This is a genomic window from Citrobacter sp. RHB25-C09 (assembly GCF_013836145.1).
GTDB lineage: Bacteria > Pseudomonadota > Gammaproteobacteria > Enterobacterales > Enterobacteriaceae > Citrobacter_A.
Genome location: NZ_CP057483.1, coordinates 2,762,315 through 3,685,060, shown reverse-complemented (window position 1 = coordinate 3,685,060; position 922,746 = coordinate 2,762,315). Strand labels below are relative to the sequence as shown.

Annotated in this window: 861 protein-coding genes, 18 tRNA genes, 3 rRNA genes, 3 other RNA genes, 15 pseudogenes, 1 CRISPR repeat array, 1 riboswitch and 1 other annotated feature (2 of these 903 only partly in view); of the genes and pseudogenes, 573 read left to right on the top strand and 327 right to left on the bottom strand. The window is 52.6% G+C overall.

Features of this window, described 5'->3' with window-relative positions; genetic code table 11:
• Positions 1-294: the 5' end (the start) of a 16S rRNA (guanine(1207)-N(2))-methyltransferase RsmC gene (rsmC, locus tag HVY19_RS17390; protein ID WP_181681724.1), read on the bottom strand. It extends 735 nt beyond the left edge of the window; only the first 294 of its 1,029 coding nucleotides appear in the window; it begins with the start codon at positions 292-294; its stop codon lies beyond the left edge, outside the window.
• A gap of 103 nt (positions 295-397) precedes the next feature.
• Here rsmC and HVY19_RS17385 point away from each other — a divergent pair, with 103 nt between their 5' ends.
• The 8 genes from HVY19_RS17385 to HVY19_RS17350 all read left to right on the top strand — a co-directional run bounded on the left by HVY19_RS17385 (position 398) and on the right by HVY19_RS17350 (position 6,750).
• Positions 398-811: a DNA polymerase III subunit psi gene (locus HVY19_RS17385; protein WP_181681723.1), complete on the top strand. Its 414-nt coding sequence runs from the start codon at positions 398-400 to the stop codon at positions 809-811.
• A complete protein-coding gene (gene rimI, locus HVY19_RS17380) occupies positions 780-1,226 on the top strand; it encodes a ribosomal protein S18-alanine N-acetyltransferase (protein ID WP_181681722.1) in 447 nt (148 codons plus the stop codon). The genes HVY19_RS17385 and rimI overlap by 32 nt, the downstream gene beginning before the upstream one ends.
• A 14-nt stretch (positions 1,227-1,240) precedes the next feature.
• A complete protein-coding gene (yjjG, locus tag HVY19_RS17375) occupies positions 1,241-1,918 on the top strand; it encodes a pyrimidine 5'-nucleotidase (RefSeq protein ID WP_181684317.1) in 678 nt (225 codons plus the stop codon).
• Between the two features lie 91 nt (positions 1,919-2,009).
• Positions 2,010-3,599: a peptide chain release factor 3 gene (gene prfC / locus HVY19_RS17370; RefSeq protein ID WP_181681721.1), complete on the top strand. Its 1,590-nt coding sequence runs from the start codon at positions 2,010-2,012 to the stop codon at positions 3,597-3,599.
• A gap of 294 nt (positions 3,600-3,893) precedes the next feature.
• Positions 3,894-4,511, top strand: coding sequence for a molecular chaperone OsmY (gene osmY / locus HVY19_RS17365; RefSeq protein WP_181681720.1), 618 nt, complete (start codon positions 3,894-3,896; stop codon positions 4,509-4,511).
• A gap of 128 nt (positions 4,512-4,639) precedes the next feature.
• Positions 4,640-4,801, top strand: coding sequence for a DUF1328 domain-containing protein (locus HVY19_RS17360; RefSeq protein ID WP_181681719.1), 162 nt, complete (start codon positions 4,640-4,642; stop codon positions 4,799-4,801).
• A gap of 120 nt (positions 4,802-4,921) precedes the next feature.
• Positions 4,922-5,977: a patatin family protein gene (locus tag HVY19_RS17355; RefSeq protein WP_181681718.1), complete on the top strand. Its 1,056-nt coding sequence runs from the start codon at positions 4,922-4,924 to the stop codon at positions 5,975-5,977.
• On the top strand, positions 5,974-6,750 hold the full coding sequence (locus HVY19_RS17350) for a metal-dependent hydrolase (protein ID WP_181681717.1): 777 nt from the start codon (positions 5,974-5,976) through the stop codon (positions 6,748-6,750). The genes HVY19_RS17355 and HVY19_RS17350 overlap by 4 nt, the downstream gene beginning before the upstream one ends.
• Before the next feature lie 65 nt (positions 6,751-6,815).
• On the opposite strand, the gene HVY19_RS17345 is transcribed toward HVY19_RS17350, so the two are convergent.
• Together HVY19_RS17345 and HVY19_RS17340 are read right to left on the bottom strand one after the other, a co-directional pair.
• The gene (locus HVY19_RS17345) at positions 6,816-7,679 is read right to left on the bottom strand and encodes a YjjW family glycine radical enzyme activase (RefSeq protein ID WP_181681716.1); all 864 of its coding nucleotides are present in this window, start codon (positions 7,677-7,679) and stop codon (positions 6,816-6,818) included.
• Positions 7,651-9,201, bottom strand: coding sequence for a YjjI family glycine radical enzyme (locus HVY19_RS17340; RefSeq protein ID WP_181681715.1), 1,551 nt, complete (start codon positions 9,199-9,201; stop codon positions 7,651-7,653). The genes HVY19_RS17345 and HVY19_RS17340 overlap by 29 nt, the downstream gene beginning before the upstream one ends.
• A 263-nt stretch (positions 9,202-9,464) precedes the next feature.
• Between HVY19_RS17340 and deoC the strand changes: the two genes are divergently transcribed.
• The 4 genes from deoC (at position 9,465) to deoD (ending at position 13,840) form a co-directional block, all read left to right on the top strand.
• Complete coding sequence (deoC, locus tag HVY19_RS17335; RefSeq protein ID WP_220132932.1) at positions 9,465-10,244, top strand: deoxyribose-phosphate aldolase; 780 nt, start codon at positions 9,465-9,467, stop codon at positions 10,242-10,244.
• A 180-nt stretch (positions 10,245-10,424) separates the two neighbouring features.
• Positions 10,425-11,747: a thymidine phosphorylase gene (gene deoA, locus HVY19_RS17330; RefSeq protein ID WP_181681713.1), complete on the top strand. Its 1,323-nt coding sequence runs from the start codon at positions 10,425-10,427 to the stop codon at positions 11,745-11,747.
• Between the two features lie 50 nt (positions 11,748-11,797).
• Positions 11,798-13,021, top strand: coding sequence for a phosphopentomutase (gene deoB / locus HVY19_RS17325; protein ID WP_181681712.1), 1,224 nt, complete (start codon positions 11,798-11,800; stop codon positions 13,019-13,021).
• 99 nt (positions 13,022-13,120) lie between these two features.
• Positions 13,121-13,840 carry a purine-nucleoside phosphorylase gene (gene deoD, locus HVY19_RS17320; RefSeq protein ID WP_181681711.1) on the top strand — a complete coding sequence of 240 codons (720 nt, stop codon included), beginning with the start codon at positions 13,121-13,123 and terminating at the stop codon, positions 13,838-13,840.
• Positions 13,841-13,925: 85 nt separating this feature from the next.
• On the opposite strand, the gene lplA is transcribed toward deoD, so the two are convergent.
• Both lplA and HVY19_RS17310 read right to left on the bottom strand, forming a co-directional pair.
• Positions 13,926-14,942 carry a lipoate--protein ligase LplA gene (gene lplA / locus HVY19_RS17315; protein WP_181681710.1) on the bottom strand — a complete coding sequence of 339 codons (1,017 nt, stop codon included), beginning with the start codon at positions 14,940-14,942 and terminating at the stop codon, positions 13,926-13,928.
• Between the two features lie 25 nt (positions 14,943-14,967).
• Positions 14,968-15,612 (bottom strand): YtjB family periplasmic protein, encoded by a 645-nt coding sequence (locus HVY19_RS17310; RefSeq protein ID WP_181681709.1) that lies wholly within the window; start codon positions 15,610-15,612, stop codon positions 14,968-14,970.
• A gap of 117 nt (positions 15,613-15,729) precedes the next feature.
• On the opposite strand from HVY19_RS17310, the gene serB reads away from it, so the two are divergent.
• From serB to nadR, 3 genes are all read left to right on the top strand, one after another.
• Positions 15,730-16,698, top strand: a complete 969-nt coding sequence (serB, locus tag HVY19_RS17305; protein WP_181681708.1) for a phosphoserine phosphatase — start codon at positions 15,730-15,732, stop codon at positions 16,696-16,698.
• 11 nt (positions 16,699-16,709) lie between these two features.
• The gene (gene radA / locus HVY19_RS17300) at positions 16,710-18,092 is read left to right on the top strand and encodes a DNA repair protein RadA (protein WP_181681707.1); all 1,383 of its coding nucleotides are present in this window, start codon (positions 16,710-16,712) and stop codon (positions 18,090-18,092) included.
• 219 nt (positions 18,093-18,311) lie between these two features.
• Positions 18,312-19,544: a multifunctional transcriptional regulator/nicotinamide-nucleotide adenylyltransferase/ribosylnicotinamide kinase NadR gene (gene nadR, locus HVY19_RS17295; protein ID WP_181681706.1), complete on the top strand. Its 1,233-nt coding sequence runs from the start codon at positions 18,312-18,314 to the stop codon at positions 19,542-19,544.
• Here nadR and argP read toward each other — a convergent pair.
• Complete coding sequence (gene argP / locus HVY19_RS17290; RefSeq protein WP_012908763.1) at positions 19,535-20,428, bottom strand: DNA-binding transcriptional regulator ArgP; 894 nt, start codon at positions 20,426-20,428, stop codon at positions 19,535-19,537. The genes nadR and argP overlap by 10 nt on opposite strands.
• A gap of 157 nt (positions 20,429-20,585) precedes the next feature.
• On the opposite strand from argP, the gene rpiA reads away from it, so the two are divergent.
• Both rpiA and serA read left to right on the top strand, forming a co-directional pair.
• Entirely contained in the window at positions 20,586-21,245 is a 660-nt protein-coding gene (gene rpiA, locus HVY19_RS17285) for a ribose-5-phosphate isomerase RpiA (RefSeq protein WP_181681705.1), read from the top strand.
• 263 nt (positions 21,246-21,508) lie between these two features.
• Complete coding sequence (gene serA / locus HVY19_RS17280) at positions 21,509-22,741, top strand: phosphoglycerate dehydrogenase (protein ID WP_181681704.1); 1,233 nt, start codon at positions 21,509-21,511, stop codon at positions 22,739-22,741.
• Between the two features lie 93 nt (positions 22,742-22,834).
• Here the strand turns inward: serA and HVY19_RS17275 are convergent, their stop codons facing one another.
• From HVY19_RS17275 to zapA, 3 genes are all read right to left on the bottom strand, one after another.
• Positions 22,835-23,431, bottom strand: coding sequence for a 5-formyltetrahydrofolate cyclo-ligase (locus HVY19_RS17275; protein WP_181681703.1), 597 nt, complete (start codon positions 23,429-23,431; stop codon positions 22,835-22,837).
• 20 nt (positions 23,432-23,451) lie between these two features.
• Positions 23,452-23,635: non-coding RNA, 6S RNA (gene ssrS / locus HVY19_RS17270), on the bottom strand.
• A 42-nt stretch (positions 23,636-23,677) separates the two neighbouring features.
• Positions 23,678-24,007 (bottom strand): cell division protein ZapA, encoded by a 330-nt coding sequence (gene zapA, locus HVY19_RS17265; protein WP_181681702.1) that lies wholly within the window; start codon positions 24,005-24,007, stop codon positions 23,678-23,680.
• 166 nt (positions 24,008-24,173) lie between these two features.
• Here zapA and ygfB point away from each other — a divergent pair, with 166 nt between their 5' ends.
• The 7 genes from ygfB (at position 24,174) to gcvP (ending at position 33,621) form a co-directional block, all read left to right on the top strand.
• Positions 24,174-24,752 carry a UPF0149 family protein YgfB gene (ygfB, locus tag HVY19_RS17260; protein WP_181681701.1) on the top strand — a complete coding sequence of 193 codons (579 nt, stop codon included), beginning with the start codon at positions 24,174-24,176 and terminating at the stop codon, positions 24,750-24,752.
• A 27-nt stretch (positions 24,753-24,779) separates the two neighbouring features.
• Positions 24,780-26,096 (top strand): Xaa-Pro aminopeptidase, encoded by a 1,317-nt coding sequence (gene pepP, locus HVY19_RS17255; protein ID WP_181681700.1) that lies wholly within the window; start codon positions 24,780-24,782, stop codon positions 26,094-26,096.
• Positions 26,093-27,271, top strand: a complete 1,179-nt coding sequence (gene ubiH, locus HVY19_RS17250; RefSeq protein ID WP_181681699.1) for a 2-octaprenyl-6-methoxyphenyl hydroxylase — start codon at positions 26,093-26,095, stop codon at positions 27,269-27,271. Before pepP ends, ubiH begins: the two co-directional genes overlap by 4 nt.
• Positions 27,272-27,457: 186 nt before the next feature.
• Positions 27,458-28,660 carry an FAD-dependent 2-octaprenylphenol hydroxylase gene (gene ubiI, locus HVY19_RS17245; protein WP_181681698.1) on the top strand — a complete coding sequence of 401 codons (1,203 nt, stop codon included), beginning with the start codon at positions 27,458-27,460 and terminating at the stop codon, positions 28,658-28,660.
• Between the two features lie 447 nt (positions 28,661-29,107).
• Entirely contained in the window at positions 29,108-30,202 is a 1,095-nt protein-coding gene (gene gcvT, locus HVY19_RS17240) for a glycine cleavage system aminomethyltransferase GcvT (protein ID WP_181681697.1), read from the top strand.
• Positions 30,203-30,226: 24 nt separating this feature from the next.
• Positions 30,227-30,616: a glycine cleavage system protein GcvH gene (gene gcvH, locus HVY19_RS17235; RefSeq protein WP_181681696.1), complete on the top strand. Its 390-nt coding sequence runs from the start codon at positions 30,227-30,229 to the stop codon at positions 30,614-30,616.
• A gap of 131 nt (positions 30,617-30,747) precedes the next feature.
• Positions 30,748-33,621 carry an aminomethyl-transferring glycine dehydrogenase gene (gcvP, locus tag HVY19_RS17230; RefSeq protein WP_181681695.1) on the top strand — a complete coding sequence of 958 codons (2,874 nt, stop codon included), beginning with the start codon at positions 30,748-30,750 and terminating at the stop codon, positions 33,619-33,621.
• 111 nt (positions 33,622-33,732) lie between these two features.
• Here the strand turns inward: gcvP and bglA are convergent, their stop codons facing one another.
• Positions 33,733-35,166, bottom strand: a complete 1,434-nt coding sequence (gene bglA, locus HVY19_RS17225; RefSeq protein ID WP_181681694.1) for a 6-phospho-beta-glucosidase BglA — start codon at positions 35,164-35,166, stop codon at positions 33,733-33,735.
• A gap of 97 nt (positions 35,167-35,263) precedes the next feature.
• On the opposite strand from bglA, the gene yqfB reads away from it, so the two are divergent.
• Both yqfB and HVY19_RS17215 read left to right on the top strand, forming a co-directional pair.
• Positions 35,264-35,575, top strand: a complete 312-nt coding sequence (gene yqfB, locus HVY19_RS17220; protein WP_181681693.1) for a N(4)-acetylcytidine aminohydrolase — start codon at positions 35,264-35,266, stop codon at positions 35,573-35,575.
• 159 nt (positions 35,576-35,734) lie between these two features.
• Entirely contained in the window at positions 35,735-36,394 is a 660-nt protein-coding gene (locus tag HVY19_RS17215; RefSeq protein WP_181681692.1) for a hemolysin III family protein, read from the top strand.
• A 152-nt stretch (positions 36,395-36,546) separates the two neighbouring features.
• Here the strand turns inward: HVY19_RS17215 and ygfZ are convergent, their stop codons facing one another.
• A complete protein-coding gene (ygfZ, locus tag HVY19_RS17210) occupies positions 36,547-37,527 on the bottom strand; it encodes a tRNA-modifying protein YgfZ (RefSeq protein WP_181681691.1) in 981 nt (326 codons plus the stop codon).
• 256 nt (positions 37,528-37,783) lie between these two features.
• Here ygfZ and sdhE point away from each other — a divergent pair, with 256 nt between their 5' ends.
• Both sdhE and HVY19_RS17200 read left to right on the top strand, forming a co-directional pair.
• Positions 37,784-38,050 (top strand): FAD assembly factor SdhE, encoded by a 267-nt coding sequence (sdhE, locus tag HVY19_RS17205; protein WP_181681690.1) that lies wholly within the window; start codon positions 37,784-37,786, stop codon positions 38,048-38,050.
• Positions 38,031-38,438, top strand: coding sequence for a protein YgfX (locus HVY19_RS17200; RefSeq protein WP_181681689.1), 408 nt, complete (start codon positions 38,031-38,033; stop codon positions 38,436-38,438). The genes sdhE and HVY19_RS17200 overlap by 20 nt, the downstream gene beginning before the upstream one ends.
• A 49-nt stretch (positions 38,439-38,487) precedes the next feature.
• Here the strand turns inward: HVY19_RS17200 and fldB are convergent, their stop codons facing one another.
• Complete coding sequence (gene fldB / locus HVY19_RS17195; RefSeq protein WP_181681688.1) at positions 38,488-39,009, bottom strand: flavodoxin FldB; 522 nt, start codon at positions 39,007-39,009, stop codon at positions 38,488-38,490.
• A 100-nt stretch (positions 39,010-39,109) separates the two neighbouring features.
• On the opposite strand from fldB, the gene xerD reads away from it, so the two are divergent.
• The 5 genes from xerD (at position 39,110) to lysS (ending at position 45,198) form a co-directional block, all read left to right on the top strand.
• On the top strand, positions 39,110-40,006 hold the full coding sequence (gene xerD / locus HVY19_RS17190; RefSeq protein ID WP_181681687.1) for a site-specific tyrosine recombinase XerD: 897 nt from the start codon (positions 39,110-39,112) through the stop codon (positions 40,004-40,006).
• A gap of 23 nt (positions 40,007-40,029) precedes the next feature.
• Complete coding sequence (gene dsbC / locus HVY19_RS17185; protein WP_181681686.1) at positions 40,030-40,743, top strand: bifunctional protein-disulfide isomerase/oxidoreductase DsbC; 714 nt, start codon at positions 40,030-40,032, stop codon at positions 40,741-40,743.
• A 5-nt stretch (positions 40,744-40,748) separates the two neighbouring features.
• Positions 40,749-42,482 (top strand): single-stranded-DNA-specific exonuclease RecJ, encoded by a 1,734-nt coding sequence (gene recJ / locus HVY19_RS17180; RefSeq protein ID WP_181681685.1) that lies wholly within the window; start codon positions 40,749-40,751, stop codon positions 42,480-42,482.
• Positions 42,483-42,572: 90 nt separating this feature from the next.
• Positions 42,573-43,671 (top strand): peptide chain release factor 2 gene (gene prfB / locus HVY19_RS17175; RefSeq protein ID WP_181681684.1). Its coding sequence is split into 2 segments (ribosomal slippage): positions 42,573-42,647 and positions 42,649-43,671, totalling 1,098 coding nucleotides; the frame shifts between segments, so codons are not numbered across the junction.
• Positions 43,672-43,680: 9 nt separating this feature from the next.
• Positions 43,681-45,198, top strand: coding sequence for a lysine--tRNA ligase (gene lysS, locus HVY19_RS17170; protein WP_181681683.1), 1,518 nt, complete (start codon positions 43,681-43,683; stop codon positions 45,196-45,198).
• Positions 45,199-45,265: 67 nt separating this feature from the next.
• Here the strand turns inward: lysS and idi are convergent, their stop codons facing one another.
• Entirely contained in the window at positions 45,266-45,817 is a 552-nt protein-coding gene (gene idi / locus HVY19_RS17165; protein ID WP_181681682.1) for an isopentenyl-diphosphate Delta-isomerase, read from the bottom strand.
• 214 nt (positions 45,818-46,031) lie between these two features.
• Between idi and actS the strand changes: the two genes are divergently transcribed.
• Both actS and HVY19_RS17155 read left to right on the top strand, forming a co-directional pair.
• Positions 46,032-46,781 carry an amidase activator ActS gene (gene actS, locus HVY19_RS17160; RefSeq protein WP_181681681.1) on the top strand — a complete coding sequence of 250 codons (750 nt, stop codon included), beginning with the start codon at positions 46,032-46,034 and terminating at the stop codon, positions 46,779-46,781.
• A 79-nt stretch (positions 46,782-46,860) separates the two neighbouring features.
• Positions 46,861-46,934, top strand: a tRNA-Gly gene (locus HVY19_RS17155).
• A gap of 46 nt (positions 46,935-46,980) precedes the next feature.
• Here HVY19_RS17155 and HVY19_RS17150 read toward each other — a convergent pair.
• Positions 46,981-47,790 carry a class I SAM-dependent methyltransferase gene (locus tag HVY19_RS17150; RefSeq protein ID WP_181681680.1) on the bottom strand — a complete coding sequence of 270 codons (810 nt, stop codon included), beginning with the start codon at positions 47,788-47,790 and terminating at the stop codon, positions 46,981-46,983.
• Between the two features lie 837 nt (positions 47,791-48,627).
• Here HVY19_RS17150 and HVY19_RS17145 point away from each other — a divergent pair.
• Positions 48,628-56,562: an autotransporter outer membrane beta-barrel domain-containing protein gene (locus HVY19_RS17145; protein ID WP_181681679.1), complete on the top strand. Its 7,935-nt coding sequence runs from the start codon at positions 48,628-48,630 to the stop codon at positions 56,560-56,562.
• A 210-nt stretch (positions 56,563-56,772) separates the two neighbouring features.
• Positions 56,773-57,252 (top strand): Rrf2 family transcriptional regulator, encoded by a 480-nt coding sequence (locus HVY19_RS17140; RefSeq protein WP_181681678.1) that lies wholly within the window; start codon positions 56,773-56,775, stop codon positions 57,250-57,252.
• Between the two features lie 66 nt (positions 57,253-57,318).
• Here the strand turns inward: HVY19_RS17140 and oqxB are convergent, their stop codons facing one another.
• Together oqxB and HVY19_RS17130 are read right to left on the bottom strand one after the other, a co-directional pair.
• The gene (oqxB, locus tag HVY19_RS17135; RefSeq protein WP_181681677.1) at positions 57,319-60,471 is read right to left on the bottom strand and encodes a multidrug efflux RND transporter permease subunit OqxB; all 3,153 of its coding nucleotides are present in this window, start codon (positions 60,469-60,471) and stop codon (positions 57,319-57,321) included.
• Positions 60,472-60,494: 23 nt separating this feature from the next.
• The gene (locus HVY19_RS17130) at positions 60,495-61,670 is read right to left on the bottom strand and encodes an efflux RND transporter periplasmic adaptor subunit (RefSeq protein WP_181681676.1); all 1,176 of its coding nucleotides are present in this window, start codon (positions 61,668-61,670) and stop codon (positions 60,495-60,497) included.
• Positions 61,671-62,004: 334 nt separating this feature from the next.
• Between HVY19_RS17130 and HVY19_RS17125 the strand changes: the two genes are divergently transcribed.
• Positions 62,005-62,358, top strand: a complete 354-nt coding sequence (locus tag HVY19_RS17125) for a helix-turn-helix domain-containing protein (RefSeq protein WP_181681675.1) — start codon at positions 62,005-62,007, stop codon at positions 62,356-62,358.
• A 122-nt stretch (positions 62,359-62,480) separates the two neighbouring features.
• Here HVY19_RS17125 and HVY19_RS17120 read toward each other — a convergent pair whose 3' ends face one another.
• A complete protein-coding gene (locus tag HVY19_RS17120; protein ID WP_181681674.1) occupies positions 62,481-62,744 on the bottom strand; it encodes a hypothetical protein in 264 nt (87 codons plus the stop codon).
• Positions 62,745-63,295: 551 nt separating this feature from the next.
• Between HVY19_RS17120 and HVY19_RS17115 the strand changes: the two genes are divergently transcribed.
• Positions 63,296-64,648 (top strand): GGDEF domain-containing protein, encoded by a 1,353-nt coding sequence (locus HVY19_RS17115; RefSeq protein WP_181681673.1) that lies wholly within the window; start codon positions 63,296-63,298, stop codon positions 64,646-64,648.
• Between the two features lie 57 nt (positions 64,649-64,705).
• On the opposite strand, the gene pgaD is transcribed toward HVY19_RS17115, so the two are convergent.
• The 10 genes from pgaD to HVY19_RS17065 form a co-directional block, all read right to left on the bottom strand.
• Complete coding sequence (pgaD, locus tag HVY19_RS17110) at positions 64,706-65,107, bottom strand: poly-beta-1,6-N-acetyl-D-glucosamine biosynthesis protein PgaD (RefSeq protein ID WP_181681672.1); 402 nt, start codon at positions 65,105-65,107, stop codon at positions 64,706-64,708.
• Position 65,108: 1 nt separating this feature from the next.
• Positions 65,109-66,437, bottom strand: coding sequence for a poly-beta-1,6-N-acetyl-D-glucosamine synthase (gene pgaC / locus HVY19_RS17105; RefSeq protein ID WP_181681671.1), 1,329 nt, complete (start codon positions 66,435-66,437; stop codon positions 65,109-65,111).
• Positions 66,430-68,451, bottom strand: a complete 2,022-nt coding sequence (pgaB, locus tag HVY19_RS17100) for a poly-beta-1,6-N-acetyl-D-glucosamine N-deacetylase PgaB (RefSeq protein ID WP_181681670.1) — start codon at positions 68,449-68,451, stop codon at positions 66,430-66,432. The genes pgaC and pgaB overlap by 8 nt, the downstream gene beginning before the upstream one ends.
• Before the next feature lie 8 nt (positions 68,452-68,459).
• Positions 68,460-70,868 carry a poly-beta-1,6 N-acetyl-D-glucosamine export porin PgaA gene (gene pgaA / locus HVY19_RS17095; RefSeq protein ID WP_181681669.1) on the bottom strand — a complete coding sequence of 803 codons (2,409 nt, stop codon included), beginning with the start codon at positions 70,866-70,868 and terminating at the stop codon, positions 68,460-68,462.
• 722 nt (positions 70,869-71,590) lie between these two features.
• A complete protein-coding gene (locus tag HVY19_RS17090; RefSeq protein WP_181681668.1) occupies positions 71,591-72,256 on the bottom strand; it encodes a DUF799 domain-containing protein in 666 nt (221 codons plus the stop codon).
• 10 nt (positions 72,257-72,266) lie between these two features.
• The gene (locus HVY19_RS17085) at positions 72,267-72,611 is read right to left on the bottom strand and encodes a DUF4810 domain-containing protein (RefSeq protein ID WP_181681667.1); all 345 of its coding nucleotides are present in this window, start codon (positions 72,609-72,611) and stop codon (positions 72,267-72,269) included.
• A gap of 12 nt (positions 72,612-72,623) precedes the next feature.
• Positions 72,624-73,301: a CsgG/HfaB family protein gene (locus HVY19_RS17080; RefSeq protein ID WP_181681666.1), complete on the bottom strand. Its 678-nt coding sequence runs from the start codon at positions 73,299-73,301 to the stop codon at positions 72,624-72,626.
• A 640-nt stretch (positions 73,302-73,941) separates the two neighbouring features.
• Entirely contained in the window at positions 73,942-74,655 is a 714-nt protein-coding gene (locus tag HVY19_RS17075) for a methyltransferase domain-containing protein (RefSeq protein ID WP_181681665.1), read from the bottom strand.
• Between the two features lie 15 nt (positions 74,656-74,670).
• Positions 74,671-74,928 carry a YjhX family toxin gene (locus tag HVY19_RS17070; protein WP_181681664.1) on the bottom strand — a complete coding sequence of 86 codons (258 nt, stop codon included), beginning with the start codon at positions 74,926-74,928 and terminating at the stop codon, positions 74,671-74,673.
• Positions 74,929-75,177: 249 nt separating this feature from the next.
• Positions 75,178-75,801 carry a DNA-binding protein gene (locus HVY19_RS17065; protein ID WP_181681663.1) on the bottom strand — a complete coding sequence of 208 codons (624 nt, stop codon included), beginning with the start codon at positions 75,799-75,801 and terminating at the stop codon, positions 75,178-75,180.
• A gap of 359 nt (positions 75,802-76,160) precedes the next feature.
• Between HVY19_RS17065 and HVY19_RS17060 the strand changes: the two genes are divergently transcribed.
• Positions 76,161-76,712, top strand: a complete 552-nt coding sequence (locus HVY19_RS17060) for a hypothetical protein (RefSeq protein ID WP_181681662.1) — start codon at positions 76,161-76,163, stop codon at positions 76,710-76,712.
• Between the two features lie 41 nt (positions 76,713-76,753).
• Here HVY19_RS17060 and HVY19_RS17055 read toward each other — a convergent pair whose 3' ends face one another.
• Both HVY19_RS17055 and HVY19_RS17050 read right to left on the bottom strand, forming a co-directional pair.
• Entirely contained in the window at positions 76,754-77,236 is a 483-nt protein-coding gene (locus HVY19_RS17055) for a hypothetical protein (RefSeq protein WP_181681661.1), read from the bottom strand.
• On the bottom strand, positions 77,229-78,071 hold the full coding sequence (locus HVY19_RS17050) for a transcriptional regulator (protein WP_181681660.1): 843 nt from the start codon (positions 78,069-78,071) through the stop codon (positions 77,229-77,231). The genes HVY19_RS17055 and HVY19_RS17050 overlap by 8 nt, the downstream gene beginning before the upstream one ends.
• An 856-nt stretch (positions 78,072-78,927) precedes the next feature.
• On the opposite strand from HVY19_RS17050, the gene yjdI reads away from it, so the two are divergent.
• Positions 78,928-79,158 carry a 4Fe-4S mono-cluster protein YjdI gene (gene yjdI, locus HVY19_RS17045; RefSeq protein ID WP_181681659.1) on the top strand — a complete coding sequence of 77 codons (231 nt, stop codon included), beginning with the start codon at positions 78,928-78,930 and terminating at the stop codon, positions 79,156-79,158.
• A gap of 11 nt (positions 79,159-79,169) precedes the next feature.
• Positions 79,170-79,442 carry a GNAT family N-acetyltransferase gene (locus tag HVY19_RS17040; RefSeq protein WP_181681658.1) on the top strand — a complete coding sequence of 91 codons (273 nt, stop codon included), beginning with the start codon at positions 79,170-79,172 and terminating at the stop codon, positions 79,440-79,442.
• A 147-nt stretch (positions 79,443-79,589) separates the two neighbouring features.
• Here the strand turns inward: HVY19_RS17040 and HVY19_RS17035 are convergent, their stop codons facing one another.
• Positions 79,590-80,459, bottom strand: coding sequence for a nickel/cobalt efflux protein RcnA (locus HVY19_RS17035; RefSeq protein ID WP_181684316.1), 870 nt, complete (start codon positions 80,457-80,459; stop codon positions 79,590-79,592).
• 120 nt (positions 80,460-80,579) lie between these two features.
• On the opposite strand from HVY19_RS17035, the gene rcnR reads away from it, so the two are divergent.
• A complete protein-coding gene (rcnR, locus tag HVY19_RS17030; RefSeq protein WP_181681657.1) occupies positions 80,580-80,852 on the top strand; it encodes a Ni(II)/Co(II)-binding transcriptional repressor RcnR in 273 nt (90 codons plus the stop codon).
• 270 nt (positions 80,853-81,122) lie between these two features.
• Here rcnR and HVY19_RS17025 read toward each other — a convergent pair whose 3' ends face one another.
• Together HVY19_RS17025 and HVY19_RS17020 are read right to left on the bottom strand one after the other, a co-directional pair.
• Positions 81,123-81,416, bottom strand: a complete 294-nt coding sequence (locus HVY19_RS17025; RefSeq protein ID WP_181681656.1) for a hypothetical protein — start codon at positions 81,414-81,416, stop codon at positions 81,123-81,125.
• 36 nt (positions 81,417-81,452) lie between these two features.
• Positions 81,453-82,154, bottom strand: coding sequence for a LuxR C-terminal-related transcriptional regulator (locus tag HVY19_RS17020; RefSeq protein ID WP_181681655.1), 702 nt, complete (start codon positions 82,152-82,154; stop codon positions 81,453-81,455).
• A 692-nt stretch (positions 82,155-82,846) separates the two neighbouring features.
• Between HVY19_RS17020 and HVY19_RS17015 the strand changes: the two genes are divergently transcribed.
• Together HVY19_RS17015 and HVY19_RS17010 are read left to right on the top strand one after the other, a co-directional pair.
• Entirely contained in the window at positions 82,847-83,551 is a 705-nt protein-coding gene (locus tag HVY19_RS17015; protein ID WP_181681654.1) for a winged helix-turn-helix domain-containing protein, read from the top strand.
• Positions 83,541-84,008: a hypothetical protein gene (locus HVY19_RS17010; RefSeq protein WP_181681653.1), complete on the top strand. Its 468-nt coding sequence runs from the start codon at positions 83,541-83,543 to the stop codon at positions 84,006-84,008. The genes HVY19_RS17015 and HVY19_RS17010 overlap by 11 nt, the downstream gene beginning before the upstream one ends.
• Before the next feature lie 28 nt (positions 84,009-84,036).
• Here HVY19_RS17010 and HVY19_RS17005 read toward each other — a convergent pair whose 3' ends face one another.
• Both HVY19_RS17005 and HVY19_RS17000 read right to left on the bottom strand, forming a co-directional pair.
• On the bottom strand, positions 84,037-85,266 hold the full coding sequence (locus tag HVY19_RS17005) for an amino acid permease (protein ID WP_181681652.1): 1,230 nt from the start codon (positions 85,264-85,266) through the stop codon (positions 84,037-84,039).
• 141 nt (positions 85,267-85,407) lie between these two features.
• A complete protein-coding gene (locus tag HVY19_RS17000) occupies positions 85,408-85,863 on the bottom strand; it encodes a multidrug/biocide efflux PACE transporter (RefSeq protein ID WP_181681651.1) in 456 nt (151 codons plus the stop codon).
• A gap of 102 nt (positions 85,864-85,965) precedes the next feature.
• On the opposite strand from HVY19_RS17000, the gene HVY19_RS16995 reads away from it, so the two are divergent.
• From HVY19_RS16995 to kduD, 4 genes are all read left to right on the top strand, one after another.
• The gene (locus HVY19_RS16995) at positions 85,966-86,841 is read left to right on the top strand and encodes a LysR family transcriptional regulator (protein WP_181681650.1); all 876 of its coding nucleotides are present in this window, start codon (positions 85,966-85,968) and stop codon (positions 86,839-86,841) included.
• Between the two features lie 112 nt (positions 86,842-86,953).
• On the top strand, positions 86,954-88,132 hold the full coding sequence (locus tag HVY19_RS16990; RefSeq protein ID WP_181681649.1) for an acetyl-CoA C-acetyltransferase: 1,179 nt from the start codon (positions 86,954-86,956) through the stop codon (positions 88,130-88,132).
• A 303-nt stretch (positions 88,133-88,435) separates the two neighbouring features.
• Positions 88,436-89,272 carry a 5-dehydro-4-deoxy-D-glucuronate isomerase gene (gene kduI / locus HVY19_RS16985; protein ID WP_181681648.1) on the top strand — a complete coding sequence of 279 codons (837 nt, stop codon included), beginning with the start codon at positions 88,436-88,438 and terminating at the stop codon, positions 89,270-89,272.
• Positions 89,273-89,328: 56 nt separating this feature from the next.
• A complete protein-coding gene (gene kduD / locus HVY19_RS16980) occupies positions 89,329-90,090 on the top strand; it encodes a 2-dehydro-3-deoxy-D-gluconate 5-dehydrogenase KduD (RefSeq protein ID WP_181681647.1) in 762 nt (253 codons plus the stop codon).
• Between the two features lie 83 nt (positions 90,091-90,173).
• Here the strand turns inward: kduD and HVY19_RS16975 are convergent, their stop codons facing one another.
• On the bottom strand, positions 90,174-90,500 hold the full coding sequence (locus tag HVY19_RS16975; RefSeq protein ID WP_181681646.1) for a cupin domain-containing protein: 327 nt from the start codon (positions 90,498-90,500) through the stop codon (positions 90,174-90,176).
• Between the two features lie 142 nt (positions 90,501-90,642).
• Between HVY19_RS16975 and HVY19_RS16970 the strand changes: the two genes are divergently transcribed.
• Positions 90,643-91,335: an aspartate/glutamate racemase gene (locus HVY19_RS16970; protein ID WP_181681645.1), complete on the top strand. Its 693-nt coding sequence runs from the start codon at positions 90,643-90,645 to the stop codon at positions 91,333-91,335.
• Here the strand turns inward: HVY19_RS16970 and HVY19_RS16965 are convergent.
• Positions 91,322-92,257 carry a LysR family transcriptional regulator gene (locus HVY19_RS16965; protein WP_181681644.1) on the bottom strand — a complete coding sequence of 312 codons (936 nt, stop codon included), beginning with the start codon at positions 92,255-92,257 and terminating at the stop codon, positions 91,322-91,324. The two genes, HVY19_RS16970 and HVY19_RS16965, sit on opposite strands and share 14 nt — an antisense overlap.
• A 116-nt stretch (positions 92,258-92,373) precedes the next feature.
• Here HVY19_RS16965 and lysA point away from each other — a divergent pair, with 116 nt between their 5' ends.
• Positions 92,374-93,636, top strand: coding sequence for a diaminopimelate decarboxylase (gene lysA / locus HVY19_RS16960; protein ID WP_181681643.1), 1,263 nt, complete (start codon positions 92,374-92,376; stop codon positions 93,634-93,636).
• Between the two features lie 103 nt (positions 93,637-93,739).
• On the opposite strand, the gene HVY19_RS16955 is transcribed toward lysA, so the two are convergent.
• Complete coding sequence (locus tag HVY19_RS16955) at positions 93,740-94,744, bottom strand: LacI family DNA-binding transcriptional regulator (RefSeq protein ID WP_181684315.1); 1,005 nt, start codon at positions 94,742-94,744, stop codon at positions 93,740-93,742.
• Between the two features lie 22 nt (positions 94,745-94,766).
• A complete protein-coding gene (galR, locus tag HVY19_RS16950) occupies positions 94,767-95,795 on the bottom strand; it encodes an HTH-type transcriptional regulator GalR (RefSeq protein ID WP_181681642.1) in 1,029 nt (342 codons plus the stop codon).
• A 390-nt stretch (positions 95,796-96,185) separates the two neighbouring features.
• Here galR and aas point away from each other — a divergent pair, with 390 nt between their 5' ends.
• Positions 96,186-98,345 (top strand): bifunctional acyl-ACP--phospholipid O-acyltransferase/long-chain-fatty-acid--ACP ligase, encoded by a 2,160-nt coding sequence (gene aas / locus HVY19_RS16945; RefSeq protein WP_181681641.1) that lies wholly within the window; start codon positions 96,186-96,188, stop codon positions 98,343-98,345.
• Complete coding sequence (lplT, locus tag HVY19_RS16940) at positions 98,338-99,534, top strand: lysophospholipid transporter LplT (RefSeq protein ID WP_181681640.1); 1,197 nt, start codon at positions 98,338-98,340, stop codon at positions 99,532-99,534. Before aas ends, lplT begins: the two co-directional genes overlap by 8 nt.
• A gap of 99 nt (positions 99,535-99,633) precedes the next feature.
• Here the strand turns inward: lplT and HVY19_RS16935 are convergent, their stop codons facing one another.
• The 4 genes from HVY19_RS16935 to mutH form a co-directional block, all read right to left on the bottom strand.
• Positions 99,634-100,674 carry an NADP(H)-dependent aldo-keto reductase gene (locus HVY19_RS16935; protein WP_181681639.1) on the bottom strand — a complete coding sequence of 347 codons (1,041 nt, stop codon included), beginning with the start codon at positions 100,672-100,674 and terminating at the stop codon, positions 99,634-99,636.
• A gap of 106 nt (positions 100,675-100,780) precedes the next feature.
• Positions 100,781-100,999, bottom strand: a complete 219-nt coding sequence (ygdR, locus tag HVY19_RS16930; RefSeq protein WP_042288923.1) for a lipoprotein YgdR — start codon at positions 100,997-100,999, stop codon at positions 100,781-100,783.
• A 136-nt stretch (positions 101,000-101,135) separates the two neighbouring features.
• A complete protein-coding gene (locus HVY19_RS16925; RefSeq protein ID WP_181681638.1) occupies positions 101,136-101,849 on the bottom strand; it encodes a TerC family protein in 714 nt (237 codons plus the stop codon).
• A gap of 85 nt (positions 101,850-101,934) precedes the next feature.
• Entirely contained in the window at positions 101,935-102,630 is a 696-nt protein-coding gene (gene mutH, locus HVY19_RS16920) for a DNA mismatch repair endonuclease MutH (protein WP_181681637.1), read from the bottom strand.
• A gap of 684 nt (positions 102,631-103,314) precedes the next feature.
• On the opposite strand from mutH, the gene rppH reads away from it, so the two are divergent.
• The 12 genes from rppH (at position 103,315) to recD (ending at position 121,694) form a co-directional block, all read left to right on the top strand.
• The gene (gene rppH / locus HVY19_RS16915) at positions 103,315-103,845 is read left to right on the top strand and encodes an RNA pyrophosphohydrolase (RefSeq protein ID WP_181681636.1); all 531 of its coding nucleotides are present in this window, start codon (positions 103,315-103,317) and stop codon (positions 103,843-103,845) included.
• A 12-nt stretch (positions 103,846-103,857) separates the two neighbouring features.
• Positions 103,858-106,104, top strand: coding sequence for a phosphoenolpyruvate--protein phosphotransferase (gene ptsP, locus HVY19_RS16910; RefSeq protein WP_181681635.1), 2,247 nt, complete (start codon positions 103,858-103,860; stop codon positions 106,102-106,104).
• Between the two features lie 243 nt (positions 106,105-106,347).
• Positions 106,348-107,223 (top strand): prolipoprotein diacylglyceryl transferase, encoded by an 876-nt coding sequence (gene lgt, locus HVY19_RS16905; RefSeq protein ID WP_181681634.1) that lies wholly within the window; start codon positions 106,348-106,350, stop codon positions 107,221-107,223.
• Between the two features lie 6 nt (positions 107,224-107,229).
• Positions 107,230-108,024, top strand: coding sequence for a thymidylate synthase (thyA, locus tag HVY19_RS16900; RefSeq protein WP_181681633.1), 795 nt, complete (start codon positions 107,230-107,232; stop codon positions 108,022-108,024).
• A gap of 184 nt (positions 108,025-108,208) precedes the next feature.
• The gene (locus tag HVY19_RS16895) at positions 108,209-108,679 is read left to right on the top strand and encodes a prepilin peptidase-dependent protein (protein ID WP_181681632.1); all 471 of its coding nucleotides are present in this window, start codon (positions 108,209-108,211) and stop codon (positions 108,677-108,679) included.
• Positions 108,670-109,233, top strand: a complete 564-nt coding sequence (locus tag HVY19_RS16890) for a prepilin peptidase-dependent protein (protein WP_249419120.1) — start codon at positions 108,670-108,672, stop codon at positions 109,231-109,233. The genes HVY19_RS16895 and HVY19_RS16890 overlap by 10 nt, the downstream gene beginning before the upstream one ends.
• A complete protein-coding gene (locus tag HVY19_RS16885; protein WP_181681630.1) occupies positions 109,230-109,637 on the top strand; it encodes a DUF2509 family protein in 408 nt (135 codons plus the stop codon). The genes HVY19_RS16890 and HVY19_RS16885 overlap by 4 nt, the downstream gene beginning before the upstream one ends.
• The gene (locus HVY19_RS16880) at positions 109,622-109,942 is read left to right on the top strand and encodes a prepilin-type N-terminal cleavage/methylation domain-containing protein (protein ID WP_181681629.1); all 321 of its coding nucleotides are present in this window, start codon (positions 109,622-109,624) and stop codon (positions 109,940-109,942) included. The genes HVY19_RS16885 and HVY19_RS16880 overlap by 16 nt, the downstream gene beginning before the upstream one ends.
• Positions 109,943-109,957: 15 nt before the next feature.
• Positions 109,958-113,329, top strand: a complete 3,372-nt coding sequence (gene recC, locus HVY19_RS16875) for an exodeoxyribonuclease V subunit gamma (RefSeq protein ID WP_181681628.1) — start codon at positions 109,958-109,960, stop codon at positions 113,327-113,329.
• Between the two features lie 115 nt (positions 113,330-113,444).
• The gene (ptrA, locus tag HVY19_RS16870) at positions 113,445-116,333 is read left to right on the top strand and encodes a pitrilysin (protein ID WP_181681627.1); all 2,889 of its coding nucleotides are present in this window, start codon (positions 113,445-113,447) and stop codon (positions 116,331-116,333) included.
• Entirely contained in the window at positions 116,326-119,871 is a 3,546-nt protein-coding gene (recB, locus tag HVY19_RS16865) for an exodeoxyribonuclease V subunit beta (RefSeq protein ID WP_181681626.1), read from the top strand. Before ptrA ends, recB begins: the two co-directional genes overlap by 8 nt.
• Positions 119,868-121,694 carry an exodeoxyribonuclease V subunit alpha gene (gene recD, locus HVY19_RS16860; protein ID WP_181681625.1) on the top strand — a complete coding sequence of 609 codons (1,827 nt, stop codon included), beginning with the start codon at positions 119,868-119,870 and terminating at the stop codon, positions 121,692-121,694. The genes recB and recD overlap by 4 nt, the downstream gene beginning before the upstream one ends.
• Positions 121,695-121,783: 89 nt before the next feature.
• Here recD and argA read toward each other — a convergent pair whose 3' ends face one another.
• Positions 121,784-123,115, bottom strand: a complete 1,332-nt coding sequence (gene argA / locus HVY19_RS16855) for an amino-acid N-acetyltransferase (protein WP_181681624.1) — start codon at positions 123,113-123,115, stop codon at positions 121,784-121,786.
• A 235-nt stretch (positions 123,116-123,350) separates the two neighbouring features.
• Here argA and amiC point away from each other — a divergent pair, with 235 nt between their 5' ends.
• Entirely contained in the window at positions 123,351-124,604 is a 1,254-nt protein-coding gene (gene amiC, locus HVY19_RS16850) for an N-acetylmuramoyl-L-alanine amidase AmiC (RefSeq protein ID WP_181681623.1), read from the top strand.
• A 176-nt stretch (positions 124,605-124,780) separates the two neighbouring features.
• The gene (locus tag HVY19_RS16845) at positions 124,781-125,557 is read left to right on the top strand and encodes a hypothetical protein (protein WP_181681622.1); all 777 of its coding nucleotides are present in this window, start codon (positions 124,781-124,783) and stop codon (positions 125,555-125,557) included.
• An 81-nt stretch (positions 125,558-125,638) separates the two neighbouring features.
• Here HVY19_RS16845 and HVY19_RS16840 read toward each other — a convergent pair whose 3' ends face one another.
• From HVY19_RS16840 to HVY19_RS16805, 8 genes and pseudogenes are all read right to left on the bottom strand, one after another.
• Positions 125,639-125,965, bottom strand: coding sequence for a hypothetical protein (locus tag HVY19_RS16840; RefSeq protein ID WP_181681621.1), 327 nt, complete (start codon positions 125,963-125,965; stop codon positions 125,639-125,641).
• Position 125,966: 1 nt separating this feature from the next.
• Positions 125,967-126,728: a DUF4225 domain-containing protein gene (locus tag HVY19_RS16835; RefSeq protein WP_181681620.1), complete on the bottom strand. Its 762-nt coding sequence runs from the start codon at positions 126,726-126,728 to the stop codon at positions 125,967-125,969.
• Positions 126,729-126,785: 57 nt separating this feature from the next.
• On the bottom strand, positions 126,786-127,265 hold the full coding sequence (locus HVY19_RS16830; protein WP_181681619.1) for an Hcp family type VI secretion system effector: 480 nt from the start codon (positions 127,263-127,265) through the stop codon (positions 126,786-126,788).
• A gap of 33 nt (positions 127,266-127,298) precedes the next feature.
• A complete protein-coding gene (locus HVY19_RS16825) occupies positions 127,299-128,636 on the bottom strand; it encodes a type VI secretion system ImpA and VasL domain-containing protein (RefSeq protein ID WP_181684314.1) in 1,338 nt (445 codons plus the stop codon).
• A gap of 49 nt (positions 128,637-128,685) precedes the next feature.
• Complete coding sequence (gene tssM, locus HVY19_RS16820; protein ID WP_249419119.1) at positions 128,686-132,222, bottom strand: type VI secretion system membrane subunit TssM; 3,537 nt, start codon at positions 132,220-132,222, stop codon at positions 128,686-128,688.
• Positions 132,223-132,247: 25 nt separating this feature from the next.
• Positions 132,248-133,663: pseudogene (gene tssA / locus HVY19_RS16815) on the bottom strand (type VI secretion system protein TssA).
• Between the two features lie 19 nt (positions 133,664-133,682).
• Positions 133,683-134,378, bottom strand: coding sequence for a type VI secretion system-associated protein VasI (vasI, locus tag HVY19_RS16810; protein ID WP_249419118.1), 696 nt, complete (start codon positions 134,376-134,378; stop codon positions 133,683-133,685).
• Positions 134,372-135,835 (bottom strand): annotated as a pseudogene (locus tag HVY19_RS16805) (AAA family ATPase); the annotation flags it as partial. The gene vasI and the pseudogene HVY19_RS16805, both read right to left, overlap by 7 nt.
• 151 nt (positions 135,836-135,986) lie before the next feature.
• On the opposite strand from HVY19_RS16805, the gene HVY19_RS16800 reads away from it, so the two are divergent.
• Together HVY19_RS16800 and HVY19_RS16795 are read left to right on the top strand one after the other, a co-directional pair.
• Positions 135,987-138,245 carry an RHS repeat-associated core domain-containing protein gene (locus HVY19_RS16800; protein WP_181681618.1) on the top strand — a complete coding sequence of 753 codons (2,259 nt, stop codon included), beginning with the start codon at positions 135,987-135,989 and terminating at the stop codon, positions 138,243-138,245.
• Positions 138,238-138,540 carry a hypothetical protein gene (locus tag HVY19_RS16795; protein ID WP_181681617.1) on the top strand — a complete coding sequence of 101 codons (303 nt, stop codon included), beginning with the start codon at positions 138,238-138,240 and terminating at the stop codon, positions 138,538-138,540. Before HVY19_RS16800 ends, HVY19_RS16795 begins: the two co-directional genes overlap by 8 nt.
• Positions 138,541-138,591: 51 nt before the next feature.
• Here the strand turns inward: HVY19_RS16795 and HVY19_RS16790 are convergent, their stop codons facing one another.
• The 4 genes from HVY19_RS16790 to HVY19_RS16775 form a co-directional block, all read right to left on the bottom strand.
• Positions 138,592-138,864, bottom strand: coding sequence for a SymE family type I addiction module toxin (locus HVY19_RS16790; protein WP_249419117.1), 273 nt, complete (start codon positions 138,862-138,864; stop codon positions 138,592-138,594).
• Positions 138,865-139,090: 226 nt separating this feature from the next.
• Positions 139,091-139,167, bottom strand: a tRNA-Met gene (locus HVY19_RS16785).
• 34 nt (positions 139,168-139,201) lie between these two features.
• A tRNA-Met gene (locus HVY19_RS16780) sits at positions 139,202-139,278 on the bottom strand.
• A gap of 34 nt (positions 139,279-139,312) precedes the next feature.
• A tRNA-Met gene (locus tag HVY19_RS16775) sits at positions 139,313-139,389 on the bottom strand.
• 206 nt (positions 139,390-139,595) lie between these two features.
• On the opposite strand from HVY19_RS16775, the gene mltA reads away from it, so the two are divergent.
• Positions 139,596-140,693, top strand: coding sequence for a murein transglycosylase A (gene mltA, locus HVY19_RS16770; protein WP_181681616.1), 1,098 nt, complete (start codon positions 139,596-139,598; stop codon positions 140,691-140,693).
• Positions 140,694-140,710: 17 nt separating this feature from the next.
• On the top strand, positions 140,711-141,517 hold the full coding sequence (gene tcdA, locus HVY19_RS16765; RefSeq protein ID WP_181681615.1) for a tRNA cyclic N6-threonylcarbamoyladenosine(37) synthase TcdA: 807 nt from the start codon (positions 140,711-140,713) through the stop codon (positions 141,515-141,517).
• Positions 141,518-141,576: 59 nt separating this feature from the next.
• Here tcdA and csdE read toward each other — a convergent pair whose 3' ends face one another.
• Both csdE and csdA read right to left on the bottom strand, forming a co-directional pair.
• On the bottom strand, positions 141,577-142,020 hold the full coding sequence (gene csdE / locus HVY19_RS16760) for a cysteine desulfurase sulfur acceptor subunit CsdE (protein ID WP_181681614.1): 444 nt from the start codon (positions 142,018-142,020) through the stop codon (positions 141,577-141,579).
• Positions 142,020-143,225, bottom strand: a complete 1,206-nt coding sequence (csdA, locus tag HVY19_RS16755) for a cysteine desulfurase CsdA (RefSeq protein ID WP_181681613.1) — start codon at positions 143,223-143,225, stop codon at positions 142,020-142,022. The genes csdE and csdA overlap by 1 nt, the downstream gene beginning before the upstream one ends.
• 191 nt (positions 143,226-143,416) lie before the next feature.
• On the opposite strand from csdA, the gene HVY19_RS16750 reads away from it, so the two are divergent.
• From HVY19_RS16750 to rlmM, 4 genes are all read left to right on the top strand, one after another.
• The gene (locus tag HVY19_RS16750; RefSeq protein ID WP_181681612.1) at positions 143,417-143,644 is read left to right on the top strand and encodes a YgdI/YgdR family lipoprotein; all 228 of its coding nucleotides are present in this window, start codon (positions 143,417-143,419) and stop codon (positions 143,642-143,644) included.
• A 351-nt stretch (positions 143,645-143,995) separates the two neighbouring features.
• Complete coding sequence (gcvA, locus tag HVY19_RS16745; RefSeq protein ID WP_181681611.1) at positions 143,996-144,913, top strand: glycine cleavage system transcriptional regulator GcvA; 918 nt, start codon at positions 143,996-143,998, stop codon at positions 144,911-144,913.
• Between the two features lie 18 nt (positions 144,914-144,931).
• On the top strand, positions 144,932-145,327 hold the full coding sequence (locus HVY19_RS16740; RefSeq protein WP_181681610.1) for a DUF423 domain-containing protein: 396 nt from the start codon (positions 144,932-144,934) through the stop codon (positions 145,325-145,327).
• The gene (gene rlmM, locus HVY19_RS16735) at positions 145,320-146,420 is read left to right on the top strand and encodes a 23S rRNA (cytidine(2498)-2'-O)-methyltransferase RlmM (protein WP_181681609.1); all 1,101 of its coding nucleotides are present in this window, start codon (positions 145,320-145,322) and stop codon (positions 146,418-146,420) included. Before HVY19_RS16740 ends, rlmM begins: the two co-directional genes overlap by 8 nt.
• A 15-nt stretch (positions 146,421-146,435) precedes the next feature.
• Here the strand turns inward: rlmM and fucR are convergent, their stop codons facing one another.
• From fucR to fucI, 4 genes and pseudogenes are all read right to left on the bottom strand, one after another.
• Positions 146,436-147,146 (bottom strand): L-fucose operon activator, encoded by a 711-nt coding sequence (gene fucR / locus HVY19_RS16730; RefSeq protein WP_181681608.1) that lies wholly within the window; start codon positions 147,144-147,146, stop codon positions 146,436-146,438.
• A 41-nt stretch (positions 147,147-147,187) separates the two neighbouring features.
• Positions 147,188-147,609 (bottom strand): annotated as a pseudogene (fucU, locus tag HVY19_RS16725) (L-fucose mutarotase).
• Between the two features lie 11 nt (positions 147,610-147,620).
• Positions 147,621-149,018: an L-fuculokinase gene (gene fucK / locus HVY19_RS16720; RefSeq protein WP_181681607.1), complete on the bottom strand. Its 1,398-nt coding sequence runs from the start codon at positions 149,016-149,018 to the stop codon at positions 147,621-147,623.
• A 76-nt stretch (positions 149,019-149,094) separates the two neighbouring features.
• Positions 149,095-150,870 carry an L-fucose isomerase gene (gene fucI, locus HVY19_RS16715; protein WP_181681606.1) on the bottom strand — a complete coding sequence of 592 codons (1,776 nt, stop codon included), beginning with the start codon at positions 150,868-150,870 and terminating at the stop codon, positions 149,095-149,097.
• A gap of 466 nt (positions 150,871-151,336) precedes the next feature.
• Between fucI and HVY19_RS16710 the strand changes: the two genes are divergently transcribed.
• The 5 genes from HVY19_RS16710 (at position 151,337) to fucA (ending at position 156,689) form a co-directional block, all read left to right on the top strand.
• The gene (locus tag HVY19_RS16710; RefSeq protein ID WP_181681605.1) at positions 151,337-152,836 is read left to right on the top strand and encodes a sugar ABC transporter ATP-binding protein; all 1,500 of its coding nucleotides are present in this window, start codon (positions 151,337-151,339) and stop codon (positions 152,834-152,836) included.
• Between the two features lie 3 nt (positions 152,837-152,839).
• Positions 152,840-153,823, top strand: coding sequence for an ABC transporter permease (locus HVY19_RS16705; protein ID WP_181681604.1), 984 nt, complete (start codon positions 152,840-152,842; stop codon positions 153,821-153,823).
• Positions 153,824-153,896: 73 nt separating this feature from the next.
• The gene (locus HVY19_RS16700) at positions 153,897-154,847 is read left to right on the top strand and encodes an ABC transporter substrate-binding protein (RefSeq protein ID WP_181681603.1); all 951 of its coding nucleotides are present in this window, start codon (positions 153,897-153,899) and stop codon (positions 154,845-154,847) included.
• A gap of 139 nt (positions 154,848-154,986) precedes the next feature.
• Positions 154,987-155,985, top strand: coding sequence for a LacI family DNA-binding transcriptional regulator (locus tag HVY19_RS16695; protein ID WP_181681602.1), 999 nt, complete (start codon positions 154,987-154,989; stop codon positions 155,983-155,985).
• A gap of 56 nt (positions 155,986-156,041) precedes the next feature.
• Positions 156,042-156,689 (top strand): L-fuculose-phosphate aldolase, encoded by a 648-nt coding sequence (gene fucA, locus HVY19_RS16690; protein ID WP_181681601.1) that lies wholly within the window; start codon positions 156,042-156,044, stop codon positions 156,687-156,689.
• 48 nt (positions 156,690-156,737) lie between these two features.
• On the opposite strand, the gene xni is transcribed toward fucA, so the two are convergent.
• From xni to queF, 5 genes are all read right to left on the bottom strand, one after another.
• Positions 156,738-157,493, bottom strand: a complete 756-nt coding sequence (gene xni, locus HVY19_RS16685; RefSeq protein WP_181681600.1) for a flap endonuclease Xni — start codon at positions 157,491-157,493, stop codon at positions 156,738-156,740.
• A gap of 150 nt (positions 157,494-157,643) precedes the next feature.
• Positions 157,644-159,011 (bottom strand): L-serine ammonia-lyase, encoded by a 1,368-nt coding sequence (locus HVY19_RS16680; RefSeq protein WP_181681599.1) that lies wholly within the window; start codon positions 159,009-159,011, stop codon positions 157,644-157,646.
• A gap of 51 nt (positions 159,012-159,062) precedes the next feature.
• Positions 159,063-160,352, bottom strand: coding sequence for an HAAAP family serine/threonine permease SdaC (gene sdaC, locus HVY19_RS16675; protein WP_181681598.1), 1,290 nt, complete (start codon positions 160,350-160,352; stop codon positions 159,063-159,065).
• Positions 160,353-160,857: 505 nt separating this feature from the next.
• Positions 160,858-162,222: a nucleotide 5'-monophosphate nucleosidase PpnN gene (ppnN, locus tag HVY19_RS16670; RefSeq protein WP_181681597.1), complete on the bottom strand. Its 1,365-nt coding sequence runs from the start codon at positions 162,220-162,222 to the stop codon at positions 160,858-160,860.
• Positions 162,223-162,334: 112 nt separating this feature from the next.
• The gene (queF, locus tag HVY19_RS16665; protein ID WP_181681596.1) at positions 162,335-163,183 is read right to left on the bottom strand and encodes an NADPH-dependent 7-cyano-7-deazaguanine reductase QueF; all 849 of its coding nucleotides are present in this window, start codon (positions 163,181-163,183) and stop codon (positions 162,335-162,337) included.
• 68 nt (positions 163,184-163,251) lie between these two features.
• On the opposite strand from queF, the gene syd reads away from it, so the two are divergent.
• The 8 genes from syd (at position 163,252) to HVY19_RS16625 (ending at position 171,665) form a co-directional block, all read left to right on the top strand.
• The gene (gene syd, locus HVY19_RS16660; RefSeq protein WP_181681595.1) at positions 163,252-163,797 is read left to right on the top strand and encodes a SecY-interacting protein; all 546 of its coding nucleotides are present in this window, start codon (positions 163,252-163,254) and stop codon (positions 163,795-163,797) included.
• A gap of 686 nt (positions 163,798-164,483) precedes the next feature.
• A complete protein-coding gene (locus HVY19_RS16655; protein WP_181681594.1) occupies positions 164,484-164,813 on the top strand; it encodes a YqcC family protein in 330 nt (109 codons plus the stop codon).
• Positions 164,813-165,586, top strand: a complete 774-nt coding sequence (truC, locus tag HVY19_RS16650; protein WP_181681593.1) for a tRNA pseudouridine(65) synthase TruC — start codon at positions 164,813-164,815, stop codon at positions 165,584-165,586. Before HVY19_RS16655 ends, truC begins: the two co-directional genes overlap by 1 nt.
• Before the next feature lie 24 nt (positions 165,587-165,610).
• On the top strand, positions 165,611-166,060 hold the full coding sequence (locus HVY19_RS16645; RefSeq protein WP_181681592.1) for a flavodoxin: 450 nt from the start codon (positions 165,611-165,613) through the stop codon (positions 166,058-166,060).
• 328 nt (positions 166,061-166,388) lie between these two features.
• Entirely contained in the window at positions 166,389-167,747 is a 1,359-nt protein-coding gene (gene gudP / locus HVY19_RS16640) for a galactarate/glucarate/glycerate transporter GudP (RefSeq protein WP_181681591.1), read from the top strand.
• Positions 167,744-169,084, top strand: a complete 1,341-nt coding sequence (locus HVY19_RS16635) for an enolase C-terminal domain-like protein (protein WP_181681590.1) — start codon at positions 167,744-167,746, stop codon at positions 169,082-169,084. Before gudP ends, HVY19_RS16635 begins: the two co-directional genes overlap by 4 nt.
• A 21-nt stretch (positions 169,085-169,105) precedes the next feature.
• The gene (gene gudD / locus HVY19_RS16630; protein WP_181681589.1) at positions 169,106-170,446 is read left to right on the top strand and encodes a glucarate dehydratase; all 1,341 of its coding nucleotides are present in this window, start codon (positions 169,106-169,108) and stop codon (positions 170,444-170,446) included.
• 76 nt (positions 170,447-170,522) lie between these two features.
• Positions 170,523-171,665: a glycerate kinase gene (locus HVY19_RS16625; protein ID WP_181681588.1), complete on the top strand. Its 1,143-nt coding sequence runs from the start codon at positions 170,523-170,525 to the stop codon at positions 171,663-171,665.
• Positions 171,666-171,712: 47 nt separating this feature from the next.
• Here HVY19_RS16625 and barA read toward each other — a convergent pair whose 3' ends face one another.
• Positions 171,713-174,469, bottom strand: coding sequence for a two-component sensor histidine kinase BarA (barA, locus tag HVY19_RS16620; protein WP_181681587.1), 2,757 nt, complete (start codon positions 174,467-174,469; stop codon positions 171,713-171,715).
• A 57-nt stretch (positions 174,470-174,526) separates the two neighbouring features.
• On the opposite strand from barA, the gene rlmD reads away from it, so the two are divergent.
• The 6 genes from rlmD (at position 174,527) to queE (ending at position 183,190) form a co-directional block, all read left to right on the top strand.
• Positions 174,527-175,825: a 23S rRNA (uracil(1939)-C(5))-methyltransferase RlmD gene (gene rlmD, locus HVY19_RS16615; protein WP_181681586.1), complete on the top strand. Its 1,299-nt coding sequence runs from the start codon at positions 174,527-174,529 to the stop codon at positions 175,823-175,825.
• A 52-nt stretch (positions 175,826-175,877) separates the two neighbouring features.
• Positions 175,878-178,112 (top strand): GTP diphosphokinase, encoded by a 2,235-nt coding sequence (gene relA, locus HVY19_RS16610; RefSeq protein WP_181681585.1) that lies wholly within the window; start codon positions 175,878-175,880, stop codon positions 178,110-178,112.
• Positions 178,113-178,222: 110 nt separating this feature from the next.
• Entirely contained in the window at positions 178,223-179,014 is a 792-nt protein-coding gene (gene mazG, locus HVY19_RS16605; protein WP_181681584.1) for a nucleoside triphosphate pyrophosphohydrolase, read from the top strand.
• A gap of 350 nt (positions 179,015-179,364) precedes the next feature.
• On the top strand, positions 179,365-181,002 hold the full coding sequence (pyrG, locus tag HVY19_RS16600) for a CTP synthase (glutamine hydrolyzing) (protein WP_181681583.1): 1,638 nt from the start codon (positions 179,365-179,367) through the stop codon (positions 181,000-181,002).
• A gap of 82 nt (positions 181,003-181,084) precedes the next feature.
• Entirely contained in the window at positions 181,085-182,383 is a 1,299-nt protein-coding gene (gene eno, locus HVY19_RS16595; RefSeq protein ID WP_181681582.1) for a phosphopyruvate hydratase, read from the top strand.
• 135 nt (positions 182,384-182,518) lie between these two features.
• Positions 182,519-183,190: a 7-carboxy-7-deazaguanine synthase QueE gene (gene queE, locus HVY19_RS16590; RefSeq protein ID WP_181681581.1), complete on the top strand. Its 672-nt coding sequence runs from the start codon at positions 182,519-182,521 to the stop codon at positions 183,188-183,190.
• Between the two features lie 96 nt (positions 183,191-183,286).
• On the opposite strand, the gene queD is transcribed toward queE, so the two are convergent.
• Positions 183,287-183,652, bottom strand: a complete 366-nt coding sequence (gene queD, locus HVY19_RS16585) for a 6-carboxytetrahydropterin synthase QueD (protein ID WP_181684309.1) — start codon at positions 183,650-183,652, stop codon at positions 183,287-183,289.
• A gap of 301 nt (positions 183,653-183,953) precedes the next feature.
• On the opposite strand from queD, the gene cysJ reads away from it, so the two are divergent.
• From cysJ to HVY19_RS16525, 12 genes are all read left to right on the top strand, one after another.
• The gene (gene cysJ / locus HVY19_RS16580; RefSeq protein ID WP_181681580.1) at positions 183,954-185,753 is read left to right on the top strand and encodes an NADPH-dependent assimilatory sulfite reductase flavoprotein subunit; all 1,800 of its coding nucleotides are present in this window, start codon (positions 183,954-183,956) and stop codon (positions 185,751-185,753) included.
• A complete protein-coding gene (gene cysI / locus HVY19_RS16575) occupies positions 185,753-187,465 on the top strand; it encodes an assimilatory sulfite reductase (NADPH) hemoprotein subunit (protein WP_181681579.1) in 1,713 nt (570 codons plus the stop codon). The genes cysJ and cysI overlap by 1 nt, the downstream gene beginning before the upstream one ends.
• A gap of 77 nt (positions 187,466-187,542) precedes the next feature.
• On the top strand, positions 187,543-188,277 hold the full coding sequence (cysH, locus tag HVY19_RS16570; protein WP_181681578.1) for a phosphoadenosine phosphosulfate reductase: 735 nt from the start codon (positions 187,543-187,545) through the stop codon (positions 188,275-188,277).
• A 282-nt stretch (positions 188,278-188,559) separates the two neighbouring features.
• Positions 188,560-191,223, top strand: coding sequence for a CRISPR-associated helicase Cas3' (gene cas3 / locus HVY19_RS16565; protein WP_181681577.1), 2,664 nt, complete (start codon positions 188,560-188,562; stop codon positions 191,221-191,223).
• Between the two features lie 9 nt (positions 191,224-191,232).
• Complete coding sequence (gene casA / locus HVY19_RS16560; RefSeq protein WP_181681576.1) at positions 191,233-192,789, top strand: type I-E CRISPR-associated protein Cse1/CasA; 1,557 nt, start codon at positions 191,233-191,235, stop codon at positions 192,787-192,789.
• Positions 192,786-193,346, top strand: a complete 561-nt coding sequence (gene casB / locus HVY19_RS16555) for a type I-E CRISPR-associated protein Cse2/CasB (protein ID WP_181681575.1) — start codon at positions 192,786-192,788, stop codon at positions 193,344-193,346. Before casA ends, casB begins: the two co-directional genes overlap by 4 nt.
• Before the next feature lie 4 nt (positions 193,347-193,350).
• On the top strand, positions 193,351-194,409 hold the full coding sequence (cas7e, locus tag HVY19_RS16550; protein ID WP_181681574.1) for a type I-E CRISPR-associated protein Cas7/Cse4/CasC: 1,059 nt from the start codon (positions 193,351-193,353) through the stop codon (positions 194,407-194,409).
• Between the two features lie 9 nt (positions 194,410-194,418).
• Positions 194,419-195,165: a type I-E CRISPR-associated protein Cas5/CasD gene (gene cas5e / locus HVY19_RS16545; RefSeq protein ID WP_181681573.1), complete on the top strand. Its 747-nt coding sequence runs from the start codon at positions 194,419-194,421 to the stop codon at positions 195,163-195,165.
• Positions 195,147-195,797 (top strand): type I-E CRISPR-associated protein Cas6/Cse3/CasE, encoded by a 651-nt coding sequence (cas6e, locus tag HVY19_RS16540; protein WP_181681572.1) that lies wholly within the window; start codon positions 195,147-195,149, stop codon positions 195,795-195,797. Before cas5e ends, cas6e begins: the two co-directional genes overlap by 19 nt.
• Positions 195,794-196,717, top strand: coding sequence for a type I-E CRISPR-associated endonuclease Cas1e (gene cas1e / locus HVY19_RS16535; protein ID WP_181681571.1), 924 nt, complete (start codon positions 195,794-195,796; stop codon positions 196,715-196,717). Before cas6e ends, cas1e begins: the two co-directional genes overlap by 4 nt.
• Positions 196,714-197,007, top strand: coding sequence for a type I-E CRISPR-associated endoribonuclease Cas2e (cas2e, locus tag HVY19_RS16530; RefSeq protein WP_181681570.1), 294 nt, complete (start codon positions 196,714-196,716; stop codon positions 197,005-197,007). Before cas1e ends, cas2e begins: the two co-directional genes overlap by 4 nt.
• Positions 197,008-197,103: 96 nt before the next feature.
• A CRISPR array of direct repeats spans positions 197,104-198,963; the repeat unit is 29 nt; unit sequence GTGTTCCCCGCGCCAGCGGGGATAAACCG.
• Positions 198,964-199,195: 232 nt separating this feature from the next.
• Positions 199,196-199,477, top strand: a complete 282-nt coding sequence (locus tag HVY19_RS16525) for a DUF5339 domain-containing protein (protein WP_181681569.1) — start codon at positions 199,196-199,198, stop codon at positions 199,475-199,477.
• A gap of 152 nt (positions 199,478-199,629) precedes the next feature.
• On the opposite strand, the gene HVY19_RS16520 is transcribed toward HVY19_RS16525, so the two are convergent.
• Positions 199,630-200,667: an aminopeptidase gene (locus tag HVY19_RS16520; protein WP_181681568.1), complete on the bottom strand. Its 1,038-nt coding sequence runs from the start codon at positions 200,665-200,667 to the stop codon at positions 199,630-199,632.
• Between the two features lie 276 nt (positions 200,668-200,943).
• On the opposite strand from HVY19_RS16520, the gene cysD reads away from it, so the two are divergent.
• The 12 genes from cysD (at position 200,944) to rpoS (ending at position 210,686) form a co-directional block, all read left to right on the top strand.
• Positions 200,944-201,852 carry a sulfate adenylyltransferase subunit CysD gene (cysD, locus tag HVY19_RS16515; RefSeq protein WP_181681567.1) on the top strand — a complete coding sequence of 303 codons (909 nt, stop codon included), beginning with the start codon at positions 200,944-200,946 and terminating at the stop codon, positions 201,850-201,852.
• A gap of 9 nt (positions 201,853-201,861) precedes the next feature.
• A complete protein-coding gene (cysN, locus tag HVY19_RS16510; protein WP_181681566.1) occupies positions 201,862-203,289 on the top strand; it encodes a sulfate adenylyltransferase subunit CysN in 1,428 nt (475 codons plus the stop codon).
• On the top strand, positions 203,289-203,894 hold the full coding sequence (gene cysC, locus HVY19_RS16505; protein WP_181681565.1) for an adenylyl-sulfate kinase: 606 nt from the start codon (positions 203,289-203,291) through the stop codon (positions 203,892-203,894). The genes cysN and cysC overlap by 1 nt, the downstream gene beginning before the upstream one ends.
• 49 nt (positions 203,895-203,943) lie before the next feature.
• Positions 203,944-204,264 carry a DUF3561 family protein gene (locus HVY19_RS16500; RefSeq protein ID WP_181681564.1) on the top strand — a complete coding sequence of 107 codons (321 nt, stop codon included), beginning with the start codon at positions 203,944-203,946 and terminating at the stop codon, positions 204,262-204,264.
• Between the two features lie 183 nt (positions 204,265-204,447).
• Entirely contained in the window at positions 204,448-204,759 is a 312-nt protein-coding gene (ftsB, locus tag HVY19_RS16495) for a cell division protein FtsB (protein ID WP_181681563.1), read from the top strand.
• 18 nt (positions 204,760-204,777) lie between these two features.
• Positions 204,778-205,476 carry a 2-C-methyl-D-erythritol 4-phosphate cytidylyltransferase gene (ispD, locus tag HVY19_RS16490; protein ID WP_181681562.1) on the top strand — a complete coding sequence of 233 codons (699 nt, stop codon included), beginning with the start codon at positions 204,778-204,780 and terminating at the stop codon, positions 205,474-205,476.
• An 11-nt stretch (positions 205,477-205,487) separates the two neighbouring features.
• The gene (gene ispF / locus HVY19_RS16485) at positions 205,488-205,967 is read left to right on the top strand and encodes a 2-C-methyl-D-erythritol 2,4-cyclodiphosphate synthase (protein ID WP_181681561.1); all 480 of its coding nucleotides are present in this window, start codon (positions 205,488-205,490) and stop codon (positions 205,965-205,967) included.
• Positions 205,964-207,013 carry a tRNA pseudouridine(13) synthase TruD gene (truD, locus tag HVY19_RS16480; RefSeq protein WP_181681560.1) on the top strand — a complete coding sequence of 350 codons (1,050 nt, stop codon included), beginning with the start codon at positions 205,964-205,966 and terminating at the stop codon, positions 207,011-207,013. Before ispF ends, truD begins: the two co-directional genes overlap by 4 nt.
• Positions 206,994-207,755, top strand: a complete 762-nt coding sequence (gene surE / locus HVY19_RS16475) for a 5'/3'-nucleotidase SurE (RefSeq protein WP_181681559.1) — start codon at positions 206,994-206,996, stop codon at positions 207,753-207,755. The genes truD and surE overlap by 20 nt, the downstream gene beginning before the upstream one ends.
• Positions 207,749-208,375 carry a protein-L-isoaspartate(D-aspartate) O-methyltransferase gene (locus HVY19_RS16470; protein WP_181681558.1) on the top strand — a complete coding sequence of 209 codons (627 nt, stop codon included), beginning with the start codon at positions 207,749-207,751 and terminating at the stop codon, positions 208,373-208,375. Before surE ends, HVY19_RS16470 begins: the two co-directional genes overlap by 7 nt.
• A 173-nt stretch (positions 208,376-208,548) precedes the next feature.
• A complete protein-coding gene (nlpD, locus tag HVY19_RS16465; RefSeq protein WP_249419116.1) occupies positions 208,549-209,631 on the top strand; it encodes a murein hydrolase activator NlpD in 1,083 nt (360 codons plus the stop codon).
• 62 nt (positions 209,632-209,693) lie between these two features.
• A complete protein-coding gene (gene rpoS, locus HVY19_RS16460) occupies positions 209,694-210,686 on the top strand; it encodes an RNA polymerase sigma factor RpoS (protein WP_181681556.1) in 993 nt (330 codons plus the stop codon).
• 105 nt (positions 210,687-210,791) lie between these two features.
• Here rpoS and HVY19_RS16455 read toward each other — a convergent pair whose 3' ends face one another.
• On the bottom strand, positions 210,792-211,196 hold the full coding sequence (locus HVY19_RS16455) for a MarR family transcriptional regulator (RefSeq protein ID WP_181681555.1): 405 nt from the start codon (positions 211,194-211,196) through the stop codon (positions 210,792-210,794).
• Between the two features lie 167 nt (positions 211,197-211,363).
• On the opposite strand from HVY19_RS16455, the gene HVY19_RS16450 reads away from it, so the two are divergent.
• The 3 genes from HVY19_RS16450 to HVY19_RS16440 are packed head-to-tail and all read left to right on the top strand — an operon-like array spanning position 211,364 to position 213,631.
• Positions 211,364-211,957, top strand: coding sequence for a non-oxidative hydroxyarylic acid decarboxylases subunit B (locus HVY19_RS16450; protein ID WP_181681554.1), 594 nt, complete (start codon positions 211,364-211,366; stop codon positions 211,955-211,957).
• The gene (locus HVY19_RS16445) at positions 211,957-213,384 is read left to right on the top strand and encodes a non-oxidative hydroxyarylic acid decarboxylases subunit C (RefSeq protein ID WP_181681553.1); all 1,428 of its coding nucleotides are present in this window, start codon (positions 211,957-211,959) and stop codon (positions 213,382-213,384) included. Before HVY19_RS16450 ends, HVY19_RS16445 begins: the two co-directional genes overlap by 1 nt.
• 10 nt (positions 213,385-213,394) lie before the next feature.
• Positions 213,395-213,631 (top strand): non-oxidative hydroxyarylic acid decarboxylases subunit D, encoded by a 237-nt coding sequence (locus HVY19_RS16440; protein WP_181681552.1) that lies wholly within the window; start codon positions 213,395-213,397, stop codon positions 213,629-213,631.
• A gap of 96 nt (positions 213,632-213,727) precedes the next feature.
• Here the strand turns inward: HVY19_RS16440 and mutS are convergent, their stop codons facing one another.
• Positions 213,728-216,289 carry a DNA mismatch repair protein MutS gene (gene mutS, locus HVY19_RS16435; RefSeq protein WP_181681551.1) on the bottom strand — a complete coding sequence of 854 codons (2,562 nt, stop codon included), beginning with the start codon at positions 216,287-216,289 and terminating at the stop codon, positions 213,728-213,730.
• Positions 216,290-216,506: 217 nt separating this feature from the next.
• Here mutS and HVY19_RS16430 point away from each other — a divergent pair, with 217 nt between their 5' ends.
• From HVY19_RS16430 to HVY19_RS16420, 3 genes are all read left to right on the top strand, one after another.
• Positions 216,507-217,784, top strand: coding sequence for a site-specific integrase (locus tag HVY19_RS16430; protein WP_181681550.1), 1,278 nt, complete (start codon positions 216,507-216,509; stop codon positions 217,782-217,784).
• Between the two features lie 76 nt (positions 217,785-217,860).
• Entirely contained in the window at positions 217,861-219,063 is a 1,203-nt protein-coding gene (locus HVY19_RS16425) for a DUF262 domain-containing protein (protein ID WP_181681549.1), read from the top strand.
• A 12-nt stretch (positions 219,064-219,075) separates the two neighbouring features.
• Positions 219,076-220,020: a HEPN domain-containing protein gene (locus HVY19_RS16420; RefSeq protein ID WP_181681548.1), complete on the top strand. Its 945-nt coding sequence runs from the start codon at positions 219,076-219,078 to the stop codon at positions 220,018-220,020.
• A gap of 144 nt (positions 220,021-220,164) precedes the next feature.
• Here the strand turns inward: HVY19_RS16420 and HVY19_RS20835 are convergent.
• The 5 genes and pseudogenes from HVY19_RS20835 to HVY19_RS16400 form a co-directional block, all read right to left on the bottom strand.
• Positions 220,165-220,405, bottom strand: a pseudogene (locus HVY19_RS20835) (IS481 family transposase); the annotation flags it as partial.
• 323 nt (positions 220,406-220,728) lie between these two features.
• Positions 220,729-221,064: a hypothetical protein gene (locus HVY19_RS16415; RefSeq protein ID WP_181681547.1), complete on the bottom strand. Its 336-nt coding sequence runs from the start codon at positions 221,062-221,064 to the stop codon at positions 220,729-220,731.
• 30 nt (positions 221,065-221,094) lie between these two features.
• Positions 221,095-221,454, bottom strand: coding sequence for an acyl-CoA dehydrogenase (locus HVY19_RS16410; RefSeq protein WP_181681546.1), 360 nt, complete (start codon positions 221,452-221,454; stop codon positions 221,095-221,097).
• Positions 221,455-221,468: 14 nt separating this feature from the next.
• Positions 221,469-221,996 (bottom strand): hypothetical protein, encoded by a 528-nt coding sequence (locus HVY19_RS16405; protein ID WP_181681545.1) that lies wholly within the window; start codon positions 221,994-221,996, stop codon positions 221,469-221,471.
• Between the two features lie 11 nt (positions 221,997-222,007).
• Complete coding sequence (locus HVY19_RS16400) at positions 222,008-222,205, bottom strand: helix-turn-helix domain-containing protein (RefSeq protein WP_236936170.1); 198 nt, start codon at positions 222,203-222,205, stop codon at positions 222,008-222,010.
• Here HVY19_RS16400 and HVY19_RS20830 point away from each other — a divergent pair.
• From HVY19_RS20830 to HVY19_RS16375, 6 genes are all read left to right on the top strand, one after another.
• Positions 222,133-222,285, top strand: coding sequence for a hypothetical protein (locus HVY19_RS20830; RefSeq protein ID WP_249419088.1), 153 nt, complete (start codon positions 222,133-222,135; stop codon positions 222,283-222,285). The two genes, HVY19_RS16400 and HVY19_RS20830, sit on opposite strands and share 73 nt — an antisense overlap.
• A 113-nt stretch (positions 222,286-222,398) precedes the next feature.
• The gene (locus HVY19_RS16395; RefSeq protein WP_181681544.1) at positions 222,399-222,887 is read left to right on the top strand and encodes a hypothetical protein; all 489 of its coding nucleotides are present in this window, start codon (positions 222,399-222,401) and stop codon (positions 222,885-222,887) included.
• 354 nt (positions 222,888-223,241) lie between these two features.
• Positions 223,242-223,634, top strand: coding sequence for a DUF2787 family protein (locus HVY19_RS16390; protein WP_001357433.1), 393 nt, complete (start codon positions 223,242-223,244; stop codon positions 223,632-223,634).
• A gap of 119 nt (positions 223,635-223,753) precedes the next feature.
• On the top strand, positions 223,754-224,215 hold the full coding sequence (locus tag HVY19_RS16385) for a hypothetical protein (protein WP_181684308.1): 462 nt from the start codon (positions 223,754-223,756) through the stop codon (positions 224,213-224,215).
• A 1-nt stretch (position 224,216) separates the two neighbouring features.
• A complete protein-coding gene (radC, locus tag HVY19_RS16380) occupies positions 224,217-224,669 on the top strand; it encodes a DNA repair protein RadC (protein WP_134935136.1) in 453 nt (150 codons plus the stop codon).
• 46 nt (positions 224,670-224,715) lie between these two features.
• The gene (locus HVY19_RS16375; RefSeq protein WP_181681543.1) at positions 224,716-225,645 is read left to right on the top strand and encodes a site-specific integrase; all 930 of its coding nucleotides are present in this window, start codon (positions 224,716-224,718) and stop codon (positions 225,643-225,645) included.
• A gap of 40 nt (positions 225,646-225,685) precedes the next feature.
• Here the strand turns inward: HVY19_RS16375 and HVY19_RS16370 are convergent, their stop codons facing one another.
• The gene (locus HVY19_RS16370) at positions 225,686-226,213 is read right to left on the bottom strand and encodes a hypothetical protein (protein WP_181681542.1); all 528 of its coding nucleotides are present in this window, start codon (positions 226,211-226,213) and stop codon (positions 225,686-225,688) included.
• Between the two features lie 296 nt (positions 226,214-226,509).
• On the opposite strand from HVY19_RS16370, the gene HVY19_RS16365 reads away from it, so the two are divergent.
• The 3 genes from HVY19_RS16365 to HVY19_RS16355 all read left to right on the top strand — a co-directional run bounded on the left by HVY19_RS16365 (position 226,510) and on the right by HVY19_RS16355 (position 229,445).
• Complete coding sequence (locus HVY19_RS16365) at positions 226,510-226,716, top strand: AlpA family phage regulatory protein (protein ID WP_097419933.1); 207 nt, start codon at positions 226,510-226,512, stop codon at positions 226,714-226,716.
• Positions 226,713-227,591, top strand: coding sequence for a hypothetical protein (locus HVY19_RS16360; protein ID WP_181681541.1), 879 nt, complete (start codon positions 226,713-226,715; stop codon positions 227,589-227,591). The genes HVY19_RS16365 and HVY19_RS16360 overlap by 4 nt, the downstream gene beginning before the upstream one ends.
• 165 nt (positions 227,592-227,756) lie before the next feature.
• Positions 227,757-229,445, top strand: coding sequence for a DUF927 domain-containing protein (locus tag HVY19_RS16355; RefSeq protein ID WP_181681540.1), 1,689 nt, complete (start codon positions 227,757-227,759; stop codon positions 229,443-229,445).
• Between the two features lie 54 nt (positions 229,446-229,499).
• Here the strand turns inward: HVY19_RS16355 and HVY19_RS16350 are convergent, their stop codons facing one another.
• Positions 229,500-230,222 carry a hypothetical protein gene (locus HVY19_RS16350; RefSeq protein ID WP_226052492.1) on the bottom strand — a complete coding sequence of 241 codons (723 nt, stop codon included), beginning with the start codon at positions 230,220-230,222 and terminating at the stop codon, positions 229,500-229,502.
• A gap of 45 nt (positions 230,223-230,267) precedes the next feature.
• A complete protein-coding gene (locus HVY19_RS16345; protein ID WP_001543683.1) occupies positions 230,268-230,720 on the bottom strand; it encodes a hypothetical protein in 453 nt (150 codons plus the stop codon).
• A 1,050-nt stretch (positions 230,721-231,770) separates the two neighbouring features.
• Here HVY19_RS16345 and HVY19_RS16340 point away from each other — a divergent pair.
• The 6 genes from HVY19_RS16340 to HVY19_RS16315 all read left to right on the top strand — a co-directional run bounded on the left by HVY19_RS16340 (position 231,771) and on the right by HVY19_RS16315 (position 240,914).
• On the top strand, positions 231,771-233,243 hold the full coding sequence (locus HVY19_RS16340; RefSeq protein WP_181681539.1) for a hypothetical protein: 1,473 nt from the start codon (positions 231,771-231,773) through the stop codon (positions 233,241-233,243).
• A gap of 145 nt (positions 233,244-233,388) precedes the next feature.
• Positions 233,389-235,311, top strand: a complete 1,923-nt coding sequence (locus HVY19_RS16335) for a class I SAM-dependent DNA methyltransferase (RefSeq protein ID WP_181681538.1) — start codon at positions 233,389-233,391, stop codon at positions 235,309-235,311.
• A complete protein-coding gene (locus HVY19_RS16330; protein ID WP_181681537.1) occupies positions 235,308-236,624 on the top strand; it encodes a restriction endonuclease subunit S in 1,317 nt (438 codons plus the stop codon). Before HVY19_RS16335 ends, HVY19_RS16330 begins: the two co-directional genes overlap by 4 nt.
• Positions 236,621-237,538, top strand: a complete 918-nt coding sequence (locus HVY19_RS16325; protein ID WP_181681536.1) for a DUF5655 domain-containing protein — start codon at positions 236,621-236,623, stop codon at positions 237,536-237,538. The genes HVY19_RS16330 and HVY19_RS16325 overlap by 4 nt, the downstream gene beginning before the upstream one ends.
• Position 237,539: 1 nt before the next feature.
• Positions 237,540-240,644: a DEAD/DEAH box helicase family protein gene (locus tag HVY19_RS16320; RefSeq protein WP_181681535.1), complete on the top strand. Its 3,105-nt coding sequence runs from the start codon at positions 237,540-237,542 to the stop codon at positions 240,642-240,644.
• A gap of 99 nt (positions 240,645-240,743) precedes the next feature.
• Positions 240,744-240,914, top strand: coding sequence for a hypothetical protein (locus tag HVY19_RS16315; protein ID WP_181681534.1), 171 nt, complete (start codon positions 240,744-240,746; stop codon positions 240,912-240,914).
• Here HVY19_RS16315 and HVY19_RS16310 read toward each other — a convergent pair.
• The gene (locus HVY19_RS16310; RefSeq protein WP_181681533.1) at positions 240,911-241,528 is read right to left on the bottom strand and encodes a Fic family protein; all 618 of its coding nucleotides are present in this window, start codon (positions 241,526-241,528) and stop codon (positions 240,911-240,913) included. The two genes, HVY19_RS16315 and HVY19_RS16310, sit on opposite strands and share 4 nt — an antisense overlap.
• 447 nt (positions 241,529-241,975) lie before the next feature.
• Between HVY19_RS16310 and HVY19_RS16305 the strand changes: the two genes are divergently transcribed.
• The gene (locus HVY19_RS16305; RefSeq protein ID WP_181681532.1) at positions 241,976-242,320 is read left to right on the top strand and encodes a nitrous oxide-stimulated promoter family protein; all 345 of its coding nucleotides are present in this window, start codon (positions 241,976-241,978) and stop codon (positions 242,318-242,320) included.
• A gap of 108 nt (positions 242,321-242,428) precedes the next feature.
• Here the strand turns inward: HVY19_RS16305 and flhA are convergent, their stop codons facing one another.
• The 6 genes from flhA to hypA all read right to left on the bottom strand — a co-directional run bounded on the left by flhA (position 242,429) and on the right by hypA (position 248,331).
• Entirely contained in the window at positions 242,429-244,507 is a 2,079-nt protein-coding gene (gene flhA / locus HVY19_RS16300) for a formate hydrogenlyase transcriptional activator FlhA (protein ID WP_181681531.1), read from the bottom strand.
• Between the two features lie 157 nt (positions 244,508-244,664).
• Positions 244,665-245,675 (bottom strand): hydrogenase maturation carbamoyl dehydratase HypE, encoded by a 1,011-nt coding sequence (gene hypE, locus HVY19_RS16295; RefSeq protein ID WP_181681530.1) that lies wholly within the window; start codon positions 245,673-245,675, stop codon positions 244,665-244,667.
• The gene (gene hypD, locus HVY19_RS16290) at positions 245,672-246,793 is read right to left on the bottom strand and encodes a hydrogenase formation protein HypD (protein ID WP_181681529.1); all 1,122 of its coding nucleotides are present in this window, start codon (positions 246,791-246,793) and stop codon (positions 245,672-245,674) included. The genes hypE and hypD overlap by 4 nt, the downstream gene beginning before the upstream one ends.
• Complete coding sequence (locus tag HVY19_RS16285) at positions 246,793-247,065, bottom strand: HypC/HybG/HupF family hydrogenase formation chaperone (protein ID WP_181684307.1); 273 nt, start codon at positions 247,063-247,065, stop codon at positions 246,793-246,795. The genes hypD and HVY19_RS16285 overlap by 1 nt, the downstream gene beginning before the upstream one ends.
• Positions 247,056-247,928 carry a hydrogenase nickel incorporation protein HypB gene (hypB, locus tag HVY19_RS16280; RefSeq protein ID WP_181681528.1) on the bottom strand — a complete coding sequence of 291 codons (873 nt, stop codon included), beginning with the start codon at positions 247,926-247,928 and terminating at the stop codon, positions 247,056-247,058. Before hypB ends, HVY19_RS16285 begins: the two co-directional genes overlap by 10 nt.
• Positions 247,929-247,986: 58 nt before the next feature.
• A complete protein-coding gene (gene hypA, locus HVY19_RS16275; RefSeq protein WP_181681527.1) occupies positions 247,987-248,331 on the bottom strand; it encodes a hydrogenase maturation nickel metallochaperone HypA in 345 nt (114 codons plus the stop codon).
• 211 nt (positions 248,332-248,542) lie between these two features.
• Here hypA and hycA point away from each other — a divergent pair, with 211 nt between their 5' ends.
• The 10 genes from hycA to HVY19_RS16225 all read left to right on the top strand — a co-directional run bounded on the left by hycA (position 248,543) and on the right by HVY19_RS16225 (position 256,786).
• Complete coding sequence (gene hycA, locus HVY19_RS16270) at positions 248,543-248,992, top strand: formate hydrogenlyase regulator HycA (RefSeq protein ID WP_181681526.1); 450 nt, start codon at positions 248,543-248,545, stop codon at positions 248,990-248,992.
• 107 nt (positions 248,993-249,099) lie between these two features.
• Positions 249,100-249,711: a formate hydrogenlyase subunit HycB gene (hycB, locus tag HVY19_RS16265; protein WP_181681525.1), complete on the top strand. Its 612-nt coding sequence runs from the start codon at positions 249,100-249,102 to the stop codon at positions 249,709-249,711.
• On the top strand, positions 249,708-251,534 hold the full coding sequence (gene hycC / locus HVY19_RS16260) for a formate hydrogenlyase subunit 3 (RefSeq protein WP_181681524.1): 1,827 nt from the start codon (positions 249,708-249,710) through the stop codon (positions 251,532-251,534). Before hycB ends, hycC begins: the two co-directional genes overlap by 4 nt.
• Positions 251,535-251,536: 2 nt before the next feature.
• On the top strand, positions 251,537-252,460 hold the full coding sequence (locus HVY19_RS16255; RefSeq protein ID WP_181681523.1) for a respiratory chain complex I subunit 1 family protein: 924 nt from the start codon (positions 251,537-251,539) through the stop codon (positions 252,458-252,460).
• 17 nt (positions 252,461-252,477) lie between these two features.
• Positions 252,478-254,187: a formate hydrogenlyase subunit HycE gene (hycE, locus tag HVY19_RS16250; protein WP_181681522.1), complete on the top strand. Its 1,710-nt coding sequence runs from the start codon at positions 252,478-252,480 to the stop codon at positions 254,185-254,187.
• Between the two features lie 9 nt (positions 254,188-254,196).
• The gene (hycF, locus tag HVY19_RS16245; protein WP_181681521.1) at positions 254,197-254,739 is read left to right on the top strand and encodes a formate hydrogenlyase subunit HycF; all 543 of its coding nucleotides are present in this window, start codon (positions 254,197-254,199) and stop codon (positions 254,737-254,739) included.
• On the top strand, positions 254,739-255,506 hold the full coding sequence (gene hycG, locus HVY19_RS16240) for a formate hydrogenlyase subunit HycG (protein ID WP_181681520.1): 768 nt from the start codon (positions 254,739-254,741) through the stop codon (positions 255,504-255,506). The genes hycF and hycG overlap by 1 nt, the downstream gene beginning before the upstream one ends.
• Positions 255,503-255,913 carry a formate hydrogenlyase maturation HycH family protein gene (locus HVY19_RS16235; RefSeq protein ID WP_181681519.1) on the top strand — a complete coding sequence of 137 codons (411 nt, stop codon included), beginning with the start codon at positions 255,503-255,505 and terminating at the stop codon, positions 255,911-255,913. Before hycG ends, HVY19_RS16235 begins: the two co-directional genes overlap by 4 nt.
• On the top strand, positions 255,906-256,376 hold the full coding sequence (gene hycI, locus HVY19_RS16230) for a hydrogenase maturation peptidase HycI (RefSeq protein ID WP_181681518.1): 471 nt from the start codon (positions 255,906-255,908) through the stop codon (positions 256,374-256,376). The genes HVY19_RS16235 and hycI overlap by 8 nt, the downstream gene beginning before the upstream one ends.
• A gap of 176 nt (positions 256,377-256,552) precedes the next feature.
• A complete protein-coding gene (locus HVY19_RS16225) occupies positions 256,553-256,786 on the top strand; it encodes a SymE family type I addiction module toxin (RefSeq protein WP_181681517.1) in 234 nt (77 codons plus the stop codon).
• A gap of 43 nt (positions 256,787-256,829) precedes the next feature.
• Here HVY19_RS16225 and HVY19_RS16220 read toward each other — a convergent pair whose 3' ends face one another.
• Both HVY19_RS16220 and ascF read right to left on the bottom strand, forming a co-directional pair.
• Positions 256,830-258,254 carry a 6-phospho-beta-glucosidase gene (locus HVY19_RS16220; RefSeq protein ID WP_181681516.1) on the bottom strand — a complete coding sequence of 475 codons (1,425 nt, stop codon included), beginning with the start codon at positions 258,252-258,254 and terminating at the stop codon, positions 256,830-256,832.
• Between the two features lie 22 nt (positions 258,255-258,276).
• Positions 258,277-259,731, bottom strand: a complete 1,455-nt coding sequence (ascF, locus tag HVY19_RS16215) for a PTS cellobiose/arbutin/salicin transporter subunit IIBC (RefSeq protein ID WP_181681515.1) — start codon at positions 259,729-259,731, stop codon at positions 258,277-258,279.
• A gap of 265 nt (positions 259,732-259,996) precedes the next feature.
• On the opposite strand from ascF, the gene HVY19_RS16210 reads away from it, so the two are divergent.
• From HVY19_RS16210 to hypF, 3 genes are all read left to right on the top strand, one after another.
• On the top strand, positions 259,997-261,010 hold the full coding sequence (locus HVY19_RS16210; protein ID WP_181681514.1) for a LacI family DNA-binding transcriptional regulator: 1,014 nt from the start codon (positions 259,997-259,999) through the stop codon (positions 261,008-261,010).
• Positions 261,011-261,155: 145 nt separating this feature from the next.
• Positions 261,156-261,701: an electron transport protein HydN gene (hydN, locus tag HVY19_RS16205; protein WP_181681513.1), complete on the top strand. Its 546-nt coding sequence runs from the start codon at positions 261,156-261,158 to the stop codon at positions 261,699-261,701.
• A 144-nt stretch (positions 261,702-261,845) separates the two neighbouring features.
• The gene (hypF, locus tag HVY19_RS16200; protein ID WP_181681512.1) at positions 261,846-264,074 is read left to right on the top strand and encodes a carbamoyltransferase HypF; all 2,229 of its coding nucleotides are present in this window, start codon (positions 261,846-261,848) and stop codon (positions 264,072-264,074) included.
• Positions 264,075-264,144: 70 nt separating this feature from the next.
• Here hypF and norW read toward each other — a convergent pair whose 3' ends face one another.
• Together norW and norV are read right to left on the bottom strand one after the other, a co-directional pair.
• Entirely contained in the window at positions 264,145-265,278 is a 1,134-nt protein-coding gene (gene norW, locus HVY19_RS16195; protein ID WP_181681511.1) for an NADH:flavorubredoxin reductase NorW, read from the bottom strand.
• Entirely contained in the window at positions 265,275-266,723 is a 1,449-nt protein-coding gene (gene norV / locus HVY19_RS16190) for an anaerobic nitric oxide reductase flavorubredoxin (RefSeq protein ID WP_181681510.1), read from the bottom strand. The genes norW and norV overlap by 4 nt, the downstream gene beginning before the upstream one ends.
• 186 nt (positions 266,724-266,909) lie before the next feature.
• Between norV and norR the strand changes: the two genes are divergently transcribed.
• A complete protein-coding gene (norR, locus tag HVY19_RS16185) occupies positions 266,910-268,427 on the top strand; it encodes a nitric oxide reductase transcriptional regulator NorR (RefSeq protein WP_181681509.1) in 1,518 nt (505 codons plus the stop codon).
• On the opposite strand, the gene gutQ is transcribed toward norR, so the two are convergent.
• From gutQ to srlA, 7 genes are all read right to left on the bottom strand, one after another.
• Entirely contained in the window at positions 268,424-269,389 is a 966-nt protein-coding gene (gene gutQ / locus HVY19_RS16180) for an arabinose-5-phosphate isomerase GutQ (protein WP_181681508.1), read from the bottom strand. The two genes, norR and gutQ, sit on opposite strands and share 4 nt — an antisense overlap.
• The gene (srlR, locus tag HVY19_RS16175; protein WP_181681507.1) at positions 269,382-270,155 is read right to left on the bottom strand and encodes a glucitol operon DNA-binding transcriptional repressor SrlR; all 774 of its coding nucleotides are present in this window, start codon (positions 270,153-270,155) and stop codon (positions 269,382-269,384) included. Before srlR ends, gutQ begins: the two co-directional genes overlap by 8 nt.
• A gap of 68 nt (positions 270,156-270,223) precedes the next feature.
• Positions 270,224-270,583, bottom strand: a complete 360-nt coding sequence (gene gutM, locus HVY19_RS16170) for a transcriptional regulator GutM (protein ID WP_181681506.1) — start codon at positions 270,581-270,583, stop codon at positions 270,224-270,226.
• Positions 270,584-270,675: 92 nt separating this feature from the next.
• Positions 270,676-271,455 (bottom strand): sorbitol-6-phosphate dehydrogenase, encoded by a 780-nt coding sequence (gene srlD, locus HVY19_RS16165; RefSeq protein WP_181681505.1) that lies wholly within the window; start codon positions 271,453-271,455, stop codon positions 270,676-270,678.
• Positions 271,456-271,465: 10 nt separating this feature from the next.
• On the bottom strand, positions 271,466-271,828 hold the full coding sequence (srlB, locus tag HVY19_RS16160; RefSeq protein ID WP_181681504.1) for a PTS glucitol/sorbitol transporter subunit IIA: 363 nt from the start codon (positions 271,826-271,828) through the stop codon (positions 271,466-271,468).
• An 11-nt stretch (positions 271,829-271,839) separates the two neighbouring features.
• Positions 271,840-272,817, bottom strand: a complete 978-nt coding sequence (locus tag HVY19_RS16155) for a PTS glucitol/sorbitol transporter subunit IIB (RefSeq protein ID WP_181681503.1) — start codon at positions 272,815-272,817, stop codon at positions 271,840-271,842.
• Positions 272,814-273,377 (bottom strand): PTS glucitol/sorbitol transporter subunit IIC, encoded by a 564-nt coding sequence (gene srlA / locus HVY19_RS16150; RefSeq protein ID WP_181681502.1) that lies wholly within the window; start codon positions 273,375-273,377, stop codon positions 272,814-272,816. The genes HVY19_RS16155 and srlA overlap by 4 nt, the downstream gene beginning before the upstream one ends.
• A gap of 268 nt (positions 273,378-273,645) precedes the next feature.
• Here srlA and mltB point away from each other — a divergent pair, with 268 nt between their 5' ends.
• From mltB to luxS, 14 genes are all read left to right on the top strand, one after another.
• The gene (gene mltB, locus HVY19_RS16145) at positions 273,646-274,725 is read left to right on the top strand and encodes a lytic murein transglycosylase B (protein WP_181681501.1); all 1,080 of its coding nucleotides are present in this window, start codon (positions 273,646-273,648) and stop codon (positions 274,723-274,725) included.
• A gap of 185 nt (positions 274,726-274,910) precedes the next feature.
• On the top strand, positions 274,911-275,408 hold the full coding sequence (pncC, locus tag HVY19_RS16140; protein WP_181681500.1) for a nicotinamide-nucleotide amidase: 498 nt from the start codon (positions 274,911-274,913) through the stop codon (positions 275,406-275,408).
• Positions 275,409-275,499: 91 nt separating this feature from the next.
• The gene (gene recA / locus HVY19_RS16135) at positions 275,500-276,561 is read left to right on the top strand and encodes a recombinase RecA (protein ID WP_181681499.1); all 1,062 of its coding nucleotides are present in this window, start codon (positions 275,500-275,502) and stop codon (positions 276,559-276,561) included.
• A 114-nt stretch (positions 276,562-276,675) separates the two neighbouring features.
• A complete protein-coding gene (gene recX / locus HVY19_RS16130) occupies positions 276,676-277,176 on the top strand; it encodes a recombination regulator RecX (protein WP_181681498.1) in 501 nt (166 codons plus the stop codon).
• A 130-nt stretch (positions 277,177-277,306) separates the two neighbouring features.
• The gene (gene alaS, locus HVY19_RS16125; RefSeq protein ID WP_181681497.1) at positions 277,307-279,934 is read left to right on the top strand and encodes an alanine--tRNA ligase; all 2,628 of its coding nucleotides are present in this window, start codon (positions 277,307-277,309) and stop codon (positions 279,932-279,934) included.
• A gap of 233 nt (positions 279,935-280,167) precedes the next feature.
• Positions 280,168-280,353, top strand: coding sequence for a carbon storage regulator CsrA (gene csrA, locus HVY19_RS16120; RefSeq protein WP_000906486.1), 186 nt, complete (start codon positions 280,168-280,170; stop codon positions 280,351-280,353).
• A gap of 333 nt (positions 280,354-280,686) precedes the next feature.
• Positions 280,687-280,779, top strand: a tRNA-Ser gene (locus HVY19_RS16115).
• A 3-nt stretch (positions 280,780-280,782) separates the two neighbouring features.
• Positions 280,783-280,859 (top strand) — tRNA-Arg (locus HVY19_RS16110).
• Positions 280,860-280,920: 61 nt separating this feature from the next.
• Positions 280,921-280,997, top strand: a tRNA-Arg gene (locus HVY19_RS16105).
• Positions 280,998-281,189: 192 nt separating this feature from the next.
• A tRNA-Arg gene (locus tag HVY19_RS16100) sits at positions 281,190-281,266 on the top strand.
• Between the two features lie 249 nt (positions 281,267-281,515).
• Complete coding sequence (yqaB, locus tag HVY19_RS16095; RefSeq protein ID WP_181681496.1) at positions 281,516-282,082, top strand: fructose-1-phosphate/6-phosphogluconate phosphatase; 567 nt, start codon at positions 281,516-281,518, stop codon at positions 282,080-282,082.
• Positions 282,079-282,507, top strand: coding sequence for a YqaA family protein (locus tag HVY19_RS16090; RefSeq protein ID WP_181681495.1), 429 nt, complete (start codon positions 282,079-282,081; stop codon positions 282,505-282,507). The genes yqaB and HVY19_RS16090 overlap by 4 nt, the downstream gene beginning before the upstream one ends.
• Positions 282,508-282,584: 77 nt before the next feature.
• Complete coding sequence (gene gshA, locus HVY19_RS16085; protein ID WP_181681494.1) at positions 282,585-284,141, top strand: glutamate--cysteine ligase; 1,557 nt, start codon at positions 282,585-282,587, stop codon at positions 284,139-284,141.
• 149 nt (positions 284,142-284,290) lie between these two features.
• Positions 284,291-284,806, top strand: coding sequence for an S-ribosylhomocysteine lyase (luxS, locus tag HVY19_RS16080; protein ID WP_181681493.1), 516 nt, complete (start codon positions 284,291-284,293; stop codon positions 284,804-284,806).
• Between the two features lie 96 nt (positions 284,807-284,902).
• On the opposite strand, the gene emrB is transcribed toward luxS, so the two are convergent.
• From emrB to HVY19_RS16055, 5 genes and pseudogenes are all read right to left on the bottom strand, one after another.
• Complete coding sequence (gene emrB, locus HVY19_RS16075) at positions 284,903-286,441, bottom strand: multidrug efflux MFS transporter permease subunit EmrB (RefSeq protein ID WP_181681492.1); 1,539 nt, start codon at positions 286,439-286,441, stop codon at positions 284,903-284,905.
• A 16-nt stretch (positions 286,442-286,457) separates the two neighbouring features.
• The gene (gene emrA / locus HVY19_RS16070) at positions 286,458-287,630 is read right to left on the bottom strand and encodes a multidrug efflux MFS transporter periplasmic adaptor subunit EmrA (protein WP_181681491.1); all 1,173 of its coding nucleotides are present in this window, start codon (positions 287,628-287,630) and stop codon (positions 286,458-286,460) included.
• 123 nt (positions 287,631-287,753) lie between these two features.
• Positions 287,754-288,284: a transcriptional repressor MprA gene (gene mprA / locus HVY19_RS16065; protein WP_181681490.1), complete on the bottom strand. Its 531-nt coding sequence runs from the start codon at positions 288,282-288,284 to the stop codon at positions 287,754-287,756.
• A gap of 168 nt (positions 288,285-288,452) precedes the next feature.
• Positions 288,453-288,621, bottom strand: a pseudogene (locus HVY19_RS16060) (branched-chain amino acid ABC transporter permease); the annotation flags it as partial.
• A 135-nt stretch (positions 288,622-288,756) separates the two neighbouring features.
• Positions 288,757-289,941 carry an MFS transporter gene (locus HVY19_RS16055; RefSeq protein ID WP_181681489.1) on the bottom strand — a complete coding sequence of 395 codons (1,185 nt, stop codon included), beginning with the start codon at positions 289,939-289,941 and terminating at the stop codon, positions 288,757-288,759.
• 211 nt (positions 289,942-290,152) lie between these two features.
• On the opposite strand from HVY19_RS16055, the gene HVY19_RS16050 reads away from it, so the two are divergent.
• Positions 290,153-291,553, top strand: a complete 1,401-nt coding sequence (locus HVY19_RS16050; protein WP_181684306.1) for a DUF1996 domain-containing protein — start codon at positions 290,153-290,155, stop codon at positions 291,551-291,553.
• A 71-nt stretch (positions 291,554-291,624) separates the two neighbouring features.
• On the opposite strand, the gene proX is transcribed toward HVY19_RS16050, so the two are convergent.
• The 8 genes from proX to HVY19_RS16010 form a co-directional block, all read right to left on the bottom strand.
• A complete protein-coding gene (proX, locus tag HVY19_RS16045; RefSeq protein ID WP_181681488.1) occupies positions 291,625-292,620 on the bottom strand; it encodes a glycine betaine/L-proline ABC transporter substrate-binding protein ProX in 996 nt (331 codons plus the stop codon).
• Positions 292,621-292,629: 9 nt separating this feature from the next.
• A complete protein-coding gene (proW, locus tag HVY19_RS16040) occupies positions 292,630-293,700 on the bottom strand; it encodes a glycine betaine/L-proline ABC transporter permease ProW (protein WP_181681487.1) in 1,071 nt (356 codons plus the stop codon).
• Complete coding sequence (proV, locus tag HVY19_RS16035) at positions 293,693-294,895, bottom strand: glycine betaine/L-proline ABC transporter ATP-binding protein ProV (protein WP_181681486.1); 1,203 nt, start codon at positions 294,893-294,895, stop codon at positions 293,693-293,695. The genes proW and proV overlap by 8 nt, the downstream gene beginning before the upstream one ends.
• 355 nt (positions 294,896-295,250) lie before the next feature.
• Entirely contained in the window at positions 295,251-296,210 is a 960-nt protein-coding gene (gene nrdF / locus HVY19_RS16030; protein ID WP_181681485.1) for a class 1b ribonucleoside-diphosphate reductase subunit beta, read from the bottom strand.
• Positions 296,211-296,220: 10 nt separating this feature from the next.
• Positions 296,221-298,365, bottom strand: a complete 2,145-nt coding sequence (nrdE, locus tag HVY19_RS16025; protein ID WP_181681484.1) for a class 1b ribonucleoside-diphosphate reductase subunit alpha — start codon at positions 298,363-298,365, stop codon at positions 296,221-296,223.
• Entirely contained in the window at positions 298,338-298,748 is a 411-nt protein-coding gene (gene nrdI, locus HVY19_RS16020) for a class Ib ribonucleoside-diphosphate reductase assembly flavoprotein NrdI (protein WP_181681483.1), read from the bottom strand. The genes nrdE and nrdI overlap by 28 nt, the downstream gene beginning before the upstream one ends.
• A complete protein-coding gene (gene nrdH / locus HVY19_RS16015; protein WP_181681482.1) occupies positions 298,745-298,990 on the bottom strand; it encodes a glutaredoxin-like protein NrdH in 246 nt (81 codons plus the stop codon). Before nrdH ends, nrdI begins: the two co-directional genes overlap by 4 nt.
• 232 nt (positions 298,991-299,222) lie before the next feature.
• The gene (locus tag HVY19_RS16010) at positions 299,223-299,654 is read right to left on the bottom strand and encodes a carboxymuconolactone decarboxylase family protein (RefSeq protein WP_181681481.1); all 432 of its coding nucleotides are present in this window, start codon (positions 299,652-299,654) and stop codon (positions 299,223-299,225) included.
• A gap of 92 nt (positions 299,655-299,746) precedes the next feature.
• Here HVY19_RS16010 and HVY19_RS16005 point away from each other — a divergent pair, with 92 nt between their 5' ends.
• The gene (locus tag HVY19_RS16005) at positions 299,747-301,090 is read left to right on the top strand and encodes a PLP-dependent aminotransferase family protein (RefSeq protein WP_181684305.1); all 1,344 of its coding nucleotides are present in this window, start codon (positions 299,747-299,749) and stop codon (positions 301,088-301,090) included.
• A 34-nt stretch (positions 301,091-301,124) separates the two neighbouring features.
• Here HVY19_RS16005 and HVY19_RS16000 read toward each other — a convergent pair whose 3' ends face one another.
• Positions 301,125-301,451, bottom strand: coding sequence for a DUF883 domain-containing protein (locus tag HVY19_RS16000; protein WP_181681480.1), 327 nt, complete (start codon positions 301,449-301,451; stop codon positions 301,125-301,127).
• 162 nt (positions 301,452-301,613) lie between these two features.
• Between HVY19_RS16000 and HVY19_RS15995 the strand changes: the two genes are divergently transcribed.
• Positions 301,614-301,958 carry a DUF2002 family protein gene (locus HVY19_RS15995; protein WP_181681479.1) on the top strand — a complete coding sequence of 115 codons (345 nt, stop codon included), beginning with the start codon at positions 301,614-301,616 and terminating at the stop codon, positions 301,956-301,958.
• 34 nt (positions 301,959-301,992) lie between these two features.
• Here the strand turns inward: HVY19_RS15995 and alaE are convergent, their stop codons facing one another.
• From alaE to HVY19_RS15980, 3 genes are all read right to left on the bottom strand, one after another.
• Complete coding sequence (alaE, locus tag HVY19_RS15990) at positions 301,993-302,442, bottom strand: L-alanine exporter AlaE (protein WP_181681478.1); 450 nt, start codon at positions 302,440-302,442, stop codon at positions 301,993-301,995.
• Between the two features lie 320 nt (positions 302,443-302,762).
• Positions 302,763-303,287 (bottom strand): rhodanese family protein, encoded by a 525-nt coding sequence (locus tag HVY19_RS15985; RefSeq protein WP_181681477.1) that lies wholly within the window; start codon positions 303,285-303,287, stop codon positions 302,763-302,765.
• Positions 303,288-303,296: 9 nt separating this feature from the next.
• Positions 303,297-303,596 carry a metalloregulator ArsR/SmtB family transcription factor gene (locus tag HVY19_RS15980; RefSeq protein ID WP_181681476.1) on the bottom strand — a complete coding sequence of 100 codons (300 nt, stop codon included), beginning with the start codon at positions 303,594-303,596 and terminating at the stop codon, positions 303,297-303,299.
• A gap of 209 nt (positions 303,597-303,805) precedes the next feature.
• Between HVY19_RS15980 and lysM the strand changes: the two genes are divergently transcribed.
• Positions 303,806-304,255, top strand: a complete 450-nt coding sequence (lysM, locus tag HVY19_RS15975; RefSeq protein WP_181681475.1) for a peptidoglycan-binding protein LysM — start codon at positions 303,806-303,808, stop codon at positions 304,253-304,255.
• A gap of 6 nt (positions 304,256-304,261) precedes the next feature.
• Here the strand turns inward: lysM and csiR are convergent, their stop codons facing one another.
• From csiR to glaH, 6 genes are all read right to left on the bottom strand, one after another.
• Complete coding sequence (gene csiR, locus HVY19_RS15970; protein WP_181681474.1) at positions 304,262-304,954, bottom strand: DNA-binding transcriptional regulator CsiR; 693 nt, start codon at positions 304,952-304,954, stop codon at positions 304,262-304,264.
• Positions 304,955-304,999: 45 nt separating this feature from the next.
• Entirely contained in the window at positions 305,000-306,400 is a 1,401-nt protein-coding gene (gene gabP / locus HVY19_RS15965) for a GABA permease (protein WP_181681473.1), read from the bottom strand.
• 126 nt (positions 306,401-306,526) lie between these two features.
• The gene (gene gabT, locus HVY19_RS15960) at positions 306,527-307,810 is read right to left on the bottom strand and encodes a 4-aminobutyrate--2-oxoglutarate transaminase (protein ID WP_181681472.1); all 1,284 of its coding nucleotides are present in this window, start codon (positions 307,808-307,810) and stop codon (positions 306,527-306,529) included.
• A gap of 26 nt (positions 307,811-307,836) precedes the next feature.
• Positions 307,837-309,285, bottom strand: coding sequence for an NADP-dependent succinate-semialdehyde dehydrogenase (gabD, locus tag HVY19_RS15955; RefSeq protein ID WP_181681471.1), 1,449 nt, complete (start codon positions 309,283-309,285; stop codon positions 307,837-307,839).
• Between the two features lie 14 nt (positions 309,286-309,299).
• Complete coding sequence (gene lhgO / locus HVY19_RS15950) at positions 309,300-310,574, bottom strand: L-2-hydroxyglutarate oxidase (protein ID WP_181681470.1); 1,275 nt, start codon at positions 310,572-310,574, stop codon at positions 309,300-309,302.
• Between the two features lie 17 nt (positions 310,575-310,591).
• Positions 310,592-311,569 (bottom strand): glutarate dioxygenase GlaH, encoded by a 978-nt coding sequence (gene glaH, locus HVY19_RS15945; RefSeq protein ID WP_181681469.1) that lies wholly within the window; start codon positions 311,567-311,569, stop codon positions 310,592-310,594.
• 1,176 nt (positions 311,570-312,745) lie between these two features.
• Here glaH and HVY19_RS15940 point away from each other — a divergent pair.
• Both HVY19_RS15940 and HVY19_RS15935 read left to right on the top strand, forming a co-directional pair.
• The gene (locus HVY19_RS15940; protein ID WP_249419087.1) at positions 312,746-316,891 is read left to right on the top strand and encodes an autotransporter outer membrane beta-barrel domain-containing protein; all 4,146 of its coding nucleotides are present in this window, start codon (positions 312,746-312,748) and stop codon (positions 316,889-316,891) included.
• A 76-nt stretch (positions 316,892-316,967) separates the two neighbouring features.
• Positions 316,968-317,904: pseudogene (locus HVY19_RS15935) on the top strand (IS3 family transposase).
• Between the two features lie 360 nt (positions 317,905-318,264).
• Here HVY19_RS15935 and HVY19_RS15930 read toward each other — a convergent pair.
• From HVY19_RS15930 to HVY19_RS15910, 5 genes are read right to left on the bottom strand one after another with little or no spacing between them, the layout of a single operon-like run.
• Positions 318,265-318,585, bottom strand: a complete 321-nt coding sequence (locus HVY19_RS15930) for a TA system toxin CbtA family protein (protein WP_181681467.1) — start codon at positions 318,583-318,585, stop codon at positions 318,265-318,267.
• A 31-nt stretch (positions 318,586-318,616) separates the two neighbouring features.
• The gene (locus HVY19_RS15925) at positions 318,617-318,940 is read right to left on the bottom strand and encodes a type IV toxin-antitoxin system YeeU family antitoxin (RefSeq protein WP_181681466.1); all 324 of its coding nucleotides are present in this window, start codon (positions 318,938-318,940) and stop codon (positions 318,617-318,619) included.
• A gap of 20 nt (positions 318,941-318,960) precedes the next feature.
• Entirely contained in the window at positions 318,961-319,182 is a 222-nt protein-coding gene (locus HVY19_RS15920) for a DUF987 domain-containing protein (RefSeq protein WP_181681465.1), read from the bottom strand.
• An 8-nt stretch (positions 319,183-319,190) separates the two neighbouring features.
• Entirely contained in the window at positions 319,191-319,664 is a 474-nt protein-coding gene (radC, locus tag HVY19_RS15915) for a DNA repair protein RadC (protein ID WP_181681464.1), read from the bottom strand.
• A 32-nt stretch (positions 319,665-319,696) separates the two neighbouring features.
• Positions 319,697-320,515: a DUF932 domain-containing protein gene (locus tag HVY19_RS15910; protein WP_181681463.1), complete on the bottom strand. Its 819-nt coding sequence runs from the start codon at positions 320,513-320,515 to the stop codon at positions 319,697-319,699.
• A 430-nt stretch (positions 320,516-320,945) separates the two neighbouring features.
• On the opposite strand from HVY19_RS15910, the gene HVY19_RS15905 reads away from it, so the two are divergent.
• Both HVY19_RS15905 and HVY19_RS15900 read left to right on the top strand, forming a co-directional pair.
• Positions 320,946-321,710 (top strand): hypothetical protein, encoded by a 765-nt coding sequence (locus tag HVY19_RS15905; RefSeq protein WP_181681462.1) that lies wholly within the window; start codon positions 320,946-320,948, stop codon positions 321,708-321,710.
• Entirely contained in the window at positions 321,707-324,517 is a 2,811-nt protein-coding gene (locus HVY19_RS15900) for a DEAD/DEAH box helicase (protein WP_181681461.1), read from the top strand. Before HVY19_RS15905 ends, HVY19_RS15900 begins: the two co-directional genes overlap by 4 nt.
• Before the next feature lie 329 nt (positions 324,518-324,846).
• Here HVY19_RS15900 and HVY19_RS15895 read toward each other — a convergent pair whose 3' ends face one another.
• From HVY19_RS15895 to HVY19_RS15865, 7 genes are all read right to left on the bottom strand, one after another.
• Entirely contained in the window at positions 324,847-325,209 is a 363-nt protein-coding gene (locus tag HVY19_RS15895; RefSeq protein ID WP_181681460.1) for a hypothetical protein, read from the bottom strand.
• 35 nt (positions 325,210-325,244) lie between these two features.
• Positions 325,245-325,685, bottom strand: coding sequence for a hypothetical protein (locus HVY19_RS15890; RefSeq protein ID WP_063410040.1), 441 nt, complete (start codon positions 325,683-325,685; stop codon positions 325,245-325,247).
• Between the two features lie 8 nt (positions 325,686-325,693).
• Positions 325,694-326,380, bottom strand: coding sequence for a WYL domain-containing protein (locus HVY19_RS15885; RefSeq protein WP_181681459.1), 687 nt, complete (start codon positions 326,378-326,380; stop codon positions 325,694-325,696).
• Positions 326,381-326,399: 19 nt separating this feature from the next.
• Positions 326,400-327,137 (bottom strand): DUF3944 domain-containing protein, encoded by a 738-nt coding sequence (locus tag HVY19_RS15880; protein WP_181681458.1) that lies wholly within the window; start codon positions 327,135-327,137, stop codon positions 326,400-326,402.
• A gap of 140 nt (positions 327,138-327,277) precedes the next feature.
• Positions 327,278-327,856 carry a hypothetical protein gene (locus tag HVY19_RS15875; protein ID WP_181681457.1) on the bottom strand — a complete coding sequence of 193 codons (579 nt, stop codon included), beginning with the start codon at positions 327,854-327,856 and terminating at the stop codon, positions 327,278-327,280.
• 621 nt (positions 327,857-328,477) lie between these two features.
• The gene (locus tag HVY19_RS15870) at positions 328,478-329,662 is read right to left on the bottom strand and encodes a hypothetical protein (RefSeq protein ID WP_181681456.1); all 1,185 of its coding nucleotides are present in this window, start codon (positions 329,660-329,662) and stop codon (positions 328,478-328,480) included.
• 302 nt (positions 329,663-329,964) lie between these two features.
• Complete coding sequence (locus tag HVY19_RS15865) at positions 329,965-330,180, bottom strand: AlpA family transcriptional regulator (RefSeq protein ID WP_039024835.1); 216 nt, start codon at positions 330,178-330,180, stop codon at positions 329,965-329,967.
• A gap of 191 nt (positions 330,181-330,371) precedes the next feature.
• On the opposite strand from HVY19_RS15865, the gene HVY19_RS15860 reads away from it, so the two are divergent.
• On the top strand, positions 330,372-331,172 hold the full coding sequence (locus HVY19_RS15860) for a hypothetical protein (protein ID WP_181681455.1): 801 nt from the start codon (positions 330,372-330,374) through the stop codon (positions 331,170-331,172).
• Positions 331,173-331,299: 127 nt separating this feature from the next.
• Here HVY19_RS15860 and HVY19_RS15855 read toward each other — a convergent pair whose 3' ends face one another.
• The gene (locus HVY19_RS15855; protein WP_181681454.1) at positions 331,300-334,503 is read right to left on the bottom strand and encodes an N-6 DNA methylase; all 3,204 of its coding nucleotides are present in this window, start codon (positions 334,501-334,503) and stop codon (positions 331,300-331,302) included.
• A 367-nt stretch (positions 334,504-334,870) separates the two neighbouring features.
• Here HVY19_RS15855 and HVY19_RS15850 point away from each other — a divergent pair, with 367 nt between their 5' ends.
• The 3 genes from HVY19_RS15850 to HVY19_RS15840 are packed head-to-tail and all read left to right on the top strand — an operon-like array spanning position 334,871 to position 339,210.
• Positions 334,871-336,187, top strand: a complete 1,317-nt coding sequence (locus tag HVY19_RS15850; RefSeq protein WP_181681453.1) for an ABC-three component system protein — start codon at positions 334,871-334,873, stop codon at positions 336,185-336,187.
• Entirely contained in the window at positions 336,180-336,875 is a 696-nt protein-coding gene (locus HVY19_RS15845) for an ABC-three component system middle component 1 (protein WP_220132931.1), read from the top strand. The genes HVY19_RS15850 and HVY19_RS15845 overlap by 8 nt, the downstream gene beginning before the upstream one ends.
• The gene (locus tag HVY19_RS15840; protein WP_181681451.1) at positions 336,859-339,210 is read left to right on the top strand and encodes an AAA family ATPase; all 2,352 of its coding nucleotides are present in this window, start codon (positions 336,859-336,861) and stop codon (positions 339,208-339,210) included. The genes HVY19_RS15845 and HVY19_RS15840 overlap by 17 nt, the downstream gene beginning before the upstream one ends.
• A 242-nt stretch (positions 339,211-339,452) precedes the next feature.
• On the opposite strand, the gene HVY19_RS15835 is transcribed toward HVY19_RS15840, so the two are convergent.
• The 3 genes from HVY19_RS15835 to smpB form a co-directional block, all read right to left on the bottom strand.
• Complete coding sequence (locus tag HVY19_RS15835; RefSeq protein WP_181681450.1) at positions 339,453-340,694, bottom strand: integrase; 1,242 nt, start codon at positions 340,692-340,694, stop codon at positions 339,453-339,455.
• A 203-nt stretch (positions 340,695-340,897) separates the two neighbouring features.
• Positions 340,898-341,260: a transfer-messenger RNA gene (gene ssrA / locus HVY19_RS15830) on the bottom strand.
• Positions 341,261-341,375: 115 nt separating this feature from the next.
• Positions 341,376-341,858 carry an SsrA-binding protein SmpB gene (gene smpB / locus HVY19_RS15825; RefSeq protein ID WP_181684304.1) on the bottom strand — a complete coding sequence of 161 codons (483 nt, stop codon included), beginning with the start codon at positions 341,856-341,858 and terminating at the stop codon, positions 341,376-341,378.
• A gap of 173 nt (positions 341,859-342,031) precedes the next feature.
• Between smpB and ratA the strand changes: the two genes are divergently transcribed.
• Positions 342,032-342,469, top strand: coding sequence for a type II toxin-antitoxin system toxin RatA (gene ratA, locus HVY19_RS15820; RefSeq protein WP_220132930.1), 438 nt, complete (start codon positions 342,032-342,034; stop codon positions 342,467-342,469).
• Positions 342,459-342,752, top strand: a complete 294-nt coding sequence (locus HVY19_RS15815; protein ID WP_181681449.1) for an RnfH family protein — start codon at positions 342,459-342,461, stop codon at positions 342,750-342,752. The genes ratA and HVY19_RS15815 overlap by 11 nt, the downstream gene beginning before the upstream one ends.
• Before the next feature lie 100 nt (positions 342,753-342,852).
• Here the strand turns inward: HVY19_RS15815 and bamE are convergent, their stop codons facing one another.
• The 3 genes from bamE to nadK form a co-directional block, all read right to left on the bottom strand.
• The gene (gene bamE, locus HVY19_RS15810) at positions 342,853-343,197 is read right to left on the bottom strand and encodes an outer membrane protein assembly factor BamE (protein WP_181681448.1); all 345 of its coding nucleotides are present in this window, start codon (positions 343,195-343,197) and stop codon (positions 342,853-342,855) included.
• A 148-nt stretch (positions 343,198-343,345) separates the two neighbouring features.
• The gene (gene recN / locus HVY19_RS15805) at positions 343,346-345,007 is read right to left on the bottom strand and encodes a DNA repair protein RecN (protein ID WP_181681447.1); all 1,662 of its coding nucleotides are present in this window, start codon (positions 345,005-345,007) and stop codon (positions 343,346-343,348) included.
• Between the two features lie 85 nt (positions 345,008-345,092).
• Positions 345,093-345,971, bottom strand: coding sequence for an NAD(+) kinase (nadK, locus tag HVY19_RS15800; protein ID WP_181681446.1), 879 nt, complete (start codon positions 345,969-345,971; stop codon positions 345,093-345,095).
• 122 nt (positions 345,972-346,093) lie between these two features.
• On the opposite strand from nadK, the gene grpE reads away from it, so the two are divergent.
• Positions 346,094-346,687, top strand: coding sequence for a nucleotide exchange factor GrpE (grpE, locus tag HVY19_RS15795; protein ID WP_181681445.1), 594 nt, complete (start codon positions 346,094-346,096; stop codon positions 346,685-346,687).
• A gap of 50 nt (positions 346,688-346,737) precedes the next feature.
• Here the strand turns inward: grpE and HVY19_RS15790 are convergent, their stop codons facing one another.
• Both HVY19_RS15790 and HVY19_RS15785 read right to left on the bottom strand, forming a co-directional pair.
• On the bottom strand, positions 346,738-348,024 hold the full coding sequence (locus tag HVY19_RS15790; protein WP_181681444.1) for an HlyC/CorC family transporter: 1,287 nt from the start codon (positions 348,022-348,024) through the stop codon (positions 346,738-346,740).
• A gap of 18 nt (positions 348,025-348,042) precedes the next feature.
• Positions 348,043-348,834: an inner membrane protein YpjD gene (locus HVY19_RS15785; protein WP_181681443.1), complete on the bottom strand. Its 792-nt coding sequence runs from the start codon at positions 348,832-348,834 to the stop codon at positions 348,043-348,045.
• Between the two features lie 138 nt (positions 348,835-348,972).
• On the opposite strand from HVY19_RS15785, the gene ffh reads away from it, so the two are divergent.
• The 5 genes from ffh to rplS all read left to right on the top strand — a co-directional run bounded on the left by ffh (position 348,973) and on the right by rplS (position 352,606).
• Entirely contained in the window at positions 348,973-350,334 is a 1,362-nt protein-coding gene (gene ffh, locus HVY19_RS15780; protein ID WP_181681442.1) for a signal recognition particle protein, read from the top strand.
• A gap of 253 nt (positions 350,335-350,587) precedes the next feature.
• The gene (gene rpsP / locus HVY19_RS15775) at positions 350,588-350,836 is read left to right on the top strand and encodes a 30S ribosomal protein S16 (protein ID WP_181681441.1); all 249 of its coding nucleotides are present in this window, start codon (positions 350,588-350,590) and stop codon (positions 350,834-350,836) included.
• An 18-nt stretch (positions 350,837-350,854) separates the two neighbouring features.
• Complete coding sequence (gene rimM, locus HVY19_RS15770; protein WP_181684302.1) at positions 350,855-351,403, top strand: ribosome maturation factor RimM; 549 nt, start codon at positions 350,855-350,857, stop codon at positions 351,401-351,403.
• A gap of 44 nt (positions 351,404-351,447) precedes the next feature.
• Positions 351,448-352,215, top strand: a complete 768-nt coding sequence (trmD, locus tag HVY19_RS15765; protein WP_181681440.1) for a tRNA (guanosine(37)-N1)-methyltransferase TrmD — start codon at positions 351,448-351,450, stop codon at positions 352,213-352,215.
• A 43-nt stretch (positions 352,216-352,258) separates the two neighbouring features.
• A complete protein-coding gene (gene rplS, locus HVY19_RS15760) occupies positions 352,259-352,606 on the top strand; it encodes a 50S ribosomal protein L19 (RefSeq protein WP_012134695.1) in 348 nt (115 codons plus the stop codon).
• A 78-nt stretch (positions 352,607-352,684) separates the two neighbouring features.
• On the opposite strand, the gene HVY19_RS15755 is transcribed toward rplS, so the two are convergent.
• The 4 genes and pseudogenes from HVY19_RS15755 to HVY19_RS15745 form a co-directional block, all read right to left on the bottom strand.
• Positions 352,685-353,167, bottom strand: a complete 483-nt coding sequence (locus HVY19_RS15755; protein ID WP_181681439.1) for an OmpA family protein — start codon at positions 353,165-353,167, stop codon at positions 352,685-352,687.
• A 16-nt stretch (positions 353,168-353,183) separates the two neighbouring features.
• Positions 353,184-354,086 (bottom strand): annotated as a pseudogene (gene dgcN / locus HVY19_RS15750) (diguanylate cyclase DgcN); the annotation flags it as partial.
• A gap of 48 nt (positions 354,087-354,134) precedes the next feature.
• A pseudogene (locus HVY19_RS20825) lies at positions 354,135-354,425 on the bottom strand (YfiR family protein); the annotation flags it as partial.
• A gap of 230 nt (positions 354,426-354,655) precedes the next feature.
• The gene (locus HVY19_RS15745) at positions 354,656-355,030 is read right to left on the bottom strand and encodes a DUF2799 domain-containing protein (protein ID WP_181681438.1); all 375 of its coding nucleotides are present in this window, start codon (positions 355,028-355,030) and stop codon (positions 354,656-354,658) included.
• Between the two features lie 213 nt (positions 355,031-355,243).
• Here HVY19_RS15745 and aroF point away from each other — a divergent pair, with 213 nt between their 5' ends.
• Together aroF and tyrA are read left to right on the top strand one after the other, a co-directional pair.
• On the top strand, positions 355,244-356,314 hold the full coding sequence (aroF, locus tag HVY19_RS15740; RefSeq protein WP_181681437.1) for a 3-deoxy-7-phosphoheptulonate synthase AroF: 1,071 nt from the start codon (positions 355,244-355,246) through the stop codon (positions 356,312-356,314).
• 10 nt (positions 356,315-356,324) lie between these two features.
• The gene (tyrA, locus tag HVY19_RS15735) at positions 356,325-357,446 is read left to right on the top strand and encodes a bifunctional chorismate mutase/prephenate dehydrogenase (protein WP_181681436.1); all 1,122 of its coding nucleotides are present in this window, start codon (positions 356,325-356,327) and stop codon (positions 357,444-357,446) included.
• A 253-nt stretch (positions 357,447-357,699) separates the two neighbouring features.
• Here tyrA and pheA read toward each other — a convergent pair whose 3' ends face one another.
• The 4 genes from pheA to bamD all read right to left on the bottom strand — a co-directional run bounded on the left by pheA (position 357,700) and on the right by bamD (position 360,457).
• Positions 357,700-358,860, bottom strand: a complete 1,161-nt coding sequence (pheA, locus tag HVY19_RS15730) for a bifunctional chorismate mutase/prephenate dehydratase (RefSeq protein WP_181681435.1) — start codon at positions 358,858-358,860, stop codon at positions 357,700-357,702.
• 22 nt (positions 358,861-358,882) lie between these two features.
• Positions 358,883-359,007 (bottom strand) — a sequence feature (Phe leader region).
• Positions 358,959-359,006, bottom strand: a complete 48-nt coding sequence (gene pheL / locus HVY19_RS15725) for a pheA operon leader peptide PheL (RefSeq protein WP_100249759.1) — start codon at positions 359,004-359,006, stop codon at positions 358,959-358,961. It overlaps the preceding feature by 48 nt.
• Positions 359,008-359,110: 103 nt before the next feature.
• On the bottom strand, positions 359,111-359,449 hold the full coding sequence (gene raiA, locus HVY19_RS15720; RefSeq protein ID WP_003031244.1) for a ribosome-associated translation inhibitor RaiA: 339 nt from the start codon (positions 359,447-359,449) through the stop codon (positions 359,111-359,113).
• A 270-nt stretch (positions 359,450-359,719) separates the two neighbouring features.
• Positions 359,720-360,457 carry an outer membrane protein assembly factor BamD gene (bamD, locus tag HVY19_RS15715; protein WP_181681434.1) on the bottom strand — a complete coding sequence of 246 codons (738 nt, stop codon included), beginning with the start codon at positions 360,455-360,457 and terminating at the stop codon, positions 359,720-359,722.
• 130 nt (positions 360,458-360,587) lie between these two features.
• On the opposite strand from bamD, the gene rluD reads away from it, so the two are divergent.
• The 8 genes from rluD to HVY19_RS15675 all read left to right on the top strand — a co-directional run bounded on the left by rluD (position 360,588) and on the right by HVY19_RS15675 (position 372,284).
• Complete coding sequence (rluD, locus tag HVY19_RS15710) at positions 360,588-361,568, top strand: 23S rRNA pseudouridine(1911/1915/1917) synthase RluD (protein WP_181681433.1); 981 nt, start codon at positions 360,588-360,590, stop codon at positions 361,566-361,568.
• Complete coding sequence (yfiH, locus tag HVY19_RS15705; protein WP_181681432.1) at positions 361,565-362,296, top strand: purine nucleoside phosphorylase YfiH; 732 nt, start codon at positions 361,565-361,567, stop codon at positions 362,294-362,296. The genes rluD and yfiH overlap by 4 nt, the downstream gene beginning before the upstream one ends.
• 129 nt (positions 362,297-362,425) lie before the next feature.
• The gene (gene clpB, locus HVY19_RS15700; RefSeq protein WP_181681431.1) at positions 362,426-364,999 is read left to right on the top strand and encodes an ATP-dependent chaperone ClpB; all 2,574 of its coding nucleotides are present in this window, start codon (positions 362,426-362,428) and stop codon (positions 364,997-364,999) included.
• Positions 365,000-365,453: 454 nt separating this feature from the next.
• Positions 365,454-366,995, top strand: a 16S ribosomal RNA gene (locus HVY19_RS15695).
• Between the two features lie 84 nt (positions 366,996-367,079).
• A tRNA-Glu gene (locus HVY19_RS15690) sits at positions 367,080-367,155 on the top strand.
• 318 nt (positions 367,156-367,473) lie between these two features.
• Positions 367,474-370,380 (top strand): 23S ribosomal RNA (locus tag HVY19_RS15685).
• Positions 370,381-370,578: 198 nt separating this feature from the next.
• Positions 370,579-370,694: ribosomal RNA gene (gene rrf / locus HVY19_RS15680) — 5S ribosomal RNA — on the top strand.
• Together the 16S, 23S and 5S rRNA genes with 1 tRNA gene alongside form the textbook arrangement of a ribosomal RNA operon.
• Positions 370,695-370,985: 291 nt before the next feature.
• Positions 370,986-372,284: an MFS transporter gene (locus HVY19_RS15675; protein WP_181681430.1), complete on the top strand. Its 1,299-nt coding sequence runs from the start codon at positions 370,986-370,988 to the stop codon at positions 372,282-372,284.
• Here HVY19_RS15675 and HVY19_RS15670 read toward each other — a convergent pair.
• From HVY19_RS15670 to trxC, 5 genes are all read right to left on the bottom strand, one after another.
• Positions 372,281-372,604 (bottom strand): YfiM family lipoprotein, encoded by a 324-nt coding sequence (locus tag HVY19_RS15670; protein WP_181681429.1) that lies wholly within the window; start codon positions 372,602-372,604, stop codon positions 372,281-372,283. The genes HVY19_RS15675 and HVY19_RS15670 overlap by 4 nt on opposite strands.
• Before the next feature lie 43 nt (positions 372,605-372,647).
• Complete coding sequence (pssA, locus tag HVY19_RS15665) at positions 372,648-374,003, bottom strand: CDP-diacylglycerol--serine O-phosphatidyltransferase (RefSeq protein WP_181684300.1); 1,356 nt, start codon at positions 374,001-374,003, stop codon at positions 372,648-372,650.
• Between the two features lie 113 nt (positions 374,004-374,116).
• Entirely contained in the window at positions 374,117-376,777 is a 2,661-nt protein-coding gene (gene pat / locus HVY19_RS15660; RefSeq protein ID WP_181681428.1) for a protein lysine acetyltransferase, read from the bottom strand.
• A 35-nt stretch (positions 376,778-376,812) separates the two neighbouring features.
• Positions 376,813-377,511, bottom strand: a complete 699-nt coding sequence (gene tapT / locus HVY19_RS15655) for a tRNA-uridine aminocarboxypropyltransferase (protein WP_181681427.1) — start codon at positions 377,509-377,511, stop codon at positions 376,813-376,815.
• Between the two features lie 68 nt (positions 377,512-377,579).
• Positions 377,580-377,999: a thioredoxin TrxC gene (gene trxC, locus HVY19_RS15650; RefSeq protein ID WP_181681426.1), complete on the bottom strand. Its 420-nt coding sequence runs from the start codon at positions 377,997-377,999 to the stop codon at positions 377,580-377,582.
• 206 nt (positions 378,000-378,205) lie between these two features.
• Here trxC and HVY19_RS15645 point away from each other — a divergent pair, with 206 nt between their 5' ends.
• On the top strand, positions 378,206-379,243 hold the full coding sequence (locus HVY19_RS15645) for a tRNA/rRNA methyltransferase (RefSeq protein ID WP_181681425.1): 1,038 nt from the start codon (positions 378,206-378,208) through the stop codon (positions 379,241-379,243).
• Positions 379,244-379,350: 107 nt separating this feature from the next.
• Here the strand turns inward: HVY19_RS15645 and ung are convergent, their stop codons facing one another.
• The gene (gene ung / locus HVY19_RS15640; protein WP_181681424.1) at positions 379,351-380,040 is read right to left on the bottom strand and encodes a uracil-DNA glycosylase; all 690 of its coding nucleotides are present in this window, start codon (positions 380,038-380,040) and stop codon (positions 379,351-379,353) included.
• Positions 380,041-380,357: 317 nt separating this feature from the next.
• Here ung and grcA point away from each other — a divergent pair, with 317 nt between their 5' ends.
• On the top strand, positions 380,358-380,741 hold the full coding sequence (gene grcA / locus HVY19_RS15635) for an autonomous glycyl radical cofactor GrcA (protein WP_181681423.1): 384 nt from the start codon (positions 380,358-380,360) through the stop codon (positions 380,739-380,741).
• Between the two features lie 45 nt (positions 380,742-380,786).
• On the opposite strand, the gene srmB is transcribed toward grcA, so the two are convergent.
• On the bottom strand, positions 380,787-382,121 hold the full coding sequence (srmB, locus tag HVY19_RS15630) for an ATP-dependent RNA helicase SrmB (protein WP_181681422.1): 1,335 nt from the start codon (positions 382,119-382,121) through the stop codon (positions 380,787-380,789).
• A 129-nt stretch (positions 382,122-382,250) separates the two neighbouring features.
• Here srmB and trmN point away from each other — a divergent pair, with 129 nt between their 5' ends.
• A complete protein-coding gene (gene trmN / locus HVY19_RS15625; protein ID WP_181681421.1) occupies positions 382,251-382,988 on the top strand; it encodes a tRNA(1)(Val) (adenine(37)-N(6))-methyltransferase TrmN in 738 nt (245 codons plus the stop codon).
• Here the strand turns inward: trmN and nadB are convergent.
• On the bottom strand, positions 382,973-384,595 hold the full coding sequence (gene nadB, locus HVY19_RS15620) for an L-aspartate oxidase (protein WP_181681420.1): 1,623 nt from the start codon (positions 384,593-384,595) through the stop codon (positions 382,973-382,975). The two genes, trmN and nadB, sit on opposite strands and share 16 nt — an antisense overlap.
• Positions 384,596-384,868: 273 nt before the next feature.
• Here nadB and rseD point away from each other — a divergent pair, with 273 nt between their 5' ends.
• From rseD to HVY19_RS15590, 6 genes are all read left to right on the top strand, one after another.
• Positions 384,869-385,024, top strand: coding sequence for a rpoE leader peptide RseD (gene rseD / locus HVY19_RS15615; protein WP_181681419.1), 156 nt, complete (start codon positions 384,869-384,871; stop codon positions 385,022-385,024).
• Positions 385,021-385,596 (top strand): RNA polymerase sigma factor RpoE, encoded by a 576-nt coding sequence (rpoE, locus tag HVY19_RS15610; protein ID WP_181681418.1) that lies wholly within the window; start codon positions 385,021-385,023, stop codon positions 385,594-385,596. Before rseD ends, rpoE begins: the two co-directional genes overlap by 4 nt.
• A 31-nt stretch (positions 385,597-385,627) precedes the next feature.
• The gene (gene rseA, locus HVY19_RS15605; RefSeq protein WP_181681417.1) at positions 385,628-386,278 is read left to right on the top strand and encodes an anti-sigma-E factor RseA; all 651 of its coding nucleotides are present in this window, start codon (positions 385,628-385,630) and stop codon (positions 386,276-386,278) included.
• Positions 386,278-387,234, top strand: a complete 957-nt coding sequence (gene rseB, locus HVY19_RS15600) for a sigma-E factor regulatory protein RseB (RefSeq protein ID WP_181681416.1) — start codon at positions 386,278-386,280, stop codon at positions 387,232-387,234. The genes rseA and rseB overlap by 1 nt, the downstream gene beginning before the upstream one ends.
• On the top strand, positions 387,231-387,710 hold the full coding sequence (rseC, locus tag HVY19_RS15595) for a SoxR-reducing system protein RseC (protein WP_181681415.1): 480 nt from the start codon (positions 387,231-387,233) through the stop codon (positions 387,708-387,710). Before rseB ends, rseC begins: the two co-directional genes overlap by 4 nt.
• Before the next feature lie 511 nt (positions 387,711-388,221).
• Complete coding sequence (locus tag HVY19_RS15590) at positions 388,222-389,451, top strand: site-specific integrase (RefSeq protein WP_181681414.1); 1,230 nt, start codon at positions 388,222-388,224, stop codon at positions 389,449-389,451.
• On the opposite strand, the gene xis is transcribed toward HVY19_RS15590, so the two are convergent.
• From xis to HVY19_RS15545, 9 genes and pseudogenes are all read right to left on the bottom strand, one after another.
• A complete protein-coding gene (gene xis / locus HVY19_RS15585; RefSeq protein WP_181681413.1) occupies positions 389,429-389,713 on the bottom strand; it encodes an excisionase Xis in 285 nt (94 codons plus the stop codon). The genes HVY19_RS15590 and xis overlap by 23 nt on opposite strands.
• A gap of 46 nt (positions 389,714-389,759) precedes the next feature.
• Positions 389,760-389,999, bottom strand: a complete 240-nt coding sequence (locus HVY19_RS15580; RefSeq protein ID WP_042997814.1) for a DUF4060 family protein — start codon at positions 389,997-389,999, stop codon at positions 389,760-389,762.
• A gap of 43 nt (positions 390,000-390,042) precedes the next feature.
• The gene (locus tag HVY19_RS15575) at positions 390,043-391,125 is read right to left on the bottom strand and encodes a RecT family recombinase (RefSeq protein WP_181681412.1); all 1,083 of its coding nucleotides are present in this window, start codon (positions 391,123-391,125) and stop codon (positions 390,043-390,045) included.
• Between the two features lie 10 nt (positions 391,126-391,135).
• Positions 391,136-394,093 carry a RecE family exodeoxyribonuclease gene (locus tag HVY19_RS15570; RefSeq protein WP_181684299.1) on the bottom strand — a complete coding sequence of 986 codons (2,958 nt, stop codon included), beginning with the start codon at positions 394,091-394,093 and terminating at the stop codon, positions 391,136-391,138.
• Positions 394,094-394,220: 127 nt separating this feature from the next.
• Positions 394,221-394,572, bottom strand: a pseudogene (locus HVY19_RS15565) (DNA breaking-rejoining protein).
• A 21-nt stretch (positions 394,573-394,593) separates the two neighbouring features.
• The gene (locus HVY19_RS15560; RefSeq protein WP_152405040.1) at positions 394,594-394,752 is read right to left on the bottom strand and encodes a YdaE family protein; all 159 of its coding nucleotides are present in this window, start codon (positions 394,750-394,752) and stop codon (positions 394,594-394,596) included.
• Positions 394,752-394,946, bottom strand: a complete 195-nt coding sequence (locus tag HVY19_RS15555; protein ID WP_130098287.1) for a DUF1482 family protein — start codon at positions 394,944-394,946, stop codon at positions 394,752-394,754. Before HVY19_RS15555 ends, HVY19_RS15560 begins: the two co-directional genes overlap by 1 nt.
• Positions 394,946-395,146 (bottom strand): hypothetical protein, encoded by a 201-nt coding sequence (locus HVY19_RS15550; protein WP_181684345.1) that lies wholly within the window; start codon positions 395,144-395,146, stop codon positions 394,946-394,948. Before HVY19_RS15550 ends, HVY19_RS15555 begins: the two co-directional genes overlap by 1 nt.
• Entirely contained in the window at positions 395,143-395,301 is a 159-nt protein-coding gene (locus HVY19_RS15545) for a hypothetical protein (RefSeq protein ID WP_181681410.1), read from the bottom strand. The genes HVY19_RS15550 and HVY19_RS15545 overlap by 4 nt, the downstream gene beginning before the upstream one ends.
• A 325-nt stretch (positions 395,302-395,626) precedes the next feature.
• Between HVY19_RS15545 and HVY19_RS15540 the strand changes: the two genes are divergently transcribed.
• The gene (locus tag HVY19_RS15540) at positions 395,627-395,821 is read left to right on the top strand and encodes a hypothetical protein (protein WP_032238386.1); all 195 of its coding nucleotides are present in this window, start codon (positions 395,627-395,629) and stop codon (positions 395,819-395,821) included.
• Positions 395,822-395,855: 34 nt separating this feature from the next.
• Here the strand turns inward: HVY19_RS15540 and HVY19_RS15535 are convergent, their stop codons facing one another.
• The 3 genes from HVY19_RS15535 to HVY19_RS15525 form a co-directional block, all read right to left on the bottom strand.
• Entirely contained in the window at positions 395,856-396,269 is a 414-nt protein-coding gene (locus HVY19_RS15535) for a hypothetical protein (RefSeq protein ID WP_016066195.1), read from the bottom strand.
• Positions 396,254-396,700 carry a helix-turn-helix transcriptional regulator gene (locus HVY19_RS15530; RefSeq protein ID WP_016066196.1) on the bottom strand — a complete coding sequence of 149 codons (447 nt, stop codon included), beginning with the start codon at positions 396,698-396,700 and terminating at the stop codon, positions 396,254-396,256. The genes HVY19_RS15535 and HVY19_RS15530 overlap by 16 nt, the downstream gene beginning before the upstream one ends.
• A gap of 900 nt (positions 396,701-397,600) precedes the next feature.
• The gene (locus HVY19_RS15525) at positions 397,601-397,996 is read right to left on the bottom strand and encodes a helix-turn-helix domain-containing protein (protein WP_001230958.1); all 396 of its coding nucleotides are present in this window, start codon (positions 397,994-397,996) and stop codon (positions 397,601-397,603) included.
• A 103-nt stretch (positions 397,997-398,099) separates the two neighbouring features.
• Here HVY19_RS15525 and HVY19_RS15520 point away from each other — a divergent pair, with 103 nt between their 5' ends.
• From HVY19_RS15520 to HVY19_RS15420, 21 genes and pseudogenes are all read left to right on the top strand, one after another.
• Positions 398,100-398,333, top strand: coding sequence for a YdaS family helix-turn-helix protein (locus HVY19_RS15520; RefSeq protein WP_071692470.1), 234 nt, complete (start codon positions 398,100-398,102; stop codon positions 398,331-398,333).
• 2 nt (positions 398,334-398,335) lie between these two features.
• Positions 398,336-398,875 (top strand): toxin YdaT domain-containing protein, encoded by a 540-nt coding sequence (locus HVY19_RS15515; RefSeq protein WP_181681409.1) that lies wholly within the window; start codon positions 398,336-398,338, stop codon positions 398,873-398,875.
• A gap of 337 nt (positions 398,876-399,212) precedes the next feature.
• On the top strand, positions 399,213-400,199 hold the full coding sequence (locus HVY19_RS15510) for a replication protein (RefSeq protein ID WP_181684298.1): 987 nt from the start codon (positions 399,213-399,215) through the stop codon (positions 400,197-400,199).
• A 2-nt stretch (positions 400,200-400,201) separates the two neighbouring features.
• On the top strand, positions 400,202-400,951 hold the full coding sequence (locus HVY19_RS15505; protein WP_181681408.1) for an ATP-binding protein: 750 nt from the start codon (positions 400,202-400,204) through the stop codon (positions 400,949-400,951).
• Between the two features lie 15 nt (positions 400,952-400,966).
• The gene (locus HVY19_RS15500) at positions 400,967-401,737 is read left to right on the top strand and encodes a hypothetical protein (RefSeq protein ID WP_181681407.1); all 771 of its coding nucleotides are present in this window, start codon (positions 400,967-400,969) and stop codon (positions 401,735-401,737) included.
• Positions 401,734-402,279: a hypothetical protein gene (locus HVY19_RS15495; RefSeq protein ID WP_181681406.1), complete on the top strand. Its 546-nt coding sequence runs from the start codon at positions 401,734-401,736 to the stop codon at positions 402,277-402,279. The genes HVY19_RS15500 and HVY19_RS15495 overlap by 4 nt, the downstream gene beginning before the upstream one ends.
• Before the next feature lie 71 nt (positions 402,280-402,350).
• Positions 402,351-402,500: pseudogene (locus HVY19_RS15490) on the top strand (dATP/dGTP pyrophosphohydrolase domain-containing protein); the annotation flags it as partial.
• A gap of 26 nt (positions 402,501-402,526) precedes the next feature.
• Positions 402,527-402,784, top strand: coding sequence for a hypothetical protein (locus tag HVY19_RS15485; RefSeq protein WP_181681405.1), 258 nt, complete (start codon positions 402,527-402,529; stop codon positions 402,782-402,784).
• A gap of 74 nt (positions 402,785-402,858) precedes the next feature.
• Positions 402,859-403,074: pseudogene (locus tag HVY19_RS15480) on the top strand (DNA cytosine methyltransferase); the annotation flags it as partial.
• A 145-nt stretch (positions 403,075-403,219) separates the two neighbouring features.
• Positions 403,220-403,453 carry a DinI family protein gene (locus HVY19_RS15475; RefSeq protein ID WP_016236996.1) on the top strand — a complete coding sequence of 78 codons (234 nt, stop codon included), beginning with the start codon at positions 403,220-403,222 and terminating at the stop codon, positions 403,451-403,453.
• Between the two features lie 117 nt (positions 403,454-403,570).
• Positions 403,571-403,819 carry a hypothetical protein gene (locus HVY19_RS15470; protein WP_001568777.1) on the top strand — a complete coding sequence of 83 codons (249 nt, stop codon included), beginning with the start codon at positions 403,571-403,573 and terminating at the stop codon, positions 403,817-403,819.
• A 34-nt stretch (positions 403,820-403,853) separates the two neighbouring features.
• Positions 403,854-404,456: a DUF1367 family protein gene (locus tag HVY19_RS15465; RefSeq protein WP_181681404.1), complete on the top strand. Its 603-nt coding sequence runs from the start codon at positions 403,854-403,856 to the stop codon at positions 404,454-404,456.
• A 5-nt stretch (positions 404,457-404,461) separates the two neighbouring features.
• On the top strand, positions 404,462-404,662 hold the full coding sequence (locus tag HVY19_RS15460; RefSeq protein ID WP_181681403.1) for a hypothetical protein: 201 nt from the start codon (positions 404,462-404,464) through the stop codon (positions 404,660-404,662).
• A gap of 2 nt (positions 404,663-404,664) precedes the next feature.
• On the top strand, positions 404,665-404,946 hold the full coding sequence (locus HVY19_RS15455; RefSeq protein ID WP_172751106.1) for a DUF1364 domain-containing protein: 282 nt from the start codon (positions 404,665-404,667) through the stop codon (positions 404,944-404,946).
• The gene (locus HVY19_RS15450) at positions 404,943-405,299 is read left to right on the top strand and encodes a RusA family crossover junction endodeoxyribonuclease (RefSeq protein WP_181681402.1); all 357 of its coding nucleotides are present in this window, start codon (positions 404,943-404,945) and stop codon (positions 405,297-405,299) included. Before HVY19_RS15455 ends, HVY19_RS15450 begins: the two co-directional genes overlap by 4 nt.
• The gene (locus tag HVY19_RS15445; protein WP_086512847.1) at positions 405,296-405,433 is read left to right on the top strand and encodes a YlcG family protein; all 138 of its coding nucleotides are present in this window, start codon (positions 405,296-405,298) and stop codon (positions 405,431-405,433) included. Before HVY19_RS15450 ends, HVY19_RS15445 begins: the two co-directional genes overlap by 4 nt.
• Positions 405,433-406,242 (top strand): antitermination protein, encoded by an 810-nt coding sequence (locus HVY19_RS15440; RefSeq protein ID WP_086512848.1) that lies wholly within the window; start codon positions 405,433-405,435, stop codon positions 406,240-406,242. The genes HVY19_RS15445 and HVY19_RS15440 overlap by 1 nt, the downstream gene beginning before the upstream one ends.
• Positions 406,243-406,510: 268 nt before the next feature.
• Positions 406,511-406,837 carry a hypothetical protein gene (locus tag HVY19_RS15435; RefSeq protein WP_179192522.1) on the top strand — a complete coding sequence of 109 codons (327 nt, stop codon included), beginning with the start codon at positions 406,511-406,513 and terminating at the stop codon, positions 406,835-406,837.
• A 265-nt stretch (positions 406,838-407,102) separates the two neighbouring features.
• Positions 407,103-407,381: a phage holin gene (locus HVY19_RS15430; RefSeq protein ID WP_001568784.1), complete on the top strand. Its 279-nt coding sequence runs from the start codon at positions 407,103-407,105 to the stop codon at positions 407,379-407,381.
• Positions 407,353-407,925 carry a lysozyme gene (locus HVY19_RS15425; protein WP_275376357.1) on the top strand — a complete coding sequence of 191 codons (573 nt, stop codon included), beginning with the start codon at positions 407,353-407,355 and terminating at the stop codon, positions 407,923-407,925. The genes HVY19_RS15430 and HVY19_RS15425 overlap by 29 nt, the downstream gene beginning before the upstream one ends.
• Positions 407,925-408,458: a DUF2514 domain-containing protein gene (locus HVY19_RS15420; protein ID WP_181681401.1), complete on the top strand. Its 534-nt coding sequence runs from the start codon at positions 407,925-407,927 to the stop codon at positions 408,456-408,458. The genes HVY19_RS15425 and HVY19_RS15420 overlap by 1 nt, the downstream gene beginning before the upstream one ends.
• Positions 408,459-408,461: 3 nt before the next feature.
• Here HVY19_RS15420 and HVY19_RS15415 read toward each other — a convergent pair whose 3' ends face one another.
• Together HVY19_RS15415 and HVY19_RS15410 are read right to left on the bottom strand one after the other, a co-directional pair.
• Positions 408,462-408,677 carry a KTSC domain-containing protein gene (locus tag HVY19_RS15415; RefSeq protein ID WP_071891841.1) on the bottom strand — a complete coding sequence of 72 codons (216 nt, stop codon included), beginning with the start codon at positions 408,675-408,677 and terminating at the stop codon, positions 408,462-408,464.
• A gap of 205 nt (positions 408,678-408,882) precedes the next feature.
• Positions 408,883-409,056 (bottom strand): DUF2158 domain-containing protein, encoded by a 174-nt coding sequence (locus tag HVY19_RS15410; RefSeq protein ID WP_181681400.1) that lies wholly within the window; start codon positions 409,054-409,056, stop codon positions 408,883-408,885.
• 126 nt (positions 409,057-409,182) lie between these two features.
• Here HVY19_RS15410 and HVY19_RS15405 point away from each other — a divergent pair, with 126 nt between their 5' ends.
• From HVY19_RS15405 to HVY19_RS20820, 25 genes are all read left to right on the top strand, one after another.
• Positions 409,183-409,833, top strand: a complete 651-nt coding sequence (locus tag HVY19_RS15405; protein ID WP_181681399.1) for a putative metallopeptidase — start codon at positions 409,183-409,185, stop codon at positions 409,831-409,833.
• A 30-nt stretch (positions 409,834-409,863) separates the two neighbouring features.
• The gene (locus HVY19_RS15400; protein WP_069721560.1) at positions 409,864-410,343 is read left to right on the top strand and encodes a DUF2280 domain-containing protein; all 480 of its coding nucleotides are present in this window, start codon (positions 409,864-409,866) and stop codon (positions 410,341-410,343) included.
• Positions 410,309-411,727, top strand: coding sequence for a phage terminase large subunit (gene terL, locus HVY19_RS15395; protein ID WP_181681398.1), 1,419 nt, complete (start codon positions 410,309-410,311; stop codon positions 411,725-411,727). The genes HVY19_RS15400 and terL overlap by 35 nt, the downstream gene beginning before the upstream one ends.
• Positions 411,727-413,019 (top strand): DUF1073 domain-containing protein, encoded by a 1,293-nt coding sequence (locus HVY19_RS15390; protein WP_116360017.1) that lies wholly within the window; start codon positions 411,727-411,729, stop codon positions 413,017-413,019. The genes terL and HVY19_RS15390 overlap by 1 nt, the downstream gene beginning before the upstream one ends.
• Before the next feature lie 7 nt (positions 413,020-413,026).
• Entirely contained in the window at positions 413,027-413,878 is an 852-nt protein-coding gene (locus tag HVY19_RS15385) for a phage minor head protein (protein ID WP_181681397.1), read from the top strand.
• A 3-nt stretch (positions 413,879-413,881) separates the two neighbouring features.
• A complete protein-coding gene (locus HVY19_RS15380) occupies positions 413,882-415,027 on the top strand; it encodes a DUF2213 domain-containing protein (RefSeq protein ID WP_181681396.1) in 1,146 nt (381 codons plus the stop codon).
• 2 nt (positions 415,028-415,029) lie between these two features.
• Complete coding sequence (locus tag HVY19_RS15375) at positions 415,030-415,521, top strand: hypothetical protein (protein WP_000142642.1); 492 nt, start codon at positions 415,030-415,032, stop codon at positions 415,519-415,521.
• Between the two features lie 3 nt (positions 415,522-415,524).
• A complete protein-coding gene (locus HVY19_RS15370) occupies positions 415,525-416,493 on the top strand; it encodes a major capsid family protein (protein ID WP_001131969.1) in 969 nt (322 codons plus the stop codon).
• A gap of 14 nt (positions 416,494-416,507) precedes the next feature.
• Entirely contained in the window at positions 416,508-416,870 is a 363-nt protein-coding gene (locus tag HVY19_RS15365) for a DUF4054 domain-containing protein (RefSeq protein WP_019076905.1), read from the top strand.
• A 20-nt stretch (positions 416,871-416,890) separates the two neighbouring features.
• Positions 416,891-417,463 carry a hypothetical protein gene (locus tag HVY19_RS15360; protein WP_181681395.1) on the top strand — a complete coding sequence of 191 codons (573 nt, stop codon included), beginning with the start codon at positions 416,891-416,893 and terminating at the stop codon, positions 417,461-417,463.
• Entirely contained in the window at positions 417,460-417,816 is a 357-nt protein-coding gene (locus HVY19_RS15355; protein WP_181681394.1) for a hypothetical protein, read from the top strand. The genes HVY19_RS15360 and HVY19_RS15355 overlap by 4 nt, the downstream gene beginning before the upstream one ends.
• Positions 417,813-418,301, top strand: a complete 489-nt coding sequence (locus tag HVY19_RS15350; protein WP_016156263.1) for a hypothetical protein — start codon at positions 417,813-417,815, stop codon at positions 418,299-418,301. The genes HVY19_RS15355 and HVY19_RS15350 overlap by 4 nt, the downstream gene beginning before the upstream one ends.
• Positions 418,302-419,804 (top strand): DUF3383 family protein, encoded by a 1,503-nt coding sequence (locus tag HVY19_RS15345; protein WP_181681393.1) that lies wholly within the window; start codon positions 418,302-418,304, stop codon positions 419,802-419,804. It abuts the gene before it with no gap.
• Positions 419,805-419,814: 10 nt separating this feature from the next.
• A complete protein-coding gene (locus HVY19_RS15340; RefSeq protein ID WP_016156265.1) occupies positions 419,815-420,246 on the top strand; it encodes a hypothetical protein in 432 nt (143 codons plus the stop codon).
• A gap of 8 nt (positions 420,247-420,254) precedes the next feature.
• Positions 420,255-420,668: a hypothetical protein gene (locus tag HVY19_RS15335; protein WP_181681392.1), complete on the top strand. Its 414-nt coding sequence runs from the start codon at positions 420,255-420,257 to the stop codon at positions 420,666-420,668.
• A 153-nt stretch (positions 420,669-420,821) separates the two neighbouring features.
• Complete coding sequence (locus HVY19_RS15330; protein WP_181681391.1) at positions 420,822-422,408, top strand: hypothetical protein; 1,587 nt, start codon at positions 420,822-420,824, stop codon at positions 422,406-422,408.
• Positions 422,408-423,214: a phage baseplate protein gene (locus HVY19_RS15325; protein WP_181549072.1), complete on the top strand. Its 807-nt coding sequence runs from the start codon at positions 422,408-422,410 to the stop codon at positions 423,212-423,214. Before HVY19_RS15330 ends, HVY19_RS15325 begins: the two co-directional genes overlap by 1 nt.
• Before the next feature lie 12 nt (positions 423,215-423,226).
• Complete coding sequence (locus HVY19_RS15320) at positions 423,227-423,562, top strand: hypothetical protein (protein ID WP_181681390.1); 336 nt, start codon at positions 423,227-423,229, stop codon at positions 423,560-423,562.
• Entirely contained in the window at positions 423,562-424,512 is a 951-nt protein-coding gene (locus tag HVY19_RS15315; RefSeq protein ID WP_181681389.1) for a hypothetical protein, read from the top strand. The genes HVY19_RS15320 and HVY19_RS15315 overlap by 1 nt, the downstream gene beginning before the upstream one ends.
• Before the next feature lie 83 nt (positions 424,513-424,595).
• Positions 424,596-425,015: a PH domain-containing protein gene (locus HVY19_RS15310; protein ID WP_145527454.1), complete on the top strand. Its 420-nt coding sequence runs from the start codon at positions 424,596-424,598 to the stop codon at positions 425,013-425,015.
• A gap of 57 nt (positions 425,016-425,072) precedes the next feature.
• Positions 425,073-425,690 carry a Gp138 family membrane-puncturing spike protein gene (locus tag HVY19_RS15305; RefSeq protein WP_181681388.1) on the top strand — a complete coding sequence of 206 codons (618 nt, stop codon included), beginning with the start codon at positions 425,073-425,075 and terminating at the stop codon, positions 425,688-425,690.
• Positions 425,687-426,067: a hypothetical protein gene (locus tag HVY19_RS15300; RefSeq protein WP_181681387.1), complete on the top strand. Its 381-nt coding sequence runs from the start codon at positions 425,687-425,689 to the stop codon at positions 426,065-426,067. Before HVY19_RS15305 ends, HVY19_RS15300 begins: the two co-directional genes overlap by 4 nt.
• Positions 426,051-427,232, top strand: a complete 1,182-nt coding sequence (locus HVY19_RS15295) for a baseplate J/gp47 family protein (RefSeq protein WP_181681386.1) — start codon at positions 426,051-426,053, stop codon at positions 427,230-427,232. The genes HVY19_RS15300 and HVY19_RS15295 overlap by 17 nt, the downstream gene beginning before the upstream one ends.
• Complete coding sequence (locus HVY19_RS15290) at positions 427,229-427,951, top strand: DUF2612 domain-containing protein (protein WP_181681385.1); 723 nt, start codon at positions 427,229-427,231, stop codon at positions 427,949-427,951. Before HVY19_RS15295 ends, HVY19_RS15290 begins: the two co-directional genes overlap by 4 nt.
• On the top strand, positions 427,944-428,951 hold the full coding sequence (locus tag HVY19_RS20820; protein WP_249419086.1) for a glycine-rich domain-containing protein: 1,008 nt from the start codon (positions 427,944-427,946) through the stop codon (positions 428,949-428,951). Before HVY19_RS15290 ends, HVY19_RS20820 begins: the two co-directional genes overlap by 8 nt.
• A 138-nt stretch (positions 428,952-429,089) precedes the next feature.
• On the opposite strand, the gene HVY19_RS15280 is transcribed toward HVY19_RS20820, so the two are convergent.
• Complete coding sequence (locus HVY19_RS15280) at positions 429,090-429,524, bottom strand: tail fiber assembly protein (protein WP_181681073.1); 435 nt, start codon at positions 429,522-429,524, stop codon at positions 429,090-429,092.
• Positions 429,525-430,135: 611 nt separating this feature from the next.
• Here HVY19_RS15280 and HVY19_RS15275 point away from each other — a divergent pair.
• A complete protein-coding gene (locus HVY19_RS15275; protein ID WP_090049538.1) occupies positions 430,136-430,522 on the top strand; it encodes a hypothetical protein in 387 nt (128 codons plus the stop codon).
• 407 nt (positions 430,523-430,929) lie between these two features.
• On the opposite strand, the gene HVY19_RS15270 is transcribed toward HVY19_RS15275, so the two are convergent.
• Entirely contained in the window at positions 430,930-431,169 is a 240-nt protein-coding gene (locus tag HVY19_RS15270) for a DinI family protein (protein ID WP_104446768.1), read from the bottom strand.
• 82 nt (positions 431,170-431,251) lie between these two features.
• Here HVY19_RS15270 and HVY19_RS20705 point away from each other — a divergent pair, with 82 nt between their 5' ends.
• The 8 genes from HVY19_RS20705 to acpS all read left to right on the top strand — a co-directional run bounded on the left by HVY19_RS20705 (position 431,252) and on the right by acpS (position 438,320).
• A complete protein-coding gene (locus HVY19_RS20705; protein WP_220132929.1) occupies positions 431,252-431,641 on the top strand; it encodes a S24 family peptidase in 390 nt (129 codons plus the stop codon).
• A gap of 165 nt (positions 431,642-431,806) precedes the next feature.
• Positions 431,807-433,606 carry a translation elongation factor 4 gene (gene lepA / locus HVY19_RS15265; RefSeq protein WP_181681384.1) on the top strand — a complete coding sequence of 600 codons (1,800 nt, stop codon included), beginning with the start codon at positions 431,807-431,809 and terminating at the stop codon, positions 433,604-433,606.
• A 15-nt stretch (positions 433,607-433,621) separates the two neighbouring features.
• Positions 433,622-434,596, top strand: coding sequence for a signal peptidase I (lepB, locus tag HVY19_RS15260; RefSeq protein WP_181681383.1), 975 nt, complete (start codon positions 433,622-433,624; stop codon positions 434,594-434,596).
• A 275-nt stretch (positions 434,597-434,871) separates the two neighbouring features.
• Positions 434,872-435,552 (top strand): ribonuclease III, encoded by a 681-nt coding sequence (gene rnc / locus HVY19_RS15255; RefSeq protein WP_162379144.1) that lies wholly within the window; start codon positions 434,872-434,874, stop codon positions 435,550-435,552.
• The gene (era, locus tag HVY19_RS15250) at positions 435,549-436,454 is read left to right on the top strand and encodes a GTPase Era (protein WP_181681382.1); all 906 of its coding nucleotides are present in this window, start codon (positions 435,549-435,551) and stop codon (positions 436,452-436,454) included. Before rnc ends, era begins: the two co-directional genes overlap by 4 nt.
• Positions 436,455-436,478: 24 nt before the next feature.
• Positions 436,479-437,192, top strand: a complete 714-nt coding sequence (gene recO / locus HVY19_RS15245; RefSeq protein WP_181681381.1) for a DNA repair protein RecO — start codon at positions 436,479-436,481, stop codon at positions 437,190-437,192.
• Between the two features lie 16 nt (positions 437,193-437,208).
• Positions 437,209-437,940, top strand: a complete 732-nt coding sequence (gene pdxJ / locus HVY19_RS15240; RefSeq protein ID WP_181681380.1) for a pyridoxine 5'-phosphate synthase — start codon at positions 437,209-437,211, stop codon at positions 437,938-437,940.
• Entirely contained in the window at positions 437,940-438,320 is a 381-nt protein-coding gene (gene acpS / locus HVY19_RS15235) for a holo-ACP synthase (RefSeq protein WP_181681379.1), read from the top strand. Before pdxJ ends, acpS begins: the two co-directional genes overlap by 1 nt.
• Positions 438,321-438,386: 66 nt before the next feature.
• Here acpS and HVY19_RS15230 read toward each other — a convergent pair whose 3' ends face one another.
• Entirely contained in the window at positions 438,387-438,647 is a 261-nt protein-coding gene (locus HVY19_RS15230; RefSeq protein ID WP_181681378.1) for a YfhL family 4Fe-4S dicluster ferredoxin, read from the bottom strand.
• Between the two features lie 181 nt (positions 438,648-438,828).
• Entirely contained in the window at positions 438,829-439,677 is an 849-nt protein-coding gene (locus HVY19_RS15225) for a MurR/RpiR family transcriptional regulator (protein WP_181681377.1), read from the bottom strand.
• Positions 439,678-439,793: 116 nt separating this feature from the next.
• Here HVY19_RS15225 and murQ point away from each other — a divergent pair, with 116 nt between their 5' ends.
• From murQ to tadA, 4 genes are read left to right on the top strand one after another with little or no spacing between them, the layout of a single operon-like run.
• A complete protein-coding gene (gene murQ, locus HVY19_RS15220) occupies positions 439,794-440,687 on the top strand; it encodes an N-acetylmuramic acid 6-phosphate etherase (RefSeq protein ID WP_181681376.1) in 894 nt (297 codons plus the stop codon).
• An 11-nt stretch (positions 440,688-440,698) separates the two neighbouring features.
• On the top strand, positions 440,699-442,063 hold the full coding sequence (locus HVY19_RS15215; RefSeq protein WP_181681375.1) for a PTS transporter subunit EIIC: 1,365 nt from the start codon (positions 440,699-440,701) through the stop codon (positions 442,061-442,063).
• A gap of 3 nt (positions 442,064-442,066) precedes the next feature.
• Entirely contained in the window at positions 442,067-442,702 is a 636-nt protein-coding gene (yfhb, locus tag HVY19_RS15210) for a phosphatidylglycerophosphatase C (protein WP_181681374.1), read from the top strand.
• 56 nt (positions 442,703-442,758) lie between these two features.
• Positions 442,759-443,271, top strand: coding sequence for a tRNA adenosine(34) deaminase TadA (gene tadA / locus HVY19_RS15205; protein ID WP_220132946.1), 513 nt, complete (start codon positions 442,759-442,761; stop codon positions 443,269-443,271).
• Here tadA and mltF read toward each other — a convergent pair.
• Positions 443,268-444,839: a membrane-bound lytic murein transglycosylase MltF gene (mltF, locus tag HVY19_RS15200; protein WP_181681372.1), complete on the bottom strand. Its 1,572-nt coding sequence runs from the start codon at positions 444,837-444,839 to the stop codon at positions 443,268-443,270. The two genes, tadA and mltF, sit on opposite strands and share 4 nt — an antisense overlap.
• Positions 444,840-445,095: 256 nt before the next feature.
• Between mltF and purL the strand changes: the two genes are divergently transcribed.
• The 8 genes from purL (at position 445,096) to glnB (ending at position 460,173) form a co-directional block, all read left to right on the top strand.
• On the top strand, positions 445,096-448,983 hold the full coding sequence (gene purL, locus HVY19_RS15195) for a phosphoribosylformylglycinamidine synthase (protein ID WP_181681371.1): 3,888 nt from the start codon (positions 445,096-445,098) through the stop codon (positions 448,981-448,983).
• Positions 448,984-449,112: 129 nt separating this feature from the next.
• Positions 449,113-452,127 (top strand): WGR domain-containing protein, encoded by a 3,015-nt coding sequence (locus HVY19_RS15190; RefSeq protein WP_181681370.1) that lies wholly within the window; start codon positions 449,113-449,115, stop codon positions 452,125-452,127.
• A complete protein-coding gene (locus tag HVY19_RS15185) occupies positions 452,117-453,739 on the top strand; it encodes an SWIM zinc finger family protein (RefSeq protein WP_181681369.1) in 1,623 nt (540 codons plus the stop codon). Before HVY19_RS15190 ends, HVY19_RS15185 begins: the two co-directional genes overlap by 11 nt.
• A gap of 318 nt (positions 453,740-454,057) precedes the next feature.
• Positions 454,058-455,767: a reverse transcriptase family protein gene (locus HVY19_RS15180; RefSeq protein ID WP_181681368.1), complete on the top strand. Its 1,710-nt coding sequence runs from the start codon at positions 454,058-454,060 to the stop codon at positions 455,765-455,767.
• A 489-nt stretch (positions 455,768-456,256) separates the two neighbouring features.
• Positions 456,257-457,687: a two component system sensor histidine kinase QseE/GlrK gene (qseE, locus tag HVY19_RS15175; protein ID WP_181681367.1), complete on the top strand. Its 1,431-nt coding sequence runs from the start codon at positions 456,257-456,259 to the stop codon at positions 457,685-457,687.
• 21 nt (positions 457,688-457,708) lie between these two features.
• Positions 457,709-458,440, top strand: a complete 732-nt coding sequence (gene qseG, locus HVY19_RS15170; protein WP_181681366.1) for a two-component system QseEF-associated lipoprotein QseG — start codon at positions 457,709-457,711, stop codon at positions 458,438-458,440.
• Positions 458,440-459,774: a two-component system response regulator GlrR gene (glrR, locus tag HVY19_RS15165; protein ID WP_181681365.1), complete on the top strand. Its 1,335-nt coding sequence runs from the start codon at positions 458,440-458,442 to the stop codon at positions 459,772-459,774. The genes qseG and glrR overlap by 1 nt, the downstream gene beginning before the upstream one ends.
• 60 nt (positions 459,775-459,834) lie before the next feature.
• Entirely contained in the window at positions 459,835-460,173 is a 339-nt protein-coding gene (gene glnB / locus HVY19_RS15160) for a nitrogen regulatory protein P-II (protein WP_064526174.1), read from the top strand.
• Between the two features lie 100 nt (positions 460,174-460,273).
• On the opposite strand, the gene hmpA is transcribed toward glnB, so the two are convergent.
• Positions 460,274-461,464 (bottom strand): NO-inducible flavohemoprotein, encoded by a 1,191-nt coding sequence (hmpA, locus tag HVY19_RS15155; RefSeq protein WP_181681364.1) that lies wholly within the window; start codon positions 461,462-461,464, stop codon positions 460,274-460,276.
• A gap of 326 nt (positions 461,465-461,790) precedes the next feature.
• Between hmpA and glyA the strand changes: the two genes are divergently transcribed.
• Both glyA and HVY19_RS15145 read left to right on the top strand, forming a co-directional pair.
• The gene (gene glyA / locus HVY19_RS15150) at positions 461,791-463,044 is read left to right on the top strand and encodes a serine hydroxymethyltransferase (protein ID WP_181681363.1); all 1,254 of its coding nucleotides are present in this window, start codon (positions 461,791-461,793) and stop codon (positions 463,042-463,044) included.
• 168 nt (positions 463,045-463,212) lie between these two features.
• The gene (locus HVY19_RS15145; protein WP_181681362.1) at positions 463,213-464,352 is read left to right on the top strand and encodes a 3-phenylpropionate MFS transporter; all 1,140 of its coding nucleotides are present in this window, start codon (positions 463,213-463,215) and stop codon (positions 464,350-464,352) included.
• Here HVY19_RS15145 and csiE read toward each other — a convergent pair.
• The 7 genes from csiE to HVY19_RS15110 all read right to left on the bottom strand — a co-directional run bounded on the left by csiE (position 464,344) and on the right by HVY19_RS15110 (position 472,646).
• Positions 464,344-465,624 carry a stationary phase inducible protein CsiE gene (csiE, locus tag HVY19_RS15140; protein WP_181681361.1) on the bottom strand — a complete coding sequence of 427 codons (1,281 nt, stop codon included), beginning with the start codon at positions 465,622-465,624 and terminating at the stop codon, positions 464,344-464,346. The genes HVY19_RS15145 and csiE overlap by 9 nt on opposite strands.
• 233 nt (positions 465,625-465,857) lie before the next feature.
• Positions 465,858-466,463 (bottom strand): SIS domain-containing protein, encoded by a 606-nt coding sequence (locus tag HVY19_RS15135; RefSeq protein ID WP_181681360.1) that lies wholly within the window; start codon positions 466,461-466,463, stop codon positions 465,858-465,860.
• A complete protein-coding gene (locus HVY19_RS15130; RefSeq protein ID WP_181681359.1) occupies positions 466,460-468,097 on the bottom strand; it encodes an FGGY-family carbohydrate kinase in 1,638 nt (545 codons plus the stop codon). The genes HVY19_RS15135 and HVY19_RS15130 overlap by 4 nt, the downstream gene beginning before the upstream one ends.
• 16 nt (positions 468,098-468,113) lie before the next feature.
• Positions 468,114-469,067 carry an ABC transporter permease gene (locus HVY19_RS15125; protein ID WP_181681358.1) on the bottom strand — a complete coding sequence of 318 codons (954 nt, stop codon included), beginning with the start codon at positions 469,065-469,067 and terminating at the stop codon, positions 468,114-468,116.
• A 1-nt stretch (position 469,068) separates the two neighbouring features.
• Complete coding sequence (locus HVY19_RS15120; protein WP_181681357.1) at positions 469,069-470,058, bottom strand: ABC transporter permease; 990 nt, start codon at positions 470,056-470,058, stop codon at positions 469,069-469,071.
• A complete protein-coding gene (locus tag HVY19_RS15115; protein ID WP_181681356.1) occupies positions 470,051-471,559 on the bottom strand; it encodes a sugar ABC transporter ATP-binding protein in 1,509 nt (502 codons plus the stop codon). The genes HVY19_RS15120 and HVY19_RS15115 overlap by 8 nt, the downstream gene beginning before the upstream one ends.
• Before the next feature lie 103 nt (positions 471,560-471,662).
• The gene (locus HVY19_RS15110; RefSeq protein ID WP_181681355.1) at positions 471,663-472,646 is read right to left on the bottom strand and encodes an autoinducer 2 ABC transporter substrate-binding protein; all 984 of its coding nucleotides are present in this window, start codon (positions 472,644-472,646) and stop codon (positions 471,663-471,665) included.
• Between the two features lie 412 nt (positions 472,647-473,058).
• Here HVY19_RS15110 and HVY19_RS15105 point away from each other — a divergent pair, with 412 nt between their 5' ends.
• The gene (locus HVY19_RS15105) at positions 473,059-473,697 is read left to right on the top strand and encodes a DUF1007 family protein (RefSeq protein ID WP_181681354.1); all 639 of its coding nucleotides are present in this window, start codon (positions 473,059-473,061) and stop codon (positions 473,695-473,697) included.
• Entirely contained in the window at positions 473,688-474,668 is a 981-nt protein-coding gene (locus tag HVY19_RS15100) for a nickel/cobalt transporter (RefSeq protein ID WP_181681353.1), read from the top strand. Before HVY19_RS15105 ends, HVY19_RS15100 begins: the two co-directional genes overlap by 10 nt.
• 82 nt (positions 474,669-474,750) lie before the next feature.
• On the opposite strand, the gene suhB is transcribed toward HVY19_RS15100, so the two are convergent.
• On the bottom strand, positions 474,751-475,554 hold the full coding sequence (gene suhB / locus HVY19_RS15095; protein ID WP_042291430.1) for an inositol-1-monophosphatase: 804 nt from the start codon (positions 475,552-475,554) through the stop codon (positions 474,751-474,753).
• A 124-nt stretch (positions 475,555-475,678) separates the two neighbouring features.
• Here suhB and trmJ point away from each other — a divergent pair, with 124 nt between their 5' ends.
• The 11 genes from trmJ to sseB all read left to right on the top strand — a co-directional run bounded on the left by trmJ (position 475,679) and on the right by sseB (position 484,411).
• The gene (gene trmJ, locus HVY19_RS15090; RefSeq protein WP_181681352.1) at positions 475,679-476,407 is read left to right on the top strand and encodes a tRNA (cytosine(32)/uridine(32)-2'-O)-methyltransferase TrmJ; all 729 of its coding nucleotides are present in this window, start codon (positions 475,679-475,681) and stop codon (positions 476,405-476,407) included.
• Between the two features lie 215 nt (positions 476,408-476,622).
• Entirely contained in the window at positions 476,623-477,114 is a 492-nt protein-coding gene (gene iscR, locus HVY19_RS15085; RefSeq protein WP_181681351.1) for a Fe-S cluster assembly transcriptional regulator IscR, read from the top strand.
• A 119-nt stretch (positions 477,115-477,233) separates the two neighbouring features.
• On the top strand, positions 477,234-478,448 hold the full coding sequence (iscS, locus tag HVY19_RS15080) for a cysteine desulfurase (protein ID WP_181681350.1): 1,215 nt from the start codon (positions 477,234-477,236) through the stop codon (positions 478,446-478,448).
• A gap of 25 nt (positions 478,449-478,473) precedes the next feature.
• The gene (gene iscU / locus HVY19_RS15075) at positions 478,474-478,860 is read left to right on the top strand and encodes a Fe-S cluster assembly scaffold IscU (RefSeq protein ID WP_002913991.1); all 387 of its coding nucleotides are present in this window, start codon (positions 478,474-478,476) and stop codon (positions 478,858-478,860) included.
• A 19-nt stretch (positions 478,861-478,879) separates the two neighbouring features.
• The gene (gene iscA, locus HVY19_RS15070) at positions 478,880-479,203 is read left to right on the top strand and encodes an iron-sulfur cluster assembly protein IscA (protein WP_003037681.1); all 324 of its coding nucleotides are present in this window, start codon (positions 478,880-478,882) and stop codon (positions 479,201-479,203) included.
• Positions 479,204-479,276: 73 nt separating this feature from the next.
• Positions 479,277-479,792: a co-chaperone HscB gene (gene hscB / locus HVY19_RS15065; RefSeq protein ID WP_181681349.1), complete on the top strand. Its 516-nt coding sequence runs from the start codon at positions 479,277-479,279 to the stop codon at positions 479,790-479,792.
• Positions 479,793-479,807: 15 nt separating this feature from the next.
• Positions 479,808-481,658, top strand: coding sequence for a Fe-S protein assembly chaperone HscA (gene hscA, locus HVY19_RS15060; RefSeq protein ID WP_181681348.1), 1,851 nt, complete (start codon positions 479,808-479,810; stop codon positions 481,656-481,658).
• A 1-nt stretch (position 481,659) separates the two neighbouring features.
• Positions 481,660-481,995 carry an ISC system 2Fe-2S type ferredoxin gene (gene fdx, locus HVY19_RS15055; RefSeq protein WP_181681347.1) on the top strand — a complete coding sequence of 112 codons (336 nt, stop codon included), beginning with the start codon at positions 481,660-481,662 and terminating at the stop codon, positions 481,993-481,995.
• 1 nt (position 481,996) lies between these two features.
• Entirely contained in the window at positions 481,997-482,197 is a 201-nt protein-coding gene (gene iscX / locus HVY19_RS15050) for a Fe-S cluster assembly protein IscX (RefSeq protein ID WP_181681346.1), read from the top strand.
• Between the two features lie 52 nt (positions 482,198-482,249).
• Positions 482,250-483,533 carry an aminopeptidase PepB gene (pepB, locus tag HVY19_RS15045; protein ID WP_181681345.1) on the top strand — a complete coding sequence of 428 codons (1,284 nt, stop codon included), beginning with the start codon at positions 482,250-482,252 and terminating at the stop codon, positions 483,531-483,533.
• Between the two features lie 101 nt (positions 483,534-483,634).
• Entirely contained in the window at positions 483,635-484,411 is a 777-nt protein-coding gene (gene sseB / locus HVY19_RS15040) for an enhanced serine sensitivity protein SseB (RefSeq protein WP_181681344.1), read from the top strand.
• A gap of 145 nt (positions 484,412-484,556) precedes the next feature.
• Here the strand turns inward: sseB and sseA are convergent, their stop codons facing one another.
• On the bottom strand, positions 484,557-485,414 hold the full coding sequence (sseA, locus tag HVY19_RS15035; protein WP_181681343.1) for a 3-mercaptopyruvate sulfurtransferase: 858 nt from the start codon (positions 485,412-485,414) through the stop codon (positions 484,557-484,559).
• Positions 485,415-485,621: 207 nt separating this feature from the next.
• On the opposite strand from sseA, the gene HVY19_RS15030 reads away from it, so the two are divergent.
• The 11 genes from HVY19_RS15030 (at position 485,622) to HVY19_RS14980 (ending at position 502,264) form a co-directional block, all read left to right on the top strand.
• Positions 485,622-490,556: an alpha-2-macroglobulin gene (locus HVY19_RS15030; RefSeq protein ID WP_181681342.1), complete on the top strand. Its 4,935-nt coding sequence runs from the start codon at positions 485,622-485,624 to the stop codon at positions 490,554-490,556.
• Entirely contained in the window at positions 490,557-492,869 is a 2,313-nt protein-coding gene (gene pbpC / locus HVY19_RS15025; RefSeq protein WP_181681341.1) for a peptidoglycan glycosyltransferase PbpC, read from the top strand.
• A gap of 135 nt (positions 492,870-493,004) precedes the next feature.
• Positions 493,005-493,436, top strand: a complete 432-nt coding sequence (gene ndk / locus HVY19_RS15020) for a nucleoside-diphosphate kinase (RefSeq protein ID WP_181681340.1) — start codon at positions 493,005-493,007, stop codon at positions 493,434-493,436.
• 158 nt (positions 493,437-493,594) lie between these two features.
• Entirely contained in the window at positions 493,595-494,761 is a 1,167-nt protein-coding gene (locus HVY19_RS15015; protein WP_181681339.1) for a bifunctional tRNA (adenosine(37)-C2)-methyltransferase TrmG/ribosomal RNA large subunit methyltransferase RlmN, read from the top strand.
• A gap of 288 nt (positions 494,762-495,049) precedes the next feature.
• The gene (gene rodZ / locus HVY19_RS15010; protein ID WP_181681338.1) at positions 495,050-496,045 is read left to right on the top strand and encodes a cytoskeleton protein RodZ; all 996 of its coding nucleotides are present in this window, start codon (positions 495,050-495,052) and stop codon (positions 496,043-496,045) included.
• A gap of 26 nt (positions 496,046-496,071) precedes the next feature.
• Complete coding sequence (gene ispG / locus HVY19_RS15005) at positions 496,072-497,190, top strand: flavodoxin-dependent (E)-4-hydroxy-3-methylbut-2-enyl-diphosphate synthase (protein WP_181681337.1); 1,119 nt, start codon at positions 496,072-496,074, stop codon at positions 497,188-497,190.
• Between the two features lie 110 nt (positions 497,191-497,300).
• A complete protein-coding gene (gene hisS, locus HVY19_RS15000; protein WP_181681336.1) occupies positions 497,301-498,575 on the top strand; it encodes a histidine--tRNA ligase in 1,275 nt (424 codons plus the stop codon).
• 13 nt (positions 498,576-498,588) lie between these two features.
• A complete protein-coding gene (locus HVY19_RS14995) occupies positions 498,589-499,209 on the top strand; it encodes a YfgM family protein (protein WP_181681335.1) in 621 nt (206 codons plus the stop codon).
• Positions 499,210-499,219: 10 nt separating this feature from the next.
• Positions 499,220-500,398 (top strand): outer membrane protein assembly factor BamB, encoded by a 1,179-nt coding sequence (gene bamB, locus HVY19_RS14990; RefSeq protein ID WP_181681334.1) that lies wholly within the window; start codon positions 499,220-499,222, stop codon positions 500,396-500,398.
• A gap of 119 nt (positions 500,399-500,517) precedes the next feature.
• A complete protein-coding gene (der, locus tag HVY19_RS14985; protein WP_181681333.1) occupies positions 500,518-501,990 on the top strand; it encodes a ribosome biogenesis GTPase Der in 1,473 nt (490 codons plus the stop codon).
• Between the two features lie 52 nt (positions 501,991-502,042).
• Positions 502,043-502,264, top strand: a complete 222-nt coding sequence (locus HVY19_RS14980; protein ID WP_181681332.1) for a zinc ribbon domain-containing protein — start codon at positions 502,043-502,045, stop codon at positions 502,262-502,264.
• On the opposite strand, the gene HVY19_RS14975 is transcribed toward HVY19_RS14980, so the two are convergent.
• A complete protein-coding gene (locus tag HVY19_RS14975; protein WP_181681331.1) occupies positions 502,261-502,611 on the bottom strand; it encodes a protealysin inhibitor emfourin in 351 nt (116 codons plus the stop codon). The genes HVY19_RS14980 and HVY19_RS14975 overlap by 4 nt on opposite strands.
• Positions 502,611-503,630 carry a M4 family metallopeptidase gene (locus HVY19_RS14970; protein ID WP_181681330.1) on the bottom strand — a complete coding sequence of 340 codons (1,020 nt, stop codon included), beginning with the start codon at positions 503,628-503,630 and terminating at the stop codon, positions 502,611-502,613. Before HVY19_RS14970 ends, HVY19_RS14975 begins: the two co-directional genes overlap by 1 nt.
• 162 nt (positions 503,631-503,792) lie before the next feature.
• Here HVY19_RS14970 and HVY19_RS14965 point away from each other — a divergent pair, with 162 nt between their 5' ends.
• A complete protein-coding gene (locus tag HVY19_RS14965; RefSeq protein ID WP_181681329.1) occupies positions 503,793-504,917 on the top strand; it encodes an MFS transporter in 1,125 nt (374 codons plus the stop codon).
• Between the two features lie 16 nt (positions 504,918-504,933).
• On the opposite strand, the gene xseA is transcribed toward HVY19_RS14965, so the two are convergent.
• Positions 504,934-506,307, bottom strand: a complete 1,374-nt coding sequence (gene xseA, locus HVY19_RS14960; protein ID WP_181681328.1) for an exodeoxyribonuclease VII large subunit — start codon at positions 506,305-506,307, stop codon at positions 504,934-504,936.
• Positions 506,308-506,468: 161 nt separating this feature from the next.
• Here xseA and guaB point away from each other — a divergent pair, with 161 nt between their 5' ends.
• Both guaB and guaA read left to right on the top strand, forming a co-directional pair.
• A complete protein-coding gene (gene guaB, locus HVY19_RS14955; protein WP_181681327.1) occupies positions 506,469-507,935 on the top strand; it encodes an IMP dehydrogenase in 1,467 nt (488 codons plus the stop codon).
• A 69-nt stretch (positions 507,936-508,004) separates the two neighbouring features.
• Entirely contained in the window at positions 508,005-509,582 is a 1,578-nt protein-coding gene (gene guaA / locus HVY19_RS14950) for a glutamine-hydrolyzing GMP synthase (protein WP_181681326.1), read from the top strand.
• A 105-nt stretch (positions 509,583-509,687) separates the two neighbouring features.
• On the opposite strand, the gene HVY19_RS14945 is transcribed toward guaA, so the two are convergent.
• Positions 509,688-509,879, bottom strand: coding sequence for a YfgG family protein (locus HVY19_RS14945; RefSeq protein ID WP_181681325.1), 192 nt, complete (start codon positions 509,877-509,879; stop codon positions 509,688-509,690).
• Positions 509,880-510,226: 347 nt separating this feature from the next.
• Between HVY19_RS14945 and HVY19_RS14940 the strand changes: the two genes are divergently transcribed.
• The gene (locus HVY19_RS14940) at positions 510,227-512,467 is read left to right on the top strand and encodes a sensor domain-containing phosphodiesterase (protein WP_181681324.1); all 2,241 of its coding nucleotides are present in this window, start codon (positions 510,227-510,229) and stop codon (positions 512,465-512,467) included.
• 7 nt (positions 512,468-512,474) lie between these two features.
• Here HVY19_RS14940 and ppx read toward each other — a convergent pair whose 3' ends face one another.
• From ppx to purM, 4 genes are all read right to left on the bottom strand, one after another.
• Entirely contained in the window at positions 512,475-514,016 is a 1,542-nt protein-coding gene (ppx, locus tag HVY19_RS14935) for an exopolyphosphatase (RefSeq protein ID WP_181681323.1), read from the bottom strand.
• Between the two features lie 4 nt (positions 514,017-514,020).
• A complete protein-coding gene (gene ppk1, locus HVY19_RS14930; protein WP_181681322.1) occupies positions 514,021-516,087 on the bottom strand; it encodes a polyphosphate kinase 1 in 2,067 nt (688 codons plus the stop codon).
• A 230-nt stretch (positions 516,088-516,317) separates the two neighbouring features.
• Entirely contained in the window at positions 516,318-516,956 is a 639-nt protein-coding gene (gene purN, locus HVY19_RS14925) for a phosphoribosylglycinamide formyltransferase (protein ID WP_181684296.1), read from the bottom strand.
• A complete protein-coding gene (purM, locus tag HVY19_RS14920) occupies positions 516,956-517,993 on the bottom strand; it encodes a phosphoribosylformylglycinamidine cyclo-ligase (protein WP_181681321.1) in 1,038 nt (345 codons plus the stop codon). The genes purN and purM overlap by 1 nt, the downstream gene beginning before the upstream one ends.
• A gap of 260 nt (positions 517,994-518,253) precedes the next feature.
• On the opposite strand from purM, the gene HVY19_RS14915 reads away from it, so the two are divergent.
• From HVY19_RS14915 to HVY19_RS14900, 4 genes are all read left to right on the top strand, one after another.
• Positions 518,254-519,684 (top strand): 6-phospho-beta-glucosidase, encoded by a 1,431-nt coding sequence (locus HVY19_RS14915; RefSeq protein ID WP_181681320.1) that lies wholly within the window; start codon positions 518,254-518,256, stop codon positions 519,682-519,684.
• Between the two features lie 182 nt (positions 519,685-519,866).
• Positions 519,867-520,493: a uracil phosphoribosyltransferase gene (upp, locus tag HVY19_RS14910; protein WP_003037929.1), complete on the top strand. Its 627-nt coding sequence runs from the start codon at positions 519,867-519,869 to the stop codon at positions 520,491-520,493.
• Positions 520,494-520,587: 94 nt separating this feature from the next.
• Positions 520,588-521,877 carry a uracil permease gene (gene uraA, locus HVY19_RS14905; protein WP_181681319.1) on the top strand — a complete coding sequence of 430 codons (1,290 nt, stop codon included), beginning with the start codon at positions 520,588-520,590 and terminating at the stop codon, positions 521,875-521,877.
• A gap of 94 nt (positions 521,878-521,971) precedes the next feature.
• Complete coding sequence (locus HVY19_RS14900) at positions 521,972-522,673, top strand: DnaA inactivator Hda (RefSeq protein WP_181684295.1); 702 nt, start codon at positions 521,972-521,974, stop codon at positions 522,671-522,673.
• On the opposite strand, the gene HVY19_RS14895 is transcribed toward HVY19_RS14900, so the two are convergent.
• The 3 genes from HVY19_RS14895 to bepA form a co-directional block, all read right to left on the bottom strand.
• Positions 522,662-523,594: an Rpn family recombination-promoting nuclease/putative transposase gene (locus HVY19_RS14895; protein ID WP_181681318.1), complete on the bottom strand. Its 933-nt coding sequence runs from the start codon at positions 523,592-523,594 to the stop codon at positions 522,662-522,664. The two genes, HVY19_RS14900 and HVY19_RS14895, sit on opposite strands and share 12 nt — an antisense overlap.
• 150 nt (positions 523,595-523,744) lie before the next feature.
• Positions 523,745-524,104, bottom strand: coding sequence for an arsenate reductase (glutaredoxin) (arsC, locus tag HVY19_RS14890; RefSeq protein WP_181681317.1), 360 nt, complete (start codon positions 524,102-524,104; stop codon positions 523,745-523,747).
• A gap of 12 nt (positions 524,105-524,116) precedes the next feature.
• The gene (gene bepA, locus HVY19_RS14885) at positions 524,117-525,580 is read right to left on the bottom strand and encodes a beta-barrel assembly-enhancing protease (protein WP_181681316.1); all 1,464 of its coding nucleotides are present in this window, start codon (positions 525,578-525,580) and stop codon (positions 524,117-524,119) included.
• Positions 525,581-525,802: 222 nt separating this feature from the next.
• Between bepA and HVY19_RS14880 the strand changes: the two genes are divergently transcribed.
• The 4 genes from HVY19_RS14880 (at position 525,803) to iadA (ending at position 529,331) form a co-directional block, all read left to right on the top strand.
• Complete coding sequence (locus HVY19_RS14880; protein ID WP_181681315.1) at positions 525,803-526,867, top strand: AI-2E family transporter; 1,065 nt, start codon at positions 525,803-525,805, stop codon at positions 526,865-526,867.
• Between the two features lie 166 nt (positions 526,868-527,033).
• Entirely contained in the window at positions 527,034-527,693 is a 660-nt protein-coding gene (locus tag HVY19_RS14875; protein ID WP_181681314.1) for a nucleoside recognition domain-containing protein, read from the top strand.
• Position 527,694: 1 nt separating this feature from the next.
• Positions 527,695-528,156, top strand: a complete 462-nt coding sequence (locus tag HVY19_RS14870; protein ID WP_181681313.1) for a YjiG family protein — start codon at positions 527,695-527,697, stop codon at positions 528,154-528,156.
• A gap of 11 nt (positions 528,157-528,167) precedes the next feature.
• Positions 528,168-529,331 carry a beta-aspartyl-peptidase gene (gene iadA, locus HVY19_RS14865; protein WP_181681312.1) on the top strand — a complete coding sequence of 388 codons (1,164 nt, stop codon included), beginning with the start codon at positions 528,168-528,170 and terminating at the stop codon, positions 529,329-529,331.
• Positions 529,332-529,420: 89 nt separating this feature from the next.
• Here iadA and bcp read toward each other — a convergent pair whose 3' ends face one another.
• Together bcp and HVY19_RS14855 are read right to left on the bottom strand one after the other, a co-directional pair.
• Positions 529,421-529,891, bottom strand: coding sequence for a thioredoxin-dependent thiol peroxidase (gene bcp / locus HVY19_RS14860; RefSeq protein ID WP_181681311.1), 471 nt, complete (start codon positions 529,889-529,891; stop codon positions 529,421-529,423).
• Positions 529,891-530,463, bottom strand: a complete 573-nt coding sequence (locus HVY19_RS14855; RefSeq protein ID WP_181681310.1) for a glycine cleavage system transcriptional repressor — start codon at positions 530,461-530,463, stop codon at positions 529,891-529,893. Before HVY19_RS14855 ends, bcp begins: the two co-directional genes overlap by 1 nt.
• Before the next feature lie 145 nt (positions 530,464-530,608).
• Between HVY19_RS14855 and dapA the strand changes: the two genes are divergently transcribed.
• The 6 genes from dapA (at position 530,609) to ypfH (ending at position 537,139) form a co-directional block, all read left to right on the top strand.
• On the top strand, positions 530,609-531,487 hold the full coding sequence (dapA, locus tag HVY19_RS14850; protein ID WP_181681309.1) for a 4-hydroxy-tetrahydrodipicolinate synthase: 879 nt from the start codon (positions 530,609-530,611) through the stop codon (positions 531,485-531,487).
• A gap of 16 nt (positions 531,488-531,503) precedes the next feature.
• On the top strand, positions 531,504-532,538 hold the full coding sequence (bamC, locus tag HVY19_RS14845) for an outer membrane protein assembly factor BamC (protein ID WP_181681308.1): 1,035 nt from the start codon (positions 531,504-531,506) through the stop codon (positions 532,536-532,538).
• Between the two features lie 111 nt (positions 532,539-532,649).
• A complete protein-coding gene (gene purC, locus HVY19_RS14840) occupies positions 532,650-533,363 on the top strand; it encodes a phosphoribosylaminoimidazolesuccinocarboxamide synthase (protein ID WP_181681307.1) in 714 nt (237 codons plus the stop codon).
• A gap of 125 nt (positions 533,364-533,488) precedes the next feature.
• On the top strand, positions 533,489-534,355 hold the full coding sequence (locus HVY19_RS14835; RefSeq protein WP_181681306.1) for a neutral zinc metallopeptidase: 867 nt from the start codon (positions 533,489-533,491) through the stop codon (positions 534,353-534,355).
• Positions 534,356-534,369: 14 nt separating this feature from the next.
• Positions 534,370-536,358 carry a GNAT family N-acetyltransferase gene (locus tag HVY19_RS14830; RefSeq protein ID WP_181681305.1) on the top strand — a complete coding sequence of 663 codons (1,989 nt, stop codon included), beginning with the start codon at positions 534,370-534,372 and terminating at the stop codon, positions 536,356-536,358.
• An 85-nt stretch (positions 536,359-536,443) separates the two neighbouring features.
• A complete protein-coding gene (gene ypfH, locus HVY19_RS14825) occupies positions 536,444-537,139 on the top strand; it encodes an esterase (protein WP_181681304.1) in 696 nt (231 codons plus the stop codon).
• A gap of 48 nt (positions 537,140-537,187) precedes the next feature.
• Here ypfH and HVY19_RS14820 read toward each other — a convergent pair whose 3' ends face one another.
• The 3 genes from HVY19_RS14820 to HVY19_RS14810 are packed head-to-tail and all read right to left on the bottom strand — an operon-like array spanning position 537,188 to position 538,903.
• On the bottom strand, positions 537,188-537,388 hold the full coding sequence (locus HVY19_RS14820) for a YpfN family protein (protein ID WP_181681303.1): 201 nt from the start codon (positions 537,386-537,388) through the stop codon (positions 537,188-537,190).
• 27 nt (positions 537,389-537,415) lie between these two features.
• Positions 537,416-538,543, bottom strand: a complete 1,128-nt coding sequence (gene dapE / locus HVY19_RS14815; protein ID WP_181681302.1) for a succinyl-diaminopimelate desuccinylase — start codon at positions 538,541-538,543, stop codon at positions 537,416-537,418.
• A gap of 3 nt (positions 538,544-538,546) precedes the next feature.
• On the bottom strand, positions 538,547-538,903 hold the full coding sequence (locus HVY19_RS14810) for an ArsC family reductase (RefSeq protein WP_181681301.1): 357 nt from the start codon (positions 538,901-538,903) through the stop codon (positions 538,547-538,549).
• 390 nt (positions 538,904-539,293) lie between these two features.
• Here HVY19_RS14810 and ypfM point away from each other — a divergent pair, with 390 nt between their 5' ends.
• Positions 539,294-539,353, top strand: coding sequence for a protein YpfM (ypfM, locus tag HVY19_RS14805; protein WP_001386977.1), 60 nt, complete (start codon positions 539,294-539,296; stop codon positions 539,351-539,353).
• A gap of 91 nt (positions 539,354-539,444) precedes the next feature.
• Here ypfM and acrD read toward each other — a convergent pair whose 3' ends face one another.
• Entirely contained in the window at positions 539,445-542,558 is a 3,114-nt protein-coding gene (acrD, locus tag HVY19_RS14800; RefSeq protein ID WP_181681300.1) for a multidrug efflux RND transporter permease AcrD, read from the bottom strand.
• A gap of 171 nt (positions 542,559-542,729) precedes the next feature.
• Positions 542,730-544,430 (bottom strand): nitrate/nitrite two-component system sensor histidine kinase NarQ, encoded by a 1,701-nt coding sequence (gene narQ, locus HVY19_RS14795; protein WP_181681299.1) that lies wholly within the window; start codon positions 544,428-544,430, stop codon positions 542,730-542,732.
• 211 nt (positions 544,431-544,641) lie between these two features.
• On the opposite strand from narQ, the gene aegA reads away from it, so the two are divergent.
• The 3 genes from aegA (at position 544,642) to HVY19_RS14780 (ending at position 548,489) form a co-directional block, all read left to right on the top strand.
• A complete protein-coding gene (gene aegA / locus HVY19_RS14790) occupies positions 544,642-546,603 on the top strand; it encodes a formate-dependent uric acid utilization protein AegA (protein ID WP_181681298.1) in 1,962 nt (653 codons plus the stop codon).
• 145 nt (positions 546,604-546,748) lie between these two features.
• Positions 546,749-547,324, top strand: coding sequence for a GDP-mannose pyrophosphatase NudK (gene nudK, locus HVY19_RS14785; protein ID WP_181681297.1), 576 nt, complete (start codon positions 546,749-546,751; stop codon positions 547,322-547,324).
• A 124-nt stretch (positions 547,325-547,448) separates the two neighbouring features.
• A complete protein-coding gene (locus HVY19_RS14780; RefSeq protein ID WP_181684294.1) occupies positions 547,449-548,489 on the top strand; it encodes a DUF1176 domain-containing protein in 1,041 nt (346 codons plus the stop codon).
• A gap of 56 nt (positions 548,490-548,545) precedes the next feature.
• On the opposite strand, the gene tkt is transcribed toward HVY19_RS14780, so the two are convergent.
• Positions 548,546-550,540: a transketolase gene (tkt, locus tag HVY19_RS14775; protein ID WP_181681296.1), complete on the bottom strand. Its 1,995-nt coding sequence runs from the start codon at positions 550,538-550,540 to the stop codon at positions 548,546-548,548.
• 20 nt (positions 550,541-550,560) lie between these two features.
• The gene (gene tal, locus HVY19_RS14770; RefSeq protein ID WP_181681295.1) at positions 550,561-551,511 is read right to left on the bottom strand and encodes a transaldolase; all 951 of its coding nucleotides are present in this window, start codon (positions 551,509-551,511) and stop codon (positions 550,561-550,563) included.
• A gap of 275 nt (positions 551,512-551,786) precedes the next feature.
• Here tal and maeB point away from each other — a divergent pair, with 275 nt between their 5' ends.
• From maeB to eutR, 18 genes are all read left to right on the top strand, one after another.
• Positions 551,787-554,066, top strand: a complete 2,280-nt coding sequence (gene maeB, locus HVY19_RS14765) for an NADP-dependent oxaloacetate-decarboxylating malate dehydrogenase (protein WP_181681294.1) — start codon at positions 551,787-551,789, stop codon at positions 554,064-554,066.
• 159 nt (positions 554,067-554,225) lie between these two features.
• Positions 554,226-554,561 (top strand): ethanolamine utilization microcompartment protein EutS, encoded by a 336-nt coding sequence (eutS, locus tag HVY19_RS14760; protein WP_012131326.1) that lies wholly within the window; start codon positions 554,226-554,228, stop codon positions 554,559-554,561.
• Positions 554,562-554,573: 12 nt separating this feature from the next.
• Positions 554,574-555,056, top strand: coding sequence for an ethanolamine utilization acetate kinase EutP (gene eutP / locus HVY19_RS14755; protein ID WP_181681293.1), 483 nt, complete (start codon positions 554,574-554,576; stop codon positions 555,054-555,056).
• Positions 555,031-555,720 (top strand): ethanolamine utilization acetate kinase EutQ, encoded by a 690-nt coding sequence (eutQ, locus tag HVY19_RS14750; protein WP_181681292.1) that lies wholly within the window; start codon positions 555,031-555,033, stop codon positions 555,718-555,720. Before eutP ends, eutQ begins: the two co-directional genes overlap by 26 nt.
• Positions 555,717-556,520: an ethanolamine utilization cob(I)yrinic acid a,c-diamide adenosyltransferase EutT gene (gene eutT / locus HVY19_RS14745; protein WP_181681291.1), complete on the top strand. Its 804-nt coding sequence runs from the start codon at positions 555,717-555,719 to the stop codon at positions 556,518-556,520. The genes eutQ and eutT overlap by 4 nt, the downstream gene beginning before the upstream one ends.
• Complete coding sequence (pta, locus tag HVY19_RS14740) at positions 556,517-557,533, top strand: phosphate acetyltransferase (protein ID WP_181681290.1); 1,017 nt, start codon at positions 556,517-556,519, stop codon at positions 557,531-557,533. The genes eutT and pta (HVY19_RS14740) overlap by 4 nt, the downstream gene beginning before the upstream one ends.
• A 36-nt stretch (positions 557,534-557,569) precedes the next feature.
• Positions 557,570-557,860 (top strand): ethanolamine utilization microcompartment protein EutM, encoded by a 291-nt coding sequence (gene eutM / locus HVY19_RS14735; RefSeq protein ID WP_000387720.1) that lies wholly within the window; start codon positions 557,570-557,572, stop codon positions 557,858-557,860.
• Between the two features lie 107 nt (positions 557,861-557,967).
• Complete coding sequence (gene eutN / locus HVY19_RS14730; protein ID WP_181681289.1) at positions 557,968-558,255, top strand: ethanolamine utilization microcompartment protein EutN; 288 nt, start codon at positions 557,968-557,970, stop codon at positions 558,253-558,255.
• A gap of 11 nt (positions 558,256-558,266) precedes the next feature.
• Positions 558,267-559,670 carry an aldehyde dehydrogenase family protein gene (locus HVY19_RS14725; RefSeq protein WP_181681288.1) on the top strand — a complete coding sequence of 468 codons (1,404 nt, stop codon included), beginning with the start codon at positions 558,267-558,269 and terminating at the stop codon, positions 559,668-559,670.
• Between the two features lie 9 nt (positions 559,671-559,679).
• Positions 559,680-560,519, top strand: coding sequence for an ethanolamine utilization protein EutJ (gene eutJ, locus HVY19_RS14720; RefSeq protein ID WP_181681287.1), 840 nt, complete (start codon positions 559,680-559,682; stop codon positions 560,517-560,519).
• Positions 560,509-561,693, top strand: a complete 1,185-nt coding sequence (gene eutG, locus HVY19_RS14715) for an ethanolamine utilization ethanol dehydrogenase EutG (RefSeq protein ID WP_181681286.1) — start codon at positions 560,509-560,511, stop codon at positions 561,691-561,693. Before eutJ ends, eutG begins: the two co-directional genes overlap by 11 nt.
• Positions 561,694-561,827: 134 nt before the next feature.
• On the top strand, positions 561,828-563,054 hold the full coding sequence (gene eutH / locus HVY19_RS14710) for an ethanolamine utilization protein EutH (protein WP_181684293.1): 1,227 nt from the start codon (positions 561,828-561,830) through the stop codon (positions 563,052-563,054).
• Positions 563,051-564,454, top strand: coding sequence for an ethanolamine ammonia-lyase reactivating factor EutA (gene eutA / locus HVY19_RS14705; RefSeq protein ID WP_181681285.1), 1,404 nt, complete (start codon positions 563,051-563,053; stop codon positions 564,452-564,454). Before eutH ends, eutA begins: the two co-directional genes overlap by 4 nt.
• A gap of 11 nt (positions 564,455-564,465) precedes the next feature.
• Positions 564,466-565,827: an ethanolamine ammonia-lyase subunit alpha gene (gene eutB / locus HVY19_RS14700; RefSeq protein ID WP_181681284.1), complete on the top strand. Its 1,362-nt coding sequence runs from the start codon at positions 564,466-564,468 to the stop codon at positions 565,825-565,827.
• Between the two features lie 20 nt (positions 565,828-565,847).
• Entirely contained in the window at positions 565,848-566,744 is an 897-nt protein-coding gene (gene eutC / locus HVY19_RS14695) for an ethanolamine ammonia-lyase subunit EutC (protein WP_181681283.1), read from the top strand.
• A 9-nt stretch (positions 566,745-566,753) separates the two neighbouring features.
• Positions 566,754-567,413, top strand: coding sequence for an ethanolamine utilization microcompartment protein EutL (gene eutL / locus HVY19_RS14690; RefSeq protein WP_181681282.1), 660 nt, complete (start codon positions 566,754-566,756; stop codon positions 567,411-567,413).
• Between the two features lie 12 nt (positions 567,414-567,425).
• The gene (gene eutK / locus HVY19_RS14685; protein WP_181681281.1) at positions 567,426-567,920 is read left to right on the top strand and encodes an ethanolamine utilization microcompartment protein EutK; all 495 of its coding nucleotides are present in this window, start codon (positions 567,426-567,428) and stop codon (positions 567,918-567,920) included.
• Positions 567,921-567,967: 47 nt separating this feature from the next.
• Positions 567,968-569,020, top strand: a complete 1,053-nt coding sequence (gene eutR / locus HVY19_RS14680) for an HTH-type transcriptional regulator EutR (protein WP_181681280.1) — start codon at positions 567,968-567,970, stop codon at positions 569,018-569,020.
• A 108-nt stretch (positions 569,021-569,128) separates the two neighbouring features.
• Here the strand turns inward: eutR and hemF are convergent, their stop codons facing one another.
• Entirely contained in the window at positions 569,129-570,028 is a 900-nt protein-coding gene (hemF, locus tag HVY19_RS14675; RefSeq protein ID WP_181681279.1) for an oxygen-dependent coproporphyrinogen oxidase, read from the bottom strand.
• A gap of 2 nt (positions 570,029-570,030) precedes the next feature.
• The gene (gene amiA / locus HVY19_RS14670; RefSeq protein ID WP_181681278.1) at positions 570,031-570,900 is read right to left on the bottom strand and encodes an N-acetylmuramoyl-L-alanine amidase AmiA; all 870 of its coding nucleotides are present in this window, start codon (positions 570,898-570,900) and stop codon (positions 570,031-570,033) included.
• 212 nt (positions 570,901-571,112) lie between these two features.
• Here amiA and HVY19_RS14665 point away from each other — a divergent pair, with 212 nt between their 5' ends.
• From HVY19_RS14665 to pdxK, 11 genes are all read left to right on the top strand, one after another.
• Positions 571,113-571,538: a GNAT family acetyltransferase gene (locus tag HVY19_RS14665; protein ID WP_181681277.1), complete on the top strand. Its 426-nt coding sequence runs from the start codon at positions 571,113-571,115 to the stop codon at positions 571,536-571,538.
• Entirely contained in the window at positions 571,525-571,974 is a 450-nt protein-coding gene (locus tag HVY19_RS14660) for a DUF2919 domain-containing protein (RefSeq protein ID WP_181681276.1), read from the top strand. Before HVY19_RS14665 ends, HVY19_RS14660 begins: the two co-directional genes overlap by 14 nt.
• 60 nt (positions 571,975-572,034) lie before the next feature.
• Positions 572,035-572,610, top strand: coding sequence for an RpoE-regulated lipoprotein (locus HVY19_RS14655; protein ID WP_181681275.1), 576 nt, complete (start codon positions 572,035-572,037; stop codon positions 572,608-572,610).
• 95 nt (positions 572,611-572,705) lie between these two features.
• Entirely contained in the window at positions 572,706-573,605 is a 900-nt protein-coding gene (yfeX, locus tag HVY19_RS14650; protein ID WP_181681274.1) for a porphyrinogen peroxidase, read from the top strand.
• Between the two features lie 236 nt (positions 573,606-573,841).
• Positions 573,842-574,633, top strand: a complete 792-nt coding sequence (gene ucpA / locus HVY19_RS14645) for an SDR family oxidoreductase UcpA (protein WP_181681273.1) — start codon at positions 573,842-573,844, stop codon at positions 574,631-574,633.
• 152 nt (positions 574,634-574,785) lie between these two features.
• Positions 574,786-575,802, top strand: coding sequence for a thiosulfate/sulfate ABC transporter substrate-binding protein CysP (gene cysP, locus HVY19_RS14640; RefSeq protein ID WP_181681272.1), 1,017 nt, complete (start codon positions 574,786-574,788; stop codon positions 575,800-575,802).
• On the top strand, positions 575,802-576,635 hold the full coding sequence (cysT, locus tag HVY19_RS14635; RefSeq protein ID WP_181681271.1) for a sulfate/thiosulfate ABC transporter permease CysT: 834 nt from the start codon (positions 575,802-575,804) through the stop codon (positions 576,633-576,635). The genes cysP and cysT overlap by 1 nt, the downstream gene beginning before the upstream one ends.
• On the top strand, positions 576,635-577,510 hold the full coding sequence (gene cysW / locus HVY19_RS14630; protein WP_181681270.1) for a sulfate/thiosulfate ABC transporter permease CysW: 876 nt from the start codon (positions 576,635-576,637) through the stop codon (positions 577,508-577,510). The genes cysT and cysW overlap by 1 nt, the downstream gene beginning before the upstream one ends.
• Entirely contained in the window at positions 577,500-578,594 is a 1,095-nt protein-coding gene (gene cysA / locus HVY19_RS14625; RefSeq protein ID WP_181681269.1) for a sulfate/thiosulfate ABC transporter ATP-binding protein CysA, read from the top strand. Before cysW ends, cysA begins: the two co-directional genes overlap by 11 nt.
• Before the next feature lie 59 nt (positions 578,595-578,653).
• Positions 578,654-579,565 carry a cysteine synthase CysM gene (cysM, locus tag HVY19_RS14620; protein ID WP_181681268.1) on the top strand — a complete coding sequence of 304 codons (912 nt, stop codon included), beginning with the start codon at positions 578,654-578,656 and terminating at the stop codon, positions 579,563-579,565.
• A gap of 265 nt (positions 579,566-579,830) precedes the next feature.
• The gene (pdxK, locus tag HVY19_RS14615; protein ID WP_181681267.1) at positions 579,831-580,679 is read left to right on the top strand and encodes a pyridoxine/pyridoxal/pyridoxamine kinase; all 849 of its coding nucleotides are present in this window, start codon (positions 579,831-579,833) and stop codon (positions 580,677-580,679) included.
• Positions 580,680-580,816: 137 nt separating this feature from the next.
• Here the strand turns inward: pdxK and crr are convergent, their stop codons facing one another.
• From crr to cysZ, 5 genes are all read right to left on the bottom strand, one after another.
• On the bottom strand, positions 580,817-581,326 hold the full coding sequence (gene crr / locus HVY19_RS14610; protein ID WP_000522253.1) for a PTS glucose transporter subunit IIA: 510 nt from the start codon (positions 581,324-581,326) through the stop codon (positions 580,817-580,819).
• Between the two features lie 40 nt (positions 581,327-581,366).
• On the bottom strand, positions 581,367-583,094 hold the full coding sequence (gene ptsI, locus HVY19_RS14605) for a phosphoenolpyruvate-protein phosphotransferase PtsI (protein ID WP_181681266.1): 1,728 nt from the start codon (positions 583,092-583,094) through the stop codon (positions 581,367-581,369).
• A 45-nt stretch (positions 583,095-583,139) separates the two neighbouring features.
• Positions 583,140-583,397, bottom strand: a complete 258-nt coding sequence (gene ptsH / locus HVY19_RS14600; protein WP_002913505.1) for a phosphocarrier protein Hpr — start codon at positions 583,395-583,397, stop codon at positions 583,140-583,142.
• A gap of 381 nt (positions 583,398-583,778) precedes the next feature.
• Positions 583,779-584,750, bottom strand: coding sequence for a cysteine synthase A (cysK, locus tag HVY19_RS14595; protein WP_181681265.1), 972 nt, complete (start codon positions 584,748-584,750; stop codon positions 583,779-583,781).
• A gap of 163 nt (positions 584,751-584,913) precedes the next feature.
• The gene (gene cysZ, locus HVY19_RS14590; RefSeq protein ID WP_181681264.1) at positions 584,914-585,675 is read right to left on the bottom strand and encodes a sulfate transporter CysZ; all 762 of its coding nucleotides are present in this window, start codon (positions 585,673-585,675) and stop codon (positions 584,914-584,916) included.
• A gap of 231 nt (positions 585,676-585,906) precedes the next feature.
• Between cysZ and zipA the strand changes: the two genes are divergently transcribed.
• From zipA to HVY19_RS14575, 3 genes are all read left to right on the top strand, one after another.
• The gene (gene zipA, locus HVY19_RS14585) at positions 585,907-586,932 is read left to right on the top strand and encodes a cell division protein ZipA (protein ID WP_220132928.1); all 1,026 of its coding nucleotides are present in this window, start codon (positions 585,907-585,909) and stop codon (positions 586,930-586,932) included.
• Positions 586,933-587,004: 72 nt separating this feature from the next.
• Positions 587,005-589,020, top strand: a complete 2,016-nt coding sequence (ligA, locus tag HVY19_RS14580; protein ID WP_181681262.1) for an NAD-dependent DNA ligase LigA — start codon at positions 587,005-587,007, stop codon at positions 589,018-589,020.
• Between the two features lies 1 nt (position 589,021).
• The gene (locus HVY19_RS14575) at positions 589,022-589,240 is read left to right on the top strand and encodes a DUF3820 family protein (RefSeq protein ID WP_181681261.1); all 219 of its coding nucleotides are present in this window, start codon (positions 589,022-589,024) and stop codon (positions 589,238-589,240) included.
• On the opposite strand, the gene HVY19_RS14570 is transcribed toward HVY19_RS14575, so the two are convergent.
• The 3 genes and pseudogenes from HVY19_RS14570 to HVY19_RS20815 form a co-directional block, all read right to left on the bottom strand.
• Positions 589,237-590,235: a bile acid:sodium symporter family protein gene (locus tag HVY19_RS14570; RefSeq protein ID WP_181681260.1), complete on the bottom strand. Its 999-nt coding sequence runs from the start codon at positions 590,233-590,235 to the stop codon at positions 589,237-589,239. The two genes, HVY19_RS14575 and HVY19_RS14570, sit on opposite strands and share 4 nt — an antisense overlap.
• Positions 590,236-590,426: 191 nt before the next feature.
• A complete protein-coding gene (locus HVY19_RS14565; protein WP_181681259.1) occupies positions 590,427-590,768 on the bottom strand; it encodes a FlxA-like family protein in 342 nt (113 codons plus the stop codon).
• A gap of 90 nt (positions 590,769-590,858) precedes the next feature.
• Positions 590,859-590,981, bottom strand: a pseudogene (locus tag HVY19_RS20815) (hypothetical protein); the annotation flags it as partial.
• 147 nt (positions 590,982-591,128) lie between these two features.
• On the opposite strand from HVY19_RS20815, the gene xapA reads away from it, so the two are divergent.
• The 3 genes from xapA to HVY19_RS14550 all read left to right on the top strand — a co-directional run bounded on the left by xapA (position 591,129) and on the right by HVY19_RS14550 (position 594,260).
• Positions 591,129-591,962, top strand: a complete 834-nt coding sequence (xapA, locus tag HVY19_RS14560; RefSeq protein WP_181681258.1) for a xanthosine phosphorylase — start codon at positions 591,129-591,131, stop codon at positions 591,960-591,962.
• 59 nt (positions 591,963-592,021) lie between these two features.
• Positions 592,022-593,278 carry a nucleoside permease gene (locus HVY19_RS14555; RefSeq protein ID WP_181681257.1) on the top strand — a complete coding sequence of 419 codons (1,257 nt, stop codon included), beginning with the start codon at positions 592,022-592,024 and terminating at the stop codon, positions 593,276-593,278.
• 97 nt (positions 593,279-593,375) lie between these two features.
• Positions 593,376-594,260 (top strand): LysR family transcriptional regulator, encoded by an 885-nt coding sequence (locus HVY19_RS14550; protein WP_181681256.1) that lies wholly within the window; start codon positions 593,376-593,378, stop codon positions 594,258-594,260.
• A 135-nt stretch (positions 594,261-594,395) separates the two neighbouring features.
• On the opposite strand, the gene HVY19_RS14545 is transcribed toward HVY19_RS14550, so the two are convergent.
• From HVY19_RS14545 to HVY19_RS14525, 5 genes are all read right to left on the bottom strand, one after another.
• A non-coding RNA gene (locus HVY19_RS14545) (RtT sRNA) lies at positions 594,396-594,529 on the bottom strand.
• 22 nt (positions 594,530-594,551) lie between these two features.
• Positions 594,552-594,627: transfer RNA gene (locus tag HVY19_RS14540), tRNA-Lys, on the bottom strand.
• A 4-nt stretch (positions 594,628-594,631) separates the two neighbouring features.
• A tRNA-Val gene (locus HVY19_RS14535) sits at positions 594,632-594,707 on the bottom strand.
• Between the two features lie 41 nt (positions 594,708-594,748).
• A tRNA-Val gene (locus HVY19_RS14530) sits at positions 594,749-594,824 on the bottom strand.
• Between the two features lie 44 nt (positions 594,825-594,868).
• Positions 594,869-594,944, bottom strand: a tRNA-Val gene (locus HVY19_RS14525).
• Between the two features lie 258 nt (positions 594,945-595,202).
• Here HVY19_RS14525 and gltX point away from each other — a divergent pair.
• Entirely contained in the window at positions 595,203-596,618 is a 1,416-nt protein-coding gene (gene gltX, locus HVY19_RS14520; protein ID WP_181681255.1) for a glutamate--tRNA ligase, read from the top strand.
• A 78-nt stretch (positions 596,619-596,696) separates the two neighbouring features.
• Here gltX and HVY19_RS14515 read toward each other — a convergent pair whose 3' ends face one another.
• Both HVY19_RS14515 and HVY19_RS14510 read right to left on the bottom strand, forming a co-directional pair.
• Positions 596,697-597,086 carry a YfeC-like transcriptional regulator gene (locus HVY19_RS14515; RefSeq protein ID WP_181681254.1) on the bottom strand — a complete coding sequence of 130 codons (390 nt, stop codon included), beginning with the start codon at positions 597,084-597,086 and terminating at the stop codon, positions 596,697-596,699.
• Between the two features lies 1 nt (position 597,087).
• Entirely contained in the window at positions 597,088-597,450 is a 363-nt protein-coding gene (locus HVY19_RS14510) for a YfeC-like transcriptional regulator (protein ID WP_181681253.1), read from the bottom strand.
• Between the two features lie 221 nt (positions 597,451-597,671).
• On the opposite strand from HVY19_RS14510, the gene HVY19_RS14505 reads away from it, so the two are divergent.
• The 3 genes from HVY19_RS14505 (at position 597,672) to HVY19_RS14495 (ending at position 600,232) form a co-directional block, all read left to right on the top strand.
• Positions 597,672-597,747: transfer RNA gene (locus tag HVY19_RS14505), tRNA-Ala, on the top strand.
• A 39-nt stretch (positions 597,748-597,786) separates the two neighbouring features.
• Positions 597,787-597,862, top strand: a tRNA-Ala gene (locus HVY19_RS14500).
• Between the two features lie 183 nt (positions 597,863-598,045).
• A complete protein-coding gene (locus HVY19_RS14495) occupies positions 598,046-600,232 on the top strand; it encodes a sensor domain-containing phosphodiesterase (RefSeq protein ID WP_181681252.1) in 2,187 nt (728 codons plus the stop codon).
• Positions 600,233-600,286: 54 nt separating this feature from the next.
• Here the strand turns inward: HVY19_RS14495 and nupC are convergent, their stop codons facing one another.
• Positions 600,287-601,489, bottom strand: a complete 1,203-nt coding sequence (gene nupC, locus HVY19_RS14490; protein WP_181681251.1) for a nucleoside permease NupC — start codon at positions 601,487-601,489, stop codon at positions 600,287-600,289.
• Positions 601,490-601,832: 343 nt separating this feature from the next.
• On the opposite strand from nupC, the gene HVY19_RS14485 reads away from it, so the two are divergent.
• On the top strand, positions 601,833-603,071 hold the full coding sequence (locus HVY19_RS14485) for an Nramp family divalent metal transporter (protein WP_181681250.1): 1,239 nt from the start codon (positions 601,833-601,835) through the stop codon (positions 603,069-603,071).
• Positions 603,072-603,123: 52 nt separating this feature from the next.
• Here the strand turns inward: HVY19_RS14485 and ypeC are convergent, their stop codons facing one another.
• Both ypeC and mgrA read right to left on the bottom strand, forming a co-directional pair.
• Positions 603,124-603,450 carry a DUF2502 domain-containing protein YpeC gene (gene ypeC, locus HVY19_RS14480; RefSeq protein ID WP_181681249.1) on the bottom strand — a complete coding sequence of 109 codons (327 nt, stop codon included), beginning with the start codon at positions 603,448-603,450 and terminating at the stop codon, positions 603,124-603,126.
• Positions 603,451-603,582: 132 nt separating this feature from the next.
• Positions 603,583-604,575, bottom strand: a complete 993-nt coding sequence (gene mgrA, locus HVY19_RS14475) for an L-glyceraldehyde 3-phosphate reductase (protein WP_181681248.1) — start codon at positions 604,573-604,575, stop codon at positions 603,583-603,585.
• Between the two features lie 177 nt (positions 604,576-604,752).
• Here mgrA and HVY19_RS14470 point away from each other — a divergent pair, with 177 nt between their 5' ends.
• Complete coding sequence (locus HVY19_RS14470; RefSeq protein WP_181681247.1) at positions 604,753-606,408, top strand: thiamine pyrophosphate-binding protein; 1,656 nt, start codon at positions 604,753-604,755, stop codon at positions 606,406-606,408.
• On the opposite strand, the gene HVY19_RS14465 is transcribed toward HVY19_RS14470, so the two are convergent.
• Positions 606,409-607,644: an ion channel protein gene (locus HVY19_RS14465; protein WP_181681246.1), complete on the bottom strand. Its 1,236-nt coding sequence runs from the start codon at positions 607,642-607,644 to the stop codon at positions 606,409-606,411. It lies immediately after the preceding gene.
• Between the two features lie 205 nt (positions 607,645-607,849).
• On the opposite strand from HVY19_RS14465, the gene glk reads away from it, so the two are divergent.
• The 6 genes and pseudogenes from glk to ptsP (HVY19_RS14435) all read left to right on the top strand — a co-directional run bounded on the left by glk (position 607,850) and on the right by ptsP (HVY19_RS14435) (position 615,284).
• A complete protein-coding gene (glk, locus tag HVY19_RS14460) occupies positions 607,850-608,815 on the top strand; it encodes a glucokinase (RefSeq protein WP_181681245.1) in 966 nt (321 codons plus the stop codon).
• 217 nt (positions 608,816-609,032) lie between these two features.
• Entirely contained in the window at positions 609,033-609,359 is a 327-nt protein-coding gene (locus HVY19_RS14455) for a PTS fructose transporter subunit IIB (protein ID WP_181681244.1), read from the top strand.
• A gap of 20 nt (positions 609,360-609,379) precedes the next feature.
• Positions 609,380-610,627, top strand: a complete 1,248-nt coding sequence (locus HVY19_RS14450; protein WP_181681243.1) for a PTS fructose transporter subunit IIC — start codon at positions 609,380-609,382, stop codon at positions 610,625-610,627.
• Between the two features lie 16 nt (positions 610,628-610,643).
• A pseudogene (gene ypdF, locus HVY19_RS14445) lies at positions 610,644-611,735 on the top strand (aminopeptidase).
• Positions 611,726-612,766, top strand: a complete 1,041-nt coding sequence (gene ypdE / locus HVY19_RS14440; RefSeq protein WP_181681242.1) for an aminopeptidase — start codon at positions 611,726-611,728, stop codon at positions 612,764-612,766. The pseudogene ypdF and the gene ypdE overlap by 10 nt, the downstream one beginning before the upstream one ends.
• 23 nt (positions 612,767-612,789) lie before the next feature.
• Positions 612,790-615,284 (top strand): annotated as a pseudogene (gene ptsP, locus HVY19_RS14435) (phosphoenolpyruvate--protein phosphotransferase).
• Between the two features lie 90 nt (positions 615,285-615,374).
• Here ptsP (HVY19_RS14435) and HVY19_RS14430 read toward each other — a convergent pair.
• The 4 genes from HVY19_RS14430 to HVY19_RS14415 all read right to left on the bottom strand — a co-directional run bounded on the left by HVY19_RS14430 (position 615,375) and on the right by HVY19_RS14415 (position 619,313).
• Positions 615,375-615,845: an NUDIX domain-containing protein gene (locus HVY19_RS14430; protein WP_181681241.1), complete on the bottom strand. Its 471-nt coding sequence runs from the start codon at positions 615,843-615,845 to the stop codon at positions 615,375-615,377.
• 88 nt (positions 615,846-615,933) lie between these two features.
• Positions 615,934-616,692: a hypothetical protein gene (locus tag HVY19_RS14425; protein ID WP_181681240.1), complete on the bottom strand. Its 759-nt coding sequence runs from the start codon at positions 616,690-616,692 to the stop codon at positions 615,934-615,936.
• Between the two features lie 332 nt (positions 616,693-617,024).
• On the bottom strand, positions 617,025-618,695 hold the full coding sequence (locus HVY19_RS14420; RefSeq protein ID WP_249419085.1) for a hypothetical protein: 1,671 nt from the start codon (positions 618,693-618,695) through the stop codon (positions 617,025-617,027).
• 9 nt (positions 618,696-618,704) lie between these two features.
• Positions 618,705-619,313, bottom strand: coding sequence for a hypothetical protein (locus HVY19_RS14415; RefSeq protein ID WP_181681239.1), 609 nt, complete (start codon positions 619,311-619,313; stop codon positions 618,705-618,707).
• 377 nt (positions 619,314-619,690) lie between these two features.
• Here HVY19_RS14415 and HVY19_RS14410 point away from each other — a divergent pair, with 377 nt between their 5' ends.
• On the top strand, positions 619,691-620,230 hold the full coding sequence (locus HVY19_RS14410) for a DUF2058 domain-containing protein (protein ID WP_181681238.1): 540 nt from the start codon (positions 619,691-619,693) through the stop codon (positions 620,228-620,230).
• 7 nt (positions 620,231-620,237) lie between these two features.
• On the opposite strand, the gene HVY19_RS14405 is transcribed toward HVY19_RS14410, so the two are convergent.
• A complete protein-coding gene (locus HVY19_RS14405) occupies positions 620,238-620,936 on the bottom strand; it encodes an RluA family pseudouridine synthase (RefSeq protein ID WP_181681237.1) in 699 nt (232 codons plus the stop codon).
• A 134-nt stretch (positions 620,937-621,070) separates the two neighbouring features.
• Between HVY19_RS14405 and HVY19_RS14400 the strand changes: the two genes are divergently transcribed.
• The gene (locus HVY19_RS14400) at positions 621,071-621,547 is read left to right on the top strand and encodes a cold shock domain-containing protein (RefSeq protein WP_181681236.1); all 477 of its coding nucleotides are present in this window, start codon (positions 621,071-621,073) and stop codon (positions 621,545-621,547) included.
• A gap of 14 nt (positions 621,548-621,561) precedes the next feature.
• Here HVY19_RS14400 and HVY19_RS14395 read toward each other — a convergent pair whose 3' ends face one another.
• Genes HVY19_RS14395 through HVY19_RS14385 form a run of 3 tightly spaced genes read right to left on the bottom strand, consistent with a single transcriptional unit; the run spans position 621,562 to position 624,868 of the window.
• A complete protein-coding gene (locus tag HVY19_RS14395; protein ID WP_181681235.1) occupies positions 621,562-622,416 on the bottom strand; it encodes an AraC family transcriptional regulator in 855 nt (284 codons plus the stop codon).
• An 11-nt stretch (positions 622,417-622,427) separates the two neighbouring features.
• On the bottom strand, positions 622,428-623,159 hold the full coding sequence (ypdB, locus tag HVY19_RS14390; RefSeq protein ID WP_181681234.1) for a two-component system response regulator YpdB: 732 nt from the start codon (positions 623,157-623,159) through the stop codon (positions 622,428-622,430).
• A 14-nt stretch (positions 623,160-623,173) separates the two neighbouring features.
• The gene (locus HVY19_RS14385; RefSeq protein WP_181681233.1) at positions 623,174-624,868 is read right to left on the bottom strand and encodes a sensor histidine kinase; all 1,695 of its coding nucleotides are present in this window, start codon (positions 624,866-624,868) and stop codon (positions 623,174-623,176) included.
• Positions 624,869-625,254: 386 nt separating this feature from the next.
• On the opposite strand from HVY19_RS14385, the gene alaC reads away from it, so the two are divergent.
• Positions 625,255-626,493 (top strand): alanine transaminase, encoded by a 1,239-nt coding sequence (gene alaC / locus HVY19_RS14380; protein ID WP_181681232.1) that lies wholly within the window; start codon positions 625,255-625,257, stop codon positions 626,491-626,493.
• 65 nt (positions 626,494-626,558) lie between these two features.
• On the opposite strand, the gene ypdK is transcribed toward alaC, so the two are convergent.
• Both ypdK and lpxP read right to left on the bottom strand, forming a co-directional pair.
• On the bottom strand, positions 626,559-626,630 hold the full coding sequence (gene ypdK, locus HVY19_RS14375; RefSeq protein ID WP_010723117.1) for a membrane protein YpdK: 72 nt from the start codon (positions 626,628-626,630) through the stop codon (positions 626,559-626,561).
• Between the two features lie 422 nt (positions 626,631-627,052).
• Positions 627,053-627,973, bottom strand: coding sequence for a kdo(2)-lipid IV(A) palmitoleoyltransferase (gene lpxP / locus HVY19_RS14370; RefSeq protein WP_181681231.1), 921 nt, complete (start codon positions 627,971-627,973; stop codon positions 627,053-627,055).
• 810 nt (positions 627,974-628,783) lie between these two features.
• Here lpxP and HVY19_RS14365 point away from each other — a divergent pair.
• From HVY19_RS14365 to HVY19_RS14355, 3 genes are all read left to right on the top strand, one after another.
• A complete protein-coding gene (locus HVY19_RS14365) occupies positions 628,784-629,551 on the top strand; it encodes a basic amino acid ABC transporter substrate-binding protein (protein WP_181681230.1) in 768 nt (255 codons plus the stop codon).
• 64 nt (positions 629,552-629,615) lie between these two features.
• A complete protein-coding gene (locus HVY19_RS14360; protein WP_181681229.1) occupies positions 629,616-630,380 on the top strand; it encodes an amino acid ABC transporter permease in 765 nt (254 codons plus the stop codon).
• Positions 630,367-631,089 (top strand): amino acid ABC transporter ATP-binding protein, encoded by a 723-nt coding sequence (locus tag HVY19_RS14355; protein WP_181681228.1) that lies wholly within the window; start codon positions 630,367-630,369, stop codon positions 631,087-631,089. Before HVY19_RS14360 ends, HVY19_RS14355 begins: the two co-directional genes overlap by 14 nt.
• 48 nt (positions 631,090-631,137) lie before the next feature.
• Here the strand turns inward: HVY19_RS14355 and HVY19_RS14350 are convergent, their stop codons facing one another.
• Positions 631,138-631,473 (bottom strand): YegP family protein, encoded by a 336-nt coding sequence (locus tag HVY19_RS14350; RefSeq protein WP_181681227.1) that lies wholly within the window; start codon positions 631,471-631,473, stop codon positions 631,138-631,140.
• 277 nt (positions 631,474-631,750) lie between these two features.
• On the opposite strand from HVY19_RS14350, the gene HVY19_RS14345 reads away from it, so the two are divergent.
• The 7 genes from HVY19_RS14345 to HVY19_RS14315 all read left to right on the top strand — a co-directional run bounded on the left by HVY19_RS14345 (position 631,751) and on the right by HVY19_RS14315 (position 639,090).
• Positions 631,751-632,227, top strand: a complete 477-nt coding sequence (locus HVY19_RS14345; RefSeq protein WP_249419084.1) for an isoprenylcysteine carboxylmethyltransferase family protein — start codon at positions 631,751-631,753, stop codon at positions 632,225-632,227.
• A 732-nt stretch (positions 632,228-632,959) separates the two neighbouring features.
• Positions 632,960-633,979, top strand: a complete 1,020-nt coding sequence (locus tag HVY19_RS14340) for a TRAP transporter substrate-binding protein (protein WP_119174346.1) — start codon at positions 632,960-632,962, stop codon at positions 633,977-633,979.
• Between the two features lie 66 nt (positions 633,980-634,045).
• On the top strand, positions 634,046-634,516 hold the full coding sequence (locus HVY19_RS14335) for a TRAP transporter small permease (protein ID WP_119174345.1): 471 nt from the start codon (positions 634,046-634,048) through the stop codon (positions 634,514-634,516).
• Between the two features lie 18 nt (positions 634,517-634,534).
• Entirely contained in the window at positions 634,535-635,812 is a 1,278-nt protein-coding gene (locus HVY19_RS14330) for a TRAP transporter large permease subunit (protein WP_149385184.1), read from the top strand.
• A gap of 195 nt (positions 635,813-636,007) precedes the next feature.
• Positions 636,008-636,928 carry a sugar kinase gene (locus HVY19_RS14325; RefSeq protein WP_240437931.1) on the top strand — a complete coding sequence of 307 codons (921 nt, stop codon included), beginning with the start codon at positions 636,008-636,010 and terminating at the stop codon, positions 636,926-636,928.
• Entirely contained in the window at positions 636,925-637,905 is a 981-nt protein-coding gene (locus tag HVY19_RS14320) for an NAD(P)-dependent oxidoreductase (RefSeq protein WP_119174343.1), read from the top strand. Before HVY19_RS14325 ends, HVY19_RS14320 begins: the two co-directional genes overlap by 4 nt.
• Positions 637,906-638,073: 168 nt before the next feature.
• Positions 638,074-639,090, top strand: coding sequence for a LacI family DNA-binding transcriptional regulator (locus HVY19_RS14315; protein WP_149385183.1), 1,017 nt, complete (start codon positions 638,074-638,076; stop codon positions 639,088-639,090).
• A gap of 252 nt (positions 639,091-639,342) precedes the next feature.
• On the opposite strand, the gene HVY19_RS14310 is transcribed toward HVY19_RS14315, so the two are convergent.
• Positions 639,343-639,594: a zinc ribbon domain-containing protein gene (locus HVY19_RS14310; RefSeq protein ID WP_181681226.1), complete on the bottom strand. Its 252-nt coding sequence runs from the start codon at positions 639,592-639,594 to the stop codon at positions 639,343-639,345.
• 292 nt (positions 639,595-639,886) lie between these two features.
• On the opposite strand from HVY19_RS14310, the gene HVY19_RS14305 reads away from it, so the two are divergent.
• Positions 639,887-640,489 (top strand): DUF1062 domain-containing protein, encoded by a 603-nt coding sequence (locus tag HVY19_RS14305; protein ID WP_181681225.1) that lies wholly within the window; start codon positions 639,887-639,889, stop codon positions 640,487-640,489.
• Between the two features lie 136 nt (positions 640,490-640,625).
• On the opposite strand, the gene HVY19_RS14300 is transcribed toward HVY19_RS14305, so the two are convergent.
• Both HVY19_RS14300 and HVY19_RS14295 read right to left on the bottom strand, forming a co-directional pair.
• Positions 640,626-640,697, bottom strand: a tRNA-Arg gene (locus tag HVY19_RS14300).
• Between the two features lie 76 nt (positions 640,698-640,773).
• The gene (locus HVY19_RS14295) at positions 640,774-641,715 is read right to left on the bottom strand and encodes a formate/nitrite transporter family protein (protein ID WP_181681224.1); all 942 of its coding nucleotides are present in this window, start codon (positions 641,713-641,715) and stop codon (positions 640,774-640,776) included.
• A gap of 289 nt (positions 641,716-642,004) precedes the next feature.
• Between HVY19_RS14295 and mlaA the strand changes: the two genes are divergently transcribed.
• A complete protein-coding gene (gene mlaA / locus HVY19_RS14290) occupies positions 642,005-642,760 on the top strand; it encodes a phospholipid-binding lipoprotein MlaA (protein ID WP_181681223.1) in 756 nt (251 codons plus the stop codon).
• Between the two features lie 105 nt (positions 642,761-642,865).
• Here the strand turns inward: mlaA and fadL are convergent, their stop codons facing one another.
• Entirely contained in the window at positions 642,866-644,206 is a 1,341-nt protein-coding gene (fadL, locus tag HVY19_RS14285) for a long-chain fatty acid transporter FadL (RefSeq protein WP_181681222.1), read from the bottom strand.
• Between the two features lie 372 nt (positions 644,207-644,578).
• Here fadL and HVY19_RS14280 point away from each other — a divergent pair, with 372 nt between their 5' ends.
• From HVY19_RS14280 to sixA, 4 genes are all read left to right on the top strand, one after another.
• Positions 644,579-644,863: a YfcZ/YiiS family protein gene (locus tag HVY19_RS14280; RefSeq protein ID WP_181681221.1), complete on the top strand. Its 285-nt coding sequence runs from the start codon at positions 644,579-644,581 to the stop codon at positions 644,861-644,863.
• A 175-nt stretch (positions 644,864-645,038) separates the two neighbouring features.
• Positions 645,039-646,349: an acetyl-CoA C-acyltransferase FadI gene (fadI, locus tag HVY19_RS14275; protein ID WP_181681220.1), complete on the top strand. Its 1,311-nt coding sequence runs from the start codon at positions 645,039-645,041 to the stop codon at positions 646,347-646,349.
• Entirely contained in the window at positions 646,349-648,490 is a 2,142-nt protein-coding gene (gene fadJ / locus HVY19_RS14270; protein ID WP_181681219.1) for a fatty acid oxidation complex subunit alpha FadJ, read from the top strand. The genes fadI and fadJ overlap by 1 nt, the downstream gene beginning before the upstream one ends.
• A 212-nt stretch (positions 648,491-648,702) precedes the next feature.
• Positions 648,703-649,188, top strand: a complete 486-nt coding sequence (gene sixA / locus HVY19_RS14265; protein ID WP_181681218.1) for a phosphohistidine phosphatase SixA — start codon at positions 648,703-648,705, stop codon at positions 649,186-649,188.
• Positions 649,189-649,297: 109 nt separating this feature from the next.
• On the opposite strand, the gene smrB is transcribed toward sixA, so the two are convergent.
• A complete protein-coding gene (smrB, locus tag HVY19_RS14260; RefSeq protein ID WP_181681217.1) occupies positions 649,298-649,849 on the bottom strand; it encodes an endonuclease SmrB in 552 nt (183 codons plus the stop codon).
• A gap of 166 nt (positions 649,850-650,015) precedes the next feature.
• Here smrB and prmB point away from each other — a divergent pair, with 166 nt between their 5' ends.
• Genes prmB through HVY19_RS14230 form a run of 6 tightly spaced genes read left to right on the top strand, consistent with a single transcriptional unit; the run spans position 650,016 to position 654,553 of the window.
• A complete protein-coding gene (gene prmB / locus HVY19_RS14255; RefSeq protein ID WP_181681216.1) occupies positions 650,016-650,948 on the top strand; it encodes a 50S ribosomal protein L3 N(5)-glutamine methyltransferase in 933 nt (310 codons plus the stop codon).
• A gap of 26 nt (positions 650,949-650,974) precedes the next feature.
• Entirely contained in the window at positions 650,975-652,060 is a 1,086-nt protein-coding gene (gene aroC, locus HVY19_RS14250) for a chorismate synthase (protein WP_181681215.1), read from the top strand.
• 3 nt (positions 652,061-652,063) lie between these two features.
• Positions 652,064-652,888, top strand: coding sequence for a penicillin-insensitive murein endopeptidase (mepA, locus tag HVY19_RS14245; protein WP_181681214.1), 825 nt, complete (start codon positions 652,064-652,066; stop codon positions 652,886-652,888).
• Positions 652,888-653,697 carry a sulfite exporter TauE/SafE family protein gene (locus HVY19_RS14240; RefSeq protein WP_181681213.1) on the top strand — a complete coding sequence of 270 codons (810 nt, stop codon included), beginning with the start codon at positions 652,888-652,890 and terminating at the stop codon, positions 653,695-653,697. Before mepA ends, HVY19_RS14240 begins: the two co-directional genes overlap by 1 nt.
• A complete protein-coding gene (locus HVY19_RS14235; protein WP_181681212.1) occupies positions 653,697-654,245 on the top strand; it encodes an elongation factor P hydroxylase in 549 nt (182 codons plus the stop codon). Before HVY19_RS14240 ends, HVY19_RS14235 begins: the two co-directional genes overlap by 1 nt.
• Before the next feature lie 32 nt (positions 654,246-654,277).
• Positions 654,278-654,553 (top strand): YfcL family protein, encoded by a 276-nt coding sequence (locus HVY19_RS14230; protein ID WP_181681211.1) that lies wholly within the window; start codon positions 654,278-654,280, stop codon positions 654,551-654,553.
• A gap of 45 nt (positions 654,554-654,598) precedes the next feature.
• Here the strand turns inward: HVY19_RS14230 and mnmC are convergent, their stop codons facing one another.
• Positions 654,599-656,599: a bifunctional tRNA (5-methylaminomethyl-2-thiouridine)(34)-methyltransferase MnmD/FAD-dependent 5-carboxymethylaminomethyl-2-thiouridine(34) oxidoreductase MnmC gene (gene mnmC, locus HVY19_RS14225; protein ID WP_181681210.1), complete on the bottom strand. Its 2,001-nt coding sequence runs from the start codon at positions 656,597-656,599 to the stop codon at positions 654,599-654,601.
• Between the two features lie 158 nt (positions 656,600-656,757).
• On the opposite strand from mnmC, the gene fabB reads away from it, so the two are divergent.
• Positions 656,758-657,975, top strand: a complete 1,218-nt coding sequence (fabB, locus tag HVY19_RS14220; RefSeq protein ID WP_181681209.1) for a beta-ketoacyl-ACP synthase I — start codon at positions 656,758-656,760, stop codon at positions 657,973-657,975.
• A 74-nt stretch (positions 657,976-658,049) separates the two neighbouring features.
• Here fabB and HVY19_RS14215 read toward each other — a convergent pair.
• Positions 658,050-658,358, bottom strand: a pseudogene (locus tag HVY19_RS14215) (DUF3828 domain-containing protein); the annotation flags it as partial.
• Between the two features lie 275 nt (positions 658,359-658,633).
• Here HVY19_RS14215 and HVY19_RS14210 point away from each other — a divergent pair.
• On the top strand, positions 658,634-659,812 hold the full coding sequence (locus tag HVY19_RS14210; RefSeq protein ID WP_181681207.1) for an MFS transporter: 1,179 nt from the start codon (positions 658,634-658,636) through the stop codon (positions 659,810-659,812).
• Here the strand turns inward: HVY19_RS14210 and flk are convergent.
• Positions 659,809-660,813 carry a flagella biosynthesis regulator Flk gene (flk, locus tag HVY19_RS14205; RefSeq protein ID WP_181681206.1) on the bottom strand — a complete coding sequence of 335 codons (1,005 nt, stop codon included), beginning with the start codon at positions 660,811-660,813 and terminating at the stop codon, positions 659,809-659,811. The genes HVY19_RS14210 and flk overlap by 4 nt on opposite strands.
• Positions 660,814-660,913: 100 nt before the next feature.
• On the opposite strand from flk, the gene pdxB reads away from it, so the two are divergent.
• From pdxB to hisP, 15 genes are all read left to right on the top strand, one after another.
• Positions 660,914-662,050: a 4-phosphoerythronate dehydrogenase PdxB gene (gene pdxB, locus HVY19_RS14200; RefSeq protein ID WP_181681205.1), complete on the top strand. Its 1,137-nt coding sequence runs from the start codon at positions 660,914-660,916 to the stop codon at positions 662,048-662,050.
• Between the two features lie 61 nt (positions 662,051-662,111).
• Positions 662,112-663,125, top strand: a complete 1,014-nt coding sequence (locus HVY19_RS14195) for an aspartate-semialdehyde dehydrogenase (RefSeq protein ID WP_181681204.1) — start codon at positions 662,112-662,114, stop codon at positions 663,123-663,125.
• A complete protein-coding gene (gene truA, locus HVY19_RS14190; RefSeq protein ID WP_181681203.1) occupies positions 663,125-663,937 on the top strand; it encodes a tRNA pseudouridine(38-40) synthase TruA in 813 nt (270 codons plus the stop codon). The genes HVY19_RS14195 and truA overlap by 1 nt, the downstream gene beginning before the upstream one ends.
• A gap of 27 nt (positions 663,938-663,964) precedes the next feature.
• Positions 663,965-664,624 (top strand): DedA family protein, encoded by a 660-nt coding sequence (locus HVY19_RS14185; protein WP_181681202.1) that lies wholly within the window; start codon positions 663,965-663,967, stop codon positions 664,622-664,624.
• 149 nt (positions 664,625-664,773) lie between these two features.
• Positions 664,774-665,688, top strand: a complete 915-nt coding sequence (accD, locus tag HVY19_RS14180) for an acetyl-CoA carboxylase, carboxyltransferase subunit beta (RefSeq protein ID WP_181681201.1) — start codon at positions 664,774-664,776, stop codon at positions 665,686-665,688.
• Positions 665,689-665,756: 68 nt separating this feature from the next.
• Positions 665,757-667,025 carry a bifunctional tetrahydrofolate synthase/dihydrofolate synthase gene (folC, locus tag HVY19_RS14175; RefSeq protein WP_181681200.1) on the top strand — a complete coding sequence of 423 codons (1,269 nt, stop codon included), beginning with the start codon at positions 665,757-665,759 and terminating at the stop codon, positions 667,023-667,025.
• Entirely contained in the window at positions 667,015-667,692 is a 678-nt protein-coding gene (gene dedD, locus HVY19_RS14170) for a cell division protein DedD (RefSeq protein WP_181681199.1), read from the top strand. The genes folC and dedD overlap by 11 nt, the downstream gene beginning before the upstream one ends.
• A 239-nt stretch (positions 667,693-667,931) precedes the next feature.
• Positions 667,932-668,420 (top strand): colicin V production protein, encoded by a 489-nt coding sequence (cvpA, locus tag HVY19_RS14165; protein ID WP_181681198.1) that lies wholly within the window; start codon positions 667,932-667,934, stop codon positions 668,418-668,420.
• 35 nt (positions 668,421-668,455) lie between these two features.
• Positions 668,456-669,973 carry an amidophosphoribosyltransferase gene (purF, locus tag HVY19_RS14160; protein ID WP_181681197.1) on the top strand — a complete coding sequence of 506 codons (1,518 nt, stop codon included), beginning with the start codon at positions 668,456-668,458 and terminating at the stop codon, positions 669,971-669,973.
• Between the two features lie 96 nt (positions 669,974-670,069).
• Complete coding sequence (locus HVY19_RS14155) at positions 670,070-670,639, top strand: UbiX family flavin prenyltransferase (RefSeq protein WP_181681196.1); 570 nt, start codon at positions 670,070-670,072, stop codon at positions 670,637-670,639.
• 298 nt (positions 670,640-670,937) lie between these two features.
• Positions 670,938-671,720 (top strand): lysine/arginine/ornithine ABC transporter substrate-binding protein ArgT, encoded by a 783-nt coding sequence (argT, locus tag HVY19_RS14150; RefSeq protein WP_181681195.1) that lies wholly within the window; start codon positions 670,938-670,940, stop codon positions 671,718-671,720.
• A gap of 247 nt (positions 671,721-671,967) precedes the next feature.
• The gene (gene hisJ, locus HVY19_RS14145) at positions 671,968-672,750 is read left to right on the top strand and encodes a histidine ABC transporter substrate-binding protein HisJ (protein WP_181681194.1); all 783 of its coding nucleotides are present in this window, start codon (positions 671,968-671,970) and stop codon (positions 672,748-672,750) included.
• A gap of 188 nt (positions 672,751-672,938) precedes the next feature.
• Positions 672,939-673,625, top strand: a complete 687-nt coding sequence (locus HVY19_RS14140; protein ID WP_181681193.1) for a histidine ABC transporter permease HisQ — start codon at positions 672,939-672,941, stop codon at positions 673,623-673,625.
• Positions 673,622-674,329: a histidine ABC transporter permease HisM gene (gene hisM, locus HVY19_RS14135; protein ID WP_181681192.1), complete on the top strand. Its 708-nt coding sequence runs from the start codon at positions 673,622-673,624 to the stop codon at positions 674,327-674,329. Before HVY19_RS14140 ends, hisM begins: the two co-directional genes overlap by 4 nt.
• A gap of 13 nt (positions 674,330-674,342) precedes the next feature.
• Positions 674,343-675,116 carry a histidine ABC transporter ATP-binding protein HisP gene (gene hisP / locus HVY19_RS14130; RefSeq protein WP_181681191.1) on the top strand — a complete coding sequence of 258 codons (774 nt, stop codon included), beginning with the start codon at positions 674,343-674,345 and terminating at the stop codon, positions 675,114-675,116.
• 57 nt (positions 675,117-675,173) lie between these two features.
• On the opposite strand, the gene HVY19_RS14125 is transcribed toward hisP, so the two are convergent.
• From HVY19_RS14125 to yfcG, 4 genes are all read right to left on the bottom strand, one after another.
• Positions 675,174-675,680: a GNAT family N-acetyltransferase gene (locus HVY19_RS14125; protein ID WP_181681190.1), complete on the bottom strand. Its 507-nt coding sequence runs from the start codon at positions 675,678-675,680 to the stop codon at positions 675,174-675,176.
• Positions 675,681-675,750: 70 nt separating this feature from the next.
• A complete protein-coding gene (locus HVY19_RS14120; RefSeq protein ID WP_181681189.1) occupies positions 675,751-676,644 on the bottom strand; it encodes a TIGR01777 family oxidoreductase in 894 nt (297 codons plus the stop codon).
• A gap of 20 nt (positions 676,645-676,664) precedes the next feature.
• A complete protein-coding gene (folX, locus tag HVY19_RS14115) occupies positions 676,665-677,027 on the bottom strand; it encodes a dihydroneopterin triphosphate 2'-epimerase (RefSeq protein ID WP_181681188.1) in 363 nt (120 codons plus the stop codon).
• Positions 677,028-677,081: 54 nt separating this feature from the next.
• Complete coding sequence (gene yfcG, locus HVY19_RS14110; RefSeq protein WP_181681187.1) at positions 677,082-677,729, bottom strand: GSH-dependent disulfide bond oxidoreductase; 648 nt, start codon at positions 677,727-677,729, stop codon at positions 677,082-677,084.
• Between the two features lie 140 nt (positions 677,730-677,869).
• Between yfcG and yfcF the strand changes: the two genes are divergently transcribed.
• Genes yfcF through yfcD form a run of 3 tightly spaced genes read left to right on the top strand, consistent with a single transcriptional unit; the run spans position 677,870 to position 679,743 of the window.
• Positions 677,870-678,514, top strand: a complete 645-nt coding sequence (gene yfcF, locus HVY19_RS14105; protein ID WP_181681186.1) for a glutathione transferase — start codon at positions 677,870-677,872, stop codon at positions 678,512-678,514.
• 54 nt (positions 678,515-678,568) lie between these two features.
• Complete coding sequence (yfcE, locus tag HVY19_RS14100) at positions 678,569-679,120, top strand: phosphodiesterase (RefSeq protein ID WP_181681185.1); 552 nt, start codon at positions 678,569-678,571, stop codon at positions 679,118-679,120.
• A gap of 56 nt (positions 679,121-679,176) precedes the next feature.
• The gene (yfcD, locus tag HVY19_RS14095; RefSeq protein ID WP_181681184.1) at positions 679,177-679,743 is read left to right on the top strand and encodes an NUDIX hydrolase YfcD; all 567 of its coding nucleotides are present in this window, start codon (positions 679,177-679,179) and stop codon (positions 679,741-679,743) included.
• Positions 679,744-679,807: 64 nt separating this feature from the next.
• Here yfcD and yfcC read toward each other — a convergent pair whose 3' ends face one another.
• From yfcC to ackA, 3 genes are all read right to left on the bottom strand, one after another.
• Positions 679,808-681,334 (bottom strand): putative basic amino acid antiporter YfcC, encoded by a 1,527-nt coding sequence (yfcC, locus tag HVY19_RS14090; RefSeq protein ID WP_181681183.1) that lies wholly within the window; start codon positions 681,332-681,334, stop codon positions 679,808-679,810.
• A gap of 202 nt (positions 681,335-681,536) precedes the next feature.
• Positions 681,537-683,678, bottom strand: coding sequence for a phosphate acetyltransferase (gene pta, locus HVY19_RS14085; RefSeq protein ID WP_181681182.1), 2,142 nt, complete (start codon positions 683,676-683,678; stop codon positions 681,537-681,539).
• A 106-nt stretch (positions 683,679-683,784) separates the two neighbouring features.
• Entirely contained in the window at positions 683,785-684,987 is a 1,203-nt protein-coding gene (ackA, locus tag HVY19_RS14080; RefSeq protein ID WP_181681181.1) for an acetate kinase, read from the bottom strand.
• 338 nt (positions 684,988-685,325) lie between these two features.
• On the opposite strand from ackA, the gene yfbV reads away from it, so the two are divergent.
• The 4 genes from yfbV (at position 685,326) to HVY19_RS14060 (ending at position 688,938) form a co-directional block, all read left to right on the top strand.
• On the top strand, positions 685,326-685,781 hold the full coding sequence (yfbV, locus tag HVY19_RS14075; protein ID WP_181681180.1) for a terminus macrodomain insulation protein YfbV: 456 nt from the start codon (positions 685,326-685,328) through the stop codon (positions 685,779-685,781).
• Between the two features lie 83 nt (positions 685,782-685,864).
• Positions 685,865-686,359 carry a YfbU family protein gene (locus HVY19_RS14070; protein ID WP_181681179.1) on the top strand — a complete coding sequence of 165 codons (495 nt, stop codon included), beginning with the start codon at positions 685,865-685,867 and terminating at the stop codon, positions 686,357-686,359.
• Positions 686,352-687,029 (top strand): sugar phosphatase, encoded by a 678-nt coding sequence (locus HVY19_RS14065; protein WP_181684290.1) that lies wholly within the window; start codon positions 686,352-686,354, stop codon positions 687,027-687,029. Before HVY19_RS14070 ends, HVY19_RS14065 begins: the two co-directional genes overlap by 8 nt.
• 76 nt (positions 687,030-687,105) lie before the next feature.
• A complete protein-coding gene (locus HVY19_RS14060) occupies positions 687,106-688,938 on the top strand; it encodes an SLC13 family permease (protein ID WP_181681178.1) in 1,833 nt (610 codons plus the stop codon).
• Positions 688,939-689,061: 123 nt separating this feature from the next.
• Here the strand turns inward: HVY19_RS14060 and yfbR are convergent, their stop codons facing one another.
• Positions 689,062-689,661 (bottom strand): 5'-deoxynucleotidase, encoded by a 600-nt coding sequence (gene yfbR, locus HVY19_RS14055; protein ID WP_181681177.1) that lies wholly within the window; start codon positions 689,659-689,661, stop codon positions 689,062-689,064.
• A gap of 103 nt (positions 689,662-689,764) precedes the next feature.
• A complete protein-coding gene (gene alaA, locus HVY19_RS14050) occupies positions 689,765-690,982 on the bottom strand; it encodes an alanine transaminase AlaA (protein ID WP_181681176.1) in 1,218 nt (405 codons plus the stop codon).
• Between the two features lie 927 nt (positions 690,983-691,909).
• On the opposite strand from alaA, the gene lrhA reads away from it, so the two are divergent.
• The 14 genes from lrhA (at position 691,910) to nuoN (ending at position 708,474) form a co-directional block, all read left to right on the top strand.
• On the top strand, positions 691,910-692,848 hold the full coding sequence (lrhA, locus tag HVY19_RS14045) for a transcriptional regulator LrhA (RefSeq protein ID WP_181681175.1): 939 nt from the start codon (positions 691,910-691,912) through the stop codon (positions 692,846-692,848).
• Between the two features lie 628 nt (positions 692,849-693,476).
• A complete protein-coding gene (gene nuoA / locus HVY19_RS14040; protein WP_181681174.1) occupies positions 693,477-693,917 on the top strand; it encodes an NADH-quinone oxidoreductase subunit NuoA in 441 nt (146 codons plus the stop codon).
• 15 nt (positions 693,918-693,932) lie between these two features.
• Positions 693,933-694,595 (top strand): NADH-quinone oxidoreductase subunit NuoB, encoded by a 663-nt coding sequence (gene nuoB / locus HVY19_RS14035; protein WP_003028075.1) that lies wholly within the window; start codon positions 693,933-693,935, stop codon positions 694,593-694,595.
• 89 nt (positions 694,596-694,684) lie between these two features.
• Positions 694,685-696,487: an NADH-quinone oxidoreductase subunit C/D gene (nuoC, locus tag HVY19_RS14030; RefSeq protein ID WP_181681173.1), complete on the top strand. Its 1,803-nt coding sequence runs from the start codon at positions 694,685-694,687 to the stop codon at positions 696,485-696,487.
• 2 nt (positions 696,488-696,489) lie between these two features.
• Complete coding sequence (gene nuoE, locus HVY19_RS14025; RefSeq protein ID WP_181681172.1) at positions 696,490-696,990, top strand: NADH-quinone oxidoreductase subunit NuoE; 501 nt, start codon at positions 696,490-696,492, stop codon at positions 696,988-696,990.
• Positions 696,987-698,324, top strand: coding sequence for an NADH-quinone oxidoreductase subunit NuoF (gene nuoF, locus HVY19_RS14020; protein ID WP_181681171.1), 1,338 nt, complete (start codon positions 696,987-696,989; stop codon positions 698,322-698,324). The genes nuoE and nuoF overlap by 4 nt, the downstream gene beginning before the upstream one ends.
• Positions 698,325-698,352: 28 nt before the next feature.
• Complete coding sequence (nuoG, locus tag HVY19_RS14015; RefSeq protein WP_181681170.1) at positions 698,353-701,079, top strand: NADH-quinone oxidoreductase subunit NuoG; 2,727 nt, start codon at positions 698,353-698,355, stop codon at positions 701,077-701,079.
• Positions 701,076-702,053, top strand: a complete 978-nt coding sequence (gene nuoH / locus HVY19_RS14010; protein ID WP_181681169.1) for an NADH-quinone oxidoreductase subunit NuoH — start codon at positions 701,076-701,078, stop codon at positions 702,051-702,053. Before nuoG ends, nuoH begins: the two co-directional genes overlap by 4 nt.
• Positions 702,054-702,067: 14 nt before the next feature.
• Positions 702,068-702,610: an NADH-quinone oxidoreductase subunit NuoI gene (gene nuoI, locus HVY19_RS14005; RefSeq protein WP_005129470.1), complete on the top strand. Its 543-nt coding sequence runs from the start codon at positions 702,068-702,070 to the stop codon at positions 702,608-702,610.
• A gap of 11 nt (positions 702,611-702,621) precedes the next feature.
• Positions 702,622-703,176, top strand: a complete 555-nt coding sequence (gene nuoJ, locus HVY19_RS14000; protein WP_181681168.1) for an NADH-quinone oxidoreductase subunit J — start codon at positions 702,622-702,624, stop codon at positions 703,174-703,176.
• Positions 703,173-703,475 (top strand): NADH-quinone oxidoreductase subunit NuoK, encoded by a 303-nt coding sequence (nuoK, locus tag HVY19_RS13995; protein WP_006683663.1) that lies wholly within the window; start codon positions 703,173-703,175, stop codon positions 703,473-703,475. The genes nuoJ and nuoK overlap by 4 nt, the downstream gene beginning before the upstream one ends.
• Entirely contained in the window at positions 703,472-705,313 is a 1,842-nt protein-coding gene (gene nuoL, locus HVY19_RS13990; protein WP_181681167.1) for an NADH-quinone oxidoreductase subunit L, read from the top strand. The genes nuoK and nuoL overlap by 4 nt, the downstream gene beginning before the upstream one ends.
• A 167-nt stretch (positions 705,314-705,480) precedes the next feature.
• Positions 705,481-707,010, top strand: coding sequence for an NADH-quinone oxidoreductase subunit M (nuoM, locus tag HVY19_RS13985; RefSeq protein WP_181681166.1), 1,530 nt, complete (start codon positions 705,481-705,483; stop codon positions 707,008-707,010).
• A gap of 6 nt (positions 707,011-707,016) precedes the next feature.
• A complete protein-coding gene (gene nuoN, locus HVY19_RS13980; RefSeq protein ID WP_181681165.1) occupies positions 707,017-708,474 on the top strand; it encodes an NADH-quinone oxidoreductase subunit NuoN in 1,458 nt (485 codons plus the stop codon).
• 112 nt (positions 708,475-708,586) lie between these two features.
• Here nuoN and HVY19_RS13975 read toward each other — a convergent pair whose 3' ends face one another.
• A complete protein-coding gene (locus HVY19_RS13975) occupies positions 708,587-709,591 on the bottom strand; it encodes a chemotaxis protein (RefSeq protein ID WP_181681164.1) in 1,005 nt (334 codons plus the stop codon).
• A gap of 34 nt (positions 709,592-709,625) precedes the next feature.
• Positions 709,626-710,573 carry a ribonuclease BN gene (rbn, locus tag HVY19_RS13970; protein WP_181684289.1) on the bottom strand — a complete coding sequence of 316 codons (948 nt, stop codon included), beginning with the start codon at positions 710,571-710,573 and terminating at the stop codon, positions 709,626-709,628.
• A gap of 65 nt (positions 710,574-710,638) precedes the next feature.
• Here rbn and HVY19_RS13965 point away from each other — a divergent pair, with 65 nt between their 5' ends.
• The 8 genes from HVY19_RS13965 to menE all read left to right on the top strand — a co-directional run bounded on the left by HVY19_RS13965 (position 710,639) and on the right by menE (position 718,710).
• A complete protein-coding gene (locus HVY19_RS13965; protein ID WP_181681163.1) occupies positions 710,639-711,100 on the top strand; it encodes a GNAT family N-acetyltransferase in 462 nt (153 codons plus the stop codon).
• Between the two features lie 54 nt (positions 711,101-711,154).
• Complete coding sequence (gene elaB / locus HVY19_RS13960; RefSeq protein WP_181681162.1) at positions 711,155-711,460, top strand: stress response protein ElaB; 306 nt, start codon at positions 711,155-711,157, stop codon at positions 711,458-711,460.
• Between the two features lie 97 nt (positions 711,461-711,557).
• Complete coding sequence (gene menF, locus HVY19_RS13955; RefSeq protein ID WP_181681161.1) at positions 711,558-712,859, top strand: isochorismate synthase MenF; 1,302 nt, start codon at positions 711,558-711,560, stop codon at positions 712,857-712,859.
• Positions 712,860-713,088: 229 nt separating this feature from the next.
• Positions 713,089-714,759, top strand: a complete 1,671-nt coding sequence (menD, locus tag HVY19_RS13950) for a 2-succinyl-5-enolpyruvyl-6-hydroxy-3-cyclohexene-1-carboxylic-acid synthase (protein WP_181681160.1) — start codon at positions 713,089-713,091, stop codon at positions 714,757-714,759.
• Positions 714,756-715,514 carry a 2-succinyl-6-hydroxy-2,4-cyclohexadiene-1-carboxylate synthase gene (menH, locus tag HVY19_RS13945; protein ID WP_181681159.1) on the top strand — a complete coding sequence of 253 codons (759 nt, stop codon included), beginning with the start codon at positions 714,756-714,758 and terminating at the stop codon, positions 715,512-715,514. The genes menD and menH overlap by 4 nt, the downstream gene beginning before the upstream one ends.
• A gap of 15 nt (positions 715,515-715,529) precedes the next feature.
• Positions 715,530-716,387, top strand: coding sequence for a 1,4-dihydroxy-2-naphthoyl-CoA synthase (gene menB, locus HVY19_RS13940; RefSeq protein ID WP_181681158.1), 858 nt, complete (start codon positions 715,530-715,532; stop codon positions 716,385-716,387).
• The gene (gene menC / locus HVY19_RS13935; RefSeq protein WP_181681157.1) at positions 716,387-717,349 is read left to right on the top strand and encodes an o-succinylbenzoate synthase; all 963 of its coding nucleotides are present in this window, start codon (positions 716,387-716,389) and stop codon (positions 717,347-717,349) included. Before menB ends, menC begins: the two co-directional genes overlap by 1 nt.
• The gene (gene menE, locus HVY19_RS13930; RefSeq protein ID WP_181681156.1) at positions 717,346-718,710 is read left to right on the top strand and encodes an o-succinylbenzoate--CoA ligase; all 1,365 of its coding nucleotides are present in this window, start codon (positions 717,346-717,348) and stop codon (positions 718,708-718,710) included. Before menC ends, menE begins: the two co-directional genes overlap by 4 nt.
• On the opposite strand, the gene HVY19_RS13925 is transcribed toward menE, so the two are convergent.
• Positions 718,707-720,155, bottom strand: coding sequence for a phospholipid carrier-dependent glycosyltransferase (locus tag HVY19_RS13925; RefSeq protein WP_181684288.1), 1,449 nt, complete (start codon positions 720,153-720,155; stop codon positions 718,707-718,709). The genes menE and HVY19_RS13925 overlap by 4 nt on opposite strands.
• Positions 720,156-720,387: 232 nt before the next feature.
• Here HVY19_RS13925 and HVY19_RS13920 point away from each other — a divergent pair, with 232 nt between their 5' ends.
• Positions 720,388-720,993: a histidine phosphatase family protein gene (locus HVY19_RS13920; RefSeq protein ID WP_181681155.1), complete on the top strand. Its 606-nt coding sequence runs from the start codon at positions 720,388-720,390 to the stop codon at positions 720,991-720,993.
• A gap of 53 nt (positions 720,994-721,046) precedes the next feature.
• On the opposite strand, the gene nudI is transcribed toward HVY19_RS13920, so the two are convergent.
• Positions 721,047-721,472, bottom strand: a complete 426-nt coding sequence (gene nudI, locus HVY19_RS13915) for a nucleoside triphosphatase NudI (protein ID WP_181681154.1) — start codon at positions 721,470-721,472, stop codon at positions 721,047-721,049.
• Between the two features lie 302 nt (positions 721,473-721,774).
• Here nudI and HVY19_RS13910 point away from each other — a divergent pair, with 302 nt between their 5' ends.
• The 6 genes from HVY19_RS13910 to yfaU all read left to right on the top strand — a co-directional run bounded on the left by HVY19_RS13910 (position 721,775) and on the right by yfaU (position 728,031).
• Positions 721,775-722,317, top strand: coding sequence for a YfaZ family outer membrane protein (locus HVY19_RS13910; RefSeq protein WP_181681153.1), 543 nt, complete (start codon positions 721,775-721,777; stop codon positions 722,315-722,317).
• Positions 722,318-722,430: 113 nt separating this feature from the next.
• Complete coding sequence (locus HVY19_RS13905; RefSeq protein WP_181684287.1) at positions 722,431-723,627, top strand: nicotinamide mononucleotide deamidase-related protein YfaY; 1,197 nt, start codon at positions 722,431-722,433, stop codon at positions 723,625-723,627.
• Between the two features lie 226 nt (positions 723,628-723,853).
• Positions 723,854-724,636, top strand: coding sequence for an IclR family transcriptional regulator (locus HVY19_RS13900; protein ID WP_181681152.1), 783 nt, complete (start codon positions 723,854-723,856; stop codon positions 724,634-724,636).
• A gap of 14 nt (positions 724,637-724,650) precedes the next feature.
• Positions 724,651-725,856 carry an L-rhamnonate dehydratase gene (rhmD, locus tag HVY19_RS13895; protein ID WP_181681151.1) on the top strand — a complete coding sequence of 402 codons (1,206 nt, stop codon included), beginning with the start codon at positions 724,651-724,653 and terminating at the stop codon, positions 725,854-725,856.
• 56 nt (positions 725,857-725,912) lie between these two features.
• Positions 725,913-727,202 (top strand): MFS transporter, encoded by a 1,290-nt coding sequence (locus tag HVY19_RS13890; RefSeq protein ID WP_181681150.1) that lies wholly within the window; start codon positions 725,913-725,915, stop codon positions 727,200-727,202.
• Positions 727,203-727,227: 25 nt separating this feature from the next.
• Positions 727,228-728,031 carry a 2-keto-3-deoxy-L-rhamnonate aldolase gene (gene yfaU / locus HVY19_RS13885; protein ID WP_181681149.1) on the top strand — a complete coding sequence of 268 codons (804 nt, stop codon included), beginning with the start codon at positions 727,228-727,230 and terminating at the stop codon, positions 728,029-728,031.
• Between the two features lie 43 nt (positions 728,032-728,074).
• On the opposite strand, the gene HVY19_RS13880 is transcribed toward yfaU, so the two are convergent.
• From HVY19_RS13880 to glpA, 4 genes are all read right to left on the bottom strand, one after another.
• Positions 728,075-728,779, bottom strand: a complete 705-nt coding sequence (locus tag HVY19_RS13880) for an Rpn family recombination-promoting nuclease/putative transposase (protein ID WP_181681148.1) — start codon at positions 728,777-728,779, stop codon at positions 728,075-728,077.
• A 234-nt stretch (positions 728,780-729,013) separates the two neighbouring features.
• Positions 729,014-730,204, bottom strand: a complete 1,191-nt coding sequence (gene glpC, locus HVY19_RS13875; protein WP_181681147.1) for an anaerobic glycerol-3-phosphate dehydrogenase subunit GlpC — start codon at positions 730,202-730,204, stop codon at positions 729,014-729,016.
• Positions 730,201-731,460, bottom strand: coding sequence for a glycerol-3-phosphate dehydrogenase subunit GlpB (gene glpB, locus HVY19_RS13870; RefSeq protein WP_181684286.1), 1,260 nt, complete (start codon positions 731,458-731,460; stop codon positions 730,201-730,203). Before glpB ends, glpC begins: the two co-directional genes overlap by 4 nt.
• Positions 731,450-733,078 (bottom strand): anaerobic glycerol-3-phosphate dehydrogenase subunit A, encoded by a 1,629-nt coding sequence (gene glpA / locus HVY19_RS13865; protein ID WP_181681146.1) that lies wholly within the window; start codon positions 733,076-733,078, stop codon positions 731,450-731,452. The genes glpB and glpA overlap by 11 nt, the downstream gene beginning before the upstream one ends.
• A 270-nt stretch (positions 733,079-733,348) precedes the next feature.
• Here glpA and glpT point away from each other — a divergent pair, with 270 nt between their 5' ends.
• The 3 genes from glpT (at position 733,349) to inaA (ending at position 736,648) form a co-directional block, all read left to right on the top strand.
• Positions 733,349-734,707 (top strand): glycerol-3-phosphate transporter, encoded by a 1,359-nt coding sequence (gene glpT / locus HVY19_RS13860; RefSeq protein ID WP_181681145.1) that lies wholly within the window; start codon positions 733,349-733,351, stop codon positions 734,705-734,707.
• Between the two features lie 4 nt (positions 734,708-734,711).
• Positions 734,712-735,788 carry a glycerophosphodiester phosphodiesterase gene (gene glpQ / locus HVY19_RS13855; protein ID WP_181681144.1) on the top strand — a complete coding sequence of 359 codons (1,077 nt, stop codon included), beginning with the start codon at positions 734,712-734,714 and terminating at the stop codon, positions 735,786-735,788.
• 209 nt (positions 735,789-735,997) lie between these two features.
• On the top strand, positions 735,998-736,648 hold the full coding sequence (gene inaA, locus HVY19_RS13850) for a lipopolysaccharide kinase InaA (protein ID WP_181681143.1): 651 nt from the start codon (positions 735,998-736,000) through the stop codon (positions 736,646-736,648).
• Positions 736,649-736,654: 6 nt separating this feature from the next.
• On the opposite strand, the gene yfaE is transcribed toward inaA, so the two are convergent.
• From yfaE to ubiG, 4 genes are all read right to left on the bottom strand, one after another.
• Complete coding sequence (gene yfaE, locus HVY19_RS13845; protein ID WP_181681142.1) at positions 736,655-736,909, bottom strand: class I ribonucleotide reductase maintenance protein YfaE; 255 nt, start codon at positions 736,907-736,909, stop codon at positions 736,655-736,657.
• A complete protein-coding gene (gene nrdB / locus HVY19_RS13840; protein ID WP_181681141.1) occupies positions 736,909-738,039 on the bottom strand; it encodes a class Ia ribonucleoside-diphosphate reductase subunit beta in 1,131 nt (376 codons plus the stop codon). The genes yfaE and nrdB overlap by 1 nt, the downstream gene beginning before the upstream one ends.
• A 118-nt stretch (positions 738,040-738,157) precedes the next feature.
• Positions 738,158-740,443 (bottom strand): class 1a ribonucleoside-diphosphate reductase subunit alpha, encoded by a 2,286-nt coding sequence (nrdA, locus tag HVY19_RS13835; protein WP_181681140.1) that lies wholly within the window; start codon positions 740,441-740,443, stop codon positions 738,158-738,160.
• Between the two features lie 391 nt (positions 740,444-740,834).
• Positions 740,835-741,563: a bifunctional 2-polyprenyl-6-hydroxyphenol methylase/3-demethylubiquinol 3-O-methyltransferase UbiG gene (gene ubiG, locus HVY19_RS13830; RefSeq protein ID WP_181681139.1), complete on the bottom strand. Its 729-nt coding sequence runs from the start codon at positions 741,561-741,563 to the stop codon at positions 740,835-740,837.
• 146 nt (positions 741,564-741,709) lie between these two features.
• On the opposite strand from ubiG, the gene gyrA reads away from it, so the two are divergent.
• Positions 741,710-744,346 (top strand): DNA topoisomerase (ATP-hydrolyzing) subunit A, encoded by a 2,637-nt coding sequence (gyrA, locus tag HVY19_RS13825; protein WP_181681138.1) that lies wholly within the window; start codon positions 741,710-741,712, stop codon positions 744,344-744,346.
• Positions 744,347-744,470: 124 nt separating this feature from the next.
• The gene (rcsC, locus tag HVY19_RS13820) at positions 744,471-747,317 is read left to right on the top strand and encodes a two-component system sensor histidine kinase RcsC (RefSeq protein WP_181681137.1); all 2,847 of its coding nucleotides are present in this window, start codon (positions 744,471-744,473) and stop codon (positions 747,315-747,317) included.
• Positions 747,318-747,416: 99 nt separating this feature from the next.
• Here rcsC and rcsB read toward each other — a convergent pair whose 3' ends face one another.
• Both rcsB and rcsD read right to left on the bottom strand, forming a co-directional pair.
• A complete protein-coding gene (gene rcsB / locus HVY19_RS13815) occupies positions 747,417-748,067 on the bottom strand; it encodes a response regulator transcription factor RcsB (RefSeq protein ID WP_001061919.1) in 651 nt (216 codons plus the stop codon).
• Between the two features lie 16 nt (positions 748,068-748,083).
• A complete protein-coding gene (gene rcsD / locus HVY19_RS13810; protein WP_181681136.1) occupies positions 748,084-750,753 on the bottom strand; it encodes a phosphotransferase RcsD in 2,670 nt (889 codons plus the stop codon).
• Positions 750,754-751,492: 739 nt separating this feature from the next.
• On the opposite strand from rcsD, the gene HVY19_RS13805 reads away from it, so the two are divergent.
• The 5 genes from HVY19_RS13805 to HVY19_RS13785 all read left to right on the top strand — a co-directional run bounded on the left by HVY19_RS13805 (position 751,493) and on the right by HVY19_RS13785 (position 757,264).
• Complete coding sequence (locus HVY19_RS13805; RefSeq protein WP_181681135.1) at positions 751,493-752,584, top strand: porin OmpC; 1,092 nt, start codon at positions 751,493-751,495, stop codon at positions 752,582-752,584.
• A gap of 113 nt (positions 752,585-752,697) precedes the next feature.
• A complete protein-coding gene (gene apbE / locus HVY19_RS13800) occupies positions 752,698-753,747 on the top strand; it encodes an FAD:protein FMN transferase ApbE (RefSeq protein WP_181681134.1) in 1,050 nt (349 codons plus the stop codon).
• A gap of 83 nt (positions 753,748-753,830) precedes the next feature.
• A complete protein-coding gene (ada, locus tag HVY19_RS13795) occupies positions 753,831-754,895 on the top strand; it encodes a bifunctional DNA-binding transcriptional regulator/O6-methylguanine-DNA methyltransferase Ada (RefSeq protein WP_181681133.1) in 1,065 nt (354 codons plus the stop codon).
• Positions 754,895-755,545, top strand: coding sequence for a DNA oxidative demethylase AlkB (gene alkB / locus HVY19_RS13790; RefSeq protein ID WP_181681132.1), 651 nt, complete (start codon positions 754,895-754,897; stop codon positions 755,543-755,545). The genes ada and alkB overlap by 1 nt, the downstream gene beginning before the upstream one ends.
• A 75-nt stretch (positions 755,546-755,620) precedes the next feature.
• Positions 755,621-757,264 carry a multidrug ABC transporter permease/ATP-binding protein gene (locus HVY19_RS13785; RefSeq protein ID WP_181681131.1) on the top strand — a complete coding sequence of 548 codons (1,644 nt, stop codon included), beginning with the start codon at positions 755,621-755,623 and terminating at the stop codon, positions 757,262-757,264.
• A 117-nt stretch (positions 757,265-757,381) separates the two neighbouring features.
• Here the strand turns inward: HVY19_RS13785 and HVY19_RS13780 are convergent, their stop codons facing one another.
• Positions 757,382-758,584 (bottom strand): SulP family inorganic anion transporter, encoded by a 1,203-nt coding sequence (locus HVY19_RS13780; RefSeq protein ID WP_181681130.1) that lies wholly within the window; start codon positions 758,582-758,584, stop codon positions 757,382-757,384.
• A gap of 191 nt (positions 758,585-758,775) precedes the next feature.
• On the opposite strand from HVY19_RS13780, the gene mqo reads away from it, so the two are divergent.
• Positions 758,776-760,431: a malate dehydrogenase (quinone) gene (mqo, locus tag HVY19_RS13775; protein ID WP_181681129.1), complete on the top strand. Its 1,656-nt coding sequence runs from the start codon at positions 758,776-758,778 to the stop codon at positions 760,429-760,431.
• Positions 760,432-760,524: 93 nt separating this feature from the next.
• On the opposite strand, the gene eco is transcribed toward mqo, so the two are convergent.
• Positions 760,525-761,022 carry a serine protease inhibitor ecotin gene (gene eco / locus HVY19_RS13770; protein ID WP_181684285.1) on the bottom strand — a complete coding sequence of 166 codons (498 nt, stop codon included), beginning with the start codon at positions 761,020-761,022 and terminating at the stop codon, positions 760,525-760,527.
• Between the two features lie 412 nt (positions 761,023-761,434).
• Between eco and napF the strand changes: the two genes are divergently transcribed.
• The 15 genes from napF to HVY19_RS13695 all read left to right on the top strand — a co-directional run bounded on the left by napF (position 761,435) and on the right by HVY19_RS13695 (position 773,631).
• Positions 761,435-761,926 (top strand): ferredoxin-type protein NapF, encoded by a 492-nt coding sequence (napF, locus tag HVY19_RS13765; protein ID WP_181681128.1) that lies wholly within the window; start codon positions 761,435-761,437, stop codon positions 761,924-761,926.
• Positions 761,916-762,179, top strand: a complete 264-nt coding sequence (gene napD, locus HVY19_RS13760) for a chaperone NapD (RefSeq protein WP_181681127.1) — start codon at positions 761,916-761,918, stop codon at positions 762,177-762,179. Before napF ends, napD begins: the two co-directional genes overlap by 11 nt.
• Complete coding sequence (gene napA, locus HVY19_RS13755) at positions 762,176-764,662, top strand: nitrate reductase catalytic subunit NapA (RefSeq protein ID WP_181681126.1); 2,487 nt, start codon at positions 762,176-762,178, stop codon at positions 764,660-764,662. The genes napD and napA overlap by 4 nt, the downstream gene beginning before the upstream one ends.
• Before the next feature lie 6 nt (positions 764,663-764,668).
• Positions 764,669-765,364, top strand: a complete 696-nt coding sequence (napG, locus tag HVY19_RS13750; protein ID WP_181681125.1) for a ferredoxin-type protein NapG — start codon at positions 764,669-764,671, stop codon at positions 765,362-765,364.
• Positions 765,351-766,214, top strand: a complete 864-nt coding sequence (napH, locus tag HVY19_RS13745) for a quinol dehydrogenase ferredoxin subunit NapH (protein WP_181681124.1) — start codon at positions 765,351-765,353, stop codon at positions 766,212-766,214. Before napG ends, napH begins: the two co-directional genes overlap by 14 nt.
• On the top strand, positions 766,211-766,660 hold the full coding sequence (gene napB / locus HVY19_RS13740) for a nitrate reductase cytochrome c-type subunit (RefSeq protein ID WP_181681123.1): 450 nt from the start codon (positions 766,211-766,213) through the stop codon (positions 766,658-766,660). Before napH ends, napB begins: the two co-directional genes overlap by 4 nt.
• Before the next feature lie 9 nt (positions 766,661-766,669).
• On the top strand, positions 766,670-767,272 hold the full coding sequence (gene napC, locus HVY19_RS13735) for a cytochrome c-type protein NapC (protein WP_181681122.1): 603 nt from the start codon (positions 766,670-766,672) through the stop codon (positions 767,270-767,272).
• 23 nt (positions 767,273-767,295) lie between these two features.
• Positions 767,296-767,916, top strand: a complete 621-nt coding sequence (gene ccmA, locus HVY19_RS13730) for a cytochrome c biogenesis heme-transporting ATPase CcmA (RefSeq protein WP_181681121.1) — start codon at positions 767,296-767,298, stop codon at positions 767,914-767,916.
• The gene (gene ccmB / locus HVY19_RS13725) at positions 767,913-768,572 is read left to right on the top strand and encodes a heme exporter protein CcmB (protein WP_181681120.1); all 660 of its coding nucleotides are present in this window, start codon (positions 767,913-767,915) and stop codon (positions 768,570-768,572) included. Before ccmA ends, ccmB begins: the two co-directional genes overlap by 4 nt.
• 93 nt (positions 768,573-768,665) lie before the next feature.
• The gene (locus HVY19_RS13720; RefSeq protein ID WP_181681119.1) at positions 768,666-769,403 is read left to right on the top strand and encodes a heme ABC transporter permease; all 738 of its coding nucleotides are present in this window, start codon (positions 768,666-768,668) and stop codon (positions 769,401-769,403) included.
• Complete coding sequence (ccmD, locus tag HVY19_RS13715) at positions 769,400-769,612, top strand: heme exporter protein CcmD (RefSeq protein ID WP_181681118.1); 213 nt, start codon at positions 769,400-769,402, stop codon at positions 769,610-769,612. The genes HVY19_RS13720 and ccmD overlap by 4 nt, the downstream gene beginning before the upstream one ends.
• Positions 769,609-770,088: a cytochrome c maturation protein CcmE gene (gene ccmE, locus HVY19_RS13710; RefSeq protein ID WP_181681117.1), complete on the top strand. Its 480-nt coding sequence runs from the start codon at positions 769,609-769,611 to the stop codon at positions 770,086-770,088. Before ccmD ends, ccmE begins: the two co-directional genes overlap by 4 nt.
• Positions 770,085-772,028, top strand: a complete 1,944-nt coding sequence (locus HVY19_RS13705) for a heme lyase CcmF/NrfE family subunit (protein ID WP_181681116.1) — start codon at positions 770,085-770,087, stop codon at positions 772,026-772,028. Before ccmE ends, HVY19_RS13705 begins: the two co-directional genes overlap by 4 nt.
• Positions 772,025-772,582 carry a thiol:disulfide interchange protein DsbE gene (gene dsbE, locus HVY19_RS13700; protein ID WP_181681115.1) on the top strand — a complete coding sequence of 186 codons (558 nt, stop codon included), beginning with the start codon at positions 772,025-772,027 and terminating at the stop codon, positions 772,580-772,582. The genes HVY19_RS13705 and dsbE overlap by 4 nt, the downstream gene beginning before the upstream one ends.
• Entirely contained in the window at positions 772,579-773,631 is a 1,053-nt protein-coding gene (locus tag HVY19_RS13695; RefSeq protein ID WP_181681114.1) for a cytochrome c-type biogenesis protein CcmH, read from the top strand. The genes dsbE and HVY19_RS13695 overlap by 4 nt, the downstream gene beginning before the upstream one ends.
• Positions 773,632-773,721: 90 nt before the next feature.
• Here HVY19_RS13695 and narP read toward each other — a convergent pair whose 3' ends face one another.
• The 3 genes from narP to HVY19_RS13680 all read right to left on the bottom strand — a co-directional run bounded on the left by narP (position 773,722) and on the right by HVY19_RS13680 (position 775,285).
• Positions 773,722-774,369, bottom strand: a complete 648-nt coding sequence (gene narP, locus HVY19_RS13690; RefSeq protein WP_181681113.1) for a nitrate/nitrite response regulator protein NarP — start codon at positions 774,367-774,369, stop codon at positions 773,722-773,724.
• Between the two features lie 261 nt (positions 774,370-774,630).
• Positions 774,631-774,843, bottom strand: coding sequence for a cold shock-like protein CspF (gene cspF, locus HVY19_RS13685; RefSeq protein WP_181681112.1), 213 nt, complete (start codon positions 774,841-774,843; stop codon positions 774,631-774,633).
• Between the two features lie 271 nt (positions 774,844-775,114).
• Positions 775,115-775,285 carry a YnfU family zinc-binding protein gene (locus HVY19_RS13680; protein ID WP_181681111.1) on the bottom strand — a complete coding sequence of 57 codons (171 nt, stop codon included), beginning with the start codon at positions 775,283-775,285 and terminating at the stop codon, positions 775,115-775,117.
• A gap of 388 nt (positions 775,286-775,673) precedes the next feature.
• Here HVY19_RS13680 and HVY19_RS13675 point away from each other — a divergent pair, with 388 nt between their 5' ends.
• The 4 genes from HVY19_RS13675 (at position 775,674) to HVY19_RS13670 (ending at position 776,760) form a co-directional block, all read left to right on the top strand.
• On the top strand, positions 775,674-775,886 hold the full coding sequence (locus HVY19_RS13675; RefSeq protein ID WP_181681110.1) for a cold-shock protein: 213 nt from the start codon (positions 775,674-775,676) through the stop codon (positions 775,884-775,886).
• Positions 775,870-776,085 carry a cold-shock protein gene (locus HVY19_RS20810; protein WP_249419083.1) on the top strand — a complete coding sequence of 72 codons (216 nt, stop codon included), beginning with the start codon at positions 775,870-775,872 and terminating at the stop codon, positions 776,083-776,085. Before HVY19_RS13675 ends, HVY19_RS20810 begins: the two co-directional genes overlap by 17 nt.
• Before the next feature lie 66 nt (positions 776,086-776,151).
• A complete protein-coding gene (locus HVY19_RS20805; RefSeq protein ID WP_249419082.1) occupies positions 776,152-776,382 on the top strand; it encodes a hypothetical protein in 231 nt (76 codons plus the stop codon).
• A 204-nt stretch (positions 776,383-776,586) separates the two neighbouring features.
• Positions 776,587-776,760 (top strand): addiction module toxin, GnsA/GnsB family, encoded by a 174-nt coding sequence (locus tag HVY19_RS13670; protein WP_181681109.1) that lies wholly within the window; start codon positions 776,587-776,589, stop codon positions 776,758-776,760.
• A gap of 108 nt (positions 776,761-776,868) precedes the next feature.
• On the opposite strand, the gene HVY19_RS13665 is transcribed toward HVY19_RS13670, so the two are convergent.
• Positions 776,869-776,951, bottom strand: a tRNA-OTHER gene (locus HVY19_RS13665).
• A 202-nt stretch (positions 776,952-777,153) separates the two neighbouring features.
• On the opposite strand from HVY19_RS13665, the gene HVY19_RS13660 reads away from it, so the two are divergent.
• On the top strand, positions 777,154-777,354 hold the full coding sequence (locus HVY19_RS13660; protein WP_181681108.1) for a hypothetical protein: 201 nt from the start codon (positions 777,154-777,156) through the stop codon (positions 777,352-777,354).
• Between the two features lie 4 nt (positions 777,355-777,358).
• Positions 777,359-778,270 carry a hypothetical protein gene (locus tag HVY19_RS13655; RefSeq protein ID WP_181681107.1) on the top strand — a complete coding sequence of 304 codons (912 nt, stop codon included), beginning with the start codon at positions 777,359-777,361 and terminating at the stop codon, positions 778,268-778,270.
• Here the strand turns inward: HVY19_RS13655 and HVY19_RS13650 are convergent.
• The 6 genes from HVY19_RS13650 to HVY19_RS13625 all read right to left on the bottom strand — a co-directional run bounded on the left by HVY19_RS13650 (position 778,235) and on the right by HVY19_RS13625 (position 783,096).
• The gene (locus HVY19_RS13650) at positions 778,235-779,437 is read right to left on the bottom strand and encodes a phage integrase Arm DNA-binding domain-containing protein (protein WP_181681106.1); all 1,203 of its coding nucleotides are present in this window, start codon (positions 779,435-779,437) and stop codon (positions 778,235-778,237) included. The two genes, HVY19_RS13655 and HVY19_RS13650, sit on opposite strands and share 36 nt — an antisense overlap.
• Positions 779,438-779,439: 2 nt before the next feature.
• Positions 779,440-779,649, bottom strand: a complete 210-nt coding sequence (locus HVY19_RS13645) for a hypothetical protein (RefSeq protein WP_181681105.1) — start codon at positions 779,647-779,649, stop codon at positions 779,440-779,442.
• A 42-nt stretch (positions 779,650-779,691) separates the two neighbouring features.
• The gene (locus tag HVY19_RS13640) at positions 779,692-780,264 is read right to left on the bottom strand and encodes a 3'-5' exonuclease (protein WP_181684284.1); all 573 of its coding nucleotides are present in this window, start codon (positions 780,262-780,264) and stop codon (positions 779,692-779,694) included.
• 320 nt (positions 780,265-780,584) lie between these two features.
• Positions 780,585-781,412, bottom strand: coding sequence for a DUF2303 family protein (locus HVY19_RS13635; RefSeq protein WP_181681104.1), 828 nt, complete (start codon positions 781,410-781,412; stop codon positions 780,585-780,587).
• Positions 781,413-781,468: 56 nt separating this feature from the next.
• Positions 781,469-781,840, bottom strand: a complete 372-nt coding sequence (locus HVY19_RS13630; RefSeq protein ID WP_001515608.1) for a hypothetical protein — start codon at positions 781,838-781,840, stop codon at positions 781,469-781,471.
• A gap of 593 nt (positions 781,841-782,433) precedes the next feature.
• On the bottom strand, positions 782,434-783,096 hold the full coding sequence (locus HVY19_RS13625) for a S24 family peptidase (protein WP_181681103.1): 663 nt from the start codon (positions 783,094-783,096) through the stop codon (positions 782,434-782,436).
• Between the two features lie 92 nt (positions 783,097-783,188).
• Here HVY19_RS13625 and HVY19_RS13620 point away from each other — a divergent pair, with 92 nt between their 5' ends.
• The 17 genes from HVY19_RS13620 to HVY19_RS20865 all read left to right on the top strand — a co-directional run bounded on the left by HVY19_RS13620 (position 783,189) and on the right by HVY19_RS20865 (position 793,485).
• Positions 783,189-783,386, top strand: coding sequence for a Cro/CI family transcriptional regulator (locus tag HVY19_RS13620; protein WP_072040068.1), 198 nt, complete (start codon positions 783,189-783,191; stop codon positions 783,384-783,386).
• A gap of 28 nt (positions 783,387-783,414) precedes the next feature.
• Positions 783,415-783,969, top strand: coding sequence for a YmfL family putative regulatory protein (locus tag HVY19_RS13615; RefSeq protein ID WP_125339915.1), 555 nt, complete (start codon positions 783,415-783,417; stop codon positions 783,967-783,969).
• Between the two features lie 163 nt (positions 783,970-784,132).
• The gene (locus tag HVY19_RS13610) at positions 784,133-784,312 is read left to right on the top strand and encodes a DUF4222 domain-containing protein (RefSeq protein ID WP_181681102.1); all 180 of its coding nucleotides are present in this window, start codon (positions 784,133-784,135) and stop codon (positions 784,310-784,312) included.
• Complete coding sequence (locus tag HVY19_RS13605) at positions 784,302-785,156, top strand: conserved phage C-terminal domain-containing protein (RefSeq protein ID WP_181681101.1); 855 nt, start codon at positions 784,302-784,304, stop codon at positions 785,154-785,156. The genes HVY19_RS13610 and HVY19_RS13605 overlap by 11 nt, the downstream gene beginning before the upstream one ends.
• Complete coding sequence (locus tag HVY19_RS13600) at positions 785,156-786,031, top strand: phage N-6-adenine-methyltransferase (protein WP_181681100.1); 876 nt, start codon at positions 785,156-785,158, stop codon at positions 786,029-786,031. The genes HVY19_RS13605 and HVY19_RS13600 overlap by 1 nt, the downstream gene beginning before the upstream one ends.
• Complete coding sequence (locus HVY19_RS13595) at positions 786,028-786,351, top strand: LexA family transcriptional regulator (protein WP_181681099.1); 324 nt, start codon at positions 786,028-786,030, stop codon at positions 786,349-786,351. Before HVY19_RS13600 ends, HVY19_RS13595 begins: the two co-directional genes overlap by 4 nt.
• A complete protein-coding gene (locus tag HVY19_RS13590) occupies positions 786,348-786,737 on the top strand; it encodes a RusA family crossover junction endodeoxyribonuclease (RefSeq protein WP_181681098.1) in 390 nt (129 codons plus the stop codon). Before HVY19_RS13595 ends, HVY19_RS13590 begins: the two co-directional genes overlap by 4 nt.
• Before the next feature lie 16 nt (positions 786,738-786,753).
• Positions 786,754-787,437 carry a DNA-binding protein gene (locus tag HVY19_RS13585; RefSeq protein ID WP_090049447.1) on the top strand — a complete coding sequence of 228 codons (684 nt, stop codon included), beginning with the start codon at positions 786,754-786,756 and terminating at the stop codon, positions 787,435-787,437.
• Positions 787,434-788,423 (top strand): DUF968 domain-containing protein, encoded by a 990-nt coding sequence (locus HVY19_RS13580; RefSeq protein ID WP_181681097.1) that lies wholly within the window; start codon positions 787,434-787,436, stop codon positions 788,421-788,423. Before HVY19_RS13585 ends, HVY19_RS13580 begins: the two co-directional genes overlap by 4 nt.
• A 13-nt stretch (positions 788,424-788,436) precedes the next feature.
• Positions 788,437-789,195, top strand: coding sequence for an antitermination protein (locus HVY19_RS13575; RefSeq protein WP_181681096.1), 759 nt, complete (start codon positions 788,437-788,439; stop codon positions 789,193-789,195).
• Between the two features lie 201 nt (positions 789,196-789,396).
• Positions 789,397-789,972: a hypothetical protein gene (locus tag HVY19_RS13570; protein ID WP_181681095.1), complete on the top strand. Its 576-nt coding sequence runs from the start codon at positions 789,397-789,399 to the stop codon at positions 789,970-789,972.
• Between the two features lie 376 nt (positions 789,973-790,348).
• On the top strand, positions 790,349-791,401 hold the full coding sequence (locus tag HVY19_RS13565; protein ID WP_181681094.1) for a site-specific DNA-methyltransferase: 1,053 nt from the start codon (positions 790,349-790,351) through the stop codon (positions 791,399-791,401).
• 145 nt (positions 791,402-791,546) lie between these two features.
• Entirely contained in the window at positions 791,547-791,894 is a 348-nt protein-coding gene (locus tag HVY19_RS13560; protein WP_044266859.1) for a phage holin, lambda family, read from the top strand.
• Between the two features lie 13 nt (positions 791,895-791,907).
• Positions 791,908-792,390 (top strand): TIGR02594 family protein, encoded by a 483-nt coding sequence (locus HVY19_RS13555; RefSeq protein WP_181681093.1) that lies wholly within the window; start codon positions 791,908-791,910, stop codon positions 792,388-792,390.
• Complete coding sequence (locus HVY19_RS13550) at positions 792,387-792,950, top strand: hypothetical protein (RefSeq protein WP_181681092.1); 564 nt, start codon at positions 792,387-792,389, stop codon at positions 792,948-792,950. Before HVY19_RS13555 ends, HVY19_RS13550 begins: the two co-directional genes overlap by 4 nt.
• Before the next feature lie 101 nt (positions 792,951-793,051).
• Positions 793,052-793,279 (top strand): hypothetical protein, encoded by a 228-nt coding sequence (locus tag HVY19_RS13545; RefSeq protein ID WP_181681091.1) that lies wholly within the window; start codon positions 793,052-793,054, stop codon positions 793,277-793,279.
• Positions 793,280-793,350: 71 nt separating this feature from the next.
• Positions 793,351-793,485, top strand: coding sequence for a hypothetical protein (locus tag HVY19_RS20865; protein WP_256435867.1), 135 nt, complete (start codon positions 793,351-793,353; stop codon positions 793,483-793,485).
• Between the two features lie 4 nt (positions 793,486-793,489).
• On the opposite strand, the gene HVY19_RS13540 is transcribed toward HVY19_RS20865, so the two are convergent.
• Positions 793,490-793,819, bottom strand: a complete 330-nt coding sequence (locus tag HVY19_RS13540; protein ID WP_181681090.1) for a hypothetical protein — start codon at positions 793,817-793,819, stop codon at positions 793,490-793,492.
• Positions 793,820-793,912: 93 nt separating this feature from the next.
• Here HVY19_RS13540 and HVY19_RS13535 point away from each other — a divergent pair, with 93 nt between their 5' ends.
• The 24 genes from HVY19_RS13535 (at position 793,913) to HVY19_RS13420 (ending at position 812,459) form a co-directional block, all read left to right on the top strand.
• Positions 793,913-794,263, top strand: coding sequence for an HNH endonuclease (locus HVY19_RS13535; RefSeq protein ID WP_181681089.1), 351 nt, complete (start codon positions 793,913-793,915; stop codon positions 794,261-794,263).
• Positions 794,264-794,389: 126 nt separating this feature from the next.
• Positions 794,390-794,887: a phage terminase small subunit P27 family gene (locus HVY19_RS13530; RefSeq protein WP_181681088.1), complete on the top strand. Its 498-nt coding sequence runs from the start codon at positions 794,390-794,392 to the stop codon at positions 794,885-794,887.
• Entirely contained in the window at positions 794,884-796,617 is a 1,734-nt protein-coding gene (locus HVY19_RS13525) for a terminase large subunit (protein ID WP_181681087.1), read from the top strand. The genes HVY19_RS13530 and HVY19_RS13525 overlap by 4 nt, the downstream gene beginning before the upstream one ends.
• Complete coding sequence (locus HVY19_RS13520; RefSeq protein ID WP_172740607.1) at positions 796,614-796,775, top strand: hypothetical protein; 162 nt, start codon at positions 796,614-796,616, stop codon at positions 796,773-796,775. Before HVY19_RS13525 ends, HVY19_RS13520 begins: the two co-directional genes overlap by 4 nt.
• Complete coding sequence (locus HVY19_RS13515; RefSeq protein ID WP_181681086.1) at positions 796,765-797,991, top strand: phage portal protein; 1,227 nt, start codon at positions 796,765-796,767, stop codon at positions 797,989-797,991. The genes HVY19_RS13520 and HVY19_RS13515 overlap by 11 nt, the downstream gene beginning before the upstream one ends.
• Positions 797,984-798,583 carry an HK97 family phage prohead protease gene (locus tag HVY19_RS13510; protein WP_086512935.1) on the top strand — a complete coding sequence of 200 codons (600 nt, stop codon included), beginning with the start codon at positions 797,984-797,986 and terminating at the stop codon, positions 798,581-798,583. Before HVY19_RS13515 ends, HVY19_RS13510 begins: the two co-directional genes overlap by 8 nt.
• A 9-nt stretch (positions 798,584-798,592) precedes the next feature.
• Positions 798,593-799,816: a phage major capsid protein gene (locus HVY19_RS13505; RefSeq protein ID WP_086512936.1), complete on the top strand. Its 1,224-nt coding sequence runs from the start codon at positions 798,593-798,595 to the stop codon at positions 799,814-799,816.
• Positions 799,817-799,890: 74 nt separating this feature from the next.
• Positions 799,891-800,214 carry a head-tail connector protein gene (locus tag HVY19_RS13500; RefSeq protein WP_104446778.1) on the top strand — a complete coding sequence of 108 codons (324 nt, stop codon included), beginning with the start codon at positions 799,891-799,893 and terminating at the stop codon, positions 800,212-800,214.
• Positions 800,211-800,624: a phage head closure protein gene (locus HVY19_RS13495; RefSeq protein ID WP_181681085.1), complete on the top strand. Its 414-nt coding sequence runs from the start codon at positions 800,211-800,213 to the stop codon at positions 800,622-800,624. Before HVY19_RS13500 ends, HVY19_RS13495 begins: the two co-directional genes overlap by 4 nt.
• Positions 800,599-801,102: a hypothetical protein gene (locus tag HVY19_RS13490; RefSeq protein ID WP_181681084.1), complete on the top strand. Its 504-nt coding sequence runs from the start codon at positions 800,599-800,601 to the stop codon at positions 801,100-801,102. The genes HVY19_RS13495 and HVY19_RS13490 overlap by 26 nt, the downstream gene beginning before the upstream one ends.
• Complete coding sequence (locus tag HVY19_RS13485; RefSeq protein ID WP_125339043.1) at positions 801,102-801,662, top strand: hypothetical protein; 561 nt, start codon at positions 801,102-801,104, stop codon at positions 801,660-801,662. The genes HVY19_RS13490 and HVY19_RS13485 overlap by 1 nt, the downstream gene beginning before the upstream one ends.
• Positions 801,663-801,670: 8 nt before the next feature.
• Positions 801,671-801,835 (top strand): DUF2635 domain-containing protein, encoded by a 165-nt coding sequence (locus tag HVY19_RS13480; protein ID WP_072157998.1) that lies wholly within the window; start codon positions 801,671-801,673, stop codon positions 801,833-801,835.
• Complete coding sequence (locus HVY19_RS13475) at positions 801,825-803,321, top strand: phage tail sheath subtilisin-like domain-containing protein (protein ID WP_181681083.1); 1,497 nt, start codon at positions 801,825-801,827, stop codon at positions 803,319-803,321. The genes HVY19_RS13480 and HVY19_RS13475 overlap by 11 nt, the downstream gene beginning before the upstream one ends.
• A complete protein-coding gene (locus HVY19_RS13470; RefSeq protein WP_046401748.1) occupies positions 803,321-803,677 on the top strand; it encodes a phage tail tube protein in 357 nt (118 codons plus the stop codon). Before HVY19_RS13475 ends, HVY19_RS13470 begins: the two co-directional genes overlap by 1 nt.
• Entirely contained in the window at positions 803,677-803,946 is a 270-nt protein-coding gene (locus HVY19_RS13465; RefSeq protein WP_181681082.1) for a phage tail assembly protein, read from the top strand. Before HVY19_RS13470 ends, HVY19_RS13465 begins: the two co-directional genes overlap by 1 nt.
• 138 nt (positions 803,947-804,084) lie before the next feature.
• Positions 804,085-805,941 (top strand): phage tail tape measure protein, encoded by a 1,857-nt coding sequence (locus HVY19_RS13460; protein ID WP_181681081.1) that lies wholly within the window; start codon positions 804,085-804,087, stop codon positions 805,939-805,941.
• A gap of 72 nt (positions 805,942-806,013) precedes the next feature.
• The gene (locus HVY19_RS13455) at positions 806,014-806,505 is read left to right on the top strand and encodes a hypothetical protein (RefSeq protein WP_181681080.1); all 492 of its coding nucleotides are present in this window, start codon (positions 806,014-806,016) and stop codon (positions 806,503-806,505) included.
• A gap of 71 nt (positions 806,506-806,576) precedes the next feature.
• The gene (locus tag HVY19_RS13450) at positions 806,577-807,878 is read left to right on the top strand and encodes a DNA circularization N-terminal domain-containing protein (RefSeq protein ID WP_181681079.1); all 1,302 of its coding nucleotides are present in this window, start codon (positions 806,577-806,579) and stop codon (positions 807,876-807,878) included.
• Positions 807,875-808,954, top strand: coding sequence for a phage baseplate assembly protein (locus HVY19_RS13445; RefSeq protein ID WP_181681078.1), 1,080 nt, complete (start codon positions 807,875-807,877; stop codon positions 808,952-808,954). Before HVY19_RS13450 ends, HVY19_RS13445 begins: the two co-directional genes overlap by 4 nt.
• Positions 808,954-809,502, top strand: a complete 549-nt coding sequence (locus tag HVY19_RS13440) for a phage baseplate assembly protein V (RefSeq protein WP_181681077.1) — start codon at positions 808,954-808,956, stop codon at positions 809,500-809,502. Before HVY19_RS13445 ends, HVY19_RS13440 begins: the two co-directional genes overlap by 1 nt.
• On the top strand, positions 809,502-809,927 hold the full coding sequence (locus tag HVY19_RS13435; RefSeq protein WP_181684283.1) for a phage GP46 family protein: 426 nt from the start codon (positions 809,502-809,504) through the stop codon (positions 809,925-809,927). Before HVY19_RS13440 ends, HVY19_RS13435 begins: the two co-directional genes overlap by 1 nt.
• Positions 809,914-810,972 carry a baseplate J/gp47 family protein gene (locus tag HVY19_RS13430; protein ID WP_181681076.1) on the top strand — a complete coding sequence of 353 codons (1,059 nt, stop codon included), beginning with the start codon at positions 809,914-809,916 and terminating at the stop codon, positions 810,970-810,972. The genes HVY19_RS13435 and HVY19_RS13430 overlap by 14 nt, the downstream gene beginning before the upstream one ends.
• Positions 810,963-811,547: a YmfQ family protein gene (locus HVY19_RS13425; RefSeq protein WP_181681075.1), complete on the top strand. Its 585-nt coding sequence runs from the start codon at positions 810,963-810,965 to the stop codon at positions 811,545-811,547. Before HVY19_RS13430 ends, HVY19_RS13425 begins: the two co-directional genes overlap by 10 nt.
• 3 nt (positions 811,548-811,550) lie before the next feature.
• Complete coding sequence (locus HVY19_RS13420; protein ID WP_181681074.1) at positions 811,551-812,459, top strand: glycine-rich domain-containing protein; 909 nt, start codon at positions 811,551-811,553, stop codon at positions 812,457-812,459.
• Between the two features lie 138 nt (positions 812,460-812,597).
• Here the strand turns inward: HVY19_RS13420 and HVY19_RS13415 are convergent, their stop codons facing one another.
• Positions 812,598-813,032 carry a tail fiber assembly protein gene (locus HVY19_RS13415; RefSeq protein ID WP_181681073.1) on the bottom strand — a complete coding sequence of 145 codons (435 nt, stop codon included), beginning with the start codon at positions 813,030-813,032 and terminating at the stop codon, positions 812,598-812,600.
• 611 nt (positions 813,033-813,643) lie between these two features.
• On the opposite strand from HVY19_RS13415, the gene HVY19_RS13410 reads away from it, so the two are divergent.
• Entirely contained in the window at positions 813,644-814,030 is a 387-nt protein-coding gene (locus HVY19_RS13410) for a hypothetical protein (protein WP_090049538.1), read from the top strand.
• A 407-nt stretch (positions 814,031-814,437) separates the two neighbouring features.
• On the opposite strand, the gene HVY19_RS13405 is transcribed toward HVY19_RS13410, so the two are convergent.
• Positions 814,438-814,677 carry a DinI family protein gene (locus HVY19_RS13405; RefSeq protein WP_104446768.1) on the bottom strand — a complete coding sequence of 80 codons (240 nt, stop codon included), beginning with the start codon at positions 814,675-814,677 and terminating at the stop codon, positions 814,438-814,440.
• Positions 814,678-814,759: 82 nt separating this feature from the next.
• On the opposite strand from HVY19_RS13405, the gene HVY19_RS20700 reads away from it, so the two are divergent.
• A complete protein-coding gene (locus tag HVY19_RS20700; RefSeq protein WP_220132927.1) occupies positions 814,760-815,149 on the top strand; it encodes a S24 family peptidase in 390 nt (129 codons plus the stop codon).
• Positions 815,150-815,249: 100 nt separating this feature from the next.
• On the opposite strand, the gene HVY19_RS13400 is transcribed toward HVY19_RS20700, so the two are convergent.
• The 3 genes from HVY19_RS13400 to HVY19_RS13390 all read right to left on the bottom strand — a co-directional run bounded on the left by HVY19_RS13400 (position 815,250) and on the right by HVY19_RS13390 (position 817,419).
• Positions 815,250-815,326: transfer RNA gene (locus tag HVY19_RS13400), tRNA-Pro, on the bottom strand.
• A gap of 73 nt (positions 815,327-815,399) precedes the next feature.
• Entirely contained in the window at positions 815,400-817,160 is a 1,761-nt protein-coding gene (yejM, locus tag HVY19_RS13395; RefSeq protein WP_181681072.1) for an LPS biosynthesis-modulating metalloenzyme YejM, read from the bottom strand.
• Between the two features lie 31 nt (positions 817,161-817,191).
• Positions 817,192-817,419, bottom strand: coding sequence for a YejL family protein (locus HVY19_RS13390; protein WP_181681071.1), 228 nt, complete (start codon positions 817,417-817,419; stop codon positions 817,192-817,194).
• Between the two features lie 180 nt (positions 817,420-817,599).
• On the opposite strand from HVY19_RS13390, the gene yejK reads away from it, so the two are divergent.
• Positions 817,600-818,607 (top strand): nucleoid-associated protein YejK, encoded by a 1,008-nt coding sequence (gene yejK / locus HVY19_RS13385; RefSeq protein ID WP_181681070.1) that lies wholly within the window; start codon positions 817,600-817,602, stop codon positions 818,605-818,607.
• Between the two features lie 94 nt (positions 818,608-818,701).
• On the opposite strand, the gene rplY is transcribed toward yejK, so the two are convergent.
• Complete coding sequence (gene rplY / locus HVY19_RS13380; RefSeq protein WP_181681069.1) at positions 818,702-818,986, bottom strand: 50S ribosomal protein L25; 285 nt, start codon at positions 818,984-818,986, stop codon at positions 818,702-818,704.
• Positions 818,987-819,110: 124 nt separating this feature from the next.
• Positions 819,111-820,871 (bottom strand): DEAD/DEAH box helicase, encoded by a 1,761-nt coding sequence (locus HVY19_RS13375; protein WP_181681068.1) that lies wholly within the window; start codon positions 820,869-820,871, stop codon positions 819,111-819,113.
• Between the two features lie 151 nt (positions 820,872-821,022).
• Between HVY19_RS13375 and rsuA the strand changes: the two genes are divergently transcribed.
• The 3 genes from rsuA to HVY19_RS13360 all read left to right on the top strand — a co-directional run bounded on the left by rsuA (position 821,023) and on the right by HVY19_RS13360 (position 823,614).
• Positions 821,023-821,718 carry a 16S rRNA pseudouridine(516) synthase RsuA gene (gene rsuA / locus HVY19_RS13370; RefSeq protein WP_181681067.1) on the top strand — a complete coding sequence of 232 codons (696 nt, stop codon included), beginning with the start codon at positions 821,023-821,025 and terminating at the stop codon, positions 821,716-821,718.
• A 30-nt stretch (positions 821,719-821,748) separates the two neighbouring features.
• Positions 821,749-822,939: a Bcr/CflA family multidrug efflux MFS transporter gene (locus HVY19_RS13365; RefSeq protein ID WP_181681066.1), complete on the top strand. Its 1,191-nt coding sequence runs from the start codon at positions 821,749-821,751 to the stop codon at positions 822,937-822,939.
• 330 nt (positions 822,940-823,269) lie between these two features.
• Positions 823,270-823,614 carry a YejG family protein gene (locus HVY19_RS13360; protein WP_181681065.1) on the top strand — a complete coding sequence of 115 codons (345 nt, stop codon included), beginning with the start codon at positions 823,270-823,272 and terminating at the stop codon, positions 823,612-823,614.
• Between the two features lie 3 nt (positions 823,615-823,617).
• Here HVY19_RS13360 and yejF read toward each other — a convergent pair whose 3' ends face one another.
• The 9 genes from yejF to HVY19_RS13315 form a co-directional block, all read right to left on the bottom strand.
• Positions 823,618-825,207 carry a microcin C ABC transporter ATP-binding protein YejF gene (gene yejF, locus HVY19_RS13355; protein WP_181681064.1) on the bottom strand — a complete coding sequence of 530 codons (1,590 nt, stop codon included), beginning with the start codon at positions 825,205-825,207 and terminating at the stop codon, positions 823,618-823,620.
• Between the two features lies 1 nt (position 825,208).
• Positions 825,209-826,234, bottom strand: coding sequence for an ABC transporter permease (locus HVY19_RS13350; RefSeq protein ID WP_181681063.1), 1,026 nt, complete (start codon positions 826,232-826,234; stop codon positions 825,209-825,211).
• A complete protein-coding gene (locus HVY19_RS13345) occupies positions 826,234-827,328 on the bottom strand; it encodes a microcin C ABC transporter permease YejB (protein WP_181681062.1) in 1,095 nt (364 codons plus the stop codon). The genes HVY19_RS13350 and HVY19_RS13345 overlap by 1 nt, the downstream gene beginning before the upstream one ends.
• Positions 827,329-829,143 (bottom strand): extracellular solute-binding protein, encoded by a 1,815-nt coding sequence (locus tag HVY19_RS13340; RefSeq protein ID WP_181681061.1) that lies wholly within the window; start codon positions 829,141-829,143, stop codon positions 827,329-827,331.
• A 100-nt stretch (positions 829,144-829,243) separates the two neighbouring features.
• Positions 829,244-830,800: a cyclic di-GMP phosphodiesterase gene (locus HVY19_RS13335; protein ID WP_181681060.1), complete on the bottom strand. Its 1,557-nt coding sequence runs from the start codon at positions 830,798-830,800 to the stop codon at positions 829,244-829,246.
• 189 nt (positions 830,801-830,989) lie between these two features.
• Positions 830,990-831,559, bottom strand: coding sequence for a bifunctional murein DD-endopeptidase/murein LD-carboxypeptidase (gene mepS / locus HVY19_RS13330; RefSeq protein ID WP_181681059.1), 570 nt, complete (start codon positions 831,557-831,559; stop codon positions 830,990-830,992).
• 423 nt (positions 831,560-831,982) lie between these two features.
• Entirely contained in the window at positions 831,983-832,687 is a 705-nt protein-coding gene (locus HVY19_RS13325; protein WP_181681058.1) for a phosphatase PAP2 family protein, read from the bottom strand.
• Positions 832,688-832,725: 38 nt separating this feature from the next.
• A complete protein-coding gene (locus HVY19_RS13320) occupies positions 832,726-833,712 on the bottom strand; it encodes a GTP-binding protein (protein ID WP_181681057.1) in 987 nt (328 codons plus the stop codon).
• A 115-nt stretch (positions 833,713-833,827) separates the two neighbouring features.
• Positions 833,828-835,294 (bottom strand): mannitol dehydrogenase family protein, encoded by a 1,467-nt coding sequence (locus HVY19_RS13315; protein WP_181681056.1) that lies wholly within the window; start codon positions 835,292-835,294, stop codon positions 833,828-833,830.
• 204 nt (positions 835,295-835,498) lie between these two features.
• Here HVY19_RS13315 and uxuA point away from each other — a divergent pair, with 204 nt between their 5' ends.
• Positions 835,499-836,689 (top strand): mannonate dehydratase, encoded by a 1,191-nt coding sequence (gene uxuA, locus HVY19_RS13310; RefSeq protein ID WP_181681055.1) that lies wholly within the window; start codon positions 835,499-835,501, stop codon positions 836,687-836,689.
• Positions 836,690-836,803: 114 nt separating this feature from the next.
• On the opposite strand, the gene yeiP is transcribed toward uxuA, so the two are convergent.
• Positions 836,804-837,376, bottom strand: coding sequence for an elongation factor P-like protein YeiP (gene yeiP / locus HVY19_RS13305; RefSeq protein ID WP_181681054.1), 573 nt, complete (start codon positions 837,374-837,376; stop codon positions 836,804-836,806).
• Positions 837,377-837,527: 151 nt separating this feature from the next.
• Here yeiP and HVY19_RS13300 point away from each other — a divergent pair, with 151 nt between their 5' ends.
• Positions 837,528-837,800, top strand: a complete 273-nt coding sequence (locus HVY19_RS13300; RefSeq protein WP_181681053.1) for a YkgJ family cysteine cluster protein — start codon at positions 837,528-837,530, stop codon at positions 837,798-837,800.
• Here the strand turns inward: HVY19_RS13300 and HVY19_RS13295 are convergent.
• From HVY19_RS13295 to HVY19_RS13255, 9 genes are all read right to left on the bottom strand, one after another.
• On the bottom strand, positions 837,786-839,120 hold the full coding sequence (locus tag HVY19_RS13295) for an HlyD family type I secretion periplasmic adaptor subunit (protein ID WP_249419114.1): 1,335 nt from the start codon (positions 839,118-839,120) through the stop codon (positions 837,786-837,788). The two genes, HVY19_RS13300 and HVY19_RS13295, sit on opposite strands and share 15 nt — an antisense overlap.
• A 16-nt stretch (positions 839,121-839,136) precedes the next feature.
• Positions 839,137-841,320 carry a type I secretion system permease/ATPase gene (locus tag HVY19_RS13290; RefSeq protein WP_181681051.1) on the bottom strand — a complete coding sequence of 728 codons (2,184 nt, stop codon included), beginning with the start codon at positions 841,318-841,320 and terminating at the stop codon, positions 839,137-839,139.
• A 96-nt stretch (positions 841,321-841,416) separates the two neighbouring features.
• Positions 841,417-842,769, bottom strand: a complete 1,353-nt coding sequence (locus tag HVY19_RS13285) for a TolC family outer membrane protein (protein ID WP_181681050.1) — start codon at positions 842,767-842,769, stop codon at positions 841,417-841,419.
• Between the two features lie 56 nt (positions 842,770-842,825).
• Positions 842,826-845,651, bottom strand: coding sequence for a hypothetical protein (locus HVY19_RS13280; protein WP_181681049.1), 2,826 nt, complete (start codon positions 845,649-845,651; stop codon positions 842,826-842,828).
• An 8-nt stretch (positions 845,652-845,659) separates the two neighbouring features.
• Positions 845,660-847,651: a retention module-containing protein gene (locus tag HVY19_RS13275; RefSeq protein ID WP_181681048.1), complete on the bottom strand. Its 1,992-nt coding sequence runs from the start codon at positions 847,649-847,651 to the stop codon at positions 845,660-845,662.
• Between the two features lie 173 nt (positions 847,652-847,824).
• Positions 847,825-848,166 (bottom strand): tryptophan synthase subunit beta, encoded by a 342-nt coding sequence (locus tag HVY19_RS13270; RefSeq protein WP_181681047.1) that lies wholly within the window; start codon positions 848,164-848,166, stop codon positions 847,825-847,827.
• A gap of 145 nt (positions 848,167-848,311) precedes the next feature.
• Positions 848,312-850,249 carry a LapD/MoxY N-terminal periplasmic domain-containing protein gene (locus HVY19_RS13265; protein WP_181681046.1) on the bottom strand — a complete coding sequence of 646 codons (1,938 nt, stop codon included), beginning with the start codon at positions 850,247-850,249 and terminating at the stop codon, positions 848,312-848,314.
• Between the two features lie 9 nt (positions 850,250-850,258).
• Positions 850,259-850,963, bottom strand: coding sequence for a cysteine protease LapG (gene lapG / locus HVY19_RS13260; RefSeq protein ID WP_181681045.1), 705 nt, complete (start codon positions 850,961-850,963; stop codon positions 850,259-850,261).
• A 27-nt stretch (positions 850,964-850,990) separates the two neighbouring features.
• Positions 850,991-852,652, bottom strand: coding sequence for a Mur ligase (locus tag HVY19_RS13255; protein WP_181681044.1), 1,662 nt, complete (start codon positions 852,650-852,652; stop codon positions 850,991-850,993).
• Positions 852,653-852,915: 263 nt separating this feature from the next.
• On the opposite strand from HVY19_RS13255, the gene HVY19_RS13250 reads away from it, so the two are divergent.
• On the top strand, positions 852,916-853,659 hold the full coding sequence (locus HVY19_RS13250; RefSeq protein ID WP_249419081.1) for a prolyl oligopeptidase family serine peptidase: 744 nt from the start codon (positions 852,916-852,918) through the stop codon (positions 853,657-853,659).
• The gene (locus HVY19_RS13245) at positions 853,613-856,870 is read left to right on the top strand and encodes a CapA family protein (protein WP_181681043.1); all 3,258 of its coding nucleotides are present in this window, start codon (positions 853,613-853,615) and stop codon (positions 856,868-856,870) included. Before HVY19_RS13250 ends, HVY19_RS13245 begins: the two co-directional genes overlap by 47 nt.
• Here HVY19_RS13245 and setB read toward each other — a convergent pair.
• Complete coding sequence (setB, locus tag HVY19_RS13240) at positions 856,867-858,048, bottom strand: sugar efflux transporter SetB (protein ID WP_181681042.1); 1,182 nt, start codon at positions 858,046-858,048, stop codon at positions 856,867-856,869. The two genes, HVY19_RS13245 and setB, sit on opposite strands and share 4 nt — an antisense overlap.
• A gap of 367 nt (positions 858,049-858,415) precedes the next feature.
• Here setB and fruB point away from each other — a divergent pair, with 367 nt between their 5' ends.
• From fruB to HVY19_RS13210, 6 genes are all read left to right on the top strand, one after another.
• Complete coding sequence (gene fruB, locus HVY19_RS13235) at positions 858,416-859,546, top strand: fused PTS fructose transporter subunit IIA/HPr protein (RefSeq protein WP_181681041.1); 1,131 nt, start codon at positions 858,416-858,418, stop codon at positions 859,544-859,546.
• A complete protein-coding gene (gene fruK / locus HVY19_RS13230) occupies positions 859,546-860,484 on the top strand; it encodes a 1-phosphofructokinase (protein WP_181681040.1) in 939 nt (312 codons plus the stop codon). Before fruB ends, fruK begins: the two co-directional genes overlap by 1 nt.
• A 16-nt stretch (positions 860,485-860,500) precedes the next feature.
• Complete coding sequence (fruA, locus tag HVY19_RS13225; protein WP_181681039.1) at positions 860,501-862,192, top strand: PTS fructose transporter subunit IIBC; 1,692 nt, start codon at positions 860,501-860,503, stop codon at positions 862,190-862,192.
• Between the two features lie 279 nt (positions 862,193-862,471).
• Positions 862,472-863,413: a pseudouridine kinase gene (locus HVY19_RS13220; protein ID WP_181681038.1), complete on the top strand. Its 942-nt coding sequence runs from the start codon at positions 862,472-862,474 to the stop codon at positions 863,411-863,413.
• Positions 863,401-864,336: a pseudouridine-5'-phosphate glycosidase gene (locus HVY19_RS13215; RefSeq protein ID WP_181681037.1), complete on the top strand. Its 936-nt coding sequence runs from the start codon at positions 863,401-863,403 to the stop codon at positions 864,334-864,336. The genes HVY19_RS13220 and HVY19_RS13215 overlap by 13 nt, the downstream gene beginning before the upstream one ends.
• An 85-nt stretch (positions 864,337-864,421) precedes the next feature.
• Positions 864,422-865,672: a NupC/NupG family nucleoside CNT transporter gene (locus tag HVY19_RS13210; protein WP_181681036.1), complete on the top strand. Its 1,251-nt coding sequence runs from the start codon at positions 864,422-864,424 to the stop codon at positions 865,670-865,672.
• 81 nt (positions 865,673-865,753) lie between these two features.
• Here HVY19_RS13210 and HVY19_RS13205 read toward each other — a convergent pair whose 3' ends face one another.
• From HVY19_RS13205 to HVY19_RS13195, 3 genes are all read right to left on the bottom strand, one after another.
• Complete coding sequence (locus tag HVY19_RS13205) at positions 865,754-866,845, bottom strand: sugar kinase (RefSeq protein WP_181681035.1); 1,092 nt, start codon at positions 866,843-866,845, stop codon at positions 865,754-865,756.
• A 2-nt stretch (positions 866,846-866,847) separates the two neighbouring features.
• Positions 866,848-867,705: a deoxyribonuclease IV gene (gene nfo, locus HVY19_RS13200; protein ID WP_181681034.1), complete on the bottom strand. Its 858-nt coding sequence runs from the start codon at positions 867,703-867,705 to the stop codon at positions 866,848-866,850.
• 149 nt (positions 867,706-867,854) lie between these two features.
• Positions 867,855-868,904 carry a YeiH family protein gene (locus HVY19_RS13195; RefSeq protein ID WP_181681033.1) on the bottom strand — a complete coding sequence of 350 codons (1,050 nt, stop codon included), beginning with the start codon at positions 868,902-868,904 and terminating at the stop codon, positions 867,855-867,857.
• 98 nt (positions 868,905-869,002) lie between these two features.
• Between HVY19_RS13195 and yieE the strand changes: the two genes are divergently transcribed.
• Together yieE and lysP are read left to right on the top strand one after the other, a co-directional pair.
• Positions 869,003-869,866 carry a DNA-binding transcriptional regulator YeiE gene (gene yieE, locus HVY19_RS13190; RefSeq protein WP_181681032.1) on the top strand — a complete coding sequence of 288 codons (864 nt, stop codon included), beginning with the start codon at positions 869,003-869,005 and terminating at the stop codon, positions 869,864-869,866.
• Positions 869,867-870,056: 190 nt separating this feature from the next.
• On the top strand, positions 870,057-871,526 hold the full coding sequence (gene lysP / locus HVY19_RS13185; protein WP_181681031.1) for a lysine-specific permease: 1,470 nt from the start codon (positions 870,057-870,059) through the stop codon (positions 871,524-871,526).
• Positions 871,527-871,625: 99 nt separating this feature from the next.
• Here the strand turns inward: lysP and HVY19_RS13180 are convergent, their stop codons facing one another.
• Both HVY19_RS13180 and fghA read right to left on the bottom strand, forming a co-directional pair.
• Positions 871,626-873,611 carry a ligand-gated channel protein gene (locus HVY19_RS13180; RefSeq protein ID WP_181681030.1) on the bottom strand — a complete coding sequence of 662 codons (1,986 nt, stop codon included), beginning with the start codon at positions 873,609-873,611 and terminating at the stop codon, positions 871,626-871,628.
• 336 nt (positions 873,612-873,947) lie between these two features.
• On the bottom strand, positions 873,948-874,784 hold the full coding sequence (gene fghA / locus HVY19_RS13175; protein WP_181681029.1) for an S-formylglutathione hydrolase: 837 nt from the start codon (positions 874,782-874,784) through the stop codon (positions 873,948-873,950).
• A 308-nt stretch (positions 874,785-875,092) separates the two neighbouring features.
• Here fghA and folE point away from each other — a divergent pair, with 308 nt between their 5' ends.
• From folE to mglC, 6 genes are all read left to right on the top strand, one after another.
• Entirely contained in the window at positions 875,093-875,761 is a 669-nt protein-coding gene (folE, locus tag HVY19_RS13170; RefSeq protein WP_181681028.1) for a GTP cyclohydrolase I FolE, read from the top strand.
• Positions 875,762-875,775: 14 nt separating this feature from the next.
• The gene (yeiB, locus tag HVY19_RS13165) at positions 875,776-876,933 is read left to right on the top strand and encodes a DUF418 domain-containing protein YeiB (protein ID WP_181681027.1); all 1,158 of its coding nucleotides are present in this window, start codon (positions 875,776-875,778) and stop codon (positions 876,931-876,933) included.
• Positions 876,934-877,075: 142 nt separating this feature from the next.
• Entirely contained in the window at positions 877,076-878,098 is a 1,023-nt protein-coding gene (gene galS, locus HVY19_RS13160; RefSeq protein ID WP_181681026.1) for an HTH-type transcriptional regulator GalS, read from the top strand.
• Between the two features lie 297 nt (positions 878,099-878,395).
• Positions 878,396-879,394, top strand: a complete 999-nt coding sequence (gene mglB, locus HVY19_RS13155; RefSeq protein ID WP_181681025.1) for a galactose/glucose ABC transporter substrate-binding protein MglB — start codon at positions 878,396-878,398, stop codon at positions 879,392-879,394.
• A 67-nt stretch (positions 879,395-879,461) separates the two neighbouring features.
• Positions 879,462-880,982: a galactose/methyl galactoside ABC transporter ATP-binding protein MglA gene (gene mglA, locus HVY19_RS13150; protein ID WP_181681024.1), complete on the top strand. Its 1,521-nt coding sequence runs from the start codon at positions 879,462-879,464 to the stop codon at positions 880,980-880,982.
• Between the two features lie 15 nt (positions 880,983-880,997).
• Positions 880,998-882,008, top strand: a complete 1,011-nt coding sequence (gene mglC, locus HVY19_RS13145) for a galactose/methyl galactoside ABC transporter permease MglC (protein WP_181681023.1) — start codon at positions 880,998-881,000, stop codon at positions 882,006-882,008.
• Between the two features lie 47 nt (positions 882,009-882,055).
• On the opposite strand, the gene HVY19_RS13140 is transcribed toward mglC, so the two are convergent.
• From HVY19_RS13140 to HVY19_RS13115, 6 genes are all read right to left on the bottom strand, one after another.
• Positions 882,056-882,295, bottom strand: coding sequence for a DUF2542 family protein (locus tag HVY19_RS13140; RefSeq protein ID WP_181681022.1), 240 nt, complete (start codon positions 882,293-882,295; stop codon positions 882,056-882,058).
• Positions 882,296-882,307: 12 nt separating this feature from the next.
• Positions 882,308-883,018 carry an outer membrane permeability protein SanA gene (sanA, locus tag HVY19_RS13135; protein ID WP_181681021.1) on the bottom strand — a complete coding sequence of 237 codons (711 nt, stop codon included), beginning with the start codon at positions 883,016-883,018 and terminating at the stop codon, positions 882,308-882,310.
• A gap of 239 nt (positions 883,019-883,257) precedes the next feature.
• Complete coding sequence (gene cdd / locus HVY19_RS13130) at positions 883,258-884,142, bottom strand: cytidine deaminase (RefSeq protein ID WP_181681020.1); 885 nt, start codon at positions 884,140-884,142, stop codon at positions 883,258-883,260.
• A gap of 129 nt (positions 884,143-884,271) precedes the next feature.
• Complete coding sequence (locus HVY19_RS13125) at positions 884,272-884,967, bottom strand: CidB/LrgB family autolysis modulator (RefSeq protein WP_181681019.1); 696 nt, start codon at positions 884,965-884,967, stop codon at positions 884,272-884,274.
• The gene (locus HVY19_RS13120) at positions 884,964-885,362 is read right to left on the bottom strand and encodes a CidA/LrgA family protein (protein WP_181681018.1); all 399 of its coding nucleotides are present in this window, start codon (positions 885,360-885,362) and stop codon (positions 884,964-884,966) included. The genes HVY19_RS13125 and HVY19_RS13120 overlap by 4 nt, the downstream gene beginning before the upstream one ends.
• 152 nt (positions 885,363-885,514) lie before the next feature.
• Positions 885,515-886,423 (bottom strand): LysR substrate-binding domain-containing protein, encoded by a 909-nt coding sequence (locus HVY19_RS13115; protein WP_181681017.1) that lies wholly within the window; start codon positions 886,421-886,423, stop codon positions 885,515-885,517.
• A 126-nt stretch (positions 886,424-886,549) separates the two neighbouring features.
• On the opposite strand from HVY19_RS13115, the gene HVY19_RS13110 reads away from it, so the two are divergent.
• From HVY19_RS13110 to HVY19_RS13075, 8 genes are all read left to right on the top strand, one after another.
• The gene (locus HVY19_RS13110; protein WP_181681016.1) at positions 886,550-887,908 is read left to right on the top strand and encodes an aromatic acid/H+ symport family MFS transporter; all 1,359 of its coding nucleotides are present in this window, start codon (positions 886,550-886,552) and stop codon (positions 887,906-887,908) included.
• Positions 887,909-887,919: 11 nt separating this feature from the next.
• On the top strand, positions 887,920-888,957 hold the full coding sequence (gene gtdA / locus HVY19_RS13105; RefSeq protein WP_181681015.1) for a gentisate 1,2-dioxygenase: 1,038 nt from the start codon (positions 887,920-887,922) through the stop codon (positions 888,955-888,957).
• Positions 888,958-888,972: 15 nt separating this feature from the next.
• On the top strand, positions 888,973-889,674 hold the full coding sequence (locus HVY19_RS13100; protein WP_181681014.1) for a fumarylacetoacetate hydrolase family protein: 702 nt from the start codon (positions 888,973-888,975) through the stop codon (positions 889,672-889,674).
• A gap of 8 nt (positions 889,675-889,682) precedes the next feature.
• Positions 889,683-890,327, top strand: coding sequence for a maleylacetoacetate isomerase (gene maiA / locus HVY19_RS13095; RefSeq protein WP_181681013.1), 645 nt, complete (start codon positions 889,683-889,685; stop codon positions 890,325-890,327).
• A 14-nt stretch (positions 890,328-890,341) separates the two neighbouring features.
• Positions 890,342-891,535, top strand: coding sequence for a 3-hydroxybenzoate 6-monooxygenase (locus tag HVY19_RS13090; RefSeq protein WP_181681012.1), 1,194 nt, complete (start codon positions 890,342-890,344; stop codon positions 891,533-891,535).
• Between the two features lie 129 nt (positions 891,536-891,664).
• Positions 891,665-892,603, top strand: coding sequence for a tRNA dihydrouridine(16) synthase DusC (gene dusC / locus HVY19_RS13085; protein WP_181681011.1), 939 nt, complete (start codon positions 891,665-891,667; stop codon positions 892,601-892,603).
• A 145-nt stretch (positions 892,604-892,748) separates the two neighbouring features.
• A complete protein-coding gene (gene mdtQ, locus HVY19_RS13080) occupies positions 892,749-894,188 on the top strand; it encodes a multidrug resistance outer membrane protein MdtQ (protein WP_181681010.1) in 1,440 nt (479 codons plus the stop codon).
• A gap of 68 nt (positions 894,189-894,256) precedes the next feature.
• A complete protein-coding gene (locus HVY19_RS13075) occupies positions 894,257-895,018 on the top strand; it encodes an SDR family oxidoreductase (protein WP_181681009.1) in 762 nt (253 codons plus the stop codon).
• Between the two features lie 14 nt (positions 895,019-895,032).
• Here HVY19_RS13075 and HVY19_RS13070 read toward each other — a convergent pair whose 3' ends face one another.
• Positions 895,033-895,608, bottom strand: a complete 576-nt coding sequence (locus tag HVY19_RS13070) for a DedA family protein (protein WP_181681008.1) — start codon at positions 895,606-895,608, stop codon at positions 895,033-895,035.
• Positions 895,609-895,768: 160 nt separating this feature from the next.
• Between HVY19_RS13070 and HVY19_RS13065 the strand changes: the two genes are divergently transcribed.
• Together HVY19_RS13065 and pbpG are read left to right on the top strand one after the other, a co-directional pair.
• Complete coding sequence (locus HVY19_RS13065) at positions 895,769-896,356, top strand: Yip1 family protein (protein ID WP_181681007.1); 588 nt, start codon at positions 895,769-895,771, stop codon at positions 896,354-896,356.
• A 168-nt stretch (positions 896,357-896,524) separates the two neighbouring features.
• Positions 896,525-897,439, top strand: a complete 915-nt coding sequence (gene pbpG / locus HVY19_RS13060; protein WP_181681006.1) for a D-alanyl-D-alanine endopeptidase — start codon at positions 896,525-896,527, stop codon at positions 897,437-897,439.
• A 107-nt stretch (positions 897,440-897,546) separates the two neighbouring features.
• Here the strand turns inward: pbpG and HVY19_RS13055 are convergent, their stop codons facing one another.
• Both HVY19_RS13055 and dld read right to left on the bottom strand, forming a co-directional pair.
• Positions 897,547-898,101, bottom strand: a complete 555-nt coding sequence (locus HVY19_RS13055) for a GNAT family N-acetyltransferase (RefSeq protein ID WP_181681005.1) — start codon at positions 898,099-898,101, stop codon at positions 897,547-897,549.
• An 86-nt stretch (positions 898,102-898,187) separates the two neighbouring features.
• On the bottom strand, positions 898,188-899,933 hold the full coding sequence (gene dld, locus HVY19_RS13050; protein ID WP_181681004.1) for a D-lactate dehydrogenase: 1,746 nt from the start codon (positions 899,931-899,933) through the stop codon (positions 898,188-898,190).
• Positions 899,934-900,122: 189 nt separating this feature from the next.
• Here dld and bglX point away from each other — a divergent pair, with 189 nt between their 5' ends.
• From bglX to HVY19_RS13020, 6 genes are all read left to right on the top strand, one after another.
• A complete protein-coding gene (gene bglX / locus HVY19_RS13045; protein WP_181681003.1) occupies positions 900,123-902,420 on the top strand; it encodes a beta-glucosidase BglX in 2,298 nt (765 codons plus the stop codon).
• A gap of 81 nt (positions 902,421-902,501) precedes the next feature.
• Positions 902,502-902,663, top strand: a complete 162-nt coding sequence (locus HVY19_RS13040; protein ID WP_249419080.1) for a hypothetical protein — start codon at positions 902,502-902,504, stop codon at positions 902,661-902,663.
• Between the two features lie 82 nt (positions 902,664-902,745).
• A complete protein-coding gene (locus tag HVY19_RS13035; RefSeq protein WP_181681002.1) occupies positions 902,746-903,663 on the top strand; it encodes an ABC transporter substrate-binding protein in 918 nt (305 codons plus the stop codon).
• Positions 903,664-903,687: 24 nt separating this feature from the next.
• Positions 903,688-904,845, top strand: coding sequence for an ABC transporter permease (locus HVY19_RS13030; protein ID WP_181681001.1), 1,158 nt, complete (start codon positions 903,688-903,690; stop codon positions 904,843-904,845).
• Positions 904,838-905,785: an ABC transporter ATP-binding protein gene (locus tag HVY19_RS13025; protein WP_181681000.1), complete on the top strand. Its 948-nt coding sequence runs from the start codon at positions 904,838-904,840 to the stop codon at positions 905,783-905,785. The genes HVY19_RS13030 and HVY19_RS13025 overlap by 8 nt, the downstream gene beginning before the upstream one ends.
• Positions 905,769-906,500, top strand: coding sequence for an ABC transporter permease (locus HVY19_RS13020; RefSeq protein WP_181680999.1), 732 nt, complete (start codon positions 905,769-905,771; stop codon positions 906,498-906,500). The genes HVY19_RS13025 and HVY19_RS13020 overlap by 17 nt, the downstream gene beginning before the upstream one ends.
• Here HVY19_RS13020 and HVY19_RS13015 read toward each other — a convergent pair.
• Together HVY19_RS13015 and mlrA are read right to left on the bottom strand one after the other, a co-directional pair.
• Positions 906,481-906,588, bottom strand: a complete 108-nt coding sequence (locus tag HVY19_RS13015; protein WP_181680998.1) for a protein YohO — start codon at positions 906,586-906,588, stop codon at positions 906,481-906,483. The genes HVY19_RS13020 and HVY19_RS13015 overlap by 20 nt on opposite strands.
• A gap of 59 nt (positions 906,589-906,647) precedes the next feature.
• Positions 906,648-907,379: an HTH-type transcriptional regulator MlrA gene (gene mlrA, locus HVY19_RS13010; RefSeq protein ID WP_181680997.1), complete on the bottom strand. Its 732-nt coding sequence runs from the start codon at positions 907,377-907,379 to the stop codon at positions 906,648-906,650.
• 222 nt (positions 907,380-907,601) lie between these two features.
• Here mlrA and HVY19_RS13005 point away from each other — a divergent pair, with 222 nt between their 5' ends.
• From HVY19_RS13005 to HVY19_RS12995, 3 genes are read left to right on the top strand one after another with little or no spacing between them, the layout of a single operon-like run.
• Positions 907,602-909,287, top strand: a complete 1,686-nt coding sequence (locus tag HVY19_RS13005; RefSeq protein WP_181680996.1) for a sensor histidine kinase — start codon at positions 907,602-907,604, stop codon at positions 909,285-909,287.
• Positions 909,284-910,003 carry a two-component system response regulator BtsR gene (btsR, locus tag HVY19_RS13000; protein ID WP_181680995.1) on the top strand — a complete coding sequence of 240 codons (720 nt, stop codon included), beginning with the start codon at positions 909,284-909,286 and terminating at the stop codon, positions 910,001-910,003. Before HVY19_RS13005 ends, btsR begins: the two co-directional genes overlap by 4 nt.
• Before the next feature lie 46 nt (positions 910,004-910,049).
• The gene (locus HVY19_RS12995) at positions 910,050-910,520 is read left to right on the top strand and encodes a DUF1456 family protein (RefSeq protein WP_181680994.1); all 471 of its coding nucleotides are present in this window, start codon (positions 910,050-910,052) and stop codon (positions 910,518-910,520) included.
• A gap of 30 nt (positions 910,521-910,550) precedes the next feature.
• Here the strand turns inward: HVY19_RS12995 and metG are convergent, their stop codons facing one another.
• Positions 910,551-912,584: a methionine--tRNA ligase gene (metG, locus tag HVY19_RS12990; RefSeq protein WP_181680993.1), complete on the bottom strand. Its 2,034-nt coding sequence runs from the start codon at positions 912,582-912,584 to the stop codon at positions 910,551-910,553.
• A gap of 164 nt (positions 912,585-912,748) precedes the next feature.
• Here metG and apbC point away from each other — a divergent pair, with 164 nt between their 5' ends.
• The 6 genes from apbC to HVY19_RS12960 all read left to right on the top strand — a co-directional run bounded on the left by apbC (position 912,749) and on the right by HVY19_RS12960 (position 919,392).
• A complete protein-coding gene (apbC, locus tag HVY19_RS12985; protein ID WP_181680992.1) occupies positions 912,749-913,858 on the top strand; it encodes an iron-sulfur cluster carrier protein ApbC in 1,110 nt (369 codons plus the stop codon).
• 158 nt (positions 913,859-914,016) lie between these two features.
• Complete coding sequence (locus tag HVY19_RS12980; RefSeq protein WP_181680991.1) at positions 914,017-914,301, top strand: DUF2574 family protein; 285 nt, start codon at positions 914,017-914,019, stop codon at positions 914,299-914,301.
• A gap of 272 nt (positions 914,302-914,573) precedes the next feature.
• Complete coding sequence (locus HVY19_RS12975) at positions 914,574-915,161, top strand: fimbrial protein (RefSeq protein ID WP_181680990.1); 588 nt, start codon at positions 914,574-914,576, stop codon at positions 915,159-915,161.
• 64 nt (positions 915,162-915,225) lie between these two features.
• Complete coding sequence (locus HVY19_RS12970) at positions 915,226-915,909, top strand: fimbria/pilus periplasmic chaperone (RefSeq protein ID WP_181680989.1); 684 nt, start codon at positions 915,226-915,228, stop codon at positions 915,907-915,909.
• Between the two features lie 14 nt (positions 915,910-915,923).
• The gene (locus HVY19_RS12965) at positions 915,924-918,410 is read left to right on the top strand and encodes a fimbrial biogenesis outer membrane usher protein (protein WP_181680988.1); all 2,487 of its coding nucleotides are present in this window, start codon (positions 915,924-915,926) and stop codon (positions 918,408-918,410) included.
• 13 nt (positions 918,411-918,423) lie between these two features.
• Complete coding sequence (locus HVY19_RS12960; protein ID WP_181680987.1) at positions 918,424-919,392, top strand: fimbrial protein; 969 nt, start codon at positions 918,424-918,426, stop codon at positions 919,390-919,392.
• Between the two features lie 49 nt (positions 919,393-919,441).
• Here the strand turns inward: HVY19_RS12960 and HVY19_RS12955 are convergent, their stop codons facing one another.
• Positions 919,442-919,768 carry an RcnB family protein gene (locus HVY19_RS12955; protein WP_181680986.1) on the bottom strand — a complete coding sequence of 109 codons (327 nt, stop codon included), beginning with the start codon at positions 919,766-919,768 and terminating at the stop codon, positions 919,442-919,444.
• A 245-nt stretch (positions 919,769-920,013) separates the two neighbouring features.
• Positions 920,014-920,110, top strand: a riboswitch (TPP riboswitch).
• 31 nt (positions 920,111-920,141) lie between these two features.
• On the opposite strand from HVY19_RS12955, the gene thiM reads away from it, so the two are divergent.
• The 3 genes from thiM to HVY19_RS12940 form a co-directional block, all read left to right on the top strand.
• Positions 920,142-920,930, top strand: coding sequence for a hydroxyethylthiazole kinase (thiM, locus tag HVY19_RS12950; RefSeq protein WP_181680985.1), 789 nt, complete (start codon positions 920,142-920,144; stop codon positions 920,928-920,930).
• Positions 920,927-921,727 (top strand): bifunctional hydroxymethylpyrimidine kinase/phosphomethylpyrimidine kinase, encoded by an 801-nt coding sequence (gene thiD / locus HVY19_RS12945; protein ID WP_181680984.1) that lies wholly within the window; start codon positions 920,927-920,929, stop codon positions 921,725-921,727. Before thiM ends, thiD begins: the two co-directional genes overlap by 4 nt.
• Before the next feature lie 398 nt (positions 921,728-922,125).
• A protein-coding gene (locus HVY19_RS12940; RefSeq protein ID WP_181680983.1) for a polysaccharide export protein crosses the window boundary here: on the top strand, positions 922,126-922,746 show its 5' portion. Its footprint extends 519 nt past the window's final position; 621 of the gene's 1,140 nt are visible here — the first part of the coding sequence; the start codon lies at positions 922,126-922,128; its stop codon lies off the right edge, out of view.

Sequence of the window (922,746 nt, the reverse complement as noted above, 5' to 3'; positions counted from 1 at the left end):
GATATTCATTAACTGGAACTGCGCTTCCGGTTTGTTTTTCGGCCAGTAGTAGATAAACGTGTCGCTGTCGGCGACGTCTTCTGACTGCGCAACCAAGCTAAAACGCGCGTTGTCGCCCATCTGGCGGCTCAGTACCTGCCAGTGGTGCAGCTGTTGGGTATGCACTCGACTGGCGGCACTTTCAAAGCGCGCGGGCAGGTCATCCTGCAAATCTCCGGCAAACAGAATACGGCTTTGTTCGAAATCATCACTGTGGCGCAGCAAGACTTCACTTGCCGGGGTAAAAGCAGACATGAAACACTCCTTAAATCATACAGCGGGCGATTATAGTCGGTTGTTGGTACAGATTCGACAAATTTGCTATATTTGCGCCCCTGAGAGACAGGAGCGAATCGCGATGACAACCCGACGAGACTGGCAGTTACAACAACTGGGTATTACCCAGTGGTCGCTGCGTCGCCCCAGCGCGTTGCAGGGAGAAATCGCCATTTCTATTCCTGCTCACGTCCGCCTGGTGATGGTCGGCGATGCGTTACCTCAGCTTAGCGAGCCGCTGGTCCGCGACGTTTTGCGCGCATTGACCTTAAGCCCTGAACAGGTTCTACAGGTCACGCCGGAACGAGCGGCTATGCTGCCGCAGGGTAACCGCTGTAATAGCTGGCGGCTGGGTACCGAAACGCCGCTATTACTGGAAGGTGTGCAGGTTTCGACCTCTGCGTTTAATGAACTACGGGACAACCCCACGGCACGCGCCGCACTATGGCAACAAATCTGCACTTATGAACACGATTTCTTCCCTCAGTCCGAATGATTTACCCGCCGCGTTTCAAATTGAAAAGCGCGCCCATGCATTTCCCTGGAGTGAACAGACTTTTGCCAGCAACCAGGGCGAACGCTATCTCAACTATCAACTCACGGCTGACGGGAAAATGGCGGCGTTTGCCATTACGCAGGTGGTACTGGATGAAGCTACGCTGTTTAACATTGCGGTCGATCCCGCTTTTCAGCGCCGGGGATTAGGAAGAACGCTCCTTGAGCATCTTATTGATGAATTAGAAAAACGCGGCGTCCTGACGCTGTGGCTGGAGGTTCGCGCCTCCAACGTTGCCGCCATCGCACTGTATGAAAGCTTAGGCTTCAACGAGGCAACGATTCGCCGCAATTACTATCCGACCGCTGACGGTCGCGAGGACGCCATCATAATGGCACTGCCAATCAGTATGTAAAAGAAGGTGTAATGATGAAGTGGGACTGGATTTTCTTTGATGCCGACGAAACGCTGTTTACGTTTGACTCGTTTACCGGCTTACAGCGGATGTTTCTTGACTATAGCGTCACCTTTACCGCTGAGGATTTTCAGGACTATCAGGCCGTGAATAAACCGCTGTGGGTGGATTATCAGAACGGCGCGATCACGTCATTACAGCTGCAGCATGCGCGCTTCCAGAGTTGGGCTGAACGGTTGAAAGTGGAACCCGGTTTGCTGAACGACGCGTTTATGAATGCCATGGCGGAAATTTGTGCGCCGTTGCCAGGCGCTGTTTCGTTGCTCGATGCCATTCGTGGCAAAGCCAAAATTGGGATAATTACCAACGGCTTTACCTCATTACAGCAGATTCGCCTCGAACGTACCGGGCTGCGTGACTACTTTGATTTATTAGTCATTTCGGAAGAGGTGGGCGTGGCGAAACCGGATCCGAAAATTTTCGACTATGCGCTGGCGCAAGCGGGCAATCCTGACCGTTCTCGCGTATTGATGGTGGGGGACACGGTCATGTCCGATATCCTTGGCGGTATCAACGCCGGGCTTTCAACCTGCTGGCTAAATGCTCACCATCACGAGCAGCCAGAAGGGATTGTCCCCACCTGGACCGTCTCGTCATTAGCCGAACTGGAGCAACTCCTGTGTAAACACTGATTGCCTCCCCCCCGCTGATGGGTAAAATAGCCGCAATTTTTCGTATTCCACATGCGCGGCGCGACGCCGCGTTTACTAAGAAGAAACCATTATGACGTTGTCTCCTTATTTGCAGGAGGTGGCCAAGCGCCGCACTTTTGCCATTATTTCTCACCCGGATGCCGGTAAAACGACCATCACCGAGAAGGTGCTGCTGTTCGGACAGGCGATCCAGACTGCCGGGACGGTTAAAGGCCGTGGCTCCAGCCAGCACGCGAAATCTGACTGGATGGAGATGGAAAAGCAGCGTGGTATTTCTATTACCACCTCCGTGATGCAGTTTCCGTATCATGATTGCCTGGTGAACCTGCTCGACACCCCGGGGCACGAAGACTTCTCCGAAGATACCTATCGTACCCTGACGGCGGTGGACTGCTGCCTGATGGTCATCGACGCCGCAAAAGGCGTTGAGGATCGTACCCGTAAGCTGATGGAAGTTACCCGTCTGCGCGACACGCCGATCCTGACCTTTATGAACAAACTCGACCGCGACATCCGTGACCCAATGGAGTTGCTGGACGAAGTGGAGAACGAGCTGAAGATTGGCTGCGCGCCAATCACCTGGCCGATTGGCTGCGGCAAGCTGTTCAAAGGGGTCTACCACCTCTATAAAGACGAAACCTACCTCTACCAGACCGGGAAAGGCCATACCATCCAGGAAGTGCGCATCGTTAAAGGTCTGAGCAACCCGGATCTCGACGCGGCGGTGGGTGAAGATCTGGCGCAGCAGCTTCGCGACGAGCTGGAACTGGTGCAGGGCGCATCAAACGAATTTGATAAAGAGCTGTTCCTCGCGGGCGAAATCACGCCGGTGTTCTTTGGTACCGCGCTGGGCAACTTTGGTGTAGACCACATGCTGGACGGTCTCGTGGAGTGGGCGCCTGCGCCGATGCCGCGTAAAACCGATACCCGTGTGGTGGAAGCTAAAGAAGAGAAATTCACGGGCTTCGTCTTCAAGATCCAGGCCAACATGGACCCGAAACACCGTGACCGTGTGGCCTTTATGCGCGTCGTTTCCGGCAAATACGAGAAGGGCATGAAAATGCGCCAGGTCCGTATCGGCAAAGACGTGGTGATCTCGGACGCTCTGACCTTTATGGCGGGCGACCGTTCTCACGTGGAAGAAGCGTACCCGGGCGATATTCTCGGTCTGCACAACCATGGCACCATCCAGATTGGCGATACCTTCACCCAGGGCGAGATGATGAAGTTCACCGGTATTCCGAACTTCGCACCGGAACTGTTCCGTCGTATCCGCCTGAAAGATCCGCTGAAGCAGAAGCAGTTGTTGAAAGGTCTGGTACAGCTTTCAGAAGAAGGGGCTGTGCAGGTCTTCCGTCCTATCAGCAACAACGATCTGATTGTGGGGGCGGTCGGTGTCCTGCAGTTCGACGTGGTTGTGGCGCGTCTGAAGAGTGAATACAACGTTGAGGCCATCTATGAGTCTGTCAACGTTGCTACCGCGCGCTGGGTCGAGTGCGCCGACGCCAAGAAATTCGAAGAGTTCAAGCGTAAGAACGAAGTGCAACTGGCGCTGGATGGCGGCGATAACCTCACCTATATCGCCCCGACCATGGTCAACCTCAACCTGACGCAAGAACGTTACCCGGACGTTCAGTTCCGTAAAACTCGCGAGCATTAATCCTTCTTCAGAGCGCGGCATCCGCTGCGCTCTGTCACTTTCCCTGCCTTATTAGCCGCTTGCGGATTGTTCTTAAATCCCGCTGTTTTGCTTATGTTTGGCTGTTTTTTAAACGGTTGGCCGAGCGGTTTCAAAATTGTGATCTATATTTAACAAAGCGATGACATAAATATCGGCTTTAAATACCGTTCAATGCATAGGATTAAGTGCTTAAAGCTGATCTCTATCAGAGTCGCGATATTAATAACTGATTTGCAGGTTTTACATTCACACACTCAATGCAGGACTACATCGATGACTATGACAAGACTGAAGATTTCTAAAACTCTGCTGGCCGTGATGCTAACTTCCGCTGTGGCAACGGGTTCTGCGTATGCAGAAAACGCGACCACGGATAAAGCGCAATCCGGTACTGAAAGCGCAGGGCAAAAAGTCGATAGCTCTATGAATAAAGTCGGTAATTTCATGGATGACAGCGCCATTACCGCCAAAGTTAAAGCGGCACTGGTGGATCATGAAAACATCAAAAGTACCGATATTTCGGTGAAAACCGAGCAGAAAGTCGTGACGTTAAGTGGTTTTGTCGAAAGCCAGACACAGGCGGAAGAAGCGGTGAAAGTGGCGAAAGGCGTTGAAGGGGTGACCTCCGTCAGTGACAAACTGCACGTTCGCGACAGCAAAGAGAGTTCTGTGAAAGGGTACGCTGGCGACACGGCGACCACCAGCGAAGTCAAAGCCAAGCTGCTCGCGGATGACATCGTGCCTTCCCGGAAAGTGAAAGTTGAAACGACCGACGGCGTGGTGCAACTTTCCGGCACCGTGGATTCTCAGGCACAAATTGAGCGTGCCGAGAGCATTGCCAAAGCCGTTGATGGCGTGAAAAGCGTCAAAAACGATCTGAAAACAAAATAAATACTTTTAATTCCACCTCCTGACATGTGTTGGGAGGTGAGATATGTACCAGACCAACAATATCGCAAATGAGTAGCCTGAGCGCTCATGATAAGCGGTCGACATTAACTATGGTAAAGGAGACGTCTATGTTTCGTTGGGGCATCATATTTCTGGTTATCGCGTTAATTGCCGCCGCTCTGGGTTTCGGGGGGTTAGCCGGTACTGCTGCGAGCGCGGCGAAAATTGTCTTCGTCGTCGGGATCATTCTGTTCCTGGTCAGCCTGTTTACCGGGCGTAAACGGCCGTAGCCACTTTCCGTAAAGTAAAGTTGCAAGATAGCCAGTCCTTTGGACTGGCTTTTGCGGTTTATGACGCCGTAGATTTGCGTTACTTTGTCGCCCTAAAAAAGAGAAGAAAGGAGGGCAAAGGTGGGACAGCGTATACCCGTCACGCTCGGCAATATTGCGCCGTTATCGTTGAGAAAATTTTCACCGGGCCGCCAGGCACTGGTGTGTGAGGGCGGGGGACAGCGGGGAATTTTTACAGCAGGTGTGCTGGACGAATTCATGCGTGCGCAGTTCAATCCTTTTGATCTTTACTACGGGACTTCGGCGGGAGCGCAAAATCTCTCCGCGTATCTGTGCAACCAACCTGGCTATGGGCGCAAAGTCATCATGCGCTACACCACGAAACGCGAGTTTTTTGATCCGGTTCGTTTTGTGCGCGGCGGTAATCTCATTGATCTGGACTGGCTGGTGGAATCCACTGCCGGGCAGATGCCGCTGAAAATGGATACCGCGTCTCGTCTGTTTGATGCGGGTAAAAAATTCTATATGTGCGCCTGTCGGGGCGATGACTATTCAGCAAGTTATTTCTCGCCGACGCCACAGAACTGGCTGGATATACTGCGTGCTTCGAGTGCAATCCCTGGGTTTTATCGCAGCGGCGTGGCGCTGGATGGCATCAATTATCTCGACGGCGGCGTCAGCGACGCCATTCCGGTTCGCGAGGCGGCGCGGCAGGGGGCGAAAACGATAGTGGTGATCCGTACCGTCCCTTCGCAAATGTATTACACCCCACAATGGTTTAAGCATATGGAGCGCTGGTTGGGGGAGAGCAGCCTGCAACCGTTGGTCAACCTGGTGCAGCATCATGAAGCCAGCTATACAGATATCCAGCGATTCATCGAAAAACCGCCGGGAAAATTGCGCATCTTTGAAATATATCCGCCGAAACCGCTACAGAGTATGGCTTTGGGGAGTCGCATCCCGGCGCTGCGCGAAGACTACAAACTTGGACGACTGTGTGGGCGCTATTTTTTGGCGACGGTGGGGAAACTGTTAGCGGAAAAACCGCCTCTGTTGCGTCATCTGCCGGTGGTGGTCCCGCCTGCGCCTGTCGCCAATGATACGCTGGTTGCGACCGCCGTTACCGCTGCCCCACAGGCCAATGACACTACCTTCACGAATGAGGATCTGGCGTGAATTTTCGCTTCATTGATACCCACTGCCATTTTGATTTTCCTCCCTTTACGGGCGATGAACCTGCCAGTCTTCAGCGGGCGGCTGACGCCAGCGTCGAGAAAATCATTGTTCCGGCAACCGAAGCGAGCAATTTTCCCCGCGTCCTGGCGCTGGCGGAGCGCTATCCGACTCTGTATGGGGCGCTGGGCCTGCATCCCATTGTGATAGAGCGGCACACCCAGAACTGCCTGGAACGCCTGCAGGAAGCTCTGGAGGCGCGGCCGGAAAAGGTAGTGGCTGTGGGTGAGATCGGGCTGGATTTGTACCGTGAAGATCCGCAGTTTGCAAAGCAGGAGGAATTTTTAGACGCGCAATTAAAACTGGCGAAGCGTTACGATCTGCCGGTGCTCCTCCATTCCCGACGCACTCACGATAAGCTGGCGATGCATCTTAAACGTCAGGATCTACCGCGAACCGGGGTGGTTCATGGTTTTTCGGGAAGCCTGCAACAGGCAGAGCGTTTCGTGCAATTGGGATACAAAATTGGCGTCGGTGGCACGATCACCTATCCGCGAGCCAGTAAAACCCGCGAGGTGATGGCACAGCTACCGCTTTCGGCGCTGTTACTGGAAACGGATGCGCCGGATATGCCGCTGAATGGCTTTCAGGGGCAACCGAACCGCCCGGAGCAGGCGGCCCGTGTGTTTGACGTGTTATGCGAATTGCGCGCGGAACCTTCAGATGTGATAGCAGATGCGTTGTACCGCAATACGGTGTCGTTATTTGACTTCTGACTGCCGCATAGCGACGCTCCGCGTCTTATCCGGCCTACGAATGACGAACCGTGCCATCCGGCATTTCACAAATACAGCGCCGGAAATATCAGCTTTTCCACCCCGCGTTCCTGCAATGCACCCGCCAGAATTTCCACATCTTCTGGCGTTGCGCTTCGCCAGTCACGAGCCTCGCCATACACCCCGTGCGCGTGAAAAGCATTCAGACGTACTGGCACATCGCCCAGTTCCCTGATGAAAGCGGCAAGTGAATCACTATGCTGCAGATAATCTGCCTGACCCGGAATCACCAGCAATCGGAGTTCCGCCAGTTTCCTGTGCTCAGCCAAATAAGAGATGCTGTGCTTAATCTGCACGTTATCCCGTCCGGTGAGCCGCCTGTGGCACGTGCTGTCCCACGTTTTGAGATCAAGCATCACGCCGTCACAAACTGGCAGCAGTTTTTCCCAGCCGGTTTCACTCAGCAACCCATTACTGTCGACCAGACAACTGAGCGACTGTAACTGCGGATCTGCTTTGATGGCCGAAAACAGGGCGATCACAAAAGGCAACTGCGTCGTGGCCTCACCGCCGCTGACGGTGATCCCTTCAATAAACGGCACAACCTGACGGATCTGACGCAGAACATCCTCAACGCTCATGGTCTGCGCCATCGGCGTGGCCTGCTGCGGGCACATCTGTAAACAGGTATCACACTGCTGGCAAATATCAGCCTGCCAGACGACCTTATCTGCGTTGAGAGTCAGCGCCTGATGTGGACACTGCGGAACACATTCGGCGCAGTGGTTACATCGCCCCATCGTCCACGGGTTATGGCAATTTTTACAGCGCAGATTACACCCTTGCAGGAACAGCGCCAGGCGACTGCCTGGCCCATCGACGCAGGAAAAGGGGATGATCTTACTGACTAAAGCGCATCTGCTGTTCATGGCTCATCACGCGTGGTTGCCGTTCCAGAATACGCGTATTGCGCGCCGCTTCTTCGCCCAGCCAGGTGGTATTGGTCCGCGAACCTTCGGCGCGGTATTTTTCCAGATCCGACAGACGCACCATGTAACCGGTAACGCGCACCAGATCGTTACCGCTGACGTTGGCGGTAAATTCGCGCATTCCGGCCCGGAAGGCGCCGAGACAAAGCTGTACCAGTGCCTGCGGGTTGCGTTTAATTGTTTCATCAAGCGTCAGAATATCGCTGATGCCGGAATGATAGTACGCATGATGCGGTGCGACGGTTTGCAGGTGGGTGATCGGGTCCGGTTCATCGCCATAAGGCAGACGCGCACCGGGCGTGGTACCAACATCCGAGCTGATCCCCGACTGGGCATGCAGCAGCGCGCGTTGTTTCCAGCCATATTTCACCGGCGTGTTCTCGACGAAATCTGCGAGCTGAGCGCTAATGCGATATCCCAGTTCATTGGCAGCCTCATCTTTCCCGTAGCGTGCCTTCATGCCCGCTTGTTCGCACAGCACATTGACCGCTTCCGCCAGGCCGTACATGCCAAACATCGGCACAAAGCGATCGGGATCGATCAACCCTTCCTGCACCAGGAAGCTATTCTCAAAGAAGTGTGATTTTTCATAGAGGAATTCACATCGCGCATTGATGATGGCGATTTGCTGCTGGCAGTAGTGCGGTAGCGTGCGGGTAAAGAAGTCATCAACAGATCTACTGCGCTCCGCGATGGCCTTCAGGTTGAGACGAACCAGCGTGCTGCCGCCTCCGGCAAGCGGCAACGAGTTGTAACAACTTACGATACCGTATTGGCATTTTGTGAAAATTTTATCATTTATCGGGCCGTTAGAAATATGCGGTTTACTGCACTCGCAGATGTTTTTTGCCACCTCCAGCAGCAAATCCTCTGGGGTAATGTCAGGATCGTAGATAAACGTCAGGTTAGGCGCTACCTGCTTTAGTTCAGCATCAGCGCGTAAGATTGCACGAGTGATGGGCGTATCTGCGGGACCGATATTGGCATGCATAAACGCGTCCGGCAGGGTTCGGTCGAGATACCGCCAGAAACGTTTTATTCGGCTATCGATCTCTTCTTGTGTTAGAATTCTAACATAAGGTTGCAGTAGCGCATCGAGATGGCCGAGGTAAACCGGCATTGATGTCACTGAAGGAACATGGTGGTACAGGATGGTGAGCAGGGATAACGCATCGTCGAGATCTTTCGCACCTTCCAGCTCCAGCCATGCCGAGCCGTTGGCGAGAAAACGGGCGTAATCGGGGAGCACATAGCGCGGTTTATACGGCGCGTGGCCTTCGAACATATCGCAGATAACCCCGTCGTCCAGCGCCTGTCGGGCCTCTGCCGGGAGCGCAGGGTAGGGCAGATTATTTTCTGCTTCCAGCGCCAGAAAATGACGCTTCTGCTGCGGGTTGAGCACGGAACTGGTGACAATTTGCTGGCAACGCTGTTGCAGTGCGATTTCGCTTGAGGTAGGCATCCGGGTTCCTTTTATCTGCCAGAGATCGTGGCAGCATTTTAGAAAGATGTGCCTCTGCTACCTTTGATCCTGATGCGCCTGTGAGAAGAAGAACAAGGCAGTAAAGGGGAAAAGTTTGACTTCGATCTCATTACAGTAATGCAAATTTGCACGTAGTTTTCATTAACTGTGATGTATATCGAAGTGTAACCGCGGGTGGATGTTAGAATACTAACAGACCCGCAAGGTGAGAATTTACTACGGCGATGCCGTTGGAGAATGTTATGACCGATTTAACCGCAAGCAGCCTGCGCGCACTGAAACTGATGGATCTGACCACCCTGAATGATGACGACACTAATGAAAAAGTGATCGCGCTGTGTCATCAGGCGAAAACTCCGGTGGGCAACACCGCAGCCATCTGCATCTACCCGCGCTTTATCCCGATTGCTCGTAAAACATTGAAAGAGCAGGGTACGCCGGAGATCCGCATTGCGACCGTTACTAACTTCCCGCACGGTAACGACGACATTGAAATCGCCCTGGCAGAAACCCGTGCGGCGATTGCTTACGGCGCGGATGAAGTTGATGTGGTATTCCCGTACCGCGCGCTGATTGCCGGCAACGAGCAGGTCGGTTTTGACCTGGTGAAAGCTTGTAAAGACGCTTGTGCCGCGGCAAACGTGCTGCTCAAAGTGATCATCGAAACCGGTGAACTGAAAGAAGAAGCACTGATTCGCAAAGCGTCTGAAATCTCCATCAAAGCGGGTGCGGACTTTATCAAAACCTCTACCGGTAAAGTGCCGGTGAACGCGACGCCGGAAAGCGCACGCATCATGATGGAAGTCATTCGCGATATGGGCGTAGAGAAAACCGTGGGCTTCAAACCGGCGGGTGGTGTGCGTACCGCTGAAGACGCGCAGCAGTTCCTGGCGATTGCTGATGAACTGTTCGGTGCGGACTGGGCGGATTCCCGTCACTACCGTTTCGGCGCGTCCAGCCTGCTGGCCAGCCTGCTGAAAGCGCTGGGTCATGGCGATGGTAAGAGCGCAAGCAGCTACTAATTACTCGTCATACTTCAAGCCGCAGGTGCGTTAGCTGCACTCCCTCACCCCAGTCACTTACTGTAGTAAGCTCCTGGGGATGAGCTCCTTTGCCGCCTTCCTGCGACTCGAATTATTTAGAGTAATCAATCATCGCAGTGGGTGTTCCGCTGCATTTAACCTGATTTTTCGGGGGTTACCGTGTTTCTCGCACAAGAAATTATTCGTAAAAAACGTGATGGTCAGGCATTAAGCGATGAAGAGATCCGCTTCTTTATCAACGGCATTCGCGACAATACTGTTTCTGAAGGGCAGATTGCCGCCCTGGCGATGACCATCTTCTTCCACGATATGACAATGCCAGAACGCGTTTCGCTGACCATGGCGATGCGGGATTCCGGAACCGTACTGGACTGGAAGAGCCTGAATCTGAACGGCCCGATTGTGGACAAACACTCCACCGGTGGGGTCGGTGATGTCACGTCACTGATGCTTGGCCCAATGGTTGCGGCCTGCGGCGGCTATATTCCGATGATCTCCGGGCGCGGCCTGGGTCATACCGGCGGCACCCTCGACAAACTGGAAGCCATTCCGGGCTTCGATATCTTCCCGGACGACAACCGCTTCCGCGAAATTATTAAAGACGTGGGTGTGGCGATTATCGGCCAGACCAGCTCACTCGCTCCGGCAGATAAGCGTTTTTACGCCACTCGCGATATCACCGCGACCGTTGATTCTATTCCGCTGATCACCGCCTCTATCCTGGCGAAGAAACTGGCAGAAGGTCTGGATGCGCTGGTCATGGATGTGAAAGTGGGTAGCGGCGCGTTTATGCCGACCTACGAACTCTCTGAAGCGCTTGCTGAAGCGATCGTTGGCGTCTCCAACGGCGCGGGCGTGAAGACCACGGCGCTGCTCACCGACATGAACCAGGTGCTGGCTTCCAGCGCGGGTAATGCGGTAGAAGTGCGTGAAGCGGTGCAGTTCCTGACCGGTGAATACCGTAACCCGCGTCTGTTCGACGTCACCATGGCGCTGTGCGTGGAGATGCTGATCTCCGGCAAGCTCGCTAAAGACGACGCAGAAGCGCGTGCGAAACTGCAGGCCGTGCTGGACAACGGCAAAGCGGCTGAAATTTTTGGTCGCATGGTTGCCGCCCAGAAAGGACCGACCGATTTCGTCGAAAACTACGCGAAATACCTGCCGACGGCGATGCTCAGCAAAGCGGTTTATGCCGATACCGAAGGCTTTGTCAGCGCCATGGACACCCGCGCGCTCGGGATGGCTGTCGTGTCTATGGGCGGCGGTCGTCGTCAGGCATCGGACACCATTGATTACAGCGTCGGCTTTACGGATATGGCGCGTCTGGGCGACAGCGTTGACGGTCAACGTCCGCTGGCGGTGATCCACGCGAAAGACGAAACCAGCTGGCAGGAAGCAGCGAAAGCCGTCAAAGCGGCAATTATCCTTGACGATAAAGCACCGGAAAGCACACCAACGGTCTATCGTCGCATTACCGAATAGTTATATACTGATCTGATCGCTTTTTTGCAGCGCAGAATAGGGAGAACAAGATGAAACGTGCATTTATTATGGTGCTGGACTCCTTTGGTATTGGTGCGACGGAAGACGCGGATCGCTTCGGCGACGTGGGCTCCGACACCATGGGGCACATCGCTGAAGCCTGTGCCAAAGGCGAAGCCGACAACGGGCGCAAAGGTCCACTGAATTTGCCAAACCTGACCCGCCTGGGTCTGGTAAAAGCGCATGAAGGTTCTACCGGAAAAATCGCTGCCGGTATGGACGGTAACGCGGAAGTCGTAGGAGCCTACGCCTGGGCGCATGAACTCTCTTCCGGGAAAGACACCCCGTCCGGCCACTGGGAAATCGCCGGTGTTCCGGTTCTGTTCGACTGGGGTTACTTCCCTGAACATCAGAACAGCTTCCCGCAGGAACTGCTGGACAAACTGGTCGAACGCGCCAACCTGCCGGGCTACCTGGGCAACTGCCACTCTTCCGGTACTGTGATTCTGGATGAACTCGGCGAAGAGCATATGAAAACCGGCAAGCCGATTTTCTATACCTCCGCTGACTCCGTATTCCAGATTGCCTGTCATGAAGAAACTTACGGCCTGGATAAACTTTACGAACTGTGCGAAATCGCCCGTGAAGAGTTAACGGAAGGTGGCTACAACATCGGCCGCGTTATCGCGCGTCCGTTTATTGGCGACAAAGCGGGTAACTTCCAGCGTACCGGTAACCGTCACGATCTGGCCGTTGAACCGCCAGCGCCGACCGTGCTACAGAAACTGGTTGATGAGAAGGACGGGCAGGTCGTTTCCGTGGGTAAAATTGCCGACATCTACGCCAACTGCGGCATCACCAAAAAAGTGAAAGCCACCGGTCTGGACGCGCTGTTCGACGCCACGATCAAAGAGATGAAAGAAGCGGGTGACAAGACCATTGTCTTCACCAACTTCGTCGACTTTGACTCCTCATGGGGCCACCGTCGTGATATCGCCGGTTATGCCGCAGGTCTGGAACTGTTTGACCGTCGTCTGCCGGAGTTGATGGAACTGGTGGGTGAAGACGACATTCTGATCCTCACCGCTGACCACGGCTGTGACCCGAGCTGGACCGGGACCGATCACACGCGTGAGCACATTCCGGTACTGATCTATGGCCCGAAAGTTAAGCCGGGTTCACTGGGTCACCGTGAAACCTTCGCGGATATCGGCCAGACGCTGGCGACCTGGTTCGGTACGTCACCAATGGACTACGGTAAAAACATGCTGTAATGCAATTGCCCGGCGGCGCAAGCTTACCGGGCCTACGGTTTTGTAGGCCTGATAAGGCGTAGCCGCCATCAGGCAATAACAACGAGATAAGGATAAAAGATGGCAACTCCTCACATTAATGCAGAAATGGGTGATTTCGCTGACGTCGTATTGATGCCGGGCGACCCGCTGCGCGCGAAGCACATTGCAGAAACTTTCCTCGAAGATGTGCGTGAAGTGAACAACGTTCGCGGCATGCTGGGCTTCACTGGTACCTATAAGGGCCGCAAAATCTCCGTAATGGGGCACGGCATGGGCATCCCATCCTGCTCTATCTACACCAAAGAGCTGATCACCGATTTCGGCGTGAAGAAAATCATCCGTGTAGGATCCTGCGGCGCAGTGCGCATGGACGTTAAGCTGCGCGACATCGTGATCGGTATGGGCGCCTGCACTGACTCTAAAGTGAACCGTATTCGCTTTAAAGATCATGACTTTGCAGCGATTGCCGACTTCGACATGGTGCGTGACGCGGTAGACGCGGCGAAAGCGCTGGGCGTTGATGCTCGCGTGGGCAACCTGTTCTCTGCGGACCTGTTCTACTCTCCGGACGGCGAAATGTTCGACGTGATGGAAAAGTACGGCATTCTGGGCGTAGAAATGGAAGCGGCGGGCATCTACGGCGTGGCGGCTGAGTTTGGTGCGAAAGCGCTGACCATCTGCACCGTTTCTGACCACATCCGCACGCACGAGCAGACTACGGCTGCTGAGCGTCAGACCACCTTCAATGACATGATTAAAATCGCGCTGGAATCTGTTCTGCTGGGCGATAAAGCGTAAGAGTGGTTGTGCCGGGTGGCGGCTTCGCCTGACCCGGCCTACGGTTTGGTAGGCCCGCTAAGCGCAGCGCCAGCGGGCTTTTTTATTAGCGCACGGCCTGCGCAATCCACGCCGACAGTTCCCGCATTTCTTTTTCCTGATCCGGAAAATCACCGATCAATGCGTCGCACTCCTGCTGCAGCATATCCGCCCGATACAAACAGCCCTGCAACCGTCCTGCTAATGCTTCTAAGGGCGCTGGATTCAGGCTATCTGTGAAGACCTGCGTGCGGGTGATATGCCCTTTCTCAACGTCGAAGTGCAGTTCCACGCCACCCCAGGTGAAGCGCTCATCCAGCAGGTGCGAGAAAGCTGGCGCCTGGCCAAAGTTCCACTCCCAACTGCTCTGGCGAGCAAACGTCTCGGCGAAGTTGGGGAGGTCCGGCGTTTTGTCCGGAGAAATGATCTCCGCCGCAACGCGTTCTCCATAGTGAGCAAAAAAGGCGTCTGTTATCGCCGTACAAACCTGTTCATGTGTAACGCCCGGCAACAGCTCGGTGAGGTTAGTCACGCGGGAACGAACGGAAGTAATCCCTTTCGCCGCGAGCTTCTTTTTATCGGGATTGAGATAATTTGCCAGACGGCTGAGGTCGGCATTCAGCAGCAACGTACCGTGGTGGAAACCACGATCTTTGGTTTCGCGATAGGCCGAGCCGGAAACTTTGCGATCGCCATCCGGCGTCTTTACCACCAGATCGTTACGCCCGGAAGCCTCGGCGGCCACGCCCAGGGCGTTCAGGGCATCCAGAACAATCGAGGTCGAGATGGTTTTATCGTATTCCGGCTTCCCGGCCATAAAGGTAAAGCAGGTATTGCCGAGGTCATGGAATACCGCACCACCGCCGCTGCTGCGGCGCGCCAGACGCACGTTGTCTTCTTCCATCCGGCGAGTGTTGCACTCTTTCCACGGGTTTTGCGCGCGGCCAATCACCACCGTATCGGCATTCCGCCACAGAAACAGTACGCGCTGAGTGGCAGGCATCTGGCGAAAAATACACTCCTCAACCGCCAGGTTAAACCAGGGGTCATAAGAGTCAGAAATAAGCAGGCGAAGTGACGACATAACGGTTTCCTTATCCTGTAATCAATTATTCTTTTTTCTCACTCTCTTCCTCTTCCGGTACCGACTTGCTGGCGGTTAACAGGAAGGGGGACTGCTGCCAGCGGGTACGCTTACCCTGGAGCAGCGTTCGTGTAAGCACTACGCCAATTGCGAGCGAGAGTAACAGCATCAGGCGTAAAATATTGGTGGTGTTATCCACCTGCCGGGCCTCGGTGGCTAAGGTGTGGGTATCCAGCGTCAGGCGGAGGTAGCCCAGGGGGCCATTCTTCCCCTGAATAGGTTCGACAATCTGCTGGTTGAAATAGCCACCCGCTTTTTTGCCGTCCAGCGCCAGGCGGTCGCGTACATTTACGCTTTCGCCTGCGCGAGTGATAAGATCGCCCTGTTCATCATACACCCCGGCGTCCAGAATTCGGCTTTCATGCGTCAGTTGCTGTAGAACGCTTTTGATCCGTTTTTCGTCGGGCGTTTCGGTGCGCATCAGCGGTGCGATGTTCAACGTCACCTGATGTGCCAGCGTACGTGCCAACTCTTCAAGCTGCGGATTTCGCTGCCGCTGGTGGCTCTGACTGAACCAGGACGCCCCCTGCATCAGTGCTACAAGCAGTGCGAGACAGAACAAAACAATCACTGCACGATGAAGTCGGAATTTCAGTTTTGCGCGAGCCATATTCCACCTGCTGAAAATTTGAGGCTTAATGTTGCCAGAAGCGATGGTTACAAGGTAGCCTCATGCGTTATTTTCCCCTGGATTCTTCCCGGTCCGAACGTTTTTACAGGAGCTTTAATGCCTAACATTACCTGGTGCGATTTGCCTGAAGATGTCTCTTTATGGCCAGGTTTGCCCCTTTCTTTAAGTGGTGACGAGGTAATGCCTCTGGATTACCACGCAGGTCGTAGCGGCTGGCTGCTGTACGGACGCGGGCTGGATAAACAGCGGTTGACCCAGTATCAGAGCAAGCTGGGCGCGGCAATGGTGATTGTCGCGGCGTGGTGCGTTGAGGACTATCAGGTCATTCGTCTGGCAGGCTCGCTGACGCCGCGCGCTACCAAGCTGGCGCACGATGCGCAACTGGACGTGGCACCGCTGGGGAAAATTCCGCATTTGCGCACACCGGGTCTGCTGGTGATGGACATGGATTCCACCGCCATCCAGATTGAATGTATTGATGAGATCGCCAAACTGGCCGGAACCGGCGAGATGGTGGCGGAAGTGACCGAGCGCGCCATGCGCGGCGAGCTGGATTTCACCGCCAGCCTGCGCAGCCGCGTGGCTACCCTGAAAGGCGCGGATGCCAATATCCTGCTTCAGGTGCGTGAAAATCTGCCCCTGATGCCAGGCCTGACACAACTGGTGCTGAAGCTGGAAACGCTGGGCTGGAAGGTGGCAATTGCCTCCGGCGGCTTCACCTTCTTCGCCGAGTATCTGCGTGACAAACTGCGCCTGACTACGGTGGTCGCCAACGAACTGGAGATCATGGACGGGAAATTCACCGGTAACGTGATTGGCGATATCGTTGATGCTCAGTATAAAGCGAATACCCTGACGCGTCTGGCGCAGGAGTATGAGATCCCTCTGGCGCAGACGGTAGCGATTGGCGATGGCGCCAACGATCTGCCGATGATCAAAGCGGCGGGGTTGGGAATTGCTTACCACGCCAAACCGAAAGTGAATGAAAAGACGGAAATCACCATCCGTCACGCTGACCTGATGGGTGTGTTCTGCATTCTCTCTGGCAGCATGAATCAGAAATAACGAGGTAAACCGTGGCAAAAGCTCCAAAACGCGCCTTTGTATGTAATGAATGCGGGGCGGATTATCCACGCTGGCAGGGGCAGTGCAGCGCCTGTCACGCCTGGAACACCATTACTGAGGTGCGCCTTGCTGCGTCGCCGACGGTGGCGCGTAATGAGCGACTCAGCGGCTATGCGGGGAACGCGGGTGGGGCGAAGGTCCAGAAGCTCTCCGACATCAGCCTTGAAGAACTGCCGCGTTTTTCCACCGGCTTTAAAGAGTTCGATCGCGTGCTGGGCGGCGGTGTGGTTCCCGGCAGTGCCATTCTGATCGGCGGTAACCCCGGCGCGGGGAAATCGACCCTGCTGCTGCAAACGCTGTGCAGGCTCGCCGAGCAGATGAAAACGTTGTACGTCACCGGCGAAGAGTCGTTACAGCAGGTGGCGATGCGCGCGCATCGTCTCGGTCTGCCGACCAACAACCTCAATATGCTCTCTGAAACCAGCATTGAGCAGATCTGTCTGATTGCCGAAGAAGAGCAGCCGAAGCTGATGGTGATCGACTCCATCCAGGTGATGCATATGGCGGATATCCAGTCTTCGCCTGGCAGCGTGGCGCAGGTGCGCGAAACGGCGGCCTACCTGACGCGTTTCGCAAAAACACGCGGCGTAGCGATCGTTATGGTCGGTCACGTCACCAAAGACGGCTCACTGGCGGGGCCAAAGGTGCTGGAACACTGTATTGACTGCTCGGTACTGCTCGACGGCGACGCCGACTCACGTTTTCGTACCCTGCGCAGCCACAAAAACCGTTTTGGTGCGGTCAATGAGTTGGGCGTATTCGCGATGACCGAACAGGGGCTACGCGAAGTGAGCAACCCTTCCGCAATCTTCCTGAGCCGGGGGGATGAAGTCACCTCGGGAAGTTCAGTGATGGTGGTCTGGGAAGGCACTCGTCCGCTGCTGGTGGAGATTCAGGCGCTGGTCGATCACTCCATGATGGCGAACCCCAGACGCGTGGCGGTTGGCCTTGAGCAAAACCGACTGGCGATTCTGCTGGCGGTGCTGCACCGCCACGGCGGCTTACAAATGGCGGACCAGGACGTCTTTGTTAACGTGGTGGGTGGCGTAAAGGTAACGGAAACCAGTGCCGACCTCGCGCTGCTGCTGGCGATGGTATCCAGCCTGCGCGACAGGCCACTGCCGCAGGACTTAGTGGTCTTCGGTGAAGTGGGCCTGGCGGGTGAGATCCGTCCTGTGCCTAGCGGCCAGGAACGTATCTCCGAAGCAGCGAAGCACGGCTTTCGCCGGGCAATTGTCCCCGCCGCGAACGTCCCGAAAAAACCGCCGGAAGGGATGCAGGTGTTTGGCGTGAAAAAACTTTCCGACGCGTTAAGCGTGTTTGACGACTTATAATCCCCTGTATGTACTGATGTTGTATAATTTGCCGGATGGCGACGCGATGCGTCTTATCCGGCCTACAGGATGCTGTGGTAGGCCTGATAAGCGAAGCGCCATCAGGCAGTGTGACTGCCAGCAGAAATCCATAGGGTAATTATTTGTTTCACTCTGTAGGCCTGATAAGCGAAGCGCCATCAGGCAGTGTTACGCGATTTTTTCCAGCAGGAGGCTCTTGTGTCATCGTTTGACTATCTCAAAACCGCCATTAAGCAAAAAGGTTGCACGCTGCAACAGGTGGCGGACGCCAGCGGCATGACCAAGGGCTATCTCAGCCAGCTTCTCAACGCCAAAATTAAAAGCCCCAGCGCACAAAAACTGGAGGCGCTGCACCGTTTTCTCGGGCTTGAGTTCCCCCGTCAGCAGAAAAACATTGGCGTGGTGTTCGGTAAGTTCTATCCGCTACACACCGGGCATATCTATCTGATCCAGCGCGCCTGTAGCCAGGTAGACGAGCTGCATATCATTATGGGATATGACGATACCCGTGACCGCGCCCTGTTTGAAGACAGTGCGATGTCACAACAGCCGACGGTGCCGGACCGATTGCGCTGGCTGCTCCAGACGTTTAAGTACCAGAAAAATATCCGCATCCATGCCTTCAATGAAGAGGGAATGGAGCCGTATCCGCACGGCTGGGACGTCTGGAGTAATGGGATCAAAACCTTTATGGAGGAGAAGGGGATTCAGCCGAACTGGATCTACACCTCTGAAGAGGCGGATGCGCCGCAGTATCTTGAGCATTTGGGTATTGAGACAGTGCTCGTCGATCCTAAACGTACCTTTATGAACATCAGCGGTGCGCAGATCCGCGAAAATCCGTTCCGCTACTGGGAATATATCCCGACTGAAGTGAAACCGTTCTTCGTTCGTACCGTGGCGGTGTTAGGCGGCGAATCCAGCGGTAAGTCGACGCTGGTGAATAAGCTGGCAAATATCTTTAACACCACCAGTGCCTGGGAATACGGCCGCGATTATGTCTTTTCTCACCTGGGCGGTGACGAGATGGCGCTTCAGTATTCTGACTACGATAAAATCGCTCTTGGTCATGCGCAATACATTGATTTTGCAGTGAAGTACGCTAATAAAGTTGCCTTTATCGACACCGATTTTGTGACTACCCAGGCCTTCTGTAAAAAGTATGAAGGGCGTGAACACCCGTTCGTGCAGGCGCTGATTGACGAATACCGCTTTGACCTGGTGATCCTGCTGGAGAACAATACCCCGTGGGTGGCGGACGGCATGAGAAGCCTGGGCAGCTCCGTCGATCGCAAAGAGTTTCAGACGCTACTGGTGGAGATGCTGCACGAAAACAACATTGACTTCGTGCATGTCGAAGAGTCCGATTACGACGCTCGCTTTCTGCGCTGCGTCGAACTGGTAAAAGCGATGATGGGCGATCAGTCCTGACGCAGGACCTTGTGCCCGTAGGCCAGCAGTGCGTCGGTGACGTTGCGCATCATCCGGCTTTCCGGCGCAAACCGGTGCCAGTAGAGCATCCGGCGCTGGAAAAGACCTGGCGTTAAGTCGATGAGTTCGCCGCTCGCCAGCTCTTTTTCGATTTGCAGATGCGGGATCATACAGCAGGTGGTGCCTTGTCTCGCCAACTGCACAAAGGCTTCCGACGAGTTAACGATATGGCACGGCACGCTGCCCGGCGGCAGATCGAAGTTCTGCTGCAGAAAGGCCTGGTGCATATCATCCAGATGGTCAAACGCCACCGCCGGCGCTTTCAGCAGCGCGGAACGGGTTACGCCGTTCGGGAAGTAGCGTTCGGCAAAGGGCTTCGAACCGACAAACAGATAATCGAGTGCGCCGAGCTTATCCACCAGGCAGCTTGGCAACGCCTGATGTTGAATACTCACCGCGCCCACCACTTCACCGCGACGCAGGCGTTCCTGGGTGCGCGTTTCATCTTCAACCTGTAAATTAAGACGAATCGGGGAATCGGCCAGCACCGGCGCGAGCGCGGGCAGCAGCCAGGTTGCCAGACTGTCGGCGTTGACCGCCAGCGACAGCAGCAGCGGCGTGGAGCCGGTTTGCTCATCGCCCAGCCACTCCTCTTCCAGCAGTTCTACCTGACGGAGCAGCGCCAGCAGCTTTTGTCCCTGCTCGGTAGGGCGTGGTGGAACGGTTCGCACCAGCAACGGTTGTCCGAACATATTTTCAAGCTGTTTAATGCGTTGTGAAACCGCAGATTGGGTAATGCACAGCTTTTGTGCTGCGCGCTCAAACCCACGTTCACGTATGACCGCATCCAGTGCCTGTAGTGTTCTGTAGTCCGGACGTTTCATTGCTATAACGCACTCCTGAAATTTGCTTGTTCTGCACTATGACATAAATTTGGGTTCGGTAAAGATGAAATCCGCAGCATGCGAGCGGGGCGGGGAGATTTTTCCGTGCAATGGTCTATAATGCGCGTGAATTTTTTTCTCTACAGGCGATACGATCATGACGCAGGATGAACTGAAAAAAGCAGTAGGATGGGCGGCACTTCAGTACGTACAACCCGGCACCATTGTCGGTGTGGGTACAGGTTCAACCGCCGCACACTTTATTGATGCGCTGGGCACCATGAAAGGCCAGATTGAAGGAGCCGTTTCCAGCTCAGATGCTTCCACCGAAAAACTTAAAAGCCTCGGCATTCCTGTGTTTGATCTTAACGACGTTGATAGCCTGGGCGTTTACGTGGACGGAGCCGATGAAATCAACGGCCACATGCAAATGATTAAAGGCGGCGGCGCGGCGTTGACCCGTGAAAAAATTATCGCCTCGGTGGCGAAGAAATTTATCTGTATCGCTGATGCCTCTAAGGAAGTGGCTATTCTCGGCAACTTCCCGCTACCGGTAGAAGTGATCCCAATGGCGCGGAGCGCGGTCGCTCGCCAGTTAGTGAAACTGGGCGGTCGTCCGGAATATCGTCAGGGCGTCGTGACCGACAACGGTAACGTGATCCTCGATGTTCACGGCATGGAAATCCTTGACCCTATCGCTATGGAAAATGCCATTAATGCCATTCCGGGCGTGGTCACTGTCGGTCTGTTTGCTAACCGCGGCGCAGATGTTGCGTTAATCGGCACCGCTGACGGCGTGAAAACGATCGTAAAATGATTGGGCAGGGGCGTTTGTCCCCTGTTAAAAATTTTTCGCAGGGCAAATTTGGTGACATGTGTCACGTTTAGAAACTTGCCCTGCAGATCTGGCCGTTGAATTCCTTATCTCCAGCATTTTCCTCTACAAACTCCCATTGAATGATAATTCCTCAATATGGCGACGCAAACGTTCATATTGCCGCAATAATTTTTTTTGATATGTTGAATGGCGGATGCAGATCCACACACACAACATTGAATGCAAAAAAACAGGGTTGGGAAATGGCAAAGGTATCGCTGGAGAAAGACAAGATTAAATTTCTGCTGGTTGAAGGCGTGCATCAAAAGGCGCTGGATAGCCTTCGTGCAGCAGGTTATACCAACATCGAATTTCACAAAGGGGCACTGGACGCTGAACAGTTGAAAGAGTCTATCCGTGATGCCCACTTCATTGGCCTGCGATCCCGTACTCATCTGACTGAAGAGATCATCAACGCGGCAGAAAAACTGGTCGCGGTGGGTTGTTTCTGTATCGGCACCAATCAGGTCGATCTGACGGCGGCGGCAAAACGCGGTATTCCTGTCTTTAACGCCCCGTTCTCCAATACGCGCTCTGTAGCGGAACTGGTGATTGGCGAACTGCTGCTGTTGCTGCGCGGCATCCCTGAAGCGAACGCCAAAGCGCACCGTGGCGTGTGGAATAAACTGGCGGCGGGCTCGTATGAAGCGCGTGGCAAAAAACTGGGGATTATCGGTTACGGTCATATCGGTACTCAGCTGGGTATTCTGGCGGAATCCCTGGGGATGCACGTATATTTTTACGATATCGAAAACAAATTGCCGCTGGGGAACGCCACTCAGGTTCAGCATCTTTCTGACCTGCTCAACATGAGCGACGTGGTCAGCCTGCACGTTCCTGAAAATGCCTCGACGAAAAACATGATGGGCGCGAAAGAGATTTCCCTGATGAAACCGGGAGCGCTGCTGATCAACGCCGCTCGCGGCACGGTGGTTGATATTCCCGCGCTGTGTGATGCACTGGCGAGTAAACATTTAGCCGGTGCGGCGATTGACGTATTCCCGACCGAACCAGCCACCAACAGCGATCCGTTCACTTCGCCGCTGTGTGAGTTTGATAACGTGATCCTGACGCCGCATATCGGAGGGTCTACCCAAGAAGCGCAGGAAAACATCGGACTGGAAGTGGCAGGCAAACTGGTGAAGTATTCCGACAACGGTTCAACGCTGTCTGCGGTTAACTTCCCGGAAGTTTCACTGCCGCTGCACGGTGGTCGTCGTTTGATGCATATCCACGAAAACCGTCCGGGCGTTCTGACCGCGTTGAACCAGATTTTCGCTGAGCAGAGCGTCAACATTGCCGCACAGTACCTGCAAACGTCGGCACAGATGGGCTATGTGGTTATCGATATTGAAGCGGACGAAGATGTAGCAGAAAAAGCGCTACAGGCGATGAAGGCCATTCCGGGCACCATTCGCGCGCGTCTGCTGTACTAATCTGCATGATTGCCCGGTGGCGCTACGCTTACCGGGCCTACAAATCCTGCGAACCGTAGGCCGGGTAAGGCGTAGTCGCCACCCGGCTTTGTTTCACCACTCCCACACCTTTGACGGCGTGACCACTGCGGGCAGCGGAATATCCCATTCCTCTACCGGCAGCTTCTCAACGCGCTGACAGTCATGGGCATATCCCACCGGTGTCAGGCCGTGCTGCTGCCAGTTCTGCAATGTACGATCGTAAAATCCACCGCCCATGCCTAAACGCTGACCGTATTCATCGAACGCTACCAGCGGAGTGATTAGCACATCCAGTTCTGAAAGCGGCAACACATCGCGCACATCCAGCCTCGGTTCCTGAATTTTCAGGCGGTTGAGTACCAGTTCGCTTCGAGGGTGATAATGCAGAAATAGTAAATTGCCGGGGCTGAAGGGATGCAAAACCGGGAGATACACGCGCTTACCTGCGCGCCAGAGTTGCTCGATCAGCGGTTGCGTATCCAGCTCGCCATCAAACGACAGAAACGCGGCGACCGTATGCGCCATTACCACGGGAGGATAAGCGAGCATGCGTGTTGCGGCATGTTGACCAAATTCGATTTGCTGAGAAGGCATGAGCGCACGACGACGTTGCCGGATCATCTGGCGAATGTCTTGTCGGGATAAAGGGAGTTCAGAAAGTTGAGTCATGGCTGTCGCCAGGTAGAAGGAGAATCTCCGAGATGCCGCCGCAGGCTGTAACCCTTGAACCCTTGGTTCAAGGTGAATGCGTCGTCACAGTTTTAAGGCTTCTCGGACGGACCGAGCATGCTCACCAACCATGGATCGCCACATTCTTGTGGTATGAAATATCGGCTCAGGGGACTGGCCCGCTTGCAAACATCTCAGAGAATTTTTTGTCTTCACGGTCACTCTACCATAGTAAACCGAAAAGTGTTATTCAAAATTTTGGTGCGGTTTTTCGGTTATACGACCCTGATCAAGCAACGCCTGTTCAATGGTCTGTTGGAGCATCCGAATACGTTGTTCCATGCTCGCCGCATACTCGCGGGTCTTCGCTTTTTCCTGAGTTAATTCATAGCTGATGTTCAATGCGGCAATGAATACCAACTGCTCAGTATTTGTGACTCTAGTGCGAACTTTCAGATCTTGCAACCGCTGATTCAGATCGTCCGCAGCCTGATTCAGGGCATCCTTCTGTTCAGGCGGGCAATTCACGCGAAGTGAACGGCCAAAAATTTGGATATCGACGGGTTGTGCAGACATGCCACCTTCCTGCTGATTGACTGCGCTACCTTCGCTACCAGACTCATGGTCCGCGAAGGGGCGACACTATAGCTACCCTGGTATCAAGATACAAGCCCTTTTCTGGTCCACCAGGGTCCAAAGTGGTAGCATATCATGAATATCCTCCCATTGATGACGAATGCGTATGTCTATACAGAACGAAATGCCTGGTTACAACGAAATGAACCAGTATTTGAACCAACAAGGTACCGGGTTGACCCCGGCGGAAATGCACGGTTTGATCAGCGGGATGATTTGCGGTGGCAACAATGACAGCTCCTGGCAGCCGCTGCTTCATGACCTGACGAATGAAGGGCTGGCATTCGGCCACGAGCTGGCACAGGCGCTGCGTAAAATGCATTCTGCCACCAGCGACGCGCTGGAGGATGACGGTTTCCTTTTTCAGCTTTATCTGCCAGAAGGCGATGATGTCAGCGTCTTTGACCGCGCGGACGCGCTGGCGGGTTGGGTTAACCATTTCCTGCTGGGACTTGGCGTCTCCCAACCTAAGCTCGATAAAGTCACCGGTGAAACCGGCGAAGCTATCGACGATCTGCGTAACATCGCACAGCTTGGCTACGACGAAGATGAAGATCAGGAAGAGCTGGAGATGTCGCTCGAAGAAATCATCGAATATGTTCGCGTTGCTGCGCTATTGTGTCACGACACGTTTACTCATCAGCAGCCGACAGCGCCTGAAGTGCGTAAACCAACCCTACACTAAAAATAAAACGCTAATGGAGGCCGCGTCATGACACCGCAGGAATATCAACGTCGTCGCCAGGCACTGCTTACGCAAATGCAGCCTGGCAGCGCCGCGCTTATTTTCGCCGCGCCTGAAGTTACCCGCAGCGCGGATAGCGAATATCCCTATCGCCAGAACAGTGATTTCTGGTACTTCACCGGTTTTAACGAACCGGAAGCCGTGCTGGTGTTGATTAAAAGTAACGACACCCACAACCACAGTGTCTTATTCAACCGTGTTCGCGATTTGACTGCTGAGATCTGGTTTGGCCGTCGTCTTGGACAAGACGCCGCACCGGAAAAACTGGGCGTCGATCGTGCGCTGGCCTTCAGCGAAATCAATCAGCAGCTGTTCCAGTTACTTAACGGGCTTGATGTGGTGTACCACGCGCAAGGCGAATATGCCTATGCGGATGAAATTGTCTTTACCGCGCTGGAAAAACTGCGCAAAGGCTCACGTCAGAATCTGAAATCTCCTTCAACCATGACCGACTGGCGACCGATGGTCCATGAAATGCGTCTGATTAAGTCACCGGAGGAAATTGCGGTGATGCGACGCGCCGGAGAGATCACCGCGCTGGCGCATACCCGAGCCATGGAAAAATGCCGCCCTGGCATGTTTGAATACCAACTTGAAGGTGAAATTCATCACGAATTTAATCGTCACGGCGCGCGTTACCCGTCGTACAACACCATTGTGGGTAGCGGGGAAAACGGCTGCATTCTCCATTACACCGAAAATGAATGTGAGATGCGCGATGGCGATTTGGTACTCATCGATGCAGGTTGTGAATACAAAGGCTACGCGGGTGACATCACGCGTACATTCCCGGTGAATGGCAAATTCTCTCCGGCGCAGCGCGAAATTTATGACATCGTACTGGAATCGCTTGACGCCTGCTTGCGTCTGTATCGTCCTGGAACTTCCATCCAGGAAGTTACCGGTGAAGTGGTGCGAATTATGATCACCGGTCTGGTAAGACTGGGTATTTTGCAGGGTGAAGTTGATCAACTGATTGCGGATAACGCGCATCGTCCGTTCTTTATGCACGGCTTAAGCCATTGGCTGGGTCTGGATGTGCATGATGTCGGGGAATATCAACAGGATCGTTCGCGTATTCTTGAGCCGGGAATGGTTATTACGGCTGAGCCTGGCCTGTACATTGCGCCAGACGCCGACGTGCCGGAAGCGTATCGAGGGATCGGGATCCGTATCGAAGACGACCTCCTGATTACCGAAGACGGTAATGAGAACCTGACCGCTGGCGTCGTCAAAACGGCGAATGAAATTGAAGCATTAATGGCAGCGGCGCGACGGTCATGAGCGTAATCATTGTTGGCGGCGGAATGGTGGGCGCGACGCTGGCGCTGGCCATTTCCCGACTGAGTCAGGGAACGCTGCCCGTTCACCTGATTGAAGCGGCGAACCCCGAGGCAGACAGTCATCCCGGTTTTGATGCCAGGGCGATTGCGCTGGCGGCGGGCACCTGCCAACAACTGGCGCGCATCGGCCTGTGGCAGACGATTGCCGATTGTGCCACCGCCATTAAGACGGTACACGTGAGCGATCGCGGCCACGCGGGCTTTGTGACGCTCGATGCTGATGATTATCGTCTCCCCGCTCTGGGGCAGGTCGTCGAACTGCATGACGTGGGTTTGCGCCTGTTTGCGCTGTTGCGCAAAGCGCCGGGCGTCACGCTGCACTGCCCGGATCGCGTTGCTAACGTGGCGCGCACCGAGGAGCAGGTAAGTGTAACGCTGGAAAGCGGCCTGACTATCAATGGGCGCGTGATGGTGGCGGCAGACGGAACGCGTTCAGCGCTGGCAACGGCCTGCGGCGTTGACTGGCAACAAGAACCGTATGATCAGCTGGCGGTGATTGCCAACGTTACCACGTCGGTTCCCCATGGTGGCCGTGCCTTTGAGCGCTTTACGCAGCACGGGCCACTGGCAATGCTGCCGATGACTGAGGGCCGCTGTTCGTTGGTGTGGTGTCATCCGTTGGAGCAACGAGACGAAATCCTGGCCTGGTCTGATGAACGGTTCTGCCATGAACTCCAGTCGGCGTTTGGCTGGCGGTTGGGACGGATTACCCAGGCGGGCAAGCGTAGCGTTTACCCGCTTTCCCTGACCACAGCGGCAAAGGCATTTAGCCATCGAACCGTGTTGGTGGGCAATGCGGCCCAGACGCTGCACCCCATCGCGGGGCAGGGCTTTAACCTTGGTCTGCGTGACGTGATGAGCCTTGCCGAAACAGTGGTACAGGCGCATCAATCGGGTGAAGATCCGGGTGATTACAAAATTCTTTCAGCGTATCAGACGCGCCGCCAGCCTGACCGCGAGGCAACGGTGGGCATAACGGATAGTCTGGTGCACCTGTTTGCGAACCGCTGGGCGCCGCTGGTTGTTGGCCGGAATGTGGGGTTGATGGCGATGGAGTTAACCCCACCTGCGCGCGATGCGCTGGCTAAGCGAACGCTTGGCTGGGTCGCACGGTAATCATGACCTGTCGCATTCGGAATACGTGGGAAATTGCCTGATGGCGCTTCGCTTATCAGGCCTACGGGTAAGGAGCTGGCTGTAGGCCGGATAAGGCGCAGCCGCCATCCGGCACGAATGGCAGATAGCCTGATGACGCTTCGCTTATCAGGCCTACGAAAGTTGTTTTTTGACCAGGAGTAAACAGTGCAAAGTGTTGATGTAGCAATTGTTGGCGGCGGGATGGTGGGCCTTGCCGTTGCCTGCGGACTCCAGGGCAGCGGTTTACGGGTTGCTGTGCTTGAACAGCGAGAGCCGCAGCCGCTTGCAGCGGATGCCGCACCTGCGCTTCGCGTGTCGGCGATTAACGCTGCCAGCGAAAAACTGCTCAGCCGTCTTGGCGTATGGTCAGACATTGTTTCCCGCCGTGCCAGTTGCTATCACGGCATGGAAGTGTGGGATCAAGACAGCTTTGGCCGCATTGAATTTGACGACAAAAGCATGGGCTATAGCCACCTCGGACATATCGTCGAAAATACGGTGATCCATTATACACTCTGGCAAAAAGCACAGCAGTCTGCCGATATTACACTCATGGCGCCTGCGGAATTGCAGCAGGTGGCCTGGGGCGAAAATGAAACCTTCCTGACGCTAAAAGACGGTTCAATGCTGACGGCGCGCCTGGTGATTGGCGCAGACGGCGCGAATTCGTGGCTGCGTAATAAAGCAGATATTCCGCTGACGTACTGGGATTACGGTCACCATGCGCTGGTCGCGACTATTCGTACCCAAGAGGCACACGGCGCAGTGGCTCGCCAGGCGTTTCACGGTGAAGGCATTCTGGCATTTTTACCCTTAAGCGATCCGCACCTGTGTTCTATTGTCTGGTCGCTTTCGCCCGAAGAGGCTGCGCGCATGCAGCAGGCAGATGAGGAAGAATTTAACCAGGCGCTTACTATCGCGTTTGATAACCGCCTGGGGCTGTGCCGCGTGGAAAGCGAACGGCAGGTGTTCCCGCTGACCGGGCGATACGCGCGTCAGTTTGCTGCACATCGTCTGGCGCTGGTGGGTGATGCTGCGCATACCATCCATCCGCTGGCGGGGCAGGGGGTTAATCTCGGCTTTATGGATGCCGCTGAACTGATTGACGAGCTGAAGCGACTGCACCGTCAGGGTAAAGATATTGGGCAGTATCTCTATTTACGCCGCTATGAACGTAGCCGCAAACACAGTGCGGCGATGATGCTCGCAGGTATGCAGGGGTTCCGTGAACTCTTTGTGGGCACGAACCCAGCGAAAAAACTGCTACGTGATATCGGCCTGAAACTGGCAGATACCCTTCCCGGCGTTAAGCCACAACTGATCCGTCAGGCAATGGGCTTGAACGATCTTCCGGAATGGCTCCGCTGAGAATCGTCCTGATTCTCAGACTTTGAAACGCGTCACATTTCTCTCTCCCGGCCGACCCGCCGGGGGACCTTCCTCGTTTGAAATAAACTAATTTCACTTCAATTTTCGCATTACATTTTCTAATTTGAGGATTTTCTCGTTACGCAATTTTTGATGGTTTAATGGATTGAAATGTTGGATTTTGGAAATAAATAACACTGTGTCAGATATTAGTTCTGATTAATGCTCATATTAAGCTTTTAATTCTTTGTCTGTTTCGGCTGTTTTTGACCATAAGCTAATGTGATGGTTAATTTTGTCTTATGGTTTAGTGTCTGTTTCGGTGGTAAGTTCAGGGGAAAAGAGAACGTTTGCGTCGGGGCCTGAAAATGGCTGCGATGCCCGGTTTCGCGGTGACAAATGTGGCTGCGAAATCGTTGTCAGCCCCGCTTATTCAATGAGGACAAGATGGCTCAACAGACTCCTTTGTACGAACAACACACGCTATGCGGTGCTCGCATGGTCGATTTTCACGGCTGGATGATGCCACTGCATTACGGTTCTCAGCTTGATGAGCACCATGCGGTCCGGACCGATGCCGGGATGTTCGATGTGTCGCACATGACCATCGTCGATTTACGCGGCAGCCGCACTCGGGAGTTCTTGCGTTATCTGCTGGCGAACGACGTGGCAAAACTCACCAAAACCGGCAAAGCGCTCTATTCCGGCATGCTCAATGCCTCGGGCGGCGTGATAGATGACCTGATTGTCTATTACTTTACCGAAGACTTCTTCCGCCTCGTTGTAAACTCCGCCACCCGCGAAAAAGACCTCTCCTGGATTACCCAACACGCCGAACCCTATGCCATCGACATTACCGTGCGTGACGATCTGTCGCTCATTGCCGTGCAGGGGCCACATGCGCAGGAGAAAGCAGCAACGCTGTTTAGCGACGAACAGCGCAAAGCCGTTGAAGGGATGAAACCTTTCTTTGGCGTGCAGACGGGCGATCTGTTTATTGCGACAACCGGTTATACCGGCGAAGCGGGCTATGAAATTGCGATGCCAAATGAAAAGGCCGAGGATTTCTGGCGTGCACTGGTGGAAGCGGGTGTTCAGCCATGTGGTCTTGGTGCTCGCGATACGCTGCGCCTGGAAGCGGGCATGAATCTCTATGGTCAGGAGATGGATGAAAGCATCTCTCCGCTGGCGGCTAACATGGGCTGGACCATCGCCTGGGAACCGGCTGACCGTGACTTTATTGGTCGGGAAGCGCTGGAAGCACAGCGCGAAAAAGGCCACGAACAGTTGGTTGGCCTGGTGATGACCGAAAAAGGCGTTCTGCGTAATGAACTGCCGGTGCGCTTTACCGATGCTCAAGGCAATCAGCATGAAGGCGTCATCACCAGCGGAACCTTTTCCCCGACGCTTGGCTACAGCATTGCCCTGGCGCGTGTTCCTGAAGGCATTGGCGAAACGGCCATTGTGCAGATTCGTAATCGTGAAATGCCGGTGAAAGTGACTAAACCTGTTTTTGTGCGTAACGGCAAAGCCGTCGCGTGATTCATCCTATTTGGAGATTGATTGATGAGCAACGTACCAGCAGAACTGAAATACAGTAAAGAACACGAATGGCTGCGCAAAGAAGCGGACGGCTCTTACACCGTTGGCATTACCGAACACGCTCAGGAGTTGTTGGGCGACATGGTTTTCGTTGACCTGCCGGAAGTTGGCGCGACCGTAAGTGCGGGTGACGACTGTGCCGTTGCCGAATCAGTAAAAGCGGCGTCTGACATTTACGCGCCGATTAGCGGAGAGATCGTGGCGGTTAACGACGCGCTGAGCGACTCCCCGGAACTGGTCAACAGCGAGCCGTACACCGCGGGTTGGATCTTCAAAATCAAAGCCAGCGATGAGAGCGAGTTAAACACGCTGCTGGATGCGACTGCATACGAAGCATTACTCGAAGACGAGTAAATACGCTGATGCCGGATGGCGCTGCGCTTATCCGGCCTACAAGGCATACGTAGGCCCGGTAAGCGTTAGCGCCACCGGGTACACCGACAGAGACAATCACGATTCACTGCACGTTTCAGGAACCATCGCCCATGACACAGACGTTAAGCCAGCTCGAAAACAGCGGCGCCTTCATTGAACGCCATATCGGACCGGACGCCGCGCAGCAGCAAGAGATGCTCAATGCGGTTGGCGCAGAGTCGTTAAACGCGCTGATCGGCCAGATCGTGCCGAAAGACATTCAGCTGGCGACTCCGCCACAGGTAGGCGAGTCGGCGACCGAATTCGCTGCGCTGGCAGAATTAAAGGCCATCGCCGGGCGTAACAAGCGCTTCACGTCCTTCATTGGCATGGGCTACACTGCCGTGCAGCTACCACCGGTTATCCTGCGTAACATGCTGGAAAATCCGGGCTGGTATACCGCCTATACTCCTTATCAGCCGGAAGTGTCTCAGGGCCGTCTGGAAGCGCTGCTGAATTTCCAGCAGGTGACGCTGGATTTGACCGGCCTGGATATGGCTTCCGCTTCACTGCTCGATGAAGCTACCGCCGCCGCTGAAGCGATGGCAATGGCGAAGCGCGTCAGCAAACTGAAGAACGCCAACCGTTTCTTCGTTGCCGCCGATGTCCATCCGCAAACGCTGGACGTGGTCCGCACCCGTGCGGAAACTTTCGGCTTTGACGTCATTGTTGATGATGCCGAAAAAGTCCTCGACCATCAGGATGTGTTTGGGGTTCTGTTGCAGCAGGTCGGCACAACCGGTGAAGTTCACGACTATAGCGCGCTGATTAACGAGTTGAAATCCCGCAAAGTAGTTGTCAGCGTTGCCGCCGATTTTATGGCGCTGGTGTTGCTGACCGCGCCGGGTAAACAGGGTGCGGATATCGTGTTTGGCTCCGCTCAACGCTTCGGCGTGCCGATGGGCTACGGTGGCCCGCATGCGGCATTCTTTGCCGCCAAAGACGAATTCAAACGCTCCATGCCGGGCCGAATTATTGGCGTCTCGAAAGACGCCGCGGGCAACACCGCGCTGCGCATGGCGATGCAGACTCGTGAGCAGCATATCCGCCGTGAGAAAGCGAACTCCAATATTTGTACTTCACAGGTTCTGCTGGCGAACATCGCCAGTTTGTACGCTGTTTATCACGGACCGGTTGGCCTGAAGCGTATTGCCAATCGTATTCATCGTCTGACCGATATTCTGGCGGCAGGGTTGCAGCGCAAAGGCCAGAAGCTGCGCCACGCGCATTACTTTGACACCCTGTGCGTGGAAGTCGCCGACAAAGCGTCGGTGCTGGCGCGTGCCGAAGCGGCGGAAATCAACCTGCGAAGCGACATTCATAACGCGGTGGGCATCACGCTGGATGAAACCACCACCCGTGAACATGTAGAACAGCTGTTTGCGGTACTGCTGGGTGATAACCACGGTCTGAACATCGATGCGCTGGATAAAGACGTTGCCCACGACAGCCGCTCTATTCAACAGACCATGCTGCGTGATGACGCCATCCTGAGCCATCCGGTATTTAATCGCTACCACAGCGAAACCGAGATGATGCGGTATATGCATTCGCTGGAGCGCAAAGATCTGGCGCTGAACCAGGCGATGATCCCGCTGGGTTCCTGCACCATGAAACTGAACGCGGCGGCGGAGATGATTCCGATCACCTGGCCGGAATTTGCTGAGCTGCATCCGTTCTGCCCGCCAGAACAAGCGGAAGGCTATCATCAGATGATCGGCCAGCTCTCTGACTGGCTGGTGAAACTGACCGGGTACGATGCCGTTTGTATGCAACCAAACTCCGGTGCGCAGGGCGAATACGCAGGCCTGCTGGCAATCCGTCACTATCATGAAAGCCGTAATGAAGGGCACCGTGACATCTGCCTGATCCCGGCTTCTGCGCACGGTACTAACCCGGCGTCTGCCCAAATGGCGGGTATGCAGGTTGTCGTGGTGGCGTGCGATAAGAACGGTAATATCGACCTCGGCGATCTGCGCGAAAAAGCAGCCCAGGCGGGTGACAATCTCTCCTGCATTATGGTGACCTATCCGTCCACCCACGGTGTGTATGAAGAGACGATTCGTGAAGTGTGCAAAATCGTGCATCAGTTCGGCGGCCAGGTGTACCTCGACGGCGCGAACATGAACGCGCAGGTTGGTATTACTTCTCCTGGCTTTATCGGTGCCGACGTTTCGCATCTCAACCTGCACAAAACGTTCTGCATCCCGCACGGCGGCGGCGGCCCTGGAATGGGGCCGATTGGTGTGAAATCGCATCTGGCACCGTTTGTACCAGGCCACAGCGTGGTACAGATTGAAGGGATGCTGACCCGCCAGGGCGCTGTCTCTGCAGCACCGTTCGGCAGCGCTTCTATCCTGCCGATCAGTTGGATGTACATTCGCATGATGGGGGCAGAGGGCTTAAAGCAGGCAAGCCAGGTCGCTATTCTGAATGCTAACTACATCGCCAGTCGTCTGAAAGACGCTTTCCCGGTGCTGTATACCGGTCGTGACGGTCGCGTGGCACACGAATGTATTCTCGACATTCGTCCGTTGAAAGAAGAAACCGGCATCAGCGAACTGGATATCGCTAAACGCCTGATCGACTATGGTTTCCATGCGCCGACCATGTCCTTCCCGGTCGCGGGAACGCTGATGGTTGAACCGACGGAATCTGAAAGCAAAATGGAACTGGATCGCTTTATCAACGCGATGCTGGCGATCCGCGCGGAGATCGATCGCGTGAAAGCCGGTGAGTGGCCGCTGGAAGATAACCCGCTGGTAAACGCGCCGCATACCCAGAACGAGCTGGTGGAGGAGTGGAATCACGGTTACAGCCGCGAAGTTGCGGTATTCCCTGCAGGCGTTGCGAACAAATACTGGCCGACCGTGAAGCGTCTTGATGACGTTTACGGGGACCGTAATCTGTTCTGTTCGTGTGTGCCGATGAGCGAATACCAGTAATTTGCCACTGAGTAGCGCCATCTGTAGGTCGGATGGCGCCGCGCTTATCCGGCCTACGGGAGCTAAACCTGTAAGCCGGATAAAGCGTTTACGCCGTCATCCGGCAAAAAATCACAGATTCTCGCCGTTGCTGGCGATCACCGCTTTGTACCAGTTAAAGCTTTTCTTGCGTGAACGCGACAGATCGCCCGTGCCATCATCATGCTTATTCACGTAGATAAAACCGTAACGCTTGCTGTACTGCCCGGTGGTGAAAGAGACGCAGTCGATGCAGCCCCACGGGGTATAACCCATTAGATCCACACCGTCGTAGGTAACTGCTTTCATCATTTCTTCAACGTGAGCGCGCAAATAGTCGATGCGATAGTCATCGTTAATGCTGCCGTCCTCTTCGACCTTATCGTATGCGCCAAAGCCGTTCTCGACGATAAACAGCGGCTTCTGATAGCGCTCATACAGTTCGCACAGGGAATAGCGCAGACCGACCGGATCGATTTGCCAGCCCCAGTCAGAGGCTTTAACGTGCGGGTTTGGTACGCTGCCTTCAAAGCCTGAAATCGCATCGCCGCTGCCGCCTTCCGCTTTTACCGCATTGGTCATGTAATAGCTAAAACCTAAATAATCACAGGTGCCTTCGCGCAGGATCTCCGCATCACCGTCTTCCATGCTGATGGTAAAGCCCCGGCGTTCCCATTCCTTCAGGACATAGGACGGGTAGTAGCCGCGCAGCTGGACATCGGTAAAGACATAGCGCTCGCGCATGGATTCCTGGGCGAACATCACATCTTCCGGCTTACAGGAGAACGGGTACAGCGCAACCATCGCCAGCATGCAGCCGACCTTCATCTCCGGGTTAATACGACGCGCGGCTTTTACCGCCAGGGCGCTGGCGACAAACTGATGGTGCAGCACCTGGTACATTGTCTCTTCCGGGTTTTCGTGTTCGGTATAGACCACTCCAGAGCAGCAGTAGCCAAACAGCGGCGCGCGCCAGTTGCGCTGGTTATTGATCTCGTTGAAGGTCATCCAGTATTTGACCTTATGCTTATAACGTTCAAACACCACTTCGGCAAAATGCACAAAGAAATCAACGAGCTTACGGTTAGTCCACCCGCCGTACTGTTGTACCAGATACAGCGGCATTTCAAAGTGAGACAGCGTGATGACCGGTTCGATATTGTACTTAAGCAACTCATCGAACATGTCGTCGTAGAATTTCAGCCCTTCTTCGTTGGGCTGCGTCTCGTCACCTTGCGGGAAAATTCGGCTCCAGGCGATGGAGGTGCGAAAGCACTTAAAACCCATCTCGGCAAAGAGTTTAATGTCTTCTTTGTAGTGACCATAAAAATCGACCGCTTCGTGGTTCGGGTAGTATTTCCCTGGCACCACTTCCTGGGTGATCTCTCGCGGCACGCCGTGTGCGCCGCCAGTCAGGACATCACAAATACTTGGACCTTTGCCGCCCTTGTTCCAGCCGCCTTCAACCTGGTGCGCCGCCACCGCGCCGCCCCAGAGGAAATCTTTCGGTAAGGTGAGTTTTTTCATCTTTTGCGTCATCTCAAGTTATGTCCAGTTAGCGAGAGTCTAACAAAGGAAGAATAAATATAATTGAAAGTGAATAAGAAAATCGGGAGTAAATGAAATGCAGCGAAATGACATCACCTTTTTCCAGCGATTCCAGGACGACATTCTGGCAGGGCGCAAAACCATCACCATTCGAGACGAGTCTGAATCTCATTTTAAAGCCGGGGACGTTTTGCGGGTGGGGCGCTTCGAGGACGACGGCTATTTTTGTACGATCGAAGTCCAGGGAACTTCAACCGTAACGCTGGAGACCCTGACGGAAAAACATGCGCAGCAGGAAAATATGGCGCTGGATGAGCTAAAGCGGGTCATTGAGGATATCTACCCGGGACAGTCGCAGTTTTATGTAATTGATTTTAAATGCCTTTGATGTAAATGAACGGCTGTTAGGTGAAATAGTAATTTAATCTTTTGATTTTAAAGAATTATTTAATATTGTATATTTATTTTAGCTAACAGGTGTTCACTGGAACCATTCTCAGTTACGCTAGAAGCGCAATCACATTTGTGAGGTACTTCGGAGTCATCTATGGTCCAGAAACCATCAATCGCCCAGGGATATTCGCTGGCAGAGGAAATTGCCAATAGCATCAGCCACGGTATTGGGCTGGTGTTTGGTATCGTCGGTCTGGTGCTGCTGCTGGTTCAGGCGGTGGATATGAATGCCAGCGCGACGGCAATTACCAGTTACAGCCTGTATGGCGGCAGTATGATCCTGCTGTTTCTGGCTTCCACGTTGTATCATGCGATCCCGCATCAGCGCGCAAAGGCCTGGCTGAAAAAATTCGACCACTGCGCGATCTATCTGCTGATTGCCGGAACCTACACGCCTTTCCTGCTGGTCGGGCTGGATTCACCACTGGCTCGCGGTTTGATGATAGTGATCTGGGGGCTGGCGTTAATCGGGATTTTATTCAAGCTGACGATCGCGCATCGGTTCAAGGTGCTGTCGCTGGTGACTTATTTAACCATGGGCTGGCTGTCACTGATTGTGGTGTATCAACTCGCAATCAAGCTGGCTGTGGGCGGCGTAACGCTGCTGGCGGTAGGCGGCGTGGTGTATTCACTGGGCGTCATTTTCTACGTCAGTAAACGCATCCCGTACAACCATGCTATCTGGCACGGGTTTGTCCTCGGCGGCAGCGTCTGCCATTTCCTGGCGATCTATTTGTACGTCGGGCAAGCTTGATGCAATGCTGCCGGATGGGAATCTGTAGGCCTGATAAGCGTAGCGCCATCAGGCAATTCATCACACCGGTTTTGCATTGTCGGATGGCGGCGCAGGCGCCTTATCCTACCTACTTGTTACAACGTCAAACCGAGCCGCCAGCCGGCTCAATATCACTCTTCCAGCGAATAGGGTAGCGGCTGAATATGCAACGTATTGGCATCGTCACGGACGCGAAATACGCTTTCGGCCTCCATGTCGTTGTTCATCACCACTTGCACCAGTAGTTGCCCATCGTCCAGTTGCACCGCAGCAAGCACAGTGCCGGTACGACGCCAGTTTTCCCCCATCTGCATTTCCAGATCTTCACCGGCTTCCGGTACACGGCTGGCTTTACCCGCCAGACACCACAGCGCGCGCTTGTTCGCGCCACGGAATTTCGCGCGAGCCACCATTTCCTGGCCGGTATAGCAGCCTTTTTTGAAGCTAATACCGCCCAGCGCCTGAAGGTTGGTCGCCTGCGGAATAAACTGTGCGCTGTTTGCTGAATCAATCACCGGGATGCCAGCTTCAATGTCCAGCGCCAGCCACTGCTGGCTGTTATTAAGCGCTGCTTCACCGCGTAGCTTATCGGTCAGCGATTCTGCTGTGGCAACATCGGTAATCAGCAGGAAGCGCTCGGCCGGATGTTCGAACCAGAGCACGGTTGTCGCGCCGTCACGGGCGACGGGGTTTTCGGCATCAGGCAGTTCACTGAACAGATTCGCCAGCGCGGCGCGCGCCTGGAAACCCGCCACGCCAAGCAGTACACGCTCATCGTTGGGTGCAATCACTACCTTCGAGAACACGGCGTATTTTTTCAGCTCGGTTAGCTGAGCATCACGCAGGCTGCGGCGCTCAATCCAGTTAAAGCCGTCGCCGTCCCGGAACAAGCGTAGATTGCTCCACATTTTGCCTTTGGCATCGCAATGCGCCGCCAACACGTGCTGATGATCGGTCAACAGACTGACATCGGCAGTCACCTGACCCTGAATATACTTCTCGCTGTCAGTGCCAGTAATTGTTGCCAGCGCCCAGTCATCTAACGTCATCAGCGTCAGAGGCAAACGTGAAGAAGCCGACGGCTGACGAGGAGGAAAAGGAGTAAATGCCATAATAATGTCCTGATTGGCTAAACGCAGTGATAATGACTAATGGTAAAAGAGCCAGTGCCCAATGCAAGCGCTTTGATAGTCCCATTTGTGCCTTATCTTTCGCTTTGCGAGGCGTCATCCAGATTGTATGAACCCATAAGCGGGGTGTGGATTTAATTAGCGATCGCGCTTCCGGGAATGGATATTCCCGAAAAACAAGATGAAAAACACGTTACAATAGCCGGGTAGTTCATTTTCGTGAGACAGGAAGAAGAACATGGATATTAACAACAAAGCACGTATTCACTGGGCATGCCGTCGTGGTATGCGTGAACTCGATATTTCCATCATGCCGTTTTTCGAACATGAGTACGATACGTTGAGCGACGATGAAAAGCGTATTTTTATTCGCCTGCTGGAGTGTGACGATCCAGATTTATTCAACTGGCTGATGAATCACGGTAAACCGGCAGATGCTGAACTGGAGCAGATGGTAAAACTTATCCAGACACGGAATCGGGATCGTGGTCCTGTGGCAATCTGATCTGCGCGTCTCATGGCGCGCGCAGTGGCTTTCATTGCTGCTTCATGGACTGGTTGCTGCTGTAATACTGTTGATGCCCTGGCCGCTTAGCTATACACCGCTTTGGCTGATCCTGCTCTCGCTGGTCGTTTTTGATTGTGTCCGCAGCCAGCGCCGTATCAACGCCTGTCAGGGAGAGGTGAAACTCCTGATGGACGGGCGACTACGTTGGCATGGACGTGACTGGTCAATTGTGAGCGCGCCCTGGATTATCAAAAGTGGCATGATGCTCCGCCTGCGGTCAGATACAGGAAAGCGTCAGCATTTATGGCTGGCGGCAGACAGCATGGATCAGACGGAGTGGCGGGATTTGTGTCGGCTGATGTTGCAGCCCTCAACGCTGGGATAAGTGGAATAAGGCTGACGGCCAGAACCGTCAGTCTGTGCGCATTAAGGATTCAGGAATAGAGCTCGGCCATTTCCCCCAGTATCTGTTCACACCACGTCTGAATACGCTCGTCGCTGAGTTCGTACTGGTTGGTTTCATCCAGCGCGAGGCCGACGAAAAGTTGGCCGTCAGCAATGACCGCCTTTGGACTGGTGAACTCATAGCCTTCAGTGGGCCAGTAGCCGACAAATTTGACGCCTTTGGTCGACAGTTTGTCATGCAGCATGCCCAGCGCGTCGAGGAACCATTCCCCGTAGCCTAACTGGTCACCCATACCGTACAGCGCGACAATTTTGCCTTTGAGTTCTAGTGCGTCCAGTTGGTTCCAGACGGCTTCCCAGTCTTCCTGGATTTCACCGAAATCCCAGGTCGGAATGCCCAGGATCAGCACATCGTACTGCTCCATCAGCGCTGGGGCATCATCCTTGAGATTATGCAGCGTAACCAGTTCAGGGCCGATGATGTCGCGAATTTTCTCCGCTGCCATCTCGGTGTAGCAGGTGCTGGACCCATAAAAAAGACCAATATTCATCGCCTAAACGTCTCAATTCTTGCTATGACATTACGCGTAGTGTACCAGAAACCCTTACCATTGAGTCATAATGGCGGATTGCAGAACCAAAGGGGCTGATGTGGATAAGGATCTTGCACGCATCGAACAATTTCTTGATGCGCTTTGGCTGGAGAAAAACCTGGCCGAAAACACGCTGAGCGCCTATCGCCGCGATCTCACTATGCTGGTGGAGTGGCTTGCGCGCAGGGAATTATCGCTGGAAACGGCGCAGAGCGACGATCTCCAGACGCTGCTGGCCGAACGGAAAGAAGGCGGATATAAAGCGACCAGTACGGCGCGGTTTCTGAGCGCGGTACGTCGACTGTTCCTGCATCTTTACCGTGAAAAGGTTCGCGCTGACGATCCGAGCGCCACGCTGGCATCGCCAAAACTGCCGCAGCGGTTGCCAAAAGATCTCAGCGAAGCACAAGTTGAAAGATTATTACAGTCGCCAGTGGTTGACCAACCGCTGGAGTTACGCGATAAAGCCATGCTCGAGATTTTGTATGCCACCGGTCTGCGCGTCTCTGAGCTTGTGGGGCTGACGATGAGCGATGTCAGCCTGCGGCAGGGCGTGGTTCGCGTGATTGGTAAAGGCAATAAAGAACGTCTCGTCCCGTTGGGCGAGGAGGCGGTTTACTGGCTGGAGACGTATCTGGAACATGGGCGTCCGTGGCTGCTGAACGGCGTGTCGATAGACGTGCTGTTTCCTAGCCAGCGTGCGCAGCAGATGACGCGCCAGACCTTTTGGCACCGCATTAAACACTATGCCGTGTTAGCGGGTATTGATAGCGAAAAGCTGTCGCCCCACGTTTTGCGTCACGCGTTTGCGACGCATTTACTTAATCATGGCGCCGATTTACGCGTGGTACAGATGCTGCTGGGTCATAGCGACCTCTCCACCACACAAATTTATACACATGTCGCGACAGAGCGCTTGCGTCAACTTCATCAACAGCACCACCCACGCGCGTGAGTGTAGAGAGCACAGGAAAGGTTATGAAAAAAGGTTTTATGTTGTTCACCCTGCTGGCCGCCGCGTTTTCCGGTATGGCACATGCGGACGATGCGGCGATTCGCCAGTCGTTGACTAAACTGGGCGTGCAGAGCACTGATATTCAGTCTGCCCCGGTTGCCGGAATGAAGACCGTGCTGACCAACAGCGGCGTTCTGTACGTGACCGAGGACGGTAAACATATTATCCAGGGGCCGATGTACGATGTGAGCGGCGCGCAGCCGGTGAACGTCACTAACCAACTGCTGGTGAAGCATCTGACCGCGCTGGAAAACGAAATGATCGTCTATAAAGCGCCACAGGAAAAACACGTCATCACCGTGTTTACTGACATCACCTGCGGCTATTGCCACAAGCTGCATGAAGAGATGAAAGACTATAACGCGCTGGGTATTACCGTGCGCTATCTCGCGTTCCCGCGCCAGGGGCTGGAAAGCCAGGCGGAGCAGGATATGAAGTCCATCTGGTGTGCAAAAGACAAAAACAAAGCGTTTGATGACGCCATGGCAGGAAAAGGCGTGAAAGCAGCGACCTGTGATATAGACATTGCGAATCATTATGCGCTGGGCGTTCAGTTTGGCGTTAACGGTACGCCGGCGATTGTGCTGAATAACGGCTATGTGGTGCCGGGTTACCAGGGACCGAAAGAGATGAAAGCGTTCCTCGACGCACATCAAAAACAGACCAGCGGTAAATAATTCGCGTGAGACAAAAGATACAACTTCGTCGTCGTGAGGCCGACGAGACGGCGACATTGCCTGCCGAACTGCCTCCGCTGTTGCGCCGTCTGTATGCCAGTCGCGGCGTGAAAACGGCGGCGGATCTGGAGCGCGGCCTGAAAGGGATGCTGCACTGGAAAACGCTGACCGGGGTCGAAAAAGCCGTTGAGATGCTGCATGACGCGTTTGAGAAAAACCTGCGCATCATGGTGGTTGGCGATTTTGATGCCGATGGTGCCACCAGTACGGCATTAAGCGTGCTCTCCCTGCGGGCGATGGGCTGTAGCGCCGTCGAATATCTGGTTCCCAACCGTTTTGAAGACGGCTACGGATTAAGCCCGGAAGTGGTCGATCAGGCGCATGCGCGCGGCGCGCAAATGATCATGACCGTTGATAACGGCATCTCCTCCCACGCCGGGGTTGATCATGCTCATGCGCTTGGGATCAGCGTGTTGGTTACCGATCATCACCTGCCAGGCGAAACCCTACCCAATGCCGATGCAATGGTGAACCCCAACCTCGTCGATTGTCCGTTCCCGTCAAAATCGCTGGCGGGAGTCGGGGTCGCGTTCTATCTGATGCTGGTGCTGTGTAATCATCTCAAAAGCAAGGGCTGGTTTGAGGCGCGTGGCATTGTTGCGCCGAAGATTGTTGAGTATCTCGACCTCGTCGCACTGGGGACGGTGGCAGACGTTGTACCGCTAGACGCGAACAACCGTATCCTGATCTGGCAGGGTTTAAGCCGCATTCGCGCTGGCGTTTGCCGTCCGGGGATTAAGGCACTGCTGGAAATCGCTAACCGCGAACCGGCAAAACTGGTGGCAAGCGATCTCGGGTTCGCGCTGGGCCCGCGCCTTAATGCTGCGGGTCGTCTGGACGATATGTCCGTCGGCGTAGCGCTGCTGCTGTGCGATAACATCGGCGAAGCACGTATGCTGGCAAACGAACTGGATGCGCTAAATCAGACGCGTAAAGAAATCGAGCAGGGGATGCAGGTTGAAGCACTGACCTTGTGCGAGAAGCTGGAGCGCAGTCGCGACACCTTACCCGGTGGCCTGGCGATGTATCATCCGGAATGGCACCAGGGGGTGGTCGGCATTCTGGCATCGCGCATCAAAGAGCGCTTTCACCGTCCGGTGATCGCCTTTGCTCCGGCAGGCGAGGGCATACTCAAAGGCTCTGGTCGTTCTGTTCAGGGGCTTCATATGCGTGATGCGTTGGAGCGGTTGGATACGCTGCATCCGGGGCTGATGATTAAATTCGGCGGCCATGCAATGGCGGCAGGTTTATCGCTTGAAGAAGCGAAGTTTGATCTGTTCCAGGCGCGTTTTGGCGAGCTGGTGACCGAATGGCTGGATCCGTCGATGTTGCAGGGTGAAGTGGTTTCCGACGGTCCGCTCACGCCTGCGGAGATGACCATGGAAGTGGCGCAGTTGCTGCGCGATGCCGGTCCGTGGGGACAGATGTTCCCTGAGCCGCTGTTCGATGGTCGTTTCCGGCTACTGCAGCAGCGCATCGTGGGCGAACGTCATTTAAAAGTCATGGTTGAACCGATCGGCGGCGGTCCGCTGCTCGACGGTATTGCGTTCAACGTCGACACCTCCGTCTGGCCGGACAACGGCGTGCGTGAAGTGGAACTGGCTTACAGGCTTGATATCAACGAATTTCGCGGCAATCGCTCCCTTCAGATCATCATCGACAATATCTGGCCAATATAGCGTCAGTAAAGCTACAAAAAAGGGCGTGGATTGGGTACAATCCCGCTCTTATCACCGCATTTTGACAAGTCCAATAAAAGAAATCAGACCATGTTTGAAATTAATCCGGTAAAAAACCGCATTCAGGACCTCACGGAGCGCTCCAACGTTCTTAGGGGGTATCTTTGACTATGATGCCAAGAAAGAGCGTCTGGAAGAAGTAAACGCCGAGCTGGAACAGCCGGATGTCTGGAACGAACCTGAACGCGCACAGGCGTTGGGCAAAGAGCGTTCCGCGCTTGAAGCGATTGTCGATACCCTCGACCAAATGGCTCAGGGGCTGGAAGATGTCTCTGGCCTGTTGGAACTGGCTGTAGAAGCCGACGACGAAGAAACTTTTAACGAAGCCGTAGCTGAACTTGATACGCTGGAAGAGAAACTGGCGCAGCTGGAATTCCGTCGAATGTTCTCCGGTGAGTATGACAGCGCGGACTGTTATCTCGATATCCAGGCCGGTTCCGGCGGTACTGAAGCGCAGGACTGGGCAAGCATGCTGGAACGTATGTATCTGCGTTGGGCTGAAGCGCGAGGCTTTAAGACCGAGATTATCGAAGAGTCTGAAGGTGAAGTCGCCGGGATTAAGTCGGTGACCATTAAGATTTCTGGCGAGTATGCCTACGGCTGGCTGCGTACCGAAACCGGCGTTCATCGTCTGGTGCGTAAGAGCCCGTTTGACTCCGGCGGCCGTCGCCACACCTCGTTCAGTTCTGCCTTTGTTTATCCGGAAGTTGATGACGATATTGATATCGATATCAACCCGGCAGATTTACGTATTGACGTTTACCGTGCTTCCGGTGCGGGTGGTCAGCACGTTAACCGTACTGAATCTGCGGTACGTATTACGCACATCCCGACTGGGACTGTAACACAGTGCCAGAACGACCGTTCTCAGCACAAGAACAAAGACCAGGCCATGAAGCAGATGAAAGCGAAGCTTTATGAACTGGAAATGCAGAAGAAAAATGCCGAGAAACAGGCGATGGAAGATAATAAATCCGACATCGGCTGGGGCAGCCAGATTCGTTCTTACGTCCTTGATGACTCCCGCATTAAAGACTTGCGTACCGGGGTTGAAACTCGCAATACGCAGGCCGTGCTGGATGGCAGCCTGGATCAATTTATCGAAGCTAGTTTGAAAGCAGGGTTATGAGGAACCAACATGTCTGAACAACACGCACAGGGCGCTGACGCGGTAACCGATCTTAACAATGAACTGAAAACACGCCGCGAGAAGCTGGCTGGCCTGCGTGAGCAGGGTATCGCCTTCCCGAACGATTTTCGTCGCGACCACACCTCAGACCAACTGCACGCTGAATTCGACGCGAAAGAGAACGAAGAGCTGGAAGCGCTGAACGTAGAGGTGTCTGTTGCTGGCCGTATGATGACCCGTCGTATCATGGGTAAAGCCTCTTTCGTGACCTTGCAGGACGTGGGTGGGCGCATTCAGCTGTACGTTGCCCGTGACGATCTGCCGGAAGGCGTTTATAACGATCAGTTCAAGAAATGGGATCTGGGCGATATCCTCGGCGCGAAAGGCAAGTTGTTCAAGACCAAAACCGGTGAGTTGTCGATCCATTGCACCGAACTGCGTCTGCTGACCAAAGCACTGCGTCCGCTGCCGGATAAGTTCCACGGTTTACAGGATCAGGAAGCGCGCTACCGTCAGCGTTACCTGGATCTCATCTCTAATGATGAATCCCGCAACACCTTTAAAGTGCGTTCACAGATCATGGCGGGCATTCGTCAGTTCATGGTCGCCCGTGGCTTTATGGAAGTTGAAACCCCAATGATGCAGGTGATCCCAGGCGGTGCCGCTGCGCGTCCGTTTATCACCCATCATAACGCGCTGGATCTGGACATGTACCTGCGTATCGCGCCGGAACTGTACCTGAAGCGTCTGGTTGTGGGTGGCTTCGAGCGTGTGTTCGAGATCAACCGTAACTTCCGTAACGAAGGTATCTCCGTGCGTCATAACCCAGAGTTCACCATGATGGAACTCTACATGGCGTATGCGGACTATAAGGACCTGATCGAGCTGACTGAGTCACTGTTCCGTACGCTAGCGCAAGACGTTCTGGGTAAAACCGAAGTGCCTTACGGCGATGACGTTTTCGACTTCGGCAAGCCGTTCGAAAAACTGACCATGCGCGAAGCGATCAAAAAATACCGTCCGGAAACCGAGATGTCCGATCTGGACAACTTCGACTCTGCCAAAGCGATTGCTGAATCTATCGGCATCAAGGTTGAGAAGAGCTGGGGTCTGGGCCGTATCGTGACTGAGATCTTCGAAGAAGTTGCCGAAGCACACCTGATTCAGCCGACATTTATCACTGAATACCCGGCAGAAGTCTCCCCGCTGGCGCGTCGTAATGACGTGAACCCGGAAATCACCGATCGCTTTGAGTTCTTCATCGGTGGTCGTGAGATTGGTAACGGCTTTAGCGAGTTGAACGATGCGGAAGATCAGGCACAGCGCTTCCAGGATCAGGTTAACGCGAAAGAAGCCGGTGATGACGAAGCGATGTTCTACGACGAAGACTACGTGACCGCACTGGAACACGGCCTGCCGCCAACGGCGGGTCTGGGTATTGGTATCGACCGTATGGTTATGCTGTTCACCAACAGCCACACCATCCGTGACGTGATCCTCTTCCCGGCGATGCGTCCGGTTAAGTAAGCATTGAAATGCCGGGCGAATAGCCCGGCAACAGCGTGGTTTACCAGGCCTGATAAGCGTAGCGCTATCAGGCTATTTTTTGGCAATAATCTCGCAATAAGGCACGCGCTTCTTCATTCGAGGCCTGCATGACCATCCACGGACTGAACGCCCACGGCGTCGCATCCAGCGCCTGAAAAATACATTCCAGATCGCTCCACCGGTAATCCATCACTTCGTCGCCATTCATCTGTATGTCATTCGTTACGCGTGCGGCAAATACCGGACAAACTTCATTCTCTACGATCCCATTCGGGTCGGTCGCCCGGTAGCGAAATTCCGGATAGACGCAGGACAACCCGGCAATTTCAGCGCCCAGTTCAAAACGACAGCGACGGACAATGGCTTCAACCGTGTTTTCACCCTGCTGCGGGTGACCGCAAACCGAGTTAGTCCAGACTCCCGGCCACGCTTTTTTGGCGAGGGAACGGCGGGTAATTAAGAATTGGCCTTCTGCATTGAACAACCAGGAAGAGAAGGCGAGGTGTAATGGGGTTTGCAGAGTATGCGCGGCGTACTTTTCCAGCGTACCGGAAGGAATATCCAGCGCATCCAGTAAAATGACGTGTTCCCCGGTCATGAAAACTCCTGAAAAACGATAACGCTCCGGCAACTCACCGGACCTGATAACCAGCGTAGCCCAAAATTCAGGCTAAAGCATTACCAAAACAAGCCTCGGGCAATGGAAATAAAGGATAATATTGTTGGCTCTTTTTCTTTACGGATGCAATAAATTTGGCATCCGGATGATGACTGATATGATATGACGTAGGTTTACATAAAGAGGAAGGGTTTTGAGCGCAGGACGCCTGATAAGAAATCGCCTGAGTATTATGATGCTGCTTTGTATGGGACTGTTACTGGCTGGCTGCTCAGGGAATAAATCATCCGATTCCGGATCGTATTCTGGCGCCGTTTATACCGTTAAGCGGGGGGATACGCTTTACCGTATTTCTCGCTCGACGGGCACCAGCGTTAAAGATCTTGCACGTCTGAATGGCATCTCGCCGCCTTATACCATCGAGGTTGGGCAAAAGCTTAAGCTTGCCGGTTCGAAAACGGCCTCTGCCAAATCCAGTAAGAAATCCTCCTCAAAAACGGCGGCGGTCAGACCATCTTCTTCTGTACCACAGTCTTCCTGGCCGCCGGTCGGACAGCGTTGTTGGCGATGGCCTGCCAGCGGCAAAGTGATTTTGCCGTATTCCACCGCTGATGGCGGTAACAAAGGGATCGACATCTCGGCCCCTCAGGGCACGCCGATTTACGCTGCCGGAGCAGGGAAGGTGGTCTACGTTGGGAATCAGCTCCGTGGCTACGGTAATCTCATCATGATCAAGCACAGTGAAGATTACATTACCGCCTATGCGCATAATGACACGATGTTGGTGAATAACGGCCAAAGCGTTAAGGCAGGGCAGAAGATTGCCACGATGGGCAGTACTGACGCGGCATCGGTACGGCTGCACTTCCAGATCCGCTATCGGGCGACGGCGATTGACCCACTGCGCTATCTGCCACCTCAGGGAAGTAAGCCAAAATGCTGACGGCGAATTAATCGCCAGTCAGCGCGTGTGTCCCTTGCCATCAAGAGCGTAAGGTTTATAATGCCTTACGCACTCCAAAGCGGGCGTAGTTCAATGGTAGAACGAGAGCTTCCCAAGCTCTATACGAGGGTTCGATTCCCTTCGCCCGCTCCAGACAGCTCTGAATCACCTCTATCTTATTGAATCAATAGCAATTGTCTTAGGCCTTTTTTGCGACTGCCAGCAGATGCGATGAAATACCCAGCAGCTCAGGAAGCTCCTCAGTTAAGCGTAAATGCTTAAGTAAAAGCGCTTTTTTATCCTCTACCCGCATTATCTCATCCGTATCAATAATGCTGGCAAACCCCTCAACGGCGAACAGCCTGATGTCCTGAAAACCACTTTGCTGAAGTTCCTGTATTATTAATGGCGGAGTATGAAAAAAAGCAGTAGTGAAATAGTCAGGCTTACCTTCTGGGTTTTCATGGTTTCCTGTTTGCAGGTCGGTTTCCACGATGCGTTGAAACATCGGGTCATCTATAAATTGGTATTTATAGCCATCCACCAGCGAAGCTAATCTGGATATATAAGAAAAAATAGCCATGCCGCCGGGTTTCAGAACGCGGAGGCATTCCTTAATGCATTGCATCCGGTCACTGCTTTCCTGCAGGTGATACAATGCTCCCATCAGCAACACTACATCAAATGTGTTACCGTCCCATGGCAGTTGCCGCGCATCGCCACAGTTGTATGATTGCAACGTGACAGCACTTTGTTGTCCGCGCTGTCTGGCCTGCTCGATATGTTTGTCGGACAGGTCTAACAGATGTACCTGGTGCCCTTGCTCTGCCAGCCAGAATGAATAAAAACCATTTGCGCCGGCGATATCAGCGATAAGCATAGGGGAAGGCGTTAAAAATCGCTGAATAATCTCCTGAGAACGGATGAATTCCAATGGATTCCCTGCGCAACGGTTCGCTTCATCAAAGTGACTCTCATAGAAGTTATAGACGCTGTTATTATTTTCCAAAGCCGACACCCTCCTCTGGCCAGATTCCGTATTGATCCGCTGATCGGACTATAATTAAGTTATATTGCTCTATAAGTACTCTTAGCACATTACAGCACTTTTTGTATATGCGTGAGTTCCTTTGTATCATCCTTTCACACAGTAATGTGGTGGTCAACTAAAACTGGCTACCGTTTTAGAGTTTTTCCAGTATCGGTTTTCCGATTCGTTTGGTGATAATCCACTGTTATATTTAGGCGGAAGGCAAAAAGCGGGCAGGGAAATCTCTGAGAGCCACAGGAAATAGGGATATACATATAGAAGTATGTAAATAAATTAAGTTCTCACGTTATGGTTTTTGTATAAATATAATATTTTTTAATAAAATAGCTTGCTACAAGAGAATGCGTGTAAAAGTATATTTTGGTAAAAATCCTTATGCTATGATTTCAGAAAGACAATTAAAATAATTACAAAAGTAATTTATTGGCATCGAAATATTTTAATAAAATCTTAATTAACCTTACGAATCTTTAAGTAGTCTTAAATGCCATAGTTATCTGAGGCCAGAGTGTTAACCTGCGCTTAGTTGATATATCTAAACTCCCCTGTAATACGTTGCGAGTGCCAGGTGCAGGGTGAATGTCTAGGTTGGGATTAATTTATCTTTAAAATACAGCAGATTACATTGGCATTTCTATGATTTGGCTAATTGGGGCTGTTTAGCTAAACCCTGATTATGGAACTGATATTTAGAGAGCTCTACACGGTGAGTACTTTAGTGCAGTCGTTCTGTAGGTGAAGGTAACAATAAAATCAGTTTAATGGACGAATGCTGCATGTATAAGGATGTTTATTATGAATAAAATATATCGTGTTATCTGGAACAGTACGCTGATGCAGTGGGTTGTTACCTCTGAACTCGGACGGGCCAGAATTAAAAGAGCAGTCAGTAAATCTTTACAGTCAGTAGGACTGATAGCTGCCTTATCCACCACAGCATTCGCCACCACCTGTGAACTTTCAACCCTGAAATGCCAGCTTGATGCAATCTGGAGCCCGGATACGAATAATGGTCAAAATGGGGCCGCAGAAATTACTGACGGAAATACGTGGCTAGTTACAGGGCTGGACACGTGGCAAGGCGGGGAATTAACGTATAAATATTTGACTCATCTTCAGCATGTCATAAATGCTGGCTATACCGTATCGCAAAACGGTAATGTCATAACGTCGTTACCTGCCGCCGGGAATACCCTTATATTTCCAGGTATGACGACTGCGGTGACGGTGTATGATCCCATCACCGCGAGCAACAAAACAATCATGGTGTATAATTCAGCGGCATTTACGGAGCTGGATGCCTACACTTTCAACCCTGCTGAACCATTCGTTTTGCCGGATGCTGAACCTTATATAGATAGCCGACTGGCAACCGTTACTAATGGTGTGGCAAATATATCACTTAATAAAAATCAATATAGCATTGGTGAGTTAAGAGAAAGCGCTCTGGTTTACGTTGATGGTACCAGTGCGAATAACGCCACAGCGAACTGGACTTCCCAACAGCTGATTCAGACTGTTATTCCGAGTGATTTAGACTCTCTGAGTTCAAGCACTTACAGGACCATTAAGACAAACAATTATTCGGGGACTTTCACCGCATTTGATGGTTCCTCACATACCGTCAATTCCCTTGCCGATTTTAAAGCCTGGAACAACTGGATCGTCAGTAAGTTGTCTTCCGGCGACCTGGCATACGCCAGCTACCAGGCTGAATTGGATAAAGCTTATTCCACGGCCTCCCAGACTTATCTCGTCTCCCACATTCCGGATGGGTTTGATGTCTCAGCTTATGGCGATCGTGATGTTGCTTTTCTTCGCGCAAATGGACAGAACGCCACAATCACCATTGCCCCGGGCGGATCAATTGATTTGAGAGCTAGCAGTAGCGCGGCATTTAAACTTGTCCAACTGGATAACAAAGCCACGTTTATTAATAACGGAACGGCAATGACCACCAACAGGATTGCCCAGGTCTATAGTGGCTCTTCCTTTATCAATAATGGCGTGTTAAGTCTTGGTGGTAACATTCCAGATAGTGCCTATCAAAATAATCCTATCGTTCTTTTTGGTAACGGTAGTCGTTTTATCAATAGCGCGTCAGGAACTTACTCCATTTCACCACGTTACAACTATACCAATAAAAATCAGAATGGCTATGTTGAAGGGGTGCAGATCAATCAAGTTGGCAGTGGTGAAAACGCAGGAACCATGTACACCGGTTACTGGAGCAATACTGTTGATAAATTCCAGACCGGCAGCGTGAATGTTGCCAGGGTTCTTAGCGGCGCGAGTTTTGTTAACAAATCTACGGGTAAGATTAATTTAGGGTATTCCCTGGATGGGAATAGTGAAGCCTATCTGAACACGGGAAGTGCCGCAATTCTTACTGAAAGCGGTGGTAGTGCCGACAACCAGGGAACAATCACCCTCAGCTCTCTGGCGAATGGAGTTTATGGCCTGCATGCCATTAATGGCACAACGTCTTTGATAAACAGTGGCGTCATCAACGTCAACAGCAATGGGGATGATGGCGCTTTCGTTCCCTCTGAAAGCATTGGTATTTACACCCGCAGTAATACCGCTGGAACGGTAACCAGTTCGGGCACAATCAATCTTAATGGCGTGAACAACACCGGGATCAAAGCGGTTTCCGGCGGGAAAGCGTCATTATCCGGCGACATTAATATTAACGGTGGCGCAGAACTGTCAACCGGACTGCGTAACTACGGTGTCTGGTCCGAAGGGGCTGGTTCACTGGTTGATATCTCCGGCCAGATCAATATGAGCGGTGATGGTGCAATAGGTGTTCATGCCCGTAATGGCGGCAGCGTGGCCATTTCGGGTACCGGTGAAGTGAACTTTGAGAACGGCACCAACCAGATCGGCTATTACGTTTATGGCCCGACCGCCTCCATCACTAATAACGGTACCGGCTCTCAGGATGTCAGCACCGATGGCTCTGTCCTGTTCCGCGTGGACGGCGGGGCAGACTTCGCCGGTGGTGCGGGTGCAGCCTCGATTCTGACCGCCTCCGGTCAGGGCGCGACTACGGTGGTGGCTAACGGCAAAGACGCCACCAGCGGCAATATTTCTGCCTTTAACTCCGGCGGTATGACCCTTAATCTCTCCGGAGAAGACTCCACCGGCGTGATGATTCAGGGTGGGGCGCAGGGCAAAATTACCTCTAACGCTAAAATCAACATGACGGCCACCGGTGCGGTAGCAGGGATTGTTGACGGTCAGGGGTATGATATCAACGGTAATGCATCCGGCAGCGTAATTGCGGGTGTGCTGGCGAATGCGGCGCTGAGTGCGGGGGCGACGGGTTTCGGTACAGGGACTATCCTGGTCACTGAAGCCGCGCTGAACTCCGCGCTGGATGCGGTGACCGGGTTTATTGCCCGTAACGGTGCGGAAATCAGTAACGCAGGTAACATTGCCTTCACCGGAGAAGATACCACTGGCCTGCTGATTGAAGCCGGTGCCCGCGGGAATAACACCGGCAGCATCACTGTTGGTGCGGGTGGGACGGGTATCGTGGCGCAGGATGCGACCGGCACCAACACCACCGTGGTCAACAACTCGGGTAATATTGTGCTGAACGGCGGCAATGTTGCCAATCGTACTACCGGTATTATCGCCAGCGGCGCAAAAACGACGGTAAATATGACCGGCGGCACCGTGACCCTGAACGGGGACGGCGCTATCGGTGTGCGTGCTTCTGACGGGGCGACGGTCAATCTCTCGGGGACCGCCACGCCGGACTTCTCCTCCACCGCGACCGACCAGATCCTGTTCGCTATCTCCGGCGCGGGCTCGACCATTAATACGAATGTGCCAACGGGTACGGTACTGGATGCGGCCGGTGAACGTTCAACGCTGTTCCGTCTGGAAGACGGGGCGACAATGAGCGGCGACATCCAGGTCGCGGCCAGCGGTAAAGGGGCGACGGCGCTCCATACCACAGGTCTCGGAACCAGTGCCACGATCGGCAGCGGCAGTACCCTGGACATCAGCGGTACGGGTGCCACGGGCGTGATCGCCTCCGGCAAGTCAACGGTCACTATCGAAAGCGGTGCCACTCTGGATCTGACCGGCACCGGTGCAAAAGCGGGTACCGTAGACGGTAACACCTACGGTTCTGACGGTTCACTGATTGCCACCAACAGCGGTGCCCAACTCAATAACGCTGCGACCATCAGTTCATCAATAAATGGTGCGACTGCCTTTACTGCGCAGAACAGCGGCACGCTTGATAACAGCGGCGATATCGTCCTCACCGGTACTGGCTCAACGGCAGTGAAAGTGCTGGGCGGTGAAGAGGATAATAGCGGCAACATCACCGCTAACGGTACCGCCCTGTACGTCGGCAAGGGCGACCAGAACCAGGCTTCAACTGTCAGCAACAGTGGGACCGTGCTGGCGACTGACGGTAATGCAGCTATCGAACTTGCTGCAGGAGCGTTGAACCTTGTCGGCAGCGGAGTCGGTACCATTGAGGCGCGGGGAACGGCTGATGGCGTGCTGGTCAGCACTGGCGCAACCGGACTCGACGTCACTAATGCACACATTATCGTTAACGCAGCGGGAGCCACAGGGAACGGTATTGAAAACGCCGCTAACCTGACAGACCTGCAGCTGACCGGTACCACCATTGATGTGGCGAACGGTGCCGGGGTGCGGACATCGGTTACTATCGATAAAACCAACAGCGGTACCATTAACGTCAGCGGTTCAGGAACCGGGATTGCGTTTCAGAAAGCTGATGGCAGTGCGACCACCGGTAATCTTGATATCTCCGGCTCGTCCGGCTTGACCATTAACGTCACCGGCGCGGGTGGTACAGGGATTCTGGCCAACACCTACGGTACCGTGGACACGGCGGCAAGCGTCAATGTGACTCACGCGGCGGGTGGTTCTGCGCTGAAACTCGGCAGTGGCGTCACGGCGGCGACTAACCGGGGCATCCTGTCCTCGTCCAGTTCCGTGGCACCGACGGTCGATACGGCTAATGCCACCACCTTCACCAACGCCAATACCGGGGTGATCACGGCTTCCGCCTCCGGTACGCCGACGCTGGCGATGAGCGCGGCGAATGCCACGATGAACAACGCCGGTCTCATTAACGGTGACGTGGTGATGAACGGGGCAAATGCCACGGTGAATAACACCGGCACCGTCAGCAACAATATCACCACAAGCAGCGGCAACAACGCCGTTACCGTAGATAGCGGTCTGGTGGGTGGGAATATTGCACTCAACGGCAGCGGCAGGAATGCTGTACTGCTGAAAAACAGCGCGGAGGTGAACACCGTAAGCGGTTCCGCAGGTACAGATACTGTGACCATCCTGGGTAACGGTAACACGTTTAACGCCCTGAACGGTGGTAGCGGCACCGCCACCGCGGTGTTTGACGGTGTGACGGCGGGCTTCCATATGAATGGCACCGGCGCACAGATCAACAACTACAACCAGGTAAACCTGCGTAATGGTTCCCTGTTCAGCCTCGATAACGGCTACTCGCTCGGCGGTAAACCGACCGGCGGGGCTGCATTTGATATCGATACCCGCTCAGTACTGGCGGTGAACAGTGCGGCTGACCGCACTTTCACCAACAAACTGACCGGAACAGGTACCGTCGACGTGGATAATGGCGGCAAATCGTTCGGTTTTGCCTCCACGGCCGGCAGTGCCTTTGCCGGTACCGTGGACATGAACAACGCGCTGTTTGCCCTGGGCGGTACGAATACCTCAGCGCTGACTAAAGCGACTCTGAAAGCGAACAGCGGTAGCATTACCACAGTGGCTGACGGTGAACAGGTTATCGGTGGGCTTACCTTTGCCAGTGGCGAAGTGGAATTTAATGCCACCGCTCCGGCACAGAAAGTGGCAACCAGCCATGTGATGGTCGGGAAACTGGATGCGTCCGGCACGGGTACGGTACAGATCAACGTTCCGGCTCCGTATGTTCCAAGTTATGAAACATCTACAACGGCGTCTTTGATGACCCAGGACGATGCCAACATTGGTCTGGGGCTAGTCAGTGCCGCGCAGGTCAACGGCAGCGGGGGGAACCTGACGCTGAAAGACCAGAGCGGCAACGTTATTACCTCTGCCACACGGGTCGATATTGCTCAGGGCGGCAGCACGGTAGCGAAAGGTACATACGACTATCGCCTGACCACCGCTGGGGCGACCGGCAGCCAGGACGGCCTGTACGTGAACTACGGCCTGAAGGAACTGGAGCTGCTGGCGAACCAGACCCTGACGCTTGAAGGCACGACGGGTGCCACTGGCGCAGCAGCGGATCAGTCCGCTCGTATCACCGGTAGCGGTAACCTCGCCACCAGTACTTCCGGCAACGACGTACTGTCGCTGTCCAACAGCGGCAACGACTACACCGGTAACACCACGGTGACGAGCGGGACCTTGCGTACCGACGTGGACGGCGCGCTGGGTAACACCAGTGAGCTGCATATCTACAGCACCGCGAAGGCGGATCTCAATGGCACTGAGCAGACGGTCGGTCAACTGGCGGGTGATGTCGACTCCATTCTTGACGTTAACGGCGGGATGCTGAATCTGACCAGCGGCGGTTACAGCAATGGCAGCCTGACCGGCAGCGGTAAGCTGAACGTTGAGGGTGGCGTGCTGACCATCGACGGTGCCAATGGTAGCCTGAGCGCCACCACTACCATCAGCAATGGTGCAGAAGCGGTGATTAACAACGCGCAGGGCGCAGGCTCTGGTGATATCAACGATGAAGGTACCCTGACGCTGGACAGTGTTCTCGGCATGCTGGCTAACAACATCAGCGGTACTGGCGACGTGGATGCCACTGACAACACGAGTGCGCAGATCACCGGCGACAACAGCGGTTTCAGCGGGATGTTCAACATCGACAGCGGCAGCAACCTGACGGTCAGCGAGCAGAACAATCTCGGCACCGCAGCGGTCAATGATAACGACCTGCTGACCGTGAATACCGCCGGCGACTGGACGCTCAGCAACAGCGTCAGTGGCAGCGGCGGCCTGACTAAAGCGGGTGCCGGTACCCTGACCCTGACGCAGGATTCAGCGGCCTTCACCGGCACCACGGATATCACCGCCGGTACGCTGGCGCTGGGCAGTGACGCAGATACTGGCGTAGATATGGCAGGCAGTCTGGTGAACGTGCGCAACGGGGCTATCTTCACCGGTTACGGCAGCACAGCCGGAGATGTGGATGTCAAACAGGGCGGTACCATGCAGATGACCGACTTCACGGTGGGCGGCAGCCTGACCAACAGCGGCTCAGTGCTGCTGACCCGTGGTGACGGCCAGCCGGGCAACACTCTGAATGTGAACGGCAACTATGCCGGGAACAACGGCCTGCTGGCATTCAATACCGAACTTGGCGATGACAACTCACCGACGGACAAACTGACGGTACAGGGCAACACGACGGGGACGACCCGTGTCAGCGTAACCAATACTGGCGGTACCGGTGCGCAAACCGTGAACGGTATCGAGGTGATTGAGGTTAACGGCAACTCGGGTGGCAAATTCACTCTGACCACCGGCACTGTGGAAGCAGGGGCCTACGTCTATGCCCTGGCGAAAGGCACCGGTAATGGCGTGAAAAACTGGTACCTGACCAGTAAGTGGAAGAACAGCGTACCGCCGCAGGACGATCCGAATCCGGTAGATGTTGATCCGTCAGGACCGACCTCACCGGAAGTGGACCCGACCGCGCCGGCCGCACTGCGTCCGGAAGCCGGCAGCTATATCAGCAATATTGCGGCAGCCAACACGCTGTTTAACCACCGCCTGCACGACCGTCTCGGTGAACCGCAGTACACCGATGCGCTGTACAACGGTAACGATAACGTCAGCAGTATGTGGATGCGCCACGTCGGCGGTCACGAGCGTTCGAGTGCAGGTGACGGTCAGTTGAAAACCCAAAGCAACCGCTACGTGCTGCGACTGGGTGGCGATATCGCGCAGTGGAGTTCCGATGGACTGGACCGCTGGCATCTGGGCGTAATGGGCGGTTATGCGAACGAGCACAGTAATACCCGAAGCGACCGTGTCGGGTACGGTTCTGACGGACGCGTCAGTGGCTACAGTGCCGGTCTGTACGGCACCTGGTACCAGAACGATGCGAAGAAAACCGGCATGTATATGGACAGCTGGATGCTCTACAACTGGTTCGACAGCAGCGTGGAATCAGACAACCGTGACAGCGACAGCTACAAATCGAAAGGTCTGACCGCCTCCCTCGAAGCCGGTTATACCCTGAAAGCCGGGGAGTTCTACGGTAGCCAGGGGACGCTGAACACCTGGTATGTTCAGCCTCAGGCGCAGGTCACCTGGATGGGCGTGAAGGATGATGCCCATCATCGTAAGGACGGTACCCGCATCGAAACAGAAGGCGACGGTAACATCCAGACTCGCCTCGGGGTGAGAACGTACCTGAACAGTCACCATAAAATGGATGACGGTAAACAGCGTACCTTCCAGCCGTTCGTGGAGGTGAACTGGATCCACAACACCGAAACATGGGGCGTGAAAATGGACGGGACAAAAGTCAGCCGTGACGGTGCGCGTAATCTGGGCGAAGTTCGCACTGGCGTGGAAGGCAAACTGAACGATCGTCTGAGCGTGTGGGGCAACGTGGGAGTTCAGTTGGGCGATAAAGGCTACAGCGATACCCAGGGAATGCTGGGGGTTAAATACAGCTGGTAAACCCGGCAGTTGACTGAAGGCAAGCAGGAGCCGGGTAAGCCGGTTCCTGCTACCGGTCGATCATAACGACATTTTTGAAAAATTACCCGTCAGGTTTCGGGTTGATTGCTTCAAAAAAATTACCGTATTTGTTATATTGTTACTTATTGATTATTTACCTCCTCTGCGGTGCCAAAAAGAACAAGATTGACCGCAACCCAGGACATTAAAATGCTTGATTACCGCTTCCCGACAGCTTTGCAGATGGTTCTCAGCGTAGCGATGGCGGAGCAGATGGGTGAACGTTCGACGAGCGCCATTCTGGCCTACGGTCTGGAAGCGAATCCGAGCTTTATCCGCAAATTAATGGTTCCGCTCACGCGTGACGGGATTATCGTTTCAACGCTTGGCCGCAACGGCTCTATTCATCTTGGCCGCCCGGCGGATAAGATCACCCTGCGCGATATCTATCTTTCCGTAATAGAAGATAAAAAGCTGTGGGCGTCGCGCCCAGACGTACCGGCTCGCTGCGTGGTCAGCGCCAACGCCTGCTGGTACTTCAAATCTATTGCTGATGAAGCGGAACAGGCTTCGCTAGACGTATTAGCTCGCCACACCGTGGCAAGCGCGCTGGAAGAGGTCAAGAAAGCCGATACCAGCGGGTGCGATCCGGTACCTGAAATCGATACCCCGTATAAAAAAACGTCTTAATTATTCCCGCATTACAAAAAAAAACCGCCTTCATCGTGAGGGCGGTTTTTTATTATCGACGATGGTTTACGCAGGCAAAACGTCTCTTTCTACTTTACTGCGCGTCACGAGCTTACGCAGCGTCACGTAAAACACCGGTGTCAGGAACAGACCAAACAGCGTCACGCCCAGCATTCCGGAGAACACGGTAATCCCGGTGACACCCCGCACTTCTGCTCCCGCGCCGTGGCCGAGGATCAACGGGATCGTCCCGGCAATAAAGGCGATGGAGGTCATCACAATCGGGCGTAAACGCAGGCGACAGGCTTCCAGCGCCGCCTCCATGATCCCTTTACCCTGGATTTCCAGCTCCCGGGCAAACTCAACGATCAGAATTGCGTTTTTACAGGCCAGACCCATAAGAACGACCAGTCCCACCTGCACGAACACATTGTTATCGCCACCGGTCAGCCAGACGCCAAACAGCGCGGACAGCATTGTCATCGGGACGATAAGGATCACCGCCAACGGCAGCGTCCAGCTTTCGTACAGCGCCGCCAGCACCAGGAAAGCAAGCAGTACCGCGACCGGGAAGACGATCAGCGCGGTATTACCCTGTGTGGCCTGTTGAAAGCTCAGGTCTGTCCATTCAATGTTCATTCCATTCGGCAGGATCTGCTGAGACATCCCGCCCAGCTGCGTCATCGCCTGCGCGGAAGATAGAACGCGCGGGTCGGCGTCGCCAATCAGATCCGCAGCCGGATAGCCATTGTAACGGATCACCGGATCCGGCCCGTACGTAGTGCTGATATCCACCATACTGCCGATCGGCACCATTTCGCCCTGATTATTACGGGTGCGCAAATTAGCAATATCTTCCACGCTGTCGCGGTATGGTCCGTCGGCCTGCGCCATCACGCGCCAGGTGCGCCCGAACTCATTAAAGTCATTGACATATGACGATCCCAGATAGGTTTGCAGCGTTCCGAAAAGTTCAGTCAGCGACACGCCCTGCGCCTTCGCCTTATCACGATCAACCTGCACATCCAGTTGCGGTACGTTCGCCTGGTAAGTTGAGATGGGGAAATGCATCCCCGGCGTCTGCATAATCGCGCCGGACATCGTATTCACCGCGTTTTGCAGTGCGCCATAACCAAGACCGGCGCGATCCTGAATGTACAGCGAATAGCCTGACCCCTGGCCCAGCCCTAAAATCGGCGGCGGCAGGATGGAGAAACCGAAGCCCTGCTGGATCTGCGCGATTTTCGCGTTGATCTCAGCGTTAATCTCCGCAGCAGTTTGTTTACGCTGATCGAACGGTTTCAGGCCAAAGAAGACCGTCCCGGTATTCGGCGTGTTGGTAAATTGCAGCGCGTTCAACCCAGGAAAGGCCACTGCATAATCCACACCTTCGGTATTCATGCCGATCTCGCTCATTTGGCGGATCACCGCATCGGTGCGCGCCAGCGAAGAGCCTTCCGGCATTTTTACGCCGCCAATCAAATACAGCTTATCCTGAGTAGGAATAAACCCGCCGGGTACCGCTTTAAACATGACGCCAGCGGCACAGAGCAGCAGCAGATAAACCGCAAATACCGCGCCGCGTCGTCCGAGCGTTTTACCCACCAGCCCCTGATAACCGGTTGAGCTTCGGTGGAAAAAACGGTTAAACGGACGGAAGATCCAGCCGAACAGACGATCAATAATCCGGGTAGGGACATCTTTCGGTGCGCCGTGCGGTTTTAACAGCAGGGCAGCCAGCGCCGGAGAGAGCGTCAGCGAGTTGATGGCGGAAATCACCGTTGATATCGCGATCGTCACCGCAAACTGTTTATAGAACTGACCGGTGACGCCAGAGAGGAACGCCATCGGGACGAATACCGCGCACAGCACCAGGGCAATCGCGATAATCGGCCCGGAAACTTCACTCATCGCCTGGTGCGCCGCCTGAAGAGGAGAAAGCCCCTCTTCAATATTGCGCTCGACGTTTTCCACCACCACGATGGCGTCATCCACCACGATACCGATAGCCAACACCAGTCCGAACAAACTCAGCGTATTAAGCGAGAAACCAAGCAGATAAAGAATGCCGAAGGTCCCCACGACCGATACCGGCACCGCGATCAGCGGAATAATCGATGCGCGCCAGGTCTGCAGGAACAGAATGACCACCAGTACCACCAGCACGACCGCTTCCAGAAGGGTCTGCACGACCGCGCGAATGGAGTCGCGAACAAAAACCGTAGGGTCGTAAGGTGATGCCCATTGCATATCTTCCGGGAAGCGCGCAGACAACTCGTCCATTTTGGCGCGTACTGCGTTCGATAAATCAATGGCGTTGGCCCCTGGGGACTGGAAGATACCAATCCCGACCGCATCTTTATTATTCAGTTGTGAACGCAACGCATAGCTGCCAGAGCCCATTTCGATACGTGCCACGTCGCGCAGGCGCACTACCGAACCGTCTTGCGCCGTTTTCAGAATGATATTGCCAAACTCTTCTTCCGTATGCAGACGCCCCTGGGCGTTAATAGAGATCAGGAAATCACTCTCTTTTGGCAGCGGCTCGGCACCAAGCTGCCCGGCGGAAACCTGGACGTTTTGCTCCTGCATCGCCGTGACGACATCCGAGGCCGTTAATCCGCGAGCAGCCACTTTATTGGGATCCAGCCAGATGCGCATCGCGTATTCGCCCGAGCCAAAAATCTGAATCTGGCCGACGCCTGGCAGGCGCGCCAGCTCGTCCTTCACCTTCAGCGTGGCGTAGTTACGCATGTACAGGGAATCGTACTTACCGTTGGGTGAAAACAGATGCACCACCAGCGTGAGCGTCGGTGATTGTTTCTGAGTCGTGATACCCAAACGTCGCACATCTTCCGGCAGACGCGCTTCGGCCTGCGATACCCGGTTTTGCACCTGGACCTGCGCCTGGTCGGGATCTGTACCCGGACGGAAAGTCACGGTGGTCACCAGTACGCCGTCGGAGCCTGCGACGGATTTCATGTACATCATGTTTTCAACGCCGTTGATCGCTTCTTCCAGCGGCGTTGCCACCGTCTCTGCAATCACTTTTGGGTTAGCACCGGGATACTCCGCGCGAACCTGCACGCTTGGCGGTACAACGTCAGGATATTCGCTGACCGGCAATAGCGGGATGGCGATTAATCCGGTGATAAAAATCAGAATCGACAGCACTGCGGCGAAAATTGGCCTGTCGATAAAAAAACGGGAAAAGTCCATGGGTCGGATTCTCAGGTAAGGGATCAGTTGGAGGCAGTGCGGGTGGTCATGGCAATGGTTTTCGCGTTAACCGGCATGCCCGGCATAAACACCTTTTGTAAACCATCGACGATGACTTTATCGCCAGGCTTCAGCCCCTGCTGCACGATACGTAAACCTTCAGCCAGACGGCCCGGTGTAATATCGCGGCGCTGCGCTTTACCCTCGTTATCAACGATATAAACATATTTACGATCCTGATCGGTCAGCACCGCTTTGTCGTCGATAAGTGTCGCCTGGAATTCAGCGCTTCCCGGCAGGCGTACGCGAGCAAAGAGTCCCGGCGTGAACTGACGCTGTGTGTTATCCAGCAGCGCGCGCATGCGGATCGTGCCGGTACTCGGTGTGAGCTGATTATCAAGAAAATCGACTTTGCCCTGATGAGGATAGCCATCCTCGCCAACAAGGCCAATCTCAACCGGAAGCGCCTGGTGCTGACTAGAGGCACCCTGCCCGTTGCGGGCGAGATTTTGGTAGTGAAGGTAGGTCGACTCATCCACGTCAAAGTAGACGTAAACCGTTTTTTGCGATACCAGCGTGGTGAGTACGCTGGCGCTGTCACCGGCCGTGACCAGATTACCGCTGGTAATCAATGCGCGGCTGGCGCGACCATCAATAGGCGCGGTCACTTTAGTAAAGTCCAGGTTAAGCTGTGCGGCATCCACCGCCGCTTGTGCCGCGCGAATGTCGGCTTGTGCCTGCGTCGCGGCCGAGCGGCGCTGTTCCCATTCCTCACGGGAGACCACGTTGGTATTGACTAATTTATCGGTACGGCTTGCCTCGCTTCGTGCCAGGCTGGCCTGCGTTTTGGCTCTCGCCAGCGTCGCCTGTGCCTGTTCTAACGCGGCGCGATAAGTTCTGTCATCAATAGTGAATAACACATCGCCCTTTTTCACTTCCTGGCCGTCGGTGTAATTCACTTTCTCAATGTAGCCGGAGACGCGAGGGCGTAGCTGCACGCTTTCCACCGCTTCAATCCGGCCGTTAAAGCTATCCCACTGACTTATAGATTTCACGACCACGTTAGCGGCGCTGACGGCGGGCGCTTGTGGTGCGGCGTTTTGCGCGACACTGTCATCGCACCCGACGAGCAGTACGGAGAGCAAAATCGCTCCCGATGCGCTCAGATAAACGTTACCCCAGGTTTTTTGCAGGCTCATTATTTTTAATCCGGTAATTGTAGCCGCCGGGCAAGACGCCGCGGGAGACGCTGCGCCACTTCCTTTGTCCGGACTGGCTTAAGGCCATTTGTGTCGGTCATCGCCACAAAATTGTAACAATTGCGAATACACTATCTTAGCAATTGTAGAAAGGCGCAAAATTAAGTGCAAGAATTATTGATACACTTTATGTGCTGTTTTACTTAAAGGTAAAAGACGGGTTTCTTATGGGGATTTAAGTGTAACAATAAAACTTGCATTTTGTGCAAAAACAGGCCACCTTTAAATGCAACAGATAAAAATGCTTTTTAAAACGCTGCCTGGGGGAGCTGAGATGAACACTGGCGCATTTATTAACGACTTACTCGACTGGATCGACAACAATCTGGATAGCCGTCTGGACATTAACACCGTTTCCAGGCGAGCCGGCTATTCGAAATGGCACCTCCAGCGCATATTCAAAGAGCACACCGGTTATCCACTTGCCGAGTATATTCGTTCACAAAAGCTGCAAAAATCGGTTGAACGCTTAACGCACAGTGACGAACCCATATTGAACGTGGCGATCGGGTTGGGATTTGACTCTCAACAGTCGTTTAATCGCAGCTTCAAGCGTCAATTTGGTCAGGCACCGGGGGCGTGGCGGCGCAGTATCGGCTGCCCCGAAACTCAACGCTTGCACCAGTAATCGCGGGATTGAAGGAAAAATGCGCGGAGAAACCATGCCCTCACTACGCGCATATGTTATCGGCAAGCCCAGGTTTAAAGAAATGACGACTGGGTTTGCCGATAGAAGACGGGGAGGGGGAGTTAGCTTACTGAACCAAAGAGCTTACTCAAATTATCCTTCGAGAGCCGTTTATCTTTCCGCCAGTGACCGTCAGGCTGTTTATGTATTAATACAAATGTTTTTCCTAGCGCCATCAGGAATTTAATTTCGGCAAGCGAGGCCATCCTTCCCTCACCAACGCTTGCGCCATTATCCTTATGAATGACAAAGGATAAATCTGTATCGCTGTTATTTGAATTAACAGGGGTTTTAGATACCAAAAAATCGGCCCATTTTACATGCATTACATATTCCCTTATATACAACTTTACGTACAAATAAGCAGTGCTCCACGTTTGAGAAAACATGGTTTATAAAATGCTAAGATCAACTTTTTTTACTTACAATCCATTGCTCAACGGTAATGCTGAGGAGTGTTCAGAGTTACTTTATTGTAAAAGTGCTTTGGTACATAGCACCAGATATCCTAAAAGAAAGATGACGGTTAACGTCTCTCCCATAAAATAAAAGCATACTATAGACTTTTCTTAATCTTTTAAATACGCATTAATCGTGCTGATGATTCGGTTTTTTCGAAATGAATATTTTTTTAAAAAAATATGAACTATCTTTAACATGATTTTTATCATTGTGTTTTATTACTGATTTTTCAATGATAATATTGACGGGTAGAAAACATCTCATTAATAAAATGTTAAGCATTAAGTTAGTTGACTATTGTTTTCTTAAACATAACTAACTTGAAACTATTTGCTATTTCTTGATTTTGATTATAATTAGCGAGAAGATATTATTAGGATGAATGTTGTCCCTCGTTTTACATGGAAGAGTCTCAATGAAGAGAAAGTGTTTATCTTTTCAGTATATTGCTTTTGCTGGAATCTTACTTATCTGTATCCTGGTATTTGCAAATACATTGTTATGTGAAGGTGGCGATGGATCGGTGGTACCTCTTTCAACGTACCTCATTGTGGTTATATCGTTATTCTTTTTGGATACCATTGCATTTGTCTTTATGCAAATGAACTATATCTCTGAAAAAAATAACTTTTCTAACTGCATCCTTGGTTTTGCTTTCTTAAGTAGTTTGATCTACTTTGCAGAAACTATAATTATTATTCAAAAACCCATTGAAGAGTATCTGTCGTTAGAGATTAAAACGAACGATACCGCTATATTTTACTTTTTCCGCCAACTCAATTTTTTACTCTTATTGGGTATTGCTTTACTGTTTGAAAATCAGGATCAGCGTAACTCATCAAGAAAGAAGCATACGTCGCTATATTTGTTAGCTTGCCTGGCAATATCTATTGCTTGCCCGATTATTGCGCATAATCTCAGCAGTTATAATCCAGAATACAACTTAGTGATTACTGGCTATACCGATCTCCGGGGCAAGGCGATCTGGGACATCAGTTATATTAATGCACTTATCATCTTTTGGACGGTTCTTGCTGTCTGTATTGTCCTGGTAACAAAACTAGACTCCAACATATGGAACAGCATTATCATTATCTGTTTTTCAGCCATTGTTTATAATTTCTTCTTACTGCTTCTTGATGTATACAACTTATCTATCTGGTATATAGGGCGAACGGTTGAAGTCATCAGTAAGCTCTTTGTCATATTTACATTAATGTATAACGTATTCAGTAAACTGAGCGAGTGCCGGGATATGGCAACAAAAGATCCCTTAACGCAAATATATAATCGCCGCTATTATTTTTCAAAGCTGGAAAAGCTTATTGGTGAAAACAGTACAAAAAATATGTGTGTGATGATGATCGATATCGATAACTTCAAAATGATCAATGATACCTGGGGCCATCCGGTCGGTGACAGAGTCATACTGACGGTTGCCGATTTAATTAAAAAGAATGTTCGTTCTGAGGATATCGTGGCTCGACTCGGCGGTGAAGAGTTTGGCATTATCATGACGGATATAAAGCCAACAGATGCCGAAAAATTTGCTGAGCGTATCCGCAGAACTATCGAAAGCAGAACGCAAAATGGTAATGGCTATAATATTCCAAAAACGATCACATTAAGCATTGGGTTGCTGAATATAGAAAACACGCACTCGACTCTTTCTCAGGTTAATCACCTGGTTGATAAGGCCTTATATGATGCGAAGCACAAAGGGAAGAACTGTGTGGTGGTGAAAACGCTTAATGCAATGAGAACGTGAACGGGAAAGAATGTTCTGCTTGCATACCCATTCCCGGGCTATGCAAGCAGAAGCAGATTAGATTACCACGGTTTCAACTTTGTTTATCTCACCCTCTTTATTAAAGTGTACCTGCATGGCCCGACTGTTTTGCAACTGCGCATAAACATTCTCTGAAACTGAATGGCTTGTTGCCAATTCTTCAGCGCTCAACTCACGAGTAAAACGACGACGGTTATGTCGGAACCGAATCTTATTGTATATTGCCCAGGCGACGAGTACGGCTGAACAAACGAGAGCGGCTAAGAAGTAAAGCGCCAGCCTTGAAGAAACTTCACTTAACCACATATGTTCACTGGTCAGGTTGATTACAAAATTTAAAAGCCAATAAAAGAAAGCGCCCCAAAGCAGCAGTGTTAAAATAAATTCAATGACGCTTTGTAACTTGCTTGTTTTTGTCTTAATGATGAGTTCCTTCATCTTATATTCTCCCAATTCCTCTGTCAGGACTGTTCCAGCGGGCTCGTTTTGTCTCGGGGAAAAGCATAGTCTGCGTAAAGGAATACAGCGTGGTGCATAGACCAAGGATCCAGAAGACAATGGGGAACCAGATGATCCAGAACAACGTAGGTGTAATTCCTTTTTCATACCGACGTTCAATGAGTATGCTGACAACAAACTGAATCAGACATAAACAGCACAACAGCAATCCCGCAAATTCTGCCGTAGCGATTTCGGCGGGTTTTACTGCCACTGGTACATGTAGACACTTATCAATAATAAGCACCAGGAAGCTGGCAAAGCAGGTAAACGCCCATGCGGTAGTCAGACAATATTCGATGAACAGCGGCCACATTCTGCGATTTTTCCAACGCCAGAGCCGGGTCATATTTTTCAGGAAAACTTCTGCCCCCCCTTGCGCCCAGCGTAACCGCTGTTTCCAAAGACCTTTTAATGTCTCAGGCATTAAGATCCAGCATAGAGCGCGAGGCTCGTAGAAAATTGACCAGTGGTTAAGCTCAAGCTTCCAGCTAATATCAATATCCTCAGTGATAATGTCCTCACTCCAGTACCCGACATTAGCCAGTGCACTGCGGCGAAAAGCAGCAATGACCCCGGAGACAGTAAACATTTGGCCATACACGCGTTGTGTACGTTTAATTAACCCAATAATGGAGGAAAACTCCCCCACCTGTATTTTGCCGACCAGCGTTGAGCGTGTACGAATTCGCGGGTTACCGGTCACCGCACCGACGCGCGGATTATTCACCATGGGTGCGACAATGTAAGCAACGGCATTCGGATCGAGACGAGCATCGCCGTCAACACAAACCAGGTATTCACTGTTAGCAGCCGCAGCACCCGTTTTCAGCGCAATCGCTTTTCCCTGGTTGGTTGCAAGGTGGATCACTCGCAACCGAGGGTAACGAGCGGCAAGTCTGTCTAAGCATCCTGCGGTGTTATCGGAAGAACCATCGTTGATGGCAATGACCTCGATGTTGGGGTAATTTTGTGACATTGCCGCTTCAATGGTTTCATCGATATTTTTCTCTTCGTTAAAACAGGGGATCAAAATAGAGACGAGTGGATCCCCCTTGAGTTTGGGGACTGGCGCTTCAGCTCCCCAGCGCCAGCGGCGCTCCCGACAAAGCCAGTAATAAATACCGCCTATGCACCAGAGAATAGACATAAAAAAGGGCCAGAAAAAAACAAACCTTAATGTCGATTCCGGAGAGAATAATAAAGCAATAGTCAGCGGAACGCATAACACCAGGCATAATATTAGGAGCGATATTAAACGATTAGTCATTTTCGGGATACCAGGCTAAAGAAAATTCAGGGCGAATGGTTTTCATATCGGGACTGTTTTTCACAAAATCATCTGGATAATATCCATAATGCTTTACTCCATTGCGTTGTAATAAGCTCATCCACTGAGCCAGTTTTACTGAGTCGATTGAAAGATGTTGCCCATCCTTTTTCCAGTTCATTGACTGCAATTCAAATATCGTTTTATCTGTGGCTCCTGTGACCTTTTTAACCTGCTGAATTAAATTGACCAACCACTTCTCATCTGCGGCTTTAGGCTTTACACCTTCCATGTAAGGCATCGCCATGACTGCGGTCCAGTCATAGTTCTGAAGAAAGTCCTCAAAATTCTGCGCAAACCACGTTTCACTCTCCGGTTGTAATACAGGTAGCGCATAGATATTTCTGGCTGTTTTGATATGTGGTCCACGGACCTTTTTAACTTTATCACTCAACACCAGCGTTAAATCGGTCAGGGTTTTGCTTTTAAAACGGGTCCATTTTTCAAACAACTGAGGATCATTTTTTATGTACTGAATATTGGTGCTGAACCCCGCATTGCCATAGGCCCTTAAGGCTGCTGGGCTGGCATCTTCTAAATCAGACAGGAGGGCATCATCATGGAATAGAATGCCATCAAAATCAGCATGGCTTGCTAAATCTTCATATAAATCGATGACTTGAAGCATAGCGATAGGGTCGTATGGTGAAAGCCGTACATACTGAGAAGCATCGATTCCAGTCGTGCCATTATTCAGAACCAATTTTTGTACTCGCGTCAGCGAGGGGGCCAGATCCCAGCTCAACACCGGCATCCAGGCATAGACTTGTACATCGGCACGCGTTCTTAATTGCCAGGCGATACGTCCAAAAATGTCTGCTTTAACCGGCAACCACCGATTCTGGAAATAGACTTCACGTACAAGACCATCACCTTTACTGTCAGCAAAGGCCTGAAGATAAACGGTGGAAATATTCATATCCTTGACCCGTTGAACTAAGAGGTCGAGGTTTCTTTCCATTTGCTGCGGGTCGGTATCGTAAACATAATCAAGGTCGATATGCATGACGCGCTGCGTCTCTGGCTCTTGCACGCCTGTAACCAGAAGCGCAAATTCCTCCAGCGACGGATTATTATTGATAAGTATCCGTGGAATAGCATCCAGTTCGGTGGCAGATGCCAGACCCGAATTCAGGGTGAAAAACATGTCATAACCCTGTTTTTTTAACTCATCAATGGCAATACCATTGGCGGCGCCATACGGCCATACCCACACCGTAGGCGCTTGTCCGCTGTGTCTCTTTATTTCGCGCGTGACTTTTTCCGCATCTTTGCGGATACGCTGGCGATATTCTTGTTCTGTCTCATAACGCTGCTTTGCTTGATCATAATAACGGTTAGCAAAAGCGGGCAATCGACTTCCGGCAGGGTTTGATGAGATGCCGAAATGGGAATTCCACGTGTGCGCGCCAATCTCAACTAAAGGGGAACGGGATAGCTCGCGAATTTGCTCCCAGTTCGCAAAGCGCTCACGCGCGATTTTTTCATCGCCAAACTGTACCTTTTGATCGGCAGGCGTATTGATCCAACTTCCCACCGGAGCCCATAACGCGGGCCATTGATATGCCTTAAGTAATGGGAACACCCGGGTATAGAAGCTGCTGTATCCATCATCAAAAGATAACAACACCGCTTTTTCAGGCAGGCGTTTTCCACCCTGATGCGCTTCGCGGATCTGCGCAATGGTTACGGGCTGGTATCCGTTTTCACGCAGCCAGGCAAATTGCTCCCTTAATGCGGATGTTCTCACCGACATGAAGCGCTGGTCGGTTTCTTTGTCTTCGACATCATGGTAGGCGATAACCACAAATCCGTTATTTGGCCATGGTTTCTCCGCCTGTAATTTTTCCCGCTGGGCAGGCTCGGTAAAATTTGCTCTGTCATGTGCTATGCACCCCGTCAAAAAGACTGTACTGACAAGCATGACTAGAAATGCCATTCCTTTGCTGATCATAATTATCCTTAGAATTTAAATGTCATATCAAATTCGACTGTTACGTTATGTTCTCTTTCTCCATCATAAGGACGCTTTTCCCAACGCAGAGTCGCGCCAACATCGGCCACGTCATTCCATGAAATACGCTGCCCGTAGGACAGTTGGGAGATCATTCCGTTGCCGTAATTCTTTTGCCAGGCGTTACCAACACTCCCGCTAATTTCCTGGGTCCAACTCTTGTCGTAATTACGCCATATGAGATGGTTGGCCTGCACTGTCCCGACAATATCGAATGATTCCTCGGGATTGAAATAAGGGGTATCCGCCTTAGTATTTCGGCCATAATAAAGTGCTGGCTGAACGTCCACTAACAGCGAAGGTGCGGTCCAGATTCGTTCCTTTCCTTCAAGCGAATATTCATAGCGATGGTTTCCATCTGAAAAATCGAGGTAGGAAAACGATGAACCGTACTCTCTGCGCTCGTTTTGATACCACCTGACATTGATCAGGCCGCTGTTAGCGGTAATATCATTTTTCATTGCCCGTAACGGAGTACGACGGGATAACCTTTCCCCCTCATATCCGATGCGCCAGTGGTCATTGAAATCATGCCAGCCGGACACGCGCGCACCGGTTTTAGTTTTGTGGTTAAAATTGCGTCCCGACAACTCTGCTTCCATCCAGTTATCCCGTGAGCGCCATTCCACACCTCCCAGCCAGTCACGAACATTTCCTTTACCTTCGCTAAAACGACTGTGAGAAAAACCGTATCCCGCGAATGCCCGGTAATTCGTTGCTAAAGGCGGGCTATAAATCACGCTCGACAGGCTGGTATCATGCTTTCCGCTGTCAGGGCCCTCGGAATCTAACCCCACGGAACCGCCAATTCTCAGTTCCGATAACTGATGGATATCATTAGCGCGTTGAAGTCGTTTAACGGCTTCATTTTCCGGATGGCGTTTAACCGCATCCTCGGTGAGCAATTTCGCCTGATTCCACTCCTGGAGCGTCATCGCGGTATAGGCTTGTTCAATTTCCAGCGTCAGATTCGCGGGTTCAATGACTTCCGCTTTTTTTAACTCATCTTCTGCCGCTCGCGGTAATCCCCTCGCCAGTAAAACGCTCGCATAATCAATGCGAAGTCCCTGGTTTCCCGGCGCTTTGCTGGCTAAATCGTACGTAATTTTTTCTGCTTGCGGTAAATCATTACCGTAACGGACTAATGATGACATTAGCTGGTAGCCCTGGAGCCATTCATCGTTAGGCAGTTGCGCGGGACTGCCCTGCATACTGCGATATGCAGGCGTTGTTCTCACCATTTTCTCTGTCAGCACCTGGGCTGGCGTAAAATGTTCACTTTCGATGTGGCTATAAAACAGGTCTGCCTTTTCTTCCATCGAAAGTGTATTAATCTCTCCATCCTCCTGATAAAACAGAGCAGACATTATTGCTTCTGCCTGTTTGGGTTGGTGATCTTTCAGATATGCCGTCGCCACCCAGTACCGCGCATATTCCGGTAAGGTCAGACCCTCGTCAGTCATGCGCTGATATTCAGCGATGGCCTCTTTATTCCGTTCCCGTGATACGAGTGCCCCCAGTCGGTCTGTCCGGGCTCTTTGATACGATGCTGCATATTCAGGTTTGTCCTTCCATTCCTTGAACATGCCTTCGTATAACGCCAGCGCACGGTCGGCAATGTTGTAGCGTTCTTTCTCAGTACGTGTCGGCATTGCTGACAACCTGACCAACTTCGCTGCCGCATCAACCCTGACTGTAGGTGAGACGGAATGCTCGTCGGTGCGACTCAAAACCGCTTCGGGTAAAAAGTTATTTTGTAGCGCGTTGAGATATTGCTCGGACTGGGGGGCTAATGCCGAAGAAAAGGACATCGCACGGGTGATGGTCAATAACTCATCTTCATAGCGACCTGAGATTTTATAAATATAAGCCTCTATTAATATGTTTTTATTGTCGGGTGCATGTTGGTTTAACGCTTTAATTTTCTCCAGGGCGACATCGTACTTTCCACTATCAGCCAGCGTCAGAATTTCCCCGCGAAGGTAATCTTTATTCACCGGATCTTTTTCGTAGAGCGCATGCCACAGATTTAGCGCATGTTGCCACTGCTGCGTATTGCGGTATGCCTTTGCGACTGCCGCATAGCCACGCAGGGGGAGGCTCTTATGCTGATATCGGTTATAAATTTCAATAACCTGTTTATCCTGCCCGCTCCATGACGCTATCTGCAGCCAGTCGGCGAGTTTATTTTCATCAAGATCTGGGTGTTGTGAGAACCATGTCAGCGCTGGCTGCGTGTTCCCTTTTCTGGCCTGTGTAATAAGTTGTTGATAGTCTTCACTTCCCAGTGCTGCGGTTGGCACTATCAACGTTAAAAAGGTAGCCAGAGCCTTTTTTTTCCATTTTGAATGAAACATTATAAAGCCTTATTCCATTATATTATTCCGTTTGCATTTCGTTAAAAAGTCAAAAAAGATCATGACCTTATTGAAAGCATTTTCCTTTTTTCAGTAAAAGAGATAAATTTAGAAATGACACAACACTTGCCAGTGAAGACAATAAGTTATGAAGCGCAAATAACCCTTGAATTAAGATAACAAACGACACAACAAGTTGATTGGGATCACCGATTATTCAACCGAAAAGAGAATGGGCTGGGCGATTGGTTTCAGTAAGTTGATTCTATAAAGAATTAACTGATAGGTTGTATAAGAATGGATGAAAGAAGACATGCTAACTCCCTGCACGCTAATGACGATATAACAGTAATTCATATAACGACGTTGAATGCTCCGACTCAACTACCGCAAGTAAAATATCAAGTGCGTTAATGCTGTTCAAAAAGAAAATCTCGAATTTATGTTACCGTTCCGTCGAGTAATAACGCATGCAATCATTTAGCGTGTCAGATTATTTGCGGGGTAACCATTCTGTTGGTACAGAATGGCCTTAACGAGGCCACGACCGAAACATTTACTGGTGCCTCCGCTCCTCATTAAACGTGCGAGTGTGGTGACGTCGTTGGGCAACCGTCTGTGCCGCCCCTCTTAAATGGCTTGAGATCCCTTTCCGGAGACACATAAGAAGTATGTAATGATCAGGCCGTCGCGAAGAGACGGCCTGTAAAGCGGGGTGAGGATTACAGCGCTGTCTGCGCGTACTTCGGCGAGCGTGGGCCATACAACAACCCACCGGATGTGCCTGCGCTTAACATGCGGTGGTTGGTCACCTGAGCGATATCATACGCCCGGTCTGTTGCCGAGTTGGCAATCTGCGTAATCGCCGCAGTGATTAGCATCCCCAGCAGGCCACCACCGTTATTATTTTGCCCTTCGTTGGATGATGCCGTCGCGCTACCGGTCCACAACTCTTTACCTGAGCGCAGATCAACTAACCGTGCCGTCGCAGTTACTCGCGTCACGCTATCGATGACCTTATAGGAGGTGCCATAATCGCTAACGGTAATATACATCACCGCATCGGCACCAAAGATCTCATGAAGTTTTTTTTGAGGAATTGCGCTGATGTCGTTCGGGTCAGTCGCACCGTTTTGTTTAAACGTTTCTTCCACTACCGCTACCGGGAAAACATAATAGCCCGATTCTGCCAGCGGCATCGTCACGCTGCTCAGTAAACTGTGGCTGGCTTTGATTTCCGGCGATTGATTTTTCGGCGGCAATACCAGGATGCTGCGGGGTTTACTTTCTTTAAATGCAGAATAGTCAGTGGACTGCTTAGTATTTTTCGCGCAACCCGTGAGTCCCAGAGTTAATGCCAGTGTGCAAAGTATAACCAAACGTTTCATTATAGTTCCCTTATTTTTTGGCCGTCAGGAAATTGATATAGGAAGCTGATTCCGGATACTGTGTTTTTTCAGCGTTAAATTCGCGTATTGCGAGTTCAGTATTTCCGGTGTTGCTGTAAAGCATACCCAGTTGAGCATGAACGCCCGGCGGTACAGGCTTATTACTGGCGCGTGACTTTTCAACCAGTTTCTGTAACGTGGCGATCTGCTCCTGCGGGCTGGTTTTATTAGTGTAATACTGATACACCGAGTCCTGATACCCATCCCATGTATAGATATTTTTCGGCGAATTGCTTGCACAACCTGCCAGAAGTAATACCGCCGCGCCAAAAGCAACCTTATTTAAATATCCCATCATCATGTCCTTTTATTTTGTATTTGACGGATTCCAACTACCGTTTTCAATGCCGGTAACCAAATTGTTTACTGCTTCACGAATGGCGAGATCTAACACCTTGCCATTGAGCGTGGAGTCATAGCTGGCGGTACCGCCGAAACCCAGAATTTCGCGGTTAGAGAGCGCGTATTCCCCTGCACCTTGTGAAGAGAACACGACTTCGGACGTTCTCACGTTAAGCACATTCAGAGCGACTTTCGCGTAGGCTATCTGTGATTTCCCACGACCAAGAATGCCAAACAGCGCAGTATCACCGGTTTCTTTACGACCGAATTCCGTTACGTCACCCGTGATAACAAAGGTAGCCCCTTTCAACTGCTGACTCTGACCGCTGATATCCGCTTCGGCTTTAATCTCTTCCATATTTGCCCGGTCCAGCACAGTAAAGCGACCGGTTTGCTGGAGATGAGTCATCAGGATTGTTTTGGACTGATTTCCCAGGCGGTCTACGCCATCAGAAAAAATGCCATTCATATAGTTGGAGCGATTATCAAATTTCCCGACGGATATTGGGCTTCGTTGTCCCTGCCAGACCGTTTGATAAGAGGCTACCTTCGCGACTTCCATCGAATGGGAAGATTCTTTCGCACAGCCGGTGAGGAGCAAGACGCTTAGAGAGAGTGAACTAAAGAGGAATTTTTTAAACATGATGAATTAATTTCCGTTAAATACTGTTATTTCCGTTAAAGACGCTATTTAAATTTCACTTAAAAATGCGCGCAGCAAAGCCTGACAAGCAGTCTGCTGTAGAAGACCCGAAGGTATAGATAAATGTATGGCAACGATAAAATAAAACTAAGTTATTGTAAATAAATAAAAAAATTTGCGTTATGGCTAATTTTTAACAATGAAAATAAACAAAAATGAAACGTATTCGATGATATTTGTAAGTAAACGCCGAGGTGCAAAGAACGGCGAGGAGCGCGAGACTTTATAAAATGCTACAGGCGCATGGATATTTTTTTCTACCATGCTTTCTGTATTCAAGAAGCCAGCTCGCTTATCCGTGATGCGATGAGCACACCGTTTAAAAATACGCGTTACTCTATGCTGGTGGATCATTCGGTTTTAAATCTGGCGGGAGACGTCCTTACCGTCAGTGAAACCGAGGATCTTACCGGGTACGTTGAGCCCAACGCCTATCGGTTTAGTATCTGATTCCACCCGCCTCCTGGACTGTGTGCTGGATCTGGCGCAGAAGCTGTCGTTAAGTATTGTGACGGTGAGGGTTGAATAGCGATGGAATTGCACAGAAGCGGTCCACCGCGTCGTGCGGTGGACCTGTTGCTTAGCGTTTACGTCCCACAAGCTGGATCATGTTGAAATAGGCGCCGGCTCCGGCCTCCATGACAGGCACCATCATCTCCTGCGCCAGTTTCGTCGTCATAAACTCATCCCACGACAGCTGACATGAGTCCATTTCGCGCACTACAGTCAGTTCAATCCCCGCCTCTTTTTCCCAGAGCGTTTTCCACCAGTTGCACGGATAGAAATACCATTCCGGTGTCCAGAAGGACTTAACAACCTCCGGTAAATTTTCAGGGGAGTAATCTTTAATGAACCCAGGCACCGCCACGCTAATAAATCCGCCTTTTTTCACAAAGGGTAGGAGCGTGGAGAGCATCGTTTCATTACCACCAAAATACTGGTACGCATCAATGCTAATGATCATATCAAAGTAGTTATGCGCAAATGGGATCGTCTGGGTCACGTCAACCAACAGCGGAACGATCTTTTCCTCCAGTCCTAATTGCGCAAAGCGTTCAGCGTTTTCGGTCGGTGAGATCCAGAGATCGGCCGCGAAGACCGTCGCATCGTATTTTTCTGCCAGCAGAATAGAGGAGATCCCCTTCCCACATCCCAGGTCCAGAATACGCATACCCGGCGTAATGGGGAGCGTCGCGGCCATTTCTTCCGTAATTCGCATGGCGTTGGGCCCCATCATGGTGTCGCGCAGAAAATCGCTGTCGTAGCTGTCAGTAAAAGGTGCATGTGTTGTCATTGTGTCACCTGTTCCTTAGCGGTTATCCGGCTGAGCACGTACGTTGTTCAGTCCGGTTATGTTGATGCGGTAAGGCTGACCATTCACGGATTTGATCAGCTTCTTGGTTTTGAGTTTTTTGAAAACGGCGAGAGTACAGTCGCTGAGCAGCAGCCCTTCGCGGCTATAGCATTCAACGGCGGTAACGCGGCCTGAGGTATCGTGGACGTGGATAATGCGTCCACCTTTAGCGAGAACGTGTAAGGTACGTTGTTCCTGACGGGATAAATTCATACTGAAAAACCTGTTAATCATCATGAGCAAAAACGAGCCAACACCCTCGGGTGTTCGCGTAAGGTTTAAGCGCAGCGATAATCAGTCCGTTCCGGGAAGAGCGGAATGCTGATTATCTGATGATGACATTCTCCAGCATCAAAGCCTCGGTGAGAGTAGATAGGTATTAACAGAGAGATGATAACACGAGGGTTCTGAAGGGGAACCCGGATAGCTACAAAACGTGAACTTACACGCATGAACTGGTGGTTATAGATGATACGCCGTTATGGTTCTGAGTGTACCCGTCAGGCTATCGTAAACCTCCACATCCGATGAGCAGATGTTCATACCGGATGCACGCAAACGCTGAACCTCGGCGGCAATACGCTGTATCCCCAGCCAGAACAGACCATCAAGTGCGTTAACCTGCAAACCACTTTCCAGCGCCAGGCGAAGCCGATCTTCCGGCTGTTTTGTCTGACTGGCAACCTGCTGATACGCTGCCGTCGTGATTTGATTTTCGTCCATTCGGCGTATTCGTGATGATAAACGGTAGCGAAAGGTGTTTGGAACATTGCTGAGATCGGCACAGATGCTGTAAACCTGTCCGCGACGTTTTTCATTGATCAGTACACTTTTCTGACTGAGTGATAACTCGCTTCGCAGTTTGTCTATTAACTGCGGCGCTCGGGTGAGGAGTAAACGAAAGGGAAGCTCGAAGCTGGTCACGTAATCGACGTTGAGCAACGCGATGCGCAGCCGATCTTCCATCCCGGCTTTTTCCTGTTGGCATTCCGCCAGGACGTCAGTCCATTGGCTGGCAATACGCGGCGACTCGTTGATTTCAGTGAAATGATATTTCTCGATCAGATAATCAATACGCCTGCTCATCTCGCTTCTTTTCCCTCTGCGTTTTGTCTGTACGTTACTTTATCAATCTGGAATCATTACAGAAAGCCTCTGAGTTCACAGTAAAGCAAACTGTGTTCAGAACGTTTACTGTACCTCTGTACCACCTCGAAAATCTGGTCAGGATAATTCAAACTCTAATTATAAACTGCTTAAAAAGCGCATAAGATTTTTATTTAAATATCCTGTTTTCAGAGAGTTAGCTATATCACGCGAGTTAAGATGATTTAATTATCGAATTCTATATCCCCCGCATACAATTTGTACATGTCTCGCTAAAGGTGAATTTAACAAGGCAAGGGTTTATTCGGAAATTGAATTATTAATACGGCAATGAAACTATGGCTATTTATATCATAAGCAATGATAATTATTTGCAGGAAGGGATCGTCTTATTAGCAAAAGATGCAGGCATGGAGATCATAGTAGACACCATACATCATTTGCCAGTTGACCAACTTACATTCGACGATACGGTGATTTTGCACCTGAATCTCAGCAACAAATGTTGTGCGAAGGATATTCCACGGCTTAACAAAAAATGTAAGCTGTTGATCATTCTGAATTCACAAAAAAATGCACTGATTTGCGACGCTGACATGATTATCAATGCCAGGGAATCGCTTTCCGCAGTGATGATGGCTATTACTCGCCTGGTGAATATGAAGAAAAGCAAAGTTATTAAGAATCATATTCTTAACCGCGTGGAGAAGATCATCATCCGGGAATCACTGGAAGGCAAGGATATTAACCTGATCGCCAAGTCCTTGTCGTTACCGCCGAAAAGGGTTTATACCTATCGCAATATTGCCTGTAAGAAACTGGGCGGTAATAAAATTCATGACCTGTTGTTAATCAAAGAAAATTTGATTGAAGAAATCGCGACGTTGTAAGCCGTACAGCCCTGGTACCAGGGCTGTAAGAGCAAACCAGGTTAGCGGGAGCAGTAAAACAGCGGGCGCTGACCAATGGTAAACAGAAAACCATGAGTACCCTGATTGAGAATGCTGTAGCTAACATCTTTATCAGGGTAAACATAAAAATCAGGCAGGATGTTCGCCAACAGCTCATCCGGTAACGTTTCAATAATCTCGAACTTATTGATTTTAGTGGAGTGCAGATGGTATGAGTCCTGATTTTCATTCCAGTCGTAAGCCACGTCTCTTCGTATCCGGCCTTTAAGCTTATTGTCCTCAATGTAAGTACCGCTGACGGCGACGACCCCATTTTGGTTTTCTAACGAGTACATGAAGTTGAGCGTGATGTTCGCCCGAACATTTTGATAATAGACCACGAGTGAAGTCGAACATTCTTGTTTGTCATAATACTTCGACATAAAAATGTTGTAGATAGCACCGATGAGCACTCCGGCAAACAAAAATACTGCGCCCAACGTTATTATTGTTTTTTTACTCACTTTCAACTCCGCGAAAAGAGAGAGTAATACAACCCGCAACAGGGGATTTCATGTAATTTTTACGGCAGACAAAAACCGAGAGTCCTGGCGAGGTTTTCGAGACAGGGAAGTACACCCATGGATACTTTTTACAATCCAGTCCTGAGCCAAGAATCAAACCTTTGAACCGTTCAAAGTTATTTTTGTTATCGTGGCTATCATCTTTGGTATAAAAATTACAGCCTTTGTCTTGCTCAACAAAACTGTAGTCAGCGAAGAACGGCCTGGTATCGGTAAAATGCCAGAAAAAATGGACCCCGATCGCGCCAATGATAAACGCAGCGGCCATCACCAGTGCGCTGATCAACCGTGGCGATTTGGCGTTATTTTCTTTCTTACTGACGGGCGCTGCGGGTTCCACGGGAGCAAATTCTGTACCTGCATCAGCGTGATAATCGATGTCCATCTCATCCTCACCTTGCAGCGTCTCAGGCACAACGTCGGTGACCTGATTTGCCGCAATGCGGGTAATTTTCACACTTTTGTCGATCTGAAACCCTTTGCGCGGCACCGTTGCGACCAGGATACGATCGGTTTCCCCGACGGCACGCAGACCTCGACGAACGATAGAAATATTCTGGTAAAGGGTATTCGCCGGTACCAGCATTCCCTCGTCTTCCCACACCTTTTTGAAGAATTCTTGTTGCGTTACCACGTCCGGCGAGGCTTCGAGCAACAGAAGCAGACAACGACTGGCGGGCGTTGTCAGAACAACGTTAAGTTCAGGATTCGTCACTGAAATTAACTTTTTACTGTCTGGTCTGAACTCAATATTATCGTTAATAATCCAGTACATATATTTTGTCACGTTGCGGGAAGGTTAAAAAAATAGAGACATAGGTGTAGATAAATCTTATACACAGTATTGCATATAATCTATATGAATACATAAGTGCTAATGATTTATGAAACTAATGTTCATTTAATCTATTGATTTTACATATAAGCGTATAAAATAAAGCAATTTATTAACATTGTAAGTTGCTTTAGCTGTAAAGTGCTTAAATAAGGGGGTTATGATAAATGTGTAGCAGAATAGCGTGAGGTAAAGCGGGGAGGCACAGCGATAACCCCAGTTCTATCCGGGAAAAATCACATTCGATACTTTGGTTAGTTGAAGTAATAATAAGCTTATCATCAAAAGTCATATGTTCATCATCCATGTTTCGTGAGCTGAAGATTAAGGTGTCGTCTTCATTCAGCGTCAAAGCTGGCAATACGCCAGTCCTCTCATCCCCGAATCAGCGCGAGCAGTCAGCCGCTTTCGGGATGTCTGATTTAAGATTAGCAGTGGCTGTCGAGAAGAAGAAACCCCAAAACTGACGTATACCCTCCAATTTAAGATGAGTTAAAACAAGTATTACGTCTGGTTTAACGATATTTTTTATTGATCAAATTTTTTGATGGTCTAATGCTGTTTAGGGTGATTTATTTTGAATTGCAAGCGGTATCATTCGTGATCTTAAACGCGATTATCCTTAACTGACTTTAAATCGGCCTTAAAATAAAACGATGTTCCTTAAATCATCTTAAATGTGGATGTTTATTCTAGTATGGTGTGTGGTTGAAATCTCCTGAATGCACATCACTTCTGGCGAAGTATGATCTTTCAGCGCTATGCTTAGTTAAGACTTTAAAAATGAGGCAAAGCTATGGATAAGGAACTTCAGGATGCGGGTTTTCGTGTCTATACCGGCGAGAAAATTGATGTCTATTTCAACACCTCTCTCTGTCAGCATTCAGGAAACTGTGTCCGCGGGAATGCCAGACTCTTTAATCTGAAGCGTAAGCCGTGGATTATTCCCGATGAGGCTGATGTCGCTACAGTTGTTCGTGTTATTGATCATTGTCCCAGCGGTGCGCTGCAATACCGTCACAAATAAGCGAGGGAAAGATGGAAATACTTGAAGGCCATAATAAATTTTACGTGAATGATGCGCAGGGTAATCAGGTTGCGGAAATCGTATTTGTACCAACCGGGGAGCATCTCAGCATAATTGAACATACCGATGTTGATGCCAGCCTGAAAGGATTGGGCGTGGGGAAGCAGTTGGTCGCCAAAGTGGTAGAAAAAATGCGTCGTGAACAGCGTAAAATAATTCCACTTTGCCCGTTTGCAAAGCATGAGTTTGATAATACGCCCGAGTACAACGATATTCGGGCCTGAACAAACGCCGGGCAAGGCAGATACTCAGCCCGGCCAATATTAATCTACCCGCTGCAGTAAATCCTGATAGAGGGTGGTTAATATTTATAACCGGGCAAAAAGCCAATCCCTTCGCCAGCCGCAGCGGCTGTCTCCATTGCGAATGTCTCAGCCTGTAATGCCCATATAACCGTGGATGCCCATATACAGCCCGACGACACCAATTAATGCGCTGGAGAAATAGGGGGCTTTTCTTGCCAGCGCGTTAAACCCACTCCAGCGCTTCGCGACCTGATGGACGCTGATCGCTGCTCCAACGCCAACCGTGACCAGCGTGATAGCCAGACCGAGGCTAAAGCACAGCACCATGGTGGCACCCAGGGTAAACGCTTTTAGCTGGATACAAATCAGTAGTACGGTTATGGCGGCCGGGCAGGGGATTAATCCGCCAGTCAGACCAAACAGGAGTATTTGACCATTGGTCACCTCTTTGCCGTGAAAGCGACGCTGGATATCATTGGCATGTGCTCGCTCATGGGCATCCTGATACGCTTTCGACCCTTCTGCCAGCCCGTGAAGGGCGTGATGATGGTGGCCATGGTCATGGTCATGATGATCGTGGTGAGGGTCATCATCGTCGTGGTGGTGGTGATCGTGATGATGATGATCGTCCTGTTGCATATCGGCCAGCCAACCGCGCTCACCCTGCCATGTCCGCCAGAACATCCAGGTGGCCGTACCTAAAATAATGATGGCTGAAATCAACTGTAGCCAGGGTTCAACCGATTCCGCCGTAAATGCCCGACTGATATACATCCCGCCGAGCGCGATCAGCCAGACAACCGCCGTATGAGAGAGCGTCGCTGCCAGTCCGAGCATAACCGCCTGCTTTACTGTGCCTTTAATGGCGATGATAAATGCCGCCATCATCGTTTTGGAGTGACCGGGTTCAAGCCCATGTAAAACGCCGAGCAGAATCGCGCTGGGAATAAAAAACCAGGCATTGCCTTGCTGAAGGAGTGTCGAGAATTCGCCCATGATAATGATTCGTAGTGGTGAGATTTTGTCAGATTCTACTCCCCCCCAGTACGGAATACTACCCCCCAGTAGATACGTAATGCTATAATCCATTAAGATTTATGTTAACGAGGTGTTGTTATGTCACACACAATCCGGGACAAACAAAAGCTCAAAGCCCGGACCAGCAAAATCCAGGGGCAGGTTGTCGCGCTGAAAAAAATGCTCGATGAACCTCATGAGTGCGCGGCTGTTCTGCAACAGATAGCGGCAATTCGTGGTGCGGTAAATGGTTTAATGCGGGAAGTGATCAAAGGGCATCTGACAGAGCACATCGTCCATCAAAATGATGAAGCGCGGCGGGAAGAGGATCTGGATGTGATCCTTAAGGTGTTGGATTCCTATATAAAATAGCCGGGACGTCGTGTGCAGGCCTGAAAAGCGAAGCGCCATCAGGCACGGCATTGCCGGATGGCGGCGCAAGCGCCTTATCCGGCCTACGGGCTAACGTCGTGTGTAGGCCTGATAAGCGAAGCGCCATCAGGCACGGCATTGCCGGATGACGGCGCAAGCGCCTTATCCGGCCTACGGGCTGGCGTCGTGTGTAGGCCTGATAAGCGAAGCGCCATCAGGTACGGTGTTTGGCTGAAAGCTGAGCCGGGAACAATGCCCCGGCACAGTTTCTTAAGAGTAGACGGTGGCCAGATTTCGCTGGGTTATATAGCGTTCAATGTGCTTATACCCACTTATCGATTCCAGCGCCTGCAACAGGCAGGCCACCGCTTTTGCATCAGACGGTTGCGCCTTATCTGTAAAACGGCTTTGCAAAGCCTCCTCACATAAACGGCGAATGGCGGGCGGAAAAGCGAGCTGCCTGAGCGCACTTTCCAGTTCACAGAAAGCCGCCTCATGTTGTGCCGTATATATGGCCAGCAGTACGGCGCTTAGCGCGCGCGTTTCTTCTTCGTAATAACTCATTTATCTATCCTGTCCGTTCGTTCCCTGTAACTGGACTCATCTGCGTCTTTGCAAATGCATTGCCATCCCGTCAGCATCTTTCATCAGTAACGGAAGAGATGTTTTCTCATCCGTAACGGGGTGAGAGTGAATGAACAACGAATTGATTCGTCCGCCCATACGCTTCTCGATGCGTTGCTTGTAGGCATAGACGCTGCGAATATCCATATTCAACGCCTGCGCTATCTGGTGCGGATTACTGCCCGCGACCATATGCCCCAGAATGGTGAATTCCATCTGCGTCAGCGTATTACCTTTGGTAAACGACAAGAGTCGCCCGATAAACACCTGGCGGATCTTCTCATTGGCGACGTCCAGACCGTCATCATGGTAAATGATGGCAGAAATGGCGGAATGGTTTTTACGCCAATAATTCGCCAACGACTGCATATTTCGGTCGCTAATCAGAATAATGCCCATGCGTGTGCTGGCAAGGTATTCTATCCACTCTTTATCCAGAAACAGGCGTAAAAAGCTGATAGAAAAATCCACAAAAATATAACCACTCAATCTGGCGTTGTGGTTATTATTTAAAATCCCTTCGATCACACCTTTGTTAAAATAAACGCTTTCTTCTGGCCACATGCAAAAACAGGCATTGGCACAATACTGTAAGCGAGGCGATTTTTCCGGCATTATTTTACAGTGCAAAGTACAACTGCTGCATGTAAGATTTTTTAATTTAGCATCCAGCCCCATATTGAGAGCCTCCCTATCCGTGATGATTTCATAATTTCATCCGTTTTAAAACAAGTCAATACTCTACAAAATGCGACTTTGATAGGGCGGAATTCCTAAAAAAGGCATATTGCTACTATTCTTAATTACGTTTCTGCACCGGTAAATATGTCTCAGACGTGATTAATGTCAGGAACATTGATTCACCGGCGAAACGAAATAAAAACAGCCCCAGGAATTTTGTAACAATCACCAGGAAAATCTATAATCTGCCAGGAATATTTATATTGCGAAAATGTTTAACTTATAGACGCAAATGGCATTAATGGCAAAATGTTGAACTTATGTTAAACTTGGCGTGCCGCTTGTAACGGTATTTTTACCTTTTCGTGGGCAATGCAGTTTCGCTGTATGTCGGCTGCTTAACGTTGCAATAATAATAATGAGTCTGTTGCGGCATAGCATCTAAAATGGTCTTAATTAAGAATATTTGATCCTTTCACAAAGAAAGTTCATTGATTTATAAGCGCTTTTATTTCTATGTTATGATCATACTTGCATATTTATTATATAATTAATGACCGCGGTATAAGATTTTTGTAGCATTGCATTCCTCTTGTGAATGTGAGAATGCGGTAGTGTTTGCGAAGTACACCCACACAACGTTATACATCATTAATAACCTGGTTGATTTTTACCCAGCGGACCGCTGTTTGACCAATAGAATTACCGGGAAAAGTGTCACTCTTCAAAGCCCTGCGAGTTTTATTCTTTTATATCTCCTTACGCATGGTGGGGTTGTTATTGCGCAACGTACGCTGATGACCGCAGGGTGGGGAGATAAAAGCAGCGTGACTTCCAGTAATACATTTTACCAGACGGTGTTGACCCTGAGAAATGCACTCACTGAGGTTGGCTTGCCGCGAGATTTGATTAAGACCGTCGCCCGACGCGGCATGATGATTTCTGCTGATATTCACTGTCCCGAAAATATTTCTTCGGGTACGGAGACGAAGCTTGCTGTCTCGACCGAAAAAAGCATGCCTGCCCTGGCGAAAGGCGATTTTTCGCGGGGAATGTGGGTGAGAGGGGCGCTGCTCCTGCTGATGCTTATTGGCACAGGAACGTCTGTAGGGATGTTTTTCCCGACGACAGAGTCATTATTTTCATCATATACAATTGTAGATGCCGCTTCTATTTCGTCGTGTACAATTTTATTAAAAGGGAAGGAAGCACTAAATACGCGTTATAACGAATTTTTGCGTAAGCATCCGAACCTTTGTCAAAACCATAATTATGTTTATCTCTCCGGGATGCACAGTGCGAAAAATATATCGGCAGTGGCCTGTCAGATGGATATAAAAAAAGTACCGACAACCAAATGCACAACCTGGTATTCGATTAATAATGAAAATTAAAAAATTGATAGCTGTTGCGCTGATGACTCTTGCCTTATTAACAGGATTGCTTTGGGGGTATTACCTCAAACAAAATTCAAGAATTGATTGTCAGGGGCGGGTCGTTTGGGATATTAACGATGAAAAATTTCAGGGCGATGTCGCGTATCAGCTGCATCATGGACAGGGGGTTGCAACAATTACTGGCGAACTTAAAAAAACGCGCGAGGAGAAGTATAAGATCAGCCGGATTGTGTACTTTAATTATCAAAATGTCCGCAACAACTACATCATCAGTTCAACCGATCTGGTTCGATTTCCTACAGACGATTTAAGCGACACGGGAAAGCAATGGGCAATGCCAAACCTCTACCTCACCGAGGGCGCGTCATTTTCTTTAAAGATTACGTCCTGGCAGGAAGGGTGGGCATTTACAACGATAGGTGGCCCCTCTTTGCTGTGTCGACGTGTTGAATAAACGGCTCAGGCGAGCCGTTTAAAAGCGTTTAGCCGAAGAACATCACCGATACGCAGAGTATGCCCACGATCAGGGTAATCAGATTACCCAGCGAGCGGTACGGCTTTAAGGTTGGGATCAGCCAGGTCGACAATGTCGGCATGATAAACAGAATCATGGCGATCAGCGGCCCACTGATGGCATAAATCATCGAAATGGCATTCGGGTTAATACAACACACGATGAAGGTGATCGCAGACACCAGCATGATAGACAGAGCGCGGTTAAAGGCGCGACTCCTTTTCACCCCGACCTGATGCAGACCGGTTTTCACCACTTCAGTTGCTCCTTCGATAACGCCAAAGTAAGTGCCAAGGAATGACTTCGACATGGCGACGACGGCGACGACAATACCGGAAATGGAAAGCCAGGCCGGCGCGTTGGGCATCATCGACAGAGCGGAAAGAATCGTTACCCCTTCATCTTTCGCCGCTTCAATAAACGAAGGGGGAATGGATAACAGGCAACTGAACACAAAAAACAGCACGCTTAAGCAGATGATCGAATAAGCGACCTTCATGATTTTTTTGCATTTACCCATGGCCAGTTCGCCGTATCTTTCACGTCTGTCGATAGCAAACGTAGAGATGATCGGCGTATGGCTAAAAGCAAAAACCATCACGGGAATCGATATCCATACCTGATGCAGCGTGTGCTGGTCGAACGTCATTTCCCCGGTCAGCAGAGAGGGTTGCCAACTGCCTGTCAGGTATATTGAGAGAAAGAGAAAGTAGGCAATCAGCGGGAAAACCAGAAACCCCATGACCCGGATGGTGGCATGCCGGCCCATCAGGAATATCAGGTTCAGAATGAGCACCACGCCGAGGCTAACCGCCATGCGGATGCCCAGGTTAATCTCAAGATGTTTTGCCAACTGTTCAGTCAGTGAGTTGGTAATCGCCACCGCGTATATCAATACCACCACAAAGAAGGCTAAAAAATAGAGCGCAGTGATCAGGCTGCCGATCTTCTTACCATAATAATGGGTGACCGCCCCCGTAATGCCTTCTCCGGCAGAGGTTCTGGACGAGAGGATGAACTGACATAGCGCCCTGTGCGGCCAATAGGTCAGTGGCCAGGCGACCAGTGCAGTAATGAACAGCACGATGGCTCCCGCTGAACCCAGTTGTATCGGGAGAAATAGAGTCCCTGCGCCAACGGCGGTGCCATACAACGCGAAGCTCCAGAGCGTCTCTTCTTTTGACCATATTTTCGACATTTCTTGAACGCATCAACTATAAAATAAACAAAAAGAAGCGCAATTTACCATAAAATGGTCTGTGCTGGGGAGAGTGTGCGGACCAGGAGAGTACGAGAAGATATGCCGGAACCGTAACGATCCCAGCAAATTTGTGAATAATCAGGCAGTAACGCGCTGTTGGCGACGTTTAACCAGGCGAGCGCGAAGCGTGTCGTATGCCCAGTTATAAAACATGGTATACGGCAGGAAGAAAAGAAAGAAGCCAATCTCCAGCGTAAACGCCTGTAGCAAACTGACGTTCAGGACGAATGCCACAATATTTACCCCAATGACGATAAACCCGCACTCAAAGCCGAGGGCATGAAAGGCACGTATTTTCGCCGTCCGGGTGACCAGATGTGCGGGCCAAAAGCGATCAAATAGCGCGTTATAGATAATGTTCCAGATCATCGCCGTCGTTGCCAGTAGCACCGTCAGGCCACCCATTTCCAGAACGGAGCGCTGCATCAACCAGGCGGTGATCGGTGCGAGGATGGCCGTGGCGATCCCTTCAAAACACACCGCATGAAAAATGCGCTCCAGTAACGATCTGCGCTGAACTGTTTGCTGTTGCATAAGCTGAACCTTTTTATAGACGCCCGAATAACGGAATGGCGAGAATTTTATCGGTTTTTATGATATCTAAAAGATAACATCCATCGATAAAGTAGATAGTTCATGCGCTACTCACCCGAAGCCCTGACCGCATTTGTTGAGACGGTTTCCTGCGGCTCATTCTCTGCGGCGGCGCGCAGACTGCGTAAGAGCCAGTCCACAATCAGCACGGCAATTGCGCATCTCGAAGCCGATCTGGGCATTCAGTTGTTCGATCGCACTTCCCGTCAGCCGGTGCTGACTGAGGAAGGTAAAAAGGTGCTTGGCTATGTGCAGGCTATTTTGTCCGCCAGCGAACGGCTTGACGAAGTGGCGCTGTCGCTGGCGGGCGAGACGGAAGCACGGCTGACCTTTGTGCTCTCAGATACCTTGCACCCTGACGTACTGGAAGAGTTGATGGTGCAGTTTGATCGGCAGTTTCCGCATACTGAGTTCGAGTGTTTGATTGGCGAAGATGTGGATGTCATCGATCTGCTGCAAAAAGAGCGTGCCCAGGTTGGGCTAATCGAAGCCCGGGATCACTATCCAACGGATATCGGCGCAACGCGCTTACCGATGCAAACATGGATGGGGCTGTACGTGGCGGCCTCCCATCCTCTGGCGGGGCAACAGAATGTGCAACTGGACCAGTTGCACACCTGGCGCGAACTTCGCCTGAATACGTATCTGGACAGTGGGACCCAGCTTGCGCGCGGGCCGGTCTGGTCGGCACCCAACTACCTGCTCTTGTTGAGCATGGCGGTGCAGGGTTTTGGCTGGTGTGCGTTGCCCTGCGCGCTGGTCGACGAATTTGCGGCAGAAAAATCACTGGTTCAGTTGGCGCTTCCGGGCTGGCCGAAGGCGATATCTATCGATCTTCTCTGGAATAAGAAATCACCGCCAGGCGCAGCGGGAAGCTGGCTGCGATATCACTTACAACAGGGAAGCATTGCGGACTAAATACCGGCGAGATGGATTTCCTTTGTGATAAAACTCACTTTTCTTAAACAATCAAGATAACAATATTTAACAATCCTCTACTATTGCGCTGTCTTCTTGCGCTGAGGTCGTCATGAAAGAGGTTGTCATCGTTGGGGCGTTACGGACGCCGATTGGTTGCTTTCAGGGAACACTGTCCCGCCATACTGCCGTTGAGTTGGGCAGCATGGTGGTAAAAGCGTTGATTGATGGCACCGGTGTGGATGCGCATGCGGTTGATGAAGTGATCCTCGGCCAGGTCCTGACGGCCGGTGCGGGACAAAACCCGGCGCGCCAGTCTGCGATTAATGGCGGATTACCCAACACGGTTTCTGCTATCACCATCAATGATGTGTGCGGTTCAGGGCTGAAAGCATTGCACCTGGCAACCCAGGCGATACAGTGCGGCGAAGCGGATATCGTCATTGCGGGCGGCCAGGAAAATATGAGCCGCGCGCCGCATGTCCTTACCGACAGCCGAACTGGCGCACAACTCGGCAACAGCCAACTGGTAGACAGCCTGGTGCATGACGGCTTATGGGATGCCTTCAATGATTACCATATGGGCGTCACCGCCGAGAATCTGGCGCGTGAATATGGGATCAGCCGCGAGCTGCAGGATGCCTACGCACTTAGCTCGCAACACAAAGCCCGCGCCGCCATAGACAGCGGGCGCTTTAAAGATGAAATCGTACCGGTCGTTACCCAGCACAATGGACAAACGGTCACGATCGACACCGATGAACAGCCGAGAACCGATGCCAGCGCTGAAGGGTTAGCGAAACTGGATCCGGCTTTTGAATTGCTGGGATCGGTGACCGCCGGAAACGCCTCCTCTATCAATGACGGCGCAGCGGCGGTGATGATGATGAGTGAGTCTAAAGCGCAAGAGCTGAACTTGCCTGTCCTCGCGCGCATCCGCGCTTTTGCCAGCGTTGGGGTTGATCCTGCGCTCATGGGGATTGCGCCGGTGTATGCCACCCGGCGTTGTCTGGAACGGGTTGGCTGGCAGTTAGCGGACGTCGATCTTATTGAAGCGAACGAGGCGTTTGCGGCCCAGGCGCTGTCCGTCGGCAAGATGCTGGAATGGGATGAGCGGCGGGTAAACGTTAACGGTGGCGCGATCGCGCTCGGTCATCCTATTGGCGCTTCCGGCTGTCGGATCCTGGTTTCCCTGGTTCATGAAATGGTCAAGCGCAATGCCCGCAAAGGGCTGGCGACACTGTGTATCGGTGGTGGTCAGGGTGTCGCGCTGGCGATCGAACGCGACTAAACGCTCTTCCTGTTTTTCCCCGCATTCATTTCACGTATTGCCGTCATTATTCGATGACGGCAATCTCGTTATGCCCATCTATTTGTTTTAATAGTGAATTTTATTAGTCCGTTTTAATTGTGTATTGCACGAGCGTGATCGTACTTACACTTTTGATAATATCTTGCAGAAAAAGTGAAACGTTGTTTTATATATGATTGAAAACACATTCCGTGAGGGATATCATTAGCGCATAAAGTAAAACGGAACAGCGTTTCGCTCTCCGTAAAGGAATTCCCGCTCAGTTTTTCACTGGAGGTCAATGTGGACGTAAGACAAAGTATTCACAGCGCGCACGCCAAAACACTGGATACCCAGGGGCTACGCAATGAGTTTTTGGTTGAACAGGTGTTCGTGGCTGACGAATACACCATGGTTTACAGCCACATCGACCGCATCATTGTCGGCGGCATCATGCCGGTGGCAAAAACCGTCTCCGTGGGCGGTGAAGTGGGTAAACAACTGGGCGTAACCTATTTCCTTGAACGCCGTGAGTTGGGGGTGATCAACATCGGCGGCGCGGGCACCATTACCGTGGACGGTCAGTGTTTTGAGATTGGTCATCGCGATGCGCTGTATGTCGGTAAAGGGGCAAAAGAGGTGGTGTTTGCCAGCGTCGATAGCGCAACGCCAGCCAAGTTCTATTACAACTGTGCCCCCGCGCATATGACTTACCCAACCAAAAAAGTGACGCCTGCCGATGTGTCACCGGTCACGCTGGGCGATAACCTCACCAGTAACCGCCGTACCATTAACAAATATTTCGTGCCGGACGTGCTCGAAACCTGCCAGCTCAGCATGGGCCTGACCGAACTGGCCCCTGGCAACCTGTGGAACACCATGCCATGCCACACTCATGAACGCCGTATGGAAGTTTACTTCTACTTCAATATGGAAGAAGACACCTGCGTATTCCATATGATGGGGCAGCCGCAGGAAACCCGTCATATTGTGATGCACAACGAGCAGGCGGTGATTTCACCAAGCTGGTCGATTCACTCCGGGGTAGGGACGAAAGCCTATACCTTCATCTGGGGAATGGTCGGTGAAAACCAGGTCTTTGATGACATGGACCACGTTGCGGTTAAAGATCTGCGCTAGTCGCGGGCGCTTATAACGCCTGTCCGTGACAGGCCTGAAAAACATAAGGACTTACAATGATTTTGAATGCATTCTCTCTCGAAGGTAAAGTCGCGGTTGTGACAGGGTGTGATACCGGTCTGGGCCAGGGCATGGCGCTCGGTCTGGCAGAGGCAGGCTGCGACATCGTTGGGATCAACATCGTTGAACCGACCGAAACCATCGAACGCGTGACTGCGCTGGGGCGTCGCTTTTTAAGCCTGACCGCCGATCTGCGCCAGATCGATGGCATTCCTGCTCTGCTTGAGCGCGCGGTGGCTGAATTCGGCCATATCGATATTCTGGTCAACAATGCGGGGCTGATCCGCCGTGAAGACGCGATCGACTTCACTGAAAAAGACTGGGACGACGTCATGAATCTGAACATTAAGAGCGTGTTCTTTATGTCTCAGGCGGCGGCCAAACACTTTATCGCGCAGGGCAACGGCGGCAAAATCATCAACATCGCATCCATGCTCTCCTTCCAGGGCGGGATCCGCGTACCGTCATACACTGCCTCCAAAAGCGGCGTTATGGGTGTAACCCGTCTGATGGCGAATGAGTGGGCGAAGCACAATATCAACGTCAACGCGATTGCGCCGGGCTACATGGCCACCAACAATACTCAGCAGATTCGCGCGGATGAACAGCGTAACGCAGCAATTCTGGAGCGTATCCCGGCGGGACGTTGGGGTCTGCCGAGCGATCTGATGGGGCCGGTTGTGTTCCTGGCTTCCAGCGCTTCTGACTATGTTAACGGCTACACCGTGGCGGTTGACGGCGGCTGGCTGGCGCGTTAATTCTCTTGCCGGATGGCGCTTGCGCCATCCGGCCTACATGTTTGTAGGCCGGGCAAGGCGTAGCCGCCCCCGGCAAAACAGATTCAGGATTTAAGAAAATCCTCGCGTACCGGCGTAAAGGTATCCAACAACGTTCCCGCCTTAAGACACACGCAGCCGTGCATAATATTGGGTTGCTTATACAATGTGTCTCCTGTACGCACCACCTGCTTTTCGTCGCCAATCGTAAATTCAAACTCGCCGGATAACACGTAAGTCAGTTGTTCATGAGGATGATGATGTAATGGGCCAATCGCACCCTGGTCGAAATTCACCTCCACCGCCATCATCTTACCGTTATGCGCAAGGATCCTGCGGGTGACGCCATTGCCAAGGTCTTCAAGCGTGGTCTGGTCATGGAAAACAATCATGTGCAATCCTGTGAGTAAATGAAATGTTGTTTCATTTAGGCTAGAGCAGGAAGCAGAAAATGGGAATAGCTCAGCAATTGAACTGGAAAGTTGATCACAAGTTTGCTTCACTGCTCTACATCGCAATTTTAAGGAGCAGGTAATGAAAACGATCGGATTGTTAGGCGGCATGAGTTGGGAATCAACAATTCCTTATTATCGTTTAATCAACGAAGGGGTGAAGCAACGTCTGGGAGGGCTACACTCTGCGCGCCTGCTGCTGCACAGCGTGGATTTTCATGAAATTGAAGAGTGTCAGAGTCGCGGCGAGTGGGACAAAGCAGGGGAGATCCTGGCCCAGGCCGCGCTGGGTCTGCAAAAGGCTGGCGCTGAAGGGATCGTCCTGTGCACTAACACTATGCACAAAGTGGCGGATTCCATTGAGACTCGCTGCTCGCTGCCTTTCCTGCATATTGCCGATGCAACGGGAAGAGCGGTGACCGCACAGGGGATGAACCGGGTGGCGCTGCTGGGAACGCGTTATACCATGGAGCAGGATTTCTATCGTGGCCGACTGGAACAGCAGTTTGCCATTGAGTGTCTGATCCCTGACGCGGACGATCGGGCGAAGATCAACGAAGTGATCTTTAACGAGTTATGCCTGGGGCAGTTTAGCGAAGCTTCTCGTCAATACTATGTGCAGGTAATTGAACGGCTGGCAGCACAGGGCGCTCAGGGGGTGATCTTCGGCTGTACCGAGATTGGCCTGTTGGTTCCTGCGGATCAAAGTCCCATTCAGGTTTTTGATACTGCCGCAATCCATGCCGGGGATGCCGTCGAGTTTATGCTGTCGTAGCCGGTCCCAGCACCTTATCTAACGCCGTAACCAGCGTGTGGTGGTGGCTTTGCAAATGTGCGCTAAACGCCTCTACGAGCGCTGATGCGGGGCGGTGTACCGGGCGAATCAGACTGACCGTGAACGGAACGGCGATGCTGAAGCGACGAACCACCACGCCGTTAGTGGCATAATCCAGCGCGGTAAGCGGGTTGACGATCGACAGGCCCGCTCCGGCGCGTACCATCGCGCAGACCGACGCCGCACTATGGGTTTCGACCACCATTCGCCGCTTGACGTCGTGCTCAGTAAACAGCGCGTCGAGCAACTGACGGTAGCTGTCGGTACGCGACAGGCTGATGTAGTTTTCACCGTGGAAATCCTGCGGGGAAAGCCTCTCCTTTTCAGCTAACGGATGCCCTTGTGGCAGCACGCAGACCTCATCCAGCGAAAACAGCTCGGTGCGCTCTGTGCCCGCTGGGGTATGTAGCGTTTCCGTCAGCCCCAGATCGTGGCGCTGGGCGGAAAGCCACTCTTCAAGCAGCGGCGACTCCTGAGGCACAATATTCAGACTTACTTCCGGGTAACGGGCGAGAAAGGGCTGGATCAGGGCAGGGAGTAGCGACTGCGAAAAGACCGGCAGGCAGACGATCGACAATTCCCCCTGACGAAACTCCCGCAGGCTTTCCGCCGCGCTGACGATGCGATCGAGTCCGTACCAGGAGCGCTGAACCTCTTCAAACAGGCGTAATCCCTGAACCGTGGGGTGCAGGCGTCCACGAGTCCGCTCGAACAGCTTTAGCCCCAGCACCTTTTCAAAACGCGCCAGTTCACGACTGACGGTTGGCTGGGAAGTATGCAGGAACTGCGCGGCTTCAGTCAGGTTACCGGCCGTCATGACCGCATGGAAGATTTCAATATGACGTAAGTTAACGGCGGCCATAATCACCTCATGTTAATTAGCCATATCATTTTTGCATAGACTCGCGATAAAACGATATTTTTTATTCTTCTGGCTCTGTGGCGTAATCATAAAAAATACTTTTGCCGGAGTCCGTTATGCCACATTCACTGTATTGCACCGATACCGACCTCACCGCGGAGAACCTGCTCAGGCTGCCTGCCGAGTTTGGCTGCCCGGTCTGGGTCTATGACGCGCAGATCGTCCGTCGCCAGATTGCGGCGTTGCAACAGTTTGATGTGGTGCGCTTTGCGCAAAAAGCCTGTTCCAATATTCATATCCTCCGCTTGATGCGCGAGCAGGGTGTGAAGGTCGATTCCGTATCACTGGGAGAAATCGAACGCGCACTGGCGGCCGGCTACAACCCGCAGACCCATCCGGATGACATTGTCTTTACGGCGGACGTTATTGACGACGCGACGCTGGCCCGCGTCAGCGAGCTCCAGATCCCGGTGAATGCCGGTTCTGTCGATATGCTGGAACAGCTTGGGCAGGTTTCACCGGGCCATCGCGTCTGGCTGCGCGTTAACCCTGGTTTTGGTCACGGTCATAGTCAAAAAACCAATACTGGCGGCGAAAACAGTAAGCACGGTATCTGGCACAGCGATCTGCCGCTGGCGCTGGCCGCGATGCAGCGCCATCAGCTGAAGCTGGTCGGCATTCACATGCACATTGGTTCTGGCGTTGACTATTCTCACCTGGAGCAGGTTTGTGACGCGATGGTGCGCCAGGTAGTTGAGTTTGGTCAGGATCTTGAGGCGATCTCAGCCGGTGGCGGCCTGACGATCCCGTATCACGATGGCGAAGAGGCGGTGGATACGCAGCACTATTTTGGTCTGTGGAACGGAGCGCGCGAAAAGATCGCTCACCATCTCGGTCACCCCGTGAAGCTGGAAATCGAGCCTGGCCGTTTTCTCGTCGCTCAGGCGGGCGTTCTGGTGACTCAGGTGCGCAGCGTGAAGCAGATGGGAAGCCGCCATTTTGTGCTGGTGGATGCGGGATTCAACGATCTAATGCGACCCGCGATGTATGGTAGCTATCACCATATTACCGCTCTGGCGGCCGATGGGCGTTCTCTGGAGAACGCGCCACGGGTCGAGACGGTCGTTGCCGGGCCGCTGTGTGAATCTGGCGATGTCTTTACCCAGCAGGAGGGCGGTAAGGTTGAGACGCGCGCGCTGCCAGCAGTGATACCCGGTGATTATCTGGTATTGCATGATACCGGCGCATACGGTGCCTCGATGTCGTCGAATTACAACAGCCGTCCGCTATTGCCGGAAGTGTTGTTTGATAACGGCAAGGCGCGCCTGATCCGCCGTCGCCAGACGATTGAAGAGCTGTTGGCTTTAGAACTGTTTTGATTTTTTGCCGGATGGCGGCGCAAGCGCCTTATCCGGCCTACGGGCTACGAGATGGCATTGTTTGTAGGCCTGATAAGCGCAGCGCCATCAGGCATTGCGTCGTTTATGCTTTAAAATACGGCCCGGTAGTTACCGAATCGCGCAACACTAATGTGCCGGTGAATGGCGGAATCGGTTCGACTTCCTCGCCGTTCACCATGCGAATGGCCTGGTCGATGGCGGTGGTGATCATCGTATCGATCGGCAGGTACACTGTCGATAATCCCGGCTCCAGCCACTTAGCGCTTGGCGCATCGTCAAAGCCAAACAGCGACACATCCTGTGGAATATTCAGCCCTGCCTGGTGGAGCGCTTTCGACGCCCCTAGCGCCATATCGTCGTTACAGGCGAACAGGGCGCTAAAGGAAACGCCTTCGCTAAGCAGTTCCTTACAGGCATCGTAACCGCGCGTCATAGTGGAATCGCCAAACTTCACCCTGGCGTCATCCCAGGGGATGCCATTTTTTTCCAGCGCCTTACGGTAGCCCATTAGACGCGACTTGCCGGTTGGCGTATGGCCAGGAACAGTAATACAGGCGATGTCGCGATGGCCCTGAGATATCAGGTAATCCACCGCCTGAAACGCAGCCTCTTCCTGCTCAAAGAAAATGGCGCGTTCGCGTGCCAGGCTCACCTCGCGGTTAATGATGACCAGCGGCATCGTAATCGAATCTGCCAGCGCTAAAATCGCCTTTTCACTCATATAGCGGGTATAGAGGATAATTGCGTCGCACTGCCTGTCGGCCAGCATCTGTACGGCTTCCTGCTCTCGCTCTGGTGTGTCGTGACCATCAGTCACAATCAGTTGCTTGCCGTGGGATTCAGTCTGTCGCGACGCCTGCTGCAACAGGCGGCCAAAATAAAAGCCATCAAACGTCGAAACCACCAACCCAATACTGTTGCTGGTACGGTTGGCCAGGGAGCGGGCAAGAAAGTTTGGCCGATAATCCAGCGCCTGCATCGCCTTAAACACTTTCTGGCGCGTGCTCTCTTTGACCTGACCGGTACCGTTCAGTACGCGAGACACCGTGGCTTTAGAAACCCCCGCGCGACGGGAAACATCCAGCATTGTTATCATGACGCTTTCCTGATTACTCGTTTGGTAACGCATTGCCTGGCTCAGCCGGTGCCGTTACGGAATGGCGACGAACCAGCGTCGGGCTGAAAACATGGGTGATCTCTGGTAGCGGGCGCTTTTCCGCCAGCGCTAACGCCAATTCTGCCGCCTGGGTCGCCATCGTCACGATTGGGTAACGCACGGTGGTCAGGCGTGGGCGGACGTAACGAGAAACCAGCACATCATCAAACCCAATCAGCGAGATTTCGCCCGGAACATCGACACCGTTGTCGTTCAGCACGCCCATTGCGCCAGCCGCCATCGAGTCGTTATAACAGGCGACCGCCGTGAAGTTTCGCCCGCGACCCAGCAGCTCCGTCATTGCCTGTTCGCCGCCGCTTTCATCCGGTTCGCCGAAGGTCACCAGGCGATCGTTGATCGGGATCTGGCTCTCTTCCAGCGCGGCATAGTAGCCTTTGAGGCGATCTTCCGCATCGGAAATAGAGTGATTGGAGCAGATATACCCAATGCGGGTATGGCCCTGTTGAATCAGATGACGGGTAGCCAACCATGCTCCGTAGCGGTCGTCCAGCGCGACACAGCGCTGCTCGAAACCGGGCAGGATCCGGTTGATGAGCACCATTCCCGGCATTTGCGTCATTAATGACGCCAGATCGCTGTCCGGGAGCATTTTTGCGTGCACGACTAATGCGGCGCAGCGGTGGCGAATAAGCTGTTCAATCGCCTGACGTTCCTTCTGCTCATTATGGTAGCCGTTACCAATCAGCAAAAAGTTGCCGGTATGATAGGCGACCTGCTCGACGGCTTTAACCATCGCGCCGAAGAAGGGGTCAGAGACATCGCCCACGACCAGACCAATAGTCTCGGTGGACTGCTGTGCCAGGGCGCGCGCATTCGCATTTGGATGGTAACTGAGCGTTGCCATCGCACTGTTCACTGCCAGGCGCGAGGCTTCGCTGGCTTTGGGAGAATCATTAATAACGCGAGAAACGGTGGCGACTGAAACACCAGCTAGTCGGGCTACATCCTTTATGGTCGCCATGACAGTACCTATTGTGGGTAAACGCTTACATTCAGTCAGTGTTACGGAAAACGGTGGGCTGTTCAAGCAGAATGCCGTTCACGACGCTGCAAATGTGAACAAACCCAGCGGAAGTACGACAAAAACCTGATATTGCAAATCTTTAGTTACACTTTGCGAAGGGCTGTTGCGATTGTCCACTGGCGAAGCAGACGGCCACAGACCACAATCAAGATCCCAGAGGTATTGATTGGTGAGATTATTCGGTACGCTCTTCGTACCCTGTCTCTTGCACCAACCTGCGCGGATGCGCAGGTTTTTTTTCGCCCGGATTTTCTGTCGCTCCTTTTGCCTGCTTCGTGTAATCTGCCACAATTATTCATGACCAAATCGTGTGCAAAGGGAGTTGAAATGCTATTGGGATTCTTTCGTAACCTGTTTCGTGTGCTCTATCGGGTACGCGTGACGGGTGATATGAAGGCGCTACAGGGAGAGCGCGTCTTAATCACGCCTAATCATGTCTCGTTTATCGACGGCATTCTTCTGGCGCTGTTCCTGCCAGTTCGCCCCGTCTTCGCGGTATACACCTCGATCAGCCAGCAGTGGTATATGCGCTGGTTAACGTCGCTGATTGATTTTGTTCCCCTCGACCCAACCAAGCCGATGGCCATTAAGCACCTGGTGCGATTGATTGAGCAGGGTCGTCCGGTCGTGATTTTTCCTGAAGGGCGTATTTCGGTCAGCGGTTCGTTGATGAAAATCTACGACGGTGCAGGGTTTGTGGCTGCTAAATCAGGTGCAACGCTGGTACCTGTACGGATTGAAGGCGCAGAACTCACCCACTTCAGCCGTCTGAAAGGTCTGGTGAAGCGCCGTTTTTTCCCTCGCATCCATCTGCATGTTTTGCCACCCACGCAGCTACCAATGCCGGAGGCGCCGCGTGCGCGCGACAGACGTAAAATCGCGGGCGAAATGCTGCATCAGAAAATGATGGAAGCGAGGATGGCGGTGCGCCCGCGCGAGACGCTATACGAATCGCTGCTGGCGGCGAAATACCGTTATGGTGCGGGTAAGCACTGCATTGAAGATATCAATTTTAAACCGGACTCCTACAGACAACTACTGACCAAGACGCTGTTCGTGGCGCGTATTCTGGAAAAATACAGCGCAGAGGGCGAGAAAATTGGTCTGATGCTGCCCAATGCCGCCATCAGCGCAGCGGTGATCTTCGGTGCGGTGGCACGCCGTCGTATTCCGGCGATGATGAACTACACGGCGGGAGTTAAAGGGCTAACCAGCGCCATTACCGCTGCCGAAATCAAAACCATTTTTACCTCCCGTCGGTTCCTTGATAAAGGCAAACTCTGGCATCTGCCGGAACAATTAACGCAGGTGCGTTGGGTTTATCTGGAAGATCTTAAAGCGGATGTCACGACGGCTGACAAAGTATGGATCTTTACGCACCTGCTGATGCCTCAACTGGCGCAGGTTAAGCAGCAGCCGGAAGAGGCGGCGGTGATCCTCTTCACCTCCGGTTCAGAAGGTCATCCGAAAGGTGTGGTGCATAGCCATAAGAGTCTGCTGGCAAACGTGGAGCAGATCAAAACTATCGCCGATTTCACCGCCAATGACCGCTTCATGTCCGCGCTGCCATTGTTTCACTCGTTTGGCCTGACGGTGGGGCTGTTTACGCCGTTGTTGACCGGGGCAGAAGTCTTCCTCTATCCCAGCCCGCTGCATTATCGCATCGTGCCTGAGCTGGTCTACGACCGAAACTGTACGGTGCTGTTTGGTACCTCGACCTTCCTTGGCAACTATGCGCGTTTTGCTCATCCCTATGATTTTTACCGCCTGCGCTATGTCGTGGCAGGGGCTGAGAAGTTGCAGGAGAGTACAAAACAGCTGTGGCAGGACAAATTTGGCCTGCGCGTTCTTGAAGGCTACGGTGTGACAGAATGCGCGCCAGTCGTCTCAATTAACGTCCCGATGGCGGCAAAACCCGATACTGTGGGACGGATCTTGCCTGGTATGGACGCCCGCCTGCTGGCGATTCCCGGTATTGAAGAGGGCGGTCGTCTGCAACTGAAAGGCCCTAACATTATGACGGGCTACCTGCGTGTTGAAAAACCGGGCGTGCTGGAAGTGCCGACAGCGGAAAATGCGCAAGGCGAACTGGAGAACGGTTGGTACGATACCGGCGATATTGTGCGCTTTGATGACCAGGGGTTCGTTCAAATTCAGGGGCGCGCTAAACGCTTTGCCAAGATTGCTGGCGAGATGGTATCGCTGGAGATGGTTGAGCAACTGGCTCTGGGAATTTCCGCAGACAAAATGCATGCGACGGCCATTAAAAGCGACGCCAGCAAAGGCGAGGCGCTGGTGCTCTTTACCACCGATAGCGAGCTGACGCGGGAGAAGTTACAGCAGTATGCCCGCGCCCACGGCGTACCGGAGCTGGCTGTACCGCGAGATATTCGTTACCTGAAACAGCTACCGTTGCTGGGCAGCGGTAAGCCAGATTTTGTGACGCTGAAAAGTTGGGTTGATGAACCGGAAAAACAAAATGGCTGAATCAGTCTCTCATAGCACGTCAATCTGGTCGAAGGGGATGATGTCGGTTATCGCCGCGCAGTTTCTCTCCGCGTTTGGCGATAATGCACTGCTTTTCGCCACTCTGGCCCTACTGAAAGCGCAATTTTATCCGGACTGGAGCCAGCCGATCCTGCAAATGGTGTTTGTAGGCGCTTACATTCTGTTTGCCCCCTTTGTGGGGCAGATTGCCGACAGCTTTGCCAAAGGTCGGGTGATGATGTTCGCCAACAGCCTGAAGCTGTTGGGGGCCATGACCATCTGTTTCGGCTTAAACCCGTTTGTGGGGTACACGCTGGTTGGAATAGGCGCGGCGGCTTATTCGCCGGCGAAGTACGGGATCCTCGGCGAGATCACAACCGGCGATAAGCTGGTAAAAGCGAACGGACTTATGGAAGCCTCTACGATCGCGGCGATTTTACTCGGTTCGGTGGCGGGTGGGGTGCTGGCTGACTGGCATGTGATTGCTGCGCTGGTGGTCTGCGCGCTAGCCTATGCCGGTGCGGTAGTGGCTAACCTGTTTATTCCGAAACTGGCGGCGGCGCGGCCAGGGCAGTCCTGGAATCTGGCGAAAATGACCCGCAGTTTCTTCTGTGCCTGTGCTTCGCTCTGGCGCAACGGCGAAACCAGTTTCTCGCTGGTGGGCACCAGTCTGTTTTGGGGAGCGGGCGTGACGCTGCGTTTCCTGCTGGTGCTGTGGGTGCCGGTGGCGTTGGGGATCACCGACAACGCCACGCCAACCTACCTGAACGCGATGGTGGCTATCGGCATTGTGGTTGGTGCGGGAGCGGCAGCCAAACTGGTGACGCTGGAAACCGTATCACGCTGTATGCCCGCAGGGATCCTGATTGGCGTTGTAGTGTTGATTTTTTCTCTGCAACATGCGTTGCTCCCGGCCTATGCGTTGCTGATGCTGATCGGCGTGCTGGGTGGCTTTTTTGTGGTACCGCTTAATGCGCTGTTGCAAGAGCGCGGCAAGAAAAGCGTCGGCGCAGGCAATGCGATTGCGGTGCAGAATCTCGGTGAGAACAGTGCAATGCTGTTAATGCTGGGGCTTTACTCACTGGCAGTGCTGGTCGGTATTCCTGCTGTTGCCGTTGGGGTCGGTTTTGGCGGCCTGTTTGCGCTGGCCATTGCGGCGCTGTGGATCTGGCAACGCCGCCAGGGTTAGACCCGCGAGCTGTAGGCCGGATAAGCGCATGCGCCATTCGGCGAGAAGCCTGATGATGACGCTGATGCGTCTTATCAGGCCTACAGCGAAAGGTCCCCGTTACGGTGCCGGGTAGGTATAAACCTGGTGCACCGCTTCAATCTCCGCTAACACTTCTGCGCTGAGCTCCAGATGTAAACTCTCGACGTTCGTCTTCAACTGTTCCATCGTCGTCGCGCCGAGCAACGTGCTGGCGACAAACGGTTGTTGGCGAACGAATGCCAGCGCCATCTGCGCCGGATCCAGCCCGTGACGCTTCGCAACATCCACGTAGGCCGCCACGGCCTTTTGCGTCTGCTCGCCGCTATAGCGGGTAAAGCGACTGAAGAGTGTGTTGCGTGCACCTGCGGGCTTCGCACCGTTCAGGTACTTGCCGGTCAGGACACCGAAAGCCAGACAGGAATAGGCGAGGAGTTCCACGCCTTCATACTGGCTCACTTCTGCCAGACCCACTTCAAAACTTCGGTTCACCAGGCTGTAAGGGTTCTGGATGGTGACGATTCGCGGCAGATCATGTTTATCTGCCAGGTGTAGATAGCGCATCACGCCAAACGCGGTTTCATTTGAGACGCCGATATAGCGGATCTTGCCCGCACGCTGAAACTCGGCCAGCGCATCCAGCGTATCCAGCAAAGTGATCACTGGCGCGGAATCCGTCCAGGTGTAGCCCAGCTTGCCAAAACAATTGGTCGGTCGCTGCGGCCAGTGTACCTGGTACAAATCCAGATAATCGGTTTGTAATCGCTTCAGGCTATCGTGAAGCGCTTCACGGATGTTTTTACGATCCAATGCCTGGTTCGGGCGAATACCGCTGTCGTTATTACGCGTCGGACCGCTCACCTTGGAGGCGAGAATCAACTTTTCGCGATTACCTTGTTTAGCCAGCCAGTTACCGACATAGGTTTCGGTAAGGCCCTGCGTCTCCGGGCGTGGCGGTACCGGGTACATTTCAGCCACGTCGATCAGGTTAATCCCATTCGCGACGGCATAGTCGAGCTGTGCATGGGCGTCGGCTTCGCTATTTTGTTCACCAAACGTCATTGTGCCCAGCCCCAATGTACTTATCTCAAGCGAGCTGTGGGGTATACGGTGATATTGCATAGCCGTTTCCTTTTTATAATCACGACATAAGGATTATAAAAATGGCTTAGGGAAGGGAAAAAGGGAAGAAAAATTGTTAAGGCCAGCGCAGAGCTGACCTTAACCATCAACGTTCAATGATTTGAGAAACGTCGTCGCGGTTAATCTGCATCGCATTGCCTTGCTGATCGTGATAGCTCACCAGACCGGTATCATCATCAATTTCGGGTTTACCGTCGGTCAGGATCATACGCCCATCTTTGGTCGCCATCACATAATCACTGCTACATCCGGAAACAGCAAAAGCCAGCCCTACTGCGGAAATTACAACTGCCCATTTTTTCATCCATTTCTCCTCACGTGGCCCGCCATTAAGCATAGATTAGTAATAGCGTGAAGGGACACCCGCGAAAAGCAGGAAAATCTTAATCTGTGAAGCCAATGCGGGAAGACCCGCTCCCGACAGGGAGCGGAGCCAAAGGTTACAACGGGTTCTTTTTATTGCGCAGCAGGTTCAGGCTTTCTACGGCGATGGAGAAGAACATCGCGAAATAGATATAACCTTTCGGTACATGAACGTCGAAACTTTCCAGTATCAGGGTAAAACCCACCAGAATCAGGAAGGAAAGCGCCAACATTTTAACGGAAGGATGTCGGTCTACGAATTCACCGATTGGCCGCGCCGCAAACATCATCACGCCGACGGCAATCACCACCGCGGCCATCATAATGAACAGATGATCCGACAGACCGACAGCGGTGATCACCGAGTCGAGACTGAAGATGATGTCCAGCAGCATAATTTGCACAATTGCCCCGAGGAAGGAGGAAACACGCGTTTTTAATCCTTCCTCTTCACCTTCTATGGATTCGTGAATTTCCTTACTGGCTTTCCAGATCAGGAACAGTCCACCGAGGAGCAAGATCAGATCGCGCGCCGATATCGCCTCGCCAAAGATCTCAAACAGCGGATTGGTCAGACGGATCACCCAGGCGATTGACGCCAGCAGCGCCAGACGCATGATCATTGCACCGGCCAGCCCCAGGCGACGGGCATGCGCGCGCTGTGCTGTCGGCAGTTTTGCCACGACCAAAGAGAGAAAAATAATATTATCGATCCCAAGAACGATCTCCAGGAGCGTCAGCGTTCCGAGCGCAAGCCAGGCGTTAGGATCGGTTACCCATGCAAATAACATTGAACAAAGTCCTGCAAAAAAATGAAGCGGTAATTATATGCTTCCCGCGCGGTGGGTCAAAGTCTTACCGGCACCCCATCAGGCGCTATGAGGGCTGTAACAAGAAATGGCGTTCCAGAAGCGCACGGGTGAAGTTCTTTTTCAGATAAAAACCACGCGGCAGCGTCAGGATTGACTCGCCCTGTGCGCCAATCGCTTCTGTCAGCGCTTTGGCATTGGCCGCCTTCGGTCGCAGTTGTAAAAATTCGCCATGCCGTGCGGTAATCCGCTCAACCTGGCCTAAGACGATCATATCCATGAGCTCTTCCCAGTCGAGACGCAATTGGCGATCTTCTTCCTCGTTTGGGCTCCAGAGTACGGGCGTCCCAACTCGCCGCTGTGCGAGGGGAATACTGCGATCGCCTTCCACGGGGATCCACAGCACCCGCTTAAGCTTATGTCGCACATGGCTGGTTTCCCACGTGACCCCGCTGTTGCCCGTTAACGGCGCGACGCAAACAAAGGTTGTCTCCTGCGGGCGTCCCAGACTATCCACAGGAATAGTTTTTAACTCAACGCCTAATGCCGCGAAGTCCTGTTCCGGCTTACTTCCGGCGCTGGCGCCAAGCCAGATTTCAAGTAAAACGCCAATCCAGCCCTTATCCCGCTTTAAATCTTTTGGCGTGGCGATACCCGCAAGCGTTGCCAGTTCGCCTAATGTGTAGCCGGAAAGCTGCTGCGCCTGGTGGAGCAAAAGGGCTTCAGATTCAGGGGGAAAGCGTAACGGATGCAGTCCGGACATTGCGTCATACCTTAGTAGAAAAAATGAACAGCGATCTTATACCGCATAAAAGAAGTTTAGCGTTTTCCACATGGCTTATTCAATGCCATGATTTTTATTGATTTTTAATTTTTGAAGCTTCGAATTGCGCAACGCCACAACGGGTTTTCCATTTCTGGTCACTGAAAATGAACAGGATCTTACACCATGTTATCCACAGAAAGATGGGATAACTGTGAAAAACCACGACTACTGTTTCCATTTACAGCCTTGACGTGCGAGGAATATCGAATATTCGCACAAAAAGTGCCTAACTTATTGGCACAATCTGTGGATAAAACCGGCGCTGTTCGATCTTTCATCAGCCCGTTGATCCTCTATGTGATGGCTATCACTTTTTTGCGTTCGTACTCGCAAAATTCTTCGTTAAGATTATGAAAAACAGAAATTATTTTACATCCCGAAAAACGTAATTATTTATGCCTGAAAAGGTTTTCCCAGAGTAATTCCATACTTCTGCACAACTCTATCCACAGAAAAGGTGAATAAAATCGCCCAAATGGGTGAGTTGCTGTTTATAACTTTGTCATTAACTGTGAGTTATTCAATTGTTATTAGAGGTACGCGTCGCTAACAGAGTGGTTTACCGTCTGTCAGGAGTGTGAAACAATCATTCATATATCAGGTTTATGTTGAGGTAGTCCGGTGATTGATGACGATGGCTACCGCCCAAATGTAGGTATCGTAATTTGTAATCGCCAGGGGCAGGTCATGTGGGCCCGGCGATTTGGTCAGCACTCCTGGCAATTTCCCCAAGGTGGGATAAACCCAGGAGAGTCAGCAGAACAGGCGATGTACCGGGAACTGTTTGAAGAAGTAGGGTTAAGCCGTAAAGATGTGCGGATCCTTGCCTCTACACGCAACTGGTTGCGTTACAAGTTACCAAAACGTTTGGTGCGTTGGGACACGAAGCCGGTTTGTATCGGCCAGAAACAAAAATGGTTTCTTTTGCAACTGATGAGCGGCGACGCAGAAATCAATATGCAAACCAGCAGCACTCCTGAATTTGATGGTTGGCGCTGGGTGAGTTACTGGTACCCGGTTCGACAAGTGGTATCGTTTAAACGCGATGTCTACCGTAGGGTGATGAAAGAATTTGCAGGTGTTGTGATGGCGCTTTCGGAAACGACACCGAAGCCGCAAAACGCACCTGCCTATCGACGTAAAAGAGGTTAAGTCACGCAAATTATGCTCACCCGCCTGCGCGAAATAGTCGAAAAGGTGGCCAGTGCTCCGCGTCTTAATGAAGCGCTGAATATTCTGGTCACTGACATCTGTCTTGCGATGGATACTGAGGTCTGCTCGGTCTATCTGGCCGATCATGACCGACGTTGTTATTACCTCATGGCGACCCGGGGGCTAAAAAAACCGCGTGGTCGTACCGTGGCGCTCGCATTTGATGAAGGTATCGTCGGTCTGGTTGGCAGACTGGCGGAACCCATCAACCTCGCGGATGCGCAAAAGCATCCCAGCTTTAAATACATTCCTTCCGTAAAAGAAGAGCGCTTCCGTGCATTCCTCGGCGTGCCGATTATTCAGCGACGTCAGTTGCTCGGCGTGCTGGTGGTCCAGCAGCGCGAACTGCGTCAGTACGATGAAAGCGAAGAGTCTTTCCTCGTAACGCTCGCCACCCAGATGGCCGCGATTCTCTCGCAATCTCAGTTGACTGCGCTGTTTGGGCAGTATCGTCAGACGCGGATCCGTGCGCTGCCAGCGGCACCGGGCGTGGCGATTGCGGAAGGCTGGCAGGATGCAACGCTGCCGCTGATGGAGCAGGTTTATCAGGCCTCCACGCTGGATACCGCGCAGGAGCGTGAGCGACTGACCGGAGCGCTGGAAGAGGCGGCGAACGAATTTCGTCGTTACAGCAAGCGTTTTGCCGCTGGTGCACAAAAAGAGACGGCGGCTATCTTCGACCTCTACTCTCACTTGCTTTCCGATGCGCGTTTACGCCGCGAGTTGTTTGCAGAAGTTGATAACGGCTCGGTGGCGGAGTGGGCGGTGAAGACCATCATCGAAAAGTTTGCCGAACAGTTTGCCGCGCTCAGCGATAGCTACCTCAAGGAACGTGCAGGTGATTTACGCGCGCTGGGTCAACGCTTACTGTTTCATCTTGATGATGCTGTCCAGGGGCCTAATGCCTGGCCGGAGCGTTTCATTCTTGTTGCTGATGAACTCTCCGCAACTACGCTTGCGGAACTGCCTCAAGACCGACTGGCGGGCGTAGTGGTTCGCGACGGGGCGGCGAACTCCCACGCGGCGATCATGGTTCGCGCGATGGGGATCCCCACCGTAATGGGTGCCGACATTCAGCCGTCGGTGCTGCATCGTCGGACGCTGGTGGTCGATGGTTACCGTGGCGAGCTATTAGTTGACCCTGAGCCGGTTCTGATCCAGGAATATCAGCGGCTTATCAGCGAAGAGAATGAGCTGAGTCGTCTGGCGGAAGATGACGTTAACTTGCCTGCGCAGTTGAAAAGCGGCGAGCGGGTGAAGGTCATGCTCAATGCGGGTCTGAGTCCGGAGCATGAAGAGAAATTAGGTAGCCGTATTGACGGCATTGGCCTGTACCGCACAGAAATTCCCTTCATGCTACAAAGCGGTTTTCCTTCTGAAGAGGAGCAGGTGGCGCAATATCAGGGCATGTTGCAGATGTTCAACGACAAGCCTGTGACCTTACGTACCCTGGACGTCGGTGCTGACAAGCAACTGCCTTACATGCCGATCAGCGAAGAGAACCCCTGCCTGGGGTGGCGCGGGATCCGCATCACCCTCGATCAGCCGGAGATCTTTCTGATCCAGGTGCGTGCAATGCTGCGCGCCAACGCGGCGACAGGCAACCTGAGCATTCTCCTGCCAATGGTGACCAGCATCGATGAGGTCGACGAAGCACGACGGCTGATCGAACGCGCCGGACGCGAAGTGGAAGAGATGATCGGTTACGCGATCCCAAAACCGCGCATCGGCGTCATGCTGGAAGTCCCGTCAATGGTGTTTATGTTGCCGCACCTGGCGAATCGCATCGATTTTATTTCGGTTGGCACGAACGACCTGACGCAATACATCCTGGCGGTGGATCGTAACAACACCCGCGTCGCCAGTATCTACGACAGCTTGCATCCCGGCATGTTACGGGCGCTGTCAATGATTGTGCAGGAGTCGGAACGAAGCGGCATCGACCTGCGTCTGTGTGGTGAAATGGCCGGCGATCCGATGTGCGTAGCACTCCTGATTGGGATGGGGTTCCGTCATCTTTCGATGAACGGCCGTTCGGTTGCGCGTGTGAAATACCTGCTTCGCCATATTGATTATGAAGAGGCCAAAACGCTCGCTCAACGCAGTCTTGAGGCGCAACTGGCCACAGAGGTGCGCCACCAGGTGGCGGCGTTTATGGAGCGACGCGGTATGGGCGGGCTAATTCGCGGCGGGTTATAATTGGCAAATTGTCGGGGGCGCTTCGCTTGCCCGACCTACGGGGTGCGCAGTTGTAGGCCGGATACGGCGTTTACGCCGCTATCCGGCAAAATGGCTCAGGCCTATACACTTCTTTTACAACCGGATTCAACCGCCATGCGCCCCTTATGCTATCATTCGCTCCTTTGGCGCGCCTGGAACGTATGGGCGTGGATATCGCTCGCTGAGGCTATTCAGCGAAATAACAAGAATTTGTGGTGACAGATGACCAGTAGCTATCTGCATTTTCCGGACTTCGATCCGGTCATTTTTTCAGTTGGACCCGTCGCGCTTCACTGGTACGGCTTAATGTATCTGGTAGGCTTTATTTTCGCGATGTGGCTGGCGACGCGCCGCGCTAATCGCCCGGGCAGCGGCTGGACCAAAAATGAAGTTGAAAACTTACTTTATGCAGGTTTCCTCGGGGTGTTCCTCGGTGGCCGTATTGGCTACGTCCTGTTCTATAATTTCCCTCTGTTCCTCGATAACCCACTTTACCTGTTCCGCGTCTGGGACGGCGGTATGTCCTTCCACGGCGGCCTGATTGGCGTGATTCTGGTGATGATTATCTTCGCCAAACGCACCAAGCGTAGTTTCTTCCAGGTGTCCGACTTTATTGCTCCGCTGATTCCTTTTGGCCTTGGCGCCGGACGTCTGGGCAATTTCATCAACGGCGAACTGTGGGGACGTGTTGACCCTTCTTTCCCGTACACCATGCTGTTCCCGGGGTCGCGCACCGAAGACATTCTGCTGCTGCAAACGAACCCGCAGTGGCAGTCCATTTTTGATACTTACGGTTCTCTGCCTCGTCACGCTTCTCAGCTTTACGAGATGGCGCTCGAAGGGGTTGTTCTGTTTATCATTCTTAACCTGTTCATTCGCAAGCCGCGTCCGATGGGGTCCGTCTCGGGATTGTTTTTGATTGGCTACGGCGCATTTCGTATTATTGTTGAATTCTTCCGCCAGCCGGACCAGCAGTTCACCGGCGAGTGGGTCCAGTACATCAGCATGGGGCAGATCCTCTCTATTCCGATGATTGTCGCTGGTGTGATCATGATGATTTGGGCTTATCGCCGTAGCCCGCAGCAACACGTTTCCTGAGGAACCATGAAACAGTATTTAGAACTGATGCAAAAAGTGCTGGATGAAGGCACGCAGAAAAACGACCGTACCGGAACCGGAACGCTTTCCATTTTTGGTCATCAGATGCGTTTTAACCTGCAGGAAGGATTCCCGCTGGTGACGACAAAGCGTTGCCACCTGCGTTCCATCATCCATGAGCTGCTGTGGTTTCTGCAAGGCGACACTAACGTGGCCTACCTGCACGAAAACAACGTCACCATATGGGACGAATGGGCAGATGAAAACGGCAACCTTGGCCCGGTCTATGGCAAACAATGGCGCGCCTGGCCGACGCCGGACGGTCGCCACATTGACCAGATCACCACGGTCATGAATCAGTTGAAGAACGATCCTGACTCACGTCGCATCATCGTCTCTGCATGGAACGTAGGTGAGCTGGATAAGATGGCGTTGGCGCCGTGCCATGCTTTCTTCCAGTTCTATGTGGCGGACGGTAAGCTCTCCTGCCAGCTTTATCAGCGTTCCTGCGACGTGTTCCTCGGCCTGCCGTTTAACATCGCCAGCTACGCATTACTGGTGCATATGATGGCGCAGCAGTGTGACCTGGAAGTGGGTGACTTCGTCTGGACCGGTGGTGATACTCACCTGTACAGCAACCATATGGAGCAAACTCACCTCCAGTTAAGCCGCGAGCCGCGCGCATTGCCGAAACTGGTGATTAAGCGTAAACCCGACTCAATTTTTGATTACCGCTTCGATGATTTTGAAATCGAAGGATACGATCCGCATCCGGGAATCAAAGCGCCGGTAGCTATCTGAACGACCGCAATCCTGTCATAACCGACGCCTTCGTGCGTCGGTTTTTTTTATGCTGATTCTGTTTCCTCGCCCCCGATTCACGATTATTTGCAACCCGCCGCAACGCCATAAATTCTCTTCGTAACGCGCCGCATAATCAGCATTCTCGCCTCGTTTTTCTTTTCCGTTTCGCCATACTGCCGCAATGAAAAAACAGCAGGGTTATACACTCATCGAAATGCTGGTCACGATGCTCATTATGGTCTGCCTGAGTGCGACAGGGCTTTACGGCTGGCAGCAGTGGCAGCAACAGCAGCGCTTATGGCAAACCGCCTGCCAGCTGCGCGACTACCTGTTACAGCTACGCGAAGACGCCAACTGGCGAAACCGCGACCATACGATTATCACCGTCAGAGAGGGATCTTCATGGTGTCTTATCAGTTCGGTTACTACACAAAGCAGCTGTACGCCTCGTTCTGCGCTGATTTTTGTCCCGCGATGGAGCGACGTCGAGCTTATGGAGGTGACGCCATCGCTGGCGTTCTACGGCCTGCGCAACACCGCATGGGCCGGGCACATTCGGCTGAAAAATACCGCAGGAGAGTGGCGGCTGGTGGTATCGCCCTGGGGGCGAATTCGACTGTGCGAACGCAACGAAACGGAAGCCTGCCAGTAAAAGAAACGGGATTTTCGCTGTTGGAGGTACTGATTGCGATGGCGATAAGCAGCGTTTTGTTACTCGGCGGCGCGCGATTTCTCCCGGCACTACAACGCGACATTTTGCAATACACCCGTCGGCTCTCGCTGGAGGATGAGGTCTGGCAACGGGTATTCACCGTTGCAAAGCAGCTTCAGCGCGCCGGTTATTGTTACGGTAAGTGCGTCGGTGAACCCCTGATCATTGCCGAACAGGGGCAATGCGTCATTGTGCAATGGGATGCAAACAGTAATGGTGTCTGGGAGCGTTTTCCCGTCAAGGTGGCTGAGCAGACCGGGTATCGTCTGCGTGACAACGTGCTGGAAACACTACGCGGCGCGACATCCTGTGGCGGTAAAGGCTGGGATAAAATGACCGACCCGGAGACCGTGCAGATCGCCGCCTTTGACGTGGAACGCCACGATAGCACAGGGTTCGCACCGGCATTGACGTTACGCCTGCGTGGCATTAGCCGGGGAGCACCGAAAATAGTCATTGATGCCCAGTACAGCGTAACGGGGTTTAATCTGTGAACCGTGAACAAGGCGTATCGTCGTTGGCGTTGGTGCTACTGATGTTGGTGCTTGGTAGCCTGTTATTGGAGGGGCTGAGCCAGCAGGATGTCAGTTTAGCGTCCCGCGTGTCGCTGGAAAGCCAGGCCCTACGTCGTCAGGCCGTGGTGCATTCAGCTGCAGAATGGGGAAGGGTGCAACGGTGGGAGGGGGTATCGGATGTGCAATGTCGGCAATATAGCACCGAAAATGTGCCTGTTTGTCTGCGCAGGTTTAGCGACAACCACCTCTTGCTCATTTCATCACATGATGGTGCCTCAGTCTGGCGATTAGGGGAACGTATTAACGGCCGTGTCGTTTTTGACCCCCATGGCTGGAGCGATTTTTGCCCATTGCAGGAGGTGATGTTATGTCAGCTTCCCTGAATCAGCAGCGTGGATTTAGCCTGCCGGAGGTGATGCTGGCGATGGTGCTTCTGGTGATGGTGGTTACGGCGCTTTCAGGATATCAGCGCGCGCTGATGAACAGTTTTTATGTGAGAAGCCAGTATTTACAGCTCTGGCGAGAGGCCTGGCAGCAAACGCAACTGCAGCCGTTTTCGCCACCTGTGAACTGGCAGGTAAACCGAGTGCAGACAACGCAGGCGGGATGTGTCAGCATCAGGACAAAGCTATCTTCACCTCTGGGCAGACAGGGCGAAATGATTCGCCTGTACTGTCCGAACCGTTAGTTGTCAGGAGCCTTTATGCTACGGGTTTACCATTCAAATCGACTGGACGTTCTGGAAGCGTTGATGGAGTTTATCGTCGAACGCGAGCGGCTGGACGATCCGTTTGAACCCGAAATGATCCTGGTGCAAAGCACCGGTATGGCACAGTGGCTTCAGATGACTCTCTCACAGAAATTTGGCATTGCGGCCAATATCGCGTTTCCGTTACCCGCAAGCTTCATCTGGGATATGTTCGTTCGCGTGTTACCGGAAATCCCGAAAGAGAGCGCATTCAACAAGCAGAGTATGAGCTGGAAGTTGATGACGCTGCTGCCTCAGATGCTGGCGAACGACGACTTTGCCTTGTTACGCCACTATCTGACGGACGATACCGACAAACGTAAACTGTTCCAGTTGTCATCCCGCGCGGCGGATCTGTTCGATCAGTATCTGGTGTATCGACCAGAGTGGTTAACGCAATGGGAGTCGGGGAAAACGGTCGAAGGGTTGGGCGACGCGCAGCGCTGGCAGGCACCCCTGTGGAAGGCGCTGGTGGAATATACCGCTGAGCTTGGGCAGCCGCGCTGGCACCGTGCCAATCTCTATCAGCGCTTCATTCAGACGCTGGAAAAGGCCTCAGAATGTCCGCCGGGATTACCTACACGGGTATTTATTTGTGGCATCTCCGCCCTACCGCCAGTGTATTTACAGGCGTTACAGGCCCTGGGTAAGCACATCGACATCCATCTGCTGTTTACCAACCCATGTCGCTACTATTGGGGAGATATCAAAGACCCTGCCTATCTCGCAAAACTGCTGTCGCGGCAACGACGACACAGTTTTGAAGAACGCCATTTACCGCTGTTTCGTGACAACGGCAATGCAGGCAGTTTATTTAACAGCGAAGGCGAACAGGACGTTGGCAACCCAATGCTGGCGTCCTGGGGCAAGCTTGGACGCGACTATATCTATCTGCTTTCTGAACTGGAAAACAGCCAGGAGCTGGACGCGTTTGTCGACGTAACGCCCGATAACCTGTTGCATAACATTCAGGCCGATATTCTTGAACTGGAGAATCGCGCGGTGGCGGGCGTTAGTCTGGAAGAATATGCGCGTAGCGACAGTAAACGACGACTCGACCCGCAGGATAACAGCGTCACTTTCCACGTATGTCACAGTCCGCAGCGTGAAGTCGAAGTCCTGCACGATCGCCTGCTGGCGATGCTGGAAGCCGATCCCGAACTGACACCGCGCGATATCATCGTAATGGTGGCAGATATCGACAGCTACAGCCCGTTTATTCAGGCCGTTTTTGGCAGTGCGCCAGCGGATCGTTACCTGCCTTTTGCCATTTCCGATCGTCGGGCGCGTCAGTCACATCCGGTGCTTCAGGCGTTTATAAGCCTGCTTTCGCTACCGGATAGCCGCTTTGTCTCCGAGGACGTCCTGGCGTTACTGGATGTCCCGGTGCTGGCGGCACGTTTCAATATCAGTGAAGAGGGTCTGCGCTATCTGCGGCTCTGGGTCAATGAATCAGGCATTCGTTGGGGCATTGATGACGATAATGTGCGGGAACTGGAACTACCGGCCACGGGGCAGCATACCTGGCAATTCGGCCTGACGCGTATGCTGCTGGGCTACGCCATGGAAAGCGCGCAGGGTGAATGGCAGTCAGTGCTGCCATACGATGAATCCAGTGGACTGATTGCGGAGCTGGTCGGGCACCTGGCGTCACTGCTTATGCAGCTTAATATCTGGCGTCGCGGGCTGGCGCAGGAGCGTCCGCTGGAAGAGTGGTTGCCGGTTTGCCGGGATATGCTTAATGACTTCTTTGCGCCTGATGCGGAAACCGAAGCTGCCATGACGCTTATTGAGCAGCAATGGCAGGCAATCATAGGCGAAGGCGTGGGCGCCAGGTACGGTGATGCGGTACCGCTGTCACTGTTGCGCGACGAGCTGGCGCAAAGGCTGGATCAGGAACGTATTAGTCAGCGTTTTTTAGCCGGGCCGGTGAATATTTGTACGCTGATGCCAATGCGTTCTATTCCATTCAAAGTGGTTTGCCTGCTGGGGATGAACGACGGGGTCTATCCGCGTCAGCTTGCACCACTGGGTTTTGATCTCATGAGCCAGAAACCAATGCGTGGCGATCGTAGCCGTCGAGATGATGACCGCTATCTGTTCCTTGAAGCCCTGATCTCTGCACAGCAAACGCTCTATATCAGCTACATTGGCCGTTCCATCCAGGATAACAGCGAGCGCTTCCCCTCTGTGCTGGTGCAGGAACTGTTGGACTACATCGGGCAAAGCCACGTTCTGCCGGGAGATGAAGCGCTGACCTGCGATGAGAGCGAGGCGCGTGTCAAAGCACATATCGCCTGCCAGCATACGCGTATGCCGTTTGATGCGGATAACTATTTGCCGGGCGAACAGCAAAGTTATGCCAGCGAATGGTTGCCTGCGGCAAGCCGCAGCGGTGAAGCCCACGGTGATTTTGTTCAGCCATTAACGTTCGACATGCCGGAAACGCTTAGCCTGGAAACCCTTCAACGTTTTTGGGCGCATCCTGTCAGGGCTTTTTTCCAGCTACGCCTGCAGGTTAATTTCCGCTCCGAAGAGAGCGATATTCCGGATACCGAACCCTTTACCCTTGAGGGATTGACTCGCTATCAGCTCAATCAGCAATTACTGAATACCCTGGTCGAGCAGGAGGATGCAGAACGTCTGTTCCGTCGTTTCCGCGCTGCGGGTAATCTGCCTTACGGGGCGTTTGGCGAAATCCTTTGGGAAACACAGCATCAGGAGATGCGCACTCTGGCCGACAAAATCATTGCCTGTCGCCAGCCATGCCAGAGTATGGAAGTGGATCTTAACTGTAATGGCGTTCAGTTGACGGGGTGGCTGCCGCAGGTGCAGGACGATGGCTTGCTGCGCTGGCGACCTTCGTTAATCAGTATCTCGCAGGGAGTGCAACTTTGGCTGGAACACCTTGTCTACTGTGCCAGCGGTGGAAATGGTGAAAGTCGACTGTTTCTACGTAAAGACGGGGAATGGCGCTTCCCGCCTTTAGCGCCAGAAATGGCGGTGGCTTATCTGGCCCAACTGATTGACGGATATCGTGAAGGAATGTCCTCGCCGCTACTGGTGTTACCGGAAAGCGGTGGCGCATGGATAAAAGCCTGTTATGACGCGGCTAATGATGTCATGTTAGATGACGAAGATAGCAAACAAAAAGCCCGCACAAAGTTTTTGCAGGCATATGAAGGTAACATGATGGTGCGCGGTGAAGGTGACGACATCTGGTATCAGCGTTTGTGGCGCCAGCTTGATGCTGACACGCTGGAGACGATTGTTTCGCAGTCTCAACGCTTTCTGTTACCGATTTTCAAATTCAATCAGACACGGTAGTTGGATTGTATAAAAATTGCGCAATTAAAGGGCTTCCTTTATGATGCGTTACCTGCTCAGCGATGTGTCTGCAGGACAATAGAGCAGTAAAGAAAGTTAATGATGAGGTTTTTGAATGCCCCGCAGCACCTGGTTCAGAGCGTTACTGTTGTTTGTTGCCCTTTGGGCCCCCTTAAGTCAAGCAGACACCGGTTGGCAACCTATTTCGGACACCATCCGTAAAAGCGATAAAGATACCCGCCAGTATCAGGCCGTGCGTCTGGATAATGACATGGTGGTCTTACTGGTCTCTGACCCACAGGCCGTAAAATCGCTATCTGCATTGGTGGTGCCTGTGGGTTCGCTGGAAGATCCTGAAACGCACCAGGGCTTGGCGCATTATCTTGAGCATATGTGTCTGATGGGGTCCAAAAAATTCCCTCAGGCCGATAGCCTTGCGGAATACCTCAAACTGCACGGTGGCAGTCATAACGCCAGTACCGCGCCGTACCGTACCGCGTTCTATCTGGAAGTTGAAAACGATGCGCTTTCAGGCGCGGTTGATCGTCTTGCTGACGCGATTGCAGACCCCTTGCTGGATAAAAAATACGCCGAGCGCGAGCGCAATGCGGTCAACGCGGAGCTGACGATGGCCCGAACTCGTGACGGTATGCGGATGGCGCAGGTGAGTGCGGAAACCATTAACCCGGCACACCCAGGCTCCCAGTTTTCCGGTGGCAATCTGGAAACTTTAAGCGATAAGCCGGGTCATCCTGTGCAGCAAGCCTTAGTCGATTTCCATAAAAAGTACTACTCCGCCAACCTGATGAAAGCGGTGATCTACAGCAATAAGCCTTTGCCCGACCTGGCAAAAATGGCAGCAGCTACCTTTGGCCGAGTCCCCAACAAAAACATCAAAAAACCGGAGATCACTGTTCCCGTCGTCACTGATGCGCAAAAAGGGATCATCATTCACTATGTTCCGGCGCTGCCCCGTAAAGTGCTGCGCGTCGAGTTTCGCATCGACAATAACAGTGCCCAGTTCCGTAGCAAAACCGATGAACTGATCACCTATCTGATCGGTAATCGCAGCCCAGGCACGCTGTCTGACTGGTTGCAGAAACAAGGGCTGGTGGAAGGCATTCGCGCTGATTCTGACCCAGTGGTTAACGGCAACAGTGGCGTTCTGGCGATTTCCGCCACGTTGACCGATAAAGGGTTGGCCAATCGTGAAGCGGTGGTGGCGGCTATCTTCAGCTATCTCAATCTGTTACGCGAAAAAGGTGTCGATAAGCGTTATTTTGACGAGCTGGCGCATGTGCTGGATCTCGATTTCCGCTATCCGTCGATCACCCGTGATATGGACTACGTAGAGTGGCTGGCGGATACCATGATTCGTGTACCCGTAGCGCATACGCTCGATGTGGTTAATATCGCCGATCGCTACGATGCGAAAGCGATCCAGGCGCGACTGGATATGATGACGCCGCAAAATGCCCGCATCTGGTACATCAGCCCGAAAGAGCCGCACAACAAGACCGCCTATTTTGTTGATGCACCCTATCAGGTCAATAAAATCAGCGAGCAGATGTTTGCGGACTGGCAGAAAAAAGCCCAGGCCATTGCGCTGTCCCTGCCTGAACTTAACCCCTACATTCCTGACGATTTCACCCTGATTAAGCCGGAAAAAGAGTATGAGCATCCGGAGCTGATTATTGATGAACCCGATCTGCGCGTGGTTTATACGCCAAGCCGTTACTTTGCCAGCGAGCCAAAGGCCGACGTGAGCGTCATTTTGCGCAACCCACAAGCAATGGACAGTGCCAGGAATCAGGTCATGTTTGCCCTGAATGACTATCTGGCAGGAATCGCGCTGGATCAGTTAAGCAACCAGGCGGCGGTGGGCGGCATCGGCTTTTCTACCAATGCTAACAATGGGTTAATGTTGAATGCTGACGGTTACACCCAGCGTCTTCCGCAACTGTTCCAGGCATTGCTTGAGGGCTATTTCAGCTATAGCGCAACGAATGAACAGCTTGAGCAGGCGAAATCCTGGTACAGCCAGATGATGGACTCAGCGGAGAAAGGTAAGGCTTACGAGCAGGCCATCATGCCCGTGCAGATGCTTTCTCAGGTGCCTTATTTCTCCCGTGATGAACGTCGCGCGCTGCTGCCGTCGATCACCTTAAAAGAGGTGATGGCTTACCGTGAGGCCTTAAAAACCGGCGCTCGTCCGGAATTCCTCGCCGTGGGCAATATGAGTAAAGCGCAGGTGACAACGATGGCGCGGGATATTCAGAAACAGCTTGGCGCAAATGGCTCTGAATGGTGTCGAAACAAAGACGTTGTGGTGGATAAAAAACAGTCCGTCATATTTGAAAAAGCCGGAAGCAGTACAGATTCTGCGCTGGCGGCGGTATTTGTGCCAACCGGGTTCGATGAGTACAGCAGCTCAGCTTACAGCGCCATGTTAGGTGAGATCGTGCAGCCATGGTTTTACAACCAACTGCGAACAGAAGAGCAGTTAGGCTATGCGGTGTTTGCCTTCCCGACAAGCGTAGGGCGGCAATGGGGAATGGGCTTCTTGTTACAAAGTAGCGACAAACAGCCGTCTTATCTCTGGGATCGATATAAGGCCTTTTTCCCGACGGCGGAAGCAAAGTTGCGGGCAATGAAGCCTGAAGAATTTGCCCAGATCCAGCAGGCGATTATCGCGCAGATGTTGCAGGCACCGCAGACGTTGGGTGAAGAAGCGTCTAAGCTCAGCAAAGATTTTGATCGCGGTAATATGCGCTTCGATTCACGTGGTAAAATTGTGGAACAGATAAAACTGCTGACGCCGCAAAAACTTGCCGATTTCTTCCATCAGGCGGTGATCGAGCAGCAGGGCATGGCGATGCTGTCGCAAGTCTCCGGTAGCCAGAACGGGAAAGCGGAGTATGCGCACCCACAGGGCTGGAAAGTGTGGGAGAACGTCAGCGCATTGCAGCAAACATTGCCCCTGATGAGTGAAAAGAATGAATGATGTCGCTGAGCCTCTTAATCCTCTGCGCTTGCCCCTCACGGGCGAGCGCCTGATTGAAGCCTCTGCTGGCACGGGTAAAACCTTTACGATTGCCGCGCTCTATTTGCGCCTGCTGCTCGGGCTTGGCGGTTCAGCAGCCTTTCCCCGCCCGTTAACCGTTGAAGAACTTCTGGTGGTGACCTTTACCGAGGCCGCCACCGAAGAGTTACGTGGCCGCATTCGAAGCAATATTCATGAACTGCGCATTGCATGTTTGCGCGAATCCACCGATAACCCCCTTTATGCCAGCCTGCTGGACGAGATTGCGGATAAAAAACAGGCGGCGCAGTGGCTACTCCTGGCTGAACGGCAGATGGATGAGGCGGCGGTGTTCACCATTCATGGCTTTTGCCAGCGTATGTTAAGCCTGAACGCTTTCGAGTCCGGTATGCTGTTTGAGCAGCAACTCATCGAGGACGAATCCCTTCTTCGCTATCAGGCCTGTGCGGATTTCTGGCGTCGCCATTGCTATCCATTGCCGCGTGAAATTGCCCAGGTGGTGTTTGAAACGTGGAAAGGTCCGCAGGCGCTGCTAGGAGATATCAACCGTTATCTGCAAGGTGAAGCGCCAATGATCAAAGCGCCACCGCCGCAAGAAGAGACGCTGGCCTCTCGCCATGAAACGATCGTTAAGCGAATCAATACGCTAAAACAACAGTGGTGTGACGCGGTTGCTGAACTGGATGGATTGCTGGAGGCGTCTGGGATCGACCGCCGTAAATTTAACCGTGGTAACCAGGGCAAATGGATTGAGAAGATCAGCGCCTGGGCTCAGGAAGAGACGCAAAGCTATCAGTTACCAGAGGCGCTGGAGAAATTTTCACAGCGGTTTCTTGAAGAACGCACAAAACCAGACGGCGTTGTGCCGCGGCATCCGCTTTTTGTCGCCATTGATGAGTTGCTGGCCGAGCCATTAACCATCCGGGATTTGGTGATCACCCGTGCGCTGACGGAAATACGCGAGGCGGTTGCCCGTGAAAAACACCGCCGTGGCGAACTTGGATTTGACGACATGCTTAGCCGGTTGGATACCGCACTGCGTAGCGAAAGCGGGGATGCGTTGGCGGCAGCGATCCGTAGCCGTTTCCCGGTGGCGATGATCGATGAATTCCAGGATACCGATCCGCAACAATACCGAATTTTCCGTCGCATCTGGCAGCAGCAGCCTGAAACTGCGCTGCTGCTGATTGGCGATCCGAAGCAGGCCATCTACGCCTTTCGCGGCGCGGATATTTTTACCTACATGAAGGCCCGTAGCGAGGTCACTGCGCACTATACCCTCGACACGAACTGGCGTTCTGCGCCGGGCATGGTCAACAGCGTCAACACGCTGTTCAGCCAGATGGACGATGCCTTCATGTTTCGTGAGATCCCTTTCCAGCCGGTTAAATTTGCAGGCAAAAATCAGTCATTGCGCTTTGAATACCAGGGGCAAAGACAGCCTGCGATGACAATGTGGCTAATGGAAGGGGAAAGCTGCGGCGTCGGCGAGTATCAGAGCTATATGGCACAGGTGTGTGCCGCTCAGATCCGCGACTGGCTGAAAGCCGGGCAGACCGGGGAAGCCTTACTCTACAGTGGTGAAAAATCACGTCCGGTAAGCGCGTCGGACATCAGCGTGCTGGTGCGCAGCCGCCAGGAAGCGGCGCTGGTGCGTGATGCGCTTACCCTGTTAGCCATTCCTTCGGTTTATCTTTCCAACCGGGATAGCGTATTTGAAACGCTCGAAGCTCAGGAGATGCTCTGGATTTTACAGGCGGTGATGAACCCTGAGCGGGAAAATACGTTACGAAGTGCGCTGGCAACCTCGATGATGGGGCTGAATGCGCTCGACATTGAAACGCTGAATGGCAACGAAAATGCCTGGGATGAGGTGGTCGAAGAGTTTACGGGCTACCGGCAAATCTGGCAAAAGCGCGGCGTAATGCCCATGCTGCGTGCATTGCTGTCGGCGCGTCATATCGCTGAAAACCTGCTGGCAACAGCGGGTGGCGAACGCCGTCTGACGGACATCCTGCACATTAGCGAACTGTTGCAGGAGGCGGCAGCGCAACTCGAAAGCGAACATGCGCTGGTGCGCTGGCTATCACAGCATATTCTTGAACCCGACAGTAATGCTTCGAGCCAGCAAATGCGTCTGGAAAGCGACAAGCATCTGGTGCAGATCGTCACGATCCATAAGTCAAAAGGGCTGGAATACCCGCTGGTCTGGCTCCCGTTTATTACCAACTTTCGCGTTCAGGATCAGGCGTTTTATCACGATCGCAGCTCCTTTGAAGCGGTGCTGGATCTCAGCCACGCCGATGAAAGCGTGGCGCTGGCGGAAGCAGAGCGCCTTGCGGAAGATCTGCGTTTGCTTTACGTCGCCCTGACCCGCTCGGTCTGGCACTGTAGCCTGGGCGTTGCGCCTCTGGTGCGACGTCGGAGCGACAAAAAAGGCGATACCGATGTCCATCAGAGTGCGCTTGGCCGCCTGCTGCAAAAAGGCGAGCCGAGGGATGCTGCCGGGTTACGTGCTGCCATCGACGCCCTCTGCAACGAGGACATTGTTTGCCGCACCCCGGACACAGTCGATACTGAGGCGCTGCCTGCTTCGGTTGATATCGTGGCGTCGCTGTGGGCGCGTAGCATTCAGCGCGTGCCGGGTGATAACTGGCGCGTCACCAGTTATTCCGGGCTACAGCAGCGCGGCCATAGTATTGCGCAGGACCTGATGCCCCGTCTGGATATCGATGCCGCAGGCGTGGGTGAGGTTCTGGCAGAACCCGAGCTCACGCCGCATCAATTTCCTCGCGGCGCATCACCGGGGACGTTCTTACATAGCCTGTTTGAGGATCTCGATTTTACCCAACCGGTGGATGCCGCCTGGGTGCAAGAGAAACTGGAGTTGGGTGGATATGAGGCATATTGGGAGCCGGTGCTAACCCGTTGGATTGAGGCTATTCTACATGCGCCGCTCAATGAAAGTGGGATCGCGCTGAGCCATCTTTCTGCGCGCGATAAGCAGGTAGAGATGGAGTTTTATTTGCCCATCTCAGAGCCGCTCATTGCCGGGAAACTTGATGCACTGATTCGCCAGTATGATCCGCTCTCGGCAGGTTGCCCGCCGCTGGAGTTTATGCAGGTTCGCGGCATGCTGAAAGGCTTTATCGATCTGGTGTTTCGACACGACGGTCGCTATTACCTGCTGGATTACAAATCGAACTGGCTGGGAGAAAACAGTGCGGCCTACACGCCGCAGGCGATGGCGCAGGCGATGCAGTCACATCGCTACGATTTACAGTATCAGCTTTACACTCTGGCGTTACATCGTTACCTTCGCCATCGCATCGCGGATTATGATTATGCGCGCCATTTTGGCGGCGTGATTTATCTGTTCCTGCGCGGGGTGGATAGCGAATATCCGCAGCAGGGAATTTTTACAACCCGCCCTGATGGCGAACTGATTGCCCGGATGGACGAGATGTTTGCTGGCGTTGCGCTGGAGGAGACACCATGACGTTACAGAAGCAATTGCTTGCGGCCGTAGAGCAGAAGCAACTGCGCCCTCTGGACGCACAGTTTGCCCTGGCGGTGGCGGGTAAAGATGAGCCTGCCGTTGCGCTGGCGGCGGCGTTACTCAGCCGGGATGCGGGGGAAGGACACGTCTGTATGCCGCTATCACGGCTGGCAATAAGCGCGGATGTTCCGCCTTTTTTTGCCGCCTGCCTGAACGAAATCGGCGAGCCCGCAAGCTGGGAGGCGTGTCTGCTGGCGTCTGACGCAGTGAGTCGTGGAGAACGCCCTTCGCCAATGATCCTGCATGACGATCGACTCTACCTGAATCGAATGTGGTGTAACGAACGTACCGTTGCCTGCTTTTTTAGCGAGGTTAATCAAGCTATTGAGGTTGATGAAGCTTTACTGACTCGCACGCTGGAGCAACTGTTTCCGACGTCGGATGAAATTAACTGGCAAAAAGTGGCGGCGGCGGTGGCGCTCACCCGCCGCGTATCGGTGATCTCCGGTGGTCCTGGGACGGGCAAGACGACAACCGTTGCCAGGTTGCTGGCTGCGCTGATTCAATTATCGGACGGTGCGCGTTGTCGTATCAGGTTGGCTGCGCCCACGGGTAAAGCGGCGGCGCGTTTGACCGAGTCTTTGGGCAAAGCGTTACGTCAGTTGCCGCTGACGGATGAGCAAAAGAAACGTATTCCGGATGATGCCAGTACCCTGCATCGTCTACTGGGTGCCCAGCCGGGTAGCCAACGCTTACGCCATCACGCGGGTAACCCACTGCATCTTGATGTGTTGGTGGTGGATGAAGCGTCGATGATCGACCTACCGATGATGTCGCGACTGATCGACGCGCTACCGCCGCATGGGCGGGTGATCTTTCTTGGCGATCGCGATCAGCTTGCTTCCGTAGAGGCGGGGGCGGTGCTGGGTGATATTTGCGCCTGGGTAAGCGCCGGCTATACCCCTGAACGGGCGCAGCAGTTAAGCCGTCTGACGGGAATGCCGGTTCCGGCCGGAACCGGAAACGATGCTGCCACACTGCGGGACAGCCTGTGTTTGCTGCAAAAAAGCTACCGTTTTGGCAGTGACTCCGGTATCGGACAATTGGCGGCAGCCATTAATCGTGGCGATAAAACGGCGATCAACGCCGTTTTTCAGCACAATTTTAGTGATATCGAAAAACGGACGTTACAGCGTGAAGAAGACTACACCGCGATGCTCAATGAGGCGCTGGCAGGATACGCTAACTATCTGAAGTTGCTTAAGGAGCGAGCGGAGCCATCGGCGATTATCCAGGCTTTCAATGAGTTTCAGCTACTTTGTGCACTGCGCGAAGGGCCATTTGGCGTCGGCGGGCTGAATGAACGCATTGAGCTGGCAATGCAGCAGAAACGGCTGATCCATCGCCACCCGCATTCCCGCTGGTATGAGGGGAGGCCAGTTATGATCGCCCGTAACGACAGTGCACTTGGGCTGTTTAATGGCGATATTGGCATTGCGCTTGAACGCGAGCAGGGTTTACGGGTCTGGTTTGCGATGCCTGATGGCACAATTAAGTCAGTTCAGCCCAGTCGTTTACCCGAACATGAAACGACCTGGGCGATGACGGTGCATAAATCTCAGGGCTCTGAGTTTGATCATGCTGCGTTGGTTTTACCGACGCAGCGTGCTCCCGTCGTAACGCGAGAGTTGGTTTATACCGCCGTCACTCGCGCGCGTACTCGTCTTTCGCTGTATGCGGACGAGCGCATTTTGAATGATGCCATTGCCACTCGCACCGAACGCCGCAGCGGGCTGTCAGCACTGTTCGACAGCACGCGATAGCAATTTGCCTGATGGCGATGCAGGCGCATCTTATCAGGCCTACATCACCCCGCAGGCCGGATAAGCGTAAGCGCCATCCGGTACAGCAATTATCCCAAATCCGCCATCAATACTTTGGATTTCCGCTGGTAGTTGTACATCTCTTTTTTGCTCTTTGGCAGCAGGTCGATATCCACCGGCGTAAACCCGCGTTCCTGGAACCAGTGAATGCTGCGAGTCGTCAACACAAACAACTTACTCAGGCCGATTTGTTTCGCCTGGGCGGCGATACGATCCAGCAGGACTTCCCCTCTGGCGGAACTGCGATAGTCCGGATGAACCGCCACGCAGGCCATTTCGCCAATTTTCTCTTCCGCGAAGGGATACAGCGCGGCGCAGGCGATAGTCATGTTATCCCGCTGAATAATCGTAAATTTATCGATTTCCATTTCCAGTTGTTCGCGCGAGCGACGTACCAGAATGCCCTGTTGTTCAAGCGGGCGAATCAACTCAAGGATCCCGCCAATGTCGTTAATGGTGGCGCGACGGATCTGCTCGGCACTCTCCATAACAATCTGTGTTCCGATACCGTCCCGAGAGAACAGTTCCTGCAATAGCGCCCCATCCTCCTGATAGCTGATCAGGTGACAACGGCGAACGCCACTACGACAGGCCTTAACGGCTCCACGCAGGAACCGCACGGTGCCCGAGTTATAATCCCCGCGCGCTTCCTGCGCTTCAACGCGTGCCTGCGCTTCATTCGGGAAGAGTTCAGAAAGAATATTGCCGTCGTCGTCGATTACCCCCTGGGAAGAGCAGAAACCAATCATCTTCTCGGCTTTTAACTTAATGGCAAGTTGGGTGGCAATCTCTTCAGAAGTGAGATTAAAGCTTTCACCAGTGACGGAAACGGCAACCGGGCCCATCAGGACAATCGCGCCGCTGTCTAATTGACGGTGGATCGCCTCTTCATCGATGCGACGAATGCGTCCGCTGTGGCAGTAATCAACACCATCATCAACTCCCAGCGGCTGCGAAATAATAAAATTGCCGCTGACGACGTTAATGTGCGCACCCTGTAAAGGGGTGTTGTTCAGACTCATCGACAGGCGCGCGGTGATATCCAGTTGCAGTGTACCTGCCGCCTGCTTAACCAGCTCCAGCGTTTTAGCATCCGTGACCCGCGTATTTTTATGATACATCGGTTCATGATGATGAACGGCGAGATTGGCGTCGATCTGGGGACGTGCGCCATACACCACGACCAGGCGAATACCGAGGCTATGAAGAAGGCCGATGTCATTGACAATACTGGAGAAATTTTCATGCTCAATGGCCTCGCCGCCAAGCATAATGACAAACGTTTTTCCCCGATGGGTATTGATATAGGGAACAGAATGGCGGAATCCCTGTACCAGTTCGGTTCTACGCTCCTTCACCACGGCTTACCCTCATTGCATGATTATTCGAAATTACTGTATTTTTATTCTGTTTTGTCCCCCTGCGCAAGCATAAATTTTATCCTGACGCATGTTTCTTTTCAGTAATACCGTGAATACACAAAGAATGTTTACCCTTTTATAGATGACAGAATATGCGTCATTCGTTAAAGTTTCCGGTCAATTTGGACGTTTACTATCTCATCACCGTTAAGATTTACTTTTGCTCGGGAGAAGCATGTCGGGATCCAATCCACCAATCAGCCGCCGCCGTCTACTGCAAGGGGCGGGCGCCATGTGGCTATTGAGCGTCAGTCAGGTCGGTCTGGCTGCTGCCAGTCAGGTCGTCGCGGTTCGCGTATGGCCAGCATCCAGCTACACCCGTGTGACGGTGGAATCGAATCAACAGTTGAAGTACAAACAGTTTGCCCTGAGTAATCCAGAACGCGTGGTTGTCGATATTGAAGGCGTGAATCTCAATTCGGTTCTGAAAGGCATGGCGGCGCAAATTCGCGCTGACGATCCATTCATTAAGTCGGCGCGGGTGGGGCAGTTTGATCCGCAAACCGTGCGCATGGTGTTTGAACTTAAGCAAAACGTGAAGCCGCAGCTGTTTGCATTGGCGCCGGTGGCGGGCTTTAAAGAGCGCCTGGTGATGGATCTCTATCCCGCCAATGCTCAGGACGTTCAGGATCCGCTGTTAGCGCTGCTCGAGGACTACAACCGAGGCGATCTCGACAAACAGGTACCGCCAGCGCAAAGCGGCCCTCAGCCGGGGAAAGCCGGGCGGGATCGTCCTATTGTCATCATGCTCGATCCGGGGCATGGTGGTGAAGACTCCGGCGCGGTAGGGAAGTACAAAACGCGTGAGAAAGATGTCGTGTTGCAAATCGCTCGCCGACTGCGTGCGCTGATCGAGAAAGAAGGCAACATGAAGGTCTACATGACGCGTAACGAAGATATCTTCATTCCGCTGAAAGTGCGTGTGGCAAAAGCGCAGAAGCAGCGCGCCGACCTTTTTGTTTCGATTCACGCTGACGCCTTTACCAGTCGGCAACCCAGCGGTTCATCTGTTTTTGCGCTGTCAACCAAAGGGGCCACCAGTACGGCGGCAAAATATCTGGCCCAGACTCAGAACGCCTCAGATTTGATTGGCGGCGTGAGTAAAAGCGGCGATCGCTACGTCGACCATACGATGTTTGATATGGTGCAATCTTTGACCATCGCCGACAGCCTGAAGTTTGGTAAAGCGGTGCTGAACAAGCTCGGCAGAATTAATAATCTGCATAAAAATCAGGTTGAACAGGCCGGGTTTGCGGTACTGAAAGCGCCGGATATTCCCTCGATCCTCGTCGAAACTGCGTTTATCAGTAATATTGAAGAGGAGCGTAAGCTCAAAACGGCAACCTTCCAGCAGGAAGTTGCGGAGTCGATACTGGCGGGGATCAAAGCCTACTTCGCAGATGGCGCGACACTGGCGAGAAGGGGATAATAAAAAAGCGCTGAAAGGCGCTTTTTTTATGGATTGCATAAAATTAAATAAAACACTGAGAAATTATCATTCTTAGTGCCTTTGAAATACTACGGCATGCTACAATAGTGCGATATATAAAGAATAATCACTTGCAATCATTCATTGAAATATAATTCATGAAATGGATATCATAAATGAAATATAGAATATTAACATCTTTTGCTCTAACCATTAGCCTTTTCTTATTAACAGGTTGTGTCAAAAAAACAGCTTCGATTGATGCGCAAAAAAAATCGCATCCACTTATGGTTCAGCAGTCAACGTTACAACTAACGGATCAAGACATCTTCGGTGATGAGATCTCTCTCAATAATATTACGGAAGAAGATATTCAGACCGCTGTGATAGATGCCAGAAACGCATTTGAACTCCCGGTAAATTCTTCAATAATACTCATACAGTCGGGGACCACTGCACCGGACGAACGCATGCAACAAGAAATGCAAAAGTATTATAAGGTTGCTACTTTTTCTGGCGTTCCATTAAGTAAACGGAAATTAAAAAGTAAAAAAGAAGGAGATGATACTGATAGTGATGTTAATTATATGCAGGCTTTACGTTATATTGCCGCGAAAGGAAGGCAAAGCGCAATAATTGTCTATTGGAGCACACTAGAATTGGGCAAATTTGATAATGAGTCAAAGTCATTCCAATGGACGCGATGGAATAAAACCGAGCTTCCAGCTGGCGATTACGCATTGCGCTATTTGACCCGAGTGGTATTAACCGATGTAGCGACTGGAGAATGGTCAATGTACTACCCGGAAAATATCGAAATTCACCCTGTCCGCAAGGAGGGTTCCTCTTCTGATGTGAGCCAAAAAATCATAGAGGACCTCCTGTCACAGACCTGTGTGAAGGTGAGCAAAGATATTGTCGGGCGTTATTCATCGCCATCAATAAAATACTAATCCTGGAGCAAGAGGGATAGCAGCAGGGGATGATTATTGTCGTACTGCTGCTGGTTGTTCGAGGGTGGACATATCAAAATGTCAATTACGGAAGCGACGATGAATTCTCCAGTACATATTGAATGTCAGAAAGCAGGTAATAAAAAAGAAGGCCATTGCCATTGTTTTTATGAATGTTTCATCAAACATAAACAGCGTTTTTGAGCCAAGTAGCTTGAACAGGCCAGAAATTCCATACCGCCAGATAAAGAGGTGCGTGAGTTTTAATGGAATTACAGAAAAAAACAGAACGTCTCTGGATTTCTCGCTATTAAATGCCGCTCTTCTGTAAATGATGGCAAAGCAAAAAAACAGAGAAATAATGAAGTATATACCTTCAAATACAAAAGAACTATCGTAGATGTCCATGCTATTTATCCTCCATGATTTTATAGATACTCGATGTTGTACTGTAATCCGCAGCACCTTCCAGCATTAATTCTGGCATGCTCATTAATTTCCACCCACGAGTATAATCTGTGCTGATATAACGAAATAGCTTTGTCGCGTCGGGTTTTAGCACCTGTCGTCCGAGCCCGAAACCGGACAGACCCAGGTCAACGACATTATAAACAATGTCAGCGTTATTATTGCTGTAACCAAGACTGCTGGCAACGCTCCGATAGGTATTTTTCGTATATCCAGAAACATCTTCCTGGTATAAAAGATAGTAGCCATTTTCATACATATTATTTGCGCCATGCGCTATCAGCGGTATGCCAAAGCCAGCGCAGGCGAGTCCCAGACTTCCTACACAAATGGAACCCCCCGCATAAATCTGCACACTTCCACTGACAAAGCCCACCCTCTTCAAGGTTATGGTAGTAAAACTATTTTTTTCTTTCATTTTTTCAGCGATGACAAATAGCCTGGCATTGTTTGAATCTAATGAGAATTTTTGTTTTGCCAGATTTTCTCTTTCTTGCTGAAGAAGAGCTATGCCACCTTTGTATGACAGGCAGTGTTGGTTGATTTCACTTTTAATAATATTCATAAAATCATTCACTTCATTGATGAATTCTATTCTGACATCACTATTAAATATAAAGTGATAGCTGATTTGTCTTACCAGGGATTTTAAATCATCAATCGCTTTGTTGAAATCATCAATGTCTTTTTGATTTTTCTGCATTTATATTTGTCCTTAATAAGCGTCTGAAGCGCAGACGCTTATTAATACCTGTTTCATTCAGAATACACGTGTATTCCATAAGCTATAGGTACTTGTCCCTGCCATACAGTGTTCCCATGATACAGAATTATAAGCGAGACTAACGGTTTCAGTAGGCTGCCCTCCGGGGTTGTTCAGATTGTCTGGGCTTAATAGTCGGAGGTCTTTTATTGTGGCATCAGTTAACTTGATGTTGTAATAAAGCTCATTCATCCCTGCACGGTTTGTACGATAAAAATTAAATTCACAGGTCAATATTTCATTTTCAGTAATAGATTTATTGAGCAGGGGAGAGGATTTGTCCACCGGTTTTTTTATGACCAGAGTCTGATGGTTGACATTCTGATTTCGGGTTAAGCCATGTGATAATTCATAAATGAGTATCTGATCCTTATGCGCGATTTGGGCTTTATTGCCGATGGATTCTGGTGTTGAACATCCGGCGGAAATCATGCCCTGGAGCTGACCGTTAAGAGTCAGATAAATAAGGTTTGCCATAGTTGCTTCCTTTTTTATGACGGTTTTTTACAGTTATTTTTTGATGCTATCGCTGGCTTGTGTTTCCCGCGGGATGTCGCTTTTCAAAAGTAGCCAGCGGCTTAAGACTCCGGCGATCCTTTCGTCAATCTCTTTTTCCAGAATCTCTGTATTTTGTTCATGTGAGAGCGTTGTCTGATATTGCGTCAGTAAGGATTCCAACGGCGTTTCCTGGTTCAGAGTCCGTTCAGCTTGCCAGACGACATTTTTAATATAAGAGAGGGTGATTCCTTCTTTCTCCCTTTGCATAATCAGGTCAGCAAAAGCCCGTAATTCCTGGCGTGTCTGTTGCCAGCCATTTAGCTGTGGGCTGTGTTGCGCTCGATATCTCAGTGCTTCATGCCATTGCGCTGTAGCCTGCTGTTGCTGCAAATTGTCTGGCCAACGGCTGTTTGCCAGGTGAGTCATAGACATGCCTGTTTCAAGCGGCCCTAAGGGTGAGGTTTTAAGAAGCTGCTGCAAGCGTAATCCATAGTCCTCAAGCTCTGGCGAGGCCCGCCAGAGAGAGGCTGCGCCCTGCGCGGTGCTATTAATCTTCCCAATCTGTTGTTGAAGAGGGTACATTTTCCACCACCAGAGTGCGGTTGCGATGATGAGTGAGCAGACGCATCCCGCCATGAATCCTTTCGCCGTGTTAGCGCCTTTTTTTCCGACTTCTGGAACGGTTAACCTCTCGGTTTGTACTTCAATCTTCACCTCTGGGGTGGCTGGAACTCTTTCTTCTACTATTTCCGGGCTATCCGGGGCATATACCAACGTTCTGATGGCCGTTTGTGTCAGGGGAGTCACCGTACGATACTTTGCCGGTTGTTCGAACCGTTTACGTGTGTTTTGCACAAAATAAAGCAGATTTTCAACTCTGGGAATTCGCTTAAGTTCTACTTGCTGGAGTTTGTCACAAATGGCCTGCAATGCCCGTTCAGCGCGGTACATGAGAGGTAAATCGGTTTCTGACCATGACAGATGTTGTCGCAGAATGTTGCCTGTGCGGGCGTTGAACCAATCCAGCATTTCGGTTCTTGCCTGTTCGCTCTGTGGCCAAAACTTATCCCATTCATGGCTAATCAGCGCAGCCAGCAGCTCCACGCCTTCGCAAAAACCGCTCAGGCCGTGAATGCGTGTCCGGGCAAGGGTGTAATAGGTTGCAGTGTGCAGATCGACACCATTATTTTTGAAGAGGGTTAACGCTAGCGATTCCACCAGCACCCAGTTCATTTCCGGCTGTGACGGATGGCTGGCTTTGTTGATTTCCTCTCTGATCGCGCTGAATTCCGGAAGGTTTCGCGGATCGTTTCCTGTCTTTATTTTTTGAATCAATTGAGCATCACTCATATCCATGAGCTCCTGAAGCCCGGCAGGCCGCAAACCCGCCGGAACACGGTCAGTAAAGGGTTTCAGGCAACTTAAAACTGCTGAACAACCCGCCGGTAAATGGATTATCTTCGTTGTCGACATGCACGCGGTAGATCATGTATCCCCCGTCTACGTTAAACCGAACGTCGAAGGTGTTGTCATCCACGCTGGTCAGTGCCCCTGCGTCAAGCAACCGGAACTGCGCCCAGGGGCCAGTAAAGCTCATACTCCGCGGGGCCATGCCGTTTGTCCCTACCAGCGTCAGTTTGCTTTCATTTCCTTCCCGCATGGTGTTTGGCCACACCAGTCGCGCCGTGAAGTTGCGCCCATGGCTGTAATCAACAAGCTGCCCATCCATGTTAAGGACACTTCGACGCTTACCGGCCGATAGCTCCAGCGTTTCAACAGCAAACTGAGTGCCAAGACCATTTTGTTGGCTGAAAAAGGTATTGCGGATTTTTTGTGCGGTCGCTAATTGATCCTGAATGTCCTGGCGGATGAGCACGTTACCGTCCTTACCCCACGTCAGGTCATTTTCAATGAACAATTTCAGATTTTCTTTATTAAACGTATCGAGTATGCCGTCTGGTTTGAAGAAGCGTTCAAAGGCATCTAAAGAAGCATCCTGTTTTGCCGAAGGATTAAAGGGATAACGTCCGGCGAGTTGGGCATTGAAGGTTTTTACAACCTTTTCGTTCCACTCAAGTTCCATATGATGAACCGCTTCGACCATGACCACGTGCCAGGCTTGATCAGCCAGTTTGCCTACCCAACGGTTAAGAGGCTCCGGAAGCGTCTTTGCCATTTGTCGGGTCGCAAAGATCGGATCGCTACTGTTTTGATCGAGTCTGAGCTGGACTGCTTTTAGCGCTGATTTCCCCGGAACTGGCGAGTTTTGTATTGCGAGCAGGTAACGGTGCAATTCTGTCAACTGCTGATAGACAGCCTGTAGCATACTGGCCTTGTCTTTTTGCTCTACCAGTAGGCTATTTTCCGGCGCGAATTCACGCCCAAGTCGGGTCAGCAACTGATAATCCGTTTCTGCCATCATGGTTTCACGGGTTTTCTCCGGTAAATTTTCCGGAGGTGGAGGCATCTGCGTATTATCGCGCAATGTCGTCAATGCTCTCTGGAACGGCTGATCCCCGCTGATGATTTGTTCCAGCGAACTGATAATCTCCGCCATGTTTTCGTAGTTCCGGACGCTGAGATTGTCCATACTCGCGTGCCATGTTGCAGTGTAATCGCTGATGTATTGTTCCGTGATATGTCGCTGTATTTCGTCTCTGTCTGCATTGCTGTAGGTGACATTGCGGTTCAGATTCAATACCCAACTGTCCATCGCTGTCAGATCCACCAGGCTATTGCGTTGTTTCACAAAATAGCTTTGTAATCCATAACGCGTCAGGAACTGAGGAATAATAAGCTGCCCCTCATCTGCCGCGACGAAGATCCCGTCAAATCCCGCGCCAATCTGATCGCGCAGGTTGAGATCGGCAGGCAGTACTCCCTGCGCCCTGGTTTTCAGACTCTGATAGACGCGCTGATAGATGGGCAACTTACTGAGTTCTTTTTGCGCGGTCACGATAGGTTTTTCATAGGGTAGATAGCGACCAATTGCATCGTTATCGCCATCAAGTCTCTGCGCATGCCAGTCGGTGTGCGCCAGCGCATAGTCCAGATGGGACATAAGTTGCGCCTGAACATCTCTCTGTCCGTGAAAATGCTCGCTCCAGCGACGTGCCATATACTGCTTAACCACGGTATCATTGCGTCCACTTTTATCTTCGAGCATGCGAATGACGCGCAGAACTTCGAGTTTCTGTTCGCTCTCTGCAGGGGCGCTATTGAGCTGTTTTATCAGTCCATTGAATAATGCAGGCAGATATCTCTGCTCTAATAAGCGCAGGTAGGTTTTCTCTACGTGGGGGCCGATTTTAATCCCCTGATAAAGCCCCAGGTTGGTCAGGGTGGTGTGATTGCGATAATCCCCATAGGCCAGCGTGGCATCGTGCATCGGATTAAGTAATGGAAGCTGTAAATTGCCATAGTCATCCATTCCCTGCGGCAGAGGGATCTCCATGAACGTTTTGGCTTGTGTCAGTACGGTAATACCGGACTGCCAGTTTACCCGGTAATAATGATGCCATCCGGCGATGAGTGAAATAATGGCGACGCCACCGGCGGCCGCTATCCAGCTCAAACGACGCCGAGAATATTTCAACCAACGGCTGTTTTCACTCGCCAGATTCGGTTCTGACAGCAAGGCACAGGGAAATAATCTTTGGGTAAAGTACGGTGATGTTTCGACCAGCGGCCATGAGCTTAGCGCATGAGTTCCCAACCGATACTGAAGGGAAGAGGACTGGACGAAAATATCATCAACCTGGCCACGCTGTATGGATGAGGTCAAATAAATACCCCGCAACATAACGTCCATATTTTCACCGGATAAGAGTCCTGACAGCACTGATATCAGGCGCTCATAAAGCCCCTGAATTTGCCGTGAGAAACTGAATAACGGCGCACGGTCACCACGTTCTGTCTGTTTAAGCAGTAAATCAGGCATTGCCTGATTGATTTGCGACATCCAAGTTTCCCAGAATCGACTGAGTTCTTCTCGCCATTGCTCATCGCGGTGCGCATCAGGCGTAAACGTGACGCCAAGGATCCGTTCGCATTCGCTGCGCTCAAGAGAGCCAAACATAGCACTGAAACCGTTCAACAAATCGAGGCGAGTTAATACCACATAGACGGGTAGCTGGCAGTGGAGATGCAGTCGTATCTCCTGTAAGCGCTGGCGCAATTGGGCAAGCTGCTTCTCCCGGTGTGACTTAGTGCTGGTGAGCAGATCGACGATGTCGAGCGTCAGAATCAGCCCGTTCAGAGGTTGACGCTCGCGGTTGATTGCCAGCCACTCCAGAAGGTGCTGCCAAAGCCGACGATATAACGTGCTCGTTTCCGCTTCCTCACCGTCATCCTGTTCAGTCAGCACGCCATCAATATCGAAAATAACCGCTGTTTCACCGACTTTCGGAGCGATACGCCACGGGCTGTCTGGTTCTCCTCTGAGCTTCTCCGGCACCCAGATATCATCCGCAGGATAACCTTCCCGCAGTAGCGTACTTTTGCCGCTTTGTTTTGGACCAATCACTAAATACCACGGAAGGTGATAGCGATAATCACGCCTGTCGAGATGACGCTGTAAACGTAATAACCAGCGGTCCAGACAGTGCTGCTGCTGGTTAAGCTCCTGACTCAGTGGATCTTTCTCTTGCTCTCGCTGTTGAAGTTGAATTCTCTCCAGCCAGTAAAGGCGTTTTATCACGCGCCAGGTCACAAAACCCAGTGCGGCCAGCACCCAGACCGCTGTGGCGAGCACTCTGTTCATCAGCGGGGCCAGAGGCTGATTTTCCCACGCCGTCCACGTCGGACCTTTCCACCAGATCCAAAGTAATGAGAGAACCCATACCAGTACCGCGACAATCAGGGCGGAAACTTTGAAGCGGGGCATTGCGGGTTTCAGCGTAGGCTTAAGTCCCTTAAGAAAGCCAGGCATTGACATCCTGATCACAACGTAACTCCTTTTATTATCTCACTGTTTTTTCAGCGACTTTTTCTTCCAGCAATGCCAGTAATGCAGGTTCCCAGTCGGGTAAAGATGTCCGTAGACCCGTGGCTAACAATATTCTGTATTGCTGCTGAGCGAGCTGGGGCATCCCGGTTTCTTCCATTAATTGCGTGGCCAGATAGTGTCGAAGGAACCGATCGCGGGGGGCGTTTTGCGGCAACGTCTCCAGGTACCGTAATGCGGATTCCAGCCCCTGTTCCTGAAGATGTTCTCGGGCAATTCGTTCTTCTTCTCCGGGCGCTACAAACGAAACAGACGTTGCTTCGGTGTTGGGTTTAAGCCAGTGCAGCGTTGGTTCAGATAAAAATGGCGAATAATCGTTAAATAACAGCGCGCTGAGAGACGGTATCCGCTGTAAAAAACGATTCACTTCGTCCTTTATGGCCTCGGCGGCATCGTCGTAGCCAAGTTGAGCGGCAATTCGTGCTGAAAGGGCGTGACCATCAAGCCAGTACGGAGCCAGCAGTAAGCTTTGCTCTACCTGGCGCCATAATTCGATATTTGGGCTCAGGGCTTTTGCCTGGTAATCCGCCATCAGATCAACGGAGAATGCTGCAAGAACGGTGCGTCCGTCGTTATCAGCCTGCGGGCCACTGGCAATACCCTGCCACACTGCGTGGCGACGCAGGCGATAACCCAGCGGATTTTCCGGTTGGCGTTCACATAAAACATCGGCAACCTTCAGCAGCGTTGCGCGTCATGCTTTGTCATCATGGCCTTCCACGTTGATTGCAGGTGTGCTTTGTTGATGAACCACCATTGTGGGTGAGATTGGGGCGCTCTCGCTTGTTTGCACTGACGTAGCGGTTACGATCGGGGTCGCAGATGACGCCTGCATACTGCGCTGATAAAGCGTAAATAGCTCGTCTACGGCGTCCGCCAGTACGGGGCAATCATTGTCCCGCCACAGCTTTGCGAGATAGGCCAGTTCACCGGGCATTGCATTACGCTGTGTTTCGCAGGCACTACGGGAAAAATTATCTGCCGCGGCTTCAAACCTTTTGATGACCTGGTGTGCAAAACGAATCTTATACGTTTTATTTTCCGGCCACGCCTGCTGCCAGTAATGTTGCACATACTGCACCAGCATCTGCGCCGCCAGCAGAAGTTCTGGGGCGTGACCGCCATGTTGCAGGGTGCACAATAGATGAACGACGAGCCTGAAATCCTTGCTTTCCGATGCCAGCAGGTTGAGTGCCTGTCGCTGTATTTCCGCGATGTCGATCTGATCGTGCGTTAGCGACCCCAGGCGGGCCACGTTATCTTCAATGTTGATCCATTGGGCATCGCTTTCGTTAATTGGCTGGCGCAGTTTTTCTTCCGGCAGTGTAGCCAGCAGGGAGTCCATCCAGGTATCCGTGGTGAGCTGATCCATATTATTCTTCTTTCCTGAACTATCCCGCCCAGTGGCAGGCCGCACGCAGAGGCATGATGGTCTGCGCCAGCCCTGCGATCGTAAACGTCATTTTTTCGCTTACGCCATTTGTTCCGCTTTCAACGGTCAGCGTTTTGGCGCCAAAAAGATGTTTAATTTCATCAATGCCCGCTAACCCCCGACTGGCTTCCAGCAGATAACCATTCTCACGAATAAACCAGCGGGTTTGCAGCGTTCCAGCCTCTGTTATCAGCGTGAGGGCGATATCGCTATCATGCTGAGGCTGTGAGAGCGCGATCTGCATACGGGTAATATTGTCTACACAGCTGAACATCAGTACCGGGCGAGGTGGAACGTTGCCAAGCGCAGGGGTCGTGATAATGACCGATGGACGATCTCCGTCGGTCTGTGTTATCAGAAACTCCGTACCGTGTCCTGTGCGCTGCTTTTCCTGATCGATGGCGCGTCGCCACGCTTCTCCTTGCGATTGTGCTTTGACTAACGCACCGGTGAAATCAGGTCTGGCGGGTACCAGTAAGCGGTCATAGCAGTCCAGTCGTTCAAGCGCCGCGACCTGTGAACTGCAACTCTGCATCTCACGAACTATTGCTGCTGTATCGTCTGGCTGGGGGAGTTTTTCCTGTGCCAGAACGATGGCTGGCAGGAGAAAGAACCCCAACAGGCCGGAAAGATGTCGATATCGCATCCTCATAATGCTACGACTTCTCCGTCAGCGATTTTCGACGCACTCTCATCGATGGCGGCGTTCTGCGGCTCGATAACTTCAGCCGTAAAAGCGCCATCAACAACATCGAGGCAAATTCGCTCTATAGGGGTTCCGGCTGCCATTTTCTGAAGTAGCTGCAGGGCAAGCGGTGGAAGAACCTCACCATCTATGATGGATTCCAGCATTCGGGCACCATTTTCCGCACGCGTCACGCGCTGAATGATTTCATCCGGCACCTGTGGTTTAACCACGACTTCTGCGTTGAAACGGGCGAATAATGTGTTTTCCAGACGGGCGAGTTTTCCGGTCACGATCGTGATGAGCGTTTCCCGGGACAATGGTAGATACGGAATGACTTCCATGCGCGCGAGCAGGGCAGGTTTAAAGAAATCGGCAAGGATCGGGTACAGAGCCTCATGCATGCTTTCCGGATCGTTCGCATAGTCAACGATGGTTTGATAGCCGAGATTAGAAGTCAAAAAGAAAACAATGTTTTTACAGTCGATGACCCGTCCCTCGCCATCGGCCATTTCGCCTTTGTCGAATGCCTGATAGAACAGATTCAGGACGTCCGGATGTGCTTTTTCTACTTCATCCAGCAGCACCACGGAATACGGTTTCTGGCGAATGGCTTCGGTTAAGACGCCACCCTCGCCGTAGCCGACGTAACCCGGGGGGGAGCCAATTAAGCGTGAAACCGTATGCTTCTCCTGAAATTCTGACATATTGATGGTGGTCAGATACCGGCGGCCTCCATAGAGCAATTCGGCCAGTTGCAGCACGGTTTCGGTTTTGCCGACGCCACTGGGGCCCGCGAGCAAAAATGCGCCCAGCGGACGACCAGGACGACGCAGATCGGCACGGGCAGTGAGAAGATGCTTATGCAGATGCTCAATAGCAAGTTCCTGCCCTTTGATTATCTCACCAATCCATCCTGGCAGTTCGGTAATAACTGACATTTCATTCTGTGAAAGGCGATTAAGTGGGACGCCAGTCCATTCGGCAATCACTGAAGCAATTTGTGTTTTATCTACGTGCGGTGAAACCAGGCGTTGTTCTTTCCAGGTGGCTTCAAGTTCCGCTGTCAGATTCAACAGTTGATGTTGCTTCTGCGGGAGCGTCAATACAGCGGAGTTGAGCGATGGCTCAAGCTCAGGCTCGTGATTTTGCTCGCCGGTATTGAGCAAATCATGACGTAGGGCGGTGATTTGTTGCACCAGTTCCCGCTGGTGCAGCCATGTCTGTTCCAGCATCTGACACTGTTTTTTTGTTATTTCATACTGCTGGTGCAATTCATCACGTCGATCGGTATTTAGTAGAAGACCAATGCGCTCTTCACGCTCAAGTTGACGGATTTCAGCCTCATACTGGCGGCACTGCGTTTCCAGTGCAGAAATTTGTTTCGGTGGAGAGGAAAGGTTTATCGCTACGCGCGCGCAGGCGGTAACGGGACGCGCACTCCCGTCCAGTGTAAAACTGCCGGGCGGAGGACTGTACCTTTATGGCTACGACAGATGTCACGGCCTGACGGAAATCGCCGGGCCGGAAGGAAAGTGTGAAAAACGGGAACGTGATGCCTGCGGACAGGTTATCGCCGTGCAGGACGGCAGCGGCGCCGTTCTACAGCGTTTCAGTTATAACCGCCGTGGGCAGATTACGGAGGCGCTGGACTGTTCCGGTAACAGAACCTGTTACCACTACGATGAACGCTACCGGCTGGATGAAATTCGCGATGCGGCGGGTGAGTGCTGGCGCAGAAAATATGACCCGTCAGGGAACGTGCTGGAGATAAGTGGCGCGGAAGGCTGGTATGAGCGGGTGGAATACAACGAACGGGGCTTACCGGTGCGCCACCGTACGGCGGACGGAGCGGAGACGCGCTATGGCTATGACGGGACCGGCTGGCTGGCATACCGGCGCGACCCGCGCGGCGGGGTGGTTTCCCGCCATCGTGACAGCCGGGGACGGCTGGTCGGGTTATGTAACGGAAACGGCGAACGCTGGCAGTTTGTCCCGGGGCCGGACGGACGTCTGCTTGAAGAGCGCGGGTTCGACGGGGCGCTGACCCGCTATGAGTATGATGTCTGCGGGCGGGTGGTGAGGCGGACGTTTCTGGCGGACACGCCCGCAGCACTGACGTGGCAGGCGGGCTATGACGCCGCCGGGCAGATGACGGGGCTGAGGACGCCGGATATTGCGCGGGTGTACCAGTATACGGCGGACGGTGCCCTCAGCAGCGCGGAAGAAATCTGTCAGGACGGCAGCCGCGACAGCCTGCGTTTTGAATACGACAGCGCAGGCCGGCTGAAGGCCGAAAGCGGGGTCAACGGGCGGGTAAGTTATCAGTACGACGCGCTGGATAACCGCACGGTGACCGGACTGCCCGACGGACGGAAGCTGAGAAACCATTACTACGGCAGCGGACACCTGCTGCAGACGGCGCTGGACGGCCTGGTGCTGTGCGAGTTCAGCCGCGACGCGCTGCACCGGGAAACCCGGCGTACGCAGGGGGCGCTGTTCAGCCTGCGGCGGTATGACCGCCTCGGCCGGGTGTCGGAGACCAGCGTACTGAGGGAAAGCCGCCCCCTGCGCGCTGAACGGGAATGGCGGCAGCAGTACGACATGCGGCACAACCTGGTGGAGAACCGGGAAATCACCGACCCGTGGCGGGAACGGCATTACCGTTACGACGAAGCCGGTCATCTGCGTGAGGCGCGACAGGGCGTGCTGCCGGCAGAGCAGTTTTACTGCGACCCGGCGGGAAACATTACGGAAAGTGAGGGTCCGGTGCGGCATAACCGGGTGACGGCGTTCAGAAATGTGCGTTACCGGTATGACGACTTTGGCCGGGTCAGTGAGCGTGTGCTGGCGACGGAAACGCAGACGCTGGAATACGACAGCTTTCACCGTCTGGTCCGGGTCCGGTGCCGTTCCCCGCAGAAACAGACGGCGGACAGGGATATCCGTTACCGTTACGATGCGCTGGGCCGGCGCACGGAAAAGCGGGTGGAAAGCTGGGTGCCGGGCGCGCTGCGCGACCTCGACCCGCCAGCCGTGAGCGGGACACGTTTTGTGTGGGAGGGATTACGGCTGCTGTCGGAGGAGCAGGACGGCAGGACAAGGCTGTATGTGTATGAGGACCAGAACAGCCACACGCCGCTGGTGAAGGTGGAGGGAAAGGGCAAGGAAACCCGTTACCGCTGGTATCACTGTCAGCCGAACGGCATGCCGGAGCGGCTGACGGATGAGAAGGGTGACATCCGCTGGGAGGGGGTGACGCGGGCATGGGGGGGCACAGCGCGGGAAGCCGGAGATGAGGAAGAGAACCTGCGTTTTCAGGGGCAGTACCTTGACCGTGAAACGGGACTGCATTATAACCTGTTCAGGTACTACGATCCGGAAAGCGGGAGGTACACGCAGCAGGACCCGATAGGGCTAAAAGGTGGGTTAAATCTTTATCAATATGCGCCTAATCCATTAAGCTGGATCGATCCGCTGGGACTGACCGCATGTTCCAAAAACGCGAAATCTTTGCGAGAGGGGCCTCAAGGAACCGTTGTCACAGTTAAATCAAAACAGGAAGCCCATGATTTATTGATGGAAGCTTTTGCTGATGCTCAAAAAGTAAGAGGGATCGGTTCGCAGGATGCCGCTGGTATTAGAAGAAAACATAAGATGGAACAATTTAAGAAAAGAGATGGTACTGTCCGTTATAGGAAAGATTACCCTATTGATTCTAATACTGGTCGTGTATACGGTCATGATGATCCTAAAGGTACAGGGCATGGTTCTTTGCCTCATATAAATATTAAACGTTCTGATGGAACAATGGTGAGGATCGATATAGATGGTTGATTTATCGATTGAAAAACTAATTATTGCTATAGAGAATGGTAAGGTTAGAGGTTTTGATGAGATAAAGGAAATAAATGGTGAAAATTATTTTTTCCAATATGCTCTTAAAAAGCAGGATGAAAAATACAATACCTATTTTTTCCGCATACCGGAAAATAAAATGGAAGTGATCGAAGATTATGCAACTGAAGAAATTAGTACGTTTTCCAATATAGAAGATGCTTTCAATTACTTTAAATTACAAAATGTTGATATTGGGAAATTTTCTCCTATTAGAGGATTGTCACCTTTTTAGATGATAAAGAAAGTCGGGTAAGATTATTAGTCTTCCCGGCTTTTTTATTATTTAATCTCCGTTCAGTGCACTAAACATTCCGTCCTTAATTCCCTTAACTACCTGTTTAGCCTGATAAAGCTGTTCGCGCAGCTCCTGCACCTCGTTGTTGTCAGCAATGATGGTCAGGCACCCGTCCGATATTTTTACGGTCACGCCGCGCCCGGTCTCAAATCCCGCCTCTTTCAGCCAGTCGCCTTTATGGTTCAGGCTGGGGTGTTGTGAATAATACCGGGCGCGCGCTCTGATGTAGCCGACTTTATAGCGGTGAAGTGACGTACTCAGCTCTTCAATAAGCTGTAACCTTCGGGATTGAGTTTTGATGCCTGAAAACGGACAGGTAAGAGAAGCGGTACTGACAGGCCGTGAGGATCGCTTGCAGGAAATATTAATTCGACTGGCATCATATGAAATGATGGGGTGATTTAAAAAAACAAAAAACCGCTAAAGCTATAAACTTTGCGGCCTCTTAATTTCAGCACTATCTGAGCAAGATAACTGAATGATGTATTGGTTGCGGGGGCCGGATTTGAACCGACGACCTTCGGGTTATGAGCCCGACGAGCTACCAAGCTGCTCCACCCCGCGTCACCGTACTGCTTGTATTTCATCAAATTTTGATTGGTTGCGGGGGTCGGATTTGAACCGACGACCTTCGGGTTATGAGCCCGACGAGCTACCAGGCTGCTCCACCCCGCGTCACCGTACTGCTTGTACTTCATCAAATTTTAATTGGTTGCGGGGGCCGGATTTGAACCGACGACCTTCGGGTTATGAGCCCGACGAGCTACCAGGCTGCTCCACCCCGCGTCCGTGGATGCGCACTATACTCTGCTAACATTTTCATGCAACCCTTTTTTCACCTGGATCACGGTTTCGGGATGAAATTGAATAAAAACAATACATTTAAGGTTAAATTTTGCGCAAATTTGCGCCAGGGCATCCATGCTCGTTTCATTAGAGGACGGGGTTTGTTATCTTCAGTGCGCATGATTTACAGATAAAAGACGAGAACAATGAAAGGACGTTGGGTTAATTACCTTGTGATGGGGGCGGTGGTTGCAATGCTCGCCGCATGTTCCTCTAAACCGACCGATCGCGGACAGCAGTATAAAGACGGGAAGTTTACCCAGCCTTTCTCACTGGTGAACCAGCCTGACGCCATCGGCGCACCGATCAACGCCGGAGACTTTGCCGAGCAGGTTAATCAAATACGTAGCGCCTCTCCCCGTCTTTACGGTAATCAAAGTAGTGTTTATAACGCCGTGCAGGAATGGCTGCGTTCCGGCGGTGACACGCGGACCATGCGCCAGTTCGGGATCGATGCCTGGCAGATGGAAGGGGCGGATAACTACGGTAACGTACAGTTTACTGGCTACTATACGCCGGTGATCCAGGCGCGCCACACGCGTCAGGGCGAGTTCCAGTATCCTATCTACCGTATGCCGCCAAAGCGCGGACGTTTGCCTTCTCGGGCAGAGATTTATTCCGGTGCGCTGAGCGACAGCTATATTCTGGCCTACAGCAACTCCCTGATGGACAACTTCATTATGGATGTGCAGGGCAGCGGCTATATCGACTTTGGTGATGGTTCCCCACTTAACTTCTTCAGCTATGCCGGTAAAAACGGCCATGCTTATCGCAGCATCGGTAAAGTGCTGATCGATCGCGGCGAAGTAAAGAAAGAAGATATGTCGATGCAGGCGATTCGTCATTGGGGGGAGACGCACAGCGAAGCCGAGGTGCGTGAGCTGTTAGAGCAGAACCCGTCCTTTGTTTTCTTTAAGCCTCAGTCGTTTGCGCCGGTGAAAGGGGCAAGTGCCGTACCGCTGATAGGTCGTGCGTCTGTTGCCTCCGATCGCAGCATTATCCCTGCGGGAACGACGCTACTGGCAGAAGTGCCGCTGCTGGATAATAACGGTAAGTTTACCGGCCAGTATGAGCTGCGCCTGATGGTCGCGCTGGATGTGGGCGGAGCGATTAAGGGTCAACACTTCGATATCTACCAGGGCATTGGTGCAGAAGCCGGACACCGTGCTGGCTGGTATAATCATTATGGTCGGGTCTGGGTGCTGAAGAGCGCGCCGGGCGCGGGTAACGTATTTAGCGGTTGATTGTGGTCTGAGGTGGTATGTCTGTTGTAATAAGTGACGCCTGGCGTCAGCGTTTTGGCGGAACCGCACGTCTGTATGGTGAGAAGGCGCTTCAGTTGTTTGCTGAGGCGCATATTTGCGTGGTTGGCATTGGCGGTGTGGGTTCCTGGGCCGCGGAAGCGCTGGCGCGTACCGGGATTGGCGCGATTACCCTCATCGATATGGATGATGTCTGCGTGACCAACACCAACCGTCAAATTCATGCGCTGCGCGACAATGTGGGCCTGGCGAAAGCGGAAGTGATGGCCGATCGTATTCGACAGATCAACCCTGAGTGCCGGGTGACCGTAGTCGATGACTTTGTCACGCCTGACAACGTGGCTGAGTACATGAACGCAGGATTTACCTATGTCATTGATGCCATTGACAGCGTCCGCCCGAAGGCCGCGCTGATCGCATATTGTCGACGCAATAAAATCCCGCTGGTAACGACCGGTGGGGCAGGTGGACAGATTGATCCAACCCAGATCCAGGTAGTAGATCTTGCCAAAACGATTCAGGATCCGCTTGCTGCAAAGCTGCGTGAGCGTCTGAAAAGCGATTTTGGCGTGGTGAAAAACAGCAAAGGTAAGCTGGGCGTGGACTGCGTGTTTTCCACTGAAGCGCTGGTTTATCCGCAGTCGGACGGTACCGTCTGTGCGGTGAAAGCGACGGCGGAAGGGCCAAAGCGGATGGACTGCGCATCAGGATTCGGTGCGGCGACCATGGTCACCGCCACGTTTGGCTTTGTAGCTGTTTCCCATGCGCTGAAAAAGATGATGGCAAAAGCTGAACGTCAGGCGTGAGTTTACTGTGCCGGAGGGCGTTCACGCTTATCCGGCCAGGTATTGCTGTATCGCAAATATCAGGCTCCGCGAGCCGCCTCTAATATCGCCTCGTTTAACGCGTTCAGGCCCTGACTCCGCGACGCGCTGAGCTGGGTGCGTAAACCCAACTCGTCAAACAGTTCCAGTGGTGAGCGGGCCTGCAACTGGGCCGCTGTTTTTCCTTCTACCGCCGTCAACAGGACTGCCAGCAGACCGCGTACGATACGACCTTCACTGTCGCCGAAAAAATGCAGCGTTCCTTTATCCGACTTCGTAAAACCCAGCCAGACGCGGTTTTCGCAGCCAGCGATCTCTTTCGCCCGCGCTTTGAATTCGTCAGACAACGCCGGAAGCTGCTTACCTAACAGAATAAGCTGGCGGTATTTATCCTCCCATTGGCTTAGCGGGAGAAAGGTATTGCGTAACGTCTCTTCGGTTACGGTTGTGCCGAACGGGTGTCCGGCGAGTAGAAGACCTGTCATTAATCCACCAGTATGTCCAGCGCGCGATCAACAGCGTTAACCAGCGCATCCACATCGTTCTTTGTATTATACGGCGCAAATGAGGCGCGCAGGGTACCCGTGACTCCAAGCTCTGCCAACAGCGGCTGGGCGCAATGTTGTCCGGCGCGCAGCGCGATACCGTATTCCGCCAGCAGTGTGACCATATCGCTATGGTGAACGCCTGCAAAATCAAAAGCCAGCAGGCTGGAGTCCTGACAGCGAAATGAACGGAAGCCGGATCGCTTCGCCAGCGCGTCTTCGGCAAGCGTCGCCAGGCCACGGCTCCAGCTCTCAGCCTGATGGATATCAATATCGGCCAGCCATTCCAGCGCAGCGCTCATGCCAATGACGCCTGCCACGTTTGGTGTGCCCGCTTCCAGCTTCCACGGCGCCTCCAGGGTCGTAAAACCCTCGAAGCTGACCTGGTTAATCATCTTTCCGCCCCCCAGCCAGGGAGACATCGCCGCCAGCAACTCTGGCTTACCATAAAGAACGCCGATGCCCGTTGGGCCGTATAGCTTATGGCCGGAGAAGGCATAGAAATCGATATCGAGCGCCTCGACGTCAGCGGGAAAATGCACAGCCCCCTGCGCGCCATCGACCATCACGATCATTCCGGCTGCGTGAGCGATTGTTATCGCGCGGGCTAGATCCGGGCAGCCGCCAGTGACGTTCGACATCTGCCCCAGCGCCAGAATTCGACTGCGCGGTGTGATTATCTCGGGCAGACGTTCCACATCTGGCAGGAACTGCGCGTTGAGCGGCAGTTTTACCACTTTTGCGCCCGTCTGCTCAGCCACCATCAGCCACGGTACGAGGTTCGCGTGATGTTCCGCAACGCTCACGATAATTTCATCGCCCGGCTGCAGCCGCGGGCGAGCATAGCTCTGGGCGACCATGTTGATCGCTTCTGTGGTGCCGCGCGTCCAGACGATGGTCTTTTCATTTGGCGCATTCAGCAGTTGAGCTACTTTCTCCCGAGCGGCTTCATAGCGTGCGGTGAGGCGCTGTGCTTCAGCAAACTGGCTGCGGTGAACGTTACCGGCGCTCAGACTATAAAACTGCTGGGTCGCCTCAATGACGGCCTGCGGTTTGAGGGCGGTAGCGGCACTATCGAGATAGACGCCGGCGTCTGCCAACGCGGGAAATTGGGCGCGAAACTGTGCGGGATTGAAAGCGTTCATGATATTCCTCAATTCAGTAAGCAGATCGTGGCGCAATTTTGCTGCTGTGACAAGAACTGTCCTGAACCAGGAATCTTCCGGTTTACCTGGAAAATACGGAGTAGTGGCTTATGCTAAATAGTGTTGGGCAAATATTTTTGCCTGTTATGGAATATGTTTTGAATAGCATAAACTGCTTTAAGGAGACGAAGATGAAGAAAACTGCCGCAATTATCTCTGCATGTATGCTGACTTTTGCCCTGAGCGCCTGTTCCGGTTCTAACTATGTGATGCACACCAATGATGGTCGTAGCATTGTGGCCGATGGTAAGCCGCAGACGGATAATGAAACCGGGATGATTTCGTATAAAGACGCTAATGGCAACAAACAGCAGATCAATCGTACCGATGTGAAAGAGATGGTCGAACTGGACCAATAACCCGCCGGCGTTAAGCCAAAAAAAAGCACCGCAATTTGGCGGTGCTACATTAATCACTATGGACAGACAGGGTAAATGTACAGGAAGTGAAAAAGGGTAGCTTTGCTACCATGGTCTGAATCGCAGACCAATTGCAAACACAACAACACAACATCACAACCGTAAGCCAAAAGTTAACCAGAACACGCATTCCAGAAAAACTTTTCGTTCCGGCTCAGGAAGTGCCGCCACTATAGGTATTTGCTGGTAGTTCCTCAACGGACAAATTATAATGGCTCAGATTAAAAAAACTAATAGGTTACACAGTGTAGCTTAATTGTTAAATTCTTTTAACATCAAAGTCTAAAAGCCATGTCAAAACGACTTCCACCTCTGAATGCATTACGTGTTTTTGATGCCGCCGCAAGGCATTTAAGCTTCACCCGAGCAGCAGAAGAGCTTTTTGTGACCCAGGCCGCAGTCAGCCATCAAATCAAGTCACTTGAGGATTTTTTGGGTTTAAAGCTGTTCCGTCGACGCAACCGTTCTCTCCTTCTCACCGAAGAAGGGCAAAGTTATTTCCTCGACATCAAAGAGATTTTTTCGCAATTAACCGAAGCGACACGTAAACTTCAGGCCCGCAGTGCAAAAGGTGCCCTGACGGTCAGTTTATTGCCCAGTTTTGCCATTCATTGGTTGGTGCCACGCCTCACCAGCTTTAATTCAGCTTATCCGGGAATCGACGTCAGGATCCAGGCGGTAGACCGTCAGGAAGATAAACTGGCGGATGATGTGGATGTGGCCATTTTTTATGGTCGTGGCAACTGGCCGGGCTTGCGCGTTGAAAAATTATACGCAGAATATTTGTTACCCGTTTGCTCGCCGCTGTTGCTGACGGGTGAGAAGGCATTGAAGACGCCGGAAGATCTGGAAAAACATACCTTGCTGCATGATGCCTCGCGTCGTGACTGGCAAACCTATACGCGCCAATTGGGACTGAACCATATCAATGTGCAACAAGGGCCTATCTTTAGTCATAGCGCGATGGTGCTCCAGGCAGCCATTCATGGGCAGGGTGTGGCGCTGGCCAACAATGTTATGGCGCAATCTGAAATAGAGGCCGGGCGTCTGGTTTGTCCATTTAATGACGTTTTGGTCAGTAAGAACGCTTTTTATCTGGTTTGTCATGACAGTCAGGCAGAACTGGGTAAAATAGCCGCCTTCCGTCAATGGATCCTGGCTAAAGCAGCGACTGAGCAAGAGACGTTTCGCTTTCGTTACGAACAATAATTTATTTAGGGTATTACCATGACCAGCCGTTTTATGCTGATTTTCGCCGCAATAAGTGGCTTTATCTATGTCGCTCTGGGAGCGTTCGGTGCGCATGTGCTGAGCAAAACCCTTGGCGTGGTGGAAATGGGCTGGATCCAGACGGGTCTGCAATATCAGGCGTTTCATACGCTGGCGATATTCGGTCTGTCGGTGGCGATGCAACGGCGCATTAGCATCTGGTTTTACTGGAGCAGTGTTTTTCTCGCGTTAGGCACAGTGCTGTTTAGCGGCAGCTTATATTGTCTGGCGCTGTCTCATTTGCGTCTGTGGGCGTTTGTCACGCCTGTTGGCGGCGTCAGCTTCCTGGCCGGCTGGGTATTAATGTTAATTGGTGCTATTCGTTTGAAGCGTAAGGGCGTTGTTCATGAATAAGGTTGTGTTGTTGTGTCGCCCGGGCTTTGAAAAAGAGTGCGCCGCTGAAATTACGGATAAGGCGGGGCGTCGGGAGCTGTTTGGTTTTGCGCGTGTAAAAGAAAACGCGGGTTACGTTATTTATGAATGTTACCAGGCCGAAGATGCTGAAAAAATAATCACCGAGCTGCCGTTCAGTTCGCTTATTTTTGCCCGTCAGTGGTTTGTCGTCGGGGAATTGCTCCAGCATTTGCCCCCGGAAGATCGCATTACGCCCATCGTCGGCATGTTGCAGGGCGTGGTGGAAAAGGGCGGGGAACTGCGCGTTGAAGTTGCGGATACCAACGAAAGCAAAGAGCTGATGAAGTTCTGCCGTAAGTTTACGGTGCCGCTGCGTGCCGCGCTGCGTGAAGCTGGGGTGTTGACGAACTATGAGACGCCGAAACGCCCCGTGGTCCACGTCTTCTTTATCGCCCCCGGCTGCTGCTACACCGGTTACTCGTTTTCGAACAATAATTCGCCTTACTACATGGGCATTCCACGCCTGAAGTTTCCTGCCGATGCACCAAGCCGCTCAACGCTGAAACTCGAAGAGGCGCTGCACGTGTTTATTCCCGAAGATGAGTGGGATGAACGTCTGGCAAACGGCATGTATGCCGTGGACTTAGGTGCCTGTCCCGGTGGCTGGACCTATCAGTTAGTCAAACGCAACATGTGGGTGTACTCGGTGGATAACGGTCCGATGGCCCAGAGCCTGATGGATACCGGGCAGGTCACGTGGCTGCGCGAGGATGGTTTCAAATATCGCCCGAACCGCAACAACATCTCATGGATGGTCTGCGATATGGTTGAAAAACCAGCGAAAGTGGCGGCACTGATGTCCCAGTGGCTGGTCAATGGTTGGTGCCGTGAAACCATCTTTAATCTCAAACTGCCGATGAAAAAACGCTACGAAGAAGTCTCGCAGAACCTGGCTTATATTCAGGCGCAGCTTGACGAACATGGCGTTAATGCGCAGATCCAGGCGCGTCAGCTTTACCACGATCGCGAAGAGGTCACGGTACATGTGCGTCGCCTGTGGGCCGCCGTCGGTGGTCGCCGCGACGAGCGGTAAAGGACAAATACGTTACTACGATGACGCACTATCGGAAACGATGTGCGTCACGTCATCCAGATGTCCAAGCCGGGCTTCCCCTGAGCGATTGAATTTGCTCTTATCGATCAGTAACAGAGCCTGCGAGGCGCGTTTAAGCAGCACGGATTTAAATTCGGCGTTAAACGTGCTGGAATCCCACAGCGCGCCGTCGCGGTCGATGCCTTCACAAGAAAAAATAAACAGATCGATATCCATTCCCTTTAGCTGCGAAATCAGCGCGGAATTGACGTAGCAGCCGTGTTTGCGCTCCAGCTTTCCCCCGGAGCTAATCAGCTCAATATGCTCGCGCTTACCGAGCTCCTGACAAATCGGATGACTGTTGGTAAAGACCTTAATGGGGATATCCGGTAACTGCCGCGCCAGATACCAGCAGGTGGAGCTGGCATCTAACGCAATCACCATCCCCGCGTCAATCCAGCTTAGCGCTTTGCGGGCAATATCGGCTTTGTGCGCATAATGACTTTTCAGGCGAATGTGGAAGGGATCGCCGCTGTCGGGGTTTTCCCGCAGGATACTTTTCGCTCGCCCGTGGTTACGCAGCACTTTTCCTTTAGCCTGCAACTCGCTGAGATCGCGGCGAATGGTTTCCCGACTGACGTTAAGCTGAACGGCCAGCGTTGCGGTAGTCAGGCTTCTCTGGTTGTTGAGCAGATCAACGATCGCCTGCTGACGTGCCGCTTTCATCTCTTTTCACCCCTGCAATTGCGTTCCGGCTGCGACTGAGATTACGGCGTTACCCCTTTTTTTAAAAGAATATTTCCGTACTTCGTGCTCTCACCGGTTATCACGATCGCAAATGCGTTTTGCGCGCGATCGTAAAAGGCGAAGCGATCAATACGGGTGATGTCGGGACACGGCGTCTGTACAGAGAGTGCTTCCCGATAGCGGATTTCAACGCTGGGATCGAGAGAATCTCCCTCAACGGCGGCCATCATTACCAGCGGCGTGCATAGCTGTCGAGTTCAAATAAGGGAATAATCGCCCGCAGTAAATCGCTCACCCTGAGGCCATCGGCACGGATGACCTGCGGCCCCATGCTGTGTGCCGGGAAATGGGCGTCGGAGAACACGATCTCGTCACCGTGCCCCATCTGCGCCAGCACCTTCAGTAATTCCGGCGAGATCAAAGGAGAAATGGTTTTCAACATCTTCGGATCCTTCAACGTGTTTGGGGATAGACGTAACGGTACTGATAGCACACCTGTTCTCTGGCCTGCTGCGGGCTGGAAAACTCGCCGACGCCATACCAGCCGTACATCGCCGCGCCGGTAACGGTCGTTTCTGCGTCATCCAGGATCTTGATGGGAATCTCAAGAACGTTGGCCTTGATCTGATTCCACAACGTATTACGGCTTCCGCCGCCGACCAGCAATAATTCCGTGGCTCTGAAGTGACCTATCTTTTCCAGCGTGTGCAGGTGATGGCGAAGTTGCTCTGTTAAACCTTCCAGCGCCGCGCGATATAAATGGCCTCGGGTAGTCGTGAGCGTGACACCTTGCCAGCCGGCTTCCGGAGAGGAGAGCAGATCGCATTGCATTCTCACGCCTTCCGAACCCGCAGATAATATACGCGCTTCATCAATCAGCGTTTGCCAGGGCGTTTCGGGTGTCCAGAGTAGCTTGCGCACCCATTCGAGAACACCGGAGGCCAGCCACTGCATACCCGGATTATACAAACCTGGTTGGCTGTCCAGCTCACAGGTGGAACCGGGAAATCGGCCCAATAAAGCGGTATCGACCCCGGCGCTACGCACCATCAGGATTTCCCATGTACCCGATGAAAGCACGGGTTCATCCTGCTTTGCGCCAGCGCCAAACAGTGCGAACTGAGTATCATGTCCAGCAGAAATCACCGGAATTCCCGCTGAAAGTCCTAATTGCGCCGCCGCTGCGGGTTGCAATGTGCCAATCAGTTCTCCGGCCTCGACCAGACGTGGGAAGAGGCGTCGTGGCAGACCCGTGGCCTGCAAAATATCGCTGCTGAAATCCCGCTGATGAATGTCCAGCATTTGACTGGTGCCTGCCATTGTGATGTCAGTGGTCATCTCCCCGGTCAAATGGTGGTTGATCAGCGATGAAATAAACAGCCATGCGTGCGCCTGCTCCAGAAGTTGTGGATAGTTTTCTTTCATCCACACCAGCTTGTACAGGGTATTAAAAGCAAAAGCGCCGACGCCGGAGATCGCCTGGAGTCGCTGCGGAGGGATGAAATGCGCAATCTTGTCCATCACGACTGCGGTACGCGGACATTTCCAACTGATCACGGGATACAGCAGTTTACCCTGTTCATCGACCAGTGCGCCGTCAACGCCGAAGGTGGTAACCGTAATGCCCCGGATGTGCCAGTCTGAAAGTTCTGTGGTCAGACGATGACAGCAGTCGGCAAAGCGATGCAAAATGGCGTCCAGCGACCATTGTTGCCAGGTGTTGTTCTCGACGGCGTTCTCGCTGGCATTGGCGACAGCGGCGCGGGCAATGATTTGCCCCTCACGGTCAACGGCAATCGCCCGGATATTGGTGGCGCCGCAGTCGAGAACGAGGATAACTTCTTGTTTCATAACCGCTCCTGAAACGTTGCCGGATGGCGCTACGCTTATCCGGCCTACAATTCAATACTTCACCGGGCAAAGCGCATTAACGCTTATACAGCGGGCCATAGTTCTGGCAGGCGCGATAATCCTGTCCTTCCATATCCATACCGTGCGCAGCCCAGGAGGAAGGGCGATAAATTTTGCCCTCTTCAACGTTGTGCATACAGACCGGGATACGCAGCATTGCCGCAAGCGTGATGAAGTCCGCACCGACGTGTCCAACCGTCAGCACTCCGTGGTTAGCGCCCCAGTTCGCCATTACCGAATAGACGTCGGAGAACGGGCCTTTGCCGGTAAGTCGCGGTGCAAACCAGGTCGTTGGCCAGCTCGAATCTGTGCGTTTGTCGAGCGTCTCATGGACCTCATTCGGCAGTTCTACGCTCCAGCCTTCTGCAATTTGCAGCACCGGACCTAAACCTTTAATGATATTTACTCGGGTCATGGTAAACGGTACGCCGCCTTCGGTGAGAAAATGCGATGAGTAGCCGCCGCCGCGAAAATACTCGTGGATCGCCGGACACCACTCGGTGGCGGCCAGGCAGGCGTCCGCTTCCTGTTGGCTAATTTCCCAGTGTGGCTTCATCGTTGGCCGGCCTTCGCTGTCCCGTTGTTTACAGGTGCCATCCAGCGCAGCGGACCCTGAATTGATCAGATGTATTATTCCGTGTTCTGCCAGCCCGGTGAGAGGTTGCCCCGTCACCCGCTTAACCGCTTCCGGTGACCAGAAGGTTCGCACATCAGCAAACACTTGCGCGGTGCCGGTTAACTGGTGGCCCAGCAGCATGGCGACGCCGTTCAGACTATCGTTTTCGGTGGCAACCACCAGCGGTTCACGCACGCCATTCCAGTCAAAAGAGCTGTTCAACAGTGCTTCGGCGGTATCGCCATTAGGGTATTGATCGGTCCAGTGGCGCTGACCCTGAAATCCTGCCGCGATGGCGTTGTAACCCAGCGACTCCTCCACGCGTCCCATCTCTGCCAGTTTACGGTTCCCCTGCATCATGTCGCGAATGCACATCGCCATCAGCAGGCTCTCACGCAGGATGCCCCGGTTTTGCTCGGCGTTACGCTGATACTGTTTTGCATTTTTATCCTCACCGTAGCGAAAGTGCTTATCCGCCCACGCCAGCGCCATTTCCAGTTCGGCTTCATCATAGATTTTGTGATCGATACGGCGGCGCAGTTCTGTCATATCAACGGACTGTACCTTCATCCCCAGCCAGGATTCAAAGAAGTTATGATCGACGATGGAACCGGCGATCCCCATAGAAACGCCACCCAGCGAGAGATAGCTTTTCCCCTTCATACTGGCTACCGCTACGCCTGCCCGTGCAAAGCGCAGCAGTTTTTCCTCTACGTCGGCAGGTATCGAGGTATCACCCGCATCCTGGACTTCCTGGCCATAGATTGAGAACGCTGGAATACCCTTTTGACTATGGGCTGCCAGCGCCGCTGCCAGATAAACCGCGCCTGGACGTTCGGTGCCATTGAAGCCCCAAATCGCTTTTGGGCGCATCGGGTCCATATCAATGGTTTCACTGCCGTAACACCAGCACGGCGTTACAGTAATGGTTAAACCAACGTTCTGACCGCTAAATTTTTCCTCGCAGGCGGCGGACTCTGCCATACCGGCAATACAGGTATCGGCAATCACGCATTCAACGGGGGTGCCACAGGCATAGCGCAATTTCTTCGTCAGAAGATCCGCTGTGGCTTTTGCCATATTCATTGTTTGCGTTTCCAGCGATTCACGAACGCCCATACGGCGTCCATCAATAACCGGGCGAATGCCAATTTTCGGCAGTTTGATCTTATTCATTGTGGTTCCTCATCTTGCGTTTAGCTGCTCTGCTGGGGGCGGATGACGTGATCTACCGTCGCAGTCGGCTGAAGGAAGTGAAATTGCTAACTCGAGTTAGCTTAGGTATTGGCGTGTTTTTTAGACAACATTTTTATGATGAGATTGTGAGAGGCTTCACGAGAAGTGGTTAAAATTCGATCTGCGTCAAATAAATGAATAGTGATAGCTTTTATTAAATTCAATAAAAATCAATTAGATAATATTAATTGGCTGTTCAGTGTCACAATTTTAAGCCAAACAATTTGGCTATTTTGGGCGGCTAAAATAGCTTTAAAAGGTCATTCGCTAACTCGAGTTAGCAATATTTGGCAACATAATCGCTGTGACGTACAGGTGTTTTCAGGAAAGATTGATATTGGCTTCCTTGAAGATACGCTTCGCCTGATTCACTGCCGGCAGTTTCAGATTATTGAGGAAAGCAACAATGTCCGAAACCTTTTTACAGATGAGTCAAATTACCAAACGCTTTCCGGGTGTATTAGCATTGAGTAAGGTAAATTTTACTCTGCGCAAAGGCGAAGTCCATGCGCTATTAGGTGAGAATGGCGCGGGTAAATCTACTCTGATGAAAATTTTATCCGGCGTTTATCAACCGGATGAAGGCGATATTATCTTTGAAGACCAGTCAGTGTCATTCAACGATCCGCTTAGCGCACAACAGGCGGGAATAACGATTATTCATCAGGAATTTAATCTTTTTCCAGAATTAACCGTCGAAGAAAATATCTTTATTGGCAGGGAGTTTTGCAAAAATAACCGTTGGCGACTGGACGAAAAGCAGCAGCGTCAAGCGGCAATGGAAATTTTGCAAAAATTAAACCTGAATATTGCACCCGATACGTTGGTTGCCGATCTGACCGTCGCGCAACAGCAAATGGTAGAAATCGCTAAAGCGATATCCGTTAACGCCAAAGTCCTGATTATGGATGAGCCAACGGCGGCGTTAACAGAAACCGAGATTGAGAGTCTGTTTCGCGTTACTCGCTTGCTGAAAGCGCAGGGAACCGGAATAGTCTACATCTCGCATCGGCTGGAAGAGTTAGCACTGATTGCCGACCGGGCTACCGTCATGCGTGATGGTCAGTATATAGCAACCGTGGATTATGAAACCGTAAAGATCAGCGATCTGATTGCCATGATGGTCGGGCGCGAGTTGGGCAATATCTATCCGCGTCGTGAGTCACGGAAGCACCAGGAGCCTGTTCTGGAAGTGAGCGGCCTTACGCGCAAAGGGGTACTGAATAACATCGATTTTACGCTTAATCGTGGAGAGATCCTCGGTTTTGCCGGACTGATGGGAGCCGGACGTACCGAACTGGCGCGGGCGATTTTTGGTGCCGACCCCATCGACAGCGGGACGATTAAGCTCAACGGCAACGCCATCGTGATCAAAGATATTTCGGATGCCATTGCGCAAGGGATTAGCTATTTAACGGAAGATCGCAAAAAGGAAGGGTTGGCGCTGAACCTGTCCGTTGAGCGCAACATTATGCTGGGCAATTACCCTGAATATTCCGACCGGCTCGGCAATGTTCATAGTAAACGTTGCCAGCAGACCAGTGAAGAACAGGTCAAGGCGCTCAGAATTAAAACCCCTCATCTTGAGCAGGCCGCCCTGAATTTAAGTGGCGGGAATCAGCAAAAGATTATTATTGCCCGCTGGGTATGTAAGGATACCGATATTCTGATATTTGACGAACCTACCCGTGGCATAGATGTGGGGGCGAAACTGGAAATTTATGAGTTAATGAATCGCCTCGTGGCAAAAGGGAAATCGATTATTATGATTTCATCTGAGTTACCGGAGGTATTAGGCATGTGCGATCGTATTTTAGTGATGCGTAATGGTCGTATTACCGGTGAATTAACTGCTGATAACGCCACGCAAGAAAAAATCATGCAATACGCGACGTTAGAGGAATAAATTATGACCATCTCTGTAACCTCTTCAGACAGTAATAATAAGAAATTAAAAATTAATAAAGAACTTTTGATGCGCCTTGCGCCGCTATTCAGTCTGATTATTTTGGTGATTTTCTTTAGCTTTAGCTCACCTTTTTTCTTTAATACCGAAAATATTATGACGATCGCGCTGCAAACATCGGTGATCGGCATTATGGCGATTGGCGTGACGTTTGTGATTATTACGTCGGGAATCGATCTTTCACTAGGCTCTGTGGTGGCGTTTTCCGGCGTGGCCGTCGGGATCTGCGCAACGCTCGGTCTGCCATTACCGATCTGTATTCTCGCTGGCGTGCTTGCCGGAGGGTTGTGCGGTTACGTGAACGGTCTGCTGGTTACTAAAATGACCATCCCGCCCTTTATTGCCACGCTGGGACTGATGATGTCCGTCAGGGGGATCAATATGGTGATGACGGACGGTCGAGCCATCTATTTTGCCGATTATCCCTCCTTCAAGTTGCTGGCACAGGGACGCCTCTTCGATGTACTGCCGTATCCGGTGTTTTATCTGGTGATTGTGGCACTCATTGCTGGATACATCCTGAAGAAAACGGTGATTGGCCGCTACGTCTATGCCGTAGGCAGTAATGAAGTGGCGGCGCATCTTTCCGGTATTAAAGTCCAGCGCGTCAAAATCTTCGTCTATGCCTTCTGTGGGCTGCTGACCGGTATTGCGGGGGTGATTCTGGCCTCGCGTCTGAACTCCGGACAGCCGACGGTGGGCGTCGGTTATGAACTGGAAGCCATCGCGGCGGTGGTCATTGGTGGTACTAGCCTGATGGGGGGCATCGGCACCATCGGCGGTACCATTATTGGCGCCTTTATCATGAGCGTGCTGAAAAACGGGCTGAACCTGATGGGCGTCTCCCAGTTCTGGCAAATGGTGGCGATGGGTATTGTGGTTGTTGCCGCCGTCTACCTCGATACGCTGCGTAAAAAGATTCGTTGATCTACGCTCCCGGCAGTCACGGGGAATATTGACCCTGACGTTAAGGGTGACACACTCACAACGGAGTACAACAATGAAAATCAGGCATTTTGTTTATGCGTTATCCCTGCTGGCGTGCATAACTTCCGGCGCGTTGGCGAAAGATTTAAACCTTCCCGTTATCAGTAAAGGTTTCCAGCATGAGTTCTGGCAAACCGTGAAAATGGGGACGGAAGCGGCAGCGAAAGAACTGGGTGATAAAACCAGCTATGTTGGGCCGGCGGATGAAACCCAGATTGCAGAGCAAATTCAACTGGTTGAAAACGCGATAGCGCGAAAACCGAACGGCCTGCTGCTGGCGGCGTTGGATGCGAATGCCCTTGCACCGCTGGTGGAAACGGCAAATTCACGCGGCATTAAAGTTGTGACGTTTGATTCCGGCGTTAACTCGGATATCCCGGTCAGTTTCGTGGCGACCAATAACCGCAAAGCCGGGGCAGAAGCGGCGGACGCGCTGGCAAAAGAGGTCGGTAACAAAGGGAAAGTCGGCATTATTGCGCATGTGGCGGGTACCTCATCGGCCATTGAACGCTCGGAAGGGTTTATCGCCCGCATGAAGGAAAAATATCCCGATATCAAAGTGCTGCCGGTACAGTACAGCGATGGCGATCCGCAAAAAGCGATGGATAAAACCATTGATATGATTCAGGCCAACCCCGATCTGGCCGGGATCTACGGCACTAATGAAGGCTCCACGCTGGGCGTCGCCAATGCCATCGACAGTCAGAGTCTGAAAGGGAAGGTGAAGGTCATCGGTTTTGATAGTACCGAAGCTATTATTAACTTCCTCAATACCGGTGTGATCCAGGGATTTGTGGTTCAGGATGCCTACCAGATTGGCTACCAGGGGATTAAAGCCCTGAATGCGGCGCTATCGGGACAGACGGTGGCGAAAGAGATCGATATTCCCGTGAAGTTTGTTAACGCACAAAACATTAATACGCCGGAAATTGACAAGCTATTACATCCCTTTGGGAAGAAGTAAATGCGTTGGGGGGCGGTGTTTTCGCCCCCGCTTATGCTTTGCGTCAAGAGCTCGCTTAACCCTCTGATGCGGAGGGACAAAAGTGTAGTATGTTTTTATGACTGGCAATTGACGCCTGGATGGTGACTGGGGCATTAACATGGCTAAAACAGTAGAACAGATAGCCAGCGATCTGAATTTGTCGGTGACGACGGTGAGACTGGTGCTAAATGGGAAAGCTGAAAAGTATCGGATCAGCCTCAAAACTCAAACGCGCATAAATGAATATGTTGAGCGCTATGGTTATGTGATTAACCATTCCGCCCGCAGCCTGAAGTTGAATAAAACGGAGACTCTTGGACTGATTGTCCCCAATATATCCAACGTTTTTTTTGCCACGCTGGCAGAAAAACTTGAGCAGCGCTGTCGTCGCTCCGGCTATCAACTGATGATTAGCTGTACCTATGATGATGTGGATTACGAGAATAAATTAACGAAAGCGTTAATTGCCCGGAATGTGGACGGCCTTTTTATTGTTCCCTCGACCTTAGAAAACCAGCAACACCATTTGCGTCAGGTAAGAAAGCCGATGGTTTTACTGGATCGTGATTTTAAGTACACCGATAACGCGCTGGTCGAAAGTCATAATATGTCGGGCGGTGAACAATTAACGCAGAACTTACTTGATACGGGAAAACAGCCCGTCTGGTTTCTGGTGGGCGATACCGGTCTACCCAGTATCAGCGACCGTCTTGCGGGCTATCTTAGCGCGCTCAGTAAAAAGGGAATCATGCACCGCGACTGGGTTCGCGAAGGTCCGGTGAATACTCCTGAGGGGGGCTATCAGATTATGCAGACGCTGATCGACGAGCAGGGATGTCCGCAGGCCTTTATTGCCTCATCGTTACCGGTACTGGAAGGCGCGGTGAGGGCCATCCGCGATCGCCTGGGGGTGATTCCGCCGGAGATCAACATCGGTACGTTTGACGAACATCCCATGCTGGGATTCCTGTCGAACAACGTATGGTCTATGCAGCAGGACGAGAACGCCTGGGCGGAAAAGGCGTTTGAGATGATGATCTGCGCCATTGAAGATCGCCCAATTAACGAGACGGTAAGAGTTGAAATGAAATTAATTAAGCGCTTAAGACAAAAATAATACGCGCGCAAAGCCGAAGGCTATTCGCCATAGAACCGATTACCCGGAGAACAGAGATGGAAAGATCCCAATTATCCTGTGAAATTATCGAAACCTGTCTTGAGATGACGCGCCTTGGCTTAAACCAGGGAACGGCGGGAAATGTAAGCGCGCGGTATCAGGATGGCATGTTGATTACGCCGAGCGGTATTCCCTACGCGCGAATGACGGAAAATATGATCGTCTATGTGGATAATGACGGTAAATTTGCAGAGGGGAAACTGCCATCCAGCGAATGGCGTTTTCATCTGGCGGCCTATCAGACTCGTCCGGACGCCAATGCCGTAGTGCATAACCACGCCATCCATTGCACTGCAGTTTCTATTCTCAATCGTCCTATCCCGGCGATCCATTATATGATTGCGGCGGCGGGAGGAAATTCGATTCCCTGTGCGCCTTACGCCACTTTCGGCACCCGCGCGCTTTCTGAGCACGTTGCCGTGGCGCTGAAAAATCGTAAAGCCACGCTGTTACAGCATCATGGGTTAATCGCCTGCGAAGAGAATTTGCAAAAAGCGCTGTGGCTGGCGCACGAAGTTGAAGTATTGGCACAGCTGTATCTGAGTACGCTGGCGGTGGTTGATCCGGTGCCGGTCTTATCAGATGAAGAGATCGCCGTGGTGCTGGAGAAGTTCAAAACCTACGGGTTACGGATTGAAGAGTAATTTGCGTCATTTGCCGGAGAAGCGTAAGCGCCATCCGGCATTTCAGGATTAATGCTGCAAACGTAACTGCTGCAAATTGCCGTCGATGTGTAAATCCGTTTGCAGACGGGCAATATCCCGACAGAGAAACGCCATCTCTTTATGGGCTTCCAGTTTCTTGCGCCACTTTTCCGGCACGGCTTCCAGGTGCGCGTAAATCCCTTCCAGGGTCTGAAATTCAACCAGTAATTGGGTTGCGCTTTTCGGTCCAATACCGGCTACGCCAGGGACTTTTGAACTGCTGATCCCCGCCAGCCCCCAGTAATCGGGTAACTGCTGCGGCTGCACGCCAAACTCTTTTTCAATAAATGGGGCATCCAGCCAACGCTTCTGGAAGTAGTCACGAATTCGCAGCGTGGGGGAAAGTAGCTGGCAATAGCCTTTGTCAGTCGAAACGATGGTCGCCTGATGCCCAGCCTGCGCCACTTTTACCGCCAGCGTTGCCGCTAAATCATCGGCTTCGTTGCCGCTGGAAACCCAACATTGCACACCGCGATGCTCAAAGGCGGCGCGCAGCGCAGGCATCTCGTTGTGCAATTCGTCTGGCATTGGCGGGCGTCCGGCTTTGTAGTCCGGGAGGCGCTGATGACGCCAGCCGCTGTTACGCGCTTCGTCATCAAATACTGCCACCGCATGGGTTGGCTGGCTATGGACAATCAGTTGCTCAAGGGCATGCTGACAGGTTTCCACGCAGGGTGATCCCTGAACGGCGTGAATGCGGCGTATTAAGTTAAGCGCGTCGACAATAAGCAGATGGACAGCCACGGTGTTCTCCCTGACAAATTTGGGGATAGGGTAACATCCAGGGCGAAATGAGGCGAATTATTGCCGGATGGCGGTATGCGCCTTATCGGCCTACAGAGCGCTTCACTGTAGGCCTGATAAGCGCAGCGCCATCAGGCAATATGATGGGCATTAATCGCAGGTGACAATCTTCATCGCCAGGCCGCCGCGCGAGGTTTCGCGGTACTTGGCGTTCATGTCTTTCCCTGTTTCGTACATGGTTTCGATCACTTTATCGAGGCACACGCGCGGCTCGCTGGTACGACGCAGCGCCATACGCGCAGCGTTGACCGCTTTCACCGAAGCAATTGCGTTACGCTCGATGCACGGTACCTGAACCTGTCCCGCGACCGGATCGCAGGTCAGACCGAGGTTGTGCTCCATGCCGATCTCTGCCGCAATGCACACCTGAGTCGGGCTGCCGCCCAGCAGTTCTGCCAACCCGGCTGCGGCCATAGAGCAGGCCACGCCGACTTCACCCTGACAGCCCACTTCGGCGCCAGAAATCGAGGCGTTCATTTTGTATAGTGAACCGATCGCGCTCGCCACCAGCATATAGCGGGCCAGAGAGTTAGCGTTCACTTCGCGAATAAACTTGTCGTAGTAAGCCAGTACGGCCGGAACGATACCGCATGCGCCGTTTGTCGGCGCAGTCACCACGCGTCCACCGGCGGCGTTCTCTTCGTTCACCGCCAGAGCAAACATGTTGATCCAGTCAACGACCGCCATCGGGTCGGTGGAGTTTTTATCGCTGCTGACCAACATACGACGCAGCGCTGCGGCACGGCGTGGAACGCGCAGTTTACCCGGCAAAACGCCTTCGGTAGTGATACCGCGCTCAATACCACCGCGCATCACTGCCCAGACGTTGGCGAAATGCTGCTCCAGCTCTTCTTTGCTGTGCAACGCCAGTTCGTTTTGCATCATCAGGCCGGAAAGTGATAACCCGGTTTCCTGGCAATGCTTCTGAAGATCGGCAGCCGATTTGTACGGGTACGGAACGTTCACCGGCGAACTGTTCGGCAGGCCGAAGTGTTCTTCATCAACGATGAAACCACCGCCAATGGAGTAATAAGTCTGGCTGTAGAGGACGCTATCGCCCGCCAGCGCGGTAATGCGCATCCCGTTCTCATGCAGAGACAGGTTATCTGCATGGAAATTCATGCATTTATCGACCGGGAATTCCACTTCATGCTGACCATTTGCCAGCAACAGACGCCCGTGCGTGTTCACATCCTGGATAAAAGCAGGGATGGAATCGATGTCGACGGTATCCGGCAAGTTGCCCGCCAGTCCCATAATGATGGCGATGTCGGTGTGGTGGCCTTTGCCCGTCAGGGACAGGGAACCATAGACATCCACCACGACGCGGGTGACATCAGTCAGAATATGGCGAGCAATCAGATCGTCCGTGAATTGCTTGCCTGCTTTCATTGGTCCAACGGTATGAGAACTGGAAGGGCCAATGCCGATTTTGAAAATATCGAAGACGCTAATCATAGGGCATCAATCTCAGGGAGGAAGCGCCGCCGGAGAGCGGCGCTGTAGAACTTAACTGAACAGGGAGTAGAAAATCGCGGAGATAGCAATCAGACCCATAATCACAACGAACACGTTGCTGATATGGCCGCTGTATTTGCGCATGGCCGGGACTTTCTGGATAGCGTACATCGGCATCAGGAACAGAATCATCGCAATGATTGGGCCACCCAGCGTTTCAATCATCCCGAGGATGCTTGGGTTCAGGGTTGCAACAATCCAGGTTGTTACCAGCATGAACAGTGCAGTAATACGGTTCAGCTTGTTGATTTCAATGGATTTACCTTTGCCGCGCAGAGATTTGATTACCATCCCGTTGAAGCCTTCACGGGCGCCCAGATAGTGGCCCAGGAAGGATTTGGTGATTGCAATCATTGCAATGATCGGTGCCATCCAGGCGATGATCGGTGCGTTAAAGTGGTTTGCCAGATAAGACAGAATCGAGATGTTCTGATCTTTCGCCGCCGCCAGGTCTGCCGGAGTCAGGCTCAGTACGCAGCTGAAGACGAAGAACATGACGGTCAGCACCATCATGATGTGGGCAAACGCCAGGATTTTAGAGCATTTTTTCTCTGCTGCATCGCCGTACTCTTCACGCTTCGCGACCGCGAAGGAGGAGATGATCGGGGAGTGGTTGAAAGAGAACACCATCACCGGAATCGCCAGCCACAGGGTCATCCACAGGCCGTTGCCAGTAGACGCCGCAGAGTCAAAGGACAGCGTTTCCAGTGCGGCACCACTCCATTGTGGGATCAGGTAGACCGCCAGCAGCATCAGCGCGGCAACAAACGGGAATACCAGGATACTCATCGCCTTAACGATCATCTGCTCACCAAAACGCACGATGGTCATCATGCCAACAATCAGGATCAGGGAGAGGATCGCACGCGGTGGCGGGGTGATCGCCAACTGGTGTGACAGGAAGCTTTCGACCGTGTTGGTAATGGCTACGCTGTAGACCAGGAGAATCGGGTAAATCGCGAAGAAGTAGAGCAGGGTAATCAGTTTGCCTGCACCAATACCAAAGTGTTCTTCAACGACTTCGGTGATGTCTTCGCCAGGGTTTTTGCCGGACAGCACAAAGCGAGTCAGACCACGGTGTGCGAAGAAAGTCATCGGGAAGGCGATAATCGCCATGATGATCAGCGGGATCATACCGCCGACGCCTGCGTTGATTGGCAGGAACAGGACGCCCGCACCGATAGCCGTGCCGTAAAGGCCCAGCATCCACATGGTATCGGTCTTGCGCCATGCGCTTCGGGAGTCAATCGAAGCAATAGTGCTGGTTTGAGTGGTTTCCATCTGTATCTCCTGGAGGAAGCTAAAAATCAGGAAAAAGTTCCTGACCTTGAAACGAAATTCTGCAATGACGATTTTTATATAATTTTTAACCGTAATAATTTGCGGGCGGAAAGATACATTTAACTAATGAATCTATCAGTGATCGCGATCTCAAATGCAATAATCTCCTTTTAAATTGCTGAAATCCGGATCATTAGTCTGTCAGAAAAACATAGAGTCGAATTTACGTGTGCCAGGAAGGGTATTAACGACATATGTTAAGAGCGTTGGAGGCTGTGGGTGCGGAGCATACACTATAAAAAGTTTAGTTTATGGTGATTTCTGGTGAGTAATAGCAATTTCGACTGATAATTCTCGGTTGCATTAGGCGGGTAATCGTTTGCGATGGCATTATTTTCCGATGATTTATAAATACGGTTAACAAAACTGTTGCGCTATCCTTTTGGTATTCATAAAAAAACCGGAAGGGCCAAAGGCGCTTCCGGTTGTGAGAACCTCCGCTGCGTCAGGCGCAGATTTCATAGCATGGAATGTAGGCAGATCCAGGGAGTTTCATACGGTGCTGCGCGACGAATCCTTGCAGCAGATCGTCCATGCGTCGCATCATTTTACTGTCGCCATGGATTTTATAAGGACCAAATTCTTCAATGGCGCGAATACCTACTTCCTTCACGTTACCCGCCACGATACCGGAGAAAGCGCGACGCAGATCCGCCGCCAGAACTTCGACCGGTTGGTCCGGATATAGCTTCAGGTTTGCCATATTTTCATGGGACGGCTCGAACGGCATTTGCAGATCCGGTGCGATACGAATGGACCAGTTAAAGCTGTAGGCGTCGCCGGTATCCCGACGGTTCTCTTTCACCAGCGGCATCGCTTTTTTCATCAGACGGGCCACTTCCGCCGCATCATCGATGATAATGCGGTAATGGCTGCGCGCTGCTTCACCCAGCGTATTCACGATAAATTCATCCAGAACGCGGAAGTAGTCTGCGCTCTCCTTCGGACCGGTGAGGATCAACGGCAGTACCTGATCTTTGTTCGCCGGGTTCATCAAAATACCCAGCAGGTACAATAATTCTTCTGCCGTTCCTACGCCGCCGGGGAATATGATGATGCCGTGGGCGATACGGACAAAGGCCTCCAGACGTTTTTCAATATCCGGCATGATGATCAGTTCGTTGACCAACGGATTCGGCGGCTCCGCGGCGATAATCGACGGTTCCGTCATCCCGATAAAGCGACTGTCCTTATAACGCTGCTGGGCGTGACCGACCGCCGCCCCTTTCATCGGCGCTTCCATCGCGCCCGGCCCGCAGCCGGTACAGATGTTCAGTTCCCGCAGGCCAAGCTGATTGCCTACCCGACGAGCGTAAAGGTATTCATTTTCGTTAATCGAGTGTCCGCCCCAGCAGACAACCATATTTGGCGCTTCGCCCACATGCAGCGCACGGGCGTTGCGCAGAATAGAGAACACGAGGTTCGTAATGTGAACGGAACTTTCCAGATCCAGATGCTGGAAGCGACCCGCATTATGGATCTGACCGTTAACGAACAGAATATCGCGCAGCACGGCAAACAGGTTCGCCTGGAGCGCGCGGATGATACGCCCGTCGACAAAAGCCTCTTCCGGTGGGTTGATCAGTTCAAGCTTTACGCCGCGCTCGCGACGCAGCACGTTAATGTCGAAACTTTCAAAGCGGGACAGCAACTCTTTGCTGTTGTCAGTCAGACTGCCGGAGTTTAATACGGCAAGCGAACAGTTACGAAACAGTTGATACAGGTCGCTGCTGGCCGTGCGTTTAAGCATATCGACTTCCAGCTGCGACAACATGTCCATAGAGCCAAGCGGGCTAATATGTGTAATCAAGTAAACTCCTTATGGGACGCAAAACGTCATTCCCTGTGATTACAATAGCCCTGGCTTATGACCTTTAACAACCTTGCGCGTGGAATCCGACGCGCAAAACAGTGAAAATAATTTACTGGCGAACCAATCTGCCGATGGCGGGAGTGAAATCGGTGTTGCTGCGCCATGGGTTAATATCCAGACCGCCACGGCGTGTGTAACGGGCATAAACGCTCAGCTTTTCCGGCTGACAGAAGCGCAGCAGGTCATTGAAAATACGTTCCACGCACTGCTCATGGAATTCATTATGGTGACGGAAAGAAACCAGGTAACGGAGCAGTTTCTCGCGATCGATTTTTCGTCCGCGATACTGAATTTGAATGGAGCCCCAGTCCGGCTGATGGGTAATCAGACAGTTGGACTTTAACAGGTGGCTTACCAGCGTCTCTTCAACCACTTTCTCACCGCTGGCCGCGCCTTGCAGGTAGTCCGTGGTGAACTGATAGTTGTCGATGCGGATATCCTGATTGTCAATGCAGCTCCCGTGAAAATGGGCAATGGGCTGCCCTTCCAGTTCATCGAGACGGTACAGCGTCACGGTGACGTTACCTTCCGCACAGGCACGCAGATCTTTTTCCAGCGTCTGGCGAACTGCCTCCCAGGAGTCAAAGCGCGTCTGGTTAAAACTGTTCAGGTACAGCTTAAAACTTTTGGATTCAACCAAATTGACGCTGGTGTAATCCAGTTCGACATGGCCAACCGCCACCTGTGGTAAGCCATTAGCATTCAGCCAGGATAATTCATACAACGTCCAGATATCGCCACCGTGAAACGGCAACGTGTCCGCTTTCAGCCCCAGCGGATCGCGATTCAGACTCCGGGGAACCCCTTGCAGGAGGCTGGGGTCGTAGTTATCCCGGTAATCTGTTGATTTTCCGAGAGTCAGGCCATCAAGCGCCCGATGGTTTTCATAAGAAGACATGTTTCACCGTCATAAACCAGATACACTATGTGACAAGTGTATCCTGGCTTGTATGAAGAGAGAAACCGGTGGACGAACAGACAGCGCTTGCCCTGAAGAGCTTTACGACGCGTTACTGCGACGAATGGCAGGAGAAAAATAACAGTTGGCCCATGAGCGAGGAGCTGTACGGCGTGCCTTCCCCTTGCATCATTTCTACTGTCAATGATGCGGTTTACTGGCAGCCGCAGCCTTTCGAAGGTGAACAGAACATAAACGCGGTTGAACGGGCCTTTGATATTGTGATACAACCTGCGCTGCATGCTTTTTACACCACGCAGTTTGCCGGGGATATGCCCGCGCAGTTCGCCAACGAAACGTTGACCCTTCTGCAAACCTGGAGCGAGGATGATTTCCGCCGGGTTCAGGAAAACCTGATTGGGCATATGGTCACGCAGAAGCGTTTGAAACTGTCGCCGACGCTTTTTATCGCCACGCTGGACAATGAGCTGGACGTGATTTCAGTCTGTAATCTTTCGGGCGAGGTCATCAAAGAAACGCTGGGAACCCGTAATCGTACCGTGCTGGCATCTTCTCTTGCGGATTTCCTTACGCAGCTTAAGCCGCTTCTGTAATCCATATCGCCCGTGTCCGTGTGAGAGATCTCTTACAAACCCTGTAGGAGATCGCCAGGTGATAAGTGAAGACTTAAAAACATCAGAATATTCAAACCTTCATTTAAACAATCAGTTAAGTGATTTATTCAGACTTTCATATGAAATTTTCCTTAAGGTATTGCCTGTAAGCACCTTGTAAGACGGGGCGAAAAAGGCGATTCTATCTACGTCGACAAGGAGTCGCACAACGAAGTGAACATCAGGATGATGACACTTCAGCAGGACACACCAGGACGGTGATGCAAGGAAAGGCTTCAGGATGAAGCAAAGTGGAAAGCGCGGGATGCGTAAAAGGACACCTCCAGGAGGGAGAACGAGAGCCGGTCAGGATGTTCGGTGGGTCAGGATGGCCAGGACGCTTCAGGATGAAGTATTCACATCGGGGTGATGTGAGCAGGATGCACAAGTTCAGGATGAACAACAGGTCGCAAGACCACTGGAAAAGTTGTCACGGATGAGCAGGGAGCACTTAATGTAGCTGGAATGCTGCGAAACGAACCGGGAGCACTGTTTTTACAGTGCTCCCTTTTTTTGTTCCTTTTTACAGATTTTATCCTTCACGCTGCTTCTTCAATGATTTTGTATAGCGCTCAGTGGCAGTGGTATCCTGCGCGCCAGATTTTTTCTTGATTGAGGTGACTTTCATGACGACTCATGACCGCGTGCGTCAGCAGCTTCACGAACTTGAAGCGCTGCTGCGGGAACATCATCACTGGCGGATGGATGAACCCGAAGCCCACCTGTTTTCCAGCACTCAGCCTTTTTGCATGGATACCATGGAACCGATTGAGTGGTTGCAGTGGGTGCTGATCCCCCGTATGCATGCTTTGCTGGACAGCGCACAGCCGCTGCCCGAGACTTTTGCCGTTGCGCCGTATTACGAAATGGCCTTGAGTGCCGATCACCCCCTGCGTGAGATCCTGCTGGAAGCGTTGCAGGCTCTGGATGCGCATTTCGCGCAAGCTGAATCCTGATGCTGGAGATTCTTTATCAGGATGAATGGCTGGTGGCGGTCAACAAACCTTCCGGCTGGCTGGTTCACCGCAGCTGGCTCGATCGCGACGAAAAAGTGGTGGTTATGCAAACTGTGCGCGATCAGATTGGGCAACATGTCTTTACTGCACACCGCCTCGACAGACCAACCTCTGGCGTACTGTTGATGGGATTATCCAGTGAAGCAGGACGCCTGCTGTCCCAGCAGTTTGAACAGCATCAAATCCAAAAACGCTACCATGCCATAGTGCGTGGCTGGCTGATGGACGACGCCATACTGGATTATCCGCTGGTGGAAGAGCTGGATAAAATCGCCGATAGATTTGCCCGAGAAAACAAAGATCCGCAGCCGGCGGTAACGCACTATCGCGGTCTGGCGACGGTGGAAATGCCGGTGGCGACCGGGCGCTATCCGACGACGCGCTACGGCCTGGTAGAGCTGGAACCGCAAACGGGGCGTAAGCACCAGCTCAGGCGGCACCTTGCACATTTGCGCCATCCGATTCTCGGCGACAGTAAGCATGGTGATCTTCGGCAGAATCGCAGCGCGGCTGAACATTTTGGCTGTAATCGACTGATGCTTCATGCCAGCCAGCTCTCGCTCATCCATCCGTTTACCGGCGAGCCGTTAACGATTCATGCCGGGCTGGATCCCGTCTGGATGCAGGCGTTAGCACAGTTTGGCTGGCAAGGACTTCTCCCGAAGAATGAAAGGGTTGAGTTTGTATCGGCCAACGTTCAGGATGATCGGTAATCGCACTCATTAATGGAGCAACGTATGGCTGAAGTCGGAATCTTTGTCGGCACAATGTACGGTAACTCGCTGCTGGTCGCGGAAGAGGCCGAAGCAATTCTCACCGGTCTGGGGCACAAAGCCACGGTCTATGAAGATCCGGAATTGGCAGACTGGGAAAAGTATAAAGATAAATACATTCTGGTGGTGACCTCGACGACAGGACAGGGCGATTTGCCCGACAGTATCGTCCCGCTTTACCAGGGGATTAAGGACCAACTGGGTTACCAGCCTGACGTTCATTACGGCATCATTGCGTTAGGCGACAGCTCTTACGTCAATTTCTGCGGCGGTGGCAAACGGTTCGACGCCCTGTTACAGGAGCAAAGCGCTCAACGCGTGGGTGAAATGCTGTTGATTGATGCCGGTGAACACCCGGAGCCAGAAAGCCAATCCAATCCGTGGGTTGAGCACTGGGCGACGCTGCTTAAATAGAAGATTGCCCGACAATCACTCCTCTACCGAACCGCAGGCCGGGTAAGGCGTAGCCGCCACCCGGCACTAAACCCCAATAACGTGAAGTACCTTCCACTGGTTTGGGCTTATGCCCCAAACAACTTTCCCCCATCCCTTTAATGTTGTGTCGATGCACGGTGAGGGAGCGACACCCCCCTTACATATACTTTTCCGGTCAAGGCAGTGAGTCATTTAACGGCAGGTAGCCGTATTAGTGCTGCAAAACTCTAACACCTCATTCTGATTACCCTACAGGTTGTGCTTTTCAGAATGAAACAGGCGAAAGCCATGATTCAGGAGTGCACCAATGAGTTCATTAAGTCAGGCCGCGAGCAGTGCGGAAAAGCGCACGAATGCCCGCTACTGGATAGTCGTGATGTTGTTTATCGTCACCTCTTTCAACTACGGCGACCGTGCCACCTTATCGATTGCCGGTTCGGAGATGGCCAAAGATATCGGTCTGGATCCGGTTGGGATGGGTTATGTTTTCTCTGCGTTCTCCTGGGCCTACGTCATCGGGCAGATCCCGGGCGGCTGGCTGTTGGACCGTTTTGGTTCGAAACGCGTTTATTTCTGGTCCATCTTCATCTGGTCCATGTTCACCCTGTTACAAGGCTTCGTTGATATCTTCAGCGGCTTCGGCATTATCGTCGCGCTGTTCACCTTGCGTTTCCTGGTGGGGTTAGCGGAAGCGCCTTCTTTCCCTGGCAACAGCCGCATTGTCGCAGCCTGGTTCCCGGCGCAGGAGAGGGGGACAGCAGTTGCCATTTTTAACTCTGCGCAATACTTTGCTACGGTTATCTTCGCCCCGATCATGGGCTGGCTGACCCATGAAGTGGGCTGGTCGCATGTCTTCTTCTTTATGGGCGGCCTGGGGATTGTGATTAGCTTTATCTGGCTGAAAGTGATCCATGAACCGAACCAGCATCCTGGCGTAAATAAGAAAGAGCTGGAGTACATCGCGGAAGGTGGTGCGCTGATCAACATGGATCAGCAAGGCGCGAAAACCAAAGTTCCCTTTAACGTGAAGTGGGGGCAGATCAAGCAGTTGATTGGCTCACGGATGATGGTCGGAATTTATATCGGTCAGTACTGCATTAACGCCCTGACGTACTTCTTTATTACCTGGTTCCCGGTTTACCTGGTGCAGGCGCGCGGGATGTCCATATTGAAAGCGGGTTTTGTCGCCTCGGTTCCGGCCATCTGCGGATTTGCGGGCGGCGTGCTGGGGGGCATCATCTCCGACTGGCTGATGCGTCGCACCGGGTCGCTGAACATCGCGCGTAAGACACCGATTGTGCTGGGGATGCTGCTGTCGATGGTGATGGTGTTCTGTAACTATGTCGACGTCGAGTGGATGATCATTGGTTTTATGGCGCTGGCCTTCTTTGGTAAGGGCATTGGCGCGCTGGGCTGGGCCGTTATGGCGGATACCGCGCCGAAAGAGATCAGCGGCCTGAGCGGCGGTCTGTTCAATATGTTCGGCAATATCTCCGGCATCGTCACCCCGATCGCCATTGGTTATATCGTCGGCACCACCGGCTCCTTCAATGGAGCCCTGATTTACGTCGGCGTACATGCGCTGATAGCAGTACTGAGCTATCTGGTCCTGGTCGGCGATATTAAACGCGTTGAACTGAAACCCATCGCAGGACAACCCTTATGACAACACAATCGAGTCCCGTTATTACGGACATGAAGGTCATTCCGGTCGCAGGACATGACAGTATGCTCCTCAATATTGGCGGCGCGCATAACGCCTGGTTTACCCGCAACATCGTCGTCCTTACTGACAACGCCGGAAATACCGGCGTAGGCGAAGCGCCGGGGGGCGAGGTGATTTACCAGACGCTGGTCGATGCCATCCCGATGGTGCTCGGCCAGGAAGTGGCCCGCCTGAACAAGGTGGTTCAGCAGGTTCACAAAGGTAATCAGGCCGCGGACTTTGACACCTTTGGTAAAGGCGCGTGGACGTTTGAACTGCGCGTCAACGCGGTGGCCGCGCTGGAGGCGGCCCTGCTGGATTTGCTCGGCAAAGCGCTCAATGTACCCGTCTGTGAGTTGTTAGGACCAGGCAAGCAGCGCGATGCGGTGACCGTGCTGGGTTATCTGTTCTATATAGGCGATCGTACAAAAACCGATCTGCCCTATCTGGATGCCACACCGGGGAATCACGCCTGGTACCATCTGCGTCATCAGGAAGCAATGAACAGCGACGCGGTGGTGCGCCTGGCGGAAGCCTCGCAGGATCGCTACGGTTTCAAAGACTTCAAACTGAAAGGCGGCGTGTTGCCTGGTGAGCAAGAAATTGAAACTGCGCGGGCGCTGAAAAAACGCTTCCCGGATGCGCGTATCACTGTCGATCCTAACGGCGCGTGGCTGCTGGATGAGGCGATCTCGCTGTGCAAAGGTCTGAATGATGTGCTCACTTACGCAGAAGATCCGTGTGGTGCAGAGCAGGGCTTTTCTGGTCGTGAAGTAATGGCGGAATTTCGTCGGGCAACCGGTCTGCCGGTAGCAACCAACATGATCGCGACCAACTGGCGTGAAATGGGCCATGCGGTGATGCTCAATGCTGTCGATATTCCGCTTGCCGACCCGCATTTCTGGACCCTTTCTGGCGCGGTTCGCGTGGCCCAATTGTGCGATGACTGGGGACTGACCTGGGGCTGCCATTCAAACAACCACTTCGATATCTCACTGGCGATGTTTACCCATGTCGGCGCCGCTGCGCCGGGCAAACCTACGGCCATTGATACTCACTGGATCTGGCAGGAGGGCGATTGCCGTCTGACGAAGGAGCCACTGGAAATTAAAAACGGACAAATTGCGGTTCCGGATGCACCTGGTCTGGGTATTGAGCTGGACTGGGACCAGGTGCAGAAAGCGCATGACGCCTACAAAACTCTGCCCGGCGGCGCGCGAAATGACGCAGGTCCGATGCAGTACCTGATCCCCGGCTGGACATTTGACCGTAAACGCCCCGTTTTTGGCCGTCACTGATTTTTGGAAAAGGAATTAATTATGAGCGCACAATTTTCGACTCCTGTTGTTACCGCCATGCAGGTCATCCCGGTTGCGGGTCACGACAGTATGCTGATGAACCTGAGCGGCGCACACGCACCGTTCTTCACGCGTAATATCGTGATTATCAAAGATAATTCTGGTCATACCGGCGTCGGTGAAATCCCCGGCGGCGAGAAAATCCGTAAGACGCTGGAAGAGGCGATCCCGCTGGTGGTGGGCAAAACGCTGGGCGAGTACAAAAATGTGCTGAACGCGGTGCGCAATCAATTTGCCGACCGTGATGCCGGTGGGCGTGGCCTGCAAACCTTTGACCTGCGTACCACTATTCATGTCGTCACAGGGATTGAAGCCGCGCTGCTGGATCTGCTGGGTCAACATCTGGGGGTGAATGTCGCTTCTCTGCTGGGCGATGGTCAGCAGCGCAGCGAAGTGGAGATGCTTGGCTATCTGTTCTTCGTTGGCAATCGCAAAGCGACGCCGCTGCCGTATCAGAGCCAGCCGGATGAGCAATGCGACTGGTATCGTCTGCGTCATGAAGAGGCGATGACGCCTGATGCGGTGGTTCGCCTGGCGGAAGCGGCTTACGAAAAATATGGCTTCAATGACTTCAAACTGAAAGGCGGCGTGCTGGCAGGGGAAGAAGAAGCGGAGTCCATTGTCGCGCTGGCAAAACGCTTCCCGCAGGCGCGCGTTACGCTGGATCCGAACGGGGCATGGTCGCTGAATGAGGCGATCAACATCGGTAAATACCTGAAAGGATCGCTGGCCTATGCCGAAGATCCGTGCGGCGCGGAGCAGGGCTTCTCGGGTCGTGAAGTGATGGCCGAATTCCGTCGCGCCACTGGCCTGCCGACAGCGACCAATATGATCGCCACCGACTGGCGACAGATGGGACATACCCTGTCGCTGCAATCCGTGGATATTCCGCTGGCGGATCCGCACTTCTGGACCATGCAGGGATCCGTTCGCGTGGCACAAATGTGTCATGAGTTTGGCCTGACATGGGGTTCGCACTCCAATAACCACTTCGATATTTCGCTGGCGATGTTCACCCATGTGGCGGCGGCCGCGCCAGGCAAGATCACCGCCATCGACACCCACTGGATCTGGCAGGAAGGCAATCAGCGCCTGACAAAAGCGCCGTTCGAAATTAAAGGCGGCATGGTTCAGGTTCCGGAGAAACCAGGCCTTGGCGTAGAACTGGATATGGATCAGGTGATGAAGGCGCACGAGCTATATCAGAAGCACGGTCTTGGCGCGCGCGACGACGCGATGGGAATGCAGTACCTGATCCCGAACTGGACCTTCGATAACAAACGTCCCTGCATGGTACGTTAAAAACATACCGGCCTGTCCTGGGCCGGTTATTTTTTGTTTGTATACTTAACGGAATCAACATGCACAGGGACAGCTTATGAAAATAGTGATCGCACCGGACTCCTGGAAGGAGAGTTTGAGCGCTCTGGAAGTGGCGAACGCTATTGAGCTCGGGTTTCGTGAAATCTGGCCCGATGCGGATTACGTCAAGCTGCCTGTTGCTGATGGCGGTGAAGGAACGGTGGAAGCCATGGTCGCCGCGACGGCTGGACGCATTGTTGAGGTCGATGTCACTGGTCCTCTTGGGGAACCGGTGACGGCATTTTATGGTTTGTCTGGCGATGCCCGTTCGGCCTTTATCGAAATGGCAGCGGCGAGCGGCCTGGAGCAGGTTCCTTCCCATCTTCGCAATCCTTTAAAAACCACCTCCTGGGGGACCGGAGAGTTGATCCGTCATGCGCTGGATGCAGGCGTAGAGCACATTATCATCGGGCTGGGCGGCAGTGCGACTAATGACGGTGGCGCAGGGATGGTGCAGGCGCTTGGTGGAAAATTGCTTGATGCGCAGGGTAACAGCATTGCGCTGGGCGGCGCGGCGCTGGAGACGCTGGTACAGATTGATGTCAGCCAACTGGATCCGCGTCTTACCGGTTGTCGCATTGAGGTCGCCTGTGATGTCACAAACCCGTTGACCGGTAAAGAGGGCGCATCTGCGGTTTTTGGTCCACAGAAAGGGGGGACGCCGGAGATGATTACCCGTTTAGATACCGCGCTGGAACACTATGCACATCTTATTGCTCGCGATCTGGACGTGGAAGTATTAACGCTGGCTGGCGGTGGTGCGGCAGGCGGTATGGGGGCTGCGCTATACGCTTTTTGTGGCGCCCAACTTCGACGGGGCATTGAGATAGTCACTGACGCTCTACATCTGGATGCGTGCGTTGCTGACGCCGATCTGGTGATCACCGGAGAAGGGCGAATCGATAGCCAGACCATTCATGGCAAAGTCCCGGTGGGCGTGGCGAAGGTGGCGAAGCGTTATCATAAGCCGGTGATCGGCATTGCTGGTAGTCTGACGCCGGATGTCGGCGTGGTGCATGAGCACGGTCTGGATGCGATATTTAGCGTGATTAATTCCGTCAGCTCTTTGGAAGACGCGTTGAAAAACGCCGCAGAGAATGTACGCAGGACCGCGCGCAACGTGGCGGCAACAATCAAAATTGGCCAGCGTATTCCCTGAACGTACCGTAGGCCGGATAAGGCGTAGCCGCCATCCGGCAAATATCGCTACCCTAATATCCGTATCGCTTCGCGCGCCACGTTATCCATTTCATCAAGCAGCTCCAGCAACTCTGGTTCCAGATCCGCTTCTTTCGTCCCGTTGCGTAACTGGCCTTCTAACAGCTGACACAGATTCTTCATGCGCGGTACGCCGCTGTATCCACAACTGCCGTGAAGTTTATGGATCAGATCCACCAGACCTTCACTGTTTTCCCCCACCAGTTGCTCTTCAATTCGGTTGCGAACCTCTGGCAAAAAATCGATCAGCATTTGCAGCATGTCTCTTGCCAGATCGGGCTTGCCAGCAGCCTGACGCAGCGCCAGTTGCCAGTCGAGTGTGGCGTTGGGGTTGACAGCGGGTTCAACCGTTTCTGCCGTGGCGATACGCGTGGAAAGCCCGGTTCCAGGCTTATAGCGCAACAACAGGTTATGCAGCTTCTCCTCTTCGATAGGCTTGGCAAGGTAATCATTCATTCCCGCGCTCAATAACTTCTCTTTTTGCCCAGCCATGGCGTGAGCAGTCACGGCGATCACCGGAGTCTGCTGCTGATGAGGAAGCTGATGGATCAACTCACATGCGCGTATCCCGTCCATCCCTGGCATCTGGATATCCATCAGGATCAGGTCAAATTGCATTTGTCTGGCGCGATCGACCGCCTGATGCCCGCTGTCACACAGTTCAACATGTTGAACCATATCTTTGAGCAACGCGCCAATCAGCTTCAGGTTTGCTGGATTATCATCAACCGCCATGACCGTCATGGCGATCTTACTTTCATCAATGGGCAACGAGGCGTCGGCTACGCTTTGACGGCTCAGTTCAACCAGTGCCGGGAGCAGACGCGTAGAGGTCAGTGGTTTTAACAGACAGCTTGCCACGCCGTCCTGCTTGAGTTTCTCGGCGTTAACCTGAGCATGGCAGGGTAACGCCAGCATCAGATTATCCGTCATCTTCGTCGCCTGTATGAGTCGCTCATGCTGCATCGTGAGCGGCTCCCTGAAGGTCACAGCCACCCCCAACAGCATAAAATCATAATGCCCAGGCACCAGCGCTGAAAATGTCGGGCTGTAGACGGTATCTAGCGGCGTCTCGCTGAGAATGTCCAGCGTACATTGGGCGGCGGCGGCATTGGGTTCAATATACGCAATTCGCTTACCAGCCAGCCCGTCTGTGGCAGGACCATCGATGATCACATTGGGATTCAGATCGAGATTAATATGGAACCAGAAGGTCGAACCCCGGTTCGGCTGGCTATGAAACGAGATATCGCCGCCCATTTCATTCACCAGTTTCTGGGTAATCACCAGCCCCAGACCCGTGCCGCCGTGGCGGCGAGAGATACTGGCATCTGCCTGACGGAAAGCCTGGAAAAGGCGCGACTGATCGCGTTCGGGGATGCCGATGCCGGTATCGCGAATTTGGACTTCGATCTGCACTTTGGTGTTACTGATCGAACGCTTCTCCACCAGAATATCGATATTGCCGTTTTCGGTGAATTTAATCGCGTTACCCACCAGATTGGTAATTACCTGCTGTAAGCGCAGCGGGTCGCCAATCACATTATCCGGCACATCATTTTTGATGTTCAGCGTCAGCTCAAGGCCTTTATCATGAGAGGAGTGCGCCAGCAGCGTGACCACCTCATCCAGCGTATTACGCAGCGCGAAAGGAATACTTTCGAGGATCAGTTTTCCTGCTTCCAGTTTCGAGAAATCAAGCACGTCATTGATGATGGCCAGCAGATTATTCGCTGAACGCTCAATGGTATTCAGGTGATCGCGCTGGGTGTTGTTGAGCTCGGTTTTAAGCGTCAGGCGCGTAAAACCAATCACGCCATTGAGCGGCGTTCGCAGCTCATGTGACATGTTGGCCAAAAATTCCGACTTAATCCGCGCCGCTTCCTGAGCGCGTTTTTTAGCAAGATCCAGCTCAACGTTCTGGATCTCCATCTGCTCAAGCGTTTCTCGCAGGTCAGAAGTGGCCTGGTCAATGTTGTGCTGCATCTCTTCGTGGTAGGCGGCGAGCGACATTGCCATGGAATTAATGCCATTTTTCAGTATATCGAGCTCACCCAGCATAAAACCTTCCACGCGACTGTCGAGCTGTCCTCGTCGAATGCGGTCCACCGTATTCACCATGTTGCGGATCGGCCCGGTCACGTCGCGCATTAAACGCCAGCCAAAAATGAGCGCTATGCCGATACAAAACAACATCATCACCGTAGAAATGAAGATTTCTTTATACTGCTGCAAACGGACCGACTTGAGATCAAGTTCCAGCGCCACATAACCCAACATGTTTTGTGAGTTTTTGGCTTCGGATTTGGAAGACTCATCCGGTGAATACGCCTCCGAGACGATCGGCGTTCGCAGAATTAACGTGTCTCCATTGCGTGTCACACTTAGCCGACGCGGCAAAGGCGAACCTGCGGGAAGCTGCATTATGGACGGTTTAAGTTCGTAATTGGACGTCACAAACAGGTGGTTGTTTGCATCGTAAACCGAAATCCCTCGCACGATATCCGAGTGCCGTCGATGCAGAACGCTGATGAGCGGGCCAATGGATTCGCGATTTTGCAGCGTCATACCATACTCGGTGGAAACCGCGAGAGGCTCAATAATACTGGCGCCGGCATCCTCCAGTTGACGCTGCAGGTCGTGATACCGGTGCACGACAAAGAAGAGACTCAACAGCAGACCGATGAGAACGGTCGGTGCCAGGATCAGAATCATCATGCGAGCGCGCAGGCTGTAGTTGGTCATGGAGTTCCGTTATGGGACAATCAGGGTCACACTGTTAAATTGAGATTAATCTCGTCGATGGCGCAATTCTACTCTGCAAAACGGCGCGTGACGACGCGCCAGATCATAACCGTTACCTGCAATGACCTCGATTCATTTGGTCAGGGCGTCGCTCGGCATAACGGGAAGGCACTGTTTATTCAGGGATTACTACCGCAAGAGACGGCGGAAGTGATCGTGACAGAAGACAAAAAACAGTATGCCCGTGCGCAAATAAAGCGTCGTTTGAATGATAGTCCGGATCGCGTTCCCCCGCGCTGTCCGCACTTTGGGGTCTGCGGCGGCTGTCAACAGCAGCATGCCAGCATCGACCTTCAACAGCGCAGTAAAAGTGCCGCGCTGTCGCGTTTAATGAAAAATGAGGTGTCCGAGGTTATCGCTGATGCGCCGTGGGGCTACCGGCGTCGTGCGCGCCTGAGTCTTAACTATCAACCCAAAACTGAGCAGTTGCAGATGGGGTTTCGCAAAGCGGCTTCCAGTGACATTGTGGATATCAGGCATTGCCCCATTTTGGTGCCCCAACTTGAAGCATTGCTGCCCTCTGTTAGGGCATGCCTTAATAACTTGCAGGGTGCCCGCCACCTCGGACATGTTGAACTGGTGCAGGCGGGCAGCGGAATACTGATGATTCTGCGCCATACAGTGGCAATAAGTGCGCAAGACCGGGAAAAACTGGAACGCTTTTCGCATTCGGAGGGACTGGCTCTGTTTCTGGCTCCGCAAAGCGAGATACTGGAAGCGGTATCTGGTCAGACGCCCTGGTATGAATCAGACGGACTACGCTTAAACTTCAGCCCGCGCGACTTTATTCAGGTGAATGAAGGTGTAAACCATAAAATGGTCGCGCGCGCGTTGGAATGGTTAGATGTACAGGCCGGTGATCGGGTGTTGGATCTGTTTTGCGGCATGGGAAACTTCACGCTGCCGTTGGCGAGGCGAGCAGCAAGCGTCGTCGGCGTAGAGGGCGTGCCTGCGCTGGTCGAGAAAGGGCGTGAAAACGCGCAGCAAAATGAATTACACAATGTGACATTTTTTCACGAGAATCTTGATGAGGATGTCACCAGACAACCGTGGGCGGCGAATGGCTTTAATAAAGTCCTGCTCGACCCTGCCCGAGCAGGTGCTGCTGGCGTAATGCAACATATTATTAAACTACAGCCTGCTCGCGTTGTTTATGTATCCTGTAACCCTGCTACCCTGGCGAGGGATAGCGAAGCGCTGTTGCGCGCAGGCTACAACATTCAGCGGCTGGCTATGCTCGACATGTTCCCGCACACCGGGCACCTTGAATCGATGGTGTTGTTCACGTGCGAGTAAAATCTTCCGGCTTGTCGACTTCGACAGGCTTGTTTCTACGAAGGAGAGAACGATGGTTGCGGTAAGAAGTGCACATCTAAATAAAGCTGGTGAATTTGATCCGAAGAAATGGATCGCAAGTCTTGGGATCTCCAGCCAACAGTCGTGTGAGCGCTTAGCCGAAACCTGGGCGTATTGCCTGCAACAGACCCAGGGGCATCCGGATGCGGAACTGCTGCTGTGGCGTGGCGTAGAGATGGCGGAAATTCTCTCTACGCTGAGTATGGATATTGATACGCTGCGGGCGGCGCTGCTGTTCCCTCTGGCGGATGCCAACGTCGTTAGTGAAGATATCCTGCGTGAGAACGTGGGCAACTCAATCGTTAGCCTGATTCACGGTGTGCGTGATATGGCGGCGATTCGTCAACTGAAAGCCACGCACACCGACGCCGTCTCTTCGGAGCAGGTCGATAACGTTCGCCGCATGTTGCTGGCAATGGTCGATGATTTCCGCTGCGTGGTGATCAAGCTCGCGGAACGAATTGCCCATCTGCGTGAAGTAAAAGATGCGCCGGAAGACGAACGCGTACTGGCGGCCAAAGAGTGCACCAATATCTACGCGCCACTGGCCAACCGACTGGGCATTGGGCAACTGAAATGGGAGCTGGAAGATTACTGCTTCCGCTATCTGCACCCCGCGGAATATAAGCGCATCGCCAAACTGCTGCATGAACGGCGCATCGATCGTGAACATTACATTGATGAATTTGTCGGCCATCTGCGTGCTGAAATGAAAACCGAAGGCGTGAAGGCCGAAGTGTATGGTCGTCCAAAACACATCTACAGCATCTGGCGCAAAATGCAGAAAAAGCATCTGGCTTTTGATGAGCTGTTTGATGTGCGCGCCGTGCGTATCGTGGCTGAGCGCTTGCAGGACTGCTATGCCGCGCTGGGGATTGTGCATACGCACTATCGCCATCTGCCGGATGAGTTTGATGATTATGTCGCTAACCCAAAACCGAACGGCTATCAGTCGATCCATACCGTGGTTTTAGGGCCGGGCGGTAAAACTGTGGAAATCCAGATCCGTACCCGTCAGATGCACGAGGACGCCGAGCTGGGCGTGGCTGCGCACTGGAAATATAAAGAGGGCGCGGCGGCGGGTGGGGCACGTTCAGGTCACGAGGATCGCATTGCCTGGCTGCGTAAATTGATCGCGTGGCAGGAAGAAATGGCGGACTCGGGCGAAATGCTTGACGAAGTGCGCAGTCAGGTCTTCGATGACCGAGTCTACGTCTTTACCCCGAAAGGGGATGTAGTAGACCTGCCGGCAGGCTCGACGCCGCTCGACTTCGCCTATCACATCCACAGTGATGTGGGGCATCGCTGCATCGGGGCGAAAATCGGCGGTCGCATTGTGCCTTTCACCTATCAATTACAGATGGGCGATCAGATCGAAATTATCACCCAGAAGCAGCCGAACCCCAGTCGTGACTGGCTGAACCCGAACCTGGGCTATGTCACGACCAGTCGTGGTCGCTCGAAAATTCACGCCTGGTTCCGTAAGCAGGACAGGGATAAAAACATCCTTGCCGGACGGCAAATCCTGGACGACGAACTGTCGCATTTAGGTATCAGCCTGAAGGAAGCGGAAAAACAGCTACTGCCGCGTTATAACTTTAACGAGATGGAAGAACTGCTCGCGGCGATTGGCGGCGGCGATATCCGTTTGAATCAGATGGTGAATTTCCTGCAATCGCAGTTCAATAAACCGAGCGCGGCGGAACAAGACGCAGCGGCGTTGAAACAGCTTCAGCAGAAAACGTATGCGCCGCAGAACCGGCGTAAAGATGACGGACGCGTGGTGGTCGAAGGGGTCGGCAACCTGATGCACCACATTGCCCGCTGCTGCCAGCCGATTCCCGGTGATGAAATTGTTGGCTTTATCACTCAGGGGCGAGGGATCTCCGTTCACCGGGCGGACTGCGAACAGTTAGTGGAACTGCGTGCGCATGCGCCGGAACGTATTGTGGATGCGGTATGGGGGGAAAGCTATTCCGCAGGCTACTCGCTGGTGGTACGCGTGCAGGCCAACGATCGCAGCGGTTTACTGCGTGATATCACCACCATCCTGGCAAACGAGAAGGTCAACGTGCTTGGCGTTGCCAGTCGCAGCGACACCAAACAGCAACTGGCGACCATCGATATGACTATCGAAATCTACAATCTACAGGTGCTGGGACGCGTGCTCAGCAAGTTGAATCAGGTGCCGGATGTGATTGACGCCCGTCGTCTGCACGGCAGTTAATCAATATGCAGCCGGGTAGGCCCGATAAGCGCATCGCCATCGGGCAAAAGTGCCGGATGGCGGCTTAGGCCTTATCCGGCCAACAAAATTGAAGATTTCAGGACATTGTAATGACTCAAATTGACCGCCTGCTTAACATTATGCAGCGCCTGCGGGACCCGGAAAGCGGCTGCCCGTGGGACAAAGAACAGACCTTTGCCACTATCGCTCCTTACACCCTTGAAGAAACCTACGAAGTGCTCGATGCGATTGCTCGCGAGGATTTTGACGATCTGCGCGGTGAACTGGGCGATCTGTTGTTCCAGGTGGTGTTTTACGCGCAAATGGCCCAGGAAGAAGGACGTTTCGACTTCAACGACATATGTGAGGCTATCAGCGATAAGCTGGAGCGCCGGCATCCACATGTTTTTGCAGAGAGTAGTGCCAGCAACAGCTGCGAAGTGCTGGCCCGCTGGGAGCAAATCAAAACCGAAGAAAGAGCGCAAAAGGCACAGCATTCTGCTCTGGATGACATCCCACGTAACTTACCTGCGCTGATGCGGGCGCAGAAAATTCAGAAGCGCTGTTCAAACGTTGGTTTTGACTGGACGACGCTGGGACCGGTCGTCGATAAAGTTTACGAAGAGATTGATGAGGTCATGTATGAGGCCCGGCAGGTGGTTGTCGACCAGGCTAAACTGGAGGAGGAAATGGGTGACCTGCTCTTTGCCACGGTGAATATGGCACGTCATCTGGGAACGAAAGCAGAAATCGCCCTGCAAAAAGCGAACGAAAAATTCGAGCGTCGTTTTCGCGAAGTCGAACGGATTGTTACCGCGCGAGGCCTGGAAATGACGGGAGTTGACCTCGAAACCATGGAAGAAGTCTGGCAAGAGGTAAAACGGCAGGAAATTGATCTCTAAGGGAATTGATCGTTAAAGGGCGTTTTGTGCGATTTTTTAAATAACAAGCGCTTGATTTGCGTCAAAAACATTTAGCCAAAAGGGGCTATTTTCTCTCCCCGTTATGTTGATGAATCACCTTGTATACTGCTTCTTCGAGTTATTCGAGTCGCAACAAGGCGGCGACTGAAAGAATCCTCAGGATCATAGAAATGCTATGTGACTGAGGTGAGTGAAGGAAGCCAACACCGGTGCGGCTTGAAGAACGAAGGAGAGGGGATAATGAAAGTTTGTGGCGTAGGTCATGTTCGGGTATACTACTTTCCCGTCCTGGTTATTCCATCGTTTCACCCTAACTTCTCAGGTTCAGCATGACAACGAACTATATTTTTGTGACCGGCGGGGTCGTATCCTCTCTGGGAAAAGGCATTGCCGCAGCCTCCCTCGCAGCCATTCTTGAAGCCCGTGGCCTCAATGTGACCATGATGAAACTGGATCCGTACATTAACGTCGATCCTGGCACCATGAGCCCAACCCAACACGGGGAAGTGTTCGTTACTGAAGACGGCGCTGAAACCGATCTGGATCTTGGCCACTACGAGCGTTTCATTCGCACCAAAATGACGCGCCGCAACAACTTCACTACGGGTCGTATCTACTCTGACGTTCTGCGTAAAGAACGCCGTGGCGACTACCTGGGCGCAACCGTTCAGGTTATTCCGCATATCACTAACGCCATTAAAGAACGTGTCCTTGCCGGTGGCGAAGGTCATGACGTTGTGCTGGTTGAAATCGGCGGTACGGTCGGGGATATCGAATCTCTGCCGTTCCTTGAAGCGATTCGGCAACTGGCGGTAGATATTGGTCGGGAACACGCGCTGTTCATGCACCTGACGCTGGTGCCGTACATGGCCGCAGCGGGTGAAGTGAAAACCAAACCGACTCAGCACTCCGTTAAAGAGCTGCTCTCTATTGGTATCCAGCCTGACATCCTGGTTTGCCGTTCCGATCGCGCGATCCCTGCGAACGAACGTGCAAAAATTGCATTATTCTGTAACGTGCCTGAAAAAGCCGTTATTTCAATGAAAGATGTCGATTCTATTTATAAAATCCCGGGCCTGTTGAAATCACAGGGGCTGGACGATTATATTTGTAAACGATTCAGCTTGAACTGTCCGGAAGCTAACCTGTCAGAATGGGAACAGGTGATTTACGAGCAAGCCAATCCGTCAGGAGAAGTGACTATCGGTATGGTCGGCAAGTACATTGAACTGCCGGATGCCTATAAGTCAGTTATCGAAGCGCTGAAGCACGGTGGTCTGAAGAATCGCGTCTCCGTTAACATCAAGCTGATTGATTCGCAGGATGTTGAAACGCGCGGCGTTGAAATTCTGAAAGATCTGGATGCTATCCTCATCCCTGGCGGCTTCGGCTACCGTGGTGTTGAAGGCAAGATCGCCACTGCACGCTATGCGCGTGAGAATAATATTCCATACCTCGGCATCTGCCTGGGTATGCAGGTTGCGCTGATTGAATTTGCGCGCAACGTAGCGGGAATGGAAAACGCGAACTCTACGGAATTTGTGCCAGACTGTAAGTACCCTGTAGTGGCGCTTATCACTGAATGGCGCGATGAAGACGGTAACGTCGAAGTCCGTACAGAGAAGAGCGATCTGGGTGGCACTATGCGTCTTGGCGCACAGGCCTGCCAGCTGTCCGACGATAGCCTGGTTCGCAAGCTGTACGGCCAGCCGGTTATCACCGAGCGCCATCGTCACCGCTATGAAGTCAACAACATGTTGTTGAAACAAATTGAAGCTGCGGGTCTGCGCGTAGCGGGCCGTTCCGGGGACGATCAGTTAGTTGAGATCATTGAGGTGCCGAATCATCCGTGGTTCGTGGCCTGCCAATTCCACCCGGAATTTACTTCAACGCCGCGTGATGGGCATCCGCTGTTTGCCGGCTTTGTTAAAGCCGCCAGCGAATATCAGAAGCGTCAGGCGAAGTAAAAAAAGTTAGAACGGCAACGCGTACCCTTGGTACGCGTTGTTTGTCTGGAGTTTTAGTTTAACTTGTACTGAGGAAAATCTAATGTCCAAAATCGTTAAAGTCATCGGTCGTGAAATCATCGACTCTCGTGGTAACCCGACTGTTGAAGCCGAAGTACACCTGGAAGGTGGTTTCGTCGGTATGGCAGCTGCGCCGTCAGGGGCTTCTACTGGTTCCCGCGAAGCGCTGGAACTGCGCGATGGCGACAAATCCCGTTTCATGGGCAAAGGCGTACTGAAAGCGGTTGGCGCTGTTAACGGTCCTATTGCTCAGGCAATCCTTGGCAAAGACGCCAAAGATCAGGCTGGCATCGACAAGATCATGATCGATCTGGACGGTACTGAAAACAAATCAAACTTCGGTGCGAACGCAATCCTGGCCGTTTCTCTGGCAAACGCCAAAGCAGCAGCGGCTGCTAAAGGTATGCCACTGTTTGAGCACATCGCTGAACTGAACGGTACTCCGGGCAAATACTCCATGCCGGTTCCGATGATGAACATCATCAACGGTGGTGAGCACGCAGACAACAACGTTGATATTCAGGAATTCATGATTCAGCCAGTTGGCGCGAAAACCCTGAAAGAAGCGGTACGTATGGGTTCTGAAGTGTTCCACAACCTGGCTAAAGTTCTGAAAGCTAAAGGTATGAACACTGCTGTTGGTGACGAAGGCGGCTATGCGCCGAACCTGGGTTCCAACGCTGAAGCACTGGCTGTCATCGCTGAAGCGGTTAAAGCAGCGGGCTACGAGCTGGGCAAAGACATCACTCTGGCGATGGACTGTGCAGCTTCTGAATTCTACAAAGACGGTAAATACGTTCTGGCTGGCGAAGGCAACAAAGCATTCACCTCTGAAGAATTCACTCACTTCCTGGAAGACCTGACCAAACAGTACCCGATCGTTTCCATCGAAGACGGTCTGGACGAGTCTGACTGGGATGGTTTCGCATACCAGACCAAAGTACTGGGCGACAAAATCCAGCTGGTTGGTGACGATCTGTTCGTAACCAACACCAAGATCCTGAAAGAAGGTATCGAGAAAGGCATCGTTAACTCCATCCTGATCAAATTCAACCAGATCGGTTCTCTGACCGAAACTCTGGCTGCAATCAAGATGGCGAAAGACGCTGGCTACACTGCCGTTATCTCTCACCGTTCTGGCGAAACTGAAGACGCTACCATCGCTGACCTGGCTGTGGGTACCGCTGCTGGCCAGATCAAAACTGGTTCTATGAGCCGTTCTGACCGTGTTGCTAAATACAACCAGCTGATTCGTATCGAAGAAGCGCTGGGCGAAAAAGCACCGTACAACGGCCGTAAAGAGATCAAAGGCCAGGCGTAATCCTGTTCTTTATCACTTAATAAAAAACCCGCTTCGGCGGGTTTTTTTATGTCTGGCGTATAGCGCAGCCGCTGCGCATGACCGGGCGGGTGAAATCTGCGATACTTATCTATTATCCCCTTTATAGAGAACGCTATGCAGTACCCGATTAACGAGATGTTCCAGACCCTGCAAGGTGAGGGTTACTTTACCGGTGTTCCCGCCATTTTTATTCGTTTACAGGGATGCCCGGTTGGCTGTGCCTGGTGCGATACCAAACATACCTGGGATAAGCTTGCGGATCGGGAAGTCTCCTTGTTCAGTATTCTGGCGAAGACCAAAGAGAGCGACAAATGGGGAGCGGGCAGTGCAGAAGATCTGCTTGCCATCATTAGTCGTCAGGGCTGGACGGCTCGCCATGTGGTGATCACCGGCGGAGAACCCTGCATTCACGATCTGATGCCGCTCACCGAACTGCTCGAAAAAAATGGCTTTAGCTGTCAGATTGAAACCAGCGGCACCCATGAAGTGCGCTGCTCCCACTCAACGTGGGTTACGGTATCACCAAAAGTGAATATGCGTGGGGGTTACGACATTCTTTCGCAGGCACTTGAACGTGCTGATGAAATCAAACATCCGGTGGGGCGCGTGCGTGACATCGAAGCGCTGGATGAACTGTTGGCGACGCTGACGGATGAAAAGCAGCGCGTTATTGCACTCCAGCCTATCAGTCAAAAAGACGATGCGACCCGCCTGTGCATTGAAACCTGCATTGCCCGCAACTGGCGCTTGTCGATGCAGACGCACAAGTATTTGAATATAGCCTGATACATTTTGCCGGGTGCGCTTCGCTTGCCCGGCCTGGATGCGGTCAGCCGTAGGCCGGATAAGACGCAGCGCGCGCCATCCGGCACACTTCAAGAATCACTCGCCGCGATAAACACAGCCCGCCGTACACGTCTCTTTCACCATGACCGCACTCAGCAGTGGCACCTGTGGTTTCATCTGATCCCAAATCCACTTCGCCAGTACTTCGCTGGTCGGGTTGGATAAACCCGGAATATCGTTCAGATAGTAATGATCAAGTCTGTCATAGGTCGGTTTAAACGCGGCTTTCAGCTCAGCGAAATCGATAATCCAGCCCGTATGGGGATCGACTTCACCAGTAACCTCAAGGCGTACCATAAAAGAGTGTCCATGCAGGCGACCGCATTTATGCCCTTCAGGAACATGGGGCAGACGGTGTGCGGCTTCGAAGGTGAAATCTTTAAACAGGGTGGTGGTCATCATCATTTCTCAGTAAGGCAAAAACCGCCGTAGGGTACCGGAAAGTCCATTTTTTAGCATTAACTAAAACGGCTTTCTGCTGGAGTTTGGGTGATTCACTAACCTGATGGAGGATTCCTTCTTATATTTCAGTGGGTTATATAATCGTTTTTGCTGTTAATAACTATAGCTAAAACAGGTTAGTCCATTTAGTTATTTGTTATTTCCAACCCTTCTTTAATTGTTATTATCACCGCCGTTAACCTTACTCTCAGTTTGGATTATATCGCTTAAATCCGCTTTGCTTACTGGAACATAACGACGCATGACGACACAGGCCCCACCTTCCGCTTTGCTTCCGCTGAACCCGGAGCAGCTGGCTCGCCTTCAGGCGGCCACCACCGATCTCACTCCTACGCAACTGGCGTGGGTTTCTGGCTATTTCTGGGGTGTGCTTAACCAGCAGCCGGGAGCGTCCGTTACGACCCCTGCCCCTGTGGCTGCAATGCCGGGCATTACGCTGATTTCTGCCTCACAAACCGGCAACGCCCGTCGTGTGGCGGAAGCCTTACGTGATGATCTGCTGGCGGCACAGCTTAGCGTCACGCTGGTGAACGCAGGCGATTACAAATTCAAACAGATCGCCAATGAAAAATTGCTTATTGTCGTCACCTCCACGCAGGGAGAAGGTGAACCGCCGGAAGAAGCCGTCGCGTTGCATAAGTTTCTGTTCTCCAAAAAAGCGCCAAAACTGGAAAATACTGCCTTTGCGGTTTTTGGCCTTGGTGATACGTCGTATGAGTTTTTCTGCCAGTCTGGCAAAGACATCGACGGTAAACTGTCTGAGCTCGGCGGTGAGCGCCTGCTGGATCGCGTTGATGCCGATGTAGAGTACCAGGCCGCTGCTGCCGAGTGGCGAGCTCGCGTTGTTGACGTTTTAAAATCAAGAGCGCCGGTTGCTGCACCTTCTCAGGCGGTCGCCAGCGGAGCCGTTAATGAAATTCATACCAGCCCGTATACCAAAGAAGCGCCGCTCAGCGCCGCGCTGTCGGTCAATCAAAAGATAACCGGTCGTGATTCTGAGAAAGATGTCCGCCATATTGAAATCGATCTCGGCGCTTCTGGTCTGCGCTATCAGCCTGGCGATGCTCTGGGTGTCTGGTATCAAAACGACCCGGCACTGGTGAAAGAGATTGTCGAACTGGCCTGGTTAAAAGGCGATGAGCCGGTTACCGTGGACGGGAAAGTGCTCCCTCTGGACGAAGCACTGCAGTGGCACTTCGAGCTAACGGTCAACACCGCCAATATTGTTGAGAACTATGCCACCTTAACCCGCAGCGACTCTCTCCTGCCGCTGGTGGGCGATAAGGCAAAGTTGCAGCACTACGCAACCACCACGCCAATCGTCGACATGCTGCGTTTCTCGCCAGCACAGTTGGATGCGCAAGCTCTGATTAACCTGCTGCGTCCGTTAACGCCACGCCTTTACTCTATTGCATCGTCACAGGCTGAAGTGGAGAGTGAAGTACACATCACCGTGGGTGCGGTGCGCTATGAGGTGGAAGGGCGCGCGCGTGCAGGGGGCGCCTCCAGCTTCCTGGCCGATCGTGTTGAAGAAGATGGGGAAGTGCGCGTGTTCATTGAGCATAACGACAACTTCCGTCTGCCAGCGAACCCAGAAACACCCGTGATCATGATTGGTCCGGGGACGGGTATCGCACCGTTCCGCGCATTTATGCAGCAGCGTGCCGCCGATGAAGCGCCGGGTAAAAACTGGTTATTCTTTGGCAACCCGCACTTCACTGAAGATTTCCTTTACCAGGTGGAATGGCAGCGCTACGTCAAAGAGGGCGTGCTGAACCGTATCGATCTTGCCTGGTCCCGCGATCAAAAAGAAAAAATCTACGTACAAGACAAACTGCGCGAACAGGGCGCAGAGCTGTGGCGCTGGATCAATGACGGTGCCCACATTTATGTCTGCGGCGACGCCAATCGCATGGCGAAAGACGTTGAGCAGGCACTGCTGGAAGTGATTGCCGAATTCGGTGGTATGGATGCCGAAGCGGCGGATGAATTTTTAAGTGAGCTGCGCGTTGAGCGCCGTTATCAGCGAGATGTCTACTAATGAGCGAAAAACATCCAGGGCCCCTGGTGGTCGAAGGTAAACTGACAGACGCCGAGCGCATGAAGCTGGAAAGCAACTATCTGCGTGGCACGATTGCTGAAGATCTCAATGATCCTCTTACCGGCGGCTTTACGGGAGACAACTTCCTGCTGATCCGTTTTCACGGTATGTATCAGCAGGATGACCGCGATATTCGCGCCGAACGCGCAGAGCAAAAGCTGGAGCCGCGTCACGCGATGCTGCTGCGCTGCCGTCTGCCTGGAGGCGTTATCACCACCAAACAGTGGCAGGCGATCGATAAGTTTGCTCATGACAACACGATTTATGGCAGCATCCGTCTGACCAACCGTCAGACTTTCCAGTTCCACGGCATTCTGAAGAAAAACGTGAAACCGGTTCATCAGATGCTGCACTCGGTCGGGCTGGATGCCCTCGCGACCGCTAACGACATGAACCGTAACGTGCTATGTACCTCGAACCCGTATGAGTCCGAGCTGCACGCCGAGGCTTACGAGTGGGCGAAGAAGATCTCCGAGCATCTGCTGCCGCGTACTCGCGCCTATGCGGAGATTTGGCTCGATCAGGAAAAGGTCGCCACCACTGACGAAGAACCGATCCTCGGCCAGACCTATCTGCCGCGTAAGTTTAAAACGACGGTAGTCATCCCGCCGCAGAACGATATCGACCTCCACGCTAACGACATGAACTTTGTGGCGATTGCGGAAAACGGCAAGCTGGTCGGTTTTAACCTGCTGGTGGGCGGCGGTCTGTCCATCGAACATGGCAATAAAAAAACCTATGCCCGTACCGCCAGCGAATTCGGCTATCTGCCGCTGGAGCATACGCTGGCCGTTGCGGAAGCGGTGGTCACTACCCAGCGCGACTGGGGTAACCGTACCGACCGCAAAAACGCGAAAACCAAATACACGCTGGAACGCGTGGGACTTGAAACATTTAAAGAAGAGGTTGAACGTCGCGCGGGCATCAAGTTTGAGCCGATCCGGCCATATGAATTCACTGGACGCGGCGATCGCATCGGCTGGGTGAAAGGTATCGACAATAAATGGCATCTGACGCTGTTTATCGAAAACGGTCGCATCCTGGATTACCCGGGGCGCCCGCTGAAGACGGGTTTGCTGGAGATTTCGAAAATCCATAAAGGCGAGTTCCGTATTACCGCTAACCAGAACCTGATCATTGCTGGCGTACCGGAAAGCGATAAGGCGAAGATTGAGAAGATTGCGCGGAAAAGCGGCCTGATGAACGCCGTGACGCCGCAGCGTGAGAACTCGATGGCCTGCGTGTCATTCCCGACCTGTCCGCTGGCGATGGCGGAAGCAGAGCGCTTCCTGCCGACGTTTATCGACAATATTGATGCGCTGATGGCGAAACATGGCGTAAGCGAAGAACATATTGTGATGCGCGTGACGGGCTGTCCGAACGGCTGCGGCCGCGCGATGCTGGCGGAAGTGGGCCTGGTGGGTAAAGCGCCGGGGCGTTACAACCTGCATCTGGGCGGTAACCGCATCGGTACGCGTATTCCACGTATGTTTAAAGAGAACATCACCGAACCAGAAATTCTGGCCTCGCTGGATGAACTGATTGGGCGCTGGGCGAAAGAGCGCGAAGCGGGTGAAGGCTTCGGCGACTTTACAGTGCGTGCGGGCATTATTCGCCCGGTGCTCGATCCCGCACGGGATTTCTGGGAGTAACATCCCCTTTGTCCGGTGGCGCATCGTTTTCGTAGGCCTGATAAGCGTAGCGCCATCAGGCAAAACGTGAGGTAATTATGTCCGTACTCGATCTAAATGCACTGAACGATCTGCCGAAGGTTGAACGCGTCATGGCGCTGGCAGAAACCAATACGCAACTGGATAAACTGGATGCCGAAGGCCGTGTGGCGTGGGCGCTGGAGAACCTGCCCGGCAATTACGTGCTCTCCTCCAGTTTTGGTATTCAGGCGGCGGTGAGCCTGCATCTGGTAAACCAGATCCGTCCGGATATTCCGGTTATCCTCACTGATACCGGCTACCTGTTCCCGGAAACCTACCAGTTTATCGACGAGTTAACGGATAAGCTCAAACTAAACCTGAAGGTTTACCGTGCAACCGAAAGTGCCGCATGGCAGGAAGCGCGCTACGGTAAGCTGTGGGAGCTGGGCGTTGAGGGAATTGAGAAATACAACGACATCAATAAAGTCGAGCCAATGAACCGGGCGCTTAAAGAGCTTAACGCGCAAACCTGGTTCGCGGGATTACGTCGAGAGCAGTCCGGCAGCCGCGCGCATTTGCCGGTGCTGGCGATACAGCGTGGGGTCTTTAAGGTGCTTCCAATCATCGACTGGGACAACCGCACGGTGTATCAATATCTGCAAAAACACGGACTGAAGTACCATCCTCTTTGGGACCAGGGCTATCTCTCCGTGGGGGACACGCATACCACGCGTAAATGGGAGCCGGGCATGGCTGAAGAAGAAACCCGCTTCTTTGGTCTGAAACGCGAATGCGGACTGCATGAAGGTTGATGGTTTCACCTTATAAAAAAACCTCCCGCCAGTTTTACTGCGGGAGGTTTTTTTATGGATGGAATATTTATTTTCTGAATTTTATTCGAAATGAAATCATTTATTCTTAAAATAATTCTTTCAATATTATTATCAACAAATATTTAATATCCTTCCTCAATTTAAGAAAATGGTAATAATAGTATTTTAAATGATTTAAAGTATGATATTTGTGAGTTTCATCAATAATTTTACTTTAAGAAAGAGGAAGATGAAAGTCTGTCTGGTGATTGAGATACATCTGTGTCGATATACAAATATTGGGGAAAAACCAACCAGGGAGATGAAAATGGCGGTGATGATTATCACTTGCTCTGTTGGCATTCCCTTGATGTGGCAGCAGTCGGTTATTGGATGGTTAAAAACGATATTTATTCCATCGATAACTATCTTCAAAAATTAGGGCTTAATAATAGTGAACAGGCTGCGCAATTTTTCGCCTGGATTTTGTGTTGGCATGATATTGGTAAGTTTGCCGATTCATTTCAGCAATTATATCGTAACGATAATTTAAGTATCGCTAATGACTATTTAAGTGAATATGAAAAAATTCCCCATGCGTCGCTCGGTTTCTGGTTATGGAATCATTATTTAAACGACGTTCCGGAACTGCTTCCACCGTCTGCGTTACCACCGCGTAAACTTAGGCGAGCGATAGGATTATGGATGCCGCTGGCAACAGGGCATCATGGTCGCCCACCGGTTCCGCTTCAGGAACTGAATAATTTCCGTCAGCAGGATAAAGATGCGGCGCATGATTTTCTTCTGGCGGTCAGGCCGTTGTTCCCTCTGATTGAAGTCCCCGCCTGCTGGGACGATGACGAGGGCATTGAATTATTTAATCATCTCTCCTGGTTCATTTCGGCTGCGGTCGTTCTTGCTGACTGGACGGGATCTTCCACGCGTTTTTTCCCGCGTCTGACCGCCGAAATGCCAATAGAAGAATATTGGCAGCTGACGAGTCGCCAGGCAAAAAATGCCATGTCAGTTTTTCCTCCCGTGCCCGCCGTTGCTGAATTTGCAGGAATAACGTCGTTATTTCCCTTTATTCTGCACCCGACGCCTTTACAACAAAAGGCACTGGAGTTGGATGTCAATCAGCATAGGGCACAGCTATTTCTTCTCGAAGATGTAACCGGCGCAGGGAAAACGGAAGCGGCATTGATCCTCGCGCATCGGTTAATGGCGAGTGGAAAAGCGCAGGGTATTTATTTTGGACTGCCCACAATGGCGACCGCAAATGCGATGTATGAGCGGATGGCTAATACGTGGCTAACGCTTTATCAGCCCGACTCCCGCCCGAGCCTGGTATTAGCGCATAGTGCTCGTAGGCTAATGGATCGTTTTAATCACTCGATATGGTCTGATGATTTAACCGGTTCAGAAGAGCCTGATGAAAACCAACCTTTCGCGCAGGGGTGTGCCGCGTGGTTCGCGGACAGTAATAAAAAAGCCTTACTGGCAGATGTCGGTGTGGGGACGTTAGATCAGGCGATGATGTCCGTCATGCCCTTTAAGCATAATAATTTACGCTTACTTGGACTCAGGAATAAGGTCTTAATCGCTGACGAAATCCATGCCTACGACGCCTATATGTCGAAAATCCTCGAATGCGTCATTGAGAAGCAGGCTCAGGATGGCAATAGCACAATATTACTGTCAGCGACATTATCGCAGCAGCAACGGGACAGACTTATATCGGCCTATGCCCGTGGGGTTAAACGTCAGGTACAAGCGCCGCAACTAGGGTATGGCGATTATCCCTGGGTGACGCATGTATCGGGAAACACCCTTATTTCTCAACATGTACACACGCGCAAAGAGGTCGAGCGTAGCGTAAACATCGGTTGGCTACATCATGAATCTGCCTGTATTCAACGAATTGAAAAGGCGGTGGGCGAGGGCAAATGCATCGCATGGATTCGCAACTCTGTCGATGACGCCATGCGTTCTTTTCGTCAGTTGCTGTCTGGCGGGCTGGTTTCCTCTGACAATCTAACGCTGTTTCACAGTCGTTTTGCCTTCGATGACCGCCAGCGAATCGAAAACCAGACGCTGAAATTATTCGGGAAAAGCGGGTGTGTCCAGCGCGGCGGCAAAGTCATTATTGCCACTCAGGTGATCGAGCAAAGTCTCGATATCGATGTCGATGAAATGATTTCAGATCTGGCACCTGTGGATCTTTTGATTCAACGGGCGGGGCGCTTACAGCGCCATATTCGGGATCGTGACGGTGTTCCGAAAACAGCCGGTAAAGATGAACGTGAGCCACCCGTACTTCATATTCTTGCGCCTGAATGGGACGACGCTCCTCAAGAAACATGGTTTTCAGAAGCAATGCGAAACAGTGCCTGGGTCTATCCCGACCACGGGCGACTGTGGCTGACACAGCGCATTCTTCGCGCCCAGGGGAAAATTCAAATGCCACAAGCGGCCCGTTTGCTTATTGAATCGGTTTATGGCGAAGAGGTTGAGATGCCTGCCGGCTTCGCAAAAACAGAGCAGGCGCAGGAGGGTAAATTCTACTGCGACCGCGCGTTTGCCCAACAGAGCACCCTCAATTTTGCCTCGGGCTACAGCCCGGATTGCAGCGATTTTTTACCCGATAAGCTCTCTACGCGCTTATCCGAGGAATCCATCACGCTCTGGTTAGCGCGGAAGATTAATGACGCGCTGGTGCCCTACGCCCCGGGCGAGCATGGCTGGGAAATGAGCATGCTCCGCGTACGGGAAGGATGGTGGAAGAAACATCAGGATGATTTCGACTTGCTGGAAGGTGACAAGCTTCATCAATGGTGCGTGGAACAGCATCAGAATAAAGAGTTCGCCAAAGTGATTATCGTGTCGGATGACGCAACCTGCGGCTACTCGGGAAGGGAAGGATTGATCGGAAAAACGGAGGTTTAAAGATACCTGATGGAGAATTTCTCACTGATTACCAGCCCCTGGCTTCCGGTTCGTTTCAGAGACGGTTCGCTGGGTAAGCTGGCGCCAGCTTACCTGGCGGATGAGCGCGTTGTGGATATTGCGGCAACGCGGGCGGATTTACACGGTGCGGCGTGGCAGTTCTTATTGGGCTTGCTGCAAAGTAGCTTTGCGCCGAAGAACCGCGCTCGCTGGGAAGATATCTGGCTGGATGGTCTGGACGATAAGGCACTTCAGTCGGCATTTTCGCGCTTAGAGCATGCCTTTCAGTTTGGCCCAGAGACGCCCGCTTTTATGCAGGACTTTGAGACATTACCAGGGGACAAAAGTGCTATTGCCCTTGTGCTGCCGGATATCCCGGGAGAACAAACGAAGAAACTCAACAAAGATCTTTTTATAAAACAGGGTGTCACTGAGCGGATTTGTCCACACTGCGCGGCCTTGGCGTTATTTTCGTTGCAGCTTAATGCGCCAGCCGGTGGCAAAGGCTACCGCACCGGACTGCGTGGTGGAGGTCCCATGACCACGCTCATCGAATTGCAGGAATATAAGAATAACCGCCAGACGCCGCTGTGGCGCAAGCTGTGGCTGAACGTGATGCCGCAGGATGCCTCCGGCCTTCCTTTGCCGGAGACTTTTGATGTCAGTGTCTTTCCCTGGCTTGCTGCCACGCGCACCAGTGAACAGAAAGATGGCGTGACGACCGACCTGCAGGTCAACAGACTGCAGGCGTACTGGGGAATGCCGCGCCGTGTCCGTTTCGATTTCATCACCACAGAAACCGGTACGTGCGATATATGCGCATCATCCAGCGATGAACTGTTGCGCTATATGACCACGAAAAACTATGGCGTGAATTATGAAGGCTGGAGACACCCCTTAACGCCATATCGCAAGCCTCTAAAAGGCGGTGAAGGGTGGTTTTCAGTGAAGCCGCAACCGGGCGGCCTGGTCTGGCGCGACTGGTTGGGGCTTATTCAAAACAACCAGTCCGAAAATAATGACGAATCGCCAGCTCAGGTCGTTAGCGTGTTCAACGGACATTCACTGGAGGACACGAAGGTTGGACTGTGGGGGTTTGGCTATGACTTCGACAATATGAAAGTCCGTTGCTGGTATGAGCATCATCTTCCGCAGTTGCTTACAGAAAACCTAATTCCTGACCTCCGAAAGGCCGTACAAACGGCGTCGCATACCCTCAGCGCTCTGCGAAGCGCACTTAAAGAAGCCTGGTTTTCCGATGCCAAAGGCGCGCGCGGTGATTTCAGCTTTGTTGATATTGATTTCTGGCATCTCACGCAGAGCGACTTTCTGAAACTGGTTTATGAGCTGGAAAGTGGTGCAGACCATGATGAAAAAATCAGTGAGTGCCGCAGAAGTCTCGCCCGTTTTGCCCGTCGCTATTTTGATGACCATGTTTTTACTAACCCTTATGTGAATACGGATCTGAAGCGGTGCATGGCGGCGCGAAAGAGATTAATCATCAGTCTGGCAGGAAAGCAAAATGCTAAAGCCAGCAAAACAAAAAAGCAGGAGGCTGCTGAATGAGTTTTGTGAAGGAAGAACATAAGGCCACGCTGCGTCGGTGGCATAACGAATTGCAGGAAAAGCGCGGTCTGCGCGCCAGCCTGCGGCGTAGCAAAACGGTCAATGACGCTTATATTGCAGAAGGGTTTCGTGACCTGCTCATGCAGACACAAAGCCTCTGGAAGATCAAAGGGCAAGAGTGGCGTTTCACCGCGCTGGCCGTGACGGCGGCGCTGATGGCACAGGTTAAATCGCTCGATGAGCGGCACTCTTTTGCTGAACAACTCGGGCAAAAAGAGGGGAATCGCCTCGTCATGTCCGAACTGCGCTTTGCCCGGCTCTCGGCGGTAAAAACGCCGGATGAGCTACTGCGTCAGCTTCGGCGTGCGGTGAAACTTTTGAATGGAAAAGTGAATCTTATTTCGCTGGCGGAAGATGTCTTCCGTTGGTGCCAGGAAAACAACGATCTTTTGAACTCGGTGCGTCGCGTGCAGCGACCCACTGAGTTCATCCGTATCCGCTGGGCGCTGGAATATTACCAGGCTGGCGACATTGATAAAAACGATCAACAGGGATAATCAAATGACCACTTTTATTCAGCTTCACTTACTTACCGCTTATCCGGCCGCTAATTTGAACCGCGACGATACTGGCGCCCCGAAAACAGTGGTGCTGGGTGGTGCTACGCGTCTGCGCGTCTCTTCGCAAAGTCTCAAACGCGCCTGGCGAACATCGGAACTCTTTGAACAGGCACTGGCGGGTAATATCGGTATTCGCAGTGGTCGTATTGGGCGTGAAGCTGCGAAGATCATGATCGAAAAAGGCATTGAAGAAAATCAAGCGATCGAGTGGGCAGCGAAAATCGCCGAGTATCTGGGAAAAGCGAAGAGCGATAAAAAAGCGAAAGATCCGCTGAGCAATGCTGAAACTGAACAGCTTGTCCATATCAGCCCGGCAGAATTTGATGCTGTAAAAGCGCTGGCTGCCCGGCTGGCAGAAGAGAAACGCGCGCCAAAGGATGATGAGTTAGCGTTGCTGCGTCGCGATCGTATGGCGGTGGACATTGCCATGTTTGGCCGCATGTTGGCGAACAAACCTGAATTTAATATTGAAGCCGCCTGTCAGGTTGCCCACGCGTTTGGCGTAGGCGAAACCCTCGTGGAAGATGACTTTTTTACTGCCGTAGATGACTTACGCCAGGCCTCACAGGATGATGCTGGCGCCGGACACCTCGGTGAAGCGGGGTTTGGTTCCGCACTGTTTTACACCTATATCTGCATTGACCAGGATTTGCTGATTCAAAATTTGAACGGCAATGTCGAGCTGGCTAATCAAACGCTGCGGGCTTTTACCGAAGCTGCGTTGAAAGTCTCTCCGACCGGTAAACAAAACAGCTTTGCCAGTCGTGCTTATGCTTCCTGGGCTCTGGCGGAAAAGGGGACCGATCAACCCCGTTCTCTGGCGGCCGCCTTCTATAAACCGATTATCGGCTCGGATCAGTTAACCATTTCGATACAACGCATCAGCGAGCTGCGCGAAAACATGAATGCTGTTTACGATCAGCAGACTAACGCTGTGAGTTTCAATGTCATGAATAAAGAAGGAAGCATGAAAGACGTGCTGGACTTTATCTGCGCGTAAGGAGCGCTTATGAGCCAATATCTGGTTTTTCAGCTTCACGGACCGATGGCGTCCTGGGGAGTAGATGCTCCGGGCGAAGTGCGCCATACCCATGAGTTGCCGTCACGCTCAGCCCTGCTTGGGCTTCTTGCTGCGGCACTGGGTATTCATCGTGATGATGATGCCCGCTTAAATACCTTCAACCGTCACTATCAATTTTTGCTGTGTGCCAGCGAGTATCCTCGCTGGGCGCGTGATTACCATACGGTTCAGGCGCCGAAAGAGATCCGCAAAGCACGCTATTTTAGCCGTCGGGAAGAGTTAAGCCATCCCGACCTGCTGAGTGCGCTGATCTCTAAACGAGACTATTACAGCGGTGCATGGTGGATGGTTGCGGTGGCGTCAACGCCCGACGCTCCATGCTCACTGGCGCAACTTCAGGCGGCGTTGAAGCAACCTGTTTTTCCACTGTATCTCGGACGAAAGAGCCATCCGTTGGCGCTTCCGCTTGCCCCTGAACTTATGCAGGGGAGTGCACAGGATGTGTTAATTAATGCGGGGCGTCACTATCGCGACAAACTCAAAAAACTCCACATAAACCTCCCCAAACTACAACCCACGTGCTGGTGGGAAGGCGAACATGAGGGGATGGAGGCAAACAAGATCCACCGTCGCCGCGATATGCCGCTCAGTCGCCAGCAATGGTTATTTGCGGAGCGTGCCGTAAACCAGGGGCCATTGCCCCTCAAGGAGGAAACGTGTATCTCTCCAGAATAACGCTGCATACCGCTCAACTTTCACCTGCACATCTGCTCGATATGGTGGAACGCGGCGAATACGTTATGCATCAGTGGCTATGGGCACTATTTCCCGATGAACAAGAGCGGCAGTTTCTCTATCGTCGCGAAGAATTACAGGGCGCATTTCGCTTTTTCGTGCTTTCAGCGAATCCGCCTGTAGCAAGTGAGTTATTCACGATTGAATGTCGTGCTTTTTCACCCACTTTGCATGCGGGTCAATTGTTGCGTTTCAACCTGCGCGCAAATCCAACGATTTGCAAAGCAGGAAAACGCCACGATCTGTTGATGGACGCGAAGTTCCAGATTAAAGACCAGCCTGACAGACCGGATATCTGGCTTCACCAGCAGAACGTTGCAAAGAAGTGGTTGAGCAGGCAGGGGGAGACAAATGGTTTTTCTGCGCAACAGGTGAATGTCGAAGCCTATCGACAACAGCAGGTGGTACGCGGCAAGTCGCGACAGGTCATTCAGTATAGTAGCGTGGACTATTCTGGTGTGCTGGAGATCCTCGATCCGAAGGCATTTCTGCAACGACTCATGCAGGGATACGGCAAAAGCCGTGCGTTTGGTTGCGGTTTGATGCTGATAAAACCCGGAGTCGAAGCGTGACATTTGTCCCGTTAAGTCCGATCCCGTTGAAGGATCGGACGTCAATGATCTTTCTTCAGTATGGTCAGATTGATGTGCTTGACGGCGCATTTGTGTTGATCGACAAGACGGGAATACGCACCCATATTCCTGTCGGCTCAATCGCCTGCATCATGCTGGAACCGGGGACGCGAGTATCACATGCAGCAGTCAGACTTGCTTCAACGGTGGGTACCTTGCTGGTATGGGTTGGAGAGGCGGGGGTACGTGTCTATGCGTCCGGCCAACCTGGCGGTGCGAGGGCGGATAAATTGCTGTATCAGGCGAAGTTGGCGCTGGATGACGATTTACGCCTAAAAGTGGTGCGTAAGATGTATGAGCTCCGTTTTCGCGAACCACCGCCTGCCCGCCGTTCAGTCGAGCAACTGCGCGGCATTGAAGGTTCCCGCGTCCGTCAGACCTATACTCTGCTGGCTAAACAATACGGCGTGAAATGGAATGGGCGTCGCTATGATCGCAAAGACTGGGAAAAGGGCGATGTTGTGAATCAGTGCATTAGCGCGGCGACATCTTGTCTTTATGGCATTACCGAAGCGGCCGTTTTAGCGGCGGGCTATGCCCCGGCGATTGGTTTTATTCACAGTGGGAAGCCGCTTTCGTTTGTCTATGATATTGCGGACATCATTAAGTTTGAATCGGTGGTTCCCAAAGCGTTTGAAATAGCGGCCCGCCATCCTGCGGAACCTGACCGGGAGGTGCGATTAGCCTGTCGGGATATCTTTCGCAGTAACAAACTTACCGGAAAAATTATACCGCTGATTGAAGAGGTGCTCTCAGCGGGCGAAATAGAACCACCTCAACCGGCTGAAGATATGTTGCCTCCGGCGATCCCTGAACCAGAAACGCTAGGTGACAGCGGCCACCGAGGGCGTAGCGGATGAGTATGGTTGTTGTCGTCACGGAGAATGTGCCCCTACGTCTTCGCGGTCGACTCGCTATCTGGTTACTTGAGATCCGGGCTGGGGTTTATGTCGGCGACATTTCGAAACGCATTCGGGAAATGATATGGCAACAAATCATACAGCTTGGCGGCGAAGGAAATGTCGTGATGGCCTGGGCGACAAATACGGAGTCTGGATTTGAATTTCAGACGTGGGGAGAAAACCGCCGAATACCGGTAGATTTGGATGGACTCCGTTTAGTTTCCTTTCTTCCTATTCAAAATCAATAAATTACACGCTCTTTAACATTGTGAGAATGTTGTTTTATAGTTGGTAGATTGTTGATACTAAATAAATTATTTATAATTCAGTTATATATGCTTAGTGTGTTCCCCGCGCCAGCGGGGATAAACCGTATTGCGGGGTTTTCTCTTTGTCTAACCCGATGTGTTCCCCGCGCCAGCGGGGATAAACCGGCTGTCGCTGCTGCGTGCTACATCATGGCAGAGTGTTCCCCGCGCCAGCGGGGATAAACCGGCCTCATGGTAAATTTATTGGCGTCCCGGTGTGTGTTCCCCGCGCCAGCGGGGATAAACCGTAGTTGGTTGTGCTCAGGTTTCCGGTGATGCGGTGTTCCCCGCGCCAGCGGGGATAAACCGCCGTGAAAGAGGCGCAGAGCGCGATAATCAAAGTGTTCCCCGCGCCAGCGGGGATAAACCGTTGATGGTGACACATCAGACAGCATCATTGAAGTGTTCCCCGCGCCAGCGGGGATAAACCGTCAGAGAAGCTTGTTGCTGCAGACAGGTCAATGTGTTCCCCGCGCCAGCGGGGATAAACCGTCTGGATTAATTGCTTCCATCTCAACGAGAAAGTGTTCCCCGCGCCAGCGGGGATAAACCGTCTTTTATCGGCTCATATCATGCATTGCCGGGGTGTTCCCCGCGCCAGCGGGGATAAACCGCGGTATAAAGAGCACTGATTAATTTCAGAGGTGTGTTCCCCGCGCCAGCGGGGATAAACCGTGATCCGGTCGCAGTAGGAACGAACAACTGAACGTGTTCCCCGCGCCAGCGGGGATAAACCGGCTAACGTTCGCACAAGACTACGCCGCGCCGCGTGTTCCCCGCGCCAGCGGGGATAAACCGTCCCTCTCCTGTCTCCCAGCGTGAGCCTCGTAGTGTTCCCCGCGCCAGCGGGGATAAACCGCGTTCATGGTTGCCTCAGTAGCGGATTTTCGCGTGTTCCCCGCGCCAGCGGGGATAAACCGATCACCGTTAATGGTGATAGCATGGATGGAACGTGTTCCCCGCGCCAGCGGGGATAAACCGTCAAAACGGCCAGCAGGGTCATACGTGTTGATGTGTTCCCCGCGCCAGCGGGGATAAACCGGATCTGGTAACTCAATAACAATATCGCTGAAGGTGTTCCCCGCGCCAGCGGGGATAAACCGCCGTCACCCGACGCAATTGTTGATATTCGTGAGTGTTCCCCGCGCCAGCGGGGATAAACCGCATTACTGGAGGGTTTTCTCAGAACACATCGAGTGTTCCCCGCGCCAGCGGGGATAAACCGCTGTTGCCGATCGCTTTGTAGCGTGGCCCGTCGTGTTCCCCGCGCCAGCGGGGGTAAACCGCGTCACTGTTTATGATGACAACGGAGTTTTGTGTGTTCCCCGCGCCAGCGGGGATAAACCGTATTCACATAATCCCACGTCGTCTCACCATTAGTGTTCCCCGCGCCAGCGGGGATAAACCGGTATTTCAGCCAGCGCTGGCGATGGTCAAAAAGTGTTCCCCGCGCCAGCGGGGATAAACCGTATGACCTGCTGGCGCCAATCGCTGATAACGCGTGTTCCCCGCGCCAGCGGGGATAAACCGGACACGCTGGACGTGCAGCGCGACAGCAATGAGTGTTCCCCGCGCCAGCGGGGATAAACCGTTGACGCACATCTAACAGATTCCGAACTGGATGTGTTCCCCGCGCCAGCGGGGATAAACCGCTGCCCGATCAGGCATTTACCAACGCGCTAAAGTGTTCCCCGCGCCAGCGGGGATAAACCGGTGTGGCCATTGGAAATAAGGCGATCTCATATGTGTTCCCCGCGCCAGCGGGGATAAACCGGCGACCACGAGGCCGCCCAGTACGCTGAACAGGTGTTCCTCGCGCCAGCGGGGATAAACCGACGTTGACGTTATCGAGATCAGTAGCTGGGAGGTGTTCCCCGCGCCAGCGGGGATAAACCGTTTGCTGCAGTTGCTCTTTTAACCGGTATTAAATGTCTCCGCGCAGTCGAGATAAGCCGCACTTAACCTTTCTGAGAACGGGTTTTTATTCCCTTTTCAGCAGCCGTCACGAAAGTTGAAATGAAAAATCCGAAAGAAAAAGGATGAGCTGTTTTATAGGCGACTTTGTTTTACCCTTGGTGGCGTTATTGCCGGAGGCAGTAACGTCTTTTAAAACTGAGGGAATATACAGATGAAAAAAATTATCTTCGCTGCTGCACTGACTCTGGTGTCTGGTTCTTCTTTTGCAGCAATTACTGAGACTTGTCAGAAATATTTTGATGATGTTGATGCTCTAATTGTCCAGGCTTCGAAAACAAGCGATCAGGCCAAACAACAGATGGAAGCATTGAAGCCGCAGTTGGAGCAGGCTAAGAAGCAGCTTGCAGAGTTACCGGCAGAGAATCAGGATGCAGGTTGCAAGCAGGGTTCTGACGCTCTGGTGCAAATGAAACAATCTATGGGCATTCAATAATTCTTTTTGCTAATACCCGTCATACCTCACGTTGCAGGAGTGTGGTTGCGTTCATTTTGGGTATAACCACGTAATGCAATATTACGTTCGGATTATTATTAAAATACACAATGAGGCCGGATAAATAACATTGGTTTATCCGGCCTTTATTATTAATTCGCTTTCGCTAATTCTTTTAATAATGGCAACATAATTCTCATTACATCGCGACTACGTTTCTCTATACGGCCTGGCAAGGCTTTATCAATATGCTGTTGATTATCCAGACGAACATCATGCCAGCTGTTTCCTGCCGGGAAAGAGGCGTTTTTCGCACGCTGCTGAAAACCGTCTTTTTTACCCAGATTCCAGTTGGTCGCCTCTACAGAAAGCACCGCAATACCGGCTTTATCAAACACCTCTGAGTCGTTACAGCAGCCGGTGCCTTTGGGAAAATTTTTATTCAGCCCTGGATTTGTCGTGGCAGAAATGCCGAGTCTGCGGGCAATTGCTAATGCCCGGTCACGAGTGAGTTTTCGCACCGCTTCTGGCGTGCTTTTTCCGCTATTAAAGTACAGCCTGTCGCCGACAATCAGGTTATCGAGATTGACGACCAGCAGAGTGTTTTTCTTTTCCGCCGCGCTCATTCGCTTAAGGAGATTCTCAGCGCCGAGTTTTCCTTCCTCTTCGCCGCTGGTAGCGATAAAGCGAATGGTGTATTCGGTCGGAATATCTTTCATCCGCTCTGCCAGTTCCAGCATCACGCCCAGCCCGGCGGCATTATCATCCACGCCTTGCAACGTCAGGCCACCAAGATTGGCGTCAATATCCGCATCGGTTTGCGGCGCGTAGGTATCGAGATGCGCCATGACGATAATCTGCTGAGGCGCCTTACCTTCGTGCGCGGCTATCACCGTACTGCCAGTTACGTTGTGCCAGTTTTTGCGGTTATCCCTGTCCGTGTAGATATAACGGCTATTAAAAGTGCGGATATTACTTTGATAACCCATCTGCTCAAACTGTTGGCGGATATAGTCGGCGGATAACATCTCTGCCGGAGAGCCCGTCATCCGTCCGGGATACACTGTCGCAATATGGCGGGTCTGAAAGGTGGCGATGTCGCCAGGTTTCGTGGACGAGGCTTGTGCAGAAAAAATAGAGCATACGCCGAGCGCCAGTACAGCAGAAAGACGGCGCGTTGCGGAAAACATATTGAGTCCTTTTAATAACCAGCAGGGCGCGGCCCTGAATAACCAGCAAAAATTTTATCCGCTCAGTATGAAACCGTGATCAGGTTAAAACAATTTCATTTGCTCTGAAATGCCCGAAATCCGGTGGGTTAAGCACTTTTTGATATTTGCTTTCCCGGATCGTTATTCCTTTGAGGAACTACTCATTCCAATTCGTAATTTCATTCGTTCCTTTGCGCTCCCTATAGTCGGGTTATCTGATGTGCTCGGCACTAGCGGTATTGTAAAGGAACGGTTATGGACCAAAAACGACTCACCCACCTGCGACAGCTGGAAGCGGAAAGCATCCACATTATTCGCGAGGTGGCGGCAGAATTCTCGAACCCGGTGATGCTCTATTCCATCGGTAAAGATTCCAGCGTCATGCTGCATCTGGCCCGTAAGGCATTTTACCCGGGCACGTTGCCGTTCCCGTTGCTGCACGTCGATACCGGCTGGAAGTTCCGCGAGATGTACGAGTTCCGCGATCGCACCGCCAAAGCCTATGGCTGCGAGCTGCTGGTGCATAAGAACCCTGAAGGGGTGGCGATGGGCATCAACCCCTTTGTCCACGGTAGCGCCAAGCATACCGACATCATGAAAACGGAAGGATTGAAACAAGCGCTGAATAAATACGGTTTCGATGCCGCATTTGGCGGCGCGCGTCGCGATGAAGAGAAATCGCGCGCCAAAGAGCGTATTTACTCCTTCCGCGATCGTTTCCACCGCTGGGACCCAAAAAACCAGCGTCCGGAGCTGTGGCACAACTATAACGGACAGATTAACAAAGGTGAGAGCATCCGCGTCTTCCCGCTTTCTAACTGGACGGAGCAGGATATCTGGCAGTACATCTGGCTGGAAAATATCGAGATCGTTCCCCTGTATCTGGCCGCTGAGCGCCCGGTGCTGGAGCGCGACGGTATGCTGATGATGATTGATGACGATCGCATTGACCTTCAACCTGGCGAAATGATCAAAAAGCGGATGGTGCGTTTCCGCACGCTGGGCTGCTGGCCATTGACTGGGGCGGTGGAGTCGCATGCGCAAACGCTGTCAGAAATTATTGAAGAGATGCTGGTTTCGACCACCAGTGAGCGTCAGGGCCGCGTGATTGACCGCGACCAGGCGGGCTCGATGGAGCTGAAGAAACGTCAGGGGTATTTCTAAGGAGCCGCCATGAACACCACACTTGCACAACAAATCGCGAATGAAGGCGGCGTCGAAGCCTGGATGGTCGCCCAACAACATAAGAGTCTGCTGCGTTTCTTAACCTGCGGTAGCGTAGATGACGGTAAAAGCACGCTGATTGGGCGTCTGCTGCACGACACGCGGCAGATCTATGAAGATCAGCTTTCAACGCTGCACAACGACAGTAAACGCCACGGTACCCAGGGGGAAAAACTGGATCTGGCGCTGCTCGTCGATGGCCTGCAAGCTGAGCGCGAGCAGGGAATTACCATCGACGTGGCGTACCGCTATTTCTCCACCGAGAAGCGCAAATTTATCATCGCCGATACGCCGGGGCATGAACAATACACCCGTAACATGGCGACCGGAGCGTCAACCTGCGAGCTGGCGATCCTGTTGATCGACGCCCGTAAAGGCGTCCTGGATCAGACCCGTCGTCACAGCTTTATTTCCACACTGCTTGGGATCAAACACCTGGTCGTGGCGATCAACAAAATGGATCTCGTCGATTACAGCGAAGAGACATTTAACCGCATACGCGAAGATTACCTGAATTTCGCCCAACAGTTGCCGGGCAATCTGGATATCCGCTTTGTGCCGCTGTCGGCGCTCGAAGGGGACAACGTGGCTTCCCGCAGTGAAAGCATGCCGTGGTATAGCGGCCCAACCTTGCTGGAAGTGCTGGAGACGGTGGAGATCCAGCGCGTTGTCGATAGCCAGCCGATGCGTTTCCCGGTGCAGTACGTGAACCGTCCGAATCTCGATTTCCGTGGTTATTCCGGCACCCTGGCCTCCGGAAGCGTGCAGGTAGGACAGCGGGTGAAAGTGTTGCCGTCGGGCGTGGAATCTAGCGTGGCGCGTATCGTGACCTTCGACGGCGATCTGCAACAGGCTTTTGCCGGGGAAGCGATTACGCTCGTGCTGGAAGATGAGATCGACATCAGCCGGGGTGACCTGCTGCTGGATGCCAGTGAAAGCCTGCCTGCCGTACAGAGTGCCGCTGTGGATGTGGTCTGGATGGCGGAACAGTCCTTGGCACCGGGGCAAAGCTACGAGATTAAAATCGCCGGGAAAAAGACCCGTGCGCGCATCGATAGCGTTCAGTATCAGGTGGATATCAACAATTTGACCCAGCGTGAAGCGGAGAACCTGCCGCTGAACGGTATCGGGCTGGTGAATCTGACCTTTGACGAGCCGCTGGTGCTCGATACCTACCAGCATAACCCGGTAACCGGGGGGCTGATCTTTATCGATCGCCTAAGCAACGTCACCGTGGGCGCGGGGATGGTGCGCGAACCAATAGCGCAGACAACGGCTTTTCCATCACAGTTCAGTGCGTTTGAACTGGAGTTGAATGCGTTAGTGCGTCGACACTTCCCACACTGGGGCGCGCGCGATCTGCTGGGAGGCAACTAATGGCGCAGCATGACGAAAATGTCGTCTGGCATGCCCATCCCGTCACACCGCAACAGCGCGAGCAACGCCACGGACATCGCGGTGTTGTGCTGTGGTTTACCGGGCTTTCGGGCTCGGGTAAATCAACGGTAGCTGGGGCGCTGGAAGAGGCGCTGCATGAGCTTGGCGTGAGCACCTATTTGCTTGATGGCGACAACGTGCGTCACGGCCTGTGCAGCGATCTCGGCTTTAGCGATGCCGATCGCAAAGAGAACATCCGTCGGGTAGGTGAAGTCGCAAACCTGATGGTCGAAGCCGGGCTGGTGGTATTGACAGCGTTTATATCTCCGCATCGTGCGGAGCGACAGATGGTACGGGATAGGATAGGTCACGGGCGCTTTATCGAAGTGTTCGTCGATACCCCGCTCGCCACCTGTGAGGCGCGCGACCCGAAAGGGTTGTATCAAAAGGCGCGTGCCGGAGAGTTGCGCAATTTTACCGGCATTGATTCGGTGTACGAAGCGCCTGAAGCCGCTGAGGTGCATCTGAATGGCGAACAATTAGTAACAAATTTGGTTGCGCAATTATTAGACCTGCTCAGACAGAACGATATTATCAGATCCTAAGACATCACCGGGTTAACCCGCCCGGTTCGTCAAGGTTACAGGATTAGATATGCGTAATAGCCACGACATCACTGTCATAACGTCAGAGACATTCGCCACCGACGACACCACCTGGTCTTTTCAGGGCGCCGTGGTGGGGTTCGTATCGTGGCTACTGGCGTTAGGGATCCCTTTTTTGATGTATGGCGCTAACACGCTGTTTTTCTTTATCTATACCTGGCCCTTCTTTCTGGCACTGATGCCCGTCGCGGTGATGGCGGGTATCGCGCTACACTCCTTAATGGGGGGGCGACTGCTCTATAGCGCCGTCGTCACCCTGCTGATTGTGACCGCAATGTTTGGCGCCTTGTTTCTGTGGCTGCTGGGCTAAAGCGCGACCTCCGTCCATAATTCAAACCGTAACCAACGATGAGATAATGTTCTCAGAGTCTCGGGTATACGTAACGAAGAGCAAATGTGGTACATTTGCCCGCGTTGTCGCGGCATTCCCGCGCGCAGACGTAGAGTCGTCTGCGGAAGTATGGGATGATGGTGCCGTTATTCAGGGGGCAGGATGGGTAAACTAACGCTGCTGTTGCTGGCTTTACTGGTCTGGCTACAGTATTCGCTGTGGTTCGGTAAGAACGGCATACATGACTACAGTCGCGTCAATGATGACGTGGCGGTGCAGCAGGCGACAAACGCCAAATTAAAAGCGCGTAACGATCAGCTTTTTGCCGAAATTGACGATCTCAATGGCGGTCAGGAAGCGATTGAGGAACGCGCACGCAACGAACTCAGCATGACTAAGCCGGGCGAAACGTTTTATCGTCTGGTGCCCGACGCGTCTAAACGCGCGCACACGACGGGGCAAAATAGTCAATAAACCATCCAGGGAATAAACATGGCAGCCTCTTATTTGGATGTTTGCGCCGTGGTGCCAGCTGCTGGTTTTGGCCGCCGTATGCAAACGGAATGTCCTAAGCAATATCTCTCGATCAACAATAAAACCATTCTTGAACACTCGGTTTATGCGCTACTGGCGCATCCTCGGGTGACGCGCGTTGTCATTGCTATTAGTCCTGGCGACAGCCGCTTTGCGCAGCTGTCGCTGGCGAAGCATCCGCAAATTACCGTCGTCGATGGCGGTACTGAGCGTGCGGACTCCGTTCTGGCCGGGCTACAGGCCGCCGGAAATGCCGAATGGGTGCTGGTGCATGATGCCGCGCGTCCCTGCCTGCATCAGGACGATTTAGCTCGCCTGCTCATGCTCAGCGAAACCAGTCGCACCGGTGGGATCCTTGCCGTCCCGGTACGCGATACGATGAAACGCGCAGAGCCGGGCAAAACGGCTATCGCCCATACCGTCGAGCGCACCGATTTATGGCACGCGCTCACACCGCAATTTTTCCCGCGTGAACTGCTGCATGATTGTCTGACCCGCGCCCTGAACGAAGGCGCGACCATTACGGATGAAGCCTCCGCGCTGGAATATTGTGGTTTCCATCCACAGCTTGTTGAAGGACGGGCTGATAATATTAAAGTGACCCGTCCGGAGGATTTGGCGCTGGCTGAATTTTATCTGACCCGGACAAACCATTAGGAGATTGTGTAATGCGAATCGGACACGGTTTCGACGTACACGCCTTTGGCGGAGAAGGCCCAATTATCATTGGCGGCGTGCGCATCCCATATGAGAAGGGCCTGTTGGCGCATTCTGATGGTGACGTCGCGCTTCACGCGCTCACCGACGCGCTGTTGGGCGCGGCGGCGCTGGGCGATATTGGTAAACTTTTCCCGGATACCGATGCAGCATTTAAAGGTGCAGACAGCCGCGAGCTGTTGCGCGAAGCCTGGCGTCGCATTCAGGCAAAAGGCTACACCCTGGGTAATGTTGATGTGACTATCATTGCTCAGGCTCCGAAGATGCTGCCGCATATCCCACAAATGCGGGTATTTATTGCTGAAGATCTCGGTTGTCATATGGATGACGTTAACGTGAAAGCGACCACCACGGAAAAACTGGGTTTTACCGGGCGTGGAGAAGGGATCGCTTGTGAAGCGGTGGCGTTGCTCATTAAGGCCGAAAAATGACAGAGTTTGAAAATCTCACATATCTCCACGGCAGGCCGCAAAGCACCGGATTGCTGAAAGCGAACCCGGAAGATTTTGTGGTGGTTGAAGATTTAGGTTTCGAGCCAGATGGTGAGGGTGAGCACGTTCTGGTGCGCATTCTTAAAAACGGCTGCAACACCCGTTTTGTCGCCGACGCGCTGGCGAAATTTCTGAAAATCCATGCCCGAGAAGTGAGCTTTGCCGGACAAAAAGACAAGCATGCGGTCACCGAGCAATGGCTTTGCGCACGGGTGCCTGGCAAGGAAATGCCCGATCTGAGCGCTTTCCAGCTCGAAGGTTGCAAAGTGCTGGAATATGCGCGCCACAAGCGTAAGCTGCGTTTAGGCGCGCTGAAAGGCAATGCCTTTACGCTGGTGCTGCGCGAAATCAGCCACAAGGATGAGGTAGAATCTCGTCTGCACACCATTGGCGCGGCTGGCGTACCGAACTATTTCGGCGCACAGCGTTTCGGCATTGGCGGCAGTAACCTGCAAGGCGCACTGCGCTGGGCGCAAAGCGATGCGCCTGTGCGCGATCGCAATAAACGCAGTTTTTGGTTGTCGGCGGCCCGCAGTGCGTTGTTTAATCAAATCGTCAGTGAACGATTGAAAAAAACAGACTTTAATCAAGTTGTTGACGGCGATGCGCTACAATTAGCGGGACGCGGAAGCTGGTTTGTGGCGACGGAAGAAGAGCGAGCCGAATTGCAGCGGCGCGTCGACGAAAAAGAGCTCCTGATTACCGCTTCACTCCCCGGCAGCGGCGAGTGGGGGACGCAGCGCGAGGCGCTGGCGTTTGAGCAGTCCGCCATCGCTGAAGAAAACAGCCTGCAATCACTGCTGCTGCGCGAAAAAGTCGAAGCGGCACGCAGGGCTATGTTGCTTTATCCGCAACAACTAAGCTGGAACTGGTGGGATGACGTGACCGTTGAGTTACGCTTCTGGCTACCGGCAGGTAGTTTCGCCACCAGCGTTGTGAGGGAACTTATCAACACAATGGGTGATTATGCGCATATTGCTGAGTAACGATGATGGGGTCCACGCGCCCGGTATACAAACGCTGGCGAAAGCCCTGCGGGAGTTTGCTGACGTACAGGTCGTCGCCCCGGATCGGAACCGCAGCGGTGCCTCTAATTCGCTGACCCTTGAGTCTTCGCTCCGAACGTTTACCTTCGACAACGGCGACATTGCCGTACAGATGGGCACTCCGACCGATTGTGTCTATCTGGGCGTCAACGCACTGATGCGCCCGCGGCCGGACATTGTTGTGTCTGGCATTAATGCAGGGCCAAATCTTGGCGATGATGTTATCTATTCCGGCACCGTCGCGGCGGCGATGGAAGGTCGTCATCTCGGCTTTCCGGCGCTGGCCGTCTCGCTAAACGGACACCAGCATTATGAGACTGCCGCCGCGATCGCATGCCGTATCTTACGGGCCCTGAACCGGGAACCGCTACGCACCGGACGGATACTCAACATCAACGTGCCAGATTTACCGCTGGATCAGATCAAAGGGATCCGCGTCACGCGCTGCGGCAGCCGCCATCCGGCAGACAAGGTGATCCCTCAGGAAGACCCGCGAGGTAATACTCTGTACTGGATTGGCCCACCGGGCGACAAATATGACGCCGGGCCAGACACCGATTTTGCGGCGATTGATGAAGGCTACGTTTCCATCACTCCGCTGCATGTAGATTTAACTGCGCACAGCGCGCATGATGTTCTTTCTGACTGGCTGGACAGCGTGGGGGTTGGCGCGCAATGGTAAGCAGACGCGTACAATCGCTTCTTGAACAATTGCGCGCACAGGGGATCCAGGACGAGCACGTGCTGGATGCCATTGCTGCGGTGCCGCGCGAAAAATTCATTGATGAAGCGTTTGAACATAAAGCCTGGGACAACATCGCCTTGCCGATAGGTCAGGGGCAGACGATCTCGCAACCTTATATGGTGGCGCGCATGACCGAACTGCTTGCGCTAACGCCCCAGTCGCGGGTGCTGGAGATCGGTACCGGCTCTGGTTATCAGACGGCGATTCTGGCACACCTGGTTCAGCATGTCTGCTCGGTCGAACGCATTAAAGGTCTGCAATGGCAGGCCCGTCGTCGGCTTAAGCAACTGGATTTACATAATGTTTCAACACGTCACGGTGATGGATGGCAAGGTTGGCAGGCGCGTTCGCCGTTTGACGCTATCATTGTGACGGCAGCACCGCCGGAGATCCCTACAGCGCTTATGACGCAGTTGGATGAAGGCGGCATTCTTGTCTTACCCGTGGGCGACGAAAACCAGTTTTTGAAACGGGTTTGTCGTCGGGGAGGCGAATATATTATCGACACCGTGGAAGCCGTACGCTTTGTTCCCTTAGTGAAAGGGGAATTAGCGTAAGAAGCGGTTCCGAATACCTGGAGTTTTCCTGGATATTCTTTGCCAGGTCAGCGTATCGTGAACCCATTTTCCAGTGCCTGCACGGTTGTTACGTCACTGGTTGTTTACCATTTTTTCCTGGGGGATAAATGAGCGCGGGAAGCCCAAAATTCACCGTTAGCCGCATTGCGGCACTGTCACTGGTTTCGCTATGGCTGGCAGGTTGTACAAATTCAGCTAATCCACCTGCGCCGGTCAGTTCAGTTAATGGCAGTGCGCCAGCAAATACCAGTTCAGGCATGCTGATTACGCCGCCACCGAAGATGGGAACGGCAAACACCGCCCAGCAGACGCCGCAAATTCAACCGGTGCAGCGCCCAGACTCGCAGCCAACGCAAATTCAGCCCGTCGCGGAACAGCCCGTACAAATGGAAAATGGGCGAATTGTTTACAATCGCCAGTATGGGAACATTCCGAAAGGTAGTTATACCGGCGGCAGCACCTACACCGTTAAAAAAGGCGATACGCTATTTTACATCGCCTGGATCACCGGTAACGATTTTCGTGATCTTGCGCAACGCAACAACGTCGCCGCCCCATATAGTCTGAATGTCGGTCAAACATTGCAGGTTGGAAATGCATCAGGTACGCCAATTACAGGTGGAAATGCGATCACTCAGGCGGATGCAGCACAGCAAGGAGTTGTGACCAACCCTGCACAAAATTCCGCCGTCGCTGTTGCGTCGAAACCGACAATTACGTATTCTGAGGACTCAGGTGAACAAAGTGCTAACAAAATGTTGCCGAACAACAAGCCTGCTGCGACGGTCGTCACAGCGCCTGTTACGGCACCTACGGTTAGCGCGGCCGAACCCACTGTAAGCAGTACATCAGACAGTTCGCCAATTTCCACATGGCGCTGGCCGACTGATGGCAAAGTGATCGAAAACTTTGCGGCTACCGAAGGTGGCAACAAAGGGATCGATATTGCAGGCAGCAAAGGACAGGCTATTGTCGCGACCGCAGATGGACGCGTCGTTTATGCCGGTAACGCGCTGCGCGGTTACGGTAATCTTATTATCATCAAACACAATGATGATTACCTGAGTGCCTACGCCCATAACGATACGATGCTGGTCCGGGAACAACAAGAAGTGAAGGCGGGGCAAAAAATAGCGACCATGGGTAGCACCGGAACCAGTTCTACACGCTTGCATTTTGAAATTCGTTACAAGGGGAAATCCGTAAACCCGCTGCGTTATTTACCGCAGCGATAAATCGGCGGAACCAGGCTTACACTTGCTAGTTCCGTCAAGGGATCACGGGTAGGAGCCACCTTATGAGTCAGAATACGCTGAAAGTTCATGATTTAAATGAAGATGCGGAATTTGATGAGAACGGAGTTGAGGTTTTTGACGAGAAAGCCTTAGTTGAAGAGGAACCCAGTGATAACGATGTGGCTGAAGAAGAGCTGTTATCGCAGGGTGCCACACAGCGTGTGTTGGACGCGACTCAGCTATACCTTGGTGAGATTGGTTATTCACCACTGTTAACGGCCGAAGAAGAAGTGTATTTTGCGCGTCGCGCACTGCGTGGAGATGTCGCTTCTCGCCGTCGGATGATTGAGAGTAACTTGCGTCTGGTGGTGAAAATTGCTCGCCGTTATGGCAATCGTGGTCTGGCGCTGCTGGACCTGATTGAAGAGGGCAATCTGGGACTTATCCGTGCAGTCGAGAAGTTTGACCCGGAACGCGGGTTCCGTTTCTCAACATATGCAACCTGGTGGATTCGCCAGACGATTGAACGGGCGATTATGAACCAAACCCGTACCATTCGACTGCCGATTCACATTGTTAAAGAGCTGAACGTTTATCTGCGTACCGCCCGCGAGTTGTCCCACAAACTGGACCACGAACCGAGTGCGGAAGAAATTGCAGAACAACTGGATAAACCCGTTGATGATGTCAGCCGTATGCTTCGTCTCAACGAGCGTATTACCTCGGTAGACACCCCGCTGGGTGGCGATTCCGAAAAAGCGTTGCTGGATATCCTGGCCGATGAAAAAGAAAACGGTCCGGAAGACACCACGCAAGACGATGATATGAAACAAAGCATCGTCAAATGGCTGTTCGAACTGAACGCCAAACAGCGTGAAGTGCTGGCACGTCGTTTCGGTCTGCTGGGGTACGAAGCTGCAACACTGGAAGATGTGGGCCGCGAAATTGGTCTCACGCGTGAACGTGTTCGTCAGATTCAGGTTGAAGGCCTGCGTCGTCTGCGCGAAATCCTGCAGACTCAGGGGCTGAATATCGAAGCGCTATTCCGCGAGTAAGCAAAGTTCTATCAAGGAAGGCCGGTCTCATCGAGACTGGCCTTTTTCTTTGGCAGCAGCATTGCCCTTTGGGAGAAACGTGCCATATAGCCGCCATCCGACAAATCAATCCATCATCTTACGCACCAGACGAGTGAACTGCTCACGCTCTTCATCGGATAACCGCCCCAGAAACTCATCATCCACGCGATCTCCCTGTGGAATACTTAACGCCAGCAGCGCTTCCCCTTCGGCAGTCAAATAAACAAAGCGGCGCCGCTTATCCAACGGGTCATTTTCACGTCTTACCAACCCTCGTTTTTCCATCCGGCTGAGCATTTCTGCCAGCGTCGCTTTTGAACTCACTGCCGCTTCCATCAGATTGACCTGCTCAATACCCGGGCGCTCAAAAACTGCGCGCATCACCGCATACTGTGGTTTGGTCAGCTCTGGTATTTCATGCTGCCAGCGAGCGGTATGCTGCTGAAAAAGCAGTCGCAGCAGGTGAAAAGCTTTATCGCGTAATATCATGAGGACTCCGCACAAGACATCTGCCTCTATCATAACGGGTTATTGCCGCTTTTCTAATGGCGGATACTTAAGCTATCGGTGCTACGTCCAATTATTGCGCTTGTCGTGTGGAGGGACGAAGCGTATTTTAACGGAATTGTTCGTATAAGAACGAATGTGAGGTGAGAATGAGACTGATCGTTGGGATGACCGGGGCAACGGGCGCACCGCTAGGCGTGGCGCTGTTGCAGGCATTGCGGAACATAGCCGATGTTGAAACGCATCTGGTGATGTCGAAGTGGGCCAAAACAACCATCGAACTGGAAACCCCCTTTAGTGCACGCGATGTCGCCGGATTGGCGGACTACAACCATAGTCCGGCGGATCAGGCGGCGACCATCTCTTCAGGCTCGTTTCGCACTGACGGCATGATCGTAATTCCTTGCAGTATGAAGACGCTGGCAGGTATTCGCGCAGGATACGCCGAAGGTCTGGTGGGTCGTGCCGCCGACGTGGTGCTGAAAGAGGGGCGCAAGTTGGTGCTGGTGCCGCGTGAAATGCCGCTTAGCACGATTCATCTGGAGAACATGCTGGCGCTTTCCCGCATGGGCGTGGTCATGGTTCCGCCGATGCCCGCTTTTTACAACCACCCGCAGACCGTTGATGACATCACCCAGCACATTGTCGCACGTGTGCTGGACCAGTTTGGCCTGGAGCATCCGCCGGCCCGGCGTTGGCAGGGGTTGCAGCAGATGCAGACTATTTCTAAGGAGAATGAATAATGGCATTTGATGATTTACGCAGCTTTTTACAGGCGCTGGACGACCAGGGGCAACTGCTGAAAATCAGCGAAGAGGTCAACGCCGAACCCGATCTTGCGGCGGCGGCGAATGCGACTGGCCGCATTGGTGACGGTGCTCCCGCGCTGTGGTTCGATAATATCCGTGGCTTCACTGATGCCCGCGTGGCGATGAATACCATTGGTTCCTGGCAGAACCATGCCATCTCCTTAGGCCTGCCGCCAAATACGCCCGTCAAAAAACAGATTGATGAGTTTATCCGTCGTTGGGACAAATTTCCGATTGCGCCGGAACGCCGTGCTAATCCGCCGTGGGCAGAAAATAGCGTGGAGGGTGAGGCGATTAACCTGTTTGATATCCTTCCGCTGTTTCGCCTGAACGATGGTGACGGCGGGTTTTACCTCGATAAAGCCTGTGTAGTTTCTCGCGACCCGCTTGACCCGGACAATTTCGGTAAGCAGAACGTTGGAATTTACCGCATGGAAGTGAAAGGCAAGCGCAAGCTGGGCCTGCAGCCAGTGCCGATGCATGATATCGCACTGCATTTGCACAAGGCGGAAGAGCGCGGTGAAGATCTGCCGATTGCGATTACGCTCGGTAACGATCCGATCATTACTTTGATGGGGGCGACGCCGCTGAAGTACGATCAGTCGGAATATGAAATGGCGGGTGCGCTGCGCGAAAGCCCGTACCCAATCGCCACCGCGCCGCTGACCGGTTTTGACGTGCCGTGGGGTTCAGAAGTGATCCTCGAAGGGGTCATCGAGAGCCGCAAGCGTGAAATCGAAGGGCCATTTGGCGAGTTTACCGGCCACTATTCCGGCGGACGCAACATGACCGTGGTGCGTATCGATAAAGTCTCTTATCGCACAAAACCAATTTTTGAATCGCTGTATCTCGGTATGCCGTGGACGGAAATCGACTACCTGATGGGGCCGGCAACCTGCGTGCCGCTGTATCAGCAGTTGAAAGCGGAATTCCCGGAAGTGCAGGCGGTGAACGCCATGTACACTCACGGTTTGCTGGCGATTATATCCACTAAAAAGCGCTACGGCGGCTTTGCCCGCGCGGTGGGTTTGCGCGCGATGACGACGCCACACGGCCTGGGTTACGTGAAGATGGTGATCATGGTTGATGAAGATGTCGATCCGTTCAACCTGCCGCAGGTGATGTGGGCGCTGTCTTCGAAGGTTAATCCGGCGGGCGATCTGGTGCAACTGCCAAACATGTCGGTGCTGGAGTTGGATCCGGGCTCAAGTCCGGCAGGGATCACCGATAAGCTGATCATCGACGCGACCACGCCGGTTGCACCGGATAATCGTGGTCACTATAGCCAACCGGTCTGTGATTTACCGGAAACAAAAGCCTGGGCTGAAAAGCTGACCGCCATGCTGGCTAATCGTAAATAAGGAGTAACAGATGATTTGTCCACGTTGTGCCGATGCGCAAATAGAAGTGATGGCGACTTCCCCGGTGAAAGGCGTCTGGACGGTGTATCAGTGTCAGCATTGCCTGTACACCTGGCGCAATACCGAACCGCTGCGCCGTACCCGCCGCGAGCATTATCCAGAAGCGTTTCGCATGACGCAGAAAGATATAGACGACGCGCCAATGGTGCCGAGCATTCCGCCATTGCTGGCGGAAGATAAACGTTAAAACGATGCCGGATGGCGGCTGATGCCTTATCCGGCCTACAAGACTCCAGTACGCTCGGTAGGCCCGATAAGCGTAGCGCCATCGGGCAATCAAGACCTATACCAGACTCTTCAGGCGATAAATCCACTCCAGCGCCTGACGCGGTGACAGGGAATCCGGGTCGAGATTTTCCAGCGCTTCAACGGCAGGAGACGTCTCCTCCGGGGCAGACAGCAGCGACATCTGCGTGCCATCGACCTGGGTTGCCGCCGCGTTCGGCGAAATACTCTCCAGCTCTCGCAGTTTCTGTCGCGCACGTCTGATCACTTCTTTCGGTACGCCCGCTAATGCCGCCACCGCCAGGCCGTAGCTCTTGCTTGCTGCACCGTCCTGAACGCTGTGCATAAAGGCGATGGTATCGCCGTGCTCCAGCGCATCCAGATGCACGTTCGCCACCCCTTCCATTTTGTCCGGCAACTGCGTCAGTTCAAAATAGTGCGTCGCGAACAGCGTCAGTGCTTTAATCTTATTCGCCAGATTTTCCGCACACGCCCACGCCAGAGAAAGGCCGTCGTAAGTGGACGTGCCACGCCCGATCTCATCCATCAGCACCAGGCTGTTCTCGGTCGCGTTATGCAGAATGTTAGCGGTTTCGGTCATTTCTACCATGAATGTGGAACGCCCGGAGGCCAGATCGTCCGCCGCGCCAACGCGAGTAAAAATGCGATCGATGGGACCAATTTCGACTTTTTGCGCAGGCACGTAGCTGCCGATATAGGCCAGCAACGCAATCAGCGCTGTCTGGCGCATATAGGTACTTTTACCGCCCATGTTGGGTCCGGTAATGATCAGCATCCTGCGCTGCGGTGAGAGATCCAGCGGGTTGGCAATAAACGGCTCGTTCAGAACCTGCTCCACTACCGGATGCCGCCCTTCCGTAATACGAATGCCGGGTTTATCGGTAAAGGTCGGGCAAGTGTAGTTCAACGTATAAGCGCGTTCAGCCAGGTTCACCAGCACATCGAGTTCTGCCAGCGCGTTGGCGCTCTGCTGCAACGCTGCCAGATGCGGCAGTAGCAGTTCGAACAGTTCATCATAGAGCTGTTTTTCCAGCGCCAGCGCTTTGCCTTTCGAGGTCAGAACTTTGTCTTCGTACTCTTTCAGTTCCGGGATGATATAGCGCTCGGCATTTTTCAGCGTCTGGCGGCGAACATAGTTGATTGGCGCAAGGTGGCTTTGTCCCCGGCTGATCTGAATGTAATAACCGTGTACGGCGTTGAAGCCGACCTTCAGCGTGTCCAGACCGGTACGTTCACGCTCGCGGATTTCCAGTCGATCGAGATAGTCGGTTGCGCCGTCTGCCAGCGCGCGCCATTCGTCGAGTTCCTCATTATAACCCGGTGCAATAACCCCGCCGTCGCGCACCAGCACCGGCGGCGCATCAATGATTGCGCGCTCCAGCAGTTCCCGCAGTTCAGTAAATTCGCCCATCTTCTCGCGCAGCATTTGAACGGGCGCGCTGTTGACGGTTTCGAGCTGGGCGCGAAGTTCCGGCAACTGCTGGAAGGCGTGGCGCATCCGGGCAAGGTCGCGCGGGCGAGCAGTACGTAACGCCAGACGCGCCAGAATACGCTCCAGGTCGCCCACCTGACGCAACACCGGCTGTAGCTCGCTCGTGGCATCCTGTAACGCCCCGATGGTTTGCTGACGTTCGGTAAGCGTTTTGGTATCGCGCACCGGCATATGTAGCCAGCGTTTAAGCATACGGCTGCCCATCGGGGTTACGGTGCAGTCGAGCACCGAAGCCAGCGTATTTTCTACGCCGCCCGCCAGGTTTTGGGTGATCTCCAGGTTACGGCGCGTCGCGGCATCCATAATGATGCTGTCCTGCTGGCGCTCCATGGTGATAGAACGAATATGTGGCAGGGACGTGCGCTGGGTATCTTTGACATACTGCAGCAGGCAACCCGCCGCACAAAGCCCACGCGGCGCATTCTCTACGCCAAAACCGATCAGGTCGCGCGTGCCAAACTGCAGATTAAGCTGCTGACGGGCGGTATCAATTTCAAACTCCCACAGTGGGCGGCGGCGCAGTCCGCGACGGCCTTCGATCAGCGCCATTTCGGCAAAATCTTCGGCATACAGCAGTTCTGCGGGATTGGTCCTTTGCAGTTCGGCCGCCATCGTTTCGCGATCGGCCGGTTCACTCAGGCGAAAGCGCCCAGAACTGATGTCCAGCGTGGCGTAACCGTAGCCTTTGCTGTCCTGCCAGATGGCTGCCAGCAGATTGTCCTGGCGCTCCTGTAACAGCGCTTCGTCGCTGATGGTGCCGGGCGTGACAATGCGAACCACTTTGCGTTCAACCGGCCCTTTGCTGGTTGCCGGGTCGCCAATTTGCTCACAAATAGCGACGGATTCGCCCTGATTCACCAGTTTGGCGAGGTAGTTTTCTACAGCGTGATGGGGGATCCCCGCCATGGGGATCGGCTCGCCCGCCGATGCGCCGCGTTTGGTCAGCGAGATGTCGAGCAACTGCGATGCGCGTTTTGCATCGTCATAAAATAATTCGTAGAAGTCGCCCATGCGGTAAAAAAGCAGGATCTCCGGATGCTGGGCTTTCAGCTTGAGATACTGCTGCATCATTGGGGTGTGAGAGTCTAAGTTTTCTATTGTACTCATCGGTTTGTGATGTCCATTTTCTTAATTTTTAATGAGTTAGTGATTTTTGTGGTTATCATTAGGTTTCACGGTGTCTCATCGAATATCATGACATCCTACATTTAAATGTAGGTTAAAGTGTAGCTTGCCAACCTATGGCCTGGTAAAATATGGGCACATACAGCACAACCTACATTTATGTTCATGACTGCATAAGGTGCATGATAACGGAGTCTTTATGGCAGGAAAACAAGAGGGAAAGCCACTTTCGTTTAAAGCGGTAGAAATGATGAAGCCTGGCGACAAAGATAAGGCTGATATAGGCGAAAATCGTGGCTTACGTGTCTCCTGCGGTGCAACTGGGGTTAAGTCTTTTTTCTACCGTTACACAAGTCCTCTGACTGGCAAGCTTGCTCAGGTTAAAATTGGTAACTTCCCGCAGACTTCTCTCGCCGCTGCGCGTCTTAAACTCCACGAATTAAAGCTCCTCCGACAGGAAGGTCGGTGTCCTGCGACTGAACTCAAACAAGATAAACTCCAGCGTGCGATTGAAGCTGAACAGGCTAAGATTCCTGAATTGACCATACAGGGATTAGTTGAACTGTATCTTACCGAACGTATTGAGGATCGTAAAACGAAGGACGGGAAGGTCATTCCCGGTGCCAGAAAGCCGAAAGGGCAGGCTGAGGTTCGTCGTACTCTCTATGGTGACGCTGTTAAAAGCTTAGGAACCCGGAATGCTGCTGAGATTACTCGCCAGGATGTCATTAATTTAATCAATGGCATTGTAGCTCGAGGTGCAACCGTACAGGCAGGGAATGTACTGAGGGAGCTTTCACTCGCATATGAATTTGCAATTGGCCTTGGGCGCTTTGATGACAGTTTTGCGAATCCAGCGTTGTTAGCAAAATCCAGCTTACGACAGACAAGAATCAAGCTCACAAATGGACGTGGAACACGAGTACTGAGTGAGGACGAGCTTGCAAAATTCCTTAAATGGCTTCCGGGTTCGGCTTACACGCCAACGATCAAAAACGTGTTACGTCTGACTCTCTGGACCGGCTGTCGTACCGGTGAGGTCTGTAACATGGCGTGGAGTGATGTTGATCTGGAAAAGGGGACGATATACCTGCGTGAGACTAAAACAGGTGTTGAACGTTACGTTCAGCTATCTACGCAAGCCATAGATTTCCTAAGTGTACTTCGTCTGAATTCGGATAAGTATTTATTTCCGTCTACACGAACAAGACTTCCAATCCAGCAAAAATATCTGACAGAGAGTGCGTGGCGCTTACGTGAATCCGGCCAGATGTTAGATATACCGAGTTGGACTCCGCACGATTTACGGCGGACTGTTCGTACCGGGCTGTCGCGGCTTCAATGCCCTAACGAAGTGGCAGAGGCGATTCTGGGACATACAAAAGGTGGTATGGAAGGGATTTATAACCTATACAAGTATGATTCAGAGTGCAAAAGATGGTTACAGGTCTGGGCAAACTATCTTGAAACCGTATAATCAATGATTATCTTAGTGGGATAAATGATATTCTAAATGGAATGATTCTAAGTCAGTTAGAACTTATGGGGGATTTATGAGTAGATTTGACGATACGGATAATGCATATAATGAAGAAATTCTTCAGAATAATGAAGAAGAAGTGCTTAGCACTGCCTCTGAGAACGACGTTAGCCAATTGGTCGTTTACTCACGCGATTGGACGGTTCAAACGATAGTCCAACAAATAGATGAAGGTAATGTTGATCTTAATCCAGATTTTCAACGTAGAAATGTTTGGGACAATCAAAAACGCTCAAGATTGATCGAGTCATTAATGATTGGATATCCTGTTCCAGAAATTGTATTGGCAGAAGTTATAGGCGAGAAAAAGAAGTACGTTGTGATTGATGGTAAACAACGTTTATTGGCTATATATGGATTTAGTAAGGTTGATCCTGAAATTTGGGATGGGCTTCCAAAATTAAAAAATCAAACTATTTTGGGACATAATAACGGTTTGACCTTTGATGATTTTACAGTCGAAGAAAAACGTCGCTTTCTAAATGCAGATGTTAGATGTACTTTACTTTCAGGTTATAAAAACTATGCAACACTTTATGATATTTTTTATAGATTGAATACCGGTTCATCGCCTCTAACTATGCAAGAATTGAGAAATTCAATTTATAAAGGTGAGTTTTCTAGGTTAATTATTAAGCATACTGATGAAGAAATACCCCTTCGAAATATTTTAAATATTAAGGTTGCGGATAAAAGATTTAAAGATGCAGAGTTGCTTTTAAAATATCTATATTTAGAGTTTTCAAAAGATAAGTATGGTGGTGCTTTAAGAAGAGAACTGGATCTTTTTACCAATTATATGAATCTTAATTGGGATAAATACTCGGTGGATTTAATTAAAGGATGCACGGTTTTTGATAATGCTTGTGCTACTTTATTGAATATTTTTAGTTTCGCAGATGTAGACGGCTCAGTTGCTAAGAAATGGTTAACTGAAAAAGGAGCATGGGAGTCGCGTTTCAATCGGTCTTTATTTGAAGTTCAGGTTCATTATGCTTCAAGATTGTTAGAGGATGGTATCAATATTGATAAGTCATTTTCTGATGATTTTATTGAAGGTGTGAAAGATGCTTTCAAAAATGAAAGATTTGTCAGTGCAGTTGAATCCACAACAGCAGGCGTGATACAACACAATGACCGATTTAATATATTCTTTGACTGTCTCAATAGTCGACTAAAGACGAATTATTCAGTGCCATTTAGTGTAAATATTTGACGGGGAGGAATTATGTCCTACCAGGTACATATAGACTCATTAACACAAATGGCTAATGATCTGTCAAAAACAAAAGACGATTTGGAGCGAAAGTTTCTTGCACCTTATTTTAACGACCCATTAGTGGAACCTGAAACTTTTAAATTAGATGTTAAGTCATATTGTGTCCTACTGCATGCCGCTATTGAAGATTTTATCGAAGGAGTTGTTTTAAGTGTCTATAAAGCATCTCATGATTTGTTTTTAGAGGATGGTGTTATAACAATTCCATTTATGTATTCATTACATTTGTCCGGGGTTCTTGAAAGAAGATTATCTGAGATCGCAGATGATGATGTTGAAATATCAAAAGGTGAGGTGCTTTATCCAGTATCACCCATAGAGTATTTTTTGAATTCCAATTATACTTGTGAGCCTTTTATTCATTCAATGTTAACTTCAAATCATGGTATATCACGTAAGTACATAAAAAAAATAGTTATGGTATTAGGCATACATGTCGATTTTAGTGATGTTATGTATTCAGATTGGAAATCAATTGCAGAATATCGTGGTGCCTATGCTCATTCAGATATATCATATATAGATAAAACAAAAGCCAAAAAACCTCTTTCTCCAGAAAAATGCCGAGATGCTGGGAATTCGGCTATTTCTTTCTCATATAAATTAGTAGAGTGGGCTAAAGAATCCTTAATGAAAGAGTATAAAAACTCAGTTAGTTCGCTTATTATCAAAAATAATGAGAAAAAAGAAGTTCGAGTCAAAAATGAAAAATTAAAAGAAGAGGAAGAAAAAAATAATAATAAGAAGAAAGAAGAAGAAAAGGAGAAGAAGGAACATGAAAAAGAAAAAGCACGGTTAATTAATATAGAAAGAACCAAAAAGCTGGATATTTTGTTGGAATGGGCCCAGAAGAAACATCCAGAAGTATATCATGATATATTTGGAGAGACTTGAATCATAGATATGGATGTGTATTAGCTCAGACTAGACCTGACAGTTACCTATTTTTTTAAAGGTGACTGTCAGATTAAACTGGCTTTAATTTTTCTGAACACAAATGCGCGTTTCATCAAGTAACATTTCCGTTGACGCCTAACTACAGCACATTCTCCATTGATGGACAAGCTCATTATTATAGTGAGTCAGCCATTCATTCAGATCCGATTGCAATATCTGAAGAATGCGATATGATTTTTTGCTTAACGTAGCGTGATAAAACTCGTTCAGTATCGTTTTATCAAAACGTATCGCAGATGCCTCTAGTTTTTGAGGATGTCGGCTTCGTTTTTGTGCGTTCGATGTTATTTATCGCCAAATAAAGATGATAATCATTTCACTCTTTTACCGCCGTACTCTTTACGGTTTGAAAGGTTAGACGTGCGGCGACTACGAATTATCAGCGTGTATATGCTATCATCATCAGCCAGTTTGCTATATCGATTAAAAGTATTACGTGAAATATCCATTAATTTACAGGTTTAGAATATATTGATGGTATATTTAACTAAATTGAAAAAATGACTTTGTATTTGATAACGGGATTGGTAGTATGAGGCATGAGAGTTACTTAGTGTTTTGTATAAGAATTCAACTCCGATATCAAAAAACGGTAACTCTCAACCTTTTAATTAATTATTTTAGATCAGGTTCGACTAATATAAATTATAATCCAGATACGTTTATATAGAACTGGCCTTTACCCTCATCGGTTTTCTGAATCCGGTAGGCGATTGGTAAGGAGTTTTGTAGCTCAGGTTTTGTGAACGTTAAATCAGCAGCGCACTGATAAACATCCAGACCTGATTCATGGCTAATTGTTCTAACATTTTCAACTGAAATACGCACATCCTTATCCAGTGTCATGCTTTTCTCGATTGTCTTTCTTGCAATATCTACGACCAGATTTTTTGCATCATCACTACTGCATTTCGGTGTTTTCTCGCCGCAGCCAGTCAGCACACCAGCGGCTATTAATACCAGAAGCATTGTTCTTTTCATCTAGGGTTCCTTCGTTAATTAACGATACTTTTACTTCTTATTAAATAGGCCATCCATTGCACCTGTTGCAGGGGCTCCGCAGTAACTTTCGCAACCATGTGTTATAACGCTGATCTTACCGTTATACAGCTCACTAATCACTGCAATACACTGGCTGGTATTGTCATTCCAGACCCAGCGACGCTTCTGGCTTTCTCCGGCAGCTATTTGCTGTGCTGTACCCTCTATATTGCATACGCCCGAACCATCCCGCGTTGAGGCATTAATGTTGAATTCAGCATTGCTCTTTCCCGGATTCAGGGTTAGAACCGCTCCGGGTTTTACGTACTGCGCTGCTGCGACAGGTAGCGTTATGGCTGCCATCAATAAGGCCAACAGTTTTCTGTTCATTAATTAATTCTCTATTAAGTGATACGGATGTTTTTGGTGATTTTCCCCAGTGTCAGCGGTCTGCGTTTTCCCACAAAGAAATAAACGACGTTGAATGCGGACCTGCGATGATTCCCTCGACCGAGAGAGGGCCAGTTGCGGAAAGATTCGATCTGTTCTTCTGAGTAGGGCGTGTCAGAGAAGTCAAACAGCACAAGCAAGGCTTTGCCGTCGTGCTTCATCAACTTTTTAACTTCAGTGCTATTTACAGTTGCGGAGACATTCGAACGTGCCGCAGTTGGTTTACGTACTGCAAACTCAACGGCTACATCATCAATGACAAAATCAATGTAACCGTGCCCGGATACAGTTCCCGGCAGCTTGCTTTTTACTTCTGGTGAGACATTATCTGCAAACCAACCCAGCAAATAGCAACGTACCAGAGGCAGTAATTCCCGCTCGCTACATTCGTTCAGACGCAGGGTTTTGACGAACTCCCTGCGATAAAGAGAACTGAAAAAATACTCAAAGCATACCGTTATTTCAGTGATGGTGGTTGCCATGGTTGCATCCTTTACCTGCTATTAGGTCCATTTTTAAGGGCATACCTTTCCGGCCATAATGTTTCCGGTGTCGTATCCAGAGCCCCGGCAATAATGCGCTCAGCTCTGGGATAATGACGCTCTAAGGCGTTATTTAATGTACGTGGTGCAAGGCCGTGACTGCGTGACAGTGACGCCAGCGTTAACCCTCGCTTGTGAAGTGCTGCCACAATATCGGCACGATGCCAGTTCCCTGAACTTCCTTTGCTTTGCTTTTTCTGCGATGCTGTTGAGTTACGCACAGTATTAACTCCATGGAATCAGTACATGGATATTAAATGCGAATAAAAGATACCTTTCAAGTTCTTTTGGTATCTATTTGTTGGTTTTCATATTAACGCATTGATATCTGGTGAAATTTATATGAGCAGTAAGAGATCAGTATCGGCTATAGCGACCCATCCTGAAGCTTCTGTTGAAGAGGCTAAAGACTGGCTGACAGCAGAGGAATTCACTCATATTGAGGGGATGCCGGGCACTGCGCGTGGCGCTAGGATGCGCCTGGAAAAACTGGCATCCCTGCACCCGGAAATACGTCGTAAAAGGACTGCCGGGAAAGGCGTGGTTTACCATATCAGCGCAGCCACAATGTCGCTTGATGATGAGAGAAACAGGGCTAAGGGTGAAGCGTTTACTCTCACCGACAGCGATCGCCAGCTTAGCCTCTGGATACAGTTGTATCGCAATATGTCACCAGCTTCGCGGACGCAACTGATGGAGCAGGCCCTCAGGCTGGTAAAGGACGATCTGATGTCTCAGGGGCCTGATGTTTCTGAACTGGCGGTACAAATCATGAAGCTGCCTGAAGATGAGCGTAATCGCCTCTTTGAAAAGCTGAACGGGAAGGTGTGATAGCGTCAGTTTTCCGCCATGCCAGACAGAAGGAACCACCCCGGAATCCTGACCTGTCTGACATGGCAGAATGGAAAGTATGCCATCACTTAATAATGAATAAAAACCTACTGTCAGTTATTTCATTTCTGAACTACATATTAGTTTCCCATTGTTACTATTTGCATTTAAGGTATATTTTTGATATAATAATATTGCTAATGAACTATATTTTACCCAGTCAGTACGTTGCCATGCACTTACCATTTATTAGGTGATTAAACCCCACCTGTGCTGGTGCAGACATAACGTCTTTTCAGAATATGTTGAACAGGAAAATAACTGATGAATATTGTCCATCAGGAAGGGCTAGCTATGCCCGTCGATCAAGAATTAATAAATATCATATTAAATGAAGCGGGAAATCCACCGCCGCATAAAACCAAAATTACAGCCGTCAGTCTGTTATTTAAAGACCTGAGTTACAGCGCTGAAAAGGGTGGTTACCACCCCGTCGAAATACGACTTATTTCACGCAATGATGAATGGTATTTTGATTACATCACCGACTTCGGTTATATGGGGACGGTATACCCCGAACTGGAAAAGGAAATTGATATTAGCTGGAGTCAGCAATATGTCTTTCTGGCGTACAGGGGGGACCTGCCTGTTAACGCCGGAAGGGAGTTGTTTGAACTCTGGCAATCCAACTTTATTCAGTATCACGCCATGAACGCTTACACCATTACTGTCCTGTGGGAAAGCTAATCCCGCCGCACTAATCATCACTACCTTATGGGGAATTATCTGTGACTGATAACAGAGGGATACGTGCGTCTCAACAGGGCGAACTGGACTGTCTTTGCGGTGCTTATTGCGTGGTTAACATGCTGAGCTGGCTGTATGACGGCAGGGTGAAACGACGCCCGTTAATGAACCGGCTTATTCAGGCTTATCAGCAGCGCTGGCCTTTGCATGAATGGCTGACTGAAGGGATTGAAGAGGACCGTCTGGACTGGCTGATAGCGCAGGTGTTGCAGAAAGGGCACTACGGCCGCCAGTTCCCGGTTCAAATCACCAGACCCTTTGCCGGGAAGCGGGGATTATCAGACGGGCGGCTTTTCAGGGAAATGCAGAGGTTTCTGGACGTCACTGACCACTCCCGCCTGATTATGCTCAGCGACCAGTTTCACTGGTCCCTTATCACCAAAATGGACGAAGAAACGCTCTGCTTCTTCGACAGTAACGGGCGAACCACCATGCCCCGTAAAGCTTTCTCCCTGCGTACTGGCGTAACCCGCCGCCAGCTGTTTCCCGACGCCATTTACTTCATTGAACGGGAGTTCTGACATGACCCTATTTACCCAGCGTGAAACCCGTATCCTTGATCAAGCGCGTGACATTATCAGCCGGTACTATCAGCGTGGGGTTCAACTCTGCTCCCCTGATGATGTTCGACGGTGCGTGATGGTTGAGCTGGCACCGCTTGAACATGAAGAGTTTGGCATCATCCTGCTCGATAATCAGAATCAGCTGCTGCACCGCGAAATCCTCTTCAGGGGGACGTTAAACTCGGTCAGTGTTCACCCCCGTGAAGTTATCAAGCGTGTACTGAAACATAACGCCGCCGCAGTCATCCTTGTTCACAACCACCCCAGCGGCGAGCCTGAACCCAGCCGCTGCGATATCAAGTTGACTAAAAAGCTTCAGGAGCTGCTGGAAATGCTGGATGTGCGGTTACTTGATCACTTTATCGTGGCGGGGACGGAAACGGTATCAATGGCTGAACGGGGGCTAGTGTGATGCTGAAAGTTACCTGGTTTAATGTACGTTATTGCGGGTTACGCGCATGAGCCGGGCTGCGTTGCGTCAGGTCGTGCCGGTGGTGCAAACCACCGTGTTTGATGCGTATCTTGGCGGTCTTGCACCATCGGGGCGGCGGGGCATCACCAGCCTGTTAAACCGCAGCGCCAGAATACTTAAACACGATACGGATGCAGCAGACTATCCGTGGGAACAGCTTAACTACGCCGCCGTCGCTAAAGTACGTGCGGCACTGCTGGATGACGGTTACGCCGTGTCATCGGTCAACATGGCGCTGTCAGCACTGCGGGGCGTGGCACAGACGGCCTTTAATCTCAATTGCATGGATACCGAAACGCTGGCACGTATACGGTCAGTTAAGCGTGTGAACGGTGATATCCAGCGCAAGGGAAGGGCGTTAGGCAAGTCGGAGATCCGGGCGCTGATTCAGGCCGCAAAACAGCATCCGCAACCGGTACGGCGCTGTCGTGATGCCGCCATTGTGCTGACACTTTGCGGAACGGGCCTGCGGGCCGGGGAACTGGTTAAACTTGAGCACCGGGACTATGACAACGGCATCCTGACGGTGAGGCAAGGGAAGGGGCGTAAATACCGTGAAATTCACGTGGCGGATGCGGTGGACAAGGCCATCCGCGCATGGCTTAAAGTCAGCGCAGACGAGGCTGACAGTGCGTTGTTCAAGCGAATTCAGCGCAACGGTAAGGTTGCCAGTCAGCCTCTGACAACAACCGGGTTAACGGGCATCTTGGTGGAGTTACAGCAAACTTCAGGCGTTGCGCGGTTCACCCCACATGACATGCGGCGTACCTTCATCACCCGTTTATTGGAGCAGGGCGTGGATATTAACACCGTGCGCCAGCTGGCAGGCCACAGTGACATATCCACTACTACGCGCTATGACTGTCGTGGTGAGAGCATGAAAATCAGCGCCAGCAAACAGATTCGGTGCTGGTAATGTTCAAAACAGCTAGTCCTGTACTGGGAGCCTAACGAAACTAACGTACGCTTTTTGCTCCTGGTGCTCTTTTGCGCTGCCCGCGTTTATTCAGTGCCTGCAGGTGTTCTCTCAGCAGATCGGTGGGCTGCCCATCTCGGGTGATAATTGTATCAATATCGCGGTTATCCCAGCGTGATGGCTTTCGGGCTGCGGCCGTCAGTGGTTTGTCTGCGAACAGGTCATCTGGGGTCGGAAATTGCGCCTGGTTGAGGTACAACACCATCTGTGCTGTGGAGCTGCCGTTGCCTTTTAGAGTCGTGACGCGTTGGTAAATGTCGTAGAGGATCTGGGCTTTGACCGTTTTGGGTGGGGGTAAAGCATCATAAAGTGGAAGGGTTGTGCGGGACTTTTCCAGCAGGTTATAGGCTACCTCAATACAGTAACTCATGGTCATATTCAGCGGTTCACCACTCCTTTTTTCTTCTTTTGCCCAGCCCGGATAATGCTGTGAAGCAATCATTGTCAGCTTTCTGAGTGAATCCGCACCCAGCTCAGGGTAAACTGGTATTAAATGCTTCTCTGTCATTAAAATATCCATTTTAAAGATGATTTGTGAATTTTTAAGGTGATTTATGCTTTATTCTGGTTATCTGAATACCCTGCATCAGGCACCAAGCGGCTTTAGACAAAAATTATAAATATTTGTTTATAAAAATCAATTATTTAATCTTTTATGTTCTTATACCCCGTTTTAGATCTAAATGTTGAAGCTAAAAATGCAATCGATTGCTTTGGCATGGGTAACTCAATTCTCACTTTTTACCTACGGAACCACGCAAAAACCATGGTTTAGGATACTCCCATCACATTTCAGGAGGAATCATGGCAATAAAACGAGTATTAAAAATTAATGATGTTTTGCACCGTTGTAGCATTTCAAGATCGTCTCTTTATCGCTTAATTTCCAAGGGGCACTTTCCCTCACAGCTCCGCTTGTCACCGGAAGGTCGTAGTGTCGGCTGGCTTGAAGAAGACATAGAGGGATGGATTTCTAGTCGTAAGCCTATCAACGATGGAACGCTTACATGAAAATTCCGTCAGTGAAGATAAACGAAGCGGTGATGCAGCCCCTTGTTAATCCTCAGCTCGAGGCGTTCGCAAAAGAAATTAAAAGACAGGTGCCTAAATTCGAAACTATCGAAGATGTCTACGAAAAAAGATTAAAGCGTATAAAGTCATTACGAACTATAGGGAGGCGTCTGGATAAAAGCGAGTATCTAAAATTAGCAATAAAGCTTGAAAACTGTTGGCTCGGCGGACCTTGTGGGAGCGCTGCATGTCCGGAATGCTTCAGACTACACCGACTGGAAATGATTGGGGAGGTACTTCGCTTATGTAAGAAACGGAAGAATTGGCGAGGCTTAACCTTAATATTCTATCAGGATGCACTTAGTGACAGTCAACTGCTTCAATGGCAACCCAATACATTAATAGCACGACTTCGTCGCTGGCTAAATGAATGTGGCTTTGATGAAATGGTGATTGGTGGGTTTGAATTGGATTTTCATCGAGAAGCTAATAAGTGGATGCCACATTTTCATCTCATCATTCCAAATGACAAACAGGCTATTAAAAGTCTACGTGTTAGGATGAAAAATAAGAGAAACATGAATACACGAAAGAATGTGATAAACCGTCCTATGCTCGTGAGTAAATTAAAAAATCCAATGCGACAGGTGAGTTACCGTTTTAAAGCTATCTGGTGGCGAGTCGAATCAATTCAGTATGATGATTATCATATACAGGGGAGCAAGGAAAGGAAAAGGAAGCGCTGGACTAAAAAATACCGTCTATTGCGTAAGCAATATGTTGATTCTCTGCTTAAGCTAGATTCTATTGGTATAGCCGGATTGACTTTTATGTATAAGGTAAGGAAGTATGGTGACCATTTGATATTAAAATAATGCCATAATCTATTAGCGATATGTACCAGCTGTAAACTATTTTTGCAATTTTAAATAAAATAATAGTGTTGTGTGAGAAACCATACAAGGGAACTCTCACGCCTTAATTCTGATGTTTATTACTGCAAGTATGATGTGATCTTTAAATACGATAAGGAACTATAAATGAAAGAATATAAAGAGATATTGAATAATAAAAAAGAAAAGCTATTTGTTACATTGTTGGCTCGTACAAAAATTTCAGAATTGTGTCCAGTTGCATACCGACTTATTAAAATCACTGATTTTCAAGAGATGGAGTCGACCCATGTGCTTGTACCAGCCAAGGCACTTGTCAGTGTATTGGAGTTAAAAAAAACGTTATTAACGTGCGGGCATAATCCCAATGTGACTAAAGAATACTGGATTCAAGCTCATCAAGAAGTAATTAAGGAAACCGATAAGATAATCACACTGCGCTATAAGCCAGGTTTTTATGATGATGTTTATTTGCGTGTTAACGATATAGTTATTGGCAAAGTTAAAGGGGATAAGCCTGTACTGCATCCTGGTGCTAAAAATCATTTACCAGTCGAGGATAAACAGGAGATATTAAAATTATGGAAAATGAATGTCGCTCCATATGCACTATATAGCTCGCGTATTATGTTGGCTCTGTGCTGCGGATTTTCAGGTTTTCTCCTTAAGCTTTCAGGTATGGAAGGGGGTGGGTTTCATTTGTGGGGGATGAGTAGTATAGGAAAAACGTCCAGTGCCTACATGCTGGCATCATTAGCAGGATCACCTAAAGATGTTGTCGTACTGTGGAACAATACGGATAAAGGGCTTGAGGAGATTGCCGTGGCCCATAACGACAGCTACCTAGTTCTCGATGAGTCGAAGCTGTTAGATAAAGACGTACTGGCAGCTGCTAAGATTATGCAAAACCGTGTGTATACGCTTTCCGGAGGGAAAGGGAAAACACGCTCTGCAATGTATGAGAACAAAGTTGCTGAATGGCAGGTAAGTATTTTCAGTACGGGTGAGTGCAGTCTTCAACAACTTGCTGCTTCCGGGAACGTTGAGCGCCTTGAAGGCGAAAATGTGCGTGTAATCGACGTTAATGCAGATGCTGGTGCTGAAATGGGGATCTTCGAATCACTGCCAGATGATGTCAATTCCAGTAACGAACTTGTTCATGCGATCAAGGATGCAACTCACCGTTATTATGGCAGTGCCAAACCTGCCTTTCTCAAGCGCCTGGTGGCTGATATTCAGGACGATCGTGAAAACGTGAAGCGGAAGCTTGAAAAAGGGATTGAGTTCTTTCTGGATAAGCACAAGGTAGATCGTAACTCCGGCATTCAGGTGCGTATCGCCAAACGTTTTGCAATCGCTTATGTAGCAGGTTCCATTGCTGTGAAATATGGTGTTTTGCCCTTTACAAAGCAGGAGATCATGAAAGGGATCTCAACCTGCTACCAGGATTCTCTTAAGGCAGTTTTGTCTGAACCTGAAATAACCAAACCCCTAATGGGTAACTCGTTGAATGCAATTATTGATTTTTGCAAAAAGGGTGATCTTTTAAATCTGATTGGAAATGATCGCGTAACCCAAACGGCGATTAAAAAGTCACCGGTCATTATCCACAAAGTTAAAGGTCGGGCCGTATATGCAGTTGATAAGGATCTGTTACATAACTGCTTACCGAAATCTCAGCGCAAAGGCATCCTGATGCTATTAACAAAGCAAGGGGTATTATTATCCGATGCGAATAAGGAGTATAGTACTATTCAGATTGTCTATAAGCGTAAGCAAGTTGGTCGTCGCTACTGTTTTATCTGCAAAAAGCTTGATAAGCTTATTGAAGAATAATTTTACAATATGGTAAGGGCTTAAAGGAGTGGCTTATAACCACCCCTTTTTACCTCAAAGCATTTCTTCGCCATCACGCAAAGCTACGATCCCCAGATACAGGCAAATTGGCACGGTTTTGCGATAGGCTGGACCTTGCAGATCATAAGCAATCCATGCTCCAGATATAGCCCATAGAATGGGTCCTAAGCTATTAATCCATGGGTTACGCTTGAGTAACTCTTTGACGAGTTGTTTCGCCGCCTCCCTTCCAATCATCTGAGCGATGAGACTGACGATAATGGTTTCTACGATCCCAAGTGCAATTTTGGGACCAAGGATCTGAAATACAATAGGCAAAATTGCCACTTTGCCATTCTTTTTGATATGGGAGATTATCTCCTCTCTGTCAATATCACCTACTCCCAGCTCATTGAAACATTTTGATAATTCTTCTGGCGTCTTGCTTAATAGTTCCTTCTCAACAACGGAGAGCACCAGCTTTTCAAGTTTTGATTCTATCGAGCCGCCGACTTTAACATTGACCTTTAGTTTTTTGCATACATCATCAATGATCTCCGTGGCTGGAATAGAACCTTCCCCATTAATTAAATGCCTCTTTAGATAAGCCAAATCGGAAGAACCGAAGTATTTTATTTGTGTGTCAATAAGTGATATTAATTCAGCATGTAATGCTGGGTTGTTTTGATATGCAGATAATAGTGTTTTTCTGCGCTTATCATTTGTGAAAGATACATAGCTATCCAGAGTGGCTGATATATAGTTAAAGTCTTCCACAGTACATTTCTCTAAAACTCCCTTCATATTTGCTCGCTTTTTAAGTTAAAAATCTTTCAGGTTGATATCGAAATATGGCGTCAATATCAGCTCTTCAAATAAGTCATATTCGTGGTGCGGAACCTTAACAAAGGTAGAGTTGTGATTAGGTGTCCACCATTTCTCGACGCCATAATACGCCTCTCTGGCATTGGCTTTGTGGATCAGCCGGAATGGTCTGTCCATCCAGCCATCGCTGTGTTTAGTGAAGTAGTTAACCGGGCCAGTGAACTGACCAAGCAGGTATACACCCTGATTACCGTGAGTCAGGTAGAAGTAATCGCCAATCGGAGCGTTTACAAACTCCTCTGCCTGGCTGACGGAAGACTGTCCTTTACCAGCGGTCGTGCGGTGAATGTAGACGAGCTTTTCATCAATACATTCGACCATATCCAGGAATGAGAACTCCTTCCAGCCATGTGACAGCTTCCAGAAATTGGGCATCAAATCGGTATTCATAGGCCTCTTAACCTTACGTTGTAAGTGATCGCAATCTGTTGAAATGCGGATCGATTGTGATGACTATTCTGTCGCCGAATACCCATAATCGCAACAAGGTTTGTTGATGAGCTTTTCGCTGAAATCGTTCAAAGAGGATATCGGGAGGGTATGTAGATGCGTTAACTCGCCCAGTTGCTGAAAATGGGTGATCAACACTACTCAGCACTGGTAGGCTAACCATGGTGAAAACATTTGGCGCTTTGAAAAAAGTGATTTAGTGATTTATTGATTGCGGCTTTGTAGGCGAGCCTGGTCTCTGACTGTGCAATTACGCACTCAACGCAGAGTCGGGTTGCTGTCCTTCACCAGCAATTCATCCCTAAGCAAGGGGGTTGTCCGCTTCGTCATCAGCCTGTTGTACGGAGACCAGCCCGGCAGATTCAGAGGCCAGTTACTTCACTGATTAATCGGTTAAGAGGCAGAACTGAAATGAGTGACCTGCAAAAAAACACCCTTCCAGACCGCCCAACGTTGCCGGATTTTGACCTAGTAGACCGGCGAACTACCGCTGCTGTTTAGTGTCCGATTTGCATCTCGTACAATGGTAGGGGAAAATCGGCGATGGCTTTCCCTGACTCTGATAGTTGCAAGGAACGGCGGTGTTGAGCAAATTCGAGGTTTCAAAAGAATAAAACCAGAGAATAATATGTGTCTACAACCGTTATTGAATATCACCGGGAGGAGGCTGTACCGCTTAATAACCGGTAACGTTTTACGAATCCGCTAATCCCATTCTGGCCAAACTGATATTTATTCGCTATTTACGTCTACAAGGTATATAGATATATCTATTATACTCTGTATACACTCTATCTCTATATTGTTGTATAAATGTCATTACATACTATAGCCATTATCCAGTATCAGCTATCATGAGGCTCCAGCCTCCAATATTATGATCATTATCTAGCATCTGAACCTTGTTGGGTTCACATATGATTTGCGTAATTCAGTTGTAAATAAATGGGGTCAGGGCATGGTGCTTTGATCTCAATATACAGGTGAATTATGAAACCATACATTACGCATAACAATATCCTTGTGACAGATTCAACGCTGGACTATTTCAAGTCGGTCGTTTTCAGTATTCCTTATAATAGTGTGCCAAGTCTTCGGCGTCCATTTTATCGTAATATAGCAGTATTTCTTCAGCATGTTATTTGTGTGTCGACCTGTAGTCGTAAAAACAAGAAAAAAGCAAAGATTAAGGCGAGTAAAAAATGGTCTTATTCTGTGCCAGTACCATTTGAGCTGGGTAGGGATAAACTTCCTGGAGTATTTAAGAAAAGTGGACCGACGCATGAACGTGCAATGGAGGCACTGGCAAGCGCGGGAATCATTAAACTAACCGGGTATTCCAATGCTCAAAGTTCTTGCCGGGAATATGCTGTTTCTCAACGTTTCCTGCGTAAGTTGTTTGGCAACGACCGCGAGGCATACCTTAGCCGTAAGGATCGCTACCATTATCTGACTGATATTTTCACCAAGCGTAAAAACTACTCATTTGATGATCTGATTGGAGTTGCGATCGACCGTGGGCAGAACGCTAAACATCAGCAGTCTAAACGCGATATCCCCAACGCTGCCTTCAGGGAGCTGGTAGTGAGTGTCTGGAACAACCTTGAGCCGCTTGAAATCAATCTGGATGCACTGCTGGATTACTATAATGAGAATCCCACGAAGAAGAACAAAATATTCATTTTCAACTTCCTGTCGCGATTGGCTGAAACAGGCGTGGACCTGGTGAAAGAATCACCGTTGATAGTGTCCTACAGGCAATCGTATAAAACTGCGTACCTTGGCGGAAGATCCTTTGAGGTTGGCACTGGCTTCCAGACTCTACCGTCTAAAATGAAGTGGGCGTGTCTGGCCCGTGGTCACAACTATGACATCAAGGGATGCCAGCTTGAGATACTGCGACATGAGCTGTTGAGTATTGGCATTTCGGCAAAGTCGCTGGAGGTGCTGGAAACTCAATATATCTGCCGGGTATTGCGTATTGCTGAAGAACTGGTTAAGCAATTCCGGTTTTCCAGTGTATTCAACGCAGGGTTCGTTACGCTATCGCTTAAATCCAGTACCCGACGCTTGTTGAATCGTGAGCTAGGTAAGGTAGAAGCAAAGCGAGTACTGAAACGCTGGAAGCACCTTCTGCAACCCCTGAGGCGAGATCTGGCTTTACTGTTGGATCATTACGAAGGTGTAGCAAAAACCAACCGTTATGGTAAATGCGTCACCAACGCGGTAGGGCAGCCCTTTAACATTACCTACAAAGATGTGGCAGCGCGTAAACGCAGGAAGTCAGATGTGATGCGCCGGAAGCTGCTGTCGCACATGTTACAGGGGCTGGAAAGTCAAGCTGTATACGATTACGTTGCCAGTCATAAGGGTGTTTGCGCACTGGAACACGATGGGTTCGTTTCATATGAAGAGGTTACTGACTGGTCCCACCCATACCTTTTGATTGAGAAAAAGCATTAGCACTTTTGTTCATGTGGGAGATTCCAGTAATCCACGGCACGTCACCCGTATGTAGCCATACAAGAGAAAAGACCTCGCAGCTTTCACTTCTTCTTGTCCTCTCCGCTTTAACGTGGACAATAGGGCAAAATCAAGAGGTAATAAAATGACTAATTTTTCTTCAATGGCGGCTTTCTTATGGTCTGTCGCTGACTTACTACGTGGTGATTTCAAACAGTCTCAGTATGGCAGAGTGATTCTGCCATTCACCGTTCTTCGTCGTCTTGAGTGTGTACTTGCGCCTACCAAACAGGCTGTACTTGATAAGTTACCTGTGGTTGAAAAGCTTGATGAGAACGCTGCCGATGCAATTCTTCGCCACGCTTCCGGGCAACACTTTTACAATACTTCGCCGTTGGACCTCAGTAAGTTGGGGGAAACACAGCCACGACTTAATCTTGAGCGTTACATTCGCTCATTCAGCTATGACGCGCGTGAGATCTTCGAACACTTTAAATTCTATGAGTTTATACAGCAGCTTGATGATGCCAATTTACTCTACAAAGTAGCCAAAAAATTTGCCGAGGCTGATTTGAGCCCCTCTTCTGTCAGCAACCACGATATGGGGCTGATATTTGAGGACTTGATCCGCCGGTTTGCAGAAAGTTCTAACGAAACGGCGGGTGAGCACTTTACGCCACGGGATATCGTGCGACTGACAACCTCTCTGGTGTTTGCGGACGACGATGCAGCATTGACTAAACCGGGACTTATCCGCCGCATCTACGATCCTACCGCCGGGACAGGCGGCTTCCTTTCTAGCGGTATGGAATACCTGCATGGAATAAACCCCAGTGCCAGCCTTCGGGCTTATGGTCAGGAGCTAAACCCAGAGTCTTACGCTATCTGTAAAGCGGACATGCTGATCAAGGGACAGGATATCAGCAATATCAAGCTGGGAAATACCCTCTCTGACGATCAGCTCTGGAATGAGCGTTTTGATTACTGCCTGTCCAACCCACCGTTTGGCGTTGACTGGAAAAAGATTGATACCGTTATCCGCAAAGAACATAAAAAGGGCTACGATGGGCGTTTTGGACCCGGTTTGCCGAGAGTATCCGATGGTTCTTTGCTGTTCTTGCTGCACCTGATTAGTAAGATGAATGATAACAGCCGTATCGGGATCATTCTTAACGGTTCGCCACTCTTTACCGGAGGTGCGGGCAGTGGTGAAAGCGAGATCCGCCGCTTTGTGCTGGAACAGGATCTGCTGGATGCTATTGTCGCGTTGCCGACCGATATGTTCTACAACACAGGGATTGCGACTTACATCTGGGTACTCAGCAATCATAAACCGAAAGAACGTAAGGGCAAGGTGCTGCTGATTAATGCCACAGAGCAATTTGCGCCGATGCGGAAATCTCTTGGTAGTAAGCGTAAAGAGTTAACGGAAGCGCAGATTGACGAGATTGTGAATCAGTATACGCGCTATCAACCTTCGGCAAATGTTAAGCTGTTTAAGACCTCTGATTTTGGCTATCGCCGTATTACGGTGGAAAGACCGCTTAAGCTGGCATTTTTTCCTCGCGATCCTGCTCGTCGTGAAGCGTTGCTGGCAGATAAAGACTGGTCGAAACATGGTGATTTAGAGTTATTAGCCGCTCTGAATGCAATGGATGATAAATATTTAAGCCGGGAAAAATTCAAAAAAGCATTACCGAAAGTTTCTGCTGCTCAGTTTAAGCTTTTGATAAAGCACTTAAGTGAAACAGATGAGAACGCTGACGTTTGTAAGACTAAAGGTAAACCTGAGGCTGATACTAGTTTGCGTGATTATGAAAATGTTCCATTGAGTGAATCAGTTGAGACATATTTCGCTCGCGAGGTGTTACCGCATGTACCTGATGCATGGATCGATACCGAAAAAACCGATCCTTATGATGGGCAGATCGGATTAGTGGGTTATGAAATCCCTTTTAACCGACATTTTTATCAATATCAACCGCCGCGTTCATTGGAGGAAATTGACCGAGACTTGGATAAGGTGAGCAGAGAGATTATGACTTTGCTGGCGGAGATCCATTCATGAGTTATAAAGAATACTCTGAATATAAGAATTCTGGTGTAGAATGGTTGGGGGTAATTCCATCCTCATGGCGTATATTATCGGCAAAGAGATTGTTTGGTAATAGACGAACTGTGGCTGATGATGCAGATGAACAATTGGCTGCTAGCCAAAAGTATGGAGTTATTCCTCAAAAATTGATGATTGAAAAAACAGGAAGTAAGGTTGCACTAGCCCTTAAGGGGACGGGAAGTTTTAGAAAGGTTCATAAAAATGATTTTGTTATTAGTCTGAGAAGTTTTGAGGGTGGTATAGAATATAGTGCGTATGATGGCTGTATTAGCCCTGCGTATACCGTGTTATATCCTCTAAAGAATATTAACGTCGATTACTATAGATTTTTAAAAAAATCTTCAGTGTTTGTTTCTGCATTACAAGCTACAACTGATAGTCTCCGTGATGGAAAAGCGATAAATTATGAACAATATTGCTGCATTGATCTACCTTTTCCTTCGATTGAGGAGCAAGAATGTATAGCCAGTTTTCTTGATTGTGAAATTGCGAAAGTTGATTGCTTAATTGGTAAGCAGGAGCAGCTTATTGAATTTTTGAAAGAAAAAAGACAAGCGGTAATATCCCATTCTATAACTAAAGGATTAAATGCCGATGTTAAAATGAAATACTCTGGTATTGAATGGTTGGGGGATATTCCAGAACATTGGAATGTGATAAAATTTAGTTATTGCGTCAGTATTCGTAGTGGTTTAGTCGACCCTAAGTCTGAGCAATATAAAAAATACTGGTTGATTGCACCAAATCACATACAAAGTGGTGAAGGCAGAATATTAAATTTAGAAACGGCTGAAGAACAAGGTGCTGAAAGTAGTAAGTATCTTTGTAAAAAAGGGGAGGTGATTTATAGCAAAATTCGTCCCGCTTTAGCTAAAGTATGTATTTCACCTGGAAATAATGTGCTTTGTAGTGCAGATATGTATCCAATGACGGCTCGTTCTGGTTTGACAAATGATTATTTATCATGGTTCTTATTGTCATCAATTTTTACTAGATTTGCAGTTAATCAAGCAGATCGTGTCGCTATGCCTAAAATTAATAGAGAATCTCTTGCAGAGTGTAAGATACCTTTTCCGGGAAAAAGTGAACAAATTGAAATAGCTTACTATTTGCAGAGAATTACAAAAAATTTAGATGATTTAATTGTAAAGTCGCAAGAGAGTATCCACTTACTCAAAGAACGACGTTCCACCCTAATTTCCGCCGCCGTAACTGGTAAGATTGACGTACGCAAATGGCAACCCGATGCTAAGGATGTAGCATGAGTGATATCCAGCTCTTTCGTTACGATAAAAACGGTGTCTCTGAACTGCCGGGAAAATCAGCAGCCATTGAAAAAGATCTGCAAAAACTGATCGAGTTTCATATGGAGGCTTTCCTTGGGGTTCGTTTTTTGGCGACAGAATACAGCACAGGCAAGACCCATAAGGGGCGCATTGACTCATTGGGCCTGGATGAAAACAACACGCCAGTGATTATCGAATATAAACGTCAGAGTAACGAGAACGTCATTAATCAGGGGTTGTTCTATCTGGACTGGCTATTAGATCATCAAGCCGAGTTCCGTTGGCTGGTGATGGATAAGTTTGGTAAACAGGTTGCTGACGATATCGATTGGTCCAATGCCCGTGTGATTTGCATTGCGGCAGATTTTACCAAATATGACGAGCATGCCGTTGCGCAGATTAACCGCAATATCAATCTTATCCGCTATAAGCTGTTTAACCCTGATCTCCTGATGTTTGAGCTGGTGAATGCTGCTACCGAGACTCACAAGCCTCAGCCTGTTGCAATAGAGAATCAGGTGCCGAAGCAGAAGAAAAATGCTCAACGCTATCGTCTGGATAAGTCTTCCCCTGAACTGGTTGCGCTTTATCAGAATATCTGTGATTTTGCTGATAGCTTGGGTGATGAGGTTCAGCGCAAAGAGTTACTGCTTTATACTGCGTTTCAGAAGATAAAGAATTTTCTAAGCGTCGTGATATGGCCCACAGCCAAAGAACCACACGTCAAGCTTTACCTGAAACTAAAACCGGAGCAGGTGATCATCTCTGATATCGTCAGAGATGTTACTAATTTGGGACACTGGGGAACCGGTGATATTGAGGTGGTTGTCCGTAATCAGGCAGATTTAGCAAAAGCTAAGTTACTGATTGAGCAAGCGTATCAAGAGAACTGATATGGTATCTAAATCCGCAGAACTATTATTCCAGAATCACATTATTGAGCAACTATCATCCAGTGGTTGGTTATTTGGAAGCTCATCCGGCTACGATCGTGAGAGGGCGATTTATCCAGAAGATGCGCTTGCTTATGTACAGGAAACCCAGCCGGAAGTCTGGGACAAGTTTTGCGGAATTTATCCAAAAGATACAGATGTACATTTTCTCAACGCGGTTGAGAGACATCTTTCGGCTAAAGGAACCTTGTGGACGCTGAGACATACCTTAGCGGATCGCGGTGCTCGTTTTCAGCTTTGCACCTTTAAACCCGATCATGACCTTAATCCAGACTTGCTGGTTCGCTATTGCGCTAACCGTTTACGAGTAGTACCTGAACTGATTTATTCGCCCAATGGTTATGATGGCCGCATTGATTTGACATTGTTTCTGAATGGGTTGCCTATCGCCACACTTGAACTGAAATCGGCGTTTAAACAATCGCTTGATGCGGCAAAACTACAGTATATCAATGACCGCCAGCCAAAAACCGGAAATAAACCAGAACCACTGTTGACCTTCAAACGCGGTGCGCTGGTCCATTTTGCGGTCAATCAGTATGAGGTGGCGATGACCACCAAACTGGATGGAAAGAAAACCTTTTTCCTGCCTTTTAACCGGGGAACCGCAGAAGGCGGGGCGGGTAACGATCAACCATTAGAGGGGTATGCGACAGCCTATCTATGGCAGGAAATCCTGCAACCGGATAACTGGCTGCGTATTTTGGGGCGCTACTTACATCTGGAGCAAAAGCGCGTTGATGATGCGCTTGGTCATCAGGAAATCAAGGAAACCCTGATTTTCCCGCGTTACCACCAATGGGTCGCTGTTCAGTCATTGCTGAATGCCGTTCGCGTGGAGGGAACAGGGCAAAAGTACCTTATTCAGCATAGCGCTGGTTCCGGTAAATCCAACTCAATAGCTTGGTTGTCCCATCAGTTAGCGTCATTGTACCGCCAGGATGGTAACAAGTTTTTTAATTCGGTAATCGTTATTACAGACCGCACTGTGTTGGATGGTCAATTGCAGGACACGATTTACCAGTTTGAACATCAGGATGGTGTGGTATGTAAAATCAGCCGTGAGTCGGGTAGTAAGTCTTCGCAACTAACCGAGGCTTTATCGTCTGGTACGGCAATTATCATCGTGACGATCCAGACTTTCCCGCATGTGCTCAAGGCTATTCAGGAAAGTACTGGTCTGAAAGGACGAAGCTTTGCTGTTATCGCTGATGAAGCACACTCAAGTCAGACGGGAACGACTGCTCGACAGCTTCGCGAAGTGCTGATGGCGGAAAAAATAGATGAAGAAGAAATGGATGGTCAGGATGTTATCAATGCGACGCTTGAGGCTCGTAGAGGTTCCTCTGATATAAGCTATTTTGCCTTTACTGCCACGCCTAAAGCCAAGACATTAGAGCTGTTTGGTAGACCGCCTCATCCCGAAATGCCTTTGGCGAATGACAATAAACCGAAGCCATTTCATCTGTATTCAATGCGACAGGCGATCGAAGAAGAGTTTATTCTGGATGTTCTGAAAAATTACACCAGCTATGGGCAGGCGTATCGTCTGGCGCATGATGCCGAAGATAAAGAAGTCGACCGCAAAAAAGCCAAAACGCAGTTGAGTAAGTGGGTTCGCTTACACCCTCACAATATTGCCCAGAAATCACAGGTCATCATTGAACATTTCCGTGAGCATGTTGCTCATTTACTAAATCACGAAGCGAAAGCGATGGTAGTAACCAGTAGTCGCCTCGAAGCGGTAAAATATAAGCAGGCGTTTGATAGCTATGTGCGGGAAAAAGGCTATAAACGTTTAACAGCAATGGTGGCGTTCTCAGGTGAAGTTGTCGATGAGGGCGAAAGCTACACGGAAAACTCGATGAACCCTGGCCTGCAAGGTCGGGATATGCGTAAAGCATTCGATACTGATGATTATCAGGTGATGCTGGTTGCTAATAAATTCCAGACAGGCTTTGACCAGCCGAAACTGGTCGCCATGTACGTTGATAAAAAACTCAAGGGCGTGGATTGTATTCAGACACTATCCCGTCTTAATCGTACGTATCCGGGGAAAAGCAGCACATTTGTTCTTGATTTTGTTAATGATCCTCAGGATATTCTGGCTGAGTTTAAAGAGTATTATCAGAATGCCGAACTGGTGCAGGTATCCGATCCCAACCTTGTTTATGCTATTTTCCATAAGCTGAATGAACAGCATATATGGCAATGGCATGAAGTGATTAATTTTTCTGATGCTTATTTTGACCCGAAACGTGGTCCTGAAACGCTAACGGGGTACTGTAAACCTGCGGTAGATCGTTTTACTCATCGTTACCGCTCCGCGATGGATGTATTACGAGGGGCGTTATCGACACTCGAAGATGCAAAGAAAAGCGGCGATGAAACTTGGCGAGTAAACTGCGAACGTAGTGTTAAGCAAGCTCGTGAAGCGAAGGACGTGCTGGATACGTTCAAAAAAGATATGAATAGCTTTATCCGCTTTTACGAATTTGCTTCGCAAATTGTCGATCTGGCTGATGAAGAACTGGAACGCTTAAATGTCTTTTCTCGCCACTTGTTGCCGCTGCTAAGGGAGGAACGGCTTGATGACGATCTTGATATCAGTCAGGTACAGCTAACACACTATAAGTTGTGGGAGAAGCGTACTCAGGATCTCAAGTTACAAGAAGGGGGAGAAGGACTTAAAGGGATCACCAGCGTCGGTGGCTCAATTGCTGAAAGACCGAAAGATCTATTATCGCACATTCTGGAACAGCTAAATGAGTTGTTTGGCGAAGAAACGACCGATGCAGACAAGCTGGTATGGCTTGATGGCGTAGCGGCTAAAGTTTCCGAAAATGATTCAGTGATGGATCAACTTCGCCATAACGATATCGAGCAAATCATGCTTGGGGATTATCCTCAGGCCGTACAGAATGCTGTCATTGAAAGCATGGGGGCGTTTGAGAAACATTCAGTTGCTTACCTGTCTGATAAGGATGTTGCCCGTTTAGCTAACCGTTTCATACTTGATGTACTACTTAAAGGGCTGGGCCGATGAGTGAGTCTTTGACAGGGCTTGATGTGAATTCGCGTAGAAGTTTTGGTATACTGTTTGAACGGTGTCTTTCAGCCCAGATTCTGCTTTTCAGGAGTAATTATGAGCAACAACAAAAAAACTCAGGCAAGCTACGCTAAGCCGTCTCGTGCTGACATCGTTCGCTCAGTTACAACATCTACGGCTGTTGAAACAGGGCAGTCCTCCGCGAAGATCGAAGCCTCACTTGAAACCACGCGCAAAAAGTTTGCCCATTTACGTCTTGCGGTTTAATCCCTTCTCAATGCCTCACTGACCCAGTGTTTCATTGGCTCGTAGTCCAGTGACATGCCTGCATGTATAGCCGATATATACTGGGTTTTGTTTTTCTCCCAGCTTTGATAATCCAGCGGTTTGTATCCACCCTGAACGGCCATCACGTCGGCTAGCAGTCGCGACAGGCGTCCGTTTCCCTCTCTGAATGGATGGATAAGTATTATCTCTACATGGGTTATGGCGATAGCGATGATGAGTTGTTCTTCGTCCATGCCGCTACACGGTGTGTATTGAGCCAGATACTTAGTGTCGAATTCGTTCAGCAGTTTTGGCAACTGCGCTGAGGGGGCAAACATAAAGCCGCCTTTGCTGATATTGACAGCTCTTTCTTGTCCAGCCCACTCGTAGATGTTACCTAACCAGCGGCGATGCCAGCTTTTTAGCATGGCTACGCTGAGCTGTCCTTCCGGGAACTGTTCTTCAAAAACGGACTGGTAGAGTTGTTCTAACAGGACAAGTTCAGCCTCATCCATCTCATCAGAAGTCGCGATCCCCAGCTTATTAGCCAAAACCTGCTCGCCAGAGTCTTTCTCATACTGGCCTTCACTGCTGGATACATGGTATCGGCTCATGGAGATGCCCTGTGTTATTAGAAGGATGGGAAAACAGAGGGAGTATAACGCTGGATGAGTACAGCAAACAATATTCTTAAAATCAGATAGTTACAAAAGTGTAGGTTAAAATGTAGTTTTTATTCTCTGGTGGAAAATAATCTTTAATAATCAGCGTTAACACACCAATGCATCATGGGGGTGTGGGCGTCGAGATTATCGATTGTACTCATGGAGTTATGTCCAGTTCCCTGAATTTAAATGGAGCGTGATGGTTTTCATTTTTGTTGTTATCACATAAGGGGCACATCATAGCGGAGATACGTATTTCAGGGAAAGCGAGGATCACCGACTTCTCGATCCTGATTCCGTTTCGGAATTTTACCTGAGCCTGTCACTTAAGGATGATAGTGCCGTGAAGGTTTAAGTTATAAACTATATGCATCTTATTATTGTGGAGGACGCAGGATGTCCGGCAAACGTATCGCCCGTGAAAAAGTGACGATTCAAAAGATGATCGCGCTGTACGAGAGCCAGTGCCCGCAGGCATCTGACGAACCGGAACATTACGAGGCGCTGTTTGCTTATGCGCAAAAGCGTCTGGATAAATGCGTTTTTGGCGAAGAAAAACCGGCCTGTAAGCAATGCCCGGTGCATTGTTACCAACCCGCGAAACGTGAAGAGATGAAACAGATCATGCGCTGGTCAGGACCGAGAATGCTCTGGCGGCATCCGATCCTGACCGTGCGACATTTGATTGATGACAAACGCCCTGTACCAGAGTTACCCGAGAAGTATCAGCGCAAGAAGTAGGCTATTGTCATCCAAAAAAATGCCCGATGGCGCTACCGCTTATCGGGCCTACGGGATGGTAAAATGTAGGCCGGACAAGGCGTCAGCCGCCATCCGGCACTGATCCCATTAAACCAGCGCGTCTTTATCAATCCCTAACCGCTTCATGCGTGACAATAGCGTTGTGCGCTTAAGACCCAGACGCTGCGCTGCGCCTTTCGGACCGGCGACAACACCGTTCGTCTCTTTTAGTACCCGCATAATGAGCTGATACTCGTCTTCGCCATCCTGTGCGACTTCAGTGGCAACAGGTGGTTGCGCCGTAGAAAACATGCCTATATCGGGTAATGAAAGTTGCAGTACGCTGCCGCGCGTCAACAGCACCGCGCGCTCGACCACATTCTCCAGTTCGCGCACGTTACCTGGCCACTCCATGTTGCTCAGGGTGCGGAGCGCCTCCGCCGGAATGCTGTCGATATTCCGCCCCAGACGGCGGGCAATTTTACAGGTGAAAGCCTTAACCAGCAGCGGAATGTCTTCCGGACGCTCGCGCAGTGGCGGTAGCTGGATCGGAAATACGTTCAGGCGATAGTAAAGGTCGCTGCGAAATTCGCGATCCTCGACCATTTTTTTCAGATCGCGGTTCGTGGCGGCGATCAGGCGCACGTCGGTCTGGATCAGTTTGTTACTACCGAGGCGCTCGAATTCCTGTTCCTGCAATACGCGCAACAGCTTCGGCTGTAACTCCAGCGGCATATCGCCGACTTCATCAAGAAAGAGCGAGCTTTTATCCGCCAGCTCAAAGCGACCAATGCGCTGAGCGCTGGCACCGGTGAATGCGCCGCGCTCGTGACCGAACAGATCGCTTTCCAGCAGTCCGGCAGGCATTGCCGCGCAGTTCATCTTCACCATCCGGCGTGCGTTGCGGCCACTCAGATTATGGATCGCGCGGGCAATCAGCTCTTTACCGGTGCCGGTTTCGCCGAGGATCAGCACGGTACTGTCGCTCTGCGCCACCATTTCAACTTGCTTGAGTACGCTGTACATTGCGTCGCTACGCCCGATAATCTCACCAAATTCACTGTCGACATTATTGAGCTGTTCGGTGAGTGCGAGGTTTTCATCCACCAGCCGTTCTTTCAGTCGATGGATTTCCTGATAGGCGAGGGCGTTATCTACGGCGATCGCCACGCGCTCGGCGATTTGCCGCAGCAGCTTGAGGTTGGCCGTAGTAAAGACTTTCTCTTCGCACTGCGCGAGTTTGAGTACACCGAGCATCGTGTCGCCCGACATCAGCGGCAGCAGACACAGCGTCTGGATTTGGTTACCCCATGTTTCAAACAACTTGCGCTCATAAGGAGCCAGCGCATCCTGCTCATGCAAGTTAATGAGCAGCATCTCTTTGCTTTTGAAAACCCGCTCGGTCAGGGTTCCGGCTTCGTCCACTTCGCTCTGTTCGTGCGCAGGGTGGTTTTCATCAAGATAGTGGGTGGAATAGATGCTGAGCTTATTTTTACGCGAACTGCGCAGCACAATGCTGATGTCATCGATATTGAAATAATGGTGAATCTCTTTGGCGACTTCGCTGACCAGTTCATCCATATCGAGGTGCGAGAGCACAGCGTTGGTGATAGCCACCAGAATGCCGAAGTTATCGCGTTCACGGCAAAGAAGGTCGTAATCGACGTTATTGGCTACCCGAATCTGAATCTGCTCGGCCACCACGCCAACGATCTGGGTAAAGGTTTGCAGACGTTGGTACTCTTTTTCACTCCAGGGACGATCTTCTTTGCGAATAAACTCGCAGCCGCCGAAAATGCGGCCATCCGCCGCCAGCGGCAGCAGGCAATAGTGGCCGAAGGACTCGTAAAGCCCATCAGAGGCCAGTTGCGGCCAGGTTTCGCAAAATTCGAGGTAGTTGCAGTGCAGCGCGTCGGGGCGGGAAAGGATACGGCGCAGCGGGCCGTGAGCGAGCACCGTTTCGTCTTCGTATCTGACGGTGCTGCCGTTGTCGCGGGTTGCATAATAATATGCGCGCTGCGTTTGAGCTTGCCACAGCACAATAGCTGCGCTATCGGCAAGCGCTGACCGCTTTACCAGTTGAGAAAGCGCCTCACTCAGCGACTGTAAATCAGGCTGTTGTAATAATGTACGCGTGATGTCGAACAATCCTTGCTGCCCGAGATCGCTCATCGGTGTATACGACATAGTGCTTATCCAGGAAAGTACCGCGGTGCGGTACGAGAGTTATATGAATTATAGGTGTTCGTATTTTATTTCTGCCGGATGGCGGCTTCGCCTTATCCAGCCTACGGGCAGGGTATGACTCGTAGGCCCGGTGAGCGTAGCGCCACCGGGCGATATATCAACAGATCCGTGGAAGCGGTTCTGCGTGGGGCAAATCCAGCGTGCGTTTCACGCCATACAGGCCTGCGAGCCGCACGCCTTTGCGTTCGACAACTTCACCAATCAGTGCGGCATCGCGGCCCAACGGATGCGCATGCAGCGCAGCCAGCACCTGCTCGGCGGCCTGACGTTCAACGGCAATCACCAGTTTGCCCTCGTTGGCGAAATTGAGTGCATCCAGGCCCAGCAGTTCACATACTCCACGAACGGCCGGCTTCACGGGAAGTGCGGATTCGGACAGTTCAACCCCGCAGCCGCAGGCAGCAGCAAATTCGTGAGCAACCGCATTCACGCCGCCGCGCGTTGCGTCACGCAGCGCTTTCACACCAGGAATATCGCGCAGTGACTGGATGAGTGGCGTAAGAACCGCACAGTCGCTCACCAGTTCGCCGTCCAGCCCCAGTTGCTCGCGCAGGTTGAGGATGGTGGCGCCGTGATCGCCGAGCGTTCCGCTGACCAGTAGCACATCGCCTGCGGTCAGGGTTTGTGCGCCCCAGTGAATATTAGCGGGAATCGCCCCCATTCCGGCGGTATTGATAAACAGCTTATCCGCTGCCCCGCGCTGAACGACTTTGGTGTCGCCGGTAACAATGGAAATATTCGCTTCGCGGGCAGTGGCTGCCATGCTGTTGACCACGGTTTTCAGCGTCTCCATCGGCAGACCCTCTTCGAGGATAAAACCGCAGGAGAGGTAGCGAGGGATCGCGCCGCTGACGGCAACGTCATTCGCCGTGCCGCAAATCGCCAGCTTGCCGATGTTGCCGCCAGGGAAAAACAGCGGGTCGATAACGTAGCTGTCGGTCGAAAAAGCCAGACGATCGCCTTCTGCCACCAGTTGTGCCAGATCGAGTCGCGCCTGATCCTCCTGCTCGGCCAGCCAGGGGTTTGCAAACGCCTCCATAAACAGGCTGTTGATCAACTGCTGCATTGCCTGACCACCGCTGCCGTGGGCGAGTTGGACGCTATTCATACTTCAGACTCCTGCTGACGATACTGATACCAGGCGGCGCATGCCCCTTCTGAAGAGACCATCAGAGCGCCAAATGCGGTTTGCGGATTACAGGTTTTGCCAAACAGCGGGCACTGATGCGGTTTACATTTTCCGGTCAGCACTTCGCCACAGCGCGCGCGCGGGTCGTCATAAACCTGCTGCGGTGCCGGTTGGAAATGCGCTTCGGCATCAAAGCGCTGGTAGTCTGGCGTCAGATGCACGCCGGAAGACTCGATCACTCCCAGACCGCGCCATTCGCTGTCGCCAGTGACGCAAAAAACGTCGGCTATCGCCTGCTGGGCCAGCGCGTTACCGGCATCCGGCACCACGCGGCGATATTGGTTTTCAACCAGGCTGTGGTTAGCGATTTTTTGCTCAACAAGCATCACCACGCCCTGCAACAGATCGAGCGGTTCGAATCCGGCAACCACCAGCGGACGTTGGAATTCACTGGCAATAAAATTATAGGCATCAGTACCGATGACCATGCTGACGTGTCCCGGTGCGAGGAAGGCGTCAATGCCGTTGTCGGGCTGTTCAAGCAGGCTGCGCAGGGTTGGGATCAGCGTGATGTGCTGGCAGAAAAAGTAAAAGTTCTGCACGTCGCGTAGCTTCGCCTGCTGAAGGGTAATGGCGGTGGTTGGCATGGTCGTTTCAAAGCCCAGCCCGAAGAACACAACTTTACGCGTCGGGTTTTCCTGCGCCAGTTTGAGCGCATCCATGGGCGAGTAGACGATGCGGATATCGGCTCCACGCGCTTTTGCCTGCAATAAAGAACCCTGTTTCCCCGGTACGCGCATCGCGTCGCCAAAGGTACAGAAGATCACTTCGGGATGGCTGGCAATTTCGACACAGCTGTCGATACGCCCCATCGGCAGGACGCAAACCGGGCAACCGGGACCGTGGATAAACTCCACGTTATCAGGCAGCAACTGGTCGAGACCAAATTTAAAGATCGCGTGGGTATGACCCCCGCAGACTTCCATAATACGCAGCGGACGTTCGGCCGTGTAAGGCAGGTGAGCCGCGCGTTCGCGCAGGTGCTCAATCAACTGCATCACCTGTTCCGGTGCGCGGTATTCGTCAACAAAACGCATTATTTCCCCTCACCATACAGCAAAGCACCCACATCCGGTTCAACCTCGAACATGTTCTGTAGCGCAGCAAGCGTGTCACGTGCTTCGCTTTCGTTGATCACACTCATCGCAAAGCCGACGTGAACCAACACCCATTGACCTGTGCGCGGCTCGCCGTGTTCATCACAGCTGCCGACCAGCGACAGATCGACGTCGCGCTGAATGCCGCAGACGTCGACTTTTGCCTGGTTGCCATCAATAGTGCGGATTTGGCCGGGTACGCCTATGCACATCGCTGTGCCTCCAGCCAGTTCAGCCACTGCTCCATCCCTTCGCCGCTGGTGGCGGAAATCAGGATGATCTCGATATCAGGGTTCACTTCACGGGCGCTGGCAAGGCACTTTTCAACGTCAAAGTTCAGATACGGCAGCAGATCGACTTTGTTGAGGAGCATCAGCGAGGCGGCGGCAAACATATGCGGATATTTCAGCGGTTTGTCTTCACCTTCGGTGACAGAAAGAACGGCGACTTTATGGCGTTCACCGAGGTCAAAGCTTGCCGGGCAGACGAGGTTGCCAACGTTTTCGATAAACAGGATGCCGTTGTCCGCAAGCGGTAAACGCGGTGCGGCATCAGCAATCATCTGTGCATCGAGGTGGCAGCCTTTCCCGGTATTAACCTGAATGGCAGGTGTACCGGTGGCGCGAATGCGCGCGGCATCGTTGACCGTCTGCTGGTCGCCCTCAATAACGGCGCAGGGCACGCTGTCTTTCAGCTTCATCAGGGTTTCGGTTAGCAGGGTGGTTTTACCGGAGCCGGGGCTGGAGACGAGGTTAAGAACCAATTGCTGGTGCGCGGCGAAGCGGGCGCGGTTGCGTTCAGCCAGACGATTATTTTTGTCCAGCACGTCGATTTCGACTTCCAGCATTCGGCGCTGGCTCATGCCTGGCGCATGCGTGCCAGCTTCGCCATGTCCATAATGCAGATCGCCTTCGGCGGTCTGGCTCGGGGTGAACTCAGACGTTTTGATGCCTGTAATTTTCATCGCCGGGCGCACGGCCGGGGCAAAGGGGGCGCTACGAAACGCCGAATGCGGGTTATGCTCATCACCCTCTATATAAAGGTTGCCTTCACCGCAACCGCAAGTAGTACACATTGCTCACTCCTGATCTATTTCTTGCAGTAAACCTGCTGCCGCCATCCGGCGATGAAGCCTAATCGATTTCGATACGCCGAATCTGTAATCCGTCATCGGCCACGATGCGCAGCGTATCGCTATTGCATTGTGGGCAACGGCGGACACGCTGAGAAAGTAAAGTGACGTATTGCTGACAAGACTCACACCAGCATTCGGCTTCTTGTTCTTCGAGGTACAGTTTACAACCTTCTGCAACCGTGCCACGGCATACCAGATCAAAACAAAACGAGAGAGCACCCGTTTCTACGCAAGAAAATGCGCCAATTTTGAGCCAGACCCCAGTTATGCGTTTTGCACCATGGGCAACGGCCTGTTGTTCGATCAATTCCAGCGCTCGCTGGCAAAGGGTAATTTCGTGCATATCGCCTCCCGAAGTGGTGGGCAGGGATAAGCAATAATTATGCCACCATGAAATGACGCCTCTTTTGGCGATGACGACGATGACGAAATGACATGTCATTTCCGCGGCGAGGTGTCGCTTTTATTTATAAAGGATCATTAAAAACAAATAGTTAAAAATTGGCATAAAAAATGCTTATCGCTGGCTATCTCTGTTAATCGGGTAACCTGACATGACTATTTGGGAAATAAGCGAAAAAGCCGACTACATCGCGCAGCGGCACCGTCGCCTACAGGACCAGTGGCATCTTTACTGCAATTCGCTGGTTCAAGGGATCACCCTGTCAAAAGCGCGTTTGCATCATGCGATGAGCTGCGGACCGGAAAAAGATCTCTGTTTCGTGCTGTTCGAACACTTTCGTATCACCGTCACCATGGCGGAAGGCTTTAATAGCCACACTATCGAATATTACGTGGAAACCAAAGAGGGCGAAGATAAGCGGCTGATTGCTCAGGCGCAATTGAGCATCGACGGGAAAGTGGACGAGCAGATAAGCAACCGCGATCGCGAGCAGGTGCTGGAGCACTATCTCGAAAAAATCGCCAGCGTCTACGACAGACTGTATATCGCCATTGAGAACGGTTCACCCATCAATCTGAGCCAGTTGGGCGCACCGCTATAAGGGCGGAACGCTGCGATATATGAGGGACAAGCGTGTCGATGGGTGTCGAAGCTGACATTTCATCAGCATGTTTTCGTCAAAAATGACTATCACCTGAGGAACGCCTGGTGAATCGTTTTGTAATTGCTGACTCCACACTCTGTATTGGCTGCCACACCTGTGAAGCCGCCTGTTCAGAGACGCATCGCCAGTATGGCCTGCAGTCTATGCCACGCCTGAAAGTGATGCTAAATGAAAAAGAATCTGCACCGCAGCTTTGCCACCATTGCGAAGATGCGCCCTGCGCCACAGTTTGCCCCGTCAACGCCATTAACCGGGTCGGCGGCGCCGTACAGCTCAATGAAAGCCTGTGCGTGAGTTGCAAGCTATGCGGGATCGCCTGTCCGTTTGGGGCGATTGAATTTTCTGGTAGCCGTCCTCTGCACATTCCGGCGAATGCCAACACGTCAAAAGCGCCTCCTGCACCTCCTGCACCGGCGCGCGTCAGCACGCTGCTCGACTGGGTGCCGGGTGTTCGTGCTATTGCGGTCAAATGCGATCTTTGTAGCTTTGATGAGCAGGGACCGGCCTGCGTGCGGATGTGCCCGACCAAAGCGCTACATCTGGTAAACAACATGGATATTGCTCGCGCGAGCAAACGCAAACGTGAGCTGACTTTCAATACCGATTTCGGCGATCTCACTTTGTTTCAGCAGGCTCAGAGCGGGGAGGCAAAATGAGCGCAATTTCTCTGATCGCCAGCGGTATGGCCTGGTTTACCGCCGCTGCCGTGCTGGCCTTTCTGTTCTCTTTTCATAAAACGCTGAGCGGCTGTATTGCCGGTATTGGCGGCGCGGTCGGCAGCCTGTGTACAGCGGCGGCGGGATTTCTTGTACTGACCCGTGGCGTGGCCGCAACCGGCGTGATGCCTTTACTGGGGCATGGCTTACAAATCACGCCGCTGAATTCCATTTGGCTGATTACGCTGGGGCTGTGCGGACTGTTTGTCAGCCTCTATAACATTGACTGGCATCGTCATCCGCAGGTGAAAGCCAATGGATTGCTGGTGAATCTGTTGATGGCGGCGGCGGTATGTGCGGTGGTTGCCAGCAACCTTGGCACGATGGTGGTGATGGCGGAGATCATGGCGCTGTGCGCGGTGTTCCTGACCGGGTGCAGCAAAGAGGGCAAGCTGTGGTTTGCGTTGGGGCGTTTGGGAACGCTACTGCTGGCAGTCGCCTGCTATTTGTTGTGGGCGCGCTACGGCACGCTGGATTTTCGTTTGCTTGATCTCCGTGTTCAGATGCAGCCGTTGGGCGCGGATATCTGGCTGCTCGGCGTGGCTGGCTTTGGCCTGCTGGCGGGTATTATCCCACTGCACGGCTGGGTGCCACAGGCGCATGCGAACGCCAGCGCACCGGCGGCGGCACTGTTCTCAACCGTAGTGATGAAGGTGGGTCTGCTGGGTATTCTCTCCCTGTCGCTGCTCGGCGGCAACGCGCCGCTGTGGTGGGGCGTCTTGCTGTTGGTGCTCGGAATGATCACCGCGTTTGTCGGCGGCCTGTATGCGTTGATGGAGCACAACATTCAGCGCCTGCTGGCGTACCACACTCTGGAAAACATCGGCATTATCCTGCTCGGCCTGGGCGCGGGTGTCACCGGTATTGCCCTTAATCAGCCGACGCTGATCGCCCTTGGTCTGACCGGCGGTCTTTACCACCTGGTGAATCATAGCCTGTTTAAAAGCGTGCTGTTTTTAGGCGCGGGCAGTATCTGGTTTCGTACCGGACACCGCGACATCGAGAAGCTGGGCGGTATCGGCAAGCGTATGCCGGTCATTTCCATTGCGATGCTGGTAGGGCTGATGGCGATGGCCGCGCTGCCGCCGCTGAACGGTTTTGCCGGTGAGTGGGTGATCTACCAGTCTTTCTTCAAGTTGGGCGACAGCGGCGCGTTCGTCGGCCGTCTGCTCGGGCCGCTGCTGGCGGTTGGCCTGGCGATTACCGGTGCGCTGGCGGTGATGTGTATGGCGAAAGTCTACGGCGTCACCTTCCTTGGCGCACCGCGCACGAAAGACGCGGAAAATGCCTGCTGCGCGCCAATCCTGATGGGCGTGAGCGTGGTGGCGCTGGCGATTTGTTGCGTGCTCGGCGGCGTTGCTGCGCCGTGGCTGCTGCCACTTCTCTCCTCCGCAGTGCCTCTGCCGCTGGAAACGGCGAATACCACCGTTTCGCAACCGATGATTACCCTGCTGCTGATTGCCTGTCCGCTGCTGCCATTCATCATCATGGCGATGTTCAAAGGCAACCGTCTGCCGTCGCGTTCACGCGGTGCGGCATGGGTTTGCGGCTACGACCACGAGCAGTCAATGGTCATTACCGCTCACGGTTTTGCCATGCCGGTGAAAGAGGCCTTTGCGCCGGTACTTAAACTGCGTCAATGGCTTAATCCGGCGTCTCTGGTTCCGGGCTGGCAGAATGCGGCGGCCCCGCTGCTGTTCCGTCGTCTGGCGCTGATTGAGTTGGCGGTGCTGGTGGTGATTGTGGTTTCACGAGGAGCCTGAGAATGAGTGTTTTATATCCGTTAATTCAGGCGCTGGTGTTATTTGCCGCTGCGCCGCTGTTGTCCGGCGTGACCCGCGTGGCGCGCGCCCGCCTGCACAATCGTCGCGGTCCGGGCGTGTTGCAGGAGTATCGCGACCTGATCAAACTGCTGGGCCGCCAGAGTATTGCGCCCGCGGATTCCGGTTGGGTGTTTCGTCTGACGCCGTTTGTGATGGTTGGCGTGATGCTCACTATCGCCACCGCGTTGCCGGTGGTAACGGTCGCTTCGCCGCTGCCACAACTGGGTGATCTGATCACCTTAATCTACCTGTTCGCTATTGCCCGCTTCTTCTTTTCTATTGCAGGACTGGATACCGGTAGCCCGTTTACCGCCATTGGTGCCAGTCGTGAAGCGATGCTCGGCGTATTGGTGGAGCCGATCCTGCTGTTGGGGCTGTGGGTCGCCGCGCAGGTGGCGGGTTCCACCCACATCAGCGTTATTACCGATACGATCTACCACTGGCCTGCTGCGCGCAGCATCCCGCTGATCCTCGCGCTTTGTGCCTGCGCGTTCGCCACGTTTATCGAAATGGGCAAGCTGCCGTTCGACCTCGCGGAAGCGGAGCAGGAGTTACAGGAAGGTCCGCTGACCGAGTACAGCGGCAGCGGTTTTGCGGTGCTGAAGTGGGGTATTAGCCTCAAGCAACTGGTGGTGCTGCAAATGTTCGTCGGCGTGTTCCTGCCGTGGGGGCAGATGGAGGCCTTCAGCGCGGGCGGTCTGCTGCTGGCGCTGGTAATTGCCGTCGTCAAGCTGCTCGTCGGCGTGCTGGTCATTGCCCTGTTCGAAAACAGCATGGCGCGCCTGCGTTTTTGCGCCACTTCCCGCGTGACCTGGGCCGGTTTTGGGTTTGCGTTTTTAGCGTTCGTCTCCTTGCTGGTGGCGTGATTTAAGAGAGTTTGAGCATGTCTGAAGAAAAATTAGGTCAACACTACCTTGCGGCGCTGCACCAGGCTTTTCCTGGAGTGGTGCTGGACGAAGCCTGGCAGACCAAAGATCAGCTGACGATCACCGTGAAGGTTAACTACCTGCCGGAAGTGGTCGAGTTTTTGTACTACAAGCAGGGCGGCTGGCTTTCCGTGCTGTTCGGTAATGACGAACGTCAGCTTTGCGGCCACTACGCGGTGTATTACGTACTGTCGATGGAGCAGGGCACGAAATGCTGGATCACCGTGCGCGTTGAAGTCGACCCGAACAAACCGGAATACCCATCCGTGACGCCGCGTGTGCCTGCAGCGGTATGGGGTGAGCGTGAAGTGCGCGATATGTATGGGCTGATCCCGGTTGGCCTGCCGGATGAACGCCGTCTGGTTTTACCGGACGACTGGCCGGATGAACTCTATCCGCTGCGTAAAGACAGTATGGATTACCGTCAGCGTCCGGCACCGACCACCGATGCCGAAACCTATCAGTTCATCAACGAGCTGGGCGACAAGAAAAACAATGTGGTGCCGATTGGCCCGCTGCACGTCACCTCTGACGAACCGGGCCACTTCCGCCTGTTTGTCGACGGCGAAAACATCATTGATGCCGATTACCGTCTGTTCTATGTCCATCGTGGTATGGAAAAGCTCGCGGAAACCCGTATGGGCTACAACGAAGTCACCTTTCTGTCGGACCGCGTGTGCGGCATCTGCGGCTTCGCCCACAGCACCGCCTACACCACTTCCGTCGAGAATGCGATGGGAATCGTGGTGCCGGAGCGCGCGCAGATGATCCGCGCTATTCTGCTGGAAGTTGAGCGCCTGCACTCGCATCTGCTGAACCTCGGCCTGGCCTGCCACTTCACCGGATTTGACTCTGGCTTTATGCAGTTCTTCCGCGTACGTGAAACCTCCATGAAGATGGCGGAAATCCTCACCGGGGCGCGTAAAACTTACGGTCTGAACCTGATCGGCGGGATTCGCCGCGATCTGCTGAAAGAGGACATGATCCAGACCCGCCAGCTGGCGCAGCAGATGCGCCGTGACGTGCAGGAACTGGTGGATATGCTGCTCAGCACGCCGAACATGGAACAGCGCACGGTAGGCATTGGTCGTTTGGATCCGCAGATCGCCCGTGACTTCAGCAACGTCGGCCCGATGGTGCGCGCCAGCGGCCATGCGCGCGATACCCGCGCCGATCACCCGTTTGTCGGCTATGGTCTGCTGCCGATGGACGTTCACAGCGAACAGGGCTGCGACGTCATTTCCCGCCTGAAGGTGCGCATCAACGAGGTCTACACCTCGCTGAACATGATCGATTTTGGCCTGGATAACCTGCCGGGCGGCCCGCTGATGGTGGAAGGCTTTACCTATATTCCGCACCGCTTTGCGCTCGGCTTCTCGGAAGCGCCGCGTGGCGATGATATCCACTGGAGCATGACCGGCGACAACCAGAAGCTGTACCGCTGGCGCTGTCGTGCGGCGACCTACGCCAACTGGCCGACCCTGCGCTATATGCTGCGGGGCAACACCGTTTCCGATGCGCCGCTGATTATCGGTAGCCTCGACCCTTGCTATTCCTGCACCGACCGTATGACGGTTGTCGATGTGCGCAAGAAGAAGAGCAAAGTCGTGCCGTACAAAGAACTTGAGCGCTACAGCATTGAGCGTAAAAACTCGCCGCTGAAATAAGGAATCGCCATGTTTACCTTTATCAAAAAAGTCATCAAAACCGGCGCACCGACTTCGTCCTACCCGCTGGAGCCGATTGCGGTTGATAAAAACTTCCGCGGCAAGCCGGAGCATAACCCACAGCAGTGTATTGGCTGCGCGGCGTGTGTGAATGCCTGTCCGTCGAACGCGCTGACGGTAGAAACCGATCTGACGAGCGGCGAGCTGGCCTGGCAGTTCAACCTTGGACGCTGCATCTTTTGCGCCCGCTGTGAAGAAGTGTGCCCGACGGCGGCAATTAAACTCTCTCAGGAATACGAACTGGCGGTGTGGAAGAAAGAGGACTTCCTCCAGCAGTCGCGTTTCGCGCTATGCAACTGTCGCGTCTGTAACCGTCCTTTTGCGGTGCAAAAGGAGATCGACTATGCCATTGCACTGCTGAAGCACAACGGCGACAGCCGCGCGGAACACCACCGTGAAAGCTTTGAAACCTGCCCGGACTGCAAGCGCCAGAAATGCCTGGTGCCGTCCGACCGTATTGAACTGACTCGTCATATGAAAGAGGCCAGCTAATGAGCAATTTACTCGGCCCACGCGACGCCAACGGCATTCCCGTACCGATGACAGTGGATGAATCCATCGCCAGCATGAAGGCGTCCTTACTGAAGAATATCAAGCGCTCGGCCTACGTATACCGCGTGGACTGTGGCGGTTGCAATGGATGCGAAATCGAGATTTTTGCCACCCTGTCGCCGCTGTTTGATGCCGAACGTTTCGGCATCAAAGTCGTTCCGTCGCCGCGACATGCGGATATCCTGCTGTTCACCGGGGCGGTGACCCGTGCCATGCGTTCCCCGGCGCTGCGTGCATGGCAGTCCGCGCCGGATCCGAAAATCTGTATCTCTTACGGCGCCTGCGGCAACAGCGGCGGTATTTTCCACGACCTGTACTGCGTCTGGTGTGGCACCGACAAGATCGTCCCGGTCGATGTCTACATACCCGGCTGCCCGCCAACCCCAGCGGCAACGCTGTACGGGTTTGCGATGGCGCTGGGCCTGCTGGAGCAGAAAATTCACGCCCGCGCGCCGGGTGAACTTGACGGCCAGGCGGCTGAGATTCTCCATCCTGATATGGTGCAGCCGCTACGCGTCAAAGTGGATCGCGAGGCACGCCGACTGGCGGGTTATCGCTACGGCCGCCAGATTGCCGATGATTACCTGCGCCAGTTAGGGCAGGGTGAACATCAGGTTACGCGCTGGCTGGAAGCGGAAAACGATCCGCGTCTGACTGAGATCGTTACACACCTTAATCAGGTCGTAGAAGAGGCACGTATCCGATGAGTGAAACGGTGGTGTTCAGTCAACTGAGCCGTAAGTTTATTGATGAGAACGATGCGACGCCTCCAGAGGCGCAGCAGGTTGTCTATTACAGCCTGGCGATTGGCCACCACCTTGGGGTCATCGACTGTCTGGAAGCGGCGCTCACCTGTCCGTGGGACGCCTACCAGGCATGGATCGCCACTCTTGAGGCGGGCAGTGAAGCCCGCCGCAAAATGGAGGGGGTGCCTAGATACGGCGAGATCGTTATCGATGTCAATCACGTGCAAATGCTGGCATGTGCGTTTGACAGGGCGCTCGCCGTGCAAAGCCCGCAGCTGCAGGCGTGGAGCAAACAGTTGCTCAGCTTGCTGCACAATATTCATCAGGAGAGCGCCATCTATCTGATGGTGAGGAGACTGCGTGACTGACGTTTTACTGTGTGTGGGCAATAGCATGATGGGTGATGACGGCGCGGGCCCACTACTGGCGGAAAAGTGTGCCGCTGAAGCAAAAGGGCGCTGGATCGTCATTGATGGCGGCAGCGTACCGGAAAACGACATTGTTGCTATTCGGGAACTGCGCCCGGATCGTCTGCTCATTGTTGATGCCACTGACATGGGGCTGAACCCTGGCGAGATCCGCATCATCGACCCGGACGATATCGCCGAGATGTTTATGATGACCACCCATAACATGCCGCTGAATTACCTTGTCGATCAGCTCAGGGAGGATGTCGGCGAGGTGATCTTCTTAGGCATTCAGCCGGATATCGTCGGCTTTTATTACCCAATGACCCAGCCGATTAAAGATGCCGTCGAGATCGTTTATCAGCGGCTCGATGGTTGGGAAGGGTGCGGCGGGTTTGCGGAACTGGACGTACCCGACGCGTAAACAGTGCCGGATGGTGGCGTGAGGACACGCCTTATCCGGCCAGCCTCACTTCAGCCTTACATTCTTTGCATTTTAATTCCGGAATCTTCCTTCCAGTTTCAGATTTGCTCACCCTTAATTTTACTGGCATTTTATACAGGTGTTTTATTTCTGCCTGTGGGCAACAAGGAACAGTTATGACTATTGAAGCTGGCAACACTGACACCGCTATCGTTAAACCGTTTCGTCGTTTAAAGGTCAGCTACGTCAGGAAGCGTCATGAAGACCCCAAAACCGGCAACACGCGGCGCTATAGCCGACATGCATCGTTAACCATTAATGGCGACTGGCTGGAACAGGCGGGTTTCCCCACCGGTACTGTGGTGAACGTGGCAGTCATGCAGGGGAAGTTAGTGATCGAACAGGCGTGAGAGGCGTAGGCCGGATAAGCGCAAGCGCCATCCGGCAATACCATCACGCCAGATCCTCTCCGTTACTGGCGATCACTTTTTTATACCACCAGAACGATTTTTTACGGGTACGTGCCAGCGTGCCGTTACCGGCGTCGTCGCGGTCAACATAGACGAATCCATAGCGTTTGCTCATCTCGCCGGTCGATGCCGCAACCAGATCGATACAGCCCCAGGTGGTGTATCCCATCAGCGGCACGCCGTCCTCAATGGCGTCGGCCATTGCCCGGATGTGCTCACGTAGGTAGCTGATCCGGTAATCGTCGTTGATCTCCCCGTTGGCATCGACTTCATCTTTCGCGCCGAGACCGTTTTCTACCAGAAACAGCGGCTTCTGATAACGGTCGTACATCATATTCATGGTGATGCGCAGGCCCAGTGGGTCGATCCCCCAACCCCAGTCACTGACCTGAATGTACGGGTTCCGCAGCGACTTCACCACGTTCGCCGCACTGGTATTTTTCGCGTTCATTTCCGCCGAGGCACAGCGTGAGGCGTAATAGCTGAACGAGACGAAATCAACGGTATTTTTCAGGATCGCATCGTCTTCAGGCGCTTTCTCAATCACCACGCCTTTTTCACGAAACACGCGAGCGGAATAGGCCGGATAGGCACCGCGTGCCTGAACGTCAATAAAAAACAGGTTTTCACGATCTTTTTCCAGTGCCGTCCAGACATCTTCTGGCTTACAGGAGTAGGGATAGAAGTTTCCTCCTGCCAGCATGCAGCCTACCTGGTTGTTTGGGTTGATCTCATGCGCGATTTTGGTTGCCAGCGCGCTGGCGATCAGCTCATGGTGCGCGGCCTGATACTTCACCTGATCCTGATTTTCACCCTCTTCAAACACCAGCCCGGCACCGGAGAACGGGCTGTGCAGCATAATGTTGATTTCATTGAAGGTGAGCCAGTACTTCACCAGACCGTCGAACGCGTCAAAACAGGTACGGGCATAGCGAGTGAAAAACTCCACCATCTTGCGGTTGCGCCAGGAGCCGTATTCCCTGACCAGATGCATAGGGACGTCAAAGTGGCAAAGGGTGACCAGAGGTTCAATACCGTACTTTTTGCATTCAGCAAATACCGCGCGGTAAAACGCGATGCCTTCCTCATTGGGTGTCAGTTCGTCACCGTTAGGGTAAATGCGGCTCCAGGCGATCGAGGTGCGAAAAACCGTGAACCCCATTTCAGCCATCAGCGCGATATCTTCTTTATAACGATGATAGAAATCGATCGCCGTATGGCTAGGATAAAACTCATCATTCCGCAGTTGAAAGCGCTTTTCCAGTCCAAGTTTTACCGGCATGCGGTGCTCGCCGTGAGGGATCATATCGACGGTGGTTAACCCTTTACCGCCTTCGCGATACGCTCCTTCAGACTGGTTGGCGGCCAGCGCGCCGCCCCATAAAAATCCTTGCGGAAATAAAGACATAGTAAACCTCAATTATTGCCAGTCAGACGCTGGCACCTTTCACAGTAGCCGGTTGTGCCGCCTGATTTTTTCTTGCCTGAGCCGCTGCGTCTTCAACAGGAATATCCTCAAAGCCCAGCAGCAGCGTTAGAACGAATGAGAGGACGACTGCCAGTGCCATGACGCCAAACACCCAGACGATAGTGATTGGATTCGCCGGATCGAAGAACTGAACGCTGGTGAAGAGTCCCGGCGCCGCCATTGAATGGCTGGCAAGACCTGCCATGCCAGCAACCGCGCCGCAGACAAAGCCGCTGATCAGGCTTGCAATCAGTGGACGCTTCAGACGTACCGCCACACCGTAAAGCGCGGGCTCGGAAATCCCGGCCATAATCGCGGACGCGGCGGCAGCCAGCGCGGTCTGGCGCAGTTCCGGGTTTTTCGTTTTCCAGGCAACCGCCAGCGATGAACCGCCCAAAGACAGGTTGGCACCAATTTCAGAGGGCATAACCATGCCTTCTTTGCCGGTTTCGGCAATGGTCTGAATAATGGTTGGGGTGAAGACACGGTGCATGCCGGTCATCACCAGCAGTGGCCACAGCGCGCCCATGATGGCAACTGAGAGCCAGCCGAGATAACCATGAATGGTATACACCAGCGCGGAAATCGCGCTACCGATCCAGATGCCAATTGGACCAATCAGCAGAATGGCGAGCGGGGCGGCGATCAGCACGATCAGCATCGGCTTCAGGAAGTTCTTGGTGACCGCCGGGGTAATACGATCCACCCAGCGTTCGATGTAAGACAGACACCAGGTCATCACCAGCGCTGGTATGACGGTATACGTGTATTTCACCGCCGTCACCGGGATCAGGGCGAACTCAACGTGTTCGCCCTGCGCGGCTTTGGCCATGAGATCAATAAAGCTGGGGTGTACCAGTACGCCTGCAATGGCTATCGCCAGCGACATATTGGTTTTAAATTTAATCGCTGCAGAGGCGGCGACCATCAATGGCAGGAAGAAGAACGCACCGTCGCCAATCACCGTCAAAATGGTGAGCGTTGAGGAGCCTTTTTCCAGCACGCCGGTCATCTCGAGGATCATCGCCAACAGCTTCAGCATCGATCCGCCGATAATCGCCGGGATCAGCGGTGACATGGTGCCGATCAGCGCATCGAGGATCCCCGCGCCAATGCGCTTAAGCGTAAGTTTGGGTTTCCCTACAGGTTCAACCGGTTGTATATCGCCAGGGAGCAGGCTGGTCACTTCGCGATACGCCTGAGAAACCGTATTGCCAATGATCACCTGGCACTGATTATCACTACGCACCACACCGAGCACGCCGCTGATGGTTTTAAGCGTGGCGCTATCAACCAGTGAATCGTCTTTAATAACGAAACGTAGACGCGTCATGCAGTGGGTGACTGCACTGATATTGTCGACGCCGCCCAGAGCCGTCACCACGGAGCGCGCCAGCGCTGCATAATTCTTAGACATAGGATTTTTATCCTGTTTTATCATTAGGGTACGTGTAATTTGTGCCGGGCGCTCTCGTGAACAATTAAGAGTAATGAAATGCTCATGAGAAACCGGTTCCACAAAATCATGATGAGTTTATGATGAGTGATCAAGGGATAATTTTTGCGATGTTTCATAAATGTGACTTATGTCACTCCTGTTTTTCTGGTGATCTATAGCATCTGGAACAACCAGGCGGCGGTGCAGTACACTGCGTTTCATTGCGAGAAAAGGGAACAACATTATGACGACGATGCTGGAGGTCGCGCAGCGTGCCGGGGTATCCAAGGCGACGGTATCAAGGGTGCTATCCGGGAACGGCTATGTCAGCCAGGAGACAAAGGACCGCGTATTTCAGGCCATTGAAGAGAGCGGTTATCGGCCCAATTTACTGGCGCGCAGCCTGGCCGCGAAATCAACGCAGACACTCGGACTGGTCGTCACCAACACCCTCTATCACGGCGTCTATTTTAGCGAGCTGCTGTTTCATGCCGCGCGGATGGCAGAAGATAAAGGGCGCCAGCTATTGCTTGCTGACGGCAAACACAGCGCACAGGAGGAGCGAGAGGCAATCCAGTATCTGCTCGATTTACGCTGTGACGCGATTATGATTTACCCCCGTTTTCTCGGCGTGGATGAGATCGACGCCATCATTGACAGCCACACTCAGCCGATAATGGTGCTTAACCGTCGGTTGCGGAAAAACAGCAGCCACTGCGTCTGGTGCGATCAAAAACAGACCAGCTTCAACGCTGTGACTGAACTGATTGCCGCCGGTCACCGGGAGATTGCGTTTATCACGGGGTCAATGGACTCTCCGACCGGGGTGGAACGTCTGTCGGGGTATAAAGATGCACTGACGCATCACGGCATTGCCATAAACGATGCGTTAATCGTGAAGGGCAAATGGACCCCTGCCTGCGGTGCGGCTGGGGTGGCTACGCTGCTGTCGCGTAAGGCGACCTTCAGTGCGCTGGTGGCAAGCAATGATGATATGGCGATTGGTGCAATCAAGCAGTTGCACGATAACGGGCTTGCCGTGCCGTCACAGGTATCCGTCATTGGATTTGATGACATCGCGATGGCGCCCTACACCATTCCTGCACTTTCGAGCGTCAAAATCCCCGTAACCGAAATGGTTCAGGAAACCATTGGGCGTCTTATTTTTATGCTTGATGGCGGCGCGTTTACGCCACCGAAAACCTTCACCGGCACGCTTATCTCGCGCGATTCCATTGTGGCGCGATCCGCACAGTAAAATTTGTCACCTGTCATCGTCATTCGTGACGATGACAGCGCTACAGACATTTTGTTTTTGGAATTATCCATATTTAACAATAAGATAAAAACTGGCATGATTTGTGAATGCTTCGGCACATTATCCGATAATGCTGGAGAGTTTGATGAACCGTTTCATCATTGCCGACGCTAATAAGTGCATTGGTTGCCGTACCTGTGAAGTCGCCTGTGTGGTTTCCCATCAGGAAAACCAGGACTGTGCGTCCCTAACCCCTGAAACTTTCTTACCCCGTATCCATGTGATTAAAGGCGTTAACGTCTCTACGGCAACGCTGTGCCGTCAATGCGAAGACGCGCCGTGTGCGAACGTTTGCCCGAACGGGGCGATCGGTCGTGATAAAGGGTTTGTTCACGTCATGCAGGAGCGCTGCATTGGCTGTAAAACCTGCGTGGTCGCCTGCCCATATGGGGCGATGGAAGTGGTGGTGCGTCCGGTCGTGCGTAACAGCGGTGCGGGGCTGAACGTCAGGGCAGATAAAGCGCAGGCCAACAAGTGCGACCTTTGCCATCACCGCGACGCAGGCCCTGCCTGTATGGAAGCCTGCCCGACCCATGCGCTGATTTGTGTAGACCGTAATAAGCTTGAACAGCTCAGTGCCGATAAGTGTCGTCGTGCGGCACTCGATTCCGCCGCATCTTTGTTGTTCTGATCGACGAAAAACCGCGTAAAATGGTTCGACTCTTTTGCCTGATGGCGCTGCGCTTATCAGGCCTACAGGCTGACTGCGTTTTGTAGGCCGGATAAGGCGAAGCCACCATCCGGCATTTCGGGATACACGGCGGCGGAATCTATAATGGAAAAAAACAACCACTCCGGCACACAGCTTCGCATTCGCGGTAAGGTGCAGGGCGTCGGGTTTCGACCTTATGTCTGGCAGCTTGCGCAGCAGCTTCAGTTGCATGGCGATGTCTGCAACGATGGTGATGGCGTGGTGGTGCGTCTGAAGGAAGATCCCGCTGAGTTTATAGTGAAACTGCATCAACACTGTCCGCCGCTGGCGCGCATTGACAGTATTGATAGCGAGCCGTTTGTCTGGACGCAGTTGCCCGCAGAGTTCACCATCCGCCAGAGCGCGGGCGGCACGATGAACACGCAAATCGTGCCGGATGCTGCTACCTGCCCGGAATGCCTTGCCGAAATGAATACGCCCGGCGAGCGGCGCTATCGCTACCCATTCATCAACTGTACTCACTGTGGCCCGCGTTTCACCATCATTCGGGCGATGCCCTACGACCGTCCTTACACCGTCATGTCCGCATTTCCACTGTGTCCGCGGTGTGATAGAGAGTACCGCGACCCGTATGACCGCCGCTTTCACGCTCAGCCCGTTGCCTGTCCGGCGTGCGGGCCACATCTTGAGTGGGTCAGCGGCGATACGCATGCGGAAAAAGACGCTGCACTGCAGGCGGCGGTTGCGTTGCTGAAAGCGGGGGGAATTGCGGCGGTGAAAGGCATTGGCGGATTTCATCTGGCCTGCGATGCCCGAAACCCTGACGCTGTCGCCACGCTGCGCGCCCGCAAACACCGACCAGGCAAACCGCTGGCGGTAATGCTGCCGAATGACCAGGGATTGCCCGAAGCGGCGCGCAAATTAATCCACACGCCTGCCGCGCCGATTGTGCTGGTGGAGAAGCGGCACGTTACCTCGCTGTGTGAGGCGATTGCCCCGGGGCTTAACGAAGTTGGGGTGATGCTGCCCGCCAATCCTTTGCAGCATCTGCTGTTACAGGAACTTAACTGCCCGTTGGTCATGACCTCCGGCAACCTTAGCGGTAAACCCCCCGCGATAACCAACGTCCAGGCGCTGGAGGATTTACACGAGATCGCTGACGGCTTTTTGCTGCATAACCGCGATATAGTGCAGCGGATGGATGATTCCGTGGTACGCGAAAGCGGCGAAATGCTGCGTCGTTCACGGGGCTACGTGCCGGATGCACTGGCGCTGCCACCGGGGTTTAAGGATGTACCGCCCATACTCTGTCTGGGCGCAGATCTGAAAAACACCTTTTGTCTGGTGCGCGGTGAACAGGCGGTCATCAGTCAGCACCTGGGCGATCTCAGCGATGACGGTATTCAGAACCAGTGGCGCGAGGCGCTGCGTTTGATCCAGAACATCTATGATTTCACACCGCAGCGCATCGTTCGCGATGCGCATCCGGGGTATGTCTCCAGCCAGTGGGCCAGTGAGATGAATTTACCGACGGATGTTGTGCTGCATCACCATGCTCATGCGGCAGCCTGCCTTGCCGAGCACGGCTGGCCGCTCGACGGTGGCGATGTTATTGCGCTGACGCTCGACGGCATCGGGATGGGAGAAAACGGCGAGCTGTGGGGCGGCGAGTGCCTGCGGGTGAACTATCGCGAGTGCGAACACCTGGGCGGTCTGCCTGCGGTGGCTCTACCGGGGGGCGATCTGGCGGCTAAACAGCCGTGGCGCAACCTGCTGGCGCAGTGCCTGCGTTTTGTTTCCGACTGGCAGAAGTATCCGGAAACCGTGGCGCTGCAGCAGCAGAACTGGAACGTGCTGGCGCGGGCGATTGAGCGTGGTATCAATGCACCGCTGGCCTCATCTGCCGGACGTTTGTTTGACGCCGTGGCGGCAGCACTGAACGGTGCGCCAGACTCACTCAGCTATGAAGGCGAAGCCGCCTGTACGCTCGAGGCGCTGGCTTCGCAGTGTGTGAGTGTAGCGCATCCGGTAACGATGCCATTGTTGGGGAATCAACTGGATCTGGCGACCTTCTGGCAGCAGTGGCTGAACTGGCAGGCGACTCCTGAAGAGCGCGCGTGGGCCTTTCACGATGCGCTGGCGAGCGGGTTTGCCACGATGATGCGTGAGCAGGCGGTCTTGCGCGGCATTACCACGCTGGTTTTTAGCGGCGGCGTGATGCATAACCGGCTACTGTCAACCCGACTTGCGTATTATCTCTCTGATTTTAATTTGTTATTTCCGCAGCAGCTACCGGCGGGGGACGGCGGATTGTCGTTAGGGCAGGGGGTGGTCGCGGCGGCGCGCGGGTAAGGGCGTTGTGATGTGCCGGATAGCGACGCATAGCGTCTTATCCGGCCTACGAAACCCCGGCATCACGCCTTCACGCCGGTAATGATTTCAACAGCGCAAACGCCTCTTTCATCCGGTCTTCGCTTACCACAAACGCGCAAAGCTGACCTTCTCTGTTCATCCCTTTGGCCACCATGCCGTCAGATTCCGCCGCAATCTGCCAGTTCAGATCGCCACGCTGGGTTTCCCCTGCCAGATGCAGCGGCAGTTCCGGCGTTTTAATTTTGACTAACATCGCAGGCAGCTTCAGCGGCGCCTTGCCGCCGAGCAGGTTTTTCGCCAGATACATCGCACTCAATTGGATCGGCTGAAGGAAAGGCAGGATCTGGCCGTTGATCTCGGCGCAGTCGCCAAGGGCATAGATATCCGCATTGCTGGTTCGCAGATAACTGTCCACACAGATACCGCGATTCACCGTTACGCCAGCACGACGCGCCAGTGCGGTTTCCGGACGCAAGCCGGTGGCGGCAATGACAGCATCCACCTCAATGTACCGTTCGCGATCGAGCGTCACGCGAATGCCGGATTCCGTTTTCTCCAGCCCCAACAGTTGCGATTTCAGCAGCAGATGCACGCCCATGTCAGTCAAGCGATGCTGTAAGCGACTACTCACTTCCGGCGGCATCAGCGAGGCGAGGAGACTGGCAGCGTTGTCGATGAGCGTCACCGCTTTACCGGCTCGATTAAAATCCATCGCCAGTTCGCTGCCAATTAGCCCTCCGCCGACGATCAGTACCCGTTGGGCGTCGTGTAGCTGCGTTTCGCAGGCGCGATACTCCTGCTGACTGTTCAAAGTGAGCATTAACTCACTGCCAGGTACCGGTGGCACAAAGGCAGTAGCGCCAATAGCGAGAACCAGTTTTTCATACTGCCACTGCTTGTCCTGACTTTTGATCACATGGGCGTCGGCATCAATATCGGTGATCCGGGTATGCGGAAAAAGCCGCAGATTATATTGCTCGGCAAACTCCCCCGCCGACTGGCGGGTGAGTTCGTCTGCGCGCTGCATCTGGCTTATCACATGGCTAAGATCGGGCTTGTTGTATTCATCCATGCTGTCGGCGGCGATCAGGGTTAACGGTATCTCCGCATCCTGCTTGCGGAGGTTTTTGACTAACTGGCGGGCGGCGAAGCCCGAACCAATAATGATGATTCCGCGGCTCATTTTGCCTCCGTTGCCAGAACGTCGAAGACCTCTTTCCCTAATGAACATTCCGGACACAGGAAATTGTCCGGAACGTCACTCCACTGCGTACCCGGTGCGACGTCCTGCATCGGTTCACCTTTCGCCGGATCGTATATCCACTGGCACACGCTGCACTGCATAGCTGGACCGAGGTCGGCTGCCGCAGCGGCGGCGCAGGCGCAGGCTTCTTCCTGGGGGGCTGTTTTTACCGTGTCCTGCGGCAACGGGGCTAGCGCCCATTGACGAGCAATTTCGCGTCCGTGCTGACGGCACAACTCCAGTGCATCCTGATCCGGACGCCATTTCGCTTTCAGGCTCAGGGACATTTCAAAACCGGCATCCTGTAAACGAGTGGATAAGCGGTCTACCGCGCCGCCGCTCCAGCCATGAGAGCCAAAGGCACTGGCGCGTTTGTTGCGAAAGCGCAGGCCGGTCATCTCTTCTACCAGGCCGGCGATTTTCGGCATCATGACGTTGTTCATGGTGGACGTTCCCACCAGCACACCTTTAGAACGGAAAACGTTGGTCAGAATTTCGTTTTTATCGCTGCGTGCGACGTTAAAGATTTTCACTGCCACGTTCGGATCGACTTCATTGATACCCTGGGCAATCGCATCTGCCATCATGCGGGTGTTATTAGACATGGTGTCGTAGAAAATGGTGATGCGGTCTTCCTGATAATCGGCCGCCCATTTCAGATACAGTTCAACGATTTGCGTTGGGTTATCTCGCCATACCACGCCGTGTGAGGTGGCAATCATATCTACTGGCAGGTTGAAACCGAGGATCTCCGTGATTTTTGGGGTGACCAGGCGGCTAAACGGCGTCAGGATGTTGGCGTAGTAGCGCTGACACTGTTCAAACAGCTCTGTCTGATCCACTTCGTCGTTGAACAGGCGTTCGTCGCAGTAGTGCTGACCAAAGGCGTCGTTACTGAACAGCACGGCGTCGCCGGTCATGTAGGTCATCATGCTGTCCGGCCAGTGAAGCATTGGGGTTTCGACGAAAATGAGCTGTTTACCGTTGCCGATATCCAGCGTGTCGCCGGTTTTTACGACGTTAAAGTTCCATTCCGGGTGATGGTGATGTCCGTTGATAGAGTCAATCGCGTTGGCGGTGCAGTAGATTGGCGTATCCGGGATCTGGGTCATCAGTTCGGTCAGCGCCCCGGCGTGGTCTTCTTCTGCATGGTTAATAATGATGTAATCGATGTCTGCGAGGTCAATCTCGCTGCGCAGGTTCTGCACGAACTCGCGGCTGAATTTGTGATCGACGGTATCGATCAGGACATTTTTCTCTTCACGGATGAGATAGCTGTTGTAGCTGCTGCCGCGCAGCGTTTTGTATTCGGTACCGTGAAAATCACGGACTTCCCAGTCACGTTGGCCAACCCAATGAATGTTATTTTTAACCAGAATAGACATAGCAACCTCAATTAATTCAGCGTTTCTAAAAAAGATGTTTTGCTAATTGCAGATTGCGTGCCAGGTTTTTATCTTATTGATTTAAACTAACTTAATTATTAATACTCATTAAAGGGTAGTCGAAATGACTATTCATAATGCTGTCATTATGACATTGTTAATTGTCAAAATGACAATGAGGTAGACATGAGTTTTTCCGTTGAGGTACTGGCGGGGATCGCCATCGAATTGCAGCGCGGCGTTGGTCATCAGGATCGATTCCAGCGTCTGATAACAACGCTTCGCCAGGTGCTCGAGTGCGATGCCTCTGCGCTGCTTCGCTATGAGGCGCGCCAGTTCATTCCGCTCGCAATTGATGGCCTCGCTCAGGATGTTCTGGGCAGGCGTTTTACGCTGGAGGGACACCCTCGTCTGGAGGCCATCGCTCGTGCCGGCGATGTGGTGCGTTTTCCGGCGGACAGCGATCTGCCCGACCCCTATGACGGGCTGATTCCGGGTCAGGAGAGTCTGAAGGTTCACGCCTGTATCGGGCTGCCGCTTTTTGCCGGACAGAATCTGATCGGCGCGCTAACACTCGACGGCATGGAGCCGGATCAGTTTGACGTTTTCAGCGATGAGGAGCTACGGCTGATTGCTGCACTGGCGGCCGGGGCGCTCAGCAATGCGCTGCTGATTGAACAGCTTGAAAGCCAGAATATGCTACCAGGTTCAGGTGTAGATTTTGAGCAGGTTAAAGAGGCGCAAATGATTGGCCTTTCGCCCAGCATGATGCAACTGAAAAAAGAGATCGAGATTGTTGCCGCCTCCGACCTTAATGTGTTGATCAGTGGGGAAACCGGCACCGGGAAAGAGCTGGTGGCGAAGGCGATTCATGAAGGATCGTCGCGTGCGGTGAATCCGCTGGTGTATCTGAACTGCGCCGCGCTGCCGGAGAGTGTGGCGGAAAGTGAGCTATTTGGTCATGTCAAAGGGGCGTTTACCGGGGCGATCAGCAACCGCAGCGGCAAGTTCGAAATGGCCGATAACGGCACGCTGTTCCTTGATGAGATTGGCGAGCTGTCGCTGGCGTTGCAGGCCAAGTTACTGCGGGTATTGCAGTACGGTGATATTCAGCGCGTCGGTGACGATCGCAGTCTGCGGGTGGACGTGCGGGTGTTGGCGGCGACCAACCGTGACCTGCGCGAAGAGGTACTGGCCGGACGCTTCCGCGCCGATCTGTTCCATCGCCTGAGCGTGTTCCCGCTTTCGGTTCCTCCGTTGCGCGAACGTGGTGAGGATATTGTGCTGCTGGCGGGCTTTTTCTGCGAACAGTGTCGGCTAAAAATGGGGCTGTCCCGCGTGGTGTTAAGTCCCGGTGCGCGGAGTCATCTGCTTAATTACGGCTGGCCGGGAAACGTGCGTGAACTGGAGCACGCCATTTACAGGGCGGTGGTGCTGGCGCGGGCAACAAGGGCTGGGGAGGAAGTGGTGCTGGAAGCGCAGCATTTCGCATTGCAGGAAGAGGCGCAAGTGCTGCCAACTCTGGCCACGGTTGATGTGCCGCAGAATCACAATCTGCGAGACGCCACCGAATCTTTTCAGCGGGAGATGATCCGCCGGGCGCTGGCGCAAAACCAGCACAACTGGGCAGCCAGCGCGCGGGCGCTGGAAACAGACGTCGCCAACCTGCACCGGCTGGCGAAGCGTCTGGGACTGAAGGATTAGATGATGCCAGCCTGATAGAAATCCTGCAGGTTAATCGCGCCGGTGAGTTTGCCGTTTTCATCCACTACCGGTGCGGCAGTGATCTTGCGCTTCATTAAAATCTCTTTGGCGTCGATGGCGCGACTGTCAGCCTGAAGCGTGATGCCGTTACGGGTCATTGCTTCGTTAACCGGCGTCGTGAGCGCTCCTCCGCCAACCAGCCAGCGGCGCAGGTCACCATCGGTAAAGACGCCCTGAACCTGCTTCTGATCGTCGCATACGGCGACCAGACCAAGGCCGGTACGGCTTAACTCCAGCATGGCATCCATTACGCTGGTGGTTAACATTACCTGCGGTACTGCGTCGTCACGGCGCATCAGGTGATGGACTTTGTTAAGCAATCGCGCGCCCAGCGCCCCGGCCGGGTGCGAGCGCGCAAAATCTTCCTCGTTAAAACCACGCGCCTGCATCACCGCCATTGCCAGCGCGTCGCCCATCATCAGGGTATTCACGGTGCTGGACGTCGGGGCCAGGTGCATCGGGCAGGCTTCGCGCTCAACGGAAATATCCAGCACGGCTTTTGCCGCCAGACCCAGTGGTGAGGTTGGCTTACCGGTCATCGCCAGCAGGGCGACGGATTTATCTTCCAGACGTGGGATGATGAGATCCAGCTCTTTTGCGCCGCCGGAATAGGAGATGAACAGCATGATGTCACGGCTTTCAATCATTCCCAGATCGCCATGCAGCGCTTCAGCCGGATGCACGAAAAAGGCGGGAGTACCGGTACTGGCAAGTGTCGCAGCGATCTTTTTACCAATATGCCCGGACTTGCCGATACCCGAGACGATCACTTTACCCTCACAGTGAATAATCATATTGGCGGCACGGACAAAATCATCACCCAGACGCTCCGGCAGACGGCTTGCTTCCTGGAGTTCCAGCATCAGGGTCTGACGGCCCGCGTTCAGTAGTGCATCACTCATTGGTTTCTCCGGTTATGATCACTTCTATTCCTTTCTCTTCCAGCGCCTGACGAAACGCCGGATCGATACCCGCGTCGGTAATCAACTTATCGACGCTTTCCAGACTACAGACCACATTGGGACTCTTGCGGCCAAATTTAGAGGAGTCCGCCATCAGTATCACTTCGCGAGCGGCGTTGCACATCGCTTTACTGACGGTGTAAACCTCGTTAAACGTGGTGACACCCGCGTTAAGGTCGATGCCGTCGGTGCCCATGAAGAGTTTATCAAAGCTGAACTGCTCAAAGGCATTTTCCGCCAGCTGACCGTGAAATGAGGCCGATTTTTTGCGGAAGGTGCCGCCGGGCATCAGGATGGTTTGCTCGTTATCTAACTCTGACAGCGCATTAACAATATGCAGGCTATTGGTCATTACGGTGATATTGCTAAAGCGACTGAGCATCGGCACCATCTTCAAAACGGTACTCCCGGCGTCGAGAATGATGGAGTCACCGTCGTGGATAAATCTCACGGCCGCTTCTGCAATATGCTCTTTTTTGTGCGTATTGATGAGGGTTTTGTGATCGATAGGCGGATCGGATTCATCTTTATTTAACATCACGCCGCCATAGGTGCGAATGACAGTTCCGGCATTTTCCAGAATGACCAGATCTTTGCGAATGGTGGTGCCCGTGGTGTCAAAGTACTGGGCCAGTTCTTCAACGGAGCTTTTACCCTGCTTTTGCAGATGCTCCAGAATAGCGGCCTGACGCTGACGAGGTTTCATTGGTGTGATTACCCTGAATTGAATGTTCAAAATGATAACTTCGCAAGCTAATAGCATTCACAACGAAATTATCCATGTTTCAGTTTAAGCGCCAATGATAGTGCATTCTGCGATTGCGGATCATGGGGAAAGATCACATCGGGCTGTAATTCATCAAGATGTTTGCCCTGAATTGCGGGAATTTTGCCGGGTCTGGCAAAAACGGTCAGGCCTTTCATAAACAACGTGTCGGTGACGCGCTGGTTTTCATCGAGCGCGACGGCGACCACAACGCGCGGTTTAAAACGTCCGCCTGACCGTCCGACACCGACGCGCCCCTGGAGGCACAGCTTGTCAAACGCCCGGTTAAAGCGGGAAATTTGCCAACCTCCGAGCGCAAGCTGGGCGCACCAGGCGATAACGGCAACGGTAATCAGTGCGGAAACCATGTTATTGCTCCTTTGATTTTGCCGGATGGCGGTTTCACCTTATCCGGCCTACGGGTAGGCCCGGTAAGCGTAGCGCCACCGGCCATCACCCATTAAAACATCACCTGTCCACCGGTGACATTGATTGACTGTCCGGTACAGTAAGATGCTTTCGTGCTGGCATAGAATAACAGCATATTCAGCACATCCTGGTAATCGCAGCCGCGTTTTAGCGGAACCTTATCAATGTAATACTGTTCCACTTCGTGTGGCTCAATGCCCAGTTTGGTAGCGTACTGCGGCAGAAGAGACTGGAACATCGGCGATTTCAGCAGGTTACCAAGCATCAGCGAATGCACAGTGATGCCGTACTCGGCCAGATCCAGCGCCAGGGACTGTGTTAACCCAACGCCGCCAAACTTCGCCGCGCTGTAGCCGGAATTGTGCTTGCTGCCCACTTTTCCGGATTTGGAGTTAATTTGAATAATGCGTCCCTGAATGCCATCGCGAATCATCAGGCGGGAGAACTCGCGAGCGCAGAGAAAATAACCCACCAGGTTCACCTGTAACGAGCGGTCAAAATCGCCGAGTTGGACGTCACTAATAAACGCCGCTTTAGCGATACCCGCGCTGTAGACCAACAGATCCACACGCCCGAAGATTTCATCGACCCCACGAGAGAGCGCGAGAACGCTTTGCTCGCTGGTGGCGTCGGCACCAAAGCCGTAGGCCATCCCTTCGCCAAATTCAGCGTTAATCTCCTGCGCCACATTTGCAGCTTTATCACTCTGAATATCCGCAACTGCGACGCGATACCCTTCAGCAGCGATCCCACGGCAAAGGAATGCCCCCAGGGTCTGGCCTCCACCAATGACAACGGCAACCTGTTTCATTTTTCTCTCCTTAAGCAACAAACTTCAAAATACAACCCGGCGCGATGTCGTCAGGTACGGGGCCCGCGACATGCACGGTACCGGGAAATTCCGCTTCGTTTTGTCCATCGAAGCGCAGGGTGATATGCCCTAGTTCACGTAAATTTTGTTCCGCCACGCTGCCCACGGCGGTCACCGGATAACGATGCTGACCCAGTTCGAAATGGGCACCCGCTTGCAACGTGCCGTTCAGTTCGCCATGACAATGGATAAAGCAAAACTCTTCGATATCCGCAGGTGCGCCTTCACGAAAGGTAATCAGCATCTGGTCGCAGAGCGCATCTGGCGCGCTCTGGCCGATACGGGTGATGGTGGTCTGATAAATCACAGTCATCTCGGAACCTCTTATTGATAAATAAATCCGGAAACAAACCAGGCGATAAGAACGGTAGGTGCACCGGTCAGGAAACGACTGACCAGTACTGACGGTACGCCGACGCGAACCGTGTCCTGCCGTGCCTCAGCCAGTGACAGACCCACCGGAATGAAGTCACAGGCCGCCTGCGCGTTGATAGCGAACAGCGCGGGCAGGGCGAGATGCGGTGGAATATTGCCAAGACCAATCTGCACGCCGATCAGGACGCCGATAACCTGTGCGATCACTGCGCCAGGGCCGAGGAACGGGGATAACAGTGGGAAGGAGCAGATCAGCGCCAGCGTCACCAGTCCCAGCGGATGGCTGGCCAGTGGTGCCAGACCGTGGGCAATCCAGTCGCCAAGACCGGAGGCCATGATGATGCCGATCAGTGCCGACACGAATGCCATAAACGGCAGAATCGTTTTCAGCACCGTGTCGATGGTGTCGCGACCAGACTGGAATAGTACGGCAACCGCGGAGCCCATACCCATACCCACTTTCGCCAGCAGGCCGTCGCTCTGTTCGGTGATTTTCTTACTGGTGTCGTAGTCGCGCCCGGCGGTAGCTGATGCAGGAGCGGGTTGCGGTGCCGCAGTCGCCTCACCAACAACGTGAATGTTGTCCTCTTTCACCCCGGAGACATAAATGTCTTCCACGATGTACTGCGCCAGCGGACCGGATTTCCCCGTCGCATGAATGTTGATCGTGGGAATTCGGCGCTTTGGATAGATACCGCAACGCAAGGTCCCGCCACAGTCAATGATCGCCACGGCAATTTCATCTTCCGGCGGCTCGCCCTCTTTAAAGCCATCTACGGCCTGCCAGCCGGTTAGCTGCGCCAGCTTGTCAACGATCGCCGGGCGCGTGCCTGCGGTGATATAGACGATTTTCTTACCTTCCGTTACGTCAAGCTCAAGCGGGCCGCCCCAGCCACCGGTCCCTTTCTCAATACGAATACGCGTCATGATGTTGCTCCTGAAAGATGGACTTTCTGCTCAAGCTGGATGCCCATCTTTTTCTCGAAGATGGCGGTCGTCAGGTCTGTCACCCAGCCACGGAAGAAGTTGGTGACCAGCCCGACCAGCAGATAACTCACCGCAAGTGGGCCTAGCGGGAGGCCAAGCGTTGTCAGGCCGCTGGCAATCCCCAGATAAACAAATAACTCGCCGGGGTTGATATGGGGGAACAGGCCGTTCATGGAGTGACAGCTATAAGACGCCGCCGCGTAGTAACTGGGTTTGTATTTCTCTGGCATAAAGCGACCCAGACTCAGGGTCATCGGGTTACAGAACACGAAGGTCCCGATGAACGGTAAAACCAGATAACGAGACAGTGGGTTTCCGGCGCAGCGTTGAGCAAAGCGCTCGATACGATGCTGACCGATGAAGTTGATTAGCGCATTCATGATAACCAGCAGGCTAATCAGCAGTGGAAGAATGCCGGTAACCATACCGGTAAACACCTCTCCACCTTTCTGGAACAGCCCGATGAACCACTCTGCTCCATGTGTAATGGTTTCGATCATTGTTCTCTCCTGTAGGGATTTTTTAATTATCTTGCCAAACGGTGACTAATTTTAATCAGATTAAAAGAAATAAAAGTGTTATTTTGATCTCAAAATGAAAGAAAAATATTTTAAAGTGAAAGTTATGAGGTGGGGGGAGTATGAAAAGTGAATCAAGATGAAGGGACAAAACGTAAATTCGGCCCGCAAGCGTCTCTGGCGCTTCCTTGTATGACGCGGGATGCTTTACCATACTTCTTCCTGGCTGAATTTGTTTAATGGATGGCTCATGTTCAAGCGTCGTTATGTAGCGTTACTTCCCCTGTGTGTGTTACTGGCTGCATGCAGCAGTAAACCGAAACCCCAAGAGACTCAAACGACAACGGGGAGACCTTCTGGCGGCTTCTTGCTTAAGCCCCAACACAATGTGATGCAGATGAGCGGCGATTTTGCCAACAATCCGAACGCACAGCAGTTCATCGACAAAATGGTGAGTAAACACGGATTTGATCGTCAGCAGCTCCAGGAGATCCTGTCCCAGGCGAAGCGTCTGGATTACGTGCTGCGTTTGATGGATCGTCAGGCGCCGACCACCCAGCCGCCGGCAGGGCCAAACGGCGCCTGGCTGCGCTATCGCAAGCAATTTATTACGCCAGATAACGTACAAAACGGCGTGGCGTTCTGGAATCAGTACGAGGACGCATTGAACCGTGCGTGGCAGGTGTACGGTGTACCGCCGGAGATTATCGTCGGTATTATCGGCGTCGAAACCCGTTGGGGGCGCGTGATGGGCAAGACGCGCATTCTGGATGCGCTGGCGACGTTGTCATTTAACTATCCGCGCCGCGCGGCGTATTTCTCAAGCGAACTGGAAACGTTCCTGCTGATGGCGCGCGATGAACAGGACGATCCGTTAGATTTGAAAGGGTCTTTCGCCGGAGCGATGGGCTACGGGCAGTTTATGCCTTCCTCGTATAAAGAGTATGCCGTGGATTTCAATGGCGACGGGCATATTAACCTGTGGGATCCGGTGGATGCTATCGGCAGCGTAGCTAACTATTTCAAAGACCACGGCTGGGTGAAAGGCGACCCGGTGGCAGTAATGGCGAACGGCCAGGCACCAGGGCTGGCGAACGGCTTCAAAACGAAATATAGCGTTTCGCAGCTTGCCGCAGCCGGGCTTACGCCGCAGCAGTCACTCGGTAATCACAGCGAGGCTAGCCTGCTGCGTCTGGATATCGGCACGGGGTACCAGTACTGGTACGGTCTGCCAAACTTCTACACCATCACGCGCTACAACCACAGCACGCATTATGCGATGGCAGTCTGGCAGTTAGGGCAGACAGTGGCGCTGGCTCGCGTCCAGTAGTTATCTTTTGCCGGATGGCGCTAACGCGTATCCGGCCTACCGGGTAAGCACCTTTAGGCCGGATACGGCACGTCATACCCAGACACAATTTTCTGAATCCTCCTCGTAATTTTATGACCTCATCCCCATCTTTGTCGGGAAAGTGCTATCTTGTCCGGCATAATTTTTAACTGACAGAGGCTGATATGACTGACAGTGAACTGATGCAGTTAAGCGAACAGGTTGGGCTGGCGTTAAAAGCGCGCGGCGCAACCGTGACGACGGCGGAATCCTGTACCGGCGGCTGGGTAGCGAAGGTGATAACCGATGTCGCCGGGAGTTCCGCCTGGTTTGAACGCGGCTTTGTTACCTATAGTAACGAAGCAAAAGCGCAAATGATTGGCGTGCGTGAAGAGACCCTGGCGCAGCATGGCGCGGTCAGCGAGCCGGTAGTGGTTGAGATGGCCATTGGCGCACTGAAAGCCGCGCGCGCCCATTATGCCGTCTCCATTAGCGGGATTGCCGGACCGGATGGCGGCAGCGAAGAAAAGCCGGTCGGCACCGTCTGGTTTGCTTTCGCCAGCGCCAGTGGGGAAGGGATCACCCGCCGGGAATGCTTTGATGGCGACCGTGACGCGGTGCGTCGGCAGGCCACGACTTACGCATTGCAAACCCTCTGGCAACAATTTCTACAAAACACTTGATACTGTATGACCATACAGTATAATTGCTTCAACAGTACAGAATTCACTATCCGGTAAAGCGCAAGCGAAACCCGGCATGACAGGAGTAATAATGGCTATCGACGAAAACAAACAGAAAGCGTTGGCGGCAGCACTGGGCCAAATTGAGAAGCAATTTGGTAAAGGCTCCATCATGCGTCTGGGTGAAGACCGTTCTATGGATGTGGAAACCATTCCTACCGGTTCACTTTCACTGGATATCGCACTGGGTGCGGGCGGTCTGCCGATGGGGCGTATCGTCGAAATCTACGGGCCGGAATCTTCCGGTAAAACCACGCTGACACTGCAGGTGATTGCCGCCGCGCAGCGTGAAGGTAAAACCTGTGCGTTTATCGATGCCGAACACGCGCTGGACCCAATCTATGCGCGTAAGCTGGGCGTCGATATCGACAACCTGCTGTGTTCTCAGCCGGACACCGGTGAGCAGGCGCTGGAAATCTGTGACGCGCTGGCGCGTTCAGGTGCCGTTGACGTTATCGTTGTCGACTCCGTTGCGGCGCTGACGCCGAAAGCGGAAATCGAAGGCGAAATCGGTGATTCTCACATGGGCCTTGCGGCACGTATGATGAGCCAGGCGATGCGTAAGCTGGCGGGTAACCTGAAGCAATCCAATACGCTGCTGATCTTCATCAACCAGATCCGTATGAAAATTGGCGTGATGTTCGGTAACCCGGAAACGACCACCGGGGGGAACGCGCTGAAGTTCTACGCCTCTGTTCGTCTGGATATCCGTCGTATTGGCGCGGTGAAAGAGGGCGATAACGTTGTCGGTAGCGAAACCCGCGTGAAGGTCGTGAAAAACAAAATCGCTGCACCGTTTAAGCAGGCTGAATTCCAGATCCTGTACGGTGAAGGCATCAACTTCTACGGCGAACTGGTCGATCTGGGCGTGAAAGAGAAGCTGATCGAGAAAGCGGGCGCATGGTACAGCTATAACGGCGAGAAGATTGGTCAGGGTAAAGCAAATGCGACCACCTGGCTGAAAGAAAACCCGGCGAGCGCGAAAGAGATCGAGAAGAAAGTTCGCGAGCAACTGCTCAACAACCAGGACTCTAAACCTGACTTCGCAGTTGATGACGGCGAAGGCGTAGCGGAAACCAACGAAGATTTTTAATCGTCAGGTGACCGTAAGCCGGGTGCGGTGAGGCTGCCATCCGGTAAAAGTTAAATTACAATCAAGGGCTGCATTTATGCGGCCCTTTTTGCATTTCTGATTTTGAAGGTGGTTATGAGTGAATCCACATCGCGCCGACCCGCGTATTCCCGTCTGCTCGATCGCGCAGTCCGCATACTCGCGGTTCGTGACCACAGTGAGCAAGAACTGCGGCGTAAACTTACCGCGCCAGTCATGGGCAAAAACGGTCCCGAAGAGATTGATGCCACGACAGAAGACTACGATCGGGTGATCGCCTGGTGCTATGAGCACAGTTATCTTGATGACGAGCGCTTTATCTCGCGATTCATTGCCAGCCGCAGTCGTAAGGGCTACGGCCCGTCACGCATTCGACAGGAACTCAATCAAAAGGGGATAGCGCGCGAATCCACTGAAAAAGCAATGCGTGAATGTGATATTAACTGGGGCATTCTGGCGCGTGAACAGGCCACCCGTAAGTACGGCGAACCGCTGCCTACGGCATTTCCAGAGAAGGTAAAGATTCAACGCTTTTTGCTCTATCGTGGCTATCTGATGGAAGATATTCAGGAGATATGGCGAAATTTTGACGATTGAGCGCATACGGGATTTTACTTCCCTGACAAGAAAACTTATCTTATTCCCACTTTTTAAATTGTCAGCCGGGCAGGGCATCTGAGCGCTGTTGCTGGTAATGATATTTCTTTAGCAAGATTTCAGGATAATTATGAGCAAGAGTACCGCTGAGATCCGTCAGGCGTTTCTCGATTTTTTCCATAGTAAGGGACACCAGGTAGTTGCCAGCAGTTCCCTGGTGCCGAACAATGACCCCACTTTGTTGTTTACCAACGCCGGGATGAACCAGTTCAAGGATGTTTTCCTTGGGCTCGACAAGCGTAATTATTCCCGTGCAACCACCTCTCAGCGCTGTGTGCGCGCGGGCGGTAAACACAACGATCTGGAAAACGTCGGTTACACTGCACGTCACCATACCTTCTTCGAAATGCTGGGCAACTTCAGCTTCGGCGACTATTTCAAACACGACGCTATCCAATATGCATGGGAACTGCTGACCGGTGAAAACTGGTTTGCCCTGCCAAAAGAGCGTCTGTGGGTTACCGTCTACGAAACCGACGATGAAGCCTATGAAATCTGGGAAAAAGAAGTAGGTATCCCGCGCGAACGTATTATTCGCATCGGCGATAACAAGGGCGGAGCATATGCTTCCGACAACTTCTGGCAGATGGGTGATACCGGTCCGTGCGGCCCGTGCACCGAAATTTTCTACGATCATGGCGACCACATCTGGGGCGGCCCTCCGGGAAGTCCAGAAGAAGACGGCGATCGCTATATTGAGATCTGGAACATCGTCTTTATGCAGTTCAACCGTCAGGCTGACGGTACGATGGAGCCGCTGCCTAAGCCGTCAGTGGATACCGGCATGGGTCTGGAGCGTATTGCGGCGGTGCTGCAACATGTTAACTCCAACTATGAAATCGACCTGTTCCGTACGCTGATTGAAGCCGTGGCGAAAGTCACCGGTGCCACCGATCTCAGCAACAAGTCGCTGCGCGTTATTGCCGACCATATTCGTTCCTGCGCGTTCCTCATTGCCGACGGCGTTGTTCCGTCGAATGAAAACCGTGGCTATGTGCTGCGTCGCATCATCCGTCGCGCGGTTCGTCATGGCAACATGCTGGGCGCAAAAGAAACCTTCTTCTATAAGCTGGTTGGACCGCTGATTGAGGTCATGGGTTCTGCGGGCGAAGAGTTGAAGCGTCAGCAGGCTAAGGTTGAGCAGATCCTGAAAACCGAAGAAGAGCAGTTTGCCCGCACGCTGGAGCGTGGCCTGGCGCTGCTGGATGAAGAGCTGGCGAAGCTTTCCGGCGATACGCTGGATGGCGAAACAGCCTTCCGTCTGTATGACACCTATGGTTTTCCGGTGGATCTGACGGCTGACGTTTGCCGTGAACGCAATATCAAAGTTGACGAAGCGGGATTTGAAGCCGCAATGGAAGAGCAGCGTCGTCGTGCGCGCGAAGCCAGCGGTTTTGGTGCGGACTACAACGCGATGATCCGCGTTGATAGCGCATCGGAGTTTAAAGGTTATGACCATCTGGAGCTGAACGGCAAAGTGACCGCGCTGTTTGTCGATGGTAAAGCGGTAGATGCGATTAGCGCAGGTCAGGACGCCGTCGTCGTGCTGGACCAAACCCCTTTCTATGCGGAATCGGGTGGTCAGGTAGGTGATAAAGGTGAACTGAAAGGCGCAGGCTTCACCTTTGCGGTGAGCGATACGCAAAAATATGGCCAGGCGATTGGTCATCAGGGCACGCTGTCTGCCGGTTCTCTGAAAGTGGGCGACGCGGTGCAGGCCGATGTGGATGAAGCTCGTCGTGCCCGTATCCGTCTGAACCACTCCGCGACGCACCTGATGCATGCCGCATTGCGTCAGATTCTGGGCACCCATGTGGCGCAGAAAGGCTCGTTGGTAAACGACAAAATTCTCCGTTTCGATTTCTCGCATAATGAAGCGATGAAACCCTCTGAGATCCGCGCAGTAGAAGACCTGGTCAACGCGCAGATTCGTCGCAATCTGCCGGTTGAAACCAACGTTATGGACCTGGAAGCGGCAAAAGCGAAAGGCGCGATGGCACTGTTCGGCGAGAAGTATGACGAACGCGTTCGCGTACTGAGCATGGGGGATTTCTCCACAGAACTGTGCGGCGGGACTCACGCCAGCCGTACCGGTGATATCGGTCTGTTCCGTATCGTTTCCGAGTCAGGTACAGCAGCGGGTGTTCGTCGTATCGAAGCGGTAACGGGTGAAGGTGCGATCGCAATGATGCATGCAGAAAGCGATCGGATGAACGAAACCGCCCAGGTGCTGAAAACGGGTATCCATGACCTGACCGAAAAAGCGCAAGCTTTTGTCGAGCGCTATCGTCAGATGGAGAAAGAGCTTCAGCAGTTGAAAGAACAGGCTGCGGCGCAGGAGAGTGCAAACCTCTCCAGCAAAGCGGTTGATATCAAGGGTGTTAAGCTCCTGGTGAGCGAGCTTGCTGGCGTTGAGCCGAAAATGTTGCGTGCCATGGTTGACGATCTGAAGAATCAACTGGGGTCGACCGTTATCGTGCTGGCAACGGTGGCTGAAGGTAAAGTGTCTCTGATTGCAGGCGTGTCTAAGGACGTGACCGACCGTGTCAAAGCAGGGGAACTGGTAGGAATGGTCGCTCAGCAGGTGGGCGGCAAGGGTGGTGGTCGTCCGGACATGGCGCAAGCCGGTGGTACGGATGCGGCAGCTCTGCCTGCAGCGTTAGCCAGTGTTCAAGGCTGGGTCAGCGCTAAACTGTAATAACTATAAGCGTAAGCCAGCGTCGCGAATTTGGCGGCGTTGGCATCAACGTTATTGACAATGATAAAGTCAGGTTGAAGTTGTGTATATCGGCTAAACTTAGGTTTAACAGAATGTGATGCCGTGACTGCTTACATGTAAAGTGTTTGTCATCGCTTACTTTTTGGCGTTATATGATGGATAATGCCGGGATACAAGAGACCCGACTCTTTTAATCTTTCAAGGAGCAAAGAATGCTGATTCTGACTCGTCGAGTTGGTGAAACCCTCATGATTGGGGATGAGGTCACCGTGACAGTTTTAGGGGTTAAGGGCAACCAGGTGCGCATCGGCGTAAACGCCCCGAAAGAAGTATCTGTCCATCGTGAAGAGATCTACCAGCGTATCCAGGCTGAAAAATCCCAGCAGTCCAGTTACTAAGGTTTCCGCGTCTCACCTCTACGGGTGAGGCGCAACCTCAATCCCTCCCTTTTTCTTCCTGTTGTCGTTTTCCCTCACTGTTATCGTAGCTTTTGCGCGTTGTGACGCCGTTTCCCGTTTCTTCTGAACTCCCCTCTGGCTGCCTGTACGGGTAATTTATCTGTTGATAAAACACTCTTTTTGCCGTTTTTGCAGACTAATTGAACGTGAAGTGTGCAAACGGTAAAAGCTCAGGAAAAATTGTTTGACTTATAAGTCTCAGAAAGTAATATGTGCGCCACGCAGCGACGAAGAGCAGAAACAAGTTCTCCGAAGCACTCGTAAGAGGCGTGTGGTGAGGTGGCCGAGAGGCTGAAGGCGCTCCCCTGCTAAGGGAGTATGCGGTCAAAAGCTGCATCCGGGGTTCGAATCCCCGCCTCACCGCCATTTGCATCCGTAGCTCAGCTGGATAGAGTACTCGGCTACGAACCGAGCGGTCGGAGGTTCGAATCCTCCCGGATGCACCATATTTATTCATGTTGCGTTAGTAGCAATGTGAATATCGAGATGTAAAGTAGTAAACCCGATGCATCCGTAGCTCAGCTGGATAGAGTACTCGGCTACGAACCGAGCGGTCGGAGGTTCGAATCCTCCCGGATGCACCATCTTCTCCGAGATAACAGCGAAGGTGTTATTTCACGGTCTGCGAGTTCATCGCAAGCACCAGGGGGGATAACGTTGCTTCCGCAACGGCCCGAAGGGCGAACGTCAGTGAGTCATCCTCCCGGATGCACCATCTCTTAGTTGATATAACGTTAACCGTGGTATCACTTCAGAAGTAAAGCAGTAAACCTGATGCATCCGTAGCTCAGCTGGATAGAGTACTCGGCTACGAACCGAGCGGTCGGAGGTTCGAATCCTCCCGGATGCACCATCTTCTCCGAGATAACAGCGAAGGTGTTATTTCACGGTCTGCGAGTTCATCGCGAGCGCCAGGGAGGATAACGTTGCTTCAGCAACGGCCCGAAGGGCGAACGTCAGTGAGTCATCCTCCCGGATGCACCATATTCTCCCGGTACCCACAAAGTCCTTTTCCCTGATCAATCCTCCTAATCGCCATCAGCGACAGAATCAATCAATTACGATAAAATAACCTCTGATTTTTTCGGTTTGCGAGAGCGCGATGTACGAACGTTATGCTGGTCTGATTTTCGATATGGATGGCACTATCCTGGACACGGAACCCACACACCGTAAAGCGTGGGACGAGGTTCTGGGGCGCTACGGTTTGCGTTTTGACCTGCAAGCGATGATTGCGCTTAATGGTTCTCCCACCTGGCGTATTGCACAGTCCATTATTGAATTAAACCAAGCCGATCTCGATCCCCACGCGTTAGCTCTGGAAAAAACGGCAGCGGTAAAAAGTATGCTTCTTGATAGCGTCGAGCCATTGCCGCTCGTCGAGGTCGTCAAAGCGTGGCACGGGCGTCGCCCCATGTCCGTCGGAACGGGCAGTGAAAGCGCAATCGCAGAGGCGCTGTTGAACCATCTTGGGCTGCGTCGCTATTTTGACGCGGTTGTCGCCGCCGATCACGTACAGCGCCATAAACCCGCGCCAGACACCTTCCTGCTCTGTGCAGAGCGCATGGGCGTGCCACCAGCACAGTGCGTGGTATTTGAAGATGCGGATTTTGGTATTCAGGCCGCGCGCGCCGCGGGAATGGACGCCGTGGATGTACGACTGCTGTGAGTGACGAGCTGTCGCTCCTGTCTCTGTTCGCGAGCAGTTTTCTCAGCGCTACGCTATTGCCCGGCAACTCTGAAATTGTACTGGTTGCTATGTTACTCTCCGGGGTCAGTCATCCCTGGGTCTTAGTCTTAACAGCAACAATGGGTAATAGCCTTGGAGGGTTAACAAACGTTATCCTTGGGCGTTTCTTTCCTCAGCGCAAGACATCGCGCTGGCAAGAGAAAGCGACTGGCTGGCTTAAACGCTATGGCGCAGTCGCACTATTATTAAGCTGGATGCCGGTGGTGGGTGATTTACTGTGCCTGTTAGCGGGATGGATGCGCCTCTCGTGGGGACCGGTGCTCTTTTTTTTATGCCTTGGCAAAGCGCTGCGCTATATTGTCGTCGCGGCAGCTACCGTTCATGGCATTACCTGGTGGCACTAATTGTGCCTGGGAATAGCCTTTAGGGTGACCACTACAATTATGCTAATTAAAACGAATTTGACAGGCGGGAGGTCAATTTGATCCCGGACGTATCACAGGCTCTGGCCTGGCTGGAAAAGCATCCGCAGGCCCTACAGGGGATTATGCGCGGGCTGGAGCGAGAAACACTGCGCGTAAATGCGGATGGCACCCTGGCGACAACGGGGCATCCCGACGCGTTAGGCTCAGCGTTAACGCACAAATGGATCACCACGGACTTCGCGGAAGCGCTGCTGGAATTTATCACGCCCGTAGATGGCGATATTCAGCACATGCTGACGTTCATGCGCGATCTGCATCGCTATACCGCAAGAAATCTGGGCGATGAGCGTATGTGGCCACTGAGTATGCCGTGCTACATCGCTGAAGGTCAGGATATCGAACTGGCGCAATACGGCACATCCAATATTGGTCGTATGAAAACGCTGTACCGTGAAGGGCTGAAGAACCGTTATGGCGCGTTGATGCAAACCATCTCCGGCGTTCATTATAATTTCTCGCTGCCGATGGCATTCTGGGAGGCGAAGTGTGGCGTTGTGGAAGGTGAAGAGGCAAAAGAGAAAATCTCCGCCGGCTATTTCCGCCTGATCCGCAACTATTATCGCTTTGGCTGGGTCATTCCGTATCTGTTTGGCGCTTCTCCGGCGATTTGCTCCTCTTTCCTGCAAGGTAAACCGACCACCTTACCGTTTGAGAAAACCGACTGCGGGATGTACTACCTGCCGTATGCGACTTCGCTGCGCCTGAGTGATCTGGGTTATACCAATAAGTCGCAAAGCAATCTCGGAATTACGTTTAACGATCTGTACGAATATGTGGCAGGATTGAAGCGGGCGATTAAAACGCCTTCAGAAGAGTATGCGGCGGTGGGTCTGGAAAAAGACGGCAAACGCCTGCAAATCAACAGCAATGTGTTGCAGATTGAAAATGAACTGTACGCGCCGATTCGGCCGAAGCGCGTGACGCGTAGCGGTGAATCGCCTTCAGATGCGCTGCTGCGCGGCGGTATTGAATATATTGAAGTCCGCTCGCTGGATATCAACCCGTTCTCGCCCATCGGCGTGGACGAGCAGCAGGTGCGTTTCCTTGACCTGTTCATGGTCTGGTGTGTCCTGGCGGATGCGCCGGAGATGAGCAGCAGCGAACTGCTGTGTACCCGCACTAACTGGAATCGGGTGATTCTGGAAGGACGTAAACCGGGTCTGACGTTAGGTATTGGTTGTGAAACCGCCCAGTTCCCGCTGCCGAAAGTGGGTAAAGATCTGTTCCGCGATCTCAGGCGTGTCGCGCAAACGCTGGACAGCATCCACGGCGGTGAGGCATATCAGAAGGTATGCGATGAATTAGTCGCCTGCTTTGATAATCCGGAGTTGACGTTCTCAGCGCGCATTCTGCGGTCTATGATTGATACAGGCATTGGTGGTACCGGCAAGGCGCTGGGCGAAGCGTATCGTAATCTGCTGCGTGAAGAGCCGCTGGAAATTTTGCAGGAAGCCGATCTTATTGCTGAGCGTGAAGCGTCAAAACGTCGTCAGCGTGAGGTTGAAGCGGCGGATAGCGAGCCGTTTGAAAGCTGGCTGGAAAAGCAGGCCTGACAGAAAAGAAAAAGGCCACTCAGGAGTGGCCAAAATTTCATCTCTGAAAACAGGGATGATGATAACAAATGCGCGTCTTTCATATATTCAGACTCGCCCCGGAACAAAGAGTTCAGTTTATTTTAAAAAATATTATCGGAGGTGGTTAAATGCCGTTGTTAGATAGCTTCACTGTCGATCATACCCGGATGGAAGCCCCTGCAGTCCGCGTAGCGAAAACGATGAACACCCCGCACGGCGACGCCATTACCGTGTTTGATCTGCGTTTCTGCATTCCCAACAAAGAAGTGATGCCGGAGAAAGGCATTCACACGCTGGAGCATCTGTTTGCAGGCTTTATGCGTGATCACCTCAACGGCAATGGTGTCGAAATTATCGATATCTCCCCGATGGGCTGCCGTACCGGTTTCTATATGAGCCTGATTGGCACACCTGACGAGCAGCGTGTGGCGGATGCCTGGAAAGCGGCAATGGCTGACGTTCTCAAGGTGCAGGATCAGAATCAGATCCCGGAACTGAACGTATACCAGTGTGGGACTTATGAGATGCATTCCCTGAGCGAAGCGCAGGACATTGCTCGCCATATCCTCGAGCGCGACGTTCGCGTCAACAGCAATGAAGAGCTGGCGCTGCCGAAAGAAAAATTGAAAGAACTGCATATCTAGCTGTCATGCCGGATGGCACCGCTAGCGCGTCTTATCCGGCCTACTCGCCGCAGCACCTGGTACAAAAAAGCCAGTTCTCAGGAACTGGCTTTTTTCTTAGTGCGCGCCTCCGCCGCCGCCGCCCGCACCGAAGGGCGGTTTGGCGAACCAGACCAGGCCAAGCAATATCAGGAAGATGCCAGCCGATATCCAGAATATTTCGTTGGCAGAAATAATCAGTCCCTGGTTGGTGATCTGCTGGGCGATCCAGCCTGATGCCTGCTGCTGCGTCATTCCCAGGCCCTGAAGCTGATCGTACATTGCCTGCGAGTTCGGGTTATACGGATTCACCGACTCGGTGAGCTGCGCATGGTGCATCGATTCCCGGTTGGTCCACATGGTGGTGGTAATCGATGTGCCGATGGAACCCGCCAGCGTTCGCGTAAAGTTCGACAAACTCGACGCCGCGGCCAGACGCTCAGGCGGTAGCCCGGAAAGCGTAATGGTCGTTAGCGGCATAAAGAAGCAAGCCACGGCGAAGCCCTGGATAAACTGCGGCCAGGCCGATGCGCCAAAGTCCATTCCCGGCTCGAACGTATACGCACGCCAATAGAAGCAGACCGCATACATGATAAAGCTGAATGTCACCAGCCTGCGCATATCGAGCTTATGGGCAAAGCGGCCGATAATCGGCGACAGGATCACTGGAATAATCCCCACCGGTGCGGAGGCCAGCCCCGCCCATGTCGCGGTATAACCATATACCTCCTGCAATAGCTGCGGCAGCAGAACGATCGCGCCGAAGTAGAGCATGTAGGCGAGGCTGATACATAAGCATCCGATGGTGAAATTTCGCGATTTAAAGAGCGAGAGATCGACTATCGGGTTGTCGTCAGTCAGCTCCCAGACGATCAGGAAGCTAATGGCAACCACGGCCACCACCGTCAGAATGATGATCTCCTGCGAGGCGAACCAGTCCAGCTCTTTACCCCGGTCGAGCATGATCTGCAAACTGCCGATCCCGATCACCAACAGCGCCAGGCCGATGGCGTCAATACGCCGTTGCTCGGTGCGGGTTTCGCGACCACGCAGGGTTTGCAGGGTCATCAGGACCACCGCAATACCGATCGGCACGTTGATGAAAAAGATCCAACCCCAGTGGTAATTATCGCTGATATAGCCGCCAAGGATCGGGCCGCAAATCGGCGCGACAATCACCGTCATTGACCACAGCGCCAGTGCGATAGAGCGTTTGGCGGGCGGATAGTTGTTCAGCAGTAAGCTCTGGGAAAGCGGGATCAGCGGCCCGGCGACGATACCCTGAACTACGCGGAAAAAGATCAGCATGTTCAGGCTGCTGGAGACGCCGCATGCCCATGAGGCGATGGCAAACGCCACCGTTGACCACATGAACAGTTTGACTTCCCCGACGCGCTTCGCCAGCCAGCCGGTAATGGGAATCGAGATGGCGTTAGCCACCCCGAAAGAGGTGATCACCCACGTTCCCTGGCTCAGCGATGAGCCAAGGTTCCCGGCGATGGTAGGGATCGCCACGTTAGCAATGGTGGAGTCCAGCACCTGCATGAATGTCGCCAGCGACAGCGCAATCGTCATAATGACGAGCTGCGCGCCCTCCAGCGGTTTTTGCTGTTGCATCACACGCACCTCAGAATTAGCCAGCGTTGGCCTGCACAATCTCTTCGATCAGCTTATTGACCGGGGCAAGGTTAATCTCGCGGGCATTACTCTCAGAAACTGGCGTAGAGCGAACCTGGCTGGCCAGCACCTGACCGTCACGGTTGCTGGTATCGACGGTGACGAGCGTCGAGAGGCCGATACGCAGCGGATGCTCCGCCAGTTGCTTCGCGTCCAGTTCAATACGCACCGGCAGTCGCTGAACCACTTTGATCCAGTTACCTGTCGCGTTTTGAGCGGGAAGCAGAGAGAAGGCGCTGCCGGTTCCCATGTCCAGACCGATCACTTTTCCGGTGTACTTAACGTCATCACCGTAAATATCGCTGACCACTGTCGCCGGTTGGCCGATACGCATATGCGCCAGCTGCGTTTCTTTGAAGTTGGCATCAACCCACAAGTTGGTGGCCGGAACAACGGCCATCAGCGGTGTCGTCGGGCTGATTTGAGCGCCAGGCTGAACGGCGCGGCGGGAGACGTAGCCGGTCATCGGACTGACGATGCGCGTACGTTCCAGCGCCAGCCAGGCGTTACGCACTTCGGTCGCGGCCTGCTGTACGGCGGGTTGATCTTCCAGCTTGCTGTTCAGGATCATTGCCTGGTTCGCGTTGTACTGCTGGATCGCCACATCAAGCTGGGCCTGAGCGCTGGCAACAGCATCACGCGCATGCTGCAACTCTTCGCGGCCAATCAGGTTCGCGTTGCCGAGCGGTACGCGGCGGTTAAAATCGCTCTGCGCCTGGGCGAGGGCGGTTTTTTGTACGTCGATGTTCGCCTGCAACTGCTTGCTGTTGATCATCAACTGATGCGTCTGACGCACGCTGGAAGCCAGCGCGGTTTTGGCTTTTTCGAATGTCTGTTTAGCATCCGTCTGGTCGAGCGTGACCAGCACGTCGCCTTCTTTAACATAGTCAGTGTTATCCGCCCAGACTTTCGTCACGCTGCCGGATACCTGCGCCATGATTTGAACCTGGTTCCCTGCCACGTATGCGTCATCGGTGTCTTCAATATGACGCAGAACCATAAACCAATAAATACCGTATGCCACGGCAACAATAACAAAGAGCAAGGTCAGAATGAGCAGCGTACTTTTGCGTTTGCTTTTCTTCTTAACCGGTTGCTGCGGGGTATGAGTCTCCGCATTTGCGCTCATGATTTTCTCCACGATCATATTACTGTCGGCTGAGCCGAGCTGTTTATCAGAAAGGCCAGCACGGTGAGATGCTGGCCAGTCAGTTTTCTTTTCTTAATCTGGAAGTTAGAGCGAGTCGACGCGTTAGCTCAGCGCCTCAAGAATGGCACCGTCCTGTTCCATTTGATCGAGACGAGTCAGGAGCTTACGGGTGATGTGCTCAAGTTGATCTTTTTCTGCGGCGCTGAGAGAGGACCACAGCTGATGCAGGCAGTGATGCTGCGGCGGCAAAACCTCGCGCAGAAAAGTTTGGCCTTTTTCGGTCAACTGCAGATGCAGGCAACGACGATCGTTGTCGCTTTCCCGGCGCTCAATCCAGCCGCGCTTTTCCAGCTCATCAGCGATACGCGTCGCGTTAGTACGGGATGACCCCAGAGCACAACTCAGTTCAGACGGCTGAATGCTGTGGTTTTCCTGAGACTCCAGCGTAATCAACGCCATAAACAACGTCTCGTTAATCCCTTGAGCTTTCAGCATTTTATTGCGGTTTTCCAGCAGCTTCCCCTGCATATGCATGCAGAGACGAGTAAGCAGAATTTCCTGATACGGAAAGTCTTCGTGGCGGCTGGCGCGAAATTTTAGCATTTGTTCAATGGGCGTAAACGAACTATCCATTTGGGCATGACCTCATTAATTTCAGCCGATATAGTAACGACAGTGACAAATAAAGTAAATGTATTATTAAACTAAAATAATTCTCACAGTTTATAAAATAGCTAACGCTTTCCAGGTCGATCCGTCGTCCCGGGCACTAAAAGCATTGGATTGATAGAGAAACAGGCGCGCGTACATAAAAATGCAGAAGAAAAACACGCTCAAACCCGAGGCGGGTGGCGTTAAGACCAAATGCAAAAGCTACAAGAAAATAACTCATGACGATCGGTAAACTGTCGTTACATCCTTCCATGTACGTTTCCGGACCGGAGCAGGACAGTGAAGCAGGGCTATCCATATAATTCTGCGCGTTATCACCAATGTTAAAATAACAAGAATGTATAATTCCTATAACCTTAACAGACTGAGGGGCTCCTTAACACCCTAAGAATACGCTCAGGAGCCTAAACCAGAGTAAACCGCTGCAATCCGCTTAAATTGCGGCTTCCTGCCGATGAAAACCTCGCCACCAGACCAGAAGATTTACCATTGCCACTGTTGCTCCTGCCAGGCAGACACCCGCCCATCCCGCATGTTGCCACGCAGTGGCGGAAACTAACGAACCGGCAGCGCCGCCAATAAAATAGCTGGTCATATAGCCTGCCGTCAGACGATTACGGGCATCAGGATGCAGGCGATAAATCACCGTCTGGTTGGTGATGTGTACGCCCTGAACCGTGAGGTCCAGTACCAGGATGCCAATGATGAGCGCCAGCACCGACCCGTGCCCCAGCCAGATGGCCAGCCAGGAGAGCAGCAGTAAAAGTAAGCTGTAGGTGGTGGTGAGATGAGAGTGGCCTTTATCCGCAAGCCCGCCAGCCGGACGTGCGCCAAGCGCACCCGCCGCACCCGCCAGCCCAAACAGGCCAATCACCCCTTCTGAATAATTGAACGGCGGCGCGGCCAGCAAAAAGGCCATTGATGTCCAGAGGATACTGAAGTTGGCAAACGTCAGGCAGCCCAGCAATGCGCGGGTCCGCAGAAATTTATCGTGGACAAACAGGCTGAAGATGGAGCCCAGTAACTGCGGGTAGTTCAGATGCGTCTCTGACTTAATTTTTGGCAGACCTCGCCATAACGCGAACGCCATCAGCACCATCAGCACAGCGGCAACCCAAAACACCGTGCGCCAGCCTCCAAGGTTAGACAGCAGGCCGGCTACGGTACGGGCGAGTAAAATCCCCAGCAGCAGCCCGCTCATAATCGTACCCACCACTTTGCCGCGTTTATCCGGGGTGGCAAGGGTGGCCGCCAGCGGCACCAGAATCTGCGCAACGACGGAAAATAATCCGGTCAGCGCAGTGCCGAGGATCATCATCGTGAGCGACTGACTGCTGGCGGTAATGAGCATCCCGCCCGCGGCGAGCAACGTCATGGAGACAATAAGCGTCCGGCGTTCGAACATATCGCCAAGCGGTACCAGAAACAGCAACCCGGCAGCGTAACCTAACTGTGCTGCGGTGACGATAAATCCGGCGGAACTGGCAGAAAGAGAGAAGTTACGCGCGATGGTATCAAGAAGCGGCTGGGCGTAATAGTTGCTGGCAACCGCCAGGCCGGTTGCCACAGACATGAGAACAATCAGTGCCGGGCTAAGCCCCTGGGGTGTTTTTGTCATTTGTTCGCGATCGTCAGTCAGATAATGATTTTATTGGAAATCAATCATAGCGGAAGTGAATGATTATTGGGAAAGTGTTGCGTGCCGGATTGTGCGGTTTTCGCAGTCTGCACGCTGTAAATAGACGAGCAGAATAATATCAGTCGCGATAAAGATCGGCTGTGGTGAGTGTCTCTGTTACCAATGAGCCTTTTCATCTCAGGAGAATATGATGAAACTTACCACCGCCCTGACAGGGCTTTCTGTGCTACTGGCTGCCGCTATTGCGCCGGCTTACGCTGCGCCGCAAGCGCACGTTGTTTGCGGTTACAGCCATACGCTTGGCGATGATGCCATCATGATGTTTGGCATGCCAAACCAGGCTATGTGGCACGACTTTTTCGGTAATACCCGTACCGACGCGGTGTCGACGTACCAGACGCTGCGCACACACGAAGCGACCACCTGCGATAACAAAGCCGATAGCTCAGCGTATTGGGCGCCGTCACTGAGGCTACCTGATGGTACCGTGGTTGCCCCTGCGTATCAGAAAACGTATTACCAGGCGAAGAACACCGCCGAACACCCGCTGCATCCTTTTCCGCCGGGACTCTCTCTGTTGGCGGGCGATCACCACGGCAGCGCGCCAAACTCCCACATCACGTTTTTATGTGCCAACGGCAAAGGCTATAGCAATAAAGCCGGAGAAGTGTGCGGTCTGCGTAAAGCGGGGGACGCAATACAGTTCAACATTGGGATACAGTTTCCGAACTGCTGGGATGGTATTCATCTGAAGCCGGGGCACGGTATGCCTAACGCAGCGTATGACAGCAACGGACAGTGTCCATCTGGCTATCCGGTGAAAATCCCGACGGTCAATATGAACGTGGCGTATGTCATTCCGGGCGTGGCGACGATGGATACCGCGAAGGTGCAGCTGTCGCTTGATCCGACCATGAACGGCGATGAGCGTGAGGAGCATTGGGGAAGCATTTACACCGCCCATGCGGACTTTATGAACGGCTGGACGGAAGATGCCGCGCGCTTTATGACCGACCTGTGCATGAACAATGGCCTCGACTGCGGGCTGAATGTACCTTATCGCTATGAAAAGGCAGTGGCGACCTGGGTCAGCAGCGAACAGCCTGATACCGTTATTACTGCACCGGAAAAATTGCTTATCCAGGATAACTGGCAAAATGGCGGGCGCATCCGCAATCCGGAAACCATGACGCTGGTGAAGTTCGCTATTCCGGCGTTACCGGCCGGTCAGGATCCGTCCCTGTTCAAATACCGCATCCGGATTTATGGTGGCAAGGTGGAGAGCAATGGCGCGGATCAAATCTTCTTCTACCCAGCCAGCAGTCACTGGGATCCGCAGAACGTCACCTGGCGGAATCGCCCGGCCTGTAACTATCGTTCAGACGCGGCGTTGTACCTTAATAACGCAAAAGAGTACCGAATGGTGGATGTGGACAAAGCCGTGCGTAAAGCGCTGGCGGAAGGGAAAACGGAGATATCGTGGTATATCGGCGGCGATCGGCAGGGCAATCATTATCAGTTCAACAATGCGGATACGCGGGAAAGTCTTGTGCTGATGCTGACGGGGTATAAAAAGACACCGGAAATTTAATTCTCTGTGCCGGATGGCGCTAACGCTTATCCGGCCTACATAACCGTAGGCCGGTGGCGTTCAGGTCTGCTTTATTTCTGCGCGGCCAGTGCCTCATTCACCCAGCCGTCGAACTGCTGCTGGTGGGCTTTGATCCAGCCATCAACGTGGCCCTGAACGTCCGCTTCTGACGCTTTCCCGTCATGCATCATCGCGTTCTGCGCGTTGATGTCCGCCAGCGGCAGTTTCATCAGCGAGAACAGCTTCGCCGCCGCCGGGTTTTTCTCCGCCCAGGCTTTGTTGGCAACGATATGCATGGTATTCACCGGGAAACCATAGTTCGCGCCGTTCGGCAGTTTGGTATCGATATCTTTCTGTTCGCCCGGCAGGGAGGAGAACGGCACCTGCAGCCAGACCACATCTTTACCCGGTTTCATCACGTCGCTTACCCAGTACGGCGTCCAGGTGTAGTACAGAATGGGTTTGCCTTCCTTAAAGCGGGTAATGGTATCGGCCATCATCGCGGCGTAATTTCCGTGGCTCACCTCAACCGTTTTTGCCAGATCAAACGCTTTGTTCTGATGGTTAATCACCGCTTCACAGCCCCAGCCCGGCGAGCAGCCCATCATGTCCGCTTTACCGTCGCCGTTGGTGTCAAAGATTTTGGCGATTTTCGGGTCTTTTAGCTGGGCAATATTGGTGATTTTGTACTGTTCAGCGGTTTTTTTGTCGATCAGGTAACCCTGAGCAGCGCCAGTCACAAAGGTGCCTTCACGGTAGAACTTTTTGTCCCCGCCCGCAGCGGCAAACATATCGTCATGCAGCGGCTGCCAGTTGACGGCGGTAAAAGTGGCATCGCCAGAGGCAATCGAGGTGTAGGCGACGTTGTAGTCCACTTCGCTCGGCTTGTTCACGGTGTAGCCCAGTTTTTCCAGCGCGCGGCTGACCAGCAGCGTCTGGAAGGTTTCTTCGGTGATGGTGCTTTGAATCGGCTGTACGGTAATGCCTTTACCCGGCAGGTCTGCAGCGAAAGCGCTGGTGGAGACAAGGGTGGCAAACGCTGTAGCAAAAAGTACGCTATGTCGCATCGTTGTTCCTTATTTTGATTTCATGAAAGGGCGGGTGAGAAGCCCGACGGGACCGGTTGTGTACCAACGGCGGTTGCCCCGGCTGCGTGAGTCGCGGCCTACGGCCTGAGTCAGGCGATCCAGAATAATGGCGAGGATCACGATGCCGACGCCACCCACGGTGGCCAGACCCATATCGAGACGACCAATGCCGCGCAGTACCATCTGACCCAGTCCGCCGACGGCGATCATGGAGGCGATCACCACCATGGAAAGGGCGAGCATCAGCGTCTGGTTTACACCGGCCATGATGGTTGGCATCGCCAGCGGGAGCTGAACTTTAAACAGCATTTGACGCGGGCTGGCACCGAACGAACGAGACGCTTCGATGAGATCTGCCGGTACCTGGTTTATCCCCAGAATGGTCAGGCGCACAATCGGCGGTAGCGCAAAGATAATCGTCACGACCACACCGGGTACGTTGCCGATACCGAACAGCATGACGATCGGCACCAGATACACAAACGCCGGTGTAGTCTGCATGGCATCAAGTAACGGGCGCACAATTTTGGCGGCCCGAGGACTCCGCGCCAGCCAGATCCCCATTGGCAGACCGATGATCACACAGAACAGCAGGGCGGTCAGCACCAGCGCCAGTGTGATCATCGCCTGTGACCAGGCCCCAATCGCGCCAATGGCGATCAGTGAAACAAGCGTCGCCACGCCCATTCCGACGCCGGAGATCTGCCAGGCGATCAGCGCAAAAATAATAATCGCTACCGGCGACGGCATCCCCAGCAGCAGTTGCTGAAAGCCGTTAAGGATGTAATCCACCGGGACACGAATGCCCTGGAAAACCGGACGGAAGTGAGTGACCACCCAGTCGATCCCTTCGGTCACCCAGCTATCCAGTGGGATCAGCGTCTTATGAAACGGATCGAGAATGTTGAAATGCTCAGGTGCCGGCGCGGGTGCGCTGGTCAGCCAGTCGGCGCTACCGCCATCGGCAGGTGCGCCCGCAGGCGTGCCCCAGGCATCAGCAGCTTGTGCGGCGTTGTCGGTCGCCGGTGCGGTATCCCACGGATTTGATTGATCAGCCATTGTTTGCCCCCTCGCGATCTAAAGCCTGTAGCAGCATGCGTTTTGAAATAATGCCGACATACTGCTGTTCCTCATCCACCACTGGCACCGCGCAGGGTGCCTGCCCGACGTGGGAGAGCAGTTCGCTAAGAGGAGTTTGTGCGTCCACGACCAGCGGTTCGTCGATCAACGCCCCTTCGATTCCCTGAGCCTGGGATAACGCTGCTTTCAGGGAGTCGATGGAGACCACGCCAACGTACTTATTGCCGCGCTCAATGACATAGCCATATTCCCGATCTTCGTCCTGCAATAATTTCAACGCCGACCGGGGGCCAAATCCTGGCGTTTTACGAATAATGCCGTTCGGGGTTCGGCGGGCAATATCTTTGGCGCTAAACACCTGACTAATATCGACGCCCCGGAAGAAGGTGCGTACATAATCATTCGCCGGATTATTCAGAATTTCATCCGGCGTACCGACCTGCACCACCTCACCATTTTGCATAATGGCGATACGGTCGCCAATGCGCATGGCTTCATCAAGGTCGTGTGAAATAAAGACAATCGTGCGCTGATGTTTCGCCTGCAATTTCACCAGTTCATCCTGCATCTCGGTACGAATTAACGGATCGAGTGCCGAAAAGGCTTCATCCATTAATAAGATATCAGGGTTAATGGCTAATGCGCGGGCCAGACCTACACGCTGACGCATACCGCCGGAAAGTTCATCCGGGTATCCGTGAGCGTAATTTTCCAGACCGACCTGACGCAGGGCATCGAGCGCTTTTTCGCGGCGCTCATCCGCAGAAACACCCGCTAATTCCATGCCGAATGCGGTATTATCCAGCACGGTCATATGCGGCATTAACGCAAATGACTGGAAGACCATCGCAATCTTTTTTCTGCGCACCTCGCGGAGCTCGGCCTCGGATATTTTTGCAATATCAATGCCGTCGATCAGTACCTGTCCGCGGGTGGGTTCAATCAGGCGATTGAGAAGGCGTACCATTGTGGATTTACCCGAACCGGATAATCCCATGATGACAAATATCTCGCCTTCTTCAATGGCCAGACTGGCGTCTTTAACGCCAAGCGATAGCCCTGTTTTTTCCAGAATGTGTTCTTTTGAAAGTCCTTTTTCAATATATTTGAAGGCGCGTTGCGGATGCTCTCCAAATATTTTATATAAATTCTTCACTTCTAATTTAATTGCCATGTAATAAAAAGGTTCCTGTTATTTATTTATGTCGATATGTTACCTGATAGAAATAGTGGCCTGTTTCTACCCTAACATACTGAGAATCTGAGACAACCCTGAATGTCAGAATGCAGGGAATTATAACTCAGGCGAATTGTCGGAATTCCCTGTGATATAAGGGCTGAAGGCGAATGTGCGTGGGGTGATATTTTTTGTAAATACCAACAGAATTGCGCCTGAATTTCAGGAATTCAGGCGAATATGATGAATGCTATTGAGTGTAGAACACCCTGAAATATTTGTGTGATAAAAAGGATATCAGTCCTTAATATTAGCCTGAAGTTTGTGGTGATATTTCCTTAACAAATTGGTGTTAAAAATTCCAGTCTTCATCTTTGGTTTCGACCGCTTTACCCATTACATAAGACGAACCCGAACCGGAGAAAAAGTCATGATTCTCGTCGGCATTTGGCGACAGCGCGGCAAGTATCGCCGGATTCACCTCTGCCATTTCCGCCGGGAACAGCGCTTCGTATCCCAGGTTCATTAATGCTTTATTGGTGTTGTAGCAGAGGAATGCGTTGACGTCCTCTACCCAGCCGGTGTCTGCGTACAGCGCTTCGGTATAAGAAACTTCGTTTTCGTACAAATCAATCAGTAGATCGAGGGCAAAGTTCTTCAACGCCTCACGCTCAGACTCAGTGCATTTTTCCAGACCTTTCTGGTACTTATAGCCAATGTAGTAACCGTGGACCGCCTCATCACGGATGATCAGGCGGATGAGATCGGCCGTGTTGGTGAGTTTACCGCGACTGGAGAAATACATCGGCAGCCAGAAGCCGGAATAAAACAGAAATGATTCCAGAAACACGCTGGCTATTTTCTTCTTCAGCGGCTCGTCGCTGGCATAGTGAGTAAGGATAATTTGCGCCTTATGCTGCAACGGTGCGTTTTCTTCACTCCAGGCATAGGCGGCATCGACATCTTTGCTCTGGCACAGCGTAGAGAAGATAGAACTGTATGAGCGGGCGTGTACGGCTTCCATAAAGCTGATGTTTGAGAGCACGGCCTCTTCGTGCGGCGTCAGGGAATCCGCCATCAGCGAAGGCGCACCTTTGATATTTTGAATTGTGTCGAGCAGCGTCAGTCCGGTAAAGACGCGGATGGTGAGCTGCTGTTCGGCAGCGTTCAGGCTCTGCCACGCCGGGATATCGTTCGATAACGGCACTTTTTCCGGTAGCCAGAAGTTGCTGGTCAGGCGATTCCACACTTCAAGATCTTTATCATCCTGGATCTTATTCCAGTTAATCGCGCTCACGCGTGATAGTTTCATACCGCTCTCCTTACAGTGCGCATGACACGCAGCCTTCGATTTCAGTGCCTTCCAGCGCCAACTGGCGCAACCGGATGTAGTACAGCGACTTAATCCCTTTGCGCCACGCGTAGATCTGCGCTTTGTTGATATCGCGGGTAGTGGCGGTATCAGGGAAAAACAGCGTCAGCGACAACCCCTGATCGACATGACGCGTCGCTTCGGCGTAGGTATCAATGATTTTTTCCGCACCGATTTCATACGCGTCCTGGTACATGTCGAGATTGTCGTTGGTCATAAACGGCGCCGGGTAATACACGCGTCCGGTTTTGCCCTCTTTGCGGATCTCCACCTTCGAGACAATGGGGTGAATGCTGGAGGTTGCATGATTGATGTAGGAGATCGACCCGGTGGGAGGCACCGCCTGTAAATTCTGGTTGTAGATGCCATAACGCATCACATCGTCACGTAGCTGTTGCCACATTTCTCGAGTTGGCAGCGTGATGCCGCTACGGGTGAACAGTGCGCGAACTTTCTCTGTTTTCGGCTGCCAGTCGTCTTCCAGATACTGGGTAAAGTAGTCGCCGCTGGCATAGCGCGACTGTTTAAAACCGGCAAAGGTCTTCCCGCGCTCGCGCGCTAATCGCATCGAGGTGTTCAGCGCATGCCAGGTGATGGTGTAGAAATAGAGGTTGGTAAAGTCCAGCCCTTCCGGTGACCCGTAAGCGATGCCTTCTCGTGCGAGATAGCCGTGTAGGTTCATCTGCCCCAGGCCGATGGCGTGTGAGGCGGCATTGCCTGCTTCAATCGAGGGGACGCTGCGGATATGGCTCATATCAGAAACCGCCGTCAGGCCGCGAATCGCAGTCGCCACCGTGCGGCCAAAGTCGGGTGAATCCATGGTGTGGGCAATATTCAGCGAACCGAGGTTACAGGAGATGTCATGCCCGGTCTGCACGTAATTTAGGTTATCGTCGAAAGTAGACGCGCTATTCACCTGCAAAATTTCCGAGCACAGGTTACTCATATTAATGCGCCCGGCGATGGGGTTGGCGCGATTCACCGTGTCCTCATACATGATGTACGGGTAGCCTGATTCGAACTGAATTTCCGCCAGGGTCTGGAAAAAATCGCGAGCGTTAATATATTTTTTGCGCACGCGCGGGTCGGCGACCAGTTCGTCATAACGTTCGGTGATCGCAATATCACCGAAGGGTTTACCGTAAAGGCGTTCAACGTCATAGGGTGAAAACAGCGCCATCTGCGCGTTCTCTTTTGCCAGCCGGAAGGTGATGTCAGGGATCACCACGCCGAGCGAGAGCGTTTTAATGCGGATTTTCTCATCGACGTTTTCGCGCTTGGTATCGAGAAATCGCAGAATATCCGGGTGATGCGCATGCAGATACACGGCGCCCGCACCCTGACGCGCGCCAAGCTGATTGGCATACGAAAATGCGTCTTCCAGCATCTTCATTACCGGGATCACACCGGAGGACTGGTTCTCAATGCGCTTGATGGGCGCACCGGCTTCACGCAGGTTCGACAGTAAAAACGCGACGCCGCCGCCGCGCTTAGAGAGTTGCAGCGCCGAGTTCACCGCCCGACCGATCGACTCCATATTGTCTTCAATACGCAGGAGGAAGCAGGAAACCAGTTCGCCGCGCTGCTGTTTTCCGCAGTTCAGGAAGGTTGGCGTGGCAGGCTGGAAGCGGCCCGACAGCATTTCATCAGTAAGCTGGGTCGCCAGGGCTTCATCTCCCTGGGCGAGCGTCAGCGCCACCATCACCACGCGGTCAGGAAAATCTTCCAGATACCGTTTGCCATCAAAGGTTTTCAGGGTGTAGCTGGTATAGAACTTCCACGCGCCAAGGAAAGTCTGGAATCGGAAACCGCTGGCGTGGGCATGAGCAAAAAGCGACGCCACGAAAGCGCGATCGTAGCGGGCGAGAACGCTTTCGTCGTAATAGCCGTCGCGCACCAGCGTTGTCAGACGTTCTTCCTGACTGGCAAAGGTCACCGAATTGGGGCGAACGTGGGCGGTGAAAAAGGCGTCCACCGCCTCGCGATCTTTCTCAAACTGAATGCGTCCTGCTTTATCGTACAGATTCAGCATGGCGTTCAGCGCATGGTAATCCAGCGTTTCCTGCATTACGCGCTCTGCGGTTGTCGTTGCCAAAATTCGCTTACTCCTTTGCGGACGTTGTCGATATCGCGTTGTGTTCCCATAAGCTCGAAACGATAGAGCCAGGGTACGGCGCATTTCTGTGCAACCACGTCACCTGCGCGGCCATACGCCTCGCCGAAGTTTCGGTTGCCAGAGGCAATCACGCCGCGAATTAACGCCCGGTTGTGTTCATCATTTAAAAAGCGGATCACCTGACGCGGCACTGCACCTGCCGTCCCGCCGCCGCCATAAGAGGGGACCACCAGAATGTACGGTTCGTCTACCTGAATGCGCTCGCGCTCGTTGAGCGGAATGCGAATCGCGGGCAGCCCCAGACGCAGCATAAAGCGGTGCGTATTTTCGGAGCTGCTGGAAAAGTAGACGAGCGGACTCATGCGCTGGCCACGCGGGGTTCGGGATGTAGACGGTTGATCATGTCCGGGCGAAATCCCGACCAGCTTATGTCCCCCGCAATCACCACCGGCAACTGCCGAAAGCCCTGAGTGCGTAGCGTTTCGGCCGCGTCGGGAACCAGATCGACGTTTACCATTTCAAATTCAAAACCACGGCTTTCCATTGCCCGTTTCGTGGCGTGGCACTGAACACAGTTATTGCGAGTGTAAATAGTAATGCGCATGATTCGTATTTCCGCATCAGATTAAAGAACGGCGCAAAAGGATGCGTCGGATTGTGTGTGCTGATACAAACAATACTAGATGTAGTTGAAATAACTTTCAACCATACAAGATATGGGAATAATCGATAAGGGGTGGCTTTTGGAAAATGCCCGATGGCGCATACGCTTATCGGGCCTACAGGCACAACGTAGGCCGGAAAAGGCGTTGACGCCGCCATCCGGCAGCACAACATTACATCCGCATACTGACGGCGAGGCGGTTGAAGCAGTTCATCAGACCGATGGCAAAGGTCAGGTCACTGATCTCCCGTGCGCTGAAGTGTTCGAGCAGCGGCAGGTAAACGTCATCTTCGGCATGCGTTCTGGCGATGTCGGTTACTGACTCTGCCCACGCCAGCGCCGCCTGTTCCGATGCACTGAAATGGTGGCTTACCCGCCAGCCCGCCAGCGCGTCCAGTTTACTTTGCGCCACGTCTGCTTTGCGCAGCGCCTTGCTGTGCATCTCAAGGCAAAATGCGCAGCCATTAATCTGCGAAATCCGCAGGTAAATCAGTTCCATCAGCGTGGTATCAAGCGCACTGTTTTCCAGGGCTTTTTTTGCCTGACCCAGGGCGTTATACACTTCAGGACTAAGCTCATAATAGGGCTGGCGTAACATCGTCATGGTATCTCTCCTCGTTTTGATGTCACGCAATGTAGCATTATAATGGACTGCTTCAGAGGGCCATATTTTTACTTAAAAAGCAGACCATAATGATACCGCGCTACCTGCAAATTGCCCGTCAATTGAAAACCGCCATTGAACAAGGTGAGCTTAAGCCTGGGGCCAGGCTTCCTTCCAGCCGCACCTGGTCCCAGGAATTGGGGATTTCCCGTTCCACGGTTGAAAACGCCTATGCGGAACTGGTGGCTCAGGGTTGGCTGGTGAGAAAAGGGCAGGCGGGGACGTATGTGAGCGGGCAATTAACGCCGGAGCATCGCACCGTTACGCCGGCTTTTTTGGGGGGTGAAGATCCGGTTCCTCAGCCCTTTCAGATGGGATTACCCGCGCTCGACCTCTTCCCGCGAGAGTTGTGGGCACGGGTGATGGGACGTCGACTGCGCACTCAGAGTCGTTTTGATCTGGCGTTAGGTGACGTCTGTGGGGAAGCTATTCTGCGCCAGGCGATTGTGGATTATCTGCGCGTGTCGCGCAGTATCGAGTGCCTGCCGGAGCAGGTTTTTATTACTTCCGGCTATGCGGCTTCGATGACGCTTGCACTGCGTGCGCTGGCCGCACCGGGCGAAGGCATGTGGATAGAAGACCCCGGTTTTCCGCTGATCCGCCCGGTAATAGAACAGGAGAATGTGAAGCTGCTTCCGGTCGCAGTCGATCAGGATGGCCTGGATGTCGCGGCGGGCATTCGCGACTATCCCAGTGCCCGCTTTGCCCTTCTGACCCCTGCTCATCAAAGTCCTTTGGGCGTGGCGCTGTCGTTATCCCGGCGACATCAACTTCTGGCGTGGGCGTCAAGCGCTCAGGCGTGGATCATCGAAGATGATTACGACAGCGAATTTCGCTATCACGGCAAGCCGCTGCCGCCACTGAAGAGCCTCGACGCACCGCAGCGAGTGATATACGCGGGTTCATTCAGTAAATCGCTGTTTCCCGCATTGCGCACTGCCTGGCTGGTGGTACCGATAAACCAGGTCGATCGCTTTCGCCAGCAGGCGGCACGGATGGCCTGTAGCGTTCCGGTACTCTGGCAGCGTACGCTGGCGGATTTTATTCACGAGGGCCATTTTTGGCGACATCTGAAGAAAATGCGTCAGCACTACGCGCAGCGACGGCAATGGACAGAGACGGCGCTGCGTATGCAGGGATTCCAGGTGGTGCCCCAGGAAGGTGGCATTCAGTTGGTGATAGCCGTTAAGGAGGACGATGTCGCTCTGGTGGAGGAAGCCAATCGCGCAGGGCTGGCGGTACAGGCGCTCAGCCGATGGCGGATAAATTCTGTCGGTCAGGGGGGCCTGCTGCTGTCGTTTACCAATATCAGCTCTGCTGAAATGGCGGAGCGGGTAGCAAAGAGGCTACGGCAAGCAATAGGGAAGGCCGGATAAGACGCATCGCGTCGCCATCCGGCATGTCACGCAGTTAACGACGCAGGCTCAACAGCGCCCCGACGAAAATCCCCACAGCCGCTGCTGTACCGACGCTGCACCACGGTTTTTCACGCACAAAGGTATCGGCACAACCGACGGCGTCGCGGGCAGCCTGCTGAACGCGTGTGCGTCCGTGCATACGTGCCCGAGTCTCCTTCAACAGGGCCTGCGCTTTACGGCGTGCCGTTTCGGCTTCATCTTTCGCGTCGCTTCCCCATGACTTCAGTACAGCCTCCAGGCTATCCGCTAATTGATTGACGTCATTGTGAATATCCTGCACACCTTCATCTACGTCGTTTCGGTTCGGTCGATTAAACATATGATCCTCCAGTGATTTCGATGTCGCTTTTCAGTTTAGTCCATATTTAAAACTTCAGAGGGCCGTCACGGTGTCATTTTACGTTTATGGACTTTTCTGAAAGCGTTGCTAATGCTGAATCAGGTAAGGTAAGCCCGCTGTAAAAGATAACGAGGAAGAAATATGTATTTACGACCTGACGAGGTGGCGCGCGTACTTGAAAAAGTGGGATTTACAGTAGATGTGGTCACGCAGAAAGCTTATGGCTATCGACGTGGCGAAAATTATGTCTATGTGAATCGTGAAGCGCGTATGGGACGCACTGCGCTGGTGATTCATCCGACGTTAAAAGAACGCAGCTCTTCGCTGGCCGAACCCGCGACAGATATTAAAACCTGCGATCATTACCAGAATTTTCCGTTGTATTTAGCCGGGGAGACGCACGAACATTACGGCATTCCCCACGGCTTTAGTTCGCGTATTGCGCTTGAGCGCTATTTGAACGGACTGTTCGGCGAGGCGAGTTAAAGGGGCGACTGGCGTTGCCAGTCGCTTACTCGTTTTACGCTTTAACCTGCTGGTAACGACTGACCTTAAACAGGCGGCGGCAGTAATCCAGAAAATAGCCATAGACCGCCCCCATCATCATCGATACCACAATATTTGAACTCACTGCCGCCGTAATCTGATGCCAGTCGGCACCGACCGTCAGCAAAATTGCCACATAAACCGGAGACTGGAAGGTCACATAGGCCAGCACGTCAGCCAGGTTTTTCGCCCATCCAGCAGGACTCACATTACGCGACGCTTTCATAAAGAGATCGCGATACATGCCGTATGGCCAGGCGATCAGGATGTTGATCGGAATGGCAACCAGTCTGGAAGAGAGGGATTGTTCAAAGGTCATTCCTGAGAGGAAGACTTCGATCAGCATGTTCACGACTGAACAATAAACAACCATCGCGAACGTGTCTGCTACGGCATGACGTAAGCGTGACTGCGGTGAGAACATGCTCCTGCTCCTTAATATGAAAGGGAAAAAGGGGTCTAAAATTGCGTGCTTTAGTGTTTTAGCGTGGTACCTTTGCTGATTTATAGATTATATTTCTGCATTAAAACTATCAACTAGCGTAATGTTTTTATTTTTTCGCATTTTGTCGATAAAATACTCTGCAAGTGTGGTAAAAGAGAGAGACGCGGAGTTTTCGTTTTCCTTAATAGATAACCCTATAAAAATCAATCTCTTGGTTATTTTAGGAGAAAAAGGAGAGAGGCGAGGAAAATAACGCGGCGAGCAATCACTCACCGCTGAGGGTTTATTTCACTTAAAGATTACGTTCGGCGATTCCATGGCATGATTTCGAGTAGGCGAGCCATGCCGCAGAATCCGCTAATTCCGGCAAACATCAGTCCTGCACCCACGAAACCGCTCAACAGGAAAAAACCGCTGCTGACGCTGTAACCCAGCAAGACGCCAAGCAGGGTCAGCCCGCCTGCTGCAATTTGCACCTGACGCATCAACGGCAGCGGCTGTGACTTATCTTCTGCTACCGGCAAACCCGCAGCTTTCCAGCCCTCAATACCGCCTTCCAGCAGCCAGACGTCGGCAGGTGCCGCCGCGGCCTGCAGTTTTGCCGCATTGTTTTGCGTACGTTTCCCGGACTGACAGTGAAAAATAATCTGCTCGCCTCTGAGCTTTTCTGGTAAGCCGCCCTGTTCCAGCGCCGGAAGCGGGGCCAGCTCTGCCTGCGGAATATGCTCATGCAGGTATTCATCGGCGTCGCGAATATCTATCAGTCTGGCACCCTGCTCAATACGTAACAGCGCATCGCGCGGGGAGATCGTCCCGATGGTCATACTGCCTCCTTATGGACAATAAACGGTTTTCAATGTGGCAATAATCGCATTCACTGCCGCGTTTTTAATGGAGTAGAGAATGCGCTGGGCATCTCTCTGACTGTCGATAAGTCCCTCTTCGCGCATCCGCGCCAGGTGCTGTGAGGTGGCGGAGGGGCTAAGTCCCGTTGCGCGCGCCAGTTCGCCCGCGCTGGTGCCGGGCGAACCGCAAAGCATGCATAAAATCAGCAGTCGCTTCGGGTGACTCATCGCTTTCAGCAGCACCGCCGCCTGTCCGGCGCTGGCCTGTAGTTGTTCGAGTTCATTCATAATAATTTTAGTATTTGCTAAATTAAGTAAATTCTAAACTAAATAACAGATCATTTCCAGCGCGAGTAGATAAAGGGTCAAGGGGAAAGACGTTGGTCCACAACGTGGTGATTTATCCGATTCATTCTTCCCGGTCAGCACGGCGTCTATTCAATTGCATCCCTTTTGCTACACTTCGTGTGGGTATACATTCAACTGCTGAGGTGAATATGGGTATTTTCAACTTTGTTAAAGACGCCGGGGAAAAGCTTTGGGATGCGGTGACCGGCAATCACGAGAAAGAAGATTTAGCAAAGAAGGTCCAGGATCACCTGTCTAAAACGGGTATTCCGGATTCTGATAAAGTGAATGTTCAAATCGTCGACGGCAAAGCGACCGTTTCCGGTGACGGATTAAGCCAGGAAGCAAAAGAAAAAATCCTCATTGCGGTGGGGAACATCGCGGGGATCGGAAGCGTGGAAGATCAGGTGAAAACCGCAACTCCCGCAACAGAGAGCCAGTTCTATACGGTCAAATCTGGCGATACCTTAAGCGCAATTTCGAAACAGGTTTACGGTAACGCCAATCTGTATAACAAAATCTTTGAAGCGAATAAGCCGATGCTGAAAAGCCCGGATAAAATTTATCCCGGCCAGGTTCTGCGTATTCCGGAAGAGTGATGAGTTTCAGGACTTTTGCGCCAGCAGTTTGCCGGACATGGCCTGTTGAATGATAGGAATCGGCGTTAACAGATGCTGGCGCATTAATTCGCTGGCGCGTAGCGCATCGCGCGCCAGAATTGCCTCCGTCAACGTCTGATGCTGAATGTGTTTATCCTCCAGCATTTCAACGGACAGCACCGTTTCACGCAGCCAGATAAACCGATAGCGTGCCGCGAGATCGAAAAGACGCTCGCGCATTTGCAGCAGATAATTGGAACCACAACCGGCGACGATGGCGGTATGAAATGCCTGATGGCGCAGGTCCCACTCATCCAGCATATGTTCGCTGGCGTCGCTGGCCTCGAGTTTACTGAGCAGATGGGCGCGGGCGAGGATCTCTGCTTCCCATTCGTCACCGCCGCGCTCGATAGCCAGCCCGACCAGCATGGCTTCCATATTGGCACGGGCGTCGAAAATATCGAGCAACTCCTGTTCCGACATGGACGCTACCCGATACCCTTTTTGATTCACCACCGTGACCAAATGCTCCGCCACCAGTTGCGAGAGCGCCTCTCTGAGCGGCCCAACGCCAAGCGCATAGCGCGAGGTTAATAAGCTCATACGCAGCTTTTCGTCAGGCTGATAAACACCGCGAATAATATCGTTTTTAAGCCAGCGGTATCCATCTATGGCCGTCGGATGAGAAATGGCGGTCATGGTCTTACTCCTGAACAGAGTTCCCGGCCTGAGCCGGGAAATAAACTAACGGGTATTTTGTAATGGTGTCTTTTGCCACAATACCAGTTTTTTCCAGCGCGACATAATCGGGACCGTGCAAATGATCCCCAGTCCTAACAGGGCAGTGGATATGACTTCCAGCTGTTGCGCCGGGCGAAAGAGCATCACAATCAGCACAAAGCTAATAAAGCCGATTACCAGCCAGGTCAGCCATGGATAAAGCCACATTTTCAGCTTGATCTCGCCGCCTTCCGCCAGCAGGATTTTCCGCATCCGCAGTTGGGAAACGGCAATCACCAGATAGACCAGCAGGGCGATGGCACCGGAACTGTCGATCAAAAACTTAAATACTTTTGCCGGAGCGTAATAGTTGACGACCACGGTCAAAAACGCCGCGCCGGTAGAGAGGAGAACGGCGACGTAGGGCGTTTTGCTGCGGTTGGTTTTGCCCATCACGGCGGGGGCATCACCGCGACGGCTCAGAGAATAGAGCATTCTCGATGCGGTATACAACGCCGAGTTCAGGCAACTGGTGACTGACAGCAGGATCACACAGTCCATAATCAACTTCGCGTGTGGGATGTTCAGCAGTTCCAGCACCGAGCGATAAGAGCCCACCTCTTTCAGCCCTGGCATATTCCACGGGATCAGCGCGACGACCACAAAGATTGAGCATAAATAGAAGATAGAAATACGCCAGATCACCGAGTTGGTGGCGCGAACGATGTGTTTATCCGGCGTGTCGGATTCCGCTGCGGCGATGGTGACAATTTCCGCCCCCATAAACGAGAACATCGTGATCAGCATTGCGCTCAGCACCGCGCCAAAGCCGTTCGGCATGAAGCCACCGTGATCCCATAAGCGTGAAATTCCGCTGACTTCAGCGTAGGGATAAAAACCGCTAATCGCCGCCGCGCCCAGGGCAATAAACGCAAGGATAGCAATCACTTTGCACAGCGCCAGCCAGAACTCAAACTCACCGTAGTTTTTGACGCTCAGCAAATTACTGCCGGTTAACGCCAGCGTAATGACTAACGAAAACAGCCATATCGGGACGCCGGGAACCCAGGAATTTAAAATGATGGCTGCGATATTCGCTTCGAGCGGGATCACCAATACCCAAAACCACCAGTACAGCCAGCCGATGGTATAACCTGCCCAACGGCCAATGGCTTTATCCGCGTAAGTTGAAAAGGAGCCGGTGTCCGGTGTGGCGACGGCCATTTCGGCCAGCATTCGCATAATCATCACTACCAGTAGCCCGGCAAACAGATAGGCCAGGATCACCGCAGGCCCGGCCTGGGCAATGGCTACGCTTGAGCCGACAAACAGACTTGCGCCGATAACACCGGCAATAGACAACATGGTGACGTGGCGGGATTTCAGCCCGCCTCCTAAATCATGTGATTGCGACATTTGCCCCATAGATTTACCCCGTTATTGTTATTGAAGCCGTTGGAGATGACCTTACCCATCGGCCCGGTAAGCGGCGTGTTACCGGGCATCGCAACATTGCCGGACGGCGGCGCATGCGCCCTGTCCGGCCTGCAATTACCTCTGCTTCGCCTCGGCAAAACACTCGGCGATGATGTCCAGCCCCTGGCGGATTTGCGCGTCTTCAATGGTGAGCGGCACAAGGATTCGCAGCACGTTGTAGTAGGGGCCGCAGGAGAGCAAAATCAGCCCCTTATCGCGGGCGCGCGCCACAATCTCGGCGGTTAATTTGGCGTCCGGTTTAGTGTGGTCGCCGTCTTCGAACAGTTCGATGGCGATCATTGCGCCCAGACCGCGCACGTCGCCAATCTCGCGGTGCGTTTCAGCAATCGCCAGCAGACCGTCACGCAGGGTTTTGCCGAGATCGTTGGCTTTTTGCAGCAGGTTCTCCTGCTCGAAAATGTTGAGTACCGCCAGCGCGGCAGCGCAGGCAATCGGGTTACCGGCATAGGTGCCGCCCAGCCCGCCCGGAGGAATAGCATCCATCACCTCCGCGCGCCCTGTCACGCCCGCCAGCGGGAAGCCCCCGGCGATTGATTTCGCAAAGGTGGTGAGATCCGGCGCAACGCCCATCTGCTCCATCGCAAACAGCGTGCCGGTACGACCTGCACCGCTCTGCACTTCGTCGGCAATCAGCATGATCCCGTGCTCATCGCACATTTCGCGCAGGCGCTGCATAAAGGCAGGTGAAGCGGAGTAGAACCCGCCCTCGCCCTGAACCGGTTCGATAACGATGGCGGCAATATCTTCCGGCGCAGCATCGTTTTTGAAGATGCGGTGAATACTGGCGATGGCATCGTCATCGCTAATGCCGTGCAGCGCGCACGGATACAGCGCGCGATAGACGTGACCCGGCATTAGCCCCATTCCGGCAGAATAAGGGTTTACTTTGCCGGTCAGCGACAGGGTGTAGTGGGTGCGGCCGTGATAAGCACCGCTGAAGGCGATGGTGCCCGTGCGTTTCGTCGCCGCGCGGGCAATTTTGACCGCATTTTCGACGGCTTCAGAACCGGTGGTGACCAACAGCGTTTTCTTGTCGAAGTTTCCCGGCACCTTTTTGTTCATAATTTCGCACAGTTCCAGGTACGGCTCATAGGCCAGCACCTGGAAGCAGGTATGCGACAGCTTTTTCAGCTGTGCTTCCACCGCTGAGACAATTTGCGGATGCAGGTGTCCGGTATTCAGCACCGCAATACCGCCCGCAAAATCGAGAAACTCCCGGCCCTCAACGTCCCAGACCCGGCAGTTTTCCGCGCGCTCGGCAAATATCGGGTGGATCTGACCTACGCCACGGGGCACGGCATTGCTGCGACGCTGCATTAATTCTTTATTGGTGCTCATCAGGTGTTCTCCAGTCATTTTTTGTTTTAAAGGCCAATGCACATGTATTTGATTTCTAAATAATCTTCGATGCCGTACTTCGAACCTTCGCGACCAAGTCCGGAGGCTTTAATTCCGCCAAACGGCGCGACTTCGTTCGAGATGATGCCGGTGTTTATGCCGACGATGCCGTACTCCAGCGCTTCACCAACGCGAAATACGCGGCTCAGGTCACGGGCGTAGAAGTAGGCCGCCAGCCCAAACTCAGTGTCGTTGGCTTGCGTGATGACGTCAGCCTCATCGGTAAAACGGAACAGCGGTGCCAGCGGGCCGAAAGTCTCTTCTTTGGCGACTTTTGCGTTACCCGGCACGTCAACCAGAATGGTCGGCTGGAAGAAATTGCCACCCAGCGCATGGGGTTTGCCGCCGGTGATGACGCGTGCGCCTTTTTCCAGCGCGTCGGCAATATGTTCCTGCACTTTAGCCACCGCTTTTTCATCGATCAGGGGGCCGGTGGTGACCTCTGGGTTCAGGCCATCGCCTGGCTGCAATTTGTTCACCGCCTGCTGAAGCTTCTCGGCAAACCGATCGTAAACGCCGTCCTGAACGTACAGGCGATTAGCGCAGACGCAGGTCTGCCCGGCGTTGCGGAACTTGGATGCCAGCGCGCCTTCAACGGCTTTATCGAGATCGGCGTCGTCAAAAACGATAAACGGCGCGTTGCCGCCCAGTTCCAGCGACACTTTCTTGATGTCTTTCGCGCACTGTTCCATTAGTTGGCGGCCAATCTCCGTCGAGCCGGTGAATGACAATTTGCGCACCAGTAGGTTGCTGGTCAGTTCGTTACCCACGGCGCTCGCGGACCCCGTCACCACGCTGAATACGCCTGCGGGTATACCGGCACGGTTGGCCAGCTCCGCCAGCGCCAGTGCGGAAAACGGTGTCTGGCTGGCCGGTTTAAGCACCATTGTGCAGCCCGCCGCCAGTGCCGGGCCGGCTTTGCGGGTGATCATTGCCGAGGGGAAATTCCACGGCGTAATCGCCGCCGTCACGCCAATCGGCTGCTTAATCACGATCAGACGCTTATCGGCCTGATGACCGGGAATGGTGTCGCCATAAATGCGTTTGCCCTCTTCGGCAAACCATTCAATAAAGGACGCGGCGTAGCTGATTTCACCGCGGGCTTCCGCCAGCGGTTTACCCTGTTCCAGCGTCATCAGATGGGCGAGATCGTCCTGATGCTCCAGCATCAGGTTGAACCAGCGGCGCAGAATATTTGCCCGCTCTTTGGCGGTGAGGGCGCGCCAGGCCGGCAGTGCGCGGTTGGCGGCTTCAATGGCTTCACGGGTTTCCTCCGTGCCCATTTTCGGCACGCTGCCCAGCGTCTGGCCGTTCGCGGGATTCGTCACCGCAATCACCTCGCCGCTGTGAGCATCACGCCAGAGGCCGTCGATCAGCGCCTGCTGATGAAACAAAGTGGGATCGTTAAGTTGCATGGTGGCTTCCTGTCTTAAACGTTATCGGAAAAGGCGGCGTGTAAGGTGTCCGCGCTACGTGCCGCACGTAGCGTGCGTCCGGGATTGCTCTGGTTTGCCAGCAGCGTCTGAACCTTGCTGACGATATGCGCACCGATGGGGATTGCCGACGTTGCCGCCGGAGAGGGCGCATTACAGGTGTGAATTGTTCTCGGAGTAGTGACGAACAGAAAATCGTCGATCAGTTTGCCGTCAGGAGATACCGCCTGTGCGCGTACCCCCGCAGGCCACGGTTGCAGATCGCTGAGCGTCAGGCTCGGGCAGTACTTTTGCACCAGCCGCAGATAGCCGCTTTTACACAGCGAATTTTTCATCTCGCCAAGCCCGGATCGCAGGTTGTTCTGCAACACGCGACGGATGCCGGAAGAACCTAAGATCTCCAGCGTGTCGGCCAGCGAGAAGTCGCGCTTACGGTAGCCTTCACGTTTGAACGCCAGCACCGCGTTAGGTCCAACCGTCACGCTGCCGTCGATCATCCGGGTAAGATGAACCCCGAGAAACGGCATTGCCGGGTCGGGAATAGGGTAGATCAGATGGTTCACGATCTGGTTGTGCTGTGGCGCAAGTCGGAAGTATTCGCCCCGGAACGGACAGATGATAAAACCCGGTTCGATGCCGAGCATTTTCACCAGTCGGTCGGCCATCAGTCCAGAGCAGCTAATCAGCGTCGCGCCTTCAAACTCCTCCCCCTGATGCGTGCGAACGACTACGCCCGACGCATGTTCTTTCAGGGCGCTGACCTCGGCGTTATACACAATTTCACCGCCTCTGGCCTGGAAGATGTTCGCCATCGCTGCCGTTACGTCGCGGTAGCTGACGATGCCGCTGGAAGGGACAAAAATGCTGCCAAGCCCGGTGATGTTTGGCTCGCGTTCGCGCAGCTCGTCGGCGTTCAGCCACTCGCGCTCCAGTCCGTTAGCGGCGGTACGATCCCACAGCGCGCGCATGCGCTCCATCTCCAGCGCCGAGGTGGCGACCAGCATTTTCCCGCAGCTGTCGTAGCGGATACCGTTTTGATCGCAAAAGTCTTTGGTGGCGCGATTTCCCGCGAGGCAAAACTTCGCCTTCAGGCTGCCGGGCGTGTAATAGACGCCAGCGTGGATCACGCCGCTGTTGTGGCCCGTCTGATGGCAGGCCGGGCCGGACTCTTTTTCCAGCAGCGCAATTCGCGCCTCAGGATAGACGTCAATCAGCTGCATGGCGGTCGACATGCCGATAATGCCGCCGCCAATAATCACAAAGTCATACATCCGCTGTTCCTTCACGCTTACTGATGCGTCTGGTAATGGTTGGAGGCATAAGCGAAGTAGCCGCGCTGGCGCATCAGCTCGCGGCGCAGGTCTGGATGAGAGGTAAAGCGATCGCGACCGTGCAGCCAGAACAGGTTGTTGATCAGCAGGAATTTGCCTACCGGAACCGGCACAGAGAGGATGCTTTTGCTGGTTTCCAGCGCATCGGAAAGGTCACTTAACCAGACGCCTTCTTCAAAGTCCTTCGGCTGGACGAACTGATCGATATAGCGCATGACGGGGCGACCCTGTTGGTCAACGTCAAATACCGGATGGAACACATCGTGGCTGACATTTTTGCTCGGCGGTGCCGCAAAGCGCATCGGGCGTCGCGCCAGCGGATGAGAGAAATACGTCTCCAGGTGTTCCCAGTCGTCGAGGTGCAACAGCAGTGAATTACCACCGGTCATATTCTGCTCGTCGATCTTCATCATCAGCACATAGTCGGTGATCTCTTCGACATAGGTGCCGTCGTTGTGCAGTTCCATCACGCGGTGCGGCTGGCGCAGGTAGCTGTCTGAGTTATCGACATTTTTCACCACAAAGCGTGCATAGTACTGACCGCTCATGGCGTCGAAGTTGGAACGTCCTATCAGATGCGCTACCGCCGTCGCCAGCTTGACCATCTCATCTGCCTGCGTTACGTCGTTGACGCCTTCCGCATTGATCAGCAGTGCGCCTTCAGCGCGGTTCAACAGCGTTTTCAGTAGCAGCGGCTGTAGCTGATTGCCGCATAGATCGTCGAGGATTTTGCCCACTTTGAAGCGCAGGAACGATTTGTACTCCAGCGCCTGAACCGGCCACTGCACGACTTGCTGGATAAACTGTTCTGTCGTCTGGGCGGAGAAGGTCAGCTCCAGAAGACGCGGGGATTGCGCAGAAGGTTTCAGCGTGAACCCGCTGTGGTGGGAGCCAGCATCCTCAACATTCGGTTTTACGGCAGTCAGTGCATTCATCAGAATCGATCCTCTCAGTAGATGGTCAGGGAGACATGGCGATGCTCATTTCGTAGCCATAAATTAAAAATATCTACATTTTTAGAAATCGCGGACAAAATACGACTTTTGTTTGTTTTTTGTGATCAAAAGCAACAAATATTTAACATTATAAAGAGCAGGGATAAATGGGTGAAAACATAAGGAAAAAGGTGTGACTGTTTGATAAACCGAGGGAAAATTGTTTGCGATGATTTAGTGCTGCGAATCTTAATCGGCCCTCGCGAAAGCGTTGCTAAATAAGAACTTTCACCACCAGTAAAAATTAATTAAATAACAAAGGGATAGTTTCTGAATGCCTGTTAATTGTTAAATCGCTATATCAAAAAGTGCTTTTTAAAAGCACGTTTTCGAACCGGAAAAATTAATAAAAATCTTATCTCGCAATCTAAATATCTTTATTTTTCGGTGGATGATGTAGCACAACGTGCAATAAATCATCATTAATAAAAAAACGCACCAGGATTTTATTCACACTAATAATTTTTGCCGGGTATTAATGGCCGTGCTAATAGTCATGGCGCGTATTGACATGTTTTGGGGCCGGTGCAAAACTGCGTCCATGAATGATGTAAGGGATGATAACCAAACAAACTATCCGCAATGGATAGGCGAGAAAACTCTTAATAAATTAAAACAACAATGACCATAGGTAATCTGCATTACCTGTGATAGCAGAAGGCATCCCTGACGGGAAGTACCTCTAAATGTGAGCAATAAATAAGAACTCACAAATGTTATTGGCGGAGTCGTTATGTAACAGTATCTGCGTATTTTAATTATCTCATTAAATCAACTTGATTTCGTCATTTCGACGGAGCGGCTTTCTGTTTCCCATTCTCAGACGAGGGAAGTTTATCGATCCTGTGTTTGCGTATTAAAAACTATTACACCACGTATAAACATTTTATCTGATAACGAGCATTTATTATGAACATTATTTATCGCGTTATATGGAATGAAGTCCTCAAAGTATTCCAGGTTTGTTCAGAACTGCCAGGTGGAAAAAGAAATTTATCAACAGTCAATAATATGACTGAGGTCACTTATTCTTCGCAACAACGTACTTCGTTACAACCTTTATTTAAATGGCGCTTTCTTTCTCTGATGATGCTAGCTGCGTTGCCGGGAACGGTTTTGGCAGCAGCCTCTATTGATAACGGCCAGACCATTGATGTTAATGGCACTTTATACGGTGATTATTTTACATCGATTGGCGGCGTTGGCCTGGGCACGCTAAATATTCATGATGGCGGTATTGTTACGGGACCGGAAACCCAGAAATTAATAGTTGGCAATTATGCTAAAGGCAACGGCATTGTTAACGTTGACGGTGTTGGCTCTGAAATGAGCTTAGGGCCGATGACCATCGCAGAACTGGGCAAGGCCACATTCAATATCACCAACTCCGGAATGATCCGCACCGGAGCGCTTGCCGTACTGGCAGGGTCAAAAGGCAGTCTGGCTGAAGTTAATATTTCAACCGGCGGCGTGTGGAATATCGTCAATACTGCGGGCGTCGGGCAAGACTTTAACATTGGTTATAGTGGCACCGGCATTGTGAACATTGAAAACGGCGGTCTGTTAAATGCCGGTATGACCACTATCGCCAGTTTTTCAGATGGCGTCGGGACGATTAACGTTAAAGGCGCGGGGTCGGTGATGAACACCGGCACAATGCGGGTTGGGGACTATGGCAAGGGCACGCTGAATATTACCGATTCCGGTCTGGTAAGAAGTAATGCCGATAGCCTGATGGGGCGTTCTACCGGCGGTCTGGGTGTGGTAAACGTGAATACCGGCGGTGAGTGGATGATTGCCGACAGCAATAACGTTACGAAAAAACTGGATGTCGGCGTATTCGCAGAAAGTATCATTAATATCCAGTCGGGCGGTAAAGTCACCGCCGCGCGGGTTAACCTGGGGACTAACGGCGGTACTGGTACGATTACCGTCGATGGCGCGGGTTCAACCCTGAACGCAACGGCAATATCCGTTGGTTCCTACTCTGTGGGCACGGTGAACTTGATTAATGATGGCGAAGTCAGGCTGACCGACAAGTTGTTCATCGCACCGAGTATTGGCAGTACGGGGACGGTGAATATCGGTGCAGCACACGGCGAGGCCGCCGCTGATGCAGGTTACCTGATTGGTGCCACCGGGATTTCCTTTAACTCTGTCGGTAAGGGCACCCTGGTGCTCAATCACACCACTAACGATACTGCGGGTTATACACTGGCGATGCCCATCACCGGCAAGGGAACGATCGTTCATGATGCCGGGCATACCGTGTTGACGGGCGAGAACACCTTCAGCGGCACTACGACCATTAACGGTGGCACGCTCACTTCGTCGGTAAATTCTTCTTCGGGTAAATCCGGGATTGGTACCAGCGCGGTGAATATCGCCAGCGAAGGTACGCTTGAGATCCTCGGAACCACCAACACAAGCACTAACGACTTCAGCTTCGTTAATGCCCTGAGCGGCACAGGCTTACTGAGCGTTAATCTGAACGCCGTTGACGATGTCTTCGCCTTTACCTCCGCGGTAGGAAGCGCATTTGCTGGCGTCGCGGATCTGCAAAACAGCACCTTTGCCCTGTCCGGCTTAAACAGTACTGCATTGAACAAAGCGATGTTGATGAGCACTGCCGGGAACACCACCAGCGTAAGCGGAGGTATCCAGCACATAGACGGTCTGGCATTCAATGGCGGTACCGTGTCGTTTGATGTCACCTTGCCTGGCGCGGTCGTCTCTAATGGCATTGTCGAAACGGATACTCTTATCGCCGGAGCCAACAGCTTTAGCCGTGATGGACGTAGCTATCAGGCGGACGGCACCGGGACCGTGAAAGTTAAGATCGCCGACCCGTGGAACGATCCGGGCGCTGCGGGCAACCCGGACACCACGGTGAATCTGTTGCAGCAGGATGATGCCAACATCGGCACACAACTGGTGAAAGCAACAACCGTCGTCGGTTCGGGGGGCGCTCTGATCCTCGCGGATCAAAACGGTGCGGCGATTGCGGCGGATAAATCCGTGCAAATTGCCCAGAACGGTACGGTAGTAGCGGATGGATTGTACGGGTTCCGCCTGACCACGGCGCCGGGTGACGGTCTGTACGTCAACTATGGTCTGAAAGAACTGGATATTAAAGCCGGGCAGACGCTGGTTCTGGCTGAGTACCCGAATGTCACCGGCGCGGCGGCAGATATGTCGGCGAAGATCGGTGGGACCGGGGATCTTGGCATTAATACCGCAGGACAGGTTTCGCTGTCTAACGGGCTAAATGATTACACCGGGGCAACCCTGGTTCAGGCCGGAACGCTGCGTACCGATGCGGATGGCGCGCTGGGCGATACTCGTGAACTGAACATCAGCAACGGCGCAACCGCAGACCTCAATGCGACCCGCCAGACGGCGGGTACGCTGACAGGGTTGGCAGGCTCAACGTTGGCACTCAACGGCGGTTCATTGACTCTGCTGAACGGCGGGCTGAGTGAAGGAAGTCTGACCGGTAATGGGGCGTTGAACGTCAGCGGTGGGCTTCTGACGATTGACGGTGCTAACAGTGCGCTGGCGGCGAAGACGACCATCGATAGCGGGGCAGAAGTCAGCGTTAATGATGTCCTGGGCGCTGGCTCAGGAGATATCGTCGATGAAGGGACTTTCACACTGAACGGCGTCGCCGGTACGCTGACGAATAACATCAGCGGCGCGGGCGGCATCGATGTGGCTAACACATCGGACATAGAGGTTACAGGGGATAACAGTAGCTTCAGCGGTCTGTTCAATGTTGACAGTGGTAACAAACTTACCGTCAGCGAACAGCAAAACCTTGGTACAGCTTCCGTCACGGATAACGGTTTGCTGACCATCGCAACAGACACCGACTGGACGCTGAGCAATTCTGTCAGCGGGGAAGGCGATCTGAGCAAGCGTGGCAGCGGCGTTCTGACGTTGACCGCAGACTCTGCGGCTTACGCTGGCACAACCGACATTGTTGAAGGCGACATTGCGCTGGGTAGTGATTCAGACGCCGCTGTCGATATGGCCAGTGTTCGGGTGAATATCCATGACGGTGCCCGGCTTTCCGGTTACGGCAGTGCGGCAGGTGATGTGGACGTGATGTCCGGCGGGGCTATGCAGACCTCCGACTTTACGGTAGGTGGCAATCTCACCAACAGCGGTACCGTGATCCTGGGGCGTTCCGGGTCACAACCGGGCAACCGCCTGGATGTGGACGGAAACTATGTGGGTAATGACGGGGTGATGGTCTTTAACACCGAACTGGCCGGCGATGACTCCGCCACCGACAAGCTGACCGTGCATGGCGATACCGCCGGTAATACCCAGGTTAATGTCAATAACGTGGGCGGCAAAGGGGCGCAGACGGTTAACGGCATTGAACTGGTACAGGTCGACGGCAATTCTGCCGGGAACTTTGCGCTGACCACCGGCACCGTGGAAGCGGGAGCCTACGTCTATACGCTGGCGAAGGGAACCGGCGCAGCCGCGAAAAATTGGTACCTGACCAGTAAATTTGATGGTGTTTCCCCCGTGAGGCCGCCAGTGATTAACCCTACAGCGCCGGATGCGCTGCGTCCGGAAGCGGGCAGCTATATCAGCAACCAGGCCGCTGCGAATACCCTGTTTGCTCACCGCCTGCATGACCGTCTGGGCGAACCACAGTTCACCAACGCCCTGAAAGATGAAGGGTTGGCCGGAAGCCTGTGGATGCGCCATGTGGGCGGTCATCAGCGCTCTTCCGCCGGGAACGGTCAACTGGACACCCAGAGCAACCGTTATGTTCTGCAACTGGGCGGCGATATCGCACAGTGGAGTTCGGACGGTACCGATCGCTGGCATCTCGGCGTGATGGGCGGTTATGCAAACGAGCAAAGCAACACGCACAGCGACCGCGTTCATTACGGTTCACAAGGGCGTATCAGCGGCTACAGTGCGGGCGTATACGGTACCTGGTATCAGGATGACGCTGACAAAACCGGGGCGTATGTCGATACATGGATGCTGTATAACTGGTTTGATAACCATGTGGAATCAGATAACCGCGTGAGCGACGATTACGACGCTAACGGGCTGACCGCCTCACTGGAAGCCGGTTACGCCCTGAAAGCGGGTGAATTTTCCGGAAGTCAGGGGTCATTGAATACCTGGTTCATCCAGCCGCAGGCGCAGGTGACCTGGATGGGCGTGAAGTCTGATACCCATACGCGCAAAGACGGCATCCTCGACGGCCTCGTAGAACAGGGCTTAAATTGACCTTCCCTCTGAAAACAGTACCAGTCTAAACTGAAGTCTCCGGTCTTTCTTTCACCTCACAGAGAGGCACACTGCCATGAAAAAGACCCGTCATACCGAAGAACAGATTGCGTTTGCGCTGTAACAGGCCGAAACCGGCACCCGCATCGGGGAAGTCTGCAGAAAGATGGGCATTTCTGAGGCCGGCTCAGAAGCGCCAGGCGGTGCATTTCCTGCGTGAGGCATATCGTATCAGCGTCCGTCGGGGATGCGGGTTGCTGATGCAGAGCAGAACTGTCTACCACTGGCAGAGTCGGCGTGACGATCGGGCAATAACCCAGCGCATCAGGGAAATTGCGGAAACACGAATACGCTATGGCTGTCCGCGCATTCACGTCCAGCTGCGACGAGAAGGCTGGCTAATTAACTATAAGAAAACACACCGGCTTTACTGTCTGGAAGGCCTGAATCTGCGCAGGAAACGTCCCCGCAGACATATCAGTGCGGTACACCGGCAGCAGCGTCCGACCCTGACGCACATCGATCAGTGCTGGAGTATGGATTTCGTGTCGGATAGTCTGTTTAACGGACGGCGCTTCCGGGCGCTGACTGTAGTGGATAATTTTAGTCGGGAATGTCTGGCGATCCATGCCGGAAAATCATTGAAGGGTGAGGATGTGGTCCGCGTAATGGAAGCACTGCGGGTGTTGGATAAGCGTCTGCCGGTACGTATTCAGACGGATAACGGCAGCGAATTTATCTCGAAGAGTCTGGATAAATGGGCGTATGAACACGGTGCCATGATGGACTTCTCCCGCCCCGGAAAACCGACAGATAACCCGTTTATTGAATCGTTTAACGGCAGCCTGCGTGATGAATGCCTGAACATCCACTGGTTTCTGTCGCTGGAAGATACGCAGGACAAACTCGACAACTGGCACAGGGAATACAATCATGAGAGAACGCATTCATCATTAAATGACATGACTCCGGCGGAATTCATCCGAAGTCTCCGGAAAGACGAAGAACTCTGATTTAGCACTGAACTGAATTTGGACCAGGGTCAGTTCTCTTCTGACTTCGCCGGACCAATTACAGACACAAAAAAGCCCGCAAGGCTTGCGCCGTGCGGGCTCTTAGGACTTCATCGGATGACTCTGGTAATCACCGATGGAGAATTTTGGTGGGCTGGCGGAGTCTGAATTGGTTGTATAACTTGTTGTTTAATAGCTGCTAACCTTCAGTTCAATTTTCATTTTGGTCCCATTGTTGGTCCTAAAAGAAAATGTCAGGTTTTTGCCGGGGAGGGTAGGTTACAGTAGAAGTCTCTTCGTCTGTGAGATTAGCATTTTGCTTTCCTTTAGTCTGCTCTGTATTTAACCGTTTATTTCATACTAGATTTTTAGCAAGCCGGTAGAGCGCCTTGCTCGCAGAATATCTACTACGGAAATATACGGGGTCTGCTCTTGCCATGAAAATCCCTTCCGGTCGATACGTACCAGTTCGTACTTTTCGACCAAGAAATTCACCGCATCGGCTAGAGTTATCCCCGCCTCGATATGTTCCTGAATGGCCGCGTCGTCGTGTAATGGCGTGTCGTTAAGTGCCAGACCGTAATGATGTTCCAGCAGATACGTTAACAGTTGCTGCCAGACCTGTACGGGCGACAGGTGTGACGAAACCGGCACCATGGCCGGTACAGATGAAATGTGCATGAGTTGAGTCCTGATAAAAGAAGAGAAGGTTTTACTTGATTGCAGATGCCTGAGGATAAATAACGATGTAAACATAGCCATGAGAGCCGAGAGTGTCAGCCTCGCAGGTGAGTCCGTTATGATACAACGTGACACAATGTTGATGGCGCGGATTCAGTTCACCGGATGCCAGCATTAATTCAAGCTGTTTCATCACTAGCGGAAACGCCTTATTCAGACGCAGCGCCTCCTCCTCGTTAAACGCACCGCTAATACCTGCACGGTCTGCCAGAAAATGCAGGCGACAGCCTTCCTGCACAAGTCTTGCTCCGAAGCACGGCGAGATGTCGCGCTTCAGTCCCCATGAATTTTGCATTTTCGACTCCTTATTTAGTGTCAATTGGTGGTGATGCACATCAGGCGTGCATACGGACCGTGGTTGTCTCGACGACGTTCTGCGTAAACCGCCAGCACGCCGGAAATCTCCGCGACATCCTGACCGGTGTAATGACTGGCACTGCCGTGCCATTGGTATTTGCCTGTGCAGTAGCAAAAGATACGGGAATCCGGATGTTGTCGCTGAATTGCCATTGCGGCCTTTTTATCGATGATTTTCATGGTTAGCCTCATAGCCAGCCACGTTCAGCAAAAGAAAGCACATCGCCGATGCCAACAATAAGATGATCCAGCACTCGCACCTCTACCATTGCCAGCGCTTTCACCAGATGTTGAGTGATGTTTCGATCCTGTTTACTCGGTTCTGTCTCTCCGGATGGATGGTTATGGGCCAGAATCACAGCGGCAGCGTTATGGCGTAGTGCCAGTTTCACCACTTCGCGTGGATGGACTTCGGTATGGTTAATCGTGCCCGTAAAGAGCGTCTCGCATTCCAGAAGACGGTTCTGATTATCGAGATATAAAACAAGAAAAACTTCGCGCTCCTGCAGGGCAAGACGCAGTTGTAGCCAGGTTTTGGTGAAGGTAGTGGAATTAAATTGTTCGCCAGGCTGGCGCTGATATTTTTCCAGTAAGCGGAGAGCGCGACGAATGGTGCGTGCTTCAGTTACCGGAAGATCAGGAGGTAGATTTATCTCTGACATGACAGGGCCTTGGAGGTAATAGTTAAAGTCGTTTATGAAGCAAGTTGAAGCATATTTTCAGCCATCACCCACAGAGCGCGATTGAGCTTTACGTCTCCGTCGATACCTTTGACAGCGCGGGTTTGAGCATGCTGGCCTTTCGTCGTTCGTCCCGATAGTCCGCCTTTTATCAAGTTCTCCTGAATGCGCTGGTAAGTGGTCCACAGATCGTTGCTCTCATCCTGCCAGCGGCGCGGGGAAAGGATCTGCGATTCCGTCACCGGCTGATGCTCTTCACCAAAGCGGTAGGTTAATGCCGCTTTCGCCATCGCCTGCTGTGCTGGTGGTGGTAACAAAAGCGACTGCATGGCATCGCGCTTCTCCTCCACCCGGTCAAAAATCCCCAGCACTTCGTAAGCCCCTTCAATGACTTTCTCCACCACATTGCCTTTATGTGGCACACGTACCTCACCAAAACTCTCACCGCAAATCAGCCCGTTCTGGCAGACTGCACGAAATAGCCCCGGTAACATCTGGTATGAGCTGGAGCCGTCATGGCTGTTGAGCAAAATGATTTCCGGTACCTGTTTGCCAGTGATCTGGCCCTCGCGACGCAGGCGTAGCATGTGCTTAGTGTGCTCACGCTCGCTCTGGTCGCGCACTCGGGTCTGGCAGGCAAAGAACGGCTCGAAACCTTCTTGCTTCAGGCTATCAAGCAGTGTGATGGTTGGAATGTAGGTGTAGCGGTCCGAGCGGGATTCGTGCTTGTCGGTACCAAATACACTGGGAACACGGGCCATCAATTCGTCGTTAGTCAGTGGACGGTCACGGCGTATCTGGTTAATCCGTCCGAAGCGGCTGGCTAATTTCATGATGAATACTCCTATGTGGTTAATGGTATAAACGCAGACAGGCCGCACTTCCGGTTAAGAAGTGCGGCCTGTCTGCATTTATGGGATGTTGCTGGAGGGATAGGGGGAAACTCTCTGTCGTTGATGGAGTCGACAGCTAGCTGGCCTCTATTAGTTAGTTTCGTGACTAATGTTGGCTGATTTACAACAGGTGTTTGCAGTATTATTAATCATTAACGTGTTTTTCTCGGCCTAACTGCCAACTGCGCCTGGCATCTGTGAGCGTTTTACGTTGAAGGGGTACAGTGCTATAAATCATTTTCGAAGGGGCATTTGATCATGAAGCACTATTGATCTGCACGCATATCAATAATCAGGAACTAATTGTTACCTTCATGAAGGGCTTTACTCACACGGTAATGGTTCAATATCAAAACTATAATGGGATCCAATGACTTTTAATAAGTTGCCTTTTAAATCGTCTAATGGGTGGGATATACAGCTCATGCGGGGTAATCCCGACTGTGGAACCTTCTACAAATGGATTTATGACGAACTAGCAAAAGTGACCATAAATTGGCCGCCCAAAATCACGTCACTGACAACTGGTCGACAGGGGAATTTAGGTGAATTCCTGTCGTACAAAGTAGCAATTGTTAATGGACTTTATGGAAAAAGGAAAGGTTATACAGTGGCGCTTATGGGAGCCCTTACTCCGCTTCAAGATGGGGCCCCTACAGGGTTGGATACCACCATTCTTCATTTGGATCCCAGTGGTGATACCAGTAAAGACTGCCTGTACATCATGGAAGTAAAGACTACAGGCGCTGTTAATCTAACCTATGCGACGGCACTAATTGGTGATTATAAAAAGCTCTTGGGTAAAACGACGGTAGCAGGTTCGTTAGGTCAAAGATTTAACTGGCTTCTAGGCTATTTGAAAGAGATACATGAATTCTCTGATGAAGAGATTGAGCGGGTAGGCAATCTCTTCATGCCTGAAGCAAAAGACTGTAAAGGTATCAGGTTGATACCAACTCTCGTACATGATCGCAATGTCGGTGATAAAGCTGCTGTTAACGCATTAGACCATGTTGCTGGAGAAATTGAAAAGCAAGGCTGGGGCAAGCAGACCATCGAACCTTGGAGCATTGCAATAAGCAATTTGACTAAGTGCCTTATGCATCTTTCAAATAATGTAAGTACAATGCCATGACCAATCTACCAGGTTCAGTCAAATTTCTTGATAGCGCTGCTTCATCCGCAGCAAAGGCCAGAGGTGTTGAACCTATATGGTCGACAGCTGATCCACTCGATGTAGCAACAGCACTCAAATGCATTAACGCTTTTCAAATCCGCGTTAATGTCGAAACCCTTGAAGAACTCGATGATGAGAGTAACGCTAAGCCTCTTATCGCAGCAGCTCGTATTTTACAGTCGACTGCACAGCATTTGCGGAGTGCAAACAAACTATCAAACAGCGCTGATATTAATGACTTATTGTTATATTCGGCACTTGCTTTTGCGATGCATGGTAATTTCCCTAGTGCTCATGCAGCCCTTTTAGATATATCGTCAGACTTTCTTGAGGAAAGCTTGATGTTGCGTATGGTCGTAGCAATATGCGATCCCTGTGACAAATCAGTTAGATATGGTTCGGACGATATTGAATTTGAGCCTTTTCGGCGAAGCTGGTATCGCGCTTTGCGCAATAAAGATAGCCAAGTAAGAAATAAAGAATTCCGTCATGCACTCAAGCTTTTTACTGAAACAGCGTTGGCAGGCACCATGGCGGAAGGTGCCCTGATGCTGGGTGGCCGAATGGCAGCTCACCAAGCTAAAAGATTAGCTACAGCTAACCTTCTAGATGACGCTCCTGAGATTCCAAATTGGTTTATCCGGAACTCCATAAAATCGGGCATGGTGACTTTGCTACCTCCGCAGCACATGCTTTTAAGTAAGAGACGAATTGCCAGACATGGCCGTAATACTCTCTTGACGCTTCCCACAAGCACTGGCAAAACTTTTGTTGCTGAAGCTTGTATAGCCTCTGGTTTAGTCAATGATGGCCTATGCGTCTATGTAGCACCGTATGTCGCCGTTGGAGAACAGGTGAAAGATTCACTACGGAAGCGATTTGGTGATGAGGTACCTGTTGTTCCGATGTTTGGTGGTTTCCAGTCTGAGGCCTTGAACGTCTTCTCTCAAAAAGAGATTTTCGTTGCCACGCCGGAGCGATTTGATGGATGGCTTCGCTCCGGTGAAAACATCGAACGGCTGCGTACTGTTGTTTTCGACGAGATCCATATCCTCGAAAATGGTGTTCGCGGGGCCCGTGTGGAAGGTCTGCTGTCACGACTTCGTCTCCTTCAAAGAACCAATATGGACCTTCGCATAATAGGGTTGTCGGCTGTATTGACCGAACCTCAGCTTGTCTGTAAGTGGCTTGGCGTTCAAGTTAATGACCTTCATCAGATTGGTTGGAGACCGACTGCACGTCGATTGGCGATGTGTCTTGCAAACGGTGATATGTACTGGGTCCACGGTAATGATGCTCTCCGCCCTAAAGGCGAACGAGCTACTTCGATCATGTCTGAATCTGTAAAGATCGACCTTCCAGGACAGATTCGACCAGCACCTTTTGCGAATGCAAACGAGAAAAGTGCTGCCATCAATGTTGGATCCATAGCGCGAGACCTTTTAACACGTCTCGGCTCGCCTGGTTTGGTAGTATGTCCTCGAAGGCTAGACACTAGATTGCTTGCTCGAGAATTGATGAATAGCCGTCAGTATATCGAGAACATGGAAGTCCATAGGACCGCCAAAGATATCCTTGCACGTTACCCCTATTTGGATTTTCTTGCTGAATGTCTTCTAAGTGGAGTTGCCTACCACAATGCGTCTCTTCCCTTTGATGTACGCCGCGACATAGAACGGCTTACTCGCGAACGAGCCCTATCAGTGGTCTGTGCAACCACCACGCTCGCGGAGGGAGCAGACCTGCCGTTCCGCTGGACTATTGTGGCTCATTGGCTCAGTAGTATGCATGGCGATGGCACGAGAATGAAATCAATGACTTTCCGCAACATAGCAGGCCGCTGCGGCAGGGCCGGTGCTTTTTCTGAGGGGGATACGATTCTTTTTCAAAACTTAATGGGGCCTCCTTCCAGAATAAGGAGGCAGCGGAACAAGCATCTTCTTGAAGAGGTGATGTTTTCATCCTCGCCACTTATGTCAACACTCGGGGGCGGATGGATTGAGGCATCCACTCAGGGACAGCAATTGATTGAGGCCACTTTCAGTGCACAGCTATTAGCTTGTATCGCAGAGCACCCCCAAGCTGAAAATATTGTTTCTGAGTTAGTTGATGCCTCTTATGCTGGGCAAACCGACGGAGAGGATAATATTCAACGTATTTTGTCAGAGACTATCACCAGCATTTTGGATGACAAACAGGTTGGTGGCGCAATGGCGGTGATGAATAGTCCAATCCGGCTAACTGATTTCGGTCATGCTGCAAATTTAAGTGGCTTCTCGCCTTTTACCTGTCGGTTGATGTTTCAATTCCTGTCAGGAAAAAACTTTAAATCTGGCGGTGCACTTTACAGTGAATTATTGGGGCTGTTCAATAACGTTCCCGAGCAGCCAAACGAAACGTTGAGGAAAATTTTCTCAGGATCATCACATAGGAATGTCCTCAGGGCCGACAACCTTGAAGATATGTTGACGAACTTGCTTCTGCGTATGGACTTACGCACGGTTTTTGAACTTCTGCGCAGCAAGAATTCCAAAGCTCAGCCTGATACTGTTGAGACGATGTTTGAGGAATTCGTATCATTCTTAAATAGCGTTGTTGGAAATTTCCTACCATGGCTTCTCAGAGGCCTTGAGAGACTTAGTAAGTTTGGAAGCGAGGAGGCAGCAGCAATCAATTGGTCGAATATGGCCAAGGACATCGAAGCTGCGCTAAGTGCTACGGGGGGCGAGACAGCAGCCGATGATTCTCTGGTGCCAATCGAATGAACAACTTAATATAAGGTTTTAGGTATTACATGATTGAAACACAAACATTCATGGTTACTACCACGTATTATTTCGAGTTGGCTGCCTAACAAAGTCGTTAACTTCCGCTTCTGGCACACAGCAGTCAGAGGCGGAGTTACAGTACACTAACGAACTGAAATAATGAGATGCATATTATGGTGAACCTGTTAAGGGGAGGGACCTTACGGGGGAGGGGTTTATAATGGCTATTAATACGCAGTATTAATACCTGATTTCTTTGATATTACGATTGATAGCACAACAGGGTCTGACAACTGATTGTCAGACCAGATATCGTGCATTCGAAGTTAGTACTTCGTCAGCCAGTCCCCCTGACTGGTGATGACGTTAATCTCTGCCACACTGCACGGGCCTTTAATGTAGACGGCAATCTCTTTCCCATAGTGCAACGTTGAAGGTACCAGTGCTTCAGGTTTACTACCTGCGTAGACCGTGGGCATCTTCTGAATGGGGCAGTTACCCCGGTTAACGACAACATCGTTAATGGTGACGCTGTCAGTCAATGACTGAACATGAACACGCTGCTGATGCAGATTCGGGTAATACGGATTTTTAACCTGCTCAAGACCAATCCTGACCGGTGCCTCTGCTGCATGTGTCAGAGGAGTAATTATCAGTGCCAGGGTGAGGGCACTAATTGCTGTTTTCATTATTTTTTCCTTATGTTTGCTGGAGTAGTAAGGGTTCACATCCGGGTCAGACAGCCTGATTTATCAAACTCAGGCAGAATTTTTGCGGTATTGCTGAAGGTGAAGGTAGTTGAGGTCAGTCCGGTCGCCGTTATATGAATCCGGTGTGACTGACGGACAGCGTCCCAGAAGGCTTCGAAGTTACTCCCCCCGGCATCAGACAGAGTGTCGTTAATCAGAAAGATGTCGCCGCTGTCGATTTGTGCCCGAACGCTGCGCCCGTCATCATTACCGCTGGTGAGCGTTTTGCCATCTGGTGATGTGTACTGGACGAACACATTGTCGTCCGGTGAACAGGTCAGAAGCAGTTCAGCGCCATTTTTCTCCTGTATGCGATATTCCGTGACACCCTGAACCCAGGTACGGGTCCACTGGTTTACGGCTGCGCTGGCCTGCGCTGAAGAAAGCAGCGCCAGCAAAAATGCGATTTTTTTCATGATTATCCTTAATTTTCCGTTTCTGCCAGTACCGTGCGGATATACTGGAAGTGCGGCAGTGAGTGAATGAAATGTGGGTCGGCGGTCAGTGCATCGATGTGTTTTCTGCGCAGAAACTGTCTCGGTGTCAGGCAGACATCGGTAATGCTTTCCAGCAGAAAGACCTGCAGTTGCCGGGCGTACTCTCCGACCAGATACCAGCCGTTCTCGAAATAAATCAGGCGATAAGGTGCGAACCAGCGGTACTGCTGCCCCTCTGCGGTCAGATCCAGCAGAGTTCGCTCCAGAATGGCCTGTGTGATACGCCAGAAACTGCCGAAGGGACCGGGCTTGCGCTCCGGTGGAGACTGCCAGACGATAAAAGGTGGCTCTACGGAGCTGTCAGTCAGCACCGATATCAGACGGTTATCCATCGCCGGGAACAGCTGCTCCGTGCGGGTTACTCGTGCAAAGTGCTGAATATGCCGGTTGGTGCGCAGGCCTTCGTGCTGGTGGGCCAATGACCAGCAACCCTGCTGGTATGTCAGTTCGAGGCAGCTCAGGCGTTCACGAAAATCCCGGCGTAGAGTGCGCTCCGAGATATGAAACTCCTGAGACAACCCACTAACTGACAACCGTTCCCCCATCAGCAGGCGACTGATGATGATCGCCAGCCGTGATGCCATGCGATCGTGCTGTTTTTCTTCCGCAGACATATTGAAGGGTTTCCGTTGATTACATTGATTTGTATAGATATTGCTGACGAAGACAAGCGACCAGTAGGCAGGCCGGAACCGTAACCCGCCGTGCCGGGCCTGCCATATCGGCAATCAGCCAGCCGGTGCTCAGGGCGATACCAACCGGCCCGGCCAGTACACTGATAGAGCGGGTCAGGGTCAGATAAGTCACGATGGGGAGCGTGCGCCCCAGAACAACCTTCGCAAGCGTACTGAGCATCACGACCGATAGACGATAGGCTGCAAAACCAGAAGACCGGACTGCAGTCTGTATCGCCATCAGTATCAGCGGCACCGTTGGTGCGGTCAGTTCCGTGCCCATGCTGTCAGCAAACTCCCGCAGCTCAGCCGAGGACATTTCGCTGAGGCTTTTTTCGAGCATCTTCATCAGCAGGGAAAGCTCGATGGTTTCGGTTGCCTCCTCTTTTTTGTATTTCACGCCCGTATGGTCACAGACATCGCATAACACTTCCCGGTACAACACGCCTTTCCCGCCCCTGAACATACTGGCAATACTGCTGGCACCAAAGGTCTGGATTTCAGCGGCAATCTCCTGCCAGTAATTACGGTGCGCCGGGTGAAAACGTTTGTAGTTGTCGCTGCTGGACAGCGTTTCCGTCCAGCGCAGGGTTTTATCCCTTGGGTCATGGGTAATTAGACTGACCAGTAAATCTAGGTCCTCATTATCACAACACCCCAGAAACCGCAGGTCAGCATCTTCGCGATAAACGGCCATTACCCCTCCATTCAGGTCTGTATCGTCAGGGTAAAACGATAACAAACCCGCCTGTAAGGACATGGCCGATGTGTCAGGAAAATCAGTGTGTTATACGAGTAATGACGGACAGGTGATGTCCGAAAATGAAATGCAGAAGATTATGCTGTGCAGGGCGGAGTTACCGGTAGAATAAACAAACGAATGGCGAGTTGCCCCGTCAGGCGGGTGACGAGCCAGGCGGCACCACCGTTGATTACCCCGCCCAGTAACGGGAGCAGAAGGCTTTCCCTGAGTAACGCATTACTGCTTTTCAGCAGTAATGCGTCGCAAACCACCGTCAGCAGAGCGGTCTCGGCCTGAGGGTGGCTCAGTGTGCGGGTCAGTAACCGGGTGATGATGCCACTGATGGCATCCGAACAGGCATCCCCGGCCAGCGCGCCCCAGCAAAGCAGGCGTACCCGTGGATCTGCTGTGTCATGGCCTCCGATGATGGCAACGGCGGCACACAGGCGCATCTGAATGAACAGCGAAGAGCAGACATCGGCGGTGACGGTCAGTGGCAGCAGAGCACCTCCGGCGAGCCCGCAGGAAAAGCCGGAGCCGCAGGCTTTCAGGGACTCGTACAGCACAAGTGATTCAGCCGCATCCACGCGACTCGTTTCGTTCTGCAGGTAACTGTCTGCCAGTACTATGGCAGAGTCCGTGACGGCGGTACCTTCCACCGCCAGGGCATACATCCCGTCGAACAACTGACGTAATACGGTAATATCCAGAGTATCCTCCTTAGCAATTGCCTCTGTGGGGTATCGCTGAGGTGATATAGGTCTGTCATTTTTTTATTTACGGTTTGTTCACGCTGACAATTGCTTACTGCATCTGAATTCGGCAGCCTTAAACCTGATGGTCGTAAATCTGAATGGAACAAACCTGTGTGAATAACATCATTCCGGTGTGAATATTATTCTTATTGCACCGCTCTGAAATGTTGGCGAAATGTATGCTTTTTGTTTGCTAATTTCGACGGTGGCGGAAGTTAAAAACTCCTGAACTATGAAGAGCGCTATTATTTAAACAGTGAAAAGGACATGCCGTCTTTACGTTCACAGCGAACAGGATAATTTTCCGTCCGGTGCTTCAGGGAGCGTGGTTTCTGTGTAAATTATCAGATGGCATTGTGCAGACTGTAGGTGATTGGTGTTATAAAAATGTTGTATATATGTCTACTGGACTCTTTGTCTAATAAAGACTTAAATGGTTTTAAGGAGAAGTTTTAATATTTTAATCGTCTTACTATAAAGTTAAAAAAAGCACCATCTATCCAGAGGTGCTTTTACGCTTATGATGACTCGTTATGAGAATCAAAAACCATTTGGGCTGATGATAATGTGACCCCCATCTTTTGCAAGTGCAGGCACCGTGAAAAATCTATTATAAAAAATAACACGCTCCTCCAGACAGGTCATATCAAGCCCAAAGTAACATTTCATATAGTTGTGGAGTCTACTGGTATACCAGCCATAAACCCCATTTTCTTGCATGTGAATTGGTATCGTTTCGGTTCTCTCCAGGTACCCAGGCAATTGTTGCAATTCTTTCAAAAAACTGTCGGCATCACCCTTTAACATTGCGTGAAAGCAGGCTACAGCAAGCAACTCATTATCAATGCCACCACTTTCTATACTCAGATGAGATGCCAGCGCCGTAATTGCGGCTCTGAGTTTAAAATGCCCCAGGCGCAGCGTCTCTTCTTTTAAAAGCTTCTCCAGCGGAGGTGAAAAAAACGTATTAATCGAAAACAGTCTGCGCGGCTTCTCTATGTCAACGAAGTTTAAATTCCGAATCCTTTTTAGCGCTATTTGTACAGTATCAACACCGTACCGGGAGGTCAGTGCTTTTAACAGTGTTGTTTTCACTGGTTCTTCATGACTGGCAGCAATAAAACCACGAAACTCATCTTCCGGTGTATAGGGCGGAATGGTATCTTTCAGCATCCTGTTGATCAGTTTAGGAGCAATGAGAAGATTTTTGCTTATGTTAGCGCCTCCTTTGGAGTTCGGATAGAGATGACTGACTTCAAGCTCAAGCCAGGGGCGCAGACGAGAGAGTGGCAGCCCGTCATCACCTCTAATCCATTCATCATACAGAACATTGTAAGCCCTTTGATGACGTGACTTATTCCGGTACAACTGGAATATATCGACAACATCATCCGGGTCATTAATACTTCCTAACCCGCCAGGATTATTTTTCAGCATAGATTCGATGTTAAGCCACCAGGAGTGCTTCACCAGCTTAACGATATTGTCATCATCAATAATACGGTGAGCTTTATGGCGGCATTCATTGCTGCAAAAACGCTTATTACGGGAGTTCGACAGGCTTTTGTTACAACCTTTATAGTGGCATATTGCCTTCATCCTTTCTTCCCGTCTGGAAGCATTTTGTTTTCTCCCGTTATAATGCTCAGGGCAAAGACGGAGTTTACGCTCCTCATCTTTGACCCCTATGCTATTCTGGCAGTTATCCCGCTTACAAATAGCCATAATGTTTATACCATAAACAGAATGATAGAATAATAAAATAGGGTGTCATGCCACAAGCATAACACCTGATATAACTGGGGTATAAAAGTAATACCATAATCTATTTTATTGGTTAGGTGTTAATGTAACAGTGTTTATAATTTCTTATATGTGTTATCCTTAAATACTTATAAATATACTAGCAACCGATAAATATATATCCGGTGGCATTTTATTGGTTGCATCATTTCAAATGGCAGAGGCCGATATTGTTCTCTTTTTTCTGTGACACGCTGTCACGACAGGCCTGACCCTGTTGTGGGTTAGGGGGTTACGGGAGGGCAGTGCTCCAGTAACCACTGATCAATTTCAGACTCCAGCCAGCCAACAGATTGCATGCCCAGGCGACGTTGTTTCGGGAAAGTCGCATCATAGCGAGGCGACTTAGGGTTGAGCCAGTCGTAGATGGTTGCGCGGGCTATACCGGTTTTGAGCACGACATCGCGCATACGCAGAATTTTTACAGATTGTACGGTCATGGTGGTATTTATTCCTCTTTAGTAATGGGGTATCGCAATACTAGGCGTGATCAATCAGAAGAGATAGAACGGGAGCTCGCTAGACTTTCTACACCAGCACACGTAGTTTCACTTTTTTGTTAGTGTGGACTGGGTGCGCTAATTCGGGGAAACTTTCAAGAGGAAAACGGAAAGAGGGGGGGACTGATTACATGAAAGCTAATGATAACGATCTTCTGTTTGAAGAATTGTGTAGTGATTTTGAACGTAGGCTATCAAAGTTGACGGAGCCGACGGTCTACGGGGAAGGTTATGTTCAACATCATTATCCGGGTCTATTTGAAAGGGTCTTTAATGATGCTAAAACCTGGATAACCGACTGGTATCATCAATACGAAACAGATCCCGATGAAGAAAAGATAACCAGAGACATCATGATTCAGAGTATTGCTGCTCTTACTGGAGAAGTGATGTACAACGCCGAAGTTAATGGGATGTTTGATCGTTATCTTTTTTTATCGCAGGTGTTTCGTCATATTGGTGTGATGCAGTACAAGGCTGGCTGGAAGAAGGATGGGCGGGAAACGTTGCTTTCGGCACATTACTATTTGGGTAATTGGAAAGGGGCGATGGCATATGAAGAATGGCAGCGCTATGGAGAAAACAGCCAGGCAGTCATTGAAGATAAAACACGCAGGGGAGGCGAGGCTAGGGCGCGGAAGTTTGATTGGGTGAAATCTGAAGTCATCAGACTCCTGGGTTCGGGAGCTTTGGCTGGTGAATGGAAATCAAAAGATGCGGCTATTCGGAGTATATCGGGTGAGTTAAAAACATTCATCAATCGTGAAGATAAAAAAATAAGGCAAGAGAATGAAAACACACCAAGAGATAAGCAGGAAAGGCAGCCAGTTGGGTTAATTTTCAATAACTTACATCGAACCATTTCAGACTGGTCTAGGAATGATGAAAGAGTTAAAGCTGCATTTTTAGGCGTAATTAAACGAAGGAAATAAAGTAATTTATCTGGTGTGAATATTGGTGGTGTTTAATAATTTATTGTGAAATGAGTATGGCAATGTACAAGACGCCTAAGCTAGGCGTCTTGTACAAATATGTTTATTAATGAATGTGAAATTTAACTTATGCTAAAAATTTATTACTCCAATTTGTAAGTATCTTCTCGGCTAATGTTTTTATTTCTCCCACAATAGCTTTGCGGGTATTTCTATCATGTTCCTGGTGAGCTGACATTACTTTTTTTGCTAGAGTAATATGTTGATAGTCATCTTTAATAAACTCAGGTAGATCTAAGTGTTTGAATACATCAGCAACCTGTATTGAAACATTATGTGCCTCAATCCATTCTTTAACTGTTTGTGAATTCAGAAGTCCGCATAAATAGTAAGCAGTTTCTTTGTCATCAAAAGCTGAAAAATAAACTTTATGATCAGGTATGTAGGCACGAGTACCCATCAAGGGAACATCAGCGCTATCTGCTACAGCTGCATAGAATGATGAAGACATTTCGGGCCAGATTACTTTCCAAGGCTTGAATGTGTACTCACCGACATTATAAACGGCATGAAAAGGTGCACCTTTCATTTGTCTCCGATATGTTGAACGTGCTCGTAGTATTGGTTCAAATGAATCGAACCAAGCTGCAGTTTTTCTCAGTTCATGCCTATTTAAACGTTCTTCTGCTTCGGCATACTCGGCAGTTGATATTCCAGTATTGGGAACAAATGTGAAAAGACGGTCTTTATTATCAAAATCAGGCGCATTGATTTTGAGATAGCACTCTTCAAAATCCCCAGCGCCCTTAATTAGAGGGTAAAGATCTGTAGGCTCTACCCAAGCTTGTTTAACCGGACCTATGTCTTTTTTACCAGCCTCGGGTCGGCTTCGAATTTGGACATGAGTTTCATTCACGTTGAGGATCGGTACGAAGAAAACACCATTAAGGTCGGTCGTAATTCCTTTCCTGCCCTTTGTCCATGAGCATTGACGAGATAAAAATTTTATAGCTTCAAATCGGTCTGGAGTTAATATTGCCCATGGTGAGCCAGGTTCATTAACAGGGAAGGCCTCTTTTTCTTCATATTGGATAGTGTCCATGACCTCTTCAAGAGTCTGCGAAGATTTTATAGCCCTTTTTTTACCGACGCCAGGGCCCCAAACCCGGTATGAGACGGGATATTCTGGAGTATTTTTTGACTTCTCGAATACAGCAATCGTCGTGTGGTTACTGGCATCTTCGAAAGGTTTGAGACCTTTCATATCATCAACAGATAGAGGTTGAATGTATAAGGAATCTTCGCGTGAAGGCTCGATTTTGAATGTTCTGAAACCTGCTGATGATGGATTTTTAAACAACGTGCCTGTGATGACAAATGCCAAACGCCCACCGGCGTTAAGCCATTTATCTGCTACCGTATAGGTGATCATTGCGGAAATATCGAGCTCATTGCCTCCGTGCATTCGAGTATTCGAGAAAATCCCGTATTGCTCACAGGTCGGTTTTACACGCTCACGATATAATTCTGGTAACTTTGACCATCTCACCCACGGCGGATTACCGATCACTAAGTCGAAATTACCTGCGGTAGCTGACCAGAAAAAGTTTCTGACAATCCTGAACCATATTCCATTCCAATTCTGGCGATGCAGATTCAAAATCTGATCGTATGTGTAGCGCAGAGGGGCATCCCATTCTTTGAGCTGATCATCGGAAAAATAATGCCCTTTCCTAACCTTATCCATGGACTCATCAAAATCAAGCCCCAGCTCGACATCTTTACCCATGCGATTGAACATGACATCAAGATTGATGCGATCAAGCGCTAGTGCAGCTGGCAAGTGAATATCAAGCTTTGCAAACTGGCTGCCAATACGATACTGAATGATGGCGTCAGATGTTTGGGGTGACGATGCTGGAGAATATATCGCATCAGCCATTAGAACTGGGACCTCTAACTCTTGTCCTGGGCATTGCGATAATAAATCGGCAACTTCAATAAGAAAGTTTACTCTTGCAGTCTGTACAGCCAGTGGATTGAGATCAAAACCCCATACGGTGTCGCAGATAAGTTTCAATGTTTCCCTGGCGCTGAGATTTTTCTCTTTGGCCAATTGACGCTTCTTGCGAATAACAGCCAGCAAAAAAGCCCCTGACCCACACGTTGGATCAAGGACTCTTTTCGTCATAAGGCTAGGATCGCTGACTTTATTCAAGGTGAAGTCAACTAACCAGTCAGGCGTATAAAACTCACCCAGACTCTGGCGCAATTTACCCGGCACTAATCCTTGATACAAATCACGTAATACATCACGTGTTTGAGAGAGCTGGTCAAGACGATAAAGTGATAAGACAGAGAGTAACCGCCTTAAGGTTGGTAGTAATTCAGGGACCGTGTTCAAGCTAGCTACATCAAGGTACCAACTAAAAATAGCCTCCTCAACGAAACCATTTATTCCTGCTTCTTGGAAAAGAGTGGAGCGTTCTATAGCCGAGCCAAGGAATTCAAGCATCTGAGCGTCATTCTTCAACGCAGCCATACTTTGTGCTGGTTGTTCTATTGAGGTAAGCCCATGTGCTGAAATTATCTCAGCTGCCAGCAATTTGATCAGCATCGAGTTGTAGGTATGAAGAACAAAAAGTCGAGCAGAAATTGAATCTGATGGTGATCCAGACCAGGTAAATTTCAGTTCTTTTGTAATGGCTTCAGCTTGCACTATGGATAGGTCAGCAACCTGACCATACAAAGTACGCCATTCTGCAAAAAGCATTTTTACTTTGTTATTTCCGCTGATGGCAAGTTGGTGAGCTAGTCCATCGGAGAGTTGCTGCATGAAAGCTCGCGCATTAGCGGAGCCATGTCCAAAATCTGCGAGCAAGTTTTCTGTGGTAAGCCCTTTACGGGTATCTGATCGAAGAGCATCAACTACCATTTCTACTGAATCAGGGGAAAATGGCATCAAGTGTTGGGTATTGATCTCACCATCAATGACTTGGGCAAAACAAATATGCTCACCATCAATCGCAATACCGATGAAATCCGACACAGGAATTTTGGTCTCTGCTGCTTTTTTTTCTATATAAGGCAGTAGCCGTTCTTTAGTGGCATTCAAAAACGCAGGACTATCTTTCCTACCTTTAAAGTATCCAGGTGCTTTGTATTCAATGATGACGTGATTGTAACTAGCATCATTACGATCACGTTCTGCAAAAAGATGTAAACCGGTTGCGTCTTCTAAGGCTTTGTTCCAGGCAAACCGGACTTCTTCTTCTCCCTTCCATGGCTGAAGACGTTTTTCTTGAATGGTGCTGTAAGCGGATTGCTTCATGTGCTCTGGCCTAGTAACAAAGTAAAAGTATGCAACCGGGCATTATGATCGCTGTACGGCTCTACTTCAAGGATTAGAGCTCACGCTTAGATTGTGTTGATAGGTTTACTTCTTAGGAGGCAAATGTGCTGCTTAAGTGGCATGTAATTGGGTGATGACCGCTACCGCTGGAAGTTAGTGAAAATTCTGTGTAAGACTTTGATAACCAACAAGCATGTAAATATAAGGGGTAGATCAATTTCTGCGTAAATTACAGAAGCATTTTATCTGTCAATAGGTTATACACTTAAAAATTGCTATTGGATGGGAAGAATCTCCGTATTGAGAAGAACCCAGTTGATGCGAATCGAAGGTGATAAGGGATCTCATGGCAGTAGCTCCTCAAGTTTTACCACATACAGCTATTTCTACGTGGAGTGGATTTGTCTATCAGGGCAAGTTGGCGTTGTACCATTGTTTGAAGCTGATGTCGTCAGATTATGCCGTTAATCGGGATTTGAAACTGCAGTTAGAAAGCCAAGATGACTTCGCGATTTTTCGTCGCCAGCAATGCCTATCAATGCATCAGGTAAAAGCATACAAAGACCCCCGCTTTTCTGCCTATAGTGATGGTATCAGCACTCAACGAGATAATGCGAGGCAACGGGGAGTACCACTCGCTTACTTTCATGTGGCACGTGAAGTAACGAACGTTCCGGTAACGTTTGTGGCTGACTATGGACCAGTGAGATTTTATACTTACCCTACTCCGCCTGACGCAGATGGAAATGTCACACAATCGTTTTGCCCGTTGAATCAAGTAGATATGTTCATTCGAAATGAACTTTCCAGCCTGCTTGCTAATATTGCAGGGCAACCCGCATGGAAAAATTTTATTGTCGAGAATATTCAGAATACGCTTGAAGCAATAGTAAATTCGAAGGTCATTATGACCCATAGCAAGATACATGAGTCCACTCGTCATCAGACCGTAATTGCAGCCAGCGAATTCATCGATTTTTCAGAACTGTATGGCGTAATCGAAGCCGAAGATTATGCTCCGTTTGAGAATGAGGCATTCTTCCTTAGTCGTTTGCAGATTGATATTGGCACATATTACCAAGAGTTTTGTGAGCACCAAAACAGTCTCTCCCAGACTGCATGTCAAAAGTTAGATGACTACTTGGCTACAATTACTGCGCTGAATGTTGAGGGAATGAAGGCATTTCTACGCGCAACTATGCCGCATAAAAAGGGACGATTTAAAACACTCAGTGAATTTAAGGACCATTCCCTCGATCGTGATGCAATGCGACTCGGGATGTTTACGATTTTCTGGAAACTAGTCGATGCTGCACGTAGTGATGGTTCTGGAGTAGCATTCTCGTGGCTAAATGACGGGCTTTTCTACTATCCGACAGGTATCCACCATGCTGCAGAGCATCAGGAGAGTATCTGTCATGACATCATGCAACAGGCAATTAGTGAAGATGTGGAGTGTCTATTTGAGTGCGGTGCACTTATCACTAGCGCCATAGACAGACCTTCAATCTCTGATGTAATCATGGGCATTGACGCTACTGAGGGAGTGGATACCGCTGAACACGAATTACTGAGGGAAAACCGCATCGGGAATTATAAGAAGGTGGCTATGATTTCTTTAAACAATGTACCTGAGAGTTTGAAAGATGCAGAACTTGATTGAACAATTGTTGGAGTCCGAAGGATTGACGCGTAAGCTCTCCACGGACTTGGCGTTATACGAATACAGTAGTACTGGAAAGACAAATTATTGGCTGGTAATCCACGGCGAACCAATAATCACTCCTGAAATCCAGGCTGGATGGTTAAGTAAATGCAAAAATGCTACAGCCGATCCTGCTCTTGAGAAAAATATCAATTTATTGTTTGTATGGAATACTGACAGCAGCAAAGTGCTCGCCAGTAAACGAGTTCACCATATAGAAGAAGACCGCTATTTCTTTAAAAAGCATGTGCTTCCTTATACTACCGAAGAATTCGAAGCATTACGTCAACAAATTGACACTCAGGGATTTGCAACAGTTTTCCGTGAATCAATTACTACTCCTAACACCTTTACTGAATATAAATCAAACTACCTAGAAGGAGGCTGGCAAAGCCTATTATACAGGCTTGCAATAAAGCTTCCCTTTATCGCAGTCAATAGTTCGGGCAATTCTGATCTAGCCAGTCTCGAGCGAAATATTCGGGAAAAAATCCAGCGTACAGCCAATCCTAGTGTACTGGTTGCAACAGATTCAGCTATTGACTCTCTTGCAAATCAGATCGCATCGCCGAATGTGCAGCCGGAAGATTTATTGACCTTCATGGATGAGAAACTGTCTGAGGCAGGCTATGAAAGTGATCGTTAAGCGTCTAGAAGTGCGTAATTTTAAAGTTTTTGAAAAGCTTGAGTTAACCCTTGAAAGTGATCATCTCGTCGTTCTTGATGGCCCCAACGGTTTCGGTAAATCATCTTTTTTTGACGCTATGGAACTCCTATTGACAGGAAAAATCCGTCGCTATATTGAGCTTGAAGAACTGACAGTGGATCGACGTAGCCTGAAAACAGGCTGCCCTTGGCTATTCAAACAAGCAAGTATAAATGACTGGCTTTCAATTCGTGCGGAGATTGTAGTAGATGGTCAGAGTCATTTCCTTGAGAGAGCAGCCAGTAAAGCTGTATTGGACGAGCATAAAGGTGTAACTGATTTAAGGATACCTCTTTATGAATTAGTAGACTTTAGCGCGGAACGGGTTGAAGCCATTTCGCAGGAAGAAACTTATCTTTCTACCTTACTCGGTGAGCAGTATCAGCGCGATTTTGAATTATTCCATTACGTCGAGCAAGAAGAAAATACTCGGTTGTTAAAACAAAAGGAAAAAGACAGACAGGGTCAGATTGCACACCTTTTCGATATTGGCGATATTCAGGACAAAATTAATAACATTACACAGGCGTCGGCCAAAATCGGAAATTTGTGTAACCCTCAGAAAAAAATTGAACTGAAACAACTTAAAGATAAATGGGAAACAGCTAAGCAGCAATTGTTACCGGCAGGCAGTTCTGTCACATACGAAAGAATTATTGAAGTTACGGATCAGCCATGGGACCGTGATGCAGTAGAGTTTGATGTACAACAATTTGAACAGTGGCTATCAGCAGATGGAGAATTGTTTCGCCTCAGGCGTTTTGCAGAAAATTTTAAGCATTATAAAAACCAACTATATAATAATGAATTGGTGAATAAACTCCTTCCCAAAAAGGAACTACAACAGCGTCTGTTAATGTTTTATCGTCCTCTTGAACACATAGAAAAATGGGTTGCAGAGGTCGCTTGCTTTGATGCTGCACTAGCGATAAGTGACGCCTTCAAAGATATAATAAAGGCCATTAGCGAGGATCGCCTGTCGATCACTGATCCATTGGTGCCACTCCTTCCAGCCTCTATCACAGCAGAGGAATTTCAGCAACAGGTCGCCGGACTCAAACAACAGTTGACCACCGCAGACAAAGTTCAGGAATGCCACGCGGAACTAATACAGACACGTGAGCAACTGTTGGGTGCATTTAGGGAGCATCAAACACATTGCGATTCCACAAATATTTGTCCTACATGCGGGCATCCTTGGCCAACGGTAGCAGCGCTTCTCGAAGGAATCGAAAGTCAGAGCAAATCACTTGAAACTTTAGCGGCCCAACAAAATAATCAATTCTCACAAGCGCTAGTAGGCTTCAGACGCAACTGGCAGGAGCCTATCGAACTTGCTCTGCAGGCCTGTCTGGAGCAAAAGAAAGAGATCGTTGAACGTAAGCGCCACCTCGCAAGCCTAACAGAAGAGCAAATCCAGTGGCTGGAAAATTATTATCAACAACTTCAGACGGCAGGTATCAATATTCAGGATCTTCTGTCTGAGAATTTCGAGCCTGTAACGCAGCAAGCAACAGATGAACTAGAACGTCAGGTTCGGGAAAGGTTTAAACCTTTCGACGATAGCTGCATTTTTGATGATTACGAGAAGATTTATCGTGAAATATTTAAAAACGATCCACAGGCTGTTGAACAAGTTACCCTCCAACGGCTTGAATTAAAAAAAGTCTATCTGGGACAACAGCATGCCATTGCGTCTTCTAAATTTATCTTAGAGTGCGAACAGCAGTATAACAAAGAAGATCTGCTGATCAAAAAAGCTACCAGATTTAAAAAGTATCTAAGCAAACTCAAAAAAATATACGAAGACGAGAAAAGATTATATCTTGAATCCATCGTCAAAGAGATTGAGATCCTTTTTCATATCTATTCTGGCCGCCTTATGCAAAGTTATCAGCAAGGGCTAGGTATTTTTATAGAAAATGATGGTAATTCAATTGCTTTCAATGAAACACCTGGGCATGGGCATGATGCTGTCTTTTCCATGAGTTCGGGTCAGCTTTCAGCACTGGTGTTGTCATTTACGCTCGCGCTGAACCAGCGGTACGCGAAACATACTTTGTTGCTAGTAGACGATCCTGTCCAGACACTGGATGAAATCAATGTGGCAGGATTTGTAGAGTTGCTTCGTACTGAATTTCGGGACCGTCAGATAATCATGTCAACGCATGAAGATCGTATGTCGGCATATTTTCGTTATAAATACAAAAAATTTGGTATGTCGGCAGGAAGAATCAACTTCATGGAAGAAGCACGTGCAGGTATTAATGGTTGAGAATTGTAAAAGCCGCCTTCTTAGAAGGCGGTGCTGTTTTAGTCTCTCTGTTTTTGCGGCAACATTGCAAGTTGACATCAATATGTGAACTAAAGAATTTCAATTTTTTAGTGAGTTAACGAATACCATTTAATTAAGAGGTTGTTTATAGCTCCAGCTCCTCACTTCCAATTGTGGGAAACAGTGGTAGTTAATATTAAACTTATCCGGCCCATAAATCAGTGAGTATAAGCCGATACAAATTAACCAACAAGCCGCATTCCTTTCATCCCTCCTTCAGTCATGCCCCCACGATCCGCAGCCATCACAAAATCAGCCCACCACTGCATCATTGGTCGTCTCTGCTCAAGATAATCTGTACGGTTATAAGCACGGCGAACCTCATTCTTATCCACATGGGCTAATGCCGCTTCAATAACGTCAGGTAGAAAACCCTGCTCATTAAGGGCAGTACTAGCAATAGATCGCAAGCCATGAGAAACGAGCACACCACCAAAGCCAGCACGTTTAAGTGCAGCGTTTACTGTTTGGCTATTCATAGACTGATTCGGCTTGATACGGCTTGGAAAAATGAATTCTCGGCCACTACTCAAAGGCTTCATCATTTCCAGAATAGAAAGCGCCTCGTCAGATAATGGAACCGTATGATCTCGGTTCATCTTCATTCGAGCTGCTGGGATTTTCCATTCTTTAGCATCAAAATCGATCTCATCCCACCGAGCTTCCGCTGCTTCAGCGGGCCGTGAGATGGTCAGAAGTTGCCACATGAACAAACATCGAGTAGGCAAAATAATGTTGGCATTTCTCATTGTCTGCATCACTTGCGGTAACTGATCAGGGCGGATGCTCGGCATGTTCTTTTTCTGAGGTTTCTCAAAGGCTTTGCCAATATTGACACTGGGAACTGCATCAATGAGGCCTGTGTTTTGGGCGTAAATCATGACTTCATTGATACGTTGGCAAAGGCGACGGACTGTTTCTAACGCACCTCTGGCTTGAACTGGTTGGACAGCCTGAACCAAAGTATGAGCTTTAATGTCCGTAATATTGATCTTGCCAATTGCGGGTAAAACGTCTCTTTCAAGTGAGCGCCAAATATCATGAGCGTAGTCCTCTGTGACGCTGGTTTTCTTGAGGTTCCACCAACGCTCGGCAATCAACATGAACGTATTGGTTTTGGCCTCCTGAGTGCTTCTTGACAACTCCTTGTGATGTTCTTGAGGGTCGATATCTTTTGCTAATAAGGCTCGAGATTCAGCTCTAAGTTTACGCGCATCAGAAAGCGAGACTGCAGGGTAGGCACCGAAGCTCTGTTTGGTTCGCTGCCTGGTCAGCGGCCGATAGTAACGGAATTGCCAGAGCTTACTACCGCTGGACTTGATTAGCAGAGTGAGCCCGTCGCCGTCATACAACTGATAATCGGTATCTTTAGGTTTGGCGGCTTTGATTTCCGTATCGGTTAACGGCTTGGTTTTTCTTGCCATGGGGAGTCTCCATGAGTTTAGGCCCAACGAAAACAATAGAGCTTTTCGTTGGGCCTATCAATGGGCCTAAAAGGTTCGGATTTAATTAGTTCTCTTCGGACTTCGCGGGACAAATTCAAGGCACAAAAAAGCCCGCAGGGCTTGTGCCGTGCGGGCTCTTAGGACTTCATCGGATGACTCTGGTAATCACCGATGGAGAATTTTGGTGGAGCTGGCGGGAGTTGAACCCGCGTCCGAAATTCCTACATCCTCGGTACTACATGCTTAGTCAGTCTTTACATTCGCCTGGCACCTGCGGACAGACACGCCACTACCAGACTAGCCTGATTAGTTTTAACGCTTCAACCCCAGGCAGGGCATCCACGCGATCTCTTTTGGGTTTGACCTCTCTTTGATCCCCGTCTTAAGAGCGGAAGCTAGGGAGAGAGGGCTCAGAGCAGGTTATTAAGCTGCTAAAGCGTAGTTTTCGTCGTTTGCGACTATTTTTTGCGGCTTTTTACGAGGCCAACCGCCCCTCGGCATGCACCTTGGGTTTCGCAAATCCCGTCGAATCCAGAATCAGCCCCAATGTGTTGAGATAAGTATAACAGAGTTGTGACAGCCGTGACCAGCCCCAATCCCGCCCATCCTCAAGGATTTGCCGCTGAAGAACGGCTGCTGTATCGGGGCAAACGCGTTGAATCAGCGTCCGGCGTTTTTCATAATGCGCGCTTTATCCAACTGCCATTCACGCTCTTTCAGGTCTGAGCGCTTGTCATGCATTTTCTTACCTTTAGCAACGCCAATTTTTACTTTGCACCAGGCGTTTTTCCAGTACAAAGAAAGCGCAACGACGGTATGACCTTCGCGGCTTACGCGGCCAAACAGGGAGTCGAGTTCGCGCTGGTTTAGCAGAAGTTTACGCGTGCGGGTAGGATCGCAAACCACGTGAGTGGAGGCCACCGCCATTGGCGTAAAGTTAGCGCCGAACAGGAACGCTTCGCCGTCTTTGAAAATGACATAGCTGTCGCTAATGTTGGCTTTACCAGCACGCAGGGATTTCACTTCCCAACCTTGTAGGGCAAGTCCCGCTTCGAACTCTTCTTCGATAAAGTATTCGTGTCGCGCGCGTTTGTTGAGCGCGATAGTCGCTGAGCCTGGTTTGTGTGCTTTTTTCTTCGTCATAAGTGTCGTGATGTCATCGGTAATCTGGAATCGAAAAAACACCCCATTTCATCCTGCGGTGTGCAAGAGGATATCTTAGCATGAACAAGGTTGTCCCCTCCTGTGGGTTAGGCGTTTTTTTTACCTGGGGAAAAATGGTACAATTTGTGAGATTTTTGTTTATGGAAATATCTATGCCGCAGATTAGTCGAACCGCGTTAGTCCCTTACAGCGCGGAGCAGATGTATCAGTTAGTGAACGATGTTAAATCTTACCCCCAGTTTTTACCCGGCTGCACCGGTAGTCGTGTACTGGAATTGACGCCTGGGCAAATGACGGCTGCAGTCGACGTCTCTAAAGCCGGGATCAGCAAAACGTTCACCACCCGAAATCAACTGACCAGCAATCAGAGTATCCTGATGCATCTGGTCGATGGTCCGTTCAAAAAACTCATCGGTGGCTGGAAGTTTACACCGCTGAGTCAGGATGCGTGCCGTGTTGAGTTTCATCTCGACTTTGAATTTACCAATAAACTGATTGAACTGGCTTTTGGCCGGATCTTCAAAGAACTGGCGGCCAATATGGTTCAGGCATTCACTGTTCGGGCAAAAGAGGTTTACAGTGCCGGCTAAAATCGTCGTCGAGGTCGCTTATGCGTTGCCTGAGAAACAGTATTTGCAGCGTGTAACGTTGCAGGAAGGGGCGACGGTTGAAGAGGCCATTCGCGCGTCTGGTCTGCTGGAGTTGCGCACCGATATCGATCTTACTAAGAATAAAGTCGGTATTTATAGCCGCCCGGTAAAACTGGCTGATGTGCTGCATGATGGCGATCGAGTTGAGATTTACCGCCCACTGATTGCTGACCCGAAAGAGTTGCGTCGCCAGCGGGCGGAGAAGTCGGCAAATAAACAATAATCTGTGCCTGATGGCGCTACGCTTATCAGGCCTGGGTCGCGTTGCTTATGGCAATAAAAAAGGTGCTCATCGAGCACCTTTTTTGATTCTGACTCAAACCTTATTTGTTGTCGTTCAACGCAGGTTTGTTATCAATATTGGTCAACACGCCGCTGCTGTTAAAGGTCAACGTCAGTGTCTGCTGGGTTACGCCTTCATGTCCCGGTTGCTGACGGAACACATAGAACCAGGTGTTAGTCCCAAACGGGTCCGACATCATCGGGGTTCCCAAAGCATAGGCGACCTGTTGCTGCGTCATACCCACGCGAATTTTGGATACATCATTTGCCGTCAGATAGTTTCCCTGGTTGATATCAGGGCGGTATACCACTCGCTCCAGAGTGGAACAGCCTGCGGTCAACATCAATAGTACTGCTGCGGCAGCAGTCAGCGTTTTACAGCGCATAGTGATTTGATTCCTTTTCGGGCCCGAGCAGTACGTGGCTCATATGTAATATGTCGATGATAATAGACCTTTCACCACTTTAAAACCTTTTGCTTACGGGTCTGATGGCGTTTTCTTGTCTACTCTGACCGTCAAGGTGCAAAAAAGTTTACGCTGCCAGCAGTTCTTTCGCATTCGCAAGGGTGTTACGCGTCACTTCACTGCCACCCAGCAGGCGAGCAAGTTCTTGTAAACGGGCGCGTTTATCCAGCGGCTGCATATGCGTTTCAGTCATTTCTCCATCAGTTTCTTTGCTGACATAAAAATGCTGATGACCGCAACCCGCGACTTGTGGAAGGTGGGTTACACACATCACCTGCGTTGACTCACCAAGCTGACGCAGGAGTTTCCCCACAACGGCAGCGGTAGGGCCGCTAATTCCCACATCTACCTCGTCGAAGATCAGCGCTGGCGTTTCCATTTTACGTGCGGTAATCACCTGAATTGCCAGGGCAATTCGGGACAGTTCACCGCCGGAGGCCACTTTGGCTATCGGCTGCATCGGCTGCCCGGGGTTGGTGGTAACCTTAAATTCAACGCGGTCCGCGCCTTCTGCGCTAAGGTGATGTTCATCGAAATTAACATCAATGGCAAAATGCCCGTGCGGCATTGAAAGTGAGTGCATACTTTCAGTAATTAATGCACTGAGTTCCTGCGCGTAATGCTGGCGCTGTTGGTGCAACGCATGCGCAATCTCCAGCGCCTGCTGGTGGTATTTATTCACCGCCAGCGTCAGCGTTTCGAGTGAATCAGCCTGATCGTCAAGCTGCTGCTGTTCTTCCAGCAATGACTGATAATACTGCGGCAGTGCTTCGGGGCTGACGTGGTGCTTACGCGCCAGCGATATCTGTTTAGATATACGCTGTTCCAGTTCAAACAGACGATTGGGATCTAAGTCCAGACGATCGCAGTAGTGGCGCAGCTCGTCACTGGCTTCGCTGAGTTGAATCGTCGCTTCTTCCAGCATATCGAGTACGCCTGAAAGTTTGCTATCCATCCCGACCAGTTCAGTCACAAGTTGTTTTGCCGTATAGAGCTGGCTTTGCAGGTTCACGTCTTCGCCATCGGCCATCAGCACCAGCGCATTCTGGCTGGTAGACAAAAGTTGACCACTGTTTGCGAGACGCTTGTACTCTTCATCGATCTGCTCAAATTCCCCCGCCTGCGGATTGAATTCATTGAGCTCTTTCAATTGGTATTGCAGAAGTTCCGCGCGCGCGGCGCGTTCCTGGCTGAGTTGCTGATGTTGCGCCAGATCCCGGCAGCTTTGATGCCACAACTGATAGCGCGTAGCCATTTCCTGAACCAGTAATGATTCATTGGCATAGCCGTCGAGTAAGGATTTTTGATGCTCAGAACGGGTCAGTAACTGATGCGCATGCTGGCCGTGGATCTGGATCAACAGTTGCCCCAGCTCGCGAAGCTGCGAGAGGGGGACGGCGGTGCCGTTGATGAACCCACGGGAACGCCCGTCGCTGCTGATGACGCGGCGAAGTAAACACTCACGTCCATCTTCAAGCTGATTGTCTTCCAGCCACCGCAGGGCGGCGGGGGTGTCTTTCAGGGAAAAGCGTGCGCACAGATCGGCGCGCGTCGCGCCCATGCGTACCATGTCGGCTTCAGCGCGACCGCCCAGGCACAGGCCAAGCGCATCAATCGCAATTGATTTTCCCGCCCCGGTTTCACCGGTGATGACGGTCATTCCGCTCTGGAAATCGATCTCAAGTTCACGAACGATAGCAAAATTGCTGATGGTCAGTTGTGCCAACATAGCTGTTTTCCTGTATGAAAAACCATAACTGTAATTACATACAGTATAAACGGGTTTTTTGTACAGTAAAGAGCCTAATGTCAAATTAGAATAATTTTTTTGACCATCCCAGCTTGGTGCTTAATGTGTTGAAATAGCTATAGTCTTTAGGGTGGATCAGGTTCAGGTGGTAGTCACAGCGACGAATAAGTACATCTTCCCCTTCCTGGATAGGCAGTGCGATCTGACTGTCGCAACTTATCTCCAGATCGTTCCGGCGGTGAGAAAAGCGCAGGCGAATGGTGCTGCTGCTGTTAATGACCAGCGGGCGTGCGGAAAGCGTGTGTGGGAACATGGGCACCAGCGTGATGGCGTCGAGGGAGGGCGTCAAAATCGGCCCACCTGCGGAGAGGGAATACGCCGTTGAACCGGTCGGGGTGGAGATGATCAGGCCATCTGAGCGCTGAGAAAAGGCAAAGTTCTCGTCGATATAAACTTCAAATTCAATCATGTGCGCAACTTTGCCGGGGTGGAGTACCACTTCATTAATGGCCGTGCTGATGCGCTTCTGGCAGTTTTGCTGGCAAACCTGGGCCTCCAGCAGAAAGCGTTTTTCGGCAATGTAGTGGCCTTCCAGCACGTCTGCAAGTTGCTGCTGGGCGTTGTCGGGATCAAGGTCCGTCAGAAAGCCCAGATTGCCACGGTTGATGCCGATGACTTTAATGTCGTACCGAGCCAGGGTTCTCGCTGCGCCCAGCATATTCCCATCACCGCCAACGACAACGGCAAGATCTGCCTGCTGGCCAATTTCCGCAAGGGTGCCGGTTTTCACATTCTTCAACTGTAACTCATGCGCGATTTGCTGCTCGACAATGACGTCATAGCCTTTGGTGCATAGCCAACGGTAAAGCATTTCATGTGTGGTCAGTGCAGTGGGGTGACGTGGATGTCCCACAATGCCAATACACTTGAAATGATTATTCATTTTTCGAGGTCCTTGTTACGAAGATTAGTGACAATGTGAGTGCTTCCCTTGAAACCCTGAATCTGATCCCCATAATAAGCGAAGTTAGCGAGATGATTGCGAAAAAAAACGCGGAGAAATTCATGAGTAGTAAAGAACAGAAAACGCCTGAGGGGCAAGCCCCGGAAGAAATTATCATGGATCAGCACGAAGAAGTTGAGGCAGTAGAACAAGACGCTTCTGTTGAGCAGGTGGATCCGCGCGACGAAAAAATTGCGAATCTGGAAGCGCAGCTTGCTGAGGCTCAGAATCGTGAACGTGACAGCGTGCTACGCATTAAAGCGGAAATGGAAAACCTGCGTCGTCGTACCGAGCTGGACGTGGAGAAGGCGCATAAATTTGCGCTGGAGAAATTCGTCAACGAACTGCTGCCGGTCATCGATAGCCTGGATCGCGCGCTGGAAGTGGCGGATAAAGCCAATCCGGATATGGGGGCAATGATTGAAGGTATCGAACTGACCCTGAAGTCGATGCTGGACGTGGTGCGTAAATTCGGTGTCGAAGTCATTGCCGAAACCAATGTTGCGCTGGACCCGAACGTGCATCAGGCGATTGCGATGGTTGAGTCTGAAGACGTTCCGGCAGGCAATGTCCTGGGGATTATGCAGAAAGGCTATACCCTGAACGGGCGTACTATTCGTGCAGCGATGGTGACCGTGGCAAAAGCGAAAGCGTAATTGCCATCCGTAGTGCCGGGTGGTGGCTTGCGCCTTGCCCGGCCTACTTCTTACTCTGCAATACTCTCGCGTAACGGCTTCACGGGCAGGACTTTCACCTGCTTAATCATGTTGTCCTGTACATCAAGAATATCAATATCGTACTGACCGATGCGCACCCGGGTGCCGGCAATCGGGATCTCTTCCAGCGCTTCCAGAATCACGCCATTGATTGTCCGGGCATCGTCTTCCGGCAGATGCCAGTTAAACGCTTTATTGATTTCTCGCACGTTAGCAGTACCGTCGATAATCACCGAACCGTCATTTTGCGGCGTGACCTCTTCCGCAAGCGTAGGCGACATTGAGGTGGTAAAGTCGCCGACAATCTCTTCCAGAATATCTTCTACCGTGACCAGTCCCTGAATATCGCCGTATTCGTTGACCACCAGGCCCACTTTCTTTTTATTACGCTGAAATTTGATTAATTGCGTACTGAGCGGCGTTCCTTCCGGGACGAAGTAAATCTCATCGGCGGCCCGGAGCATCATCTCTTTGGTGAACTCTTTCTTTTCCGACATCAGGCGCCAGGCTTCGCGTACGCGAAGCATACTGATGGCGTCATCAAGGGAGTCACGGTAGAGCACCATCCGACCGTGGGGTGAGTGCGATAACTGTCGTTCGATAGATTTCCAGTCATCGTTAATATCAATGCCGATGATTTCACTGCGCGGCACCATGATGTCATCTACTGTGACCTTTTCCAGATCCAGCACGGACAGCAACATGTCCTGGTTACGGCGGGAAATTTGCGAGCGTGATTCGTTCACGAGGGTGCGCAGTTCATCTTTGCTCAGCGAACCACTGACCACAATATCGGTTTTAATGCCCATCATGCGCATCAGCAGGCGGGTTATGGTGTTGAGTAACCAGACCAGCGGCATCATGATGATTTGTAGCGGAGCAAGCAAAAAGCTGCTCGGATACGCCACTTTTTCCGGATACAGCGCAGCAATGGTTTTGGGGAGAACTTCGGCAAAGACCAGCACAACGAAGGTCAACACGCCTGTGGCAATCGCCACGCCTGCATCGCCATACAGGCGCATCCCGACAATGGTGCCGATCGCGGAAGCCAGGATATTGACGAGGTTGTTACCAATGAGCACGAGGCTTATCAGGCGATCCGGCTTGCGCAGCAGTTTTTCGACGCGCTTTGCCGGGCGATTACCCTGCTTTGCCAGATGGCGCAGACGGTAGCGGTTCAGAGTCATCATTCCGGTTTCTGAACCGGAAAAATAGGCTGAAATGACCACCATGACGATCAATGTGACGATCAGCGTGGTGGTGGAGATGTGTTCCACGTAGGGTTCCTTTAAGGTTTAGCTCACGATTTGCTGCAATATCCGGCTGCCAAAATAGGCCAGCGTCAGGATGCCTGCGCCTGCGACGTTAAACCATACGACACGACGACCGCGCCAGCCTTCATGATAGTGACCCCACAACAGAACAATATAGACAAACCACGCCACGATAGAGAGAACCGCTTTGTCGATATTTTCCATGCTGAACAGGTTATGCATGTAAAACAGGCCAGTACATAAAGTGAGAGTAAGCAGCACCACGCCAATCTGCGTGATATGAAACATTTTGCGTTCGATGCTCATTAACGGCGGCATTTCATTACTGAATGCCAGCTTTTTATTCTTCAACTGATAGTCAATCCACGCCAGTTGAAGCGCATAGAGCGCGGCAATGATCAGCGTTGCATACGAGAACAACGACAGGCCGATGTGGATCATCATTCCCGGAGTGGCTTCAAGGTGGGTGATAAACTCGTTCGGCATAAAGGTCGCGAAGGCCAGATTGATCAGCGCAAAGGCATAAACAATCGGCAACAGTAGCCAGCCGCGATTACGCGAGGCGACGATGGTCATCACCGTACAGATCATCAGGCTAACGAGTGAACCGACGTTCAGCAGGCTAAGGTTTTGTCCGCTTTCGTCACCCGGAAGGATCCGTGCTTCAAGCGCAATACCGTGACATACCAGCGCGATGACCGCAGAAAGAATGGCCATACGCCGCCAGCCGCTGTTTTTTTGCAGCAGGGCAGGGATAATCAGCGCAAGGCTGACAGAGTAGGCGACAAGAGCAAGCAGGGCAAAAACGGGCATAGTGGTGTCGACAGTTGGCCAATAATAAAGAGAAGCAGTATAGCGTCACGTGAGCGCTGCTCCAACCGTTGCTTCATGTTACACTGCAATATATGCGTCGCGATCGCGGCGCCACGTTTCAACATCAGGCGAGAGATAATGTTTGATAATTTAACCGATCGTTTGTCGCGCACACTGCGCAATATCAGTGGCCGTGGGCGCCTTACTGAAGACAACGTTAAAGAAACGCTGCGCGAAGTGCGCATGGCGCTGCTGGAGGCTGACGTTGCGCTGCCGGTAGTGCGTGAGTTTATCAATCGCGTAAAAGAGAAAGCGGTTGGTCATGAAGTTAACAAAAGCCTGACGCCAGGGCAGGAGTTCGTCAAAATCGTCCGTAACGAACTCGTTGCGGCGATGGGTGAAGAAAACCAGACCCTGAACCTGGCCGCGCAACCGCCAGCCGTGGTGCTGATGGCGGGTTTGCAAGGGGCGGGTAAAACCACCAGCGTCGGTAAGCTCGGTAAATTCCTGCGCGAAAAGCACAAGAAGAAAGTGCTGGTCGTTTCTGCTGACGTTTATCGCCCTGCGGCGATCAAACAGCTGGAGACATTAGCCGAGCAGGTTGGCGTGGATTTCTTCCCGTCTGATGTTGGGCAGAAGCCGGTCGATATCGTTAACGCTGCGCTGAAAGAAGCCAAACTCAAATTCTACGACGTGCTGCTGGTGGATACCGCTGGTCGTTTGCACGTTGACGAAGCGATGATGGACGAAATCAAACAGGTGCATGCTTCTATCAATCCGGTAGAAACCCTGTTTGTCGTCGATGCGATGACCGGTCAGGATGCGGCCAATACAGCGAAAGCGTTTAACGAAGCGCTACCGTTGACCGGCGTGGTACTGACCAAAGTCGACGGTGACGCCCGTGGTGGTGCCGCGCTCTCTATTCGTCATATTACCGGCAAGCCGATCAAATTCCTCGGGGTTGGCGAGAAGACAGAAGCGCTGGAGCCGTTCCACCCGGACCGTATTGCCTCACGTATCCTCGGCATGGGCGACGTGTTGTCGCTGATCGAAGATATCGAAAGCAAGGTTGACCGCGCTCAGGCTGAGAAGCTGGCCACTAAACTGAAGAAAGGCGACGGTTTCGATCTGACCGACTTCCTGGAACAGCTGCGGCAGATGAAAAACATGGGCGGCATGGCAAGCCTGATGGGCAAGCTGCCGGGCATGGGGCAGATCCCTGACAACGTCAAATCGCAGATGGATGACAAAGTGCTGGTGCGCATGGAGGCGATCATTAATTCGATGACGTTGAAAGAACGCGCGAAGCCAGAAATCATCAAAGGTTCCCGCAAACGCCGTATCGCCCAGGGCTGTGGGATGCAGGTGCAGGACGTTAACCGCCTTCTGAAACAGTTCGACGACATGCAGCGCATGATGAAGAAAATGAAGAAGGGCGGAATGGCGAAGATGATGCGCGGCATGAAAGGTATGATGCCCCCCGGCTTCCCGGGAAGATAATATTTACAGGCCTGGCTCATTTGCCATTTCGGCACCGGGGTGTGCTCGCCATCCTCACGTACTGCGTGTACGCTCCGGTGGCTGCGCACACGCCGGCACCGAACTGACTTCACCGCCGACGGCCTTCTACAGCAGAGTTATTAACTGCTGATTGCAATTTCCCCAGAAATCAGTAAAATTTTCGGGCTTTTAATATGACACCGGGCTCCGTTCCTCGATGGGGCCCGGTGTTTTATTCACACAAGAGGATGTTATGGTTACTATTCGTTTAGCTCGTCACGGCGCTAAAAAGCGTCCGTTCTACCAGGTTGTTGTTACTGACAGCCGTAATGCACGCAACGGTCGCTTCATTGAGCGCGTTGGCTTCTTTAACCCAATCGCTAGCGAAAAAGAAGAAGGCACTCGCCTGGATCTGGATCGCATCGCTCACTGGGTTGGCCAGGGCGCGACTATTTCTGATCGCGTTGCCGCGCTGATCAAAGAAGCAAACAAAGCAGCTTAATCTGTCACGGTGGTCATGATGAGCAAGCAACTCACCGCGCAAGCACCCACTGACCCCATTGTTTTGGGGAAAATGGGGTCGTCTTACGGTATTCGTGGTTGGCTCAGAGTGTTTTCTTCCACTGAAGACGCCGAAAGCATTTTTGACTATCAGCCCTGGTTTATCCAGAAGGCGGGTCAGTGGCAGCAAGTACAGCTAGAAAGCTGGAAGCACCACAATCAGGATCTGATCATCAAGCTGAAAGGCGTTGAAGATCGTGATGCCGCGAATCTCCTGACCAATTGCGAAATTGTCGTTGATTCTACGCAACTGCCTCAGCTTGAAGAGGGTAACTACTACTGGAAAGACCTGATGGGCTGCCAGGTAGTGACTACGGAAGGCTACGATCTCGGTAAAGTCGTCGATATGATGGAAACCGGATCGAATGACGTTATCGTCATTAAGGCAAACCTGAAGGATGCGTTTGGTATCAAGGAACGCCTCGTGCCGTTCCTCGATGGGCAGGTTATCAAGAAAGTCGATCTCACTACACGGACTATCGAAGTAGATTGGGATCCTGGTTTTTAAACCACCGGATAAGCGGTAAATGACGGCGTGATGGGGATTGGCTTGTGTTTATAGGTATCGTTAGCCTGTTTCCAGAAATGTTTCGTGCAATTACCGATTACGGGGTAACTAGCCGGGCAGTTAAAAATGGCCTGCTGAACATCCAGAGCTGGAGTCCTCGTGACTTCACGCATGACCGGCACCGTACCGTGGACGATCGTCCATACGGCGGCGGACCGGGGATGTTAATGATGGTGCAACCCTTGCGGGACGCCATTCATGCAGCAAAAAGCGCGGCAGGTGAAGGCGCAAAGGTGATTTATCTGTCACCTCAGGGACGCAAGCTTGATCAAGCAGGCGTCAGCGAACTGGCCAAGAATCAAAAACTGATTCTGGTGTGCGGTCGCTACGAAGGCATTGATGAGCGCGTGATCCAAACCGAAATTGACGAAGAATGGTCAATCGGCGATTACGTTCTCAGTGGTGGAGAGTTACCAGCAATGGTACTGATTGATTCCGTTTCCCGGTTTATCCCGGGGGTTCTGGGTCATGAAGCATCGGCAACGGAAGATTCCTTTGCAGATGGATTGCTGGACTGCCCACACTATACCCGGCCTGAAGTGTTAGAAGAGATGGAAGTCCCGGCAGTGTTGCTGTCAGGAAACCATGCTGAGATACGTCGCTGGCGTTTGAAACAGTCGCTGGGCCGCACCTGGCTTAGAAGACCTGAACTTCTGGAAAACCTGGCTCTGACTGAAGAGCAAGCAAGGTTGCTGGCGGAGTTCAAAACGGAACACGCACAACAGCAGCATAAACATGATGGGACGGCGTAATACGCCCCCGAATATCAGTTTACCCAGGATAAGAGATTAAATTATGAGCAACATTATTAAGCAACTTGAACAAGAGCAGATGAAGCAGGACGTACCTTCCTTCCGTCCGGGTGATACCGTGGAAGTGAAAGTATGGGTTGTTGAAGGTTCCAAGAAACGTCTGCAGGCATTCGAGGGCGTGGTTATCGCTATTCGTAACCGCGGTCTGCACTCTGCATTCACTGTTCGTAAAATTTCCAACGGCGAAGGCGTTGAGCGTGTCTTCCAGACTCACTCTCCGGTAGTTGACAGCATTGCTGTTAAACGTCGTGGTGCCGTTCGTAAAGCTAAACTGTACTACCTGCGTGAGCGTACTGGTAAGGCTGCTCGTATCAAAGAGCGTCTTAACTAAGATATCGCTCAGGCGACATCCTGTTAGAAGGGGCTGGCCAGTTGGTCAGCCCTTTTTTTATCTGCAATAAAGCGCTCGTTATGGCGTACTGATGACCACGGCGACACGGCGGTTCTCAGCGCGGCCTTTCGCCGTCTGGTTGTTTGCAATAGGATATTTTTTGCCTAACCCCTGCGTCGTCAAATTCCCCCTTGGGACCTTCGCTCCCGCCGCCCAGGCATCGGCAACTACGTTAGCGCGCTTAAGCGACAAGGCTTCGTTATAGCCATCTTCACCGTAATTATCGGTATGCCCGTCCATACGCGCATGGGTCAGCCCTACCGAAGAGAGGCGACCTGCCATCGTCTGGATCTGATGCTGGCTTTCCGGGCGAAGTTTGTAATCGTTTTTATTAAATAAAATGGTATCCGAAAGTCCTAAAGACCAGTCCCCTGAGGACTCAGTAAAACCGTATGACTGCATAGCCGCAATTTGCTCCGCAGTGAATTTTCCCTGAGGCGCCTGACAGCCTGTCAGAATCAGCGTTGAAAGAATGAAAGGGGATAAAAGACGATTAAACATGTGTGCCGTTCCTGTTTTATTCCAGCGCTCTGCGCTGATGTTTGGCCAGATACATATTACGATCGGCCAGTTCTTGCAATTTCTCCGCTGAGGAATGCTCCCATGCGAGTGCATAACCTATGCTCAGCGTCATGTTCGTTAAATGCCCGTTATGCAGGTCAAAAGGACGCGTGAATACGCGTGATAATGCAGAGCAGATTCGTTGTACCTCATGCTCTGAATGGACGTCGTAAAGCACCATCGCAAACTCATCTCCCCCGAGTCGATAGGGTTGATGACGCTTACCGCCAAACTCGGCCATCCGCCTGGCAACTTCTATCAGCACCAGATCTCCTGTCGCATGACCCCAGGTGTCATTGACGTGCTTAAAATTATCCCCATCCAGAAACAGAAGTGCGGTACAGCTGCGGGCTGTACTGTCTGTCATGAGGGCATTGATACTGCTACGAAATGCCGCACGGTTTGCCAGCCCCGTGAGCGGGTCGTGTAATGTCGTTCGCAGCAGCTGCGCATTTTTGGCCTGTAGCCGCAGTTGCCACTCTTCCATCTCATCCAACAAACTATTAAAGTCCTGGGCAAAATGGTGAAATTCTTCTATTCGCTCTTCTGATACGCGGCGGGAAAAGTTACGGTTAGTCCGCACATCGTGAACAACGTCGGTAATATTTTGCAGCGCTTCAACAACACCGTTGTGCAGATGGCGAGACAAGATGATGGCGATGAAAGAGGCCAGCAGAATTGAGCCAGTCAAAACGCCTAACGAAAGCCAGATAAAGTGACTGATCAGGCTGTCGCGAGCGGTCAGGCGAACTTCACCGATAATCTTACCGTCATGCCAGACCGGTTGGGCAACAGGCACAGGAAAAAGCCAGTGACTGACGAAATCGCTGAGCTTGTCGACTGACTCCTTGTGATCGTGAATTATCAAACAAAAGGCGCTGCCAATAATACAGTCGGTATTTTGTTCAGCAATTAATAACAGCGCTTTTGAAGGATAGGTGTTAGCTAATGTCACCTGATATTCAGGCGATTCGCTGCCAAAATAAAAACCATCACAACGGGTGGTTAACGCTTCCTGTTCTGAGTGGATGATAACGGGAAGATAGGGCAGAGAAGTATTATTATTGTCAGCAAGCGTGCGGGTAAATTGGGATGATGAAAATATACACAACGTGGGTTGTCCGGAAAGCGCAGGCCAGCGCGTATAGCTGACGATGCCGGAAACTATGGCGCGTACGGATTTCGCATCTTCTGTCATTTCCTGGGCGAAAAGTTGCGGGCCTGGAAGCAGTAGCACCAAAATCATAATAAGTCGGTGAGAAAATTTCATAACAAGACCTCACCTGGGCCAGGCGAATCCCAATAAAATAAATGATTGATTATTTAGATTAAAATAACATTATTTTGCCGAAACGTCATCACGCCTTGAACGATAATAGCGTCTGCTTAAGTTAAATCTTACGCGATATGGATTATTGAAGGTTGCGTTTAATTCAGCCGTACGGATGAGTTATTTTCATCGGCACCTTTTTGCCAGGCATCGTGTAGCTGAGTGGCATTTTCGACGGTATCGCAACTGGTGGGGAATGCCTTCCCGCTCAATCCTCTGGCATAGACAAAATCGTGCTGACAGGTTTTGCGCTGGCCTTCGGAATAGCCTTGCAAATACTGCGTCCGGTTGATCCCGGAATCGTTAAATGCATCCGCCAGGCTTTCATTATCCCTTACCGCAACGCCGGCAATAGCGTCCTCGATGCCTGCATCGTACCAGTCGGTCGTTGTCAGGTTGGGGGCGAAAGTATAAGGATCGATCTGACATCCGCTAAGAAATAATATGATGGCTGCACTGGCGATTCGCTTCATTGCCTGCTCTCCTGTGTTTTTCAAAGCATAGCGGATTGGCGGATATTGGGTGTAAATTTAATTGTACAAAATAATGGTCTGTTTAGTGGGTTAATTTATTGCTGTAAAATATTCTTTACGTATTTTGGATTGAAATCTTTACTAGCTGTGTTATCGTTACGTCATCCTCACTGAGGATAACTATCGCAAACGAGAAAACACAGGATCGCCATCATGCAAAAAGACGCGCTGAATAACGTACATATTACCGACGAACAGGTTCTGATGACCCCAGAGCAGCTCAAAGCGGAATTCCCGCTGAGCCTGGTGCAAGAAGAACAAATCGCGCAATCGCGTAAAACCATTTCTGACATCATCGCGGGGCGCGATCCGCGTTTGCTGGTGGTGTGTGGTCCGTGCTCAATTCACGATCCTGAAACAGCGCTGGAATATGCTCGTCGATTTAAAGCACTCGCCGCAGAGGTCAGCGATAGCCTCTACCTGGTGATGCGCGTCTATTTTGAAAAACCCCGTACCACCGTCGGCTGGAAAGGGCTAATTAACGATCCTCATATGGATGGCTCCTTTGATGTTGAAGCAGGTCTGAAGATTGCGCGTCAACTTCTGCTTGAACTGGTGGATATGGGGTTGCCTTTAGCAACAGAAGCGCTGGATCCGAACAGCCCGCAATACCTGGGCGATCTGTTTAGCTGGTCGGCAATCGGCGCACGTACTACGGAATCACAAACGCACCGTGAAATGGCCTCGGGTCTTTCGATGCCGGTCGGTTTTAAAAACGGTACGGATGGCAGTCTGGCAACCGCAATCAATGCTATGCGCGCTGCGGCGCAATCTCACCGCTTTGTGGGCATTAACCAGGCTGGGCAGGTTGCTCTCCTGCAAACTCAGGGCAACCCGGATGGGCATGTGATCCTGCGCGGGGGCAAAGCGCCAAACTACAGCCCTGCGGACGTCGCGCAGTGTGAAAAAGAGATGCAGCAGGCGGGACTCCGTCCGTCACTGATGGTAGATTGCAGTCATGGTAACTCCAATAAAGATTACCGTCGTCAGCCCGCCGTGGCGGAGTCTGTGGTTGCACAAATCAAAGATGGCAACCGTTCGATCATTGGCTTAATGATCGAAAGTAATATTCACGAAGGCAACCAGTCTTCTGAACAACCGCGCAGCGAAATGAAGTACGGTGTATCCGTTACCGATGCCTGCATCAGTTGGGAAATGACAGACGCGTTGCTGCGTGAAATTAACAAAGACTTGAACGGCCAGTTGGCGGCGCGCCAGGCTTAAGAGGTTCGTTATGGTTGCTGAGTTGACCGCATTACGCGATCAAATTGATGAAGTAGATAAGGCGCTGCTGGATCTGTTAGCGCGCCGTCTGGAACTGGTGGCTGAAGTTGGCGAAGTGAAAAGCCGCTTTGGCCTGCCGATTTACGTGCCGGAGCGCGAAGCGACCATGCTGGCTTCGCGCCGTACAGAAGCGGAAGCGCTCGGCGTACCGCCGGATCTTATTGAGGACGTGCTGCGTCGGGTGATGCGCGAGTCCTATTCCAGCGAGAATGATAAAGGGTTTAAGACGCTTTGCCCTTCGCTGCGTCCGGTGGTGATCGTCGGCGGTGCTGGTCAGATGGGGCGGTTATTCGAAAAAATGCTCACGCTTTCTGGCTATCAGGTGCGGATCCTGGAACAGCAGGACTGGGATCGTGCGCAGGAGATCGTCGCTGATGCAGGCATGGTGATCGTTAGCGTACCGATCCATGTGACAGAAGCGGTGATCGCGCGATTACCGCCGTTACCATCGGACTGTATCCTTGTCGATCTGGCTTCGGTGAAAAACGGTCCGCTACAGGCAATGCTGGCTGCACACGCAGGTCCGGTGCTTGGTCTGCACCCCATGTTCGGGCCGGACAGCGGTAGCCTGGCGAAACAAGTGGTTGTCTGGTGCGATGGGCGTGATCCGGAAGCGTATCAGTGGTTCCTGGAGCAGATTCAGGTCTGGGGCGCGCGATTGCACCGTATCAGCGCCGTTGAGCACGATCAGAATATGGCGTTTATCCAGGCGCTGCGTCACTTTGCTACTTTTGCGTACGGTCTGCACCTGGCGGAAGAAAATGTACAACTGGAACAGCTGCTGGCGCTCTCCTCGCCGATATATCGCCTGGAACTGGCGATGGTCGGGCGTCTGTTTGCCCAGGACCCGCAGCTTTACGCCGATATCATCATGTCGTCAGAAAGCAATCTGGCGTTGATTAAGCGCTATTACAAACGCTTTGGCGAAGCGATTAGCCTACTGGAGCAGGGCGATAAGCAGGCATTCATCGACAGCTTCCGTAAGGTGGAGCACTGGTTTGGCGATTATGCGAAGCGCTTCCAGCATGAAAGCCGCACGTTATTACGTCAGGCGAATGACAGTCGGCAGTAAAATGCTAACGCGCCTTATCCGGCCTACGGTTCGGGAGTTCTGCAGGCCTGACAAGCGTAGCGTCATCAGGCATTGGTTGCCGGATGGCGGCGTAAACGCCTTATCCGGCCTACGGTTCGGGGAATTCTGTAGGCCTGATAAGCGCAGCGCCATCAGGCATTGGTTGCCGGATGGTGGCGTAAACGCCTTATCCGGCCTCCGGTTAGGAGTTCTGCATACCGGATAAGCGCAGCGCTATCCGGCTTGTTAACCTTTAGCTCGGATCGACCGGTACGACGTTCTCACTTGGATAACAGCCCAATACTTTCATAGATCGGGTAATCTCTCCCAACTCCTTCAGCGCGGATTGCATCTCCGGAGATTCCAGGTTGGCCTGGATATCAAGATAAAACATCTCTTCCCACGGATTACCATGAATCGGTCGGGATTCCAGCCGGGTCATGATCAGATTATGTTTGCGCAGCACTAATAACGCTTCCACTAGGGCACCGGCCTGTTGTCCCGTTGCCATCAGTAGTGTCGTTTTCGCCGGAACCTGATCGGAAACGTTAATCGCTTTTCGTGCCAGTACAATGAAGCGGGTAATGTTTTGCGTCTGGTTTGCTTCAATACGCTCTAATACCTGCAAGCCATGCAACAGGCCACCGGCCTCACTGCCCAATGCCGCAACGTGCGGGGAATTTGCCTGTGCGACTTTTTCCATCGCCGCAGAGGTGCTTTCGGTGTACTCAATTTTCCAGTGCGGGTAGCGATTGATGAATTTGCTGCACTGCTGGAACGGTTGTGGGTGACTGTAGACCGTTTCAATGGTATCCAGATCCGTTGTACCGGAAACCAATACGCAGTGATCGATCGTTATCGTCATCTCTCCCACGATAGAAAGCGAGGTATGTTGCAGCAGGTCGTAGACATCATTAATGCTACCGGAACTGGTGTTTTCAATTGGCACTACTGCGTAGTCTGCCTGGCCGGTTTCGACCTGATTAAAGATATCGGCGAATTTCGCGCAGCCGCTTTCAATAAATTGTTCAAAATGGCGAGCGGCATATTGGCGCGCAGCAAGATGCGAATAAGAGCCTTTCGGGCCAAGGAAAGCAACGCGTGCAGAATGGGGATTGATCTTATTTAAGTGCTGTTGAAGCAGGGCCTGCTGGGTAAGAACGGAATCTTCAATAATCAGTTGAAACAGGCGGGTAATGTAGTGCGCATCAAGATGATGAGTTTTGCCCAGCGTAATCAGTCGGTCCAGCAGATCGCGCTCGCGGTCAATATCCCGCACCGGGCGATGGGATTCGAGCTTGGCCTTGCCGACTTCAACTGCCAGACCACGTCGCTCGGCCAGTAGCGCCAACAATTTTGCATCCAGCGCACTGATCTTATCGCGCAGAGCCAGTAATGGGTTTTCCGATGTCATAGTGTTGCCTTTCTTGTTATCAATAAAAAAGGCCCCCCGTTGTGGGAGGCCTTATTGTTCGTCTTCGCATTCTTTTTCACACGACGAAAGCCTCCCATTCAGGGGAAGGTAAAAAAGAATGCGAAGAAGAACGGGGTAAGTTTCATTTCAGTTTCCTTAGGTGACGTAAGTAAAGTACCTGTACTGTTTTCACCCTGTCAACAAAAAACGCGCCCGAAGGCGCGTTGGCGGATAGACTCAATGTAAGGGATTACTCTTCTTCTGCTTCGACGAAGTTGGCGTCTTTTACTGAAGTTGTTGCACGACGGGCTTCGCCTTTGTGCTGCACTTTATTGAGCTGCCGTTCCAGCTTGTTGATCAAATCGTTAATGGCGGTGTACATATCTTCATGTTTTGCGCTGGCGACCAGATGTCCGTTCGGTGTATTGATGGTGGCATCAGCGATGAAACCCTGTGGCTCCTTGGACAGAATGATATGTGGATTAATGAGGTGAGTTTGCCATTTTTCTAGTTTGGCGAGACGGTCTGCGACATGTTGGCGAATTGCCGGAGTAATTTCCATTTGTTTGCTGGTAATGTTCATTGTCATAAATTTTACCTCTTGTCTTTCCCGTCTTGGTGATTCCAGCATACCGTTCCTAATGTCAAAATGTGTGATTTAAATCACATTATTTTGTCACTTTTTGTCAAGGGGACCTTTTTGTGAGATATCGCAGGAAGAGGTGATTTTTCCCTTGAGGAAAGCCGAAAAGCAGGCCATATTTGATGGGTTGGGTCACAGGTAATACGTTGTGAAAACGACGCAGAATGGATAAAAAAACGGCAGCTCTCGGGCTGCCGTTTTACGTTGAAATGAATATCAGGTATTGCTGCTGTTGGCGGCAATAATCTTCGCCACTTTGTCAGCCTGTGCTGTCATTTGCATTTCACGGTAGGCGTTTTCCATCATCGGCAGGGCATCACGCGTCGCCTGTGCATCCGGGAAGTCACGCAGCATGCCTTCTACGCGGTTAACAACCGCAACCCATGCACCGCGTTGGGTATAGTAGTCTGCAACGGAATATTCATACTTCGCAAGACGATCTTTCAGGAACACCAGGCGCTTTGTGGCATCCGTTGTGTACTGGCTGTTCGGATAACCGCGAACCAGTTTCGAAAAGTCATTGAACGCAGCTCGTGCATGTTGCGGATCGCGATCGCTACGATCGACACCAAAGAAACCCTGAAGTGCGCTATCATCCAACGCCATGTTGGTCAGGCCACGCATATACATGACATAATCAATATTAGGATGCGTCGGATTCAGGCGAATGAAACGATCGATGGCAGCCTGAGCAAGCGGCAGGTCGGCGTTTTTATAGTAGGCATAGATGAGATCTAACTGCACCTGCTGAGAATAAGGTCCAAAAGGATAGCGGTTATCTAACGCTTCCAATTGCGTTATTGCCTGTTTCCAGTTACCGTCCTGCAGCTTTTGCTGAGCAGTCGCGTAGATTTCATTCGGCGGATTATCGGGCACCTCTTCCGTTGAACCAGAGCAACCCGCCAAAAACAGGCTAAAAGTGGCTACTGCCACCAGATATTTCATGCGCGTCATGACGTTTTGACTTTCCTCAAAATGTTTACGGGAGATTCTCTGTTCCTGCTCCCGGTTAAGACCAGCTACAATAGCACACTATATTAAACGGCAAAGCCGTAAAACCCAACGTTAAACGAAGAAGCTGTATATGGCACAACGAGTACAACTCAACGCAACGGTCTCCGAAAATCAACTCGGTCAACGCTTAGATCAAGCTTTGGCCGAAATGTTCCCTGATTATTCGCGATCGCGCATAAAAGAATGGATTCTCGATCAGCGCGTGCTGGTCAACGGTAAACTTTGCGACAAACCCAAAGAAAAAGTCTTAGGCGGAGAACTCGTCAGCATCGATGCTGAGATTGATGAAGACATCCGCTTCGAACCACAGGATATCCCACTGGATATCGTTTATGAAGATGATGACATTATTGTTATCAACAAACCACGCGATCTGGTTGTTCATCCTGGTGCAGGTAACCCTGATGGTACGGTACTCAATGCGTTACTGCATTATTACCCGCCGATTGCTGACGTCCCGCGCGCGGGCATTGTCCACCGTCTGGATAAAGATACGACCGGCCTGATGGTCGTGGCGAAAACCGTTCCAGCACAAACGCGTCTGGTTGAAGCTTTGCAACTGCGCGAAATCACCCGCGAATATGAAGCGGTCGCCATTGGTCATATGACGGCAGGGGGGACGGTGGATGAACCTATCAGCCGCCACCCGACCAAACGTACGCATATGTCGGTACACCCGATGGGGAAACCTGCGGTGACCCACTATCGTATTATGGAACATTTCCGGATTCACACGCGTCTGCGTTTACGTCTGGAAACGGGACGTACCCACCAGATCCGCGTTCATATGGCACATATCACCCATCCGCTGGTGGGCGATCAGGTCTATGGTGGTCGTCCGCGTCCGCCGAAAGGCGCATCGGAAGAATTCATTACAACCCTGCGTAAGTTTGACCGTCAGGCGCTGCATGCCACCATGCTGCGGTTATACCACCCGATCTCTGGGATCGAAATGGAGTGGCATGCGCCAATCCCACAGGATATGGTGGAATTGATTGACGCGCTGCGCGCCGACTTTGAAGAACATAAGGATGACGTGGCCTGGCTATGAGTAAGCTTATTGTCCCGCAGTGGCCGCTGCCTGAAGGGGTTGCAGCCTGTAGTTCCACGCGTATTGGCGGAGTAAGTTTACCGCCGTATGATTCCCTTAATTTGGGCGCCCATTGCGGCGATAACCCGGAGCATGTGGAAGAGAACCGCAAACGTCTGTTTGCTGCGGGTACTTTGCCCTCAAAACCGGTCTGGTTGGAACAGGTCCATGGTAAAGATGTCCTGAAACTGACCGGCGAGCCTTATGCGTCTAAACGTGCGGACGCATCCTACAGCAATACGCCGGGCACCGTTTGTGCGGTAATGACGGCAGATTGCCTGCCGGTTCTGTTTTGTAACCGTGCAGGGACGGAAGTCGCGGCGGCCCATGCGGGCTGGCGTGGGTTATGTGAAGGCGTACTGGAAGAGACGGTTTCCTGTTTCGCCGATCGTCCCGAGAACATTCTTGCCTGGTTAGGTCCGGCAATCGGTCCCTCAGCATTTGAGGTGGGCGCAGAAGTGCGTGCGGCGTTTATGGAAAAAGACGCCAATGCGCAACGTGCTTTCATGTCTTGCGGCGAAAAATATCTGGCGGACATTTACCAGCTTGCGCGCCAGCGTCTGGAAAATGTCGGCGTTCAACAAATCTACGGCGGAGAACGCTGTACATTTAGCGAAAATGAGACGTTCTTCTCTTATCGTCGCGACAAGATCACGGGTCGTATGGCAAGTTTTATTTGGCTGATATAACCTAAAGAATCAAGACGATCCGGCACGCGCCGTTTTCTTTTCACATAATTCAGGTCATTAACCTTGAATAATTGAGGGATGACCTCATTTAATCTCCAGTAGCAAAATAGACCTGTTATGGGAGGAGTTATGCGTCTGGATCGTCTTACTAATAAATTCCAGCTTGCTCTTGCCGATGCCCAGTCGCTCGCACTGGGGCACGACAACCAATTTATCGAACCTCTTCATTTAATGAGCGCCTTGCTGAATCAGGAAGGGGGATCAATACGTCCTTTGTTAACGTCTGCTGGCATTAATGCCGGCCAGTTACGCACTGCCATCGATCAGGCATTGAGCCGTTTACCACAGGTGGAAGGTACCGGTGGCGATGTGCAGCCGTCACAAGATCTGGTGCGGGTACTGAATCTTTGCGACAAGTTGGCGCAAAAACGTGGGGACAACTTTATTTCGTCGGAACTGTTTGTTCTGGCGGCGCTTGAGTCGCGTGGCACGCTCGCCGATCTTCTGAAATCGGCGGGGGTAACGACGGCCAACATCACTCAGGCAATTGAACAGATGCGAGGAGGTGAAACCGTGAACGATCAAGGAGCTGAAGATCAACGTCAGGCTTTGAAAAAGTACACTGTCGACCTGACCGAGCGTGCCGAGCAGGGTAAGCTCGATCCGGTGATCGGCCGTGATGAAGAGATCCGCCGTACCATTCAGGTACTGCAACGCCGTACTAAAAATAACCCGGTGTTGATTGGTGAGCCTGGCGTCGGTAAAACGGCGATTGTGGAAGGACTGGCGCAGCGCATTATTAACGGTGAAGTGCCGGAAGGTTTGAAAGGTCGTCGTGTACTGGCGCTGGATATGGGTGCGCTGGTGGCAGGTGCCAAATACCGTGGTGAATTCGAAGAGCGCTTAAAAGGGGTGCTGAACGATCTCGCTAAACAGGAAGGTAATGTCATTCTGTTTATCGACGAACTGCACACCATGGTGGGCGCGGGAAAAGCTGACGGCGCTATGGATGCCGGTAACATGCTCAAACCAGCGCTTGCGCGAGGTGAATTGCACTGCGTGGGGGCGACTACCCTTGACGAATATCGCCAGTACATCGAAAAAGATGCGGCACTGGAGCGTCGCTTCCAGAAAGTGTTTGTGGCTGAGCCAAGTGTTGAAGATACCATCGCTATTTTGCGTGGTTTGAAAGAACGCTATGAGCTGCACCACCATGTGCAGATTACCGACCCGGCGATAGTGGCGGCAGCAACGCTGTCTCACCGCTACATTGCAGACCGTCAGCTGCCGGACAAAGCCATCGACCTGATCGATGAAGCCGCGTCGAGCATTCGTATGCAAATTGACTCCAAGCCAGAGGAGCTCGACAGACTCGACCGCCGTATCATCCAGCTCAAACTGGAACAGCAGGCGTTAATGAAAGAGTCTGATGAGGCGAGCAAGAAACGCCTCGATATGCTTAACGAAGAACTGGATGATAAAGAGCGCCAGTACTCTGAGTTAGAAGAAGAGTGGAAAGCCGAAAAAGCATCGCTTTCCGGAACGCAGACGATTAAAGCTGAACTGGAGCAGGCGAAGATCGCTATCGAACAGGCGCGTCGCGTGGGCGATCTCGCGCGCATGTCTGAGCTTCAGTACGGGAAAATTCCGGAACTGGAAAAACAACTGGAAGCGGCCACGCAGTCAGAAGGTAAGACGATGCGTCTGTTGCGTAATAAAGTGACGGATGCGGAAATTGCCGAAGTGCTGGCGCGCTGGACCGGTATCCCAGTTGCGAGAATGCTGGAAGGCGAACGTGAAAAACTGCTGCGCATGGAGCAGGAATTACACAGCCGCGTGATTGGTCAAAATGAAGCGGTGGAAGCGGTATCGAACGCGATTCGTCGTAGCCGCGCAGGTCTGGCGGATCCGAACCGCCCAATCGGCTCCTTCCTGTTCCTCGGTCCAACCGGGGTCGGTAAAACCGAATTGTGTAAGGCACTGGCAAACTTCATGTTTGATAGCGATGACGCGATGGTGCGTATCGACATGTCCGAGTTTATGGAGAAACACTCTGTCTCTCGTCTGGTCGGTGCGCCTCCAGGATATGTTGGTTATGAAGAAGGGGGCTACCTGACAGAAGCGGTACGCCGTCGCCCTTATTCTGTGATTCTGCTGGATGAAGTAGAAAAAGCACATCCTGATGTGTTCAACATACTGTTGCAGGTGCTGGACGACGGACGCCTGACGGACGGGCAGGGCAGAACGGTCGACTTCCGTAATACGGTGGTCATCATGACCTCAAACCTGGGCTCCGATCTGATTCAGGAACGTTTCGGTGAGCTTGACTACGGCCATATGAAAGAGCTTGTGCTCGGTGTTGTGAGTCATAACTTCCGCCCGGAATTCATTAACCGTATAGATGAAGTTGTTGTATTCCATCCGCTGGGTGAACAGCACATTGCCGCTATTGCGCAGATCCAGTTGCAGCGTCTTTACAAACGTCTGGAAGATCGTGGCTACGAAATCCACATCTCTGATGACGCGCTGAAACTGCTGAGTGCTAACGGCTACGATCCGGTGTATGGCGCACGGCCATTGAAACGCGCAATTCAACAGCAAATCGAAAACCCGCTGGCGCAGCAAATCCTGTCGGGTGAGCTTATTCCAGGTAAAACGATTCGCCTTGAAGAGAACAATGGGCAGATTGTCGCAGTTCAGTAACGTGCGGTGAAATATTAAAAGGGCTCTCCGGAGCCCTTTTTTGTTTAAAAACCAGCCAATAATAGCCATTTCTGGTGAGTTTTGCCTGGAAAGTGAGCGGTTGAAAGGTTTTTTGTGTTTTTGACTTGTCAGCCGGAAATTAGTCCCTATAATGCGCCTCCACTGACACGGAACAACGGCACGCAAGCCGCCGGGTCAGCGGGGTTCAGACCAGAACCTCACAGAGAAAAGCGAAAATAAACGCTTGACTCTGAAGCGGGGAAGCGTAATATGCACACCCCGCGCCGCTGAGAAAAAGCGAAGCGGCACTGCTCTTTAACAATTTATCAGACAATCTGTGTGGGCACTCAAAGTGACATGGATTCTTAATGTCCTCGGACACTAAATGAATACCAAGTCTCAAAGAGTGAACACGTAATTCATTACGAAGTTTAATTCTACGAGCATCAAACTTAAATTGAAGAGTTTGATCATGGCTCAGATTGAACGCTGGCGGCAGGCCTAACACATGCAAGTCGAACGGTAACAGGAAGCAGCTTGCTGCTTTGCTGACGAGTGGCGGACGGGTGAGTAATGTCTGGGAAACTGCCCGATGGAGGGGGATAACTACTGGAAACGGTAGCTAATACCGCATAACGTCGCAAGACCAAAGAGGGGGACCTTCGGGCCTCTTGCCATCGGATGTGCCCAGATGGGATTAGCTTGTTGGTGAGGTAACGGCTCACCAAGGCGACGATCCCTAGCTGGTCTGAGAGGATGACCAGCCACACTGGAACTGAGACACGGTCCAGACTCCTACGGGAGGCAGCAGTGGGGAATATTGCACAATGGGCGCAAGCCTGATGCAGCCATGCCGCGTGTATGAAGAAGGCCTTCGGGTTGTAAAGTACTTTCAGCGGGGAGGAAGGTGTTGAGGTTAATAACCTCAGCAATTGACGTTACCCGCAGAAGAAGCACCGGCTAACTCCGTGCCAGCAGCCGCGGTAATACGGAGGGTGCAAGCGTTAATCGGAATTACTGGGCGTAAAGCGCACGCAGGCGGTCTGTCAAGTCGGATGTGAAATCCCCGGGCTCAACCTGGGAACTGCATTCGAAACTGGCAGGCTAGAGTCTTGTAGAGGGGGGTAGAATTCCAGGTGTAGCGGTGAAATGCGTAGAGATCTGGAGGAATACCGGTGGCGAAGGCGGCCCCCTGGACAAAGACTGACGCTCAGGTGCGAAAGCGTGGGGAGCAAACAGGATTAGATACCCTGGTAGTCCACGCCGTAAACGATGTCGACTTGGAGGTTGTGCCCTTGAGGCGTGGCTTCCGGAGCTAACGCGTTAAGTCGACCGCCTGGGGAGTACGGCCGCAAGGTTAAAACTCAAATGAATTGACGGGGGCCCGCACAAGCGGTGGAGCATGTGGTTTAATTCGATGCAACGCGAAGAACCTTACCTGGTCTTGACATCCACAGAAGAATCCAGAGATGGATTTGTGCCTTCGGGAACTGTGAGACAGGTGCTGCATGGCTGTCGTCAGCTCGTGTTGTGAAATGTTGGGTTAAGTCCCGCAACGAGCGCAACCCTTATCCTTTGTTGCCAGCGGTCCGGCCGGGAACTCAAAGGAGACTGCCAGTGATAAACTGGAGGAAGGTGGGGATGACGTCAAGTCATCATGGCCCTTACGACCAGGGCTACACACGTGCTACAATGGCATATACAAAGAGAAGCGACCTCGCGAGAGCAAGCGGACCTCATAAAGTATGTCGTAGTCCGGATTGGAGTCTGCAACTCGACTCCATGAAGTCGGAATCGCTAGTAATCGTGGATCAGAATGCCACGGTGAATACGTTCCCGGGCCTTGTACACACCGCCCGTCACACCATGGGAGTGGGTTGCAAAAGAAGTAGGTAGCTTAACCTTCGGGAGGGCGCTTACCACTTTGTGATTCATGACTGGGGTGAAGTCGTAACAAGGTAACCGTAGGGGAACCTGCGGTTGGATCACCTCCTTACCTTAAAGAACCTGCCTTTGTAGTGTCCACACAGATTGTCTGATGAAAAGTAAATAGCAAGGCGTCTTGCGATTGAGACTTTACGTCCCCTTCGTCTAGAGGCCCAGGACACCGCCCTTTCACGGCGGTAACAGGGGTTCGAATCCCCTAGGGGACGCCACTTGCTGGTTTGTGAGTGAAAGTCACCGGCCGTCATATCTCAAAACTGACTTACGAGTCATGTTTGAGATATTTGCTCTTTAAAAATCTGGATCAAGCTGAAAATTGAAACGACACACAGTCAATGTGTGTTCGAGTCTCTCAAATTTTCGCAATCAGAAGATAACCTGTAAAAGGTGAAGTGAGCGAAGTGAAGACAAGGCGTACCGCACGCAGCGAGCGCAGTGGACTTAATGTCCATGAGCATCGCGAGTACGGAACAACGCAGTATTCACAACGCGCAACAAACCGGACAGAACAAGACATCTTCGGGTTGTGAGGTTAAGCGACTAAGCGTACACGGTGGATGCCCTGGCAGTCAGAGGCGATGAAGGACGTGCTAATCTGCGAAAAGCGTCGGTAAGGTGATATGAACCGTTATAGCCGGCGATGTCCGAATGGGGAAACCCAGTGCAATTCGTTGCACTATCGTTAACTGAATACATAGGTTAACGAGGCGAACCGGGGGAACTGAAACATCTAAGTACCCCGAGGAAAAGAAATCAACCGAGATTCCCCCAGTAGCGGCGAGCGAACGGGGAGCAGCCCAGAGCCTGAATCAGCATATGTGGTAGTGGAACGGTCTGGAAAGGCCGGCGATACAGGGTGACAGCCCCGTACACAAAATCACACATGTTGTGAGCTCGATGAGTAGGGCGGGACACGTGGTATCCTGTCTGAATATGGGGGGACCATCCTCCAAGGCTAAATACTCCTGACTGACCGATAGTGAACCAGTACCGTGAGGGAAAGGCGAAAAGAACCCCGGCGAGGGGAGTGAAAAAGAACCTGAAACCGTGTACGTACAAGCAGTGGGAGCCTCTTTTATGGGGTGACTGCGTACCTTTTGTATAATGGGTCAGCGACTTATATTCTGTAGCAAGGTTAACCGAATAGGGGAGCCGAAGGGAAACCGAGTCTTAACTGGGCGTTAAGTTGCAGGGTATAGACCCGAAACCCGGTGATCTAGCCATGGGCAGGTTGAAGGTTGGGTAACACTAACTGGAGGACCGAACCGACTAATGTTGAAAAATTAGCGGATGACTTGTGGCTGGGGGTGAAAGGCCAATCAAACCGGGAGATAGCTGGTTCTCCCCGAAAGCTATTTAGGTAGCGCCTCGTGAATTCATCTTCGGGGGTAGAGCACTGTTTCGGCTAGGGGGTCATCCCGACTTACCAACCCGATGCAAACTACGAATACCGAAGAATGTTATCACGGGAGACACACGGCGGGTGCTAACGTCCGTCGTGAAGAGGGAAACAACCCAGACCGCCAGCTAAGGTCCCAAAGTCATGGTTAAGTGGGAAACGATGTGGGAAGGCTCAGACAGCCAGGATGTTGGCTTAGAAGCAGCCATCATTTAAAGAAAGCGTAATAGCTCACTGGTCGAGTCGGCCTGCGCGGAAGATGTAACGGGGCTAAACCATGCACCGAAGCTGCGGCAGCGACACTATGTGTTGTTGGGTAGGGGAGCGTTCTGTAAGCCTGTGAAGGTGTACTGTGAGGTATGCTGGAGGTATCAGAAGTGCGAATGCTGACATAAGTAACGATAAAGCGGGTGAAAAGCCCGCTCGCCGGAAGACCAAGGGTTCCTGTCCAACGTTAATCGGGGCAGGGTGAGTCGACCCCTAAGGCGAGGCCGAAAGGCGTAGTCGATGGGAAACAGGTTAATATTCCTGTACCTGGTGTTACTGCGAAGGGGGGACGGAGAAGGCTATGTTGGCCGGGCGACGGTTGTCCCGGTTTAAGCGTGTAGGTGTGTGTACCAGGTAAATCCGGTTCACTTTAACACTGAGGCGTGATGACGAGGCACTACGGTGCTGAAGTGACAAATGCCCTGCTTCCAGGAAAAGCCTCTAAGCATCAGGTAACATCAGATCGTACCCCAAACCGACACAGGTGGTCAGGTAGAGAATACCAAGGCGCTTGAGAGAACTCGGGTGAAGGAACTAGGCAAAATGGTGCCGTAACTTCGGGAGAAGGCACGCTGATATGTAGGTGAAGCGACGTGCTCGTGGAGCTGAAATCAGTCGAAGATACCAGCTGGCTGCAACTGTTTATTAAAAACACAGCACTGTGCAAACACGAAAGTGGACGTATACGGTGTGACGCCTGCCCGGTGCCGGAAGGTTAATTGATGGGGTTATCCGTAAGGAGAAGCTCTTGATCGAAGCCCCGGTAAACGGCGGCCGTAACTATAACGGTCCTAAGGTAGCGAAATTCCTTGTCGGGTAAGTTCCGACCTGCACGAATGGCGTAATGATGGCCAGGCTGTCTCCACCCGAGACTCAGTGAAATTGAACTCGCTGTGAAGATGCAGTGTACCCGCGGCAAGACGGAAAGACCCCGTGAACCTTTACTATAGCTTGACACTGAACACTGGTCCTTGATGTGTAGGATAGGTGGGAGGCTTTGAAGCGTGGACGCCAGTCTGCGTGGAGCCGCCCTTGAAATACCACCCTTTAATGGCTGGTGTTCTAACGTAGGCCCGTGATCCGGGTTGCGGACAGTGTCTGGTGGGTAGTTTGACTGGGGCGGTCTCCTCCTAAAGAGTAACGGAGGAGCACGAAGGTTAGCTAATCCTGGTCGGACATCAGGAGGTTAGTGCAAAGGCATAAGCTAGCTTGACTGCGAGCGTGACGGCGCGAGCAGGTGCGAAAGCAGGTCTTAGTGATCCGGTGGTTCTGAATGGAAGGGCCATCGCTCAACGGATAAAAGGTACTCCGGGGATAACAGGCTGATACCGCCCAAGAGTTCATATCGACGGCGGTGTTTGGCACCTCGATGTCGGCTCATCACATCCTGGGGCTGAAGTAGGTCCCAAGGGTATGGCTGTTCGCCATTTAAAGTGGTACGCGAGCTGGGTTTAGAACGTCGTGAGACAGTTCGGTCCCTATCTGCCGTGGGCGCTGGAGAATTGAGGGGGGCTGCTCCTAGTACGAGAGGACCGGAGTGGACGCATCACTGGTGTTCGGGTTGTCATGCCAATGGCACTGCCCGGTAGCTAAATGCGGAAGAGATAAGTGCTGAAAGCATCTAAGCACGAAACTTGCCCCGAGATGAGTTCTCCCTGAGACTATAAGTCTCCTGAAGGAACGTTGAAGACGACGACGTTGATAGGCCGGGTGTGTAAGCGCAGCGATGCGTTGAGCTAACCGGTACTAATGAACCGTGAGGCTTAACCTTACAACGCCGAAGATGTTTTGGCGGAATTGAGAGAATTTTCAGCTTTGATTACAGATTGTAGTGCGCAATAGTTTGCGCAGCGGCAAGGCGGCAAGTGAAGCGACGGAAGGAGCATACATAAGTATGTGACTGAGGTTCGCGAATGCGGCCAACGCAGCTGATGCGATAAAATATTGCGTACTGAGCACAAAGAATTTGCCTGGCGGCTTTAGCGCGGTGGTCCCACCTGACCCCATGCCGAACTCAGAAGTGAAACGCCGTAGCGCCGATGGTAGTGTGGGGTCTCCCCATGTGAGAGTAGGGAACTGCCAGGCATCAAATAAGTGAAGAGCCCATCCTGACGGATGGGCTTTTTGCGTTTTTACCCCGCAGAGTTGCCGGATGGCGGCTTCGCCTTATCAGGCCTACAGCGCCGACCTACAACGTCATCGCTGCCTAACCCAACCCGAAATTCCTGGCCTTACTCCGAGTTCTATTCCTGCTAACTGAAACCGCGATCCCTGTCACACATTATTATATAACAATTATATAACATTCCGTTTACTAAAAAAATAGCAAACACAACCGATGAGCGCCATCGGATATTTGGCAGGAGTTTAATTCAAATGACAGAAAGCAGTGTCACTGCGAGCGGGTCGCTGGAAGAGAGTGATACCCGACGTCGTATATGGGCGATTGTAGGGGCGTCATCCGGGAATCTGGTGGAATGGTTTGATTTCTACGTTTACTCTTTTTGTTCGCTCTACTTTGCCCACATTTTTTTCCCATCTGGAAATACCACGACTCAACTTTTGCAAACCGCAGGCGTCTTTGCTGCTGGCTTTTTGATGCGTCCCATTGGCGGCTGGTTATTTGGTCGGATCGCGGATAAGCATGGCCGCAAAAAATCCATGCTTTTGTCCGTGTGCATGATGTGTATGGGATCGCTGGTTATTGCCTGCCTGCCGGGCTATGACTCTATCGGTACCTGGGCTCCTGCACTGTTGCTCCTGGCGCGCTTGTTTCAGGGATTATCTGTCGGAGGAGAATACGGCACGAGCGCAACCTACATGAGCGAAGTTGCTGTAGAAGGGCGCAAAGGGTTCTACGCTTCTTTTCAATATGTTACGTTAATTGGCGGGCAATTACTAGCGCTGCTGGTCGTGGTTGTCCTTCAGCACACGTTAGATGATGCCTCGCTAAGAGAGTGGGGCTGGCGTATTCCCTTTGCATTAGGTGCAGTACTGGCCGTTGTTGCACTCTGGCTACGTCGCCAACTGGATGAAACCTCAAAGCAAGAAACGCGCGCCCTGAAAGAGGCGGGTTCTTTGAAGGGGTTATGGCGAAACCGCAAAGCGTTCATTATGGTTCTGGGGTTTACCGCCGCAGGATCGCTCTGCTTTTATACCTTTACCACCTACATGCAGAAATATCTGGTCAACACAGCAGGCATGCATGCTAACGTAGCCAGCGGAATTATGACGGCCGCGCTGTTCGTCTATATGCTCGTGCAGCCGCTATTTGGCGCACTCTCTGACAGAATTGGTCGACGTACTTCCATGCTGTGTTTCGGTGCGTTGGCGACATTGTTCACTGTACCTATTTTGTCTGCGCTTCAGAATGTCACTTCGCCGTATGCTGCGTTTGGTCTGGTGATGTGCGCGTTATTGATAGTCAGCTTTTATACGTCAATAAGCGGTATCCTGAAGGCTGAAATGTTTCCGGCACAGGTTCGCGCTTTGGGGGTTGGCCTTTCTTATGCCGTGGCAAATGCCCTGTTTGGCGGATCTGCAGAATACGTTGCCCTGTCGCTCAAATCTGTCGGAATGGAAACGTCATTCTTTTGGTATGTCACCGCGATGGCAATAGTGGCGTTTCTGGTATCGCTCATGTTGCATCGCAAAGGGAAAGGGTTACGTCTTTAGTAATGTGCCATTTGCCAGAGAGCGTAGCCGGTCGTCGCACCTGCCACATCCCAGGCAAAATCTTTCCAGCTCCAGCCGCTCCCATCGGGGCGGCTGTCCCAAAGCTCCTTCGACGCCCCCAGACTTAGTGAAAATATCACACCAAAAGCTGCGCTGCGGTCGCGGTTCAACCCCTGATGCTGCGCGTATTCATTGCCCGCCGCTGAGAGCATTGCCGACGCGATAAAATGCTGAGCTTTATCCTGACCGCCCCACTTATCCTGCGCCATATGGCTACAGCCGGAAAGGATGAATCCACACAAAAGAACAGTAATGCGCACCGTTTTCTCCATAGAAAAAACCCCGTTCAGGACGGGGTTTTGCTTACAGAATGCGGCTGATCAGTCTGTCAATGCGAATACGGCGTAATCGACGGATCAGTTTGCGTACTTTAACCGGATAGTCGGCAATACTTTGCAAATCGCGATAATGTTTCACGATTGTTGTATTGGTACGGATCAGCTCCAGCTCTTTTTCTCTCTGCGGAGCCAGTTCCTGCTTAGGATCGTGGATCAGGATCGCGTTTTCAAGATCCAGGCGCCACGCTCGCGGGTTAAGGTTGTTCCCGGTTAGCAGCATCCACTTATCATCAACCCACATTCCTTTCAGATGGTACGTATTGTCATCATCTTTCCACAGACGAACGACCAGTTGATCGGTATTAACGTAATACTGTAAGCGGCTCAGGAAGCGGCGCAGGTTAATTTCATAGAGATAAGGCAGTGCGCCGATAATCTTGAAGGGTTCATTTTCTGGAATGTAAAAATCATTCGCCGTTTTATCACCGACGATGATCTCAACCTTCTTCCCTTCGCGAAGCAACTGAATGATGTTCCGCACAAGAATAGCTGGCAGGTTGAAATAGGGGGTACAAATCGTGAGCTTATGCTCCGCACAGGGCATAAGATGGAAAATGGTCTTATTCAGTAAGCTGGATTTTCCCAGCCCCACAAGCGGAGTTACGGACAACTGTTCGTTGTCAGCGTTACCCTGGAATTGGTATGAGGCATCGCGTAACTCCTGACGATACAGGCGAATATCGTTTTTAATTTCAGGGCTTTTCGGGCGCTGCGTATTATCCAGACGATTAACGCCCCGGCCGTTCATCAGGTTCTGCGTGACCCATTCGAACATGATGTCAGCCATTTGCGCATTACGAATCAGCTGATACCGATCGTAACGGTATTTATCATGCTGATGCAGATAAACGTCATTCAGACTGGCACCGCTATAGAGAACGCTGTCGTCAATGATGAATCCTTTAAAATGCAATACGCCGAGGGCTTCCCGAGTATTAACCGGGACGCCATAAACGGGGACGTCTACACCTGGATTTTCATGCGCCATCCGGCAATACCAGTCAGCATTGGTGTTGGCAGCCGCAGCGCCAATTCGCCCGCGCTGGGCACGGTGCCAGTCGACAAGAACGCGAACATCCAGTTCAGGACGTTGCCGTTTAGCCTCGTAGAGCGCATTCAGAATGCCTTTACCGCCGTCATCTTGCTCCAGATACAGAGCAACAATGCAAATACGGTTCTTCGCGCTGGCTATCTTCTCCAGCAAGATCTCCCTGAAATTAGCGGGAGCGTAAAAGAAATCGACATCATCAACTGATTGAGAAATCTTAGGTAGTTGGGCAAGGTGTTGTTGATGTTTATTACGCTTAAATTTTGACAACATCACAGTGCATTTCTTCTCTGTTCATTGAAGGGTCGTCTGTACAATGCAGACGACATAAGCGGGCAATGATAACACTGTCCGATGAAAAGTGGTCAACATTTCCAGTGCCTTACTCATGACTCACCAGGCTTTGCCAGGTTCAGCGTCAGCCCAACGATACCCTCTTCAAGTTGGATATCGACGCTGAAACCGAGCTTGCGAGCCAGCGCCACCATGCCACGATTATTTGGCATCGTAATACCATTCAGCCGACTGAGTCCGTGATCGCGTGTATAGGTAATCAATTTTTCCATTAACCGGCGACCTAATCCTAACCCTTTGAGATCTGAACGAACCAGCACAGCAAATTCTGCATCGATATTATCCGGGTCGGAGATGGCACGCGTTACGCCAAGGATCTCTTCAGTTTGATCAACGCGTCTTACCGCAACAAACGCCATTTCCCGATCGTAGTCGATCTGGGTCATGTTAGCTAAATCTTCATGAGTAAATTCGTTGATCTCGCTAAAGTAACGGTAGTAAAGATCTTCTTTTGTGACCTGAGAAATGAACTGCTGAAGTTGTGGCTCGTCTTCAGGCAGGATAGGACGGAACAGACAACGATCGCCATTTTTCAATTCCACCCACTCCTCTAATTGCTGAGGATAAGGGCGGACAGCGAGACGGCTTTCATTGTCGCCCGTGAAGGGGGCGATATCCAGCGTGACGTCAAGCGCCGTGAATTCCCCGGCAGAAGCCAGCAGCGGGTGAATATCGAGCCGCTGAATTTCAGGACAGTCAACAATCAGGTTGGAAACCTGTACCAGCAGTTGGCTTAAACCAGCAACATCCAGCGGACGCAGCGCACTACGACCGCGGATCTTTTTGCTCTTGATCCCCTGAATGACTAAATAACGTGCAAGATTCATGTTCAGCGGTGGTAACGCCACCACGGCCTGCTCTTCAGGACGCCACTCAACGCCGCCTTCACCCAGCATGATCAGGGGACCAAATACCGGATCGTGTTCAACCACAACGCGAAGTTCCTGTGCACCCGCACGGTTCGCCATGCTTTGCACCAGCAGTCCGTGAATGCGCGCCTGCGGCCAGGCCATCTTCACGCGGTCAAAAATGGCATTGGCGGCCTGTTGCACTTCGTTTGCTGTACGCAAATAGAGCATAACGCCCTGAACTTCAGATTTATGTGGGATATCCGGCGAACGTAACTTCAGCGCGACCGGGTAGCCGATCTGCTCGGCAATATGCACCGCTTCGGCGCTGTCGCTGGCAATCCAGGTCGGGAGAGTATGTAAACCATAGGCCTGAAGAATTGGCTGAACTTCATGCGTGTCGAGCGAACTGGCACCGTCAGCAATCGCCTGCTGCAGGAGATCGTGCGCTGCCAGGGTATTGGTCGTCAGGTTACTGGGCAGGGCGGGCGTTTCCCGCAGTTGTTTCTGGTTTCGCCGGTACTCCACCATGTGCATAAAAGCGGTGATGGTGCCTTCCGGTGTACGGTAGGTGGGCACACCGGCTTCACTGAATAGCCGTCGGGCTTCCTGTGATGAATGCTCCCCGCACCAGTTAGTTAACAGCGAAATGAATTTGCCGCGTGGATGGTGTTTGATCGTTTCAATCAACGCCTGGGCGCTTTCGGTGCCAGGCGCTGCGGCACTTGGGGAGTGAATCACCAGCAAAGCGTCAAAATCCTGACTGGCAAGCAGGATATCCAGGGATAAAGAGTAGTGCTCAATACTGGCGTCATCCCGAAGATCAAGCGGGTTTGCTACTTCAACGTGTTGTGGTAGCGCATCGCGCAGTTTTTGGCTGGTTTCTTCGCTCAACGTGGCCAGCTTACCGTTGCGCACCCAAAGCTCATCAAGCGCCAACGCCGCAGGCGCAGCACCGTTACTGATGATCATCAATCTGTCGCCACGCAATGGCCGCATATGACTGAGCGTTTCGACCGCTGAAAAGAGTTCGTGGGTATCGCGCACACGCAGCAAACCGGCGCGCTGGATGGCGGCGTCCCATGCAGGGTCCATTCCGGCGCTGGAGTGTAACAAACGCTGTGCTGCCGGGCTGCGGCCGCTTTTAATCACCAGTATCGGCTTGTTACGCGAGGCACTGCGCGCTGCGGACACAAAGCGCCGTGCATCGCTGAGATGTTCAAGGTAAAGCAAAATTGCACTGGTTTTGCTGTCGCGCGCCAGGTAGTCCAGCAGCTCGTCGACATCAATGTCCAGACTATCGCCCAACGCAATAAAGTAGGAGAAACCCATCTCCCGCTGTTGCGCCCAGTCGAGGATGGTATTGGACACAGCGGCGGACTGAGAAATAAAAGCCAGCTTGCCGCGCTTAATAGGAACGGGAGAAAAGCTGGCATTCAGACCTTGCCACGGAGCAAGAAGTCCCAGGCTATTTGGCCCCAGTAAGCGCATGTTAAAGCGTTGCGCGCAGCTGAGGAGTTCACTTTTTTGAGTCGCTGGCGCAGAGAGGATTATGCAGGTTTTACACCCTTTTTCCCCCAACGCTTCCAGTAATGCCAGGTTACGACTGGCGTTGGTACACAGTACAGCCAGGTCGGGGGTAAAGGGGAGGCTGGCTATATCCGACCAGGCCAGAACGCCTAATACGGCTTTCCAGGTGGGCGTCACCGGTAAGACGGGACCATTAAAACCTCCCGCCAGCAGATTGCGCATCATCAGGTAACCCGCCCGGTTGGGCTTCATTGATGCGCCGATCACCGCGATTGATTTGGGTCGTAGAAGCGCTTCCAGTCCTCGCTGACTCATACCGGTTTCCCTTACACAAAAGTGACCGAATGATTTTAAACGCTTTCTACCGATTCTGCTGTGACGCTTCCCTGATGTTGAGTTTTTCCTGCAAGATAGCGTGTCTTGAAGCAGGTGAAGTGATCGCTCAGGGCGCTTGCTGCAGTGGCATCATCGGCCAGGTCCAGCAGGGCAATCGCCACTTCTGCCGTGCAGTATTGCCCTTCGGCATGGACTTCACGCAGGTGATAGGTTGAAAGACGCGACAGATCCACAGAAATCACTGGCAGAGCGTCGAGATAGGGGCTTTTACGAAACATTTTGCGCGCTTCCGGCCAGGTGCCATCAAGCATAATAAACAGCGGTGGTTTACCTGTAGGCGGTGTGAAAATCACTTCACGCGCTTCCCCGGCATAGGATGCAGGAAAAACGACCATCGGCTGGTAATCCGGGGTGTTGACAAGATCCAGCAGCGCCTGGGGTGGCTCAGTACGAGACCACTGAAATGCGGTCGTGTCAGGCAAAATATCGGCAACAAGGCGCCCGGTATTGCTTGGCTTCATCGGTTCAGTATCAAACATCACCAGGCAAAAACGGCTTTTCGCCTGAGAGGGGGACAGCGTTTCGCACAAACAGAGTTTGAGCGGCAGCAAACAGCGCTGGCAGCGACGGATGCGGTTACCTCTGGCGAGAAAAGGGCGAGTGGCGCGCGCCAGGCGCTCTGCGCGAAGCTTAAGAACAGCGTTTTCAGTCATAGAGAATGCGATGAAAAATGCTATTGTCGCAGAGGTGAAAACGGGGCACAAGATGTGCCCCAGAGAGATTACAGTGATTCGTTGAGCCAACTGTCAAACGGCGCTTTAGGTACCGCGCCATTCAACATGTCGACAACCTGACCATTTTTGAAGATCATAATCGTCGGAATGCTACGGATACCGAATCGCGCGCTCAGTTCACGTTCCGCTTCTGTGTTGACTTTCACGAAGCGAACCTTGCCGCTGCGCTCTTCAGCGACGTCTTCGAAGATTGGCGCAAAGTTACGGCACGGGCCGCACCAGGGGGCCCAGAAGTCGATCACAACGGGAAGATCGTCTTTCAGCAGTTTATCCAGCGTTTCACCGGTCGCATTGATCACCTCACCGTCGAAGAGATCGTGACCACAGCGTCCGCATTTTGCCGCATCTTCAACCCGATCGTCGGGAATGCGGTTGATGGCCTGGCAGCTGGTACAAACGGTATTCATAACTAACCTCTGGATAGATAGGTGTAATGAGCGGCTGATAAGCCGGTATGTTTCCAATATGTTACATATTATCGATGAGACTGTTTTAAACAACAATGCGTTTTATTCAATACGTACAATAGTCATAAGCTTTTAAATGAAATAATGGCTTACCTGGTGCACATCAGGTAATCTGCGCGCTTCGCGCAGCGCTGGTGGAGAAAAGCATGAACGATGAATTGAAAAATAAAAGCGGCAAGGTCAAAGTGATGTATGTCCGCAGTGATGATGATTCTGATAAACGTACCCATAACCCGCGTACCGGGAAAGGGGGCGGGCGTCCAGGAAAATCTCGTGCTGACGGTGGCCGTCGCCCCGCCCGCGATGAAAGACCCTCTCAAAGCCGCGATCGCAAGCGTGAGGACTCACCGTGGCGTACCGTGTCTCGTGCGCCGGGTGATGAAACGGCTGAAAAAGCCGATCACGGTGGTATTAGCGGTAAAAGCTTTATTGACCCTGAAGTATTGCGTCGTCAACGCGCGGAAGAAACCCGCGTCTACGGCGAAAATGCCTGTCAGGCTCTGTTCCAGAGTCGTCCGGACGCGATTGTTCGCGCATGGTTCATTCAGAGCGTCACCCCTCGCTTTAAAGAGGCGCTACGCTGGATGGCCGCGAACCGCAAAGCCTATCATGTGGTTGATGAAGCTGAACTGGCGAAAGCCTCTGGTACTGAGCATCACGGCGGCGTCTGTTTCCTGATTAAAAAGCGTAACGGCACTACCGTTAAGCAGTGGGTGAGTCAGGCTGGTACGCAGGACTGTGTTCTGGCACTGGAAAAGGAATCTAACCCGCATAACCTCGGCGGTATGATGCGCAGCTGTGCCCACTTTGGTGTGAAGGCCGTTGTGGTACAGGATGCAGCCCTGCTGGAATCTGGTGCGGCGATTCGTACAGCCGAAGGTGGTGCAGAACACGTTCAGCCCATTACAGGCGACAGTACTGTTGATGTTCTGGATGACTTCCGTCAGGCGGGATACACCGTGGTGACCACTTCCGGAGAGAATGGCAAACCGCTGTTCAAAACCGAGCTGCCAGAAAAAATGGTGCTGGTGCTGGGGCAGGAAGCTGAAGGCCTGCCTGAAGCGGCGCGCGACGCCAGCGATCTGTGCGTCAAAATTGACGGCACGGGCAATGTTGAAAGCCTGAACGTTTCGGTTGCTGCAGGCGTGCTGCTCGCCGAATGGTGGCGTCAGAACAAAGCGTAACTGACACTGAGGCCCGGTAGCGCTACGCTTGCCGGGCCAATATACGGCGATCTACCCGTAGGCCGGATAAGCCGCATTAGCGTCGCCATCTGGCAAACTGACTCACCTTACTCACTTTCTGCCGGTAACACTGGCATCCAGTCGATCGGCTTCTCGCCACGTTGTTCCAGCCACTGATTTGCCAATACAAAATGATTGCAGCCAAAGAACCCACGGTGTGCCGACAGCGGTGATGGATGTGGAGCTTTCAGCACATGGTGACGCTTCTGATCGATAATCGCCCCTTTTTTCTGAGCATGGGAACCCCAGAGCAGAAAAACGACACCTTCACGATGTTCATTGATGAGGCTGATTACCTTATCGGTAAACGTTTCCCAACCCAGACTGGCATGTGAATGGGCCTGACCGGCACGAACCGTAAGCACTGTATTCAGCAGGAGCACACCCTGGCGCGCCCAGCTTTCCAGATAACCGTGAGTCGGACGGGTAAAGCCGGGAAGTGAATTTTCCAGCTCTTTATACATGTTGAGTAATGATGGTGGCGTCGCAATCCCGGGACGTACCGAGAATGCCAGTCCATGGGCCTGCCCGGGGCCATGATACGGATCCTGCCCAAGGATCACGACTTTGACATCCCCCAGTTCAGTAAAGCGAAACGCATTGAACACATCTTTTTGCGGCGGATACACGGTTACCCCAGCCTGACGTTCTTCGGCGACGGTGTGTAACGTATTTACAAAGTAGGGCTGCTGTTTTTCTTCTGCCAGTACATCATGCCAGGTTAATTCTGTGGTCATTTCGCTCTCCTGCGAATTTTCAATCTCCCTAGCTTAACTGCTTCTTTCTATGGCGCAAAATTCTCTCCCGAACCCTGAGCATAACGCGCTGAGTAAAGTTGAAAATTTATGTAAAAAGTTGATACTTTCATGATGCGTAACTTGATGTAAAACAATAATTTCACTACATCACCATGTTTACGGTGTGGTTTTTGTTGATTTAAATCAAAGAATCGCGGGGGTAGGGGGGGTATATATACACTCAAGCAACAATGGTTTTACCAATTGGCCGCGTGTCGACCAACTCTAATCAATTAAAATTGCCGGGGAGGCATCACATGATTACAGGTATCCAGATTACTAAAGCCGCAAATGACGACCTGCTGAATTCCTTTTGGCTGCTGGACAGCGAAAAAGGTGAAGCACGTTGCATCGTTGCAAAAGCAGGTTATTCAGAAGACGAAGTGGTCGCAGTAAGCAAACTGGGTGAAATTGAGTACCGTGAAATTCCGATGGAAGTGAAACCGGAAGTTCGCGTGGAAGGTGGTCAGCATTTGAACGTTAACGTTCTGCGCCGCGAAACGCTGGAAGATGCCGTTAAGCATCCGGAAAAATATCCGCAGCTGACCATCCGTGTTTCTGGTTATGCCGTGCGTTTCAACTCACTGACGCCAGAACAACAGCGCGACGTTATCGCTCGTACCTTTACTGAAAGCCTGTAAGGCTTAACGTTCAATTAAAAACGCCGGGTTTATCCCGGCGTTTTTTTACTCTTTGTCCGTCTGCGCTGGCGTATTCGTACCGCTCGGCTTACGGCGCTTACCGATATTTTTGGCGTCGCGATGGCGAACCTTCACACGCGGCTTCTCTTTTTGTTTCTCTTTTTTCTTCTCTTCACGTTTCGCGAGTGCTTTCTTCGATGGTTTGCCCGTCATCTTTTCACTCGGTGCACGTGAGGTGGGGCGAAGCTCATCAATAACGCGTGATTTTAGCGGCTCTTCGATATAGCGGCCAATTTTCAGTAGCAACAGATGATCGTGCGCTTCCACCAGAGAAATCGCGGTACCTTTACGGCCTGCACGGCCCGTACGGCCGATGCGGTGAAGATAGGTATCCCCGCTGCGCGGCATGTCGAAGTTAATGACGTGGCTCACATCAGGAATATCGATCCCACGGGCGGCAACGTCAGTGGCAACCAGTACGTTAACGCGACCGTCGGTGAGACGCTTAATGCCTTCGTTACGTTTGATCTGCGCCATCTCGCCTTCAAGATAGCAGTTGTTGATTCCTGCCAGACGCAGCTTTTCGGCTAATTCATGAACGCGCTCACGCTTACGTACGAATACGATGGTGCGCGTCGCATCATCCTGTTTTAGCAGATGCTTCAACAACTCGAATTTATGTTCGAAATTATCCGCACGGTAGTACCACTGGTGAATTTTTTTACGCTCACGGGTGGATGGGATCGCGGAAACTTCTACCGGATCTTCCAGCAGACGTTCAGCAAAATCTTTAATGGCATCGCCTTCCAGCGTCGCGGAGAACAGTAGGGTTTGCTTACGCCAGCGGGTTTCACCCGCGATATGTTCGATATCCTGAGCAAAACCCATATCCAGCATACGGTCAGCTTCATCAAGGATCAGCGTTTCAACTGCGCGGCAGTCAAAATTCTCTTCTTTTATGTACTGCAGCAGACGACCGGTGGTGGCGACCACGATATCCTGGTTTTCACTAAAGACTTCGGCGTGGTTCATATACGCAACGCCACCGGTAATCGTCGCGATGTCCAGGTGCGTATTCTTTGCCAGTTCACGGGCATGATCCGCAACCTGCATCGCCAGTTCGCGTGTCGGCGTAAGGATTAAAATACGTGGCGGCCCTGATTTTTTGCGCGGGAAGTCGAGCAGGTGCTGCAACGCGGGCAGCAGATATGCCGCCGTTTTACCGGTGCCTGTCGGCGCAGAACCGAGTACATCACGGCCTTCGAGCGCAGGCGGAATGGCGGCAGCCTGAATGGCGGTCGGGCGAGTGAAACCTTTTTCCTGGAGGGCTTCCAGCAGGCTTTCATCGAGTTCAAGTTCGGAAAAAGTCGTTACAGTCATGTTCTACCTCTGTGTGGGGCGCTGATTATAGACGTTACGGCTGTAATCTTCATCTGTTTGTATGGATATCGCTTCTCAGGTATTGTTTCTTCCGGTGCTATCGCCGTATTTCTGCAAGGTTTTTATTTCATGCCCCAGTCTACATCCTTCCTTCGTCGTAATGGATTTACTTTTAAGCAGTTTTTTATCGCGCACGATCGCTGTGCAATGAAAGTTGGAACGGACGGAATTCTATTGGGGGCGTGGGCACCCGTTGCCGGGGTAAAGAAGATCCTTGATATCGGCACGGGCAGCGGGTTGCTGGCCTTGATGCTGGCACAACGTACCGATGACAACGTCACTCTCGATGCGGTTGAACTGGACAACGACGCGGCTGCTCAGGCTCAGGAAAACATCTCGCAGTCAAACTGGGCGAATCGCGTGACCGTTCACGCAGAGGATGTTCAGCTTTGGGCTGCGCGCCAGACGGCGAAATACGATCTTATCATCAGCAATCCCCCTTATTATGAACAGGGCGTTGAATGCGCTACGCCTCAGCGGGAGCAGGCGCGATATACCACGACGCTGGACCATTCGGCGCTGCTGGCGACCGCGACGGGCTTGATTACTGAAGAAGGGTTTTTATGCGTGGTCCTGCCGGAGAATATCGGTCATTCATTTACCCAGCAGGCGTTAAGTATGGGCTGGCATCTGCGCTTGCGGACTGATGTGGCAGAGACGGAAGCGCGCTTGCCGCATCGGGTGTTGCTGGCATTCTCGCCAAAAAAGGGAGAATGCTTCAGCGACAGGCTGGTGATTCGAGGGCTAGATCAGCGTTATTCCGAAGGCTACACGGCGCTGACCCAGGCCTTTTACCTGTTTATGTAAGCCGTTAACGGCGAAAGAATCGACGGACCCGAGTCGGCCTGTAGCTCGGGGTAATCGAGCGTGTAGTGAAGCCCACGGCTCTCTTTACGCATCATTGCGCAGCGCACGATCAGTTCCGCAACCTGCACCAGGTTGCGCAGTTCCAGCAAATTGTTCGACACGCGGAAGTGAGCGTAATATTCATCGATCTCTTGTTGCAACATCGTGATACGCCGCAGGGCACGCTCCAGGCGTTTGGTGGTGCGCACTATGCCGACGTAGTCCCACATAAATAAACGCAGCTCATGCCAGTTATGTTGAATCACCACCAACTCATCCGGATTTTCCACACGACTTTCATCCCAGGCGGGAAGTGTGTTGACGCCGCGAGCGTAAGGCATCCGCCTGTCGATATCTTCAGCGGCTGACCAGCCATATACCAGACATTCCAGCAGCGAGTTCGACGCCATCCTGTTTGCACCATGCAACCCGGTGTAGCTCACTTCACCAATCGCATACAGCCCATCGACATCGGTACGTCCATAGTCATCGACCATCACACCGCCACAGGTGTAATGCGCCGCAGGAACAATGGGAACCGACTCTTTCGTCAGGTCTATCCCAAGGCCCAGCAGCTTTTCATAAATCATCGGGAAATGCTGACGCACAAACTCCTCTGGTTTATGGCTGATATCAAGGAACATGCAGTCTGCACCGAGACGTTTCATTTCATGGTCAATGGCACGGGCAACGATATCACGCGGGGCCAGTTCGCCTCGTTCGTCAAAGTCCGGCATAAAGCGAGTGCCATCCGGGCGCTTAAGGTAAGCCCCTTCGCCGCGTAACGCTTCGGTGAGGAGAAAATTACGTGCCTGCGGGTGATAAAGCGCGGTGGGGTGAAACTGATTAAATTCGAGGTTAGCGACCCTGCATCCTGCACGCCAGGCCATGGCGATACCGTCGCCGGAAGAGATATCGGGGTTCGTCGTGTATTGGTAGACCTTAGACGCGCCGCCGGTCGCCAGGACGACGGATTTTGCGTGGCAGGTTTCAACAGTCTCTTTATTACGATTCCAGATCCAGGCACCCACTACCCGGCGGGTTCCCGGCAGACCAATTTTGTCAGAGATAATCAAATCCACGGCGTTGCTGCGTTCGAGTACTCTGATATTGGGATGATTCTGCGCCTGACTGACTAATGTGGTTTCCACTTCTTTGCCGGTGGCATCGGCGGCATGCAAAATGCGACGATGACTATGGCCGCCTTCTCTCGTCAGATGATAACTTTCCTCACCATTAGGCTGAACGTGGGTATCAAAAAGCACGCCCTGATCGATCAGCCACTGTACGCAGGAGCGGGCATTACTGGCGACAAATTGCACTGCATGCCGATCGCAGATACCGGCACCGGCAATGAGCGTATCTTCGACATGTGAATCGATGCTGTCCGTCTCGTCGAAAACGGCGGCGATCCCACCCTGAGCATAAAAAGTGGAACCTTCGCTGACCGGGCCTTTGCTCAGCACTATTACCTGGTGTTTTTCGGCAAGACGCAGTGCCAGAGACAATCCGGCAGCGCCGCTACCGATGATCAACACGTCACAAGAGAGTTCAGGAGTGGTTTTCATGATTTTTGTTTAATGTACTAAACAGTGTTTGGTCAGCATAGCACCATAATGCGCGATTCAGCACGTTTTATTTTGAGTTGTGTTGTAATCGCTAAACATAGAGTTGGGCTATTGGCGAATGTCTGATCACAGACTTAATTGTGTGTAGCGGGCCGTAAGCGCCAGATTAGATGATGAAATAAAGCGGCCGTTGGGTTACTCTTCAGGCAGTTACTCGCCAGATCTAAACAGAATGTGCGTAGTTCAGACACGGTAGACTTATAATGAGAGATAATGACCGTCTACAAAATGACAAACAAAAAGCAGATGCGTAACGGAACTTTACAAAAACAAGACACTCTAATCTATTGCTTGCTCACAGTGCAGCTAATGGAGTGGCGTTTCGCGAACGCGTGGAATTATGGCTTGAGGAGACTTTACCTCGGATGAGCGAGCAGTTAACGGACCAGGCCCTTGTGGAACGGGTCCAGAAGGGAGATCAGAAAGCTTTCAACTTACTGGTGGTGCGCTACCAGCATAAGGTGGCGAGCCTGGTTTCCCGCTATGTACCCTCAGGTGATGTGCCTGATGTGGTGCAAGAATCATTAATAAAAGCCTATCGTGCGCTGGACTCGTTCCGGGGAGATAGTGCTTTTTATACCTGGCTGTATCGTATCGCAGTCAATACAGCGAAGAATTACCTGGTAGCTCAGGGGCGTCGTCCGCCATCCAGCGATGTAGATGCAATTGAAGCAGAAAACTTCGAAAGTGGCGGTGCACTGAAAGAAATTTCGAACCCTGAGAACTTAATGTTGTCAGAAGAGCTGAGACAGATAGTTTTCCGAACTATTGAGTCCCTCCCGGAAGATTTACGTATGGCAATAACCTTACGGGAGCTTGATGGTCTGAGCTATGAAGAGATAGCCGCTATCATGGATTGTCCGGTAGGTACGGTGCGTTCACGTATCTTCAGGGCGCGGGAAGCTATTGATAATAAAGTTCAACCGCTTATCAGGCGTTGACGATAGCGGGATACTGGAAAAGGTATTAGGCATGCAGAAAGAAAAACTTTCCGCTTTAATGGATGGCGAAACGCTGGACAGTGAGTTGCTCAAAGAACTGGCTCACGACCCGGAAATGCAAAAAACCTGGGAAGGCTATCATCTGATCCGCGACAGCATGCGGGGTGATACGCCTGACGTGCTTCATTTCGATATTTCTGCTCGCGTGATGGCTGCTATTGAACAAGAGCCTGTTCGCCAGACGACGCCATTAATTCCTGAAGCCCAACCGGCACCGCACCAGTGGCAGAAGATGCCTTTCTGGAAAAAAATGCGTCCGTGGGCAGCGCAACTCACCCAAATGGGCGTGGCGGCGTGCGTATCGCTTGCAGTTATCGTTGGTGTCCAGCACTATAATGGACAATCTGAAACGTCCCAGCAGCCCGAAACGCCGGTATTCAATACTTTACCGATGATGGGTAAAGCCAGTCCGGTCAGCCTGGGAGTACCTACTGACGCTACCGCAAGCGGCGGACAACAGCAGCAGGTACAGGAGCAGCGTCGACGCATCAACGCCATGTTGCAGGATTATGAGCTGCAACGTCGTCTGCACTCCGAACAGCTTCAGTTTGAGAAGGCACAAACGCAGCAAGCTGCTGTACAGGTGCCAGGAATTCAAACTCTAGGAACGCAATCGCAGTAATGAAGCAACTTTGGTTTGCCATGTCACTTGTGGCTGGTAGCCTGTTCTTCTCTGTAAACGCCTCGGCCAACACTGCGTCCGGGGCGTTGTTGCAGCAGATGAATCTGGCCAGCCAGTCACTCACTTACGAGCTGTCATTTGTCAGCATCACTAAACAAGGCGTAGAGTCTCTGCGTTATCGTCATGCTCGGCTGGAAAACCGTCCGCTTGCACAACTGCTGCAGATGGATGGCCCCCGTCGTGAAGTGGTGCAACGTGGTAACGAAATAAGCTATTTCGAACCTGGTCTTGAGCCGTTCACCCTGAACGGTGATTACATCGTCGATTCTCTGCCTTCGCTTATTTACACCGACTTCCAACGCCTCGCCCCGTATTATGATTTCATTTCCGTGGGACGAACTCGTATTGCCGATCGCCTGTGCGAGGTGATTCGCGTTGTGGCGCGTGACGGAACGCGTTACAGCTACATCGTCTGGATGGATACCGAAACCAAACTCCCGATGCGTGTCGATCTACTGGATCGCGATGGCGAAACGTTAGAACAGTTCCGGGTCATCGCGTTTACCGTGAATCAGGACGTGGGCAACAGCATGCAGACGCTTTCAAAGGCCAATCTGCCGCCATTGCTTTCAGTGCCGGTGGGAGAAAAAGCGAAATTCAACTGGAGTCCCGGCTGGTTGCCGAAAGGCTTTAGCGAAGTATCCAGCGGTCGCAGGCCTCTGCCAACGATGGACAATATGCCCATTGAATCGCGCCTTTATTCCGATGGCTTGTTCAGTTTCTCGGTTAACGTGAACCGTGCAACACAGACCAGCACCGATCAGATGTTGCGGACCGGACGTAGAACGGTCAGTACCAGCGTTCGCGATAACGCGGAAATTACCATTGTGGGCGAACTGCCGCCACAAACTGCGAAACGTATTGCCGACGCCATCAAATTTGGAGTCGCGCAATGATCAAAGAGTGGGCGACAGTTGTCTCCTGGCACAATGGTGAGGCGATAGTCAGCTGCGACGTTAAAGCGTCCTGTAACAGCTGTGCATCCCGCGCTGGGTGCGGCAGTAGGGTGCTGAATAAACTGGGACCGCAGACAACGCATACGATCGTCGTACCCAGCGATATCCCGCTAGAACCTGGCCAGAAAGTGGAGTTGGGTATTGCTGAAGGGAGCCTGCTGGGCTCTGCCATGCTGATTTATTTGTCTCCGCTGGTTGGTCTCTTTCTCGTGGCGTCACTTTTTCAGGTACTGTTCGGCACCGATCTCGCTGCACTCAGCGGCGCGGTGCTTGGCGGTGTCGGCGGGTTCCTGATCGCCCGTGGTTTTTCTCGCAAGCTCGCCGAGCGCGAGTCCTGGCAGCCGATCATTCTGAATGTCGCACTCCCGCCCGGACTGGTGCGTGTTGATACGACTTCAACCGAAAATGGTCAATGATATCTTTGCCTGATGATGCTGCGCTTATCAGAGTTACGCATGCATATCGTGAGTAGGCCGAAACAGGCGTTTGCACTGTCATCCGGCAAAACTTTCACTGACTTTGCTAAGCTGTTTCCAGTTCCCGCTATCCTTACTCCAGGAACATTTCCTCGCCTTCACGTTGTAGTGTAGAATGCGGCGTTTCAGTTAAACAGACGTTAAGCTCAGAACAGCGACTTCTCAGAGCCTGTCCAACCAGGCGTAAGGCACAATAATTCACTATATGAAGAACATACGTAACTTTTCGATCATTGCTCACATCGATAATTGACACCTCGTCACCCTCCGCAAACCTCCGACAAAATCCCCTGAAGATCCCCATCAAATAAGCTCTTACAAAAATAATACTGGTTGCATGTACAGCCAACCTGCGACAACATAAGCCATGGTTTTTGTGTCCACCAGTGCGTCCATATTCTATGATGGACACGGAACCTCTCGTTCTGATGGACACACGCAGGGATAAATCATGGTTATTTCAGATAGTTATCTAAAGTCGTGCCTCGGGCGCGAACGCGAAAAAGTTGAAGAGAAAGCAGATCGGGATGGTCTGTGGGTGCGTGTTTCCAAAAAGGGCGCCGTTACTTTTTTCTACCGATTCCGCTTCTTGGGTAAGCAGGACAAGATGACGATCGGCAGCTACCCGGAGTTCGGATTAAAAGCCGCACGCGATGAAGTAGCTAAGTGGGCCGCGATTCTTGCCCGGGGAGAAAATCCACGAATCAGGCAGAGCCTCGACAAAGCGAAAATTAACAGTCAGTACACTTTCGAGGAACTGTTTCGCGAATGGTACTCCATGGTGTGCATCCAAAAAGAAACGGCTGAACAGATCCTGCGCACGTTCGAACTTCACGTTTTTCCTAAACTCGGGAAATATCCGGCGCATCAGTTGACTTTGCACAACTGGCTTACTGTTCTGGACCGGTTGGCACAGGGTTACAGTGAGATTACCCGCCGGGTGATCAGTAACGGGAGGCAGTGTTATTCGTGGGCGGTGAAACGCCAGTTGCTGGAGGTTAACCCACTGTCTGAAATGTCTGGTCGTGATTTCGGCATCCAGAAACAAATGGGCGAGCGAACACTGGACCGTAAAGAACTGGCGATTGTCTGGCGAGCTATTGAGGATTCCCGGCTAATTGAGCGAAACAAGATCCTCTATAAATTGTCACTGATATGGGCGTGCAGGGTTGGCGAACTCCGGCAGGCTGAAGTCGCACATTTTGATTTTGAAGAAGGGATCTGGACTGTTCCATGGGAAAACCATAAGACAGGGCGGAAGAGTAAGAAACCGATAATCCGTCCTATCATCGCTGAAATGCTCCCCTTGATAAAGCGGGCGATCGAGCTGGCGCCGGGGCGCTTTGTTTTCTCGAAATATGAAGACAAACCGATGAGCGAAGGTTTTCATATGAGCATCAGCAGCAACCTGGTTAAGTTCATGTTGAAGGCGTATAACGAGCAGGTGCCACACTTTACGATTCATGATCTGCGTAGGACTGCTCGAACGAACTTCTCAGAGCTGACTGAGCCGCATATTGCCGAGATGATGCTCGGACACAAACTGCCTGGAGTGTGGTCGGTGTACGACAAATACACTTACATAGAAGAAATGAGAGAGGCCTATAGTAAGTGGTGGGCTCGACTGATGAGCATCATCGAGCCCGATGTATTGGAATTCACGCCACGTCAGACCGGATAATACGTCCCTTGCTGTCGCGGGGAAGATTCAGGTGAGACATAGGGCGCCGGACTGAACGTGACATTTCCCGTACTTGCCACTCGTGAACTTTAGTTTTCAGCCATTTGTTAGAGCCTCCCATGTATGAACAGTCTGGTTCAGGGAAAGGGTTACTGTTACTCGGTCGCTTACGATAACGCTCCAGCGTTCTGGCTGAGATCCGCAATTGGCAGCAAATTTCTCGGGTACTCATCAGATCGAAGTCTTTTATTTTTTTGCTCATCATCTCTCCAGTGGCCCCGACCGGGGCCGTTATTGATTATTCGTTATCAGTTAAATCGACCGGGTAACGTTCTCAGTCGGCGCATTCCAGTCATTGCTGTTGCCACATAGCTTTTATGGCGGTTTACAACCTCTACCCAGATTTTCACGCCGTCCACGTTCACCGTGTATGTTTCCTTCCTGTCGCTACGACCATAGTCTCCATATCGTTCAACATGCTTAGCCAGTGCTGCATCGCATGCCCGGCGGCCAAGTGGCGATTGCTTACTGCGATTAATAAGGCGCATAAATACCCCTCAGGCGGGGAGGGTGTTGCCCCTCCCGGCGCTGTTAGCCGATGTACTCCGGTTTCATGTCGTCCAGGGTGATGCGGTACTTATCGTGAAGTTCGTCTCCAAGATGCCTACGCGCCGAGGAGAGAGTTTTCTCTACCGCTTCAAAGCATGTTGCAGCATCAGGTTCACCCGGCTGAGGAAGGGCATTGATTGCTTCGTCAATCAGAGAGCGATGCTTGACCAGGTGATACTGGCGCGTGGCTTTATTTTTCAACTCCGTGAACAATGCCGTTCCCAGCGCTGGTTTCGCAGAGTTGATATCGTTCCCTACAGCAGTTGCATCTTCTAAGGTTTCAGCAGATTCAATGCGGCTACGGAATTTCTCGGCCATATCACCTGTGTTTACATCTGACTTCTGAGCGCTGGCGGCCTGCGTATTTTCAGAATTTATCACCTGCATCGTGATGCTTTGAGCCACCTGCGTTGGGTTGATAATTTTCTCTTCCCGCTCTTCGAGTTCGTCTGGCGTATAGACGCCAAGAATGACGTCAGGGCAGAAAAGGCGAGCCCAGCGCTTCACTGCGAGGTAAGCAAGCTGCTGGCGCGGATCGTCAGCCCAGAGCGTGGAATTACGAACGCGAGCCTGAGCAAGAAGCAGATCGAGTTCTCGTGGTTGCTCCTCACCTTTCAGGCGCGCTTTGATAATGATGCCGATACCTTCTTCATCAGCCATTGTCCAACCCGGTACGCGATATTCGCCTTTTTCACCTTTTCTGATGTTGAACTTGCCGATGACCTTTTCCCATGGGCCATACCATTCATATTCAAAACGGCTTGCCAGTACGCCACTGCGGGAAATAACTGCGTTAACCAGTTGAGCTTCGTAACCCAGAACGCCATTGATAAGGTGCGTTTTCTGCGCCACAGCGAAAGGATTCATCTGCCATTGTGCGGCCTGCATAGCTACTGCCATGCAATCTGCTGCATTGCCCTGCAGATGGCGAGGAACCGTTGCAGCACCCTGGGACATCATCTGAGCGAATGCACTGATAGCGTTCAGGTACTGCGAGTCAAACAAAGCAATGTTTGAGTTAACTACCGCATTCTGATCGGCAACAGTTATGTTTTTGTTTTCCATAGTTTCCCCCTTAAGCCATTTCACGCAGCACATCGAGGCGGCGCAGGTCGTAATCGTTCAATTCGTCGGTGTAGTCTTCGGTGATTGGTGCTGGCCATTCACCTGTATCCATAGCGTTGGCAATAGCTCGAATGGTCTGTCGATACTCAAGCTTTCCAAGTTCCAGTAGTGATTCAGAAGCCCAGACAACAGCCACCCAGTGATAGCCTTCGTCTTTGTTCACGAAGATCCACGCGAATTTGTCCAGGTCGGCAACGTTGCAATACATACCGGCGCTCAGGTGGTAATCGCGCATAGTAATTTCGCGGTGAAGTCGTGATTTCAGTGAATCCTCTTTCACATCCCACATACTTATTGTTTTGAGGTCGAAGCCGATACGCAGACCTTCGTACTCGAGTTCAACATCTGGTCGAACGCGGATTTCAAGCCCGGTGTCGTCATCAATGCCGAAATAGCTGACTTCAACGGCGCGTGTTGGGTTTTGCAGTAACTTACCTGCCTCAGGGTGAGCATAGAGCGCAGACTGGATAGCCAGCGCGGTAGCGTATTGCTGGCGGGTAACCAGGATTTTATCGCCCGGGTTTTCGCGCCATGCGTCAAGCAGTTCGTCGGCGAACACCAGTTCAGGTTTGACGGCTTTTACTGCCTGAATCAGATCCGCTTTGGTTCCTGATACTTTCAATGGTTGGGGCTTCTGTGCTTCCTGCGCAACCAGATCAGGATTGATGATTGCCAGTTGATCAAGCAGAGCATCACGGCTGCCGCTGGTTTTCACCTGTGCTGGCAGGGTGGCATTGTACTCTTTGATGCAGGCTTTCATTGCTGCTGCGGTTTGTTTCTGTCCGTCATCAATACGCTGGAACTCCTCAGGCAATTCCATGTAGCTATGCCCGGTTTCTTCCAGTGATGCACCCAGCGGCACCTGTGCTGGCAGGGTGGCGTTGTACTCTTCGATGAAACGCTTGATGTCGTCAGCACTGAGCAGCGCCGGAAGACTGTTGTTGTAGTCGTCGATAACTGCGCGGATCGTTGCTGTCGTCGTGAGAACACCTTCCGGGATAACCGGTTCAATGCTGAATTCTTCATCCAGAATTTCAGGCTGCAACGCTAGCGCATGGACGAGATTTCCCATATCCAGAACTTTGGAACGTTCTTTCTTGATGGTTTTAGATACGTGGCGGCCGTCGTAATACATCAGGCTCACTCGTGCGTCTTTCACCATCGTTGAACTGATACCATTTGCGGCGTGATAAACGTCGTTGGGTACGGCTTCATAACGGCCAGGCTCAAAGTATTCCGGCCACGCTTGTTCTGGATCTGGTTCGTCCTGTTGCGCTTCTGGCTCGGTTTGTTGCACTTCTGGCTCAGAATGGCTGACAGAATCGATGTTTTGGCTTACAGAATCGGAATTCTGGTTTACATCGTCCTGTTCCGGGTTTGCGAGACTCGGTGCGCCGGCTGCTAGGATATCTGCGGCTGACTCTACGGAAACTGTTTCTTCAACAGTGCCAGCATCGCTTTCGTCTGTCTGCAGCGCATCAGTATCCTGTTCTTCATCACCGTCAGTTTCTTGAACCTGCACATCGCTGGTGGCCTCCACTTCCGTTTTTTCGCCTTCATTTGAGGCGGTTTCCCCCATCAGCCCTTCGATGGAGAAGATGCCGCCGCCCAGGTTCCCAACCTGAGGTTGTGCGGAGGTTTCAGTCGGTTCGCTGATACCTTCTACGAACTCACCACGTTCTGCGTCCAGACGGTCAATTTCTTCAACTGCATCTTTTTCAGGTACATGTCGGGCAGCAGAAAGGGTTTCCGCTGTCGGTTTTTCGTGATTACTCTCGGTCAGGTTTGCGTTGATGTAGCGACGTAAACTAACCGGAAAATGATGTACGTTTTCACCAGCGCCGCGGATAAGAGCAAAAATAGCGGCTCTGGAGTAATCAAGAATGCCGGGAGTTTCGCGCAGTGCTACAGACCACTCTTTAAATGGACTTTCTTTTTTCTGAAAGATTTCTTTTGCTCTACGGTAAACGCTTCCCGGACACTCATAAATATTGAAATCCATCGGGAGAGTGGCAAGAGCAATTTCAATATCAAGAGAGTTGAGATCGTGGTTCAGTTCTGGATGACGGTCAGTTTTAATCCCGCCTCCGGCATTAGTACCGCTGGTGGTTCTCTGAATCTGAGATACCCGATTTCCTTTAGCCCATTCTTTAACAAGTAACCCGCGATCGATATATTCTGTATCGAACCAGGTTTTAAGGAACCGGATTAAAAGCGCCAGTTCCGGTATTCTTCCATCGATTGGGAATACGGTTACAACCGCTTTTACTGCTTTATGAATGTCATGCTCAATGGCTTTTTTGAACTCCTGAACATTCTCGGCAGCCAGCAACAGATTCTGCACATACGAATTATCGGTATCCATTTCCAGTTCGCGAATGGCCTTTTTCTGCTCGGTATCGACATGATAGAGATATTCGCCTTCGCCAATGAGTTGCGCGAGAACGCGGTGACGGAATGGCATAGTTGCAACGACAGTCAGCTCCGGCGAGGAACCTGATGTCTTCACGCCTTCTTCATTGCCAAAGGTTTCTGTATGGTCTTCCAGCACTTCGCCTGTTTCGGTATCAACACCATCAACGATACGCTGACTGGCGGCGGCAACGGCTTCAGATGATGGCAGTGTCACGCCTGGAATTTGCGCCCAGGTCATGTTGTCTCTGCCGAGCTGGTAGAAATCGCAAAAGGTTAAGCTCAATTCGCCTTCCGGCGGCAGATCGTTAACAACAGGGAAATTAGTAGCGACAGCTTTGAAATAATCTTTCAGCTTTGCGCCAGATTTAATCAGGAGATAATCCAGTGTTGCATTTGCCGCTTCAAAATCATCGCTGCACCAGAGAACAGCATCTTTCTGGCCTGATGATTTTTTTGCTTTGCGGACTAAAAATACGGGATTAGTACCACTCATTGTTTTATCCTCACTTCGTGTAGAATGGAGGCGCCTTAATTGCACCTCGGTTTTACCAGGTAGAATGTCCGGTTCGCTTTGGTCGGTGAGACCGGACAGGGCAAGCCCACCTTGTGTGGGCTTTTTCTTAATGAACGGTGCTGAAAACTTTTTCTGAGTAATCGAGCTTGTAGCTGCGGTAGTTACCAAACCCGGCGTTATCGCCATCACTCACTTTCACGGACAGCATTGAAATTGCCTCTACAGCGCAGAGAGGACAGTCGAACTTGCCGAACACATAGCCACCGTCGAGAATGACCGTGACCACACCCGTTTCGGCTGAATGAATAACGCCTGATACTTTCTTCTCGCAGTTGAATACAGCAACTTCTTTATTCACTGCTTTCAGGTTTATTTCGATTTTTACGATTTCCATAAAATCTCCAGTTATTAAATTAAGGGTGTAAGAAGCCGCGCCAAATTAATGGCGAATTTTTCATTTCATGTTTCAGGGGTACTAATTAACTTTCGTGCGCCATCTGGTCGTATTCAGCGCATTGTTTAGAGCAATATTCTTTTTCTTTCTGTGCCAGTTGCGTACCGTTGAGATAGAGCAGGGTACTCTTTACTTCTGCGCCTTCTTCAACAGGCTTGTGGCAATAACCACATTCTTTTTTCATCACCTGTCCTTAAAGTGTTTTGGCAACTCTCCGTTTTGAACGATACCTTCGAGCGGATAACAATCAGTGATACTGCTTTGCTCACTGGCTGCGGATTCACACTGTTCCTTGCTTCCGTATACGCCGATGATGCCTTCCTGGAAGTCTCCGTTTGCCATGGCGATCGTCAGCACTAATGCGTACAGAGTTCCCATCAGTGTGTCCCCGCAGGTACAAGATTCGGTTCGATGGTTCGTGAGGCATACGGGCGGCGAATGTTGCGCAGATTTCCCTGCGGTTCGTGCCAGTAGGTGCCGTCTCGGTAGTCGAATGAAACCTGCCATGCTGCGCCGGTACGGATGTTCCGCATTGGGACGGCGCGACCGTTGTTTGGTATTGCATTCGCGGTTTTCATGACAGAGCCTCTTTAAATTCTGCAAAACTGAGTGCTTCCTCGCCATCGGCGAGACCTTCAAAATATTCCTCGTATGCTTTTTCCATCTCACCCTCGATACCTTGTTGCTGGAACTCAGTGAACTTCGCTGGTGGTGCCGCGGCGCTGATCTTCACGGTTGAGCTTTTTCACTCTGCAATTCACCACCGCGAAGCTCACTTCTGTGTTTGCCCTTGTCGCCAGGCTGGCGGAACGTTTCAAACCTACTGCGCGTTAATCTCACCACCTCATTCCGGTCTTCGTATGCCCCGGACGGCTACTTCGTGGGCGTCCTGCTTTGGTGGTTGTGTTGATGGAGTAATTAAACACAATGTTTATTTGCGTGTCAACATAATGAGTGTTTTTATATAAACAAAAAGTTTAGTTGGTTGCGCTCGTTGGCACGAGTAGTATGTTTTGTGGTCTATTTTGTGGTTATAAAAAAATCGATGAGGGCGGGCTATGGAAAAGTTCTACGTGGGTTACAACGATGTATGTCAGGCGGTAGGTAGAGCGACGCTGAATCTGATATCACATGGAGACGCGCCAACTACTGAGGCGATCATTTCAATGCTTGAGTCGCTGGGGGATATTGAGCAGAACGATTTTTGGCGACAGGTGTTCAGGTTTGCAGCTGAGGAAGTGCGAAAAGGGTAAGCAAAAGAAACCCGGCGCGGTGGCCGGGTCGATTCTACCCAAATGGTAGCTCAATATTCTTGATAGTTGTTGGCTTAAGTATTTGTTCACATTGTGTTTTAAAGAATATTTTTACGTTATATTCAAAGAACCATCGGTTTTCATCAAGTAATTCTGGTGTTAAATCGATACTGTCTGGATAAGTGAATACTAAACGTAAACCAAATTGCAGGTTAAACGTTTCATGGATTGCCCCATCACTGGTCGTGCTGAGACCTACAACCTTTGGGGAAGCAGTTATCTCAATTATACTTAGTGCTTCATCGGATTTTAATTTTTTACCGGCTTCGACAGTAATCTCACCGATCTCAGCTTCAAAATTGCCCCTATTAGTACCACTTTTCAAAGGGGTATGCTTGAAATGTATGTTGCTAGTGCTGACCTCAATGAGCCTTATCTCTGATAACATAAAATACCCACATCATTGTTGTCGTTGCTAGAGCCAAACTTACTTCCTATCACAAAGCGCACAATTTTTGTTTCACTAGTATCTTTCAGTTCGGGTTCACTAGTCTCATATTGCCTTAATGGTGGAATGATGTGATGTGAGACATCAACCCCATTTCTGAAAACAGAGACCCTTGCTTCAGCACCCAGTGCGTATGATATGTCGGATAATGTTCTCAGGGTCATGTTTCTGGTTCCATCAAGCAGCTGCGAAACATGGGAAGGTGATTTACCAAGTTTCCTGGCAAGCTCACCTTTGGTGATGCCTGCATCTTGCATGGCTAGTAGGAGATCCTCCGTGGTGTTGAACACCAATCGTTCGGAAGCCATCTCCCTTTCACTGACATAGGGAAGTTCGAAAACTTCGCCTGCAGAATTGTTGTCAACAGTCATCTAATCCTCTCTCGATTCGTTCCCAGTTGTTACGGACCTTCTGGGTATCAGAATCACTTAGGTCATCAAAATCCTTGTAGATGTAATGACTTATGAAATAAGTCATGAATACTCTTTCTGACTCCCAGTAATAACCTCTGATGGGTATCTTCTTTATAGCCCAAAAATTTTTGCTGGGTTTTCCATTGTAAGAAGGTAAAACCCCCTCCTTTCTAACACTTAGGTCGGGAGTCCTCTTACCAGAGGCTAATCGCTCTATTTGCAGTCTAAGATTGACTACCATAGTTTTTTGCTTTTTGGCTGGAGTCACGCTCCGGATGACATCAGATAGCGTTTTAAGAGCCCCATTACAATGAGTTACTGTGAAGCAGTTACCTTTAAATGTATGTTGAACCATCTACTAATCCATAGTTAACATATATATTAACTCACAAAATGCACGCGAGCCACCATCATCGTACACAGATAATCCAAAATCGTTGTTAGCAACTTAGCTACCCCACTATGGTAGCGGCTGCGATTGTTGACAGACGAAGCTCACCTTTATTTCCAAGATTCATGTGCTTAGAATAAAAAAACATCTAGGACTTCAGGAAAAGCACATAGATGCGGTACATATTTTGTTGCTCTTCTTCTGGTTGTTAGCGATAAAACTCACAAAACTTACTTTTCCGCTTCACAATAACACCATTACTGTAACCACTACGAATGCTATCAATAGCACTGCCATAACGATGACCGCAAAAGTTGTTGAGTCCTTAAAGTAAGTCTTTTCATGCCCATTCACAGGACCAATGAGCATGATCCAGATGAAAATGAAGGTAAAGCAAAGAACAGCGATGGAAATTAAAAACAGGCCAGCTTTCAATAATGTCCCTCGCCATTTTCATCAGATGCTACTTACTCAGTATCACCCTTAATCCGCCGCCCCATATACTTGGCGTACAGTTCGTCGAGTTCTTTCAATCGCAGAGATACGATCCGCAACATGTTCTGTTGTTCTTCTTCGTTTGGGAGTTGATTATAGAGTTCCAACAGTCTCCGTTCGTCGTGTCTCAAACCGTCCTTAGCATCCACGTCCTGACCTAGAACCCACTCAAGACTTACGCCTAGCGCATCGGCAAGTTTTATTGCTGAGCTTTTTCCTATCGCTCCTCTGACAAACCAGTTGTTGACTGATTGTGCGCTCACACCACAGATTCTCGCTATATCCGCTTTGGATATGCGCTTCTTCTCGATGATTTCATTTAACCGCCGAACCTGCGGGTTATCTGTTTGATGTGTGTTTTTTCTCATATATCAAGATTCTAAACTAAAAGTTTATCGCCTCAACATTCATAATGTTGACTTGAACATAAACATAATGTTTAATTTGGTTCGTTATTACTTGGAGCCAAATATGAAAGCACTTGATAAAGCAATATGCATCGTAGGGGGTGCAACCCGTTTAGCAGAAAAGCTCAATGTATCCCCAATGACGGTCAGTCACTGGCGTCACCGTGACAATGGATTCGTACCGGCTAACCGTGTCATTCCTATTTTCAATGCTACAGGTGTAACTCCACATGAGTTACGCCCTGATTTGTACCTCAACCCTACGGATGGGTTACCAGTTCAGGAGGCGAGGGCATAACCATGCAGTCACTGTCACTTCATCAAAATATCGGATATCAACCGGCTGCGATGATAAATCGCAATCAACCTGTTTCGGTAGATAAACATGACCAGATCCGCGATGCCGTTCGTGCGTGGGCGGGTGTAGATGGTCAGGACGTAGTTACGGCTCTGATCATCGAAGAGTACCGGGCGCAAGGGGGTGACGAGATCACTTTCTCTGGTGACCTCAGCCGAAAACGCCAGAAGCTGTTCCGCTTCCTGGACAACCATTTCAACAGCGAACGGTACCGCGAGAACGTTCGCCAGCTGACTCCGGCAATCCTCGCGGTTCTGCCGATTGAGTTTCGCAACCGCCTGCTGCCAGAGGACAACATCATGGCTCGCCTGGCACGTATGGAGAAGGAAACCAGCGAAGCGAAGATAGCTGTCGCAATGGATGCGCCGCGTCATCAGAAGCTGAAAGAGCTGAGTGAGGGGATTGTGGAGATGTACCGCGTTGACCCTGGGTTAACCGGTCCGCTGATGGAAATGGTGCAGATGATGCTGGGTGCGATGTGAGGGGAAACAGCGATGAACCACATCGAATTTATCGAAAAGCACGTTCGAGAAGAACTAGTCCGGCAGGGCTTTACTGCGGCAGTGGCGCAGGGGGGGCATTTCAGGCTGTCGATATGTACAAGCGCATGTCTCAGGCGAGTCGAAAGGGGAGGATTTTTGATGATGTTTTGCGACACGCAAAGCTATGGGCAGAGAAGCAATCACTGCCTGCAGACAAGTTTGAAAAGAAGCGCGTTAAGCGTAATCAGCTGCAACCAGGGCTGTTCTGAAAGGGTGAAGACTGTTGTGCGCCAACACAGCCAGTCTTCGGGTGCAAAAACGGTAGGTAATTGCGGAGATCAGTATGTCAAATACCGCTGAAGTTATCAAATTTCCCGCCCCGCTACAGGGGCAACAGGAGAGCCGCATGGCTGAGCTGGAGAACGGCTATTTGCGTTTAGCCAACCAGATTCAGGATGCCCTGTGTATCGTCGAACTATCAGGCCGGGAGTTCCGTGTGCTGAATGCCATCGTTCGCCTGACTTATGGTTGGTCGAAAAAATCAGACCGGATCGCCAACAGCCTTATTGCCGACAAAACGACGCTGAAGGTCAAGCACGTCTCTGAGGCTGTGCTGAGCCTTGCCTATCGGAACATCATCATTCTGCGCCGAATTGGGCAAACCAGATACATCGGGGTTAATACCTGCCTAGATAAATGGGCTTATACCAAGCCAAATTGCATGAAGTGTCCGGCGGCGTTCCCGGCTGCTGAAGTCGAAACATGGGTTATCAACGCCCCTGAATTCATGATTAGCAATCCCCAGAATCAGGGACGGTTATCCCCGAAAACAGGGATGGCTATCCCCGAAAATAGGGATAGTGATTTCACCCCTCAAACCATCCCCGAAAACAGGGATGGTTATCCCCGAATTCAGGGAATGCTATCCCCGAAAACAGGGAACACCAAAGACATTCTTCCAAATACAAATATAAATACAGATCTAACCCCCTCTAATCCCCCAAGGGGGAAGGTGAAGTTTGACCCTATGACAATTCCCGTTCCTGAATGGCTTGATCCAGTGTCCTGGAATGAGTGGGTTGCCTACCGCAAGCAGTCTGGCAAAGCCATCAAGACCGAAATGACAGTCACCAAAGTATTCAAGCTACTGAAGACGTGCCTGGACGAAGGGCATGACCCGGTTGATGTGATCAACACCAGTATCGCCAACGGATACCAAGGACTGTTCAAACCGAAGTTCGCTCTCAACGACCGCAAAACGGGGAGGGATGTGAACCGCGTTTCCGAGCCAGATAAAACCATCCCAACCGGATTCAGGGGGTAACGGTGAAAAACATTGTTAATTCCGGCAGCGCTCTTGAGCGCCTGAAAAAACTCATACCGCCAGGCGTTCAGCCTAAGTTCACCAGCGCAGCAGAGCTTCTGGCGTGGCAACGGGAAGAAGGACTGAAACATTGCGAAGAGCTCGACAAGCTGAATCAGAAAGCGCGTACAGAGAAAATCTTCGGTCGCTCTGGCATCCAGAGCCTGCATCGCAGCTGCACGTTCGCCAACTACGAAGTATCCGGTGAGCAACAGCGCAAGGCCTACACCATGGCGAAAAGCTACGCGCAGAACTTTGGGGCTGGCTTTGCGAGTTTTGTATTCAGTGGCGGCCCTGGTACCGGGAAGAACCATCTGGCTGCTGCTATCGGCAATCATCTGCTGGCTGGTGGACATAGCGTGCTGGTGGTGACTATCCCCGATCTGATGCTACGGGTGCGTGAGTGCTATGACGGCGGGCAATCGGAAGCGTCACTGTTAGATGACCTCTGCAAAGTCGATTTGTTGGTGCTGGATGAAGTCGGAATTCAGCGCGGCAGCAGCGGCGAGAAAGTCATTCTGAATCAGGTTATCGATCGTCGTCTGTCCTCCATGCGACCGGTTGGCGTACTGACGAACCTGAACCATGAAGGCCTGCTTGATGCGTTGGGCGCACGGGTTATCGATCGCCTCCAGATGGACGGCGGGATGTGGGTGAATTTTGACTGGGGAAGCTACCGGAAAAACGTTAGCCACCTCCGGATCGTTAAATAATTTCCTGGAGGTTTTATGGAAACCGTAATCGATGTTTTAAAAGCAATGGGTAAAGCAACATACCGTGAAGTCGCGGCACGCCTGGAAATCGAACCTGTTGAAGCGCTGAATATGCTCCGCGAACAGCGTGAACAGGGATTGTGTGATTTTTTCGACGGCGGATGGGAAGTAACAGGCAATGCTGGCGGAAAAACAAGTATTCGGTCAGCGCCAGCGAAGACTGTACTGCGTGCGAAAAATTTAAACGACACCTCAAAAAAACCGCTGCGCGGTGAGGTTACAGAGCCGATCAAACCTGAGGCAATCGTCGCACTACTAACCGAAAACGGGGACATGGATACCGTAGCGCTGGCATCGGCTGTCGGACGAGATCCAAGAGGCTTAGCGTCAAATCTATGCCTGATGGCAAAGCGCAGACACATTAAAAAAATCGGTCAGGGGAAAGGCGTTAAGTGGGGACTTCCTGACGAAACGAAAATTATCCCGGAACCAGTGTTTGCAGAACTTCCGGATATTGAGATCAAGCCGAAAGTTGCAAGTCTTCCTGCGCTGGCGCCATCGGCAGAACCGGAACCGACCAACACCAGGACAGAAGAATTCCTGGAGAGCATCCCTGTACTGAGAAAACCATCTCAGCCAATGCAGATCCCATCACTACGGGAAATCAGCAACCAGATCCGCAAAGTCAAATCCAACCTGCACGGACTGGAGAAACTCCGTTTAGCCGTTCGGGAAGTTAACAAACATCGCCGTGCGCTGAGTTTATTTATCGGGGAGGGGAAATGAGCTTCTTCTCTATGAAAAAAATGGGTGTTCCCGGCAAATGTCCTGCGCATATGCGTGCATGGACGGTCGCTGAGGATGAAACGTTGATCGCAATGTACCCGACAGCCACTTTCAGGGAAATAGGTTTGAGGCTGAATCGGAGCGAGGCAGCGACGCGATATCACGCCCGCCAGCTTCGCCACGCAGGCCTGCTGCAACCAAAGCACATAGCCTTCACCCTGGATGATGATCGATTTATTCGTCGCAATCGTCATTCGTTAACTGCAAAAGAGATAGCGCTATTACTCGGTCGTTCTACAGAGAATATCTATCGCCGCGCGAAATTGCTGGGTGTAAGTCTGGCGAAATGTGGCGATTCACACTGGAGCACAAAATATCCGGATGAAGATGTTGAGCTGATGTGTGCACTACGTGCTGACGGAATGCGGGTATGTGATATTGCCGAAAAATTTGAGATAGCTCCGCAGATGGTCAGTTGGCTGTGTAACAAACGGCTGATGGCTGTTGATGCCATGACTGTGAACCGGGAGGCCGCGCAATGATCTCCCTGCACAACGCAGATTGCTTCGATGTTTTCCCGCGACTCTCCAGCGGTACCGTCGACCTGGTATGTGCTGACATGCAATTCCTGTTATGGGATGCGCAACGTCGTGCCGGTATCAGTGACGAGCAGATTAACCAGGCGATGGTAGAAAAGCTGGCTGTTAACAAACAGCGCCAATGGCCAGAGCCGCTAGACGGTGAGCCACGTCTGCACATCAAAGCGGATCAGCATCAGGGAGATAAGTGATGGATCCGCAACTGGAATACGCCACGAAGCGTATCGTCGAGCTGGAAAACCTGTTGCTGGTGAATGTTGAGGATACTGTCTGGCCTGCCGAAGTGGGAATGGTATATAGCCAGATTGAAAGTGCCGGGGATCTCCCGGCACATCACCAGCGCCGCCTGAAACATCACATCAATCGCATGTGGCTGGAGAAAATGCCGGTACCGGACATCATCACAGCGGCACAGTCACTGGCCAGCGCCATGGAGAAATACGCGTGAGAGAAATCATCGTTGATAATTTTGCTGGTGGTGGTGGTGCTTCAACCGGTATTGAAATGGCGATCGGCCGCAGCGTTGATATTGGCATGCGTATGCTGCAACCGCACGAGCTATACCGCGCGCAGGGCTTCCCAGAGTGGTACATCATCGACCAGGACTACCGGGGCAAGAAGTACGCGAAGGATAAACAGGTTGCCCGCTGCGGTAACGCGGTGCCACCGCCGTTCGCTGAAGCGCTGGTGCGTGCTAATTTGCCGGAGCTTTGTCAGCAGAAACAAATAGCGGCGTAATAAAACATTGCTAATTCAACCCGCTACGGCGGGTTTTCTTTTTTTACTACTGACAGAAAATTAACAATTTGTGCTCTTAAAACGTTGATCATTTCCGTGCATAGGTATACTGTATAAAAACACAGTAAATGCAATGGAGGCCATTATGAAAGTTGAATTAACCATTGATCGCATGAAAGAACTTCCTAAAGGCGCAGTACCAGCACTGGAGAAAGAATTGCTTAAGCGCCTGAATGATCACTATGACAATTGCAGGCTCACAATCCGCCGTGCCGGGTCCGATGGGTTAAGTGTTTTTGGTGGTGACAAGGACGATAAAAAGAAAATTGAATCAATCCTCCAGGATACCTGGGAAAGCGCTGACGACTGGTTTTATTAGAATTGCGCTTAAGGCTGGCGCGCATTTTTCAGAATACCGCAATTTGCGTAACCCTCTGATGCTGCTGCCGACAATCTTTAATCGCGTCTGTTAGTCGCTCGAAGGGAGAACATAAATGTGAGTGATTCAGCTTTGCAAACGTCAGAAGACAACTGGTATGACATTGTAAGAAGGTCTGACGGCTGCGTGGTGTTTAGCTTTCCTTCATCGGGCAGGCATCTAATTTATCGCGTCAATGGCATGGTTTCTATGCGGCCTTTGCTGGATGATGAAGAGGTCTTTACTCCTAATGGTTTTATGCAGTTTATTCACCGTCTCGGCTACCGGGTAACCCCACCTTCTGATAATATGAAATCAACGGTCTGAACAACCGTAACCTACTGCGCCACGGAGAGAAACCATGGCGCACGAACTACAACTCATCAAGCAGTCATCAGGAATCCTGATCCCCGCGACGCCGGAGACCAGCGATATTCTGCAATCAAAAATCAAACTCGGTGCCGTGCTGGTGGCTGAGTTCCGGCAGGTGAGGAATCCCGCATTCCATCGCCGTTTCTTTGCGCTCCTGAATCTCGGGTTTGAATATTGGGAACCTACCGGCGGGGCGATATCCAGCAATGAGCGTAAGCTCGTAAATGGTTATGCTAAATTCCTCGCGGTATTTGGTGGAAACGAAGGCGCACTGCTGGATGCTGCCGAGCAGTATCTGGAGCAGGTAGCCAGTCGTCGAATTACCAATGGGATCAGCCTGTGTAAATCCTTTGACGCGTACCGTTCCTGGGTAATTGTCGAGGCCGGCCACTACGACGCAATTCAACTACCTGACGGAACTCTTCGTAAACACCCCCGCAGCATAGCTTTCGCCAACATGGACGAAACCGAGTTCCAGCAGCTGTACAAAGCTGCGCTTGATGTTCTGTGGCGCTGGGTATTGTCCAGGACGTTCCGCACGCAGGAGGAGGCCGAGAACGCCGCCTCCCAGCTTATGAGCTTTGCGGGGTGACTCTGATGAAATATTCGTACTTCCATCACACTGACTGCACAACGCAGCAGGCCGAAGAGCTTCTGGCACGTTATCAGCGCCGCGGCGTTAAGGTCGAACGTAGCCTGAATTCCGATTACATCACCTGGACCGTCAGCGCCCGGCTGCCGGAGGGGAAGAAACCTCCGCGACCAAGTCGCTGCTGGCAAAACAGGGTGTGGGGGTGAGCGTGGCTATTTATCGCAGCAAAAAATGGCTCGCCGCCGTCAGGCAAATCGAGCGTTGTGTTCTTTGTGGAGCATGGGGAACGCAGGTGGCACACCGGAACGAAGGGAAAGGCATGGGAATAAAAACCGATGACTGTGCGACAGCTGCGCTCTGCGTTTGCTGCCATGACAGCATTGATAACGGGAATAAGCTGAACAGGGAAGAGCGCCGTCAGCTTATGGACCGCGCGATTGTTCTGACAGTGATTGAAGTTGCCCGTCGAGGGCTGGTGGTGCCCGCATGAAAATTTACGAAATTACGCCGATAGGCAAGCCCATAATGACTCAGCGTGACCGATGGCATAAACGGCCAGCAACAGCAGCGTACTGGGCATACAAAGAACATGTCAGGTTGCTGGGCATCCGTCTACCTGAGTCCGGATATCACGTCACGTTCGTTATCCCCATGCCAAAGAGCTGGAGTAAGGCAAAGCGGGCGCAATATGTCGGCCAGCCACATCAACAAAAGCCGGACAAAGACAACCTGGAAAAAGCTTTGCTGGATGCAGTGTTTGACGAGGATAGCCATGTCTGGGACGGGCGTGTTACCAAAATATGGGGAGAAACCGGGCAAATCATTATCGAGGAGGCCAAATGAAGCCAGAAAAGCTCGAGATACTCCGCACTCGTTGGCAGCGCCTCCGGATTTACCGCCGCCCGGGATCCGTGCTGGTGGATTACCGTATCCTCCGTAACTTCGTTCGCATCTATCATTCAGCAGGAGCCGCATAATGAACCTCGAATCAATCGCTAAATATTTCGCGCCAAAATCACCGATGTTCAGTGACTCCTCGAGGGCGACTGCCTCCGACAACCTGACCGGAACTGATGTTATGGCCGCGCTTGGGCTGGTTAACGCCAAGTGTGGTTTTGGCTTCGATTTGTACCTTGCAAAAATTGGCATCAGCAGCCCGGATCGGGCTATGGAGGCTCTTTATGAATCATCCATTGAACTTTGCCGACGCTTCAAATCAGTTTCAGAACTCAATGAAGAAATCCGTCGGCGAGTTCTCGAAATTTTGTGTGCTTTTGCATATCAGGATTATGCCCGCAGCGCGGCAAGTGTCAGACGCTGTGATTGCTGCGCTGGTAGCGGCTTCATCGAAGCTGATGTCTTCACAAACAAGGTCCAATACCCGGACGGTAAGCCTCCGGTATGGGCGAAGGCTACAAAAGGTGTGTTCCCGTCGTATTGGGAAGAATGGAAGTCTGTACGGGAGACCGCGCGGGTTATGTGCAATACCTGTAACGGCAAGGGTGTTATCAGCAATGCGTGTCGCTGTCATGGGAAAGGGAAGGTACTGGATAAGAAGGCGACTGAGTTACAGGGCGTTCCGGTGATTAAAGTTTGTGAGCGGTGTACTGGCAGAGGTTATGCCAGGTTAAAATTCTCCAATGTGTTGGAAGGTATCCGCACCACATGGGATGTGAAGAAAACGACGGCATATGAACAAGTGCAACCGTTGTTTGAACTGCTGGTGGAGGAATGTCATCGTCAGGAGAGTTACGCAGACAGCGCCTTAAAATCTGTCACAAGGTAGAAATAATTTTCTCTAAATATTCTTTTCATAGAAAATAACTGTTGTGTTTCTCGGAAATTATGTCTAATATCAACTCTAACGCTGGGAATCCGTTCAATCGTTTCGACCAGCAATAAAACATTCAAGCCCTGCGGATTCCACCGTGGGGCTTTTGCGTTTCTGGAGATAACGGCGAGACGCTACTCTAGCCTGAACATTAAGGGAGGGTTTTCATTACGCTATCAATCTCCCCTCCTTCAAATCTTGAAGTCCAGCCGCAGGAGCCGCAATGGTAAGGAAAGTCATCGAATCCACTTCCGACCTGTTTAAGACAGTTGGGGCAATAAACCGCGCTGATATACCCACCCGCGGGATTTTTTCTAAAGGCCGCACCCATGTGCTCGACAAACTCATCCTTTTCCCTGTAAGCCGCTACCTCCTTCGCAAGTTCTACGCACTTGGCCTTCGCCTCGGCAAGTTCTTCTATGGTGGCAGCATGGGCTTTTTGAAGTACGTCGATCTGCTCTCCAATGAAAGCGATGCGCTCGCGCAGGACCTCGTTACTCTGCACAGCGGAAAGCGCACCGATCCCATTCTTAAGGGACGCAATAAGTAATCCAACATCCATGATTATTCCCTGATTGTCTGTGGAATGACCAATTTAGCAATTTCCTTTGTCTGTGGAAAGCAGGGAAACCACGCGCCGGGCGTGGTTAAATATCCCGGTAATAAATCGACTATTGGCTGCGCATTTGCGTGGCCTTTTCTATTTTCAGGATCACGGGAATCAATCACTACGTGCTTTGTTGATAAATCCAGCCCGTGAAGCCTGACCCTTTTCATACACACACAGCGCCATCCGAAAAATCGGAGGTGAGGCTATGACCAGAATGAGCACCATTTACAGCAGACTTTCATATGGAACAGGAACCACGCTGACCGGCTGCGGTGTATCAGCGAAGGCATATGCCGAAACAGCTAAAACAGCAAAAGAGGTGTCCTGGATGTTGGCCGACAGAATTGCAGGGTTAAGCCTGAGCGACTGGGCAATTATTGTCGGTATCGCATGCACTGTTATTACCTGTGCAGTGAACTGGTATTTCCGCTGGAAAGAACGGGAGGATCGTCGCAATGGCTATGCCACAAAAGCTGAAGAATAGCGTTATTGCAGCTATACCCGCTGGCGCTATTGCTATCGCTGCGGCGTTGATTACTGGCCCAACGGGTAATGATGGCCTTGAAGGTGTGCGCTATCAGCCTTATCGGGATGTTGTTGGGGTCTGGACTGTCTGCTGGGGCCATACTGGTAAAGATATTATTCTCGGCAAGACCTACACCAAAGCAGAGTGCCAGGCGCTGCTGGATAAAGACCTGAATATTGTCGCCCGTCAGATTAACCCATATATCAACGCTCCTATCCCCGAAACGATGAGGGGGGCGCTGTACTCATTTGTGTATAACGTTGGCGCGGGAAACTTCAAAGCCTCCACACTGCTACGAAAAATCAACCTGGGTGATTCGAAAGGCGCATGTGAACAACTGCGACGCTGGACATATGCCGGTGGTAAGCAGTGGAAGGGTTTAATCACGAGGCGTGAGATTGAGCGTGAAGTTTGCCTGTGGGCAGAGAAACCTCAGGTTCTGGGGGATGGACTCGGGCCGCTTAACCCTGGCATTCCGGTGTCAGTTCCGGGAGTGTTCTGATGAACCTGCGCTCTCAACTTATTGTCGTTGCATTGCTGGTGGTCTCTGCGTTTATTGCTGGTAGCGTATGGAATAACCGCGGCTGGGAAAAGAAGTGGGCGGAACGTGACAGCGCGGAATCATCGCAAACAGCGAACGCGCAGACCGCAGCCCGCATGATTGAACAAGGGCGCATTATTGCCCGTGATGAGGCTGTAAAAGATGCACAAGCACAAGCCGCTAAATCTGCTGCCACTGCTGCTGGCCTGTCTGCCACTGTTAGCAAGCTGCGCACCGAGACAACAAAACTTGCCACCCGCCTGGATGCCGCAAAGCACACCGCAGATCTTGCCGCTACCGTCAGAAGCAAAACAGCCGGAGCCGACGCCGGAATGCTCGCCAACATGCTCGGAGATATTGCAGCAGAAGCTAAACGATATGCTGGAATCGCTGACGAACGCTATGCCGCCGGGATGACATGTGAACGCATTTACGATTCGGTGAGACAGTCGAATAACAGGAAGTGGCAAAAAGCGGGGACGAATCCCCGCTAGCTGTTAGCCAACTTTGCGATAAGGGTAGCCAGCTTTTTTGATGTGGGCATCAAAATACTGACCTTTTGACGGTGCATTCATTAGCGCCGTGTGCACGGCAGAAGGAACCCGAGAGTATTGATAAATGCCACTGCTATGGAATGCAATTTCCAGCGTTGAAGTGGCCTGGTCATAACCTACTGATTGGAGATTAGAAGATGAAACAGGTTGACGAATCAAAGCAGTTTCCTCGTTTGAATGGGAAAAGTCCCGAGGAAATCGTAGAGCTATTCAAAGGGTATAACTTTGTCGACGATCATGGTCATCGACTGGATATGTGCCAGGACTTCAAAGATTTGGTTGAGCTTGCAAGTGAGACCTGATGGCATTACAGAAGCCATTCCGAGGAGTGGCTTCGATAATGTGACGTTAATATTGCTGATTCTCAGTGGTCCGACTTAGCGAGAGAGGTCCCGCTGAAAAATCCTGATTTCCGTTCATCTTTAACGAACCATTCGCAATAGTACTGATTACGTTCGTCATCAAAGTAGCTTACGGTCATCAGGGGGCCACCGGACTTCAATTGGACAACGGTTCCATCTTCCAATTTTTCAGACATTTAATCCTCCATATCAAAAAAGAAATTGATCGCCTTAACTTGTAGATAGGGATGCCATGACGCTAGCGCCCCATTGATTTGCATAACCAATATGTACTGACAACTTTATAAAAGCTAGAGATCTTTATGGCAAAACCGTCCTCGAGTGAGCTTCCGCAACGCCCACTTCCACCAGTTAATTTCATTGGCCCCGATAACTGGCAGCCCTACACCAGATTGATCCCCGCCAATGAAGTGCATGAGTGGATAAGCCGACAAATCCTCAGCGATAGCGGAAGCATCCATAATCCTGACCACGCCCATTTAATTGAAGCTGATTTGTGCTTTATGTGGGCTTCAGAATCGTTCGCGAAAAAAGGGCGATATGTTCTCGGTCAGGCCGAACAGGTAATGCTTCGTGCCGGTGGGTGGCAGAAAGCCAGAATGGAACAGCAAATGTATGAATGGTTCGGGCGCATCCCGAAATTCATCATCACGCTTGCAGCCGACTACTGCTCACAATGCAGCGACCTCGAATTCTGCGCACTGGTAGAGCATGAGCTTTACCACATCGCCCAGGCCACCGATGACTATGGCGCGCCAAAGTTCAATAAAGAGACCGGGCAGCCAGTGCTTAAACTGCGTGGCCACGATGTCGAAGAGTTCGTTGGTGTTGTGCGTAGATACGGAGCGAGCACCGATGTGCAAGAACTGGTGGACGCAGCCAATCAACCTGCAGAGGTGGCAAAACTTAACATCGCCAGAGCGTGCGGGACGTGCATGTTGAAACTGGCATAAATTTGGAATGCTTTGGAAGGATGGTGATTTATGGCTGCGCTAAAACCAGAGGTGAAGGCTGCCATTGTTCAAATGCTTGCGTGCTATGACACCCTGTCGATTGTTGTTGACGCTATCCAAAAAGATTTCGGCATAAAAGTCACCCCGCAGCAAGTCGAATCGCACGATCCGACGAAGGTGAGTGGAAAAGGGTTAGCAAAAAAATGGGTTGATCTGTTCAACGCAACTCGCGAACGCTTCCAGAATGAAATTTCAGATATCCCGATCGCCAATAAAGCCTACCGGCTGCGTGTCCTGCAAAGGATGTCGATGACCGCTGAGAATATGAAAAATATCGGTATGACGGCCCAACTCCTCGAACAGGCCGCGAAAGAAGTTGGCGAGGCATATAGCAACAAGCAGAAGCTTGAACATTCAGGCCCGAATGGTGAGCCCATACAGCATAATCACACAGTAAGCGCGGAGGATCTGACTGATGAGCAGCTCGCCGCAATTATCGCTGGTAAGTAAGCAGGAAGCAGCGGCAGAGTTACTCAAGCGGCGCAACGCCCGGGCCAGCCTCCACGACTTCATTCAGTACATTAATCCCGAATACATCACCAGCAAGTTCTCTCAGACGGTCTGCGATGCTCTGGATCAGTTCCTGCTGGATATGATGAACGGGCTGCGCCCGATACTGATTCTTGGTGCGCCGCCTCAGCATGGTAAATCGGATATCGTTTCGCGTTATCTGCCAGCGTATTTCTTCGGAAAATATCCTGAAATGCGCGTAGGTGCGCTGTCATACTCTGCTGACCTTGCCGGAGATATGAACTCCGATGTTCAGCGCATTATGTCTACGCCGGAATACCGCAACATATTTCCGGGTGCCTGGTTGGGAAATAAGCCAACTGATGGTGTGGCCGTAAAGCGTAACACTGACGAATTCGGTATAGCCAACCATAAGGGGACGTATGTTTGTGCTGGCGTAGGCGGCCCGTTAACGGGTAAGAAAATCGATCTCGGTATCATCGATGACCCGATAAAAAACGCCAAAGAAGCACTCAGCCCGACGACCAAAAAATCTATCTGGAACTGGTACGTTTCCACGTTTAAAACGCGTCTGTCGAAAAACAGCGGCGAAATCATCATGGCGACCCGCTGGGCGACGGATGACTTATCCGGGCGTGTGGTGGAAATCACGCCGCGCGCCAAGGTGCTGGCGTTCCCTGCTATCAATGAGCAGGGCGAAGCGCTGGTGCCTGAACTGCACCCGAAAGAAAAGCTGCTCGAAACCAAAACCATTCTCGGGGATTACTTCTGGTCTGCGATGTATCAGCAGTCACCAAAACAGGCCGGCGGCTCAATCTTCAAAGACGAGTGGATCAAGTATTACCTCCCGAAAGACTTGCCGACCAACTTCGATATTGTCGTCCATAGCTGGGATATGACCTTCAAAGACAGCGAGGGCACCGACTACGTTGTCGGGCAGGTATGGGGTAAAAAAGGCGCCAATGCTTATCTGCTTCACCAGGTGCGCGCGCGCATGAGCTTTACCGCAACACTCAAAGCCGTTAAACGCATGGCCGACGAATACCCCAAAGGCCTGCGCAAGCTGGTGGAGGACAAAGCCAACGGACCGGCGGTTATTGATTCGCTGAAAAGCACCGTTGCGGGGCTTGTTCCTGTTGAACCGGACGGCAGCAAAGTTGCCCGTGCGCATGCGATCACCGCTGTATGGGAAGCGGGTAACGTTTTCCTTCCCCATAAAGACATCGCACCGTGGATCACCGAGACGGTCGAGGAAATTACCACGTTCCCTGTCGGCGCGAACGATGACGTTGTCGATGCAATGACGCAGGGGCTACGCGATTTGTATCAGAGAAAAACACTCAGCCCACTGGACATCATGTAATGACGAAAAAAAATATCGTTGGTCGTCTGAATGATGGCCTGGTTAGCTTAATGACCTCGCTCGGCGAGAAGATTGGCGCAGTGCGGTATAGCAGCAGTAAGCCTGACGTACCTGATAAAGAGCTGCTCGCGATGTATAAAAAATCGTGGGTGGTTAAAAAGTACATCAACAAAACCGCCGACGACATGCTGAAGTTGCCCCGTAAATTTTCGGGCGATGTCGATAGCTCCATAACCAAGCGCATCGCTGATGCCGAAAAAGAACTGAAATTGAACGCAGTCTTTCACAGCGCGCTGGGGTGGGCCTCCCTGCTGGGAGATTCGCTAATCGTGGCTATCACTGATTGTGCCGATGACCAGATCGCCTTACCGCTCAATTTGCAGAGCGAAGATATCGTTAAATTCCTGGTGTTTCGAAAAGGTGAGTACACGCCGGACAGTAATGTCATCACTGACATACGTTCGGACTGTTTTGGTGAACCGCTGACGTATCAACTTGACGTCGGAACGAAGCAACTCAGATTTCACCATAGCCGCTGCTGCCGAACGAAGCTTGGAAATCACAGCATTAAGGATCGCGCGAAGTTTGGCACGTCAGACCTTCAGGCGCCCTACGAGCATATCAAAACGTTCGACACTGCAATCCTGAGCACCGGCGACACCATTCAGGAAGCAAATGTCGATGTGCTGTTTATCCCCGGCATGAATAACCAGATCGCAGCGGGTCAGGAAGGACAGGTGCGCGAGTACGCCAGGGTGATGAAGGACACCAAATCTTCAACAGGGATGTTATTGATTGATGCTGGTGATACTCAGGCGCAGGGGCGCTATGAGCAGAAAAACGCGCAATTTACCGGGCTGTCGGATGTGATCAGCAAGATGGCGATTGTGCTGGCCGGGGCGCTGGACAGACCGATAACGGTTCTGTTTGGTGAGTCGGCCAGCGGGTTCAGTAGTGGCGAGGAAGACAATAAATCCTATTACGAGACGATTAACGGTCTGCAGGAGTCCCGGCTTCGCCCTATGCAGGATTTCGCCGACCAGTTCACGCTGGACAAACTCGCCATTACGGAAAGCCTTACCTACGAATACCCGACAATCGACAGCATTAACGAGGCTGACGAAGCTAACCGGTTTAGCCAGTATGCGACGGGCTTCAATACGCTGGTAACGTCGTCAATTCTGACGGAAGAGGTTGCCATCAGGGAGATGGTAAACCGCGGCGTGCTGAAGACTGTTACCGAAGCTGAAATCAAGGCGATAGTCAGCGCCGGGGCGAATGCTGGCTTCTGAGGGGATTATGGAATTAAAACTGCTTCTTGAGCGTAAGCAGGGACGTTTGAAACCGCGTCGTCGGCGAATGCGTCCACCGACCGCCAGTAAGCGAGCAGAGGTATGGTATCGGGACAGGTTGACGGATTTTATCGACAGCATGGTCCAGGCGTTTATTGACGAGTTGGGTAAGCCTGTGATTGCCGATGCCCCTGATAGCACACCTCTCTCGATTACGACGCGTCTTTCCGCTGTCATGCAGCGTCTGGCGAGCATTTCAATTCAGGAGGTTGCCGCCCGACTCTCTGCCGGATTCGTTACACGGGCAAACCTGCAGAACAAAGAGCAGACGCAGCGCACTTTCTCTCAGGCTTTTGGGATTGATCTGACCGGGATGCTCGGCGATGGCGCGATAAAGCCAGAAATGGAAAAGGCGGTTAATGACAACGTTGACCTGATCACCTCCATCCATACCGACTTTATCCACGATATCGGCGCGGCGGTTTTCGAGAACATGAAAGGCGGTGGCCGACATGAAAACCTCATTGACCTGATTAAGGAGCGTGGGGAGGTCACCCGCAATCGTGCAAAGTTCATCGCTCGTGACCAGACCTCAAAACTGAACGCAGACCTGACTGAAGCGCGCAATGTGGCGCTTGGTCTTGACCTGTATGAGTGGGGAGGTACTGGCGACGAACGTGAACGGGAAAACCATTTCGTTCTGAACGGTATGCTTTGCAAATATTCGGATCCGACAGTTTATTCAGACGACGGCGGAAAAACGTGGAAGAAACGTTCCACCATCGGAGCATTTATCGGTAAGCCAGGAGAAGACTATCAATGCCGGTGCCTGGCTCTCCCTTACGTCTCATGGGATTAATCAATGAAGTGGAAACGAACACCGCAGGGGTATGTGATTACCACTGCGACGATCACCCGCGCCGGGCCGATTGAATATTACGGTCACGAGCTGGGGCTCACTGGCAGCGATGCCAACAAAAAAATCACTGTTGTCCGCACTCTCGACGAATTATCAAAACCTGAAACACTCGCTTCATTCAATGGCCTCCCGTTCACCATAACGCACCCCGACGACGGGGAAGTCACCGCCACTGACCACAAAGACAAAGCATCCGGGCATATCGCCAATACCCGTATCGAGGGCGGCGAGGTGGTCTGCGACGTTTATCTGACGGATGCCGTTGCAATTAAGACGCTGGAAGAAACGGGGATACGTGAAGTATCCGTTGGATATGAGCCTGCTGAACTCGAGGAAAGAGGCGGGAAGTATTACCACATCAACATTCGCGGCAATCATGTCGCGGGCGTGGCAGAGGGGCGCTACGGGCCTCAGTGTAAGTTAAACGACAAAAAAGGTAAGCCGATGTTCAAAACATTAACTGACGCCCTGAGTTTCCTGAAGGGCAAAAAACTGAAGGATGCGGACGGTGCAGCGCTAACTCCTGACGAACTGGTCGGCATGATCGCCGCGCTGGAAAAAGCACTGCAAGAACTCCAGGGGCAAGGGACTGACGAGGCGACGGCAAAGGCTCAGGAAGTGCTGGCGCAACTCGCTGACCTTAAAACCCAACTGGAAGGCATGACGGGGGCACCATCGCCGAACGATGAAGATCCTGCCGCTGGTGGTGATGACAAGGACGCAAAAATCACTGCGCTGGAAACCGAAAACGCCGATCTGAAAGCGAAAATTAAAACGCTGGAAGAAGAACTGGAACAGCTGAAATCCGGCAATGAAACCAGCACCACGCTGGCAGACGCGAAAGCCCGTTTCCCTAAAGTCAGCTTCAATGATGCCAAATCAGCGCGTGACGTGCGCGCCGCCGTACTGGTGAGCACTAAAGCATTTAACGATGCTGAGGTCAAAGCAATGACTGACAGCGAAGTCCGTGCGGCTTATGCAGCCATTCAGGCCACCTCGAAGCCACGCAGTGAAATCGGTGCTCATCTGTTTAACGACTCCGCGAACAAAAGCACTAAAACCGCAACTCAACGCCTTGGGGGTAAATAACTATGACTTTCGGATTCACTGACTGGGATGGTGCCGACGGCACTATTAAACCGGGTTCAATCAAACGCGCCTCCAGCTCTAACGACAAAGTCTGGGGGGAAGAGAACCTGACCGAAACGAAGTTGCCCTACGGCACGTTTGTAGCTGTCAACCCGGACGGCGGCGTGATGCCTCTCGCAGCTGGCAAACGCATTCATGGGATTGTGGTGCGTGATATCTACGGTGATGGTGCACCGCACAACAAGCAGGTCAACGTCGGGCATTTTTCCCACGGCGATTGTGTTGGCGCGCTGACAGTCGATGACGCTGATTTTACTCGTGGCGCGGCGGCATACATCGTGGCGACGGGCGCCGATGCCGGAAAGGTGACGACAGAAGCAGCCGGAAATATTGATTTAGGCTACTGGGTGGAAGATGTAAGCGCGGGTAATAACTGCGTGGCTATCACCCTGGGCTACGTACAACAGGCAGTTCAGCAGACGGAAGGAGCATAACCAATGCCTATGGAATCAGCAGATTTCGAAGAAGTGCTGCAGGAAGCGCTAACTGAGCGTGATATGCAGTTGCAGGAAAAAGAACTGCCAGAGATCAACATCGGTGAAGCCCTCCCGGTTAAAGAAGGCCTCGATTTCTCTCGGGACTATGTGGATTTCGGTGTATCCGAAGTGGTCGGTTCGGTTAAAGACGGCATCATTGGTAACAAGACAAACAGCCTGAAAACCATTGATAGTGATATCGAATGGCTGAAAGCACCTGTCGGCCAGTGGGCTAAAGCCGCTACCTGGACTCAACAGGAACTGGAGAAAATCGCACGTCTGAACATCAACCTGCAGACCAAAAAGCAGGATGATCTGTATGCCAACGCCCTTGCAACCATCCAGTATGCGGGTTACGTCGGCCATCGCGGCGTTAAAGGTCAGGAAGGGTTGCTGACAGGGACGATGGTTCAGCTTATCACCGACACGTCAGGCAAAACCATTGCCGAAATGACCTCTGATGGGTTCGTGAAACTGGTGCTGGATGCTTACAACGCGGCATGGCGCAAATCCAGTTACCGTATTCAGCCAACGCATATCGCCATGGACGCCAGCGACTTTATGCTCGCCATGCAGAAATTCGACCCGAATCCGATTGTTGTGGGTACTGACCTGCTCCCGATTGCGGCGATGGATCGCATTATGGCGGCGCTGCGTAAGGCTTCTGGTAATGAGTCCTTCAACATTACTTTCGTGAAAGTCCCGAGCAATTACGCGGTAGGTATCAAATCGGGTAAAACCCGCCTGGCCATATACACCTACGAAGCCGATTACGTCGAAATGGAAGTGCATATGCCGGAGCTGCTGGCGGCACGACAGCGTGATCTGCTGACATATGAGTGTGGCTATCGTTCTGCCTTCGGTGGCGCGATGTGGAAACAGCCGCAGTCCGCGGTGTACGTGGATTACAAATCCTCTCCGGCAGAGTAATCACAGGGGGTAGCATGGAATTCACCGTTCGTTACCCCGAGTTCGCCAGTGTTGCCCCTGCACGCATAGAGGGGGCGCTACAGGATGCAGCTAACCAGATGAGCCGCAAGGTGTGGAACAAGCTCTACGAGCAAGGGCTTCATGCTTTAGCGGCGCATCTGCTGTATGCGGCTGGCGCGCTCACTCCCTCCGGAAGTAGTAACGGGAAACCCCTACAGACAATCACCAGCCGATCCGTTGCAGGTGTGTCTCTGGGCTACTCTGCGCCCGATGCCGGGTTTGGGGCCAGCCATGATGGATACGGCTCAAGCTCATTCGGTCAGGAGTACCTGAGGCTTCGTAAGCTGGTAGGTGTGCATGTACTGGCAATACGGTAGTTATCAGGGAGTGGTTTTTTATGACTCCGGAAGAAACGCTAAAGCTTACCACCGAATACCTGAAGAACCTGCAGGCGATGAAAACGCATTACGTTGCAGTAGGTTTGCCAGCGGGCAAGGTGGGAAATAAAACCCACGATGACGGAACATCGATAATTGAGATCGGGGCGGTTCACGAGTTCGGTGCTGAAATCGATCACCCTGGCGGGACGGGGTATATGGCAACCGGTGGAAAAGCTACGTTTACCCGCAAGACCTTCATGGGACCGGTTAGCGGCTTTACGGCAGCCCACAAGATAACTATTCCCGAACGCTCCTTTCTTCGCGCTCCTTTCACCCTCAAAAAGTCGGAAATTAATCGGGCAATCGAAAAGGCCTGTGAAGCCGTAGGCTCCGGGTGTATGGATGCTGACACCGCTTTAAATTTGATAGGCGCGACGGCGCGAAATATCAGCGTGAAGGCCTTTGAGACTGCCGGGTATGGCACGTGGCCGGATATCACTGCTGCAACTAAAAAGGCTAAAGGATCGTCTGCGCCGTTAATTGATACAGGCGCCCTGCGTGGTGCCATAACGTGGGAGGTTCGTAAGTGAGCGACTTATCAGACCTTGATATGAGCGAAGCGTTAATCGGCTGGGAACAGCCTGTAAAACTCAAAACCCGCACTGAAACCACCATCGATTTTGAACCGGTCGTGACTGTTAACAGCCAGGACATTCTGGCGGTGGTGCAAAGTGCGAACAAAGAGAATCTGACGCTGGATAGCCTGGACTGGTCGAAAGAATATCTGCTGATTCATGCACGGCTGAAAATTGAAACCGGTCAGTTTATTGAGAAGGGAGGCAAGGACTACAAAGTCGTGTCCCCGGCCGATTTTATGGATTACGGATTCTGCGCTGTCATCGCCGAGGAAACCCGGCTCTCGCTACTGGTGCCAACGCCATGACACAACCCCATCTGAAAGCTGTCGCGCGTTTCGTGCGTGACCTTCTGGACTACGACGAGCAACTGATCAAGTTCGACCGTCGGAACGTGCAGGCGTCCGACTTTTCCACCAGTTATATCGTGGTAAACGGCTCACTACCGCAATCAGTGCTGGCCCGGGGCCAGCGCTTTAATGGTGACGCTGAAGTGATGACATATAGCGCCTCAGTGAGCCACGCGATTGTACTGGAGTTTTACGGGGATAAGGCTTACGTCAACGCTGAAAGCTTCCTGATGCTGAGTGAAAGCCAGCACGCGAACGAACTGCGCCGCACGCATTCACTCACCATCATGGCTGTCTCAAACATCATCGATGTGGGGCAACTCCTGGGGCAGTCCCACGGTAATCGTGTTCACCTGAGTTTCAATGTTCAGTATGCCCCTGCTCGGGACGTGCAGACGCTGCGCATCGATACGCCGCAGTTTCAATTTTTAGAGGACAAATAAATGTCGGCATCAATTAATAACGTCATTAATGTGACGCTTCTCGAAGAGGGGCGGGCGGCGGCGCGCGATAACATCAACGTCTGCGCAATTCTGACCAGCCAGACGGGCGTATTGAGCACCGCTGAACGCTGGCGTTCATACAAAAGTGCATCTGCTGTCGAACAGGACTGGGGGGCTTCTTCGGTCACCGCAGCTTTTGCGAATGTGTTTTTCGGGACCAGTCCTAACCCGGTATCCGCGGGCGGCACGCTGATCGTCGGTTACTGGAACGCTGCCGGGGAAACGCTGCCTGCGACCAGCGGTGTACTGCGTGGCGGTGAGATTTCTCAGGCGGTCTTACTGCCAGCGTTACGCGAGAAGTCTGACTGGTCATTCAGTATTGAGATTGACGGTACGAAGCACGATGTGACCGAAATTAATGGCATGACGGCGACGACACTGGCAGATGTAATCGCCCAAATCCAGGCGAAAATTACGCCAGATGTTGCATCGGTTGTTTTTGATGGCAGCCGTATAGCGATTACCAGCAAATCGACAGGGACTAACTCTGTTGTTGGTTATCCGACAGTGCTGGATGGTGGCTCTTTTATTGGCGATCTGCTGGCGGTTGCGGAGGGTTCCGGCGCTTCGCTGGTAAATGGTAGCGCATCAACTGAGATTTCACCTGAAACACAACTGGAGTCTCTCAGTAAACTTAAAGCACAGGTCAACATAAAAGGTGCAGCTTTCATCGACAAAATTCTCGATGTGCAGGTGCCGTTGATCGCTTCATGGGCTAAAGCGAATGCGGTAATCGTGTATGAGACATTTACCGGTTTGGCAGCTCTGGAAGTTGACCCGACTAACCCTGCATGGGCGGTCACACTCGCCAGCCAGAGTAATTTCCGCATGCTCTACAGCAAAGCAGGCAACCGGAAATTTGGTGTCAGCTATATGGCGCGCACGCATACCGTTAATTTCAACGGAGAACGCACTGCAATCACTTTGCACCTCAAAACGATGAACGTGCCGGCCGAAAGTTATGAGCAGACGGAGATCGACAAAGCGAAGCGCGTAGGTCTCGACATCTACACCACGATTAAAGACGTTCCCTGCGTGCTGTCGAGCGGTGCTAATGATTTTGTCGACAACGTCTATAACCTGATGGCCTACGTTGACGCAGTGCAGACGGATTCCTTCAACCTCCTTAAAACCACGCCGACTAAAGTCCCACAAACCTATTATGGCGTTGATCAGTTAGAGGACTGTGTAGAGAAAACCACGCATGGGTTTGTGAAGGCTGGGGTGTTCAATCCGGGTACCTGGACGCTGCCTGACTTCTTCGGGGATCGGGATATGTTTCTGCGAAATATCGAGCAAAACGGGTATTACGTGCTGGCCGGTGACCTGAAAGACCAGTCAACCGCAGACAGGCAGGAACGCAAATCCCCGGTTGTTCAGGTAGCAGTGAAGAATGCTGGTGCTGTTCACAGTGCCGATATCATCATCAATTTCAATAAATAAGGAGCGGTAAATGTCTCAGATTGTTATCAGTGCAGATACCGCGACCATCGTTCTGAATGGGCGAATCATCACGGATATCGCTGCGGGGGACTACGTCACGCTGACGCCATCCAATCCGCTTACAAGCCGCGCCAATAGTGCGAATAACGGCGTCACAATCTCCGGGCGTGTTGATGCCGGGGTGCATGTGATGGTGATACGTGTCCAGAAATTTTCTAACGATGATATCTGGCTTAACCAGCAGCGCAACGCCGCGATCCCCGTTGTCCTTAACGGCTCAGTTAAAGAGTCGTTCGTGCGCGACGGTGCGGCACTGAAGGAAACCTACGATCTACAGGCCGGTTCTATCACTACACAACCGACGCAAACCAAAAACAACCAGGACGTTAACGCACTAATGGAATACACCATTGAGTACCGCAATGTCGTGCGTAACGTATAAGGCCAGATATGTCTAAAGAACAGCAGAAAAAAGCACTCGAGATGATCAAGGCGGTCTACGATGACGGTTTTGCTGAGATTAACGGCAACCGCTACGACTTTGCAGCGATGACGCACAAAAAACGCCGCAAGGTTTTTGCCTTCTTCACAGGCATTGCCTCTGAGTTATCGCGGCAGTCTCTTGAGTTTCTGGACTCAGAGCGATTCGAGGAAATTGAACGCCTGATGTCCGATTACGTTCTGTTTGACGGTGTGCAACTGTCCAAGCAGCCGGAACACTTCGAATCCTACCCTGGTGATTACGTCATGCTAATCACAACAGCGCTTCAGGTTATCAGCCTGCCTTTTATGGGCGGGAGCAATATGAACTCACGTTCAGAAGCTCCAGACGTTCAGAAATTTACGTTAAATCCTCGAACATAAGCGACGACATGAGCATGTATCTGGCGCTATCAAAGGCCGGATACGGCCCCTATCACGAACTTGTTAAATTAGACACACCTGAGCTGTTTGACATGCTTGAGTTCGAGAATATCAGCGCAGACATTCAACACTACGAGATGGAGAAGGCGCGGAATGGCGATAGTTAACGAGCTTATTACCAAATTCGGCTTTATCGGTGATCTGGCGCCGCAGGAAACCTTCAATGCGAATCTGAAAGCGTCTATTGGTCTGCTTGCCGGTCTTGGGGCTGCTATCGCCGGTTCGGCTGCAGGAGTTGCTGGCTGGGTGACGTCTGTCAGTCAGTCTATTGATCCGCTGGTCCAGTTCTCCCGGGAAACGGGTGTGGCGATCGAGACCGTTCAGACACTGGGTTACGCGGCGTCCGTAAATGGTTCAAGTGTTGATGCGTTGCAGGCTTCGCTCGGTGAGATGACAAAAAGAGTGGGGGAGTTCGTTTCCACCGGAGAGGGGGAAGCAAAAGACGTTGCTGAAAGGCTGGGCCTTCAGTTCAAGGATATGAACGGGCAGGTAAAAAACTCCGATGTGATTTTTCGTGAACTGGCCGACAAACTGCACGGCATGAGCCAGGCAGAGAAGTTTTCTGTTCTGGATAAGATGGGTATAGACCGTTCCATGGTGCAGTTGCTATCCATGACGGGCGAAGAAATATCATCGTTGCAGAACAAGGCTGAGGCGCTTGGTGTTGTGACGCAAGACCAGGCCGATCAGTTTGCGGCCTACAACGATTCTCTGACTACGCTGGGGAAAGGTTTTGATGGTATCAAATTTCAGGTTGCCGTCGGATTTGTGCCAGTGCTGAAAGACCTGGTGGATGGGTTTACGGACTTTCTCATTGCAAACAAGGATCTCATCAAAAACGGATTGACCTATCTTGGAGAAATTATTTTCTCCGTCATGGGGATGATCCGCCGATTCCTGCCGATAGTTGCTGCTATCACCATTGCATTTGCCGCGTGGTGGTTGGTTACCGGAGGACTGGCAACAGTAATGGGCGTGCTGATGTCACCAGTAGTCCTTATCACCGCAGCCATACTGGGCATCGTTCTGGTTATCGATGATTTGCTGACTGCTATGGAAGGCGGCCAAAGTGTTATTGCTGATTTCTTCAAAGACACCTGGGGGATCGATATCGTCCCAGGTTTGTTGGCGATTAAAGACGCTGTCATGGTGGTGGTCGATTACATTATCGAGATATTCAAACAGGGCATTGAGAATATCAAGCTGCTCTTTAGCGCGCTAAGTAAGCTGGTCACAGGGGATTTCCAGGGGGCCTGGGATGACGTTGTGAAATCCTTCACCGAGAGTGTTGCATTGCTGAGAAAGCCCTTTGATGAGTTTATGCAGTGGGTTCTCGGGCTGTTTGCAAACCTCGGCGAGACCATCAAAAACACGATTAACAACGCGGCCTCAAACGCCTGGAACGCCACAAAATCATTCTTCGGGTTTGGTGAGGATGAACAGCAACAGGGTGTAACCGGCGGCGGTAACGGTGGCATGAGTCCTGATGGTATTCCTTACGGCATGAATGCTGCGGTGGGGATCGCTGGTGGTGGCGTGACAAGCAATTCAAGCATCAACCAGCAGAACACGATTCACATCAACACATCCGATCCAGTTGTCGCCGGGAATACTGCGGCAGATAGCCTGCAACAAAACATGAAGGATGCCAACCGGTTGAGTGGCAGAGGAGGGCGTTAATGGGAATTCTGGACGGCCTCATGCAGGCGCAATCTTCGGGCAAAGATACTGTTAAAAAGGTAGGGATCGGCGGGTTCTCAATGTTTGCCCGGGTGAGTGACGCTACTGAATACCCATCTCAGGTTCCTGTAGACGTACTGGAGGATGGTAGTAATGCGTCTGACGATATTATTAATGGCCCGCTGACGATAAAAATCAGTGGTGTTGTTGCCGATATCTATGTCGATGCGAAACCAAACTCTTCTTTTAGCCTGATGCCAGATTATTCGAAGTACGGTGAGGTGCTGGAGTATATCCCCGCAAAGACGCAGCAGCAGTTGCAGAAAATGAATGAGATTGCCGACCGCGCAGAGCAGGCCATCTTAAAGGCAAAACGCCTGGCTGATAAAGGAGCCGACCTGTTTGGGCTGGTGGGCAACCCGTCTACTGGTGGCGCTAAAGGTATACGTGAGCAATTTCTCGACTTCATTGAGGGGGTGTACTACGGCAAGCAGCTTATTTCCGTGGAGGTGGATTATCGCACCCATGAAAATATGGCGTTAAGCGGCCTGACCATCAGTACCGACAATCAAACGATGGAAACTAAGTTTGAAGCCAGTTTTACAAAAATCTCCTTCACTCAACTGACTACCGCACCGATAGAGCAGCACTTTAAATCGCCGTCGGCAGCCGCTAAATCAAAAACGGCGGGTGTTGCTAATAAGGGGGCGCAGACGCCCGCTGATAATTCTAAAAAAAGTAACGGGACCAGCCGGTCAAAATCAGTCATGACCTCGTTAAAAGGGGCGGCGAAATCTTTATTCTAATGAGAGTAACGCATGGATCCGATAACCAACATCACCGACGAACCTATCCAGCGCCACGTACTGCTGTTCGAGCGTGGTGAGGCTGTGGTCACTATTCGTTATCTGCCCACGGTAGAAATGTGGAAAATGCGCGTCGAGTACAACGGTGATTACATCGACGGCGTGAAACTGTCGCTGGGAACGCTTCATTTTCGGCACAAGAACTGGCCTTTCGATATCGCGTTACTTTGTACTGACAGCTCCGGCATTGACCCGTATCGGGCTGATGACTTCGCCAGTGGGCGCATCGAATTGTATCTGGTCACGCAGGAAGAGATGATTGATATTCGCGGGGGAGACGTGCCGTGATGGATACTTTTTACCGTGACTATCGGCTGACGGTGGGGATCGGCAATCAAGCAGTGGTTATCGAGCCACCGATCACCGTGTCATTCAAGGCGCTGGAAACCGTGGACAAGAAGTCACTCGGCAAGCTGAGTGTGTCCATCAACGGGCTAAAGCCCTCCACGCGTCTGCAATTGCTCAAGTCCGAAGATGAAGAGAAGTATATCCCGGTTCGCCTCGAGGTGGGTTACGACGGCAAGCTGCGCCAGGTATTTCAGGGTTCGGTTAAAAGCGGGGCGGTAAAACGTGAAGGTGCGATCCACATCGTCAGCCTTGAATGCGAAGATGGCGGTCACGACTATATCAATTCCTTCACATCGCGCACGGTGCGCGGTAAGGATCAGGTCGTCGATTCCGTTTTGCAGGACATGCCAAACACGAAAAAAGGCTCTGTGACGAAGCAACAGGCGCTTATCAGGCCGAAGGTTCTGGTAGGTAGCTCCAGTAAAATTCTTACCGATACCCTTGCGCCTGACGAGTCATTTTTCATCAAAGATGAGCGCGTCCACATCCTAAAGGCTAATGAGGTTACATCGGGTAACATTCCAGTCGTGAATGCGCGTAGTGGCCTACTTAACACCCCTCAGGCTACGAAGATTAGCGCGCAGGATGACGGCGGCCAGAAGGGGCAAAAACCCACTAACAACCCAGAAACCGATCCGGGGGGTAGTAACAAAGAGAAGGTTGACTCAAGCACACTGGTCCCTCAATCGAAAGGGCAGATCGTATTCGATACGAAATTGAATCCTATGCTGACCATCGGTGGGCTGTGCTCTCTGGAAAGCGTAACTAACCCTTCATTGAATGGCGTTTATAAGATCTATCAGATTGAAACCAGTGGGCAGTATACCGGCGGGGCATGGAGTCAAAAAGTGACAGCCAGACCAGCCGGAAATTACAAAGTGATAACCTAGGAAATATCATTCCCGATAACATATCGAAATATTTTTTGTAAGGTGATATTATCCGAATCCCTTTGCAAAGGAGTTTTTGGGATATGTCCTATATCGATTCAAATTTGATTGGCAAGGAAGAGGTTTTGTACCGCGGAGAAGTCACTCTCCTAGCTCTGATACCATGGGTTATCTGGGGTTTGATTCTGGCCCCGGTAACGGCTTTTGTTGGTCTGATACTTATACCGCTGGGTTACCTGATTCTTCGCTCCAACGAGGCCGGGATAACAAATAAGCGATTAATTGCAAAAGCTGGATTAATTAAGCGAGACACCGTAGAAATTCCGATCAAAAAGGTTTCAAGCTTGCAGATTAAGCAGGGTATAGTTGGGCGCATCTTCGGTTACGGCTCTCTGGTAATTAGTGACACTGGTTCTGCGCATGCCCCAATACGCTTCATCAAAGACCCAATGAGATTCCGTCAGCGATTCTTTGAGGCGCAGGAAGCTGCTGAGTCCGCGTAGTTGCAAAATATTAATGACATAAACCCGCTTCGGCGGGTTTTTTTATGGGCGCAATTCATGATTGAAGAACTTCACGACACCATCGGTCAGGGGGTGAATTTCGCGCTGGTCGATGTTCACACAATTGTCGTCGCAAAGATAACATCTGTAAACGATAAAACGATTGGATGTACACCTGTTGTTAACAGGGTTGTGGATGGTCAATCACGTCAGTTGCCTGAATTCATTGAGGTTCCTCCTGTAATTATTCAGGGTGGTGGAAGTTATATTGCAGAGCCAATTTCTGAGGGTGATTACTGTCTGGTCCTTATCTCAGAGCGTTGCTATGACTCATGGTATGCAGGAAGCGACTTTGTTTCTCCGTTAGAAATGAGAATGCACGATTACTCTGACGGCTTCGCGTTATGTGGCGTCAACCCCCAGGCAACTGCCATAAGTATCCCGACCGAACGCAGGATGATTAAGGGAGATAGTGACCACGACGGGTCGATGTACCTGACCGGTGATATTGAGCAGACCGAAGGAAAAACAACGCTCGAAGAGTGCGAGGTGCTTGGCCTAATGAAATATGGGACGCTACAAACCGAAGGGAAAGGTGGCGTAACGGGTTCCTTCAGGAGTGACGACGGCAAAACAATCACAGTAACCAACGGCATTATTACGGGGATCGCATGATTGTATCAGCGCTGGATAAAAACAATGACTGGACGTTTGGTCGAGGACGGAACAATTACATTACTGGTGGCGCCGCGATAGCCCAGAAAGTGAAGTGCCGCATCCGCTCGTTCAAAAACGATAATCCTCTCAACATGGATGACAACATCGACTGGCTTTACCTGTTATCAGAAAAAAACACCGAGCAGGAGATTCTGCGGGAGATAGAGCGTGTGACGCTGGCGACGGATGGGGTCATGCGCATCACCGCCCTGGCGATGGAGGTCAATAAGTCCACCCGGTCACAAAAAATCGAACTCAGCATTGAGACCGTCTATGACCAGCAGACGATCACCTTCCCGGTCAACGGAGAGTTGAAGAATGGCACTACAGTTTAACGACAACGGCCTTGAGACAAACACTCTCCGGGAGTTATTTCAGGAACTGAGCGACGGATATAAGGGAATTTATGGTCAGGATATTGATTTAGACCAGGAGTCACCTGACGGTCAACGCGTGGCAATCGAAGCTCAGGCTCGGGCAGATATTGAAGCCGCGCTGCAATGGCTTTATTCCCAAATTGACCCCGATTTTAATACTGGTGATATGCAGCAGATTATCGCCAAACTTCACGGACTTTTCCTTCGCCCTGGATCTCGTTCTCAGCGTGACCTTAAAGTCACAACAGACAGGCCTTTACTTCTCTATAGCGGGTACAAGATACGGGACCAGGCAAATCAGGTCTGGGTTATCCGACAGGATGTGACTGTTCCGGCGGGCGTCACAACAGTCACCTTTTTTGCTCAAAACTTTGGGAAGGTTACAGGACTGGTGACCGATACCTTCACTCAACTCACACCAGAACCTGGGGTTTTGAGTATTATCACTGATTCAGATGTTGTGGTAGGGCGGGATGAGGAAACACCCGAAGAGTTCAGGCAGCGTAGAAATCGGTCCCTTGAGAATCCAGCGACAGGTAGCACCGGTGCGATTTTCGCTAAAGTTGCTCAACTGACAGGTGTAATTGATCTGAATATCGGTGAGAACGACACGAAAATCGACGATCAGACTACGAGCATCCCAGCGAATTCTATATGGCTTGTCGTGGAAGGCGGCGCGATCTCTGAAATTGTAGAGGTCATGGTAAAACAGAAAGGAGGTGGAACGGGAACTAAAGGCAGCATTACCGGACGTTATACAGAAACGCTGGTTCGGCCTGACGGTACCACATTTCTGATAGCCCATGAACTTCAGTTTGATCGACCAGTCTACAAACCGCTTCATATCAGGCTCACGGCCCGCCGAAAGGTGCAAAATGAACCGATAGATATCGATACGCTCAAAAAATCTCTTGCGTCACGCATCATGCATATTGGCGAGTCTGTGGATGCTAACGAATTTTATGAGAATGGGTATGGAGTAGGACGGGTGAATTTTGTGCTGACCAATCTGCAAATTAGCAGTAATGGGGCAGATTACACCGATGCTGAGTTATCACCAGGCTTTCAGGGAAAGTTCACGCTGAGTGTGGAAAATATAGACGTTAACGAGGTGGTCCAGTGAATGACGACATCATTAACCGCTACACGCTAATGCTCATCAAGCAGTATTGGGAAAAGAAAAAAGCAAGGTCAGAGATACAGTCCATGCTCAGGCACTGGCAAATCATCGCCGATTTTATTCGTAACCCGGATAACTTTGATCTCGACCGGGTTACCGGATACCGGCTTGATGTCATTGGCCGGATAGTCGGCCTTCCCCGTAGCGTGCCGGCTGTTATTGCTCGTGTATTTTTCGGGTTTGAAGAACATCTGAATACCGCAGGCTTCGACAGTAAATCTAATGCAGCGTATGTCGGAGCACCTTTCTACAGCAAGTTTTCCCCGGCATATGGTGACTACCAACTGGCTGATAATGAGTATCGCAGGTTCCTCCGGGTCAAAATTGCGCGAAACGCTGCAGGTGCAACGATAGCGTCAGACGATCGAGTTAGCCTGCAGGATGTTATACAGACGGCATTCAACGGCGAAGCTTACGTGACCGACAGAAAAGACATGACGCTTGCGCTGAACGTTTCGCCGCGGGTATCAGTTGAAGAGTTACGCCTGATTGTGAAGCTTGGCCTGCTGCCGAAACCTGCTGGCGTTCGATACGATTATTTTTATCGGGTGACTCCTGGTCTGACATTCGGTTTCTCGCGAAACCCTTCGGCCAGAGGATTCGCCAGCAAGTTTAATACCGCCTACCAGGGCGGTTTTTTTTCGAGGAAAATCAATGTCTAAGATTGCACGATATCAGGGAAATGTTCGGGCTTTTGCCTCTGATGCACAGGGAATGGAAAGAACCGTTTTTGGTGGAACAAATCAGGCAGATGACCTGACCTCGCAGATCACGGCATCTTTCCTTCGCGGATGGGGAATTGTTGGCGCTTCCGAACACCCCTCGCTTGAGGACTTCAATGCGGCAATGTATGCAATGAGTCAGTTCATTGCGTATCAGCACCAAATGGGGGTTCCAGAGTGGCATGCAGAACAGGAGTATCATATCGGTTCGATCTGCACACACAGCGGAGAGCCTTATCAGTCCCTGGAGGATGGAAACATTGGCAACGAGCCGCCATCATCAAATTGGACTCCTGTTTTGACGTCAAAAAACGGTCTCGCAAACCTTGGTTTGGAAGAGTCAGCCTTTGGCTATAAAAACATGGTGGTTTTTTCTGCTCCCGGTGTTGTGAATTGGGTTGTGCCTGATGAGTTACGCAAAGGCAGAAAATGCTACGTGAAAGTCATTGGTGGCGGAGGTTCTGGCGGACGAGCTGCCGGAGGCGGAGGTGGCGGTGGTGGCGGCATCGCCGAAAAATTAATTGACCTTACAGAAGTAGAGTCAGTCACCCTGACAGTTGGTAATGGTGGTATCGCGCCAGCGGCGGGAACCAGCAATATTGCAGGTACTAATGGTGGAACTACTTCATTCGGTTCAATCTTGTCAGCAACAGGCGGGACTGGCGGTGCAACTCCGTCAGGTGGAGCCTGCGGCGTTGGTATCGGTGGCGATTTTAATACTTCACTTGGCCCAGGAAATCCTGGTTCTTCTTTCTCGACCAGTTTCGTTGGTGGTGGCGGTGGTGGCCCCGGAGGACAAGGCGCTGTTGATACATCCACACATGACGGAATTGATGCGTATGGGCCAGGTGGAGGAGGTGCCGGAGCCGCGCTGGGCGCACCGGCAGTTGCCGGACGCGCTGGTAAAGGTGGAAACGGTGTAATTATTATCAGGTGGTAAATATGTGGGCAAGAATAGAGAACAACACTGTAGTTGAAATAACGGATATCGATCCTGCTGGTCGCTTTCACCCATTATTGGTTTGGGTAGAATGCCCGGACTTTGTGCAGCCGGGCTTTACCTGTGACGGTGAGGTGTTTACACCTCAGGTGGAGCAGGCCAGTTAATATCCGGTGTGCTGGAGGAGTCGATAGACTCCAGTGCGTCCAGATAATCCAGCCACAGATTGTACTGCGCCAGTTCGTCTCCCGTCAGGCGTCCAATCGCGGCTTTACCAGGCCACTGCTTACTATTCATGTGGGCATTGGCCTGGTCAATTAACAATTGTTTTTGCGATTCAGCGGCAGCCACTTCTTCTTCATGAGTTGCTGGAGGGATTTCAGACCATGCAGGTAACCCGTCATCCCCAGCTACTCGAATCATTCCATCAGGCGGGCCCCCCATATATTCCATTGAAACATCATCAGGAATGTCAATTGCATCAGATAAGTTCCAACCCGCCGTCATGTAACTGTCAAGCAAACTGACGGGGAAAAATGCATTATTAATGGCCGACCATTTATAAATATTCATTCTATCTCCCGATAGCTCTGTAAATGAAAAACTCACCAGTAGCCGGGGAGCCTGTTACATCCAGAACCCCTGATACTCCCGTCTTAGTAAGAGTGTCCAGGCTCACCCCCCAGGATTTCACGCCCGAATTTCCGGTCTGAGTATTCGTCACTTCACCAATTTGAACTGTCAGGCACTGTCAGGCACTCGGTCGGGAAAGGGACAGGAAATGTTGCGACTGCAATCCCTGTTGATGAGTTCGCTACCGCAGATTGTCCCCATTGCTCGATGTATCCGTCAGGCGTTCTCCGCCAGTTAACTCCGGATGTAAAATTTGCAAGATGAACCGCATCTCCTAAACCAACCTTTGCAATAACGGCCATTTATCATCTTGACAATATTTCTTCTTTTCGCGTCATGATGACAAAGACTTAAGTGGAAAGAGCACTAATTGTCGAACGCATTCGTGCCGGTTTAGCAGTTACGGGCACGGAAGGTCGGATCGGAGAGTAGGACAACCAAAGTTAACCGCTGAGCAACTGGTACAGCCAATCTGTTAAAATAACTGGATCTTTGAAATAGGTACGTAATAATTATAAGGATATTTACACCAATGGAGAAAAGGACGGGGTGTGCTGACCTTTTATGAATTTGCCGTGATAAATGCCAGGCTAAGAAGCATCAGTGATACCTGGTCTGATTTATGGGGCTGTCTTTACTACCTGCCGGTAGGGGTTGGTAGAATAATCAGGCTTCACTATAGCGACCTTTCCGGCGAATGGCTTACTTTCAAACAGAGAGGGCGATTAAAGGAGGTGAGAGTGTTAGCTCCATCTCCTGTGAGGAGCCTAATCAGGAGGCGAAGAGAAGCATATCCTGATGATGTTTATGTGTTCCAGAGCCATTCAAACCGTGTTAAAGCGAAGAAAAATCCTGTTACTGTTATTGCATTCAATCGTGCGCTCAAAAAAGCATCCGCTGGTGTTACTGACACCATAGTGACCAGTAAATGCGCATAACACACATGGTGCCGCAACCGCACCGTATGGAAGAACGGGGGCGGTTGGCCCATACAAGTGCTTAGCTATCGCTTTTATCTGGATTGTTTGATAATCCAATTCCAATTTTAATTAATGCAAACGTTATTACACACAGGGAAATGGCAGTTATGGATAATACTAATATCAGATTGGTGATCATAAGGCTTCTTTTTAGTCATAGGATTCCTTTCTTAGACATTTATTGAGGTGGAATGTTCATTATTTAGTTTAAGCCAGAAATTGCGGTGTTAAAGGAATAAGTTGCCGCAACCACACCGTATGCAAGACTACGGTTGCGGCTGGCTGGCGATCGTTCGATCGTGCGAGTATTGAATGATTGCCCGCCGGTGCGGTTCCTACATATGCAATATGACAAAACAATGCTCTTATTCTGAAACCAGCCACATATCAGATTCTTCAAACATTTCTTCCAGCATGCGGTTCAGCCGTTCTTTCTCAGTTTTGGTGCAGTCGCTGTTTAAGGCGTTAGCCTGCATTGGCTTCACCCTCACCTCAGCATCAGGAAAAATCCGGTGCACCCGCTTCGTCAATTCGGCCAGAATGATGTTACTTGCACCTGGCAACCCGGCAACGTTTCTCTTGTCATAAACCAGCTCAACAAACATTTTTACCTTCTCCCTTTACTGGTTGGATATACAGTATATATACTGTGTTTTTATCCAGTGTCAATAGTAGATAGAGGTAACTATGGGCTTCCCTTCTCCGGCAGCGGACTACGTTGAGCGCCACATATCGCTAGACGAGAAATTTATTGAGCATCCATCAGCTACATACTTCATGAGAGCAGGGCAGACATACTGGAGAGAAGGCATCATGAATGGTGCCTTGCTAGTGGTAGATAGCTCCCTGATACCTTGCGATGGCTCTCTGCTCATCTGTAGGTTAGATGGTGAGCTAAAGATAAAACGCTTCCGCGTGCACCCAAGACCTCACCTGGTGAATCTGGAGAACGGTAAGCGCGAAGATATACCAGACTCAACGGGTGACTACAATGTGACTTCGCCAGTATTTGGGGTGATCACTTACATCATCAATGATGCACGATCGGGAGAGTTTGATGATTGTCCGGTGTTATAAAAGTAACGTAACATCGTATGTTAATGAAGAGATCGTATGCTGACGATTTCAGCGCTACAGTGTAATATGCACGCCAGTCATTGATGGGGTAGTTAATGTGGAATGTCCACCGCTGTGTCCATCAAGAAATAATTATCAGCATAGCGAGTTAAAAAATTCATATTTATGAAGAACATAAGAAATTTCTCCATCATTGCTCACATCGACCACGGTAAATCGACGCTGTCTGACCGTATTATTCAGATCTGCGGTGGCCTGTCTGACCGTGAAATGGAAGCGCAGGTTCTCGACTCGATGGATCTTGAGCGTGAGCGCGGTATTACCATTAAAGCGCAGAGCGTGACGCTCGACTTTAAAGCGTCTGATGGTGAAACTTACCAGCTTAACTTTATCGACACCCCTGGCCACGTTGACTTCTCGTATGAAGTTTCTCGCTCGCTGGCGGCCTGTGAGGGCGCATTGCTGGTGGTGGATGCCGGGCAGGGCGTTGAGGCGCAAACCCTGGCGAACTGCTACACCGCGATGGAAATGGATCTCGAAGTGGTGCCGGTTCTGAACAAAATTGACCTGCCAGCCGCCGATCCTGAACGTGTAGCCGAAGAGATTGAAGATATCGTCGGTATTGATGCCACTGACGCCGTACGCTGCTCGGCGAAAACCGGCGTAGGCGTCACCGACGTCCTGGAACGTCTGGTGCGTGATATTCCGCCGCCGGAAGGCGATCCGGATGGCCCGTTGCAGGCGCTGATCATCGACTCCTGGTTCGATAACTATCTTGGCGTTGTGTCGCTGGTACGTATTAAAAACGGCACCATGCGCAAAGGCGACAAAATCAAAGTGATGAGCACCGGGCAGGTCTATAACGCAGACCGACTGGGGATCTTCACACCAAAACAGGTCGACCGTACCGAGCTTAAATGTGGCGAGGTCGGTTGGCTGGTTTGTGCAATTAAAGACATTCTCGGCGCGCCGGTTGGTGATACGCTGACTCAGGCACGTAACCCGGCAGAAAAAGCGCTGCCAGGTTTTAAAAAGGTGAAGCCGCAGGTTTACGCCGGGCTGTTCCCGGTCAGCTCTGACGACTACGAGAACTTCCGTGACGCACTCGGTAAGCTGAGCCTCAACGACGCCTCGCTGTTCTATGAGCCAGAAAGTTCAACCGCGCTGGGCTTCGGCTTCCGCTGTGGCTTCCTGGGTCTGCTGCACATGGAGATCATTCAGGAACGTCTGGAGCGTGAATACGATCTGGATCTGATCACCACCGCGCCGACCGTTGTGTATGAAGTGGAAACCACTTCCAAAGAAACCATCTATGTTGACAGCCCGTCCAAGCTGCCGCCGCTGAACAACATCTATGAACTGCGCGAGCCCATCGCGGAATGCCATATGCTTCTGCCGCAGGCGTACCTGGGTAACGTCATAACCTTGTGTATTGAGAAGCGCGGTGTGCAAACCAACATGGTTTACCACGGAAACCAGGTGGCGTTGACCTATGAAATCCCGATGGCCGAAGTGGTTCTCGACTTCTTTGACCGTCTGAAATCAACCTCTCGCGGTTATGCCTCTCTGGATTACAACTTCAAACGTTTCCAGGCGTCCGATATGGTGCGTGTTGATGTGTTAATCAACAACGAACGTGTCGATGCGCTGGCGCTGATCACTCACCGTGATAACTCACAGAGTCGTGGTCGTGAGCTGGTGGAGAAGATGAAAGATCTGATCCCACGTCAGCAGTTCGATATCGCGATTCAGGCAGCCATCGGTACGCATATCATCGCGCGCTCCACGGTTAAACAATTGCGTAAAAACGTTCTGGCGAAATGCTATGGCGGCGATATCAGCCGTAAGAAAAAGCTGCTGCAGAAGCAGAAAGAAGGTAAGAAACGTATGAAGCAGATCGGTAACGTCGAACTGCCTCAGGAAGCGTTCCTCGCCATTCTGCATGTCGGCAAAGACAGCAAATAATAAATAGGAGTTGGCATGGCGAATATGTTTGCCCTGATTCTGGTGATTGCCACACTGGTAACGGGCGTTTTGTGGTGCATTGATAAATTTATCTTCGCACCAAAACGGCGGGAGCGTCAGGCTGCGGCGCAGGCCACTACCGGTGATGCACTGGATAAAACAACGCTGAAAAAAGTCGCGCCTAAGCCAGGCTGGCTGGAAACCGGCGCTTCGGTTTTCCCCGTGCTGGCGATCGTATTGGTCGTGCGCTCCTTTATCTATGAACCTTTCCAGATCCCGTCAGGTTCAATGATGCCGACGCTGCTGATTGGTGACTTTATTCTGGTAGAGAAATTTGCCTATGGAATTAAAGATCCGATTTACCAGAAAACGCTGATCGAAACGGGGCACCCGAAACGCGGCGACATCGTGGTCTTTAAATACCCGGAGGATCCGCGCCTGGATTATATCAAACGCGCAATCGGTCTGCCGGGCGACAAAGTGACCTACAACCCTGAAACGAAGGAAGTCACTATTCAGCCAGGCTGCAGTTCTGGACAGGCATGTGAAAACGCGCTGCCAGTCACCTACAGCAATGTTCAGCCGAGCGATTTCGTGCAGACATTTGCCCGTCGCAATGGCGGAGAGGCGACCAGTGGTTTCTTTGAGATGCCGCAGGGCGAAACGAAAGAAAATGGCATTCGTCTGGCCGAGCGAAAAGAAACGCTTGGCGAGGTGACGCACCGTATTCTGACCGTGCCCATTGCGCAGGATCAGGTGGGAATGTACTACCGCCAACCAGGTCAAAGCCTGGCAACGTGGATTGTGCCACCGGGACACTATTTCATGATGGGTGACAACCGTGATAACAGCGCCGACAGCCGTTATTGGGGATTTGTTCCTGAAGCGAACCTGGTAGGGAAAGCGACCGCCATCTGGATGAGCTTCGATAAACAAGAAGGTGAATGGCCAACGGGCGTTCGTCTCAGTCGCATCGGTGGTATCCACTAATCGCGGCTAAAAATTCACGTTGTCGTCTTTTTGTGGCGACAGCGTGAATTATTTCTTAGATAAATCTTCCCTGGCTAACGACATCCCCTGTCGTTGTGTATAGAATATTCCCCCGAAGTTTCAGGTTGGCGCCTTTAGGTCGCCACGGCACACGAAACAGCGTTGGTCCCCATATACGAATGTACTGAAGCTGCCTTAGCGCGGCGGGTTACTGTCATGTATATCAGGTCTGTTTCGTGTGCTGCATTGTTGACGCATTTATTTATTGGTATCGCATGAACCCCATCGTAATTAATCGGCTTCAACGGAAGCTGGGCTACACTTTTACTCATCAGGAGTTGTTGCAGCAGGCATTAACGCACCGCAGTGCCAGCAGCAAACATAACGAGCGTTTAGAATTTCTCGGCGACTCAATTTTAAGCTTTGTCATTGCTAATGCGCTTTATCACCGTTTCCCACGCGTGGACGAAGGTGATATGAGCCGTATGCGTGCCACGCTGGTGCGTGGGAATACGCTGGCAGAACTTGCCCGTGAATTTGACCTCGGTGAGTGCCTGCGTTTAGGTCCGGGTGAGCTGAAAAGCGGTGGTTTCCGCCGTGAATCTATCCTCGCGGATACCGTGGAAGCGCTGATCGGTGGGGTATTCCTCGACAGCGATATTCAGACCGTCGAAAAACTGATCCTCAACTGGTATCAGAGCCGTCTGGACGAAATCAGTCCGGGCGATAAGCAAAAAGATCCGAAAACGCGTTTGCAGGAATATTTACAGGGTCGCCATCTGCCGCTGCCGTCATATCTGGTGGTACAGGTCCGTGGCGAAGCACACGATCAAGAATTTACTATCCACTGCCAGGTCAGTGGCCTGAGTGAGCCGGTGGTTGGCACCGGTTCGAGCCGTCGCAAGGCGGAGCAGGCTGCCGCCGAACAGGCGCTGAAAAAACTGGAGCTGGAATGAGCATCGATAAAAGTTACTGCGGATTTATTGCCATCGTCGGTCGTCCGAACGTTGGCAAATCCACCCTGTTGAATAACCTGCTTGGGCAGAAGATTTCGATCACTTCCCGCAAAGCGCAGACCACGCGTCACCGTATTGTCGGCATCCATACCGAAGGGGCGTACCAGGCGATTTACGTGGATACCCCTGGGCTGCATATGGAAGAAAAGCGCGCCATCAACCGCCTGATGAACAAAGCGGCCAGCAGCTCCATTGGTGACGTAGAACTGGTCATCTTCGTGGTGGAAGGCACCCGCTGGACTGCGGACGATGAGATGGTGCTTAACAAACTGCGCGACGGCAAAGCGCCGGTGATTCTGGCCGTTAACAAAGTGGATAACGTACAGGAAAAAGCCGATCTGCTGCCGCATCTGCAGTGGCTGGGGCGCCAGATGAACTTCCTGGATATTGTCCCGCTGTCAGCGGAAACCGGTCTGAACGTCGACACCATCGCAGGTATTGTGCGTAAGCATCTGCCGGAAGCTGTGCATCACTTCCCGGAAGATTACATCACCGACCGTTCTCAGCGCTTTATGGCCTCTGAAATCATCCGGGAAAAGCTGATGCGTTTCCTTGGCGCAGAGCTGCCATATTCGGTGACTGTAGAAATCGAACGTTTCCAGACCAACGAGCGTGGCGGTTACGACATCAACGGGCTGATCCTCGTTGAGCGCGAAGGACAGAAGAAGATGGTGATTGGCAACAAAGGGTCCAAAATCAAAACCATCGGTATTGAAGCGCGTAAAGACATGCAGGAAATGTTCGAAGCCCCGGTTCACCTTGAACTGTGGGTGAAAGTGAAATCCGGCTGGGCCGACGACGAACGCGCACTGCGTAGTCTCGGTTACGTAGACGACCTTTAATCACCTTCTTGTTACCCATACGCTATGACTGAAGGGTGGCAGCGCGCATTTGTTCTGCACAGCCGTCCGTGGAGCGAAACCAGTCTTATGCTGGACGTCTTCACGGAAGAGTCCGGTCGCGTGCGTCTTGTTGCCAAAGGCGCACGTTCCAAACGCTCAAATTTGAAAGGCGCTCTTCAGCCTTTTACCCCTCTGCTGGTTCGCTTTGGCGGGCGTGGTGAAGTTAAAACCCTACGCAGCGCTGAAGCAGTATCCCTTGCGCTCCCCCTGAGTGGCATCACTTTATACAGCGGTCTGTACGTCAACGAATTGCTTGCTCGCGTGCTGGAGCACGAAACTCGCTTTTCCGCGCTCTTCTTCGATTACCTGCACTGTATCCAGGCGCTGGCTGGCGCGACCGGAACGCCGGAGCCTACGCTGCGTCGTTTTGAACTGGCACTCCTCGGGCATCTTGGATACGGCGTAGATTTTCTTCACTGCGCGGGAAGCGGTGAGCCGGTGGACGACACCATGACCTACCGTTACCGGGAAGAAAAAGGCTTTATTGCCAGCATCGTTATCGACAACAACACCTTTACCGGACGCCATCTGCGGGCGCTGTATGAACGTGAATTTCCAGATGTTGATACCCTACGGGCTGCGAAACGCTTTACCCGTATGGCGCTGAAGCCGTATCTTGGGGGTAAGCCTTTAAAGAGCCGCGAATTATTCCGGCAGTTTATGCCGATGCGAAAATAAAATGACGAGGATTGTGATGGCTGAATTACTGTTAGGCGTCAATATTGACCACATTGCTACATTACGTAATGCCCGTGGTACCGCTTATCCGGATCCGGTACAGGCGGCATTTATTGCCGAACAGGCAGGTGCCGATGGCATCACCGTGCATTTGCGCGAAGACCGCCGCCATATTACCGATCGTGATGTACGCATTTTGCGCCAGACGCTGGATACGCGCATGAATCTGGAAATGGCCGTCACCGAAGAGATGTTAGCGATTGCCGTTGAGACGAAGCCACACTTCTGTTGTCTGGTGCCGGAGAAGCGTCAGGAAGTCACCACGGAAGGCGGTCTGGATGTCGCCGGGCAGCAAGACAAAATGCGTGATGCCTGTAAGCGTCTGGCTGACGCCGGGATCCTCGTATCACTCTTCATTGACGCTGACGACGCGCAGATTAAAGCCGCTGCTGACGTTGGTGCCCCGTACATTGAAATCCATACCGGCTGTTATGCCGATGCTAAGACCGACGCCGAGCAGGCGCAGGAACTGGCGCGCATTGCCAAAGCGGCAACTTTCGCTGCGAGTCTTGGCCTGAAAGTGAATGCGGGTCACGGCCTGACATACCACAATGTGAAAGCCATTGCAGCCTTGCCGGAAATGCACGAACTAAATATCGGCCATGCGATTATTGGCCGGGCGGTAATGACCGGTCTGAAAGAGGCGGTAGCCGAAATGAAGCGTCTGATGCTGGAAGCGCGCGGCTAATGGCGATCCTTGGCTTAGGTACCGATATTGTGGAGATTGCTCGTATTGAAGCGGTGATCTCCCGATCCGGCGACCGGCTTGCCAGACGCGTCCTGAGCGATAACGAGTGGGGCATCTGGCAAACGCATCAGCAACCGGTTCGCTTTCTGGCTAAACGTTTTGCGGTCAAAGAAGCCGCAGCGAAAGCCTTTGGCACCGGAATCCGTAATGGTCTGGCGTTTAATCAATTTGAAGTGTTTAACGATGAACTTGGCAAACCGCGCCTGCGGCTTTGGGGCGAAGCATTAGCGCTGGCAGAGAGACTGGGGGTCGCTCATATGCATGTGACGCTGGCCGATGAACGCCACTACGCCTGTGCCACGGTGATTCTCGAGAGTTAGGTCAGGGACTGATGCATTTGTTGGCTTGATAAGCGTAGCGCCATCAGGCAGTTTAGCCGCGTTAGCTTATAGCTTGTCGGCGTGGTGCATTAGCACAAACTTGTCCCACAGCTGTTCTTCGGATTCAACATGCTGCGGATCTTTCAGGATGGTGTTGGGGATCGGGCACACCTTCTGGCAGGTGGGCGTTTCGTAATGCCCAACGCATTCGGTGCACTTGTCGCTGTTAATCTCATAGATGCTATTACCCATAGAAATGGCCTCGTTCGGGCATTCGGGTTCGCACATATCGCAATTGATACATTTTTTGGTGATTAACAGCGCCATCAGGAAATTCTCAGAACCAACACAAACAGGGCGGGCATTATACACAAAATCATTCAAGTTGTATCAAGGCGGCAAGTCTGAGAATCCCCAGGCGCTTACTTAAGTCAGTGACTGGGGGGAGCAGACGCAGCCAACGCAGAGACAGCTTGAAGGATGACGTGTATATACGCGCATTCTTTGCTCAAACCAGTTTTTTTACCAGCGCCTCGCTGTGGCGAATTCGCTCCGGCGCATGCTCCAGATCCTGCTGTACCAGCGCCATAAAAAGCAGGTCGCTCAGCATCATCTGCGCGTGGGTAGAGGAGATGGCGGCGCTGCGCGTAGCCTGTTCTTCGGCAATGGTGTACAGGCAGCGGGTAGCGCGTTGTTGCAAAGCATTGGGCGAAAAACCGGTGATCGCGAGGATCTTACCGCCGACGCGTAACATTTCGTCTGCCGCCAGATTCAGCTCCCGGCGTTCGCCGCTGTAAGAAATCGCCAGCAACAGATCGTCGTCCGTCAACGCCTGAACCGCCGCAAGCAACGCGTGCATATCACGCTCAACCGCGACGTTAAACCCGATCTTCATGAGTTTCCAGGCAAAGTTCTGCGCGACCAGTCCAGACGCGCCGATCCCTGTCACCACGATACGTCGGGCGGTACGCAGCAACGTCACGCTTTCCAGCAGCTTCTCTTCGCTATTGACGTCCAGCGTGGCATGCATTGCCGCAATATTTTCTTTGATCAGTTTTTCACCCACCAGGCAAAGGGGGTCGTCGCCGCGAATTTGGTTATGTACCGGAACGGAATGCGGGCTGGAAGTGCTTGCCAGCGCCTCGCTTATCGCCAGCTTCAGCGCAGGGAACCCTTTGTAGCCGAGTTTTTGCGCAAATTTCACCACGCTGGACTGACTCACACCAGCCTCGCTCGCCAGCTGCTGGGAGCTGAGATGCCGTGCAGCGTCAGGTTGCGCAAGAAGATACTCTGCGAGTTTTTTGTCGCTTTGCGCTAATCCCAGGTAACGCTGACGAATGCGAATCAAACAGTTCATGGTTTCTCCGGAGGAAAACGTGAGGGCGATAACAATTCAAAATTTCATTCGCCTCAGGGAATATTATATTCCATTATTGGTAGATAATATGAATTAAAAATTCCTGAGGACCCAAAATGAATCTCGGCGCTTTAGTTTCTGAAACCCGTAACCCGCAAACCATGGATCTTGATGCGTTGTCCACGCTTGAACTGGTTCACCGCTTTAATCAACAGGATACCCTGGTCGCGGAAGCCGTAAAAGCCACCTTATCTGATGTGGCCCGTGCCGTAGATGCTGCTGCTGAAGCGTTAAAATCCGGAGGTCGTATTATCTATATGGGGGCCGGCACCAGCGGTCGTCTTGGGGTACTGGATGCCTCGGAATGCCCGCCGACCTTTGGGGTTCCCCATGGGCTGGTGGTCGGGTTGATTGCTGGTGGTCCGGGGGCCTTATTGAAAGCCGTCGAAGGGGCAGAAGACAACGCGCAACTGGGTGAGGATGATCTCATCGCGCTGAACCTCACGGCGAAAGATAATGTGGTGGGACTGGCTGCGTCCGGTCGCACGCCGTATGTGATTGGCGGTTTGCGATATGCGCGCAAAATCGGCTGCGCCACGGTCGCCATTTCCTGTAATCCAGGCTCCCCGATTGCTCAGGAAGCGGAAATCGCCATTTCACCGGTAGTGGGCCCCGAGGCGCTGACGGGGTCGACTCGGTTGAAATCTGGCACGGCGCAGAAATTGGTACTCAACATGATCTCGACTGGCGCCATGGTGAAATTTGGCAAAGTTTATCAAAACCTGATGGTGGATATGAAAGCCACCAACGTCAAACTCATCGATCGTGCCTGCCGGATGGTAGTAGAAGCAACGGGTATGACCCGTGCCGAGGCCGAGGCGTTGCTCAGGCAAACAGATTTCGAAGTAAAACCCGCCATTCTGATGGCATTGACGGGGCTTAGCGCCGATGCGGCGAGAGAAAAACTGATCGCGCATCAGGGCTTTTTACGTGCAGCACTCGCTGATTAACTGAGGTAGTTATGGATAAAACAGTGGCCCTTGCCCGCGAGATATTGCTGGGGATTGGCGGAGAGAAAAACATTCTGCGCCTGGAAAATTGCATGACGCGCGTCAGGGTTGAAGTTAAGGATGACGCATTACTGGATATTCCTCGTCTGAAGCAATTGCCTGGCGTCAGCGGTTACGTAAAGCAGGGTGAGCAGCATCAGTTAATTGTTGGCCCCGGCAAAGCGGCAAAAGTTGTCGATGCGATGCGTTCCCTGTTGGCGAACGGCGCTGAGCGTCCTGCCGGCGATGAGATTGAGCGGACCAAAGCGCAGGTAAAAGCGAAATACAAAGCGCCGATGAGCGATGCGCTGCGTAAGCTGGCCAACGTCTTTATTCCGCTGATACCGGCTTTTATCGCCTCTGGGTTAATCACCGGTATCATCAACATTCTCAAACGCCCGGATATCGTCGGCGATTTTGCGACGCATTACCCCAATATGCTGGGACTGATGGGCATCTTCGGCAGCGCCGTGTTCGCCATCATGAATATTCTGGTGGGGGTAAATACGGCTAAAGTCTTTGGCGGCTCATTGGCTATGGGCGGCGTGATGGCGGGAATTCTGTCGAGTCCGCAGTTGGCGCAGATTACGCTGTTTGGCGAAGCGCTGCAGCCCGGGCGCGGTGGGGTGATCGCTGTGCTGCTGGTGGTCGCGCTGATGTGCTGGATAGAGCGGAAATTCCGCGAAATATTACCCGGTTCACTGGAGCTTATTTTTAACCCGCTGCTGACGACGGTGATTACCGGTACGATTGCCATCGTCGCGTTGCAGCCGCTGGGCGGTTGGATCGCTGAATCTATCGCGCACGGTGCCTCATGGGCGATCGATCGCGGCGGCGTTGCCGTGGGGGCGGTACTGGCGGGCACGTTCCTGCCGTTAGTGCTGACCGGCTTACATCAGGGGCTGGTACCTATTCATGTCGAACTGGTTCAGGCGCATGGCTACAACGCACTGTTCCCTATTCTGGCGATGGCGGGCGTCGGGCAGGTAGGGGCGTCTATTGCTGTGCTAATGAAAACCCGTAATACGCGCCTGAAGAAAGTCATCAAAGGCGCATTACCGGTAGGATTGCTCGGCATTGGCGAACCGTTAATCTTTGGCGTTACCTTGCCGCTGGGAAAACCGTTTATTGGCGCCTGCCTCGGCGGCGCGGTTGGCGGAGCGCTCATCAGCTACTGGAAGGTCGCGACCGTCATTACCTTTGGCATTTCCGGATTACCGTTGGCGTTAACGATTGTGACCGGAAAAGTCATGCTCTATCTGTTAGGCTATCTGGTAGCGGTAATCGCCGGGTTCCTGTTTACCTGGCTATTGGGGTTTAACGATCCAGAGGAGTAAGGTTTGGCCAATCACGATCGGCGTGTTGTATTTTTTGACCTGGACGGTACGTTACATCAGGAGGATATGTTCGGCAGTTTCCTGCGCTATCTGTTACGTCGCCAGCCGCTGAATGCGCTGCTCGTACTGCCGTTGCTGCCGGTTATTGCGTTGGGGCTGCTGATCCAGGGACGTGCCGCCCGCTGGCCGATGAGTTTGCTGCTGTGGGGATGCACCTTTGGTCGCAGCGAGAGGCGTTTGCAAGCGCATCAGGCTGATTTTGTCCGCTGGTTTCGCGCTAACGTGACCGCGTTTCCGCTGGTGCAGGAACGTCTGACGACCTATCTGTTAAGCTCAGATGCCGACATCTGGTTGATTACCGGCTCCCCGCAGTCGCTGGTGGAGCAGGTCTATTACGACACGCCGTGGTTACCCCGCGTCAACCTGATAGCCAGTCAGATGCAGCGTGGCTACGGCGGTTGGCTGTTGACGATGCGCTGTCTGGGGCATGAAAAAGTTGCGCAGCTGGAGCGCCAGATTGGTGCGCCTCTGCGCCTCTACAGTGGGTACAGCGACAGTAAACAGGACAACCCGCTGCTCTTTTTTTGCCAGCATCGCTGGCGCGTCACGCCGCAGGGGGAACTCCAACAGCTGGAATAGTTGAAAGCATAGCTAGCATGTATAATGCGGCCGCTATGATTATCGGAGTATCCCTTTTGTCAGAAGTCGAATTTAGCCACGAATACTGGATGCGTCATGCGTTAACGCTGGCGAAGCGTGCCTGGGATGAACGTGAAGTCCCGGTCGGTGCCGTATTAGTGCACAACAACCAGGTCATAGGAGAGGGATGGAACCGTCCGATTGGTCGTCACGATCCTACCGCTCACGCGGAAATTATGGCGCTGCGGCAGGGCGGACTGGTGATGCAAAACTACCGTCTGATCGATGCCACTCTATACGTCACCCTTGAGCCGTGCGTGATGTGTGCCGGGGCGATGGTGCACAGCCGTATCCAGCGCGTCGTGTTTGGCGCACGTGATGCAAAAACGGGGGCGGCAGGGTCGCTGATTGATGTACTCCATCATCCTGGCATGAACCACCGCGTCGAAGTGAGCGAAGGCGTGTTAGCTGATGAGTGCGCGGCAATGCTGAGCGATTTCTTTCGCATGCGCCGTCAGGAAATCAAAGCGTTGAAAAAATCTGCCCATAACGACCCTCAGGTCGGCTAAGGCGCGCCAACGCTCGCCCGGTCTGTCGTCTTTTTCTTCTGCTGCGGAAGTAGCGGCGAAGGGGGATGCGGCAGATAGCTGGACGATGATTGCGACAGGAAAGAGGAGAGCGGCAGCCTCTGCTTGCCCAACGTCATCGGTGAAACTGCCGGGTAATCTGCGGCCAGCTTCAGCTCTTCCGCCACCTGCTTCTCTTTTTCGAGCAAATACCCGACCAGGCTTATCTGATATTTACGGATATTTTCCACGTACGTATAGGCTTCATGGCCTCGCGCATAGCCGTAGGTCAACTTGCTGTAATACGGTTTCTGGCTGAGCAGGGGAAGACGCTGTTTGACATCTGCCCAACTGTCCGGGTTCCCCTTGGTTTTTGCCGTTAGCGCTCTGGCGTCGAGCATATGCGCATAGCCCATATTGTAGGCGGCCAGCGCGAACCAGATGCGCTCTCCCTCCGGGACGCTTTCCGGCACTTTACTCATCATGTCCTGTAAATAACGCACGCCGCCGCTGATGCTCTGTTCTGCATCGGTGCGGTCGGTGATTCCCAGACTCTGTGCGGTATTTTTGGTGAGCATCATCATGCCGCGGACACCGGTTGGTGAAGTGGCCTGCGGATCCCAATGGGATTCCTGCCATGAGATGGCGGCCAGCAGTCGCCAGTCAATTTCCTCGGCGTATTTTTCAAACAGTGGCTTGAGCTCGGGTAGCATGGCGTCCACCGCACGCAGGAAAGTGCGGGTGTCTACATAGTCAAAGTCATCACCATGCCCAAGGTATTTTTCTTCAAGACGTGCCAGCGTGCCATCCTCATTCATCGTATTGAAGAAATCGAGCAGGGCGGCAGAAAGAGTATTGTCCTCATCCAGAGCGCTAAACCAGGTCACCGGTTGTTCATCGGTCACATCCAGCGCAACCGCCAGTTCCGGGTGAACCCGCTGGTACAAACTAATGGCGACAGAATCTGCAATGGTGTAGTTAAGTTTGCCCGCGATCACGTCATCCATCAGTTCCGTGACGCCTTTTTTGGCATCGGTGGTCCAGATCAGTTCGGGAAACTTTGTCTCTTTGAGGCGCTGCAAATCATTCGCTACGACGTGTCCCGGGGCGAGTGTGAGCTGGCCTTCTTTTATACTGCCGAGCGTGCGGGGGCGATACTGGCCTACTTTATAGACAAGCTGTTGTGAGACGGAGTAGTAGGTTGGGCCTGGCTGGTAATTTTTAACGCGCTCGCTGTTGTAGACCAGACCGGCCGCCAGCAGGTCGGCATCGCCATCATCCAGATCGTCAAACAGCTGGCTGATGTTCTGGCGCACGGTTACCTTTAGCTCCACGCCCAGATAGTTGGCGAACTGTTGGGCCAGTTCGTAATCCAGCCCGAAGGGTTTTCCGTTAAGCGTGGTCCAGGTTAACGGGGATTCAATAGTACTCACCCGCAACTCGCCCCGCGCCTGGATGGCAGCGATACGGTTGTCTGCTTTACCAAACCACGGGATAGCGGGCCAGAGAGCCGCAGCCAGCAGCAGCGTCAAAATGCCGATAAACAGATAATTAATCTTTATTTTTTTCAATTAGTTAATTCTCTGAACGGTACGTTGTCTCGGGATGGGAAAAGTCACTGGAAGATCGGGAGTATTCATCAATGAGCGGCATTTTGCTTAAACTTCCGCCAGTTGGCAACTAATTACAACCATTGGCCGCATCGTATGATAAGACGGACGGGAGATTTTATTTCGACGCAAACGGTTTCGTCAGCGGCTCAGATTCTTTATAATGACGCCCGTTTCCCCACTTGGGCACACCGAAAGCTTAGAAGACGAGAGACTTATGATGGAAATTCTGCGTGGTTCGCCTGCACTGTCGGCATTCCGTATTAACAAACTGCTGGCGCGCTTTCAGGCTGCCAACCTCCAGGTCCACGATATTTACGCCGAGTACGTCCATTTTGCCGATCTAAATGCACCGTTAAATGAAGATGAGCACGCGCAGCTTGCTCGCCTGTTAAAGTACGGTCCCAGCCTGAGCAGTCATACCCCGAAGGGGAAACTGCTGCTGGTGACGCCTCGCCCTGGCACCATCTCCCCCTGGTCTTCCAAAGCGACCGATATTGCCCATAACTGCGGTCTACAACAGGTCGATCGCCTTGAGCGCGGCGTAGCTTATTACGTTGACGCCTCAACGCTGACCGCTGCGCAATGGCAGCAGGTAGCCGCTGTATTACACGATCGCATGATGGAAACGGTGTACTCTTCATTGACCGATGCGGAAGCCTTGTTCGTTCATCACCAGCCGGCACCGGTTGCCTGTGTCGATCTGCTGGGCGAGGGCCGCCAGGCGCTCATCGACGCCAACCTGCGTCTGGGACTGGCGCTGGCGGACGATGAAATTGATTATCTGCAGGAAGCGTTCACTCGCCTGGGACGTAACCCTAACGACATCGAACTCTACATGTTTGCCCAGGCTAACTCAGAGCACTGTCGTCACAAGATTTTTAACGCCGACTGGATTATCGACGGCGAACAGCAGCCGAAGTCGCTGTTCAAAATGATTAAAAACACCATGGAACAAACGCCTGATCACGTGCTGTCTGCCTATAAAGACAACGCGGCGGTGATGGAAGGTTCCGAGGTGGGGCGCTATTTTGCCGACCACGCCACCGGGCGCTATGACTTCCATCAGGAGCCTGCGCATATCCTGATGAAGGTAGAAACCCACAACCACCCGACGGCAATTTCCCCATGGCCTGGTGCCGCGACCGGTTCCGGCGGTGAAATTCGTGACGAAGGCGCCACCGGGCGCGGCGCGAAGCCGAAAGCCGGTTTGGTGGGCTTCTCCGTATCTAACCTGCGCATTCCTGGCTTTGAACAGCCCTGGGAAGAGGATTTCGGTAAGCCAGAGCGCATTGTTACCGCACTGGATATTATGACCGAAGGCCCTCTCGGCGGTGCGGCGTTTAACAACGAATTTGGACGTCCAGCGCTGAACGGCTATTTCCGTACCTATGAAGAAAAAGTGAACAGTCACAACGGCGAAGAGCTGCGCGGCTATCACAAGCCCATCATGCTGGCGGGCGGGATTGGCAACATTCGCGCCGATCACGTGCAGAAAGGCGAAATCGTGGTTGGCGCCAAACTGATCGTTCTCGGCGGCCCGGCGATGAACATCGGTCTCGGCGGCGGTGCGGCGTCGTCAATGGCGTCCGGTCAGTCCGATGCCGATCTCGACTTTGCCTCCGTACAGCGTGATAACCCAGAAATGGAGCGTCGCTGTCAGGAAGTGATTGACCGCTGCTGGCAGTTGGGCGATGCCAACCCGATCCTCTTTATCCACGACGTCGGTGCGGGCGGTCTTTCCAATGCTATGCCAGAACTGGTGAGCGACGGTGGGCGCGGCGGTAAATTCGAACTGCGCGATATTCTCAGCGATGAGCCGGGTATGAGCCCGCTGGAAATCTGGTGTAACGAATCTCAGGAACGTTACGTGCTGGCGGTAGCGGCTGATCAGCTGCCGCTGTTTGACGAACTGTGTAAGCGTGAGCGTGCGCCGTACGCGGTGATTGGTGAAGCCACCGAAGAGCAGCACCTGTCGCTTAACGATCGTCATTTCGACAACCAGCCAATTGACCTGCCGCTGGATGTATTGCTTGGCAAAACGCCGAAGATGACTCGCGACGTGCAGACGCTGACGGCGAAAGGCGACGCGCTGAACCGTGCGGATATCACCCTGGCCGAAGCCGTGAAGCGCGTATTACATCTGCCGGCGGTAGCAGAAAAAACCTTCCTTGTGACTATTGGCGACCGTACCGTGACTGGTATGGTATCCCGTGACCAGATGGTCGGCCCGTGGCAGGTGCCGGTAGCGAACTGCGCGGTCACCACCGCCAGCCTCGACAGCTATTATGGTGAAGCGATGTCGATTGGCGAACGTGCGCCGATAGCGCTGCTGGACTTCGCCGCCTCTGCCCGCATGGCCGTGGGTGAAGCGTTGACCAACATCGCGGCAACGCATATCGGCGATATCAAACGTATCAAGCTTTCCGCTAACTGGATGGCGGCAGCCGGTCATCCTGGCGAAGATGCCGGTCTGTATGAAGCGGTGAAAGCGGTGGGCGAAGAGCTTTGCCCGGCGCTGGGTCTGACGATTCCGGTCGGTAAAGACTCCATGTCAATGAAAACCCGCTGGCAGGAAGGGAACGAACAGCGCGAAATGACCTCGCCGCTGTCGCTGGTGATTTCCGCCTTTGCCCGCGTGGAAGATGTGCGTCATACCGTTACCCCGCAGCTTTCTACCGAAGATAACGCGCTGCTGCTGATTGATCTTGGCAAAGGCCACAACGCCCTGGGCGCAACGGCGCTGGCGCAGGTGTATCGTCAGTTGGGCGATAAACCGGCAGATGTGCGTGACGTTGCGCAGTTGAAAGGTTTTTACGACGCGATGCAGGCGCTGGTCGCGCAGCGTAAACTGCTGGCCTGGCATGACCGCTCCGACGGCGGTCTGCTGGTGACACTGGCGGAAATGGCGTTTGCCGGTCACTGTGGCGTGAACGTCGATATCGCTACACTGGGCGAGGATCATCTGGCTGCACTGTTCAACGAAGAGTTAGGCGGTGTGATTCAGGTTCGTGCGGAAGATCGCGATGCAGTAGAGGCTCTGCTGACGAAATACGGTCTGACCGACTGCGTACATTACTTAGGCCAGGCCGTAGCCGGCGATCGCTTTGTCATCGCGGCGAACGGTCAGGCAGTCTTCAGCGAAAGCCGCACTACGCTGCGTGTCTGGTGGGCAGAGACCACCTGGCAGATGCAGCGTCTGCGCGACAACCCGGAGTGTGCCGATCAGGAGCATAACGCGAAATCCAATGATGCCGATCCGGGTCTGAACGTGAAGCTCACCTTCGATATTAATGAAGATATCGCTGCCCCGTACATTGCTACCGGCGCGCGCCCGAAAGTGGCGGTGCTGCGTGAGCAGGGAGTTAACTCCCATGTGGAAATGGCGGCAGCGTTCCACCGTGCGGGCTTTGATGCCATTGACGTCCACATGAGCGATCTGCTTGGCGGGCGTATTGGCCTCGGGAACTTCCATGCGCTGGTCGCCTGCGGTGGGTTTTCTTACGGCGATGTACTGGGTGCGGGTGAAGGCTGGGCGAAGTCTATTCTGTTCAATAACCGCGTGCGCGATGAGTTTGAAACCTTCTTCCACCGTCCGCAGACGCTGGCGCTGGGCGTATGTAATGGTTGCCAGATGATGTCGAATCTGCATGAGCTGATCCCGGGCAGCGACCTGTGGCCGCGCTTCGTGCGTAACCATTCCGATCGCTTTGAAGCGCGCTTTAGTCTGGTTGAAGTGACCCAAAGCCCGTCGCTGCTGTTGCAGGGGATGGTAGGATCAATGATGCCTATCGCGGTTTCTCATGGCGAAGGGCGCGTCGAAGTCCGTGACGCGGCGCACCTGGCGGCGCTTGAAAGCAAAGGACTGGTAGCGCTGCGCTTTGTTGATAACGTTGGCAACGTGACTGAAAACTATCCGGCAAACCCGAACGGCTCGCCAAACGGCATTACTGCGGTCACCACCGAAAATGGTCGCGTGACGATTATGATGCCGCACCCGGAGCGCGTGTTCCGTACTGTCAGCAACTCCTGGCACCCGGAAAACTGGGGCGAGGACGGACCGTGGATGCGCATCTTCCGTAATGCGCGTAAGCAGTTAGGTTAACCCACCTCAGGCACGTCCGGAGAGACATTTCCCGGACGTGCTGCTTTCCAGTTTCGGAGAGATCCAAAGGACACAGCTGACTATTTTTAGTACAATCGTTCCCGTCGTTTACAGGGAAGGGAACGGATTATGAGGCTGATCAAGACAGTTAAGTTGTATTATACGCAGGGTACTTCAGACAAAGTGTATGAAGTCGATCTCTGTGAGCAGCCAAACGACGACGCTAACCGCTATTGGGTGAATTTTCGTTACGGAAGACGTGGCACCACCCTGCGGGAAGGAACCAAAACCGTCACGCCTGTTGATCTGGCCCAGGCGGAAGCCATTTTTACCAGCGTGGTGGTGGCTAAAACCAATAAAGGCTATCGCGAATCCTCTCTACGTCGGTTGTTAACCACGCCAACCTCTTCCGCGTCACTCTCCGAACGGTTAAGCCAAATCGATGGCATCAACGAAAGCCTTCAGCGCGCCCGTAGCATATGGCGCCTGCCACAGCAGCCGGATCCGGTGCTGGCGGCATGGCTGGAAAAAGGGCTCAGCTCGCAAAACCACTGGCTGGAAAATTATGCCCGGTTGAGAACGCTGGGGCGAACCGGTGAGGTGCGCAATCTGACCAAAGTGAAAACGCTTTTGGCCAGCGAATCGCTGCCCCTGCGCCATCTGGCGTATGAAGTCTGGCTACGTCTCAGCGATGAGGCTGAACGCAGCGTGCAGCAAGCGCAACTGCTCGCCACGCTACCGGGAGAACTGGCCTCGGCAATCACTGCAAACGACAGCACTGCACTGGACATCCTGCTGGCGCAACGAATTAACGAGCATAATCCCGACGCCAGCGAGCGATTAAAAACGCTGTACCTGTTAGCGCTGGACAATGCGCCGTTACATCAAAGCCTGCTGCGCCTGGTGAAAGACTTACCTTTCCGTCCGAATCTATTTAAAGGCATCCGCTATCTGTTCAAAATGGCCGAGTTTCGTCTCGATGCCGCCATGTTCGCCCTGCTGGTCTGGCGCTTTGATACGACGCGTGAATTCTACAGCGCTGACTGGGACTGGGCCTGGCTGGAAGGGACAGGCTACATCAAACCGAGTGCTGAGCTGGTGCGGGCCGACAGCCGACTGGCCTATTCGAAAAAGACGCGACATTACCTGCGTCGTCACAGTTGGCGTTCGCTCCAGCGTCTGGGGGTTACTGGCGATCCGCGTTACGTCGATATGGCCAGCGCTCTCCTGCTGCAATATCACGACACGGACTTACTGCCAGAAAGGCCATGTTACAGGGGAACCTACGCTGCTGATGCACATCTCTTCGCCTGGAACGCCATCCTGCGCTTACATAATCCGCGTTATCAGCGTCATTCTCAGCGCGCATTATGGATTCGGTTGTCAGAAGGCCGCGATACCCAACGAGGCGAGGCTTTCCCTGCGTTGTGGGATCAACGCCCTGACGCCCTGTTAGCTCTGCTGTTGCACAGCGACAGTCATGCCGTCATCGAGTTTGTGCTGCGGGCACTGAAAGACAACAGTGAATTCTGTCGAAACCTTACCGATCAACAACTGGCGAAACTGCTTGCCCGTCCCTCTGCGGTGATTGCGGAATGGGTGTTGGCGCATCTGGCGGGGCGTCCACTGAGCCATGCGCTGCTGGTGGCGTTAATTCAGAGTCCGCATTCGCAGGCCCGAGTTATGGCGCTAACGCAGCTTAACGCTCTGAGCATGTTGTTTGACGACACTGAACTCTCAGTCGCGCTATTGCTTACTGACGATGAGGAGATAGGTCGCTGGCTGGACGCGCGCTTAATCCAACAGCCGCTTAACGGCGTGCAAAAAGATGCGCTAATGCAGGCGCTGTTGGCGCAGTTGAGCCTGGCGACCACCGGCTTTTCGCCTCAGCATGCGCAATGGCTGTCAATCTGCTGTACCACCCATCTGAGTGCGGCGGTGCACTCTGTGTCGCTGGAAATTCTGAGTACGTTGTTAGGCCATGCGGACGTTGGCGTACAGATCCTGTCGGCGCAACTGCTGGTCAGCAGTCGCTTTACGCTCAACGATCTGCCGCAGGCGCTCGTGTCTCAACTTCATCATTCCCCTGTGGCGGCCGTTCGTGCATCGGGGATTGCGCTGCTGGGCAAACAAAGCCCAGAAACATTGCTACGTCAGTTGTCGCTGTTAGTTGACCTGTTAAGCTGCGGCGAGGAGGCAGAGCGCCAGGCATGCTTTGGGCTCCTGCAACAGTTGGCTCGCAGTGACGCCTCAGCGGTGTTTGCCGCGTTATTCCCGTTGCTGTTTCAGAAAGAGGCGCAAGAGGGCGCGCATCAGGCGCTGCTGACCTTTATCAGGCAACATCTCTCGCCGTGTCTGGAAACGCTGGATAAAGATACCCTCTGGCGGCTCATTCAGGCGCGCGCTTCGGCGGCTCAGACGCTGGGCGGGGAAGTGTTACAGTCCCGTTCTCCGCTGGAATTTAGCGTCAGGCAGTGGGTCGTGCTGGCTAACCATCCTGAACGTGCCATTCGCGACTATGCGCTGCGGGCATTTGAGCAACACGTTGACGTAGTGCGGGAACAGAGCCGTGAAGCGCTGGCGGTGCTGGAAAGCGACTGGCCTACAACCCGCGAATTTGCTTTCGCCTATTTCCGTCAGCACTATCCGGCGCAAAGCTGGACGCCGGAGCTGATTGTTAATCTGTGTGACAGCAACCGCGAGGATGTCCAGGCCTGGGGGCGTGAGCTGCTGCAAACCTTCTTCCATCGCGATCGGGGAGAGGAGTACCTGTTGAAGCTCAGCCAGCACCCCTCGGTGACGGTGCAGACATTCGTCACTCACTTTTTTGCCGACTACGCGGCAGGAAAACCGCAGGTTATTCTGGCGTTAAGGCCCTGTTTTTTGGCGATATTATCGCAGATTAATCGAGGGCGCGTCGCTAAAGATCGCACCCTGGCATTCCTGGCGCAGCAGGCAGAGTGCAGCCCGCAGGTGCTGGAAATGGTGAGTGAGCTACTGACTCGCCTGTCGCTTACGGTGGTGCAAAAAGATAAAGCCCCGTTGATAAAAACGATGCTACAGCTGCAAAAGCGGCATCCGGAATTGACATTACCGCTTGAAATTGTTGTCCGATCCGCACAAGGAGCGCGCCATGCAGGTTAACTATCGCTATCAGGGAAAGAGTAGCGTTTCGGACAAAGGGCTGACCTTTGCCCCCGATAGCCTGCGTCAGCCGGCATTTTTCGTCGGAGAATTGAAGCAAAAGCTGGCGTTCCGCGAGGCGATCTCCGCGCTGCATAACGTGGTGATTTCTGACATGCGCTTTCAGCCTAAAGATCGTACCGACTATCTGAACTGGCTGGCCGGGGAAGAGCAGCGGCTGCTGGCGGAATTTATTGCGCAAAAGGGACATATTCAGCAAGACATCAGCGATATTCGCCAGCAGTTACAAAAGATAAACGGTGAGGCCGATAAAATCCTCGCCCCTTATCGCCAGGCGCAGAGAGCCTATTTTAACTATCTGTATAAAGAGAACATTGATGCCTGGTACGTGCTGGACCCGGTGATCACCGTGCATCCGGACGAGGTGTTCTTTGAATGCTTTTCGGAAGATGAATCCAGTTATGGCAAGCTCAGTTGCCATTATGACGTCTTCGACGCTATCAGCGAGCAGGCCTTCGGCACCACGAATATTGACTACTCAGAAGGGCTGTATCAGGCGTTTCAAAAGATCCGTGACTATCGCCCTACGCAGTTAAAAATCGACCCGGATGGTTTCGCGGTACAAACCGATGGCATCGCCTGTGAAGAGAAAAAAATCGATCTCCCGGATAGCTGGGTGCGCGGTTTTTTGCAGGTCAGTTCTGCCATGACGCTGCCCATGGTGAAATTCACCCTCGAGCCGATGGACATACACAACATTTGTTATCGTCTGCGACGCAGGAAAGAGCGTCTTGGCCCCCGCGCGCTGCGCTTTGAACTGACGCCGGGGCAGCCGGTAAAAATTATTTTTGAGCCGTGGAATGAGACGTTGGTTTGCCCGCGTTCGCTGTATCAGGGCGACCAACCGCGTTCTATTCGCGTCTGGGGACGGCGGCGTCTGCACATCCTCGAGCGGCTGATTCCGGTTGCTGAAAAATTTGATGTCTGCCTGCTGGACGACGGCATGCCGTCATTCTGGATCGCCGATCTCGGCGCAATGTGCTTTACCCTCGGTCTTTCCGGATGGAGCGCCAATGACTGGTCGGCGCAGGGCAATTTCGATCTGCTCGCACCTCGCGAACAGGTGGACGCCATGACGCAGGAGCGCGTCTACCATACGCTGAGTCAGGGACATATGGCCTCAAGCGGCGTGCTGGCAGCCAGTTTGCAACTGGAAGAAAGCGTGGTGAAAGCCGCGTTAGCGGCCTATAGCCAGCATGGTCAGGTGCTCTACGACATCAGTAAAGATCTCTGGCGCGTCCGCGATCTCTGCCGCGAGCCGATCCCATTAGACCAGTTGCGTTTCCAGAACGAACGCGAAGAAAAGGCGCTGAATTTTGTGCGCGCCGGACTGGTCACTGTAGACAACTGTTTGAGTAATGCCTCCGGGACGGAAATGAGGGGGTCGGTATTGGATAATGCCGTGCGGTATCCGGTAAAACTGACGCTGGACAGCGATCGGTGCCTGACGACGGGAGAGTGCAACTGCCATTTCTTCCATCAGAATCGCCTGCGTCGAGGCCCGTGCGAACATATGTTAGCGCTGCGCCAGGCGGCGAAGGTAAAAGCATGATGAAAAGGATATTTACTGCTGATATAATGAGCACTAATAGCGGCGTGGCAAGCGAACCTTGCATCCCGGATGGTGGATCGCCATTCAGGTTTTATGACTGCCCACGCGTCACTGATGCCATCTTCACTGGGCAGAGTGTGAGTACCTGTCACTATTGCGGTATGGTTTCGAAGAAACCAATGAGTGACAGGTACTCCACTCTGCGTCGAGTGGACGACCTCAGCACCAGGAACTCTTCGAAGGCTTTTTCCGCCACGCCGCTATCCCTTCCTTTAGCCTCTGCTTTTTATCCCGCATTACGATCAGGGAGTGTTCGTCATGTCTGAATCACCGAAACTGACCCGTCAGCAACTCTATGAGCGCATCCGCGAAACCAGCAAGGAAGAGGTGATTCTGGCGGAAATGATCCGCCTGGGGTTCTGGGATGGCGAACAGAAAAAGCCCGATCTGACCGCGGAATTTATCGCCCAGCGGGCGGCGCTGGAAAAACGGCTTGCAGAGTTAGGGCAACAGCAGCAGTTGTACAGCGATCCGCAAAAAGCCTTACGTGAACTGCACAAGGCGCGGAAAAAAGCCGCGCTGGAAAAACGCGAGCAGACGCGCATCGCCCGTAACCAGGCGCGCTATGAACGCGCACAGCAGTGGCATCAGAAGCAGCAGTCTGAGATAAGTTGGCTTGGCGAGGGGTTTTCGTTTGGCCTTAGCGATACCACGCAGAATGAAGCCCGGCTGAAGCAGCAAAACCTGCCGCTGCTGGCAGACAGTCAGACACTGGCCACGTTGATGGGGATCACTATCAACGAACTGCGCTTCTTGTGTTTTCAGAAAGACGTGTCGCGGATTAACCACTACCGGCGGTTTTCGCTACTCAAAAAAAGCGGCGGAGAGCGGCTGATATCCGCGCCGATGCCGCGTCTGAAACGCGCCCAGTACTGGATCCTGGAAAACATACTTAACCGCGTGAAGCTGCATGATGCGGCACATGGCTTTGTGGCCGGGCGCAGTATTTTGACCAATGCGCTGCCACACGTCGGCCGCGCGGTGGTGATCAACCTGGATATGGAGAATTTCTTTCCGACGGTAAGCTATCGCCGGGTGAAAGGACTGTTTCGTCAGTTGGGTTACGGCGAACAGATCGCCACTGAACTGGCGCTGTTGACGACGGAGCCGGAAACCGAACAGGTCGTGCTTGACGGTGAAAACTGGTTTGTGCAGCAAGGTGAGCGCTTTTTACCGCAGGGGGCGCCGAGCAGTCCCGCGATCTCCAACATCATCTGCCGCCGTCTCGACAGTCGTCTGCATGCGATGGCCCATAAACTGGGCTTCGCCTATACCCGCTATGCCGACGACATGACTTTTTCCTGCGCGGATAACCGCGGCAATGTTCAACAACTGCTGTGGCGCTGCAAACAGATTGTGCAGGATGAAGGCTTCCGGGTTCATCCGCAAAAAACGCGGGTGATGCGCAAACCGCAGCAGCAACAGGTGACCGGGATCGTGGTCAATGAGAAGCCCTCATTAGATCGTAAAACCCTGAAACGTTTTCGCGCGTTGTTGTTCCAGATCGCAAAAGATGGTATGGAGGGAAAACGCTGGGGGCCGGGTGAACTGATGGCGAGCATTGAAGGCTATGCGAATTTTGTCGCGTTGGTCGCACCGGGAAAAGGCATTCCTCTGCAAAAACAAGTCACTGACATCAAGCGCCAGTATGGTTACGCCACCCAGCCGGGACGGATCACCGCGCTAAACAAGAAACTCTTCCGTGCCAAAGCGGCGCGCGGGGAGTCGCCACGCGATAGCTGGTGGCAGGCGCAAGGGCCATCGGCACCAGAGCTGGAACAGACTGCGCTACAGAAGCAGGCATTGCGGCGAGCCGCTTCAGCCGCTGAAGATGTTCCGTCGGCAGCGAAGAACGCGAGTGTGCCTGACGACTTCGCGGAGACACCGCCTGAAAGGCCCAAAAAATCATCGCGGTTGTGGTGGTGGTTCCTGGCATTTGTGGTGTATCTCATTTTCCGCTGGGCTTAGCGGCACGTGTTTCCTGTTGTCGGGAATTTGCGACAATCCGCTATTCAGCGTGTCTCCAAAATGAGACATTTAACCTACTGATTTTTATAAGATTTGAAAATGAGTATTAGAGGTGTTGCTAATAAGCGACACTTAGCCTGGAAATTGTTCAGTGCTTAAGTATCGTAGGTTTTGCTTAAAGTTATTGTGGTTCAATGCGTTAATAAAACGTTTTGAAAGTTGGCATAGATACTGCATAATAATACTCAGTGGCTCATTCACCTTCTTATGTCAGCCCCTTCGGGACGTGCTACATAAACTTCGAATGACGCACAACAAGGTGCCTGCCGTCCAACTTCTGATAACAGCGTAGCTTTATCAACCATCGGGCGAAACGTCGAGTTAGGCACCGCCTTATTCCATAACAAAGCCGGGTTTATCCCGGCTTTGTTGTATCTGACGTTTCCCTCAGTTAGCATCATTCCATTCCTGAACAGTGAGAGTGACGCATTGAAGCGCTGGTCCCTATTTCCCCGATCCCTTCGACAGCTGGTGACGCTGGCATTCTTGTTGATTCTGTTACCGCTCCTGGTACTCGCCTGGCAGGCGTGGCAAAGCCTCAACGCGCTGAGCGCTCAGGCGGCGCTGACTAACCGCACCACGCTTATTGACGCGCGTCGCAGTGAAGCAATGACCAACGCCGCGCTGGAGATGGAGCGCAGCTATCGCCAGTATTGCGTACTTGACGATGCCAGACTGGCGAAGGTCTATCAGAGCCAGCGTAAACGCTACAGCGAGATGCTGGATGCGCATGCCGGCGTCTTACCGGACAATAAGCTTTATCAGGCGTTGCGTCAGGATCTGAACGATCTCACCCAGTTGCAATGTCAGAATAGCGGGCCTGATCCGATCGCCGCAGCGCGACTGGAGGCTTTTGCTCACGCCAACACGGAAATGGTCCAGACAACGCGCACGGTGATTTTCTCTCGCGGGCAGCAGCTACAGCAGGAGATCGCCGAGCGCGGACAGTTCTTCGGCTGGCAGGCGCTGGTGCTGTTCCTTGTCAGTCTGGCGATGGTGCTGCTGTTCACACGTATGATCATCGGGCCGGTAAAAGGCATTGAACGTATGATTAACCGGCTGGGGGAAGGGCGTTCGTTGGGCGATAGCGTGACGTTTACCGGGCCGCGCGAATTGCGTTCCGTAGGACAGCGTATCATCTGGCTGAGCGAGCGCCTCTCATGGCTGGAATCCCAGCGCCATCAATTCTTACGCCATCTTTCCCATGAGTTAAAGACGCCGCTGGCCAGCATGCGAGAAGGCACCGAACTGCTGGCGGATCAGGTTGTCGGACCGCTGACGGCGGAGCAAAAAGAGGTGGTTGGCATTCTGGATAGCAGCAGCCGGAACTTGCAAAAGTTGATTGAGCAACTGCTTGATTACAACCGCAAACTGGCGGACAGCGCGATTGAATTGGAAAGCGTAGAGATTGCTCCCCTGGTCGATATGGTGGTTTCTGCTCACAGTCTCCCTGCTCGCGCTAAAATGATGCATACCGATGTTGAATTGACAGCGGAGCACTGTCTGGCAGAGCCGATGCTGCTGATGAGCGTACTGGACAATCTTTATTCCAATGCGGTGCACTACGGGGCTGAATCCGGTAACATCCGTATTCACAGTCGCCAGCAAGGGGCAACGGTTATCATTGATGTTATTAACACCGGAACACCGATCCCTGAAGCGGAGAGTGCCATGATTTTTGAGCCTTTTTTCCAGGGAAGCCATCAGCGAAAAGGGGCGGTGAAGGGCAGCGGACTGGGACTAAGTATCGCCAGAGACTGTATCCGCCGTATGCAGGGAGAACTGTATCTTGTCGATGAGAATGCACAAGAAGTCTGCTTCCGTATCGCGCTGCCGCTTTCAGCAACAAGAAACGATTAAATAATACTAAGACTGGTGAATATGCCTCAGTTTTTTGTCCACATTTTTCAACGTTCTTTTCTCCGGCAGGCGATCCTTGCGGGTTGCCCCTGTCTGGTATTGCTGGGCTGCGTTCCCCATGCAGTAAAGCCTGCGTCTGATGACGTCACGCAGGAAAAGATCCCGACCTATCAACTGGCGGATTATCTTTCTGTCGACTGTAGCGATATCTGGTCGTTGCAGGGGAAAACCACAGAAACCAATCCGCTCTACTGGCTACGCGCGATCGACTGTGCCGATCGTCTGTTACCTGAACAGTCGCGCAATGAAGCCCGCGCGTTGAGCGCTCCAGGCTGGCAGAACGCCCTGAAGCGCGGAATTTTATTGGCGAATGCCAAAATCACGCCGCTTGAGCGTCGCGATAACGTCTCGCAACTGGATGCGCAAAGCACTCAAATTCCGCCGCAGGTGCGCCCCCTCTATCAGCTCTGGCGCGACGGGCAGACGATGCAATTACAGCTATCGGAAGAGCGTCAGCGCTACAGTAAACTGCAACAAACGACGGACGGCGATCTCGATACGCTGCGTCAGCAGCACCAGCATCTGCAAAATCAGCTCGATCTAACCACCCGTAAGCTGGAAAACCTGACCGATATTGAGCGTCAGCTTTCCACCCGTAAGCCCTCGGGAAACTTCAACCCGGAGGCGACACAGAATAGTGACAAGCCTGACGGTAAAGCATCCGAGCCAGCACAAGATGAGGTAACGCCATAATGAGTCGCAAACCGGCACATTTGTTGCTCGTGGATGATGATCCTGGTCTGCTGAAGCTGCTTGGTATGCGGTTGACCAGCGAAGGGTACAGCGTGGCAACGGCGGAAAGCGGGGCCGAAGGGCTGCGGGTGTTGAACCGCGAAAAAATCGATCTGGTCATAAGCGACCTGCGGATGGATGAAATGGACGGTATGCAACTGTTCAGTGAAATCCAGAAGGTTCAACCGGGAATGCCGGTGATCATTCTAACCGCACACGGTTCGATTCCGGACGCGGTCGCCGCAACGCAGAAAGGGGTATTTAGCTTTCTGACCAAACCGGTCGACAAGGACGCGCTGTATCAGGCGATTGACGGAGCCCTGGAACAGTCTGCCCCCGCGACCGACGAGCGCTGGCGCGAGTCTATCGTCACGCGAAGCCCATTGATGCTGCGTCTGCTTGAGCAGGCGCGGATGGTCGCTCAGTCCGACGTCAGCGTCTTGATCAACGGACAGAGCGGAACCGGGAAGGAGATTTTTGCGCAGGCGATTCACAATGCCAGCCCGCGCGGAAATCATCCATTTATCGCCATTAACTGCGGCGCGTTACCGGAGCAATTACTGGAATCCGAGCTGTTCGGGCATGCGCGCGGGGCGTTTACTGGCGCGGTGAGTAACCGAGAGGGGCTGTTTCAGGCCGCAGAGGGCGGGACCCTGTTTCTCGATGAAATCGGTGACATGCCCGCGCCGCTACAGGTCAAACTGCTGCGCGTATTGCAGGAACGCAAGGTCCGGCCGCTTGGCAGTAACCGCGATATCGACATTGACGTGCGCATTATCTCGGCGACCCACCGCGATCTACCAAAAGCGATGGCGCGCGGCGAGTTTCGCGAGGATTTATACTATCGTCTGAATGTGGTGAGTCTGAAGATCCCGGCGCTGTCCGAGCGTACTGAGGATATCCCCCTGCTGGCGAATCACTTACTGCGCCAGTCAGCTGAACGTCATAAGCCGTTTGTCCGCGCGTTCTCAACGGACGCGATGAAGCGCCTGATGACCGCAAGCTGGCCAGGCAACGTGCGGCAACTGGTGAACGTGATAGAGCAATGCGTCGCGCTAACCACCTCGCCGGTGATCAGCGATGCGCTGGTCGAGCAGGCGCTGGAAGGCGAAAACACTGCGCTGCCCACCTTTGTTGAAGCCCGTAATCAATTTGAGTTGAATTACCTGCGTAAATTGCTGCAAATCACCCGTGGCAATGTCACCCACGCGGCGAGAATGGCGGGGCGCAACCGGACGGAGTTTTATAAACTCTTGTCGCGACACGAGCTGGATGCAAACGATTTCAAAGATTAACGCAACAAGATATGTTACGTTTAGCGGATTAAAAGACAGGCGACCTTTTCAAGGAACAGCATGAAAAAGATTGATGCGATTATTAAACCCTTCAAGCTTGACGATGTGCGTGAAGCGCTGGCAGAAGTGGGTATTACCGGCATGACAGTGACCGAAGTGAAAGGCTTTGGCCGTCAGAAAGGCCACACTGAACTGTACCGTGGTGCGGAATACATGGTGGATTTTCTGCCGAAGGTGAAAATTGAAATCGTCGTGCCTGACGATATTGTCGATACCTGCGTGGATACCATTATCCGCACGGCGCAGACGGGCAAAATCGGCGACGGCAAAATTTTTGTGTTCGACGTAGCGCGCGTAGTCCGTATCCGTACTGGCGAAGAAGACGACGCAGCCATTTAAGCCGCGTCACTCTGTTGGCCTGATAAGCGCTGCGCCATCAGGCACTGCAATTGCCGGATGGCGGCCTGACCGCCTTATCCGGCCTACAAATAACAGGCTCTTACAGCACCTTATGTGGGCCGAAGCATTCGTAATGAATGTTTTCGTTGTTCACGCCCAGCTCAACCAGTTGCTTCGCGGCAAACTGCATAAACCCGACCGGACCGCACAGGTAGAACTGCATATGTGGAGCGCTAATCGCCGCTTGCATCGCCGTCAGGTCCATCAAACCTTCGCTATTAAACGCACCGTTGGCGCGATCCGCTTCGTTCGGCACGCGATACCAGGTATGGGCGGTAAAGTTGGGCAGCGTTTTACCCAACTCGCTGACTTCATCGGCAAACGCATGAACGTCACCGTTTTCGGCTGCGTGGAACCAGTTAACCTGCGCGGTATGGTTCGCTTTGGCCAGCGTATCAAGCATTGCCAGCATCGGCGTTTGGCCAACGCCTGCGGAAATCAGTGAAACAGGGGTATCCTGCGCAACGGTCATAAAGAAGTCGCCCGCCGGAGCCGCTAAATGCACCACGTCACCGACATTTGCGTGGTTATGCAGCCAGTTAGAAACTTGACCGCCATCTTCGCGCTTAACGGCAATACGGTAACCCTTGCCATCCGGTTTACGCGTCAGTGAGTACTGACGAATTTCCTGATGCGGGAACCCTTCCGGCTTCAGCCAGACGCCCAGGTACTGGCCTGGCTGATATTCCGCGACGGCACCGCCGTCAACCGGTTCAAATTCAAAGCTGGTGATTAAGGCGCTGCGCGGGGTTTTGGCTACGATGCGGAATGGACGCGTACCTTCCCAGCCGCCAGTTTTACTGGCATTTTCGCTGTAGATCTGGGCCTCACGGTTAATAAATACATTTGCCAGAACACCATAGGCTTTTCCCCACGCGTCCAGAACTTCCTGACCCGGATTAAACATTTCGTCCAGCGTTGCTAACAGGTGCGTACCGACGATGTTGTACTGTTCAGGTTTGATCTGAAAGCTGGTGTGTTTCTGGGCGATTTTTTCCACTGCTGGCAGCAGCGCCGGCAGGTTTTCGAGATTGCTGGCATAGGCGGCAATCGCATTAAACAACGCTTCACGCTGATCGCCATTACGCTGGTTACTCATATTAAAAATTTCTTTGAGTTCAGGGTTATGAGCAAACATGCGATCGTAAAAATGGGCGGTCAGTTTCGGACCAGTTTCAACCAGCAGGGGAATCGTGGCCTTTACAGTAGCGATGGTTTGAGCGTCAAGCATACGGTCTTCCTTTATGTAAAACTTTAATAATGTATTTTAAATGCATCTTATAAAAAATATCCCTGCTTTGTAAATGGTTCTTTGTCATTTTGCGTTTCAAAAGTTACAACGTGAAAAATCTGCATCACAAAGCTGAAAAGAATTCCAATGAATTTCGTAAGGCCTTCATTCCGCAAAGCCTTATGTGGCATGAAGGTAATCGTTTGCGTAAATTCCTTTGTCAAGACCTGTTATCACAGAATGATTCAGTTATACTGTTGCCCGTTGTCCAATTGGACCGCCTTTTAAGGCCAAAATTTTATCGTTAGCTGAGTCAGGAGATGCGGATGTTAAAGCGTGAAATGAACATTGCCGATTATGATGCCGAACTGTGGCAGGCTATGGAGCAAGAAAAAGTACGTCAGGAAGAGCACATCGAACTGATCGCCTCCGAAAACTACACCAGCCCGCGCGTGATGCAGGCGCAGGGCTCTCAGCTGACCAACAAATACGCTGAAGGTTACCCGGGCAAGCGCTACTACGGCGGTTGCGAATACGTTGATATCGTTGAACAACTGGCTATCGACCGTGCTAAAGCGCTGTTTGGTGCGGACTATGCTAACGTTCAGCCGCACTCCGGCTCCCAGGCTAACTTCGCGGTCTACACCGCGCTGCTGCAACCGGGCGATACCGTTCTGGGTATGAACCTGGCGCAAGGCGGTCACCTGACTCACGGTTCTCCGGTTAACTTCTCCGGTAAACTGTATAACATCATCCCTTACGGTATCGATGAGTCCGGCAAAATTGACTATGACGAAATGGCGACGCTGGCGCAGACTCACAAGCCGAAGATGATCATCGGCGGCTTCTCCGCTTACTCCGGTATTGTTGACTGGGCTAAAATGCGTGAAATCGCAGACAGCATCGGTGCGTACCTGTTCGTGGATATGGCGCACGTTGCAGGTCTTATCGCCGCTGACGTCTACCCGAACCCGGTTCCGCATGCCCACGTTGTGACCACGACTACCCACAAAACCCTGGCGGGTCCGCGCGGTGGTCTGATCCTGGCCAAAGGCGGCGATGAAGAGCTGTATAAAAAACTGAACTCTGCGGTATTCCCAAGCGCCCAGGGCGGCCCGCTGATGCATGTGATTGCCGGTAAAGCGGTAGCACTGAAAGAAGCGATGGAGCCAGAGTTCAAAGTCTACCAGCAGCAGGTTGCGAAAAACGCCAAAGCGATGGTTGAAGTGTTCCTGAGCCGTGGTTACAAAGTGGTTTCTGGCGGTACTGAAAACCACCTGTTCCTGCTGGATCTGGTTGATAAAAACCTGACTGGTAAAGAAGCAGACGCAGCGCTGGGCCGTGCGAACATCACCGTCAACAAAAACAGCGTACCAAACGATCCGAAGAGCCCGTTTGTAACCTCCGGCATTCGTATCGGTTCTCCTGCTGTGACTCGCCGTGGCTTTAAAGAAGCGGAAGTGAAAGAGCTGGCTGGCTGGATGTGTGACATCCTGGACAATATCAATGATGAAGCGGTGATTGAGCGCATCAAAGGTAAAGTTCTGGATATCTGCGCGCGCTTCCCGGTTTACGCGTAATTCCTTTCTGTTCGCGGATGGCGGTGTGTACGCCGCCATCCGGCTTCTGCTTTAGCATTTTTAACATTCTCTCTCTTCCTTTCTCCCGCCGTTTAAATGTTAATTTAATGTTTACTTGCCAGGCTGCCCGTTTATCGCCAGACTATCGCCTCCATAAGGGAGGGAATCATGGTCCTGCACTCCACGCGCTGGTTGGCGCTCGGTTATTTCACCTATTTTTTTAGCTACGGTATTTTTCTTCCTTTCTGGAGCGTCTGGCTCAAAGGACTTGGACTGACGCCGGAAACTATCGGTTTACTGCTGGGCGCAGGACTGGTGGCGCGTTTTCTCGGAAGCCTGATCATCGCTCCTCGGGTCAGCGATCCCTCACGACTGATCGCTGCTCTGCGCATTCTCGCACTGTTGACGCTGGTCTTTGCGCTGGCGTTCTGGTTCGGCACCCATGTCGCGTGGCTGATGGTGGTGATGGTGGGCTTTAACCTCTTTTTCTCCCCTCTGGTGCCGCTGACGGACGCCCTGGCCAATACCTGGCAAAAGCAGATCACCATGGATTATGGTCGGGTACGTCTGTGGGGATCGATCGCCTTCGTGATTGGCTCCGCACTGACCGGTAAGCTGGTCAGTCTGTACGACTACCGGGCGATTCTGGCGCTGTTGACCTTAGGTGTCGCCTCGATGCTGTTAGGGATGCTGATCCGACCCAGCGTGCTGCCGCAGGGGCAGAGCCGGCATCAGGAGAGCGCCGGTTGGCCAGCCTGGCGTTCGCTTGTAACGCAGAGCTGGCGCTTTCTGGCCTGCGTTTGCCTGTTGCAAGGGGCGCATGCCGCTTATTATGGCTTCAGCGCGATCTACTGGCAGGGGGCGGGGTATTCCGCGTCGGCAGTCGGTTATCTCTGGTCGCTGGGGGTCGTGGCTGAAGTGATCATCTTTGCCCTGAGCAATAAACTGTTCCGCCGTTTCAGTGCCCGCGACCTGCTGTTGCTCTCTGCGGTTTGTGGGGTGATTCGTTGGGGGCTGATGGGCTGGACTACAGCCCTTCCGTGGCTGGTCGTGGTGCAAATCCTCCACTGTGGCACCTTTACCGTTTGCCACCTGGCGGCGATGCGTTATATCGCCGCGCGGCAGGGAAGTGAAGTCATTCGTTTGCAGGCGGTCTATTCCGCCGTCGCGATGGGCGGCAGTATCGCCATCATGACTGTTTTTGCCGGGTTCCTCTATCAGTACCTGGGTAACGGTGTTTTCTGGGTGATGGCGCTGGTGGCATTACCTGCCATTGTGCTGAGGCCAAAAGTGCAGGCCTCAGCCTGATTCCAGAATTTTACGGATCTGCTGCTGCTGATGTTCAGACAGCGCCTGCGTGGTATGAATGAGCGGCGGCGAAAAGAGCGGCAGCGGCGTGGTATACGGCGTCACGATTAGCGCCACGCCACGCGGCGCGCCCTCGTGCTGGTAGGTCTGCATCGGCATTGTTCTGATATTGAGCGGCAGCAACGTCAGTTCCCGCAGCTGCTGCTCGATCTGGCTTTCCAGTTCGCTATCCTCTCCGGTCAGTAAAACGATCTGTTTTTCATGCAAGTCATTCTCTTGCATGAGCCAGGCGCCAAAGATCACCGCCACCAGCCCGATCTCTTCTTCGGAAAACTGCGTGTCATATTCCTCAGCAAAACCGTCTAAGGCATCGCGGGTCGTGCGCATCAGGCGTGGGTAAAGCCGCGCGAATTCGTCAGGGAGTGTGTTGTCAATCCCGATGGAAAACAGGCTGCGGTTCAGCGCCTGGGCAAGGTGAATGTAAAGCTGATCGTGTAGCCCCTGCTCATCATTGAAGCGCACCTGTCCCCGTTCGCGAAAACGCAGGACCAGACGCGTAATTGCCAGGCGAAGTCGACGGTCTTTCTGATGACTATCGCGGATCGGATCCGGAATACGAATCATCAAAAAGAGCAGAGCCATAAACAACGATTCGTTAAATGGCGCATTTTGCATCACTCGCCGCTGCCAGTGGCGACCAATTTCCTGAGCAAGAAGGTATTCATCGCACGACTGGGCCCAGTGCTGTTGCACAGGGGTAAATTCCGGCGAGATACCCGCATGATGCTGCAACAGGCAATACTGCAAATAGAGACGCAGAAACTGAATATCACGACACTCAAACGTTTTTTGCAGGCGACGACCGCAGAGATTAATCAGCGCGTGTAGATTAGTGTCGTCATACAGCGTGCGCAGAATCTTCCTCTGCTTCAGCTCAGTCTTTAATGCCGGCGTAAAGTGTTGGTTGATATAGGTCGGGCATAAGCGTAATCCGCGTCTGAGCCAGTGCAGCAGGCAGAGACGCTGGTTAAGCGCGGTACCTTCAATCTGATAGCTCCCATCATGGCCTGCGACAATGCTAAGCTGATGATAACGCTGGATCTCTATACCCGTTTCGGTGATATCCGCATGGGCAATAGCATCATCGACGCCATTTAGCGCACTGATTGTTTCAGCGGTGACACTCTGTCCCGGCTGGAAAAGCGTCAGCAATAGCTGGCAACGGCGCTGGGGAGCGGAAAGTACAGATGGTGGAGCAAGCGTTGGCATCATCTGTCGGGCCTCCCGTAAGTAAGTCTCATAAGAATAGCTAAAGATTTTCCTCTGCCATTACGAATGAAATGCTTTGCTTCAGGAATGCAGGAGAAGGTCACAGAATTTTTTACAGCAGGCGATGAAAAAGGAAGTTGAACGCAGCGACATAACACTATTTTTCGCTGTTTTATTTGGTGGTGAAATGCGAAAAGCCCCGCGATCTATCGCGGGGCTGGGTGGGAAGGTGATCGCTAGCGATGGCTACGCTGGCTGAGCGTTAACCCGACGTCGCCGCCAGGGTGTACCGCCAGCAGTGTCTCTTTCGAATACCCGCTTTCGCTCATCAGGCAGGCGCAGGCGGCATCAAAAAGCGCAATCACCAGCATAATCGAGGTGGTGGCGAGCATATTCAGTGGGTCCGCTTCACGCTGCACGCCCGTAGAAATCACCAGCCGCGATGCTTTGGCAATGGCAGAGTCGGCGTTTTCTGTCACGCTGAGTATCGGCACGTTTTTCGCAGCAAGTCCGGGCAGTAAACGGGTTAGTTCATCCGAATTACCGCCGCGAGATAGCATAATGACCAGATCGTTGTCGCGTAAAAAACCCAGATCGCCGTGAGCGGCGTCGGTGGCGTTGAGGTAGATGGCCGGGCGCTCAACGCAGGCCAGCATATGGGCAATTTTACGCGCCGCAACCCCCGAGGTCCCTACACCGGTGACGACGATCTTTCCCGTACACCCGCGCAATTCCGCCATGAGAGCATTCCATTCAGGTTCGCTTAAATGGTCACTCAAACCCGCCAGCGCTTCGCTGTATAGCGTCCAGGTTGCGGTAGCCTGCTGCCACGCGCTCGTCATGCGTCCCCCTGCATCAGTTGGCGGTACTTAATATGATCCTGATACATCTGGTGGAACACCTGATACTTCCGGTCGTAATACTGCTTAATGAGGTTGGTCTGCGGGGTGACCGTTTTTCCAATACGACTCATCGCCGACATTGCTTCCGGGAGGGTATCGAAGACGCCTGCCGCAATGGTGCCCATCATTGCACCGCCCAGCAGCATCGCTTCACTCTCTTCAGGCAGCAGCATAGCGCAACCGGTCGCGTTGGCATGCTCCTGAACAAAGATCGGGTTCTTCGTACCGCCGCCGCTCGCCATGATGGTGTCGATGCTGTACCCGCTCTGGTTCATTGTCTCAATGATATGGCGGGTGCCGAGCGCGATGGCCTGGATGGTAGCCAGATACTGCAACGCCATATCCTCCGGTGTGCGGGATAGTTTTAGCCCGCTGATTGCACCGGTGAGCGTCGGGTTAGCACGCGGCGAACGGTTGCCGTGAAAGTAGGGCAGGATATGAATATCGCGGGTTAAAAAGGCGATATTCTCCGGCTCTCCCGCCATTTTGCGTAACAGCGCGTTCAGGATTTCGTAAATGGTTTGCCCTTGTGATTTTGCCTGCGCCAGCAGCGTCTCATAGCATGGGTGCGACTGAATAATATGGTCGATGAGCGCCCCGGTCGCCGACTGACCGCCTTCATTGAGCCAGTATTCCGGCAGCACCGCCGAATAGTAAGGTCCCCAGACGCCGCCAATAAAGCGCGGCTCTTTCGATATCGCCATATGTCCCGTTGAGGTACCGCCAATCAGAGCAACACGGCGGTCAAAGTCGGCTACTTCGCCCGAGACGCCGCAGGCACCGAGCGTACCGAGGGTACCGGCATGGGCGTCAATAATGGAGACGCTAACGGCGGTGCCCGGAACCAGCCCCATTTCGCTGGCAGCGCGCTGAGAAAGGCCGTGCCCGAGCGGTTCCCCCATGGTTTTGACGTAGCGGCCGATTTTTGCCGCATCGTGTTGCAGGAGATCTTCCAGACCAATCTCGCGGAAATAACTGGCGTCCCATTTATCTTCATGGCCCATGTACGTCCATTTGCACACCGTCGAACACAGCGAGCGGGTATCATCGCCCGTGGCGCGCCAGGTCAGAAAATCGGGAAGATCAAAATAGTAGCCCGCGTTTGCCCAGGTATTCGGCATATGCTGTTTGAGCCATAACAGCTTCGGCGTTTGCATCTCCGGAGAGATGATGCCACCCACATAGTCCAACACCCGATGATGCAGCGCGTTAATACGCTCGGCCTGGGTGATGGCGCGGTGATCCATCCACACGATAATATTCTGCTCGCTACGCCCTGAAGGGCTGACGGTCAGCGGCTTACCTTCTTTATCCAGCACCACCAGCGAGCAAGTAGCGTCAAAGCCTAACCCTTTGACCTGAATAGGATTGATATCGGACTGGTTAATAGCATCGCGAACGGCGTTGCACACTGCCTGCCAGATGTTATCGGACGACTGCTCAACGAAGTCGGCCTGCGGACGGTAAATTTCGATGGCGCGGGTGGCCTGACCGACCATTCTGCCATTGAGATCGAACACCCCTGCGCGGGCGCTTCCGGTCCCTACATCCACACCAATAAAGTAACTCGCCATAATTTTTCTCCTGAAATCAGGCTTTACGATTCTGTAATGCGATAAAGAGGATCAGTACCGCGCCCCAGAGCGCCATCGTCAGATAGCTACTGATCCCCAGCAAATTGAAGCCGCTCTCCAGCATCTGCAGCACGACCAGCGCCAGCACCAGGCCGAGAATGCGGCCGAACCCACCATCCGGATTAATACCGCCCAGCACCGAGGCGAGGATGGTGACCAGCAGATAGGATTCGCCATATCCGGCTTTTGCTGAATTGAATTTGGCCATCATTAAAATCGCCGCCACCCAACCGAGGAGTGCGGAAATGACATAGACGGAGATTTGCACCCGTATGGTGTTGACGCCGCTGTAGCGGGTTGCCTGTTCGTTTGAGCCCATCAGGTACAGGCTGCGTCCAAGCGTAGTGTGTTCCAGCAGTACCCACAGCAGCACTGCAACCACGAAAAAGAGCAGCAGCGCGACGGGGATACCGGCCAGCGTCGCGTTGCCAAGATACTGAATCGCCGTCGGGAAACCGGAAATCACCGTGCCGTTGGAAAGCAGGATATTCAATCCGGAAATGAGCGTCATGGTGCCAAGCGTGGCCAGAATAGGCGAGACGCCGACCCAGGCAATCAACGCACCGTTTAATGTACCGATCGCCACCGCGACCGCCGCACCAGCCAGCAGCGCCAGCGCAAGAAACAGGGGACTGTCCGGATGGCTGACAATCACCGCCGCCATCACTAGCGAACAGGCGTTAGCCCCGGCGATGATCGACAGGTTAATGCCGCCTGTCAGCATGGTCATCCCCATTCCCAGCGCCAGCATTCCGAGAATCGGCAACTGTGAGCCGATGGACTGGAAGTTAGCGACGCTAAAAAAGCGTGTGCCTAGCAGTGCTGAAAACACCACGGCGACGACCAGAATGATCACACACTGCAGGCGGATGATGGCATCACCGGGTAATACGTTTGCGAATGCTTTCATCTTAAAGCTCCCTGGCCAGTTTGCGTTTTTCATTCCACGCCGTGGCGCTAATGCTGACGAGGATAATGGCGCCGCTGAACACGGTATGCCAGTACGAGGAGACGCTGAGCAGCGTCAGGCCGTTTTGTAAAAAGGCCAGCAGAATCACCCCCAGCAAAGTACCGGTTAGCGTGCCGCGACCGCCGCTCATGCTGGTACCGCCGAGCACGACCGCCGCCAGGACTGTCAGCTCAAAACCGAGCAGCGAGTTTGGCGCTACGGACTGGGTGATCTGCGCCTGCACCACAGCAGCGACGCCGGCCAGAATGCCCATATAGCCGTAGACGTAGAAATGCAGCTTCAGCAGATTCAGTCCGAGGCGGGAAGCGGCGTCGCGGTTGCCGCCCATTGCGTAAATCTGGCGACCAAGGCGGGTGTGGTTCATCAGGAGGGCGGTGAAGAGAATCACGGCCGCCAGGCATAGCAAGGGGAGGGTGAGGCCGTAGTCATAGCCGTCTGCGGCGGTGAACGAGAACCAGTTGATGCCATTCATAAACCAGTCCGGAAAACCGTACAGCCAGGTGCCCTTGGTGGCGTAAACCAGCAGACCGTAATAGACGTTCAGTGTTGCGATGGTAATGATGATGGCCGGCACGCGCAGCCAGTAGACCAGAAAACCGTTCACTAAACCGAGCAGCAGCCCAACCGCGCAGGCCAGCGTCAGCGCCAACATAAAGTTGCCACCGTGGGCAATTACCCAACTGGCCATGGCATATTGCGCGATGGCGGTCATCGCCGGGAAGGAGATGTCGATACCGCCGGAGATCAGCACCACAAACAACCCACAGGCCAGAATGCCAAGGATAGCGTAGCTGGTGGCGACATCCGTCAGGTTGCCCAGTGACAGAAACTCATCGGTTTTCACACTCAGCCCCACCGCCAGCGCAATCACCAGCAGCCCGAGCCAGAATTCATGTTGCCCGACTAAGCGGGAAAGACGCACGTTAATCATGGATGACCTCGACTACCTCAGCAATATCCTCTTCACGGCAGCGATGCGGGTTAAATTCGGCGACCAGTTTTCCCCGGCGCATCACCAGCACGCGGTGGCTGTTGTAATAGGCTTCCGGGATCTCATCGCAAATCATCAGCACCGCCATTCCCTGTTCCGCCAGGTCACGGGCAATCTGGTAGATCCCTTCTTTGTTAGCGATATCGACGCCCACCGTGGGCGAATCAAGAATCAAAATACGCGGGTTAGTCGCCACCCATTTGGCGATGGCGATGCGCTGGGCGTTACCACCGGAGAGCGTTTTCACCGGCAACTGCGGATCGGAAACTTTGATGTTGAGTTCACGGATCAGATCGGCGACCAGTGCCTGCGCTTTAGCGTGATCGAGCAGGCCGCTGCGCGTGTGCAGTTTGTCGAAAACGGTGACGATGGTGTTGTCGTAGATCGACTGTTCCATGATCAACCCTTGGGTCAGGCGATCTTCTGAGACATAGCCGATCCCGTGCTTAATGGCGTCATGATTATTGCGTAGTCGAACTGGCTTGCCGTTAATGCGGATTTCGCCGCTTTCCGGTTGGGTCATCCCAAACAGGCTCAGGCAAAGCTCAGTGCGACCGGCACCCAGCAGACCTACGATCGAGACAATTTCACCACTGCGTAGCGCCAGGTTGATATCCTGATATTTACCCCGGCGGGTTAAGTTACACAGTTCCAGCATGGGGGCCTGCTCGACAGGCGGTTTTTCCGGTAATGGACTGTAGTGAAAGCGTTGTCCGGTCATCAGGAACGCCAGCTCATGGCTGTCGAGTTCGCTTGCCGGGTATGTGCCTACCAGTTTGCCATCGCGCATCACGCTGATCCGGTCCGCCACTTCCATCACCTCGTCAAGACGGTGACTGACGAAGACGACGCAGATCCCGTCGGCTTTAAGCTCGTTAACGACGCGCAGCAGACCGTTTACTTCCTGGCGCGTCAACGAGGCGGTAGGTTCATCCATAATGACCAGTCGCGCGTCAGCGGCAATGGCGCGGCAGATGGCGACCAACTGGCGGTCGGCAATCGAGAGCTTTTCCACTTTTTTGTCCGGATCGAGAGTGACACCAATCCGCTTCATTGCTGCCAGCGCCTGTTGTTTCATTGCGCCACGACGCACCCAAATGTCGCCACCGGGCAGGTAGCGGTTAACGGCAATATTTTCCGCCACGCTGAAGTTGGGAAAGAGGGATAAATCCTGATAGATAACCTGAATGCCAAAATGAGAGGAGAGCTGCGGCGACAACGCGTGCAGCAGTTTGCCGTCCAGCAGGATTTGCGCCCCTTTTTCTGGCTGATAAACCCCGGAAATCACTTTAATTATGGTGCTTTTGCCGCAGCCGTTTTGCCCCGCCAGACAGTGAACTTCGCCTTTCTTTAGCGTCAGGTTCACATTATCCAGCGCCAGCACGCCCGGGAATTGCTTGCTGATATTCTCAAGTGTGATAAATGCGGTGGTGTCTGTCATGGACAATACCCCTGCGAGCGCCCCGAAGGGCGCTGAGTGTTAATGGTGTTGATACGCCGCTCAGACGAGAGGCGTTGGGTTTCCCTGGTGTTGGCTTAGAGCCTTAGAAACCGAGCGATTGTGCATTATCTTTGGTGACTTCGAGGATCTTGTTAAAGCGGATCACTTTCTTCTCCATGTCGACATCGGCTTTCCCTAAACCCTCAATCGTAAGATCCGGGGTTACGTCTTTACCCTGCAACAGTTGATTCGCCACTGTTACCAGCGCGTAACCGGCATCTTTCGGATCCCACAGCATCGCTTTTTTGATATCGCCACGCATCAGATAAGGTGCAGCCTGCGCGGGCATGGCGATCCCCACCACAGCGACTTTATCTTTAGCCCGTTTTTTCTGCACCGCCTGACCTGCACCGATAGGACCCAGCGAGCCGAAGCCAATAATGCCCTTCATCTGCGGATAGGTTTTCATCAGATCCAGCGTGGTGGAGTAGGACTTATCAATACTCTCCGCCACTGGCAGGCGAGTGGTGACTTCGAACATATCCGGGTATTTTTCTTTTTGATACTTGATGGCGTAGTCGGCCCAGGCGTTATGTAACGGCACGGTCAGCGATCCAACATAAATCGCGTATCCGCCTTTACCGCCCATGTCTTTCGCCAGTTCATCAACGTTGGCCTGCGCGTATTTTTCACTGTCGATGGTTTCGATATCCCACTGACCAATCTGCTGATCCGGAGATTCATGCGTCAGGACGACAATGCCTTTCTCGCGTGCTTTTTTCAGCACGGGCTCAAGAACTTTCGCGTCATTAGGTACCACAATGATCGCGTTCACGTTCTTGGCAATAAGATCTTCAATGACCTTCACCTGCTGCGCCGGATCTGGCGTAGAAGGGCCGGTCTGATAAGCGTTAACATCCAGTTTCTTTGCTGCTTCATTGACGCCGGTTTCCATGCGGTTGAACCACGGAATGCCGGTGACTTTAGCAACCACAGCAATTTCATACTTTTCTGCCGCAAAGGACGTGCCGGACAACATGCATGCAGAAGCCAGGGTTGCGCTGAGTAATGCGAGTTTAAATTTCATAGTTGTACCTTTTGTAGGGACCAGGGCAAGTCACGACTGGAGGTTAGCAACGAAGGGAAGAGGTAATGAATCATAAGTTTTATAAATGTGATCGATAACCAATGATGTTAAAATATAGATAATTTATGGTTAACTTTAGGTTAATTTTTATGTTCGTGGTGGAAGTGTGCAAAAAATAACTGTTAAAAATAACGAATAATTAAACATATAATTAACAAGTTATTATCAATTCCATGAGGGGAACGATTTTATTAAGCGTTGTGTCGCCAGAACCGCATGGGGAAAGTTTTAAAAGTGAGAACTGAATCGAGTCCAGAAATCAACGCTCATCAACATGCCATTCGATGATATTCTCTCGGGTAATCTTGCCAGGATAGTCTGCTTTTGGCCTGAACGTGACCGTGAGGATCCGATGTCATTCATTAAACACCGGGCTTTGCCCTTTTTACTCGCTTTTATAGCCTTCAGCGCGGGCGCACATCCTCATAGCTTCATTCGGCTAAAAACAGAGATTGTCACCGACAATCATCAACTCGTGGCGCTCAAAATGCGTTGGACTATGGACGAACTCACCTCCGCGGACCTGCTTTATGATGCAGGCGATGCAAAGCCAGGTTCAGACATCTGGAAAAAACTGGCAGCGGAAGTGATGGCGAATGTTCTGGCTCAGCACTATTTCACCGGGATGTGGCACAACGGGCAGAAGATAAAGTTTAAAAATCGGCCGACGGAATATGGTATGGAGCGTGAGGGGCATGAGGCGGTGCTCACGTTTGTGCTGCCGCTGGCACAGCCGCAGCCGCTCAGTGGACAGCATTATACCTTTACGACATTTGATCCCGCCTATTATGTCGACATGAGCTACGAACAGGATAGCGATGCGCTATTACCGGAAGCACTGAGTAAGCAGTGCAAGCTGACCGTTGAGACGCCCGCGCCCAGCGAAGACATCCTGAAATTTGCTCAGTCGCTCGACAAAGAAGACGCGCCGCCAGAGGATATGGCGCTGGGGGAACAATTTGCGCAGAAGGTGACGTTGGTATGTCAGTAATCTTAACGGGCCGCAGTCGTTCGCAACGCTGGCTTCAACTTTGGCCGCTGGCGCTGTTTTTACTGGTAGCGATCGCGGCCGGCGTAGGGTTATGGCAGAGCTGGCCGCAGGTGATGGTCAAAAGTATCAGTTGGCAGCGGGAAGTGAATCAGCAAATGAGCCTTTTGCTGAAAGCGGTTGCCGCGAATCCCACCCAGGCAGGCGGTTCGCTCCTGCTGTTCAGCTTTGTGTATGGTGTGCTGCACGCGCTGGGGCCAGGTCATGGAAAGGTTGTCATCACCACCTGGCTGGCGACCCATCCGGCAAAGCTGAAGTCGAGTATTGGTCTGACGCTGGCCTCATCTTTGCTACAGGGGCTGGTGGCAATTGCTCTGGTAGTGCTGGTGCTCGGCATCCTGCAACTGCCGGCAAGACAACTGCATCTGAGCGGATTCTGGCTGGAGAAAGGAAGCTACGCCCTGGTGGGCGTCCTGGGGCTTTTTCTGTGCTGGCGAGCGGTGCGGAAGCTGCGTGTGCTGCTGCGTAAACCCAAATTTACTGCCTTTACGCCGCATCATGTGCATCATGAAAACTGCGGGTGCGGGCATCAGCATCTTCCCGATCCTGAACAGCTAAAAGGTGGCGACGACTGGCGCGCACGGCTGATGATTATCCTGTCGATGGGAATGCGCCCGTGTTCAGGGGCAATCATGGTGCTGCTGTTCAGCAAAGTGATCGGCGTCTTTGCCTGGGGAATGGCCTCTGCGCTGGCGATGGCGGCGGGCACGTCACTGACGATTACCTCTCTGGCCTTGCTGGTACATGGCTTCCGCTCGCTGGCGGTAAGACTCAGCGCGAATAAAGCGCCAGTACTGTGGCGGCAGATAGGATGGTCCACGCTGGCGTTAGCCGGTGGCGCGATCTTAGTGGTTGCTGCGGTGGTGATGTGGTTGAGTGCGGTGCCGGTGGGAAGAGGTCTAAGACCATTTTAAAAAAGCCGGATGGCGGCTACGCCTTATCCGGCCTACATGATGCGTAGGCCCGGTAAGCGAAGCGCCACCGGGCATGGCGGAATTAACGCTTCAGCGCGTCGCTCAGTTCGTCACGCATGCTTGCCAGCATCGCTTTCACTACGCGCGGGTTACCTGCCACGATGTTGCCGGTCGTCATGTAGTTATGGCCGCCGGTAAAGTCACAAACCAGTGCGCCTGCTTCGCGAGCAATCAGCTCACCCGCAGCGAAATCCCACGGGCGCAGACCAATTTCAAAATAACCGTCAACGCGCGCGGCGGCGACATAGGCCAGATCCAGCGCGGCAGAGCCGGTGCGGCGGAAATCGGCGCATTCGGTAAACATTTTACCGAGGATATTCATATAAGAGGTGGCGTGCTGCTTCGCTTTGAACGGGAAGCCGGTCGCAATGATCGTGCCATCCAGATCGCGAGCGTTGCTGCCGCGCAGGCGATAGCCGTTCAGCTGTGCGCCCTGACCGCGCGTGGCGGTAAACAGTTCATTACGCATTGGATCGTAAACAACGGCGACTTCAGTACGGCCTTTAATGCGTACTGCGATAGATACCGCGAAGTGCGGCAGGCGTTTTACAAAGTTGGTGGTGCCATCCAGTGGATCGATAACCCATTGAACATCCTGATCGGTACCTTCATGTTCACCGCTTTCTTCGGTAATGATGGTGTGCTGTGGGTAAGACTTACGGATCGTTTCGATAATAATCGCTTCGGCGGCTTTATCGACGTTAGTCACGAAATCATTGCTGCCTTTCTGGCTGGTTTCTACTGAGTCAGGCGTTTCGTAGTGTTTGGCAATTACATTACCCGCCTTGCGCGCTGCGCGCACGGCGATAGTCAGCATCGGATGCATCGGTCACTCTCACTGGATGTTAAAGAACGGGGAAACGAAAACGGCGCAGAGTATAGCAGCGAATTCGGAACATGTCCTGAATTTATGGTACGATAGGCGAATAATCTTTAGCCGAAGAAAGACAATGCTGCAAAATATTCGAATCGTGCTGGTGGAAACCTCTCATACCGGCAATATGGGGTCTGTTGCCCGCGCAATGAAAACAATGGGGTTGACCAATCTGTGGTTGGTTAACCCGCTGGTTAAACCCGACTCCCAGGCCATCGCTCTGGCGGCGGGTGCCAGCGATGTGATTGGTAACGCGCAGATCGTCGATACCCTCGACGAAGCGCTGGCTGGATGTAGTCTCGTGGTGGGCACCAGCGCGCGTTCACGTACGCTGCCGTGGCCGATGCTCGACCCGCGCGAATGTGGTTTAAAAAGCGTCGCAGAAGCGGCAAGCACGCCGGTGGCGCTGGTCTTTGGCCGTGAGCGCGTAGGCCTGACCAATGACGAGCTGCAGAAATGTCATTATCATGTCGCGATTGCCGCCAACCCGGAATACAGTTCGCTGAACCTGGCAATGGCCGTACAGGTTATCGCATATGAAGTGCGTATGGCCTGGCTGGCTACCCAGGAAAACCCGGACGCGGTGCATGAAGAAACGCCGTACCCGCTGGTTGACGATCTGGAGCGCTTTTATGGTCACCTTGAGCAGACGCTGCTCGCGACGGGGTTCATTCGTGAAAGCCATCCGGGGCAGGTGATGAACAAATTGCGTCGTCTGTTTACCCGTGCGCGTCCGGAAAGCCAGGAGCTGAACATTCTGCGCGGGATGCTGGCGTCGATAGAGCAACTGAAGAAAGATAGCTGATGTCTGAGTGCCGGGTGGCCTTCGCTTATCCGGCCTACGCGATGTGCTGACATCCGGCGAACGAATACCGCACGGAACGACAAATACCTGACTAAAACAGTCAAGTAAATAGTTGACTGATTTAGTCGGGAATGTCAGACTTGGCCCTGCTATGCAATACCCCTATTTTACAATAAAAAACCCCGGGCAGGGGCGAGTTTGAGGTTAAGTAAGACATGAGACTGACATCTAAAGGGCGTTATGCCGTGACCGCAATGTTGGACGTTGCGCTCAACTCCGAAGCGGGCCCGGTACCGTTGGCTGATATTTCTGAGCGTCAGGGAATTTCCCTTTCTTATCTGGAACAGCTGTTCTCCCGTTTACGTAAAAATGGTCTGGTATCCAGCGTGCGTGGGCCAGGCGGTGGTTATCTGTTGGGCAAAGACGCCGGCAGTATTGCCGTAGGTGAAGTGATTAGCGCTGTTGACGAGTCGGTTGATGCCACGCGTTGCCAGGGCAAAGGCGGTTGTCAGGGCGGCGATAAATGCCTGACCCACGCGCTGTGGCGCGATCTGAGCGACCGTCTGACCGGTTTCCTCAACAATATTACATTGGGCGAACTGGTGAATAATCAGGAAGTTCTGGACGTGTCTGGCCGTCAGCAAACCCATGACACGCCGCGCACGAATCGTGCTCAAGAAGCGATCGACGTTAAGCTGCGCGCGTAAAAAAACGATAAAGATTTCAGAATCAGGCCGGGGCGTTGACGCGTCCCGTCAACACGGTCGTACATCCAGCCGGTTGCCTGATTCCTTGCATTGAAGCGATGTACGGAGTTTATAGAGCAATGAAATTACCGATTTATCTCGACTACTCCGCAACCACGCCGGTGGACCCGCGTGTTGCCGAGAAAATGATGCAGTGTCTGACGCTGGACGGAAACTTTGGTAACCCAGCTTCCCGTTCACACCGTTTTGGCTGGCATGCTGAAGAGGCGGTGGATATCGCCCGTAATCAGATTGCTGACCTGGTGGGTGCCGATCCGCGTGAAATCGTCTTTACCTCCGGTGCGACCGAATCCGACAACCTGGCGATCAAAGGTGCAGCCAACTTTTATCAGAAAAAAGGCAAGCACATCATCACCAGTAAAACCGAACACAAAGCCGTACTGGATACCTGTCGTCAGCTTGAGCGTGAAGGGTTTGAAGTGACCTACCTCGCGCCGCAGAGCAACGGCATTATCGATCTGCAAGAACTGGAAGCGGCAATGCGTGATGACACCATTCTCGTTTCCATCATGCACGTGAACAACGAAATCGGTGTCGTGCAGGATATTGCGACCATCGGCGAAATGTGCCGTGCGCGCGGTATTATCTATCACGTTGACGCCACCCAGAGCGTGGGCAAACTGCCTATCGACCTGAGCCAGTTGAAAGTGGATCTGATGTCCTTCTCCGGCCACAAAATCTATGGCCCGAAAGGGATTGGCGCGCTGTATGTGCGTCGTAAGCCACGTATCCGCATCGAAGCACAGATGCACGGCGGCGGCCATGAGCGCGGTATGCGTTCTGGTACTCTGCCTGTTCATCAGATTGTGGGTATGGGTGAAGCCTATCGTATCGCTAAAGAAGAGATGGAAACCGAGATGGCGCGTCTGCGTTCATTGCGTAACCGTCTGTGGAATGGCGTGAAGGATATGGAAGAAGTCTATCTGAACGGTGACCTTGAGCACGGCGCGCCAAATATCCTCAACGTTAGCTTTAACTACGTTGAAGGCGAGTCGCTGATCATGGCGCTGAAAGATCTGGCGGTTTCCTCTGGTTCTGCCTGTACCTCTGCAAGCCTTGAGCCTTCCTACGTGCTGCGCGCACTGGGTATGACTGACGAGCTGGCGCACAGTTCTATTCGTTTCTCTTTAGGTCGTTTTACTACCGAAGAAGAGATTGATTACACCATCGATTTAGTTCGCAAATCTATTGGCCGTCTGCGCGACCTTTCTCCGCTGTGGGAAATGTATAAGCAGGGCGTGGATCTGAACAGCATCGAATGGTCACATCATTAATCGGTACCGATAAGGAGAATTCAACATGGCATACAGCGAAAAAGTCATCGATCATTACGAAAATCCACGTAACGTGGGTTCTTTTGACAACAGCGACGAGAACGTAGGCAGCGGCATGGTGGGTGCACCAGCCTGTGGTGACGTGATGAAGTTGCAGATCAAAGTCAACAATGAAGGTATCATTGAAGACGCGCGTTTCAAGACTTATGGCTGCGGTTCCGCCATTGCGTCCAGCTCCCTGGTCACCGAATGGGTGAAAGGGAAATCTCTGGACGAAGCTCAGGCGATTAAAAACACCGATATCGCTGACGAGCTTGAACTGCCGCCAGTGAAAATTCACTGTTCTATCCTGGCAGAAGACGCGATCAAAGCCGCCATTGCGGACTATAAAAGCAAACGTGAAGCAAAATAAGAAGAGTTGAGGTTTTATTATGTCGATTACACTTAGCGACAGTGCAGCAGCGCGAGTAAATACCTTCCTGGCAAACCGCGGTAAAGGGTTTGGCCTGCGTCTGGGCGTGAGAACGTCGGGCTGCTCAGGTATGGCGTATGTACTGGAATTTGTTGATGAACCGGCGGCAGAAGACACCGTGTTTGAAGACAAAGGCGTTAAGGTGGTTGTCGATGGCAAAAGCCTGCAATTTCTGGACGGTACGCAGTTAGACTTCGTCAAAGAAGGTTTGAACGAAGGGTTTAAATTCACCAACCCTAACGTAAAAGACGAATGTGGGTGCGGCGAAAGCTTCCACGTATAACGCGCTTATCGATAACCCCACACGCAAGATTGACGTGTGGGGTTTGTTCTAACAGGCTACCCCTGAGATAGTTATGGATTACTTCACTCTCTTCGGATTACCCGCGCAATACCCGATTGACTTCCAGGCACTGACGGTCCGTTTTCAGGATCTCCAACGTCAGTATCACCCTGATAAGTTTGCCAGCGGCACGCAGGCAGAACAGCTCGCCGCCGTGCAGCAGTCCGCCACTATCAATCAGGCCTGGCAAACGCTGCGTCACCCGTTGATGCGGGCAGAATATTTACTTTCCCTACACGGTTTCGATCTTGCCAGCGAGCAGCACACAGTGCGCGATACCGCATTCCTGATGGAACAACTGGAACTGCGCGAAGAGCTCGACGAGATCGAACAAGCGAAAGACGAAGCGCGGCTGGAGAGCTTTATCCTGCGCGTGAAAAACATGTTTGAAAGCCGCCATCAGCAGATGGTGGAACAACTGAATCGCGAAACGTGGGACGCGGCGGCTGATACCGTGCGAAAACTGCGTTTCCTCGATAAACTGCGCAGCAGTGCAGAACAACTCGAAGAAAAACTGCTCGATTTTTAATATTCGGAAGCAATTATGGCCTTATTACAAATTAGTGAGCCTGGTCTGAGTGCTGCGCCGCATCAGCGTCGTCTGGCGGCGGGTATTGATCTCGGAACCACCAACTCTCTGGTCGCCACCGTGCGTAGCGGCCAGGCCGAAACGCTGGCCGATCACGAAGGGCGTCATCTACTGCCATCGGTCGTTCACTATCAGCAGCAGGGCCACTCTGTGGGCTACGCCGCGCGTGAAAATGCCGCGCTGGACACGGGCAATACCATCAGTTCTGTAAAACGCATGATGGGGCGTTCTCTGGCAGATATCCAGGCGCGTTATCCGCATCTGCCTTATCGTTTTCAGGCGAGTGAGAACGGCCTGCCTATGATTGAAACTGCGGCGGGGTTACTGAATCCGATCCGCGTTTCTGCTGATATCCTGAAAGCCCTGGCCGCCCGTGCTGTTGAGTCGCTTTCCGGTGAGCTGGACGGCGTGGTGATCACCGTTCCGGCATACTTCGACGATGCTCAGCGTCAGGGCACCAAAGACGCAGCGCGTCTTGCTGGCCTGCACGTACTGCGCTTGCTCAATGAGCCCACCGCAGCGGCGATTGCCTACGGTCTGGACTCTGGTAAAGAGGGTGTGATCGCGGTTTATGACCTCGGGGGTGGCACCTTCGATATCTCCATTTTACGCCTGAGCCGCGGTGTGTTCGAAGTGCTGGCGACGGGCGGCGACTCCGCTCTTGGCGGCGATGATTTCGACCACCTGCTGGCTGACTATATCCGTGACCAGGCCGGGATTGCCGATCGCAGCGACAACCGCCTCCAGCGTGAACTGCTCGACGCCGCTATTGCCGCGAAAATCGCCCTCAGCGATGCTGAATCCGTGACCGTTAACGTTGCAGGCTGGCAGGGTGAAATTACCCGTGAACAGTTTAATGAACTGATTTCCGCACTGGTTAAGCGCACATTGCTGGCCTGTCGCCGCGCGTTGAAAGACGCAGGGGTTGAGGCTACGGAAGTGCTGGAAGTGGTGATGGTCGGTGGTTCAACGCGCGTGCCGTTGGTGCGTGAGCGCGTCGGCGAATTCTTCGGCCGTTCGCCGCTGACCTCGATCGACCCGGATAAAGTGGTGGCGATTGGCGCTGCGATTCAGGCGGATATTCTGGTAGGTAACAAGCCGGACAGCGAAATGCTGCTGCTCGATGTGATCCCGCTGTCGCTGGGCCTCGAAACCATGGGCGGCCTGGTAGAGAAAGTGATCCCGCGTAACACCACGATTCCGGTGGCCCGCGCGCAGGATTTCACTACCTTTAAAGACGGCCAGACCGCGATGTCAATCCACGTCATGCAAGGTGAGCGTGAGCTGGTGCAAGACTGCCGTTCCCTGGCGCGCTTTGCGCTGCGTGGGATCCCGGCGCTGCCAGCGGGTGGGGCGCATATTCGCGTGACCTTCCAGGTCGATGCGGACGGTCTATTGAGCGTGACCGCCATGGAGAAATCCACCGGCGTTGAATCGTCAATTCAGGTTAAACCGTCCTACGGTCTGACCGACGGTGAAATCGCCTCAATGATTCAGGATTCGATGAGCTTTGCCGAGCAGGACGTAAAAGCGCGTATGCTGGCAGAGCAGAAAGTCGAAGCGGCGCGGGTGCTGGAGAGTTTAACCGGTGCGCTAGCCGCTGATGCCGCGCTGCTCAGCGCCGCAGAACGTCAGCGTATCGACGATGCCGCCGCGCACCTGAGCGACGTGGCGCAAGGCGATGATGTTGACGCTATCGAACAAGCCATTAAAAACGTAGACAAACAAACCCAGGAATTCGCTGCTCGCCGCATGGACCAGTCTGTCCGTAGCGCGCTGAAAGGCCATTCCGTGGACGAGGTTTAAAATGCCAAAGATCGTAATTCTGCCCCATGCGGATCTCTGCCCGGATGGCGCTGTTCTGGAAGCTAAGACCGGTGAAACCATTCTCGACGTTGCCCTGCGTAACGGTATCGAAGTGGAACACGCCTGTGAAAAATCCTGCGCCTGCACCACCTGCCACTGTATTGTGCGTGAAGGTTTCGACTCGCTTGCTGAAAGCAGCGAAGACGAAGATGATATGTTGGATAAAGCCTGGGGTCTGGAGCCAGACAGCCGTTTAAGCTGTCAGGCAGCGGTGACCGACGAGGACCTGGTCGTGGAATTCCCGCGTTACACCATCAACCACGCACGCGAGCATTAATATGGGACTGAAGTGGACAGACAGCCGTGAAATCGGCGAGGCGCTCTACGACGCAAATCCGGATCTCGATCCTAAAACCGTACGATTCACCGATATGCATCAGTGGATCTGCGATTTAGAAGACTTTGATGACGATCCCAACGCATCCAATGAAAAAATTCTGGAAGCGATTCTGCTAGTCTGGTTAGACGAGGCCAGCTAAGTCACATTACGGGCTGCCTTCAGGCGGCCCGTTTGCTAATAAGGATAAAAAAATGACCGAAGCGATGAAAATTACGCTCACTACGCAGCCAGCCGATGCGCGCTGGGGCGAGAAAGCCATTTACAGCATTAATAACGACGGTATTGCACTGCACCTTAACGGAAAAGATGACCTGGGTTTGATCCAGCGCGCGGCCCGCAAAATTGACGGCCTGGGTATTAAGCATGTCCAGCTTACCGGTGAAGGTTGGGATGCAGATCGTAGCTGGTCGTTCTGGCAGGGTTATAAAGGCCCGAAAGGCAGCCGCAAGATTGAGTGGCCGGAACTGGACGATGCGCAACGTCAGGAACTGGAAAACCGTCTGACTATCATCGACTGGGTGCGCGACACCATTAACGCCCCGGCGGAAGAGTTAGGGCCGGAGCAACTGGCGCAGCGTGCTGTGGACCTGATGTGCAGCGTGGCGTGCGATCACGTGACGTATAGCATCACCAAAGGCGAGGATCTGCGCGAGCAGAACTATATGGGGCTGCATACCGTGGGTCGCGGTTCTGAACGTCCGCCGGTGCTGCTGGCACTTGATTACAACCCGACGGGCGACAAAGAAGCACCGGTGTATGCCTGCCTGGTGGGTAAGGGCATTACCTTTGACTCCGGCGGCTACAGCATTAAACAAAGCGCTTTTATGGACTCGATGAAGTCCGACATGGGCGGTGCGGCAACGGTGACTGGCGCGCTGGCGTTTGCCGTGACTCGCGGTTTGAATAAACGCGTGAAGCTCTTCCTCTGCTGTGCGGATAACCTGATCAGCGGCAATGCGTTTAAACTGGGTGATATTATTCGTTATCGCAACGGCAAGAATGTGGAAGTGATGAACACCGATGCGGAAGGGCGTCTGGTGCTGGCGGATGGTCTGATCGACGCCTGTGCGCAAAAACCAGAGCTGATTATTGATGCTGCAACTCTGACCGGGGCGGCGAAAACGGCGCTCGGTAATGATTACCACGCGCTGTTCAGCTTTGATGATCAACTGGCGAACCGTCTGCTGGCAAGTGCGGCGGCAGAAAATGAACCGTTCTGGCGTCTGCCGCTGGCGGAGTTCCATCGCAACCAATTACCGTCAAACTTTGCTGAGCTGAATAACACCGGCAGTGCGGCGTACCCGGCAGGGGCGAGCACAGCGGCAGGTTTTCTGTCCCACTTCGTAGATAATTATCAACAGGGCTGGGTGCATATCGACTGCTCTGCGACCTATCGCAAAGCGCCGGTCGAACAGTGGTCCGCGGGCGCAACCGGGTTAGGCGTACGCACAATTGCGAATCTGCTGATCGCGTAATGAATGTCTCTATGTAGGCCGGGCAAGCGAAGCGCCACCCGGCATTTTCGCGGCGGGGGCGCTTCGCTTGCCCGCCCTACATCTCCTTTACTGTGATGCCTATGTCAGAAACCAAAAACGAATTAGAAACACTGCTGGAAAAAGCAGCAACTGAACCGGCACACCGTCCGGCATTTTTCCGCACCTTACTCGATTCCACCGTCTGGGTACCCGGTACCGCCGCAGAGGGTGAAGCTGTCGTTGAAGACAGTGCGCTGGATCTCCAGCACTGGGAAAAAGAAGACGGCACCACCGTTATTCCTTTTTTCACTTCTCTGGAAGCCTTGCAGCAGGCAGTGGAAAACGAACAGGCGTTTGTGGTCATGCCGGTGCGCACGCTGTTTGAAATGACGCTCGGCGAGACGCTGTTCCTCAACGCCAAACTTCCGACCGGAAAAGAGTTTATGCCTCGTGAGATCAGCCTGTTAATGGGTGAAGAGGGGAATCCTTTGAGTACGCAGGAGGTGCTGGAGGGCGGGGAATCGCTGATCCTTTCCGAGGTCGCTGAACTACCAGCCCAGATGATTGACTCGCTGACCACGCTGTTTAAAACCATCAAGCCGGTGAAGCGGGCGTTCCTGTGCTCCATCAAAGAAAGTGCTGATGCGGAATCTAACCTGTTGATAGGCATTGAGGCTGACGGCGATATCGAAGACATTATTCAGGCGGCGGGCAGCGTGGCGACCGACACCTTACCGGGCGATGAGCCGATTGATATCTGTCGGGTCGTGAAAGGTGAGAAGGGCATCAGCCACTTCATAACCGAACATATCGCCCCGTTCTACGAACGTCGCTGGGGCGGATTTCTGCGCGATTTCAAGCAGAACCGGATTATCTGATACCAGCGCAGTGCCCGTTTGCGAGACGGCGGAAAGGGCCTGCGTTGCTCTGGCAACATAGCCAGTTGGCAAGGCCGCGAACCGAACCAGCATAAAAAAACCGCTCAATTGAGCGGTTTTTTTATGGGCACAATCAACGCATAAATCAGATTTTATTAGCTTCTGCCGGTTCAACCGGTAAATCATCACGCGCGCCCCATTCGCTCCATGCGCCGTCATAGAGTGCAACGTTCGCAACCCCGAGGGTTGCCAGTGCCAGTACCACGACCGCCGCCGTTACGCCGGAACCACAGCTGGCAATAATCGGCCGATCAAAGCTGACGCCATGACCGAAGAAGATGGCATCCAGTTCGTCTGTGGTTTTCAGTTCGCCTTCAAAAACCAGTTCGGTCCACGGTACGTTCAGTGCGCCTGGCACATGGCCGCGTCGTAATCCCGGACGGGGTTCATCCACTTCAGCATTAAAACGGGCCGCCGGGCGGGCATCAACAATCTGGGCGTTTTTTTCGTGACTTGCCAACAACACATCGTTCACCCGCGCTACGGCTTCCGGGGTAAACGCGGCGTCAAATTCCCCTTCCGGCAGCTCAACGTCGCCCTCTACCAATGGCAATTCATCCCGCTGCCAGCCGGCCAGACCACCCGCGAGAATGGAGACCTTTTCCACGCCAAAGGTGCGCAGCATCCACCAGGAACGAGGCGCGGAAAACAGGTTCCCTTCGTCGTACACCACCAAATGCTTATCCTGGCACACGCCCAGTTCGCGCATGGCAACGGCGAAGGCCTCCGGGCGCGGCATCATATGCGGCAGAGGGGAGGTATGATCCGAAAGCGCTTCAATATCGAAAAATACCGCACCGGGGATATGTCCCGCGCGATATTCTTGCGCTACGTCGCGATCTTCCTGTCCCGGAGGGGCCATACGGGCGTCGATGATTTGAATTTGCGGATCGTCTATATGTTCTGCAAGCCAGTCGGCGGCGACAAAAAAGGCGGTAGTCATGGGTATCTCCATGTTAAACAGGTGTCCGGCAAATTGTCGGATCTTTGCCGGGAGGGGACAAGTACAAGAGACCGTTTTGTCTGGTGATACCACACTTCTTAATTAAATTCAGACTACACAAAGGGGATAGAGACTTACACAAAGAAAAATCTCACGCATAATATCTGTTCTACGTTGCTAACGGGCCTCGCTGGCCAGGGATGAAAAATGAATCATATACGCGTAGCCGCCTGCATTATTATGCTGGCGCTGGCAGGGTGCGACAATAACGACAAAACCACCACGGTGGCGAAACCCGACGCGCCTGCCGCGCAGACCGCGCCGGCTAAACAAGATCCTGCCCAGTTGCAAAAGCTGGCGCAGCAGAGCGAAGGTAAATCACTCACCCTGCTGGATGCCTCCGAAGTGCAACTGGACGGCGCATCCACGCTGGTGCTGACTTTTTCTATTCCTTTAGACCCCGAGCAGGATTTTGCCCGCACCGTCCACGTCGTGGATAAGAAAAGCGGCAAAGTTGACGGGGGGTGGGAACTGTCGCCGAATCTCAAAGAGCTGCGTTTACGTCATCTGGAACCGAATCGCGATCTGGTGCTGACCATAGATCGCGAGCTAAAGGCGCTGAACAACGCGACCTTTGAAATTAATTACGACAAGACCCTCACCACCCGTGATATCCAGCCAAGCGTGGGGTTCGCCAGTCGCGGCTCATTACTGCCAGGAAAAGTGGTAGAAGGGCTACCGGTAATGGCGCTGAACGTTAACAACGTAGACGTTAACTTTTTCCGTGTGAAGCCGGAGTCGCTGGCGGCGTTTGTCAGCCAGTGGGAATACCGTAATGCCCTGTCAAACTGGGAATCTGAGAACCTGCTGAAAATGGCGGATCTGGTCTATACCGGTCGCTTCGATCTTAACCCCGCACGGAATACCCGCGAGAAACTTCTCCTGCCGCTGAGCGAGATCAAACCACTCCAGCAGGCGGGCGTCTACGTCGCGGTGATGACCAAAGCCGGCCAGTATGAGTACAGCAACGCCGCAACACTGTTTACGCTCAGCGATATTGGCGTGTCGGCGCATCGCTATCAAAACCGCCTTGATGTTTTTACGCAAAGCCTCGAAAACGGCGCAGCACAGCAGGGCGTGAATGTCGCATTGTTGGATGAGAAAGGGCAAACCCTGGCACAGGCGACCAGCGATGGTAAAGGCCACGTTCAGCTTGAGAATAACAAGGCTGCGGCGCTGGTGCTGGCGCGTAAAGAAGGGCAAACCACGCTGCTGGATCTGAAACTCCCGGCGCTGGATTTAGCCGAATTCGATATTGCTGGCGCACCGGGCTACAGCAAGCAGTTCTTTATGTTTGGCCCGCGCGATCTCTATCGTCCCGGTGAAACCGTGATCCTCAATGGGTTGCTGCGCGACAGTGACGGTAAGACGCTGCCCGATCAGCCGGTGAAACTGGACGTGATTAAGCCAGATGGACAGGTGCTTCGTACCGTTGTCAGTCAACCAGAGAACGGGCTGTATCGCTTTACCCTGCCGCTGGATAGCGGCGCGCCGACGGGTATGTGGCACATTCGTGCGAATACGGGTGATAACCAGACCCGGACGTGGGATTTCCACGTGGAAGATTTTATGCCGGAGCGGATGGCCCTTAACCTTTCCGGGCAAAAAACACCGTTAAGTCCCGCGGATGCCGTGAATTTCTCAGTCGTTGGCTATTACCTGTATGGCGCTCCGGCTAACGGTAATTCGCTTCAGGGGAAACTGTTTCTGCGCCCACTGCGCGAGGCGGTGCCAGCGCTGCCTGGTTTCCAGTTTGGCAACATTGCCGAAGAAAACCTGACGCGCAGTCTGGACGAAGTACAACTCACCCTGGATGACGCCGGCCGCGGCGAAGTGAGTGCTAACAGTCAGTGGCGCGATACACGCTCGCCGTTGCAGGTCGTACTGCAAGCCAGTTTGCTGGAATCCGGCGGGCGTCCGGTGACGCGTCGTGCGGAGCAGGCGATCTGGCCGGCTGACACGTTGCCGGGGATCCGGCCACAATTCGCCGCCAAAGCGGTGTATGACTACCGTACCGATACGACGGTTAATCAGCCAATGGTTGACGAAGGCAGTAATGCCGCATTCGACATTGTTTATGTTGATGCGCAAGGCGTGAAGAAAGCGGTAACGGGCTTACAGGTCCGTTTAATTCGCGAACGTCGCGACTACTACTGGGACTGGCTGGAAAGCGAAGGCTGGCAGTCGCGCTTTGATCAAAAAGATTTGGTAGAAGCCGAGCAGACGCTGGATCTACAAGCAGACCAAACGGGTAAAGTGAGCTTCCCGGTTGAATGGGGTGCCTATCGTCTGGAGGTTAAGGCGCCTAACGAGGCTGTCAGCAGCGTCCGCTTCTGGGCCGGTTACAGTTGGCAGGATAATAGCGACGGCAGCGGGGCGGCGCGTCCGGACCGCGTGACGCTGAAGCTGGATAAACCAGCCTATCGCCCCGGCGAGACGATGAAGCTGCACATTGCAGCGCCGGCGGCAGGTAAAGGCTACGCGATGGTGGAATCCAGCGAAGGTCCACTGTGGTGGCAGGAGATTGACGTACCGGTGCAGGGGCTGGATCTGTCTATTCCGGTTGATAAATCCTGGAATCGTCACGATTTATATCTGAGTGCGCTGGTGGTGCGGCCAGGGGATAAATCGCGCTCTGCAACGCCAAAACGTGCCGTGGGTCTGTTGCATCTTCCGCTGGGAGATGAAAATCGCCGTTTACAACTGGCGCTGGAAAGTCCCACCAAAATGCGTCCGAATCAACCATTGACCGTGAAGATCAAGGCCAGCCGGAAAAATGGCGAAACGCCAAAGCAGATCAATGTCCTGGTATCGGCAGTGGACAGCGGCGTGCTCAATATTACCGATTACGTTACGCCAGATCCGTGGCAGGCATTCTTCGGACAGAAACGCTACGGCGCGGATATTTATGATATTTACGGTCAGGTGATTGAAGGGCAAGGGCGTCTTGCGGCGCTACGCTTCGGGGGCGATGGCGATGAGCTGAAACGCGGTGGCAAACCCCCGGTTAACCACGTGAATATCGTGGCGCAACAGGCGCAGCCGGTTACGCTTAATGAGCAGGGAGAGGGCACCGTCACGCTGCCGATTGGCGATTTCAACGGTGAGCTTCGCGTGATGGCGCAGGCATGGACGGCGGACGATTTTGGGAGCAATGAAAGCAAGACTGTCGTTGCCGCGCCGGTGATTGCCGAGCTGAATATGCCACGCTTTATGGCCGGCGGGGATACCTCCCGGCTGGTGCTTGATGTCACCAACCTGACCGACCAACCGCAGACCATTAACATCAATCTCGCGGCAAATGGACTGCTTGAACTGCTTAGCGGTCAGCCTGCTCCGGTTAACCTTGCGGCTGGCGTTCGGACCACGTTATTTATTCCGGTTCGTGCAAAAGAGGGATATGGCGACGGAGAATTACAGGCCACGCTGAGCGGGCTGAATTTGCCAGGAGAAACGTTGGGTGCTCAGCATAAACAGTGGAAAATTGGCGTCCGACCGGCGTTCCCGGCGCAAACGGTGAATCGCGGTGTGATGCTGCAACCGGGCGAAAGCTGGTCGGTACCCCCTGACACACTGATGAACTTCTCTCCGGTCACCACTCAGGGACAACTGTTGTTTAGCGGCAAGCCGCCGCTCAATCTGGCGCGCTATATCCGCGAGCTGAAGGCGTACCCCTATGGGTGTCTGGAGCAAACCACCAGTGGCCTGTTCCCGTCGCTCTATACCAATGCTGCCCAGCTAACTGCGCTGGGAATTGCCGGTGATAGTGACGAAAAACGTCGTGCGGCAGTCGATATCGGCATTTCCCGTCTGTTGCAAATGCAGCGGGAAAACGGGGGCTTTGCTCTCTGGGATAAAAACGGTCCAGAAGAGTACTGGCTGACCGCCTACGCGATGGATTTCCTGATCCGCGCAGGCGAGCAGGGATATAGCGTTCCAGCAGAAGGCATCAATCGCGGGAATGAACGGCTGCTGCGCTATTTGCAGGATCCGGGAATGATGTCCATTCGCTATACCGACAATACCCAGGCGAGCAAGTTTGCCGTGCAGTCCTACGCGGCACTGGTCCTGGCACGACAACAGAAGGCACCGCTTGGCGCGTTGCGTGAACTTTGGGAGCGTCGCGGTCAGGCTGCGTCCGGTTTACCGCTGCTACAGTTGGGCATCGCGCTGAAGACGATGGGGGATGCGAAGCGTAGTGACGAGGCTATTACGCTGGCGTTGAACACGTCGCGTGTTGATGAGCATCAGTGGATGGCGGATTACGGCAGCTCGCTTCGCGATAACGCGCTTATGTTGGCATTGCTGGAAGAGAACAAGCTGAAGCCAGAAGTACAGAACAGTCTGCTGGCTACGCTCTCTGAACAGGCATTTGGTCAACGCTGGTTGTCGACCCAGGAAAATAATGCCCTGTTCCTGGCGGCGCGAACGCTGCAGGATCTCCCGGGAACCTGGCAGGCGCAAACCTCATTTGCCGCAGAGCCGTTGACCGGCAATAAAGCGCTAACCCGCAATCTGGATGCTGATGCGCTGAGCGCTTTGCAGGTGAGCAATAGCGGCAATCAGCCGATGTGGCTGCGTCTGGATGTCAGCGGTTACCCGCAAGTCGCCCCAACGCCTTCCAGCAATGTGCTGAAAATTGAGCGTTATGTGCTCGGTACCGACGGGCAGAGCAAGTCGCTGGATTCACTGCGCAGCGGCGAACTGGTCCTGGTGCGTCTGGAAGTCAGCGCCAGCCAGAACGTGCCGGATGCGCTGGTGGTGGATCTCCTGCCTGCCGGACTGGAACTGGAAAACCAAAATCTGGCCAACGGCAGTGCCAGCCTGCAGGATAATGGCAGTGAAGTTCAAAACTTGCTCAATCAAATGCAGCAGGCCGATATTCAGCACATTGAGTTCCGCGATGACCGCTTTGTTGCCGCCGTTGCCGTTAATGAAGGGCAGCCGGTCACGCTGGTTTATCTGGCGCGCGCGGTCACGCCGGGTACCTATCAAATGCCGGTGCCGATGGTGGAATCGATGTACGTTCCGCAGTGGCGGGCGACAGGCACGGCCGAAGCGTTGCTGATTGTTAAGCCGTAAATGAAGCAATTATCGGGTAAGCGCGGCGGCTGGCTATGGCTGGTCGCCGCGTCTCTCTTTCTGGTTTTTACCGTCTGGGTGGCCGATAAACTCTGGCCGCTGCCTCTTCGCGAGGTGAATCCCGCTCGCGTGGTCGTCGCTGAGGACGGTACGCCGCTGTGGCGTTTTGCTGATGCGGAGGGGATCTGGCGCTACCCGGTGACCATTGAAGAGGTGTCGCCCCGTTATCTTGAGGCGCTAATCAATTATGAAGACCGCTGGTTCTGGAAGCACCCTGGAGTAAACCCTTTTTCTGTGGTCCGCGCCGCCTGGCAGGATCTGACTTCTGGTCGCGTGATTTCTGGCGGCAGTACGCTGACCATGCAGGTAGCGCGGCTGCTGGACCCACATCCCCGCACCTTTGGCGGCAAGTTCCGCCAGATCTGGCGCGCGCTTCAGCTTGAGTGGCATCTCTCAAAACGTGAAATTCTGACGCTGTACCTCAACCGCGCACCGTTTGGCGGTACGCTACAGGGCGTCGGTGCCGCAAGCTGGGCCTATCTTGGTAAACCGCCCGCACAGCTCAGTTATTCAGAAGCCGCGCTGCTGGCGGTACTGCCGCAGGCACCGAGTCGCTTGCGCCCTGACCGTTGGCCGGAACGCGCCGAAGCTGCCCGCAATAAGGTGCTTGAGCGGATGGCAACACAGGGGATCTGGTCGCACAAGCAGGCGCAGGAATCTCGTGAAGAACCCGTCTGGCTCACGCCCAGACAGATGCCCCAGTTAGCGCCGCTCTTTTCACGGATGATGCTGGGAAAAAGTCAAAGCAATAAAATTGTCACCACACTCGATGCTGGTCTGCAACGGCAACTGGAAGAGCTGGCGCAAAACTGGAAAGGCCGGCTTCCGGCGCGCAGTTCGCTGGCGATGATCGTGGTCGATCACACCACGATGAGCGTGCGCGGTTGGGTCGGTTCGGCAGATCTGAATGATGACGCCCGCTTCGGGCATGTGGATATGGTCAGTGCGATCCGGTCGCCGGGTTCGGTACTGAAACCTTTTGTCTACGGCCTGGCGCTGGATGAAGGGCTTATTCATCCCGCGTCTTTATTGCAGGACGTTCCGCGTCGCACGGGGGATTATCGTCCGGGTAATTTTGATAGCGGCTTTCACGGCCCTGTCAGTATGAGCGAGGCGCTGGTGCGCTCGCTGAATTTACCCGCCGTGCAGGTGCTTGAAGCCTATGGCCCGAAACGGTTTACGGCGCAACTCAGAAACGTGGGGCTGCCTTTGTATCTGCCCGCTGGCGCCACACCGAATTTATCGCTCATCCTTGGGGGAGCGGGCGCGCGGCTTGCAGATATGACGGCGGCCTACAGCGCGTTTGCGCGCCACGGTAAAGCTGGAAAACTGCGCATGCAGCCCGCTGACGCGTTAACAGAACGTCCGCTGATGTCGCCGGGCGCAGCCTGGATCATCCGGCGAATAATGGCTGACGAAGCACAGCTGTTACCGGATAGCGCGCTTCCTCGCGTGGCGCCGCTGGCGTGGAAAACGGGCACCAGCTACGGCTATCGTGATGCATGGGCGATCGGCATCAATGCGCGCTATGTCATTGGGATTTGGACGGGCAGGCCCGATGGTACGCCCGTTGCCGGACAATTCGGTTTTGCCAGTGCGGTACCTTTGTTGAATCAGGTGAACAATCTGCTTTTGTCGCGTAGCGCGTCATTGCCTGAAGATCCTCGTCCTGAATCAGTCAGCCGCGATGTGATCTGTTGGCCCGGTGGTCAGTCTCTGCCACCTGGAGATGCGAACTGCCGTCGCCGTCTGGCAACCTGGTTACTGGACGGGAGTCAACCCCCCACGCTGTTACTCCCGGAGCAGGAGGGCATAAGTGGCATTCGCTTTCCCGTCTGGCTGAATGAAGAAGGCAAACGTGTTGCCGCCGATTGTCCGCAGGCTCATGAGCAAACGCTGATAGTCTGGCCGCTACCGCTGGAGCCGTGGCTGCCGTCCTCTGAACGCCGCAGCGCGCGATTGCCTCAGGCATCAATCTCCTGTCCACCGCAGGGACAGGAAGCCGTATCACCGCTGCAATTGTTGGGCATTCGCGATGGCGCGATCGTGAAGCGTTTGCCGGGGGCAACGGAGGCAAGCATATCCCTTCAAAGTAGTGGGGGAGCAGGCGCGCGGTGGTGGTTTCTTAATGGTGAACCGCTGAAAGCGCGTGGGCGCAATGTCACGTTACGTCTTGAGGAAAAAGGCGATTATCAGCTGCTGACAATGGATGAAGGCGGGCAAGCTGCGACGGTGCGGTTTAGTCTGCAATAGACCATATCGAGTAAGTTTGTTGCTAATACTCATCTTATTTTAAAAAAATGTTACCTTCGTCCATATGCAATAGCCTGGATGCTCTTTATAATCCGCGCCAGGTAAACCACAACAAAACAAATTTCAGAGGTAATAATGGCTATTGAACGTACTTTTTCCATCATCAAACCAAACGCGGTGGCAAAAAACGTTATTGGCAGCATCTTCGCTCGCTTTGAATCAGCAGGGTTTAAGATTGTTGGCACCAAAATGCTGCACCTGACCGTTGAACAGGCTCGCGGTTTTTACGCTGAGCACGAAGGTCGCCCATTCTTTGACGGTCTGGTCGAGTTCATGACCTCTGGTCCCATCGTGGTTTCCGTACTGGAAGGTGAAAACGCAGTACAGCGTCATCGCGACCTGCTGGGCGCGACCAATCCAGAAAACGCGCTGGCGGGCACGCTGCGCGCTGATTACGCTGACAGCTTCACCGAAAACGGCACTCATGGTTCCGATTCTCTGGAATCAGCAAAACGTGAAATCGCTTTCTTCTTCGCCGAAGGCGAGGTGTGTCCACGTACCCGTTAATTAAGAATGTATTAATTTCGTAAATGCCGTGTGCAAACGTGGCATCCTTGCGCCAGAATTTGTACAATGCAGCGCCCCAGGACGAGCACCGCTCCCTGGGGCGCTTCTTTTTAACCCTCCAGGGGCCATAACGTGTAACAACGAGGCCGGAATCAATTATGTCTGAATTAGTGAACACCTCCGAAGTCGCCATACCTGCGGTTCCAAATAAAAATGGAAAAATTAACCTACTGGATCTGAACCGTCAGCAGATGCGCGAATTCTTTAAAGAATTAGGCGAGAAGCCGTTTCGTGCCGACCAGGTTATGAAATGGATGTACCACTATTGCAGCGATGACTTTGATGAGATGACCGACATCAACAAGGTTTTGCGCGGCAAGCTGAAAGAGGTGGCGGAGATCCGCGCACCGGAAGTGGTAGAAGAACAACGCTCTTCCGATGGCACCATTAAATGGGCGATTGCCGTGGGCGATCAGCGTGTTGAAACGGTTTATATCCCGGAAGAGGATCGCGCCACCCTGTGCGTTTCATCTCAGGTTGGTTGTGCGCTCGAGTGTAAATTCTGCTCGACTGCACAACAGGGCTTTAACCGTAACCTGCGCGTGTCTGAAATCATCGGCCAGGTGTGGCGTGCGGCGAAAATTGTCGGTGCGGCAAAAGTCACCGGTCAGCGTCCGATCACCAACGTGGTGATGATGGGCATGGGTGAACCCCTGCTGAACCTGACCAACGTGGTGCCAGCGATGGAAATCATGCTGGATGATTTCGGTTTCGGCCTGTCCAAACGTCGCGTAACGTTGTCCACGTCAGGCGTAGTTCCTGCGCTGGATAAACTCGGCGACATGATTGACGTTGCGTTGGCTATCTCTCTGCATGCGCCAAACGACGAAATTCGTGACGAAATTGTACCTATCAACAAAAAGTACAATATCGAAGCTTTCCTCGCTGCGGTGCGTCGTTATCTGGATAAATCCAATGCGAACCAGGGCCGCGTAACCATCGAATACGTGATGCTGGATCATGTCAACGACGGGACGGAACATGCGCATCAGTTGGCTGAACTGCTGAAAGATACGCCGTGCAAGATTAACCTGATCCCATGGAACCCGTTCCCGGGTGCGCCTTATGGACGCAGCTCCAATAGCCGAATCGACCGTTTCTCTAAGGTACTGATGGGCTATGGTTTTACGACTATCGTACGTAAGACGCGTGGTGATGATATTGATGCGGCCTGCGGACAGCTTGCCGGAGACGTGATAGACCGAACCAAACGTACTCTGCGTAAACGCATGCAGGGCGAGGCAATCGACGTGAAAAGCATCTGACTTTCCGTGCGTCACAGTCGGTTTTTTGAACTGTGACGCATAGTAATTTGAATGATGCCTCAGGTTGTACTCGTCCAGTCAATAATATCGGTGCGTTTTCGCTGACTTTAGGGCAGTATGTAATGGTGCAACAATAGTTTAGCCGTTTGGCTTAAGCTGTTTTGTCACAAGTTACCTGGCGGGATTATACTCTGTCGCTAAGGTTAACTGACCAGATGTTTCGCGGTGTGGGTGAGCATTGTGGCTCACCGGCGCCTGAGCCTAAATTTACACCAGCAGCTGTAGCGAATGAATACTGAAGCCACCCAAGACCCAGATAAAGCACAATCCACCGGCGTTCGCCTACGCAATGCCCGTGAACAACTCGGACTCAGCCAACAGGCCGTCGCAGAACGACTCTGCCTGAAAGTGTCCACAGTACGCGATATTGAAGACGATAAGGCGCCGACCGATCTGGCGTCGACGTTTTTGCGCGGGTACATCCGCTCTTATGCGCGTCTGGTCCATATTCCTGAAGAAGAACTGCTGCCGGCTCTGGAAAAGCACGCACCCGTTCGTGCGGCGAAAGTCGCGCCGATGCAGAGTTTCTCATTAGGTAAACGCCGCAAAAAGCGCGATGGCTGGTTAATGTCATTTACCTGGCTGGTGCTGTTCGTGGTCGTCGGCCTGACGGGCGCATGGTGGTGGCAAAACCACAAGGCGCAGCAGGAAGAGATCACCACAATGGCCGATCAATCCACTGCTGAGCTGAACGCCAGCAATGAAACGGCGCAGAGCGTGCCGCTTGATACCAGTGGTTCAGCAAGTCAGGACAGTCTGCCTGTGACCACCGGTCCTGCGGAAACCGCTACCCCCCCTGACACCACGGCGACGGCTCCTGCGGTAGAACCGCAGCAGAATGCAGTCGTTCCGCCTTCTCAGGCTGACGTTGATACCGCTACTGCGGCACCCGCTGCGCCTGTAACGCCTGAGGGCGCTGCGCCACTGCCGATGGATCAGGCTGCGATTAACACCGCCGCAGACCCCAACGCGTTGGTGATGAATTTCACCGCCGATTGCTGGCTGGAAGTGAGCGATGCGACAGGTAAAAAGCTGTTTAGCGGAATGCAGCGTAAAGATGGCAATTTAAACCTAACCGGTCAGGCGCCTTATAAGCTTAAAATTGGCGCTCCGGCTGCGGTACAGATCCAGTATCAAGGAAAACCTGTCGATCTGAGCCGTTTTATCAGAACTAACCAGGTTGCGCGTCTGACCCTCAATGCCGAACAATCACCGGCACAGTAACAGACGGGTAACGCGGGAGATTTTTCATGCATAACCAGGCTCCAATTCAACGTAGAAAGTCGAAGCGTATTTACGTTGGGAACGTGCCGATTGGCGATGGTGCTCCCATCGCCGTACAGTCGATGACCAATACGCGGACTACGGATGTGGAAGCGACGGTCAATCAGATTAAAGCGTTGGAACGTGTCGGCGCTGATATTGTTCGTGTTTCCGTCCCAACGATGGATGCTGCAGAAGCATTCAAACTGATTAAACAGCAGGTTTCTGTTCCGCTGGTGGCCGATATTCACTTCGACTACCGTATCGCCCTGAAGGTAGCGGAATACGGCGTGGACTGCCTGCGTATTAACCCGGGCAACATCGGTAATGAAGAACGCATCCGTATGGTCGTGGACTGTGCGCGAGACAAAAATATTCCGATTCGCATCGGCGTGAACGCCGGATCGCTGGAAAAAGATCTGCAGGAAAAATATGGCGAACCGACCCCGCAGGCCTTGCTGGAATCGGCAATGCGCCACGTGGATCATCTCGATCGTCTCAACTTCGATCAGTTCAAAGTGAGTGTGAAAGCGTCGGACGTTTTCCTCGCCGTAGAATCTTATCGCCTGCTGGCGAAGCAGATCGATCAGCCGCTGCACTTAGGGATCACCGAAGCCGGTGGCGCGCGTAGCGGTGCGGTGAAATCGGCGATCGGTCTGGGCCTGCTGCTCTCTGAAGGGATCGGTGATACCCTGCGCGTTTCGCTGGCGGCCGATCCGGTAGAAGAGATCAAAGTTGGGTTCGATATTCTGAAATCGCTGCGCATTCGCGCACGCGGGATCAACTTCATTGCCTGCCCAACCTGCTCGCGTCAGGAGTTTGACGTGATCGGTACGGTGAATGCGCTGGAGCAGCGTCTGGAAGATATCATCACGCCGATGGACGTTTCGATCATAGGCTGCGTGGTCAACGGACCGGGCGAAGCGCTGGTATCCACGCTGGGCGTCACCGGCGGTAATAAGAAAAGTGGTCTCTATGAAGATGGCGTTCGTAAAGATCGTCTGGATAATAGCGATATGATTGACCAGCTTGAAGCCCGCATCCGCGCCAAAGCGACAATGCTCGATGAAGCGCAGCGAATCAACGTGCAGCAGGTTGAAAAATAATAACGTGTTGGGAAGCGAAGCGCTTCCCGTGTATGATTGAACCCGCATCGCTCCCGTATCGCTCGGGGAAGCGCTGAGGGTTCATTTTTATATTCAGAAAGAGAATAGACGTGGCAAAAAACATTCAAGCCATTCGCGGCATGAACGATTGTCTGCCTGGCGAAAGCGCCATTTGGCAGCGCATCGAAGGCACTCTCAAAAACGTGCTCAGCAGCTACGGTTACAGTGAAATCCGCTTGCCGATTGTAGAGCAGACCCCGTTATTTAAACGTGCGATTGGTGAAGTCACTGACGTCGTTGAAAAAGAGATGTACACCTTTGAGGACCGAAATGGCGACAGCCTGACTCTGCGTCCTGAAGGTACGGCAGGCTGTGTACGTGCCGGCATCGAGCATGGTCTTCTGTACAATCAGGAACAACGACTGTGGTATATCGGGCCGATGTTCCGCCACGAGCGTCCGCAGAAAGGGCGCTATCGCCAGTTCCATCAGTTGGGTGTCGAAGTGTTTGGTCTGCAAGGGCCGGATATCGATGCTGAGCTGATTATGCTGACCGCGCGCTGGTGGCGTGCGCTGGGCATTGCCGATCACGTCAGCCTGGAGCTGAACTCCATCGGTTCGCTCGAAGCGCGTGCCAACTATCGCGATGCGCTGGTCGCTTTCCTCGAACAACACGTTGAGAAACTGGACGAAGACTGCAAACGTCGCATGTATTCCAACCCGCTGCGCGTGCTGGATTCGAAGAACCCGGACGTACAGGCGCTGCTCAACGATGCGCCGCAACTGGGCGACTATCTGGACGACGACTCCCGCGAGCACTTTGCCGGACTGTGTAAACTGCTGGAAGCCGCCGGGATTGCGTATACTGTTAATCAGCGTCTGGTGCGTGGTCTTGACTACTATAACCGTACCGTATTTGAGTGGGTCACCAGCAGTCTGGGTTCACAGGGCACCGTTTGTGCCGGTGGACGTTATGATGGGCTGGTCGAGCAACTCGGCGGACGTGCAACCCCGGGCGTGGGCTTTGCGATGGGGCTGGAACGTCTTGTTTTACTTGTTCAGGCCGTTAACACGGAATTTAAAGCAGATTCTGTTGTCGATATATACCTGGTCGCTTCAGGCGCGGAAACGCAGTCTGCAGCAATGACGTTAGCCGAACGCCTGCGTGACGAAATGCCCGGCGTGAAGTTGATGACTAACCACGGTGGTGGCAACTTTAAGAAACAGTTTGCCCGTGCCGACAAATGGGGCGCCCGCATTGCACTGGTACTGGGTGAGTCCGAAGTGGCTAACGGTACAGTGGTAGTGAAAGATTTGCGCTCCGGTGAGCAAACTGCAGTTGCACAAAATAGCGTTGCAACCCATTTGCGCACGTTAATGGCTTAAGGAGAAGGACTGCGTGGAAATTTACGAGAACGAAAACGACCAGGTTGAAGCGATTAAACGCTTCTTTGCCGAAAACGGTAAAGCGCTGGCTGTTGGGGTGATTTTAGGGGTTGGCGCACTGATCGGCTGGCGTTACTGGACCAGTCATCAGACTGAATCCGCGCGCTCTGCTTCTCAGTCCTACCAGTCTGTGGTGACGGAGATCGGCTCCGGCAACGCCGACAAACTTTCCGCAGCGGAGAAATTTGCCGCGGAGAACAAAAACACATACGGCGCGTTAGCTTCCATGGAGCTGGCGCAGCAGTTTGTCGACCAAAATCAGCTTGATAAAGCCGCGACCCAGCTTCAGCAAGGGCTGGCGGCAACGAGTGATGAAAACCTGAAAGCTGTGATTACATTGCGTCTTGCACGTGTTCAGGTACAGCTTAAGCAAGCGGACACTGCGCTGAAAACTCTGGACACCGTAAAGGGAGAAGGGTGGGCAGCGATTGTTGCCGATCTGCGTGGTGAAGCGCAGCTGAGTAAAGGTGATAAACAAGGTGCGCGTAGTGCATGGGAAGCAGGCATAAACAGCAAAGCCTCCCCGGCACTGAGCGAAATGATGCAGATGAAAATCAATAATTTGTCCATCTGAGAGGGACCCGATGCAATTGCGTAAATTACTTCTGCCAGGGCTGCTTTCTGTTAGCCTGTTGAGCGGCTGTTCACTGTTTAGTGGCGAAGAAGACGTTGTTAAAATGTCCCCATTACCGGTGGTTGAAAATCAGTTTACCCCGTCTACCGTCTGGAGCACGTCTGTAGGCAATGGTATCGGTGATTTCTACTCTAACCTGCATCCAGCGCTGGCGGATAACGTGGTGTATGCCGCTGACCGTTCGGGCGTGGTTAAAGCATTAAATGCTGCCGATGGAAAAGAGGTGTGGGCGGTGAACCTGGCTGAGAAAGATGGCTGGTTTTCTCGTACTCCTGCTCTGTTGTCAGGCGGTGTGACAGTGGCGGGCGGCCATGTGTATCTGGGCAGCGAAAAAGCGCAGGTTTATGCGCTCAATACCGCTGACGGTACCGTTGCATGGCAAACCAAAGTGGCAGGCGAAGCGCTGTCGCGTCCGGTGGTGAGCGATGGCCTGGTGCTGATTCACACCAGCAATGGTCAGCTGCAGGCATTGAATGAAGCTGATGGCGCCATTAAATGGACCGTTAACCTCGATATGCCGTCCCTGTCCCTGCGCGGTGAATCTGCTCCGGCAACGGCCTTCGGTGCGGCAATTGTCGGCGGCGATAACGGCCGTGTCAGTGCGGTGCTGATGCAGCAAGGCCAGATGATCTGGCAGCAGCGTATTTCACAGGCGACCGGTTCTACTGAGATTGACCGTCTGAGCGATGTCGATACGACGCCGGTTATCGTCAATGGTGTCGTTTATGCGCTGGCGTATAATGGCAACCTGACGGCGCTGGATCTGCGCAGTGGCCAGGTGATGTGGAAACGCGAACTGGGTTCGGTGAATGATTTCATCGTCGAAGGCAACCGTATCTATCTGGTGGATCAGAATGACCGCGTGATGGCGCTGACCACTGATGGCGGCGTTACGCTGTGGACGCAAAGCGATCTGCTGCACCGTCTGTTGACCTCTCCGGTGCTGTATAATGGCAATCTGGTTGTTGGAGATAGCGAAGGTTATCTGCACTGGATTAACGTCGAAGATGGCCGTTTCGTTGCGCAGCAAGAGGTTGACAGTTCGGGCTTCCTGACCGAACCGGTGTCTGCCGATGGCAAACTGCTGATCCAGGCAAAAGACGGTACCGTGTATTCCATTACGCGTTAATCGTCCCGGTCGTACGCTTTAAAAAACGGCTCCTGGTGCAGGGGCCGTTTTCCTGTTTTTAACAACGGCGCAAAAATTCGCGTCTGTTGTCTGATGATTTATAAAATGAGGCTTTAAACATGGTACCTGTGGTCGCGCTTGTCGGGCGCCCTAACGTCGGAAAATCCACGTTATTTAACCGTCTAACCCGCACCCGAGATGCGCTGGTTGCGGATTTCCCGGGTCTGACTCGTGACCGTAAATACGGTCGTGCGGAGATTGAAGGCCGCGAGTTTATCTGTATTGATACAGGCGGTATTGATGGTACCGAGGACGGTGTCGAAACGCGTATGGCCGAACAGTCGCTACTGGCGATTGAAGAGGCTGACGTGGTGCTGTTTATGGTAGATGCGCGCGCGGGGCTGATGCCTGCGGACGAAGCCATTGCCCAGCACCTGCGTTCTCGCGAAAAACCAACATTCCTTGTAGCCAACAAAACCGACGGACTCGATCCGGACCAGGCGATCGTTGATTTTTACTCGCTGGGTCTGGGTGAAATTCATCCCATCGCCGCTTCTCATGGCCGAGGCGTATTGAGTCTGCTGGAGCATGTGCTGCTGCCGTGGATGGATGACGTCTCGCCGCAGGAAGAGGTGGATGAAGATGCGGAATATTGGGCACAGTTCGAAGCCGATGAAAACGGTGAAGAAGAGCCTGAGGATGATTTCAACCCGCAGGATCTGCCAATAAAACTGGCGATTGTCGGTCGCCCGAACGTGGGTAAGTCAACGCTGACTAACCGTATTCTGGGTGAAGACCGCGTTGTGGTCTACGACATGCCAGGCACCACCCGTGACAGCATTTATATCCCGATGGAGCGTGATGAGCGTGAATATGTGCTTATCGATACGGCTGGGGTGCGTAAGCGCGGCAAAATTACCGATGCGGTAGAAAAATTCTCTGTCATCAAAACGTTGCAAGCCATTGAAGATGCTAACGTGGTTATGTTGGTCATTGATGCACGTGAAGGCATCTCAGACCAGGACCTGTCATTGCTGGGCTTTATCCTCAATAGTGGGCGCTCACTTGTTATTGTTGTGAACAAATGGGATGGGCTAACCCAGGAAGTGAAAGAGCAGGTTAAAGAGACGCTGGACTTCCGTCTGGGCTTCATCGATTTTGCACGCGTCCACTTCATCTCTGCACTGCATGGCAGCGGCGTGGGTAATCTGTTTGAATCTGTACGTGAAGCCTACGACAGTTCCACCCGTCGCGTGAGTACTGCAATGCTGACGCGCATCATGACAATGGCGGTTGAAGATCACCAGCCACCGCTGGTGCGTGGTCGTCGTGTGAAGCTGAAGTATGCGCATGCCGGTGGCTATAACCCGCCGATTGTGGTGATTCACGGTAACCAGGTCAAAGACCTGCCGGATTCCTACAAGCGCTACCTGATGAACTACTTCCGCAAATCGCTGGAAGTCATGGGAACGCCGATTCGCATTCAGTTCAAAGAGGGTGAAAACCCGTATGCGAATAAGCGTAACACCTTGACGCCAACCCAGATGCGTAAGCGTAAACGTCTGATTAAACACATCAAGAAAAGTAAGTAATCATTCAAGCCCTCTCTTCTGAGAGGGCGCACATCCAGATTCGGAGACTGCTATGGAACTCACCTGTCCAGACTGTCAACAGCCGCTGGAACGCAACGGCGAAACTGCGCACTGCGCGACGTGCAATACGGATTATCCCCTTGTACCGCGTTGCCCGGACTGCCACCAGCCGTTACAGGTTTTAAAAGCCTGCGGTGCGGTGGATTACTTCTGCCAGAACGGGCACGGTCTGATCTCAAAAAAACGCGTTGAGTTTGTTCTGACGCGGGCTTAGTTGCACACGCAGTCCTCTCCATTTTGCCAGAGTTCGACAAGCGACGCTGGCGCATCGTTTTCTGGTACCAGTACGATAATATCGGTATATCCCGCCTGATTATGCCGGGTCCAGACAATCTGAATACGAAAGTAGCGCTGATCGCCCCGGCCCGGTGAATCACCCTGTCCCGGTGGTGCGCCGACAGACAGACTTTGCCGCAGAATATCAGCGATTCGCTGGCGTTGTGCTTCAGACAGGGTAGACAACGCAATTTTACGCTGTTTGCTGAGCTTTGGTATAAACGCAACGCCGCCTTCACGCGCAAGTTCTACCACGGCGTCATCAGTTAATTCAGGGATGTCCATTACATCACTCCTGTCTCTTTCCAGGCGTCCTCAATGGCCTGCGCCGTTTCTTTACCGCTGCGCTTTTTACCATGATGAATGGTTAAGCGGGCAAAATCGATAAAGTCGGCGTCCTGCGTCAACTGCCGGTCACAAACGGTATCGTACCAGGCATAGCCCGCTTTTTCCCATGCGTATCCGCCTAATGCCGTCGCCGCAAGGTAAAATGCCCGGTTAGGAATACCGGAGTTGAGGTGAACGCCGCCGTTATCTTCCCGTGTCTTAATGAAATCTCGCATATGGGCAGGTTGTGGATCTTTGCCGAGCAGCGGATCGTCATAAGCGGTGCCAGGTGCTGACATGGAGCGTAACCCCTTGCCGTTGATACCGTCAGCCAGTAGCCCCTCGCCAATCAGCCAGTCGGCTCGATCGGCGGTTTGCCCCAGATGATATTGCTTCACCAGCGCACCGAACACATCAGAGAGCGACTCATTGAGCGCGCCTGCCTGCTCAAAGTAGATCAGCCCGGCTTCGGATTCCGTGACCCCATGCGCCAGTTCGTGGGCTACAATGTCAATAGCAATCGTGAAACGGTTAAAAATCTCGCCATCGCCGTCACCAAACACCATTTGTTGCCCGTTCCAGAAAGCGTTCTGGTACTCGCGTCCGTAATGAACCGTACCGGTGAGAATTAAGCCCTTATTATCCAAGGAGTCACGCTGCCAGTGCTTCCAGAAAAAATCATGGGTTATCCCGAGATAGTCATAGGCTTCATCGACCGCCACATCCCCATTTGAAGGATGTCCTTCATAACGCACCTGCGTACCCGGCAACTCCTGGGTCTGCCTCGCGTCATAGATATCGCGTTCCAACTGCCCGGCTTTGTTCACGTGCGGCGCAGCGGGTTTACCTGGCATATGCGCCATCAGGTTTTGCACATGGGTGAGTGTTTGCCTTGCGCACTTCTGCTGCGGCTCAGACCCTAATTCAATGATGCGACGCAGGATATAAGGCGGGATCACACTGTAGGCATAGGGCATATCGCTCTCCTTAATTCTGGCAAGGCCGAATAAAAAACATACAGTCTAAGTGTAAGCCATCGCGAGGGATCTGCGGTTAAGTCGGACAAATCGCCTGGCTGAAAAGTGGCGCATCCGCCTTTCTGGGTTTACTTTTTTACGTCACAGAAAGAGAGGAACACGATGACAAAACACCTTGTGTTGGGCGTAACCGGTTTTTCTTTGATAGCCGTGACCTACGGGATGGCAAGATTCTCGTGGGGCATCATGCTGCCTGATATCCGCCAGACAATCCCGTTCTCTCCCCAGGGTGCCGGGCTTATCGCTGCCTGCAGCTACATAGCCTACTGTTTGTCGGTATTTCTCGCCTCCTTCCTGACGAACCAGTTCGGTCCGCGAGTCCCGGCTATGCTGGCGGCGATCGCTGCCGCGGTGGGGCTACTTATCCTTGCAATGGCACCTTCACCCCTGTGGCTTGCAACAGGTCTGTTTATTGCCGGCTTTAGCTCCGGTCTTGCCTCGCCATCTCTTGCGGGGGCCGTAAGCCAGGACATACCTTCGAAGCGGCAGACGCAGGTGAATACCGTCATCAATGCAGGCACGAGCGGCGGAATCATTCTCTCAGTGCTGGTGTTACTGGTACTGCCTGGCCAGTGGCGTGCGGCCTGTATCGTCTTTGCCCTGCTGGCACTGGTCTGCTTAATAGCAGCCTGGCGTTTCCTGCCAGGCTCAGGTTCAGATCGGCAGGAACAGCGGCTGCACTGGCGCAGTATGCTCACGAAAAAGGGGATGTTCAGACTGCTATTGATTGCCTTTGTCAGTGGTACCGCCAGCGCCGCGTGGTGGAGTTTTGGTCCAGAGATATTACAACGACATACCGGGCTTGAGAGCGTGACGACCAACATGCTTTGGTTGGTTAGCGGTGGCGCCGGGATAGTTGCCGTATTTACCGGGAGTGCGGCGAGGCGAATAGGGATGCGGGGTGTTTATCGCGGATCGCAAATTCTCATGGCGCTCTCGCTGGCTCTGTTGGCGTTTAGCCACGGCTTTCACTGGTGGCTGTTTGCGGTGGTTGCAATGAGCGGAGCAGGTTACGTCATATTATCCGGTGTGCTGTTGGTGAGGGGGGCGGAAATAACGGAACCTTCACCGGCAGCTGGCGTGAGTCTGGCTTTCCTGATGCTGGCCGCCGGGCAGATAGTGGGCTCGGTGGCTTTCGGTCAACTCTTTGGCACCCTTGGCGCGGTTGGGGCACTGGCGGTGTTTTCTACGCTCTCCTGGGCGATGCTGTTGATGACGCCTGATTAACAGCTTGACCGGTGTATCAGGATTTTTTCGCGGCGCGCGATTTCTTCATGAGCGTGACGCCTTTCACTTCGCTTTCCACCCAGCCGTCGCTGACCCGGGTAGTTAGCGTATCGCCAGGCTTCACCTGTTTGGTTTCTTTCAGCACTTTGCCATCGGCGCTACTGGTAACACTGTAGCCTCGCGCCAGCGTGGAGAGCGGGCTGACGGCTTCCAGATGTGTGACCGCATTACCGAAGCGTTCACGCGTCATACTCAAACGTACGCGTATATTCTCGGCCAGACGATACTCCAGTTGTTGAATCCGACTCTGAGCCCGGTGAATGCGCGGCTGAGGGTTTTGTTGATTCAGACGTTGCACCAGACGAAGCTGCCGTTGGCTGGTGCGCTTAAGCTGCGTGTCGACTGCGATGCTCATCCGCTGTTGTAATCGTTCCAGCGCCGTTTGTTGCCGCGCGAGGCGCAGCTGTGGATGCTGCTGTTGCAGACGATGAAAGAGCTGCGTAAATCGACGGCTGCGGTTAGCAAGGAAATAGTCCATTGCCATCCCCAGACGCTGCTGGGCGGATTGGATCTGACGTAACAGTTCCTGCTGGTTTCGGCTGACCATCTCTGCGGCGGCCGAAGGGGTCGGTGCGCGCAGGTCGGCAATAAAATCAGCAATGGTCACGTCCGTTTCGTGACCGACGGCGCTCACTACTGGAATGCGGCTGGCAAAAATGGCGCGCGCGACACGTTCGTCGTTAAAACTCCATAAGTCTTCCAGCGAACCGCCGCCGCGACCGACAATCAACACCTCGCACTCGTTGCGCTTGTTCGCCATTTCAATGGCGCGAACGATTTGCCCCGGTGCGTCATCTCCCTGTACCGCAGTAGGGTAAATAATCACAGGCAGGGAAGGATCGCGACGTTTCAGTACGTGAAGGATATCGTGAAGCGCCGCACCCGTTCTTGAAGTGATAACGCCCACGCAATGAGCGGGGGAGGGCAGTGGCTGTTTGTGCTGCTGATCAAACAGCCCTTCGGCCTGGAGTTTGGCTTTTAGCTGCTCGTATTTTTGTTGCAGCAGACCTTCACCTGCCGGCTGCATGCTCTCAACAATAATCTGATAGTCGCCGCGCGGTTCATACAGCGTGATATTGGCGCGTACCAGCACCTGCTGACCGTGCTGAGGGCGAAACGTGACCCGGCGATTGCTGTTGCGGAACATCGCGCAGCGCACCTGCGCCGTGTCATCTTTAAGGGTGAAATACCAGTGACCCGACGACGGCTGGGTGAAGTTTGAAATCTCACCGCTGATCCAGACCTGCCCCATTTCTTGTTCTAACAGCAGACGCACCGTCTGATTCAGGCGGCTTACGGTAAAAATAGCGGAGGTTTGAGAGGATAACATGTGAGCGGGATCAAATTCTAAATCAGCAGGTTATTCAATCGATAGTAACCCGCTTGCCGGGGATCGCAAGCATTATTTGCAAAAAAGTGTGGATGCAATCGGTTACGCTCTGTATAATGCCACGGCAATATTTATCCACCCCCAGGTCAGAGATATTGCCCATGCTACGTATTGCTAAAGAAGCTTTGACGTTTGACGACGTCCTCCTCGTACCCGCTCACTCCACCGTTCTGCCGAATACTGCCGACCTCAGCACGCAGTTGACGAAAACCATTCGTTTGAACATTCCTATGCTCTCCGCAGCAATGGATACCGTGACTGAAGCGCGCCTTGCAATTGCTCTGGCCCAGGAAGGCGGCATCGGTTTTATCCATAAAAACATGTCTATTGAACGTCAGGCTGAAGAAGTTCGCCGCGTGAAAAAACATGAATCTGGCGTGGTCACCGACCCGCAAACCGTTCTGCCGACCACCACCCTGCGCGAAGTGAAAGAGCTGACCGAGCGTAACGGTTTTGCCGGCTACCCGGTTGTCACCGAAGGTAATGAGTTGGTAGGTATCATCACCGGTCGTGACGTCCGTTTTGTCACCGATCTGAACCAGCCGGTTAGCGTCTATATGACCCCGAAAGAGCGTCTGGTTACCGTGCGTGAAGGCGAAGCGCGTGATGTCGTGCTGGCCAAAATGCATGAGAAGCGCGTTGAGAAAGCGCTGGTGGTGGACGACAGTTTCCATCTGCTCGGCATGATCACCGTAAAAGATTTCCAGAAAGCAGAACGTAAACCGAACTCATGTAAAGACGAACATGGTCGTCTGCGCGTCGGTGCCGCCGTTGGCGCAGGCGCGGGCAACGAAGAACGTGTAGACGCGCTGGTTGCTGCTGGCGTTGACGTGCTGCTGATCGACTCTTCACACGGTCACTCCGAAGGCGTTCTGCAACGTATTCGTGAAACCCGTGCTAAATACCCGGATCTGCAAATCATCGGCGGTAACGTCGCTACCGGCGCAGGCGCACGAGCACTGGCTGAAGCGGGTGTGAGCGCGGTGAAAGTGGGTATCGGTCCTGGCTCCATCTGTACAACGCGCATCGTGACCGGCGTGGGTGTTCCGCAGATCACTGCCGTTTCTGACGCAGTCGAAGCGCTCGAAGGCATGGGTATTCCGGTTATTGCTGACGGCGGTATCCGCTTCTCCGGCGACATTGCAAAAGCGATTGCCGCAGGCGCAAGCGCGGTCATGGTGGGCTCTATGCTGGCTGGTACCGAAGAATCTCCGGGTGAAATCGAACTGTACCAGGGCCGTTCATACAAATCTTATCGCGGCATGGGTTCATTGGGTGCGATGTCCAAAGGCTCTTCTGACCGTTATTTCCAGAGCGATAACGCAGCCGACAAACTGGTACCGGAAGGTATCGAAGGCCGTGTTGCCTATAAAGGCCGCCTGAAAGAGATCATTCACCAGCAGATGGGCGGCCTGCGCTCCTGTATGGGGCTGACCGGCTGTGGTACTATCGACGCGCTGCGTACTAAAGCGGAATTTGTGCGCATCAGCGGTGCGGGTATTCAGGAAAGCCACGTCCACGACGTGACCATCACCAAAGAGTCCCCGAACTACCGTCTGGGCTCCTGATTTTCTTCGCCCGACCTTCGCGTCGGGCGATTTATTTAATCTGTTTCACTTGCCTCGGAATTAGCGTCAATGACAGACAATATTCATAAACATCGCATTCTTATCCTTGATTTTGGTTCCCAGTATACTCAGCTGGTTGCGCGTCGCGTGCGTGAACTTGGCGTTTACTGCGAACTATGGGCATGGGATGTCACGGAAGCACAAATTCGCGAATTCAACCCAAGCGGCATCATCCTTTCCGGTGGCCCAGAAAGTACGACTGAAGATAATAGCCCGCGCGCCCCACAGTATGTGTTTGAAGCCGGTGTGCCAGTATTTGGTGTGTGCTACGGCATGCAGACCATGGCAATGCAGCTGGGTGGTCATGTTGAAGGTTCTAACGAGCGTGAATTCGGTTACGCACAGGTTGAAGTGGTTACCGATAGCGCGCTGGTGCGCGGAATCGAAGATTCCCTGACTGCAGACGGTAAACCGCTGCTGGACGTCTGGATGAGCCATGGCGATAAAGTGACGGCTATCCCGTCTGACTTCGTCACCGTTGCCAGCACCGAAAGCTGCCCGTTTGCCATTATGGCGAATGAAGAAAAACGCTTCTACGGCGTGCAGTTCCACCCGGAAGTGACCCACACCCGTCAGGGGATGCGTATGCTGGAGCGCTTTGTGCGCGACATCTGCCAGTGCGAAGCTCTGTGGACCCCGGCAAAAATCATCGACGACGCCGTTGAACGTATTCGTCAGCAGGTTGGCGATGATAAGGTCATCCTCGGTCTTTCCGGCGGCGTGGACTCTTCCGTCACCGCGATGCTGCTGCACCGCGCTATCGGTAAAAACCTGACCTGCGTCTTCGTCGACAACGGTCTGCTGCGTCTGAATGAAGCCCAGCAGGTCATGGACATGTTCGGCGACCACTTCGGTTTGAACATCGTTCACGTGGAAGGTGAGCAGCGCTTCCTGGACGCGCTGAAAGGCGAGAACGATCCGGAAGCGAAACGTAAAATCATCGGCCGCGTGTTCGTGGAAGTGTTCGATGAAGAAGCGCTGAAGCTGGAAGACGTGAAGTGGCTGGCGCAGGGGACTATCTACCCTGACGTGATCGAATCTGCGGCTTCAGCAACCGGTAAAGCACACGTCATCAAATCTCACCACAACGTGGGCGGCCTGCCGAAAGAGATGAAGATGGGCCTGGTTGAACCGCTGCGTGAGCTGTTCAAAGACGAAGTACGTAAAATTGGTCTGGAGCTTGGTCTGCCGTACGACATGCTTTACCGTCACCCGTTCCCGGGCCCGGGTCTTGGCGTGCGCGTACTGGGCGAAGTGAAGAAAGAGTACTGCGACCTGCTGCGTCGTGCGGATGCTATCTTCATCGAAGAACTGCACAAAGCCGACCTGTACAACAAAGTAAGCCAGGCGTTTACCGTGTTCCTGCCGGTTCGCTCCGTTGGTGTCATGGGCGATGGCCGTAAATACGACTGGGTTGTTTCCCTGCGCGCAGTCGAAACCATCGACTTTATGACCGCGCACTGGGCTCACCTGCCATATGATTTCTTAGGCCGCGTCTCTAACCGCATTATCAACGAAGTGAATGGCATTTCCCGCGTGGTGTATGACATCAGCGGCAAGCCACCGGCTACGATTGAGTGGGAATAAGTCTGTCCCCGCCGTAAGCTGATTCAAACCCCTGTCATGCAGGGGTTTTTTATTTCTCTGGCGACAAACGGTCAACAGAGATGCATCTGTTCAGGAAGGGAAACATTAGCGCTGCGCAGGCGTCTCGACGGAGAGGCTGGATTGTTGAGCGTCTTTTTTGTCCTGATGATGATGCCAGGCACCAATAGAAGAGTAGACGAAGCGTCCAAAGAAGAGGATAAAGCTGATAAGCAATACGATACGGGTCATGCGACTGTTAAATCGATGTCGTTTTCGCATACTGGTTGCCTGACTCACAAAAGGTTCCTTAAGGGATGCCCACACGGGCGATAAGTACATTAAGGCATACTGTGTTGCGATGGTCAATTCTTGATGATGTAAAATTGCGTCAGTAGTTTCATAGATTGGTGTTATGGAAATTGGCCGTAATATTTGCATTAATAATGTCAAAATGATAACTCAGCGAAATAAAAGTAATTATTGATTAATACGAATAAAATTATTTGATTTATGTCAAACGCCGATAGCCAATGCCTAATAGAATCGACGCGTTATGTATGATGGATCTTTCGTCATCCAGGTAAGGTCAGGTGGGATGCCTGTCTGATTAACCCCCTTCAGGATTTTGGGGCAGCCGAGCATCTATGAAACTTAATAAAAAATATATACAAAACAGAGATAAGTGGTGGGGGCTCCCGCTTATTTTGCCGTCCTTGCTGCAGCCATTAGTGACTTATGCAAATACCTATGCGCATGTTGGTTCTGGTGAGGTGGTGCTCTTCTACTTACCGCTGGCCTTGATGATGAGCCTGATGCTCTTTTTCGGCTGGGCGGCATTACCGGGAATTGTACTGTCGATTTTGCTGCGCAAACTGCCGCTAGTGGGCCTGAGCGAAACTTTAACCATCATTACCCATTACCTTGTCGCCATCGTGCTGAGTTGGGGGGGCTATCGTGTCTTTACGCCGCGTCGGAATAATGTCTCTCACGGGGTTCCACATCTGGTCTTTCCGCGTATTTTTTGGCAGGTATTTTTTTCTGCGACATTATTTCTGGTTCTTTTTCAATTCGCAGGCTTTGTTGGAATATACAAAAACAGAGTGAGCATGATGGGTGTCACGCCTTTTAATATCAATGCATTAATAAACTATCAGGCGTTATTAGTGGGTAATTTAATTGGTATTCCACTCTTCTATTTTATTATTCGTGCAATACGCAATCCGTTACATCTGCGTGGCTATTATGACCAACTCAAACGGCAGTTTGATAAAAAGGTGACCAAAACAGAAGTAGTGATATGGGGAATGGTGCTGTCGGCACTGTTAATATTGCTCTGCATGCCATTAGATGTAAATAGCTCATTATTCAGTACAAATTACACAATGTCACTCCTTCTCCCCGTTATGTTATGGGGAGCGATGCGCTATGGCTATCGATTTATTTCACTGACGTGGGCGCTGGTTTTAATTATTGCGATTCATCATTATCAGAGTTATATGCTGCAGTACTCCGGATACGATGTGCAACTGGCTATTACGTCGTCGAGCTTTCTCGTTTTTTCTTTCATCATCAATTACATGGCTGTGCTGGCAACGCGTCAGCGGAGCGTGAATAGCCGCGCCCGACGGTTGGCATTCCTGGATCCTGTCGTGCATCTGCCGAATCTGCGTGCATTAAACCGCTCCCTGAAAAATGCGCCGTGGTCCGCGCTGTGCTATTTACGCGTCCCTGAACTGGAAACCCTGGTAAAAAACTATGGCATCATGCTGCGGATCCAGTACAAACAGAAGCTATCGCACTGGATCAGCGAAAAGCTGGATGCGGGTGAAAGCGTGTATCAGATGGCGGGTAACGACCTGGTACTACGTCTGAACACCGAATCGCATCAGCAACGCATTGAAGCCCTTGATGCACATATTAAGCAGTTTCGCTTTGTCTGGGATGGCATGACCTTCCAGCCGCAGGTGGGCGTGAGCTATTGCTATGTGCGTTCGCCAGTGAATCATATCTATTTATTGCTGGGTGAGTTGAGCACAACGGCCGAACTCTCGGTGATGACCAATACGCCAGAGAATTTAGAGCGTCGCGGCGCACTGAATTTGCAGCGTAATTTGCGTGACAAAGTCGCGATGATGAATCGGCTGCAACAGGCGCTGGAATACAACCATTTTTGTCTGATGGTCCAGCCTATCCAGGGGATTCGCGGTGATGTCTATCATGAAATCTTGCTGCGATTACAGGACGAACAGGGGGGAATGATCACGCCTGATGTCTTTTTACCCGTTGCGCATGAATTTGGCCTGACATCCAATATCGATCTTTGGGTCATTGAAAACACGCTGCGTTTTATGACCGAGAACCGGGCGCGGATGCCGGCGCGTCGCTATGCCATTAATCTGTCATCACCCTCCATTTGTCGGGCGAAATTCCCGCTGGAAGTGAGCCAGTTGCTGAGCAAATACCAGATTGAAGCCTGGCAACTCATTTTTGAAGTGACGGAAAGCTACGCATTAATGAATGCCGAACAAGCGCAAATCACGCTACAGCATTTGCAGCAGTTGGGCTGCCAAATTGCGATTGATGATTTCGGCACGGGTTATGCCAGCTACGCAAGGCTCAAAAATGTGAATGCTAACATTCTGAAGATTGACGGCAGTTTCATCCGTAACATGGTTTCAAACAGCCTCGACTACCAGATTGTTGCTTCGATCTGCCATTTGGCGCGGATGAAAAAAATGCAGGTCGTCGCCGAATTTGTAGAAAATGAAGAGATTCGTCAGGCGGTAACGACGCTGGGAATTGACTATATGCAGGGATATCTGATTGGCGCACCGCAACCCTTAAGCGAGACGCTGAAAGAGCAGGTGCCAGTGGCGGGCACCTGAATCTCTTTTACGCCGCAATATCGGGTGCAGGCTCTTCTTCGATCGTCAGGCTCCAGCCGGTGACCGCTTCCCAGTACTGCTGCTCTCTTTCCAGATCCAGCAGAACCAGCGCGTTTTGGCTGAACCAGTCATGGGGGAAACGCAGCGTCCAGTGACTGTCGTCAGTGTTAAGCGTTAGCGTCGGCGGCGTCGTGGTCGCCTGGCGCTGATTATTGAGCAAGACACCCAGGCGCAGGAGTTGAATGAGCGGCAGATACTGTTTCTTACGGAACAGCGTAAAGCGCGGCAGATCGTCAAGCTTGATTGCTTTACGATGATAGCGAACCAGCGTAGCCATCATGGTTTGCTGTTCCTGGTTAAAACCGGGTAAATCGCTGTTTTGCAGTATATAGGCGGAATGACGGTGTAGACCGCTATGGTTAATGTTCAGGCCCACTTCGTGCAGCATTGCCGCCCATTTTAACAGCGCTTCGAGCTGAGGATGTGCCAGCTTAGGCTGCTGGGCGTGCCACTGCTCGTACATGTGCATGGTGGTATCCAGCACGCGTCTGGCCTGCTCACTGTCGATATTGTACTGGTTTGCCAGGCTGCTGGCGGTCCGGCTGCGTACATCCTGATGGCGGAAACGGCCTTCCATTTCGTACAATACGCCTTCGCGCAGAGCGCCATCAGAAAGACGGAGTTCATGGATGCCCAGGGCATCAAAAACACCGCACAGAATGGCCAGCCCCGGAACAAAGACCGCTTTTCGCTCTTCAGACAACCCCGGCAGACTCAGCGCTTCAAAGCTACGATGTTGAAGAACTTCTGCGACCAGTCTGTCGAGACGTTCCGGGGTGACAAACCCGTCTTTTTCACCCAACGCCAGCAGCACTTCGTGCGCGGCTTTGATGGTGCCAGATGCCCCCAGTGCGACATTCCAGCCCTGAATTCTGAATTGCCAGGCTAACGTTTCAAGCTTCTGTGCTGCCGCCATACGGGCGCGCTGGAAATTCTCTTTGCTGATTGTGCCACCCTGGAAATAGATCTGCGCAAAGCTGACGCAGCCCATACGACGGCTTTCAACCAGTTTGGGTTCAAAATTTTCCCCAATGACCAGTTCCGTTGAGCCACCGCCGATATCGATCACCAGCTTGCGCCCCTTTTCCGGCTGGGTGTGTTCAACCCCCATGAAAATCAGGCGTGCTTCTTCGTTGCCAGAAATGATCTCAATAGGGTAGGGGATCACTTTTTCTGCGCGTTTCAAAAAATCGGTCGCGTTCAGCGCTTCACGAAGCGAGTGCGTGCCCACAATACAGACGCTGGAAGGGGCGAAACCCTGCAGGCGCTCGGCGAACAGCGACAGGCAGTTTAAGCCCCGCTCCATTGCCTCTTCGCTCAGCATATTGTCTGCGCCAAGTCCATCGGCCAGATGGACTCGCTGTTTCAGGCGGCCAATGATCTGCATTGCGCCATCAACCACTCGGGCAATGACCATGTGAAAACTGTTTGAGCCGAGATCGACCGCCGCAAACTCCTGCGGTCGAGGGGTCTTATCATGTATTGGCATAGCGTTAGTCAGGTTGTTCGAGTGATTTGATATAGTCGTAAATCGCCAGTTGTGCCTGCACTTTGCGGCGATTTCCACGCGGTACGTAGCGATTACTCAGTTCTTTGTCGATATAACGGGCTTTTACCGTGTCGCTGAACAGGATATCAATAATATCCAGCACGCGCTGCTTAAGGCGAGGATCGAGTAGCGGCGTTGCCACTTCGATGCGGTAATCAATATTGCGCGTCATCCAGTCCGCTGAGGAAAGATAAACCTGCTTATCGCCACCGTTCTCAAAGATATACACGCGATCGTGTTCAAGGTAACGATCGACAATACTGATAACGCGAATATTGTCGCTAATGCCTTCCAGATTCGGGATCAGAGAGCACATCCCGCGGATCAACAGGTTGACCGAGACACCGGACCCTGAGGCCGCGTACAGACGATCGACCAGCCCTTTATCCACCAGATTATTGAGTTTCAGGGTGATGCCGGAAGGTAACCCTTGCTGGGCGTTGGCAATTTCTCGGTCAATCATTTCATACAGCAGGCGACGCGAGTTTTGCGGTGAAACCAGCAGATAGTCAAACGTGACCGGACGATACGGGTTTTCAATAAAATTAAACACGCGGCGGACTTCATTGGTAATACGCGCATCGGCGGTCAGTAACGAGTAGTCGGTATACAACCGCGCCGTTTTTTCGTTGAAGTTACCGGTACCGATATGTGCGTAGCGCACCACTTCATCGCCTTCTTTACGCGAAATCAGGAACAGCTTGGCGTGGATTTTCAAACCCGGCGCAGAGAAGATCACATGGACGCCTGCTTCCGTCAGGCGCTTGGCCCAGTGGATATTCGCCTCTTCGTCAAAGCGTGCCTGCAGTTCAACTACCACCGTCACTTTTTTCCCGTTATGGGCGGCGTGGATCATTGAGTCGATGATGCGTGAATCTTTCGCGACGCGATAGATGTTGATTTTGATCGCCAGCACGCTGGGGTCAAACGACGCCTGACGCAACAGTTCCAGTACGTGCTCAAAGGTGTGGTACGGGTAGTAAAGCAGGACATCGCGCTCGCGAATGGCATCAAATCCGTTGCGGAATTTCTCTTTATCAAACCAGAGGTGACGCAGGCGTGGCAGCGGTTTGTTCACCAGGTTGGCTTTGCCAACGTTAGGGAAGTTAATGAAATCTTTAAAATTATGATAGCGTCCGCCAGGAACGATAGAGTCGTAGCGTGAAATCGTCAGTTTCTCACGCAGCACTTCGACCAGCGCGTTAGGCATATCGCGCTGATACACAAAGCGCACGGGCTCGGCGGTTAAACGCTGTTTCAGACTGGAGGACATCAGCTCCATCAGGCTCGATTCCATTTCGTGCACCAGATCGTACTCGGCGTCACGGGTCATTTTCATCGAGTAAGCGTTCAGCGCATCGTAGTCGAAGAAGCCTTTAAAGATATCGTCCAGGCAGTAGCGAAGAATATTGTCTAACAGGATCATCGGCTTGCGGCGGCGCGGCGCTTCCGGCGGCAGATTCACAAAGCGGGGAACCTTGTCAGAGGGAATTTCCAGCAGCGCGTAACGAATGGCATCACCACGAATAATTTCCACCGCCAGATAGGTATAGTCATCCTTCAAAAACTGAACGAGATCCGTTTCGCGGTTAATTAAAATGGGGGTGATGTGCTTACGCAGATACTGTTTAAAATAGTGGCGCAACCAGCTTTGCTGGTTCACTGAGAGCTGGCGTTCGTTAATCAGAAAAATTTGACTGCGCGCCATCTCCAGCAGCAGTTCGTTATACAGGCCATCAAATTCCTGGTCGGCTTTTAACACCCGGGACTGAATTTTGCCTAACAAATGGCGAGAATGGGAATTCGAACCCTGTTCTTCGCTAATAATTATTCGGCGCTTCAATTCCGCAAAGCGAACTTTGTAGAATTCATCAAGGTTATTGGAATAGATGCCTAAGAAACGCATCCGTTCAATCAGCGGGTTTGATTTATCCGCAGCTTCCTGGAGCACGCGTTCGTTGAACGCCAACCAGCTAAGTTCTTTCTCGATGTATAGTTTTTCCTGACCCATTAATACCTGTACTCCGTTTTATCCACGGGACATGACCTGATGATGATAAGCAGTGTTCTCAGATGTCCAACTGTGCCAGAAAAGTATGACAATAAACCGTCTGATAGCAAAGGGAAAGAGGGAGAACATTGAGTGTCGGCCGGAGGGGACTTATTACGCCGCCATCCGGCCAGTCGTGCTCTGTTGCCGGATGGCAACGCTGACGCGTTTTATCCGGACTTAAGGAGGTACTACTCGTCTGCGGCATAACCCTGCGGCGACAGACGTTGGCCGTCCAGCCAGGCCGCGTTGTCGCGCATCTTTAGCCGACCTTCGACAAACCAACTTAGCACCAGCGGATAAATCGCGTGCTCCTGAACCTGAACGCGGGCGGTGATCTCGTCTTCATCATCACCCTCAAATACCGGCACCTTAGCCTGTAATATCACAGGGCCACCGTCCAGCTCGTCAGTGACAAAGTGCACTGACGTACCGTGCTCCTCGTCACCATTTTCCAGCGCCTGGCGATGGGTATGCAAACCGGGATATTTAGGCAACAGGGAGGGGTGAATATTGAGTAAACGCCCACGATAATGCATGACAAATGCCGGGCTTAAGATACGCATGAAACCCGCCAGAACCACAACGTCTGGGGAATACGCATCTATTTCATGAATGAGTTCACGGTCAAATGCTTCACGACTGTCAAACCGATCGGCGGTCAGAACGTGTGCAGGAATACCCGCTTCCTGAGCACGTTCAAGGCCGAACGCGTCGGCCTTGTTGCTAAATACTGCCCGCAGGGTGCCTTTGATTTTATTCTGTTTGCAGGCATCGATAATCGCCTGCAAATTACTTCCGTTACCGGAAATAAGCACCACAATATTCATCATTCAATAACCACACGCTGTTCGGAATCAGAGGCTTTGATGATACCGATTTTCCAGGCGTTTTCACCTTTTGCCTGCAGCAGGGCAAGGGCTTTGTCCACTTCTGCCACAGGCAGGGCGATAACCATGCCGACGCCGCAGTTAAAGGTGCGATACATTTCATGCTGGCTGACGTTACCGGCGTTTTGCAGCCAGTTGAAGACCGCAGGCCACTGCCATGAGGATTCATCAATTACCGCCTGGGTGTTGTCCGGTAGAACGCGTGGGATATTTTCCCAGAAACCGCCGCCAGTCAGGTGGGCAATGGCGTGAACGTCAACCTTCTCAATCAATTCGAGGATCGATTTCACGTAAATACGGGTTGGCGCCAACAGATGGTCGGCTAACGGTTTACCGTCGAGCTCCGTCGCTTCCGGGTTACAGCCGCTGACTTCCACAATCTTGCGCACCAGCGAATAACCGTTGGAGTGCGGACCACTGGAGCCCAGGGCAATCAGCACATCGCCATCGGCTACTTTAGAACCGTCGATAATTTCTGATTTTTCTACCACTCCGACGCAAAAACCGGCGACGTCGTAATCTTCACCGTGGTACATCCCCGGCATTTCAGCGGTTTCACCGCCAACCAGCGCACAGCCAGACTGCAGACAACCTTCCGCGATACCGTTAATCACGCTGGCTGCGGTATCCACATCCAGTTTACCGGTGGCGTAGTAGTCAAGGAAGAACAGCGGCTCTGCACCCTGAACCACCAGGTCGTTAACGCACATCGCCACGAGATCGATACCGATAGTGTCGTGGCGTTTTAAATCCATTGCCAGGCGCAGCTTTGTTCCTACGCCGTCAGTGCCGGAAACCAGTACCGGTTCACGATATTTTTGCGGCAAGGCGCACAGCGCACCGAAGCCACCCAGACCACCCATGACTTCCGGGCGGCGAGTTTTCTTCACTACGCCTTTGATTCGATCCACCAGAGCATTGCCTGCGTCAATATCCACACCGGCATCTTTGTAGCTAAGAGAGGTTTTATCGGTCACTGCTTGGGTCCCCACGCGTTTGCGGTAGAAAGTAAATTCGGCGCAATTCTAACAGGGATAGCAAACGTTTGCGAGCCTGCGATGTATCCGTTTTTTTCTGCTGGTTATTTCTTCCTTTTCTTCAAAATAGACCGTTTTTATGAGCTACCCCACGAAAATGAAACCGGGTACATTTTCCTGCTTGAAAGCCTGACCATGATTGCTCAGTATCATACTGAAACCGGTTTCTGTATTGCCATGGTGAATCGAAGAGGGGAACTATGTCTGGATTTAAAGCGAATTTCATGTGGGGTGGGGCGGTCGCTGCTCATCAGTTAGAAGGGGGGTGGCAGGAAGGCGGAAAAGGGATCAGCGTGGCTGATGTCATGACCGCTGGCGCTCACGGCGTCGCGCGAGAAATTACCGATGGCGTATTGCCAGGTAAAAACTACCCCAACCATGAAGCGATTGATTTTTACCATCGCTACAAAGAAGACATTAAGCTTTTTGCAGAGATGGGCTTTAAATGTTTTCGCACGTCTATCGCCTGGACGCGTATATTCCCGCTGGGCGACGAAACGCAGCCGAACGAAGCGGGGCTGCAATTTTATGACGATCTGTTCGATGAATGCCTGAAGTACGGCATAGAACCGGTGATAACGCTGTCGCATTTCGAAATGCCTTATCATTTGGTGACGGAGTACGGTGGCTGGCGTAACCGTAAGTTGATCGACTTCTTTGTGCGCTTCGCGAAAGTGGTATTCACCCGCTATCAGCATAAAGTGAAATACTGGATGACCTTCAATGAGATCAATAACCAGGCGAACTTCCAAGAAGATTTTGCGCCGTTCACCAATTCCGGACTGAAATATCAACCGGGCGAAGATCGCGAGCCGGTGATGTTTCAGGCGGCGCACTATGAACTGGTGGCCAGCGCGCTGGCGGTAAAAGCGGCGCGTGAAATTAACCCCAACTTGCAGATCGGCTGCATGATTGCCATGTGCCCGATTTATCCGCTGACCTGCGCGCCTGATGACATGATGATGGCGATGAATGCGATGCACCGTCGCTACTGGTTTACCGATGTGCATGTGCGCGGGAAGTACCCGCAGCATCTTCTCAACTATTTTAACCGTCGCGGTTTTAACCTTGATATCACCGATGAAGACCGGGCGGCTCTGATGCAAGGTTGTGTCGATTACATTGGTTTTAGCTATTACATGTCGTTTGCCACCAAAGCGACTGCCGATAACCCACAGCTTGATTACGACGAATCGAAAAGTCTGGTGTCGAATCCCTACGTGCAAAAATCAGACTGGGGTTGGCAAATCGACCCGGTTGGGCTGCGCTATTCGCTGAACTGGTTCTGGGATCACTACCAACTCCCGCTGTTTATCGTTGAAAACGGCTTTGGGGCGATTGATGTGCAACAGCCAGACGGAACGGTTGATGACAGCTACCGAATTGAGTACCTGGCGGCACATATTCGTGAAATGAAAAAAGCGGTTGTTGAAGACGGTGTTGACCTGATGGGGTACACCCCATGGGGTTGTATTGACCTGGTGTCCGCCGGCACGGGCGAAATGAAAAAACGCTACGGTTTTATCTATGTTGATAAAAATAATGACGGCAGCGGAACGCTGGCTCGCTATCCGAAAAAGTCCTTCGCCTGGTATCAGCAGGTGATAAAAACTAACGGTGAATCTCTCTGATTTCAACCGCTTGCTTATTAGCCCCGCCTCAGATGCGGGGCTTGTTTTATACTCATCATCCAAACGTAACGCGCTTTGCTTGATCCAGGTCATGCAGACGTTATGTTGCGCCATCGAGGAAAAGCGGTATAATCCGGCGATTTTTTTTGTGGTTGCCACCCGTCTGAGGAAAGGAGAAGAGTATGAAGATCGTGGAAGTCAAACACCCACTCGTCAAACACAAGCTGGGTCTGATGCGTGAAAACGACATCAGCACTAAACGCTTTCGTGAACTCGCCTCGGAAGTAGGCAGTCTGCTGACCTACGAAGCGACTGCGGGCCTGGAAACTGAAAAAGTGACCATTGAAGGCTGGAACGGCCCGGTCGAAGTTGACCAAATCAAAGGCAAAAAAATTACCGTCGTGCCTATCCTGCGCGCAGGGCTTGGGATGATGGAAGGCGTTCTGGAAAACGTACCGAGCGCACGTATCAGCGTTGTTGGCATGTACCGCAATGAAGAGACGCTGGAGCCGGTACCGTATTTCCAGAAGCTGGTTTCCAATATCGACGAGCGCATGGCGCTGATCGTTGACCCGATGCTGGCAACGGGGGGCTCTGTTATCGCCACCATCGATCTGCTGAAAAAAGCGGGTTGCAGCTCTATTAAGGTGCTGGTGCTGGTTGCAGCGCCTGAAGGCATCGCGGCGCTGGAAAAAGCGCATCCGGACGTAGAGCTGTACACTGCATCAATTGACCAGGGGTTGAATGAGCACGGATATATTATTCCGGGGCTTGGCGACGCCGGCGATAAGATTTTTGGTACTAAATAAGTGAAGAGCTAATTACTAGCCGACTTTAAGAGTCGGCTTTTTTTTAAATAAAATAAGCTAACTGCTAATAACACAACACTTAGAGGAAATCGCTATGACGCGCCGTGCTATCGGGGTGAGTGAAAGACCGCCGCTTTTACAGACAATCCCGCTTAGTTTGCAACACCTGTTCGCCATGTTTGGCGCAACCGTGCTGGTGCCCGTTCTGTTTCATATCAACCCGGCTACCGTTCTGCTCTTTAACGGTATCGGTACCTTGCTGTATCTGTTTATTTGTAAGGGAAAGATTCCTGCCTACCTGGGATCAAGTTTTGCCTTTATTTCACCAGTACTGCTTCTGCTGCCGTTGGGATACGAAGTGGCATTAGGCGGCTTTATTATGTGTGGCGTGCTGTTCTGCGTGGTGTCATTCATTGTGAAGAAAGCCGGAACCGGCTGGCTGGACGTCATGTTCCCACCTGCGGCAATGGGTGCAATCGTTGCCGTCATCGGTCTTGAACTGGCAGGTGTCGCAGCGGGAATGGCCGGACTGCTGCCGGCAGACGGGCAATCACCGGATTCCAAAACCATTATTATTTCCATGGTCACGCTGGCGGTTACGGTGTTCGGATCGGTACTGTTCCGTGGTTTCCTGGCAATCATCCCCATCCTGATTGGTGTACTGGCGGGCTATGCGCTGTCGTTTGCGATGGGTGTTGTTGATACCACGCCGATTGCGCAGGCACACTGGTTTGCCTTGCCCACGTTCTACACGCCTCGCTTTGAGTGGTTTGCTATATTGACCATTCTACCTGCGGCGCTGGTGGTGATCGCTGAACACGTTGGTCACCTGGTGGTAACGGCGAACATCGTCAAAAAAGATCTTGTCCGCGATCCGGGCCTGCACCGTTCCATGTTTGCCAACGGTCTGTCGACGGTGATTTCTGGTTTCTTCGGTTCCACCCCCAATACTACCTACGGTGAAAATATTGGTGTTATGGCGATCACTCGTGTGTACAGCACCTGGGTTATCGGTGGCGCAGCGATCTTCGCCATCCTGCTCTCCTGCGTGGGGAAACTGGCTGCGGCGATTCAGATCATCCCACTGCCGGTGATGGGCGGCGTCTCTTTACTGCTGTACGGTGTTATTGGCGCATCGGGTATTCGCGTGCTGATCGAATCTAAAGTCGATTACAACAAGGCGCAAAACCTGATCCTGACGTCGGTGATTCTGATTATCGGCGTCAGCGGCGCGAAGGTTCACATTGGTGCGGCGGAGCTAAAAGGCATGGCGCTGGCAACAATTGTCGGGATCGGCCTGAGCCTGATTTTCAAACTGATCAGCGTATTGCGCCCGGAAGAAGTGGTTCTGGATGCTGAGGATGCTGATACGCCACAGCAATAGCATCAAACCCGGGCAGTGTTCCTGCCCGGTTCTATCGCAACAGAAATTTGTGGTAAACTCATCGCGATTTTGTGAAATCTGAACTGAGGTCACTCTGAACACACCGGCACAGCTCTCTCTGCCACTCTATCTGCCTGACGATGAAACCTTTGCAAGTTTCTGGCCGGGGGATAACGCCTCTTTACTGGCCGCGCTGCAAAACGTGCTGCGTCAGGAACATAGTGGATACATCTACCTCTGGGCGCGTGAAGGCGCAGGCCGCAGTCATTTGCTGCACGCAGCGTGCGCTGAACTGTCACAGCGTGGCGATGCGGTGGGTTACGTGCCGTTGGATAAGCGAACCTGGTTTGTTCCGGAAGTCCTCGACGGAATGGAGCAACTGTCACTGGTGTGTATTGACAACATTGAATGTGTCGCGGGGGATGCGCTGTGGGAAATGGCCATTTTCGACCTCTACAACCGCATTCTCGAGTCAGGAAAGACGCGTTTACTGATCACTGGCGATCGCCCGCCCCGTCAGCTCAACCTTGGTCTTGCGGATCTGGCCTCGCGCTTAGACTGGGGGCAGATTTACAAGCTGCAACCCCTGTCTGATGAGGATAAGCTTCAGGCGCTACAATTGCGTGCCCGGCAGCGCGGTTTTGAACTGCCGGAAGACGTAGGGCGTTTTCTGCTCAAACGACTGGATCGTGAAATGCGCACCCTGTTTAACACGCTTGATCAACTCGATCACGCCTCTATTACTGCCCAACGCAAGCTGACTATTCCGTTTGTGAAGGAAACCCTAAGACTGTAAGGGATCAACGTTATAGCACAATGACTCTGGTTGGTGTAATTCCTCTTCGCTGACGCCCGTCACAGTGAGAATAAGCGAGAGATCGAGCCCGTTTTTCAGCATTTCTTTGGCAATGTGCAATGCGGCAAGTTTTTGCCCTTTTTTCAGTCCTTCTTCACGTCCTGCATTTTTCAGATACTCTTCCGGTGTCATAATTGTTTCCTTGTATTCTGGGGCGTGATTTGCCAGCGTTTGGAAAAACATTTCTGGATTATCTAATTTTCCACTTTTTAATATATAATGCAATACCGTTTTTAGCTGCTCATGGGTGATGGTTTTCCGGTTTATTAATATTTTTAGCTGATTTGATAATTCATTTAAATCACGCAGACGAATATGCTTTTGTAATATTTCCAGAATGGCAACTCGCCGATGCTGCATTATTTCATCATCAGGCGTCACGGTAATATCCACGAGTGGAAAGGCTCCGTTGTAAAACTTTTCTGCTAATGAGGGCAGGGCAAATTCGTCCAGCCAGCGCATGGAGTAAGGATACGGGCTGACGAGGCCGTGGTAAAAAAGCACGGGAATCACCAGAGGGAGCGAGTCATGCCCGGCCTCAAGGTGACGCTGCATCGCGGCGATAGCGTAACGCATCAGGCGAAAGGCCATATGTCGATCGGGAGAGCTTTGATGTTCAATTAACGCGTAAATATAACCTTTACCGGTTTGTGTATTTAGCGAATACAAAATATCGGAATAATAGGCGCGCATATTCTCCTCAACAAAACTCCCCGATTGAAGGCATAGTGTGTTGAGATCACAAATTTTATGTAACGCTCGGGGTAAATGAATATCTAAAAAGTCGCGCGCCGTTTCGGGATGGGATAAGAATTGCTTAAATATCGCGTCGTGCGGGGTGGCAGTAGTCCTGTTATTCATGACATCCTTTTCCTTCTTTAATTAATACAATGAAAGCTACCACGTAATAAAACGGAGTAACGTTTCATTATTAAAGATTGCGAGAAGGCTCGGGAAAAATCGACGAGGGGGAAAGAAATGCCGCAGTCATCTTCGACTGCGGCATGTCGATTAATCGATGATCTCCAGCACCTGTTCCGGCGGACGACCGATTCGCGCCTGACCGTTTGCGACGACAATCGGGCGTTCCATCAGTTTTGGATTCTCGACCATTGCCTGGATCAACGCATCTTCTGTCAGCCTTTCATCATTAAGATTCAGTGATTTATAGAGATCTTCTTTCTGGCGCATCAAATCGCGGGCGCTGGACATGCCCAACATCGTCAGTAATTGATGGATCGTCGCTGCATCAGCGGGTGTTTCGAGATAAAGCACCACTTCAGGCTCAACGCCCTTAGATTGCAGGAGGCTAAGCGTTTCGCGGCTCTTTGAGCAGCGCGGATTATGATAAATTTTAACAGTTTTTGCCATGGTGAATCCTGGTTACATTTTAGTGTACGGCTTAAAGCGTTCCTGCAACTGACGCAACTGGTCGATACGCGCATCGTACCGCGCCTGCTGTTGGCTCCCCAGTTTAGCCTGCGCACTGGCGCTGCTCAGCATTGAGATAGCCTGATCGAGGCGACCGGCCAGCGCGTAGCCTTCAGCACGAGCGGCCAGCTCCTGATCGCGATTATTCAGTGCAGCTTCCGTTTGTGCCAGTAAATCCCAACCGTTGCCGTCGTCTTTATTATTAAACGTATAGCGATTGAGGATCGTCGCGGCTTCTCCTGGCTGGTTAGCCTGAAGCAGGGCATTGGCAAGGTTAAGTTGCAGGACGGGGTTTACGCGCAGATCGCGGGCTTTTTTCAGTCGGGCAATCGCGTCGCTGGTTTTCTTTTGTCCGAGGTCGATATCTGTCGCCAGGTCAAGATACCAGGCGTTGTCAGGTTCCGCAGCCAACAGCGGTTGCAGCGTTTTTCGCGCCTCATCATATTTGCTGGCTTCCATGGCCTGGAGCGCCCGGCCATATTGTGCAGCGCGCTGCTGACGCACGTTGCCTTTTGCCCACTCATCCAGCAGGTCACCGGTCAACTGATTACGTCCGGAATTGTACATTCCCAGCGTTCGCGCTTTTGCCATATAAAAATCTTCCGATGACTGCACCACCACCGGACGCATCTGGTTAGCACGGTTGCGAGTATCCGAAAGGCGGCTTTCCGGAAGCGGGTGAGTCAGCAGAATTTCAGGCGGTCGGGAGGAGTAACGCGCCTGATCGAGCAGTTTTTCCAGAAACGTCGGCATAGCCTGAGGATCAAACCCAGAGCGTTGTAAAACCTGAATGCCGATACGATCCGCTTCCTGCTCGTTTTGCTGAGTGAAGCTGATCATCCCCTGACGGGTTCCCGCCAGCGTACCGGTCAGTGCTGCCATTCCCGCCTGAGGACTGGCCATCGCGAGGAGGATCGAACCTAATGCGCCCACCCAGGTCAACGGCGCATTCCGCTTTTGATCTTCCATAGCGCGAGCAAGGTGACGTTGGGTGACGTGGGAAATTTCGTGCGCCATAACTGAGGCGAGTTGGCTTTCGTTATCTGAATAACGAAACAGCGCTGAATGCAGGACGACATTTCCGCCAAAAAAGGCAAAGGCGTTGATTTCGTCGTTATTAATCAAAAAGAAATGAAAAGGGGTTTTGACGGAATCCGCATGGGATACCAGGCGCATTCCTAAGGTGTTTATGTACTGAACAAGGAGCGGATCGTTAATCAACGGCGCGCTGCCGCGCAGCTGGCGCACATAGTAATCTCCCATCTGCATTTCCTGGCCGATGGAAAGCGTACTTGCTGCCGAGGTTCCCATGTCCGGCAAAGTGTCCGCCGTATCGGCGAACGCGGGAGCTACCTGACCGAGCGTCAGCGTAGCGATGAGGGTAGCAACCAGGTTTTTCTTGAACTGCCTGAACATAACCTCTGTCCTGTTTTCTTTAAGATAGTCATTTGACCGATGCCGGGCAGTATTGTTCCCGTTCCGCCAGCAATGGCAGTGTAACGGTGAATTCAGACAATGAATACCCCGAACAAATGGCTTTTCAGTTTCCCGAAACAGCAATAAAAAGCGAAGTCTTTTTTGTGACATTTCGATACAATTCGGGATCGCAATCCCGCTATTGAGCTTTGGGAAGGTTTTATGCTCGAAATGTTGATGCAATGGTATCGCCGTCGCTTTAGTGACCCCGAGGCGATTGCTTTGCTGGTCATTCTGGTTGCCGGTTTTGGCATTCTTTTCTTTTTTAGCGGATTACTGGCGCCGCTGCTGGTTGCCATTGTGCTGGCTTATCTGCTGGAATGGCCGACGATGCGGCTTGAAGCCATTGGCTGTTCCCGCCGCTGGGCAACGTCCATTGTGCTGATTGTATTTGTGGGCATTTTGCTGCTCATGGCCTTTGTAGTCATGCCGGTTGCGTGGCAGCAGGGGATCTACCTGATTCGCGATATGCCCGGCATGCTCAATAAACTGTCTGATTTTGCCGCCACCTTGCCGCGTCGTTATCCTGCATTAATGGATGCAGGCATTATCGATGCCATGGCGGAAAACATGCGCTCCCGAATGCTGACCATGGGCGATTCGGTCGTCAAATATTCACTGGCCTCTCTGGTTGGATTACTGACGCTGGCGGTTTATCTGGTACTCGTTCCCCTGATGGTCTTTTTCCTTGTCAAAGACAAAGAGCAGATGTTGAATGCGGTGCGCCGGATTTTACCCCGTAACCGGGGGCTGGCGGGGCAGGTCTGGAAAGAGATGAATCAGCAGATCACCAACTACATCCGGGGAAAAGTTCTCGAGATGGTGGTGGTCGGTGTTGCGACCTGGTTGGGCTTCCTGCTGTTCGGGCTGAACTACTCGTTACTGCTGGCGGTGCTGGTGGGGTTTTCTGTGCTTATTCCGTACATCGGCGCGTTTGTCGTAACCATTCCGGTCGTGTGCGTTGCGCTGTTCCAGTTTGGTCTGGGTACCGAGTTCTGGAGCTGCTTTGCGGTCTATTTGATTATCCAGGCGCTGGACGGCAACCTGCTGGTACCGGTCCTGTTTTCTGAAGCCGTTAACCTGCATCCGTTAGTCATCATCCTTTCCGTGGTTATTTTTGGCGGTCTGTGGGGATTCTGGGGCGTTTTCTTTGCTATCCCGCTGGCAACGTTGATAAAAGCCGTGGTTCACGCCTGGCCAGATGGTCAGGTGGTTGACGAGGTTTAAGCAGGTTCATCCGGTGGCATTCTGTCACCGGATTGCGCATTTTTCTCCTTCCCTAAATGTTTTCCGAATATGGCGACCGAGTGTCGTTTTTCTCTGTTTTTGTCTTTAACTTGGCCGACGTGATGAATTTCTATCACCTAAGGAAAAGACCAACAGGAGAACAACAATGGGTCACAACATACACACGCAACAAAAGGTCGGATGGGGCGGGTATCTCGCTTTTTTCATGACTATTATTTTCTTTTCAGGCATGTTTGCAAAAAGCACCGAATGGTGGCGCGTATTTGATTTTACCGTGCTCAACGGTGCCTTTGGGCAGATCAACGCGGCGGGAGAATCGGCAGTGTCGTTTCGCGGCGCGGGGGGCTCCGGGGCGAAGGATGGTTTTCTGTTTGCTCTGGAACTGGCGCCTTCAGTGATTTTGTCGCTGGGGATCATCTCCGTGACGGAAGGGTTAGGCGGATTACGCGCCGCGCAGCAACTGATGACGCCCATCCTCCGCCCCCTACTCGGTATTCCTGGCATCTGTTCTCTGGCGCTGATTGCTAACGTGCAAAATACCGACGCGGCGGCGGGCATGACCAAAGAGCTGGCGGAGGAGGGCACTATTTCTGAACAGGAACGCGCCATTTTTGCCTGTTGGCAAACCAGCGGCAGCGCTTGTATCACCAACTACTTTTCCTCCGGTGCAGCCCTGTTTACGACGATTACAGTTCCGGTGATCACGCCACTGGCGGTGATACTGGTATTCAAATTTCTTGGTGCGAACCTGCTAAGGCTGTGGATTTCGCAACTGGAAAATCGTCGTTTGCAGCAGGAGGCCTGATATGACCACGCAAGTACGCAAAAACGTTATGGACCTGTTTATCGACGGGGCGCGACGCGGTTTTACTATTGCCACGACCAGCTTGTTACCTAACGTGATCATGGCTTTTGTGATTATTCAGGCACTGAAAGTCACGGGGCTACTGGATATTGTTGGCCGGGTGTTTGAACCCGTGATGGCGTTGTGGGGGTTACCGGGTGAGTCGGCAACCGTACTGCTGGCGGCGGTCATGAGCATGGGCGGCGGCGTTGGGGTTTGTGCCAGCCTGGTTATTGCCGGTTCGCTTTCTGGTCATGATGCGACCGTCCTGCTGCCCGCTATCTATCTGATGGGTAATCCGGTACAAAATGTGGGACGCTGTCTGGGGACGGCGGGCGTTCATCCGCGTTACTATCCACATATTATTACCGTGTGCGTCATTAATGCGCTGCTCTCTCTGTGGGTTATGCAACTTATTGTTTAACAAGGAAGGTTATGAACTGTTCAATTCTGAATCTCACGCTATTTCAGCACGGTCGCGTCTACGCGCCTGAAGACCTTGGGCGACAGGATATCCTCATCGCCGGAAGCAAAATTGTGGCTATTGCGCCGTCTATTGCGCCGGGAGATTTCCCGGGGTGCCAGTGTGTCGATCTTGACGGCGCAGTTGTCTGTCCGGGCTTTATCGATCAGCACGTTCATCTGATTGGCGGTGGCGGTGAGGCGGGCCCGCATACCCGAACGCCTGAAGTTCGCTTATCACGTCTGGTGGAGGCGGGTATCACGTCAGTGGTGGGGCTGCTGGGTACCGATGGCGTTACCCGCCATCCTGAATCCCTGTTGGCGAAAACCCGTGCTCTGGAGACCGAAGGGATCAGCGCCTGGATGTTAACCGGTGCCTATTCGCTTCCGTCACCCACGATCACTGACAGCATCGAACGTGATGTCGCCTTAATTGATAAAATCATTGGGGTAAAGTGCGCAATTTCTGACCATCGATCTTCTGCGCCGCAGGCGGCTGCGCTGGCAAACATGGCTGCACAGTCACGCGTGGGCGGCCTGTTAGGACAAAAGCCGGGCATCAGCGTGTTTCATATGGGAAGCAGTCCACGCATGCTGGAGCCACTGTACGAAATCCTGGCGCACTCGGATGTACCAATCACTAAACTACTGCCCACTCACGTCAATCGCGCTGAGCCGTTGTTCCATGCGGCGCTGGAATACGCGCTCGACGGCGGCTACATCGATATCACCAGCAGCATTGATGAACCGATCGATCCGGCCACGGCAATTATGACCGCGCTGGCGAGCGAGGTTCCGCTGTCGCGCCTTACGCTGAGTTCGGACGGCAACGGCAGTCAGCCGAAGTTTGATGAACGGGGGAACCTGACGGGAATTGGCGTGGCGGGATTTGAGTCACTGGCAGAAACGCTTCGCCAGTTGGTTCAACAACACCATTTACCACTGGCGCAGGCGCTATGTCCGTTGACTCGCACGGTGGCTGAATTTTTAGGGCTTGAACATAAAGGTCGTCTGGCCGTGGGCTGTGATGCCGATCTTCTGGTACTCAATGAAGCGCTGGAAGTGAACCATCTGTGGGCGAAAGGCAAAATGGTGGTACGGGACGGGAAAGCGTGCGTGAAAGGGACGTTTGAGTAAATCCTGTTTTGCCAGAGTGTAATGCATAAGCGCCTTATCCGGCCTACTCGTTACGGTAGGCCGGATAAGCGTAAATCGGTAGCGCTACATCAGGCGTTAGCCTGCAACCAGTTCAGCACCACATCATGGTGATTACTGGTTTTGAAGTCATCGAAGACGTGCTCAACTTTGCCGTCAGCATCAATCAGGAAACTGATGCGGTGAATGCCGTCATAGGTTTTCCCCATAAAGGATTTTTCACCCCAAACGCCAAACTGTTCGCAAACCTGGTGATCCTCATCGGATAGCAGGGTAAAGTTCAACAACTCTTTTTCGGCGAATCGGGACAGTTTTTCCGGTTTGTCGGTGCTGATACCCAGCACGTCTACTCCCGCTTTTTTTAACTCATCCATGTTATCGCGAAGACCGCAGGCCTGAACGGTACAGCCGGGTGTCATGGCTTTCGGATAGAAATAGACCAGAACACGCTGTCCCTGGAAGTCGGTTAAATTTACTTGTTCTCCGTCTTGATCGGGCAAGCTAAATTTCGGTGCGATGTCACCGGCTTTCAGTGGATTCATTACTTAACTCCATCCTGTTCATCATGTTGTGAATAATTAACAACGTTAATACTGCCTTGCGCATTGAGTTCTGTACATAGGGCTTTGAAGGCTTGTTCAATATTTACCGAATCGTTCAGCCCCGGACTGTGGGCGGTAATCTGAATATGTAATTGTGAAGCTCTTTCATTTTCAGCAGGTTGCGTACGAGAAACCAGCTCCGCGATATTCATCTGATGATTGTCGAAAAGGGCAGTAAATCGTTCAATTAAATGTGGGGAATCCGGCACATCTACCTGAACCCATACCGTCGCAGGCATTGGCAGACGCGGACGGGCAGTGGTGCGCTTCATCACAATCAGTAAATCCAGCTCTGCGCCTTTTAGCGGCAACGTTGATTCGATCAGCGTAATGGCATTCCATGTACCTGACAACAACATGATAAACGTAAATTCATCCCCCAGCATGGCCAGGCGGCTGTCTTCGATGTTACAGCCACAACTGCTCACGTGGCGGGTGATCGTGTTCACAATTCCAGGGCGATCGGCACCCAGCGCAGTAATAACCAGGTAATGTTGTGATGACAGTGTCAAACCTGTTCTTCCTTAGAGAGGTGGGTTAATCATAAGGAAAGCATAAAAAAAACCGGCATACAACAATCAGAACGGCTCTGTTCGCTTGCTTTTATTGTCGTACCAAACGTACCATTGAGAAACTTGTTTGCACAGAGGATGGCCCATGTTCACGGGAAGTATTGTCGCGCTTATCACACCGATGGATGAAAAAGGTAATGTCTGCCGGTCAAGCCTGAAAAAACTGATTGATTATCATGTCGCCAGCGGCACATCGGCGATCGTTTCTGTGGGGACCACCGGCGAGTCTGCCACGCTGAGCCATGATGAACATGGCGACGTAGTGATGATGACCGTAGAGCTGGCCGACGGACGCATTCCGGTGATCGCCGGAACAGGCGCGAACGCAACCGCAGAAGCCATTAGCCTGACGCAGCGTTTTAATAACAGCGGTATTGTGGGTTGCCTGACGGTCACGCCTTACTACAACCGCCCGACCCAGGAAGGCCTGTTCCAGCATTTTAAAGCCATCTCCGAACATACTGACCTGCCGCAAATTCTGTATAACGTGCCATCCCGCACGGGTTGCGATATGCTGCCGGAAACCGTTGGCCGTTTAGCGGAATTAAAAAATATTGTCGCGATTAAAGAGGCCACAGGGAACTTAAGTCGAGTTCACCAGATCAAAGAGCTGGTTTCAGACGATTTTGTGCTGTTGAGCGGTGACGATGCGACCACGCTGGACTTTATGCAACTGGGTGGTCATGGCGTCATTTCCGTAACGTCAAACGTTGCTGCGCGTGAAATGGCTGAAATGTGCAAACTGGCGGCAGAAGGGCGATTTGCCGAAGCGCGGGTGATTAACCAGCGCCTGATGCCGTTACACAACAAACTGTTTGTCGAACCCAATCCAATCCCAGTGAAATGGGCATGTAAGGAGTTGGGCCTGGTGGCGACCGATACGCTGCGTCTGCCGATGACGCCGATCACGAACAGTGCTCGGGATATTGTCAAAGCGGCGCTTAAGCATGCCGGTCTGCTGTAAAGTTTAGGGAGATTTGATGGCTTACTCAGTACAAAAGTCGCGCCTGGCCAGGGTTGCGGGTGTTTCGCTTGTTTTGCTGCTCGCAGCCTGTAGCTCAGATTCGCGCTACAAGCGCCAGGTGAGCGGTGATGAATCCTATCTGGATGCCGCACCGCTTGCTGAACTCCATGCTCCAGCAGGAATGATTCTGCCGGTGACTTCGGGCGACTATAACATCCCGGTAACCAACGGCAGCGGTGCCGTGGGCAAAGCACTGGATATTCGTCCGCCAGCACAGCCGCTGGCGCTGGTGACCGGTGCGCGTACCCAGTTTGCGGGTGATACTGCCACGCTGCTGGTGGAAAACGGGCGTGGTAACACATTATGGCCGCAGGTCGTCAGCATCATTCAGTCGAAGAACTATGCGATTGAAAAACGTGATGATGCCAGCCAGACGCTGACAACCGGTTGGGTTGACTGGAACCGTCTGGATGAAGACGAACAGTACCGTGGTCGTTATCAAATCTCGGTAAAACCGCAGGGTTATCAGCAAGCGGTGCAGGTGAAACTGGTGAATCTTGAGCAGGCGGGCAAGCCGGTTGCGGATGCCGCTTCACTGCAGCGTTACAGCACTGAGATGATGAACGTTATCTCTGCGGGTCTTGATAAGTCCGCGACTGACGCCACCAACGCAGCGCAGAACCGCTCAGCCGCGACCATGGATGTACAAAGTGCCGCTGATGATACCGGTTTACCGATGCTGGTGGTGCGTGGTCCGTTTAACGTCGTCTGGCAGCGCCTGCCGGCAGCGCTGGAGAAAGTGGGCATGAAAGTGACCGACAGCACCCGCTCTCAGGGCAGCATGGCGGTCACCTATAAGCCGCTTTCTGATAGCGACTGGCAGGAACTGGGCGCTCGCGACCCGGGCCTGACCTCAGGCGACTACAAACTGCAGGTCGGCGATTTAGATAACCGCAGCAGCATGCAGTTTATCGATCCGAAGGGGCATACCCTAACGCAGAGCCAGAACGACGCGCTGGTAGCCGTCTTCCAGGCAGCGTTTAGCAAGTAAAAATGAAGGGCTGAAGAAATTCAGCCCTTTTTAATTTCGTGCTACGCAAACGTGTGCGTGGCATAATATTTCCCGTTTTGAATACATTGATCACACCCAGGAGTAATGAAGATGCAAAAGCAAGCTGAGTTGTATCGTGGTAAAGCGAAAACCGTTTACAGCACGGAAAACCCGGATCTGTTGGTGCTCGAATTCCGCAATGATACGTCAGCAGGGGATGGCGCGCGCATTGAGCAGTTTGATCGTAAAGGTATGGTGAACAACAAATTCAACCATTTCATCATGACCAAACTGGCCGAGGCGGGTATCCCTACTCAGATGGAGCGACTGCTCTCGGACACCGAATGTCTGGTGAAAAAACTGGATATGGTGCCGGTTGAATGCGTCGTGCGTAACCGTGCGGCAGGCTCGCTGGTCAAGCGTCTGGGTATTGAAGAGGGCATCGAACTGAATCCCCCGCTGTTCGATCTGTTCCTGAAAAACGATGCAATGCACGACCCAATGGTCAATGACTCCTATTGCGAAACCTTCGGCTGGGTGAGCAAAGAGAATCTGGGGCGGATGAAAGAGCTGACCTACAAGGCGAACGACGTGCTGAAAAAGCTGTTTGATGACGCCGGTCTGATCCTCGTCGACTTCAAACTGGAGTTCGGTCTGTATAAAGGCGAAGTGGTGCTCGGCGATGAATTCTCCCCGGATGGTAGCCGCCTGTGGGATAAAGAAACCCTCGACAAGATGGATAAAGACCGTTTCCGCCAGAGCCTGGGTGGTCTGATTGAAGCTTATGAAACCGTGGCGCGTCGTCTGGGCGTGAAGCTGGACTAAGCAACCTTTCGGGCCGGGGAACTCTCTCCGGCTCGCACTCCGCATTCCTGATGTTCTTTCCTATGGTAATCTTGCGCTGAACCGCCTACGATCATCATCATAATGTATATATTGTTGAGGTGTTTATGCGCTGGCAAGGGCGTCGTGAAAGTGACAATGTAGAAGACAGGCGCAACAGCCCGGGCGGCGGCCCTTCGATGGGTGGCCCCGGGATGCGTCTTCCAGGGGGGAAGGGCGGCCTTATTCTGCTGATCGTGGTGCTGGTGGCCGGTTATTATGGCGTGGACTTAACTGGCCTGATGACCGGGCAACCCGTCTCACAGCAGCAGTCTCCGCGTTCCATTAGTCCGAATGAGGACGAAGCAGCAAAATTTACCTCGGTCATTCTGGCAACAACGGAAGATACCTGGGGTCAGCAGTTTGAAAAAATGGGCCGCACATACCAACAGCCGAAACTGGTGATGTACCGTGGCGCGACGCGCACCGGGTGCGGTAACGGGCAATCGGTCATGGGGCCATTTTATTGCCCGGCGGACGGCACCGTTTATATCGATCTCTCCTTCTATGACGACATGAAAAATAAACTGGGCGCGGAAGGCGATTTTGCCCAGGGCTACGTGATTGCGCATGAAGTGGGTCACCATATTCAGAAACTGCTGGGCATCGAACCGAAAGTGCGTCAGCTCCAGCAAAATGCGTCACAGGCAGAAGCTAACCGGCTCTCTGTACGCATGGAACTGCAGGCCGACTGTTTTGCTGGCGTCTGGGGTAACAGTATGCAGCAACAGGGCGTGCTCGAAACCGGAGACGTGGAAGAAGCACTTAATGCCGCTCAGGCCATCGGTGACGATCGTCTGCAACAGCAAAGCCAGGGGCGAGTGGTGCCGGATAGCTTCACCCATGGTACATCAGAACAGCGTTATACCTGGTTCAAGCGTGGTTTCGATAGCGGTAACCCGGCACAATGTAATACCTTTGGCAAAGGTTTCTAAACACTGAGGCAGGGATGTCAGGTAACACTGCGCTAAACGCGTTAACCGCGCAAATGGCCCAGGAAGGCATTCGTTGCCTGCTGGTGTTAAGTGGTGAAGACCACTGGTGCCGTGAGCAGGCGCAGCGGTTTCGCGAATCATTACCCGGCGACTGGCTATGGGTTTCCTCCGCCGCGTCAGAGGGAACGTCACCGGCGCTGCAAACGCTTCTGGGGCGCGAGTTTCGTCATGCCGTTTTCGACGCATCACAGGGGTTCGATGCCGCCGCGTTCGCCGCGTTAAGCGGGACGTTGCGCGCGGGAAGCTGGCTGGTACTCATGACACCGCCCTGGGATGTCTGGCAGAAATGTCCGGATTCGGACTCGCTGCGCTGGAGCGATTGCTCGTCTCCGATCCCTACGCCTCACTTTGTTCACCATCTTCGCCGCATTATTGCGGCAGATCCTCAGACGCTACACTGGCAACAGCATCTGCCGCTTCGTCTGCCTGCGTTCCCTGAACGTTGCCCGTGGCAGGCTGCCACGGGCGAACCGTTACCGGAACAATCCGCCATTCTCCAGCAACTCTTACAGATGCCAACCGGCATCGTTGCGCTGACCGCCGCCCGCGGGCGCGGTAAATCGGCGCTGGCGGGCCAGCTTATTTCTCGCTTCAACGGTACGGCGATCGTCACCGCACCGGCAAAAGCGGCAACGGATGTGCTGGCTCAGTTTGCCGGAGATAAATTCCGCTTTATGGCCCCCGACGCGCTCCTGGATTCGGATACGCAGGCGGACTGGCTGGTCGTGGACGAAGCCGCCGCCATTCCCGCACCGCTTTTGCATCGTCTCGTCGCGCGATTCCCCCGCACGTTGCTAACGACCACCGTACAGGGCTATGAAGGCACAGGGCGCGGCTTTTTACTGAAATTTTGCGCGCGTTTTCCCCATCTGCTGCGTCTTGAGCTTCGGCAACCCGTGCGTTGGGCACAGGGGTGCCCGTTGGAAAAATGGGTCAGCGATGCGCTGGTGTTCGACGATGATAATTTTGCCACCACGCCGCAGGGCGACATCGTAATTTCGCCGTTCGAGCAGGTGCTATGGCAGACGCAACCTGCGGTTCCACTCGCGGTTTACCGGCTGCTTTCCGGGGCGCATTACCGCACTTCACCGCTCGATCTCCGCCGGATGATGGATGCGCCTGGCCAGCATTTTCTTCATGCTGCCTGCGGTTCAGAGATCGCCGGGGCGCTCTGGCTGGTTGATGAGGGGGGGCTCTCCGCTGAACTCAGTCAGGCCGTCTGGGCTGGCTTTCGTCGCCCGCGAGGCAATCTCGTTGCGCAGTCGCTGGCAGCACACGGTGGCGATCCGCTGGCGGCCACGCTGATCGGGCGTCGGGTGAGTCGTATCGCCGTGCATCCCGGTCGACAGCGAGAAGGCATCGGCCAACGGCTTATCTCCCGCGCCCTTGTTGCAAACTGCGATTACCTGTCCGTAAGCTTTGGCTTTACGCCAGAATTGTGGCGCTTCTGGCAGCGCTGCGGCTTCATTCTGGTGCGGATTGGGAATCACAAGGAAGCCAGCAGCGGCTGCTATACCGCGATGGCGATGCGTCCACTGAGTGACGCAGGTAAACGTCTGGCTGAACGTGAGCATTACCGTTTACGACGCGATGCGGACATATTGTCGCAATGGAATGGCGAGGATATTCCGGTACAGTCATTAAAAGCGTCTACCCTTAATGATGATGACTGGCTGGCGCTGGCGGGGTTTGCATTCGCGCATCGTCCATTGCTGACGTCATTAGGTTGTCTCAGTCGTCTGCTTCACCATACGCAACAAACGTTGCCTGCGCTGCATGGGCGTCTGCACGATAAACTCAGTGACGCGCAGCTCTGTGCGATTCTGAGTGTTGCCGGGCGTAAAGCCCTGCTGGCGCTTCAGCGCGAAGAAGCGGCACAGGCATTGTTAATGCTCGATGCTGAGCGTGCGCAGCGGTTACGCGACCGGATTCTGCAAGAGTAATTTTTTCACTAACACCTTCAATTTTCTGGCATGGTCATTACGACTGTGAGGCGTAGAATTAACGACATCAGTTAAGGAGATCGCCATGAAATATGACCATTTTGTCGTTCAAAGTCCGGCTAAACCCGCTCAACAGTTATTACTGTTGTTTCATGGCGTGGGTGACAACCCGGTCGCGATGGGCGAAATCGGCTCCTGGTTTGCCCCTCTATTCCCGGATGCGCTGGTCGTGAGTATCGGCGGCATCGAGCCCTGCGGTCCTGAGGGACGGCAGTGGTTTTCAGTACAAGGGGTGACGGAAGAGAATCGTCAGACGCGGGTAGATGCCATTATGCCAGTATTTGTTGAGACGGTACGTACCTGGCAAAAACAGAGCGGGGTCGGCGCAAATGCAACGGCGCTGATCGGTTTCTCACAGGGGGCGATCATGGCGCTTGAGAGTATCAAAGCCGAGCCGGGTCTGGCTGCAAGGGTGATTGCGTTTAACGGACGCTACGCCAGCCTGCCAGAAACGGCATCAACTGCGACCACCGTCCATTTAATTCATGGCGGAGAGGATCGGGTGATTGAGCTTTCTCATGCAGTTGCCGCGCAGGATGCGCTGATAAACGCGGGTGGCGACGTGACGCTGGATATTGTGGACGATCTCGGTCATGCGATAGACGATCGCAGCATGCAGTTTGCGCTCGATCACCTGCGCTATACCGTACCGAAGCACTACTTTGATGAAGCGCTAAGCGGCGGCACGCCGGGCGATGATGACGTTATAGAGATGATCTAACCCCTATAAACTGGCCGGATGGCGGCTTCGCCTTATCCGGCTTACGTATTATTTCTTCGGCTGGTCTTTTTTCGGCCAGTCGTCATCATCATCCCACTTATCGTTAAAATCACGATGCGGAGGAAGCTCCGGCTTGTTGGCGAGGAATTTCTTATGGTCGACACGCTTGAGATCTTTAATCACATTTAGCAGTACGCCCACCAGAAAAACCAGTACCAGGATCCACCAATACTTAGTTAGCCAGTCCATGCAAATTACCCCTTACCAGCACACGCGTCAGGCGACGAGTTGCTCCATGATACGTTGATACATACGGGCAAGCAGTTGCAGATCGGCGGCATTCACACATTCATTAATTTTATGAATTGTGGCATTCACCGGTCCCAGCTCGACAACCTGCGCGCCCATACGAGCGATAAACCGTCCATCGGACGTACCGCCCGTGGTCAGTAACTGCGGTTTAATTTCATTATAGTGCTCGATGGCGTTGACCACCGCATCAACCAGCTTTCCGCGATCGGTCAGGAAGGGCTGACCGGAAAGCCACCAGTCCACGGTGTAGCGCAACTGATGTTTATCCAGCAGTGCATGCACACGTTGTTTAATCACCTCGTCAGTCAGTTCGGTACTGAAACGGAAGTTAAATTGCACGAAAAGTTCGCCGGGGATGACGTTATTACTGCCGGTGCCTGCCTGAACGTTAGCAATCTGCATACTGGTTGCCGGGAAGAATTCATTGCCCTGATCCCACTCAATGCCCACCAGTTCATTGAGCATCGGCGCGGCGCGATGAACCGGGTTATCGGCCAGATGCGGATAAGCGACGTGCCCCTGCACGCCATGAATGGTCAGATTGCAGGTCAGAGAGCCACGACGACCGTTTTTGACGACATCTCCTACCACCTCGGTGCTGGACGGTTCGCCCACGAGGCAGTAGTCCAGGCGCTCATTGCGCGCCATCAGCGCTTCTACCACCTTCACGGTGCCGTTCTTAGCGCTGGCCTCTTCATCAGAGGTGATCAGAAACGCCAGACGTCCTTTATGGTTAGGGTGTTGAGCAACGAAGCGTTCCGCCGCGACCACCATTGCCGCCAGCGATCCTTTCATATCGGCCGCGCCGCGACCAAACAGCATTCCGTCACGGATCGTCGGCTCGAAAGGTGGGTTGATCCAGCGGTCGGCATCGCCCGCGGGCACCACGTCAGTATGGCCGGCAAAGGCCAGCGTTTCGCCCTGTCCGCGCCATGCCCAAAAATTCTGTGTATCCGCAAAATCCATGCGCTCAACGGTAAACCCTATTGCGCGCAGGCGCTCAATCATCAAAGCCTGACATCCCGCATCATCCGGACTCAGGGAAGGGCGGCGAATAAGCTGCTGTGTCAGCTCAATAACCGGGCACGACATAGACTACACCTCGTCAAAAAACTGCTGATAACTGGATTCACTAAAACCCAGCAGCATAGGCTTACCGGGCGCGCAGAGCAATGGGCGTTTGACGATCGCAGGCATTTCAGTCATTAATGCGGCGGCGGATGCTGCATCAGTGATGGAATTCCGCGTGGCGTCGTCCAGTTTGCGCCAGGTGGTGCCACGCGTGTTCAACAGAGGTTCCCAGCCTAATTCGTTGATAAACGTCTCGAGTAGCGCGTTATCCAGTCCGTCGACCCGGTAATCGTGAAAGCGGTACTCAATGTTCTGCGACTCCAGCCAGCGTCGGGCTTTCTTTATGGTATCGCAATTCTTAATGCCGTAGAGGGTAATCATCTGCATCCTTATTATCTAAAACTGACTATTTAATCATTATTACGGGTAAAATTAATTATTAATTTGTCACTTAATCGTGATCGGAAAATATAACATTGTTGAAGTATTGTGAATAATAATTCCTGTCAGCGATTATTTACTTGCTTAAAGGTAAATTCAGATTTTACCACTTGCATCAGGCTGTTTTTTAATCGAAATTGAACGAGTCGTAGATATTGTATGATTGTTTCAAAATATTGCAGTAAGTCACATAAAATTTATGGGTTCAACGCCATAGTGATGGCATATCTCCCAACACCCCGGAGGAAGTTATCACAGTAATCGGTTTTATTATCTTCACCAGGTGATAGTGGTTTTGTAGAATACCCATAATAAGAAGCAGAGGTAGTTATGATTGAACGTGAACTGGGGAACTGGAAAGATTTTATCGAAGTCATGCTTCGTAAATAAATTTCTGGAAGGGATCCAAATAACAGAACATACCGTGTGAGACTCATCACACAGAGAAGGCGACCCATTAGCAGGTCGCCTTTTTCATGGCTTATTCGGGGCGGGGTTTCAGCGGAAAACGCCGGCGAACCAGCACAAAGAACAATGGTACGAAGTAGATGGCCAGCACCGTTGCCGAGATCATACCGCCCATCACGCCCGTACCGACCGCATGCTGGCTGCCGGAACCTGCACCGTTGCTGATCGCCATCGGCAATACGCCGAAGATAAACGCCAGCGAGGTCATCAGGATCGGACGTAAACGCTGCCGACAGGCATGCAGTGTTGCATCCAGCAGATCGTGTCCTTTTTCGTTCATCTCATTAGCAAATTCGACAATCAGAATCGCGTTTTTCGCTGAGAGGCCAATGACCGTCAATAATCCCACCTGGAAATAAACGTCATTTTCCAGACCGCGCATCCACGTTGCCAACAGCGCACCGATGACCCCCAAAGGCACCACCAGCATTACCGAGAACGGGACCGACCAGCTTTCATACAGCGCCGCCAGACAGAGGAAGACGACCAGCAGGGAAATTGCGTACAACGCCGGAGCCTGTGCGCCGGAGAGTCGTTCCTGGTAGGACATCGCGGTCCACTCCAGGCCGAATCCGACGGGGAGCTGACGAACCAGCGACTCCATCACATCCATTGCCGTACCGGTACTCACGCCCGGTGCGGCTTCCCCAACAATCTCAATGGCGGAGTAGCCGTTATAACGTTCCAGACGCGGTGAGCCGGTTTCCCAGCGAGAGGTGGCGAAGGCCGAGAAAGGCACCATGCCGCCGCTATTATTGCGCACGTACCACAGGTTGATATCGTCTGGCAGCATGCGGTATTTCGCTGCCGCCTGTACGTACACCTTCTTAACGCGGCCACGATCCATAAAGTCATTGACGTAGCTCGACCCCCAGGCCGTCTGCAGCGTATCGTTGATATCGTCAATGGAGACGCCGAGCGCTTGCGCTTTGCGTTGGTCGATATCAATTTGTAATTGCGGGCTGTCATCCAGACCGTTATGCCGCACCCGGGTTAGCGCGCTCTCTTTAGCCGCCAGTTGTATCAGTTGGTCACGCGCTGCCATCAATGCGTCGTGCCCGGCACCTGCGTGATCCTGCAACTCCATATCAAAGCCTGCTGAACTGCCCAGGCCGCTGATTGCCGGCGGACTGCTGGCGAACACGCGCGCTTCGTTGATTTTGCTAAAGGCTTTGGTTGCCCGCTCGATAATGGCAAACGAAGTGCCGGTTTTGGGATCACGCGCGTCCCAGTCTTTCAGGCGAATAAACATACGCGCGACGTTCTGACCATTGCCGCCAGGCCCAGACCCCACCGTGGAGAAGACCGACATGATGTTGTCTTTTTCATGGGTGAAATAGTACTGCTCGACCTTCTGCACCACTTTTAAGGTTTGCTGTTGCGTTGAGCCGCTGGGGAGTTGAATGGAGGTCGTGAACATTCCGCGATCCTCCTGTGGCAGGAAGGAGGTCGGCAAACGCAAGAACAGGAACACCATACCGCCAAGCAACAGCACGTAAATCACCATCCAGCGCAGGCTGCGATGCAAAATGCGGGCAACGCCTTTTTCGTAACGCTCGGCGTTGCGGTTAAAGGAACGGTTAAACCAGCCGAAAAAGCCCGTCTGTCCGTGATGCTCGCCCTTATGCAGCGGTTTAAGCAAGGTGGCGCACAGGGCAGGGGTGAGGATCATTGCCACCAGCACGGACAGCACCATCGCCGCCACGATGGTGATTGAAAACTGGCGATAGATAGCCCCCGTAGTACCGCCGAAAAACGCCATCGGCACAAACACGGCGGAAAGCACCATCGCGATCCCGACCAGCGCCCCCTGAATTTGCCCCATCGATTTTCGCGTAGCTTCGCGTGGCGAAAGCCCTTCTTCGCTCATAACGCGCTCAACGTTCTCCACGACCACAATGGCGTCATCAACCAACAGACCGATAGCGAGCACCATCGCAAACATCGTTAGCGTGTTAATACTGTAGCCAAAGGCGTAAAGCACCGAGAAGGTTCCCATCAGCACGACGGGCACCGCAATGGTGGGGATCAGCGTAGCGCGGAAGTTTTGCAGGAACAGATACATGACGAGGAAAACCAGCGCGATGGCTTCCAGCAGCGTTTTTACCACATCCTCAATCGAGGCTTTAACGAAGGAAGTGGTTTCAAAGGCCACTTTGTATTCCAGCCCATGCGGGAAATACTGCGCCAGCTCATCCAAACGTTCGAGCACCAGCGTCGCCGTTGCCATCTCATTAGCACCGGAAGCCAGTTTGACCCCCAGCCCGGAAGCCGCATGTCCGTTGAAGCGGCTGAGATAGTCATACTTTTCCGCCCCCATTTCGATGGTGGAGACATCCCCCAACTTCACTTCCGAACCATCCTGATTAACGCGCAGCGTAATATTGCGGAACTGTTCAGGCGTTTGCAGCAATGACTGGGCGTTAATGGTGGCGTTCAGCGCCTGGTTATCGATAGACGGTGTTCCGCCAAGTTGCCCCACGGCAACCTGGGCGTTCTGTGATTCAATCGCGTCGGTGACATCTTTCGCCGTCATCTGAAAACTGTTCAGCTTCGCCGGATCCAGCCAGATGCGCATCGAGTACTGGGAACCGTAGGCGTCGATATCCCCAACACCGTTCACGCGGCTTAGCGGATCCTGAATATTACTGGCTACGTAGTCCGCAATATCCTGCTTATCCATTGATCCGTCGGTCGAAACGAAAGCGATAGTCAAAATGTTGGTATCGCCGGTCTTACGCACCGTCACGCCCTGATTCTGCACGGCCTGCGGGAGTTTACGCATTGCCGACTGCAGTTGGTTTTGCACCTGCTGCACGGCTTCATCCGGATCGGTTCCCGCAACAAAGCTGAGCGTGACGGAGGCCTGCCCGGTCCCGCTACTTTGCGACGACATATACATCAGATTATCGAGGCCAGTCATGTTCTGCTCGATAACCTGGGTAACGGTATTCTCCAGGGTTTGTGCGGAGGCCCCCGGATAGTTGGCGTTGATGCGCACGTTGGGCGGCGCGAGATCGGGGTACTGCTCAACGGGCAGGGAAAAAATCGCCAGGGTACCTGTCAGACATAACAGGATAGCCAGCACCCAGGCAAAAATGGGGCGATCGATAAAAAAATTCGCCATCAGAAAGAGGACCTCATTATTCTACGTATCTTTATAGGTATGACTTGCTTCACTGTAATGGGAAGGTACGAACCAAACGTGGAGAAAAAAAGGAGATAATGTAAATTATCATGCCTGATTCCCCCGTTTGTCAGCTTCCTGCGCACTCTCACGCATTTTTCGCGCATCTTGTTACGTTAATGGGCTCTCTTCCTCGTCAGAAGAGCGGAAGCTAATACTCACTAACGTCCCGCCGTCTGAAGGCTGTGAAAAGCTCAATGTGCCGCCAAGGCGTTCAGCACGCTCACGCATAATGTTCAAACCGTAATGCCCGGCGGGCTCGTTGGGCTCACCGATACCCACGCCATTATCACGAATATAGACCGTATGATTGCCGTCCGGCGCGGTCACGCAGCTCACGGCAATTTCACTGGCGTTGGCGTGCTTCATCGCATTGAGCACCGCTTCACGAATAATTTGCAATAAATGCACCTGCATTTGCGCATCCAGCGCCAGCGTCGGTAAGCGGCAATCGAGAGAGAGTTTAGCGGGCGTTTGCCCTTGCAGCGTTTCCAGCATTTCGTGCAGCGCGGAGGGGAGATCCGCCTGCTGCAACGTCAGACGGAAGGTCGTCAGCAGCTCGCGCAGTTGGCGATACGCGTCGTTCAGGGCCCGGGAGAAATCATCCATAATCGTCTGCGCCGGGAGGTTATCTTCCGGGATGGACCGCTTCAGCAGCGTGAGCTGAATGCGCAGATACGAAAGCACCTGCGCGAGGGAGTCATGCAGTTCACGGGCAATCGTGGCGCGTTCTTCCATCAGTAACAACTGCTGGAAATGTTTTTGCGCGTGGTTGAAGTACAAACCGCGCCCGAGCATCGTCGAAACGCTGTTGAGCAGCGGTATGGCGCTGACAGCATGCTGGCTCTGCCAGTGAAGCTCGCCGTAGACCGTTTCCTGCATCGTGACGGGGAGGATTTGCATGGGCAGATCGGGACGTTGTTCGCCTTCGCTAATACGCCAGTTTTCCCCGACGGTGAGTTCGAGATACTGCGCGGCTTCATTGTCGCGCACGATGCGCAAAATATGGCGGAAGCAGTGAACGTCAATCTGGCTGGTATTGAGCGCCTGAGAGCACTGATACAACACCTCCAGTCGGCGCTTAGCTTCATGCAGGTCGCGCGTTTTTTCTTCAACGCTGGCTTCAAGCGAGCGGTACAGCTTGTGCAGTTCGCTCGACATCTGATTAAAAGTTTTTGCCAGTAGACCCAGCTCGTTCGGCAAGTGGGTATCCAGCGGGGGCGAATCAAACTGACCATGTTCTATGCGCTGACTGGCCATGACCAGTTGGTTCAGTGGACGCACCACCTGATGGCGAATGCGACGTAGGGTGAAAAAGACAAGGGTAAAAATGCCGATGCCGCCTGCCAGAGAAATGCCTACCACCAGCATTACTTTGCGTTCGGCATAGTGCTGTAGCGCCAGGACGAACAGATCGATCTTGTCGACATAGGCATTAATGTGGGTCTGATACCACTCAAGATCGCCGCTGATTAGGCGTTGGTTCATCTCCAGCCAGTTTGCATGCAGTTGCCCATAGTGGCTTTTCACCGTTTGCGGAACATACCAGGCATTCAGATTGCTGAGTGCCGGGGAGTTCAGCGCCTGCTGGAAGAGCAGGCGATGGGCGTTCAACTGTGGGCTATTACTTTGAAGATCGTAACCCAGACGGTAGCTCTGCATACGCAAAGACCCCGCCACGTTTATGGCTTCGGCATCGCGTAAGCTGCTAGTCAACGTGAGTAAAGCCACGCCGGTCGAGAGAATCGACAACAGGACGATGTAAAAAAAGGCCCGGGCCAGGCTGGCCGAGACGGGGCGTTTGACGATCACTCGCGTGATTTCCTTTTACAGTGCTTACGGTGAAGTCACTCTCAAGTTTTTGAAACACAATTTCACTTGAGCTGAAATAAATTGATCTGCCACAGGTTCTGTAGAAATAGTTGTGCTTCCTGGGCAAATGAACATTGCCGACGCCCTTCTTCGTCGGGTAATAACACTCTTATAAAGAATAAGGTTTTTACAACCAAAAAAGAAGGTCGTCATGAATCGTTTTATTATGGCCAACAGCCAGCAATGTCTGGGTTGCCATGCCTGTGAAGTCGCCTGCGTTATGGCTCACAACAATGAGCAGCATGTGTTGAGTCAACGCCATTATCAGCCACGAATTACGGTGGTAAAGCATTTACATCAGCGCAGCGCGGTGACCTGCCACCACTGCGAAGATGCCCCTTGTGCCCGAAGCTGTCCGAACGGGGCAATACGCCACGTCAACGATAGTGTACAGGTCAATCAGCAAAAATGTATCGGCTGTAAATCCTGTGTGGTGGCCTGTCCGTTTGGCACCATGCAGATTGTCCTGACGCCCGTCGCGCAGGATCGGGTTAAAGCCACGGCGCATAAATGCGATCTTTGTCATGGGCGAGAGAATGGGCCGGCCTGTGTGGAAAACTGCCCGGCTGACGCGCTCAGTCTGGTGACAGAGTCGTCGCTAACTGGGTTAGCGAAGGCCAGGCGTTTGCGCACCGCACGTCAGGAGAATCAGCCGTGGCACGGGGAAGCAGTCATACAGGCACCGCGCACACGGAGTAAAATTGAACAAATGCACGCGACTCCGGCGCGCGGTGAAGCGGATAAGCTCGCTATAGACGCGCGCAAAGCCAGCTTTGATGAAATCTATCTGCCGTTTACGCCTTCCCAGGCAGAACAGGAAGCGTCGCGCTGTCTGAAATGTGGCGAGCACAGCATTTGCGAATGGACCTGCCCGTTGCATAACCACATTCCGCAGTGGATTGAACTGGTGAAGGCCGGAGATATCGATGCGGCGGTGGAGCTTTCGCATCAGACCAACTGCCTGCCGGAGATCACCGGGCGCGTCTGTCCGCAGGACCGACTTTGCGAAGGCGCCTGCACCGTCCGCGACGAGTACGGTGCGGTGACCATCGGCAATATCGAGCGCTTTATTTCAGACCAGGCGCTTGGCAAAGGCTGGCGGCCAGATCTCAGCCACGTGCAGAAGGTCGACAAACGTGTCGCCATTATTGGCGCAGGACCGGCGGGGCTGGCCTGTGCGGATGTGCTTGCCCGTCATGGGGTGAGCGCCACCGTTTTTGACCGTCATCCGGAAATCGGCGGATTACTGACCTTTGGTATCCCGGCATTCAAACTGGATAAATCCCTGCTGGCGCGCCGTCGGGAAATCTTCAGCGCGATGGGCATTCATTTTGAGCTGAACTGCGAAGTGGGCCGAGACGTAAAAATGGAAGCGCTTTTACAGGATTATGATGCGGTTTTTGTTGGCGTCGGCACCTACCGTTCCATGAAAGCTGACCTGCCCAATGAAGATGCGCCAGGCGTTTACGACGCGCTGCCGTTTTTGATCGCCAATACTAAACAGGTCATGGGGCTGGAGGAACTGGCAGAGCAGCCGTATATCGATACCGCAGGGCTGAACGTGGTGGTACTGGGCGGCGGCGATACGGCGATGGACTGCGTACGCACCGCGTTGCGACATGGCGCAAGCAAGGTGACCTGCGCCTACCGTCGCGATGAAGCCAATATGCCGGGTTCGAAGAAAGAGGTAAAAAATGCCCGCGAAGAGGGGGCAAACTTCGAATTCAACGTTCAGCCGGTGGATCTGGCGCTGAATGATGAGGGACGCGTCTGCGGCGTTCGCTTTCTGCGTACCCAGCTTGGCGAGCCGGATCCACAGGGACGTCGCCGACCGGTTCCCATCGCAGGGAGCGAATTTGTGATGTCGGCAGATGCCGTCATTATGGCGTTTGGCTTCCACCCGCACGGTATGCCGTGGCTGGAGACACACGGGGTTAAGGTGGATAGCTGGGGGCGCATCGCGGCAGACGTCGAGAGCCGATACCGCTATCAAACCAGCAACCCGAAGATATTCGCAGGCGGTGATGCGGTACGCGGGGCGGATCTCGTGGTCACGGCGATGGCGGAAGGGCGTCATGCCGCGCAGGGGATAATTGACTGGCTCAATGCCTGATGACGCTTTGCTTATCCGGTCTACATCACCCGTAGGCCGGATAAGGCGCGAGCGTCGCCATCCGGCATATTTCGGCCTAATCCCACGCTGACAAACTCGATTTCAGGGCATAGTATTGTTCCTCTTCTTACGCTGTGGAGCCGGTATGTCGCAAAAAATCACCCTCATCAAAGACAACGTCCTTTCCGACAACTATTTCATCCTGCGCAACATTACTTACGATCTCACGCGCACGAACGGCGAAGTTATCCGTCATAAACGAGAAGTGTACGATCGCGGTAATGGTGCCACTATCCTGCTTTACAACTCAGAGAAAAAGACGGTGGTACTGGTTCGCCAGTTCCGGGTCGCTACCTGGGTAAATGGTAATGAAAGCGGCCAACTGATTGAAACCTGCGCCGGATTGCTGGACAACGACGAACCGGAAGCCTGCATCCGCAAAGAAGCTATCGAAGAGACGGGATATGAAGTTGGTGCAGTGCGTAAACTTTTTGAGCTGTATATGTCCCCTGGTGGTGTGACCGAGCTTATCCACTTTTTTATCGCTGAATACAGCGACAGCCAGCGTGCTAACGTGGGCGGTGGTGTGGAAGATGAAGATATCGAGGTACTGGAATTACCGTTTAGTCAGGCGCTGGAGATGATTAAAACCGGAGAGATACGAGACGGTAAGACCGTGTTATTGCTCAACTATTTACAATCCTCGCATTTAATGGATTGATATTTAAAGAGTAATTATCTTTACAGTTTCTTTACGCTATCCGATAAATCCGATTGAGCATGGCCCACAGCACAACGAAGATACGCGGGTGTTGTTCCTGTGAATGTTGGGGTTATTTCCGTCCATGCGCTATCGCGTTTTTTTACTTTTCCTGCTCGGCCTGTTGCCGATACGGCTTCTGTGGGCGGCTCCGGCGCAACAGGCATTTTCCGACTGGCAAGTAACCTGTAATAACCAAAACTTCTGTGTCGCACGAAATACCGGCGAGCATCACGGGCTGGTGATGACCCTGAGTCGCAGCGCCGGGGCGCATACCGATGCTGTTTTACGTATTGATTTAGATGGCTTTACCCCTCCCACCGGCGAGGCTGACATAGCCCCGCGCCTGCTGCTTGACGGTCAGCCACTGACGCTGACCGGTGAACGCTGGAAGATCACGCCGTGGCATTTGATGACTGATGATGCCAAAACCATCACTGAATTTATTCAGCAGGTCCAGGAAGGAAAGGCAATCACACTGAAAAAAGGTCACCAGGTCATTTCGCTGGCAGGGCTGAAAGCCGCGTTGCTGTTTATCGACGCACAACAAAAGCGCAAAGGGAGCGAAACCGCGTGGATCGAAAAAGGCGATGAGCCGCCGCTCAGCGTTCCACCTGCACCGGCACTGAAAGGGGTGGCGGTGGTGAATCCGACGCCGACCCCGCTCTCACGGGAAGAACGCAACGACCTTCTTGATTACGGTAACTGGCGGATGAATGGCATTCGCTGTTCACTTGACCCTTTGCGTCGTGAAGTCCGGGTTTTTGCCCTCACTGATGATAAAGCCCTGATGCTAATTTCTTGCGAAGCCGGCGCGTACAACACGATCGATCTCGCCTGGATTGTCTCGCGTAAAAAACCGTTGGCCTCCCATGCCGTTCGGCTACGCCTGCCGTTTAACAACGGTGCGGAAAGCAATGATATGGAGCTAATGAACGCCGTATTTGACGAAAAGACGCGGGAGTTAATCACGCTGGCAAAAGGGCGGGGGCTAACGGACTGTGGGATCACGACCCGCTGGCGTTTTGATGGTCAGCGTTTTCGTCTGGTGCGATATGCCGAAGAGCCGAGCTGCGACGGCTGGCATGGGCCAGATGCCTGGCCCACCTTATGGATTACGCGCTAAGCCGTTGCCGGATAGCGGCTTCGCCTTATCCGGCCTACAGGAAGCGCCATCGGGCGCTAAACTTTCAACACGTTATGCGCTTTCTCAACGATATTCTCGATCGTAAAGCCAAAGAACGGGAACAGCTTCTCTGCCGGTGCGGATTCACCGTACCCGGTCATGCCGACAATTGCCCCCTTCAGTCCCACATACTTGTACCAATAGTCGGCAATGCCCGCTTCAACTGCCACGCGCGCGGTGACGTTTGACGGCAGCACAGACTCCCGATACGCCTCATCCTGAGCATCGAAGGTATCCGTCGATGGCAGAGACACCACGCGCACGCTATGGCCTTCACCGGTCAGTTTTTCCGCGGCCCCGAGCGTAATTTCCATCTCTGAACCGGTGGCGATCAGAATGATATCCGGTTTACCACCGCCGTCTTTCAGGATATATCCGCCGCGTGCGATTTCCTTCACCTGCTCCGGTGTGCGTTCCACCTGCGCGAGATTCTGCCTTGAGAGGATCAGCGCAGTCGGGCCGTTATGACGCTCGATTGCCAGCTTCCAGCCGACCGCCGCTTCAACTTGGTCACACGGTCGCCAGGTGCTGAAATTTGGCGTTAAGCGCAGGCTCGCCAACTGCTCCACCGCCTGGTGCGTCGGGCCATCTTCCCCAAGACCAATGGAGTCGTGGGTATACACCATGATTTGCCGTGCCTTCATCAGCGCCGCCATGCGCGCGGCGTTACGCGCATACTCGACAAACATCAGGAAGGTGGCGGTATAAGGGACAAAACCCCCGTGATGGGCGATACCGTTGGCGATGGCCGTCATACCGAATTCGCGCACGCCATAGTGGATGTAATTCCCTGCGAGGTCTTCTTTCAGTGAGGTGGATCCTTTCCAGATGGTCAGGTTGCTTGGCGCCAGGTCCGCTGAGCCGCCTAATAGCTCTGGCAGCAGCGGACCATAAGCGTTAAGGGTATTCTGCGAGGCTTTGCGGGTGGCAATTTTGGCCGGATTAGCCTGCAATTCGTTGATGTATTTCTGCGTGGTTTTTTCCCACTCTTTCGGCAGGCCGCCGCTCATCCGGCGGGTAAACTCTGCCGCCAGATCGGGATAGGCCTCCTCATAAGCGGCGAATTTCTCCTTCCAGCGCTGCTGCGCTTTTTCACCTTTCTCGCGAGCATCCCACGCGCGATAGATCTCTTTCGGCACCTCGAATGCCGGGTGGTGCCAGCCCAGTTTCTGTCGGGTGAGCGCCACTTCTTCTTCCCCCAGCGCTGCACCGTGCGCTTCTTCTTTACCCGACTTGTTTGGCGAACCAAAGCCGATAACCGTGCGGCAGATAATCAGGGAGGGTTTGTCTTTAACGCTCTGAGCTTCCTCAATGGCTTTTTTCACAGCTTCCGGGTCGTGGCCGTCAATCTCATGCACCACATGCCAGTGATAGGCTTCAAAGCGTTTGGCGGTATCATCGGTGAACCAGCCTTCGGTTTCACCATCAATGGAGATCCCGTTGTGATCGTAAAAACCGATCAGTTTACCCAGCCCCAGCGTCCCCGCCAGTGAGCAGACCTCGTGTGAAATCCCTTCCATCAGACAACCGTCGCCCATAAACACATAGGTGTAGTGATCGACAATTTCATGGTCCGGCTGGTTAAACTGCGCCGCCAGCGTTCGCTCGGCTATCGCCAGACCGACGGCATTTGCCAGCCCCTGACCGAGCGGTCCGGTGGTCGTTTCGACGCCGGGCGTATAGCCAATTTCCGGGTGTCCTGGCGTTTTGGAATGCAACTGGCGGAAGTTTTTCAGCTCCTCAATGGGTAGGTCATAACCCGACAGGTGAAGCAGGCTATAAAGCAGCATAGAGGCGTGACCGTTTGAAAGAATAAAACGGTCGCGGTCGTACCAGGTGGGATCGGTCGGGTTATGGCGGAGAAAATCGTTCCACAGGACTTCGGCGATATCCGCCATCCCCATCGGTGCGCCCGGGTGGCCGGAATTGGCTTTTTGAACGGCGTCCATACTGAGCGCGCGAATGGCATTGGCAAGGTCTTTACGGGACATAAAAAGCTCCATGGCAAGGTTTAGAGTTTGGCAGCAAGCAGGTCTTCCAGTTTGCGTTGGTCAACAGCGAACAGGCGGATGCCGTCAGACAGTTTTTCAACCGCCATTGCGTCCTGGTTATGTTCCCAACGGAATTCAGCTTCAGTCATTGGCGTTGGGCGTGGGAACGTGTGTGAAGAAGGCACCAGCTTGCGTACCACTGGCTCTTCTTTTTCCTGCAGTTCTTTCAGTAGATTAGGGGCAATCGTCAGACGATCGCAGCCCGTCAGCGCGAGGATCTGTCCGGTGCGGCGGAAGCTGGCACCCATGACGATGGTGTCATAGCGATGCTGTTTAAAGTAATCGTAGATATTACGTACCGACTTAACGCCCGGATCTTCCTCTACCACATACGGATCCATCGGGCTGCGTGTCTGGTACCAGTCATAAATGCGCCCCACAAACGGGGAGATCAAAAAGACACCGGCTTCCGCGCAGGCACGTGCCTGAGCAAAGGAGAACAACAGCGTCAGGTTGCAGTGGATCCCCTCTTTTTCCAGCGTTTCCGCTGCACGAATCCCTTCCCAGGTGGAGGCTAACTTAATCAAAATGCGTGATTTATCGATGCCCTGCTGTTGGTACAGGTCAACCAGGTGGCGGGCTTTCTCAATGCTCTTTTCTTTATCGAAAGAAAGGCGTGCATCGACTTCGGTCGATACGCGACCGGGGATACTTTTCAGAATTTCCGCACCAAAATTCACTGCCAGTTTGTCACAGGCTTCGGCAACCTGTTGTTCCTGGGTTTGACCGTGTTTTTTCCCCCACTGGATGGCGTCATCAATCAGGTGACCGTAGTGCTCCAGCGCAGCCGCTTTCAGTAGCAGCGAAGGGTTGGTGGTGGCGTCTTCGGGTTGGTAATGACGAATAGACTCAATATCGCCACTGTCTGCCACCACAGTGGTGAATTGTTTGATGCCGTCTAGCTGGTTCATAGGAAATACTCCTTGAAAAGTAAAGTGTTAGATGAGTGCGTTAATTCACACTTCTGGAAAATTCAGGCGCTGCATAACAAAAAAGCATAGCAGACAGGCATGGTATTGCTGGCTTAAGCAGGTAACATGGATGTTATGAGTTGATTACGAATTCTTTATTGGAATTGTCAGAGTTTGGGGATGTTCAAAGTTTGTGTCGCGCGGGAAGGTGATAATGTGCGGCGCACTCAACTGCCGCGTCACTTTTTTGATAGATACGTGAAAGGAACAATAAGATGGATGACCAGTTAAAACAAAGCGCCCTTGATTTCCACGAGTTTCCGGTACCGGGTAAAATCCAGGTTTCTCCCACCAAGCCTCTCGCTACGCAGCGCGATCTGGCGCTGGCCTACTCGCCGGGCGTTGCGGCGCCTTGCCTTGAAATCGAAAAAGATCCGCTGGCGGCGTACAAATACACCGCGCGCGGCAACCTTGTCGCGGTGATCTCCAACGGTACGGCGGTGCTGGGCTTAGGCAATATCGGGGCGCTGGCGGGCAAACCGGTCATGGAAGGTAAGGGCGTTTTGTTTAAAAAGTTCGCCGGAATTGATGTCTTCGATATCGAAGTCGATGAACTCGACCCGGATAAATTTATCAACGTGGTTGCCGCGCTGGAGCCGACGTTCGGCGGGATCAACCTCGAAGACATTAAAGCGCCTGAGTGTTTCTACATTGAGCAGAAGCTGCGCGAGCGCATGAACATCCCGGTTTTCCACGACGACCAGCACGGCACCGCGATCATCAGTACGGCCGCTGTTCTGAATGGCCTGCGGGTGGTGGAAAAGAATATCTCCGACGTGCGGATGGTGGTTTCCGGCGCGGGCGCAGCGGCCATCGCCTGTATGAACCTGCTGGTGGCGCTCGGAATGCAGAAGCACAACATCGTGGTCTGCGACTCAAAAGGGGTGATCTACAAAGACCGTGAGCCAAACATGGCGGAAACCAAAGCGGCCTACGCGGTTGTCGATGACGGCAAACGCACGCTGGATGACGTTATCGAAGGTGCGGATATTTTCCTCGGCTGCTCTGGACCGAAAGTGCTGACCCCTGAGATGGTCAAGAAAATGGCCCGTGCGCCAATGATTCTGGCACTGGCAAACCCGGAACCTGAAATCCTGCCGCCGCTGGCAAAAGCCGTGCGTCCCGACGCCATTATCTGTACCGGTCGTTCAGACTATCCGAACCAGGTGAACAACGTGCTGTGCTTCCCGTTCATCTTCCGTGGCGCGCTGGACGTTGGTGCAACGGCAATCAACGAAGAGATGAAGCTGGCAGCGGTTCACGCCATTGCCGAACTGGCGCACGCCGAACAGAGCGAAGTCGTAGCCTCGGCCTATGGCGATCAGGATCTGAGCTTCGGCGCGGAGTACATCATTCCTAAGCCGTTCGACCCGCGTCTTATCGTCAAAATCGCCCCTGCGGTGGCCAAAGCGGCGATGGATTCCGGCGTGGCAACGCGCCCGATTGCCGACTTCGACGCCTACATCGATAAGCTGACGGAGTTTGTCTATAAAACTAACCTGTTCATGAAGCCCATTTTCTCGCTGGCGCGTAAAGCGCCGAAGCGCGTGGTGCTGCCGGAAGGGGAAGAGGCGCGCGTACTGCACGCCACGCAGGAGCTGATCACGCTGGGTCTGGCGAAGCCGATTCTGATTGGTCGTCCGAGCGTGATCGAGATGCGCATCCAGAAGCTGGGACTACAGATCAAAGCGGGTGTCGATTTTGAGATCGTCAATAATGAATCCGATCCGCGCTTTAAAGAGTACTGGAGCGAGTATTACCAGATCATGAAGCGTCGCGGCATTACGCAGGAGCAGGCTCAGCGCGCGGTGATCGCTAACACCACGGTGATTGGCGCGATCATGGTGCAGCGTGGCGAAGCCGATGCGATGATCTGCGGTACCATTGGTGACTACCATGAGCATTTCAGCGTGGTGAAAGAGGTCTTTGGCTACCGCGACGGCGTTCATACCGCCGGGGCAATGAACGCGCTGCTGCTGCCGAGCGGCAACACCTTTATCGCGGACACCTACGTCAACGACGATCCAACCCCGGACGAACTGGCAGAAATCGCCGTGATGGCGGCGGAAACCGTGCGTCGTTTTGGTATCGAACCGAGAGTCGCGCTGCTGTCGCATTCCAACTTTGGTTCGTCCAACGGTCCTTCCGCCAGCAAAATGCGCGCCGCGCTGGAACTTATCAAAATGCGTGCGCCTGAGTTGATGATCGATGGTGAAATGCATGGTGATGCTGCGCTGGTGGAAAGCATACGGAATGATCGGATGCCGGACAGCCCGCTGAAGGGCTCTGCCAATATTCTGGTAATGCCAAATATGGAAGCCGCGCGTATTAGTTACAACTTGCTGCGCGTTTCCAGCTCCGAAGGGGTAACGGTTGGCCCGGTACTGATGGGCGTCGCAAAACCGGTACACGTATTAACGCCGATCGCCTCTGTTCGTCGAATCGTTAATATGGTGGCGCTGGCGGTAGTGGAAGCGCAAACTCAACCGTTGTAATCCAGGTTTTATTTATTCCAGCGCGGGATTCTCCCGCGCTTTTTTATTTCCCCTTTCTAAGTGATCTACTTCACCTTTTAAATCACCTTGCCGAATTTTGTTATTTACTCTGACAAAAAATTGCCACGATAAGCTCAGTCTCAGTACAGGCGGTGGCAAATGGATAAAGAACGCATCATTCAGGAATTTGTGCCGGGCAAACAGGTCACGCTGGCGCATCTCATTGCGCATCCGGGCGAAGAGTTGGCGAAAAAGATCGGCGTTCCCGAAGCCGGGGCCATCGGTATTATGACGCTGACGCCCGGTGAAACCGCAATGATTGCGGGCGATCTGGCGATGAAGGCCGCCGATGTGCATATCGGTTTTCTCGACCGGTTCAGTGGTGCGCTGGTGATCTACGGCTCCGTCGGCGCAGTAGAGGAAGCCTTATTACAGACAGTCAGCGGTCTTGGGCGTTTATTAAATTTCACATTGTGCGAGCTAACAAAAAGCTAATTCGGAGTGCGTATGAAACGTATTGCGTTCGTTGGCACCGTCGGCGCGGGAAAAACAACCCTTTTTAATGCGCTACAGGGTAATTATTCCCTCGCCAGAAAAACGCAGGCCGTGGAGTTTAATGAAAATGGCGATATTGATACACCTGGGGAATATTTCAGCCATCCCCGTTGGTACCACGCCTTAATTACCACGTTGCAGGATGTAGATACGTTGATTTATGTCCATGCCGCAAATGACCAACAAAGTCGTTTACCTGCCGGGCTGCTGGATATTGGCACGCGTAAACGACATATCGCCGTTATCAGTAAAACGGACATGCCGGATGCCGATGTCGCTGCAACACGGCAATTACTGCGGGAAACAGGTTTTCATGAGCCGATCTTCGCGCTCAACAACCATGACCCACAAAGCGTGCAGTGCTTAATCAACTATCTGGCAACGCTCACCGAACAGGAGGAAGGGGCAGGTGAAAAAACTCATTACAGCAAATGATATTCGTGCGGCGCACGCACAAGGCGAACAGGAAATATCGGTTGTTTTGCGTGCCAGCATCATTACTCCGGAAGCACGCGAGGTCGCGGAGCTACTGGGCATCACCCTCGTGGAATGCGACGAAACTACACCGGCAGCAGCGCGCGGCGATGAGGGCAAAACCGAAACCCAGCGCATCCGTGAAACCATTATCGCCCAGCTGCCGGAAGGCCAGTTTACCGAGAGCCTGGTCGCGCAGTTGATGGACAAGGTGATGAAGGAGAAAGCGTCACTGGAGCAGGGCGGAATGCAGCCTGGTTTCAGATCGGTGACCGGTAAAGGCGGGATCAAAGTTGTCGATGGCAGCAGCGTCAAGTTTGGCCGTTTCGACGGTGCCGAGCCGCACTGTGTGGGCTTAACCGATCTGGTGACCGAACAGGACGGCAGCAGCATGGCCGCCGGGTTTATGCAGTGGGATAACGCCTTTTTCCCATGGACGCTGAACTATGACGAAATCGACATGATCCTGGAAGGCGAGCTGCACGTGCGTCATGAAGGGGAAACGATGATTGCCAAAGCCGGGGACGTGATGTTTATCCCGAAAGGCTCCAGCATTGAATTCGGTACGCCGTCGACCGTGCGCTTTCTCTACGTGGCATGGCCGGCAAACTGGCAATCGGTATGAAAGATTTCATCACCGAAGCGTGGCTCAGAGCGAACCATACGCTCAGCGAGGGAGCAGAAATACATCTCCCCGCCGACGCCCGCCTGACGCCTTCTGCCAGGGAGTTGCTGGAAGGTCGCCGCCTGCGCATCAAGTTTCTTGATGAACAGGGCCGTCTGTTTGTCGATGACGAACAGCAGCAGCCGCAGCCGGTACACGGTTTAACCAGTAGCGACAGCCATCCGCAGGCCTGCTGCGAACTGTGCCGCCAGCCGGTAGCGAAAAAGCCCGACACCCTGACCCATTTAACCGCCGACAAAATGGTCGCCAAGAGCGACCCGCGCCTCGGCTTTCGTGCCGCGCTGGACAGCACTATCGCGCTGGCGGTGTGGCTGCAAATCGAGCTGGCGGAGTCCTGGCAGCCGTGGCTGGCGGATATTCGTTCGCGGCTGGGCAACATTATGCGTGCTGATGCCATGGATGAGCCGCTGGCGGCGCAGGCAATTGTCGGGCTTTGCGAAGACGATCTGCACCGGCTGTCTCATCAGCCGCTGCGCTATCTCGATCACGATCATCTGGTGCCGGAAGCGAGCCACGGCCGTGATGCCGCGCTGCTGAATCTGCTGCGTACCAAAATTCGCGAGACGGAAACGATCGCCGCTCAGGTGTTCATCACCCGCAGCTTCGAGGTGTTGCGCCCTGACATCATGCAGGCGCTGAACCGCCTTTCCAGCGCGGTCTACGTGATGATGATTCTCTGTGTCACGAAACGTCCGCTCACCGTCAGCCAGATCCAACAGCGACTGGGAGGTGAACAATGATTATTGAACGCGCCCGCCAGCTTGCCCAGAGCGCTCCGGCGCGGGTGGTCTTTCCGGACGCCTTAGACGAGCGCGTGCTGAAGGCCGCGCACTATCTGCAACAGCATAAGCTGGCGCGTCCCATTCTGGTGGCCAGTCCGTTTGCTCTGCGCCAGTTCGCGCTTAGTCATCGTATCGCGCTGGACGGGATTCAGGTCATCGACCCGCACAGCAACGTGGCGATGCGTGAGGCGTTCGCCCAGCGCTGGCAGGCGCGTGCAGGCGAGAAAACACCGCCGGATGCCGTTGAAAAACTCAACGACCCGCTGATGTTTGCCGCGGCAATGGTCAGCGCGGGCAGCGCTGACGTCTGTATCGCGGGCAACCTTTCTTCGACCGCCAACGTGCTGCGTGCAGGTTTGCGCATTATCGGGCTCCAGCCGGGCTGCAAAACGCTGTCCTCCATTTTTCTCATGTTGCCGCAGTACGTCGGCCCAGCGTTAGGGTTTGCCGACTGTAGCGTGGTGCCGCAGCCGACGGCGGCGCAGTTGGCGGATATCGCTATCGCCAGCGCTGATACCTGGAGCGGGATTACCGGAGAAGAGCCGCGGGTGGCGATGCTGTCGTTCTCAAGCAACGGCAGCGCCCGTCATCCCAACGTCGCGAACGTTCAGCAGGCGACGGAGATTGTCCGTGAACGCGCACCCCAGCTCATCGTCGACGGCGAGCTGCAGTTTGATGCCGCCTTCGTGCCGGAGGTGGCTGCACAAAAAGCCCCCGCCAGTCCGCTACGCGGTAACGCCAACGTGATGGTCTTTCCATCGCTGGAGGCAGGAAATATTGGCTACAAGATCGCCCAGCGTCTCGGGGGCTATCGCGCGGTCGGGCCTCTGATTCAGGGGCTTGCCGCACCGCTTCATGACCTTTCCCGAGGCTGTAGCGTACAGGAAATTATCGAACTGGCGTTGGTGGCATCTGTGCCGCGCCAGACTGACATGAGCCGCGAACGCGACTCGCAAACCCTGGTTGTATAAACGGTCCCGTTCTGGACCCCATGAGAGGAAAACACAATGGAAGCATTAGGAATGATTGAAACGCGGGGCCTGGTTGCGCTGATTGAGGCCTCAGATGCGATGGTCAAAGCCGCACGCGTGAAGCTGGTTGGTGTGAAGCAGATTGGCGGCGGTCTGGTGACTGCCATGGTTCGCGGTGATGTTGCAGCGTGCAAAGCAGCCACCGATGCAGGCGCCGCCGCCGCTCAGCGTATTGGTGAGCTGGTTTCTGTGCACGTCATCCCGCGTCCGCACGGCGATCTGGAAGAGGTTTTCCCGATCAGCTTCAAAGGCGACAGCAACATCTAAGCAGGACTCGTGGTGCCGGATGGCGCTGCGCTTATCCGGCCTACGGTTCGGATTTTGTAGGCCGGATAAGGCGCAAAGCGCCGCCATCCGGCAATGAGGAGGCGGGAATGAAACTGGCAGTCGTCACAGGACAAATCGTTTGCACCGTACGTCATCAGGGACTGGCGCATGACAAATTGCTGATGGTGCAAATGATCGACGCCGAGGGCAACCCGGACGGGCAGTGCGCCGTCGCCATCGACAGCATTGGCGCAGGTACCGGCGAATGGGTGCTGCTGGTGAGCGGCAGCTCGGCGCGTCAGGCGCACCGCAGCGAGGCATCTCCTGTCGATCTCTGCGTGATTGGCATCGTCGATGAAGTGGTGGCTGGCGGACAGGTGATTTTCCACAAATAGGACTGAACATCATGAATCAACAGGATATTGAACAGGTGGTAAAAGCGGTGCTGCTGAAAATGAAAGACAGCAGTCAGCCTGTGGCTGCCGTTCATGACATGGGCGTTTTTGCCTCCCTCGATGATGCGGTAGCGTCAGCCAAAGTCGCTCAGCAGGAACTGAAAAGCGTGGCAATGCGCCAGCTTGCTATCCATGCGATCCGTGAAGCGGGCGAAAAACACGCCAGAGAATTAGCGGAACTTGCCGTCACTGAAACCGGCATGGGACGCGTTGAAGATAAATTTGCCAAAAACGTGGCGCAGGCGCGCGGCACGCCGGGCGTGGAGTGTCTCTCCCCGCAGGTATTGACCGGCGATAACGGCCTGACGCTGATAGAAAACGCGCCGTGGGGCGTGGTGGCGTCAGTTACGCCGTCCACCAACCCGGCGGCCACGGTGATCAATAACGCGATCAGCCTGATTGCGGCGGGAAACAGCGTCGTCTTCGCTCCGCATCCGGCGGCGAAAGGCGTTTCACAGCGCGCGATCACGCTGCTTAACCAGGCCATCGTCGCGGCCGGCGGCCCGGAGAACCTGCTGGTGACCGTTGCCAACCCGGATATCGAAACCGCACAGCGGCTGTTTAAGTATCCCGGCATTGGCCTGCTGGTGGTGACCGGCGGCGAAGCGGTCGTTGACGCGGCCCGTAAGCATACCAACAAACGCCTGATTGCGGCAGGTGCCGGTAACCCGCCGGTGGTGGTCGATGAAACCGCCGACCTGGCGCGTGCCGCAGAGTCCATCGTTAAAGGTGCATCGTTTGATAACAACATCATTTGTGCCGACGAAAAGGTGCTGATTGTCGTCGACAGCGTCGCCGACGAACTGATGCGTCTAATGGAAGGCCTGCAGGCGGTGAAACTGACCGCCGCGCAGGCGGAACAGCTTCAGCCAGTTCTGCTGAAAAAGATCGATGAGCACGGCAAAGGCACCGTCAGTCGCGACTGGGTCGGTCGCGACGCGGCGAAAATTGCCGCCAGTATTGACCTTAACGTCCCGCCGCAAACCCGTTTGCTGTTTGTTGAAACGCCGGCAAAGCATCCCTTTGCCGTTACCGAACTGATGATGCCGGTCCTGCCGGTGGTGCGGGTAGCAAACGTTGACGAGGCGATTGCGCTGGCGGTTCAGCTAGAAGGCGGTTGTCACCATACGGCGGCGATGCACTCCCGCAATATCGACAACATGAACCGGATGGCGAACGCCATTGATACCAGCATCTTCGTTAAAAACGGCCCCTGCATTGCCGGGCTTGGACTCGGCGGTGAAGGCTGGACCACCATGACCATCACCACGCCAACGGGAGAAGGGGTGACCAGTGCGCGTACGTTCGTCCGCCTGCGTCGCTGTGTGCTGGTGGATAGTTTCAGAATTGTATAAGGGATAAACATGGCGCACGACGAACAACGCTGGCTCACGCCGAGGCTGCAAAAAGCCGCAGAACTCTGCAATCAGTCGCCTGCCGCGAGCGAATCCGCACTGTGGCTGGGGGTGGATTTAGGCACCTGTGATGTGGTGTCGATGGTGGTCGACGGCGACGCGCAGCCGGTTGCGGTATGCCTTGACTGGGCCGACGTCGTGCGTGACGGCATCGTTTGGGATTTCTTCGGTGCAGTCACCATCGTGCGCCGCCATCTCGATACGCTGGAGCAACAGCTTGGCTGTCGCTTTACCCATGCGGCGACGTCGTTCCCGCCAGGAACCGACCCGCGTATCTCTATTAACGTGCTGGAGTCCGCCGGGCTGGAGGTGAGCCACGTGCTGGACGAACCGACCGCCGTGGCGGATCTGCTACAGCTGGATAACGCGGGTGTGGTGGATATTGGCGGCGGCACCACCGGGATCGCCATCGTCAAACAGGGCAAGGTGACCAGGTCCGCCGATGAAGCGACAGGTGGGCATCATATCTCTCTGACGCTGGCTGGAAACCGCCGCATCTCACTGGAAGAGGCGGAGCAGTACAAGCGCAGCAACGCGCAGGAAATCTGGCCGGTGGTGAAGCCGGTCTACGAAAAAATGGCGGAGATCGTCGCCCGTCATATTGCCGGGCAAGGCATTGCCCACTTATGGCTGGCGGGCGGTTCCTGTATGCAGCCGGGCGTGGACGATCTGTTTCGCAAACGCTTCCCGGAATTGCAGGTGCATTTACCCCGTCACAGCCTGTTTATGACACCGCTGGCGATCGCCAACAGCGGGAAAGAGAAAGCGGAGGGAATCTATGCAAGCTGATCTGCAGACGGCGCTCTTTCAGGCATTCGACACCCTGAATCTGCAACGGGTAAAAACCTTTAGCGTACCGCCAGTAACGCTATGCGGGCTGGGGGCGCTTAGCACCTGCGGACAGGAAGCGCGGGCGCGTGGGCTGACGCATCTGTTTGTCATGGTCGATAGCTTCCTGCACCAGGCGGGAATGACCGCACCGCTTGAGCGTAGCCTGGCGATGAAGGGCGTGGCGATGACGGTCTGGCCGTGTCCGATGGGCGAGCCGTGCATTACCGATGTGTGCGCTGCGGTGGCGCAGTTGCGCGAGTCGCAGTGTGATGGCGTGGTGGCCTTCGGCGGCGGTTCAGTGCTGGATGCGGCCAAAGCCGTTGCGCTGCTCGTCACCAACCCCGATCACACGCTGGCGCAGATGACAGAACAGAGCATATTGCGTCCGCGCCTGCCGCTAATTGCGGTGCCGACTACGGCGGGAACCGGCTCAGAAACCACCAACGTCACGGTGATTATTGACCCAGCTACCGGACGCAAGCAGGTGCTGTCACACCCGACGCTGATGCCGGATGTGGCGATTCTTGACGCGGCGCTGACCGAAGGCGTACCGCCGCACGTTACGGCCATGACCGGCATTGATGCGCTGACCCATGCCGTCGAGGCGTACAGCGCACTAAATGCCTCCCCGTTTACCGACAGCCTGGCGATTGGCGCGATTGCGATGATCGGCAAAGCGTTGCCGAAAGCGGTGGGCTACGGCCATGACCTTGCAGCGCGTGAAAGCATGCTGCTCGCCTCCTGCATGGCAGGAATGGCCTTTTCCAGTGCAGGTCTGGGGCTGTGTCATGCCATGGCGCATCAGCCAGGCGCGGCGCTGCACATCCCGCACGGCCAGGCGAACGCCATGCTGTTGCCGACGGTAATGGGGTTTAACCGCCTGGTGTGTCGCGAGCGCTTCGGGCAGATCGGGCGGGCGCTGATCAATAAAAAAGCGGATGACCGTGATGCCATCAGCGCAGTGAGCGAACTGATCGGTGAAGTGGGGCTGACAAAGCGGCTCACCGACGTTGGCGCAACGCCTGCGCATTACAGCGGCTGGGCACAGGCCGCGCTGGTTGATATTTGTTTACGCAGCAACCCACGAACCGCCACGCAGGAACAGATTATCGACCTGTACGCGGCGGCATAACAAAGCAGGATGTAGGCCGGATAAGGCGAAGCCGCCATCCGGCAATGACGAATGAAGCTGTTTTAATGCCGGATGGCGACGCTGGCGCGTCTTATCCGGCCTACAAATTGCGTCTGGCAAATGGAGATAAGGCTATGGGAATTAACGAAATCATCATGTACATCATGATGTTCTTTATGCTGATTGCCGCCGTGGACAGGATCCTGTCGCAGTTCGGCGGGTCGGCGCGCTTCCTCGGTAAATTCGGTAAGAGCATCGAGGGATCGGGCGGCCAGTTTGAAGAAGGCTTTATGGCGATGGGCGCACTCGGGCTGGCCATGGTCGGGATGACGGCGCTGGCGCCGGTGATGGCGAAGCTGCTCGGCCCGGTCATCATTCCACTGTATGAAATGCTCGGCGCGAACCCGTCGATGTTCGCCGGAACGCTGCTGGCCTGCGATATGGGCGGCTTCTTCCTCGCCAAAGAGCTGGCAGGTGGCGATGTCGCAGCGTGGCTATACTCTGGGTTAATCCTGGGCTCAATGATGGGGCCGACCATCGTTTTCTCCATCCCGGTGGCGCTGGGGATCATCGAACCTTCTGACCGCCGCTATCTGGCGCTCGGCGTGCTGGCCGGTATTGTTACGATCCCCATCGGCTGTATCGCCGGCGGTCTGGTCGCGATGTACTCCGGCGTTCAAATTAACGGCCAGCCGGTGGAATTTACCTTCGCGCTGATCCTGATGAATATGATTCCGGTGCTTATCGTCGCTGTGCTGGTGGCGCTGGGGCTGAAGTTCATTCCGGAAAAAATGATTAACGGCTTCCAGATCTTCGCCAAGTTCCTTGTGGCATTGATCACGATTGGTCTGGCCGCTGCGGTGATCAAATTCCTGCTCGGTTGGGAACTGATCCCCGGTCTGGATCCCATCTTTATGGCCCCTGGCGATAAGCCCGGCGAAGTGATGCGCGCCATTGAAGTGATCGGTTCTATCTCCTGCGTGCTGCTCGGTGCCTATCCGATGGTGCTGCTGTTGACCCGCTGGTTTGAAAAACCGCTGATGCGCGTTGGCAACGTATTGAAAATCAACAATATGGCGGCCGGTGGAATGGTTGCAACGCTGGCAAATAACATCCCGATGTTCGGCATGATGAAGCAGATGGATACGCGTGGCAAAGTGATTAACTGCGCTTTCTCCGTCTCCGCCGCTTTTGCGTTGGGCGACCATTTAGGCTTCGCGGCGGCCAACATGAGCGCCATGATTTTCCCGATGATCGTCGGCAAGCTGATTGGCGGTGTGACAGCCATTGGCGTGGCAATGATGCTGGTGCCAAAAGATGAAAACGTCCCGGCAGAAACCGAAGCGGAGGCGCAATCGTGAACACTCGCCAGCTATTGAGCGTGGGTATTGATATTGGCACCACCACCACTCAGGTGATCTTCTCACGCCTTGAGCTGGTTAACCGTGCGGCAGTGTCGCAGGTGCCACGTTACGAATTCATCAAACGCGAAATTAGCTGGCAAAGTCCGGTCTTCTTTACCCCCGTCGATAAGCAGGGCGGGCTGAAAGAGGCCGAACTGAAGGCGTTAATTCTGACGCAGTACCAGGCAGCAGGCGTCGCCCCTGAAACGGTGGACTCCGGGGCCATCATCATTACCGGCGAGAGTGCGAAAACCCGCAACGCGCGTCCGGCGGTGATGACGCTCTCCCAGTCGCTCGGTGACTTTGTGGTCGCCAGTGCCGGGCCGCATCTGGAGTCGGTGATTGCCGGTCACGGCGCGGGCGCACAAACCCTCTCCGAGCAGCGGATGTGCCGGGTATTGAATATCGACATCGGCGGCGGTACCTCGAACTACGCCCTGTTTGAGGCCGGGAAAGTCAGCGGCACCGCCTGCCTGAACGTCGGCGGACGACTGCTGGAAACGGACGGGCAGGGGCGAGTGGTTCATGCGCATCAACCGGGACAGCAGATTGTTGACGAGGTGTTTGGTCCTGGCACGGATGCCCGTGCGCTCACCATTGCACAGCTTGGACAGGTGGCACAGCGGATGGCGCAGCTCATTGTTGAAGTGCTTGAAGGCACGCTTTCGCCGCTGGCGCAGAGCCTGATGCAAACGGCATTGCTTCCCGCAGGCGCAAAACCGAATGTGATTACGCTTTCCGGCGGCGTGGGGGAGTGCTACCGCAATCAGCCAGCCGATCCGTTCTGCTATGCGGATATAGGTCCGCTGCTGGCAACGATGCTGCATGAGCATCCGCGCCTGCGTGAGATGAACGTGCAGTTTCCGGCGCAGACCGTGCGCGCCACGGTGATTGGTGCTGGGGCACATACGCTGTCGCTTTCTGGCAGCACCATCTGGCTTGAAGGCGTTCAGCTACCGCTGCGCAATTTACCAGTAGCCATCCCACAAAATGACGGAGATCTGGTCAGCGCGTGGCAGCAGGCGCTGACGCAACTCGATCTGGACCCGCAAACGGACGCTTACGTACTGGCGCTTCCCGCCACGCTTCCCGTGCGTTACGCCGCAATACTTTCGGTCATCGACGCGCTGACCGCTTTCGTCGCGCGTTTTCCCAATCCACATCCCCTGCTGGTGGTGGCCGAGCAGGATTTTGGTAAAGCCCTGGGCATGTTATTGCGCCCACAGTTACAGCAACTCCCGCTGGCGGTTATCGACGAGGTTTCCGTGCATGCGGGGGACTATATCGACATTGGTACGCCTCTTTTTGGCGGATCGGTTGTGCCGGTGACGGTGAAATCACTCGCATTTCCTTCCTGAGGGAACGACTTATGAAACTAAAGACCACATTGTTCGGCAATGTTTATCAGTTTAAGGATGTAAAAGAGGTACTGGCAAAAGCCAACGAACTGCGTTCGGGGGATGTGCTGGCGGGCGTCGCGGCGCAAAGTTCGCAAGAGCGCGTGGCGGCAAAGCAGGTGCTGTCAGAAATGACGGTAGCGGACATTCGCAACAACCCGGTGATCTCCTATGAAGAGGACTGCGTCACGCGTCTGATTCAGGACGATGTCAACGAAACCGCCTATAACCGCATCAAAAACTGGAGCATCAGCGAGCTGCGCGAGTATGTGCTGAGCGATGAAACCTCCGTTGACGATATCGCCTTTACCCGCAAAGGGTTGACCTCGGAAGTGGTGGCGGCGGTGGCCAAAATCTGCTCTAACGCGGATTTGATCTACGGCGGCAAGAAAATGCCGGTGATTAAAAAGGCCAACACCACAATTGGTCTTCCGGGCACCTTCAGCTGCCGCCTGCAGCCGAACGATACCCGTGACGACGTGCAGAGTATCGCCGCACAGATCTACGAAGGGCTTTCCTTCGGCGCAGGTGATGCGGTTATTGGCGTTAACCCGGTCACTGACGACGTGGAAAACTTAAGCCGCGTGCTGGATACCGTGTACGGCGTCATCGACAAATTTAACATTCCGACCCAGGGCTGCGTACTGGCGCACGTGACCACCCAGATCGAAGCGATTCGTCGCGGCGCGCCGGGGGGGCTGATCTTCCAGAGCATCTGCGGCAGCGAGAAGGGCTTAAAAGAGTTCGGCGTTGAGCTGGCAATGCTCGACGAAGCGCGCGCGGTAGGGGCGGAGTTTAACCGCATCGCGGGCGAAAACTGCCTGTACTTTGAAACCGGGCAGGGTTCAGCGCTCTCCGCTGGGGCAAACTTCGGTGCCGATCAGGTGACGATGGAAGCGCGTAACTACGGGCTGGCGCGGCACTACGATCCGTTCCTCGTGAACACCGTGGTGGGCTTTATCGGACCCGAGTATCTCTACAACGACCGCCAGATCATTCGTGCGGGCTTAGAAGATCACTTTATGGGCAAGCTGAGTGGCATCTCAATGGGTTGCGACTGCTGCTACACCAACCACGCCGACGCCGATCAGAACCTCAACGAAAACCTGATGATTCTGCTCGCCACCGCGGGCTGTAACTACATCATGGGCATGCCGCTCGGCGACGACATCATGCTCAACTATCAAACCACCGCCTTCCACGATACCGCGACCGTGCGCCAGTTGCTGAATCTGCGTCCGTCGCCGGAGTTTGAACGCTGGCTGGAGACGATGGGCATTATGGCTAATGGTCGTCTGACCAAACGGGCGGGCGATCCGTCACTGTTCTTCTGATGACGCGGGGATGACAAAACATGGATCAAAAACAGATTGAAGAAATTGTACGCAGCGTGATGGCGTCAATGGGACAGGACGTGCCGCAACCCGCCGCATCGTCAGCGCAGGGATGTAGCAAGCCGCAGTGCGCGACGCCCTCAGCAGGTGAAAGCTGTGCGGTGGATTTAGGCTCTGCCGAAGCAAAAGCGTGGATTGGCGTTGAGAATCCACATCGTGCGGATGTTCTGACCGAACTTCGCCGCAGCACCGCCGCACGCGTTTGCACCGGTCGTGCCGGTCCGCGTCCGCGTACCCAGGCGCTGCTGCGCTTTTTGGCTGACCATTCACGCTCCAAAGACACCGTTCTGAAAGAGGTGCCGGAAGAGTGGGTAAAAGCGCAGGGACTGCTGGAAGTTCGCTCAGAAATCAGTGACAAAAATCTTTACCTCACGCGCCCGGATCTGGGGCGCCGTCTGAGCCAGGAAGCCATCGACGCGCTGAAATCGCAGTGCGTGATGAACCCGGATGTGCAGGTGGTGGTGTCCGATGGCCTGTCAACGGATGCCATTACCGCCAACTACGAAGAGATCTTGCCACCGCTGCTCGCCGGGCTGAAACAGGCCGGGCTGAAGGTCGGGACGCCATTCTTCGTGCGCTATGGTCGCGTGAAGATTGAAGATCAGATCGGCGAAACCCTCGGCGCGAAGGTGGTGATCCTGCTGGTGGGTGAACGTCCGGGGCTGGGGCAATCAGAAAGTCTCTCCTGCTATGCGGTGTACTCACCGCGCGTGGCAACTACCGTCGAGGCCGACCGCACCTGTATTTCCAATATCCATCAGGGCGGTACGCCACCGGTAGAAGCGGCAGCCGTTATCGTCGATTTGGCCAAACGCATGCTGGAGCAGAAGGCGTCCGGCATCAACATGACCCGTTAAGGAGGCATTATGCCAGCTTTAGATTTGATTCGACCCTCGGTCACCGCGATGCGGGTGATAGCCTCCGTGAACGACGGGTTTGCACGCGAACTTAAATTACCGCCGCATATTCGTAGCCTCGGTCTTATCACGGCAGACTCTGATGACGTGACGTATATTGCCGCAGACGAAGCGACAAAACAGGCAATGGTGGAAGTGGTGTATGGCCGTTCACTGTACGCAGGGGCGGCCCACGGGCCGTCACCGACCGCCGGTGAAGTGCTGATCATGCTGGGTGGACCGAACCCGGCAGAAGTTCGCGCCGGTCTGGACGCTATGGTTGCGCACATTGAAAACGGTGCAGCCTTCCAGTGGGCAAACGATGCACAGGACACGGCGTTTCTGGCGCACGTCGTATCGCGTACCGGTTCTTACCTCTCGTCTACTGCAGGTATTCCGTCTGGCGATCCGATCGCTTACCTGGTCGCCCCGCCGCTGGAAGCCACGTTTGGCATTGATGCGGCGATGAAGTCAGCCGACGTTCAACTGGTGACCTATGTGCCGCCGCCGTCTGAAACCAACTATTCGGCAGCGTTTTTGACCGGAAGCCAGGCCGCCTGTAAAGCCGCCTGCAACGCCTTTACCGACGCGGTTCTGGATATCGCCCGTAACCCTATTCAGCGCGCGTAACGGAGGCTTGCGATGATCAATGCACTGGGGTTACTGGAAGTAGAAGGGATGGTCGCCTCCGTCGATGCGGCGGATGCGATGCTTAAAGCCGCCAACGTTAATTTGCTGAGTCATGAAGTGCTCGACCCTGGCAAGGTGACGCTGGTGGTTGAAGGCGATCTGGCGGCATGCCGTGCGGCGCTGGATGCCGGAAGCGCCGCGGCTCAGCGCACCGGGCGCGTCATCAGCCGTAAAGAAATCGGTCGTCCGGATGAGGATACCCAGTGGCTGATCGGCGGTTTTAAGCGAGCGATGAAGCAGCCCGAGCCGCAGCCGAGAACGGCGGTGCCGTCTGAAGAGGCCGACGCGCTGCTGGCACAGCTCGCCACCACCCGTCAGGGCATGACGGCAGGGGAGGTTGCGGCGCATTTTGGCTGGCCGCTGGAGCAGGCCAGAAGTGCGCTGGAACAACTCTTTACGGACGGGACGTTGCGTAAACGCAGTAGTCGCTATCGCTTAAAAAATTAACCAGTCGGAGGTGCCGGGTGTGATTATCGCACCCGGCGTAAAAGATCATGAAAAAGACCCGAACTGCAAATCTGCACCATCTTTATCATGAAGCGTTACCCGAAGACGTTAAACTTACGCCGTTGGTTGAAGTGGATAACGTTCACCATCGACGAACCTCGGATGTTTACGAGCACGCCCTGACGATTACCGCCTGGCAGCAAATTTACGATCAGCTGCACCCGGGAAAGTTTCACGGCGAGTTTACGGAAATTCTGCTTGATGATATTCAGGTATTTCGTGAATACACCGGGCTGGCGCTGCGCCAGTCGTGCCTGGTGTGGCCGAACTCGTTTTGGTTTGGCATTCCGGCCAGGCGTGGCGAACAAGGGTTTATTGGTGCGCAATGTCTGGGCAATGCTGAAATTGCCACCCGCCCTGGCGGAACGGAGTTCGAACTCAGTACGCCGGATGATTACACCATTCTTGGCGTGGTGATTTCGGAGGAGGTCATTACGCGACAGGCGCAGTTTTTACATAATCCGGAGAGAGTGCTGCATATGCTGCGCAACCAGTCGGCGCTGGAAGTGAAAGAGCAGCACAAGGCGGCGCTGTGGGGATTCGTTCAGCAGGCGCTGGCGACCTTCAGTGAGAACCCGGAAAATCTTCGCCAACCCGCAGTGCGTAAGGTGTTGGGGGATAATTTGCTGCTGGCGATGGGGACGATGCTGGAAGACGCTCAGCCATTCAGTACGCCAGAAAGCATCAGCCATCAGGGCTATCGTAAGCTGCTGTCACGGGCGCGGGAATATGTGCTGGAAAACATGTCAGAGCCGCTGACGGTGCTCGATCTCTGTAATCAACTGCACGTGAGTCGGCGCACACTACAGAATGCTTTTCATGCCATCCTCGGTATTGGCCCTAACGCGTGGCTGAAACGCATTCGTCTGAATGCGGTACGCCGGGAATTGATCAGCCCCTGGTCGCAAAGTTCAACGGTCAAGGATGCGGCGATGCAGTGGGGATTCTGGCATTTGGGGCAGTTTGCCACGGATTACCAGCAGCTGTTTGCCGAGAAACCGTCGCTGACGCTGCACCAACGAATGCGCCAGTGGATGTAGGATTGGCGACTGATGCCGGATGGCGTCGCATTCGCGTCTTATCCGGCCACAAATCGCACCAATATTGTAGGCCGGATAAGGCGTTAGCCGCCATTCAGAAGTGCGTCATCACACCCAGTCACGAACCTTGATAAACTCACTGAGCGCCGCTTCCGGGCTGCCGTCTTCCGGCTGATAGTCATACTCCCAACGCACCAGCGGCGGCATCGACATCAGAATCGATTCGGTGCGCCCGCCGGTCTGTAAGCCAAACAGCGTGCCGCGATCCCAGACCAGATTAAACTCCACATAGCGGCCGCGACGATACAACTGGAAATCGCGTTCGCGCTCGCCCCATGCCATTTCTTTACGGCGCTCAACAATCGGCAGATAAGCGTTCGTATACCCCTCGCCGACCGCCTGCATAAAGGCAAAGCAGTGGTCAAAATCCGGGGTATTCAGATCGTCAAAAAACAGTCCGCCAATGCCGCGCTGCTCGTTGCGGTGCTTCAGAAAGAAATAGTCGTCGCACCACTTTTTATAGCGAGAGTAGACATCTTCGCCAAACGGCTGACAGAGATCGCGCGCCGTCTGGTGCCAGTGAACGGCATCCTCTTCGAAACCATAATAAGGCGTCAGGTCAAAACCACCGCCAAACCACCAGACCGGATCGGCACCCGGTTTTTCGGCAATAAAGAAACGCACGTTGGCGTGGCTGGTGGGAATGTAGGGATTAAGCGGATGCACCACCAGCGAAACGCCCATCGCTTCAAAGCTGCGCCCTGCCAACTCCGGGCGATGCGCCGTAGCAGAGGCTGGCATGGCGTCACCGTGGACGTGAGAGAAATTGACGCCCGCCTGTTCAAAAATACCCCCGTTGCGCAGTACCCGACTACGACCGCCGCCGCCCGCCTCACGCTGCCAGCTATCCTCAACAAATCCAGCTCCGTCAATAGCTGTAAGCTGCTGGCAGATGTCATCCTGCAGGGCTAAAAGGAACTGTTTTACGCGCTGTGCATCGGGTTTCATGATTAACGTTTCTTCGAATGGGCTTTTTGGTTATCAAACCAGTGAAAATAGCTCACGACGCCGTTGGCGATGGCGGTCGCAATTTTTTGCCGGAATGCGGTGGTGCCCAGCAGACGCTCTTCTTCCGGGTTGGTGATAAACGAGGTTTCCACCAGCACCGAGGGAATTGAAGGTGATTTTAGCACCACAAAGGCCGCCTGTTCCGTTGAACGGCTGTGCAACTTGTGTACCGGCTTGATCTTCTTAAGAATGTGCGATCCCAGCGTCAGGCTGTTCTTAATCGTGTCAGTCTGCACCAGATCGAAAAGCACTTGCTGTAGCAGATGGTCTTTGTCGGTCGCTTTTTTCCCGGCGACTTCGTCGGCGCGGTTTTCGCGATCTGACAGATATTTCGCCATGGCGCTACTGGCCCCGCGATTGGAAAGCGCGAAGACCGACGCGCCCGCAGCGTTGGGGTTAGTAAATCCATCTGCGTGAATGGACATAAACAGATCGGCACCGTGCTTATGGGCGATCTCGACGCGGTCGTATAAGGGGATGAAGGTATCGCCTGAACGCGTCAACCGACAGTCGATTCCCTGGCTGCGCAGGATAGAACGGACATTTTTGGCTATCGCCAGTACAACGTGTTTCTCTTTAGAGCCGTTACGACCAATCGCGCCGGTGTCAATACCGCCGTGGCCGGGATCCAGTACCACAATCCGCTTACCGCCTGATTTCTTCCTGGCAGGCTGGCTGTGGCCATTGCTGGTTTTCAAAGGCGCTTCTTTTGCTGTGGCGTTCAACATCCCGGTTAAAGTCAGCGCAGCCAGTCCGGCTTTCAGCACCTGGCGGCGCGATGTGAGAGTTTTTAGGGGTTTAAAAGTACTCATACGGCCTGAATGGTAAAATAATCGTTCGAATAGGTTATATCGTATCGCGTATTCCGTTACGACGCTTGTTGTTGAGAATTACTTTGCTTTTCATTTCAATACGTAACAATTGCCTATTATGCCATTTTTTTCGCCGTTTCGCGTCAGATATTGGCTAATTCAATGGTTCGCGCCATAATCACTATTTTTAGGGCTAAAAGGGTCTGAATACCATGGAGATACGCGTATTTCGCCAGGAAGATTTCGAAGAGGTGATCACCCTCTGGGAGCGCTGCGATCTGCTGCGTCCATGGAATGACCCGGAGATGGATATCGAGCGCAAGCTCCATCACGACGTCAGCCTGTTTCTCGTGGCGGAAGTGAGCGGGGAGGTGGTTGGCACGGTGATGGGCGGATACGACGGCCATCGTGGTTCAGCCTATTATCTCGGCGTTCACCCGGAATTTCGCGGCCGTGGTATCGCCAATGCGCTGCTGAACCGACTGGAGAAGAAACTCATCGCGCGCGGCTGTCCAAAGATTCAAATTATGGTGCGCGAAGATAACGACGTGGTATTAGGTATGTATGAGCGACTCGGTTACGAACACTCCGATGCGCTGAGCCTGGGTAAGCGCTTGATTGAAGATGAAGAGTACTGAGTTTCACCCGTCCGATTATGACGCTCACGGACATTTGCGCCTGCCGCTGCTGTTCTGGCTGGTGCTGTTGCTCCAGGCGAGGACCTGGGTGCTGTTTGTCATTGCCGGTTCTTCACGCGAGCAGGGCAATACGCTGCTTAATCTGTTCTATCCCGATCACGATAACTTCTGGCTGGGGTTGATTCCTGGCGTTCCGGCGGTGCTGGCTTTCCTGCTCAGCGGTCGTCGACATGCTTTTCCTGCGGCCTGGCGCGCGCTTCGTCTGATATTAATTCTGGCCCAGGCGGTGCTCCTTGGCTGGCAAATTGTGCTTTGGCTGAAAGGTGAGCCGGTGAGCGGCATCAGTCTTTCGCTGGTGGTGGCGGATATCGTGGCACTCATTTGGCTGCTGACGAATCGTCGGTTACGCGCCTGCTTCGCCATGGATAAAGATTAACGGCACTTTTTGGCGAACCCGGACTCCAAGCAACGTTGATTATTAAAGAAAGGAAGTGAGATGAAATCGCTGCGTTTGACTTTATGTGCACTGCCGCTGGCGCTAACCGGTTGTTCGACGCTCTCGTCTGTGAACTGGTCTGCCGCGAATCCGTGGAACTGGTTTGGTTCATCAACCGAAGTCACAGAGCAGGGCGTCGGGGGATTAACGGCAGCGACGCCGCTGGATGAACAGGCCATTAATGACGCTTTGGGCGGCGACTACCGCCTGCGCAGCGGCATGAAAACCGCTAACGGTAACGTTGTGCGCTTTTTTGAGGCGATGAACGACGACAAAGTGGCACTGATTATCAACGGCGAGCAGGGCACCATTAGCCGTATCGATGTTCTCGACAGCGATATCCCCTCTGAAGCCGGTGTAGAGGTCGGCACCCCATTCAGCGATCTTTACAGTAAAGCGTTTGGCAACTGCCAGCCTGCCACCGACGCCGACAGCGTGGCGGTGGAGTGTAAAGCCGAAGGCAGCCAGCATATTAGCTATCTCTTTACCGGAGAGTGGAAGGGACCAGAAGGGCTAATGCCATCTGATGATGCCCTGAAAGCGTGGACTGTGAGCAAGATTATCTGGCGTCGTTAATTTGCGTCTGAACAAACCGCAGCGCGTAAAAACAGGGTAAAATAGCCTCCATCAATGCCACGATTGCGTGGCATTCTCATTTTTCAGGAGGAACGATGTCTCAGGTTCAGAGTGGCATTTTGCCAGAACATTGCCGCGCGGCGATTTGGATTGAAGCTAACGTTAAAGGCGACGTTGACGCCCTGCGTGCGGCCAGCAAAATTTTTGCCGATAAGCTGGCAACCTTCGAAGCAAAATTCCCCGATGCACATCTCGGCGCGGTTGTCGCCTTCGGCAACACAACCTGGCGCGCATTGAGCGGCGGAGTGGGTGCTGAAGAACTCAAAGACTTTGTCCCTTATGGCAAAGGCCTGGCACCGGCAACCCAGTACGATGTGCTGATCCATATCCTTTCTCTGCGTCACGATGTGAACTTCTCCGTTGCGCAGGCAGCGATGGAAGCCTTTGGCGACTGCATTGACGTTCAGGAAGAGATTCATGGCTTCCGCTGGGTGGAAGATCGTGACCTCAGTGGCTTCGTTGACGGCACGGAAAACCCGGCGGGCGAAGAGACGCGTCGCGAAGTGGCGGTCATTAAAGAGGGCGTGGATGCGGGCGGTAGCTACGTTTTCGTGCAGCGTTGGGAGCACAACCTGAAGCAACTCAACCGCATGAGCATTCACGATCAGGAGATGATGATCGGACGTACCAAAGAAGCCAACGAAGAGATCGATGGCGATGAACGTCCGGTGACCTCGCACCTGAGCCGTGTTGATCTTAAAGAAGACGGCAAAGGGCTGAAAATTGTCCGTCAGAGCCTGCCGTACGGCACGGCCAGCGGTACCCACGGGCTTTACTTCTGCGCCTACTGCGCGCGTCTGCACAATATTGAACAGCAACTGCTGAGCATGTTTGGTGATACCGATGGTAAACGCGACGCCATGCTGCGCTTCACGAAGCCGGTGACGGGCGGCTATTACTTTGCACCGTCTCTGGATCGTCTGCTGGCGCTGTAATTTTAGAGTGCCGGATAACCGGTCGACAAAAACTGATCCGTAGGTCCGGTAAGCGCAGTGCCACCGGGCAAAAAATCGCCCAAAAAGGTCATTATTCTAACGCCCCGTCTCTCGGGGCGTTTTTTTACCTAAGATTTACCTTAATTAGTGAGCTATTCCTCAGCACTTATCTGTTTTTACTGTATTTTCAACATGAGTGGAGTGTGAGACTTCATATTCACAAGGAGAGCATTGAAATGGGTAAACTCACGGGCAAAACAGCACTGATTACGGGCGCATCAAAAGGCATCGGCGAAGGCATCGCCAGAGTATTTGCCCGCCACGGTGCAAACTTAATCTTGCTGGATATCTCCGATGAGATTGAAAAGCTGGCGGACGAACTGGGTGGGCGCGGTCATCGCTGTACGGCGGTACTTGCAGATGTCAGAGACTATGGCTCCGTCGTGGCGGCAGTGAAAAAAGCAAAAGAGAGTGAAGGGCGTATTGATATTCTGGTCAATAACGCCGGAGTCTGTCGGTTAGGCAACTTCCTCGACATGAGCGATGAAGATCTCGACTTCCACCTGGATGTGAATATCAAAGGCGTATGGAACGTGACGAAAGCCGTTCTGCCAGAGATGATCAAGCGTAAAGATGGGCGCATTGTGATGATGTCATCGGTCACCGGTGATATGGTCGCCGATCCAGGTGAAACCGCTTACGCCCTGACGAAAGCGGCTATTGTTGGCCTGACCAAATCACTGGCGGTGGAATATGCACAGTCAGGTATTCGCGTGAATGCGATCTGTCCGGGCTATGTGCGTACGCCGATGGCAGAAAGCATCGCCGCGCAGTCTAATCCGGCCGATCCGGAATCAGTACTGAGCGAGATGGCGAAGGCGATCCCTATGCGTCGCCTGGCCAATCCGCTGGAAGTAGGCGAACTGGCCGCATTCCTCGCTTCTGACGAGTCCAGCTACCTCACCGGTACGCAAAACGTGATCGACGGCGGTAGCACTTTGCCAGAAAGCGTCAGCGTCGGCATCTGATCGACGACAGCCCCTTCGGATAGCCTGGAGGGGTTTCCTTATTCCCTTTTCAACTTTCAAATCATCAAACGGTATATAAAACCGTTACTCCTTTCCTGCTCGTTATAAATATGATGACCATAAGAAAGTCATTTAATTTATAAGGGTGCGCAATGGCCGTTAACTTACTGAAAAAAAGATATCTGACGCTGGTGGCGTCGCTGTTACTGGTGGGTCAGGCGCAGGCGACGGAGTTGCTGAACAGCTCCTATGACGTCTCCCGCGAGCTGTTTGCCGCCCTGAACCCGCCGTTTGAACAGCAGTGGGCGAAAGACAACAGCGGCGATAAATTGACGATAAAACAATCTCATGCCGGGTCATCAAAACAGGCGCTGGCGATTTTACAGGGGCTGAAAGCCGACGTGGTGACCTACAACCAGGTCACGGATGTACAGATCCTGCATGACAAAGGAAAACTGCTGCCTGCCGACTGGCAAACGCGTCTGCCGAACAACAGTTCACCGTTCTATTCCACGATGGGCTTCCTGGTCCGCAAAGGCAACCCGAAAAACATCCACGACTGGAACGACCTCGTGCGTTCTGATGTGAAGCTGATTTTCCCGAACCCGAAAACCTCCGGCAACGCGCGTTATACCTATCTGGCGGCGTGGGGCGCGGCGGATAAAGCGGACGGCGGCGATAAAGCCAAAACCGAGCAGTTCATGACTCAGTTCCTGAAAAACGTCGAAGTGTTTGATACCGGCGGCCGCGGCGCGACGACCACTTTTGCTGAACGTGGGCTGGGCGATGTGCTGATTAGCTTTGAATCGGAAGTGAACAACATCCGCAAACAGTATGAAGCGCAGGGCTTTGAAGTCGTGATCCCGAAAACCAATATTCTCGCCGAGTTTCCGGTAGCCTGGGTGGATAAAAACGTCGAGGCCAATGGCACAGAGAAAGCGGCGAAAGCGTACCTCAACTGGCTTTATACCCCTGAAGCACAGACTATCATCACCGACTTCTACTATCGCGTGAATAACCCGGAAGTGATGGACAAGCTGAAGGATAAATTCCCGCAGACTGAACTGTTCCGCGTAGAGGATAAATTCGGTAGCTGGCCTGAAGTGATGAAAACCCATTTCACCAGCGGTGGTGAGCTGGACAAGCTGTTGGCGGCGGGGCGTAAGTAATGTTTGCAGTCTCCTCCAGACGCGTGCTGCCCGGCTTTACGTTAAGCCTGGGCACCAGCCTGCTGTTCGTGTGCCTGATTCTGCTGCTGCCGCTCAGCGCGCTGGTGATGCAGTTGGCGCAGATGAGCTGGGCGCAATACTGGGAAGTAATTACCAACCCGCAGGTCGTTGCTGCGTATAAAGTGACGCTGCTGGCAGCATTCGTGGCATCGATTTTTAACGGCGTTTTTGGCCTGCTGATGGCGTGGATCTTGACCCGTTATCGTTTTCCCGGGCGCACATTGCTGGATGCGCTGATGGACCTGCCGTTTGCCCTGCCGACAGCGGTCGCTGGCCTGACGCTGGCCTCATTGTTCTCTGTTAACGGGTTCTACGGTGAGTTTCTGGCGAAGTTTGATATCAAGGTGACATATACCTGGCTCGGCATCGCCGTGGCGATGGCGTTTACCAGTATTCCGTTTGTCGTGCGTACCGTTCAGCCGGTGCTGGAAGAGTTAGGCCCGGAATATGAAGAAGCGGCGGAAACGCTGGGCGCAACCCGCCTGCAAAGTTTTCGCAAAGTGGTGCTGCCGGAGCTGTCACCAGCGCTGGTGGCGGGCGTGGCGCTCTCGTTTACCCGAAGCCTCGGTGAATTCGGCGCGGTGATTTTCATCGCCGGAAACATTGCCTGGAAGACAGAAGTCACCTCGCTGATGATTTTTGTTCGCTTGCAGGAGTTTGATTACCCTGCCGCCAGTGCCATTGCTTCGGTGATCCTGGCGGCTTCATTACTGCTGCTGTTTTCAATTAACACCCTGCAAAGTCGCTTTGGTCGACGTGTGGTAGGTCACTAATGGCGGACGTTACCCAATTGAAGCGCTATCACGCCCCCCGCATTAACTGGGGAAAATGGTTTCTGATCGGCACCGGGATGCTTGTCTCCGCCCTGATCCTGCTGGTGCCGATGATTTATATCTTCGTGCACGCGTTCAGCAAGGGGCTGATGCCGGTATTACAGAACCTCTCCGACCCGGACATGCTACATGCCATCTGGCTGACCGTATTGATAGCGCTGATTGCGGTGCCGGTGAACCTGGTGTTCGGCGTTTTACTGGCCTGGCTGGTGACTCGCTTTAACTTTCCTGGCCGCCAGCTGCTGCTGACCCTGCTGGATATTCCGTTTGCCGTCTCGCCGGTGGTGGCCGGTCTGGTTTATCTGTTGTTTTATGGATCTAACGGTCCGCTGGGCGATTGGCTGGACGAGCACAATCTGCAAATTATGTTCTCCTGGCCGGGGATGGTGCTGGTCACTATCTTTGTGACCTGCCCGTTTGTGGTGCGTGAGTTGGTGCCGGTGATGTTGAGCCAGGGGAGCCAGGAAGATGAGGCGGCGATATTGCTTGGTGCCTCCGGCTGGCAGATGTTCCGCCGCGTCACGCTGCCCAATATTCGCTGGGCCCTGCTGTACGGTGTTGTGCTGACAAACGCCCGTGCGATTGGCGAATTCGGCGCGGTGTCGGTGGTTTCCGGCTCGATTCGCGGCGAGACGCTGTCGCTGCCGTTACAAATTGAATTGCTGGAGCAGGACTATAATGCCGTCGGCTCCTTTACCGCCGCCGCGCTGTTGACGTTGATGGCGATTATTACCCTGTTTTTAAAGAGTATGTTGCAGTGGCGCCTGGAAAATCAGGAGAAACGCGCGCAACAGGAGGAACATCATGAGCATTGAGATTGCCAATATTAAGAAGTCTTTTGGTCGCACCCAGGTGCTGAACGATATCTCACTGGATATTCCTTCAGGTCAGATGGTGGCTCTGCTGGGGCCTTCCGGTTCCGGTAAAACCACGCTGCTGCGTATTATTGCCGGGCTGGAGCATCAGTCCAGCGGCCATATTCGCTTCCACGGAACCGACGTCAGTCGTCTGCATGCGCGCGATCGCAAAGTGGGATTTGTCTTTCAGCACTATGCGCTGTTTCGTCATATGACGGTGTTCGACAATATCGCATTTGGTTTGACGGTGCTGCCGCGTCGTGAACGCCCGAATGCCGCGGCGATTAAAGCGAAGGTGACGCAGTTACTGGAGATGGTGCAACTGGCGCATCTGGCTGACCGCTTCCCGGCGCAACTTTCTGGCGGCCAGAAGCAGCGCGTGGCGCTGGCGCGCGCGTTAGCCGTTGAGCCGCAAATTTTGCTGCTGGATGAACCGTTTGGCGCGCTGGATGCGCAGGTGCGTAAAGAGCTGCGACGCTGGCTGCGCCAGTTGCATGAAGAGCTTAAATTCACCAGTGTGTTTGTCACCCACGATCAGGAAGAGGCCACCGAAGTGGCAGATCGCGTGGTGGTGATGAGTCAGGGGAATATTGAACAGGCTGATGCGCCGGATCAGGTCTGGCGTGAGCCGGCTACCCGCTTCGTGCTGGAGTTTATGGGCGAGGTTAATCGCCTGCAAGGTACTGTGCGTGGCGGTCAGTTCCACGTCGGCGCCCATCGCTGGCCGCTGGGATATACGCCAGCGTATCAGGGGCCTGTCGATCTCTTCCTGCGCCCGTGGGAAGTGGATATCAGCCGCCGAACCAGCCTGGACTCTCCGCTACCGGTGCAGGTTGTGGAAGCCAGTCCGAAAGGTCACTACACTCAACTCGTCGTTCAACCGTTGGGGTGGTATAACGAGCCGCTGACAGTAGTGATGCAGGGGGATGATGCCCCGGTTCGCGGTGAGCGTCTGTTTGTCGGGCTGCAAAATGCCCGCCTGTACAACGGCGATCAGCGTATCGAACACAAGGAAGATGTGGTATTCGCAGAAATAGCGTAACCTCAGGCGTCCAGGCCGGGTAAGCGTAGCGCCGCCCGGCATTTTATTGAGTAAAAGACGTGAACACATTAGAACAAACAATCGGCAATACGCCGCTGGTGAAATTGCAGCGCCTGGCGCCGGACAACGGCAGCGAAATTTGGGTCAAACTGGAAGGCAACAACCCGGCGGGGTCGGTCAAAGATCGCGCTGCGCTGTCGATGATTGTCGAAGCCGAAAAGCGCGGTGAGATTACGCCAGGCGACGTACTGATTGAAGCCACCAGCGGTAACACCGGGATTGCGCTGGCAATGATTGCCGCGCTGAAGGGATACCGCATGAAGCTGCTGATGCCGGATAACATGAGCCAGGAGCGTCGCGCGGCAATGCGTGCCTACGGCGCGGAGCTGATTCTGGTTACTAAAGAGCAGGGGATGGAAGGGGCGCGTGACTTAGCGCTTGAAATGGCCTCGCGAGGCGAAGGTAAACTGCTTGACCAGTTTAACAATCCCGATAACCCTTACGCACATTACACCACCACTGGCCCGGAAATTTGGCAGCAGACCGCCGGGCGCATTACGCACTTTGTTTCCAGTATGGGGACCACCGGCACCATTACCGGCGTGTCCCGCTTTCTGCGGGAACAGACAAAGCCGGTCACTATTGTGGGGCTTCAGCCTGAAGAGGGCAGTAGCATTCCGGGTATTCGTCGCTGGCCAGCGGAATACATGCCGGGCATTTTTAATGCTTCTCTGGTTGATGAAGTGCTGGATATCCATCAGCAGGACGCAGAAAAAACGATGCGTGAACTGGCGGTGCGGGAAGGTATCTTCTGCGGCGTGAGCTCAGGCGGCGCGGTTGCCGGAGCATTACGCGTGGCGCGCGCAACGCCAGGTGCGGTGGTTGTTGCCATCATCTGCGACCGTGGCGATCGTTATCTTTCTACCGGCGTGTTTGGCGAAGAGCATTTCAGCCAGGGCGCGGGAATTTAAGCCCAGCGCCATGGCTTCATGGCGCGCTTTCCGGGGATCTTCACGATGTAAGGTTTCCCGGTAATTCAGAAAGGCAAATACGGCCCACAGAATATTTTTCATCGCAATTTCCCCTTACGTTACTTTCACACTCTCTCTGACTTGATGTCGGAAGATAAGTCGCAGTCGCCAGCAAAAAATTTTAGGTATAACGACGCCGTTGCCGATTTTGTGCATATGGCGATAATAGGAAAGGCCACTCGGCGAACCCGTGAAAGGAAAACGTATGGGACAGGATAGTGAAATACAGTCAGTGCTCTTTGACGATAAACATCAGGCGTTACAGACCGATATCGTCGCCGTGCAGTCACTGGTGGTGTACGGCAGTGTAGGCAACAGCATCGCGGTGCCTGCGATAAAGGCCTATGGATTACGGGTGACGGCGGTGCCGACTGTGCTGTTCAGCAATACGCCCCATTACGAGACATTTTATGGCGGTATTATCCCCGCTGACTGGTTTGGGGGCTATTTACAGGCGCTATGTGAACGTGATGCATTACGCGAGCTAAAGGCAGTGACTACCGGCTATATGGGGAGCGCCGAGCAAATCTTCCTGCTGGCGCAGTGGTTGAAAACGGTTAGCGAAACGCATCCTTCGCTGACCGTTCTGGTCGATCCGGTGATTGGCGACACCGACAGCGGAATGTACGTCAAGCCCGAGATACCGGAGGCCTATCGTCAGCATTTACTCCCGCTCGCGCAAGGATTGACGCCGAATGCATTTGAACTGGAGATGTTGAGCGGCAAGCCCTGTCGCACGCTGGAAGAGGCTGTTGCGGCGGCGCGGACGTTGCTGACTGATACGCTGAAGTGGATAGTAATAACCAGCGCACCGGGACTTTCATCTGAGACGATCAACGTGGCCGTCGTCACTGCTGATTCGCTGGATGTCATTGAACACCCGCGTGTCGAAACCGATCTGAAAGGCACTGGCGATCTGTTCTGCGCCGAATTGATTAGCGGAATTGTACAGGGGCAACCTCTGACAACGGCAGCGCAGCATGCTGCTGAACGTGTGCTGAAGGTGATGACCTGGACGCTACAATGCGGCAGTAACGAGTTAATTCTGCCATGATGACCTTGCCGCGTAATGCCTGATGGCGCTTCGCTTATCAGGCCTACGGCTCGATGTACGTTGTAGGCAACCCCGGCATCCGGCGTTCAGGCAAAAAAATAGCGCCCGAAGGCGCTATTTTTTCACTGTGGTAAGAATTACTTCTTAATGCGGATAACCGGGGTTTCGCCCACAGTCACGCTACCAGACAGTTTGATCAGTTCTTTGATTTCGTCCATGTTGGAGATAACAACCGGAGTCAGAGTGGACTTGGCTTTTTCTTCCAGCAGTGGCAGATCGAATTCAATAACCGGGTCGCCAACTTTCACGCGCTGACCTTCTTCAGCGATGCGCTTAAAGCCTTCGCCTTTCAGTTCAACGGTATCGATACCGAAGTGAACGAACAGTTCGATACCGCTATCAGATTCGATAGAGAACGCATGGTTGGTTTCAAAAATTTTGCCAATGGTGCCGTCAACAGGGGCTACCATTTTGTTACCGGTTGGTTTAATAGCAATGCCGTCACCAACGATTTTTTCGGCGAAAACAACATCCGGCACGTCTTCGATGTTGACGATCTCGCCAGAGAGCGGAGCAACAATCTCAATAGTTCCGGTGTCTTTCTTATCATCAGAAACCAGAGATTTCAATTTATCGAACAAACCCATGATCTTCTCCTAAGCAGTAAATTGGGCCGCATCTCGTGGATTAGCAGATTGTTTTTTCTTCAATGAACTTGTTAACCAGCGTCATTAACTCGTCCGTTGTCGGTTGAGCAAGAGCCTGCTCTGCTAACACCTTCGCATCTTCGAAGTTCGTGTTACGGATAATCTTCTTAATGCGCGGGATAGAAATGGCGCTCATAGAGAATTCGTCCAGACCCATCCCCAGCAACAGAAGTGTAGCACGTTCATCGCCTGCAAGCTCACCACACATGCCAGTCCACTTACCTTCCGCATGAGAAGCATCAATAACTTGCTTAATCAGCGTCAGTACGGACGGTGACATTGGCTGGTAAAGGTGGGAGATCATATCATTACCACGGTCAACCGCCAGAGTGTACTGCGTTAAATCATTGGTGCCGATACTAAAGAAATCCACTTCTTTGGCTAAGTGACGCGCAATCGTTGCCGCAGCCGGTGTTTCCACCATTACGCCAATCTCAATGGATTCGTCAAAAGCTTTACCTTCCTCGCGCAGTTCCTGTTTGTAGATTTCGATCTCTTTGCGCAGTGCGCGAACTTCTTCAACAGAGATGATCATCGGGAACATAATGCGCAGTTTACCGAAAGCAGAGGCACGCAGGATTGCGCGAACCTGGTCACGCAGGATCTCTTTACGATCCATTGCGATACGCACGGCACGCCAGCCAAGGAACGGGTTCTCTTCTTTCGGGAAGTTCATGTACGGCAGCTCTTTGTCGCCGCCAATGTCCATGGTACGCACGATAACCGCCTGCGAGCCACAGGCTTCAGCAACGGCTTTGTACGCGGCAAACTGTTCTTCTTCAGTCGGCAGCGCGTCGCGGTCCATAAACAGGAATTCAGTACGGTACAGACCAACGCCTTCTGCGCCGTTGCGCTCTGCGCCTTCAACATCACGAACGGTACCGATGTTGGCACACACTTCAACCTGATGTCCGTCGAGGGTGATCGCTGGAAGGTCTTTCAGTTTGGCAAGTTCTGCTTTTTCAGTCGCAACCTGCTCCTGAACGGTGCGCAGTTTTTCAATTTCTTCGTTGGTCGGGTTGACGTAAACCTTGTTGTTTACGGCATCCAGAATCAGATAGTCGTCGTTTTTCACCTGTGAGGTCACGCTACCGGTACCCACGATGGCCGGCAGTTCCAGAGAACGCGCCATGATAGAGGTGTGGGAGGTACGGCCACCCGCGTCGGTGATGAAACCCAGCACCTTTTGCAGGTTCAGCTGTGCGGTTTCGGACGGGGTCAGGTCAGCGGCAACCAGGATAACCTCATCCTTGATTGCGCTCAGGTCGATAATTGCCAGACCCAGGATATTACGCAGAAGACGTTTACCGATGTCACGCACGTCAGCCGCACGTTCTTTCAGGTATTCATCGTCCAGCTCTTCCAGGGCAGTGGCCTGACCTTCGATAACTTCATGCGCAGCTGCGTCAGCCGTCATGTGTTTATCTTTAATCAGGGCTATGATTTCCTGCTCCAGCTCCTCATCTTCGAGCAGCATGATATGCCCTTCGAAAATGGCTTCTTTTTCTTCACCGAATGTTTCACCAGCTTTCGTTTTGATCGCTTCTAACTGTGCCGATGCTTTGGCACGACCGCTCAGAAAACGCTCAACTTCCTGATCAACCTTATCGGCAGAAATTTTTTTCCGGTCAATGACGATCTCGTCTTCTTTCAACAAAAGAGCTTTGCCGAAAGCGATACCCGGGGATGCTAAAATGCCTGAAATCATAACCCTACCTTACTTGTGACTGATATTGAAAAGACCCCGGAAAACTTATTCCAGTTCTGCCATCAGCTTAACCAGATGTTCAACTGCTTTTTGCTCGTCTTCACCTTCTGCAGAGAGGGTAACAACAGTACCCTGAGTCAGGCCCAGAGTTTGCAGTTTGAAAAGGCTTTTCGCGCTGGCGCTTTTGCCGTTGGAAGTCACAGTAATTTCAGAAGTGAAGCCTTTCGCTTCTTTAACAAACTGAGCAGCAGGGCGGGTATGCAGACCGTTCGGAGCGGTAATAGTAACTTCTTGCTGGAACATTGTATTTCCCCAACTTATAGGTTTAGTGTTGTGGAACTAAAGTCTAGCCTGGCGGTTCGACTTTAGCCTGTATAGTTAGCGCCGGAGCAAACGGGGCGACACACCAGGTGTTATACCCAATCCGTAGCAGGTAACTTCTGGCAGCTGACGTTACGCTCGTCATTAAACATTATGCCGCGAAAACAAGACTTGAACCAAATCATAAAATCGATTCAGCCAACAGTTTTCCTTTAACGATTAATTTCACGCTTCAAAATAATTAATCAGGTTAAATACCAGAGCAGGCAGGGTGAATCAATGCCAGGTGGGGTTAAAGTTTGAAGTAGGCCACAAAAAAGCACCTAAAAAGGTGCTTTTTTACGCGTTTTTAACAATCTGGCATCACTGTTGCAGTTCTTTCTCTGTGAAGAGATCGGCAAACAACGCAGTGCTCAGATAACGCTCACCCGAAGACGGTAGGATAACCACAATATTCTTGTTGGTAAAGGTTTCATCTTCCTGAAGCTTGAGCGCTGCCGCAACCGCAGCACCTGAGGAAATGCCTGCCAGAATACCTTCTTCTTCCATCAGGCGACGTGCAGTAGAAATCGCCTCTTCGTTGGTGATCGCCACCACTTTATCAATCAGTTTAAGATCCAGGTTGCCAGGAATGAAACCTGCGCCGATACCCTGAATTTTATGCGGGCCCGGTTTGAGCTCTTCACCTGCCAGCGCCTGTGCGATAACCGGAGAATCTGTCGGTTCTACCGCGACGGTAATCAGATCGGATTTCCCTTTGGTACCCTTAATGTAGCGACTTACGCCGGTCAGCGTACCGCCGGTGCCCACGCCTGAGATAAAGACATCAACCTGACCATCGGTATCTTCCCAGATTTCCGGACCCGTGGTTTTCTCGTGGATTTCTGGGTTAGCCGGGTTGCTGAACTGCTGAAGCAGCAGGTATTTCGCTGGATCGCTGGCGACAATCTCTTCCGCTTTTTGAATCGCGCCCTTCATCCCTTTTGCGCCTTCGGTCAGTACCAGGTTGGCACCCAGTGCTTTGAGGAGCTTACGACGTTCAATACTCATGGTTTCTGGCATGGTGAGCGTGAGTTTGTAACCGCGAGCAGCAGCAACATAGGCCAGAGCAATCCCGGTGTTACCGCTGGTCGGCTCAACCAGTTCAATACCCGCTTTCAGTACGCCGCGTTTTTCGGCATCCCAAATCATATTGGCACCGATACGGCATTTGACGCTGAAGCTCGGGTTGCGTGATTCCACCTTCGCCAGTATGCGTCCGTTACCGATACGGTTCAGTCGAACCAGCGGCGTATGACCGATTGTCAGCGAGTTATCTTCAAAAATCTTACTCATGGCCTGTCCTTAACTGTATGAAATTGGGATACCTTCCCAGCATACCCTTCAAACCGAGATGGGGAAGTAAGGATTTCGCATATCTATATACGATGCAGAAATAATAGGTACCAGTATGGAATAAGAGACAGCATAAGCCATCCCTGTGTTCACATAATGTGCATCATTTCCATAACGCGTGTTTATCACGATAACAATCGACCCACATTGCAGTCGCGCCACAAACCGCCACCGGCATGATGACCAGATTCAGGACCGGGATCAGCGTGAACAGGCTGGTCAGCGCACCAAACTGCATATTGGTGACCTTGCGGGTACGCAGGGCGGTACGCATCTCTTTAAACGGTACTTTGTGATTATCGAACGGATAATCGCAATATTGAATTGCCAGCATCCAGGCGCTAAATAAGAACCACAGTACGGGGGCGACGGTTTGTCCGATACCAGGAATAAAATAGAGGATGAGCAATACCACCGCGCGGGGTAAATACCAGCTCAGCTTTTGCCATTCCCGCTTCATAATGCGAGGAACGTCTTTCATAATGCCGAAAATACCTGTATCCGGCGGCGTGGCTCCTGTTAAACGCGCCTCCAGTTGTTCCGCCAGGAGTCCATTAAACGGTGCGGCGATCCAGTTGGCGATCGTTGAGAAAAAATAACCGAACACCAGCAGAACAGAAATAACCGCGACAGGCCAAAGTAAATAACTCAACCATTGCAGCCACTCAGGAACATGACGCATTAACGACGGGATCCAGACATCCAGTTGCGTGAACAACCACCAGAACGCGCTACCCATCAGCACAATATTTACGAGCAGGGGTAAAATGACAAAACGACGGATGCCGGGTTGTGAAACCAGCTTCCATCCTTGAGAAAAATAATAAAAACCACTGCGCGTTTCCGCTAAGGATGATGACGCCATAGTCAGGACAAGCTCCTTTAAGTAATAGTCCTAAGTGGATACACGGTAGTTTACCGGGATATCACGTGATGCACAGTTCGGAAATGTTCGAAAAAACAGCAAAAAGCACGATTTCCTTCATCTTTATGCAGCGAAAGCTAAGAGTACACTTGCACTTGACGTAATCGGCAAATACTCTTAGTGAGTAAATGTTTGCCGTGGTGGCAAGGTGTTAGAACAACAGAGAATATAATGATGCAGGATTTGCGTCTGATATTAATCATTGTTGGCGCGATCGCCATAATCGCTTTACTGGTACATGGTTTCTGGACCAGCCGTAAAGAACGATCTTCTATGTTCCGCGATCGTCCACTGAAACGCATGAAATCGAAACGCGACGAAGAGTTGTTTGACGAAGACGTTGAACCTGATGAAGGCGTGGGTGAAGTTCGTGTTCGCCGAGTGAATCAAGCCCCTGGCAATGCGCAGGAGCATGAGGCCCCTCGTCAGTCGCCGCAGCACCAGTATCAACCGCCTTATGCGTCTTCACAGCCGCGTCAGCCCTCTGTGCCGCCATCAGAAGCGCCGGTACAGCCGCAGCACGCCCAGCGTCCGTCGCAGCCGGTGCAGCAGCCTCAGTCTATGCCACAGCAGCCTGTTCAACCGCAGTCAGCACCGCAACAACCGGAGCCCCAACCTGCCGCGCCTCATGCACAGCAACCTGTTTCGCCAGCGGCGCAACCGTCGCAGCAGGCATTCCAGTTCACTCCCGCAGAACCTGAAGCCGCGGCACAATCGCAGCCTCAGCCGGAACCTGTTGTAGAAGAAGCGCCAGCGCCGGTTGAGGAAAAGCCGCAGCGTAAAGAGGCGGTGATTATCATGAACGTCGCTGCGCATCACGGCAGTGCTCTCAGTGGTGAACTGTTGCTCAACAGTATTCAGCAGGCCGGCTTTAAATTTGGCGATATGAACATTTTCCATCGTCATCTGAGCCCGGACGGCAGTGGCCCGGCGTTGTTCAGTCTGGCGAATATGGTTAACCCTGGGACGTTTGACCCGGAAATGACCGACTTCACTACCCCAGGCGTAACCATTTTTATGCAGGTGCCTTCCTACGGGGATGAACTGCAAAACTTTAAGCTGATGCTGCAATCTGCTCAGCACATTGCTGATGAAGTGGGCGGCGTGGTGCTTGACGATCAGCGTCGGATGATGACACCGCAAAAATTGCGCGAATATCAGGACCGCATCCGCGAAGTGAAAGACGCCAACGCCTGATACACTCAGGGCACGACATATTTTCTTCTGAACCCCCGCCTGTCGGGGGTTTTTTATCATTGATGGTGCGATATGGAATCAATCGAACAACAACTGACAGAACTGCGAACCACGCTTCGCCATCATGAATATCTTTATCATGTGATGGACGCGCCGGAGATTCCGGATGCCGAGTACGATCGCCTGATGCGCGAACTGCGCGAGCTGGAAGCGCAGCACCCGGAGCTGATTACCCCGGATTCACCCACCCAACGGGTCGGCGCGGCGCCGCTGGCGTCGTTCAGCCAGATTCGCCATGAAGTGCCGATGCTGTCGCTGGATAACGTCTTTGATGAAGAGAGCTTTCTGGCATTTAACAAGCGGGTGCAGGATCGTTTAAAGCGTACTGATAAGCTGACCTGGTGCTGCGAGCTGAAGCTTGATGGCCTGGCGGTCAGCATCCTCTACGAAAACGGTATTATGGTCAGTGCCGCGACGCGTGGGGATGGCACCACCGGAGAAGACATTACCTCGAACGTGCGCACCATCCGTGCGATTCCGCTGAGATTGCGCGGTGACAATATTCCTGCGCGTCTGGAAGTCCGGGGTGAAGTTTTTCTGCCTCAGGCCGGGTTCGAAAAAATCAACGAAGAGGCCCGTCGCACGGGCAATAAAGTGTTTGCCAACCCGCGTAACGCGGCGGCTGGCTCACTGCGTCAGTTAGACCCGCGCATTACGGCGAAGCGACCGCTGACTTTCTTTTGTTACGGTGTGGGTATTCTCGAAGGCGGTGAGCTACCGGACACTCACCTGGGACGCCTGCTGCAATTCAAAGAATGGGGGCTGCCGGTTAGCGATCGCGTGACCCTCTGCGATTCCCCGGAGGCGGTGCTGGCGTTCTACCATCAAGTGGAACAAGACCGTCCTACGTTGGGTTTCGACATTGATGGCGTGGTCATAAAGGTCAATTCCCTGGCGCTGCAGGAGCAGTTGGGCTTTGTGGCCCGCGCGCCGCGCTGGGCGGTTGCCTTTAAGTTCCCGGCACAAGAGCAGATGACCTTTGTTCGCGATGTGGAGTTTCAGGTAGGACGTACCGGGGCCATTACTCCCGTGGCTAGACTGGAGCCGGTTCAGGTCGCGGGCGTGCTCGTCAGCAACGCTACGCTGCATAACGCCGACGAGATCGAACGCCTCGGCCTGCGTATTGGCGACAAAGTGGTGATCCGTCGTGCGGGTGATGTCATCCCCCAGGTGGTCAACGTGGTACTTACCGAGCGCCCTGACGACACTCGCCCGGTGGCGTTTCCGACCCAGTGTCCAGTGTGCGGTTCCGACGTTGAACGCGTGGAGGGGGAGGCAGTAGCGCGCTGCACCGGCGGCCTGATTTGTGGCGCACAGCGTAAAGAATCGCTCAAACACTTTGTCTCGCGTCGTGCGATGGACGTTGACGGTATGGGCGACAAGATTATCGACCAGTTGGTGGAGAAGGAGTATGTCCACACGCCAGCGGATCTGTTTTCACTGACTGCAGGTAAGCTGACCGGACTGGACCGCATGGGGCCGAAGTCGGCGCAGAACGTCGTGGATGCGCTGGAGAAAGCGAAAGAGACGACGTTTGCACGTTTTCTGTATGCGCTGGGCATTCGTGAAGTCGGCGAGGCCACTGCCGCCGGGTTGGCCGCGTATTTTGGTACGCTTGAAGCACTTGAAGCTGCGTCCATTGAAGAGCTACAGAAAGTGCCTGATGTCGGCATTGTGGTGGCGACGCATGTCTTCAACTTCTTTGCTGAAGAGAGCAATCGCGACGTCATCGGCCAGTTGCTGGCGAAGGGCATTCACTGGCCTGCGCCGGTAGTGATCAACGTCGAAGAGATTGACAGCCCGTTTGCGGGTAAAACGGTGGTGCTGACCGGTAGCCTAAGCCAGATGTCACGCGATGATGCCAAAGCGCGACTGGTGGAACTGGGAGCGAAGGTCGCGGGAAGCGTCTCGAAGAAAACCGATCTGGTCATCGCGGGTGAAGCGGCGGGTTCGAAGCTGGCAAAAGCGCAGGAGTTGGGTATTGCGGTAATAGACGAAGCGGAAATGCTCCGCCTGCTGGGTGCCTGAGATGGAAAAAGAGCAGCTTGTTGAGATCGCCAATACGGTTATGCCGTTCGGCAAGTATCAGGGGCGTCGGTTGATTGATGTTCCAGAGGAGTATTTGCTGTGGTTTGCCCGCAAGGATGCGTTCCCGGCGGGCAAATTGGGCGAGCTGATGCAAATCACGCTACTGATTAAAACAGAAGGGCTAACCCAACTGGTTCAACCCCTGAAGCGCCCGCTTTAAGCCTTCGCGGCACCGCTTTCCCGCTGTGCCTGTAATTGTTCGGTCTGGCGCTTATAACGACGCGCCAGTACCGCACAGACCATAAGCTGAATCTGATGGAAGATCATCAGCGGCAGCACCATCATCCCGATCACCGATGTAGGAAACAGGATGTTGGCCATCGGAATACCGTTTGCCAGACTCTTTTTCGAACCACAGAACACAATGGTAATCTCGTCCGCCTTGTTGAAACCCAATTTACGCGCGACAAAGACGTTCACCGCAATGACAATCGCCAACAGCACGATGCTAACGCCGACGATAAACAGCAGCGATCCCCAGCCCACTTTGTGCCAGATGCCGTTAACGACCGCTTCACTGAAGGCCGTATAGACCACCAGCAGGATTGATGTCTGGTCGGTTTTTGCTATCCATTTTTTATTCCGCGCGACCCAATTGCCGATCCACGGGCGCGAAAGGTGTCCCAGCACAAACGGTAGCAGCAGTTGCAGCATGATTTTCCCAACCTGTTCCAGGCTGCCTTCAGCACCATGCATATTCATCACCAGACCAACCAGTAGTGGCGAAATGAAAATTCCCAACAGGCTGGATGCAGAGGCCGAACAGACCGCCGCAGCGACGTTGCCCCCCGCCAGAGAGGTAAAAGCAATCGCCGACTGCACGGTAGCAGGCAAAATGCACAGATAGAGAAAGCCGGTATAGAGCATTGGGTCAACGTTGAAGGGGGCCCACCAGGCAAACAAGACTCCGATGACCGGGAAAAGAATAAAGGTGCTGCACATGACCCACAGATGTAAACGCCAGTGACTCCCGCCTGCGATAATGGCTTCGCGAGAGAGTTTCGCGCCGTGCATGAAGAACAGCAGCGCGATTGCCGCGGTGGTAATTCCTTCGACAACAGGAACAAACCTCCCTTCTGCTGGCAGAAACGATGCCAGTAACACGACCGCGATCAGTGTCAGCGTAAATGGATCAAGAATACGAAAAATTTTCATAACGACTCCAGGGATTCAGTACTGACATTCTGCGTTTATCGATTTCAGAAATTACAAAGATTTACTGCATCTATATATTAATGTAACCGATAGAGTATACACCGCATGTCACTGAGGCCCAGGAAAGAAGGTTTTTGCCTGGGGTTATCACTCCCAGGCGGATACATCAGGTCGTTATGTTGGCAGGGGGATCAGATATATACGTCAATCTGATGGTCAGCGGAGGGGATATTTACGCCTTCTGCTCTGAGCTGTTTTTGTTCCTGCTTTTGCTGAGCTTCTTCGGCCTGCTGACGCTGTAATTGCGCCAGTTGCGTCTGGAGCATTTTGATCTGCGTTTGGATCATTTCCTGCTGCTTCTTTTTATCTTCCGTGCTGCCACTACCATTTGGCACATCTTTTAGTTTTTGTGTTAGCTGGGTAATTTTCTCGGCAATTTGCGCGATTTGTGCCGCAATGCTGTTACCTGATGAGGCGCTCGACCCACCACCGCTGCTTTGCAGGGAAGGGGTAGATACATTAATGGTTGTCATAAAAGCTCCTGTTCCTTAGTGCCTGAAGATAAAGGTATCGGCACAGGAGCGTAAAACTTCAGCGAGCCCTGCCATTGTTGGCAGGGGGAGTCAGAAATTAAATTTAACCGTATAGATTATTCCGTCCTGAAGGAAGGATTCGCCCAGTTTGTTGCCCGCGTAGCGATACTGGATACCTGCAGTCAGATGAGGCGTGACGTTCCACCACAGCGCCTGGCGATCTTAATCGGGTGAGACGATCAATATAAATTTCATATTGATCGCCATGAGAAAGTGTATTGGAAAGAAACAATGTTCTCTCGTTATAAAAAGAGGGTACTGGACCCTATACATTCGATTCGTAGATTTTAAGGATTTCTCATGACCCATTCCCTCTTTTCACAGAACCCATGGTATTGCGTTGATATCATTCGCGGTTTCAAACCTGACTTCACGCCGCGCGTGGCCTTTATTCTCGGTTCGGGCTTAGGCGCGCTGGCCGAGCAGATTGAAGATGCTGTGGCGATATCCTACGAGCAACTGCCCGGTTTTCCGGTAAGTACGGTACATGGCCATGCGGGGGAACTGGTTCTGGGTTATTTGGCTGGTATCCCGGTTGCCTGCATGAAAGGGCGCGGACATTTCTATGAAGGGCGCGGAATGACCATTATGACGGATGCTATTCGTACTCTGAAACTGCTGGGCTGCGAGCTCCTGTTCTGTACTAACGCAGCGGGTTCCCTGCGACCTGAAGTGGGGCCAGGAAGTCTGGTTGCGCTTAGCGACCATATTAATACCATGCCAGGTACGCCGATGGTGGGGCTGAATGACGAACGTTTTGGCGAACGTTTCTTCTCACTGGCGAATGCTTATGACGCCGATTATCGCGCGGTTCTCCAGACCGTTGCGGCGGAAGAGGGCTTTACCCTCAATGAAGGCGTGTTCGTTTCTTACCCAGGACCGAACTTTGAAACGGCCGCTGAGATTCGCATGATGCAGATTATCGGTGGCGATGTGGTAGGGATGTCGGTAGTACCAGAAGTGATTACAGCTCGCCATTGTGGGTTGAAAGTGGTGGCCGTTTCCGCAATCACCAACCTGGCAGAAGGGCTGGGCGATGTGCAACTCTCGCACGCGCAAACGCTCGCAGCGGCTGAGCTTTCCCGGCAGAACTTTATCAACCTGATTTGTGGTTTCCTGCGCAAACTGGCCTGAAGCGAAGAATAATAAGACCCCGGCAGACGGGGTCGTACTCTACGGCAAGGAAGGGAAAAATGGGTATTGCGTCCCGCTTAAAAATCATGTCCTTTTTGCAATATTTTATCTGGGGAAGCTGGCTGGTGACCCTGGGTTCTTACATGATTAACACCTTACATTTTACCGGTGCCAACGTGGGCATGGTCTACAGCTCGAAAGGGCTGGCGGCGATCATTATGCCGGGCATTATGGGGATAATCGCTGATAAATGGCTGCGCGCAGAGCGTGCCTATATGCTGTGCCATCTGGTTTGCGCCGGTGTGTTGTTGTATGCAACGACCGTCATCGATTCGGACACCATGTTCTGGGTCATGCTGGTCAATGCGATGGCCTACATGCCGACAATTGCGCTCTCTAATAGTGTCTCTTATTCCTGTCTGGCGCAGGCAGGGCAGGATCCGGTAACGGCATTTCCACCGATTCGCGTTTTCGGCACGATCGGTTTTATCGTTGCGATGTGGACCGTGAGCCTGATGGGGTTGGAGTTGAGCAGCGCGCAGTTGTATATCGCCTCTGGCGCATCGCTGCTGCTGGCAATGTATGCATTTACCCTGCCGAAAATTCCGGTGGCCGAGAAAAAAGCGACCGCGTCGCTTGCCAGCAAGCTGGGTCTTGATGCCTTTGTCCTGTTTAAAAATCCCCGGATGGCGATCTTCTTTCTGTTCGCGATGATGCTTGGTGCGGTGCTGCAAATTACCAACGTGTTTGGTAACCCGTTCCTGCATGACTTTGCCCGCAACCCGGAGTTTGCCGACAGCTTTGTGGTGAAGTATCCCTCAATTTTGCTCTCTGTTTCGCAGATGGCGGAAGTGGGCTTTATTCTGACGATCCCGTTCTTCCTGAAACGTTTTGGTATCAAAACGGTCATGCTGATGAGCATGCTGGCATGGACGCTGCGTTTTGGCTTTTTTGCCTTTGGCGATCCGTCACCGGTGGGCTTTGTTCTGCTGCTGATGTCGATGATTGTCTACGGTTGCGCCTTCGACTTCTTTAATATTTCCGGTTCGGTTTTTGTGGAGCAGGAGGTCGATTCGAGAATTCGTGCCAGCGCCCAGGGGCTGTTTATGACCATGGTCAACGGCGTGGGTGCCTGGGTAGGGTCGATTCTCAGCGGCATGGCGGTGGACTATTTCTCCGACGACGGGGTAAAAGACTGGCAAACCATCTGGTTAGTCTTTGCGGCGTATGCTCTGGCGCTGGCGGTGATTTTCGCGCTGTTCTTTAAATACAAGCATGAGCCAGAAAAGTTAATAACCCAATCGCTGGCGCATTAATCTGTTACACGGCGGGTCCAGCAACCCGCCGTTTTATATTATCAGCAGCGATGTGGTAACGTTGTGAATTCTCCCTCGTCACTGGAATACACCTATCTTGGAACGCCCACATCGCATCGATCTCAAGCTTCTGCGTTATTTTCTTGCGGTTGCGGAAGAGCTGCATTTTGGACGGGCGGCTGCGCGTCTGAACATGTCTCAGCCGCCGTTGAGTATTCATATCAAAGAGCTTGAACAACAGCTCGGTACGCTGCTGTTTGTGCGCCATTCCCGCAGCGTGGCGTTGACCCATGCGGGCAAAGTCCTGATGGAGGAGTCCCGGCGACTGCTGGCCAGTGCCAACCAGGTGATGGCGAGGGTTGAGCAGATTGGGCGAGGTGAGGCGGGGCGGATCGAACTCGGCGTGGTAGGTACTGCGATGTGGGGAAGAATGCGCCCGGCGATGCGCTGTTTTCTGAAAGAGAACCCCAATGTTGAGGTGTCGTTTCGTGAGAAATCGCCCGGTATGCAAATGGCGCTTTTAGAGCGTCGTGAGCTGGATGCAGGGATCTGGCGAATGGCAATGGAACCTTCACCTGGCTTTACCAGCCTGCGTCTGCATGAATCCTCGTTTATGGTGGCGGTGCCTGAAGATCATGCATTGGCCAATCGGGAGTCGATCCCGCTTGCCGCGCTGCGGAATGAATATTTTGTCACGTTGCCGTCGGTGCACTCTGATTGGGCATTTTTACAGCGAGTGTGCCAGCAGGCAGGATTTTCCCCGATGATTATCCGTGAAGTGGTGGAGCCGCAAACGGTATTAGCGATGATTAGCATGGGGTTAGGGATCACCCTAATGGCAGATGGATACGCGCAGATGAACTGGCCCGGTGTGGTATTTCGACCATTGGAGGAGCGGATACCGGCGGACCTGTATGTGGTGTATGAGAAGCAGCAGGTAACGCCCGCGCTGGAGCGGATGATTGAGGCGTTAACGGCGTAGGTGAGGGCAGGTTGCCGGATGGCGGCGTGCGCTTTATCCGGCCTACTGGTCCTGGCGTAGGCCTGATAAGCGAAGCACCATCAGGCATGAATTCTGCGCATAGCAAAAAGGCGCCGCCAGCGCCCTCTTTTACACTGGTGGGTCGTGCAGGATGACTCGCTTCGCTCGCCCTTCGGGTCGTCGCCGCAGGCGGCTCCGTTGTCTCACTGCGTTCGACTCGAACCTGCTGCAGGTTCGAATCTTTGAATTCTGCGCATAGCAAAAAGGCGCCTTTAGGGCGCCTTTTTACACTGGTGGGTCGTGCAGGATTCGAACCTGCGACCAATTGATTAAAAGTCAACTGCTCTACCAACTGAGCTAACGACCCGAAGTGGTGGGTGATGACGGGATCGAACCGCCGACCCCCTCCTTGTAAGGGAGGTGCTCTCCCAGCTGAGCTAATCACCCACTTCGGTACTTCACAAGAAGAAATTTAGCTGGCGAGAAAGTGGTGGGTGATGACGGGATCGAACCGCCGACCCCCTCCTTGTAAGGGAGGTGCTCTCCCAGCTGAGCTAATCACCCACTTCTCAATTTCTTCTTTACACGGCGGAGACTACATAAGTAGTTGGTGGGTGATGACGGGATCGAACCGCCGACCCCCTCCTTGTAAGGGAGGTGCTCTCCCAGCTGAGCTAATCACCCCCGCTGTGTGGAGTCGCATTATAGGGAGAGTTGAAAATGAGTCAACGCATTTTCTAAAGAAATTGTTTGTTCGTCGTAATTTTAAACAAAACGATCGCAATTCCATCCATCCCGCATGATTTCTATACGAAAACAGCTAAGCGTAACGTTCTGGCCCGATCAACATTGAGGAATCAGGAGGGAGTGATAGAATAACGCGCATTCCAATTTTCCCGGATTTGCCGGTTGTCGGCATCTTTATTAACGTAAGGCCATTTCATGAAAATCAAAACTCGCTTCGCGCCAAGTCCGACAGGCTATCTGCATGTCGGTGGTGCGCGTACTGCCCTTTATTCCTGGCTTTTCGCACGTAACCACGGCGGTGAGTTTGTGCTGCGTATTGAAGACACCGATCTCGAACGCTCCACGCCGGAAGCTATCGAAGCCATCATGGATGGCATGAACTGGCTGAGCCTGGAATGGGACGAAGGTCCGTACTTCCAGACCAAACGCTTTGATCGCTACAACGCGGTTATTGATGAGATGCTGGAAGCGGGCACGGCATACAAATGCTATTGCTCAAAAGAGCGTCTGGAAGCTTTGCGTGAAGAACAGATGGCGAAAGGCGAGAAGCCGCGTTACGACGGTCGTTGCCGTCACGGTCATGAACATCATGCCGATGACGAGCCTTGCGTGGTCCGTTTCGCTAACCCGCAGGATGGCTCTGTCATTTTTGACGACCAGATCCGTGGTCCTATCGAATTCAGCAACCTGGAGCTGGACGATCTGATTATCCGTCGTACTGACGGTTCCCCGACCTATAACTTCTGTGTGGTCGTGGATGACTGGGATATGGAGATTACCCACGTTATTCGTGGTGAAGACCATATCAACAACACACCGCGTCAGATCAACATCCTGAAAGCGCTGAACGCGCCAGTGCCGGTTTATGCCCATGTTTCCATGATCAACGGCGACGACGGTAAAAAACTCTCCAAGCGTCATGGTGCGGTGAGCGTCATGCAGTACCGTGATGACGGCTATCTGCCGGAGGCACTGCTGAACTACCTGGTACGCCTGGGCTGGTCGAGCGGCGATCAGGAGATCTTCACCCGTGAAGAGATGATCAAGCTGTTTTCTTTGAATGCGGTCAGCAAATCTGCCAGTGCATTCAATACGGAAAAACTGCAGTGGCTGAACCATCACTACATTAACTCCCTGGCGCCGGAATATGTGGCGACCCATCTGCAATGGCATATCGAGCAGGAAAATATCGACACCCGTAACGGCCCGCAACTGGCTGAGCTGGTAAAACTGCTGGGTGAGCGTTGCAAGACGCTGAAAGAGATGGCGCAAAGCTGCCGTTACTTCTATGAAGACTTTGCCGAATTTGATGCGGATGCCGCGAAAAAACATCTGCGTCCGGTTGCGCGTCAGCCGCTGGAAGTGGTACGTGACAAATTGGCTGAGATTACAGAGTGGACCCCTGAAAACGTTCACCATGCAATTCAATCAACAGCCGATGAGCTGGAAGTCGGAATGGGCAAAGTGGGTATGCCATTGCGTGTAGCGGTAACCGGCGCGGGTCAGTCTCCGGGATTAGACGTCACGGTGCACGCGATTGGTAAAACCCGCAGCATCGAGCGTATCAATAAAGCCCTGGCGTTTATCACTGAGCGCGAAGCTCAACAGTAAGGCGTGTTAACGGTATGCCGGATAAGGCGCTTGCGCCGCTATCCGGCATATTGCCCGATGGCGTTCTGGTTATCGGACTTACGATTCATCAATACCGAGACGGGCCAGGAAATTGCGAATCCCCTCGCGGGAAAGATATAGCGCTAATTTTTCCTGTTCCACCACCGACATATTTTCAATCGCATCAACAATTTGTCGATAAGCGTGACTGCGTGCGCCAGGGGTGTATTCAGCGAGCGGTTCTTCGGCCTGATAAAATGCCGAGTGATTGCGAAACGCGGGGATGTTCAGAATAAATTCGCGGACACGCTCATCAATATGGATCAGTCTCGCTCGACCGCCTTTTACGCCGGGAAATTTTTCAGTTTCCCACTGTTGCTCGCGGACCCAACGGTTCACCGTTTGTTTTGCCACTCCAAGGCAAATTGCCAGCTCTTCGGTGGTCATTTTGCTGCGTAATCTTTTCATATTATTTGCTGTCGCGAATCCCTAAGCGTTGTAATAAACCCGTAATCCCTTCCCGCAAGAGCAAAGAGGTGAAGTTTTTCTGTTCTGCTGGGGTCATCTCTTTCGCAAGGGTGACCAACAGGGCTTCCAGAGAGGCATCGCCAACGGACGAAAAAGCGTCAGACATCCCTTCCGCAGGACGTTCCGCGCTGCGGATATATTCACGAACCTGTTCGTTTACATGCACCAGACGGGCTTTACCACCCTGTACGCCTGGCTTTGGTGATGTCGCCCAGCCTTCTTTACGCACCCACTTATTGATGGTCTGTCGGCTGTAACCCGTCAGAATAGCGAGTTCTTCTGGCGTCATCCGTTCCTTGAACATAAAGATTCCCTGAATAGTTGTGTGGTTAATTAGTGGTTCATTTTATAGCACCATTTTAGTGGAAAACGTGACGGGTTTAACTACTGAATGCGAGTAGTTTCGCATTGTTCGGCAATTGCCTGCTTTTTCAGCGATTAGCGCTGGTGATTTCAATTTGCCGTTGACACGTGCGAAGGGAATTCATATGATGCCGCCCGTCAACTCGACAAGCTTTACGTGACGGGGCTATAGCTCAGCTGGGAGAGCGCTTGCATGGCATGCAAGAGGTCAGCGGTTCGATCCCGCTTAGCTCCACCAAATATTGGACCCAACAATTTTGGTACGTAAAGACATCGTGGGGCTATAGCTCAGCTGGGAGAGCGCTTGCATGGCATGCAAGAGGTCAGCGGTTCGATCCCGCTTAGCTCCACCAAAATTTAAACCCTCGCTGTGAAGCGGGGGTTTTTTTATCCCTGTACTTCTTCCATTTATGTCTTACAGTTTCTATAAGCCAGAATTTCAGAAAGCGTTCCTGGCAGGCATAGGTTTACTTCGTATTATGAATAAACTTATCATTTCTGGGATTATAAATGCGTAAACTGAGAGTCGCCGAATCATGCCAGTGAAGCATAACTTATCTGATAATATAAGAATATTCGCGATCGCGTTAATACTCTCTATTGCTGCCATTCAGTTTTCGCGCTTTATTACCCCGCTGGCGACTGTTGATTCCAGTTTGATCTACCTATCGTGGCTACCGCTATGCGTAATGCTGTCAGTACTAATGCTTTTCGGCCGTCATGGCATAGTGCCTGTCATAATCGGTATGTATCTTACGAATCTCTGGAATTTTGACCTGCCATTCCCTCAGGAAATAGTCCTGCTGTTTTGTCAGGTATTTTTTGTGTTAGTCATAAGTGCTGTCGTGCGATGGCAGTTGGGGCCTCGCTGGCGTTACGGATTGCCCAACCGTCATATCTGGCTGCGGGTTTTCTGGTTTGGGGTTATGGTCCCGCTCGGGATAAAAATAAGCATGTATTGGGTGGGGATTTACCTCGATTTTCCCATCGCGATTTCCTCTTTTTTTGGCACATCCGCCCCAATCTTCACCATCATTGATATTTTAAGTCTGATTTCCGCGGTGATGATTTATACCATGCTCTTTTATTATCTGATGCGCATGACGTTAAATCCTCATTATATCCGCACGTTCTGGCGCAGAGATGTTGCGCCCGCTTTCGAAAAAGAGAATCGCGTATTTACCGTATGCTGGTTGAGCGGCGTCATTGCTCTGCTGCTTATGATTTGCTCGCCGTATCAGAATGACTATATCGCGGGCTATCTGGTCCCTGTTTTCTTTATCTTATTTACCACCGGCGTCGCCAGGTTTAGCTATCCGCTGTTGAATATAAGCTGGGCAATCTCAACCCTGTTTTTGTTGACCTATAACCAAAACTTTTTGCATGGGGTAGATTCAGAGTATCCGCTGGCGTTTATTCTTTCGGTGCTGGTTTCGTTTAGCATATGTCTGCTGTATATGATCCGAATCTATCAACGCAGTGAGTGGTTGAATCGCCGCTGGCACCTCCAGGCGTTGACTGACCCCTTAACGCGTCTGCCGAATCTTCGCGCGCTGGAACTCTTTTTAAAAAAAGGGAAGGGGCAAAGCGTCTGTAGCCTGCGTTTGGATAATCTGGAATTCCTGAGCCGTCACTATGGCATGTTGATGCGCGTCCACTGTAAAAGAACGGTTTTCCGCACGCTCCAACCGCTTTTGCTCGACGATGAAAAGATATTTCAGCTCCCGGGAAGCGAATTACTGCTGGTGCTCAATGGGCCGGAGACCGAAGCCCGCTTGCAGCATATGCTTGATTTGCTGAGCAGCCGTAAAATTTACTGGAATAATACCGGGCTGGATCTCGGCTTCGGAGCCTCTCTGGGAAACTGGGATGGTAAGCAGGAGACATTGCAGCCGCTGCTCGGGCAGTTGAGCTGGTTGGCTGAGCAATCCTGCACGCATCATCGGGTGCTGGCGTTGACCAACAGCCTGGAAGCCGCAACCGGGCAAACTACCGAGCGGGTTTTACTGCTTAATAAAATACGTAACGCGCTCGACCGGGGCGATCTGTTACTTTATGCCCAACCCATACGCGATGGCAGGGGCAGGGGCTACGATGAAATTCTGGCGCGACTGAAAAGTGACGACGGCATCATGACGCCGGATCAATTCATTCCCCTCATCGCGCAGTTTAACCTTAGCGCGCACTTCGACATGCAGGTTGTCGAGGGTTTACTGAAGTGGCTGGCTGCCCATCCTTCAGCCGAACCGGGGCCGCGTTTTTCTGTCAATTTAATGCCGCTTACGCTGCTGCAAAAAGAGACATCCTCGCGCATTATTGCGTTGTTCAGGCGTTATGGTATTACCCCAGAAACGGTCATCATTGAAATTACCGAAGAACAGGCGTTTTCCAATTCTGAGACCAGCATGCATAACATTGAACAACTGCATAAATACGGTTTCAGAATTGCGATTGATGATTTTGGTACCGGCTATGCAAACTATGAGCGGTTGAAGCGTATACAGGCCGATATCATTAAAATTGACGGCGTGTTTGTTAAAGACATTCTGACCGATTCGCTGGATGCGATGATTGTGAAGTCGATAACCGATCTCGCAAAAGCGAAGTCGTTAAGCGTCGTGGCGGAGTATGTCGAGACGCAGGGACAGCGAGAAATGCTGCTCAATATGGGCGTGAATTATCTGCAGGGGTATTTGATAGGACGACCCGAGCCGTTAGTGTAATTGCGACATAAAAAAGCCGGGGAAAAAATCCCCGGCTTTCATCATGACGCCGACTTACAGAACCAGTGCTGCGATAGATGCAGACAGCACGCTCACCAGCGTAGAGCCGTAAACCAGTTTCAGACCAAAGCGGGAAACCACGTTACCTTGTTCTTCGTTCAGACCTTTAATCGCGCCGGCGATAATGCCGATTGAAGAGAAGTTCGCGAAGGAAACCAGGAACACAGAGAGAATACCTTCTGCACGCGGAGAGAGCGTAGCAGCGATTTTCTGCAGATCCATCATCGCGACAAACTCGTTGGAAACCAGTTTGGTCGCCATGATACTGCCGACCTGCAGCGCTTCATTGGACGGAACACCCATCACCCAGGCAATGGGATAGAAGATGTAGCCCAGAATGCCCTGGAAGGAGATGCTGTAGCCGAACCAGCCAGTGACGGTGGCAAACAGGGCGTTCAGCGCAGCGATCAGGGCGATAAAGCCGATCAGCATTGCCGCAACGATAATCGCCACTTTAAAGCCCGCCAGGATGTATTCCCCCAGCATTTCGAAGAAGCTTTGACCTTCATGCAGATTTGACATCTGAATGTTTTCTTCGCTGGCATCAACGCGATAAGGGTTGATCAGAGACAGGACGATAAAGGTGCTGAACATGTTCAGTACCAGCGCCGCAACGACATATTTCGGTTCCAGCATTGTCATGTACGCGCCCACGATTGACATGGAAACGGTAGACATTGCCGTAGCCGCCATGGTGTACATACGGTTGCGGGACATTTTGCCCAGGATATCTTTGTAGGCAATAAAGTTCTCAGACTGACCGAGGATCAGTGAGCTTACGGCGTTAAAAGATTCCAGTTTACCCATCCCGTTGACTTTCGATAACAGGAAGCCAATTGCACGGATAATCACAGGCAGCACCCGAATATGCTGAAGAATACCGATCAGTGCAGAAATGAAGACGATAGGGCAGAGCACTTTCAGGAAGAAGAATGCCAGACCTTTATCGTTCATGCTGCCAAAGACAAAGTTAGTTCCTTCGTTCGCGAATCCGAGCAGTTTTTCAAACATTTCGGAGAAGCCTTTCACGAAACCGAGGCCGATGTCAGAGTTCAGGAAGAAATATGCCAGTAACACTTCAATAACAAGTAACTGTACGACATAACGAATGCGAATATTTTTACGGTCACTGCTTACCAGCAATGCGAGGATCGCAACAACGGCAAGGGCCAGGACAAAATGAAGGACGCGGTCCATATTTGCTCCAATATATGAGGCAGGTTTAATTTCCGTGCACATTCTATGCAACACATGCAAAGAAAACGAGATCAAACACACACTATAATCAGGACCTGTGACGAGATTCAAAAATAGTGATCTGTCATACACTTCTGTTATGTTTAGTATGGAAGTGAAAATTTACGTCAATGTGCTAATCTAATAACAATTATTGTACATAACAAACACAATTCCCGTTCCCGCACTCTTTATTGTTGCGACCTATCAGAGAAATCATTGTGACCCTTTTAAATGCACTTGATAACCATTCTCATTAAGCATAACATTAAACATAGCAAAGGCTATATTTCCGAGGCAAAAGATGACAAACGAACGCGTTGACAGTAGTAGTGGGCCGGCAGCGCGCAAGTTGAGGCTCGCATTAATGGGACCTGCGTTCATCGCAGCGATCGGCTATATCGATCCGGGAAACTTTGCGACCAATATTCAGGCCGGAGCCAGCTTTGGTTATAAGCTGCTGTGGGTGGTGGTCTGGGCGAATCTGATGGCGATGCTAATCCAGGTGTTGTCCGCCAAGTTGGGTATCGCGACCGGCAAAAACCTGGCGGAGCAGATCCGCGATCACTATCCGCGTCCGGTGGTCTGGTTTTATTGGGTTCAGGCAGAGATTATCGCTATGGCGACCGATCTTGCTGAATTTATCGGCGCGGCGATTGGCTTTAAGTTGATTCTCGGCGTCTCCCTCTTACAGGGGGCGGTGCTCACCGGGATTGCCACGTTTTTGATATTGATGTTGCAGCGTCGGGGGCAAAAACCGCTGGAAAAAGTGATTGGCGGACTGCTGCTGTTTGTTGCGATGGCCTACATTGTCGAGCTGATTTTTTCGCAGCCCAACCTGGTCCAGCTGAGTAAAGGGATGGTGATCCCCAGCCTGCCTAACTCTGAAGCGGTGTTCCTGGCGGCCGGGGTGCTGGGGGCGACGATCATGCCGCACGTTATTTATCTGCATTCGTCATTAACGCAGCATCTGCATGAAGGTACGCGTAAACAGCGCTACGGCGCGACGAAATGGGATGTTGCCATTGCCATGACCATTGCAGGGTTCGTCAACCTGGCGATGATGGCCACAGCGGCGGCGGCCTTTCACTTCAGCGGTCATACCGGGATTGCCGACCTTGACCAGGCGTATCTGACCCTGGAGCCATTGCTCAGTCATGCTGCGGCAACCGTGTTCGGTTTGAGCCTTGTCGCTGCGGGGCTGTCATCGACGGTGGTCGGTACGCTGGCCGGACAGGTGGTGATGCAAGGTTTTGTACGCTTTCATATTCCGCTGTGGGTTCGCCGTACGGTGACGATGATGCCGTCATTTATTGTGATCCTGCTCGGGCTTGATCCGACGCGTATCCTGGTCATGAGCCAGGTATTATTGAGTTTTGGGATTGCTCTGGCGCTGGTACCTCTGCTGATCTTTACCAGCGACGGTAAGCTCATGGGCGATTTAGTGAATACCCGGTGGGTTAAGCAGATTGGCTGGCTGATTGTGATTCTGGTGGTGGCGCTGAACCTGTGGCTGTTAATTGGTACGGCGCTGGGGCTGTGAGAGTAAAAATGCCGGAAAAGCGTAGCGCTCTCCGGCATTAGACAAAATGGAATTAATGGCGATGCCCGTGACCGCGTCCACGGCCGCGATGGTCGTCGCGGTCGCGCCAGCCTTCCCGGTACCCGCGCTCGTAAGCTTTACGCTTATCCCAGCCACGGTGATTGCCATTGTCATGTCGCCACCAGCGATTTTTACGCCATTCATAATTGCGATGCCAGTAGTCACGATCGCGCCAGTGGCCGCCGTCCCAGTAGTTACCGTAATTATCGCGATCGCCAATTTGTAATTTTATCGATGGCAACAGGGTGATTTCGCCCGCAGTTGCGGCAAGCGGTGTAAAAGCCAGTAAGGCTGCCGCCAGAATCAGTGACCTGAACATACTTTATCTCCTTCACGATCGTAGCCGTAATCGGCCTGTTAACGCAATATTACGGGGCAGTAAAGCCCCATTTAATCGCCTTAACTCTTAAATCATGAATGAGAGCACGAAATGCTAAAGAGCCATCGGAGGTTAGTCATTCAGGATAGTGTCTATCTCCGCACACTCCTCGGTGGAAAATTGACGGTTTGCCAACATGCCCACCGCATCCTCAATTTGCGCTGTTTTGCTGGCGCCAATCAGAACCGACGTGACATCGTCGTTACGCAATACCCACGCCAGTGCCATTTGAGAGAGCTTCTGCCCGCGTTTTTCCGCCAGCGTATTAAGTCGACGAACCTTATCCAGTTTGTCGGTAGTGAGCTGGTCGGGATTCAGAAAACGGCTCGCGCTTGCCGCACGAGAATCTGCCGGGATCCCGTTCAGATAGCGATCCGTCAACTGCCCGCCCGCCAGCGGTGAGAAGGCAATGCTGCCCACGCCTTTAACCTTGAGTAAAGACAGCAATTCCTCCTCTACCCAGCGTTCGAACATGGAATATTTCGGCTGATGGATTAGACAGGGCGTGCCGAGGTCATTAAGCATATCAATCGCTTCCCGGGCGCGATCGGCAGGGTAGTTAGAGAGCCCCACGTACAGCGCTTTCCCCTGGCGAACAAGATGATCCAGCGCTTTCATCGTTTCCTGTAGCGGTGTTTCAGGATCCGGACGATGGTGATAAAAAATGTCGACATACTCCAGCCCCATGCGTTTGAGGCTCTGATCGAGACTGGCGATCAAATATTTCCGCGAACCCCAGTCGCCGTAAGGGCCATCCCACATCGTATAGCCCGCTTTGGTGGAGATAATCAGCTCATCGCGCCACGGTAGAAAATCTTCTTGCAGGATCCGGCCAAAGTTACACTCTGCTGAACCCGGAGGTGGACCATAGTTATTGGCAAGGTCGAAGTGGGTGATACCTAAATCAAACGCCCGCTGTAGCAAGGCGCGGCTGTTATCGACATGGGTGGTGTCGCCGAAGTTATGCCACAGCCCCAGAGAAATGGCGGGCAGGCGCAGCCCGCTTTGACCACAGCGGCGATATTCCATCCTCTGATAACGATTTTCATCAGGCTGATAAACCATGGTGTTTCCCTCCAGTGAGTTAGAATTCCAGTGTATACGTTTTCACCCGTCTCAGAACAATGACATTTTTCGACACAGCGTAAATCCAGCTTTCCATCCTGAATGCCGCCACTTTCTGGACACTCTCCAGGGTTCTTCAATACTCATCTGAAGGTTTACGTCAGAAGGATGGCTGTCATGCAGACCCTTTATACCGTCGCAGATTACCTGCTCGACAGGCTGGCAGGCTGCGGTATCAGACACCTGTTTGGTGTGCCCGGCGATTACAATTTGCAGTTTCTGGATAACGTTATTGACCATACCGAGGTAGGCTGGGTAGGGTGCGCAAACGAACTTAACGCGGCATATGCCGCGGATGGTTATGCCCGGGTCGCAGGAGCCGGGGCGCTATTAACCACCTTCGGCGTTGGGGAACTAAGCGCGCTGAATGGTCTGGCGGGCAGCTATGCGGAATATGTGCCTGTGCTGCATATTGTCGGCGCTCCGTGTACCGGCGCGCAGAGGCGTGGCGAATTGATGCACCATACGCTGGGAGATGGTGATTTTCAGCATTTTTACCGGATGAGCCAGACGCTCTCGGTCGCCAGCGCGGTGCTGGATGAGCAAAACGCCTGTCATGAGATCGATCGCATACTGACAACGATGTTAATCGCCCAACGGCCAGGGTATCTGATGTTACCGGCGGATGTCGCGAAATGCCCCGCGGTTCCTCCCTCAGGCACACTTCTCGTCAGGCAACCCGACGCGCCGGAGGAGGTTGTCTCGGCATTTCGCCAGCATGCCCGTGAGATGCTAAAGAATAGTTCTCGCCTGTCGCTTCTGGCGGATTTTCTCGCCAACCGTTTTGGCTTACAGCCGCTTTTACAACGCTGGATGGCAGAGACGCCAATGGCCCATGCCACCATGCTGATGGGAAAAGGTCTTTTTTCTGAGCAGCAGGCGGGGTTCGTCGGCACCTACAGCGCAGGGGCCAGCAGTGAATTTGTTCGCCAGGCGATAGAAGAGGCCGATACCGTGATCTGTGTGGGGACGCGGTTTGTTGATACGCTGACCGCCGGGTTTACGCAACAGCTTACGCAGGATCGCACCATTGAGGTTCAGCCGCAGGCGTCAAGGGTGGGACGAACGTGGTTTAGCGGCCTGTCGATGGAGCAGGCCATTATGACCCTACGGGAACTTTGCCAGGCGCAGGCACTCTCTCCACCGCCCGCTAAACCCGCAAACTTGCCGTCTCCTGTTGAGCGCGGCGCGCTCACGCAGCACAATTTCTGGCATACCGTACAGCAGGCGCTTCAGCCCGGGGATTTGATCCTGGCCGATCAGGGAACGGCGGCGTTTGGCGCTGCTTCGCTGACGTTACCGGAAGGTGCAGAGTTGCTGGTTCAACCGCTCTGGGGATCGATAGGTTATTCCCTGCCAGCGGCGTTTGGCGCGCAAACGGCGGCTCCTGAACGTCGGGTGATCCTGATCACCGGCGACGGCGCGGCGCAGTTAACAATCCAGGAATTAGGCTCCATGCTGCGCGACGGGCAGACGCCGATAATCTTGCTGCTCAACAACGACGGGTATACCGTCGAGCGGGCCATTCATGGCGAGAAACAGCGTTATAACGATATTGCGTCATGGAACTGGACCCGGATCCCTCACGCCTTCAACGTTAGTGAACAAGCGCAAGCGTGGCGCGTCACCCAGGCGGTCCAGCTTGAAGAAATTCTGGCGCGTCTGGCGCGTCCGCAGCGGCTAACGCTTATCGAAGTAATGCTACCCAAAGCCGACTTGCCTGAACTGCTGCGCACGATTACCCAGGCGCTGGAATCGCGGAATAGCGGGTAACTATTTATCCTCTCGACTGGCGAGCATCATCGGTTTACCTGCCAGCAACAGCCAGGCTGGCAGCATGACAATACATAACAGTGGCAGTAAGTTGGTATCGGGCACCACTACCGCCGCCATAAACAAGCTCAGCCAGCCGTCCCGCGTCACAACCAGCACCAGGCCAAGGATGGCGCAGGAGACGGTAATGGCTGCCGGTACTGCATCGACGTGTGCATGCAGCATCAGCCCCAGCGCCACGCCGACAAAGACCGCCGGGAAGATACGCCCACCGCGAAACCCACAGGCTGCGGCAATCACCAGGGCGGCCAGTTTAATCACCGCCAGCATAAAGAAGTCCGTTGCGCCGAGCGTCTGACTAAAGGCCATCTGTTGCATCTCATCCAGCCCTTTAAACAGGGTCAGCGGCCCGCCAGCTACCCCCAATAGCCCTAAAATAAAGCCCCCAACGCCGAGGATCAGCACCGGGTGTTTCAGGCGATGCAGCAGAAAATGCAGTCGCGGCAGGCACCATACCGCGACCATGCCGGCGGCAATCGCAATCGCCGCAACGACAGCCCCGCTGAAAATATCGACGAACCGCATCTGGGCGTAGTGGGCGATGGGCAGAGAAAAATGAGGATGGAAAAACAGGCTAGTGGTCAAAGAACCCGCCGCTGCGGCCATTAACGGGGCGAAGAGCCGATCCCACAGCGGTGTGTCATTCGAACCACTCAGCGTTTGCGAGAAAATTAGGGCTGCGGCAACCGGGGTGCCAAACAATGCACCAATCGTCCCGGCTGAAGCCAGAATGGTCCAGTCCAGTAAACCTACACGCGGCAGGATACGACGGCCGATAGCCACCGCCAGCGCAATATTGACCGCCATAATCGGGTGTTCAGGACCCAGGCTGACGCCGCCTGCCAGACCCAATACCAGCGCAATTAATAATCCGGGCAATGCAGCGGGGGCAATTGGTGCGCTGATCAACGGTTCGGTGGCGGGATCGGGGCCGGCGTGACCGGGGCTGTAGCGGATGACTAACCCCACCAGCACTCCGGTTAGCGTCAGGATGAGGATGATCCAGAACGGGGAGTCCGCCGTTACACCGAGTCTGGCGGGGAGGTGTTCCCAGAGGATCTGCTGTAACACGGAGGCGAACTTCATTACGGCAATAAGGACTAAACTGGAGGCAACCCCCAGTATCAGCGCGGGAAGCGACAATAACAGCATGGTTCTGGCTCGCGGATGGAGCATGTTCATTTCCTTAATGTCGAGTCATGGCAACAGTTTGAACGCTCCGCCTGAGGGCATCGCGGCAAAAGGTGCTGAAACGATAAAGTTATTTGTGTGACCTGGATCTATATTTTCAGGGCGTTCGCTTTTCTGACGTTGTTGTTATGCCCTCGTGAATTTACAGTGTGGCAAAGACTTATTTTGACTTTAGCGGAGCAGTAGAAGAATGACAAAGTATGCTTTAGTAGGCGATGTAGGCGGCACCAATGCGCGTCTTGCTCTGTGTGATATTAACAGCGGCGAAATCACGAAGGCCAAAACGTACTCTGGCCTGGATTACCCCAGCCTTGAAGCGGTGGTGCGCGTCTATCTTGATGAGCACAGCGTAAGCGTTGAAGATGGTTGTATTGCTATCGCCTGTCCGATCACCGGCGACTGGGTGGCAATGACCAATCACACCTGGGCATTTTCTATTGCGGAAATGAAAAAGAATCTTGGCTTCAGCCATCTGGAAATCATCAATGATTTTACCGCCGTGTCGATGGCGATCCCGATGCTGAAAAAAGAGCATTTGATTCAGTTTGGCGGTACGGAGCCGGTTGAAGGTAAACCCATCGCGGTCTATGGTGCCGGAACCGGCCTTGGGGTGTCGCATCTGGTACACGTTGATAAACGCTGGATCAGCCTGCCGGGAGAAGGCGGGCACGTTGATTTTGCGCCCAACAGCGAAGAAGAGGGGATTATCCTTGAAGAGCTGCGCGCTGAGATTGGTCACGTCTCCGCTGAGCGCGTGCTTTCTGGTCCAGGGCTGGTCAATTTATACCGTGCTATCGTGAAGTCCGATGACCGTCTGCCGGAAAATTATCAGCCAAAAGATATTACTGAACGCGCGCTTGCTGATAGCTGCACCGACTGCCGCCGCGCGCTGTCGCTGTTCTGCGTGATTATGGGACGTTTTGGCGGCAATCTGGCGTTAACGCTGGGGACGTTTGGCGGTGTTTACATTGCCGGTGGTATCGTGCCGCGCTTCCTCGAGTTTTTCAAAGCCTCCGGCTTCCGCGGTGGGTTCGAAGATAAAGGTCGCTTTAAAGCCTATGTTGAGGATATCCCGGTTTATCTGATCGTGCATGAAAACCCAGGCTTGTTGGGCTCTGGCGCGCATCTGCGTCAGACGTTGGGGCAAATTCTTTAAGGTAATGGCTAAAGGCGACTTCGCCTGATTCAGCCAATCCCTGTCTTCTTAAAAACCGCGTATCGACGCGGTTTTTTTTCGTCTGAACCGTCTTTCCGACACTCGTCACATTTCTGCTTTACGGGATTAATTGTCCAGTAGAAGCATTAATTGTCCGGTAACTCTGTTTGCTTTTCACCCGCCATAATTCTCTCGTTCACTTTTTGAGGATCGCGTAATGACGAAAAAACTGATTGCTGTTTGCGCTTGCCCGATGGGGCTGGCCCATACCTTTATGGCTGCTCAGGCGCTGGAAGAAGCGGCGATTGAAGCCGGTTATGAAGTCAAAATTGAAACCCAGGGCGCTGACGGCATTCAAAACCGCCTGACGGCGCAGGATATTGCGGAGGCCACGTTAATCATTCATTCCGTGGCGGTTACGCCAGAAGACAACGAGCGTTTTGAGACGCGTGACGTATATGAAATCACGCTCCAGGACGCGATTAAAAACGCGGCGGGCATTATTAAAGAAATCGAAGAGATGATTGCCGCCGAACAACAGTAATAGTCGACAGGGATACAGATATGGCCATAAAAAAACGCAGTGCGACCGTTGTGCCTGGCGCATCGGGGGCGGCAGCGGCAATAAAAAATCCTCCGGCCTCCCGAAATAGTTTCTGGGGCGAACTGCCGCAGCATGTGATGTCAGGTATTTCACGAATGGTGCCGACATTAATCATGGGCGGTGTGATCCTCGCTTTTAGCCAACTGATTGCCTATAGCTGGCTAAAAATCCCCGCTGATACCGGCATTATGGATGCGCTGAATAGCGGCAAGTTTGAAGGGTTTAACCTTTCTCTGCTCAAATTCGCCTGGCTGTCGCAATCCTTCGGCGGCGTGCTGTTTGGGTTTGCCATTCCGATGTTTGCTGCCTTTGTGGCGAACTCCATCGGCGGCAAACTGGCATTTCCGGCCGGGTTTATTGGCGGCCTGATGTCCACCCAGCCGACGCAGTTGCTGAACTTCGATCCGACCACGCTGCAGTGGGTGACAACCGCACCGGTTCCCTCAACGTTCATTGGCGCGCTGATCATCTCCATCGTGGCCGGGTATCTGGTGAAGTGGATGAACCAGAAAATTCAGCTTCCCGATTTTCTGCTGGCGTTCAAAACCACTTTTTTGCTGCCAATTCTTTCCGCCATTTTTGTCATGCTGGCGATGTATTACGTGATCACGCCATTTGGTGGCTGGATCAACGGCGGTATTCGTACTCTGCTGACGGCGGCAGGGGAGAAAGGCACGCTGATGTATGCCATGGGGATTTCGGCGGCGACGGCGATTGACCTCGGTGGTCCGATCAACAAAGCCGCAGGCTTTGTTGCCTTTAGCTTTACTATCGATCACGTACTGCCGGTCACCGCGCGCTCAATTGCTATCGTCATCCCGCCCATTGGCCTGGGGCTTGCCACGCTGATTGACCGTCGTCTGACCGGAAAACGTCTGTTCAGCGCCCAGCTTTATCCGCAGGGGAAAACGGCGATGTTCCTCGCGTTTATGGGGATTAGCGAAGGGGCGATCCCGTTTGCGCTGGAAAGCCCAATGACTGCAATTCCGTCGTATATGGTTGGGGCGATTGTAGGCTCCACGACAGCCGTTTGGTTGGGGGCGGTGCAGTGGTTTCCTGAGTCAGCTATCTGGGCATGGCCGTTGGTCAGCAACCTTGGCGTCTATATGGGCGGCATTTTGCTGGGGGCCGTTATCACCGCGCTGATGGTCGTTTTCCTGCGCCATATGCTGTATCGCCGGGGTAAACTGCTGATCGAAAGCCTGTAAGGAAAGGAGGGCAACCATGGCGTTACTTGACGCGTTTCGGACGTGGCTGGCAGAGCAGAAACTGGACGCGATGCTCATTTCCTCACGCCAGAACAAGCAGCCACATCTGGGCATTTCTACCGCGTCTGGCTATGTGCTGATTAGCCGTCACAGCGCGCATGTACTGATTGATTCGCGCTATTACGCTGACGTACGGGCACGGGCGGACGGTTATCAGGTGCATTTGTTGGGCGGCGCGCAGACGCTGACGTCCGTGGTGAATTCGCTCCTTGTGGCTGAGGACCTGCAAACGCTGGGGTTTGAAGGCGCGCAGGTAAGTTGGGATGCCGCGCGCCGCTGGCAGGGGGAATTCCAGGCAAAGCTGGTGAGTGCCTCGCTGGAGCCGCTGCGGCAGATCAAAACGGCGCAGGAAATTGCCCTTATACGTGAGGCCTGCCGCATCGCAGATGTCAGCGCGGCGCATATCAGGCGTTTTATCCGGCCCGGTATGCGCGAGCGGGAAATCGCTGCCGAACTGGAGTGGTTTATGCGCGAGCAGGGGGCGGAAAAGGCCTCCTTTGACACCATCGTCGCCAGCGGCTGGCGCGGCGCACTGCCGCACGGAAAAGCCAGCGATAAACGCGTTGAGGCCGGGGAATTTATCACCCTGGATTTTGGTGCCCAGTGTCAGGGTTATTGTTCCGACATGACCTGAACATTCTGGGTGTCTGGCGCAGGCGCGCCCGAAGAACACGCGCTTTATCCTGTCTATCAGACTGTATTGCAGGCACAGCTTGCCGCGATAGAGGCGATTTATCCGGGCAAACGTTGCCAGGACATAGACGCCGCCGCGCGGGGTGTGATCCGCAATGCGGGTTATGGTGACTACTTTGGTCACAATACCGGTCACGCTATCGGGATTGAGGTGCATGAGGATCCGCGATTTTCGCCCACGGATACCACCGAACTGGCTGCGGGCATGTTGCTCACCGTCGAACCGGGGATTTATCTGCCGGGGCAGGGCGGGGTTCGGATTGAAGACGTAGTGCTGGTCACCCCGCATGGTGGGGAGGTGCTCTACACGCTGTCAAAAGAGATACTCACGACGGGAGACTCGGAATGGATCTAACGCTATTGAAAGCGCTGAGTGAGGCAGACGCGATTGCCGCCTCGGAACAAGAGGTTCGTCAGATCTTACTCGACGAGGCCGAAAGGCTACACAAAGAGGTGCGCTTCGATGGCTTAGGTTCGGTGTTAATCCGTCTTAATGAATCGAAAGGGCCGAGGGTAATGATTTGCGCCCACATGGATGAAGTCGGTTTCATGGTGCGCAGTATCTCGGCTGACGGCGCGATTGACGTGCTGCCAGTGGGCAATGTGCGAATGGCGGCGCGGGAGCTTCAGCCCGTTCGGATCACCACCCGGGAAGAGAGCAAAATTCCGGGTCTGCTGATGGGGGAACGCAGCGGGAACGAAGTCAGCGCGCTACGTGTCGATATTGGTGCTCGCTCTTACGACGAAGTGATACAGGCTGGAGTGGGTCCGGGCGATCGCGTGACCTTTGATACAGCCTTTCAGGTGCTGCCACATCAGCGTGTGATGGGGAAAGCCTTTGACGATCGTCTCGGCTGTTATCTGCTAATTACCCTGTTGCGGGAATGGCATGACGCTGATCTTCCGGCGGAAGTCTGGCTGGTGGCCAGTTCCAGTGAAGAGGTAGGACTGCGTGGCGGACAAACGGCGGCGCGTGCCGTTGACCCTGACATTGCGCCCGTGCTGGATACCGCCTGCTGGGCAAAGACCTTTGATTATGGTGCGGCGAACCATCGCCAGCTCGGCAAAGGCCCAATGCTGGTGCTCAGCGACAAATCACTGATTGCACCACCCAAACTGACCGCCTGGATTGAAAGCGTAGCCGCAGACGTCGGAATTGCGCTACAGCTGGATATGTTCAGTAACGGTGGAACGGACGGCGGCGCGGTTCACCTGAGTGGAACCGGGATCCCAACGGTGGTGATTGGCCCACCGACGCGTCACGGCCATTGCGCCGCTTCGATTGCCGACTGCCAGGACATCACTCAGACCCATGCCCTGTTGTCGGCGCTTATTGCCCGTCTTACGCATGAAACCGTGGTTCACCTGACGGACTTCAGGTGTTGATTTTGCGCTAACCAGGAGTAGTTATGCTAACGATCCCCTTTCTCTGCCCGCTGCCTAACGGTCTTCATGCTCGACCCGCCTGGGAGCTGAAAGAACAGTGCAGCCAGTGGCAAAGTGAAGTCGCGTTTATTAACCATCGTCTAAACACACGGGCAGACGCCAAAAGTTCGCTGGCGCTGATTGGCACCGGGACGCTGTTTAATGACAGCTGCAGCCTGAACATTACCGGCAGCGATGAAGAACAAGCCCGGCGCGTGCTGGAAGAGTATCTCCAGCACCGCTTTATCGACAGCGACAGCGTACAGCCGACGGCGGCGGAACTGGCGGCGCATCCGCTGCCACGGTCACTGATTCGCCTCAATCCGGATCTGCTGTACGGCAACGTGCTCGCAAACGGGGTCGGCAGTGGAACACTCACGCTCTGGCAGAGCGATAATCTGGAATGTTATCGGACCATTGCCGCCAGCGCGGAAGATAACACCCGGCTGGAGCACAGTCTGGCCACCCTGGCGGAGGAGCTTAACCGGCAGCTTCGCGAACGCGACGGCGAAAGTAAAACTATCCTTAGCGCGCATCTGTCGCTGATTCAGGATGATGAGTTTGCCGGGAATATCCGTCGGTTAATGGCGGAGCAGCATCTTAGCCTTGGCGCGGCGATTATTCGCAATATGGAGCAGGTCTGCGAAAAACTCTCCTCCTCTGCCAGCGATTATCTGCGCGAGCGGGTCAGTGATATCCGTGATATCAGCGAGCAACTGCTGCATATCACCTGGCCTGAGCAACGTCCGCGTAATGCGCTGATACTGACTCAACCCACCATCCTGGTGGCGGAAGATCTGACGCCAAGCCAGTTTTTAAGCCTCGACCTGCGGCATCTCTCGGGGATGATCCTCGAAAAAACCGGACGCACTTCGCACACGCTGATCCTCGCACGCGCCTCGGCGATCCCCGTCCTGAGCGGATTGCCGCTCTCAGCGCTTGCCCGTTATGCCGACATGCCCGCCGTCCTGGATGCCCGCTGCGGCGTGCTGGCCATTAATCCTGATGACGCGGTACGCGGTTATTACGCCATCGCCCAGCAGCTGGCGGGGCAACGACAGCAGCAGCAGGCGCAGGATGCCGCGCAGCTTGCCGTCACGCGTGATGGCCAGCGCATTGATATCGCTGCCAATATTGGCACCGCGCTGGAAGCGCCCGGCGCATTTGCCAACGGCGCAGAAGGGGTGGGGTTATTCCGCACAGAAATGTTGTATATGGATCGCGACAGCGCGCCGGACGAACAGGAGCAGTTTGAAGCCTATCAACAGGTGCTGCTGGCGGCAGGCGACAGGCCGGTGATCTTCCGTACCATGGATATTGGCGGTGACAAAAACATTCGCTATCTCAACATTCCTCAGGAAGAGAACCCGTTCCTTGGCTACCGTGCGGTGCGCATCTATCCCGAATTCGCCGGCCTGTTTCGTAACCAACTGCGTGCGATTCTGCGTGCCGCTGCTTTCGGCAATGCACAACTGATGATCCCGATGGTTCACAGTCTGGACCAGATTCTGTGGGTCAAATCTGAGCTGCAAAAAGCGGTCGCAGAACTGAAGAGTGAGGGGTTGCGCCACGCGGCATCCATTCCACTCGGCATCATGGTTGAGGTGCCATCGGTGTGCTACATCATTGACCACTTCTGTGAGGAGGTGGATTTCTTCAGCATCGGCTCCAATGATATGACGCAGTATCTGTATGCGGTCGATCGTAATAATCCTCGCGTATCGCCGTTGTATAACCCGATCACACCGTCGTTCCTGCGCATGTTGCAGCAAATTGTGCGCGTGGCCCATGAAAGAGGAAAATGGGTGGGGATTTGCGGCGAATTAGGCGGCGAGAGTCGTTATCTTCCGCTGCTGTTGGGGTTAGGGCTGGACGAACTGAGCATGAGCAGCCCACGCTTCCGGCGGTGAAAAGCCAACTGCGTCAACTGGACAGCGATGCGTGTCGGGCACTGGCGCAGGCTGCCTGCGAATGCCGCAGCGCCCAGGAGATCGAAACGCTGTTAAATCAGTTCACGCCAGAGAAAGATCAGCGTCCGTTGCTGGCGCTCGAGAATATCTTCGTGGGCAAAGCGCTCGCTAACAAAGAGCAGGTCATTCAGTTTCTGTGCGGCAATCTTGGCGTGAATGGGCGCACGGAGCATCCGTTTGAGCTGGAAGAGGACGTCTGGCAGCGTGAAGAGATTGTCACGACCGCCGTGGGTTTTGGCGTGGCGATCCCCCATACTAAATCGCAGTGGATAACGCATTCCAGCATCAGTATTGCCCGTCTGGCGCAACCGATAGACTGGCAGTCAGAGATGGGCGAGGTGGAACTGGTCATTATGCTCACGCTCGGCGCGGACGAAGGTATCAACCATGTGAAGGTATTCTCACAGCTTGCGCGTAAGCTGGTGAATAAAGGTTTCCGTGAGGCACTGTTTACCGCCGAAAGTGCGGAAGGTATTCTGGCGCTACTGGAGGCGGAGTTGGTACTGTAAGTCTGGGTAACCCAAAATACCCCGATAGTTCGGGGTATTTTTACATTAGGTCAAGAATAAAAAGAGGCTATATAACGAGCAGGACATTAATTAATCTCTGGGAATGATCTTTACCGCCTGTTCCAAACCCAGACCAAAGTAATCCGTTAAATAACGGGCATTAAAGCCAGGGTTCTTCCAGCAATTTTCTAACGGCAGGCTTGCTAAACTTGTGAAGGGCTCATCATTTGGGTTGGTTACTGCTGGACGATCCGGGTTTTCAGGATCGTTGAACCATTCCACAATTCCAGGGATGCTTGCTTCTTTAACGATAATAAATACAGCGCCGTTAGTGCCTGCGGGGGTAATATCGCCACCAATTTGTACGGGATTGCGAAGTGGAAATCCGGTTTCTTCTCTAAGTTCACGAATAACCGTACCCATATAACTTCTGTCTCTTGTTTCATATTTACCGCCGGGTAAATGATACCCCTGACGTTCAACGGGTGGTTTTCCTGACCTTCCACCTGCAGCAACCAGCACGTTTTGACCATCAGTGAGAATAAGATAGACTTTTGGCATAATCGATTCCTTTTATTTTCTTTCGGCAATTTCATCGTACAGGGATACGAAATCCTGTAACCACCGAGGTTAATAAAATTAGCTTTATTTACAGCGATATTAGCTTTTTACGGAAAATATCGAGAGAAGTATGTCCGACAGAAGGCTCAAACGGCGCAGGTGAATTCAGATTCAACGCAAGATCAGCAACATGATTCAATGGCTTGGATTTTGGGTTGAATACATAATAAAGGTCCTGGCATTTTTTAACGACACCAGCAATATCGAGATCTTTATTTTCGGCCTTAACCGTAACCTGATAGACCTGGATAAAATCGTTGAGCGTAACTTTACTCATGTCCACAATTGAACGATAAAGCACAAACGAGCTGACCTTATCGCATTTGGATTTTAGTGCGCTTGAGGTCACCACGCGTGACCAGCCAACAAAATCCAGACGCACCATGGATGCGCCTTCCAGGATAGCGCAGTAGCGAAGGACTTCACTTTCCGAGCCTTCGGATGAGCCAAAAAGAATGTTCACGAAGCCACTGACAAGCGTTGATACTGCTGATTTGTTATCACCTGAGACGAAATCAGAAATAGAACTGTTCACCATGTCAGTAATATTATTTGCATTATCTGAGGTGTAGGCTTTTGTTTGATAAATAAAAGACTGGATTGAACTAATTGGGAACGTCCGGTTGGTGCCTTGCCCGGCACCTAATAAATCTGTATTGATTTTTTCGGCATAATATTGTGTCTTAGATAGACCTAACGCCATAAGAGTATCAAGATGTGCGCCACATTCATCTTTTAGCTCTGCCGACAAGTCCTGTCCGATTAATGCTTTGGTGAGAGCGGTCATAATTAAATCTCCAATAAAATGAGATGGCATGAGATTATAATAAACAAGCTTTGCTATTTACGATAACAATCAGCTTGATGAGATATGATTATGTCTTTCTCATCTTTGGGTAAATATAAAACTTTTAGTTGATACGAAAAGCTGGACTAAAACTTTTTGCTGAAAATATTGGGGTAAAATAAGAATTAAAAGATCGAAATCAATAATTTCCATCTTTACAAAAAATATTGGGAAAATGGTATGCACAGACAGTTAATACTGAAGCATCAACTATGCGCCTTGCCCGGACGCCATCATTAGCTCCAGGGCAAGTTTTTTAAAAGAAGGAATTGCTAGATAAGAATTGCGACTGAGGTGAACATTTCGACTTTACTGTTTTCAATGCTTAGGCTCAATACTTCCTCTATCCGCTGAGCTTTCAATACCTTATTGACGCCAAAAAGATCTATTTTATCTAAAAGATACATAGTCAGCGTGGTCACGACTGCACTGATAACCGACGACACAATTATCGACCAGGGTTCGCCTAATCCGAGGCTGTTCAGCCAACTCTCTATGCCAATGCTCGCAAAGACAGACAGAGAACCGACGATGAGCTTAAGAATAGCATCACCTTTTTGTGCCGGACTGGTGGTTTTATCTTTCAGTACCGGGGCAATCTGAAGAAGAATTTTGAAGCCTTCTTTCATCATGCGAGCGATGTTTTTAAAGATGCCCACAAAACAGTTTACGATGCCTTCGAAAAGCATAGAGAGAAAGTTTTTGAAAAAGTTGAATAGCCCATCCTTTAATAAAACAGTGGCCTGCTGAAGAATATGCTGCTTCATTCTGGTAAATCTGATGGTCAATGCGGTTTTGAAACTCTCTGCGCCAACGCCTTTCTCAATGCCATTTGTGATGCAGTCTCGTAATTCAAAATAGAGGGGCTTAATCATAAACATAACCAAATCACCAATAGACTGATTTCCGGCCGCGTTTATGGCATCTGTCGCAAATCGCTTCTGGACCTTTCGATCGTGAAGTACGTTTTCAAGTACTTTCTTATTAGTTTGCGAGTCGAGAACTTTTTGGCTGGCCTCCATTTTCTCAACCATCCTCTTACGCGCAGCAATCTCTTCATCACTCAGTGGGTGTTTTTTGCCTTTCGTATTTTCAACATATCCCTGGTCAATCTCTTTTTGAAGTTCCTCTTTCGTCTTATCAAACTTACCCACGTTTGGACCTCGATTATGTTTCATACTGGTGATTACGAGGTTTTCGTCGGTGTTTACGATTTCTTTAATATCTTCGGGATTAAGCGCTTTATTGCTTTTAAGTTTATGGCAAATCTCAGAACACGATACAGCGTGATCGGCTTCGGCGCTTTGTTTATGCTGTCCTTCGCTTTTAGCGTGCCTTTTATTGGAATAAATAGGCTCGCCGCCGTACCCATCCTCAGCACGCATATCACCACCGAAGTGCTCCTCCTTGGCCGCCTTCATTTTTGCCCCATCACGCATGTTGGTTGTTTCACCATCGCGCGTCATGTCACCGTCTTTGTAGGTTGTGTTTTTCCCTAGTGTTTCGATGTTTTGCCGTTCATTGAGGACTTCGGTATAGCTGTCGAGAATGCGGCTATTTGCAGGGGAATCATAGCGAAAGGTTTGGCATTCATGATACAAACGTGACGCTGTAATCCCTTGCTTTGTCCCTATTTTAAACGCTCGCATTGTCCCGTCGAATAAGCTCAGAAATACCGGTTCGAGAATTGTCTCAATGCCATTTTCGACATCAATTGTCTCAAGAAGGTGCTGCACGTCATTTGGCGAAACGCGCAGGTCGAACTCATGGATTTGCTTTGAATAGGCTTCGGAGACATCACAACTTGCCAGTAAACTCTCATCCACTTCGCCCGTTAGATGCTTATCCAATACAGCTTGCTGTGCCAGAGGTTGAAGATGCTGAGTGCTTTGCACCCGGCGAATTCTTTCCATTCGCGCGAGATGATCTTTCGCTGAAGTCATTGCCATCTCCTATGCAACGAGGCTGTTCCATGATTGCAGAAATTCGATCTCAGACGCTTTTTTCACATTGTCTGCAAGCACGATAACGTTAACGATGGTCGTGAAAATCTCAATGTGCTCTTTGTCATTCAGTTTGTGTTTTTTGATCATCGCCCAGACGGTCTTCAGATTTGGCGGATTATTTCTCATCTCTGAAATTTTATTTTGGGTCAGTTTTGACAGCGCGTTGCTTTTTCCAATACCTGTAATCAGTAAATCCAACTCTTCCATTTCACTGTCACAAATATAACCGTCGGCATTCGCGCAGCAAATTCCCAATGCAAAAGCGGTGACAATAAACTGCTCACGACGGGCTACGTCAGCGAGCATCGCATTCAGTTGTGCTTTCAGTTTTTCCATCTCCAACGCGTTTTTGGCGTTGGCTTGATTACGTCCTCTTGCTTCCGCTTCAGATTCCGAATCATCGCAATACTCAGCCACACCACCAGCGGCAGCACCAACAGATGCCGCAATGGCAGCCCCGATCGCAGTCACGGTACCAATTGGCCCGGCGACGGGTAAAGCGACTACTGCCGCAACGCCGGCACATGCCCCACCTAAAACCTTCCAAAAACTCATACATTCTCCCGGTGTTATTTTCATACCTACATGTTTTTTTTGATGATAAGGGGTTTATTAAAGAAACACAGCACCGTTTGCGCTTAATTTTTACGACATAGATGAATCAGAAATAAGGGCGGTTAATCGTATTGTGGGGCAGATTTAAAATGCCTTAAAAGTAAATATATTGTGAAAAAAATCATTTTTTTAGGCCGTTTTTCAGGTTCTTAAGCCCGTCAGTGATGAGATATAAAAAGCATGGATTTCATCAGCACGATTTCCTCCCATAAAGGTCCGATACGCAACTCGCTCAGGCTTGAACCGGATGCTTCTGGAATCAGCGTAAATACTACAGGTATAATCACCGATATCATTCACCAGATTCAGATACGAAGATGACAAAACTTACCTTACAAGAGCAAATGCTTAAAGCTGGATTAGTCTCCAGCAAAAAAATGGCCAAGGTCCAGCGGACGGCGAAAAAATCACGCGTGCAGGCGCGTGAGGCAAGAGAAGCCGTGGAAGAGAATAAAAAAGCACAGCTTGAGCGCGATAAACAACTGAGTGAACAGCAAAAACAGGCGACGCTCGCCAAAGAGTTTAAAGCTCAGGTCAAGCAACTGATCGAAATGAACCGAATCACCGTATCTAAGGGTGATATCGGCTTTAACTTTACCGACAATAACCTCATCAAAAAAATTGAGGTCGATAAGCTGACGCAAACGCAGCTCATCAATGGCCGTCTTGCTATTGCCCGTTTAGCGACGAATACCAGCGGTGAGTATGAATACGCGATTATCCCGGCGAGCGTCGCGGACAAAATTGCCCAGCGCGACGCCGACAGCATTGTCCTGAACAGTGCGCTGAGTCAGGAAGAACAGGACGAAGACGATCCGTATGCCGATTTCAAAGTGCCTGACGATCTGATGTGGTAAGACGTGTTCAGAAGGGGGAGTCGCTGCGCGCATTAATGCGTTCTGCGCTCACCGGATGAACAAAACTCAACGCACTGGCATGGAGCATCAGTCGGGGGATCTGTTCGCAACCGGGAAGCAGGCGGCCGCCATACAGGTCGCAACCTAATATCGGGTGGCCTAACTGCTGGCTGTGAATGCGCAACTGGTGGGTGCGTCCGGTTTCCGGTGCGAGCTGCACCCGCGTCAACGGCAGTATTGTTCCGTCCTGCATTGGGAGATAAATACGCTCAATAACCCGATAACGGGAGCGCGCGGGTTTTCCGTGGCGTGGGCAAATGGACATTAGCGGAAACAGCGCCGGGTCTTTCGCTATCGGCGCGTCAATCACTCCTTCATCAGCGCTCAAATGGCCACAAAGCAGGGCGCTGTATTCTTTGGTGACACTGCGCTGGCTGAATTGCTGACAAAGCGCGGCATTAATCATCTTATTGCGGGCTATGACCATGAGCCCGGAGGTGCCGAAATCCAGACGGTGGACCAGCGTACAGTCAGGAAAGATCTGCACCAGGCGATAATGCACGGAATCGAGATTTTGCGGATTTTTCCCCGAAAGGCTTAATAGTCCGCTGGGCTTGTTGATCAGCAGCAGGTGATTGTCCTGATAGAGGATCTCTATCTCCTCATGGCACGGCGGGGCAATAAACGTATCGATTATGGTAGACATCAGGCTGGCTGGTTGAAGAACGGGAGCGGATAATAACCAATTTTCAGCCACACTGATATCAAGATGTAGTCTGCGCAGGCGTTGTGCTTTACACTGCGCGCTGCAAAAAAACGGTTAACCAGATGGTAAAAGCGATGAACGGAACAATCACAACGTGGTTTAAAGATAAAGGTTTTGGATTTATCAAAGATGAAAACGGCGAAAACCGCTATTTTCATGTGATTAAGGTCGCCAACCCAGAGCTTATCAAGAAAGATGCGGCGGTGACCTTTGAGCCGACCACCAATAGCAAAGGGCTTTCCGCCTATGCGGTGAAGGTCATACCGGACAGCAAATATATCTACATTGCGGGCGAACGCTTTAAGCTCACCTCGATCAAATCGTTTGTGGTGTTCAGCGAAGAAGTGCCGGCGGATATCCCAATTGATAAAGAAAATGCGGTGCTCTCTGTGGGGATCCTGATGAACAACATCAGACCGAAATCTGACGTGAAGCCGGGTGAAATGCGCTCAGTGAAAAAACTGGCCATCACCACGTTCCAGGGCACGACTTCCATCTTTTCAGAAGATGAGATAGACATTGAGGCCACGGTTAAAATGCTCAAGGTCTGAGATTCACGCAGACCTTACTGAAAACGCGCGCTGTATTCGCCTGGCGTCAGGCCAAACTGACGCCGGAACAGGCGGCAAAAATAGTCACTGTCCTGATACCCACAGCGCTGCGCCACTTCGCTTATCGACAAATGATACTTCTGTAAAATAATCCGCGCCTTCGCCATGCGTACCCAGCGCACGTATTCCACAAAACTCATTGTACCGTTCTGCGTAAACAGCTTCGAAAGATGATTGGGCGTGATATTAAAAAAGGTCGCTACGCTCTCGCGACTTAACGGCTGAGCGTAATTATCCTGCACCCAGTTGCAAATGCTGTGGTAAAGGAACTCTGCGCGCGGGCGTTGGGTGTCAGGACGGGTGTTCACCACGCTCCGGCACAAATGCAGCAAACTGAGCACCAGAGGTTGAATGATCGCCTGTTCCTGCGGGGAGCGGCTTAAATGGGTGAGGGCGGTCAGCATCGCTTCGCCTTCCCCCCGCTGCGGATGTGAAAGCTCAATGCGGCGTACCGGGCGAAGCAGCGAAGCCGTGCGGTTATCATAAAACGACAAACCCAGCCACGCCGGGGCAAATACCAGGCTTAACAGCATCAGCGGCTTGTCGCTCATTGGCAGGTTAGCCGAGCGGGCGGGAATGAACAGCATTTCACCTTCGGCCAGGCGGTGTTGGCTTTTCTCCAGTTGATTGCCGTACTCCCCTCGCAGGACGATATCCAGACGGGGGAGATCCAGGCACAGGCTACCGCCAGGCAATGTGGCGGGCTGAGTGGCAAACCAGACGCGACCGAGCCGCTGTGGGTTAAGCACCAGGCCGCTAAACAGATCGGCAAAAAATTGTTGGTCTGCGGGCAAGCCTGATTCTTTCATTCATTTTCCCGTTATAAGTGCATTAACTGTCTGAACTCTTTCACCTTACTCCTGCTGACGGGAACTTCAAACTCCAGATCTTTTAACCGCAGAATATAGGTGTTGTTGAACCAGGGTTCGATCTCGCGGATCTTATTCAGGTTGACGCAAAACGATCGGTGACAGCGGAAAAAGTGCGAAGGCGGCAGCTTGCTGCAGAACTCAGTAATATTAACCGGCATGACAAACGATTCCCGCCGCGTATACACAAACGTCATTTTTTCATGCGCTTCGGCATAATAAATATCGTTAATTGGCGTCACGATGATCCGTTCGTCTTTGATCAGGTTGATCGTGTCGTTCTCACGGGTAACGGGACTGACCGGCGATGTGCCGGACTGCTGCTGCCAGGCTGCCTCCAGCTTATTCAACATCCCGACAATGCGCGATTCCTGATACGGCTTGAGAATGTAGTCGAAGGCTTCCAGTTCAAACGCCTCTACCGCGTGCTCTTTCCATGCGGTAATAAAGACAATAAATGGCTTATGGGCAAACTGGCTGATGTTCTGCGCCAACAGAACGCCGTCCAGAGAGGGAATATTGATATCCAGGAAAATGGCGTCCACGCGGTTATGCTGCAAGAATTTCAGCACGTCCAGGCCGTCATCGAAGGTGCCGACAATCTCCATCTGGCTGTGTTCTTTGATCAGCCAACTGAGTTCCTGTTGGGCGAGGAATTCATCTTCAACGATGATAACTTTCACAACTTCACTCCGTATTAAAGCAGTAGCGTGGCTGGCGTGGCGGTTGCACGCTGATTCGGCACAAAAAACGCGATCTCGGTTCTTGGCTCAAGGCGACGAATATGCAACCCTTCGCCATATAACAGCTTAACCCGATGATGCACGTTAAGAAGGCCAATTTTATTGCCGGGCATTTCGTTGGATTCCACCCGCTCAATCACTTTCGGATCGATGCCGTGCCCGGTATCGCGAACCGCGATTCGCACCCGGTTACCGCACTCAGCAACGCTAATCGTCACCACGCCTTTTCCTTTGCAAGGCTGAATACCGTGGACTATGGCATTTTCAACCAGCGGTTGGATCAGCAGACTCGGAATAGAGCAGCTTACTTCTTCATCAATATCATAAATTACGGTTAATTTGTCGCCAAAGCGCGCCTGTTCTATCGCGATGTAATCCTTGATTTGATACAGCTCTTTTTTGATGTCGATATGCTCATCGTCTTTTAATTCAATGTTATAGCGCAGATAACGTGACAAATTAAAAATGAGCTGCCGGGCGGTGTCCGGGTTAAGACGAATTGACGACGAGATCGCGTTCAAAGCATTAAACAGAAAATGGGGATTAATTTTGCTTTGCAGCGCGCGCAGTTCTGCCTTATTTGCCATTTCCCTGAGCTGCTCGGTACGCGAGACTTCCAGCTGTGTTGAGATGATCTGTGACAGACCGACCGCCATCTCCTGTAATGACGAGGTGATCTGATGGGCGTGGCAGTAGTAGATTTTTAGCGTACCGGTGACTACCCCTTTTTCCCAGAGCGGGATGACCAGCATGGAGTGGATCTCCGGCGTGCGGTGCGCTTCATCATTATTTTTAATGATGATTTTTCCGTAATTGATCGCCTGCCGGGTGGTCGGGCTGATGGAATCATTACTGTCGCGATAATTCGTTTCCCCTACACCCACATAGGCCAGCACGTGCTGGGTATTGGTGATAGCGACCGCATCAGCGTGGATATCATGGCGTATAATTTCACAGATCTGCCGCAGCGACTCGCTGTTCACCTGACGAAACAGCGGCAGGGTTTTATTGGCGATATCCAGCGCCAGCTTTGCCTGACGTGCTGCGCTCGCCTCTTTTTCACCTTCTACGCTTTGAACCAGCAGAACAATAAAACCAATGCAGACGCTGCCGAGAATCATCGGAATACCGATTTTTGAGACGATATCCAGCCCCAGTGCGGTCGTCGGCGCCCAGACAATTACCAGCACCATCGTCAGCGTTTCGCAGACCATGCCGCCCAAAATCCCTGCGCGCCAGTGTTGTGCTTTAGGGATCCGGCGATTAATCCAGCCGGCGATACAGCCCGCCAGAATGCTGGTAATAAAGCACGGGATCGCGGTAACGCCGCCAGTATCAATCAAATAACGGTGTATGCCTGCAATTACCCCAGTAATAATCCCAACCCAGGGACCAAACAAGATACCGCCTGACATCACGGCGATAATACGTACGTTTACCAGCGAGCCTTCCACCGGAACCCCGGACCAGGTGCTGAACAGGGCGAACAGGGAAAAAATGGCGGTGACAGCAAGCAGCTCTCTTGGCGTATGGGCTGATTTGTGCAGCAGTTCGCGAAACAAACGAATGCGGATGAGAAAGAACAGGCAGAAGAGCATGAGCGCTGCCCGGTCAAACACCGCCAGCAGCATAGTAAATATTTCGTGCACAGGAGACTCTGGCTTAGACGTTAAACAACTATGATAGGTATTCGCAGGGTGAATGACCAGTCCGCAGGCGAGACAACGCTAATGAGGAAAAACCCTGATTTTAAAAGGGGATTGATATGCATCAGTTTATTTATCCAGCCTGCGAAAAATTCATGGGATTCGAAGTAAATTTTTTCATATCAGAATGTTAATAAATAGTGGCTTTAAGGCAATTTCTGTAACGCTGATTTCCTCATTATTTTCATAACTTCCCCTTTTAGCGCAAAGAAAAAAAATTTCGTTAGCCTCTCGACAGAAGGAAATTATTCAGGCTATTTTCTAAGCATGCCACCCACGTGGCAGCGTCGCTCGGACGGTCCGGGCGCTAACGTGAATCTGAGGAAATTATGGCTGACACACGCCCTGAACGTCGCTTTACGCGTATCGATCGTCTTCCCCCCTACGTGTTTAACATTACGGCTGAACTCAAAATGGCTGCGCGTCGTCGCGGCGAAGATATTATCGATTTCAGCATGGGAAACCCGGACGGCGCTACGCCGCCTCACATTGTTGAAAAACTGTGTACCGTGGCGCAGCGCCCGGACACGCATGGTTATTCAACCTCGCGCGGTATTCCGCGTCTGCGCCGGGCTATCTCCCGCTGGTATCAGGACCGCTATGAGGTTGATATCGATCCGGAATCCGAAGCCATCGTCACTATTGGTTCGAAAGAGGGGTTAGCGCACCTGATGCTGGCTACGCTCGATCACGGCGATACGGTGTTGGTGCCGAACCCAAGTTATCCCATCCATATTTACGGCGCAGTGATCGCGGGTGCCCAGGTGCGTTCAGTACCGCTGGTTGAGGGCGTGGATTTCTTTACTGAACTGGAACGGGCGATTCGCGAAAGCTACCCGAAGCCGAAGATGATGATCCTTGGCTTCCCGTCTAACCCAACGGCACAGTGCGTCGAGCTGGAGTTTTTCGAAAGAGTGGTCGCGCTGGCTAAACGCTATGATGTGCTGGTGGTTCACGATCTCGCCTATGCCGATATTGTCTATGACGGCTGGAAGGCGCCTTCGATTATGCAGGTGCCGGGTGCGCGTGACGTTGCGGTGGAGTTCTTCACCCTGTCGAAAAGCTACAACATGGCAGGCTGGCGCATTGGCTTTATGGTCGGTAACAAAACGCTGGTGAATGCCCTGGCACGAATTAAAAGTTATCACGACTACGGAACATTCACTCCGTTGCAAGTCGCTGCCATTGCGGCGCTGGAAGGCGATCAGCAGTGTGTGCGGGACATTGCCGAGCAATATAAACGTCGCCGTGACGTACTGGTTAAAGGCTTGCATGAGGCCGGATGGATGGTCGAGATGCCGAAAGCCTCGATGTATGTCTGGGCGAAGATCCCTGAGCAATACGCTGCAATGGGTTCCCTGGAGTTTGCTAAAAAATTGCTGAACGAAGCGAAGGTGTGCGTCTCGCCCGGCATTGGTTTTGGAGACTACGGCGATACGCATGTGCGATTTGCGCTAATCGAGAACCGGGACCGTATCCGTCAGGCGATTCGGGGAATTAAAGCGATGTTCCGTGCGGATGGTTTGCTGCCTGCCGGGGTAAAAACCGCAGCTGAAAACGCCGGATAACGCATGCATCCCCACAAAAGCAAACAGGAGCCAGAGGGCTCCTGTTTTTTTTGCATCGGTGTCTTCTAGATCATCAGGGCAAAAGTACCGGCCCATACGATGACCATAAAAGAAATGCCCATAAAGAAATATTTCACGTTTCATCTCTCCGCGTAATGACAGATACGCCTGAATGAACTTCATCTCGTTATTAACTCGTCGTACTTCAGGTGACTCGCTTTCTGAAACTCGAAGTATGTAGAGTATAGAGAGTTGATACCGTTAAGAACGAAACTCGGAATGTTCCCCGTTTCGCCTCCCGTATCACCCCGGAATTCTGTGCTTCATCGCTCCAGACGGCGCTAATGTACGCCTAAAAATGAGGCGAAACAAGAGGCATTTTTTTATTTATTTTTAGTAACTTACAAGTGTCGGGATTCGGCGACAGTATAATTGCTAATGGTAATAAATCAGGATTCAGCGACGCAAAAATTCGCTTCCGGTACGCGCTTAAAAAGCACAGTGTAATCAAGGTTATTGCATGGGGTCGTTGCGAAAAAAAAGGCCTTACGGCCTTTTTTCAGATATAGAGCGAGGCTTCACCCAGCGGGCGGGTTTTAAAGCGACGATGGATCCAGAGATATTGCTCAGGTGCGCGCATGATCTCTTTCTCGATGATCTTGTTCATATAGGCCGCTGCCTGACTCTCATCGGCCGGATAGCCTTCCATCTCAGGGGTGATATACAGTTGATAACCGCTGTTATCCGCTTTTCTCACCATCGTGACGGTAAGCATGGCCGCGCCGGATAAGCGCGACAGGACATAAGTGCCGTTAGTCGTGGCCACATTTTTGACGGCGAAAAACGGCGCGAAGGAGCTGCCCTTCGGGCCGTAATCCTGATCGGGCGCAAACCAGACGGCTTCACCTTTTTTCAGGGCGCTGACGATGCCGCGCAGGTTATTTCTGCCGATCATCGCTTTGTTTGAGCGCATCCGGCCACGCGTCTGGACCCACTCCATCAGCGGATTATTGTGCGGGCGATAGGTTGCCATCATCGGCTGGCACAGCCCCATTACGCGTCCACCCAGTTCCAGCGACATGAAATGCACGCCGACAACCATTACGCCCCGATTTTGTGCCTGAGCGCGTTGCAGGTTGGCCAGTCCTTCTACATCAAACCATTTACGTACGCGACGATCCGGCCAGAACCATGCCATGCCGGTTTCCAGCAGCGCCATACCGAGGGAACGGAAATTTTCTTCGATAATTTTTTCCCGCTGTTCTTCAGACCAGGACGGGAAGCAGAGTTCAAGATTCTTACGGGCGATGGACTCGCGACGTTTTAAAAAAGGACGTGCCGCTGTGCCCGTGCGGGTGCCAAGAAAGCACAGGACAGGATACGGGAGTTGCACCAATAACCAGAGAACACCCAGACCAAACCAGGTGAGCCAGTAGCGCGGATGCAGGAACGCGCGGGTAAATTTGCATTTAGGAAACATAAACACCTTCTCAAGATACGAATTGCTGTATCGCAGAAGAGGGCGAGTCCGCAGCGGTACATACAATTGCTTAGGCCGTCATGTACGACAATGGTTCCTGGAAAGTGTGTAAAATTACGTCAGGAGTAAACCACGAGGGGCATGAATGCCAGCGACATAATGTACCACCAGTCGATTATTGACAGCTACAAATAATTACTGAAGATGCGTAAATATTTTTACTGGAACCAGGAAAATAATGAGAATTTTTATAATTACTTGTTTTTAAAGGTATTAATAAAAGCTGAGTGCGGTAATGGTAAAAAGAGCGTCGTTACGAAAAAGTTGCAAATTGGGATGTTCCGAAAAAAGGGGCAATGCGCCAGAATGAAATATTAAGTTTACATTAAATGCGCAGCTAAAATAAAAAATTCAATTTAATATCAACTTAAGCTATTTCTCATATCGGAATTTTCGCTGACGTGTTGTTAATAGCCTTATATTGGTGTTTTGTTTTCCAGAGGCTAACATTCGCGACATATTTTAAAATACAACTTCCTTATTCTTGCGCCACAACCCTCTCCCTCACGCCGAGCTTGCTGGAAAGTACACCGGTTTTAATGCAGCGTTCCGGAGGCGTGGCGAAGTGCGACTGCCCGGGCTTTAGTGGTGATGGTGCAGGATGAGGCACAACGTATAAGACGCTAAAAAAACGGGAACCAGGAACATTCCAGCGAAGATCGGGCTTTAGCCAGATATTGTTTGCATCCACGCGACTGGTTGTGTAGTTTTATGCATTATTAGTGCATAAAAATTACAAAGGAGAGCAAGATGTTCAGTAAGTGGATGAAAGCAGGATGTTTGATGATTGCCCTGTCGGGGACAGCTTTTGCGGCACAGGAAACCTATGTCGTTGGTGCCGGCGGAACCTATCGTCCGTTTGAGTTTGAAAATAGCCAGAAGCAACTCGAAGGCTTTGATATTGATATTATTAAAGCTATCGCCAAAGCAGAGAACTTTGACGTCAAGCTGGTGAATACACCGTGGGAGGGGATTTTCGCCACGCTAAACTCCGGCGACCGCGACATCATTATCTCTGGTATTACCATTACCGATAAGCGTAAGCAGATGGTGGATTTCTCCAGTCCTTATTTCCCGGCTGAACAGTCTATCGTTGTGCCTGCAGATTCGAAGGTGAACTCACTGGCGTCGCTGAAAGAAGAAAAGGTTGGGGTGGTCAACTCCAGTACTGGCGATATCGTCGTTTCTGAGGTGCTGGGGAAAAACAGCACCTCTATTAAGCGTTTTGATAACACGCCGCTGATGCTCCAGGAGTTATTCGAAGACGGCGTTAGCGCAGCGGTCGGTGACGTGGGCGTGGTTAAGTACTATATAAAGCAGCATCCGGAAAAACAGTTTAAGTTAGTTCCCGATGCAAAATTTGAGCGTCAGTATTTTGGTATTGCCGTTGCGAAAGGGAATACCGAATTACAGCAAAAGATAAACGCAGGGCTGAAGAAAATTATCGCGGATGGCACCTACGATAAAATTTATAAAACCTGGTTTGACAGTGAAGTGCCGACGTTACCGTCAGAATAATTTAAATATTTAATGATTTTTGGCTGACACTACTTCGGTGTCAGCCTTTTTGCAGGGGAATACCATGACGGGATTTCGTTGGGAAATCATCCAGGAGTATGCGCCGCTATTTATGGAAGGCGCGTGGATGACCATCAAATGCACCATTATTTGTGTTTGTCTTGGAACACTGTGGGGATTGACGCTGGGCCTTGGCAGAATGGCCAAAGCAGAGCACGGTTTCTGGAAATATGCGCTGCGCTATCTGGTTCAATATCCGGTTCGCTTCTATGTCAGTGCCTTTCGCGGCACGCCACTGTTTGTGCAGATCATGGTGGTCCACTTTGCGTTAGTCCCTCTGTTTATTAATCCACGTGATGGTGTGTTGGTCACCAGCGGGCTGATGAGTGCGGATTTCGCCCGTGAATTGCGCTCGGGCTATGGCGCATTTTTGTCCTGTATTGTGGCTATTACGCTAAATGCCGGTGCGTACGTTTCCGAAATCTTCCGCGCAGGGATCCAGTCGATAGATCCCGGTCAAATGGAAGCGTCCCGCGCGTTGGGTATGCCGTGGTGGAAAACCATGCGCAAAGTCATCCTTCCGCAGGCCTTCAGGCGTATTCTCCCGCCGCTGGGGAATAACGCCATTGCGATAGTGAAAGATTCCTCGCTGGCCTCGGCGATTGGCCTGGCCGATCTGGCCTATGCCGCCCGAACGGTGTCCGGCGCCTATGCGACCTACTGGGAGCCCTATCTGACCATTTCGCTGGTCTACTGGGTGCTGACATTCCTGCTTGCGCAGTTGGTTAATCGTCTGGAAAAAAGGTTTGGTAAAAGTGATCCACATTAAAAATTTACATAAACATTTTGGAGATAACCACGTCCTGCGCGGGATTGACTGCGATATCAAGCAGCAGGAAGTGGTCTGTATCATTGGCCCGTCAGGCTCGGGTAAAAGTACCTTTTTACGCTGTATGAACGCGCTTGAAACGGTGACCGAAGGCGAAGTGATGGTGAATGGTTTTGCCGTTCATGACCGCCAGACCAATCTCAACAAAATGCGTGAAAGCGTGGGGATGGTTTTCCAGCGTTTTAATTTATTCCCGCATATGACGGTGCTGGAAAATCTACTGATGGCGCCGGAAATGCTGCTGGGGCTGTCGCATAAGGACGCGGTAAGCCGCGCAGAAAAATTGCTGGAAAAGGTGGGCTTAAGCGATAAGCGCGACGCGTGGCCTTCGCGTTTATCCGGAGGGCAGCAGCAGCGCGTTGCGATTGCGCGTGCGCTGGCGATGAACCCCTCGATCATGCTGTTTGATGAGCCGACCTCGGCGCTCGATCCGGAACTGGTAGGTGATGTGCTGGAAGTGATGAAGAACCTGGCGAATGAAGGCATGACGATGGTGATAGTCACCCACGAAATGGGCTTTGCCCGTGAAGTGGCCGATCGGGTGATTTTTATCGACCATGGCGTCATTCAGGAAGAGGGCACGCCTGAAGCGCTATTCACTTCTCCGTCGAATCCCCGTACGGCTGAGTTTTTAAGTAAGGTGCTGTAAGAAAAAAATGCCAGATCGCCTGTAAACGATCTGGCATGTTAAAACAGGTTATTGCGTATTATCTTTTATCTTTGTGCTGCTGCCGTTTGTTTTAACGGAAGCAATACCGCCGTCACGAGACTGCGCCGAGGCATACATCTGGCTTGAGCCAATGACCTGATGATTTCCCGCTTTCAAATTAAAGTAGAACTTACCGTTAGACGCGACTTTACTGTCGTAACGTTCGTCTAAAGGACTATTTGTTTGTACAGAGGCAATTCCGTTTTCTGCGGCTGCTTTTGTTGTATACAGTTCGCTGGTGAGAATCACCTCACCATTACCGGCTTTAAGGACAAACTTATACTGATTGTTTGTACTGTGACTTAACTCAAACCATCCTGCCATATAAACTCCTTAGGTTTAAAAGGGGCGGGAATGACCATAGCACTTTCAGCATAGTTGAACTGTGTTTAATTTTGCAATGTTTTAGAAATGGACTAAGAATATTCAAGATTAATTTTCTTATTATGTGTGCATATTGGAATTAATATCGTCTCTGTTATTATTGAATTAATTTTCAAGCTAATTAATAAGGATGAATAATCTTATTTGAGGGCAGAAATTCAGATCTATACAGGCCTATAGCATTCTCCTCCCGAACGGTTATGCTGTCGAAATGAAAATGATGAAACGTAACCCTGATCCTCTTGTCCGAATCCGCAGATGGCTACCGCCGCCGGTGATCCTGCTGATTTTTATGGCAGGCGATCTACTGACGACAAATCCGCATTTTGTTATTGCTTCCGTCTCACGCTTACTGAGCCTGGCTATTGCCACTGTAAGCCTATGTTTTATCCTGTTCACCGCATGGCAAATGCACAGCCACAAGACCACGCTTAACCCGCTTCATGCGGATAGAACCACAACGCTTGTTACCCGCGGATGCTATCGACTTAGCCGAAACCCGATATACCTTGGCATGAGCGGTCTGCAACTGGCTACTGCGATTTATTGTGGCAGCTTGCCGGGCGCCATGGCGCTACCGATTTTTATGCTGGCCGTCGCCAGGCTGCACATCGATTTTGAAGAGGCTCAGTTGCGACTGCGCTTCGGGCAGGATTGGGATCGCTACGCGCAACGGGTTCGCCGTTGGCTGTAGGAGGATGTAATCAACGGGGTTCAGGCAGTGTGAATATGGTTAATGTCTTCATTTCTGGTAATCCTGCAATCAATAGTGATAAAACAGCCCGGACTCAGTTCTGGTGAAGCCAGGCGGTGAATTACCACCGGAAATATTCGCGGATTTATCCCCCAGGATCTCAAGTCCCGCAGGGAGAATGGTGTGGAATAAGCTCTGGATACGTTGTGAAATGTCTTATTCATCCCGAACAGTAAGTATGGAAAAATAGCGCTTTTTAATTCCCTCTTCAATATTGTGGGCTTTGAAATCTAAGATAAATATACATTCATGAGTCATATCTTTTTGAAAAATAATCCTTTGTGCTCTGTGCATATTTTACCAGAACAGTGACAAAAAGAAGTTGTCTTATTATATAACCCCCCAGACCGTCACTAAGTGCTTCGGCGAAAATTCCGATTAACCTTCGCCATCTTTCCCTATAAAACAATGCTGTAGCATGTCATTCGCTATTAACCGGCAATATTAATGATTTGCTTCAGAATGATTTCATTTAAACTGTGACTGAATTATCGATTATTCATCCGAACAGGCAATATTTGTGACTGATATTTGATTTATGGATCATTTTCTTGAAGCATGGAATCGATTCCATATATCGTAGTTCTAACGGGCGCAGAGGCAGTGATTGGAGAGCCCCGTAACCCAAATCCCCTACATTTATTCATGTCGTACGGATGGAAAACTATACATATGAAGAATACCAGAGCGTTTTTTAAAACAACCCTTATTGCTGCCAGCTTATCTTTGATTTCTTTCACCTCTCAGGCTGCCGATATCAGTTCCCGAAACCTGAAAATGCCTATTGTTAACGCGATTGACCACCCCCAAGGAATCGGTGCCAAAGTTTTTGTTGATGAAGTGGCTAAACACTCAGACAACAAAATTAAGATTAAAATTTTCCCTAACGGCACGCTGGGTGGCGAGCAACAAGTCGCTTCCGCCATGCAAGGGGGCACAATTGAAATCTCCATGATGTCACCGGCGCAAATTGTCGGCACTATCCCAGAGTTTGTGGCTTTGGATTTCCCGTTCTCGTTTAAAAATACCGCACAAGCGGACGCTGTTTTAGACGGTCCGTTTGGACAGAAACTGCTGGATTACATGCCAGCAAAAGGGTGGGTGGGATTGGCCTATATGGAACAGGGCTACCGTAGTATCAGTAATAACAAACACCCGATCACAAAACTGGAAGATGTGAAAGGATTGAAGATCCGTACCATTCTTAACCCGCTGTATGTCGACATGTTTAATGCGCTGGGTGCAAACGCAGTGCCGCTGCCTATGCCGGAACTTTACACCGCCATGGAAACCCGCACGGTCGATGGCCAGGAAAACCCGGAAACGTCTGTTGATGCCAACAAATACTATGAAGTTCAGAAGTATTTCAGCGGCACTCGTCATATCTATAACCCACAGTTGCTGATGGTCAGTAAAAAGCTGTGGGACAAGCTGTCTGACGATGAGAAGAAAATCTTCAAAGATGCGTCAATTGTGGCCCGTGATGCTCAGCGTAAGGCCGCTCGTGATATGACAGAAGTTTCCCGTAAGAACCTGATTGAAAAAGGTATGCAGCTCAATGAATTGTCACCGGAAGAAATCGAACGCATGCGTGTTGCTGTCGAGCCAGTGACACAAAAATATGCGGCGAAGCTGGATCCGGCACTGCTCAAGCAATTCAAGGATGAGCTCGAAAGAACAAAAGACTTGTAATTTATCTCTTCAGCGGCGCGTTTGCTTTCGCGCCGCTTGCAGGTTTTCGTTCAAGGAAAATACTCCATGGCAACCCTAGAAAAATATATTCTCCGCATTATCAACTTTATCATCGTTTTTTGCCTGGCCTCTATGATGTTAATGGTCTTTGTTAACGTCGTTCTGCGATACGGATTTAATTCAGGCATTACTTTTTCCGAAGATGTCTCACGACTGTTTTTTGTCTGGTTGACATTTTTAGGGGCTATCGCCGCGATGAAAGATGGTACTCACATTCGGGTCGATTCTCTGGTTGAAAAAATGCCTCGCTGGGGAAAGCAGGCCTGTGAATTAGTCGGCAACGCGTTGATATTGTTCGTTTGCTGGCTCCTGTTTCAAGGGGGTTGGCAGCAAACTGTCATTAATATCGACACCGTTTCGCCGGTCACTGGCTGGCCGATGGCTGTATTGTATGTAACCAGCGTTGTCGCCAGCATTGGTATTGCACTTTACGCATTTAAAAACATTATTTGTCTTTTCCTCAACAGTAAACATTAATCTGAGGATACGTTAAACATGACAGTCCTTATTTTCCTTGGGATCCTGCTGAGCGCTATTGCTATCGGCATTCCTATTTCTTTTGCGCTGTTTCTGAGTGGTGTCGGTTTGATGTGGCATCTCGATCTGTTTGATGCGCAGTTAATTGCGCAAAACTCAGTAGATGGCACAAACAATTTCGTTCTGCTTGCTGCGCCGTTCTTTATGCTGGCGGGGGAGTTTATGAACGCCGGTGGCCTGTCACGGCGCATTGTTCGTATGGCGCTGGCACTGGTTGGTCACATTCCTGGCGGACTGGGTTACGTTGCTGTATTCGCCGCGATCCTGATGGCCAGTCTTTCTGGTTCGGCGCTGGCTGATACCACCGCACTGGCCGCCATGCTGTTACCGATGATGCGCGAAGCCGGGTACAACCTGAACCGCTCTGCGGGGCTAATTGCCTGTGGTGGCGTCATCGCGCCGGTTATTCCTCCCAGTATTGGTTTGATTCTGTTCGGTGTTGCGGCTCAGGTTTCCATCACCAAACTGTTTATGGGAGGTATCGTACCGGGGATCCTGATGGGGTGCAGCATTCTGATTACCTGGTGGTTTGTCTCCCGTCGTGACAAGGTTGTCACGTTCGAAAAACCTACCCGTGCAGAAGTGTGTCAGGCCTTTAAAGAAGGCATCTGGGCGATGATCCTGCCATTCATCATTCTGTTTGGTCTTAAATTTGGCATTTTCACACCGACGGAAGCCGGGGTTGTTGCTGCCGTATACGCACTGTTTGTCGGCAAATTTATATACAAAGAGCTGAAATTTAGCGATCTGTATGGCTTGTTCCTGAATGCCGGGAAAATGACCGCTGTCGTCATGTTCCTCGTTGGCGGAGCGATGGTCACCTCATGGTTGATCACGGTAGCTGATTTACCGGGTGAGCTAATCACCTTGCTTGAGCCATTTATGGACCATCCAACCCTGTTCCTGCTGATTCTGGTCACGCTGTTGTTTGTTATCGGCACCGCAATGGATCAGACGCCAATTATCCTGATTCTGGCGCCGGTACTGATGCCGGTGGTGAAAGCTGTGGGTATCGATCCCATCTACTTCGGGGTGATCTTTGTGATGATTACCGCGCTGGGACTGATTACCCCGCCTGTGGGCACATCCCTGAATGCCGTCTGTAGTGTAGGGAAACTCAAGATAGGTGACGTGACCTGGGGGATGATGCCATTCCTGCTGGCTGAATTTCTGGTCGTCGTTCTGCTGATTATCTTCCCCGCACTGGTGACGGTTCCACTCGAATGGTTTAGTTAATTAACGGCTGTGTTATTCCGTGTTTCTACATGCTAACCGGCAATAACACATGGATAAAAACCCTGAGATAACAGCCCATTATGTCTGTCGTCTCAGGGCGTTGAGTCTTTATGGAGTACGATTACTGTGACAGTGAACCTTATATCCCCACGTAATACCCATAATAATCTGGATCTGGTCACTATTGGTGAAGCCATGGCGATGTTTGTTGCCGATGAGTATGGCGATTTGGCAGATGCGGAACACTTCACGAAACGCATCGCTGGCGCGGAGATGAATGTGGCTACCGGCATCGCCAGAACAGGACTTCGGGCAGGTTGGGTAAGCAGAGTCGGTAATGATGCGTTTGGTCGCTATGTTCTGAACTGCCTGGCAAAAGAAGGCATCAATTTTCAGCAGGTCACGACCGATACGGGGTACTCCACTGGGTTTCAAATCAAGTCACGGGAAAAAGAAGGAATGGATCCTGTTGTGCAGTATTTTCGCAAAAATTCTGCCGCCAGCCATCTTTCGCTGGCCGATTTTTCCGCCGACTATTTTCTCTCTGCGCGCCACCTTCATCTGACGGGGGTTGCTGCCGCACTCTCGGAAAGTGTTCTGGCGCTGTGCCACCATGCCGCTGATACGATGATTGCCGCCGGGAAAAGCGTCTCTTTTGACCCCAATCTGCGGCCCGTATTGTGGCGTGATACAGCCACGATGGTGAATACCTTAAATGCCCTGGCTTTTAAGGCAACGCTGGTGATGCCCGGCCTGGGAGAAGGGAAGATACTCACCGGCCTCGAGCATCCGGAAGCGATTGCCGATTTTTACCTTAAGCAGGGTGTGAAGGCCGTGGTCATTAAACTTGGGCCCCAGGGCGCATGGTTTAAATCTGCCGATGGCGAGCAGGCAACCATTCCGGGTTTTCCGGTCACGAACGTTGTGGATACGGTCGGTGCCGGAGACAGCTTTGCGGTTGGTGTACTGAGCGGATTAATTGAAGGAAAAAACCTATCTGAAGCCGTGCGACGAGGCAATCTTCTGGGGTCTCTGGCCGTTCAGGTATCGGGTGATAGCGAGGGACTACCTAATCGCGAAAAGTTAAATTTACTTGAACAGGAGAGTGCTCATTGAAACCTGCCATCGTATTGTACAAACGTATACCGGATGCGTTGTACCACAAACTGGAAAGCTATTTTGAGGTGCGCTTTTTCGATGGGATCAACGACACGAATCGGGACGCAGTAAAAGCAGCTCTACAGGATGCCCAGGGGATGATCGGTGCCAGTGTGCCGGTTCGTGACGCATTACTGGATTGTGCACCCCATCTGAAAGCCATTTCAACAATCTCCGTCGGCGTCGATCAATTTGATATTCATGACCTGACACGGCGCGGTATTTTGCTGATGCATACCCCGTCTGTATTAACCGAAACGACCGCAGATACAATTTTTATGCTGTTGATGATGGCTGCTCGCCGAGCCAGCGAACTGGCAGAATGGGTGAAAGCCGGAAACTGGACGAGAAGCATTGATGCGTCAATGTACGGTGTGGACGTCAATCATAAGACGATAGGTATTGTCGGCATGGGCCGTATTGGTGCCGCCCTGGCGCGTCGGGCGAATGCCGGATTTGGTATGCAGGTGTTATACGTCAACGAAACGACACATAGCGAAGTGGAACAACATTACGGAGCACGTCGTTGCCCGTTGGATCAGTTGCTGGCAGAAGCAGACTTTGTCTGTCTGACGTTACCGCTGACACCGCAGACAGAAAAAATGATCGACGCTCGCAGCCTGGCACAAATGAAATCCGGCGCAATCCTGGTCAACGGTGCCAGAGGCAAAATTGTGGATCAGCAGGCGCTAATTCATGCGTTAAAACAGGGTGTTATCCGCGCCGCGGGACTTGATGTCTTTGAAACCGAACCGTTGCCTGCCGACTCGGAACTGTTGCAATTACCCAATGTTGTCGCGTTACCGCACATTGGTTCTGCGACTCATGAAACCCGTTACAACATGGCAGCCTGCGCCGTCGATAATCTGATTACCGCCTTAACCGGTACGGTCACGCAAAATGGGTACAATCTGCACCAACTGGTTCAGCGATAACCGACTGTCCGAATAAAGAAAGCATTAACCATTTTGCCAGGATGAGTGTCCTGGGATGGCATTAGCAAAACGACGTTAAGAATCAGTGTCGCTAAGCCCTCAGAGGCACCTTTGAACAATACGGATATGACTTCAGGGCGTTTGTAGATAATGACGAGAAAAGTACCTATGGAACCCGCACCGCGCCCTACCATTAAAGATGTTGCCAAAACGGCGCAGACAGGAAAAACCAGCATTTCACGTTATTTAAATGGTGAAAAACATCTTCTCTCTGCGGCGCTGCTGGCACGGATTGAAAAAGCCATTGCCGACCTTGGTTACCGCCCAAGCCTGATGGCGCGCGGTTTAAAGCATGGGCGAAGTCGTCTTATTGGTCTGCTTATCGCCGATATTACCAATCCCTATTCGATCGATGTTCTCAGCGGCATAGAAGCAGCATGCCGTAAAAATGGATTTACCCCACTGATTTGTAATGCCAATAATGAGGGCGTTCAGGAGCAACACTATCTCGATTTACTGCTCAGTTATCAGGTTGAAGGGATGGTAGTCAACGCGATACACATGCCTGAGGATATGCTGAACCGTCTTAAGCAGTCGGCGCTACCGATGGCGCTGATTGACCGTAAGATCCCCCATTTCATCTGTGACAGGGCCGCTCTGGACAATGATCAGGCAACAACGCTGGCAACCGAACACCTTGTCACACAAGGATTTGAAGCCATTCTTTTTCTGAGTGAGCCGATCGGGACCGTCAATACCCGTCGCGAACGCCTGGATTACTTCAATGCCACTCTCGCCCGTTATCCTGAGATTGTGGCGGACAGTGCCGAAATACCCCTGACACAAGGCGACCTTCTTGATGACACATTGCGTCAGTTTCATACCCGTTACCGTGGCATGCGCAAAGCGGTTATTTCCGCTAACGGCGCCTTAACGTTACAGGTTGCCCGCTCCCTGAAACGTATTGGTCTGCAATGGGGGAGCGATATCGGCTTGCTGGGATTTGACGAACTGGAATGGGCTGAACTGGCAGGCGTTGGTATCACCACACTTAAACAGCCCACGTGGCAAATTGGTTATGCTGCCGCCGAACAGGTTCTCCGGCGTATTGACGGTGCCAGAGGCCCCGTCAATGAACAGTTATTTCCTGGTGAATTACTGGTGCGCGGTTCAACGGTCTGTTAGCTTTCGTTTATAACAGTCAACACGGGTGAAATATAACCTTTCTGGGATCGATTCCATTTATTGCAAAAATCAGGTTTTGGAAGCAACGGAACGGTGGTAATCGCTGAATCGCCACAGGCTTAACAGACGCCTCGAAACCGCTGCTGGCTTGCGCTTATTGAGCCTGGCCGTCCACCAGGCTACACAATGATTTTGAAGTGGCTGAGCCGCGAAAGCGTCACGCTGCCCGTTGTGCAAACAGGGGAGCGATGATTACTCGTCCGCTTTATGTGCCCAGGCCGGCATCGATGTCAGGTAGCGTTTCGCGCGCCTGAAGGACTCCTCAGTACCCACCTTTTGCCAGGAGTCGAGATAAGCGGCCGTACCCGCAAGCGCCTCCTCCCATGACTTCAGATTACCTTCGGCGTCGGCGCACCAGGCGCAATAAGTATCGCTTACGCCCTTTGCCTGCGGGACGGACAGCGGTACACCACACGACGGGCAGAACTTTTCTTGCTGTTCCATTTTACTCTCCTTGCCTCATGAAAATCGTTTAATAAATATACGTATTATCTCCGCCCTGACACCCGCTTTAGATCAAGTAAAGCTGACGGGAACGCTACAAATATTGATGTGGTTTATATATCCGATAGCGCGAAGTCTGCTATCCTGGTGGTTCTTCATAACGCAAAGGGACTGTTGTGCTGGAAATCTTTTCTTAACCCACTGAAAAATATCTTCAAATATTTTTCGCATATAAAAATTTATGGTTCGTTCACGACGAGCCCGGTTTTGTATGGGTTAAAAAAGGTACATTATGCACGTCATATGGACGGTCAGTCCCCTGGGTTATCAGCGGATAACTAAACGCTGCCCTGCATGTAATATCAAACGAGACTTTATCCCCTCCGGGGCCTTCAGAATGAATTCGCAAAAGAAGATACTCGACGTCTGGAGTATTTATAAGTGTGTTCATTGCGACTACACCTGGAATATTAGTTTGTTTTCCCGCCTCCCGGTCAGTCGTCTGGACCGCGAACTTTACGCGAGAATCGCTGCTAACGATGAAAATGCAATTCTGGCTTTCTCTTACGATCGCCACGTGCTGCGGCGCAATAACGCGGAGCTTTCCGGCGTGCCGGATTTTGCCGTGGAGGAAAGATGGGCGACGACGCTTATTCGTGGGCGGATGGTGAAGGTAAGTATTCGGTTGACGCAGGATTTTCCTGTCAGCTTATTATCGATTATCCGAAGACAGTTGGGTCTTAGTTCAAAAGCGATAACGCAGTGTGTTGCGCGGGGTAATATTCGTGGAATGACCTTACGCGAACTCAAATCCCGTAAGAATTGCACGATGACGCATGACGTCTGGATTAATACTGAAGTGTTTTATGCAGCACGAAAGTTAAGGATAGGGTAAATAGTATAATCAACGCCCGGTGAGAATACCGGGCGTTAGTCATTCAGTTAAGCCGGGATGAATCATTGAGCAGGAAGTAATAAACAGTCCCGGATAATATTCGCGCAGGGAGAAAAAAGAACAGAAAGGCTTAAAGTGTCCCCTGCAGGAATCGAACCTGCAACTAGCCCTTAGGAGGGGCTCGTTATATCCATTTAACTAAGGGGACGAAGCGGCACCGAGTATAGCGTTTTTTGTCCGCCTGGGTAAGGGCGATGCCGCCTGACTGCTCAAACAGTCGCCATTCAGGATTGTTTTTCCGTCTTTTTCTGCGATGCTTCAAACCGTTCGGCGTTGAGTCGCGCTTCCTCTTTGCGCTTCGTGCTCATGTCGTTACGGATCTGCGCATGGCTCATCAGCGCAAAGATAAATGTACCGCCGCAGATGTTTCCGGCGAGCGTTGGCAAGGCAAAAGGCCAGAAGAATTCGCTCCAGTGAAGCGTGCCATTAAACACCAGATAGAGAATCTCCACTGAGCCGACAACGATATGGGTAGTATCACCCAGCGCGATCAGCCATGTCATCAGGATAATCACCACGATTTTGGCTGCCCCGGCAGCCGGGAACATCCAGACCATCGTCGCAATTAACCACCCGGAAATAATGGCGTTGGAAAACATCTCCGTGGGGCTGTTTTTCATCACGTCCATGCCGATTTTTACAAACGCATCTCGGGTTGCTTCATCAAAGATCGGCATATATTCAAACGCCCAGGCTGCAATGCCGGTTCCCACGACGTTTCCCAGTAACACCACACCCCAGAGGCGCATGAGTAGACCGAAATTTCCTGCCGTCGGTTTATGCATAACAGGCAGCACAGCGGTGACCGTATTCTCCGTGAACAGTTGCTGACGCGCCATGATGACAATAATAAAGCCGAAGGTATAACCGAGATTCTCCAGTAAAAAACTGCCCGGCACACCCTCCAGTTTGACATGAAAAATCCCCTTTGCCAGCAGCGAAGCCCCCATCGACAGCCCGGCGGCAATTGCCGACCACAGCAGCGCCATCGCATCGCGTTCCAGCTCTTTTTCGCCGTCCTGGCGGATATGCTCGTGAATCGCCATCGCCCGCGAGGGGAGACGCTCCTCATCGACCTCTATTTTTTTCCCGCTCTGCTTTTCTTCGCTCTCCACTTCGAGCTCGTCGCTATGCTTATCTATCTTATCTTTTTCGAGTTGATCCATTTTTCGCCCCTGTTGTGAGCACACACCAATAAAGCGTAGCGACTTTTAGCGCATCGCAGCCGGGATAAAGTCTTAAATAGCAAAAATGGTAGCGTGAGTTTTTTTAAGTGCCGATAGAATAGAAGCGATACGCTCATAAGGCGGCCAGGCTATGATCAGATCTACCCGTCTGGTGATATAGACATCGTTTGACGTGCTGTTACAATTGCTCACACCTTTACGGGCGGATACGATTGCGTACCGTCATGGATGGCAATCAGCGATAGCCATAATCAACAGGGAGACATTTATGAAGCTTCGCCTGTCGGCGCTTGCGCTGGGAACCACACTGCTGGTGGGATGTGCGAGTTCCGGCACAGAACAACAGGGGCGCTCGGACCCATTTGAAGGGTTCAACCGCACCATGTACAACTTCAACTTTAATGTGCTGGATCCGTATGTTGTGCGGCCGGTGGCTGTCGCCTGGCGTGACTATGTTCCACAGCCTGCCCGTAATGGCTTAAGCAATTTTACCGGCAACCTGGAAGAACCCGCCGTCATGCTGAACTATTTCCTGCAGGGCGATCCGTATCAGGGGATGGTGCATTTCACCCGTTTCTTCCTGAACAGTATTCTGGGGATGGGCGGCTTTATTGACGTCGCCGGGATGGCGAATCCGAAGTTGCAGCGCGTTGAACCGCACCGTTTCGGTAGCACCCTCGGGCATTACGGCGTCGGGTATGGCCCTTACGTTCAGTTACCGTTCTACGGAAGCTGGACGCTGCGTGAAGATGGCGGCGATATGGCTGATACGCTCTATCCGGTTCTCTCCTGGCTGACCTGGCCGATGAGCATCGGTAAGTGGACGGTTGAGGGTATTGAGACGCGCGCGCAGTTGCTGGATTCTGATGGCCTGCTGCGTCAGTCTTCCGACCCGTACATTATGGTGCGTGAAGCTTACTTCCAGCGTCATGATTTCATTGCTGACGGTGGGAAACTCAAGCCGCAAGAGAACCCGAACGCGCAGGCGATTGAAGGCGATTTAGACGAGATCGATGCCGAGTAAATGAGGTTTGAGCAAATAAAAGGTGAGCTAAAAAGCTCACCTTTTTTACATCTGAATATCAGTAGGCCGGACGTGGCACTTGCGCCGCCATCCGGCACAAAAAAATCAGAATGCGTAGTTGAAGTTGGTACCGAACAGCCAGGCTTTACCTTCTGACTCGAACTGATACGGACCTTCGTTGATTTTAACACTCTGGCCGTGCATATAAGAAACACCGACGTCAACCGAGGCATCTTTATTAAACGCGTAGGTAGTACCTGCGCTCAGCCAGAAACGGTCCTGGTCCGGAATCGAGATAGAACGGTTCTGTGCCGGAACTGGGCTGTCATCGAAGGCGATACCAGTACGGAACGTCCAGTTATCATCGTAGTAATAGGTAGTACCCAGTGCGATGCGGTAGGCATCTTTAAAGCCTTCGTGTTTCTGGAACAGCGTATCGCCACTGGTGGATTTCGCCTTCAGTTCCTGGAACTGACTCCAGCTGGTGTAGGCCAGGCTATAGTGGATGGCCCACTGCGGTGCAACGCGGTTATAACCAGACACTTCCCACATTTCCGGCAGGTTCAGGGTCAGGTAGCCTGATTGCGTCGAGCCGCCGGTAGCGGTTGGAATCGGCAGGCCGAAGCTATTAATAGCTGCTGGCAGGTCGCTACTGTAGTTACCTTTGAAGTCAATTTTAACTTCAGAACGGTAAGTTAATGCATAGCGGTTGTTTTTATCCAGCTCGTACAGGATCCCGGCGTTCCAGCCAAAGCCCCACTGGTTGCCGTTCAGATGGGCAATTTTGGTGTCGGCTGGGATCGCATTAGCGGTGGCTGCCAGTTGTTGACCCTGCGGTGTTTGTCCGGCAGGTGACTGCATGACCTGGCCTGCAACCAACTGACCGAGGTCACCGGCAAAGCGCTCAATTTTGGCACGCGCGTAAACGGCGTTAAGCCCCAGACCAAAGCTCCAGGCATCATCTAAGCGATAAGCACCGCTTAAGTTGAAGTTCATGGTTTCGAGGTCAGTCGTACCGCCAACTGAACCCCCGGCATAGGAGTCATTAAATTCTGTCGCCAGACCGTAGTTTGAGGTAATGGAGGCACCCACACCAAACTGGTCGTTGATCGGCGCGACAAAGTGCATGTTCGGCACCCATGCGGTTGGCGCAATATTATCCGCTTCCAGGCTACGCCCGGAACGGGAGCGCCCGCTGATATTCACATCAGGGTCGATATATACCGCACCCGCAGAAAAAGTAGGGCGATCAAACATCGTGATCAGCGCTGGGTTACGACTGACATTACCTGCATCGTCAGCGATAGCGCCTTCACCTGAATAGGCCCGGCCCAGGCCTGAGGAAGAAAATTCGTTTAACTGAAAGCCTGCAGACCAGGCCTGGGTGGAGATAAGTGCCACTGCGACTGCGAGAGCAGACTTTGTAAACCGGGTTTTCTGGCTCATGACCATAACCTCAATAGATTTATTTTTATACAAACTATGTTACATGGTGTAACAGGAGCGCGAAGTGTAGGGTCTGTCGTACGACATAGAAAGCAGACCAGTGGCGAGAGTATAGGTCTGACCAGCTGAAATGTTGCAAGTTTGTTTATGAGATTTTTCTAAGATGATCTCAAAAACGCGATCCCGTTGGCAAAATTGCTAACGGCTGCACTCGACCGTTTGGGTTAAATTTGTTTTAGATCATTTTTAAGTGTGATTTCGGTCACTTATCTCATTTCGCACAATTAACAACTGGAGAGGCGAAAGTGGGCAGCGTAAAATATCCTCATCGTTTATCTGGCACCCTGAGTGCAAATACAGAGGAAATCTACAATGAGTAAATGCAGTGCTGATGAAACCCCGGTTTGCTGCTGTATGGACGTTGGTACCATCATGGACAACTCCGATTGCACCGCGTCATACAGCCGAGTGTTCGCAACGCGTGCAGAGGCAGATGAGACTCTGGCCGCGTTAACTGAGAAAGCGCGTAGTGTGGAATCAGAGCCTTGCCAAATCACCCCGACCTACACCGAAGAGTCTGACGGTGTGCGTCTGGATATCGACTTCGTTTTCGCTTGTGAAGCCGAAACGCTGATCTTCCAACTCGGTCTGCGTTAATCTTGCCTTTAGTGCCCCTGTCAATGTTTGGCAGGGGCATTTTTGTTACACTCAGTGACTATTCACTGTGTCGCAGCTCCCACTTTCTTCGCTCCCCCCTTGGCTAAATGTAAAAAATTGGTTAAGACTATGATCAGGTCAGACCACTTAATTCTATTTTTTACAGGGGAGTGTTATGAGTCAGGCTTTACCGCTGGTCACCCGTCAGGGCGATCGCATCGCCATTGTGAGTGGATTGCGCACGCCTTTTGCCCGTCAGGCAACCGCCTATCATGGCATTCCCGCCGTTGATCTTGGAAAAATGGTCGTCGGTGAACTCCTTGCCCGTAGTGAAATCCCTGCTGATGTGATTGAACAACTGGTGTTTGGCCAGGTCGTGCAAATGCCGGAAGCGCCGAATATTGCCCGTGAAATTGTGTTGGGCACCGGGATGAATGTGCATACCGACGCTTACAGCGTGAGCCGGGCCTGCGCGACCAGCTTTCAGGCGGTGGCCAACGTTGCTGAAAGCCTGATGGCCGGGACTATTCGGGCGGGCATTGCCGGCGGGGCCGATTCCTCTTCTGTACTTCCCATTGGGGTGAGCAAAAAGCTGGCGCGCGTGCTGGTTGATGTCAACAAAGCCCGGACGATGGGGCAGCGCCTGAAGCTCTTTTCCCGTCTGCGGTTACGCGATCTTATGCCCGTGCCACCCGCCGTGGCTGAATACTCAACCGGCTTGCGGATGGGGGATACCGCGGAACAAATGGCGAAAACCTATGGCATCACCCGCGAGCAGCAGGATGCGCTGGCTCACCGTTCTCACCAGCGCGCCGCGCAGGCGTGGGCGGAAGGAAGGCTCACGGATGAGGTAATGACGACATACACCCCGCCGTTTAAAGATCCACTCTCAGAAGATAACAATATTCGCGGTAACTCTACGCTGTCAGATTACGCCAGACTGCGTCCGGCATTTGACCGTAAATACGGCACCGTGACAGCAGCCAACAGTACGCCGCTGACGGATGGCGCCGCGGCCGTCATTCTGATGACGGAATCTCGCGCCAAAGAGTTAGGGCTGGTGCCGCTGGGTTATTTGCGCAGCTATGCGTTCACTGCGATTGATGTCTGGAAGGACATGCTGTTGGGGCCCGCCTGGTCAACCCCCCTGGCGCTGGAGCGCGCCGGCTTAACCATGGCCGACCTCACGCTCATTGATATGCATGAAGCCTTTGCCGCTCAGACGTTGGCTAACCTCCAGTTGCTGGGCAGTGAACGTTTTGCCCGCGAAGTGCTCGGACGTTCACATGCCACCGGCGAAGTAGACGATAGCAAATTTAACGTGCTGGGCGGTTCAATTGCCTACGGACACCCCTTTGCCGCTACCGGTGCACGAATGATCACGCAAACGCTGAATGAACTGCGTCGTCGCGGAGGAGGTTTTGGTCTGGTTACCGCCTGTGCGGCCGGTGGACTGGGTGCGGCAATGGTTCTGGAGGCGGAATAATGGAAATGGCATCGGCTTTTACGCTTAACGTCCGTCTGGATAACGTCGCGGTCATCTCTGTTGATGTTCCGGGTGAAAAGATGAATACCCTGAAGGCAGAATTTGCCTCACAGGTGCGGGTCATTCTGAAACAAATTCGCGAGAACAAAGCCTTACATGGCGTTGTGATCATTTCCGCCAAACCGGACAATTTTATCGCCGGCGCGGACATTAACATGATCGGCCAATGTAAAAGTGCGCAAGAGGCTGAAACACTGGCGCGACAGGGGCAACAGCTGATGGCGGAAATCAACGCGCTGCCCATTCCGGTGGTAGCCGCCATTCACGGCGCATGCATGGGCGGCGGCCTGGAACTGGCGCTGGCTTGTCATGCGCGGGTCTGTACTGACGATGCGAAAACGGTTCTTGGGCTACCGGAAGTTCAATTAGGGTTGCTACCAGGCTCTGGAGGTACCCAGCGCTTGCCACGTCTGGTGGGGGTAAGTACCGCACTGGAGATGATCCTCACCGGTAAACAACTTCGTGCCCGCCAGGCGCTAAAAGCCGGACTGGTCGATGATGTGGTCCCCCATGCGATCCTGCTGGAAGCGGCTGTTGAACTGGCAAAAAAAGAGCGTCCGACTCAGCGGCCTCTTCCGGTGCGTGAACGCATTCTGGCGGGGCCGCTTGGACGGGCATTGTTGTTCCGTATGGTGAGTAAAAAGACGGAACAGAAAACCCTCGGCAATTATCCGGCGACCGGGCGTATTTTACAGGTGATCGAAACCGGGCTGGCACAGGGCAGCAGCAGCGGCTACGACGCCGAAGCGCGCGCGTTTGGTGAGCTGGCGATGACTCCGCAATCGCAGGCGTTGCGCAATATTTTCTTTGCCAGCACCGATGTGAAAAAAGATCCTGGCAGCGATGTCGCTCCGGGGCCACTGAACAGCGTTGGGGTTCTCGGTGGCGGGTTAATGGGCGGGGGAATCGCCTACGTCACCGCCTGTAAAGGGGGCTTGCCAGTCCGTATCAAAGACATAAATCCTAAGGGAATCAATCATGCGCTGAAGTACAGCTGGGATCAGCTTGAAACGAAGGTGCGCCGCCGTCATATCAAAGCCAGCGAGCGTGACAAGCAGCTGGCGCTGATTTCAGGATCTACGGATTATCGTGGCTTTTCTCAACGAGACGTGATTATTGAAGCGGTATTTGAAGATCTGGCGTTAAAACAGCAGATGGTGGCAGAAGTTGAACAAAATTGCGCTTCTCACACCATTTTTGCTTCCAACACCTCATCTTTGCCGATTGGCGATATCGCGGCAAACGCGGCCAGACCTGAACAGGTCATTGGCTTGCACTTTTTTAGCCCGGTGGAAAAAATGCCGCTGGTGGAGGTCATTCCCCATGCCGGGACCTCCGGGCAAACGGTCGCGACCACCGTTAAGCTGGCTAAAAAACAGGGTAAAACACCGATTGTCGTGCGCGATAAAGCCGGGTTCTATGTAAACCGCATTCTTGCGCCGTATATCAACGAAGCGATTCGCATGCTCACGGAAGGTGAGCGCATTGAGCAGATCGACCACGCATTAGTGAAGTTTGGTTTTCCCGTAGGGCCAATCCAACTTTTGGATGAGGTGGGAATCGACACCGGCACTAAAATTATACCGATCCTCGAAGCCGCTTACGGTGAGCGTTTTGCTGCCCCTGCAAATGTTGTTGCATCAATTTTGAATGACGATCGCAAAGGTAGAAAAAATGGTCGGGGTTTCTATCTTTACGGTGCAAAAGGGCGTAAAAGCAAAAAACAGGTCGACCCGGCAATTTATCCTCTTATCGGGGCGCAAGGGCAGAGCAAACTTTCTGCCCAGCAGATCGCCGAGCGATGTGTGATGTTAATGCTCAACGAAGCGGCACGCTGCTTTGATGAGCAGGTGATTCGAAATGCGCGCGATGGCGACATTGGCGCGGTGTTTGGTATCGGTTTTCCGCCGTTCCTTGGTGGCCCGTTCCGGTATATGGACTCTCTTGGCGCGGATGAAGTGGTTGCGATATTGCAACGCCTGGCTGCGCAATATGGCTCACGCTTTGTCCCGTGTGAAGCCCTGCTACAGATGGCGGAGCGAGGGGAAAGTTTCTGGAAGGCGGATGCAACTGACCTGTAATAACAAGGTCTAACCTAAGGTAAATCCGCACTGAAACGCTGTGGGTTGGTCAAACTGTAAACTCAGATTGACTATACTTACACCATTAAGGTAAAACACAGCGTTTCATTCGATGAGCGGATAAGGCACAATGCCGGCCACTGCATTTCAGCAACCGTTAATGACGTTTTCGCTGAAGTGCGAGTGAATCTGGTTAACAAAAGCGGTGCAATATGCAAGTTTTTATCATGCGTCACGGCGACGCGGCCCTCGATGCCGCCAGTGATTCGGTTCGTCCCTTAACCTCAAATGGTTGTGATGAATCGCGCCTTATGGCGAACTGGCTGAAAGGTCAAAAAGTGGATATCGAACGTGTTCTGGTGAGCCCGTTTCTGCGAGCCGAACAAACTCTGGATGTTGTCGGAGAGTGCATGAACCTGCCTGGTAAGGTCGAGGTCATGCCGGAGCTGACTCCCTGCGGCGATGTCGGTATGGTCAGCGCCTGGTTGCAGGCTCTGGCCAATGAAGGCGTGGCGACAACGCTGGTGATTTCCCACCTGCCGTTAGTGGGCTACCTGGTATCTGAGCTGTGCCCAGGCGAAACGCCGCCGATGTTTACCACCTCAGCCATTGCCTGCGTAACGCTTGATGAAAGCGGAAAAGGGGTTTTCAACTGGCAGATGAGCCCGTGTAACCTCAAAATGGCGAAAGCAATTTAACCCCCTGAAACGCTTCGTACTTCTTGCCCGGTGGCGCTACGCTTACCGGGCCTACAAATTGCCGTAGGCCGGATAAGGTGTCTGCACCGCCATCCGGCAAGCCACAACCTCAAGGCAACTCAGGCGGCATCCACTCTTCCACCTCTATCAGCACCAACAGCGCGGCATCGCCGCCGTATTCTTTTGGGGCCTGATGGAAGGCCATGACATGAGGATGTTGCGCCAGCCACAGCGGCGTTTGCTGTTTCAGTACATGCCTACCGTGACCGTGCATCACGCAGGCGCAAAACACATGCTCCCGACGACAGGCGGCGATCAACGCGCCCAGTTCCTGCTTCGCCTGAAGCTGCGTCAGGCCGTGCAGATCAAGAAACAACTCTGGAGAATAATCACCACGACGCATCTTTTTCAGCTCAAAATGGCTGACGTCCGGGCGCACATATTTCACCGGGCCTTCGGTATTCAGTAGCGGCTGAAATTCGTCGGAAAAATAGTGACTGGCGTCCGCCTGCTCCGACAGAAGGCGCTTAACCGGCACTTCACTGACTTTCTTGCGCAATGGACGATGAACGATCGTGTCCTGCTTAATCTGACGGGTGCCGGTCATCAACTGCCGGAACAGCGCCTGGTCCTCCTCGCTTAGCGATGCTTTCTTTTTCATTGTGCTGTCTCATCTTTTATTTCCCGTTAGTTTACCTGACTCAAACCGGATGCGAATGCGCAAAACGCAATTTTCGTACCCAACCCCCTGCGTGATTGCTGATTTATCGCCGTCTTCGTGGCAAACTAGCCGCCGAAATTAATGCGAGCATGCCCTGGAGGAACAGGTGGATAAAATTTTCGTTGATGAAGCAGTAAGTGATCTGCAAACCATTCAGGACATGCTGCGCTGGGCGGTTAGCCGTTTTAGCGCGGCGAATATCTGGTACGGACACGGTACCGATAACCCATGGGATGAAGCCGTACAACTGGTGCTGCCGTCCTTGTATTTGCCGCTGGATATTCCGGAAGATATGCGCACCGCGCGTCTGACCTCCAGCGAACGTCACCGTATTGTTGAGCGGGTGATTCGCCGCGTAAACGAGCGTATCCCGGTGGCGTATCTGACGAACAAAGCCTGGTTCTGTGGCCATGAGTTTTACGTTGATGAACGTGTGCTGGTGCCGCGTTCGCCGATTGGCGAGCTGATCAACAACCGCTTTGCAGGGCTGGTGAGCGAGCCGCCGAAACATATTCTGGATATGTGTACCGGTAGCGGCTGTATCGCCATTGCCTGCGCCTATGCTTTCCCGGAAGCCGAAGTTGACGCGGTGGATATCTCCACTGACGCGCTGGCCGTGACTGAGCACAACATTGAAGAGCACGGGTTGATTCATCACGTCACGCCAATTCGTTCTGACCTGTTCCGCGACCTGCCAAAAGTGCAGTACGACCTGATCGTCACTAACCCACCGTACGTTGACGCCGAAGATATGTCAGACCTGCCGAATGAATATCGCCATGAGCCGGAACTTGGCCTGGCGTCCGGCACTGACGGTCTGAAACTCACCCGTCGTATTCTGGGCAACGCGCCGGATTACCTGTCCGATAATGGCGTTCTGATTTGTGAAGTCGGTAACAGCATGGTACATCTGATGGAACAATATCCGGATGTGCCATTCACGTGGCTGGAATTCGACAACGGCGGCGACGGCGTGTTTATGCTGACGAAAGCTGAGTTGATTGCTGCCCGGGAGCACTTCAGTATTTATAAAGACTAAACAACAACGACAACAACGGAACCGCAATGGCAGGAAATACAATTGGACAACTGTTTCGTGTAACCACCTTTGGTGAATCGCACGGTCTGGCGCTGGGTTGTATCGTCGACGGCGTGCCGCCAGGCATTCCGCTGACGGAAGCTGACCTGCAGCACGATCTCGACAGACGCCGCCCTGGGACTTCACGTTACACGACGCAGCGCCGCGAACCGGACCAGGTGAAAATCCTCTCCGGGGTATTTGAAGGCGTTACTACCGGTACCAGCATTGGCCTGCTGATCGAGAATACCGATCAGCGCTCGCAGGATTACAGCGCCATCAAGGACGTGTTCCGTCCGGGGCATGCGGACTATACCTACGAGCAAAAGTATGGCCTGCGCGATTACCGTGGCGGCGGACGTTCTTCCGCGCGTGAAACAGCGATGCGCGTAGCGGCAGGGGCGATTGCCAAAAAATACCTCCTCGAAAAGTTCGGCATTACCATTCAGGGCTGCCTGACCCAGATGGGCGACATCCCGCTGGAGATCAAGAACTGGGAACAGGTTGAGCAAAACCCGTTCTTTTGCCCGGATCCGGAAAAAATTGAGGCGCTGGATGAACTGATGCGCGCGCTGAAAAAAGAGGGCGACTCTATCGGCGCGAAAGTGACCGTTATCGCCAGCGGCGTTCCGGCAGGGCTGGGCGAGCCGGTGTTTGATCGTCTGGACGCCGACATTGCCCACGCGCTGATGAGCATTAATGCGGTGAAAGGCGTTGAAATTGGTGACGGTTTCGACGTGGTGGCACTACGCGGCAGCCAGAACCGTGATGAAATCACCAAAGACGGTTTCCAGAGTAATCACGCGGGCGGCATTCTGGGAGGGATCAGCAGCGGTCAGCAGATCGTGGCGCATATGGCGCTGAAACCAACCTCCAGCATTACCGTTCCGGGGCGCACCATTAATCGCTTCGGCGAAGAGGTAGAGATGATCACCAGGGGGCGTCACGATCCGTGCGTAGGGATCCGCGCAGTGCCGATCGCCGAAGCGATGCTGGCGATCGTGTTGATGGATCACCTGCTACGGCAACGGGCGCAAAATGCGGATGTCAAAACGGATATTCCACGCTGGTAAGAGATGAAAAGAACCGCAATAGCGCTGCTGGCCCTGCTTGCCAGCAGCGTCAGCCTGGCGGCGACGCCGTGGCAGAAAATCACCCAACCCGTACCGGGTAGCGCGCAGTCGATCGGTGGCTTTTCCAATGGCTGCATTGTGGGGGCGGACACGCTTCCCGTTCAGTCGGACCATTATCAGGTAATGCGTACCGACCAGCGTCGCTATTTCGGTCATCCTGATCTGGTGATGTTCATTCAGCGCCTCAGTAACCAGGTGAGCAACCTGGGGCTGGGAACGGTGTTAGTAGGGGATATGGGTATGCCTGCAGGTGGACGCTTTAATGGCGGACATGCCAGCCACCAGACCGGGCTGGATGTCGATATCTTTCTGCAGTTACCCAAAACGCGCTGGACCTCATCGCAATTACTGCGACCTCAGGCGCTGGATCTGGTCGCCCGCGACGGCAAGCATGTTGTTCCCTCTTTATGGAAGCCGGAAATTTCCAGCCTGATCAAACTGGCGGCGAAAGATAACGACGTCACGCGCATTTTTGTCAATCCGGCGATCAAACAACAGCTTTGTCTCGATGCGGGTACCGATCGCGACTGGCTGCGTAAAGTGCGGCCGTGGTTCCAGCATCGCGCGCATATGCATGTACGATTACGGTGCCCTGCCGACAGCCTGGAGTGCGAAGATCAACCTTTGCCGCCGCCTGGCGATGGTTGTGGCGCAGAACTACAGAGCTGGTTTGAACCACCGAAACCAGGAACAACTAAGCCTGAGAAGAAGACACCGCCTCCGTTGCCGCCTTCCTGCCAGGCGCTACTGGATGAGCATGTACTTTAATGGATAATTTCACCGAGTTGTTTATGGTTTCCCCGCTGCTATTGGTCGTGCTGTTTTTTGTTGCCATGCTGGCGGGATTTATTGATTCACTGGCAGGGGGCGGAGGGCTGTTAACGATTCCCGCGCTGATGGCGGCAGGGATGTCTCCCGCGCATGCGCTGGCGACCAACAAGCTCCAGGCCTGTGGCGGTTCGATCTCCTCTTCAATCTATTTTATCCGCCGCAAGGTGGTGAACCTCGCCGATCAAAAGCTCAATATCGCCATGACCTTTGTGGGGTCGATGGGCGGTGCGCTATTGGTTCAGTACGTGAAGTCGGACGTGCTGCGTCAGATCCTGCCCATCCTGGTGATTTGCATCGGTCTTTACTTTTTGCTGATGCCAAAACTGGGTGAGGAAGACCGGCAGCGTCGTCTGTATGGCCTGCCGTTTGCGCTGGTGGCCGGTGGCTGCGTGGGCTTTTATGATGGCTTTTTTGGCCCGGCGGCGGGGTCGTTTTACGCGCTGGCGTTTGTAACGCTGTGCGGGTTCAACCTTGCGAAATCCACTGCCCACGCCAAAGTACTGAACGCCACGTCAAATATCGGCGGCTTGCTGCTGTTTATGATTGGCGGCAAAGTCATTTGGGCAACCGGGTTTGTTATGTTGATCGGACAATTTCTCGGGGCGCGTATGGGTTCGCGCCTGGTACTAAGCAAAGGACAAAAGTTGATTCGGCCAATGATCGTCATCGTTTCGGCGGTGATGAGCGCCAAACTTCTTTATGATAACCATGGACAGGAGATTCTCCAGTGGCTGGGGATGAATTAATGAACAGTACACATCACTACGAACAGTTAATCGACATCTTTAACGGCTGCTTTGCCGACGATTTTAATACCCGTCTGATTAAAGGCGACGACGAACCGATCTATCTTCCAGCTGATACCGAGGTTTCGTATCACCGCATCGTCTTTGCTCATGGTTTTTACGCCAGTGCCCTGCATGAAATTTCGCACTGGTGCATTGCCGGTAAGGCGCGGCGTGAATTAGTGGATTTCGGTTACTGGTACTGCCCGGACGGTCGCGATGCGGCGACGCAGGGCCAGTTTGAAGATGTGGAAGTGAAACCGCAGGCGTTTGACTGGCTGTTCTGCGTGGCGGCGGGATATCCGTTTAACGTCAGCTGTGACAACCTTGAAGGCGATTTTGAACCTGACCGTGTGGTGTTCCAGCGTCGGGTTCATGCCCAGGTGATGGCGTATCTGGAAAACGGCATTCCTGAACGCCCGGCGCGCTTCATCAAAGCATTACAGAATTATTATCACACGCCCGAACTTAAGGCGGAACAGTTCCCGTGGCCGGAAGCGCTCAACTGAAGCCAGCGCCACGTTTACAATGAGGAAAGAAGATGATCGCGGAGTTTGAATCACGCATTCTGGCATTAATCGACGACATGGTAGAGCATGCAAGCGATGATGAGCTGTTTGCCAGTGGGTATTTGCGTGGACACCTGACGTTAGCCGTTGCGGAACTGGAAGGGACGGATGACCATTCCGCCGAAGCCGTGTATTCCAGTGTCACCCGCAGCCTTGAAAAAGCGATCGGTGCGGGCGAACTCTCGCCACGCGATCAGGCGTTGGTCAAAGAGATGTGGGACGCGTTGTTCCAGAAGGCAACGCAGTAACACCGTCAGCCGGATGCGCGTTTCGTGGCATCCGGCATAACGCCATCACTTCACCGCTTTCCCTTTCAGTAATTTCCGCACCCATAAACGATTCGGATTCAATGCCGCCAGCGTCGCCGCGTCCATTGGGATGGGCTCATTGCTCATTTGCGCCGCCAGAATTTCAGCGCTTAATGGTGCGGAGCAGAGCCCACGAGAACCCAGCGCGCCGAGCATAAACAGATCCGGATAGATCGGCGCGGAAACGGCCTTCTCTTTATGTTCTGCAAGGGTTGCGTAGCAGGAAAGCGTCGACGCGTAGTCCGGGACGTTGCCGACCATCGGCAAATGGTCGCGGGTGGCGCATCGCACGCCGCAGCGCGCCTCCTGAGCGCTGACATCCACCTCATTAACCCACTCAGCCGACGGGAAGCAATCAATCAGGCGTTGACGGTTCTGCTGCTGATCCTCTTCCCGATAATGCGCCTCTTCATTGCCGCGATGGTAGCTGGCACCAATACAGTGCTGTTGATTGGCGGGGTTTTGCGGTGTGAGATAACCGTCGTAGCACAATACTTGCTTAAGCGGTGAGAGCGCGGGCGTTGACGGAATATGGCTGACCTGACCTGCGACGGAGTAAACCGGTAACGGCTGCGTCTGGGCAAAACGGTTAATCTGATGCCCATTTGCCAGCACCACTGCCTCATGTTGCGTCGCGTGACCGTCGGTAAAATGTAGCTTCCAGCCGGAATCAGAATGGTTTAGCGACGCCAGCGTCTGCTGATAACAGCAGCGTAACCCCTGCTTTTGCGCAAGCTGAATCAGCGTGGCGGTCAACTGTGCCGGACATAGCCAACCGCCCAGCGGGTAGGTAATACCTGTGCAGTCGGTCTGTACGCCGGTAAGTTGCGCAGCCTGCTCAACATTGACCGCATGCGCCAGTGCCTGAGGAAGATCCAGCGTTAGCATTTGCGCTATTTTCTGCTGACTCTTATCGTCCCAGCTAAACTGCGTAACGCCACACCAGTCGTGGTCAAAGGAGACGGGCAGGGCGTCATATAGCCGACGTGCAAAGGTAAACGCCGCAGGAAAGAACAGCGTTATCGTCGCATCGTGCTTGTTCAGTAAGGGATAAAGCGCCCCCTGACGGTTGCCAGACGCCCCCTCTGCAGGCTTATCATCCGCACAATAAAGCGTTACTGCCCAACCGCGGCGGAGCAGGGAAAGCGCAAGCAGAGCGCTGGCAATGCCTCCGCCAACAATCGCCACCTCCCGCTTATCGCTTCCTGATCGCGCAAACCACGGCGCTGATGCGGGGATCGCAAGCGTTTGTTCCATTGCCCCGCGTAACATCTCACGCTTACGACCAAAGCCTTTGCATTTCTGCATCGTAAAGCCAGCTTCCTGCAAACCGCGCCGGACAAAACCTGCGGAGGTAAAAGTTGCCAGCGTGCCGCCCGGACGCGCCAGTCGCGCCATGGCGTTGAACAACTTTTGCGTCCACATATCCGGGTTTTTCGCTGGGGCGAAACCGTCCAGAAACCAGGCGTCTACCTTTTGGTTGAGGCTATCGTCGAGTTGATCGGTAAGTTCATTAATATCGCCAAACCAGAGATCGAGCGTTACGCGCCCTTCGTCAAGTAACAGGCGGTGACAGCCCGCCAGCGGCAACGGCCACGCGTTGTGAAGTTGCGTTGCAAACGCAGCCAGTTCCGGCCAGTGCTGATGCGCCGCGACAAGGTCGCCATGGCTCAGCGGGTATTTTTCAAAACTGATGAAATGTAATCTTTGCAGCGTAGATTCGGGGTGAGTGGCGCGAAATGCAGCAAAGGCTTGCCAGAGCGTCAGAAAGTTAAGCCCCGTCCCAAAACCACTTTCCGCCACCACAAACAGGGCCTCAGGATGTTCCGGAAATCGCTCGGCGATCCGGTTTCCTCCGAGAAAAACATAACGCGTTTCTTCCAGTCCATTATCATTAGAAAAGTAGACGTCGTCGAAATCTCGGGAAACAGGTGTACCCTCAGTGTTGAATTCGAGGTTGGCGGGTTGTATAGCGTATTGTTTCACGTAAGTTACTCGTCTGACAGGCAGTGCCACGATCTTAGCGATGTGTGCCTGGCGGCGCAAATTTCTGGACAAATTGGCTGATCGGACTTGTTCGGCGTACAAGTGTACGCTATTGTGCCAATCGAAACTTATTATAGTGCGACTTACAGAGGTATTGAATGAAACGTGCAGTGATTACTGGCCTGGGCATCGTTTCCAGCATCGGTAATAACCAGCAGGAGGTCCTGGCATCTCTGCGTGAAGGACGCTCCGGGATCACTTTCTCTGAAGAGTTTAAAGATTCAGGAATGCGTAGCCACGTCTGGGGAAATATCAAACTGGATACAACCGGTATGATTGACCGTAAAGTGGTACGTTTCATGAACGATGCCTCTATCTACTCTTATCTTTCAATGCAGCAGGCGATTGAAGACGCTGGCCTGAAAGACGAGGTTTATCAGAACAACCCGCGCGTGGGTCTGATTGCCGGTTCTGGCGGTTCGTCTAAATCTCAGGTGTTTGGCGCTGACGCAATGCGTAGCCCGCGTGGTCTGAAGGCGGTAGGTCCCTATGTTGTGACCAAAGCGATGGCATCAGCCGTCTCTGCCTGTCTCGCGACGCCGTTTAAAATCCACGGCGTGAACTACTCCATCAGCTCCGCCTGCGCAACATCCGCACACTGCATCGGCAACGCGGTTGAACAAATTCAACTGGGCAAACAGGACATCGTTTTTGCTGGCGGCGGCGAAGAGCTGTGCTGGGAAATGGCCTGCGAGTTTGACGCGATGGGCGCTCTGTCCACCAAATACAACGACCAGCCGGCAAAAGCTTCCCGTACCTATGACACACACCGCGACGGTTTCGTTATCGCTGGCGGCGGCGGTATGGTTGTGGTTGAAGAGCTGGAACACGCGCTGGCGCGCGGTGCGCATATCTATGCGGAAATCGTTGGCTACGGCGCGACCTCTGATGGCGCAGACATGGTTGCCCCATCCGGTGAAGGCGCAGTGCGCTGCATGAAGATGGCAATGCATGGCGTTGATACCCCGATCGATTACCTGAACTCCCACGGGACGTCTACCCCGGTTGGCGATGTGAAGGAACTGGGCGCGATTCGTGAAGTGTTCGGCGATAAGAGCCCGGCCATTTCTGCCACCAAAGCGATGACCGGTCACTCTCTGGGCGCGGCAGGCGTACAGGAAGCCATTTACTCTCTGCTGATGCTGGAGCACGGTTTTATCGCGCCGAGCATTAACATTGAAGAGATGGATGAGCAGGCTGCTGGTCTGAACATCGTTACCGAAACCACCGAGCGTGAACTGACAACCGTTATGTCTAACAGCTTCGGTTTCGGCGGCACCAACGCCACGCTGGTAATGCGTAAGCTGAAAGCTTAAGACATTCATCCAGATGTAGGCCGGAGGAGGCGTTACGCCGCCATCCGGCAAAAGGGAGCCAACGGGCTCCCTTTTTATTTCATTTTTTGATATTCAGGCGCAATCAGTGCCGACCAACGCTGCGCTTGCGTTAAAGCTCCGGCGCTGTACACCGGATGCTCAACGTTATCACTGACATCCCTGACCCGGTAAATTTTCCAGCGATCGTCTTCCCAGCGCGTGTAAACTTCCAGATGTAACGGGGTTGAATCTGTTCCTAACTGGACGTCAACCTTTTCCCCACCGAGAAACGGCTGCGGCTTGCCCACCCTGAACTGTAAAGCCCACTGCGGTGCGTAATCCTGTACGTACATGAAATAGTCTGAATCTTGCCCGAATATGTCCGTCCTTATGTCGTGGATAACGAGGCGCTGTGCCTACAGCACAACCTCTCGGACTGCGATGTTGAGCCAAAAGAGATGTGGGAAATGATGTTCAGGCTACTGACGCCGGCCCAACAAAAACAGGTCACCGATTTGTTCAGAACAAAGGGTATCGAGGCGGTGTTTGTTGACCTTTTTAGTCATACAGAGTCACCGTCGTTGGACTGAGCACCAGGTTGACAACGTCTGCGTTTAACGTTATCCAACGTGCCTTGCACCGCATTCTGGAGTAACGCATGACCGCAGTAACCCAAACAGATAGAACAACACCCGGGAATTTTTCGCTTTTTCGTATCGCCTTTGCTGTCTTTTTGACCTACATGACGGTCGGACTGCCTTTGCCCGTTATTCCGCTGTTTGTCCACCATGAGCTGGGCTATGGCAATACGATGGTTGGGATTGCGGTGGGCATTCAGTTTCTGGCAACCGTACTCACCCGTGGCTACGCCGGACGGCTTGCCGATCAGTACGGTGCCAAACGTTCTGCGTTGCAAGGAATGTTCGCCTGCGCGCTGGCTGGCGGTGCGTGGCTGTTGGCAGCGTTGTTACCTGTTTCAGCCCCGGTCAAATTTGCGCTGCTCATTCTTGGTCGCCTCATTCTTGGTTTCGGCGAAAGCCAGTTGCTGACCGGGACATTGACCTGGGGGCTGGGACTGGTGGGGCCTTCACGTTCCGGCAAAGTGATGTCGTGGAACGGGATGGCGATTTATGGTGCGCTGGCAGCAGGCGCACCGTTGGGATTACTCATTCACAGCCATTATGGTTTTGCAGTGCTGGCGGGCACCACCATGGCGCTACCGCTGCTGGCATGGGCGTTTAACGGCACCGTGCGTAAAGTTCCGGCGCAGGCGGGCGAGCGGCCCTCTTTGTGGGGCGTCGTGGGACTCATCTGGAAACCCGGTCTGGGGCTGGCATTGCAGGGGGTGGGATTCGCCGTCATCGGCACCTTTATCTCCCTTTATTTTGCCAACAATGGCTGGTCAATGGCGGGCTTTACGCTCACCGCATTTGGTGGGGCGTTCGTCCTGATGCGCGTGCTGTTCGGCTGGATGCCGGATCGCTTTGGCGGAGTGAAAGTGGCGATCGCCTCCCTGGTTATTGAAACGCTCGGACTGGTGCTGCTCTGGTTGGCACCGACGGCATGGATTGCGCTCCTTGGGGCAGCGTTAACCGGGGCTGGGTGTTCACTGATTTTTCCGGCGCTGGGCGTTGAGGTCGTCAAGCGCGTACCGGCACAAGTTCGCGGCACGGCTCTGGGTGGCTATGCTGCCTTTCAGGATATCTCATACGCCGTCACCGGCCCGCTGGCAGGACTGCTTGCCACATCCTGTGGCTATCCGTCAGTGTTCCTTGCTGGGGCGATATCGGCCGTGGTAGGGATTGCGGTCACACTGCTGTCGTTTCGTCGTGGCTAGGCGACCAGCCAGAAAATCAGGAACGCGATCAGTAGCGCGATAAACACCAGTCCCGGGCGCGCAGAGAGGGATTTTAGTGAGTCGATCACCGGCGCGAAGGGGCTATAAATCGGCTGAATATGGCGCGGTTCGCTTAACTCTTTGTCTCGCTCAGCGCGACGCAGGAAGACCTGGTTCAACAGATCCTGTACCTGAGCGGTGGTCAGTACCGTTTGCGGCTGAACCTGGTAAGTCTGCTGGGCATACTCTTTTAAGGTTGCCAGTTCATTCGGCTCCAGCGGTTGCTTCAGCGCGGTCTGTAACGATTGCAGCGTCGGTGCGTGTTGCAGGCTCAGCGTCTGACGTGCCTGTAGCCAGGTTGCCAGATGGGTGAAATGTTTCGCCGGGATCAATTCACCGCTTTTTACATCGGAAAGCTCCAGCATCGACTGCCAGATCAGTTTTCCGGATTCTCCCGTCGCGGCGGCCAGTTTGGTGACTAACTGGTTCAGCGTGTTGTGTTCCGCGGCAACCAGCGGACGATCGGTGGCCGGGCGCAGCTGCGGCTGTGGAATCGACAACTCGCCTTTTTGCAACAGCGTCAGAACGTTTTTAAGCTGCTCCGGTGAGAGTTGGCTGAGCGCGGTCTGCCCGTATTGCTGGCGGATAAAATCGCTCACCGCCTGGCGATTATTCCCCAGACTGAGTAATTCGGTAAGCTGTGAAAGCACCTGACGGGTCGCATGGTTTTGTTGGGCCACGTCAAGCCGTTGGTGGAGGTTTTGCTCCGCGGCAGGGAAATGACGCGACAGCAGGGGGGTATCACTTTTCACCCCGAGATCGTGTTTCATTCCCGCCCAGACTTCCGCACTTTGCTGTTGCGTCAGTGAAATCAGCCGGGTTATCAGGCGTTCCAGTACGGTTCGCTGCTGGGTGGAAAGCGGCTGTTCACCGGCTGCGGAAGCGGCGAGGGGACCTTCGCCCGGAGGGCGCGCTGGAGTACCGGAAATAGGGTGCGTCATCACTTATCCTTAAACCATAAATCTTAGCAAAGTATGCCTGGCGGCCAGATTATGGCACACTTGCCCGGTTAACTCTCGTTCTCAAACAGGTACGACAGACGTGAAAATTCTCGTTGATGAAAACATGCCTTATGCCCGCGAACTGTTCAGTCGTTTGGGGGAAGTCAAAGCGGTTCCAGGACGCCCCATTCCTGTCGCTGAACTGGATAATGCTGATGCCTTAATGGTCCGTTCAGTGACGAAAGTGAACGCCGCGTTGCTGGAGGGGAAAAACGTCAAATTTGTCGGTACCGCCACGGCCGGAACCGATCATGTGGACGATGGCTGGCTGAAGCAGGCGGGAATTGGCTTTTCAGCGGCGCCTGGCTGTAATGCTATCGCGGTTGTGGAGTATGTCTTCTCCTCATTGCTGATGCTGGCGGAGCGTGACGGGTTCGCGCTGCGCGAACGTACCGTGGGCATCGTTGGTGTAGGCAACGTCGGTGGGCGATTACAGGCGCGACTGGAAGCGTTGGGAATTCGTACACTGCTTTGCGATCCGCCGCGCGCCGATCGCGGGGAAGAGGGCGACTTCCGCTCGCTGGATGAACTGGTGCAGGACGCTGACATCCTGACCTTTCACACGCCGCTGTTTAAAGACGGGCCTTATAAGACGCTGCATCTTGCCGACGAGGCGCTGATTCGCCGCCTGAAGCCGGGCACCATTTTGATCAATGCCTGTCGCGGCGCGGTGGTGGATAACGCGGCGCTGCTTGCGCGTCTGACTGCCGGACAGGATTTAAGCGTGGTGCTGGATGTCTGGGAGGGCGAACCGGATCTCAATGTCGAACTGCTGAGTAAGGTTGATATTGGCACTTCGCACATCGCCGGTTACACCCTGGAAGGCAAGGCGCGCGGCACGACTCAGGTTTTCGAAGCCTATAGCGCGTTCATTGGCCGCGAGCAGCATGTCGCGCTGGACACTCTTCTGCCGGCCCCGGAGTTTGGTCGCATTACGCTGCATGGGCCGCTGGATCAGCCAACGCTGAAAAGGCTGGTGCATTTGGTGTATGATGTGCGCCGCGACGATGCGCCCCTGCGCAAAGTCGCCGGAATACCGGGTGAATTCGATAAACTGCGTAAGAATTACCTTGAGCGCCGTGAATGGTCCTCGCTGTACGTGATGTGCGACGACGCCAGTGCCGCTACGCTGCTGCATAAGCTCGGTTTTAACGCCGTCCATCACCCGGCTCGCTGATATTCTTTTTGTCGCTCCCTGCGTGACGCGGGGAGCTTTGCTATTTCTGGAGTAAACCACCATGTCTGAAGGCTGGAATATTGCCGTTCTCGGCGCAACGGGCGCTGTAGGCGAAGCGCTGCTTGAAACATTGGCTGAACGCCAGTTCCCGGTTGGTGAAATTTATGCGCTGGCGCGTGCGGAAAGTGCGGGAGAGTACCTGCGCTTTGCGGGGAAGTCCGTCATTGTTCAGGATGCGGCAGAGTTCGACTGGACGCAGGCGCAGTTGGCCTTTTTTGTTGCGGGCGTTGAAGCTACTGCGGCCTGGGTTGAAGACGCCACAAACGCTGGCTGCCTGGTCATTGATTCCAGCGGTCTGTTCGCCCTTGAACCAGATGTACCGCTGGTGGTGCCTGAGGTAAACCCGTTTGTACTGGCAGATTACCGCAATCGCAACGTTATTGCCGTGCCGAACAGCCTGACCAGTCAGCTGTTGGCCGCGCTGAAACCGCTTATCGATCAGGGTGGACTTTCCCGCATCACCGTAACCAACCTGCTTTCGGCTTCCGCCCACGGAAAAAAAGCCGTTGATGCCCTCGCCGGGCAGAGCGCGAAGCTGCTTAACGGTATTCCCATTGATGAAGATGATTTCTTTGGTCGTCAACTGGCGTTCAATATGCTGCCGCTGCTGCCGGATCGTGAAGGCAGCGTGCGCGAAGAGCGCCGGATCGTCGACGAGGTGCGCAAAATTATGCAGGATGACGGGCTGATGATCTCCGCAAGCTGCGTACAGTCGCCGGTATTTTATGGCCATGCGCAGATAGTGGCGTTTGAAGCGCTGCGTCCGTTGGCCGCAGAAGAGGCCCGCGATGCCTTTTCCCGTGGTGAAGACATTGTACTGTCAGAAGAAACGGACTTCCCGACGCAGGTTGGCGACGCCTCCGGCAACGCGCAGCTCTCGGTGGGCTGTGTGCGTAACGATTACGGAATGCCTGAACAGGTTCAGTTCTGGTCGGTCGCCGATAACGTCCGCTTTGGCGGCGCGCTGATGGCGGTGAAAATTGCTGAAAAACTGGTCCAGGAGTACATGTACTAATGTCTGACCCGCAGCAACCGCTTGTCTATAAAATTGCGCTGGGCATTGAGTACGACGGCAGCAAATATTATGGCTGGCAGCGTCAGAACGAAGTCCGTAGCGTACAAGAAAAGCTGGAAAAGGCGCTTTCGCAGGTGGCGAATGAACCCATTCACGTTTTTTGCGCCGGTCGTACCGACGCGGGCGTTCACGGAACCGGGCAGGTTGTGCATTTCGAAACTACCGCGCTGCGCAAAGACGCGGCGTGGACGTTAGGTGTAAATGCGAATTTACCTGGTGACATTGCCGTTCGATGGGTAAAAGCTGTACCGGAAGATTTTCATGCGCGGTTTAGCGCCACGGCACGTCGTTATCGTTACATCATCTATAATCACCGGCTGCGTCCGGCGGTATTAGGCAAAGGGGTAACGCACTACTATGAGCCGCTGGACGCTGAGCGGATGCACCGCGCGGCGCAGTGTCTGATTGGTGAAAACGACTTTACCTCGTTTCGCGCCGTGCAGTGTCAGTCGCGCACACCGTGGCGTAACGTGATGCATATACACGTCACGCGCCATGGCCCGTATGTGGTGGTTGATATCAAAGCGAATGCCTTTGTACATCATATGGTCAGGAACATTGTCGGCAGCCTGATGGAAGTAGGTGCCCACAACCAGCCGGAGAGCTGGATAGCAGAGCTGTTAGCGGCAAAGGACAGAACGCTCGCAGCGGCAACGGCGAAAGCGGAAGGTCTGTATCTGGTGGCGGTGGATTACCCCGAACGCTTTGATCTTCCAAAACCACCCATGGGTCCGCTGTTCCTGGCGGACTAATTTGCGTCGTACAAGGTAAAGGCAACTATGGATCTGATTTACTTTCTTATCGATTTCATTCTGCACATCGATGTGCATTTAGCGGAACTGGTTGCGGAGTACGGCGTCTGGGTTTACGCCATACTGTTCCTGATCCTGTTTTGCGAAACTGGTCTGGTGGTTACGCCGTTTCTGCCGGGGGATTCTTTGCTGTTTGTTGCGGGCGCGCTGGCGTCGCTGGGAACCAACGATCTCAACGTGCATATGATGGTCGCGTTAATGCTGATTGCCGCGATTATTGGTGATGCAGTGAACTACACCATTGGACGGCTGTTTGGCGCGAAGCTATTCAGCAACCCGGACTCTAAGATTTTCCGTCGCAGCTATCTGGATAAAACTCACCAGTTCTATGAAAGACACGGCGGCAAAACGATTATTCTCGCGCGGTTTGTGCCGATAGTCAGAACCTTTGCGCCGTTTGTGGCGGGAATGGGGCATATGTCTTATCGTCATTTTGCTGCGTATAACGTGATTGGCGCGCTGCTGTGGGTTCTGCTCTTCACCTACGCAGGTTATTTCTTTGGAACCATCCCGATGATTCAGGATAACCTTAAGCTGCTGATTGTCGGGATTATTATTGTGTCTATCCTGCCGGGGGTGGTGGAGATCATTCGCCACAGACGTGCGGCAGCCAGAGCACAAAAATAGAAACTTACTCTGCGGTTCGACCACTTTTTTATCCAAAGTATCGGGCTGTTATGTTTTAATGTGTAACATTCATGGTCTGTTAGGGGCAAAAATGGCATTATGCGCCCCTTATAACAAAGCTAACCAGGGTTCAGGCAGAAAGGTCACCAATGAGCTGGATTGAACGAATTAAAAGCAACATTACTCCAACCCGTAAGGCAAGCATTCCTGAAGGGGTGTGGACGAAGTGTGATAGCTGCGGTCAGGTTTTATACCGTGCTGAGCTGGAACGTAATCTTGAGGTCTGTCCGAAGTGTGACCATCACATGCGCATGTCGGCGCGCAATCGCCTGCATAGTCTGTTAGATGAAGGTTCCCTCGTAGAACTGGGAAGCGAGCTTGAGCCAAAAGATGTGCTGAAGTTCCGTGACTCCAAGAAGTACAAAGATCGTCTGGCTTCCGCACAAAAGGAAACCGGCGAAAAAGACGCGCTGGTCGTCATGAAAGGTACGCTTCACGGTATGCCTGTTGTCGCGGCGGCGTTTGAGTTCTCTTTCATGGGCGGCTCAATGGGTTCCGTTGTCGGCGCGCGTTTCGTCCGTGCCGTAGAACAGGCGCTGGAAGACAATTGCCCGTTGGTTTGCTTCTCCGCATCCGGCGGCGCGCGTATGCAGGAAGCGCTGATGTCACTGATGCAGATGGCGAAAACCTCTGCTGCGCTGGCTAAAATGCAGGAGCGCGGTCTGCCGTACATTTCCGTACTGACCGACCCAACCATGGGTGGCGTCTCTGCAAGCTTCGCGATGCTGGGCGATCTCAATATCGCTGAGCCGAAAGCATTAATTGGCTTTGCCGGTCCGCGTGTTATCGAGCAAACCGTACGTGAAAAGCTGCCGCCGGGATTCCAGCGCAGTGAGTTTCTGATCGAAAAAGGCGCTATCGATATGATCGTCCGTCGTCCGGAAATGCGTCTGAAACTGGCAAGCATTCTGGCGAAGCTGACGAATCAGCCAACGCCGAATCCGGATACCCCGCGTGAAGGCGTGGTGGTACCACCGGTGCCAGATCAGGAACCCGAGGCCTGATAACGGAGAAGGGCAGGGCCGCAGGCGCTGCCCTTTTGCTTTTCTAACGTAACGATTTTACGGGCATCATGGAAAACAAACATATCCCTCAAGCCACGTCGCCCCTGGCCTCGTGGCTTTCTTATCTGGAACACCTGCACGCCACCACTATCGATCTGGGTCTTGAACGCGTAAGCCAGGTGGCTGCACGACTTGATGTGCTGAAACCCGCCCCCTTTGTGTTTACCGTTGCCGGAACGAATGGCAAAGGCACCACATGCCGTACGCTGGAATCGGTATTAACGGCGGCAGGCTACAAGGTGGGCGTGTATAGCTCTCCTCATCTGGTGCGCTACACCGAGCGTGTACGCGTTCAAGGTAAGGAACTGCCGGAATCGGCGCACACCGCCTCTTTTGCGGAGATTGAAGGCGCCCGCGGTGATATTTCCCTGACCTATTTCGAGTATGGAACGCTATCGGCGCTGTGGCTGTTTAAACAGGCTAAGCTTGATGTCGTCATACTGGAAGTGGGGCTTGGCGGGCGTCTGGATGCGACAAACATGGTCGATGCTGATGTCGCGGTGATCACCAGCATTGCGCTCGATCATACCGACTGGCTGGGCCCGGATCGCGAAAGCATTGGCCGTGAAAAAGCGGGTATTTTCCGCGCGGAAAAACCGGCTATCGTCGGTGAACCGGAAATGCCTTCAACCATTGCTGATGTCGCCCAGGAAAAAGGGGCGCAGCTTCAACGTCGTGGCGTGGACTGGCAGTATGAGGTAACGGGGGATACCTGGCGCTTCACTGACCTACACGGAACGCTGACGGCGCTGCCACTGCCGCAGGTGCCGCAGCCTAACGCGGCAACCGCGCTGGCAGCACTGCGTGCCAGTGGGTTAACGCTGCCAGAGCAGGCGATACGCGACGGGATTGCTCAGGCGATTTTACCCGGACGTTTTCAGATTGTGAGCGAGTCGCCGCGCGTGATCCTCGATGTCGCGCATAATCCTCACGCGGCGGAATATCTGACTGGCCGTTTGAAAATGTTACCGAAACAGGGGCGCGTTCTTGCGGTTATCGGTATGCTACATGATAAGGATATCGCAGGAACGTTGGCCTGGTTGAAAACCGTGGTCGACGACTGGTATTGTGCTCCGCTGGAGGGGCCGCGAGGGGCGACGGCAGAGCAACTGCTGGAACATCTCGGGAAAGGTAATGTCTATGACAGTGTCGCACAGGCGTGGTACGCCGCGCTGGCAGAGGCGAAGCCAGAAGATACCGTACTGGTGTGTGGATCCTTTCATACGGTTGCGCACGTCATGGAAGTAATGGACGCGGGGAGAAGCGGTGGCGAGTAAGTTTCAGAATCGTTTAGTGGGCACGATCGTGCTGGTTGCGCTGGGGGTGATTGTGCTTCCAGGTCTGCTCGACGGGCAGAAAAAACATTATCAGGATGAATTCGCTGCGATCCCGCTGGTCCCTAAACCGGGCGATCGCGATGAACCGGATATGATGCCTGCGGCGACGCAAGCGTTACCGACGCAACCGCCGGAAGGTGCGGCGGAAGAGGTGCGGGCAGGGAATGCGGCGGCACCGTCGCTGGATCCTTCACGTTATGCAAACAACACCAGCGCTGAGCTTGATCCCGTACCTGCGCCTGTTGAGCAGCCCAAGCCGAAGCCGGTAGAAAAACCGAAGCCGAAGCCACAGCCGCAACCGAAGGTTGAGCCAACGCCGGTTCCTGCGCCAAAACCGGTCGTCGAAGAAAAACCGACACCGACGGGTAAGGCGTACGTTGTCCAGCTGGGGGCATTGAAAAACGCCGATAAGGTCAATGAAATAGTGAGTAAACTTCGTGGCGCGGGCTACCGGGTTTATACTTCTCCGTCTACGCCGGTACAGGGTAAAATAACCCGTATACTGGTTGGGCCGGATGCGTCAAGAGATAAGCTGAAAGGTTCACTGGGTGAGCTGCAGCAAATTTCCGGACTGAGCGGCGTGGTGATGGGTTACAGCCCGAACTAAACCGCGTTCCGCCCGATGGCGCTGCGCTTATCGGGCCTACGGCGACAATTGTAGGCCGGATAAGGCGTTTATGCCGCCATCCGGCAATGCCCGAAGAGGCAAAAATGGTAATGGCGTTGAATGTTTTTTCGGCGCCATTTTTATTTACGCACGGGAAGGAAATCCCTACGCAAACGTTTTCTTTTTCTGTTAGAATGCGCCCCGAACAGGACGACAGGGCGTAAAGTCGTGGGACACATATGGTCTGGATTGATTACGCCATTATCGCGGTGATTGGTTTTTCCTGTCTGGTTAGCCTAATCCGTGGCTTTGTTCGTGAAGCGTTATCGTTGGTGACATGGGGTTGTGCTTTCTTTGTCGCCAGCCATTACTACACTTACCTGTCTGTCTGGTTTTCGGGCTTTGAAGACGAACTGGTTCGAAACGGGATTGCCATCGCGGTACTGTTTATCGCGACGCTGATCGTCGGCGCGGTCGTGAATTTTGTGATTGGACAACTGGTCGAAAAAACCGGGTTGTCGGGTACAGACCGGGTGCTGGGGATCTGTTTTGGGGCGCTGCGTGGCGTATTAATTGTCGCTGCCATTCTGTTCTTTCTCGATACCTTTACCGGGTTGTCGAAAAGTGAGGACTGGAGTCAGTCGCGGCTAATCCCTGAGTTCAGTTTCATCATCAGATGGTTCTTTGACTATCTGCAAAGCTCGTCAAGTTTCTTGCCCAGAGCCTAAAGGCTCTGAGATGTGGCTTAACGAGGAAAAGACGTATGTGCGGTATTGTCGGTATCGCCGGTGTTATGCCGGTTAACCAGTCGATTTATGATGCCTTAACGGTGCTCCAGCATCGTGGTCAGGATGCCGCTGGCATCATCACCATCGATGCAAACAACTGCTTCCGCTTGCGTAAAGCAAACGGCCTGGTGAGCGACGTCTTTGACGCTCGCCACATGCAGCGTATGCAGGGCAACATGGGCATCGGTCATGTGCGCTACCCAACGGCTGGCAGCTCCAGCGCCTCTGAAGCTCAACCTTTCTACGTCAACTCTCCGTATGGCATTACGCTTGCCCATAATGGCAATCTGACCAACGCCCATGAGCTGCGTAAAAAGCTGTTTGAAGAAAAACGTCGCCACATCAATACCACTTCAGATTCAGAAATTCTGCTCAACATCTTCGCCAGCGAGCTGGATAACTTCCGCCACTACCCGCTGGAAGCCGACAATATTTTTGCCGCGATTGCCGCGACCAACCGCCAGATCCGTGGGGCGTATGCCTGCGTGGCGATGATTATCGGCCACGGGATGGTGGCTTTCCGCGACCCGAACGGTATTCGTCCGCTGGTGATGGGCAAACGCGACATTGGTGATGGTCGTACCGAATATATGGTGGCTTCCGAGAGCGTGGCGCTGGATACGTTAGGCTTTGAATTCCTGCGTGACGTCGCGCCCGGTGAAGCGGTGTACATTACCGAAAAAGGGCAACTGTTTACCCGCCAGTGCGCGGAAAACCCGGTTAGCAACCCATGCCTGTTCGAGTATGTCTATTTTGCGCGCCCGGACTCCTTCATCGATAAAATTTCGGTCTACAGCGCCCGCGTGAATATGGGCACCAAGCTCGGCGAGAAGATTGCCCGTGAATGGGAAGATCTGGATATCGACGTGGTGATCCCAATTCCGGAAACCTCTTGTGACATCGCGCTGGAGATCGCCCGTATCCTCGGCAAGCCTTACCGTCAGGGTTTTGTGAAAAACCGCTACGTGGGTCGTACCTTTATCATGCCGGGACAGCAACTGCGTCGTAAGTCCGTGCGTCGCAAACTGAACGCCAACCGCGCCGAGTTCCGTGATAAAAACGTCCTGCTGGTGGATGACTCCATCGTGCGCGGCACTACCTCAGAACAGATTATTGAGATGGCGCGTGAAGCCGGGGCGAAAAAGGTCTATCTGGCCTCTGCGGCACCGGAGATTCGTTTCCCGAACGTGTATGGGATCGATATGCCAACCGCCAATGAACTGATTGCCCATGGTCGCGAAGTCGATGAGATTCGCCAGATCATCGGCGCGGATGGTCTGATCTTCCAGAATCTTGACGATCTGATCGACGCGGTTCGCGCGGAAAATCCGGATATTCAGCAGTTTGAGTGCTCGGTGTTTAACGGCGTATACGTGACGAAAGACGTTGACCAGCAGTACCTCGATTTCCTCGATTCCCTGCGTAATGACGATGCCAAAGCGGTACAACGTCAGACCGAAGTAGAAAACCTCGAGATGCACAACGAAGGTTAATTGCTCTTTCCCGGGGTGCGGTTCTCCGCACCCTGGCTTGCAACTCCTCCTGAAATCCTGCAAAGTCAGCCCTGAGGTCAGACGGGGCGATAGATCATGAAACGACTCATAGTTGGAATTAGCGGTGCCAGCGGCGCCATTTACGGCGTGCGCTTGTTGCAGGTTTTGCGCGATATACCTGATATTGAAACGCACCTGATTATGAGCCAGGCCGCCCGCCAGACGCTGTCACTGGAGACGGATCTCTCCCTGCGCGACGTTCAGGCGCTGGCTGACGTGACGCATGACTCGCGTGACATTGCGGCCAGTATCTCTTCCGGCTCTTTCCAGACGGCCGGGATGGTCATTGTGCCCTGTTCAATCAAAACCCTTTCCGGTATTGTCCACAGCTATACCGATGGGCTGTTGACCCGCGCGGCTGATGTTGTATTGAAAGAACGTCGCCCGCTGGTGCTCTGCGTGCGTGAAACGCCCCTGCATTTGGGGCATTTGCGCTTAATGACCCAGGCGGCGGAAATCGGCGCGGTGATCATGCCACCGGTGCCTGCGTTTTATCATCGTCCACAAACGCTAGATGATGTTATAAATCAAACAGTTAACCGCGTCATTGATCAGTTTGATATCACCCTTCCACACGATCTTTTTATGCGCTGGCAAGGGGCATAAGGTTGCTCTGTCTGTAGCTAATTTTGCATCGGTTGCCCTGTTTCAGGGCAATTTTGTAACCGCGATCATATCCTCAACATTTAATTCCTTAAATCGAACCGAAACGCTGCGGTTCACCCATCAGACCTGCTATCTTCAACATCAGGACAATATCGCAACGTTTTATTAACATATTTAACGCCAATTATTATAAGTTGCGCTAAAGTGGCATAAGACCTGCATGAAGAAGCCTGCAAGCACACAACACAACACAACACAACGCAAAACATAATAAAATCACGCTACTTGAGGGTATTGTATGAAGAAGTCGATTCTCGCACTGTCATTGCTGATTGGCCTTTCTGCTACCGCAACCAGCTATGCTGCGCTGCCAGAAACGGTTCGCATTGGGACAGACACCACCTATGCACCGTTCTCCTCGAAAGATGCTAAAGGCGATTTCATCGGATTTGATATCGATCTGGGAAATGAGATGTGTAAGCGTATGCAGGTCAAATGTACCTGGGTTGCCAGTGACTTTGATGCACTGATCCCGTCACTCAAAGCGAAGAAAATTGATGCCATTATCTCGTCGCTGTCCATCACCGATAAGCGTCAACAGGAAATCGCGTTCTCCGACAAACTGTATGCGGCAGATTCTCGTCTGATCGCCGCAAAAGGTGCGCCAATCCAGCCAACGCTGGAGTCGCTGAAAGGCAAGCATGTTGGCGTTCTGCAAGGTTCTACGCAAGAAGCCTATGCAAACGACACCTGGCGCAGCAAAGGCGTCGATGTGGTGGCCTATGCCAACCAGGATCTGATCTACTCCGACCTGACGGCGGGGCGACTGGACGCGGCGTTGCAGGATGAAGTGGCCGCCAGCGAAGGCTTCCTCAAACAGCCTGCCGGGAAGGACTTTGACTTTGCCGGTCCTTCTGTTAAAGACAAAAAATACTTTGGCGACGGTACGGGCGTAGGTCTGCGTAAAGAAGATAAAGAACTGAAAGCGGCCTTTGATAAGGCGCTGGGCGAACTGCGTCAGGATGGTACCTACGATAAGATGGCGAAAAAGTACTTCAACTTTAACGTCTACGGCGAGTAAACCCTCAATGTGGGGACGAGACTGCACCGTTTGGGGTATCCAAAACGAGGCATGATGCGTTTCTTGCACTGTTCTGGGGCATCGTTCGCTGCCAAATAATATGAAATTGCATACTTAAGCGTTTTATATGCAAATTAAACCGGTCGGCAGGGTAGAATACTTTGCCTTGTCGACCCGATTAATGGCACGATAACTGCTCTTGGTCCTGTGAAGAACCCCTATATAAGACAGTTTGTTGAGGATAGTTATGAAAAAACTGGCGTTATCTCTTTCTCTGGTTTTGGCTTTTTCCAGTGCTACCGCAGCATTTGCAGCCATTCCGCAAAAAATTCGAATTGGTACCGATCCAACTTACGCCCCCTTCGAGTCAAAGAATGCGCAGGGAGAACTGGTGGGATTTGATATCGATCTGGCTAAAGAACTGTGCCAACGTATCAAAACTCAGTGTACCTTCGTGGAAAACCCGCTTGATGCGCTGATCCCTTCGTTAAAAGCGAAAAAAATCGACGCTATCATGTCCTCGCTTTCTATCACCGAGAAGCGTCAGCAGGAAATTGCGTTCACTGACAAACTGTATGCCGCCGATTCTCGCCTGGTAGTAGCGAAAGACGCTGACATCCAGCCAACAGTCGAGTCGTTAAAAGGCAAACGTGTGGGCGTGCTGCAGGGCACGACGCAGGAGACGTTTGGTAACGAACACTGGGCGCCGAAAGGCATTGAGATCGTCTCGTATCAGGGGCAGGACAATATTTATTCTGACCTGACCGCCGGACGTATTGATGCGGCATTCCAGGATGAAGTTGCAGCAAGCGAAGGCTTCCTGAAGCAGCCCGTTGGCAAAGATTACAAATTCGGCGGCCCGTCTGTGAAAGACGAGAAACTGTTCGGAGTGGGTACCGGTATGGGGCTGCGCAAAGAAGATAACGAACTGCGCGAAGCCCTGAACAAAGCGTTTGCAGAAATGCGCGCTGATGGTACTTACGAGAAGCTGGCGAAAAAGTACTTTGATTTTGATGTTTATGGCGGGTAATCACCGCCGGGTGTAGATAAGCCCCGGAACGTGACGATTAACCTTTCAACTGCCTGATGGCGCTACGCTTATCAGGCCTACGGATCGCTGTCGTAGGCCGGATAAGACAACGCCGCCATCCGGCATAAACGGGATGATCGTGATGTCAAAAGAGGCGCTTACTCACCCTTCACGACAGGACAGGCAGCATGTTGTATGGGTTTTCAGGTGTTATTTTACAGGGCGCCGTTGTCACGCTGGAACTGGCCCTCAGTTCCGTCGTGCTGGCGGTGCTGATCGGCCTCGTCGGGGCAGCGGCTAAACTCTCGCAAAACCGGGTGACTGGGCTTATTTTTGAAGGGTATACCACGCTGATTCGCGGTGTACCCGATCTGGTATTAATGCTGCTGATTTTCTACGGTTTACAAATCGCGCTGAATACGGTGACGGATGCCCTTGGCATGAACCAACTCGATATTGATCCGATGGTGGCTGGTATTATTACCCTCGGCTTTATCTATGGCGCCTATTTCACGGAAACCTTTCGTGGCGCTTTTATGGCCGTGCCGACAGGGCATATAGAAGCCGCAACGGCGTTTGGTTTCACCTCTTCACAAATCTTTCGCCGAATTATGTTTCCAGCCATGATGCGCTATGCGCTACCGGGTATCGGTAACAACTGGCAGGTGATCCTGAAATCGACGGCGCTGGTTTCTTTACTCGGCCTGGAGGATGTGGTGAAAGCCACGCAGCTAGCCGGGAAGAGTACCTGGGAACCGTTTTATTTCGCCATCGTTTGTGGATTGATTTATCTGGTGTTTACCACCGTATCCAATGGTGTGCTGCTGTTCCTCGAACGCCGCTACTCCGTGGGTGTGAAGAGGGCTGACCTGTGATCGAGATTATTCAGGAGTACTGGAAGCCCCTGTTATGGACAGATGGGTACCGGATAACGGGTGTGGCCATCACGCTGTGGCTGCTTATCTCCTCTGTGGTCATGGGCGGAATTTTGGCGTTGTTCCTTGCCATTGGTCGCGTCTCCAGCAATAAATTTATCCAGTTCCCTATCTGGTTGTTTACCTACATTTTTCGTGGAACGCCGCTGTACGTGCAGCTGCTGGTGTTCTATTCGGGGATGTATACGCTTGAGATCGTCAAAGGCACCGATTTTCTGAATGCCTTTTTCCGCAGTGGCCTGAACTGTACCGTTCTGGCGCTGACGCTGAATACCTGCGCCTACACCACCGAGATTTTCGCAGGGGCGATTCGCTCAGTGCCGCACGGCGAAATTGAGGCCGCGCGGGCCTATGGTTTTTCATCGTTCAAAATGTATCGTTGCATTATTCTGCCGTCGGCGCTGCGCATCGCACTGCCTGCATACAGCAACGAGGTCATTTTGATGCTGCACTCAACGGCGCTGGCGTTTACCGCGACGGTTCCGGATCTGCTGAAGATTGCCCGTGACATTAACTCGGCAACGTATCAGCCCTTTACCGCTTTCGGTATCGCCGCTGTACTGTATTTAATTATTTCGTATGTCCTGATCAGCCTGTTCCGCCGAGCGGAAAGGCGCTGGTTGCAGCATGTCTCCTCTAAATAATTCGAGTAACACGATGTCTGAGAATAAATTAAACGTTATCGACTTGCACAAATGCTACGGCGAACATGAAGTGCTGAAAGGGGTGTCACTGCGGGCCAATGCCGGAGATGTGATTAGCATCATTGGCTCATCCGGCTCTGGTAAAAGCACGTTTCTGCGCTGTATTAACTTCCTCGAAAAACCGAGCGCCGGAACGATTGTCGTGAGCGGACAAAACATTAACCTGGTACGCGATAAAGACGGCCAGCTTAAGGTGGCGGATAAAACTCAGCTTCGCTTACTGCGCACGCGCCTGACGATGGTCTTTCAGCATTTTAACCTGTGGAGTCACATGACGGTGCTGGAGAACGTCATGGAAGCGCCGATCCAGGTGCTGGGACTAAGCAAGCATGAAGCGCGCGAGCGGGCGGTCAAATATCTGGCGAAAGTGGGAATTGATGAGCGTGCGCAGAAGAAATACCCGGTGCATCTCTCCGGCGGCCAACAGCAGCGCGTGTCGATTGCGCGCGCTTTAGCGATGGAGCCGGAGGTCCTGCTGTTTGATGAACCCACTTCCGCGCTCGATCCTGAACTGGTGGGCGAGGTTTTGCGCATTATGCAACAACTGGCGGAAGAGGGGAAAACGATGGTGGTGGTGACGCATGAGATGGGCTTTGCCCGCCACGTCTCCAGCCACGTTATTTTCCTTCATCAGGGGAAAATTGAAGAAGAGGGCGATCCTGAGCAACTCTTCGGTAACCCACAAAGCCCGCGCCTGCAGCAGTTCCTGAAAGGTTCGCTGAAATAAGTAACAATAGTGCCGGATAGCGGCGTAAATGCTTTATCCGGCCTACAGGTGCACGAATCAGGCATTTTTCACCAGGCGATATCCCCAGTCGTCATGGTAGATACCATTAACCTCAAACACTTTTTCCAGCATCTGCGTACGCACGAATCCCTGCTTTTCCAGCAGGCGCACGGAGCCGTGATTTTCTGCCAGCACCCAGGCGTTAACGGCATTGACCCCGGCATCGCGAAACGCGTACTCACAGACGGCACGTACGGCCTCGCTGGCAATACCTTTTCCTTGCGCTTCTGGTATCACGCAATAACCAATATCCGCTTCCTGGGGAAACTGATGGCTGATGTGCAAACCGATATCACCCAGCGGGGTGGTGTCGTTATGCTGGCGAATAACGAAGGTGTGCGGCGATGACAGGCGTCGGGCGAACAGCAGGCGCGTTTCGTGTTCCGGACTAAGATTACCCATAAAACGCATTATGTCCGGGTTTTCCCGGAGCGCGTGAAAGAAAGACCAGTCGGTGGGCTGAAAAGGGGAGAGTGTCAGTCGTGCGGTCGTCAATATCGCCATAGATTCGCCATTCCGGATGTCATTAAGACTACCTTACCACCGGAATGGCGCAGATCAACAGGCCCACGCTTTAATGCACAACATCCGCTAACGCTTCTTCTAAATCGTACCAGCGGAAGGCGAATCCGGCGGCTTCCAGCCGTTTTGGCAGGGCGCGCTGCCCCCCGAGTACCAGTACGGAGGACTCGCCCATCAGCAGGCGAATAGCGGTTGCCGGAACGCGAAGAATAGCGGGTCTGTGCAGCGCATGCCCAAGGGCATGGGCAAATTGTTCGTTGCGTACCGGGTAAGGTGAAACCATATTGAACGGGCCGCGCAGGTCGTTATCCAGCAGCCAGAGGATCGCATTGACCATATCATCAATATGGATCCACGCCAGATACTGACGGCCGTGACCGATCGGGCCTCCCAGCCCAAGACGAAACGAGGGCAGCATTTTGGCGAGGATCCCGCCTTTGGGGGCCAGAACAACCCCCGTACGCAGCAGGCAAATGCGGGTTTTATCGCTTTGCGCTTCGCAGGCAATTTGCTCCCAGCGTGCGCAAAGTTTATGGGTGAACTCGTTATGCGGCGGTTCTTCTTCTGTCACCACCACTTCACCCAAATCGCCATAATAGCCCGTGGCAGAGCCGGAAATCAGCACTGACGGCGGCGTGGTGCTGGCGTTGATCAAATCGGCCAGCTTTTGTGTTATCCGCCAACGGCTTTGGCATAGCCGTTCCTTTTGCTCCGCCGTCCAGCGTTTGTCCGCAATAGGTTCGCCGGCGAGGTTGATCACGGCATCTATATCGTCAAGATTCTGCCGATCCTCCAGCCCTTTCCAGATCGTCACGCGATTGTCGAGCCGCGCTCGGGCTTTGTCGGGGCTGCGCGTGACCACTGTCACCTGATGACCGAGCTCCAGCAGACGTGGGATCAAATGCCCACCAATCAGTCCAGTACCACCGGTTACCAGTATCTTCATGCAGCCTCCCGTTTTGGCGGTTAGCGTTGCCAGCCCAGCGTCATAGAGACAGAATCGGCATAGCGCAACGCGTGTAATTTATCGACCTCCACTTCAGCATAAGTGACCCAGTGATGTTCGCGTGCGATGTCGAGCACATCCTGAGTTAATTTTTCTAACAACGAGAACCGGTTATTCTCAACATGCTGAATAATATTTTTCGTGATGGTGCGATAGTTCAGGGCGTCATTGATGTCTTCACTGACGCGTGCCTGTTCCGCCGGATAGTGAATTGTGACGTTGATAACAATGTCCTGGCGGTTGTTGATCTCTTCGTCTTTGATGCCAATGAACGTGCGTAAGCGAAGGTTTTTTATACGAATTATAGCGTCAAGGTTTGACATTGCAGGTTTCCTCCTTGTGTTAACCTTCGCATCATACACGAGAACTCACGTGCGTTATCCTTTTGCGACTTCAGGATTCATTTGCGCCTGTAACATCGCGCGTTCCGTGGCGGGGCGAGTGAGAATTCGCGCGTGCCAGTTTTTCACCGCCGGGTAGTTCTCAAGTTCAATACGCTGGCGCTGATGGGCATTAACCCACGGCCAGCAGGCGATGTCGGCAATACTGTACTCATCGCCTCCCAGCCACGGCGATGTCCCCAGCCGTTTGTTCAGCACAGTGTAGAGCCGCTGTGTTTCCACCTGATAACGCTCGATGGCGTATGGCACCGCCTGCGGCGCGAAATGGTTGAAATGATGATTTTGCCCCAGCATTGGCCCAAGCCCGCCCACCTGCCAGAACAACCATTGCAGCGTTGTCTGGCGCTCGCGCGGCGAGTGGCTGAGTAAGGTGCCGGTTTTTTCAGCCAGATAGAGCAGGATCGCGCCAGATTCAAAAAGGCTCACCGGAGAACCGCCGTCTGCGGGCGCGTGGTCAACAATTGCGGGGATCTTATTATTGGGGGCGATCGCCAGGAATTCAGGACGGAACTGGTCACCCTTGCTGATATCCACTTTTATCAGACGGTAGTCCAGCTCAGCTTCTTCAAGAAACAGCGTAACCTTGTGTCCGTTCGGCGTCGGGGCGTAATAGAGGTCAATCATTGCGACTCCAGTAAGCGTTTTTAATACTGCAAGAGAGATCAAGTATAGAAAGGTTGCCGTACTGCGTGAGTTTTCATCAGGTGACAGAATGAGAAAGAGACTCTATGTTGAGTAGATTATTTATTACTGACGAGGACGCCATGAATAAGCCCCTGATAACTCTCTGGTCTGACGCCAGCTTTTTCTCGCCTTACGTTTTGTCGGCTTACGTTGCACTGCAAGAAAAAGGACTCACCTTCGAACTGAAAACCGTTGATCTGAACAGCGGCGAGCATTTACAACCGGGCTGGCAGGGTTATGCATTGACGCGCCGCGTCCCGTTACTTGAAATCGATGGTTTTGAACTCACGGAATCTTCGGCGATTACCGAATATCTGGATGAGCGGTTTGCGCCTCCGACCTGGGAGCGTATTTATCCCGTTGATTTGCAGAACAGAGCGCGGGCACGTCAGGTTCAGGCGTGGATCCGCAGCGACCTCATGCCAATCCGCGAGGAGCGCTCGACGGACGTGATTTTTGCGGGCGCAAAAAAAGCGCCGCTGAGCGACGCGGGAAAAGCCAGTGCGGAAAAACTGTTCGCGATAGCGGGGAATTTGCTCTCTCATGGCAGGCAAAACTTGTTTGGCGAATGGTGTATCGCCGATACGGATTTAGCCCTGATGATCAACCGTCTGGCGCTACATGGTGACGAGGTGCCAAAGCAACTGGCTGAATATGCAGCGTTCCAATGGCAGCGGGCTTCTGTACAGCGATTTATTGCGCTTTCCGCGAAGCGTTCAGGCTGATACGACGTCTATAATCCAGTATCATGGCAGGGGTTTAACGACAAGGAGTACTGGATGAAACTGATGTTTGCCTCCGATATTCATGGGTCATTGCCTGCTACGGAACGTATCCTGACGCTTTTTTCCGCTAGTGGCGCTCAGTGGCTGGTGATACTCGGCGATGTGCTGAACCATGGCCCCCGTAATCCGCTGCCAGAAGGCTACGCACCAGCCCTGGTGGCTGAGCAACTTAACATTCTGGCGGGGCGGATTATCGCGGTTCGGGGTAACTGCGACAGCGAAGTGGATCAGATGCTGCTCAATTTCCCGATCACCGCACCGTGGCAACAAGTGTTGCTGGAGAATCAGCGTCTTTTTCTGACCCACGGACATCTCTTTGGGCCGGAGAATCTGCCGGTACTGCGCGATAACGATGTGCTGGTCTACGGGCATACCCATCTGCCGGTCGCCGAAAAACGCGGCGCGTTGTTTCACTTCAACCCCGGTTCGGTGAGCATGCCAAAAGGTGGTTATCCGGCGAGCTATGGGATGCTCGATGATAATGTTTTGCGCGTTATCGCACTCAATGATCAAAGTGTTATTGCGCAGGTAGCGATTAATTCGTAACTTACCCCCACATATGTAAACGCGCCGTAAGAGCGCAAGAAAAAGAAGGTTTCCTGATGGTGGAACAGCGTCGTTTGGCAAGTACCGAATGGGTGGATATCGTGAATGAAGACAACGAGGTCATCGCACAATCCAGCCGGGAGCAGATGCGAGCACAGTGCCTGCGTCATCGTGCTACGTATATTGTGGTGCATGATGGAATGGGCAAAATTCTGGTGCAGCGTCGTACCGAGACAAAAGACTTTATGCCGGGAATGTTAGACGCCACCGCCGGCGGTGTTGTGCAGGCAGACGAACAACTGCTGGACTCTGCCCGCCGTGAAGCGGAAGAGGAGTTAGGCATTGCGGGCGTTCCGTTCGCCGAGCACGGTCAATTCTATTTTGAAGATAAAAACTGCCGCGTCTGGGGCGCGCTGTTCAGCTGCGTGTCACACGGTCCGTTTGCGTTGCAGGAAGAAGAAATCAGCGAAGTCTGCTGGTTGACGCCGGAAGAGATCACGGCCCGCTGCGACGAATTCACTCCGGATTCGCTCAAAGCGCTGGCGCTGTGGATGACCCGCAACGCCAAGAATGAATCCGCGAAGTCCGAACCTGAGCAAGAGCAGCAGGAAGCCGCAGAGTAGCGTTTACGCAGGTAAACGATAAGGCCGGATGCAACGCGTGAGCGTCGCCATCCGGCAATTTAGCTTACTGATACCCCATCAACTGTGCGCCAATCACCATCACGCTGGAAAATACGAACAGCACCCCAGCGAGCGCCAGCGCCGTCTTAATCCAGCAGCGGAAATCCACCCGGCAAACTCCAAGCGTGGCCATTAACGAGGCCGAGGTCGGATAGATAATATTGCTAAAACCATCACCCAGTTGAAACGCGAGTACGGCTACCTGACGGTTTACGCCAACCAGATCGCTGAGCGGCGCCATTAGCGGCATGGTCAGCGCGGCCTGGCCTGAGCCAGAAGTGACAAAGAAATTAAACAGCGTCTGGAACAGCAGCATAAACCAGGCGGCGACAGCGGTATGTAACTCGCCGATACCACCGGCAATGCTGTTAAGAATCGTATTTAACACGCTGGGCGTACTGGCATCGCCGTTGCCGATGAGCAGCATAATGCCTTTCGCGAAGCCAACCAGCAGCGCAGGGGCGATCATGATTTTCGCGCCTTCGGTAAACGCGCTGGCCATATCATTCAGCGTCATATTATTTAAGCGGAACACGACGGCCGCCAGGCCAATCGCGAGGCCCATCGTAAAGAACTGGCTGGCGATTTCCGGAATGAACCAGGCATGAACGATGACGCCCCAGATTACCCAGACTATTGCAGCGGTCAGGATAGCCAGCACAACCCAGTCGCCTGCACCCAGTTTCCGCTGTGAAATCTGCTGCTGCTGTTCGCGGAAATAGTTATCGGACTGCCAGCAGGCTGAGCGCTGCGGCGTCTTACGGACCCGTGAGGCGTAAATCATCGTGAAGGCCAGTGCCACCAGTGTGGCGAAAGCCCAGGTGACGATACGCAGTCCTGAGCCAGAAAGTACCGGTATACCAGCGATGCCCTGTGCGATTACCACGCTGAAGGGGTTCATCCATGAGGTCGCAAACCCGACCTGCGTTGCCACGTAGGTGACCAGCACGGTGGTAATACTGTCGTAGCCTAAACAGACCATCAAAGGGGCGATGATGATCGCGAACGCGACCGCCTCTTCTCCCATCCCAAAAACTGCGCCGCCAAGAGAAAAGAGAATAAACAGCACCGGAATAAACAGAAACTCATTGCCTTTGGTGCGGTTGATAAGCGCCATAATGCCGTTGTCGATAGTGCCGGTACGCATAACGATGCCAAACGCGCCGCCAATCACCAGCATAAACATGATGATGCCTATGGCGGAACCGAATTTATCGCCAGCCGTCAGGCCTTCAAAGGGAAAATTCATTAAGCCAGGGCCGGCATCACCGGTCGAAAAGATCTGTACACGATTGTACTGCGCTTCACCAGCGGCATCGGTCACAATGCGAAATGAATTCGGGTCGACAACCTGACGGCTTTTTTCCACACCCTCAACGGTGTACTGAACTGCTTGCGTATCGAACTGACCCGCGGGAACCAGCCATGTCAAAATGGCGGTGAAAATGGCAACGAAGAAAATGATGACCAGCGTATCCGGCATGGCGAATTTTTTCTTCGACTGCGGCGGTGCGGAGGAAACAGAGGACATAGCATACCTTCCATGTAGCGTTATAATGGAATAAGTATGCAATTAACTGAATATCAATTCAAATAATGGCGAACCGTTTCGGCAAGTTTAAGATTTTGCCAATTTACAGTGATGGAATTTAAGCAGGTCAGGGATAAAAAAAACCGGATGCAGGCGCATCCGGTTTTGTATTCTCTCTGAACAGGTCAGAGATGCAACGGCATTACTGCTGCTGGGAAGACTGAATCGCGGTCAACGCAATGGTATAGACGATATCGTCAACCAGCGCGCCACGGGACAGGTCGTTCACCGGCTTGCGCATACCTTGCAGCATCGGTCCGATGGAGATCAGGTCGGCAGAACGCTGTACCGCTTTGTAGGTGGTGTTACCGGTGTTCAGATCCGGGAAGATGAACACGGTAGCGCGACCCGCAACCGGAGAGTTCGGCGCTTTGGATTTCGCAACGTCAGCCATGACCGCAGCATCGTACTGCAGCGGGCCGTCGATCATCAGATCCGGACGTTTTTCCTGTGCCAGACGGGTCGCTTCACGCACTTTCTCAACATCGCTACCCGCACCAGAAGTGCCGGTTGAGTAGGAGAGCATCGCTACGCGCGGTTCAATACCGAAGGCAATTGCGGAATCGGCGGACTGAATGGCGATCTCAGCCAACTGCTCTGCGGTCGGATCCGGGTTGATTGCGCAGTCGCCGTAAACGTAAACCTGTTCCGGCAGCAGCATGAAGAACACCGAAGAAACCAGCGAGCTGCCAGGTGCGGTTTTGATCAACTGCAGCGGCGGACGGATGGTATTCGCAGTGGTGTGAACCGCACCAGAAACCAGACCGTCAACTTCGTCCTGTTCCAGCATCAGGGTACCGAGAACCACGTTGTCTTCCAGCTGTTCGCGGGCGACGGTTTCGGTCATGCCTTTGCTCTTACGCAGCTCAACCAGGCGAGCGACATAGCTTTCGCGAACCACTTCCGGGTCAACGATTTCAATGCCAGCGCCAAGCTCAACGCCCTGAGAGGCTGCAACGCGGTTGATCTCTTCCGGGTTACCGAGCAGTACGCAGGTGGCGATACCACGTTCAGCACAGATGGCTGCCGCTTTCACGGTACGCGGTTCGTCGCCTTCTGGCAGTACAACACGTTTACCCGCTTTACGCGCCAGTTCAGTCAACTGATAGCGGAACGCTGGTGGAGACAGACGGCGGCTACGCTCAGAGGTCGCGGTCAGAGACTCGATCCAGTCAGCGTTAATGTAGTTTGCTACGTATTCCTGAACTTTCTCGATGCGCTCGTGATCGTCAACCGGGACTTCCAGGTTGAAGCTCTGCAGGCTCAGGGAGGTCTGCCAGGTGTTGGTGTTCACCATGAATACCGGCAGGCCGGTCGCGAAAGCACGTTCGCACAGCTTAGTGATGCGCGCGTCCATTTCGTAACCACCGGTCAGCAGCAGTGCGCCAATTTCCACGCCGTTCATCGCGGCCAGGCAGGCGGCAACCAGCACGTCTGGACGGTCTGCAGAGGTCACCAGCAGGGAACCTGCGCGGAAATGCTCCAGCATGTGCGGAATGCTACGTGCGCAGAATGTTACTGACTTCACGCGACGAGTATTGATATCGCCTTCGTTGACGATGGTCGCGTTCAGGTGACGCGCCATATCGATCGCACGAGTGGCAATCAGATCAAAGCTCCACGGCACAGCGCCGAGAACCGGCAGCGGGCTGGAAGCCTGCAGCTTAGCAGGATCCACTTTCACCACTTGCGCTTTGGTGGAGTCATCAAAGATTTCGGACAGGTCCGGGCGAGTACGACCCTGCTCATCAACCGGGGCGTTCAGCTTGTTGACGATAACGCCGGTGATGCTGCTGTTTTTCGCGCCGCCAAAGCTGCTGCGAGTCAGTTCAATACGCTCGTTCAACTGTTCCGGGGTATCGGTGCCCTGAGACATCACGAAGACGATTTCCGCATTCAGCGTTTTCGCAATTTCGTAGTTCAGAGACTGTGCGAACTGGTGTTTACGGGTTGGGACCAGGCCTTCAACCAGTACCACTTCTGCGTCTTTGGTATTCGCGTGGTAGTTCGCGATGATCTCTTCCATCAGCACATCTTTCTGATTGCTGGAAAGCAGAGACTCAACGTGGCTCATCTTCAGCGGTTCAGCTGCGGTGACCGTAGAGTTAGCACGAATAATCGTGGTGGTCTGGTCTGGCGCATCGCCACCAGCGCGGGGTTGAGCAATTGGCTTAAAGACGCTCAGACGAACGCCTTTGCGTTCCATAGCGCGGATGACGCCGAGGCTGACGCTGGTCAGGCCGACGCTGGTTCCGGTAGGGATCAGCATAATGATTCGGGACACGGTTTATCCTCTTTCGTTACCGCCGAATTGGGCGGGTTACAAAACAGCACCGCCCATTGAGGGCGGGTGATAAAACAGCACCGCCAGCGAGGCTGGCGGTGTGATATCAGGCAGTCAGACGGCTGGCGTCCTGGGCGATAACCAATTCTTCATTGGTTGGGATCACCATGGCAGGACGGGTGCCTTCTTTGTTGATGAAACCCGACTTGCCGAAACGGGCAGCCAGGTTGCGTTCGTGATCAACCTCAAAGCCCAGCACGCCCAGTTTACCCAGAGACAGTTCGCGAACCATCGCCGCGTTCTCACCGATACCACCGGTGAACACGACTGCGTCCAGACGACCATCCATCAGCGCAGTGTAGGAACCGATGTATTTCGCCAGACGGTGGCAGTAAACGTCCATTGCACGCTTAGCGTCTTCTTTGGAGTCATAGTTATCTTCGACGTAACGGCAGTCGCTGGTCACTTCAGTCAGACCCAGCAGACCTGATTCTTTGGTCAGCATTTTGTTGATCTGATCAACGCTCATACCCAGAGTATCGTGCAGGTGGAAGATGATCGCCGGGTCGATGTCACCGGAGCGAGTTCCCATCACCAGACCTTCCAGCGGGGTCAGACCCATGGAGGTATCAACACATTTACCGTTACGGATTGCAGAAACAGAACCCCCGTTGCCCAGATGGCAAGTGATGATGTTCAGTTCTTCAACCGGTTTGTTCAGCATTTTTGCCGCTTCTTGCGTTACGAAGAAGTGGCTGGTGCCGTGCGCGCCGTAGCGGCGAACGCCATGTTCTTTATACAGGCTGTACGGCAGGGCATAGAGGTAAGATTCTTCCGGCATGGTCTGGTGGAACGCGGTGTCGAACACGGCAACGTTCTTGTTTTTCAACTGCGGGAAGGATTTCAGCGCTTCAGCGATACCGATCAGGTGCGCCGGGTTATGCAGCGGTGCGAAAGAGGCAGAATCTTTGATGCCCTGAATAACAGAGTCATCGATAACCACAGAGCTGGTATACTTCTCGCCGCCGTGCACGATACGGTGACCGATTGCAGTCAACTGCGCAGACAGTTCTGGTTTTTGTGCCAGAATAGTGTTAACGATAAAATTCAGCGCTTCACTGTGAGCGGCGCCTGCACCTAAAGCCGCTTCTTGTTTACCGCCGTCCATTTTCCATTTGATACGCGCTTCTGGGAGATGGAAACATTCGGCTAAACCAGAAAGGTACTCTTCACCATTTACGGCATCGATGATTGCAAATTTCAGTGAGGAGCTACCGCAGTTCAGAACCAGTACTAACTTACTCGACATGGAAGTACCTATTTATGATACGTGGCTAAAAAAAACGTCAGGGAGCCATAGAGCGTAGCGCAGGATGACGCCGACATTTATGATTAACATCATACGCAATTGTCTTTTTCGCATGATGGAAGAAATACCATTGAGTCTATGCCATTTTGCGTATTTTTCAGCCAATGGCATACTATATCTAAATTTGACGACTCATTAATTTTGGACTACTGGCCTTTACAGGCCGACACAGGATACTCGATCGTGGGTAGAAATGACAAAATGTTTTGAACGTTGTCCATCACAGTTGTTGTTTTGCACAAATTTTTTAATCTTTATATGTGAAGTTGAGGTACGCCATGTCGACGCCGGATAATCGCTCCGTTAATTTTTTCAGCCTTTTTCGTCGGGGGCAGCACTATTCAAAGACGTGGCCAATGGAAAAGCGCCTGGCGCCGGTTTTTGTTGAAAACCGCGTGATCCGCATGACGCGCTACGCCATCCGTTTTATGCCCCCCATTGCCGTGTTTACCCTGTGCTGGCAGATCGCCCTTGGCGGTCAGTTAGGTCCCGCCGTGGCCACCGCCTTATTCGCCCTCAGTTTGCCAATGCAAGGGCTGTGGTGGTTAGGCAAGCGCTCTGTCACGCCGCTGCCGCCATCGATTCTGAGCTGGTTCTATGAGGTCAGGGGGAAATTACAGGAAGCAGGACAAGCATTAGCACCGGTTGAAGGTAAACCGGATTACCAGGCGTTAGCTGACACGCTTAAGCGCGCGTTCAAACAACTGGATAAAACTTTCCTTGATGATTTGTAATTGATCCCTGATTACGCATATAAAAGAAGGCATAACGATGCCTTCTTTTTTTTCACCGCGGTAAAGTGATACAGGAGTTCCAAATGGAAATGACCAATGCTCAACGTCTGATTTTGTCGAACCAGTACAAAATGATGACTATGCTCGATCCGTCCAACGCCGAGCGCTATCGTCGTCTGCAGACGATTATCGAACGCGGATACGGCCTGCAAATGCGCGAGCTGGATCGGGAGTTTGGTGAGCTTAAAGAAGAAACCTGTCGCACGATAATCGACATTATGGAGATGTACCATGCCCTCCATGTTTCCTGGACCAACCTGAAAGATGCGCAAAGCATTGATGAGCGTCGGGTGACTTTCCTCGGTTTTGACGCCGCGACGGAAGCCCGCTATTTGGGTTACGTGCGCTTTATGGTGAACGTAGAAGGGCGCTATACCCATTTTGATGCCGGCACGCACGGCTTCAACGCCCAGACGCCAATGTGGGAAAAATATCAACGCATGCTGAGCGTATGGCATGCCTGCCCGCGTCAGTATCATCTGAGCGCCAATGAAATTAACCAAATCATTAATGCCTGAGGGGGTGAGCGTGCAGTGTAAAGGCTTTCTCTTTGACCTTGATGGTACTCTGGTTGATTCCTTACCGGCAGTAGAACGCGCCTGGTGCAACTGGGCCGATCGCTTTAATCTGGCGCATGATGAAGTGCTTAACTTTATTCATGGTAAACAGGCGATTACCTCGCTGCGCCATTTTATGCCGGGCAAAACTGAAGCGGAAATTGCCGCCGAATTCACCTGGCTGGAGCAGGTAGAAGCCACGGAAACCGCCGGGATCACCGCGTTACCTGGGGCGGTAGCGTTACTTAACCATCTGAACAAGGCCGGGATCCCATGGGCGATTGTCACCTCGGGATCGATGCCGGTGGCGCGTGCTCGTCATCAGGTAGCGAAACTGCCGGCACCTGAAGTTTTCGTGACCGCTGAACGTGTGAAGCGCGGTAAACCGGAGCCTGATGCGTACCTGCTGGGCGCTCAGCTTCTCGGCTTAGCGCCAGAGGAATGTGTCGTGGTGGAAGATGCCCCGGCGGGTGTACTTTCGGGACTCGCCGCCGGATGTCATGTCATTGCGGTTAACGCACCGGCAGATACGCCGCGTCTCGATGAGGTGGATTTCTCGCTCACCAGCCTGGAGCAGCTTTCCGTTACGAAGCAACCTAACGGTGATGTGGCCGTTGTCAGAAATACCTGATCATGATTTAGCCCCGATTTGTCGGGGCTTTTTTATGGCAGAATAATCTTATCTACTCATCTGACAAGGACAGGTTGTGAACGGTGAATTGATCTGGGTTCTCTCGCTGTTAGTGATTGCCGTGCTTTTATTTGCGACGGGCAAAGTGCGTATGGACGCGGTTGCTTTGCTGGTCATCGTTGCCTTTGTTCTGAGTGGAACATTGAGCATCACCGAGGCTTTTTCCGGTTTCAGCGACCCCAACGTGGTGCTGATTGCCGCGCTATTCATCATTGGTGACGGGCTGGTGCGCACTGGCGTTGCCACGGTGATGGGGGCCTGGCTGGTGAAAATGGCCGGCAGTAGTGAAGTTAAGATGCTGGTTCTGCTGATGTTAACCGTCGCAGGACTGGGTGCTTTTATGAGTTCTACCGGCGTGGTGGCCATCTTTATTCCGGTCGTGCTTAGTGTCTCTATGCGGATGCAAACCTCGCCGTCACGCCTGATGATGCCACTCAGCTTTGCGGGTCTTATCAGCGGCATGATGACGCTGGTCGCCACCCCGCCTAACCTCGTCGTGAACAGTGAATTACTGCGTGAAGGCTTTAACGGCTTTGGTTTCTTTAGCGTCACGCCGATTGGTTTTGTGGTCCTCATTCTGGGCATCGTCTATATGCTGCTGATGCGTTTTATGCTCAAAGGCGACGATCAAGCGCAGCCTGGCGAAAGCTGGAAGCGACGGACCTTCCGTGACCTCATTAAAGAATACCGTCTTTCCGGGCGTGCGCGTCGTCTGGCCATTCGTCCCGGCTCACCGCTGGTCGGCCAGCGCCTGGACGATCTCAAACTGCGTGAACGCTACGGTGCAAACGTCATTGGCGTTGAGCGCTGGCGGCGTTTTCGGCGGGTTATCGTTAACGTGAACGGGGTATCAGAATTTCGCGCCCGCGATGTATTGTTAATAGATATGTCCGCGGCGGATGTCGATCTGCGCGAATTCTGTAGCGAACAACTGCTGGAGCCGATGGTACTGCGCGGAGAATATTTCTCCGATCAGGCGTTGGACGTGGGAATGGCGGAAATCTCGCTCATTCCGGAATCTGAACTGATTGGTAAATCAGTGCGTGAGATTGGCTTTCGTACCCGCTATGGACTGAACGTGGTCGGTCTGAAGCGTGACGGCGTGCCAATCGAAGGTTCACTGGCGGACGAGCCGTTGCTGTTAGGCGATATTATTCTGGTGGTGGGCAACTGGAAGCTGATCGCCCTGCTCGGCAAGCAGGGCAGGGACTTCGTTGCGCTCAATCTGCCTGAGGAAGTTAGCGAGGCATCTCCGGCGCACAGTCAGGCACCTCATGCCATCTTCTGCCTGGTGCTGATGGTTGCTCTGATGCTCACCGATGAAATTCCCAATACGGTTGCGGCGATTATCGCCTGTCTGCTGATGGGGAAATTCCGCTGCATTGATGCCGAAAGCGCTTATAAAGCGATCCACTGGCCGAGCATTATCTTGATTGTCGGGATGATGCCCTTTGCGCTGGCACTGCAAAAAACGGGCGGTGTTGACCTGGTGGTGAAAGGACTGATGGACGTCGGAGGCGGCTATGGCCCCTACATGATGCTCGGCTGTCTGTTCGTGCTCTGCGCCACCATTGGTCTGTTTATTTCCAATACCGCCACTGCGGTGCTGATGGCCCCCATTGCGCTGGCGGCGGCGAAGTCGATGGGCGTCTCGCCTTACCCGTTTGCGATGGTGGTGGCGATGGCCGCATCCGCCGCCTTTATGACGCCAGTTTCCTCGCCAGTAAACACACTGGTATTAGGGCCGGGGAACTACAGCTTCAGTGACTTTATTAAGCTTGGCGTACCGTTCACGCTTATCGTGATGGCGGTCTGCGTGGTGATGATTCCAATGCTGTTCCCGTTTTAATGTTTCTCCGGCGTCGCTGCGCGGGTCTTGTAGGCCTGATAAACGTAGCGCCATCAGGCATGATGGCGCACGATGCCGGATGGCGACGTAACGTCTTATCCGGCCTACAGACACAGTGGGCAATTAAAGCGGTGAGTCCTGGCTGATTTCATCTAATGAGAGGTGAAAGCTCGGCACGAACACCGCCATAAAATAATCCATCTCTGGACTACGCCGCGCCTCCAGCGTTTTCTCCAGCCGCGATTTTGCCAACAGGAATTCGTTGTTGCCTGCTGAGAGTTCTTCGAGACACTTCAGATAGGCACACAGCGCATCGGCCTGTTTAACGATAGATTTCTCTTCTTCGCTATACGCATGCTCATCAATCAGCGGCGCAAAGATATCCCGCAGTTCGTCAGGCACCATATCGACCAGTTTCTGCTGGGCGATTTTCTCGATCGCCTTATATTCCTGCGCAATTTGCGAATTGAAGTATTTCACCGGCGTCGGGAGATCGCCTGTTAGCACTTCAGAAGCATCGTGATACATCGCCAGCAATGCAATGCGCTCGGCGTTAACCTGTCCAGCAAACTTCCGGTTTTTGATCGCGGCCAGAGCATGCGCAACCATCGCAACCTGTAAACTGTGCTCAGAGACGTTTTCTGTACGCACATTGCGCATTAAAGGCCAGCGATTGATTAGCTTGAGGCGGGAGAGGTGGGCAAAAAAATGGCTCTGCTTCATAGTGACCTTTTCAGAATGACAACCTGAAGATCATTGTGCGCAGACCCGCTGCCGGATGCAAATACTCTTCATACTTCGGGCTGCATCCGGCTACGGTTTCAGATTACTGCTGTCGGTATCCCGACAGGAAACGCTCAAATTTGCTCAGTGACATTTCGATCTCGTCAATGCGCGGCAGGGTCACGATACGCACGTGGTCAGGCCATGGCCAGTTGAAGGCGGTGCCCTGAACCAGCAGCACTTTCTCCTGCAACAGGAAATCGAGCACCATTTTCTGGTCGTCATGAATATTGAAGCGCTTGGCGTCAATTTTCGGGAACATATACAGCGCGCCGCGCGGTTTCACGCAGGAGACACCGGAAATTTCGTTAATCAGTTCCCAGGCGCGGTTACGTTGTTCATACAGACGACCACCCGGCAGGATGAATTCGCTAATGCTCTGATACCCACCGAGCGCGGTCTGGATGGCGTGTTGTGCGGGAACGTTGGCGCAAAGACGCATTGAGGCCAGCATTTCCAGCCCTTCGATATAGCCTTTGGCATGCTTCTTCGGTCCGTTCAGCACCATCCAACCCTGGCGGAAACCTGCAACGCGGTAGGTTTTAGATAAGCCGTTAAAGGTAATGGTCAGCAGATCCGGTGCCATTGCTGCGATAGAGTGGTGTTCCGCGTCGTCATACAGGATTTTGTCGTAGATCTCATCAGCAAAAATGATGAGGTTATGTTGGCGGGCGATCTCAACGATCTCCATCAGCAGCTCTTTCGAGTAGACAGCGCCGGTTGGGTTGTTCGGGTTGATAATCACGATCCCGCGCGTACGGGGGGTGATTTTCGCACGGATGTCGTCCAGATCCGGGAACCAGTCAGAAGATTCATCGCAGAGGTAGTGCACGGCTTTGCCGCTGGAGAGTGAAACCGCCGCCGTCCATAATGGATAGTCCGGTGCGGGCACCAGCATTTCGTCCCCACTGTTGAGCAGCGCCTGCATCGCCTGCACGATCAGCTCGGAAACTCCGTTGCCAATATAGATGTCCTCAACGGTGACATCGCGCATTCCGCGAGCCTGGTAATGCTGCATGATCGCTTTACGTGCAGAGTACAGGCCTTTCGAATCACAGTAACCTTGCGCCGTAGGCAGATTACGAATGACGTCGACAAGGATCTCATCTGGCGCGTCGAAACCGAAGGGGGCGGGGTTACCAATGTTCAGTTTCAGGACTTTGTTGCCTTCTTCTTCAAGACGCTTCGCTTCTTTCAGAACCGGACCACGGATGTCATAACAGACATTTTCTAATTTGCTGGATTTTTCAATGGGGGACATGAACCTTGACCTTTAAGCTGTTATCGCCACTCCCTGCCGTGGAAGTCAGCTTGGAACAATGTACTCCCACGGCGGGGTATTTTGAAGGGTTAACAGAAGAAGATTTTGTGTAATGCTGAGGCCATGATTCACTGCAAACGACTTCACGAAAGGTTGTTTATAGATATAAAACAAATATTCTTGTGTTTTTATAGAGAAATACTCTGCTTCATCCGCTTCGCTTAGGTGGTTTCTGTTGCTGAAAAAATATTGCGGCGAGATAGAGACGAGTAAGGTAATTTCTGCAATAGTTTCATTATTCGTAAATAGCGAAAGATAAATCTGAGAGGCTGTTATGGGAATGTACTGTCTGATTTAACGTGTAAATTTAATGTTAAGCAGCGTTTATGAATAGCTCCATATCTAATTAATTATTATTTAATATTTAAAAAGCGTTTACGTAAGGCATTAATAATAGATAATTACTTTGACGAACCTAACAAAACTTTGCATCAGATTATTCGTATTAAAGCTTATAAATAAAGGGGTTTTAGGTTAAAATGGCGCAGAGTGACGGGCCTGCAGTGCGCATGATTTGCCAATATCAACGCCTTTTGTTTATGGCTAAATAGCACTTTGATGCTTATTTCTCATTGAGTTAGGCCTGGCTTATCTTATTACTTTTAGCTGTTTGTCATGCAGTATCTGGTAGAAATATCAATACAGATTAATCATTAAGCTCGTTTTCCTGGAAATACGTCGAGAGATATCAGCCAGTATTATTACCCGAGAAACGAGTGGCATTTCGTCTGACCCATGATATACATTTTTGCATTCATCCGGCTACACCGGTGACCCTGCTAAGGAAGCACATTTCAAAAGGAATTGCTTGTTTCTGAATGCACAGCATGAACTGGCTCAGTATGAGCCACCTGTAAGTGAAAAATTATGATAAATGCAAATCGTCTGATAATTAACCTCGACCTCGATCTGCTGAGAACTTTTGTTGCTGTTGCTGACCTGAACACCTTTGCGGCTGCGGCTGCGGCAGTGTGTCGTACTCAGTCCGCAGTGAGCCAACAAATGCAGCGGCTAGAGCAGCTCGTAGGCAAAGAACTGTTCGCCCGTCACGGGCGCAATAAGCTGTTGACTGAGCATGGTATCCAGCTTCTTGGCTATGCCCGTAAGATTTTACGCTTCAATGATGAGGCCTGCTCATCATTAATGTTCAGTAATCTTCAGGGGGCGTTAACTATTGGCGCTTCCGATGAGACAGCGGATACCATCCTGCCGTTTCTCCTGAACCGGATTAGTTCGGTTTATCCGAAGTTAGCGCTGGATGTCAGAGTGAAGCGTAACGCCTGGATGGAAGAAATGTTAGCGTCTCAGGAAGTGGATCTTATCGTGACCACGCACCGTCCGGGGACATTTGAAAGTCTGACGCTGCGTACCTCTCCCACGCTTTGGTACTGTGCTGCGGAATATGTGTTACCGAAGGGGGAACCGTTGCCGCTGGTTCTGCTGGACGAACCCAGCCCTTTCCGTGATGTGGTGCTGGAAACATTAAACGCAGCCAATATTCCCTGGCGGCTCGCCTATGTGGCTTCTACGCTGCCCGCCGTTCGTGCAGCGGTGAAAGCGGGTCTTGGGGTGACGGCGCGTCCGGTTGAAATGATGAGCCCGGACCTGCGCGTGTTGGGTGGCGTCGATGGGCTACCTTTATTACCTGATACCGATTACCTGCTGTGTCGCAATCCGGTGGTTAAAAACGATCTTGCCCAGGTGATCTACCATTCCATGGAAACCTGGCAGAATCCGTGGCAGTACGGTCATGCTACTTCGGAAGGCGGAGATGATACCGTGTTGCTTGAGCGCGATCTGGAATAGCACACCGCAAAAAAGTCGTTAAAAATTGTTATTGTAAAAAAGAACCACTGATGATGAAAAAACATCCAGTGGTTCTTTTTTTGTACTAATATCGGTTAGGGACATGCTTTGTGAGGTAAAAATCCTCATAAATCAGAGAGAAAAACAGGCGCCAGGGAAATGCGCAAACTTGCAGCAGAAATCATGCTGCTGCGCTGTCATGTTAAAAAACGATAGAAATTGTTGCTGTTTTCCAGGGTGGATTAACAAAAGCGTGTCACAGATCAAGAAAATACTCCCATTTAGGGGGAGGAATCATTACGAATTCCTGTCAAAATAGGCACGCATTTTCCTATTTACTTCACAACGGACACGATTCAACAACATCCTTTTTAGACTGTGAATCGATCGACACAGTGCTAAAACGCATTTAATGTTAACGATGTTGGAGTCATGTAAACTAATGTGAGGAAACTTTTGTTAAAGTTGACAAAAGGTTATAGAAAGGAGTAAAAGACCCCATCAATTGGCTGTATAAAACATTTTCTACAGTAATTGTAAGGTTTTTTTTATTCCTCCCCATGAATCGATGTGGCGTTCATCTGCCGTAAAGAGCAGAGAATTTGGCGCCGCTTTTGATGAGTAAGCAATGAGTATGTCAACATCCACTGAAGTCATCGCTCATCACTGGGCATTCGCTATCTTTCTTATTGTTGCCATTGGCCTGTGCTGCCTGATGCTTGTCGGCGGTTGGTTTTTAGGCGGTCGCGCACGCGCGAGGTCAAAAAACACCCCGTTTGAATCAGGTATCGACTCGGTCGGCACCGCTCGCTTACGCCTGTCTGCCAAGTTTTATCTGGTAGCCATGTTCTTCGTTATCTTCGACGTTGAAGCACTGTATCTGTACGCATGGTCAACCTCTATCCGTGAAAGCGGCTGGGTTGGCTTTGTGGAAGCTGCAATTTTTATTTTTGTGTTACTGGCTGGTCTGGTTTATCTGGTGCGTATTGGCGCGCTGGACTGGACGCCCGCGCGTTCTCGCCGCGAGCGTATGAACCCGGAAAACAGTATCGCTAACCGTCAACGCTAACCGCGAGGCATTAAGATGGATTATACGCTCACCCGCATAGATCCTAACGGTGAGAATGACCGTTACCCCCTGCAAAAACAGGAGATCGTAACCGACCCCCTGGAGCAAGAAGTTAACAAAAACGTGTTCATGGGCAAGTTGCATGACATGGTTAACTGGGGCCGTAAGAACTCAATTTGGCCGTATAACTTCGGCCTTTCCTGCTGCTACGTAGAAATGGTGACCTCTTTCACCGCTGTGCATGACGTGGCGCGTTTTGGTGCGGAAGTTCTGCGTGCTTCGCCGCGTCAGGCCGATCTCATGGTCGTCGCGGGTACCTGCTTTACCAAGATGGCCCCGGTCATTCAGCGTCTCTATGACCAGATGCTGGAGCCGAAATGGGTTATTTCCATGGGCGCATGTGCGAACTCCGGCGGTATGTACGATATTTATTCGGTTGTGCAGGGCGTTGATAAGTTCATTCCGGTAGATGTGTACATCCCGGGATGCCCGCCACGTCCGGAAGCGTACATGCAGGCGCTGATGCTGCTGCAAGACTCCATTGGCAAAGAACGTCGTCCGCTCTCCTGGGTGGTTGGCGATCAGGGCGTTTATCGCGCCAATATGCAGTCAGAGCGCGAGCGTAAGCGCGGCGAACGCATTGCAGTCACGAATCTGCGTACACCAGACGAGATTTAATTTGCGCCTGTGAGCCTGGAGATTACCTTCGCATATCACTATTCAAATAGCGCGAAGCCAGGCGTAACAGTCACCACGGACCATTTGCAATGGTGAACAATATGACCGACTTAACCGCGCAAGACGCCGCATGGCAAACCCGGGATCACCTTGATGACCCGGTTATTGGCGAACTGCGCAACCGCTTTGGGCCGGATGCCTTTACCGTTCAGGCGACGCGCACCGGGGTACCCGTTGTTTGGGTGAAGCGTGAACAATTACTGGAAGTGGGCGATTTCTTAAAGAGACTGCCGAAACCTTACGTCATGCTGTTTGACTTACACGGCATGGACGAACGTCTGCGTACGCACCGCGAAGGGTTACCCGCCGCGGATTTTTCCGTTTTCTACCACCTGATTTCCATTGAACGCAATCGCGATATCATGCTCAAGGTGGCCTTGTCTGAAAACGACCTGCGTGTGCCGACCTTCACCAAACTGTTCCCGAACGCCAACTGGTATGAGCGTGAAACCTGGGAAATGTTTGGCATTGATATCGAAGGCCACCCACACCTGACGCGCCTGCTGATGCCGCATACCTGGCAGGGACACCCGCTGCGTAAAGATTACCCGGCGCGCGCTACCGAATTCGATCCGTTTGAGCTGACCAAAGCGAAACAGGATCTGGAGATGGAGTCCCTGACCTTCAAACCGGAAGAGTGGGGCATGCAGCGCGGTACTGAAAACGAGGACTTCATGTTCCTCAACCTCGGCCCGAACCACCCGTCTTCACACGGTGCTTTCCGTATTGTTCTGCAACTCGACGGCGAAGAGATTGTCGACTGCGTTCCTGACATCGGCTACCACCACCGTGGCGCTGAGAAGATGGGCGAGCGTCAGTCCTGGCACAGCTACATTCCGTATACCGACCGTATCGAATACCTCGGTGGCTGCGTCAACGAAATGCCGTACGTGTTGGCGGTAGAAAAACTGGCAGGCATTACCGTTCCGGATCGCGTTAACGTGATTCGCGTCATGCTTTCCGAACTGTTCCGCATTAACAGCCACCTGCTGTATATTTCCACGTTTATTCAGGACGTCGGCGCGATGACCCCGGTCTTCTTCGCGTTTACTGACCGTCAGAAAATTTACGATATCGTGGAAGCGGTCACTGGCTATCGTATGCACCCGGCCTGGTTCCGTATCGGTGGCGTCGCGCACGACCTGCCGCGCGGCTGGGACAAGCTGCTGCGTGAATTCCTTGACTGGATGCCGAAGCGCCTGGCCTCTTATGAGAAAGCCGCGCTGCGTAACACCATCCTGAAAGGCCGTTCCCAGGGCGTTGCCGCCTACGGTGCGAAAGAAGCGCTGGACTGGGGCTGTACGGGTGCTGCGCTGCGTGCGACAGGTATTGATTTCGACGTGCGTAAAGCACGCCCTTACTCTGGCTACGAAAACTTCGACTTTGAAGTGCCGGTTGGCGGCGGTGTCTCCGACTGCTACACCCGCGTGATGCTGAAAGTTGAAGAACTGCGTCAGAGTCTGCGCATCCTTGAGCAGTGCCTCAATAACATGCCGGAAGGCCCGTTCAAAGCGGATCACCCGCTGACCACGCCGCCGCCGAAAGAGCGCACGCTGCAACATATCGAAACCCTGATCACCCACTTCCTGCAAGTGTCGTGGGGCCCGGTCATGCCGGCGAATGAGTCCTTCCAGATGATCGAAGCGACCAAGGGTATTAACAGTTACTACCTGACCAGCGATGGCAGCACCATGAGTTATCGTACCCGTATCCGTACCCCGAGCTTTGCGCATCTGCAGCAGATCCCGGTCGCGGTACGCGGCAGCCTGGTGTCTGACCTTATCGTTCACCTGGGTAGTATCGATTTTGTTATGTCAGATGTGGACCGCTAATTATGCACGAGAATCAACAACCACAAACCGAGGCTTTTGAGCTGAGTGCGGCAGAGCGTGAAGCCATTGAGCACGAGATGCACCACTACGAAGACCCGCGTGCGGCGTCCATTGAAGCGCTGAAGATCGTTCAGAAACAGCGTGGCTGGGTGCCGGATGGCGCGATCCATGCGATCGCCGATGTGCTGGGGATCCCGGCCAGCGATGTCGAAGGTGTTGCGACGTTTTACAGCCAGATCTTCCGCCAGCCAGTCGGTCGCCACGTGATCCGCTATTGCGACAGCGTGGTATGCCATATCAATGGCTATCAGGGCATCCAGGCTGCGCTCGAGAAAAAGCTTAACATCAAGCCGGGGCAGACGACCTTTGACGGTCGCTTTACGCTGCTGCCGACCTGCTGCCTGGGGAACTGCGATAAAGGGCCTAACATGATGATCGATGAGGACACTCACGCGCATCTGACCCCGGAAGGCATTCCTGAACTGCTGGAGCGGTATAAATGAAAAACATTATCCGTACTCCCGAAACCCATCCGCTGACCTGGCGTCTGCGCGATGACGAACAGCCGGTATGGCTGGACGAATACCGTAGCAAAAACGGCTATGAAGGCGCGCGTAAAGCGCTGACCGGTCTTTCTCCGGATGAGATCGTTAATCAGGTTAAAGACTCTGGGCTGAAAGGACGCGGCGGCGCTGGCTTTTCTACCGGCCTGAAGTGGAGCCTGATGCCGAAAGACGAATCCATGAACATCCGTTACCTGTTGTGTAACGCCGATGAAATGGAGCCGGGTACGTATAAAGACCGTCTGCTGATGGAACAGCTGCCGCACCTGCTGGTGGAAGGCATGCTGATCTCCGCGTTTGCGCTGAAAGCGTACCGTGGCTACATCTTCCTGCGTGGTGAATACATTGAAGCGGCGGTGAATCTGCGCCGCGCCATTGCTGAAGCAACCGAAGCCGGTCTGCTTGGCAAAAACATCATGGGCACCGGTTTTGACTTCGAACTGTTTGTCCACACTGGGGCAGGGCGCTATATCTGCGGTGAAGAAACCGCGCTGATTAACTCCCTCGAAGGTCGTCGTGCTAACCCACGTTCCAAGCCGCCGTTCCCGGCGACTTCGGGCGCATGGGGCAAACCGACCTGCGTCAACAACGTTGAAACGCTGTGTAACGTCCCGGCTATCCTCGCTAACGGCGTGGAGTGGTACCAGAACATTTCGAAGAGTAAAGACGCGGGCACCAAGCTGATGGGCTTCTCCGGTCGCGTGAAGAATCCGGGACTGTGGGAACTGCCATTCGGCACCACGGCGCGTGAAATTCTTGAAGATTATGCGGGCGGCATGCGTGATGGCCTGAAGTTCAAAGCCTGGCAGCCAGGCGGCGCGGGTACCGACTTCCTGACCGAAGCGCACCTTGACCTGCCAATGGAATTCGAAAGCATTGGCAAAGCAGGCAGCCGTCTGGGTACTGCGCTGGCAATGGCGGTAGACCATGAGATTGGTATGGTGCCGCTGGTGCGTAACCTGGAAGAGTTCTTTGCCCGCGAGTCCTGCGGCTGGTGTACGCCGTGCCGTGACGGGCTACCGTGGAGCGTAAAAATTCTGCGCGCGCTGGAGCGTGGCGAAGGCCAGCCTGGGGATATCGAGACGCTTGAGCAACTGTGTCGCTTCCTCGGTCCGGGTAAAACCTTCTGTGCACACGCACCGGGTGCGGTAGAGCCGCTGCAGAGCGCAATTAAATATTTCCGCGAAGAATTCGAAGCTGGCATCAAGCAGCCGTTCAGCAATACCCACGGAATTGGTGGTATTCAGCCGAACCTGCTGAAAGAGCGCTGGTGAGTTAAATTTCTAATTTGGAAGCATGCTAATGGCTACGATTCATGTAGACGGCAAAGAATACGAGGTCAATGGCGCAGACAACCTGCTTGAAGCATGTCTGTCGCTCGGCCTTGATATTCCGTACTTTTGCTGGCACCCGGCGCTGGGCAGCGTCGGTGCTTGCCGCCAGTGTGCGGTGAAGCAGTACCAGAACGCGGAAGATACGCGTGGTCGCCTGGTGATGTCTTGTATGACACCGGCCACCGAAGGCACCTTTATTTCTATCGATGACGAAGAAGCGAAACAGTTCCGTGAAAGCGTGGTGGAGTGGTTAATGACCAACCACCCGCACGACTGTCCGGTCTGTGAAGAGGGCGGTAACTGCCACCTTCAGGATATGACCGTGATGACCGGCCACAGCTTCCGTCGCTATCGTTTCACCAAGCGTACCCACCGCAACCAGGATCTGGGGCCGTTCATCTCTCATGAAATGAACCGCTGCATCGCCTGTTACCGCTGCGTGCGCTACTACAAAGACTACGCTGACGGTCAGGATCTGGGCGTCTATGGCGCGCATGACAACGTCTACTTCGGTCGCCCGGAAGACGGTACGCTTGAGAGCGAGTTCTCCGGTAACCTGGTCGAGATTTGCCCGACCGGTGTATTCACCGATAAAACGCACTCCGAACGCTACAACCGTAAATGGGACATGCAGTTTGCGCCAAGCATCTGCCAGCAGTGCTCCATTGGCTGTAACACCAGTCCGGGTGAGCGCTATGGCGAACTGCGTCGTATCGAAAACCGTTATAACGGCACCGTTAACCACTACTTCCTCTGCGACCGTGGTCGTTTTGGCTATGGTTACGTGAACCTGAAAGACCGTCCGCGTCAGCCCGTTCAGCGCCGTGGCGATGACCTGATCACCCTCAACGCAGAACAGGCGATGCAGGGCGCAGCAGACATTCTGCGTCAGTCGAAGAAAGTCATCGGTATCGGTTCTCCGCGCGCCAGCGTGGAAAGCAACTTTGCGCTGCGTGAACTGGTCGGGGCAGAAAACTTTTACACCGGTATCGCCAAAGGCGAACAGGAACGTCTGGAACTGGCGCTGAAAGTGCTGCGGGAAGGCGGTGTTCATACGCCTGCGCTGCGTGATATTGAATCTTACGATGCGGTATTGGTTCTCGGTGAAGATGTGACCCAGACCGGCGCCCGCGTTGCGCTGGCAGTGCGTCAGGCGGTGAAAGGCAAAGCGCGCGAAATGGCGGCGGCTCAGAAAGTGGCTGACTGGCAGATTGCCGCAATTCTTAACATCGGCCAGCGCGCCAAGCATCCGCTGTTTGTCACTAACGTTGATGACACCCGTCTGGATGATATCGCCGCATGGACTTACCGTGCACCGGTTGAAGATCAGGCGCGCTTAGGTTTCGCTATTGCCCATGCGCTGGATAACAACGCACCGGCGGTTGACGGTATCAGCAGCGATCTGCAAAACAAAATCGATGTGATCGTCCAGGCGCTGGCCGGGGCGAAAAAACCGCTGATTATCTCCGGGACTAACGCCGGCAGTGCTGAGATCATTCAGGCAGCGGCTAACGTCGCCAAAGCGCTGAAAGGCCGTGGTACTGACGTTGGTATTACCATGATTGCACGTTCCGTGAACAGCATGGGGCTGGGCATTATGGGCGGTGGTTCGCTCGACGACGCGCTGACTGAACTGGAAACCGGACGCGCCGACGCGGTTGTCGTGCTGGAAAATGATCTGCATCGTCATGCTTCCGCAACGCGTGTAAATGCCGCGCTGGCGAAAGCGCCGCTGGTAATGGTGGTTGACCATCAGCGTACTGCCATCATGGAAAACGCCCATCTGGTGCTTTCTGCCGCAAGCTTCGCTGAAAGCGACGGTACGGTCATCAACAACGAAGGCCGCGCACAGCGTTTCTTCCAGGTTTACGACCCGGCTTATTACGACAGCAGCATCATCATGCTGGAAAGCTGGCGCTGGCTGCATTCGCTGCACAGCACCGTGCAGAACCGCGAAGTGGACTGGACGCAGCTCGACCACGTGATCGACGCCGCGATTGCCGCGATGCCGGAGCTGGCAGGCATTAAAGATGCTGCGCCGGATGCTTCCTTTCGCATTCGTGGACAGAAGCTGGCGCGTGAGCCGCACCGTTACAGCGGTCGTACCGCAATGCGCGCTAATATCAGCGTGCATGAGCCACGTCAGCCGCAGGATAAAGACACGATGTTCGCCTTCTCGATGGAAGGGAACAACCAGCCGTCTGCGCCGCGTTCACAGATTCCGTTTGCCTGGGCGCCAGGCTGGAACTCCCCACAGGCGTGGAACAAGTTCCAGGATGAAGTGGGCGGTAAACTGCGTCATGGCGATCCGGGCGTGCGTTTGATTGAAGCCTCAGAAGGCGGTCTGGACTACTTCACGGCCGTACCGGCGAGCTTCCAGGCGCAGGACGGTCAGTGGCGTATTGCGCCGTACTACCATCTGTTTGGTAGCGATGAGCTGTCCCAGCGTGCGCCGGTCTTCCAGAGCCGTATGCCGCAACCGTACATCAAACTCAACCCGGCCGATGCCGCGAAGTTGGGCGTGAATGCCGGTACCCGCGTCTCCTTTAGCTACGATGGCAACACGGTCACGCTACCGGTTGAAATCGCTGAAGGCTTAACGGCAGGGCAGGTTGGCTTGCCAATGGGTATGCCGGGCATTGCACCGGTACTGGCGGGTGCGCGTCTTGAGGATCTGCAGGAGGCACAACAATGAGTTGGATTACACCGGATCTGATCGATATCCTGCTGACCATTCTCAAAGCGGTCGTGATCCTGCTGGTCGTTGTGACCTGCGGGGCATTCATGAGCTTTGGCGAACGTCGCCTGCTGGGTCTGTTCCAGAACCGTTACGGACCAAACCGCGTTGGCTGGGGCGGCTCGCTCCAGCTGGTCGCGGACATGATCAAGATGTTCTTTAAAGAAGACTGGATCCCGAAATTTTCGGATCGCGTCATCTTTACTCTGGCGCCGATGATCGCGTTTACCTCGCTGCTGCTGGCTTTTGCTATCGTACCTGTAAGCCCAGGCTGGGTGGTTGCAGACCTTAACATCGGGATCCTGTTTTTCCTGATGATGGCGGGTCTGGCGGTGTATGCGGTGCTGTTCGCCGGTTGGTCGAGCAACAACAAATACTCACTGCTGGGTGCAATGCGCGCCTCCGCGCAGACGCTGAGCTATGAAGTGTTCCTCGGACTGTCCCTGATGGGCGTGGTGGCGCAGGCCGGTTCATTTAACATGACCGACATTGTGAACAACCAGGCGGACATCTGGAACGTGATCCCGCAGTTCTTTGGTTTTGTCACCTTTGCTATCGCGGGCGTGGCGGTGTGTCACCGTCACCCGTTCGACCAGCCGGAAGCCGAGCAGGAACTGGCTGATGGTTATCACATTGAATATTCCGGTATGAAATTCGGCCTGTTCTTTGTGGGCGAGTACATCGGTATCGTCACCATTTCTGCACTGATGGTTACCCTGTTCTTCGGTGGCTGGCAAGGCCCGTTCTTACCGCCATTCATCTGGTTCGCGATTAAAACCGCGTTCTTCATGATGATGTTCATTTTGATTCGTGCGTCGTTACCGCGTCCGCGTTATGACCAGGTAATGTCCTTCGGCTGGAAGATTTGCCTGCCGCTGACGCTCATCAACTTGCTGGTAACGGCGGCTGTCATTCTCTGGCAGGCGCAATAAGGGGCACAAAGACCATGACCTTAAAAGAATTGTTAGTAGGCTTCGGCACCCAGGTACGCAGTATCTGGATGATCGGCCTGCATGCGTTCGCCAAACGCGAAACGCAGATGTACCCGGAAGAGCCGGTCTATCTACCGCCCCGTTTCCGTGGTCGTATCGTACTGACTCGCGACCCGGACGGTGAAGAACGCTGCGTTGCCTGTAACCTGTGTGCGGTAGCGTGTCCGGTAGGCTGTATCTCTCTGCAAAAAGCCGAGACGAAAGATGGCCGCTGGTATCCGGAGTTTTTCCGCATTAACTTCTCACGCTGCATTTTCTGTGGTCTGTGCGAAGAAGCCTGTCCGACCACTGCGATTCAGCTTACGCCAGACTTCGAGCTGGGTGAATATAAGCGCCAGGATCTGGTTTACGAGAAAGAGGATCTGCTGATCTCCGGTCCGGGTAAATATCCGGAATATAACTTCTACCGGATGGCAGGTATGGCAATCGACGGCAAAGATAAGGGCGAAGCAGAGAACGAAGCCAAGCCTATCGACGTCAAGAGCCTGTTACCGTAAGGAGAGGGGCAATGGAGTTCGCTTTTTATATCTGTGGCCTGATAGCCATTCTCGCAACCTTGCGGGTGATCACCCATACCAATCCGGTACACGCGCTGCTGTACCTGATTATTTCGCTGCTGGCGATTTCCGGGGTGTTCTTCTCGCTGGGCGCTTACTTCGCCGCTGCGCTGGAAATTATCGTCTACGCAGGTGCCATTATGGTGCTGTTCGTGTTCGTGGTGATGATGCTCAACCTTGGCGGTTCCGAAATCGAGCAGGAACGCCAGTGGCTGAAGCCGCAGGTGTGGATTGGTCCGGCAATTCTGTCGGCCATCATGCTGGTGGTGATCGTGTACGCCATTTTGGGCGTTAACGACCAGGGCATCGACGGCGCGCCGATTAGCGCGAAAGCGGTCGGTATTACGCTGTTTGGACCTTACGTACTGGCGGTTGAGCTGGCGTCAATGCTGCTGCTGGCCGGTCTGGTTGTCGCTTTCCACGTCGGTCGCGAAGAGCGTTCTGGTGAAGTGCTGAGCAACCGTAAAGACGACAGCGCGAAAAGAAAAACGGAGGAGCACGCATGATCCCCTTACAACATGGACTGATCCTCGCGGCTGTCTTATTCGTTCTGGGCTTAACCGGTCTGGTTATCCGCCGCAACCTGCTGTTTATGCTGATCGGGCTGGAAATCATGATCAACGCTTCCGCGCTGGCTTTTGTGGTCGCCGGGAGCTACTGGGGCCAGACCGACGGTCAGGTGATGTACATTCTTGCCATCAGCCTTGCGGCTGCTGAAGCGAGCATCGGGCTTGCGCTGCTGCTGCAGCTCCATCGCCGTCGCCAGAACCTGAACATCGATTCAGTAAGTGAGATGCGTGGATGAACATGCTTGCCTTAACCTTTATTCTGCCATTGATTGGCTTTGTACTGCTGGCGTTCTCCCGTGGACGCTGGTCTGAAAACCTCTCCGCGACCGTGGGTGTTGGCTCCATCGGTCTGGCGGCGCTGGTCACCGCGTTTGTCGGCGTAGACTTCTTCGCCAACGGTAAGCAGGCATTCAGCCAGCCTCTGTGGACGTGGATGTCGGTCGGTGATTTCAACATCGGTTTTAACCTGGTGCTGGACGGCCTGTCGTTGACCATGCTTTCCGTGGTTACCGGCGTGGGCTTCCTGATCCACATGTTCGCTTCCTGGTACATGCGTGGTGAAGAGGGCTATTCACGCTTCTTCGCCTACACCAACCTGTTTATCGCCAGCATGGTTGTTCTGGTGCTGTCCGATAACCTGCTGTTGATGTACCTCGGTTGGGAAGGCGTGGGCCTGTGCTCTTACCTGCTGATCGGCTTCTACTACACCGATCCGAAGAATGGCGCAGCGGCGATGAAAGCGTTTGTCGTGACCCGTGTGGGTGACGTCTTCCTCGCCTTCGCGCTGTTCATTCTTTACAACGAGCTGGGTACCCTGAACTTCCGCGAAATGGTTGAACTGGCACCGGCGCACTTCGAAGCAGGCAACAACATGCTGACCTGGGCGACGCTGATGCTGCTGGGTGGCGCGGTCGGTAAATCTGCACAGTTGCCGTTGCAAACGTGGCTGGCTGACGCGATGGCGGGCCCGACGCCTGTCTCCGCGCTGATCCACGCCGCAACGATGGTTACCGCCGGTGTCTATCTGATTGCGCGCACTCACGGTCTGTTCCTGATGACCCCGGAAGTGCTGCATCTGGTGGGTATTGTGGGTGCGGTGACGCTGGTGATGGCAGGTTTTGCCGCACTGGTGCAAACCGACATCAAACGCGTTCTCGCTTACTCCACCATGAGCCAGATTGGTTACATGTTCCTGGCGCTCGGCGTCCAGGCGTGGGATGCGGCGATTTTCCACCTGATGACCCACGCCTTCTTTAAAGCGTTGCTGTTCCTGGCGTCCGGCTCCGTTATCCTGGCGTGCCATCACGAACAGAACATCTTCAAGATGGGCGGCCTGCGTAAATCTATTCCGCTGGTTTATCTCTGCTTCCTGGTGGGTGGCGCGGCGCTGTCTGCACTGCCTCTCATCACTGCAGGCTTCTTCAGTAAGGATGAGATTCTTGCGGGTGCGATGGCGAATGGTCATATCAATCTGATGGTGGCAGGTCTGGTCGGTGCGTTTATGACCTCCCTGTATACCTTCCGTATGATTTTCATCGTGTTCCACGGTAAAGAACAAATTCACGCTCATGCAGGGAAGGGGATTACCCACCATCTGCCACTGATTGTCCTGATGATCCTGTCCACCTTCGTTGGCGCGCTGATTGTGCCGCCGTTGCAGGGTGTACTGCCGCAGACAACAGAACTTGAGCATGGTCGCGTAATGACCCTGGAAATTACCTCTGGCGTCGTGGCGATTGCGGGCATCCTGATTGCCGCATGGCTGTGGCTTGGCAAACGTACCCTGGTAACCTCCATTGCCAACAGTGCGCCGGGCCGCCTGCTGGGGACCTGGTGGTATAACGCATGGGGCTTCGACTGGCTGTACGACAAAGTGTTCGTGAAGCCGTTCCTTGGCGTTGCCTGGCTGCTGAAGCGCGATCCGCTGAATGCCATGATGAACATCCCGGCGATCCTCTCTCGCTTTGCAGGTAAAGGCCTGCTGTTTAGCGAGAACGGGTATCTGCGCTGGTATGTAGCATCCATGAGCATCGGTGCGGTTGTGGTACTGGCGTTGTTGATGGTTTTACGTTGATTTGAGTTAGCGGTTTGCCCGGTGGCGCTGCGCTTACCGGGCCTACAAGACCGTAGGTCGGGTAAGCGAAGCGCCACCCGACACAACAAACCGCTCTCAAATGTGAATTTTGTAGAATTCGTTGAAAATCGGTCCCTTAGGGACTTTAACAAGGAATAAAGATCACCATGTTATTACCCTGGTTGATACTAATCCCCTTTATCGGCGGGTTTCTGTGCTGGCAGACCGAACGCTTTGGCGTGAAGGTGCCGCGCTGGATCGCGCTGATCACCATGGGACTGACGCTGGCGCTTGGCCTGCAGCTGTGGCTGCAGGGCGGCTATTCACTGACGCAATCCGCCGGCATTCCGCAGTGGCAGTCTGAATTTGTTCTGCCGTGGATCCCGCGCTTTGGCATCTCTATTCATCTTGCTATCGACGGCTTGTCGCTGCTGATGGTGGTGCTGACCGGTCTGCTCGGCGTTCTGGCGGTCCTGTGTTCCTGGCGTGAAATTGAAAAATATCAGGGCTTCTTCCACCTGAACCTGATGTGGATCCTGGGCGGCGTGATCGGCGTATTCCTTGCCATCGACATGTTCCTGTTCTTCTTCTTCTGGGAAATGATGCTGGTGCCGATGTACTTCCTGATCGCGCTGTGGGGGCATAAGGCTTCCGACGGTAAAACGCGCATCACGGCGGCAACCAAGTTCTTCATTTACACCCAGGCGAGTGGTCTGGTGATGCTGATTGCCATTCTGGCGCTGGTGTTTGTGCACCATAATGCGACCGGCGTATGGACCTTCAACTATGAAGACCTGCTGAATACCCCGATGTCCCACGGCATAGAATATCTGCTGATGCTGGGCTTCTTCATCGCTTTTGCGGTGAAAATGCCGGTGGTTCCGCTGCACGGCTGGCTGCCAGACGCGCACTCTCAGGCACCAACCGCAGGTTCCGTTGACCTGGCGGGGATTTTGCTGAAAACGGCAGCTTACGGTCTGCTGCGTTTCTCCCTGCCGCTGTTCCCGAACGCATCGGCGGAGTTTGCGCCAATCGCCATGTGGTTGGGCGTGATCGGTATTTTCTACGGTGCGTGGATGGCCTTCACTCAGTACGACATCAAGCGTCTGATTGCTTACACCTCCGTTTCCCACATGGGCTTCGTCCTGATTGCCATCTACACCGGCAGCCAACTGGCATACCAGGGGGCGGTGATTCAGATGATTGCGCACGGTCTTTCCGCTGCGGGTCTGTTCATTCTGTGCGGCCAGCTGTACGAACGTCTGCACACCCGTGATATGCGCATGATGGGCGGTCTGTGGGGCAAAATGAAATGGCTGCCCGCGCTGTCCATGTTCTTTGCTGTTGCCACCCTGGGGATGCCGGGCACCGGTAACTTCGTTGGCGAATTTATGATCCTGTTCGGCAGCTACCAGGTTGTTCCGGTGATTACCGTGATTTCGACCTTTGGTCTGGTGTTTGCCTCCGTGTACTCGCTGGCGATGCTGCACCGCGCTTACTTCGGTAAAGCGAAGAGCCAGATTGCCAATCAGGAACTGCCAGGGATGTCGCTGCGTGAGCTGTTTATCATCCTGTTGCTGGTCGTGCTTCTGGTACTGCTTGGCTTCTATCCGCAGCCGATTCTGGATACCTCGCATTCTGCGATGGGTAACATCCAGCAGTGGTTTGTTAATTCCGTTACTACTACAAGGCCGTAAATCGCCATGACAATAACTCCACAACACCTGATTGCGCTGCTACCGCTGCTGATCGTCGGCTTGACGGTGGTGGTTGTGATGCTCTCCATTGCGTGGCGACGCAATCACTTCCTAAATGCCACGCTGTCGGTCATTGGGCTTAACGCCGCGCTGGTTTCGCTCTGGTTTGTTGGCCAGGCAGGCGCGATGGACGTCACCCCGCTAATGCGGGTTGACGGTTTCGCGATGCTTTACACCGGGCTGGTCCTGCTGGCGAGCCTGGCGACCTGTACGTTTGCCTACCCGTGGCTGGAAGGCTATGACGATAACCGGGAAGAGTTCTACCTGCTGGTGCTGATCGCTGCACTCGGCGGTATCCTGCTGGCGAATGCCAATCATCTGGCGGCGCTGTTCCTCGGTATCGAACTAATCTCCCTGCCGCTGTTTGGTCTGGTGGGCTATGCGTTTCGTCAGAAGCGTTCGCTGGAAGCCAGTATCAAATACACCATCCTGTCTGCTGCCGCGTCGTCCTTCCTGTTGTTCGGTATGGCGCTGGTGTACGCGCAGTCCGGCAACCTGTCGTTTGTTGCGCTCGGTAAGAGCCTCGGCGACGGCATGCTGAACGAGCCGCTGCTGCTGGCAGGCTTCGGCATGATGATTGTCGGTCTCGGCTTTAAGCTTTCTCTGGTGCCGTTCCACCTGTGGACACCAGACGTTTATCAGGGCGCTCCGGCTCCGGTTTCCACCTTCCTGGCGACGGCGAGCAAAATCGCTATCTTCGGCGTGGTGATGCGTCTGTTCCTGTACGCGCCGGTGGGCGACAGCGAAGCAGTTCGCGTGGTGCTGGGTATCATTGCCTTTGCCTCCATCATCTTTGGTAACCTGATGGCGCTGAGCCAGACCAATATCAAACGTCTGCTTGGTTACTCTTCTATCTCCCATCTGGGCTATCTGCTGGTGGCGCTTATCGCACTGCAAAGCGGCGAGATGTCGATGGAAGCGGTTGGTGTTTACCTGGCCGGTTACCTGTTCAGCAGCCTCGGTGCGTTCGGCGTGGTCAGCCTGATGTCCAGCCCTTACCGCGGTCCGGATGCAGATTCTCTGTTCTCCTACCGTGGGCTGTTCTGGCATCGTCCGATCCTCGCGGCCGTGTTAACGGTGATGATGCTCTCGCTGGCGGGTATCCCGATGACGCTGGGCTTTATCGGTAAATTCTACGTGCTGGCGGTCGGTGTGCAGGCGAGTCTGTGGTGGCTGGTTGCCGCCGTGGTGGTCGGCTCCGCGATTGGTTTGTACTACTATCTGCGCGTGGCCGTGAGCCTGTACCTGAGCGCGCCTCAGCAGCTTAACCGCGATGCGCCGTCGAACTGGCAGTACAGCGCGGGCGGTATTGTGGTACTGATCTCCGCACTGCTGGTGCTGGTGCTGGGTATCTGGCCACAGCCGCTGATTAGCATTGTGCAGTTAGCCGCACCGCTGATGTAAGCGACAGGCAGAAACGAAAAAACCCGCTTCGGCGGGTTTTTTTATTGTTCTACAAGCCAATCCAGGAAATCAGGCCGGATAAGCGTAGCGCCATCCGGCATCCAGACCGTTATCAGGCAATGCGTTGCCGGCTTACCAGTGGGCCGCTCATGTTTCGTGCCGCCCGGTCCAACACCTCTTCCAGTACCGAAGACAACTCGTTAATTTCAAACTTCGCCACGTAGCCATCGGCTTTCACTTTGCGCACGTGATCTTCGTTTGCGCTGCCGGAAAGAGAGGAGTGGATCACCACGGGAATGTTTTGCAGGCGGCTGTCCGTTTTGATCAGGCGGGTGAGGGTAAAACCATCCATCTCCGGCATCTCAAGATCGGTTAACACCAGCGCGATTTTCTCGTTGATGGCTTTGCCTTCGGCCTCTGCCTCTTGCGCCAGCTGTTGAATTTTATCCCACGCGTCTTTGCCGGTAATGTGCATCTGATGCGGGATCTCCATCGCCGTCAGTCCTTTTTCCAGCATGGCGCGGGCAACGCGGGAATCCTCAGCGACAATGGCGACAGAACCGCCAGGGATGTTGAACTTACTGGTCTGAAGTTTTGTCGCGCGCAGGTCGTGATCGGACGGCACGATGTCATACAGGATCTGCTCCACGTCGAGTACCATCGCCAGGTTATTGGTTTCTTTATTCTCATCAAGACAGGCGATACTGGTGATGTAGCGACCGTTTACCGCTTTCTCAGCGGTATGCACCTGCTTCCAGTCGAGACGCATAATATTTTCGACCGACTCGACGGCGAAGGCCTGGATACTGCGGGCATATTCGGTGATCAGCAGAATATTCAGCCCATTCTCTGGCTTGCAACCTGCAACGGCGGGGAGATCGATAACCGGAATCACCTGGTCACGGATGTTGACCATTCCAAGCAGCGGCGCCTTCATGCCCGCCGGGCGCGTAAAGGAAGGCATCGGGACAATTTCACGCAGCTTAAAGACGTTAATGCCAAACAGTTCTGATTTCTGCTCGTCGACGGAAGTACCAAGACGAAACAGCAACAGTTCAAAGCGGTTGGACAGGGTCAGGTTCGCCCTGTCATCGATTTCTTTCTGGAAATTGTCCATTCTGTCCTCTGTGAGAATACTGAGCTTTTAACAGTTATCGGCACAGCGGACGAAAAATGGAGCGCTGAACGCTGAAAACGGCGAAATCACTGGCGAGGTTAGTGGCGGGGAAAATCGCCTGGCACTCTTCCAGCAGGCGCTGACAGCCCGCCTCGTCATAGCGTGAGCTAACGTGAGTCATTATTAACCTGCCGACACCCGCTTCTCTCGCTAGCAGCGCAGCCTGACGAGTGGAACTGTGTCCCCGGCTGTTCGCTTTTTCTTCCATTGCGGTATCGAGCGTGGTTTCGTGGATCATCATATCAACGCCGTTGGCCAGTTCGCGGGCAGACGCGCACGGCGCCGTGTCGCCAAAAATAGCGACCTTTTTACCGGGCGTGGCCGGGGCGAGGAACTCTGCGCCATTAATGACGCGGCCATCATCAAGCGTGACGACTTTTCCTGCCTTCAGATCCTGGAACCACGGCCCGGGCTGCACGCCTGCGGCTTTGAGCGCATTTGCGTCCAGCGCACCGGGCTTGTCATGTTCTTCTACCCGGTAGCCATAGCATTCAAGCGGGTGTTCCAGCGGATAGGCTGTCACTTTACGTAGCCCGTCGTCGAGGATCACACCGGCACTGATTTCGACGATCTCCAGGGGATAGTCGGTCCATGAGCCGCTCAGACGCAATGCGGTTTCGGTGAATTCGCGGATCCCCTTCGGTCCGTAGATCGTCAGGGGGTGGGCGTTACCCGCCATTGAGCGACTGCACAACAATCCGGGCAGGCCAAACAGATGATCGCCATGCAAATGGCTGATAAAAATGCGCTCAATTTTGCCGGGGTGGAAAGCGGTGCTCAGCATCTGGTGCTGAGTGCCTTCACCGCAATCAAATAGCCACAGACTCGGCTGTGTCGGATGCTGAAGGTGCAGCAAAACAGCCGTGACGTTTCGTGCGCGAGTGGGCACGCCTGCTGAGGTACCCAGAAAAATAAAATCCATCATTTCATTACACTTTTGCCAAATATTCTGGCTAGTATAAAACGTTTAGGCAAAAGGAGCGCACGATGATTACCTGGCAAGATCTGCATCATGCAGAATTAACCGTCCCCCAACTGTACGCGCTGCTAAAGCTGCGCTGCGCCGTGTTTGTCGTCGAACAGAATTGCCCATATCAGGATATCGATGGCGATGATCTGGTCGGCGAAAATCGTCATATCCTGGGCTGGTACAACGATGAGCTGGTGGCGTATGCGAGGATTCTGAAAAGTGATGAAGAACTTGAGCCGGTGGTTATCGGGCGGGTCATTGTCAGTGAAGCCCTGCGCGGGGAGAAACTGGGACAAAATTTAATGGCGCAGACATTGGCTTCCTGCCAGCAACACTGGCCAGAGAAGGCGCTGTATCTGGGGGCGCAGGCGCATCTGCAAGACTTCTATGGGCGCTTTGGCTTTGTACCGGTAACGGACGTCTATGATGAGGATGGCATTGCGCATATCGGTATGGCGCGTGAGGTGATTCGGGCGTAAACCCGCGTCGTTGTCTATAGTTAGGGGCAGGTTTTACTAAAATGGAGAACGAGAATGGCTTTTCAATTTGGTGATTCACATATTGATGACGACCTGACGTTGCTGAGTGAAACGCTGGAAGAGGTGCTTCGCTCCTCAGGCGATCCCGCCGATCAAAAGTATATTGAGCTCAAGGCGCGTGCCGAAAAGGCCCTGGAGGAGGTCAAAAACCGGGTGAGTCATGCCTCAGACAGTTACTATTACCGGGCGAAGAAGGCGGTTTACCGGGCTGATGATTACGTGCATGAAAAACCGTGGCAGGGCATAGGCGCTGGTGCCGCAGTTGGCCTGGTGCTTGGGTTACTGCTGGCGCGGCGTTAATTTGTAAACGGGATCTCACATCCTCCCTAAACTGGGGTACTGCATTTTTGTCGCAGTACCCCGTATAATGTGAGGTTTTTAACAGGGAGAGGTCCGCGTGCATTCATTCACTACTGCGCTGGAAAGTCTGATGCGCCATTTGTCGCAGGCGATCCCGACGGCACCTGGAATTCGCGTTTTTGATGTCTCTTTCCCTCTGAATGACGCCTTTGATGCCCTGAGCTGGCTGGCAAGCCAGTCTGTCTATCCGCAATTTTACTGGCAACAGCGCAACGGTGATGAAGAAGCCGCCGTGCTGGGTACGGCAGCACAATTTCCCTCACTGGAGTGCGCTCAGCAGTTTCTTCAACACTATCCGCAGCAAACCGACCTGCGTATCTGGGGGCTGAACGCGTTCGACCCACAGAAAGGCGCGTTGTTTCTGCCCCGTCTGGAATGGCGACGCTGCGCGGGTACGGCGATACTGCGCCTGCATCTGCTCAGCGAGAGTTCTCTGCGTGAAGATGCCGACAGAGCGCGGACGTTTCTCGCATCGCTGGCGGAAATGAAGCCGCTGCCGGCGCTCCATCTGACCCTGACGGGCGAACAGCACCGGCCGGAAAAAGCCGGCTGGATAAGCCTGATTCAACGAGCCACCCAAACCATCGCCGAGGAAACCCTCGACAAGGTTGTGCTGGCGCGCGCCAGCGATCTGCAGTTTTCACAGTGTGTTAATGCTGCTGCGGTCATGGCCTCAAGTCGTCGTCTGAACCTCAATTGTTATCATTTTTTCATGGCGTTTTCCGCTGAAGATGCTTTCCTGGGATCGTCGCCAGAGCGTCTCTGGCGGCGGCGTGGCAACGCTTTACGCACCGAAGCGCTGGCCGGAACGGTGGCGAATCACCCGGACGATCGTCAGGCCAGACAACTGGGCGACTGGCTGATGAAGGATGATAAAAACCAGCGAGAAAATATGCTGGTGGTGGAAGATATCTGTCAGCGGTTGCAGTCACACACCCATTCGCTGGATGTTCTGCCTCCGCAGGTGTTGAGGTTGCGCAAAGTACAGCATCTGCGACGCTGTATCTGGACCGCGCTCAACCAACCCGATGACCGGCTCTGTTTAGTTCAGCTTCAGCCTACGGCGGCGGTGGCCGGAATACCCCGCGAACGCGCGCATGCCTTTATTCAACAGCACGAACCCTTCGAGCGTGAATGGTATGCTGGCTCAGCAGGGTATCTGTCGCTACAGCAAAGCGAGTTTTGTGTTTCTCTGCGCTCGGCTAAAATCTCGCGCAACGTCGTTCGACTGTATGCCGGCGCGGGCATCGTGCGCGGTTCAGATCCTGAACAGGAGTGGCAGGAAATTGACAACAAAGCCGCCGGGTTGCGGACTTTATTACAGATGGACGCGCTGTGAGTCATATATTTCCGACTCATATCAATAATCCATTTTTCGCCGAACTCTATACTTATAGCTTGTCCCGGTAGGGAAAATTGTTAAAGGCAGTTTGGACACGGACAGCGCGGAAGAACTGGAGCGTACACAGTACGTGAAAATCTGAGCACTAATTCTCTACGGACAAACTGACCACTAAATTACCCGATTGGGATGGCTCTTAGACGCACTATTGATACCGGACAATTACATGTCAGTAAGCGCATTTAACCGACGCTGGGCGGCGGTCATACTGGAAGCATTAACTCGCCACGGCGTCAGGCATGTCTGCATTGCCCCGGGCTCTCGTTCCACCCCGCTCACTCTTGCGGCGGCGGAGAACGCTGCTTTTATTCACCACACGCATTTTGATGAGCGTGGGCTTGGGCATCTGGCGCTGGGTCTGGCAAAGGTCAGCCGGCAGCCTGTTGCAGTGATTGTGACTTCTGGCACTGCGGTCGCTAATCTTTATCCGGCGTTGATCGAAGCGGGATTGACCGGTGAAAAATTGATTTTACTGACTGCCGATCGCCCTCCTGAACTGATCGACTGTGGTGCGAACCAGGCCATTCGCCAGGTTGGGATGTTTGCCTCCCATCCATCCCAAACACTTTCACTTCCGCGTCCGACGCAGGATATTCCTGCCAGTTGGCTGGTGTCGACCATCGACAATGCGCTGGCGTCCCTGCATGCCGGCGCCGTTCACATCAACTGTCCCTTTGCCGAGCCGCTGTATGGCGACATGGACGATACCGGTCTGGCGTGGCAACAGCGTTTGGGTGACTGGTGGCAGGATGATAAACCCTGGCTGCGCGAAGCGCGTCGGCTCGAAAGCGACAAACAGCGAGACTGGTTCTTCTGGCGGCAAAAACGCGGCGTTGTTGTCGCCGGACGGATGAGCGCGGAAGAGGGCAAAAAAGTCGCCCAGTGGGCGCAGATGCTGGGTTGGCCGCTGATTGGCGATGTGCTGTCACAAACCGGACAACCGCTACCCTGCGCCGATCTCTGGCTGGGTAATGCGAAAGCGGTGACCGAACTGCAACAGGCGCAGATTGTAGTGCAGCTTGGCAGCAGCCTGACAGGTAAACGTTTACTGCAATGGCAGGCCAGCTGTGAGCCTGAAGAGTACTGGATTGTCGATAATCTCGAAGGACGACTGGACCCGGCGAATCACCGTGGTCGCCGTCTGGTGGCGAAAATTGGCGACTGGCTGGAACTGCACCCGGCAGAGAAACGTCAGCCCTGGGCCGTCGCGATCCCGCAGCTGGCTGAGCAGGCCTGGCAGGCGGTTGCAGCGCGTCGTGACACATTTGGTGAGGCGCAGCTGGCGCATCGCATTCGTGATTATCTGCCTGAACAGGGACAACTGTTTGTGGGCAACAGCCTGGTCGTGCGTCTGATTGATGCATTCTCTCAGCTCCCGGCAGGCTACCCGGTGTACAGCAATCGCGGCGCCAGCGGTATTGATGGGCTGCTTTCAACCGCCGCTGGCGTTCAACGCGCCAGCGCAAAATCGACGCTGGCGATTGTTGGCGATCTTTCTGCGCTGTACGACCTGAACGCACTGGCCTTATTGCGCCAGGTTTCCGCTCCGTTCGTCCTCATTGTGGTGAACAATAACGGCGGACAAATTTTCTCGCTGCTACCCACGCCGCAGAGTGAACGCGAGCGCTTCTACCTGATGCCGCAAAACGTCCATTTTGAACACGCTGCCGCCATGTTCAACCTGAAGTATCATCGACCAGAAAGCTGGGATGAGCTGGAAGCGGCGCTGGCAGGCGCGTGGCGCACCCCGACGACCACGGTCATTGAGCTGGTGGTGAACGACACTGACGGCACACAAACCCTGCAACAGCTTCTGGCGCAGGTGAGTCATTTATGATCCTGCACGCGCAGGCAAAACAGGCTCAGCCAGGCTCGCCCTGGCTGGTATTCCTGCACGGTTTTTCTGGTGACGCGACGGAATGGATGACCGTAGGCGAGCAGTTTACTGATTATTCCCGGCTCTATATCGACCTCCCCGGCCACGGCGGATCAGCAGACATTCGCGTTGGCGGTTTTACCGATGTGATAGCCTTGCTGCGTGAAACCTTACTTAGTTACAACATACTTAAGTTCTGGTTGCTGGGGTATTCCCTGGGCGGCAGAGTCGCGATGATGGCGGCTTGCCAGGGAATGCCGGGTCTAATGGGACTGGTTGTTGAAGGCGGTCATCCTGGGCTGCAAGACGAAAGCGAGCGCGCCGTCCGCCAACAGTCCGATCGTCTCTGGGCGCAACGTTTTCGTCAGGAAGCGTTGCCGGAGGTTTTTCGGGACTGGTATCAGCAGCCGGTCTTTGCTTCGCTGAACGCGCAGCAACGCGAAGCGCTGGTCGCTTTGCGCAGTCGCAACAACGGCGAAACCCTGGCAGCAATGCTGGAAGCCACTTCGCTGGCGGTACAGCCTGATTTACGCGACGCGCTCAACGCGCGCGAATTTCCGTTTTATTATTTATATGGTGAACGTGACAGCAAATTTCGCGCCTTCGCGGCGGAGTTAGCGGCGAGCAGCCATGTGATTCGTAACGCCGGACACAATGCGCATCGGGAAAATCCCGCTGGCGTGGTGGACAGTCTGGCTCAGATTCTGCGTCTCTGACTTAAAGGACACACTATGATCTATCCTGATGAAACAATGCTTTACGCACCGGCTGAATGGCACGACTGCTCCGAAGGGTATACGGATATTCGTTATGAAAAATCCGCCGACGGTATCGCCAAAATTACGATTAATCGTCCGCAGGTGCGCAACGCTTTTCGTCCTCTGACCGTCAAAGAGATGATCCAGGCGTTGGCGGATGCGCGCTATGACGACAACGTCGGCGTGATTATCCTGACCGGTGCAGGTGACAAAGCCTTCTGTGCTGGCGGCGACCAGAAAGTGCGTGGTGACTACGGCGGTTACCAGGATGACTCCGGTGTTCATCACCTGAACGTCCTCGACTTCCAGCGCCAGATCCGTACCTGTCCGAAGCCGGTTGTCGCGATGGTTGCGGGCTACTCTATCGGCGGCGGGCACGTGCTGCACATGATGTGCGACCTGACGATTGCGGCGGAAAACGCCGTCTTCGGCCAGACCGGCCCGAAAGTAGGTTCTTTCGACGGCGGCTGGGGTGCATCTTACATGGCGCGTATCGTTGGACAGAAAAAGGCGCGTGAAATCTGGTTCCTGTGCCGTCAATACGACGCCCAACAGGCGCTGGATATGGGGCTGGTTAACACGGTTGTTCCGCTGGCTGACCTCGAAAAAGAGACAGTACGCTGGTGTCGCGAAATGCTGCAAAACAGCCCAATGGCGCTGCGTTGCCTGAAAGCGGCGCTCAACGCTGACTGCGACGGTCAGGCTGGCCTGCAAGAGCTGGCAGGTAACGCGACTATGCTGTTCTACATGACGGAAGAAGGTCAGGAAGGCCGCAACGCCTTCAACCAGAAACGTCAGCCTGATTTCAGCAAATTTAAACGGAATCCATAATGCGTAACGCGCAGGTATACCGCTGGCAGATCCCCATGGACGCGGGAGTGATTCTGCGCGACAGGCGGTTAAAAACCCGCGATGGGTTGTATGTCCGTTTGCACGACGGCGAGCGTGAAGGGTGGGGGGAAGTCTCCCCACTGCCGGGCTTCAGCGCGGAATCCTGGGAGGAGGCACAGACCGCGCTGCTTTCCTGGGTTAACGGCTGGCTGCAAGGGCAGGATGCTCTGCCGGAAATGCCGTCGGTCGCTTTTGGCGCAAGCTGTGCATTAGCGGAGTTGGCCGGAACGTTGCCAGAGGCTGCGGATTACCGCGCCGCACCATTGTGTACGGGCGATCCGGACGAGCTGGTATTGCAACTTGCAGACATGCCCGGCGAAAAAGTCGCGAAGGTTAAAGTTGGGCTTTACGAAGCAGTGCGTGACGGCATGGTGGTTAACCTGCTGCTGGAGGCGATACCGGAACTGCATTTGCGTCTGGATGCAAACCGGGCCTGGACGCCGCTGAAAGCGCAACAGTTTGCGAAATATGTGAATCCAGACTATCGCGATCGTATCGCTTTCCTCGAAGAACCGTGTAAATCCCGCGATGATTCCCGCGCGTTTGCCCGTGAAACGGGCATCGCCATCGCCTGGGATGAGAGTCTGCGCGAAGCCGATTTTGCCTTCATAGCAGAAGAGGGCGTGCGCGCAGTGGTGATTAAACCGACGCTAACCGGCTCGCTGGAGAAAGTGCGTGAGCAAGTGCAGGCCGCTCATGCGTTAAATCTGACGGCGGTGATCAGTTCATCGATCGAGTCGAGCCTCGGTTTAACGCAGTTGGCGCGCATTGCCGCATGGCTGACGCCGCAGACCATTCCAGGGCTGGACACGTTGAGCCTGATGCAGGCACAGCAGATTCGTCGCTGGCCCGACAGCCCGTTACCGTGTATTGGCGAAGATGCGCTGGAACGACTGCTATGATCTTCACTGACTGGCCGTGGCGTCACTGGCGGCAGGTTCGTGGAGATGCCCCTGCCTTACGCCTCAGCGCGGAGGTGTTAAGCTGGCGCACACTGTGTTGTCGTATTGATGCCCTGGCTGGCGGCTTTGCTGCCCAGGGCGTCGCTGAGGGCAGCGGCGTGATGCTGCGCGCCTGGAATCACCCGCAAACGCTGCTGGCATGGCTGGCGTTATTACAGTGCGGGGCACGCGTTCTGCCGGTTAACCCGCAGCTTCCGTCATCATTACTCACCACATTGCTGCCAGGCTTAACCCTGGACTTTGCCCTGGATCTTGAGGACGGTGATTGCCCTGCCTTTCTGACCCCGCTTTCGATGCAGGAAAAAGGTGATGCACATAGCGCGGCGTGGCATCCGGCGCGTTTATGCTCAATGACGCTCACCTCAGGATCCACTGGCTTACCGAAAGCTGCCGTTCATAGCATTCAGGCGCATCTTGCGAGCGCCGAAGGCGTCCTGTCGATGATTCCATTTACTCAGGATGATGACTGGCTGCTCTCCTTACCGTTGTTTCATGTTTCCGGACAGGGCATTTTGTGGCGCTGGTTGTTTGCCGGTGCACGGATGACGGTGCGGGAAAAGCAGCCGCTGGAACAGATGCTGGCAGGATGTACCCATGCATCTCTGGTGCCAACGCAACTCTGGCGTCTGCTGGTGAACAAAACCCCGGTAACGCTGAAAGCCGTACTGTTGGGCGGGGCGGCTATTCCGGTTGAACTCACCGGGCAGGCTGACGCTCAGGGGATTCGCTGCTGGTGCGGCTATGGTCTGACCGAATTTGCTTCCACCGTCTGCGCCAAGGAAGCGGATGGGCTGGCGGATGTCGGAGAGCCTTTACCCGGTCGGGAAGTCAAAATTGTTGACGACGAAGTCTGGCTGCGAGCCGCCAGCATGGCGCAGGGTTACTGGCGAGACGGCGAACTTCTACCGTTGGTTAACGACGAGGGCTGGTTCGCGACACGCGATCGTGGTGTGCTAAATGAAGGTAAGTTAACCATTATCGGACGGCTGGATAATCTCTTTTTTAGTGGAGGAGAAGGGATTCAGCCTGAAGAGGTGGAGCGCGTGATTCTTACCCATCCGCACATTCTGCAAGCGTTTATCGTTCCCATAGAGGACGCAGAATTCGGGCATCGTCCGGTGGCGGTCGTGGAATTTGAACCGCAGATCGCTGAGGTCGATCTCAGTGAATGGGTCAAAGACAAGCTGGCGCGTTTTCAGCAGCCGGTACGCTGGCTGTCTTTACCTGATGAACTGAAAAGTGGCGGAATCAAAATCTCCCGTCGTGCGCTACTGGATTGGGTTCGTTCGGTGACTCGTTAATGGGTGGGGCGATATTGGTATAATACCAGTCGTCCCAGGTTTTCAGTGCTATCTGCAGGCGGCAGGTCAGCAGGCTTATTCTCTGCGTCAGACAAAACCAGCGTAATGTTGCCTTCTTCCCGATGCTGGCGCAGCCAGACAGGGAAATCACGCTTCCTGATGATGTGTCCTTCAGTACCGGCAACAGGCATTTCGCTACGAGGCGTATAGATTAAGATGTCGTCCCGTTTCAGACTCCAGCCCAGCCCGGCGGCGATCCCAACACTGTCAGATAAAATATAGTCACTCGACTCGAGCGGCTCGCGCATGATCTCGGCTAAAAACTGTGGCTGTCTGTATTCCATCACTCTGTCGGGAACCGAAAAACCGAGCAGCAAGACCAGCCCTAACGGGCAGAGCGCGGAAAACGTCCACGTTTTATCACTATTATTCAGCGTAGAGGCGCCAAAACAGAGCCAGATGATAAAAATTCCCCATGAACAAAAGACTTTGTAGGTTTCGACATGCGTCCAGAGCGGGGTCTGCATCGGTCCCCATGAGGAGACGATGAAGGTCGCAATAATACCCGTGATGCCAATAGCGATGTTGATCCAGCCGTTCACGCGTAACGGCAAGGGGTTATTGGGGGCCGTATACAGACCATATCGTGCCATCAGGATTGCCATCGGCGCGGAGCTGACGAGGAGCAAGCATAACAACGTGCTGTTACTCAGGCTAACCAACAGAATCGGGATAACAGCCAGGCATACCAGAGGCAACGCACCCCGGATGTGATTTCGACCACGCCAGGTGCTGAACAGTGCACCGGGCAACAGACCAAGCCAGGGAAGACTGCCCGCCAACAGCAGGGGGAATACTGACCAACGAGGGAGGTTATTCTGATAAACGCTCAGACTGGTCAGACTGTTCCATGCCAGTAACGCCAGACTACCTGCCAGCCCAAACCAGCAGAGTGCGTGACGGCTATTGCCGTTTTTTGCAGACGCGCTCCCCAGCCAAAGACAGTACAGACATAGCAGAATGTTAAGGGCATCAACCGGTGCCTGAAGTGCACTGGTGCCAATGCTATAAACAGCGGAAAGTGAGAGAAAGAGCAGGGTGGCTATCAACGCAGTACGCTTGTCCTGCCACAGGCGAACAGTAAAGCCAGCAACCAAAGCGGCCATCAGTAGTGTCGCGAAAATAGCGCCAGCACGCACGGCGAAATTGCTCGTCCCGAACACCCACTGGCCGATGCTGCTAAACCAAAGCCAGGGCAGATCGAATCCACCGTCATGCAGGCCGAGAAACTGAGGTGCAAACCAGTGTCCCGAAGCCAGCATCTCCCGGATGATTTCGCTATCGCGGGTTTCATTGGGCTGCCAGAGCAAGCGAGTATTGATTGGGAGAATATAATAGACAATTATATATGCGAAGAAAGCCAAATAGAGACGTACAGATTTCAGGTTGCGCCACATAATATAAAAGCCGAATTTCAGAATGCATTTGGTCGAAAGAGTACAATTTAAATATTAATTTAACCTTAAGGTTGCGGCACAGATAAAGGTTTTTTTTAGCCGCAAATTTCTTTGCTTTTGCGGATTTTTTGGCGCATTTTTATTCACCTGCGACGTCCGTACACTGAACATAACACCGTACCGACCCGTTTCTCTTTTCTGTTATCACATCGAGAGTGCCGTGCTTGTATTATCTCCGTTTTTTATTAAATACCGAAAATTGCTGATTATCCTGGTGACATCACTGGCCCTGCTCGCCGGATTCGGTAGCCAGTTTGCCTGGAGTAGCAATGGCTTACCAGGGATTAATACACGTACGCTGGCATTGCTGGCAAAACAGCACCCTGTCATCGTATTGATTCGTCATGCTCAGCGCTGCGATCGTTCTGATAACGTCTGTTTATCCGATAAAACGGGGATTACGGTTTATGGTGCGCATCAGGTTCGGGCGCGGGGGCTCTCTTTTTCTAAAGAAATTCCAAATTACGATCTGTATGCCAGCGATACGGTACGGACAATTCAATCAGCGACATGGTTTTCAACCGGTAAAAAAGTTGTCGTAGATAAAAATATGCACCAATGTGGTAAACAAACGTATCGCTCAATTAATGCATTGGTGAATAAATCGGGTAATAACAATGTAGTTATTTTTACCCATAATCATTGTCTGACCAGGCTTGCGAAAAATATGCGCGGCGTAAAATATGAACCCGATTATCTGGATGCGCTGGTGATGCATGCGGAACACGGAAAACTGTTTTTAGATGGTCAACTGGTCGCACCCTAAATAACGCTATTCGCGTAAAAATAATGACAGCCTGCGTCGGCTGTCATCAGCAATTACAGTAAGCCCTTCAGGCTTAGTGTCTTGAGGGTAGCAACATTTAAATCGTATTTCGGTAAATCGTCGGGTCTGACCCATGCAAATGCCTGAAATTCTTCGTTAATATGAACTTCTCGGTTGGCGGCAACGCAGTCGAAGATCAGGTAAATCATATAAATTTCTTCCTGGCTGCCATCAGGGTAGGTTTTGGTGCGGATGTCGTCACTAAAGGTCCAGGGTTTGACTTCGGTCAGAATCAGCTCTTCACCAAGTTCTTCGCGAATTTCGCGGCGCAGCGCATCCTCAATGAGCTCGCCGGGCTCAACACCGCCGCCTGAAAGTGCCCATTGACCCGGGAATACTCCCCGATCGTCGGCCATTTGGCACAGGAGATAACTTCCTTCATTTTCTATTAATGGGCAAACAATAGTCCTTTGTCGCACGGTTAAGTTCCTTGAAGCAGAGGTAAAATGGGTCAATATCTGTCAACAATATAAGATAATTCATTAATTACCTTTAAAATTCGGAATTCAATGTAGGGAAGATTGCTGAATAAAATATTGATCCTGGGCAATTCCTTATTGGCTAAATGGTTTTAGCTGAACCTCGCGCCCTGTCTGATAGACGTATTTTCTTACAAATTGCAGGATAATCGCTTTTTTAGCTCATTGATTCCTTTGCCTATGGCAGTACAATCCCGCGGTTTTGGGGCATTTTGTACACTTGCTTGCTGGAAAGGGTAAAAATGAAGAAAAGTAAAATTTTAGGAATGGCGGGTATGCTGTTGGTCTCCGCATCGGTCAATGCGATGAGCATCAGCGGCCAGGCGGGGGAGGATTACACCAATATCGGCGTTGGCTTTGGTACGGAAACGTCCGGTCTTGCACTGAGCGGCAACTGGATGCACAACGATGACGACGGCGATGCGGCAGGTCTGGGCCTTGGCTTGAACATTCCACTTGGACCATTGATGGCAACGGTAGGCGGAAAGGGGTTATATACCCATCCGAACGACAGCGATGAAGGTTACGCGGCGGCAGTCGGTGGCGGATTACAGTGGCCGATGGGTGACAGGTTCCGTCTGTTTGGCGAGTACTACTACTCTCCGGACTCACTGTCCAGCGGTATCGATAGCTATGAAGAGGCCAATGCGGGGGCGCGTCTGACTATTCTCAGGCCTCTGAGCATTGAAGCGGGTTACCGTTATCTGAATCTTGCCGGTAAAGACGGTGCCCCGGATAACGTCGTTGCAGATGGTCCCTACGTCGGGGTCAACGCCAGCTTCTAATCACACCGGCGCGATTTCCCGTCGCGCCATTTTACATCCTTCCGGATTTTTTCCTTCCACGCGATTTCCCCCTATGCGTTATAGTGTTTTCATCATAAAAGCAGGAGAACATGATGTTAAACGTGGAGATGTTATCCACCGGGGATGAGGTGTTGCACGGGCAAATCGTCGACACCAACGCTGCCTGGCTGGCCGATTTTTTCTTTAACCAGGGGCTACCCTTAACACGCCGTAATACAGTAGGCGATAACCTGGACGATCTGGTTGCCATATTACGTGAGCGAAGCCTGCATGCCGACGTGCTTATCGTCAACGGCGGTCTGGGGCCGACCAGCGATGATTTAAGCGCGCTTGCCGCTGCGACGGCAAAAGGGGAAGGGCTGGTTCTGCATGAACCCTGGCTTGCCGAGATGGAACGTTTTTTCTGTGAGCGCGGTCGGGTGATGGCCCCAAGCAACCGTAAGCAGGCCGAACTCCCTGCCAGCGCTGAATTTATTAATAATCCTGTCGGTACCGCCTGCGGCTTTGCCGTACAACTGAACCGCTGCCTGATGTTCTTTACCCCGGGCGTTCCTTCTGAATTTAAAGTGATGGTTGAGCATGAGATCCTGCCGCGCCTGCGGGAGCGTTTCGCGCTCGAGGCACCGCCGCTGTGCCTGCGCTTAACGACCTTCGGACGTTCGGAAAGCGATCTGGCGCAAAGCCTGGACACGCTGCAACTGCCAGAGGGTGTGACCATCGGCTACCGCTCCTCCATGCCGATTATTGAGCTGAAACTGACCGGACCTTACGCCCAGCGCGATGCGATGCAAACCTTGTGGCAGGAGGTTAAACAGGTTGCCGGACAGAGCGTGATTTTTGAAGGGACCGAAGGTTTGCCGCATCAGATTACCCGTGAGTTGCAAAAGCGCCAACTGAGTTTGACGCTCAGCGAACAGTACACGGGAGGGCTTATCGCATTACAGCTTTCCCGCGCTGAGGCCCCGCTACTGGCCAGTGAAGTGGTGCCTTCGCAGGAAGAGACACTCGCGCAAACCGCTCACTGGACAGCAGAGCGGCGAAGTAAACATTATGCCGGTCTGGCACTGGCCGTTTCCGGGCTGGAAAATGACCACCTGAATTTTGCGCTGGCGACGCCCGACGGAACCTTTGCCCTGCGGGTTCATTTCAGCGTAACGCGCCACAGCCTGCCAGTGCGTCAGGAAGTTTGCGCTATGATGGCCCTGAACATGCTGCGCCGCTGGCTTAATGGTCAGGATATTGCGACGGAGCATGGCTGGATTGAAGTGGTTGACTCGTTAACGATGTAACTCCGGAAGCCCGATGGCGTTATGCTTATCGGGCCTTCGAACCGGGCCTTCGATCGTCAAATTGTCCAACCTGTTGTACTCCTTGCGAAAAAATCCGTGTTGAACCTCACATTTCTATGAGTAATTTCTCCATTCCGTTGGAACAGCGGCGCGATTTGACGTGCTTCACAAATTTCCCGGTCCAGACCGATCACACTGATTCCAGTATCTCAGACTGGAGTCCAGTATGTTGGAATCAAGCAAAGTCCCGGCGCTGACCCGGGCGATCGATATTCTTAATCTGATCGCGCGAATTGGCCCCTGCAGCGCCGCTACCATCGTTGAAACGCTGGGTATTCCGAAAAGTACCGCTTATCTGCTGCTTAATGAACTTAAGCGTCAGCGGTTTATCAGCGTCGATCACCATGAAAATTTCTGCCTGTGGACCAAGCTGGTAGAGCTTTCCGGTCATGCGCTCAGCAAAATGGATCTGCGTGAACTGGCACGTCCTCGTCTCACCCAGTTGATGGATGAAACCGGGTTGCTCTGCCATCTCGGGATCATCGATCACGAAAGCGCGTATTACATCCTGAAAGTGGAATCGCCTTCGACCATCAGCGTGCGTTCGCACGAAGGGAAAAGCCTCTCGCTGTATCGTTCCGGCATCGGGAAATGTCTGCTGGCATGGCAACCCGCCGCCGTGCGCAAAACCATTATCGAACAACTGGTCTGGGAGCGTGCGACAGCGACAACAATCACCGAACCTCAGCAGTTAAGCGATGAGCTTGAACGCATCCGCCAGCGTGGATGGAGTTTTGATAATGGGGAAGATTACCCGGATGTGCGCTGTGTTGCTGCTCCCGTATTTAACGCTAACAACGAACCCGCCGCCGCCATTTCGGTGGTCGGTACCCGCTTACAAATCAACGAAGAGAACCGTGACTATCTGGCCGGTAAGGCAATTGCCTGCGCGAAAGATATCTCGCGTTTGCTGGGATGGAAAAGCCCCTTCGACTCACTTGCCTCATAACAATGGAGAACATTATGACCCTACCCAAAATTAAACAGGTCCGCGCGTGGTTCACCGGCGGCGCTACCGCTGAAAAAGGCGCGGGCGGCGGTGATTATCATGACCAGGGGGCTAACCACTGGATTGACGATCACATCGCCACCCCAATGAGCAAATACCATCAATACGAACAGTCGCGCCAGTCGTTTGGCATCAACGTGCTGGGCACGCTGATTGTAGAGGTGGAGGCGGAAAACGGTCAAACGGGGTTTGCCGTCTCTACGGCCGGCGAGATGGGCTGCTTTATCGTTGAAAAGCATCTCAATCGCTTTATTGAAGGCAAATGCGTCAGCGACATCAAACTTATTCACGATCAGATGCTGGGAGCGACGATGTACTACTCCGGCTCCGGCGGGCTGGTCATGAATACTATCTCCTGCGTGGATTTGGCCCTTTGGGATCTGTTCGGCAAGGTGGTCGGTCTGCCGGTCTACAAACTGCTGGGCGGCGCAGTCCGTGACGAAATTCAGTTTTATGCCACCGGTGCGCGTCCGGATCTGGCGAAAGAGATGGGCTTTATTGGCGGCAAAATGCCGACCCACTGGGGGCCACACGATGGTGACGCCGGGATCCGTAAAGATGCGGCGATGGTCGCAGAGATGCGCGAGAAGTGCGGACCTGACTTCTGGCTGATGCTCGACTGCTGGATGAGCCAGGACGTCAACTATGCGACGAAACTGGCCCATGCCTGTGCGCCGTCGAATCTGAAGTGGATTGAAGAGTGCCTGCCGCCACAGCAGTACGAAGGCTATCGCGAACTGAAGCGTAACGCCCCAGCCGGAATGATGGTCACCAGCGGTGAGCATCACGGCACGCTGCAATCCTTCCGCACGCTGGCTGAAACCGGTATCGATATTATGCAACCGGACGTTGGCTGGTGTGGCGGTCTAACAACACTGGTCGAAATTGCGGCAATCGCCAAATCGCGTGGACAGCTGGTGGTTCCGCACGGCTCGTCGGTTTACTCACACCATGCGGTGATTACTTTCACTAACACGCCGTTTAGCGAATTCCTGATGACCAGCCCGGACTGTTCAACCATGCGTCCGCAGTTTGACCCGATTCTGCTTGATGAGCCGGTGCCTGTGAATGGACGTATCCATAAATCAGTACTGGATAAACCCGGCTTCGGCGTGGAGCTTAACCGCGACTGTAATCTGAAACGCCCTTATAGCCACTAATGACCTGTGCGTTGCCGGTGATGCGGCAACGCCCTCATCTCTTTGAGGATCTTGCTATGAGTACCACTTTTCTTGACGGCGTGGTGAAGAAAAACCGCGCGCGTTTAATCCCGTTCATGCTGGCGTTGTACGTGCTGGCTTTTCTGGACCGCTCGAACATTGGTTTTGCCAAAGAGACGTATCAGATTGATACCGGACTGAGTAACGAAGCCTATGCGCTGGGGGCGGGGATTTTCTTCGTGGTTTACGCCTTTCTCGGCGTACCCGCTAACCTGTTGATGCGTAAACTCGGTGCCCGTACCTGGATCGGTACCACCACGCTGCTATGGGGCTTCCTCTCCGCGGCGATGGCCTGGGCGGATACTGAGGCGAAATTCCTGATCATCCGTACTCTGCTCGGGGCAGCCGAAGCCGGTTTCTTCCCTGGGATGATCTATCTCACGTCGCAGTGGTTCCCGCAGCGCAACCGCGCCAGCATTATGGGACTGTTCTATATGGGGGCACCGCTCGCGCTGACGCTTGGTTCGCCGCTTTCTGGCGCGCTGCTAGAAATGCACGGTTTTATGGGGCATCCCGGTTGGTTCTGGATGTTCGTTATCGAAGGTTTACTGGCGGTAGGGGCGGGGGTGTTCACCTTCTTCTGGCTCGATGATACGCCGCAGCAGGCGCGTTTCCTTAGCACTGAAGAAAAAGCGGCGCTGATTAGCCAACTGGCGAGCGAAGAAGAGAAGAAGGTGACCTCTAAACTTTCTGATGCCCTGCGTAACGGCCGCGTTTGGCAACTGGCGATTATCTACCTGACGATTCAGGTCGCTGTTTACGGACTGATCTTCTTCCTGCCGACTCAGGTAGCCGCGCTGCTGGGGACCAAAGTGGGCTTTACGGCGTCGGTTGTGACCGCCATTCCGTGGGTCGCAGCACTGTTTGGAACCTGGCTTATTCCTCGCTATTCCGACCGTACCGGCGACCGACGTAACGTCGCCGCCCTGACGCTGCTGGCTGCGGGCGTTGGCATCGGTTTGTCTGGCCTGGTTTCTCCGGTCTTTGCCATTCTGGCGCTCTGCGTGGCGGCGGTAGGCTTTATTGCCGTACAGCCCGTGTTCTGGACCATGCCGACGCAACTGCTGTCGGGGACTGCGCTGGCGGCAGGGATCGGGTTTGTTAACCTGTTTGGTGCGGTGGGCGGGTTTATTGCGCCAATCCTGCGCGTCAAAGCGGAAACGATGTTCGCCAGCGATGCGGCGGGGTTGCTGGCGCTGGCAGGCGTCGCGATTATCGGCTCGTTAATCATTTTTACGCTGAGCGTAAACCGCACCGCGACGCAGCCGGGTACTGCACATCAATGATCTTGTCCACGTTGTAAGGAATATTATGAACGCATTGTTAGCAAACCCTTTCAAGGAAGGATTACGGAAGGGGGAAGTCCAGATTGGGCTGTGGTTGAGCTCAACGACCTCTTACATGGCAGAAATTGCCGCAACGTCGGGCTATGACTGGTTGTTGATAGATGGTGAGCATGCGCCAAATACCGTACAGGATCTCTATCACCAGCTACAGGCTATCGCTCCTTATGCCAGCCAGCCGGTGATTCGTCCGGTTGAGGGCAGTAAGGCGCTGATAAAGCAGGTGCTGGATATCGGCGCGCAAACGCTGTTGATTCCAATGGTCGATACCGCAGAGCAGGCGCGGCAAATTGTCTCCGCTACCCGTTATCCGCCGTTTGGCGAGCGCGGCGTGGGGGCAAGCGTCGCTCGGGCAGCACGCTGGGGACGCATTGACAACTACATGGCGCAGGCTAACGAGTCGCTCTGCCTGCTGGTGCAAGTAGAAAGCAAAACGGCGCTGGATAATCTGGACGCGATCCTTGACGTTGAAGGAATAGACGGCGTGTTTATAGGACCAGCGGATCTCTCAGCATCGTTGGGTTATCCTGACAACGCCGGTCATCCTGAAGTGCAGCGAACTATCGAAGCGAGCATACGGCGCATTCGCGCAGCGGGAAAAGCGGCTGGATTTCTTGCCGTCGACCCGGCTATGGCGCAGAAATGCCTGCAATGGGGCGCAAATTTCGTTGCTGTGGGTGTCGATACTATGCTTTATACCGAAGCGCTGGATAACAGGCTGGCGATGTTTAAGCCTGCCTCGTCCGGAAAAACGGTAAAAAGCAGCTACTGAGAAAATGCCGGATGGCGCTGCGCACATCCGGCCTGTATTCGGTTTAATGGTGGCTTGCCATGACCTCGTCAACAGACATGCCGGTGATGGTAAGCACCATATCGCGTTCGATCCCTTTCTCCAGCATCATGCGCGCAATACGCAACGCTTCTTCACGCGTGCCCTTTTGCACACCTTGCTGCATTCCTTCCTGTCGCCCTTGTTGCAACCCTTCCTGTAAACCTTTCTGCAAACCTTTCTGCAATCCATTATTGTGGCCTTCTTCTCTGAGTCGTTCAGCAATGGTCATCAATCTCTCCTTGTGATAGGGGGAACGTTCGGCGACCTCACGAATAAAATCACTGAAGCGGGAAGCATCACCGTACTGCACAAGATAATTAAACAGCGTTTGCAACTGGCTGTCATTAGCGATACCGGTAACTAAAAGCGCGACCAGACGGTCAACCAGCCCCATTAAGTCTCGATCGCGGATATGTTTTTGCATCAGTTCCAGCAAGGCGATACGGCGATGCTGCATGATTTCGTCGTCCGGAACGACGGTGATGTCGACCAGCGGAAAGGCTTCCGTATACAACTGACGAGCCAGGTGTGGATCGTCAAATTCATCCAGCCTGAGCGTGGACAGGTCACACATTTGTCGTAGCGTGTCGGGAAGATGAATAGCGAGAAAGTCCCGCGCCATCTCTGGGTAAGACATAATCTTTTTGAAAACCGCGTCATGCGGCGCGGATGTGGTTGATTTCGTCATGGTTGTCCGTCACCTGGTTCAAACGATGGCGTGACGTTACGCATTCCTGGCGCAGGGGGCATCCAGCAAATATTGTCTTTGCGAAGAGGTATGAGAGATAAATACGAGCAACTGCAATGCGTTCAATTTCCTGGAGGGCGATACGCAAAAAAGCCGGATGGCGTTGCGCACATCCGGCTTCTGTTTCGATATTGTTGGGAGGCCCGGAAAGCGTAGCATCACCGGGCAATACGGCTAACCTAAGGCCTGCGCCAACAAGGTGATCGGATGTTCGCAGCGCTTGCTGGTGGACATCTCAATTTGCCATTTGCAGGTTTCGCAGTCGGTAACCACAATATCGGCACCGCTTTCTTCAATCTGTTTAAACAGCGGTGCGCCAATGGATTGTGAGGTCGGGTAGTTCTCTTTCTTGAAACCATAGGTTCCGGCAATTCCACAGCACTGTGAGTCCAGTACCGTGAGTTCCACACCGGGTATCCGCCGTAACAGCTCCAGGGTGTAGAGCGTCCAACCCATTTTCTCCATATGGCACGGTGTGTGATACACCACCTTCAAGGGCAGCGTTTTAAGCGGCAGGGTTTTCCCTTCGTCGAGTTTTCGCCACAGCCAGCGGGTTGCCAGTTCGATGTGTTCCCGTAGCCCCGTATTGTCGACGTCCAGCACCTCAGGATATTCGTCACGCAACGCAAAGGTACAGGTTGACGAAGTGGCGATCACCGGAATGCCTTTTCTGCCAATCGCGTCACGCAGGGAATCCACGTTGATTAACGCCTGCTTACGCGCTTTGTCGGTAAACCCGTTGGCAATCAGCGGCACGCCGCAGCACTTCTCTTTCGTTAATAATTGAACGCCGGTACCCATCGCGTTCAGAACCTTAATCAAATCTTTACCAAGCTGCGGATGGTTGTAATTGACAAAACAGCCGTGGAAAAAGGCTACCTGATCCTTGTACTGCGACTGCTGCGCCGCCACGCTGCGATACCAGCGGCGGAAAGTCCCGAATGAATATTTTGGTAGCGAACGGCGATGGTCGATCTTTAATGCGTAATCAAGCAACTGACGCACAGGTTTCAGCGATGTCGCCGTATTCACAACGGGCGCGAACGGCGTGGAGACGCTGCCCATCAGATCGGTATGGCTCAAAATGAAATTACGCAGCGACGGGCGCGTGGTGTCGTATTTTGCACGTGCTCGCTGAATGATATCGCCGATTTTTACGTCAGACGGGCAGGCGACTTCGCAACGCTTGCAGTTAATGCAATATTTCAGCGCTTCATCGTACAAAGCGCCATCTTTCAGCCGCAGACGTTCGCCGTCCGGTCCGGCCTGTTTGGGACCCGGATAGCCGGGGTTAACGCGGCTGACCGGACATGCGGTGGTGCACACCGTGCATTTGATGCAGCTTTCAAAATTCGTATTGCTCATTGCTCACCTCCTGCACGTGCTGCAATGTGATGGGCGGCATGTAATGCCGTTACCGCACTGACCCCGCCACCGCACCCCTGGGCTATGGGGTCGAACCCGCCGAGCACCGATCCGATGGCATACAGGTTATCAACGGTCTGCCCTGCCAGCGACGGGCGCAGAGCATCGTCAGTGGTCACGCCAAACTGTTGCCAGGGTTGCGCGGCAAAGAAATCACGGTGATACCATTCGGCGCGCGTTTCCGTTTGATGGACATCCAGCCCCAGAATCGGCTCGCGAATGCCTTCCCGTTCTGCAACCAGACCGCTGCTAAAGAAACTGCCGCTGGCGAGGACCGCAAAGCGTGGGCGTAAAGGAATATCAGCATGATTGCGCGTCCAGATTTCGCTGACCACGCCGTTCTTACAGGTGACTTTTTTTACCTCGTCACCCGGCATCCAGGTGCCGCCCTGACGAACAAACTGGCGCTGAAGTTGGTTATGCAGACGAATCCCCAGCACCGATGGCGGGAGTGTCGGCAGCAAGGAGAGACTGCAGGGAAGACGTTCGTTGAGCCAGCGCCAGAGGCTGTCATCCGCCAGCCCAAAGCAGGCGGGCATAATCATTATTTCACAGTTCTTTGCTATCGGTAAAAGAGCGTCATACAGCAGCGACCATTTATCTTCGTTATCGAGAAAACGCGCAATGTTCACTGCCCGAAACTCTGTGACGTTGTCGCGCAGTACGTCCAGCTCAGGCAGGTCGATTTCAGCGATATCCACCTCGAGGTCTTGCTGACGCAGTGACGCTGCGGCAAGGTGAGCCTGGAAGTCCAGCAAGCCGCTGATACCGACTACGCAGATGCGTTTTGCCGCCAGCGGCCAGACGGGAACTTCCGGGGAGCTGAGCCAGGTAGACCGCAGTGTTCCTAACGGCGTAACCCGCAAATGCCCCTGCAGAACGTCCCCTTGCAGGTGTGCGCTACATGTCGCCATCAGCGCCTGCGCTTCCTGGGCTAGCGCCAGAACATGTTGCGCGCCGAGGGTGGTATACGGATGAGCAGGCGCCTGTGCGCGCAGTGCATCAAGCCCTGCCTGGATGTCCGTCACGGTCTGCCCATCCGGCAGCGTGCTGAGAAGATCCAGAGAACCGGAGGAAAAGTGCAGTGCACTCTGGCCACGGGTGACAATCGCGCAGCGTAAGCCGCTCTTTTGCAACTGAAGGCCACACAGCAGTCCGGCAAGCCCGCCGCCCATAATGACCGTATCAAATCTCATCATGCTGTTCCTTCTCCAGACCGCAAAGTCCCTGGTACACCCAGCGGGTGAATTCGCTTTCGCGCAGCGCGTCGCCCCAGGCGATAGGCTGAACGCCTTTCCAGCGCTCATTAAGAAAATCAGAAAGCTGAGTAATGGACTGCGCGGAGGTCGTAATGTTAAAGCGCTGCAGCAATCCGGCGGCGCGACAGGCACAAAGTTCGCCCTGACAGGTCCCCATCCCTACGCGGGTACGACGGCGCAGGTCAAGCAGGCTGTTGACGTTGAGGTTTTCCACTGCGTACTGCACTTCACCTGCCGTGACAGCCTCGCATTCACATACCAGACTGCGATGCTGGCGGCCTTCGCTAAGCCAAACCGGCGTGCGGTCGCCATGACGATAAACGGCTGAGCCTCGTAGCGGTGCGGGCAGGGAGATAACGCGCTTCAGCGTGCTTTCTGTGGGTTCCTGTGAACCCGGCAGCGGGGTATCGGCGGTAGTGCACGGGCGGGTGTTGCCGAGTTTGCGACAGACCGCGTCCGTCGCCCATTCCGCCATCAGGCGATAGGTCATCAGCTTGCCGCCGGTAATGGTGATAAAACCGTCCAGTCCATCACGTTTGGCATGGTCGAACAGCACAATACCGCGGCTGACGTTGCGGCCACTGGGATCGTCGTCGCTGGCGACTAATGGACGTACGCCGGAGTATGCGCGCAGAATGCGCGTTTTCGCCATAATCGGTGCCAGCTTCTCGCCTTCGCGCAGCAAAATATCGACTTCATCGGCGGTTACGCGATTGCTGTCGATATCATTGTAATCAATATGGGTTGAGGTGGTACCGATCAGCGAAATCGTGTCGCCAGGTACCAGAATATCCGCGTCAGACGGTTTGCGGCAGCGGTTGATGACGTGCTGGTTTATCCGGTGATCCATAATCAGCAACGACCCTTTTGCCGGGAACATGCGGATGCTTAAATCCGCATATTCAGCAATACGCTGCCCCCAGATTCCCGCAGCATTGACCACCACAGGTGCCAGCAGCGTTTGGGTTTCGCCATTAAGGTGATTACGCACATGGACGCCACTGACGGTTGCGCCTTCGCGCACCAGTCCGGTGACTTCATGGGCGGTCAGGATAATCGCCCCATGCTCTTTGGCATCGAGCATGTTTGCGGCCGTCAGGCGGAACGGGTCAACGGTGCCGTCCGGAACTTTCACTGCGCCTATCAACTGCGGGTTAACAGAAGGTTCGATAATGCGCGCCTGCTGAGGGTCAATCGCCTCTGCGCGAATTCCCGCCTCTTCACAGGCGCGTATAAAGGTCGCCTGAAAGGAAAGCTCATCCTCAGGCAGGGTAATAAACAGACCGTCCGTCGGCTCTACGCAGTGGCGGGCGATGCGTTTCAGAATTTGGTTTTCACTGATGCATTCACGGGCGGATTCGGCGTCGGTTACCGCATAGCGCGCGCCGCTGTGTAGCAGGCCGTGGTTGCGACCAGTCGCACCCGTGGCTATGTCATGGCGTTCAACTAAAATGACGCGCAGACCGCGCAGCGCGCAGTCGCGGGCGATCCCTGCGCCAGTGGCGCCTCCACCAATGATAATCACGTCACTTGTTTGCGAGTCGCGAGTTTTCATTGTTTTCCCTCACAGTTCGTTTTTTATCATTTAGCCATAGAAAAAGTATGGTTTGTTTGATTTCGCGCATATTCGCTCACGATACGAAAATGAAACGTGATTCCGTGCGCCTTTTTGAACATTTGTCATCTGTTTGTAACAATATGTGCTGTAATTCACATTAACGCCATGTATCTTTACTTAACATCGCGGCAAACCAGAAGCAGCGGGGTTTTGGATAAAGACTGCGATGTTGACCACTACTCAAAGACGGGCCACGGAGGCTACATTATGTTGAGCATTTTTAAACCAGCCGCGCATACAGCGCGCTTGCCTCAAGCGGAGATCGATCCGACCTACCGTCGGCTTCGCTGGCAGATTTTCCTGGGGATATTTTTTGGCTATGCCGCGTACTATCTGGTGCGCAAGAACTTTGCACTCGCCATGCCGTACCTGGTTGAGCAGGGTTTTTCACGGGGTGATTTAGGTTTTGCCTTGTCGGGTATCTCTATTGCTTACGGATTTTCGAAATTCATCATGGGGTCGGTTTCCGACCGCTCGAATCCGCGCGTTTTCCTGCCAGCCGGTCTGATCCTGGCGGCGGCGGTGATGCTGTTCATGGGTTTTGTCCCTTGGGCGACTTCAAGCATTGCCATTATGTTCGTTCTGCTGTTCCTCTGCGGTTGGTTCCAGGGAATGGGATGGCCGCCGTGTGGACGTACCATGGTGCACTGGTGGTCGCAGAAAGAACGTGGCGGCATCGTGTCAGTATGGAACTGTGCGCATAACGTCGGTGGTGGTATTCCTCCGCTGCTGTTCCTGCTGGGTATGGCCTGGTTTAACGACTGGAAAGCAGCGCTGTATATGCCTGCGTTTGGCGCAATCATTGTCGCGCTGTTTGCCTTTGCGATGATGCGTGATACGCCGCAATCCTGTGGTCTGCCGCCTATCGAAGAGTACAAAAACGATTACCCGGACGACTATAACGAAAAAGCGGAAGAAGAGCTGACCGCGAAGCAGATCTTCATGCAGTACGTTCTGCCGAACAAACTGTTGTGGTACATCGCTATCGCTAACGTGTTCGTTTATCTGCTGCGCTACGGCATCCTCGACTGGTCACCGACCTATCTGAAAGAAGTGAAGCATTTTGCGCTGGATAAATCGTCCTGGGCCTACTTCCTGTACGAATACGCAGGGATCCCCGGCACGCTGCTGTGCGGCTGGATGTCGGATAAAGTGTTCCGTGGCAACCGTGGCGCAACCGGCGTGTTCTTTATGACCCTGGTGACAATTGCCACCATCGTTTACTGGATGAACCCGGCGGGTAACCCGACCGTCGATATGATCTGTATGATCGTCATCGGCTTCCTGATTTATGGTCCGGTTATGTTGATCGGTCTGCATGCGCTGGAACTGGCGCCGAAAAAAGCGGCAGGGACTGCAGCGGGCTTCACTGGCTTGTTTGGCTATCTGGGTGGTTCGGTGGCGGCCAGCGCCATCGTCGGTTACACCGTGGACTTCTTCGGCTGGGATGGCGGCTTTATGGTCATGATCGGCGGCAGCATACTGGCTGTTATCCTGCTGGTTGTCGTGATGTTTGGTGAAAAACGCCATCATGCTGAGATGCAAATGAAACGCAACGGAGGCTAATGGAATGAAAACGGCACTGAAAAACCTGAGTCTGGCACTGATGATGGCAGGCACGGTAATGGGAAGCAGTGCGATGGCGGCCAGTAACACGGATAAAGTGGTGATTGCCCACCGTGGTGCGAGCGGTTATCTGCCTGAGCATACCCTTCCTGCAAAGGCAATGGCCTACGCACAGGGTGCGGATTATCTGGAGCAGGATTTGGTGATGACCAGGGATGACCGTCTGGTTGTCCTTCATGACCACTATCTGGACCGCGTAACGGACGTTGCTGAACGTTTCCCGGATCGCGCACGCAAAGATGGCCGCTACTATGCGATCGACTTTACCCTGGATGAAATCAAATCCCTGAAGTTTACCGAAGGGTTTGATCTGGAAAACGGTAAGAAGGTGCAAACCTATCCTGGCCGTTTCCCGATGGGGAAATCGGACTTCCGCGTGCATACCTTTGAGGAAGAGATCGAGTTTGTTCAGGGGCTGAATCATTCCACCGGTAAGAACATTGGGATTTACCCAGAGATCAAAGCGCCATGGTTCCATCACCAGGAAGGGAAGGATATTGCGGCTAAGACGCTGGAAGTGCTGAAAAAGTATGGCTATAGCGACAAACAGGACAAGGTCTATCTGCAAAGTTTTGATGCCGCTGAACTTAAGCGCATCAAGAACGAGCTGGAACCAAAGATGGGGATGGATCTGAACCTGGTGCAGCTTATTGCCTATACCGACTGGAATGAAACCCAAGAAAAACAGCCGGACGGCAAATGGGTGAATTACAACTACGACTGGATGTTCAAGCCGGGCGCGATGAAGCAGATTGCTGAATATGCGGATGGTGTGGGTCCGGATTATCATATGCTGATCGACGAGAAATCGAAGAAAGGCAACATTGTCCTGACCAATATGGCGAAAGAAGCGCAGCAGAATAAGATGACGGTTCATCCTTATACTGTCCGCGCCGATCAACTGCCGGATTACGCGGCGGACGTTAATCAGCTGTATGACATTCTGTACAATAAAGCGGGCGTAGACGGGCTGTTCACCGACTTCCCCGACAAAGCGGTTGTGTTCTTACGTAAAGAGTAACCCGTACGCCGAGTCGTACTGAACAACTGCACCCCAAAGGCGGGTTACCGCTGAGTAAGGTGCAGTTTTTTTATGCTTCTGATTATCAAAAAATGCGTTCTCCGTCCCAGCGTTCTTAGCCATGCACGAAAAACTTAAGATTTCCTTAAGAAGAAGCATTATATTCACGAACTGAATGTTAATCATGGTTACTATAACGGACGGGCGGAATGTCACAGGCAACAGCGCATGATGAATTTAACGACTGGTGGGCAACGGAAGGGGATTGGGTTGAAGAACCTAACTTTCGTCGCAAAGGAATGAGCGGCGTACAGTGCATCGAGCGAGACGGCAAAAAGCTTTATGTCAAACGTATGACCCAGCATCTGTTTCATTCTGTGCGTTATCCCTTTGGTCGGCCCACCATCGTGCGTGAAATGGATGTGATTCAGGAACTGGAACGTGCGGGCGTGATTGTGCCGAAAATCGTTTATGGTAAAGCGACGAAAATCGACGGTGAGTGGCGGGCACTGCTGATCACGGAAGATATGAAAGGGTTTATCAGCATTGCCGACTGGTATCAGCAGCATACGATATCGCCGTATCCAGACGGTGTTCGCGATGCGATGCTAAAAGCGGTTGCTGTAGCATTCAAAAAGATGCACAGCGTTAACCGCCAGCATGGCTGCTGTTACGTTCGTCATATTTACGTGAAATCAGAAGGGACTGTCGAAGCCGGTTTTTTAGATCTGGAAAAAAGCCGCCGTCGTTTCCGCCGTCATAAAGCCGTCAATCACGATTTCGCGCAACTGGAGAAGTACCTGAGCCCAATTCCGAAAGCGGACTGGGAACAGGTCAAAGCGTATTACTACGCGCTGTAGGCGTCGTTACATTTCAATTTCGATATCGCCTTTTGCCCTGCAACAGCAGGGCAAAATTTCATCCGGCTGCACGAACGCCAGCGGTTCGGTGAGCCAGTCAACCTGGCCCGCAATCAATCGCGTACGGCAGGAACCGCAGTAGCCTGCCCGACACTGGTATTCGACTTCGACATTATGGGATTCTAATGCAGCGAGCAGGGAAGGGTGTTCATCCTGGCACAGCAGCTGTGTGCCAGTAATGTGTAGCGTAACGCGGCCCATCAGAGCTGGAAGTTGCTCAGATCGTCAGTATCGACTTCAGAATCGATCTGACCGACCAGGTAAGAACTCACTTCCACTTCCTGCGGAGCAACCTGAACGTTATCGGACACCAGCCAGGTGTTGATCCACGGAATCGGGTTGGAGCGGGTCTGGAACGGCAGATCAAGGCCTACGGCCTGCATGCGGATGTTGGTGATGTACTCGACGTACTGACAAAGAATGTCTTTGTTCAGGCCGATCATCGAACCGTCACGGAACAGGTAATCTGCCCACTCTTTTTCCTGCAATGCCGCCTGGACGAACAGGTCATAACACTCCTGCTTGCACTCTTCAGCGATTTCCGCCATTTCAGGATCGTCAACGCCGCTGCGCAACAGGTTCAGCATATGTTGGGTGCCGGTCAGGTGTAGCGCTTCGTCGCGAGCAATCAGGCGGATAATCTTGGCATTACCTTCCATCAGCTCGCGCTCGGCAAAGGCGAAAGAGCACGCAAAGCTGACGTAAAAACGAATGGCTTCAAGCGCATTTACGCTCATCAGGCACAGGTACAGCTTCTTCTTCAGTTCGCGCAGATTTACGGTCACAGTTTTGCCGTTAACCGTGTGCGTACCTTCGCCCAGTAAATGCCAGTAGCTGGTCATCTCAATCAGCTCGTCGTAATAGCTGGAAATGCCTTCCGCACGTTTCTGGATCTGCTCGTTGGTGACAATATCGTCAAACACCACCGCCGGATCGTTCACGATGTTGCGGATGATATGGGTGTACGAGCGCGAGTGAATGGTCTCGGAGAAGGCCCAGGTTTCTACCCAGGTTTCCAGTTCCGGGATCGAGATCAGTGGCAGCAGCGCCACGTTCGGGCTGCGTCCCTGAATGGAGTCCAGCAGCGTCTGATATTTCAGGTTGCTGATAAAAATGTGTTTCTCATGTTCCGGCAGCGCCTGATAGTCGATGCGGTCACGGGAAACGTCAACTTCTTCCGGGCGCCAGAAGAACGAGAGCTGCTTTTCGATCAGCTTTTCGAAGATGTCATATTTTTGTTGATCGTAACGGGCAACGTTTACCGGCTGGCCGAAAAACATCGGTTCCAGAAGCTGGTCATTTTTCGTCTGTGAAAAGGTGGTGTAGGCCATGAATGTGAGTCCTGTCTGCAATGTAATGCCGGATGGCGCTTCGCTTATCCGGCCTACAATACCGCGAAGTCATTTGTAAGCCGGATAAGGCATTCACGCCGCCATCCGGCATCTTTCATTAAATCTTACATGCGCCGCTTTCGCAGCCATCGTCCTGAATGGAGGGCACCAGATCGTCCTGCGCATCTTCCGCACCGTCTCGGGTGTTCTGATAATACAGCGTTTTCACACCGAATTTATAGGCGGTGAGCAGGTCTTTCAGCAATTGCTGCATCGGCACTTTCCCTGACGGGAAGCGCGTCGGATCGTAGTTGGTATTAGCGGAAATCGACTGATCGATAAATTTCTGCATCACGCCAACCAGTTGCAGATAGCCGTCGTTACCGGGCATTTCCCACAGCAGTTCGTAAGCGTTACCCAGATGCTCATAGTCCGGCACAACCTGACGCAGAATCCCGTCTTTCGACGCTTTAATGCTCACGTAACCGCGCGGCGGCTCAATACCATTCGTCGCGTTAGAGATCTGCGAAGAGGTTTCAGACGGCATCAGCGCGGAAAGCGTGGAGTTACGCAGGCCATGGGTCTTGATTGACTCACGAAGCTGCTCCCAGTCGTAATGTAGCGGTTCGCTGACAATCGCATCCAGATCTTTCTTATAGGTGTCGATTGGCAGAATACCCTGCGCATAGGTGGTTTCGTTAAACCACGGGCAGGCACCTTGTTCGATAGCCAGTTCGTTTGACGCCTTCAGCAGATAGTACTGAATGGCTTCAAAGGTTTTGTGCGTCAGGTTGTTGGCGCTGCCGTCGGAATAACGCACGCCGTGCTTCGCCAGATAGTAGGCGTAGTTAATGACGCCAATCCCCAGCGTACGGCGGCCCATTGCGCCGCGTTTTGCCGCAGGAATCGGGTAGTCCTGATAATCCAGCAGGGCATCAAGCGCACGTACCGCCAGCACCGCCAGCTCTTCAAGCTCGTCAAGGCTGTTAATCGCCCCGAGGTTGAACGCAGAAAGCGTACACAGCGCGATTTCACCGTTTTCGTCGTTCACGTCCATCAGCGGTTTGGTCGGCAGCGCGATCTCCAGACACAGGTTGGACTGGCGAACCGGTGCGACCTGCGGATCGAACGGGCTGTGGGTGTTGCAGTGGTCAACGTTCTGAATATAGATACGGCCAGTTGAGGCGCGTTCTTGCATCATTAGCGAGAACAGCTCAACCGCTTTCACCCGCTGTTTGCGAATGCTGTTGTCTTTTTCGTATTGCGTGTACAGGCGCTCAAATTCGTCCTGATCGGCGAAGAACGCGTCGTACAGGCCAGGAACGTCGGACGGGCTGAACAGGGTGATGTCTTCACCTTTCAGCAGGCGGGTGTACATCAGCTTGTTGATCTGCACCCCGTAGTCCATGTGACGCACGCGGTTTCCTTCCACGCCACGGTTGTTTTTCAGCACCAGCAGGCTTTCGACTTCCAGATGCCACATAGGGTAGAACAGGGTTGCTGCTCCGCCGCGCACGCCGCCCTGAGAGCAGGATTTCACCGCCGTCTGGAAGTGCTTGTAGAACGGGATACAGCCGGTATGGAACGCTTCACCGCCGCGAATCGGGCTGCCCAGCGCACGAATGCGACCGGCGTTGATGCCGATACCGGCACGCTGGGAAACGTATTTCACGATCGCGCTGGAGGTGGCGTTGATGGAATCCAGACTGTCGCCGCACTCGATCAACACACAGGAGCTGAACTGACGCGTCGGGGTGCGTACGCCGGACATGATTGGCGTAGGCAGAGAAATTTTGAAGGTTGAAACGGCGTCGTAGAAACGCTTAACGTATTCCAGACGGGTTTCACGCGGGTAGTTAGAGAACAGGCAAGCGGCGACCAGGATATAAAGGAACTGGGCGCTTTCGTAGATCTCACCGGTGACGCGGTTCTGAACCAGATATTTGCCTTCTAACTGCTTAACGGCAGCGTAAGAGAAGGTCATATCGCGGTCGTGTACGATGAACGAGTCCATCTGCTTGAACTCTTCTTCCGTGTAGTCTTCCAGCAGATGATTGTCGTATTTGCCCATCTCAACCATTTTCACTACATGGTCGAACAGCTTCGGCGGCTCGAACTCGCCATAGGCTTTTTTACGCAGATGGAAAATGGCCAGGCGGGCAGCCAGGTACTGATAATCTGGCGCGTCGCGAGAGATCAGGTCTGCGGCGGCTTTAATGATCGTTTCATGGATATCGGATGTCTTGATACCGTCATAAAACTGGATGTGGGAGCGCAGTTCGACCTGAGAAATCGAAACGTTATTCAGTCCTTCTGCCGCCCAATCCAGAACCCGATGGATTTTGTCGAGATTGATGCGCTCTGTACTACCATCACGCTTTGTCACCAGCAGACTCTGATTCATGTGGTTTTTTTACCTGTCCGTGAAAGAAAAATATCCCCTGTACTATCCACAAAGCAATCTTGTGATTAACTCTGTGGATAAATACTACATGTAGGGGTTCGGTGTTAAAGTAAACGCTATATGGTGAGTATTCTAGTTGGGATTCTTTTCAGTACAAGAGTTGATTTTGAGGTTAAATTGAGGTTGCGAAAGGGTTAGAAAGGCTAAGTGCGCGTCTTATAAGGCCTGGCGGGGATGTCAACAATTCATAAAAAAAATAGATAATTTGATCGAGTGCTGATTTCTTCAACGAAGGTAAAGAAACTTCCTGGTGCCTGAGTCAAATTTTTCGGATTTTTAATTTTTTTTGCAGCCGGATAAGACGCCGAAGCGTCGACATCCGGCCTTCAGGTCAGTCGGCTTTTGCCGTGGTATGTACCATATAATTCACATCGACGCCGGGGCCGAGTTTGAAGGTATTGGTAATGGGGTTGAAATGCAGTCCGGTGATGTGGCGTTCTTGCAACACCGTCTGATCCACCCAACCAAGAAGCTCGGCGGGCTTAATAAACTTTTTAATATCATGAGTGCCTTTCGGCACCATCCGCAGAATGTATTCTGCACCGACGACCGCCATCAACCAGGATTTGCCATTGCGATTGAGGGTTGAGAAAAACACGTCCCCACCGGGTTTAACCAGTTGCGCGCAGGCGCGGACGACCGACTGTGGATCGGGGACATGCTCCAGCATCTCCATGCAGGTCACGACATCGTACTGGTGCGCATGTTTGGCTGCGTGTTCTTCTACTGTCTCCTGCACATAGTCAACCTGAATACCGCTTTCCAGCGCATGCAGTTTTGCCACCTGTAACGGCTCAAAACCCATATCCAGCCCGGTTACCGTCGCCCCTTCACGGGCCATGCTTTCAGCCAGAATGCCGCCACCGCAGCCGACATCAAGCACTTTTTTACCAAACAGACCGCCCGATCGCTCGGCAATGTAACCCAGACGCAGGGGGTTAATACGATGCAACGGCTTAAACTCGCCTTCCAGATCCCACCAGCGCGACGCGACGGCCTCGAATTTGGCGATCTCTTCGTGGTCAACGTTGTGGTTTACCGGCTGTTTTTCGGCATTCATCGTGGCTTTTACTCCTTATATGGCAAGACGAATGAGTATATCAGGCATTCTCTACGAATAAACGGGATAGGTTTACCTCAATCAGCGCGGTTGTGTTATAATTTCCGACCTTTGAATCCGGGATACAGTAGAGGGATAGCGGTTAGATGAGCGACCTTGCGAGAGAAATTACACCGGTCAACATTGAGGAAGAGCTGAAGAGCTCTTATCTGGACTATGCGATGTCGGTCATTGTTGGCCGTGCGCTGCCAGATGTCCGAGATGGCCTGAAGCCGGTACACCGTCGCGTACTTTACGCCATGAACGTATTGGGCAATGACTGGAATAAAGCCTATAAAAAATCTGCCCGTGTTGTTGGTGACGTAATCGGTAAATACCACCCTCATGGTGATACTGCCGTCTACGACACCATTGTTCGTATGGCGCAGCCATTTTCCTTGCGCTACATGCTGGTAGATGGTCAGGGTAACTTTGGTTCTGTCGATGGTGACTCCGCCGCAGCGATGCGTTATACGGAAATCCGTATGTCGAAAATCGCCCACGAGCTGATGGCAGACCTGGAAAAAGAGACGGTGGATTTCGTCGATAACTACGACGGCACCGAACGCATTCCTGACGTTATGCCGACCAAGATCCCGAACCTGTTAGTCAACGGTTCCTCGGGTATTGCCGTCGGGATGGCAACCAACATTCCGCCGCACAACCTGACCGAAGTGATCAACGGCTGCCTGGCTTACGTCGACAATGAAGACATCAGCATTGAAGGGCTGATGGAGCATATCCCAGGTCCGGACTTCCCGACTGCGGCAATCATTAACGGTCGTCGCGGTATTGAAGAAGCCTACCGTACCGGTCGTGGCAAAGTATACATCCGTGCTCGCGCGGAAGTTGAAGCTGACGCGAAAACCGGTCGTGAAACTATCATCGTTCATGAAATTCCGTATCAGGTGAACAAAGCGCGCCTGATCGAGAAAATTGCGGAACTGGTAAAAGAAAAACGCGTTGAAGGCATCAGTGCGCTGCGTGACGAGTCTGACAAAGACGGCATGCGCATCGTGATTGAAATCAAGCGCGATGCGGTCGGGGAGGTTGTGCTTAACAACCTCTATTCTCAGACGCAGCTTCAGGTTTCCTTCGGGATCAACATGGTGGCACTGCACCATGGTCAGCCGAAGATCATGAACCTGAAAGAGATCATTTCAGCGTTTGTGCGTCACCGTCGTGAAGTCGTCACCCGTCGTACGATTTTCGAACTGCGTAAAGCCCGCGATCGTGCGCACATCCTTGAAGCGTTGGCGATTGCGCTGGCGAACATTGACCCGATCATTGAACTGATCCGTCGTGCGCCTACGCCGGCCGAAGCGAAAGCTGGCTTAATCGCACGTCCGTGGGATCTGGGCAACGTGGCGGCAATGCTGGAACGTGCAGGTGACGACGCGGCCCGTCCGGAGTGGCTGGAGCCTGAATTCGGCGTGCGTGACGGTCAGTACTACCTGACGGAACAGCAGGCCCAGGCGATTCTGGATCTGCGCTTGCAGAAACTGACCGGGCTTGAGCATGAAAAACTGCTCGACGAGTACAAAGAGCTGCTGGAACAGATCGCTGAACTGCTGCACATTCTGGGCAGCGCCGATCGCCTGATGGAAGTGATCCGCGAAGAGCTGGAACTGGTCCGCGATCAGTTTGGTGATGCGCGTCGCACTGAAATCACCGCCAACAGCGCGGACATCAACATTGAAGACCTGATCAATCAGGAAGATGTGGTGGTGACCCTGTCTCACCAGGGCTACGTCAAGTACCAGCCGTTAACCGACTACGAAGCACAGCGTCGTGGTGGTAAAGGCAAATCTGCAGCACGTATTAAAGAAGAAGACTTTATTGACCGTCTGCTGGTGGCCAACACCCATGACACGATCCTCTGCTTCTCCAGCCGGGGCCGTCTGTACTGGATGAAGGTTTATCAACTGCCGGAAGCGAGCCGTGGTGCGCGTGGACGTCCGATCGTCAACCTGCTGCCGCTGGAAGCCAACGAACGTATCACCGCTATTCTGCCTGTACGCGAGTACGAAGAGGGTGTGAACGTCTTTATGGCGACCGCCAGCGGCACAGTGAAGAAAACGGCGCTGACCGAATTCAGCCGTCCGCGTTCAGCCGGGATCATTGCGGTGAACCTGAACGAAGGCGATGAGCTGATTGGCGTGGATCTGACCTCCGGTTCTGACGAAGTCATGCTCTTCTCTGCGGCGGGTAAAGTGGTGCGCTTTAAAGAGGACGCCGTCCGTGCAATGGGCCGTACCGCGACCGGTGTACGCGGCATCAAGCTGGCAGGCGAAGACAAAGTCGTTTCGTTAATTATCCCACGTGGCGAGGGTGCGATCCTGACCGTAACACAAAACGGTTATGGCAAGCGTACGGCGGCGGAAGAGTATCCGACCAAGTCTCGCGCGACGCAGGGCGTTATCTCCATCAAAGTGACTGAGCGTAACGGTTCGGTTGTCGGAGCGGTACAGGTTGACGATTGCGACCAGATCATGATGATCACCGATGCCGGTACGCTGGTGCGTACGCGCGTGTCGGAAATCAGCGTGGTAGGCCGTAATACCCAGGGAGTGATCCTCATCCGTACTGCGGAAGATGAAAACGTCGTGGGTCTGCAACGTGTGGCAGAGCCGGTGGACGATGAAGAACTCGACTCCATCGACGGTAGCGCGGCAGAAGGGGACGAGGATATCGCCCCGGAAGCAGAAACCGACGACGATGTTGCGGATGACGCTGACGAGTAATTGCTCGTTACGCTAAGAAAGGGCCGGATACTCTCCGGCCCTTTTGCTTTGCCGTTGCGGGAAAGCGTATTTCCCGCTACCTTAACCACACTCAATTTATCTCCTGAGGCGGAGCTTCGCCCTTTTGAAATATCTGGCTTCTTTTCGCACAACCCTCAAAGTCTCGCGCTACCTGTTCAGAGCGCTGGCGCTATTGATATGGCTAATGTTCGCCTTAGTCTCGGTGTTCTATATCATGATTGCGCTACATCAACGGGAATCAGAAATCCGTCAGGAGTTTAACCTCAGTTCCGATCAGGCGCAGCGCTACATTCAGCGTACATCTGACGTGATGAAAGAGCTGAAGTATATTGCGGAGAATCGTCTGACGGCGGAAAACGGGGTGATAACTTCGCGGGCGCGTGACGATAAAACCGTGGTACCCACTTTCGAACCGCTGTTTGCCGATTCCGACTGTGCGGCGATGGGTAACGCCTGGCGTGGCTCGCTGGAGTCGCTGGCGTGGTTTATGCGCTACTGGCGCGACAATTTTTCTGCGGCTTACGATCTGAATCGCGTTTTTCTCATCGGCAGCGATAATCTCTGCATGGCAAACTTTGGTGTGCGCGATATACCGGTCGAGCGTGATAACGCCCTAAAGGCTCTCCATGAAAGGATTGAGAAATACCGCAATTCACCGAAAGATGAATCAGAAAACAGTCTTTTCTGGGTCGGTCAGGGGCCGCGACCGGGCGTTGGCTACTTCTACGCCTTAACGCCGGTGTATCTGGCCAATCGACTTCAGGCGCTACTGGGCGTTGAACAGTCGATACGCATGGAGAACTTCTTTACCCCCGGCAGCCTGCCGATGGGGGTGACTATTCTTGATGAAAATGGCCTTCCGTTGATTTCACTCGCCGGTCCGGAAGGGAACATTAAAGCTGAACCTCGCTGGCTGCAGGAACGTTCATGGTTTGGCTACACACCGGGCTTTCGCGAACTGGTGCTAAAGAAAAACCTGCCACCATCCTCGCTAAGTATCGTTTACTCCGTGCCGGTGGACATGGTACTGGAACGCATCCGAATGTTGATCCTCAACGCCATCATTTTAAACGTGCTGGTGGGGATTGGGTTATTTACGCTGGCGCGAATGTACGAGCGGCGGATCTTTATTCCAGCGGAAAGTGATGCCCAACGTCTGGAAGAACATGAGCAATTTAACCGCAAAATTGTTGCTTCCGCCCCGGTTGGGATCTGCATTCTGCGCACCGCTGACGGCATAAACATCCTCAGTAACGAGCTGGCGCACACCTATCTCAACATGCTCACCCATGAGGATCGGCAGCGGTTGACGCAAATCATCTGCGGCCAGCAGGTCAATTTCGTTGATGTTCTGACCAGTAACAATACCAATCTACAAATTAGCTTCGTACATTCGCGCTATCGTAATGAAAACGTAGCGATATGCGTGTTGGTGGACGTCTCCTCGCGCGTCAAAATGGAAGAGTCTCTACAGGAGATGGCACAGGCGGCGGAACAGGCGAGCCAGTCTAAATCGATGTTCCTTGCCACGGTGAGTCATGAACTGCGCACGCCGCTGTATGGCATCATTGGTAACCTCGATCTGCTGCAAACGAAAGAGCTGCCAAAAGGGGTCGATCGTCTGGTGACGGCGATGAACAACTCCTCCAGCCTGCTGCTGAAAATCATCAGCGATATTCTCGACTTCTCGAAGATTGAATCCGAGCAGTTGAAAATTGAGCCGCGTGAATTCTCCCCGCGTGAGGTGATGAGCCATATTACGGCCAATTACCTGCCGCTGGTGGTGCGCAAACAGCTCGGGCTGTACTGCTTTATTGAACCCGACGTACCGGTCGTGCTGAACGGCGACCCTATGCGCTTGCAGCAGGTTATTTCTAACCTGCTGAGTAACGCGATTAAATTCACTGATATCGGCTGCATTGTGCTGCATGTGCAGCGCGACAGTGACTATCTGAGTATCCGGGTGCGCGACACTGGCGTGGGGATCCCCGCGAAAGAAGTGGTACGTCTGTTCGATCCTTTCTTCCAGGTGGGGACTGGCGTTCAGCGCAATTTCCAGGGTACGGGGCTGGGGCTGGCCATCTGTGAAAAACTGATCAGCATGATGGACGGCGACATCTCGGTTGATTCAGAACCGGGAATGGGCAGCCAGTTTACGGTTCGTATACCGCTCTATGGCGCGCAGTATCCGGCGAAAAAATGGCCGGATGGGCTGGCGAAGAAACGGTGTTGGCTGGCGGTGCGTAACGCTTCGTTGTGCCATTTTGTCGAAAATAGCCTGACGCGCAACGGTGTTGAGGTGATCCGTTATGAAGGGCAGGAGCCGGGCTGTGACGATTTGTTGATCACCGATGATGCGCTCGAACAGCCGTGGCAGGGGCGTGCGGCGGTGATTTTCTGTCGTCGTCATATTGGGATCCCACTGGAACGAGTGCCCGGTGAATGGGTGCATAGCGTCGCCTCACCGCATGAACTGCCGGCATTACTGGCACGGATTTACAGTATCGAGCTTGACGACGAGGAGCTGTCGAATTCGTTACCGGCACCGGAAAAAGAGGCGATTACCAACGATGACATGATGATTCTGGTGGTCGACGATCACCCGATCAACCGTCGCCTGCTGGCCGATCAGTTAGGTTCTCTCGGATATCAATGTAAGACGGCCAATGACGGCGTGGATGCTCTGAATGTTCTGAGCAAAAACCACATTGATATTGTTCTGAGCGACGTCAACATGCCAAATATGGACGGCTATCGCCTGACGCAGCGGATCCGTCAGCTTGGCCTGACGCTACCGGTCGTTGGTGTGACGGCGAACGCTCTGGCTGAAGAGAAGCAGCGTTGTCTGGAGTCGGGGATGGATAGCTGTCTGTCAAAACCGGTCACATTAGACGTGCTGAAACAGACGCTGGCCGTGTACGCTGAGCGGGTGCGCAAAACGCGGACATAAAAAATGCCTGATGGCGACTTTCGTTTTATCCGGCCTACGGAACAGTTATTGCTCCAGGCCAGATAAGCGTAGCGCCATCAGGCATTTTGACGTAAAGAATTACTCTTTGTCTGTCGGGCTCAGGGTCACTGAGGAGAGATAGTTCAGCAGGGCGATATCGTTCTCGACACCCAGTTTCATCATCGCTGACTTCTTCTGGCTGCTGATGGTCTTGATGCTGCGGTTCAGCTTCTTGGCGATTTCGGTCACCAGGAAACCTTCTGCGAACAGGCGCAGCACTTCACTCTCTTTTGGTGAGAGGCGCTTGTCACCATAACCACCCGCGCTGATTTTCTCCAGCAGACGGGAGACGCTTTCCGGAGTGAACTTCTTACCTTTTTGCAGTGCGGCCAGGGCCTTCGGCAGATCGGTTGGCGCGCCCTGTTTCAGTACAATCCCTTCGATATCCAGATCCAGAACTGCGCTCAGGATCGCCGGGTTATTGTTCATGGTCAGAACAATAATGGACAGGCTCGGGAAATGACGCTTGATATACTTGATCAAGGTGATCCCGTCGCCGTATTTATCGCCAGGCATGGAGAGATCGGTAATCAATACATGGGCGTCCAGCTTGGGAAGGTTATTGATCAGAGCTGTGGAGTCTTCAAATTCGCCGACAACATTCACCCACTCGATTTGCTCAAGTGACTTGCGAATACCGAACAGTACAATCGGGTGGTCATCGGCAATAATTACGTTCATATTGTTCATGTAAAAGGCTACCTTGCTACAGCAAGCTCTTGACGTAAGCGTCAATGTCGCTGATGTATTTTTCTGTACCTGGAGCATCTTTTTCGCGAATAAGATGTTCCAGCGTTTCACATAACTGCTTGCCGGGTACCAGATTTAGCATAGCAAACACCCCTTTCAGGCGGTGCGCCGTTTGAGCCAGCGCAGCAAAATCACTGCTTTCCGCCTCAGTATACAACCGCTTAACATCATCCGGTACTGTGTCTACAAAAAGTGCATAATAACCGCTGGCATGAAGTTCGGCGTTTTCATCTCCACCAAGGGGTGACTCCGGAATTTCTTGCTGGGCCAGTTGTTCTTCTATTAGTTGTAGTACAGCTTCCTGCATAGCATTGCTCATATTAAAGTTGACGCGCAACTGGCCTGGGCCTATTTTTCGCACGCCTGACTCATCATCGCTTAAAAGCAAGCCGGAGGCAGTAAGATTAGACGGATTATCCGTTAAAAAGAGGTCGTATTCTTGACTTACGAGTCTTTCATCTGGCGTGATGCAGGTCGCCCCCCAGTTTTCCAACTGGCGAAGCACGATATTACGAACCTCATTCGAAGTTACGTCTATCATGACGCTAACATCATCCAGCAGACGTTCTTCGTCTTCCACATGCTGATCTAGCGGCGTCATTTTAACATGGACTGTATAACGTGTGCCCAATTCATCACGCGCTTTTATGTTTAAATACCCGCCAAGTTTTCGTGCCAGTTGGTCACAAAGCCAGAAAGCCAGGGGATTTGCTTTACCGTAACGGTCTTTGTGCGTTTCGCTGATAAACGGAAAATGCAGATTATCCACTTCGCTCAGCGTGACGCCTTGCCCGGTATCCAGTATGCGGAAGGTGAGACGCTCGGCAGCCGACTCATCCTGACTGACTTCCAGCGTGATTTTTCCGATTTCGGTGGTCGTCACTGCGTATTGCATCAGCAGCAGTAATATCTGACGCAGTGCATCACGATCGCCGTGGCGCTCATCGTTCGCGCGCAGATGGTTGTTAATTAACAACTGCAGACCTTTACGCTTCATCGCCGGTAAAACTTCGGGAACCACTTCGTCGATCAGCGCCTGGACGGAAAAGAGAGTCGGGTCGCTTTTCCATGCATCATTTTCCAGGCGGTTAGCCAGTTGGATCTCATCAATGATGCGCACTAAGACATCTGCCTGGTTAACCAGTTTCTGCGTGTCGGGCGACTCAACCTTTGCAATGTTGGCCGCCAGCGTTTTGACCGGCGTTTTTAAGGCTTCACCAATATTCTGCATAAAAGCCACGCGGCCCTGCTGGTTCTTTTCATACAGTTTTTGCGCCTGCTTGAGCTTTTTGTTCACCAGCACTTCACGATCCTGATCGCGGATAATAAAGATCTGCGTACGCGGTGCAATCTGGCTACGAAACAGCCGGATTTCATACAGCTCGTTATTGATGGTCGCCTGAATTATCCCCTGGTGCTGTTCCGCCATGCTGGTGATGTTTTGCAAATTCAGATGCGGAAGCAGGTGATCGGCGATTTTATTGCTGATGACCGTACGGTTGGCGTCCTGGTCGTGCACCAGCAACCCCAGCGGCAACAGTGAGACAATTTCTTCGTTGATTGCGCGCAGTATCCGCAACTCATTGGTGGCTGCCGTACTGGGGGCGATTTCCGTTGAGCGATTCGGCTGATGACGGAAGTTGGTATAGCCAAACAGGGCCAGCGCAAGCAGACCAATATTCAGCAGCAGCGGTAGCAGGATATTTTGCAACGTGTCTACCAGCAGCGTGCCAAACGGAACCTGCCAGACAAGACGCATGTTGGTGGAGTTCAGCGCGGACGAAATATCAATTTTTGAGCTGTTAAAGTTAATGCTAACGCTGTCTGGCGACTCTTTATCGCTGTTTCGCGTGGTGACAGGCGTGGTATCGGGTTCCAGACGGAAGCTGTCCAGCGGCATTCCTGGAGGGATCAAATCATTAATCGGCAGATCAAAGGCCACGACGGTTGCCAGGTGGCCGGGCTGGTTAAAGGTGGTGCGCAGCGTAAAATAATAGCCGTTTTGCCATGCCAGGTGACGCAGCGAAGAGAAGCTTTCCCTTTCGTCCAGCGCGTTGGCCTGCTGGAGCATTTCTGCCCGCCGGGAGTCAACAAGCCCGCTGATTGTGGAATCTTTAAATCCGGTTGCGAGATCTTTAAGCGGCAGGGTGGAGATCAGCGTCAGACTGTTGTCCTGGCCGTTCAGGTAATACATGGACCACGGAACAGTTTCCGCACCCCATAACGTATCAAGATAGGTTGACATACGCTGCGTCATTTCCAGCGTGGCGTTATCGTGAGAACCAAATATAAGCGCTTCAGTTTTGCGCCGGGGTTTCTCAAGATAGTAAACGTCCTGCTTGAGGCGCGTCTCCTGAAGGCCATCGCTGGAAGAGGAGCTGGGCGTCGCGGCGACGTTGTCATAAATCTGCCAGGTGACATAGCGCCAGGTATCGACACGTTTATGAATAGCATGGGTAATATCGACGATCTGATAACTTTTATCTTTCAGCCATGTGTTAACAGCGCTCTGAACCATAACGCCCATCGTCACCAGCAGCACAATGATCAGCAGTAAAAAGAAACGGGTTATGCTTCCCGGTAGCAGAGAAAATCGCGACGTAGCCGTGGTATCAGACTGACTCATTCGTGGTTATGACCTGTTAAAGCAACGCGAAAGATGAAGGGCAGTATAAAGGGTACGGTGTGAATTTCCACACTCTGTACGCAATGGCATCCCGTATTTTCGCTGAAAAATCATTCACCAGCGACCTGAGGTAAAAGTGTACAACCCTGAAAATAGGGTACAGCAATTTTTCAATCGAAGCGGGAAATAAGCGGCAAATAATCAGAAATAACTGATTGATATCTTATTGTGATTGAACAAATAGAAATGATTAACCTTTGTTATTGTTTTTCGACGGTAGCACAAATAAAAGCATCATGTGTAAAGAAGGGTAAAAAAAAACCGAATGCAGAGCATCCGGTTGAAATAGGGGTAAACAGACATTCAGATATGAATGACGGTAATAAATAAAGTTAATGATGATAGCGTTGATTATTTTAGTGCCGGCAGGATAAATTGTCTTATCATTCAGTGCTATGTTTTGATTTTAAGTAACTCTATGTTTTATTTGTCTTTTTTGTATTTCTTGGCAATTCGTGCTTATTTTTCAGTTAATTATAGCTCAAAAAAAGTTCCCTTATATTTACAATTTGAAACACCTTGATGGATAACTGAAACATCTTAAAAGTTTTAGTATCATATTCGTGTTGGATTATTCTGTATTTTTGCGGAGAATGAAGGTGCCGACTGGTTAATGAGGGTTAATCAGTATGCAGTGGCATAAAAAAGCAATAAAGGCATATAACAGAGGGTTAATAACATGAAAGTTAAAGTACTGTCCCTCCTGGTACCGGCTCTGCTGGTAGCAGGCGCAGCAAATGCGGCTGAAATTTACAACAAAGACGGCAACAAATTAGACCTGTTTGGTAAAGTAGATGGTCTGCATTATTTCTCCGATAACAAAGGCGATGACGGCGACCAGACCTACATGCGTATCGGCTTTAAAGGCGAAACTCAGGTTAACGACCAACTGACCGGTTACGGCCAGTGGGAATATCAGATCCAGGGCAACGCGCCTGAAACTGAAAACAACTCCTGGACTCGTGTGGCGTTTGCGGGTCTGAAATTCGCTGATGCGGGTTCTTTCGACTACGGTCGTAACTACGGCGTTGTCTATGACGTAACGTCCTGGACCGACGTTCTGCCAGAATTCGGTGGTGACACCTACGGTTCTGACAACTTCATGCAGCAGCGTGGTAACGGCCTCGCGACCTACCGTAACACCGATTTCTTTGGCCTGGTTGACGGTCTGAACTTTGCTGTTCAGTACCAGGGTAAAAACGGTAGCCCATCCGGTGAAGGCCAGACCAACAACGGTCGTGAAGCGCTGCGTCAGAACGGCGACGGCGTAGGCGGTTCTATCACTTACGATCTGGGCGAAGGCTTTGGTCTGGGTGGTGCAATCTCCAGTTCCAAACGTACTGATGCCCAGAATGCGATGAACTTCGGTACTGGCGATCGCGCTGAAACCTACACCGGTGGTCTGAAATATGACGCCAACAACGTCTATCTGGCCGCACAGTACACCCAGACCTACAACGCAACTCGCGCGGGCACCCTGGGTTGGGCTAACAAAGCGCAGAACTTCGAAGTGGTTGCGCAGTACCAGTTCGACTTCGGTCTGCGTCCGTCCGTAGCGTACCTGCAGTCTAAAGGTAAAGACCTGGGTCGTGGTTACGGCGACGAAGACATCGTGAAATATGTTGATGTTGGCGCGACTTACTACTTCAACAAAAACATGTCTACCTACGTTGATTACAAAATCAACCTGCTGGATGACAACCGCTTCACCAGCGATGCTGGCATCAGCACCGACGACATCGTAGCACTGGGTCTGGTTTACCAGTTCTAATTGCGTAACATGTCGACTAAAGGCCCTGCGGGGCCTTTTTTTATGGCGTCTTCAACCTAAGCTCGCTGTTTTTGGTGTAATCTTGCGCTTCGTTTTCTGGAGGACAATCACGTATGGAAATGAATATTGCCCGGGCGGCGTTGCTGGCGATTGCAATGACACTCACTGGCTGCGATAACGCCCCGGACGTTGCCCAGGCGCCGGCACCTCTGGTGCTGGAAGGAAAAACGATGGGCACTTTCTGGCGCGTGAGCGTTGCGGGTGTTGATGCAGCGCGGGCAGAGCAACTGCAAACCCGTATTCAGGCGCAACTGGATGCAGACGACCAGCTATTGTCCACCTATAAAAACGATTCGGCGCTGATGCGCTTCAACCAGTCGCACAGTCTCGCGCCCTGGCCTGTGAGTGAGGCGATGGCAGATATCGTCACGAGTGCCCTGCGGATTGGTAAAAAAACACACGGGGCGATGGACATAACCGTGGGTCCTTTAGTCAATCTGTGGGGATTTGGTCCCGACAAACAGCCGGTAAAGGTGCCCACGCAGGCGCAAATTGATGCGGCGAAAGCCCGAACCGGGCTTCAACATCTGACGGTGATCGATCAGGCGCAGCAACAGTTTCTGCAAAAAGATCTGCCTGATTTATTTGTCGATCTTTCCACCGTTGGGGAAGGCTATGCGGCGGATCATCTGACGCGTCTGATGGAGCAGGAGGGCATTGCACGCTATCTGGTTTCCGTTGGCGGCGCGCTGAACAGTCGCGGCCTCAATGCCGGAGGTCGACCGTGGCGGGTGGCGATTCAAAAACCGACCGACAGCGAGAATGCTGTACAGGCGCTGGTGGATATCAACGGCCATGGAATCAGCACATCCGGCAGCTATCGCAATTATTATGAGCTGGACGGCAAGCGCCTCTCGCATGTGATCGATCCGCAAACGGGGCGTCCGATAACGCATAATCTGGTTTCGGTGACTGTGATTGCCCCCACGGCGCTGGAGGCAGACGGCTGGGATACCGGACTGATGGTACTTGGCGTTCAGAAAGCGAAAGAGGTCGTGCGACAGGAAGGGCTGGCGGCGTATCTGGTCGTCAAAGAAGGGGAGGGATTCAAAAGCTGGATGTCTCCGCAGTTTGAAAGCTTTCTTGTCCGGGAACAAAATTAAAAAGCAAGATTGCAGGTTTTTGCGCAATCTGTTTCGGACACACTGACACTAAGCAGGCACTATGCTTAATGAAGGAGTCCACAATGAAAAATAGCCTACGCATAAATGATGAACAATGCTGGCAATCGGTGCTGGAGCGCAATGCTGACGCCGATGGCCAGTTTGTCTTTGCGGTAAGGACCACTGGCATTTTTTGCCGACCTTCCTGTACGGCAAAACATGCGCTGCGCAAAAACGTGCAGTTCTTCCCGGATGTACAGGCGGCGCTGGCTGCTGGTTTCCGGCCGTGCAAACGCTGCCAGCCGGATAAAGAACATGCGCAACAGCACCGACTGGATAAAATCACCCGCGCTTGTCAACTCCTTGAGCAAGATTCCCCCATCACGCTGGATGAGCTTGCACAGCAGGTGGCAATGAGTCCTTATCATTTACACCGTCTTTTTAAAGCCACAACCGGAATGACGCCAAAAGCCTGGCAGCAGTCGTATCGCGCCCGACGCCTGCGGGAGGCGTTGACCCAGGGTGAGAGCGTAACGCAGGCCATTCTGAACGCCGGTTTTCCTGACAGCAGCAGCTACTATCGTCACGCTGATGCGACACTGGGTATGACAGCGAAGCAGTTCCGCAAAGGAGGCGAGAAACTGGCGGTACGCTATGCGCTGACGGATAGCTCCCTCGGGCGCTGTCTGGTGGCTGAAAGCGAACGCGGGATTTGCGCCATCCTGTTAGGAGATGACGATGCTGCGCTGGTGACCGAACTGCAAATGCTGTTTCCGGCTGCCCGCGATGAACCTGCTGATGACAACTTCCAGCAGCGCATTCGTAATGTTATCGCCAGCATTGACGGGCGTAACGTGCCGCTGTCCCTGCCGCTGGATATTCAGGGAACGGCTTTTCAGCAGCAGGTCTGGCAGGCGCTGCGTACCATTCCCTGCGGTGAAACCGTGAGCTATCAGCAACTGGCCCAGGCGATTGGCAAACCGAAAGCGGTTCGTGCGGTCGCCAGTGCCTGTGGCGCGAATAAACTGGCGATTGTCATCCCGTGTCATCGGGTGGTGCGCGGGGATGGATCGCTCTCAGGCTATCGATGGGGTGTCTCACGCAAAGCGCAGCTTCTCCGGCGCGAGTCGCCCGGCGAGGAGGGATAATGCTCGATCTGTTTGCTGATGAACAACCGTGGCAGGAGCCGCTGGCTCCCGGCGCGGTGATACTCCGGCGCTTTGCTTTTAGTACGGCGCAACAGCTGGTGCAGGATATTGCAATGGTTGCCAGCCAGTCGCCGTTTCGTCAGATGATCACTCCGGGTGGTTATACCATGTCGGTGGCGATGACCAACTGTGGGCGGCTGGGCTGGACCACCGACCGCCACGGCTATCTGTATTCTCCAGTCGATCCCCTTACCGGTCTTGCGTGGCCGCCTTTTCCTGCATCATTCGCCACCCTGTGCCAGCAGGCGGCAACAGCCGCGGGGTATCCTGACTTTCAGCCGGATGCCTGCTTGATTAACCGCTACGCGCCAGGCGCTAAACTCTCGCTGCATCAGGATAAAGACGAAGCGGATCTCCGCGCGCCGATTGTCTCTGTCTCGCTGGGCTTACCGGCCGTTTTCCAGTTTGGTGGCCTGAAGCGTAACGATCCGCTGAAGCGCATTTTGCTGGAACATGGCGATGTGGTGGTCTGGGGAGGAGAATCGCGACTCTTTTATCACGGCATTCAGCCGCTGAAGGACGGAGTTCATCCCATTACCGCTGACTGTCGCTACAATCTGACCTTTCGCCAGGCAGGTAAAAACGAATAAAAATAAGAATTATTATTGCTGAAAGTGCTGGGATGTTTAAACTGCGGGCTGTTATTCCTTTTCCGGGTTGTTTAAATGGAACTTCTCCTTCTTGTCTGGCGGCAGTATCGCTGGCCATTTATCGGCGTGATGGCGCTCAGCCTTGCCAGCGCCGCGTTGGGTATCGGCCTTATTGCCTTTATCAATCAGCGACTTATTGAAACCGCGGATACCTCCCTGCTGGTGCTGCCGGAATTTCTCGGCTTACTGCTACTGCTGATGGCGGTGACGCTGGGCTCACAGTTGGCGCTGACTACACTGGGGCACCACTTTGTCTATCGACTGCGTAGCGAGTTCATTAAACGTATTCTTGATACCCACGTTGAGCGGATTGAGCAACTGGGCAGCGCTTCGCTACTGGCGGGGTTAACCAGCGATGTCCGCAATATCACCATTGCGTTTGTCCGCCTGCCGGAACTGGTACAGGGGATCATTCTCACCCTTGGTTCTGCGGCTTATCTGGCGACGCTGTCGACCAAAATGCTGCTGGTCACCGTCATCTGGATGGCGATCACAATCTGGGGCGGCTTTGTACTGGTGGCCCGCGTTTACCGGCATATGGCAACGTTGCGTGAAACCGAGGATAAGCTATACAACGATTATCAAACCGTGCTGGAAGGGCGCAAAGAGCTGACGCTGAACCGCGAACGGGCGGAGCATATCTTTAATACGCTGTATATTCCGGATGCGAAGGAATATCGCCACCACATCATTCGCGCGGATACCTTCCACCTGAGCGCGGTGAACTGGTCAAACATTATGTTGCTTGGGGCGATTGGGCTGGTGTTCTGGATGGCAAATAGCCTCGGTTGGGCAGATACCAACGTTGCGGCAACCTATTCACTGACGCTTCTGTTTCTGCGGACTCCGCTGCTGTCCGCGGTGGGCGCGCTGCCGACGCTGCTGACGGCGCAGGTCGCCTTTAACAAACTCAATAAATTCGATCTTGCCCCGTTTAAGGCGGAATTCCCGCGCCCGAAGGCGTTTCCGGACTGGAAAACCCTCGAACTGCGTAACGTAATGTTTCACTATCAGGACAATGCGTTTTCAGTCGGGCCAGTGAACCTGACGATCCATCGGGGTGAACTGCTGTTTCTGATCGGCGGGAACGGTAGCGGTAAATCGACGTTGGCTATGCTGCTGACCGGACTGTACCAGCCCCAGTCAGGGGAGATTTTACTCGATGGTAAGCCGGTCGCGACCGGGACGCCGGAAGATTACCGCAAATTGTTCTCGGCAGTCTTTACAGACGTCTGGCTATTCGACCAACTGTTAGGGCCAGAGGGCAAACCGGCAAACCCTGCACTGGTTGAGCAGTGGCTGGCGCATTTGAAAATGGCGAACAAGCTGGAACTGAGCGACGGACGAATTCTTAATCTGAAGCTGTCGAAAGGGCAGAAGAAGCGCGTGGCGCTACTGCTGGCGTTAGCGGAAGAGCGCGATATCATTTTGCTTGATGAGTGGGCGGCCGATCAGGATCCGCATTTCCGTCGCGAATTCTATCAGGTGCTGCTGCCGCTCATGCAAGAGATGGGGAAAACCATTTTCGCCATCAGTCATGACGACCACTATTTTGTCCACGCCGACCGCCTGCTGGAAATGCGTGACGGGCAGTTGAGCGAACTGGTGGGCGATGAGCGCGATGCGGCGTCCCGTGATGCCGTCGCGCGTACCGCGTAGTCCACTGTGTCTGAACGATGCCGGATGGCGGCTACGCCTTATCCGGCCTACAAATTGCGCTGTGCCCGTAGGCCTGATAAGCGAAGCGCCATCAGGCGCAGGATAGCCGGATGGCGGCTACGCCTTCTTCACTACTCGCGGCAGCAATCCCATAACCGCCACGCCGGCAACCACGCCAATCGCCAGGTTGCCGGTGTACACTGTGGCGCCCACGGTCACGATCATCACCAGTGTTTCAATTAGCGGTAATTTCGACAGAGTCGCGGGTTGAATGCTGTGCCAGCTGAATGTTTTTACTGCCACAATCACCATAATTCCTGCCAACACTGACATCGGGATTTTTGCCATGAGGTCGCTCAGTGCGGTTACCAGCAGCAGTAAAACTATGCCAGCGGAAAATGTTGAAACACGGCTGCGCCCCTGACCCATCTCCACGTTGACGATGGTCTGGCCGATCATTGCACAGCCTGCAATGCCACCGTAAAAACCCGCCATAATATTCGCAATCCCCAGGCCGGTACTTTCACGATTCTTGTTCGACGGCGTCACCGTCAAATCGTCCACCAGCTTTGCCGTCAGTAGCGATTCCATTAGCCCAACGAAGGCAATACTGAGTGCGCAGGGCCAGATAATCATCAGCGTCTCCAGGTTCAGGGGCACCTGCAACTGTGTCAGTCCCGGCAATCCGCCGCTCATCGAACCTTCGTCGCCCACCGTAGGCAGTAGTTGCCCGGTAGTCACCGTAAACACCGTCAGTAAGACAATGGCTATCAGCGGTGCAGGTATGCTTTTAATCACGCGAGGCGCCCACAGCACAATAAGTAAAGTCAGAACAAACATTCCCCAAATCAGCGGGCTTTTGCTCCAGAAATGCGGAACCTGAGCAAAGAAAATGAGAATGCCGAGGGCATTCACAAAGCCGGTCATGACGGCCGCAGGAATGAAGCGCATCAGGCGCGCCATTCTGGTGAGGCCAAACAATATCTGGATAATGCCAGCCATCACCACGGCAGGCAGGATGTACTGAACACCGTGCTGATGCACCATCGGGCCGATCACCAACGCCACGGATCCTGCCGCTGCGGTGACCATCGCCGGACGTCCACCCAGTACGGACATCGCCAGACATAAAACCACCGAGGCAATCAGGCTCACTTTCGGATCAACGCCTGCAATAACGGAGAAGGAAATCACCTCCGGAATCAGCGCCAGCGCGGTGATCACACCGGCAAGCGTTTCACGTAACAGCAGGCGAGGTGCGCAGAGGACATTGCTGACGGTGTGTTCAGCTGTACTGGCAGAGGTGGAGGTCGCTGGCATAGTAATTCTCAGATCGGGGATGGAGTGCTATTAATTGCGTAAAACTTAAACATAATAATAACATAATTAAACTTTTAATATAATTAATAAACAATATTTAAATCTTAATGCTGAAGTGTTAACGTTGGTGCCGCTCCATTTTCACCTGCAAAACAGCGTAAAAACGCGATAAAAAGTAAGGCATTAACAATATGAAAAAAGTGACTGCCATGCTCTTCACGATGGCCGTTGGGCTGAATGCTGTCTCCATGGCGGCAAAAGCGAAAGCGACAGAAGAGCAGGAAACGGATGTGCTGCTGATCGGTGGCGGTATCATGAGTGCCACACTGGGAACGTATCTTCAGGAACTGGAACCAGACTGGTCAATGACCATGGTGGAACGTCTTGATGGTGTAGCGCAGGAAAGTTCGAACGGCTGGAACAACGCCGGGACCGGGCACTCCGCGCTGATGGAACTGAACTACACGCCGAAGAAAGCTGACGGTAGCATCAGTATTGAAAAAGCGGTTGAAATCAACGAAACCTTCCAGATTTCACGCCAGTTTTGGGCGCACCAGGTGAACAGCGGCGTAATGCACGATCCGCGATCCTTTATCACCACCGTCCCGCATATGAGCTTTGTCTGGGGGGATGAAAACGTCAATTTCCTGCGCGCTCGCTACGCGGCATTACAGCAGAGCACGCTGTTCCGTGGCATGCGCTATTCCGAAGACCATGCGCAAATAAAAGAATGGGCGCCGCTGGTCATGGAAGGGCGCGATCCGCAACAAAAAGTGGCGGCCACGCGCACGGAAATCGGTACCGACGTGAACTACGGCGAAATCACACGACAACTGATTGCATCGTTGCAGAAAAAGCCCAACTTTGCGCTGAAACTGAGCACGGAAGTTCGTGGCTTCAAGCGTAATGAGGATAACACCTGGACGGTAACCGTCGCCGATCTGAAAAACGGCGAAGCGGAACATCACATTAAAGCGAAGTTTGTCTTTATCGGTGCAGGTGGCGCGGCGCTGAAACTGTTGCAGGAAACCGGTATTCCTGAAGCCGACGAGTACGCGGGTTTCCCGGTTGGCGGACAGTTCCTGGTGGCAGAAAATCCGGATGTGGTGAACCGTCACCTGGCGAAAGTCTACGGTCAGGCTTCGGTGGGCGCACCGCCGATGTCGGTACCGCATATCGATACCCGTGTTCTGGATGGTAAACGCGTGGTGCTGTTTGGGCCGTTCGCTACCTTTTCAACCAAATTCCTCAAGAACGGTTCGCTGTGGGATCTGCTGAGCTCCACGACGACGTCGAACTTTATGCCAATGGTTAACGTAGGGCTGGATAACTTTGATCTGGTGAAATACCTGATTAGTCAGGTGATGCTGAGCGAAGACGATCGTTTCGACGCGCTGAAAGAGTACTATCCGCAGGCGAAAAAAGAGGACTGGCGTTTGTGGCAGGCCGGTCAGCGCGTACAGATTATCAAGCGTGATGAAGACAAAGGCGGAGTACTGCGTCTGGGAACCGAAGTGGTGAGCGACAAAGAGGGAACCGTTGCGGCGCTGCTTGGCGCTTCGCCAGGCGCATCAACAGCGGCACCGATTATGCTGCATCTGATGGAAACGGTCTTTAAGGACAAAGTGAACAGCCCGCAGTGGCAGGCAAAGCTGAAAACGATTATTCCGTCTTACGGCACGAAGCTGAACGGGAACGTAGAGGCGACGGAGCGGGAACTGAAATACACCAGCGAAGTGCTCGGTCTGAAATATGACCAGCCGCAGGTTGCCGATACCGCGCCGAAAGCGCAGCTTAAGCCTCTGGCGCAGCCTGCGCGTAAAGAAGTGGCGGATATCGCGCTGTAAACCGATGCGCCGGATGGCGCTGCGCTTATCCGGCCTGGTTCAGATGTCTGTAGGCCGGATAAGGCGGTAAGCCGCCATCCGGCACAATATTGTTTATCGCGCCACCGCGTCCTGAATCTTCTCTTCCGCTTTCCAGATCCGGTATTTCACTTCAACATTAGCCGGAGCATAGACCACGATCGGCAGTTTGCTGTTGTAGCGCAGCATGCCGTCATTGCCCAGATAAGCGCTCACGAATTTCTGCTCTTTCTTGCCGTCCGGGCAGGCCATCATGGTTGATACCGGAGACGTGACTTTATCAAACACATAATAGTCATAGCCCCAGCCTTCCAGCGTTTTGCTTTCCAGTTCGCCGCCGAGGCGATGCTGATTGCAGTCCACCTCCAGCGTTTGACCCAGCATCAGTTCCACTTTCAGAGTAGATTCATCTTCCTGCGGGGGTAATTGAATGACCTGACGCTTCATGCCTTTTTCCGCCTGCGGATAGGGGGCTATTTTTTCCAGCGGTTGCGTATTCATATCAACAGAGGCCGCCAGTACAGCGGTGCTGGCGAAAGTCGCGAATAAAATGGCAGGGACAATTGTCTTCAGTTTTGAGTTCACAGGGGGTCCTTTTTGGTCTTATGAACGATTTTCGCGGCAGGTTAACATATTCATCAAGATTATTAATATCTCTTTACGTAATTTTAAGATTTAATGACTGATCATTTTGCTTTGATCTGGTGTTTTATTTCGTGTTTTACGTCTTACTCAATATAATAAATCGTGGAGTTCTCTCGCTATATAGAATAAAATATAACCGCTTGAAATGTGCGGGGAAGCACATTCTGACAAGCTTCTTTGACACTCTTTTGATCCCACCACCTGTTTTACCCCAATTGGGGTATGCACCTCTGACACATCCTTTAATATCTTAGCAAACATAATAATGACTTAGTTGTAATGCGGTTTTTATTGTCGTTCACCCCGCCTGGGGGAGCGTCGTTTATGGAAGGGCGATGCCATGGTTGATCTATCCCGTCGAGGCATATTGACAGGCAGTTGGCGTAAAGCCAGCAGCGGGATACGTCCGCCGTGGAGTATGGAAGAATCCCATTTTCTCTCTCATTGCACCCGTTGCGATGCCTGCATTCAGTGCTGTGAAAACGATGTTCTACAGCGCGGGCCGGGCGGCTATCCGACCGTTAACTTCAAACAAAACGAATGCAGTTTCTGCTACGCGTGTGCGCAGGCTTGCCCCGAATCTCTGTTTTCTCCGCGCCACACCAGGGCATGGGATCTGATTTTCACCCTCGGGCAGGGCTGCCTGGCGTATCAGTCTGTTGAGTGTCGTCGCTGTCAGGATAGCTGTGAACCGCAGGCGATAATCTTTCGCCCAACGCAGTCCGGTATTTATCAGCCGCAGCTCGACAACCAGGCATGTAACGGATGTGGCGCGTGTGCCGCCAGTTGTCCGGTATCTGCCATTAATGCGGAGTACAACCATGCACACTAACTGGCAAGTTTGCAGCCTGATTGTTCAGGCAAAAAGCGAACACTTACAGGATATCAGCACGCAATTGAGCGAATTCCCCGGCTGTGAAGTTGCCGTAAGCGACAAGGAAAGCGGTCAGTTGATTGTGGTGGTAGAAGCAGAACACAGCGAAACGCTGATGCAAACAATTGAGTCGGTACGCAACGTTGCGGGCGTGCTGGCGGTGTCGCTGGTATATCACCAGCAGGATGAGCAAGGTGAGGAAACACCATGAAACTCAGTCGTCGTAGCTTTATGAAAGCTAACGCCGTTGCGGCCGCTGCGGCGGCTGCCGGGCTAAGCGTGCCGGGCGTGGCCCGTGCAGTTGTGGGTCAGCAGGAAGCCATTAAGTGGGATAAAGCTCCGTGTCGTTTTTGCGGGACGGGCTGTGGTGTGCTGGTGGGAACGCAACAGGGGCGTATCGTCGCCTGCCAGGGCGATCCCGATGCTCCGGTCAACCGTGGTTTGAACTGCATCAAGGGCTACTTCCTGCCCAAAATCATGTACGGTGATGACCGCTTAACGCAGCCGCTGCTGCGTATGCGAGACGGTAAGTACAGTAAAGACGGCGAATTTACCCCGATCAGCTGGGATCAAGCTTTCGACGTGATGGAAGAGAAATTCAAAACCGCACTGAAAGAAAAAGGTCCGGAATCCATCGGTATGTTTGGTTCTGGTCAGTGGACGATCTGGGAAGGTTATGCCGCTGCTAAGCTGTTTAAAGCCGGTTTCCGCTCGAACAACATCGACCCCAACGCGCGTCACTGTATGGCGTCAGCGGTGGTTGGTTTTATGCGTACCTTCGGTATGGACGAACCGATGGGCTGTTACGATGATATCGAGCAGGCCGATGCGTTTGTGCTCTGGGGCGCCAACATGGCGGAAATGCACCCGATCCTCTGGTCGCGCATTACTAACCGCCGCCTGTCCGACTCGAATGTTAACGTCTCTGTTCTGTCCACTTTCCAGCACCGTAGCTTCGAGCTGGCGGACAACGGCATGGTATTCACGCCGCAGACCGACCTGGTGATCCTTAACTACATCGCCAACTACATCATTCAGAACAACGCGATTAACCAGGACTTCTTTAGCAAGCACGTTAACGTGCGTAAAGGGGTTACGGATATCGGCTACGGCCTGCGTCCGACGCATCCGCTGGAAAAAGCGGCGAAAAACCCAGGTTCCGACGCCTCCGAGCCGATGAGCTTTGAGGACTACAAAGCGTTCGTTGCCGAGTACACGCTCGAAAAAACCGCCGAAATGTCCGGTGTGCCAGAAGACCAGTTGGAAGCGCTGGCGAAGCTGTATGCCGATCCGAAAAAACGCGTTATCTCTTACTGGACGATGGGCTTCAACCAGCATACACGCGGCGTGTGGGCCAACAACCTGGTCTACAACATTCACCTGCTGACGGGCAAAATCGCCCAGCCGGGCTGCGGACCGTTCTCTCTGACCGGTCAGCCTTCCGCTTGCGGTACCGCGCGTGAAGTGGGCACCTTCTCCCACCGTCTGCCTGCGGACATGGTAGTTACCAACGAAAAACACCGCGATATCTGTGAGAAGCACTGGAATATTCCGGCAGGCACCATTCCGCCGAAAATCGGTCTGCATGCTGTCGCGCAGGACCGCGCGCTGAAAGACGGCAAGCTGAACGTCTACTGGACGATGTGTACCAACAACATGCAGGCAGGTCCGAACATCAACGAAGAGCGTATGCCGGGCTGGCGCGATCCGCGCAACTTTATCATTGTCTCTGACCCGTATCCGACCGTCAGCGCGCTGGCTGCGGACCTGATCCTGCCAACCGCGATGTGGGTAGAAAAAGAAGGGGCTTACGGCAACGCTGAGCGTCGTACCCAGTTCTGGCGTCAGCAGATTAAAGCGCCAGGTGAAGCGAAGTCAGACCTGTGGCAGTTGGTGCAGTTTGCCCGTCGTTTCAAAACGGAAGAGGTCTGGCCGGAAGAACTGTTGGCGAAGAAACCTGAACTGCGTGGTAAAACGCTGTACGACGTGCTGTTCGCCACCCCTGCGGTGACCAAATTCCCGGTGACCGAGCTGAAAGACGATCAGCTCAATGATGAGTCCCGCGAGCTGGGCTTCTATCTGCAAAAAGGGCTGTTTGAAGAATACGCCTGGTTTGGTCGCGGTCATGGTCACGATCTGGCCCCGTTCGATGACTATCACAAGGCGCGCGGTCTGCGCTGGCCGGTGGTTGACGGTAAAGAAACCCTGTGGCGTTACAGCGAAGGCAATGACCCGTATGTGAAAGCGGGTGAAGGCTACAAGTTCTACGGTAAACCAGACGGAAAAGCGGTTATCTTCGCGCTGCCGTTTGAGCCGGCGGCAGAAGCGCCGGATGCTGAGTACGACCTGTGGCTTTCTACCGGACGCGTGCTGGAACACTGGCACACCGGCAGTATGACCCGCCGCGTGCCTGAACTGCACCGCGCATTCCCGGAAGCGGTTCTGTTTATCCATCCGCTGGATGCGAAAAAACGCGATTTGCGCCGTGGCGATAAAGTGAAAGTGGTATCGCGCCGGGGTGAAGTGATTTCGATTGTCGAAACCCGTGGACGTAACCGTCCGCCACAGGGGCTGGTTTACATGCCGTTCTTCGACGCTGCACAGTTAGTCAACAACCTGACGCTGGATGCAACGGATCCGCTCTCTAAAGAGACGGATTTCAAGAAGTGCGCTGTGAAACTGGCGAAGGTGTAACGGATCATGTCCCGGTCAGCGAAACCCCAAAATGGCCGCCGCCGCTTTCTGCGCGATGTTATTCGCACAGCAGGCGGGCTGGCTGCCGTTGGCGTGGCGCTGGGGTTACAGCAGCAAACCGCACGCGCAACGGGCGTGCGGTTGCGCCCACCAGGAGCGTTGAACGAGAACGCCTTTGCCAGCGCCTGTGTGCGTTGCGGGCAGTGCGTTCAGGCATGTCCGTATGACACGTTAAAACTGGCGACGCTGGCTTCCGGGCTGGCGGCGGGGACGCCTTATTTTGTCGCCCGCGATATCCCGTGCGAAATGTGTGAAGACATTCCGTGCGCCAAAGTCTGCCCTAGCGGCGCGTTGGATAAAGATATCGAATCCATCGATGACTCACGGATGGGGCTGGCGGTTCTGCTCGATCAGGAAAACTGCCTGAACTTCCAGGGATTACGCTGTGACGTTTGTTATCGCGAATGCCCGAAAATCGATGAGGCCATCACGCTGGAACTGGATCGCAATATGCGCACCGGTAAACATGCGCGATTTCTTCCTACCGTTCACAGCGACGCCTGTACCGGCTGCGGTAAATGCGAAAAAGTCTGTGTGCTGGAACAACCGGCAATAAAAGTATTGCCGCTGTCGTTGGCAAAAGGGGAGTTGGGCCACCATTACCGCTTCGGTTGGCTGGAGGGGAACGATGGCAAATCGTAAACGTGATGCCGGGCGCGAAGCGCAGGCAAAAAAAGGCTGGTGGCGCAGCCACCGCTGGCTGATGTTCCGCCGTTTCAGCCAGCTTATTGTGCTGGGGATGTTTCTCAGCGGGCCCTGGCTTGGCGTCTGGATCCTGCACGGAAACTACAGCAGCAGCCTGCTGCTGGATACCGTTCCGTTTACCGATCCGCTCATCACGCTCCAAAGCCTGGCGAGCGGTCATCTGCCCGCTGCGGTTGGGTTGACCGGCGCGGTCATTATTACGCTGTTGTACGCGCTGGCAGGAAAGCGATTATTTTGCGGTTGGGTTTGTCCGCTGAACCCGGTTACCGATTTTGCGGCCTGGTTACGCAGAAGGTTTGACCTGAATCAGTCCGCGACTATCCCACGTCATATACGTTACGTGCTGCTGGTTGTGGTGCTGGTCGGTTCAGCCCTCACCGGAACGCTGCTGTGGGAATGGATTAACCCCGTTTCACTGCTTGGGCGTAGCCTGGTGATGGGGTTCGGTAGTGGCGCACTGCTGATTATCGCTCTGTTTTTATTTGATTTACTGGTCGTTGAACACGGCTGGTGCGGGCATCTTTGTCCTTTAGGTGCACTGTACGGCGTGCTGGGTAGCAAAGGCGCGTTAACCGTTGCGGCAACAGATCGACAGAAATGTAACCGCTGTATGGACTGTTTTCATGTTTGCCCGGAACCGCATGTACTACGTGCCCCGGTGCTGGATGAGCAAAGCCCGGTGCAGGTTACTCACCGCGACTGTATGACCTGCGGTCGCTGCGTGGACGTCTGTTCTGAGGATGTATTTACAATAACTACACGATGGAGTTCGGGAGCGAAACAATGAAAAGCCATGACCTGAAAAAAGCGCTGTGTCAGTGGACGGCTCTGCTTGCGCTGGTGGTAAGTGGTGCGGTTTGGGCAGCAAATGGAGTGGATCTCAGCAAGTCGCCGGAAGTCTCAGGTACCCAGGAAGGGGCTGTTCGCATGCCGAAAGAGCAGGAGCGTATGCCGCTGAACTACGTTAACCAGCCGCCGATGGTGCCACACAGCGTGGACGGCTATCAGGTGACCACCAACACGAACCGCTGTCTGCAATGTCACGGTGTTGAGGGCTATCGCACCACCGGAGCGCCGCGCATCAGCCCGACGCACTTTATGGACAGCGATGGCAAAGTGTTAGCCGAAGTGGCGCCGCGTCGTTACTTCTGCCTGCAGTGTCACGTGCCGCAGGCCGACGCTGCGCCGATTGTGGGCAATAGCTTTATTCCGTCGAAAGGTTACGGGAAATAAGAGGTCATTATGGAAAATACTAACCGTAAACCAGGCCGGATTAAGCGACTCTGGCAATGGTGGCGTCGCCCCAGCCGCCTGGCGCTGGGTACGCTGCTGTTAATCGGGTTCGTTGGCGGAATTATTTTCTGGGGTGGGTTTAACACCGGGATGGAAAAGGCCAACACCGAAGAGTTCTGTATTAGCTGCCACGAAATGCGTAACACAGTTTACCAGGAGTATATGGAAACGGTGCACTACAACAACCGTAGCGGCGTGCGTGCCACCTGCCCGGACTGTCACGTACCGCATGAATTCGTACCGAAAATGATCCGTAAGATCAAAGCCAGCAAAGAGCTGTACGCCAAAGCGCTGGGTCTGATCGATACGCCGCAAAAATTTGAAGCGCACCGTCTGACGATGGCGCAAAACGAGTGGCGGCGGATGAAAGATAACAACTCTCAGGAGTGTCGTAACTGTCACAACTTTGAGTTTATGGATTTAACCGCCCAGAAAGGTGTCGCGGCCAAACTGCACGATCAGGCTGTGAAAGACGGGCAAACCTGCATTGACTGCCATAAAGGGATTGCGCACAAACTCCCTGATATGCGCGAAGTCAAACCGGGTTTCTGACGGGATGGTAATGAGTGGGTAGTATGCTTGAAGCCAGAGCGCTGCTCTGCGAGCGGGATGAGCGTGTCTTATTCAACGACCTCTCATTCCAGGCGGACGCAGGGGAGTGGATCCAAATCACCGGGGGCAACGGCGCGGGGAAAACGACCCTGTTGCGGTTGCTGACCGGACTTGCTCGCCCTGACGGCGGGCAGGTCTATTGGCAGGAGCAACCGCTGCACCATGTGCGGGATAGCTACCATCAAAATCTGTTGTGGATTGGACATCAGCCGGGCATAAAAACCCGGCTGACGGCGTTGGAGAACCTGCGCTTTTTCCACCAGGACGGCGATACCGCGCAGTGTCTGCAAGCACTGGTGCAGGCGGGCCTTGCGGGTTATGAAGACATTCCGGTCAACCAACTTTCTGCCGGGCAGCAGCGTCGTGTCGCGCTGGCACGTCTTTGGCTCACCCATGCCACACTCTGGATCCTTGACGAACCTTTTACCGCCATTGATGTGAACGGTGTAGAACGCCTGACGCAGCGGATGGCGCAGCATACCGAACAGGGTGGGATTGTTATTCTCACGACCCACCAACCCCTGAACGTCGACACTGACCGCATACGCCGTATTGCGCTAACCCACGCGAGGGCAGGGCAATGATGTGGCGTATCTTTCGTCTCGAACTGCGGGTTGCCTTTCGCCATAGCGCGGAAATTGCCAACCCGCTGTGGTTCTTTCTGATTGTTATCACTCTATTCCCGCTCAGTATTGGGCCGGAACCGCAACTGCTGGCGCGCATCGCGCCGGGCATTATTTGGGTTGCTGCACTTCTGTCTTCACTGCTGGCGCTGGAGCGACTGTTTCGTGACGATTTGCAGGATGGCAGTCTTGAGCAACTGATGCTGCTGCCGATCCCACTGCCGATGGTGGTGTTAGCGAAGGTCATGGCCCACTGGATGGTAACCGGGCTTCCGCTGTTGATTCTCTCCCCGCTGGTGGCGCTACTGCTGGGGATGGACATCTACGGCTGGAAAATTATGGCGCTGACGCTCTTGTTGGGCACGCCGACGCTGAGTTTCCTCGGCGCGCCGGGGGTAGGACTGACGGTTGGACTGAAGCGCGGCGGCGTGTTGCTGAGCGTGCTGGTGCTGCCGTTAACCATCCCGTTATTAATTTTTGCTACTGCCGCGATGGATGCGGCATCGATGCATCTCCCGGTTGATGGATACCTGGCGATTTTAGGCGCGTTGCTGGCGGGGAGCGCCACGTTAAGCCCGTTTGCGACGGCGGCAGCATTACGCATTAGCGTGCAGTAGAGCATGTGCAGAGTATTTGTAGGCCGGATAAGGCGTAAGCCGCCATCCGGCACGATGAAAACTAATCAGTTTGTTTACGTCTGGTGACTCACTATGTGGAAAACACTTCATCAACTGGCTATGCCCCCACGGCTTTATCAGATCTGCGGCTGGTTTGTGCCGTGGCTTGCTGCTGCCAGTATCATCGTGCTGGCTACGGGCTGGATCTGGGGGTTTGGCTTTGCGCCAGCGGATTATCAGCAGGGGCAAAGCTATCGCATTATTTATCTGCACGTCCCGGCGGCAATCTGGTCGATGGGGATTTATGCCTCAATGGCCGTAGCGGCGTTTATCGGCCTCGTCTGGCAGATGAAAATGGCTAACCTGGCCCTGGCGGCAATGGCGCCGGTGGGTGCGGTGTTTACGTTCATCGCCCTGGTGACGGGCTCCGCATGGGGCAAACCGATGTGGGGAACCTGGTGGGTATGGGACGCACGTCTGACCTCAGAACTGGTGCTGCTGTTTCTCTATGTCGGTGCCATCGCCCTCTGGCATGCCTTTGATGACCGTAAAATGGCGGGGCGTGCGGCGGGTATTCTGGTGCTGATTGGCGTAGTTAACCTGCCAATCATCCACTATTCAGTTGAATGGTGGAACACCCTGCATCAGGGCTCGACCCGAATGCAACAGAGTATTGACCCGGCGATGCGCACACCGCTGCGCCTGGCGATTATCGGCTACCTGCTGATGTTCATTACGCTGACGCTGATGCGCATGCGTAACCTGATTCTGATGATGGAAAAACGCCGCCCGTGGGTGAGCGAACTGATTATAAAAAGAGGCCGCCAATGACCCCTGCATTTGCATCGTGGAGCGAGTTTTTTGCAATGGGCGGTTACGCCTTTTATGTCTGGCTGGCGGTGGCGATGAGCGTCATCCCAATGGGCATACTGGTTATTCATACCGCAACCCGTCATCGGGCGATTTTGCGTGACGTTGCTCAGCAGCGCGCACGCGAGGCGCGGATGCAGGCGGCTCAGGCGCAGCAGGAGGCAGCATGAATATTCGTCGTCGAAACCGTTTGTGGATCGCCTGCGGTGTGCTGGTGGGGCTGGCTCTGACCATCACGCTGGTGTTGTATGCACTGCGCGCTAACATCGATCTGTTCTACACGCCGGGAGAGATTCTCTACGGTAAACGCGAGACGCAGCAGATGCCGGAAGTGGGGCAACGATTGCGCGTGGGCGGCATGGTGATGCCCGGCAGCGTGAAGCGCGATCCTCAGTCGCTGAAGGTCATTTTCAGCATCTATGATGCGGAAGGTGTGGTGGATGTGACCTACGAAGGCATTCTGCCAGACCTGTTCCGCGAAGGGCAGGGTGTGGTAGTACAGGGCGAACTGGGTGAGAAAAACCATATTCAGGCGAAAGAAGTTCTCGCCAAACATGATGAAAACTACACCCCGCCGGAAGTGGAAAAAGCGATGCAGGATAACCACCGCCGTCCGGAAAGCGTCTATAAGGATAAAGCATCATGATGCCTGAAATTGGCAATGCGTTGTTATGCCTGGCGCTGGGCGTAGCGTTGCTGCTCTCCATCTATCCGCTGTGGGGCGTGGGGCGTGGCGACGTTCGGATGATGGCGTCGGCCAGACCGTTTGCCTGGCTGCTGTTTATTCTGGTGATGGGCGCCTTTATGGTGCTGGTCAATGCCTTCGTGGTGAACGATTTCACCGTCACCTATGTCGCCAGCAATTCGAATACGCAACTGCCGGTCTGGTATCGCGTCGCGGCGACCTGGGGCGCGCATGAAGGCTCGCTGCTGCTGTGGGTCCTGCTGATGAGCGGCTGGACCTTTGCCGTTGCGCTATTTTCTCAGCGGATGCCGCTGGATATTGTCGCCCGCGTACTGGCGGTGATGGGGATGGTCAGCGTTGGCTTTTTGCTGTTCATTCTGTTCACCTCAAATCCGTTTTCACGCACGCTGCCTGACTTCCCGATTGAAGGCCGCGATCTCAATCCGCTACTTCAGGATCCCGGTCTTATTTTCCATCCCCCGTTACTGTATATGGGCTACGTGGGTTTCTCGGTGGCCTTTGCGTTTGCCATTGCCGCGTTGATGAGCGGTCGCCTGGACAGCACTTTTGCCCGCTTTTCACGTCCGTGGACGCTGGCGGCGTGGGTGTTTCTGACGCTGGGCATCGTACTCGGTTCCGCCTGGGCCTATTACGAACTGGGCTGGGGCGGCTGGTGGTTCTGGGACCCGGTGGAGAACGCCTCGTTCATGCCGTGGCTGGTGGGAACCGCTCTGATGCACTCACTGGCGGTAACGGAACAGCGCGCCAGCTTTAAGGCGTGGACGCTGCTGCTCTCCATCTGCGCGTTTTCGCTTTGTTTGCTCGGCACCTTCCTGGTGCGCTCCGGTGTGCTGGTGTCGGTACATGCGTTTGCCTCCGATCCGTCGCGTGGAATGTTCATCCTGGCCTTTATGGTGCTGGTGATCGGCGGTTCGTTGCTGTTGTTCGCTACGCGGGGGCATAAGGTGCGTTCACGCGTGAACAACGCGCTCTGGTCGCGTGAATCACTGCTGCTCGGCAATAACGTTTTACTGATTGCCGCCATGCTGGTCGTGCTGCTGGGCACGCTGCTGCCGCTGGTGCATAAGCAACTGGGGCTGGGCAGTATTTCCATCGGTGAACCGTTCTTCAACACCATGTTCACCTGGCTGATGGCACCGTTTGCTCTGCTGTTGGGCATTGGCCCGCTGGTGCGCTGGGGGCGCGATCGCCCGCGTAAATTACGAGGGCTGATGATCGTTGCCTTTGTCAGCACCCTGGTACTGTCACTGCTGTTGCCGTGGCTGTTTGAAAACAAGATTGCCGCCATGACGGTGGTTGGTCTGGCAATGGCCTGCTGGGTGTTCGTGCTGGCAATGGCAGAAGTTGCGCTGCGTATCTCACGCGGGACGAAGGTGACTCTCAGCTATTGGGGCATGGTGGCAGCGCACGTCGGGCTTGCAGTGACGATCGTCGGTATCGCCTTCAGCCAGAATTACAGCATTGAGCGTGATGTGCGCATGAAGGCCGGGGATAGTGTCGCAATTCACGATTATCAGTTCACCTTCCGCGAAGTGAAAGATATTACCGGGCCGAACTATCGCGGCGGTGTGGCCATTATCGGCGTAACGCGTGACGGGAAAGCCGAAGCGACGCTGCATGCGGAAAAACGTTATTACAACAGTACCAGTTCAATGATGACGGAAGCGGCAATTGACGGCGGGATCACCCGTGACCTGTACGCAGCGCTCGGCGAAGAACTGGATAACGGCGCGTGGGCCGTTCGTCTGTATTACAAACCGTTTATTCGCTGGATTTGGACGGGTGGGCTGTTGATGGCGTTAGGCGGGTTGCTCTGCCTGTTTGATCCGCGCTATCGCAAGCGTGTTCACCCGCAGAAAACTGCGCCGGAGGCTGTATGAAGCGCAACGTACTTTTGATCCCTCTTGTGATTTTCCTTGTTATCGCAGCGGCGCTGTTGTGGCAACTGGCGCGTAATGCGGAAGGGGACACGCCGACGAATCTGGAATCGGCGCTTATTGGTAAGCCGGTGCCGACGTTTCGACTCGAGTCGCTGGAGAACCCGGGCAAGCATTATGAAGCCGATGTGCTGACGCAGGGCAAACCCGTTCTGCTTAACGTCTGGGCGACCTGGTGCCCAACCTGCCGCGCCGAGCATCAGTATCTTAATCAGCTTTCGGCGCAGGGTATCCGCGTCGTGGGACTGAACTATAAAGATGAACGGCAGAAAGCCGTTGCCTGGCTGAGAGAGTTGGGAAACCCCTACGCGCTGAGTTTGTTCGACGGCGACGGAATGCTGGGTCTGGACCTGGGCGTGTACGGCGCGCCGGAAACGTTCTTGATCGACGGTAAGGGGATCATCCGCTATCGCCATGCGGGCGATCTGAATGCCCGCGTGTGGGAAAGCGAAATTAAGCCGCTGTGGGAAAAATACAGCAAGGAGGCCGCGCAATGAGAATCTTACTGGGCGCGCTGATGCTCCTGCTTTCGGCAAACGCGCTGGCCGCGACGGATGTGATGCAATTTAAGGATGAGGCGCAGGAGCAGCAGTTCCGCGAGCTCACAGTACTGCTGCGTTGCCCGAAATGTCAGAACAACAATATCGCCGACTCTAACTCAATGATAGCCACCGACCTGCGGCAGAAAGTGTATGAGCTGATGCAGGAAGGGAAAAGCCAGCAGGAAATTGTCGATTACATGGTGGCGCGTTACGGCAATTTCGTGACCTACGACCCGCCGTTGACGCCGCTGACCATTTTGCTGTGGGTACTTCCCGCTGTGGCTATCGGTGCTGGTGGCTGGGTGATTTATTCCCGCTCGCGTCGCCGGGTACGCCTGGAGCAAGAGACGTATCCAGATGAGATCCCCACACTGGAGGGGAAACGTGCGGGTATGGCGATTTACCTGCCAGGTATTGTGATGGCTGTGATTATTGGTGGCGTCTGCTATTACAAGACAGGCAATTATCAGCAGGTGAAAGTCTGGCAGCAGGCAACCGCGCAGGCGCCGGCTTTGCTGGAGCGCGCGTTAGATCCAAAAGCGCAGCCGCTCAATGAAGAAGAGATGACGAGACTCGCGCTGGGGCTGCGTACGCGTTTGCAGGATGATGCGGCGAACGTCGATGGCTGGATCATGTTAGGGCGAATCGGCATGGTGCTGGGCAATGCCAGCACGGCGACAGAGGCGTATGCCAATGCTTACCGCCTGGATCCAAAGAACAATGATGCCGCGCTGGGCTATGCCGAGGCGCTAACCCGTTCATCCGACCCGGATGATAACCGACTTGGTGGGGTGTTGCTGCGCGAGTTGGTCAGCGGCGGTCAGGCGAATGTCAAAGTGCTCAGCATGTACGCCTTTAACGCCTTCGAACAAGAGCGTTTTGGCGAAGCCGTTGCGGCATGGGAGATGATGCTGAAGATGTTGCCGGCCAACGATACGCGTCGCGCGGTTATTGAGCGCAGTATCGCACAGGCCATGCAGGCGTTATCGCCGCACAAAGAGTAAACCGTGGAATATGCCGGATGGCGACGCATTCCGTCTTATCCGGCCTACGTGTAGGCCTGATAAGCGTAGCGCCATCGGGCATTTACACTACTATTGCATCCCGCGGGTTTGCAGGAACAGAATGGTCGCGGCGACGCGTGAGCGCACGTTGAGCTTACGCAGCAAATTGCGAATATGCACCTTCACCGTTTGTTCAGAAATATTCAGCACTGAGGCAATCTGCTTATTAGACAGGCCTTGCGCCAGTTCATGCAGAACGTCCAGTTCACGCTCAGTAAGAACGCTAAACGGATCCTCTTCTTCGCCAAATAACTCGCGTTCGCGCAAATATTCACTGACGCGCTCGCTAAATACCTTCCCGCCGTTAGCGCCTTTGCGAATGGCATCCAACAACACTTCCGGATCGCTGTCTTTTAGCAAATACCCATCGGCACCAGCATCGATAAGGGCGTACACATCACTGGCGGAATCCGACACGGTCAGAATAATGATTTGTGCGGTGACACCATCGCGGCGCAGGGCGTTCAACGTATCCAGACCGCTCAGACCTTTCATGTTGAGATCTAGCAGGATCAAATCCGGTTCAAGGCGGTTCGCCAGATCAATCGCCGTTGCACCATCGCCGGCTTCGGCAACCACATCAAATGCTGGATCCAGCTCCAGTAATTGACGAATACCGCGCCGCATAAGGGGGTGATCGTCTACCACCAGCACCTGATAAGACGTTGCTTCAGGCATAGTCATCTCCCGAGATGTTATTAGAATCATTATTGTTTTTAGCGCCTGAAACGTCCAGGTTCATGGCAGCGTTGAGTACAGGAATTTTACCCCAGATTACGTGTGGGTACGTAGTAAAACCTGCACGAGACGTAGAAAGTCAAACGCGAACGGGCGATGGTGCTCTGAGAGAAAAGCAAGTCTGAAGGGCTGATACATGCCAGCCCTGCATGGTCAATGGTACAACATTCCCGTATCCGGCAGTAAAGGTGTCATAACAGATCATGAGAGATAAACATTTGCTGCTGATGGCCCACGCAGACCATTTATCCGACAAAACTCAACGCGTAGCCCTGGCATTAATTTTTCTGAATCACGGAGGTGAATGGCGGAAACGTGAAGCTGAACATCGGTACGACCATCGGAGGGGGTAATAAGCCCTTTGCCACTTTTGCAGTCAAAGGTTTTGACAATTCCTGTCATTTTACGGGACAAATAAATTCCTTAATGCTGATAACCCAAACCACTATACAGATGCAATCAATACGTGCCAACTAAAAAGGTTAAGGGTGGCATTTTATATCGAGAATGGCGCTATAGGTACTCAGGAAACGAATGTCGTTGCCGCAGCGGAAAATCCAGGTCATTGTTTCTACGATCACCCTGATGGAGATATGCAGTGAGAAGCATAATTAACCCAACAGCACAATTTCACTGCCGGGCTTAGCAAAACAGAATGCCAATGGCCTTACGTTTCGCGAAATTCTCAGGCAACCGCTTTGACGTTTGTCTGGAAGACCTTATTGCAATGCGGGCAGATTAAAAGAGCACCTTTTTGTACTCTTGAGAAACTGTGTTGCGATTCTTGAATGCAGTTTGGGCAGGAACAGGTGACAAGGTAATTGCGGCGTGATTTTAAGTCTTTACGTTCTGACATAGGCTTTTCCTGTGTAAATGGGCTTTAACAATACATCAAATAGCAAAAAAGATCTGGTATTTATATGTACTGTCTCAACATAGCTGGAATTTTAAGTGAGCGGTTTTTCAAATTTTTTGCCAGTAATCACGCTCTTTACCATTTTTCATAGCCCTGAAATGATGAACGGTTATTGCTACAGAGTGTGACTGTTTACTTACAAAACTAGACCTTGCTATGTGGTGCTAATCATGCGTTAATGAAAGCTGGTTTGTTACGAATTTATCTGAAGCAGTTACTGTAATATTTTTATTATTTGTTCCTATTGAGATTTCCTTGTCGGCTTTTTCTTTCTGATAATTTTTTTCGGACCATTCTGCCCAAGGGCTTACTCAAAAAGGTAATGATTATGTCTAATAAAATGACTGGCTTAGTTAAATGGTTCAACCCTGAAAAAGGGTTTGGTTTTATCACTCCAAAAGATGGCAGTAAGGATGTTTTCGTACATTTTTCTGCGATTCAGAGTAACGATTTTAAAACACTGAATGAGAATCAAGAAGTCGAGTTCGGTGTTGAACAAGGTCCAAAGGGGCCTTCGGCTGTAAATGTCGTCCCCCTTTAAGGATACTGCTATTACTAATAATATTCACTTTCGATGCCCTTGTTGCTATGGGTCTCAGTACAGAACATCATCTTTTGATGTCACAGATAAAAATCCTTTCGGTGCGAAATGCATTTTTTGTAAGACTACAATGATTACATTTGATAATGTTGCAATGTACATTCGTTCTGGTCAGACACCATTAGATTTCAGAAAATAAAATTTGGGCTCCTTTTGGAGCCCTTTTTTATGCCGTTCTTATTCATAGATTCATTACAGGAAAATTATGAAAAATGTAATAGTTTTTTTTAACTCAGCATCGGCGGTAGTAATGTCAATAATGAAGGCTAATACTACAATAATGTGTGAGTACCCGAATGGGGAAAAAGCCCGCCTACAAGTCATGTCCGCAGGTTTTCCATCTATTACAGGAGATCACAAAACTATTTATGTGGCCTCTGATCGGACTGTGTCTTCAGAAGAAATTTTAGAATCTGCATCTAAACTCTGTAAATAAAGACCGTTAATTAATTCATGAGTACCGTTATGCTGTGAAGCATTGTGCGATTCTTGAGCGAGATTAGGTCAAAGAATATTCACTAACCTCTTGATTATTGAAACTTTCCATCTTATCGTTTATATATAAATGGTAGTACAAGTTATCATATGAATCACAGGATCTGACGGGAAAGATGCCGTTACAGACCAGAAGAGGTGCATAATGAAAACCGAAGAGTTAAAAAGAAAAGCAGAAGCGGAAATTTCTGATTTCATTACTAAAAAAATAATAGAACTCAAAAAAAAGACAGGTAAGGAAGTCGCTGACATCCAGTTTATTGCCCGTGAAAAAATGACGGGGTTGGAAAGCTATGATATTAAAATTGATTTAATTTAACCGACATCGCCAACCCACATTTATGAGAGCATCATCGTTCCGTGAGATGATGCTAAACCACAGGCATAAAAAAACCAGCCGTTGAAGGCTGGTTTTTCTGGGGAATTTTGGTCGGCACGAGAGGATTTGAACCTCCGACCCCCGACACCCCATGACACCGCTTCTAAAGCTCTGTAAGTCGCTCCGTGCCTGGTGTCGTTAACCATTCGTATGTATAAACAAACAGTGCTTTTTTCGCAAAATTCGCGCTATACCCATCAATGGGTTACATGATGTTTTACCCCATAATGCTTTTACCTTTTGATCACAACCATTTTTTTTGATAAAAGTTTGCCACGGTTTCTTCCTTGACATAAGATTGTGTTGAAACCTCAGCATGACGAGGAGGAGTGAATGGCAATTATCAAACAAAGACCTTTCCATGACATGGTAGATTATGCTCGCATCAGAGTTGGTTCGAGAGGCGGTGCTTACATACCTTCCGAGGAAATCGCCAATCTCCCAGAAGTAAGGGATATGCAGCAACGTGCAGCAGCAATTGTAGGGCGTACAGTAAAAGTTCAGATTCAGCAAAAGGCAAAGGAAAAGGCTTAGTTAATTGATCGCTTTACTACTAATTCCCATTCTCGTTAGCGGCTACATTCTTGTAGTCGCTAATTTATATCATTACTATCAGTTGCATCGATGTGATGGACAACTTCTCTACTTAAAAGTTGCTGCTCATGGCACAATGAGCGTTGTTTTTGTAATCATAGCAGCGGTTATAATAAAGTTTTTTTTTCCAAATTTTCATCCAATAGGAATGTTGGCTGATACTCTTAATATTAAAAAAATAATAAATGATAATAAAGCTGAGACATGGCTTTCTCTAATTTCATTGTCATCAATTTTAGTTTCTTTAATTTGGGTGGTTATAATTTGGGCGAAGAATATGGTACTAGGTTTTTTTTGTGAAAAACAACATCATGAAAATGTTCTACACGCCAAAAAGCTTCGTGTTTTAAGAAAAACCATTTCCAATTCAACTTTGGATAGCATGCTTCTAGATGCACTGGAAAGTAATCCTAAGTCGCCAATGCTGATCACCTTGTCTTCAAGAAAGGTTTATGTAGGCATAGTAAACGGGATTCAGGAGCCTACAGAAAGTGAAGCTCCAAATAGCTATATATCAATTTTCCCTCTTATGTCTGGTTATAGAGATAAAGACACCCTGTCTATTACATTTACGAATTCCTATCCTTCTGAAGTAACAGTGAGTTCGGCTATTACATCTGATTCTCAGAAAAAATATAAAGTTAAAAATATGGATATATTATTTCGATCAGATGAAATTTCTCATCTTTCTTGGTTCGATTTTGAACTTTTCGAGCAGGTCAATGATTCTATGAAGGAAGAAACTATTGACCTGCGAACTGAAAATGATTCTATGAAGGAAGAAACTATTGACCTGCGAACTGAAACTTATCTAGGGAAACTAGCGAAACTTTTGAATAATTTCAAATTCCGCTAAAATTTCTGCGTGAGGTACACAGACCCAGTCGATATGATTTTGGGTATAAATCTTTGTTGATTTTACATCGCTGTGAGCCATTCGACTTTGTGGATCTACCCCTATCTTGTCAAATAGATGAGCTGCAAGCGCGCGAATTTCATGAAATGTTGGCCTTTCATCCATTGCGAGGTGATCGCATAACCCGAGTTTGTCGCGTATAGCAGAAAATGACCGACTTAAATAGTCAGGGGCTACCTGCGTGGGATGCGAGACTTCTTTACTCCGTTTTATCTGCCGTTCCGGGAGTCGATGAACGACATACGGACTTGCCACATTATCCCGGCTGTCATCAATGATACGCTTTAGTTCATCACCAATGGGGATCGCAACATGCGAGGCTTCCTTCTTCTGTACCTTTTGGCGGTGGATATAAAGCGTTCCATATATTCCATTCTCTGGTTGTTCGAGCCAGACACAACCACATACACCGTTTTTCGGTTCCCGAATTGAATACCGGATCCGCGATACTTCGAGCCTTGCATGTGTCGTCTGTAACGCTAGGTCCATCGCTGTTCTTAGCCATGGTTCCGCAGCGCGACGGATAGCCATGAAATGATCGAGAGACAGGCGTTGTCTTTTCTTCTCTTCGGTCCTGCGCATTTTCTTCCTGGTTGCCGGGTTATCGAGCATCAGGGATTCATCAACCGCATACGAAAACAGCTTTTTCAGGAAGCTGACTTTTCTGTTTTGCACGTTTGCAGACGCGCCGACATGGTATTGATTGATGTATGCGTTAACGTGCTCCAGTTCGATATCGCAGGCCGGAACATTCACGAAGAACTCTTTCACGCGTAGAGCGTCATTTTTCCAGTCATCCAGGGTGCTCTGAGAAGGGCGCTCGTCCTCAATAGCTCGGGCCATAATGCGATCCACATGTTCAGCAAATGGTTTAGCTTCACCGGTAACCCCACCAGATTCCCTAATGAGATTATCAACTGACGGAGAGAGCTCAGGTCTCATTCTCAGGTTGTACTCTCTAGCGATAGCTATTGCTATGGCTCGATCCTTACCAATATTTTTTTTCTTTCCGGTAATAAGTGTGAATTTATAAACCCCGCGTTCTTTATCAAAGACCAGATAGTCTGGCAGATGTCGGTATTCTCTTTTTCTTGGCCTTGCCGCCATGGTCAGCCCTCATTAATTAACTGGCGAACTGCTTGATTAACCATTGAGTCGACACCCCATTTCTCTGTTTCGCAGACAAAAACTGAACCGTCCACGATACGCCCCATGAGTAAACCATTCTCGACCCAACGTTTAATAGTTCGATTGTCAGGGACTGAGTCATTGGTGAATTCACGACGTCCCCATTGACTCGCCTTCATTAGCTTTGCCATGGCTGTTTCTCCACTTAGCCCGGCTGCACCCGGGCTGTAACATCAAATATCAGTGCTGGTGGTCGGTATCAATTTCAGCCAGATAGCGGACACGTATTTAGCCTGATGGCGCGCATCGGCCAGGGCGTTATGCATGTCTCCATCGAATGGCATATCTCGCTTTGGATCGAATCCTATCGTGCGACCGAGGGTTACGATTGTTCGAACGTCGTGATCATTCCAGAATTCCCACGGGCAAAACAAACCTGCACGTTCGTAGGCTCCGCGTAAAATGACATTGTCGAAGTTGGCACCGTTTCCCCAGACCTTCATATATTTCGGGTTGTCGGCGTGCCGGACAATAAACTGATCCAGTTCTGAAAGTGCATCGGAGATCGGCATTACATCATCAACGCAAATTGCCGCCCGCGCTTCTGCACTTTGTTTCATCCACCAAAGAATAGTATCGCCATCAGGAACTGCGCCTGACTCCATAGCGCTTTCGAGGCTGACTACCGCATAGAACTCGGGACCTAATTCACCGGATTGAGGATTAAAGAAAACAGCACCCAATGAAACGATCGGCGCATTTGGTTTTTTACCCATAGTTTCGAGGTCGATCATTAAATTGTTCACGTTATAAGGACTCCTGTTTTGATACTGCTGCAAAGAGCTCAACACCTTTAGCCCAAATTGCTTTGATGTTTGTCCAACTGGCAGGCACAGAAATTTTAGCGCGGCGGCGATATCCTCGATATCAATATCGTCAATGGTGGAGTTGATATAATCGAACTTCTTACCGGAAAGAGTCTGGATAAAACCCATCGTTAGTTCTCCTTAATTTGTGCGCTGCACCGCACGATTTTGGGTTGCACGAATCCCTCGCCAGATGGCGATATATAAAGGAATTACGCTTCAATAAATCCCCGCGGCGCCGGGGATTTAATGCTGAGCAATTACGCTTTAAAGTTACCGATGAAGGTTTCTACTGATTCACCGTCGAATTTACTGATCAGCAGATCGCGAAACTCGTTGGCGATCGCTTCTTCCTGGGCTTCCAGTTGGACGATACGCAGAACAAAGCTCGGCTCATCACCAGTCAACAGGCTGTTACGCAGACTAAAGCGGCGCTCGCCAAGCCCTTCATACGGCACACACTTGAACTCGAACGCCACCGGCATGACATCTTTGCTACTGGCTTCGACACTTTGCATGAGTGAACGTTTGCCCGCGAAATCACCTGTTTCATGATCCTGCTGGGTTGCCTGCTGAATAGTGATCCGGCGTACAGCCTGGGCGGCCTGGGAAATCTGAATCGTATTACCATCAGCATCGAACGCCAGAAGATAATCGCTCCAGTCTTCCAGCCATTCGGCGATTTGCTTTTGCTTCAGACGTTGGCCATCGATTTGCAGCAGCGCGCGGAACGGGGCTGTTTTCTTCAGGGTAATTGCGGCAACGTTATCGGCATGTCCTGGATTGTCCAGGGAGCCGATATTGAAAACCGATCGGGCGGTCATGTTGTCAGCGTCAATAAAGCAACGGGCGGGTTCGGCGGCGCTGGCGTAGCCCTTCGAGTATCGAGCGAAGTCATCAATGCTGGTCGTGGTCATTGCGCCGCGAAAGCGGAAACGCTCAAGAGAAAAACGCTCGAGGCTTTCAACGCTGGTTCCTTGAGGTAACAATGCGGTTGGACATGCCAGACCCTGAATATCATTCAGATGGTAGCCAGAAAGAACCAGGTCTTTTACCTGTTGAAATGTGCCGTTGTCTAACTGAGACATAGAAATTCCTTATTAACTGATGATCGAATTGGTATCAGTGAATTTGTTGCTGCGGATCACTGAGCCGCTTTAAGCTTTCCGTCCACCGCGCCGGTGATCCCGAACAGTTGCCCCTGATCCTCCTGGAGGATGGTGAGCTTCCCGCCTTTGTTGACCCACATAGGGGTTTCGGTTGTGTCCTCTTCAGACGCTTTACCGCGCGGCGTCGGGGTGCTGTAGTTCAGCTTGTGCTTGATCTTGACGCGCTTCTCTTCGACGGAATTACCCATACGCTCAAAATCAAAGGTGAGGACTACCTTGCCTTTGTTGCCGTTGTTCAGAACGCCGAGCGCGGTGGTATTCAACGCTGCGGCGATCTTGTTCATGAACACGCCGGCATCCAGTTCGCCCAGGAAATCGGGCACTACGGTCATGCGGTCATTACTCATCGTCTTAACCCTCGAGTTGGCGGTCGCAACCGCCAGTTAGTTTCTCCACAAAACAGACAAGAGCACCTGCGGCTGCAACCGCCCGGGTGGATTGGGTTATGAGCCCGTCGCCCGGTGATGCCCTTGTCTGTTTTGTAAAAAAGGGCGGTACCGAGGTAGAACATTATCTTCGTCCTCCTTTTGTCAGGTTGAAGACCCTGGTACCGCCAAGACTACACACAGCTTTCTTACTTCCTGGTACCACGCTGGCTACGTGATTGGGTTGTGGCGCCAGATGCTTATCTTCTGGTTACCTCTAAGGGCTGCACTTCACCACAACTGCAAGCGCACTCCGCCGTTTCACACCTGTCACCCATAACTGGTAAGTGAAGGAGTGCGCTTGCATGTTGTGCCCTGAAAAGGCTGGCTGACACCCTCAAGGGGAAAGTGAACAGCCAGAACAGGGAACTTTCCGTGGTAACCAATGGTTCCTACGGTGTAATTGAAATGTACCTTTAGTTACCATTACGGTCAAGAGTGTAATGTACTTTTTGTTACCTTTCGGTGTAAAAAAAAGCCAGCGGGGTCGCTGGCATTACATGATGGGGTTAGGACTATAGGTTTTGCGTAATCTGAACAACCTTTCCAACGATTCTGCAATTTCCGTCAATCTGAATGGGTTTAAACGCAGGATTAAGAGGCATGAGATACGCAAAAGGGCTATCCCATACTAACTTTTTCACCGTAGCTTCAGCGGAACCATCCAAAACCGCAACTACGATCTTCCCATAAAGGTCATCTAGCTGACCATAGTGTGGTTCAACGATTACGATAGAGCCTTCAGGTATTGAAGGTAGTCCATGTGGGTTTGTCATCGATTCGCCGCGAACGACTAGACCAAAAACTTCATCAGAAACATTAGCAGTTGTTTGAGTCCAAGAAATCACATCAGTCAGCCTTGAGCATGCATAGGTATCAGTCCACAGGCCTGCCTGCACAGCAGAAATAATAGGGACGGCGGTTGGTGATTTTAAGTATGGCACTAATTTTGTGTCATCAACTTTTCCATCATCACCCTGACCATAGAGAATCCATTCCGGGGTAGTTTGTAGCGCCAGCGCTAACTGATGAAGGTTCTCTCCATCTGGTTTTGTGGTTCCGCTTTCCCATTTTGTTACAGATACACGGCTAACCCCCAGCTTTTTAGCTAGGGTCTGCTGCGTTATGTCGAGCTGTACACGCCTTGATCTGATCCGGTCTTTCATCTCTGTTTTCATGTAACGAATGTTACATTGTTTTCCTGTAACTGTTGTTTGCTATTTGATGTACCTTTTGTTACCTTTAGGCCGTAGGTTAACCAGGAGGGAACATGCGTAAATCAGAAGTTCTTGAGCATTTTGGCGGTGTATCCAAAACCGCATATGCACTCGGTATTTCTCACCCAGCAGTTTGCAGATGGGGTGAAGTCATACCAGAGAAACAGGCCTTTGTGATCGAACGAATCACAAAAGGCAAATTGAAATATGACGCTGGTCTTTACCAAAAGACTACAGATTCAGCAGCCTAAACGTAACCACAGAAGAGAGGAACAAGCCGTGGGAAAAGAACCCGAATGGAAAGTTGATAAGCAACCATCCTGGCTGGTGGGCGCAATCAAAAAGACGATCACCGAATTGCCTGGCGGTTATGCCGAGGCTGCTGAGTGGTTGGGCGTTACTGAAAATGCACTGTTTAACCGCCTTCGGGCTGATGGTGATCAGATCTTCCCGCTTGGCTGGGCAATGGTGTTACAGAGAGCTGGTGGCTCAAACCATATTGCGAATGCTATCGCACGTCACTCCAACGGTGTTTTTGTGCCTTTGGCTGATGTTGAAGAGATTGAGAACGGCGATATCAACCAGCGCCTGATGGAGTCAGTCGAGTGGATTGGCAAGCATTCACAGTACGTTCGCAAGGCAACAGCCGACGGCGTGATTGATGAGAAGGAACGCGCGCAGATCGAAGAGAACAGCTATCAGGTGATGGCTAAATGGCAGGAACACTTAACGCTTCTTTTCCGTGTTTTTTGTGCGCCGAAAAAGAGTGACGCCCGCGAGTGTGCAGCTCCGGGCGCCGTGGCGTGTCGTATCAGTGGAGAAACTAACGCATGAACAGTTTAACGGTAAAGAACCGCATACCGCAACTACGTGCATTCCCGGTTCAGGGTTACATCATGTTTCGGTATGAGCGCATGGTATCAGGCCGCTGGGTTCCGTGTAACCACAGTCGGGCGATGGCAATTGTGGGGGTATGGCGCCGTAGAGGGGAATCCTTATGCGAGAACTTAACCGATGGTTCAAAGACCACTACGGCATCCCCGTTCGCGTTATCAGATGGGAGCCGGAAACTCACCGCGGTATCTACCTGCGTAAAGGCTATGAGCATGAGTGTTTCAGCCCGCTTGAGCAGTTTCAGCGAAAGTTCAGGGAAATAGAGGGCGACTATGAGCACTAAATTAACAGGCTATGTATGGGATGCCTGTGCAGCGTCAGGAATGAAGTTATCCAGCGTGGCTATCATGGCGCGCCTGGCTGATTTCAGCAATGACGAAGGTGTCTGCTGGCCTTCCATCGAAACAATTGCGAGACAGCTTGGCGCAGGCGTCAGCACTGTCAGAACGGCAATAGCGAAGCTTGAAGCCGATGGCTGGTTGTCACGCAAAGCGCGGCGACAGGGCAATCGAAATGCTTCCAATGTTTATCAGTTGAATGTGGCAAAACTCCAGACAGTTGCATTCGCTCACCTGTCAGATTCTGACCCGTCAAAATCTGACGCATCAAAATCTGACCAGTCAAAATTTGAGGCGTCAAAATCCGCTCAGAATGGCGGTTTTCACCCGTCAGAATCTGGCGGGGATCCGTCAGTAAATTCAACTACTGATCCATCAGGTAAAAAACCTTCTTGTCCGGTTGCGTCGCAACCAGACCCGGAAGTGGCGATCACTGATAACGCCATTCTGGTTTTAACCCATTTGAACCAGGTCAGCGGCTCCCGGTACCAGAAATCAAAAACCTCGCTGGAAAATATTCGTGCTCGTCTGCGTGAAGGTTACAGCGTTGCTGACCTGCAACTGGTTATCGACCTGAAACACGAGCACTGGAACGGCAACGATGAGCAGTACCAGTACATGCGCCCAGAAACACTGTTTGGCCCGAAAAAATTTGAGGGGTATCTGCAAAGCGGGATCCGCTGGGACAAGAAGGGGCGTCCGCCACGTGAATCCTGGGGCGAAAAGAAACATGACCCAATGAAGGTCGGTCCGGTTGATACCAAAATTCCAGAGGGGTTCAGGGGATAATGACAAACAAATATTGCCAGGCGTTGGCGGAACTGCGTAGCAAACCAGCCCACGAACTGAAAGAGGTTGGCGATCAATGGCGTACTCCGGATCTGTTGTTTTGGGGGATCAACGCAATATTCGGGCCGTTGGTTCTGGATCTGTTTGCTGACGACGATAACGCGAAGTGCCCGGTCTGGTACACCGCCGAAGATAACGCGCTGGTGCAGGACTGGTCGGAAATGCTGGAGTCAATCGGCGGAGCCGCATTCGGGAATCCACCATATAGCCGCTCTCAGTACCACGAGAAACAGGCGATCACCGGCATGACCCACATTATGGATCACACAATGGAGATGCGTGAAAAGGGTGGGCGTTACGTGTTCCTCATTAAAGCGGCGACAAGTGAAACATGGTGGCCGGAAGACGCCGATCACATCATGTTTATTCGTGGCCGTATTGGCTTCGATCTCCCTGTGTGGTTTGTTCCTGCTGACGATAAGCAGAAACCCACTGGTGCTTTCTTTGCTGGCGCCATTGCAATCTTCGATAAGTCATGGCGCGGCGAGCGTTTCAGCTACATCAGCCGTACCGATCTGGAGGAAAAAGGGAAGGCGTTTATGTCGCTGGTCACATTTGCCGCTGGTAAGGCCCAGCAGGCAGAAACAGTAAGGCCTGTTACGCCGCTGACGTTGCCAGAAGTCGAATCGCGTATCTGGCCTCTCGAGGTTGGTCTGGTGTTTAACCAGGTGGATGGCGTTGACGCCCTGACTGAGTCACAGCAGAACAAGCTGAAAGGCAATATCAATCAGCTATGGCTTGAACGTATGCCCACCAGCGAGATCATTGCCGTTGCTTCTGCTCAGATGGTCAACATTCTGGAGGAAAGCGCGTGAAAGAAATTCTCACGGCTCGCCAGCAGCATGTACTGGAGACCTTGATCAGCTTTCAACGCGAGCATGGCTATCCTCCAACCAATACAGAACTTTCGGGGCTGCTGGGATGCAGATCCCCAAATGCAGCTGCGGATCATCTGCGCGCGCTGGAGAGGAAAGGGGCTATCACCCTGACGCGTGGTGTTTCGCGGGGAATAGCCATCAACGATCTGGAAAACGTTGCTGATGCAGATTCCCTGCTGCATGCGCTTGTGAATGGTGAGGATGGTGCGAAGGACCGCGCAATCGCCTATCTCAAGAACAAGGGGATCCGGCTATGAAACTGGTGCTGCCGTTTCCTCCAAGTGTGAACACATACTGGCGCGCTCCGAATAAGGGGCCGCTTGCCGGTCGTCACCTGATAAGTGCCAAAGGTCGCCAGTTCCAGTCGTCAGCATGTGCGGCAATCATTGAACAACTGCGCATGCTCCCTAAGCCGTCATCGTCACCGGCGTCTGTCGAAATAATCCTGTTCCCGCCGGACAACCGGATCCGGGATCTGGATAACTACAACAAAGCGCTGTTTGACGCTCTTACCCACGCTGGGATCTGGGAGGACGACAGCCAGGTGAAAAGAATGCTGGTGGAGTGGGGGCCGATTATCCCGAAGGGGAAAGTGGAAATCACGATCACCAAATTTGAACCGGGGGCGGGTGCAGCCGCCTGATAAGTGGAGAGCAATTATGAATCAGTTAACAACCGAGGCGTTAACCATGTCCAGCAGTGATATCGCTGATTTAGTGGAATCACGTCATGACCACGTTAAGCGCTCAATTGAACGGCTGGCAGAGCGCGGTGTTATTAAACTCCCCCCGATGGGGGAAGTTAAAAATCACCTCAATCAGTCGGTAGCCGTCTACCTGATAGGAAAGCGGGACAGTTATGTGGTTGTGGCTCAGTTGTCGCCTGAATTCACTGCGCGGCTCGTTGATCGATGGCAGGAACTGGAGCAGGCGCAACAGCTGGCGATCCCTCAGTCATTCTCAGAAGCCCTTCGGCTTGCCGCCGATCTGGCGGAGCAAAAGCAGAAACTAGCCACTGAACTGGCAGCCGCGGCGCCAAAGGTGGAATTTGTCGATCGCTACTGTTCTGCCAGTGGGTCAATGTCGTTTCGACAGGTGGCAAAATTACTTAAGGCAAAGGAAAACGAGTTCCGTCTGTTTCTGATAGATCGCGGCATCCTTTACCGCCTGGGCGGTACGCTTACACCGATGGCGGCGCACATTGATGCGGGGCGATTTGAGGTTAAGACTGGGACCTCTGTCACTTCAAACCACGCATTCAGCCAGGCGCGGTTTACGGCTAAGGGGGTGCGCTGGATCGGCGGTCTATGGGCGGAACATATTGCTAAGGGGCAGGCAGCGTGAGGGCTTTGCTGACACCTGAAATTGCTCATCGAATGGGGGTTGTGCTTTTCCGTCCCGGCGCTGAACTGATGCCGCTATTCATGCGCGGTCGGGTCTTACTCGAGCCAGAACCGGAAAACATGGCCTCTTACGATACTGGTCCTGTGCCGGCAGCGGTTCAGCCCCTGGCAGACGATCCGGTAATGAGTGAGATATTTGAGGATCAGCGCGTTATTCAGCGCGCTGGTGGATTGTCTTCGCTTGATGACTGGTTAAACAAAAAGTTCGAATGCCAGTGGCCCCATTCAACATGGCACGACAAGAATTTTACGATAATGCGGCATAAGCCAGGGAGTATCCGGCTGTGCTGGTACTGCGACCACACCCTCGCTGGACAATACACGGAACAGCTTGCAGGTATAGCCAGCAAAAACCTGGTATCCTGGATTATGTCAGTCATCCGTACGGATTTAGGTTTTCCAGAGTCGCATGTTCTGACCCTCCCGGAGCTGTGCTGGTGGATGGTCAGAAATGATCTGGGCGATGTTATTCCTGAAAGTGTTGCGCATAAGGCGCTGAGACTGCCGGCTGAAGAACCGAAATCGCTCATGCGAGAAAGCGATATTGTGCCCTCGTTACCGGCCACCAGCATTGTGCAGGAGAAGGTGAAGAAGGTACTGACGCTCAGGATTGATCCGGAATCGCCGGAAAGCTTCATGCTACGCCCGAAGCGGAGACGCTGGGAAAATGAGAAATACACGCGCTGGGTGAAGGCTCAGCCGTGTGCCTGCTGCGGTACGCAGGCAGATGATCCGCACCACCTGATAGGTCACGGTCAGGGTGGTATGGGGACAAAAGCGCATGACCTCTGGGTGTTGCCTTTGTGCAGAAAGCATCACGACGAGTTACATGCGGATACCGTGACATTCGAAGAGAAATATGGCTCGCAGCTGGAGTTGATATTTCGTTTTATCGATCGCGCGCTTGCAATTGGTGTGCTGGCGTAAGTGGAGAACACGTATGAACCTTGAATCATTACCAAAATTTTACTCACCAAAATCACCGAAACTAAATGATGAAACGCCGGGAACCAGCTCTGAGGCATTAACAATCACTGATGTGATGGCTGCGCAGGGTATGGTGCAGTCAATGGCACCACTTGGGTTTAATCTGTTTCTGGCAAAGATGGGAATACAGGATCCAGCACCTGCACTGGAGGGGCTTTTTAACTACGCCCTGGCAATGAAAAATCCGGTATTACAAAAACTAAGTGAGAAGTCTCGTCTTGAAATTCTTCCTGTACTGGTGAAGTTTGCATATGAGGACTATTCCCGTTCAGCGGCGAGTAAATCAGTTTGCCCACATTGCAATGGTGAAGGGGTGTTACGTTCAATGTGTGATGTTGTAAAACACCCAGGCGTAAAAGGTGTAGAGCCGATGATCCGCAATGAGGAAGTCGAAGAAGTTTGCCAGCATTGTAAGGGTAAGGGAACTATCTCGACAGCATGCAGAGGATGTAAGGGGAAGGGAACTGTACTTGATGAGAAGCGCACGAAACTCCATGGCGTGCCAGTGATGAAAGTATGTGGTCGTTGTAATGGCAACCGTTACAGCAGGCTGCCAACGACAATTGCCAGGGAGCAGGTGCAAAGGGTCATTCCTGATTTGACAAATTACAACTGGTACAGCGGTTATGGTGAAGTGATCAATAAGCTGGTCACTAAATGCTGGCAGGAAGAGGCATTCGCAGAGCTACAATTACGAAAAGTGACACGATAGCCACATTTTTAATGATTTTCGCTGCGCGATGCTTGCAATATTCAAAAAATGTGGTTAGCATTTTCTTAACGATGGGCATTGAATGTCAAACGTTAACAAACCCGCTTCGGCGGGTTTTTATCATCAAAAAGATTACTTCTCTACTGTGTTTTTTTGAATTAAATTAATAGAAATATTCAACATGACATGAGTAGATTAAGGATGAAAAAGTATCTTTATTTACAGTTTGAGAGATATGCTAATACCTGGATAAATGGTGGAACAGTTCCCTTATTCAAGGCAAGTAAGTATAGAAGAGAGGACAGGTTAGGAATATATACTCCGGACGAAAATCAAATTGATAACTCGACACATAGTGATGCTATATTCGATGGGAGAGTAAAATTTGGACCTAATGCTCAAGGATATATAGGGTCGTTATCAGCACCCGGAATATATATGCAAAATATAGTATTAGATCGAAAGGTTGAAGACGGGGTGATTTTATGCTTAGCGAACAGAAGAAGTAATTTTATAGCTAAAAAGCTTAAAAAAGAAGCCTGTGTAGAAATTGTTGATGTTATTGAGTTAAAAAATATATTAGATGAGCAAATAGGAATAACCGGGGTGATGGGTGAATGTAGTTATACAAACTTACATCATAGAAATCATTTTCTTAAATCTTCCCAAGATTCCTGGCAGGATGAATTTAGGATTTTTTGGAAGGATGCAGATGACATTGAAGTCAAAATCCCCAAAGGTTTGGCGATTCGTATTCCAATTCGTGGAAAACCTTAGATTTAAAATTTATGTATAAACTGAAAAGCCACTATTCGGTGGCTTATATTAGACAACACTTTGTGGATGACTAATATAAATAATTGGTGGGCAAAATATCCTCCCCTATTTCTGGCAATAAAGTTTACGGCTGTCTAAGCCTTTCAGATTATCGGTACATACTCATTGAATGCTTACGACAGGAATATTACACAAAAAATTCAGGTGTTACATACTCCTCCTTTGATGGAGGTTTTCTGCTGTGGAAATGGGCGGCTGGTGGGTGTTGTAGCACCCAGCCAGCCATCAGCTCATGCTTTCAGGTCACAAGCTAACCTAGGCCCACTGCTTTAGCGCAAAAGCATAGTGAGCCTACCAGAGTTACGCTTACTGATCTATGAAAAATACTGTAAAAATAAACAGTGTTGAGTTAATCAACGCTGACTCGCTGCATTACATCGCTTCTCTCCCTGATAACTCCATTGACCTTATCGTTACAGATCCACCTTACTTCAGGGTGAAACCTGAAGGATGGGACAACCAGTGGAAAGGGGACGAGGATTTTTTACGCTGGCTTGATGGATACCTGGCTGAGTTCTGGCGCGTTCTGAAACCCGCCGGTAGCCTTTACCTGTTCTGTGGGCATCGCCTTGCGTCTGATATTGAAATCATGATGCGGGAGTGGTTCAGTGTCCTTAATCACATCATCTGGGCAAAACCTTCCGGTCGCTGGAATGGCTGCAACAAAGAAAGTCTGCGGTCATATTTCCCGGCGACTGAGCGCATTCTTTTCGCTGAACATTACCAGGGCCCGTATAAGCCCAAGAGTGATGGATACGCGGAGAAAAGTAACGAGCTAAAACAGCATGTGCTGACGCCGCTGATTTCGTATTTCCGTGACGCGCGTGAATCGCTGGGGGTTTCCTCTAAGCAGATTGCCGATGCGACCGGGAAGAAAAACATGGTCTCGCACTGGTTTGGCGCATCTCAGTGGCAACTGCCAGGCGAAGCGGATTACCAGAAACTGCAGGAACTGTTCACTCAGGTTGCATTCGATAAGCATCTAAACAATGAGCTCGACACACCACACCACCAGCTGGTGGCCACGTGGCATTCGTTGAACCGGAAGTATTCAGAATTGCTGGAAGAGTATAAGTCTCTCCGGCGATTCTTTTCTGTTTCAGTCACTGTCCCTTTCACCGATGTCTGGACGCATAAGCCGGTTCAGTTCTATCCCGGCAAACACCCATGCGAAAAGCCAGCAGACATGTTGCAGCAGATCATCAACGCCAGCAGCAGGCCGGGTGATGTTGTGGCTGATTTCTTCATGGGATCCGGTTCAACCATTAAAGCGGCTATGGCACTGGGTCGACAGGCAATTGGTGTTGAGCTTGAAACAGAACGGTTTATTCAGACTGTGGAGGAAATCCGCGAACTGAATAAGACATAACGATCATCACGTCAATCCCGCTGTGGTGATCATCATCTTCAGGCTCCGGGAATCACCTTCTTTTTTTCACTTTTACAAAAGAGCCCGGAAGCCTGATCTCTTTCAATCACACACAGCGCCATCCGAACTATCGGAGGTGAGGCTTATGAAAATGCACAACGATCCCCAATCCTGGACTGACTTTATTGAGTTATTCCAGAGCTGGTGGCGCGGAGATACGCCACTGGGCGCGGTTCTCATGTCACTTATTGTTGCTGGTCTGAGAATTGCGTATTTCGGCGGTAATGGGAGCAAAAAGAAAAAGGTACTCGAAATCCTTCTCTGCGGTGTCCTGACGCTGTCTATTTCGTCAGCTCTTGAGTTCTTTGGATGGCCTAAATCTCTGTCTGTAGCCATTGGTGGCGGCGTTGGTCTTATTGGCGTGGATGCAATCCGCAGTTTCGCAATGAGATTTATCGGCGGTCGTGTCGGTGGCGACAACAACAAAGTGTGAACAGGTGACATCAATGCAAAATGAACCGCGCTGGCTGGTGGAAGGCCGTAAATACATTGGGCAGATGGAAATTAAAGGCCCGCGACACAATCCGTTAATTCTCCAGTTCTGGAAGGATATTAAACGAGGTGGAATTAAAGATGATGAAACGCCCTGGTGTGCCGCTTACGTCGGGTCGATGCTTGAGCGCGTCGGAATCAAATCCACCCGTTTCGAGTCTGCAAAATCCTATCTCAACTGGGGCGTCGAACTTCGCGAGCCAGCCTATGGCTGTGTGGTGGTATTCAGTCGCGACGGCGGCGGCCATGTCGGATTTGTGGTCGGGCAGCATCAGAACGGTGACCTGATGGTCCTCGGTGGTAACCAGTCTGACGCTATCAATATTCGTGCATTCTCACGTTCCCGCGTGACGGGTTATCGCTGGCCGGTTAACGAGCAGAGGGATAGCCGCCTGTTACCGTTGATGAATGGCACCAGTTCGATGAAAGAATCATGATTGAAGCTCTACTGGCATCACTGAAAACGTCATGGCGCTGGTGGCTGGCAATCATTGCGGTGGTTTTCGTCGTTGGTGCTATCACTATTCTCGGTGTGCTGCTGGCAAACAGTCAGGCTGACCTGAGAACGGCACAAAGCGATAAGCGTGTTCTGGAGCATGATAACGCGCTACAGGATCAGGTTATCGCGACGCAGGCCTTCAACTTCAACCGGTTTAACCAGATTGCCGAATACACCAGCCGCAACAATTCTCTGATTGATGCAAGCGCCGATAAAACTGTTATCGAATACCGGGAGATCCTCCGTCGTGAAAAAACCTGTGATCTGCCTGTTCCTGCTGATGTCGCTGGCGGGCTGCTCGAATACACACACCGTTTACGTACCGGGGCAATGTACACCGATTCCGGGAACGCTGACGCAGCCGGTAATAGCACCATTACCTCCAGCACCCTGACATATTGCCAGGCTGTTCTCTGGATTAAGCCGTTGCTGGCCTCTATTGAAAAAGCGAATAACCAATTGGCGGGTATTAGACAAATTGAGCAGGACCGGCAATAGCATTACAGCAGTCATTCTCTGAGTGCCTGTGATAATGGCATTCCATGTGATAGAGAAAGAGGATGTGTAGTACAATCCTTATTTCAATATAAGGAGGCTCTATGGCTATGAGAAAGTTTTCACTGACAGTTAACTCATATGATAAACATCGCGCGTTGAGTGATATATTTAAGCATTACCTTGATCATGATTTGAATGTTTCCTATGTACCAGGAACTAGAGAAACGCAGGTGATAGTAGAAGCTGATGAAGATAAATCACCTGATGATATTTTCGGTGGCCCAAATGGGGAATTCATCGGGATCTTCCATATAGAAGAGATATTTTGATTTCTCTTCACTAACACAGGCCTCGCAGTAGCGGGGCTTTTTTGTTGGGCAATTTAATGGAATTATGAGCAATGAAAAATAATAGGAAAATGAAAGATAAAAAAGCCACCACATCTGCAAATGTGATGGCTGGTAGTCGACTTAGTCCGGCATGGTTCGAAAAAGTGAATGCCGAATTGCTTAAGCTGGTTAATGAAGCAGATTAACTGTCTACTTTTGCATCACCATAATTCGCTCGCCGCCCTCAACTTCAGACTTAAGGTTGCGTATTGAGCAATTTAATATTTTCCCATCCCGTGAATACTCGAGAGTTACAGTTCCTCCGCCATGAAATTCAATGAAATGTCTGGTGGAATTTTCCAGATGTTCAAGTTGATAGCTACTAATATCCACTACATTCTGAACGCCTATTGAAAGGATACTATTCATGTCCAGAGTAACCGGCTTGTCGGACGAAACCGCCAGCGTCCCGTCATTTTCTTTTTTTACCACGACTTCACCTTCAGGTCTGACGGTAAATGGTTGTGATTCTTTAGTCACAATTGAAGCTCCTGTTGTTGAAATAACCTCATCATTTATACAGATAAAGCAGTGCGAGAACTACTCTCCCACGACAAACTGAGACATACAAAGATGCCACCACGTACACCAAAAGCCTGCCGTGTTCGCGGTTGCCCCTCGACAACAACCGATCCGTCAGGCTACTGCGAATCACATAAAGGCGAAGGATGGCGGCAATACAAGCCAGGGCAATCAAGACACCAGCGCGGATATGGAACGAAGTGGGAAGTGATACGGGCCCGCATTCTGAAGCGAGACAAAGCTCTATGCCAGAACCATCTGCGTCAGGGGATTGCCAAGCAGGCTTCCTGTGTCGACCACATCAAAGCGAAGGCTCACGGCGGCACTGATGAAGACAGCAACCTTGAGAGTCTGTGCTGGTCGTGTCACGCAGCTAAGACTGCTCGTGAGAGGCTCAGCTGAGAATCAATGTCATCATCAACTAAGGGAGGGGGAGGTCAAATCTCTGCGACCGCACACCTTCCGGACTGCCCGCCTCCTCGAATTTTTATACCCGCGAAAAATGAAATTTAACCAGGAGTATCGCTTATGGCTGGAACGGCGGGGCGTTCCGGGCGTCGTCCTAAGCCAACGGCGCGTAAGGAGTTGGCTGGTAACCCCGGCAAGCGAGCCCTGAATAAAGATGAACCGGTGTTCACACCAATTAAGGGCGTGGCGCCACCAGAGTGGTTTACAGAAGATGATGGTATGCCTATGGCATCTGTCATGTGGGAATTGACCACGAAGGAGTTATGCGGGCAGGGGCTTTTATGCGTTACCGATCTGGCCGTACTTGAGCGCTGGTGCGTGGCCTATGAATTCTGGCGGCGCGCCGTAAAGAATATCGCCAGGGATGGTCTTTCCATCACCGGGGCGATGGGCGGAAAGATAAAGAACCCTGAACTTACCGCCAAAAAAGAACAGGAATCGGAGATGAGTTCTACCGGTTCTATGCTGGGTCTCGATCCCAGCAGCCGCCAGCGCCTTATCGGGCTCGCCGGACAGAAGAAAACCGCTAACCCATTCCTGAAGATGATTAACTCATGAGTCGGAAATCGTACCCTAACGTCAACGCCGCGAATCAATACGCCCGCAACGTTGTGCGGGGAAAGATACCCGCGTGCCAGTTTGTGCTTCAGGCCTGCCAGCGCCACATCGACGACATGGCTCAGGAGAAAAGCCGCAAATTCCGGTACCGCTTTGATAAGGACATGGCGGAGAAGGCCGCGAAGTTTATTCAATTGCTGCCGCATACCAAGGGCGAATGGGCATTCAAACGGATGCCAATCACCCTCGAACCATGGCAACTTTTCATCGTCTGCTGTGCCTTTGGATGGGTGCAAAAAGGTTCAAAGTTGCGCCGCTTTCGAGAGGTCTACACTGAGATCCCCCGCAAAAACGGTAAGTCGGCAATCTCCGCAGGCGTGGCGCTGTTCTGTTTCACCTGTGATAACGAGTTCGGCGCGGAGGTGTATTCCGGCGCCACGACTGAAAAACAGGCGTGGGAAGTGTTCCGTCCTGCGCGGCTGATGTGCAAGCGGACTCCGCTGCTCGTTGAAGCGTTCGGCATCGAGGTGAATGCCTCCAACCTGAACCGGCCTGAGGACGGTGCGCGGTTCGAACCGCTGATTGGCAACCCGGGCGACGGCGCGTCGCCGCACTGCGCCATCGTCGACGAATACCACGAACACCAGACCGACTCGCTCTATACCACCATGCTGACCGGAATGGGCGCGCGTCGCCAGCCGCTGATGTGGGCGATCACCACCGCCGGTTACAACATTGAAGGTCCGTGCTACGACAAACGCCGCGAAGTGATCGAGATGCTTAACGGCTCGGTACCCAACGAGGAGCTGTTCGGCATCATCTACACGGTTGATGAAGGCGACGACTGGACGGATCCGAAGGTGCTGGAGAAGGCGAACCCGAATATGGGCGTCTCGGTGTACCGCGATTTTCTTCTCAGTCAGCAGCAGCGCGCGATTAACAATGCCCGGCAGGCGGGCGTTTTTAAAACCAAGCATCTGAATATCTGGGTGGCGGCGCGGGCGGCTTTCTATAACCTTGTGTCCTGGCAGAACTGCGAAGACAAAACGCTTACGCTCGAGCATTTCGAAGGGCAGCCCTGTGTGCTGGCATTCGACCTTGCACGCAAACTGGATATGAACAGCATGGCGAGGCTGTTCACCCGCGAGATTGATGGCAAAACGCATTATTACAGTGTGGCACCACGCTTCTGGGTACCGTATGACACGGTTTACAGCGTGGAGAAAAACGAGGATCGCCGCACTGCTGAACGCTTTCAGAAATGGGTGGAGATGGGTTACCTCACCGTCACTGCTGGTGCGGAGGTGGATTACCGCTACATCCTGGAGGAGGCCAAAGCAGCGAACAAACTGAACCCGGTCACCGAGTCACCGATTGATCCCTACGGGGCAACCGGGCTTTCTCATGACCTGGCGGATGAGCAGCTTAATCCCGTTACCATCATTCAGAACTACACCAACATGTCAGACCCGATGAAAGAGCTTGAAGCGGCGATCGAGTCCGGCAGGTTTCATCATGACGGCAACCCCATCATGAGCTGGTGTATTGCCAACGTGGTGGGGAAAAACATCCCCGGCAATGACGATGTGGTGAAACCCATCAAAGAGCAGAACGAAAACAAAATCGACGGCGCAGTAGCGCTGATTATGGCAATTGGACGGGTCATGCTTAAAGAGCCTGGCGATTTCCTCTCCTCACTGGATCCAGACGAAGACCTCTTAATTCTATGAAATCACTCGTTACTGATGTTATCGGGCTGACCGGATACGGGCTGCTCACGGCGGGGTTTTATCTGCAGTTTGGGCTGGCACCCGCCCTGATGTTCTCCGGCGGTCTGTTGCTGGTGGCGGCACTGGCAATGGCCAGAAGGGGGAAACGTGTTGCTTGACGCCTTTTTCAGAAGTGAGTCACTGGAGAATCCGGCTACACCGATTAGCGGTGATCTGGTCGATACGGACGGAATTTTTAAATCTGATATGTACGTCAGCCCTGAGACTGCCATGAAACTGGCGGCGGTTTACGCCTGTATCTATGTCCTGTCGTCAAATCTCGCGCAGATGCCGCTCCATGTTATGCGAAAACACAACGGCAAAGTTGAGCCTGCGCGCGATCACCCGGCGTTTTATCTCATTCACGATGAGCCCAATATCTGGCAGACCAGCTACAAATGGCGCGAGCTGAAACAGCGCCACATCCTCGGCTGGGGAAATGGGTATTCGTGGGTAAAGCGTAACCGACGCGGCGAAGTTGTCGGCCTTGAAAGTTGTATGCCGTGGGAAACAACCCTGCTGAAAACCGGCGGGCGCTATACCTACGGCCTTTACAACGAAGAGGGCGCCTTCGCCATCAGCCCGGATGACATGATCCATATCCGGGCGCTGGGCAATAACCAGAAAATGGGGCTCAGCCCAATCATGCAGCACGCCGAAACCATTGGCATGGGGATGAGCGGGCAGAAGTACACCGAAAGCTTTTTCAGCGGTAATGCTCGCCCTGCGGGTATTGTTTCAGTCAAAACCCCGCTTCAAAAAGAAAGCTGGACCTGGCTGAAAGATGCCTGGCAGAAGGCAGCGCTGGCCCTGAGAAGCCAGGAGAATAAAACCATGCTGCTGCCCGCTGATCTCGATTATAGAGCGCTGACGGTTTCACCGGTCGATGCCCAGATCATCGACATGACCAAACTGAACCGCTCCATGATTGCCGGTATTTTCAATGTGCCGGCACACATGATTAACGATCTGGAAAAAGCCACGTTCTCCAACATCACCCAGCAGGCCATTCAGTTTGTCCGCTACACCATGATGCCCTGGGTGACTAACTGGGAGCAGGAGCTTAACCGGCGGCTTTTCACTCGGGCTGAACTGGCAGCAGGCTTCTACACGCGTTTTAACTTGACAGGTCTCCTGCGTGGTACGCCACAGGAGCGGGCGCAGTTCTATCACTTCGCCATCACTGACGGCTGGATGAGTCGCAACGAAGCGCGCGCGTTTGAAGACATGAATCCAGTTGATGGACTGGACGAGATGCTGGTCAGCGTTAACGCCGCAAATCCCGCGAAAGACTTTACTACCGACCCAAAAAGTGAGGAGCAACCCAATGGATGATCGCGAAGTCCGCTGTTACAGCGGTGAGGTTCGGGCGGAGCAACACAGTGAGCAACCGACACACATTATCGGTTATGGCTCAGTGTTCAACAGCCGTTCTGAGCCGTTATGGGGATTCCGTGAAATCATCAAGCCCGGCGCGTTTGACGACGTGCTGAATGATGATGTACGCGGGCTGTTTAACCATGACCCTAATTTTATTCTGGGGCGCAGTGCGGCCGGTACGCTTTCACTGTCCGTTGATGATAAAGGGTTGCGCTATGACATCACCGCACCTGAAACCCAGACCATCCGGGATCTGGTTCTCGCCCCGATGTTCCGTGGCGATATCAGTCAGTCGTCTTTCGCATTCCGCGTGGCCCGCGACGGCGAGCACTGGTACGAAGACGACGAAGGTATTGTCATCCGCGAAATCTCCCTTTTTTCCCGGCTGTTTGATGTGAGCCCGGTGACCTATCCGGCCTATCAGGAAGCCGATTCCGGTGTCCGATCCATGAAAGCCTGGCAGGAGGCGCGCGACAGTGGCGCGCTGGCGCAAGCCATTAATCAACGAATGGCGCGTGAGCGCCTGCTGAACCTTCTTAACGCGTAAGGAAAAAATATGAAACTGCACGAACTGAAGCAAAAACGTAACACCATCGCTACTGATATGCGTGCGCTGCACGAAAAAATTGGTGATGCGACCTGGACTGATGAGCAGCGTACTCAGTGGAACGCCGCAAAGTCTGAACTGGATGCACTTGATGAACAAATCGGGCGTCTGGAGGAACTGCGTCGCCTCGATCAGGCACACGTTGAAGATCATGAGGATGAGCAACGTCGGCAGCAACGTAACAATACACCGGAAGAGCAAAGTGCTGAGCGTCGCGCCGCGGCGTTTGATAAGTTCCTGCGTCACGGCTTCAGCGAACTGTCCGCTGAAGAGCGTCAGGCAGTTAAAGAGCTGCGGGCCCAGGGTACGACGCCGGACGCTAAAGGTGGTTACACCGTACCGACGCAGATGTTGAATAAAATCGTCGACTCGATGAAAGCCTATGGTGGAATCGCCAGCGTGGCGCAGATCCTCAATACTTCGAATGGTCAGGATATTACCTGGTCGACCTCCGACGGTACTGCGGAAGAAGGCGAACTCCTGGGTGAAAACACCGAAGCATCTGAAGAGGATGTAAGTTTCGGCACTGCGATTCTGGGCGCTAAAAAGTTGTCGTCCAAAATCATCCGTGTATCCAATGAGCTATTACAGGATAGTGGTGTTGATATCGAAGCGTACCTGGCTGCGCGTATTGGCCAGCGAATTGGGCGCGGTGAAGCCAAATATCTTGTTCAGGGAACCGGCGCAGGTACACCGGTACAGCCTAAAGGCCTGGTCGCGTCGGTCACCGGTACTGTAAATACTGCTGCTGCCGCAACATTCACCTGGCAGGAAATGAACAAGCTGAAACATGCTATTGATCCGGCTTACCGTGGTGGCCCTAAATACCGCTGGGCATTTAATGATTCGACCCTTCAGGTGATTGAAGAAATGGTAGACGGTCAGAATCGCCCACTGTGGTTACCGGATGTCGCAGGCGGCACCCCGGCAACGATCCTGAATATCCCGTATGTTATTGACCAGGCTATTGATGGTATTGCTGCGGGTAAGAAATTCGCGTTTCTCGGTGACTTCGACCGCTTCATTATTCGTCGTATCACCTATATGACGCTGAAGCGCCTGGTTGAACGTTATGCTGAGTACGATCAAACAGCATTCCTGGCATTTCACCGTTTTGACTGCGTCCTTGAAGACGTGGCAGCCATCAAAGCGCTGGTGGGCAAGCCGGCATAACCGAAAACCTGATGTAACCAGTACCGCGAAAGCGGTTTTTTTATGCCCGCCGTCTGGCGGGCATGGAGATATCTATGCTGCTGACACTCCCAGAAATCAAGGCGCAGCTGCGGCTGGATGAAGATTTTACTGATGAGGATCCTTTTCTCGAACTGCTTGGTAGCGCGGTACAGGCGCGAACAGAATCATTTTTGAACCGTAAACTATACGAGAAAGATGAAGCCATTCCGGAGGAAGATACAGAAGGACTGGTTCTGACTGATGATGTAAAACTGGGAATGCTCCTGCTGTTAACTCATTACTATGAAAACCGGTCTTCGGTCAGTGAAGTTGAAAAGAGCGAAATGCCGTTGGCGTATAACTGGCTGGTTGGGCCATACAGGTTTATTCCGCTATGAAGCTACGACAAGCGCAGACCAGCGCAACTTATCTGCTGCCAGACCCCGGGGAACTTGATAAACGGGTGCTTATCCGTCAGCGGGTTGACTCACCTTCTGATGACCTTGGCACAATGCCGGTTTACCCCATTTCGTATAAAGCGTGGGCGAAGGTGGTACAGACCAGCGCGACCACATACCAGGAGACAGCCCAGACGGATAATGCCATCACTCACTACATCACTTTGCGTTATCGCCGGGGGATTACCAGCGATTTTGAGGTGGTTCAGGGGGATGAGGTTTATCGCGTTAAGCGGGTTCGGGACCTGAACAGTAAACGGCGGTTCCTGTTGCTTGAATGCACTGTACTGGGCGCGGAGCCAGCATCAACCGGAGGGAGCGGTAATGGCACAACCCTTTTTACACGTTGATTTTCAGCAACCAAAGGAAATGCGCTTCAACCGCGCGCGGGTGCGGAGGGCGTTTGTCCATATCGGGCAGAGGCACATGCGTGATGCGCGCCGGCTGGTAATGCGTCGTGGGCGATCAGAAGGTGGTGAAAACCCTGGTTACCAGACTGGTCGACTGGCGAAATCCATCGGCTATATGGTGCCAAAAGCAAGCGGGCGACGCCCGGGGTTTATGACCCGTATTGCACCAAACCAGCGAAACGGGCAGGGAAACAGACTGATCACCGGCGACTTTTACCCGGCGTTTCTTTTTTACGGTGTTCGTGGCGGTGCACGTCGTCAGCGTAGTCATCATCGTGGAGCGTCTGGCGGTAGCGGCTGGCGTCTTGCTCCGCGTAATAACTTCATGGTTGAGACACTACAAAAAAACAGTCCGTGGACGCGGTACTACCTTGCCCGTGAGTTGCGTCAGTCACTTAAGCCGGAGAAACGCCGCTGATGAAACTTTCACCCATCATTGCAACGTTACGGGCAAACTGCCCCGTTTTCGAAAATCGAGTAGCCGGTGCTGCTCAGTTTAAAGATCTGCCTGAAATCGGAAAAATGCGACTCCCGGCGGCATATGTTGTTCCCGGTGATGATTCCCCCGGAGAGCAAAAAAGCCAGACAGATTACTGGCAGGATCTTACCGAGAGTTTCTCGGTGATTGTTTTTGTCAGTAATGGCCGGGATGAGCGAGGGCAGTTCGCATCATACGATGTGGTCCACGACATCCGGCAGGTGTTGTTCAAAGCACTTCTCGGATGGAATCCGGAGGAGCGCGGAAACCCTGTCACCTATGCCGGTGGAACATTACTGGATGTGAATCGCCACGAACTCAGCTATCAGTTCGATTTCACTGTTGAGAATGAGCTGACTGAGGATGATACGCGTCAACAGGATGAGCTTAATAGCCTTGATGAATTCAGAACGCTTTCCATTGATGTGGACTTTATTGATCCGGGGAGTGGTCCTGATGGCGATATTGAGCTTCACACTGAAATAAATCTCCCTTCCTGAGAGGCCATATGTTTGTAAAACCCGCAAAAGGGCGGTCAGTTCCTGACCCTGCCCGAGGCGACCTTTTGCCCTCTGAAGGGCGAAATGTTGAAGAGAATAACTACTGGCTGCGGCGCGTCGCGGCTGGTGATGTTCGGCGCGTTAATAAAAAGGTGAAAGCCAATGACGATTAGTATGAACACCATCCCATCGAGCACGCTGGTACCGCTGTTTTATGCGGAAATGGATAGCTCGGCGGCGAATACCACCCAGGATTCCGGTCCCGCTCTTTTGATCGGCTACGCCAATGCGGACGCGACGATTGAGAAGGAAAGTCTGATCCTGATGCCTTCTAAAGATTATGCGCGTCAGATTTGCGGTCCGGGTAGCCAGCTAGCCCGCATGGTTACCGCATACCGTGAAACCGATCCGTTTGGTGAGTTGTACATTATCGCGGTACCGGAAGCCACAGGTGCTGCCGCGACTGTAACGATTACAGTGACAGGCGCCGCGACGGAAACCGGTACAGTGAATCTTTATATCGGACGCACCCGTGTGCAGGCTGCAGTAATCAATGGTGATGATGTTGCCGCCGTTGCTACTGCGATCAGTACGGCAATCAATGCCAATGCCGACCTTCCGTTCACCTCTGCTGCGGCCGCTGGCGTGGTTACACTGACCGCTCGCCATAAAGGTTTGTGCGGTAATGAAATTCCTGTATCTCTGAATTATTACGGTTTTGGTGGTGGTGAGGTGCTTCCGGCAGGTATTCAGATTGCAGTGGCGTCTGGTACGGCAGGAACCAGTGCGCCGGTGCTTACTGGAACGATCGCGGCGATGGCCGATGAACCGTTTGACTATATCGGTCATCCTTTCAGTGATACGGCTTCTGTGAACACGCTGTCGAACGAAATGAACGATACCAGCGGTCGCTGGAGTTATGCCCGCCAGTTGTATGGCCATGTGTACACAGCCAAGCTGGGTACGCTTTCCGAGCTGGTTACCGCCGGAGATATGTTCAATCTTCAGCATATTACCCTGTCCGGTTACGAGAAGGAGACCCAGACGCCTGCCGATGAACTGGCGGCAAGTCGCACCGCTCGTGCTGCGGTATTCATCCGTAATGACCCGGCACGACCGACACAGACCGGGGAGCTGGTTGGTATGTTGCCAGCCCCGAAGGGCAAGCGCTTTACCATGACAGAGCAGCAGTCTCTTTTGTCGCATGGTGTCGCTACCGCATATGTTGAAAGCGGCATTCTGCGCGTTCAGCGCGATGTCACCACGTATAAGAAAAACGCGTATGGTTCTGCGGATAACAGTTATCTTGACAGCGAAACCCTGCATACCAGCGCATACGTTCTGCGCCGCCTCAAGTCAGTGATTACCAGTAAATACGGCCGTCATAAACTGGCGAACGACGGTACCCGTTTTGGCCCCGGTCAGGCAATTGTGACGCCGTCGGTCATCAAAGGTGAGTTACTGGCAACGTATCGCCAGCTGGAACGTGCGGGCATCGTTGAAAATTATGAGCTCTTCAAGAAGTACCTGATTGTTGAGCGTGATGCTAATGATCCGAACCGCCTGAACACGCTGTTCCCACCTGATTATGTCAACCAGTTGCGCGTCTTTGCAGTGGTTAACCAGTTCCGTCTTCAGTATCCAGAGGAGGCCGCATAATGGCGAAGATTGGTGGTACCTGTTATTTCAAAGTAGACGGTCAGCAGCTATCAATGACCGGCGGCATTGAGGTGCCGATGAACACGAAGGTCAATGATGATGTCATTGGGCTGGATGGTTCCGTGGATCGCAAAGAAACGCACCGCGCACCTTATGTTAAGGGTACTTACAAGGTACCGAAGGATTTTCCCGTCAGCAAAATTACAACAGCAGATCAAATGACTATTACCGCCGAACTGGCGAACGGTCAGGTCTATGTTTTGTCGTCCGCCTGGCTGCATGGAGAAGCAAACCATAATGCTGAAGAAGGCACGGTAGACCTTGAATTTCACGGTGAAGAAGGAGATTACCAGTAATGCAGGAACTTACGCTGAATAAACCAGTAAGAGCGCACGGCGAGACTATCTCTGTTCTTGAATTCTCAGAACCGACTGGTAAAGACGTTCGCGAGTTAGGCTTTCCTTACAAGTTGGACTCTGACCAGTCAATCCTACTCAATGCTGTTGTGATTACTAAGTATATCCAACGTCTGGCAAATGTACCGCCGAGCACCGTTGATGAAATGTCTCCTTCTGATCTCAACTCGGCAAGTTGGCTGGTGGCCGGTTTTTTCCTTCAGGCCTGACAGCCGACTCCATCATTAATCTGTATTTCGATTGCGCCAAATATTGGCGCATCGATCCTTTTATGGCTTTAAGCAAACCATTATCCAGTATCCAGTTGCTGATAGAACAGGCTAACAGGATTGAGCGGGAGCGATCAGATGGCTGAGTTTGAATTAAAAGCGTTGATTACTGGCGTAGACAAATTGTCCCCCGCGCTGGGTAGGATGCAAAAAAATATACGCAAATTTCGGCGCGATGCAGAGGATATGGGAAAGGGGGGTTTAGCGATGGCAGCAAGTCTTGGGGCGGGACTTGCTGCATCAATGGTTGCCTTTGCAAAACAGGAAGATGCCGCAACAGGGCTTAAAGTAGCTATGATGGGGGCTAACGGTCAGGTAAATTCAACGTTCGAGAGAATAAACACTCTGGCTATTGGTCTTGGAAACAAATTGCCTGGGACCACTGCTGATTTCCAAAACATGATGCAAATGCTGGTTCGTCAAGGTATTCCTGCTGAGAATATTTTGGGTGGGGTTGGAGAGGCATCAGCTTACTTGGCTGTTCAGTTGAAGAAAACACCTGAAGCAGCAGCAGAGTTTGCGGCTAAAATGCAGGATGCCACCGGAACGACTTCAAAAGATATGATGGGGCTTTTTGATACTATTCAGAAAGCATTTTATCTTGGAGTCGATGACACGAATATGTTGTCGTTCTTCACTAAAACAAGCTCGATCATGAAAATGGTCAATAAAGATGGTTTATTGGCGGCTAAGGCATTAGCTCCAATCAGCGTCATGATGGATCAGATGGGCATGAAGGGTGAGTCAGCGGGTAACGCCCTGAGAAAAGTAGTCCAAGCTGGTCTCAATATGAAGAAAGTTGGTGATGCGAATGATTTACTGAAGGGGGCTAAACTCGGAATTAAACTTGATTTCACCGATGGGAAAGGTGGATTTGGTGGGCTTGAGAACATATTTACTCAACTTTCCAAACTTCGTGGTCTTTCCGATGTAAGACGAACAAAGATTCTTACAGGAATTTTTGGTGATGATGCAGAGACACTTCAGGTTGTGAATGCTCTGATCGACAAAGGAAAAGATGGTTACGACGAAGTAGTTAAAAAAATGCAGAAGCAGGCTAATCTAAATCAGCGCGTTGAAGCGCAACTGGGGACATTAACCAACCTCTGGGAGGCATTGACAGGCACAGCAATTAATGGTCTTGCCGCTATTGGTGGTGCGTTTTCTGACGATGCAAAAAAACTGGTTACATGGCTTGGCGATATGACTGAAAAATTCAGTAACTTTGCTGCAAAAAATCCGCGATTTATACGGGGTATTGTTGGTGCTGTAGCTGGTTTTGTTGGACTTAAATTGGCTGCGATAGGTGTAAGCCAGGCTTTAGGGATTGTAGGTGGAGCGATGAAGATGTCTCCTATGGGGGCATTCCTTAGACTGGCCGCGATCGGGATTGGTTATGTCATTGCCAATTGGGATAAGTTTGGACCAGTAATTACAAAGATCTTGGATAAAATTGAAGTGCTGACAAGCACAACAGATGGTTGGAAAATAGCTCTTGCTGGTATTGCTGCATATATAGCAGGTTCATGGCTGACTTCAATAGTTGGCTCTATCAGGACCGTTGGTGCTGAATCAGTCACTGCCAGCAATAAGATGGGAATGCTTGGTAAACTAGGAATGGCTGCCGCACTCTATGCGCCAGTTGAAGGAGTGATGGAATCGACCATTGGCAAAACATCCGCAGGTGACTGGATGAAAAACAATGGTCTTTTCTTTGCGTCAGACTGGACCCCATTCTTTAACAAACAATCAATGCAGGACTATGAGAAAGGAATTAATCGCAACACAACTTCAACAAAAGATAAAATTGACCTGAACGTAAGTTTTAAAAATGCCCCTCCAGGTATGACTGTTGATCAGAAAGGTCCTGCATCACCGGGTATAAAATATGATGTCGGCTATACCAGTTTGTCAGGTTGGAGCTACAATCGTTAACTTCATCTTGGATGAATGTGGATTTTGGTTATAATCTCCCATCACGAAAGCAATCGGAGAGGTGATCAAAACATGAGGATATTATTTTGCTTTGTAATTGCTTTATGGTCTACAGGTTCGTTAGCTAATCAGTGTTTTCAGCATTACGATGAAAAAGACCTTGTCGCTTCAGTCGGTGTAAAACCTGAGAAAAAAACAATTGAAAAAGAAGATGGGATTACAAAACTTCAGTATGAATTTATAAAAAATGCAACCAGGGAAGAATTGCAGGATGAAAAAATTCGTGATGAATATATCCCTCAGTTTTATATAACGATATATAATCCGTCATGCCCTAAAAAAATAAAATTGTGGTTCTTCGGTTTGGATAGTGGTTTGAGTCATAGCAAAGTAGACCTCGCTGGAAATGCGTGGTCATATCTCACTGGAAGCGAACAAAGTATCTTTAAAAATAAACTTGTAAAGTTTAATGAAGTTCAGAAATTCGAGTCTCATGATGAAAATGCAAACTCGATATTCATGAAGGCTGGTTCAATGTATGTGGTAGATGTTTATTTGAAATAAGAAACATCCTTTAATTATTTGTTATCAAATAAAAAACCCGCTTGGCGGGTTTTTTATTGCCCGGAGTTTATATGGCGTGGAAAGACAGACTGGTTGAAGCGTCGTTTCGCGGCGTTCCGTTCAAGGTAGAAGATGAAGGGGCCCCGGTAGGACGTCGGGTTGAAACGCATGAATACCCAAACCGCGATAAACCTTATAGCGAGGACTTAGGAAGGGTAACGCTGCGTCCTGGCATCACCGCCTATGTGATCGGAGATGACTGCTTTGATCAACGTGACAGACTTATTGAGGCACTGAACAAACCGGGACCGGGTACGCTGGTACATCCGACCTATGGGGAAATCAGTGTCTGTGTTGACGGAGAGATTAATGTCAGCACCGCAAGCAGTGAAGGGCGCATGGTGCGCTTCGATCTGCGGTTCGTTGAGGCAGGGGAACTTTCATATCCAACGGCTGGCACTGCAACGGCAAATACACTGGTTTCATCCTGCTCAGCATTAGATGACTGTATCAGCGATAGCTTTGATCGGTTTGGTATGGATGGCATGCCAGACTTTGTTCAGGGCGGTGTATTAGATGATGCAAAGAGTATGCTCGGTTTTGTATCAGATAAAATGGCGATGGTTGATTCTGGTATTTCTTCTGCTGCCCGATTATTGCAGGGCGATATTTCTGTGTTATTGCCTCCGCCATCATCAGGTAAGGGGTTCATTGAACAACTTCAGACGATGTGGCGCGCCGGCAATCGCCTGACAGGTAATGCCAGCGATCTTTACACCATGATTAAAAATTTCTCAGGTATCACATTGGGGAGTGATCTTGCTCCCCGTGGTGTCTGGAAAACTGACAGCACGACGACGAAAAACAGAACGCAACAGAGCAATTATGTTGCCAGTGCGATCCGCACGACTGCAATCAGTGAAGCCGCGTACACGGTGACAAGATTACCTGCATCGGTAACGCCTGCGCGTGATGCCACACAGGAAACAACTGGCTGGCCGGTTGTATCGCATCCGGCATTGAATAATGCCCAGGAAGAAACGGTTTCTGTCGATTTGCCAACATGGGATGAGTTAGTCGATGTACGTGACACACTGAATGATGCCATCGACAAAGAGCTATCCCGCATCACTGATGATCGTCTTTTTCTGGCGCTCCGCAGAGTGAAATCTGATCTCAATAACGATATTAAAACCCGGTTAACTCAGGCGTCAAAGACCGTCATAAGAACACCTGATGAGGTTACACCCGCGCTGGTTCTGGCTGCCACATGGTTTGATAATGCGGATCGCGAGTCAGATATCGTAAAGCGTAACGCTGTGGCACATCCTGGCTTCGTTCCAGTGTCTCCGTTGAGGGTTCCTGTACGATGAACGATAACGTAACGCTACGTGTTAACGGACGGGAATGGGGTGGCTGGACATCTGTTCGCATAGGCGCAGGTATTGAGCGCATCGCGCGCGACTTCAGCGTTGAAATTACCCGCGAGTGGCCTGGTGGTGAAGGTTCTAACTCGTTGCAGCCAAAAGTAAAAAACGGTGACAAGGTAGAAGTCCTCATCGGTGATGATCTGGTCATTACTGGCTGGGTGGAATCGACGCCGGTTCGCTATGACGCGAGGTCAATCAGCACCGGGATCAGCGGTCGCAGTCTGACAGCCGACCTTATTGACTGTTCCGCAGAACCAACCCAGTTCAACGGGCAATCGCTTGTTCAGGTTGCCGCTGCACTGGCGAAACCATTTGGCATATCTGTCGTGGATTCGGGGGCCCCTGCTGCGGCAATACCGGGCGTTCAGCCAGATCACGGTGAGACGGTCATTGAGGTTCTCAATAAAATGCTTGGCCAGCAACAGGCGCTGGCATACGACGATCCGAAAGGGCGTCTGGTTATCGGAGTACCGGGTACCACGCGGGCGCATACCGCCCTGGTGTTGGGGCAAAACGTTATTTCTTGTGATACCGAAAAAAGTATCCGCGACCGCTTTTCAACTTATCAGGTCTCCGGCCAGCGTGCCGGGAATGATAATGATTTTGGGGCAGCAACCACTACGGCTCTGAGGTCAAAAACTGCTGATGCAGGAATAGGGCGTTATCGTCCGATGGTTGTGCAACAGACAGGACAATCAACAGGCGCAAGCTGTATAGCCCGCGCTGAGTTTGAAGCCAGACAACGTGCCGCACGTACCGACGAAACCACTTATGTAGTCTGGGGCTGGCGACAGGGTGACGGCTCGCTCTGGCAACCGAATCAGCGTGTCATCGTTTTTGACCCTGTATGCGGATTCAATAACCGCGAACTGCTCATTTCTGAAGTGTCATTCACCAAAGATAATAACGGCACATTAGCGGAACTTCGTGTCGGGCCGCCGGATGCTTATCTTCCAGAACCGGAAGATGAGAAGCAGAAACGTACTAAAAAACGAAAAGCCAAAGAGGACCCGTTCTGATGGGCGTAATGCAAAGCTTACAGAGGCAGGTGCTTTGTCTGATTGGTCGCGCAGTCGTAAAAAGTATTGATGCTGCCAGTAAATGCCAGATGGTAGATGTTGAACTTATCGGTGCCCAGACGAAAGCAGGTATAGAACATCTTGAGCATTACGGGTTTACCTCTCACGCGAAACCGGGGGCTGAAGGCGTGGTTCTGTTCCCAGATGGTGACAGATCACACGGCATTGTGATTGCGGTTGCTGATCGCCGGTACCGGCTTCGCGGACTGGAAGAAGGTGAAGTCGCATTGTATGACGACCTCGGACAGAAGGTACACCTCACTCGTTCTGGAATTATCGTTGACGGAGCCGGAAATTTAATCCGGTTTGTTAATGCCCCGAAAGCCCGTTTTGAAATGGATATTGAAGCAACGGGACATATTAAGGATCTGTGTGATTCCGGCGGGCTGACGATGTCAGCGATGCGGATTGTCTATAACGGTCATAAACACAGAGAAAACGGGCAGGGTAACAACACTGATACCCCGGCCAATCAGATGGGGGAATGATGGAACTGTGGCTTACGGTAAATGGTAAGCGGGTTAGCGTCAGTTCGTCGCTGAATCCGCTGGTAAGGGCTGTGGTTATTTCACTTTTTACACATCGTCGTGCTGATCCGGATGACAATGCTGATGTCCCTATGGGCTGGTGGGGCGATACATGGCCCGTTGTTGCCAATGATCGTTACGGCTCAAAACTGTGGCTTTTACAACGCAGCAAATTGACCAATGCCCTGGTGAATAAGGCGCGAATTTATCTGCGTGATGCACTCCAGTGGATGATTGATGATGGGGTGGTATCACGTATCGACATTGATATTCAGCGAACCGGTATTAACGAACTCGGTAATCAAATTGTTCTCTGGCACCGGGACGGGCCGGTTACCATTTCCTTTAATGATTTATGGAGCGTAATCACTTATGGCGGACAGTGAATTCCAGCGGCCAACACTGGCTGAAAATATCAGCATGATACGCACCGATCTCTTTGCCCGTCTGGATATCAATGATGAACTTCGCCGGATGGATGAGGATGTCAGGGCTAAAGTCTATGCCGGGGCATTACATACGGTTTACGGGTACATCGATTATCTGGCAATGAATATGCTGCCAGATCTATGTGATGAGGGATGGCTTGCCCGTCATGCTGCCATGAAGCGGTGTCCGAGAAAGGCCGCAACAGCAGCGGCTGGTTTCATGCGATGGGAGGGTGTGGCTGACAATCTGACAGTCAAAGCCGGGGCCATCATCCAGCGTGATGATTTTGTTCAGTACACAGCGACGGCCGATGCTAAAAGTGCTGGTGGAGTATTACGGCTACCCATAATTTGTAATGTTAATGGCATTACAGGAAATGTGGACGATGGCACTTCGCTGTCTCTTGTCACTCCGGTTAATGGGCTGCCATCTGGCGGGATGGCTGACACGCTGGCGGGAGGTGTTGATGTAGAGGATGTTGAAGAGTGGCGTTCGAGAGTTCTTGAGCGCTACTACTGGACACCACAGGGTGGCGCAGATGGTGATTATATTGTCTGGGCTAAAGAGGTTCCCGGGATCACTCGAGCCTGGACTTACCGCCACTGGATGGGGACAGGCACTGTTGGTGTGATGGTCGCAAGTAGTGACCTGATCAATCCGATACTTGATGACGCAACTGTAGCTGCCGCGCAGGCGCATATAGAACCACTGGCACCTGTGGCGGGTTCTGATTTGTATGTTTTCAAAGCGACACCTAAAACCATCGATTTCACTATTGATCTGAATCCGGACAATGCTGAAACACGAGCTGCAGTAGTGGCCGAACTTCGTTCTTTCCTCCTTCGTGATGGTTATCCTGATGGGGTTCTCGAGTTGTCGCGCATCAATGAAGCCATCTCAATTGCTGCTGGTGAGCACAGCCACAAACTGATTGCGCCGGCGGCTGATACGCCGATCGCGAAGAATGAACTGGCCGTTCTGGGAGGCGTAACGTGGCAGTGAATGAAGATGATTATATTCACCTGCTCGCCGCGCTTCTTCCTCCAGGGCCAGCCTGGACAGTTGATGATGTGGCGATAAAAGGGACCGCCCCCTCATTACTCAGAGTGCATCGGCGCGCTGATTCATTGATGCTGGAGATCGACCCGCGTACCACTACAGAACTGATTAACCGCTGGGAAAAATGTTGTGGTTTACCTGATGAATGTATTCCATCCGGAACCCAGACAATACGTCAGCGCCAACAACGCCTTGATGGAAAAGTTAACCTGGCTGGTGGGATTAACGAGGCGTTTTATCTGGCCCAGCTTGTTGCTCTTGGAAAGCCTGGGGCGACTATAACGCGATACGATAAAAGCACGTTTACCTGCACTTCAAAATGTACTGATGGGGTGTATTCCACGGACTGGCGGTATTACTGGCAGGTCAATATGCCATCATCGACAGAAACAACCTGGATGACCTGCAACGATCCCTGTGATTCATCGATCAGAATATGGGGCGACACAGTTGTTGAGTGTGTCCTCAATAAGCTTTGCCCTTCTCATACCTATGTAATTTTCAAATATCCGGAGTAACCCATGCACCGTATAGATACAGTAACTGCGCAGAAAGATAAATTCGGCGCGGGCAAGAACGGCTTTACCCGAGGGAACCCCCAGACAGGAACCCCGGCAACCGATCTTGACGATGATTATTTTGACATGCTTCAGGAAGAACTCTGTGCGGTGGTAGAAGAATCCGGCGAGGAACTGGATAAAGGGAAACACAATCAGTTATTAACCGCACTTCGTTCATTACTTTTGAGTCGTTCGAATCCGTTTGGTGATATTGCATCAGATGGCCCAGAAGCGATTGCAACGGCTCTCGCAAACCTTGGTTTGGAAGAGTCAGCCTTTGGCTATAAAAACATGGTGGTTTTTTCTGCTCCCGGTGTTGTGAATTGGGTTGTGCCTGATGAGTTACGCAAAGGCAGAAAATGCTACGTGAAAGTCATTGGTGGCGGAGGTTCTGGCGGACGAGCTGCCGGAGGCGGAGGTGGCGGTGGTGGCGGTGTCGCCGAAAAATTAACTGACCTTACAGAAGTAGAGTCAGTCACCCTGACAGTTGGTAATGGTGGTATCGCGCCAGTGGCGGGAACCAGCAATATTGCAGGTACTAATGGTGGAACTACTTCATTCGGTTCAATCTTGTCAGCAACAGGCGGGACTGGCGGTGCAACTCCGTCAGGTGGAGCCTGCGGCGTTGGTATCGGTGGCGATTTTAATACTTCACTTGGCCCAGGAAATCCTGGTTCTTCTTTCTCGACCAGTTTCGTTGGTGGTGGCGGTGGTGGCCCCGGAGGACAAGGCGCTGTTGATACATCCACACATGACGGAATTGATGCGTATGGGCCAGGTGGAGGAGGTGCCGGAGCCGCGCTGGGCGCACCGGCAGTTGCCGGACGCGCTGGTAAAGGTGGAAACGGTGTAATTATTATCAGGTGGTAAATATGTGGGCAAGAATAGAGAACAACACTGTAGTTGAAATAACGGATATCGATCCTGCTGGTCGCTTTCACCCATTATTGGTTTGGGTAGAATGCCCGGACTTTGTGCAGCCGGGCTTTACCTGTGACGGTGAGGTGTTTACACCTCAGGTGGAGCAGGCCAGTTAATATCCGGTGTGCTGGAGGAGTCGATAGACTCCAGTGCGTCCAGATAATCCAGCCACAGATTGTACTGCGCCAGTTCGTCTCCCGTCAGGCGTCCAATCGCGGCTTTACCAGGCCACTGCTTACTATTCATGTGGGCATTGGCCTGGTCAATTAACAATTGTTTTTGCGATTCAGCGGCAGCCACTTCTTCTTCATGAGTTGCTGGAGGGATTTCAGACCATGCAGGTAACCCGTCATCCCCAGCTACTCGAATCATTCCATCAGGCGGGCCCCCCATATATTCCATTGAAACATCATCAGGAATGTCAATTGCATCAGATAAGTTCCAACCCGCCGTCATGTAACTGTCAAGCAAACTGACGGGGAAAAATGCATTATTAATGGCCGACCATTTATAAATATTCATTCTATCTCCCGATAGCTCTGTAAATGAAAAACTCACCAGTAGCCGGGGAGCCTGTTACATCCAGAACCCCTGATACTCCCGTCTTAGTAAGAGTGTCCAGGCTCACCCCCCAGGATTTCACGCCCGAATTTCCGGTCTGAGTATTCGTCACTTCACCAATTTGAACTGTCAGGCACTGTCAGGCACTCGGTCGGGAAAGGGACAGGAAATGTTGCGACTGCAATCCCTGTTGATGAGTTCGCTACCGCAGATTGTCCCCATTGCTCGATGTATCCGTCAGGCGTTCTCCGCCAGTTAACTCCGGATGTAAAATTTGCAAGATGAACCGCATCTCCTAAACCAACCTTTGCAATAACGGCCATTTATCATCTTGACAATATTTCTTCTTTTCGCGTCATGATGACAAAGACTTAAGTGGAAAGAGCACTAATTGTCGAACGCATTCGTGCCGGTTTAGCAGTTACGGGCACGGAAGGTCGGATCGGAGAGTAGGACAACCAAAGTTAACCGCTGAGCAACTGGTACAGCCAATCTGTTAAAATAACTGGATCTTTGAAATAGGTACGTAATAATTATAAGGATATTTACACCAATGGAGAAAAGGACGGGGTGTGCTGACCTTTTATGAATTTGCCGTGATAAATGCCAGGCTAAGAAGCATCAGTGATACCTGGTCTGATTTATGGGGCTGTCTTTACTACCTGCCGGTAGGGGTTGGTAGAATAATCAGGCTTCACTATAGCGACCTTTCCGGCGAATGGCTTACTTTCAAACAGAGAGGGCGATTAAAGGAGGTGAGAGTGTTAGCTCCATCTCCTGTGAGGAGCCTAATCAGGAGGCGAAGAGAAGCATATCCTGATGATGTTTATGTGTTCCAGAGCCATTCAAACCGTGTTAAAGCGAAGAAAAATCCTGTTACTGTTATTGCATTCAATCGTGCGCTCAAAAAAGCATCCGCTGGTGTTACTGACACCATAGTGACCAGTAAATGCGCATAACACACATGGTGCCGCAACCGCACCGTATGGAAGAACGGGGGCGGTTGGCCCATACAAGTGCTTAGCTATCGCTTTTATCTGGATTGTTTGATAATCCAATTCCAATTTTAATTAATGCAAACGTTATTACACACAGGGAAATGGCAGTTATGGATAATACTAATATCAGATTGGTGATCATAAGGCTTCTTTTTAGTCATAGGATTCCTTTCTTAGACATTTATTGAGGTGGAATGTTCATTATTTAGTTTAAGCCAGAAATTGCGGTGTTAAAGGAATAAGTTGCCGCAACCACACCGTATGCAAGACTACGGTTGCGGCTGGCTGGCGATCGTTCGATCGTGCGAGTATTGAATGATTGCCCGCCGGTGCGGTTCCTACATATGCAATATGACAAAACAATGCTCTTATTCTGAAACCAGCCACATATCAGATTCTTCAAACATTTCTTCCAGCATGCGGTTCAGCCGTTCTTTCTCAGTTTTGGTGCAGTCGCTGTTTAAGGCGTTAGCCTGCATTGGCTTCACCCTCACCTCAGCATCAGGAAAAATCCGGTGCACCCGCTTCGTCAATTCGGCCAGAATGATGTTACTTGCACCTGGCAACCCGGCAACGTTTCTCTTGTCATAAACCAGCTCAACAAACATTTTTACCTTCTCCCTTTACTGGTTGGATATACAGTATATATACTGTGTTTTTATCCAGTGTCAATAGTAGATAGAGGTAACTATGGGCTTCCCTTCTCCGGCAGCGGACTACGTTGAGCGCCACATATCGCTAGACGAGAAATTTATTGAGCATCCATCAGCTACATACTTCATGAGAGCAGGGCAGACATACTGGAGAGAAGGCATCATGAATGGTGCCTTGCTAGTGGTAGATAGCTCCCTGATACCTTGCGATGGCTCTCTGCTCATCTGTAGGTTAGATGGTGAGCTAAAGATAAAACGCTTCCGCTCACACCCGAGGCCACACCTAGTGAATCTGGAGAACGGTAGGCGAGAAGAAATACCAGGAGCAGAGGGGGACTACAATGTGACTTCGCCAGTATTTGGGGTGATCACTTACATCATCAATGATGCACGATCGGGAGAGTTTGATAGCTGCCCTGTCATCTAATATGACGGTGGTTTCACCCCCATTTCACCCCAGTTTCACCCCGTACAAATTTCAGGCATAAAAAAACCAGCCGTAAAAGGCTGGTTTTTAAGGAGTATTTTGGTCGGCACGAGAGGATTTGAACCTCCGACCCCCGACACCCCATGACGGTGCGCTACCAGGCTGCGCTACGTGCCGACTTGTGGGTGCTAATACTACCGCTTTCCACACCGAATGCAAGGGGACGACCTGCTAACTGACTAATAATAAATCAGTTAGCAATAAAACGTTTCTCATCGGTCAGGACCTGCAACAGCAAACTCAGTTGCGGTTTCTGATCTTTAATCTTCTCGCCGCGTAAATCATATGTCTGATATTTACCATTGCTGTTTAACACCAGCGTCATTTCCGGGGTCGTGATCGCCAGCGTGTTGCCATCCGCAGCCGTTACCCAGTAGTGGCGACGCGTCGCGTTGAACAGATCCTGCCCCTGCGAATACTCGTTTGCAGGCGTGCTGACATGTAGCAATCGCTGCATTAGCGTGGTCATCACGTCAGTATGGTCGGTCAGGCTGTTAATCTGCTGTGCTGGCGTTCCCGGCCAGTGGATGATTAATGGAACCTGTAAGTGTCCGCGGGACCAGTCGAAGTTTTTCTCTTCATCGCTTAACGGGATACCGCGCCCTGCAGTGATAATCACCACGGTGTTGTCGAGCTTACCGGACTCGCGTAACGCGCCGAGTACGCGGTTAATCTGATCGTCAACGTCACCGGCGGCACGCGCGTAGCGGCGGGAGAAGTTCTTCTGGATACTGTCGTCGAGATTGGTGCCGTTAAACGAAACCCATGAGAACCAGCGGTTATCTTCCTGCGCGTAACGCCCTAACCAGTTAATCCACTGGCTGGCGGTCTGCTCGTCCGACTGCGTTTGCACGTTTGGCATGGAGAAGTCTGACAACAGTGCCTGACGATACAGCGGACTGGTAAAGCCATCGGACGAGAACAGCCCCAACTGATAGCCTTGCTGGTTCAGCGCGGAAATCAGGGCCGCAGGCGTTCTGGTGGAGAGAATACCGTCCATATAGCTCGGCGACACGCCGTAGAACAGGCCAAAAATACCGTTATCGGTGGTATTGCCAGAACTCATATGGTTTGTGAAGGCGGTGTTTTGCTGCGCAAATCCGGCGAGGGCGGGCATTTGTTTTTCATAGCGTGAATAGTTCAGTCCATCCACGGTAATCAGCAGCACGTTTTGCCCGGTACCCATATCACGGTAGCGCAGGCTGCTAAGCGGATACTGAACAGAAACCGCCTCCGGATTGCCTTGTTCAACCAGACGACGCTGATACTCCTGCGCATCCAGCAGACCGTGTTTTTCGAGAAAACGGCGTGCCGTCATCGGGTAAGAGAGCGGCAGGTTGGCGCGTTGCATGGTGATCGGGCGATAGAAATTGGCGTCTGCCCAAATGTAAATCACATGCGTGGCGATAAACGAGACAAAGAAGAAGGCCGCCAGCGGCTTGGCAAAATGGCGGCGACGCGTGAGGCTACGCAGCTTTTGCCAGCTCCAGGTGGCAAAAAGCATTTCAATCAGCAGGATAACCGGCACGCTGATAAACATCAGTTGCCAGTCACGCGCCATTTCGTTCTGGTCCGGGTTAATGACCAGTTCCCAGACGATAGGATTGAGATGCAAATGGAAGCGGGTAAAGACTTCGCTGTCGATCAGCAACAGCGTCATTCCCGCCGTCGCCAGAATGGCGGACAGGAAACGCATCAGTCGCTGGGACATGACGATAAACGTCAGCGGGAACAAAATCAGCAGATAGGTCGCAAACACCAGAAAGCTGAAATGCCCGACAATGCTCAGATAGGAGTAAACGCGACCGGTCAGCGTTGTCGGCCAGTCGGCGACAAACAGGTAACGGCTGCCGAGCACAATGGCCAGCAGAATGTTGAACAGTGCAAACCAATGTCCCCAACTAACCATCTGGGAGACTTTTTCACGGTAGCGCTGACGATGAGTTACCATAACGAGTCGTTCGTTTCCCCGAAATCGGCTGTTAATGCGCTTTGTCGTCGTTAACCGAGGACTGCAATGCGCGAGCAAAAGAGTTTGCAATCGCCTGGCGCTGGGCCGGGGCAATGCTGGTGTTGATAAGGTTAGTGACCATATTGCCCAGTACCATCAGGGAAAGATCAGTCGGAGCCTTATGTTTTTCCAGTACGTTGAGCATCTCGGTGAGCAGTTGTTCAACGGTTTCATCACTATAGCGGGAGACTTGTGGCATAAATCGACATCAGTTTATTCATGAAAGGGCAATATATTACCGTAGCAGCAGTTTTTTTTCCGCATTTTTATCCGTAAATAATTCGCGTTACAGGTCATAAGCAAAACGGCGGTGTAACTTCTGTTGCGTCGCTTCGCGGGTGGTGGTTGAATACCGCCCGGTCTTTAAGGAGAGTTTATCATGAGTCTGGATATCAACCAGATTGCCCTGCATCAGCTTATCAAGCGCGATGAGCAAAATCTTGAGCTGGTGTTGCGCGATTCATTGCTGGAACCCACAAATACCGTTGTCGATATGATGGCTGAACTACATCGCGTCTACAGCGCGAAAAATAAAGCCTATGGCCTGTTCAACGAAGAGAGTGAGCTGGCGCAGGCGCTGCGCTTGCAGCGTCAGGGGGAAGAGGATTTTCTGGCCTTTAGTCGGGCGGCGACCGGTCGTCTGCGTGACGAGCTGGCGAAATATCCCTTTGCCGAAGGCGGCATTGTGCTCTTCTGCCACTACCGTTATCTGGCGGTAGAATATTTGATGGTGACGGTGCTCAACAACCTGAGCAGCATGCGCGTCAACGAAAACCTGGATATCAACCCGACACACTATCTGGATATCAATCATGCGGATATTGTGGCGCGTATCGACCTGACCGAGTGGGAAACCAACCCGGAGTCCACCCGCTATCTGACCTTCCTGAAAGGGCGGGTAGGGCGCAAAGTCGCCGATTTCTTTATGGATTTCCTGGGGGCCAGCGAAGGCCTGAACGCTAAAGCGCAAAACCGAGGGCTGTTGCAGGCCGTCGATGACTTTACCGCTGAGGCGCAGCTCGATAAAGCAGAGCGCCAGAACGTCCGCCAGCAGGTATACAGCTACTGCAACGAGCAGTTGCAGGCTGGCGAAGAGATCGAACTGGAGTCGTTGTCCAAAGAGCTTTCCGGCGTCAGTGAAGTGAGTTTTAGCGAATTTACCGCCGAGAAGGGTTACGAGCTGGAAGAGAGTTTCCCGGCCGATCGCAGCACGCTGAGGCAGTTAACCAAATATGCCGGAAGCGGCGGAGGGTTAACCATTAACTTCGATGCGATGCTGTTAGGCGAACGTATTTTCTGGGACCCGGCCACCGATACGTTAACCATTAAGGGTACGCCGCCGAATCTGCGCGATCAGTTGCAGCGTCGCACTTCGGGCGGGAAGTAAGAGAATAAAGCCTGATGGCGCTACGCTGATCAGGCAGCCTTGTCAGACCATAAAAAAACCCGCCGAAGCGGGTTTTTTTTCGACGTGTTGGCGATTACGCGCGAACGAAGTCGATGTGAGTCAGCTTCGGCTTGAACGCGTGACGCTGTACAGCCTGAGCTTTAACTTTTACTTCTTTACCGTCAACAACGATAGTCAGAACTTCGCTATAGAAACCTTCTTTAGCTTGCATGTTCATGATCAGGTCGTGATCCAGTTCGATAGCAATCGGGGCTTCTTTGCCACCGTAGATGATTGCCGGGAACTTGTTAGCGGCACGCAGGCGGCGGCTCGCACCCTTACCCTGCTCTTTACGTACTTCAGCGTTGATAGTAAACATTTAAATCTCTCTTTTATAATTCCTGCTACAGGCGACCCAGCAACAGGTAAGTGATCTGCTTTGCGTATGCAAAAGCGGGCGAGATTCTATACTCAAACGCCCGTCACATCAATCAAAAGTACGATTATCCGCGTAATTCATGTGCCCGGCGGAAACGCCCTTCGTAGTCAAAAACTTTCTCGCGCACCTGCCAGTACTGGCCTTTCATGCGGGCGACAACAAAATCCGGGTGGCGTAACAGCGGCTCTTGCGCAAGGATATCCGCCGCCGTAATCCAGCGAAGCGGTACACCCGGTGTGCGGGTATGCGGGCGAATAAACAGCTGTTCAAACGCGGTGCGCTGAGCGGGCGTTTGTAAACGGAAGCGCTCGCTAACGTCCGCCCCGTCTTCGTCGTAATAGGTAATTTTCAGCCACTCGCCTTTCTCATCATGGCCGTGCTGCATCGTCATGCCGCTACAGCGGAGCACCAGTGCGTCTTTCAACTTCAGCGCTGCTTTCAGCATGTCGTCAGGATCGACCAGAATGGTGTCACACTCGCGGCAGCGGCGAGCGGCAATGTCGTTCTCGGCGTTACACTGCGGACAGTTTTTAAAGCGAAAGCGAAAGTCGCACTGTTCGCGGTGCCCGTCATCATCTTCAAACCAGCCCTGGCAGCGGCGGCCAAAATGCTCAATGAGCGTGCCGTCTGCGGTGGTTTTGCCCCAGAAGGTGTTGGCGAAGCCACAGGAAGGGCAGAATACCTGGACGGGCACGTTGTCACTTTTGCCTTTCGGACTTCCCACTTCTGGTGAAAAAAGATCGTGCGGGTTGCCCGCGTAATCCAGGATCAGGCAGTCGGTCTTCCCCGGCGCAAGACGCAGACCGCGTCCAACAATTTGTTGGTACAGGCTGACCGATTCGGTGGGGCGCAAAATGGCAATGAGATCAACGTGCGGGGCGTCAAAGCCGGTGGTTAAGACGGAAACGTTGACCAGATAGCGAAAGCGCTGTGCTTTAAAGGCCTCGATCAGATCGTCGCGTTCAGCGCCGGGCGTATCGCCGGTAATCAGCGCGGCATCGTCGGCGGGCAGCAGCCCAACAATTTCCCTGGCGTGTTCAACCGTCGCGGCGAAAATCATCACCCCTTTGCGGCTCTGGGCGAATTCCACAATCTGGCTAATGATGTGCGGCGTAACGCGCTGCTGTTTTTTTAGCTCCCGGTTTAGATCGGCTTCGCTGAACAGACCGTTGCTCTGCGCCTGCAAACGGCTGAAGTCGTACTGCACGACAGGCATGTCGAGACGCTCCGGCGGCGTGAGGTAGCCGTGTTTAATCATATAGCGCAACGGTAACTCATAAATACAGTCGCGAAAGAGCGCCTTTTCGTCTCCGCGTACCATTCCGTGATAGTGGAAATGATAAATCCAGCCCTTCCCCAGACGAAACGGGGTCGCGGTCAGCCCCAGCAGACGGATCTGCGGATTAACACTGCTCAGGTGGTTGAGGATTTGCTGATACTGGCTTTCCTCGTCATCGCCGATGCGATGGCATTCATCGACAATCAGCAGTGAGAACTCGCTTTGAAAGGCGTCCAGATTGCGCGCCACGGACTGAACGCTGCCAAACACCACTTTTCCGTGGCTTTCTTTACGCTTGAGCCCGGCGGCGAAAATATCAGCCCCCAGTCCGAGTGCGCAGTATTTCGCATGGTTCTGTGCAACCAGCTCTTTAACATGCGCCAGTACCAGCACGCGCCCCCTGGCGACGCGCGCCAGTTCGGCAATCACCAGACTTTTTCCGGCCCCGGTGGGCAGGACAATCACCGCAGGCGTGCGGTGGTGACGAAAATGGTTAAGCGTGGCGTCCACGGCTTCTTGCTGGTAAGGGCGTAGTGTAAAAATCATGATCTCACAATGCATAACGAACTCGGGTATAGTATGCCACGAATCGTTTTCCCTTGAGGGATGTTGTTAGCCCGCTATACTGGGCAGATAATGGCTCCACTTTTCGGGCATGCTGCCCGATTCCCGTATTTTTACAGGCAAATTCAATCTCATGCGACTTGATAAATTTATCGCTCAGCAACTCGGCGTCAGCCGCGCTATTGCCGGGCGTGAAATCCGCAGTAGCCGTGTTACCGTGGATGGTGAAATCGTCAAAAATACCGCGTTCAAACTGCTGCCAGAACACGATGTCGAATACGACGGTAATACGCTGGTTCAGCAAAATGGTCCTCGTTACTTCATGCTTAACAAGCCGCAGGGCTATGTGTGCTCAACGGACGATCCCGATCACCCTACGGTGCTCTATTTTCTTGATGAGCCTGTCGCCCATAAGTTACACGCTGCGGGGCGTCTGGATATCGACACTACCGGTCTGGTTCTGATGACCGACGACGGTCAGTGGTCGCATCGGATCACCTCGCCGCGCCATCATTGTGAAAAAACCTATCTGGTTACGCTGGAGTCTCCGGTTGCGGATGACACCGCTGCACAGTTCGCCAAAGGCGTACAGCTGCATAACGAGAAAGATCTCACCAGGCCGGCGGTGCTGGAAGTGATCACGCCCAATCAGGTGCGTCTGACTATTAGCGAAGGGCGCTATCACCAGGTGAAGCGTATGTTCGCGGCGGTAGGGAACCATGTAGTGGAACTGCACCGTGAACGCATCGGCGGTATTACGCTGGATGTGGATCTCGATCCGGGTGAATACCGCCCACTGACCGAAGAAGAAATTGCCAGCGTAAGTTAAAACTGGCTGGCTAAATTCAGGAGCTTATTTGTGACCACCCGGCAGCACTCATCTTTTGCCATTGTCTTTATTCTCGGCCTGTTGGCCATGCTGATGCCGCTGTCGATCGATATGTATCTGCCGGCGCTACCGGTGATCTCCGATCAGTTTGGTGTGCCGGCAGGCAGTGCGCAGATGACGCTCAGTACTTATATTCTGGGTTTTGCCGTCGGGCAGTTACTCTATGGGCCAATGGCGGACAGCCTCGGGCGTAAGCCTGTCATCCTCGGCGGAACGCTGATATTTGCTGCTGCGGCGGTGGCCTGTGCGCTGGCACAAACCATTGATCAACTGATCGTGATGCGCTTCTTTCACGGGCTCGCGGCGGCGGCGGCCAGCGTCGTGATAAATGCGTTAATGCGCGATATCTACCCGAAGGAAGAGTTCTCCCGCATGATGTCCTTTGTCATGCTGGTTACCACTATCGCGCCGCTGATGGCGCCCATCGTCGGCGGCTGGGTGCTGGTGTGGCTGAGCTGGCACTATATTTTCTGGATCCTCGCACTGGCGGCGATTCTGGCGTCGGTGATGATCGCGATGCTCATTAAAGAAACGCTGCCTGTAGAGAAGCGACAGCCATTTCACATTCGCACCACCATCGGTAACTTTGCCTCGCTGTTTCGCCATAAGCGGGTGCTCAGCTATATGCTGGCGAGTGGTTTTAGCTTTGCCGGGATGTTCTCGTTTCTGAGTGCGGGTCCCTTCGTATATATCGAGATCAACCACGTTTCACCGCAGCATTTTGGCTACTACTTCGCTCTGAATATCGTCTTTCTATTCATCATGACGATTATCAACAGCCGCTTTGTGCGGCGCATTGGCGCGCTGAGAATGTTCCGCACCGGCCTGTGGATCCAGTTCGTTATGGCGATATGGATGGTACTCAGCGCGGTATTCGGCGTGGGATTTTGGGCTCTGGTGCTTGGCGTTGCTGTGTTTGTCGGCTGCGTCTCGATGATCTCATCCAATGCAATGGCGGTCATTCTAGACGAGTTCCCCCATATGGCAGGAACCGCTTCGTCGCTGGCGGGTACATTCCGTTTTGGCATTGGCGCGATAGTGGGGGCGCTGCTCTCGTTAGCGACGTTTAACTCGGCCTGGCCCATGATCTGGTCGATTGCTTTTTGTGCGACATGTTCGATTTTATTTTATCTCTATGCAAGCCGTCCGAAAAAACGGTGATCAAATACACAACCTGGAAGCCGCTCGGCTTCCTTTGTTGATATACATCAACGACCAGCCTATCAATTCCCCGACGTATGTTTACATTATGTAAAATCGATTTATGTAAATAGTCACATCATTGTATTCAAAAAGGTTGAGTTAGATCGCAGAAAGGGGTACATATAGCCCGCATAGATGTCTCGCATGATTACATTATTTTAACAAAGGTCATACAGACCGCGCGGGGCAGGGACGCACATTGTTAATCTGTTTAAGGACGGGTTGTCAATGATGTGTTAATATTGATGTAAATAAATTGTGAAGTGCTTGTACTTCCGGGGAAAGAAAGTGACTACATTACCGCTCTCAATCGTACATCGTCTGCCACAGTGCTATAGGTGGTCTACGGGTTTGGCAGGTCTGAAAGTTGAACCGATTCCGCAAAATGGCCAGGGCGGAGAAAACAGTCTGGTGGCGCTTAAATTGCTGAGCCCTGCCGGTGACAGCGCGTGGCTTATCATGCACAAACTGAGCCAGGCGCTGGGTGATATCCAGGTGCAATGCTCGGTGCTGGAGTGTGACGGTGAGCCCTGCCTGTTCGTCAATCGTCAGGACGAATTTGCTGCCACCTGTCGCCTGAAGAACTTTGGTGTCGCGATTGCCGAGCCGTTTTCCAATAGCAACCCGATTTAAGCGTCAACTTAGCGCGAGAAGTTGACGCGTATACGCCTGCTGCGGTGCGCTGAAAACCTGGCCGCATAGCCCCTGCTCGACGACCTCACCCTGCCTTAACACAATCACCTGATGGCATAACGCACGTACCACGTGCAGATCGTGGCTTATAAAAATGTAAGCCAGGCGATGTTTCAGCTGTAGTGATTTTAACAGAGCGAGAATTTGCGCCTGTATCGTTCGGTCAAGCGAAGAGGTCGGCTCATCAAGTACGATCAGCGATGGCTGCAGAATCAATGCCCTGGCGATGGCGATACGCTGGCGTTGGCCGCCAGAAAACTCTGCCGGGTAGCGATGTCGTGTCTGTGCATCCAGTCCCACTTCCTTCATGACAGCGATAACCTGCTGCTCGCGTTGCTCTGCGGAGAGCGTGGGCTGATGGACGCGCAACCCCTCTTCAATAATCTGTAAAACGCTCAGCCGCGGATTCAGCGATGAGTTTGGGTCCTGAAAAACTACCTGAATACGGTGACGAACCGGCAGAAGCTGGCGGCGGTTGAGGAATTGCAACTGCTGACCGTCAAACTCGATGCTTCCCTGCGAGGTAATTAAACGCAGCAGCGCCAGCCCTGTGGTACTTTTTCCCGAGCCTGACTCTCCCACCAGTCCCAGGGTCTCGCCGGGTTGCAGACTGAAGCTGAGCCCTTTCACCACGTCATTACTTGCCACTACACGCCGGAGAATGCCTTTACGAACCGGGAAGGAGACGCGCAGGTCGCTGACTTTCAGCAAAGGGGATTGCGCCTCGGGCAGCGGCACGGGGTCGCCCGCCGGCTCACTGTTCAGCAATTTCTGCGTGTAAGGGTGCTTTGGCGCGTTCAACAGCGGCGCGGCGAGGTTTTGCTCAACGCAGCGCCCGTGCTGCATGACCGCGATACTGTCCGCGAGTTTTTTTACAATACTGAGGTTATGAGTGATGAACAGCATCCCCATGTTCAGCTCGCGCTGAAGCTCACGCAGCAGAAGCAGGATTTGCGCCTGTACGGAAACGTCCAGCGCCGTGGTGGGTTCATCCGCGATCAGCAGTTCCGGCTTTGTCAGTAGCGCCATCGCAATCATTACACGCTGGCGCTCGCCGCCGGAAAGCTGATGGGGGTAATCACCGAGGCGTTTTGCCGCCTGGCGGATCCCGACGCGGTCAAGGCAGGTTAATATTTCGGCGCGAGCCGCTTCCCGCCGCATTCCCCGGTGCAGAGAAAGCACTTCATAGAGCTGTTTTTCCAGGTTATGCAGCGGGTTCAGCGACACCATCGGTTCCTGGAAAATCATGGCGATCCTGTTGCCCCGAACGCCGCGCAGGGTCTGTTCACTGGCGTGCAATAACGACTCACCGTGAAACCGAATATCGCCGCCGAGATAGACTGCTGGTGGCGTTGGCAGTAGACGCAGGACGGAGAGCGCCGTGACGCTTTTGCCCGAACCGGATTCTCCCACCAGCGCCAGCGTTTCTCCCGCCTCTACGCGCAATGAGACATCATTAACCACGGTACGGACGGTATCCTGCTTGCGAAAACCGAGGGTTAAATTATCAATAGCGAGCAACGGCTGCGACATCTTATACCGCCTTGTTGGGATCGAATGCGTCACGGACGGCCTCGCCGATAAAGATCAGCAGCGAAAGCAGCACGGCAACGGAGAAAAAGGCGGTAATTCCCAGCCACGGCGCCTGTAGGTTATTTTTGCCTTGCAGAAGCAGTTCGCCTAACGAGGGAGAACCCAGCGGCAGACCGAAGCCGAGAAAGTCCAGTGACGTCAGGGTGGTGATGGAACTACATAAAATAAACGGTAAGAAGGTCAGCGTCGCCACCATGGCGTTTGGCAGCATATGGCGAAAAATAATGCTGCGATCGCTGACGCCGAGCGCCTGCGCGGCACGGATATAGTCAAAATTTCGGGTGCGTAAAAACTCCGCACGCACCACGCCCACCAGACTCATCCAGCCGAACAGCACTGTAATGGCGAGCAGCCACCAGAAGTTGGGCTGCACAATACTTGAAAGCAGGATGATCAGAAACAGCGTCGGCATTCCGGACCAGACTTCAATGAATCGTTGCCCCCATAGATCCACTTTACCGCCGTAATAGCCCTGTAGCGCCCCGGCCATAACTCCCATCACGCTTGAACATAAGGTCAGCATCAGGCCGAAGAGGATCGAGATGCGGGTGCCATAAAGAATTCGCGCCAGCACGTCGCCGCCGTTGGCATCGGTACCCAGCCAGTTTTGCGCAGAAGGTGGGGAAGGGAAGGGGCGATCGGATGCGAAGTTAATGCTATTCGCGCCAAAGCGAACGGGCGCCCAAAGGATCCAGCCGCTGGATTCCAGTTGCTGTTTCAGCCAGGGATCCTGATAGTCCGCTTTCGTTGCCAGCGGGCCGCCAAAATCACTTTCACTGTAGTTTTTGACCAGGGGGAAATACCAGTTTCCGTCATAGCGTACCAGCAGGGGTTTATCATTGGCGATAAGCTCAGAACATAAGCTCAGACCGAACAGAATGAGAAAGATCCACAGCGACCAATAGCCACGGCGATTATGGCGAAAGCGCGCCCAGCGGGCCTGATTAACGGGGCTTAACGGCGCCATTAGCGTCCCTCAAAGTCAATTCGCGGATCGACCAGCGTATAGCTGATATCGCTGAGGATATTCAGCAGCAGGCCAATCAGGGTGAAGATGTAGAGTGTGCCAAACATTACCGGATAGTCACGCGACACGGTGGCCTCATAACCGAGCAACCCCAGGCCATTAAGGGAAAACATCACTTCGATCAGCAGTGAACCCGTAAAAAACATGCTGATAAAGGTGGCGGGGAACCCGGCAATCACCAGCAGCATGGCGTTGCGAAACACATGTTTCCACAGGATGTTCTTTTCACTCACCCCTTTTGCGCGAGCGGTAACGACGTACTGTTTGCGTACTTCATCAAGAAATGCGTTTTTGGTCAGCATGGTTAACGCCGCAAAGCCGCCAATGACCGTCGCCAGCACCGGCAGAGTAATGTGCCAGAGATAATCGGTTATCTTCTGATACCAGGGCAGGCTGTCAAAATTTGCTGAGATCAGACCACGCAGCGGGAAGATGTCGTAATAGCTGCCGCCGGCAAAGAAGACGATCAGTAAAATCGCAAATAAAAACGCGGGAATGGCATAGCCAATAATGATGAATGCGCTACTCCAGACATCGAACCGGCTCCCGTTATGTACCGCCTTACGGATCCCAAGGGGGATCGACACCAGATAGATAATCAACGTGCTCCATAGCCCCAGCGTAATGGACACCGGCAAGCTGTCTTTAATGAGCGTTAGCACCGAGGCGCTACGAAACAGGCTGTCGCCAAAGTCGAAGCGCACATAATTCCACAGCATGGTGAAATAACGTTCGTGTAGCGGTTTATCGAAGCCGTAGCGTTGAGTGATTTCTGCGATCACTTCCGGATCAAGGCCACGTCCGCCACGATACTGGCTGTCACTGATATTACCCACGCCGGTTTGCGCGTGGCTGGGGCGTACGCCTTCGTTACCGCTGCCAGGCAGAATGCTGGTCTGACCAAATTCGATGGCGGCAATCGCCTGATCGACCGGGCCGCCAGGGGCAATTTGCACAATAAAAAAGTTGATAGTGATGATGGCCCACAGCGTTGGGATAATCAGCAACAAACGGCGTATGAGATAAGCGCCCATCTATTCTCCCTGTCGTCTGGCTGCAGGAAGTTTTGCCGCCCGATTCACGTCATACCACCAGCTATCCAGGCCAATGGTATACGTGGGGCGAATCGTCGGGCGGGAGAATTTATCCCACCACGCCAGACGATCTTCGGCCATGTACCACATCGGCAACATGTAGTAATTCCAGGTTAGCACTCTGTCCAGCGCGCGTCCAAGTGGAAGCAGTTTATCTTTATTGCCCTGAGCGGCGATGATCTGGTTGATGAGATTATCAACAACCGGGCTTTTAACCCCCGGGGCGTTATAGCTTGAATCAATATATTCGGAAGACCAGGGGATTTGTAGATCGGAGCTCGGCCAGGGCGTTGCGCGCCACAGCGTTGGCATCATGTCATAATCACGGCTGCGTTTACGGTTGGTAAACTGTGAGTTATCAATCTGGCGGATGTCCATCGTAATACCCAGCCGCTGAAGATTATGCTGGAACGGTAAAACCCACTGGCTGTTACCACCTGAAGGCAGCAGCAGTTCAAAGCGGAGCGGTTTGCCGGTGGCCGTATTGATGCGCTGCTGGCCTTTCAGTTCCCAGCCTGCGTCTTTTAGTAGCTTATCCGCTTTTAACAAGTTGTCCCGATCGTAACCGTCGCCTTTGGATACCGGCGGCTGATAAATTTGGCTAAAGACTTCTGCTGGCAGCGCTTTTTTCAACGGTGCAAGCAGAACCAGCTCTGCCGCGTCCGGATAGTCCCTTGCGGCATACTCGGTATTCTGGAAATAGCTATTGGTCCGACTCCAGGCGTTATAAAACAGCGCCTTATTCATCCACTCAAAGTCAAAGGCCAGGGTGACCGCTTCCCGAACGCGTCGGTCATTGAACACCGGGCGCTGGATATTAAAGGCCAGCCACCGCGTATCCTGCGCCGACTCATTTTTCTGTTCGTCTTTGACAATATACTGATTATCAAAGCTTTTACCGATATAGCGCGTTGCCCAGTTTTTGGCATCACTTTCCAGGCGTACATCAAACGCACCGGCTTTAAATGCTTCAAAGGCGACGTTATCGTCGAGATAGTAGTCGTAGCGAATGGTATCGAAATTCCAGCGCCCGCGATTCACCGGCAGATTCGCCGCCCAGTAATCCTTCACCCGTGAATAGACAATGTACTGGCCCATTTTCCACTGACTGATGCGATATGGACCGCTGCTTAGCGGCGGCTTTGAAAGGGGATCGCTGAGCTTATGATCCTTCCAGAATGCTTCCGGCATCACGGGCAACGTGAACAGACTGAGCATGTCCTCTTTACCGGGTTTGGCTAATTCCATCCGCACGGTCAGCGGGGCAATCGCTTTTACCGTGGTGCCTTTGAATACCAGACGAAATTGTGGAACCCCTTCGGTCATGAATTTATGAAAGGTAAAGGCCACATCTTTCGCGGTGATCGGGGAGCCATCGTGAAAGCGGGCGTGAGGATTAATCGTCACTTCCACCCACGAATAGTCGTCTGCATAGCGGGCACTCTCTGCGATAAGTGGGTAGTAACTCGCGGGTTCATCATCTGACGTGGTGAATAAGGTGTCGTAAAGTTGCTCGGTGCGTACGCCAGGGTTACCGCGCAAGGCATAGCGGTTGAAGTTATCAAAGGTACCGTTAGCCGAAAGGGTGATCTGGCCGCCTTTGGGGGCGGCGGGGTTGGCGTAATCGAAATGATCAAAATTGAAGGCGTACCGGGGTTCTCCCAGAACGGCAAAAGCGTAGCTCTCTTTGATAGCCTGTGCCTGGATGCCGAAGCTCATCAGCATGATAAACAGCAGCAATACGCGAACAATCATCTGCAAGGGGAGTCCTTAAATTGATTACCTGCAAGCAGGGCAGTCTCTATCCTGCATCATAGGTCAGGCGACGCGTATTGTGAATCCTTGCACTTCGGACTTACCATTGTAGCGAATGCGGTTTTGTGACCCAGCGGACAAACTCATTGAGAGGTAAGGGACGGCTTACCCAGTATCCCTGAAGGTAGCGAACGCCTTTATCATGCAACCATTTGGCCTGCTCCGGCGTTTCAACCCCTTCTGCGACCGTCATCATATTGAGGCGTCTGGCGAGTGTAAGCACCGCATCCAGTACCGGTGATGTGACCGTTTCCGTACCTATCGCGTTAATAAAACCACGATCGATTTTCAGATAATCCAGCGTATAGCGTTCCAGATAAATCAGCGCGCTGTGTCCGGTACCAAAGTCATCAATGGCAATTTCAAAACCAACTGTATGCAGCCATTCGAAGAGTTGTGATGCTTCCTCTTCTTTGAGCATATCGCGCTCGGTGATTTCTAACACGATCTGAAAATGATTCGGCGGCAGCGAGGCGAGCAGTTGGCGAACGTCGTCTTTAAAACTGCTGCTGTGCAGGTGATCGGGGGCGATGTTGATGCCGAACTTTGCGCCAACAGGCAGTACTTTTTGCAGTTCATGGGCATCACGGGCGATGAGTTTAAACAGGTGTTGAGTCAACGGTACAATCATTTGCTGAGCTTCCGCGTAGTGAATAAACGCGTCCGGGGGGATTTCACCCGCAGTGGGATGCTTCCAGCGTAGCAACACCTCCAGCCCGGTGACGCTCAGCGAATGGGTATCCACGACGGGCTGATAAACCACATAAAACTGCTCGCGCTTGATCCCGTTAACGATCTCCTTACCCGGCCGAAGGCGTACACTCATGATGTAATAACAGAGCAGCCCGGCAATGATTCCGCCCATCCCGCCCAACAGCAGTGCATACCACAAATCGGGCCAGGTCCAGTTATTGGCATACAGGCGTAAGGTAAGGGGAACGCCCTCGACCTTAGCAACACGTTCTGGTGTTCCAGTCAGTTCATCGACGGTCTGCAAGTGGTCGGAAAATGTTGATAGCACCGTATTCCCGACAATAATGGCAATCCCATCAAAATCCTCCTGTCGTGCGGTATAGAGCAGATAGGGGGTGAGGTTGATATTCAGCGAGGTGAAAACACCGCTATTGTTCACTAAAGGATTACGGTACCAAATCACCATGGCCGGTTTATCGGGCATCATTGGGGTACCGGGCAGGATCGTCATATCAATTTCTTTACGGATATCTATTCTGGGAACCAGGTCGGTAAGAAACGTATCCATTCCACCGGTTGCTGAAGAGCAGAACGCTTTATTATTCTTCACCAGCAAAAACGCACGCACATTCAGGCTAAACGCGGCGCGGGAAGTCAGCTCTGCGTTGACCTGCTGGCAGGTGTTTAAGGTCATCGGCTGGAGAAGGTCGGCGGTACTTTTGAGATCGGCAAAATAGTTTACCAGGTAGTGCTGGACATCCGCAATCAGGGTGTCGTATTTCACTTCCCGCTTATGCCACGCCATTAAGAACTGTAGGCTGCTGATCACGATAGCAACCGTAATCCCGGTAATCAGGCAGGCAAGCAGGATCTTTCGACCAGTCGGCAAGGTGCGTGTGAACATGATACCCGGGTTAACTCTATGGTTGCGGTTAAAAACTAAACTGAAGGAATGACAAGACTATAGCCTGATTGGATCGGTTAGTCATGATTTTCCAATACGATAACGAAATTAACTCAAAAAAAAACATCGCCGAAGCGATGCTTTATAATTCGTCTCGTCAGGACAGGCCAAGGGATAGCAATCTGACGATTAACTGCGGCTCAGAACCCGGCGCGCTTCGTTATAGCGCTTTTTCCAGTACGGTTCGTTCATGCTGGAGATAATGACACCGCTGCTGGTAGAGGCATGAACAAACTGGTTGTTGCCAATATAGATACCAACGTGTCGGCCCGTCGACCCTGCACGGAACAGAACTAAATCACCCGTCCGCAGGTTGCTCCGTGAAACGGATTTACCCGAACCTTGTTGTTCTGAGGTTGAGCGTGGAAGCTCTAAACCAAACTGTTCGCGGAAAGTACGTTGTACAAAGCTCGAACAATCAATGCCTTTTTTGGAATCGCCGCCAAGACGATAGCGCACGCCTTTCCAGTCAGCATACTGATCCATAATTCGCGATTTAACGTCGATATTACGAACCATTTTTTCAAATTCATCCTGAGAGGCTTGCAGTGAAGAAGAATCTTTACCCACAGCATGCGTCTCAGAATGCATATTCTTTGCGGTGTTGGTTGTTGTGCTACATGCAGAAAGCAGTACCGCTACTGCTATCGCGGGGATCCCGCGCAAAATATATCTCAGGATTGGTTGAGATTTGACCATTTTGATTGCTTTCCCTTGAAGTCCTTAACGAAAATATCGTTACAAATAATGCCAAACGTGACGAGACTAATTACCTGCGCACAATCAGACAATTCTTTATGTGCGAAAGTGTGGCTGAACGCACAAATTTATTCGCTATGAGAATAATTGCATGGCGAGGCAAAACGAGTCTGAGATTACCCGATTGCAAGCCTTATTGCGAGCGATTTTATCTGAAATATTATATGAAAATATGATGTTGATAGTGAATTAATGGATTGATTGATTTAAAAGCAAATGGCGCAAAAAATAACCAATCCTTTCATTTTTAAGGTAAATTTTTGTGAACAGAGAGTGACCATTTCGCTAAGAAGGTATTCCCGGTCTTCAATGGTCATTAAAAAATACAAACGCCAGTAATGTTAATAACTATGGGTTATTTGTTTATGATTTGTTTTTTTTGCCAGGGAGATAATTCTCAAAGAGCATAATAACCCGATCGCTTACAGGGGTTAACAGGAACCAGGGCAAGCCAATCATAACGACCGTCAATGAACCCACCGCGATATCTGTGAACCAATGAGCGCCAATTACAACGCGCGGAAAAGCGAAAACCACAACAATAATAAGGCCAATGGCACCTGCGATTTTTCCGAAATAACGCCACATAAATGCCGAAAAAATGAGTAGCATCATTCCATGGTCGCCCGGAAAACTGTCCTTCGAGGCGTCTTTTGTTGAAATATGCAGCAATTCACTGACGCGGTTAACATGGTCAAAACTAAGCGTTGGGCTCGCGCGTTTTACCGGCAGTAGCGCCTGGCCTAACTGGTTCAGGATAACGGCAGTGAGCAGCATCACCAGACCAATCATCACGATCCGGCGACGGCCTTGCGGGTTCTCTTGCAACCAAAAATGCAGCATCAGGCAACCCATCGCCAGCAGTGAACAGCCATCGAAAGCCCGATTATTGGTGATCGCGACCAGCCAAAGGAATGCCCGGCTTTCTACCAGCTTCTGATTGAAGAAGTGAAAGATGGCAGAGTCAACAGGGAACCAAAGCCCATGTCTGGCAGGAATATACCAGCTCAGGAACAAGGCCAGGCCTGTTAAATTTAACAGAAGTATCAGGGACCACCGGGTTTTCATATTTACATATTTCGCTGTTCAATGAATCGCGGGAAACCTTACGCGTGCTCGGCTAAACGAAGCTTCAACAACGCGCTCTGTAGTGCGTTCCAGTCCGTCTCGCTATTGGAAATCAGCTCAATACGACTGTCCGGCGGGGAGACATTTTGTGTCTCGATATGCAAATCGTCCCCCTGACGATTTATCCGTACCAGACCCTCCGCAATCCGCATCACCCCTTTCACCCGGCCAACGGGGGCGAGTCTTGCCCACTCCAGCAGTCCAATGGTGTCGAAAACGGTGTCGGCATCGAAAATCCAGCCGCAAGCCTGATGCCCCTGACCGCTGTTCAGACTACGACGCCAGCGCTGTTGTGTAGGCAGATTCAGCGCCGCCAGACCGCTCTTCTGCGGATGGCTGTGAGAATGTGCCGCGCTGGCGGGCAATTCAGCCAGATTCAGGCGTGGCAAATCCAACAGTTGGCCATCAATCTGGCCGTGATCGGCGTGAACCAGTTGGCGATCGCCGCCGTTGTGTTGCCACCAGTCTTGCAGTGCCTGGTCGCTTTCTGCCGTCGCCCGATCGGTTTTATTGGCGATAATCACATCGGCTGCTGCCAGCTGGTCGCGGAAGTTTTCATTGGCGACGCTTTTTTCATCCAGCAGTAAACGTGGGTCGAGGATGCAGAGGGTGGCGCGCAGATCGATCCACGGTTCATATACCGGTGCGGTCAGCAGATCGAGAATTTGCTTCGGATGGCCTAGCCCTGTGGGTTCAATCAGTAAGCGATCCGGTTTCCCCTGCCGCAACAGCGTATTTAAGCCGACCTGCATGGGAAGCCCGTTAACGCAGCACATACAGCCGCCGGGGATCTCTTTTAACAGTGCGCCGCTGTCTGCAAGCAGCGCGCCGTCAATCCCGACCTCGCCGAACTCATTGACCAGTACGGCCCATTTTTCTGCCGGATCTTTGTGTGCTAACAGATGAAGGATCGAAGTGGTTTTTCCGCTGCCCAGGAAACCAGTGATAAGGTTAGTTTTGGTCACGCCTGCTCCAGATTATGTGCCGTAACGATATGCATTAATCCTGGCGAAAAAAACGTGAAAAGAGAAGCGAAGGGCGAACGAAGAGCCTTCTCGTTCGCCTTAAGGGCAGAAATTGTTAATTTTTGAGTGCATCAATGACCGCCTGATGGGCACCATATTGTCTGATGCGTTGCCAGGCAGATTCAACAGCCTGAACAAAACCCGGTTGCTCAATGAGATCGGTGGCGAAAATTTCCTGCAATGAGAGCAGGGCCATCACCCGTTCCTCCTCGCTGCTGCTGGCAACCGCTGCACGAATCTTGTCGGCCAGCGGATCGCGAACATCAATCGCCTTACCGGCATCATCTGTGCCGCTGACGTAGCGCATCCATCCGGCCACCCCCAGCGCCAACAGCGGCCAGGCGCTGCCGCGTTCCAGATGAACCCGAATACCGGCAAGCATGCGCTGTGGCAGCTTCTGGCTACCGTCCATCGCGATTTGCCAGGTCTTGTGCTTAAGCGCCGGATTAGCAAAACGCGTTATCAGGCTGGTTGCATAGCCAGCCAAATCCACATCAGTGATGCGTAGCGTTGGTGCCTGCTCATCCATCATCAGTCGATAAGCCGCGTCACGGAACGCGCTATCCTGCATACAGTCGCTAATATGCTGGAATCCGGCCAGATATCCCAGATACGCGAGAAACGAGTGGCTGCCGTTCAGCATCCGCAGTTTCATCTCCTCCCAGGGCAAAACATCACTTACCATCTGTACGCCAGCAGCTTCCCATTGTGGACGGCCTGCGACAAAGTTATCTTCCACCACCCACTGGATAAATGGCTCACAGCTGATAGCGCAGGGGTCCGCCACGCCCAGTTCACGGGTAATTTCATCCAGCGACTCTTCGGTGGCGGCCGGCACAATGCGGTCCACCATCGTGCCAGGAAAACTCACGTGCTCGCGGATCCACGCCGCCAGCGCTGGGGAACGGCGTTCGGCCATGCCCAGAACCGCGTTTTTCACAACATGTCCGTTGTCAGGTATGTTATCGCAGGAGAGAACGGTAAACGGAGGTAAACCCCGCAGATGTCTGCGCGACAGCGCCTCAACCAGAATACCGGGGGCAGAATGCGGCGCTTCGGGCGTCTCGAGGTCATGAACAATACGTGGATTACCCACATCGAGCATCCCGGTGGCGGGGTCAATACAGTAACCCTTCTCGGTAATGGTCAACGAGACGATGGCCACCTGCGGCTCGCAGAACTTTTCGATAATCGCCGCCAGTGAGTCGAGTTTTGCATTCAGACATTCATTGACCGCACCGACTATAATTGCCTGATTGCCATCGGCCCCTTTTTCCAGAACGGTGTATAAATGGTCCTGCTTGCGCAGTTGGCTCATCAGCGTATCGCCGCTGAAAAGGCTTATTTCACCGATTCCCCAGTCACCACCCTGAGTATTCAGTACCCGGTCAGTCAGTAACGCCTGATGTGCGCGATGGAAGGCGCCAAAGCCAAAATGCACGATTCGGGTCTGGAGTTTTTGTCGATCGTAGCGGGGCGTTTGCACGGTTTTCGGCAGCGTTGCTGAGGCAATTGTAGTCATTTTCCATACACCTGATTAACGATAAATTAACAAGCTCAGTGTAAAGTTATATGACAGCAAATAAAATTGGTAAGCCGTGTTTATCCGGTTAATGTGAGCTGGATCAACCAACCATTGGGCGTTTGTTGATCCTCATTGAGAAGCCTGTATGGTAGTCGTCATGTGGCAACATTAATTTGGTATAACAACTTGTGAGGTGAAGCAATGGAACAAACCTGGCGTTGGTACGGACCGAACGATCCAGTTTCCCTTGATGACGTGCGTCAGGCTGGCGCAACGGGTGTTGTGACGGCATTGCACCACATTCCCAATGGCGAAGTGTGGCCAGTGGAAGAGATCAAAAAGCGTCAGGCGGTTCTGGCTGAAAAAGGCCTCACCTGGTCGGTGGTTGAAAGCATCCCGGTACATGAAGATATCAAAACCCGCTCCGGGCAGTATCAGACATGGATTGCCAACTATCAGCAGAGTATTCGTAACCTGGCGACCTGCGGCATTGATACCGTCTGCTACAACTTTATGCCGATCCTCGACTGGACGCGTACCGATCTTGAATACGAAATGCCGGACGGCTCCAGAGCGCTGCGGTTTGATCAAATCGCCTTCGCCGCGTTTGAGTTACATATCCTGAAGCGTGCGGGTGCCGAAGCGGATTACAGTGAGGAAGAGCAGCGTCAGGCGCAGGCCTATTTTAATGCGATGAGTGCTCAAGAGATTGAAAAGCTCACCCGCAACATTATTGCCGGGCTACCGGGCGCGGAGGAGGGCTACACCCTCGATCAGTTCCGTGCGCGTCTGGCAGAGTATGACGGCATCAGCAAAGACGATTTACGCGACAATATGGCCGTGTTCCTGCGAGCCATTGTGCCTGTTGCGGAAGAGGTTGGTGTGCGCCTGGCCGTTCATCCGGACGATCCGCCGCGCCCGATTCTGGGGCTGCCGCGCATTGTATCGACCATTGAAGATATGCAGTGGCTTAAAGAAACGGTCGACAGTATTCATAACGGCTTCACCATGTGTACCGGTTCTTACGGGGTGCGCGCGGATAACGACCTGGTGAAAATGATCGAAACCTTTGGCGATCGTATTCACTTTACCCATCTGCGTTCAACCTGCCGGGAAGAGAACCCGAAAACCTTCCACGAAGGCGCTCATTTGCAGGGCGATGTGGATATGGTGGCGGTGGTGACGGCTATTCTGGCGGAAGAGCAGCGTCGCAAGAACGCGGGCGATTTGCGCCCGATCCCGATGCGTCCGGATCATGGGCACCAGATGCTGGACGATCTGCACAAGAAAACCAATCCGGGATATTCGGCAATAGGTCGTCTGAAAGGGCTGGCTGAGGTACGCGGTGTTGAACTGGCGCTGAAAATGACCCAGTTCCGCGATTTGCTCTAGCTTCAGGATAAATGCCCGATGGCGCGTTGCTTATCGGGCCTACGGGGAAGTAGCAGTAGGCCGGATAAGGCGTTGAAAACGCCGCCATCCGGCACTGTTTTCCCTGCCGGATAATTAATCCGCGCGTCCCATATAACGACGTTCTTCGATATGAATGCGGATTTTCTCGCCCGCGCTCAGGTACTCAGGGATCAGAATCACCAGACCGGTAGTGAGCGTCGCAGGCTTGTTGCGCGCACTGGCGGAAGCTCCTTTGATGCCCGGTGCCGTTTCGACGATTTCCAGATCAACCGTCTGCGGCAGTTCCAGCGCCAGCAGTTGGCTATCCCAGAGCAGCACCTGCATGTCAGGCATCCCACCTTCCGGCATAAACAGCAGCTCTTCTTCAATCTGATCTTTCGTGAAGATATACGGTGTGTAATCTTCTTTATCCATAAAGACGTATTCGTTGCCATCGATATACGAAAAATCAACGCCACGACGCGTCAGGGTAACGGTATCGACAATATCATCGCCCTTGAAACGCTCTTCCACTTTCAGGCCTGTACGGACATCGGAAAAACGCATTTTGTACAGCGTTGCTGCGCCACGGGCGGTGGGAGACTGAATGTCAATATCTTTAACAATCAGCAGTTTGCCATTGTAATTCAGTACCATACCTTTTTTGATTTCGTTCGCTCTTGGCATCGAAAAGATCCTGTTGTGAAAATGAGTAAAATAATCGCGTCAAACTACTCGCGGCGGGGCTTTCAGGCAAGCGGAATTCACACTTTTGCTGGTGCAAAAAAGGTGGTACTGTGCGACTCCCGATCCGGTGGTCACAAGAAGAGAGTCAGATATGGAATGCCGTCCGGATTGCGGGGCGTGTTGTATAGCGCCGTCAATTTCAAGCCCCATTCCCGGAATGCCGCAGGGCAAGCCTGCGAACACCCGGTGCGTCCAGTTATCGGATGACAACCTGTGCAATATTTTCGGCTCGTCCCTGCGGCCAAAAGTTTGCGGCAGCCTGCAACCTTCGCCAGAAATGTGCTTAACCCACCGCGATGAAGCGATGATCTATTTGATCAGGCTTGAGGATGAAACTTCCCCTGCCAGCTTACCTTTCATGTAACGCATCCGCTCTTGCCCGCAGGATCGGTTTCATCAGGTAGTGAAGAATACTCCGCTTACCGGTAATGATATCCACCGAGGCCACCATGCCGGGGATAATAAGCAGCGGCTTGTCGTCAGTACCCAGATGGTTTCTGTCGGTGCGCAACCGTATCACGTAAAAACTGTTGCCATCCTTGTCCGTCACCGTATCCGGGCTGATTTGTACCAGTTTACCCGGTAGTCCCCCGTAAACGGTGTAATCGTAAGCGGAAAATTTCACCATCGCTTCCTGTCCGGGATGGATGAAGGCAATATCCTGAGGACGCACTTTCGCTGCAATCAGCAGAGTGTCATCCAGCGGAACGATTTCAACCATATCATTACCGGGCTGAATAACGCCGCCGATGGTGTTAACCATAATTTGCTGCACAATGCCGCGCACCGGTGAAACCACCATCGTACGATTCACCCGGTCTTCGATCGCTTTGCCCGTGGCGTCCGCTTTACTGAGCTCGGTGCGGGCTTCATTTAACTGGGTGAGCGCGTCACTGCGGGTACTGTCCTGCGTCTCCTTAATTTTGCTTTCAATCTCTTTCACCGCCGCCGCTGCGCCGGGTATCGCTACCAGCGTGGAGTTTAACTGGCCGCGTGTTTCCACTTCCGTTCGCTCCAGACGCAACACTTCAACGCGCGAGATGGCCCCTTTGGCAACCAGGGGTTTGGAAAGGCCAATTTCCTGTTGCAGTAATTTCAGCCCCTTCGCATACTGCTCCCCCTTTGACTGCATATCGAGAAGCTCTTGCTTCTTCTGGATCAGCTGTTCGTTAAGCCCCGAAAGCGTGCTGTTTACGCGATTGTTGATACTGGTGAACAGCTCCATTTCGCCTTTGGCAATATCCGGCGCTTTCTCCAGGATATCGGGAGACAGCGTGAGCGTCGTTTCGCCATTGATTTGCGCGGTCAGGCGCTGAACCCGCGCCCGTAATGCCATGCGATCGGCGTCCGTTTCTCCGGCGTTCGAGCGAAAGCGGGTGTCATCCAGACGAATCAGCGGCTGACCGGCTTTCACCACATCACCTTCCTTAACGTAAACCTGCGCCACGATGCCACCTTCCAGGTTTTGGATCTTTTGCAGCCGCGCGGAAGGGATTGCCCGTCCTTCGCCGCGCGTGACTTCATCAATGTTAGAAAATGCTGACCACAGAAACATCACGATAAAAAAGGCAAAAATCGCCCATAGCGTAATGCGGATGACGCGAGGTGAGTCATCGATTACCGCCTGATTGACTTCATTAATGGCGATTGGTGTGGATTTTCTTTCACCAAACAGCCAGCTCATGAGCTGGCTCAGCCTGTCAACGATTCGCATGGATTTGCCCCTTCTTCAGTGCGCTCATGACGTTCTCTTTCGGACCGTCGGCGATGATTTTGCCGTTATCGAGAATGATGAGACGTTCAACCAATGACAGCAGTGAGGCGCGGTGAGTCACCAACAGAAGCGTTTTATTTTCCACCACCGGGATCAACGCTTTTTTGATTAACTCCTCGCTGGTGTTATCCATTGAGCTGGTGGGTTCGTCCATGAGCAATATTGGAGGATCGAGGAGCAGGGCGCGCGCCAGCGCCACCGCCTGACGCTGACCGCCGGAAAGGTTCATGCCACGCTCACCGACCCGCATGTTATAACCGGAAGGATGGCGGCGGGCGAATTCATGCACGCCGGTAATCGTTGCCACGCGCAGCATATCTTCTTCGCTCATATAGCTGGCGCCATACAGCAAATTGTCGCGCAGCGTGCCGCTGAATAAATGAATATCCTGCGGCGCGTAGCCGATGTTGTGGCGCAGTTCATGGACGTCCAACTGCCGTGAATCAATATCATCAATCAGAATGCTGCCTGAATCGGGCTGATAAAAGCTCACCAGTAATTTTGCCAGTGAACTTTTGCCCGAGCCGCTGCGACCGATAATGCCGATCTTCTCCCCGGGCTTGATCGTCAGAGAGATACCGTTGAGTGACGTATATTGATTGCCGGGGTAGTGGAAGGTGACATCACGGAACTCAATCGAGCCAGACAGTTTTTCGCGTTTTAACGGCACCTCTTCGTCATGAACTTCCTGTTCCAGGTCCATCATCCGATCCACCGTCTCTTTGGTGGTTTTGGCACGCTGGTAACGGGTAATCAGTCCGCAGAGTTGGCCCACGGGCATCATTGCGCGGCGATGCAACAGATAGCAGGCCACCAGTCCGCCCTGGCTGAGATTACCGGTGATAATCACATAAACCCCGGCGACAATAATTGCCACGCCGCTGACCTGCTGAACCCAGGAGGTAAAGTTCACGGCGACAAACGAAAGTGATTTTACCTTCAGCTCCATTTTGCTGAGCTGACCGATAATCTGTTCCCACTGGTACTGGCGTTCGCTTTGGGCGTTATTGACCTTAATGGCATCCAGACCGGTCAGCGTTTCGACCAGCATGGCCTGGCGTTCGCTGGAAAGGCGGAACGTTTTCTGCACTCTGGACATTAGCGGGCGCTGAAGGAGCCAGTTGCCGATCAACGCGACCGGATAGGCAGCCAGAGGAATAAACACCAGAGGGCCGCCGATTATACCGATGACCAGAATAATCAGCAGGGTGAACGGAAAATCGATCATGCCGGTCAGCGTCAGCGAAGAGAGAAAATCACGCACCGACTGATATTCCTGAAAGTTTTGCGCAAAGCTCCCCACCCGAGTGGGGCGGAGCTTCATTTTCATGCCCAGCATCCGTTCAAATAATGCGGCAGAAACAATCAAATCAGTCTTTTTACCGGCCAGATCCAGACACATGCCGCGTAATACTTTAAGTATAAGATCAAAGAAATAGGCGATGGTGATGCCGACGGCCAGTACCCATAGCGTCGCCGTCGCCTGATTAGGGACGACACGGTCATACACGTTCATCACAAACAGCGGCGAGGCCAGTGCGATAATGTTGATCAGCAGACTGGCAATCACGGCATCGATATAGAGGAATTTCGACAGCTTCAGCGTATCCTGGAACCAGTTTTTGGTGCGTGGGATCATCGCCGTTGGCTGGGTGTCGTATTCATGTTCGGGCTGTAAGAAAATCGCGACCCCGGTATAGTTCTCCGCGAGTTCTTCACGCGACAGGGAAATTTCACCTCCCTCCGTTTCACTCGGTAACAGCCTGGCCTGCTGTTCATTCAGGGCAACCAGCACCGCCGCCTGATTATTTTTCAGCAATACGATAGCCGGGAGTGAGTGGACAGAGATCGTCTCCAGCGGCCGCTGGATCGTTCTTGCCTTCAGACCGGCACGGGCAGCAGCGCGAGGGAAAATACTCAGGATCAGAGTATGATTTTTTAGCGGCAGCCCGGAGGTCAATGCGTGACGTGATGTCGTGATATTGTGCAGCGTGCACACAATCATCAGACAATCTAATAACGGATCGTCATGGGTTAGCCGGGGATCGCTTCTGAGCACATCATCAGAATGCGAAAAGGCGTTGTCTTGAGAATCACTAGGTTGCGTCATATTCTGACCTCACAGCTCAGCGGCAAAACCGCTATCCTGAAGAACCAAGAAGGGCATACCCCATCAGGAAGACCTGAAATACCCCTACCCAAACTGTTATTTCAGTTCTGGTAACTCAACGTTTGTTGTTTGTGTCTCTTCAATGGGAAGCGACGAGGACGGTGGCTGAACCTTCAGCGCCTTGAGTAATGTTCCCGTGCGGGCGTTGATACGGTACGTAGAGAACATTTCAGTAAACTGCAATTCGACATAGCGGCGCTGCGCGGTGAACACTTCGTTTTCGCTGTCCAGCATATCCAGCAGGGATCGATCGCCTAAACTGAACTGCTCCTGATAAGCGCTGCGCACCGTCATGCTTCGGTCAGCATAATCTTTCGCGATGGGCAGTTGTTTTTCGGCGTTTTGTAAGGCGTTCCAGGAAAGGCGTAACTCTTCGTTAAGCTGGCGTAAGGCGTTATTTTTTACATCCTGCGCCTCTTTCATTTTGTAGGCATCGGACATTAATGCCGCGTCATCACTGCCGCCGTTGTACAGGTTGTAACGCATTTTCACCATCGCCTGCCATTCCTGACTATGGCCCCGGGTGCCGTCAATGTTGTCGTTCATCGTGCGTCCCACTTCAACGTTTACGCTGGGGTAGAAGCGTGATTTTGCGGCTTCATATTGTTGGCGTGTAGCCTCCACGTCCGCACTGGCCTGCTTCAACAAAGGGCTGTCTTGCAGCATCACTTTGCGCGCGGCATCCAGCGATTCAGGGACAGGAAATTTCTCCGGCATGGTGAGGTTTTCGGGTTCTTTGCCGACAACGCTTTGATAGTTCGCCATCGAGTCTTCGAGATTCGTTTGTTCGGTCAGCAGGTTGTTACGCGCTTGCGCCAGACGGGCTTCAGCCTGTTCGTAGTCCGCCTGACGACCAACGCCTTGCTCGGTACGTAAGGTGATCTGGTCGAAAATACGCTGGTGATTTTTCAGGTTATCTTCCGCGAGAAGCACCATTTGTTGGCCTCTAAGCACATCCAGATAGCTCTGGATCGCCGTCAACGCGGTAGATTCACTGGTGTCCATCACCGTCCAGGCGCGGGAATTCACAGTGGCGGTCTGTCGGGCAACTTCACTACGGGTGGCGAATCCGTTAAACAGGTTCTGCGTCACCATTATGCTGGATTCATTGCGCTGCAGGTTTCGCCTGTGTTCGCCATCGGCGCGCGTTGAAGAGTTGTCGGTTTGTTCCCAGCCGGTGCCCGCAGTGGCATCAATGCTCGGATAATATCCTCCGCGCGCGGCGCGCAGATCCTGCTCTGCCGATAAGCGACGATTGCTGGACGCACTGATCTCGGGATGCCAAATGATGGCATCCTTCACCGCTTGCTCAAGCGTCGTGGCGTCAGCGCTGTTAAGAGAAAGCAGTGGGATCCAGACTCCAAATAACAGCATGTTGCGATAAGACATAATGTCACCCCGTGCTCTGCGATAAAGTTTTGTTACCAGGCAAACCGCCACCTGCATTAGGTATTTCCGTCGCTGTCAGGCTTAGCAATCAAGTTATCCATGTCGTCGTGACCACCACCGCCGTGTCCTGCGTCATCAGCGCCTTCAACCGGCGCGCCATGACCATGCGGCTCAGGGCCATCTTTCGGATCGACCGGTACGGCAGGGGGGCTTTCACCCTGAATCAGACTGGCCAGATCCTGATGTTCGTCACTGTCGTGAATGATGTCGCTGAAGTTAAGCGGCTGCTCCTGATCCAGACTATGCGCGGACTGATCGGCGTGGTCCGCATCATGGCCCTGTTGCGCAATGTCGCTCTTACCCTGGTTTCCGGACTGGTCATGATCGGACCGATGATCATCGGACTGTCCATGGTCTTTATCGTGGCCATAGGCATATGCATTCCCCTGTCCGTGATCTTGCTCATGACCATGGCCTTTGCCACCGCCACCGCCACCGCCACCTCCATCGCTGTCATGGGCCTCGGCGTCATCCCCTGCGAGAGCGCCAAAGTCCATGTAGATATCTTCGGTATCCAACAGCGACAGTTCATGATCGCCGCCGTCTGCGGCGCTATCCGCTTCATGCTCGGTGCTACCGGTATCGACATTCTGCGCCGTCGTATTGTCCGCATCTGTCTGCTGATCGGGTTGGGCATCGTCCTGCGGATGATCGTCAGCGGTTTCGCTGCCGGCTTCGGCATGGTCAGTGTCTGACGCGTCGTCAGCAGGATGATCGTCACTGTTATCCGTACCGGTCCCACTTTCAAAGTGCGCACCGTCTTCCGCATTGAAGCTGAAATCCGTATCGTGGTGCTCGGAAGTGGTAGAGTTCACCTCCAGCGAGACGTCACCGATACTCTGCTGACCTTCCGGTAATTCAACCGAAACCTGACCTTCGTAATGCGTTGTCTGATCGTCAAAGGTCAGGGTGTACGACCCATGGTCGCTGTCGTAGCTGACGTCGGTATACTCTCCGCTAAAGTGCGCGCCCTCCGGCAGACCGGTTAGGGTGATTGAGGTCAGATGATCGCTGCTGTCGCCGCTTTGCAGATGGATATCGAGATCCAACGTGGCATCGTGGGTGACATCGGTCGCGCCGCCAAGGGGTGGGGAAGGGCCGTCACCAAACACAACCCCTTCGATACCATTTGCATTACCAATCGGGTGCGACCCGTTTTCAGAATGGGTAATTTGCAGGTTGTCGATAGAGTTGTTCTGGTGGTTATCCGGGTGGTCGACGCCCGACACGTTGTAGTTGCTGCTGTCGCCAGTGACGAAGATATAGTCTTTCCCGGCGGAGCCTTCCGGCACGCCCTGATTGCCCGTAATGTTGTTGATGGGGCGGAAGTCATAATGATCGTTTGCCCAGTCACCCTGCTGGTAATAGCCACCGGTATGTTCGCCAACAACGAAGATATCGGTATGCTGACCAGAGCTGGCATTCACGTTGCCGTTGCTGTCGTAATAATGGATCTGGTTCGGATTACTGCTCTCAGGAACGTGATCGCCCCGGATCGTGCCGTCCGGGCTGTCCGGCGTCAGCCAGATTTGCACGTTATCGCCAATAGCGATAATCACGCCATTTTGCACATCGTAGCCATTCGGATCGTCACTGCCGCCGTTGATATGCATCACGGTGTTGTCACTGCCGTCACCGGCGTTGCCGCCAGACGAGGCATCGACGATGAGGTGCACATCGGCCCCCTCAGTTGCGATCAGGGTTTGCGCCGTATCAGGCACGGTGTCTGTGATATCGGATGCGTCAGGCTGCTCATCGCCTGCTGCCACCTCCGGCGTCGCCTCGCCGATCTCAACAGGGGCAATATCTGACGCGGCGGGCTGGCCATCATCAGTTGCGACATCATCGACGGGCGCTTCTGCCGCCGTATCATGTTCAGTATCAGCGGAGGCGCCATCCGTATCGCTGACGAGCTGCCCGCCTTCATCTCCATCAAAGGTAAAATGATGATCGAGCTCATCGGACACCGTGGAGTCCACATCTATTGTGACATCGCCGATGCTGTCCTGACCTTCCGGCAGCGTCACCGTCACCTGCCCGTCATAGTGGGTCGTGTCGTCGTCGAAGGTGAGGGTGTAAGTGCCGTTTTCGGGGTCATACGTCACGCTGGTATATTCCCCACCGAACTCAGCCCCTTCCGGCAAACCGTCAATCGTAATGGATGACAGATGATCGTTGCTGTCTGTGCTATCAAGATCGACATCGAGGTTCAGCGTGACAGAATGAGTGACATCAGTATCCCCACCCAGTGAGGCAGACGGCCCGTCGCCAAAGACAATTCCTTCGATACCGTTGGCATTACCAATTGGGTGCGAGCCCGTTGTGTTGTTGGTAATTTGCACATTATCAACGGTGTTGTTTTGGTGGTTCTGCGGGTGATCGACGCCCGTGACGTTGTAGTTGTCGCTATCGCCAGTGACAAAGATATAGTCCTTGCCAGCTTCGCCCTCCGGGACGCCCTGATTACCGGTAATATTATTCACCGGCCTGAAGTCATAATGGTCGTTAGCCCAGTCGCCCTGCTGGTAATAGCCGCCGGTGTGGTCGCCTACTACAAAGATATCCGTATGCTCGCCGGAGCTGCCGTTCACGTTGCCGTTGCTGTCGTAATAGTGGATCTGGCTTGGGTCACTGCATTCTGGAACGTGATCGCCCTGGATTGCACCATCCGGGCTGTCCGGCGTTAGCCAGATCTGCACGTTATCGCCGATAGAGATAATCACACCGTTCTGAATGTCATAGCCGTTCGGGTTATCGCTACCGCCATTAATATGAGTAATCTCGTTATCGGATGAATCTTCCGTACTATCGCCCGGGGTCAAGGTGACCGTCAGATGCGCACTGGAATCGGCTTTCGGTCCAGTACTGGTGTCCGCATCTGAATCGGCATCTGCGTCTGAGTCCGAATCGGCGTCCGCGTCGGAATCTGCATCAGCGTCGGCATCTGCGTCTGTGTCGGCGTCCGCATCTGCATCCGAATCGGCATCTGCATCTGCGTCGGAATCGGCATCAGCATCTGAATCTGCATCGGCATCCGAATCTGCATCGGTATCCGCGTCTGCATCGGCATCTGCATCGGTATCCGCGTCTGAATCCGAATCGGCATCCGAATCGGCATCCGAATCGGCATCCGAATCGGCATCCGCATCGGCATCTGCATCCGAATCGGAATCTGCATCCGCATCGGCATCTGAATCTGCATCCGCATCGGCATCTGAATCTGCATCGGAATCTGCATCCGCGTCTGCATCTGCATCTGCATCCGCATCAGTATCAGCGTCGGAGTCTGCGTCCGCGTCGGAATCCGCATCGGCATCGGCATCGGCATCAGCATCTGAGTCGGCATCTGCATCCGCATCGGTGTCTGCGTCTGAATCAGCATCAGCATCAGCATCAGCATCTGCATCGGTATCAGCATCAGCATCCGCGTCGGCATCGGTGTCTGCATCTGCATCTGCATCTGCATCGGAATCGGCATCAGCATCAGCATCAGCATCAGCATCAGCATCCGCGTCGGCATCCGAATCAGCGTCTGCGTCAGCGTCCGCATCGGCGTCCGCATCGGCATCCGCGTCGGTGTCGGCATCTGCATCGGTATCGGCATCTGCATCGGAATCGGCGTCCGAATCAACATCGGCGTCAGAGTCGGAATCGGCGTCCGCGTCGGCATCCGCATCCGCATCGGTGTCTGCGTCTGAATCAGCATCAGCGTCTGCGTCGACATCGGCGTCCGTGTCGGAATCTGCATCAGCATCAGCGTCGGCGTCGGTATCCGCATCGGCATCCGTATCCGCATCGGCATCTGTGTCGCATCGGCGTCTGCATCGGAATCGGCATCGGTGTCGGCATCCGCATCAGCATCAGCATCTGAATCTGCATCGGCGTCAGAGTCGGAATCGGCGTCCGCGTCGGCATCCAAATCAGCGTCGGCATCCGAATCAGCGTCTGCATCCGAATCGGCGTCCGAATCGGCGTCCGCATCGGCATCTGCATCGGCATCTGCATCGGTGTCGGCATCCGCATCGGCATCGGCGTCAGAGTCCGCATCGGCATCCGAATCGGCATCGGTGTCTGCATCGGCGTCTGCATCAGCGTCCGCATCGGCGTCCGCATCGGCGTCAGCGTCTGCGTCTGCGTCGGCGTCTGCATCGGCATCAGCATCCGCATCGGCGTCCGAATCGGCATCTGCGTCTGCATCCGCGTCGGCATCAGCATCTGAGTCGGCGTCGGCGTCTGCATCGGAATCTGCATCAGCGTCTGCATCTGCATCGGAATCTGCGTCTGCATCAGCGTCTGCATCGGCATCCTCATCCTCGCCGGCTAGATCATCCCCTTGTTCAGAGGCGGGGAGGGTGAGTTCTTCGATGGGGGTATCATCGGGACTATCAATGCCCGCGGTAGGGTAACCGGCTGTGGGATCGAGGATCTCGCCAGTGAGGTCGAGTATGACATTGGTGTGTCCATCGCCTTCTTCAGCCGGACTTCCGGGGACAGTTGGCGTGGCATTGGGACCAGCGGCTGGGGCTTCAAGAGTTTGGGTAGGGTCTTGCCCAGCAGCAATGTCCTGCTGGATCTGTTCAACGTCCGTTAATGGGGTATCGCTTTCTGGCACCAGCGTGAGGTTGGCGCTATCCCAGTGGGTGTCCCGACCTAAATCGAGGGTTCTGCCATCGGACAATACAATAGAGATGGCGCCAGCGGCACCGGTATCTATTTGATCCCCTTCCTGGATTGTGTCACCTTCAACTAACAGGTGTCTGCTCCCATCTGGGGAAGTCGCAAATACTTGTCCTATAACTGATTTGACGACCCCGATGCTCATAATAGCTGCCCCATATAATCCGCAAGACTTCCGATATTAAATATCTTCCCCACTGTAGCTAAAACGAATAAGTTACTGATGGATTAATACACGCATAATCAGAATGGTTTTTCTGCTGTTTGGTTTTCTGACAATGCAATAGATTGAAAATTTAATTTAAGTAAATGCTTTATTTAAAATATGCCTTCATCTTCGTCATCAATTAAACGTTCCAGACCGCTGAGTTTGAGTCGCGCCTGGGTACGATTAATAAGTTTGCTTTGAGCCGCTTGAGGAAGATCGGTAATACTGATAATTCCTTTACTCATCAATACTTCAATAAGATCTTCAAGGACACGAACCATCTCAAGGTCGCTTTGCTGGAGTCGTTTAAGCGTCGCGTCACGTAGTTCTTGTAAATGAAACCATTCGGTTATTTCTTCGGTTTTGTCTGCATGTTGTTCCACCATTCCTGCAAACGGTGTGGTTTCTATTCGGGTGATGTGTCCTTCAGCATCGCGTTCAATGTAGAACATGTTAAGTCTCCATTTTATTCCCGTTATACTTCAAGTTGTCTGTGCGTTGGCTGCGCTCACTCATCCCAGTCACAGAGTAATCTATGCTCCTGGGAATTCCTGGTTTTGCCGCTTCGTGCAACTCGCATTCTTTAGCGTATATAACTTATTGTTCTGATAATAAACCGGGCTCGCCAAGATAGCGGCCCATTGCACCGTAGAGGCCTATTTTATTGAGTATCGCTAATTCTCCAGATGTTTCCACTCGTTCTGCAATAAGTGGTAGATCAATTTGTCGGGTCGCCCAATACATTGCCTCAATAAACATTCTTTTATCTTCTTCTATATCAATAAGATGAATATAAGCACCGTCGACCTTTATCCAGGCTAATCCCCATTGCGGTAAATTGCCTACTAAATTGAATCGGCCGCCAAAATGCTGAATACCCAGACGACATCCCACTTCTTTCAGTTTTTTTACAACATAGCTAACCCGTTCGGCATCAGGCAGTTCGTTTTCATCTAACTCAAAGGTTAAGCGACTTGCTTGTTTTGGCGAATTTTTTAAGAGATGTAATATCGCATTTAAGTTTTCATCGGTTGCGACAGTTTCGCCGCTTATGCTCAGAGCCAAAGGATATGAATTTTTTATCTTTTCTCGTAGTATTTGTTTTATTATCACTAAGTCCATACGACAATTGAGTGAAAACTGATGTATCCAGGGCATGAAACGTCCGGCAGGTGTTATTTCTCCGTTATCTTCTTTTATTCTTGCCAGAATTTTATAGTGTAAAATACGTTCTGGCTCGCTGCAGGAGAATACAGGCTGAGCAAAAAGAATAAAACTTTCTGTCTTAAGTACATTTTCTAGTTTAATAAGCCATTGGTGTTGACTCTCTTCGCCATAGCTATTTTCGTATATCTGCGGATTAGTAGAATAACGTTTGTCAGATTCAGCTGCTGCCAGAGCATTATCGGCCTGGCTTAATATCGCTTGCGGTGCATCCCCTCTGCGAAAGATAACATGGGCAAAATGCGCAATCGCGGTGTCATCGCCGAACCCGATATCAGAAAAAGATTTCAGTTTAGCGACTAATGTTTGTTCCAGTTCGGGCGGTAAAAGCTCGCCGGTAAGAAGGGCAAATTCACTGCCGCGAACGCGGGCAAGGAAACCGTCGTTAGGCAAAAAGCGAGCCTGAATATCGCGCAAAATATTGGCGATTGATTTCAGCAATTCATCCGTTTTTGCTCCGCCGATCCGCTGGTTTAATCCCATCAGATCTTTAACGCGCAGTAAAATCAGATTGCCGGTTTTATTCTCTTCATCTGTCACTAATGCCTCTAATTTGATATCAAAGGCGCGTCGGTTATTTAACTGGGTCAGGCTGTCGCGATAGGCGGCCTCACGCAAGGATTCCGCCCGTTCTGCTTGCTCATGAAACAAAGCTTTAAGTTGCGTCACCATCATATTGCTGGCTTCGACAACGCGCATCAGTTCGGGGGTTTTCGGCATATCGGTGACTTTGCGAAATTCGCGACGGCAAATCGAAAGCGCCTGCTCAACAACATGATTCAGGGGGCGCAGGCTGCGGTGAAGCATGAACATGGCACACAGGATGCTGATTGAACTGCACAGCCCCAGCCACAGTAAACTGGCTATCATGCTGTCCCAAAGCCGGGTAAGCGCAAACATCGGGTGGCTGACAACTTCAACGCGGGCCGCCTGAATCCAGCCATCCATCACAATAGCGTCACCCACACCGGGACGTAATTTCACCAGATGCACGAACCATTGCGGAACGCTGGAATTCTGTGGCGCGCCTTTGCGCTCGATTAGTGGCTCTCCGTTTTTAACATCAATCAGGCGAATGCTCTCGAAATAGCCGCTATCAAAAATAGAGTCCACCATCAGTTCGGTCATCGCCGGGTCATTCGTGTGTCCGGTCAGGGCAACGCCAAGCGCGGTGGCGGCGTCCTGCGCATGCGAACTCAGTTGATTGCTGTATTGTTCACGCGAGCTTTCAAGCGTAATAAAGTAATTTCCACATAAAAGAGTTAACGTAAACAAACAGATGCCGAGCAGCAGCTGCTTATACAGTGACATGGCATTCTCCTATTCTTGAACGACAAATCCTTCCGCACGCATTCTGGTGAGAAGATCCTGCCAGCGAGATAAACGCTTACTGTCGCCGACACGTTTATTTCCTCCCGCCTGCGGTAGCCATAACCCCTCGCCGTTAAAGGCATAGACAGGGAGAAGATCTCTTCGTTGTGTTGCCGGTAAAATGGCGGTATTTAAATTATCCAGAACCAGCGGAATGGCCTCCGGCGTGGAATACCAGGTCACGACCATATGCGCCTGATTCAGTTTTAACGCTTTCACATACGTGATACGTAACTGGCTGGCAGGCACGCCAAGTTCTCGCAAGGTAAAATATTTGGCTAACGCATAATCTTCGCAGTCACCTTCGCCTTTGCGCAAAAATTGCAGCGGCGTCGCCCAATAATCCACGGTTTTCCAGACCAGTCTGTCATCACGAAAAATCATCTTTTGATTAAAAAACTGATTCACACGCCTGAGCTTATCCTGAGTTGTTTCCTCCGGCAGGGTATTAATCAATTCAGCCCATTGATCAATCCTCTTTTGTGCCGCTGGCGTTGCCGGGCCATATAATGTCTGCGCCCGGGCATTAATCGCAGTGAAATTCCAGCTTGCCCCCAGCCCACCGGGAGAAAAAAGAAACAAAATCAATAGCCAGAACACGAAAAATCGTTTCCAGCCGGAGACTGCTCTGGTTGAGTGGGCGCGCAAATTCATACGACCATGCTATGGAACCGAGTTCCATCAAGTATAGTGAGTGACCTGAGCCCGCCAGTATTTTCGATAGGCGATATACCCTGATAAATAGTGCTCAACATCATCAATCCTGACCCGATAGCTGTGGTGGCGAATAAAAAAACTGCCGACAATACGTGATGGATTTCGAAAAAACATGGCCAGTTCCGGCCAGAAAAAACCATTTGCCAGATAACGGGCGCGAGTTTCCAGAGCCAGATAAAACTTTTCCAAATCGAGTTCTTTTAACAACGACTGATGTTCAGATTCTGCCAGGCGGGAAATCATTTTTGCTGCCGCCATTATCAATTCCAGTAGCGTCGGGTAGGTGGTTACCCGGTTTAGAACAAAGTCGAGGTGCCCTTGCAAATTATCCAGGCCAAACTGATAGTACCGTTGTTGCGGACGATACAGCGTGAGTTCATTCACACAGTAACTCAGCCAGTGGTCGTGCGCCTGCCAGTGTTTCTGGGCGATAAAATAATCCATGGCATGTTCGACGCAGGAAAGCCAGTGAGGATCGTGCGTGATGCCATATAAACGCATCAGTGCGAAAGCCGCTTCACCGTCATAATAGATAATGCGATGCTCAGATTTTACTGATAAATCGGCAGCGTGGAGGACATGAACAAACCCACCAGTTTCTGGGTTTTGCATAGCGCAAATACCCTTTGCCAGCCGATTCATCTGCGCTAAATAACGCTTATCTCCCGTGAGTTCAGTATATTTTGCCATTGCCAGAATGCAAACGGCGTTGCCCCCAAGCTTAATTTCCTCCCCACTGTCGACGAGGAAATCGGCATCGCTGCCATCAGGCAGTTGATAGGGTTTGATGAGCTCTTCGCTAAGAGTAGTTAATGCCTGTTTGATCGCGATGAAGTGTTCATCATTGCGGCTTAATTCCCAGCCCTCCAGCAATGCGTAAGTTGAACTGGCGTGGCGCAAGGTGTTATAGGCGGGGATTGCCCGGTCAAAGCAGGGAAACCAGCCGTATTCGTATCGTCCTGAGGGTTTAATTTGTCGCGCCAGATAATCGGTAGCAGAGAAGATCATCGTGTCCAGGTTATCCTGCCAGCGCGGCAATTGACGATAGCCTGAATTTCGTCCGCTGGATTCAATCGGCAACAGTGCTTTACCGTCGGTGAACAGCGCTCTGGTGGTGAAGCGCCAGACTGGCTGATCTGCCTCCTGCGGCCAGTCGAACCGTGCGCCAAAACGTTGACGCGTGTAATGCGCAAGGTTCTTACTGTTGGGCGTCGCTACGGGCTGGGTGCCATCATAGAGCAACGCATTGGCGGCAATCTCCTGTTCCAGAATCGCATAATTAAACGCGGGATCGAAACTTAGCCCGTAGCGGAAATAGTTACGTTTCGTGGCTGACAATTTCTCGCACAGTTTTCCCCAGGCTAGTTTTTCAACGCGCTCGACAATATCGACTCTCAGCCAGATGATGTCGGCATCCTGAATGCCACGCAGGTTTTGCAGCGCCAGTATCCCGTTATTCCAGGCATCATCGAAACGCTGCCCGCGTCCGCATGCTATATGCGCGCGGCTTTTACCATCGCTGGCGCTGAAAAATATCACCCCGCCAGGAAATGGTGCCGAAAGCGCGCTAATATCCCATTGTGTGGCGGCGGAATGGATATGTGCAAGTAATTGAAGAAGCGCCATTTAAAACCCCGCTATTTTTGCACTGGGTTAATCTTGTCATATTAATAGCAAATTTGTACCGCTGCGAATTGCACTTATCCATAATTTAGGTTTGGGAGAGGAATATGTCGTTTCGGCTGTATCTCTGCACCCTTTTTTTATTCCTCTTATCCGTTAACGTTTTTGCGGATACGCCATTACTATGGAATCAAAAAGCCGTAGGCGCAAATTGTCCAATAACCTCTGATGAGGTGTGGGTTAAATATCCCGGAGGGGTTGATTGTATGCGTTATTTTTCCGCCGGGAATATGCAGAATGCGCCATTGGTAGTGGTGGTGTTCAAAGGCGATCGCACTCCCTTTATCAAGCGCGACCCGAAAACCATCCCGGCGAATACCGCTTCTGCACAACGAAAAATTGCCCGAAAACTCAGTAAACAAACCGGGCTACCCGTGGTCATTGTTGCCAGGCCGGGGACGTACGGTTCCAGCGGCAACCACTATCACCGCAGGCAGCGCAGCGAGTTTCTGGCGCTAAATGCCACTCTGGACAGTCTTCGTGAACGCTACAATATCAAACAGTTCATACTCACCGGCCACAGTGGGGGAGCGACCGCCGCTTCGGCACTGCTTACCTTTGGCCGCGATGATATTCGCTGTGCCATATTGACCTCCGGTGCCTGGGATCTGCTTTATCGTGCAGAAGCGTTGCGTAAAGAACGTGGGGAGCGCAGTGATATGGGAAAAGATATTACGGGCCTGCCAACTCCTTACGATCCGCTTTATCACGTTGACAATATTATTAATGATCCGCAGCGGCGGATCCTGGTTATTGGTAATCTTCAGGATCGACTCACGCCCTTTGCGCTTCAGGTAAAATTTGCGCGGGAATTACGAGAGAAAAAACACCGAGTCACGTTAATTGAATGGCCCGCTTATCCTCCTGAATATCATAATCTTAAAGGAAATCTGGGAGTGAAATATGTCAAACAGTGCAAAACCTCGGGGATGGCGAAGCGCAGAGCTTGAGCGATTGCTTGGCAGTAAATGGACCGTTCGTCCGAAAGCAGACTGGTATGCCGATAATATTGCGCTGACGCTCAACGATAACAAATCGGATCTCGGAAGCTGTTTGTTTATTGCTATGGATGATAAAACCTGGCATGCCGGCTCCGGTAATACCGGTATCTATGCCGGCTGGCAGGACACCCATGAGATTTTAATTAAACATTATGACGTATTCTGTGGTGCGATTGTTCAGCATTATCTTCCTGAACTCCCGGCTGAATTTCCGCAAATGGTCATTAACAATAGCTATGACATATTGCCTGTTTTAGCTGACGAAGCGCGCCGGCGAATGAATGGTCGAATCATTGCCATCACCGGTACCGTGGGAAAATCCTCGACCAAGGATCTGTTGCAGATGTTATTGGCGGAAGAGGGTAGCACTGTGACGACACGCAGGAATCATAATACCCGCACGGGTACGATGGTCAGCCTCGCACGATGTATTACCGATCCGCAATTTTTGGTTCTGGAAGTTGCTATTTCAGCGTTGTGGATGCGCAGTGGCGGCGCAGGTCTGCGGATCAAACCACATATCGCCATCATTACTGAAATAGGCATGACCCAGGTTGGGGATATTGTCAAAACGCTGCACGATACCGCGCGCTTTAAATCCCGACTGTTCAATGCATTATTACCCGGCGGCTATGTGATATTAAACCGCGATATGGATGAATATGATTTTGTTTATCAGGAAGCCATGCGTTATGGGGCGCGGGTCATAAGCTATGGCTTCCATCCTGAATCAGATGTTCCTGTGACGGCCTGTCAGGCGGGCACAGAATATTCATTAATCGAGATCGCATTGAATGGCTCCACGCTTAAGTATCGTCTGAACGTCCCCGGCAAAGGTATGGCGAGAAACTCGGTCGCAGCGCTGATTGCCATGCACGTGTCCGGGTGCAATGTCGAACACGCCGCCAGGCGGCTTGCCCATTTTCGCAATGCCAAAAGTAAGTTACAAACCGGGGTGATGTCGCTGCCTGGCGGCGGTGAAGTGACGCTCATTGATGATAACTACAACGCCACGCTGACGTCGATGTGCAATGCGTTTGACGTCGCGTCGCTGTATCAAATGCGCCCCGGTCAACGACGGGTAGCCGTTCTCGGACGACTGGCTACGCTGGGAGAGCTCGCCAGTGAGAGTCATCGGGCTCTGGCGCAGCCCTTACTACGCGCGGGGTTTGATAAGATCTATCTGCACGGTGCAGAGATGCATGATCTGATCGCTGCACTGCCTGCGGGCGTGGTCAGCGGCCACTTTACGCGCGTGAGCGAAATGGCGAAAACGGTGATGTCTGAACTGAATGCGGGGGATGTCGTTCTGGTTAAAGGCAGCGTTAGCGATTCTGATTTCCACCAGATCGTGCCGCAGATGAAAAACTACCGCCAAAACGCGGCGCTGACCTTACAGAAAGGGCAGACCTCAGGCGTATTAGTCAACCTCACCACCGGCGAACAGCCCATTACGCGACAGACTCAGGCGCTTTTTGCGCCGCGAAACTTAAGCCATCTGCTGCTGATTACCCTTCTTGCTACCCGGCAGCAAGATAAAAACAACCCTCTCCTCAACCCGGTCAGCGCCAGACTCTCTGTGCAGGCCATGATCGTTCACAATGAAAGAGAGGCTGCTAACCATCTTGCACGGCAACTCGCCGGTGATACCACAACGGCGCTCGCGCAGATACAAGAACAGGCAAAAGCGGCAGGTATGCTGGATACTGGGATCCGCAACGTGTCAGGCCTGCCAGGGGATAAACAGCAGACAACAGTGCAGGATATCGTGCGCTGGGTTCAGCATTTTTATTTCCGTTTCCCACATCTATTGCACTGGTTTGCCGATACTGAAATGGTGTCTGAACAGCGGCTTTTTCGCAAAAGCAGCAATATTCAGGCGCTTGGTCGGGCTGCGTACAGCTACAGTTCAGGCGGTGCGCCACGCTGGGGGTTTGCCATTCAAAGACAGGGCAGCCAGCTTTGGCTTGCCTGTGCCGCCGGCGCTGATGATGCGTTCCATCTCGACTATTTACTGGATCAGCTACTGTCGCAGACAGAAAAAGCGCCGCTCCCTGTGGACGAACGGGTTGTGGCTCTCGAGAAAGATGAAGCCACGGTGACATTGTTGGGTGATACCTATTGTGGCGAATGGTATACCCGCCGACGCCAGCGGCGCGGGATCGATGATGCGCTGCAACGCTACGGCTACGATCACCCCTTCCAGGGCATTGCCCCCTTACTGGCCAGGAGCGATCTGACGATGGCGAACTTTGAGGCCGCTCTGAGCGAAAACCTTCAGGGCGCACTGCACGGGCGTAAACCCTTTTGCCTGACCGGCGATCCTCTTGCCACCGCGACGTGTTTAAAAAATCACGGAATTCACGCCGTTTCGCTGGCAAATAATCACGCCATGGATGCCGGGGATACGGGACTGCGCACTACGCTGGAGGCGTTTAAGCAGCAGGGCATTTTAACCTTCGGTGCAGGAATGAATGCCGGGTTGGCTCATGCGCCGTTGACGCTGATTATCAATGGCAGGCGTTTCAAATTCTTCGCAGCCTACTGGTTTCGGCAGTACATGGAGAAAGATTGTGCTTTTTACGCACAGCACAGTCGTCCTGGCGTTGCGTGTATCAGCGGGGGGCTTGTTGAACTGCTGCGCCAGGAAAAGGCGGGAGCCAATCCGGCAACGCTAATTGTGCTTGCCCATTGGGGGCAGGATTACTGCTGGACTGTTCCGCAACAGCGTCTGCTCGCTCAGCGAATTATCGATTCCGGTGCCGATCTGATTATTGGCTCCGGTCCGCATATTCCGGGCGATATTCAGCAGATGGGGCAAAACTGGGTGCTCTACAGTATCGGCAATGCCGTTTTTAACAGTAATGGGGAATATCAGGCACGTGGAATGCCGCCTTATGGGCTGATTGTCCGGATGCGATTAGGCGGTGAAGACCCCGCGCTGGAACTACACCCGGTGTTTACCAATAACCTGGAAACCTTCTGGCAACCCAGACCCGTTAGCGAAGCAGAGTTCAGCCATTTAATTAGCCTGTTGCGTGAACAGGGAACGGTTCTGGCAGAGCGTCCTCAGAATGGAGGGGCATGGATAAAACGGCAAAACGGCGCGCAGCCGGTCATTGTTTTGCCGCTCGATGGTCGATTTGCTGCGGCGGGTTAAGCGTTCTTAATTCGCGCCAGGCAAACCGTCGTGGCGACGATCATCACCAGTGCAAACCAGAACACCGCATGGTAGTTCCAGATTTCGGCGGCAATCCCGGCAAGGGAACCTGCGATAATCCAGCCCACGCGGATGGTATTGGTGTAAAGCGTAGTGGCTGCGCCTGCCTGACCCGGCATCAAGTCCTGAAAATAGAGCATACCAATGCCCCCGAGAATACCGATATAAATCGCGTTCAGCAGCTGTAAACCAAGCAACACCACGGGGGAGTGGGCAAATAGCATCCCGGCATAGAAACAAAAGCCAGCCGTAACGGCGATACACATCAGCAGGCGTTTGCCGAGTCGTTTCGCAAAATAGCCGGCAATGAGCATGGTGGGAATTTCCAGCCCGGCGGCGGTCCCCATCATCACACCCGCGAGTTTTTCCGGGAGATGTAGCTCGTTAATGATGAACAGCGGCATGTTGATGATATACAGACTGTTGGTACCCCACATTAAGGTACAGATCGTAAACAACAGCAGAGTGTCACGTCGGTTACGACGTGGCGCTTCCAGGGTTCCGGTAGCGAGCGTCGTCTCTTTTGGCATAGAGGGCAAGAACAACCACACCATCACACCACAGATGATAAACGCGACGGCGGCGCTCAGATACATCACCGTAAAGCTGAAGCCCATTGCCAGCGCATAAGCCACCGGAGGGCCTATCACCCATGCCAGAGAAACCTGGGCGCGCAAAATAGAGCTGAACATGACCGCTTCCCGCCCCGTGCGATCCGCATGTTCACGGGCGAGGGCAAACATTTGTGGGTTAGCGGTAGAGCCAAAACTACTGAGAAACACCCCAACAAACAGCAAAATAAAGTAATTGCGGTTCCAGGCAAACAGCACGCAGGCCAGCACACCGAGCGCACAGCAAAAGACGATTAACTTTTTGCGGTCCCCTTTTTTATCGGAACGTCCTGCCAGAAACTGGCTCACCAGAATGCCGATTACGGCGCTGCCGGTAAAAAAGAAGCCGACCATTCCCGGACGCGCGTGGACTTCATCGGTTAAAAACAGACTGAGCGTAGGGGTCTGGAGTGCGCCAGCGATTCCGGTGAGAAAGGCGACGATGAGAAAGGCTGTAGACGTTAAATCAAACGTTTTAGGCGCGAGGGCGGCGGGGGTATTGTGCATGTTTCAGTATCGGTGTTGTAACGAGACGCGGAGTCTACGCTGCTTGTCAGAAAATAAACAGATGTCAGAATCAAATTCGACACGAATAATCAAAATACCATTTCATTATTAACGGTGTGTTGCTGACGCCTGCTGAACGAGGTAAGGCGAGCCTCATCTGACGCGTCAGCAAACGGTGCTTCAGGTGACGAAATGTGCATTACTTCTAATTTTCGCAAACAAAATGATGACTTTTCTTGCGTGATGAAGCGGAAAGAGTAAGACTCCTTGAAACGTTTCAGCGCGATCTCCCTTCATCCCGAATGTCGATTCGCGCCTTTTTTCCCAGACAAGCTGAATCGTTTCAATTCAGCAGGAGAGGAGAACCATGTTTCAGTTATCCGTTCAGGACATTCATCCGGGCGAACAGGCCGGAAACAAAGAAGAGGCCATCCGCCAGGTTGCCGCTGCGTTAGTGCAGGCCGGTAACGTAGCAAACGGCTATGTAGACGGCATGCTCGCTCGCGAGCAGCAAACATCCACCTTTCTCGGCAACGGTATTGCGATTCCTCACGGCACGACCGACACCCGCGATCAGGTGCTGAAAACCGGTGTACAGGTGTTTCAGTTTCCACAGGGCGTCACCTGGGGCGAAGGACAGGTGGCATACGTGGCCATTGGTATTGCCGCCAGCTCTGATGAACACCTTGGGCTGCTGCGTCAACTGACGCACGTCCTGAGCGATGATTCCGTTGCGGAACAGCTTAAGTCGGCAACCACCGCTGAAGAGCTGCGTGCGCTGCTGATGGGCGAAAAACAAAGTGAACAGCTGAAGCTGGATAACGAAACGCTGACCTTAGATGTTACCGCCAGTGATTTAGTGACCTTACAGGCGCTGAACGCTGCGCGTCTGAAAGAAGTCGGCGCGGTCGATGCCGTATTCGTGGCGAAAAGCATCAACGAACAGCCAATGAACCTGGGGCAGGGGATCTGGCTCAGCGACAGTGCTGAAGGCAATTTACGCAGCGCTGTTGCGGTAAGCCGTGCGGCGACGGCATTTGACGTCCAGGGCGAAACGGCGGCGCTGTTGGTCACTGTGGCGATGGCAGATGAACAGCCGGTCGCGGTGCTGAAGCGTCTTGGCGATCTCCTGCTGAACAATAAAGCAGACCGTCTGCTGAAAGCAGATGCCGCAAGCGTGCTGGCACTGCTGACCAGCGATGACGCTGTTGCTGACGATGTGCTGAATGCCGAATTTGTCGTACGTAACGAACATGGTTTGCATGCCCGTCCCGGGACCATGCTGGTGAATACCATTAAACAATTTAACAGTGAAATTACCGTGACCAACCTTGATGGAACCGGGAAACCGGCGAATGGACGCAGTTTGATGAAAGTTGTGGCATTAGGTGTGAAGAAAGGGCATCGCCTGCGCTTTACGGCGCAGGGAGCAGATGCTGAACAGGCGTTGAATGCGATTGGTGAAGCCATCGCCGCGGGTCTTGGGGAGGGCGCATAATGACCAGACGTGTTGCCACCATCACCCTTAACCCGGCCTATGACCTGGTAGGTTTTTGCCCTGATATTGAACGCGGCGAAGTAAATCTGGTGAAAACCACCGGCCTGCATGCCGCAGGTAAGGGCATCAACGTCGCCAAAGTACTTAAAGATCTGGGCATTGACGTTACGGTCGGTGGCTTTCTTGGCAAAGACAACCAGGATGGCTTTCAGCAACTGTTCAGTGAACTGGGCATTGCAAACCGCTTTCAGGTAGTACAAGGGCGTACCCGCATTAACGTCAAGCTGACGGAAAAAGATGGTGAAGTGAGTGATTTCAACTTCTCCGGCTTTGAAGTTACTCCCGCTGACTGGGAGCGTTTTGTCAATGATTCCCTGAGCTGGCTGGGTCAGTTCGACATGGTCTGTGTCAGCGGCAGTTTACCGACCGGCGTCAGTCCGGAGGCGTTCACCGACTGGATGACGCGTCTGCGTAGCCAGTGTCCTTGCATTATCTTTGATAGTAGCCGTGAAGCGTTAGTCGCCGGTCTGAAAGCGGCACCCTGGCTGGTGAAACCAAACCGTCGCGAACTGGAAATCTGGGCGGGTCGCAAGCTGCCGGAAATGAAAGATGTTATCGACGCGGCGCATGCGCTGCGTGAACAGGGGATCGCGCATGTAGTGATTTCCCTGGGGGCGGAGGGCGCGCTCTGGGTAAACGCCTCAGGCGAATGGATTGCCAAACCACCTGCAGTTGATGTGGTTAGCACCGTCGGTGCCGGTGATTCGATGGTTGGCGGCCTGATTTATGGTCTGCTGATGCGCGAATCCAGTGAGCATACGCTGCGCCTGGCGACTGCCGTTGCCGCGCTGGCGGTCAGCCAGAGCAATGTGGGTATTACCGATCGTCCTCAGTTGGCCGCAATGATGGCGCGCGTCGACTTACAACCTTTTAACTGACAGCAGGAGAGGCATAATGAAAACGCTGCTGATTATTGATGCTAACCTCGGACAAGCCCGCGCTTACATGGCGAAAACGCTGCTCGGCGCAGCGGCACCCAAGGCGCATCTGGAAATCATCGACAACCCGAATGACGCTGAGCTGGCGATCGTACTGGCTGATACCCTCCCGAACGACAGCGCGCTGAACGGTAAAAAAGTCTGGCTGGGCGACATTGCCCGTGCGGTAGCGCATCCGGAACTGTTCCTGAGCGAGGCAAAAGGCCATGCGAAGGAGTACAGCGCGCCGGTAGCAGCCACCCCGGTTGCTGCGGCCACGGGTCCGAAGCGCGTTGTCGCGGTGACCGCATGCCCGACTGGCGTCGCCCATACCTTTATGGCGGCGGAAGCAATTGAAACCGAAGCGAAAAAACGCGGCTGGTGGGTGAAAGTGGAAACCCGTGGTTCCGTGGGGGCAGGCAATGCCATCACTCCGGAAGAGGTGGCACAGGCGGATCTGGTGATTGTGGCGGCGGACATCGAAGTGGATCTGGCAAAATTTGCCGGTAAGCCGATGTACCGTACCTCAACCGGTCTGGCGCTGAAGAAAACCGCGCAGGAACTGGATAACGCCGTCGCTCAGGCCGTTGTGTTTGAGCCAGCGGGTAAAACCCAGACTGCCGCGAGCGAAGGGAAGAAAGAGAGTGCAGGCGCGTATCGTCACCTGCTGACCGGGGTGTCCTATATGCTGCCGATGGTGGTGGCGGGCGGTCTGTGTATTGCGCTCTCCTTTGCTTTTGGTATTGAAGCGTTTAAAGAGCCCGGCACACTGGCTGCGGCGCTGATGCAAATTGGTGGCGGTTCTGCCTTTGCGCTGATGGTGCCGGTACTGGCTGGCTATATCGCGTTCTCCATTGCCGACCGTCCGGGTCTGACGCCGGGCCTTATCGGCGGTATGTTAGCCGTGAGTACTGGCTCTGGATTTATCGGCGGGATTATTGCCGGCTTCCTTGCGGGTTATGTGGCGAAGGCGATCAGTACGCAACTGAAGCTGCCACAGAGTATGGAAGCGCTGAAACCGATCCTGATCATTCCGTTGATCTCCAGCCTCGTGGTTGGGCTGGCGATGATCTACCTGATCGGTAAACCGGTGGCTAGCATTCTTGCTGGTCTGACACACTGGCTGCAAACCATGGGGACGGCAAACGCTGTGCTGCTGGGTGCTATTCTCGGCGGCATGATGTGTACCGACATGGGGGGACCCGTCAACAAAGCGGCTTATGCCTTTGGGGTCGGACTGCTGAGTACGCAGACTTACGCTCCCATGGCGGCGATTATGGCGGCTGGTATGGTCCCTCCGCTGGCACTGGGTCTGGCAACGATTGTTGCGCGTCGTAAGTTCGACAAAGCGCAGCAGGAAGGGGGTAAAGCTGCGCTGGTTCTTGGACTGTGCTTTATCACCGAAGGGGCGATTCCTTTTGCCGCTCGCGATCCGATGCGTGTTCTGCCGTGCTGTATCGTCGGCGGTGCGCTGACGGGGGCTATTTCCATGGCGGTGGGCGCGAAACTGATGGCACCGCACGGTGGCCTGTTCGTGCTGCTGATCCCTGGCGCGATTACCCCGGTACTGGGTTATCTGGTGGCGATTGTCGCCGGTACGCTGGTTGCGGGTCTGGCCTATGCCTTCCTGAAGCGTCCGGAAGCGGAAGCTGTCGCCAAAGCGGCTTAAGTTCACCTTCCTTAATCAAGGGCAGAGAAATCTCTGCCCTTTTTCTTTTTGTGTCCCCTGTCTCAAATTCTCCCCTCATTACATTCCGTCCCTGGCTAAAACTGTGACCCTGTTCATATCTGCCAGTTTTTGCGCCTTTGCACCCGTTTACTTTCATTAAAACAAGCCTACTATAAACACATGTTTGATTATGAACATGTGTTTAAATAGTTTTAATTGAAACGGTGAATAGTCTTAGCGGACTTATTTTCATGGTATTTAGATACCAGGGGACGTGCTATGCGCGAAAAGGAATGCATCATCACCATTGGCTCTGCCAATATGGATGTTGCCGGGTATTCTCATGCTTCATTAAATTATGCGGATTCAAATCCCGGTAAAATTAAATTTACGCCCGGTGGCGTGGGACGCAATATTGCACACAACCTTGCGTTACTGGGAAAAAACTCCTGGCTAATGACCGCGGTGGGAAATGATTTTTATGGTCAATCCTTACTGGCTCAAACGAATCAGTCAGGCGTGCATGTTGATAATTGCCTAATTGTTTCCGGTGAAAATACATCAAGTTATTTATCGCTGCTGGATAATACCGGAGAAATGCTGGTTGCCATTAATGATATGAGTATTACCGACCATATCTCGGCCACATTTTTAGCCCAGCACGAAGCGTTTATTCGCGATGCCAGCGTTATTGTCGCGGACTGTAATATCAGTGAAGACGCGCTGGGGTGGTTGCTGGAGCACGCAGGCGATGTACCGGTATTTGTCGACCCGGTATCTGCCTGGAAATGCGTCAAAATTCGTGACCGCTTATCCCAGATCCATACCCTCAAACCCAACCGCCTTGAAGCGGAAACCCTGAGCGGCATTGCGCTTTCCGGACATGAAGATGTCGAGAAAGTTGCCGCCTGGTTCCATGCGAGAGGCCTGAATCGTCTGGTGCTCAGTATGGGCGGCGATGGGGTGTATTACAGCGAGAAGGGCGGAGAAAGCGGTTGGTCGCAGCCCATCAAAACTCAGGTCGTGAATGTCACTGGCGCAGGCGATGCCATGATGGCAGGGCTCGCGTCCTGCTGGGTAGAGGGAATGTCCTTTACCGACTCTATTCGATTTGCGCAGGGTTGTTCATCAATGGCATTAGCCAGTGAATATACCAATAACCCTGAATTATCTGTTGCGAATGTCAGAACCCTAGTGGAGAACACCGAATGTCAGCATTAACACTTTCCCCAGAATTATTACATATTTCCCCGGAAGTTCAGGACGCTATCGATAATAAAAAGCCGATTGTCGCACTTGAATCCACGATTATATCTCATGGCATGCCTTTCCCGCAGAATGCGCAAACAGCCATTGAAGTGGAAGAGACAATTCGCAAACACGGTGCAGTTCCTGCGACAATTGCCATTATTGGCGGCGTAATGAAAGTGGGTTTAAGTAAAGAAGAAATTGAATTATTAGGTCGTGAAGGACATAGCGTCACCAAAGTCAGTCGTCGCGATTTACCTTTCGTTGTCGCTGCCGGAAAAAATGGTGCGACTACTGTAGCCTCTACCATGATTATTGCCGCACTGGCTGGAATTAAAGTTTTTGCAACCGGTGGTATTGGTGGTGTACATCGTGGAGCAGAACATACTTTTGATATTTCTGCTGACCTTCAGGAACTGGCGCATACCAATGTTACGGTGGTTTGTGCCGGCGCCAAATCTATTCTCGACCTGGGCCTTACCACCGAATATTTAGAAACGTTCGGCGTACCGTTAATTGGTTATCAGACCAAAGCGCTGCCTGCGTTTTTCTGCCGTACCAGCCCGTTTGAAGTCAGCATTCGCCTTGACAGCGCGCAAGAGATTGCCCGCGCCATGGCGGTGAAATGGCAGACCGGTCTGAATGGCGGTCTGGTCGTCGCGAATCCAATCCCGGAAAGCTACGCGATGGCTGAAGAAGAGATCAACGGTGCGATTGACCAGGCCGTGAGAGAAGCTGAAGAGCAGGGCGTTGTCGGCAAAGAAAGCACACCGTTCCTGCTGGCGCGCGTTGCAGAACTGACAGGAGGCGACAGCCTAAAGTCCAATATCCAGCTGGTGTTCAACAACGCGGTTCTGGCCTGCGAAATTGCGAAGGAATATCAACGCATCGCCTGACAATAACGGACGGGCAGTATGTGGTCGCCCGATATAACCAAAACCTGGCCTCGCGCCGGGTTTCCTGGCATGAAGGGAAATCATTATGGACATAATGAGAAGTTTGGTGGGGATGGTGGTATTGCTGGCGATTGCCTGGATACTGTCAGTGAATAAAAAACGCATCAGTTTACGTACCGTAGGTGCCGCGCTGATACTGCAAATCGCCATTGGTGGGATCATGCTGTATTTCCCACCGGGGAAATGGCTGGTGGAGCAGGCGGCCTTAGGCGTGCATAAAGTGATGTCATACAGTGACGCGGGCAGTGCCTTTATCTTTGGTTCTCTGGTAGGGCCAAAAATGGACGTGCTGTTTGATGGCGCTGGCTTTATCTTTGCCTTCCGCGTGCTGCCGGCCATTATTTTTGTTACCGCGCTGATCAGCCTGCTTTATTACATCGGCGTGATGGGGCTGCTGATCCGTATTCTGGGCGGGATCTTCCAGAAGGCGTTGAATATCAGCAAGATTGAGTCGTTTGTTGCTGTGACGACCATTTTCCTCGGACAGAATGAAATACCGGCGATTGTGAAACCCTTTATCGATCGTCTGAATCGTAATGAGCTGTTCACGGCTATTTGTAGCGGTATGGCTTCCATTGCCGGTTCGATGATGATTGGCTATGCCGGCATGGGCGTGCCGATTGATTACCTGCTGGCTGCGTCATTAATGGCGATTCCTGGCGGGATCCTGTTCGCCCGTATTCTGAGTCCGGCGACGGAAGCCTCGCAGGTGACTTTCGAAAACCTCTCTTTCACGGAAACGCCGCCGAAAAGTATTATTGAAGCGGCCGCCAGCGGGGCGATGACCGGGCTGAAAATTGCCGCCGGTGTGGCCACGGTTGTCATGGCGTTTGTGGCGATCATCGCATTGCTGAACGGGATTATTGGCGGTATCAGCAGTGCCGCAGGGTTCGGTCCGGCTTCGCTGGAAGGCATTTTCGGTTATATTCTTGCGCCGCTGGCGTGGATCATGGGCGTTGACTGGAGTGACGCGACGCTGGCAGGTAGCCTGATTGGGCAGAAACTGGCGATCAACGAGTTCGTTGCTTACCTTAACTTCTCACCGTACCTGCAGGCGGGTAGCACTCTGGATGTAAAAACCATCGCGATTATCTCTTTCGCGCTGTGTGGGTTCGCTAACTTTGGCTCGATCGGCGTGGTAGTGGGGGCATTCTCCGCCATATCACCGAAGCGTGCGCCGGAAATCGCCCAGTTGGGTATGCGCGCATTGGCAGCGGCCACGCTCTCAAACCTGATGAGTGCGACCATTGCCGGGTTCTTTATTGGCTTAGCCTAGTTGAAGTGTGTGCCGGATGGCGACGCGTAGCGTCTTATCCGGCCTACAAATCGCGGCGTAGGCCTGATAAGCGCAGCGCTATCAGGCGTTCAATTTTAACAGATATAACGCGTTGTCAGCGGAAAGCGTCGGGTTGTTGATGCTCATGCTGGCGCGCGATAATGCCGCACAGGCCATCGCGAAATTCGCACTCTCACGGAAATCACTCCCCTCCAGGAAGCTATAGATCAGCCCGGCCATAAAACCGTCGTCGGCACCAAAGCTGTCCATGACCGTATGCTCAGGCGGTGTGAGTAAGAACTGTTCACCCTCCTTCTGACTGCAAAAAACGGATTCATCTTCCAGGCAGACAAATATCTGCTGAACGCCCTGCTGATGCAGCGCATTGACTGCCGCAAGCCGATCAGCATCGCTGTTAATGGGCTGGCCCCATAAAATCTCCAGCTCTTTTTGCGTCGGCTTCAGGGTATGGATACGGGAGAACCAGGTTTTGACTTTGACCGCCTTAAACTCGGAAACCGTATCAATGAAGACCGGGATGTCGTCGGCCACGGTAAAGACCCACTCAATGGCTTCGGGTGTCAGGTTACAGTCCGCCAGCACAACCCCGGAATGGCGGATCAGATCTCGTGAACCGTTTAACAACTGAGGCGTGAGCTGTTGCAGGATGTTCGTGTCGTTAATCGCCAGCACCGTCTCTTCCTGCTGGTTGGCGATAGAAAGATAGGTTGAGGTGTTATGCCCGTGCAGTCGGATACAGCTGGAGATATTTACGCCCGCCTGGCGCGTTTGTTCCAGTAGCGTTTCGCCGTAAAAATCGCTGCCGACGGCGGAAATAAGGTGCACGTCGCGCCCCAACAGCGCGAGGTTATGGGCGATATTGCGCCCGACCCCGCCCGCAGAACAGTGAATGCTGCCCGGGTGAGAGGCCGACTGCGGATAATGGATATCCGCGACGCCGCGAATATCCATATTAATCGCCCCGACAACCACACAATACGCCTGCTCGGTAAGGATATACCCCTTGCCCTTAATGACCCCTTTACGCATCAGGTCCATGATGTGCGCAGCGACGCGGGAACGGCTGATCTGCAAAATATAGGCAATCTCATTTTGCTGTATCAGCGGGTTGCGACGCAGGATTTTGAGTATCTGCTTTTCCCTGTCATTCATGGTCAGGCCACCACCTTCTCAATGTGTTGCGCCTTCAGCCACGCAATCTCTTCAGCCCAGATATCCGGGTTAATGGTTTCCAGCACCAGCGGGATACCGTCAAAACGCGAGTCCTGCATGATCCAGCGAAACGCCTCATGACCGATGTTACCTTCGCCCAGACTATGGTGACGGTCAACGCGGCTGCCAAAGGCGCTTTTCGCGTCGTTCAGGTGCATACCACGCAGATACTTGAAGCCGACAATGCGTTCAAATTCCGCAAAGGTTTTTTCACAGTCGTTAGCGGAACGTAGATCATAACCCGCCGCAAAGGCATGGCAGGTGTCAATGCAAACGCCAACGCGGGATTTATCTTCCACGCCGTCGATGATGGCGGCGAGATGTTCAAATTTGAAACCAAGGTTGCTACCTTGGCCGGCGGTATTTTCGATCACCGCTGTCACGCCTTCGGTGCGGGAAAGGGCGATATTGATCGACTCGGCAATTTTCGCCAGGCATTCCTCCTCCGGAATTTGTTGTAGATGGCTGCCGGGGTGGAAGTTAAGCAGGGATAAACCGAGTTGCTCACAGCGCTGCATTTCGTCAATAAAGGCTTCGCGGGATTTATCCAGCGCGTCATTGACCGGGTGGCCGAGGTTGATCAGATAACTGTCATGCGGAAGGATTTGCGCGGAGGTGTAATGGTATTTTTCGCAGGCAGCTTTAAAGTCATCGATGATTTCCGCGGTGAGCGGGGCGGCGCGCCACTGACGCTGATTCTTGGTGAATAGCGCAAACGCGGTGGCCCCGATTTCCGCAGCGCGAATTGCGGCATTTGCCAAACCGCCAGCAGCGCTGACGTGCGCTCCGATGTACTTCATAAAAGACTCCTGTTAACCCTATACGCTTCATCCTTCACACTGTCTCTGCGTATGCCGCCTTGATACAGCGCGAATGCTATTGCGTATAAAAATACGATCGACAAACAATCTCCAATCATAACGGGTTAACAGGGTCAGGTTATAGTGCTTTATGCAATTACGTGATGAACCAGGACGTTAATCAAACCACCGCCAACAATCAGCCAGACAAACAGTATCAGTGCCATGAGTAGCGGTTTTGCGCCGGCTTTTTTCAGTGCGCTAACGTGTGTGGTTAACCCTAACGCCGCCATTGCCATCGCCAGCAGTACCGTATCCAGCGTTATCAGCATCTCTACGACCGCTTTTGGCAACAGATGGAATGAGTTAAACATCGCCACCACAATAAACATCACCGCAAACCAGGGAATGGTGATTTTGCTTTTCTCACCACCCGTCGCTGGGGAAAGCTGCTTAACCCGAGCGGCGAGGACGATCAGGAACGGAGCGAGCATCATTACACGCAGCATTTTGGCAATGACCGCTGCGTTTTCGGCATCCGGGTTAATCGCGTGGCCCGCTGCGACCACCTGCGCCACCTCATGCATGGTGGAACCAATGTAGATGCCGTAAGTCTCCGGACTAAACCAGTGTGCCAGCAGCGGGTACATGGCCGGGTACAGGAAAATGGCCAGCGTACCGAAGATCACCACCGTCGCAACCGCCACCGTGACTTTGCTGGCTTCAGCTTTGACCACCGGTTCTGTTGCCAGTACCGCCGCTGCGCCGCAGATGCTGCTGCCCGCGCCGATGAGCCAACTGGTATGCCGGTCCAGACCAAACACTTTTTGTCCCAGAAAACAGGCCAGCATGAAGGTACTGGAAAGCGTCAGAATGTCTATCGCAATACCGCTTACGCCAACGTCAGCAATTTGTGCGAAGGTCAGTCGAAAGCCGTAGAGGATGATCCCCAGACGTAATAAATGCTGCTTGGCGAACAGGACGCCGCCATCACAGCTTTTCCAGATGTGCGGATAGACCGTATTGCCGATGACCATCCCCACGAGAATGGCTAAGGTGAGGGCGCTGAACCCGGCCCCCGCAACGGCGGGGATGGAACCTCCCCACAGGGCTACCGCGGTGATCGCTGCACTCAGGGCAAGCCCTGGAATAAAATGCCATGCTGTACGTCGATGATTCTGTAAGGTGAGTTCTGTCATAACCTTCTCCTTTTGCATGGCGAAATGTTATGGCGATCTGGTTTAAAAATAAAATTGATTATATATTTATAATTAATCTTTATAAGTGGTAAGCGACGATGCACATCACCCTGCGGCAACTTGAAGTCTTCACTGAAGTATTAAAAAGCGGTTCAACGACCCAGGCATCTGTGATGCTGGCATTGTCGCAATCGGCGGTTAGCGCGGCATTGACCGATCTGGAAGGGCAACTTGGCGTTCAGCTTTTTGACCGTGTCGGCAAACGACTGGTGGTGAATGAACATGGGCGTTTGCTTTATCCGCGAGCGCTGGCCCTGCTGGAGCAGGCAGTTGAGATCGAACAACTGTTTCGTGAAGACAAGGGCGCTATTCGTGTCTATGCGAGCAGCACTATCGGCAATTATATCCTTCCGGCGGTCATCGCCCGCTACCGTCGCGACTTCCCCGATCTTCCTCTGGATCTGAGCGTCGGTAATAGCCAGGACGTCATCACCGCGGTGCTCGATTTCCGCGTGGATATCGGCCTGATCGAAGGGCCATGTCACAACACCGAAATCATTTCTGAACCCTGGCTTGACGATGAACTGGTGGTGTTTGCTGCGCCGTCGTCGCCGCTTGCCCTGGGCCCGGTGACGCTGGAACAGCTTGCCGCAGCGCCGTGGATCCTGCGCGAGCGGGGGTCCGGTACGCGAGAGATTGTCGATTATCTGCTGCTGTCCCACCTGCCGAAATTCCAGATGGCCATGGAGCTGGGCAATTCGGAAGCTATCAAGCACGCGGTTCGCCACGGTCTGGGCATCAGTTGTCTGTCGCGGCGGGTGATTGAGGAGCAGCTTCAGGCGGGAACGCTGAGTGAAGTGGCCGTTCCTTTACCACGCCTGGTGCGCACGCTATGGCGCATTCATCATCGGCAAAAGCACCTTTCGAATGCCTTGCAGCGCTTCCTGCAGTATTGCGAATAGCGCCATCTGATGGCCTGATGGCGACGCGAATGTCTCTTATCAGGCCGTTCATGCAGATCGTCTGATTTCTGCTTTACTTATAATCCACCGCCAGTCATGAAGGTGTCTTATAACAGCGCATTTGTTCCGGAACGATGCCGTTTCGTCTGCTACAATCGCGCCTCATTTTTTGGATGGATAGCATTTTCACATGGTTTCCGAAACTAAAACCACAGAAGCGCCCGCGCTACGTCGCGAACTGAAGGCGCGTCACCTGACCATGATCGCCATTGGCGGCTCCATCGGTACGGGTCTTTTTGTTGCCTCCGGTGCAACCATTTCCGCAGCAGGCCCAGGCGGCGCGCTGTTCTCTTACATACTGATTGGCCTGATGGTGTACTTCCTGATGACCAGTCTCGGTGAACTGGCGGCGTATATGCCGGTATCGGGTTCATTCGCCACTTACGGGCAGAACTATGTAGAAGAGGGCTTTGGCTTCGCGCTGGGCTGGAACTACTGGTACAACTGGGCGGTGACTATCGCCGTTGACCTTGTTGCCGCGCAGTTGGTAATGAGCTGGTGGTTCCCGGATACTCCAGGCTGGATCTGGAGTGCGCTGTTCCTGGGCGTCATCTTCTTGCTGAACTACATCTCCGTTCGCGGTTTCGGTGAAGCGGAATACTGGTTCTCGCTGATTAAAGTAACCACCGTGATCATCTTCATCATCGTTGGTGTGATGATGATTATCGGTATCTTCAAAGGCGTTGAGCCGGTGGGCTGGAGCAACTGGACGACGGGCGATGCGCCGTTTGCCGGCGGCTTTGCGGCCATGATTGGCGTGGCGATGATTGTCGGCTTCTCTTTCCAGGGGACTGAACTGATTGGTATCGCTGCGGGGGAATCTGAAGATCCGGAGAAAAATATTCCGCGCGCGGTGCGTCAGGTGTTCTGGCGAATCCTGCTGTTCTATGTGTTCGCAATCCTGATTATCAGCCTTATCATTCCGTACACCGATCCGAGCCTGCTGCGTAACGATGTTAAAGACATTAGCGTCAGTCCGTTCACGCTGGTCTTCCAGCACGCCGGTCTGCTCTCAGCGGCGGCGGTGATGAACGCGGTGATCCTGACGGCGGTGCTGTCTGCGGGGAACTCCGGGATGTACGCTTCAACGCGTATGCTTTACACCCTGGCCTGCGACGGCAAAGCGCCGCGTATTTTCGCCAAATTGTCTCGCGGCGGCGTACCGCGTAACGCGTTGTATGCTACGACTGTGATTGCCGGTTTGTGCTTCCTGACTTCGATGTTTGGTAACCAGACGGTGTATCTGTGGCTGCTGAATACCTCCGGCATGACAGGCTTTATCGCCTGGCTGGGGATTGCGATTAGCCACTACCGCTTCCGTCGCGGCTACGTGATGCAGGGGCATGACGTCAAGGATCTGCCGTACCGTTCAGGTTTCTTCCCACTGGGGCCGATCTTCGCGTTTGTGCTGTGCCTGACGATTACGCTGGGTCAGAACTATGAAGCGTTCCTGAAAGACACCATTGACTGGGGCGGCGTTGCGGCGACCTATATCGGTATCCCGCTGTTCCTGATCATCTGGTTCGGCTATAAGCTGACGAAAGGCACGCGTTTCGTGCGTTACAGCGAAATGCATTTCCCGGGGCGCGTGAAGAAATAGCGCTAGCGGATATGTCGACCGGATAAGGCATTTATGCCGCCATCCGGAAAGTAAAAACGAAAAAGCCCCGACTTGTCGGGGCTTTTTGCTGGGCTGAACTCAGAAGCTGTACGTCATACCCACCGTATAGCGACGGCCATCCAGGATGGTGTCGTAGGTATCGTAATCAATCTGCTTATCCAGGGCGTTATAGACTCCGGCTGTCAGCAGCAGATCTTTTGAGGCGTTGTAACGCAAACCAAGATCCACTTGAGTATAAGAAGGGGTTCCCTGAGACATTGAGGTGCGGCTCAGGTATTCAGTCGTTTTGCCCCTGAAGTTCAGACGACTCCAGAAGCCCACATCTTCCGTGGCCTGCCAGTCGAGAGTGGTGTTGAACATATGTTTCGGCATTTTGTTCAACGGCTTGCCGGAGAACTGACCGCTTTTTTGTTCAGATTCAGTGTAGGTGTAATTCGCCGTCCAGTTGAGATCGGAGGTGATCTTCCAGCCGAAGGTGGATTCTACGCCGCGCATATTGGCTTCATCGACGTTGACACGGTCACTGACAAAATCATAGCTGGTGCTGCCGATGGTGCAGGCAGGATCGGCGCTGCTATTACAACGGCGTACTTCGGTGATCTTGTCTTTGAAGTCGGTATTGAAAAGCGTCACGCCTGCGTTGAGGTTATCACCGTTATCCCACAGCAGCGCAAGCTCTTCGCTCAGGCTTTTTTCCGGTTTTAGATCCGGGTTACCGACGATGATCCCGTTCAGACGACCGCCTCCGGTCACCTGGCCCCAACTGGCTGAGGACTGACGCAGGTCCGGCGCGCGGTAGCCCGCAGAGACACCGCCTTTTAACGTCCATTGTTCGCTCAGATGCCACACGCCGTAGCCGCGCGGGGTCCAGTTGTCGCCGTAGTTCTCGTCTTTATCCATACGAATACCGCCGGTCAGGGTAAAGCTGTCGGTCATTGCCCATTCATCTTCAGCAAACAGCGCCCAGCTCCAGCGAGTCAGCTTGTTCAGACCGTCAGCCGCTTCCAGCTGGTTACCGTTATCGGTGAGCTTCTCGTAGCGATATTGTCCACCCAGCGTCAGGGTATGTGCGCCGAGGAAGATCTGGTTCTGGTTATTGAAGATGGTGTTATAAGACTTCATCTCGCGGCCAGGGTTATTGGTCTCTTCCTGCTGAACGTAGCTGGTGCTATTGAAGTCGTCATAGTAACCGCTGTGGGTCAGCGAGTAGGTTGTATGCTCGTAGCGGTTTTCGCTTTTACTGTTCGGCGTGCATTTCCCGTTACGACAGGTTTCTTCCGCCATCGATTTCCCCGGCGTACTGTCGCGATCCTGTAATTCGCGCGCAAAATCAACGTCAAAATCATTTTTCTCATCTGGCGTAAAGTTCAGCGTCAGGCCACCGTTACGCAACCGCTGCTCGTTGTAGCCATTGACGATCTGGTCTTCTGCCCGGCGTGAGAACAGCCCGGTCACTTTTGCGCCCAGCAGACCGTCAATCAGCGGGCCAGAGGCAACGGCGTTAGTCTGGTATAAGTCGCCGGAATCGCGGTTCTCCTGGAAAGTGGCGTCGCCATGAAGTGAACCACTCCAGCCCTGGGTATTGGACACCTTTTTTGTGATCACGTTAATCACGCCGCCCATAGCGTCGGAGCCGTAAAGCGATGACATTGGGCCACGGATAACTTCAATGCGCTCGATAGACTCCAGCGGCGGCAGCCAGCCTTGTTCGATCCCGGCATTATCGCTGTTCGGACGCGTACCACGTGTACTGATGCGCTTGCCGTTGACAAGGAAAAGGGTGTACTGCGACGCCATCCCGCGAATGCTGATGTCGCTGCTACTGCCACCGCCTGTCACCACGACGCCGGGAATATCTTTCAGCGCATCGGTAACGTCGCGATAGGCTTTATCTTCAATCTGCTGTTTGGAAATTACCGAAATTGAAGCCGGGGCATTCTGTATCTTCTGCTCAAATCCCGTTGCGGTGACGACGACGGTATCCTGATCGGCAGCAAAAACGTGCGATGGGAGGCATGCCGCGCAAACTGCAACGGCGACAGCCTTAGCGTGAGGTATGGTCATTTTTGTCATTCCATTAAACAATTAAAAAGTTCGCCTGCCATGAAAAGGCCATGGCAACTGTATGTGTTTGTCTTTTAAGAACTCTTTGTGGTGAAGAAGCGCAGAGAATTGTACAAAAGAATGAATATTTGTAAACACAAATGATAATTGAAATCATTTGTGTTTATTGGTTTTTGATATAAAACCGTGCTAAGTCAAAGGGATGCGGGAACGTAAATGTGAAGGGCAGGAGATTAAGATGCCGGGAGGCAGCTGCCTTACCCGGCCGACGGTTGCGCAGTCTGTAGGCCTGATAAGCGCAGCGCCATCAGGCATTGACGAGCAATTAATGCAGTATTACTTCAGCAAATGCTCTGCATGAAACCGCAAATGATCCTCAATAAATGAGGCGATAAAGTAATAGCTGTGATCGTAACCGGGCTGGATGCGCAATGTCATTGGCCATGCGGTCTGGCGTGCGGCTTCTGCCAGAACGGCAGGCTGGAGTTGATCGGCCAGGAACTGATCGTTGTCACCTTGATCGATAAGGGTAGGGATGGCATCTGCTGGCTTGCTGGCATACATCAGCGCGCAGCTGTCCCACTCCGCCCAGGTGGATTTATCCTCGCCAAGGTAAGCGGTAAACGCTTTGTCACCCCAGGGCACACGACACGGGTTAACGATGGGCGCAAAGGCCGATACGCTGGAGTATCTGCCCGGATTTTTTAATGCCATGATAAGAGCGCCGTGCCCGCCCATGGAATGCCCGCTAATCGCACAACGTTCGCTGACGTTAAACTTTTCCTGGATCAACGCCGGTAATTCATCGCGTAAATAATCATACATACGATAATGCGCCGCCCAGGGCGGCTGCGTGGCGTTAAGATAGAAACCCGCGCCCTGGCCTAAATCATAGCCGTCGTCATTGGCGACCTGCTCACCGCGCGGGCTGGTGTCGGGCATGACCAGTACGATGCCCAGTTCCGCCGCGATTCGCTGCGCGCCGGCCTTCGTTGTGAAGTTTTCATCATTACAGGTAAGGCCAGACAGCCAGTACAGGACCGGCGGTGGCGTTGCGCTACGCGGCGGGGGAAGAAAAATGCTGAACGTCATCGCACAGTTCAGCGCGCGCGAGTCGTGACGCCAGCGTTGCTGCCAGCCTTCAAAACAGCGGTGCTCTTCAAGCATTTCCATGCGGGGCTCCTTATCGTGTTGAGTCTCTTTATGTTCGCAATATCCTCATAATACAGATAATTCATCGCACCGTGAGTAACTTTCACTTCCGCATTTAGTCATCTTGCTTCATCATCTGCACAACGAATTTGTAACACGCTGCATTGCCCGATCGCGTTGCCGATTGAAAGGTGCCGGCAATTACAATAATTATCGCTGTGAATACTGGATTATGTGCGCTGCCTCACGCACAATAATCAGGCTGTTTACCAGCCTACAAACTTTGCCCCACGCAGGGCAGAGGCGCGACACCTGCCGGAGAAGAATACATGTCATCACTCAGTAAAGAAGCAGCCCTGGTTCATGAAGCACTGGTTGCGCGTGGTCTTGAAACACCATTACGCCCGCCAGTGAATGAACTGGATAACGAAACGCGCAAGCGTCTTATCTCCGGTCATATGACCGAGATTATGCAACTGCTGAATCTGGATTTAAGCGATGACAGTCTGATGGAAACGCCGCATCGCATCGCAAAGATGTATGTTGACGAGATTTTCTCCGGCCTCGATTACGCCAATTTCCCCAAAATCACCGTCATTGAAAACAAAATGAAGGTCGACGAGATGGTCACAGTGCGCGATATCACCCTGACCAGCACCTGCGAACACCATTTTGTCACTATTGATGGTAAAGCTACGGTTGCCTATATCCCGAAAGATGCGGTGATTGGTCTGTCGAAGATCAACCGTATCGTGCAGTTTTTTGCCCAGCGCCCACAGGTGCAAGAGCGTTTAACCCAGCAAATTCTGACTGCGTTGCAGACCCTGCTTGGCACCAATAATGTGGCGGTGTCCATAGACGCGGTACATTACTGTGTGAAAGCGCGCGGTATTCGTGATGCAACCAGCGCGACCACGACCACGTCGCTCGGCGGATTGTTTAAATCCAGCCAGAATACGCGTCAGGAATTTCTCCGCGCAGTCCGTCACCACAACTGAGAAAGGCAGGGGCCATGGAGCGTAATCTCACGCTGGATTTCGTTCGTGGCGTTGCCATCCTGGGCATCCTGCTTTTGAATATTAACGCCTTTGGTTTACCAAAGGCGGCTTATCTCAACCCCGCCTGGTACGGTGCTATTACGCCGCAAGACGCCTGGATATGGGCGATTCTGGATGTTTTTGCTCAGGCCAAATTCCTCACCCTTTTTGCTATCCTGTTCGGCGCTGGCTTGCAAATGCTCTTGCCGCGCGGAAGGCGATGGATCCAGTCCCGACTTACGCTACTGGTCCTGCTCGGTTTTATTCACGCCTTGCTGTTCTGGGATGGCGATATCCTGCTGGCCTATGGCTTGATCGGACTTATCAGTTGGCGACTGGTACGCGATGCGCCATCGGTAAAAAGTCTGCTTAATACCGGCATTCTGCTTTATCTGGCTGGGATCGGCGTTTTGCTGCTGCTCGGAGTGATTTCCGACAGTTCAACGAATCGCGCCTGGACGCCGGATGCTTCTGCATTGCTGTATGAAAAATACTGGAAGCTTAACGGCGGTGTAGAAGCCATGAGTAATCGGGCTGATTCGCTATCGAACAGTCTGCTGGCGCTGGGCGCGCAGTACGGCTGGCAGCTAGCGGGAATGATGCTGCTGGGCGCGGCGCTGATGCGCAGCGGCTGGCTGAAAGGGCAATTTAGCCTGACACATTATCGACGGACCGGCTTTTTACTGGTATGCATCGGTCTGCTCATTAATCTGCCAGCGGTTGTGGCGCAGTGGCAGCTTGGCTGGAGTTACCGCTGGTGCGCATTTCTGTTGCAGGCGCCGCGCGAGCTGAGTGCGCCATTCCAGACGCTAGGCTATACGGCACTGATTTACGGTTACTGGCCGCAACTGAGTCGTCACAAAATCGTTATGGCGATCGCCTGCGTGGGCCGGATGGCGCTCTCCAACTATTTATTACAAACGCTGCTCTGTACGACGCTGTTCTATCAGTTTGGTTTATTTATGCAATTCGACCGGTTGACGCTGCTGCTGTTTGTGTTCCCCGTGTGGATAGCGAACCTGTTGTTTTCGGTTATCTGGCTCCGTTTCATGCCGCAAGGCCCGGTGGAATGGCTGTGGCGCTATTTCACCCTGCGCGCTTCAAAAGTCTCTACCCCCCATACATCCGGATAACGATCTGGATCACAATCATTAACAAAATGAATGTAAGCGTTTTCATCCCTGTGACCGCACTCACGTAGTCCTTTCTTTGCCGCTGACAAAATAGCCGCCAGCGATGCAGTAAGCCTCTGCAATTTCAAACAGGGTAGTAAATATGATCACCATTCGTGATGTGGCGCGTCAGGCAGGCGTTTCCGTGGCGACGGTTTCCCGCGTATTAAACAACAGTGCGCTGGTCAGCGCCGATACGCGCGAGGCGGTCACCAAAGCCGTCGCGCTGTTGGGTTACCGTCCAAATGCAAATGCCCAGGCGCTGGCGACTCAGATGAGCGAAACCATCGGCGTGGTGGTGATGGATGTGTCGGATGCCTTCTTTGGCGCTCTGGTAAAAGCCGTCGATATGGTGGCCCAGCAGCATCAAAAATATGTGCTGATTGGCAACAGCTATCATGAAGCGGAAAAAGAGCGGCACGCGATAGAAGTTCTGATCCGCCAGCGATGTAATGCGTTGATTGTTCACTCAAAAGCGTTAAGTGACCGTGAGCTTGGGGAGTTTATGGATCAGATCCCCGGCATGGTGCTGATTAATCGCATTGTCCCTGGCTACGCCCACCGCTGTGTCTGTCTGGACAACATCAGCGGTGCCAAAATGGCCACCCGTATGCTGCTCAACCACGGTCACCAGCGCATTGGTTATCTGGCTTCCAGTCATCACATTGAAGATGACGACATGCGCAGAGAAGGGTGGTCGAGTGCGCTCAATGCGCAGGGGATTGTGGCACCCGACAGCTGGATTGGCACAGGCACACCTGATATGCAGGGGGGAGAATCCGCCATGGTGGAACTGCTGGGGCGCAATTTGCAACTCACGGCGGTATTTGCATACAACGACAATATGGCGGCGGGCGCGCTCACCGCGCTCAAAGATAACGGTATTTCGATCCCGCAGCAGCTTTCTATCATTGGTTTCGATGATATCCCTATTGCCCGCTACACCGATCCGCAGCTCACGACTGTGCGCTATCCCATTGCTTCAATGGCAAAATTAGCCACGGAGCTCGCTTTGCTGGGTGCCGCAGGCAAGCTGGATTTGGCGGCCAATCACTGCTTTATGCCGACGCTAGTGCGACGTCATTCGGTGGCTCACAGACAGAATGCGGCAGCGATCACTATATGATTAATTTGCTGGATGTAACCGCTTTCAATATGTGAGTAAATTCACAGTATCTTAACATTGCCAACGCTATGATGGCACCGCTTGTAGCACTGTAACTCCGATGTAACTGTGATTAATCACTTTTACCGAGGTGAAAGCGCCTTAAGCAAAATTAAAACCTATTTCTGGAGCGTTACCGGGCAAGGAAGAAAGATTTTTTTAAAATGAGCTTCGGCGTTCAGTTAACATAAATTTAACGTTTCCTTTCGCCGGGCATTTATCTTAAGCACTACCCTGCATAATAAAACCGGAGTTACCATGAATAAGAAGGTGTTAACCCTTTCTGCTGTGATGGCAAGCATGTTATTCGGCGCGGCTGCGCACGCTGCTGATACTCGCATCGGTGTGACTATCTATAAATATGACGATAACTTTATGTCTGTGGTACGTAAGGCTATCGAAGCGGACGCAAAAGCGGCACCAGATGTACAGCTGCTGATGAACGACTCCCAGAACGACCAATCCAAACAAAACGACCAGATCGACGTTCTGCTGGCGAAAGGCGTAAAAGCGCTGGCCATCAACCTGGTTGACCCGGCTGCAGCAGGCACCGTAATTGAGAAAGCGCGTGGCCAGAACGTGCCAATCGTCTTCTTCAACAAAGAACCTTCACGTAAAGCGCTGGACAGCTATGACAAGGCGTTCTACGTCGGTACTGACTCTAAAGAATCCGGTATTATCCAGGGCGACCTGATTGCTAAGCACTGGGCGGCGAACCAGGGCTGGGATCTGAACAAAGACGGTCAGATCCAGTTCGTTCTGCTGAAAGGCGAGCCGGGTCACCCGGATGCTGAAGCGCGTACTACGTATGTGATCAAAGAGCTGAACGATAAAGGGATTAAAACTGAGCGGCTGCAGCTCGATACCGCTATGTGGGATACCGCAATGGCGAAAGACAAAATGGACGCCTGGCTCTCTGGCCCGAATGCCAACAAAATTGAAGTCGTTATTGCGAACAACGATGCGATGGCAATGGGTGCTGTTGAAGCGCTGAAAGCGCACAACAAAACCAGCATCCCGGTATTTGGCGTCGATGCGCTGCCAGAAGCCATGGCTATGGTGAAATCTGGCGCACTGGCTGGTACCGTACTGAATGATGCGAACAACCAGGCGAAAGCGACCTTTGACCTGGCGAAAAACCTCGCTGACGGCAAAGGCGCGGCTGATGGCACTGACTGGAAAATCGAAAACAAAATCGTCCGCGTTCCTTACGTAGGCGTTGATCAGGAAAACCTGGCCGAGTTCACCAAGAAGTAAGTTTATAGGGCGCGATCACTATCGCGCCCCTTTTTAACGCGCTCTGCGAGGCCAACAAGGTATAATTATGGTCAGCACAAATACTCAGTCGTCAGGCGAATTCTTGTTGGAAATGAGCGGCATCAACAAGTCTTTTCCAGGCGTTAAGGCACTTGATAATGTTAATTTAAAAGTCCGCCCACATTCAATTCATGCATTAATGGGAGAGAACGGCGCTGGGAAATCAACACTATTAAAATGTCTTTTTGGGATCTATCAAAAAGATTCTGGCAGCATATTATTCCAGGGTAAAGAAATCGATTTTCATTCAGCCAAAGAAGCGCTGGAAAACGGTATTTCCATGGTCCACCAGGAACTCAACCTGGTTTTACAACGTTCTGTTATGGACAACATGTGGCTGGGGCGTTATCCCACCAAAGGCATGTTTGTCGATCAGGATAAAATGTACCGTGATACCAAAGCAATTTTTGACGAGCTGGATATTGATATCGATCCGCGTGCGCGCGTCGGGACGCTGTCCGTTTCGCAAATGCAAATGATCGAAATTGCCAAAGCCTTTTCTTATAATGCCAAAATTGTCATTATGGATGAACCGACGTCTTCTTTAACGGAGAAAGAGGTTAATCATCTTTTCACGATTATTCGTAAGCTTAAAGATCGTGGCTGCGGTATTGTTTATATCTCCCACAAAATGGAAGAAATTTTCCAGTTGTGTGATGAAATCACCGTACTGCGTGACGGACAGTGGATTGCCACGCAACCGCTGGAAGGGCTGGATATGGACCAGATCATCGCCATGATGGTGGGACGTTCATTGAACCAGCGTTTCCCGGACAAAGCCAACAAACCAGGGGAAGTTATTCTTGAAGTGCGCAACCTGACATCGCTGCGCCAGCCTTCTATTCGGGACGTCTCTTTTGATCTGCATAAAGGAGAGATTCTCGGCGTTGCGGGACTGGTCGGCGCTAAGCGCACTGATATCGTTGAAACACTTTTTGGTATCCGTGAGAAATCATCGGGCACTATTACACTGCACGGCAAAAAGATTAATAACCATAATGCGAATGAAGCCATTAATCATGGTTTCGCGCTGGTCACAGAAGAGCGTCGTTCCACCGGTATTTATGCTTATCTGGACATTGGTTTCAACTCTCTCATTTCAAATATCCATAATTACAAAAATAAAGTCGGTCTGTTAGATAATTCCCGAATGAAAAGTGATACCCAATGGGTAATTGACTCTATGCGGGTTAAAACGCCAGGCCATCGTACACAAATTGGTTCGCTTTCCGGCGGCAATCAGCAAAAAGTGATTATTGGTCGCTGGCTACTGACGCAACCAGAAATACTGATGCTCGACGAACCGACCCGTGGGATCGATGTCGGGGCAAAATTTGAAATTTATCAGTTAATCGCGGAACTGGCGAAAAAAGGTAAGGGGATTATTATTATCTCCTCTGAAATGCCGGAATTGTTAGGGATAACAGATCGTATTCTGGTGATGAGTAACGGACTCGTTTCTGGAATTGTTGATACTAAAACGACTACGCAAAACGAAATTCTGCGTCTTGCGTCTTTGCACCTTTAAGATCAGGGGCTCCTCATGAGTGCGTTAAATAAGAAAAGTTTTCTTACTTATCTGAAAGAAGGCGGTATTTACGTCGTTCTTTTAGTCTTGCTGGCGATTATTATTTTCCAGGATCCCACTTTCTTAAGTCTGCTTAACTTAAGTAACATTCTGACCCAATCCTCTGTGCGTATCATCATCGCGCTGGGCGTTGCCGGTCTTATTGTCACCCAGGGGACGGACCTGTCAGCAGGTCGTCAGGTCGGGCTGGCGGCAGTGGTTGCGGCAACGCTGCTACAGTCAATGGAGAACGCTAACAAAGTGTTCCCGGAAATGGCCACTATGCCTATTGCGCTGGTGATCCTGATTGTCTGTGCCATCGGCGCAGTGATCGGTCTGGTTAACGGTATTATCATCGCGTATCTGAACGTGACGCCGTTTATCACCACGCTGGGTACGATGATTATCGTTTACGGTATCAACTCCCTGTATTACGACTTCGTGGGCGCATCGCCGATTTCGGGCTTTGACAGCGGCTTCTCGACCTTTGCCCAGGGCTTTATAGCCATGGGAAGTTTCAGGCTGTCATACATTACGTTCTATGCGCTGATCGCCGTTGCGTTTGTCTGGGTGCTGTGGAACAAAACGCGCTTCGGTAAAAATATTTTTGCTATCGGCGGTAACCCGGAAGCAGCAAAAGTGTCTGGCGTTAACGTAGCCCTGAACCTGCTGATGATCTACGCGCTCTCTGGTGTGTTCTATGCCTTCGGCGGCTTGCTGGAAGCGGGACGTATCGGCTCAGCGACAAACAACCTCGGCTTTATGTATGAACTGGATGCGATTGCCGCGTGCGTCGTGGGTGGCGTATCGTTCAGCGGCGGGGTAGGCACTGTACTTGGCGTAGTGACCGGTGTGATTATCTTTACCGTCATCAACTACGGCCTGACCTACATCGGCGTTAACCCATACTGGCAGTACATTATTAAGGGCGGAATTATTATCTTCGCCGTTGCGCTGGACTCCCTGAAGTACGCGCGTAAGAAGTAATTCTTCGTAATGGAGAAACCGGCGCAGAGTGCTCTGCGCCGGTTTTTTTATTTGATAAACAAGAGCCAGATGCCGGTGAGCAACGCCCCCAGCGCGATGCCGAAATAGACGGTGATCCAGGTCCAGAAGACGCCGGGTTGTGTGGTGCGCTGGATGATCAGGGGTTCTTCCTTGCCCTTTTCCGTTTTCTCAACGGTACCTGAGCGCAGACCCTTAATGCCTTCTCTGAATGTCCACGCCACAATCATCAGTACGCCAATGACGATAAATATCGCTTTCCCTTCCATGCTTGTTTCCTTTTATTTTTTTTGCTGTTCAAGCAATTGTTCTGGTGTCACCGCGGGATATCCCTGCGCATTATCGGGTACCTGATGCGGTGCTGGAATCGGGACGAGCGGCCCTAAGAAACGCGGCTCACGCTTAAACAGATAGAGGTCCGCCAGGGCGCCAAAACGCGCGCCAAATTCACGAACGCGTACCGTCAGCATATCTTTCGGTGACGGCACAGCATAACACTGCGCCTGAATCCCCATATGCAAAGCGATAAACAAGGCTCGTTCGCAGTGAAAACGCTGGGTAATGATAATGAAATCATTGGTATCGAAGACTTTACGGGTACGTACTATGGAGTCGAGGGTGCGGAAACCGGCGTAGTCCAGTACGATATCGGCAGGATCGACGCCAGCAGCAATCAGATCTTTTCGCATCGTCATCGGCTCGTTGTAGCTTTGCAGAGCGTTGTCACCGCTGAGCAGCAAATAGTTCACTTTGCCGCTGTTATAGGCGTTCAGCGCACCCTGAATTCGGTAACGGTAATACTGATTGATGACCCCGGTACGGTAATATTTGGCGGTGCCAAGCACAACCCCCACCTGGCGGTAGGGCAGGTCCTGCAATTCATCATAAATATAAGGCGCAGTTTTCCAGCTCATCCAGCGATCGAGGCCAAGCGCAGTCAACAGCAGCAAGCCGATCAGGACTAACAGGCTGTAGAAAACGCGCTTTAACATGAAGGAAACTCAGTCAGAGGATGAAAGTGCATTCAGGCTACTGTACACGAAGGCGTAGCGCAAGAAACAGCAGCCTGATTGGGGGTATTTTCAGCAATTTGGATCAAGGCATGTAGGCCGGATACGGTGCGTCAGCATTGCCTGATGGCGCTGTGCTTATCAGGCCTACGGGCACGGCGCAGTTTGTAGGCCGGATAAGGCGCGTGAGCGCCGCCATCCGGCATTACTGGAACACAAGATTATCCCAACAGCACGCGATCAATATTACTGCAACCTAACGCTTTCAACGTCGCGGCGGTGGCGTCCCACTGAATCAACGGCGCGTCGGCTTTTTCCGCCAGAATGGCCCGCTTAATATCCGGATAGTCATAGCCGTTCAGGCTGAGCAGGTTCAGCGCGCCTTGCAGCGGCGGCAACGTCGGGTTAAACGCGGCATTTTCCGCATAACTGCCCGTAAAGATACGGCCATCGTTACACTCCAGCGCGACGCCACTGGGCGATTTACTGTAAGGCATATGGCAACGGTTGGCGGCGGCAATGGCAGCCTGGGTTAACGCATCGCCTTGCAGGGCAAAGCCATGGTTTTGCTCGTCCATCAGCAGGGTTTTGATCTCCAGATCTTTTGGCCCGAAAGCGTCTGGCAAATAGTCACGCAGGGTGTGCGGTTCACGACCCGGCAGATGGATGCGCAGCGCCAGACCGCTGTTTAATTCGTTCATAAACTGACGGCAGTGGCCACAAGGCGTGTAGTTAACCGTAATTGCCGCGAGTCCTTTTTCACCACGCATCCACGCGTGGCTAATGGCGCTTTGTTCGGCGTGAACGGTTTGCTGCATGGTGGCGCCCAGGAACTCCATATTGCCGCCGAAATACCAGACGCCGCTAACGCCGCGCGCAATTGCGCCTACGTTAAAATTCGATAGCGGAGTTCGCGCACAGGCCGCAGCCAGCGGAAGCAAAGCGAAGGCCAGCGCGTCCTCATCCAGTCCTGTCGCGCTTTTCAGCGTCGACACCTGCTCAGCGGTCAGCGACGCGGGGAAATGTTCTTCCGCGAGAATGGGGGCCAGTGCTGATTGCAAATTTTCCGCCAGTTGGCTGAACGCAGTGTGAAAACGTGGGTGCATGGCGTTGCCTCATAACAATGTAATGGGATCGTAGTGTACGAGCCTGTTTCGTCTTTATACGTGATCAACATCTCATTGTGATTGCAACTTATGAAACAAAAATCAAAATTGCGCGAACCATCGCAAATTTTAGCCAAAAACAGCGAGAATTATCGGAAATAAAAACGGGGCAATCAGCGAGGTTATAATTCCGCAGATCACCAGCGCCAGCGAGCTGAACGCGCCTTCCTGATAATCAAGCTCGGCGCAACGCGCGGTACCCAGGGCGTGGGAAGCGGTACCCATCGCCAGACCGCGCGCGGCCTTGGTGCGAATACGCATTGCGTTGAGCAACGTATGGCCAAAGACGGCACCGAGAATACCGACGAAAATCACGCAAACCGCGCTCACCGCTGGAATACCACCGATGCTGCCGCCTACCGCCATGGCTATTGGCGTGGTGACGGACTTCGGCAATACCGACGCGGCAATCTCAGGCGTTGCGCCCATCAGCAACGCGACGCCAGTACCGGTGACCATTGCCACAATGCTGCCCACGAAACAGATGGTGATGATGGATTTCCAACGGGCGCGGATCTGGTGCAACTGTTCATACAAAGGGTAGGCCAGCGCAACAACCGCAGGTTGCAGCAGATCGTTAAGCACCTCGCTGCCTTTAAAATAGCTCTGGTAAGGAATACCCGTGATGAGAAGGAAAGGGATGATGACCACCATCGCCACCAGTAGCGGGTTAAGTAAGGGAAACTTGAAGCGTACTGCCAGTTTACGTGCGCCAAAAAAGACGGCTAAGGTCAGGGGTAATGACCACCAGATTGATGCCATCATTTATCTGCTCCTTTCTGACCCACGACTTTGCGCTCGCCGTGGACCAGGTGCGAACTCCAGCTCACCACCAGAAAGACCACCAGCGTGCTAATGGCGCAGGAGACAACCACCGGGCCGAACTGCGCGCGTAGCAGATCAAAGTACTGCATCACGCCGACGCCAATTGGCACAAACAGCAGCGCCATATAGCGGATCAGTACGTAGCAACCGGGATTAACCCATTTGGCGGGGATAATCTGCAAGGCCAGCAGAACAAACAGGATAAGCATGCCAATAATACTGCCGGAAATGGCGACGGGCAGCAGTGACGCGATAAAAATGCCTGCATACAGGCAGGCATAAATCAGCGCAAACGCGCGCAAATATTGCCAGATGATATTCAATGACTTACTCATGGTGTAATTCCTTGACGTCAACAACGACGCCTGGTAGGACAGGCTTTCAATCATCATACAATTAAACCTGAAACTGTGCTATCGATCACATCATGAATTCTGCGCATGGCAATGATAGACAGCGGTAACGTCAGGTAACTCCGTGAATTGCGTTAAACCTGTGCCAGAAAATGCAGAAAGCGGCTCAGCGCAGCGGAAGGCGTTTCATTTTTCCTCCAGAACACCCCGACGCTGCCTTTTTGTTCGATCTTCGGCAGATTGAGGATCACCAACTGACCCTGGCTGGCATAGCGTTGCGCCAGACGTAAAGAAAGAATAGAGATCATATCGCTGCTTTGCAGCAGGTTGGTGCTGACGTTCATCGACGCCGATTCAATAGTGTTTTCCGGCAGCATAACGCCATTATCGACCAGAGCATTATCGATACTAATGCGGATAGGCGTGCCCGTTGGCCAGACTATCCAGCGCCAGTTGGCGAGTTCGCTCCAGCTCAGCGTCGCGTGCTTCGCCAGCGGATGGTTTGGACGGGCGACAAAGCAGACGGGTTCGGTGTAAAGCACCTGATAATTGAGGGGCAGCTGTAACGCGCGCCCGCCAACGCGGCCAACGACCACATCGACCGAACCGGCAAGCAGGTCGTGCAGCAGCGGGGTCATCACTTTTTCTTCTATGTTCAGATGCAGCGTTGGCATTTCTTCCAGCAGGCCGAGAATCGCCTGTGATACGCAGTCGGTCGCTACCGGCGAACAGCCGATTTTCAGGCTGCCCACCAGCCCGCCTTCCTTAAAGCGTGCCATTTCATACTGTGAGCGTTCCAGATCGTTAATTAAACGCTGGGCATGTTGCAGCAGTAATTTCCCCCCTTCTGACGGGCGCAGGCCTTTACTGTGACGCTCGAAAAGCGTGATCCCAATCTCATCTTCAAGCTGTGATAGCCATTTTGACAGCGCGGGCTGGGTGATATTCATCATCCGGGCGACGTGCGTCAGATTTCCCTGTTCGCCTAGAGCCATCAGCATTTGCAGGTGATGCAGTTTGAGTTTTTGCGCCCAGTTTGCCATTTGCTATAACCCCCAGGTTATGTCTCTGCATGAAATGCCATTGTACATTTTATCGCCCAATCTACAAACTCGTAACATACCAAAAACAAAAGAACCTCTTTCTCTCCCTGCACCGAGGCATTCACAATGATTCAACGACGTGAACTACAAGCGCTGATCGATGCTGCACCCGTCGGCAAGATCCACTGGCGGGTCATCATCTGCTGCTTTCTGGTGGTAATGCTCGACGGATTCGATACCGCCGCAATTGGATTTATCGCCCCGGATATTCGTACCCACTGGCAACTGACCGCCGGCGATCTGGCCCCGCTATTTGGTTCGGGGTTGCTGGGGCTGACGGCGGGCGCGCTGCTCTGTGGGCCGCTTTCGGACCGCTTTGGTCGCAAACGGGTCATTGAGCTTTGCGTATTCCTCTTCGGCGCGCTCAGCCTGCTGTCGGCATTCTCGCCGGATCTGCAAACGCTGGTTATTCTGCGCTTTCTGACCGGCCTCGGGCTGGGCGGCGCGATGCCCAATACCATTACCATGACCTCCGAATATCTGCCTGCGCGCCGTCGCGGCGCGCTGGTGACGCTCATGTTTTGCGGCTTTACGCTGGGTTCGGCAATGGGCGGGATTGTCAGCGCACAGTTGGTACCGACTATCGGCTGGCATGGGATTTTAGTGCTCGGCGGCGTGCTGCCCCTGATGCTGTTCTTCGTGCTGCTGGCCGTACTGCCGGAGTCGCCGCGCTGGCAGGTTCGTCGCCAGTTGCCGCAGGAGACCATTGCCAAAACGGTCAGCGCTATGACCGGGGAGCGCCACGACAACACTCATTTCTGGCTCAACGAAACCGCCGCCGTGGCAAAAGGCAGCATCCGCCAGCTTTTTGCCGGGCGTCAGTTGCCCATTACCCTCATGTTATGGGTGGTGTTCTTTATGAGTCTGTTAATTATCTATCTTCTCTCAAGCTGGATGCCGACGCTGCTGAACCATCGCGGTATTAACCTGCAACAGGCTTCCTGGGTCACTGCGGCCTTCCAGATCGGCGGAACGCTGGGCGCGCTGGCGCTGGGAGTGCTGATGGATAAGCACAACCCGTTCCGGGTGCTGGCCGTGAGCTATGCGCTGGGGGCGGTATGCATCGTCATGATTGGTCTGAGTGAAAACGGCCTTTGGCTGATGGCGCTGGCGATCTTCGGTACCGGCGTGGGTATCAGCGGATCCCAGGTTGGCCTGAACGCCTTAACCGCCACGCTTTATCCGACCCAAAGCCGCGCGACGGGCGTGAGCTGGGCTAATGCTATCGGCCGCTGCGGCGCGATTGTCGGCTCGCTTTCCGGCGGGGTGATGATGGCGATGAATTTCTCATTCGATACCCTGTTTTTCATTATCGCCGTGCCGGCGGCTATCAGCGCGGTAATGCTTACCCTGCTGACGGTTGCTGTCCGCCAGTCGGCCTCTGTCCCTGACACCCTGCCTCGTGCGGGCGTCGTGAACGAATAAGGAGAATCCCTATGTCTGAACACAATCAGGATGTTAAAAACAACCGTCAGCAGTTCTACCAGCATATTTCTGGTCAAAACCTGACGCCGCTGTGGGAATCGTTACACCACCTGGTGCCGCAAACGCCGAATGCGAACTGTGCTCCGGCGTACTGGAACTACCAGGAAATTCGCCCGCTGCTGCTGGAAAGCGGCAATCTGATTGGCGCGAAAGAGGCGGTACGCCGCGTGCTGGTGCTGGAAAACCCAATGCTGCGCGGCCAGTCGTCAATCACCTCGACGCTGTATGCGGGATTACAGCTGATCATGCCCGGCGAAGTGGCACCGAGCCATCGCCATAACCAGTCGGCCCTGCGCTTTATCGTTGAAGGGAAAGGGGCGTTCACGGCCGTTGACGGCGAGCGGACGCAGATGCATGAAGGCGATTTCATTCTGACCCCGCAATGGCAGTGGCACGATCACGGCAACCCGGGCAATGAACCGGTGGTCTGGCTGGACGGGCTGGATCTGCCGCTGGTCAACCTGCTGGGCTGTGGTTTTGCTGAGGATTACCCGGAAGATCAGCAGCCGGTGATGCGTAAAGAGGGCGATTACCTGCCGCGCTACGCCGCCAACATGCTGCCGGTGCGTCATCAGAAAGGGAATTCCTCACCGATTTTCAACTACCGCTACGACCGCAGCCGTGAAGCATTACATGACCTGATGCGCCTCGGCGACGCCGACGAGTGGGATGGCTACAAGATGCGCTACGTCAACCCGGTGACGGGTGGGTCTCCAATGCCGTCGATGGGTACCTTCCTGCAACTGCTGCCGAAAGGGTTTGCTTCGCGAGTGGCGCGCACTACCGACAGCACCATTTATCACGTGGTCGAAGGGGCCGGACAGGTCACCATCGGCAACGAGAGCTTCAATTTTTCAGCAAAAGATATCTTCGTGGTACCGACGTGGCACGGCGTGTCATTCAACACCACAGAAGAGACGGTGTTATTCAGTTTTTCAGACCGACCGGTACAGGAAGCCCTCGGGTTGTTCCGTGAAGCACGCTATTAATTTTGGGAGAGCGCAATGACTAAGTATGTTTTTGAACCACAGGCCCCCGTTACCGTACCGGTTGTGGGCAGCGACGAACAATTCCCGGTGCGCCGCGTTTATTGCGTAGGACGTAACTATGCCGCCCATGCCCGCGAAATGGGCTTCGATCCGGATCGCGAACCGCCGTTCTTCTTCTGTAAGCCGGCTGACGCGGTGGTCCCGGTGGCGGCGGGAGAGACGCTGGCGTTGCCGTACCCTTCGCAAACGGACAACTACCACTATGAAATTGAACTGGTGGTCGCCATTGGCAAGAAGGGCAGCGATATCCCACTGGAAAACGCCAATGAGTATATCTGGGGCTATGCGACCGGACTGGATATGACCCGCCGCGATCGCCAGATGGAGATGCGTCAGATGGGGCGTCCGTGGGAGACTGGCAAAGCGTTTGATCTCTCTGCGCCTATTGCGCCTCTGCATAAGGCGAGTGAGATCGCGGATATCATCAGCGCGCCCATCTGGTTGCAGGTCAATGGTGACGATCACCAGCGCAGCGATATTCGTCACCTGATTTGGTCTGTGAATGAAACAATCAGCTATCTGTCCGGATTCTTTGAACTGCAACCGGGCGACCTGATTTTCACCGGCACGCCGGAAGGGGTGGGAGCCGTGGTGAAAGGTGATGTGATCACCGGCGGCGTGGACGGGTTAACGCCAATCGCCGTGAAGATTGTCTGAGGTGATTTATGAAGCTGTACAGTTTTTTCAATAGCTCAGCCTCTTACCGCGTGCGCATCGCGCTGGCGCTGAAGGGTATCGACTACCAGACCGTGGGCGTCAATATTCGTATCGGCCAGCAAAACGAGCTGAGCTATCGACGGCTCAACCCGGTCGGACTGGTACCGACGTTAATCAATGATGATGGCGAAGCGCTGGGTCAGTCGCTGGCGATTATCGACTGGCTGGACCGGCATTTTCCGCAGTCGCGCCTGTTGCCTGCCAGCGATCCGCAGCGTTCACGGGTACTGGAAATCGTCTATGCCATCGCCTGTGACATTCATCCGGTCAATAACTTGCGGGTGTTGCGCTATCTGAGCGAAGAGTTAAAGGTCAGTGAAGAGGACAAAAAACGCTGGTATGCCCACTGGATCCAGCAGGGGTTAAGCGCAGTCGAACAACTGCTGCGTCAGAGCCAGTCAGCGGCATATTGCGTCGGGAATGCCCCAACGCTTGCCGACTGCTGCCTGATTCCGCAATGGGCGAATGCGCTCAGAATGGGGTGCGATCTGAGTGGGTATCCGCGCTGTAAAGCGGTCTACGACGCCTGCACACAGCTCCCGGCGTTTATCGCCGCTGCCCCGGAAAATCAACAAGATAAAATCTCAGCCTGAGAAGGAGAACGACAATGGCTAAAGTGACGAGCGCAATTATCGTCGGCGGCGGAATTGGCGGTGCAGCTACCGCGCTATCGCTGGCACGCCAGGGCATCAAAGTCATGCTGCTGGAAAAAGCACATGAGATCGGCGAGATTGGCGCGGGCATTCAGCTCGGCCCCAACGCCTTCTCTGCGCTGGACAGTCTCGGCGTCGGTGACGTCGCGCGCCAGCGTGCGGTGTTTACCGATCACATCACCATGATGGACGCGGTGAACGCAGAAGAAGTGGTATGCATTGAGACGGGACAGGCATTTCGCGACAAGTTCGGCGGCCCGTATGCGGTAATTCACCGCGTAGACATTCACGCCTCGGTCTGGGAAGCGGTGCAGGTCAACCCGAACGTGGAGTACCGAACCTCGACCACCATCGTTGATATTCGTGAAACGGCAGATGACGTCACGGTGTTTGATGAGCAGGGTAATAGCTGGACGGCGGATATTCTGGTCGGCTGCGACGGTGTGCGTTCCGTTGTGCGTCAGAGCCTGATTGGCGACGCGCCGCGCGTGACCGGCCACGTTGTGTATCGTGCGGTGATCGACTGTGACGATATGCCGCAGGATCTGCGCATCAACGCGCCGGTACTCTGGGCCGGTCCACATTGCCACCTGGTCCACTATCCGCTGCGCGGCGGCAAGCAGTACAACCTGGTTGTGACCTTCCACAGCCGTCAGCAGGAAGAGTGGGGCGTGAAGGACGGCAGCAAGGAGGAAGTGCTTTCGTATTTCGAAGGCATCCACCCGCGCCCGCGTCAGATGCTCGATAAGCCGACGACGTGGCGTCGCTGGTCAACGGCAGATCGCGAGCCGGTGGGCAAGTGGGGCACCGATCGCATCACCCTGGTCGGCGATGCCGCGCACCCGGTCGCGCAGTATATGGCGCAGGGTGCCTGTATGGCGCTGGAGGATGCGGTGACGCTGGGTAAAGCGCTGGCGCAATGCGACGGCGACGCGGCGAAAGCCTTTGCGTTGTATGAGTCTGTTCGCATTCCGCGTACCGCGCGTATTGTCTGGTCAACCCGCGAAATGGGCCGCCTTTATCACGCCGCTGGCGTGGAGCGTCAGGTTCGCAACCTGTTGTGGAAAGGCAAAACCCAGGCGGAGTTTTACCGCAGTATGGAATGGCTGTACGGCTGGAAAGAAGAAAACTGCCTTAAGCCGCGCTAAGTGACCGTTGCCGGAGGCTTGCAGGCCGGTTAAGGCGTTTACGCCGCCCTCCGGAACCTCACCCGCAAAAGGTTTTGCTAAGTTGAAAGAGGCGCTATGATAGCGCCTCTTTTTTTTGCGGGTCACAATATGCGTGTTTTACTGGCGCCGATGGAAGGTGTACTGGACTCACTGGTACGCGAACTTCTGACGGAAGTGAATGATTACGATCTCTGCATCACCGAATTTGTGCGCGTGGTGGATCAACTCCTGCCAGTAAAAGTGTTTCATCGACTCTGCCCGGAACTGCAGCACGGCAGTCGAACGCCGTCCGGCACCCTGGTGCGCGTACAGCTCTTAGGTCAGTATCCGCAGTGGCTGGCGGAAAACGCCGCCCGCGCGGTGGAACTGGGTTCTTATGGCGTGGACCTCAACTGTGGCTGTCCGTCAAAAATGGTCAACGGCAGCGGCGGTGGCGCGACCTTGCTGAAAGATCCTGAGCTTATCTATCAGGGTGCGAAAGCGATGCGCGAGGCGGTACCCGCACATTTACCGGTGACGGTGAAAATTCGTCTGGGCTGGGACAGCGGCGACAGGCAGTTCGAAATTGCCGATGCCGTCCAGCAGGCCGGCGCCAGCGAACTGGTGGTTCACGGGCGCACCAAAGAGCAGGGTTATAAAGCGGAGCATATCAACTGGCAGGCGATTGGCGAAATTCGCCAGCGCCTGACGATCCCGGTGATCGCCAACGGTGAAATCTGGGACTGGCAAAGCGCGCAGGAATGCATGGCCGTCAGCGGTTGCGATGCGGTAATGATCGGTCGCGGGGCGCTCAACATTCCTAACCTGAGTCGGGTGGTGAAATATAACGAACCGCGCCTCCCCTGGCCGGAAGTGGTAGCGCTCCTGCAGAAATATACCCGACTGGAAAAACAGGGCGATACCGGCCTTTACCACGTCGCGCGCATTAAGCAATGGTTGGGCTATTTACGCAAGGAATACGCCGAGGCCACGGATGTCTTTCAGGCAATCCGTGCACTGAACAATTCCCCGGACATTGCCCGCGCGATTCAGGCCATTACCATTTAATATCTTTGATGTTTTTATATTCACGGCCTGAATATTTTGCGGAATGTGACTTTTAATATCTAAAGATGTTTTGCCACGCGTACCTAAAAAACGCGGTACGACAAAGAGTAACCTCCGCACATCTTTTTTCATTCAGAACCTCTTCATGAATCGTGACTCTTTCTGCGCCGTGAAAGCGTGCTTTCCGTTCGTTGTTTTGCTGGCGGGGTGCGCCCCCATGCACGATACCCAGCACACGCTGGCTCAACAAATTCCCGTATCGCATCTGGAGACTTCGTTACCCGCCGCGTTAAAAAGCGGCTGGCCGGACAGCCACTGGTGGCAGGAATATCACGATCCCCAGTTGAATGGCTTAATTGACAGCGCGTTAGCCCATTCGCCTGATATGCAGGTGGCGCAGCAACGTATTCAACTGGCGGAAGCGCAGGCCAAAGCGGTAGAAGCGCAGGATGGACCACAGCTGGATTTTTCCGCCGACGTTGAGCGGCAGAAAATGTCCGCTGAAGGGCTGATGGGGCCTTTTGCACTTACCGACCCCGCAGCAGGGACCACCGGTCCCTGGTATACCAACGGCACGTTCGGCTTAACCGCCGGGTGGAACCTCGATTTATGGGGTAAAAATCGCGCGGAAGTGACAGCCAGAATCGGGGCGGTTCGGGCGCGGGAAGCGGAACTTGAACAAACCCGCCAGCTTCTGGCCAGCAGCGTTACACGGCTGTACTGGGAGTGGCAAACCCAGGCGTCGCTAAGCAAACTGCTAACGCAGATTGAGCAGGAGCAGAAAAATATTATCCATTCTGACCGCCAGCTCTATCAAAACGGGATCACCTCCTCCGTGGAAGGCGTTGAGACGGATATTGATGACAGCAAAACCCAGCAGCAGCTAAATGATGTCGCCGGCAAAATGAAGGTTATTGAAGCCCGCCTGAGCGCGTTAACCAACGCACAGTCGAGCTCACTGAAATTACATCCGGTGACGCTACCGAAGGTAGAAAGCCAGTTGCCGACGCAACTGGGCTATGACCTGCTGGCGCGCCGTGCGGATTTGCAAGCGGCGCACTGGTACATCGAATCTTCCCTGAGCAGCGTTGATGCCGCAAAAGCCGCGTTTTACCCGGACATTAACCTGATGGCTTTCCTGCAACAGGATGCTCTGCACTTAAGCGATCTGTTCCGCAGTTCCGCGCAGCAAATGGGGGTGACCGCCGGATTGACGTTACCGATCTTTGACAGCGGGAGGTTGAATGCCGGCCTGGATATTGCCCAGGCGCAGAGCAATCTTTCGATCGCGAATTACAACAAAGCGGTCGTCGATGCGGTGAACGATGTCGTGCGGACGGCCAGTCAGGTAGATACGCTGGAGCAGAAAAATCAGTACCAGCAACAGATCGAGCATGACGCACAGCGGGTGGTCACACTGGCGCAGGCGCGCTTTAACGCCGGAATAATCGCCGGTTCGCGGGTCAGTCAGGCGAAAATTCCTGCCCTGCGTGAACAAGGTAACGGCCTGATTTTACAGGGCCAATGGCTAGATGCGTCCATACAGCTCACCAGCGCCCTTGGCGGCGGATATCACCGTTCATGATTTTTTTCCGGGGAATTTGGGCTGAATTTCTATACTTAGGGTTCAGTCTGTTTCAACCGGAGGACATCATGGCTAAAGTGGCAATAGTGACGGCTTCTGATTCGGGTATCGGCAAAGAATGTGCGCTCCAGCTAGCGCTGGATGGATTTGATATCGGTATTACCTGGCATTCTGACGAGCAGGGCGCGCGTGAAACGGCAAAGGAAGCCATGCAATTCGGCGTCAGGGCGGAAACCATCCAGATGGACCTCAGCACGCTGCCGGAGGGGGCGAAACCTCTTGAGCAACTGATTGCGCGATTTGGTCGGATAGATGTGTTGGTGAACAACGCCGGGACCATGCACAAATCACCCGTTCTTGAGACGTCCTACGAAGACTGGCGAAAAGTCTTTACGGTTGATGTTGACGGCGCGTTTCTCTGTTCGCAAATCGCTGCCCGCCGGATGATCAAACAAGGGGAGGGGGGGCGAATCATTAACATCACTTCGGTGCATGAACATACGCCCCTGCCGGAAGCCAGCGCCTACACGGCGGCGAAACATGCGCTCGGCGGGTTGACCAAATCGCTGGCGGTTGAGCTAGTACAGCATAACATTCTGGTGAATTCCGTTGCCCCAGGGGCTATTGCGACACCGATGAATGACATGGATGACAGTGACGTTCAGCCAGGTTCGGAACCGTCAATACCGTTAAGGCGTCCTGGTGCTACGCGGGAAATTGCCAGTATGGTTGCATGGCTTTGTTCCGAAAACGCCAGCTACACCACCGGCCAGTCGCTGATCATTGACGGCGGCTTTATGCTGACTAATCCGCAGGTCAAACCCGAATAGCGCAGCCCTTCCGGCTACGCCTTATCTGCCTCTTTATGGCGGCGCCGCTTCAGCCACCAGCGCGCGCCGACCACAAGCACAAGCACCAGAATCAGCCAGAACCCATGTCGGAGGTGCTGATCGAGGCTCTCCAGCCAGGGGGCGATCATCTCGCCGCCGGCGTACCCTAGCGTAGTAAAGAGCAGCGCCCAGATCAGGGCGCCGAGGATATTCAGCGGAAAGAAGATCTTCGGCGGCAGGTGGCTGGCGCCAATCAGCAAAGGGCCAATCACCCGAAAGCCATACATAAAACGGGTGCCAATCACGAACAGATACGGGTGGCGTTGGATCATTTTCTGCGCCCGCCCGATTTGGTCCTGATGGCGGGAAAAGCGTTGCAGAAGTTTACCCCCGTAACGTTGCCCCAGCAGATACAAAAGCTGATCGCCAATCATACCGCCTAATGCGACGGCAGCTACAACCAGCGGAAACCTAAGCAAACCCTGATGAGCGGCAATACCGCCCAGCAGCGTAACCGTTTCGCCTTCAGCCATGCTTCCGATGACCAGCGCGGCGTAACCGTAGTGCGCTATAAGACTGTTGATATCCATACGACAGGATGCCCTCCATAAACTTAAGCATACACCTTATAAATCACTGTCGGCAGAAAAGGCGGCACTTCGCGGTGTTTATTCTACTGTACAGAAAATAATCGTCAGGCTGCATTATACTTGAAGTGTTAAGGTCCGGATCTGACTACAAGGGGGCGGTATGAACCATGTCTGGGGGCTTTTTTCCCATCCCGATCGTGAAATGCAGGTGATTAAGAGCGAAAACGAAACGGTTTCGCACCACTATACCCACCATGTGCTATTAATGGCGGCTATTCCGGTGATTTGCGCCTTTATCGGTACCACCCAAATCGGCTGGAATTTTGGCGACGGCAACGTGCTGAAGCTGTCTTTGTTGACCGGATTTGCGCTGGCGATTCTCTTCTATGCGGTCATGTTGACCGGTGTGGCGGTGATGGGGCGGGTGATCTGGTGGATGGCGCGTCATTATCCGCAGCGTCCGTCATTGACGCACTGTATGGTTTTTGCTGGATATGTGGCGACACCGCTGTTCCTTAGCGGGTTGGTTGCACTCTACCCACTGGTCTGGCTGTGCGCTTTTGTGGGGACCGTTGCGCTGTTTTATACCGGCTATCTGCTCTATCTGGGGATCCCAACGTTCCTGAATATCAATAAAGAGGAGGGGCTGAGCTTTTCCAGTTCGACGCTGGCAATAGGCGTGCTGGTACTGGAAGTGCTGCTGGCACTCACTGTTATTCTCTGGGGTTATGGATACCGCCTGTTCTGACGCTTGCGCTGCATTGCTGGTGTAAAATCCGGCAATGCAGCATTTCCTGACGATTCTCCTCTGGCGGCGAACTCGTTAGCTCGTTATGATTCTTTCGCTAGCTTGAGTAATTTCTTACTCTGGCGGTGCGTGTTCCCGCACGCGTGAATCATTTTCTGAAATCTCATCATGCTGAAATTCCGAGTTTCAATGTTAAGCCTGGCGCTTCTGCTGGCTGTGCCTTTTGCGCCGCAGGCGGCGACAAAAACGACGACAACTGCTTCGGCAGCGCAACCCGAAATTGCCTCCGGCAGTGCGATGATTGTCGATCTGAACACCAATAAGGTGATCTATTCCAACCATCCGGATCTGGTGCGTCCGATTGCGTCGATAACCAAATTAATGACGGCGATGGTGGTGCTTGATGCACGACTGCCGCTGGATGAAAAGCTGAAAGTAGATATCAGCCAGACGCCAGAGATGAAAGGGATCTATTCTCGTGTGCGCCTGAACAGTGAAATCAGTCGTAAGAATATGCTGCTGCTGGCGCTTATGTCGTCGGAAAACCGCGCGGCGGCGAGTCTGGCGCATCATTATCCCGGCGGCTATAACGCCTTTATTAAGGCCATGAATGCGAAGGCTAAAGCCCTGGGGATGACCCAGACGCGTTTTGTCGAGCCGACCGGATTGTCGATTCACAACGTTTCAACTGCACGTGATCTCACCAAACTGCTGATTGCCAGCAAACAGTATCCGCTGATCGGCCAGTTGAGCACCACGCGTGAAGATATGGCGACGTTTGCGAATCCGGCCTACACGCTGCCGTTCCGCAATACCAACCATCTGGTGTATCGCGATAACTGGAATATTCAGCTCACCAAAACCGGTTTTACCAACGCGGCCGGGCATTGTCTGGTGATGCGCACGGTGATCAATGGCAAACCGGTGGCGCTGGTGGTGATGGATGCCTTTGGGAAATACACTCACTTTGCCGATGCCAGCCGGTTACGCACCTGGATTGAAACCGGGAAAGTGATGCCGGTGCCGGCCGCGGCGTTGAGTTACAAAAAGCAGAAAGCGGCACAGATGGCGCAAAACGATTAATCGCCTAAAAAAGCCTGTGAGATGTGCGCGTAGGCCGGATAAGGCGTTACGCCGCCATCCGGCAGGCGTGATTTGCCCGATGGCGCTGTGCCTGTCGGGCTTTTCGACTACTCAGGCAGCGTCCAGTCGCCATCATTGAGGGGGCGCTGCATGATCAACGTATCCCGCCAGTCGCCTTTTTTATAGCCCACGCTACGTAACTGCCCGGCAATTTCAAAGCCAAACTTTTTGTGTAAGCGCAGCGAGCCGGGATTGTTGTGACCATCGCCTATTACCGCCACCATCTGCCGCCACGGCCCTTCTTCACAACGCGTCAACAACGTTTGCATCAGCTTGCTGCCGATGCCGTGGCCGGTCATGCTGGCGTCGACGTAAATCGACTCTTCGAGGGTAAAACGGTAGGCCGGGCGAGGACGATACTGCGTCGCATAGCAGTAGCCCACAATCACCCCGCGATAGAGCGCCACCAGCCACGGAAGTCCAAATTGCGCGACCTTGCGCATGCGCTGACGCATTTCTTCCACCGTGGGAGGCGTTTCTTCAAATGAGGCACGACCGTTCAACACGTGCCAGGCATACAGAGAAGAAATCGCTTCTACGTCATCAGGGAGTGCGTCCCGCACTACAATATCATTGTCGGTTAACGTATCGGCAGCGGACATGGCTCTCACCTTAGCGATAAAAAGCCGGAGTTAAAACTCCGGCACATGTCATTACTTTTGCACGATATTTCACAGAAATCCAGCGTTCAGCCGTTTCCGACTTCCTGACTTTTCTCTGCAGCGGGCGCTTTCCAGAATTTCTGCTTACTGGTCTTGCCAATACCGGGATTCATACTGTTGGTCGGGTCATTTTCGCGATAAAAACGGGCTAATGCCTCAGGGGCTTCGTAGAGATGTCCCACGTTGTGTTCCGCCGGGTACTGCGCGCCGCGCTGACGCAGGAGCTCCAGCATCTGCGCTTTCAGTGCATGCGCATCCACCCCTTTTTTCACGATGTAATCCTGATGAAAGACGTAGCACATAAAGTGGCCGTAATAGAGCTTATGCACCAGTTGGCTGTCGATCTCCGGCGGCAGATGTTCAAACCATTCGGTATCGTTGCGACGCAGGGCAATGTCCAGAGCCAGAATATCTTCAACCTCGTCGGCATGGACAGCCTGATAGCGAATGGCCGCACCGGCCGCGGCGAAACGGTGCAGAAACGCTTTGCTGCCTTCTTCTGGCGTACAGGCAAAGAAATCACCCTCGACGGTTTTAAAGAATTCCGTCAGCCAGTTTTGCGCTTCGGCAACGCCATCGCCCGCCATTTTTAACAGCAGATGATGTTCGTATTTATCGCGCCAGCTTTTCATGCGCGGCGGCAAATGGCTGGGGAACAGATGACCAAACTTTTGCATCGCGCGGTCGGTAAAGTGCGGTCGGAAGAATTTCACCTTCTCCAGCATCGCGTCAGTACGACCTTTCAGGGTAAAGAAGAACGGCATTTTGTCGGTGCCGAGCTTGTCGATCATCAGGAAGGTATCTTTGCCATACTGTTCCGCGATGTCGTAAATGTCGCGGTGCATATATTCTCCGGCGACCGGCAGATTCTCGAAATTAGCCAGAATGTGACGGCGAATTTCGGTCAACACATCAGGTTGATTCGTGCCGATGTAAAAGACCTGCTGATTCTTTTCTGCGACAAAGGTATCCAGACGCACGGCAAATACTGCAAGTTTCCCGGCACAGCCGGAGGATTCAAACAGGCGATCCGGGTCGGCGTTATAGCGAGCAGGGGTGTCGGCATCGATGTCGCGCACGCGAGTCACATAGTCATGATCGTGTGCGTGGCGTCCGTCGTAACGCACGTTTTCTTCTTTAATGCGTTCGTCATCAAGCTGGCTCAGGATCTGCTCCGGCGTCTGCCCCAGATCGATGCCCAGATGGTTAACCAGCGTCAGTTTGCCGTTTTCATCGATGCGGGCGAACAGCGACATTTCAGTGTAAGCCGGACCGCGCTGCACTAGCGAACCGCCGGAGTTGTTGCAGATCCCACCAATGACTGATGCGCCAATGCAGGAAGAGCCAATCACCGAGTGCGGTTCACGCCCCAGCGGTTTCAGTGCTTTTTCCAGTGCGTACAGCGTGGTGCCGGGGTAGGCCAGCACCTGTTCGCCATTGCCCAGCACGTGCAATTTATCGAGACGCAGGGTGCTGATAATGACGATATCACGATCGTAGTCATTGCCGTTTGGCGTTGAGCCTTCAGTGAGTCCGGTGTTAGCGGCCTGCATCAGAATGATTTTATCGGCGTTGACACAGGCATTCAGCACGCGCCAGAGTTCCAGCAGCGAACCGGGAAACACCACCGCCAGCGCGTCGCCCTGACCGGAACGAAAGCCCTTGCGATAGCGGGCGGTTTTCGCCGGATCGGTCAGCAGGTGAGAGTGACCAACCAGGCGCGACAGTTCGTTAATTAATCTATTGTTATCATCAGTTCGAACAGAAGACATCTTCCACTCCTTGTGGTGGGGCAAATTTCTCGCTGTAAAGCATAGCGCGATTAACTGTTAAGCGGGTTAGTATTCATGAGAAAAATCAGAGAATAACCCTGCAAGGGACAGAGGGTTTATGGCACACTGCGCTTTTCACTCGGTTTGGCCGAGATCGTCCATCGGTTTTTGATGAGAGAGTAATACGACATGAAATGGCTTTGTTCTGTAGCTGTCGCCGTCAGCCTGGCGCTGCAACCTGCTCTGGCAGAGGATTTGTTTGGCGATCACCCGCTGACGCCGGAAGCACGGGATGCTTTTGTCACCCAGTTGCTCACGAAAATGACCGTTGACGAAAAGATTGGTCAGCTGCGCTTAATCAGCGTGGGTCCGGATAACCCGAAAGAGGCGATCCGCGAGATGATCAAAGACGGGCAGGTCGGGGCAATTTTTAATACCGTCACACGTCAGGATATCCGCAAAATGCAGGATCAGGTGATGGAACTCAGCCGCCTGAAAATTCCTCTCTTTTTTGCCTATGATGTGCTGCACGGCCAGCGTACCGTTTTCCCGATTAGCCTCGGTCTGGCATCGTCTTTTAACCTTGAAGCCGTGAAAACCGTCGGGCGCATTTCCGCGTATGAAGCGGCAGACGATGGCCTGAACATGACCTGGGCGCCAATGGTCGACGTCTCGCGCGATCCGCGCTGGGGACGTGCGTCGGAAGGTTTCGGTGAAGATACGTTTTTAACGGCCACGATGGGGAAAACCATGGTGGAAGCGATGCAGGGTAAAAGCCCGGCGGATCGCTACTCGGTCATGACCAGCGTCAAGCACTTCGCGGCCTATGGCGCGGTGGAAGGCGGGAAAGAGTACAACACCGTGGATATGAGCCCCCAGCGCCTGTTTAACGACTATATGCCGCCGTACAAAGCGGGTCTGGATGCGGGCAGCGGCGCGGTAATGGTCGCGTTGAACTCCCTGAACGGCACTCCGGCAACCTCAGATTCGTGGCTGCTGAAAGAGGTCCTGCGCGACGAATGGGGCTTTAAAGGCATCACCGTTTCTGACCACGGTGCAATCAAAGAGCTGATCAAACACGGCACCGCCGCCGACCCGGAAGACGCAGTGCGCGTGGCGCTCAAGTCCGGCATCAACATGAGTATGAGCGACGAGTATTACAGCAAATACCTGCCGGGACTGGTGAAGAGCGGCAAGGTGACGATGGCGGAACTGGACGATGCCGCGCGTCACGTGCTGAACGTGAAATATGACATGGGATTGTTTAACGATCCGTACAGCCACCTGGGGCCGAAGGACTCTGATCCGGTGGACACCAACGCCGAAAGTCGTCTGCATCGTAAAGAAGCGCGTGACGTGGCGCGTGAAAGCCTCGTGCTGCTGAAAAATCGCCTGGAAACACTTCCGCTGAAGAAGTCCGGCACCCTTGCCGTCGTTGGCCCGCTAGCCGACAGCAAGCGTGACGTGATGGGAAGCTGGTCGGCGGCGGGCGTTGCCGATCAGTCCGTGACCGTGCTGACCGGCATTAAAAATGCCCTCGGAGCCAACGGTAAGGTGGTTTACGCCAAAGGCGCAAACGTCACCAATGATAAAGACATTGTCACCTTCCTCAATCAGTACGAAGAAGCGGTGAAGGTCGATCCGCGTTCGGCTAAAGAGATGATTGATGAAGCGGTAAACGCGGCGAAGCAGTCTGACGTGGTGGTTGCCGTAGTGGGCGAGGCCCAGGGTATGGCACACGAAGCCTCCAGCCGTACCGACATTACCTTGCCACAAAGCCAGCGCGATCTGATTGCGGCGCTGAAGGCGACCGGCAAGCCGCTGGTGCTGGTGCTGATGAACGGACGTCCGCTGGCGCTGGTGAAAGAAGATCAGCAGGCCGATGCGATTCTTGAAACCTGGTTCGCCGGTACGGAAGGCGGTAACGCCATTGCTGATGTGCTGTTTGGCGACTACAACCCGTCAGGCAAACTGCCGATGTCCTTCCCGCGCTCGGTCGGGCAGATCCCGGTGTACTACAGCCATCTCAATACGGGCCGTCCGTACAATGCCGACAAGCCGAACAAGTACACCTCGCGCTATTTTGACGAAGCCAATGGTCCGCTGTATCCGTTTGGCTATGGCTTAAGCTACACCACGTTTAACGTTTCTGACGTGACGCTGTCTGCGCCAACCATGAAGCGTGTCGGTAGCGTGACGGCAAGTGTAGACGTGACCAACACAGGCAAGCGCGCCGGCGAGACGGTGATTCAACTGTACGTGCAGGATGTCACGGCCTCCATGAGCCGTCCGGTGAAAGAGCTGAAGGGTTTCAAAAAGGTCAACCTGAAGCCGGGTGAAACGCAGACTGTCAGTTTCCCGATTGACGTTGAAGCGCTGAAATTCTGGAATCAGAAGATGAAGTTCGATGCTGAACCCGGCAAGTTCAACGTCTTCATTGGCGTCGATTCTGCCCGCGTGAAGCAGGGGACGTTTGAGCTACTGTAATTGTTGACTGCCGGATGGCGGCTGCGCCTTATCAGGCCTACCGATCGATGTAGGCCTGATAAGCGTAGCGCCATCAGGAAAGTGGGTAAAATTTCTCTCCATGTGAGCAATTTTGTCGGGCCGATGATCGTCACCGTCTGCGTTGCGCCACTGGGCGTGGAGGGGACGCTGTGGGTCATCGCGATGCTCTATTTTGCTGCCAGTCTATTGACCGTCCCGTTACAACTGCCGCGAAAAAACTGAAATGGCAGGTTAAATGTATACATTTCGTCTATGCTTTTTTCTCAAGTTGCTGATAAAGTCGGCAAAATAATGAGGAAAGCATATGACAGTCTCAAAAATCTGGGCAGGTTCACTGGCGCTGCTTGCGGCGGCGAGCTTTCCCCTGCAGGCAGCGTCGCCGGTGAAAGTCGGTTCGAAAATCGACACCGAGGGTGCGCTGCTCGGTAACATCATTTTGCAGGTTCTGGAAAGCCACGGCGTCAAAACGGTCAATAAAGTTCAGCTTGGCACCACGCCAGTGGTCCGCGGCGCGATTACCTCTGGTGAGCTGGATATTTATCCGGAATACACCGGCAACGGCGCTTTCTTTTTCAAAGAGGAAAACGACCCGGCGTGGAAGAACGCGCAGCAGGGCTTTGAAAAGGTCAAGAAACTCGACGCAGAACAGAACAAACTGGTCTGGCTGACCCCTGCGCCTGCCAATAACACCTGGACTATTGCGGTGCGTAGCGATGTCGCCGAAAAAAATAAGCTGACCTCACTGGCCGATCTAGGCCCGTATTTGAAAGCGGGTGGCAGCTTCAAACTGGCCGCTTCGGCGGAGTTTATCGAGCGCGCTGACGCGTTGCCGGCCTTTGAAAAAGCTTATGATTTCAAACTCAGCCAGGATCAGCTCCTGTCGCTCGCGGGGGGCGATACTGCGGTCACCATTAAGGCGGCGGCGCAGCAAACGTCCGGTGTAAATGCGGCGATGGCTTACGGAACGGACGGCCCGGTTGCCGCGTTGGGCCTGCAAACTCTGAGCGACCCGAAGGGTGTTCAGCCGATTTATGCACCCGCACCGGTGGTGCGCGAAGCCGTGTTAAAAGAGTATCCGCAGATGGCGGAGTGGCTACAGCCGGTGTTTGCCAGCCTCGATGAAAAAACGCTGCAACAGCTTAATGCCAGTATTGCCGTTGAGGGACTGGATGCCAAAAAAGTCGCCGCTGACTATCTGAAGCAAAAAGGATGGGTGAAATAAAAGGATGAAATAAGGCGAAGTGACGTGTCGAATGTGAGTGTTAATCGCGTTCTGCTGCTGCTCTTTCTTCTGACAGCAGTCGCAGTGGCGTTACCCTTTGTGAACTTTGCCCCCAACCGGCTGATCTCGGGTGAGGGGCGTCAACTTTGGGCGATCTGGCCGCAAGCGGTGTGGGTGTTAACGGGGGCGGGTTGCGCCTTGTTAACCCTGTGCTTTGTGCCCGGGAAAAAGGGCGCAGTCTGTACGCTCCTTCTGGCAGAGTTATTGGTGATACTGATGCTCTGGGGGGCAGGCAAGGCGGCGACAGATTTGGCTGTTTCTTCGACGCCTCTAGCGCGAACCAGTCTGGGCAGCGGCCTGTGGCTTGGTCTGGCGCTGGCGCTGCTCGCCTGTAGCGACGCGATACGTCGTATCACTGGTCATCCGCTGTGGCGCTGGCTGTTGCATATTCAGATTGCCATTGTTCCTCTGCTGCTCCTTTCCGCCGGTAATTTCGACGATCTTTCGTTGCTCAAAGAATATGCCAACCGTCAGGACGTCTTTGACGATGCGCTGGCGCAGCATCTCAGGCTGCTGTTTGGCACCGTTGTGCCGGCGCTGGCGATAGGCGTACCGCTCGGCATCTGGTGTTATTTCTCAACGTCGCGACAAGGTCCCGTGTTTACCCTGCTGAATGTGATCCAAACCATACCTTCGGTGGCGCTGTTTGGCCTGTTAATCGCCCCTCTTGCCGGACTGGTGAAGGCTTTTCCATGGTTAAGCTCATTTGGCGTGGCCGGAACGGGGATGACGCCAGCGCTCATCGCCCTGGTCCTTTACGCGCTTTTGCCCCTGGTACGTGGCGTGGTCGCCGGACTTAATCAGGTCCCGCGTGACGTTCTGGAAAGCGCCAGAGCAATGGGCATGAGTACCGCTCAGCGTTTTCTCCATGTTCAGCTCCCGCTGGCGCTGCCCGTCTTCCTGCGCAGCCTGCGGGTGGTGATGGTACAAACGGTCGGCATGGCGGTGATTGCGGCGCTTATCGGGGCTGGCGGCTTTGGCGCACTGGTTTTTCAGGGCTTACTCAGTAGCGCTTTAGATTTAGTTCTGCTGGGCGTGATACCGGTGATCGTGCTGGCGGTGCTGATTGATGCGCTCTTTGACTTAGTGATTGCACTACTAAAGGTGACTAACCATGATTGAATTTCGCCAGGTGAGTAAAACCTTTGGTGCGCAGAGGGCGGTAGACGATCTCAATCTGAACCTCAAAGAAGGGAGTTTTTCGGTGCTGATAGGCACCTCCGGCTCGGGGAAATCCACGACGCTGAAAATGATTAACCGCCTGGTTGAACATGACAGCGGCACGATCCGCTTCGCCGGAGAGGAGATCCGTAGCCTGCCGGTGCTGGAACTTCGCCGCCGAATGGGGTACGCCATTCAGTCGATTGGCCTGTTTCCTCACTGGACGGTAGCGCAAAACATCGCCACCGTACCGAAGCTGCTGAAGTGGTCGCGGACAAAAATCGATGAACGGGTGGATGAATTAATGGCGTTGTTGGGGCTGGAGCCTGGGCAGCGTGAACGTTATCCACACCAGCTTTCCGGTGGGCAGCAGCAGCGGGTAGGCGTGGCGCGTGCGCTTGCTGCCGATCCGCAGGTGCTGCTCATGGATGAACCGTTTGGTGCGCTGGACCCCGTCACGCGGGGGGCGTTACAACAGGAGATGACCCGCATCCATCGACTGCTTGGTCGCACAATCGTGCTGGTGACGCACGACATCGACGAGGCGCTACGTCTTGCGGAGCATCTGGTGCTGATGGACGGGGGAAAGGTCATTCAGCAGGGAACGCCGCTTCAAATGCTGACCGCGCCAGCGAATGACTTTGTACAGCAATTTTTTGGTCGTAGCGAACTTGGCGTGCGACTGCTTTCGCTGCGAAGCGTCGCAGACTATGTACGGCGCGATGAGCGAATTGAAGGCGAAGCCCTGCTGGAGGAGATGACACTACGCGATGCGCTGTCGGTTTTTGTGGCACGTGGCTGCAACGTATTACCGGTGGCGAATAAACAAGGGGAAGCCTGCGGCACGCTGCATTTTCAGGATCTTCTGGCGGAGGCGCTGGCGCATGAAACGACTGCGTGATCCGCTACTCTGGCTGATAGTATTTTTCCTGCTGATTTTGCTGGGCTTACCCCACAGTCAGGCGCTTTTTGCCAGCCTGTTTCCCGATCTGCCGCGCCCGGTCTATCAGCAAGAGAGTTTTATCAGGCTCGCGATTGCCCATTTTTGGTTGGTTGGCGTATCGAGTCTGATCGCCGTGGTGATTGGAGTCGGCGCGGGGATCGTGGTGACGCGCCCCTGGGGGACGGAGTTTCGACCGCTGGTGGAGACGATTGCCGCCGTGGGACAAACTTTTCCGCCCGTCGCTGTGCTGGCCATTGCGGTACCGGTAATGGGGTTTGGCTCTCAGCCGGCTATTATCGCGCTGCTCCTGTACGGCATATTGCCGATTCTTCAGGCCACGCTGGCGGGGTTAGGGGCGATTTCACCCGGCGTGAAAGAGGTCGCCAGCGGCATGGGAATGAGTCATGGACAGCGACTGCGAAGTGTTGAACTGCCGCTGGCGGCACCGGTAATACTCGCGGGGATCCGCACCTCGGTGATTATTAATATCGGCACCGCCACCATTGCGTCAACAGTGGGGGCCAGTACCCTCGGGACACCGATTATTATCGGGCTGAGCGGGTTTAATACCGCCTATGTGATCCAGGGGGCTGTACTGGTGGCGCTGGCGGCGATCGTCGTTGACCGCCTGTTCGAACGCCTGGCCGGGTATTTTATCCGGCACGCAAAATGAAGGTATAGCCTGCGAGCATCACACCGCCAATGCCGCCGATGGCCATCAATACAAACAGGGTAATCACACCGATTTTCGCTGCGCTCATTATGTGCTCCTTATGTTAACAGGGAGATTATACAGAGAAGCGCTGCTGTTAATGAATCTTTAAATGCCCAGCGGGAAAATATCGCGCCCTTCAGCGCGCCAGGTCGTAAGCTGCTGCTGTTGCGCCGGCGTCTGATTCTCGCCGCACCACACCAGTAACGTTCGCCCTTCGAACAATTCCGGGCGGAACTGGTTAAGCGAATGCGCCATCACATCAACGCGCCAACCTTGCTGGCTGGCGACCCATCCCTCGAGCCATAAACGGGTGGTGTCATGAATATTCCAGCCCACCACCAGCGCATCTTTTCCCTGCTTCTTGCGCGCCGAGGCGAGGCAAATTGCAATGTAGTTAATTAATACGCCGTCAAGAATGCCTAACAGCGCCTGTAGGGTGGGCTGCTGGCACTGTAAGCGTCTGCGTAACGGAATAAACAGGTGGGTAGTCAGCGTTTGCGCCGGGTAATCCTGACCGCGTTCTTTAAGCCAGCTTCTGAGGCTGTGAAGATTGTTGTTTTGCAGGAAATGCAGCAGGGTTTCCTGCTGTTCCCGCCAACCGTTATGCAGGTCCGGGTTATCATTGCTCAGCAATATTTTGACTTTACTGACCTGTACACCGTTTTCGATCCAGCGCTTGATCTCGCGGATCCTGTCGATATCCGAATCGTTAAACAGGCGGTGACCACCGTCCGTTCGCTGTGGTTTCAATAATCCATAACGCCGCTGCCACGCGCGAAGCGTGACAGGGTTAATATCACAAAGCAAAGCCACTTCACCTATGGTGTAAAGCGCCATCTTTTTATCCCTGCTCGCGAAGCCCCATTTTAACTTTAGTCGCTCTTTTTCGAACCAGGTAGTTTTGTCTGTTTTTTAATCAGGAGAAGGGTGATATTGTGGGCGCGCGGTGATTTTTGAGTGATCGCCCTCACGAATTCATCTTTTTTTGCAGCAGTTCAAAGAAAGAAAAATACAGGCGATGTATGTTACGCCGACTTAATTGAAGTGTGGTCTACGGGTATGTACGAGTTTAATCTGGTGTTGCTGCTGCTTCAGCAGATGTGCGTGTTTTTGGTGATCGCATGGCTGATGAGCAAAACGCGCTTATTCATACCTTTAATGCAAGTGACCGTCCGGTTACCTCACAAGCTCCTGTGCTACGTCACCTTTTCCATTTTCTGCATTCTTGGCACCTATTTTGGCCTGCATATTGACGATTCCATCGCCAACACCCGTGCGATTGGTGCGGTGATGGGCGGGCTGTTAGGTGGGCCAGTCGTCGGCGGGTTGGTCGGTTTAACCGGGGGGTTACACCGATACTCAATGGGGGGAATGACCGCCCTAAGCTGCATGATTTCAACCATAGTCGAAGGACTGTTGGGCGGACTGGTGCATAGTGTACTGACGCGACGGGGACGTACCGACAAAGTCTTTAATCCGCTGACGGCGGGGGCGATTACGTTTGTCGCCGAGATGGTGCAAATGCTGATCATTTTGCTGATCGCCCGACCGTTCGATGATGCGTATCGGCTGGTCAGTAATATCGCCGCGCCCATGATGGTGACTAATACCGTCGGGGCGGCACTCTTTATGCGTATCTTGCTCGACAAGCGCGCAATGTTCGAAAAGTACACATCTGCTTTTTCTGCCACCGCGTTGAAGGTCGCGGCCTCGACCGAGGGGATCCTGCGGCAGGGATTCAATGAAGTGAACAGCATGAAGGTCGCACAGGTCCTGTATAAGGAGCTCGACATTGGCGCCGTGGCGATCACCGATCGCGAAAAGCTGCTGGCCTTTACCGGCATTGGCGATGACCATCATCTGCCGGGCAGGCCGATCTCCTCCTCCTATACCCTGCGGGCGATCGAGACGGGCGAGGTGGTGTACGCCGACGGTAACGAAGTGCCGTACCGCTGTTCGCTGCATCCGCAGTGTAAGCTCGGTTCGACGCTGGTCATTCCCCTGCGGGGTGAAAACCAGCGTGTCATGGGCACCATCAAACTGTATGAAGCCAAAAACCGCCTGTTCAGCTCTATTAACAGAACCTTGGGCGAGGGGATTGCGCAATTACTTTCGGCACAAATTCTGGCTGGGCAGTATGAGCGCCAGAAAGCGATGCTCACCCAGTCGGAAATCAAGCTGCTGCACGCGCAGGTGAACCCGCACTTTCTGTTTAATGCGCTCAATACCATTAAGGCCGTGGTGCGGCGCGACAGCGAACAGGCGGGACAACTGGTGCAGTACCTTTCAACCTTCTTTCGCAAGAACCTGAAGCGTCCGTCGGAGATTGTGACGCTGGCCGATGAGATTGAGCACGTCAACGCCTATCTGCAAATTGAGAAGGCGCGATTTCAGTCGCGGTTGCAGGTGAATTTAACGGTACCGGACGCGCTAGCGCATCAGCAGTTGCCGGCGTTTACGCTCCAGCCAATAGTCGAAAATGCCATTAAACACGGAACGTCACAGCTGCTGGGTACCGGTGAAGTGTCGATTACCGCCCACCAGGAAGGGCAACACCTGATGCTGGATATTGAAGATAACGCCGGGTTATATCAGCCCGCCCACAATGCCAGCGGCTTAGGCATGAGCCTGGTTGATAAACGCCTGCGTGAGCGGTTCGGCGATGATTATGGCATCAGCGTGGTCTGTGAACCCGATTGCTTTACCCGAATAACGCTACGACTTCCCATGGAGGAGAACGTATGATCAAAGTGCTTATTGTGGATGATGAGCCGTTAGCGCGTGAAAATTTGCGGATCCTGTTACAGGAGCAAAGCGATATTGAGATCGTAGGGGAGTGTGCTAACGCCGTTGAGGCGATTGGCGCGGTGCATAAACTGCGTCCGGATGTGCTGTTTCTCGATATCCAGATGCCGCGCATTAGCGGCCTTGAGATGGTCGGAATGCTTGATCCGGAACATCGTCCCTATATTGTCTTTCTTACTGCCTTTGACGAATACGCCATCAAAGCGTTTGAAGAGCACGCCTTTGATTATCTGCTGAAGCCCATTGAGGAGGCGCGGCTGGAGAAAACTCTGAGCCGCCTGCGCCAGGAGCGCAGCAAGCAGGATGTCTCGCTGTTGCCGGAAAACCAACAGGGGCTGAAGTTCATTCCCTGTACCGGACACAGCCGGATTTACCTGTTGCAAATGGACGATGTGGCTTTCGTTAGTAGCCGTATGAGTGGCGTCTATGTGACCAGCAGCGAGGGTAAAGAGGGCTTCACCGAACTGACGCTCAGAACCCTGGAGAGCCGCACGCCGCTTCTGCGTTGTCACCGGCAGTATCTGGTCAATTTGGCCCATTTGCAGGAAATTCGTCTGGAAGATAACGGTCAGGCGGAGTTGATTATGCGTAACGGCTTAACGGTTCCGGTCAGCCGTCGCTATTTGAAAAGTTTGAAAGAGGCGATTGGTCTGTAAAGCTGCTACACTGCGCGCCATTGCATCACCGACAGTTGAAGGCTCTATGCTTAGTAATGATATTCTTCGTAGCCTGCGCTACACCCTGAAAGTAAATAATAACGATATGGTGCGCATTCTTGCACTGGCTGATATGGAATCCACATCAGCAAATTTCGACCTCTGGATGACCAAAGAAGATGAAGAAGGCTTTGTTCGCTGCCCGGATATTATCCTGTCTGGTTTCCTGAACGGTCTTATCTATGATAAGCGCGGCAAAGATGACTCTGCGCCTGAGCTGGCGCTTGAACGTCGGGTGAACAACAATACGGTGCTGAAAAAGCTGCGTATCGCGTTTTCGCTGAAAACTGACGATATTCTGGCGATCATGGCTGAGCAGACCATCCGCGTGTCGATGCCAGAAATCACCGCCATGATGCGCTCGCCGGACCACAAAAATTACCGCGAGTGCGGGGACCAGTTCATGCGCTATTTCCTGCGCGGCTTGACGGCCAGAGAGCACGCAAAGAAGGCATAAAAAAGCCGGAGATAATCTCCGGCTTTTTTGTTATTTCACCTGCTGACCCGGCTTCGCGCCTTCGTCAGGGGTTAATAAGAAGATATCTTTCCCACCAGGCCCTGCTGCCATCACCATCCCTTCCGAGATGCCGAAGCGCATTTTACGCGGCGCGAGGTTGGCGACCATGACGGTGTGACGACCAATCAACACCTGCGGGTCCGGGTATGCAGAACGGATGCCAGAGAAGACGTTACGCTTCTCGCCGCCCAGATCCAGCGTCAGGCGCAGCAGTTTGTCGGAACCGTCGACGAATTCGGCGTTTTCAATCAGCGCCACGCGCAGGTCGACTTTGGCGAAATCGTCAAAGGTAATGGTTTCCTGAATCGGATCGTCTGCCAGCGGGCCGGTAACCGGCGCGCTCGCGGCTTTAACCTCTTCTTTCGACGCTTCAACCAGCGCTTCAACCTGTTTCATATCGATGCGGTTATACAGCGCTTTGAAAGTGTTGACCTTGTGACCCAGCAGCGGTTGTTCGATGGCATCCCAGCGTAATTCAGCATTCAGGAAGGCTTCAACACGTTCGGAAAGCGTCGGCAGAACCGGCTTCAGATACGTCATCAGCACGCGGAACAGGTTGATGCCCATGGAACAGATCGCCTGGAGATCGGCGTCTCGGCCTTCCTGTTTCGCCACCACCCATGGAGCCTGTTCGTCAACGTAGCGGTTCGCCACGTCGGCCAGCGCCATGATTTCGCGAATAGCTTTACCAAACTCGCGGCTTTCCCACGCTTCGCCAATGGTAGCCGCGGCGTCGGTAAAGGTCTTGTACAGCGCCGGGTCAGCCAGTTCAGCCGCCAGCACACCGTCAAAACGCTTACTGATAAAACCTGCGTTACGGGAGGCAAGGTTGACCACTTTGTTCACGATATCCGCGTTTACACGCTGGACAAAATCTTCCAGGTTCAGGTCGATATCGTCGATGCGCGAAGAGAGCTTCGCGGTGTAGTAGTAGCGCAGGCTGTCCGCGTCAAAGTGGTTCAGCCAGGTGCTGGCCTTAATGAACGTGCCGCGAGACTTGGACATCTTCGCGCCGTTGACCGTCACATAGCCATGCACAAACAGGTTGGTCGGCTTACGGAAGTTGCTGCCTTCCAGCATCGCTGGCCAGAACAGGCTATGGAAGTAAACAATGTCTTTACCGATAAAGTGATACAGCTCGGCGGTGGAGTCTTTCTTCCAGTATTCGCTGAAACTGGTGGTGTCGCCACGCTTGTCGCACAGGTTCTTGAAGGAACCCATGTAGCCGATCGGCGCATCCAGCCAGACGTAGAAATATTTGCCCGGCGCGTTTGGAATTTCAAAACCGAAGTACGGTGCGTCGCGGGAGATGTCCCATTGTTGCAGGCCGGATTCAAACCACTCCTGCATTTTGTTCGCCACCTGCTCCTGGAGCGCACCGCTGCGGGTCCAGGCTTGCAGCATTTCGCTGAAAGAGGGCAGGTCGAAGAAGAAGTGTTCGGAATCACGCATGACGGGCGTCGCACCGGAAACCACCGATTTCGGCTCGATCAGCTCGGTCGGGCTGTAGGTCGCGCCGCACACTTCACAGTTGTCGCCGTACTGATCCGGAGACTTACATTTCGGGCAGGTGCCCTTCACAAAACGGTCAGGCAGGAACATGCCTTTTTCCGGATCGTAAAGCTGTGAGATGGTGCGGTTTTTAATAAAGCCGTTCTCTTTCAGGCGTCCGTAAATCAGCTCAGACAGCTCGCGGTTTTCGTCGCTGTGCGTAGAATGATAGTTGTCGTAGCTGATGTTGAACCCGGCAAAATCGGTCTGGTGCTCCTGACTCATTTCACCGATCATCGCCTCCGGCGTGATACCAAGCTGCTGCGCTTTCAGCATGATTGGCGTGCCGTGGGCGTCGTCCGCACAAATGAAGTTTACCTCGTGGCCGCGCATTCGCTGGTAACGGACCCAGACATCAGCCTGGATGTGCTCCAGCATATGGCCGAGGTGGATTGAGCCGTTGGCGTACGGCAGCGCGCACGTTACCAGAATTTTCTTCGCGACTTGAGTCATAGTAGGTAATTACTTCTTTGGTAGTGAAAAGGGCTTTGATAGTACCAAAATGGGCATTACTGCGCCAAGAATTAAGGGCATCAAACCATAAATGATTAATCGTTACCTCTGGAGTACACTACGTCGCTACAATTGTACTTTTCAGAACAACAAAAGGAGTCGGGATGAACGCACAATCCCAGGCTAAATCACCAGAGACGCTGCGCGCAATGGTCGCAGGGACACTGGCGAATTTTCAGCACCCCACATTGAAGCATAATCTGACGACGCTAAAGGCGTTACACCACGTCGCCTGGATGGACGACACTCTTCACGTTGAGCTGGTGATGCCGTTCGTCTGGCACAGCGCATTTGAGGTGTTAAAAGAGCAATGTAGTGCTGATTTGCTGCGGATCACCGGGGCAAAGGCCATTGACTGGAAGCTGTCTCATAACATCGCGACCCTGAAGCGCGTTAAAAATCAGCCGGGCGTCAACGGTGTGAAGAACATCATTGCCATCAGCTCAGGTAAAGGCGGCGTGGGGAAATCCTCCACGGCGGTAAACCTGGCGCTGGCGCTGGCGGCAGAAGGGGCGAAAGTGGGCATTCTCGATGCCGACATTTATGGTCCATCCATCCCGACGATGCTGGGCGCGGAAAATCAGCGTCCGACCTCGCCGGACGGTACCCACATGGCGCCGATTGTTTCTCACGGTCTGGCAACCAACTCGATTGGCTATCTGGTCACCGACGACAATGCGATGGTGTGGCGTGGCCCAATGGCCAGTAAAGCGCTGATGCAAATGCTCCAGGAGACGCTGTGGCCGGATCTCGATTATCTCGTACTGGATATGCCGCCGGGTACCGGTGATATTCAGTTGACGCTGGCGCAAAACATCCCTGTGACCGGTGCCGTAGTAGTGACTACGCCGCAGGATATCGCGTTGATTGACGCTAAGAAAGGCATCGTCATGTTCGAGAAGGTCGAGGTGCCTGTGCTGGGCATTGTCGAAAACATGAGTATGCATATCTGCAGCAACTGCGGTCATCATGAGCCGATTTTTGGCACCGGTGGCGCACAGAAACTGGCTGAACAGTATCACACGCAGTTGTTAGGGCAGATGCCGCTGCATATCAGCCTGCGGGAAGATCTTGACCGCGGTACGCCGACCGTCGTCAGCCGCCCGGATAGCGACTTTACCGTGATGTATCGTGAGCTGGCGGGACGTGTTGCCGCACAGCTGTACTGGCAGGGTGAAGTCATCCCCGGAGAAATAGCCTTCCGCGCCGTATAATTTCGGTGCAAATAACGCGTCACCGCATCAGTAATATATTGATGCGGTGAATGTGTATTATGAATTTATTATTCCTGTTGTATTATTCCGCATTGTCATCCATTCTTGATCTTATTAAGGCGTTGTTTATTACTTCCCTCTTTATCAGGAATGTTGCTATGAAAAAAAATGTTATCTGGGGAATATTTGCGCTTGCTTATGGAATGAGTTCTTACGCTTTCGCTTCTGACGAGCTGGACGGCGAAATCACCCTGGTTGGACAGGTCGTTGAATTCACATGTCTGATCGACCTGGATCTCGGCGAGATGCAAAAAGATTGCCTGAACGTCGTGCAACCGTTCGCGTCAACACGGGAGCAAAGCCAGCGGCAGGGGATCATCACGACGCGTCTTTCTCTCGCAAACGATACTCAGCGACAAATTATTCTGAATACTTACGATTGATTTTCAAACAACACATCATTATATAAGACTGTATTAGCGCTTAATACGGTCTTTCTTCGTTCACTAATTGATCAATCTATTCATTTTATGGAATTTATGCCTCTGCATAATATTTATTTGCACATTATCATTCATCAATATAATGCATTATGTTATTTGCGTTAAGTCAATAAAACTAGTCATTTACATTGCCTTAACGTTATCTTCATGAGACTTTCAAATTGTCACAATTAAAAGGATTCTTTCTGATAACTATTTATAAGGATGAACTTATGAAGAAGTCCGTTATTTTCACAGTATTTCTCCCATTATTATTTTCAGGCATGGCAAACGCAGCGGATACCAATGTTGTTACTGAGGATGGCCAACTGGTAATTAAAGCCACCGTGGAAGGTTCTTCCTGCCACTTTAGTTCCGATGGCGGCAATTCAGCAACTATTGATATGGGTGTTATTTCAACCTCTGACGTTTATAAGTTAGGTATCGGCGCAGTGGATACAACAAAGTGGAATAACGAAGGGGATGTGCTGGAGATCGTTTGTCCTGACGGCGTTAAGCTTAATCAAATTACCTTTGATCCCACTCTATTTTCTGACACCCATTCGGGGCTGTTGCAGGATGATAGCGGCGATACCACCGGGGTCGGCTTCGCGGTAGATTTTCATAATACCGATTCCGCAAGCGTACAAATTACGCAAAAAAACCAGATTGTCGATGTCAGCAGTTTGACCGGAACGGCATCGGGTGACGGTGGCGTGGTATATTCACTCAAATTTGATGCCCGTTGGGCACGACTGGCGCAGGTAGTCAAAGCCGGCGATGTAAAATCAACGATCAAATTTACCGTTGAAACTGATTAGTATGCAACGTTACGCTATTGTCGGCTATTTCCGGCAATAGCGATCTGAAATAAAGGTCGTACATATGAAACGGATTTTATTATCGAGCCTGCTAGCGCTTATGCTTCCCGCTCACGCGGATGTTGTCATTTATGGTACTCGCGTTATTTACCCGTCAGAGAGAAATGAAATTATCGTGCAACTGATGAACCAGAGCAGTAAAGCGTCTCTGGTTCAGTCCTGGATTGACGATGGCGACACGACGATCCCGCCTGAAAGAATCCAGGTGCCATTTTTATTGACCCCTCCCGTTGTACGCATTAAAGGTAAATCAGGGCAGCAAATTAAAATCAAGAAAATGCCTAATTCGTTACCTGCCGACAAAGAAAGCCTTTTCTATTTTAACGTGCTGGATATTCCGCCGAATGTCAGCGAGCAGGAAGGGAAAAACACCCTGAAATTTGCCATGCAGAACCGCTTAAAACTGGTATATCGGCCGAAAGGTATTGCAACGGTAACGCAAGATAGTATTAAAAAAATCGCCTTGATAAAAAAACAGGGCGCAATGCAAATTAAAAATGACACGGCTAACTGGATCACCGTCCCTAAAATTGATGTGCATAATGTTCAGCTTAATGCCAAAACCATTTTGCTACCGCCTTTGTCCAGTCAATCTGTTACGTTGAAATCCAGTTCCAGCAGTCATTATAACATCACTATTATTGACGATCGTGGGAATTATGTCAGCGATATGGTGCGGGTTAAATAATATGAGGTGTGGCCATGTTACGGAAAACTCCGCTAGCTTCTGCGATATTTATATTGCTTTTCTCGTCTCCTCTGTTTGCGGAGGAGGAGACGTTTGATACCCATTTTATGATGGGGGGGCTGAAAGGCGAAAAAAGGAGTCGTTTTATCATAGATGCTGAAAAGCCTATGCCCGGCAGCTACGGTTTAGACCTCTATGTGAATAATGAGTGGGGCGGCAAATACGAGTTAAATGTTAAGGATGAACCTGACAATACCTGTTTAACGCTGGATATCCTGCAACAACTGGGCATAAAAACGGAGAACCTTAAGACGGTTAACGAAAGTCGGTGCGTGCCTTTAAAAGCTGCTGTGCAGGGTGGCGATTATGTTTTTGATATTGGCCGTTTTCGCCTCGACCTGAATGTGCCTCAGGCCTGGGTGAACGAACGGGAGTATGGCTACGTTGAGCCGGAAAACTGGGATCGCGGTATTAATGCACTGTATACCTCGTATTACGTCAGTCAGTACTACAGTGATTATAAAAATGCAGGTAACAGTAAGAATACGTTCGCTCGTTTTAATAGTGGCTTGAACCTGCTTGGCTGGCAGTTGCATTCGGACGCCAGTTACAGCAAAACTGACGATAATAGCGAAGAATGGAAGAGTAATACGCTCTACCTGGAACGCGGGATCCCGGAAATTACTGGAACGCTACGCGCAGGGGAAATGTACACGTCATCTGATATTTTTGATGCAGTTCGCTTTCGCGGGATCCGCCTGTATCGCGACATGCAAATGTTGCCGAACTCTAAGCAGAATTTTACGCCCGTCGTGCAAGGGATCGCGCAAAGCAACGCCCTGGTCACGATTGAGCAAAACGGCTTTATTGTGTACCAGAAAGAGGTGCCGCCGGGACCGTTTGCGATTGCAGATTTGCAACTGGCAGGCGGTGGAGCCGATCTGGACGTTAGTGTCAAAGAAGCTGATGGCAGCATTATCACTTATCTGGTCCCTTACTCATCTGTTCCCAATATGCTCCAGCCTGGCGTAGCGAAATACGATTTCGTTGCCGGTCATAGTCATATTGAAGGTGCAAGTCATCAAAGTGATTTTGTGCAGGCCAGCTATCAGTATGGCCTCAATAACCTGTTGACCCTCTACGGTGGCACGATGCTGGGGGATAATTATAATGCGTTCACACTGGGCACCGGTTGGAATACGCGTATTGGCGCCGTTTCTCTCGACGCCACACAGGCGTACAGTAAACAAGACAATGGCGATGTTTTTAACGGACAAAGCTATCAGATAGCGTGGAATAAATATCTCTCGCAAACCCGAACGCGTTTTGGTCTGGCGGCGTATCGCTATTCGTCCCGTGATTATCGCACCTTTAACGATCATGTCTGGGCAAATAACAAAAATAACTACCAGCGCGACGAGAATGATATCTACGATATTGCTGATTACTATCAGTATGATTTTGGCCGTAAGAACAGTTTCTCCGCCAATATCAGCCAGCCGCTTCCTGAGCGCTGGGGGACTTTTTCATTAAGTACTCTGTGGCGTGATTACTGGGGGCGCAATGGTAACAGCAAAGACTATCAGTTGAGCTATTCCAACAGTTGGCAACGACTGACCTATACGCTGTCTGCCAGTCAGACCTACGACGAAGATCATCATGAAGATAAGCGTTTCAACCTCTTCATTTCGATTCCCTTTGACTGGGGCGATGGTGTGTCTGCGTCCAGGCGCCAACTGTATCTCTCGAACTCCACCACTTTTGATGAGGGCGGCTTCGCGTCAAATAACACCGGGCTGACCGGTACTGCGGGCGAGCGCGACCAGTTTGCTTATGGTGTAAACCTGAGTCATCAGCGACAGGACAGTGAAACAACCGCCGGAACGAACCTTACCTGGCGGGCACCCGTGGCAACATTAAGCGGCAGCTATAGCCAGTCGTCAGACTATACGCAGAGCGGTGTGAGCGTTTCGGGAGGCGTTGTTGCCTGGTCTGATGGCGTGAATTTCGCCAACCGTCTTTCCGATACGTTTGCAATCATTGAAGCGCCGGGGTTGGAAGGCGCTTATATCAATGGACAGAAATATCGGATGACCAATGCCAAAGGCATGGTGCTCTACGACGGCTTAAGCGCCTATCGCGAGAACCGTCTTACTCTGGATATTTCCAATACGCACAGTGAAACCGAATTGCAAGGTAACCGCAAAAGCGTTGCTCCCTATCGCGGGGCTATTGTTAAAGCGCGGTTCGATACCGATCAGCGCAAACCCTGGTATTTCAGAGCGCTCAAAGCGGATGGTTCTCCTTTGACCTTCGGCTACGAGGTAGAAGATCAACAGGGCAATAACATCGGCGTCGTTGGCCAGGGCAGCCGGTTATTTATTCGAACCAATGATGTGCCGGAAATAATCAAGGTCGCCGTTGATAAACAGCAGGGACGTTACTGCACTATCGCTTTCAATAAAGAGATTGATGCAAACAAGACCTATACCTGCCAATAAAAGGATCATGACGATGAAATGGATACTCTTCGCGATGCTCACCCTGTGCTCATTTTGGGCGCAGGCCGATAAATGTGACTTTATTCCACCGGATAGCATTAATGGAGAATATACGTTCACCCCGAATGCCATGACGGGCACCCTTGACGGCGGGCTTTTTGCGGCGGGTCAGAATGACACGATTGTATTGTCTTGCAACTCGACCGTGAATGCGTGGTTGAAGGCAGTCATGGCCATCATTCAGAGCGATAAATTTGCCTTTCGGGTGGGCAGCAAATACTACATTATCTCTTTTAGCGTTGACTATCAGCAACAGAGCCAGATCCCGGCAAAAGCGAAATATACGCTGTCAGATTTTTTCGATATGGCAGGGTTAGTCCTTCACTATTCCATCGTGGAGGCTGACTCTCCTGGCGGCGCAAAGGTGATACTGCCGGGGGCCATTATTCCGTTAGTGACCACGTTGAATCTGGATTATTGCCAGGGGAATGTCACAAACTGCGCTCTGGACAAAAAAATCAATTACACCATCAATTTTCTTATGGATCTCGATATTACGACCTGTGCGTTTGGTGACCAGGAGATTGATTTGGGCACTATAAATATCAACGACCTGAATAAAAAGCCGTTCGAACTTCATCCCGTACAATTTACCTGTCAGGGGAGCGGTTCAGGAAGTCTGAAATTTACCCCGGATAACGTTGTGTTCTATTTTGAACCGATCAGTCCATTGGCGACGGATGCCGTGACGTTGACCAATGACTATGGCACATCTTCCGCCAGTGCAGGTGCGGTGGGATTTCAGCTATCAATGGATGGAACGACAAGTATTGGATATGGCAGTTCCCACCCCTACACGTCGTCAGCAGTTACGGGAGGCACCGTGCCAATAAATATCTACGCACGAACTCGAACCTATGAAGGGAAAGTGACGGCAGGTGAAGCCATGAGCAGAGTGAAAGTGGTTGTCGATTATCATTAAAACGTGTTCAAAGCAGACCATTTACGCACCCTTATGCGGGTGCGTTTTTTTAGCGATGATAAAAAATTTCGCCATCATAGGCTTTAATGATCTTGCCATCAGCGTCGCCGATCAGCACATACGCGCCCCCCATGTAAGTCCAGTGCGTTCCGGCGTCCGGTGCAGGTAAATTACGCAATTGCCACTGTTTGATATTGTATTCACTGGTGCGATACATTTCCGGCACCGTATCGCCCGGTTTGAAATGAATGAAGTCGGCGACAAAGCTGCTGAGTTCGTATTGATCGATCCCCTTGGTGGCAGCAGTTGCAGCAGGTGCGGCCCACACCGTACTGGACAGGAGGAACAGCGTGCCCAGCACCCATTTATTTTTCATACTTCTACGCTCTCCAGTGTTAAGTCTGCTAAATCAGTTGTGTATCTTTCCCGTGATGCAATACACCTGACAAGCACGTGATTGTGAAATTCCCATAAATATCGTAACAAATGTAACCTTACGCTCTCTCTCCCCCTTCAATATAGAATATATCCGGAATTGGTCGTGGAGATTTACCTGCCCCTTTCAGCCCTTGCAATAGGGTTTTGATTACCTTAGGCTGCATGCACTACATCTCTTTTATGTAGTTTGACTCGGGGTGCCCTTCCTTGCGAAGGCTGAGAAATACCCGTACCACCTGATCTGGATAATGCCAGCGTAGGGAAGTCAGACACTGCTCGTGTCACTTCTTCGCGCGGGCAGGAGCGTAATCATGCAGCCTGACCTGCACAGCCGCACCCTGGCGGCTCGTACCTTGCAACAATTCCGTATTCTTTCACCCTTAACGCATTGTATGACCAATGATGTTGTACAGAGCTTCACTGCCAATACGCTGCTGGCGCTGGGCGCTTCACCGGCAATGGTGATTGAACCTGAAGAAGCCAGACAGTTTGCCAGCGTGGCCGATGCGCTATTGATCAATGTCGGCACGCTCACACAGTCACAAACAGCGGCAATGCACGCGGCGGTTACACAGGCGCATACCGGAAAAACGCCGTGGGTGCTGGATCCCGTTGCGGTGGGCGGACTCGATTTTCGTCGCCGCTTCTGTCTTGAGCTGCTTTCTTTACAACCAGCCGCCATTCGTGGCAACGCGTCGGAAATTCTCGCGCTGGCAGGAATGGCAGCCGGTGGGCGCGGTGTCGATACGACGGATACCGCCATTGCGGCCTTACCCGCTGCACAAGCGTTGGCAAAGCAGGTTGCGGCTATCGTGGTGGTGACAGGTGAAACGGATTACGTCACAGACGACCAGCGTACCATCGCCGTGTCAGGGGGGAACCCTATGATGACGAAAGTCGTCGGCACTGGATGCGCGCTCTCTGCGGTAGTTGCGGCCTGTTGCGCGCTACCGGGTAATTTGCTGGAAAACGTGGCTTCAGGCTGTAGCTGGATGAAACAGGCCGGTGAGCGCGCAACGGCGGAATGTCACGGGCCGGGCAGCTTTATTCCGGCGTTTCTTGATGCGCTTTACAACCTGGATGCGGAGGTGCAGTTATGAAACGAATCAATGCGTTAACCATCGCCGGCACTGACCCCAGCGGCGGCGCGGGCATTCAGGCCGATCTTAAGACATTTTCTGCTCTTGGCGCTTACGGTTGCTCAGTGATTACGGCGCTGGTGGCGCAGAATACGCGCGGCGTTCAGTCGGTATACCGGATCGAACCCGATTTTGTTGCTGCCCAGCTCGACTCAGTGTTCAGCGACGTTCGCATTGATACCACCAAGATCGGGATGCTGGCAGAAACGGATATTGTTGAAGCTGTTGCGGAGCGTTTGCAGCGTCATCAGGTGCAGAGTGTGGTACTCGATACGGTCATGCTGGCAAAAAGTGGCGATCCACTGCTCTCTCCATCTGCTGTTGCGACGTTGCGTACCCGCCTGTTACCGCGGGTGTCGATCATCACACCGAATCTGCCGGAGGCTGCCGCACTCCTGGATGCACCACACGCCTGTTCAGAAAAAGAGATGCTGGAACAGGGGCGAGCACTGCTGGCAATGGGGTGCGGTGCCGTGCTGATGAAAGGGGGACATCTGGATGATGAACAGAGCCCTGACTGGCTCTTTACTGCTTCCGGTGAACAGCGCTTTACTGCGCCGCGCGTGATAACCAAAAACACCCACGGCACCGGCTGTACACTGTCGGCGGCACTGGCCGCTTTACGTCCGCGTCATGCCGGATGGGAGGATACCGTTCAGGAAGCGAAAGTCTGGCTCTCTGCCGCGCTTGCCCAGGCGGATACGCTGGAAGTCGGGGAAGGTATTGGCCCCGTCCATCATTTTCACGCCTGGTGGTAGCGTCAATAATTTCAACATGTGCTTTACGTCGTTGATTGTAAAAATTAATGAATTGAAATATAGCTGCCATGTAAAGTACGTGGCAGTAATCCTTGTTAATATGTGAGCTGTTTTTAATAATTACTTACGATTGAACTATGTACTTGCAAACAAATTGCTTTTGCGGATTTTAGCAATTATTATCCGCCGCATTCGTTAAAGCGAATCATTAATATACAATAAACTAATCAATGTTGCCTGTTTTATCACTGGGTAATATCGGATTTTATTAATATATTTGCTCATTAAATTCAGTTAAGTTAACTAATAGGGGAATCAATATTTTGACTCTTCCCCATGCGCGCTAATGCAACAAAACTCCAACACCAAATAAAGAACATACACAACAGTATATATAAATGAAAAATAAAATATTTTTCCCTTTTTTGATCATTGCTATGAGTCAGTTGACAGGGTGCGTCCTTTTTCCTGGGCAGCACCTTAGTCTTTCGCAAAAAAATATGATTTATCAGCCAAATGATAATGAAGATATTGATAAGCGGATCGATGTTTATTCAATAACGCCTTCTTTAATAGATTCACTGCGCCCGGCACTGATGAAATCTCAGCCTAACACGAAGCTGGATGAACAGTTGAAACGTTGGGAATATCAAATCGGTCCTGGTGATATTCTGACAATTACCGTTTGGGATCACCCAGAGTTAACCACACCTGCGGGACAATATCGCAGTGCCAGCGATACCGGAAACTGGGTGAATTCCGATGGAACGATTTTCTACCCGTACGTGGGGAAACTTAAGGTTGCCGGAAAAACCGTATCTCAGGTTCGCGAAGCCATTACGGACCGCCTGGAAAATGTCATCGAAAGCCCGCAGGTTGACGTGAGTGTCGCGGCGTTCCGTTCGCAAAAAGCTTACGTCACTGGTGAAGTGCAAAAGTCTGGTCAGCAGCCGATTTCAAATATTCCTCTTACCGTGATGGACGCGGTGAATGCGGCAGGCGGGTTATCCGCTGATGCG

Coding starts and splice junctions, on each gene's coding strand:
- alkB (WP_181681132.1), top strand. CDS start 754,895: ATGCTCGATCTGTTTGCTGATGAACAACCGTGGCAGGAGCCGCTGGCT.
- qseG (WP_181681366.1), top strand. CDS start 457,709: ATGCCTCAGTTTTTTGTCCACATTTTTCAACGTTCTTTTCTCCGGCAG.
- HVY19_RS14470 (WP_181681247.1), top strand. CDS start 604,753: ATGCAGACCCTTTATACCGTCGCAGATTACCTGCTCGACAGGCTGGCA.
- HVY19_RS13490 (WP_181681084.1), top strand. CDS start 800,599: ATGGCACAACCCTTTTTACACGTTGATTTTCAGCAACCAAAGGAAATG.
- proW (WP_181681487.1), bottom strand. CDS start 293,700: ATGGCTGATCAATCAAATCCGTGGGATACCGCACCGGCGACCGACAAC.
- gcvH (WP_181681696.1), top strand. CDS start 30,227: ATGAGCAACGTACCAGCAGAACTGAAATACAGTAAAGAACACGAATGG.
- terL (WP_181681398.1), top strand. CDS start 410,309: ATGAGCAGCTCGCCGCAATTATCGCTGGTAAGTAAGCAGGAAGCAGCG.
- HVY19_RS16840 (WP_181681621.1), bottom strand. CDS start 125,965: ATGGACATCTACGATAGTTCTTTTGTATTTGAAGGTATATACTTCATT.
- purC (WP_181681307.1), top strand. CDS start 532,650: ATGCAAAAGCAAGCTGAGTTGTATCGTGGTAAAGCGAAAACCGTTTAC.
- HVY19_RS15855 (WP_181681454.1), bottom strand. CDS start 334,503: ATGAAGCAATCCGCTTACAGCACCATTCAAGAAAAACGTCTTCAGCCA.
- flk (WP_181681206.1), bottom strand. CDS start 660,813: ATGACGCACCCTATTTCCGGTACTCCAGCGCGCCCTCCGGGCGAAGGT.
- nuoC (WP_181681173.1), top strand. CDS start 694,685: ATGGTGAACAATATGACCGACTTAACCGCGCAAGACGCCGCATGGCAA.
- HVY19_RS13020 (WP_181680999.1), top strand. CDS start 905,769: ATGAAACGACTGCGTGATCCGCTACTCTGGCTGATAGTATTTTTCCTG.
- serB (WP_181681708.1), top strand. CDS start 15,730: ATGCCTAACATTACCTGGTGCGATTTGCCTGAAGATGTCTCTTTATGG.
- HVY19_RS14310 (WP_181681226.1), bottom strand. CDS start 639,594: ATGGAACAGCAAGAAAAGTTCTGCCCGTCGTGTGGTGTACCGCTGTCC.
- HVY19_RS13300 (WP_181681053.1), top strand. CDS start 837,528: ATGGAATGCCGTCCGGATTGCGGGGCGTGTTGTATAGCGCCGTCAATT.
- HVY19_RS13065 (WP_181681007.1), top strand. CDS start 895,769: ATGAACCATGTCTGGGGGCTTTTTTCCCATCCCGATCGTGAAATGCAG.
- ypeC (WP_181681249.1), bottom strand. CDS start 603,450: ATGTTCAGGTCACTGATTCTGGCGGCAGCCTTACTGGCTTTTACACCG.
- HVY19_RS13110 (WP_181681016.1), top strand. CDS start 886,550: ATGATTCAACGACGTGAACTACAAGCGCTGATCGATGCTGCACCCGTC.
- inaA (WP_181681143.1), top strand. CDS start 735,998: ATGTCACAGGCAACAGCGCATGATGAATTTAACGACTGGTGGGCAACG.
- HVY19_RS17075 (WP_181681665.1), bottom strand. CDS start 74,655: ATGACAACACATGCACCTTTTACTGACAGCTACGACAGCGATTTTCTG.
- HVY19_RS13600 (WP_181681100.1), top strand. CDS start 785,156: ATGACAAACAAATATTGCCAGGCGTTGGCGGAACTGCGTAGCAAACCA.
- HVY19_RS14780 (WP_181684294.1), top strand. CDS start 547,449: ATGCGCTATCGCGTTTTTTTACTTTTCCTGCTCGGCCTGTTGCCGATA.
- menH (WP_181681159.1), top strand. CDS start 714,756: ATGATCCTGCACGCGCAGGCAAAACAGGCTCAGCCAGGCTCGCCCTGG.
- nuoG (WP_181681170.1), top strand. CDS start 698,353: ATGGCTACGATTCATGTAGACGGCAAAGAATACGAGGTCAATGGCGCA.
- radC (WP_181681464.1), bottom strand. CDS start 319,664: ATGTCAGAGATAAATCTACCTCCTGATCTTCCGGTAACTGAAGCACGC.
- HVY19_RS15030 (WP_181681342.1), top strand. CDS start 485,622: ATGAATCATATACGCGTAGCCGCCTGCATTATTATGCTGGCGCTGGCA.
- HVY19_RS16050 (WP_181684306.1), top strand. CDS start 290,153: ATGAAACTTACCACCGCCCTGACAGGGCTTTCTGTGCTACTGGCTGCC.
- HVY19_RS14980 (WP_181681332.1), top strand. CDS start 502,043: ATGGAACTCACCTGTCCAGACTGTCAACAGCCGCTGGAACGCAACGGC.
- HVY19_RS15495 (WP_181681406.1), top strand. CDS start 401,734: ATGAGCTTCTTCTCTATGAAAAAAATGGGTGTTCCCGGCAAATGTCCT.
- deoC (WP_220132932.1), top strand. CDS start 9,465: ATGACCGATTTAACCGCAAGCAGCCTGCGCGCACTGAAACTGATGGAT.
- HVY19_RS13390 (WP_181681071.1), bottom strand. CDS start 817,419: ATGCCACAAGTCTCCCGCTATAGTGATGAAACCGTTGAACAACTGCTC.
- HVY19_RS15335 (WP_181681392.1), top strand. CDS start 420,255: ATGTCTAAAGAACAGCAGAAAAAAGCACTCGAGATGATCAAGGCGGTC.
- glaH (WP_181681469.1), bottom strand. CDS start 311,569: ATGAATGCACTGACTGCCGTAAAACCGAATGTTGAGGATGCTGGCTCC.
- srlB (WP_181681504.1), bottom strand. CDS start 271,828: ATGACTGTGATTTATCAGACCACCATCACCCGTATCGGCCAGAGCGCG.
- HVY19_RS16340 (WP_181681539.1), top strand. CDS start 231,771: ATGAAACCATACATTACGCATAACAATATCCTTGTGACAGATTCAACG.
- hscA (WP_181681348.1), top strand. CDS start 479,808: ATGGCCTTATTACAAATTAGTGAGCCTGGTCTGAGTGCTGCGCCGCAT.
- iscX (WP_181681346.1), top strand. CDS start 481,997: ATGGGACTGAAGTGGACAGACAGCCGTGAAATCGGCGAGGCGCTCTAC.
- nrdF (WP_181681485.1), bottom strand. CDS start 296,210: ATGAAACTATCACGCGTGAGCGCGATTAACTGGAATAAGATCCAGGAT.
- HVY19_RS15295 (WP_181681386.1), top strand. CDS start 426,051: ATGGCACTACAGTTTAACGACAACGGCCTTGAGACAAACACTCTCCGG.
- yfcF (WP_181681186.1), top strand. CDS start 677,870: ATGAATAAGCCCCTGATAACTCTCTGGTCTGACGCCAGCTTTTTCTCG.
- HVY19_RS15850 (WP_181681453.1), top strand. CDS start 334,871: ATGGCAGTAGCTCCTCAAGTTTTACCACATACAGCTATTTCTACGTGG.
- mazG (WP_181681584.1), top strand. CDS start 178,223: ATGACTCAAATTGACCGCCTGCTTAACATTATGCAGCGCCTGCGGGAC.
- HVY19_RS16360 (WP_181681541.1), top strand. CDS start 226,713: ATGAAAATTCCGTCAGTGAAGATAAACGAAGCGGTGATGCAGCCCCTT.
- ptrA (WP_181681627.1), top strand. CDS start 113,445: ATGCCCCGCAGCACCTGGTTCAGAGCGTTACTGTTGTTTGTTGCCCTT.
- yfaE (WP_181681142.1), bottom strand. CDS start 736,909: ATGGGCCGCGTTACGCTACACATTACTGGCACACAGCTGCTGTGCCAG.
- cas2e (WP_181681570.1), top strand. CDS start 196,714: ATGAGTATGGTTGTTGTCGTCACGGAGAATGTGCCCCTACGTCTTCGC.
- HVY19_RS16680 (WP_181681599.1), bottom strand. CDS start 159,011: ATGATTAGCGTCTTCGATATTTTCAAAATCGGCATTGGCCCTTCCAGT.
- cas7e (WP_181681574.1), top strand. CDS start 193,351: ATGACCACTTTTATTCAGCTTCACTTACTTACCGCTTATCCGGCCGCT.
- HVY19_RS17140 (WP_181681678.1), top strand. CDS start 56,773: ATGCTTGATTACCGCTTCCCGACAGCTTTGCAGATGGTTCTCAGCGTA.
- HVY19_RS15925 (WP_181681466.1), bottom strand. CDS start 318,940: ATGCAAAATTCATGGGGACTGAAGCGCGACATCTCGCCGTGCTTCGGA.
- elaB (WP_181681162.1), top strand. CDS start 711,155: ATGGCTTTTCAATTTGGTGATTCACATATTGATGACGACCTGACGTTG.
- eutG (WP_181681286.1), top strand. CDS start 560,509: ATGCAAGCTGATCTGCAGACGGCGCTCTTTCAGGCATTCGACACCCTG.
- HVY19_RS17090 (WP_181681668.1), bottom strand. CDS start 72,256: ATGAAACGTTTGGTTATACTTTGCACACTGGCATTAACTCTGGGACTC.
- HVY19_RS17125 (WP_181681675.1), top strand. CDS start 62,005: ATGAACACTGGCGCATTTATTAACGACTTACTCGACTGGATCGACAAC.
- HVY19_RS13125 (WP_181681019.1), bottom strand. CDS start 884,967: ATGATGGCATCAATCTGGTGGTCATTACCCCTGACCTTAGCCGTCTTT.
- cas5e (WP_181681573.1), top strand. CDS start 194,419: ATGAGCCAATATCTGGTTTTTCAGCTTCACGGACCGATGGCGTCCTGG.
- srlD (WP_181681505.1), bottom strand. CDS start 271,455: ATGAAACAGGTTGCCGTTGTCATTGGTGGAGGCCAGACCCTGGGGGCA.
- HVY19_RS13325 (WP_181681058.1), bottom strand. CDS start 832,687: ATGAAAACCCGGTGGTCCCTGATACTTCTGTTAAATTTAACAGGCCTG.
- eutJ (WP_181681287.1), top strand. CDS start 559,680: ATGGCGCACGACGAACAACGCTGGCTCACGCCGAGGCTGCAAAAAGCC.
- HVY19_RS13695 (WP_181681114.1), top strand. CDS start 772,579: ATGAGAATCTTACTGGGCGCGCTGATGCTCCTGCTTTCGGCAAACGCG.
- HVY19_RS16625 (WP_181681588.1), top strand. CDS start 170,523: ATGAAAATAGTGATCGCACCGGACTCCTGGAAGGAGAGTTTGAGCGCT.
- HVY19_RS16210 (WP_181681514.1), top strand. CDS start 259,997: ATGACGACGATGCTGGAGGTCGCGCAGCGTGCCGGGGTATCCAAGGCG.
- HVY19_RS15390 (WP_116360017.1), top strand. CDS start 411,727: ATGACGAAAAAAAATATCGTTGGTCGTCTGAATGATGGCCTGGTTAGC.
- cysK (WP_181681265.1), bottom strand. CDS start 584,750: ATGAGTAAGATTTTTGAAGATAACTCGCTGACAATCGGTCATACGCCG.
- HVY19_RS14125 (WP_181681190.1), bottom strand. CDS start 675,680: ATGGCGATATTGACGACCGCACGACTGACACTCTCCCCTTTTCAGCCC.
- HVY19_RS13100 (WP_181681014.1), top strand. CDS start 888,973: ATGACTAAGTATGTTTTTGAACCACAGGCCCCCGTTACCGTACCGGTT.
- HVY19_RS13645 (WP_181681105.1), bottom strand. CDS start 779,649: ATGGCAAAGCTAATGAAGGCGAGTCAATGGGGACGTCGTGAATTCACC.
- argP (WP_012908763.1), bottom strand. CDS start 20,428: ATGAAACGTCCGGACTACAGAACACTACAGGCACTGGATGCGGTCATA.
- HVY19_RS14895 (WP_181681318.1), bottom strand. CDS start 523,594: ATGAATAACAGGACTACTGCCACCCCGCACGACGCGATATTTAAGCAA.
- gudD (WP_181681589.1), top strand. CDS start 169,106: ATGAGCGCACAATTTTCGACTCCTGTTGTTACCGCCATGCAGGTCATC.
- HVY19_RS12970 (WP_181680989.1), top strand. CDS start 915,226: ATGAAACGGATTTTATTATCGAGCCTGCTAGCGCTTATGCTTCCCGCT.
- rseC (WP_181681415.1), top strand. CDS start 387,231: ATGATCAAAGAGTGGGCGACAGTTGTCTCCTGGCACAATGGTGAGGCG.
- HVY19_RS14415 (WP_181681239.1), bottom strand. CDS start 619,313: ATGAGTTTTTGGAAGGTTTTAGGTGGGGCATGTGCCGGCGTTGCGGCA.
- HVY19_RS13210 (WP_181681036.1), top strand. CDS start 864,422: ATGGACATAATGAGAAGTTTGGTGGGGATGGTGGTATTGCTGGCGATT.
- HVY19_RS14400 (WP_181681236.1), top strand. CDS start 621,071: ATGAACGGAACAATCACAACGTGGTTTAAAGATAAAGGTTTTGGATTT.
- HVY19_RS13975 (WP_181681164.1), bottom strand. CDS start 709,591: ATGGACAATTTCCAGAAAGAAATCGATGACAGGGCGAACCTGACCCTG.
- HVY19_RS14335 (WP_119174345.1), top strand. CDS start 634,046: ATGGCAACCCTAGAAAAATATATTCTCCGCATTATCAACTTTATCATC.
- HVY19_RS13900 (WP_181681152.1), top strand. CDS start 723,854: ATGTTGGAATCAAGCAAAGTCCCGGCGCTGACCCGGGCGATCGATATT.
- HVY19_RS15555 (WP_130098287.1), bottom strand. CDS start 394,946: ATGGGAACTCTGTACGCATTAGTGCTGACGATCGCCATGGCAAACGGA.
- HVY19_RS17005 (WP_181681652.1), bottom strand. CDS start 85,266: ATGTCGAAAATATGGTCAAAAGAAGAGACGCTCTGGAGCTTCGCGTTG.
- HVY19_RS15995 (WP_181681479.1), top strand. CDS start 301,614: ATGTATTTACGACCTGACGAGGTGGCGCGCGTACTTGAAAAAGTGGGA.
- HVY19_RS15320 (WP_181681390.1), top strand. CDS start 423,227: ATGGATCCGATAACCAACATCACCGACGAACCTATCCAGCGCCACGTA.
- casA (WP_181681576.1), top strand. CDS start 191,233: ATGGAGAATTTCTCACTGATTACCAGCCCCTGGCTTCCGGTTCGTTTC.
- iscR (WP_181681351.1), top strand. CDS start 476,623: ATGAGACTGACATCTAAAGGGCGTTATGCCGTGACCGCAATGTTGGAC.
- nfo (WP_181681034.1), bottom strand. CDS start 867,705: ATGAAGTACATCGGAGCGCACGTCAGCGCTGCTGGCGGTTTGGCAAAT.
- surE (WP_181681559.1), top strand. CDS start 206,994: ATGCGCATATTGCTGAGTAACGATGATGGGGTCCACGCGCCCGGTATA.
- mepS (WP_181681059.1), bottom strand. CDS start 831,559: ATGGTCAAATCTCAACCAATCCTGAGATATATTTTGCGCGGGATCCCC.
- HVY19_RS13350 (WP_181681063.1), bottom strand. CDS start 826,234: ATGGCGCCGTTAAGCCCCGTTAATCAGGCCCGCTGGGCGCGCTTTCGC.
- HVY19_RS15465 (WP_181681404.1), top strand. CDS start 403,854: ATGGCGCACGAACTACAACTCATCAAGCAGTCATCAGGAATCCTGATC.
- nadK (WP_181681446.1), bottom strand. CDS start 345,971: ATGAATAATCATTTCAAGTGTATTGGCATTGTGGGACATCCACGTCAC.
- HVY19_RS14495 (WP_181681252.1), top strand. CDS start 598,046: ATGCCAGTGAAGCATAACTTATCTGATAATATAAGAATATTCGCGATC.
- HVY19_RS16645 (WP_181681592.1), top strand. CDS start 165,611: ATGGCTGAAGTCGGAATCTTTGTCGGCACAATGTACGGTAACTCGCTG.
- prfC (WP_181681721.1), top strand. CDS start 2,010: ATGACGTTGTCTCCTTATTTGCAGGAGGTGGCCAAGCGCCGCACTTTT.
- rimI (WP_181681722.1), top strand. CDS start 780: ATGAACACGATTTCTTCCCTCAGTCCGAATGATTTACCCGCCGCGTTT.
- lplT (WP_181681640.1), top strand. CDS start 98,338: ATGGCTGAATCAGTCTCTCATAGCACGTCAATCTGGTCGAAGGGGATG.
- eutK (WP_181681281.1), top strand. CDS start 567,426: ATGATCAATGCACTGGGGTTACTGGAAGTAGAAGGGATGGTCGCCTCC.
- HVY19_RS16325 (WP_181681536.1), top strand. CDS start 236,621: ATGAGTGATATCCAGCTCTTTCGTTACGATAAAAACGGTGTCTCTGAA.
- HVY19_RS16455 (WP_181681555.1), bottom strand. CDS start 211,196: ATGATATTACGCGATAAAGCTTTTCACCTGCTGCGACTGCTTTTTCAG.
- HVY19_RS15380 (WP_181681396.1), top strand. CDS start 413,882: ATGAAGTGGAAACGAACACCGCAGGGGTATGTGATTACCACTGCGACG.
- HVY19_RS13055 (WP_181681005.1), bottom strand. CDS start 898,101: ATGTCCGCTGCCGATACGTTAACCGACAATGATATTGTAGTGCGGGAC.
- eutT (WP_181681291.1), top strand. CDS start 555,717: ATGAAAGATTTCATCACCGAAGCGTGGCTCAGAGCGAACCATACGCTC.
- rlmD (WP_181681586.1), top strand. CDS start 174,527: ATGGCGCAATTCTACTCTGCAAAACGGCGCGTGACGACGCGCCAGATC.
- HVY19_RS15675 (WP_181681430.1), top strand. CDS start 370,986: ATGACAGAAAGCAGTGTCACTGCGAGCGGGTCGCTGGAAGAGAGTGAT.
- HVY19_RS13430 (WP_181681076.1), top strand. CDS start 809,914: ATGGCGGACAGTGAATTCCAGCGGCCAACACTGGCTGAAAATATCAGC.
- HVY19_RS15425 (WP_275376357.1), top strand. CDS start 407,353: ATGGCTATGCCACAAAAGCTGAAGAATAGCGTTATTGCAGCTATACCC.
- ucpA (WP_181681273.1), top strand. CDS start 573,842: ATGGGTAAACTCACGGGCAAAACAGCACTGATTACGGGCGCATCAAAA.
- pta (WP_181681290.1), top strand. CDS start 556,517: ATGATTATTGAACGCGCCCGCCAGCTTGCCCAGAGCGCTCCGGCGCGG.
- HVY19_RS14570 (WP_181681260.1), bottom strand. CDS start 590,235: ATGAAAATTTTTCGTATTCTTGATCCATTTACGCTGACACTGATCGCG.
- HVY19_RS15535 (WP_016066195.1), bottom strand. CDS start 396,269: ATGTTATCAGAGATAAGGCTCATTGAGGTCAGCACTAGCAACATACAT.
- HVY19_RS14120 (WP_181681189.1), bottom strand. CDS start 676,644: ATGAAGATACTGGTAACCGGTGGTACTGGACTGATTGGTGGGCATTTG.
- cysH (WP_181681578.1), top strand. CDS start 187,543: ATGTCCGTACTCGATCTAAATGCACTGAACGATCTGCCGAAGGTTGAA.
- HVY19_RS15745 (WP_181681438.1), bottom strand. CDS start 355,030: ATGAAGCGAATCGCCAGTGCAGCCATCATATTATTTCTTAGCGGATGT.
- yjjG (WP_181684317.1), top strand. CDS start 1,241: ATGAAGTGGGACTGGATTTTCTTTGATGCCGACGAAACGCTGTTTACG.
- HVY19_RS15575 (WP_181681412.1), bottom strand. CDS start 391,125: ATGGAAAACAAAAACATAACTGTTGCCGATCAGAATGCGGTAGTTAAC.
- grcA (WP_181681423.1), top strand. CDS start 380,358: ATGATTACAGGTATCCAGATTACTAAAGCCGCAAATGACGACCTGCTG.
- yfcD (WP_181681184.1), top strand. CDS start 679,177: ATGGTGGAACAGCGTCGTTTGGCAAGTACCGAATGGGTGGATATCGTG.
- tapT (WP_181681427.1), bottom strand. CDS start 377,511: ATGACTGAAAACGCTGTTCTTAAGCTTCGCGCAGAGCGCCTGGCGCGC.
- suhB (WP_042291430.1), bottom strand. CDS start 475,554: ATGCATCCGATGCTGACTATCGCCGTGCGCGCAGCGCGCAAGGCGGGT.
- HVY19_RS15300 (WP_181681387.1), top strand. CDS start 425,687: ATGATTGTATCAGCGCTGGATAAAAACAATGACTGGACGTTTGGTCGA.
- HVY19_RS16880 (WP_181681629.1), top strand. CDS start 109,622: ATGTCAGCTTCCCTGAATCAGCAGCGTGGATTTAGCCTGCCGGAGGTG.
- HVY19_RS16975 (WP_181681646.1), bottom strand. CDS start 90,500: ATGATTGTTTTCCATGACCAGACCACGCTTGAAGACCTTGGCAATGGC.
- emrA (WP_181681491.1), bottom strand. CDS start 287,630: ATGAGCGCAAATGCGGAGACTCATACCCCGCAGCAACCGGTTAAGAAG.
- HVY19_RS15860 (WP_181681455.1), top strand. CDS start 330,372: ATGAAAGCTAATGATAACGATCTTCTGTTTGAAGAATTGTGTAGTGAT.
- guaB (WP_181681327.1), top strand. CDS start 506,469: ATGCTACGTATTGCTAAAGAAGCTTTGACGTTTGACGACGTCCTCCTC.
- ygdR (WP_042288923.1), bottom strand. CDS start 100,999: ATGAAAAAATGGGCAGTTGTAATTTCCGCAGTAGGGCTGGCTTTTGCT.
- HVY19_RS17060 (WP_181681662.1), top strand. CDS start 76,161: ATGGCTATTTATATCATAAGCAATGATAATTATTTGCAGGAAGGGATC.
- mepA (WP_181681214.1), top strand. CDS start 652,064: ATGAAAAGAACCGCAATAGCGCTGCTGGCCCTGCTTGCCAGCAGCGTC.
- HVY19_RS14360 (WP_181681229.1), top strand. CDS start 629,616: ATGACGGGATTTCGTTGGGAAATCATCCAGGAGTATGCGCCGCTATTT.
- HVY19_RS13585 (WP_090049447.1), top strand. CDS start 786,754: ATGAATCAGTTAACAACCGAGGCGTTAACCATGTCCAGCAGTGATATC.
- nrdA (WP_181681140.1), bottom strand. CDS start 740,443: ATGAATCAGAGTCTGCTGGTGACAAAGCGTGATGGTAGTACAGAGCGC.
- iscU (WP_002913991.1), top strand. CDS start 478,474: ATGGCATACAGCGAAAAAGTCATCGATCATTACGAAAATCCACGTAAC.
- csdE (WP_181681614.1), bottom strand. CDS start 142,020: ATGACAGGTCTTCTACTCGCCGGACACCCGTTCGGCACAACCGTAACC.
- HVY19_RS16315 (WP_181681534.1), top strand. CDS start 240,744: ATGAGCAACAACAAAAAAACTCAGGCAAGCTACGCTAAGCCGTCTCGT.
- ubiH (WP_181681699.1), top strand. CDS start 26,093: ATGAGCGTAATCATTGTTGGCGGCGGAATGGTGGGCGCGACGCTGGCG.
- pat (WP_181681428.1), bottom strand. CDS start 376,777: ATGAGTCAGCGAGGACTGGAAGCGCTTCTACGACCCAAATCAATCGCG.
- cysZ (WP_181681264.1), bottom strand. CDS start 585,675: ATGGCGTCATCATCCTTAGCGGAAACGCGCAGTGGTTTTTATTATTTT.
- bamB (WP_181681334.1), top strand. CDS start 499,220: ATGCAATTGCGTAAATTACTTCTGCCAGGGCTGCTTTCTGTTAGCCTG.
- ptsH (WP_002913505.1), bottom strand. CDS start 583,397: ATGTTCCAGCAAGAAGTTACTATTACCGCTCCGAACGGTCTGCATACC.
- HVY19_RS15645 (WP_181681425.1), top strand. CDS start 378,206: ATGAACGATGAATTGAAAAATAAAAGCGGCAAGGTCAAAGTGATGTAT.
- fruB (WP_181681041.1), top strand. CDS start 858,416: ATGTTTCAGTTATCCGTTCAGGACATTCATCCGGGCGAACAGGCCGGA.
- alaA (WP_181681176.1), bottom strand. CDS start 690,982: ATGTCCCCCATTGAAAAATCCAGCAAATTAGAAAATGTCTGTTATGAC.
- eutS (WP_012131326.1), top strand. CDS start 554,226: ATGGATAAAGAACGCATCATTCAGGAATTTGTGCCGGGCAAACAGGTC.
- gcvP (WP_181681695.1), top strand. CDS start 30,748: ATGACACAGACGTTAAGCCAGCTCGAAAACAGCGGCGCCTTCATTGAA.
- HVY19_RS15985 (WP_181681477.1), bottom strand. CDS start 303,287: ATGACCATCGGGACGATCTCCCCGCGCGATGCGCTGTTACGTATTGAG.
- HVY19_RS16635 (WP_181681590.1), top strand. CDS start 167,744: ATGACAACACAATCGAGTCCCGTTATTACGGACATGAAGGTCATTCCG.
- gutQ (WP_181681508.1), bottom strand. CDS start 269,389: ATGAGTGATGCACTACTGAACGCGGGCCGTCAGACCCTGATGCTGGAA.
- HVY19_RS15900 (WP_181681461.1), top strand. CDS start 321,707: ATGACCAATCTACCAGGTTCAGTCAAATTTCTTGATAGCGCTGCTTCA.
- HVY19_RS15930 (WP_181681467.1), bottom strand. CDS start 318,585: ATGCACATTTCATCTGTACCGGCCATGGTGCCGGTTTCGTCACACCTG.
- HVY19_RS13590 (WP_181681098.1), top strand. CDS start 786,348: ATGAAACTGGTGCTGCCGTTTCCTCCAAGTGTGAACACATACTGGCGC.
- queD (WP_181684309.1), bottom strand. CDS start 183,652: ATGATGACCACCACCCTGTTTAAAGATTTCACCTTCGAAGCCGCACAC.
- gcvA (WP_181681611.1), top strand. CDS start 143,996: ATGTCAAAACGACTTCCACCTCTGAATGCATTACGTGTTTTTGATGCC.
- HVY19_RS13495 (WP_181681085.1), top strand. CDS start 800,211: ATGAAGCTACGACAAGCGCAGACCAGCGCAACTTATCTGCTGCCAGAC.
- HVY19_RS15330 (WP_181681391.1), top strand. CDS start 420,822: ATGGCGATAGTTAACGAGCTTATTACCAAATTCGGCTTTATCGGTGAT.
- ftsB (WP_181681563.1), top strand. CDS start 204,448: ATGGGTAAACTAACGCTGCTGTTGCTGGCTTTACTGGTCTGGCTACAG.
- hemF (WP_181681279.1), bottom strand. CDS start 570,028: ATGAAACCCGATGCACAGCGCGTAAAACAGTTCCTTTTAGCCCTGCAG.
- HVY19_RS14070 (WP_181681179.1), top strand. CDS start 685,865: ATGGAAATGACCAATGCTCAACGTCTGATTTTGTCGAACCAGTACAAA.
- HVY19_RS16925 (WP_181681638.1), bottom strand. CDS start 101,849: ATGTTATTTGCATGGGTAACCGATCCTAACGCCTGGCTTGCGCTCGGA.
- HVY19_RS13625 (WP_181681103.1), bottom strand. CDS start 783,096: ATGAAAACAGAGATGAAAGACCGGATCAGATCAAGGCGTGTACAGCTC.
- sseA (WP_181681343.1), bottom strand. CDS start 485,414: ATGACTACCGCCTTTTTTGTCGCCGCCGACTGGCTTGCAGAACATATA.
- yfbV (WP_181681180.1), top strand. CDS start 685,326: ATGTCGACGCCGGATAATCGCTCCGTTAATTTTTTCAGCCTTTTTCGT.
- pgaD (WP_181681672.1), bottom strand. CDS start 65,107: ATGAAGGAACTCATCATTAAGACAAAAACAAGCAAGTTACAAAGCGTC.
- purN (WP_181684296.1), bottom strand. CDS start 516,956: ATGAATATTGTGGTGCTTATTTCCGGTAACGGAAGTAATTTGCAGGCG.
- HVY19_RS14465 (WP_181681246.1), bottom strand. CDS start 607,644: ATGCTCCATCCGCGAGCCAGAACCATGCTGTTATTGTCGCTTCCCGCG.
- HVY19_RS15445 (WP_086512847.1), top strand. CDS start 405,296: ATGAAGCCAGAAAAGCTCGAGATACTCCGCACTCGTTGGCAGCGCCTC.
- HVY19_RS15475 (WP_016236996.1), top strand. CDS start 403,220: ATGAAAGTTGAATTAACCATTGATCGCATGAAAGAACTTCCTAAAGGC.
- ung (WP_181681424.1), bottom strand. CDS start 380,040: ATGACCACAGAATTAACCTGGCATGATGTACTGGCAGAAGAAAAACAG.
- hycC (WP_181681524.1), top strand. CDS start 249,708: ATGAGCGCAATTTCTCTGATCGCCAGCGGTATGGCCTGGTTTACCGCC.
- HVY19_RS13635 (WP_181681104.1), bottom strand. CDS start 781,412: ATGTCTCAGTTAGACAACGGCACATTTCAACAGGTAAAAGACCTGGTT.
- HVY19_RS16695 (WP_181681602.1), top strand. CDS start 154,987: ATGGCTAAAACAGTAGAACAGATAGCCAGCGATCTGAATTTGTCGGTG.
- lhgO (WP_181681470.1), bottom strand. CDS start 310,574: ATGTATGACTTTGTGATTATTGGCGGCGGCATTATCGGCATGTCGACC.
- HVY19_RS15270 (WP_104446768.1), bottom strand. CDS start 431,169: ATGTTTGTTGAGCTGGTTTATGACAAGAGAAACGTTGCCGGGTTGCCA.
- truD (WP_181681560.1), top strand. CDS start 205,964: ATGACAGAGTTTGAAAATCTCACATATCTCCACGGCAGGCCGCAAAGC.
- HVY19_RS14940 (WP_181681324.1), top strand. CDS start 510,227: ATGAAACTTAATAAAAAATATATACAAAACAGAGATAAGTGGTGGGGG.
- HVY19_RS16010 (WP_181681481.1), bottom strand. CDS start 299,654: ATGACGATGTTACGCCAGCCCTATTATGAGCTTAGTCCTGAAGTGTAT.
- xis (WP_181681413.1), bottom strand. CDS start 389,713: ATGAGCAAAAAAATAAAAGACTTCGATCTGATGAGTACCCGAGAAATT.
- HVY19_RS15430 (WP_001568784.1), top strand. CDS start 407,103: ATGACCAGAATGAGCACCATTTACAGCAGACTTTCATATGGAACAGGA.
- dsbE (WP_181681115.1), top strand. CDS start 772,025: ATGAAGCGCAACGTACTTTTGATCCCTCTTGTGATTTTCCTTGTTATC.
- srlA (WP_181681502.1), bottom strand. CDS start 273,377: ATGATCGAAACCATTACACATGGAGCAGAGTGGTTCATCGGGCTGTTC.
- HVY19_RS16835 (WP_181681620.1), bottom strand. CDS start 126,728: ATGCAGAAAAATCAAAAAGACATTGATGATTTCAACAAAGCGATTGAT.
- HVY19_RS15540 (WP_032238386.1), top strand. CDS start 395,627: ATGGAAAAGTTCTACGTGGGTTACAACGATGTATGTCAGGCGGTAGGT.
- HVY19_RS15485 (WP_181681405.1), top strand. CDS start 402,527: ATGGATCCGCAACTGGAATACGCCACGAAGCGTATCGTCGAGCTGGAA.
- HVY19_RS14455 (WP_181681244.1), top strand. CDS start 609,033: ATGACGAAAAAACTGATTGCTGTTTGCGCTTGCCCGATGGGGCTGGCC.
- gabT (WP_181681472.1), bottom strand. CDS start 307,810: ATGAGCACCAATAAAGAATTAATGCAGCGTCGCAGCAATGCCGTGCCC.
- thiD (WP_181680984.1), top strand. CDS start 920,927: ATGAAACGAATCAATGCGTTAACCATCGCCGGCACTGACCCCAGCGGC.
- dapA (WP_181681309.1), top strand. CDS start 530,609: ATGTTCACGGGAAGTATTGTCGCGCTTATCACACCGATGGATGAAAAA.
- csiE (WP_181681361.1), bottom strand. CDS start 465,624: ATGATGCCAACGCTTGCTCCACCATCTGTACTTTCCGCTCCCCAGCGC.
- yeiB (WP_181681027.1), top strand. CDS start 875,776: ATGGAGCGTAATCTCACGCTGGATTTCGTTCGTGGCGTTGCCATCCTG.
- nrdI (WP_181681483.1), bottom strand. CDS start 298,748: ATGAGTCCGCTCGTCTACTTTTCCAGCAGCTCCGAAAATACGCACCGC.
- HVY19_RS15910 (WP_181681463.1), bottom strand. CDS start 320,515: ATGAAATTAGCCAGCCGCTTCGGACGGATTAACCAGATACGCCGTGAC.
- HVY19_RS14510 (WP_181681253.1), bottom strand. CDS start 597,450: ATGTTCAAGGAACGGATGACGCCAGAAGAACTCGCTATTCTGACGGGT.
- HVY19_RS15305 (WP_181681388.1), top strand. CDS start 425,073: ATGATTGAAGAACTTCACGACACCATCGGTCAGGGGGTGAATTTCGCG.
- rnc (WP_162379144.1), top strand. CDS start 434,872: ATGAACCCCATCGTAATTAATCGGCTTCAACGGAAGCTGGGCTACACT.
- HVY19_RS16305 (WP_181681532.1), top strand. CDS start 241,976: ATGTCCGGCAAACGTATCGCCCGTGAAAAAGTGACGATTCAAAAGATG.
- HVY19_RS14830 (WP_181681305.1), top strand. CDS start 534,370: ATGTCAGGTAACACTGCGCTAAACGCGTTAACCGCGCAAATGGCCCAG.
- ispD (WP_181681562.1), top strand. CDS start 204,778: ATGGCAGCCTCTTATTTGGATGTTTGCGCCGTGGTGCCAGCTGCTGGT.
- HVY19_RS13910 (WP_181681153.1), top strand. CDS start 721,775: ATGAAGAAAAGTAAAATTTTAGGAATGGCGGGTATGCTGTTGGTCTCC.
- nuoK (WP_006683663.1), top strand. CDS start 703,173: ATGATCCCCTTACAACATGGACTGATCCTCGCGGCTGTCTTATTCGTT.
- eutP (WP_181681293.1), top strand. CDS start 554,574: ATGAAACGTATTGCGTTCGTTGGCACCGTCGGCGCGGGAAAAACAACC.
- casB (WP_181681575.1), top strand. CDS start 192,786: ATGAGTTTTGTGAAGGAAGAACATAAGGCCACGCTGCGTCGGTGGCAT.
- HVY19_RS13555 (WP_181681093.1), top strand. CDS start 791,908: ATGCAAAATGAACCGCGCTGGCTGGTGGAAGGCCGTAAATACATTGGG.
- nuoH (WP_181681169.1), top strand. CDS start 701,076: ATGAGTTGGATTACACCGGATCTGATCGATATCCTGCTGACCATTCTC.
- recN (WP_181681447.1), bottom strand. CDS start 345,007: ATGTTGGCACAACTGACCATCAGCAATTTTGCTATCGTTCGTGAACTT.
- HVY19_RS16520 (WP_181681568.1), bottom strand. CDS start 200,667: ATGTTTTCCGCAACGCGCCGTCTTTCTGCTGTACTGGCGCTCGGCGTA.
- HVY19_RS14410 (WP_181681238.1), top strand. CDS start 619,691: ATGACAAAACTTACCTTACAAGAGCAAATGCTTAAAGCTGGATTAGTC.
- proX (WP_181681488.1), bottom strand. CDS start 292,620: ATGCGACATAGCGTACTTTTTGCTACAGCGTTTGCCACCCTTGTCTCC.
- folX (WP_181681188.1), bottom strand. CDS start 677,027: ATGTCAAACCTTGACGCTATAATTCGTATAAAAAACCTTCGCTTACGC.
- dusC (WP_181681011.1), top strand. CDS start 891,665: ATGCGTGTTTTACTGGCGCCGATGGAAGGTGTACTGGACTCACTGGTA.
- HVY19_RS16825 (WP_181684314.1), bottom strand. CDS start 128,636: ATGAGTGATGCTCAATTGATTCAAAAAATAAAGACAGGAAACGATCCG.
- recA (WP_181681499.1), top strand. CDS start 275,500: ATGGCTATCGACGAAAACAAACAGAAAGCGTTGGCGGCAGCACTGGGC.
- HVY19_RS13245 (WP_181681043.1), top strand. CDS start 853,613: ATGTCAAACAGTGCAAAACCTCGGGGATGGCGAAGCGCAGAGCTTGAG.
- cvpA (WP_181681198.1), top strand. CDS start 667,932: ATGGTCTGGATTGATTACGCCATTATCGCGGTGATTGGTTTTTCCTGT.
- HVY19_RS17070 (WP_181681664.1), bottom strand. CDS start 74,928: ATGAATTTATCCCGTCAGGAACAACGTACCTTACACGTTCTCGCTAAA.
- yieE (WP_181681032.1), top strand. CDS start 869,003: ATGCACATCACCCTGCGGCAACTTGAAGTCTTCACTGAAGTATTAAAA.
- HVY19_RS16470 (WP_181681558.1), top strand. CDS start 207,749: ATGGTAAGCAGACGCGTACAATCGCTTCTTGAACAATTGCGCGCACAG.
- rcsB (WP_001061919.1), bottom strand. CDS start 748,067: ATGAACAATATGAACGTAATTATTGCCGATGACCACCCGATTGTACTG.
- HVY19_RS15450 (WP_181681402.1), top strand. CDS start 404,943: ATGAAAATTTACGAAATTACGCCGATAGGCAAGCCCATAATGACTCAG.
- gudP (WP_181681591.1), top strand. CDS start 166,389: ATGAGTTCATTAAGTCAGGCCGCGAGCAGTGCGGAAAAGCGCACGAAT.
- csiR (WP_181681474.1), bottom strand. CDS start 304,954: ATGACCGCCATTTCTCATCCGACGGCCATAGATGGATACCGCTGGCTT.
- HVY19_RS15590 (WP_181681414.1), top strand. CDS start 388,222: ATGGTTATTTCAGATAGTTATCTAAAGTCGTGCCTCGGGCGCGAACGC.
- thyA (WP_181681633.1), top strand. CDS start 107,230: ATGAAACAGTATTTAGAACTGATGCAAAAAGTGCTGGATGAAGGCACG.
- HVY19_RS14230 (WP_181681211.1), top strand. CDS start 654,278: ATGATCGCGGAGTTTGAATCACGCATTCTGGCATTAATCGACGACATG.
- mlaA (WP_181681223.1), top strand. CDS start 642,005: ATGAAGCTTCGCCTGTCGGCGCTTGCGCTGGGAACCACACTGCTGGTG.
- HVY19_RS17340 (WP_181681715.1), bottom strand. CDS start 9,201: ATGCCTACCTCAAGCGAAATCGCACTGCAACAGCGTTGCCAGCAAATT.
- menE (WP_181681156.1), top strand. CDS start 717,346: ATGATCTTCACTGACTGGCCGTGGCGTCACTGGCGGCAGGTTCGTGGA.
- nrdB (WP_181681141.1), bottom strand. CDS start 738,039: ATGGCCTACACCACCTTTTCACAGACGAAAAATGACCAGCTTCTGGAA.
- HVY19_RS14450 (WP_181681243.1), top strand. CDS start 609,380: ATGGCCATAAAAAAACGCAGTGCGACCGTTGTGCCTGGCGCATCGGGG.
- HVY19_RS16285 (WP_181684307.1), bottom strand. CDS start 247,065: ATGTGCATAGGCGTACCCGGCCAAATCCGCACTATTGATGGCAACCAG.
- HVY19_RS12980 (WP_181680991.1), top strand. CDS start 914,017: ATGAAAAAAAATGTTATCTGGGGAATATTTGCGCTTGCTTATGGAATG.
- HVY19_RS16895 (WP_181681632.1), top strand. CDS start 108,209: ATGAAAAAACAGCAGGGTTATACACTCATCGAAATGCTGGTCACGATG.
- ubiG (WP_181681139.1), bottom strand. CDS start 741,563: ATGAATGCCGAAAAACAGCCGGTAAACCACAACGTTGACCACGAAGAG.
- HVY19_RS13375 (WP_181681068.1), bottom strand. CDS start 820,871: ATGATTTTTACACTACGCCCTTACCAGCAAGAAGCCGTGGACGCCACG.
- purF (WP_181681197.1), top strand. CDS start 668,456: ATGTGCGGTATTGTCGGTATCGCCGGTGTTATGCCGGTTAACCAGTCG.
- upp (WP_003037929.1), top strand. CDS start 519,867: ATGAAGATCGTGGAAGTCAAACACCCACTCGTCAAACACAAGCTGGGT.
- rpiA (WP_181681705.1), top strand. CDS start 20,586: ATGACGCAGGATGAACTGAAAAAAGCAGTAGGATGGGCGGCACTTCAG.
- HVY19_RS14395 (WP_181681235.1), bottom strand. CDS start 622,416: ATGAAAGAATCAGGCTTGCCCGCAGACCAACAATTTTTTGCCGATCTG.
- HVY19_RS20810 (WP_249419083.1), top strand. CDS start 775,870: ATGTCGTCCCCCTTTAAGGATACTGCTATTACTAATAATATTCACTTT.
- HVY19_RS13780 (WP_181681130.1), bottom strand. CDS start 758,584: ATGCCAGCGACCTCCACCTCTGCCAGTACAGCTGAACACACCGTCAGC.
- HVY19_RS13255 (WP_181681044.1), bottom strand. CDS start 852,652: ATGGCGCTTCTTCAATTACTTGCACATATCCATTCCGCCGCCACACAA.
- HVY19_RS15410 (WP_181681400.1), bottom strand. CDS start 409,056: ATGTCTGAAAAATTGGAAGATGGAACCGTTGTCCAATTGAAGTCCGGT.
- nrdH (WP_181681482.1), bottom strand. CDS start 298,990: ATGCGCATTACTATTTACACTCGCAATAACTGTGTTCAGTGCCACGCC.
- HVY19_RS14810 (WP_181681301.1), bottom strand. CDS start 538,903: ATGATTACCCTCTACGGCATTAAGAATTGCGATACCATAAAGAAAGCC.
- radC (WP_134935136.1), top strand. CDS start 224,217: ATGACCCTATTTACCCAGCGTGAAACCCGTATCCTTGATCAAGCGCGT.
- HVY19_RS14305 (WP_181681225.1), top strand. CDS start 639,887: ATGCACGTCATATGGACGGTCAGTCCCCTGGGTTATCAGCGGATAACT.
- HVY19_RS16705 (WP_181681604.1), top strand. CDS start 152,840: ATGACCATCTCTGTAACCTCTTCAGACAGTAATAATAAGAAATTAAAA.
- aroC (WP_181681215.1), top strand. CDS start 650,975: ATGGCAGGAAATACAATTGGACAACTGTTTCGTGTAACCACCTTTGGT.
- HVY19_RS16235 (WP_181681519.1), top strand. CDS start 255,503: ATGAGTGAAACGGTGGTGTTCAGTCAACTGAGCCGTAAGTTTATTGAT.
- cysW (WP_181681270.1), top strand. CDS start 576,635: ATGGCGGACGTTACCCAATTGAAGCGCTATCACGCCCCCCGCATTAAC.
- rlmM (WP_181681609.1), top strand. CDS start 145,320: ATGAATAAGGTTGTGTTGTTGTGTCGCCCGGGCTTTGAAAAAGAGTGC.
- HVY19_RS15895 (WP_181681460.1), bottom strand. CDS start 325,209: ATGAAAACAGCAATTAGTGCCCTCACCCTGGCACTGATAATTACTCCT.
- srmB (WP_181681422.1), bottom strand. CDS start 382,121: ATGACTGTAACGACTTTTTCCGAACTTGAACTCGATGAAAGCCTGCTG.
- dapE (WP_181681302.1), bottom strand. CDS start 538,543: ATGTCGTGCCCGGTTATTGAGCTGACACAGCAGCTTATTCGCCGCCCT.
- HVY19_RS17310 (WP_181681709.1), bottom strand. CDS start 15,612: ATGGCTCGCGCAAAACTGAAATTCCGACTTCATCGTGCAGTGATTGTT.
- HVY19_RS15185 (WP_181681369.1), top strand. CDS start 452,117: ATGCAGGTTAACTATCGCTATCAGGGAAAGAGTAGCGTTTCGGACAAA.
- HVY19_RS13890 (WP_181681150.1), top strand. CDS start 725,913: ATGAGTACCACTTTTCTTGACGGCGTGGTGAAGAAAAACCGCGCGCGT.
- glpT (WP_181681145.1), top strand. CDS start 733,349: ATGTTGAGCATTTTTAAACCAGCCGCGCATACAGCGCGCTTGCCTCAA.
- HVY19_RS14870 (WP_181681313.1), top strand. CDS start 527,695: ATGACCACGCAAGTACGCAAAAACGTTATGGACCTGTTTATCGACGGG.
- fucA (WP_181681601.1), top strand. CDS start 156,042: ATGGAAAGATCCCAATTATCCTGTGAAATTATCGAAACCTGTCTTGAG.
- rhmD (WP_181681151.1), top strand. CDS start 724,651: ATGACCCTACCCAAAATTAAACAGGTCCGCGCGTGGTTCACCGGCGGC.
- hypD (WP_181681529.1), bottom strand. CDS start 246,793: ATGCGTTTTGTTGACGAATACCGCGCACCGGAACAGGTGATGCAGTTG.
- HVY19_RS15515 (WP_181681409.1), top strand. CDS start 398,336: ATGCAGTCACTGTCACTTCATCAAAATATCGGATATCAACCGGCTGCG.
- fadL (WP_181681222.1), bottom strand. CDS start 644,206: ATGAGCCAGAAAACCCGGTTTACAAAGTCTGCTCTCGCAGTCGCAGTG.
- hscB (WP_181681349.1), top strand. CDS start 479,277: ATGGATTACTTCACTCTCTTCGGATTACCCGCGCAATACCCGATTGAC.
- HVY19_RS16750 (WP_181681612.1), top strand. CDS start 143,417: ATGAAGAAAACTGCCGCAATTATCTCTGCATGTATGCTGACTTTTGCC.
- csdA (WP_181681613.1), bottom strand. CDS start 143,225: ATGAACGCTTTCAATCCCGCACAGTTTCGCGCCCAATTTCCCGCGTTG.
- HVY19_RS13465 (WP_181681082.1), top strand. CDS start 803,677: ATGCAGGAACTTACGCTGAATAAACCAGTAAGAGCGCACGGCGAGACT.
- gyrA (WP_181681138.1), top strand. CDS start 741,710: ATGAGCGACCTTGCGAGAGAAATTACACCGGTCAACATTGAGGAAGAG.
- HVY19_RS14820 (WP_181681303.1), bottom strand. CDS start 537,388: ATGGACTGGCTAACTAAGTATTGGTGGATCCTGGTACTGGTTTTTCTG.
- HVY19_RS17360 (WP_181681719.1), top strand. CDS start 4,640: ATGTTTCGTTGGGGCATCATATTTCTGGTTATCGCGTTAATTGCCGCC.
- smrB (WP_181681217.1), bottom strand. CDS start 649,849: ATGAAAAAGAAAGCATCGCTAAGCGAGGAGGACCAGGCGCTGTTCCGG.
- lrhA (WP_181681175.1), top strand. CDS start 691,910: ATGATAAATGCAAATCGTCTGATAATTAACCTCGACCTCGATCTGCTG.
- nudK (WP_181681297.1), top strand. CDS start 546,749: ATGTCGCAAAAAATCACCCTCATCAAAGACAACGTCCTTTCCGACAAC.
- yqaB (WP_181681496.1), top strand. CDS start 281,516: ATGTACGAACGTTATGCTGGTCTGATTTTCGATATGGATGGCACTATC.
- recD (WP_181681625.1), top strand. CDS start 119,868: ATGACGTTACAGAAGCAATTGCTTGCGGCCGTAGAGCAGAAGCAACTG.
- lysS (WP_181681683.1), top strand. CDS start 43,681: ATGTCTGAACAACACGCACAGGGCGCTGACGCGGTAACCGATCTTAAC.
- rbn (WP_181684289.1), bottom strand. CDS start 710,573: ATGGATTTTATTTTTCTGGGTACCTCAGCAGGCGTGCCCACTCGCGCA.
- yfcC (WP_181681183.1), bottom strand. CDS start 681,334: ATGTCCTCTGTTTCCTCCGCACCGCCGCAGTCGAAGAAAAAATTCGCC.
- HVY19_RS14405 (WP_181681237.1), bottom strand. CDS start 620,936: ATGTCTACCATAATCGATACGTTTATTGCCCCGCCGTGCCATGAGGAG.
- HVY19_RS12955 (WP_181680986.1), bottom strand. CDS start 919,768: ATGAAAAATAAATGGGTGCTGGGCACGCTGTTCCTCCTGTCCAGTACG.
- HVY19_RS15980 (WP_181681476.1), bottom strand. CDS start 303,596: ATGAATGAACTCGAACAACTACAGGCCAGCGCCGGACAGGCGGCGGTG.
- fucI (WP_181681606.1), bottom strand. CDS start 150,870: ATGAATAAGATCAAACTGCCGAAAATTGGCATTCGCCCGGTTATTGAT.
- ccmA (WP_181681121.1), top strand. CDS start 767,296: ATGCTTGAAGCCAGAGCGCTGCTCTGCGAGCGGGATGAGCGTGTCTTA.
- napG (WP_181681125.1), top strand. CDS start 764,669: ATGTCCCGGTCAGCGAAACCCCAAAATGGCCGCCGCCGCTTTCTGCGC.
- HVY19_RS16335 (WP_181681538.1), top strand. CDS start 233,389: ATGACTAATTTTTCTTCAATGGCGGCTTTCTTATGGTCTGTCGCTGAC.
- ptsP (WP_181681635.1), top strand. CDS start 103,858: ATGCTCACCCGCCTGCGCGAAATAGTCGAAAAGGTGGCCAGTGCTCCG.
- glpA (WP_181681146.1), bottom strand. CDS start 733,078: ATGAAAACTCGCGACTCGCAAACAAGTGACGTGATTATCATTGGTGGA.
- tssM (WP_249419119.1), bottom strand. CDS start 132,222: ATGTCAATGCCTGGCTTTCTTAAGGGACTTAAGCCTACGCTGAAACCC.
- HVY19_RS14565 (WP_181681259.1), bottom strand. CDS start 590,768: ATGACAACCATTAATGTATCTACCCCTTCCCTGCAAAGCAGCGGTGGT.
- HVY19_RS13420 (WP_181681074.1), top strand. CDS start 811,551: ATGCACCGTATAGATACAGTAACTGCGCAGAAAGATAAATTCGGCGCG.
- ndk (WP_181681340.1), top strand. CDS start 493,005: ATGGCTATTGAACGTACTTTTTCCATCATCAAACCAAACGCGGTGGCA.
- xseA (WP_181681328.1), bottom strand. CDS start 506,307: ATGTTATCCTCTCAAACCTCCGCTATTTTTACCGTAAGCCGCCTGAAT.
- HVY19_RS17385 (WP_181681723.1), top strand. CDS start 398: ATGACAACCCGACGAGACTGGCAGTTACAACAACTGGGTATTACCCAG.
- btsR (WP_181680995.1), top strand. CDS start 909,284: ATGATCAAAGTGCTTATTGTGGATGATGAGCCGTTAGCGCGTGAAAAT.
- yejM (WP_181681072.1), bottom strand. CDS start 817,160: ATGGTAACTCATCGTCAGCGCTACCGTGAAAAAGTCTCCCAGATGGTT.
- HVY19_RS15580 (WP_042997814.1), bottom strand. CDS start 389,999: ATGCGCCTTATTAATCGCAGTAAGCAATCGCCACTTGGCCGCCGGGCA.
- HVY19_RS14315 (WP_149385183.1), top strand. CDS start 638,074: ATGGAACCCGCACCGCGCCCTACCATTAAAGATGTTGCCAAAACGGCG.
- HVY19_RS13435 (WP_181684283.1), top strand. CDS start 809,502: ATGGAACTGTGGCTTACGGTAAATGGTAAGCGGGTTAGCGTCAGTTCG.
- rimM (WP_181684302.1), top strand. CDS start 350,855: ATGAGCAAGCAACTCACCGCGCAAGCACCCACTGACCCCATTGTTTTG.
- HVY19_RS13560 (WP_044266859.1), top strand. CDS start 791,547: ATGAAAATGCACAACGATCCCCAATCCTGGACTGACTTTATTGAGTTA.
- HVY19_RS13535 (WP_181681089.1), top strand. CDS start 793,913: ATGCCACCACGTACACCAAAAGCCTGCCGTGTTCGCGGTTGCCCCTCG.
- HVY19_RS15015 (WP_181681339.1), top strand. CDS start 493,595: ATGTCTGAATTAGTGAACACCTCCGAAGTCGCCATACCTGCGGTTCCA.
- HVY19_RS14725 (WP_181681288.1), top strand. CDS start 558,267: ATGAATCAACAGGATATTGAACAGGTGGTAAAAGCGGTGCTGCTGAAA.
- nuoM (WP_181681166.1), top strand. CDS start 705,481: ATGTTATTACCCTGGTTGATACTAATCCCCTTTATCGGCGGGTTTCTG.
- yfcG (WP_181681187.1), bottom strand. CDS start 677,729: ATGATTGACCTCTATTACGCCCCGACGCCGAACGGACACAAGGTTACG.
- era (WP_181681382.1), top strand. CDS start 435,549: ATGAGCATCGATAAAAGTTACTGCGGATTTATTGCCATCGTCGGTCGT.
- HVY19_RS15315 (WP_181681389.1), top strand. CDS start 423,562: ATGGATACTTTTTACCGTGACTATCGGCTGACGGTGGGGATCGGCAAT.
- xapA (WP_181681258.1), top strand. CDS start 591,129: ATGACCCATTCCCTCTTTTCACAGAACCCATGGTATTGCGTTGATATC.
- yeiP (WP_181681054.1), bottom strand. CDS start 837,376: ATGCCAAGAGCGAACGAAATCAAAAAAGGTATGGTACTGAATTACAAT.
- barA (WP_181681587.1), bottom strand. CDS start 174,469: ATGACCAACTACAGCCTGCGCGCTCGCATGATGATTCTGATCCTGGCA.
- HVY19_RS16320 (WP_181681535.1), top strand. CDS start 237,540: ATGGTATCTAAATCCGCAGAACTATTATTCCAGAATCACATTATTGAG.
- HVY19_RS13035 (WP_181681002.1), top strand. CDS start 902,746: ATGACAGTCTCAAAAATCTGGGCAGGTTCACTGGCGCTGCTTGCGGCG.
- cysD (WP_181681567.1), top strand. CDS start 200,944: ATGGACCAAAAACGACTCACCCACCTGCGACAGCTGGAAGCGGAAAGC.
- nuoN (WP_181681165.1), top strand. CDS start 707,017: ATGACAATAACTCCACAACACCTGATTGCGCTGCTACCGCTGCTGATC.
- srlR (WP_181681507.1), bottom strand. CDS start 270,155: ATGAAACCTCGTCAGCGTCAGGCCGCTATTCTGGAGCATCTGCAAAAG.
- eutH (WP_181684293.1), top strand. CDS start 561,828: ATGGGAATTAACGAAATCATCATGTACATCATGATGTTCTTTATGCTG.
- HVY19_RS13025 (WP_181681000.1), top strand. CDS start 904,838: ATGATTGAATTTCGCCAGGTGAGTAAAACCTTTGGTGCGCAGAGGGCG.
- HVY19_RS13705 (WP_181681116.1), top strand. CDS start 770,085: ATGATGCCTGAAATTGGCAATGCGTTGTTATGCCTGGCGCTGGGCGTA.
- HVY19_RS17130 (WP_181681676.1), bottom strand. CDS start 61,670: ATGAGCCTGCAAAAAACCTGGGGTAACGTTTATCTGAGCGCATCGGGA.
- alaC (WP_181681232.1), top strand. CDS start 625,255: ATGGCTGACACACGCCCTGAACGTCGCTTTACGCGTATCGATCGTCTT.
- HVY19_RS13660 (WP_181681108.1), top strand. CDS start 777,154: ATGGCAATTATCAAACAAAGACCTTTCCATGACATGGTAGATTATGCT.
- HVY19_RS15880 (WP_181681458.1), bottom strand. CDS start 327,137: ATGGCCGTTTATCGCGAAGATGCTGACCTGCGGTTTCTGGGGTGTTGT.
- trmJ (WP_181681352.1), top strand. CDS start 475,679: ATGCTGCAAAATATTCGAATCGTGCTGGTGGAAACCTCTCATACCGGC.
- HVY19_RS13315 (WP_181681056.1), bottom strand. CDS start 835,294: ATGACTACAATTGCCTCAGCAACGCTGCCGAAAACCGTGCAAACGCCC.
- HVY19_RS16390 (WP_001357433.1), top strand. CDS start 223,242: ATGCCCGTCGATCAAGAATTAATAAATATCATATTAAATGAAGCGGGA.
- HVY19_RS14555 (WP_181681257.1), top strand. CDS start 592,022: ATGGGTATTGCGTCCCGCTTAAAAATCATGTCCTTTTTGCAATATTTT.
- relA (WP_181681585.1), top strand. CDS start 175,878: ATGGTTGCGGTAAGAAGTGCACATCTAAATAAAGCTGGTGAATTTGAT.
- HVY19_RS15280 (WP_181681073.1), bottom strand. CDS start 429,524: ATGAATATTTATAAATGGTCGGCCATTAATAATGCATTTTTCCCCGTC.
- maeB (WP_181681294.1), top strand. CDS start 551,787: ATGGATGACCAGTTAAAACAAAGCGCCCTTGATTTCCACGAGTTTCCG.
- yqfB (WP_181681693.1), top strand. CDS start 35,264: ATGCAGCGAAATGACATCACCTTTTTCCAGCGATTCCAGGACGACATT.
- HVY19_RS17275 (WP_181681703.1), bottom strand. CDS start 23,431: ATGACTCAACTTTCTGAACTCCCTTTATCCCGACAAGACATTCGCCAG.
- hypB (WP_181681528.1), bottom strand. CDS start 247,928: ATGTGTACTACTTGCGGTTGCGGTGAAGGCAACCTTTATATAGAGGGT.
- HVY19_RS15375 (WP_000142642.1), top strand. CDS start 415,030: ATGACTTTCGGATTCACTGACTGGGATGGTGCCGACGGCACTATTAAA.
- fucK (WP_181681607.1), bottom strand. CDS start 149,018: ATGAAACAAGAAGTTATCCTCGTTCTCGACTGCGGCGCCACCAATATC.
- HVY19_RS13670 (WP_181681109.1), top strand. CDS start 776,587: ATGAAAACCGAAGAGTTAAAAAGAAAAGCAGAAGCGGAAATTTCTGAT.
- truC (WP_181681593.1), top strand. CDS start 164,813: ATGCTGGAGATTCTTTATCAGGATGAATGGCTGGTGGCGGTCAACAAA.
- HVY19_RS16385 (WP_181684308.1), top strand. CDS start 223,754: ATGCTGAGCTGGCTGTATGACGGCAGGGTGAAACGACGCCCGTTAATG.
- glnB (WP_064526174.1), top strand. CDS start 459,835: ATGAAAAAGATTGATGCGATTATTAAACCCTTCAAGCTTGACGATGTG.
- bcp (WP_181681311.1), bottom strand. CDS start 529,891: ATGAATCCACTGAAAGCCGGTGACATCGCACCGAAATTTAGCTTGCCC.
- HVY19_RS14325 (WP_240437931.1), top strand. CDS start 636,008: ATGGCGATGTTTGTTGCCGATGAGTATGGCGATTTGGCAGATGCGGAA.
- HVY19_RS13220 (WP_181681038.1), top strand. CDS start 862,472: ATGCGCGAAAAGGAATGCATCATCACCATTGGCTCTGCCAATATGGAT.
- HVY19_RS14350 (WP_181681227.1), bottom strand. CDS start 631,473: ATGGCAGGATGGTTTGAGTTAAGTCACAGTACAAACAATCAGTATAAG.
- HVY19_RS15340 (WP_016156265.1), top strand. CDS start 419,815: ATGTCTCAGATTGTTATCAGTGCAGATACCGCGACCATCGTTCTGAAT.
- pgaC (WP_181681671.1), bottom strand. CDS start 66,437: ATGACTAATCGTTTAATATCGCTCCTAATATTATGCCTGGTGTTATGC.
- HVY19_RS13205 (WP_181681035.1), bottom strand. CDS start 866,845: ATGAATGACAGGGAAAAGCAGATACTCAAAATCCTGCGTCGCAACCCG.
- rpsP (WP_181681441.1), top strand. CDS start 350,588: ATGGTTACTATTCGTTTAGCTCGTCACGGCGCTAAAAAGCGTCCGTTC.
- HVY19_RS16965 (WP_181681644.1), bottom strand. CDS start 92,257: ATGGCCGCCGTTAACTTACGTCATATTGAAATCTTCCATGCGGTCATG.
- pgaA (WP_181681669.1), bottom strand. CDS start 70,868: ATGTTTCATTCAAAATGGAAAAAAAAGGCTCTGGCTACCTTTTTAACG.
- HVY19_RS15785 (WP_181681443.1), bottom strand. CDS start 348,834: ATGCCCGTTTTTGCCCTGCTTGCTCTTGTCGCCTACTCTGTCAGCCTT.
- HVY19_RS15530 (WP_016066196.1), bottom strand. CDS start 396,700: ATGACTGTTGACAACAATTCTGCAGGCGAAGTTTTCGAACTTCCCTAT.
- HVY19_RS16845 (WP_181681622.1), top strand. CDS start 124,781: ATGAAATATAGAATATTAACATCTTTTGCTCTAACCATTAGCCTTTTC.
- HVY19_RS16970 (WP_181681645.1), top strand. CDS start 90,643: ATGAAAACGATCGGATTGTTAGGCGGCATGAGTTGGGAATCAACAATT.
- eutC (WP_181681283.1), top strand. CDS start 565,848: ATGGATCAAAAACAGATTGAAGAAATTGTACGCAGCGTGATGGCGTCA.
- HVY19_RS15120 (WP_181681357.1), bottom strand. CDS start 470,058: ATGATTAACGTGCGTCTTTCCCGCTTAGTCGGGCAACATGAATTCTGG.
- HVY19_RS15110 (WP_181681355.1), bottom strand. CDS start 472,646: ATGAAATTTAAACTCGCATTACTCAGCGCAACCCTGGCTTCTGCATGC.
- mltB (WP_181681501.1), top strand. CDS start 273,646: ATGTTCAAGCGTCGTTATGTAGCGTTACTTCCCCTGTGTGTGTTACTG.
- hycF (WP_181681521.1), top strand. CDS start 254,197: ATGTTTACCTTTATCAAAAAAGTCATCAAAACCGGCGCACCGACTTCG.
- HVY19_RS13090 (WP_181681012.1), top strand. CDS start 890,342: ATGGCTAAAGTGACGAGCGCAATTATCGTCGGCGGCGGAATTGGCGGT.
- glk (WP_181681245.1), top strand. CDS start 607,850: ATGACAAAGTATGCTTTAGTAGGCGATGTAGGCGGCACCAATGCGCGT.
- HVY19_RS15905 (WP_181681462.1), top strand. CDS start 320,946: ATGACTTTTAATAAGTTGCCTTTTAAATCGTCTAATGGGTGGGATATA.
- crr (WP_000522253.1), bottom strand. CDS start 581,326: ATGGGTTTGTTCGATAAATTGAAATCTCTGGTTTCTGATGATAAGAAA.
- mlrA (WP_181680997.1), bottom strand. CDS start 907,379: ATGGCGCTTTACACCATAGGTGAAGTGGCTTTGCTTTGTGATATTAAC.
- mltA (WP_181681616.1), top strand. CDS start 139,596: ATGAAAGGACGTTGGGTTAATTACCTTGTGATGGGGGCGGTGGTTGCA.
- HVY19_RS15550 (WP_181684345.1), bottom strand. CDS start 395,146: ATGAAAACCGCGAATGCAATACCAAACAACGGTCGCGCCGTCCCAATG.
- gcvT (WP_181681697.1), top strand. CDS start 29,108: ATGGCTCAACAGACTCCTTTGTACGAACAACACACGCTATGCGGTGCT.
- metG (WP_181680993.1), bottom strand. CDS start 912,584: ATGACTCAAGTCGCGAAGAAAATTCTGGTAACGTGCGCGCTGCCGTAC.
- iscA (WP_003037681.1), top strand. CDS start 478,880: ATGTCGATTACACTTAGCGACAGTGCAGCAGCGCGAGTAAATACCTTC.
- nuoA (WP_181681174.1), top strand. CDS start 693,477: ATGAGTATGTCAACATCCACTGAAGTCATCGCTCATCACTGGGCATTC.
- HVY19_RS13285 (WP_181681050.1), bottom strand. CDS start 842,769: ATGTCTTATCGCAACATGCTGTTATTTGGAGTCTGGATCCCACTGCTT.
- norV (WP_181681510.1), bottom strand. CDS start 266,723: ATGTCTATTCTGGTTAAAAATAACATTCATTGGGTTGGCCAACGTGAC.
- yfcE (WP_181681185.1), top strand. CDS start 678,569: ATGAAACTGATGTTTGCCTCCGATATTCATGGGTCATTGCCTGCTACG.
- glpQ (WP_181681144.1), top strand. CDS start 734,712: ATGAAAACGGCACTGAAAAACCTGAGTCTGGCACTGATGATGGCAGGC.
- csrA (WP_000906486.1), top strand. CDS start 280,168: ATGCTGATTCTGACTCGTCGAGTTGGTGAAACCCTCATGATTGGGGAT.
- HVY19_RS13340 (WP_181681061.1), bottom strand. CDS start 829,143: ATGATTGTTCGCGTATTGCTGCTGTTTATCATGCTGATGAGCTTCGGC.
- ligA (WP_181681262.1), top strand. CDS start 587,005: ATGGAATCAATCGAACAACAACTGACAGAACTGCGAACCACGCTTCGC.
- HVY19_RS17120 (WP_181681674.1), bottom strand. CDS start 62,744: ATGCATGTAAAATGGGCCGATTTTTTGGTATCTAAAACCCCTGTTAAT.
- HVY19_RS15145 (WP_181681362.1), top strand. CDS start 463,213: ATGGTCCTGCACTCCACGCGCTGGTTGGCGCTCGGTTATTTCACCTAT.
- HVY19_RS14425 (WP_181681240.1), bottom strand. CDS start 616,692: ATGACCGCTCTCACCAAAGCATTAATCGGACAGGACTTGTCGGCAGAG.
- idi (WP_181681682.1), bottom strand. CDS start 45,817: ATGACCGGGGAACACGTCATTTTACTGGATGCGCTGGATATTCCTTCC.
- napB (WP_181681123.1), top strand. CDS start 766,211: ATGAAAAGCCATGACCTGAAAAAAGCGCTGTGTCAGTGGACGGCTCTG.
- HVY19_RS13620 (WP_072040068.1), top strand. CDS start 783,189: ATGCGTAAATCAGAAGTTCTTGAGCATTTTGGCGGTGTATCCAAAACC.
- hycE (WP_181681522.1), top strand. CDS start 252,478: ATGTCTGAAGAAAAATTAGGTCAACACTACCTTGCGGCGCTGCACCAG.
- cdd (WP_181681020.1), bottom strand. CDS start 884,142: ATGCACCCACGTTTTCACACTGCGTTCAGCCAACTGGCGGAAAATTTG.
- eutB (WP_181681284.1), top strand. CDS start 564,466: ATGAAACTAAAGACCACATTGTTCGGCAATGTTTATCAGTTTAAGGAT.
- mglB (WP_181681025.1), top strand. CDS start 878,396: ATGAATAAGAAGGTGTTAACCCTTTCTGCTGTGATGGCAAGCATGTTA.
- emrB (WP_181681492.1), bottom strand. CDS start 286,441: ATGCAACAGCAAAAACCGCTGGAGGGCGCGCAGCTCGTCATTATGACG.
- recB (WP_181681626.1), top strand. CDS start 116,326: ATGAATGATGTCGCTGAGCCTCTTAATCCTCTGCGCTTGCCCCTCACG.
- HVY19_RS16830 (WP_181681619.1), bottom strand. CDS start 127,265: ATGGCAAACCTTATTTATCTGACTCTTAACGGTCAGCTCCAGGGCATG.
- hisP (WP_181681191.1), top strand. CDS start 674,343: ATGTCTGAGAATAAATTAAACGTTATCGACTTGCACAAATGCTACGGC.
- HVY19_RS14420 (WP_249419085.1), bottom strand. CDS start 618,695: ATGACTTCAGCGAAAGATCATCTCGCGCGAATGGAAAGAATTCGCCGG.
- HVY19_RS16450 (WP_181681554.1), top strand. CDS start 211,364: ATGAGACTGATCGTTGGGATGACCGGGGCAACGGGCGCACCGCTAGGC.
- cysI (WP_181681579.1), top strand. CDS start 185,753: ATGAGCGAAAAACATCCAGGGCCCCTGGTGGTCGAAGGTAAACTGACA.
- mdtQ (WP_181681010.1), top strand. CDS start 892,749: ATGAATCGTGACTCTTTCTGCGCCGTGAAAGCGTGCTTTCCGTTCGTT.
- trxC (WP_181681426.1), bottom strand. CDS start 377,999: ATGAATACCGTTTGTACCAGCTGCCAGGCCATCAACCGCATTCCCGAC.
- HVY19_RS13445 (WP_181681078.1), top strand. CDS start 807,875: ATGAACGATAACGTAACGCTACGTGTTAACGGACGGGAATGGGGTGGC.
- HVY19_RS13275 (WP_181681048.1), bottom strand. CDS start 847,651: ATGAGCATCGGGGTCGTCAAATCAGTTATAGGACAAGTATTTGCGACT.
- HVY19_RS14280 (WP_181681221.1), top strand. CDS start 644,579: ATGAGTAAATGCAGTGCTGATGAAACCCCGGTTTGCTGCTGTATGGAC.
- norR (WP_181681509.1), top strand. CDS start 266,910: ATGAGTTTTTCCGTTGAGGTACTGGCGGGGATCGCCATCGAATTGCAG.
- luxS (WP_181681493.1), top strand. CDS start 284,291: ATGCCGTTGTTAGATAGCTTCACTGTCGATCATACCCGGATGGAAGCC.
- HVY19_RS13505 (WP_086512936.1), top strand. CDS start 798,593: ATGAAACTGCACGAACTGAAGCAAAAACGTAACACCATCGCTACTGAT.
- HVY19_RS12960 (WP_181680987.1), top strand. CDS start 918,424: ATGAAATGGATACTCTTCGCGATGCTCACCCTGTGCTCATTTTGGGCG.
- fldB (WP_181681688.1), bottom strand. CDS start 39,009: ATGAATATTGGTCTTTTTTATGGGTCCAGCACCTGCTACACCGAGATG.
- alaS (WP_181681497.1), top strand. CDS start 277,307: ATGAGCAAGAGTACCGCTGAGATCCGTCAGGCGTTTCTCGATTTTTTC.
- glyA (WP_181681363.1), top strand. CDS start 461,791: ATGTTAAAGCGTGAAATGAACATTGCCGATTATGATGCCGAACTGTGG.
- fghA (WP_181681029.1), bottom strand. CDS start 874,784: ATGGAAATGCTTGAAGAGCACCGCTGTTTTGAAGGCTGGCAGCAACGC.
- HVY19_RS16255 (WP_181681523.1), top strand. CDS start 251,537: ATGAGTGTTTTATATCCGTTAATTCAGGCGCTGGTGTTATTTGCCGCT.
- HVY19_RS16310 (WP_181681533.1), bottom strand. CDS start 241,528: ATGAGCCGATACCATGTATCCAGCAGTGAAGGCCAGTATGAGAAAGAC.
- bamC (WP_181681308.1), top strand. CDS start 531,504: ATGGCTTACTCAGTACAAAAGTCGCGCCTGGCCAGGGTTGCGGGTGTT.
- lpxP (WP_181681231.1), bottom strand. CDS start 627,973: ATGTTTCCTAAATGCAAATTTACCCGCGCGTTCCTGCATCCGCGCTAC.
- deoB (WP_181681712.1), top strand. CDS start 11,798: ATGAAACGTGCATTTATTATGGTGCTGGACTCCTTTGGTATTGGTGCG.
- HVY19_RS13405 (WP_104446768.1), bottom strand. CDS start 814,677: ATGTTTGTTGAGCTGGTTTATGACAAGAGAAACGTTGCCGGGTTGCCA.
- HVY19_RS15885 (WP_181681459.1), bottom strand. CDS start 326,380: ATGTCTGCGGAAGAAAAACAGCACGATCGCATGGCATCACGGCTGGCG.
- glrR (WP_181681365.1), top strand. CDS start 458,440: ATGAGTCGCAAACCGGCACATTTGTTGCTCGTGGATGATGATCCTGGT.
- pdxK (WP_181681267.1), top strand. CDS start 579,831: ATGGGACAGGATAGTGAAATACAGTCAGTGCTCTTTGACGATAAACAT.
- HVY19_RS13005 (WP_181680996.1), top strand. CDS start 907,602: ATGTACGAGTTTAATCTGGTGTTGCTGCTGCTTCAGCAGATGTGCGTG.
- HVY19_RS14835 (WP_181681306.1), top strand. CDS start 533,489: ATGCGCTGGCAAGGGCGTCGTGAAAGTGACAATGTAGAAGACAGGCGC.
- HVY19_RS13485 (WP_125339043.1), top strand. CDS start 801,102: ATGAAACTTTCACCCATCATTGCAACGTTACGGGCAAACTGCCCCGTT.
- argT (WP_181681195.1), top strand. CDS start 670,938: ATGAAGAAGTCGATTCTCGCACTGTCATTGCTGATTGGCCTTTCTGCT.
- HVY19_RS16500 (WP_181681564.1), top strand. CDS start 203,944: ATGCGTAATAGCCACGACATCACTGTCATAACGTCAGAGACATTCGCC.
- thiM (WP_181680985.1), top strand. CDS start 920,142: ATGCAGCCTGACCTGCACAGCCGCACCCTGGCGGCTCGTACCTTGCAA.
- HVY19_RS13610 (WP_181681102.1), top strand. CDS start 784,133: ATGCGAGAACTTAACCGATGGTTCAAAGACCACTACGGCATCCCCGTT.
- tkt (WP_181681296.1), bottom strand. CDS start 550,540: ATGTCCCGTAAAGACCTTGCCAATGCCATTCGCGCGCTCAGTATGGAC.
- recO (WP_181681381.1), top strand. CDS start 436,479: ATGACTGAAGGGTGGCAGCGCGCATTTGTTCTGCACAGCCGTCCGTGG.
- rluD (WP_181681433.1), top strand. CDS start 360,588: ATGGCACAACGAGTACAACTCAACGCAACGGTCTCCGAAAATCAACTC.
- fadI (WP_181681220.1), top strand. CDS start 645,039: ATGAGTCAGGCTTTACCGCTGGTCACCCGTCAGGGCGATCGCATCGCC.
- HVY19_RS13475 (WP_181681083.1), top strand. CDS start 801,825: ATGACGATTAGTATGAACACCATCCCATCGAGCACGCTGGTACCGCTG.
- queE (WP_181681581.1), top strand. CDS start 182,519: ATGCAGTACCCGATTAACGAGATGTTCCAGACCCTGCAAGGTGAGGGT.
- eutN (WP_181681289.1), top strand. CDS start 557,968: ATGAAACTGGCAGTCGTCACAGGACAAATCGTTTGCACCGTACGTCAT.
- ypfH (WP_181681304.1), top strand. CDS start 536,444: ATGAAATATGACCATTTTGTCGTTCAAAGTCCGGCTAAACCCGCTCAA.
- HVY19_RS20820 (WP_249419086.1), top strand. CDS start 427,944: ATGTCTAAGATTGCACGATATCAGGGAAATGTTCGGGCTTTTGCCTCT.
- HVY19_RS14915 (WP_181681320.1), top strand. CDS start 518,254: ATGTCTGGATTTAAAGCGAATTTCATGTGGGGTGGGGCGGTCGCTGCT.
- HVY19_RS13290 (WP_181681051.1), bottom strand. CDS start 841,320: ATGACGCAACCTAGTGATTCTCAAGACAACGCCTTTTCGCATTCTGAT.
- alaE (WP_181681478.1), bottom strand. CDS start 302,442: ATGTTCTCACCGCAGTCACGCTTACGTCATGCCGTAGCAGACACGTTC.
- HVY19_RS17035 (WP_181684316.1), bottom strand. CDS start 80,459: ATGGGCGAATTCTCGACACTCCTTCAGCAAGGCAATGCCTGGTTTTTT.
- folC (WP_181681200.1), top strand. CDS start 665,757: ATGGAAAACAAACATATCCCTCAAGCCACGTCGCCCCTGGCCTCGTGG.
- HVY19_RS14345 (WP_249419084.1), top strand. CDS start 631,751: ATGATGAAACGTAACCCTGATCCTCTTGTCCGAATCCGCAGATGGCTA.
- nuoF (WP_181681171.1), top strand. CDS start 696,987: ATGAAAAACATTATCCGTACTCCCGAAACCCATCCGCTGACCTGGCGT.
- yjdI (WP_181681659.1), top strand. CDS start 78,928: ATGGATAAGGAACTTCAGGATGCGGGTTTTCGTGTCTATACCGGCGAG.
- sdaC (WP_181681598.1), bottom strand. CDS start 160,352: ATGGAAACCACTCAAACCAGCACTATTGCTTCGATTGACTCCCGAAGC.
- HVY19_RS15225 (WP_181681377.1), bottom strand. CDS start 439,677: ATGAACTGTTTGATTCGCATTCGTCAGCGTTACCTGGGATTAGCGCAA.
- HVY19_RS16710 (WP_181681605.1), top strand. CDS start 151,337: ATGTCCGAAACCTTTTTACAGATGAGTCAAATTACCAAACGCTTTCCG.
- HVY19_RS13785 (WP_181681131.1), top strand. CDS start 755,621: ATGGAACTTCTCCTTCTTGTCTGGCGGCAGTATCGCTGGCCATTTATC.
- rcsD (WP_181681136.1), bottom strand. CDS start 750,753: ATGAGTCAGTCTGATACCACGGCTACGTCGCGATTTTCTCTGCTACCG.
- HVY19_RS16415 (WP_181681547.1), bottom strand. CDS start 221,064: ATGAAAAGAACAATGCTTCTGGTATTAATAGCCGCTGGTGTGCTGACT.
- HVY19_RS15570 (WP_181684299.1), bottom strand. CDS start 394,093: ATGAGTGGTACTAATCCCGTATTTTTAGTCCGCAAAGCAAAAAAATCA.
- HVY19_RS13545 (WP_181681091.1), top strand. CDS start 793,052: ATGGCTATGAGAAAGTTTTCACTGACAGTTAACTCATATGATAAACAT.
- HVY19_RS13115 (WP_181681017.1), bottom strand. CDS start 886,423: ATGGCAAACTGGGCGCAAAAACTCAAACTGCATCACCTGCAAATGCTG.
- menD (WP_181681160.1), top strand. CDS start 713,089: ATGTCAGTAAGCGCATTTAACCGACGCTGGGCGGCGGTCATACTGGAA.
- queF (WP_181681596.1), bottom strand. CDS start 163,183: ATGTCTTCTTATGAAAACCATCGGGCGCTTGATGGCCTGACTCTCGGA.
- HVY19_RS13965 (WP_181681163.1), top strand. CDS start 710,639: ATGATTACCTGGCAAGATCTGCATCATGCAGAATTAACCGTCCCCCAA.
- HVY19_RS15135 (WP_181681360.1), bottom strand. CDS start 466,463: ATGACGAGCGCGTGGCAGCAGGCTACCGCAACCTGGACGCTATACAGC.
- HVY19_RS15385 (WP_181681397.1), top strand. CDS start 413,027: ATGGAATTAAAACTGCTTCTTGAGCGTAAGCAGGGACGTTTGAAACCG.
- clpB (WP_181681431.1), top strand. CDS start 362,426: ATGCGTCTGGATCGTCTTACTAATAAATTCCAGCTTGCTCTTGCCGAT.
- mglA (WP_181681024.1), top strand. CDS start 879,462: ATGGTCAGCACAAATACTCAGTCGTCAGGCGAATTCTTGTTGGAAATG.
- pheA (WP_181681435.1), bottom strand. CDS start 358,860: ATGACATCGGAAAACCCATTACTGGCTCTGCGCGATAAGATCAGTGCG.
- cysA (WP_181681269.1), top strand. CDS start 577,500: ATGAGCATTGAGATTGCCAATATTAAGAAGTCTTTTGGTCGCACCCAG.
- pssA (WP_181684300.1), bottom strand. CDS start 374,003: ATGTTGTCAAAATTTAAGCGTAATAAACATCAACAACACCTTGCCCAA.
- HVY19_RS12975 (WP_181680990.1), top strand. CDS start 914,574: ATGAAGAAGTCCGTTATTTTCACAGTATTTCTCCCATTATTATTTTCA.
- rodZ (WP_181681338.1), top strand. CDS start 495,050: ATGAATACTGAAGCCACCCAAGACCCAGATAAAGCACAATCCACCGGC.
- HVY19_RS13140 (WP_181681022.1), bottom strand. CDS start 882,295: ATGGAAGGGAAAGCGATATTTATCGTCATTGGCGTACTGATGATTGTG.
- gabD (WP_181681471.1), bottom strand. CDS start 309,285: ATGCAACTTAACGATCCCACTTTGTTTCATCAGCAGGCGCTGATCGAC.
- HVY19_RS14485 (WP_181681250.1), top strand. CDS start 601,833: ATGACAAACGAACGCGTTGACAGTAGTAGTGGGCCGGCAGCGCGCAAG.
- HVY19_RS13195 (WP_181681033.1), bottom strand. CDS start 868,904: ATGACAGAACTCACCTTACAGAATCATCGACGTACAGCATGGCATTTT.
- kduD (WP_181681647.1), top strand. CDS start 89,329: ATGATTTTGAATGCATTCTCTCTCGAAGGTAAAGTCGCGGTTGTGACA.
- recC (WP_181681628.1), top strand. CDS start 109,958: ATGCTACGGGTTTACCATTCAAATCGACTGGACGTTCTGGAAGCGTTG.
- pbpC (WP_181681341.1), top strand. CDS start 490,557: ATGAAGCAATTATCGGGTAAGCGCGGCGGCTGGCTATGGCTGGTCGCC.
- accD (WP_181681201.1), top strand. CDS start 664,774: ATGAGCTGGATTGAACGAATTAAAAGCAACATTACTCCAACCCGTAAG.
- yfbR (WP_181681177.1), bottom strand. CDS start 689,661: ATGAAGCAGAGCCATTTTTTTGCCCACCTCTCCCGCCTCAAGCTAATC.
- HVY19_RS16420 (WP_181681548.1), top strand. CDS start 219,076: ATGTCCTACCAGGTACATATAGACTCATTAACACAAATGGCTAATGAT.
- HVY19_RS13470 (WP_046401748.1), top strand. CDS start 803,321: ATGGCGAAGATTGGTGGTACCTGTTATTTCAAAGTAGACGGTCAGCAG.
- HVY19_RS15920 (WP_181681465.1), bottom strand. CDS start 319,182: ATGAAAATCATCGATAAAAAGGCCGCAATGGCAATTCAGCGACAACAT.
- napH (WP_181681124.1), top strand. CDS start 765,351: ATGGCAAATCGTAAACGTGATGCCGGGCGCGAAGCGCAGGCAAAAAAA.
- lysP (WP_181681031.1), top strand. CDS start 870,057: ATGGTTTCCGAAACTAAAACCACAGAAGCGCCCGCGCTACGTCGCGAA.
- HVY19_RS17050 (WP_181681660.1), bottom strand. CDS start 78,071: ATGTACTGGATTATTAACGATAATATTGAGTTCAGACCAGACAGTAAA.
- HVY19_RS15420 (WP_181681401.1), top strand. CDS start 407,925: ATGAACCTGCGCTCTCAACTTATTGTCGTTGCATTGCTGGTGGTCTCT.
- HVY19_RS15370 (WP_001131969.1), top strand. CDS start 415,525: ATGCCTATGGAATCAGCAGATTTCGAAGAAGTGCTGCAGGAAGCGCTA.
- HVY19_RS16220 (WP_181681516.1), bottom strand. CDS start 258,254: ATGTCTTTATTTCCGCAAGGATTTTTATGGGGCGGCGCGCTGGCCGCC.
- HVY19_RS14235 (WP_181681212.1), top strand. CDS start 653,697: ATGAACAGTACACATCACTACGAACAGTTAATCGACATCTTTAACGGC.
- raiA (WP_003031244.1), bottom strand. CDS start 359,449: ATGACAATGAACATTACCAGCAAACAAATGGAAATTACTCCGGCAATT.
- bamD (WP_181681434.1), bottom strand. CDS start 360,457: ATGACGCGCATGAAATATCTGGTGGCAGTAGCCACTTTTAGCCTGTTT.
- HVY19_RS14575 (WP_181681261.1), top strand. CDS start 589,022: ATGGAAAAAGAGCAGCTTGTTGAGATCGCCAATACGGTTATGCCGTTC.
- HVY19_RS13500 (WP_104446778.1), top strand. CDS start 799,891: ATGCTGCTGACACTCCCAGAAATCAAGGCGCAGCTGCGGCTGGATGAA.
- eno (WP_181681582.1), top strand. CDS start 181,085: ATGTCCAAAATCGTTAAAGTCATCGGTCGTGAAATCATCGACTCTCGT.
- HVY19_RS16700 (WP_181681603.1), top strand. CDS start 153,897: ATGAAAATCAGGCATTTTGTTTATGCGTTATCCCTGCTGGCGTGCATA.
- HVY19_RS14965 (WP_181681329.1), top strand. CDS start 503,793: ATGACAAAACACCTTGTGTTGGGCGTAACCGGTTTTTCTTTGATAGCC.
- HVY19_RS16225 (WP_181681517.1), top strand. CDS start 256,553: ATGACTATTGAAGCTGGCAACACTGACACCGCTATCGTTAAACCGTTT.
- uxuA (WP_181681055.1), top strand. CDS start 835,499: ATGGAACAAACCTGGCGTTGGTACGGACCGAACGATCCAGTTTCCCTT.
- glpC (WP_181681147.1), bottom strand. CDS start 730,204: ATGAGCAATACGAATTTTGAAAGCTGCATCAAATGCACGGTGTGCACC.
- cysN (WP_181681566.1), top strand. CDS start 201,862: ATGAACACCACACTTGCACAACAAATCGCGAATGAAGGCGGCGTCGAA.
- HVY19_RS15325 (WP_181549072.1), top strand. CDS start 422,408: ATGGGAATTCTGGACGGCCTCATGCAGGCGCAATCTTCGGGCAAAGAT.
- HVY19_RS13120 (WP_181681018.1), bottom strand. CDS start 885,362: ATGAGTAAGTCATTGAATATCATCTGGCAATATTTGCGCGCGTTTGCG.
- HVY19_RS15180 (WP_181681368.1), top strand. CDS start 454,058: ATGTCTGAATCACCGAAACTGACCCGTCAGCAACTCTATGAGCGCATC.
- der (WP_181681333.1), top strand. CDS start 500,518: ATGGTACCTGTGGTCGCGCTTGTCGGGCGCCCTAACGTCGGAAAATCC.
- mglC (WP_181681023.1), top strand. CDS start 880,998: ATGAGTGCGTTAAATAAGAAAAGTTTTCTTACTTATCTGAAAGAAGGC.
- grpE (WP_181681445.1), top strand. CDS start 346,094: ATGAGTAGTAAAGAACAGAAAACGCCTGAGGGGCAAGCCCCGGAAGAA.
- cysC (WP_181681565.1), top strand. CDS start 203,289: ATGGCGCAGCATGACGAAAATGTCGTCTGGCATGCCCATCCCGTCACA.
- nuoE (WP_181681172.1), top strand. CDS start 696,490: ATGCACGAGAATCAACAACCACAAACCGAGGCTTTTGAGCTGAGTGCG.
- narP (WP_181681113.1), bottom strand. CDS start 774,369: ATGCCTGAAGCAACGTCTTATCAGGTGCTGGTGGTAGACGATCACCCC.
- nadB (WP_181681420.1), bottom strand. CDS start 384,595: ATGAAAACCACTCCTGAACTCTCTTGTGACGTGTTGATCATCGGTAGC.
- maiA (WP_181681013.1), top strand. CDS start 889,683: ATGAAGCTGTACAGTTTTTTCAATAGCTCAGCCTCTTACCGCGTGCGC.
- HVY19_RS14155 (WP_181681196.1), top strand. CDS start 670,070: ATGAAACGACTCATAGTTGGAATTAGCGGTGCCAGCGGCGCCATTTAC.
- ffh (WP_181681442.1), top strand. CDS start 348,973: ATGTTTGATAATTTAACCGATCGTTTGTCGCGCACACTGCGCAATATC.
- HVY19_RS13720 (WP_181681119.1), top strand. CDS start 768,666: ATGTGGAAAACACTTCATCAACTGGCTATGCCCCCACGGCTTTATCAG.
- HVY19_RS16430 (WP_181681550.1), top strand. CDS start 216,507: ATGGCAGGAAAACAAGAGGGAAAGCCACTTTCGTTTAAAGCGGTAGAA.
- HVY19_RS15840 (WP_181681451.1), top strand. CDS start 336,859: ATGAAAGTGATCGTTAAGCGTCTAGAAGTGCGTAATTTTAAAGTTTTT.
- folE (WP_181681028.1), top strand. CDS start 875,093: ATGTCATCACTCAGTAAAGAAGCAGCCCTGGTTCATGAAGCACTGGTT.
- HVY19_RS13510 (WP_086512935.1), top strand. CDS start 797,984: ATGGATGATCGCGAAGTCCGCTGTTACAGCGGTGAGGTTCGGGCGGAG.
- menC (WP_181681157.1), top strand. CDS start 716,387: ATGCGTAACGCGCAGGTATACCGCTGGCAGATCCCCATGGACGCGGGA.
- hypF (WP_181681512.1), top strand. CDS start 261,846: ATGGAAAAAAACAACCACTCCGGCACACAGCTTCGCATTCGCGGTAAG.
- arsC (WP_181681317.1), bottom strand. CDS start 524,104: ATGGCAAAAACTGTTAAAATTTATCATAATCCGCGCTGCTCAAAGAGC.
- gtdA (WP_181681015.1), top strand. CDS start 887,920: ATGTCTGAACACAATCAGGATGTTAAAAACAACCGTCAGCAGTTCTAC.
- HVY19_RS15520 (WP_071692470.1), top strand. CDS start 398,100: ATGAAAGCACTTGATAAAGCAATATGCATCGTAGGGGGTGCAACCCGT.
- deoD (WP_181681711.1), top strand. CDS start 13,121: ATGGCAACTCCTCACATTAATGCAGAAATGGGTGATTTCGCTGACGTC.
- HVY19_RS14970 (WP_181681330.1), bottom strand. CDS start 503,630: ATGCCCTATGCCTACAGTGTGATCCCGCCTTATATCCTGCGTCGCATC.
- HVY19_RS15755 (WP_181681439.1), bottom strand. CDS start 353,167: ATGTTTAATCGTCTTTTATCCCCTTTCATTCTTTCAACGCTGATTCTG.
- ackA (WP_181681181.1), bottom strand. CDS start 684,987: ATGTCGAGTAAGTTAGTACTGGTTCTGAACTGCGGTAGCTCCTCACTG.
- amiC (WP_181681623.1), top strand. CDS start 123,351: ATGTCGGGATCCAATCCACCAATCAGCCGCCGCCGTCTACTGCAAGGG.
- HVY19_RS13905 (WP_181684287.1), top strand. CDS start 722,431: ATGTTAAACGTGGAGATGTTATCCACCGGGGATGAGGTGTTGCACGGG.
- mqo (WP_181681129.1), top strand. CDS start 758,776: ATGAAAAAAGTGACTGCCATGCTCTTCACGATGGCCGTTGGGCTGAAT.
- HVY19_RS14665 (WP_181681277.1), top strand. CDS start 571,113: ATGGAGATACGCGTATTTCGCCAGGAAGATTTCGAAGAGGTGATCACC.
- galS (WP_181681026.1), top strand. CDS start 877,076: ATGATCACCATTCGTGATGTGGCGCGTCAGGCAGGCGTTTCCGTGGCG.
- HVY19_RS17065 (WP_181681663.1), bottom strand. CDS start 75,801: ATGAGCAGGCGTATTGATTATCTGATCGAGAAATATCATTTCACTGAA.
- recX (WP_181681498.1), top strand. CDS start 276,676: ATGAGTGAATCCACATCGCGCCGACCCGCGTATTCCCGTCTGCTCGAT.
- HVY19_RS17080 (WP_181681666.1), bottom strand. CDS start 73,301: ATGTTTAAAAAATTCCTCTTTAGTTCACTCTCTCTAAGCGTCTTGCTC.
- yfiH (WP_181681432.1), top strand. CDS start 361,565: ATGAGTAAGCTTATTGTCCCGCAGTGGCCGCTGCCTGAAGGGGTTGCA.
- acpS (WP_181681379.1), top strand. CDS start 437,940: ATGGCGATCCTTGGCTTAGGTACCGATATTGTGGAGATTGCTCGTATT.
- HVY19_RS15440 (WP_086512848.1), top strand. CDS start 405,433: ATGAACCTCGAATCAATCGCTAAATATTTCGCGCCAAAATCACCGATG.
- setB (WP_181681042.1), bottom strand. CDS start 858,048: ATGCACAATACCCCCGCCGCCCTCGCGCCTAAAACGTTTGATTTAACG.
- trmN (WP_181681421.1), top strand. CDS start 382,251: ATGCCCCAGTCTACATCCTTCCTTCGTCGTAATGGATTTACTTTTAAG.
- fruA (WP_181681039.1), top strand. CDS start 860,501: ATGAAAACGCTGCTGATTATTGATGCTAACCTCGGACAAGCCCGCGCT.
- eutM (WP_000387720.1), top strand. CDS start 557,570: ATGGAAGCATTAGGAATGATTGAAACGCGGGGCCTGGTTGCGCTGATT.
- HVY19_RS15350 (WP_016156263.1), top strand. CDS start 417,813: ATGACACAACCCCATCTGAAAGCTGTCGCGCGTTTCGTGCGTGACCTT.
- HVY19_RS13440 (WP_181681077.1), top strand. CDS start 808,954: ATGGGCGTAATGCAAAGCTTACAGAGGCAGGTGCTTTGTCTGATTGGT.
- HVY19_RS16405 (WP_181681545.1), bottom strand. CDS start 221,996: ATGGCAACCACCATCACTGAAATAACGGTATGCTTTGAGTATTTTTTC.
- HVY19_RS13530 (WP_181681088.1), top strand. CDS start 794,390: ATGGCTGGAACGGCGGGGCGTTCCGGGCGTCGTCCTAAGCCAACGGCG.
- hycG (WP_181681520.1), top strand. CDS start 254,739: ATGAGCAATTTACTCGGCCCACGCGACGCCAACGGCATTCCCGTACCG.
- ppk1 (WP_181681322.1), bottom strand. CDS start 516,087: ATGGGTCAGGAAAAACTATACATCGAGAAAGAACTTAGCTGGTTGGCG.
- HVY19_RS16000 (WP_181681480.1), bottom strand. CDS start 301,451: ATGTTTAATCGACCGAACCGAAACGACGTAGATGAAGGTGTGCAGGAT.
- HVY19_RS17345 (WP_181681716.1), bottom strand. CDS start 7,679: ATGAACAGCAGATGCGCTTTAGTCAGTAAGATCATCCCCTTTTCCTGC.
- lplA (WP_181681710.1), bottom strand. CDS start 14,942: ATGTCGTCACTTCGCCTGCTTATTTCTGACTCTTATGACCCCTGGTTT.
- HVY19_RS14240 (WP_181681213.1), top strand. CDS start 652,888: ATGGATAATTTCACCGAGTTGTTTATGGTTTCCCCGCTGCTATTGGTC.
- pbpG (WP_181681006.1), top strand. CDS start 896,525: ATGCTGAAATTCCGAGTTTCAATGTTAAGCCTGGCGCTTCTGCTGGCT.
- HVY19_RS13455 (WP_181681080.1), top strand. CDS start 806,014: ATGAGGATATTATTTTGCTTTGTAATTGCTTTATGGTCTACAGGTTCG.
- rcnR (WP_181681657.1), top strand. CDS start 80,580: ATGTCACACACAATCCGGGACAAACAAAAGCTCAAAGCCCGGACCAGC.
- bglA (WP_181681694.1), bottom strand. CDS start 35,166: ATGAAAAAACTCACCTTACCGAAAGATTTCCTCTGGGGCGGCGCGGTG.
- rpoS (WP_181681556.1), top strand. CDS start 209,694: ATGAGTCAGAATACGCTGAAAGTTCATGATTTAAATGAAGATGCGGAA.
- HVY19_RS13480 (WP_072157998.1), top strand. CDS start 801,671: ATGTTTGTAAAACCCGCAAAAGGGCGGTCAGTTCCTGACCCTGCCCGA.
- hycA (WP_181681526.1), top strand. CDS start 248,543: ATGACTATTTGGGAAATAAGCGAAAAAGCCGACTACATCGCGCAGCGG.
- HVY19_RS14065 (WP_181684290.1), top strand. CDS start 686,352: ATGCCTGAGGGGGTGAGCGTGCAGTGTAAAGGCTTTCTCTTTGACCTT.
- pepP (WP_181681700.1), top strand. CDS start 24,780: ATGACACCGCAGGAATATCAACGTCGTCGCCAGGCACTGCTTACGCAA.
- ygfZ (WP_181681691.1), bottom strand. CDS start 37,527: ATGGCATTTACTCCTTTTCCTCCTCGTCAGCCGTCGGCTTCTTCACGT.
- HVY19_RS16445 (WP_181681553.1), top strand. CDS start 211,957: ATGGCATTTGATGATTTACGCAGCTTTTTACAGGCGCTGGACGACCAG.
- bamE (WP_181681448.1), bottom strand. CDS start 343,197: ATGCGCTGTAAAACGCTGACTGCTGCCGCAGCAGTACTATTGATGTTG.
- acrD (WP_181681300.1), bottom strand. CDS start 542,558: ATGGCGAATTTTTTTATCGATCGCCCCATTTTTGCCTGGGTGCTGGCT.
- HVY19_RS15345 (WP_181681393.1), top strand. CDS start 418,302: ATGTCGGCATCAATTAATAACGTCATTAATGTGACGCTTCTCGAAGAG.
- ypdE (WP_181681242.1), top strand. CDS start 611,726: ATGGATCTAACGCTATTGAAAGCGCTGAGTGAGGCAGACGCGATTGCC.
- HVY19_RS13250 (WP_249419081.1), top strand. CDS start 852,916: ATGCGTTATTTTTCCGCCGGGAATATGCAGAATGCGCCATTGGTAGTG.
- galR (WP_181681642.1), bottom strand. CDS start 95,795: ATGGCGACCATAAAGGATGTAGCCCGACTAGCTGGTGTTTCAGTCGCC.
- flhA (WP_181681531.1), bottom strand. CDS start 244,507: ATGTCGTATACACCGATGAGCGATCTCGGGCAGCAAGGATTGTTCGAC.
- HVY19_RS13265 (WP_181681046.1), bottom strand. CDS start 850,249: ATGTCACTGTATAAGCAGCTGCTGCTCGGCATCTGTTTGTTTACGTTA.
- rseB (WP_181681416.1), top strand. CDS start 386,278: ATGAAGCAACTTTGGTTTGCCATGTCACTTGTGGCTGGTAGCCTGTTC.
- fadJ (WP_181681219.1), top strand. CDS start 646,349: ATGGAAATGGCATCGGCTTTTACGCTTAACGTCCGTCTGGATAACGTC.
- HVY19_RS16440 (WP_181681552.1), top strand. CDS start 213,395: ATGATTTGTCCACGTTGTGCCGATGCGCAAATAGAAGTGATGGCGACT.
- rpoE (WP_181681418.1), top strand. CDS start 385,021: ATGAGCGAGCAGTTAACGGACCAGGCCCTTGTGGAACGGGTCCAGAAG.
- HVY19_RS20705 (WP_220132929.1), top strand. CDS start 431,252: ATGGGCTTCCCTTCTCCGGCAGCGGACTACGTTGAGCGCCACATATCG.
- HVY19_RS15400 (WP_069721560.1), top strand. CDS start 409,864: ATGGCTGCGCTAAAACCAGAGGTGAAGGCTGCCATTGTTCAAATGCTT.
- HVY19_RS14655 (WP_181681275.1), top strand. CDS start 572,035: ATGAAATCGCTGCGTTTGACTTTATGTGCACTGCCGCTGGCGCTAACC.
- HVY19_RS13460 (WP_181681081.1), top strand. CDS start 804,085: ATGGCTGAGTTTGAATTAAAAGCGTTGATTACTGGCGTAGACAAATTG.
- eutR (WP_181681280.1), top strand. CDS start 567,968: ATGAAAAAGACCCGAACTGCAAATCTGCACCATCTTTATCATGAAGCG.
- fabB (WP_181681209.1), top strand. CDS start 656,758: ATGAAACGTGCAGTGATTACTGGCCTGGGCATCGTTTCCAGCATCGGT.
- sanA (WP_181681021.1), bottom strand. CDS start 883,018: ATGTTAAAGCGCGTTTTCTACAGCCTGTTAGTCCTGATCGGCTTGCTG.
- HVY19_RS13335 (WP_181681060.1), bottom strand. CDS start 830,800: ATGTTCACACGCACCTTGCCGACTGGTCGAAAGATCCTGCTTGCCTGC.
- napD (WP_181681127.1), top strand. CDS start 761,916: ATGCACACTAACTGGCAAGTTTGCAGCCTGATTGTTCAGGCAAAAAGC.
- ccmE (WP_181681117.1), top strand. CDS start 769,609: ATGAATATTCGTCGTCGAAACCGTTTGTGGATCGCCTGCGGTGTGCTG.
- truA (WP_181681203.1), top strand. CDS start 663,125: ATGTCTGACCCGCAGCAACCGCTTGTCTATAAAATTGCGCTGGGCATT.
- HVY19_RS14140 (WP_181681193.1), top strand. CDS start 672,939: ATGTTGTATGGGTTTTCAGGTGTTATTTTACAGGGCGCCGTTGTCACG.
- HVY19_RS17025 (WP_181681656.1), bottom strand. CDS start 81,416: ATGAGTTATTACGAAGAAGAAACGCGCGCGCTAAGCGCCGTACTGCTG.
- HVY19_RS14430 (WP_181681241.1), bottom strand. CDS start 615,845: ATGCCAAAAGTCTATCTTATTCTCACTGATGGTCAAAACGTGCTGGTT.
- HVY19_RS16410 (WP_181681546.1), bottom strand. CDS start 221,454: ATGAACAGAAAACTGTTGGCCTTATTGATGGCAGCCATAACGCTACCT.
- rsuA (WP_181681067.1), top strand. CDS start 821,023: ATGCGACTTGATAAATTTATCGCTCAGCAACTCGGCGTCAGCCGCGCT.
- ccmD (WP_181681118.1), top strand. CDS start 769,400: ATGACCCCTGCATTTGCATCGTGGAGCGAGTTTTTTGCAATGGGCGGT.
- ccmB (WP_181681120.1), top strand. CDS start 767,913: ATGATGTGGCGTATCTTTCGTCTCGAACTGCGGGTTGCCTTTCGCCAT.
- ygfB (WP_181681701.1), top strand. CDS start 24,174: ATGTCTATACAGAACGAAATGCCTGGTTACAACGAAATGAACCAGTAT.
- rplS (WP_012134695.1), top strand. CDS start 352,259: ATGAGCAACATTATTAAGCAACTTGAACAAGAGCAGATGAAGCAGGAC.
- zipA (WP_220132928.1), top strand. CDS start 585,907: ATGATGCAGGATTTGCGTCTGATATTAATCATTGTTGGCGCGATCGCC.
- HVY19_RS13650 (WP_181681106.1), bottom strand. CDS start 779,437: ATGGCGGCAAGGCCAAGAAAAAGAGAATACCGACATCTGCCAGACTAT.
- pyrG (WP_181681583.1), top strand. CDS start 179,365: ATGACAACGAACTATATTTTTGTGACCGGCGGGGTCGTATCCTCTCTG.
- HVY19_RS14340 (WP_119174346.1), top strand. CDS start 632,960: ATGAAGAATACCAGAGCGTTTTTTAAAACAACCCTTATTGCTGCCAGC.
- HVY19_RS16525 (WP_181681569.1), top strand. CDS start 199,196: ATGAAAAAAATTATCTTCGCTGCTGCACTGACTCTGGTGTCTGGTTCT.
- rseD (WP_181681419.1), top strand. CDS start 384,869: ATGACCGTCTACAAAATGACAAACAAAAAGCAGATGCGTAACGGAACT.
- HVY19_RS14880 (WP_181681315.1), top strand. CDS start 525,803: ATGCTCGAAATGTTGATGCAATGGTATCGCCGTCGCTTTAGTGACCCC.
- mgrA (WP_181681248.1), bottom strand. CDS start 604,575: ATGGTTTATCAGCCTGATGAAAATCGTTATCAGAGGATGGAATATCGC.
- HVY19_RS17215 (WP_181681692.1), top strand. CDS start 35,735: ATGGTCCAGAAACCATCAATCGCCCAGGGATATTCGCTGGCAGAGGAA.
- HVY19_RS20700 (WP_220132927.1), top strand. CDS start 814,760: ATGGGCTTCCCTTCTCCGGCAGCGGACTACGTTGAGCGCCACATATCG.
- HVY19_RS15105 (WP_181681354.1), top strand. CDS start 473,059: ATGTCATTCATTAAACACCGGGCTTTGCCCTTTTTACTCGCTTTTATA.
- osmY (WP_181681720.1), top strand. CDS start 3,894: ATGACTATGACAAGACTGAAGATTTCTAAAACTCTGCTGGCCGTGATG.
- ppx (WP_181681323.1), bottom strand. CDS start 514,016: ATGCCAATACATGATAAGACCCCTCGACCGCAGGAGTTTGCGGCGGTC.
- HVY19_RS13180 (WP_181681030.1), bottom strand. CDS start 873,611: ATGACCATACCTCACGCTAAGGCTGTCGCCGTTGCAGTTTGCGCGGCA.
- HVY19_RS13075 (WP_181681009.1), top strand. CDS start 894,257: ATGGCTAAAGTGGCAATAGTGACGGCTTCTGATTCGGGTATCGGCAAA.
- HVY19_RS16955 (WP_181684315.1), bottom strand. CDS start 94,744: ATGCTGGATGTTTCCCGTCGCGCGGGGGTTTCTAAAGCCACGGTGTCT.
- lepA (WP_181681384.1), top strand. CDS start 431,807: ATGAAGAACATAAGAAATTTCTCCATCATTGCTCACATCGACCACGGT.
- serA (WP_181681704.1), top strand. CDS start 21,509: ATGGCAAAGGTATCGCTGGAGAAAGACAAGATTAAATTTCTGCTGGTT.
- nupC (WP_181681251.1), bottom strand. CDS start 601,489: ATGGACCGCGTCCTTCATTTTGTCCTGGCCCTTGCCGTTGTTGCGATC.
- HVY19_RS17010 (WP_181681653.1), top strand. CDS start 83,541: ATGAAAATTAAAAAATTGATAGCTGTTGCGCTGATGACTCTTGCCTTA.
- HVY19_RS15560 (WP_152405040.1), bottom strand. CDS start 394,752: ATGAAAAAAGAATGTGGTTATTGCCACAAGCCTGTTGAAGAAGGCGCA.
- hmpA (WP_181681364.1), bottom strand. CDS start 461,464: ATGCTTGACGCTCAAACCATCGCTACTGTAAAGGCCACGATTCCCCTG.
- HVY19_RS13630 (WP_001515608.1), bottom strand. CDS start 781,840: ATGAGTAATGACCGCATGACCGTAGTGCCCGATTTCCTGGGCGAACTG.
- HVY19_RS17145 (WP_181681679.1), top strand. CDS start 48,628: ATGAATAAAATATATCGTGTTATCTGGAACAGTACGCTGATGCAGTGG.
- apbC (WP_181680992.1), top strand. CDS start 912,749: ATGAACGCACAATCCCAGGCTAAATCACCAGAGACGCTGCGCGCAATG.
- HVY19_RS15500 (WP_181681407.1), top strand. CDS start 400,967: ATGGAAACCGTAATCGATGTTTTAAAAGCAATGGGTAAAGCAACATAC.
- HVY19_RS17020 (WP_181681655.1), bottom strand. CDS start 82,154: ATGGGGCTGGATGCTAAATTAAAAAATCTTACATGCAGCAGTTGTACT.
- cysT (WP_181681271.1), top strand. CDS start 575,802: ATGTTTGCAGTCTCCTCCAGACGCGTGCTGCCCGGCTTTACGTTAAGC.
- HVY19_RS13525 (WP_181681087.1), top strand. CDS start 794,884: ATGAGTCGGAAATCGTACCCTAACGTCAACGCCGCGAATCAATACGCC.
- iadA (WP_181681312.1), top strand. CDS start 528,168: ATGAACTGTTCAATTCTGAATCTCACGCTATTTCAGCACGGTCGCGTC.
- fdx (WP_181681347.1), top strand. CDS start 481,660: ATGCCAAAGATCGTAATTCTGCCCCATGCGGATCTCTGCCCGGATGGC.
- fruK (WP_181681040.1), top strand. CDS start 859,546: ATGACCAGACGTGTTGCCACCATCACCCTTAACCCGGCCTATGACCTG.
- HVY19_RS16375 (WP_181681543.1), top strand. CDS start 224,716: ATGAGCCGGGCTGCGTTGCGTCAGGTCGTGCCGGTGGTGCAAACCACC.
- HVY19_RS15360 (WP_181681395.1), top strand. CDS start 416,891: ATGACTCCGGAAGAAACGCTAAAGCTTACCACCGAATACCTGAAGAAC.
- HVY19_RS13415 (WP_181681073.1), bottom strand. CDS start 813,032: ATGAATATTTATAAATGGTCGGCCATTAATAATGCATTTTTCCCCGTC.
- HVY19_RS13880 (WP_181681148.1), bottom strand. CDS start 728,779: ATGACGAAATCAACCACATCCGCGCCGCATGACGCGGTTTTCAAAAAG.
- nuoJ (WP_181681168.1), top strand. CDS start 702,622: ATGGAGTTCGCTTTTTATATCTGTGGCCTGATAGCCATTCTCGCAACC.
- HVY19_RS17115 (WP_181681673.1), top strand. CDS start 63,296: ATGAAGAGAAAGTGTTTATCTTTTCAGTATATTGCTTTTGCTGGAATC.
- HVY19_RS15875 (WP_181681457.1), bottom strand. CDS start 327,856: ATGTATGCCCTGGCGGTGGAAGGTACCGCCGTCACGGACTCTGCCATA.
- HVY19_RS17085 (WP_181681667.1), bottom strand. CDS start 72,611: ATGGGATATTTAAATAAGGTTGCTTTTGGCGCGGCGGTATTACTTCTG.
- HVY19_RS13015 (WP_181680998.1), bottom strand. CDS start 906,588: ATGAGCGCAGCGAAAATCGGTGTGATTACCCTGTTTGTATTGATGGCC.
- HVY19_RS14660 (WP_181681276.1), top strand. CDS start 571,525: ATGAAGAGTACTGAGTTTCACCCGTCCGATTATGACGCTCACGGACAT.
- HVY19_RS13605 (WP_181681101.1), top strand. CDS start 784,302: ATGAGCACTAAATTAACAGGCTATGTATGGGATGCCTGTGCAGCGTCA.
- HVY19_RS16395 (WP_181681544.1), top strand. CDS start 222,399: ATGAGCAGTAAGAGATCAGTATCGGCTATAGCGACCCATCCTGAAGCT.
- aroF (WP_181681437.1), top strand. CDS start 355,244: ATGCAAAAAGACGCGCTGAATAACGTACATATTACCGACGAACAGGTT.
- HVY19_RS16995 (WP_181681650.1), top strand. CDS start 85,966: ATGCGCTACTCACCCGAAGCCCTGACCGCATTTGTTGAGACGGTTTCC.
- uraA (WP_181681319.1), top strand. CDS start 520,588: ATGACGCGCCGTGCTATCGGGGTGAGTGAAAGACCGCCGCTTTTACAG.
- HVY19_RS15405 (WP_181681399.1), top strand. CDS start 409,183: ATGGCAAAACCGTCCTCGAGTGAGCTTCCGCAACGCCCACTTCCACCA.
- yejK (WP_181681070.1), top strand. CDS start 817,600: ATGAGTCTGGATATCAACCAGATTGCCCTGCATCAGCTTATCAAGCGC.
- dsbC (WP_181681686.1), top strand. CDS start 40,030: ATGAAAAAAGGTTTTATGTTGTTCACCCTGCTGGCCGCCGCGTTTTCC.
- cysP (WP_181681272.1), top strand. CDS start 574,786: ATGGCCGTTAACTTACTGAAAAAAAGATATCTGACGCTGGTGGCGTCG.
- HVY19_RS13805 (WP_181681135.1), top strand. CDS start 751,493: ATGAAAGTTAAAGTACTGTCCCTCCTGGTACCGGCTCTGCTGGTAGCA.
- HVY19_RS15310 (WP_145527454.1), top strand. CDS start 424,596: ATGTCCTATATCGATTCAAATTTGATTGGCAAGGAAGAGGTTTTGTAC.
- HVY19_RS16365 (WP_097419933.1), top strand. CDS start 226,510: ATGGCAATAAAACGAGTATTAAAAATTAATGATGTTTTGCACCGTTGT.
- HVY19_RS16155 (WP_181681503.1), bottom strand. CDS start 272,817: ATGACGCGTATTCGTATTGAGAAAGGGACCGGTGGCTGGGGCGGCCCG.
- HVY19_RS14195 (WP_181681204.1), top strand. CDS start 662,112: ATGTCTGAAGGCTGGAATATTGCCGTTCTCGGCGCAACGGGCGCTGTA.
- napF (WP_181681128.1), top strand. CDS start 761,435: ATGGTTGATCTATCCCGTCGAGGCATATTGACAGGCAGTTGGCGTAAA.
- HVY19_RS14365 (WP_181681230.1), top strand. CDS start 628,784: ATGTTCAGTAAGTGGATGAAAGCAGGATGTTTGATGATTGCCCTGTCG.
- pgaB (WP_181681670.1), bottom strand. CDS start 68,451: ATGATCAGCAAAGGAATGGCATTTCTAGTCATGCTTGTCAGTACAGTC.
- rplY (WP_181681069.1), bottom strand. CDS start 818,986: ATGTTTACTATCAACGCTGAAGTACGTAAAGAGCAGGGTAAGGGTGCG.
- hypA (WP_181681527.1), bottom strand. CDS start 248,331: ATGCACGAAATTACCCTTTGCCAGCGAGCGCTGGAATTGATCGAACAA.
- HVY19_RS15190 (WP_181681370.1), top strand. CDS start 449,113: ATGAGGCTGATCAAGACAGTTAAGTTGTATTATACGCAGGGTACTTCA.
- apbE (WP_181681134.1), top strand. CDS start 752,698: ATGGAAATGAATATTGCCCGGGCGGCGTTGCTGGCGATTGCAATGACA.
- ada (WP_181681133.1), top strand. CDS start 753,831: ATGAAAAATAGCCTACGCATAAATGATGAACAATGCTGGCAATCGGTG.
- purL (WP_181681371.1), top strand. CDS start 445,096: ATGATGGAAATTCTGCGTGGTTCGCCTGCACTGTCGGCATTCCGTATT.
- ispG (WP_181681337.1), top strand. CDS start 496,072: ATGCATAACCAGGCTCCAATTCAACGTAGAAAGTCGAAGCGTATTTAC.
- HVY19_RS15130 (WP_181681359.1), bottom strand. CDS start 468,097: ATGGCGAGTTACTTTATTGGTGTGGATGTAGGGACCGGAAGCGCCCGC.
- nuoI (WP_005129470.1), top strand. CDS start 702,068: ATGACCTTAAAAGAATTGTTAGTAGGCTTCGGCACCCAGGTACGCAGT.
- HVY19_RS13565 (WP_181681094.1), top strand. CDS start 790,349: ATGAAAAATACTGTAAAAATAAACAGTGTTGAGTTAATCAACGCTGAC.
- murQ (WP_181681376.1), top strand. CDS start 439,794: ATGAATCTCGGCGCTTTAGTTTCTGAAACCCGTAACCCGCAAACCATG.
- napC (WP_181681122.1), top strand. CDS start 766,670: ATGGAAAATACTAACCGTAAACCAGGCCGGATTAAGCGACTCTGGCAA.
- sixA (WP_181681218.1), top strand. CDS start 648,703: ATGCAAGTTTTTATCATGCGTCACGGCGACGCGGCCCTCGATGCCGCC.
- rseA (WP_181681417.1), top strand. CDS start 385,628: ATGCAGAAAGAAAAACTTTCCGCTTTAATGGATGGCGAAACGCTGGAC.
- HVY19_RS15125 (WP_181681358.1), bottom strand. CDS start 469,067: ATGAAAGCATTCGCAAACGTATTACCCGGTGATGCCATCATCCGCCTG.
- hisJ (WP_181681194.1), top strand. CDS start 671,968: ATGAAAAAACTGGCGTTATCTCTTTCTCTGGTTTTGGCTTTTTCCAGT.
- dld (WP_181681004.1), bottom strand. CDS start 899,933: ATGTCTTCTGTTCGAACTGATGATAACAATAGATTAATTAACGAACTG.
- HVY19_RS14330 (WP_149385184.1), top strand. CDS start 634,535: ATGACAGTCCTTATTTTCCTTGGGATCCTGCTGAGCGCTATTGCTATC.
- HVY19_RS20805 (WP_249419082.1), top strand. CDS start 776,152: ATGAAAAATGTAATAGTTTTTTTTAACTCAGCATCGGCGGTAGTAATG.
- HVY19_RS20865 (WP_256435867.1), top strand. CDS start 793,351: ATGAAAAATAATAGGAAAATGAAAGATAAAAAAGCCACCACATCTGCA.
- HVY19_RS17040 (WP_181681658.1), top strand. CDS start 79,170: ATGGAAATACTTGAAGGCCATAATAAATTTTACGTGAATGATGCGCAG.
- HVY19_RS17000 (WP_181681651.1), bottom strand. CDS start 85,863: ATGCAACAGCAAACAGTTCAGCGCAGATCGTTACTGGAGCGCATTTTT.
- iscS (WP_181681350.1), top strand. CDS start 477,234: ATGAAATTACCGATTTATCTCGACTACTCCGCAACCACGCCGGTGGAC.
- HVY19_RS16990 (WP_181681649.1), top strand. CDS start 86,954: ATGAAAGAGGTTGTCATCGTTGGGGCGTTACGGACGCCGATTGGTTGC.
- ispF (WP_181681561.1), top strand. CDS start 205,488: ATGCGAATCGGACACGGTTTCGACGTACACGCCTTTGGCGGAGAAGGC.
- HVY19_RS15525 (WP_001230958.1), bottom strand. CDS start 397,996: ATGAGAAAAAACACACATCAAACAGATAACCCGCAGGTTCGGCGGTTA.
- guaA (WP_181681326.1), top strand. CDS start 508,005: ATGACAGACAATATTCATAAACATCGCATTCTTATCCTTGATTTTGGT.
- HVY19_RS12995 (WP_181680994.1), top strand. CDS start 910,050: ATGCTTAGTAATGATATTCTTCGTAGCCTGCGCTACACCCTGAAAGTA.
- HVY19_RS13550 (WP_181681092.1), top strand. CDS start 792,387: ATGATTGAAGCTCTACTGGCATCACTGAAAACGTCATGGCGCTGGTGG.
- HVY19_RS16370 (WP_181681542.1), bottom strand. CDS start 226,213: ATGACAGAGAAGCATTTAATACCAGTTTACCCTGAGCTGGGTGCGGAT.
- yfeX (WP_181681274.1), top strand. CDS start 572,706: ATGTCTCAGGTTCAGAGTGGCATTTTGCCAGAACATTGCCGCGCGGCG.
- HVY19_RS13270 (WP_181681047.1), bottom strand. CDS start 848,166: ATGTTCTACATTGAACGCGATGCTGAAGGACACATCACCCGAATAGAA.
- mutS (WP_181681551.1), bottom strand. CDS start 216,289: ATGAGTACAATAGAAAACTTAGACTCTCACACCCCAATGATGCAGCAG.
- sdhE (WP_181681690.1), top strand. CDS start 37,784: ATGGATATTAACAACAAAGCACGTATTCACTGGGCATGCCGTCGTGGT.
- HVY19_RS13520 (WP_172740607.1), top strand. CDS start 796,614: ATGAAATCACTCGTTACTGATGTTATCGGGCTGACCGGATACGGGCTG.
- HVY19_RS16655 (WP_181681594.1), top strand. CDS start 164,484: ATGACGACTCATGACCGCGTGCGTCAGCAGCTTCACGAACTTGAAGCG.
- eutL (WP_181681282.1), top strand. CDS start 566,754: ATGCCAGCTTTAGATTTGATTCGACCCTCGGTCACCGCGATGCGGGTG.
- HVY19_RS14210 (WP_181681207.1), top strand. CDS start 658,634: ATGACCGCAGTAACCCAAACAGATAGAACAACACCCGGGAATTTTTCG.
- mutH (WP_181681637.1), bottom strand. CDS start 102,630: ATGTCCGGACTGCATCCGTTACGCTTTCCCCCTGAATCTGAAGCCCTT.
- HVY19_RS13675 (WP_181681110.1), top strand. CDS start 775,674: ATGTCTAATAAAATGACTGGCTTAGTTAAATGGTTCAACCCTGAAAAA.
- nuoL (WP_181681167.1), top strand. CDS start 703,472: ATGAACATGCTTGCCTTAACCTTTATTCTGCCATTGATTGGCTTTGTA.
- HVY19_RS15115 (WP_181681356.1), bottom strand. CDS start 471,559: ATGACAGACACCACCGCATTTATCACACTTGAGAATATCAGCAAGCAA.
- lgt (WP_181681634.1), top strand. CDS start 106,348: ATGACCAGTAGCTATCTGCATTTTCCGGACTTCGATCCGGTCATTTTT.
- gutM (WP_181681506.1), bottom strand. CDS start 270,583: ATGGTTTCCGCACTGATTACCGTTGCCGTTATCGCCTGGTGCGCCCAG.
- HVY19_RS20830 (WP_249419088.1), top strand. CDS start 222,133: ATGTACGTGGTGCAAGGCCGTGACTGCGTGACAGTGACGCCAGCGTTA.
- bepA (WP_181681316.1), bottom strand. CDS start 525,580: ATGTTCAGGCAGTTCAAGAAAAACCTGGTTGCTACCCTCATCGCTACG.
- amiA (WP_181681278.1), bottom strand. CDS start 570,900: ATGAGTACTTTTAAACCCCTAAAAACTCTCACATCGCGCCGCCAGGTG.
- HVY19_RS14975 (WP_181681331.1), bottom strand. CDS start 502,611: ATGGACATCCCTGAATTAACTGATGACGCCGTGGTAGAACTTGCGCGT.
- HVY19_RS14875 (WP_181681314.1), top strand. CDS start 527,034: ATGGGTCACAACATACACACGCAACAAAAGGTCGGATGGGGCGGGTAT.
- HVY19_RS13295 (WP_249419114.1), bottom strand. CDS start 839,120: ATGAGCTGGCTGTTTGGTGAAAGAAAATCCACACCAATCGCCATTAAT.
- proV (WP_181681486.1), bottom strand. CDS start 294,895: ATGGCAATTAAATTAGAAGTGAAGAATTTATATAAAATATTTGGAGAG.
- HVY19_RS16935 (WP_181681639.1), bottom strand. CDS start 100,674: ATGCAATATCACCGTATACCCCACAGCTCGCTTGAGATAAGTACATTG.
- gabP (WP_181681473.1), bottom strand. CDS start 306,400: ATGGGGCAAATGTCGCAATCACATGATTTAGGAGGCGGGCTGAAATCC.
- HVY19_RS13680 (WP_181681111.1), bottom strand. CDS start 775,285: ATGTCAGAACGTAAAGACTTAAAATCACGCCGCAATTACCTTGTCACC.
- HVY19_RS15100 (WP_181681353.1), top strand. CDS start 473,688: ATGTCAGTAATCTTAACGGGCCGCAGTCGTTCGCAACGCTGGCTTCAA.
- ascF (WP_181681515.1), bottom strand. CDS start 259,731: ATGTCTAAGAATTATGCAGCGCTGGCGCGCTCCGTGGTGACGGCTCTG.
- smpB (WP_181684304.1), bottom strand. CDS start 341,858: ATGACGAAGAAAAAAGCACACAAACCAGGCTCAGCGACTATCGCGCTC.
- HVY19_RS16330 (WP_181681537.1), top strand. CDS start 235,308: ATGAGTTATAAAGAATACTCTGAATATAAGAATTCTGGTGTAGAATGG.
- ptsI (WP_181681266.1), bottom strand. CDS start 583,094: ATGATTTCAGGCATTTTAGCATCCCCGGGTATCGCTTTCGGCAAAGCT.
- bglX (WP_181681003.1), top strand. CDS start 900,123: ATGAAATGGCTTTGTTCTGTAGCTGTCGCCGTCAGCCTGGCGCTGCAA.
- yejF (WP_181681064.1), bottom strand. CDS start 825,207: ATGTCGCAGCCGTTGCTCGCTATTGATAATTTAACCCTCGGTTTTCGC.
- tal (WP_181681295.1), bottom strand. CDS start 551,511: ATGAACCAGCTAGACGGCATCAAACAATTCACCACTGTGGTGGCAGAC.
- HVY19_RS16795 (WP_181681617.1), top strand. CDS start 138,238: ATGGTTGATTTATCGATTGAAAAACTAATTATTGCTATAGAGAATGGT.
- lysM (WP_181681475.1), top strand. CDS start 303,806: ATGGGTATTTTCAACTTTGTTAAAGACGCCGGGGAAAAGCTTTGGGAT.
- HVY19_RS14185 (WP_181681202.1), top strand. CDS start 663,965: ATGGATCTGATTTACTTTCTTATCGATTTCATTCTGCACATCGATGTG.
- pdxJ (WP_181681380.1), top strand. CDS start 437,209: ATGGCTGAATTACTGTTAGGCGTCAATATTGACCACATTGCTACATTA.
- fucR (WP_181681608.1), bottom strand. CDS start 147,146: ATGAAAGCGGCACGTCAGCAGGCGATCGTTGATCTGCTCAACAACCAG.
- HVY19_RS13570 (WP_181681095.1), top strand. CDS start 789,397: ATGAAAAAGTATCTTTATTTACAGTTTGAGAGATATGCTAATACCTGG.
- HVY19_RS13070 (WP_181681008.1), bottom strand. CDS start 895,608: ATGGATATCAACAGTCTTATAGCGCACTACGGTTACGCCGCGCTGGTC.
- HVY19_RS15215 (WP_181681375.1), top strand. CDS start 440,699: ATGGATAAAACAGTGGCCCTTGCCCGCGAGATATTGCTGGGGATTGGC.
- HVY19_RS13215 (WP_181681037.1), top strand. CDS start 863,401: ATGTCAGCATTAACACTTTCCCCAGAATTATTACATATTTCCCCGGAA.
- HVY19_RS12965 (WP_181680988.1), top strand. CDS start 915,924: ATGTTACGGAAAACTCCGCTAGCTTCTGCGATATTTATATTGCTTTTC.
- nuoB (WP_003028075.1), top strand. CDS start 693,933: ATGGATTATACGCTCACCCGCATAGATCCTAACGGTGAGAATGACCGT.
- HVY19_RS16425 (WP_181681549.1), top strand. CDS start 217,861: ATGAGTAGATTTGACGATACGGATAATGCATATAATGAAGAAATTCTT.
- HVY19_RS15870 (WP_181681456.1), bottom strand. CDS start 329,662: ATGGCTATTTGTAAGCGGGATAACTGCCAGAATAGCATAGGGGTCAAA.
- zapA (WP_181681702.1), bottom strand. CDS start 24,007: ATGTCTGCACAACCCGTCGATATCCAAATTTTTGGCCGTTCACTTCGC.
- HVY19_RS15365 (WP_019076905.1), top strand. CDS start 416,508: ATGGAATTCACCGTTCGTTACCCCGAGTTCGCCAGTGTTGCCCCTGCA.
- HVY19_RS14295 (WP_181681224.1), bottom strand. CDS start 641,715: ATGGATCAACTCGAAAAAGATAAGATAGATAAGCATAGCGACGAGCTC.
- lysA (WP_181681643.1), top strand. CDS start 92,374: ATGCCACATTCACTGTATTGCACCGATACCGACCTCACCGCGGAGAAC.
- sseB (WP_181681344.1), top strand. CDS start 483,635: ATGTCAGAAACCAAAAACGAATTAGAAACACTGCTGGAAAAAGCAGCA.
- aegA (WP_181681298.1), top strand. CDS start 544,642: ATGAATCGTTTTATTATGGCCAACAGCCAGCAATGTCTGGGTTGCCAT.
- HVY19_RS15460 (WP_181681403.1), top strand. CDS start 404,462: ATGAAATATTCGTACTTCCATCACACTGACTGCACAACGCAGCAGGCC.
- napA (WP_181681126.1), top strand. CDS start 762,176: ATGAAACTCAGTCGTCGTAGCTTTATGAAAGCTAACGCCGTTGCGGCC.
- HVY19_RS15230 (WP_181681378.1), bottom strand. CDS start 438,647: ATGGCGCTGTTAATCACCAAAAAATGTATCAATTGCGATATGTGCGAA.
- hydN (WP_181681513.1), top strand. CDS start 261,156: ATGAACCGTTTCATCATTGCCGACGCTAATAAGTGCATTGGTTGCCGT.
- ratA (WP_220132930.1), top strand. CDS start 342,032: ATGCCGCAGATTAGTCGAACCGCGTTAGTCCCTTACAGCGCGGAGCAG.
- HVY19_RS15435 (WP_179192522.1), top strand. CDS start 406,511: ATGGTAAGGAAAGTCATCGAATCCACTTCCGACCTGTTTAAGACAGTT.
- glpB (WP_181684286.1), bottom strand. CDS start 731,460: ATGAGATTTGATACGGTCATTATGGGCGGCGGGCTTGCCGGACTGCTG.
- HVY19_RS16740 (WP_181681610.1), top strand. CDS start 144,932: ATGACCAGCCGTTTTATGCTGATTTTCGCCGCAATAAGTGGCTTTATC.
- HVY19_RS16345 (WP_001543683.1), bottom strand. CDS start 230,720: ATGAATACCGATTTGATGCCCAATTTCTGGAAGCTGTCACATGGCTGG.
- lapG (WP_181681045.1), bottom strand. CDS start 850,963: ATGAATTTGCGCGCCCACTCAACCAGAGCAGTCTCCGGCTGGAAACGA.
- lepB (WP_181681383.1), top strand. CDS start 433,622: ATGGCGAATATGTTTGCCCTGATTCTGGTGATTGCCACACTGGTAACG.
- cysJ (WP_181681580.1), top strand. CDS start 183,954: ATGACGACACAGGCCCCACCTTCCGCTTTGCTTCCGCTGAACCCGGAG.
- HVY19_RS16355 (WP_181681540.1), top strand. CDS start 227,757: ATGAAAGAATATAAAGAGATATTGAATAATAAAAAAGAAAAGCTATTT.
- pepB (WP_181681345.1), top strand. CDS start 482,250: ATGACCGAAGCGATGAAAATTACGCTCACTACGCAGCCAGCCGATGCG.
- HVY19_RS13345 (WP_181681062.1), bottom strand. CDS start 827,328: ATGGGCGCTTATCTCATACGCCGTTTGTTGCTGATTATCCCAACGCTG.
- tyrA (WP_181681436.1), top strand. CDS start 356,325: ATGGTTGCTGAGTTGACCGCATTACGCGATCAAATTGATGAAGTAGAT.
- mprA (WP_181681490.1), bottom strand. CDS start 288,284: ATGGATAGTTCGTTTACGCCCATTGAACAAATGCTAAAATTTCGCGCC.
- oqxB (WP_181681677.1), bottom strand. CDS start 60,471: ATGGACTTTTCCCGTTTTTTTATCGACAGGCCAATTTTCGCCGCAGTG.
- yfaU (WP_181681149.1), top strand. CDS start 727,228: ATGAACGCATTGTTAGCAAACCCTTTCAAGGAAGGATTACGGAAGGGG.
- HVY19_RS16055 (WP_181681489.1), bottom strand. CDS start 289,941: ATGACAAAAACACCCCAGGGGCTTAGCCCGGCACTGATTGTTCTCATG.
- aas (WP_181681641.1), top strand. CDS start 96,186: ATGCTATTGGGATTCTTTCGTAACCTGTTTCGTGTGCTCTATCGGGTA.
- HVY19_RS15890 (WP_063410040.1), bottom strand. CDS start 325,685: ATGAAAAAAATCGCATTTTTGCTGGCGCTGCTTTCTTCAGCGCAGGCC.
- menB (WP_181681158.1), top strand. CDS start 715,530: ATGATCTATCCTGATGAAACAATGCTTTACGCACCGGCTGAATGGCAC.
- gltX (WP_181681255.1), top strand. CDS start 595,203: ATGAAAATCAAAACTCGCTTCGCGCCAAGTCCGACAGGCTATCTGCAT.
- pncC (WP_181681500.1), top strand. CDS start 274,911: ATGACTGACAGTGAACTGATGCAGTTAAGCGAACAGGTTGGGCTGGCG.
- hypE (WP_181681530.1), bottom strand. CDS start 245,675: ATGAATAGCGTCCAACTCGCCCACGGCAGCGGTGGTCAGGCAATGCAG.
- HVY19_RS13575 (WP_181681096.1), top strand. CDS start 788,437: ATGAACCTTGAATCATTACCAAAATTTTACTCACCAAAATCACCGAAA.
- HVY19_RS15835 (WP_181681450.1), bottom strand. CDS start 340,694: ATGGCAAGAAAAACCAAGCCGTTAACCGATACGGAAATCAAAGCCGCC.
- tcdA (WP_181681615.1), top strand. CDS start 140,711: ATGTCTGTTGTAATAAGTGACGCCTGGCGTCAGCGTTTTGGCGGAACC.
- HVY19_RS15865 (WP_039024835.1), bottom strand. CDS start 330,180: ATGACCGTACAATCTGTAAAAATTCTGCGTATGCGCGATGTCGTGCTC.
- HVY19_RS13450 (WP_181681079.1), top strand. CDS start 806,577: ATGGCGTGGAAAGACAGACTGGTTGAAGCGTCGTTTCGCGGCGTTCCG.
- norW (WP_181681511.1), bottom strand. CDS start 265,278: ATGAGCCGCGGAATCATCATTATTGGTTCGGGCTTCGCCGCCCGCCAG.
- HVY19_RS14515 (WP_181681254.1), bottom strand. CDS start 597,086: ATGAAAAGATTACGCAGCAAAATGACCACCGAAGAGCTGGCAATTTGC.